Source organism: Actinotalea sp. JY-7876, assembly GCF_014042015.1.
Lineage (GTDB): Bacteria > Actinomycetota > Actinomycetes > Actinomycetales > Cellulomonadaceae > Actinotalea.
Genome location: NZ_CP059493.1, coordinates 1 through 922746, shown reverse-complemented (window position 1 = coordinate 922746; position 922746 = coordinate 1). Strand labels below are relative to the sequence as shown.

859 protein-coding genes, 18 tRNA genes, 3 rRNA genes, 4 pseudogenes and 6 riboswitches (1 of these 890 only partly in view) are annotated in these 922746 nt (G+C 74.4%); of the genes and pseudogenes, 348 read left to right on the top strand and 536 right to left on the bottom strand.

Translation table 11 applies throughout. The annotated features are described in order from the left end of the window. On the top strand, positions 1-47 hold the end of the coding sequence (locus H2O74_RS04400) for a carbohydrate kinase (protein ID WP_182113303.1). The gene continues 1051 nt to the left of window position 1, outside the view; 47 of the gene's 1098 nt are visible here — the last part of the coding sequence; its start codon lies off the left edge, out of view; its stop codon occupies positions 45-47. A gap of 34 nt (positions 48-81) precedes the next feature. Here the strand turns inward: H2O74_RS04400 and H2O74_RS04395 are convergent, their stop codons facing one another. After that, the gene (locus tag H2O74_RS04395) at positions 82-1344 is read right to left on the bottom strand and encodes a hypothetical protein (RefSeq protein WP_182113302.1); all 1263 of its coding nucleotides are present in this window, start codon (positions 1342-1344) and stop codon (positions 82-84) included. Positions 1345-1408: 64 nt separating this feature from the next. Between H2O74_RS04395 and H2O74_RS04390 the strand changes: the two genes are divergently transcribed. Together H2O74_RS04390 and H2O74_RS04385 are read left to right on the top strand one after the other, a co-directional pair. Beyond that, on the top strand, positions 1409-2077 hold the full coding sequence (locus H2O74_RS04390) for a carbonic anhydrase (protein ID WP_370525824.1): 669 nt from the start codon (positions 1409-1411) through the stop codon (positions 2075-2077). A gap of 36 nt (positions 2078-2113) precedes the next feature. Continuing rightward, positions 2114-3553 carry a class II fumarate hydratase gene (locus H2O74_RS04385; RefSeq protein WP_182113300.1) on the top strand — a complete coding sequence of 480 codons (1440 nt, stop codon included), beginning with the start codon at positions 2114-2116 and terminating at the stop codon, positions 3551-3553. Between the two features lie 51 nt (positions 3554-3604). Here the strand turns inward: H2O74_RS04385 and H2O74_RS04380 are convergent, their stop codons facing one another. Beyond that, the gene (locus H2O74_RS04380; protein WP_182113299.1) at positions 3605-4915 is read right to left on the bottom strand and encodes a PhoH family protein; all 1311 of its coding nucleotides are present in this window, start codon (positions 4913-4915) and stop codon (positions 3605-3607) included. Between the two features lie 270 nt (positions 4916-5185). After that, on the bottom strand, positions 5186-5947 hold the full coding sequence (locus H2O74_RS04375; protein WP_182114044.1) for an isoprenyl transferase: 762 nt from the start codon (positions 5945-5947) through the stop codon (positions 5186-5188). A gap of 285 nt (positions 5948-6232) precedes the next feature. Here H2O74_RS04375 and H2O74_RS04370 point away from each other — a divergent pair, with 285 nt between their 5' ends. Continuing rightward, entirely contained in the window at positions 6233-6892 is a 660-nt protein-coding gene (locus H2O74_RS04370) for a hemolysin III family protein (RefSeq protein WP_182113298.1), read from the top strand. A gap of 19 nt (positions 6893-6911) precedes the next feature. Here the strand turns inward: H2O74_RS04370 and H2O74_RS04365 are convergent, their stop codons facing one another. The 7 genes from H2O74_RS04365 to mca all read right to left on the bottom strand — a co-directional run bounded on the left by H2O74_RS04365 (position 6912) and on the right by mca (position 12824). Beyond that, entirely contained in the window at positions 6912-7700 is a 789-nt protein-coding gene (locus tag H2O74_RS04365; protein ID WP_182113297.1) for an energy-coupling factor transporter transmembrane protein EcfT, read from the bottom strand. Beyond that, complete coding sequence (locus H2O74_RS04360; RefSeq protein WP_182113296.1) at positions 7697-9172, bottom strand: ABC transporter ATP-binding protein; 1476 nt, start codon at positions 9170-9172, stop codon at positions 7697-7699. The genes H2O74_RS04365 and H2O74_RS04360 overlap by 4 nt, the downstream gene beginning before the upstream one ends. Further along, positions 9169-9804: an ECF transporter S component gene (locus tag H2O74_RS04355; RefSeq protein ID WP_182113295.1), complete on the bottom strand. Its 636-nt coding sequence runs from the start codon at positions 9802-9804 to the stop codon at positions 9169-9171. Before H2O74_RS04355 ends, H2O74_RS04360 begins: the two co-directional genes overlap by 4 nt. Further along, positions 9801-10511, bottom strand: coding sequence for a YkoF family thiamine/hydroxymethylpyrimidine-binding protein (locus tag H2O74_RS04350; RefSeq protein ID WP_182113294.1), 711 nt, complete (start codon positions 10509-10511; stop codon positions 9801-9803). The genes H2O74_RS04355 and H2O74_RS04350 overlap by 4 nt, the downstream gene beginning before the upstream one ends. 70 nt (positions 10512-10581) lie before the next feature. Beyond that, positions 10582-10701, bottom strand: a riboswitch (TPP riboswitch). Between the two features lie 62 nt (positions 10702-10763). Continuing rightward, positions 10764-11597 carry a nitrilase-related carbon-nitrogen hydrolase gene (locus H2O74_RS04345; RefSeq protein ID WP_182113293.1) on the bottom strand — a complete coding sequence of 278 codons (834 nt, stop codon included), beginning with the start codon at positions 11595-11597 and terminating at the stop codon, positions 10764-10766. Between the two features lie 34 nt (positions 11598-11631). Beyond that, positions 11632-11967: a hypothetical protein gene (locus H2O74_RS04340; RefSeq protein ID WP_182113292.1), complete on the bottom strand. Its 336-nt coding sequence runs from the start codon at positions 11965-11967 to the stop codon at positions 11632-11634. Then, a complete protein-coding gene (mca, locus tag H2O74_RS04335) occupies positions 11964-12824 on the bottom strand; it encodes a mycothiol conjugate amidase Mca (RefSeq protein WP_182114043.1) in 861 nt (286 codons plus the stop codon). The genes H2O74_RS04340 and mca overlap by 4 nt, the downstream gene beginning before the upstream one ends. Positions 12825-13027: 203 nt before the next feature. Between mca and H2O74_RS04330 the strand changes: the two genes are divergently transcribed. Next, positions 13028-13438 (top strand): DUF4307 domain-containing protein, encoded by a 411-nt coding sequence (locus tag H2O74_RS04330; RefSeq protein WP_182113291.1) that lies wholly within the window; start codon positions 13028-13030, stop codon positions 13436-13438. A 220-nt stretch (positions 13439-13658) separates the two neighbouring features. Further along, positions 13659-14150 (top strand): transcription elongation factor GreA, encoded by a 492-nt coding sequence (gene greA, locus H2O74_RS04325; RefSeq protein ID WP_182113290.1) that lies wholly within the window; start codon positions 13659-13661, stop codon positions 14148-14150. 179 nt (positions 14151-14329) lie between these two features. Here the strand turns inward: greA and ilvA are convergent, their stop codons facing one another. Genes ilvA through H2O74_RS04310 form a run of 3 tightly spaced genes read right to left on the bottom strand, consistent with a single transcriptional unit; the run spans position 14330 to position 17974 of the window. Further along, complete coding sequence (gene ilvA, locus H2O74_RS04320) at positions 14330-15562, bottom strand: threonine ammonia-lyase (protein WP_182113289.1); 1233 nt, start codon at positions 15560-15562, stop codon at positions 14330-14332. A 4-nt stretch (positions 15563-15566) separates the two neighbouring features. Further along, positions 15567-16772: an AI-2E family transporter gene (locus tag H2O74_RS04315; protein WP_182113288.1), complete on the bottom strand. Its 1206-nt coding sequence runs from the start codon at positions 16770-16772 to the stop codon at positions 15567-15569. Beyond that, positions 16769-17974 carry a cystathionine gamma-synthase gene (locus H2O74_RS04310; protein ID WP_182113287.1) on the bottom strand — a complete coding sequence of 402 codons (1206 nt, stop codon included), beginning with the start codon at positions 17972-17974 and terminating at the stop codon, positions 16769-16771. The genes H2O74_RS04315 and H2O74_RS04310 overlap by 4 nt, the downstream gene beginning before the upstream one ends. 114 nt (positions 17975-18088) lie before the next feature. Here H2O74_RS04310 and msrA point away from each other — a divergent pair, with 114 nt between their 5' ends. The 9 genes from msrA (at position 18089) to H2O74_RS04270 (ending at position 26680) form a co-directional block, all read left to right on the top strand. Next, the gene (msrA, locus tag H2O74_RS04305; protein WP_182114042.1) at positions 18089-18718 is read left to right on the top strand and encodes a peptide-methionine (S)-S-oxide reductase MsrA; all 630 of its coding nucleotides are present in this window, start codon (positions 18089-18091) and stop codon (positions 18716-18718) included. A 184-nt stretch (positions 18719-18902) separates the two neighbouring features. After that, positions 18903-19853 (top strand): ABC transporter ATP-binding protein, encoded by a 951-nt coding sequence (locus tag H2O74_RS04300; RefSeq protein ID WP_182113286.1) that lies wholly within the window; start codon positions 18903-18905, stop codon positions 19851-19853. Then, positions 19850-20716, top strand: coding sequence for an ABC transporter permease (locus H2O74_RS04295; RefSeq protein WP_255491775.1), 867 nt, complete (start codon positions 19850-19852; stop codon positions 20714-20716). The genes H2O74_RS04300 and H2O74_RS04295 overlap by 4 nt, the downstream gene beginning before the upstream one ends. 1 nt (position 20717) lies before the next feature. Next, positions 20718-20849, top strand: coding sequence for a hypothetical protein (locus tag H2O74_RS16605; RefSeq protein ID WP_255491774.1), 132 nt, complete (start codon positions 20718-20720; stop codon positions 20847-20849). 5 nt (positions 20850-20854) lie between these two features. After that, positions 20855-22258 carry a sensor histidine kinase gene (locus H2O74_RS04290; protein WP_182113285.1) on the top strand — a complete coding sequence of 468 codons (1404 nt, stop codon included), beginning with the start codon at positions 20855-20857 and terminating at the stop codon, positions 22256-22258. A gap of 170 nt (positions 22259-22428) precedes the next feature. Then, positions 22429-23280: an ABC transporter permease gene (locus tag H2O74_RS04285; RefSeq protein WP_182113284.1), complete on the top strand. Its 852-nt coding sequence runs from the start codon at positions 22429-22431 to the stop codon at positions 23278-23280. Between the two features lie 4 nt (positions 23281-23284). Further along, on the top strand, positions 23285-24715 hold the full coding sequence (locus tag H2O74_RS04280) for a sensor histidine kinase (protein WP_182113283.1): 1431 nt from the start codon (positions 23285-23287) through the stop codon (positions 24713-24715). Beyond that, positions 24712-25389 carry a response regulator transcription factor gene (locus H2O74_RS04275; protein WP_182113282.1) on the top strand — a complete coding sequence of 226 codons (678 nt, stop codon included), beginning with the start codon at positions 24712-24714 and terminating at the stop codon, positions 25387-25389. The genes H2O74_RS04280 and H2O74_RS04275 overlap by 4 nt, the downstream gene beginning before the upstream one ends. Before the next feature lie 34 nt (positions 25390-25423). Next, positions 25424-26680 (top strand): D-arabinono-1,4-lactone oxidase, encoded by a 1257-nt coding sequence (locus H2O74_RS04270; protein ID WP_182113281.1) that lies wholly within the window; start codon positions 25424-25426, stop codon positions 26678-26680. Between the two features lie 60 nt (positions 26681-26740). On the opposite strand, the gene H2O74_RS04265 is transcribed toward H2O74_RS04270, so the two are convergent. The 19 genes from H2O74_RS04265 to mfd all read right to left on the bottom strand — a co-directional run bounded on the left by H2O74_RS04265 (position 26741) and on the right by mfd (position 50817). Further along, positions 26741-27160: an FKBP-type peptidyl-prolyl cis-trans isomerase gene (locus tag H2O74_RS04265; RefSeq protein WP_182113280.1), complete on the bottom strand. Its 420-nt coding sequence runs from the start codon at positions 27158-27160 to the stop codon at positions 26741-26743. A gap of 99 nt (positions 27161-27259) precedes the next feature. Further along, positions 27260-27679 carry a pyridoxamine 5'-phosphate oxidase family protein gene (locus H2O74_RS04260; RefSeq protein ID WP_182113279.1) on the bottom strand — a complete coding sequence of 140 codons (420 nt, stop codon included), beginning with the start codon at positions 27677-27679 and terminating at the stop codon, positions 27260-27262. 76 nt (positions 27680-27755) lie between these two features. Next, entirely contained in the window at positions 27756-28742 is a 987-nt protein-coding gene (locus H2O74_RS04255; RefSeq protein WP_182113278.1) for an acetylxylan esterase, read from the bottom strand. 85 nt (positions 28743-28827) lie between these two features. Next, a complete protein-coding gene (locus H2O74_RS04250; RefSeq protein WP_182113277.1) occupies positions 28828-30234 on the bottom strand; it encodes a cystathionine beta-synthase in 1407 nt (468 codons plus the stop codon). Beyond that, positions 30231-30794 carry a hypothetical protein gene (locus H2O74_RS04245; protein WP_182113276.1) on the bottom strand — a complete coding sequence of 188 codons (564 nt, stop codon included), beginning with the start codon at positions 30792-30794 and terminating at the stop codon, positions 30231-30233. The genes H2O74_RS04250 and H2O74_RS04245 overlap by 4 nt, the downstream gene beginning before the upstream one ends. Beyond that, positions 30791-31672 (bottom strand): Bax inhibitor-1/YccA family protein, encoded by an 882-nt coding sequence (locus H2O74_RS04240; protein WP_182113275.1) that lies wholly within the window; start codon positions 31670-31672, stop codon positions 30791-30793. The genes H2O74_RS04245 and H2O74_RS04240 overlap by 4 nt, the downstream gene beginning before the upstream one ends. Positions 31673-31848: 176 nt before the next feature. After that, the gene (locus H2O74_RS04235) at positions 31849-35949 is read right to left on the bottom strand and encodes an endo-1,4-beta-xylanase (protein WP_182113274.1); all 4101 of its coding nucleotides are present in this window, start codon (positions 35947-35949) and stop codon (positions 31849-31851) included. A 127-nt stretch (positions 35950-36076) separates the two neighbouring features. Continuing rightward, a tRNA-Leu gene (locus tag H2O74_RS04230) sits at positions 36077-36150 on the bottom strand. A gap of 49 nt (positions 36151-36199) precedes the next feature. Next, positions 36200-37645, bottom strand: a complete 1446-nt coding sequence (locus H2O74_RS04225) for an NAD(P)/FAD-dependent oxidoreductase (protein WP_182113273.1) — start codon at positions 37643-37645, stop codon at positions 36200-36202. Positions 37646-37767: 122 nt separating this feature from the next. Beyond that, positions 37768-38643 (bottom strand): uracil-DNA glycosylase, encoded by an 876-nt coding sequence (locus tag H2O74_RS04220; protein ID WP_182113272.1) that lies wholly within the window; start codon positions 38641-38643, stop codon positions 37768-37770. 51 nt (positions 38644-38694) lie between these two features. Beyond that, positions 38695-39678, bottom strand: coding sequence for a Ppx/GppA phosphatase family protein (locus tag H2O74_RS04215; protein WP_182113271.1), 984 nt, complete (start codon positions 39676-39678; stop codon positions 38695-38697). Positions 39679-39694: 16 nt separating this feature from the next. Next, a complete protein-coding gene (locus H2O74_RS04210) occupies positions 39695-40213 on the bottom strand; it encodes a DUF501 domain-containing protein (protein WP_182113270.1) in 519 nt (172 codons plus the stop codon). Beyond that, positions 40210-40911 carry a septum formation initiator family protein gene (locus tag H2O74_RS04205; protein WP_255491773.1) on the bottom strand — a complete coding sequence of 234 codons (702 nt, stop codon included), beginning with the start codon at positions 40909-40911 and terminating at the stop codon, positions 40210-40212. The genes H2O74_RS04210 and H2O74_RS04205 overlap by 4 nt, the downstream gene beginning before the upstream one ends. Before the next feature lie 147 nt (positions 40912-41058). Continuing rightward, entirely contained in the window at positions 41059-42336 is a 1278-nt protein-coding gene (gene eno, locus H2O74_RS04200) for a phosphopyruvate hydratase (RefSeq protein WP_182113269.1), read from the bottom strand. 356 nt (positions 42337-42692) lie between these two features. Beyond that, positions 42693-44090, bottom strand: coding sequence for a Re/Si-specific NAD(P)(+) transhydrogenase subunit beta (pntB, locus tag H2O74_RS04195; protein ID WP_182113268.1), 1398 nt, complete (start codon positions 44088-44090; stop codon positions 42693-42695). Between the two features lies 1 nt (position 44091). Beyond that, positions 44092-45645 carry a Re/Si-specific NAD(P)(+) transhydrogenase subunit alpha gene (locus H2O74_RS04190; RefSeq protein ID WP_182113267.1) on the bottom strand — a complete coding sequence of 518 codons (1554 nt, stop codon included), beginning with the start codon at positions 45643-45645 and terminating at the stop codon, positions 44092-44094. A gap of 108 nt (positions 45646-45753) precedes the next feature. Beyond that, complete coding sequence (locus H2O74_RS04185; RefSeq protein WP_255491772.1) at positions 45754-46524, bottom strand: MazG family protein; 771 nt, start codon at positions 46522-46524, stop codon at positions 45754-45756. 2 nt (positions 46525-46526) lie between these two features. Continuing rightward, positions 46527-47060, bottom strand: coding sequence for a hypothetical protein (locus H2O74_RS04180; protein ID WP_182113266.1), 534 nt, complete (start codon positions 47058-47060; stop codon positions 46527-46529). A 79-nt stretch (positions 47061-47139) separates the two neighbouring features. Then, complete coding sequence (gene mfd, locus H2O74_RS04175) at positions 47140-50817, bottom strand: transcription-repair coupling factor (protein WP_182113265.1); 3678 nt, start codon at positions 50815-50817, stop codon at positions 47140-47142. 165 nt (positions 50818-50982) lie between these two features. Here mfd and H2O74_RS04170 point away from each other — a divergent pair, with 165 nt between their 5' ends. After that, a complete protein-coding gene (locus H2O74_RS04170) occupies positions 50983-51552 on the top strand; it encodes a GtrA family protein (RefSeq protein ID WP_255491771.1) in 570 nt (189 codons plus the stop codon). On the opposite strand, the gene H2O74_RS04165 is transcribed toward H2O74_RS04170, so the two are convergent. Beyond that, on the bottom strand, positions 51479-52252 hold the full coding sequence (locus H2O74_RS04165) for a polyprenol monophosphomannose synthase (RefSeq protein ID WP_182113264.1): 774 nt from the start codon (positions 52250-52252) through the stop codon (positions 51479-51481). The genes H2O74_RS04170 and H2O74_RS04165 overlap by 74 nt on opposite strands. A gap of 226 nt (positions 52253-52478) precedes the next feature. On the opposite strand from H2O74_RS04165, the gene H2O74_RS04160 reads away from it, so the two are divergent. Next, positions 52479-54035 (top strand): polysaccharide biosynthesis tyrosine autokinase, encoded by a 1557-nt coding sequence (locus H2O74_RS04160; protein WP_182113263.1) that lies wholly within the window; start codon positions 52479-52481, stop codon positions 54033-54035. A 1-nt stretch (position 54036) separates the two neighbouring features. After that, positions 54037-55347 (top strand): hypothetical protein, encoded by a 1311-nt coding sequence (locus H2O74_RS04155; protein ID WP_182113262.1) that lies wholly within the window; start codon positions 54037-54039, stop codon positions 55345-55347. Here the strand turns inward: H2O74_RS04155 and H2O74_RS04150 are convergent. Further along, positions 55284-56459 carry a hypothetical protein gene (locus H2O74_RS04150; RefSeq protein ID WP_182113261.1) on the bottom strand — a complete coding sequence of 392 codons (1176 nt, stop codon included), beginning with the start codon at positions 56457-56459 and terminating at the stop codon, positions 55284-55286. The two genes, H2O74_RS04155 and H2O74_RS04150, sit on opposite strands and share 64 nt — an antisense overlap. Positions 56460-56542: 83 nt before the next feature. Then, a riboswitch (cyclic di-GMP riboswitch) is annotated at positions 56543-56617 on the bottom strand. Positions 56618-56844: 227 nt separating this feature from the next. Beyond that, the gene (locus H2O74_RS04145) at positions 56845-59076 is read right to left on the bottom strand and encodes a hypothetical protein (RefSeq protein WP_182113260.1); all 2232 of its coding nucleotides are present in this window, start codon (positions 59074-59076) and stop codon (positions 56845-56847) included. Between the two features lie 394 nt (positions 59077-59470). On the opposite strand from H2O74_RS04145, the gene H2O74_RS04140 reads away from it, so the two are divergent. Further along, the gene (locus tag H2O74_RS04140) at positions 59471-60640 is read left to right on the top strand and encodes a glycosyltransferase (protein WP_182113259.1); all 1170 of its coding nucleotides are present in this window, start codon (positions 59471-59473) and stop codon (positions 60638-60640) included. A gap of 22 nt (positions 60641-60662) precedes the next feature. Here the strand turns inward: H2O74_RS04140 and H2O74_RS04135 are convergent, their stop codons facing one another. The 13 genes from H2O74_RS04135 to H2O74_RS04075 form a co-directional block, all read right to left on the bottom strand. Beyond that, positions 60663-62135, bottom strand: a complete 1473-nt coding sequence (locus tag H2O74_RS04135; RefSeq protein ID WP_182113258.1) for a lipopolysaccharide biosynthesis protein — start codon at positions 62133-62135, stop codon at positions 60663-60665. Between the two features lie 11 nt (positions 62136-62146). After that, a complete protein-coding gene (locus H2O74_RS04130; protein ID WP_255491770.1) occupies positions 62147-63328 on the bottom strand; it encodes a glycosyltransferase in 1182 nt (393 codons plus the stop codon). Further along, positions 63325-68481: a PKD domain-containing protein gene (locus tag H2O74_RS04125; RefSeq protein ID WP_182113257.1), complete on the bottom strand. Its 5157-nt coding sequence runs from the start codon at positions 68479-68481 to the stop codon at positions 63325-63327. The genes H2O74_RS04130 and H2O74_RS04125 overlap by 4 nt, the downstream gene beginning before the upstream one ends. A gap of 251 nt (positions 68482-68732) precedes the next feature. After that, on the bottom strand, positions 68733-69350 hold the full coding sequence (locus H2O74_RS04120; RefSeq protein WP_182113256.1) for a hypothetical protein: 618 nt from the start codon (positions 69348-69350) through the stop codon (positions 68733-68735). Beyond that, positions 69343-70101, bottom strand: a complete 759-nt coding sequence (locus tag H2O74_RS04115) for a CDP-alcohol phosphatidyltransferase family protein (protein ID WP_309232679.1) — start codon at positions 70099-70101, stop codon at positions 69343-69345. The genes H2O74_RS04120 and H2O74_RS04115 overlap by 8 nt, the downstream gene beginning before the upstream one ends. Positions 70102-70142: 41 nt before the next feature. Then, on the bottom strand, positions 70143-71291 hold the full coding sequence (locus H2O74_RS04110; RefSeq protein WP_182113254.1) for a DUF1972 domain-containing protein: 1149 nt from the start codon (positions 71289-71291) through the stop codon (positions 70143-70145). A gap of 206 nt (positions 71292-71497) precedes the next feature. Beyond that, positions 71498-71980, bottom strand: coding sequence for an adenylyltransferase/cytidyltransferase family protein (locus tag H2O74_RS04105; RefSeq protein WP_255491769.1), 483 nt, complete (start codon positions 71978-71980; stop codon positions 71498-71500). Beyond that, positions 71970-73496, bottom strand: a complete 1527-nt coding sequence (locus tag H2O74_RS04100; RefSeq protein ID WP_182113252.1) for a sugar transferase — start codon at positions 73494-73496, stop codon at positions 71970-71972. The genes H2O74_RS04105 and H2O74_RS04100 overlap by 11 nt, the downstream gene beginning before the upstream one ends. 136 nt (positions 73497-73632) lie before the next feature. After that, positions 73633-74229: an aminoacyl-tRNA hydrolase gene (gene pth, locus H2O74_RS04095; protein WP_182113251.1), complete on the bottom strand. Its 597-nt coding sequence runs from the start codon at positions 74227-74229 to the stop codon at positions 73633-73635. Between the two features lie 88 nt (positions 74230-74317). Continuing rightward, positions 74318-74950, bottom strand: coding sequence for a 50S ribosomal protein L25/general stress protein Ctc (locus tag H2O74_RS04090; RefSeq protein WP_182113250.1), 633 nt, complete (start codon positions 74948-74950; stop codon positions 74318-74320). A 218-nt stretch (positions 74951-75168) separates the two neighbouring features. Continuing rightward, positions 75169-76152, bottom strand: coding sequence for a ribose-phosphate diphosphokinase (locus tag H2O74_RS04085; protein ID WP_182113249.1), 984 nt, complete (start codon positions 76150-76152; stop codon positions 75169-75171). Between the two features lie 5 nt (positions 76153-76157). Then, positions 76158-77747, bottom strand: coding sequence for a bifunctional UDP-N-acetylglucosamine diphosphorylase/glucosamine-1-phosphate N-acetyltransferase GlmU (gene glmU, locus H2O74_RS04080; RefSeq protein WP_182113248.1), 1590 nt, complete (start codon positions 77745-77747; stop codon positions 76158-76160). A 127-nt stretch (positions 77748-77874) separates the two neighbouring features. After that, positions 77875-77946: transfer RNA gene (locus H2O74_RS04075), tRNA-Gln, on the bottom strand. A 139-nt stretch (positions 77947-78085) separates the two neighbouring features. On the opposite strand from H2O74_RS04075, the gene H2O74_RS04070 reads away from it, so the two are divergent. Together H2O74_RS04070 and H2O74_RS04065 are read left to right on the top strand one after the other, a co-directional pair. After that, on the top strand, positions 78086-78730 hold the full coding sequence (locus H2O74_RS04070; RefSeq protein ID WP_182113247.1) for a TetR/AcrR family transcriptional regulator: 645 nt from the start codon (positions 78086-78088) through the stop codon (positions 78728-78730). After that, the gene (locus H2O74_RS04065) at positions 78727-79215 is read left to right on the top strand and encodes a MarR family winged helix-turn-helix transcriptional regulator (protein ID WP_182113246.1); all 489 of its coding nucleotides are present in this window, start codon (positions 78727-78729) and stop codon (positions 79213-79215) included. Before H2O74_RS04070 ends, H2O74_RS04065 begins: the two co-directional genes overlap by 4 nt. Before the next feature lie 60 nt (positions 79216-79275). On the opposite strand, the gene H2O74_RS04060 is transcribed toward H2O74_RS04065, so the two are convergent. The 8 genes from H2O74_RS04060 to H2O74_RS04025 all read right to left on the bottom strand — a co-directional run bounded on the left by H2O74_RS04060 (position 79276) and on the right by H2O74_RS04025 (position 89470). Then, positions 79276-81120, bottom strand: coding sequence for an ABC-F family ATP-binding cassette domain-containing protein (locus tag H2O74_RS04060; RefSeq protein WP_182113245.1), 1845 nt, complete (start codon positions 81118-81120; stop codon positions 79276-79278). Further along, complete coding sequence (locus H2O74_RS04055; RefSeq protein WP_182113244.1) at positions 81120-82073, bottom strand: 4-(cytidine 5'-diphospho)-2-C-methyl-D-erythritol kinase; 954 nt, start codon at positions 82071-82073, stop codon at positions 81120-81122. The genes H2O74_RS04060 and H2O74_RS04055 overlap by 1 nt, the downstream gene beginning before the upstream one ends. Beyond that, positions 82070-82933, bottom strand: coding sequence for a 16S rRNA (adenine(1518)-N(6)/adenine(1519)-N(6))-dimethyltransferase RsmA (rsmA, locus tag H2O74_RS04050; RefSeq protein WP_182113243.1), 864 nt, complete (start codon positions 82931-82933; stop codon positions 82070-82072). Before rsmA ends, H2O74_RS04055 begins: the two co-directional genes overlap by 4 nt. 16 nt (positions 82934-82949) lie before the next feature. Beyond that, positions 82950-84185 (bottom strand): resuscitation-promoting factor, encoded by a 1236-nt coding sequence (locus H2O74_RS16820; protein ID WP_304518610.1) that lies wholly within the window; start codon positions 84183-84185, stop codon positions 82950-82952. A 312-nt stretch (positions 84186-84497) separates the two neighbouring features. Beyond that, positions 84498-85697: a ubiquitin-like domain-containing protein gene (locus H2O74_RS04040; RefSeq protein WP_182113242.1), complete on the bottom strand. Its 1200-nt coding sequence runs from the start codon at positions 85695-85697 to the stop codon at positions 84498-84500. Between the two features lie 148 nt (positions 85698-85845). Next, positions 85846-86793, bottom strand: a complete 948-nt coding sequence (locus tag H2O74_RS04035) for a TatD family hydrolase (RefSeq protein ID WP_182113241.1) — start codon at positions 86791-86793, stop codon at positions 85846-85848. Between the two features lies 1 nt (position 86794). Then, entirely contained in the window at positions 86795-88597 is a 1803-nt protein-coding gene (metG, locus tag H2O74_RS04030) for a methionine--tRNA ligase (RefSeq protein ID WP_182113240.1), read from the bottom strand. Between the two features lie 9 nt (positions 88598-88606). Beyond that, the gene (locus H2O74_RS04025; RefSeq protein WP_182113239.1) at positions 88607-89470 is read right to left on the bottom strand and encodes an endonuclease domain-containing protein; all 864 of its coding nucleotides are present in this window, start codon (positions 89468-89470) and stop codon (positions 88607-88609) included. Positions 89471-90038: 568 nt separating this feature from the next. Here H2O74_RS04025 and H2O74_RS04020 point away from each other — a divergent pair. Then, positions 90039-90629 carry an isochorismatase family protein gene (locus H2O74_RS04020; protein WP_182113238.1) on the top strand — a complete coding sequence of 197 codons (591 nt, stop codon included), beginning with the start codon at positions 90039-90041 and terminating at the stop codon, positions 90627-90629. Positions 90630-90651: 22 nt separating this feature from the next. Here the strand turns inward: H2O74_RS04020 and H2O74_RS04015 are convergent, their stop codons facing one another. Further along, a complete protein-coding gene (locus H2O74_RS04015; RefSeq protein ID WP_220458018.1) occupies positions 90652-91941 on the bottom strand; it encodes an aminotransferase class I/II-fold pyridoxal phosphate-dependent enzyme in 1290 nt (429 codons plus the stop codon). A gap of 78 nt (positions 91942-92019) precedes the next feature. On the opposite strand from H2O74_RS04015, the gene H2O74_RS04010 reads away from it, so the two are divergent. Further along, on the top strand, positions 92020-92706 hold the full coding sequence (locus tag H2O74_RS04010) for a pyridoxamine 5'-phosphate oxidase family protein (protein ID WP_182113236.1): 687 nt from the start codon (positions 92020-92022) through the stop codon (positions 92704-92706). A gap of 38 nt (positions 92707-92744) precedes the next feature. On the opposite strand, the gene rsmI is transcribed toward H2O74_RS04010, so the two are convergent. Next, entirely contained in the window at positions 92745-93584 is an 840-nt protein-coding gene (gene rsmI, locus H2O74_RS04005; RefSeq protein WP_182113235.1) for a 16S rRNA (cytidine(1402)-2'-O)-methyltransferase, read from the bottom strand. 61 nt (positions 93585-93645) lie between these two features. Here rsmI and H2O74_RS04000 point away from each other — a divergent pair, with 61 nt between their 5' ends. Beyond that, entirely contained in the window at positions 93646-95220 is a 1575-nt protein-coding gene (locus H2O74_RS04000) for a dolichyl-phosphate-mannose--protein mannosyltransferase (RefSeq protein WP_182113234.1), read from the top strand. A 39-nt stretch (positions 95221-95259) separates the two neighbouring features. On the opposite strand, the gene H2O74_RS03995 is transcribed toward H2O74_RS04000, so the two are convergent. From H2O74_RS03995 to galU, 6 genes are all read right to left on the bottom strand, one after another. Continuing rightward, complete coding sequence (locus tag H2O74_RS03995) at positions 95260-96858, bottom strand: family 20 glycosylhydrolase (protein ID WP_182113233.1); 1599 nt, start codon at positions 96856-96858, stop codon at positions 95260-95262. A gap of 85 nt (positions 96859-96943) precedes the next feature. Beyond that, positions 96944-97019 (bottom strand) — tRNA-Ala (locus tag H2O74_RS03990). A gap of 75 nt (positions 97020-97094) precedes the next feature. Further along, complete coding sequence (locus H2O74_RS03985) at positions 97095-98138, bottom strand: hypothetical protein (RefSeq protein ID WP_182113232.1); 1044 nt, start codon at positions 98136-98138, stop codon at positions 97095-97097. An 86-nt stretch (positions 98139-98224) separates the two neighbouring features. Further along, positions 98225-98821, bottom strand: a complete 597-nt coding sequence (locus H2O74_RS03980; RefSeq protein WP_182113231.1) for a GNAT family N-acetyltransferase — start codon at positions 98819-98821, stop codon at positions 98225-98227. A 1-nt stretch (position 98822) separates the two neighbouring features. Next, positions 98823-100136 carry a gephyrin-like molybdotransferase Glp gene (gene glp / locus H2O74_RS03975; protein WP_182113230.1) on the bottom strand — a complete coding sequence of 438 codons (1314 nt, stop codon included), beginning with the start codon at positions 100134-100136 and terminating at the stop codon, positions 98823-98825. Between the two features lie 10 nt (positions 100137-100146). Continuing rightward, a complete protein-coding gene (gene galU / locus H2O74_RS03970; RefSeq protein WP_182113229.1) occupies positions 100147-101049 on the bottom strand; it encodes a UTP--glucose-1-phosphate uridylyltransferase GalU in 903 nt (300 codons plus the stop codon). A gap of 141 nt (positions 101050-101190) precedes the next feature. On the opposite strand from galU, the gene H2O74_RS03965 reads away from it, so the two are divergent. Together H2O74_RS03965 and H2O74_RS03960 are read left to right on the top strand one after the other, a co-directional pair. Next, a complete protein-coding gene (locus tag H2O74_RS03965) occupies positions 101191-101841 on the top strand; it encodes a 5-formyltetrahydrofolate cyclo-ligase (RefSeq protein WP_182113228.1) in 651 nt (216 codons plus the stop codon). 404 nt (positions 101842-102245) lie between these two features. Continuing rightward, positions 102246-102797, top strand: a complete 552-nt coding sequence (locus H2O74_RS03960; RefSeq protein ID WP_182113227.1) for a DoxX family protein — start codon at positions 102246-102248, stop codon at positions 102795-102797. 55 nt (positions 102798-102852) lie between these two features. Here the strand turns inward: H2O74_RS03960 and H2O74_RS03955 are convergent, their stop codons facing one another. Then, positions 102853-105432 (bottom strand): penicillin acylase family protein, encoded by a 2580-nt coding sequence (locus H2O74_RS03955; protein ID WP_182113226.1) that lies wholly within the window; start codon positions 105430-105432, stop codon positions 102853-102855. A 190-nt stretch (positions 105433-105622) separates the two neighbouring features. Between H2O74_RS03955 and H2O74_RS03950 the strand changes: the two genes are divergently transcribed. From H2O74_RS03950 to mscL, 3 genes are all read left to right on the top strand, one after another. Continuing rightward, entirely contained in the window at positions 105623-106015 is a 393-nt protein-coding gene (locus tag H2O74_RS03950; protein WP_182113225.1) for an FmdB family zinc ribbon protein, read from the top strand. 98 nt (positions 106016-106113) lie between these two features. Further along, positions 106114-106785 carry an SAF domain-containing protein gene (locus H2O74_RS03945; RefSeq protein ID WP_182113224.1) on the top strand — a complete coding sequence of 224 codons (672 nt, stop codon included), beginning with the start codon at positions 106114-106116 and terminating at the stop codon, positions 106783-106785. A 40-nt stretch (positions 106786-106825) separates the two neighbouring features. Then, entirely contained in the window at positions 106826-107224 is a 399-nt protein-coding gene (mscL, locus tag H2O74_RS03940) for a large conductance mechanosensitive channel protein MscL (RefSeq protein WP_182113223.1), read from the top strand. 10 nt (positions 107225-107234) lie between these two features. Here mscL and H2O74_RS03935 read toward each other — a convergent pair whose 3' ends face one another. Then, positions 107235-107507, bottom strand: a complete 273-nt coding sequence (locus H2O74_RS03935; protein ID WP_182113222.1) for a hypothetical protein — start codon at positions 107505-107507, stop codon at positions 107235-107237. 7 nt (positions 107508-107514) lie between these two features. After that, positions 107515-112062, bottom strand: coding sequence for a hypothetical protein (locus H2O74_RS03930; protein WP_220458017.1), 4548 nt, complete (start codon positions 112060-112062; stop codon positions 107515-107517). A gap of 429 nt (positions 112063-112491) precedes the next feature. Between H2O74_RS03930 and H2O74_RS03925 the strand changes: the two genes are divergently transcribed. Then, positions 112492-113592 carry an acyl-CoA desaturase gene (locus H2O74_RS03925; protein WP_182113221.1) on the top strand — a complete coding sequence of 367 codons (1101 nt, stop codon included), beginning with the start codon at positions 112492-112494 and terminating at the stop codon, positions 113590-113592. Positions 113593-113605: 13 nt separating this feature from the next. On the opposite strand, the gene H2O74_RS03920 is transcribed toward H2O74_RS03925, so the two are convergent. From H2O74_RS03920 to H2O74_RS03820, 21 genes are all read right to left on the bottom strand, one after another. Next, entirely contained in the window at positions 113606-114622 is a 1017-nt protein-coding gene (locus H2O74_RS03920; RefSeq protein ID WP_255491767.1) for an HNH endonuclease family protein, read from the bottom strand. 53 nt (positions 114623-114675) lie between these two features. Beyond that, on the bottom strand, positions 114676-115458 hold the full coding sequence (locus H2O74_RS16815) for a hypothetical protein (protein ID WP_182113219.1): 783 nt from the start codon (positions 115456-115458) through the stop codon (positions 114676-114678). A 211-nt stretch (positions 115459-115669) separates the two neighbouring features. Further along, on the bottom strand, positions 115670-116437 hold the full coding sequence (locus H2O74_RS03910; RefSeq protein ID WP_182113218.1) for a YoaK family protein: 768 nt from the start codon (positions 116435-116437) through the stop codon (positions 115670-115672). Positions 116438-116518: 81 nt separating this feature from the next. After that, on the bottom strand, positions 116519-117700 hold the full coding sequence (locus tag H2O74_RS03905; RefSeq protein ID WP_182113217.1) for an XdhC family protein: 1182 nt from the start codon (positions 117698-117700) through the stop codon (positions 116519-116521). Next, the gene (locus H2O74_RS03900; RefSeq protein WP_182113216.1) at positions 117685-118287 is read right to left on the bottom strand and encodes an NTP transferase domain-containing protein; all 603 of its coding nucleotides are present in this window, start codon (positions 118285-118287) and stop codon (positions 117685-117687) included. The genes H2O74_RS03905 and H2O74_RS03900 overlap by 16 nt, the downstream gene beginning before the upstream one ends. Beyond that, positions 118284-119294, bottom strand: a complete 1011-nt coding sequence (gene fgd / locus H2O74_RS03895) for a glucose-6-phosphate dehydrogenase (coenzyme-F420) (RefSeq protein WP_182113215.1) — start codon at positions 119292-119294, stop codon at positions 118284-118286. Before fgd ends, H2O74_RS03900 begins: the two co-directional genes overlap by 4 nt. Positions 119295-119358: 64 nt before the next feature. Continuing rightward, positions 119359-120348: a 2-hydroxyacid dehydrogenase gene (locus tag H2O74_RS03890; RefSeq protein WP_182113214.1), complete on the bottom strand. Its 990-nt coding sequence runs from the start codon at positions 120346-120348 to the stop codon at positions 119359-119361. Between the two features lie 33 nt (positions 120349-120381). Next, positions 120382-121575 (bottom strand): enolase C-terminal domain-like protein, encoded by a 1194-nt coding sequence (locus H2O74_RS03885; RefSeq protein WP_182113213.1) that lies wholly within the window; start codon positions 121573-121575, stop codon positions 120382-120384. Next, positions 121572-122561 (bottom strand): glycerate kinase, encoded by a 990-nt coding sequence (locus H2O74_RS03880; protein ID WP_182113212.1) that lies wholly within the window; start codon positions 122559-122561, stop codon positions 121572-121574. Before H2O74_RS03880 ends, H2O74_RS03885 begins: the two co-directional genes overlap by 4 nt. Before the next feature lie 11 nt (positions 122562-122572). Next, positions 122573-123781, bottom strand: a complete 1209-nt coding sequence (locus H2O74_RS03875) for an MFS transporter (RefSeq protein ID WP_182113211.1) — start codon at positions 123779-123781, stop codon at positions 122573-122575. Continuing rightward, positions 123778-124998 (bottom strand): amidohydrolase family protein, encoded by a 1221-nt coding sequence (locus tag H2O74_RS03870; RefSeq protein ID WP_182113210.1) that lies wholly within the window; start codon positions 124996-124998, stop codon positions 123778-123780. The genes H2O74_RS03875 and H2O74_RS03870 overlap by 4 nt, the downstream gene beginning before the upstream one ends. 1 nt (position 124999) lies before the next feature. Next, the gene (locus H2O74_RS03865; protein WP_182113209.1) at positions 125000-125827 is read right to left on the bottom strand and encodes a carbohydrate ABC transporter permease; all 828 of its coding nucleotides are present in this window, start codon (positions 125825-125827) and stop codon (positions 125000-125002) included. Beyond that, the gene (locus H2O74_RS03860) at positions 125824-126774 is read right to left on the bottom strand and encodes a carbohydrate ABC transporter permease (RefSeq protein ID WP_182113208.1); all 951 of its coding nucleotides are present in this window, start codon (positions 126772-126774) and stop codon (positions 125824-125826) included. The genes H2O74_RS03865 and H2O74_RS03860 overlap by 4 nt, the downstream gene beginning before the upstream one ends. A gap of 62 nt (positions 126775-126836) precedes the next feature. After that, entirely contained in the window at positions 126837-128111 is a 1275-nt protein-coding gene (locus H2O74_RS03855) for a sugar ABC transporter substrate-binding protein (protein ID WP_182113207.1), read from the bottom strand. Positions 128112-128140: 29 nt separating this feature from the next. Next, on the bottom strand, positions 128141-129490 hold the full coding sequence (locus tag H2O74_RS03850; protein WP_182113206.1) for an amidohydrolase family protein: 1350 nt from the start codon (positions 129488-129490) through the stop codon (positions 128141-128143). After that, positions 129487-130599, bottom strand: coding sequence for an NAD/NADP octopine/nopaline dehydrogenase family protein (locus tag H2O74_RS03845; protein ID WP_182113205.1), 1113 nt, complete (start codon positions 130597-130599; stop codon positions 129487-129489). Before H2O74_RS03845 ends, H2O74_RS03850 begins: the two co-directional genes overlap by 4 nt. Further along, positions 130596-131573: an LLM class flavin-dependent oxidoreductase gene (locus tag H2O74_RS03840; protein ID WP_182113204.1), complete on the bottom strand. Its 978-nt coding sequence runs from the start codon at positions 131571-131573 to the stop codon at positions 130596-130598. Before H2O74_RS03840 ends, H2O74_RS03845 begins: the two co-directional genes overlap by 4 nt. Beyond that, positions 131570-132460: a xanthine dehydrogenase family protein subunit M gene (locus H2O74_RS03835; RefSeq protein WP_182113203.1), complete on the bottom strand. Its 891-nt coding sequence runs from the start codon at positions 132458-132460 to the stop codon at positions 131570-131572. The genes H2O74_RS03840 and H2O74_RS03835 overlap by 4 nt, the downstream gene beginning before the upstream one ends. Then, complete coding sequence (locus tag H2O74_RS03830; protein WP_255491766.1) at positions 132457-132948, bottom strand: (2Fe-2S)-binding protein; 492 nt, start codon at positions 132946-132948, stop codon at positions 132457-132459. Before H2O74_RS03830 ends, H2O74_RS03835 begins: the two co-directional genes overlap by 4 nt. Then, the gene (locus tag H2O74_RS03825) at positions 132930-135185 is read right to left on the bottom strand and encodes a xanthine dehydrogenase family protein molybdopterin-binding subunit (protein ID WP_182113202.1); all 2256 of its coding nucleotides are present in this window, start codon (positions 135183-135185) and stop codon (positions 132930-132932) included. The genes H2O74_RS03830 and H2O74_RS03825 overlap by 19 nt, the downstream gene beginning before the upstream one ends. Continuing rightward, positions 135182-136522: a glycoside hydrolase 100 family protein gene (locus H2O74_RS03820; protein ID WP_182113201.1), complete on the bottom strand. Its 1341-nt coding sequence runs from the start codon at positions 136520-136522 to the stop codon at positions 135182-135184. Before H2O74_RS03820 ends, H2O74_RS03825 begins: the two co-directional genes overlap by 4 nt. 159 nt (positions 136523-136681) lie before the next feature. On the opposite strand from H2O74_RS03820, the gene H2O74_RS03815 reads away from it, so the two are divergent. The 4 genes from H2O74_RS03815 to tatC are packed head-to-tail and all read left to right on the top strand — an operon-like array spanning position 136682 to position 140409. Beyond that, positions 136682-137932, top strand: coding sequence for an ROK family protein (locus H2O74_RS03815; protein WP_182113200.1), 1251 nt, complete (start codon positions 136682-136684; stop codon positions 137930-137932). After that, the gene (locus tag H2O74_RS03810; RefSeq protein ID WP_182113199.1) at positions 137929-139320 is read left to right on the top strand and encodes an FAD-binding oxidoreductase; all 1392 of its coding nucleotides are present in this window, start codon (positions 137929-137931) and stop codon (positions 139318-139320) included. The genes H2O74_RS03815 and H2O74_RS03810 overlap by 4 nt, the downstream gene beginning before the upstream one ends. Continuing rightward, positions 139317-139571 carry a twin-arginine translocase TatA/TatE family subunit gene (gene tatA, locus H2O74_RS03805; protein WP_182113198.1) on the top strand — a complete coding sequence of 85 codons (255 nt, stop codon included), beginning with the start codon at positions 139317-139319 and terminating at the stop codon, positions 139569-139571. The genes H2O74_RS03810 and tatA overlap by 4 nt, the downstream gene beginning before the upstream one ends. Before the next feature lie 4 nt (positions 139572-139575). Beyond that, positions 139576-140409 (top strand): twin-arginine translocase subunit TatC, encoded by an 834-nt coding sequence (gene tatC, locus H2O74_RS03800; protein WP_255491764.1) that lies wholly within the window; start codon positions 139576-139578, stop codon positions 140407-140409. Positions 140410-140436: 27 nt separating this feature from the next. Here the strand turns inward: tatC and H2O74_RS03795 are convergent, their stop codons facing one another. Both H2O74_RS03795 and H2O74_RS03790 read right to left on the bottom strand, forming a co-directional pair. Continuing rightward, positions 140437-140793 (bottom strand): twin-arginine translocase TatA/TatE family subunit, encoded by a 357-nt coding sequence (locus H2O74_RS03795; protein ID WP_182113197.1) that lies wholly within the window; start codon positions 140791-140793, stop codon positions 140437-140439. 45 nt (positions 140794-140838) lie between these two features. Continuing rightward, complete coding sequence (locus H2O74_RS03790) at positions 140839-143268, bottom strand: TIM-barrel domain-containing protein (RefSeq protein WP_182113196.1); 2430 nt, start codon at positions 143266-143268, stop codon at positions 140839-140841. Positions 143269-143464: 196 nt separating this feature from the next. On the opposite strand from H2O74_RS03790, the gene H2O74_RS03785 reads away from it, so the two are divergent. After that, positions 143465-143722, top strand: a complete 258-nt coding sequence (locus H2O74_RS03785; RefSeq protein ID WP_182113195.1) for a hypothetical protein — start codon at positions 143465-143467, stop codon at positions 143720-143722. A gap of 19 nt (positions 143723-143741) precedes the next feature. Here the strand turns inward: H2O74_RS03785 and H2O74_RS03780 are convergent, their stop codons facing one another. The 3 genes from H2O74_RS03780 to H2O74_RS03770 are packed head-to-tail and all read right to left on the bottom strand — an operon-like array spanning position 143742 to position 145151. After that, on the bottom strand, positions 143742-144071 hold the full coding sequence (locus H2O74_RS03780) for a hypothetical protein (protein WP_182113194.1): 330 nt from the start codon (positions 144069-144071) through the stop codon (positions 143742-143744). A 2-nt stretch (positions 144072-144073) separates the two neighbouring features. Beyond that, on the bottom strand, positions 144074-144835 hold the full coding sequence (locus H2O74_RS03775) for a WXG100 family type VII secretion target (RefSeq protein ID WP_182113193.1): 762 nt from the start codon (positions 144833-144835) through the stop codon (positions 144074-144076). Positions 144836-144845: 10 nt separating this feature from the next. After that, positions 144846-145151, bottom strand: a complete 306-nt coding sequence (locus H2O74_RS03770; RefSeq protein ID WP_182113192.1) for a hypothetical protein — start codon at positions 145149-145151, stop codon at positions 144846-144848. Between the two features lie 59 nt (positions 145152-145210). Here H2O74_RS03770 and H2O74_RS03765 point away from each other — a divergent pair, with 59 nt between their 5' ends. Then, positions 145211-145804, top strand: a complete 594-nt coding sequence (locus H2O74_RS03765; RefSeq protein ID WP_182113191.1) for a hypothetical protein — start codon at positions 145211-145213, stop codon at positions 145802-145804. A 2-nt stretch (positions 145805-145806) separates the two neighbouring features. On the opposite strand, the gene H2O74_RS03760 is transcribed toward H2O74_RS03765, so the two are convergent. The 3 genes from H2O74_RS03760 to H2O74_RS03750 form a co-directional block, all read right to left on the bottom strand. Next, positions 145807-146124 carry an antibiotic biosynthesis monooxygenase gene (locus tag H2O74_RS03760; RefSeq protein WP_182113190.1) on the bottom strand — a complete coding sequence of 106 codons (318 nt, stop codon included), beginning with the start codon at positions 146122-146124 and terminating at the stop codon, positions 145807-145809. Between the two features lie 39 nt (positions 146125-146163). Further along, entirely contained in the window at positions 146164-147132 is a 969-nt protein-coding gene (locus tag H2O74_RS03755) for an LLM class flavin-dependent oxidoreductase (protein ID WP_182113189.1), read from the bottom strand. 313 nt (positions 147133-147445) lie between these two features. Further along, positions 147446-148384 (bottom strand): glycosyltransferase family 2 protein, encoded by a 939-nt coding sequence (locus H2O74_RS03750; RefSeq protein ID WP_182113188.1) that lies wholly within the window; start codon positions 148382-148384, stop codon positions 147446-147448. Between the two features lie 167 nt (positions 148385-148551). Here H2O74_RS03750 and H2O74_RS03745 point away from each other — a divergent pair, with 167 nt between their 5' ends. From H2O74_RS03745 to H2O74_RS03725, 5 genes are all read left to right on the top strand, one after another. Next, entirely contained in the window at positions 148552-149808 is a 1257-nt protein-coding gene (locus H2O74_RS03745) for a nucleotide sugar dehydrogenase (RefSeq protein WP_309232737.1), read from the top strand. A 2-nt stretch (positions 149809-149810) separates the two neighbouring features. Further along, positions 149811-150551: a polysaccharide deacetylase family protein gene (locus H2O74_RS03740; protein ID WP_255491763.1), complete on the top strand. Its 741-nt coding sequence runs from the start codon at positions 149811-149813 to the stop codon at positions 150549-150551. Positions 150552-150613: 62 nt separating this feature from the next. Continuing rightward, a complete protein-coding gene (locus H2O74_RS03735; RefSeq protein ID WP_182113187.1) occupies positions 150614-152128 on the top strand; it encodes a diguanylate cyclase in 1515 nt (504 codons plus the stop codon). An 87-nt stretch (positions 152129-152215) separates the two neighbouring features. Next, the gene (locus H2O74_RS03730) at positions 152216-153460 is read left to right on the top strand and encodes an AI-2E family transporter (protein ID WP_182113186.1); all 1245 of its coding nucleotides are present in this window, start codon (positions 152216-152218) and stop codon (positions 153458-153460) included. Continuing rightward, positions 153444-154538 (top strand): GNAT family N-acetyltransferase, encoded by a 1095-nt coding sequence (locus H2O74_RS03725; RefSeq protein ID WP_255491762.1) that lies wholly within the window; start codon positions 153444-153446, stop codon positions 154536-154538. Before H2O74_RS03730 ends, H2O74_RS03725 begins: the two co-directional genes overlap by 17 nt. Positions 154539-154696: 158 nt before the next feature. Here H2O74_RS03725 and H2O74_RS03715 read toward each other — a convergent pair whose 3' ends face one another. Beyond that, the gene (locus H2O74_RS03715; protein ID WP_182113185.1) at positions 154697-155122 is read right to left on the bottom strand and encodes a VOC family protein; all 426 of its coding nucleotides are present in this window, start codon (positions 155120-155122) and stop codon (positions 154697-154699) included. A 106-nt stretch (positions 155123-155228) separates the two neighbouring features. On the opposite strand from H2O74_RS03715, the gene H2O74_RS03710 reads away from it, so the two are divergent. The 6 genes from H2O74_RS03710 to H2O74_RS03685 all read left to right on the top strand — a co-directional run bounded on the left by H2O74_RS03710 (position 155229) and on the right by H2O74_RS03685 (position 159856). Beyond that, positions 155229-156206 carry a YafY family protein gene (locus H2O74_RS03710; RefSeq protein ID WP_182113184.1) on the top strand — a complete coding sequence of 326 codons (978 nt, stop codon included), beginning with the start codon at positions 155229-155231 and terminating at the stop codon, positions 156204-156206. Positions 156207-156248: 42 nt separating this feature from the next. Then, a complete protein-coding gene (locus H2O74_RS03705) occupies positions 156249-157271 on the top strand; it encodes a DNA glycosylase AlkZ-like family protein (protein WP_182113183.1) in 1023 nt (340 codons plus the stop codon). A 100-nt stretch (positions 157272-157371) separates the two neighbouring features. Beyond that, positions 157372-157653, top strand: coding sequence for a hypothetical protein (locus H2O74_RS03700; protein WP_182113182.1), 282 nt, complete (start codon positions 157372-157374; stop codon positions 157651-157653). A gap of 14 nt (positions 157654-157667) precedes the next feature. Further along, complete coding sequence (locus H2O74_RS03695; RefSeq protein ID WP_182113181.1) at positions 157668-158918, top strand: arginine deiminase; 1251 nt, start codon at positions 157668-157670, stop codon at positions 158916-158918. Positions 158919-159068: 150 nt separating this feature from the next. Further along, positions 159069-159365 (top strand): DUF1540 domain-containing protein, encoded by a 297-nt coding sequence (locus tag H2O74_RS03690; protein WP_182113180.1) that lies wholly within the window; start codon positions 159069-159071, stop codon positions 159363-159365. A 236-nt stretch (positions 159366-159601) separates the two neighbouring features. Further along, positions 159602-159856 (top strand): hypothetical protein, encoded by a 255-nt coding sequence (locus H2O74_RS03685; RefSeq protein WP_182113179.1) that lies wholly within the window; start codon positions 159602-159604, stop codon positions 159854-159856. Between the two features lie 162 nt (positions 159857-160018). On the opposite strand, the gene H2O74_RS03680 is transcribed toward H2O74_RS03685, so the two are convergent. From H2O74_RS03680 to H2O74_RS03655, 6 genes are all read right to left on the bottom strand, one after another. Continuing rightward, positions 160019-160228: a helix-turn-helix transcriptional regulator gene (locus tag H2O74_RS03680; protein WP_182113178.1), complete on the bottom strand. Its 210-nt coding sequence runs from the start codon at positions 160226-160228 to the stop codon at positions 160019-160021. Next, positions 160228-160725 carry a DUF2975 domain-containing protein gene (locus H2O74_RS03675; RefSeq protein ID WP_182113177.1) on the bottom strand — a complete coding sequence of 166 codons (498 nt, stop codon included), beginning with the start codon at positions 160723-160725 and terminating at the stop codon, positions 160228-160230. The genes H2O74_RS03680 and H2O74_RS03675 overlap by 1 nt, the downstream gene beginning before the upstream one ends. 60 nt (positions 160726-160785) lie before the next feature. Beyond that, a complete protein-coding gene (gene nagB, locus H2O74_RS03670) occupies positions 160786-161571 on the bottom strand; it encodes a glucosamine-6-phosphate deaminase (RefSeq protein WP_182113176.1) in 786 nt (261 codons plus the stop codon). 424 nt (positions 161572-161995) lie between these two features. Continuing rightward, positions 161996-163255: a PP2C family protein-serine/threonine phosphatase gene (locus tag H2O74_RS03665; protein WP_182113175.1), complete on the bottom strand. Its 1260-nt coding sequence runs from the start codon at positions 163253-163255 to the stop codon at positions 161996-161998. 23 nt (positions 163256-163278) lie between these two features. Further along, positions 163279-164415 (bottom strand): NADH-dependent oxidoreductase, encoded by a 1137-nt coding sequence (locus H2O74_RS03660; RefSeq protein ID WP_182113174.1) that lies wholly within the window; start codon positions 164413-164415, stop codon positions 163279-163281. Positions 164416-164606: 191 nt separating this feature from the next. After that, positions 164607-166265, bottom strand: coding sequence for an FAD-dependent oxidoreductase (locus H2O74_RS03655; protein WP_182113173.1), 1659 nt, complete (start codon positions 166263-166265; stop codon positions 164607-164609). Positions 166266-166345: 80 nt separating this feature from the next. Between H2O74_RS03655 and H2O74_RS03650 the strand changes: the two genes are divergently transcribed. Together H2O74_RS03650 and H2O74_RS03645 are read left to right on the top strand one after the other, a co-directional pair. Further along, complete coding sequence (locus H2O74_RS03650; protein WP_182113172.1) at positions 166346-166930, top strand: TetR/AcrR family transcriptional regulator; 585 nt, start codon at positions 166346-166348, stop codon at positions 166928-166930. 52 nt (positions 166931-166982) lie between these two features. After that, positions 166983-169607: a LuxR C-terminal-related transcriptional regulator gene (locus H2O74_RS03645; protein WP_182113171.1), complete on the top strand. Its 2625-nt coding sequence runs from the start codon at positions 166983-166985 to the stop codon at positions 169605-169607. A gap of 461 nt (positions 169608-170068) precedes the next feature. On the opposite strand, the gene H2O74_RS03640 is transcribed toward H2O74_RS03645, so the two are convergent. From H2O74_RS03640 to H2O74_RS03590, 11 genes are all read right to left on the bottom strand, one after another. Then, positions 170069-170482 (bottom strand): RidA family protein, encoded by a 414-nt coding sequence (locus H2O74_RS03640; protein WP_182113170.1) that lies wholly within the window; start codon positions 170480-170482, stop codon positions 170069-170071. 44 nt (positions 170483-170526) lie between these two features. Continuing rightward, positions 170527-171801: an alanine racemase gene (locus tag H2O74_RS03635; protein WP_182113169.1), complete on the bottom strand. Its 1275-nt coding sequence runs from the start codon at positions 171799-171801 to the stop codon at positions 170527-170529. Beyond that, positions 171798-173393, bottom strand: coding sequence for an amidohydrolase family protein (locus H2O74_RS03630; protein ID WP_182113168.1), 1596 nt, complete (start codon positions 173391-173393; stop codon positions 171798-171800). Before H2O74_RS03630 ends, H2O74_RS03635 begins: the two co-directional genes overlap by 4 nt. Continuing rightward, positions 173390-174829 (bottom strand): family 20 glycosylhydrolase, encoded by a 1440-nt coding sequence (locus H2O74_RS03625; RefSeq protein ID WP_182113167.1) that lies wholly within the window; start codon positions 174827-174829, stop codon positions 173390-173392. Before H2O74_RS03625 ends, H2O74_RS03630 begins: the two co-directional genes overlap by 4 nt. Further along, positions 174826-175668, bottom strand: coding sequence for an ABC transporter ATP-binding protein (locus tag H2O74_RS03620; RefSeq protein ID WP_182113166.1), 843 nt, complete (start codon positions 175666-175668; stop codon positions 174826-174828). Before H2O74_RS03620 ends, H2O74_RS03625 begins: the two co-directional genes overlap by 4 nt. Next, complete coding sequence (locus H2O74_RS03615) at positions 175668-176537, bottom strand: ABC transporter ATP-binding protein (RefSeq protein ID WP_182113165.1); 870 nt, start codon at positions 176535-176537, stop codon at positions 175668-175670. The genes H2O74_RS03620 and H2O74_RS03615 overlap by 1 nt, the downstream gene beginning before the upstream one ends. Continuing rightward, positions 176534-177559 (bottom strand): ABC transporter permease, encoded by a 1026-nt coding sequence (locus H2O74_RS03610; protein ID WP_182113164.1) that lies wholly within the window; start codon positions 177557-177559, stop codon positions 176534-176536. Before H2O74_RS03610 ends, H2O74_RS03615 begins: the two co-directional genes overlap by 4 nt. Next, on the bottom strand, positions 177552-178544 hold the full coding sequence (locus H2O74_RS03605; RefSeq protein WP_182113163.1) for an ABC transporter permease: 993 nt from the start codon (positions 178542-178544) through the stop codon (positions 177552-177554). Before H2O74_RS03605 ends, H2O74_RS03610 begins: the two co-directional genes overlap by 8 nt. Positions 178545-178583: 39 nt before the next feature. Beyond that, on the bottom strand, positions 178584-180266 hold the full coding sequence (locus H2O74_RS03600) for an ABC transporter substrate-binding protein (RefSeq protein ID WP_182113162.1): 1683 nt from the start codon (positions 180264-180266) through the stop codon (positions 178584-178586). Positions 180267-180436: 170 nt separating this feature from the next. Continuing rightward, entirely contained in the window at positions 180437-181432 is a 996-nt protein-coding gene (locus H2O74_RS03595; protein WP_220458016.1) for an ROK family protein, read from the bottom strand. A 1-nt stretch (position 181433) separates the two neighbouring features. After that, complete coding sequence (locus H2O74_RS03590) at positions 181434-182576, bottom strand: ROK family transcriptional regulator (RefSeq protein ID WP_255491761.1); 1143 nt, start codon at positions 182574-182576, stop codon at positions 181434-181436. A 168-nt stretch (positions 182577-182744) separates the two neighbouring features. Between H2O74_RS03590 and H2O74_RS03585 the strand changes: the two genes are divergently transcribed. From H2O74_RS03585 to H2O74_RS03575, 3 genes are all read left to right on the top strand, one after another. Continuing rightward, a complete protein-coding gene (locus H2O74_RS03585; RefSeq protein ID WP_182113161.1) occupies positions 182745-183971 on the top strand; it encodes a trans-acting enoyl reductase family protein in 1227 nt (408 codons plus the stop codon). Between the two features lie 83 nt (positions 183972-184054). Further along, entirely contained in the window at positions 184055-184732 is a 678-nt protein-coding gene (locus H2O74_RS03580; protein ID WP_182113160.1) for an alpha/beta fold hydrolase, read from the top strand. Beyond that, positions 184729-185103 carry a GNAT family N-acetyltransferase gene (locus H2O74_RS03575; protein ID WP_182113159.1) on the top strand — a complete coding sequence of 125 codons (375 nt, stop codon included), beginning with the start codon at positions 184729-184731 and terminating at the stop codon, positions 185101-185103. The genes H2O74_RS03580 and H2O74_RS03575 overlap by 4 nt, the downstream gene beginning before the upstream one ends. 36 nt (positions 185104-185139) lie before the next feature. Here the strand turns inward: H2O74_RS03575 and H2O74_RS03570 are convergent, their stop codons facing one another. From H2O74_RS03570 to H2O74_RS03520, 11 genes are all read right to left on the bottom strand, one after another. After that, positions 185140-189693: a DUF11 domain-containing protein gene (locus tag H2O74_RS03570; protein ID WP_182113158.1), complete on the bottom strand. Its 4554-nt coding sequence runs from the start codon at positions 189691-189693 to the stop codon at positions 185140-185142. A 117-nt stretch (positions 189694-189810) separates the two neighbouring features. Then, positions 189811-191529, bottom strand: coding sequence for a beta-N-acetylhexosaminidase (locus H2O74_RS03565; protein ID WP_182113157.1), 1719 nt, complete (start codon positions 191527-191529; stop codon positions 189811-189813). Positions 191530-191532: 3 nt separating this feature from the next. Further along, the gene (locus H2O74_RS03560; protein WP_182113156.1) at positions 191533-192336 is read right to left on the bottom strand and encodes an IclR family transcriptional regulator; all 804 of its coding nucleotides are present in this window, start codon (positions 192334-192336) and stop codon (positions 191533-191535) included. Positions 192337-192338: 2 nt separating this feature from the next. Beyond that, the gene (locus H2O74_RS03555; RefSeq protein ID WP_255491760.1) at positions 192339-192623 is read right to left on the bottom strand and encodes an ABC transporter permease subunit; all 285 of its coding nucleotides are present in this window, start codon (positions 192621-192623) and stop codon (positions 192339-192341) included. Positions 192624-192943: 320 nt separating this feature from the next. Beyond that, on the bottom strand, positions 192944-193714 hold the full coding sequence (locus H2O74_RS03550) for an SCO1664 family protein (RefSeq protein WP_182113155.1): 771 nt from the start codon (positions 193712-193714) through the stop codon (positions 192944-192946). Continuing rightward, positions 193711-194277 carry a DUF3090 domain-containing protein gene (locus H2O74_RS03545; RefSeq protein ID WP_182113154.1) on the bottom strand — a complete coding sequence of 189 codons (567 nt, stop codon included), beginning with the start codon at positions 194275-194277 and terminating at the stop codon, positions 193711-193713. The genes H2O74_RS03550 and H2O74_RS03545 overlap by 4 nt, the downstream gene beginning before the upstream one ends. Positions 194278-194286: 9 nt before the next feature. Continuing rightward, positions 194287-195039, bottom strand: coding sequence for an MSMEG_4193 family putative phosphomutase (locus tag H2O74_RS03540; RefSeq protein WP_182113153.1), 753 nt, complete (start codon positions 195037-195039; stop codon positions 194287-194289). A 9-nt stretch (positions 195040-195048) separates the two neighbouring features. After that, positions 195049-196035 carry an NAD(P)-dependent oxidoreductase gene (locus H2O74_RS03535; protein ID WP_182113152.1) on the bottom strand — a complete coding sequence of 329 codons (987 nt, stop codon included), beginning with the start codon at positions 196033-196035 and terminating at the stop codon, positions 195049-195051. Further along, positions 196032-198704: an alpha/beta fold hydrolase gene (locus H2O74_RS03530; RefSeq protein WP_182113151.1), complete on the bottom strand. Its 2673-nt coding sequence runs from the start codon at positions 198702-198704 to the stop codon at positions 196032-196034. The genes H2O74_RS03535 and H2O74_RS03530 overlap by 4 nt, the downstream gene beginning before the upstream one ends. After that, the gene (locus tag H2O74_RS03525; protein ID WP_182113150.1) at positions 198701-199723 is read right to left on the bottom strand and encodes a 3-oxoacyl-ACP synthase III; all 1023 of its coding nucleotides are present in this window, start codon (positions 199721-199723) and stop codon (positions 198701-198703) included. Before H2O74_RS03525 ends, H2O74_RS03530 begins: the two co-directional genes overlap by 4 nt. 175 nt (positions 199724-199898) lie before the next feature. Beyond that, positions 199899-202043, bottom strand: a complete 2145-nt coding sequence (locus H2O74_RS03520) for a DEAD/DEAH box helicase (protein ID WP_182113149.1) — start codon at positions 202041-202043, stop codon at positions 199899-199901. 489 nt (positions 202044-202532) lie between these two features. Here H2O74_RS03520 and H2O74_RS03515 point away from each other — a divergent pair, with 489 nt between their 5' ends. Continuing rightward, positions 202533-203273, top strand: a complete 741-nt coding sequence (locus H2O74_RS03515; RefSeq protein ID WP_182113148.1) for a DinB family protein — start codon at positions 202533-202535, stop codon at positions 203271-203273. On the opposite strand, the gene H2O74_RS03510 is transcribed toward H2O74_RS03515, so the two are convergent. Beyond that, the gene (locus H2O74_RS03510; protein WP_182113147.1) at positions 203234-204130 is read right to left on the bottom strand and encodes an arginase family protein; all 897 of its coding nucleotides are present in this window, start codon (positions 204128-204130) and stop codon (positions 203234-203236) included. The genes H2O74_RS03515 and H2O74_RS03510 overlap by 40 nt on opposite strands. A 66-nt stretch (positions 204131-204196) precedes the next feature. Between H2O74_RS03510 and H2O74_RS03505 the strand changes: the two genes are divergently transcribed. The 4 genes from H2O74_RS03505 to H2O74_RS03490 all read left to right on the top strand — a co-directional run bounded on the left by H2O74_RS03505 (position 204197) and on the right by H2O74_RS03490 (position 207620). After that, entirely contained in the window at positions 204197-205072 is an 876-nt protein-coding gene (locus H2O74_RS03505) for a bifunctional 2-polyprenyl-6-hydroxyphenol methylase/3-demethylubiquinol 3-O-methyltransferase UbiG (RefSeq protein WP_182113146.1), read from the top strand. 36 nt (positions 205073-205108) lie between these two features. After that, the gene (locus H2O74_RS03500) at positions 205109-205513 is read left to right on the top strand and encodes a hypothetical protein (protein ID WP_182113145.1); all 405 of its coding nucleotides are present in this window, start codon (positions 205109-205111) and stop codon (positions 205511-205513) included. Positions 205514-205592: 79 nt separating this feature from the next. Continuing rightward, a complete protein-coding gene (locus H2O74_RS03495) occupies positions 205593-206849 on the top strand; it encodes a hypothetical protein (RefSeq protein ID WP_182113144.1) in 1257 nt (418 codons plus the stop codon). A gap of 450 nt (positions 206850-207299) precedes the next feature. Then, positions 207300-207620, top strand: a complete 321-nt coding sequence (locus H2O74_RS03490) for an ATP-binding protein (protein ID WP_370525813.1) — start codon at positions 207300-207302, stop codon at positions 207618-207620. Between the two features lie 76 nt (positions 207621-207696). On the opposite strand, the gene H2O74_RS03485 is transcribed toward H2O74_RS03490, so the two are convergent. After that, the gene (locus H2O74_RS03485) at positions 207697-208164 is read right to left on the bottom strand and encodes a hypothetical protein (RefSeq protein WP_182113143.1); all 468 of its coding nucleotides are present in this window, start codon (positions 208162-208164) and stop codon (positions 207697-207699) included. 118 nt (positions 208165-208282) lie between these two features. Here H2O74_RS03485 and H2O74_RS03480 point away from each other — a divergent pair, with 118 nt between their 5' ends. Next, complete coding sequence (locus H2O74_RS03480) at positions 208283-209524, top strand: DNA sulfur modification protein DndB (RefSeq protein WP_182113142.1); 1242 nt, start codon at positions 208283-208285, stop codon at positions 209522-209524. Here the strand turns inward: H2O74_RS03480 and H2O74_RS03475 are convergent. The 5 genes from H2O74_RS03475 to vsr all read right to left on the bottom strand — a co-directional run bounded on the left by H2O74_RS03475 (position 209521) and on the right by vsr (position 215991). After that, on the bottom strand, positions 209521-212511 hold the full coding sequence (locus H2O74_RS03475) for a Z1 domain-containing protein (protein WP_182113141.1): 2991 nt from the start codon (positions 212509-212511) through the stop codon (positions 209521-209523). The genes H2O74_RS03480 and H2O74_RS03475 overlap by 4 nt on opposite strands. Then, positions 212508-213512, bottom strand: a complete 1005-nt coding sequence (locus tag H2O74_RS03470) for a PD-(D/E)XK motif protein (RefSeq protein ID WP_182113140.1) — start codon at positions 213510-213512, stop codon at positions 212508-212510. The genes H2O74_RS03475 and H2O74_RS03470 overlap by 4 nt, the downstream gene beginning before the upstream one ends. Next, positions 213509-215047 carry an ATP-binding protein gene (locus H2O74_RS03465; protein WP_182113139.1) on the bottom strand — a complete coding sequence of 513 codons (1539 nt, stop codon included), beginning with the start codon at positions 215045-215047 and terminating at the stop codon, positions 213509-213511. Before H2O74_RS03465 ends, H2O74_RS03470 begins: the two co-directional genes overlap by 4 nt. Then, positions 215044-215397 carry a DUF1156 domain-containing protein gene (locus tag H2O74_RS03460; RefSeq protein ID WP_182113138.1) on the bottom strand — a complete coding sequence of 118 codons (354 nt, stop codon included), beginning with the start codon at positions 215395-215397 and terminating at the stop codon, positions 215044-215046. Before H2O74_RS03460 ends, H2O74_RS03465 begins: the two co-directional genes overlap by 4 nt. Positions 215398-215478: 81 nt before the next feature. Continuing rightward, on the bottom strand, positions 215479-215991 hold the full coding sequence (gene vsr, locus H2O74_RS03455) for a DNA mismatch endonuclease Vsr (protein WP_370525891.1): 513 nt from the start codon (positions 215989-215991) through the stop codon (positions 215479-215481). Here vsr and H2O74_RS03450 point away from each other — a divergent pair. Beyond that, positions 215990-217108 (top strand): DNA cytosine methyltransferase, encoded by a 1119-nt coding sequence (locus H2O74_RS03450; protein ID WP_182113137.1) that lies wholly within the window; start codon positions 215990-215992, stop codon positions 217106-217108. The genes vsr and H2O74_RS03450 overlap by 2 nt on opposite strands. A gap of 151 nt (positions 217109-217259) precedes the next feature. Here the strand turns inward: H2O74_RS03450 and H2O74_RS03445 are convergent. Continuing rightward, positions 217260-217496 (bottom strand): annotated as a pseudogene (locus H2O74_RS03445) (integrase core domain-containing protein); the annotation flags it as partial. A 7-nt stretch (positions 217497-217503) separates the two neighbouring features. After that, positions 217504-217662, bottom strand: coding sequence for a hypothetical protein (locus H2O74_RS03440; RefSeq protein ID WP_182114356.1), 159 nt, complete (start codon positions 217660-217662; stop codon positions 217504-217506). 58 nt (positions 217663-217720) lie between these two features. On the opposite strand from H2O74_RS03440, the gene H2O74_RS03435 reads away from it, so the two are divergent. From H2O74_RS03435 to H2O74_RS03425, 3 genes are all read left to right on the top strand, one after another. After that, a protein-coding gene (locus H2O74_RS03435) for an IS3 family transposase (RefSeq protein ID WP_182113136.1) occupies positions 217721-218879 on the top strand; the annotation gives its coding sequence in 2 pieces (ribosomal slippage) (positions 217721-218007 and positions 218006-218879; 1161 coding nt in all). A gap of 105 nt (positions 218880-218984) precedes the next feature. Beyond that, entirely contained in the window at positions 218985-220022 is a 1038-nt protein-coding gene (locus H2O74_RS03430; RefSeq protein WP_182113135.1) for a hypothetical protein, read from the top strand. A gap of 116 nt (positions 220023-220138) precedes the next feature. Then, positions 220139-221194, top strand: a complete 1056-nt coding sequence (locus H2O74_RS03425) for a hypothetical protein (RefSeq protein WP_182113134.1) — start codon at positions 220139-220141, stop codon at positions 221192-221194. A gap of 373 nt (positions 221195-221567) precedes the next feature. Here the strand turns inward: H2O74_RS03425 and H2O74_RS03420 are convergent, their stop codons facing one another. Continuing rightward, the gene (locus H2O74_RS03420) at positions 221568-222680 is read right to left on the bottom strand and encodes a hypothetical protein (protein WP_182113133.1); all 1113 of its coding nucleotides are present in this window, start codon (positions 222678-222680) and stop codon (positions 221568-221570) included. A 240-nt stretch (positions 222681-222920) separates the two neighbouring features. Between H2O74_RS03420 and mobF the strand changes: the two genes are divergently transcribed. From mobF to H2O74_RS03390, 7 genes are all read left to right on the top strand, one after another. Next, entirely contained in the window at positions 222921-225812 is a 2892-nt protein-coding gene (gene mobF, locus H2O74_RS03415; RefSeq protein WP_182113132.1) for a MobF family relaxase, read from the top strand. A 35-nt stretch (positions 225813-225847) separates the two neighbouring features. Next, on the top strand, positions 225848-226066 hold the full coding sequence (locus H2O74_RS03410) for a helix-turn-helix domain-containing protein (RefSeq protein ID WP_182113131.1): 219 nt from the start codon (positions 225848-225850) through the stop codon (positions 226064-226066). After that, positions 226066-226344 carry a hypothetical protein gene (locus H2O74_RS16585; RefSeq protein WP_255491759.1) on the top strand — a complete coding sequence of 93 codons (279 nt, stop codon included), beginning with the start codon at positions 226066-226068 and terminating at the stop codon, positions 226342-226344. Before H2O74_RS03410 ends, H2O74_RS16585 begins: the two co-directional genes overlap by 1 nt. Further along, positions 226341-226994, top strand: coding sequence for a hypothetical protein (locus tag H2O74_RS16580; RefSeq protein WP_255491758.1), 654 nt, complete (start codon positions 226341-226343; stop codon positions 226992-226994). The genes H2O74_RS16585 and H2O74_RS16580 overlap by 4 nt, the downstream gene beginning before the upstream one ends. Positions 226995-227406: 412 nt before the next feature. After that, complete coding sequence (locus tag H2O74_RS03400) at positions 227407-228093, top strand: hypothetical protein (RefSeq protein WP_182113130.1); 687 nt, start codon at positions 227407-227409, stop codon at positions 228091-228093. A gap of 60 nt (positions 228094-228153) precedes the next feature. Further along, entirely contained in the window at positions 228154-228876 is a 723-nt protein-coding gene (locus tag H2O74_RS03395) for a hypothetical protein (RefSeq protein WP_182113129.1), read from the top strand. After that, on the top strand, positions 228869-229327 hold the full coding sequence (locus H2O74_RS03390; RefSeq protein WP_182113128.1) for a protein-export chaperone SecB: 459 nt from the start codon (positions 228869-228871) through the stop codon (positions 229325-229327). The genes H2O74_RS03395 and H2O74_RS03390 overlap by 8 nt, the downstream gene beginning before the upstream one ends. A gap of 485 nt (positions 229328-229812) precedes the next feature. On the opposite strand, the pseudogene H2O74_RS03385 reads toward H2O74_RS03390, so the two are convergent. The 16 genes and pseudogenes from H2O74_RS03385 to H2O74_RS03310 all read right to left on the bottom strand — a co-directional run. Beyond that, positions 229813-230355: pseudogene (locus H2O74_RS03385) on the bottom strand (helix-turn-helix domain-containing protein); the annotation flags it as partial. Positions 230356-230644: 289 nt separating this feature from the next. Next, positions 230645-230717: transfer RNA gene (locus H2O74_RS03380), tRNA-Arg, on the bottom strand. Between the two features lie 173 nt (positions 230718-230890). After that, a complete protein-coding gene (locus tag H2O74_RS03375) occupies positions 230891-233176 on the bottom strand; it encodes a glycoside hydrolase family 3 C-terminal domain-containing protein (RefSeq protein ID WP_182113126.1) in 2286 nt (761 codons plus the stop codon). 24 nt (positions 233177-233200) lie between these two features. Then, a complete protein-coding gene (locus tag H2O74_RS03370) occupies positions 233201-234181 on the bottom strand; it encodes a sugar-binding transcriptional regulator (RefSeq protein WP_255491877.1) in 981 nt (326 codons plus the stop codon). Between the two features lie 103 nt (positions 234182-234284). Beyond that, positions 234285-235232 carry a transketolase family protein gene (locus H2O74_RS03365; protein ID WP_182113125.1) on the bottom strand — a complete coding sequence of 316 codons (948 nt, stop codon included), beginning with the start codon at positions 235230-235232 and terminating at the stop codon, positions 234285-234287. Continuing rightward, positions 235229-236194, bottom strand: a complete 966-nt coding sequence (locus tag H2O74_RS03360) for a transketolase (RefSeq protein WP_182113124.1) — start codon at positions 236192-236194, stop codon at positions 235229-235231. Before H2O74_RS03360 ends, H2O74_RS03365 begins: the two co-directional genes overlap by 4 nt. Next, positions 236191-237183, bottom strand: coding sequence for a TIM barrel protein (locus H2O74_RS03355; protein WP_182113123.1), 993 nt, complete (start codon positions 237181-237183; stop codon positions 236191-236193). The genes H2O74_RS03360 and H2O74_RS03355 overlap by 4 nt, the downstream gene beginning before the upstream one ends. Further along, a complete protein-coding gene (locus H2O74_RS03350) occupies positions 237180-238682 on the bottom strand; it encodes an FGGY family carbohydrate kinase (RefSeq protein ID WP_182113122.1) in 1503 nt (500 codons plus the stop codon). The genes H2O74_RS03355 and H2O74_RS03350 overlap by 4 nt, the downstream gene beginning before the upstream one ends. 1 nt (position 238683) lies before the next feature. Continuing rightward, entirely contained in the window at positions 238684-239592 is a 909-nt protein-coding gene (locus H2O74_RS03345) for a carbohydrate ABC transporter permease (protein WP_220458015.1), read from the bottom strand. After that, entirely contained in the window at positions 239589-240530 is a 942-nt protein-coding gene (locus H2O74_RS03340) for a carbohydrate ABC transporter permease (protein WP_182113121.1), read from the bottom strand. Before H2O74_RS03340 ends, H2O74_RS03345 begins: the two co-directional genes overlap by 4 nt. Positions 240531-240593: 63 nt before the next feature. After that, a complete protein-coding gene (locus H2O74_RS03335; protein ID WP_182113120.1) occupies positions 240594-241862 on the bottom strand; it encodes an ABC transporter substrate-binding protein in 1269 nt (422 codons plus the stop codon). Positions 241863-241940: 78 nt separating this feature from the next. Continuing rightward, on the bottom strand, positions 241941-242981 hold the full coding sequence (locus H2O74_RS03330) for a nucleoside hydrolase (protein ID WP_182113119.1): 1041 nt from the start codon (positions 242979-242981) through the stop codon (positions 241941-241943). 458 nt (positions 242982-243439) lie between these two features. Then, the gene (locus tag H2O74_RS03325; protein ID WP_182113118.1) at positions 243440-244369 is read right to left on the bottom strand and encodes a carbohydrate ABC transporter permease; all 930 of its coding nucleotides are present in this window, start codon (positions 244367-244369) and stop codon (positions 243440-243442) included. Beyond that, positions 244366-245514 (bottom strand): carbohydrate ABC transporter permease, encoded by a 1149-nt coding sequence (locus H2O74_RS03320; protein WP_182113117.1) that lies wholly within the window; start codon positions 245512-245514, stop codon positions 244366-244368. The genes H2O74_RS03325 and H2O74_RS03320 overlap by 4 nt, the downstream gene beginning before the upstream one ends. Before the next feature lie 73 nt (positions 245515-245587). Then, a complete protein-coding gene (locus H2O74_RS03315; protein ID WP_182113116.1) occupies positions 245588-246910 on the bottom strand; it encodes an ABC transporter substrate-binding protein in 1323 nt (440 codons plus the stop codon). A 31-nt stretch (positions 246911-246941) separates the two neighbouring features. Further along, entirely contained in the window at positions 246942-248576 is a 1635-nt protein-coding gene (locus H2O74_RS03310; protein WP_182113115.1) for a beta-xylosidase, read from the bottom strand. 188 nt (positions 248577-248764) lie between these two features. Here H2O74_RS03310 and H2O74_RS03305 point away from each other — a divergent pair, with 188 nt between their 5' ends. Both H2O74_RS03305 and H2O74_RS03300 read left to right on the top strand, forming a co-directional pair. After that, positions 248765-249844: a LacI family DNA-binding transcriptional regulator gene (locus tag H2O74_RS03305; RefSeq protein ID WP_182113114.1), complete on the top strand. Its 1080-nt coding sequence runs from the start codon at positions 248765-248767 to the stop codon at positions 249842-249844. A 255-nt stretch (positions 249845-250099) separates the two neighbouring features. Beyond that, on the top strand, positions 250100-251491 hold the full coding sequence (locus H2O74_RS03300) for an MFS transporter (RefSeq protein ID WP_182113113.1): 1392 nt from the start codon (positions 250100-250102) through the stop codon (positions 251489-251491). Here H2O74_RS03300 and H2O74_RS03295 read toward each other — a convergent pair. Next, positions 251475-252461 carry a YafY family protein gene (locus tag H2O74_RS03295; RefSeq protein WP_182113112.1) on the bottom strand — a complete coding sequence of 329 codons (987 nt, stop codon included), beginning with the start codon at positions 252459-252461 and terminating at the stop codon, positions 251475-251477. The two genes, H2O74_RS03300 and H2O74_RS03295, sit on opposite strands and share 17 nt — an antisense overlap. Before the next feature lie 61 nt (positions 252462-252522). Between H2O74_RS03295 and H2O74_RS03290 the strand changes: the two genes are divergently transcribed. Continuing rightward, complete coding sequence (locus H2O74_RS03290; RefSeq protein WP_182113111.1) at positions 252523-253065, top strand: DUF664 domain-containing protein; 543 nt, start codon at positions 252523-252525, stop codon at positions 253063-253065. A gap of 28 nt (positions 253066-253093) precedes the next feature. Here H2O74_RS03290 and H2O74_RS03285 read toward each other — a convergent pair whose 3' ends face one another. The 5 genes from H2O74_RS03285 to H2O74_RS03265 all read right to left on the bottom strand — a co-directional run bounded on the left by H2O74_RS03285 (position 253094) and on the right by H2O74_RS03265 (position 257809). Next, positions 253094-253528 carry a hypothetical protein gene (locus tag H2O74_RS03285; RefSeq protein WP_182113110.1) on the bottom strand — a complete coding sequence of 145 codons (435 nt, stop codon included), beginning with the start codon at positions 253526-253528 and terminating at the stop codon, positions 253094-253096. A 214-nt stretch (positions 253529-253742) separates the two neighbouring features. Next, entirely contained in the window at positions 253743-254564 is an 822-nt protein-coding gene (locus H2O74_RS03280) for an SDR family NAD(P)-dependent oxidoreductase (RefSeq protein WP_182113109.1), read from the bottom strand. An 88-nt stretch (positions 254565-254652) separates the two neighbouring features. Further along, positions 254653-255177: a hypothetical protein gene (locus tag H2O74_RS03275; protein ID WP_182113108.1), complete on the bottom strand. Its 525-nt coding sequence runs from the start codon at positions 255175-255177 to the stop codon at positions 254653-254655. 61 nt (positions 255178-255238) lie between these two features. Next, the gene (locus H2O74_RS03270) at positions 255239-256324 is read right to left on the bottom strand and encodes an FAD-dependent oxidoreductase (protein WP_255491757.1); all 1086 of its coding nucleotides are present in this window, start codon (positions 256322-256324) and stop codon (positions 255239-255241) included. 276 nt (positions 256325-256600) lie between these two features. Then, positions 256601-257809, bottom strand: a complete 1209-nt coding sequence (locus H2O74_RS03265; RefSeq protein WP_182113106.1) for a serine hydrolase — start codon at positions 257807-257809, stop codon at positions 256601-256603. A gap of 227 nt (positions 257810-258036) precedes the next feature. Between H2O74_RS03265 and H2O74_RS03260 the strand changes: the two genes are divergently transcribed. Beyond that, complete coding sequence (locus H2O74_RS03260; protein ID WP_182113105.1) at positions 258037-259020, top strand: hypothetical protein; 984 nt, start codon at positions 258037-258039, stop codon at positions 259018-259020. Positions 259021-259047: 27 nt separating this feature from the next. Here the strand turns inward: H2O74_RS03260 and H2O74_RS03255 are convergent, their stop codons facing one another. Then, positions 259048-260034 carry an aldo/keto reductase gene (locus tag H2O74_RS03255; RefSeq protein ID WP_182113104.1) on the bottom strand — a complete coding sequence of 329 codons (987 nt, stop codon included), beginning with the start codon at positions 260032-260034 and terminating at the stop codon, positions 259048-259050. A gap of 69 nt (positions 260035-260103) precedes the next feature. Between H2O74_RS03255 and H2O74_RS03250 the strand changes: the two genes are divergently transcribed. The 4 genes from H2O74_RS03250 to ddaH all read left to right on the top strand — a co-directional run bounded on the left by H2O74_RS03250 (position 260104) and on the right by ddaH (position 263048). Further along, a complete protein-coding gene (locus H2O74_RS03250; RefSeq protein WP_182113103.1) occupies positions 260104-260505 on the top strand; it encodes an MmcQ/YjbR family DNA-binding protein in 402 nt (133 codons plus the stop codon). Beyond that, positions 260502-260990, top strand: coding sequence for an SRPBCC family protein (locus H2O74_RS03245; protein WP_182113102.1), 489 nt, complete (start codon positions 260502-260504; stop codon positions 260988-260990). The genes H2O74_RS03250 and H2O74_RS03245 overlap by 4 nt, the downstream gene beginning before the upstream one ends. Before the next feature lie 108 nt (positions 260991-261098). After that, positions 261099-261905 (top strand): alpha/beta fold hydrolase, encoded by an 807-nt coding sequence (locus H2O74_RS03240; RefSeq protein WP_182113101.1) that lies wholly within the window; start codon positions 261099-261101, stop codon positions 261903-261905. A 318-nt stretch (positions 261906-262223) separates the two neighbouring features. After that, positions 262224-263048, top strand: coding sequence for a dimethylargininase (ddaH, locus tag H2O74_RS03235; RefSeq protein ID WP_370525811.1), 825 nt, complete (start codon positions 262224-262226; stop codon positions 263046-263048). Between the two features lie 55 nt (positions 263049-263103). On the opposite strand, the gene H2O74_RS03230 is transcribed toward ddaH, so the two are convergent. After that, positions 263104-263244, bottom strand: a complete 141-nt coding sequence (locus H2O74_RS03230; protein ID WP_182113100.1) for an Rv0909 family putative TA system antitoxin — start codon at positions 263242-263244, stop codon at positions 263104-263106. Positions 263245-263350: 106 nt separating this feature from the next. Between H2O74_RS03230 and H2O74_RS03225 the strand changes: the two genes are divergently transcribed. Next, entirely contained in the window at positions 263351-263842 is a 492-nt protein-coding gene (locus tag H2O74_RS03225) for an Lrp/AsnC family transcriptional regulator (RefSeq protein WP_182113099.1), read from the top strand. A gap of 45 nt (positions 263843-263887) precedes the next feature. Here H2O74_RS03225 and H2O74_RS03220 read toward each other — a convergent pair whose 3' ends face one another. From H2O74_RS03220 to H2O74_RS03205, 4 genes are all read right to left on the bottom strand, one after another. After that, positions 263888-264835 (bottom strand): universal stress protein, encoded by a 948-nt coding sequence (locus H2O74_RS03220; protein ID WP_182113098.1) that lies wholly within the window; start codon positions 264833-264835, stop codon positions 263888-263890. Positions 264836-265147: 312 nt separating this feature from the next. Continuing rightward, entirely contained in the window at positions 265148-265774 is a 627-nt protein-coding gene (locus tag H2O74_RS03215; RefSeq protein WP_255491756.1) for an HNH endonuclease, read from the bottom strand. A gap of 204 nt (positions 265775-265978) precedes the next feature. Beyond that, on the bottom strand, positions 265979-266758 hold the full coding sequence (locus H2O74_RS03210; RefSeq protein WP_182113097.1) for a C40 family peptidase: 780 nt from the start codon (positions 266756-266758) through the stop codon (positions 265979-265981). 2 nt (positions 266759-266760) lie between these two features. After that, positions 266761-266984, bottom strand: a riboswitch (cyclic di-AMP (ydaO/yuaA leader). Positions 266985-267121: 137 nt separating this feature from the next. Continuing rightward, on the bottom strand, positions 267122-267847 hold the full coding sequence (locus H2O74_RS03205; protein ID WP_182113096.1) for a metal-dependent transcriptional regulator: 726 nt from the start codon (positions 267845-267847) through the stop codon (positions 267122-267124). A gap of 186 nt (positions 267848-268033) precedes the next feature. On the opposite strand from H2O74_RS03205, the gene serC reads away from it, so the two are divergent. Together serC and H2O74_RS03195 are read left to right on the top strand one after the other, a co-directional pair. Further along, positions 268034-269158, top strand: a complete 1125-nt coding sequence (gene serC, locus H2O74_RS03200; protein WP_182114022.1) for a phosphoserine transaminase — start codon at positions 268034-268036, stop codon at positions 269156-269158. Continuing rightward, complete coding sequence (locus H2O74_RS03195; RefSeq protein ID WP_255491754.1) at positions 269155-270399, top strand: sugar MFS transporter; 1245 nt, start codon at positions 269155-269157, stop codon at positions 270397-270399. Before serC ends, H2O74_RS03195 begins: the two co-directional genes overlap by 4 nt. 63 nt (positions 270400-270462) lie before the next feature. On the opposite strand, the gene H2O74_RS03190 is transcribed toward H2O74_RS03195, so the two are convergent. The 6 genes from H2O74_RS03190 to H2O74_RS03165 form a co-directional block, all read right to left on the bottom strand. After that, the gene (locus tag H2O74_RS03190; protein WP_182113095.1) at positions 270463-271044 is read right to left on the bottom strand and encodes an LPXTG cell wall anchor domain-containing protein; all 582 of its coding nucleotides are present in this window, start codon (positions 271042-271044) and stop codon (positions 270463-270465) included. A gap of 130 nt (positions 271045-271174) precedes the next feature. Continuing rightward, positions 271175-273007: a DUF4012 domain-containing protein gene (locus H2O74_RS03185; protein ID WP_182113094.1), complete on the bottom strand. Its 1833-nt coding sequence runs from the start codon at positions 273005-273007 to the stop codon at positions 271175-271177. 83 nt (positions 273008-273090) lie between these two features. Beyond that, entirely contained in the window at positions 273091-274428 is a 1338-nt protein-coding gene (locus H2O74_RS03180) for an MFS transporter (RefSeq protein ID WP_182113093.1), read from the bottom strand. After that, positions 274425-274895 carry a MarR family transcriptional regulator gene (locus H2O74_RS03175; protein WP_182113092.1) on the bottom strand — a complete coding sequence of 157 codons (471 nt, stop codon included), beginning with the start codon at positions 274893-274895 and terminating at the stop codon, positions 274425-274427. Before H2O74_RS03175 ends, H2O74_RS03180 begins: the two co-directional genes overlap by 4 nt. Positions 274896-274970: 75 nt before the next feature. After that, positions 274971-276284, bottom strand: a complete 1314-nt coding sequence (locus tag H2O74_RS03170) for a UDP-glucose/GDP-mannose dehydrogenase family protein (RefSeq protein WP_182113091.1) — start codon at positions 276282-276284, stop codon at positions 274971-274973. A 121-nt stretch (positions 276285-276405) separates the two neighbouring features. Next, positions 276406-277902: an NCS2 family permease gene (locus tag H2O74_RS03165; protein ID WP_182113090.1), complete on the bottom strand. Its 1497-nt coding sequence runs from the start codon at positions 277900-277902 to the stop codon at positions 276406-276408. Between the two features lie 75 nt (positions 277903-277977). On the opposite strand from H2O74_RS03165, the gene H2O74_RS03160 reads away from it, so the two are divergent. Beyond that, positions 277978-278679, top strand: coding sequence for a VanZ family protein (locus tag H2O74_RS03160; RefSeq protein WP_255491753.1), 702 nt, complete (start codon positions 277978-277980; stop codon positions 278677-278679). An 18-nt stretch (positions 278680-278697) separates the two neighbouring features. On the opposite strand, the gene H2O74_RS03155 is transcribed toward H2O74_RS03160, so the two are convergent. The 5 genes from H2O74_RS03155 to H2O74_RS03135 form a co-directional block, all read right to left on the bottom strand. Continuing rightward, positions 278698-279903 carry an MFS transporter gene (locus H2O74_RS03155; protein WP_182113088.1) on the bottom strand — a complete coding sequence of 402 codons (1206 nt, stop codon included), beginning with the start codon at positions 279901-279903 and terminating at the stop codon, positions 278698-278700. Next, on the bottom strand, positions 279900-282956 hold the full coding sequence (locus H2O74_RS03150; protein WP_182113087.1) for a sacsin N-terminal ATP-binding-like domain-containing protein: 3057 nt from the start codon (positions 282954-282956) through the stop codon (positions 279900-279902). Before H2O74_RS03150 ends, H2O74_RS03155 begins: the two co-directional genes overlap by 4 nt. Then, positions 282953-283783, bottom strand: coding sequence for a DUF3027 domain-containing protein (locus H2O74_RS03145; RefSeq protein WP_182113086.1), 831 nt, complete (start codon positions 283781-283783; stop codon positions 282953-282955). The genes H2O74_RS03150 and H2O74_RS03145 overlap by 4 nt, the downstream gene beginning before the upstream one ends. Position 283784: 1 nt before the next feature. Beyond that, complete coding sequence (locus H2O74_RS03140; protein WP_182113085.1) at positions 283785-284168, bottom strand: cold-shock protein; 384 nt, start codon at positions 284166-284168, stop codon at positions 283785-283787. A 63-nt stretch (positions 284169-284231) separates the two neighbouring features. Further along, entirely contained in the window at positions 284232-284579 is a 348-nt protein-coding gene (locus H2O74_RS03135) for a hypothetical protein (protein WP_182113084.1), read from the bottom strand. Positions 284580-284726: 147 nt separating this feature from the next. On the opposite strand from H2O74_RS03135, the gene H2O74_RS03130 reads away from it, so the two are divergent. Next, on the top strand, positions 284727-287243 hold the full coding sequence (locus tag H2O74_RS03130; protein ID WP_182113083.1) for a helicase-associated domain-containing protein: 2517 nt from the start codon (positions 284727-284729) through the stop codon (positions 287241-287243). Positions 287244-287251: 8 nt separating this feature from the next. Continuing rightward, positions 287252-288904: a DNA repair helicase XPB gene (locus tag H2O74_RS03125; protein ID WP_182113082.1), complete on the top strand. Its 1653-nt coding sequence runs from the start codon at positions 287252-287254 to the stop codon at positions 288902-288904. Positions 288905-288929: 25 nt separating this feature from the next. Here the strand turns inward: H2O74_RS03125 and H2O74_RS03120 are convergent, their stop codons facing one another. Then, positions 288930-289712 (bottom strand): type 1 glutamine amidotransferase, encoded by a 783-nt coding sequence (locus H2O74_RS03120; RefSeq protein ID WP_182113081.1) that lies wholly within the window; start codon positions 289710-289712, stop codon positions 288930-288932. 185 nt (positions 289713-289897) lie between these two features. On the opposite strand from H2O74_RS03120, the gene H2O74_RS03115 reads away from it, so the two are divergent. The 6 genes from H2O74_RS03115 (at position 289898) to H2O74_RS03090 (ending at position 296967) form a co-directional block, all read left to right on the top strand. After that, the gene (locus H2O74_RS03115) at positions 289898-290791 is read left to right on the top strand and encodes an aminoglycoside phosphotransferase family protein (protein ID WP_182113080.1); all 894 of its coding nucleotides are present in this window, start codon (positions 289898-289900) and stop codon (positions 290789-290791) included. Positions 290792-290866: 75 nt separating this feature from the next. Next, positions 290867-292951: a TPM domain-containing protein gene (locus H2O74_RS03110; RefSeq protein WP_182113079.1), complete on the top strand. Its 2085-nt coding sequence runs from the start codon at positions 290867-290869 to the stop codon at positions 292949-292951. 75 nt (positions 292952-293026) lie between these two features. Further along, the gene (locus H2O74_RS03105; protein ID WP_182113078.1) at positions 293027-293767 is read left to right on the top strand and encodes a PspA/IM30 family protein; all 741 of its coding nucleotides are present in this window, start codon (positions 293027-293029) and stop codon (positions 293765-293767) included. A 118-nt stretch (positions 293768-293885) separates the two neighbouring features. Then, positions 293886-294623 carry a response regulator transcription factor gene (locus H2O74_RS03100; RefSeq protein ID WP_182113077.1) on the top strand — a complete coding sequence of 246 codons (738 nt, stop codon included), beginning with the start codon at positions 293886-293888 and terminating at the stop codon, positions 294621-294623. Positions 294624-294634: 11 nt separating this feature from the next. Next, a complete protein-coding gene (locus tag H2O74_RS03095) occupies positions 294635-296104 on the top strand; it encodes a cell wall metabolism sensor histidine kinase WalK (protein WP_182113076.1) in 1470 nt (489 codons plus the stop codon). 65 nt (positions 296105-296169) lie between these two features. Then, positions 296170-296967 (top strand): hypothetical protein, encoded by a 798-nt coding sequence (locus H2O74_RS03090; protein WP_255491752.1) that lies wholly within the window; start codon positions 296170-296172, stop codon positions 296965-296967. A gap of 3 nt (positions 296968-296970) precedes the next feature. On the opposite strand, the gene H2O74_RS03085 is transcribed toward H2O74_RS03090, so the two are convergent. Continuing rightward, a complete protein-coding gene (locus H2O74_RS03085; RefSeq protein ID WP_182113075.1) occupies positions 296971-297261 on the bottom strand; it encodes a WXG100 family type VII secretion target in 291 nt (96 codons plus the stop codon). Between the two features lie 190 nt (positions 297262-297451). On the opposite strand from H2O74_RS03085, the gene H2O74_RS03080 reads away from it, so the two are divergent. Further along, entirely contained in the window at positions 297452-297769 is a 318-nt protein-coding gene (locus H2O74_RS03080; RefSeq protein ID WP_182113074.1) for a DUF4031 domain-containing protein, read from the top strand. A 102-nt stretch (positions 297770-297871) separates the two neighbouring features. Here the strand turns inward: H2O74_RS03080 and groL are convergent, their stop codons facing one another. The 4 genes from groL to H2O74_RS03060 all read right to left on the bottom strand — a co-directional run bounded on the left by groL (position 297872) and on the right by H2O74_RS03060 (position 302237). Next, on the bottom strand, positions 297872-299509 hold the full coding sequence (groL, locus tag H2O74_RS03075; protein ID WP_182113073.1) for a chaperonin GroEL: 1638 nt from the start codon (positions 299507-299509) through the stop codon (positions 297872-297874). Positions 299510-299713: 204 nt separating this feature from the next. Next, positions 299714-301171, bottom strand: a complete 1458-nt coding sequence (locus H2O74_RS03070) for an NAD(P)/FAD-dependent oxidoreductase (RefSeq protein ID WP_182113072.1) — start codon at positions 301169-301171, stop codon at positions 299714-299716. A gap of 113 nt (positions 301172-301284) precedes the next feature. Next, positions 301285-301908: a LytR C-terminal domain-containing protein gene (locus H2O74_RS03065; protein WP_182113071.1), complete on the bottom strand. Its 624-nt coding sequence runs from the start codon at positions 301906-301908 to the stop codon at positions 301285-301287. 29 nt (positions 301909-301937) lie between these two features. Further along, positions 301938-302237 carry a DUF3263 domain-containing protein gene (locus H2O74_RS03060; RefSeq protein ID WP_182114020.1) on the bottom strand — a complete coding sequence of 100 codons (300 nt, stop codon included), beginning with the start codon at positions 302235-302237 and terminating at the stop codon, positions 301938-301940. 165 nt (positions 302238-302402) lie between these two features. Between H2O74_RS03060 and H2O74_RS03055 the strand changes: the two genes are divergently transcribed. Next, on the top strand, positions 302403-303161 hold the full coding sequence (locus tag H2O74_RS03055) for a uracil-DNA glycosylase (RefSeq protein WP_182114019.1): 759 nt from the start codon (positions 302403-302405) through the stop codon (positions 303159-303161). On the opposite strand, the gene H2O74_RS03050 is transcribed toward H2O74_RS03055, so the two are convergent. Then, complete coding sequence (locus tag H2O74_RS03050) at positions 303154-303552, bottom strand: hypothetical protein (RefSeq protein WP_182113070.1); 399 nt, start codon at positions 303550-303552, stop codon at positions 303154-303156. The genes H2O74_RS03055 and H2O74_RS03050 overlap by 8 nt on opposite strands. A gap of 218 nt (positions 303553-303770) precedes the next feature. Beyond that, positions 303771-303845, bottom strand: a riboswitch (cyclic di-GMP riboswitch). Between the two features lie 100 nt (positions 303846-303945). Here H2O74_RS03050 and H2O74_RS03045 point away from each other — a divergent pair. Beyond that, positions 303946-304827, top strand: coding sequence for an SGNH/GDSL hydrolase family protein (locus H2O74_RS03045; protein ID WP_182113069.1), 882 nt, complete (start codon positions 303946-303948; stop codon positions 304825-304827). 25 nt (positions 304828-304852) lie between these two features. On the opposite strand, the gene H2O74_RS03040 is transcribed toward H2O74_RS03045, so the two are convergent. From H2O74_RS03040 to H2O74_RS03030, 3 genes are read right to left on the bottom strand one after another with little or no spacing between them, the layout of a single operon-like run. Further along, positions 304853-305644: a hypothetical protein gene (locus H2O74_RS03040; RefSeq protein ID WP_182113068.1), complete on the bottom strand. Its 792-nt coding sequence runs from the start codon at positions 305642-305644 to the stop codon at positions 304853-304855. Positions 305645-305667: 23 nt separating this feature from the next. Beyond that, entirely contained in the window at positions 305668-306246 is a 579-nt protein-coding gene (locus H2O74_RS03035) for a S26 family signal peptidase (protein WP_182113067.1), read from the bottom strand. 31 nt (positions 306247-306277) lie between these two features. Then, positions 306278-306673, bottom strand: a complete 396-nt coding sequence (locus H2O74_RS03030; RefSeq protein ID WP_182113066.1) for a hypothetical protein — start codon at positions 306671-306673, stop codon at positions 306278-306280. A gap of 429 nt (positions 306674-307102) precedes the next feature. On the opposite strand from H2O74_RS03030, the gene H2O74_RS03025 reads away from it, so the two are divergent. After that, entirely contained in the window at positions 307103-307396 is a 294-nt protein-coding gene (locus tag H2O74_RS03025; protein WP_182113065.1) for a hypothetical protein, read from the top strand. A 155-nt stretch (positions 307397-307551) separates the two neighbouring features. Here the strand turns inward: H2O74_RS03025 and H2O74_RS03020 are convergent, their stop codons facing one another. From H2O74_RS03020 to H2O74_RS02985, 8 genes are all read right to left on the bottom strand, one after another. Then, positions 307552-307899 carry a hypothetical protein gene (locus H2O74_RS03020; RefSeq protein WP_182113064.1) on the bottom strand — a complete coding sequence of 116 codons (348 nt, stop codon included), beginning with the start codon at positions 307897-307899 and terminating at the stop codon, positions 307552-307554. Positions 307900-308098: 199 nt separating this feature from the next. Beyond that, on the bottom strand, positions 308099-308332 hold the full coding sequence (locus H2O74_RS03015; protein ID WP_182113063.1) for a hypothetical protein: 234 nt from the start codon (positions 308330-308332) through the stop codon (positions 308099-308101). A 7-nt stretch (positions 308333-308339) separates the two neighbouring features. After that, positions 308340-308410 (bottom strand) — tRNA-Thr (locus H2O74_RS03010). A 59-nt stretch (positions 308411-308469) separates the two neighbouring features. After that, positions 308470-308541, bottom strand: a tRNA-Thr gene (locus H2O74_RS03005). A 73-nt stretch (positions 308542-308614) separates the two neighbouring features. Further along, positions 308615-309289: a vitamin K epoxide reductase family protein gene (locus H2O74_RS03000; RefSeq protein ID WP_255491751.1), complete on the bottom strand. Its 675-nt coding sequence runs from the start codon at positions 309287-309289 to the stop codon at positions 308615-308617. Beyond that, a complete protein-coding gene (locus H2O74_RS02995; protein ID WP_182113062.1) occupies positions 309282-310139 on the bottom strand; it encodes a thioredoxin domain-containing protein in 858 nt (285 codons plus the stop codon). Before H2O74_RS02995 ends, H2O74_RS03000 begins: the two co-directional genes overlap by 8 nt. Positions 310140-310242: 103 nt before the next feature. Continuing rightward, on the bottom strand, positions 310243-310779 hold the full coding sequence (locus H2O74_RS02990; protein WP_182113061.1) for a hypothetical protein: 537 nt from the start codon (positions 310777-310779) through the stop codon (positions 310243-310245). 56 nt (positions 310780-310835) lie between these two features. Further along, positions 310836-312590 (bottom strand): serine/threonine-protein kinase, encoded by a 1755-nt coding sequence (locus H2O74_RS02985; protein ID WP_182113060.1) that lies wholly within the window; start codon positions 312588-312590, stop codon positions 310836-310838. Between the two features lie 121 nt (positions 312591-312711). On the opposite strand from H2O74_RS02985, the gene H2O74_RS02980 reads away from it, so the two are divergent. From H2O74_RS02980 to H2O74_RS02965, 4 genes are all read left to right on the top strand, one after another. Continuing rightward, positions 312712-314211, top strand: a complete 1500-nt coding sequence (locus H2O74_RS02980; protein ID WP_255491750.1) for a trehalose-6-phosphate synthase — start codon at positions 312712-312714, stop codon at positions 314209-314211. Beyond that, positions 314208-315014 (top strand): trehalose-phosphatase, encoded by an 807-nt coding sequence (otsB, locus tag H2O74_RS02975; RefSeq protein ID WP_220458013.1) that lies wholly within the window; start codon positions 314208-314210, stop codon positions 315012-315014. The genes H2O74_RS02980 and otsB overlap by 4 nt, the downstream gene beginning before the upstream one ends. A gap of 181 nt (positions 315015-315195) precedes the next feature. Next, complete coding sequence (locus tag H2O74_RS02970) at positions 315196-316323, top strand: ABC transporter ATP-binding protein (RefSeq protein ID WP_182113059.1); 1128 nt, start codon at positions 315196-315198, stop codon at positions 316321-316323. Positions 316324-316395: 72 nt separating this feature from the next. After that, positions 316396-317640 (top strand): DUF4032 domain-containing protein, encoded by a 1245-nt coding sequence (locus H2O74_RS02965; RefSeq protein ID WP_182113058.1) that lies wholly within the window; start codon positions 316396-316398, stop codon positions 317638-317640. A 54-nt stretch (positions 317641-317694) separates the two neighbouring features. On the opposite strand, the gene rlmB is transcribed toward H2O74_RS02965, so the two are convergent. The 3 genes from rlmB to H2O74_RS02950 all read right to left on the bottom strand — a co-directional run bounded on the left by rlmB (position 317695) and on the right by H2O74_RS02950 (position 321516). Further along, complete coding sequence (gene rlmB / locus H2O74_RS02960; RefSeq protein ID WP_182113057.1) at positions 317695-318813, bottom strand: 23S rRNA (guanosine(2251)-2'-O)-methyltransferase RlmB; 1119 nt, start codon at positions 318811-318813, stop codon at positions 317695-317697. After that, the gene (cysS, locus tag H2O74_RS02955) at positions 318813-320252 is read right to left on the bottom strand and encodes a cysteine--tRNA ligase (protein WP_182113056.1); all 1440 of its coding nucleotides are present in this window, start codon (positions 320250-320252) and stop codon (positions 318813-318815) included. Before cysS ends, rlmB begins: the two co-directional genes overlap by 1 nt. A 76-nt stretch (positions 320253-320328) precedes the next feature. Further along, on the bottom strand, positions 320329-321516 hold the full coding sequence (locus tag H2O74_RS02950) for an alanine racemase (RefSeq protein ID WP_182113055.1): 1188 nt from the start codon (positions 321514-321516) through the stop codon (positions 320329-320331). A gap of 45 nt (positions 321517-321561) precedes the next feature. On the opposite strand from H2O74_RS02950, the gene H2O74_RS02945 reads away from it, so the two are divergent. Together H2O74_RS02945 and H2O74_RS02940 are read left to right on the top strand one after the other, a co-directional pair. After that, the gene (locus H2O74_RS02945; protein ID WP_182113054.1) at positions 321562-322944 is read left to right on the top strand and encodes a D-arabinono-1,4-lactone oxidase; all 1383 of its coding nucleotides are present in this window, start codon (positions 321562-321564) and stop codon (positions 322942-322944) included. Positions 322945-323002: 58 nt separating this feature from the next. Continuing rightward, positions 323003-323938 carry an NADP-dependent oxidoreductase gene (locus tag H2O74_RS02940; protein ID WP_182113053.1) on the top strand — a complete coding sequence of 312 codons (936 nt, stop codon included), beginning with the start codon at positions 323003-323005 and terminating at the stop codon, positions 323936-323938. A gap of 31 nt (positions 323939-323969) precedes the next feature. On the opposite strand, the gene H2O74_RS02935 is transcribed toward H2O74_RS02940, so the two are convergent. Further along, positions 323970-324881 (bottom strand): LysR family transcriptional regulator, encoded by a 912-nt coding sequence (locus H2O74_RS02935; protein ID WP_182113052.1) that lies wholly within the window; start codon positions 324879-324881, stop codon positions 323970-323972. Positions 324882-324952: 71 nt separating this feature from the next. Here H2O74_RS02935 and H2O74_RS02930 point away from each other — a divergent pair, with 71 nt between their 5' ends. After that, positions 324953-325948 (top strand): EamA family transporter, encoded by a 996-nt coding sequence (locus H2O74_RS02930; RefSeq protein ID WP_182113051.1) that lies wholly within the window; start codon positions 324953-324955, stop codon positions 325946-325948. Here the strand turns inward: H2O74_RS02930 and ispF are convergent. Genes ispF through H2O74_RS02915 form a run of 3 tightly spaced genes read right to left on the bottom strand, consistent with a single transcriptional unit; the run spans position 325829 to position 327547 of the window. After that, positions 325829-326317 (bottom strand): 2-C-methyl-D-erythritol 2,4-cyclodiphosphate synthase, encoded by a 489-nt coding sequence (gene ispF, locus H2O74_RS02925; protein ID WP_182113050.1) that lies wholly within the window; start codon positions 326315-326317, stop codon positions 325829-325831. The two genes, H2O74_RS02930 and ispF, sit on opposite strands and share 120 nt — an antisense overlap. After that, on the bottom strand, positions 326314-327051 hold the full coding sequence (gene ispD, locus H2O74_RS02920) for a 2-C-methyl-D-erythritol 4-phosphate cytidylyltransferase (protein ID WP_182113049.1): 738 nt from the start codon (positions 327049-327051) through the stop codon (positions 326314-326316). The genes ispF and ispD overlap by 4 nt, the downstream gene beginning before the upstream one ends. Positions 327052-327064: 13 nt before the next feature. Continuing rightward, positions 327065-327547: a CarD family transcriptional regulator gene (locus H2O74_RS02915; RefSeq protein ID WP_182113048.1), complete on the bottom strand. Its 483-nt coding sequence runs from the start codon at positions 327545-327547 to the stop codon at positions 327065-327067. Between the two features lie 190 nt (positions 327548-327737). Here H2O74_RS02915 and H2O74_RS02910 point away from each other — a divergent pair, with 190 nt between their 5' ends. Continuing rightward, the gene (locus H2O74_RS02910; RefSeq protein ID WP_182113047.1) at positions 327738-328220 is read left to right on the top strand and encodes a hypothetical protein; all 483 of its coding nucleotides are present in this window, start codon (positions 327738-327740) and stop codon (positions 328218-328220) included. Positions 328221-328245: 25 nt separating this feature from the next. Here H2O74_RS02910 and pstB read toward each other — a convergent pair whose 3' ends face one another. The 6 genes from pstB to H2O74_RS02880 all read right to left on the bottom strand — a co-directional run bounded on the left by pstB (position 328246) and on the right by H2O74_RS02880 (position 334200). Then, a complete protein-coding gene (gene pstB, locus H2O74_RS02905) occupies positions 328246-329025 on the bottom strand; it encodes a phosphate ABC transporter ATP-binding protein PstB (RefSeq protein ID WP_182113046.1) in 780 nt (259 codons plus the stop codon). A gap of 17 nt (positions 329026-329042) precedes the next feature. Next, a complete protein-coding gene (gene pstA, locus H2O74_RS02900; protein ID WP_182113045.1) occupies positions 329043-330002 on the bottom strand; it encodes a phosphate ABC transporter permease PstA in 960 nt (319 codons plus the stop codon). Beyond that, complete coding sequence (gene pstC, locus H2O74_RS02895; protein WP_370525806.1) at positions 330002-331057, bottom strand: phosphate ABC transporter permease subunit PstC; 1056 nt, start codon at positions 331055-331057, stop codon at positions 330002-330004. The genes pstA and pstC overlap by 1 nt, the downstream gene beginning before the upstream one ends. A 19-nt stretch (positions 331058-331076) precedes the next feature. Then, positions 331077-332189, bottom strand: coding sequence for a phosphate ABC transporter substrate-binding protein PstS (locus tag H2O74_RS02890; RefSeq protein ID WP_220458012.1), 1113 nt, complete (start codon positions 332187-332189; stop codon positions 331077-331079). Positions 332190-332350: 161 nt separating this feature from the next. Beyond that, positions 332351-333037, bottom strand: a complete 687-nt coding sequence (locus H2O74_RS02885; protein WP_182113044.1) for a response regulator transcription factor — start codon at positions 333035-333037, stop codon at positions 332351-332353. Then, positions 333034-334200 carry a cell wall metabolism sensor histidine kinase WalK gene (locus H2O74_RS02880; protein WP_182113043.1) on the bottom strand — a complete coding sequence of 389 codons (1167 nt, stop codon included), beginning with the start codon at positions 334198-334200 and terminating at the stop codon, positions 333034-333036. The genes H2O74_RS02885 and H2O74_RS02880 overlap by 4 nt, the downstream gene beginning before the upstream one ends. 189 nt (positions 334201-334389) lie before the next feature. Between H2O74_RS02880 and phoU the strand changes: the two genes are divergently transcribed. Continuing rightward, positions 334390-335046 carry a phosphate signaling complex protein PhoU gene (gene phoU / locus H2O74_RS02875; RefSeq protein ID WP_182113042.1) on the top strand — a complete coding sequence of 219 codons (657 nt, stop codon included), beginning with the start codon at positions 334390-334392 and terminating at the stop codon, positions 335044-335046. Between the two features lie 69 nt (positions 335047-335115). Here the strand turns inward: phoU and H2O74_RS02870 are convergent, their stop codons facing one another. The 7 genes from H2O74_RS02870 to H2O74_RS02840 all read right to left on the bottom strand — a co-directional run bounded on the left by H2O74_RS02870 (position 335116) and on the right by H2O74_RS02840 (position 343833). After that, complete coding sequence (locus tag H2O74_RS02870) at positions 335116-335856, bottom strand: phosphoglyceromutase (protein WP_182113041.1); 741 nt, start codon at positions 335854-335856, stop codon at positions 335116-335118. An 81-nt stretch (positions 335857-335937) separates the two neighbouring features. Then, on the bottom strand, positions 335938-337191 hold the full coding sequence (mshA, locus tag H2O74_RS02865) for a D-inositol-3-phosphate glycosyltransferase (RefSeq protein WP_182113040.1): 1254 nt from the start codon (positions 337189-337191) through the stop codon (positions 335938-335940). 43 nt (positions 337192-337234) lie between these two features. Continuing rightward, a complete protein-coding gene (locus tag H2O74_RS02860) occupies positions 337235-338329 on the bottom strand; it encodes a beta-propeller fold lactonase family protein (RefSeq protein WP_182113039.1) in 1095 nt (364 codons plus the stop codon). A 19-nt stretch (positions 338330-338348) separates the two neighbouring features. Further along, positions 338349-339521: a multiple monosaccharide ABC transporter permease gene (gene mmsB, locus H2O74_RS02855; protein ID WP_182113038.1), complete on the bottom strand. Its 1173-nt coding sequence runs from the start codon at positions 339519-339521 to the stop codon at positions 338349-338351. Further along, entirely contained in the window at positions 339518-341065 is a 1548-nt protein-coding gene (mmsA, locus tag H2O74_RS02850; RefSeq protein ID WP_182113037.1) for a multiple monosaccharide ABC transporter ATP-binding protein, read from the bottom strand. Before mmsA ends, mmsB begins: the two co-directional genes overlap by 4 nt. A gap of 96 nt (positions 341066-341161) precedes the next feature. Further along, entirely contained in the window at positions 341162-342301 is a 1140-nt protein-coding gene (gene chvE / locus H2O74_RS02845; RefSeq protein WP_182113036.1) for a multiple monosaccharide ABC transporter substrate-binding protein, read from the bottom strand. Between the two features lie 254 nt (positions 342302-342555). Then, positions 342556-343833 carry an ROK family transcriptional regulator gene (locus H2O74_RS02840; protein ID WP_182113035.1) on the bottom strand — a complete coding sequence of 426 codons (1278 nt, stop codon included), beginning with the start codon at positions 343831-343833 and terminating at the stop codon, positions 342556-342558. A gap of 90 nt (positions 343834-343923) precedes the next feature. On the opposite strand from H2O74_RS02840, the gene xylA reads away from it, so the two are divergent. Together xylA and xylB are read left to right on the top strand one after the other, a co-directional pair. Beyond that, positions 343924-345111 (top strand): xylose isomerase, encoded by a 1188-nt coding sequence (xylA, locus tag H2O74_RS02835; protein ID WP_182113034.1) that lies wholly within the window; start codon positions 343924-343926, stop codon positions 345109-345111. Between the two features lie 94 nt (positions 345112-345205). Continuing rightward, complete coding sequence (gene xylB, locus H2O74_RS02830; RefSeq protein WP_182113033.1) at positions 345206-346675, top strand: xylulokinase; 1470 nt, start codon at positions 345206-345208, stop codon at positions 346673-346675. A 160-nt stretch (positions 346676-346835) separates the two neighbouring features. Here the strand turns inward: xylB and H2O74_RS02825 are convergent, their stop codons facing one another. The 4 genes from H2O74_RS02825 to nadC all read right to left on the bottom strand — a co-directional run bounded on the left by H2O74_RS02825 (position 346836) and on the right by nadC (position 349935). Next, the gene (locus H2O74_RS02825) at positions 346836-347171 is read right to left on the bottom strand and encodes an Lsr2 family protein (protein WP_182113032.1); all 336 of its coding nucleotides are present in this window, start codon (positions 347169-347171) and stop codon (positions 346836-346838) included. 94 nt (positions 347172-347265) lie between these two features. Continuing rightward, the gene (locus tag H2O74_RS02820) at positions 347266-347439 is read right to left on the bottom strand and encodes a hypothetical protein (protein ID WP_182113031.1); all 174 of its coding nucleotides are present in this window, start codon (positions 347437-347439) and stop codon (positions 347266-347268) included. Between the two features lie 41 nt (positions 347440-347480). After that, entirely contained in the window at positions 347481-349019 is a 1539-nt protein-coding gene (gene lysS, locus H2O74_RS02815; protein ID WP_182113030.1) for a lysine--tRNA ligase, read from the bottom strand. Further along, a complete protein-coding gene (gene nadC / locus H2O74_RS02810) occupies positions 349003-349935 on the bottom strand; it encodes a carboxylating nicotinate-nucleotide diphosphorylase (RefSeq protein WP_182113029.1) in 933 nt (310 codons plus the stop codon). The genes lysS and nadC overlap by 17 nt, the downstream gene beginning before the upstream one ends. Positions 349936-349998: 63 nt before the next feature. On the opposite strand from nadC, the gene H2O74_RS02805 reads away from it, so the two are divergent. After that, positions 349999-350307: a rhodanese-like domain-containing protein gene (locus H2O74_RS02805; RefSeq protein WP_182113028.1), complete on the top strand. Its 309-nt coding sequence runs from the start codon at positions 349999-350001 to the stop codon at positions 350305-350307. Between the two features lie 36 nt (positions 350308-350343). Here H2O74_RS02805 and H2O74_RS02800 read toward each other — a convergent pair whose 3' ends face one another. The 16 genes from H2O74_RS02800 to dacB all read right to left on the bottom strand — a co-directional run bounded on the left by H2O74_RS02800 (position 350344) and on the right by dacB (position 366937). After that, positions 350344-351045: a DUF5701 family protein gene (locus H2O74_RS02800; RefSeq protein ID WP_182113027.1), complete on the bottom strand. Its 702-nt coding sequence runs from the start codon at positions 351043-351045 to the stop codon at positions 350344-350346. Between the two features lie 55 nt (positions 351046-351100). Continuing rightward, positions 351101-352813: an L-aspartate oxidase gene (locus tag H2O74_RS02795; protein WP_255491748.1), complete on the bottom strand. Its 1713-nt coding sequence runs from the start codon at positions 352811-352813 to the stop codon at positions 351101-351103. After that, on the bottom strand, positions 352810-353265 hold the full coding sequence (panD, locus tag H2O74_RS02790) for an aspartate 1-decarboxylase (protein ID WP_182113025.1): 456 nt from the start codon (positions 353263-353265) through the stop codon (positions 352810-352812). Before panD ends, H2O74_RS02795 begins: the two co-directional genes overlap by 4 nt. Beyond that, positions 353262-354125, bottom strand: a complete 864-nt coding sequence (gene panC, locus H2O74_RS02785) for a pantoate--beta-alanine ligase (RefSeq protein WP_182113024.1) — start codon at positions 354123-354125, stop codon at positions 353262-353264. Before panC ends, panD begins: the two co-directional genes overlap by 4 nt. Beyond that, the gene (locus H2O74_RS02780) at positions 354122-355072 is read right to left on the bottom strand and encodes a Rossmann-like and DUF2520 domain-containing protein (RefSeq protein WP_182113023.1); all 951 of its coding nucleotides are present in this window, start codon (positions 355070-355072) and stop codon (positions 354122-354124) included. The genes panC and H2O74_RS02780 overlap by 4 nt, the downstream gene beginning before the upstream one ends. Then, entirely contained in the window at positions 355069-356505 is a 1437-nt protein-coding gene (locus H2O74_RS02775) for a PH domain-containing protein (RefSeq protein ID WP_182113022.1), read from the bottom strand. The genes H2O74_RS02780 and H2O74_RS02775 overlap by 4 nt, the downstream gene beginning before the upstream one ends. Beyond that, positions 356502-357077, bottom strand: coding sequence for a PH domain-containing protein (locus tag H2O74_RS02770; protein WP_182113021.1), 576 nt, complete (start codon positions 357075-357077; stop codon positions 356502-356504). The genes H2O74_RS02775 and H2O74_RS02770 overlap by 4 nt, the downstream gene beginning before the upstream one ends. A 94-nt stretch (positions 357078-357171) precedes the next feature. Continuing rightward, positions 357172-357660: a DUF3180 domain-containing protein gene (locus H2O74_RS02765; protein WP_182113020.1), complete on the bottom strand. Its 489-nt coding sequence runs from the start codon at positions 357658-357660 to the stop codon at positions 357172-357174. 10 nt (positions 357661-357670) lie between these two features. Further along, positions 357671-358864: a 2-amino-4-hydroxy-6-hydroxymethyldihydropteridine diphosphokinase gene (folK, locus tag H2O74_RS02760; RefSeq protein WP_220458011.1), complete on the bottom strand. Its 1194-nt coding sequence runs from the start codon at positions 358862-358864 to the stop codon at positions 357671-357673. Further along, entirely contained in the window at positions 358857-359708 is an 852-nt protein-coding gene (gene folP, locus H2O74_RS02755; protein ID WP_182114012.1) for a dihydropteroate synthase, read from the bottom strand. Before folP ends, folK begins: the two co-directional genes overlap by 8 nt. A 134-nt stretch (positions 359709-359842) precedes the next feature. After that, positions 359843-360496: a GTP cyclohydrolase I FolE gene (gene folE / locus H2O74_RS02750; RefSeq protein WP_182114011.1), complete on the bottom strand. Its 654-nt coding sequence runs from the start codon at positions 360494-360496 to the stop codon at positions 359843-359845. 8 nt (positions 360497-360504) lie between these two features. Beyond that, entirely contained in the window at positions 360505-362580 is a 2076-nt protein-coding gene (ftsH, locus tag H2O74_RS02745; RefSeq protein ID WP_182113019.1) for an ATP-dependent zinc metalloprotease FtsH, read from the bottom strand. Between the two features lie 183 nt (positions 362581-362763). Then, positions 362764-363318, bottom strand: coding sequence for a hypoxanthine phosphoribosyltransferase (gene hpt / locus H2O74_RS02740; protein ID WP_182114010.1), 555 nt, complete (start codon positions 363316-363318; stop codon positions 362764-362766). 60 nt (positions 363319-363378) lie between these two features. Beyond that, the gene (gene tilS / locus H2O74_RS02735; protein ID WP_182113018.1) at positions 363379-364440 is read right to left on the bottom strand and encodes a tRNA lysidine(34) synthetase TilS; all 1062 of its coding nucleotides are present in this window, start codon (positions 364438-364440) and stop codon (positions 363379-363381) included. 2 nt (positions 364441-364442) lie between these two features. Then, positions 364443-365537 (bottom strand): zinc-dependent metalloprotease, encoded by a 1095-nt coding sequence (locus H2O74_RS02730; protein WP_182113017.1) that lies wholly within the window; start codon positions 365535-365537, stop codon positions 364443-364445. Next, entirely contained in the window at positions 365534-366937 is a 1404-nt protein-coding gene (dacB, locus tag H2O74_RS02725; protein ID WP_182113016.1) for a D-alanyl-D-alanine carboxypeptidase/D-alanyl-D-alanine-endopeptidase, read from the bottom strand. Before dacB ends, H2O74_RS02730 begins: the two co-directional genes overlap by 4 nt. 101 nt (positions 366938-367038) lie before the next feature. On the opposite strand from dacB, the gene H2O74_RS02720 reads away from it, so the two are divergent. Continuing rightward, positions 367039-367548: an inorganic diphosphatase gene (locus tag H2O74_RS02720; RefSeq protein WP_182113015.1), complete on the top strand. Its 510-nt coding sequence runs from the start codon at positions 367039-367041 to the stop codon at positions 367546-367548. Positions 367549-367651: 103 nt separating this feature from the next. On the opposite strand, the gene H2O74_RS02715 is transcribed toward H2O74_RS02720, so the two are convergent. After that, on the bottom strand, positions 367652-369061 hold the full coding sequence (locus H2O74_RS02715) for an NlpC/P60 family protein (protein WP_182113014.1): 1410 nt from the start codon (positions 369059-369061) through the stop codon (positions 367652-367654). 611 nt (positions 369062-369672) lie between these two features. Between H2O74_RS02715 and H2O74_RS02710 the strand changes: the two genes are divergently transcribed. The 6 genes from H2O74_RS02710 (at position 369673) to H2O74_RS02685 (ending at position 376583) form a co-directional block, all read left to right on the top strand. Then, positions 369673-370992, top strand: coding sequence for a bifunctional o-acetylhomoserine/o-acetylserine sulfhydrylase (locus H2O74_RS02710; RefSeq protein WP_182113013.1), 1320 nt, complete (start codon positions 369673-369675; stop codon positions 370990-370992). Then, complete coding sequence (locus H2O74_RS02705) at positions 370992-372224, top strand: homoserine O-acetyltransferase (protein WP_182113012.1); 1233 nt, start codon at positions 370992-370994, stop codon at positions 372222-372224. Before H2O74_RS02710 ends, H2O74_RS02705 begins: the two co-directional genes overlap by 1 nt. Positions 372225-372254: 30 nt before the next feature. Then, positions 372255-373400 (top strand): DUF4190 domain-containing protein, encoded by a 1146-nt coding sequence (locus H2O74_RS02700; protein WP_182113011.1) that lies wholly within the window; start codon positions 372255-372257, stop codon positions 373398-373400. 37 nt (positions 373401-373437) lie between these two features. After that, positions 373438-374172, top strand: coding sequence for a maleylpyruvate isomerase N-terminal domain-containing protein (locus H2O74_RS02695; RefSeq protein WP_182113010.1), 735 nt, complete (start codon positions 373438-373440; stop codon positions 374170-374172). A 477-nt stretch (positions 374173-374649) separates the two neighbouring features. After that, positions 374650-375621 (top strand): zinc-binding dehydrogenase, encoded by a 972-nt coding sequence (locus tag H2O74_RS02690; protein WP_182113009.1) that lies wholly within the window; start codon positions 374650-374652, stop codon positions 375619-375621. Beyond that, positions 375618-376583 (top strand): alpha/beta hydrolase, encoded by a 966-nt coding sequence (locus H2O74_RS02685; RefSeq protein WP_182113008.1) that lies wholly within the window; start codon positions 375618-375620, stop codon positions 376581-376583. The genes H2O74_RS02690 and H2O74_RS02685 overlap by 4 nt, the downstream gene beginning before the upstream one ends. 15 nt (positions 376584-376598) lie before the next feature. Here the strand turns inward: H2O74_RS02685 and H2O74_RS02680 are convergent, their stop codons facing one another. Continuing rightward, the gene (locus H2O74_RS02680) at positions 376599-377633 is read right to left on the bottom strand and encodes a hypothetical protein (protein ID WP_182113007.1); all 1035 of its coding nucleotides are present in this window, start codon (positions 377631-377633) and stop codon (positions 376599-376601) included. 110 nt (positions 377634-377743) lie between these two features. Beyond that, positions 377744-380695 (bottom strand): FAD-binding and (Fe-S)-binding domain-containing protein, encoded by a 2952-nt coding sequence (locus H2O74_RS02675; protein WP_370525803.1) that lies wholly within the window; start codon positions 380693-380695, stop codon positions 377744-377746. Positions 380696-380825: 130 nt separating this feature from the next. On the opposite strand from H2O74_RS02675, the gene H2O74_RS02670 reads away from it, so the two are divergent. Beyond that, complete coding sequence (locus H2O74_RS02670) at positions 380826-382025, top strand: zinc-dependent alcohol dehydrogenase (RefSeq protein WP_182113005.1); 1200 nt, start codon at positions 380826-380828, stop codon at positions 382023-382025. 51 nt (positions 382026-382076) lie between these two features. Here the strand turns inward: H2O74_RS02670 and H2O74_RS02665 are convergent, their stop codons facing one another. Continuing rightward, positions 382077-382514, bottom strand: coding sequence for an OsmC family peroxiredoxin (locus H2O74_RS02665; RefSeq protein ID WP_182113004.1), 438 nt, complete (start codon positions 382512-382514; stop codon positions 382077-382079). 20 nt (positions 382515-382534) lie between these two features. On the opposite strand from H2O74_RS02665, the gene H2O74_RS02660 reads away from it, so the two are divergent. Next, positions 382535-383149 carry a protein-L-isoaspartate O-methyltransferase gene (locus H2O74_RS02660; RefSeq protein WP_182113003.1) on the top strand — a complete coding sequence of 205 codons (615 nt, stop codon included), beginning with the start codon at positions 382535-382537 and terminating at the stop codon, positions 383147-383149. 10 nt (positions 383150-383159) lie between these two features. Here H2O74_RS02660 and ppdK read toward each other — a convergent pair whose 3' ends face one another. Then, the gene (ppdK, locus tag H2O74_RS02655; RefSeq protein ID WP_220458010.1) at positions 383160-385892 is read right to left on the bottom strand and encodes a pyruvate, phosphate dikinase; all 2733 of its coding nucleotides are present in this window, start codon (positions 385890-385892) and stop codon (positions 383160-383162) included. Between the two features lie 222 nt (positions 385893-386114). On the opposite strand from ppdK, the gene H2O74_RS02650 reads away from it, so the two are divergent. Together H2O74_RS02650 and H2O74_RS02645 are read left to right on the top strand one after the other, a co-directional pair. Beyond that, a complete protein-coding gene (locus H2O74_RS02650) occupies positions 386115-388622 on the top strand; it encodes a sodium-translocating pyrophosphatase (protein WP_182113001.1) in 2508 nt (835 codons plus the stop codon). A gap of 1 nt (position 388623) precedes the next feature. Further along, on the top strand, positions 388624-389715 hold the full coding sequence (locus H2O74_RS02645; RefSeq protein ID WP_182113000.1) for a glycosyltransferase: 1092 nt from the start codon (positions 388624-388626) through the stop codon (positions 389713-389715). Here the strand turns inward: H2O74_RS02645 and H2O74_RS02640 are convergent. The 5 genes from H2O74_RS02640 to H2O74_RS02620 form a co-directional block, all read right to left on the bottom strand. Next, entirely contained in the window at positions 389708-390544 is an 837-nt protein-coding gene (locus H2O74_RS02640) for an SDR family oxidoreductase (RefSeq protein WP_182112999.1), read from the bottom strand. The genes H2O74_RS02645 and H2O74_RS02640 overlap by 8 nt on opposite strands. Next, complete coding sequence (locus H2O74_RS02635; protein WP_182112998.1) at positions 390537-391124, bottom strand: GNAT family N-acetyltransferase; 588 nt, start codon at positions 391122-391124, stop codon at positions 390537-390539. Before H2O74_RS02635 ends, H2O74_RS02640 begins: the two co-directional genes overlap by 8 nt. Beyond that, on the bottom strand, positions 391124-392812 hold the full coding sequence (locus H2O74_RS02630) for a chromosome partitioning protein (protein ID WP_182112997.1): 1689 nt from the start codon (positions 392810-392812) through the stop codon (positions 391124-391126). The genes H2O74_RS02635 and H2O74_RS02630 overlap by 1 nt, the downstream gene beginning before the upstream one ends. A 183-nt stretch (positions 392813-392995) precedes the next feature. Next, positions 392996-394378, bottom strand: a complete 1383-nt coding sequence (locus tag H2O74_RS02625; RefSeq protein ID WP_182112996.1) for a hypothetical protein — start codon at positions 394376-394378, stop codon at positions 392996-392998. A gap of 54 nt (positions 394379-394432) precedes the next feature. Beyond that, entirely contained in the window at positions 394433-394984 is a 552-nt protein-coding gene (locus H2O74_RS02620) for an RNA polymerase sigma factor (RefSeq protein WP_255491743.1), read from the bottom strand. Between the two features lie 202 nt (positions 394985-395186). Here H2O74_RS02620 and H2O74_RS02615 point away from each other — a divergent pair, with 202 nt between their 5' ends. Beyond that, complete coding sequence (locus H2O74_RS02615; RefSeq protein ID WP_182112994.1) at positions 395187-395429, top strand: hypothetical protein; 243 nt, start codon at positions 395187-395189, stop codon at positions 395427-395429. A gap of 126 nt (positions 395430-395555) precedes the next feature. On the opposite strand, the gene H2O74_RS02610 is transcribed toward H2O74_RS02615, so the two are convergent. Continuing rightward, the gene (locus tag H2O74_RS02610) at positions 395556-395759 is read right to left on the bottom strand and encodes a cold-shock protein (protein WP_182112993.1); all 204 of its coding nucleotides are present in this window, start codon (positions 395757-395759) and stop codon (positions 395556-395558) included. A 269-nt stretch (positions 395760-396028) separates the two neighbouring features. Here H2O74_RS02610 and H2O74_RS02605 point away from each other — a divergent pair, with 269 nt between their 5' ends. Then, a complete protein-coding gene (locus H2O74_RS02605) occupies positions 396029-396763 on the top strand; it encodes a glutamine amidotransferase (RefSeq protein ID WP_182112992.1) in 735 nt (244 codons plus the stop codon). A 1-nt stretch (position 396764) separates the two neighbouring features. On the opposite strand, the gene H2O74_RS02600 is transcribed toward H2O74_RS02605, so the two are convergent. Continuing rightward, the gene (locus tag H2O74_RS02600; protein ID WP_309232749.1) at positions 396765-397121 is read right to left on the bottom strand and encodes a GntR family transcriptional regulator; all 357 of its coding nucleotides are present in this window, start codon (positions 397119-397121) and stop codon (positions 396765-396767) included. After that, positions 397118-398059: a hypothetical protein gene (locus H2O74_RS02595; protein WP_182112991.1), complete on the bottom strand. Its 942-nt coding sequence runs from the start codon at positions 398057-398059 to the stop codon at positions 397118-397120. Before H2O74_RS02595 ends, H2O74_RS02600 begins: the two co-directional genes overlap by 4 nt. A 159-nt stretch (positions 398060-398218) precedes the next feature. On the opposite strand from H2O74_RS02595, the gene H2O74_RS02590 reads away from it, so the two are divergent. Beyond that, positions 398219-399679 (top strand): MFS transporter, encoded by a 1461-nt coding sequence (locus H2O74_RS02590; protein ID WP_182112990.1) that lies wholly within the window; start codon positions 398219-398221, stop codon positions 399677-399679. Positions 399680-399704: 25 nt separating this feature from the next. Here the strand turns inward: H2O74_RS02590 and H2O74_RS02585 are convergent, their stop codons facing one another. Then, positions 399705-399965, bottom strand: coding sequence for a PspC domain-containing protein (locus H2O74_RS02585; RefSeq protein ID WP_255491742.1), 261 nt, complete (start codon positions 399963-399965; stop codon positions 399705-399707). 327 nt (positions 399966-400292) lie between these two features. Between H2O74_RS02585 and H2O74_RS02580 the strand changes: the two genes are divergently transcribed. After that, the gene (locus H2O74_RS02580; RefSeq protein WP_182112989.1) at positions 400293-404198 is read left to right on the top strand and encodes a S8 family serine peptidase; all 3906 of its coding nucleotides are present in this window, start codon (positions 400293-400295) and stop codon (positions 404196-404198) included. Between the two features lie 84 nt (positions 404199-404282). Here the strand turns inward: H2O74_RS02580 and H2O74_RS02575 are convergent, their stop codons facing one another. The 5 genes from H2O74_RS02575 to H2O74_RS02555 all read right to left on the bottom strand — a co-directional run bounded on the left by H2O74_RS02575 (position 404283) and on the right by H2O74_RS02555 (position 407758). Next, positions 404283-405065, bottom strand: a complete 783-nt coding sequence (locus H2O74_RS02575; protein WP_182114007.1) for a type II CAAX prenyl endopeptidase Rce1 family protein — start codon at positions 405063-405065, stop codon at positions 404283-404285. Positions 405066-405121: 56 nt separating this feature from the next. Continuing rightward, the gene (locus tag H2O74_RS02570; protein WP_255491741.1) at positions 405122-405634 is read right to left on the bottom strand and encodes an ATP-binding protein; all 513 of its coding nucleotides are present in this window, start codon (positions 405632-405634) and stop codon (positions 405122-405124) included. A 160-nt stretch (positions 405635-405794) separates the two neighbouring features. After that, positions 405795-406469, bottom strand: coding sequence for an HAD-IA family hydrolase (locus H2O74_RS02565; RefSeq protein WP_220458009.1), 675 nt, complete (start codon positions 406467-406469; stop codon positions 405795-405797). Further along, on the bottom strand, positions 406466-406729 hold the full coding sequence (locus tag H2O74_RS02560; RefSeq protein WP_255491740.1) for a hypothetical protein: 264 nt from the start codon (positions 406727-406729) through the stop codon (positions 406466-406468). Before H2O74_RS02560 ends, H2O74_RS02565 begins: the two co-directional genes overlap by 4 nt. A 30-nt stretch (positions 406730-406759) precedes the next feature. Beyond that, positions 406760-407758 carry a Gfo/Idh/MocA family protein gene (locus tag H2O74_RS02555; RefSeq protein ID WP_182112988.1) on the bottom strand — a complete coding sequence of 333 codons (999 nt, stop codon included), beginning with the start codon at positions 407756-407758 and terminating at the stop codon, positions 406760-406762. 67 nt (positions 407759-407825) lie between these two features. On the opposite strand from H2O74_RS02555, the gene H2O74_RS02550 reads away from it, so the two are divergent. The 4 genes from H2O74_RS02550 to ligD all read left to right on the top strand — a co-directional run bounded on the left by H2O74_RS02550 (position 407826) and on the right by ligD (position 412572). Next, positions 407826-408095 (top strand): DUF2277 domain-containing protein, encoded by a 270-nt coding sequence (locus tag H2O74_RS02550; RefSeq protein WP_182112987.1) that lies wholly within the window; start codon positions 407826-407828, stop codon positions 408093-408095. Positions 408096-408296: 201 nt separating this feature from the next. Further along, positions 408297-408494, top strand: a complete 198-nt coding sequence (locus H2O74_RS02545; RefSeq protein WP_182112986.1) for a hypothetical protein — start codon at positions 408297-408299, stop codon at positions 408492-408494. Further along, positions 408476-411445, top strand: a complete 2970-nt coding sequence (locus H2O74_RS16810) for a helix-turn-helix transcriptional regulator (RefSeq protein WP_304518608.1) — start codon at positions 408476-408478, stop codon at positions 411443-411445. The genes H2O74_RS02545 and H2O74_RS16810 overlap by 19 nt, the downstream gene beginning before the upstream one ends. A 26-nt stretch (positions 411446-411471) precedes the next feature. Then, complete coding sequence (gene ligD / locus H2O74_RS02535) at positions 411472-412572, top strand: non-homologous end-joining DNA ligase (RefSeq protein WP_182112985.1); 1101 nt, start codon at positions 411472-411474, stop codon at positions 412570-412572. A 20-nt stretch (positions 412573-412592) separates the two neighbouring features. On the opposite strand, the gene H2O74_RS02530 is transcribed toward ligD, so the two are convergent. Continuing rightward, the gene (locus H2O74_RS02530; RefSeq protein ID WP_255491739.1) at positions 412593-413300 is read right to left on the bottom strand and encodes a response regulator transcription factor; all 708 of its coding nucleotides are present in this window, start codon (positions 413298-413300) and stop codon (positions 412593-412595) included. Next, complete coding sequence (locus H2O74_RS02525) at positions 413258-414502, bottom strand: sensor histidine kinase (RefSeq protein WP_182112984.1); 1245 nt, start codon at positions 414500-414502, stop codon at positions 413258-413260. Before H2O74_RS02525 ends, H2O74_RS02530 begins: the two co-directional genes overlap by 43 nt. Positions 414503-414620: 118 nt before the next feature. Here H2O74_RS02525 and H2O74_RS02520 point away from each other — a divergent pair, with 118 nt between their 5' ends. After that, positions 414621-415361 carry a GAP family protein gene (locus tag H2O74_RS02520; RefSeq protein ID WP_182112983.1) on the top strand — a complete coding sequence of 247 codons (741 nt, stop codon included), beginning with the start codon at positions 414621-414623 and terminating at the stop codon, positions 415359-415361. 54 nt (positions 415362-415415) lie between these two features. Here the strand turns inward: H2O74_RS02520 and H2O74_RS02515 are convergent, their stop codons facing one another. The 3 genes from H2O74_RS02515 to H2O74_RS02505 all read right to left on the bottom strand — a co-directional run bounded on the left by H2O74_RS02515 (position 415416) and on the right by H2O74_RS02505 (position 417080). After that, positions 415416-415709, bottom strand: coding sequence for a hypothetical protein (locus H2O74_RS02515; RefSeq protein WP_182112982.1), 294 nt, complete (start codon positions 415707-415709; stop codon positions 415416-415418). 1 nt (position 415710) lies between these two features. Then, on the bottom strand, positions 415711-416778 hold the full coding sequence (locus H2O74_RS02510) for a LacI family DNA-binding transcriptional regulator (protein WP_255491738.1): 1068 nt from the start codon (positions 416776-416778) through the stop codon (positions 415711-415713). 74 nt (positions 416779-416852) lie between these two features. Continuing rightward, positions 416853-417080: a hypothetical protein gene (locus H2O74_RS02505; RefSeq protein ID WP_182112981.1), complete on the bottom strand. Its 228-nt coding sequence runs from the start codon at positions 417078-417080 to the stop codon at positions 416853-416855. Between the two features lie 286 nt (positions 417081-417366). Here H2O74_RS02505 and H2O74_RS02500 point away from each other — a divergent pair, with 286 nt between their 5' ends. Then, complete coding sequence (locus H2O74_RS02500) at positions 417367-417783, top strand: hypothetical protein (RefSeq protein ID WP_182112980.1); 417 nt, start codon at positions 417367-417369, stop codon at positions 417781-417783. Between the two features lie 64 nt (positions 417784-417847). On the opposite strand, the gene H2O74_RS02495 is transcribed toward H2O74_RS02500, so the two are convergent. After that, positions 417848-419494 carry a DUF4153 domain-containing protein gene (locus H2O74_RS02495; protein WP_182112979.1) on the bottom strand — a complete coding sequence of 549 codons (1647 nt, stop codon included), beginning with the start codon at positions 419492-419494 and terminating at the stop codon, positions 417848-417850. A 965-nt stretch (positions 419495-420459) separates the two neighbouring features. Here H2O74_RS02495 and H2O74_RS02490 point away from each other — a divergent pair. From H2O74_RS02490 to H2O74_RS02480, 3 genes are read left to right on the top strand one after another with little or no spacing between them, the layout of a single operon-like run. After that, a complete protein-coding gene (locus H2O74_RS02490) occupies positions 420460-420762 on the top strand; it encodes a hypothetical protein (protein ID WP_182112978.1) in 303 nt (100 codons plus the stop codon). Next, positions 420759-422156: a WXG100 family type VII secretion target gene (locus H2O74_RS02485; protein WP_182114355.1), complete on the top strand. Its 1398-nt coding sequence runs from the start codon at positions 420759-420761 to the stop codon at positions 422154-422156. The genes H2O74_RS02490 and H2O74_RS02485 overlap by 4 nt, the downstream gene beginning before the upstream one ends. Continuing rightward, positions 422153-422737, top strand: a complete 585-nt coding sequence (locus H2O74_RS02480) for an SMI1/KNR4 family protein (protein ID WP_182112977.1) — start codon at positions 422153-422155, stop codon at positions 422735-422737. The genes H2O74_RS02485 and H2O74_RS02480 overlap by 4 nt, the downstream gene beginning before the upstream one ends. A 312-nt stretch (positions 422738-423049) precedes the next feature. Here H2O74_RS02480 and H2O74_RS02475 read toward each other — a convergent pair whose 3' ends face one another. The 6 genes from H2O74_RS02475 to H2O74_RS02450 all read right to left on the bottom strand — a co-directional run bounded on the left by H2O74_RS02475 (position 423050) and on the right by H2O74_RS02450 (position 428192). Then, positions 423050-423400, bottom strand: coding sequence for a hypothetical protein (locus tag H2O74_RS02475; RefSeq protein WP_182112976.1), 351 nt, complete (start codon positions 423398-423400; stop codon positions 423050-423052). A 176-nt stretch (positions 423401-423576) separates the two neighbouring features. Further along, positions 423577-423649: transfer RNA gene (locus tag H2O74_RS02470), tRNA-Thr, on the bottom strand. A gap of 81 nt (positions 423650-423730) precedes the next feature. Beyond that, positions 423731-425296 (bottom strand): alpha/beta hydrolase, encoded by a 1566-nt coding sequence (locus tag H2O74_RS02465; RefSeq protein WP_182112975.1) that lies wholly within the window; start codon positions 425294-425296, stop codon positions 423731-423733. A 101-nt stretch (positions 425297-425397) separates the two neighbouring features. Further along, positions 425398-426531, bottom strand: a complete 1134-nt coding sequence (locus H2O74_RS02460) for a DNA polymerase III subunit delta' (RefSeq protein ID WP_182112974.1) — start codon at positions 426529-426531, stop codon at positions 425398-425400. Beyond that, positions 426528-427136: a dTMP kinase gene (gene tmk / locus H2O74_RS02455; RefSeq protein ID WP_182112973.1), complete on the bottom strand. Its 609-nt coding sequence runs from the start codon at positions 427134-427136 to the stop codon at positions 426528-426530. Before tmk ends, H2O74_RS02460 begins: the two co-directional genes overlap by 4 nt. A 48-nt stretch (positions 427137-427184) precedes the next feature. Next, a complete protein-coding gene (locus H2O74_RS02450; protein WP_182112972.1) occupies positions 427185-428192 on the bottom strand; it encodes a Gfo/Idh/MocA family protein in 1008 nt (335 codons plus the stop codon). 39 nt (positions 428193-428231) lie between these two features. On the opposite strand from H2O74_RS02450, the gene H2O74_RS02445 reads away from it, so the two are divergent. Together H2O74_RS02445 and H2O74_RS02440 are read left to right on the top strand one after the other, a co-directional pair. Further along, positions 428232-429182, top strand: coding sequence for a PfkB family carbohydrate kinase (locus tag H2O74_RS02445; protein ID WP_255491737.1), 951 nt, complete (start codon positions 428232-428234; stop codon positions 429180-429182). A gap of 112 nt (positions 429183-429294) precedes the next feature. Then, entirely contained in the window at positions 429295-429891 is a 597-nt protein-coding gene (locus H2O74_RS02440) for a TetR/AcrR family transcriptional regulator (protein ID WP_182112971.1), read from the top strand. Positions 429892-429965: 74 nt separating this feature from the next. Here the strand turns inward: H2O74_RS02440 and H2O74_RS02435 are convergent, their stop codons facing one another. Then, entirely contained in the window at positions 429966-430997 is a 1032-nt protein-coding gene (locus H2O74_RS02435) for an iron-containing redox enzyme family protein (RefSeq protein ID WP_182112970.1), read from the bottom strand. 176 nt (positions 430998-431173) lie between these two features. Here H2O74_RS02435 and H2O74_RS02430 point away from each other — a divergent pair, with 176 nt between their 5' ends. Together H2O74_RS02430 and H2O74_RS02425 are read left to right on the top strand one after the other, a co-directional pair. Next, positions 431174-431455, top strand: coding sequence for a CDGSH iron-sulfur domain-containing protein (locus tag H2O74_RS02430; RefSeq protein ID WP_309232697.1), 282 nt, complete (start codon positions 431174-431176; stop codon positions 431453-431455). A gap of 13 nt (positions 431456-431468) precedes the next feature. Further along, a complete protein-coding gene (locus H2O74_RS02425) occupies positions 431469-431969 on the top strand; it encodes an NUDIX domain-containing protein (RefSeq protein ID WP_182112969.1) in 501 nt (166 codons plus the stop codon). A gap of 88 nt (positions 431970-432057) precedes the next feature. Here H2O74_RS02425 and topA read toward each other — a convergent pair whose 3' ends face one another. Together topA and H2O74_RS02415 are read right to left on the bottom strand one after the other, a co-directional pair. Next, positions 432058-434895, bottom strand: coding sequence for a type I DNA topoisomerase (gene topA, locus H2O74_RS02420; RefSeq protein ID WP_182112968.1), 2838 nt, complete (start codon positions 434893-434895; stop codon positions 432058-432060). Between the two features lie 158 nt (positions 434896-435053). Then, positions 435054-436049 (bottom strand): phosphatase PAP2 family protein, encoded by a 996-nt coding sequence (locus tag H2O74_RS02415; RefSeq protein WP_255491736.1) that lies wholly within the window; start codon positions 436047-436049, stop codon positions 435054-435056. A 102-nt stretch (positions 436050-436151) separates the two neighbouring features. On the opposite strand from H2O74_RS02415, the gene H2O74_RS02410 reads away from it, so the two are divergent. Continuing rightward, positions 436152-437519, top strand: coding sequence for an FAD-binding oxidoreductase (locus H2O74_RS02410; RefSeq protein WP_182112967.1), 1368 nt, complete (start codon positions 436152-436154; stop codon positions 437517-437519). Positions 437520-437576: 57 nt separating this feature from the next. On the opposite strand, the gene H2O74_RS02405 is transcribed toward H2O74_RS02410, so the two are convergent. Together H2O74_RS02405 and H2O74_RS02400 are read right to left on the bottom strand one after the other, a co-directional pair. Beyond that, positions 437577-439160, bottom strand: a complete 1584-nt coding sequence (locus tag H2O74_RS02405; protein WP_370525889.1) for a methyltransferase — start codon at positions 439158-439160, stop codon at positions 437577-437579. Positions 439161-439165: 5 nt separating this feature from the next. After that, the gene (locus tag H2O74_RS02400) at positions 439166-439822 is read right to left on the bottom strand and encodes an endonuclease/exonuclease/phosphatase family protein (RefSeq protein WP_182112966.1); all 657 of its coding nucleotides are present in this window, start codon (positions 439820-439822) and stop codon (positions 439166-439168) included. Between the two features lie 145 nt (positions 439823-439967). On the opposite strand from H2O74_RS02400, the gene H2O74_RS02395 reads away from it, so the two are divergent. After that, positions 439968-440633, top strand: a complete 666-nt coding sequence (locus H2O74_RS02395; protein WP_182112965.1) for a hypothetical protein — start codon at positions 439968-439970, stop codon at positions 440631-440633. 66 nt (positions 440634-440699) lie between these two features. Here H2O74_RS02395 and H2O74_RS02390 read toward each other — a convergent pair whose 3' ends face one another. Beyond that, a complete protein-coding gene (locus tag H2O74_RS02390) occupies positions 440700-442994 on the bottom strand; it encodes a sodium-translocating pyrophosphatase (protein ID WP_182112964.1) in 2295 nt (764 codons plus the stop codon). Positions 442995-443183: 189 nt separating this feature from the next. Here H2O74_RS02390 and H2O74_RS02385 point away from each other — a divergent pair, with 189 nt between their 5' ends. Both H2O74_RS02385 and H2O74_RS02380 read left to right on the top strand, forming a co-directional pair. Further along, entirely contained in the window at positions 443184-443870 is a 687-nt protein-coding gene (locus H2O74_RS02385) for an HAD family hydrolase (protein WP_182112963.1), read from the top strand. Between the two features lie 37 nt (positions 443871-443907). Continuing rightward, on the top strand, positions 443908-444804 hold the full coding sequence (locus tag H2O74_RS02380; RefSeq protein WP_182112962.1) for an SDR family oxidoreductase: 897 nt from the start codon (positions 443908-443910) through the stop codon (positions 444802-444804). Between the two features lie 104 nt (positions 444805-444908). Here the strand turns inward: H2O74_RS02380 and H2O74_RS02375 are convergent, their stop codons facing one another. After that, positions 444909-445244 (bottom strand): STAS domain-containing protein, encoded by a 336-nt coding sequence (locus H2O74_RS02375; RefSeq protein WP_182112961.1) that lies wholly within the window; start codon positions 445242-445244, stop codon positions 444909-444911. Positions 445245-445492: 248 nt separating this feature from the next. On the opposite strand from H2O74_RS02375, the gene H2O74_RS02370 reads away from it, so the two are divergent. Next, positions 445493-447982, top strand: a complete 2490-nt coding sequence (locus H2O74_RS02370) for a DEAD/DEAH box helicase (RefSeq protein ID WP_182112960.1) — start codon at positions 445493-445495, stop codon at positions 447980-447982. Between the two features lie 30 nt (positions 447983-448012). Here the strand turns inward: H2O74_RS02370 and H2O74_RS02365 are convergent. The 7 genes and pseudogenes from H2O74_RS02365 to H2O74_RS02335 form a co-directional block, all read right to left on the bottom strand. Further along, positions 448013-448369, bottom strand: a pseudogene (locus H2O74_RS02365) (Rv3654c family TadE-like protein); the annotation flags it as partial. Continuing rightward, entirely contained in the window at positions 448366-448683 is a 318-nt protein-coding gene (locus H2O74_RS02360) for a TadE family type IV pilus minor pilin (RefSeq protein ID WP_255491734.1), read from the bottom strand. The pseudogene H2O74_RS02365 and the gene H2O74_RS02360, both read right to left, overlap by 4 nt. A gap of 32 nt (positions 448684-448715) precedes the next feature. Next, positions 448716-448967, bottom strand: a complete 252-nt coding sequence (locus tag H2O74_RS02355; RefSeq protein ID WP_182112958.1) for a DUF4244 domain-containing protein — start codon at positions 448965-448967, stop codon at positions 448716-448718. 142 nt (positions 448968-449109) lie between these two features. Beyond that, positions 449110-449682 carry a type II secretion system F family protein gene (locus tag H2O74_RS02350; RefSeq protein WP_182112957.1) on the bottom strand — a complete coding sequence of 191 codons (573 nt, stop codon included), beginning with the start codon at positions 449680-449682 and terminating at the stop codon, positions 449110-449112. Further along, positions 449679-450272 (bottom strand): type II secretion protein F, encoded by a 594-nt coding sequence (locus tag H2O74_RS02345; protein ID WP_255491733.1) that lies wholly within the window; start codon positions 450270-450272, stop codon positions 449679-449681. Before H2O74_RS02345 ends, H2O74_RS02350 begins: the two co-directional genes overlap by 4 nt. Further along, positions 450269-451495: a TadA family conjugal transfer-associated ATPase gene (locus H2O74_RS02340; protein WP_255491732.1), complete on the bottom strand. Its 1227-nt coding sequence runs from the start codon at positions 451493-451495 to the stop codon at positions 450269-450271. Before H2O74_RS02340 ends, H2O74_RS02345 begins: the two co-directional genes overlap by 4 nt. After that, entirely contained in the window at positions 451488-452240 is a 753-nt protein-coding gene (locus H2O74_RS02335; protein WP_182112956.1) for a pilus assembly protein FlpE, read from the bottom strand. Before H2O74_RS02335 ends, H2O74_RS02340 begins: the two co-directional genes overlap by 8 nt. 200 nt (positions 452241-452440) lie before the next feature. Between H2O74_RS02335 and H2O74_RS02330 the strand changes: the two genes are divergently transcribed. Continuing rightward, positions 452441-453223, top strand: a complete 783-nt coding sequence (locus tag H2O74_RS02330) for an HAD family phosphatase (RefSeq protein ID WP_182112955.1) — start codon at positions 452441-452443, stop codon at positions 453221-453223. Positions 453224-453482: 259 nt separating this feature from the next. Here H2O74_RS02330 and H2O74_RS02325 read toward each other — a convergent pair whose 3' ends face one another. Next, positions 453483-454367: a cell filamentation protein Fic gene (locus H2O74_RS02325; protein ID WP_182112954.1), complete on the bottom strand. Its 885-nt coding sequence runs from the start codon at positions 454365-454367 to the stop codon at positions 453483-453485. Between the two features lie 49 nt (positions 454368-454416). Between H2O74_RS02325 and H2O74_RS02320 the strand changes: the two genes are divergently transcribed. After that, positions 454417-455817 (top strand): NAD-dependent malic enzyme, encoded by a 1401-nt coding sequence (locus H2O74_RS02320; protein WP_182112953.1) that lies wholly within the window; start codon positions 454417-454419, stop codon positions 455815-455817. A 19-nt stretch (positions 455818-455836) separates the two neighbouring features. Here H2O74_RS02320 and H2O74_RS02315 read toward each other — a convergent pair whose 3' ends face one another. Next, on the bottom strand, positions 455837-456949 hold the full coding sequence (locus tag H2O74_RS02315; RefSeq protein ID WP_220458008.1) for an NADH:flavin oxidoreductase/NADH oxidase: 1113 nt from the start codon (positions 456947-456949) through the stop codon (positions 455837-455839). Between the two features lie 102 nt (positions 456950-457051). Here H2O74_RS02315 and H2O74_RS02310 point away from each other — a divergent pair, with 102 nt between their 5' ends. The 6 genes from H2O74_RS02310 to H2O74_RS02285 all read left to right on the top strand — a co-directional run bounded on the left by H2O74_RS02310 (position 457052) and on the right by H2O74_RS02285 (position 465896). After that, the gene (locus H2O74_RS02310; protein WP_182112952.1) at positions 457052-457918 is read left to right on the top strand and encodes a formate/nitrite transporter family protein; all 867 of its coding nucleotides are present in this window, start codon (positions 457052-457054) and stop codon (positions 457916-457918) included. A 269-nt stretch (positions 457919-458187) separates the two neighbouring features. After that, positions 458188-459357 carry a hypothetical protein gene (locus tag H2O74_RS02305; RefSeq protein WP_182112951.1) on the top strand — a complete coding sequence of 390 codons (1170 nt, stop codon included), beginning with the start codon at positions 458188-458190 and terminating at the stop codon, positions 459355-459357. Between the two features lie 96 nt (positions 459358-459453). After that, the gene (gene acs, locus H2O74_RS02300; protein WP_182112950.1) at positions 459454-461466 is read left to right on the top strand and encodes an acetate--CoA ligase; all 2013 of its coding nucleotides are present in this window, start codon (positions 459454-459456) and stop codon (positions 461464-461466) included. Positions 461467-461560: 94 nt separating this feature from the next. Further along, positions 461561-462535 (top strand): mycothiol synthase, encoded by a 975-nt coding sequence (mshD, locus tag H2O74_RS02295; protein WP_182112949.1) that lies wholly within the window; start codon positions 461561-461563, stop codon positions 462533-462535. 38 nt (positions 462536-462573) lie between these two features. Then, positions 462574-464886 carry an RNA degradosome polyphosphate kinase gene (locus H2O74_RS02290; RefSeq protein WP_255491730.1) on the top strand — a complete coding sequence of 771 codons (2313 nt, stop codon included), beginning with the start codon at positions 462574-462576 and terminating at the stop codon, positions 464884-464886. After that, a complete protein-coding gene (locus H2O74_RS02285) occupies positions 464883-465896 on the top strand; it encodes a bifunctional NUDIX hydrolase/histidine phosphatase family protein (RefSeq protein ID WP_255491729.1) in 1014 nt (337 codons plus the stop codon). Before H2O74_RS02290 ends, H2O74_RS02285 begins: the two co-directional genes overlap by 4 nt. Here H2O74_RS02285 and H2O74_RS02280 read toward each other — a convergent pair. From H2O74_RS02280 to msrB, 4 genes are all read right to left on the bottom strand, one after another. Further along, the gene (locus H2O74_RS02280) at positions 465886-466887 is read right to left on the bottom strand and encodes an inorganic phosphate transporter (RefSeq protein WP_182112948.1); all 1002 of its coding nucleotides are present in this window, start codon (positions 466885-466887) and stop codon (positions 465886-465888) included. The two genes, H2O74_RS02285 and H2O74_RS02280, sit on opposite strands and share 11 nt — an antisense overlap. Positions 466888-466893: 6 nt before the next feature. Then, entirely contained in the window at positions 466894-467508 is a 615-nt protein-coding gene (locus H2O74_RS02275) for a DUF47 domain-containing protein (RefSeq protein WP_182112947.1), read from the bottom strand. A gap of 340 nt (positions 467509-467848) precedes the next feature. Continuing rightward, positions 467849-468448, bottom strand: a complete 600-nt coding sequence (locus H2O74_RS02270) for a hypothetical protein (RefSeq protein ID WP_182113991.1) — start codon at positions 468446-468448, stop codon at positions 467849-467851. A gap of 61 nt (positions 468449-468509) precedes the next feature. Further along, positions 468510-468920, bottom strand: coding sequence for a peptide-methionine (R)-S-oxide reductase MsrB (msrB, locus tag H2O74_RS02265; protein ID WP_182112946.1), 411 nt, complete (start codon positions 468918-468920; stop codon positions 468510-468512). A gap of 197 nt (positions 468921-469117) precedes the next feature. On the opposite strand from msrB, the gene H2O74_RS02260 reads away from it, so the two are divergent. The 3 genes from H2O74_RS02260 (at position 469118) to H2O74_RS02250 (ending at position 471907) form a co-directional block, all read left to right on the top strand. Beyond that, on the top strand, positions 469118-470407 hold the full coding sequence (locus H2O74_RS02260) for a copper amine oxidase (RefSeq protein WP_182112945.1): 1290 nt from the start codon (positions 469118-469120) through the stop codon (positions 470405-470407). A gap of 103 nt (positions 470408-470510) precedes the next feature. Then, positions 470511-471089, top strand: a complete 579-nt coding sequence (gene sigK / locus H2O74_RS02255; RefSeq protein WP_255491728.1) for an ECF RNA polymerase sigma factor SigK — start codon at positions 470511-470513, stop codon at positions 471087-471089. Continuing rightward, positions 471086-471907 (top strand): anti-sigma factor, encoded by an 822-nt coding sequence (locus H2O74_RS02250; protein ID WP_182112943.1) that lies wholly within the window; start codon positions 471086-471088, stop codon positions 471905-471907. The genes sigK and H2O74_RS02250 overlap by 4 nt, the downstream gene beginning before the upstream one ends. Positions 471908-471983: 76 nt before the next feature. On the opposite strand, the gene H2O74_RS02245 is transcribed toward H2O74_RS02250, so the two are convergent. Continuing rightward, a complete protein-coding gene (locus H2O74_RS02245; RefSeq protein WP_255491727.1) occupies positions 471984-472586 on the bottom strand; it encodes a 1-acyl-sn-glycerol-3-phosphate acyltransferase in 603 nt (200 codons plus the stop codon). After that, entirely contained in the window at positions 472576-474132 is a 1557-nt protein-coding gene (locus H2O74_RS02240) for a DEAD/DEAH box helicase (RefSeq protein WP_182112942.1), read from the bottom strand. Before H2O74_RS02240 ends, H2O74_RS02245 begins: the two co-directional genes overlap by 11 nt. Positions 474133-474438: 306 nt before the next feature. Here H2O74_RS02240 and H2O74_RS02235 point away from each other — a divergent pair, with 306 nt between their 5' ends. The 4 genes from H2O74_RS02235 to H2O74_RS02220 all read left to right on the top strand — a co-directional run bounded on the left by H2O74_RS02235 (position 474439) and on the right by H2O74_RS02220 (position 482758). Beyond that, positions 474439-477789 carry an EAL domain-containing protein gene (locus H2O74_RS02235; RefSeq protein WP_182112941.1) on the top strand — a complete coding sequence of 1117 codons (3351 nt, stop codon included), beginning with the start codon at positions 474439-474441 and terminating at the stop codon, positions 477787-477789. A 63-nt stretch (positions 477790-477852) separates the two neighbouring features. Further along, positions 477853-481218, top strand: a complete 3366-nt coding sequence (locus H2O74_RS02230; protein ID WP_182112940.1) for an EAL domain-containing protein — start codon at positions 477853-477855, stop codon at positions 481216-481218. 66 nt (positions 481219-481284) lie between these two features. Next, entirely contained in the window at positions 481285-482019 is a 735-nt protein-coding gene (locus tag H2O74_RS02225) for a M50 family metallopeptidase (RefSeq protein ID WP_220458007.1), read from the top strand. 73 nt (positions 482020-482092) lie between these two features. After that, complete coding sequence (locus tag H2O74_RS02220; protein WP_220458006.1) at positions 482093-482758, top strand: AIM24 family protein; 666 nt, start codon at positions 482093-482095, stop codon at positions 482756-482758. Positions 482759-482765: 7 nt separating this feature from the next. Here H2O74_RS02220 and H2O74_RS02215 read toward each other — a convergent pair whose 3' ends face one another. The 7 genes from H2O74_RS02215 to H2O74_RS02185 form a co-directional block, all read right to left on the bottom strand. Then, on the bottom strand, positions 482766-483704 hold the full coding sequence (locus H2O74_RS02215) for a 5'-3' exonuclease (protein WP_182112939.1): 939 nt from the start codon (positions 483702-483704) through the stop codon (positions 482766-482768). Between the two features lie 64 nt (positions 483705-483768). Then, positions 483769-484209, bottom strand: coding sequence for a PLD nuclease N-terminal domain-containing protein (locus tag H2O74_RS02210; RefSeq protein ID WP_182112938.1), 441 nt, complete (start codon positions 484207-484209; stop codon positions 483769-483771). Positions 484210-484356: 147 nt separating this feature from the next. Further along, positions 484357-485871, bottom strand: a complete 1515-nt coding sequence (locus tag H2O74_RS02205) for an AAA family ATPase (RefSeq protein WP_182112937.1) — start codon at positions 485869-485871, stop codon at positions 484357-484359. A 37-nt stretch (positions 485872-485908) separates the two neighbouring features. Continuing rightward, positions 485909-487993 carry a glycosyl hydrolase gene (locus H2O74_RS02200; protein WP_182112936.1) on the bottom strand — a complete coding sequence of 695 codons (2085 nt, stop codon included), beginning with the start codon at positions 487991-487993 and terminating at the stop codon, positions 485909-485911. After that, positions 487990-488733 carry an HlyD family efflux transporter periplasmic adaptor subunit gene (locus tag H2O74_RS02195; protein ID WP_182112935.1) on the bottom strand — a complete coding sequence of 248 codons (744 nt, stop codon included), beginning with the start codon at positions 488731-488733 and terminating at the stop codon, positions 487990-487992. The genes H2O74_RS02200 and H2O74_RS02195 overlap by 4 nt, the downstream gene beginning before the upstream one ends. Continuing rightward, positions 488730-490460, bottom strand: a complete 1731-nt coding sequence (locus H2O74_RS02190; RefSeq protein WP_182112934.1) for a glycosyltransferase — start codon at positions 490458-490460, stop codon at positions 488730-488732. The genes H2O74_RS02195 and H2O74_RS02190 overlap by 4 nt, the downstream gene beginning before the upstream one ends. Positions 490461-490644: 184 nt before the next feature. Then, positions 490645-491205, bottom strand: a complete 561-nt coding sequence (locus tag H2O74_RS02185) for a hypothetical protein (RefSeq protein WP_182112933.1) — start codon at positions 491203-491205, stop codon at positions 490645-490647. A gap of 57 nt (positions 491206-491262) precedes the next feature. On the opposite strand from H2O74_RS02185, the gene H2O74_RS02180 reads away from it, so the two are divergent. Continuing rightward, positions 491263-492027, top strand: coding sequence for an endonuclease/exonuclease/phosphatase family protein (locus tag H2O74_RS02180; protein WP_182112932.1), 765 nt, complete (start codon positions 491263-491265; stop codon positions 492025-492027). A gap of 146 nt (positions 492028-492173) precedes the next feature. After that, positions 492174-492365, top strand: coding sequence for a hypothetical protein (locus H2O74_RS02175; RefSeq protein ID WP_182112931.1), 192 nt, complete (start codon positions 492174-492176; stop codon positions 492363-492365). 28 nt (positions 492366-492393) lie between these two features. Here H2O74_RS02175 and H2O74_RS02170 read toward each other — a convergent pair whose 3' ends face one another. From H2O74_RS02170 to H2O74_RS02160, 3 genes are all read right to left on the bottom strand, one after another. Then, positions 492394-495222: a SpoIIE family protein phosphatase gene (locus H2O74_RS02170; RefSeq protein WP_182112930.1), complete on the bottom strand. Its 2829-nt coding sequence runs from the start codon at positions 495220-495222 to the stop codon at positions 492394-492396. A 79-nt stretch (positions 495223-495301) separates the two neighbouring features. Further along, positions 495302-497242: a PAS domain S-box protein gene (locus H2O74_RS02165; protein WP_182112929.1), complete on the bottom strand. Its 1941-nt coding sequence runs from the start codon at positions 497240-497242 to the stop codon at positions 495302-495304. Next, entirely contained in the window at positions 497239-497973 is a 735-nt protein-coding gene (locus H2O74_RS02160; RefSeq protein WP_182112928.1) for a response regulator, read from the bottom strand. Before H2O74_RS02160 ends, H2O74_RS02165 begins: the two co-directional genes overlap by 4 nt. A 158-nt stretch (positions 497974-498131) precedes the next feature. Between H2O74_RS02160 and H2O74_RS02155 the strand changes: the two genes are divergently transcribed. The 3 genes from H2O74_RS02155 (at position 498132) to H2O74_RS02145 (ending at position 501157) form a co-directional block, all read left to right on the top strand. Further along, positions 498132-498629: a DUF1269 domain-containing protein gene (locus H2O74_RS02155; RefSeq protein ID WP_182112927.1), complete on the top strand. Its 498-nt coding sequence runs from the start codon at positions 498132-498134 to the stop codon at positions 498627-498629. 110 nt (positions 498630-498739) lie between these two features. Then, the gene (locus tag H2O74_RS02150; protein ID WP_255491726.1) at positions 498740-500335 is read left to right on the top strand and encodes an alpha/beta-hydrolase family protein; all 1596 of its coding nucleotides are present in this window, start codon (positions 498740-498742) and stop codon (positions 500333-500335) included. A gap of 42 nt (positions 500336-500377) precedes the next feature. Then, positions 500378-501157 (top strand): hypothetical protein, encoded by a 780-nt coding sequence (locus H2O74_RS02145; RefSeq protein WP_182112925.1) that lies wholly within the window; start codon positions 500378-500380, stop codon positions 501155-501157. Here the strand turns inward: H2O74_RS02145 and H2O74_RS02140 are convergent. Then, entirely contained in the window at positions 501144-501698 is a 555-nt protein-coding gene (locus H2O74_RS02140) for a DUF4334 domain-containing protein (protein ID WP_182112924.1), read from the bottom strand. The genes H2O74_RS02145 and H2O74_RS02140 overlap by 14 nt on opposite strands. Before the next feature lie 196 nt (positions 501699-501894). Here H2O74_RS02140 and H2O74_RS02135 point away from each other — a divergent pair, with 196 nt between their 5' ends. Further along, on the top strand, positions 501895-502431 hold the full coding sequence (locus tag H2O74_RS02135; protein WP_182112923.1) for a hypothetical protein: 537 nt from the start codon (positions 501895-501897) through the stop codon (positions 502429-502431). Positions 502432-502530: 99 nt separating this feature from the next. Here H2O74_RS02135 and H2O74_RS02130 read toward each other — a convergent pair whose 3' ends face one another. The 5 genes from H2O74_RS02130 to H2O74_RS02110 all read right to left on the bottom strand — a co-directional run bounded on the left by H2O74_RS02130 (position 502531) and on the right by H2O74_RS02110 (position 507709). Then, a complete protein-coding gene (locus H2O74_RS02130; protein ID WP_182112922.1) occupies positions 502531-503322 on the bottom strand; it encodes an SRPBCC domain-containing protein in 792 nt (263 codons plus the stop codon). Continuing rightward, positions 503319-503900, bottom strand: a complete 582-nt coding sequence (locus H2O74_RS02125) for a helix-turn-helix domain-containing protein (RefSeq protein WP_182112921.1) — start codon at positions 503898-503900, stop codon at positions 503319-503321. Before H2O74_RS02125 ends, H2O74_RS02130 begins: the two co-directional genes overlap by 4 nt. A gap of 251 nt (positions 503901-504151) precedes the next feature. Then, on the bottom strand, positions 504152-504688 hold the full coding sequence (locus H2O74_RS02120) for a DUF1269 domain-containing protein (RefSeq protein WP_182112920.1): 537 nt from the start codon (positions 504686-504688) through the stop codon (positions 504152-504154). 483 nt (positions 504689-505171) lie between these two features. After that, positions 505172-506611, bottom strand: a complete 1440-nt coding sequence (locus H2O74_RS02115; RefSeq protein WP_255491725.1) for a DUF4041 domain-containing protein — start codon at positions 506609-506611, stop codon at positions 505172-505174. 390 nt (positions 506612-507001) lie between these two features. Next, positions 507002-507709 carry a hypothetical protein gene (locus H2O74_RS02110; protein ID WP_182112919.1) on the bottom strand — a complete coding sequence of 236 codons (708 nt, stop codon included), beginning with the start codon at positions 507707-507709 and terminating at the stop codon, positions 507002-507004. Positions 507710-508016: 307 nt separating this feature from the next. On the opposite strand from H2O74_RS02110, the gene H2O74_RS02105 reads away from it, so the two are divergent. The 17 genes from H2O74_RS02105 to H2O74_RS02030 all read left to right on the top strand — a co-directional run bounded on the left by H2O74_RS02105 (position 508017) and on the right by H2O74_RS02030 (position 516729). Continuing rightward, positions 508017-508089, top strand: a tRNA-Lys gene (locus H2O74_RS02105). Between the two features lie 401 nt (positions 508090-508490). Then, positions 508491-508793: a helix-turn-helix domain-containing protein gene (locus H2O74_RS02100; RefSeq protein WP_182112918.1), complete on the top strand. Its 303-nt coding sequence runs from the start codon at positions 508491-508493 to the stop codon at positions 508791-508793. 76 nt (positions 508794-508869) lie between these two features. Continuing rightward, positions 508870-509091: a hypothetical protein gene (locus tag H2O74_RS02095; protein ID WP_182112917.1), complete on the top strand. Its 222-nt coding sequence runs from the start codon at positions 508870-508872 to the stop codon at positions 509089-509091. Then, positions 509088-509258 carry a hypothetical protein gene (locus H2O74_RS02090; RefSeq protein WP_182112916.1) on the top strand — a complete coding sequence of 57 codons (171 nt, stop codon included), beginning with the start codon at positions 509088-509090 and terminating at the stop codon, positions 509256-509258. Before H2O74_RS02095 ends, H2O74_RS02090 begins: the two co-directional genes overlap by 4 nt. Continuing rightward, on the top strand, positions 509255-509512 hold the full coding sequence (locus tag H2O74_RS02085; protein ID WP_182112915.1) for a hypothetical protein: 258 nt from the start codon (positions 509255-509257) through the stop codon (positions 509510-509512). The genes H2O74_RS02090 and H2O74_RS02085 overlap by 4 nt, the downstream gene beginning before the upstream one ends. A 107-nt stretch (positions 509513-509619) precedes the next feature. Continuing rightward, on the top strand, positions 509620-509865 hold the full coding sequence (locus H2O74_RS02080; protein ID WP_182112914.1) for a hypothetical protein: 246 nt from the start codon (positions 509620-509622) through the stop codon (positions 509863-509865). Further along, positions 509862-510602, top strand: a complete 741-nt coding sequence (locus H2O74_RS16460; RefSeq protein ID WP_220458004.1) for a MazG-like family protein — start codon at positions 509862-509864, stop codon at positions 510600-510602. Before H2O74_RS02080 ends, H2O74_RS16460 begins: the two co-directional genes overlap by 4 nt. Beyond that, positions 510599-510781, top strand: coding sequence for a hypothetical protein (locus H2O74_RS02070; RefSeq protein WP_182112913.1), 183 nt, complete (start codon positions 510599-510601; stop codon positions 510779-510781). Before H2O74_RS16460 ends, H2O74_RS02070 begins: the two co-directional genes overlap by 4 nt. Then, positions 510778-512235, top strand: a complete 1458-nt coding sequence (locus H2O74_RS02065; RefSeq protein ID WP_182112912.1) for a ParB N-terminal domain-containing protein — start codon at positions 510778-510780, stop codon at positions 512233-512235. Before H2O74_RS02070 ends, H2O74_RS02065 begins: the two co-directional genes overlap by 4 nt. Then, a complete protein-coding gene (locus H2O74_RS02060; RefSeq protein WP_182112911.1) occupies positions 512232-513599 on the top strand; it encodes a hypothetical protein in 1368 nt (455 codons plus the stop codon). The genes H2O74_RS02065 and H2O74_RS02060 overlap by 4 nt, the downstream gene beginning before the upstream one ends. Beyond that, positions 513592-513798 carry a hypothetical protein gene (locus H2O74_RS02055; protein ID WP_182112910.1) on the top strand — a complete coding sequence of 69 codons (207 nt, stop codon included), beginning with the start codon at positions 513592-513594 and terminating at the stop codon, positions 513796-513798. The genes H2O74_RS02060 and H2O74_RS02055 overlap by 8 nt, the downstream gene beginning before the upstream one ends. Further along, complete coding sequence (locus H2O74_RS02050; protein ID WP_182112909.1) at positions 513795-514652, top strand: hypothetical protein; 858 nt, start codon at positions 513795-513797, stop codon at positions 514650-514652. The genes H2O74_RS02055 and H2O74_RS02050 overlap by 4 nt, the downstream gene beginning before the upstream one ends. Next, the gene (locus H2O74_RS02045; protein WP_182112908.1) at positions 514649-515008 is read left to right on the top strand and encodes a hypothetical protein; all 360 of its coding nucleotides are present in this window, start codon (positions 514649-514651) and stop codon (positions 515006-515008) included. Before H2O74_RS02050 ends, H2O74_RS02045 begins: the two co-directional genes overlap by 4 nt. Continuing rightward, positions 515005-515253 (top strand): hypothetical protein, encoded by a 249-nt coding sequence (locus H2O74_RS16455; RefSeq protein ID WP_220458003.1) that lies wholly within the window; start codon positions 515005-515007, stop codon positions 515251-515253. Before H2O74_RS02045 ends, H2O74_RS16455 begins: the two co-directional genes overlap by 4 nt. Next, entirely contained in the window at positions 515250-515774 is a 525-nt protein-coding gene (locus H2O74_RS16450) for a DUF4326 domain-containing protein (protein WP_220458002.1), read from the top strand. The genes H2O74_RS16455 and H2O74_RS16450 overlap by 4 nt, the downstream gene beginning before the upstream one ends. Then, positions 515771-516046, top strand: coding sequence for a hypothetical protein (locus H2O74_RS02035; RefSeq protein ID WP_182112906.1), 276 nt, complete (start codon positions 515771-515773; stop codon positions 516044-516046). Before H2O74_RS16450 ends, H2O74_RS02035 begins: the two co-directional genes overlap by 4 nt. Then, a complete protein-coding gene (locus H2O74_RS02030; protein ID WP_182112905.1) occupies positions 516043-516729 on the top strand; it encodes a hypothetical protein in 687 nt (228 codons plus the stop codon). Before H2O74_RS02035 ends, H2O74_RS02030 begins: the two co-directional genes overlap by 4 nt. 4 nt (positions 516730-516733) lie before the next feature. Here H2O74_RS02030 and H2O74_RS02025 read toward each other — a convergent pair whose 3' ends face one another. Then, entirely contained in the window at positions 516734-517186 is a 453-nt protein-coding gene (locus H2O74_RS02025; RefSeq protein ID WP_182112904.1) for a hypothetical protein, read from the bottom strand. Positions 517187-517255: 69 nt separating this feature from the next. Here H2O74_RS02025 and H2O74_RS02020 point away from each other — a divergent pair, with 69 nt between their 5' ends. From H2O74_RS02020 to H2O74_RS01885, 28 genes are all read left to right on the top strand, one after another. Continuing rightward, a complete protein-coding gene (locus tag H2O74_RS02020; protein ID WP_182112903.1) occupies positions 517256-517843 on the top strand; it encodes a hypothetical protein in 588 nt (195 codons plus the stop codon). Between the two features lie 60 nt (positions 517844-517903). Next, positions 517904-518941: a hypothetical protein gene (locus H2O74_RS02015; RefSeq protein WP_182112902.1), complete on the top strand. Its 1038-nt coding sequence runs from the start codon at positions 517904-517906 to the stop codon at positions 518939-518941. Beyond that, positions 518938-519708: a hypothetical protein gene (locus tag H2O74_RS02010; RefSeq protein ID WP_182112901.1), complete on the top strand. Its 771-nt coding sequence runs from the start codon at positions 518938-518940 to the stop codon at positions 519706-519708. The genes H2O74_RS02015 and H2O74_RS02010 overlap by 4 nt, the downstream gene beginning before the upstream one ends. Positions 519709-520137: 429 nt before the next feature. Then, positions 520138-520470: a hypothetical protein gene (locus H2O74_RS02005; protein ID WP_182112900.1), complete on the top strand. Its 333-nt coding sequence runs from the start codon at positions 520138-520140 to the stop codon at positions 520468-520470. 131 nt (positions 520471-520601) lie between these two features. Then, complete coding sequence (locus H2O74_RS02000) at positions 520602-521132, top strand: hypothetical protein (RefSeq protein ID WP_182112899.1); 531 nt, start codon at positions 520602-520604, stop codon at positions 521130-521132. A 94-nt stretch (positions 521133-521226) separates the two neighbouring features. Beyond that, complete coding sequence (locus H2O74_RS01995) at positions 521227-522624, top strand: hypothetical protein (RefSeq protein WP_182112898.1); 1398 nt, start codon at positions 521227-521229, stop codon at positions 522622-522624. 13 nt (positions 522625-522637) lie between these two features. Beyond that, complete coding sequence (locus H2O74_RS16805) at positions 522638-522820, top strand: hypothetical protein (RefSeq protein ID WP_182112897.1); 183 nt, start codon at positions 522638-522640, stop codon at positions 522818-522820. Beyond that, a complete protein-coding gene (locus tag H2O74_RS01985) occupies positions 522817-523989 on the top strand; it encodes a phage portal protein (RefSeq protein WP_182112896.1) in 1173 nt (390 codons plus the stop codon). The genes H2O74_RS16805 and H2O74_RS01985 overlap by 4 nt, the downstream gene beginning before the upstream one ends. Then, a complete protein-coding gene (locus tag H2O74_RS01980) occupies positions 523989-524771 on the top strand; it encodes an HK97 family phage prohead protease (RefSeq protein WP_182112895.1) in 783 nt (260 codons plus the stop codon). Before H2O74_RS01985 ends, H2O74_RS01980 begins: the two co-directional genes overlap by 1 nt. 128 nt (positions 524772-524899) lie before the next feature. Then, entirely contained in the window at positions 524900-526315 is a 1416-nt protein-coding gene (locus tag H2O74_RS01975; RefSeq protein ID WP_182112894.1) for a hypothetical protein, read from the top strand. A gap of 88 nt (positions 526316-526403) precedes the next feature. Next, positions 526404-526787 carry a hypothetical protein gene (locus tag H2O74_RS01970; RefSeq protein WP_182112893.1) on the top strand — a complete coding sequence of 128 codons (384 nt, stop codon included), beginning with the start codon at positions 526404-526406 and terminating at the stop codon, positions 526785-526787. A 76-nt stretch (positions 526788-526863) separates the two neighbouring features. Further along, on the top strand, positions 526864-527406 hold the full coding sequence (locus H2O74_RS01965) for a hypothetical protein (RefSeq protein ID WP_182112892.1): 543 nt from the start codon (positions 526864-526866) through the stop codon (positions 527404-527406). Beyond that, the gene (locus tag H2O74_RS01960; protein ID WP_182112891.1) at positions 527403-527873 is read left to right on the top strand and encodes a hypothetical protein; all 471 of its coding nucleotides are present in this window, start codon (positions 527403-527405) and stop codon (positions 527871-527873) included. Before H2O74_RS01965 ends, H2O74_RS01960 begins: the two co-directional genes overlap by 4 nt. Beyond that, positions 527870-528304 carry an HK97 gp10 family phage protein gene (locus tag H2O74_RS01955; protein WP_182112890.1) on the top strand — a complete coding sequence of 145 codons (435 nt, stop codon included), beginning with the start codon at positions 527870-527872 and terminating at the stop codon, positions 528302-528304. The genes H2O74_RS01960 and H2O74_RS01955 overlap by 4 nt, the downstream gene beginning before the upstream one ends. 22 nt (positions 528305-528326) lie before the next feature. Continuing rightward, complete coding sequence (locus tag H2O74_RS01950) at positions 528327-528743, top strand: hypothetical protein (protein WP_182112889.1); 417 nt, start codon at positions 528327-528329, stop codon at positions 528741-528743. Between the two features lie 4 nt (positions 528744-528747). Beyond that, positions 528748-529248 (top strand): hypothetical protein, encoded by a 501-nt coding sequence (locus H2O74_RS01945; protein WP_182112888.1) that lies wholly within the window; start codon positions 528748-528750, stop codon positions 529246-529248. Beyond that, positions 529245-529727 carry a hypothetical protein gene (locus tag H2O74_RS01940; RefSeq protein WP_182112887.1) on the top strand — a complete coding sequence of 161 codons (483 nt, stop codon included), beginning with the start codon at positions 529245-529247 and terminating at the stop codon, positions 529725-529727. The genes H2O74_RS01945 and H2O74_RS01940 overlap by 4 nt, the downstream gene beginning before the upstream one ends. 26 nt (positions 529728-529753) lie before the next feature. Next, entirely contained in the window at positions 529754-530053 is a 300-nt protein-coding gene (locus H2O74_RS01935; protein WP_182112886.1) for a hypothetical protein, read from the top strand. Positions 530054-530114: 61 nt separating this feature from the next. Beyond that, a complete protein-coding gene (locus H2O74_RS01930; protein ID WP_182112885.1) occupies positions 530115-532961 on the top strand; it encodes a phage tail tape measure protein in 2847 nt (948 codons plus the stop codon). Positions 532962-532964: 3 nt separating this feature from the next. Beyond that, entirely contained in the window at positions 532965-533771 is an 807-nt protein-coding gene (locus H2O74_RS01925) for a hypothetical protein (RefSeq protein ID WP_182112884.1), read from the top strand. Then, positions 533768-534838: a hypothetical protein gene (locus H2O74_RS01920; protein ID WP_182112883.1), complete on the top strand. Its 1071-nt coding sequence runs from the start codon at positions 533768-533770 to the stop codon at positions 534836-534838. The genes H2O74_RS01925 and H2O74_RS01920 overlap by 4 nt, the downstream gene beginning before the upstream one ends. Next, positions 534835-535818 (top strand): hypothetical protein, encoded by a 984-nt coding sequence (locus H2O74_RS01915; protein WP_182112882.1) that lies wholly within the window; start codon positions 534835-534837, stop codon positions 535816-535818. Before H2O74_RS01920 ends, H2O74_RS01915 begins: the two co-directional genes overlap by 4 nt. A gap of 148 nt (positions 535819-535966) precedes the next feature. Next, the gene (locus H2O74_RS01910; RefSeq protein ID WP_182112881.1) at positions 535967-536626 is read left to right on the top strand and encodes a hypothetical protein; all 660 of its coding nucleotides are present in this window, start codon (positions 535967-535969) and stop codon (positions 536624-536626) included. A gap of 4 nt (positions 536627-536630) precedes the next feature. Continuing rightward, positions 536631-537536, top strand: a complete 906-nt coding sequence (locus tag H2O74_RS01905) for a M23 family metallopeptidase (protein ID WP_182112880.1) — start codon at positions 536631-536633, stop codon at positions 537534-537536. Beyond that, positions 537509-537973, top strand: coding sequence for a hypothetical protein (locus H2O74_RS01900; RefSeq protein WP_182112879.1), 465 nt, complete (start codon positions 537509-537511; stop codon positions 537971-537973). Before H2O74_RS01905 ends, H2O74_RS01900 begins: the two co-directional genes overlap by 28 nt. After that, positions 537970-538323, top strand: a complete 354-nt coding sequence (locus H2O74_RS01895; protein WP_182112878.1) for a hypothetical protein — start codon at positions 537970-537972, stop codon at positions 538321-538323. Before H2O74_RS01900 ends, H2O74_RS01895 begins: the two co-directional genes overlap by 4 nt. 18 nt (positions 538324-538341) lie before the next feature. Continuing rightward, the gene (locus tag H2O74_RS01890; protein ID WP_182112877.1) at positions 538342-538821 is read left to right on the top strand and encodes a hypothetical protein; all 480 of its coding nucleotides are present in this window, start codon (positions 538342-538344) and stop codon (positions 538819-538821) included. Positions 538822-538855: 34 nt separating this feature from the next. Next, positions 538856-541006, top strand: coding sequence for a hypothetical protein (locus tag H2O74_RS01885; protein ID WP_182112876.1), 2151 nt, complete (start codon positions 538856-538858; stop codon positions 541004-541006). 39 nt (positions 541007-541045) lie between these two features. Here the strand turns inward: H2O74_RS01885 and H2O74_RS01880 are convergent, their stop codons facing one another. The 6 genes from H2O74_RS01880 to H2O74_RS01855 form a co-directional block, all read right to left on the bottom strand. Further along, on the bottom strand, positions 541046-541576 hold the full coding sequence (locus H2O74_RS01880) for a hypothetical protein (protein WP_182112875.1): 531 nt from the start codon (positions 541574-541576) through the stop codon (positions 541046-541048). A gap of 241 nt (positions 541577-541817) precedes the next feature. Next, entirely contained in the window at positions 541818-542177 is a 360-nt protein-coding gene (locus H2O74_RS01875; RefSeq protein WP_182112874.1) for a hypothetical protein, read from the bottom strand. A gap of 34 nt (positions 542178-542211) precedes the next feature. Beyond that, positions 542212-542568, bottom strand: a complete 357-nt coding sequence (locus H2O74_RS01870; RefSeq protein WP_182112873.1) for a hypothetical protein — start codon at positions 542566-542568, stop codon at positions 542212-542214. A gap of 369 nt (positions 542569-542937) precedes the next feature. Continuing rightward, positions 542938-543297, bottom strand: coding sequence for a hypothetical protein (locus tag H2O74_RS01865; RefSeq protein WP_182112872.1), 360 nt, complete (start codon positions 543295-543297; stop codon positions 542938-542940). Between the two features lie 46 nt (positions 543298-543343). Continuing rightward, positions 543344-544252 (bottom strand): tyrosine-type recombinase/integrase, encoded by a 909-nt coding sequence (locus H2O74_RS01860; protein WP_182112871.1) that lies wholly within the window; start codon positions 544250-544252, stop codon positions 543344-543346. Between the two features lie 219 nt (positions 544253-544471). Next, the gene (locus tag H2O74_RS01855) at positions 544472-544972 is read right to left on the bottom strand and encodes a hypothetical protein (protein WP_182112870.1); all 501 of its coding nucleotides are present in this window, start codon (positions 544970-544972) and stop codon (positions 544472-544474) included. Between the two features lie 139 nt (positions 544973-545111). Here H2O74_RS01855 and H2O74_RS01850 point away from each other — a divergent pair, with 139 nt between their 5' ends. After that, a complete protein-coding gene (locus H2O74_RS01850) occupies positions 545112-546344 on the top strand; it encodes a serpin family protein (RefSeq protein WP_182112869.1) in 1233 nt (410 codons plus the stop codon). A 30-nt stretch (positions 546345-546374) separates the two neighbouring features. Here the strand turns inward: H2O74_RS01850 and H2O74_RS01845 are convergent, their stop codons facing one another. Next, positions 546375-547265 (bottom strand): alpha/beta fold hydrolase, encoded by an 891-nt coding sequence (locus tag H2O74_RS01845; RefSeq protein ID WP_182112868.1) that lies wholly within the window; start codon positions 547263-547265, stop codon positions 546375-546377. 88 nt (positions 547266-547353) lie between these two features. Between H2O74_RS01845 and H2O74_RS01840 the strand changes: the two genes are divergently transcribed. From H2O74_RS01840 to H2O74_RS01825, 4 genes are all read left to right on the top strand, one after another. Further along, the gene (locus H2O74_RS01840; protein WP_182112867.1) at positions 547354-547824 is read left to right on the top strand and encodes a MarR family winged helix-turn-helix transcriptional regulator; all 471 of its coding nucleotides are present in this window, start codon (positions 547354-547356) and stop codon (positions 547822-547824) included. A gap of 104 nt (positions 547825-547928) precedes the next feature. Next, entirely contained in the window at positions 547929-549836 is a 1908-nt protein-coding gene (locus H2O74_RS01835) for an FAD-dependent oxidoreductase (RefSeq protein WP_255491724.1), read from the top strand. A gap of 139 nt (positions 549837-549975) precedes the next feature. Next, positions 549976-551220: an EAL domain-containing protein gene (locus tag H2O74_RS01830; protein WP_182112866.1), complete on the top strand. Its 1245-nt coding sequence runs from the start codon at positions 549976-549978 to the stop codon at positions 551218-551220. Further along, positions 551217-552152, top strand: a complete 936-nt coding sequence (locus tag H2O74_RS01825) for a phosphotransferase (protein WP_182112865.1) — start codon at positions 551217-551219, stop codon at positions 552150-552152. Before H2O74_RS01830 ends, H2O74_RS01825 begins: the two co-directional genes overlap by 4 nt. 48 nt (positions 552153-552200) lie before the next feature. Here the strand turns inward: H2O74_RS01825 and H2O74_RS01820 are convergent, their stop codons facing one another. Then, entirely contained in the window at positions 552201-553613 is a 1413-nt protein-coding gene (locus tag H2O74_RS01820; RefSeq protein ID WP_309232687.1) for a mechanosensitive ion channel domain-containing protein, read from the bottom strand. Positions 553614-553772: 159 nt separating this feature from the next. Here H2O74_RS01820 and H2O74_RS01815 point away from each other — a divergent pair, with 159 nt between their 5' ends. Together H2O74_RS01815 and galE are read left to right on the top strand one after the other, a co-directional pair. Beyond that, positions 553773-554045, top strand: coding sequence for a GlsB/YeaQ/YmgE family stress response membrane protein (locus H2O74_RS01815; RefSeq protein WP_182112864.1), 273 nt, complete (start codon positions 553773-553775; stop codon positions 554043-554045). A gap of 135 nt (positions 554046-554180) precedes the next feature. Beyond that, a complete protein-coding gene (galE, locus tag H2O74_RS01810) occupies positions 554181-555158 on the top strand; it encodes a UDP-glucose 4-epimerase GalE (protein ID WP_182112863.1) in 978 nt (325 codons plus the stop codon). 30 nt (positions 555159-555188) lie between these two features. Here galE and H2O74_RS01805 read toward each other — a convergent pair whose 3' ends face one another. Next, a complete protein-coding gene (locus tag H2O74_RS01805) occupies positions 555189-556100 on the bottom strand; it encodes an LLM class flavin-dependent oxidoreductase (RefSeq protein ID WP_182112862.1) in 912 nt (303 codons plus the stop codon). A 20-nt stretch (positions 556101-556120) separates the two neighbouring features. Continuing rightward, complete coding sequence (locus H2O74_RS01800; protein WP_182113985.1) at positions 556121-556465, bottom strand: metallopeptidase family protein; 345 nt, start codon at positions 556463-556465, stop codon at positions 556121-556123. Between the two features lie 150 nt (positions 556466-556615). On the opposite strand from H2O74_RS01800, the gene H2O74_RS01795 reads away from it, so the two are divergent. The 5 genes from H2O74_RS01795 (at position 556616) to H2O74_RS01775 (ending at position 557878) form a co-directional block, all read left to right on the top strand. Further along, positions 556616-556688: transfer RNA gene (locus H2O74_RS01795), tRNA-Glu, on the top strand. Positions 556689-556753: 65 nt separating this feature from the next. Beyond that, a tRNA-Asp gene (locus tag H2O74_RS01790) sits at positions 556754-556827 on the top strand. A 29-nt stretch (positions 556828-556856) separates the two neighbouring features. Continuing rightward, positions 556857-556929 (top strand) — tRNA-Phe (locus H2O74_RS01785). A 215-nt stretch (positions 556930-557144) separates the two neighbouring features. Next, positions 557145-557570 carry a phage holin family protein gene (locus H2O74_RS01780; protein ID WP_255491723.1) on the top strand — a complete coding sequence of 142 codons (426 nt, stop codon included), beginning with the start codon at positions 557145-557147 and terminating at the stop codon, positions 557568-557570. Beyond that, entirely contained in the window at positions 557567-557878 is a 312-nt protein-coding gene (locus H2O74_RS01775; protein ID WP_182112861.1) for a DUF3618 domain-containing protein, read from the top strand. The genes H2O74_RS01780 and H2O74_RS01775 overlap by 4 nt, the downstream gene beginning before the upstream one ends. Positions 557879-557885: 7 nt before the next feature. Here H2O74_RS01775 and H2O74_RS01770 read toward each other — a convergent pair whose 3' ends face one another. The 3 genes from H2O74_RS01770 to H2O74_RS01760 form a co-directional block, all read right to left on the bottom strand. After that, positions 557886-558485 (bottom strand): methylated-DNA--[protein]-cysteine S-methyltransferase, encoded by a 600-nt coding sequence (locus tag H2O74_RS01770; protein WP_182112860.1) that lies wholly within the window; start codon positions 558483-558485, stop codon positions 557886-557888. Beyond that, positions 558482-559948 carry an AlkA N-terminal domain-containing protein gene (locus tag H2O74_RS01765; protein ID WP_182112859.1) on the bottom strand — a complete coding sequence of 489 codons (1467 nt, stop codon included), beginning with the start codon at positions 559946-559948 and terminating at the stop codon, positions 558482-558484. Before H2O74_RS01765 ends, H2O74_RS01770 begins: the two co-directional genes overlap by 4 nt. 90 nt (positions 559949-560038) lie before the next feature. Continuing rightward, entirely contained in the window at positions 560039-560245 is a 207-nt protein-coding gene (locus H2O74_RS01760; protein WP_182112858.1) for a BldC family transcriptional regulator, read from the bottom strand. Positions 560246-560545: 300 nt separating this feature from the next. Here H2O74_RS01760 and H2O74_RS01755 point away from each other — a divergent pair, with 300 nt between their 5' ends. Further along, positions 560546-560752, top strand: coding sequence for a DUF3073 domain-containing protein (locus tag H2O74_RS01755; protein WP_182113983.1), 207 nt, complete (start codon positions 560546-560548; stop codon positions 560750-560752). A 79-nt stretch (positions 560753-560831) separates the two neighbouring features. On the opposite strand, the gene purM is transcribed toward H2O74_RS01755, so the two are convergent. The 8 genes from purM to purL form a co-directional block, all read right to left on the bottom strand. Further along, the gene (gene purM, locus H2O74_RS01750; RefSeq protein WP_182112857.1) at positions 560832-561950 is read right to left on the bottom strand and encodes a phosphoribosylformylglycinamidine cyclo-ligase; all 1119 of its coding nucleotides are present in this window, start codon (positions 561948-561950) and stop codon (positions 560832-560834) included. Beyond that, a complete protein-coding gene (gene purF / locus H2O74_RS01745; protein ID WP_182112856.1) occupies positions 561947-563491 on the bottom strand; it encodes an amidophosphoribosyltransferase in 1545 nt (514 codons plus the stop codon). Before purF ends, purM begins: the two co-directional genes overlap by 4 nt. A gap of 84 nt (positions 563492-563575) precedes the next feature. Then, positions 563576-563878 (bottom strand): histidine kinase, encoded by a 303-nt coding sequence (locus H2O74_RS01740; RefSeq protein ID WP_182112855.1) that lies wholly within the window; start codon positions 563876-563878, stop codon positions 563576-563578. A 34-nt stretch (positions 563879-563912) separates the two neighbouring features. After that, the gene (locus H2O74_RS01735; protein WP_182112854.1) at positions 563913-567950 is read right to left on the bottom strand and encodes an ExeM/NucH family extracellular endonuclease; all 4038 of its coding nucleotides are present in this window, start codon (positions 567948-567950) and stop codon (positions 563913-563915) included. Between the two features lie 531 nt (positions 567951-568481). Next, the gene (locus tag H2O74_RS01730) at positions 568482-568859 is read right to left on the bottom strand and encodes a sterol carrier family protein (protein WP_182112853.1); all 378 of its coding nucleotides are present in this window, start codon (positions 568857-568859) and stop codon (positions 568482-568484) included. Positions 568860-568871: 12 nt separating this feature from the next. Beyond that, positions 568872-570209 carry an NADP-specific glutamate dehydrogenase gene (gdhA, locus tag H2O74_RS01725; protein ID WP_182112852.1) on the bottom strand — a complete coding sequence of 446 codons (1338 nt, stop codon included), beginning with the start codon at positions 570207-570209 and terminating at the stop codon, positions 568872-568874. A gap of 150 nt (positions 570210-570359) precedes the next feature. Beyond that, positions 570360-571112, bottom strand: coding sequence for a copper homeostasis protein CutC (locus H2O74_RS01720; RefSeq protein WP_182112851.1), 753 nt, complete (start codon positions 571110-571112; stop codon positions 570360-570362). A 34-nt stretch (positions 571113-571146) separates the two neighbouring features. After that, on the bottom strand, positions 571147-573513 hold the full coding sequence (purL, locus tag H2O74_RS01715) for a phosphoribosylformylglycinamidine synthase subunit PurL (RefSeq protein ID WP_182112850.1): 2367 nt from the start codon (positions 573511-573513) through the stop codon (positions 571147-571149). Between the two features lie 290 nt (positions 573514-573803). On the opposite strand from purL, the gene H2O74_RS01710 reads away from it, so the two are divergent. Next, positions 573804-574652, top strand: a complete 849-nt coding sequence (locus H2O74_RS01710) for a DUF2599 domain-containing protein (RefSeq protein WP_182112849.1) — start codon at positions 573804-573806, stop codon at positions 574650-574652. A 53-nt stretch (positions 574653-574705) separates the two neighbouring features. Then, on the top strand, positions 574706-575767 hold the full coding sequence (locus H2O74_RS01705) for an ATP-dependent DNA ligase (RefSeq protein WP_182112848.1): 1062 nt from the start codon (positions 574706-574708) through the stop codon (positions 575765-575767). Positions 575768-575770: 3 nt separating this feature from the next. Here H2O74_RS01705 and H2O74_RS01700 read toward each other — a convergent pair whose 3' ends face one another. Beyond that, entirely contained in the window at positions 575771-576382 is a 612-nt protein-coding gene (locus tag H2O74_RS01700; RefSeq protein ID WP_182112847.1) for a hypothetical protein, read from the bottom strand. 159 nt (positions 576383-576541) lie between these two features. Between H2O74_RS01700 and H2O74_RS01695 the strand changes: the two genes are divergently transcribed. Next, positions 576542-577324 (top strand): phosphotransferase, encoded by a 783-nt coding sequence (locus tag H2O74_RS01695; RefSeq protein WP_220458001.1) that lies wholly within the window; start codon positions 576542-576544, stop codon positions 577322-577324. Between the two features lie 30 nt (positions 577325-577354). On the opposite strand, the gene H2O74_RS01690 is transcribed toward H2O74_RS01695, so the two are convergent. Next, positions 577355-578299 carry an AraC family transcriptional regulator gene (locus H2O74_RS01690; protein WP_182112845.1) on the bottom strand — a complete coding sequence of 315 codons (945 nt, stop codon included), beginning with the start codon at positions 578297-578299 and terminating at the stop codon, positions 577355-577357. A gap of 80 nt (positions 578300-578379) precedes the next feature. Here H2O74_RS01690 and H2O74_RS01685 point away from each other — a divergent pair, with 80 nt between their 5' ends. Together H2O74_RS01685 and H2O74_RS01680 are read left to right on the top strand one after the other, a co-directional pair. Beyond that, the gene (locus H2O74_RS01685) at positions 578380-579276 is read left to right on the top strand and encodes an SDR family oxidoreductase (RefSeq protein WP_182112844.1); all 897 of its coding nucleotides are present in this window, start codon (positions 578380-578382) and stop codon (positions 579274-579276) included. 66 nt (positions 579277-579342) lie between these two features. Then, on the top strand, positions 579343-580212 hold the full coding sequence (locus H2O74_RS01680; RefSeq protein WP_182112843.1) for an alpha/beta fold hydrolase: 870 nt from the start codon (positions 579343-579345) through the stop codon (positions 580210-580212). 156 nt (positions 580213-580368) lie between these two features. Here H2O74_RS01680 and H2O74_RS01675 read toward each other — a convergent pair whose 3' ends face one another. Then, positions 580369-582510: an acyl-CoA dehydrogenase gene (locus tag H2O74_RS01675; RefSeq protein WP_182112842.1), complete on the bottom strand. Its 2142-nt coding sequence runs from the start codon at positions 582508-582510 to the stop codon at positions 580369-580371. Continuing rightward, a complete protein-coding gene (locus H2O74_RS01670) occupies positions 582507-583361 on the bottom strand; it encodes a TetR family transcriptional regulator (RefSeq protein WP_309232668.1) in 855 nt (284 codons plus the stop codon). Before H2O74_RS01670 ends, H2O74_RS01675 begins: the two co-directional genes overlap by 4 nt. A gap of 134 nt (positions 583362-583495) precedes the next feature. Between H2O74_RS01670 and H2O74_RS01665 the strand changes: the two genes are divergently transcribed. The 3 genes from H2O74_RS01665 to H2O74_RS01655 are packed head-to-tail and all read left to right on the top strand — an operon-like array spanning position 583496 to position 587081. Then, a complete protein-coding gene (locus H2O74_RS01665) occupies positions 583496-584830 on the top strand; it encodes an acetyl-CoA C-acetyltransferase (RefSeq protein ID WP_182112841.1) in 1335 nt (444 codons plus the stop codon). Beyond that, positions 584827-586185, top strand: coding sequence for a 3-oxoacyl-ACP reductase (locus H2O74_RS01660; RefSeq protein WP_182112840.1), 1359 nt, complete (start codon positions 584827-584829; stop codon positions 586183-586185). The genes H2O74_RS01665 and H2O74_RS01660 overlap by 4 nt, the downstream gene beginning before the upstream one ends. Further along, a complete protein-coding gene (locus H2O74_RS01655; protein WP_182112839.1) occupies positions 586182-587081 on the top strand; it encodes a MaoC/PaaZ C-terminal domain-containing protein in 900 nt (299 codons plus the stop codon). Before H2O74_RS01660 ends, H2O74_RS01655 begins: the two co-directional genes overlap by 4 nt. 28 nt (positions 587082-587109) lie before the next feature. Here H2O74_RS01655 and H2O74_RS01650 read toward each other — a convergent pair whose 3' ends face one another. The 16 genes from H2O74_RS01650 to H2O74_RS01575 all read right to left on the bottom strand — a co-directional run bounded on the left by H2O74_RS01650 (position 587110) and on the right by H2O74_RS01575 (position 602676). After that, entirely contained in the window at positions 587110-587631 is a 522-nt protein-coding gene (locus H2O74_RS01650) for a GNAT family N-acetyltransferase (RefSeq protein ID WP_182112838.1), read from the bottom strand. A gap of 22 nt (positions 587632-587653) precedes the next feature. Then, on the bottom strand, positions 587654-588397 hold the full coding sequence (purQ, locus tag H2O74_RS01645; protein ID WP_255491721.1) for a phosphoribosylformylglycinamidine synthase subunit PurQ: 744 nt from the start codon (positions 588395-588397) through the stop codon (positions 587654-587656). Then, positions 588394-588654, bottom strand: a complete 261-nt coding sequence (gene purS / locus H2O74_RS01640; RefSeq protein ID WP_182112837.1) for a phosphoribosylformylglycinamidine synthase subunit PurS — start codon at positions 588652-588654, stop codon at positions 588394-588396. The genes purQ and purS overlap by 4 nt, the downstream gene beginning before the upstream one ends. Before the next feature lie 115 nt (positions 588655-588769). Next, positions 588770-589276 (bottom strand): SRPBCC domain-containing protein, encoded by a 507-nt coding sequence (locus tag H2O74_RS01635; protein ID WP_255491720.1) that lies wholly within the window; start codon positions 589274-589276, stop codon positions 588770-588772. Positions 589277-589323: 47 nt separating this feature from the next. Further along, on the bottom strand, positions 589324-590433 hold the full coding sequence (locus H2O74_RS01630; RefSeq protein ID WP_182112835.1) for an alcohol dehydrogenase catalytic domain-containing protein: 1110 nt from the start codon (positions 590431-590433) through the stop codon (positions 589324-589326). A 140-nt stretch (positions 590434-590573) separates the two neighbouring features. Then, on the bottom strand, positions 590574-592103 hold the full coding sequence (locus H2O74_RS01625; protein WP_370525795.1) for an amidohydrolase: 1530 nt from the start codon (positions 592101-592103) through the stop codon (positions 590574-590576). A 277-nt stretch (positions 592104-592380) separates the two neighbouring features. Then, positions 592381-593247, bottom strand: coding sequence for an ABC transporter ATP-binding protein (locus H2O74_RS01620; protein WP_182112834.1), 867 nt, complete (start codon positions 593245-593247; stop codon positions 592381-592383). Further along, complete coding sequence (locus H2O74_RS01615) at positions 593244-594311, bottom strand: iron chelate uptake ABC transporter family permease subunit (RefSeq protein ID WP_255491719.1); 1068 nt, start codon at positions 594309-594311, stop codon at positions 593244-593246. Before H2O74_RS01615 ends, H2O74_RS01620 begins: the two co-directional genes overlap by 4 nt. After that, positions 594308-595291 (bottom strand): iron ABC transporter permease, encoded by a 984-nt coding sequence (locus tag H2O74_RS01610; protein WP_220458000.1) that lies wholly within the window; start codon positions 595289-595291, stop codon positions 594308-594310. The genes H2O74_RS01615 and H2O74_RS01610 overlap by 4 nt, the downstream gene beginning before the upstream one ends. A gap of 55 nt (positions 595292-595346) precedes the next feature. Continuing rightward, positions 595347-596414, bottom strand: a complete 1068-nt coding sequence (locus tag H2O74_RS01605) for an iron-siderophore ABC transporter substrate-binding protein (RefSeq protein WP_182112832.1) — start codon at positions 596412-596414, stop codon at positions 595347-595349. A 101-nt stretch (positions 596415-596515) separates the two neighbouring features. Continuing rightward, positions 596516-597532, bottom strand: coding sequence for a siderophore-interacting protein (locus H2O74_RS01600; RefSeq protein WP_182112831.1), 1017 nt, complete (start codon positions 597530-597532; stop codon positions 596516-596518). A gap of 167 nt (positions 597533-597699) precedes the next feature. Continuing rightward, positions 597700-598617 carry a phosphoribosylaminoimidazolesuccinocarboxamide synthase gene (locus H2O74_RS01595; protein WP_182112830.1) on the bottom strand — a complete coding sequence of 306 codons (918 nt, stop codon included), beginning with the start codon at positions 598615-598617 and terminating at the stop codon, positions 597700-597702. A 28-nt stretch (positions 598618-598645) separates the two neighbouring features. Beyond that, a complete protein-coding gene (locus H2O74_RS01590) occupies positions 598646-599299 on the bottom strand; it encodes a L,D-transpeptidase (RefSeq protein WP_182112829.1) in 654 nt (217 codons plus the stop codon). Between the two features lie 191 nt (positions 599300-599490). Then, complete coding sequence (purD, locus tag H2O74_RS01585; RefSeq protein WP_182112828.1) at positions 599491-600774, bottom strand: phosphoribosylamine--glycine ligase; 1284 nt, start codon at positions 600772-600774, stop codon at positions 599491-599493. Positions 600775-600805: 31 nt separating this feature from the next. Further along, on the bottom strand, positions 600806-602092 hold the full coding sequence (locus tag H2O74_RS01580) for an adenylosuccinate synthase (protein WP_182112827.1): 1287 nt from the start codon (positions 602090-602092) through the stop codon (positions 600806-600808). 137 nt (positions 602093-602229) lie between these two features. Further along, positions 602230-602676 (bottom strand): DUF3151 domain-containing protein, encoded by a 447-nt coding sequence (locus H2O74_RS01575; RefSeq protein ID WP_182112826.1) that lies wholly within the window; start codon positions 602674-602676, stop codon positions 602230-602232. 114 nt (positions 602677-602790) lie between these two features. Here H2O74_RS01575 and H2O74_RS01570 point away from each other — a divergent pair, with 114 nt between their 5' ends. Continuing rightward, the gene (locus H2O74_RS01570; protein WP_182112825.1) at positions 602791-603129 is read left to right on the top strand and encodes an STAS domain-containing protein; all 339 of its coding nucleotides are present in this window, start codon (positions 602791-602793) and stop codon (positions 603127-603129) included. 12 nt (positions 603130-603141) lie between these two features. Here H2O74_RS01570 and H2O74_RS01565 read toward each other — a convergent pair whose 3' ends face one another. Continuing rightward, positions 603142-605310, bottom strand: coding sequence for a SpoIIE family protein phosphatase (locus H2O74_RS01565; protein WP_182112824.1), 2169 nt, complete (start codon positions 605308-605310; stop codon positions 603142-603144). A 91-nt stretch (positions 605311-605401) separates the two neighbouring features. Between H2O74_RS01565 and H2O74_RS01560 the strand changes: the two genes are divergently transcribed. Beyond that, positions 605402-605893, top strand: coding sequence for an STAS domain-containing protein (locus H2O74_RS01560; RefSeq protein ID WP_255491718.1), 492 nt, complete (start codon positions 605402-605404; stop codon positions 605891-605893). 97 nt (positions 605894-605990) lie between these two features. On the opposite strand, the gene fbaA is transcribed toward H2O74_RS01560, so the two are convergent. From fbaA to H2O74_RS01540, 4 genes are all read right to left on the bottom strand, one after another. After that, positions 605991-607013 carry a class II fructose-bisphosphate aldolase gene (fbaA, locus tag H2O74_RS01555; RefSeq protein WP_182112822.1) on the bottom strand — a complete coding sequence of 341 codons (1023 nt, stop codon included), beginning with the start codon at positions 607011-607013 and terminating at the stop codon, positions 605991-605993. Positions 607014-607102: 89 nt separating this feature from the next. Next, positions 607103-607750 (bottom strand): RNA methyltransferase, encoded by a 648-nt coding sequence (locus tag H2O74_RS01550; protein WP_255491717.1) that lies wholly within the window; start codon positions 607748-607750, stop codon positions 607103-607105. Continuing rightward, positions 607747-609024: an ABC transporter permease gene (locus H2O74_RS01545; RefSeq protein ID WP_182112820.1), complete on the bottom strand. Its 1278-nt coding sequence runs from the start codon at positions 609022-609024 to the stop codon at positions 607747-607749. The genes H2O74_RS01550 and H2O74_RS01545 overlap by 4 nt, the downstream gene beginning before the upstream one ends. Continuing rightward, a complete protein-coding gene (locus H2O74_RS01540; protein ID WP_182112819.1) occupies positions 609021-609968 on the bottom strand; it encodes an ABC transporter ATP-binding protein in 948 nt (315 codons plus the stop codon). Before H2O74_RS01540 ends, H2O74_RS01545 begins: the two co-directional genes overlap by 4 nt. 85 nt (positions 609969-610053) lie before the next feature. On the opposite strand from H2O74_RS01540, the gene H2O74_RS01535 reads away from it, so the two are divergent. Both H2O74_RS01535 and H2O74_RS01530 read left to right on the top strand, forming a co-directional pair. Then, the gene (locus H2O74_RS01535; RefSeq protein WP_220458091.1) at positions 610054-610779 is read left to right on the top strand and encodes a VTT domain-containing protein; all 726 of its coding nucleotides are present in this window, start codon (positions 610054-610056) and stop codon (positions 610777-610779) included. Positions 610780-610783: 4 nt separating this feature from the next. Continuing rightward, positions 610784-611584: an HAD-IIA family hydrolase gene (locus H2O74_RS01530; protein ID WP_255491716.1), complete on the top strand. Its 801-nt coding sequence runs from the start codon at positions 610784-610786 to the stop codon at positions 611582-611584. A 28-nt stretch (positions 611585-611612) separates the two neighbouring features. Here H2O74_RS01530 and H2O74_RS01525 read toward each other — a convergent pair whose 3' ends face one another. Together H2O74_RS01525 and H2O74_RS01520 are read right to left on the bottom strand one after the other, a co-directional pair. Beyond that, on the bottom strand, positions 611613-612551 hold the full coding sequence (locus tag H2O74_RS01525; RefSeq protein WP_182112817.1) for an SDR family NAD(P)-dependent oxidoreductase: 939 nt from the start codon (positions 612549-612551) through the stop codon (positions 611613-611615). Continuing rightward, entirely contained in the window at positions 612548-613189 is a 642-nt protein-coding gene (locus H2O74_RS01520; protein ID WP_182112816.1) for an NAD(P)-dependent oxidoreductase, read from the bottom strand. Before H2O74_RS01520 ends, H2O74_RS01525 begins: the two co-directional genes overlap by 4 nt. Before the next feature lie 57 nt (positions 613190-613246). Between H2O74_RS01520 and H2O74_RS01515 the strand changes: the two genes are divergently transcribed. After that, positions 613247-613840, top strand: a complete 594-nt coding sequence (locus H2O74_RS01515) for a TetR/AcrR family transcriptional regulator (protein ID WP_220457998.1) — start codon at positions 613247-613249, stop codon at positions 613838-613840. Here the strand turns inward: H2O74_RS01515 and H2O74_RS01510 are convergent. Genes H2O74_RS01510 through H2O74_RS01490 form a run of 5 tightly spaced genes read right to left on the bottom strand, consistent with a single transcriptional unit; the run spans position 613830 to position 617517 of the window. Beyond that, complete coding sequence (locus tag H2O74_RS01510) at positions 613830-614765, bottom strand: hypothetical protein (RefSeq protein ID WP_182112814.1); 936 nt, start codon at positions 614763-614765, stop codon at positions 613830-613832. The genes H2O74_RS01515 and H2O74_RS01510 overlap by 11 nt on opposite strands. Before the next feature lie 28 nt (positions 614766-614793). Continuing rightward, on the bottom strand, positions 614794-615393 hold the full coding sequence (locus tag H2O74_RS01505) for a LemA family protein (protein ID WP_182112813.1): 600 nt from the start codon (positions 615391-615393) through the stop codon (positions 614794-614796). A gap of 12 nt (positions 615394-615405) precedes the next feature. Then, positions 615406-616092, bottom strand: a complete 687-nt coding sequence (locus H2O74_RS01500) for a hypothetical protein (protein WP_182112812.1) — start codon at positions 616090-616092, stop codon at positions 615406-615408. Between the two features lie 10 nt (positions 616093-616102). Continuing rightward, entirely contained in the window at positions 616103-616684 is a 582-nt protein-coding gene (pyrE, locus tag H2O74_RS01495) for an orotate phosphoribosyltransferase (protein WP_182112811.1), read from the bottom strand. 44 nt (positions 616685-616728) lie between these two features. Next, on the bottom strand, positions 616729-617517 hold the full coding sequence (locus tag H2O74_RS01490; RefSeq protein WP_182112810.1) for an SDR family oxidoreductase: 789 nt from the start codon (positions 617515-617517) through the stop codon (positions 616729-616731). A gap of 58 nt (positions 617518-617575) precedes the next feature. Here H2O74_RS01490 and H2O74_RS01485 point away from each other — a divergent pair, with 58 nt between their 5' ends. The 3 genes from H2O74_RS01485 (at position 617576) to H2O74_RS01475 (ending at position 619749) form a co-directional block, all read left to right on the top strand. Beyond that, the gene (locus tag H2O74_RS01485) at positions 617576-618376 is read left to right on the top strand and encodes an exodeoxyribonuclease III (protein WP_182112809.1); all 801 of its coding nucleotides are present in this window, start codon (positions 617576-617578) and stop codon (positions 618374-618376) included. A 120-nt stretch (positions 618377-618496) separates the two neighbouring features. Beyond that, positions 618497-619165, top strand: coding sequence for a DUF4190 domain-containing protein (locus H2O74_RS01480; protein ID WP_182112808.1), 669 nt, complete (start codon positions 618497-618499; stop codon positions 619163-619165). Further along, a complete protein-coding gene (locus H2O74_RS01475) occupies positions 619162-619749 on the top strand; it encodes a septum formation family protein (protein WP_182112807.1) in 588 nt (195 codons plus the stop codon). Before H2O74_RS01480 ends, H2O74_RS01475 begins: the two co-directional genes overlap by 4 nt. Here H2O74_RS01475 and H2O74_RS01470 read toward each other — a convergent pair. Together H2O74_RS01470 and clpB are read right to left on the bottom strand one after the other, a co-directional pair. Then, positions 619736-620137, bottom strand: a complete 402-nt coding sequence (locus H2O74_RS01470) for a VOC family protein (protein WP_182112806.1) — start codon at positions 620135-620137, stop codon at positions 619736-619738. The genes H2O74_RS01475 and H2O74_RS01470 overlap by 14 nt on opposite strands. Positions 620138-620193: 56 nt before the next feature. After that, positions 620194-622827 (bottom strand): ATP-dependent chaperone ClpB, encoded by a 2634-nt coding sequence (gene clpB, locus H2O74_RS01465; protein WP_182112805.1) that lies wholly within the window; start codon positions 622825-622827, stop codon positions 620194-620196. Positions 622828-623059: 232 nt separating this feature from the next. On the opposite strand from clpB, the gene H2O74_RS01460 reads away from it, so the two are divergent. After that, entirely contained in the window at positions 623060-623467 is a 408-nt protein-coding gene (locus H2O74_RS01460; RefSeq protein ID WP_182112804.1) for a universal stress protein, read from the top strand. A 77-nt stretch (positions 623468-623544) separates the two neighbouring features. Then, positions 623545-624579 carry an alpha/beta hydrolase gene (locus H2O74_RS01455; protein WP_182112803.1) on the top strand — a complete coding sequence of 345 codons (1035 nt, stop codon included), beginning with the start codon at positions 623545-623547 and terminating at the stop codon, positions 624577-624579. Here the strand turns inward: H2O74_RS01455 and H2O74_RS01450 are convergent. Next, positions 624548-625033: a septum formation family protein gene (locus tag H2O74_RS01450; protein WP_182112802.1), complete on the bottom strand. Its 486-nt coding sequence runs from the start codon at positions 625031-625033 to the stop codon at positions 624548-624550. The two genes, H2O74_RS01455 and H2O74_RS01450, sit on opposite strands and share 32 nt — an antisense overlap. Positions 625034-625164: 131 nt before the next feature. On the opposite strand from H2O74_RS01450, the gene trmB reads away from it, so the two are divergent. Then, positions 625165-625875: a tRNA (guanosine(46)-N7)-methyltransferase TrmB gene (trmB, locus tag H2O74_RS01445; protein WP_182112801.1), complete on the top strand. Its 711-nt coding sequence runs from the start codon at positions 625165-625167 to the stop codon at positions 625873-625875. Between the two features lie 17 nt (positions 625876-625892). On the opposite strand, the gene H2O74_RS01440 is transcribed toward trmB, so the two are convergent. After that, positions 625893-626678 carry an anti-sigma factor gene (locus tag H2O74_RS01440; RefSeq protein WP_182112800.1) on the bottom strand — a complete coding sequence of 262 codons (786 nt, stop codon included), beginning with the start codon at positions 626676-626678 and terminating at the stop codon, positions 625893-625895. Further along, entirely contained in the window at positions 626671-627192 is a 522-nt protein-coding gene (locus tag H2O74_RS01435) for a sigma-70 family RNA polymerase sigma factor (RefSeq protein ID WP_304518605.1), read from the bottom strand. The genes H2O74_RS01440 and H2O74_RS01435 overlap by 8 nt, the downstream gene beginning before the upstream one ends. Positions 627193-627321: 129 nt before the next feature. Here H2O74_RS01435 and H2O74_RS01430 point away from each other — a divergent pair, with 129 nt between their 5' ends. Beyond that, complete coding sequence (locus tag H2O74_RS01430; RefSeq protein ID WP_182112799.1) at positions 627322-627819, top strand: hypothetical protein; 498 nt, start codon at positions 627322-627324, stop codon at positions 627817-627819. Here the strand turns inward: H2O74_RS01430 and H2O74_RS01425 are convergent. Then, a complete protein-coding gene (locus tag H2O74_RS01425; protein WP_182112798.1) occupies positions 627791-628273 on the bottom strand; it encodes a Rieske (2Fe-2S) protein in 483 nt (160 codons plus the stop codon). The genes H2O74_RS01430 and H2O74_RS01425 overlap by 29 nt on opposite strands. Positions 628274-628523: 250 nt before the next feature. Here H2O74_RS01425 and H2O74_RS01420 point away from each other — a divergent pair, with 250 nt between their 5' ends. Continuing rightward, positions 628524-628697, top strand: a complete 174-nt coding sequence (locus H2O74_RS01420; protein WP_182112797.1) for a hypothetical protein — start codon at positions 628524-628526, stop codon at positions 628695-628697. Between the two features lie 88 nt (positions 628698-628785). Here the strand turns inward: H2O74_RS01420 and H2O74_RS01415 are convergent. From H2O74_RS01415 to yidD, 5 genes are all read right to left on the bottom strand, one after another. Then, positions 628786-628858, bottom strand: a tRNA-Arg gene (locus tag H2O74_RS01415). Between the two features lie 108 nt (positions 628859-628966). Beyond that, positions 628967-629761, bottom strand: a complete 795-nt coding sequence (locus H2O74_RS01410; RefSeq protein WP_182112796.1) for an EI24 domain-containing protein — start codon at positions 629759-629761, stop codon at positions 628967-628969. A gap of 118 nt (positions 629762-629879) precedes the next feature. Then, positions 629880-629968 (bottom strand) — tRNA-Ser (locus H2O74_RS01405). Positions 629969-630054: 86 nt separating this feature from the next. Further along, on the bottom strand, positions 630055-631320 hold the full coding sequence (locus H2O74_RS01400) for a threonine/serine exporter ThrE family protein (RefSeq protein WP_182112795.1): 1266 nt from the start codon (positions 631318-631320) through the stop codon (positions 630055-630057). A gap of 94 nt (positions 631321-631414) precedes the next feature. Next, positions 631415-631693: a membrane protein insertion efficiency factor YidD gene (yidD, locus tag H2O74_RS01395; RefSeq protein ID WP_182112794.1), complete on the bottom strand. Its 279-nt coding sequence runs from the start codon at positions 631691-631693 to the stop codon at positions 631415-631417. A gap of 100 nt (positions 631694-631793) precedes the next feature. On the opposite strand from yidD, the gene H2O74_RS01390 reads away from it, so the two are divergent. Further along, positions 631794-632558, top strand: coding sequence for a DUF998 domain-containing protein (locus tag H2O74_RS01390; RefSeq protein WP_182112793.1), 765 nt, complete (start codon positions 631794-631796; stop codon positions 632556-632558). Positions 632559-632587: 29 nt separating this feature from the next. Beyond that, entirely contained in the window at positions 632588-633670 is a 1083-nt protein-coding gene (locus H2O74_RS01385; RefSeq protein ID WP_182112792.1) for an SPFH domain-containing protein, read from the top strand. 21 nt (positions 633671-633691) lie between these two features. On the opposite strand, the gene H2O74_RS01380 is transcribed toward H2O74_RS01385, so the two are convergent. Both H2O74_RS01380 and H2O74_RS01375 read right to left on the bottom strand, forming a co-directional pair. Then, positions 633692-633775: transfer RNA gene (locus H2O74_RS01380), tRNA-Ser, on the bottom strand. An 89-nt stretch (positions 633776-633864) separates the two neighbouring features. Further along, positions 633865-634611, bottom strand: coding sequence for a very short patch repair endonuclease (locus tag H2O74_RS01375; protein WP_255491715.1), 747 nt, complete (start codon positions 634609-634611; stop codon positions 633865-633867). Between the two features lie 70 nt (positions 634612-634681). Between H2O74_RS01375 and H2O74_RS01370 the strand changes: the two genes are divergently transcribed. The 3 genes from H2O74_RS01370 (at position 634682) to H2O74_RS01360 (ending at position 637618) form a co-directional block, all read left to right on the top strand. Further along, the gene (locus H2O74_RS01370; RefSeq protein ID WP_182112791.1) at positions 634682-635878 is read left to right on the top strand and encodes a DNA cytosine methyltransferase; all 1197 of its coding nucleotides are present in this window, start codon (positions 634682-634684) and stop codon (positions 635876-635878) included. Positions 635879-636004: 126 nt separating this feature from the next. After that, positions 636005-636595, top strand: a complete 591-nt coding sequence (locus H2O74_RS01365) for an Eco29kI family restriction endonuclease (RefSeq protein WP_182112790.1) — start codon at positions 636005-636007, stop codon at positions 636593-636595. Between the two features lie 192 nt (positions 636596-636787). After that, positions 636788-637618 (top strand): GIY-YIG nuclease family protein, encoded by an 831-nt coding sequence (locus H2O74_RS01360; protein WP_182112789.1) that lies wholly within the window; start codon positions 636788-636790, stop codon positions 637616-637618. Between the two features lie 21 nt (positions 637619-637639). Here the strand turns inward: H2O74_RS01360 and H2O74_RS01355 are convergent, their stop codons facing one another. Next, positions 637640-637840 (bottom strand): hypothetical protein, encoded by a 201-nt coding sequence (locus H2O74_RS01355; RefSeq protein WP_182112788.1) that lies wholly within the window; start codon positions 637838-637840, stop codon positions 637640-637642. A 454-nt stretch (positions 637841-638294) separates the two neighbouring features. On the opposite strand from H2O74_RS01355, the gene H2O74_RS01350 reads away from it, so the two are divergent. Both H2O74_RS01350 and H2O74_RS01345 read left to right on the top strand, forming a co-directional pair. Continuing rightward, complete coding sequence (locus tag H2O74_RS01350; protein WP_182112787.1) at positions 638295-638513, top strand: hypothetical protein; 219 nt, start codon at positions 638295-638297, stop codon at positions 638511-638513. Then, positions 638506-638688 carry a hypothetical protein gene (locus H2O74_RS01345; RefSeq protein WP_182112786.1) on the top strand — a complete coding sequence of 61 codons (183 nt, stop codon included), beginning with the start codon at positions 638506-638508 and terminating at the stop codon, positions 638686-638688. Before H2O74_RS01350 ends, H2O74_RS01345 begins: the two co-directional genes overlap by 8 nt. A gap of 5 nt (positions 638689-638693) precedes the next feature. Here H2O74_RS01345 and H2O74_RS01340 read toward each other — a convergent pair whose 3' ends face one another. From H2O74_RS01340 to H2O74_RS01325, 4 genes are all read right to left on the bottom strand, one after another. Beyond that, positions 638694-639551, bottom strand: a complete 858-nt coding sequence (locus H2O74_RS01340) for a hypothetical protein (RefSeq protein WP_182112785.1) — start codon at positions 639549-639551, stop codon at positions 638694-638696. Positions 639552-639637: 86 nt separating this feature from the next. Then, complete coding sequence (locus H2O74_RS01335; RefSeq protein WP_182112784.1) at positions 639638-639865, bottom strand: hypothetical protein; 228 nt, start codon at positions 639863-639865, stop codon at positions 639638-639640. 555 nt (positions 639866-640420) lie between these two features. Beyond that, entirely contained in the window at positions 640421-640876 is a 456-nt protein-coding gene (locus tag H2O74_RS01330; protein ID WP_182112783.1) for a hypothetical protein, read from the bottom strand. Positions 640877-641237: 361 nt separating this feature from the next. Beyond that, the gene (locus H2O74_RS01325; protein ID WP_182112782.1) at positions 641238-642107 is read right to left on the bottom strand and encodes a hypothetical protein; all 870 of its coding nucleotides are present in this window, start codon (positions 642105-642107) and stop codon (positions 641238-641240) included. A gap of 1311 nt (positions 642108-643418) precedes the next feature. On the opposite strand from H2O74_RS01325, the gene H2O74_RS01320 reads away from it, so the two are divergent. The 5 genes and pseudogenes from H2O74_RS01320 (at position 643419) to H2O74_RS01305 (ending at position 647521) form a co-directional block, all read left to right on the top strand. Continuing rightward, positions 643419-643826: a hypothetical protein gene (locus tag H2O74_RS01320; protein ID WP_182112781.1), complete on the top strand. Its 408-nt coding sequence runs from the start codon at positions 643419-643421 to the stop codon at positions 643824-643826. A 103-nt stretch (positions 643827-643929) separates the two neighbouring features. Next, positions 643930-644190: pseudogene (locus tag H2O74_RS16560) on the top strand (transcriptional regulator); the annotation flags it as partial. Beyond that, positions 644170-644475: a helix-turn-helix domain-containing protein gene (locus H2O74_RS16885; protein WP_370525887.1), complete on the top strand. Its 306-nt coding sequence runs from the start codon at positions 644170-644172 to the stop codon at positions 644473-644475. The pseudogene H2O74_RS16560 and the gene H2O74_RS16885, both read left to right, overlap by 21 nt. Positions 644476-644549: 74 nt before the next feature. Continuing rightward, positions 644550-644780, top strand: a complete 231-nt coding sequence (locus tag H2O74_RS01310) for a hypothetical protein (protein ID WP_182112779.1) — start codon at positions 644550-644552, stop codon at positions 644778-644780. Positions 644781-644890: 110 nt separating this feature from the next. Then, the gene (locus H2O74_RS01305) at positions 644891-647521 is read left to right on the top strand and encodes a type II secretion system protein (RefSeq protein WP_182112778.1); all 2631 of its coding nucleotides are present in this window, start codon (positions 644891-644893) and stop codon (positions 647519-647521) included. A gap of 57 nt (positions 647522-647578) precedes the next feature. On the opposite strand, the gene H2O74_RS01300 is transcribed toward H2O74_RS01305, so the two are convergent. Next, positions 647579-648214 (bottom strand): hypothetical protein, encoded by a 636-nt coding sequence (locus H2O74_RS01300; RefSeq protein WP_182112777.1) that lies wholly within the window; start codon positions 648212-648214, stop codon positions 647579-647581. Between the two features lie 250 nt (positions 648215-648464). Between H2O74_RS01300 and H2O74_RS01295 the strand changes: the two genes are divergently transcribed. The 4 genes from H2O74_RS01295 (at position 648465) to H2O74_RS01280 (ending at position 651963) form a co-directional block, all read left to right on the top strand. Next, a complete protein-coding gene (locus H2O74_RS01295) occupies positions 648465-649019 on the top strand; it encodes a hypothetical protein (RefSeq protein WP_182112776.1) in 555 nt (184 codons plus the stop codon). A gap of 881 nt (positions 649020-649900) precedes the next feature. Further along, positions 649901-650209: a hypothetical protein gene (locus tag H2O74_RS01290; protein WP_182112775.1), complete on the top strand. Its 309-nt coding sequence runs from the start codon at positions 649901-649903 to the stop codon at positions 650207-650209. Next, positions 650206-651450, top strand: coding sequence for an HNH endonuclease signature motif containing protein (locus H2O74_RS01285; protein WP_182112774.1), 1245 nt, complete (start codon positions 650206-650208; stop codon positions 651448-651450). The genes H2O74_RS01290 and H2O74_RS01285 overlap by 4 nt, the downstream gene beginning before the upstream one ends. Beyond that, positions 651451-651963, top strand: a complete 513-nt coding sequence (locus H2O74_RS01280; protein WP_182112773.1) for a hypothetical protein — start codon at positions 651451-651453, stop codon at positions 651961-651963. A gap of 39 nt (positions 651964-652002) precedes the next feature. Here the strand turns inward: H2O74_RS01280 and H2O74_RS01275 are convergent, their stop codons facing one another. Then, positions 652003-652368: a hypothetical protein gene (locus tag H2O74_RS01275; protein ID WP_182112772.1), complete on the bottom strand. Its 366-nt coding sequence runs from the start codon at positions 652366-652368 to the stop codon at positions 652003-652005. An 867-nt stretch (positions 652369-653235) separates the two neighbouring features. Here H2O74_RS01275 and H2O74_RS01270 point away from each other — a divergent pair. The 7 genes from H2O74_RS01270 (at position 653236) to H2O74_RS01240 (ending at position 658818) form a co-directional block, all read left to right on the top strand. Beyond that, entirely contained in the window at positions 653236-654015 is a 780-nt protein-coding gene (locus H2O74_RS01270) for a hypothetical protein (protein WP_182112771.1), read from the top strand. A 104-nt stretch (positions 654016-654119) separates the two neighbouring features. Further along, positions 654120-654308, top strand: a complete 189-nt coding sequence (locus H2O74_RS01265; RefSeq protein ID WP_182112770.1) for a hypothetical protein — start codon at positions 654120-654122, stop codon at positions 654306-654308. A gap of 118 nt (positions 654309-654426) precedes the next feature. Beyond that, positions 654427-655413, top strand: coding sequence for a tyrosine-type recombinase/integrase (locus H2O74_RS01260; RefSeq protein ID WP_182112769.1), 987 nt, complete (start codon positions 654427-654429; stop codon positions 655411-655413). A 33-nt stretch (positions 655414-655446) separates the two neighbouring features. Further along, a complete protein-coding gene (locus tag H2O74_RS01255) occupies positions 655447-655731 on the top strand; it encodes a hypothetical protein (RefSeq protein ID WP_182112768.1) in 285 nt (94 codons plus the stop codon). 490 nt (positions 655732-656221) lie between these two features. After that, complete coding sequence (locus tag H2O74_RS01250) at positions 656222-656947, top strand: hypothetical protein (protein ID WP_182112767.1); 726 nt, start codon at positions 656222-656224, stop codon at positions 656945-656947. 74 nt (positions 656948-657021) lie between these two features. Next, positions 657022-657381: a helix-turn-helix transcriptional regulator gene (locus H2O74_RS16880; protein ID WP_370525792.1), complete on the top strand. Its 360-nt coding sequence runs from the start codon at positions 657022-657024 to the stop codon at positions 657379-657381. Between the two features lie 48 nt (positions 657382-657429). Continuing rightward, a complete protein-coding gene (locus H2O74_RS01240; protein ID WP_182112765.1) occupies positions 657430-658818 on the top strand; it encodes a tyrosine-type recombinase/integrase in 1389 nt (462 codons plus the stop codon). Between the two features lie 203 nt (positions 658819-659021). On the opposite strand, the gene H2O74_RS01235 is transcribed toward H2O74_RS01240, so the two are convergent. Then, positions 659022-659111 (bottom strand) — tRNA-Ser (locus tag H2O74_RS01235). 197 nt (positions 659112-659308) lie between these two features. On the opposite strand from H2O74_RS01235, the gene H2O74_RS01230 reads away from it, so the two are divergent. Beyond that, on the top strand, positions 659309-660049 hold the full coding sequence (locus H2O74_RS01230; RefSeq protein WP_182112764.1) for a DUF1345 domain-containing protein: 741 nt from the start codon (positions 659309-659311) through the stop codon (positions 660047-660049). A 19-nt stretch (positions 660050-660068) separates the two neighbouring features. Here the strand turns inward: H2O74_RS01230 and H2O74_RS01225 are convergent, their stop codons facing one another. Next, positions 660069-660476, bottom strand: a complete 408-nt coding sequence (locus H2O74_RS01225) for a PIN domain-containing protein (RefSeq protein WP_182112763.1) — start codon at positions 660474-660476, stop codon at positions 660069-660071. 84 nt (positions 660477-660560) lie between these two features. Between H2O74_RS01225 and H2O74_RS01220 the strand changes: the two genes are divergently transcribed. Then, positions 660561-660842, top strand: coding sequence for a hypothetical protein (locus H2O74_RS01220; protein ID WP_182112762.1), 282 nt, complete (start codon positions 660561-660563; stop codon positions 660840-660842). 34 nt (positions 660843-660876) lie between these two features. On the opposite strand, the gene H2O74_RS01215 is transcribed toward H2O74_RS01220, so the two are convergent. Genes H2O74_RS01215 through H2O74_RS01200 form a run of 4 tightly spaced genes read right to left on the bottom strand, consistent with a single transcriptional unit; the run spans position 660877 to position 666982 of the window. After that, a complete protein-coding gene (locus H2O74_RS01215) occupies positions 660877-661488 on the bottom strand; it encodes an ATP/GTP-binding protein (protein WP_182112761.1) in 612 nt (203 codons plus the stop codon). Beyond that, positions 661469-661858, bottom strand: a complete 390-nt coding sequence (locus H2O74_RS01210; protein WP_182112760.1) for a DUF742 domain-containing protein — start codon at positions 661856-661858, stop codon at positions 661469-661471. The genes H2O74_RS01215 and H2O74_RS01210 overlap by 20 nt, the downstream gene beginning before the upstream one ends. Positions 661859-661866: 8 nt before the next feature. After that, entirely contained in the window at positions 661867-662316 is a 450-nt protein-coding gene (locus H2O74_RS01205; protein WP_182112759.1) for a roadblock/LC7 domain-containing protein, read from the bottom strand. Positions 662317-662368: 52 nt separating this feature from the next. After that, positions 662369-666982: a nitrate- and nitrite sensing domain-containing protein gene (locus tag H2O74_RS01200; protein ID WP_182112758.1), complete on the bottom strand. Its 4614-nt coding sequence runs from the start codon at positions 666980-666982 to the stop codon at positions 662369-662371. Between the two features lie 190 nt (positions 666983-667172). Here H2O74_RS01200 and H2O74_RS01195 point away from each other — a divergent pair, with 190 nt between their 5' ends. Next, entirely contained in the window at positions 667173-668144 is a 972-nt protein-coding gene (locus H2O74_RS01195) for an NAD(P)H-quinone oxidoreductase (RefSeq protein ID WP_182112757.1), read from the top strand. A gap of 27 nt (positions 668145-668171) precedes the next feature. Here the strand turns inward: H2O74_RS01195 and H2O74_RS01190 are convergent, their stop codons facing one another. Then, complete coding sequence (locus H2O74_RS01190; RefSeq protein ID WP_182112756.1) at positions 668172-669413, bottom strand: AGE family epimerase/isomerase; 1242 nt, start codon at positions 669411-669413, stop codon at positions 668172-668174. A 78-nt stretch (positions 669414-669491) separates the two neighbouring features. Between H2O74_RS01190 and H2O74_RS01185 the strand changes: the two genes are divergently transcribed. Next, on the top strand, positions 669492-670010 hold the full coding sequence (locus tag H2O74_RS01185) for a bacterial proteasome activator family protein (RefSeq protein ID WP_182112755.1): 519 nt from the start codon (positions 669492-669494) through the stop codon (positions 670008-670010). A 28-nt stretch (positions 670011-670038) separates the two neighbouring features. Here H2O74_RS01185 and H2O74_RS01180 read toward each other — a convergent pair whose 3' ends face one another. The 7 genes from H2O74_RS01180 to serS all read right to left on the bottom strand — a co-directional run bounded on the left by H2O74_RS01180 (position 670039) and on the right by serS (position 678115). Continuing rightward, on the bottom strand, positions 670039-670893 hold the full coding sequence (locus H2O74_RS01180) for a DMT family transporter (protein WP_182112754.1): 855 nt from the start codon (positions 670891-670893) through the stop codon (positions 670039-670041). Positions 670894-671021: 128 nt separating this feature from the next. Beyond that, complete coding sequence (locus H2O74_RS01175) at positions 671022-672014, bottom strand: carbohydrate ABC transporter permease (protein ID WP_182112753.1); 993 nt, start codon at positions 672012-672014, stop codon at positions 671022-671024. Beyond that, positions 672011-672958: a carbohydrate ABC transporter permease gene (locus H2O74_RS01170; RefSeq protein ID WP_182113975.1), complete on the bottom strand. Its 948-nt coding sequence runs from the start codon at positions 672956-672958 to the stop codon at positions 672011-672013. The genes H2O74_RS01175 and H2O74_RS01170 overlap by 4 nt, the downstream gene beginning before the upstream one ends. A gap of 268 nt (positions 672959-673226) precedes the next feature. Further along, positions 673227-674633: an ABC transporter substrate-binding protein gene (locus H2O74_RS01165; RefSeq protein WP_182112752.1), complete on the bottom strand. Its 1407-nt coding sequence runs from the start codon at positions 674631-674633 to the stop codon at positions 673227-673229. A gap of 245 nt (positions 674634-674878) precedes the next feature. After that, complete coding sequence (locus H2O74_RS01160; protein ID WP_182112751.1) at positions 674879-675901, bottom strand: LacI family DNA-binding transcriptional regulator; 1023 nt, start codon at positions 675899-675901, stop codon at positions 674879-674881. Between the two features lie 106 nt (positions 675902-676007). Beyond that, the gene (locus tag H2O74_RS01155; protein WP_182112750.1) at positions 676008-676823 is read right to left on the bottom strand and encodes an HAD family hydrolase; all 816 of its coding nucleotides are present in this window, start codon (positions 676821-676823) and stop codon (positions 676008-676010) included. Beyond that, positions 676820-678115, bottom strand: a complete 1296-nt coding sequence (gene serS / locus H2O74_RS01150; protein WP_182112749.1) for a serine--tRNA ligase — start codon at positions 678113-678115, stop codon at positions 676820-676822. Before serS ends, H2O74_RS01155 begins: the two co-directional genes overlap by 4 nt. 73 nt (positions 678116-678188) lie before the next feature. Here serS and H2O74_RS01145 point away from each other — a divergent pair, with 73 nt between their 5' ends. Next, the gene (locus H2O74_RS01145) at positions 678189-679379 is read left to right on the top strand and encodes a diacylglycerol kinase family protein (RefSeq protein ID WP_182112748.1); all 1191 of its coding nucleotides are present in this window, start codon (positions 678189-678191) and stop codon (positions 679377-679379) included. Between the two features lie 65 nt (positions 679380-679444). On the opposite strand, the gene pheA is transcribed toward H2O74_RS01145, so the two are convergent. Further along, positions 679445-680413: a prephenate dehydratase gene (pheA, locus tag H2O74_RS01140; RefSeq protein ID WP_182112747.1), complete on the bottom strand. Its 969-nt coding sequence runs from the start codon at positions 680411-680413 to the stop codon at positions 679445-679447. A 34-nt stretch (positions 680414-680447) separates the two neighbouring features. Between pheA and H2O74_RS01135 the strand changes: the two genes are divergently transcribed. Beyond that, entirely contained in the window at positions 680448-682928 is a 2481-nt protein-coding gene (locus tag H2O74_RS01135; RefSeq protein ID WP_182112746.1) for a hypothetical protein, read from the top strand. Next, positions 682925-684253 carry an MFS transporter gene (locus H2O74_RS01130; protein WP_220457997.1) on the top strand — a complete coding sequence of 443 codons (1329 nt, stop codon included), beginning with the start codon at positions 682925-682927 and terminating at the stop codon, positions 684251-684253. Before H2O74_RS01135 ends, H2O74_RS01130 begins: the two co-directional genes overlap by 4 nt. Positions 684254-684260: 7 nt before the next feature. Here the strand turns inward: H2O74_RS01130 and H2O74_RS01125 are convergent, their stop codons facing one another. Then, complete coding sequence (locus tag H2O74_RS01125) at positions 684261-685025, bottom strand: glycosyltransferase (protein WP_255491714.1); 765 nt, start codon at positions 685023-685025, stop codon at positions 684261-684263. Positions 685026-685177: 152 nt separating this feature from the next. Further along, the gene (locus tag H2O74_RS01120) at positions 685178-686017 is read right to left on the bottom strand and encodes a DUF5926 family protein (RefSeq protein WP_182112744.1); all 840 of its coding nucleotides are present in this window, start codon (positions 686015-686017) and stop codon (positions 685178-685180) included. A 71-nt stretch (positions 686018-686088) separates the two neighbouring features. Between H2O74_RS01120 and pgm the strand changes: the two genes are divergently transcribed. Then, positions 686089-687804: a phosphoglucomutase (alpha-D-glucose-1,6-bisphosphate-dependent) gene (pgm, locus tag H2O74_RS01115; RefSeq protein WP_182112743.1), complete on the top strand. Its 1716-nt coding sequence runs from the start codon at positions 686089-686091 to the stop codon at positions 687802-687804. Positions 687805-687828: 24 nt separating this feature from the next. Here pgm and H2O74_RS01110 read toward each other — a convergent pair whose 3' ends face one another. Continuing rightward, positions 687829-690474, bottom strand: a complete 2646-nt coding sequence (locus tag H2O74_RS01110; protein WP_182112742.1) for an EAL domain-containing protein — start codon at positions 690472-690474, stop codon at positions 687829-687831. A gap of 137 nt (positions 690475-690611) precedes the next feature. Here H2O74_RS01110 and H2O74_RS01105 point away from each other — a divergent pair, with 137 nt between their 5' ends. Beyond that, positions 690612-691838 (top strand): MFS transporter, encoded by a 1227-nt coding sequence (locus H2O74_RS01105; RefSeq protein WP_182112741.1) that lies wholly within the window; start codon positions 690612-690614, stop codon positions 691836-691838. Between the two features lie 12 nt (positions 691839-691850). Here the strand turns inward: H2O74_RS01105 and H2O74_RS01100 are convergent, their stop codons facing one another. The 6 genes from H2O74_RS01100 to H2O74_RS01075 all read right to left on the bottom strand — a co-directional run bounded on the left by H2O74_RS01100 (position 691851) and on the right by H2O74_RS01075 (position 699832). Beyond that, positions 691851-694217 carry an excinuclease ABC subunit UvrA gene (locus H2O74_RS01100; protein WP_182112740.1) on the bottom strand — a complete coding sequence of 789 codons (2367 nt, stop codon included), beginning with the start codon at positions 694215-694217 and terminating at the stop codon, positions 691851-691853. 78 nt (positions 694218-694295) lie between these two features. Further along, positions 694296-695384, bottom strand: coding sequence for a VIT1/CCC1 family protein (locus H2O74_RS01095; RefSeq protein WP_182112739.1), 1089 nt, complete (start codon positions 695382-695384; stop codon positions 694296-694298). Further along, positions 695381-696346 (bottom strand): methylenetetrahydrofolate reductase, encoded by a 966-nt coding sequence (locus tag H2O74_RS01090; RefSeq protein ID WP_182112738.1) that lies wholly within the window; start codon positions 696344-696346, stop codon positions 695381-695383. Before H2O74_RS01090 ends, H2O74_RS01095 begins: the two co-directional genes overlap by 4 nt. A gap of 22 nt (positions 696347-696368) precedes the next feature. Continuing rightward, positions 696369-697358 (bottom strand): LacI family DNA-binding transcriptional regulator, encoded by a 990-nt coding sequence (locus H2O74_RS01085; RefSeq protein ID WP_370525885.1) that lies wholly within the window; start codon positions 697356-697358, stop codon positions 696369-696371. 74 nt (positions 697359-697432) lie between these two features. Beyond that, positions 697433-698413 (bottom strand): TIGR03557 family F420-dependent LLM class oxidoreductase, encoded by a 981-nt coding sequence (locus tag H2O74_RS01080; protein ID WP_182112737.1) that lies wholly within the window; start codon positions 698411-698413, stop codon positions 697433-697435. Between the two features lie 303 nt (positions 698414-698716). Further along, positions 698717-699832: a Gfo/Idh/MocA family protein gene (locus H2O74_RS01075; protein ID WP_182112736.1), complete on the bottom strand. Its 1116-nt coding sequence runs from the start codon at positions 699830-699832 to the stop codon at positions 698717-698719. A gap of 177 nt (positions 699833-700009) precedes the next feature. On the opposite strand from H2O74_RS01075, the gene H2O74_RS01070 reads away from it, so the two are divergent. Beyond that, positions 700010-700987, top strand: coding sequence for an FKBP-type peptidyl-prolyl cis-trans isomerase (locus H2O74_RS01070; protein ID WP_182112735.1), 978 nt, complete (start codon positions 700010-700012; stop codon positions 700985-700987). Between the two features lie 2 nt (positions 700988-700989). Here H2O74_RS01070 and H2O74_RS01065 read toward each other — a convergent pair whose 3' ends face one another. The 4 genes from H2O74_RS01065 to H2O74_RS01050 are packed head-to-tail and all read right to left on the bottom strand — an operon-like array spanning position 700990 to position 705194. Continuing rightward, the gene (locus H2O74_RS01065) at positions 700990-702000 is read right to left on the bottom strand and encodes a glycoside hydrolase family 43 protein (protein ID WP_255491713.1); all 1011 of its coding nucleotides are present in this window, start codon (positions 701998-702000) and stop codon (positions 700990-700992) included. Positions 702001-702005: 5 nt separating this feature from the next. Continuing rightward, the gene (locus H2O74_RS01060) at positions 702006-702905 is read right to left on the bottom strand and encodes a carbohydrate ABC transporter permease (RefSeq protein ID WP_182112733.1); all 900 of its coding nucleotides are present in this window, start codon (positions 702903-702905) and stop codon (positions 702006-702008) included. Then, a complete protein-coding gene (locus H2O74_RS01055; RefSeq protein WP_220457996.1) occupies positions 702902-703867 on the bottom strand; it encodes a carbohydrate ABC transporter permease in 966 nt (321 codons plus the stop codon). Before H2O74_RS01055 ends, H2O74_RS01060 begins: the two co-directional genes overlap by 4 nt. Before the next feature lies 1 nt (position 703868). Beyond that, positions 703869-705194 (bottom strand): ABC transporter substrate-binding protein, encoded by a 1326-nt coding sequence (locus H2O74_RS01050; protein WP_182112732.1) that lies wholly within the window; start codon positions 705192-705194, stop codon positions 703869-703871. Positions 705195-705414: 220 nt separating this feature from the next. Between H2O74_RS01050 and H2O74_RS01045 the strand changes: the two genes are divergently transcribed. After that, positions 705415-706461 (top strand): LacI family DNA-binding transcriptional regulator, encoded by a 1047-nt coding sequence (locus tag H2O74_RS01045; protein ID WP_182112731.1) that lies wholly within the window; start codon positions 705415-705417, stop codon positions 706459-706461. Continuing rightward, positions 706458-708341: a glycoside hydrolase family 2 protein gene (locus H2O74_RS01040; RefSeq protein WP_182112730.1), complete on the top strand. Its 1884-nt coding sequence runs from the start codon at positions 706458-706460 to the stop codon at positions 708339-708341. Before H2O74_RS01045 ends, H2O74_RS01040 begins: the two co-directional genes overlap by 4 nt. Before the next feature lie 283 nt (positions 708342-708624). Here the strand turns inward: H2O74_RS01040 and H2O74_RS01035 are convergent, their stop codons facing one another. After that, positions 708625-709761 (bottom strand): MalY/PatB family protein, encoded by a 1137-nt coding sequence (locus tag H2O74_RS01035; protein WP_182112729.1) that lies wholly within the window; start codon positions 709759-709761, stop codon positions 708625-708627. A 215-nt stretch (positions 709762-709976) separates the two neighbouring features. On the opposite strand from H2O74_RS01035, the gene H2O74_RS01030 reads away from it, so the two are divergent. Together H2O74_RS01030 and H2O74_RS01025 are read left to right on the top strand one after the other, a co-directional pair. Then, complete coding sequence (locus H2O74_RS01030; protein WP_182112728.1) at positions 709977-710372, top strand: hypothetical protein; 396 nt, start codon at positions 709977-709979, stop codon at positions 710370-710372. 158 nt (positions 710373-710530) lie between these two features. Beyond that, a complete protein-coding gene (locus H2O74_RS01025; RefSeq protein ID WP_182112727.1) occupies positions 710531-710713 on the top strand; it encodes a hypothetical protein in 183 nt (60 codons plus the stop codon). A 109-nt stretch (positions 710714-710822) separates the two neighbouring features. Here the strand turns inward: H2O74_RS01025 and H2O74_RS16800 are convergent, their stop codons facing one another. Together H2O74_RS16800 and H2O74_RS01015 are read right to left on the bottom strand one after the other, a co-directional pair. Next, a complete protein-coding gene (locus H2O74_RS16800) occupies positions 710823-713330 on the bottom strand; it encodes a family 43 glycosylhydrolase (RefSeq protein ID WP_182112726.1) in 2508 nt (835 codons plus the stop codon). 122 nt (positions 713331-713452) lie between these two features. Next, entirely contained in the window at positions 713453-714118 is a 666-nt protein-coding gene (locus tag H2O74_RS01015) for a hypothetical protein (RefSeq protein WP_182112725.1), read from the bottom strand. Positions 714119-714367: 249 nt separating this feature from the next. Between H2O74_RS01015 and H2O74_RS01010 the strand changes: the two genes are divergently transcribed. Beyond that, positions 714368-717355, top strand: coding sequence for a glycosyl hydrolase (locus H2O74_RS01010; protein WP_220457995.1), 2988 nt, complete (start codon positions 714368-714370; stop codon positions 717353-717355). Between the two features lie 53 nt (positions 717356-717408). On the opposite strand, the gene H2O74_RS01005 is transcribed toward H2O74_RS01010, so the two are convergent. Both H2O74_RS01005 and H2O74_RS01000 read right to left on the bottom strand, forming a co-directional pair. Then, the gene (locus H2O74_RS01005) at positions 717409-718440 is read right to left on the bottom strand and encodes a hypothetical protein (RefSeq protein ID WP_182112724.1); all 1032 of its coding nucleotides are present in this window, start codon (positions 718438-718440) and stop codon (positions 717409-717411) included. 106 nt (positions 718441-718546) lie between these two features. After that, positions 718547-721015 carry a GH36-type glycosyl hydrolase domain-containing protein gene (locus H2O74_RS01000; RefSeq protein ID WP_182112723.1) on the bottom strand — a complete coding sequence of 823 codons (2469 nt, stop codon included), beginning with the start codon at positions 721013-721015 and terminating at the stop codon, positions 718547-718549. Between the two features lie 123 nt (positions 721016-721138). Between H2O74_RS01000 and H2O74_RS00995 the strand changes: the two genes are divergently transcribed. From H2O74_RS00995 to H2O74_RS00975, 5 genes are all read left to right on the top strand, one after another. Then, on the top strand, positions 721139-721759 hold the full coding sequence (locus H2O74_RS00995) for a pentapeptide repeat-containing protein (protein ID WP_182112722.1): 621 nt from the start codon (positions 721139-721141) through the stop codon (positions 721757-721759). Positions 721760-721840: 81 nt separating this feature from the next. Beyond that, complete coding sequence (locus H2O74_RS00990; protein WP_182112721.1) at positions 721841-723919, top strand: elongation factor G; 2079 nt, start codon at positions 721841-721843, stop codon at positions 723917-723919. 93 nt (positions 723920-724012) lie between these two features. Beyond that, the gene (locus H2O74_RS00985; RefSeq protein ID WP_182112720.1) at positions 724013-724471 is read left to right on the top strand and encodes a hypothetical protein; all 459 of its coding nucleotides are present in this window, start codon (positions 724013-724015) and stop codon (positions 724469-724471) included. A 90-nt stretch (positions 724472-724561) separates the two neighbouring features. Continuing rightward, a complete protein-coding gene (locus H2O74_RS00980) occupies positions 724562-725137 on the top strand; it encodes a hypothetical protein (protein WP_220457994.1) in 576 nt (191 codons plus the stop codon). A gap of 108 nt (positions 725138-725245) precedes the next feature. Then, the gene (locus H2O74_RS00975) at positions 725246-726070 is read left to right on the top strand and encodes a siderophore-interacting protein (protein ID WP_182112719.1); all 825 of its coding nucleotides are present in this window, start codon (positions 725246-725248) and stop codon (positions 726068-726070) included. A gap of 28 nt (positions 726071-726098) precedes the next feature. Here H2O74_RS00975 and H2O74_RS00970 read toward each other — a convergent pair whose 3' ends face one another. The 4 genes from H2O74_RS00970 to H2O74_RS00955 are packed head-to-tail and all read right to left on the bottom strand — an operon-like array spanning position 726099 to position 729933. Then, the gene (locus H2O74_RS00970; protein ID WP_182112718.1) at positions 726099-726857 is read right to left on the bottom strand and encodes an ABC transporter ATP-binding protein; all 759 of its coding nucleotides are present in this window, start codon (positions 726855-726857) and stop codon (positions 726099-726101) included. Beyond that, complete coding sequence (locus tag H2O74_RS00965; RefSeq protein ID WP_182112717.1) at positions 726854-727888, bottom strand: iron chelate uptake ABC transporter family permease subunit; 1035 nt, start codon at positions 727886-727888, stop codon at positions 726854-726856. Before H2O74_RS00965 ends, H2O74_RS00970 begins: the two co-directional genes overlap by 4 nt. Further along, entirely contained in the window at positions 727878-728948 is a 1071-nt protein-coding gene (locus H2O74_RS00960; protein ID WP_182112716.1) for an ABC transporter permease, read from the bottom strand. Before H2O74_RS00960 ends, H2O74_RS00965 begins: the two co-directional genes overlap by 11 nt. Before the next feature lies 1 nt (position 728949). Beyond that, positions 728950-729933 (bottom strand): siderophore ABC transporter substrate-binding protein, encoded by a 984-nt coding sequence (locus tag H2O74_RS00955; RefSeq protein ID WP_182112715.1) that lies wholly within the window; start codon positions 729931-729933, stop codon positions 728950-728952. A gap of 103 nt (positions 729934-730036) precedes the next feature. On the opposite strand from H2O74_RS00955, the gene H2O74_RS00950 reads away from it, so the two are divergent. Beyond that, on the top strand, positions 730037-730873 hold the full coding sequence (locus H2O74_RS00950; protein ID WP_182112714.1) for a siderophore-interacting protein: 837 nt from the start codon (positions 730037-730039) through the stop codon (positions 730871-730873). 30 nt (positions 730874-730903) lie between these two features. Further along, a complete protein-coding gene (locus H2O74_RS00945) occupies positions 730904-731524 on the top strand; it encodes a bifunctional 2-polyprenyl-6-hydroxyphenol methylase/3-demethylubiquinol 3-O-methyltransferase UbiG (protein WP_182112713.1) in 621 nt (206 codons plus the stop codon). Here the strand turns inward: H2O74_RS00945 and H2O74_RS00940 are convergent. After that, the gene (locus H2O74_RS00940) at positions 731496-731900 is read right to left on the bottom strand and encodes a DUF2809 domain-containing protein (RefSeq protein ID WP_182112712.1); all 405 of its coding nucleotides are present in this window, start codon (positions 731898-731900) and stop codon (positions 731496-731498) included. The two genes, H2O74_RS00945 and H2O74_RS00940, sit on opposite strands and share 29 nt — an antisense overlap. Positions 731901-732000: 100 nt before the next feature. On the opposite strand from H2O74_RS00940, the gene H2O74_RS00935 reads away from it, so the two are divergent. The 3 genes from H2O74_RS00935 (at position 732001) to H2O74_RS00925 (ending at position 734233) form a co-directional block, all read left to right on the top strand. Next, positions 732001-732621, top strand: a complete 621-nt coding sequence (locus H2O74_RS00935) for an L-threonylcarbamoyladenylate synthase (RefSeq protein ID WP_182112711.1) — start codon at positions 732001-732003, stop codon at positions 732619-732621. A 241-nt stretch (positions 732622-732862) separates the two neighbouring features. Then, on the top strand, positions 732863-733672 hold the full coding sequence (locus H2O74_RS00930) for a nuclease-related domain-containing protein (RefSeq protein WP_182112710.1): 810 nt from the start codon (positions 732863-732865) through the stop codon (positions 733670-733672). A gap of 111 nt (positions 733673-733783) precedes the next feature. Further along, complete coding sequence (locus tag H2O74_RS00925) at positions 733784-734233, top strand: nitroreductase family deazaflavin-dependent oxidoreductase (RefSeq protein WP_182112709.1); 450 nt, start codon at positions 733784-733786, stop codon at positions 734231-734233. A gap of 83 nt (positions 734234-734316) precedes the next feature. Here H2O74_RS00925 and H2O74_RS00920 read toward each other — a convergent pair whose 3' ends face one another. The 6 genes from H2O74_RS00920 to H2O74_RS16545 form a co-directional block, all read right to left on the bottom strand. Next, entirely contained in the window at positions 734317-735114 is a 798-nt protein-coding gene (locus H2O74_RS00920; protein WP_182112708.1) for a hypothetical protein, read from the bottom strand. Positions 735115-735139: 25 nt separating this feature from the next. Beyond that, positions 735140-735553: a hypothetical protein gene (locus tag H2O74_RS00915; protein WP_182112707.1), complete on the bottom strand. Its 414-nt coding sequence runs from the start codon at positions 735551-735553 to the stop codon at positions 735140-735142. Further along, positions 735543-735908, bottom strand: coding sequence for a hypothetical protein (locus tag H2O74_RS00910; protein WP_182112706.1), 366 nt, complete (start codon positions 735906-735908; stop codon positions 735543-735545). Before H2O74_RS00910 ends, H2O74_RS00915 begins: the two co-directional genes overlap by 11 nt. Positions 735909-735928: 20 nt before the next feature. Beyond that, positions 735929-737101, bottom strand: coding sequence for a putative T7SS-secreted protein (locus H2O74_RS00905; RefSeq protein WP_182112705.1), 1173 nt, complete (start codon positions 737099-737101; stop codon positions 735929-735931). Continuing rightward, on the bottom strand, positions 737098-737391 hold the full coding sequence (locus tag H2O74_RS00900; RefSeq protein WP_182112704.1) for a hypothetical protein: 294 nt from the start codon (positions 737389-737391) through the stop codon (positions 737098-737100). Before H2O74_RS00900 ends, H2O74_RS00905 begins: the two co-directional genes overlap by 4 nt. A gap of 89 nt (positions 737392-737480) precedes the next feature. Beyond that, positions 737481-737978: a hypothetical protein gene (locus H2O74_RS16545; RefSeq protein ID WP_182112703.1), complete on the bottom strand. Its 498-nt coding sequence runs from the start codon at positions 737976-737978 to the stop codon at positions 737481-737483. Between the two features lie 48 nt (positions 737979-738026). Here H2O74_RS16545 and H2O74_RS16540 point away from each other — a divergent pair, with 48 nt between their 5' ends. Both H2O74_RS16540 and H2O74_RS00885 read left to right on the top strand, forming a co-directional pair. Next, positions 738027-738608 (top strand): DUF1349 domain-containing protein, encoded by a 582-nt coding sequence (locus tag H2O74_RS16540; RefSeq protein WP_182112702.1) that lies wholly within the window; start codon positions 738027-738029, stop codon positions 738606-738608. A 56-nt stretch (positions 738609-738664) separates the two neighbouring features. After that, positions 738665-738985 (top strand): hypothetical protein, encoded by a 321-nt coding sequence (locus H2O74_RS00885; RefSeq protein ID WP_182112701.1) that lies wholly within the window; start codon positions 738665-738667, stop codon positions 738983-738985. On the opposite strand, the gene H2O74_RS00880 is transcribed toward H2O74_RS00885, so the two are convergent. Then, positions 738978-739652, bottom strand: coding sequence for a GPP34 family phosphoprotein (locus tag H2O74_RS00880; RefSeq protein WP_182112700.1), 675 nt, complete (start codon positions 739650-739652; stop codon positions 738978-738980). The two genes, H2O74_RS00885 and H2O74_RS00880, sit on opposite strands and share 8 nt — an antisense overlap. Before the next feature lie 153 nt (positions 739653-739805). On the opposite strand from H2O74_RS00880, the gene H2O74_RS00875 reads away from it, so the two are divergent. After that, entirely contained in the window at positions 739806-742031 is a 2226-nt protein-coding gene (locus H2O74_RS00875; RefSeq protein WP_255491712.1) for a glycoside hydrolase domain-containing protein, read from the top strand. A 38-nt stretch (positions 742032-742069) separates the two neighbouring features. Beyond that, positions 742070-743326, top strand: a complete 1257-nt coding sequence (locus H2O74_RS00870; protein WP_255491711.1) for a glycosyltransferase — start codon at positions 742070-742072, stop codon at positions 743324-743326. Between the two features lie 88 nt (positions 743327-743414). On the opposite strand, the gene rrf is transcribed toward H2O74_RS00870, so the two are convergent. The 3 genes from rrf to H2O74_RS00855 all read right to left on the bottom strand — a co-directional run bounded on the left by rrf (position 743415) and on the right by H2O74_RS00855 (position 748600). Beyond that, positions 743415-743531, bottom strand: a 5S ribosomal RNA gene (rrf, locus tag H2O74_RS00865). A gap of 75 nt (positions 743532-743606) precedes the next feature. Next, positions 743607-746714: ribosomal RNA gene (locus H2O74_RS00860) — 23S ribosomal RNA — on the bottom strand. A gap of 368 nt (positions 746715-747082) precedes the next feature. After that, positions 747083-748600: ribosomal RNA gene (locus H2O74_RS00855) — 16S ribosomal RNA — on the bottom strand. The 16S, 23S and 5S rRNA genes sit together here, the layout of an rRNA operon. Before the next feature lie 811 nt (positions 748601-749411). Here H2O74_RS00855 and H2O74_RS00850 point away from each other — a divergent pair. Next, on the top strand, positions 749412-750092 hold the full coding sequence (locus tag H2O74_RS00850; protein WP_182112697.1) for a PadR family transcriptional regulator: 681 nt from the start codon (positions 749412-749414) through the stop codon (positions 750090-750092). Between the two features lie 342 nt (positions 750093-750434). Further along, entirely contained in the window at positions 750435-751010 is a 576-nt protein-coding gene (locus tag H2O74_RS00845) for a hypothetical protein (RefSeq protein WP_182112696.1), read from the top strand. A gap of 24 nt (positions 751011-751034) precedes the next feature. Here the strand turns inward: H2O74_RS00845 and H2O74_RS00840 are convergent, their stop codons facing one another. After that, positions 751035-753119 (bottom strand): DUF4132 domain-containing protein, encoded by a 2085-nt coding sequence (locus H2O74_RS00840; RefSeq protein ID WP_182112695.1) that lies wholly within the window; start codon positions 753117-753119, stop codon positions 751035-751037. A 92-nt stretch (positions 753120-753211) separates the two neighbouring features. Between H2O74_RS00840 and H2O74_RS16795 the strand changes: the two genes are divergently transcribed. After that, positions 753212-754792, top strand: a complete 1581-nt coding sequence (locus H2O74_RS16795) for an SIR2 family protein (protein WP_182112694.1) — start codon at positions 753212-753214, stop codon at positions 754790-754792. Continuing rightward, complete coding sequence (locus H2O74_RS00830) at positions 754789-755292, top strand: hypothetical protein (protein WP_182112693.1); 504 nt, start codon at positions 754789-754791, stop codon at positions 755290-755292. The genes H2O74_RS16795 and H2O74_RS00830 overlap by 4 nt, the downstream gene beginning before the upstream one ends. Here the strand turns inward: H2O74_RS00830 and H2O74_RS16530 are convergent. Next, complete coding sequence (locus H2O74_RS16530; RefSeq protein ID WP_255491710.1) at positions 755236-755478, bottom strand: histidine kinase; 243 nt, start codon at positions 755476-755478, stop codon at positions 755236-755238. The genes H2O74_RS00830 and H2O74_RS16530 overlap by 57 nt on opposite strands. 163 nt (positions 755479-755641) lie before the next feature. Here H2O74_RS16530 and H2O74_RS00820 point away from each other — a divergent pair, with 163 nt between their 5' ends. Together H2O74_RS00820 and H2O74_RS00815 are read left to right on the top strand one after the other, a co-directional pair. Further along, entirely contained in the window at positions 755642-756712 is a 1071-nt protein-coding gene (locus H2O74_RS00820) for a DUF6318 family protein (protein WP_182112692.1), read from the top strand. A gap of 104 nt (positions 756713-756816) precedes the next feature. Beyond that, complete coding sequence (locus tag H2O74_RS00815; protein WP_220457992.1) at positions 756817-757785, top strand: nuclease-related domain-containing protein; 969 nt, start codon at positions 756817-756819, stop codon at positions 757783-757785. 90 nt (positions 757786-757875) lie between these two features. Here the strand turns inward: H2O74_RS00815 and H2O74_RS00810 are convergent, their stop codons facing one another. The 12 genes from H2O74_RS00810 to H2O74_RS00755 all read right to left on the bottom strand — a co-directional run bounded on the left by H2O74_RS00810 (position 757876) and on the right by H2O74_RS00755 (position 772466). Further along, positions 757876-758694, bottom strand: a complete 819-nt coding sequence (locus H2O74_RS00810; protein WP_182112691.1) for a hypothetical protein — start codon at positions 758692-758694, stop codon at positions 757876-757878. Next, positions 758691-765056, bottom strand: a complete 6366-nt coding sequence (locus H2O74_RS00805; protein WP_182112690.1) for a DUF4011 domain-containing protein — start codon at positions 765054-765056, stop codon at positions 758691-758693. The genes H2O74_RS00810 and H2O74_RS00805 overlap by 4 nt, the downstream gene beginning before the upstream one ends. A 27-nt stretch (positions 765057-765083) precedes the next feature. Beyond that, entirely contained in the window at positions 765084-765392 is a 309-nt protein-coding gene (locus tag H2O74_RS00800) for a hypothetical protein (protein ID WP_182112689.1), read from the bottom strand. A gap of 38 nt (positions 765393-765430) precedes the next feature. Then, on the bottom strand, positions 765431-765784 hold the full coding sequence (locus H2O74_RS00795; protein WP_182112688.1) for a DUF6188 family protein: 354 nt from the start codon (positions 765782-765784) through the stop codon (positions 765431-765433). A gap of 16 nt (positions 765785-765800) precedes the next feature. Continuing rightward, entirely contained in the window at positions 765801-766172 is a 372-nt protein-coding gene (locus H2O74_RS00790) for a hypothetical protein (RefSeq protein ID WP_182112687.1), read from the bottom strand. Between the two features lie 52 nt (positions 766173-766224). After that, a complete protein-coding gene (locus H2O74_RS00785; protein WP_182112686.1) occupies positions 766225-766581 on the bottom strand; it encodes a DUF6188 family protein in 357 nt (118 codons plus the stop codon). Then, positions 766581-767366 carry a hypothetical protein gene (locus H2O74_RS00780; protein WP_182112685.1) on the bottom strand — a complete coding sequence of 262 codons (786 nt, stop codon included), beginning with the start codon at positions 767364-767366 and terminating at the stop codon, positions 766581-766583. The genes H2O74_RS00785 and H2O74_RS00780 overlap by 1 nt, the downstream gene beginning before the upstream one ends. Positions 767367-767579: 213 nt before the next feature. Continuing rightward, complete coding sequence (locus tag H2O74_RS00775; RefSeq protein ID WP_182112684.1) at positions 767580-767780, bottom strand: hypothetical protein; 201 nt, start codon at positions 767778-767780, stop codon at positions 767580-767582. After that, complete coding sequence (locus H2O74_RS00770) at positions 767777-768094, bottom strand: hypothetical protein (RefSeq protein WP_182112683.1); 318 nt, start codon at positions 768092-768094, stop codon at positions 767777-767779. Before H2O74_RS00770 ends, H2O74_RS00775 begins: the two co-directional genes overlap by 4 nt. 112 nt (positions 768095-768206) lie before the next feature. Beyond that, positions 768207-769436: a Fic family protein gene (locus H2O74_RS00765; protein WP_304518603.1), complete on the bottom strand. Its 1230-nt coding sequence runs from the start codon at positions 769434-769436 to the stop codon at positions 768207-768209. Positions 769437-769503: 67 nt separating this feature from the next. Beyond that, positions 769504-770385: a DUF429 domain-containing protein gene (locus H2O74_RS00760; RefSeq protein WP_182112682.1), complete on the bottom strand. Its 882-nt coding sequence runs from the start codon at positions 770383-770385 to the stop codon at positions 769504-769506. Positions 770386-770387: 2 nt separating this feature from the next. Beyond that, a complete protein-coding gene (locus tag H2O74_RS00755) occupies positions 770388-772466 on the bottom strand; it encodes a nuclease-related domain-containing DEAD/DEAH box helicase (RefSeq protein WP_182112681.1) in 2079 nt (692 codons plus the stop codon). 141 nt (positions 772467-772607) lie between these two features. Between H2O74_RS00755 and H2O74_RS00750 the strand changes: the two genes are divergently transcribed. After that, complete coding sequence (locus H2O74_RS00750; RefSeq protein WP_182112680.1) at positions 772608-773453, top strand: HNH endonuclease; 846 nt, start codon at positions 772608-772610, stop codon at positions 773451-773453. A gap of 53 nt (positions 773454-773506) precedes the next feature. On the opposite strand, the gene H2O74_RS00745 is transcribed toward H2O74_RS00750, so the two are convergent. Together H2O74_RS00745 and H2O74_RS00740 are read right to left on the bottom strand one after the other, a co-directional pair. Next, complete coding sequence (locus H2O74_RS00745) at positions 773507-774745, bottom strand: exonuclease domain-containing protein (RefSeq protein ID WP_182112679.1); 1239 nt, start codon at positions 774743-774745, stop codon at positions 773507-773509. 147 nt (positions 774746-774892) lie between these two features. After that, entirely contained in the window at positions 774893-776734 is a 1842-nt protein-coding gene (locus H2O74_RS00740; protein ID WP_182112678.1) for a DUF2075 domain-containing protein, read from the bottom strand. A gap of 222 nt (positions 776735-776956) precedes the next feature. Between H2O74_RS00740 and H2O74_RS00735 the strand changes: the two genes are divergently transcribed. Continuing rightward, positions 776957-778462, top strand: a complete 1506-nt coding sequence (locus H2O74_RS00735; RefSeq protein WP_370525786.1) for an MFS transporter — start codon at positions 776957-776959, stop codon at positions 778460-778462. Between the two features lie 33 nt (positions 778463-778495). Here H2O74_RS00735 and H2O74_RS00730 read toward each other — a convergent pair whose 3' ends face one another. From H2O74_RS00730 to H2O74_RS00720, 3 genes are read right to left on the bottom strand one after another with little or no spacing between them, the layout of a single operon-like run. Continuing rightward, positions 778496-778984, bottom strand: a complete 489-nt coding sequence (locus H2O74_RS00730) for a hypothetical protein (protein WP_182112677.1) — start codon at positions 778982-778984, stop codon at positions 778496-778498. 41 nt (positions 778985-779025) lie between these two features. Next, complete coding sequence (locus H2O74_RS00725; RefSeq protein WP_182112676.1) at positions 779026-779370, bottom strand: hypothetical protein; 345 nt, start codon at positions 779368-779370, stop codon at positions 779026-779028. Between the two features lie 2 nt (positions 779371-779372). Then, the gene (locus H2O74_RS00720) at positions 779373-780446 is read right to left on the bottom strand and encodes a hypothetical protein (RefSeq protein WP_182112675.1); all 1074 of its coding nucleotides are present in this window, start codon (positions 780444-780446) and stop codon (positions 779373-779375) included. A 164-nt stretch (positions 780447-780610) separates the two neighbouring features. Here H2O74_RS00720 and H2O74_RS00715 point away from each other — a divergent pair, with 164 nt between their 5' ends. Further along, positions 780611-780985: a nucleotide pyrophosphohydrolase gene (locus tag H2O74_RS00715; protein ID WP_255491708.1), complete on the top strand. Its 375-nt coding sequence runs from the start codon at positions 780611-780613 to the stop codon at positions 780983-780985. Between the two features lie 2 nt (positions 780986-780987). Here H2O74_RS00715 and H2O74_RS00710 read toward each other — a convergent pair whose 3' ends face one another. The 6 genes from H2O74_RS00710 to H2O74_RS00685 all read right to left on the bottom strand — a co-directional run bounded on the left by H2O74_RS00710 (position 780988) and on the right by H2O74_RS00685 (position 784491). Then, positions 780988-781398: a contact-dependent growth inhibition system immunity protein gene (locus H2O74_RS00710; protein WP_220457991.1), complete on the bottom strand. Its 411-nt coding sequence runs from the start codon at positions 781396-781398 to the stop codon at positions 780988-780990. A gap of 8 nt (positions 781399-781406) precedes the next feature. Next, positions 781407-781736 carry a hypothetical protein gene (locus H2O74_RS00705; RefSeq protein ID WP_182112674.1) on the bottom strand — a complete coding sequence of 110 codons (330 nt, stop codon included), beginning with the start codon at positions 781734-781736 and terminating at the stop codon, positions 781407-781409. Between the two features lie 157 nt (positions 781737-781893). Then, positions 781894-782262, bottom strand: coding sequence for a hypothetical protein (locus H2O74_RS00700; RefSeq protein WP_182112673.1), 369 nt, complete (start codon positions 782260-782262; stop codon positions 781894-781896). 199 nt (positions 782263-782461) lie between these two features. After that, entirely contained in the window at positions 782462-782833 is a 372-nt protein-coding gene (locus H2O74_RS00695) for a hypothetical protein (RefSeq protein WP_182112672.1), read from the bottom strand. Further along, positions 782830-783966 (bottom strand): putative T7SS-secreted protein, encoded by a 1137-nt coding sequence (locus H2O74_RS00690; RefSeq protein ID WP_182112671.1) that lies wholly within the window; start codon positions 783964-783966, stop codon positions 782830-782832. The genes H2O74_RS00695 and H2O74_RS00690 overlap by 4 nt, the downstream gene beginning before the upstream one ends. Positions 783967-784071: 105 nt before the next feature. Next, entirely contained in the window at positions 784072-784491 is a 420-nt protein-coding gene (locus tag H2O74_RS00685; protein ID WP_182112670.1) for a VOC family protein, read from the bottom strand. A gap of 158 nt (positions 784492-784649) precedes the next feature. On the opposite strand from H2O74_RS00685, the gene H2O74_RS00680 reads away from it, so the two are divergent. From H2O74_RS00680 to H2O74_RS00665, 4 genes are all read left to right on the top strand, one after another. After that, entirely contained in the window at positions 784650-785249 is a 600-nt protein-coding gene (locus H2O74_RS00680) for a DUF6318 family protein (protein WP_182112669.1), read from the top strand. Then, positions 785246-786133 (top strand): PKD domain-containing protein, encoded by an 888-nt coding sequence (locus H2O74_RS16790; RefSeq protein WP_182112668.1) that lies wholly within the window; start codon positions 785246-785248, stop codon positions 786131-786133. Before H2O74_RS00680 ends, H2O74_RS16790 begins: the two co-directional genes overlap by 4 nt. 443 nt (positions 786134-786576) lie before the next feature. Next, positions 786577-787176: a DUF6318 family protein gene (locus H2O74_RS00670; RefSeq protein WP_182112667.1), complete on the top strand. Its 600-nt coding sequence runs from the start codon at positions 786577-786579 to the stop codon at positions 787174-787176. Continuing rightward, the gene (locus tag H2O74_RS00665) at positions 787173-787904 is read left to right on the top strand and encodes a hypothetical protein (protein WP_182112666.1); all 732 of its coding nucleotides are present in this window, start codon (positions 787173-787175) and stop codon (positions 787902-787904) included. Before H2O74_RS00670 ends, H2O74_RS00665 begins: the two co-directional genes overlap by 4 nt. Here the strand turns inward: H2O74_RS00665 and H2O74_RS00660 are convergent. Beyond that, positions 787888-788079 carry a hypothetical protein gene (locus tag H2O74_RS00660; RefSeq protein ID WP_182112665.1) on the bottom strand — a complete coding sequence of 64 codons (192 nt, stop codon included), beginning with the start codon at positions 788077-788079 and terminating at the stop codon, positions 787888-787890. The two genes, H2O74_RS00665 and H2O74_RS00660, sit on opposite strands and share 17 nt — an antisense overlap. Positions 788080-788162: 83 nt before the next feature. On the opposite strand from H2O74_RS00660, the gene recC reads away from it, so the two are divergent. The 6 genes from recC to H2O74_RS00630 all read left to right on the top strand — a co-directional run bounded on the left by recC (position 788163) and on the right by H2O74_RS00630 (position 800800). Next, a complete protein-coding gene (recC, locus tag H2O74_RS00655) occupies positions 788163-791525 on the top strand; it encodes an exodeoxyribonuclease V subunit gamma (protein ID WP_182112664.1) in 3363 nt (1120 codons plus the stop codon). After that, positions 791522-795007, top strand: coding sequence for a UvrD-helicase domain-containing protein (locus H2O74_RS00650; protein WP_255491706.1), 3486 nt, complete (start codon positions 791522-791524; stop codon positions 795005-795007). Before recC ends, H2O74_RS00650 begins: the two co-directional genes overlap by 4 nt. Then, positions 795004-796965, top strand: coding sequence for an exodeoxyribonuclease V subunit alpha (gene recD / locus H2O74_RS00645; protein WP_182112663.1), 1962 nt, complete (start codon positions 795004-795006; stop codon positions 796963-796965). The genes H2O74_RS00650 and recD overlap by 4 nt, the downstream gene beginning before the upstream one ends. 115 nt (positions 796966-797080) lie before the next feature. Then, the gene (locus H2O74_RS00640; RefSeq protein ID WP_182112662.1) at positions 797081-797644 is read left to right on the top strand and encodes a hypothetical protein; all 564 of its coding nucleotides are present in this window, start codon (positions 797081-797083) and stop codon (positions 797642-797644) included. A gap of 168 nt (positions 797645-797812) precedes the next feature. Next, the gene (locus tag H2O74_RS00635) at positions 797813-799201 is read left to right on the top strand and encodes an MDR family MFS transporter (RefSeq protein WP_182113963.1); all 1389 of its coding nucleotides are present in this window, start codon (positions 797813-797815) and stop codon (positions 799199-799201) included. Between the two features lie 396 nt (positions 799202-799597). After that, positions 799598-800800, top strand: a complete 1203-nt coding sequence (locus H2O74_RS00630) for a DUF4190 domain-containing protein (protein ID WP_182112661.1) — start codon at positions 799598-799600, stop codon at positions 800798-800800. A gap of 65 nt (positions 800801-800865) precedes the next feature. Here the strand turns inward: H2O74_RS00630 and H2O74_RS00625 are convergent, their stop codons facing one another. Beyond that, positions 800866-801132: a hypothetical protein gene (locus H2O74_RS00625; protein ID WP_182112660.1), complete on the bottom strand. Its 267-nt coding sequence runs from the start codon at positions 801130-801132 to the stop codon at positions 800866-800868. A 199-nt stretch (positions 801133-801331) separates the two neighbouring features. Here H2O74_RS00625 and H2O74_RS00620 point away from each other — a divergent pair, with 199 nt between their 5' ends. After that, on the top strand, positions 801332-802858 hold the full coding sequence (locus H2O74_RS00620; protein ID WP_182112659.1) for a glucose-6-phosphate dehydrogenase: 1527 nt from the start codon (positions 801332-801334) through the stop codon (positions 802856-802858). Between the two features lie 9 nt (positions 802859-802867). On the opposite strand, the gene H2O74_RS00615 is transcribed toward H2O74_RS00620, so the two are convergent. Both H2O74_RS00615 and H2O74_RS00610 read right to left on the bottom strand, forming a co-directional pair. Next, entirely contained in the window at positions 802868-804412 is a 1545-nt protein-coding gene (locus tag H2O74_RS00615; protein ID WP_182112658.1) for a class I adenylate-forming enzyme family protein, read from the bottom strand. Between the two features lie 29 nt (positions 804413-804441). After that, positions 804442-805308: an SDR family NAD(P)-dependent oxidoreductase gene (locus H2O74_RS00610; RefSeq protein ID WP_182112657.1), complete on the bottom strand. Its 867-nt coding sequence runs from the start codon at positions 805306-805308 to the stop codon at positions 804442-804444. Between the two features lie 227 nt (positions 805309-805535). Between H2O74_RS00610 and H2O74_RS00605 the strand changes: the two genes are divergently transcribed. Further along, positions 805536-806015, top strand: a complete 480-nt coding sequence (locus H2O74_RS00605; RefSeq protein WP_182112656.1) for an NfeD family protein — start codon at positions 805536-805538, stop codon at positions 806013-806015. Between the two features lie 24 nt (positions 806016-806039). Next, on the top strand, positions 806040-807530 hold the full coding sequence (locus H2O74_RS00600) for an SPFH domain-containing protein (protein ID WP_370525782.1): 1491 nt from the start codon (positions 806040-806042) through the stop codon (positions 807528-807530). A gap of 78 nt (positions 807531-807608) precedes the next feature. Here H2O74_RS00600 and H2O74_RS00595 read toward each other — a convergent pair whose 3' ends face one another. Beyond that, positions 807609-809924, bottom strand: coding sequence for a glycoside hydrolase family 3 N-terminal domain-containing protein (locus H2O74_RS00595; RefSeq protein WP_182112655.1), 2316 nt, complete (start codon positions 809922-809924; stop codon positions 807609-807611). Positions 809925-810127: 203 nt separating this feature from the next. On the opposite strand from H2O74_RS00595, the gene H2O74_RS00590 reads away from it, so the two are divergent. Further along, positions 810128-810316 (top strand): antitoxin, encoded by a 189-nt coding sequence (locus H2O74_RS00590; protein WP_182112654.1) that lies wholly within the window; start codon positions 810128-810130, stop codon positions 810314-810316. Between the two features lie 22 nt (positions 810317-810338). On the opposite strand, the gene H2O74_RS00585 is transcribed toward H2O74_RS00590, so the two are convergent. Both H2O74_RS00585 and H2O74_RS00580 read right to left on the bottom strand, forming a co-directional pair. Next, complete coding sequence (locus H2O74_RS00585; RefSeq protein WP_182112653.1) at positions 810339-811109, bottom strand: purine-nucleoside phosphorylase; 771 nt, start codon at positions 811107-811109, stop codon at positions 810339-810341. A gap of 63 nt (positions 811110-811172) precedes the next feature. Continuing rightward, a complete protein-coding gene (locus tag H2O74_RS00580) occupies positions 811173-811856 on the bottom strand; it encodes a DUF2993 domain-containing protein (RefSeq protein ID WP_182112652.1) in 684 nt (227 codons plus the stop codon). Between the two features lie 712 nt (positions 811857-812568). Between H2O74_RS00580 and H2O74_RS00575 the strand changes: the two genes are divergently transcribed. Further along, positions 812569-813030: a hypothetical protein gene (locus tag H2O74_RS00575; RefSeq protein ID WP_255491705.1), complete on the top strand. Its 462-nt coding sequence runs from the start codon at positions 812569-812571 to the stop codon at positions 813028-813030. A 4-nt stretch (positions 813031-813034) separates the two neighbouring features. Here the strand turns inward: H2O74_RS00575 and H2O74_RS00570 are convergent, their stop codons facing one another. Together H2O74_RS00570 and H2O74_RS00565 are read right to left on the bottom strand one after the other, a co-directional pair. Then, positions 813035-816064: an AAA family ATPase gene (locus H2O74_RS00570; protein WP_182112651.1), complete on the bottom strand. Its 3030-nt coding sequence runs from the start codon at positions 816062-816064 to the stop codon at positions 813035-813037. Beyond that, entirely contained in the window at positions 816064-817263 is a 1200-nt protein-coding gene (locus tag H2O74_RS00565; RefSeq protein WP_182112650.1) for an exonuclease SbcCD subunit D, read from the bottom strand. The genes H2O74_RS00570 and H2O74_RS00565 overlap by 1 nt, the downstream gene beginning before the upstream one ends. 158 nt (positions 817264-817421) lie before the next feature. Between H2O74_RS00565 and H2O74_RS00560 the strand changes: the two genes are divergently transcribed. From H2O74_RS00560 to H2O74_RS00540, 5 genes are all read left to right on the top strand, one after another. Further along, a complete protein-coding gene (locus tag H2O74_RS00560; protein ID WP_220457990.1) occupies positions 817422-818426 on the top strand; it encodes a YeiH family protein in 1005 nt (334 codons plus the stop codon). Positions 818427-818539: 113 nt separating this feature from the next. Next, entirely contained in the window at positions 818540-818731 is a 192-nt protein-coding gene (locus H2O74_RS00555) for a helix-turn-helix transcriptional regulator (protein WP_182112649.1), read from the top strand. After that, a complete protein-coding gene (locus tag H2O74_RS00550; RefSeq protein WP_182112648.1) occupies positions 818721-819149 on the top strand; it encodes a hypothetical protein in 429 nt (142 codons plus the stop codon). Before H2O74_RS00555 ends, H2O74_RS00550 begins: the two co-directional genes overlap by 11 nt. Before the next feature lie 146 nt (positions 819150-819295). Continuing rightward, the gene (locus tag H2O74_RS00545; protein WP_182112647.1) at positions 819296-821485 is read left to right on the top strand and encodes an alpha/beta fold hydrolase; all 2190 of its coding nucleotides are present in this window, start codon (positions 819296-819298) and stop codon (positions 821483-821485) included. 31 nt (positions 821486-821516) lie between these two features. Further along, positions 821517-821921, top strand: coding sequence for a hypothetical protein (locus H2O74_RS00540; protein WP_182112646.1), 405 nt, complete (start codon positions 821517-821519; stop codon positions 821919-821921). A gap of 26 nt (positions 821922-821947) precedes the next feature. On the opposite strand, the gene H2O74_RS00535 is transcribed toward H2O74_RS00540, so the two are convergent. The 3 genes from H2O74_RS00535 to H2O74_RS00525 all read right to left on the bottom strand — a co-directional run bounded on the left by H2O74_RS00535 (position 821948) and on the right by H2O74_RS00525 (position 823924). After that, entirely contained in the window at positions 821948-822349 is a 402-nt protein-coding gene (locus H2O74_RS00535) for an STAS domain-containing protein (protein WP_182112645.1), read from the bottom strand. Between the two features lie 154 nt (positions 822350-822503). Beyond that, the gene (locus tag H2O74_RS00530) at positions 822504-823004 is read right to left on the bottom strand and encodes an aminoacyl-tRNA deacylase (RefSeq protein WP_182112644.1); all 501 of its coding nucleotides are present in this window, start codon (positions 823002-823004) and stop codon (positions 822504-822506) included. A gap of 44 nt (positions 823005-823048) precedes the next feature. Then, a complete protein-coding gene (locus H2O74_RS00525) occupies positions 823049-823924 on the bottom strand; it encodes a universal stress protein (RefSeq protein ID WP_182112643.1) in 876 nt (291 codons plus the stop codon). Between the two features lie 166 nt (positions 823925-824090). Between H2O74_RS00525 and H2O74_RS00520 the strand changes: the two genes are divergently transcribed. Both H2O74_RS00520 and H2O74_RS00515 read left to right on the top strand, forming a co-directional pair. After that, positions 824091-824807: a transketolase gene (locus H2O74_RS00520; RefSeq protein ID WP_182112642.1), complete on the top strand. Its 717-nt coding sequence runs from the start codon at positions 824091-824093 to the stop codon at positions 824805-824807. Then, the gene (locus tag H2O74_RS00515) at positions 824807-825679 is read left to right on the top strand and encodes a transketolase family protein (RefSeq protein WP_182112641.1); all 873 of its coding nucleotides are present in this window, start codon (positions 824807-824809) and stop codon (positions 825677-825679) included. Before H2O74_RS00520 ends, H2O74_RS00515 begins: the two co-directional genes overlap by 1 nt. Before the next feature lie 5 nt (positions 825680-825684). Here H2O74_RS00515 and soxR read toward each other — a convergent pair whose 3' ends face one another. Beyond that, positions 825685-826134 carry a redox-sensitive transcriptional activator SoxR gene (gene soxR / locus H2O74_RS00510; RefSeq protein ID WP_182112640.1) on the bottom strand — a complete coding sequence of 150 codons (450 nt, stop codon included), beginning with the start codon at positions 826132-826134 and terminating at the stop codon, positions 825685-825687. Positions 826135-826253: 119 nt separating this feature from the next. On the opposite strand from soxR, the gene H2O74_RS00505 reads away from it, so the two are divergent. The 5 genes from H2O74_RS00505 to H2O74_RS00485 all read left to right on the top strand — a co-directional run bounded on the left by H2O74_RS00505 (position 826254) and on the right by H2O74_RS00485 (position 832600). Beyond that, positions 826254-826619, top strand: coding sequence for a DUF3817 domain-containing protein (locus tag H2O74_RS00505; protein ID WP_182112639.1), 366 nt, complete (start codon positions 826254-826256; stop codon positions 826617-826619). A 45-nt stretch (positions 826620-826664) separates the two neighbouring features. Continuing rightward, on the top strand, positions 826665-831092 hold the full coding sequence (gene hrpA / locus H2O74_RS00500) for an ATP-dependent RNA helicase HrpA (protein ID WP_182112638.1): 4428 nt from the start codon (positions 826665-826667) through the stop codon (positions 831090-831092). A gap of 65 nt (positions 831093-831157) precedes the next feature. After that, the gene (locus tag H2O74_RS00495; RefSeq protein ID WP_182112637.1) at positions 831158-831367 is read left to right on the top strand and encodes a hypothetical protein; all 210 of its coding nucleotides are present in this window, start codon (positions 831158-831160) and stop codon (positions 831365-831367) included. Positions 831368-831519: 152 nt separating this feature from the next. After that, entirely contained in the window at positions 831520-832101 is a 582-nt protein-coding gene (locus H2O74_RS00490; protein ID WP_182112636.1) for a DNA-3-methyladenine glycosylase I, read from the top strand. A gap of 106 nt (positions 832102-832207) precedes the next feature. Then, positions 832208-832600: a VOC family protein gene (locus H2O74_RS00485; RefSeq protein ID WP_182112635.1), complete on the top strand. Its 393-nt coding sequence runs from the start codon at positions 832208-832210 to the stop codon at positions 832598-832600. Between the two features lie 18 nt (positions 832601-832618). Here H2O74_RS00485 and H2O74_RS00480 read toward each other — a convergent pair whose 3' ends face one another. Then, positions 832619-833470, bottom strand: a complete 852-nt coding sequence (locus H2O74_RS00480) for a helix-turn-helix transcriptional regulator (RefSeq protein ID WP_182112634.1) — start codon at positions 833468-833470, stop codon at positions 832619-832621. 157 nt (positions 833471-833627) lie between these two features. Between H2O74_RS00480 and H2O74_RS00475 the strand changes: the two genes are divergently transcribed. Both H2O74_RS00475 and H2O74_RS00470 read left to right on the top strand, forming a co-directional pair. Then, the gene (locus H2O74_RS00475) at positions 833628-834377 is read left to right on the top strand and encodes an SDR family oxidoreductase (protein ID WP_182112633.1); all 750 of its coding nucleotides are present in this window, start codon (positions 833628-833630) and stop codon (positions 834375-834377) included. Then, entirely contained in the window at positions 834377-835567 is a 1191-nt protein-coding gene (locus H2O74_RS00470; RefSeq protein WP_182112632.1) for a sorbosone dehydrogenase family protein, read from the top strand. Before H2O74_RS00475 ends, H2O74_RS00470 begins: the two co-directional genes overlap by 1 nt. Positions 835568-835610: 43 nt before the next feature. Here H2O74_RS00470 and H2O74_RS00465 read toward each other — a convergent pair whose 3' ends face one another. After that, positions 835611-835997: a hypothetical protein gene (locus tag H2O74_RS00465; RefSeq protein ID WP_182112631.1), complete on the bottom strand. Its 387-nt coding sequence runs from the start codon at positions 835995-835997 to the stop codon at positions 835611-835613. Between the two features lie 52 nt (positions 835998-836049). Between H2O74_RS00465 and H2O74_RS00460 the strand changes: the two genes are divergently transcribed. Beyond that, a complete protein-coding gene (locus H2O74_RS00460; protein ID WP_182112630.1) occupies positions 836050-836430 on the top strand; it encodes a VOC family protein in 381 nt (126 codons plus the stop codon). Between the two features lie 328 nt (positions 836431-836758). On the opposite strand, the gene H2O74_RS00455 is transcribed toward H2O74_RS00460, so the two are convergent. The 9 genes from H2O74_RS00455 to H2O74_RS00415 form a co-directional block, all read right to left on the bottom strand. After that, positions 836759-837196, bottom strand: a complete 438-nt coding sequence (locus H2O74_RS00455) for an NUDIX domain-containing protein (RefSeq protein WP_182112629.1) — start codon at positions 837194-837196, stop codon at positions 836759-836761. Between the two features lie 43 nt (positions 837197-837239). Continuing rightward, positions 837240-837806 carry a hypothetical protein gene (locus H2O74_RS00450; RefSeq protein ID WP_182112628.1) on the bottom strand — a complete coding sequence of 189 codons (567 nt, stop codon included), beginning with the start codon at positions 837804-837806 and terminating at the stop codon, positions 837240-837242. A 109-nt stretch (positions 837807-837915) separates the two neighbouring features. Beyond that, a complete protein-coding gene (locus H2O74_RS00445; protein ID WP_182112627.1) occupies positions 837916-838158 on the bottom strand; it encodes a LuxR C-terminal-related transcriptional regulator in 243 nt (80 codons plus the stop codon). 253 nt (positions 838159-838411) lie between these two features. Beyond that, positions 838412-838783 carry a glycine cleavage system protein GcvH gene (gcvH, locus tag H2O74_RS00440; protein ID WP_182112626.1) on the bottom strand — a complete coding sequence of 124 codons (372 nt, stop codon included), beginning with the start codon at positions 838781-838783 and terminating at the stop codon, positions 838412-838414. A 68-nt stretch (positions 838784-838851) separates the two neighbouring features. Then, positions 838852-840045, bottom strand: a complete 1194-nt coding sequence (gcvT, locus tag H2O74_RS00435; protein WP_304518602.1) for a glycine cleavage system aminomethyltransferase GcvT — start codon at positions 840043-840045, stop codon at positions 838852-838854. After that, positions 840042-842918 (bottom strand): aminomethyl-transferring glycine dehydrogenase, encoded by a 2877-nt coding sequence (gene gcvP, locus H2O74_RS00430; protein WP_182112625.1) that lies wholly within the window; start codon positions 842916-842918, stop codon positions 840042-840044. The genes gcvT and gcvP overlap by 4 nt, the downstream gene beginning before the upstream one ends. Before the next feature lie 142 nt (positions 842919-843060). Next, a riboswitch (glycine riboswitch) is annotated at positions 843061-843156 on the bottom strand. An 85-nt stretch (positions 843157-843241) separates the two neighbouring features. Continuing rightward, a complete protein-coding gene (locus H2O74_RS00425) occupies positions 843242-844411 on the bottom strand; it encodes a pyridoxal phosphate-dependent aminotransferase (protein WP_182112624.1) in 1170 nt (389 codons plus the stop codon). A gap of 39 nt (positions 844412-844450) precedes the next feature. Next, positions 844451-844870 carry a zf-TFIIB domain-containing protein gene (locus H2O74_RS00420; RefSeq protein ID WP_182112623.1) on the bottom strand — a complete coding sequence of 140 codons (420 nt, stop codon included), beginning with the start codon at positions 844868-844870 and terminating at the stop codon, positions 844451-844453. A 46-nt stretch (positions 844871-844916) separates the two neighbouring features. Further along, positions 844917-845468, bottom strand: a complete 552-nt coding sequence (locus tag H2O74_RS00415; RefSeq protein WP_255491704.1) for a low molecular weight protein-tyrosine-phosphatase — start codon at positions 845466-845468, stop codon at positions 844917-844919. A gap of 67 nt (positions 845469-845535) precedes the next feature. Here H2O74_RS00415 and H2O74_RS00410 point away from each other — a divergent pair, with 67 nt between their 5' ends. Both H2O74_RS00410 and H2O74_RS00405 read left to right on the top strand, forming a co-directional pair. Beyond that, complete coding sequence (locus H2O74_RS00410; protein ID WP_182112622.1) at positions 845536-845979, top strand: hypothetical protein; 444 nt, start codon at positions 845536-845538, stop codon at positions 845977-845979. A gap of 601 nt (positions 845980-846580) precedes the next feature. Continuing rightward, positions 846581-848362, top strand: coding sequence for a hypothetical protein (locus H2O74_RS00405; RefSeq protein ID WP_182112621.1), 1782 nt, complete (start codon positions 846581-846583; stop codon positions 848360-848362). 36 nt (positions 848363-848398) lie between these two features. Here the strand turns inward: H2O74_RS00405 and H2O74_RS00400 are convergent, their stop codons facing one another. Continuing rightward, positions 848399-848548 carry a hypothetical protein gene (locus tag H2O74_RS00400; RefSeq protein WP_182112620.1) on the bottom strand — a complete coding sequence of 50 codons (150 nt, stop codon included), beginning with the start codon at positions 848546-848548 and terminating at the stop codon, positions 848399-848401. A gap of 15 nt (positions 848549-848563) precedes the next feature. After that, positions 848564-848640: riboswitch (cyclic di-GMP riboswitch) on the bottom strand. A gap of 166 nt (positions 848641-848806) precedes the next feature. Between H2O74_RS00400 and H2O74_RS00395 the strand changes: the two genes are divergently transcribed. Next, on the top strand, positions 848807-849448 hold the full coding sequence (locus H2O74_RS00395; protein ID WP_255491703.1) for a D-alanyl-D-alanine carboxypeptidase family protein: 642 nt from the start codon (positions 848807-848809) through the stop codon (positions 849446-849448). 19 nt (positions 849449-849467) lie between these two features. Here the strand turns inward: H2O74_RS00395 and H2O74_RS00390 are convergent, their stop codons facing one another. The 39 genes from H2O74_RS00390 to H2O74_RS00200 form a co-directional block, all read right to left on the bottom strand. Next, entirely contained in the window at positions 849468-849959 is a 492-nt protein-coding gene (locus tag H2O74_RS00390; protein WP_182112619.1) for a hypothetical protein, read from the bottom strand. Next, positions 849956-850315 (bottom strand): response regulator, encoded by a 360-nt coding sequence (locus tag H2O74_RS00385; protein ID WP_182112618.1) that lies wholly within the window; start codon positions 850313-850315, stop codon positions 849956-849958. Before H2O74_RS00385 ends, H2O74_RS00390 begins: the two co-directional genes overlap by 4 nt. A gap of 79 nt (positions 850316-850394) precedes the next feature. Then, positions 850395-850859 (bottom strand): chemotaxis protein CheX, encoded by a 465-nt coding sequence (locus H2O74_RS00380; protein ID WP_182112617.1) that lies wholly within the window; start codon positions 850857-850859, stop codon positions 850395-850397. Beyond that, positions 850856-851239: a response regulator gene (locus H2O74_RS00375; RefSeq protein ID WP_182112616.1), complete on the bottom strand. Its 384-nt coding sequence runs from the start codon at positions 851237-851239 to the stop codon at positions 850856-850858. The genes H2O74_RS00380 and H2O74_RS00375 overlap by 4 nt, the downstream gene beginning before the upstream one ends. Further along, on the bottom strand, positions 851236-852063 hold the full coding sequence (locus tag H2O74_RS00370) for a protein-glutamate O-methyltransferase CheR (protein ID WP_182112615.1): 828 nt from the start codon (positions 852061-852063) through the stop codon (positions 851236-851238). Before H2O74_RS00370 ends, H2O74_RS00375 begins: the two co-directional genes overlap by 4 nt. Beyond that, positions 852060-853205 carry a chemotaxis-specific protein-glutamate methyltransferase CheB gene (cheB, locus tag H2O74_RS00365; protein WP_182112614.1) on the bottom strand — a complete coding sequence of 382 codons (1146 nt, stop codon included), beginning with the start codon at positions 853203-853205 and terminating at the stop codon, positions 852060-852062. Before cheB ends, H2O74_RS00370 begins: the two co-directional genes overlap by 4 nt. Before the next feature lie 94 nt (positions 853206-853299). After that, entirely contained in the window at positions 853300-854964 is a 1665-nt protein-coding gene (locus H2O74_RS00360; protein WP_255491701.1) for a methyl-accepting chemotaxis protein, read from the bottom strand. Positions 854965-855057: 93 nt separating this feature from the next. After that, positions 855058-855477, bottom strand: coding sequence for a chemotaxis protein CheW (locus H2O74_RS00355; protein WP_182112613.1), 420 nt, complete (start codon positions 855475-855477; stop codon positions 855058-855060). Further along, a complete protein-coding gene (locus tag H2O74_RS00350; protein WP_182112612.1) occupies positions 855474-857810 on the bottom strand; it encodes a chemotaxis protein CheA in 2337 nt (778 codons plus the stop codon). Before H2O74_RS00350 ends, H2O74_RS00355 begins: the two co-directional genes overlap by 4 nt. 82 nt (positions 857811-857892) lie before the next feature. Next, complete coding sequence (gene csrA / locus H2O74_RS00345; RefSeq protein ID WP_182112611.1) at positions 857893-858144, bottom strand: carbon storage regulator CsrA; 252 nt, start codon at positions 858142-858144, stop codon at positions 857893-857895. A 21-nt stretch (positions 858145-858165) separates the two neighbouring features. Beyond that, on the bottom strand, positions 858166-859362 hold the full coding sequence (locus H2O74_RS00340) for a hypothetical protein (protein ID WP_182112610.1): 1197 nt from the start codon (positions 859360-859362) through the stop codon (positions 858166-858168). After that, the gene (locus H2O74_RS00335) at positions 859340-861397 is read right to left on the bottom strand and encodes a flagellar biosynthesis protein FlhA (protein ID WP_182112609.1); all 2058 of its coding nucleotides are present in this window, start codon (positions 861395-861397) and stop codon (positions 859340-859342) included. The genes H2O74_RS00340 and H2O74_RS00335 overlap by 23 nt, the downstream gene beginning before the upstream one ends. Positions 861398-861431: 34 nt before the next feature. Beyond that, a complete protein-coding gene (locus tag H2O74_RS00330; protein ID WP_182112608.1) occupies positions 861432-862538 on the bottom strand; it encodes a flagellar biosynthesis protein FlhB in 1107 nt (368 codons plus the stop codon). After that, positions 862535-863317 carry a flagellar biosynthetic protein FliR gene (locus H2O74_RS00325; protein ID WP_255491700.1) on the bottom strand — a complete coding sequence of 261 codons (783 nt, stop codon included), beginning with the start codon at positions 863315-863317 and terminating at the stop codon, positions 862535-862537. Before H2O74_RS00325 ends, H2O74_RS00330 begins: the two co-directional genes overlap by 4 nt. A gap of 3 nt (positions 863318-863320) precedes the next feature. Beyond that, on the bottom strand, positions 863321-863593 hold the full coding sequence (fliQ, locus tag H2O74_RS00320; protein ID WP_182112607.1) for a flagellar biosynthesis protein FliQ: 273 nt from the start codon (positions 863591-863593) through the stop codon (positions 863321-863323). Next, a complete protein-coding gene (gene fliP, locus H2O74_RS00315; RefSeq protein WP_182113954.1) occupies positions 863590-864393 on the bottom strand; it encodes a flagellar type III secretion system pore protein FliP in 804 nt (267 codons plus the stop codon). Before fliP ends, fliQ begins: the two co-directional genes overlap by 4 nt. A 59-nt stretch (positions 864394-864452) precedes the next feature. After that, on the bottom strand, positions 864453-864980 hold the full coding sequence (gene fliO, locus H2O74_RS00310; protein WP_182112606.1) for a flagellar biosynthetic protein FliO: 528 nt from the start codon (positions 864978-864980) through the stop codon (positions 864453-864455). Continuing rightward, positions 864980-865744: a flagellar motor switch protein FliN gene (gene fliN / locus H2O74_RS00305; protein WP_182112605.1), complete on the bottom strand. Its 765-nt coding sequence runs from the start codon at positions 865742-865744 to the stop codon at positions 864980-864982. Before fliN ends, fliO begins: the two co-directional genes overlap by 1 nt. Further along, the gene (locus tag H2O74_RS00300; protein WP_255491698.1) at positions 865741-866697 is read right to left on the bottom strand and encodes a flagellar motor switch protein FliM; all 957 of its coding nucleotides are present in this window, start codon (positions 866695-866697) and stop codon (positions 865741-865743) included. The genes fliN and H2O74_RS00300 overlap by 4 nt, the downstream gene beginning before the upstream one ends. 201 nt (positions 866698-866898) lie before the next feature. Next, positions 866899-867405 carry a flagellar basal body-associated protein FliL gene (gene fliL / locus H2O74_RS00295; RefSeq protein ID WP_182112604.1) on the bottom strand — a complete coding sequence of 169 codons (507 nt, stop codon included), beginning with the start codon at positions 867403-867405 and terminating at the stop codon, positions 866899-866901. Between the two features lie 2 nt (positions 867406-867407). Beyond that, the gene (locus H2O74_RS00290; protein WP_182112603.1) at positions 867408-868289 is read right to left on the bottom strand and encodes a flagellar motor protein MotB; all 882 of its coding nucleotides are present in this window, start codon (positions 868287-868289) and stop codon (positions 867408-867410) included. Further along, positions 868286-869077, bottom strand: coding sequence for a motility protein A (locus H2O74_RS00285; RefSeq protein ID WP_182112602.1), 792 nt, complete (start codon positions 869075-869077; stop codon positions 868286-868288). The genes H2O74_RS00290 and H2O74_RS00285 overlap by 4 nt, the downstream gene beginning before the upstream one ends. Beyond that, positions 869077-869352 carry a flagellar FlbD family protein gene (locus H2O74_RS00280; RefSeq protein WP_182112601.1) on the bottom strand — a complete coding sequence of 92 codons (276 nt, stop codon included), beginning with the start codon at positions 869350-869352 and terminating at the stop codon, positions 869077-869079. The genes H2O74_RS00285 and H2O74_RS00280 overlap by 1 nt, the downstream gene beginning before the upstream one ends. A 294-nt stretch (positions 869353-869646) precedes the next feature. Continuing rightward, positions 869647-870825 (bottom strand): flagellar hook protein FlgE, encoded by a 1179-nt coding sequence (locus H2O74_RS00275; RefSeq protein WP_182112600.1) that lies wholly within the window; start codon positions 870823-870825, stop codon positions 869647-869649. Positions 870826-870857: 32 nt separating this feature from the next. After that, positions 870858-871352 (bottom strand): flagellar hook assembly protein FlgD, encoded by a 495-nt coding sequence (locus H2O74_RS00270; protein ID WP_182112599.1) that lies wholly within the window; start codon positions 871350-871352, stop codon positions 870858-870860. Between the two features lie 9 nt (positions 871353-871361). After that, positions 871362-872627: a flagellar hook-length control protein FliK gene (locus H2O74_RS00265; protein WP_182112598.1), complete on the bottom strand. Its 1266-nt coding sequence runs from the start codon at positions 872625-872627 to the stop codon at positions 871362-871364. Then, positions 872624-873070, bottom strand: coding sequence for a flagellar export protein FliJ (locus H2O74_RS00260; RefSeq protein ID WP_182112597.1), 447 nt, complete (start codon positions 873068-873070; stop codon positions 872624-872626). Before H2O74_RS00260 ends, H2O74_RS00265 begins: the two co-directional genes overlap by 4 nt. Next, positions 873070-874383, bottom strand: coding sequence for a FliI/YscN family ATPase (locus H2O74_RS00255; RefSeq protein ID WP_182112596.1), 1314 nt, complete (start codon positions 874381-874383; stop codon positions 873070-873072). The genes H2O74_RS00260 and H2O74_RS00255 overlap by 1 nt, the downstream gene beginning before the upstream one ends. Then, a complete protein-coding gene (locus H2O74_RS00250) occupies positions 874380-875039 on the bottom strand; it encodes a FliH/SctL family protein (protein WP_182112595.1) in 660 nt (219 codons plus the stop codon). The genes H2O74_RS00255 and H2O74_RS00250 overlap by 4 nt, the downstream gene beginning before the upstream one ends. Beyond that, a complete protein-coding gene (fliG, locus tag H2O74_RS00245; protein WP_182112594.1) occupies positions 875029-876054 on the bottom strand; it encodes a flagellar motor switch protein FliG in 1026 nt (341 codons plus the stop codon). Before fliG ends, H2O74_RS00250 begins: the two co-directional genes overlap by 11 nt. Further along, the gene (gene fliF / locus H2O74_RS00240; RefSeq protein WP_182112593.1) at positions 876054-877634 is read right to left on the bottom strand and encodes a flagellar basal-body MS-ring/collar protein FliF; all 1581 of its coding nucleotides are present in this window, start codon (positions 877632-877634) and stop codon (positions 876054-876056) included. Before fliF ends, fliG begins: the two co-directional genes overlap by 1 nt. Continuing rightward, positions 877634-877960, bottom strand: a complete 327-nt coding sequence (gene fliE / locus H2O74_RS00235) for a flagellar hook-basal body complex protein FliE (protein ID WP_182112592.1) — start codon at positions 877958-877960, stop codon at positions 877634-877636. The genes fliF and fliE overlap by 1 nt, the downstream gene beginning before the upstream one ends. Then, entirely contained in the window at positions 877960-878358 is a 399-nt protein-coding gene (flgC, locus tag H2O74_RS00230) for a flagellar basal body rod protein FlgC (protein ID WP_182112591.1), read from the bottom strand. Before flgC ends, fliE begins: the two co-directional genes overlap by 1 nt. After that, positions 878358-878699 carry a flagellar basal body rod protein FlgB gene (gene flgB, locus H2O74_RS00225; protein ID WP_182112590.1) on the bottom strand — a complete coding sequence of 114 codons (342 nt, stop codon included), beginning with the start codon at positions 878697-878699 and terminating at the stop codon, positions 878358-878360. The genes flgC and flgB overlap by 1 nt, the downstream gene beginning before the upstream one ends. A gap of 209 nt (positions 878700-878908) precedes the next feature. Beyond that, on the bottom strand, positions 878909-879253 hold the full coding sequence (locus H2O74_RS00220) for a hypothetical protein (RefSeq protein WP_182112589.1): 345 nt from the start codon (positions 879251-879253) through the stop codon (positions 878909-878911). Between the two features lies 1 nt (position 879254). Next, positions 879255-879722: a flagellar export chaperone FliS gene (gene fliS, locus H2O74_RS00215; RefSeq protein WP_182112588.1), complete on the bottom strand. Its 468-nt coding sequence runs from the start codon at positions 879720-879722 to the stop codon at positions 879255-879257. A gap of 11 nt (positions 879723-879733) precedes the next feature. Then, on the bottom strand, positions 879734-881119 hold the full coding sequence (fliD, locus tag H2O74_RS00210) for a flagellar filament capping protein FliD (protein ID WP_182113952.1): 1386 nt from the start codon (positions 881117-881119) through the stop codon (positions 879734-879736). 162 nt (positions 881120-881281) lie between these two features. Further along, positions 881282-882103 (bottom strand): flagellin, encoded by an 822-nt coding sequence (locus H2O74_RS00205; protein WP_182112587.1) that lies wholly within the window; start codon positions 882101-882103, stop codon positions 881282-881284. Between the two features lie 127 nt (positions 882104-882230). Continuing rightward, a complete protein-coding gene (locus H2O74_RS00200; protein ID WP_255491697.1) occupies positions 882231-883109 on the bottom strand; it encodes a sigma-70 family RNA polymerase sigma factor in 879 nt (292 codons plus the stop codon). A gap of 305 nt (positions 883110-883414) precedes the next feature. Here H2O74_RS00200 and flgN point away from each other — a divergent pair, with 305 nt between their 5' ends. From flgN to H2O74_RS00175, 5 genes are read left to right on the top strand one after another with little or no spacing between them, the layout of a single operon-like run. After that, complete coding sequence (flgN, locus tag H2O74_RS00195) at positions 883415-883894, top strand: flagellar export chaperone FlgN (RefSeq protein WP_182112585.1); 480 nt, start codon at positions 883415-883417, stop codon at positions 883892-883894. Continuing rightward, positions 883891-885318 (top strand): flagellar hook-associated protein FlgK, encoded by a 1428-nt coding sequence (gene flgK, locus H2O74_RS00190; RefSeq protein WP_182112584.1) that lies wholly within the window; start codon positions 883891-883893, stop codon positions 885316-885318. The genes flgN and flgK overlap by 4 nt, the downstream gene beginning before the upstream one ends. 2 nt (positions 885319-885320) lie before the next feature. Continuing rightward, entirely contained in the window at positions 885321-886208 is an 888-nt protein-coding gene (gene flgL / locus H2O74_RS00185) for a flagellar hook-associated protein FlgL (RefSeq protein ID WP_182112583.1), read from the top strand. Then, positions 886205-886627, top strand: a complete 423-nt coding sequence (gene fliW / locus H2O74_RS00180) for a flagellar assembly protein FliW (protein ID WP_182112582.1) — start codon at positions 886205-886207, stop codon at positions 886625-886627. The genes flgL and fliW overlap by 4 nt, the downstream gene beginning before the upstream one ends. Then, positions 886594-887883: an HDOD domain-containing protein gene (locus H2O74_RS00175; RefSeq protein WP_182112581.1), complete on the top strand. Its 1290-nt coding sequence runs from the start codon at positions 886594-886596 to the stop codon at positions 887881-887883. The genes fliW and H2O74_RS00175 overlap by 34 nt, the downstream gene beginning before the upstream one ends. Positions 887884-887889: 6 nt before the next feature. Here the strand turns inward: H2O74_RS00175 and H2O74_RS00170 are convergent, their stop codons facing one another. Beyond that, the gene (locus H2O74_RS00170; protein ID WP_182112580.1) at positions 887890-888615 is read right to left on the bottom strand and encodes a DsbA family protein; all 726 of its coding nucleotides are present in this window, start codon (positions 888613-888615) and stop codon (positions 887890-887892) included. A gap of 4 nt (positions 888616-888619) precedes the next feature. After that, a complete protein-coding gene (locus H2O74_RS00165) occupies positions 888620-888838 on the bottom strand; it encodes a hypothetical protein (protein ID WP_182112579.1) in 219 nt (72 codons plus the stop codon). A 223-nt stretch (positions 888839-889061) separates the two neighbouring features. On the opposite strand from H2O74_RS00165, the gene H2O74_RS00160 reads away from it, so the two are divergent. Continuing rightward, a complete protein-coding gene (locus tag H2O74_RS00160) occupies positions 889062-889610 on the top strand; it encodes a hypothetical protein (RefSeq protein WP_182112578.1) in 549 nt (182 codons plus the stop codon). A 186-nt stretch (positions 889611-889796) separates the two neighbouring features. On the opposite strand, the gene H2O74_RS00155 is transcribed toward H2O74_RS00160, so the two are convergent. Then, positions 889797-889879: transfer RNA gene (locus H2O74_RS00155), tRNA-Leu, on the bottom strand. 286 nt (positions 889880-890165) lie between these two features. Here H2O74_RS00155 and H2O74_RS00150 point away from each other — a divergent pair. From H2O74_RS00150 to pknB, 7 genes are read left to right on the top strand one after another with little or no spacing between them, the layout of a single operon-like run. Next, positions 890166-890873, top strand: a complete 708-nt coding sequence (locus H2O74_RS00150) for a DUF3662 and FHA domain-containing protein (RefSeq protein ID WP_182112577.1) — start codon at positions 890166-890168, stop codon at positions 890871-890873. Positions 890874-890882: 9 nt separating this feature from the next. Beyond that, positions 890883-891386 carry an FHA domain-containing protein gene (locus tag H2O74_RS00145; RefSeq protein WP_182112576.1) on the top strand — a complete coding sequence of 168 codons (504 nt, stop codon included), beginning with the start codon at positions 890883-890885 and terminating at the stop codon, positions 891384-891386. 6 nt (positions 891387-891392) lie between these two features. Further along, complete coding sequence (locus H2O74_RS00140) at positions 891393-892646, top strand: PP2C family serine/threonine-protein phosphatase (protein WP_182112575.1); 1254 nt, start codon at positions 891393-891395, stop codon at positions 892644-892646. 34 nt (positions 892647-892680) lie between these two features. Beyond that, positions 892681-894135, top strand: a complete 1455-nt coding sequence (locus H2O74_RS00135) for an FtsW/RodA/SpoVE family cell cycle protein (RefSeq protein ID WP_182112574.1) — start codon at positions 892681-892683, stop codon at positions 894133-894135. Continuing rightward, positions 894132-895583: a penicillin-binding protein 2 gene (locus H2O74_RS00130; protein ID WP_182112573.1), complete on the top strand. Its 1452-nt coding sequence runs from the start codon at positions 894132-894134 to the stop codon at positions 895581-895583. Before H2O74_RS00135 ends, H2O74_RS00130 begins: the two co-directional genes overlap by 4 nt. After that, positions 895580-897238, top strand: a complete 1659-nt coding sequence (locus tag H2O74_RS00125) for a serine/threonine-protein kinase (protein ID WP_182112572.1) — start codon at positions 895580-895582, stop codon at positions 897236-897238. Before H2O74_RS00130 ends, H2O74_RS00125 begins: the two co-directional genes overlap by 4 nt. Next, a complete protein-coding gene (pknB, locus tag H2O74_RS00120; protein ID WP_182112571.1) occupies positions 897238-899280 on the top strand; it encodes a Stk1 family PASTA domain-containing Ser/Thr kinase in 2043 nt (680 codons plus the stop codon). Before H2O74_RS00125 ends, pknB begins: the two co-directional genes overlap by 1 nt. A gap of 66 nt (positions 899281-899346) precedes the next feature. On the opposite strand, the gene H2O74_RS00115 is transcribed toward pknB, so the two are convergent. The 4 genes from H2O74_RS00115 to H2O74_RS00100 are packed head-to-tail and all read right to left on the bottom strand — an operon-like array spanning position 899347 to position 901781. Beyond that, complete coding sequence (locus tag H2O74_RS00115; RefSeq protein WP_182112570.1) at positions 899347-899997, bottom strand: aminodeoxychorismate/anthranilate synthase component II; 651 nt, start codon at positions 899995-899997, stop codon at positions 899347-899349. A 1-nt stretch (position 899998) separates the two neighbouring features. Then, entirely contained in the window at positions 899999-900154 is a 156-nt protein-coding gene (locus H2O74_RS00110) for a hypothetical protein (RefSeq protein ID WP_182112569.1), read from the bottom strand. Beyond that, positions 900154-900960: a class E sortase gene (locus tag H2O74_RS00105; protein WP_182112568.1), complete on the bottom strand. Its 807-nt coding sequence runs from the start codon at positions 900958-900960 to the stop codon at positions 900154-900156. Before H2O74_RS00105 ends, H2O74_RS00110 begins: the two co-directional genes overlap by 1 nt. After that, positions 900957-901781, bottom strand: coding sequence for a DUF881 domain-containing protein (locus H2O74_RS00100; protein WP_182112567.1), 825 nt, complete (start codon positions 901779-901781; stop codon positions 900957-900959). The genes H2O74_RS00105 and H2O74_RS00100 overlap by 4 nt, the downstream gene beginning before the upstream one ends. A 93-nt stretch (positions 901782-901874) precedes the next feature. Here H2O74_RS00100 and H2O74_RS00095 point away from each other — a divergent pair, with 93 nt between their 5' ends. Then, a complete protein-coding gene (locus H2O74_RS00095; protein ID WP_182112566.1) occupies positions 901875-902120 on the top strand; it encodes a cell division protein CrgA in 246 nt (81 codons plus the stop codon). 164 nt (positions 902121-902284) lie between these two features. Here H2O74_RS00095 and H2O74_RS00090 read toward each other — a convergent pair whose 3' ends face one another. Together H2O74_RS00090 and H2O74_RS00085 are read right to left on the bottom strand one after the other, a co-directional pair. Then, a complete protein-coding gene (locus H2O74_RS00090; RefSeq protein ID WP_182112565.1) occupies positions 902285-903148 on the bottom strand; it encodes a rhomboid family intramembrane serine protease in 864 nt (287 codons plus the stop codon). Next, on the bottom strand, positions 903145-903681 hold the full coding sequence (locus tag H2O74_RS00085) for a peptidylprolyl isomerase (protein WP_182112564.1): 537 nt from the start codon (positions 903679-903681) through the stop codon (positions 903145-903147). Before H2O74_RS00085 ends, H2O74_RS00090 begins: the two co-directional genes overlap by 4 nt. Positions 903682-903802: 121 nt before the next feature. Between H2O74_RS00085 and H2O74_RS00080 the strand changes: the two genes are divergently transcribed. Together H2O74_RS00080 and H2O74_RS00075 are read left to right on the top strand one after the other, a co-directional pair. Next, entirely contained in the window at positions 903803-904774 is a 972-nt protein-coding gene (locus tag H2O74_RS00080; RefSeq protein ID WP_182112563.1) for a hypothetical protein, read from the top strand. Positions 904775-904901: 127 nt separating this feature from the next. Further along, positions 904902-905867, top strand: coding sequence for a hypothetical protein (locus H2O74_RS00075; protein WP_182112562.1), 966 nt, complete (start codon positions 904902-904904; stop codon positions 905865-905867). 5 nt (positions 905868-905872) lie between these two features. On the opposite strand, the gene H2O74_RS00070 is transcribed toward H2O74_RS00075, so the two are convergent. The 15 genes from H2O74_RS00070 to dnaA all read right to left on the bottom strand — a co-directional run bounded on the left by H2O74_RS00070 (position 905873) and on the right by dnaA (position 922512). Beyond that, positions 905873-906889: a sigma-70 family RNA polymerase sigma factor gene (locus H2O74_RS00070; RefSeq protein WP_255491696.1), complete on the bottom strand. Its 1017-nt coding sequence runs from the start codon at positions 906887-906889 to the stop codon at positions 905873-905875. Between the two features lie 45 nt (positions 906890-906934). Further along, complete coding sequence (locus H2O74_RS00065) at positions 906935-908236, bottom strand: endo-1,4-beta-xylanase (protein WP_182112561.1); 1302 nt, start codon at positions 908234-908236, stop codon at positions 906935-906937. A gap of 72 nt (positions 908237-908308) precedes the next feature. Then, positions 908309-909481, bottom strand: coding sequence for an MFS transporter (locus H2O74_RS00060; RefSeq protein ID WP_182112560.1), 1173 nt, complete (start codon positions 909479-909481; stop codon positions 908309-908311). Positions 909482-909516: 35 nt separating this feature from the next. Next, positions 909517-910152: a methyltransferase gene (locus H2O74_RS00055; RefSeq protein WP_182112559.1), complete on the bottom strand. Its 636-nt coding sequence runs from the start codon at positions 910150-910152 to the stop codon at positions 909517-909519. 60 nt (positions 910153-910212) lie between these two features. After that, positions 910213-910285, bottom strand: a tRNA-Ala gene (locus H2O74_RS00050). Positions 910286-910314: 29 nt separating this feature from the next. After that, positions 910315-910434, bottom strand: a complete 120-nt coding sequence (locus H2O74_RS16440) for a DLW-39 family protein (protein WP_220457988.1) — start codon at positions 910432-910434, stop codon at positions 910315-910317. A gap of 25 nt (positions 910435-910459) precedes the next feature. After that, a tRNA-Ile gene (locus H2O74_RS00045) sits at positions 910460-910533 on the bottom strand. Positions 910534-910591: 58 nt separating this feature from the next. Beyond that, positions 910592-911272, bottom strand: a complete 681-nt coding sequence (locus H2O74_RS00040; RefSeq protein WP_220457987.1) for a DUF3566 domain-containing protein — start codon at positions 911270-911272, stop codon at positions 910592-910594. Then, on the bottom strand, positions 911269-914007 hold the full coding sequence (gene gyrA, locus H2O74_RS00035) for a DNA gyrase subunit A (protein WP_182112558.1): 2739 nt from the start codon (positions 914005-914007) through the stop codon (positions 911269-911271). The genes H2O74_RS00040 and gyrA overlap by 4 nt, the downstream gene beginning before the upstream one ends. A gap of 95 nt (positions 914008-914102) precedes the next feature. Next, positions 914103-916187 carry a DNA topoisomerase (ATP-hydrolyzing) subunit B gene (gene gyrB, locus H2O74_RS00030; protein WP_182112557.1) on the bottom strand — a complete coding sequence of 695 codons (2085 nt, stop codon included), beginning with the start codon at positions 916185-916187 and terminating at the stop codon, positions 914103-914105. A 317-nt stretch (positions 916188-916504) separates the two neighbouring features. Next, the gene (locus H2O74_RS00025) at positions 916505-917134 is read right to left on the bottom strand and encodes a DUF721 domain-containing protein (RefSeq protein ID WP_370525779.1); all 630 of its coding nucleotides are present in this window, start codon (positions 917132-917134) and stop codon (positions 916505-916507) included. After that, positions 917124-918398, bottom strand: a complete 1275-nt coding sequence (gene recF, locus H2O74_RS00020; RefSeq protein ID WP_182112556.1) for a DNA replication/repair protein RecF — start codon at positions 918396-918398, stop codon at positions 917124-917126. Before recF ends, H2O74_RS00025 begins: the two co-directional genes overlap by 11 nt. Positions 918399-918408: 10 nt before the next feature. After that, positions 918409-919314 carry a phosphogluconate dehydrogenase (NAD(+)-dependent, decarboxylating) gene (gene gnd / locus H2O74_RS00015; RefSeq protein ID WP_182112555.1) on the bottom strand — a complete coding sequence of 302 codons (906 nt, stop codon included), beginning with the start codon at positions 919312-919314 and terminating at the stop codon, positions 918409-918411. Positions 919315-919332: 18 nt separating this feature from the next. Then, entirely contained in the window at positions 919333-920463 is a 1131-nt protein-coding gene (dnaN, locus tag H2O74_RS00010; RefSeq protein ID WP_182112554.1) for a DNA polymerase III subunit beta, read from the bottom strand. Between the two features lie 567 nt (positions 920464-921030). Next, positions 921031-922512: a chromosomal replication initiator protein DnaA gene (gene dnaA / locus H2O74_RS00005; RefSeq protein ID WP_182112553.1), complete on the bottom strand. Its 1482-nt coding sequence runs from the start codon at positions 922510-922512 to the stop codon at positions 921031-921033. Positions 922513-922746 lie beyond the last annotated feature (234 nt).

The following is a 922746-nucleotide window of genomic DNA, read 5'->3' as shown; positions in this document are numbered from 1 at the left end:
GGCCGGGCGCCAACCCGCCCACGGCCGCCGAGCTCGAGGTGCGCTGAGCGCAGGCCTGGGAGGGGCCCGCGCAGAGCGGCCCTACTCCACGCCCTGCCGGTCCAGCTCGTCGAGCGTGAGCAGCACGAGCGACGCCGTCCAGGCGAGCGGCGCGACCGCCGACGGGCTGCCGTCCCACAGCACCTTCTCGGGCAGCGCACCGCGCGCGGTCCGGTGCTCCTCCAGCCAGTCGAGCCGCGCCGTCGCCGCGTCGACGTCGCCGGACGCGGCCGCCGTGAGGGCGAAGACGGCCGTGGTCGGGGTCCACGAGATGCCGTCGCGCTTCCAGGTCGCGCCGGGCGCGAGGCCGCCCGCCGGCCGCGACATCTCCGCCTGCGCGTCCGTCCACGCCGCCCGCACCTGCGGGTCCAGCGGCGCGAACGGCGGCATGAGGAACGCCACCGCGGTGTCCTGGGCGGTGCCGCCCAGGTGGCGCGGGTAGTGCGGCGCGAACTGGTCCACGCCCCGCTCCAGCAGCGCGACGAGGTCGGCCGTGGGCGGCAGGCCGAGCGCCGCGACCACGTCCTCGCAGGCCCGCACCCCTGCCAGGAGCGGGGCGGCCGTGCCGAGCGTCGGCGTCCGGACCCGCGTCTCCCAGTAGTCGGGGAAGGCGGCCGGGACGCCCGTGACCGGGTCGACGTTGCTGCGGATCGCCGCCAGCGAGCGCTCCACGAGGGGCGCCAGGCTCGTCAGGTCCGCGGTCCGGGTCGCCCGGTCGGCCGCGGCGTACCACTCCGCGACCGCCCACAGCACCCACCCGTTGCCGTCGAGCTGCAGACCCCGCTCGTCGGGCACGTCCCCCGTGCCGTCCGGGCGGTAGCGGGCCTCGAACACGCCCTCGGTCGAGCGCAGGTCCTGCATCTGCTGGAGGTAGTGCAGGACGTCGTAGGCGTCGGAGGAGTGGCCCGTGCGCGCGAGCGCGACGGCCGTGAACGACGCGTCGCGCGGCCACACGTACCGCCACGCCGGGCTCGCCGCGGCGAGCGCCGCCCCGTCGTCGAGCACGAGCGCGTCGAGGTCGCGCAGCGCCTGCTCGGCGAGGCCCCGGTAGCGCTCCGGTCCCGGCACGGTGCCGGCCTCGAGCCAGGCGTCCTGGCGCTCCCTCTGGTACGGGTCGGAGCGCGCGGTCTCGCCCACGCGGACCAGCTGCGGCTCCCCCGCCTGGTCCAGCACGACGCCGTCCGAGTACAGCGGGACGACGGCGAACGGCGGCGCCAGGGGGGTGGAGCCGACCGCGCACGAGGCGACGACCGCGACCAGCACGACGGCGCCGACCGCGCGACGCCCCCCGTGCCTCCGTGCCACCGCCCGACCGTACCGGTGACCGCGCCGTGGGCGGGGGCGCGACCCACGGCGCGCTCGTGTCACGATGCTGGCCATGCCCCAGATGAGCCCCGCCGGAGCCTGGACGTCGCTGCTCGAGGGCAACGACCGGTTCGTCCGCGGCGAGATGCTGCACCCCTCGCAGGACGTCGCCCGCCGCGCCGACCTGAGCGCCGCGCAGGACCCCTTCGCCGTGGTCTTCGGGTGCTCGGACTCGCGCGTCGCCGCCGAGATCATCTTCGACCGCGGGCTGGGTGACCTCTTCGTCGTGCGCACGGCCGGGCACGTCGTCGACACGACCGTGATCGGCTCGATCGAGTACGGCATCGACATCCTCAGCGCGCCGCTCGTCATCGTGCTCGGCCACGACTCGTGCGGCGCCGTCGGCGCCGCGGCCGACGCCCTCGCGACCGGGCGGATGCCCTCAGGCTTCGTGCGCGCCGTCGTCGACCGCGTGATCCCGAGCATCGTCTCGCTGCCGGACCCGGACGCCGACCCGGCGCACGCGGGCGACGACCACCCCTCGCGGATGCACCCGTCGGCGGCCGACCTCGGGCGCGAGCACGTGCGGCACACGGTGCGGATGCTGCTGAGCTACTCCGCCGGGCTCGCGACGGCGGTCGCCGAGGGCCGCTGCGCGATCGTCGGGCTCGAGTACGCGCTCGCCGAGGGCCGCGTCCGGATCGTCGAGTCGCGCGGCACGCTCGAGCCCTGACGCCGCGCCCCGCGCGGGCGATGGAACACTGAGGGCATGAGCGACCACACCCCGGGCACCGCCGCCACCGACCCCCCCGTCCCCGCCGGCTTCCGCGTCGAGCACGACACCATGGGCGACGTCCTCGTCCCCGTCGACGCGCTCTACCGCGCGCAGACGCAACGCGCCGTCGAGAACTTCCCGATCTCCGGCACGCGCCTCGAGCGCGGTCACATCGAGGCCCTCGCGCGGATCAAGAAGGCCGCCGCGCGCGCGAACGCCGAGCTCGGCGTGCTGCCGCAGGACGTGGCGGACGCGATCGTGGTCGCCGCGGACCAGGTCGCCTCGGGTGCCCACGACGACCAGTTCCCGGTCGACGTCTTCCAGACCGGCTCGGGCACGTCGTCGAACATGAACACCAACGAGGTGCTCGCCACGCTCGCGACGCGCCACCTGGGGCGCGAGGTCCACCCCAACGACCACGTCAACGCCTCGCAGTCGTCGAACGACGTCTTCCCGACGTCGGTCCACGTGGCCGCGACGGCCGCCGTCGTGCGCGACCTCGTCCCGGCGCTCGACCACCTCGCCGCCTCGCTCGGCCGCAAGGCCGAGGAGTTCGCGCACGTGGTGAAGTCCGGCCGCACGCACCTCATGGACGCGACCCCGGTGACGCTGGGCCAGGAGTTCGGCGGCTACGCCGCGGCCGTCCGGTACGGCGTCGAGCGGGTCGAGGCCGCGCTCCCCCGCGCCGCGGAGGTCCCGCTCGGCGGCACGGCCGTCGGCACCGGCATCAACACCCCGGCCGGCTTCCCCCAGCGCGTCATCGCCCTGCTGCGCGAGGACACCGGCCTGCCGCTCACTGAGGCGCGGGACCACTTCGAGGCGCAGAGCGCGCGCGACGGCCTGGTCGAGCTCTCCGGTGCGCTGCGCACCATCGCGGTGAGCCTCACCAAGATCTGCAACGACCTGCGCTGGATGGGCTCCGGGCCCAACACGGGCCTCGGCGAGATCTTCCTGCCCGACCTGCAGCCCGGCTCGTCGATCATGCCGGGGAAGGTCAACCCCGTCGTCCCGGAGGCCGTGCTCATGGTCGCCGCGCGGGTCGTGGGCAACGACGCCACGGTCGCGTGGGCCGGTGCGAGCGGGTCCTTCGAGCTGAACGTCCAGATCCCCGTGATCGCGCAGGGCGTCCTGGAGTCCGTCCGGCTCCTCGCGAACGCCTCGCGGTTGCTCGCCGACCGGACGGTCGACGGCATCGTCGCGAACGAGGAGCGGGCCCGTGCGTATGCCGAGTCGTCGCCGTCGATCGTCACGCCCCTCAACCGCGCGATCGGCTACGAGTCCGCAGCCAAGGTCGCCAAGCACGCCGTCGCGCACGGGGTCACGGTGCGTCAGGCCGTCGTGGACCTCGGGTTCGTGGAGCGCGGCGAGGTCACCGAGGCCCAGCTCGACGAGGCCCTCGACGTGATGTCGATGACGCGGCCGCCGCGGGCCTGAGGACGACCGCCGTCCGGGTCCGGGCCGCGCGTCGCGGCCCGGACCCCGGCCTCACACCTCGATGCCCTCGAGCATCTCCGTGACGAGCGCCGCGACGGGCGAGCGCTCGGACCGCGTGAGCGTGACGTGCGCGAACAGGGGGTGCCCCTTGAGCGCCTCGATCACGGCCGCGACGCCGTCGTGCCGCCCGACGCGCAGGTTGTCGCGCTGGGCGACGTCGTGCGTGAGGACGACGCGCGAGCTCTGCCCGATGCGCGAGAGGACCGTCAGGAGCACGTTGCGCTCGAGCGATTGGGCCTCGTCGACGATGACGAACGCGTCGTGCAGCGAGCGCCCGCGGATGTGGGTCAGCGGCAGCACCTCGAGCATGCCCCGGTCGATGACCTCCTCGACGACCTCCTGCGAGACCAGCGCCCCGAGGGTGTCGAACACCGCCTGCGCCCAGGGGCCCATCTTGTCGGCCTCCGACCCGGGCAGGTAGCCGAGATCCTGGCCGCCGACGGCGTACAGCGGCCGGAAGACCATCACCTTGCGGTGCTGGCGCCGCTCGAGCACCGCCTCGAGACCCGCGCACAGCGCGAGCGCCGACTTGCCCGTCCCGGCGCGCCCGCCCAGCGACACGATCCCGATCTCCTCGTCCAGGAGCAGGTCGATCGCGATCCGCTGCTCGGCGCTGCGCCCGTGCAGCCCGAAGACGTCCTGGTCGCCGCGCACGAGCCGGAGCTGCTTGTCGGCCGTCACGCGGGCCAGCGCCGAGCCGCGCGGCGAGTGCACGACGGCGCCCGTGTGCACCAGCAGCGGACCCGGGTCCTGCCCGGTGAGGTCGAGGTCGGCGACCTCGAGCCGCTCGTGCTCCCACAGCGCCGCCATCTGCTGCTCGGCCACCTGGAGCTCGGTGGTGCCCGTCCAGCCCGAGTCGACCGCGAGCTCGGCCCGGTACTCCTCCGCCGTCAGCCCCACCGCCGACGCCTTGACCCGCAGCGGCAGGTCCTTGGAGACCAGCGTGACGTCGCCGCCCTCGTCGGCGAGGTTCTTGGCGACCGCGAGGATCCGGGTGTCGTTGTCGCCGAGCCGGAAGCCCGCGGGCAGGCACTGCGTGTCGATGTGGTTCAGCTCGACGCGCAACGTGCCTCCCGCCGCACCGATCGGCACGGCCTCGTCCAGGCGCCCGTGGCTCACCCGCAGGTCGTCCAGCAGGCGCAGCGCGCCGCGCGCGAAGTAGCCGAGCTCGGCGTGGTGGCGCTTGGCCTCGAGCTCGGTGATGACCACGACCGGGAGCACCACGGCGTGCTCGGCGAATCGCAGGATGGCGCGCGGGTCGGACAGCAGGACGGAGGTGTCGAGCACGAAGGTACGGCTCACGGGAGCTCCTCCCGGCGCCTCAGCGCCGATGTGGCTGCCTGGCGCCGGCCCAGCGCCGACACCCTGCTGGACGGGCCCGGTCGGCCGACCCGAGGGCCGGCCGAGAGCCCTCCTCCCGGAGCGTGTGCTCCATGGGGCGCCTCCCGAGGGACGACGGACGTCGTCCGATGCGGCGGACGCTACGCCGCGCCCGCGTGACGGACGTCACGCGACACGCGCGTGGCGCGATCGTTCACGCAGTCGTCACACAGGGCCGTCACGGCCCCGCGGTCACCGTCCGAGGCGCCGCTCGCGCGCCGCGTAGGCCCGCAGGGCGCGCAGGAAGTCGACCCGCCGGAAGTCCGGCCAGTACGCCTCGCAGAAGTAGAACTCGCTGTGCGCGCTCTGCCACAGCAGGAAGCCGCTGAGCCGCTGCTCGCCCGAGGTCCGGATCACCAGGTCCGGGTCCGGCTGGCCCTTGGTGTAGAGGTGCGCGGCGATGTGCTCGACGTCGAACGCCTCGGCCAGCTCCTCCAGGGACGTCCCGCTGTCCGCGTGCTCGCGCAGCAGGGACCGGACGGCGTCGGCGATCTCCCGCCGGCCGCCGTACCCGACGGCGATGTTGACGTGCAGCCCGACGACGTCGGCCGTGCGCGCCTGCGCGTCCCGGAGCGCCGCCGCGAACTCGGGCGGGAGGAGGTCGAGCGAGCCCATCACCTGCAGCCGCCACCGCCCGGTCGAGGCGAGGTCCTCGACGGCCCGCCGGATGATCGCCAGGAGGTCGTCGAGCTCGTCCCGGGCGCGGGCGAGGTTGTCGGTCGAGAGCATCCACAGCGTGACGACCTCGACGCCCGCCTCCTCGGACCAGCGCAGGAGCTCGGAGATCTTGTCGGCGCCGCGGCGGTGGCCCGTCGCGGCCCGCTCGCCGAGGCTGCGTGCCCAGCGCCGGTTGCCGTCGAGGATGACGCCGATGTGGCGCGGCACCGCCTCCGGCGGGAGCGACGCGGCCAGCCGGCGCTCGTAGACGCCGTAGAGAAGGTGCGGCAGGCGCATGGGCTCCTCGTCCGGGTACGTCAGGTGGTGGTGGACCGCGTCCGGGTACCGGCGCGACGGCACGACCCCGGAGAGTCACGCTACCGCCCTCGGGACGCGCGGACCGACCCGGCGCGCGGGTCCCCGGGGCGCCCGGGAACGCGCCCGACGGTGGGCACTGCGCCAGGCACACCGACGGGGCGCTGGACCAGGGACGTCGGTCCCGGGGCGTCCAGCCGGGTGGGTTAACCTACGGTGCCGTAAGTCCAGCGGTTCGCTGCAGAAGCGCGCGTCAGAAGGAGATCGATGGCCGCCGAGCTGGCCGACGCCGTCAAGCCGCGCCTGCGCGGGTGGGTGCACGCCGGAACCGCACCGATCGCCGTCGTCGGTGCCGTCGTCCTCCTCATGCTGTCGCCGACCAGACCTGCCCTCGTCGCGAACACCGTCTTCGGCCTCAGCGCCGTCCTGCTGTTCGGCACGAGCGCCGTCTACCACCGCGGCACCTGGTCGCCGCGGGTCGCGGCGGTCCTGCGACGCCTCGACCACACCAACATCTTCCTCATCATCGCCGGCACCGGGACCCCGCTCGCGGTGCTGCTGCTCCCCCCGGACCTCGCGCGCGTGCTGCTCATCGTGTCGTGGACCGGCGCGCTGCTCGGCACCCTCGCGCGCATCTTCTGGCTCGACGCGCCGCGCTGGCTCTACGTCCCCGTCTACGTCGCCCTCGGCTGGGTGTCGGTCGGCTTCCTGCCCCAGTTCTGGCAGGCCACCCACGGCCCGGCGATCGTGTGGCTGATCGCCGTCGGCGGTCTCGCCTACACCGTCGGGGCCATCGTCTACGGCACCAAGCGCCCCAACCCGAGCCCGCGGTGGTTCGGCTTCCACGAGATCTTCCACGTGCTGACGGTCGTCGGGTACGGCTGCCACTACGCGGCGGTCCTGCTCGCGACCACCGCCGCCGCCTGACCGCGCGGGCCGCGCGGCCTCACCACGCCGGGACCAGCAGCACCCCGACGAGGGTCGCGGCGACCACCGCCACCAGGACGGCGTCGCGCCGGCCGACGCCGGCACGGACGAGGACCGTGCGCCGCGCGCGCGGGAGCGCACCGAGCGCGCGCGTCTCCAGGGCGACGGCCACGCGCTCGGCCCGGCGCACGCTCGTGGCCAGGAGCGTGAACGCCGCCCGACCGACGTCCGCCGGGCCGCGCCCGGGCGCCACCCGGCCGTCCCGCACGCGGTGCGGGTCACGGGCCGCCTGACCCCGGCGCACGGTCGCCCACTCCGCCGGCAGGTCGTCCAGCAGCCGGTACGCCGCCAGCATCGCGCAGCTCACGCGCACCGGCAGGCGGGCCACCTGGTGCAGCGAACCCAGGAGCCGCTCGGGGTCCGTGGCGTGCCAGAAGGCCACGGCGCCCGCGCCCACGAGCAGGGTGCGGACGGCGAGCGCCGCACCCACCGCCAGACCGTGGTCGGTCACCTCGAGCCCGGCCCACGAGGCGAGCACCTCGCCGTCGCGCGACACCGCGTTGACCGCGAGCAGGCTCAGGCCGAACCAGACGAACGCGAGCTGGGAGGCGACGAGGCGCCGCGCCGGCACGCGCGCGAGGCTCGCGGCGGCCACGAGCGCCAGCACCCAGAGCACCGCGAGCGGCCGGGCGTCGAAGGTGCGCCCGAGCACCACGGGCAGCGCGACGACCACGCCCAGCAGGACCGTCGGGTCGCAGCCCGCGAGCCAGCCCGCGGGCGCGGCGGGACGTGCCGCGGCCGAGGTCATGCGCCGGCGCCGGCGTGGACGAGGAGCCCGGCACCCGCCAGGAGCGCGTCGTCGTCGAGCAGGTCGGCCGGGCCCGCCGCCACCACGTCGCCGTCGCGCAGCACCACGACCTGGTCGGCGACGCGGCGCGCGAGCGCCAGGTCGTGCGTCGCCAGCACGACGGCGGTCCCGCGCGCGGCCCGCGCGTCGACCAGCGCGACGACGTGTGCGGCCTGGAGGTCGTCCAGGCCGCACGTCGGCTCGTCCAGCAGCAGCACGGGCCGGTCGAGCACGGCCATCGCCGCGATCGTCAGCCGCCGCTGCTGCCCGCCAGAAAGCCGGAACGGGTCGGCGCCGGCGAGGCCGTCCAGCCCGAAGGTGGCCAACGCCTCGCGCACGACGCCGTCCCGGGCCTCGTCCGCGACGGCACGCTCGGCGGACGCGCGACCCGCGAGCCACCCGGCCCGACCCGCGCGCCGGTCCCGGAGGCCGTACGCCACCTCCGCGGCCACCGTCCGGGTGAGCAGCTGGTGCTCGGGCCGCTGGAGCACGAGCGCGGGCGGCGCCGCCCCCGTGCCGACGACGTCGCCGACGCCGGGGAGGAAGCCCGCGAGGCCGAGGAGCAGCGAGGACTTGCCGCTGCCGTTGCAGCCCACGACCGCGGTGACCTGGCCGGCCCGCAGGTCCAGGTCGACGTCCCGCACCACCAGCCGGCCGCCCTGGTGCCAGCCGGCCCCCCGCAGCCGGACGACGGCGGGACCGGGCCGCCCCCGGTCCCGCTCGGTGCGCACCGGCGCGGGCGGCACCGTGTCGCGGACGGCACCGCCCGACCGGACCCGGCCGGACCCGTCGAACCCGACCTCGCGGGTCGGCAGCCACGCCCCCGAGGACCGCCGGTGTGCCGCCAGGAGCGTCGTGCGCCCACCCTGCCGCGCGAGCGCGGCGTGGACGCGCGCGGCCCCGACCGGATCGAGCATCGACGTCGGCTCGTCGAGCAGGAGGAGCCGCGGGTCGCCCGCCAGCACCGCCGCGAGCGCGACCCGCTGCTGCTCTCCCCCGCTCAGGCGCGCCGTGCGGCGTCCCGCGAGGTGCGCGGCCCCGACGTCCTCCAGCGCGCGCCGGACCCGGGCGCGGATCTCGCCGGCCGGGACGCCGCGGTTCTCCAGCGGCAGGGCCACCTCGGCGTCGACGGTCGGCAGGCACGTCCCGGAGGCCGGGTCCTGGCCGAGCCAGCCGACGTCGAGCGCATGCGTGGGGACCGGCGTCGAGCGGGGGTCCCTGCCGAGCACGGCGACGTCGCCGCCGACGCGGGCCGCGACCGCCTGCGGTACGACGCCGGTGAGCACCGCCAGCAGCGTCGACTTGCCGCAGCCCGAGGGCCCCGTCAGCAGGACGCGCTCCCCCGCCTCGACATCGAGGTCAACGCCGTCCAGGCCCGGCCGGGCCCGACCCGGGAACCGCACCCGCACCCCGCGCAGGCGGACGACGCTCACGCGCGCGCCGGCGCCGCGTCGGCGTCGGCCGCCGGCTCGTCCCAACGGTCCCGACCGGCGGGGAAGTTGTCGAGGACGCCCGTGCGCAGGAGCCCCTCGGCGAGGACCTTGGCGAGGACGCCGGTGAGCAGCAGCCCGCTGAGCAGCTGCAGGACCACGCGCAGGACGAGGTGGTCCTGGTGCCACCAGTCCGCCGTCGTGCCGGCCCACAGGAAGCTCGCCGTCACCGCGGTCAGCCCGGAGGCGAGGAACGTCGGCCACCCGAAGCGTCGGTAGCGCGTCACGGCGAAGGCCAGCTCCGCGCCGCCGCCCTGGACGAGCCCCGCGATGAGCAGGGTCGGGCCGGCCGGGGAGCCGAGGAAGGCGAACTCGACGAACGCGGCGCCGATCTCGGCGGCGATCCCCGCACCCGGACGACGCACGACGAAGACGGCCAGCGGCGCGACGACGATCCAGCCACCCATGAGCGCGTTCTGCGCCAGGTCGCCGAGGGGCCCCATGGCGACCTGCAGGCCGCCCCACGCCTGGACCAGCGCCCAGTACAGGAACCCGAAGACGGCGGCCAGCACGGCGAGCACGACGATGTCCCGCAGCGCCCACGCGGCGCGGCCGGGCGCGGTCCGCGGGCTCACCGGCCGGCCGCCGTCGCGGCGGACGGGCTGCCCAGGCTCACGGTCGCGTGGCTCACGACGTGCCGCACCTCGCCGCCGACGGCGGCCCACGTGTCGACGACGGTCGCCAGCACGTCGGCGAGGTCGCCCTCCAGGCGCGTCACGAAGTGCTCCGGGCGGGCGAGCGTGCCCGCGTCCCCGGCGCGCGCGATCGCCCGCTCGATGGGCCCCATCGCGTCGGGGACCCCCAGCGGGTAGAGCGCCCAGTGGGCCGCCGCGCGCAGGCCGGTGGCCGGCAGGCTCACGGGTGCGACACCGGGCAGGTCACCCGCGACGGCGCACCCGGTCTCGCCGGCGACGCGGTCCAGCTCGCCCGGGCAGCCGCGCGACAGGTGCACCACGGCCACGACGTGGCCGCTCGGCGTCGCCGCCACGGCCGAGGTGAGCACGGCGACGAGGTACCGGGCGAGGTCCTGCTCCGGTCCGCGGACCAGCGTCGAGACGTCGTCGGTGGCGACCTCGAGACCCGGGACCTCGAGCGCCGCCGCCGCGAGCGCGCCGAGGATCGGGGGCACGACGTCGTCGGCCGCGGGCAGGAGCGTGAGGCGCAGGCCCACGCCCGCCCGGACGTGGTCGGGCACGTCGCCGCTCGTCGTCGGTGCCGTGGTCGTCGGTGCGGTGCTCGTCGGTGCGGTGCTCGTCGGTGCGGTGGTCCGGGTGGTCGGCATGGTGCCTCCTGAGTGCGCGCACGGCGCCCCCGGTGAGCGCGCGGCACGGCGTCGCCGGTCGCGACCGCCGCAGCGGCACCTCGCCCATCTCCCTACGCCGGTGCGAACCGGGTCAGGTTCCACGGGTCAGTGGCTCGACCTTGCGGTCCGACCACACTCTCAGCGCGTACGCGCTCCCCGGGGGCTTGTCCCGCCGACCCTCGCCGAGGGGTCGGCGCGTGTCAAGGGTCGGCCCGCGCCGTGGACCGCCGGTCAGTCCCCGGGGACGACGCGGTAGCGCCGGTTCCGCAGCGAGGGGTTGCGCTCCCGCACGCGCGCGACGACGCCGGCGTCGAGCTCGGCGGCGGCGACCTCCGGCCCGTCGTCGGCGTCCCGGCCGCGGTCGTCGGCCGCCACCCGCCCGGGGTCGCCGGCCAGCACGACGCCGTCGGGGTCCACGACCGCCGGCCCGCCGACGACGCCTGGCCCCCGCTGCGTCGCGCCCACGACGTAGGCGGTGTTCTCGATCGCCCGTGCGCGCAGCAACGTGGCCCAGTGGTCGGCCTTGTGCTCCCCGGCGGCCCACGCGGCCGGCACGGCGAGCACCGTCGCGCCCGCGTCCACGAGCAGCCGCGCGCTCTCCGGGAACCGCAGGTCGTAGCACGTGAGGACCCCGACCCGCAGGTCACCGACGGGCACGACGAGCGGCGCCGCAGCCGGGTCGCCCGGCTCGAGCCGCTCGGACTCGCGGTGGCCGAACGCGTCGTAGAGGTGCACCTTGCGGTAGACACCCAGGACCCCGTCCGCGCCCAGCGCCACCACGGCGTTGACGGCACGCTCCGGCCGGGAGCCCGGCAGCACCGTGCCGGCGACGACCACCACCCCGGTGCGCGCCGCGGCGCGCGCCAACCCGGCGACGAAGGGCCCGTCGAGCGGCTCGGCCTGGTCGGACCCCACCCCGCGCGGGTCGAAGGCGACGGCGTACTCGGGCAGCACCACGAGCGCCGCGCCGTCGTCGGCGGCGCGCTCCACGGCCGCCACCGCGGCAGCGGCCGCCGTGGGCCGGTCCGGGTCCGACCGCAACGCGACGGCGTGCACCCGGATCACGGGCGCCTCGGCACGCCGGCGACCGCCACGGGGGTCATCCGCGCGGGCCGCCCGGGTCCGTGCCCTCGGGGGCCTCGGCGTCCCGCGCGGGCCCGCCGGCCGGGCCGTCACCGGCCGCTCGCTCCTCCTCGGCCTCGGTCTCGAGACGTCCCCGGTGCTGCACGCCGCGGATCTTGCGGGTCATGGACAGGAACAGCGGGATGCACGCGACGACCGCGGCCAGGGTGACCAGGAAGCCGAGCACGCCGGGCGTGACGCTGTCCGGGTCCACGCCCTCCTGCAGCTCCGGCTCCGACGACGGCGTCGCCACGACGCTCGCGACCCAGGTGCCGGGGTGCGGTGCGGCCAGGGCGTCGACGTGCGCGCTCATCGCTGCACCTCCGGCTCGATGCCCGCGAACAGGTCGTCCTCCGGCAGCGTCGTGGGCACCCGCGACTCGGCGAGCTCGTACTCCTCGACCGGCCACACGCGGGCCTCGAGGCCACGCGGCACCGCGAAGAAGAAGCCCTCGGGGTCGATCTGCGTCGCGTGCGCGACCAGCGCCGCGTCACGCGCCGGGAAGTAGTCGCTGCACGGCACGCGCGTCGTGACGGGGCGCTCGGGGATCTCGCGCAGCTCGCGGCTCGCGAGCCAGTCCCCGAACGGCGACTCGAGGCCCTCCGCGCGCACGGCGTCGTGGATCGCGCGCATGCGGGCGATCGAGAAGTCGTGGTTGTAGTAGAGCTTGAGCGGCTGCCACGGCTCACCGGAGTCGCGGTAGCGCTCCGGGTCCCCGGCAGCCGCGAAGGCCTCGACCGCGACCCGGTGGCACATGATGTGGTCCGGGTGCGGGTAGCCCCCGCTCGGGTCGTACGTCGTCATCACGTGCGGCCGGAACTCGCGCACCAGGCGCACGAGCGGCTCGGCGGCCTCCTCGAGCGGCACGAGCCCGAAGCAGCCGTCCGGCAGCGGTGGCAGCGGGTCGCCCTCGGGCAGGCCCGAGTCCACGAACCCCAGCCACTGCTGACGCACCCCCAGGGCGGCGGCCGCCGCCGCCATCTCGACCTGGCGGACCTCGGCCATCTCCTCGAGCGACGCGTGCACGTGCCCGTAGCGGGGGTTGAGGATGCTGCCGCGCTCGCCGCCCGTGCACGTCGCGACCAGCACGTCGGCGCCCTGCGCGGCGTACATGGCCGTCGTCGCGGCGCCCTTGCTCGACTCGTCGTCCGGGTGCGCGTGCACCGCCATGAGGCGCAGGCCCGCCCGGGGCGCCGCGCCGGAGCCGGCGGGCCCGGGCTCGTCTCCCGCGGCGCTCGTGCCTGGGGCGTGGTTCACGGACGTGCCTCCTCGTTCGGTCGTGCGGGTCCGGTCGCGGTCCGACCAGCCTCTCGCACCGGGGACAATGGTGACGCACGGCGACGACACGTCGCACCACGCCCGACCTCGCCGAGGTGAGCATCACGTCCACGACCGGCACCACGCCCCCCGACGGCCGTTACGGCACGACGCCCGGACCCGGGGCGCGCCGCCTCCAGCGCGCCCTGGTGGTGCTGCTCGGGCTGGGAGCGGTCGCCCTCGCCGTCTGGACCGGGCTCGGCGCGGGCGCCAAGCCCGTGACCTGGAAGGACGTCGGTTTCACGGTCGGCGACGGCGACATCGAGATCGTCTACGACGTCATCCGGCCCGACCCCTCCGTCGAGGTCCGGTGCCGGCTGCACGCCCTGAACCAGCAGCACGCCCAGGTCGGCGTCGTGGTCGTCGACATCGGCCCGGCCGAGGCCCGGACGGTGCGGCTCGCGAGCACCGTGGCGGTGTCCGAGCCCGCGGTGACGGGCGTCGTCGAGAGCTGCTGGACCCCCTGAGCGGCGCTCACGCGCCGCCTTGCTACAATCGTCGTTTCCACGCCCCCATGTCCCGGCGCAGCGTCGCGCACCGTGGCCCTCACGGCGCCGCCGTGAGTCGGCTGGTCGGGACGGGCGCCGGATCCCCGAACGAGCAGATCTGCCGAACGACCACGTCTGCGGCCCCCCGCAGCCTGACCGTGGGCCGCAGGCCCACGCACGCACCACGGAAGGAGCGATCGTGACCGAGACGAGCACGTCCGTCATCTGGCTGACGCAGGAGGCGCACGACCGCCTCGCCGCCGAGCTGGACCGTCTGACGACCACGGGCCGCACGGACATCGCCTCGCGGATCGAGGAGGCGCGCTCCGAGGGCGACCTCAAGGAGAACGGCGGCTACCACGCCGCCCGCGAGGAGCAGGCGAAGCAGGAGGCCCGCATCCGCCAGCTCCAGCAGATGCTGCGCAACGCGCGCGTCGGCGAGGCGCCGCCGGACGACGGCGTCGTCGAGCCGGGCATGGTCGTCGAGGCGACCGTCGCGGGTGAGCGCATGCGCTTCCTCGTGGGCTCGCGCGAGGTCGCCGAGGGCACCGACCTCGACGTCTACAGCGCCGGCTCGCCCCTGGGTGCCGCGATCGTCGGCCGCTCGCGCGGCGAGACGACGTCGTACACGGCGCCGAACGGCAAGCAGATCTCGGTCGAGATCCACGAGGCCACGCCCTACCAGCCGTGACCGTCGGCGCCCCACCGGGCGCCGGCACCGCACGACCCCGACGCCGTCGGACGCGTCCCCCACGGGGGTCCGTCCGGCGGCGTCGTCGCTAGGCGCATGGCCGCCCATGAACCGCGACCGAGCGGCCACCACCCGCACACCGTCACGCCGTCGTGCGCCGACGGCAGGTCCGCGGTGGCTCAGCCCGCGACGACCCGGTAGCCCAGGCCCCGCAGGTGCTCCAGCACCTGCGCGCAGTGCTCGGGACCGCGGGTCTCGACCTGGACGCCGATCTCGACCTCGTCCACGGTCAGGTCGACGCCGGTGCGCACGTGCCCGACGTGCATGACGTTGCCACCCGTCGCGGCGAGGTCGCCCAGGAGCGCCGCGAGCGACCCGGGCTGGTCGTCGACGCGCACGTGCAGCTGCAGGTAGCGCCCGGCGGACGCCAGCCCGTGGCGCACCACGCGGAGCAGCACGAGCGGGTCGATGTTGCCGCCGGACAGGACCACCACGGCGGGCGTGCGCACCTCGAGGCCCGCCATGAGCGCCGCGACCCCGGCCGCGCCGGACGGCTCGACGAGCATCTTCGCGCGCTCCGCGACCAGCAGCAGGGCCCGCGAGAGGTCCTCCTCGGAGACCGTGCGCACCCGCACGCCGTGGGCGTGCAGCAGGCCGAACGGCACGTCGCCGGGACGGCCGACGGCGATGCCGTCGGCCATCGTGCTCAGGCGCTCGGCCGGCACGGGGCGGCCCGCCGCGAGCGAGGCCGGGTAGGCGGCAGCCCCAGCGGCCTGCACGCCCACGACCTCGACGTCCGGCCGGTCCGCGAGCGCCGCCACGACGCCCGCCGCGAGGCCGCCGCCGCCCACCGGCACCACGACGGTCCGCACGTCCGGCACCTGCTCGAGGATCTCGAGCGCGATCGTGCCCTGCCCCGCGACGACGTCGGCGTGGTCGAAGGGGTGGATCAGCACCGCACCGGTGCGGTCGGCGTGGTCGCGCGCGGCCAGGAGCGCCTCGTCGACGCTGGTGCCGACGAGCTCGACCGCCGCGCCGTACTGGCGCGTCGCGGCGACCTTGGGCAGCGCGGCGCCGACCGGCATGTAGACGGTCGCGTCGACGCCGAGCAGGCGGGCCGCCAGGGCGACGCCCTGCGCGTGGTTGCCCGCGCTCGCCGCGACCACGCCGCGCGCCTGCTCCTCGGCGGTCAGGCGGGACATCCGCACGTAGGCGCCGCGGATCTTGAAGGACCCCGCACGCTGCAGGTTCTCGCACTTGAGCAGCACGGGACCGCCGGCGAGGTCGCTCAGGGCGCGGCTGGACTCGACGGGCGTGCGCAGGACGACGCCGTCGAGCACGGACGCCGCCGCGACGACGTCGGCCGGCACCACGGGGTCCACGGTCCGGCTGCTGCTCGCCTGCGTGCTCATGACCTCAGGCTGCCACGCCCGGGTCGTCGACCGGGCCCCCGTTGAGCCGGCGCATCCGCGCCGCGAACCCCGCCTCGTCGCGCCCCAAGGAGGGGAACTTGTCGTGCCCGTGCAGGTAGAGCACGACCGTGTTGAGCGTGGCCAGCAGCGGCACGGCGAAGAGGGCCCCGACGATGCCCGCGGCCAGCGAGCCGGCCGTCACCCCGAGGAGCACGGCGACGGGGTGGAGCGAGACCGCGTGGCCGAGCAGGAGCGGCTGGAGCACGTGCCCCTCGAGCTGCTGCACGCCGAGCACGATGGCGAGCATGATCAGCGCCGTGCCGGCGCCCTGGTCCACGAGGGCCACGAGCACCGCGATCGCACCGGTGGCGATCGCGCCCACGAACGGGATGAAGCTGGCGAGGAAGACGAGCACCGCCAGCGGCAGGGCGAGCGGGATGCCGAGGATCGCGGCGCCCACGCCGATGCCGACCGCGTCGATCGCGGCGACGAGGATCTGCGTGCGCGTGAAGGCGCCGAGCGTGATCACCCCGCGTCGCGACGCCTCGAACGCCGCCTCGCGCGACCGCATCGGCAGCAGGCGAAGCATCCAGGTCCAGATCAGCGAGCCGTCCTTGAGGAAGAAGAACAGGCAGAACAGCGTGACCACGGCGCCGGCGAGCACGTGCCCGACCGTGGTCGTCACGGAGACGGCGCCCGAGACGAGCGTGCCGCTGTTCGCGCTGAGCTGGTCCTGGGCCTGGTCGAGGTAGGCGTCGATCTGCGCCTGGTCCACCCCGAGCGGGCTCGCCGCGAGGCTGCCGAGCAGCTCGTCGAAACCGGCCTGCGCCTGGGTCCACAGCTCACCGACGCCCTGGGCGATCTCGCGTCCGGCGAGCACGACCAGCCCGGTCACGACCCCGAGCAGCACCACGACGGCCAGTCCCGAGGCGACGCCCCGCGGGACCCGGGCGCGCCGGACGAGCAGGTCCACCGCCGGCGACAGCAGGACCGTGAGCAGCAGTGCCAGGAGCACCGGCACCCAGATGACCTTGGTGTAGGCCATGACGATCGCCAGGACCGCCACGGCGACCGAGATGAGCAGGAGGCGCCACGCGAACGCCGCGGCGACGCGCACCCCGCGCGGCACCGACTCGCTCGCCGGTCGCCGGTCCACGGCGCCGGGCTCCGCCGCGCTCGTCAGCGGCGCGGTGGTCTGCGGCGCGCTCACGCGAGCGCCTGGCCGAGGTCGGCCACCAGGTCCGCGACGTCCTCGATGCCCACCGAGAGGCGCACCAGGTCGTCCGGGACCTCGAGCGGTGACCCCGCGACGGACGCGTGCGTCATGCGCCCGGGGTGCTCGACCAGCGACTCGATGCCCCCGAGCGACTCGGCCAGCGTGAAGACCTTGGTCCGGGCGCACACCTCCAGCGCCTTCTCCGCGCTGCCGACCCGGAACGAGACCATGCCGCCGAAGCCGCTCATCTGCCGCGCGGCGAGCTCGTGGCCGGGGTGGCTCGCCAGCCCCGGGTAGATCACCTCGGTGACCGCGGCGTGCTCGGCGAGGAACCGCGCGACGGTCGCCGCGTTCGAGCAGTGGCGGTCCATGCGGACGGCGAGCGTCTTGAGGCCGCGGAGCGTGAGCCAGGCGTCGAACGGCCCGGCGACGGCACCCGACGCGTTCTGGTGGAACCCCACCGCGTCGGCCAGCGACGCCGTGCCCGTGGGTCCCGCGAGCCCGACCGGCAGCTGGGCGCCGTCGGCCACGACGAGCGCACCGCCGACGACGTCGCTGTGGCCCCCGATGTACTTCGTCGTCGAGTGCACGACGACGTCCGCGCCGAGCGCGAGGGGCTGCTGCAGGTACGGCGTCGCGAACGTGTTGTCGACGGCGAGCACGGCGCCCGCCGCGCGCGCGAGCGCCGACAGGGCCGCGATGTCGCTCACGCCGAGCAGCGGGTTCGTCGGCGTCTCGACCCAGACCGCCTTGGTGCGTCCGGGCACGATCGCGGCCGCGACCGCGTCGAGGTCGGACAGGTCCACGGGCGTGTGCTCGATGCCCCAGGGCCCGAAGACCCGGGCGACCAGGCGGTAGGTGCCGCCGTACGCGTCGTCGGGCACCACGACGTGGTCCCCCGGACGCAGCACCGCCCGCAGCAGCGTGTCCTCCGCCGCGAGGCCCGACGCGAAGGCGAAGGCGGCGGCCCCGCTCTCGACGGCCGCGAGGGCCTCCTCGAGCGCGGTGCGCGTGGGGTTGGCGGACCGCGAGTACTCGTAGCCGCCTCGCAGGCCGCCGACGCCGTCCTGCTTGTAGGTCGAGACCTGGTAGATCGGAGGGACGACGGCGCCCGTCGTCGGGTCGGGCTCCGAACCGGCGTGGATCGCGCGGGTCGAGAAGCCGGCAGAGGTCCAGTCGTGGGGTGCGTCGCTCACGGGCCCAGGCTAGAGGGACACACGGGAACACGGCGCCCCCCGTCCGAGGTTGATCCGGAGGTCACCCGCACCACCCAGGAGGACGCCGTGTTCGGATCGCGACTGCGCACCACGATGGTCACCCCGGAGCGCGCGCTGCGCGGCCGGGACGCCTACCCCTACCCCGTGCCCGAGCGCCACGCGGTCCTGGGCACCCCGCTGGCCGGTCCGTGGCCGACGGGCACCCAGACCCTGTACGTCGCCCTCGGGTGCTTCTGGGGCGCCGAGAAGGAGATGTGGCAGCTGCCGGGCGTCGTGACGACCGCCGCGGGCTACCAGGGCGGGTACACGCCGTTCCCGACCTACGAGGAGGTGTGCACCGGCATGACCGGGCACACCGAGGCCGTGCTCGTCGCCTACGACCCCACCGTGCTGAGCACGACGGAGCTGCTGCGCACGTTCTGGACCCTGCACGACCCGACGCAGGGCTTCCGCCAGGGCAACGACGTGGGCACGCAGTACCGCTCGGCGATCTACCCGACGACGCCCGAGCAGGCCGCGGCCGCGTTGGCGACGCGCGAGGCGTTCGAGCCGGAGCTGCGCCGCAACGGCTACGGCCCGATCACCACCGAGATCCGCGCCGCCGAGGACGCCGGGCGCTTCTACTACGCCGAGGAGTACCACCAGCAGTACCTGCACAAGGTGCCGAACGGGTACTGCCCGGTGCACTCGACCGGCGTCGCCTGCCCGCTGCCGACGGCCTGAGCCCGGCGCGGCGGCGCCCTCCCGAGGGGGGGCGCGGCGGCGCCCTCCCGAGGGGGGACGCCGCCGCGCGAGGTCATCCGCGCGGCGTAGTCCGCGGCATCCCGCATCTGGTCCCTGCGGGCGTCCCGGCCGCACCCGGTCCGCTCCTACGTTCGAGGCACACGCCCAACGCAGGAGGACAACCATGATCGAGGCCACAGGGCTCACCAAGAGGTACGGGGACAAGACGGCGGTCGACGGGATCTCCTTCACCGTCCGCCCGGGCATGGTGACCGGGTTCCTCGGTCCCAACGGCGCCGGCAAGTCCACCACGATGCGCATGATCGTCGGGCTCGACCGCCCCACCGCCGGGCACGTCACCGTGAACGGCAAGCCCTACGCCCAGCACCGCGCCCCCCTCGGCGAGGTCGGCACGCTGCTCGAGGCGAAGGCGGTCCACACCGGCCGCTCGGCGCGCAACCACCTGCTGGCGCTCGCCGCGACGCACGGCATCAGCCGGGCGCGCGTCGACGAGGTCATCGAGATGACGGGCCTGGCCAGCGTCGCCAAGAAGCGCGCCGGCAAGTTCTCCCTCGGCATGGGGCAGCGCCTCGGCATCGCGGCGGCCCTGCTCGGCGACCCGCAGACGCTGATCCTCGACGAGCCGGTCAACGGCCTGGACCCCGAGGGCGTCCTGTGGGTCCGCACGCTGCTGCGGCACCTCGCGTCCCAGGGCCGCACCGTCTTCCTGTCCTCGCACCTCATGAGCGAGATGGCGCTGACCGCCGACCACCTCATCGTCGTGGGCCGCGGCCGCCTCATCGCCGACGCGCCCGTCGCGGAGATCGTCGCCCGGGCCCAGACCGACGTCGTGCGCGTGCGCACGCCGCAGGCGACCGAGCTCGAGCGCGCCCTCACCGCCCAGGGCGCCACGGTGACCTCCGTGGCGCACGACCTGCTCGAGGTCGCGGGCAGCACCACCGCCGCGATCGCCGACACGGCCCTGCGGGCCGGCGTCGCCGTCCACGAGCTGGCGGCCGTGCAGGCCTCCCTCGAGGACGCGTACATGCGCCTCACCGCGGGCGACGTCGAGTACCAGTCCAGCCCCGTCCCCGGCGCCCCGAGCGCCGCCGCGACCGCCGGGAGCGCGCGGTGAGCGCCGCGACGGCCGCCGCGCCGCTCGCCCCGGCCCGCCGCGCGGCGACCGTGCGACCGGTCACCTTCGGGCGCCTCGTCGCGTCCGAGTGGATCAAGCTCCGGAGCCTGCGCTCCACGTGGTGGAGCCTCGGCGTCGCCGCCGCCTTCCTGGTCGCCTTCGCCGTGCTGCAGACCTGGGGCACGTCGACCGACCCCCTGAACTTCGGCAGCGGCGTCTCGCAGAGCGGCGCCTCCTTCGTCACCGGCGGCTGGTTCCTCGTCCAGCTCGTGGTGTGCGTGCTCGGCGCGCTCCTCATCACGGGCGAGTACGGGACCGGGCAGATCCGCTCCACCCTGAGCGCCGAGCCGCGCCGGATCCCTGTCCTGGCCGCCAAGCTGGTCGTGCTGTTCGGCACCGTCTTCGCCGCCATGACCGTGGCCGCCGCGATCGGCTGGGCCGGTGCGTCGCCGTGGTTCGACACCATCGGCGTCTCGATCGACCTCACCGACCCCAGCGACCTGCGCGTCCTGCTGGGCACCCCGCTCTACCTGGCGACCGTGGCCGCGCTGGCGTTCGCGTTCGGTGCCCTGCTGCGCAACTCGGCCGCCGCCATCGCCACGGTGCTCGGGCTGCTGCTCGTGGTCGAGAACGTCTTCTCGCTGATCCCCGGCCGGTTCATCGAGCTGGCCGGCCCGTTCCTGCCCTCGCGCGCCGGCAGCCTGGTGCTGCAGGACGACAGCAGCCTCGACGCCCACGTCATGTGGAGCGAGATGTCCGACGTCGCGGCACTGGGCCCGTGGCAGGGCTGGGCCGTCCTGGCCGCCTGGGTCGCGGTCCTGCTCACCGTCGCCGCGGTGCTCCTGCGCCGCCGCGACGCCTAGCGTGCCCGCGCACGCCGACATCGTCGGCCACGTCGTCGGCCGAGGCACCCACCAGGGCTACGGCATCATGGCGGCATGGGTCGTCGTGCTCCTCGCGGTGGCGGCGGTGCTCCGGGGTCGGAGGGACGCCTGAGCGCCGTGACCGCTCCCCCGCCCGAGCCGGCGGCCGCACCGCTCTTCACCGAGCAGTCGGCGCGCCGGCTCGGGCCGGTCCGGCGGTTCTTCGCTCAGCACCCGGTCGTCGTGGACGTCCTGCTCATCCTGTGGTTCCTCGTCTTCGCCCTCTTTGTGCCGCTGGTCAGCGCCGACACGATGCGGTACGACTCCGTGGCGGAGAACGACCCGCTCGCCGACCGCATGTGGTGGTGGGTGCTGGGTCTCGCCCTCGCCGGCTCGGTGGTCCTCACCCGGCGCCGTGCCCGCCCGCTCGCGGTCACGGCGGCGATGACCGCCCTCGGCGTCGTCTCGCTCGCCACGACGGGCCAGATCGGCGGGTTCGACCTCGGCGTGGCGTTCGGGGTGTACGTCGTGGCCGCGTCGTACCGCCCGTCGGTCACGTGGCGCACCGTCGGGCTCTGCACCGCGGTGCTCGCGGCGGCCGCCCTGGCGCCGGCCGCCCGCGCGTACGCCTACTTCGCGGACGGCTGGGCACCGCCCCCGGGCAGCGCCAGCACCGTCCGCGACCCGGTGGCCCTCTCGGAGTGGTTCGCCATGCTCCTGCTCCTGGCCATCTGCGTGCTGCTGGCCGTGTCCTTCGGCACCGGCGTGCGCAACCGGCGCCTGCACCTGGCGGACCTCGTGGAGCGGGCCAACGCGCTCGCCCGCGAGCGTGACCAGCAGCTGCGCCTGGCCCGCGTCGCCGAGCGGTCCACGATCGCGCGCGAGATGCACGACGTCGTCGCGCACAGCCTGTCGGTGATGATCGCCCTCGGCGACGGCGCGAACGCGGCCCTGGACCGCTCACCCGACCGGTCGCTCGCGGCGCTGCGCGAGCTCTCCGCGACGGGCCGCTCGGCGCTCGGCGACATCCGCCGGATCTTCGGCGTGCTCGGGGCGCAGGAGGGGAGCCCGGGCGGCGGCGCGCCGGCCGCGGGCCCGGCGCCGTACGAGCCGCAGCCCGAAGGGCTGGACCTGGCCGCGCTGGTCGAGCGCTTCCGAGCCGCCGGGCTGCCGGTGCGCGCCACCGGTCTGACCGACCCCGCCCTCGAGCGGGCCGACGCGCGGCTGCGCCTCGCGGCCCACCGCATCGCCCAGGAGGCGCTCACCAACGCCCTGCGCTACGCGCCGGGCACGGCGGCGGTGGAGCTCGCGGTCCGCCGAGGGCCCGGCGTCCTCGAGATCGAGGTCGTCGACCGCGGGCCGGCCGCGCCCGTGCGGACGGGCCAGGGGTCGGGGCGCGGCATCATCGGCATGCGCGAGCGCGCCGCCGTCAACGGCGGCGCGCTCGAGGCCGGGCCCTACGCGGGGGGGTGGCGCGTGCGCGCGTCCCTCCCGTGGCCGGACGACGCGTCGGACCGCACGCCGGCGCCCGCGAGCGCCTGACGGCACGGTGCCGGAGCACGCGGCCCCGGACGGCGACGCCTCAGGGAGGACGCCTCATCCTCCTGACGTAGCCACGGGCGCCGCGGATCTGGTCCTCGCGGGCGTCCCGGCGGCGGCCACGCGCTCGTAGGTTCGAGGACGTCAGCCACCCCCTCAGGCAGGAGCTCCCCATGACCGCCCTCGCAGTGCCCGGCCCCGCAGCACCGGGTGGGCCGCGCCCCACCGTGCAGGCACCGACGGCGCGGTCCCTCCTCGCCTCGGAGTGGATCAAGCTCCGTTCGCTGCGCTCGACGTGGTGGGCCGTCCTGGCGAGCGTCGTCGCCGTCGTCCTCTTCGCGCCGATGCGCACGGCGAGCATCGCGAAGGTCCCCGAGGCGTTCGGCAGCGAGCACCTGGTCGGCGCCGTCTACGTCACCTCGGGGTCCCTCTTCGCGCAGCTGATCTTCTGCGCTCTCGGCGTCGTGGCGATCACCGGCGAGTACCGCACCGGGCAGATCCGCTCGAGCTTCACCGCGGCGCCCGGGCGGCTCGGCGTGCTGTGGAGCAAGCTCGCGGTGATCGTCGCGACCGTCTTCGTCGCATCGATCGCGGCGGTCCTGCTCGCGTGGGCCGCGAGCGCACCGTCGCTCACCCTCAGCGGCATGTCGATCGACCTGACGAGCAGCGAGGACCTGCGGATCCTGTTCGGCACCCCCCTGGTCCTCGCGGCGGCGACGGCGCTCGGCTACGCGATCGGCGCGCTCGTCCGGTCGTCCGCCGCCGGGATCGCCGCCGTCCTCGGCCTGCTGCTCGTCGTGGAGAACGTGCTCGCCCTCATCCCGTGGGCGCCGCTGCAGAACGCGGCCTCGTTCCTGCCGGGCCTCGCGGGCAGCCGCCTCGTGACGGCCGATGCGCTCGGGTCCGTGACGACCGCCTCGACGAGCACCGTGCTCGGACCCTGGCAGGGCTACGGCGTCATGCTGGCCTGGGTGCTGGGCCTCATGGTGGTCGCTTCCGTGCTCGTGCGTCGCCGCGACGCCTGATCTCGTGACGACGTCCGCCGCCCCCGCCGTGCGCCGCACCGCCCCGACCTGGGAGAGTGCTCGCGTGTGGCGACGGCGGGCGGCGGCGAAGCAGGCCCCCGCCGTCGAGGCGCCCCTGTTCACCGAGCTCTCGGCACGGCGGCTCGGACCGGTCCGGCGGTTCTTCGTCCGGCGTCCGGTGGTCATGGACGTGCTCATCGTCCTCGGCTGGGGCTTCTTCGCCCTCCTCATGGCCGCCGGGGCGCGCAGCATGTTCCCGCTCGACACGCTGCTCGGGCCCGACGTGGCCGGACGGACCCAGGTGTGGGGTGTCGGCCTGGCGTTCGCCGGCATGGTCGTCCTGCTGTGGCGCCGACGGCGGCCGGTCACCTGTGCCGCCGCGATGGCGACGCTCGGTGCGACGGCCCTGGCGACCACCGGGGCGACGGCCGGGTTCGACCTCGGGCTCGCCCTGGCGCTCTACGCCGTCGCCGCCGCGCGGCCGGCCTCCGTGACCTGGTGGACCTTCGGCGGTACCACCGCCGCGATGCTCCTGGCGGCGATGCTCGACCTGCCGGCCCGCGTGGGCACGATCACCTTCGACTACTCGGTCGACGGCGCGGCCGACCTGAGCGCAGTCGTCGAGGCCTCGCGGAACGAGGTCTGGGCGTGGACCGCCACCGGCGTCGTGCTGCCCGCGCTGCTCTGCGTCGCGGTCGGCACGAGCGTGCGCAACCGCCGCCTGCACGTGGCGGACCTGGTGGACCGGGCGAACGCCCTGGCGCGCGACCGCGAGCAGGAGGAACGGCTGGCCCGGGCGGCCGAGCGCGCCCGCATCGCGCGCGAGATGCACGACGTCGTCGCGCACGGGCTGACCGAGATGATCGCGCTGGGCGACGGGGCCGCGTCGACCGTGCGCCACGCGCCCGAGCTCTCCCGCGCGGCGCTGACCGAGCTGTCGATCACGGGGCGCGCCGCGCTCGCGGACATGCGGCGCCTGCTGGGCGTGCTGCACGGTGACGGGCCGGCCGCCGACGCGTCCGCCGTCCCGTTCGCGCCCCAGCCCAGCGCGCCGGACCTGGCCCTGATCGTCGACCGGTTCCGCGACGCCGGGCTGCCCGTGCGGGCCACCGGCGTCGGTGCCGACGTGCTGCCGCCCGACCCCGGGCTGCAGCTCGCCGTCGTCCGCATCGTCGAGGAGGCGCTCGAGAACGCGGCACGGCACGCGCATGGCACCCTCGGTGTCGAGCTGGTCGTGCGGCGCGTGGCGACGGGCGTCGAGATCGACGTCGTCGACCAGGGGCCCGCGGTGCCGGGCGGCGAGCAGGAGGGGACGGCGCGAGGGCTCATCTCGATGAGCGAGCGCGCCGCGGCGTACGGCGGGACCGTCCAGGCGGGACCGCACGGCAACGGGTGGCGGGTCCATGCCTGGCTGCCCCACGAAGGGACGAGATGACGAGGATCCTGCTGGTCGACGACCAGGCACTGCTCCGCATGGGCTTCCGGCTCGTGCTCGAGGCCGAGGACGACCTGGAGGTGATCGGCGAGGCGGGCGACGGGCGCGCCGCCGTCGACCAGGTCACGGCCCTGCGCCCCGACGTCGTGCTCATGGACGTGCGCATGCCGAACGTCAACGGCATCGAGGCGACCGAGCGCATCGTCGCGGCGCACCCCGACACGCGCGTCCTCATCCTCACCACGTTCGACCTCGACGAGTACGCGTTCGCGGCGCTGCGCGCGGGCGCGAGCGGCTTCCTGCTCAAGGACGCGCGCCCGGCGGAGCTCGTCGCGGCCATCCGCACCGTCGCGTCGGGCGACGCCGTCGTCTCCCCCCGGGTCACGCGGCGCATGCTCGAGCTGTTCTCGGGCCAGCTGCCCTCCTCGGACCGGACGCCCGAGCCCGACGGGCCGGACCCCCGCCTGGCCGAGCTCACCCCGCGCGAGCTCGAGGTGCTGCGCTGCGTCGCGGACGGGCTGTCCAACGCCGAGGTCGCGGAGCGCCTCTTCCTGTCCGAGGCGACGGTCAAGACGCACGTCGGGCGCATCCTCGCCAAGCTCGGCATCCGTGACCGCGTGCAGGCCGTCGTGCTCGCCTACGAGACCGGGCTCGTGCGGGCGTCCGCCGGCTGAGCGGCGCGCAGGGCGGACTGCCACAGTGGTGCGCGTGAGCACCGACGCCGCCGGACGCACCTGGGCCGGGAACTACGCCTACCGCGCGGCCACGCTCTACCGGCCGGGCTCGGTCGCGGAGCTGCAGGAGGTCGTCGCGGCCGCACCGCGCGTGCGCGCCCTCGGCAGCCGGCACAGCTTCAACGACGTCGCCGACTCCGACGCGCTGGTCTCGCTCGACGCGCTGCCCGACCTGGTCGAGCTCGACGCCCACGCGCGCACGGTGCGCGTCGGCGGCGGCACCCGCTACGGCGCCCTCGCCGCCCGCCTGCACGCGGCGGGCTGGGCGCTGCACAACCTCGCCTCGCTCCCCCACATCGCGGTCGCCGGTGCCGTCGCGACCGCGACCCACGGCTCGGGCGACCGCAGCGGCAACCTCGCGTCGGCGGTGCGCGGACTCGAGCTCGTCCGGTCCGACGGCGAGCTCGTCACGCTCGGTCCGGACGACGCGGACCTCGCCGGGGCGGTCGTCGGCCTGGGCGCGCTGGGCGTCGTCGTCGCGCTCACGCTCGAGGTCGAGCCGACGTACGAGGTCGCTCAGGAGGTGCGGACCGGGCTGCCGTGGGACGCCGTGCTCGAGAACCTCGACGAGATCACCGGCAGCGCCGACAGCGTGAGCCTGTTCACCGACTGGCGCGGCGACGCCGTCGGGCAGGTGTGGCGCAAGACGCGCGTCGCGGCGGGGGCACCGCGCGATGTCAGGCACTTCGGGGCGCCGCCCGCGCAGCGGGAGATGCACCCGCTCAGCGGCGTCGACCCGCGGTTCACCACGGCGCAGCGGGGGGTGCCCGGGCCCTGGCACGAGCGCCTGCCGCACTTCCGCATGGAGTTCACCCCGAGCAACGGCGACGAGATCCAGTCGGAGTACCTCGTGCCGCGCGAGCACGCGCCGGACGCGCTGCGCGCCGTCCGGGCGATGGCGGACCGCGTCGCGCCGCTGCTGCTCGTCAGCGAGGTGCGGACCGTGGCCTCGGACGACCTGTGGCTCTCGACGGCGTCCGGACGCGAGAGCGTCGCACTCCACTTCACGTGGGCGCCGCGGCAGGCGGACGTCGAGGCCCTGCTCCCCGACCTCGAGGCGGCGCTGGCGCCGTTCGACGCGCGCCCGCACTGGGGCAAGGTCTTCGCGGACCGGGACCGCGACCTCGCGCGTCTCTACCCTCGGATGGCGGACTTCCGCGCGCTCACCGAGCGGATGGACCCGCGGGGCGCGCTGCGCAACGACTACCTCGCGCGCCACGTCCTGGCGTGACCGGCCGGGCGCCCGAGCGGCGCGGACCGGAGCGACGGGCCCCGGTCCGCGGGCGCGGGTTCAGCGGCTGGAGGTGCCGATGATGTCGACCACGAACACGAGCGTGTCGGTGCCGCCGATGCCGGCCTGGGGCATCCCGCGCTCGCCGTAGCCCAGGTGGGGCGGGATCGACAGGAGCACGCGCGAGCCGACGGGCTGGCCCACGAGCCCCTCGTCCCAGCCGGCGATGACAGCGCCGACGCCGATCGGGAACGAGATCGAGGACCCGCGGTCGTAGGAGTTGTCGAACATCCGACCGCCCCACACCTGGCCGTAGTAGTTGACCTCGATGTCGTCGCCGGCCTCGACCAGCGTGCCGTCCCCCTGCGAGAGCACCTGGACGGCGAGCTCGGGCGACGCCGGGGTCTCCGGGAACGTCAGGACCGGCTTGTCGCCGAAGGAGCCCGACGCCGTGGGCAGCGGGGAGGTGTTGTCGGCCATGGATCGCCTCTCGTCACGGCCGACGCCGGGTGCGCGGCCGACGTCCATCGTGCCCCACGACGGTCGCCGCCGCAGACCCCGCTGCCGCCGCGCGACGCCTCAGCGGTGCAGGTGGAAGCGGCGCCCGCTGACGTGCACCGGCTCGACGACCACGATGAAGGGCTTGTCCGGATCGACCCACGAGCGCAGCGTCGGGTGCTCGGACGCCTCGGCCTCCTCGTCGGTGAGCTGCCGCGCGACACCGCGCACGACCACGCTCCGGGCCTCGTCCTCCTCGAGCCGGTCGACCTCGAGCGCGACGGTGCGCCCGACGACGACGCCGAAGAGCTTGCTGCCCGGCGCCGTGCGGAAGAGCAGCCGGCCGCCCTCGACGACGTGGTTGACCGGGGCGATGTCGACCTCGTGGCCGACGTGGTACGCCAGGCGCGCCACCCGTTCGGTGCGCAGGAGATCCCACGCGTCGTCCTGCGTCATCGGGTCACCGGTCCACGCGGTCACCGCGACGTCCTCGTCCTCCATGGCCCACCTCCGAGGTCACCACCACCGTAGCGGCGCCGGGGCCGCGGCGCCTGGGACGGCGCGGAGCGACGCGCGGCTACAGCCGCCCGGCGAGCCAGCGGAGCTGGTGGGCCCGCTGGTAGGCCTGGCCACCCTCGTGCTCGTTGAACGGGTACTCCACGATCTCGGTCGCCGGGGCACCCCCCGAGTCCGCGCCGTAGTGGTTGTAGGCCGCGAAGACGGTCGAGGGCGGGCACGTGGGGTCCATGAGCGCCACGGAGAACAGCGCGTCGGCGCGCGCGCGGCGCGCGAAGTGGACGCCGTCCAGGTAGGACAGCGTGCGGAACGCGGCGTCGACGTGCTCGCGGTGCACCGACAGGTAGCGCACGACCTCGCCGTACGGGTCGTTCGCCGTGATCGTCGTCGCGCGCGGGAAGTGGCACAGGAACGGCACGTCCGGCATCGCCGCGACGACGTCCGGCACGAGCCCTGCCACCGCCAGGGTCACCCCACCGCCCTGGCTGATGCCGGCGACCGCGACGCGGGCCGGGTCGACGCCGGGCAGCGCGCGCGCCGCGTCGACCGCGCGGACCGCGTCCGTGTAGAGCCGGCGGTAGTAGTGCTGCGCGGGGTCCAGGATGCCGCGGGTCATCAGGCCGGGGGCGGCGGGTCCGCCCGAGCCCGCGTCGTCGGGCGTGTCGCCGCCCGCGCCCCACGTGCTGCCCTGGCCGCGCGTGTCCATCAGCAGGTGGGCGTAGCCGGCGGCCGCCCAGGTGAGGTGCTCGTGCGGGAGCCCTCGGCCGCCGCCGTAGCCGAGGTACTCGACGACGACGGGCAGCGCCTCACCGGTCCCGGCCGGCCGCGTCAGCCACGCCTTGACCGGCTGGCCGCCGAAGCCCGCGAAGGTCACGTCGAAGACCTCGACGAGGCGGAGCCCGGTCTCGACCGGCTCGACCCGCAGCGCCAGGTCGTGCGCGCGCGCCTCGGCGAGCGTGGTCCGCCAGAACTCGTCGAAGTCGGCGGGCTCATCGAGCTCGGGCCGGTAGGCACGGAGCTCGTGCAGGGGCAGGTCGAACAGCGGCACGCGCGTCTCCTCCGTCGTCGCAGGCGGCTTCCCGGCCGGGCGGGGGTGCGCGGGCCGGGAGCCGTCGGAACGATACCGCCGCGCGTCAGCGCGCGAGGAAGCCCAGCAGGTCGTGGCGCGTGATCACGCCGACCGGGTCGCCGTCCTGCACGACGAGCAGGGCGTCCGCCTCCTGCAGCTCCTTGCGCGCGGACTCCACGTCCTCGCCCACTCCGATCAGCGGCAGGGGCGCGCCCATGTGCCGGTCGACCCGGTCCGCCAGGCTCGCGCGTCCGGCGAACACCGCGTCGAGCAGGTCGCGCTCGCTGACCGAGCCCGCCACCTCGCCGGACTTCACGGGCGGCTCCGCCTTGACGACGGGCATCTGGGAGACGCCGTACTCGTGCAGGATCTCGATGGCGTCACGCACGGTGTCGCTCGGGTGCGCGTGCACGAGCGCGGGCAGCTCGCCCGACTTGCCCCGCAGGACGTCACCGACGACGTGCTCGCCCTGGTCGTGCAGGAAGCCGTACGAGCGCATCCAGGAGTCGTTGAAGATCTTCGAGAGGTAGCCGCGGCCCCCGTCGGGCAGGAGCACGACGATGACGGCGCGCGCGGCGGCCTCGGGGTCCTCGTCCTGCAGGCGGCGCGCGAGGCGCAGCGCCGCGACGACGGCCATGCCGCACGAGCCGCCGACCAGGAGGCCCTCCTCGCGCGCGAGGCGGCGCGTCATCTCGAACGAGTCGGCGTCCGTGACGGCGATGATCTCGTCCGGCACGGCCGGGTCGTAGGCGGTCGGCCAGAAGTCCTCGCCGACGCCCTCCACCAGGTAGGGGCGGCCGTCGCCACCGGAGTAGACCGAGCCCGCCGGGTCGGCGCCGACGACGTGCACGCGGCCGCCGTCGGCCGCGTCGCGGTCGGCGCTCGCGTCCTTGAGGAAGCGCCCCGTGCCCGTGATCGTGCCGCCCGTGCCCACACCGGTGACGAAGTGCGTGACCCTGCCGTCGGTGTCGGCCCAGATCTCCGGCCCGGTGGACTCGTAGTGGCTCGCCGGGCCGTTCTGGTTCGCGTACTGGTTCGGCTTCCAGGCGCCCTCGATCTCGCGCACCAGGCGGTCCGAGACGGAGTAGTAGGAGTCCGGGTGGTCCGGGGCGACGGCGGTCGGCGTGACCACGACCTCCGCCCCGTACGCGGCGAGCACGTCGCGCTTGTCCTGCGAGACCTTGTCCGGGCACACGAAGACGCAGCGGTAGCCCCGGCGCTGGGCGACCAGGGCGAGGCCGACGCCGGTGTTGCCGCTCGTGGGCTCGACGATCGTGCCGCCGGGCCGGAGCTCGCCGGAGGCCTCGGCCGCCTCGATCATCTTCAGCGCGATGCGGTCCTTCACCGACCCGCCGGGGTTGAGGTACTCGACCTTGGCGAGGACCGTGGCCGCGAGGCCCTCGGTCACGGTGTTCAGACGCACCATCGGCGTGCCGCCGACGAGGTCCGAGATGTGCTCGGCGTACTTCACGTGAGATCCACTCCGGAGAAGACGTACACGCCGATCAGCGTGACGATGGCGACGGCACCGGTGCAGGACCACACCAGGCTCGGACGGGTCGCGGCCCAGGGGCCGAAGTAGCGGCCGGCGAGGCCGCCGAGCCCCGTGGTCGAGGCCATGTACAGGGTCCCGGCGACCGCCGCGGCCGGCGCCGGCTCGGGGCCGCCGGCGGCGGCCGCCGCCTCGATGAGGATCGAGAAGACCGGGTAGCCCCACAGCGCGCCGGCGGCGAACCCGGCGGCGAAGAAGACGAGCGAGGCCTTGCGCTGGCCCATCCCGCGGGTCGCTCGCTGCGCCACGAGCGACACGACGACGCCCGCGGTCAGCAGGAACGCGACCGTGACCGGCGCGGCGACCAGGAGGAGACCGGGCGTGCGCAGGACGAGCGCCATGAACATCTCGGCGACGACCATGACGGCAGCGGCGACCGCCAACCCGGCGGCGAGGACGCGCCACCCCGGCACACCGACGTCACCGACGTCCGGGAGCTCGTCCTCGCTCGCCAGGTCGCCGCTGCCGACCGCGCTCACTCGCGGTTGAAGATCGCGAGCAGGCGCAGGATCTCGAGGTACAGCCAGACGAGCGTGACGATGAGGCCGAAGGCCGCCGTCCAGGCGAACTTCGCCGGGGCGCCCTGGTCGACACCACGCTTGATCATGTCGAAGTCCATGATCAGCGACGCGGCGGCGAGGCCGACCGCGAAGAGCCCGACGAGCATGCCCATGCCGCCGTTGCGCAGCGGGCCGAAGCCGTCGCTCGCCATGAAGAAGGACAGGCCGAAGTTGAGCAGCGAGAAGACGAGGTAGCCGCCCATCGCGATGAGGAGCCACCGCGTGAACTTCGGGGTGACCCGCACGCGGCCGGACTTGTAGAGGAACAGCGCGACGCCGAACGTCGCCATGGTGCCCAGGACGGCCTGCAGCACGATCGGCTGCACGGCGGTGCCGTCGAACGTCATGTTCTGGAACGCGAGCGAGATGCCGCCGAGGAACACGCCCTCCGCGACCGTGTAGGCCACGATGAGCGCCGGGCTCGGGCTCTTCTTGAACGAGTTCACGAGGCCGAGCACCAGGCCGACGATCATGCCAACGGGCCACAGCCCCGGCGCGATCATCCACGTCGCGGCCGCGACGACGACGAGGAGGGCGAGGAGACCGCCCGTCTTGACGATGACGTCGTCGTACGTCAGGCGCCCGGTGTCGCGCGTCGTGGCGGTGGGGGCGCCGTACATCTGCTCGAGCGTCTGGGCGCTCATCCCGGGCGTGTCCTGCACACCGGGGGCGCCGTACGGGGCCTGGCCGTAGGGCGCCTGGCCGTAGGGCGCCTGCCCGTACGGGTTCGCCTGCACGGTCGCGCCGCGACGCGGCTTGCCGAAGACGTCGCTGCTGCTGAAGACGGGGTTGGTCATCGTGCCTCCTGGTCGCGGCGGCCGGGCCCTCGGCGAGGGGCGGTCGTGTGTCGCTGGCCGTGGTTCATCCTACGCAGCACAACGCCGCAGGGCGGCGTGGCGTTCCCGCCACACCGCCCTGCGACTCACTGCTCACGTCACTGCTCACCCGTGCGCTGCGCGCACCCCCGGGTCGCTCAGAACCACGGGAACGGCCACCACGCCGGCTTCGGCGGCACGACGACGATCTCGTCGCTCGCGCGCAGGTCGCCCTGCGTGCCCGCCACCGAGTAGATGCCGACCTTCGTGGTCCGCGGCACGGTCACCACCGCCGAGCCGGTGCCGTCCGCACCCACCGTCACCGCACCCAGCAGGACGGACGTGCCCCGCCGCCCCGGCGGCCACGTCTCCAGGCGCAGCTCCACCGTCGTGCCGGGCGCGTACCCGGTCACGGCGACGGGCAGGCGGTTGCCCGCGGCGACGATGAGCTCGTCCACCCGCAGCCGCGGGTCGAGGACGGGCGGCTCGACGACGTCGGCCTCGACCAGCTGACCGACGCCCCAGCGGGCGTTGGTCTGGTAGCCGGCCCCGTTGGGCTCGGCCCACGTGCGCACCGAGGTGCGCGTGCCGGCCGTGCCGTCGTTGACCTGGAAGTCCAGGCCGTGGAACGTGCCCGGCCCGCCCGCGTCGAGCAGGCTGATCGACGCCTCGACCAGGTAGCCCGTCTCCGTCACGCTCGTCGCGCTCTCCAGGCGCGCGTCCTGCGCCGCCTGGTCGCCCGTGCCGAACGAGACCTCGTTCAGGTACGAGATGCGGATCTGCGTGTCGTCGGCCCGGTAGGGACCGTTCCGGACGTTGCCCGCGTCGACGAAGATCTCGACCGAGTCCTGGACCCAGGGGTCGGAGCTCGTGGCGTCCAGCTGCGGGTCGGTGACCTCGGCGAGCACGTGCAGCGTGCTGCCGTCCCCGCTCCACAGGGTCCGCACGGACGCCGTGGCGCCCGTGCCGTCGCCCTCGATGACCGTGTCGGTGGTCACCGGCTCGGACAGGGCCCAGACCTCGTCCACCGCGCCGTCGACCGTCGGCGCGACCGGCGCCTCGGCGACCTCGAGGAAGGACAGCGGCTCGACCAGCGTCAGCGCACCGAGCGCACCGGGTGTGTTCCACCCCGTGGTCGTGGCGCCGTCGGTCACCTGGACGTCGAACCCGACCGTGTCGCCCTGCGCGGCGGTGACCGGCAGGTGCACGACGGCCTCCCAGCCCGTGTCGGTCGGCGTCACGATGCCCTGGACGTCACCCGAGCCGTCCCGCGCGAACGAGTAGGCCGCGTCGCCCACCACGAACGTGAGCCCGTCGGTCGGGTCCACGCTCGCGTCGGTCACGCTCACGTACGCCGTGAGGTGGTCCGGCGCCCACCGGAGCTGGAACTGCGCGGCCTCGCCGACGTCGTGCAGCGGGAGCCGGTCCCACTCCGGCGACGCCGTCGCGGCGCCGTCCAGCGGGACGTCGCCGGCGAAGACGAAGGCAGCGCGCACCTGGGCGGGCAGGTCGCCGTCGACGGCGCCGTAGTACGCCGGCTTGGCCTGGAGCTGCGCGTCGAACGCGAGGGGCGCCTGCTCGGTGCGCCAGCTGCGGTCGTCGGTCAGGCCCCAGATCGTCACGGAGTACAGGTCCTCGGCGTGCTCGCGGAAGATCCGGAACGCGTCGCGGTAGTAGTACCCCTGCTCGACGAGGTTGGCCTGGGTCACCGGGGTGCCGACCGTGACGTCGAGCTCGGTCACCACCTGGATCAGGCCGAGGTCCTCGAACGCGTCGAGCGCGGCGTCGAGCGCCGAGACCGGGGTCGCGAGGCTCGTGTGGAACTGGTGGCCGACGCCGTCGATGGGGACACCTCGCGCCAGCAGCCGCTCGACCAGCGCGTGGTAGCGCTGCTGCTTGCCGTCCTGCTCGGTGTTGTAGTCGTTGATGAACAGGGTGACCGGCCGGTCGGTGCCGGGTGCGGCGTAGACGTCGTTGAACGCCTCGTCCGCGTACTCGAACGCGAGGTCGATGAACTCCTCGCCGAGGATCCGGTACCACTCGCTGCGCCGCAGCCCGTCCTCGAACTCGCGGCCGTCGGCCACGACCTCGTTGACGACGTCCCACGCGACGAGCGGGTTCTCGGCGCTGCCGAAGAGCCCGTACTCGCTGCTCAGCGACTCGGCGACGGCGAAGACGTGCGTGCGCAGGCGCTCACGCAGCTCCTGCTTGCCGGCCTCGTCCGCGGGCAGCGGGGCGCCGGCCGCGTCCTGGAAGAACCACTCCGGCGTCTGGCTGTGCCAGACGAGGACGTGCCCGTAGACGCGCAGGTCGTTCTCCTGCGCGAACTCCATGAGCGCGGCGGCCTCGGGGTGGAGCCGGAAGGTCCGGTCCTCGTCGTACCAGGCCTCGGGCTTCATGTGGTTCTCGCCCGTGATCTGGTCGAAGTGGCGCGTGAGCAGCTCGGCGGCGCCGCCGACGGTCTCGCGCTGGTCGATCGCCACACCCATCGGGAACGGGACCGTGTCCTTGATCGGCGTGAGGTCCTGCACGTCCGACGGCGCCTGCGCCGTCACCAGGACGTCGTCCACGAGGAACGACGGCGTGCCGGACGCCGACTCGACGTACAGCAGCGCGGAGTCCGCGGCCGTCATCGTGTAGGCCGCCTGGACCTGCACCCACGCACCGGCCGTGACGCCCGTGGCCGTGGCCACCGTGTCGTACGCCGACGCGCCGTCGGTGTCGCGCTGGACGCTGATCCGCAGGTCGGTCGGCGCCTCCCCGGCGGCGAGCTTGACCCACGCCGAGATCTGGTAGGTCGTGCCGGTCGCGAAGAGCGAGGTCACGTCGGTGGCGAGCCCGTGCCACGACTGCGTGCGGCCCTCGACCAGCGCGGCCTGCGTGCTCTCGTGCGCGTCGGGGCTGAGCGAGACCTGCGGGGCGCCGTCCGCGCCGCGCGCGGTCCACGGCTCGAGGGTCTCCTCGAAGTCGCTGTCGATGAGCACGACCTGCCCGCCCCCGCCGTCCCCCGGCAGCGGCGACAGGCCGCCGACGGGGAGGGTGAAGGACCAGCCCTCGGCGAGGCGCTCGCTCACGACCGTGCGCACGGCCGCGACGGTGCCCGTGCGGTCGGGGCCGCCGCCGTCGTGCGCGAGGACGACGCGCCCCGGGACCATCGCGGCCCGCAGGTTGGCGGTCAGGGTCGGGACGTCCTGGGTGGTCCAGTCGTCGATCGTGCCGGTCACGGCGAGCGGCTGCATGCCGAGCGCGACGGCGACCTGGGGCGTCACGCCCCAGCTGCCGTTGGGCGCGCGGAAGTACGGCACCGTCGCCTCGGGGTCACCGAGCGCCTCGCGGATGATCGCCAGGTTCTCGACCAGGTCCGCCTGCACCTGCTCGGCGGTCCAGGAGCCCATGTCGGCGTAGCCGGTCGTGTGGTTGCAGAGGGTGTGGCCCTCGTCGACGATCCGGCGCAGCAGCTCCGCACCGCCGGGTGCGGTGATGTTCTGGCCGATGACGCAGAAGACCGCGGGCAGGTCGTTCTCGGCGAGGTAGTCGAGCAGCTCGTCCGTCTCGCCGGGGTTCGGGCCGTCGTCGAACGTCAGGGCGGCGACGTCACCCTCGCCCTGAGCGGCGGCGACCGGCGTCGCGCTCGGGTTCACTGCGCCGCCGGGGACGAAGCCCGGCTCGACCACGACGCCGCCTGCCGTCGCGATGCGCACGTCGTCCACGAGGAAGGAGGGGTGCGCGCCGTCGATCGGCGCGGCCTCGAGGTAGAGGCTCGCGGCCGGGAGGCCGGCCGCGGGGGTGTAGGTGCCGCCGACCTCGACCCACTCGTCGGCCGTCACGGTGACCGCGCCGCCGACCCACTCGTAAGGGTTCGCGGCGGCGGGGGCGTCCACGGTGATGTGGACGGCGGACTCGCCCGCGGTGCCCGGCGCGAGCTTGACCCACGCGGAGACGTCGTAGGTGGTCCCGCCCGTCATCAGGGCGAGCGCGTCGGTGGCGGGTCCGTTCCAGTCCCCGGTGCGGCCGCTCACGAGCATCGACTGCGCCCCGGAGCGTGCGTCGTCGGCGGTGACCGCGAGGGTCACGGGCCCGCGCGGTCCCCACGGGGCGACGTCGGCGCCCTCGAAGTCGTTGCTGAGGACGACTGTCCCCTCGTCGGCGGCCGTGGCCCCCGGGTCCTGCGGGAGGGCGGCGGCGGAGCCGACCCCTCCGGCGAGCACGAGGGCGAGGGCCCCGGCTCCCCATCTCGAAACATTTCGAACGCGCGACATCTTCGCCCCTTTGCGACAGACGGCTTGAAGCGCCGACGCTAGGGCCGATCGGGTGGTTTGTCGAGAGGTGGCGGCCCGGGCCCCAGGACCCGCGCCTTGCGCACGCTCGAAACTTTCGGCCGGCGGGTGCCCCCGGCAGGGTTCGAACCTGCACTGGACCGGGTTTAAGCCGGCTGCCTCTGCCGGTTGGGCTACGGGGGCGGCGTCGGCCATCCTGCCAGTGCGAGCCGGAGCCGCGCCCGGCACCGCCCTACTGCTGGGCGCGCGCCCCGGAGCCGACGGGTGACGCCACACGCTCGCCCTTGTCGGCGGGCTGGCCCGCCGCCTTCGGCCGCGGCGCCGAGGCGTCGCGGAACTCCGCCCGCGGGTCGTGCAGGCGCCCGAGGGCGACGAGCTCGCGGCGGAAGAAGAGCGCGAGCGTCCAGTCGAGCACGATGCGCACCTTCCGGTTGAAGGTCGGCATCTGGGCCATGTGGTACGTCCGGTGCATGAACCACGCGGGCCAGCCGCGGAGCTTGACCCCGTAGACCTGCGCCACGCCCTTGCCGAGCCCCAGGGACGCGACCGTGCCTACGTGCTTGTGCCGGTACTCCGCGACCGGTGCGCTGCGCAGCGCCTTGGCGAGGTTGTCACCCAGGTGCCGCGCCTGGCGCACGGCGTGCTGCGCGCTCGGCGAGCAGAAGCTGCCGGGGTTCGCGAGGTCGGGGACGGCGGCGCAGTCGCCCGCGGTCCACGCGCCGTCCACGACGGTGCCGTCCTCGGTCGCGACCTGCAGTGTCGGCAGCGCCAGGACCCGGCCCATGCGGTCCAGCGGCAGGTCGGAGTCGGCGAGCACCGGGTTCGCCTTGACCCCGGCGGTCCACACGATCGTGTCCGAGTCGAACTCGAGACCCGTCGAGGTGACGACGTGGCCGTCGACGCACGAGGACAGGAACGTCGACAGGTGCACCTCGAGGCCGCGCTTGCGCAGCTGCTCGAGCGCGTACCCGCCCATCTCCTCGCCGAGCTCGGGGAGGATGCGCGTCGAGCCCTCGATCATGACGAACCGCAGGTCCCCCGGCTCGATGCTCTCGTAGTACTGCAGGGCGTCGCGGGCCATGTCCTCCACCTCGGCGATCGCCTCGATGCCGGCGAAGCCGCCGCCGACGAAGGTGAAGGTGAGCATCCGGCGTCGCAGCTCGGGGTCCCAGGTGGACGCCGCGACGTCGAGGCGGGACAGCACGTGGTTGCGCAGGGCGATCGCCTCCTCGACCTGCTTGAACCCCATCGCCTGCTCGGCGAGGCCGGGGATCGGCAGGGTCCGCGAGACGGAGCCCAGCGCGACGACGAGGTGGTCGTAGGAGATCTCGTACGACGCGCCCTCGAGCGGGGCGATCGCGAGCCGGCGCTCGGCGTGGCGGATCTCGGTGACGCGTCCCGTCAGGACGTCGACGCCCTCCAGCTCGCGCCGGTGGGAGACCACGACGTGGCGCGGCTCGAGCGAGCCGGCCGCGGCCTCGGGCAGGAAGGGCTGGTACGTCATGTACGAGCGCGGGTCGACGACGACGATCGCCGCCTCGCGCTTGCCCAGGCGGCGCCGCAGGCGCAGCGCCGTGTAGAAGCCCACGTACCCGCCGCCGAGGATGACGATGCGGGGCACCGTGCGCGGACGCGGGGCGCGCGAGGCGGGGGCGGTGCTGGCGCTGGTCTGGGTCATGTCTGGCACGGTACGCCCCGTGTGAAAACATTCACAAGGTCCCGCGGGGTGCGGTCCCGGAGCATGGACGTGACATCGGGCACAGTCGTAGGACGATTGTCCCCCGTCCGGTCCGGCGCGCGTCACCCCGCGTCGGCTGCCCCGCCGAGCCGCAGGGCGAGCGCGAGCACCTCGTCGAGCATCGCCTGCGTGAGGCGGCCCGTCTGGGTGTTCTGCTGCGAGACGTGGTAGCTCCCGACCAGGTGCACCACGACGCCGTCGGGCCGCACCAGCCCGACGCGCGCGCCGTGCCCGAAGCGCGGCGCGGGCCGCGGGACGTCCCACCCCATCGACCGCGCCACGGCCAGCACGGCTCCCCAGCCGAAGGCCCCGAGCGCGAGGACGGCACGGACCGTGGGGGCGGTGAGCTCGAGCTCGCGGCGCAGCCACGGCTCGCACGCGTCGCGCTCGGCCGGCGAGGGCTTGTTGTCGGGCGGGGCGCAGCGCACGGCCGCGGCCATGCGCACGCCCCGGAGCGCCATCCCGTCCGCCGCGTCGACGCTCTCCGCCTGGTCGGCGACGCCCGCGCGGTGCAGCGCCGCGAAGATCCAGTCGCCCGATCGGTCCCCCGTGAACAGCCGCCCCGTGCGGTTCGCGCCGTGCGCGGCGGGGGCCAGCCCTGCGACGAGCAGGCGCGCGCGGGGGTCCCCGAAGCCCGCGGCCGGCCGGCCCCAGTACGGCTGGTCGCGGAACATGCGCCGCTTCACGACGGCGACCTCCTCGCGCCACGCGACCAGGCGGGGGCACGCGCGGCACACGCTCGAGTCCGCGTCCAGGTCGCTCAGGTCGGCGGCGGCGCCGGCGAGCCGTGCGACGTCGGCGGGCGTGCGGGCCACCGGCGTGGCCGGCGTCGCGACGTCGCCGGGCCACCCCGTGCCCGGCGGTACGGGCGAGGGGAAGGCGACACGCGTGCGCGGGTGCGGCAGCGGGTCCCCGCCCGCGCGCGGTGCGTCGCTCATCCCCCGATCATGCCCGCGGGTCCGCCTCCACGCCGCGCGTGGCGGCGGGCCTCAGGCCGGGGCGGTGGCGTGCTCGGCGGCCGCGCGCTCGGCGGCCGACCACGCGATGCCGTCGAGGATGTCGTGCTCGGAGGTCACCACGGTGTCCAGGCGACCCCCGGCGCGGCCGACCTCCGCGCGCACGCGGGAGACGACGGCGGACCACACGAGCGCGCCGGCCCCGATGACGTCGACGCGTCCCGGGTGCATGTAGGGCTCGCGCGCCCGGCGGGTCCGGCTCATGCGCAGCAGCGAGCGGCAGGAGGCGAGCACCGCGTCCGCCCACAGCACGGCCCCGTCGATGCGGTCGGGCTCGTACGCGTCGAGCTCCAGGGCGTGCGCCGTCACCGTCGTGACGGAGCCGGCGAGCCCCACGAGCGTCGCCGCCCGCCCGAGGGGAACGACCACGGCCGCGGCGTCCAGCGCGGCCGCGACGTCGGCGCTCGCGGCCGCGACCTCGGCGTCGGTCGGCGGGTCGCTGTGCAGGTGGCGCTCGGTGAGGCGCACGCAGCCGACGTCCATCGAGGACGCGGCCACGACCGACGTCGTGCCGAGCACGAGCTCGGTCGACCCGCCGCCGAGGTCCACGACGAGGAACGGGCCGGGGTGCTTCCCGGCGAGGACGCCCGTCGCGCCCCGGAACGACAGCGCGGCCTCCTCCTGGCCGTCGACGACCTCCGGCTCCACGCCGAGGATCTCGCGGACCCCGTCCACGAACTCCTGACGGTTCTCGGCGTCGCGGGTGGCGGAGGTGGCCACGAAGCGCAGGTGCTCCACGCCGAGGTCGGCGCACACGCGCGCGTACTCCCGGGTGGCGGCGAGCGTGCGCTCGAGCGCCTCCGGCGCGAGCCGCCCGGTCCGGTCCACGCCCTGGCCGAGCCGGACCACCTGCATCCGGCGGTCGAGGTCGACGAGCGTCCCGGCCGCGAGGTCGACGTCGGCCACCAGGAGCCGGATCGAGTTGGTCCCGCAGTCGATGCCCGCCACACGTGTCATGGGGACAAGCCTGCCATCAGCAGACGCAGCGGTCCGGCCGCCAGGTGTCGGCGATGAGCGCGAGCGCCTCGTCGCCGAGGGGGTTCACGCCCGGACCGGCGGCCAGCGCGTGGCCGACGAGCACGTGCAGGCACTTGACGCGGGTCGGCATCCCGCCGGCCGAGATGCCGGCGATCTCGGGCGGGTCGCCCAGCGTGGCGCGCTCGCGCAGGTAGTGCTCGTGCGCGGCGCGGTACGCGGCGGCCAGGTCCTCGTCCTGCTCGAGGCGGGCGCTCATCTCCTTCATGATCCCGGAGGCCTCGAGCGTCGACACGGCCGCCACCGCGGCCGGGTGCGTGAGGTAGAACGTCGTCGGGAAGGGCGTGCCGTCGGGCAGGCGGGGCGCCGTGCGGACGACCGTCGGACGTCCGCACACGCACCGCGCCGCGATCCCGACGACCCCGCGGGCCGGCCGCCCGAGCTGCTGCTCGAGCGTCGCGAGGTCCGCGGCGGAGACGTCGGCCGGTCCGCCCGGCGTGGTCCCGGGCGCGCTCACGGGGCCTGCTCCGTCGCGGTGGCGGCGGCCTCGCCCGGGAGCGGCTCGCTCGCCTCCGGGTCCGGCACCGGAGCATCGCCGGCGAGCTGCACGGACTCCCAGACCGTCGCGTACCAGGGGGCCACCGCGCCTCCGGCCGGCAGCGCGGGTCCCGCGACCGGACCGTGCGTGGCGCTCTGCAGCGGCGTCTCGACGACCGTCTCGGGGTCGATCACGCGGTAGGACGTCTCGTCCGGGTGGACGTAGTTGAGCCGGTCGCGCGCCTGCGCCTCCACGTAGGCCGGGTCCGCCCAGCGGTCCCGCTCGGCGGCGAGGTCCTCCTCCGCCTGCTCGGCGGCCGCCACCTCACGGGCGAGCGCGTCGAGCTCCGCCTGCTGTGCCAGGTAGGCGCGCAGCGTGGGGAAGAGCATGGTGAAGCCCACGAGCAGGACGACGGAGAGCACGAGGGCGCGCACCGAGATCAGGCGCGCGAGGTGCAGCGGACGCGGCTCGTCGTCCTCCTCCGTCCGCACCGCACGGCCCGACGGCGGCCGCACCGAGCCCGGGCGCTGTGCCGGGCGGTCGGCGGCCGGACGGCGGCCCGAGCGTGCGGGTCGCGCCGGAGCGCCACGTCCGCGGCCCGCCGCGGCACCCGTCGCCGTGCCGCTCGCGGGGGCGCGGCCACGCAGGGCGCGGGAGAGCGAGGGCCGGCGGGACATGCCTCGATTGTGCCTCGTCGCGGGGGGTGCGCCGGGCATCGCCGGGGTCCCGGGCGCGTTGCCGGGGGGTCCGGGACGGCGCGAGGCCCCGGTCGACGTCGTCGACCGGGGCCTCGCGGATCTGCTCTGCCCGTGGCGGGCGCTACCTCAGCGGCGGCGCGGGAACGCCGAGGCGCCGGCGTAGCGCGCGGCGTCGTCCAGCTCCTCCTCGATGCGCAGCAGCTGGTTGTACTTGTTGATGCGCTCGCCGCGGGCGGGCGCACCCGTCTTGATCTGGCCGGCGTTGGTGGCGACGGCGAGGTCCGCGATCGTGACGTCCTCGGTCTCGCCCGAGCGGTGCGAGACCATCGCGGTGAAGCCGGCACGCTGCGCCATGGAGACGGCGTCGAGCGTCTCGGACAGGGTGCCGATCTGGTTGAGCTTGACCAGCAGGGAGTTCGCCGCCTTGAGCTCGATGCCCTTGGCGAGACGCTCGGGGTTCGTCACGAAGAGGTCGTCACCGACGATCTGGACGCGGTCGCCGACGTTCGCGACGAGCTGCGACCAGGAGGCCCACTCGTCCTCGGACAGCGGGTCCTCGATGGAGACCAGCGGGTAGTCCGCGACGAGCTGCTCGTAGAACGCGAGCATCTGCTCGGGCGTCTTGGCGGCACCCTCGAACTGGTAGGCGCCGTCCTTGAAGAACTCGGTGGCGGCGACGTCGAGCGCGAGCGAGACGTCCGTGCCCGCCGTGAAGCCGGCCTTCTCGATCGCGACGAGGATGAGGTCGAGCGCCTCGCGGTTGGAGCCGAGGTTCGGCGCGAAGCCGCCCTCGTCGCCGAGGCCCGTCGACAGGCCCTTGCTCTTCAGCACGGACTTGAGGGAGTGGTACACCTCGACGCCGGTGCGCAGGGCCTCGCGGTACGTCGTCGCGCCGATGGGGGCGACCATGAACTCCTGGATGTCGACGTTGGAGTCGGCGTGCGACCCACCGTTGAGGATGTTCATCATCGGGACCGGGAGCACGTGGGCGTTCGGGCCGCCGATGTAGCGGAAGAGCGGCAGGTCGGCGCTGTCGGCCGCGGCCTTGGCGACGGCGAGCGAGACGCCGAGGATGGCGTTCGCGCCGAGCTTGCCCTTGTTGGGCGTGCCGTCGAGGTCGATCAGGGCCTGGTCGACGAGGCGCTGCTCGCTCGCCTCGAAGCCGATGAGCTCGGGGGCGATGTCGTCCATCACGGCGTTGACCGCGTCCTGGACGCCCTTGCCGAGGTAGCGGCCCTTGTCGCCGTCGCGGCGCTCGACCGCCTCGAAGGCACCGGTCGAGGCGCCGGAGGGCACACCGGCCCGCGCGATGGTGCCGTCGTCGAGGGCGACCTCGACCTCCACGGTGGGGTTGCCACGCGAGTCAAGGATCTCGCGGGCGCCTACGGCCTCAATGGTGGCCACGGATGCTCCTTCAGCAGGGTACGGGTGTCGGGTCCGGGTGCCGCGCGGGCTGCGGGTCGCAGCGTCGGCGGACGGTCGAACCGTGCCGCCGGTCGACGTCAACCGGCCGGGCTCCACAGTAGCCCCGGGGCCCGACGCGTGCGGTGGGACGTTCGGCGGGCGGGACGGGTGTCGGGTGTGCGACCGCCGAGCGCGGAGCCCCGTGCCCCTGCGCGGAGCGTCGTGCCACGAGCGTGGAGCGTCGTGCCGCGACACACCGGCGTGTCCGGGCACGACGCTCCACGGGCGGGGTGGAGGGGAGGGGATCCGCGACCCGTGGCTCGCCGGGACCGCGGCCGTCTGGGCCCGTGAGGCCCTCAGCGCGCGGCGGGGACCGGGAGGGCCGCGAGGATGGCCTCGACCTGGGTCTTGGCGTCCCCGAAGAGCATCGCGGTGTTGTCCCGGAAGAACAGCGGGTTCTGCACGCCCGCATAGCCGGTGGCCATGGACCGCTTGAAGACGACGACCTGCCGCGACTTCCACACCTCGAGCACCGGCATCCCGGCGATCGGCGAGCCCGGGTCCTCGAGCGCCGCGGGGTTCACCGTGTCGTTCGCGCCGATGACGAGCACGACGTCGGTCTCGGCCAGGTCGTCGTTCACCTCGTCCATCTCGAGCACGATGTCGTACGGGACCCGCGCCTCGGCCAGCAGCACGTTCATGTGGCCCGGCAGCCGCCCCGCGACGGGGTGCACGCCGAAGCGCACGTCGACGCCGGTCGCCCGCAGCCGGGACACGAGCTCGGCCACCGGGTACTGCGCCTTGGCGACGGCCATGCCGTACCCGGGCGTCACGACGACGGTGCGCGCACCGGCGAGCATCGCGGCGACGTCGGCGGCCGAGACCTCGCGGTGCTCCCCCACCTCACCGCCGCCGCCCGCCGACGTGCCGGCCTCGACGCCGAAGCCGCCGAGGATGACGCTGACGAAGGAGCGGTTCATGGCGCGGCACATGAGGTACGACAGGATCGCGCCGGACGAGCCCACGAGGGCCCCGGTGACGATGAGCAGGTCGTTGCCGAGCATGAAGCCCGCCGCGGCCGCTGCCCAGCCGGAGTACGAGTTGAGCATCGAGACGACGACGGGCATGTCGCCGCCGCCGATCGAGGCCACGAGGTGCCAGCCGAGGGCGAGGGCCACCACGGTCATGAGCACCAGCGGCACCGCGCCGTTGGTGGCGAGGAACCACACCAGCAGCCCGACGCACACCAGCAGGGCCGCGAGGTTGAGCAGGTTGCGCCCCGGCAGCGCCAGCGGGCCGGTCGGGATCCGCGCCGCCAGCTTGAGGTAGGCCACCACGGAGCCCGTCAGCGTCACCGCGCCGATCAGCACGCCGAGGAACACCTCGACGCCGTGCACGACGTCGGCCGGCTCGGTGAGCCAGGACCCGAAGCCCACGAGCACCGCGGCCATGCCGACGAAGCTGTGCAGGATCGCGATCATCTCGGGCATCTGCGTCATCTCGACGCTGCGTGCCCGCCACACCCCCACGACGGCACCGATGCTCAGGACGAGCGCGATGAGCAGCGCCGTGACGATGGGCGGCCGCTCGCTCTGGTCCAGGCTCAGCACCACGGTCGCCGCGAGGGCGAGCGCCATGCCGACCATGCCGAGGACGGTCCCGCGTCGCGCGGTGGTCTGCTTCGAGAGCCCCGCGAGGCTGAGCACGAAGAGGACCGCCGCGAGCAGGTACAGGGACTGGGCGATCGACGTCATCTCAGCCGTCCTTCCGGAACATCGAGATCATCCGGTGGGCGACGAGGAAGCCACCGAAGATGTTGATGCTCGCGACGGTCGCCGCGACGAAGGCGAGGATCGTGACGAGCAGGTTGTCCGAGCCGAGCTGCAGCAGCGCGCCGACGAGGATGATCCCCGACACGGCGTTGGTCTGCGCCATGAGCGGCGTGTGCAGCGCGTGCGTGACGTTGGAGATCACGTAGTAGCCGGCGACCACCGCGAGCGCGAGCACCATGACGTGCCCGTGCAGGTCCGGTGGCGCGAACGACAGCGCCAGCGTGACGAGCACGGCGCCCAGTCCCGCGAGGACCGTGGACCGCGTCCGCCGGCGCGCGGCCGCCCGGGGGTCCACCGCGGGTGCGGCCTGCGGCGCGGCGGGCGTCGTCGCCGGCGCGGCGGACACCTGCACCGGGGGCGGCGGCCACAGCACCTGGCCCTCGTGCGCGACGGTCATCCCGCGCTGCACCGGGTCCGTGAGGTCCAGGACGGGCTCGCCGTCCTTCTCGGGCGTCAGGAGCGCGAGGAGGTTGACCACGTTCGTGCCGAACAGCTGGGACGTGTGGCGCGGCATGCGGCTGGTCAGGTCCGTCCAGCCGAGCACGACGACGCCGTTCTCGGTGACGACGCGCTCCCCGGGGACGGTGCGCTCGCAGTTGCCCCCGCCCGAGGCGGCGAGGTCCACGACGACGCTGCCCGGCCGCATCGCGGCGACCATCGCGGAGGTGATGGTCGTCGGGGCGGTGCCGCGGACCAGCGCGGTGGTGATGACGACGTCGGCGCGGGCCGTCTCCTGCGCGTACATGCGCGCGACGGCGGCCTCCTGCTCGGCGGTCAGCGCGTCGGCGTAGCCGTCGGCGCTGGGCCCGGACGCAGCCCCGGGCACCTCGGCGCGCACGAACTGCGCACCCATGGACTCGATCTGCTCGGCGACCTCGGGCCGCACGTCGTAGGCACGGACCCGCGCACCCAGGCTCACGGCCGCGCCGATCGCGGCCAGGCCCGCCACACCGGCACCGATGACGAAGACCTCGGCCGGCGCGGTCTTGCCGGCGGCGGTCACCTGGCCGGTGAACATGCCGCCGTACTCCTCCGCGGCCTCGATCACGGCGCGGTAGCCGGCGACGTTCGAGAGCGTGCTCAGGACGTCGAGCGACTGCGCGCGGGAGATGCGCGGCACCGCGTCGAGGGCCAGCCCGGTGACGTCGGCCGCCGAGAGCGCGCCGAGCAGACCGGGACGGGCGGCCGGCGCCATCATCCCGATGAGCACGGCGCCGGGGCGCAGCCCGAGCGCGGGCAGCGACTCCTCCGGCGGCACCGTCACGGTGGCGACGACGTCGCTCGACCAGGCCGTCCCGGCGTCGACGACCGTCGCGCCCGCCTCGGCGTACGCGCCGTCGGGGAACGAGGCACCCGCCCCGGCGCCCGACTCGACGACCACCTCGTACCCCAGCTTGTGCAGCTGGCCCACGGTCTGGGGGGTGGCGGCGACGAGCCGCTCCCCCGCCCGCGTCTCACGCGGGACACCGATCCTCATGCGACCTCCCCAGCCGACTCCCAGGGCACCGACGCTAGCCGCCGGCGGCGGCGGCTGGCGGGACGTGGGGCCCACCGGGCGGTGCTGCGGCCGTGCACGTCGCGGAGGTCACGCCCTCTCGGCGGCGCGCACGCGCGCCTCGAGGTCGCGCACGACGGCGCGCAGCGCCGCCTCCGCGTCGACACCCGCCGCCTGCGCCTCGGCGACCACCGCGAGCAACCGGCGGCCGACGGCGTCGTCGCCCGGCTCCGCGCTCTCCGCCTCCGGCACCGCGCCCGGCGCCCCCGGCACCGCGCCCGGCGCCCCCGGCACCGCGCCCTGCGCCCCGGGCTCCGCGGCCCGGCGCGCACCGGCGAGCACCTCGCCCACCGCCGGGGAGTCCGAGCGGCCGGCCCGCGAGAGCACCGCCTGCGCCCGCGCGAGCGCGGGGAGCGCGGCGGGGACGCCGTCGAGCGCCGAGGTCCGGCCCTTCTCGGCCCGCTTGATCTCGTCCCAGCGCGACGAGACCTCGGCCGCGTCGCGCACCACGGTGCCCGCGAAGACGTGGGGGTGGCGCCGGCGCAGCTTCGCGGCGACGCCGGCCGCGACGTCGTCGACGTCGAAGGGCTCGCTCGGGTGCTCGGACGCGATGCGCGCGTGGAAGACCACCTGGAGCAGCACGTCGCCGAGCTCCTCGCGCAGTGCCGCGCGGTCGTCCGTCTCGATCGCCTCGACGAGCTCGTGGACCTCCTCGACGGCGTACCGCGTGAGCGACCTGTGCGTCTGCTCGGCGTCCCACGGGCAGCCGCCGGGCGAACGCAGCCGGTCCATCACCGCGACGAGGTCGGCCAGGCCTGCGCCGCCCTCGCGGGCGTCCGGTCCGGCGCCGGTGGACGGCACGGTCACTCGGCCGCGGGCTCCGGGGTCTCGGCGACGAGCCACGGCTGCGCGAGCGGCACCACCTCGCCCGACTCGGGGTCGAACTCGCCGTACCGGGGGTTGACCTCGATGTCGAGCTCGCGGGCCGCCTCGTCGACCTCGGCGAGCGCCTCCTCGCCGCCCGGTGCCGCGGTGAGCGCGTTGATGGCCAGGATCATCCGGAAGACCTCGACGGTCGAGTCCGCGAGCTCGCGCTCCGCGCCCGGCCCGCCCGCCGCACTCTGGGCGACGACGCCGCGCGCCTGGTCGGCGGACACGCCGACGCCCTCGGCGGCGGCCGCGTCGATGTAGAGCGGCGCGACGGCCATGGTCGTGAGCAGGTCGCCCGCGGGCACCTCGCCGCTCAGGGCGGCGAGGTCGGCCTGCGCGGCCTCCAGCTCGGCGCGCGTGATCGTGCGCCCGTCGACGACGGCGGCCGCGGACGGGTCCCCCGCGCACCCGGACAGCAGCAGCGCGGCGGCGACACCCACGCCGACGACGGACGGTCGAACCCTCACCCGGACCTCCTGGAAGACGAGCCGGCCGCGGCTGCCCGCGCCGGTGTGCCCGCCCATGCTAGGTGACGAGGCACGCCGGTCAGCGCCGCCCGGTCGACGACGCACGCGGCGACGGCCCGGACGAGGAGGCGGACGCCACCTCGGCCGCGACCGGCACGCTGCCCTGCCAGACGGCGGCGACGAGGTCCCGTGCCCAGCCCAGCAGGGCGCGCCCGGCGAGCGGCGTGCCGCCGATGCGCGCCGTCGTCGGGAAGGGGACGAGCACCGTGCGGATCGCCGGCTTGAGGATCGTGCCCGGGTACAGCCGCTTGAGCCGCAGCTGCGCGGACTCGGGCAGCTCGACGGGCGCGAACCGGATGTACCGGCCCTGCGCCGTGACGTCGGTCAGCCCCACCTGGCGCGCGGTGTTGCGGAAGGCGGCGACCTCGAACAGGTTCTCGACCGCCTCGGGCACCGGTCCGTACCGGTCGACCAGCTCGGCGCGCACGGCCTCGAGCGCCTCCGGCGTCGTCGCGTCGGCCACCTTGCGGTAGGCCTCGAGCCGGAGCCGCTCGTGCTCGATGTACTCGTGCGGCACGTGCGCGTCGACCGGCAGCTCGAGCGTGACCTCGGGCGGACGCGTCTCCGTCTCGCCGCGGAACGCCGCCACCGCCTCGCCCACCATGCGCACGTAGAGGTCGAAGCCGACCCCGGCGATGTGCCCGGACTGCTCGCCCCCGAGCAGGTTGCCGGCGCCACGGATCTCGAGGTCCTTGAGCGCGATCTGCATGCCGGCGCCGAGGTCGGTGTTCGCGGCCATCGTGGCGAGGCGGTCGTGCGCCGTCTCGGTGAGCGGCCGCTCGGGCGGGTACATGAAGTAGGCGTAGGCCCGCTCGCGACCGCGCCCCACGCGCCCGCGGAGCTGGTGGAGCTGCGAGAGGCCCAGCAGGTCCGCGCGCTCCAGGATCAGGGTGTTGGCGTTGGAGATGTCGAGGCCCGTCTCCACGATCGTCGTGCAGACGAGGACGTCGAAGCGCTTCTCCCAGAAGTCGGCGATGACGCGCTCGAGCTGGTGCTCGCCCATCTTCCCGTGCGCCGTCGCGATGCGGGCCTCGGGCACGAGCTCGGCGAGGCGGGCCGCGGCCCGCTCGATCGACTCGACCTTGTTGTGGACGTAGAACACCTGGCCCTCGCGCAGCAGCTCGCGCCGGATGGCGGCGGTCACCTGCTTCTCGTCGTACGCGCCGACGAAGGTCAGGACCGGGTGGCGCTCCTCGGGCGGCGTCGCGAGCGTCGACATCTCGCGGATGCCGGTGACCGCCATCTCGAGCGTGCGCGGGATCGGCGTCGCGCTCATCGCGAGCACGTCGACGTTGGTCCGCAGCTGCTTGAGCGTCTCCTTGTGCTCGACGCCGAAGCGCTGCTCCTCGTCGATGATGACCAGGCCGAGGTCCTTGAACCGCACCTGCCCCGTGATGAGGCGGTGCGTCCCGATGACGACGTCGACGGTGCCGTCCGCGAGGCCCTCGACGACCTCCTTCGACTCCGCCTCCGACTGGAACCGCGACAGCGCCCGGACGGTCACCGGGAAGGGCGCGTAGCGCTCGCTGAACGTGTCGAGGTGCTGCTGCACGAGCAGCGTGGTGGGCACCAGGACGGCCACCTGCTTGCCGTCCTGGACGGCCTTGAAGGCCGCGCGGACCGCGATCTCCGTCTTGCCGTAGCCCACGTCGCCGCAGACCAGGCGGTCCATCGGGACCGTCTTCTCCATGTCCGCCTTGACCTCGTCGATCGTGACGAGCTGGTCGGGCGTCTCGACGAACGCGAAGGCGTCCTCGAGCTCGGCCTGCCACGGGGTGTCGGGACCGAAGGCGTGACCCTGCGTCGCCATCCGGGCCGAGTAGAGGCGGATCAGCTCGCTCGCGATCTCGCGGATCGCCTTGCGCGCGCGGCCCTTCGTCTTGGCCCAGTCGGAGCCGCCCATGCGGTTGAGCGTCGGCGACTCGCCACCGGTGTACTTGGTGACCTGGTCGAGCTGGTCGGTCGGGACGTACAGGCGGTCGCCCGGCTGGCCCTTCTTGGAGGCCGCGTACTCGATCACCAGGTACTCGCGCGTGCCGGCGGTCGGCCCGCTGCCCACGGTCCGCTTGACCAGCTCGACGAAGCGGCCGACGCCGTGCTGCTCGTGCACCACGTAGTCCCCCGCGCGCAGCGCGAGCGGGTCGACCGAGTTGCGCCGCCGCGACGGCATCGAGCGCATGTCCTTGGTGGAGGTGCCGGGACGCCCGGTGAGGTCCTCCTCGCTGAAGACGGCCAGGCGCAGGTCGGCCGCGACGAAGCCGCGTCCGGCGCGCGCCGGCACGACGACGACGACGCCCGGCTCCGGCTCGTCGCCGAGCTCGCCGACGAGGCGCGCGGGCACCTCGAAGGCCGAGAGCTGCTCGACCATGCGACTGGCCGGACCGTGGCCCTCGGTCGTCAGGACCAGGCGCCAGGCGTCGCGCTGGAGGTCACGCAGGTCGGCCACCGCGCGCGGGACGTCGCCGTGGTAGCCCTGCACGTCGCGTGCGCCGACGACGAGCGTCTCCGCGGCGTCGTCGTCCCCGGCCGTCGCCCCCTCGCCGGCGGCCTCGACGGCGTCGGCGTCCAGCGTGAACGGGCTCATCGTCCACCAGCCGAGGTCGCGCGAGAGCGCGAGGTCCCGCGTCTCGGCGTACGAGGCGAAGGACGCGGCGCGCAGGTCGATCGGGGTGCTGCCGCCCGCCGCGGCCGCCGTCCAGGCGGCGTCGAGGAACTCCTGGGTCGTCGCCATGAGGTCGTGCGCGCGGCGCCGGACGCGCTCCGGGTCCGCGACGACGACCAGCGCGCCGTCGGGCACGAGGTCGAGCATCGGCACCATGCGCTCGACCAGGACGGGCGCGAGCGACTCCATGCCCTCCACGGCGATGCCCTGGGCGAGCTTCTCGAGCATCTCGGCGGCGCCGGGCAGCTCCGCGACCAGCGCCGCGGCCCGCGCCCGGACGGGCTCGGTGAGCAGGATCTCGCGGCACGGCGGGGCCCACAGGCCCTCCGCGGCGACCTCGAGGCTGCGCTGGTCGGCCACCGCGAACCAGCGGATCTCCTCGACCGTGTCGCCCCACAGCTCGATGCGCAGGGGGTGGTCGTCCGTCGGCGGGAAGACGTCGAGGATGCCGCCGCGGACCGCGAACTCGCCGCGGCGCTCCACCATGTCGACGCGCGTGTAGGCGGCGCCGACGAGGCGGTTCGCGACGTCGTCGAGGTCGACCTGGTCCCCGGCGTGCAGCGAGACGGGCTCGAGGTCCCCCAGGCCCTCCACCACCGGCTGGAGCAGGGCGCGCACGGGGACGACGAGCGCCCGGACGGGACCGGACTGGCCCTCGCCCTGCGGGTGGGCCAGCCGGCGGAAGACCGAGAGCCGGCGCGCGACGGTGTCGCTGCGCGGCGAGAGCCGCTCGTGCGGGAGCGTCTCCCAGGCGGGCAGCACGGCGACGTCGTCGTCGGCCAGGTAGCACCGCAGCGCCGCCGCGAGGTCGTCGGCGTCGCGGCCGGTCGCCGTGACGACGACGACGGGTGGCGCCTGCGTCCCGGGGCGCGCCGAACCGACCGCGTCGGTGACGGCCGCCAGCAGCGGAGGGCGGGCTCCCGCGGGAGCCACGACGTCGAGCGCGCCGCGGCCCCGGTGGGCGCGTGCGGCCTCGACCGCCGCCGCGGCGGCGGGGTCACGCAGCAGGACGGGCAGGACTCCGGTGAGGTTCATGGGTCCCTTCGAGACACAGCACGGGCACAGCACGGGCACAGCACGACGACCCCGGATCCGTCCGGACCGGGGTGGTGCCTCCATTCTACGAGCGCCCTGCGACACGCGCCGGGCCGGTGGCGAGGCCGCCCGCCACCGCACGACGGCTCGCCTAGGATCGTGGCGATGACCGGCACGCAGGGAGCGCATCACGCCGCCGGCGCCGGCGGCGCGACAGGTGGAGGGATGCCCCTCGCGGGCCGCCTGCGGCGCGTGTCCCGGCACGCGCGCGTGCGCGAGCTGGCGCGTTTCGGCTCCGTGGGCGGTGCGGCGTACGTCGTCGACGTCACGGTCTTCAACCTGCTCCTCCTGGGCCCCGGGGAGCTGCTCGCCGACAAGCCGCTCACGGCGAAGGTCGTCGCCTCCCTCGTGGCGACGCTCGCGTCCTGGGTGGGCAACCGCTACTGGGCCTTCGCCGGAGGGCGCACCTCCCGACCCGTCCGCGAGCTCGTCCTCTTCCTGGGCGTCAACGGCCTCGGTGCCGCCGCGGCCGTGGCGACGCTCGCCGTGTCGCGGTACGTGCTGGGCCTGACCTCCCCGCTCGCCGACAACATCGCGGCGAACGTCGTGGGCGTCGCGCTCGGCACGGCGCTGCGGTACGTGTGCTACCGCTGGCTGGTGTTCACCGGGCCCGCGCACCCGGCCGACGCCGCCGGTCGTCCCGTCGCACGAGCCGCTCCAGACCCCACCAGGTGACGAGCCGCACGGCCTCGATCACGATCGCGCGGCTCATCTTGGACTCACCCTGCTCGCGCTCGACGAACGTGATCGGGACCTCGACCACGCGGTGACCGCCCGCCACGGCGCGGCGCAGCAGGTCGATCTGGAAGCAGTAGCCCTGGCTGGCGACCTCCTCCTGCACCAGGGCCGCCAGGACGTGCGCCCGGTACACGCGGTACCCGGACGTCACGTCGCGGACCCGCAGCCCCAGGACCGTGCGCGCGTACCCGCTGCCGACTCGGGACAGGAGCACGCGGTGCCACGGCCAGTGCACGATGCGCCCCCCCGGGACCCAGCGCGAGCCGAGCACGACGTCGACCGACGGGTCGGCGAGCGCGTCGAGCAGCGCCGGCAGCTGCTCGGGCAGGTGGGAGCCGTCGGCGTCCATCTCCACGACGGCGTCGTGGTCACGCGCCGCCGCCCAGGCGAAACCCGCCAGGTAGGCCGCACCGAGGCCGGCCTTCTGCGTCCGGTGCAGCACGTGGACGTGGTCGTCCCGCTCGGCCAGCGCGTCGGCGACGGCACCGGTGCCGTCGGGCGAGCCGTCGTCCACGACGAGCACGTGGGCAGCGGGCTCCTCGCGCCGGACCCGGCCGACGACGTCCTCGAGCGACCGCACCTCGTTGTAGGTCGGCACGACGACGAGCGGCCGCGCAGACCGCCCCGAGCTCACCATGCCAGGCGCCTCCTCCCGGGCGGTGCCCGACGCGAGCATCCTAGGAGGTCACGGTGCGACGCGGCCGCGGCCCGCACGGCCGCCGCCGATCGGGGGTGAAGTCTGGGCCGAACGGCTGACAGCACCCCCGCGGAGAAGTCCGTTATGTGAGGATGACGCCTGGGCGGGAGGCGGACGACCGGTGTGCCCAGCGGCGACCGCCGTCGGTCCGAGCGAGGAGCAGAGCGTGGAGCTGACCGATCACCTCAGCGCGATCCGCAAGCACTGGTGGATCACGGTGCTCACGCTGCTCGCGACCGTCGGCATCGCCGCCTACGTCAGCAGCCGCATGACGCCCGTCTACGAGAGCACGGTGACGTTCTTCGTCGCGGCCTCCACGGACACCGGGACGGCCCTGCAGGCGGACGAGTTCGCGCAGCGCCGCATCAACTCCTACGTCGGCGTGCTCAGCAGCGAGCTCCTCGCCCAGGAGGTCGCCGCGCAGCCGGACATCGACCTCACGCCCGCCGAGGTGACGTCGCGCGTGTCGGCGCTGGTGGACCCGGAGACGATCCTGCTCACCGCGACCGTGACGGACACCGAGACCGACCGCGCGCTGCGGATCGCCGAGGCGATCGCCACCGAGTTCGGCCCGCTGATCTCCCGCCTCGACAGCACGGATGCGGCGAGCGGGGCCAGCGTGTCGCTCACCGTGATCTCGGGGCCGACGCTGAACCCCGAGCCCATCTCGCCGCGGACGACGCTCAACATCGGCGTCGCGGCGCTCGCCGGGATCGCCCTCGGGCTGGCGCTGTCGATCGCCCGCCAGATGCTGGACCGCACCGTCCGCAGCCTCGACGACCTCAAGCGGGCGACCGGGCTGCCCACGCTCGCCACGATCGGCGCCGAAGGGCGCCGGCGCCGCGGTGGGGCCGGCGAGCTGCTCATCGTGGACGCGGAGCCGGGCTCGCCCCGGGCGGAGGCGTACCGCCAGCTGCGGACGAACCTGACGTTCAGCGCCGTGACGAAGCGGATGCAGGTCGTGGTGGTCACGTCCGCGGTCCCGGGCGACGGCAAGACGACGACCGCCTGCAACCTCGCGATCACGCTCGCCGAGGCCGGCAGGTCCGTCCTGCTGGTGGAGGCGGACATGCGCCGGCCCATGGTCGCGCAGCGGCTCGGGATCGAGGGCTCCGCCGGGCTGACCAACGTCCTGGCCGGTGCCGTGAAGGTCGACGACGTGCTGCAGCCCTGGGGCCAGCACGGCCTCCAGGTGCTCGCCGCCGGCACGCTGCCACCGAACCCGTCCGAGCTGCTCGGCAGCGACGCGATGCGGGAGCTGGTGACCGAGCTCCGCGGACGCTTCGAGACGATCGTCGTGGACACCCCTCCCGTGCTGCCGGTCACCGACGCGTCGGTCGTCGCGACCCACGCGGACATCGTCGTCCTCGTCGTCCGGTACGGCGGGACGACGCGCGAGCAGGCACGCGCCGCCGTGGAAGGGCTCGCCGCGGTCGGTGCACCGCTGGCGGGCACGATCCTCAACGGCGCGCCGAGCGCGGTGACCGCGGGAGGATACGGCGCCTCGGCGTACGCGACGACGGGGCGCGCGCCGCGCGCCCCGGGCGACGCGCAGGACCAGGAGGCTTCGCCGACGACCCGCGAGCAGACACCCGCGGACGGCCTGCCCTTGGCTCCGGGCACGCCAGTCTGGCGCCCAGCCCCGGCCGACGAGGACCCGGGGGCCGAACGCCGCACGGCCGGTGAGGCGGCCCCGGAACGGTCCGTCCGCGCCGACCGCTGAGATGCTGCTCGCACTCTGGGCGGGTGGGTGCGCGGCGCTCGCCTGGGCGACGCGCCGCCGACCGGTCGTGACCCTCGTCGCGATCCTCGGCCTGTGGGTGGGCATCCCCGCCGCAGCCGGCCACCTCGTCACCGGGCACGAGACGGGCCCGCTCGGCATGCACCCGGCCGCCTGGCTGGTCGTCGCCATGCTCGTCGCGCAGGCCATGCACGCGCCCCGGCGCCTCTCCCAGGTGGCCGGCGAGCACGTCCTGCTCGTGCTTACCCTCGGCCTCGTGACGGCGGTCGCGGCCTTCACCACCGTGCAGGCCGGCTCGGGTGGCCTCGCCCTCCTGCTCGACGTCGTCGTGGCCCCGCTCGCGCTCTTCCTCCTCGTGCTGGCGGTCGTCGACGGGGACGCGGGGCGCCTGACCCAGGTGCGGACGGCGCTGCTCGCGCTGGGCGGCGCGGCCGCCGCGCTCGCCGTCGTGCAGTGGTTCGCGGGGAGCATCCTGCTGTACCAGAGCTCGCACGAGACCCGGTGGTGGTTCCGGCGCGAGGGCTTCGACCGCTGGATGGCCACGTTCGACCACCCGCTGACGCTCTCCATGTTCCTGTGCGTGACCGCGCCGCTCATCGTGGGACTGCGGCGCACGTCGCTCCAGCTGGCCCTCGTCACGCTCTTCGCCGCCGGCGTCGCGATCACCCAGTCACGCTCGGGCGTCGTCGTCATCGCGGTCGTGGCCGTGTGGGTGGTGCTGCGTTCCCCGGCGCCGGCGCACGCCCGGCTGCTCGGGCTGTGCGCCCTCGCCGGGGGCGCCGCGGCGCTGCTGTCCACGAGCCTCGTCGAGGGCGTCGGGGAACGCTTCGCGGACGACACGGGATCCACCGGCGCCCGCACCGACGCCCTGAGCTTCTTCGGCCGGACGTGGCGGGAGTACGCGGTCGTCGGCCACGGCCTGACGTCGAGCTACCGGATCGCGTCGCAGGGTGGCCTCGCCACGAGCCTCGAGAACTCGTTCCTCATGTACGCGGTCGACATCGGGACCGTCTTCGCCGTCCTGTACTTCGGTGCCCAGGCCGTGCTCGTGGTCCGGGCCTGGACGCGTGGGGACCGCCTCCCGGGGGCGCGCCAGGGAGCGCTGATCGCGTTCCTCCTGCCGCTCACCTACAGCGCCCTCGCGTCGCGGTCCGCGGTCGGCATGATCCTGTGGGTGGCGCTGGCGCTCGGGGTGGCCAGCACCCGGCCCGGCACCGGGCCGGCGGCCGGTCAGGGAGCGGTGCCCGTGCCGCTGTCGCGGCGGACCTCGATGGCTGTGCCGTCGTCCGCGTAGACGTTCCCGCTGGTGATGACCGTCAGGTCGGGCGTGGTGAGCACCGTGAACCAGTTGTTCTTCCCCGCCATGGGCGTGTTGCGCATGTCCCGGGCGAACGTGTTGTTGGTGACCTCACCGAAGTTCATCGGACCGGTCTTCTGGGACGTCACCAGCTTGATCGGGATGTGCGCCCCGTCCACCCAGTTCCCGTCGATCCGAGAATTCGTCACCGCATTGACGTTCGGCGTCAGGATCACACCGAATCCACCCTGCGGGTATGCGTAGTTCTGCGTCCCGGCCGTCGTGGACCGCCACACCGACAGCGTGTTCCCGAGGATCTGGATGTTGGAGCCACCCTGGATCTGGATCGCGTCGTTGTGCGTCTGGTTGTCCGAGTGGTTCGGGTCCGGCGAGAAGTAGGCCAGGTCGTGGACGTAGCTCGACTCGACCCGCACGTTCGCCGCCGTGCCGTGGATGTTGTAGATGCCGAACCCGTCGACCACGTTCCAGGTGTTCACGCGCCGCGCGGTGTAGTCGTGACCGAGCATCCCGTTGATCCAGTACGACGGGAAGTCGGGGACCAGCGTGACGTCCTCGACCACCAGGTTCTTGACGCGCGCGTCGTTGGCGTTGATCAGACCGGTGTCGAAGGACCCCGGACCGCTGCCACGCACGCGCGTGTTGCGGATGGTCACGTCGGCGGCCTTCACGGTCACGAAGCCGTACACGTCCAGGTTCTCCAGCACCGTGCCGGGCTGCGTCACCACGATGTCCCCACGATGGGTCTGGAGCCGCGAGCCCGCCCTCACGCCCGTGCTCGACGCGTCCGGCTTCACCACGTCCGGGGCCGGCGCCGTCACGAGGGGGGCCGGCGCGAGCGCGTACGCCGACGGGACCTGGCTGCTCGACGCCGCGGCGGCGGGCATGTCGAGCGCGCCCGGAACCGGCGCCCCCGTCAGGGTGACGGCCGCGAAGGGCGCCGCGTCCGCGGGCGCGAGGACATCGCCGGCCGAGGGCGTGGCCGCCGGGACGGCCACGGTGGCGCGAGCCGCGACGGTGGGCGTCGGGGCGACCTCCGCGGCGGCCGTCGGTGTGGCGACCAGCACGCCGGCCAGGGCGAGCGCCACCATCGCGCGACGGCCGGAGGGCGCGCGTGCGCCGCGCCGGGCCGAGCGGGACGGTCGAGGCTCAAGCACAGGAGGTGCTCCGTCGATTCGGTAGCCTGGCGGACCGCGGGGGTTCCATGGCTTTGCGCCCCTGCCTCGCGACAGGTTTGCCATTCTCGTGGACCACCGGATCGTACGTGGGCCATTTCCGCCGGTCCAGCACGTCGAGGTGGCGTCACCCGCACGGATCAGCCCGGTCCGGGTTATTCGGACATTACGACGGAATATCTCGGGACCGTCCGCGAATGGCTCGCCCGCGCAGTTTCCGGGTCATGCACCGGGCACCGGGCGCCACCGCCACGTGCAGGACCGCCGCCCCGCCGCGCCGCGCGGTCGCACGGCGGAGCCGTCACGGGTCGTACCGGATGCCGAGGTCGCGCCCGAGCGCGAGCGGTCCGGCCCCGTCCGCCCAGACGTTCCCCGTGAGCGACGAGTCGAACGTGACGCCCTCGCGCACCCGGATGACGTACCGGGAGCCACGTCCGTGGTCGAACTGGTTCCGCCCGAAACGGTTCCCGGTGAGCGTGCCGAAGTGCATGCGCTCGTAGCCACCGCGCGAGACCGAGACCGAGGCGTAGCCCCCGTCGAACCAGTTCTTCGTCACCGTGGCACCGGTCACCGGCGCGACCGTCGGCGTCACCATGAGGCCGGCGCCCCGGTTGCGGGCGTCGTAGCTCTGGTCGCCCACGGCGGTCGACATGAACGACTCGAGGCTGTTGCCCGTGATGCGGATCGCCGAACCGCCCTGGATCTGGATGCAGTCGTTGTGGCTCGGCCCGCCGTCCTGCTGCGGGTCGCGGGCGAAGTAGCTGAGGTCGTGGCACCAGCTGCTCTCGATCACCACGTCGACGGGTCCCCCGCCGTTGCCGGTGTCGAAGATGCCGAAGCCGTCCACGACGTGGTGCACGTCCACGCGCCGGGCGGTGTAGTCGTGCCCGAGGATGCCCGTGATCCACGGCGACGGCTGCTTGGGCACGAGGGTGGTGTCCTCGATGACGGCGCCGCGGCAGGCCGCGTCGAGGCAGCTCACCAGACCGGTGCTGTAGGAGCCGGTCCCGCTCCCCCGGACCACGGAGTTGCGGATCGTGACGTCGGCCGCGCGGATCGAGACGAAGCCGTGGATGTCCTTGCCGTCGATGACGGTCCCGGGCTCGGTGATCACCAGGTCCCCGTCGTGCCGCGTGAGCGGCGTGCCGTCGGGCACACCGGTGGTGGCCGCCGTCGGCTCCACGGCGCCCACGGCGGGCGGGGGCGCCGGGCTCGGCGCCGGCGTCGGCGTCGGCGTCGGCGCGGGCGCGGCGGGTGGCGGCACGGGAGCGGCGGGTGGCGCGGCGGGCGCGTCGAGCGGTCCCACGAGGCCCAGGAGCGTCATCGTCACACCGACGCTCGCCGAGGTGTTCCGCACGGTGAGCGCACCGTCCTCCCCGAGGCGCACGTACGCGACGTTGGTGCTGTCGCGGCCGGGGTACGGGTTCAGGACCGAGGTCGCGGCGCAGGCGCCCGCGACCTGCGTCCCGGGGCACACCGTGAGGGCGGTGCCCCCCTGCGCGTCGTGGGCGCGGACCTGGATCTTGGCGGCCGTCGCGCCGGCGGGCGCACCGGCGGCGCGGATCGTGCGCGACTCCCCCGCGGCCAGGGTCGCCTCCAGGAGCGGGGCCGAGGCGGCGTGCACCTTCCCGGTGTCGGCGGCCACGAAGAACCCCTGGAGGTCCGCGTTGAGCCGGACGGAGCCGCGGTGGTTGTAGAGCACCACCTGGTCGCCGCGCGGGCCACCGAGGCCCACCACGGCGAAGTTCGACCGGTTGGCACCCGGGGCCGGGTTGAGCACCGAGGTCCTGGCGCAGTCGCGGACCGCGGTGCCGGCCGGGCACGCGGAGACGTAGCCGCGACGCGTCGCTGCGGCGTAACCGAGGTCGAGCGCCACCGCCGTGGCGCCGTCCGGGACGTCGGGGACCGTGAGCGTCACGGTCTGCTGCACGCCGACGCCCTGCCAGGACATGATCCGGCGCGGGTCGACCGGGACGAACCCGTCCTGGTCGGCCGTCGTCGCGTCGAGCACGAAGCCGTTGAGGTCGACGTAGACCGTCACGCCGCCGCTGCGGTTGCTCAGGGTGACCTCGCCCCCCTCGCTGAGCGGGGCGAGGACCTGACCGGGCGTGACGGGTCCGGGTGACGCCGCCAGCATCGACTCGGCGGGGCAGGTCTGCGCCGCACCGCAGGTGCTCAGCGTCGTGACGGCGCTGGCGTCCGCCGCCGTCACGTTGAGCACCGCGGCGGACGCCTCGGCAGGAACGGCGGGCACCCGCACCGTCACCGACTCCCCCGGCTCCAGACGCGAGGTCAGGAGCCGCACCGGCGTCACGGTGCGGATCGTCGACACGTCGGCGGCGGGGCGCATCGCCGGGGCCGCGGCCGGCGCGCCGGACGTCGCTGCAGGGCTCACCGCGGCCGACCGGCTGACCCGCTCGGCGGCCCCGCCGGGCAACGGCCCGGCGCCGGCGGTGACGGTCAGGGCGAGGAGCAGAGCGAAAGCGCGCGCGACGCCCCGCCGGGTGGCCGGCCGGCCACTGGTGGCGTGCATCCGCATCGATCGTCCCCCCGTGCGACAGGCCGGCCGGCGGGCGCCGACGGCGGGCTCCGGTGCCCGCCGGGCGTCGACCGCGCGGCCGTCTCCCGCCGGGCGGCGGGAGGCCGTGACAGACGCTAGGCCGATCGGGTGATGACCACCAGGGTCACGACGACACCCGTGCTCGCGCGTCCTGCGCGGCCGCGCGGGACACCCTGCGGCCGCGCGCGCATCGTTGCAGGTGGTGCCCGTTTTGCTACCCTTCGCGGGCGGACCGGCGGCACGGCCCGGCGCGCACGGCCCGGGCTCGGATGTGATGCGGATCACATCCCGTGTCCACGGGCGGAGGTGGCCGGGGCCCGCGTCACCACGTCACCGCCGCGTCCCGAGGCCGTACCGAGGAGGGTTCGTGCACGACGCCGCGACGGACGTGGCCCGCCCGGTGGTCGCCGTCTGGAAATCGACCTGGCTCGCGCCGTCCCAGACGTTCGTGCGCGACCAGCTGGCCGCGATGACCCGGTGGCGGCCCGTGACGATCGGCGAGCGTCAGGTCGCCGACGGCATCGCGCGCGCCGACCTCGCGCCGTTCCCGGACGGGCTCGTGGGCCGGGCCACCCGCCGGCTGAGCCGGGCGACGGGTCACCGCGGCGTGTACGAGCGCTTCCTGCGCCGCGAGGGCGCGGCCCTGGTCCACGCCCACTTCGGCACGAGCGCCGTGGGTGTCCTGCCCGTCGCGCGCCGGCTCGGGCTCCCGCTCGTCGTCACCTTCCACGGGTACGACGTCACCCAGGAGCCCACGCGCGGCGAGGCCGGACGGCGCTACGTCGAACGCCTGCAGGCGGTGTTCGCCTACGCGGACCTCCTCGTCGCTGTCTCGCAGCATCTCGCCGGACGCCTCGTCGAGCTGGGAGCGCCCCCGGAGAAGGTGCGGGTGCACCACATCGGCGTGCCCGTGGCCGGCGCCGTGGAACCCGCGGCGACGAGGGACGGGATCGTCTTCGTCGGCCGACTCGTCGACGTCAAGGGTCCCGCGGACCTGCTGGCGGCGGTCGAGCACCTGGACCGCGGGCGGGACCTCCGCGTGCGGGTCGTGGGCGACGGGCCGCTGCGCCGCCAGCTCGAGGAGCAGGCCGCGCGCGCGGGCCTGGCGGTCGAGATGCTCGGCCGGCTCCCCTCCGAGGGCGTCGCGCGCGAGCTGGCCCGGGCGGCCGTCTTCTGCGGCCCGTCACGCACGACCGCGACGGGTCAGGAGGAGGCCTTCGGCATCGTCTTCCTCGAGGCGGCCCGGCACGGGCTGCCGGTGGTGGCGTACCGCCACGCCGGGGTCCCCGAGGCCGTCGTGGACGGCGAGACCGGCCTCCTCGCCCCCGAGGGCGACGTCGGGGCGCTCGCCGCCCATCTGCGCACGCTCCTCGACGACCCGGCTCGGGCGGCTGCGCTCGGCGCGGCGGGCCGCGAGCGCGTGCTGCGCGACTTCGACGTGCGCACGCAGACGGCACGCCTCGAGGACCTCTACGACAGCGTGCTGGACGCGCGGCCCCGCGGCTCGCGCACCCGGCGCCCTCCGCGCACGCGCTAGCGCCGGGCTCCGCGGGACCGCACTAGGCGGACGACCTGCCGCGACCGGGCAGCACGGCGAGCACCCATCGGCCCGTGCGCGCGGTCGACCTCCGGTGCACCGTCGCGAGCACGACGGCAGCCGCGGCGCCGTACGCCGCGGCACCGGTCGCCAGCGTCAGGGCCGGGCCCGCCGACGACTGCGCCACGAGCGCGTAGGCGGCCACCCCCCACAGGGCGGCGTGCAGCGGGGGCAGCACCGCGCGGGCCTGCTGACCCGCCGTGACACCCGCGAGGCGCCGCTGCAGGTGCAGCAGGACGGGGCTGAGTGCGAACCCGGCGACCGTGTACCCGATCGCCACGCCGAGGACGCCCCAGCGCAGCCCGACGACGATGCCGGCGACCTGGACCGCGGTCGCGAGGAGCTCGTACCGCACGAGCAGGGAGACCTCGCCCGTCGCCTTGAGGAGCGGCCCGGTCACGTACAGCACGGTCTCGCGCGCGCCCGCCACCGCGAGGACCGTCAGGAGCGGCGCCGAGGGCAGCCATTGCCGCCCGAGCACCACCTCGACCAGCTCCGGGGACGCGACCGCGAGCAGCCCCATGGCCGGCACGGTCACGACGGCGAGCATCGCCGTCGCCTTGACGAGCGCGTCGGCGAGGAGCTCGCGGCGCCCCGCGAGCCGGGAGAACGCCGGGAACATCACACGGGAGACGGTCTGACCGACCAGCTGCACCGGGATGACGAGGACGCGGTACGCCATCCCGTAGTACGACAGCGCGACGACGCCGAGCACCCGTCCCACGAGGATGTTGTCGATGTTGCGCGAGAAGTACGCGATGCCGTCCGTGGCCATGACCCGCAGGCCGAAGGGCAGCAGCGCACGGACCTCGCTCACACGCAGGTTCGGCACCGGCCCGCGCGCCGACCACAGGAGGATGGTCGCGACGACCGCGTCGACCGTGACGACCTGGAACACGATCGAGGTGGCCCCGGCTCCGCAGAGCGCGGCCACGACACCCGCGGCGGCGCCCGCGGCGGCGCCCGACACGTCGGCGACCGCGATCGCGCGGAACGTCAGCGACCGCGCCTGCATGGCCCGGGGCGCGATGGCCAGGGACTTGACCACGAGGCCGAGGCCGAGGAGGCGCAGCACGGTGGTCAGCTCCTCGACCCTGAAGAAGTCGGCCACCCAGGGCGCGACGACGACGGTCAGGCCGGCGAGGAGCACGCCCGCGACGAGGTTCGCGCTCGCGACGGCGCCACCGGCCCACCGGCTCAGCACGGGCCGCTGGATCAGGGCGGACGCGAGCCCCTGGTCGAGCAGCAGCGTGGTGAACGTGACGTAGATCGTCGCCGCGCTGATGACGCCGTAGGTCTCGGGGCCGAGCACCCGGGCCAGCACGACGCTGGAGACGAGCAGGAACGCCTGGCGCCCCGCGACGGCGATCGAGTTCCACTGGACCGCCGAGGCCGCCGTCCCGCTGCCCACCGCCGCCTGGTCGGCAGGCGCCACGTCGCGACCGCTCACGGCGCGCCGCTCACCGCGGCCTCGAGGGCGGCCACGGCCCGGCCGCGGTACCGGGCGGGGTCGTGCCGGTCGCGCGCGGTGAGCGCGTCGGCGGCCGCCGCGCGCGAGAACTCCGGCCACGCGTCCCGCACCCGCCGCACGGCACCCGCCAGGGCCACCGGGTCCCCCGGGCGGACCTGCTGCGCCGAGCCGTAGCCCGCGGACGCCTCGCGCAGCCCGCTGGTCTCGCTCACGACGACCGGACGCGCCGCCAGCACCGCCTCCACCGCCGTGTTGCCGAAGGGCTCGTCGACCACGGAGGGCACGACGGCGACGTCGGCGTCCGCGAGGAAGGGCCACACCGAGGCGTGGAAGCCCCGCAGGTGCACGGAGCCCTCGAGGCCCAGCTCCTTCACGCGGTCGCGCAGCCCCTGCTCGAACCACTCGTAGCCGGGGAACACGGCGCCGACCACGTCCAGCCGAGCCGGGCACCCGGTCCGGTGGAGCTCGGCCAGCGCCTCGACCGCGACGTCGACACCCTTGCGGGCCGACAGGCGCCCCACGTACAGCAGGCGGACGGGCCCGTCGATCGTGCGGCGCGCCGGGACGACCTCGGCGGGCCCGGGCACCCCGTTGTCGACGACGACCGCCCGGCGCACCGCGGCGGGCAGCGACGCGCGCAGGACGTCGACGCTGAACCGGCTGTTCACGACGACGCTCGTGGCGAGCACCAGCGGGAGCGCCATGAGGCGGCGCACGATCGCGGGCGCGCCGGTCTCCGCCTCGTGCACGTGGACGACCACCGGGCGCCGCATGAGCCGGGCCAGGATCGTCCACAGCGGGACCGTCACGGTGCTCACGTACACCGCGTCGGGCCGGAGCCGCCCGAGGAGGGCCACGCCCCGTGCCGCACCGAGGACGGTGTCCGCGACGAGGAGGCCGAAGCCCGCGGGACGCAGGGCGCTCTTGCGCAGCACGGGCGAGCGCGTGCGCCGGACCTCGGCGCCCAGCGCCCGCAGCTCGGCGACCAGCGGACCGTCGTCGCACAGCGTGACGACGACCCGCCAGCCGGCCTCGCGGAAGCCCGCCACGCTCTCGAGCATCACGCGGTCCGAGCCGTAGAGCTCGGCGCCCGGGTGGGCGACGAGGACCGTCCGGCCCGCGGCCCGGACGTCCGGCGCGGGGGCGCGACGCCTCACGGCGCCGACGGATCCGTCGCGACGAGGTCGTCGAACGTCACGGTGAGCGGGAAGGTCGTGGACGACGCGGACACGTAGGAGACGAGCCCGACGCCGCCCGCGGCCTGGAGCGCCGCCGTGGAGTCGGTCGCGGTGAGCTGCCACGTGGTGGGCTCGGGTGTGCCGTCCTTCCAGACGCGGGTCCGCAGGGTGGTCGGCGACGTGCCCGTCACCTCGAGCCGGATGTGCAGCTGCTCGCCGGCAGCGAGCCTCACGCCCGGCACCGCACCGACGGCGAGCGTCGTCTCGGCGCCGTCCACGCGCGTCAGGTACACCGTCGCACTACCGTTCGCGGCCACCTTGACCTTGGCTCGGTAGTCCGCCGCACCCACGCGGCGGCCGACGAGCGACACGAACAGCCCGCCGCCGTCCGCCACCGGCGCGACGGTGGTCCGGACGCGGACGTCCGTCGAGGTCGAGGAGACGCCTGGCAGGAACGCCGACACGCCGGCGCCCGCTCTCGGCAGGACCATCCGGCCGGCCCCCTGCGCCACCGAGAAGGACGACGCCGCACCGACGAGCGACCACGCCCCACCCGTCGCCGCGCCACCCCACCCGCCGGTGACGTCCCGTGCGAAGTCGTCGGCCGCGAGGGGTCCGGCGGGCTCCGGGCCCGGGCCGGCGACCGTGACGACCTGCGACGCCGAGGACGACAGGCCGTCGTCATCGGTCGCGACGAGGACGATGGTGTACTGGCCCGCCGCGGCGTAGGTGTGCGTCGCGGTGGCCCCCGTCGCGGTCGTCCCGTCACCGAAGTCCCAGGCGTACCCCGTGACGGTGCCGTCGGCGTCCGTCGAGGCAGCACCGTCCACGGCGACCGACAGGCCGTCGGACGTCACACCGAAGGCCGCGACCGGCGCCTGTCCCGGCGGCGGCGGGGCGGCGACCGTGACCGCACGCGTGACGGACGCGGCGTCGCCGTCCTCGTCGGTGGCCGTGAGCGTCACCGAGTAGGTCCCGCCGGCGGCGTAGGTGTGGGTCGGCGTGGCGCCCGTGCCGAGCGTGCCGTCACCGAAGTCCCAGCCGTAGAGCGCGACCGTGCCGTCCGCGTCCGTGGTCCCGCTCGCGTCGAAGGTCACGCCCAGGCCCTCCGCGGCGTGCGTGAACGCCGGCACCGGGGGCTGGTTCTCCACGGGCTGCGGCTCGCCGACGCCGGCGGCGCGCAGGTCGTCGACCGTGAACGTCACAGGAGCGTTGGTCGTCGAGGTCGCGAGGTACGCCATGGCCCCGACGCCGCCCGCGGTCTGGAGCGCCGCCGTCTCGTCCGTGGCGGTCAGCTGCCAGTCCGCGGGCTCGGGCTGACCGTCCTCCCACACCTTGGCCTGCAGCGTCGACGGCGACGTGCCGGAGACCGTGACCCGCATGCGCAGGGCGTCGCCCGCCGCGTAGGACACCCCGGGCGCCACCGCGAGCGAGGCGAGGGTCGTCTCGGCACCGGTCACCCGGTTGAGGTACAGCGTGACCACGCCGTTCGGCGCGATCTTGACCTTGGCGCGGTAGTCGTTCGCGCCCACACGACGGCCGATGAGCGAGAAGAACGCGCCCGCGCCGTTCGCCACGGTCGTCGTCGCCACCCGCGCCGTCACGTCCGCGTCGTCCGAGGGAGCCCCGGCGAGCACCGCGGTGACGCCCGCGCCGCCACGCGGCACCGTCATGCGTCCGACCCCGTCGGCGACCGAGAACGCCGACGCGGCACCGACGAGCGACCAGGCGCCGCCGACGTCGGCCGTGCCCCACCCGCTCGGGAGGGTCCGCCCGAAGGCGTCGGCGGCGAACGGACCGGCCGGTTCGACCGGGGGCGCCGCGACGGTGACCTGCTGCGTCGTCGACGCCGTCTCCCCCGAGTCGTCGGTCACCGTGAGGGTGACGTCGTAGGTCCCACCCACGGCGTAGTCGTGCGACGCGGTCGCGCCGGTCGCCGTGGCCCCGTCGCCGAAGGTCCACGCGTGCGACGCGACGGTGCCGTCCGGGTCGGACGAGGCCGACCCGTCGACGTCCACGCGGAGCCCGTCCGCCGTCGCGGTGAACGAGGCGACCGGCGGCACCGCCGGGATCGTCCCGGCGCCGAGCGACCAGTGCTCGGCCACCGTCTCGGCGGACAGGGCACGGCTGTAGACCGCGACCTCGTCCACCGTCCCGGCGAGGTACGGCTGGACGCCACCGGTGGTGTCGCCACCCACCTTCCACCAGCCGGTGAGCGACCTGGCGGCGCTCTGCGGGTTCTCGCCCACCAGCTCGCCGTCCACGTACAGCCGCATGCCCTGCGCCGACTGCGTGGCGACCACGTGGTGCCATGCACCGTCGTTGTACGCCGCGGGCGTCGTGACGTTCGTGAACGCGTTCGCGACGAAGACCCCGAAGCTCAGGCGCCCGTCGGTGCCCATGACGACCTGCCGGTCGTAGCTGGTCGCCAGGCCCGTCTGGTTGTTGCCGAGGCCGATGAGCTTCCCGCCCGCCGTGGTGGTCGTGCTGAACCACAGCTCGGTCGAGTACACGCGCGGCGACGCGAACGAGCGGTCGCTCACGACGCGGGCCGACGAGCCGTCGAGCCGCACGCCGGTCCCGGTGCCGTCCGCGAGCGCACCGGGGGCGCCGAGCGCGACCGCACCGCGGAACGTGCCGGGCGTGGCGTAGGCGCCCGAGTCGCCCGCAGCGGTGCCGGACGTCTCGTCCAGGCGCCAGTACAGCTCCGGCTCGGCCGCCGCGACCGCGGCACCGTACTCGTCGGCCGGGGGCGCCGGCAGCGGCGACGTGCGGCCGGCCGCGACGAGGTGCGTCGCCACCTGGGCGTGCGTCAGGGCGCGGTCGTACACCGCGACCTCGTCGACGTCACCCGTGAAGTTGTCGTTCGTCGGGCGGTTGGTCCAGCCCTGGAGCGAGTCGCCGCCCACCCGCCAGTACCCGCCGTACATCCGGCCCTGGGCCGGGGCCGCCGACGCGACACGGACGCCGTCGACGTACAGGTGCGTCCCGCCCGCGTCGGCCGTGCCGACGACGTGGTGCCACTGCCCGTCGTTGTAGCTCTGGGTGCTCGACGCGACCACGCGCGAGCCCGAGTAGGGGCGGATGCCGAAACGCAGCCGTCCCTGGTTGTCCATGTAGACCTGACGGTCGGCGTAGCTCGAGGTGCCGGTCTCGGCGCTGCTGAAGCCCACGATCCGGCCGCCCTGCGTGGTCGTGGTGCGGATCCACGCCTCGACCGAGAACGTCGTCGGGCTCTCGATGTTCGGCGTCGTGCTCGCGTGGGCCTGCGCCGAGCCGTCCAGTGCGAGCGCCGTGTCGGTCTCGCCCGCGAGGGCACCGGGGGCGCCGGGCGTGGCTCCGGCGCGTGCCCGCAGGTCGTCCCACCCGGTCGCGTCGCGGAGCCACGGCCCGCTCGCCTCGCCGAGCCGCCAGTGCGCCACCGGCTCGTCGGCGAGCACCGTCTCGGCGTAGTCGCTACCCGCGGTCGCCGTGCCGGAGACCGTCACGGTGACCGTGTCGGACCAGGCCAGGTTCCCGGCCGGGTCGGTGGCGCGCAGCCGGTAGCGGTAGGTCGCGCCGGGCGTCAGGCCCTTGTCGACGTAGCCCATGGTCGGGCGGTCGTAGAACCGCGACCGCTGGACGACCTGGTAGATCGGGGCCGCGGTGTTGCTGTTGCGGATCAGGCTGTAGGTGAGGTCCTCGTTGTCCGGGTCCATGTTCGCGGTCCAGCGGAGTCGCACCGCCCGGTCACCCGGCGACGTCGCCGACAGGTCGAACTTGCCGCCGCTCAGCGACGGGCCCATGTCCTCGGGCGCCACGCCGGGCACCGCGAACCGCACGAGGCCCTGCTGGGGGCGGCCGCTCACGTTCTGGAACTCGCCGCCCATGACGACGTACTGCGAGGTGCCCACGACGGACCACGGGCCCTGGTTCTGCCCGGTGTACGTGCCCGTGTCCATGTCGGGGTACCAGTGCAGCTGGGAGGGGCGCGGGTTGCCCTCGAAGTTCGTGTAGTCGTACGGCTCCCGCGTGATCGTGCCGCCGACCGCCCTGGTGACGGCCGTGCCGAGGCGCATCTGCCAGGGCTCGGTCTGGTGGAACGCGTCCTGGTTGCCGCAGTAGTGCTTGTGGCTCGCCTGGTAGATGACCTCGCCCACCGGGAACGCCGAGTAGGTGTCCCCGTGGCAGTCCTCGATCCACTCGATCTCCCCGCCGCCCCAGTGCGCCGCGAAGGTGCCCTCCAGCGTCCCGGACTGGCGGCCGAACGTGTAGCCGCTGCCGTAGACGAAGTCCCCGTCGCCCGACAGGTGCGTGATGGCACCGTCGCGTCCGCCGTTGCGGATCCACCGCGTGTTGGCAGCGAACGGGAGCAGGGCGCCCGTCACGGGGTCGACCGACCCCAGGCCGAAGCCCGGGTCGGACGAGCCGTTGAGGGAGGTGAACGACCCGCCGACGACGACCTCGCTCCCGTCCGGCGAGACCAGGAGGGCGTTGACCCCGCTCGCGCCGGCCGCCGCCGGGGCCCACGGGAGCAGCTCGCCGGACGGCGAGGCGGCCGCGAGGCGCGTCCGGGTCTGCGTGCCCACCGCGTTGAAGAGCCCGCCGAAGTAGACGGCGTCCGCGGTCACCGCGATCGCGCGCACCGTGGCGTCGGGCTTGGGCACGAAGGACGGGATGAGCGCGCCCGTCGCGCGGTTGAGCGCGGCGATCCGCCACACGGACGCGCCGTTGACCTGCGTGAACTCACCGCCGATGTAGAGCCGGCTGCCGTCCGGCGACGCCTCGATCGCCCGTACCTGCGCGTTGGTCGTCGGCGCCCACGACGAGATGAGCTGTCCCGTGCGGATGTCGAACGCGAGCAGGTTCCGCCGTGCCACCGTCGAGGTGCCGGGCGCGGCACCGGACGGCCGCGCCGTCGCGAAGCTGCCCGCGACGTAGACGGTGTCCCCGACGACGACCTGGTCCCACACGACGCCGTCGACCTGGACCGTCGGCAGGGCGTCGGCGGACACGGTGGCGGGCACGCCGGGGACGGACGGGGTGGTGTCAGCCGCGGCGGTGCCGGCCGGCACGACGAGGCCCGTCAGGACGAGGACCGTCCCGGCGGCCGCGGCGACGGCGCGGCGCAGGACGTGCGTCAGCGGGAGCATGGGCAGCCTCGTTTCGAGAGATCCGCGCCGTGGGGCGAGGGGTCTCACCCTACGCGGACAACACGCCGTCAACCCGGTCCAAACGGGTGAAAACGGACGACCCTCGCAGGGCACGGGAGCGGCGCGCAGGGCACGGGCTACGGCGCGGTGACCGTCAGGTCGTCCACCGTCACCGTCAGGGGCACGCCGGCGGTCGACGACGACAGGTACGCGGCCGGCCCCACGCTCCCGGCGCTCGGTGCGGTCAGCCGTCAGACGTCGGCGGGGTCGCCTCGGAACACGACCACGGGTGCCTGCGTCGAGTAGCTCACCTCGAGGGCGACGACCGAGCGCGAGCCCTCGTCCACCGCGAAGACGTAGGTGCCCGTGACGGACGCGCCCGGCGCCAGCGAGCCTGAGAACGGCGTCGCGGGCGGGCCGGTCATCGGCAGCCCGGGGACGCCGGCGTCGTCCGTCAGGTTGACCGTCACGGCGCCCAGGTCCACCGCGGCGGCGGACGTGTTGGTGAGGGAGATGTCGAAGGCCAGCGCGGGCCCGGCGATCTCCCCCGGGCCCTGCGGCTCCGCGCGGATCGCCTCGACGCCCGCGAGCTCGGACGTGACGCCCGTGCCGAAGTCGGCGGTCTCCGAGAGCGCGACCGGCTCGGCCGTGGGCAGCACCCCCTCGGGCTCGGCCGCGCCCGGCGCACCGCCCTGGGGTGCACCGGTCGCGCTCGGCGACGGGGACGCGCTCGGGGCGGCGCTCGACGTGGACGCGTCGGTCGGGGCGGACCGGGTCGGGCTCGGCGTCTCGCCGTCGCCCCCCGCCGTGCACCCCGCGAGGAGCGCGGCCGCCAGGAGCACGGCGACCGCCCTGCGGCCGTCAGCCACCGGTCACCGCCCCGCGTGTCGCCGGCGCGCCCTCGGCGGCCAGGCGCACCATGTCGCCCCGCCACTTCACGAGCGCGAGCGCGAGGTGCCCGGCGCACCCGGCGAGCAGGACGGTGTACGCCGCGTAGAAGGCCGTCGGGGCGGCGAGCAGCACGAAGGCCAGGCACAGCACGCCGTAGTCGGTCGGCAGCACGAGCAGCCGCCGGAGCAGCGGGACCGGTCGGGGCGCAGCGCCGGCGACACGTGCGCCCGTGCGCGCGAGCGCGTGGTTGAGCTTGAGCTGGTCGTTGAGGATCATCGCGAAGAACGACACGCTGGCGACCGCCGTGAACGCGACGGGCACGAGCAGCCAGGCGTCCGAGGGCAGGTCCAGGAACCGGTAGGCCATCACGAGGACCGCGAGGTGCAGGGTCGAGATCTTGATGGCGTCCACCACGTGGTCGAGCCACTCCCCCGCCACGGTGCCGCCGCCGCGCAGGCGGGCCACCTGCCCGTCGGCGGAGTCGAAGGCGTAGCCCACCACGAGCGCCAGCGGGACGAGCACGGCGGTCCAGAGCCCCGGCCCGACGAGGGCCACGAGCGCGATGCCCGTGAAGGTGAACGCCGCGCTGATCCCCGTCACGGCGTCCGGTGTGAGGCCGCGCCGGAAGGCCCAGGCGGCGAGGAGCCGGCCCACGGGCCGGTTCACGAGGACGGAGTACGCCGGCGCCCCCGGTGCGGCGGCCTTCTGGGCGGACGCCAGGCGTCCCACCACGTCTCGGTACGTCTCTGCCACGACCGTCGCCCCCACCGTCATCGTCGTGCCGCCTTCCGGCCGGATGCCGCCCTGCTCTGCCCCGACCTGCCGCGAGCCCTCGCCCCGGCAGCCAGGCGCACGCACAGGTCCTCGTAGCGCGAGGCGACGTCGTCCCAGTCGTAGCGCTCCGCCTCGGCGAGGGCCGCGGCGGCGCGGCGCCGCACGCCGGCCACGTCGCGCTCGGCCAGGTCGACCTCGCGCGCGACGTCGTCCGCCGTGGTGAACCAGCGCCCGCTCGTCCCGAGCACCTCGCGGTTGAACGACACGTCGAACGCGGTCGTCGCGGTGCCGGCACCGAGCGCACGCAGGAGCGAGGGGTTGGTGCCCCCGACCGAGTGCCCGTGCAGGTACGTGCGGGCGTTCGCGTACAGCTGGTCCAGGAGGTGCTGGTCCCAGACGCCGCCGAGGAAGCGCACGCGCGCGTCGGCGAGGGAGTGGACCCGCGCCGTGTACTCGTCCGAGTACGGCGCCGAGCCGACGACGACCAGCGGCAGCCGCGCGCCGCTGCGCCGGTAGCCGTCGACGATGACGTCGACGTGGTTCTCCGGCTCGAAGCGTGCGACGACGAGGTGGTAGCGGTCGGGCTCCAGCCCCGCCGCCCCGAGGCGGTCCGACGCCTGCGCCACCAGCGGCGCGCCGTACGCGATCAGCTCGGTCGGCACGCCGAACCGCTCGCGGTAGTAGTCGGCGATGCCCTGGGCGTCGGCGATGAGCGCGTCCGACCAGCGCACCGCGAGCGCCTCGGCGCGCCGGTAGTACTCGCGGCCGGTGCGACCCCACTTGGCACGCCGCCACTCGAGCCCGTCGACGTGCGTGGCGACCGGGATCCGCGCCGCGCGCACGATCGGCAGCCACGGCGCGTTCGCCGCGTTGAAGACCACGGCGGCGTCCGTGCGGTGCCCCGCGAGGTGCCCGACCGAGAGGCCGGTGTGGCTGAGCGTCTCCAGCGAGCGGCTGCGGACGGCCGGCAGGTGCACGAGGCGCATGCCGAGGTGGGTGGGACGGGCGTCCTCGTCGCCGCCACGGCAGTAGACCGTGACCGAGTGCCCACGGTCCACGAGGCGGCGACCGACCTCCTCGACGCACGTCTCGAACCCGCCGTAGCGCGCGGGGACCCCACGGGTCCCGACGAGTGCGATCCTCACAGCCCCACCTCACATCTGGTCGCGCCGCCGGGACGCCGCGCCTCCTGGAGCGGCGCCCAGACTACTGAGACCCGTCCCCCCGGCACGCCCCTCGACGGGCACTTCACCCGGCTGCCACGAGGCCGCCGGCTCACATCAGCCAGGCGCCGGCGCCCGTCAGTACGGCTCGGGCGGTCGTCACCTGGGTCGCGCGGGCCGGCGGCGCGTCAGCCATGACGTGCCTGACCCGCGTCCACCGGCACCTGGGTCAGCACCGACAGCGCCCGACGCAGCAGCGTGCTCGAGGTGTGGACGGTGTACGGGAAGTACACGACCTGCACCCCGACCTCCGCGAAGCGACGCTCGAGCTCGGCCCCCTGCGGCGTGCCCCGCCAGTCGTCGCCCTTGAAGAAGACGTCGAACGGGCGCCGGCGCCACGTCTCGAGCTTGTCCGGCTGCGTCTCGACGAACACCTCGTCGACGACGTCGAGGTGTCGCACGATCTCCGCGCGCTCGTGGGTGGGGATGATGGGCGCGCGACCCTTGGCCAGCTCGAGCATCTCGTCGGAGACGACCCCGGCGACCAGGTAGTCGCACTGCGCCCGCGCGTGCCGCAGCACGTTGAGGTGACCGACGTGGAAGAGGTCCCACGCCCCGGGCGCATAGCCGACGACCCTCGCGCCGTCGGCCGGGTTCCCGTCAGTACGCACCATGGCCTCCCAGCACCGCCCGCGCGGTCTTCCACAAGATCGTCAGGTCCATCGCGAGGGACCAGTTGTCGACGTAGCGCAGGTCCAGGCGCACGGCCTCCTCCCAGCTGAGGTCCGACCGCCCGGAGACCTGCCACAGGCCGGTCAGCCCGGGCTTGACCCGGAGCCGGCGGTGGACCGAGTCCTCGTAGCCCGCGACCTCCGACGCGAGGGGCGGCCGGGGTCCGACGAGGGACATGTCGCCCTTGACCACGTTGAGCAGCTGGGGCAGCTCGTCGAGCGAGTACCGCCGCAGGAGCCGTCCGACCCGCGTGACCCGCGGGTCCTCGCGCATCTTGAACAGCACGCCGCTGCCCTCGTTGCTCGCGAGCAGGGCGGCACGCCGCGCGTCGGCGTCGACGAACATGGTGCGCAGCTTCCACATGGTGAACGTGGAGCCGTCCACGCCGATGCGGCTCTGCCGGTAGAACGCCGGGCCGGGCGAGGTCGCCCGCACCAGGACCGCCGCCACGAGGACGACGGGCAGGGCCGCGAGCGCCAGCGCCATGCCCACGACGCGGTCCAGGAGAGCCTTGGCGACGAGGCGCTGCCGGGGCGCCCCGATCTCGACCTCCAGCAGCGAGAGCCCCGCCGTGGGTCGCACCGTGAGCCGCGGCGTGGTGACCTCCACCAGGTCCGGGGCGACGATCAGCTGCGCGCCGGCCCGGTCGAGCGCCCACGACAGCCGCCGCAGGGCCTCGCCACCGAGGTAGCGCCCCGCGACGACGACGACGTCGATCGCCCGGTCGACCACCACCTGCGGGACGTCGGCCACGGCACCGACCACGGGCACCAGGCCGATGCCCGGCACGGTGCCGAGGCTCGGCACGCACACGCCGGTCACCTGGTAACCGTGGTGCGGGGCGCCCTGCAGGTGCACCACGACGCGCGCCACGTCGGCGGGGTCACCGACCACGACCGTGCGCCGCATCGCCGCGCCCCGGGCGCGCTCACGGTGCAGCGCCCGCCGGTTGACGTAGCGCGCCGCGATGAGGACCACGACCAGGGCCGGGACGCCGCCGAGCACCAGCGCCGGCGGGATGTCGAGGCCCGTGATGAAGCCGAGCGCCATGAGCAGCGCCATGGCGAGGCCGCCGGCCCGGAGCAGGGCCTGGTACTCCGCCGGCCCGTCCCCGAGGACCTCCCGGTGGTAGCCGCGGGCGGCCGCCACCAGGCCGAGGAAGCCGGTCACCCCGGCGACCAGGAGGACGGCGCCGTCGAGAGCGGTGCCGTAGCGCGGGACCACGGCTGCGGCGACGACCGCGACGGCGACGGCGGTGTCGAGGGCGACCACGCGCCAGCGGTACACGACCGAGCGTGCGGACCAGAGGTGGGCCAGCGCGGCGTCGTCGTTGAACGGCGTCCGTCGGTGCTCGAACGGCTGCGCGGAGGCCCACGACCGCCGGGCCTCGGCAGCGACCCCGCGCCGGTCGTGCTCGCTGGGCCGGTCGAACCCGGGCTCCGCTGCCAGTGTCACCGACCGTTCACCCCCCAGACGTCGCGATCTGGATCGAGGCTATATCGGCCGGTACGTCACAAAGGTGCGTTCTGTCTGATTTCACCCGAATGGCACGCGGGTCGTGACCTGTCCGTGACCTGGGCCCGCGTCCGCCTCAGGCCGGCGCGTGGAACCTCTGCTGCGCGGCGAGCAGCCCCTGCGTCACGACCGCCTCGACGGCGTCGGCGGCGGAGTCCAGGAGCCAGGGCAGCTCCTTGCGCTCGGCCCCCGAGAAGTCCTTGAGGACGAAGTCGGCCGGGTCCTGGCGCCCGGGCGGCCGCCCGACCCCGACGCGCACGCGCACGTAGTCGCGCGTCCCGACGGCGGCGCTGATGCTCCGCAGGCCGTTGTGCCCGCCCTCGCCCCCGCCCTGCTTGAGCCGGACCGTCGCGAAGGGGATGTCGAGCTCGTCGTGGACCACCAGGAGGTGGTCCACCGGGACGCCGAGGTACTGCACGAGGGCGCCGACGGGGCCGCCCGAGACGTTCATGTAGCTCGACGGCTTGGCCAGGAGCACGCGAGGACCGGGAGCGCCCCCGGGAAGCGTGCCGAGGCGCACGTCGGCGACGCGCGAGCGGGTGCGGTGCGTGGTGAACGTCGCGCCGGCACGGCGCGCCAGCTCGTCCAGGACCATCTGCCCGACGTTGTGGCGGTTGCCCGCGTAGCCGGGACCGGGGTTGCCGAGCCCGACGACGAGCCACGGGTCGCTCATCCCGGCTCCTTCCACCTGGTCCGCTCCGGATGTGGGAGCGGCGCCCGGTCCGAGGGACCGGGCGCCGCGTCGTGCTGCGTGGTGAGGCTCAGGCCTCGGACTCCGCGGCGGCGGCCGAGGCGGCCGACTGCGCCGCGGCCTGCTCCTCGACGGCGGCCGCGTCGGCCTCGTCCGCGGCGCTCACCGTGGGCGTCGAGATCGTGAGGATGACCTGCTCGGCGTCACCGATGAAGGTCGCGCCGGCCGGCAGGACCAGGTCGGAGCCGCGCACCTGCGTGCCGGCCTCGAGGCCCTCGACCGAGACCTCGATCGACTCGGGGAGGTGGGTCGCCTCGGCCTCGAGCGTGACCGACTGCGCCTCGACGACGTGGATCGTGCCCGGGGCGGACTCGCCGGTGACGACGACGTTGACGTCGACGGTGACCTTCTCGCCCTTCTTGACCACGAGGAGGTCGACGTGCTCGATGACGTTCTTGACCGGGTCGCGCTGGACGTCCTTGGCGATGGCGAGCTGCGGCGCCTGGCCGTCGAGCTCGATCGAGAAGAGCGCGTTCGCGTGCTTGAGCGCGAGCATCGTCTCGTGGCCCGGGAGCGCGATGTGCTGCGGGGCGCCGCCGTGCCCGTAGAGCACGGCGGGGACGAGGTGGGCGCGGCGGGTCCGGCGGGCGGCGCCCTTGCCGAACTCCGTGCGGGTGGTGGCGGCGAGCTTGATCTCGGACACGGGGAAACTCCTGTGACGACGTGGGGTGACGGGCTGATCGCCGGGCCTGCCGGCAGCTGGAGCGGCCTCGGCGCGGGACGCAGGACGGACGCGCGGAGGACCGCCCGTCGATCACGGAGTCGCGGTGACCGCCCAGAGGCGGCCGTCCGACGTCCCTCGCCGAGGCAACTGCGCCACTCTACCCGGAGCCCGCGCCGGAGCCGAACCGGCGCCTGCGCTCAGACGGCGCCGTCGAAGAGCGAGGTCACCGAGCCGTCGTCGAACACCTCGCGGATCGCGCGCGCGATGAGGCCCGCGATCGACAGCACGGTGAGCTTGTCGAAGCGGCACTCGTCGGTGATCGGCAGCGTGTCGGTCACGATGACCTCGCGCGCGCCGCACTCCTGCAGCCGCGCGGCGGCGGGGTGCGACAGCACGCCGTGGGTCGCCGCCACGATGACGTCCTTGGCGCCCGCGTCGAGCAGCACGCGCACGGCCTCGGCGATGGTGCCGCCGGTGTCGATGAGGTCGTCGACCAGCACGGCGGTCCGGCCCTCGACCTCGCCGACGACGCGGTTCGCGACGGACTTGTTCGGCCGGCTGATGTCGCGCGTCTTGTGCACGAACGCCAGCGGGCACCCGCCCAGCTTGGCGGCCCACTGCTCGGCGACCCGGATGCGGCCGGCGTCGGGCGAGACCACGGAGACGTTGGACAGGTCGACGCGCGTGCGGACGTAGTCCACGAGCAGCGGCATGGCCCAGAGGTGGTCCACCGGCCCGTCGAAGAAGCCCTGGGTCTGCGCCGCGTGCAGGTCGACGCTCATGAGCCGGTGGGCGCCGGCCGTCTTGAACAGGTCGGCGATGAGGCGGGCCGAGATCGGCTCCCGCCCGCGGTGCTTCTTGTCCTGGCGCGCGTAGCCGTAGAACGGCTGGATCACCGTGATCGTCTTGGCGGACGCGCGCTTGAGCGCGTCGACCATGAGCAGCTGCTCCATGATCCACTGGTTGATCGGTGCCGTGTGGCTCTGCAGGACGAACGCGTCCGCGCCGCGCACGCTCTCCGAGAAGCGGACGTAGATCTCGCCGTTCGCGAAGTCGTACGCCGTCGTCGGCAGCAGCTCCACGCCGAGCTCGCGCGCGACGTCGTCGGCCAGCTCGGGGTGGGCACGCCCGGAGACCAGGACGAGGCGCTTCTCCCCGTCGTGCCGCGTGATACCGGTCATCGTCGTCAGCGCCCTTCGGTGGTGGGTGCGGCATGGTCCCGGCCGTCGGGCGACTGCTCCTGGCCCACCTGGCCCGCGCGCGCCAGCTCCGCGAGGGCCTGCGGCGAGAGCCCGGCGGCCTCGTCACCCAGCGCGGCGCCCGCGGCCTTGGCCGACGGCGTGCCGGGCCGGCGACGCAGCACCCAGCGGTCCAGCGTGCGCTGGGGTGCCGTGTTGATCCCGAGCGCACCCGGCCGCACGTCCTGGCGGATGACTGACCCGGCCCCCGTGTAGGCGCCGTCGCCGATCGTCACCGGGGCGACCAGCGCGTTGTCCGAGCCGATCCTCACGTGCGAGCCGACGGTCGTGCGGTGCTTGGTGACGCCGTCGTAGTTGACGAAGATCGTCGCGGCACCGATGTTCGTGTGCTCGCCGATCGTCGCGTCGCCGACGTAGGACAGGTGCGGCACCTTCGAGTGGTCGCCGATGGTCGCGTTCTTCGTCTCGACGAACGCGCCGATCTTGCCGTCGGCGCCCAGCGAGGTGCCCGGTCGCAGGTAGGAGAACGGGCCGACGACGGCGCCCGCCCCGATCCGCGAGCCGCTGCCGTGCGAGCGCACCACCTGGGCGCCCTCCTCGACGACCACGTCGGTCAGCGTCGTGTCCGGCCCGACGACGGCGCCGCGCGCCACGCGCGTGCGGCCGTGCAGCTGCGTGCCGGGCAGCAGGGTCACGTCCTGCTCGAGCTCGACGTCCGCGTCGACCCACGTCGTGGCCGGGTCGACGACGGTGACGCCCGCGACCATCCAGTCCGTGACGATGCGGCGGTTGAGCTCGGCCCCGAGGACCGCGAGCTGGGCGCGGTCGTTGACGCCCTCGACGAGCACCGGGTCGTCGACGCGCAGGGCGCGCACCGCACCGCCGTCGGACCGCGCGATCGCCAGGACGTCGGTGAGGTACACCTCGCCCTGCGCGTTGTCCCGCCCCAGCCGCCCGAGCGCACCGCGCAGCACGGCGGAGTCGAAGACGTAGACCGAGGAGTTGATCTCGCGCACCGCGCGCTGCTCGTCGTCGGCGTCCTTGTGCTCGACGATGCCCGCGACCTCGCCCGTGCCCGGCTCCCGCAGGATCCGCCCGTAGCCCGTCGGGTCGTCGACCTCGGTCGTGAGCACCGTCACGGCGTTGCCGTCCGCGACGTGCGCCGCGAGGAGCTGGCCGAGCGTCTCGCCGTCGAGCAGCGGGATGTCCCCGGCGAGCACCACGACCGGGCCCTCGACCTGGTCCGGGCCGCCGCCGTCGTGCACCGAGGCGGCGTGGACGGCCGCGTCGAGCACGCCGAGGCCGCACCGGACCGCGCGTCCGGTGCCCGGGACGTCGTCCTGGTCGGCGATCAGCACGTCCGGGTCCAGCTCGAGCGCGTGCGCCGCCACCCGGTCGCGCTCGTGGCGCACGACCACGGCGAGACGGACGGGGTCCAGGGCCCGGGCCGCGACCAGCGCGTGGCCGAGCATGGTGCGACCGGCGAGACGGTGCAGCACCTTGGGGGTGGCGGACCGCATCCGGGTGCCCTCCCCTGCGGCGAGCACGATGACGGCGGCGGGGCGGGCGTAGGACACAGGACTCCCGGGAGTGCTCGACTGCTCCGCCAACGAGCGGCGGCGGCCACGCGGTGGGGCTCGTCGTCACTCTACCGTCGCTGGAACGGCCCTCCGACGCCCCCGTCGGCAGCACCTGCCGGCACCGCTCCGCCCCCAGGATTCGAACCTGGACCGCAAGGCTCCAAAGGCCTGCGTGCTGCCGTTACACCAGGGCGGACCGGCGCGCGTGGGACGGTCCGTCCCGACCCCTGGACGGGCCGGACGGTCCGCGGCGCGCGACGGTGCCCCAGTCTGCCAGGGCCGCACGGCATGATGGGCGCGTGGCGACGCAGAGCAGACGAGCACCGCGGGCGCGGATGACGGGGACACAGCGGCGCGAGCAGCTGCTCGACGTGTCCCGCACGCTGTTCGCCGAGAAGGGCTTCGAGGGCACCAGCGTCGAGGAGATCGCCTCGCGGGCGCAGGTGTCCAAGCCCGTCGTCTACGAGCACTTCGGCGGCAAGGAGGGCGTCTACGCCGTCGTCGTCGACCGCGAGATCCGGGCGCTGACGGGCGCTCTGACCGGCGCGCTCGAGGCCGGCGGGCACCCGCAGGTGCTCGTCGAGCGCACCGCCCTCGCGCTGCTCGAGTACATCGAGACGTCGACGGACGGCTTCCGGATCCTCGTGCGGGACTCCCCGGTCGCCCAGGCGACCGGCACGTTCTCGAGCCTCATCGGCGACGTCGCCGCGCAGGTGGAGCACCTGCTGGGGCACCAGTTCACGCGGCGGGGGCTCGACCCTCGCACGGCCCCCCTGTACGCCCAGATGCTCGTCGGCATGGTGGCCCTGACGGGGCAGCACTGGCTCGACACGCGCAGCCCCGAGAAGGAGCAGGTGGCCGCGCACCTGGTCAACCTCGCGTGGCACGGCCTGTCCGGTCTGCAGGGCAGCCCGGTGCTGCGCGGCGAGGAACCGCCCCACACCACGCCCGACGGCACCGACGCCCGGGAGGACGGGTGACCGACGAGGTCGACCGCATCGTCGCCGCCTGGCGCCGGGAGCGTCCGGACCTGGACGTGGAGCCGCTGCGGGTCCTGTCGCGGGTCAGCCGCCTCGCCCGCCACCTGGACCTGGCGCGGCGCACGGCGTTCGAGCGGCACGAGCTCGAGCTGTGGGAGTTCGACGTGCTGTCGGCCCTGCGTCGCGCCGGCGCGCCCTACCAGCTGTCCCCCGGCGCTCTGGTCACGCAGACCCTCGTGACCAGCGGCACGATGACCAACCGGATCGACCGCCTCGAGGCCCGCGGCCTCGTCGAGCGGCTCCCCGTCCCCGCCGACCGCCGCGGCGTGCTCGTCCGGCTGACGCCCGAGGGGCGCGTGCGGGTCGACACCGCGCTCGAGGACCTGCTCCGGGTCGAGCGGGGCCTGCTGGGCTCGCTGAGCGCCGCGGACCAGGACGCGCTGGCCGACCTGCTGCGGACCGTCATGGCCCCCTTCGACGCCTGAGGGCCTCGGCCCGCCGGCGTGCCGGCGTCGGCAGGAGGCCGGCCCGAGGTCAGCCCGCGGTCAGCCCGAGGTCTCCGCGGTCTCCGCGGCCGTGAGCCACTCCTCCTCGAGGGCGTCCCGCTCGGCCGCGAGCTCGCGCAGCTCGGTGTCGAGGCGCTGCACGGTCTGGTGGTCCGTGGCCGACGCCGCCATCGCCTCGTGGAGCTCGTTCTCGCGCGTCGCGATCCGGGCGAGGCGGCGCTCGATCCGGGTGACGTCCTTGCGCGCGGCGCGGACCTCGGCCGCGCTCGGCCCCGCCGGCGGCGGGGCGGGCGTCCCGGCCGGCTCCGCGGCGTCGGGCGACGTCGGCGCCGTCGCGCGGGCGGCTCGCCGCAGCTCCAGGTACTGCTCCACCCCACCGGGCAGGTCGCGCACCTGACCGTCCCCCAGGAGCGCGATCTGCCGGTCGCACACGCGCTCGAGCAGGTAGCGGTCGTGCGAGACGACCACGAGCGTCCCGGGCCAGCCGTCGAGGAGGTCCTCCATCGCGGCGAGCGTGTCGGTGTCCAGGTCGTTCGTCGGCTCGTCGAGCAGCAGCAGGTTCGGCTCGCCCACCAGGAGGCGCAGCAGCTGCAGGCGGCGGCGCTCGCCCCCCGACAGGTCACCGACCACGGTCTGCGCCCGCTCGCGGGTGAAGCCCAGCCGCTCGACGAGCTGCGAGGCGGTGAGCTCCTTGCCGCCCACGGCGACGACCCGCCGCTCCCGCTCGACGACCTCCACCACGCGCAGGTGCGCCAGCTCGTCGAGCTCGGCGACGTCCTGCGTCAGGGCGGCCACCGCGACGGTCTTGCCCCGCTTGACCCGCCCCTGGTCGGGGCGGAGCGTCCCCTGGATGAGGCGCAGGAGCGTCGTCTTGCCGGCGCCGTTGACCCCGACGACGCCGTAGCGGTCGCCCGGGCCCAGGCGCCACGTCACGTCGTCGAGCAGCGTGCGCGGCCCCGCGGGCCCGTCGAACCGGACGGTGACGTCCTCGAGGTCGACGACGTCCTTGCCCTGGCGCGCGGTCGCGAGCCGGGTGAGCTCGAGCGGGTCACGCGGCGGCGGCTCGTCGGCGATGAGCGCGGAGGCCGCGTCGAGGCGGAACTTCGGCTTGCTCGTGCGCGCGGGCGCGCCCCGGCGCAGCCACGCGAGCTCCTTGCGCAGCAGGTTGTCGCGCCGCGACGCCGTCACGCCGGCCTGGCGCTCGCGCTCCGCGCGGGCCAGGACGTACGCCGCGTAGCCGCCGTCGTACCCGAGGACCTGGCCGCCCGGCCCGCCGTCGACGGCGCCCGTGACCTCCCACATGCGCGTGCACACGGCGTCGAGGAACCAGCGGTCGTGGGTCACCACGAGCAGGGCACCGCGCGCGCCGCGGCCGCCGAAGCGTGCCGTCAGGTGCTCGGCCAGCCAGGCGACGCCCTCGACGTCGAGGTGGTTCGTGGGCTCGTCGAGCAGGAGGACGTCGAGGTCCGCGACGAGCAGCGCCGCGAGGGCCACGCGGCGCCGCTGGCCGCCCGACAGGTGCGCGACGTCGGCGTCGAGGTCGAGGTCGGCGAGCAGGCCGGCGTGGACCGCGCGCACCGCGGCGTCACCCGCCCAGGTGTGCTCCGCGTCGGACCCGTGCACGAGGTCGCGCACGCGCGCACCGGCGGGCAGCTCGTCGCGCTGGTCCAGCATGCCCACCCGGATGCCGCCCGCGTGGGTGACCCGGCCCGCGTCGGGCTCGAGCGTGCGGGCGAGGAGCCGCAGCAGCGTGGACTTGCCGGAGCCGTTGGGACCGACGACGCCGGTGCGGGCGCCGGCGTCGAGCCCGAGGCTCACGCCGTCGAGGAGCGTGCGGGTGCCGACCGTGTACGTCAGGCCGTCCGCACCGAGCAGGTGCGCCATCAGTCCCCGCTCGTCCGTCCGGCGCGGCCGGCCGCCCCGTGCCCGCGCACCACGCGCGCGCCGGCGACGGGCCCGACGGCCGTGAGGACCTGGTCGGCGACCCCCGCCGCGGTCATCGCCGCCGCCACCGCCTGCGCCTGGCGCTCGTCGCGCGTGAGCGCGGCGACGGTGGGGCCGGACCCGCTGACCAGGACGCCGAGCGCACCGGCGTCCTGCGCGACGGCGAGCGTCTCGGCCAGCTCGGGGGCCAGCTCGAGCGCGGCGTCCTGGAGGTCGTTGACGAGCGCCGCGCCCACGGCGTTCGCGTCACCGGTGCGCAGTGCCTGCATGAGGGCGCGGTCGGCCTCCGGCTCCCCCGGCTGCCCACCGACGATCTCGTCGAACATCCCGTACACCCGAGGGGTCGACAGGCCCGTGTCCCGCAGCGCGAGCGCCCAGTGGTACTCGCCCCGGCTCATCGCGGGCGTGAGCAGGTCGCCCCGCCCCAGGCCGACGGCGGTCTGGCCGAGCAGGGCGAAGGGCACGTCCGACCCCAGCGTGGCCGCGATCTCGGCCAGCTGCTCGCGCGAGAGCCCGGTACCCCAGAGCTGGTCGAGGGCGAGGAGGGTCGCGGCGGCGTCCGCCGAGCCCCCGGCCATGCCGCCGGCGACGGGAACACCCTTGTGGATGTGCAGGTGCGCGCCGGGCTCCGCGCCGGTCGCGGCGGCCAGCGCGAGCGCCGCACGCCAGGCGAGGTTGCTCTCATCCGTGGGCACCCGGTCGGCGTGCAGGCCGCTGACGGTGATGCTCAGCGCGTCGGCGTCCCTGACGCCGACCTCCTCGAAGAGCGACAGTGCCTGGAAGACCGTCGCGAGCGGGTGGTAGCCGTCGGCGCGGCGGCGTCCCACCGTCAGCGCGAGGTTGATCTTGCCCGGCGCGCGCACGACGACCTGCGCACCCTGGAGCTCACTCACGTGCCCACTCTCGCAGACAGCTGCTCGGCGATGCGCGCGAAGGCGACGACGTCGAGCCGTTCCCCGCGCGCCGTGGGGTCGACGCCCGCGGCCACCAGGGCGGCCTCGGCCGCCGCCGAGGAGCCCGCGAGGCCGGCCAGGGCGGACCGCAGCATCTTGCGACGCTGCGCGAACGCCGTGTCGATCACCGCGAAGACCTGCTCGCGCGTCGCCGTCGTCGGGGGCGGGTCGCGACGCTCGAGCGCGACGAGGGACGAGTCGACCCGCGGCACGGGCCAGAAGACGGCGCGCCCGATCGACCCGGCGGGCCGCGCGGAGGCGTACCAGGCGGCCTTGGCGGAGGGGATGCCATAGGTCCGCGACCCGGGCGGTGCCGCCAGCCGGTCGGCCACCTCGGTCTGCACCATCACGAGCACGCGCTCGAGCGAGTCGAAGCGCGCCAGGAAGGACAGCAGGACGGGCACGGCGACGTTGTACGGCAGGTTCGCGACCAGGGCGGTCGGCGGGGGCCCGGGCAGCTCCGTGAGCGTGAGCGCGTCGGCCGCGACCACCGTGAGGCGGTCGGCGGCGTCCGGCGCCCGCTCGGCGACGGTCAGCGGGAGCTGGGCGGCCAGCACCGGGTCGATCTCGACGGCCACCACCTCGGCGCCCGCGTCGAGCAGCCCCAGGGTCAGCGACCCCAGGCCCGGACCGATCTCCACGACACGCTCGCCGGGCTGCACGCGGGCCGTGCGGACGATCTTGCGGACGGTCCCGGCGTCGACGACGAAGTTCTGGCCCCAGGACTTCGTCGGGCGGATGCCGAGACGCCCTGCCAGGTCCCGGATCTGTGCGGGGCCCAGCAGGGCGTCAGCGGTCATACGGACGAGCCTAGGGTCAGCGCAGGCCGAGCTTGGACGAGCAGGCGGGCCACTGGCCCCAGCCCGACCGGGCCTGCAGGGCCATCGCGCGCTCGGTCTGCTCCTGCGCCGAGGCCTGCGAGGGCAGCCCGGAGCCGCCGACCGACTGCCACGTCCCGACCGAGAACTGGTACAGGCCGTGGTAGAGCCCGTTCCGCGAGACGATCGTCGGGTTGCCGCCGGACTCGCACTGGGCCAGCGCGGCCCAGACGTCACCGGCGGGCGCGGCGCCACCGCCGCCGGCCGGTGCGGCCGCGGCCCGCGGGGCGACCACCGGGCGCTCCTTGGTGCCCTGCCGGACGACCTCGGTCACCGGGAGCCGCGTGACGGCGTCGCTCAGCAGCATCCGCGACTCCTCGACGCCGTCCACGAGGACCACGCGGTGCACCGTCGTCCGCTCGCCGGGCGCACCCGCCTGGGCGGTACGGGTCTGGCCCACGAAGAGGTCCGCCGACTGCTCGACGACGCTCTCGAAGGGCACCTCCGTGAGGGTGACCTGCTCCTCGGCGACGACGCGCTGGACCGTGACGGTCAGCGGCCCCTCCGCGGGGCTCGTGACGTGGACCCGGTCCAGCTCGCCGACCGTGACGTCGAGCTCGGTCAGCAGCGACTCGAGGTCGCTCGCCTGCGCCACCTGCTCGGTCCGGCCGTCCACGACCACCGCGGCCGGGCCGTCGATCCGCACGGGGAGCTGGGCGCGGCCCGCGGCCGCCGACCGCGACGCGACCAGGCGGACGTCCTGACCGCGCGCCTCGAGCGACGCGAGGGCCTCGTCGGCCTGCAGCGCCGTGGTCCACACCGTCTCCTCGACGCCGTCGGTCAGCACCGTGACCTGACGGGCGTGGCGCACGACGATCTCACCGCCGTCGCGGGGCTCGGTGTCGACGGCGGGCGCGACGAGGTCGCGCTCGCCGACGGTGATCCCCTCGGCCTCGAGCACCGCGGCCACGGTGCCGGAGAACGTGGCGACCTCGACCAGCTCTCCGTTCACGTCGAGCGTGACGCTCTTGTGCGCGTCGGCGACGGCGACCGCTCCACCCCCCAGGACGAGGGCCGAGGCCACGGTGGCGACGGCGAGGACCCGGCGACGGTTCCGCCGCGGGGGCTCGGAGGGCGACAGCTGCTGCGTGTCGTCAGCAGCGGCGTCGGTCGGCAGGGGCTGCGGGGCGCGCTCGGCCCGGGCGAGGCGGCGGCGGAGGTCGAGACGGGTCACAGGGTTCCAGACGTCGTGCTGCCCGGGCACAGGAGCGGGACGCAGCACGAGCAGGGCTCGTGCTGCACCGGACGGGCCCGACGTCGCGTGGACGTGCTGCCCGCCGGCCCGGTCTTCCTGATCCGGCCGTCGCGGCGGGTGAGGGCCCGCCGGCCGCCCAGACCGACCCGGCGCCGGCGTCAGCGGCTCCGTTCGGCCCTAGACGCTCGACGCCCCGGCCAGCGGAGCGACATGCGACCGTAACTCATTCGTGACCTGAGGCCAAGAGGGCGCCTGTCACACCGCCGCGGGCTCCGGCGCTCGCGCGGGGGCTCAGTACCAGTTCTTCGCCTTGGAGTGAGCCCACGCACCGCACGGGTTCCCGTAGCGGCCTTCGATGTAGCCCAGGCCCCAGGTGATCTGCGTCACCGGGTTCGACTGCCAGTCGGCGCCGACACTGGCCATCTTGCTGCCCGGCAGCGCCTGGGGGATCCCGTGGGCACCGCTCGAGGGGTTGTGCGCGTCGACGCGCCACCCGCTCTCCTTGCTCCACAGCGCGTCGAGACAGGCGAACTGGTCCTCGCCCCAGCCGCGCGCCAGCGTGAGCTCCAGGCCGATCGCGCGCGACGTGCCGGGCTCCACCGGGGCGACCGCCGGCGTCGCGATCGGCTCCTTGGTGCCGACGCGGACGACCTGCGCGACCGGCGGTGCGGTGACCGCGGCGGCGAGCAGGGTCCGGCCGATCTCGACGCCGTCGGCCTCGTAGGCGACGAAGGTCGCGACCTGGCTGCCGTCGACGCCGCGCGACGCGACGACCTCCTGACCCCGGGGAAGGGTGGGGTCCTCCTGACGCACCACCTCGAAGGGCTGCGCGGTCGTCTCCGTACGGGTCACGGACTGCACCCGCGTGACCGTGACGGCGAGCCCGTCGGTGGCCGCGGTGTCGAGCGGGACCGAGACCTGGTCGTGCTCCCCGAGGACCACGCCCGCCTCGGCCAGGACGTCGCGCACGGTGCTCGCCGTCGTGCCGACCGTCCGGGTCGCGCCGTCAACGGTGAGGCTGAGGGCCTTGGCGGTCGAGAGCCGCAGGACGTCGCGACCGAGCGGCGCCGAGCGCGACGACGACGCCCGCGCGCCCTCGCGCAGGCCCAGCTCGGCGAGGACCTCCCCCACGGTGGCGGCGGTCGTGACGAGGGTCCGGCGCTCGCCGTCGATCTCCACGACGACCTCGCGCGCGTGGCGCACGACGATCTCGGTGTCGTCGTGGACGAGGCTGCCCGGCACCGGCGCGACGACGTCGCCCTCGCGCACCTCGATCGCCTGGCCGGCCAGGATGTCCTCAACCGTGCGGCCGAAGCCCGCGACCGTGCGGACCTCGCCGTCGACGTCGAGCGTCACCGTCTTGTGCAGGACGGCGAACGCGCTCGTCCCGCCGACCACCATCGACAGGACCGCCGCCTGCGCCGCGACGCGGGCACGACCGGCCCAGCGGCCCCGCGCAGGGGCTGCGGTCGAGGCGTGTGGCACGGGCATCCGATCGTCCGGGGGAAGGACACGGGGCGTGGGCCGGGGTCGACGCCGTCCTCGACGGTAACCGACGGGACCACACGAGGATAGCCCCGGTCGGGTGCCTCACCGCGCCCGCCCGGTCCCGGGGCGACGGCGCACGTCGGGCGCGACCTCACCAGGGACCGTAGACCTGCTCCGCCGTCGCCCACACGGTGCGGCACAGGTGCGCGAGGTCCACGTCGAGCGTCCGGGCCACGGCCCTGGCGGTGTACGCCACCGCGTACGGCGCGTTGGGTCGGCCACGGTAGGGGTGCGGCGTGAGGTAGGGCGCGTCGGTCTCGAGCAGCAGCTGCCCGAGCGGCACCGTCCGCAGCGCCTCGCGCAGGGCGTGCGAGCCCGAGAACGTCGTCGTGCCGGCGAACGACAGGTACCAGCCGCGCTCGGCGCACACGCGCGCCATGGCGGCGTCTCCCGAGAAGCAGTGGAAGACCGTCCGCTCGGGCGCACCGTCGCGCTCGAGCAGGTGCAGGACGTCGTCGTGCGCGTCGCGGTCGTGGATCTGCAGGGCGAGCCCGAGCTCCTTGGCGAGCGCGACGTGCGCGCGGAACGACTCCCGCTGGACCTCGCGCCCGCGCTCGCCCGTGCGGAAGTAGTCGAGCCCGGTCTCCCCGATGGCGCGGATGCGGTCGGTGGTGCGTGCCAGGTGGGCGATCTCGGCGAGGGCGTCGTCCAGGTCGACGGCGTGGTGCTCCTGCGGGTCCGGCGGCAGTCCGTCGGGGCCGACCTCGCGCACGCCGGCGTGCAGCGGCGCCTCGTTGGGGTGCAGCGCGACGGCGCCCAGGAGCTCGGGGTGCACGGGCACGCCCTGCGCCGCGCGGACGACGTCGGCGGTCCACCGGGCGGCGGGCAGGTCGCAGCCCACCTGCACCATGCGGGTCACACCCGCCCGAGCCGCGCGCTCGACCTGGTCGGCGAGGCTGGGCGGCGTCGGGCCGCCGTCGAACCCACCCGCCCCGGGCGCGGGGTGGTCCAGGTGCGTGTGGTCGTCGACGAGCGGGTGCGGCAGGGGCTCCGGGTCGGGCGGCCAGCTCCGGTCGCGTTCCCGGCCCGAGCGGCCCACGTCAGCCGTCCGCGCGGAGCCGGTCGAGCTCCTCCTCGACGATCGCGTCGTCCAGCTTGCGGAACACCGGCTTGGCCGGGCCGACCGGTGTCCCGGCGACGAGCGGGACGCTCTCCCACGCGGCCAGCGTCTCCCCCACGCGGTAGTCCCCGGTGATCACCGGGTAGGTGCGCCACGGGTCGTCGAGGTCGGTGACCTCCTCGATGCGCGGCAGCGGCGAGACCGTGCCGGTGCCGCCGAGCGCCTCGTGGACGGCCTGCGCGGAGTGCGGCAGGAAGGGCGAGAGGAGCGTGCGGCAGTCCGAGACGGCCTGCGCGGCCGTGTGGAGCACCGTCGCGAGGCGGTCGCGCTGCTCCGGCGCCTTGAGCTTCCAGGGCTCGGTCTCGGAGAGGTAGCGGTTGGCCTCGGTGACCAGGCGCATCGCCTCGCCGATCGCGGCGCGCTGCCGGTGGCCGGCGATGAGGTCGCCGACGGTGGTGAAGCCCTGGCGGGTGGCGTCGAGCAGCGCCGTGTCGACCGGCTCGGGCGTGCCCGGCGCGGGGATCTCGCCGAAGTTCTTGTGGATGAGGTTCACGGTCCGGTTGACCAGGTTGCCCCAGCCGGCGACGAGCTCGTCGTTGGTGCGGCGCTGGAACTCGGCCCACGTGAAGTCCGTGTCCTGGTTCTCGGGCCCCGCCACGGAGATGAAGTAGCGCAGGGCGTCCGGCTGGTAGCGCGCGAGCATGTCCCGCACGTAGATCACCACACCGCGCGAGGAGGAGAACTGCCGGCCCTCCATGGTGAGGAACTCGCTCGAGACCACCTCGGTCGGGAGGTTGAGGGTGCCGAAGCGGCCCGGCTCCCCGCCCTTGTCCCCGCGGCCGTCGTAGGCGAGCAGCTCGGCGGGCCAGATCTGCGAGTGGAAGGTGATGTTGTCCTTGCCCATGAAGTAGTACCCACGGGCCTGCTCGTCGTTCCACCAGGCACGCCAGGCGTCGACGTCACCCGTGCGCCGCGCCCACTCGACCGAGGCCGAGAGGTAGCCGATGACGGCGTCGAACCAGACGTACAGGCGCTTGTTCGGGTTGTCGCTCCACCCCTCGAGCGGCACCGGGATGCCCCAGTCGATGTCGCGCGTCATGGCGCGCGGGCGCACGTCCGCGAGCAGGTTGAGCGAGAACTTCAGGACGTTGGGGCGCCACGCGTCCCGCGAGCGCAGCCACGCCTCGAGCGCGTCGACGAGCGCCGGCAGGTCGAGGAAGAACTGGACCGACTCGACGAACTCGGGCGTCTCGCCGTTGATCCGGCTGCGCGGGTTCTTGAGGTCGATCGCGTCGAGCTGGTTGCCGCAGTTGTCGCACTGGTCGCCGCGGGCGCCGTCGTACCCGCAGATCGGGCACGTGCCCTCGATGTAGCGGTCGGGCAGCGTCCGGCCGGTCGACGGCGAGATGGCGCCCATGGTCGACTTCTCGACCATGTAGCCGTTCTCGTGGACGGTGCGGAACATCTCCTGCGCGACGGCGTAGTGGTTGCGCGTCGTCGTGCGCGTGAAGAGGTCGTAGGACAGGCCCAGGTTGGTGAGGTCCTCGACGATGACGCGGTTGTAGCGGTCCGCGAGCTCCTGCGGGGTCACGCCCTCCTGCTCGGCCTGCACGAGGATCGGCGTCCCGTGCTCGTCCGTCCCGGACACCATCAGCACGTCGTGGCCCGCCATGCGCATGTACCGGCTGAAGACGTCGGAGGGGACGCCGAAGCCGGCGACGTGTCCGATGTGGCGGGGGCCGTTGGCGTAGGGCCAGGCGACCGCCGAGAGGATGTGGGCCATGGCTCGATCCTAGTGAGCCGCGGCTGAGGCCCCGGACCGGTGGCGGACCAGGGCGGCGAGCACCTCGTGCACCGCCCGCGCCGTGTCGTGGACGGCATCGTCGAAGGTGAATCGGAGCACCGGGATGCCGCGGAGCTCCGCGACGCGATCACGGCGACGGTCCTCCGCGAACGCCCGCCGGTCGTGGTGGTAGGCGTAACCGTCGACCTCCACGACCAGGAGGCCCTCGACCAGCAGGTCGACGCGGCCGACCCCCTCGACGGCGACCTGGGGCTCCACCTGGAGCCCGACCTCGACCAGGGCAAGGCGCAGGAAGGTCTCGGGCATCGACTCGCTGCGCCCGTCCGCCAGGCGGAGCAGACGGTCGAACGTCGCCCTGCCGCCGAGGGGACGCCGCGCGGCGAGCTCGCCCACGTCGCGCAGGAGGCGACGGTGGAGGGCCGCGTCGGCGAGCGCCACCACGTCCCGGAGCTGGACGCACCGCAGCGCGTGGCACAGGGCGGTCGGGACGTCGGCCAGGACCGTGTCGCCCGTGGCTTCCTCGTCCCAGTGCAGCACCGTCGACCGCGCCAGGACACCCGCCCGGGGCGCCCCACGCCCGCCGGGCACGCTGACGTGCGGGGAGCCCGGCACGTGCAGCACCGGGAGGCCGAGCCCGTGGAGGAGCGACACGCACGTGACCGCGCCGCCGGTCCGACGTGCGGCGACCACCGCGGCCGGTGTGCCGCGCAACGCGTACAGCCCGCGGCCGTGGCGCACGACGACACCCGTCTCGACCAGACGGCGGAGCTCGCGTTCGTCCTGGCGGTCTCGGACGAGGCGGCCCGTCCTCAGACAGCCGTGGTCGCGCTGCAGGCGCTCGACGAGATCCATGTCGTGAGGGTGGTCCGTGGGGCGGCCCGCGAGCTCGGGGACCGTCGGTACCGGGGACACACGCCGCCGCGGCGGACCTGTGGATGCCCGCGCGCGCCTCGGTGCGCCCGATGGTGCTCCTGATGCCCACGAGGCAGGCGATGAACCCGTCAGCCCCACCAGCCGCAGTGGCACCAGCGGGCGCACGGAGCCCCGGCGGAGCGGGTGGGCGCGCCGGGGGGCGTTGGCCGGGACGGGGCGAAGAGCCAGCGCGAGGGCCAGCGCGAGGGCCGGCGGGGCCCCGGGCCTTGCCTCACCGGGACGCCCGGACGCCCGGCCCGCCGGCTTCGGTGCGCCTTCCGGTGCTCCTGGTGCGCCTGGGGCTGGTGGTGGTCGCACCTGCACCACGCGTCACACCGTCACCGCGGGGCGCACCGACCCCCAGTGTCGACAGGTCACTCCCCGGCAGGGCGGCGCGGGCGGGGTCGGGGCGGGCGGGGCGGGGCGGGGACGGGCGGGGTCGGGGGCGGGCGGGTCGAGGGCGGGCGGGTCGGGGCGGGCGGGTCGGTAGGTTGGCGGGATGGGTGGGATGAGCGGGTCGGGTAGGCGGGCGCTGCTGGTCGTGGACGTGCAGCCGACGTTCTGCGAGGGCGGGGCCCTCGCCGTCGCGGGGGGTGACGCGGTCGCCGAGGCCATCGCCCGCCACGCGCGCGAGCGCCGGGACGAGTACGGCCTCGTCGTGACGACGCAGGACTGGCACGTCGACCCGGGGCACCACTTCGCGGTCCCCCCGGCCGAGCCGGACTACGTCGACACGTGGCCGCCGCACGGCGTCGCCGGCACGCCCGAGGCCGAGCTCCACCCCGCGCTCGCCGACCTGCGCCCGGACGCGAGCGTGAAGAAGGGCGCCTACGCCGCGGCCTACTCGGGGTTCGAGGGGGTGGACGAGCAGGGCCGCGGGCTCGCGGCGATCCTGCGCGACGCGGGCGTCACGGACGTCGACGTCGTCGGCATCGCGGAGTCGCACTGCGTCCGGGCCACCGCGCTCGACGCCCTCGGGCTGGGGCTGCGCACGCGGGTGCTCACGGACCTCACGGTCCCCGTCACGCCCGAGCAGGGCGCCGCCGCCCGCGCCGAGCTCGCCGCCGCGGGCGCGGTCCTGACCGCCTCGACCGCCTAAGACACCCAGAGCGTCCCGCCGCTCAGGTCAGGGTGCCGCGCCCGGGGGCGGTGAGCGCCTCGGCGACCAGTGCGGCCAGCGGCTCGACGTCGTCCTCGCCGAGCGGGCCGACGGTGATCCGCACGCCCGGTGGGGACGCGAGGCGGAAGCGTGCGCCGGGCGCGACGGCGACGCCGCGGTCCCGCAGCGCGGTCACGGCCCGGGTCTCGTCGCGCACCGGCACCCAGACGTTCACCCCGGTCCGGCCCGACGCCGGGACGCCGTGCCGCGCGAGCGCCGCGACGAGCGCGCTGCGCCGGGCCGCGTACGTGTCCCTGGCCCGCGCCACCGCGGCGCTCGTGCCGGGATCCGTCCAGAGCTCGACGACGAGGCGCTGCAGGAGGGTCGAGACCCACCCCGAGCCCAGCCGCATGCGGCCGACGACGCGCGCCACGGTCGCCTCGTCGCCCGCCACGACGGCGAGCCGCAGGTCCGGCCCGTAGGGCTTGGAGACCGACCGGACGAACGCCCACGACGTCGTCGCGCCCGCGAGCGCGTGCAGGGGCACGGGCGACAGCTCGGCGGCGTGGTCGTCCTCGATGAGCAGCACGTCCGGCCGGCGCGCCAGCTCCGCCCGCAGCGCCGCACTGCGCCGGGACCCGATGGCGGCGCCCGTCGGGTTGTGGGCGCGCGCGGTCACGACGACGGCGCGGGCCCCGCGCGCGAGCGCCGTCCGCAGCCCGTCCGGCGTCGGACCGTCCTCGTCGACGCGGACCGGGACGGGCTCGAGACCGAGCGCCGCCACGAGGTCGAGCAGGTTGGCCCAGCCCGGATCCTCGACCGCCACGCGGTCACCCGGGCGCAGGTGCGCCTGCAGCAGCCGCTCGATCGCGTCCAGAGCGCCCGAGGTGACCGCGAGCGCGTCTACCGGGACGCCGTCGCGACGCAGCCGCCCGGTCGCGAGCGCGTGCAGCTCGGGCAGCATCGCGGCGTCCCGGTAGCCGGCGGGCGCGCCTGCCGCCGCCGCGACGCGGGCCAGCGCCGCGCCGTGGTCGGGCAGCAGACGAGGGTCCGGCGCGCCCGAGGCGAGGTCGAGCACGCCCGTCGGCACGACGGGGTCACCGGCGGCGCGCGCGTCGACCGGGGGACGGTCGCGGACCCTCGTCCCCGCCCGCCCGGCGGTGCCGACGACGCCGCGCCGGCGCAGCTCGCCGTACGCCTTGGCGACGGTGGCCGGACTGACCTCGAGCGCCGCCGCGAGCGCGCGCACGGTCGGGAGCGGCGAGCCCGGGGGCAGCGCGCCCGTCCGCACGCCGGCTTCCACGCTCGTCACGATCTCCCCTGACGTGCGGCCCTCGACCCGGTATTGTTCTCGCACAGACACCCGTTTGTTATATCACAAAGGATCGCCATGGCCACGGACAGCGTCACCCGCCCGACCTCGTCGCCCGCCGGCGCGCCGTCGGACGAGTACCCCCGGACCCCGCGCACGACGGCGACGCGCGACCGCGGCCGGATGGCCTACGACCGCGCCGCCGCCCACGCGATCCTCGACGAGGCGTGGCACTGCACCCTGGCGTTCGTCGTCGACGGCGAGCCCCGGGCCCTGCCGACGCTGCACGTGCGCGTCGACGACGTGCTCTACCTGCACGGCTCGACCGGGAGCCGCCCGCTGCTCGCGGCGCGCGGCGGCGGCCTGCGCGTCTGCGCGTCCGTGACGGTGCTCGACGGGATCGTCTACGGGCGGTCCCAGTTCCACCACAGCGCGAACTACCGGTCGGTCGTGGCACACGGTGACGCGACGCTCGTGACGGACGACGCGGAGAAGCGCCGGGTCCTGCACGCGCTCGTCGAGCGCACGGGCGCCGGCCGCGCCGCGGACAGCCGGCCGCCGTCGCGGCGCGAGCTGGCGGAGACGGCCCTCCTGGCGCTGCCGCTCGTCGAGGTCTCCGTGCGCGCGCGGGCCGGCGGGGTGAAGGACGAGCCCGAGGACCTCGCGCTGCCCTACTGGGCCGGTGTCGTCCCGCTCCGGACCGTCGCGGGTGCACCCCGGACCGACCCGACCGTCACCGCCCCGATCCCGGCCTACCTCGGCTGACCTCGGCTGACCCCGACGGCCCCGGCGCCGCGGACGTCTCAGCGGCCGCGCCCCGCGAGCGCGGCGGCGTAGAGCTCCCGCTTGACCACGCCCGTCGCCTCGGCGACCGCCGCCACGGCGTCCTTGAGGCGCTCGCCGGCGTCGGCGCGCGCGAGGACCTCGGCGACCAGCTCGCCCATCGGCGCGGTCGCGGGCTCGGGTGCGCCCGCGACGACGACGGCGACCTCGCCGCGCACGTCGTGGTCCGCCCAGGCCACCAGCTCGTCCAGCGGCCCGCGGACGACCTCCTCGTACGTCTTGGTCAGCTCCCGGCACACGGCCGCCGCGCGGTCCGTCCCGAAGGCCTCCCCCATCGCCGCGAGCGTGGCCGCCAGCCGGTGCGGCGCCTCGAAGAACACCATGGTGCGGCGTTCGCGCTCGAGCTCGCCCAGCGCACGCGCGCGGTCCCCGGGCTTGCGCGGCAGGAAGCCCTCGAAGGTGAAGCGGTCCGTCGGCAGGCCGGACACGGCGAGCGCCGCCAGCACCGCGCTCGGCCCGGGCGCGGTCGTCACGGGCAGGCCGGCCTCGACCGCCGCCCGCACGAGCGTGAACCCCGGGTCGGACACGGTCGGCATCCCGGCGTCCGACACCACCAGCACCGTGCCACCGCCCCGCACGACGTCGAGCAGCTCGGCGGCGCGTGACCCCTCGTTGTGCTCGTGGTGGCTCACCACCCGCCCCGCCGGCCGGATGCCGAGGCGCTGCGCGAGCGCGGCGAGCCGGCGCGTGTCCTCCGCCGCGACGACGTCGGCCTCCGCCAGCAGGCGGCGCAGACGGGGCGACGCGTCCTCGACGTCGCCGATCGGCGTCGCCGCCAGCACGATCCGGCCCGTGGTCATCGGGCCAGGCTAGGCGCTGCGCGGCACGCCCGACGCCGCCGCGGTGTCCTAGCCTGACGAGGTGCCGCTCGCCGTCCGCCCAGCGCCACCGGGCGCGCCCGACGCGACCGGCGCGACCGGTCCGCGTCCGGGTCGGTGGCACCGAGCGCTCGAGGCGGCGCAGGGCTGGCCCGCCACCCTGGCCGTCGCCGGCGTCGCGGCGGCGCTGCGCCTGCCCGCGCTGGACCGCCCGGACGTGCTGGTCTTCGACGAGACCTACTACGTCAAGGACGCGTGGACGCTCCTGCACCTGGGTTACGAGGGCTCGTGGCCGCCGGACGCGGACGAGGCGTTCGCGGCGGGCGACGTCGACGGCTTCTCCACCGACCCCAGCTACGTCGTGCACCCACCGGTCGGCAAGTGGGTCATCGCGCTCGGGCTGCGGCTGCTGGGCGCCGACGACCCGGTGGGCTGGCGGCTGGGCACGGTGGTCGCCGGCATCGTCCTGGTCGTCCTGATGACCCGGGTCGCCCGGCGCCTGCTCGGGTCCACGGCGCTCGGGGTGGTCGCCGGGCTCCTCGTCGCGGTCGACGGCGCCGCGATCGTGATGTCGCGCACGGCGCTGCTCGACGGCGTCCTCGCGACCCTGGTCATGGCGGCGTTCGCGGCGCTGCTCGTGGACCGTGACCGCGCCCGGGCGCGGCTCGCCGCCGCGACCTGGCCACCGCGCGCGCCGAGCCGGTGGGGTCCGTGGTCCGCCGTCCGGCCCTGGCGCGTGCTCGCGGGCGTCCTGCTGGGCCTGGCCGTCGGCACCAAGTGGAGCGCGCTGTGGTTCGTCGCCGTGCTCGGCCTGGTCACCGTCGCGTGGGACGCGAGCGCCCGCCGCCGCGCCGGTGTGGCGCTGTGGTGGCAGGCCGCGCTCGTGCGCGACGCCCTGCCCGCGTTCGTCGCGATCGTCCCGACGGCCGCGCTCACGTACGTGCTGACCTGGACCGGCTGGCTGCGCACCTCGGGCGGCTACGGGCGGTCCTGGGCCGCGACGCACCCGGGCGAGGGCCTCACCTGGCTCCCCGACCCGCTGCGGGCGCTGGCCGAGTACCACCGCCAGAACTGGACGTTCCACACCGGCCTGAGCACCGACCACCCCTACGAGTCCTCACCGCTGGGCTGGCTGGTGCAGTGGCGGCCGACATCGTTCTTCTACGACGCGCCGGAGCCCGCCCAGCAGGCGTGCGGCGCGGCCCGGTGCGCGCAGGCCGTCACGTCCCTCGGCAACCCGCTCGTGTGGTGGCTCGGCGCGGCCGCCGTCGTCGCGTGCGCGTGGTGGGTCGTGCGCTGGGCCGACGGCGTCGCGGCGGTCGCCCTCGCGGGGCTCGCCGCGGGCTGGCTGCCGTGGTTCGCCTACCCGGAGCGGACGATCTTCACCTTCTACACGATCGTGATGCTGCCGTGGTTGGTGCTGTGCCTCACCTGGGCGGCGGCCCGCGCGCTGGCCTGGGCCCGCGACGAACCGCGCCGCTCGATCGTGCGGACGCTGCTGGTGGCGGCGGCGATCCTCGTCGTCGTGACGACCGCGTTCTTCTGGCCGGTGTGGACGGGCGAGGTGATCACCTTCCGGTCGTGGCAGCTGCGGCAGTGGCTGCCCGACTGGCCCTGAGCCCGGGCGGCACGGCGAGCCCGTGCGCGTCGGCGGGACCTACCAGTCGACCTGCGGCGAGCGGTACCAGGGCAGCTCTCGGGCGTCCCACCGCCGGCCGAGCCGCGGCAGGCGCCGCGCGAAGCCGTCCCACCCGCGCCGCTCGGCCGGCGACCACGCCACCTCGGCCACCGCCGCGAGCCGCGGCAGCAGGAGGAGGAACAGGTCCTCGCGGGTCCGCACGCCGTGCGTCCACAGGACCGCCTCGACGCCGAGGACCCGGCCGGCCGGCACGCCCGGCAGGACGTCGGCGGGCTCCCAGTCGTAGCTGTCCCGGACGTCGATGTGGCCGGCCCGGTCGCCGCCCCCGGGCGTGGCGTCGCCGTCCCCGTCGTCGTACCCGGCATCCAGGCCGACGCGCGTCGCCGGGGACAGGACGACCCGCGCCCCCAGGCGCGCCGCGTGCGCGACCTCCTCGGGCCCCTCGCGCTCGTCCCAGTACTGCAGCACCGCACCGGCGAGCGCGTCCTCGAGCGCGTGGTCGACGTCGGCGCTCCCTGCGGCGCCGGTCGGGTCAGGCCCGAGCGCCCGGGACATCCGCTGCCGCCCGACGACGCCCTTGCCGGCCGCGGCCACCTCGCCCACCGCGGCACGCACCAGGGCGCGGTACTCCCCCGGGTCCATCCCGCGAGCCGCGTCGGCGCCGACGTGGACCCACGGCCCGGGCGTCATGGCGGCGACGTCGCCCAGCACGTCGTGCAGGAAGGGCCCGGTGGCCGGCAGGTCGGCACGCAGGCGGCCGATCCCGACGTCGGTCCCCGTGTAGGCGGCCGCCGGCTCCCCGCCCGGGTTGAGCGCACCGAGCGCGTGCAGCGCCGCGTTCACGTGCCCCGGCACGTCGACCTCCGGCACGACCGTGACGTGACGCGATGCCGCGTGGGTCAGGATCAGGTCCCAGTCGCCCGCGGTGTAGGCGCCGCCCGGGTCGCCGCCGACCGCCGTCGGCCCGGACGCCGCCGCGAGCGCGGGGCGCGACGGCACGTCCAGCCGCCAGCCCTGGTCGTCGGTGAGGTGCAGGTGCAGCACGTTGAGCTTGAGCGACGCCATGGCGTCGATGACGGCGCGCACGTCGTCCACCCCGAAGAAGTGCCGGGCGACGTCCAGCCCGAGACCGCGCCAGGCGAACCGCGGCACGTCGACCACCACCTGGGCGGCGACCTCCCACCGACACTCCGCCGACCCCGGGAGGGCGATCTGCTGGAGGGTCAGGGCCCCGTGCAGCAACCCGGCACCGGACGGCGCGACGAGCGTGACGGCCCGCTCAACCACCTCGAGGCGGTAGCTCTCGTGCGCGAGCGTCGGGTCCGTCCCGGGCGGCAGCCCGACGTCGGCCGGCGAGCCGATCCGCAGCACGACGGCGCCGGGTGAGCCGTCGTCCTCCTGCACGACGGCCACCGGGCTCTCGCACAGGGCACCCAGGCGACCGGCCACGAGCACGGCGGTGGCCACGGCCTCGGGGTGGCCGTCCGTCACCACCCGGACGCCGCCCCGGGCCGTGAACCCGGGACCGTCGAGGCGCCTCACCTGCGCGGGGACGGGCACGGCCAGGTCGGCCGCCGTCGGGAGCGCCGCCCGCGGCGAGCCGAGCGCGCCTGCCACCCTGTGCCTCCCGAGGTCCGCCCGCGACGGGCCCGAACGACGAGGACCCTGCCACACCCCGGGCGGGGTGGGACAGGGTCCTCGGTGGTGGAGCTGAGGGGATTCGAACCCCTGACCTTCTCATTGCGAACGAGACGCGCTACCAACTGCGCCACAGCCCCAGAAGCGAGGAAAAGACTAGCACCCGTCAGGGCCAGGTCCCGCCACGTCCGCACCGCGGACGCGGGGGCCGCGCCTCACTCGCCGGACGCCCGCCGGCGCGCCAGGACGGCGTCGAGGTCGAGTCCCGCGGGCCGCGCGGGCGCCGCGGCGACGGGAGCCGCGGGCGCGGTCTCGTCCGCGGTCACGTCGGCGGCGGCGTCCTCGGCCGAGCGCGGGGCGGGGAGCGGGGCCGGCAGGGGCGCCGGCTCACCGCGCCGGGCCTCGGGCTTGAGGGTGTAGGTCGGACGCGGCACCGGCACCGGCATCCATGCCGGACCCGACGTCGCCTCGTCGGCGGCACTGCGCCGCGCGGTGGCCGCCCGGCGCTCCGCGCGGTCCTGCGCGGGCGTCGCGGACGCGACCGCCGCGGCGGCCTCGGCGAGCGCGACGGACGCCCCCGCCTGCACGGGGACCCGCGGCACCCGCGCCATGATCTCGGTGACGGCCTCCGACGGCCGGACCGCGCGCCCGACGGCGCTCGGCGCGCGGCGCGGCGCGGGCAGGCGGTAGGGCTCGCCGGCCCGCCACTGCTCGTCGGCCCGTGCGGCGGCGACCACGGCGCGCCGACCGGCCACCAGCACCGCCAGCAGGAGCGCGCTGGGGACCACGCCCGCGACGAGCGGGACGGACGCGAACGCCACGACGCCCCAGGCGGCGGGCGTGGCGACGACGAGCAGCAGGGTCAGCAGGGCGCGGCGCCGCGCGCCCGCGGCGCGGCGCGCCAGGTGGGCGGCGCGCTGCGAGTGCTCGGCCGCCGACCGGCGGACCAGGTCCGCGGCGACGCGGTCGGTCGTCCCGTGCGGTCGCTTCATCGGACTGCCTCCTCGTCGTTCGCGCTGGTCGTTCCTCACCGGGTGCAGGCGCAGCGGCTCCGCCCTCACCGCCGGCGACCCGCCCGCCGACGTGCTCCCGGGCCCCGGACCGGCCTCCCCGAGCACCGCGAGGATGCGCAGGTGCTCCGAGAAGCGGTCCTCGACGCGGGCGTCGAGCAGCTGCTGGCGGTACCGCAGGTGGTGCGGCACCAGGTAGGCGATCCACAGCCCGGCCATGGCGATCGCCACGAGACCGGCCTGGTTCACGTCACGACCGTAGGCGCGCCGCCCACCCCGGGGTCGCAGGGGCCGCGGCGTGTCGGTCGAGAACTACAGCGGTGTCGTTCGGCGCCTCAGCGCCCGGCGGCCCGCCACCGTGCGAGCAGCCCGTCGGGGACCTCCTCGACCGTCACCGCGAAGGTGCGGTGGTCGCACCACGCGCCCTGGATGTGCAGGTAGCGCTCGCGCACGCCCTCGTCACGCAGGCCGAGCTTCTCGACGACGCGCAGGCTCGGCGCATTCTCCGGCCGGATGTTGATCTCGATCCGGTGCAGCCCCACCGGACCGAAGCAGTGGTCCACGGCCATCGCGACGGCGGTCGGGGTGATCCCGCGGCCCGCCACGTGCTCGCTGATCCAGTACCCGATGCTCGCCGAGCACAGCGAGCCGCGGACGATCGTCGAGACCGTGAGCTGGCCCACCAGCTCACCGCGGTACTCGATGACGAAGGGCAGCGCCGAGCCCTGCCGCGCCTGCGCCGCCAGGTTGCGCACGAACTCGGGGAAGCTCGGCGGCTGACCCGTCACGGGCTCCGGCGACGTCGCCTCCCACCGCTCGAGCCACGCGGCGTTCGTCATGCGCGCCCTCAGCCACGGGCGCGCGTCCCGCCGCCGCAGCGGGCGCAGGACGACGTCGTCCTCGCGCAGGATCACCGGCCACCCTCGCGCCACGTCAGCCTCCCAGGATCAGGCAGGCCAGCGTGTCACCCGCGCGCACGGTCGTCGTGTCCTCGCCGACGACGGCGAGCGCGTTGGCGGTCGCGAGGTCGGTGAGCGAGGGGTCGCGGGGGTCACCGACGGGCGTGACGACGTAGCCCTCGGTCGGGGACCCGGTCACGGTCGCGGGGACGAAGTGCCGCAGCCCGGCGGGCGACGCGAACGCCCGCGTCGCCGCCGCCTTCACCGACGGCCGGAAGAGCTCGGACTGACCCGCCATGGCGCGCAGGGCAGGCCGGACGAAGACCTCGTAGGAGATGAGCGCCTCCACCGGGTGGCCCGGCAGGGCGAACACGGGCACGCCGGCAGGCGCGTCCTGCCCCTGCCTGTCCGCGAGGTCCGCCAGGCCCGACGTCGGACGCCCCTCGGCGCCCGGCCAGAGCTCCTCCTGGTCGGAGGCCAGGACGGTGCCGAAGCCCTGCCGCCGGCCGGGGGCCATCGCCACGTGGTCGAAGCGCACGGTGCCGAGCGGCGCGAGCACGTCGGTCACGGTGTCCCACGGGCCGTCGCTGAGCCCTCCGGTGACGAGCAGCAGGTCGGCGCGCACGAGCTGGTCGGCGAGCACCTCGCGCAGGGCGGCGCGGTCGTCCCCGACCGGACCGACGCGCACAGCCGTCGCACCGGCCTCGCGCACGGCCGCCGCGAGGGCGTGCCCGTCCGCGTCGTGCACCCGGCCGTCGGCCAGGACGCGACCGGGCTCCACGAGCTCGTCGCCCACGGGCACCACGACGACGCGCGGCGCGGGGTGCACCCGCAGGCGGCCGCGGCCGACGCCGGCCGCGAGGGCGAGGTGACGCGCCGCGAGCCGCGTCCCCAGGCGCAGCACGACGTCGCCCGCCGCCGCGTCGTGCCCGGTCGCCCGGACGCCCTCGCCCGGCTCCGCACCGCCGCGCACGACGACGCGCGCGCGGCCCCGGTCGGTCCGTGCGAGCGGAACGACGCAGTCCGCGCCCACCGGCAGCGGCGCGCCGGCCGCGACCAGCACGGCCGCGGCCGGCACCAGGCGCAGCGGCTGCGCGGCGGTCACCGGGGCGTCGTCGACCACCGGGAGCGCGACGTCCGGGGCGGCCCCCGGGCCGCGCAGCCCGACGTCGGACGCGCGCACCGCGTAGCCGTCGACCGCGGCGACCGGGCGCGACGGCACGTCGGCCGGGGCCGTGACGTCCTCGGCGAGGATGCAGCCGTCGGCGTCGGCGAGCACCACGTCCAGCGGGACGACCGGACGGGCGGCGTCGAGGACGGCCGCGAGGTGCTCGGAGACTGATCTCATAGGGCCGCCATCATGGCAGCGTCGCGACGTACTCCGTCAGCCAGGCGCGCAGGTCGGGACCCAGGTCGGGCCGATCGGCGGCGATCTGCACGACGGCCTTGAGGTAGTCGAGCCGGTCCCCCGTGTCGTAGCGGCGGCCGCGGAAGACGACACCGTAGACGCCGCCACCCTCCTCCGCGGGCATCCCGGCCAGGGTCGCGAGCGCGTCGGTCAGCTGGATCTCCCCGCCGCGCCCGGGCTCGGTCTCGTCGAGCACCCCGAAGACGGCGGGGTTGAGCACGTACCGGCCGATGATGGCGAGGTTGCTCGGCGCGTCGGCCGGGTCCGGCTTCTCCACCAGGCCGGTGATGCGGACCTGGTCCTCGTCGCCGTCCGCGCCGTCGAGCGGCTCGACGGCCGCGCAGCCGTAGAGGTGCACCTGCTCGGGAGCGACCTCGAGCAGCGCGACGACCGAGCCGCCCGTGCGCTCCTGGAGCGCCATCATCGTCGGCAGGATCGGGTCGCGCTCGTCGATGAGGTCGTCGCCGAGCAGCACCGCGAACGGCTCGTCGCCCACGTGGTGGCGCGCGCACAGCACCGCGTGGCCCAGGCCCTTGGGCTGGCCCTGCCGCACGAAGTGGACGTCGGCGAGGTCGGTGGAGCGACGGACCTCGGCCAGGCGCTGCTGGTCGCCCTTCGCCTCCAGGGCGCTCTCGAGCTCGGGCACCGAGTCGAAGTGGTCGGCGAGCGTGCGCTTCGACCGACCGGTGATCATCAGGACGTCGTGCAGGCCGGCGGCAACGGCCTCCTCGACGACGTACTGGATCGCAGGCTTGTCGACGACCGGCAGCATCTCCTTGGGCGTCGACTTCGTGGCGGGGAGGAACCTCGTCCCCAGTCCGGCGGCGGGGATCACGGCTTTGCGGATGGTCATGGCGGGAGGCTAGCCCGCCCCGGCGTCCGTGGCGCTTCGGGCATGTGAACTGCGCGCGACGGCGCGTCCGGGCGTGCCGCGACGCGCGGCCCGGGACCTCGGACACGCCAACGAGACCGATTCTTTGCGATGATGTGACCCATGAACAGCGCCGGACAGCCCTGGGTCGACGGCGCCCGCCTCGGGCCGTCCGAGACGAAGGAGCAGCTGCGACGGGTCATCAGGTCGGAGCGCGAGCGCCTCTCGACCCGCCAGCACGCGCGGGCCGCGGCCGGTTTCGCGCAGGTCGTCGGCGACCTGCCCCAGGTGCGCGGGGCCGACGTCGTGGCCGCCTACGTCGCCCGGCCGAGCGAGCCGGGCACGATCCCGCTCCTCGAGCGCCTGGCCCGGCGCGGGACCCGCGTGCTGCTGCCGGTGCTCGGCACGGGGCTGCAGCGGGACTGGGCGTGGTTCACGACCGCGGAGGAGCTGCAGGTGCGCGCGCCGGGACGGCCGCCGGAGCCGCCCGGCCCGACGCTGGGCGCCGAGGCCGTGGCCCAGGCCGGCGCCGTGGTGGCGCCCGCGCTCGCCGTCGACACCTCCGGCGTCCGGCTGGGTCAGGGCGGCGGCTGGTACGACCGCGTCCTCATGCACTGCACGCCGGGGACGAGCGTCATCGCGATGGTCTTCGAGACCGAGGTGTACGACGCCACCGAGCGGCCGCTGCCGCACGAGGGGCACGACCTGCGCGTCGACGTCATCACCACGCCCCAGCGGTGGCGGCGCGTCGGCGGGACCGCCACGAGCGCCTGAGCTTCTCCGGGCGCCTGGGGTCGCGCCCCGGGACCGGGGCGGCCCGCGTCGCGCGTCCGACGCACGGCGGGCAGGCGGGGCTCGGTGTGGGCGTGCCCGCCCGCGCGACCAGGCGGGCACGCCCTTGAGCCGGGACCCCTTGGCGAGTCCCCTGGGACGGACTCGCGTCCGGCCCCGACCCCTCCAGCGTCCCTCCTGTGCGGCGGCCCGTCCGGGGTCCTAGGTCCCGCGGACCCGCTCGGCGCCGCGACCGGGCGCCCGTGATGTCCCTGGACGGGGCCTTTGGTCCCGCGGACCTTGGACTCATGTGCACGGCGCGCGCCGGTGCAAATCTGGTACCAGAGCTCGGGAACACGGGCTCCCGGCGCGGCGAGGCCGCGGCGGCACGTCCTGGGAGGGTCAGCATGTCCACCACCACGAAGGCGGTCCCGAAGACCACCGACACCACCATCTACCAGGAGCAGATCGTCACGCGCGCGTCGACCCGCAAGGTGCTCGCGATCGCGCGGATCACGATCGGCTTCACGTTCCTGTGGGCGTTCCTCGACAAGACGTTCGGCCTCGGGTTCGCCACCCCGGCCGAGCGCGCCTGGATCAACGGGGGCACCCCGGCCCAGGGCTTCATCATGGGCATCGAGGGCCCCTTCGCCGGGCTCTTCCAGGTGTTCGCCAACCCGTTCGGTGACGTCCTGTTCATGCTCGGTCTGCTCGGCATCGGCATCGCGATGGTCTTCGGCGCCGGCCTGAGGATCGCCGCGGTCACCGGCACCCTGCTGATGTTCTTCATGTACCTGGCGCAGATCCCGTTCGTCCTCGGCGGCACGAACCCGATCGTGGACTCGCACTGGCACGAGGCCCTGCTGCTGATCATCGCGGCCGCCACCCTGGCGGGCGACACGTGGGGCGTGGGCAAGATCTGGGCCCGGATCATCGGGAAGCACACCTGGCTCCGCTGAGCCACGGCACGACCGAACGCAACGCGAGAGCGCTCAGCCTGCGGGCTGGGCGCTCTCAGCGTTCCCCAGGGCGCAGCACGAGCTCCCGGACCGCCGCGTCCGTCACGGCCTCGCGGCTGAACGGCCAGGGGAACGCCTCGCCCCGGGCCCAGGCGTCGAACTGGTCGGTGTAGTGCACGCTCCCGGGATGGCCGGAGGCGCCGGTGAGGTTCACCCACGTCGAGCCGTCCAGGTCGCCGAGGTCCACGACCATCCGCATCGACGGCGCCGACGTCACCGCGAAGGAGCCGCTGGCCGCGTCCCAGGCAGTCGCGTTGACGATCGACGACCCGCCGCCGACGGCGAGCGGCCGGGGGTTGACCAGCTGTCGCACCGGCGCGGGGACCCCGTCGGCTCCGAGCACGGGGTGCTCGGGCGCGGCGGTGTGCAGCCGGCCCCACTGCCAGGCCGCGGGCTCGCTGCCGAGCTCGACCGTCAGCCGCAGCCGCGCGGTCGACAGCGAGCGGGACAGGATCTCGTCGCGGCTCTCGACGACGTTCACGGTCCGGCGGTCGTCCCACCACGGGTTGGCGGGGTCCTCGAGCAGCCGCACCACGACCTCGAGCCAGCGGCTGTCGCCGCTCGGCCACTCCTCCTGCGGCAGGTCGTCCCAGAACGTCAGCTCCAGGAGCGTCGCCCAGACGGCCGAGAAGTACGCCGCCGCGGCCGAGTCCGGCTCCTGCTCGAAGTCCCAGTCGCGCAGCAGCTCGACGGCCTGGCCGGTGAAGCCGTCCTCCACCGGGGCCGCAAGGAGCGCGGGCACGAGCGCTGCCGCGTAGGGGCTCCACGCGTCGTTCTGGAAGCTGGTCATGGCCGCGGCGTCCAGGGGGACGCCGGCGACGACCGCCTCCTCGATGAGGGCGCGGATCCGCTGCGAGCGGTAGCCGTAGTCCCAGTCGCTCGTGAGGAAGGGCGGCTGCCCTGCGGCCGTGACGGCCTGGTTCGCCGCGACGAGGTAGCCGGCGGCCGGGTCGACCGCGGCGGGCATCTCCTCGGCCGCGACGTAGCCCTGCCAGTCGTAGCGCGAGTCCCACCCCGGACGGGGCCAGGTGCCGTCGGCCGGGACGGGGCCGTCGGCGACCCGCGCGCGCACGGGGATCTTCCCGGGCGCCTGGTAGCCGATCTGGCCCTCGACCGTCGCGAAGACGATGTTCTGCGACGGCACGTCGAACAGCGCCGCGGCCGCGGCGACGTCGTCGGCGTCCTGCGCGAGCGCCATCGCGAAGACGGCGTCGGCCGTCCGGCCGGGCTCGAGCGCCGTCCACTGCAGCGCGACCTCGGGGACGCCGCGCCGCCCCTCGGGCAGCGGGGCGCCGGCGACCCGGCCGATGCCGAGGGCGTCCGAGACGATCGGCCCGTGCGCGGTCGAGCGGACCTCGATCTCGACGGGCTCGGCGCCGGCGACCTCGATCACCTCGGTCCGCGTCTCGAGCGGGAGCTGCTCGCCGTCGCGCAGGTAGGTGCCCTCGTCGGGGTCGGTGCGCTCGATGAAGAAGTCCGTCACGTCGGCACCGAGGTTCGTCAGCCCCCACGCGAGGTGGGCGTTGTGCCCGATGACCACGCCGGGCATGCCGGAGAAGGTGAAGCCGGAGGCCTCGAACGGGCACTGCGGACCGACCTGCGTGCAGTACAGCCCCATCTGCGTCCAGATGCCGGGCGCCGAGATCGACAGGTGCGGGTCGTTCGCGAGGAGGGGAAGCCCCGAGGCCGTGTGCTCGCCGGCGACGACCCATGAGTTCGAGCCCGTGCCGTCGCCCTCGCCGAGCATCGTCGGCACCGCGTCGATCGCGCGCCGCGCGGCGTCGAGCGCGACCTCGAGGTCGTCCGACAGCAGCGTCGAGGGATCACCCGCGCCGTCGGGCAGCGCGACGACGGCCGACGCCGGCACCACCTCGCTGAGGATCGGCGTGTTCGTCTCCTGCGGGTACCGCGGGAACAGCTCGTCGACCCGCGCGATGTCGCGCACCGTCGTGTACGTCACCGCGCGCGAGAGCTCGTCGCCGTAGTTGCCGCGCAGGTCCCAGGCCATGGCCTTGAGCCACGTCAGCGAGTCCAGCGGGGTCCACGGCTCGGGCTGGGCGACGTCGACCTGCAGGCCCAGCACGGCGTACTCGAGGCCGAGGGACTCCGCGTCGTGCGCCTCGAGGTAGGCGTTGACGCCGTCGGCGTAGGCCTCGTAGTACCGCCGCGTGTCGGCGTCCAGCAGGTCCCACTCCGCCTCGGCGACGTCGCGCCAGCCGAAGGTCCGGATGACGACGTCGGCGGCGAGCGCCTCCTCGTTCTGGCCGACCAGCTCGGAGAGGCGCCCGGCCGTCACGTGGCGGCGGTAGTCCATCTCGAAGAAGCGGTCCTGGGCGTGGACGTAGCCCTGGGCCGCGAAGAGGTCCTCGGCCGTGTCCGCGTAGATGCTCGGCACGCCGCGGGCGTCGCGCAGCACCGTGACGTCCGCGCTCAGGCCGGGGACGTCGATGGCGCCGGAGTCGTCCGGCAGCGGCCGACGCACCACCGTCGCGGCGACGCCGACCACGACGACGAGCGCGAGGACGACCACCGCGGCGGTACCGACGAGAAGACGCAGGGCACGACGACGAGGCACGCGGCGAGCCTAACCGGCCGCGGGCGAAGGGCCCGCGCGGGCGTGCGACGACCCGGCGCGGAAGCCGTGGAGCCGGCGCGGCCCGCCGTCGTACCATTGGCACTCGGACGCAGCGAGTGCCAGCCCCCAACCGGCCCGGCGAGGCGTGCGCACCGCGGCCCGGACACCATCGCCCGACCTGGAGGAACCAGTGCCCACCTACTCGTACGCGTGCACGGCCTGCGAGCACCGCTTCGACGCGCAGCAGGCCTTCACGGACGACGCGCTCACGCAGTGCCCCCAGTGCCAGGGCCGGCTGCGCAAGCTCTTCGGCAACGTCGGGGTGGTGTTCAAGGGGTCCGGCTTCTACCGGACCGACGCGCGCGCCGAGACCGGTGCGAAGAAGAAGGCGTCGAGCTCGAGCTCGTCCGGGTCCGACGGCGCCTCGGGCGGCAACGGCTCGTCCGGCACGTCCACCGCGGCCCCGGCGCCGGCGGCGTCGGGCGCCGGCGGGTCCGGCGGGAGCGGGTCGAGCGGCGGGGCCACGACCTCCACGGCGTCGACGACGTCGAGCACCACGAGCACCGCGCCGGCCGCGGGCTGACCGCCGCGCCACCGTCCCCAGGTCGGGCGCGCCGCGCGCGTCCCCAGGCCCGCGGGTCCCGCACGCCGCCGTCGGCGCCGGGTCCCTAGCGTCCGGGCATGGCCGACGTCCCGCCCCTGCTCCGCGTCCGCATCGCCCTCTGGCGGCTACGGCGCGTCCTGGTCGCCGCGGCCCTGGTGGTCGTCGCGCTCGCGGTCGCCCGCACCGCCGCGCCGCCGCCGCCCGCGACCACCCCGGTCGTCGTGGTCGCCCGCGACGTCGCGGCGGGCACCGTGCTGGACGACGACGACGTCCGGCTCGGCGGGCTGCCGGCCCGCTGCGTGCCCGCGGGGGCCGGTCAGGACCCGGCGGACGTGGTGGGCCGCACGGTCACCGTGGCCCTGCCCGCAGGGCTCCCGCTGGTGACCGGCGTGATGGCCGGTGAGCGCTTCGACGTCGACCCGCCCGACGGGACCGTCGTGGTGCCCGTGCACCTCGCCACGGCGGTGGCCACGACGCTGCGCGCCGGGGACCGCGTCGACCTCGTGGCGGCGCGGGACACGTGGGGCCCGTCCGACGACGTCACCCAGGACCCGGCGCCCCCGGCGCCCTCGGTGCTGGCGCACGGGGCGCTCGTCGTCGAGGTGCGGACGGCGGCCGACGCGGACGGGGGCCTGGGAGCCGGGACCGCTGCCGCGGACCCGACGGTCCTGGTCGCCGTGCCGCCCGACGAGGGCCGCGCCCTGGCCGCCGACGCCGGCTCGGCGCTCGGGGCCGTCCTGGTGGGATGATCGCAGGGTTGACCATCCTGATCCGATCCGGGGGCACACCATGATCAGCGGGTTCAAGAACTTCATCCTGCGCGGCAACGTCGTCGACCTGGCCGTCGCGGTGGTCATCGGGGCGGCCTTCAGCTCGGTCGTCACCGCGCTCGTCGACGGCCTGCTCAACCCGCTCGTCGCGCTCATCGCCGGGGACACGGACCTCTCCCAGGTCCTGACGTGGTCCGTCGGCTCCCAGGGCACGGTCTTCTCGATCGGCATCATCCTCGACGCGCTGCTCAAGTTCCTGCTGGTCGCCGCGGCCATCTACTTCTTCGTCGTCATGCCGATGAACAGGCTCGCGGAGCGCCGCAAGCAGGGCGCCGAGCCCGAGCCGGCGTCGCCGCCCGAGGACGTGCTCCTGCTCCAGGAGATCCGCGACCTGCTGGCGCAGCGTCGCGACGCCTGACGCACCCTCCTCACCAGTGCGGCGGCACGTCCCGCCGGAGCCGGTCGTCGTTGCTCTCCGGGGCGTCGCCCCAGCCCGCGTCCGACGCGTCCGGGCTGCGTGGCAGCACCGACGAGTCCGGCGCCTCGGTGCCCGGTGCGGCGGTGCCGCCGGTCGCGCGACGGTGCCGTCGCCGTCGCGGGACGACGGGAGGCGGCGGCACGGCCGCGCCGTCCGGGGGCGGCCCGGCCGTCTCGTCGCTCGCGCCTCCGGCCTCGGCCCCGCCGTGCCGGCTGGGGGTCACGGCCGCCTCACCGGGACCTGGACCGCCGCACCGCGCCGTTGATGGCCGCGTCGACCCGAGACCCGCGTCGCACGAGCCCTAGCTCGGCCCGGAGCGTCGCGGCCAGCTCGTCGCCGTCGCGGGCGACGCCGTCCGAGGTGATCCAGGCGACGAGGTCGTCCAGCTGGTCGTCGCTGTACGCGCCGATCGGCAGACCGCGCTCGACGTCCGGCCGCGGCGAGCGCGCGGCGGGCACGACGTCGAAGAGCGGGTCCATGGTCGGTGCGGAGTCGCGCCGCAGGTCCGAGAGGGCCGGCATCGCGGCACGGCGGGTCGCTGACGACCGCACCGGTCGGCGCACGGGCTCGGCGTCGGCGCCCGCCCCGGTGGCCCGCTCGTCGGGTCCGGGCGCTCCCGGGGTCACCGCACCCGGCACGGCGGCGGCGGACGCACCGCCCTCCGGCGCGCGCTCCGTCGACGAGCCGCCGTCCGACCCGCCGTCGTCAGACCCGCCGCCCTGCGGCGCGCCGTCGTCGGACCCACCGTCCTCAGACGCGCTGTCCGCCTGCTCCGCCGGCTCGTCTCCCTCCGCCGCCCGGGGCGCGGCGGTCGGTGCCGCCGGTCCGGCGGCCGGGGCAGCGGGCTCCCCGACGGGCGCCGGCGCCTCGGCGACCACCGCACCGGGCTCCGCGGCGTCGGGCGCCTCGCCCGACGCCTCCGGCTCGGGCGGGAGGGCGGGGACCGTGACGCTCCGGCGGGGCGGCGGGGCGGCGGCGCGGCGGCGCCGGTAGGAGTCCATCACCGCCGACGCGACCGCGTCCGCCTCGCCCTGCGGGTCGAGGAAGGCCGCGGCCGACCAGACCTGGACGACCGTCCAGCCCAGGCGCTCCAGCCGCTCGGGCAGCTGCCGGTCGCGGACCCGGATGCTCGGCTCCCGGACGTAGTCCTCGTCGTCGGTGAGCACCGCCACGAGCATGGCGTCCGGCATGTCGGGGTGGCCGACGACCAGCGGGATCCGCGAGCCGTCGAGGCCGTGGTCGAGCTCGACCACGAGCCCCATCCGCCAGAGCCGCTCCGCCAGGTCGAGCACCAGCCGGTCCGGCTCGGGGCCGCGGGCCGCGGGCCGCGGGCGGTCCGTCTCCGGCCCGGCGGCGGTGCGCTCGGCCGCGAGCTCGAGCAGCTCGGCGAGCATCCGCGCGCCCGGGGCTCGCAGCCGGTCGGCGTCGAGCTCCTCCGGGCCGAAGCAGCTGACCACTGTCAGCCGGCGCCGGACCGCCCCGAGCGCCTCGAGGAGCAGCCCGGCGCCGCCGTTCTCGCTCAGCGCGCCGAAGCGGTGCAGGACCCGGCCGTGCGGCGTCCGGCCGAAGCCGAGCGAGAGGATCACGGCCTCGCGGCTCAGGCCCTGCGCCGAGGCGACGTCGACCACGGCGAAGGGCTCGGGACGCTGGACGCGGAAGAAGCCGCCCAGCGAGGGGTTGTCGCGGACCTCCGCCATCACGGCGTCGCGCACGGCCTCGGCGTGCACGGGCGAGGCCGTCACGACGGCGAGCGACTCCTCGGGGCGGGTGAGCGCGTGCTCGACCACGAGGTCCACCACGTGCTCGACCTCGGCCCGCGTCGCCTCCACCGCGCCGTTCGCCGCCGGCATGCCGCTCCCGGCGACGACGTCGAGCCGGAGCAGCGCCGACGCGGACGGCAGCGGCGTCGCGACCAGGCGCCCCGCGTAGCCGTGGTCGGCCAGGAACTGCGTGAGGTGCGGGTCTCGGCGCGAGGAGTCCGCGTGCAGCGGGATCGCGGGCAGCACCGCCGCGAGCTCCGTCATCGCCGAGCCCGAGGCGCAGCGCGAGTCCCCCACGACGACGACCTGGCGACCGCGGGCGAGCGCGCACACCACCGCCTCGAGCGGGAGGTGGTTCGCGCCGTCCAGGATGACGAGGTCCTCGACGCGGCGGGGCGGCAGCAGGTGGGGCACGAGCATGGGCGCGGAGACCAGGCACGGGCGCAGGTGCCGCGTCACGGCCGGGTAGCGCTCGACGGCCTGGCGCAGGCTCGTGAAGCGGTCCTCGACGATCTCGCCGAACAGCTGCTGCGACTCCTCGTCGGCGGCACGCAGCCGCGCGCGCAGGCTCTCGCGGATCGACGCGCGGTAGAGGTGGGCACGGTCCTGGAGGTGACGCAGGTCGAGCGTGCGGAACTCGGCGACGAGGCGGGCGAGCGCGGCGCCGTCGTACCCCGCGAGCGCGGGGTCCTCCGCCAGGACGAGCTCCAGCACCGTGCTCCACCACGCGAGCTCGAGCTCGGCGGTGACCATCGGCGCCGGCACGGCCCGGTCGGCCAGGTCCGCGAGCAGGGGCCCGAGGCCGCGACGGTCCAGGGCGCGCACGAGGGCGGTCCGCTCGGGGAGCGTCTCCAGGGCCGAGCGGTCCTGGTGCAGCCGCCGCAGGTGCTCGGTGAGGTCGGGCCACGGCAGGCCCAGGAGGTCGCCACCGCGTGCGGTACCGGCGAGCACGGCGCCGAGGGCCTCGAGGTCCTCGCGGACCTGGGCGTACTCGTGCTCGACGTCCGCGAGGCCGTCGGGGATGCGCGGCCAGCCGCCGGCCGGGCAGTGGGCCTGCCAGAGCTCGCGCTGGGCCTGGACGTCGACCAGCGCGGCGTGGAGGTCCGCGACGGGGCGCCCGGGGCGGACCATGTCCTTGGCCTGCTTGCGCAGGCGGCGCCGCAGGCCGCCGCTCATCTCGATGCCGCGCTCCGCGCGCCACTCCTTGGTCGCCGTGGCCGCGACGAGGTCGGCCGCCGAGCGCTCGAAGACCAGCGGCTGGAACACGTCGAGCGCGCCGCGGACACCCGCGAGCATGCGCAGCTGCTCGCCCCACTGCGCGGGCGTCGCCGCGCGCGTGAGGCCCGTAGCCTCGGCGACCCGGGCGACGTCGGCCTGGAGCCGGGGCAGGGACGCGGTGAGGAGGCGCTCCACGCGCTCGAGGGCCACCGCGGCACGGTCGTCGGTCGGCAGGTCCGCCCCGTACCAGGGGGTCGAGCGCGCCGTCGACGCGAAGGCGCCGAGACCCGCGGCACGCACGAGGTCCGTCGCGGCCTGCGCGCGGCGCTCACCCGTGAGCGACTCCGCGACGGGCGCGGACAGCCGGACGGTCGTCTGCGGCGCGGGCCGCACCGACGTCAGGCGCGCGAGCGCCTGCAGCGCGTCGTAGGCGGACGTGCCCCACGGCTCGCGGCGCGCGTGCAGCCCGGCGATGTAGGCGCCCAGGCGGCGGCGGCGGTCGAGCAGCTCGCGCTGGACGATGGCGACCTTCTCGCCGTCGACCTCGACGGGCTCGACAGTCATCGCCCCGAGCAGGCGCCGTGCCGAGCGCGCGCGCCAGCCCGAGTCCGGGGCGACGTCGAGCACCAGCTCGTCGAGCCCCAGGGCGGCGAGGCGGTCGGTGAGCGCCTCCGCCGCGCGCCGGTGGCCGGGCACGTACAGGACGGTGCGACCGCTCGCGGCGGCGTCGGCGACGACCGCGGCGAGCGTGCCTGCGACGTCGCTGCCCGCGGGCGCGTCGACCAGGAGGTGGTGGCCCGCCGCGACCGCGTCGAGCACGTGCTCCTGGACGGGGTCGAGGTCCCCGACGCCGCGCTCCTGGTCGAGCGGGCGGTCACCGCGCAGCGGGCTGGGCAGCGGGTGGCGCAGGGCGTCGACGGCGCGCCGGTCGCCCGCGAGGGCTGCCACCAGCTCGTGCTCGTGCAGCGTGTCGGCCTGCGCGTCGAGGTCGGCGACGAGCGCCTGCTCGGGGTGCACGAAGGTCCCGACGAGGACGCGCTCCTCGATGCGGAAGTCGTCGAGGACCGCCTGGCCGAGCGACGTGAGCCGGTCGAGCGCGGGGCGCGGGTCGAACCCGGACGCGGTGAAGGCGCCGCGCGCGAGCGCCGTCGGGTCCAGGAGGGCACCGCGACCGCGCAGCGCCGTCGCGAGCAGGGGGTTGATCTCGAGCGACGGCTCGAGCACGAGGTCGTAGTCGCTCTCGCCACGGCCCCGCGGCGTGACGGCGACGGGCCGCAGGAGGACCGGGGCGCGGACCGCGCCGGCGTCGCCCCGGGCCGGGCCCGGCCGGGCGCCGCCGGGCCGGGTCGTCTCCGCGAGGCGGTCGACGTCGTCGTCGTCGGCGGCGGCGTCCCGCGGCTCGGTCCAGGTGGCGACCCCGATCGCGAGGAACGCCGACGCGATGCCGTAGCGCTGGGCGTGCTCGTCGGCGAGGGCGCCGACGGCGCGGGCCCGCCGCTTGGCGGCCGAGAGCGCCGAGCCCTCCCGCACCAGGTTGGACAGGCGCGTGGGTCGGCCCGCGAAGAGCTGGGCGATGCCCGAGGGGTGGGCGGCCGAGAGGTCGAGCTGCGCGTCGCCGAGCCGGTCGACGTCGGCCAGCGCGGAGTGGCCCCCGCGGGCGACCAGCGCGCTGCGCCACTCGTCGCGGACGCGCGCGACGAGCTGCGCGGTCGTCAGGGGCGGCACGGCGACAGGGGCAGACCCGGACCCGGGGACCTCGCCGCCGGGTCCCGGATCCTGGTGGAGCTCGGGAGCGGTCACGGCCTCACGCTAACTGCGCCAACCGCGCACGCACGGGTGCCGCGCCGTCGGCGGCGCACCTCACGCGGACGCGCCTGACCGAGTCCCGGGTGGGGGGCTCGGCGGCGGCGGCAGTCCCGCGGCGACGTCACGCGGGACGGGCACCGGATGCCGGTGCCGGCCGGAAGTGAGAACAGTGCGCACCGCGCAGGGGGCAGGCGATGCGCACTGTCAGGGCAAGTGTGCCCTCGTCCGGCATCGAAGGTCAAACACCTCGTTGAATCGTCGACCACCGTTCGGCCGTTCGGGTGGGAGCGGTTACACCGACGGGTGGTCGCGCGCCGCAGGCCCGACCTCTCGCGTTCCGGGGCGCCCGAGGTTACGCTTGCGTAGGTTTACTGATGTGCTGCCACGGCATTGCGTCACCCTTCGACAGAGCGGACGCGCCGTATGGACGCCATCTCCTCCTCCACCCCCACCCTCGAGCGGACGCCCGCCGTGCCGGCCTCGCGCCCCGCGGGCGAGTTCACCGCCCTGACGCGCACCGTCCAGGACGCCGGCCTCATGCGACGTCGCTACGGCTACTACTGGACGAAGTTCGCGCTCCTCACGCTCGCGCTCGGCGCGTGCGTCACCGCGCTCGTGCTCCTCGGCGACTCGTGGTGGCAGCTGCTCGTCGCCGCCGGGCTCGCGGTCGTGCTCGGTCAGGTGATGTTCCTCGGTCACGACGCCGCCCACCGCCAGATCTTCAAGTCCGGCAGGTGGAACGACTGGGCGAGCCTCGTGCTCGCGAACCTCTACGCGGGCATGAGCTACGGGTGGTGGCAGCACAAGCACAGCCGCCACCACGCCAAGCCGAACCAGGTCGGCGCCGACCCGGACATCGCGCCCGACGTCATCCTCTTCCACAACGAGGACCGCACCGAGCCCGTCACCGGCCTGCGCGCGTGGTTCCACGCCCGCCAGGGCTGGCTCTTCTTCCCCCTCCTGCTGCTCGAGGGCCTCAACCTGCACCTCGCGGGCCTCAAGACGATCTTCGGGCGCGGCGAGGTCAAGCGCCGCCCGGTCGAGATCGCCTTCGTCACCCTGCGCCTCGGCGGCTACCTCGGGCTCGTCTTCTGGGCGCTGCCCGTCGGCATGGCGTTCGCGTTCGTGGGCGTGCAGGTCGCGCTGTTCGGCCTCTACATGGGTGCGGTCTTCGCCCCCAACCACAAGGGCATGCCGATCGTCCCCAAGAACAGCCGGATCGACTTCCTCAGCCGGCAGGTCCTGATGAGCCGCAACGTCCGCGGCGGCCGGTTCACCGACTGGTTCATGGGCGGGCTCAACTACCAGGTCGAGCACCACCTCTTCCCGAGCATGGCGCGCCCGCACCTGCGCCGCGTGCAGCCCATCGTGCGCGAGTTCTGCGAGTCGCGGGGCATCCGCTACACCGAGACGAGCCTCGCGCAGTCGTACGCGATCGTCATCGCCTACCTCAACCGCGTCGGCCTCCAGGCCCGGGACCCGTTCCAGTGCCCGATCACGATGGAGTACCGCTCCGCGCGCTGACGCCCGCCACGTCTCACGGCGCGCCCGGGAGCGTCTCGCACGCGACGCCGTCGTCGTCCCCGTCGAGGCCGGCGACGTCGCCGTACGCCGGGCGGTAGGTGTCGTACCAGGCCTGTGCCTGCGTCCACGACGCGAAGTCCCCGCAGTCGACCGCGTCGCCCGGGTTGGCCGGGGGCGCCACGGGCGGCTCGACCAACGCGGGCGCCGAGGGCCGGACGGGCCCGGCCGCGTCCGTGGGGAGCGGCTCGTCCGGGCACGTGCGGAGCACCCGCACCATCGCGTCGGCCTCGGCCTGCGTGACCCACAGGTCGTACGCCCGCTTCACCGCGACCTGCCGCGCGACGTACGCGCACCGGAAGCCCGCGTCGGGCGGCAGCCACGTCGCGGTGTCACCGTCGCCCTTCTGCTGGTTGAGCGCCCCGTCCACCGCGAGCAGGTTGAGCGGGTCGTTCGCGAACGCCACCCGGGTGGCCGCCTCCCACTGCTGCGCCCCCTTCTGCCACGCGTCCGAGAGCGCCACGACGTGGTCGATCTGCACGAGCTCGCTGGTCCCCTGCCCCCGGACGAACTCGATGGTCGCGCCCGAGAACGGGTCGACGAGCGTCCCGGTGAGCACGACGCAGCCGTGCGTCCCGGGCTCGACGGTGGGGTGCGCGAGGTCGCGCGCGAGGACGTCGTTACGCGTGTCGCAGCCGTTGCGGTCGACGTCGACCCAGCCGTGCCCGAACAGGTCCCGGTCGTAGCCCGTCCGGGGCGCGCGCCCCTTGACCTCGAGCTCGACGACGGCCGCGAGCGCCGTGCCGGCGACGGCGGTGCCGGGGGCACCGGCGTCCGCGCCAGCGCCGTCGTCGGGCGACGGTGACGGTGACGGCGACGGCACGGACACGGCGGGCGCCGGCGGGCGGAGGTCCGGGGCCCCGCAGCCCGCGGCGACCAGCAGCGCGAGCAGGGCGCACGCGGCCGCCCCGCGCGGAGAGCGGCGGTGGCGGCGGGCGACGGCGGGGGCGGCGACGGGTGGAACGGGGAGCACACCCCAGGATCGGTGCCGCCGGCCCCGCGGGCCGCGCCCGCCACGCCGAGGGCTCATGGGACGGGCGTCACCGTCCAGGCACCGTTGGTCATGATCGCGAGGACGCCCGGCATCGCGATCTCGTAGGTGTCGGCGAACGGGGCGGAGTCGCCGAACAGCACGGTCGCGGGGTTCCCGGAGGCGTCGACGTCCACGGCGGAGTAGGCGCGGCCGTGGAACGAGTCCTCGGGACCGGCCGGCGTGTAGGAGACCTCGAGGCGGCCCGCGGTGTCGCCGAGGAAGAGCACCGTCGACCCCGTGCCCTGCTGCGGCCCTGTGACGAGCTCCAGGTCGTTCCAGCTCTCCAGGGTCAGTGTCCACGGCCCCTCGGCGTGGACGACGACCGCCTGCTCCGGCGCCGTGTCGCGGAAGATGTCGAGGAGGTACGAGCCCGAGTACGGCGCCGGCCCCTGCCCCCAGGGCTCTCCGCGGTCGGGGGCCGTGACGACCACCTCCCCGGCGCACGCCGTGCAGTCGATGCCGACGACCAGGGCCGTCTCGCCCTGCCGTGTGTATCCGACGACGGCGGACCCGGACCCGCTCACGGTCGCGGGGACGCCGTCCCCGACCGGGCCCGCATGCAGCTGCTGCTCGGGCAGCGGGCGCTCGGTCGGCGTGGGCGCCGGCGTGGGCGTGGGCGTGGGGCTGGGGGTGGCGCCGGCCGCCGGGCTCGCGGCGACCGGCTTCGGGGACTTGTCGACGGGCGCGTCGTCGGCCGCGCACGCGGTGAGCGCGAGGGCGAGCAGGAGCACCGGGACCCCGGCGGACGCGACACGGACGGGGCGCGGTGCGGGCATCCCCGCATCATGCCGGACCTGCGCGGTGCCGCCCCACCCGGCCCGGCCCGGCCCGCGCCGCACGGCGCGTCCGTGCGGACCGTGGGGCCGGAGTGACTCCTGGGGCGGGAGTGCCGTCACACCGGCCCCACGGGCCCCACCATCACCACGCTCCGCACCGACCGGCACAGCGGGCCGGGTGAGGGCTGCGCCCGGCGCGCGCCGGGAGCGGTCAGGCGGCGTCGACCGAGGGCGTCGAGGCCCGTGCGTCGGCGACCTGGTGGCGGCGCAGGAGCAGCAGGACGCCCGTCGCCGTGAGGATGAGCGCGACGCCGACGGCGAGGGCCGCCTGGCCGTCCGCGGCCCGGATCACGGCCGCGCCGACCGCCGCACCGACGCCCATGGCCGCCACCGCGAGGAAGCGGTCGAGCCAGCCCGCGTTGGCGCCGCGCGGGGCGCCCGCCAGGCGGCTGTCCCGCGCGAGGTTCGCGAGCGTGCTGGTGACGACGACCGTGGTGATGTCGGCGTTCCCGACGGGCTTCGCCGCCGCCACCTGTGCCCCCATGAGCGCGGCCAGCAGCGCGGTGATCACCAGCATCATGGGCGTCCCGAGGTCGCCCACGGCGAACCAGACCCCGCACAGGACCGCGGCCAGACCCGTCCCGACGACCAGCGTCCACAGGCTCGCGGCCGGCAGCACCTCGGCCCTGCCGCGCGGCACCACCCGGCCGCCGACGATCGACCCGAGCACGAAGCCCGCGAGCGCGACGGCGTTGTTGAGGAAGGGGATCTCCTCGACGCCCGCGAGCGCGAACCCCAGGAAGAGCACGTTGCCCGTCATGTTGCCGGTGAACACCCGGTCCAGGCTCAGGTAGCTGACCGCGTCGATGAGGCCGGTCGACGCGGTCAGCAGCAGCAGGCCGGTCGTGGCGAGGGCGCGTGCACGGGGGTCCGCCGCACGCGCCGTCGCGGCGTCGCGCGCGCGCTCCGGCGGTCCCATCGGGTCGGTCCTCGTCTCGTCGAGTCCCCCGACGCTAGCCGCCCGCTCCGTCGACGGGAGATCCGACGGTCCGACGACGGGTCAGAACGCCGGCGGGGGGTGGTGGATGGGGCCGTCGAGCTCGCCCAGCGGACCCCCGCCGCCTCCCCACCGGCGGGCGACCATCTCGGCCGCGATCGAGATCGCCGTCTCCTCCGGCGTCCGAGCGCCGAGGTCGAGCCCGACGGGCGACGCCAGCCGGGCCAGCTCCGTCCCGGTGAGCCCGGCCTCCCGCAGGCGACGGCACCGGTCCTCGTGCGTCCGGCGCGACCCCATCGCACCGATGAAGCCGAGCGCGGGCGAGCGGAGCGCGACCTCGAGCAGCGGGACGTCGAACCGCGCGTCGTGCGTCAGGACCAGCAGGGCCGTGCGCCTGTCCGTCCGCCCCGCGGCGACCTCGGCGGCGAGGTACCGGTGCGGCCAGTCGACGACGACGTCGTGGGCGTCCGGGAAGCGCTCGCGCGTGGCGAACACGGGCCGCGCGTCGCACACCGTGACGCGGTGGCCGAGGAACCGGCCCACGGTCGTCACGGCGGCCGCGAAGTCCGTGACGCCCGCGACGATCAGCCGCGCCGGCGCGGCGAACACCTCGACGAGCACGCGGCACCCCGTGCCCTGACGCTCGCCGTCGGCGCCGTAGGTGAGCACCTCGGTCCGGCCCGCACCGATCAGCCCGGCGGCGTCCGCCGCCACGGCGGCGTCCAGCCGCCCGCCTCCGAGGGTCCCCGACGCGTCACCACCCTGCGCCGTCGGGACGACCAGCAGCTGGGCCCCGACGCGCGCCGGGTCGGGGTGCTCGACCACGGTCGCGAGCCCGGCGGGCCGGTGCGCGCCGACCGCCGCCGCGAGGCCGCGCGCGAGGGCGACGTCGTCCGGGCCGCGGCTCCCGGGAGGCGCACCGGTCGCTGCGCCCGCGATGTGCCTGCGCACCAGGACCTCGATGGTGCCGCCGCACGTCAGGCCCACGGCGAGTGCCGCGTCGTCGCTCACGCCGTAACGCACGACCGTGGGCACACCGCTCACGAGCACCTCGCGCGCCAGCTCGTAGACGTCCCCGTCGACGCAGCCGCCCGAGACCGAGCCCAGGACCGCACCGTCGGCGCTCACGAGCATCGAGGCGCCCGCGTCCCGCGGTGCCGAGCTCCACGTCTGGACCACCGTGGCGACCGCGACCGCCTTCCCTCGATCGAGGAGTGCGGCGGCCTCGTTCAGGATCCCGTGCACGCGCCGCCCCGCTCTGGGCCGGCGACGGCGCCCGGCGCGACGTCGACGTCCACGCCGTCCCCCACGTCACCGCACTCGACCCGCACCGGTGCGTGCGCCGCGAGGTACGCGCGCGCGCCGCGGTCGCCCTCCGCGGACCGTCCCGCACCCGCCCAGTGGTCGCGTCCCAGGAGCACGGGGTGCCCCGGGACACCGTCGTACGTCGCCTGCGCGAGGGCCGTCGGACCCCCCAGCGCGACGAGCCGCCGCACCGCGGCGGACGTCAGGCCCGGGGTGTCCACGAGGGTCACGACCACGGCGGCGGCCGGGGTGTCCGCGAGCGCCCGCAGCCCCGCGCGTAGGGACGCGCCCATCCCGCCCTCCCAGTCGGCAGCGACGAGGACCTCCGTGCCGGGCGGCACGAGTCCTCTCGCCTCATCCGCGCCGGCGCCCAGCACGACGAGCCGAGGCACGCAGCCGGCGCCGGCCAGGGCGTGCACCCGGTCGGCGAGCCAGCCCTCGACGAGGGCCTTGGGGCGGCCGTACCGGCGCCCGGCGCCGGCCGCCAGCACCAGTCCCGCGACGCAGGCCGCGGCGGGCGCGCTCACCGCACCTGGCCCGCCCGCGCCCGCAGCCGGGGCAGGACGTGCTGCTGGTAGAGGCGCAGGAAGCGCCGCTGGTCGGCGCCAGGGTGGTGGAAGACGAGGTGGGTGAAGCCCATGTCGACGTACTCCCAGATCCGGTCCACGTGCTCGTCGGGGTCGTCGGAGACGATGAACCGCGAGGCGGTGCGCTCCGTAGGCAGCGCGTCCGCGAGGCGCTCCATCTCGATCGGGTCCTCGACGCCGGTCTTCTCGTCGCTCGAGAGGGCGAGGGCACCCCAGAACCGCGTGTCCTCGAAGGCACGCTCGCGATCGGTGTCGAAGGACACCTTCACCTCGATCATGAGGTCGAGGTCGCTCAGCCCACGGCCGGCGCGGGCGGCCCCCTCGGCGAGCGCGGGCAGCAGGGTCTCGGTGTAGAGGGTCCTGTCCTTGCCCGACGTCGTGATGAAGCCGTCAGCGACGCGTCCGGCGAGACGGGTCGCGGCCGGCCCCGAGGCCGCGACGTAGAGCGGCACCGGCTGCTCCGGTCGGTCGTACACGGTCGCGCGGTCGACGCGGTAGTACGTGCCGTCGACCGTCACGCGCTCCCCCTCCCACAGGGCGCGCATGAGCGTGATGGCCTCCTTGAACCGGGCGAAGCGCTCCTTGCCGTCCGGCCACTCGATACCGAGCGGCGCCTCGTTCATCGCCTCCCCTGTGCCGATGCCCAGGACGACGCGCCCCGGGGCGAGGCAGCCGAGAGTAGCGAAGGCCTGCGCGACCACGGCGGGGTGGTAGCGGAAGGTGGGCGTGAGCACGCTGGTGCCGAGCACCACCCGCTCCGTGCTCGTCGCCAGGGCGCCGAGCAGCGGCAGGGCGGCGGGTGCGTGGCCTCCCGTGTGCCGCCACGGCTGCAGGTGGTCGGACACGAACACCGAGTCGAAGCCTGACTGCTCGGCGAGCACCGCGAAGTCCAGGAGGTCGCGGGGGCCGAACTGCTCGACCGACGCCTTGTAGCCGAATCTCAGCATGGGGTTCTCCTCTCGGTGGCCCGGGTGGGCGATGCCGCGACAGCGGCGGGTCGTCCGGGACGGTTCATGTGCGGGCCCCTCGTGTGCGGGCCCCGTGTCCCGCCGACGGCAGCGGCGAGCGCCGCCCGGGCGGCGCGGCGAGGGCGCTGCGCACGACGTCGCCGACGAGCGCGCGCACACGCCGCCGCGCCTGCTCGGTCCCCGCCGCCACGTGGGGCGTGACGAACGTGGCGAGTCGCAGCAGCTCGTGGTCGCGCGGCACCGGCTCGGTCTCGAAGACGTCGAGCGCCGCGCCGGCGAGTCGCCCGTCGCGCAGCGCGGCAGCGAGGGCTGTCTCGTCGACCAGGCCACCTCGGCTCGCGTTGACCAGCACGGCGCCCGGGCGCATGCGCGCGAGGCGGGCCGCGTCCACGAGGTGGTGCGTCGCCCCGACCAGGGGCGCATGCAGGGTCACGACGTCGCTCTCGGCGAACAGCGTGTCGAGGTCGACGTGGCGCGCGCCGTCCTCGTCCGCGGGCCGCGGCGCGACGTCGTGGTAGAGCACCGCGCTCCCGAAGCCCGCGAGCCGCCGCCGGACCGCGCGCCCGATCGACCCGAAGCCCACGATGCCGACCGTCAGGGCACCGAGCTCGCGGCCCAGGGGTCGCGCCGACCACCCGTACGTCCGCAGGCCCGCGTCGGCGGCGACGGCGTCGCGCAGGACGACCAGCATGGCCATGACCGTCCAGTCGGCGACCGCCTCGGCGTTGTAGCCGGGCGCGCTCACCACCTCGATCCCCTGCGCTGCGGCGGCGTCGACGTCGATCACGCCGTCCAGGCCCACGGACGGCTGGACCACGAGCCGGCACCGATCGAGTCCACGCAGCGTCGCCGCGTCGAGACGGAACCGCCGCGACGCGTCGCCCACGACGACGTCGGCGCGCGCGAGGTCGCCGGCGAGGTCGCCGATCGTCGCGTCGCGCGGCGCGAGCGTCGCGGTCGCGGGCTGCGGCGCGCCCACGAGCCACGAGTCGACGAGCTCACGGGGGTAGTCGGACAGGCAGACGACGTGCATGCGGCACCTCTCAGGACGAGGGACGGACGGACCTCAGACGGGGTAGGGGCGGCTGCGCACGACCTTGTCCAGATCGAGCGCCATGCCCAGCCCGGGAGCTGTCGGGCACACGACGGCGCCGTCCACCGGGACGATCGGCTCCGCGAGCACGTGCTGGTAGAGGGGCATGAGCCGCGACAGGTACTCCATCTGCGGGACCAGCGACGGCGGCGCGGCGAAGGACACGGCGGCGTTGCACTGGAGCGACTGCCCGTGCGGGATCGCCTGCGCGCCGGCCGCGGCGACGAGCGCGAGGATCTTCATCGTCTCGGAGATGCCGCCCGCCCAGTGCGGGTCCGGCTGGTAGAGGTCGAGCACGTCAGCGGCGACGAGCTCGGCGAAGCCCCACCGCGTGTACTCGTGCTCCCCGCCCACCACCTGCACGCCGCCCGGCAGGCGTCGGCGCAGCGTGCGGTAGCCCGCGAGATGGTCGGCCGGGAGCGGCTCCTCGATCCAGCGCAGCCCGAGGCCGGCGCACGCGCGCGCGACGTCGACCGTGAAGGCGACGTCCCACGAGCTCCACGCGTCGAGCATGATCTCGACACCCGGTCCGGCCGCGTCCCGCACGGTGCCCACGAGCTCCACGACGGCGTCGACCCCGGCCGCCCCGTCCTCGGGCCCGGAGCGCGGGAACCACTTGAGGCCCCGGTACCCCGCGCCGACGAGCTCGCGCGTGCGTCGCGCGACGTCGGCGGGCAGCAGGGACTCACCGAGCGTCGAGACATAGGCCGGGATCTGCTGGCGGGTGGGCCCTCCGAGGAGCACGTGGGCGGGCACGCCGAGCCGCTGCCCGCGCAGGTCCCACAGCGCGCAGTCGAGGGCGGACAGCGCCACCATCCCGGTGCCCTTGCGACCGTGGATCGCCGACCGGTACAGGACGTCCCACAGCCGCTCTGACGCCATGGGGTCGGCGCCGAGCACCAGCGGCCGCAGCACCCGTTGGATCGTGAACGCCTGCTCCGGGGACAGCTGCGTGACGGTCCCCGTCAGACCCTCGTCCGTGTCCACGTGCAGGAGCGTCGAGCTGACCTCGAACCGGTCGGGCCCGACCTGCGTGAACGTCTGCGGCGGCGCGGCCCGCAGCTCCGGGTAGATGTCCGTCGGCCGCCGCAGCCGGTCGAGGAAGACGCCTCCCGGCGCCTCGACGACACCGGTGTACTCGACGCAGCGCACGTCGGTGATCCTCACGCGTGTCCCCTCTCCAGGTACTCCCTGATGACCTGCTCCACGCAGGCCGCCGTCCGCGTCCACGACGCCTGGCCGAACCGCTCGGCCAGCGGCACGACCGGTGCGTCGAGCCCGTGGCCCGCCCGCACGGTCCCCGCCACGACGAGCACCGGGACCCCGGCCCGGCGCGCGCGGTCGACGACGCCCCCGACGACCTTGCCCTGACTCGAGCCGCCGTCCAGGCACCCCTCGCCGGTGACCACGAGGTCCGCGTCGGCGAGCGCCGCGTCGAGTCCGGCGTGCCGCGCCACGAGGTCGAACCCGGGCACGAGCCGGGCGCCGAGAGCCGCGAGCCCGCCGCCCAGGCCCCCGGCGGCACCGCCGCCGGGCAGGTCCCGGACGTCCACACCCCAGCGGTCGAGGTACTCCTGCGCCTGCCGGGCAAGGCGCCGCGTCAGCACGGCGACCTGCGCCGTGCCGGCGCCCTTCTGGGGCCCGAAGACCGCGGCGGCGTCAAGGAAGCGCGTGGTCACGTCGCACGCCACCACCACCGGCACGGCGGCACCCGGACCCCCCAGCGGCCGCCGGAGGGCGAGGACCTCGAGGGCGCCGCTGCCCCCGTCCGTCGTCGCGGAGCCGCCGAGCGTCACGACCACCTCGCGCGCACCGGCGTCGACGGCGGCGACGACGAGCTCGCCCGTGCCGCGGCTGGTCGCCGCCACGGGGTCGTTGCCCTCGGCGCCGCCGACGAGGTCGAGCCCCGAGGCCCGCGCGGCCTCGACCACCGCGACGCCGTCGGGGCGCAGCAGCCACGCCGCGTCGACGGGCCGCCCGAGGGGGTCGGTGACCCGCGTGACCCGGTTGGCGCCGCCGAGCGCCTCGAGCGTGCCCTCCCCACCGTCGGCCAGGGCCAGCGCCGTCCCCGTCCACCCCGCGGCCCGGGCGCCCGCGAGCACGGCGGCCGCGACGTCGGCCGCCGTCGCCGAGCCCCGGAACTTGTCCGGCACCGCCAGGACCCTCACGGCGCACTCACGAACGTGGCACGCGCCGTCGTGCGGTCGCGTGACATCACGGAGACGACGGCGAGCACACCGAGCCCCAGTGCCCCGGCGCCGACGGCGGCCGGCCCACCGACCGCCGCGCCCGCCAGGAAGCCGAGCAGCGCGGCGCCCGCCGCCGTGCCACCGTCGAAGGCGGCGTTCCACACGGAGCTGGCGGTCGGCGCGTGCGCGTCCGGCACGCGGGCGAGGCTGACGTCGAGGGTGACGCTCTGGAGGGCGCCGAAGGCGACGCCGAACAGGCCGGCGCCGACGACGAGCGACGCCGTGCCGCCGACGTCGGCGTCCCGCAGGCCCAGGGCGACGGCCGCGAGACCGGCGGTCCCCAGGACGAGCAGGACCGGTGTGACGACGCGGTGCCCCCGGCGGTCCGTCAGGTGCCCGACGCGCCAGCGTGCGAGCGCACCGGTCGCGCCGTAGACGAGCAGAGCCACGGCGGCCACGGGCCCGTCGGGCCGCTGGAGCGGCAGCACGGTGACCAGCCCGCCGCCGCACATCGTCACGAGGAAGAGCGTCGCCGTGGGGAGCAGCAGGCGCCTGACGGTCGGCCCGAGGGCGCCGCGCCCGTCCCGCCTGCCCGGCTCCGCACCGACGCGGTCCCGCGGCAGCCCGCGCACGACCAGCGCCAGGAGCGGGGCGGCGGCGAACCACGCGACCACGGGGAACCGGCCGTCGAGCGTGAGGGCGGTGGTCGCCGACACCACCACCATGTTCGGGATCGCCGCCGACAGGCCGTAGATGCCGATCGCCTCGCCCTGCCGCTCACGCGGCGCCGCCCGGGGGATCGCGACGGCGCCGACCACGGTGAGCAGCGCGAACCCGACCCCGCGCACGGCTGACAGCACGTACCAGGAGCCGAGGTCGTCGACCAGCAGGTACGCCGGTGACGGCGCCCCGAGCAGCACGGCTCCGGCGACGAGCAGGGTCCGGACCGACCATCGCCGCATGAGGGCTCCCGCCACGAGCTGCGTGGCGACCGTGACGGCGAGCATCACACCGGTCACCGTGCCGACGACGGCCTCGGGGTGGCCCAGCTGCGCGGCCCGCAGCGGCAGCGCGCCGAGCGTCGCCGAGAAGCTCACGAACCCCGCGAGGTTGGTGAGGAACACCGCGCGCACGACCGCCGAGCGCCACAGCGACTGCGACGCGGCCGCCGCCCGGGCGCTCATGCGGGGCCCTCGTCGTGGACCGGACCCGAGGTCGTCGTGGTCGTCCGGCTCACGACCCGTCCCGACCGCAGGACGAGGCGGTCCGCGGGGGCCAGGGCGATGGCGTCGCCGAGGCTCGCGGCGCGGACGGCGAGAAGGTCGGCGCGGCGTCCGACGACGGGACCTGCCTGCGGCAGGCGGAGCACGGCGCGCGCGGCGGGGACCGTCATGCGCCACGCCTGCTCGAGCGTGCGGTGCCCGGCCGTGACGAGCAGCGACGCGGTCTCGAACGGGTCGAGGCGTCCCACGGGGTTGAACGGGTCCCGCACGTTGTCGCCGCCGGCGGCCACGCTCACCCCGGCGCGCTCGAGCGCGTCCAGCGCCGTGAGCCCCCGCGGGGTCGGGTGGGCGCCGCGACCCTGGAGGTGCAGGTTGGTCGCCGGCAGGGTGACGACCGCGAGCCCCGCGGCCGCGACCTCCGCCGCCACCTCGTCGGCGAGGGCCGGGGCGAGGGACCCGAGCGAGACGGCATGGCTCGCCGTGACGGGCACCTCGACCTGCGCCGCGAGCGATGCCAGGCGGCGCAGCGTGAGGACCGAGCCGTCGGTCGTCTCGTCGACGTGGAGGTCGACCGGGCACCCGGCGTCCACCGCGACCTGGAGGCACGCGTCCATCGCCTCGTCGGGCGCGGCCTCGCTGAAGGGGTTGCCGCCGACGGCGTCCGCGCCCGCCGCGAGCGCGTCGCGCAGGATGCGCACGTGCTCGCCCCACGTCACGCCGGCCGCCGGACCGCCGACGTGCGCGACGACCTCGAGGTCGACGTACGGCGCCATCTCCTCGCGCACCTGGGCGAACGCCTCGACCGCGCGCAGACCGAGCAGGCGCCCGCAGCCGAGGTGCGTGCGCACCGCGGTGACCCCGTTGCGGACCAGCAGGCGCAGCGCGCGCCGCGCCCGGCGGCGGATGTCCGCGGCGTCGGACGCGAGCAGCACGGCCTCGTACCCCGCCATGGCACCCGCCAGCGTGCCGAGCGGGTTGGCGACCCGGTCCACCGTGAAGACCTTGTCGAGGTGGGCGTGGGGCTCGACGAGCGACTCGACCAGCAGGTACCCGTCGAGGTCGGTCACCGACGTCGCCGGACCGGACGTCCCGGCCGGGCGCACGGCCGTGACCACGTCGCCCGTGATCTCGACGTCGACCGTGCTGCCGTCGGGCAGCAGCGCGTTGGTGAGGAGCACGTCAGCCCTTCACCCCGCCGCCGGCGATCTGGGTCACGTAGCGCTGCAGGTAGGCGAAGATCAGCAGCACCGGGATCATCACGAGCACGCCGGCCGCGAGGAGCCTGCCCCAGTCCGTCGTGAACTCGCCGATGAGCGAGTTGAGGCCGACCGAGAGCGTGCGCTTGGAGTCCGTGTCGATGAACGTGTTGGCGTACAGGAACTCCTCCCACACCTGGATGATCGTGAAGACCGCCGCCGCCATGACGCCCGGCATGGCCGGCGGGAGCACGACGCGCCACAGCGCCTGGAACCGGCTGCAGCCGTCGATCATCGCCGCCTCCTCGACCTCCACCGGCACGGCCATGAAGTAGTTGCGCATGAGCCAGATGCAGAACGGCAGCGCGAACGAGACGTACACGAGCGTCAGCCCGACCAGCGAGTCCAGCAGGCCCAGGGTGTTGACGGTCTTGTACAGCGGGATCGCCAGGAGGACCGCGGGGAACATCTGCGCCGCGACGACGACGAGGAGCATGCCCCGGTTGCCGAGGAACGTGAACCGGGCGAACCCGTAGCCCGCGAGGATGGCCAGGAGCAGCGCGATCGTCGTCGTGCCGACCGCGACCACCACCGAGTTCATGAAGTACGTGAAGAACGCGGTGTCGACGAGCTTCTCGTAGTGACCGAGGTAGATGCCGCTCGGCAGGAGCCGCTTGTCCGCGCCGTTGAGCTCCGGCGTCGTCTTGAACGACGAGACGACCATGTAGGCGAACGGCAGCACCGTGCCCACCAGGAACAGCAGTGCCACGAGGTGCGCGCCGCCGCTGGCGCGTGTCCGGGAGGTCGTCATCGCCGCTTCTCCTTCCGACCCTCGACGACGTAGAAGTAGAGGACGGCGAGCACCATCATCATCACGAAGATGACCATGGCGATGGCCGCGGCCTTGCCGAAGTCGAACTCCTGGAAGGCCGTGCGGTAGGCGACGGTCGTCAGGATGTCGGTGGCACCCACGGGCCCGCCGCGGGTGAACAGCCAGATGCCGTTGAAGTTGTTGATCGCGCCCGAGATGGTCGTCAGGGTCACGAGGGCGAGCGACGTGCGGATCCCGGGCACGGTGACGTGGAGGAACCGCTGCCAGGCGTTCGCGCCGTCGATCATCGCCGCCTCGTACTGCTCGGGCGGGATCTGCTGCATCCCGGCCAGCAGGATGACCGCGGTGAACGGGGTCCACTTCCACGCGCTGATGAGCACGAGGGTGGGCAGCGCGGTCGAGGTGTTCGCGAGCCACATCGGGGGGTTCTCCAGGATCCCCGAGTCGCGCAGGATCTGGTTGACGGGCCCCGATGCCGGGTCGAGCAGGAAGCGCCAGATGAGCGCCACGAGGACCGTGGGCACGACCCACGGGACGATCATGGTGGTGCGGACGAACCCGCGGGCGACGAGCTGCTTGTTGAGCGTCGTGGCGATGACGAGGCCGAGCCCGACCTGGAGCAGGAGCGTCGCGGCTGCCCACACGTGGGTCCGTCCCATGACGGTCCAGAAGGACGCGCTGGTGAACAGGTCGACGAAGTTGTCGAGGCCGACGAACTGCTCCTGGCCGGGGGCCATGAGCGAGGAGTCGGTCAGGCTCGTCCAGGCCGCGTTGAGCACCGGGTAGCCGATGATCAGGCCGAGCACGACGAAGGCCGGGGCGATGTAGAGGAACGGCTCGAGCCGGCGCCGCCGCTGCCGCCGCGCGCGGGCGGCCGGGGGCGTGACGACGGGCAGCGTGGGCGCGGGTGTCGTGGTGGTGGTCATGGTCTTCCTCGCTCGTGCCGGGCGTCCGGCCGCCCCGGGGGCGGGGCAGCCGGACGCGGCGGCTAGCTGGAGAGCTTCTCGGTGGCCTGCTCAGCGGCGGAGCGCAGCGCGTCGGCGGGCGACGCCTGCCCCTGGATCACGGAGTCCCAGGCGTTGGCGAACACGCCCCACTCGACGTCGCCCCACGTGGGCAGCGCCGGGCGTGCCCGCGCGAACTCCATCTGCTCGACGAAGACCTGGCGGACGGGGTCCTCGGTGGCCCAGGCGGAGTCGATGACGTCCTTGCGACCGGGGATGTTGCCGCTCGCCTGGATGAACTCCATCTGCTCGCCGCCGGTGACCCACTCGACGAACTCCCACGCCTCGTCGGGCGCGCCTGCGTTGGCGGCGACGCCGATGGTGGCGCCGCCGAGGATCGTCGCCTTCTCAGAGCCCTGCGGCAGCGGTGCCACGCCCCAGTCGAGGTCGGGGTTGCCCTCGGTGATCGCGTTCTGCCCCCAGGGCCCGATCGCCATCATGGCGACGCGCTCCTGGGCGAACGGCGCGACGTACGGGTCCCAGCCGCTCGTCGCGGCCAGGAAGTCGGGCGGGACGACGGCGTCCTCGAGGTGGAGGTTGGCGTAGAACTCGAACGCTTCGATGCCCTTGTCGTCGTCGAAGACGGCCCGGGTGGCGTCGGCGTCGACGATCTGGCCGCCGTTCTGCCACAGCCACGGCCAGAACAGGAACGCGCCGTAGCCCGCCGGACCCATCATGTAGCCGTAGCGGTCGCCGCCCGTGAGCTCGATCGCCGCGGAGCGCAGGTCCTGCCACGTCGTGGGCACCTCGATGCCCGCGTCCGAGAGCATCGCCTTGTTGTAGAAGAGGCCGACGTTGTTCGTGTAGTACGGCAGGCCGTACTGCTTGCCGGCGTACGTGGAGTACTCCATGGCACCGGTGTGGAAGTCGCCCGCCACGCCGCCGGTCCGGTCGGTGAGGTCCGCCAGGATCTGCGCCCCCGCGAGCTGCGGCACCGACGACGAGTCGACGATCGCGACGTCCGGGCCGCTGCCACCGCTCACCGCGGTGGTCAGCTTCGAGACGAGGTCCGCCGTGGGCAGCCCCTCGACCTGGACCGTCATGCCCTTCGCCTCGCCGAAGGCCTTGGCGGCACGCTGCAGGCCGGAGTCCGCGTCGCCGGCGACGGCGGCGTTGGCCCAGATCCGGAGCGTGCCCGGCTTGCCGCCGCCTCCTCCACCGCCGGAGGAGGAGCCGCCGCCGCCGCCGCAGGCTGCGAGGGCGATGCCGGCCGCGATGCCGCCGCCGATGCCCAGGAGCTGGCGACGGCTGAGGTTCATGGCGGAGATTGGGGTTCGGGTGGTGCGCGTCATTGCGTTCCCTCTCTGGTGTTCGACCGTCGGTCGAGTCGGTCGCTGAGGTCGACGGGGGGCCAGTCGGCCGGATCGGTCGTCCCGGTGCGGTGCGCCATGTCGCGGGTGGCGACGTAGGCGCGCTCCACGAGCTCGTCCTCGTCCGATCCGGTGAGGCGGCCGTCGTGGAGCACGAGCCGGCCGTCCACGACGACGTCGGTCACGTCGCCCGGGCCGGCACGGTGGACCACCGACCACACGGGGTCCACCAAGGGCTGGAGGCCGACCCGGCGGGCGTCCAGCCGGACCACGTCCGGCGAGCCGTCGAGCCGGCCGTCGACGCCGGCGACCCCGAGGGCGCGAGCACCCTGGACGGTCGCCATGGCGTAGGCCGCGGCCGAGCCGAGGGCTGCGGGGTCGAGCCGTGCCTGCCCCTGGGCGTAGACCGCCTGGCGCATCTCGTGGAACAGGCTCTCGGTGCCGTCGATGCCCAGCCCGACCGTCACGCCGGCGTCCACGAGGTCGGCGACGCGCGCGAAGCCCTTGGCGAGCCTGAGGTGGTTGGTCGGGCAGTAGACCACGGCGGTCCCCGTGCCGGCCAGCAGCCCGACCTCCCGGTCGGAGAGCTGGACGCAGTGCACGAGCACGGTCCCGGGCCGCAGGAAGCCGAGGCGGTGCAGCAGCTCGACCGGGCGCACGCCGTGCTCGGCGACGCACTGCTCGACCTCCGCGACCGTCTCCGCGATGTGCGTGTACAGCCGCAGGCCGAGCCGGTCCGCGGCGGCGACGGTGTCCGCGTAGTCCTCGGCCGCCGCCTGCCGCAGCGAGACCGGCGCGAGGAACAGGCGGTCGGCCGGCAGCAGCTCGGCCAGGGCGCGCTCCGCGAGGCGGGCGACGTCCGCCACCGTCGTGCACGTGCGCGCGTCGCCGCGCGTCATGACACCGAGCGCCACGCTCGCGCGCACACCGACGTCCCGGTGCCCGGCGACGGCCGCGTCGAGCAGCTCGGGCCGGTGCAGCGGGTACACGTGGTCGACGACGGACGTGACGCCGGCGCGCAGCTGCCGCGCGCTCGCGAGCGCCGTCAGGGCGCGGTGCTCCTGCGGCGTCGCGACGGCCTGCGTGGCGGCGGCCGCCGTGATGACCTGCGTGAGGGGCGCGCCCTCGGTCCGGCGGCCCGTGGGCATGAAGGCCCGCAGGTGGTCGTGCAGGTTGACGAGCCCTGGCAGCAGGAGGCTGCGCGGCGGGGTGCCCGGCGCCGGCGCAGCCGCCGGCGCGAGCCGCACCGCCCTGTCGACCACCTCGGCCGTCACGGGTGCGGTCCCCTCGCCCACCGGCACGCCGGTGAGGCGCACGGGCACCGTCACCACCACCCCGTCCGCGCGGCCTCGAGGAGGCCGTCGCGGCCGGCGCCGGCCAGCCCGAACGCCTCGAGAGTGCGCCCCTCCGCCCGGAAGTCGGTGCCGGTCGCGATCGACGCGAGGTGGATCATCGCGTCGACGGTGGGGGTCGCGACGCCCACCTCGCGCCCGATCGATGACATGAGGCACAGCGCGAACGGCACATCCTCGGTGACGTACCGGCTGCTCAGCGCGTCCGGACCGGTGCCGAACGTCGAGTCCGCGAAGGCGCTCGAGCGCAGGGTCTCGAACAGGTCCGCGCCCACGCGCGGCGCGAAGCCCTGCTCGACGAGGTACTCCTCATAACCCTTGAGGTTGCTGAAGCCGAACGCACGGCGGATCTCGATCAGCTCGGCGTCGATCGCGGCGATCCAGCGGCACACCGCAGGGCTCGCGCCCTCACCCCAGAGCAGGAACTTGCCCGCCCGGCCTTGGACCGCGCCGAGGTTGCCGAGGATCGGCGGCACGTGGTCGATGGCGTTGAAGTTGAGCAGGACTGTCTCCCACACGCTCTCGCCCGCCGTCACCGAGGGCCAGATCGCGCACGCCGTCGCCTCGGCCGGGTTACCCGCCGGCAGCCCCGCGACGACCGTGCCGCCGACCTTCCGCGACGCCGTGACCAGGCCCGGCTCGCGTACCCGCGCCCCGTACGGCAGCGAGTTCAGCTCGGCCACGTGCGCACGCACGCGGCGCCCGGAGCGGCGCATCGCAGCGACCAGGGCGAGGGCGCCGCCTCCCTCGCCGGCGAAGACCACCTGCTGGCCGTCCTCGAGGTTCGCGGCGAGGATCTCGGCGAACGCGTCGTGCCCGAAGGCGGGCACGGAGACGACGACGAGCTCGGTGCCCCGCACGGCGGCGGCCGGGTCGAGCGACGCCCTGGCGGGCGCCTCGGTCACGTGGTGCCAGGGCGAGCGGAGGCGGACGACGCCGCGCTCGGCGATCGCGTCGATGCTCGCGCGGAAGCGCTCGAGGTCGGCGACGGTGACGTCGATGCCGAGCAGCGACATCTCGATCGCGGAGCTGAGCGCCCCGGCCCCGGAGCCGAGGACGGTTGCGGACGTGGGCAGGTGGGTCATGCGAGGACCGCCTTCGCGAGCTGGGTGAGCTGGGTGCTGACGGCGTCGGGGGTGGCCCCGCCGACGCTGAGGATGACCTCGTCGACGCCGGCCGCGGCCAGGGCGTCGACGGCGTCGCGGACGCGGCCCGCCGGCCCGGCCACGCCGAATGCCTCGGCCATCGCGTCCGTGACCTGCGCCGCTGCGGCGACGCGGTCCCCGGTGCGCACGGTGGCGCGCAGCGCGCGGACCTCCTCGACGTCGAGGCCGTAGACCTCGATGAGCTCGTCGGCGTAGGCGCCGCCGGCCATCGTCGTGCACCGTGGGCGCAGCGCGGCCAGGGCCGCCTCGCGGTCGTCGCCGATCTCGACGTCGAGCATCAGGCAGATCGACGTGCGGCCCTCGGTGCGCCCCGCCGCGCCGGTGGCGACGTGGTCGCGCACGTACTGCACGTGGCTGGGCGCGATGCCGTGGGTGATGACGCCGTCCGCGACGCGGCCGGAGAGCTCGAGCATCTTGGGGCCACGGGCCGCGAGGTAGAGCGGGCCGTCCTGCACGTCCCAGCGCAGGCGCGAGCCGCGCGCGCTGAAGGTCTCCCCCGCGACGTCGGACGTGCCGCGCGAGAGCTGGCGGACGATCTCGACGGCCTCCGCCGTGAGCCGCAGCGGACGCTTCATCTCGATCCCGAGCTCGCTCGCGAACTCGTAGCCCCCCGCGCCCAGGCCGAGCACGAACCGGCCGTCGCCGATCTCCCGCAGGCTCGCGGCCATGCTCGCCAGGAGCGTCGGGTGCCGCAGGAAGGGCGACATGACGGCGGTCCCGAGCGTCACGCGCCGCGTCGCCGCCATCATCAGGGCGAGCGCGCCCGAGACGTCCCGGTGGAAGTAGTGGTCGGCCAACCACACGCCGTCGAAGCCGAGGTCCTCGATCCGGCGTGCCCAGGCCGCGGCCTCGGTCATCGGCTGGTCGGGACGGACGGTGACACCGATCTTCACGAGGCGATCTCCTGCTCGGGGTGGGGGACGAGGGGGTCGTGGGGCTGGTCGGGACCGACGCCGCCGAGCACCTCGTGCAGCAGCGCGGCCGCGCAGCGGCGGCGGTAGGCGGCGCTCGCGCGAAGGTCGTCGATGGGGCTGATGTCCGCCTGGACGGCGGCGAGGGCGGCGCGCGCGACGGCCGGGGTCACCCGGCGGCCCTCGAGCTCCGCCTCGGCGGAGCGCAGGCGCACCACGGTGGGCGCGACCGAGCCTGCGGCGAGCCGCACGTCGTGCAGCACGCCGTCCGCGACGCGCCACTGCCAGGCGAGGTCGACGACGGAGATCGCCAGCGCACGGCGCCCGCCGATCTTCCGGTAGCCGCCGGTCGCCGGCGGAGTCGGCACCCGGACCGTGACGACCCACTCGGTCGCCCGCAGGTCGACGCGCCGGGGACCCAGCAGGAAGGCCTCGAGCGGGACGTCGCGCTCACCGTCGGTCCCGCGGACGGTGACCACGGCCTCCGCCGCGAGGAGCGGGGGCACGGTGTCCGCGGCGGGCGAGCCCGTCGCGAGGTTGCCGCCGAGCGTCGCGCGGTTGCGGATCTGCTGGGACGCGAAGAACGAGGCCGCGTCCCGCAACGCCGGGAACCGGCCCGCGAGCGCGTCGACGACGCGGGCCAGGGGCGCGACGCCCGACAGGACGAGCGAGGGCCGGTCGCCGTCCTGCACCGCGAGCGGGGCGGGCGCGTCCACGAGCCCCGTGAGGTCGACCAGCCGGTCGTGGCGCGCACCCGCGCGGCGCTGCACGAGGAGGTCGGTGCCGCCGGCGAGCGGCATGCCCTGCGCCAGCAGCGCGCTCACCTCGGCGACGTGCCGCGGTCGCACGACCTGGGGCGGGGCGCTCACGAGGCACCCCCGCAGCGACCCCGAGCGACGTCGTGCAGGACGTCGTGGAAGCGGTTGTACCCCGTGCAGCGGCACAGGTTCCCGTCCAGGGCGGCGCGGATCTCGTCGTCGGAGGGGTCCGGCGACCGGTCGAGCAGCGCGGCGCACGACATCAGGACGCCGGGGATGCAGTAGCCGCACTGGACGGCCTGTCGGCGCACGAAGGCCTCCTGCAGGTCCGCGCCACCGCGGTCCGCGAGTCCCTCGACCGTCTCGACATCGGCGTCGGCGACCTGTCCCTGCAGGACCAGGCACGAGCAGACGGCGCGACCGTCGACGAGCACGGTGCAGCTGCCGCACTCCCCCATGCCGCAGCCCTCCTTGGCGCCGGTCAGGCCGAGCCCGTCCCGTAGGACGTCGAGCAGACGGGCGCCGGGCAGGTCGTCGACGCCGAGGCCGAGGGCCGCCGCGGTCGCGGCCGGGTCGACGCTCACTCCGTTGACGCGCACGGCGCCACCTCCTCCAGCAGGGCCAGCAGGCGCTCGGGCGTGACGGGGAGCTCCGCGGGCAGCACGCCCGTCGCGTCGAGCACCGCGGCGGCGAGCGCGGGGGGCGTCGGCACGACGACGACCTCGGACATCCCCTTCGCGCCGTAGGGGCCGGTCCCCTCGGCGCCCGGCACGAGGACGGTGTGCATGCGCGGCGCGTCGGCGATCGTCGGTGCGTGGTAGCTCTCGAGGCTGGTCGTGCGCGGGATCCCGTCCGTCACGACGTGCTCCTCCATGAGCGCGAGGCCGAGGCCCTGGAGGATGCCGCCCTCCGCCTGGCCGACGACGCCGCCGGGGTTGATCGCCGTGCCGCAGTCCACCGTGCAGAGCAGCTCGGGCACGCGGATCTCTCCCGTGAGGACGTTGACCTCGGCACGTACCACCTGGGCGCAGGAGCCGTAGACCCGGTGGGGCCCGAAGCGCGCGAGCTCCTCGTGCGGGACGAGGCCGGGGTCCTCGGTGTCGGGCAGGCGGAACTCCGCGCTGTGCTCGGCGCGGCCGAGGGCCTCGAGCTTCTCGCCGGTCCCCGCCGGGTCGGTGTCCAGCGGGAGCCCGAGGCGCTCGCACTCCTCGCGCAGCACGAGGCAGACGGCGTGCACCGCAGCCCCGCCCGCATAGGTCGAGCGCGAGGCGGCGGTCGGCCCGGACTCGGGGACGACCGACGTGTCGCCGACGACGACGGTGACGTCGTCGTAGGACAGGCCGAGCGTGTCCGCCGCGACCTGACGGTAGGTCGTCTGGATGGACTGGCCGGTGTGGTTGGGGCCGGCCCAGACGGTGACGTGCCCGCTCCGGTCGATGCGCAGCCGGGCACGGGCCGTGTCCCCCGTGCCGCTGCCCATGCCGACGCCCTTCATGGCGATGGCCACGCCCGTGCCCCGCCGCCACGGCCAGCAGGCACCCGCGGCCCACGCCGCCCGGTCCGCCCACAGCGGGTGCTGCTCGGCGGTCCGGAGCGCCTCGTCCACGCGCAGGCTCGCGGTGGTGCGGTGGCGGTAGAGGCTGTGCTGCTCCCCGCCGCGCAGGACGTTGCGCCGTCGGATCTCGACCGGGTCGATGCCGAGGCGGTGCGCGGCGGCCGTCATGGCGTTCTCGATCGCGAACGCGACCTGCGGCACGCCGTAACCGCGGAAGGCGCCCGCGTTCGCGTTGTTCGTGTAGACCACCGTGCCGTCGAACTCGGCCGCTGCGAAGGCGTAGGGCCCGGTCGACATCTCCGCCGAGGTCTTCATGACGTTGGGCCCGGACGTGATGACCGGCCCCGTGTCCGCGAGCGCGTGCACGCGAGACCCGAGGATGCGGCCGTCGGGGTCGAACCCGATGGTGATCCGCGTCCGGAACGGGTGCCGCTTCGCACCGGCGGCCATGACCTCCTCGCGCGTCATGTGCACGTGCACCGGCCGGCCGGTGGCACGCGCGAGCAGCGCGAGGTAGACGGGCATCGGGTCGTCGTTGCGGGCGCCGAACGCGCCACCGACGGGTCCCCCGACCATGCGTACCTGCTCGGGGTCGACCGCGAGCGCGCGAGCGATCTTGCGCTGGTGCAGCCCTGGGTTCTGCGAACCGCACCAGACGGTCACGCGCCCGTCCTCCCAGACGGCCGTGCCGCCCGGCGTCTCGATCGCGACGTGCTCCTGCCCCGGTGTGCGCACCTCCTCGTCGAGGACGAGGTGGGCGGCCGCGAGGGCGGCGTCCACGTCGCCCGACCGGAAGGCGATCCGACCCGAGAGGTTGCCGTCCGCGTGCAACCGCGGGGCGTCCGCGTCGAGGGCGCGCGCCATCTCGGAGACGACGGGCAGCGGGTCGAGGGCGACGCGCACGAGGGCGGCCGCCAGGTGCGCCGTCGCCGCGTCCTCGGCGGCGACCAGGGCGATCGCGTCGCCGACCTGCCGCACCACGGTGGACGCGAGCACGGGGCCGTCGACGTCGCGCGGTCCGAGCGCGTTGACGGGCACGTCCGCGGCGACGAGCACGGCGCGCACGCCGTCGAGCGCCCGCGCGGCCGTCACGTCGACCTCGACGACCCGCGCGTGGGGCACCGCGGAGCGCACGACGACCCCGTGCAGGGTCCCCGGCAGTCGGAGGTCGGTCACGAAGCGCAGCGCACCGGTGACGATCTGGGGGGCCTCCTCCGCGGGCTGCGAGCGCCCCACCCAGGGCACGCGGGCGGCGCCGAGCGCGGTCGTGGCGCTCGTCATGCCCACCACCCACCGGGACGGTCCTGCCACGCGAGCGCGACGGCGGCGGTCCACGACTGCGCCATCGAACCCAGCGGTCGCCCGTCGAGCGCGTCGTAGTACTCCGCGAAGCGCAGGTCGGCGAGCTGTCCGAGGCCGGCCTCGCGCAGGGCGCCCGCCTCGTCGTGGTGCCCGTGGTGCGCGAGCGACCACGACATCAGCCACGTGAGGACCGGCCACTGGGGCCCACGCCAGTAGTTGTGGCTCACGAAGGCGGGGCTCCCCGGCGAGGTCGTCGGCGGCAGGGGTCGATGCAGGTCCGGGTGGCCGCACCAGCGCTCGCCCATGAGCAGCGCGACCAGGTCGTCGTGGAGCGGCGCCGGCGCCCCGCACACCAGCGGCGCGAAGCCGCCCACGGTCTCCGCGTGCAGCCACCCGCCCGCGCGCAGGTCGGCGTCGCGTGCCAGGCCCGTCGTCGGTGACACGGTCGCCGCGACGGCGTCGCCGGCACGGCGCGACATGGCCCGGAGCTCGGCGGCCTGGTCGTGGCGCGCGATCCCGTCGCCGAGCCCGGCGAGCAACTCGCTCGACAGCGCGTGCAGGGCGGTGAAGAAGACGTCGCCCACGCGGAAGTCGACGACGTCGCGCGCCGCGGCGTCGTCGTAGGCGACCGACGCCAGCTGGTCGAGCAGCCAGACGTAGCGGTCGTAGTCGCGGTCGGACGGGCGCTCGCCCGCGTCCGAGACGTGGCGCAGGTCCTGGCGGACGTAGGGCTCGAGCGCCCCGACGCTCACCCTCCGGTAGGCCTCGTCCCAGCGGGGCGAGTTGTCCATCCCGGACTCCCAGCCGTGGTGGATCTCCACCAGCCCGACCGGGTTGGCCGAGCGGACGTCGCCCAGCCACCGGTGCCAGGCGAACCACGCGTCGAAGGTCCGCCCGAGGAAGTCGCGGAACAGCTCCGCGTCCTCGCCCCCGTTCGCGCGGGCCTGCGAACCGATGACGGCGAGCGCGAGGCTGTGTACGCCGGGCTGACAGATTCCCGACGTCCGTACAGCGCTCGGCGCCGCGGTGGCGCGCTCGGTCCGCCACCGCTCGGGACCGGGGAAGTAGCCGTCCTCGTCGGAGAACACGATGTGGGGGATCATCCCGGTGGCCCATTGACCCGCGAGGAGCCCGTCGAGCTCACGGAGCGCCCGGGGCACGGAGATCCGGGCCCAGCCCATGGCCACGAAGGCTGCGTCCCAGCTCCACTGGTGCGGGTAGAGGTCCGGCGCGGCGACGGTGCGGGTGCCCCGGTCGTTGCGCCGGAGCACGTCGGCAGCCGCCTGCGCCAGCCTGTCGGCCGCGTTGCTGATCATGACCTCACACACCTGCACGCCATCGTGCGTCGGGAGCAATTCCGTTCAGCGGCCGAACGTAACGGTCTGGTGCGACGGCGTCAACAGTGGCAGGATGCCGCTCGTCCGACCGCCGGGGCGGTCCCCGAACCCGGCACGACCCAGCGACCAGGGAGCCCCATGGTGGACGCCACGACGGCCGGTCCCACCCCGATCCCCGGGGACCCCGGCTCCACGCCGGCGCCCTCCCCGAGCTCGCCGGGCTCGCTCGTCGCCCTGATCCGGTCCCGGCCCGGCTGGACCCGCCAGCAGCTGCTCGCGGCCACCGGCATGTCGCGCACGACCCTCTTCGAGCGGCTGGACGCGCTGTTCGCCCACGGCTACGTCTACCAGGCCGGCTCCGCCCCGGCCGGCTCCGACCGCGAGGGCGGAGGACCCGGCCGTCGGGCCGAGCTCCTGCGCTGGGACGACCGGGGCCGGGTGGTCGTCGTGCTCGACCTCGGCCAGACGCACGCGCGCCTGTGCGTCACCGGCGTCCGCGGCGACATCCTGCGCATGCGCGACGTCGCGACGGACATCGACACGGACGCGGCGCCCTACCTCGAGACGGTGTTCGAGGTCGCGCAGGAGCTGGTCGACGCGGGGGCCGACGAGCGCCTCGTCGGCGTCGCGCTCGGCATCCCGGGCCCCGTGGACCCGGTGACGGGCGTCCTGGGCAGGTCCACCACGATGCCGCGCTGGCAGTCGTTCCCCATCACCGCGACCGTGCGGGACCGCTGGGACGTGCCGGTCGTGATCGAGAACGACGCGCGCGCCTTCGCGCTGGGCGAGTCGAGCGTCGCGGGCTCCGGCCAGACCGTGCTGGCGGTGAAGTACGCGACAGGGATCGGCGCCGGCATCGTCGACGGCGGCCACGTGCTCGAAGGCTCGGCGGGTGCGGCCGGGGACATCGGCCACATCCGCCTGACCGCCGACGGCCCGCGCTGCACGTGCGGCCGCCGGGGGTGCCTCGCCGCGTGGGCGTCCGGGCAGGCCCTGGTGCGGCGCCTGGCCGCGACCGGGGTGCAGAACCTGCCGGACATCACCGAGCGGGTGTCCGCCGGCGACCCCGCGGTCTGCGCCGAGCTCGACGCCGCGTCCGCCGCGCTGGGGCGGGTGCTCGCCACCGTCGTCGCGACCATCAACCCGGACACCGTCGTGCTCGGCGGGGCGCTCGGGCGTCTGCCACGGGTCGTTGCGGCGGTCGATGCGGAGATCCGCGACCACGTCTCCGACCGGACCACCCAGCACCTCACGGTGACCTCGGCACGGCTCGGCGCCGACGGCGCGGTCGTGGGCCTCGCCCGCAAGCTCGTGGACCTCGTGTACGCGCCCGCCGCCGTCGACGCCGCCATCGCCCGCACCGACGCCGTGGCAGGCGGCGCGTCGTGAGGGACGCGGGCAGCAGGACGGTCCACCGCGCGGACGTCGGCTACGCCGAGGCCCGGCGCGCCCTGTCCGTGTCCGCGCACCAGCCCCCGCACGCACCGGCCGCCGTCGCGCGGGTGGCCGACGAGCAGGACGTCGTGGACCTCGTGCGTGCCGCCCGGCGCACCGGCCTGCGGCTCGCCGTCCGCAGCGGTGGCCACAGCCTCAGCGCGACCCACCTGCGACCGGGGAGCCTCGCGCTCGACCTCCGCGCCCTGCGCGGGGTCCACGTCGACCCGCACCGCGGCACCGCGCGTCTCGGTCCCGGCACGACCGTCGAGCAGGCCGCCGCGCTCCTCGACGGGTCCGGCTGGTCGTTCCCCGTCGGGCACGTCCCCACCGTGGGCCTCGGTGGCTACCTCCTGGCGGGCGGGCACGGCTGGAACGCCGGCGCCTGGGGCGCGGCGTGCGAGCGGGTCGTCGCCCTGGACGTCGTCACGGCCGACGGCCGACGCCTGCGCCTCACGCGGGAGGCCGACGCCGAGCTGCTCGCGGTCGCGCGGGGCGCAGGCCCCACGTTCCCCGGCGTCGTCGTCGGGCTCGAGGTGCGCCTGGTCCCCGGCGTGCCGACGGTGGTCCGGCGCCTGCTGACCGTGGGCGGCGAGGACGCGGCCGAGGTCGGTGCCGCGCTCGACACACTGCGGACCGAGCGCCTGCCCGGGCTGGAGGTGACCGTCTTCGCGCGTCGCACCGGACCCTGCGGGGGCGGCCCGCGTGCCGCGTCCCTGACCGTGGCCGGGACCGCCTTCGGCGCCGACGCCGAGCACGCCCGGCGCCTGCTCGCGGCCCTCGACGTCCTGCCGGGCGCGCAGGGCGCCGCGGCGACCGTGCACGGCGGGCTCGCCGGGCTCGTCGCGGCGCTCCCCCGGCACGACGGCGAGGCGCTGTGGTCGGACCACGCGTGGAGCGACCGGCCGTGGGCCGCGCTGCTGCCGGATGTCCTCGCCGCGGTGGCCGCCGCGCCGACGACGCGCTCGAGCGTCCTGGTGACCCCGGCGCCCCCCCGCGAGGCGACCGTCGACGCCGTGCACCGGCCCGGCGGCGCGACGAGCGTCTCGGCGTACGCGCACTGGGACCCGGTGGCCTCCGGCCGGCCGGACGCGGCCACGGCGCACGCCGCCTGGGCGCGCGCGGCCGTCGTCCGGGAGCCGCTGAGCCCCGCCCGGTACGTCGGGGAGGCCGACCTCACGCTGCCGGGCCGCGTGCAGGAGTGCTTCACCCCCGAGGACCTCGCACGCGTGCGCGCTGCCCGCGAGCACCTGGACCCGGACCGTCACCTGTGGTCCGCCGTCGACCCGACCGACGCCCCCCTCGACGAGGAGCGGGGCACCACCCACCAGGAGGAACCATGAGGACCCCGAGCGTCTGGGCGATCGTCATCATCGCCATCACCGTCGTCGTGCTGTTCGGCGCCAGCAAGCTCCCGGAGATCGCCGGCAACGTCGGCAAGTCGCTGAAGATCTTCAAGAAGGAGGTCCAGGAGCTGCGCGAGGACACCTCGCCCCTGGCCCCGCCGACGGCGCCGGCACCGGCACCCGCCGTCACGCCGGCCCTCGCCACCCAGGCGCCGGCCGCGGCCCAGCCCGGCTCGCCGCAGGCATGAGGCGATGACGGCGCACCCGTCAGCGGCTCACGACCGGCCGGCCGACGCCCCGCGCGGGCGCCGGTCCGGCCGGTCGACGCACGACCCCGAGGGCCGGATGGCGCTCGCGGCGCACCTCGCCGAGCTCCGACGCCGTGTCCTGTGGTCGGCCCTCGGGCTCGTGCTCGGGGCCTGCCTCGGGTGGTTCGCGTACGACCCGGTCTTCGCGGCGATGAGCCAGCCCCTGCAAGGGCTGGGCCACCGGGGGCAGACCGCCGCACTCAACTTCACCACGATCGGCTCGGCGTTCGACATGCAGCTCAAGGTTGCCCTCTTCCTGGGGGTCTTCCTCTCGGCGCCGTGGTGGATCGGTCAGCTGCTCGCCTTCGTGACGCCGGCCCTGACGCGCCAGGAGAAGCGCTACGTGTTCTCCTTCGTCCCCGCGGGGAGCGTGCTGTTCGTCGCGGGCGGTGCGCTCGCCTGGTTCGTGCTGCCCACCGCGATCAGCACGCTGACGGCCTTCACGCCGGACAGCGCGGTCAACCTCATGGACGCGCGCGCCTATTTCGGGTTCTTCATGCGCGTGATCCTCGTGTTCGGCCTTGCCTTCCTGCTGCCGCTGGTCCTGGTGGCGCTGAACTTCCTCGGGCTGCTGCCCGCGGCGACGATGCTCCGGGCCTGGCGCTGGGCGGTCCTGCTCGCGCTCGTCTTCACGGCGTTCGCCAACCCGCTGCCGGACGCATGGTCCATGCTCGCGATGGCGACGCCGATCTGCGGCTTGTACTTCGTCGCCGTCGGCGTGGCCGCCCTGCGCGACCGGCGGGTGCGTCGGCGGGGCGGAGCCGCCCGACCGGCGTAGCGCCGTCGCGGTGCGCGCCCGCGGCGCTCAGGCCGTCGGCGCCGCCCCGGCTCCGGGGTCCGCACCCGCGGCCCGGAGCGGGGGCGGCACGGCAGCAGGCGCGGCGTGGCCATGCGCCCGCTCGGCGGGTCCGCGCAGCTCCTCGACGAGGGCCTCGCGCACGATGCGCCGAGGGTCGTACTGGCGCGGGTCGAGCGCCTCCCAGTCGAGGTCGACGTCCGGACCCAGCTCCTCGCGGACGCGCTCCCGCGCGCCCGACGCGATCGCCCGGACCTCGCGCACGAGGCGTCCCAGCTGCTCCGCCGCGCGCGGCAGCTGCTCGGGGCCCACGAGCACGACGACGGCGGTCACCAGGACCAGGAGCTCCCACCCGCTGATACCCATGCCTGGGACCCTACCTATTGCGTCAAGGCCCCGGACAGAATCCGATCAGCGCCCGTCGGCCCGGAGCTCGAGCGTGAAGCCCTCGCGCTCGCCGGGCACCAGCACCACCCCGTCCTCGACCGGCACCTCGGCGTCGTCGAGCCGCGCGCGGTCGCCCACCGCGCCGTGCAGGACCACGCGGAAGGCCGTGCGGCGGTGCCCCGGGAAGCCGTCACCCGTCGTCCTGGCGCGCACCGTGACGGCGCCGCCCGCGCGGGTGACCTCGAAGGTCGTGCGCACGTGGGCGCCGTCGACCGCGGCTACGGTGAGACCGTCGTCCTCCTGGAGCATCGACGTGGCGGTGCCGTCGAGCGCCGGGACCCGCAGGTGCAGCTCGACCAGCTCGGGTGCGGGCTCGGCGGTCGAGGCCGGTGCCCGCTCCCACATCGGCACGACGGCGCCCGCGCGCACGTACAGCGGGATGCGCTCCATGGGCGTCTGCGCCACGACGAACCGCGGCCCCACGTGCCGCTCGCCCGTGTGCCAGTCCACCCACTCGCCCGCGGGGAGGTACACCTGCCGGTGCGTGGTGCCGGGCTCGACGACCGGCGCCACCAGCAGGTGCGGCCCGAGCAGGTACTGGTCGTCGACGTCGCGCACGACGGCGTCGTCCTGGTGGTCCAGGACGAGCGGGCGCTGCACGGGCGCCCCGGTCTCGGACGCCACGACGAAGGCGCTGTAGAGGTACGGCAGGAGCCGGTAGCGCAGGCGGATCGCCTCGCGCACGCCCGCCAGGACGACGTCGCCGAAGGCCCACACGTACTGGTCGACGTTCCCCATGGCGGAGTGGTTGCGGAAGAACGGGGTCAGCGCGCCGTACTGCATCCAGCGCAGGAACAGCTCCGCGTCGGTGCTGCCGAAGAAGCCGCCGACGTCGGCGCCCACGAACGCCTGGCCGGACACGCCGAAGCCGTTGGCCATGGGGATGCTCAGCCACAGGTGGTCCCAGCGCGACTGGTTGTCCCCCATCCAGTTCGCCGCGTAGCGCTGGATGCCGGCCGAGCCGGCGCGCGTCAGCACGAACGTGCGCAGCTCGGGCATCGCGGCGCGCAGGCCCTCGACCGTGCCCATCGCCATGAGCAGCGCGTACTGGTTGTGGAACCGCTCGTGCGAGAACCGCCCACGCCCGAAGCGCATGCGCCCCGGGTCGACGTCGCCCGTCGCGGGCTCGTTCATGTCGTTCCAGATCCCCGCGAGGCCGGAGCGCACGTGCTCGGCGTTGAGCCGGCCCCACCACGCGCGCGTCTCCTGCGTGACGAAGTCGGGGAACGCCGTCCGCCCCGGCCAGACCTGGCCGACGTAGAGGTCCCCGCCCTCGGTGCGGCACAGGAGGTCCTTCTCCACGGCCTCGTCGAACACGGCGTAGCCGGGGTCGTGCTTGACCCCCGGGTCGATGATCGTGATGACGCGGAAGCCGTCGTCGCGCAGGCGCGCGAGCATGCCCGGCGGGTCGGGGAACCGCTCGCGGTCCCAGGTGAAGACGCGGTAGCCGTCCATGTACTCGATGTCGAGCCACAGGGCGTCGCACGGCACGTCCAGCTCGCGGTGGCGCCGGGCCACCTGCTCGACGGCTTCCTGGGCGTACGCGTGCCAGCGCGACTGGTGGTAGCCCAGCGACCAGAGCGGGGGCAGCGGCGTGCGGCCCGTCAGCCAGGTGTAGGCCTCGAGGATGTCCGGCATGCGCGGGCCCGCGAACACGTACTCGCACCACTGGCCGCCGTCGCCACGGATGACGTACTCGTCGGGCGCGGTGAAGTCGTAGGCCACGCGGTAGCCGTTGTCCAGGAACGACCCGGCCATCGCCCCGCCGGGCCACCTCTGGTGGTAGAAGAACGGGATCGAGACGTAGTACGGGTCGAACTCGGTGCTCGACGCGTCCGCACGCGGGTCGTCGGCCCCGAGGCGCGCGGCGGCGGCGCCCGCGACGTCAGGGCTGAGCACGTCGCTGTTCCACAGCGTGAAGTCGCGGCCCTTGCGGTTGTGGCGCCCCGTCTTCTCGCCGAGCCCGTAGATCGCGTCCTCGGGGCGGCACCGGCGGCGCAGCACGAACGCGTCGTTGAGCGTGGCGTAGGTGCCGTACCGGCCGTCGGCGCCCCGCGCGGTCTCGATCACGGGCGACCCGTCGGCCCGGTGGACGTCGACGCGGAACGGGTCGAGCCAGAGCGAGACGACGAGCGCGGCGGTCCGCACCCGGACGACGTCGTCCGAGCGCTCCACCTCGAACGCGACGTCGGGCGAGAGCGGGTCGACGCAGACGGCGTGCGTGGGCTGCTCGTCGAAGACCCCGCCGCGGCTCATCGCGAGCCGGACGACGTCGTCGCGGACGACGTCGACGCGGAACCGCTCACCCCCCAGCGCAGCGAGCAGGCCGCGCCCGGTGCGCTCGACGCCGTCGACGAGCTCGAGGTGCAGGTGGTTGTCGGTGCGCGGGATCATCCCCGGTTCCTCTCAGCTGGGACGTGCGTGCTTGCTCCACCATGCCCGCCACCCCGCGGCCACGCGCGGCCGGCCGTCGACGCGCGCGGGATGTGACGCAGGCCACCCGGCGGGTCCCGTTCAGGTTCCGCCCAGGATGCCGACGCACACTGGGGGACGCGACCACGCCGCCCCTGCGAGACGCCGAGGAGCGACCATGACGACGACCCTGTCCGACCACCGCGACGCCGCCACGGGCTCCGCCTCCTGGCCCGTGACCGTCGTCGGCACCGACCCGCGCACCGGCCACCCGGGCACCTGGCGGATCGACCGCGACGCCGCGTCCGGCGCCTTCGAGGTGCAGTGGGCCTTCGGCCACCTGACGAACCCGGCGGTGTGGATGCAGGCGTCCAAGGTCACCACGATGACCGACGAGGAGCACGCGCTCGAGCTGCTGCGCCGCGTCCGGCACTGACGACGCCGAGGCCGACGGCTCAGCCGCCCGCGAGATCGCGGCGCCGCTGCTCCTCGTACCCGGCCAGGAGACGCTCGCGGTCCTCGGGGGTCATCTCGTCGAGCTGGGTCTTCAGCGCGGGGAGCCTGCCGGAGACGACGCGGCCGAACGCGTCGTCCTGCACCATCTCCCGCAGGGTGCGCCTGCCGTCGAGCACGTCCTGGGCCAGCTCGCGCAGCCGGGGGTCCTCGGCCGAGCGCAGGCGCTCGAGGGCGCGCATGGCCTGCCGTCCCCGCGCCGGGTCGCCGCCCATGGCCGCGGACAGCCGCGCCACCCTGTCGTCCCACGGCACCCCGTCGGTCGCTGCCATACTCACTTCCCCTTTCCGGTGCCCGGGATGTCGAGCGTGCTGCCGGGCATCGAGACCCCCTCCAGTCCGTGGACCAGCGACAGGTTCGCCGCGGCGAGGCCGGCGAAGCCCTCCGCTCCGCCCACGGCGCGACCGTGCCACTTGACCACCTCGCGCCAGACGCCGCCCGCCTTGAGCGCCGTGGCGGCCGCGGCCGAGCCGGCGATCAGCCCGCCGACGATCGTCCAGCTGGAGGACGCGGCCGCCGCCAGCTCGAGCGCCAGCAGGATGAGCCAGTCGCAGAGCTCCGCGAGGGCGGTCACGGCGGCCTGTCCCGCCGACCAGACGCCGAACGCCGTCGTCTGGAAGTCCTCCGCGAGCCCGTCGATGGCGTCGGCCAGGGTCGTCAGCCCCTGCTCGAGCGACTCGAAGTAGGCCAGGGCCGCGGTGGCGGCGTTGCCCGTCCACGCGAAGTTCAGCGGCGCGACCGCCGTGGAGAGCTGGCCGCGGGTCGTCGTCACGAAGTTGCTGAGGTTCGCCAGGGCCGCACCGGCCTCCGAGAACTCCTCCCAGCTGCCGGTGAAGTGGCTGCTGAGCCACGTGAAGGGGTCGAAGCCGCAGACCATCTCGATGATCTCGTTGATGCAGTAGCTCGCCGAGACGTAGTTCTGCCAGCCCAGGATCGCCTCGCCGAGGTCCGGCATGGGATCTGTGGCCACAGGCGGGACCAGGGCCAGACCGGCCGAGGCCGCCCACGCCTGCCCGCCGCCGTCGTACTGCGCCATGTGCGTCTCCTCAGTAGGTCGCGTCGAGCGAGGCGTCGACGGCGTCGTCGGTGGTCCGGTACGTCGCCGCGGCGGCCCGCAGCTCGGTCGCGGCCGCGTCGAGGTGGGACCGTGCGACCGCGAGCTCGTCCAGGACGGCGGTCCTCGCCTTCCCGGTCGTCAGCATGATCGTGCTGAGCAGCAGGCCGGTGTCGCCGAGGCCGATGTCCAGGTGCGTCGACGCGTAGGACCTGGCCGCCGGGAACTGGCCGGAGAGCGCCGTGATCTGCTTGGCGGCATCGACGAGCTGTGGGTCGTTGACGTAGAACTCGCTCACATGTCCTCCTGGCTCGGGGTGGCCGTACGGTAACCAGACTCCGGCAGAAGGTGATCATCATGGCTACGGCTCTCCTGCGCACGTCGAGGCGCTGGCGCCTGGGCAGCCTCGGCGGCCTCCTGGCTCTCGCGGCGGTCGCCGGCGGGATCGGTGCGGCCACGGTCGGGCCGAGGACCGGCCTCGTCAGCGCCGCGCTGCTGGCCGTCGCGGCCGGCCTGCTGATCTGGCTCTCGACCCGGCTGCCGGGGCCGCTGCCGGGCGACGCCACCCGGGCGGAGCGCACCCGCGCGCTCGTGACCGTCGCGGCGGCGCTCGCATGCGTCGTCGCCGCCGCGCTGGTGTGGGCCGCGGCGGTCGGGGCCGCCGAGGCGCCGTCGCAGGACGCCGCCGAGGTGGTGGTCCGGGACGGCGGCAGCGAGGTGCTGGACGGGATGCGCGTAGCGGTCGGTGTGGAGTCCGGCTCCGTCCGGCTCGTGGTCACCCCGGTCGACCCGGCCGACGGCCCGCCCTCGGTCCCCCACGCCGACCTCACCGTCGCGGTGCAGGACCGCGTCGAGGTGCCGGGCTGGGGGCGACTCACGGTCGTCTCCGTCGACGAGCCCGACGACGGCGCCGCCCGGGTGCTGCTCGCGTACGAGCCGGAGCAGGGCTGACGTCAGGCCGAGCGCGGCGCGACGTCCAGCACGACGTCGAACTCCAGCAGCTGCGCGCCCGAGCTCACCGGCCGGGGACGGTCGCCGGAGCCCGCGTGGGCGGCCCGGCCGTCGCCGTCGCGCCACGCGGCGAAGGACTCCTCGTCCGCCCAGTGCGTCACCACGAAGTAGCGGTCCTCGCCGGCGGTGGGGCGCAGCAGCTGGAACCCGAGGAAGCCGGGCGACCCCTCGATGGTCCCGGCCCGCGCGGCGAACCGGCGCTCGAGCTCGGGGCCCGCCTCGGGCGGCACGGAGATGGCGTTGATCTTCACGACGGACATACCGCCAGCCTAGGACCGCGGCGCAAGCGCGGCCCCGGCTCAGCCCGCCAGGCGCGTGGGGCGCAGCGGCGGGGCGAGGGTCTGCGTCAGCGTCGACCCGGGGTAGGCGCTGCGGTACAGCCCTCGCTCGCGCAGCTCCGGCACGACGCCGTCGACGATGGCGGGCAGGTCCGCCGCCGGTGAGGCGGGCCGGAGGGTGAAGCCGTCGACGACGCCGGCGGCCGACCACCCCGCCACGAGCGCGGCGAGCGCGCCGGCCGTGCCGACGTGGACGTAGGACTCCGGGTCCGGCGCAGCCGGGCCGGCACCCCGGCGGGAACCGGCCCCGGCGTCGATTGCGGTGTACGCGTCGACCAGCACGAGCACGTCGTCCGGGTCACGCCCGACGGACCGCGCCGACGCCCGGACCAGGGCGCGCTGCTGCCCTGCGGACCGCGCGTCGCGCGCCCGCACCCGCACGACGTCGGCCACGGCCCCCGCGACCTCGAGGGCGCGCGCGGTGTCGGCGCGGACGACGACGGGCGGCCGTCCCTGGACCGGCCCCGCGTCGCCCCGGGCCCAGGCCGCGCGCACCGCGGCGATGAGCTCCACGACGTCGGTCGCGGGGCGTCCGACGCGCGCGGCCGGGCCGACCTGCCACCCCGCGCGTCCGGCGCTCAGCGCGTCGAGGGTCGCCACGGCGCGGCCGAGCTCCGCCGGGCGACCCGCGTCGCCCGCGACCGTGGCGACGAGGCCGATGCCGCGGGTCGACGGCGCGACCTGCGCGAGCGCGTGGACGGCGTCGAGCCGGCCGTCGACCGTCTGGCCCCGGTCGGGCCGGAGCCGGAAGTCGTGCCCGAGCACGACGAGGTCCAGCGTGCCGCGCTCGGCCGTCGCGACGAGGCCGGCCAGCCGGGCCGGGTCGAAGCCGCGGGGCGCCCCTGACCGGACGTCGCGCCACGCCGCCGGGCGCGCGCCCACGTGCGAGAGGTCGACGGCGAGGTGGACGCGGGGGTGGGACGGGTGCATGGCGGGTCCTCGAGGAAGGTGTCGCGGCGGAGCGCGAGGGTCGTGGTCAGAGGTCGCCGACGGGGCGGCGGTACGGCTCGACGCCCGGGCGGGGCGGAGCGCTGCAGGGACGGCGTCTCAGCTGCAGGTCTGACAACAACAGCGCGCGGCCGCGCACACCGCGCCGACGCCGGCGGTCGGCAGGACCGCGGGACGGGCGACGGCGAGCAGCGTGTCCGGCACAGGGCGAGTCTTCGCGCCGACCGGACCGCGGGTCAAGGATCGGGTGCCGCGTCTCACCGTGCGGACGACGCGGATCGCGGCTGCCGGCGGCTCAGGGCCGGCGGTACTCCACGACCGTGTGGCCGACGGCGCCGCCGAGGATCCCGGCTCCGCGCGCCAGGGTCCAGGCGCCGCGGCCGTGGTGCTCCGGGTTCCGGGTCACGACGCCGAGCAGCGCCCGCGCCGCTCCCACCACGACGCGCGCGGCGCCCGCGACCAGGGCCCGCGCCCGGACGCTCAGCTCCTCCCGCCGGGTGCGGGCGAGCATCAGGTCCACCAGGACGCTCGTGCCGCCGGAGCGGTAGCCCCGGCGCATCGTCCAGCGCCCGGTGAGCCGCGAGGCCGGGACGTGCTCGCGGACGACCGCCTCGTCGCACCAGTAGATCGCTCCCCCGGCCCGTCGCAGCTCCTTCGTGAACAGGTGGTCCGATCCGCCGCTGAGCCCGAGCGCGTCGGCGAACCGGAGCCCGTGCCGGCGCACGTGCGCCAGGTCGAGGAGGAGGTTGCCGCTCCCGGCGGCCTCCATCGGCGTGCCCGTCGCCATGCGGCGGCGGTCGAAGACCCGCGCCCAACGCACCCACGCAGCGGGCTCGGTCTCGTGGATCCGCAGCACCGGGCCGACGACCGCGGCGCCGCGAAGACGCCGGTGCGCGGCGACCATCGTGGCCAGCCAGTCCTCGTCCGGTGTCTCGTCGTCGTCGATGAAGACCAGCACGTCGGCGCCGGTGGCGGCCTCGAGGGCGGCGTTACGACCGGCGGCGATCCCGGGCCGGGGCTCGTGGACGTACTCGGCCTCGGGGATGGCGAGGCGCTCGACCGCCGGCCGGGCGCTGGCGTCGGGGTCGTTGTCGACGACGAGGACGCGCGTGCCCGCACCGAGGAGCCGCGCCTGACGTGCGAGCTCGGGCAGGAGCCGGGTCAGCACCTCGGGGCGCCGGTACGTGAGCACCGCGACGACCACGGGGCCGGCGGGGTCCGCGGTGCGCTCCATCGTCGCAGCGTACAAGCGGCCGGCCGCGCGCCGGGGGCCGACCAGGGGACGGCGCCACGGCGCACCGGGCCGCGTCCCCCGATCGGCCCAGCGCGTCCGTTTTCACCCTCTTTGGACCGACTTCCTGTGGAAGGATCGGGAACGGATCCGAGGCGACGGGAAGGGCGATGATGGGAATCAGGCTCGCAGTGATCGGCACGGGCTACGTCGGCCTGCCGCTGATCCGGGAAGCCGTCCTCGCGGGCATCCCGACGTACGGTTTCGACATCGACCCGGACCGCGTGGCCGAGATGCGCGCGGGCCGCTCCCGCATCGACGACGTCACGGACGACGACCTCGCTGCGATGCTGGCGGCGGGCTTCGTGCCGACGGACGACGCGGCGGACCTCGACGACTGCGACGTGTACGTCATCTGCGTGCCGACGCCCCTGACCCCGGAGGGCGGTCCGGACCTCGGTGCTGTGATCGCGTCCGCCGAGATGCTCGCGGCGCGGGTGCGCCCGGGCGACCTCGTCGTGCTGGAGTCCACCACCTACCCGGGCACGACGGAGGAGATCGTCGGGCCGATCCTCGAGCGCAGCGGGCTGACGGTCGGCAGCGACCTCCTCCTGGCCTTCTCGCCCGAGCGGATCGACCCCGGCAACACCCGGTTCGGGCTGCGCAACACCCCCAAGGTCGTCGGAGGCGTCGACGAGCGCAGCACGGACCGCGCGGTCGAGCTGTACTCGCGGGTGTGCGACCAGGTCGTGCGCGCGAGCGGCACCCGGGAGGCCGAGCTGGCCAAGCTCCTCGAGAACACCTACCGGCACGTGAACATCGCGCTCATGAACGAGCTCGCGCAGCTGGCGCACGAGCTCGACGTGGACCTGTGGGAGGCGATCCGCTGCGCCTCGAGCAAGCCGTTCGGCTTCCAGGCCTTCTACCCGGGCCCCGGGGTGGGTGGGCACTGCATCCCCATCGACCCCAACTACCTGTCGCACCACGTCCGCAGCCGACTCGGGCACTCCTTCCGGTTCGTCGAGCTCGCCCAGGAGATCAACGCGACGATGCCGGCCTACGTCGCTCGTCGCGCGCAGGACCTGCTCAACGGCCTGGGCCGCGCGGTCAACGGCTCTCGCGTGCTCCTGCTCGGCGTCACCTACAAGGCGAACATCGCGGACCAGCGGGAGTCCCCGGCGCGCGATCTGGCCGTGGCGCTGCGGCACCTCGGCGCCGAGCTGCGCTACTGGGACCCGTACGTCCCGCAGTGGCACAGCGGCGGCACGCTGGTCCCCCGGGTCACCGACCTGCAGAACGTCGGCGACGACGTCGACTGCGTCATCCTGGTGCAGAACCACGACGAGCTCGCGCCCGAGGTGCTCGAGGCCTTCGGCAAGAAGCTGCTCGACACCCGCGGGACGACCGTGACCGGCCAGAGGCTCTAGGGGTGCCGAAGGGCGACGTCCTCGAGGAGGTCCCCGTGCTCGGGCCCCTCTGGCGCGCCGGGAGCCGGCCCGTCGGGTCGGTGCGGGCCGTCGCGACGCCACGACGTGCGGTCGTGCTCACGTTCGACGACGGCCCCCTGGTCGGCTCGACGGAGGGCGTGCTCGCCGCGCTGGCCGACGGGGGGGCCACCGCCACCTTCTTCGTCCTCATGACGCGCGTCCGCGCCGCGCCCCGGCTCCTCGAGCAGATCGTGGCGGCCGGCCACGAGGTCGCCCTCCACGGCGAGGACCACGTCCGGCTCACGAGCATGCCCACGCGCCAGGTCGTCGAGCGGACGCGCCGGGCCAAGCAGGAGCTGGAACAGCTCGTGGGCCGGCCGGTCCGCTGGGTGCGCCCGCCGTACGGCTCGCAGACGCCGCGCACCTGGGCCGCGCTCCGGCGGGCGGGGATGACCCCGGTCATGTGGGGCGCCACGACGTCGGACTGGCGGGACCAGCCCACAGCGGAACGGCTCCGTGGCGCGCTGGCCCACCTGAGACCGGGGCAGATCGTCCTGGCGCACGACGCGATCGCCGGCGTGGCGGACGGGGCCGAGGAACGCGAGCCCTTCGAGCTCGACCGCGGCCGCTTCACCCGGGAGCTCCTCGCCGAGTACGCCGGACGCGGGTTCACGGCGGTGAGCCTCGCGGATGCGCTGGCGGACGGCGGACGGCTGCGCCGTTGGGCCTGGTTCGGTCGGTAACCGGGCCACCGGACGCCTCAGATCCCGCGGTCCTACGCCGATGGACCGGACGGAGGTGGTCCGTGCTCGTCTTCGTCGAGCTCGCCACACTCGTCGCCGTCGTCGTCGCGTCGGTCACGGGTGTCCTGGTGCTGCGCCGTCGCCGCACCTCCCCGCTCGCGCTCCCCCTCGCCCTCATGATGTTCGGGGCGTCGGAGTGGGCCGCGGCCCGCGCGCTGCTGCCGCTCGCCACGGGCTCGCACGAGTTCACCCTCGCCCTGCACTACGCGATCTACCCGGGCATCGCCCTCTCGCTGGCCGCCGCCTTCGTCTACTTCGCCGTCCTGACGGGACGGCGCGTCACCCGGCGGGCCGCGCTCCTGCTGTGCGTGCAGCCCGCCCTGACGATGCTCGTCCTGGCGACCGACGGATGGCACCGCTCCTTCCTCCTGGTCGAGGTGTCCGACGGCGTGCTCTCCGTGGCCCCCGGCCCGCTCTACTGGGCGTTCACCGCGTACAGCTATGGGCTCCTGCTCATCGGGGTCGCCCTGTCGCTGCGCGCCATGGTCACCGCCGTGCCCGGTCACCGTCACGTGTACGCGATCGCTGCGCTGGCCGCCGTGCTGCCGTTCATCGGCAACGTCACGGCCCTCCTCGTCTCCTCGAGCTCCCTCTCCGGGCCGATCCACCTCACGCCGGTCTTCACGCTCGCGAGCAGCGCGATCTGGCTGTGGGTCGAGCGCTACCGCGACCACACCCGGGCCGTGCCGGTCTCGACCCGGCAGGTGCTCGAGGCCCTCACCGACGCCGTCGTCGTCCTGGACCCACGGGGCGTCCTGCTCGACACCAACCCCGCCGCCCGCGTCCTGCTGCGCGACACCGACTACGCGATCGGCACCCCGTGGCGCAGCCCCATGCCGGCGGCGATCGAGGCGGCGATCGCGACCGGGGCCGGCACGGTCACCACGCCACGCGGCGGCGTCCTGGACGTCCGCATCACCCAGATCTCCGACCGGGCCGGCCGCCCGATCGGCCGCGTCGTCGTGATGCGCGACATCACCGAGCTGGAGCGCCTGCGCAGGGAGCTCGCGGACCAGGCGCTGCGCGACGGGCTCACGGGCGTGCACAACCGGCGCTCGTTCGAGCAGCAGCTCGCCGACGCCCTCACCCAGGCACGCGCCGACGGCACCCCGCTGAGCCTCCTCCTGGTCGACCTCGACCACTTCAAGCGGATCAACGACACGCACGGTCACGCGACCGGGGACCGGGTGCTGGTCGAGGTGGCGCGGGCGCTCGAGGCGTCGACGCTGCCGGGCGAGACCCTCGCGCGTCTCGGCGGCGAGGAGTTCGTCGTCCTGCTCCCCGGTCTGGGCGGCGACGAGGCCGTCCGCCGGGCGGAGGCGGTCCGGGCCCGCTGCGCCGCCGTCCACGTCGAGGTCCGCGGCGGGGTGGCGAGCGTGACGATCAGCGTCGGCGTCGCCGAGCTCCCGGCCGACGGGACGGCCGACACGATCCTGCGCGACGCCGATCGCGCGATGTACGCCGCCAAGGCGGCGGGCCGCGACCGCGTCGCCCGCGCCCCCGTCGCCGTCCCCTGACGACGCCACGGCGGGCGGGATCGCACGGCGCGCAATAGCGTCGGAGCACCCTCGGCCGCCGCCGGAGGTCGCTCCAAGGAGGACGCCATGGGCCTGTTCGGTCGCCGCGTGCGGGACGTCCCGCCCCTGCCCCCTCGGGTGCCGCGGCCCGCGCCGCCGGCGCCCTCCTCGTCCGCCCAACACCCGGCCCGCGACCTGTGGTCCGAGGGCTTCGGCCGCGTCGGCACCCGGTCGGTGCAGGTCCTCGCCGTCGTCGCGGTGCTCGCCGTGGTCGTCTTCGCGCTGACGCGGCTGACCCTCGTCGTCATCCCCGTGCTCATCGCGCTCGTGCTGTCGGCGGCGATCTCGCCGCTCGTCTCGTTCCTGCGCCGCCGCGGCGTGCCCTCGCTCCTGGCGACCTGGATCTCGCTCGCGGCGCTCGTGGCGCTGCTCTCCGGGGTCGTGTGGCTGGTGGTCAACGCCGTCGTGAACCAGTGGGGCGAGCTGCGCGAGCGCGCCGAGGACGGGATCCGGCAGCTCCAGGAGTACGTCAAGGGGCTGCCGTTCGAGATCTCCGAGGAGCAGATCCGCTCCGTGGAGGAGTCGCTCGCCGGCCTGCTGCGGTCCAGCGCGCTGGGGTCCGGCGCCATCGCGGGCGTCTCACAGACCGTCAACTTCGTGGCGGGCTTCTTCATCATGGTCGTGGTCCTGTTCTTCTTCCTCAAGGACGGGCCGAAGCTGTGGGAGTTCTTCCTTCGCCCGTTCGAGGGCGAGCGGTACGAGCGCGGCAAGCGCGTCGGCGACGCGACCATCCGCACGCTCGGCGGGTACCTGCGCGGGACGGCGATCGTCGCGGCCGTCGACGCCGTCTTCATCGGCATCGGCCTGGCGATCGTCGGGGTGCCGCTGGTCATCCCGCTGTCCGTGCTCGTGTTCCTGCTCGCGTTCATCCCCCTCGTGGGGGCGACCATCGCCGGCACCCTGGCCGCGCTCGTCGCGCTGGTGGCCCTCGGACCGGTGCAGGCACTGGTCGTGGTCGCCATCGTCGTCGTGGTCAACCAGGTCGAGGGCGACTTCCTGCACCCGGTCGTCATGGGGCGCACGCTGAGCCTGCACCCGCTGATGATCCTCGTCGCCCTGACGACCGGGACCGTCCTCGCCGGACTGACCGGCGCGGTGCTCGCCGTCCCGATCGCCGCCTCCCTCTGGCACGCCATCCTCGTCTGGGACGGCCCGAACCTGCCGGCACGCTTCGCGCGCGAGAAGCGGCGACTGCCGGTCGGGACGGACCCGGACGTGTCGGGCGCCCCGGGGCCGGCCGCGAGACAATCGATCAGTGGCACCCGCACCTGACGCCCCCTCCCCCGCACCCCTGGACCCCGGCGCCGCCGCCGCGGACCTGCCTCCCGGCTGGACCGCCGCGCCACCGCGCGCCGACGACGCGCCCGACCTGCACGCGCTGCTGCGCCGCCACGAGGCCGCGGCGCGCGGGCGCGCGTCGGCCGCCCTCTCGGACGTCGAGGCGGACGTGGTGGGCCTCGGGGCGCGCTCACGCGCGCACGTCGTGGTGCGGGACGCGGACGGCGCCGTGCGCGCCTGGGCCACGCTCCACGACCGCGCGGCGGGCCGGGTGGTCGCGGCCGTGGTCGTCGACCCCGGGCTGGCCCCGGAGACCGCCGACGCCGTCGCGCACGCCCTGTTCGCCTGGGTCGAGGCGGGTGCCGTCCGGTTCGCCGCCGAGCGTGGCATCGACACCACCCAGGTGGACAGCGGGGCCTTCGCCGACGACCCCCGGCAGCAGCGCTGGCTGACGGACGCGGGCTTCCGGCACACCCGGACCTGGTGGCAGATGTCCCGACCGGTGACGCCGGGCGACGCCGACGTCCCGCAACCCGGGCCGGGGGTCACGGTCCGCCGGGTCCGCCGGGGCGAGGACGGCATGCCCGAGGAGCACGACCTCGTCGCCGTCCACGACGTGCTCGAGGAGGCGTTCGCCGACCACTTCAACTACCACGCCGAGACGTTCGACGAGTTCGTCGCCCGGCTGCGCGAGGACCCGGGGCACCGGTGGGACCACTGGTGGCTCGCGGAGATCACCGACGACGCCGGGCGCCGCCCGGCGGGCGCGCTGGTCGGCACCGTCTCGCCGGGGGGCGACGGCCGCCCGGACGGCTCCTACGTCTCGTACCTCGGGGTGCTCCGGTCGGCGCGCGGGCGCGGGGTCGCCACCTCGCTGCTGGACGCCGTCGTCGCCGACGCCGCGCGGCGCGGCCGCGACCGCGTGGGACTCGAGGTCGACGCCGACTCGCCGACCGGCGCCGCGAGCCTGTACTCGTCCCGCGGCTTCGTCACGTCCTACGTCACGCGGTCCTGGCACCGGGACGTGGCCGCGGCGCCCGCTGCTCCCGGCCACGCCGCCCGGGAGGGCTAACGGTCCTCGTCCGCCGGCGGCCGAGGCGGCTCATGAGGTAGCCCGCGGCGGTCTCGTACGGACCGTCCTGCAGCGCGACCCGGGCCTGCTCGGCGAACCGCTCGATGGTCAGCCCGGCGTCGACCGTGAGCGCGCCGTACCGCGTCGGGCTCCGGCGGTCAGGACCCGCCGTACGGCGCGACGGCGTCGAGCACCCAGGTGACCCCGAACCGGTCCGTGAGCATGCCGTACAGGGGCGCCCAGCCCGCGGGCGCGAGCGGCGCGACGACCGTCGAGCCCGCCGCGAGGCGCTCCCAGTAGCGCGTGATCTCGTCGGCGTCGGCACCGCGGACCGAGACGAAGACGGCGTTGGCACCGCCGTCGTACGGCAGCCGCGACGGGACGTCGTACGCCATGACGGCGAACCCGCCCTCGGACGTGACCTGCCCCCACATCACCTGGTCGGCCTCGGCCGCGTCCTGGACCGCACCGGCGTCGGCGTAGGTGATGGTGGTGGCCTGCCCGTCGAACACGTCGGCGTACAGCTCGAGGGCCGCCCGGGCGTCGCCGCGGAAGTTCAGGTGGGTGGTGGTCCGGACGGTCATGGCGCGCTCCTCGTGGTCGGTCGGTGGGGGCGCCGGTGCGCCACCGAGAACGACGCTAGAAGCCGCTGGTGTCACTTCCTGACCGCATCTGACGCAGACTGGTCCCATGGCCGTGACGAGCTCGCGCACGCTCCGCCTGCTGTCGCTGCTCCAGGCCCGGCGCCACTGGGGCGGCGCCGACCTGGCGGACCGTCTCGGCGTCTCCCTGCGGACCCTGCGCCGCGACGTCGAGCGCCTGCGCGAGCTCGGCTACCCCGTCGAGGGTCGGCGCGGGGCCGACGGTGGCTACGCGATGACGCCCGGGGCCTGCCTTCCACCCCTCCTGCTGGACGACGACGAGGCCGTCGCGATCGCCGTCGGCCTCTCCGCAGCGGCCACGGCCGGGGTGGCCGGGCTGGCGGGCGCCGCGGTCAAGGCGCTGGCCAAGATCGTGCCGGTGATGCCCGCGCCGCTGCGGCGGCGGACCGACGCGCTGCGCGCCGTCACGGTGGCCGCGTCGTGGAGCACCCCCGGTGACGCGGGCGACGGCGTCGACACGGCGACGCTCGTGAGCGTCGCCGTCGCGTGCCGCGACGAGGTCCGCCTGGCGTTCTCCTACACCTCCCGCGCCGGCGCGGCGTCGGACCGCCACGTCGAGCCGTTCCGCGTCGTCCCGGTCGAGGGGACGTGGTACCTCGTGGCGTGGGACCTCGACCGCGTCGACTGGCGCGTCTTCCGTCTCGACCGGGTGCGCGACGTCGTGCGCTCCGGCACGCGCTTCGCGCCGCACCGCCTGCCCGCCGACGACGCCGCGGCGTACGTCCGCGAGCGCGTCAGCGGCGGCCCCGGGCGCCTGCGCGTCGAGGCGGTCGTGGAGGCGCCCGCCGCGGAGGTCCGCCGCCGCGTGCGGTGGTGGCTCTCGGTCGAGGAGGAGGGACCCGACCGCTGCCGGGTCCGCCTCGACGTGGACGACCCGCTCTGGGGCGCGACGGCCCTCGCGCTCACCGGTGCGCCGTTCACCGTGGTGGGCCCGCCCGAGCTGGTCCCAGCGCTCCGCGACGTCGCGGCCCGGTTCACGGCCGCGGCCGGCGCGCCGCAGGGCTGACCGGCGGTCCTGCCGGGCGCGCGCCGCGCTAGCGTGCTGCGCATGGCGCCCACGCCGCTGCGGGTCACCCGCGCGCAGGTCCTCGCGTTCCGCCGTCGAGCCGGCGGGCTGGACGAGCGTGCGCCGTGGTCCGACGACGCCGTGCGCCGCGCCGCCTGGGCCGGCCTGACCGACAGCATGCCGCGCGCGGCGCTGGTCCAGCTCCATGCACGGCTGTCGGGCACGACCTCGCGCGCGCTGGACGACCCGGCGCTGGTCCAGGTCTGGGGGCCGCGGTTCAGCACCTACGTCGTGCCGGCCCGGGACCACGCCGTCTTCACCGTGTCGCGCACGCCGCTCGACGCGGGCCGGCGCGCGGAGGCGGCCGACCTCGCGGAGCGCCTGACCACGTGGCTCGACGGCCGGGAGGTCGACGCCCGCGAGGCGGCCCGCGGCGTGGGCGCACCCGCGCAGGGCTTCCGCTACGCCGCGACCACCGGCCGCATCCTGGTCCGGTGGGACGGCGCGCGGCAGCCCACGGTCCGGGCGGCGCCGACGCCCGCCCTCGACCCGACCGCGGCACGCCGCGAGCTCGCGCGGCGCTACCTGCGCGTGCTCGGCCCGGGAACGGCGCAGGGCTTCGGCGACTGGGCGGGCCTGCGGGCGGGGAGCGCGGCGTCGGCGCTCGCCTCCCTCGGTCCCGAGCTGCTGCCCGTCCGCACCGACCTCGGCGACGCGTGGGTCCTGGCGGGTGACGAGGCGGACCTGCGCCGCGGTGCCGGGCCCCCGGCACCGGCGCGGCTGCTCGCGAGCGGCGACGCCTACTGGCTGCTGCAGGGCCGCGAGCGCGAGCTGCTGGTCCCGGACCCCGCCCGGCGGGGCCGGCTCTGGACGCCGAGGGTGTGGCCGGGCGCCGTCGTCGTCGGCGGGGAGGTGGTCGGGACGTGGCGCCGCGCGGGCGCTGTCGTGACCGCGGAGCTGTGGCAGCCGGTGCCGGCCGCGGCGCGCGAGGCGGTCGAGGCGGAGGCGGTGAGCCTGCCGCTGCCGGGCCTGACGACGCCGGTCACGCTCCGCTGGCAGGAGTGACGACCCCGGACCCTTGCCAGCGGCACGCGTGACACGCCACGCTGGCGGTGCACGGTCCGCCTCGCGCCTGCCTCGCGGAACCGCTCCAGGGGAGGCACCCATGTCGAGCACCACCAACCTCGCCACGATCGTCTCCGGCGTCCCGTACGTCGTGAGGACGCTCGACGGACGGCCTCCCGTCTCCATCGACGAGTTCGCCGCCGACGTCTCGATGGTCGTCGTCGGCCCCACGGGCGAGCACACGGTGGCCGGCTGCGGCGACCTCATCTCGGACGGCACGGTCCGCCTCTACCAGAAGGACAACGACGGGACGGGCAAGGACATCCGGGTCTGGACGGTCTCGGCGTCACCGTCCGACGACGGGTTCGTGGCCGTCGGCTGACGGCGCGAGCCCGCGTGCCGACGCCCGCCGCCGCCTACGGGGTCCACTCCGAGGTCGGCCGCCTGCGCAAGGTCCTCGTCTGCGAGCCCGGCCTGGCGCACCGGCGCCTGACCCCCTCGACGGCCGCCGACCTCCTCTTCGACGACGTCATGTGGGTCGACAACGCGCGTCGCGACCACGCCCGGTTCGTCTCGATGATGCGCGAGGCGGGCGTGGAGGTGGTCGAGCTGCACGACCTGCTCGCCGAGACGCTGGCACTGCCCGGCGCGCGCGACTGGGTGCTCGACCGCACGATCGTCGCGGACGACGTCGGCCTGGGCCTGGTCGAGCCGACGCGCCGGCACCTCGAGGGCCTCGACCTGCGCACGCTCGCCCAGCACCTCATCGGGGGGCTCGCCGTCGACGACCTGCCCGACGGCGCCGGCGGTGGCTTCCGGGCGCTGGCCGAGTACCAGCCGTCGTCGCGCGAGTACCTCCTGCCGCCGCTGCCGAACACCCTGTACACGCGCGACACGACGTCGTGGCTCTACGGCGGGCTGACGCTCAACCCCCTCTACTGGCCGGCCCGGCACGACGAGACGCTGCTCATGAAGGCCGTCTACCGGTTCCACCCCGACTACGTGGGCGCGCGCGTCTGGTGGGGTGATCCCGAGACGGACCACGGGCACGCGACCCTGGAGGGCGGCGACGTCATGCCGGTGGGCAACGGCACGGTGCTCCTGGGGATGAGCGAGCGGACGTCGCGGCAGGCGATCAGCCAGGTGGCCAGGGTCCTGTTCGAGGAGGGCGCGGCGCAGCAGGTGATCGTGGCGGGCATGCCGCGGCTGCGGGCCGCGATGCACCTGGACACCGTGTTCACGTTCGCGGACCGCGACGTCGTCAGCGTCCACCCGAAGATCGTCGACCAGATCCGGACGTTCACGCTGCGACCGGACGACGGACCGGTCGGCGTGCACGTGACGGACGAGGGGGCCGCGCCGTTCCCCGACGTCGTGGCCCGGTCCCTCGGCCTGCCGCGCCTGCACGTCGTGGAGACCGGCGGGGACACCTACGAGTCCGAGCGGCAGCAGTGGGACTCGGGGAACAACGCCTTCGCGCTCGAGCCGGGGGTGGTCTTCACGTACGACCGCAACACCACCACCAACGCACGACTGCGCGCCGCGGGCGTCGAGGTGATCGAGATCGTGGGCGCGGAGCTGGGCCGGGGTCGCGGCGGGGCGCACTGCATGACCTGCCCGATCGTCCGCGACGCCGTCGAGTACTGAGCCCGGACGGGCGCCGAGGCGGCCGCCGAATTACGCAAGCGCCGCATTATCAAAATCGTTCAGGAAAGGCTTGCCTCACTTTTCCAGAATTGCCAGAATGTCATTCCGGTGCAATTCTTGGCGGACCACCCACGCTCCACGGAGGTCCTCATGAGCATCACGATGCCGGCTGTCGCCGAGTGCACGGTCGACGGCTGCTCCTACAACCACGACGGCTGCCACGCCTTCGCGATCACCGTGAGCAGCGCGGGCGGCTCCGCGGACTGCGGCACCTTCATCCCCCTGGGGACCAAGGGCGGCCTCGACCGCGTCGTCGCGCAGGTCGGCGCCTGCTCGCGCACGGATTGCCTGCACAACCGGTCGCTCGAGTGCGCCGCCACGGGGGTGCGCATCGGCGCCGGCGCGGGCGACCACGCCGCCAACTGCCTGACGTACCAGCCGCACTGACGCTCGTCCCGCCGCGGCGGCGGGCCGGTCCGTGGGAACGGCCTGGCTTTCGTCGCCGCGGTGCGGGAGCATCGAGGCATGACCACGTCGCGCACGCCCGTCGCCGGGCCCTGCATGCGCGCGTGGCTCCTGGCGTATGCCGGGTCGGGATCTCGCCGAATGCGCTGTCGAACGCGCTGAGCCGTCCCGCCCGTCCAGGCCGCACCGCGGCCGCGCATCTCCCAGGAAGCACCGCCATGAGCAACCGCACCACCGGCACCCGCCCACTGCCCCACCCGCACCGCGAGCGCACGCCGCTGCCGGAACGCACGGCCCGGCGCGGCGTCGCCGTCTACGTCGAGGTGCCGTCGGGCGAGGGCTTCCCGGACAGCGGCGAGCTGCTCGACCTGGCGGGGACGCTCTACGAGCTCGCGCAGGACCTGGTGCCCGGCGCCACCACGCGCACCGAGGTCCGCCTCACCGACGACGCCCCACCCGAGCCCCCCACCTGACCCGCGCCCCCACACTCCGCCCGCCCCACCGCCCCACCCGCACAGATGTTCGGATCCGCGCCTACGCACAGCTGGAGGCGTACGGAACGCGGCCACCTGCGCAGACGCGCGGATGCGAACATCTGCGCCGGGGGTGGGGGGGTGGCTGAGGGCGTGGGGTCGCTAGTCGTCCGGGACCCACTCCAGGAGGTCGCCGGGCTGGCACTCGAGCACGCGGCACATCGCCTCCAGCGTGCTGAAGCGCACGGCCTTCGCGCGCCCGTTCTTGAGGACGGCGACGTTGGCCGGCGTGAGCCCGACCCGGTCCGCGAACTCGCCCACGCTCATCTTCCGCTTGGCGAGCTCGACGTCGATGCGCACGACGATGGGCATCAGATCACCGCGTCCATGTCGGTGCGCAGGGCGACCGCCTGCCGCAGCAGCGCGCGCATGACGACCATGAGCAGGACGACGACAGCCGCGGCAAGGAGCATCCCGACCAGGAGCGCCGGCACCCCGGGGTCGCGCAGCTCCGGCGTGGCGAAGATCGTGATGCCGAGCGCGAGCGACCCGGCGGCGGCCACCAGCCACGTCGCCGCCAGCGCCCAGACGATGCCGTCGACCCATCGCAGCGCCTGCGGGCTGAAGATCCGGTCGGCTGTGACCATGCCGAGCAGCCGCCACACGCACACGACGACGACCTCGACCCCGACGAGCACGAGGATCGCCGTCGCGGTGAGCGGCCACCGCAGGTGCGCCAGGAGCGGCTCCTCCTGTGCCAGGTGGGCGAACTGACCCGGCCACGAGAGGAACTGGCCGACGACGCAGAGCACGAGCAGCAGCACCAGGAAGACCCGGAGCAGCCCGACGGCGGTACGGGTGAGGTTCATGTATCGAGTCTCGTTCGACACCTATCGACTGTCAATAGGTGCGGGCCTCGGGTCGCACGGTCAGATGTGCTGCCAGTCCGGCTTGCTCGCCCACGTCTGGCGGTAGTAGTCGGCCAGCTGGAGGCGGCTCGCGGCCGCCTCGTCGAGGAGCACCGTCACGTGGGGGTGGTGCTGGAGCACCGTGGCGGGCCACAGGGCGCTGACGGAGCCCTCGACGAGGTGGTGCACCGCCTCGGCCTTGCCCCGGCCGGTCGCGAGCAGGACGAGGTGGCGGGCGCCGAGGATGGTGGCCAGCCCCTGCGTCAGGACGTGCCGCGGCACGGCCTCGACGTCCCCGTCGAAGAACCGCGCGTTGTCGCGGCGGGTCTGCGGCGTGAGCGTCTTGACGCGGGTGCGGGACCCGAGCGAGGACCCGGGCTCGTTGAAGGCGACGTGACCGTCGGTCCCGACGCCGAGCAGCTGCAGGTCGACACCCCCGGCGTCGGCCATCGCGGCCTCGTACGACGCGCACGCGGCGACGAGGTCCTCGGCGTTGCCGTCGGGCGCCTGGACCGCGTCCGGCGCAAAGTCGACGAGCTGCTCCAGCTCCCGCTCGATGACCCGGCGGTACCGCTCGGGGTGGTCGGCCGGCAGGCCCACGTACTCGTCGAGCAGGAACGCCCGCGCCCGCGCGAAGGACAACGTGCCCGCCGCGTGGCGCGCCGCGAGCTCGCGGTACACGAGGAGCGGCGAGGAGCCCGTCGCGAGGCCGAGGACGGCGTCGGGCTTGCGCTGCAGGAGGCGCTCGACCGCGTCCGCGGCGATCTCCGCGAGTCGCTCCGGGGAGCTGTCGATCACGACTTCCATCAGGGTGCCGCCTTCACGTCCGGGGTCAGTGTCGGCCCGGCCCACGCCGGGCGGCCGGCGCCGGACGGGCGCATCACCGCGCCGCACGGCACGGCCGGCCACCGGGGCTGGAGCACGGGTCGTCCGACCCTATCCACCCCACGGCCGAACGCCGAGCCGGTGCCTGCGGCCGCGGCACGGACCCGGCGCGTCAGCGCCGCTCACCGATGGGGGCCTCGAGGCGCTCACGAGACCGGTCACGAGGCGGTGCGCTGAGGCCGCCGGCTGCACGAGAGGCCGGCGCCAGACGCCGCGGAGGGTTGCGACCGCAGAGCGGGCACAACCCGCCGCGCCCGGCAGCTGATGGCGCCCGGCAGCTGATGGGGCGCAGAGGTACGGGCGACGGGGGCGGGGACGAGGTGCGGGGACGTGGTGCGGCCGGCTGTCACGCCCGGTCCGAGCCCCCGCGGGTGCGCCGGGTGGTCGTGCCGCCGTGCCACTCGAGCAGGAGCAGGGCGGCGTCGTCCTTGATGTCGCTGCCCACCACCTCGAGGAACGCCTTCGAGAGCTGCTGGGCCACGTTCCGGGGGTGCTCGTGCGCCGTGTCACGCAGGAACCCGCCGAGGTCGAACTCCGCGGCCGTCCGCTCGAGCATCCCGTCCGTCATGAGCAGGAGCCGGTCACCGGGCAGGAGCTCGAGCTCCTGCTCCTCGTACGCGTCGGAGCCCAGGCCGAGCACCCCGTTGTTGGCGTGGCCGACGACGCTCGTCACGCCGTCGCGCAGCATCAGCGCGCCGGGGTGCCCCGCATTGATGACTCGCGCCCGCGTGGCCCCGTCCGTCAGGCCCTCGGCACCAGGCTCGTGGGAGCCCTCCACCAGGTCGATCTCCATGAGGACCCCGGTCACGAACTCCCCGCCCGACCCGTGGCCGGCGATCGCCTCGTGCGCTGCCCGGGCCTGGTCGGCGAGGCTCCCGCCGCCGCGGCGCGCGTGCCGCAGGGCGTTGACCGCCAGGGTGGCGAGCATGGCCGCGTCCTGGTCGTGCCCGACGGCGTCCGTGAGCGTCACGGTGAGGCGCTCGTCGGAGACGACGTAGTCGAACGTGTCGCCGCCCGCGCTGGCGGAGGGCTCGAGCCAGCCGGCGAGCGTGAAGGAGCCCCCCTCGCAGGTGAACGCGGCCGGCAGCAGGCGGCGCTGGATCTCCCGCGGGAGCGTGAACGGCGTCGACCGCATGGCCGTCTCGAAGGCGTCGGTGTGGCGCTGGTTGGCGACGACGACGTAGCCGAGCGCGTGCGCGACCGCACTCAGCTGCTCCGCGGCCGAGGCGGCGAGCGCGGCGCCGTCGTCCTCGGCGTCCTCCACCGGCCGCCAGCCCTCGACGTCCGGCAGCTCGACGACCAGCACGCCGAGGGCGTCACCGCGCACGGTGACGGGGACGTACGCCCGCCCGGCCTCCTGGTCGGTGAGCAGGCGCTGCTCGCGCCAGGCCCGGCCCTCGATCGTGGTGGACAGGTCGGACCGGGCGCCGCCGCCCGTCGCGTCGACCAGCGCGTTGCCGGCGGCGTCGGCGATGAGGAACGCCACGTGCTCGGCGCCCAACGATCGCGTGAGCATCTCGGCGGCGGCGGCGAGCGCGCCCGCGGGGGGCGCGTCCTCGGCGGCGGTCAGGAGCTCGGTGATGTCCACCTTGGGTCGCTGCGGCACGCGCAGAGGCTTTCACACCGCCGTCACCTGTGCTCGTCGATGCCCTCGAGGGGAGGGAGCAGGCCGCGGCCCGTCGTGGTGTACCACTCGACGAGGCCGGGCGGCAGGGCCAGGTCGTCGAGCCGGCCCTTGACCGTCGTCGCGATCTGGTCGGCGTGGCCCGCCCCGATCTTCGCGGCGAACTCCGGCTCCGTCAGCGCCGCCCTGCCGATGGCGACCAGGTCGCCGTGCGCGAGCGCGCGCTCGGCGTCGCGCGCCGTGAGGACGTCGGAGACCACGACGAGCGGGCAGCGTCCGGCGACGACGTCGCGCAGGGTCTGGGCGTAGGACCGGTCCGCTCCCGCGGGCGCGGTGTCGTAGCCGGTGAACTGCGAGACGTGCACGTAATCGACCCCGGCGTCGGCGATCCGGTCCACGAGCACCGAGCTCTCCGCGAGCGTGTAGCCCACCGTCTCGCCGTGGACCTCGTCCGGGCACAGGCGGTAGCCGACCGCGAACGGCCGGTGGGCCCTGCGGGCCACGGCCAGCACCTCGTCCAGCACGGCGAGCGGGAACGCCATGCGCCGCTCGAGGTCGCCGCCCCACGCGTCGGTGCGGTGGTTGGAGTAGGCCGAGAAGAACTGCTGCAGCAGGTAGTGGTTGGCGCCGTGGACCTCCACGCCGTCGAAGCCTGCCTCGATCGCCCGACGGGTCGCCTCGCCGAACGCCGCGATCGTGTCGCGGACCTCCTCCTCCGTCATCTCCTGCGGCACGTAGGGCAGCCAGTCGAACGCCTGCGTGCTCGGCGCCATCGCGCGGCCGGTCTCCGCGGCGGCGGGGTGGGCCTCGCGACCGCCGTGGTACAGCTGGACGATCGCGCGGGCGCCGTCGCCCTTGATGGCGCGGGCCAGCGCCGCCAGGCCCTCCACGTCGACGTCGTCGGCGATGGAGAGCTGGTGCTCGAAGCCGCGACCCTCGCGGGTGACGTACGCGGCGCCCGTGATGATCATCCCGGCGACACGGCTGCGGCGGGCGAAGTAGGCGATGTCCTGGGCCGTCACGTGGCCGGTCGCGGGGTCGGAACCCTGGACGACCATCGGTGCCATCACCAGGCAGTCGGACAGCACGACGCCGGAGGGCAGCGTGCAGGGCATCATCAGCGGTTCGGGGACCACGGTCACGGCTCTCCTCTCACGGAAGGCGTGCCGCGGTGGGCGGTCGTGCCGGCGGCACGCCGAGCGTCCTCGCCGTCTCCACGGTAGGTCGGCCCCCGGAGCCGGACGGTGGGACCTTGGGGCCGGTCCCGCCCCGCACGGTGACGGGGACGCCTTCGCGTCGCGTATCGACGCGAAGGCGTCCCCGACGAGCGCCGTCAGACCCGCGCGCGCGCCATGTGGCGCCCGGCACGCATGCCGAAGACCACGGCGGGGCCGATGGTCGAGCCGGGGCCCGGGTAGGTCCGGCCCATGACCGACGCGGAGCAGTTGCCCGCGGCGTAGAGGCCGTCGATGACCGAGCCGTCCTCGCGCAGCGCGCGGCCGTCGACGTCGGTCAGGACGCCGCCCTTGGTGCCGAGGTCCCCGACGACGAGGCGGACCGCCAGGAACGGGCCCTTCTCGATCGCGCCGAGGTTCGGGTTCGGGTGCACCGTGGGGTCGCCGTAGTAGCGGTCGTACGCGGAGTTGCCGCGGCCGAAGTCGCCGTCGACCCCGGCGCGCGCGAACCCGTTGAACCGCTCCACCGTGGCGCGGAAGGTGCGCGCGTCGACGCCGATCTTCGTGGCGAGCTCGGCGAGCGTGCCGGCCTTGGCCATGAGCCCTTCCTCGGTCATCGCCTTGGTCAGCCGCGGGTCCATGGCGTAGCTGCGCAGGTAGCGGCGCGCGTGGCGCACGTCGCTGACCATCCAGAACGCCCCGTCCTTGTCGTGCTCGAGCATGTGGTGCCCGAGGTCGACGTAGGACTCCGACTCGTTCGCGAACCGTGCCCCGTGGCGGTCGACGATGAGGCAGTACGGCAGCGACCGCTCGCCGACGAGGAAGCTCGGGCCGTGGCCCTGCGGCGCGGCCGTCGAGGCGCCCCACCAGGCGTCGTCCATGAGCGAGAGCGCCGCGCCGGCCTCCTGCGCGAGCGCGATCGGCACGCCGAGGTTGCCGGGGTTGCCCGACGGGCTGCCCTCGATGCCGTGGTACTTCTGGCGCCAGTCGACGTTGTGGTCGAAGCCGCCCGACGAGAGCATGACGCCGCGGCGGGCGCGGACGGTCACGGGGCGCCCGGCGCGCGTGGTCCGCACGCCGACGACCTCGCCGTCCTCGAGCAGCAGCTCCTCCAGCGGGCTGTTCAGCCACAGGCTGACGCCCTGCTTCTGCACGACGGCGTCCAGGAACGAGACCGCGAGCGCGCCGCCGATGCCGACCAGCGCCTTGCCGCGCACGAGCCCGCCGAGGGTCCGCCCGACGAAGCGCGCCCCGCGCAGGAAGCCGCTCGCGGTGACCCAGGAGCGCTCGAGCTCCCACATGTCCGCCGTCGCGAGGGGGAGCGGCATGATCGCGCGGCAGCTGCTCCACCAGTCGCCGATGACCTTGCGGTCCGCGGCCTTGCACTCGATGGCGCGGCCGATCTTCCCGCCCGGCCGCTCGGGGTAGTAGTCGGGGTAGTCCGGGGCGCGCATGAACTCCATGCCGAGCTTCTCGGCCGTGGCGACGAAGTCGTCGACGCCGTCGACGAACGCCTCCTTGCGCTCGCGCGACGTCGCGGGGCCGGCGTCCCCGACCGTCTCCTCGAGGTAGGTCAGCGCCTCGTCGCGCGAGTCGCCGGCGCCCTCGCGGCGCATCAGCGGGTTGTCGGGCAGCCACATGCCGCCGCCCGACATCGCGGAGCTGCCGCCCCACTTGTCGGTGGACTCGAGGATGAGGACCTTGAGCCCCTCGTCGGCGGCTCCCATCGCGGTCGCGAAGCCCGCGGACCCGCTGCCCACGACGACCACGTCGTAGGTCTCGTCGTACGTGCTCGTGGTGGGTGTGGGGGTGGGCATCGTGCCTCCTTGGCTGTGCCGGACGGCTTCGTCCGGGCGAGTTGAATCCGGACACCATTGTCCGGATCTACGCTGGCATCATGTCGAGCCCTAGGTCCCGAGGCAACCGCGGCCCCGCGGCCGCGGCCGGGAACCGGCGGGCCCTGCTCGACGCCGCCCGCCGCGTCTTCGCCGAGCGCGGCTACCGCGCGCCGCTGAGCGCCATCGCGCGCGAGGCCGGCGTCGGCCAGGGGGTCCTGTACCGCCACTTCCCCACGCGGCTCGACCTCGCCCTGGCGGTGTTCGAGGAGAACTTCGCCGAGCTCGAGGCGATCGCCACCCGCCCGGACCCGCGGGCGTTCGTCGACCTGTGGTCGCGCCTCGTGGACATCACGATCACCGAGTCGGCGTTCGTCGAGATGGCCGTGGACGCGCGCCGGTCGCTCGTCGGCCGGCACGACGACGACCGGCTGCGGGACCTGGTGGCCGGTGCGCTGACCCGCGCGCAGGAGGCCGGGCTCGTCGACCCGGCCGTGAGCGCCGACGACGTCGTGCTCATGCACCGGATGATCTTCGGAGTGGTGGTGACGTCGGTCGAGCACGATGACGCCGCCGTCCACGCCGCGGTCGACCGCGCGACGGCGCTGCTGCGTCGCGACCCGGGGGCCGTCACCGCGCCCCGCTGACGACCCCGGCGCCGACCGGCGGACCCGGTTCGGGCTGGTTAGTGTGGTTTTCGTGAGTGCCTCGGACGCACGAGCGGTCCAGGTCGACGCCGTCCGTCAGGCGGTCTCGGCGGGCACGTCCGTGTCCGTCGTGGGACTGCCCGGATCCGGGCGTACCGCGCTGCTGGCCGGGCTCAAGGACTCCCTCGAGGCCGAGGGATGGAACGTGGTGGTGCTGCCCGTCGCGGGCAGCGGGTCCGAGCTGCGCCGCCTCGAGGGACTCCTCCTGGCGGGCGTCACGCCCACCCAGACGGCCGCGAACCCGCTCGCGGCCGTCCTGGAGAGCCTGCTCCGCGCGGCGGCGCGGGCACCCGCGGCGCTGCTGCTCGACGACGCCGACCGCCTCGACGACGCGTCCGCGGCGGTCCTGGCCGCCGTCGTCGCGCGGCAGGGCGCCGTCGTCGTCGCGACGATCCGGCCGCCCTACCCGGGTGCCAGGTCGGTGGACCGCATCCTGGCCGGACGGGCCGCCACGGTGCTGTGGCTGCCGGCGCTGTCCTTCGAGGTCGTGCACCGGATCATGGTCGAGGAGCTCGCGGGCGACGTCGACACCGACGTCGCGGCCCGCGTCTACGCGCTGTCGGGCGGGCTCCCGGGGATCGCCCGGGCGATCGTGCGCGAGGCCCGGCGCGCCGGGCACCTCGTCCGCCGGGACGGGGGGTGGTGGCAGGCCGTGCGCGACCTGTGGACCCCGGCCCTCGCCGTGGTCGTCGGCCGCCTCCAGGAGGGGTGCGGCGAGGACGAGCACCGGGCCATGCAGGTGCTCGCCCTGATGGGCCCGACGGAGGTGCGCACGGTGACCCGGCTGCTGCCGTGGTCGGCGGTCGTGGCCCTCGACGACCGCGGGATCGCCCGCTTCGTCGAGTCCCCCGGCGCCCTGCGCGTGGCGCTCTTCCCGCCGCTGCTGAGCGACCACCTGCGCCAGACCGGGCACGGGGCGCGCGGACGCGCGGCCGTCGACCTGGTGCAGGCCGCGCTCGGCCGCGAGGACGACCCGACGCTCGTCCCGGACCTGCCCACGGCGCCGCCCGGGGCACCGCGGCACTGGGCCTCCTCCCCCGAGTCCGCGGCGGTGCTCGGGCGCGTGCTGCGCGAGCAGGCGCGCAGCGCCGTGCTCGTGTGCCGGGACGCCTGGGAGCAGGAGCCGACGGGACGCACGACGGTGCTGTACCTCGATGCGCTGCTCGCGGCCGGCGGGCACGAGGCGACGATCGAGGCCGTCCTGGCGGCCACGCGGTCGAGGATGGCCGCCGAGAGCGCCGACCTCGCGTTCGTGCGCGTGTGGGAGGCCGGCTACCAGGCCCTGAACCGGCACGACCCGGTCGCCGCCCTCCGCGTCCTGGGGGAGGCACGTGCCGACGCCGCGCTCGACCCGGCGCCCGTCGACACCGCGCTCTTCGACGCCACCGAGCAGCACATCCGGCTCGTCCTCGACGGCGTCCCGCCGCGCGCGCCCGGCCTCCCCCCGCTCGTGAGCACCGCGCCCGAGGACCTCGGAGCGGCGCGGCGCGGGGACCCGCTCGGTCAGGTCGACGACGTGACGCGGACGATCCGCGCCGAGCTCCTCCTCGCGCGGGGCCAGGTGGTCACCGCCCGGCGCGAGGCCGCCGCCGTGGCCTTCCCCGCCGAGTCACCGCGCCGGGACGACGCGGCCCTGGTCCCGCTCGCCGAGCTGTGCTCGGGCGACGTGGACGCGGCGATCACCCTCGCGCGCCGGCTGCTGGACCAGGCGCAGGGCAGCCTCGACCAGGCGCAGATCGAGCCGCAGGGCCACGTCCTCGCCCTCGGCCTGTTCCTCCAGGGCCGTCTCGGGACGCTGCGGACGCACCTGACGAGCATGCTCGCGATCAACGCACCCACACCGCAGCGGCCGACCGCGCGCGCGGGGCTGCTCAACCTCGCCGCGATGCTCGCGCTGGTCGACGGCGAGGTCGCGACCGCCCGGTCGATCGCGTCCCAGGTCGAGGCCTTCGGGCTGCTCGGTGCGCCGTACCCGTTGACGCGGTCCGGACCGGTGCGCGCGGGGGTCGCGCTCGCCTCCGGCGCGGGCCTCGCCCAGGCGGCGGGGGCCGCGTGGGAGGCGGTCGACGACCTCGTCGAGCGCGGGTACGTCCTCGCCGCGACCTTCGAGGCGGCGTGCCTGGTGGGCATGAGCGTCGACGCGACGCGCGCGGCCCGGGTCTGCGCCGGTGCCGTCACCGCCGAGGGCACCCTGCTGCCCCTGCTGGGCGGGTACGTCCACGCGGCGACGTCGGGGTCCCCCACGCTCCTCCTCACCGCCGCCGACGACCTCCGGTCGGCCGGCCTGGGGCTCCTCGGGACCGTCGCGCACGCCGTCGCCGTGCGGGCCCTGCGCGCCGACGGCGCCCCGGCGGCGGCGGCGCGCGAGTCGGCCCGCCTGCGCCTGCTGGTCGGGGAGGCGGGGGACGGCCTCGACCTCCTGCTGCCCACCCTGAGCCGCACGCGGGAGCTCACGGCCCGCGAGCTCGAGATCGCGCGCCTCGTCGCCGACGGCCTGACCAACCGCGAGATCGGCCAGCGCCTGGTGCTGAGCGAGCGCACCGTGGACAACCACCTCTACCGGCTCTTCCGCAAGCTCGGCGTCGCGTCGCGCGACGAGATCGCCACGATGCTCTGAGCGCCCCGCGCCCCGCACGGCGAGGCTCACCGTGCGGCGCGGTGGTGCCCCACGGGCTCCCGACCGGGCTCCATCGGGCGCCGGCCGGGGCCCGGATCCGCCGCGACCGCGCCTGAGCCCGTGCCCGGGCGGGTGAGATGGGCATCGACGCGGCCGGATGGCGGTCCGCACGCACCACCGGAGGCGGATCGCCGTGGGGAGACCAGGAGTGATCACCACGTGCCCGCTGCCGGGGCCGACCGATCCGCCCTCGCAGCGGGACCTGGACCGCGCGGTGCTGCTCCACCGTCTGGCCACGAGCCGGACCCTTCGTGGCACGGCGCCCCTCCGGCCCGTCCCGCTCGGCCGCGCGGCGGTCGGCCGCGTCCGGACGTCCCCCGGTCCGGACGCGGACGGCTGACCGCGCGGCCGGGCGCCGCCCCCGCCGGCCGCGGCAACCAGGCGGCCGGCGGGGCCGTCGGCTACCGGTCCGCGACCACGGCCATCGCGTCGATCTCGACCATCATCTGCGGGTGCGGCAGGCCGACGAACACCGTCGTGCGGCACGGCGGCGCGTCGTGGGTCACGTGCTCGGCCGTGAACGCGGCGTAGGCGTCGTTCATCGCGGCGAAGCTCGACTGGTGGTGCAGGTAGACGCGGACCATGACCACGTCGTCCCACGTCGCACCCCCGGCCTCGACGACGGCGCGGACGTTCTCGAGCGTGCGGGTGGTCTGCGCGCCGACGTCGCCCAGGTGCACGTACTCGCCCGTCTCCGGGTCCGCCGGGCCCTGCCCCGAGACCTGCAGGACGTCGCCGACGCGCACGCCCTGGGAGAAGCTGTGGGCGGGCGCCGGGGCACCGGTGGTCGTGATCTTCGAACGTGCGGAAGCCATGGGTCTCTCCTGGGGGTGGGAACTGGTACTCGGTGCTGCGGTCGTCAGAACTCGGTCAGCAGCACGTCGACGACGCGGCCGGCCGGGTCGGTCAGCAGCGCGGCGCGCCACTTGTCGAAGAGCGTGCACGGGTGGGAGATGCCCAGCCCGACGACGTCGCCCACGCGGGGCGCCGGCGACGCGCCGGCCTCCACCCGCAGGTACAGGTGCTGGTCGTCGACCTTCGTGACGACCATGCCCGACGCCGGCTCGGGGTCGAGCCAGCCGGCGCCCTCGCGCCGGCGCACGCTCAGCACGGTCGGCAGGTCGATGTCGTAGGGCACGTCGCGGCGGCCGGCGCCGCAGATCGCGAGCCCGTCCTGGGGCACCGAGAGCACCTGGCACCACACGGTCGCGGCCGCGCGCATCGCGACGGGCTCGGGCAGCCGCGCCCACGGGTCGGCGCGCGCGCACAGCCCGTGGTCGTGCGTCGCGTACGCCCCGGAGCGCAGGACGACGCGCCGCGGTGAGGCGCCCGCCGTCAGCTCGCGGAGCACGACGTCGACGTAGGCGCTGCCGCCGGCCGAGACGACGGGCTCGGCGACCAGGCCGTCGGCGACCAGGGCGTCGGCGAGGCTCACGAGCTCGCGGCAGAACGCCGCGACCCGTTCGAGGTCGTCGCCCGTCGTGCCGGACGCGACGGACCCCTCGTACCCCGCGACGCCGGCCAGCGGCACGCCCGCGGCCACCACCCGGCGGGCCAGCGCCACGGCGTCCGCGACGGACCGGCACCCGGTGCGCCCGCCGGGCACGCCGAGCTCGACCAGCACGCCGACGTCGTCGCGCACCTGCGGTGCCGCGTCACGGAGCGCGGCCGCCGCGGCCGCCAGGCCCTCGTCGCCGTCCACGTAGGCGAGCAGCTCGCCCGGGGATCCCGCGGCGCGCGCCGCCGCGAGGTCGGCCACGGCCCAGCGCCAGTCCCGCCCGTCCACCATCTCGTTCGCCACCAGGACGCGTCGCACGCCCCAGGACCGGACGACGCGCAGCTGGGTCGCCGTGGCGACGGTGGCGCCCCACGCGCCGGCGCGCTCCTGGCGCGCGTAGAGCCCCGCGGACATCGACGTCTTGAGGTGCGGGGCGTGCAGGGCGCCCCGCTCGGCGCACACCCGTGCCATCGTCGCGAGGTTGTGCTCGAGGGCAGCCTCGTCGATGGTCAGCAGCGGCCAGGCGAACCGGTCGTCGGTCACGGGCGGCGCGTCGGCGACGAGCTCGGCGATGCTCGTCGCCGCCGCCAGGCGCAGACCCTTGGTGCTCGGTCCGAGCACGCGGTCCTCGATCATCGTTCCTCCGTGGGCCGCAGTGCCCGGCCCGGTCGCCGGTCGGTCAGCTCGCCGTCGCGCAGCACGGGCACGCCGGCGACCAGCACGTCGTCGACGCCGACCGCGAGCCGGCGGGGGTCGGCGTAGGTGGCGTGGTCGGCGACGCGGTCCGGGTCGACGAGCGCCAGGTCGGCGACCCAGCCCTCGCGGACCTCACCGCGCCGGCCGAGCCCGAAGCGGCGCGCGGTCCCGGTCGACAGGTGCTGCACCGCCTGGGCCCAGGTCCAGTCGCCGAGATCCCGGACGTGGACGCCGAGGAAGCGCGCGAACGCGCCCCACCCGCGCGGGTGGGGCCGCCCGCCCGCGTAGATCGCGTCCGAGCCGCCCAGGTGGGCGTCGTGGCGCAGCAGCGCCCGGACCTGCTCGTCCGTGTGCGACGGCTGCTGCTCGAACACGCAGCCGACGCGCAGGCGCGAGGCGACGAGCAGCTCGAGCACGGCGTCGGCGGGGTCCAGCCCCAGCTCGGCCGCCGCCTCGCGCACGGTCAGCCCCTCCGTGGCCTGGAGGGGTCCGGGCACCGCGGCGAGCGTGACGCGGTCCCACAACGGCTCGAGCGGCGCGAGCTGCTCGTCGCGCAGGCGCCGGCGCACCGCGGGGTCCGCCAGCATCGCCAGGGCCGCGTCGACGTCGGCGATCGGCACCCAGTCCGCCATGGTGAGCATCGACAGGATCGACGAGCCGCGCAGGTACGGGTACGAGTCGAACGTCACGTCCAGCTCGGTGCGCGCGGCGTCGAGCGCGGCCGCGAGCGGCTGTGCGGGCCCGTGCAGGTGCGAGACGTGCGTGGCCACCCCCGTGGACCGTGCGAGCCGCAGGAGCTCGTCGAACGCGCCCAGCGCGCGGTCCTGGTAGCCGCGCATGTGGCTGACGTGCGGCAGGCCGTGCCGCGCGAGGACGCGCGCGAGCGGCACGAGCTCGTCCTCGTCGGCGAACCGGCCCGGCACGTACTCCAGGCCCGTGGACATGCCGCACGCGCCGTCGTCCAGCGCCTGCTCGAGCCGGCGCACGAGCAGCCCGCGCTCCGCCGCGTCGAGAGGGCGGCGCTGGGCCCCGGTCACGGTGTGCCGTAGCGTCCCGTGCGGGGCGAGGTAGGCGACGTTGAGCGGCGTGGCGCCGTCGTAGGTCGCCAGCAGCTGGGCCACCGACCCGCCCGTGAACTGCGGGTGCGCGCCGTTGATGGCGGTGAAGTAGCCGGTCGCCCAGGCGAACGACGAGTCGGCCGCGGCGCCGGGCGCCGTCGGCGCGTACGAGACCCCGTCCTGCCCGACGACGACGGACGTCACGCCCTGGCGCAGCAGCGCGTGCTGCACCTCGGGCCGGAAGATGGCCGCCTCGCCGTGGACGTGCGCGTCGACCAGGCCGGGCAGCAGGAGGCGGCCGCCGCCCTCGATCACGTCGTGGGCGCCGTCCCCCTCGGTCGCGCCGCCGGCGGGACGCACCCGCGCGATCGTCGGACCGTCGACGAGCACGTCCCACCGGGTCTGCGGGCGGTCGCCCGCGGCGTGCGAGGCGCCGGGCGCCGCGACGAGGCGGACGCCGCGGATCTCGATCACCGGGGGTCGGCCGCCAGTCCCTGCGCGGTCCAGCGTGCGCGCACGACGTCGAGGCGCTCGCGGAAGGCGGCGAGGTCGCGCCGGTGCGGCGGGGTCCAGGCCACCTCGGCGAACGCCGCGAGGCGCGGCAGCAGCATCGAGAACAGGTCGTCGTCCGTGTGGATGGTCTCCGTCCAGACGGCGGCCTCGACGCCCGCGACGTGCGCGGCGTCGAGCCCCGGCAGGGTCTCGAGCGGCTCCCACCCGTAGGCGTCGTCGAGCGTGAGGCAGCCTGCCCACGTCAGGCCGAGCGGGCTGTCCTCGTCGTACTTCATGTCGAGGTAGGCGCGCGAGGCCGGCGAGAGGAGCACCCGCGCGCCGGCGGCCGCGGCGGCCGCGACGACGTCGGCGTCCTGCTGCTCGTGCCAGAACTGGACCACGGTGCCGGCCGGCAGGGACGTGCGCGCCGCCTCCTGCCACGCGACCGCGCGCTTGCCGGTCCGCGTCACGGCCTCGACCGCACGGTCGACCAGCGCCACGTACTCGTCGCCGTCCAGGGACAGCGGCTCGTCGCCGCCCAGGTGCAGGAACGGGCCGGGGGTCATCGCCGCGACGTCCGTGAAGACGTCGGTGAGGAAGGGCACCGTCTCGGCGTTCTCCAGGCGCAGGCGGCTGAAGCCGACCTCGGTCCCGGTGTAGACGTCCACCGGCTCGCCGTCCGGGTTGAGCGCGGGCTCGGCGTGCAGCGCGGCGTTGACGTGGCCGGGCACGTCGACCTCCGGCACGACGACGATCCCGAGGTCCGCCGCGCGGTCCACGATCCGCGCGTAGTCCGCCGCCGTGTAGAAGCCGGCGTCGCCGCCGTCGACGGCCGTGCCGCCCGAGAGCTCGGTCAGCCGCGGCCGGGACGCGATCTCGAGGCGCCAGCCCTGGTCGTCCGTCAGGTGCAGGTGCAGGACGTTGAGGCGCAGCGACGCCATGACGTCGAGCACCCGGTGGATCGACGCGACGGGGAAGAACGACCGCGCGACGTCGAGGCTCAGGCCCCGCCACGCGAAGCGCGGGCGGTCCTCGACGCGCAGCGCCGGCAGCAGCAGGCCGCCACCGACGGGCTCCGCGAGCTGGGCGAGGACCGTGGCGCCGTGGCGCAGGCCGGCGACGTCGGACGCGGTCACGACGACGCCGTCCTCGCCGACCGTGATCGCGTAGGCCTCGCGGTCGACGGACTCCGGGACCGCCGGGAGGTCGGCCACGGGCGCCGTGAGGCGCAGGGCGATCCCGCCGGCCGCGTCCTGGGTGTCGGTGAGCGCGTCGCGCTCGACGCCGAGCGCCTCGGCGAGCCGCTCCGCCGCGGCGGCGGCGGCCGCGGGGGCCGCTATCAGGGTGCGGGGCGTGACCAGGAAGCCGGCTCCGGGGCGCTCGTCGACGAGCGCGGGCAGGGGCAGCGCGCGCGTCATGCCGACGCCCGCTTCGCCGCGACCTCGGCCCGGACCTCGGCGCGCAGCGCGCCGTGGCGCGAGGGCTCGGGCGCCGCCGCCAGCAGGGTCTTCGTGTACTCGTGCTGGGGGTCGAGGATCACCGAGTCAGCCGCGCCCCGCTCCACGACCGTGCCACGGTGCATGACCATGATCTCGTCGGAGAAGTGCCGGGCCGTGGCCAGGTCGTGCGTGATGTAGAGCACCCCGAGGTTGTCCTCTCGTTGCAGGCGGGCGAGCAGGTTGAGCACGCCGAGACGGATGGAGACGTCGAGCATGGAGACGGGCTCGTCGGCGATGAGGAAGCGCGCCCCGGGCGCCAGGGCCCGCGCGATCGCGACGCGCTGGCGCTGACCGCCCGACAGCTCGTGGGGGCGGCGCGCGGCCACGGTCGCGGCCGGGCCGAGGTTCACCCGCTCGAGCAGCCGGTGCACCTCGGCGTCCAGCTCGGCGCCGCGCAGCTCGGGCCGGTGGATCCGCAGCGGGCGCTCGAGGTGGTGGTGCACCGAGTGGAACGGGTTCAGGGACGCGAACGGGTCCTGGAACACCATCTGCACCTGATGCCGGTAGCCGGCCAGGGCACGACCGCGCGTGGGCGTCGGCGCGCCGTCGAGCAGGATCTCGCCCCGCGTGGGCACCTCGAGCTTGGCGAGCATGCGGGCGATCGTCGACTTGCCCGACCCGCTCTCGCCGACCAGCGCGATGGTGCGGCCCTGCTCCAGGGTGAACGACACGTCGTCGACGGCCCGCAGGTCCGTGCGGCGCAGGCCGCGGCCCAGGCGGAACGTCTTGGTGACGCCGCGGACCTCGAGGTTGCCCATCAGTGCTCAGCTCCCGTCCGGACGAACGATCCCCGGTCACCCGTCAGGCTCGGGAAGGACTCGAGCAGCATCCGCGTGTACGGGTGCTGCGGCGCCGTGTAGATGGTCTCGGAGTCGGCCAGCTCGACGATCTCGCCGTGGCGCATGACCGCGATGCGGTCGCTGATCTCCAGCAGCAGCGGCAGGTCGTGCGTGATGAACACGACCGCGAAGCCGAGCTCCTCGCGCAGCCGCATCAGCTCGCGGATGATGCCGCGCTGCACCACGACGTCGAGCGCGGTGGTCGGCTCGTCCATGATCATGACCTGCGGTCGCAGCGCGAGCGCCATCGCGATCATCACGCGCTGACGCATGCCGCCCGACAGCTCGTGCGCGAAGCTGCTCAGCCGGGCCGGGTCGACCCCGACCAGGCGCAGCAGCTCGCGGCTCTGGGACTCCTTCTCCGCCCGCGACATGCCCGGGCGGTGCGTGGTGAACACGTCGAAGAGCTGGGCCCGGACCGTGATCACCGGGTTCAGCGAGTTCATCGCGCCCTGGAAGACCATCGAGACCTTGTCCCACCGGTACGCCCGCAGGCGGTCGCCCGACAGGGCCGTCACCTCGATGTCGGTGCCGCTCTCGTCGTGGAAGACGACCTGGCCGCCCACCATGCTCGCGGGCGCCCGCAGCAGCCGGTTGAGGCCGTACGCGAACGTCGTCTTGCCGCAGCCGCTCTCCCCCGCGAGGCCGAGGATCTCGCCCCGGTGCAGCGTCAGCGAGACGTCCTTGACCGCGTGGACGACGTCGTCGCCCAGGTAGTCCACCGAGACGTGGCTCGCGGTCAGGACCGGAACCTGTGCCGCTGCGGGGATCTGCTCCGGGGCGCTCATCGGACGTCCGCCTTCGTCGTCGTCGTCGTCGCCGGCTCCGCGTCCTGCGGCTCGTCCGGCTCTGTGGTCGCGGCCGACGGGCCGACGACGTCCGGCGGCGCGTCGACGCGGCGCGCGAGCTTGCGCCGGGCGCGCGTCGCCGCGGGCACGTGGCGCAGCTTCGGGTTGACGATCTCGTCGATCGCGAAGTTGATGAGGGACAGCCCGGCGCCCAGGAGCGCGATGAGCAGGCCCGGTGGCACGAACCACCACCACGCGCCGCGCGTCAGCGCCGACCCGGCCTGGGCCTCGTTGAGCATGGTGCCCCACGTGATCGACCCGGTCGGGCCGAGGCCGAGGTAGGACAGGCCGGCCTCGCCCAGGATCGCCAGCACGACGGCGAACAGGAACTGCGCCGCGACCAGCGGGAGCAGGTTCGGCAGGATCTCGACGCCGATGATCCGCAGCGGCCGCTCCCCCGCGACGCGCGCGGCGGCGACGTAGTCCCGGGTGCGCAGCGACCGCGCCTGGGACCGCAGGACGACGGCCGAGCCCGCCCAGCTCGTCAGTCCGAGCACGAGCGCGACGAGCGCGATGCTGCGCCCGGGCAGGTAGCTCGACAGCACGATCACCAGCGGCAGGCCCGGGATGACGAGCATGACGTTGGTGACGAGCGAGAGGAACTCGTCGGTCCACCCGCCGACGTACCCGGACACGATGCCGAAGATGACGGAGAGGCTGAGCGCGATGAGCCCCACGAGGATGCCCACGAGGAGCGAGCCGCGCGCGCCGTGGGCCAGCTGCGCGAGCACGTCGTAGCCGAGCGACGTCGTGCCCAGGGGGTGGGCGAGCGTCGGCGGCTCCAGGGCGGGGTTGCCCGAGAACTTGGGGTTCTGCACGAAGTACGGCGCGAGGATGCCGAAGAGGGTGATGGCACCGGTGAGCACGAGGCCCGTGGTGAGCTTCGCGGAGCGGCGGGGCAGCACGAGCCCCAGGCCGCTGCGCCGCCGCGGGGCCTCGGGGGTGGCGGAGGGCTCAGGCATGGTGACGGGTCCTGGGGTCGATGAAGCCGTAGACGATGTCCATGAGGAAGTTGGCGGCCAGCACGGCGATGGTGATGAACAGGAACACCCCCTGGATCAGGGCGTAGTCGTTGTTCTGGACCGACTGGATGAGCAGCTTGCCGACGCCGGGGTAGCTGAAGACCTGCTCCATGACGATCGAGCCCGCGACCACGAAGCCGAGCGAGATGCCGAACCCGGCGATCGACGGCAGCGCCGCGTTGCGCGTCGCGTACGTGGTGAAGATGCGCAGCGGCCGCAGGCCCTTGGCCTCGGCGGTCGTGATGTAGTCCTCCGCGAGCGTGGAGACGGTCATGTTGCGCATGCCGAGCAGCCAGCCGCCGACCGAGCTCAGCACGATCGTCACCGCGGGCAGGATGCCGTGGTAGACGGCGCTGCCGAGGAACTCCCAGCTGACCTCGGGTCCGGCGAACGTGAACACGTCGTACCCGCCGATGATCGGGAAGGCGCCCAGCGTCACGGAGAACGCGAACACGAGCAGCAGCGCGAGCCAGAAGTACGGCACGGACTGCAGGACCGTGGTGAACGGGATGATGTGGTCGACCCACGTCCCGCGCTTCCAGCCGATCCAGGCGCCGAGGCCGATGCCCAGGACGAACGAGACAGTGGTCGCGAGGCCGACGAGGACGACGGTCCACGGCAGCGCCTGCATGATCAGCTCGACCACCGGGGTCGGGTACTTCGTGATGGAGACCCCGAGGTCGCCCTGGAGGATGCGCCCCCAGTAGGAGACGTACTGCTCCCACAGGGTGGCGTCCGAGGACGAGCCGAGGAGGAGCTCGATGCTCCGCACCGTCGCAGGCGTGACCTCACCGTTGCGAGCCAGCTTGGCGAGCATGATGCCCACTGGGTCGCCCGGCAGGAGCCTGGGGATGAGGAAGTTGAGGGAGACCGCCGCCCAGAGCGTGATCAGGTAGAACGTGATGCGCCGGACGTAGTACTTCACTGCGGTCCCCTCGTCTCGAGCTCCTCCTCGGTCGTCATGTCACTCGGCCGGCTTCAGGTGGGCCAGCACGATGCCGGACGAGGTGGCGCCCCACGCCGGCGGGAAGGTGTACATGTCCTCCTCGGTCGGCCAGCCGGTGAAGTCCTCCGTGTTGAAGAAGGACTGCGTGCCGTTGATCACGAGCGGGATGTACGGCAGGTCGCGGACGATGTTCTCCTGGATGACCGCGTACTGCTCGAGCTTCGCGGCCTCGTCGTTCGTCTGGCTGGCGGCGATGACCGCGGCGTCGACGTCGGGGTTGGAGTACCGCGAGAAGTTCCAGTCGCCCGGCTGCAGCTCCTCACCGACCGGAGCGGTGGACGCCGTCGTGAACCAGTCCTCGTAGATCGAGTACGGGTCCGCGACCGGGGAGGCGATCATGCCGCCGAGGATGAGCTCGTAGCTGCCGGTCTGGCGGGCGTCGGAGTACTCGTTCCAGGAGAAGGTCGACGCGGTGATCTTGATGCCGGCCTCGGCGGCCTGCTCCTCGATCAGCTTGGCGGCGGAGTTGTAGTCGCTCCAGCCGTCGACCGACGACAGCGTCATGGCGACGGGCTGGCCGTCCTTGGCGTAGAAGCCGTCCGAGCCCTCCGTGTAGCCCGCGTCCTCGAGGATCTGGCGCGCCGCGGCGACGTCGGCCGACTGCGGGCTCTCGCTCGGCATGCCGTCCGCGATCCAGTTCTCGTCACGGGGCAGCAGCGCGTAGGTCGGGGAGATCACGCCGGCGTGACCGACGAACGCGCGCTCGTTGATGGTCCCGCGGTCGATGGCGAGGTCGAGCGCCTGGCGCACCGCGACGTCGGTCTGCGGTCCGGTGCAGCCCGCGGCCGCGTCCGAGCACGTGTACAGGACGGTCGGGTCCTGGGGGGTGTTGAGGTAGCCGATGGTGCCGGCCTCGGTGAGGCTCTCGGGCTCGGGGACGAACATCGTCGTCCAGTCGATGCGCCCGGTGCGGATCAGGTCCTCCGCCGACTGGTTGGCGTCGATGCCGAGGTACTGGATCTTCTTGACCGCGACCTCGCCGTCCCGGTACTCGGGGTTGGCCACGAGCGTGTACGACGCCTCGGACGTGCTCTCGACGATGTACGGGCCGGTCCCGACGGGGTCCTCGTCCGTGAAGGTCGCCGCGTCCGCGACGTCCTTCCAGATGTGCTCCGGGATGATCCGCTGGCCGCCGAGCACGTTGGACTCGTTGGTGAACTGCGGCCCGTCGAACGTGAACTCGACCGTGTGGTCGTCGGTCGCCTCGACCGAGGTGATGTAGGTCGGCTGCACCAGGTCGTGCTGGAACGTGAAGACGACATCGTCGGCCGTGAAGGGCTCGCCGTCGCTCCACGTGACGTCCTGCTTGAGCGTCACCGTGACGGCCGTGCCGTCCTCGTTGAACTCGAAGGACTCGCCGAGCAGGGGGTCCGGCTCGCCGCCGGTCGCCTTGTTGTAGTGGAACATCGTCTCGTAGATCGGCCCGAGGGCGCCGTGCAGGACGGTCGGCGAGAACGGGTTGTAGTTCGCCACGATCGGCGTCTGGCTCCCGGCCCACACGACCAGGGGCTTGGCGTCGGCGGTCGAGCCGCCGTCGTCGTCACCGCCGCCGGCACCCGTGCAGGCCGTCGCCGTGAGCGCGAGGCCGGTGGCCAGGACCAGTGCGGGCAGTGCCCGGCGCTGGCTTCGGGATCGGAACATCGTCGGTCCTTTCGTCCGTGCGGCCCGGGAGCCGCGGTCCCCGTCGTCGGCGACAGGGAAAGTGTATGGAAGCCTTACTAACAAAAAAGGGCCGCTGGAGTTTTCGTTACGACATCGAGACCTCTGTCGTCTCTTGCCCCGCTGACCTGCGGCGATGCGCCGCCGCCCGGTCAGGGCGGCGTGCTGGAGAGCAGCTCGGGGACGGCGCGACGGGCCGCGAGCGCGGCGCCCAGGGGTGCCAGGCCGGCGCCGCGGGGTGCGAGCAGGAGGCGCCGGTCCAGCGCCAGACCGGCGAGGAAGGGCGACGCCGCCGCCTGCCGGCGCAGGGCCTCGCGCACCGCCTCGCGCAGCGGCGCGCCCACGCCCGCGACGCCGCCGCCGAGCACCACGTGCTCGACGTCGCACGTGAGCACGAGCGTCCGCACGCCGGCCGCGACGGCGTCGGCGTAGTCGTCGCGCAGGCGCACGGCCGCGGGGTCACCGGCCGCGGCGGCCGCGAAGAGCTCGGCCGGGGACGGGCGTCCCGAGCGCGACGGCCACGCCGCGTCGAGCGCCGAGCCGGAGGCGTACAGCTCCAGGCAGCCGTCCTGGCCGCAGAGGCACCGCGGGCCGTCGGGCCGGTACGGCAGGTGACCGACCTCGCCCGCGACGCCGAGGTGCCCGCGCCGCAGCGCACCGTCGAGGATCAGCCCCGCGGCCACGCCGGTGCCCAGCGCCAGGAACGCGAGGTCCCCCGTCAGGCCCAGCACGTGCGCGGCGCCCAGCGCTGCGACATTGAGATCGTTCTCGATCCGGACCGGCCCGCGGCCCAGCCGCTCACCGAGCAGCGCACCGAGCGCGACCGGGACGCCGTCGATGCCCAGGTTGACGGCGTGCGAGACGGCGCCGCGGTCCGCGTCGACCATGCCCGGGACCCCGGCACCCACGAAGGCGAGGTCGCCCGGGGCCAGGCCGGCGCGGCCGCACAGCCGCTCGGTGGCCTCCACCGCGGACGCGACGACGCCCGCCACCCCGTGCCGGGTCGGCACGCGCAGCGTCGCGCGCGGCGTCGAGCCGGCGTCGACGAGGACCGCCTCGACCTTGGTGCCCCCGATGTCCAGGCCGACGGACCAGCCGTCCGGCACAGCGGCGCGCGTGGTCAGGTCGGCGGGGTGCGGACCGGGCACGTCAGCTGAACCCGAGCTGGCCGGAGAGGACCAGCACCGCCGCGCCGAGGAGCGTGCCGTCCTCCCCCAGGCCGGTCATCCGCAGCCTCACGCCGTTGCCGATCACCGGGATGGTGCGCTCGGCGATCGTCCGCAGCGCCTCCTCGCGCAGGGGACCGTCAAGGAGCTCCGGCGGGCCGCTGAGGATCACCTCGGAGAGGTTCAGCGCGCTGACCACCGGTGCGAGGGCGACGCCGAGGCGCCGGCCGACGGCGGTGAGGGCCGCGTCGGTCGCGGCCGGGTCGAGACCGGCGACGCGACGGCGCAGCGCGGGCACGGACAGCACCGTCTCCAGGCAGCCCTTGCGCCCGCAGGCGCACGGCGCCGCCTGGCCGAGCGGGGCGTGGTCGACGTCGTCGCGCTCGTCCACGACCGTGACGTGGCCCAGCTCGCCCGCCGCGTGCTCGCGGCCCTGCACGAGCGCGCCGTCGACCACGATGCCCGCGCCGACGCCCTGCCCGACCGTCAGGGCGAGGACGCCCGCGGCCTCGGCCCCGCCGTAGGTGAACTCCCCGAGGACGGCGGCGTTGGCGTCGTTGGCGACGTGGACGGGCAGGCCGAGGGCGTCGGAGACGATCGTCGCGAGCGGGACGTCGTACCACTGGCGGTTCGGGGCCTGGACGACCGTGCCGCGGGAGTCGACCACGCCGGGCGAGCCGATGCCGACACCGAGCAGCGTCTGGTCCGCCAGCTCGACGAGCGAGCGGGCGAGCTCCACCACGGCCTCGACGGCGGCGTCCCCCTCGAGCCCGTCGGCGTGCACCGTCAGGCGCGCACGACGCTCCCCCGCGAGGTCGACGACCGCGCCGTGGATCCGCGCGTCGTCGGTCAGGTCGATGGCGACGATCTGGAAGGCGTCGCTGCACAGCCGCAGGCGGGTGGCCGGCTTGCCCACGCGCCCCTCGGGCTGGGCCCCCAGCTCGGCGACGAGGCCCTCGGCCACGAGGGAGGTCATGAGGTCCGAGACGGTCACGCGCGTCAGGCCGGTCGCGCGCGCCAGGTCGGCCCGCGAGGAGGGGCCGGAGTGGAAGAGGTGCTGCAGGAGCATCGCGCGGTTGTGGGCGCGGCCGTCCTCGGGCAGGACCTTGCTGGTCGGTCGAAGCATGCGCGCCATTGCCACGTTTGTTAGTACACCTTCCTTACAGAATCACTGTCAAGGAACCGGGTCCCACGTGACCGAACCGTGACGTACCCGCGGCCGCACAAGGTGCCGCGTTGGGGTCGGATGGCGACGCCGGTTGCCGATCGTCCGCCCGCCGCGGACCATCGCCGGATGAGCCATCCGCGTGAGCACGACGTCGTCGTCTTCGGTGCCACCGGCTTCGTCGGCGCCCTGGTGGCCGAGCACCTCGCGCACCACGCCCCCGCCGACGTGCGGATCGCGCTGGCCGGCCGGTCCCGCGAGAAGCTCGAGGCCGTGCGCGCCGCCCTGCCGCCGCGCACCCACGGCTGGCCCCTGCTCACGGCCGACTCGACCGACGACGCGTCCCTCGACGCGATGGCGGCCGCCGCGCGCGTGGTCGTGAGCACCGTCGGCCCGTACCTGCGCTACGGCCTGCCCGTCGTGGCCGCCTGCGCCCGCGCGGGCACGCACTACGCCGACCTCACGGGCGAGACCCCGTTCGTCCGCCAGGTCATCGACCGGTACGACGACGTCGCCCGCGCGTCGGGGGCGCGCCTCGTCCACGCCTGCGGCTACGACGCCGTGCCCTCGGACCTCGCCCTCCTCACGCTGCACCGCCGCGTCGCCGCCGACGACGCCGGCACCCTCGCCCACGTGCGCACCGTCGCCACCGCGCGGGGCGGCGTGAGCGGCGGCACCCTCGCCACGATGCGCGGCGTCGTGGAGCTGGCCGTCCGGGACCCCGCGGCGCGCCGCCTCCTGGCGGACCCCTACGCCCTGAGCCCGGACCGCGCCGCCGAACCCGACGTCCCGCAGCCGCCCGACGCCCCCGCACCCGGCCGCACCGTCGACGGCGGCTGGGTCGCGCCGTTCCCGATGGCGTCGTTCAACACCCGCGTCGTGCGCCGCTCGAACGCGCTGCAGGGCTGGGCCTACGGCCGCACGCTGCGCTACGGCGAGGTGGCGGGGACCGGGCCAGGGCCACGGGGCGCGGCGGCTGCCGTCGGGCTCACGGCGGGCCTGGGCCTCGCCGCCGGCGTCATCGCGCTGCCGCCGACGCGCGGGCTGCTCGACCGCGTCCTGCCCGGGCCCGGGGAGGGCCCCGACGAGGAGACGCGCCGTACCGGCCGCTTCCGCATGACCGTCCACGCGCTGACCACGACGGGCCGTCACTACGGCGCGGTCGCCGCCGGGTCCGGCGACCCGGGCTACGCCGCGACCGCCGTCATGATCGGCCAGTCGGCCCTCGCGCTGGCCCTGGACGGCGACCGCCTGCCGGACCGCGCGGGCTCGCTCACGCCCGCGGCCGGCCTCGGCGACGTGCTGGTCGAGCGCCTGCGCGTCGCCGGCCACACCTACGACGCCGCGCCGCGCTGAGTCAGCACGTCGATTCCCGGACGCGGATCGTCCGTCTTGCGCCCTAGCGTGGTCGGACGACCGCTGACGACGGGAGAACGACCATGGATGTCCTGCTCATCGCCGGGCTCTGGCTCGACCCGTCCGCGTGGGACGACGTCGTCCCCGCGCTCGAGGCGCACGGCCACCGCGCCGTGCCCGTGGCGCTGCCCGGTCAGGGCGACGGGGACACGACGGCGACCCTGGCGGACCAGGTGGCCGCCGTCCTCGACGCCGTCGACGCCGCGGACGCCCCCTGGGTCGTCGGGCACTCGGCCGCGGCCACGCTGGCGTGGCTCGCGGCCGACGCCCGCCCGGACGCCGTCGCGGGCGTCGTCCTGGTGGGCGGCTTCCCGAGCGCCGACGGCGAGCGCTACGCGGACTTCTTCCCGCCCGTCGACGGCGCCATGGCGTTCCCCGGCTGGCCCGCGTTCGAGGGCGCGGACTCAGCCGACCTCGACGACGCCGCCCGCCGCGCGTTCGACGCGCGAGCCGTCCCGGTGCCGGAGGGCGTCTCGCGCGGAGTGGTCCGCCTGAGCGACGTGCGGCGGTTCGGCGTCCCGGTGGTCCTCGTGTGCCCCGAGTACACGCCCGAGGACGCGAGGGCCTGGATCGGTGCGGGCGACGTGCCGGAGCTGGCACGAGCGACGAACGTCTCCTACGTCGACCTCGGCACGGGGCACTGGCCGATGCTCAGCGCGCCCGACGAGCTGGCGCGCGTCCTGGCGCAGGCCGTCGCGTGAGCGCGGGCACGACGACGCCGTCGTACCGCGTGCGCGCGCTCGACGCCTCCACCTGGGACCAGTTCGCCGAGCTGGTCGAGCGCAACAACGGGATCTTCGGCGGGTGCTGGTGCATCGGCTGCCTCTTCGTCGACCGCAGGCACCGCGGGCAGGGCGTGGCGCGCGCCGCGCTCGAGGGGGCGCTCGCCGAGATCGGGCGTCAGGGCGGCGGGCTCGTGGAGGCGATCTCCGAGGTCACCGCCGGCCGCGAGGCCCAGGGCCGGTTCCTGTTCACCGGCACGGTCGAGCTGTTCGAGGACCTCGGCTTCGCGCGCGTCCGCCAGGTCGGCAAGCACGCCTGGATCGTCAACCGGCGCGTCGAGGCGCGCTGAGGCGCGCGACCAGCGGCCTCCTCACGCCCGCGTCCCTCACTCCTGCGCCGGCGGCTGCACGGCCTGAGCCTCAGCCTCACCCGCCCGGCGGCGGCCGCCGACCGTGAGCGCCGCGCCCCCGGCCACGAGCGCCAGGGCGCCGAGCAGGAGCAGCGGACTCCCCCCGCCGGTGGACGAGAGCCACGTGGGGTAGCCGCCGGACCACCAGGGCCCGCTCGGCGTCCCCGAGCCGCCACGCGTCGGTGTGGGGTGCGTCGTCGTCCGGCAGTCGTCCTCCGCCGCCGCCGTCACGGCGGCGAACGCCACGACGGCCGCGCCGTCGACGGCCGGGTCGCACGGCTGGGCGCCCTCGGCCGTCACGACGTTGCGCAGCACCTCCCCGTTCACGTCGTCGTCCACCCGGACGGCGAACGTGAGGGTCTCCTCGTCGCCCGTCAGCTCGCCGATGTTCCACACGAGCTGCGACGGACGGCTCGGGTCCTCGCCCGCCGGGATCCCGTAGGCCCCCGTGCTCGCCTGGATCGTGGGATCCAGCTCGGCGCGGTTGGTCACGTCCCTGAGGTCGTCGGTGATCACGACGTCGGGGGCGAAGCTCCCGGAGAGGAGGGTGACGCGGAGCGTGTAGACGATGATCTGGCCCGGAAGCACCTGGGTGCCGGACGGCGGGCTGCTCTCCTTCGTCACGGTCCAGGTACCCGCCTGCCGCGGGTCGGTGTTCGTCACGGTGCACGTCACGTCGTCGCCGGCGGCCAGCTCGACCTGGTCGCCCTGGAGCGGCACCGGGTCCCCGCCCGCGTCCTCGCACTCCCAGCCGGTCTGCACGTACTCCTCGGGGCCGCCCGCCTCGGACAGCGCGTACGTGCCCGGCGCCACGGGGACGTCGGTGACCGTCGCGCCGCGCGTCGCGCCCGAGATGGTCTCCGGTCCGGCCGCGCGGAGCGTCCACAGGTCCGCGGTGGCCGACCCGCCGTCGTCGTTGACCACGTCCTTGACCAGCGTCAGCCGCGGCGCGTCGAACGTGTTGGTGATGGTGCACGCCACGTCCTCGCCGTTCGCCACCGTGACGGTGTCGCCGCTCAGGGTCCCGCCCGCGCAGCTCCACTCCGAGGCGGTGTAGTCCGCCGGTCCGCCGGACTCGGACAGGACGTACTCCCCCGCGTCCACCGGCACGCTGCTGACGGCGGTGCTCTCCGACGGCCCGCTGATCCCGGTGGTCGGGCCCTCGGCCGCCAGCGTCCAGTCGGTGTTCAGGGCGGTGCCGCCGTGGTCGTTGACCACCTGCTTGACGAGCGTGAGCGTCCCGGGCTGGTCGTCGTTGAGCACCGTGCAGGTGGCGTCGTCGCCCGGCCTGATGTCGACGGCGCCGGCCGTGACCGGCCGGTCCCCCTCGGGGGTCGAGCACGTCCAGTCGCTGGCGGTGTACCCCGGCAGCCCGTCCTCGGACAGCGTGTAGGTGCCGACCGTCACGGGCGCCGCCGTGATCGCGTCGTCCCCGTGCCGGCCCGTGAGCCCGGCGGTCGGCCCGGTCGCGGTGAGGACCGGGTCGCGCTCGTCCGCGGTGCCGCCGTCGTCGTTGACGACCTGCTTGGCCAGGGTGAGCGTCGGCGGCCTGGCGGTGTTGGTGATCGTGCAGGTCACGTCGGCACCGTTGGCGAGGTCGACGACGTCGTCCGCGACGGGCACGGTCGCGCCCGCCGCGTCGGTGCACGCCCACGGCTCGGCGTCGTAGCCGAACACCTCGGACTCGGACAGCGCGTAGGAGCCGGCGAAGACGGCCACGTCCGTGACGCCGCTGGCGCCGTCACCGGAGACGGCCGCCTGCCCCTCGATCTCCTGCGGTGTCGCCGTCAGCGTCCAGCTCGCGGGCGTCTCGGTCGCGCCCGTCGTCCCGGCCTCGACGACCTTGCGCAGCGTGAGCTGCGCCGGCTCGGCGGAGTTGGTGAAGACGCACAGGACCGTCTCGCCCGGCGGCACCGAGATCTCGGTGACCGCCTGCGGTGTGCCGTCGACGACGCACTCGAGACTCGTCTGCGTGTACCCGGGCACTGTCGTCTCGCTCAGTGCGTACGGGTGGCCGGGCCGGACCTCGAAGACCTGCGCGACGTCGCGCGCGGCGCCGGCCGTCTCCACCGTGTCGAGGTCCGGGACCGTCGGCGCCGGGACGGCGCGGAGCGTGAAGTCGGCCGGGACCGCCGTCCCGCCGGCGTCGTTGACGACGTCCTTCGCCAGGACGAGCTGGCCGGTCTGGTTGGTCGCCGTGCAGCTCACGCGCGCGGCGAGGGGCACGGTGACGCCGCCGTTGAGGCCGTCGGCGTAGCCCGAGACCTGCGCGCCCTCGGCGTCGACCCGGATGCACGACCAGGACCCGGTGGACAGCGGGTAGGTCTGGAGGTCGCTGCGCTGGTCCACCTGCACGTAGGTCGGCGTGCCCCCGGACTCCGCGAGCTGGTACGGGACCAGTGGCGTGACGACCTGGTCGGTGACCGCGGCGCTCGTCGCCTGCCCGCTCGGGCCGGGGAGCTGGCCCGCCGGCGTCCCGGGTCCGGGCAGGGCGGCCAGGTTCCACAGCGTCGGCTCGGCGCTGCCCTGGACCTCCTTGGCCAGCGTCAGGCGGGACTCGCACGTCACGGTGTTGCGGATGGTGAAGGTGTTCGCGCCCTGGATGAGGGTCGTCTCGTACCCGGCGTCGGGGACGTCGACCGGCGTCACCACCGCCCCGTCGATCTCCACGAGCTGGGGCGTGGCCACCTCGCACAGGTCGGGGTCGATGGTCGGCGCCTGCAGCGTCACTTCCTCGGCGATGGTCACGTCCTCGCCCGCCACGTAGCCGTCGCGGGTGACCTGCCAGGCCTGCGGGGTCGCGCCCGCGCCGTCGGGCCCGGTCAGCGTCAGCTCCGAGGTGAAGCCGGAGGGCTGGTTGCCCTCGGGCACCGGCGCGGCGCCGTTGATGACCCACTCCTTGTCGACCGTGACGGAGGCGGGCGCGGCGATCTCGTTGTAGACGATGCAGCTGACCGCGTCGGTGCTCGGCACGTCCACGGTGAAGCCGGTCGTCCCGACGTTGGTGACGGGCGCGGCCTGCCCGGTGCCGAGGTCCGTGCAGACGGCGTTGGCGCCCCCCACCGGGCGGATCACGGCGCCCTGCGGGGGTTCGTCGATCGCGATGGTTCCGGAGGCGGCGCCCCCTTCGTAGGTGATGGGGAAGCTGACGGCGCTGGTGGCGTCCGTCGTCGCCGTGGTGGTCGGCAGCGTCACGCCTGCCGTGTCCGTGGAGGCGTTGAAGGTCCACCCCGCGCCGGCGGGCGTGGCCGTGGAGAGGTCGGCGCCGGCGGCGACGATCTGCTTGACGACCGACAGCGAGCCGGCGCACTCGCCCAGCGCCAGCTGCCGCAGGGCCTGCCCGACGACCGTGTAGTCGGAGACCTGGAAGTAGTCCGCCGTCACGGCGTTCGTGCCGTCGTAGGCCGTGGGTCCGGAGATCGCGGACAGGTTGTTCGCCGTCGCCGGGTCGCTCACGCCGGTCCCCGCCCCGACCGCCAGCACGCGCGTCGACTGCGCCTTGAGCGCGTTCGCCGAGAAGATGCCGTTCTCGATCTCACGGACGCGGTTGAAGTTGCCCGGGCCCTCGGAGGGCTGCGAGTAGAAGGTGGGGTCGCCGTCGGTGATGACCACCGCGATGTCGTACGTCGCGGCGGCCTCGGCCGCGGCCGCGAGGCCGCGGTCCCAGTTGGTGCCGCCGCCCGCCGTCCAGGACGCGTAGCGGGCCTTGAACGTGTCCGCCCCGCCCTGGGTCGAGATGGGCACGAGTCCGGGGTAGTTCTGGGTCGCGCCCTCGGCGGGCGTCGCCGTGGAGAAGGAGAACAGGGCCATCTCCGACGGCGTGCCGACGAGCGAGTCGACGAACGTGTCCGCCGCGCCCTTCAGCTGGGTCAGCTGGGACGGCGTCACCGAGCCTGACAGGTCGAGGATGAGAGCGACGCTCAGCCCGCACTGCTGCAGCGGCTCGGGATTGAGCCTCGACTGCTGCCACACACCGCCGGACGCGGTCCGGTTGGTGCTGCCGGTACCCACCATGAAGTCGGACTGCGAGGTGTAGGTGGTGCCCGCGCGAAGCTGGTTCCCGGTCCGGAACTGGTAGGACGTCAGCTGGGAGCCGGTTCCGTTGCCGTTCCCGGTGCGCAGCTGCGTGTTGACGACGAAACCCGTCGGCGCCGCGGTCTGGACGATCCAGAACCGGCGGTCGCAGTTCGCGCCCGTACCGGCGCCCCGGCAGCCGAACAGGCCCGCCTGGGTGTCGGGAACCACGAAGCTGCAGTCGCCGTCGGCGTCGGAGGTGCAGGTCGCCCAGTCCTCCGCGACCGGGGTGGTGGGGCCGCCCGAGCCGCCGTCGTAGAGCTGCAGCGTCGTGCCCGCGAGCGGCGAGACGCCCGTCGTGCCCTGGCGGTCGGCACCGACGGAGACGGTGATGACCGCGGTGCTGGCTGTCGGCGCCGGCACCACCGCGGGTGCGGGCCCGGGACCGAGCCCTTGGGCCGGCCCCGTCCACACCAGCCCGAGCAGCAGGAGCACAGGCCCCAGCGCTGCCAGCACCCGTCGACGACGACGTCGAGCGTCTTCCATGGCGTCCCCCCGGTCGCACGGAAAACCGTCCCGCTCAGACCAGGACGATCACGCCAGTATGCACGCAATCGGACAGATCGGTACTCCTCAGCGCTCCCCGTGCTCCGCCACGACGAGGTGGCCGAGCTCGTCGAAGCGCAGCGGACGCCCGGGAACCCCCGGCCGCCGCTGCCACGGGTGGGGCCCGTCCAGGGGGCGGTACTCGACACCCGCGGCGTCCAGGCGCGGCAGGTGGGACGTGCGCAGCCGGACGTCGAAGTCCTCGTAGTCCCGGTGGTCGCGCGGCGACCAGACGACCTCGGCGAACGCGCACAGCCGGGGGTAGGTCGCGAAGTCGACGCGGCGCGGGCCGTCGAGCTGCTCCGTCCACACGTGCGCCTGCGCGCCCAGGACCTGGCCGGTGCCCGGCTCGGCGACCGTCTCGGCCACCTCGTCGGTCACGGGCTCGAAGCGGTACACGTCCTCCACGGTGTGCACGGTCCCCACGGGCGCCGGCTCGTCCAGGCCCGGCGCGGCCCGGTGGTCGAGGTAGACCTGGTGCTCGGGGCAGATGACGATGTCGTGCCCGTCGCGCAGGGCGTCGATCCCGCCCCGGTACCCGCGCCAGGAGTTGACCACGACGTCCTGCGGCACGCGCGAGCCGCCGACCTCGTCCCACACGGTGACGCGGCGGCCGCGCTCGCGCAGGTGGTCGGCGAGGCGGCCGACGAACCACGGCAGCAGCTCCTCGACGCTGTCGAGCCCGAGCTCGGCGGCCTGCGCCACGATCTGCGGGTTGGCGGCCCACTGGTCCGCGGGGACCTCGTCGCCGCCGAGCGAGACGAGCGGCGAGTCGAAGATCTCGAGCACCTCGTCCAGGACGGCGCGGTAGAAGTCGAGCACGGCCTCGGACGTGTTCAGGGTGTTGGGGTTCAGGCCCCAGCGGGTCCACACGTCGAGCTGCAGGCCCGCGGCCGACAGCTCCGGGTAGGCGGCCATCGCGGCCTGCGAGTGCCCGGGCACGTCGATCTCGGGGATGACCTGCATGCCGCGCGTGGCGGCGAAGGCGACGATCTCTCGCAGGTCGTCCTGCGTGTAGTAGCCGCCGTGCGGCACGCCGTCGTACAGCGTCGACCGCGAGGAGCCGACCTGGGACTCGTGGCGCCACGACCCGACCTCGGTCAGCCGGGGGAACGCGCGGATCTCGACCCGCCACCCCTGGTCGTCGGTGAGGTGCAGGTGCAGGACGTTGAGCTTGTGGCTGGACGCGAGCTCGATGAACCGCATCACGGCGTCCTTGGGCATGAAGTGCCGGGCGACGTCGAGCAGCACCCCGCGGTACCCGAAGCGCGGGCCGTCCACCAGGCGCAGGCCGGGCAGCACGAGCGGGGCGTCGTCGAGCGGCACGGCGCGGAACGCGGCCGGCCCGAGGAGCTGCTGGAGCGTGCGGACGGCGTGGCGCGCGCCGTCGGCGTCGCCGGCCTCGACGACGACGCCGTCGGCCGTGATCTCGAGTCGGTGGTGCTCCGGCTCCAGCGTCGGGTCGTGGCGCAGCACGAGCGAGGTGGCAGCGGTGCCGTCGGCCCGGTCGACGGCGCCGTCGGGCACCACCGTCACGAGGCGGCCCAGGCGGCGGCCGAGCACGTCGACGAGCACGGGCCGGGCACCGGCCAGCTCCGGGGCCAGCACGACCCGGACCTCGGGGCCGAGGACCAGGTGCTCGCCGGTCGTCGCGACCTCGACCGGCGCCGGCACCAGCGCCGGGACCGCGGGGGCGACGTCGGCGGCGGGCGCCCTGTCGTCGGGGGCGGTGGTCGCAGGAGGCACGGGTCAGGCCTTTCGGGGGGTCGCGGGGCCGCGCGCGGCGCCCATCTCGGCGGAGAGCGCGCGGGCGGTGTCGATGACGGCGAGCGCGGTGGCGCGCAGGGTCTCGGGAGGCATGCGGGCCACGAGCGTGGCGACGGACACGGCGGCGACCACGTCGCCGACCTGGTTGAAGACGGGTGCGGCGACGCTGCGGATCTCCGGCTCGTGCTCCTGGTCCTCGATGGCGAAGCCGCGCTTGCGCGTGCGGGCCAGCTCGGCGCGCAGCTCGGCGGGGTCGGTGATCGTCCTGGGCGTCACGGCGTGCAGGCCGGTCGCGATGACCCGGTCGATCCATGCCGCCGGCGCGACGGAGAGCACCGCCTTGCCCGACGCCGTGCAGTGCATGGGCAGCCGGTCGGCGTGGCGCGAGGCCATCCGGACCAGCGGCGCGGCCTCGACGGTGTCGAGCCGGCGCACGTGCACGTCCGCCGGCTCCACCAGCAGGCACGTGCCCTCGGTGCGGGCGGCGAGCGCGCGCAGGTGCGGTGCCGCCACGGACGTGAGGTCGAGTCCGGCGAGGTACGCCTGGCCCAGTCGCAGGACGCCGTCGCCCAGGTGGTAGCGCCCGCTCGCGTCCCGGCGCAGCAGGCGGTGGTCCACCAGGGGTGCGAGCAGCCGGGCCACCGAGGAGCGGTGGACCCCGAGGCGCACCGCCAGCTCGTTCGTGGAGATCCCGTGGGCCGGACCCGCGGCCTCGCGCACGGCGTCGAGCAGCGCGAGCCCGCGCCGCAGCGAGAGCGAGTCGTTGCGGGCGCTGTCGGCCGGCACGCTCACCCCTTCACCGCGCCGGCGAGGCCGGAGACCAGGTGCCGCTGCACGAGCACGAAGAACACCATGACCGGGATCGTCATGATCACGGAGCCTGCCATGATCGCGCCCCAGTCGTTCTGGTCCGGGCGGAAGGAGTTGAGGATGGCCAGCGGCAGCGTCTGGTTCTCCTGCGCCGAGATGATGAACGTCTTGGCGAACAGGAAGTCGTTCCAGGTCGAGATGAACGCGAAGATGCTCACCGCCGCGAGGCCCGGGGCGACGAGCGGGAAGAGGATCGACCGCACGAACCGGTCGGGGCGCTGCCGCCGGACTGGGCCGGCGCGCAGGCCGCCAGGGCCAGGGCGCTGACCAGCAGGGCAACGGCGGGGTACTTCCTCACAGGGGGCCTCCACGGATCGGGTGCACGACGACGGGCACGGTCCAGCCGCGCCGTCGGGTCGATCCGGGTCAGCGGGGGACTGCGTGACGCACGCTAGGTCCGCCCTGCCGGGGTGACCACGATCCGCCCCCCGGGGTCGTGCACTGCACGACACGTGCGATCAAGCGTTACGCCACCCGCCGGCGGCGTGAACGCGGCGCGTGCAGTGCACGCCCGCGCACGCCCTCAGAACAGCGGCCAGGGCACCGCGGGCATGTCGCCCTCGGGCGCCGGGAAGCGGCCCTCCGTGAGCAGCCGCTCGCAGCGCGCGGCAAGGGCCGCGACCTCCTCGTCGTCGAGCAGGCCGGACAGCGTCTCCCCCAGCCCGCCGCCGAGGTCCGCGAGCAGCCGGCGCACGCCGTCGGCCTCGTCGGCGTGCAGCTCCTCGCCCAGCCAGCCCCACAGCACCGTGCGCAGCTTGGGGTCGGTGTGGAACGTGACGCCGTGATCCACGCCGTAGCGGTGACCGCCGGGCATGGGCAGGACGTGCCCGCCCTTGCGGTCGGCGTTGTTGACGAGGGCGTCGAACACGGCCATCCGGCGCAGGGCCGCCGAGTCCTCGTGCACGAGCGCCACGGGCCGCCCGCGCTCGTCGGCCGCCTCGAGGACCGTGCGCCAGCCGGTCGTCGGGACCCGCGACGCGGGCACGACGTCGACCGGGTCCTGCTCGGGGTCCGGCTCCTGCCAGCGCTGCACCATGCCCGGGCCCAGCGGACCGTCGCGCAGCAGCGTCTGCGGCACGACGTCCCACCCAAGCGCCTGAGAGACCGCGTGGGCGGCCACCTCGCGGTTCGCGAGGGTGCCGTCGGGGAAGTCCCACAGGGGCCGCTCCCCCGCGACGGGCTTGTAGACGACGTCGACGCCGTCGACCCGGGCCAGGAACGTCGCGTTGGACGCGGCGGTGATCCGGCCGATCAGCTCGAGGTCGCCGCCGTGCAGGTCGGCGCCCGCGCTCACTCGGGGTCGGTCAGGTCGCAGACGTGGCCGTCGGGGTCGATCGGCTGCCCGCACAGCGGGCAGATCGGCCGCCCGGCGCGCACCACCTGGCGGGTCCGCTCCACGAAGGCCCGGGCCGTGCCGACGGGGATCCGGATGAGCAGCATCTCGCTGGGCTCGGTCGGCTCGCCGTCCGCGTCCACGTCCGTCTCGTCGTCGTCATCGTCGTCGGGCTCGACCGGGTACGCCTCGATGACGACCTGGGCGGTCCTCGGCTCCCAGCCGAGGCGCAGCATCCCGGCGCGGAACTGCTCCTCGACCGGCTGGTCCAGCGGCTCGTTGTCGATCAGCTCCGCCGGGGCCTCGGCCGGCACGGCGACCGGATGGTCCTTGTCCGAGGCGAGCCGGCTCAGGACCTCGTCGATCGTCTCGGCGAGGACGGCGGACTGCTCCTTCTCGAGCGCGACCGAGGTGCTCCGCGCGCCGGTGCGGGCCTGGAGGTAGAACGTGCGCTCGCCCGGGCGGCCGACCGTCCCGATGACGACGCGGTCCGGCCAGTCGTACTCGTGGACGAGGGTGGGCACGTCGTCAGTTTACGAGCGTGCCGCGCGGGCGTCGCCCTGTCCCGGGTCGCCGGTGTGCTCGGCGCCGTCCGGGACGGCGCCGTGGCCGGCCCCTCCCCCGACCTGCGCGTCACCCGCGGGCCCTGCGGCGGCGAGCCAGGAGAAGTCCCCGAAGTCGGTGTTGGTCGTCACGACCTCCGGCCGGCTCGTCCCGTAGCGCACGATCGAGACCGACGCGGGGCCGACCGCGATGCGCTGGAACAGGTCCAGGTGCATCCCGAGCGCGTCGGCGAGGACCGCCTTGATGAGGTCCCCGTGCGAGACGGCCGCCCACACCGCGCCGGGCCCGTGCTCCGCCTCGACGACGGCGTCGTGCCGCCGGACCGCCGCGACGGCGCGGGCCTGCATGGCGGCCATCGACTCGCCGCCCGGGAACGTCACCGCGGACGGGTGCGCCTGCACGACCGACCACAGCGGCTCCTTCGCCAGGTCCCCGAGCGCGCGGCCCTGCCACTGCCCGTAGTCGCACTCGGTCAGGGCGTCGTCGAGCGTCAGTGCGGGGGATCCGGCCTGACGCTCGAGGATCGCGTCGGTCGTCTGCCGGCAGCGCTCGAGCGGGCTGGAGACGACGGCGACCAGCGGCACGACGGCGAGGCGGTCGGCCGTGCGCGCGACCTGCGTGCGCCCGTGCTCGTCCAGCTCGACCCCGGGCGTGCGCCCGGCGAGGAGGCCGCCGGTGTTCGCCGTCGTGCGACCGTGCCGGACGAGGATGAGCGTGGGCATGCGTGGAGCCTAGGCACCGTCGGTGCGCGCCGCGGCCGCCCGGAGCCGGGCCAGGCCGTCGTCGATCGTGACCTCGGGCGCCCACTGCAGGTCGGCGCGCGTGCGGCGCTGGTCGAACCAGTGGGCGGTCGAGAGCTGCTCGGCGAGGAAGCGGGTCATCGGCGGCTCGTCGCGGCCCGGCCGGACGCGCCACACCGCCTCGACCGCGCCGCCCGCGGCCCGGGCGAGCCCTGCGGGCACGCTCCAGCGGGGAGCCGGCGCCCCGGCGGCGGCGCAGATGCCCGCGAGCATCTCGGCGACCGGGCGCGGCTCACCGTTGGTGACGACGTAGGCATTGCCGTGCACGGCGTCGTCGTCGGCGCGCTCGAGGGCCGCCGCGATCGCGGCGGCGGCGTTGTCCACGTAGGTGGTGTCGATGAGGGCGCGGCCGCCGTCGAGCAGCGGCAGCCGTCCCGCACGCGCCCGGGCGACGAGGCGCGCGACGAGCTGGGTGTCGCCCGGTCCCCAGACCAGGTGCGGGCGCACCGCGACCACGCGCATGTCGTCGCCGTCGGCCGCGAGCGCGAGCAGCTCGGCCCGGGCCTTGGTGCGGGCGTAGTCGCCGCGGGCGCGGTCCGGGTCGGCGGGGCCGGCACCCGCGCCGACGATCGAGGTCCCGCTGTGCGCGACCGACGGCGAGGAGACCTGCACGAAGCGCGCGGCGCCCGCGCGCGCGGCCGCGGCCAGCAGCGCCCTGGTCCCCTCGACGTTGACGCGCGCGAAGTCCGCCGGGTCGCCCGCGAGCGACACCTTCGCGGCCAGGTGCACGACGGCGTCGACGCCGGCCACCGCGCGCTCGACGTCCTGCGCGACGGTCAGCGAGCCGCGCACGTCCTGGGCGCCCGCCACCGCGCTCGGGCGGCGCTGGAAGGTGCGCACGTCGTGCCCCGCCGCCAGCGCGCGGGCGGCGACCGCCCGGCCGAGCAGGCCGCTGGCACCGGTGACCAGCACCTTCACGGCCGACGCACCCGCCCGCCGGACAGGACGCCCTCGGCCCAGCGCGCGAGCCGGACCCGGTCGATCTTGGAGTTGTGGCGCACGTCCGTGGGCAGGTCCGGCACCACGAGCACGGCCGCGAGCGGGCGCGGGGCGGCGCCGCGCACGGCCGCGGCCAGCGCCGCGGGCGCGAGGCCCGGACGGCGGGCTCGCGGCAGGGTCTCGACCACGGCGACGAGCAGCTGCGTCCCGGCCGGCCCGACGCCGACCACGGCCGCCCGCGCGACCGCCTCGACGTTCTCGACGGCCTGCTCCAGGCCGACCGGGGTGACCACGCCGTCGGCCGTGGTGACGACGTGGTCGAGGCGACCCTCGACCCACAGCCGCCCCGCGGCGTCGAGGTGCCCGACGTCGCCCGTGCGGTGCCACCGGGCGCCGGGCACGCCGCGCGTGGCCGCGCGGTCGGTCAGGTGGAGGCGGAAGTAGCCGCGCTTGAGGTGCGGCGCGCTCACGAGGATCTCGCCCGTGCGGCCCGGCTCGGCCGTCGGCTCCCCCGTGGCGGCGCCGGTGTCGTCGAGCGCGCTGATGCGCACCTGGGTGGTCGCGGTGGGGCGTCCCACGCACACCCCGCCCGGGTCCCCGGCCGGCCGCTCGCGGGTGGCCTCGCGGATGTCGGTGAGCGTGACGTCGGTCATGAGCAGCCCCTCGGTCATGCCGTAGGGGGTGTGCGGCTCGGCGTTCGGCATCAGGCGGCCCGCGGCGGCGAGCACGGCCTCGGGCACGGGCGCCCCGGCGGACAGGAAGGTCCGCACTCGCGCGAGCGCCGCGTGGTCGTCCGCGCCCAGCTCGCCGGCCGTCGCCACGACGTTGACCAGCGCGGCCGGGGACAGGAAGACCACCGTCGCGTCGACCGCGGCCGCCGCGGCGGCGACCGCGCGCGCGGTCAGCGTCCGCGGGGAGGTCACGTCCATGGCCGGGGTGACCGAGCGCGCGCCCAGCGCCGGCCCGAGCAGCGCGAAGGGCGCGAAGCCCGCGACGAGGCCGGTGCCGGTCCCCAGGTCGTACTGCGCGCCCAGGGCGACCGCCACGGCCGCGAGCTGGCGGTGCGTGTAGACGACGCCCTTGGCGGGGCCGGTGGAGCCGGAGGTGAAGAGCACGGCGGCGGTCGCGTCCGGGTCGGGCTCGTCCGGGAGGTCGACGCCCCGTCCGAGGTCGAGGAGGTCGACCAGCGCGTGGTCGACGCCCAGGGCGCGGGCCACGGCCGGTGGCAGGGGCGTGGTCGAGAGGCGCCGGCCCGGCCAGCCGAGCGCGCGGGCGGCGCCCAGGCCCCGCAGGGCGCCGATCACGTGGTCGGGTCGCGCGCCGCGCACGGCGCGGGTCAGGCCGCGCACGCCCAGGCCGGCGTCGGCCACCACGACGACGGCGCCGAGGCGCAGGCACGCGTAGAGCACGGCGGTCAGGTCCGCGCCGGGCGGCACGAGCAGGCAGACGCGGTCGCCGGGGCGCACGCCGACGGCGGCCAGCCCGGCGGCGAGCTCGCGCACGCGCCGGGCGAGCAGCGACCAGCTGACCACGCGCGGGCCGCCCCCGCCGGGCGGCGCCATCTCGACCAGGGCCGTCTCGCCGCTGTGCCGCTGCTCGTCGAGGTGGTGCCAGAGCGGGCGGTAGGGCTGGGTCGCCGGGTCGGTCGGCGACGCACCCGCACCCGCACCCGCACCCGCACCCGCACCCGCACCCGAGAGCCAGTCGAGCACCGCGGCCGCGTAGTCGACGTCCTCGGCGACCAGGTGCCCGGCGCCCTCGTAGCGGTGCACGTCCGCGTGGGGCAGCCGGTCGACGAGGTCCTCGAGGTACTGGTCGCCGAACACCGGGTCGCCCGGGCCCCACAGCAGCAGGGCCGGGACGCGGAGCCCGCGCACGCCGTCGGCGATGCGGTCGACCTCCGCCGCGCTCGGGTGCGTGGCGTCCACGGGGATGTCGGCGACGAACCCGCCGATCCCGCCGCGGCGGCCCGCACCGCGGTAGGGGGCGCGGTACGCCTCGCGGACCGCCGCCGGCAGGCGGGGGCGCGCCAGCGCGAGGGTGGTCTCGAGGAACGCGGGCGTGGCCACGGTCGCCGGCCCCAGGACCCGCGGGCGCAGCGCGAGGCGCAGGGGCGCCGGGACGGGCAGGTGCTCGGGCTGGTGCACCGCGGTGTTGAGCAGGACCACGCCCGCGAGCAGGCCCGGGTGGTCCACGGCCCACCCGAGGCTGATCGCCCCGCCCCAGTCGTGGCCGACCGTGACCACGGGCCCCGCCAGGGTGAGCGCCGCCGTCAGGTCGCCGAGGTCCGCCGCGCGCTGCCGCACGTCACGGCGCTGCCCGGTGCGCTCCGACCAGCCCATCTCGAGCTGGTCGACGGCGACCACGCGCCACGCGTCGCCGCCGGCCGCGGCCCGGGCGGTGGCCTGGGTGAGGAGGCGACGCCACAGGTAGGACCACGTGGGGTTGCCGTGCACGCACAGCAGGGTGCCCACCGGCGCGGCGCCGAGGCGGGCGAGGTGGCCGGCGTTGTCGAGCAGGTGCCAGGTGCGCCCGTCCGGCCCGGCCGTGACGAGGCGCGAGAAGGACGGGTCGAGGCCGTCGAGGCCGTGCGGGGGCAGGCAGGCGGGCGCCGTCGAGCGGGCCGAGCCCGGGAGCGGGCTCGTCACCAGGCGATCTCCGTCATGGCCGTGTTGATGCCCGAGCCGACGCCCATGAGGAGCACGCGGTCGCCGGGGCCCAGCGACGGCGCCTCGTGCGCGAGCGTCATGGGGATGGAGGCGGGGCCGACGTTGCCGAACCTCGGGTAGGTCAGCGGGACGCGCGAGCGGTCGAGCTTGGCCGCCTTGACGATCGCGTCGGTGTGCACGTCCGAGACCTGGTGGAGGATGTAGCGGTCCATCGCGGACCAGCTCCAGTCGGCCCTGGCCTCCTTCCACGCAGCCATGACCAGCTCCAGCCCGCCGGTGAGCAGGGCCTTGGCGTCGGTGACCATCCCGTTCACGCCGCCCACGCACAGCTCGTTGAACTGGGTCGCCGCGCGCGTGACCCCGCCGAGGACCCGGTGGCCCGCGGGATGGGCGTCCGCCCGGCCGAGCACCGCGGCCACCGCGCCGGAGCCGAGGGTCAGCGTCGGGAACTCGCGCAGGAAGTCCCGGCGGGTCACGTCGGCGCCGTTGAGCCGGTCGATCGTCACGTCCTGGATCTCGTCGGCGTCCTCCCCGTCGACGACGACGGCGTACCGGATCTGCCCGGCGTCGATGAGCTGGGAGGCGAGCGTCATGCCGCTGACGAAGCCCAGGCAGGCGTTGGCGAGGTCGAAGTTCACGGCCGACGGCGGCATGCCGAGCCCGTGGTGGATCCGGACCGCGACCGACGGCTCGAGGTGCTTGCGCGTGACGGAGGTGTTGATGACCATCCCGACGTCGCTGCGGTCCACGCCCGCCTCGGCGAGCGCCTTCTCGCCGGCGGCGACGGCGGCGGCGTCGAAGGTCTGCCCGGAACCCCAGTTCCGGCGCTCGTGGACGCCGGCGACGCGCTCCAGGAGGCCGGTGGGCAGCCTCAGCCGCTCCAGCGCGGGAGCGAGCCGGCGGTCGATGTCCGCGGAGGTGGTGACGCGCTCCGCCGTCGTCGTCGCCAGGGACAGCAGTGCCGCGTTGCGGTGCACGGACGTCGCGTTGCCCTTCACACCACACTCCCCTCGTGAGGCGCCCCGGGCCGTGCCCCGTCAGTGTGATCGTGCACCTCCCCGGTGGGACGTGCCTCTTGAGCGCAACGGCCCTGGGCGCCGAGAGGTTCCGCCACCGGCGGACGAACGGGGACGCCGCCGACGTGACGAGCCGGCGCCACGACGGCGCGTCCCGTCAGCCCACGCCCTCCGCGGCCAGCGCGTCGGTGAGCAGCGAGACCAGCGCCTCGAGCTGCACGTCGGTCGACGACGCGTCGCTCTCCCCCGCCCCGTCCAACGCGCGCGCGGCCAGCCCCGACTTGCTGTCGATCAGCTCGGCGATCTTGGCGTCGATGGTCTGCGCGGCGATGATCCGCCACGCCGTGACCGGCTCGGACTGGCCGATGCGGTGGATGCGGTCGATGGCCTGGGTCTGCTCCGCGTCGGTCCACGACAGCTCGGCCAGCACCAGGTTGGAGGCGACCTGGAGGTTCAGCCCCACGCCGGCGGCCATGAGCGAGCACACGGCGATCTGCACGTCGGGCTCGTCCGTGAAGGCGGCGATGTTCTTCTCGCGCACCTTGGCGCTCTGGTCGCCGCGGATCGAGGCGTAGCGGATGCCGCGGTCGGCGAAGGTCTGCTCGGCCTGATCCATGACGTCGACGTGCTTGGCGAAGAACACGACCTTGCCCACGTTGCGGGCCAGCTGCGCGGCGTAGTCGGCCGCGAGCCCGGCCTTGGCCTGGCCGATCCGCCGCACCATCGTGAAGACGTTCTCGCCCTTGGCCTTCGAGCTCGAGTCCTTGAGCTCCGACGCCGCCACGCGGCGCACCAGCCGCAGGTCGAGGCCGTCCACGAGTTCCTCGTCGGGGCGCATCTGGCGCGCGGTCTTGTACTGCTCGACCATCCGGCGCGCGAGCGCCTGCTCCGACGCGCGGATGGAGCGGCCGACGGCGCCGTCGAGCTCGACCGGCAGGTCGGCCACCCGGCGCGCGGGGATGTCGGCGACGACGTCGACCTTGCGGCGGCGCACGATGCCCATCTTGATCACGTTCTCGCGCGCGGAGGCGTAGAAGCCGGGGTCGGCCGGCGTCAGCCCGGTCTCCTCGAGCGCGGTCATCAGCGCGCCGATCGGCTTCTCGTCGTCGATCCAGCCGAGGAACTGCCAGATGGCGCGGAAGTCCTCGATGTCGTTGATGAGCGGCGTACCGGTCAGCGCCATGAGCAGCGGCCGCGCGGTCCGCTCCCGGATCCGCTCCGAGAGCGCGAGCACGTTCTGCGAGCGCTGGGACGACTTGTTCTTGATGAAGTGCGCCTCGTCGACGACCATGCCGCGGAAGCCCAGGTCACCGAGCCAGCCCACGTGCCGGTCGAGGATCTCGTAGTTGACGATGACGACGTCGGCGAACGCGTCGACGTCCTCGCCGTCGCCGTGCAGCACCGTGGCGCGGCGGTGCGGCGTCCACATCCCGACCTCGTGCGCCCAGTTCGTCTTGACGACGTTGGGGACCACGACCAGCAGCGGGAAGGCGTCGGCGGCCTGCGCGGCGAGCAGCGCCTGCGCGGTCTTGCCGAGGCCGGGCTCGTCGGCGAGCAGGAACGTGCGGTGCCCGCGGGCCGCCGCGGCGACGACCTGCGCCTGGTGCGGCATGAGCTCGCGGCCGAGCGGCGCGGACACCAGGCGGCCGTCGGGCAGCGGCATGCACGCCGGGGCGCCCGTGGCCGCGTACTCGAAGGAGCGGAAGAGCGGCTCGAGCAGCTCCCACCCGGCAAGGCGGCGGGCGCGGGCGGCGCTGCGCTCGGCGGCGGCCTCGAAGTCGGGGGCGAGGAACGGGTTCGCGAGCTGGCGGGAGATCACCGAGCGCGGCACCACGCGCTTCTCGGAACCGGGCGCCGGCGCGGGCGCGGGTTCGGGCTCGGGCTCCTCGGGCGGCTCCATGCCGGCGTCGCGCATCATGCTCGCCTTGAGCGCGCGGGCCGTGTCGGAGACGCGGGCGTCGTCGGCCAGGAGGCCGAGCAGGGACGTGTCGCGGGCGGCGATCTTCGCCAGGATCGTCGCGACGCCGTCGAGCCGCTTGAGCTCCTGGGTGCGCTTGGCGGCGGACAGCTCCTCGTCGGCCATGACCCGCGCCCGCTCCTCGCGGACCAGCAGCGCGACGACCTGGAACTTCACCCGAACGGCGGGACGCGTGGGCGGCTGGCGCACGGCGTTGTCCACCTCGCGGGCGACGTCGGCGAGCACGGGGATGAGCCCCTGCTCGTCGCGGCGCGGGGACCGGCGACGCTGGGTGCCGGCATCGGCGCGCCCACCACCGGATCGACGGCGGCCTTGTCCTGCCACGAACTCCTCCTTCGACGCACGCGCTGCGGTCGCGCGGCGCACCGCGCCGCAGCCGCCCGAACCGCGCGGGCACAGGCCCGCGCTCGAGTCGCTGACCACCGAGGCGCCGCGGTGGGCGCCGGGTCAGGGCGGAACGATCCCGGCTCCGCCGACCAGTGGTCGGTGCAGGCGCCGAGAGCGATCCGGCGCCGAGCGGGCACCTGCGTCCGCCTCCCCGCGGGCGTGCGCACGTGCCGAGGTTCAGTCAACCACCAACTGCGCCGTGGTCGGAACCGGAGCCGACGTCGGCCGAGGTCAGGAGTCCCTTCCCAGTTGTGCCCGGCGACGGCGATCACGCCGTCCTGCGACCAGATCCCGACGCCGTCCTCGCCCCACGGCAGCGCCGTGACCCAGCAGTGCACGTGGTCCACGGTGCGCTCGGCGCCGTCGCCGCGGCTCGACACCGGAGCGGTCCGTCCGGGGGGTTGCGCACGGGTGCATCCTGGGGCGATGACGACATACTCCCGCACGAAGGAGTTCGAGGGCGCGACCTTCCTCCGGGCGAGCTTCAAGGGCGCCACGCTCCGGTTCGCCGACCTCAGCGGCGTGACGATGCGCGCCGTCGACGTGGACGGGCTCGACATCGACAGCCACGACCTGTGGTTCGGCAGCCTCATCGTCAACGGCGTCGACGTGGTGCCGCTCGTGGACGCCGAGCTCAACCGGCAGTTCCCGGGCCGCGAGCTGCAGAAGTCGACGACGCCCGAGGGGCTGCGCGAGGGCTGGGCCGCCGTGCAGGCGGCGTGGCGGACGACGGTGGAGGGCACGCCGCCGGAGCTCCGGGACGCCCACGTCGAGGACGAGTGGTCCCTCGCCGAGACCCTGCGGCACCTGGTCCTGGCGACCGACGCCTGGCTGCGCGGCGGGATCCTGCGGATGTCGCAGCCGTTCCACGAGATCGGCGTGATCTTCTCCGGTGCCGCCGAGATGGGCTACGACGTGTCCGTCTTCCGCACGGACCTGCCGACCTACGAGGAGATCCTCGCGGTGCGCGCCGAGCGTCAGCAGATGGTGACGGACGCCCTGGCCGAGGCCACGCCCGAGCTGCTCGCGGAGGAGCGCGACAACCCGTGGGGCCCGGGCGACGACTGGCACCCCACCGTCGGCGACTGCTTCCGCGTGATCCTCGAGGAGGAGTGGGCGCACCTGCGCTACATCCGGCGGGACCTCGCGCTGCTGGGCGCCGCCTGACCGAGCGTCCCGAGCAGCTCGATGAGCGCGAGCCCGGTGTCGCGCATGCGGTCCCCGACGTCGCGGCTCGGGTCCCACGAGGCGATGGTCGCCGAGGCGAGGGGCAGCCGTTCGACGGCCGCGGTGACCGTGTCGCGGACCTCGTCGGGCGTCAGGCCGCCGGGCACCGCGTAGGAGTTGGCGGGCGCGACCGAGGGGTCGTGGACGTCGAGGTCGACGTGGATGTGCACGGCGTCGGCGTGGGCGGCGACCCGGTCGAGCACCTCACCGGTGTGGCCGGCGCGGATGTCGGCGACGCTGAGCCACGTCAGGCCGGAGGAGCCGATGAGGTCGCGCTCGGCGGGGTCGAGGTCGTGCCCGCCGACGAGGACGGCGCGCTCGTCGGGCAGGGGCTCGTGGCCGGGGACGGTCCCGGCGAGCGCCTGCCAGCACCGGCCGCCCATCATCGCGAAGCCCATGCCGTCGAAGAACCCGCTCGCCGACGTCGCCGGGCTCTGCAGGTCGCCGTGGGCGTCGAACCACAGGACGGCCACGCGCCGCTCGGGCGCCCGCAGCCGCAGGCCCGCGACGACGCCGAGGGTGACCCCGCAGTTGCCGGCCAGCACCACGGGCAGGTGCTCGGGGTGCGCGGCGACGTCCTCGGCGACGCGCCGCATGACCTCCGTCCCCGTGGCCGCCTCGATGCTGAAGCCGTCGGGGATGTCGAGCTCCAGGCGGGCGTGGTCGACGACGGCGCCCGTGCCGGTCAGCCGTCGCGCCGCGCCGGCGGCGACGAGGGCGGTCGGGCCGGCGCCGTGGCGCGCGGCGAGGTGGCCGGAGTCGTAGGGAACGTCGAGCAGGCGGACGCGCTGGGGCATGGCGGCCATCATCCACGCGACCTCCCGCGGGGCCCAGGCCTTTCTCGCGCTGCTAGCGTCCGGCGCGTGCCTGCCGACGACTACCTGGACCTCAACCGCACCAACTGGGACAGCCGGGCGTCGGTGCACGCACGGGCCTACGACATCGACGGGCTGCTGGCCGACCCGCAGCGCCTGTCGAGCGTGGTGAGCTTCGACCTCCCGCGGCTGGGCGACGTCGACGGCCTCGACGTCGTGCACCTGCAGTGCCACATCGGCACCGACACGCTGAGCCTCGCCCGCCTGGGCGCGCGGGTCACCGGCGTCGACCTCTCGGGTACCTCGCTCGACGAGGCGCGCGCGCTGGCGACGCGCGCCGGGGCGGACATCGAGTACGTGCGGTCCGACGTGTACGCCGCACCTGACGCGCTCGGCGGCCGGACGTTCGACGTCGTCTACACCGGCATCGGCGCGATCTGCTGGCTGCCGAGCATCAGTCGCTGGGCGCAGACCGTCGCGGCCCTGCTGCGCCCGGGTGGGCGGCTGTTCCTCCGCGACGGGCACCCCGTGATGCTGGCGGCGCTCGCCATGGCGGTCGGCGCGGAGCACGAGGACCGCGCGCAGCAGCCGTGGATCACCGGGCCCGGCGGGCTGACGCCCGCGCTCGAGCTGCCCTACTTCGAGCAGGCCGAGCCGCTCGTCTGGGAGGACGAGTACAGCTACGCCGGGAGCGAGAAGGTCGCGCAGCCGCGGTCGATGGAGTGGAACCACGGGCTGGGCGAGATCGTCACCGCCGTGCTGGACGCGGGCCTCGAGCTGACGTCGCTGACCGAGCACGACAGCGCGCCCTGGGACGCGCTGCCGGGACTGATGGTGCTCGACGAGTCGGTGGGCGAGTACCGGCTGCGGGAGCGTCCGGAGCGGCTGCCGGCGACGTTCACGCTGACGGCTCGGCGGCGGTAACCGTGGGCGCGGCGGAGAGACTGTGAGGGGCCTGCGATGAGTTTCGACGTGTTCGTGCAGCGGTTCGTGGACGGGCAACCGGCGCAGGCCGACAGCGCGGCGCTCCACGCGCTCGTCGCTCCCCACGTCCTGAGGACCGAGCCCGAGTTCAACTTCGCCGAGCTGGGCTTCGAGGACGGCACGGCGGACCTCTACGGCATCGGCGACCTGGCAACCGGGTTCATGGTCAACCACGTGAGCGGCGAGCTCGCTTGGGACCTGTTCGCGCAGGTGCTGGAGGTGGGCAGTATGACGCTGCTGCCCATGGGCGTACCTGCGATCGTCTGCAGCGAAGCCGTACGCGCGCACCTGCCCGACGACTTCATCGCCGGGGCGGTCATCGTGTCCTCCGGCGCGCCATTGCCGAGGCGTGAGCGGGTCACCGAATTTCGCCCGCGCTGACATTCGGTTGCGGTGGGCGCCGCCCCGCAATGTGGGCAGATTCGCCCTAGGCTGCGCCCACCAATTCTAGGAGGCAGTCATGGGCGACGAGGTCGAGCTGATCAGCGACGGTGCTGGGCTCGCGGTCGTGGGTGAGTCGAGCGCGGTCGAGCGCTTCCTGACCTCCCAGGGGCTGGCGGCCTCCCGAGACCTCGTCCCGCAGGCCCTGCGCAGGAGCGCCGGCACCGCGGGGGCCACGCTCCAGGCCGGCGGCGCCATCGCGGCGGAGTCCGGTCGATGGCTGAAGATGACAGAGGCGTCCGCTCGCAAGGTCAAGGAGCTCGGTGGGCTGATGCCGACGGACATGAAGGGAATCAGCCACGCGATCATCGGGCCGCGAGGCGACATCAAGTCGTGGATCCAGATCTCCGGGGCTCCCGGTCAGGCCGTGGCGACATTCACGAACCCCGCCGCACTGGCGAGCATCGGCACGTTCATGGCTCAGCAGCAGATGCAGCAGTCGATCGATGAGATCAAGGAGTACCTGGCGCAGATCGACGAGAAGGTCGACGACATCCTGCGCGCACAGAAGGACGCGGTCGTCGCCGACATGGTCGGCGTCGACCTCATGGTCGAGGAGGCCATGACGGTCCGCGATCAGGTCGGGCGCGTCTCGGAGGTGACGTGGTCCAAGGTCCAGGCCGGCGCCGCGACGATCGCACGGACCCAGGCCTACGCCCTGCGCCAGCTCGACGCCCTCGCCGAGAAGCTCGAGCGCAAGACGGACATGGGTGACCTCATCAAGGCGACGAATGAGGCTGAGGCGAAGGTCCACGAGTGGCTGGCCATGGTGGCTCGCTGCTTCCAACTGCAGGAAAGCCTCGGCGTGCTCGAGCTCGACCGCGTGCAGGACGGGTCACCCGAGGAGCTCGACCGGCACCGCCTCGGGCTCGGGGCCGCTCGCCAGAACCGCATTGACGTCATCGCCCGGACGACCGCCCGCCTGATCGACCGCATGAACGATGCAGCCCGCTGGGCCAACGGCAAGGTGCTCCTCAACCCGTTCGAGTCCCCCGCCGTCGTCCGGTCCGGCAACAGGGTCGTGACCGCGGTCGTGGACTTCCAGGCGGTCGTCGGGATCGAGTCCACTCGGCAGGCGGCGGACGCGCGGCGCTGGTTGGCAGCAGTCGTCGACACCCGCGACGCGACCCTCAGCAAGGCACAGACGGTGAAGGACAAGGCCCTCGGTAGCGGGGCGGACGGAGTGGTGCGCGCGAGCGAGGCCACCGGCAAGTTCTTCAACGGGATCGCGGAGCGGGCACGCCGTCAGCGCGGAGCGGCCGCGGAGCCTGAGTAGAGGCCGAAGCGGTCACGTTCGGACTTGCCCATGCCGACTTACGTCGTGGTCGGATGTGACGAGCGTCGCCTTGCCGCTTCCCCTGGGCCGTGGTGTTGGAAGCGCGGACGACGAGCGTCCTACGCCGACGGTGGAGCGTCTTTCACATTGTCTAGACCGACACACCGCCTCCACGTCCAATGAAGCGAGGTGCACGGCGGGCGGTGAAGGTGCCCGCAGGCGCCCGTCCACGTTCTTGACAGGCCGTCCGCGCCTGAGGCGACGCGCTGACCAAAGAGCGGCGAATCAGGCACATGACCTGCGCAACTGCGGTGCCGATATGTTTGTGACCTGCACAAACACACACCCGGTGCGCGTGCGCAGATTCAAACTGCCGACACCCGCTTTAGGAGTTCAACCTTGGGCTGTAGACAGTGCTCCGAACGCCGTAAATTCGCGCGGGCAGTCCGTGTGGTGACACCGTTCCGGGCGCCGCCTGGCCGTTATTCATTGCTGGTGATCGATGAGGTCGGCCACATCCCCTTCGAGCCCCAGGCTGCGAACCTGTTCTTCCAACTCGTCTCATCCCGTTACGAACCCGCATCGCTGATCGTCACCTTGAACAAGCCGTTAGGCCGGTGGGGCGAGGCTTTCGGCGATGACACCGTCGCCGAGATGATCGACCGCCACGTCCACCACGCCGACGTCATCGCCCTTAACGGCGACTCCTACCGACTCAACCGGCTCAAGACCGGCGACCTCCGCCGACCACCAGCGGCCACGACCGACTGATCGCACCACGAGGGGGTCACTTTCAGCGGTCGCCAGAGGGTTCGATGTCAGCCGTCGGACACGGGCGTCCGAGGGTTCAGAACGTCAGGAGAAGTACGCCATCGAGTTCCAGGTGCACTCCTGTGCTGCGAGCCAGTCGGGCCAGGTCGTCCCTGACGGGCCTGCCCGTGGTGCTGCCCTTGTAACGCTCGGGAACGAGCAGGATCAGCCACCGGATGTTCGGCATCGAGGCAGCGGCCAAGGCCGCGAGCAGCGCAGCATTGTTGGTCCGCGCACGGCCAGTTTGCACACTCACGGCGACGCCGGTCTGGCCCGCAACGAGATCGACCTCGGTCGCCGCGAACGTCTCGCGATCCGGGATGCCGAGCGAGTGGGCGCGCGCGACGGGTCCGACTGCGCTGAGAAGATCCAGGCGGTGCAGACCGCCGGTCGGTGTCTCGGTCGTGGCGAGGGAAGGTAACCGGCTACGAAGATCATGCGCCAGGTCGGTAACCGGCGCGGGAGGGCCGTCCGCCGCGTGGTCGAAGAAGATCCAGTCGTACATGGCGTGAGCTTGCCGGCTGTCCCGCGTGTCGGCCGCGCATAGAGCGGGTGAACACCGTCAAGATGCTGCGTCGTGCTGCCGACATCAAGAGCACAGCACGTAGACATCGGAGTGACAGTTGGCGCAGAGAGTCCACACCTTCCCGGCGCACCGCTACAACCGCGGGGGAATCGCGGTGTTCGTGGTTGCCATGCCACTGCAGGCCATCGCCGAGCTCTTGCCGGAGCCGGATCCCGCCCACAAGTTCCCGGGCAACCGTCGCGTCGACCTTGCCCATGCCGAAGGTTTCTCGCGGTACTGGCAGCACAATGAGCGCTGGGCGACGCCGCCGCTGCTACTCGATACCGAGACGCGGTTGGATGACAGGTTCCAACAGGAGACGTCCGTGCCGCCGGTTTCGAGCGGCATGCTGACGTTCCCCGATGACTCCAAGACGTCGCTCGAGATCCTCGACGGTCAGCACCGCATCCTGGGATGGCACATCGCGGCCGAGCAAATCGCGGCAGGTCTAAGAACCAGTCGCCGGGCACTGGAGAACGCGCATCTCCTAGGCGACACCGGTGCCGGGCGGAGTGCCGAGAGCGGTCTCGATCGCTGGACTCGCCTGTCGGAGCGCCTCCAGACGGAGTGTGTGACGTTGGAGATCTTTGAAGGGGTCGGGATCGAGGAACACAGACAGTTCTTCTCAGACATCGCGACCAATGCCAAGGGGATCACGAAGTCCCAAGTCGCGGCTTTCGATCAACGTGACCTGGTGAACCGGGTCGCCGCCGAGCTCGCCGTGAAGCACCCGCTGGTCGACGGGATCGTGGATTTCGAGAAGGACCGGATGGCCGGGGCGAGCGAGAACCTCCTCTCGGCGAAGACCCTCGTCGATGTCGTCCGGGCGGCGTCGATCGGGTTCGAGTCCCGGGCGACGCAGAAGCGTGAGGCCCTGCTTGCTCCGGAAGGCGTGATGGATGTGACGCTGCGGTTCCTCGACGTGCTCCTCGACGAGGTCCCCGGGCTGGCGCCGGTGGCGTCAGGCGCCGAGAGCGCGGCAGCACTACGCGCCCGAAGCCTCATCGCGTCCGCCACCATCCTGCGGTGTCTCGCTGGCGCCTTCCGCATGGTGGCTGTCGACGGGATCGACGAACTGCGTCCCCGCGTCGACGATGCCGGGGAAGCGGCCTTCCGTCGCATGCTCCGTCAGCTCGCCGGGTCGTGGGGCTTCCCGATCGACGGCCGTTGGCTCGCCACCGGGTACTTTCCGGGCACCGGCAGCCGTGCACCGTCCTCGAGGGCACAGGACCTCAAGGGCATGACGATGACGCTTGCCACCTGGGCGCAGGCAGGAGTCCCGGTGGCACGCGACCGCTAGCGTGCCACCTGCGGAATATCCACCGCCGCCAGATCGCGGTGCAGATCGTCGTCCTGAACCCGCTCCCACACGAGTGCGCGCCCGCCTGGTGCTGCGTCCTGAGGAACCACCATAGAAACGAGCACCGTGATGTCCCTCGAGTCCGCAGGTGCGTCGGCGGTGGGCCGCTGTGCGTCCGCCTCACCCGGATCCCAGGCGAGGTAGACGAGGACCACGCCCAGGCGCTCGACGTTGCGCTCTTCTGCCAGCGCCTGGAAGGCCGCCTCCGCTCTCGGACCGTCCGCGGCCAACGCCTCCGCGGGACGACGATGCTTGATGTCACTTCCGGAAAAGTCGTGGCGCCCCCGCCGTCGGGCGCGCTCCACGAGCCGGGCGCTTCCCGCAACTCCATCCAGCTTAGTCACGCCCCCCTCGCCCAGTTGCGGCCACATCACGGCCCAACCCTCGACCCGACCATCGCGCGCCACGTTCTCGAAGAATCGAACCTGCGGCCGTACCTGCTCCGACACGGCGCTGTTCCAGCGCAGACCCGTGCGCCGGTCCAGGAGGTCGAGGACCGCTGAGTTGTCGACGAGACCGATCCGGGCATCGAACAGGTTCCTGCCGTCACTGACCCTCACAGGGCCGGTGGTGTGTGAAAGGAGCCGAGCGACCGTCCCGACGTTGTGCTCCTTGGTGTCTCCGTCATCGCGGGAGGGCACCATGTAAAGGTCCCTGATACGGCCGCCGACGCCCTGCTCGATGAGCCGGGCGTTCCACATCTTGTTTCGCGCGGTCAGCTTGACTGCTGGCAGATGCTGACGGATTAGGGGCGGCACCGCCTGCGGCGTCAGGAGCGGCCTCCCGGACTCGTCGAATCCCTCGTACTGCGCCAGCTCGAGCCGTAGGGCCTCCTCGTCGCGGAGCACAGCCTCGAACGCCTGGTAGAGGTCATCGGGGATGAACAGGCGGACCAGATCCCGGTAGCCCCCGCGGTAGCCGAACCAGCGTCCGGCCTGCATCAGGGTGTCACCCTGCCCGGCCGCGCGGCGGTAGTAGGACACGGTCAGGCCCTCGACCGTGAAGCCGCGGCTGAGCTTCGTGCCGCCGACGAGAATCCGCCAAACCGGCTCGGCATCGAAGTTGAGACGCTTGGCGTTGGCTTGCAGCTCGGCATCGGAGTTGACGACGATGACGGGATCGCCGTCCGAGGTCATCCGGGCGTACGCCGCCCCGATGTACGGCTTGATGGCGGCGAACGACTCGGGGATGGGACCGTCCTTGCGCGCGTCGCAGACCTCGCGGTAGTCGGCGTCCCACAGGGCCTCGAGACGTCGGATGCCCTCCGGCGACGTCGCCGGGTGCGCGGACCACACATCCCGAACACGCTCCGCCGTCTCGCGGTGCTCGGACTTCCTGACGGACTCGTGCACCAGCATCGTGTGGTGCTTGCCGGTGCTCGTACCGTGCTCAGTGCGGTAGAGCTTGATCGCACCCGACAGGACAAAGGCGTCCATGGCATCGAGGAGTTCGGCGTCCAGATCGGCGGCATGGACGTCCGGCTCCAGGTCTCGAACGAACGCCATGCGGTTGGACGTGGTCAGATCGCGCGTCTCTGAGCTCCAGTCGCGCTCGATGTCGTGGAAATCCGCCACACCCATGTAGCCGTCCGGACGGTGGAGGGTGATGAGGAAGTCGGATGGGAAGATGTCCTGCTCGTCCGTCGGATCGACGAAAACATTGGCGAACGGCGTCGCGGTGTAGCCGACGTACTGCGCGCGCGGCGCGAGGCCGAGAATCTCGGAGATCGCCTTGTTGATCGCCGTCCGCTTGCGCTCGGCCTCCGTGGCGGCCACTGCTTTCACCTTGGGGCTCGTCGTGTCTAGCGACGCCTGATCGGACTCGTCGTCGATGATCAGGATGGGGAGCTCGGCCAGTGTTTTCGCTCCTACTGCCTTGAGGTCGGTGATGAGCTTCTTGAGAGTCGGGGAGTTCTTCTTCACGACCGCCAGGTACGCATCCGCAGCCGCAAGGTTCTCGGGATGGTTCAGAGGCGCAGACTTCTTCGGCCGGCTGGGGAAACGCAGCTTGGTGAGTTCCTGCTTGAGGCGCTTGTAGTCAGCACCGAGCGTCGTCGCGCGGATGATCCGCGGCACTCCGTCGGCGGTCTCGATGCCGGGGTGTCGCACGAACGACGCGCCGTCGCGCCACTCCGGGTCACCGGCGTAGTCGAACTCCTTGTGCCAGGTGTCACTCGTGGTGTCGAGCCCGTGGACGAGGTTCTCGTGACCGACGAGCTCCTTGTCCAGGCGACGCTGCGTCTGGGCGCGCAGCATCTCGACGGTGCCTGTAAGGACGATCACGAGGCGATATCCGGAGTCGACGGCCTTGGCGATGACGCCGGTGAAGTTCGCCGTCTTGCCGCTCTGGACGTAGCCGATCACGAGCCCGCGAGTCTTCTTCGCCTCAGGCCTAGTGGGATCGGACAGGCGACGGACGACGTCGTCGGAGGCGGCGTCGAGTGACTTGATGACGTCAGCGCCCCATCCCTTCTCGCGGAGGTAGTCCTCGTAGTGCGCCCAGTAGAAGCTCTGACGCTCGTGCTTGGCTTCCTCGTACCAGGGCTCGAACTCCTTGGAGATCACGACCTCGCGCTTCTCAACCACGGGGCACTTGACGTCGAGCGCTGCCGCCAGTTCGTCCGAGATGCCGAGCCGGGAGTATGCCCGCTGTCGGCGGGGGCGGGTATGGGGAGGCGGTGCAGACTCACCGTTGAGCGCCGCCCACGGTGCCTCGGTGGCGGAGTCCCACGCCAGGAGTGCCCGGTGGAGGCGGTGAACCACGGGGTCCTTCAAGGGGGCAGCTTCGAGGTGAGCAGCGAGCTCGTCCTCGGTGAGGCCTTCGCCGCCCATGAGCACGTTCACCGTTGAGACGAGAGGCCGCGGCGCAGCATCAGCGTCGGCGTGGAGCAGCATCGTCAGGTCATGCTGCCAGGCGGGTGCAGTCATGCGGTCGACTCCTCAGGGTGCTCCACGAATCCGTCCATCGGCGCCGGAGGGACGCCGTAGTCCAACTGGGTCACGTCGACCCGGTACCTCACGTCACTGATCAGTTCCGCCTGAGGCGCCGCAACGCCGAGGCGATCGTCCGTCAGCGCCGGGAATGCCGCGTCGACGAGGTAGGCGCGCGGGTTGCTCCGAAGGGTGAGGTGGGAGGCGTATAGGTCGGCATCGGAGTCACGCCAGCCAATCCCGCGCAGCAGCTCGTCGAACCTCGGCTGGCCTCCGCCAGCGAGCTGACGGACGTCGGCCACCAGATCGACCAGGCTCCGCCCGGCGTCGGGCGTCGTCGGGGTCACCTGCAGGGAGAGCAGCCACAACGGGACGCCGCGTAGAGGCTGCAACTGTTGCGTCCCGCTGATCACGTGCCGGCGGTGCTCACCCTTGGTGGTCTTGACCTCGAAGTGGACGTCCGCGAGAGCGATGTCGTGCTCCTCGTTGATCGGCCCCATCCACGCCGGCACCGCGACGCCCGGGCTGGCGTGGCGCAAGAGGTGCTCCAGTGCCAGCAGCTCGCCGTAGAGCCCGATCTGCTGCTCCTCGCTCATCGCGCCGCGCGCGGCCAGCAGCGCCCGGTACGCCTCGAGCGCCTGGTACGCCGCGACCCCGACGGACTGCCGGTTCAACTGGACGAGATCGGCGATGCGGGTCAGGAGGGAGTACGCCTCGTGCAACGAGTCCTCGGCGAGCACACGGATCTCCCACCAGTCGACACCGTCGTCGGTGTAGGTGGCGAGGTCGATGTTTCGGAACTTCGCCAGGTCGGGCTCCTTGCCGTCGGCCGGGACGCTGAGCTTGATCTCACGATGCGGTGGATCCAGGTCGATGAAGCACTCGGGCGCACCGAGGATCGGGAGCCTTGCGGGGTGACCGTCGGCCCAGTACCCGTCGAGCATGGGCAGGTCCGGGTGGCGCTCGGAGGGCACGAATCGCCCCATGTCGGACGTCATCGTGGTCCCTCTCCTCGGTTCCGTCGCATCTTCTCCTCCTCGGCGGCTGCTCCGAGAACGGCCTGCCACACCGCCGCCTCGTCGCGCTTCGCGGAGCTGTATTGCATGCCCGTGAAGTGGCCCTGAGCTAGTAGGAACATCAGAGCCTTGACGAGGGGTGCGTCGTTCAGGCTTTTCTGGCCGGGGGAGTAGAGGTTCCTGTACACCAGGTTCAGCCACAGCGTCCGTGCAGGCCGGTCGATTTCGAAGAACGTTCCGGGTGGGAGCCGCTTCCAGCGGACCTCCACGCCGTCCTCGTCCGCATGGAAGTCGAGTTCCTCTCCGATCGCTCGCCGAACGCCCTCGGCGAATCCGCGGTCCGGCCGCACCACGGGCTTGCGCTTGTGAGTCCGCTTCTTCGACTGAACCACGACATCCTCGGCAGCGGTCAGGAAGTCCGCGAACGACACGGCGTCGTCTCCAGCGCTGGAGGTCGCGCGCGCCAGCGCGTGGGACAGCACCGTGCTGAACTGTGTGCCGTTCTTCTCGGGGTTGAGTTGCACCAGTCCGTCGAGACCGTCGGCGTCGACGCCGACCCGCGCGAGCTTGCGGAGCGGTCCGGCGTTCGCCACGTTGTTCCACCCGCCGAGCTGGAGGAGACGGTCCGCGCGATAGACGTAGAACCCCTGAGTCTCATCGGCGGACTTCTGCTGCAGCCTGAACTCTGTGTTGTTCTCGTAGCGCGCTGGCCAGATGTGGCACGTGACGGTGACGTCCTTCCCCGACGCGGTGGCGTGCAGCTGCTTGGGGAAGCCGGGCCGTCCGGTGACGGGGTAGGCGAAGGGATCGACAGGTCGGACCGGCGTGGGCACTCCCTGATTGCCGTGTTCGTCGACCTCCACCGTCTGCACCACCACGCGATTGGCGGTGAGGAGGCGGTGGTATACGAGGCCGAGGTGGTGACGAACACGCTGCTGAGCGTGGGAAAGCCAGATCGCCGCCTCGGCTGGCGAGGCTCCATGGATGCCGGCCTTGAGCTCGGTGAGCGCGATGATCGTGCCGCGTTCGGCACCGTCGAGTCCGTGCCGAAGCGACCGCTCGGCCGCCTCGGTGCTCAGCACGTCGCACGAGTAGTCGCGTTGCATGTCGACGCGTGTGAGTCGCCGGCCGACCGGGCTGGCTCCGTACCGGCGCGACCACACCGTCAAGACGTTCGCGACCCCGAGGGCAGCTGCCTTGAGCCCCACGCCGAAGTGCCCGAGCTCACCAGCCGTGTACTCACGCTGACCTCCGAGCCGCATCGCACGGTCCGCGATGTCGGCGTCCATGCCGTCTCCGTCATCGATGACCAAGATCCCGGCCAGGTGACCGCTCCTGGTGATGAACCGGATCGTGACCGTCGTGGCCTGGGCGTCGATGCTGTTGTCGACGAGGTCCGCCATGGCCGACTCGAGAGTGTGGTGGGTGCCGAGGCTCTTCACGAAGGCCGGATCCGGAGTGAGGATCAGTCGGCCGACAACCTCGCTGGCCAGCGTGTCCGCCTGGACGTCCGTCATCGGTGAGTACTCCACGTCGTCAAACCGGCTGGCGTCGGACCGGAGTGTCCGGGCGTTCTCGCGGACGGCCCGCTGGATGGTCCCGGGGAATCCAGACGGCGGATGATGTTGTGCAGTCGCTCCCGTTCGGCCTTCCGATCCTCCTCAATGGGGAACCGGTCGGGGTTCGAAGACGGGTCGTCGATGAGTGGGGCGAATCGCACGGCCCGAGCCGCGGCCAACGGTCGGCGAGCCCACCACAGGTGCGGGGTGGACGGGCGGCCGTGCCGGACCGACTTCTCCCCGGCGGACTCGTGGTTAGTGTCCTCAAGGGGCCGCGAGACGTCGATGAGCTTGCGGGTCCGCGTCACTGTGGAGTCCTTCCGAGGCCTCACGGCCTGTGGATTTCTTGATGGTAGCCACCGTAGAAGGCGTCACCGACACTCCGAGTCTCATCGGCTCCTGGCCCGCGGTTCGTGAGCATTCGTCCAGGCGTGAGCGACGCGGTCCGCCGCCTGCTCCATGTCCGCGTGTTCCCAGAACCGGAGGACAAGCCATCCGATGGACCTCATATGTGCGTCGGTGTCCCGGTCGCGCTGAACGTTCGTCGCGAGCTTCGCCTCCCACCACGCTGCGTTGCTCGCAGGACGCGTCACGTGCTCCGGGCAGCCATGCCAGAAGCAGCCGTCGACGAAGACCACGATCCGGGCACGGGTGAACAGGACGTCGGCGCGGCGCCTGGGAAGGCCGGGGAGGGCGTGGTCGACACGGAAGCGCAGGCCGCGGCGATGGAGAGCCCGGCGCAGCAGCAGTTCCGGTCCCGTGTCCCTCCGGCGCTGCCGGGACATCCGGTCCGAGACGGCCCTGGAAGCGGGGATCGGGATGTGGGACGCCAGCACCGGGCTCGGGCGCATCCCGCGCGCCTCGTCGGTTGTGTCGCCGCTGCCGGCTAGCGTGGGCCCCATGGTCACCCCCCAAGGATCGCGCAGCACTGACGTGCCCGGAAGCGGCTCGTCGGCGATGACGGTCCTCGATCTCTTCGCCGGCGCAGGCGGGCTCAGTGCGGGATTGGGGTTGCAGGGGGGCTACTCGACGGTGGAGGCCGTCGAGATGGACGTCGCGGCTGCGGCCACCTATCAGCAGAACCACCCGGGGGCCGACGTATTCGTCGGGCCAATCCAGGAGTGGCTGCGAACGCGGGACGTGCCCTCGGTCGACGTCATCGTGGGTGGACCGCCCTGCCAGGGCTTCTCGACGCTCGGCAAGCAGCACGCCGAGGACGAGCGCAACACCCTATGGCGTGAGTACGCCCGGACGATCGTCCGGGCGAGACCCCGGTATTTTGTGGTGGAGAACGTCGCGGCCTTCATGAAGTCGGCGCAGTACCAGCAGTTCCTCGACGCCGTGGAACCGGGTGCCGAGCTCGCCGACTACGCCTTCCAGGCCCGCGTCCTGAACGCCGCTGACCACGGTGCCTTCCAGGCGAGGAAGCGTGCGGTGCTCATCGGTCACCATCGCGACCTGCCGTTCCCTGGGTGGCCCGAACCGACGCATGCCGATGCGCACCGCACGGTGCGCGAGGCGTTCCGTGGACTCGACGGCGCCTGGAACTCGCTGGAGCTGCCGGAGCGCACGCACACCTTCAAGGGTATGGTTCTGCCCGGAGTTTTCCGTACTCACGAGCTGCACCTCGGACGTGACTACTCACCCACTTCGAGGGCCCGCTTCCGTTCGATTCCTCCGGGTGGTAACCGATTCGATCTCCCGGACGAGCTGCTGCCGCCTTGCTGGCGAAGGCACACCAGCGGGTCCGGTGACGTCATGGGTCGACTCCGGTGGGACAGGCCGTCCGTCACCATACGCACTGAGTTCTTCAAGCCCGAGAAGGGTCGGTACCTGCACCCCGAGGAGAATCGAGCCATCACCCACTACGAGGCGGCGGTACTCCAAGGCTTTCCGCGGGATTACAAATGGGTGGGCTCCAAGACCTCGATAGCCCGCCAGATCGGCAACGCCGTTCCCATCCCGCTGGGTGCGGCCATAGGTGCGCGGCTCCTGGAAGCCGCGCGGCAGCTCGCCTGATGAGTACAGCTCGCGCGCCACGGTGACGCGGCAAGCTGGCCCACGTTGACAGCTCTGCCCTGTTCGAGCGGGCAGCTGAGGGGTGTCGTTGAGGCGCGAGCGTAGCTGCACCGCTTCGCGGAGTGTCGATGCAGGTTGAACCGCCCCGGGTTCAGTGGAGGCTCGGTTCTCTGCTTTCCAGCGTCGTCGACGCGGTGATGTGACGGTAGTAGGTGGCCTCGTGCTCGGCGGGTGGGATGTCGCCGAGCTCGGTGTGCAGGCGGCGGTTGTTGAACCAGTCGACCCATTCCAGGGTCGCGATCTCGACGTCGTCCAGGGTCCGCCAGGGCCCGCGGCGGCGGATTAGCTCGGTCTTGAACAGGCCGATGGTGGACTCGGCGAGGGCGTTGACGCCCCTATAGGTCAAGACTCGCCGCGAGGGCCGGTCGGTGGAGGTCGCGGCGGGCCCGGTGGTCGGTCATGACCCGCTGGTAGATCTCGCGGGCGAGGTAGCGCTTGAGGCAGCGGATGATGTCGCGCTTGGACAGGCCCTCGGCGGTGCGACGGGGGAGCATGACCCGCTTTCCCGGACACCTGATCTGAGGTGATGATCGCCTCGGAGGGGAGTCCTGGATGCCTGCAGCCAAGCCGCCGGAGTTCCGGCGCCGAGCAGTGGACCTGGCCCGTTCGGGTCAGCAGCCGGTGGCCCAGATCGCGAAGGATCTGGGGATCAGTGAGTCGTGCCTGCGCCGGTGGATGGCCCAGGACGATGTCGACACCGGCCGCCGCGAGGGCGTGACCTCCGACGAGCGCCGTGAACTGGTCGAGTTGCGTCGCCGCAACCGGGTGCTGGAGATGGAGGTCGAGATCCTCAAGCGCGCCAGCGCCTACTTCGCCCGGGAGAACGTCCTCCCAAAATGAGTGCCCGCTGGTCCAGGAGCTGGCGGCCGACGGGGTGCCCGTCGCGCTGACCTGCCGGGTGCTCGGCATCTCCCGCTCCGGCCTCTATGAGGCGGCCCGACGACGGCCGAGCGCCCGTGAGGTCGCTGACCGGGCGCTGACCACGACGATCGTGGCGATCCACGAGAGTTCGCGGGCGACCTATGGCGCGCCGCGAGTCCATGCCGAGCTCCGGCTCGGGCTGGGGGTCGCCTGCGGTCGCAAGCGCGTCGCGCGGCTGATGCGCGTCGCTGGGCTGGTCGGGGTGTGTCACCGGCGCAAGCGCCGTGGTCAGCGGCCGCTGCCGGCCCCGCATGAGGACCTGGTTCAGCGCCGGTTCAGCGCGGACGGTCCGGACCGGTTGTGGTGCACGGACATCACCGAGCACCCCACGAGCACCGGGAAGGTCTACTGCGCCGCGGTTCTGGACGTCTTCACCAGGAAGATCGTGGGCTGGTCGATCGCCGACCACATGCGCTCCGAGCTTGTCGTCGACGCCCTGCAGATGGCGCTCTGGCGCCGCCAACCCGCCCCCGGCGTGATCGTTCACGCGGACCGCGGCAGCCAGTACACGTCCTGGATCTTCGGGCACCGGTTGCGCTCGGCCGGCCTGCTGGGGTCGATGGGCCGGGTCGCCTCGAGCGTGGACAACACGATGATGGAGTCGTTCTGGTCGACGATGCAGCGCGAGCTGCTGGACCGGCGTGCTTGGACGTCCCGCGAGGAGCTGGCGTCGGCGATCTTCGAGTGGATCGAAGGCTTCTACAACCCCATCCGGCGCCACTCCGGCCTGGACTACCGGTCCCCGAACCAGTTCGAGGACCTTCACACCGCCGCTACCGCGGCGGCATGATCACCCAACCGAAACTGTCCGGGAAACCGGGTCAGGCTCCGGCTTCTTATCGGTAGCCTTTCCACACGGGAGGCAACCGCTGCGGCGACGAACCCAGGAGGCGGCATGAACGCCAGCGCCACGTCACGGCAAGCCACAGCCGTGAAACGCATCGGCGCCTTCGTTCTCGCATGCGTCTCCGGGGCAGGGATCGCCGCATCAATCCACATGATGCGGATCCCCGTCATCGAGCCCGCTTGGGAGCGCGGCTTCATCGTCGTTGACTCGGCGCAAGCCGGCGGCTCCCTGTGGCTGGAGATCAGTTCGACGGATGCCATCGATCTGAAGTCGAGCGGCTCCATCACGGTGGACATCACGGTGTCCATCGACCGCGACGCTGCCGTCACGGCCGTCCTCGGAGGGCGGCTCGCGGAGGCCCTCATTGCTTGTGACGGACAAGGGCTCTTCTTCGACAGCGATGCCGCCTTGACGGGCGGTGACCTGGCGGCCGATGGCCCGCGCGAACTTATTGAGCGCTACCTACAGCGACGTCCAGCGACTGGGCACCTCTTCGGGTTCACCGGTCAAGACACTCTCAATGAGGAAACAGCGCAGGCCACGCTCAACGACACCACGCTCCTCCTCTCGGAGGTGCGGTTCGGGACGACCGATGAGAGGTCGTGGAAAGCAAGCGAAGACGAAGAGCTTACCCTCCATCCAGTCCGGGTCGCCCGCGCGTCGTGCACCTTCCGAGCCGACGCGTTCCTCGACACGTACGATTACTTGCACGAGTTCCGTTCGCCCGACCTCGTCGCCGCCGTGGCGGACCAGGGGGGCGAGGGGCCTATCCATCTCGCTACTCACTACGATCTCCGCAACGACGAGTTCCAGCGCCCGGTGAACCTTTTCGCGGACGTCGTCGACCATGTCGACACAGACCGGGGCATGCGCGTCTTGACCGTTGAGGACGACTGGTGGACGCGCTACGGCGACGGGTCGCAGGCGATCCTTCAGTCGGGCGGCGTAATGTGGTTGGAGCCCGTCGGCGCAACTGAGCGGCGCACCGTCGCCAGAGTGGCCGCAGGCTTGTTCGCGTCGATACTCGTAGCCACAGTCATCGCCCTCGTACGGTCGTTTGCCCTGGCGTCGAGGTGGCTGCGTTGAACAGCTCGAGGTCGTCGAACGTGCGGCTTATTGCCGCGGGTCTGGTTCTCTTGACGGCGTTGGGCTGCGCCGCTTGGCTCGTCACGAGCGCGACGGCGCGGCCGTCGGATCAAGGAGTGCGCTCTGCCTTCGCGGTGGCTTCGCTGGAATCGGCGAACGCTATGCAGGCAGACGTCAGTTTCCGGAACATTACGCCCGAGGACGGTGTGGACGGCATGATGGGCGTTGACCTACGGATCGGTCGCATGGAGTCCGACGGCGGCGTCCCGCCGTCGGGGAGCGTCCGAACGAGCGCCCGGACCGAGGCCAGCAGCGAGACGCTGCCCGTCGGAGGCGAGCACGCCGGGGTTTCAATCGTTGCCGGCGGGGATGCGGCGCTGATGCTCGAGCCCTGTAGAGACGACACGGAATGGCGGCTCAGGACGGGCGTCGAGTACGGCGAGCTGGCTGAGCCGGAGCGCATCGCTGTAGTCGAGAGCATCCGACTCCAGTTGAACGACCGGGAGGTCGACTTCGGGCCGCTCGCGAGCGGTGCCGCGCAAGGTTCTCCGGCTGAGATTGCTGATGCGATGACGTTCACGGTCATTGAGCCTCAGACGCTCGAGCCGAGCACGTGGGACATGCCGATCCGGGCTGACGCTGGATCGCCGGAGGGGGGCGCTCCACCCAATCCCGCCGTCACGACGGCACACGGATACTCGGCCTGGGTAAACTGCAACGTCGCCTTTGAGCCGTTGCGCACAGCGCTTCCTTGGGGCCTACGACTGGAGCTACCCGCGCTCGTCGCGGCCACAGCTAAGGAGGACGGCTCCTTAGCGGCCGAAGCGAGCCTGGTACGACGCCTCCTCCGGCTGAGAGAGACGCCGCACTACGGCCAGGCGATCGTTACCGGGCTCGATGCCGCGTCGACGAGCGAGTCGTGGGCTGGCGTCTACGGGACTTACGAGGCCGCCTCTTCGGTCAGTGACGATGCACACACGACGGCCGGAGTCGGGCCTGTCGGCCTGTCGTACACGTCGCGCGACTTTCAGTGGAGCCGCGACGCCCGGCTCTTCCTTGCGGGTGTCGCGGTCTCGCTCGCTGCCAGCATGCTCATGGCGATCGGCAAACTGCTGGTCGACCGCAGCTTCGACCGGCGCTCTGAGAAGCCGTTGCCCAAGGTTCGTGGATAACGCCCTGACCTGCGGAAATACATGCGGGAAGTTCGCAGGGAGACCCTGTTCCGGTGTGCACGCTGACCACACGCTAACCACGCGAAGTGGCGATGCCTGCCGGCGGTCGGCACGCGCGGAGCGGCCGCGGGAGACTTCTAGAGCTGCCACACCCCAACCGCGACCGGGCCGCGAGCCGTAAACCCGGGCCGGAATTTCACGCGCATTCCGCCACGCAGGGGCAAGCCAGCGAACTTGGAACTTCGGCAGTAGATCTCGCGCTTGTCGTCGGGCCGACGTTCTGCGACGTGGACCATGAGAGCAGATCTGCCGGCGTTGCCCCTTCGCCTGCGACCGCGGTCGTTCCTCACATCACGCCGCTGCCCCTGCGCAACTACCGCGTCGCAGGGGAGGGCCCGCTCCCACAGGGCGCCGTTCCTTCCGGCGGGCGGCACCAGTGGGGGAGTTGGACAGCACTCGCGCCGCGACTGATCAGTACCTCCGGCTGGTCCGGGTTGTAGGCGGCCTCGTGCCAGACCCCCGAGAGGTAGTGGTCGCCCTGCACGCGGCCGCACTGCCAGCAGGAGAACGCCATGTACGTCTTGCCCGCCTCCTTCGAGACGCGTGATGACAGGCTCGCCATCGCGGGCCAGCGCAGTTCTTTGACGCGAGCGGCGACCGCCGCCCGGATGTCGTGCGCCTGCTCTCGCTTAGTTTCGGCATGCGCGTGCTCGATCAGCCGCACAGCGTCGGCGTCGGCCCATCGCCCGCACGTGCCAACGGTGCGTTCGCCAACCACTCGCCAGAGGGTCACTCGGCGGGCGCAGCTCCAGCACGCTCGCCGGGCCAGAACGACGCGGAGTATCCGTTCCCCACTGATCTGCGGCCGCAGGGCGACCCTTCCTGACAGGAGCTCTGTCACCGCCTCTTCGAGCGAGCACATCCGATCGAGGAGCACGCTGAACCGCTGCCCGTCGGTCTCCACGAGCCGCGCCTGCGGCGCGCGCGGGTCCGGTACCGCGAGCGGGTCTGGCTCCCAGTCTCGGCGGGGCGGGAGTGGATAGCGGGTCAGCCACAGGACGCGGCATCCGTCAGCCGTCCGTCGGAGGGTCCGCGTGCGGTAGTCGGTGTCCTCTTCGCGTGCGAGCTGCACCTCGAAGTTCAGTCGAACGCCTCTGGGAGAGGTGGTCAGGACGTCGGCTTGGTAGCCGGGGCCCGGAACCTCCGGCTCGGCCTGCCAGCCGGCGGCGCGCGCTGCGGCGATAATGAGCGACTTGGCCTGCATGTGTGCGGCCGACTCGTTGCCGTGCGCGCCGCAGCCACCCGCCCCCGGCGCGTGCGCGAAGTGCCGCAAGCCTCTACGTGAGGTGCGGAGGTAGGCGGCTGAGGCGCAGTCGCGGAATCGGAGAGTGCCACTGCGGGATCGCGATCGCAGCGCGTCCCAGGCGTCATCGTCTAGGTCGATCGACACTACCCGCACGCCATCAAGCTCGGCCACCAGCGGCATCCGAGAACTCCCTCCCGGGAAAAGGGTAGGAAGAGATCAGCCGTGTCGCAGCCTTGTTCCCCCGGACGGCCTAGACCTGGAGACCCTCAGCGGCCGCTCGCTCCCGGTGGATGGCTCGCTTGGTAGGGCTATTGGCACACCTCCCTGTGAACGCCGGCACGGCGGCAGCTGCGCATCTTCTCCCCCGCTGCCGCACACCTGCAGATAGCGACGGCGTCGCGAGGGGAGGTGGTGCGGGTGATGTCGATGCACAAGCTCACGGCCGGGGACGGGTACGCCTACCTGACCCGGCACGTGGCCGCGGGCGACGCCGGCCTCGACGCGGGGGCGTCGCTGACGGCGTACTACGAGCAGACGGGGAGCCCGGCGGGCCGCTGGTACGGCGAGGGCCTCGCCGGGCTCGGTGACGCGAGCCGGCGGCTCCGCCCGGGCGATGTAGTGACCGAGTCGGCGATGACGGCCGTGTTCCAGGACGGCGGCGACCCGTTGACCAATGTCGCGCTCGGCCGGCCCTTCCGCTCGTTCGATGACGGGAATCGTCACGCGGTCGTCGGCTACGACCTGACCTTCACCGCCCCGAAATCCGTCTCGGTGCTGTGGGCGCTGGCCGATGACGCGACCCGCGTCCTCGTCTACGACGCGCACCGGGCAGCGCTGGCGTCATCGCTCGAGTTCGTCGAGCAGCGCGTCATCCGCACGCGCATCGGTGACGGCGGCCGTCATCAGATCCGAACCCGCGGGATGGTCGCCGCGGCCTTCGATCACTGGGACACCCGGGCCGGTGACCCGAACCTGCACACCCACGTCGTCATCGCCAACAAGGTGCAGGGTCCCGACGGGGCCTGGCGCAGCGTCGACGGGCGGACCGTCCACGCCGCCGTCGTCACCGTGTCCGAGCTCTACGACGCACTGCTGGCCGACGAGGTCGCGCGGCGCCTCCCGGTGGAATGGTCGATGCGTGACCGCGGCTCGCGCCGCAACCCCGCCTTCGAGCTGAGCGGGGTTGGCGACGACCTCCTGGCGCACTTCTCCGCCCGCGCAGAGCAGATCCACTGCGCCGAGCAGGAGTGGCTCGTCGAGTTCGAGGCCACGCACGGCCGGGCACCGACGCGCGTGGAGACCACCCGCGCCCGGAAGCACCTGACTCGCGCGACGCGGCCGCCGAAGACCGTCCGGCCGCTCGCGGAGCTTCTCGCCGAGTGGGCGAACCGCGCCCGCGCGCTCACCGGCCTCGAGCCGCACGACCTCGCCGCACGAGCCCTTGCCGGCGCCTACGGCCGGCCGCTCCACGCGCACGACGTCGGCCCAGAGGTCCGGGCCGCGATGGTCGCCCAGGTCCTCGACGACGTCTCGACCAAGCGGTCGGTCTGGACGACGTGGAACCTCGGCGCCGCCGCCGTCCGAGCCTCCAAGCTCCTGCGGATGGCCTCACCCCTAGAGCGGCGCGCCCTCCTCAACACGATCACCGCCGACGCCGCGGCGGCGTGCGTGCACCTGGATGACAACCGGGACCCGACCACGCGCCGGGTCGGCGAGTCCCTGTTCACCTCGACCGAGCTGCTCGACGCCGAGAAAGCCCTCATCGATGCCGCCGAGACCGACGGCTTCCCCCACCGGGCCCGCGCCATGCTCGGACAGCTGCCGCTGCGCACCGAGCACCACCTCGGCGAGCTCGCACCCGACCAGCGCGCAGCCGCCGAGGCGGTCATCACCTCCAGCCGCCTCCTCGACGTGCTGGTCGGCCCGGCGGGCTCCGGCAAGACGACCGCCCTCGCCGCGGTGACGGCCTTCTGGGGGCACGGCCTCGGGCCTGTCGTCGGCCTGGCGCCGTCGGCCACCGCGGCACGAGCACTCGGAGAGTCACTCGGCGTCCCGTGCGAGACGACGGCGAAGTGGCTGCATGAGTCCACCGGCGACGGCGGCACGGCGCGCGCCCTCCGCTACGCCGACACCGTCGAGCGGGAAGCGAACGGCGACTTCCGCGAGATGCGGGTGGCGCGCGAGGAGCAGTGGCGGCTGCGGATCGAGCAGGACCAGTGGCGGTTCTCCCCCGGCCAGCTCGTCATCGTCGACGAGGCCTCCCTCGCCGACACCCGCACCCTCGCCGCCATCGTCGAGCAGGCTCGCGCAGCGACGGCGAAGATTCTCCTCGTCGGGGACCACCGGCAGCGCGGGTCGGTCGACGCCGGCGGGGCCTTCGGCATGCTCGCCCGACGCGGGCCCACCGTCGAGCTCACGAGCCTCTGGCGTTTTACCCACCCCTGGGAGGCCCGCGCCAGCCTCGAGCTGCGCCGTGCCCATCCCGCGGCCCTCGACGCCTACGAGGCCCACGGCGCCATCGCCTCTGGCGGGCACGATGCGATGCTCGACGCCGCCATCGACGCCGTGACCACGGCGAGCGAGCAGGGCAGGGTCGCGGCGCTGCAGGCGGTCGACAACCGCACCGTCCACGAGCTCAACGCCCGCATCCGCGCCGACCGCATCACCACCGGCGACGTCGCACCCGCCGGGGTGGGCCTGCACGACGGTCTGGCTGCCGGCGTCGGCGACCGGATCGTCACCCGACGCAACCACCGCCGCCTAACCACTGCCGACGGGTTCGTGCGCAACGGCGCCCTCTGGGACGTCACCGCTGTCCTGCCCGACGGGTCACTCCGTGTCCGGCCCGCCAACCACGCCGATGCCCCAAGCGTCCGGCTTCCCGCCGAGTACGTGGCCGAGCACGTCGAGCTCGGCTATGCCACGACCATCGCCCGCACCCAGGGCATGACCGTCGATGAGACCCACACGATCGCCGCCCCGGGTATGGGCCGCGAGGACCTCTACGTCGGGATGAGCCGCGGCCGCCACACGAACCGCGCCTACGTCGTCGTCGACCAACCCGACCCGGAGTGCCTGCCCGGCCAGGCGCCGTCGTCGGGCCGCGAGGTGCTCGAGCAGATCCTCGCGGCCAGTCACGCCGAGCCCAGCGCTACCGAGACCTGGGCTTCTTATCACCCCGGTCGGCCCGCACCCATCGTGCCGCCCGCGCGTCCACAGCAAGCGTGGAGTGCCGTGCCTCCACAGCCGACGCCGCATCGCTTGACCAGCGTCCCGCCACCGGTTCCCGATGGACCGGTGCTCGGGCTGTAAGGGAATGCCAACCACAACCACGAAGGAGAAGGACCATGACCACGACCGCGCAGCGCACCGACAGCACCACCGTCACCCCCGCCCGGCAGTACTACCGCGTGAAGGACGCGGCGCGGGTGCTCGGGGTGCCGCCCCGGACGCTGTACCACCTGGTCGAGCACGAGCAGATCCCTTACCGCCGGCTGGGCACGGTGATCCTCCTCCCGGCGGCGTGGGTCGAGCGAGAGCCGACGATGCCGATGAAGCGACGCTGATGTCCGTCACCAGGCGGGCGCACCCCACGGGGACCGTGACCTGGCGCGCGAAGGTGTTCTTCGAGGGCCGGGTCATCGCGCAGCGGTCGTTCGGACGCCGGGTCGATGCGAAGCGCTGGGAGGCGGACCAGCTCGCGAAGCTGGACGCCGGCTCGTGGATCGACCCGGCGCGCGGGCGGATGACGTTCGCGGCGCTGGCCGAGGAGTGGCAAGCCTCGCGTGGTCACCTGGCGGTGCGCAGCAGGAGACCACGCGGTTCCTGCTGGACAAGTACGTGATCCCGGAGATCGGGGCGTACCCGATTTCCGGGATCTCGGCGGCCGACGTCGAGCGAGTGATGTCGGCCCTGACGGCGCGTGGGCTGGCGACGGCGACACGGCGTCGGGCCCTGTCGATGATGCGGCTGGTCTTCGACTACGCGATCCGCGACCGGCGACTGAGCGTCAACGTCGCGCGGATGGTGGCGCTGCCGCGCGGGGGCATCAAGCGGGAGCCGCACTGGCTCCGGCCCGAGCAGCTCGGCCGGCTGGTCATGGCGGTGCCGCCGCTGTGCCAGCCGGTAGTGCTGTTCCTCGGGACGACGGGGTGCCGGTTCTCGGAGATGGCGGCGCTGCGGGTCGACGACGTCGTGCAGACCCCGCACGGTCTCGGCGTCCGGGTGCACCGGGCGGCGACGCAGTCCAAGCGGACCAGCGGGGCGGTGTTCGGGCCGACGAAGACGCACCAGACGCGGACCGTGCCGGTGCCTGCGGCCCTTGACGAATACGCGAGGACGCGAGTCGCTGCGACGGAGCCGGGCTCGTACCTGTTCCCAAGCCGGAGCGGGGGCGTGTGGACGAACACCAACTTCCGCGCGCGGTCGCGGTGGATGGAGGCGACGCGTATCAAGTCCGACCACGGAGTCGATAGTGGCAGAGGTCACCGTTGAGGCCTAGACAGCCCAGCCCGACTCCCGGTTGCACCCACCCCTCGACCTTCGCCTCGCGCGGCGTGTGAGAGTGCCCGCCCTCGAATCGGCAGACGATGGGGTCGACCCATTCGCCGAGCCGACGGGGAGCCGGTACGAGTGTCCGATCATGCCGCGATCCCCCAGATCGTGCCGACGGCTGAGGGAGGGTTCATGTCCTGCCGTGTCGGCTGGCGACCCAGACGTTGCTCATGGCCGGCTAGCGAAAACCACTCCGTCGGGAAGACGTCAGCGGGCTCCCTGCGGATAGTTGAGGTTTGCGGCCTGGTCCAGGCGCCGGCAGGGAGTGCCGCAGTAGGCTGCGACCTCAGCGCGGGTGTGGACCGGTCCCGGCGTGAACCAGGCGTGGGAGTCGACGCGGGAGGCAGGGGCCATGGTCACCGCGTACGGCACCGAACAGAGGTGGCCGTCGCATCAGAAGGCCTACTGGCGCGAACCGCTGGAGCGCGCGCGTGCGGCCGGATGGAGCCTGCACTACATCGACGCCCCGCACCTATGGGGCGTCGTCACTTGCCCCGGTCCGGAGGGTGAGCAGCACAGCTTCCAGGTCGACTGCACGGCCTCGGGCGCTGAGTTCTTCGCCATCGAGGCGCGGAAGCGGGTCGATCGCTGCAAGCACGGCGTCCTCGACGGTCCACCCCTGAAGGGCCACCACTACGACAAGGCCTTGAGCAAGCTCGAACGAGCGCAAGAGTTGCTGGCCGAAGCGGAGGACATGCTGAATCGCGGTGAGACGCGCCGGTCCGCCCTGGACTCCTTCGAGGAGATGACCGCCACCGCACAGTTGACTGCCCTGGATGCCGCACAGGATTTGGAGCTGCTTCTAGAGCAGGCGCTCGCGGCGGAGCAGTCGGAGCCGATCGACCCGCATGTCGTGGCGGACCTGCTTCGCAGAGGACGGGCTTACGTTGCACAGGCCAGGCGGCTGGCGGCTCGTGTCGGCCAGGTCAGTCGTGCCGAACGCGTGCGGGTCTCGGCAGGGGAGCTGCACCGGTGGTGCGGTCGGCTCGAGGAGCGGCTGGAGCGTCTCAACCCGGGTGCGTCGCGTGCCGATACATGACATGTTGGAGATCTCCAACACTGAATGTATGGTTCAAGTCGGCCGACCCGAGGAGATGCTGTGACCGTCCGGGTGGCCCTCCGTCTGCGAGGGCTGGACCTGCAAGACCCGCGTGCGTACGCCACCATCCCGAGCGAGCTCTGCGACCTGGCGTTCCACGCCGTGGGCCCGATGTCGTACGCGGTCTGCTTCGTAGAGCGTGACCTTGCTCGCGATCGGGTTCTGGAGTGCGCTCGCCGGATCCACCAGCACATGAGCGGCGTGAGCGTCGAGCGTGTGCACGACGACCTGGTCACGCTCAGTGACATCGCGGAGCGTTGCTCGGTCAGTCACGAGGCCGCACGTCTGTGGGCGGCCGGGCGTCGGCGGTCGAACCGCCGTGCCTTCCCGGAGCCCTATGAGGCCGTCAGTGCCGGGAGCAGCGGGCGGCTCACGATGCTCTACCAGTGGCCCGAGGTCGTGGCGTGGGTCCGCGACGTCGTGCACATCGACCCAGAGGATGGGCTGGAATTCCTTGACCGTGCCTCGGTCGCCGAGATCGACAAGGCGCTCGCGGACGAGGTGGCATTCGGGCAGGTGGTGGGGCAGCCGGCGCTCACGGCTCATGGGCCTTCGGAGGACTGGCGCCGTATCGACACGGGTCCAGCGTCAAGTCCACTCGTCGTTCCGGCCGTCGTGACCCAGGAACCATCCTTGGTGCTCCCTCAGCACGCTATGTGGCACCTACGGGAGCGGATCGCGATCAGCGGACAGGAGCTTTCCCTGAGGGTTTCGAATGAGTGACGGCAAGACCGCTCAGACGGCTTCCGGCTCGGCGGTACCGCGGTTGACTTCAGTCGCACTCGTTCAACTGTCCGGCGAGCGCCGCGCTGCGGGGCTTGCACCGGCGACGAAGTACAACCTGGATCTGGCGTACTACGAAGAGGGAAGCACCTACCTGTATCGCTTGACGGGTCGTGGTGATCTGACAGATGCAGAAGGAGCCGACTACGGCCACGTTGAGGCGTCTGTCGTGGCGACCTTCGAGTCGTGCGGCTGGTCCACCGAACAGATCGAGAGCTTCGGGCAGTCCACTGCAATGCGCGTGGCCTACCCGTACGTGCGCGAGGCCCTGGCGACCACAGCAAGCCGCCTCGGGTTCGCCGGTGTCATGCTTCCGCCTCTCGAGGTTGCAGCAGAGCTTGCCCAGGGTGATGTTTCCCCAGATCCTGATGTCCCAGCAGATCCCTCTTGAGTTGCGCGTCACTGCGGGCCAACGGTGCCGCGAAGAAGCGGTTGAAGTCAGGGCCGAAGGCGCGGCCGACGCCTTCCTGGGCCTGAGGTCGCGAGGAACTCATAGATCGGCGGCGACCGTGAGGAGACGGCGCGGCCCCTTCACGGTCGAGTGGCACCGGCGTGATCGGGTGGAGCTAGTGCACCGCCCCATCGACTGTGGCAAGTACTGCTCGAAGACGGGCTCCGGCATCCGGCGAACGTCTACCGATGCCGGAGCCGTCGCGCTCCGGCAGATGGAGGCAGCGGGGCGACGTCGGAGCGCAGTGCGCCGTCCGGTAATGCTGCGATCCGCGCTCGTGCCGATGACCGTGCGGTCGGGCGGATGCTGCACTGCCGGCGGCGCGCCGTCCTTGTCGATGCCGCGTGAAACCTGACCCCCTGGCGCCGGCGGGTTCGAGGGTTCGTCGCAACCCGCCCAGCAACAGGGGGTCCGAATTCGCCCGGCGTTGACAGGGGCACCGCGACCGCGCACACGCAGAACCGGGAGTGGTCGTCGATCCCGGTCACGATCTTCATCTCCCGGCCATCGGCGAGGAACGCCCGACCCATCACGTCCATCTGCCACAGCTCCATCGACCGACCCCGCTCCCAGCGCCGGTAGTCCTCCCGGCGCCGTCGCCGCTTGGTCCCCTCGACCAGGCCGTGACGCAGCAGCGCCCGATAGACCGCCGACCGCGACGGCACCGGCGCCACCCCGTCCCGCTCCAGGCGCCACACGATCCGCGACGGACCCCACGCCGGATGCGCCCGACGCATCGCCACCGCCATCGCCTCGACCACCGGGGCCATCTGATGCGGGCACGAGACCGGTCGCGAGGACCGGTCGGCCAGCCCCGCCAGCCCGCCGCCGGCATACCGGCGCAGCCAGTCATGGACCGTCTGCCGAGCGACCCCGTTGCGCCGGGCTACCTCGGTCACCGACACCCCGCCCAGGACCTCGAGCACCGCCTGATACCGCTGCTCCACCACACCCAGCTCCACCAGCACGACCGGCCCCTCTCGCCGCGACCCCATCGTCACGACGAGCGAACCCCACGGCCGCACTGACCGGAAGACGAGCACGAGTGTCAGGCAGGAGCCGGAACCACTGTCGCCCACCCACCGGAACCGCGTCCGCAACCTGTCAGGCAGGAACCGGAACCAAGATGTCCACCATCTACCGGAGTCCCACACAACGAGTCACTGACCACGCGCTGACCAATGCCCGGCAAATCGGACACGCGCCCTGCCGCGGTGTCGGCACCAATATCGCCTCTGACCTGCGGTAACACTTCTGTGCGCCTGGGCAGATTCGAACTGCCGACACCCGCTTTAGGAGAGCGGTGCTCTATCCCCTGAGCTACAGGCGCGAGGGACCTGACGGAATCCCGGCCAAGCGCCCGGCGCGCGAGACGGCCGGGCACGGGAGGTGGTTCCAGAGGGCCCTGTCATACGTCGCCGAGCAGCCCTAGAGCCGCCGTCGACGCTCACGCAGCCTACCGGCCGGCCGGTCCCGGCCGCACCCAGAGCCCTGCCCGGCCCCTCACCCCTGCGCCTCCGCCACCGCCTCCTCGAGCCACTCCTCCGTGATCGGCGACCCGGGGAAGCGCACCAGGCGCCGCATCGGGATGGCCCGCATCATCTGGCCGGTCTCCCCCTCGAGCAGGATGAGGTCCCCGAGCGCGGTACCCGGCGCGAGCTCGCGCAGGCGCGGGCCCAGCGTGGGGTGTGCGAGCCACCGCTCGGCGCTCGCGTCCGGGTCCACGGGCAGCGTCACGGGCTCGCCGGCGAGCGCGACGGCGCCGCGCAGGCGCACGTCGCGCGAGGACGCGCCGACCAGCACGGTGAAGGTGCCCGGCTCGACGACCCACCGGCCCAGCGCCGGGTGCCAGCAGGCGAACGCCCGCGCGTCGAGCTCGACCTCCACGCGCGTCGAGGCTCCCGGCTCCAGCGCCACCTTGGTGAAGCCCTTGAGCTCCTGGTCGGGCCGGAACACGGTGGCCTCGTCGTCGGACACGTAGACCTGCGCCACCTCCTTGCCCGCCCGCGCGCCCGTGTTCGTCACGGTGAAGGAGGCGCGCACCCGCGGCTGCACACCGTCGTCGAGCACCTCGATGGCGAGATCGGCGTACTCGAAGCTCGTGTAGGACAGCCCGTGCCCGAAGGGGTAGGCGACCTGGAGCGCGTGCGCGTCGTACCAGCGGTAGCCGATGAGCAGCCGCTCCCCGTAGTGGACCACGCCCGCGTCGCCCGGGAAGTTGCCCAGCGCGGGGTTGTCGGCCAGCCGTACGGGCATCGTCTCGGCGAGCTTGCCCGAGGGGTTGACCGCGCCGGTCAGCACGTCCGCGACGGCGCCGCCGCCGGCCTGGCCCAGCAGCCACGTCTCGAGCAGCGCGTCGGCGTGGTGCTGCCACGGCGCGACCTCGACGACGGAGCCGTTGGTGAGCACGACGACGACGCGCTCCACCGCCCCCGCCACGGCCTCGAGCACGGCGACCTGCTGCGGGGGCAGGTGCATGTGCTCGCGGTCGTAGCCCTCGGACTCGTAGGCGTCCGGCAGGCCGAGGAACAGCAGGGCCACGTCGGCGCCGCGGACGGCCTGCACGGCCTCGTCGCGCAGCCGCGCCGCCTCCTGCTCCGGGGTGTCGTCCGTGAGGGTGAACCCGGGCGCGAAGCGCACCTCGCGGCCGGCGAGCTGCTCGCGCAGCGCGCCGAGCGCGTCGTCCAGGCGCGTCGTGGTGACCTGCGAGCTGCCGCCGCCGCCGAAGCGCGGCGTGCGCGCGAACTCCCCGACCACCGCGACCGGGCCGCCGGTGGGCGCGAGCGGCAGCACGGCGTCGTCGTTGCGCAGCAGCACGACGCAGTCCGCCGCGGCCTCGCGGGCGAGCGCGTGGTGCGCCCCCTCGTCGTAGTCGGGCCCCGGCTCCGGGCGCGAGCGCGCGACCAGCTCGAGCACCCGCCGCGCGGAGCGGTCGACGTCGGCCTCCGTGAGGGTGCCGGCGGCCAGGGCGCGGTGCACGGCCGCGGCGCCCACGCCCCCGGACGACGGCATCTCCAGGTCGAGCCCGGCGGCCAGCGCCGCGTCGCGGTCGTAGACGGCGCCCCAGTCGGAGACGACGAGCCCGTCGTAGCCCCACTCCTCGCGCAGCACCCGCGTCAGCAGCCACGGGTCCTGCGAGGCGAACACGCCGTTGACCCGGTTGTAGGCGCACATCACGGTCCACGGCCGGGCGCGCGTGACGACCGCCTCGAACGCGGGCAGGTAGATCTCGCGCAGGGTGCGCTCGTCGATGTCGACCGAGACGGACATCCGGTCCGTCTCCTGGTTGTTGGCCGCGAAGTGCTTGACGGACGTGCCGACGCCCGCGCCCTGGACGCCGTCGACCATCGCCACGGCGAGCTCGCCGGCCAGGTACGGGTCCTCGGAGAAGTACTCGAAGTTGCGTCCGCACAGCGGCGAGCGCTTCATGTTGACCCCGGGGCCGAGCACGACCTGCACGCCCTGCGCGCGCGCCTCCTCGCCGAGGGCCCGACCGAGGCGGCGCAGCAGGTCCACGTCCCACGACGACGCGGTCGCCGCCGCGGTGGGGAACGCGACCGCGGGCGTCGCGGCCATCGCGCCGAGGTGGTCACCGCCCACGGGCTGGGCCCGCACGCCGTGCGGCCCGTCGGAGAGCCACGCCGCCGGGACCCCGAGCCGCTCCACCGGGGTGGTGCGCCAGAAGTCCGAGCCGTCGAGCAGCGCGACCTTCTCCTCCAGGGTCAGCGCAGCCAGCACGGCCGGCACGTCGAGCCGGCTCGCGGCGGGGGTCACGTCGTCGTGGTCCATGAATCCTCTTCGGGTGGTGCAGCCCTACGGGCTGGTGTCGAGCAGGTTCTGAGCGGTCACCGAGTCGGTGACCAGGATGTTCACCCAGCCGCCGAGCAGGGCGCCGCGGATGGCGGCGAGCTTGGCCGCTCCCCCGGCGACACCGATCCGCCGGGGCACGGCGCGCAGCTGGTCCGGGGAGATGCCGATGACGCGGTCGTGGAAGTTGGCGTCCACCACCTCGCCGCGCGCGTCGTAGAAGCGGAAGCACACGTCGCCGACGGCGCCCGCGGCCTCGAGCAGGGCGCGGTCCTCCTCGGGGAACGTGTTGCCCGACTGCTTGGCCAGGTCCGAGGGCTCGATCGCGCCGATGCCCACGAGGGCGACGGTCAGGCGCGACCAGCACTCGACGACGTCGGCCACCGACGCGTCCGCCATGAGGGAGGCCCGCGCCTGGGAGGTTCCCAGCACGCCCGGCGTCTGGAGCATGCGCGGCTCGGCGCCGAGCCGGCTCGCGAACTGGCTGATGAGCCGGGTCGCCTGGAGCTGGACGCGCGGGGCGCCCAGGCCGCCGACGAGCTGCACCACGGTGTCGGCCACCGGGGTGCGGAACGTGTCGAGCGCGTCGGCCACCGCGATGAGCGAGGCGGACCACGAGGAGATGCCCACCGTGTCCCCGCCCAGCAGGGTCGCCGCCAGGTGGTCGGCCGCCGCGGCACCGAGGGCGCGCGTGACGTCCTCCCCCGGGCGCACGTCCACGACGATGCACTGGCGAACCCCGAAGGTCTTCTCGACGCGCTCCTCGAGGTCCGGGTGCACGCCCGCCGGCAGCGAGACCGTGGTGCGCACGATGCCGACCTCGACCGCGCGCTTGAGCAGGCGCGAGACCCGGGGCTGGGAGATGTGCAGGTTCTCGGCGATCTCGAGCTGGCGCATCCCCTGCTCGTGGTACATCCGCGCGACCCGGGTCATCAGGCGCAGCTGGTCCTCGGAGTGCCGGAGCATCACGGCGAAGTCGTCGTTCATGCTCACGGCGGACTCCCACGGACCTGGTCGGATCGGGCGGTTCTGTACCCTACGTGGCACCCGGGGTGCGCCCTGCGGCGCCGCCCCGGGTGTCACCCGGTCGCTACACCAGCAGGCTCCGAGCCGTCTCGGCGATGCCCGCGGGGCTGGCGCCCACGTGGTCGAGCAGCCACTCGGCCGAGCCGGTCGGGGCGAAGTCCTCCCGGAACCCGATGCGGCGCACGGGGCACGGGTGGTGGCTGGTCACCGTCTCGGCGACGGCGCCGCCCAGGCCGCTGACGAACGCCTCCTCGACGGTGACGATGCCGGCGGTCTCGCGCGCGGCGGCGACGACCGCCTCCTCGTCGAGCGGGGAGACCGTCGTCATCGCGAGCACCCGCGCCGCGACGCCCTCGGCCGCGAGCAGGTCCGCCGCGTCCAGCGCACGGGTCACGGTCGTGCCCGTCGCGATGAGCGTCACGTCGTCGCCCTCGCGCAGCGTGTACGCCCGGCCGGGGACGAACTCGTAGTCGGCCGGGTAGACGTCCGGCACGCCCATCCGGGACACGCGGACGTAGACCGGGCCCTCGTGCGCGGCGGCCCAGCGCACGACCTGATCGGTCTCGCGCGGGTCGGCGGGCGCGACGACCACGATGCCGGGCAGGGTGCGCAGCCACGCCAGGTCCTCGATGGAGTGGTGCGTGGGTCCGAGGTCGCCGTACGCCACGCCCGGGGACTGCCCGACGAGCTTGACGTTGTACTGCGAGTAGGCGACGTCGGCCTTGATCTGCTCCATCGCGCGCGCGGTGAGGAAGCACCCGGCGGCCGAGACGAACGGCACGCGGCCGCTGTTGGCCAGGCCCGCCCCCACGCCCACCATGTCCTGCTCGGCGATGCCCACGTTGACCGTGCGCTCGGGGAACTCCTTCTGGAAGCCGCCCAGCTTGGACGAGCCCACGGAGTCGTTGACGACGGCGACCACGCGCTCGTCCGCGCGGGCGACGTCGGCGAGCGTGGTGGCCCACGTGTCCCGGCAGTCATGCAGCGTGCGGGTCTGGGTGTGGGTGGTCATGAACGGTCCTTCCCGATCCCGTCGAGGATCGCGTCGAGCTCGGCCAGCGCCTGGGTGACCTGGTCCGCGCTGGGCACCTTGTGGTGCCAGGCGACCTCGTCGCTCATGAAGCTGATCGGGTGCCCCTTGTCGGTGTGCGCGATGAGGCACGTCGGACGGCCGGACGCCGCCGGCACCTGCGCGAACGCGTCGAGCAGCGCGCCGTGGTCGTGGCCGTCGAGCTCGTGGACCTCCCAGCCGAAGGCGCGCACCTTGTCGGCCAGCGGCTCGAGGTTGTTGGTCTCCGCGACGCGGGCGCCCTGCTGGAGCCGGTTGCGGTCCACCACGGCGACGAGCCGGTCCAGCCCTTGGTGGCCGGCCGTCATCATGGCCTCCCAGTTGGAGCCCTCCTGCAGCTCGCCGTCGCCCAGCACGACGAACGTGCGTCGCCGGGACCCGTCCATGCGCGCGCCGAGCGCCATGCCGACGGCGATCGGCAGCCCGTGGCCGAGCGGCCCGGTGCTGGCCTCCACGGCCCGGATCTTGGTCCGCGCCGGGTGGCCGTTGAGCATCGACTCCGGCTGCAGGAAGGTGCGCAGCGCCTCCGGGTGCAGGAAGCCGCCGATGGCGAGCGTCGTGTACAGCGCGTTCGCCGCGTGGCCCTTGGACAGCACGAAGCGGTCGCGGTCCGGGTCGCCGGCCTCGACCTGCTCGGGCGTCAGGTCCATGACGGCGAGGTAGAGCGTCGCCAGGACGTCGGCCACCGAGAACTCGCCGCCGATGTGCCCGGCGCCCGCGGCGCCGATGGTCTGCACGGCGCGGCGGCGCACCTCGGTCGCGGCCCGGTGCAGGTGCGCGACGGTCGCCGCCCGGTCCGCGCCGGCCGGCACCCGGCCGAGCACCTCGATCTCCCGGTCCGGCGCGTCCAGCAGCGTGGTCGGCACGGCGTGCAGCAGGCCCGCGTCGGTCGCCGGCGTGGTCATGCGCCGCTCCTCATGGAGGAGAGCAGCACGTCCTGGACGAGCTTCTGCGCGGCGATCGCGTCCTGGCGCTCCTGCGCCTCGCGCAGCCCGTCGTAGTCGAGCTCGTCCAGCGCGCGGTGGATCGCCTTGAGGAAGCGGATCGACGCGCGGGCGGTCTCGACGCGGTCCTCGCGGAACGGGAACTGGTCGAGCTGCCACACGCCGTCCCAGCCGTTGATCCGCAGCGTGTAGAAGAACTCGAAGACCTCGGTGATGTGCACCGAGCCGACCATCAGGTCGTCGTCCCAGCCGCGCAGGTTGTCGTTGACGTCCATGCCCCACAGCAGCCCGTGGTCGATGAGCAGCTGCGCCGCGTCGGCCGGGGACTCCCCGCCGTACAGCGAGTGGCCGAAGTCGAGCAGCACGCCGATGTTGTCGAGCCCGATCTCCTGGATGCCGAGCACGGAGCGCGCCGCGGAGTCCCAGAGCATCTTCACGCGCGGCTCGCGCGGCTTGTACTCGATGACGAACTTCAGGTCGGGGTGCGCCGAGGCGATCTCCCGCATGCCGTCCTTCGCGAGCTTCCACACGTCGTGGTGGTTGACCTGGAAGGGGTAGTCCCACCCGTCCTGGCCGGGCCAGACCTTGACGTAGCTCGCGCCCAGCTCGCGCACGGCGCCGGCGGCCTCGTGCAGCAGGTCGATCGCCTGCGCGCGCACGGCCGGGTCCGGGTTGGTGAACGCACCGCGGCCGAAGCGGCGCAGGTAGATGTCCGGGGTGACGCCGATCGCGGCGAGGCCGGCGTCGGCGAGCGCGTCCTTGACCTCGCTCAGCGTGGCGCCGTGCGAGAACGGGTAGTTGAGGTCCACGACCGACAGGTCGCCGACGGTGCCCGCGATCCGGATCTGCTCCAGCGTGGAGACCGGCTCGGCGTAGCCGTCGGTGGCGTACCGGTCGACGTAGCTCGCGAAGTTCCAGAGCCCGGCACCGAAGCGGGGTGAGGTGGTCATGAGCGGACAGCTCCCATCGTGTTGAGGTCGGTGGTGGTCGTGGGGAGGTCGACGGCCAGGCCGCGGGAGCGGCGGACGGCCGTGCGCCAGGCGGCCCGTCGCCGGGCACGCTCCTCCGGGTCGATCGCGGGCTCGTGGGTGCGGCGCGGCGGCGTCGGCGGCGGCGCGGCGCCCGTGAGCACCCGCGCCGCGAGGTCGGCGGCGCCCAGGGCGGAGGCCTCGGGGGCGGCGCTGACGACGACGGGGCGGCCGAGCAGGTCCGCCTGCGTCTGCATGAGCAGCGGGGACGCCGTGGCGCCGCCGTCCGCGACGATCGCGCCCGGGTCCGCCGAGCCGTCGCGCAGCACGGCCTCGACGACGTCGCACACCTGGTGGGCCACGGCCTCGAGGGCCGCGCGGGCGACGTGCCCGCGGGTGGTCCCGCCCGTGACCCCGGTGAGCGTGCCGACGGCGTCGCGGTCCCAGTGCGGCGCGCCGAGCCCGGTGAACGCCGGCACGACGACGACGCCGCCGCTGTCCGGCTCGGTCGCGGCGAGCTCGGTGAGCGCCTGGCCGCCGGGCACGTCCGGCGGCGTGCCGAGCAGCCGCGCGACCCAGTCCAGCGCCGCGCCGGAGGTGAGGATGTTGCCCTCGCTCGCGTACTGCGGGGCGCCGTCGAGCCAGGCCAGCGTGCTCGTGGCGCCCCCGGTGCCGCGCACGCGGCCGTCCGTGGGGAGCATGACGGACGAGCCGGTGCCGTAGGTGGCCTTGGCGGCGCCGGGCGCGGCCTGGCCGTGGTGGTACAGGGCGGCGTGCGAGTCCGCCAGGACGGCGAGCACGGGCACGCCGTCGAGCCCCAGCGCCCCGCCGCGCACCGTGCCGAACCCGCCGCTGGACGCCTGCACGCGCGGCAGGACGACGTCGGGCAGCCCGAACAGGGCGAGCATCTCCTCGTCCCACTCCAGCCGGTCGAGGTCCAGCAGCAGGGTGCGCGAGGCGTTGCCGGCCTCGACGAGGTGCTCGCCGGTGAGCCGGTGCACCAGCCAGGAGTCGACGGTGCCCACGCGGACGTCGCCCGCGGGCACGCCCAGGTCGCGCGCGTACTGCAGCAGCCAGCGCATCTTGGGCGCGGAGTACATCGCGTCCAGCGGGAGGCCGGTGCGCGCCCAGACCCGCTCGGTGGCCGTCACCTTCGCGCACCAGGCGGCGGTGCGGGAGTCCTGCCAGCCGAGCACCGGGCCGAGCGGGTCCCCGCTCGAGGCGCGCCAGGCGACCACCGACTCGCGCTGGTTGCTGATCGCCAGCGCCGTGACCGGTCGCGCCGCGTCCGCCAGGCAGCGCCGGGCGGCGACCTGCACCGAGCCCCACAGGTCCTCGGCGTCCTGCTCGACCCATCCGGGCCGGGGGTAGGCGATGGCGACCGGCGCGGTGCCGCGCCCCAGGACGGCGCCCGACGCGGCGTCGACGAGCAGCGCCTTGGTCGACGTCGTGCCCTGGTCGATCGTCAGGATGGTGTCCACGTCAGCCCTTGACCGCGCCGGCGAGGGCGCCCTGGACGAAGTACCGCTGGAACATCAGGTAGACGATGAGGACCGGGACCGCGGACATGATGATGAACGCGTTGAGCGGGCCGTAGTCGGTGCCGTGCTGGGTCGAGAAGCTCTGCACCGCGAGGGGCACGGTCCAGTTGTCCTGCGAGCGCAGCAGCGTCGTGGCCATGGCGTACTCGTTCCAGGTGCCGACGAAGTCGAGGATGAACAGCGCGGCGAGGGCGGGCTTGGCCAGCGGAAGGATGATCTGGATGAAGATCCGGAACGTCGAGGCGCCGTCGATGCGCGCGGACTCCTCGAGCTCGTCGGGGATGGCCCGGAAGAACCCGTAGAGCACGAACACCGCGTAGGGGATGCCGAAGGCCAGGTAGGGCAGCATCAGGCCGGGCAGCGAGTCCAGTGCGCCGAGCTCGAGCATCGTGTTGAAGAGCGGGCCGAGGGCGATCTGGATCGGGACCATGGAGCCGACCGCGATGACGGCGAGCAGCAGGCGGTGGAACCGGAACCGCAGGCGAGCGATGGCGTAGGCCGCGGCCGCCGCGAAGAACAGGCCCAGCGGCACCTTGATCAGCGAGATCACGAGGCTGTTGAGGCCGGTGGTCCCCAGCTTGCCGACCTCGAACGCCTCGGCGTAGTTGCTCCAGGCCCACGAGGTGGGCAGGGCCCACGGGTCGGTCGCGCTGATGTCCGCGTTGGACTTCACCGACGTCAGGAACATGATCGCGAAGGGCAGCGCCCAGAGCAGGGTGGTCAGCACGAGCGCGATCCACAGGCCGATGCCGGCGTAGTCGCGGCGGCGCGGCTCGGGCGTGGGGGCCGTGACGTCCCCGGCGCGCGGGTCCACCACGACCGGGGCGGGGGTGGCGATCCGGTGGCTCACTTGCCGTCTCCCTTCATCGACCAGGCCATGTACGGGATCACCAGGCACAGGGACAGCAGCAGCAGGACGGTCGCGACCGCTCCGCCCGCGCCGAAGCTGTGGTTGGTGAAGGACTGCGTGTACGACCACAGCGCGAGGACCTGGGTGGACTGCGCGGGGCCGCCGCCCGTCATGCCGACGATCAGGTCGAACACCTTGAGCGAGTTGATGATCGTGAGGATGACGACGACGACAGTCGTCGGGCGCAGGGCGGGCAGGGTGACGTTGCGGAACACCTGCCAGGCGTTGGCGCCGTCGACCTTGGCCGCGTCCACGAGCTCCTGGGCGACGGACTGCAGGCCGGCCAGGAACAGCACCATCGGGAAGCCGACCGCCTGCCACACCGAGGCGGCGAACACCGAGTACAGGGCGATCTTCGGGTCGCCGAGCCAGGTCTGGGTCCACGCACCGAGGCCGACGGCCTCCAGGAGCTGGTTGACCATGCCGAGCGTGGGGTTGTAGATCCACCGCCACATCGCGGCCACGGTGATCGAGGCGAACACCGAGGGGATGTAGATGACGGAGCGCATGAGGCTGCGCCCGACCATCTGGCGATTGAGGGCCAGGGCGAGCAGGAGCCCGAGCAGCATCGGGATCGCGAGCGAGAGCACGACCCAGATGACGGAGTTGCCGAAGGACTTCCAGAACACCGGGTCCTGGGTGAAGAGCCGCACGTAGTTGTCGAGGCCGACGAACTCCGGCTCCTCCGTGCGGAAGCCCGACCAGCGGTAGAACGACAGCCGCACGGAGTCGAGCATCGGGTAGACGATGAAGTAGCCGTAGATCAGCAGGGACGGCACCAGGTACGGCAGCGCCGTGAGGAACGGGCTGCGCCGGCGCGTCCTGCGCCGGGGCCGTGCCCCCGGGGCCTGCTCGACCAGGCCGGGTACAACCGCCATCATCGTCTCCTCGAACGGGGGTCCCCGGGGGTGGGGCGGACCGCCCCACCCCCGGAGGTCAGGTCACTGGTTGGCGTCACGCCACTGCTGGAACACCTCGCCCGCCTCGGCGGGGTCGATGTCGCCGGTGAGGACCGAGTTCTGCACGCGCCAGAACTCCGTGGTCTCCGCGGTGGAGAAGTTCTGGTCGTTGTTGACGAACAGACCCGTCGCCTCGGAGATGACGCCCGTCCACTCCTCGCCCAGCGGCGCGTCGGCCGGCGGGGCGACCGAGGCGTTCACCGAGAGCGCGGAGAACGCGGTGCCGAGCTTGCCCTGGCCCTCCTCCGAGACCATGTAGTCCAGGAACTTCGCGGCCGCGTCGGGGTTCTTGGCGTTCGGCGTCAGGTAGAGCAGCTCGCCGAAGCCGTACGCCCGGCCCGTGCCCGTGGGGAACGCGAAGAGGCTCATGTCCTCGGCAGCGAGGCCGCCGTCGATCGCCATCGGGCCGAACCAGTCGCCCTCGATCGTCATGGCGGCCTTGCCCGTGTAGAAGAGCTGGGCGGCGTCGTCGTTGCTGATCGCCATGAAGCCCTCGTTGAGGTACTCGTCGCCCCAGGTCTTGAGCTCGGTGAAGGCCTCCGCGACGCACGGCTCGGCGCCCCAGTCGCCGTCACCCGTGGTGAGCTCGTCGGCCGTGTCCGCGCCGCACATGGTCTCGATCAGCGAGTCGAGCAGGCGCATGACGTGCCAGTTGACCGTGCCGCCGAACTCCATCGGGGTGATCCCCGCGGCCTTGAGCGTCTGGGCGACCTCGACGAGCTCGTCGTAGGTCGTCGGCAGCGTGGTGATGCCCGCCTGCTCGAACAGCGCCGTGTTGTAGTAGACGGCCTCGGTCGCCTGGATGAACGGGACGCCGTGGTAGCCGCCGTACTGCGTGGCGTTCTGCAGCGCCGCCGGCGTCAGGACCTCGTCCCAGCCGTACTCCTCGTAGTACTCCGTGAGGTCCTGGCTCATGCCCACGTCGACCAGCTCGCCGCCCAGGCCCGAGCCGCCCCAGTAGCGGTACAGGTCCGGGCCCGCGTCGGTGCCGGCGACCTGGCGCAGCGCGTCCTTGTGCGGGTCGGTCGCCCGCTCCTCGGTGACGACCGTGATGCCGGGGTTGGCCTCCTCGAAGCCCTCGACCAGCGCGTCCCACGCCGCCTTCTGCGTCGGCTCCTGGGTCAGGGTCCAGACCGTGACCTCGGTGTCGCCGCCGCTCTCCTCGCTGCTGTCGCCCCCGCTGCAGCCCACCAGGACCAACGCGAGCGAACCGATCGCCGCGCCGGTCACCATCGACCTTCTGTTCAGCACCTTTGCCTCCATCCAGATGGTTGTCCCGTAGCCCTCACGGGCGTCGTCGCGGGCGGGGCCCGCACCACGGGGGTCGAACTAGCTCTCCGCCTGCCACTCGCCGAACTCGGCCAGCTTCAGGTAGAAGTCCTCGAACATCAGCCGCACGTCGACCTGCGTGTAGACGCGCATCGGCCGCGCACCGCGCACCGCCCGGTAGGCGCCCTCGGCCGTCAGCTCGGGCGTGGGTCGCACGACGTACGACGACGACGAGCTGTCCGCCTCGAACGTCGAGCGCAGCGCCGTGAGCAGCACGAGCGGCGAGTCGCCGAGCGCGTAGGCCTCGCAGACCTCCAGCCCGTGGTCGTGCACGCGGCCCTGCTCGTAGGCGACCTCGTCGTAGAGGTAGCGCCCGAGCGGGCCCGTGGTGGCGACCCGGCGGCGCAGTTCGACGTCGCTGACCAGGCACTGGCGGTAGACGTCGCGCGGGATCTGCCAGATCTCCAGGTCCGGGGCCGCGAAGAGCACGCGCGCCGCGGCGACGTCGATCAGCAGGTTGTACTCGATCGGCATGGCGCCCACGGGCGGGAGCGCGAGGCCGTCGTGCTCGGGACCGCCGATCCACACGAGCGTCATCCGCTCCGCGATGCGCGGCTCGAGCAGGTAGGCCGACGCGAGGTCGGTCAGTCCCCCGCCGGCGGCGTAGAACAGCGGCGTGGAGACGTCGTCCCGCATCGCCTCGGCGATGATCGCGCGGGCGGCCGGCGAGTCCTGCGGCGTGGTGAGGTCGGGCAGCGCGGTCGGCGCGCCCTGGACGATGCGGTCGGTGGACTCCAGGCCCATCCGCGCGAAGACGTCCTCGACCACCGCGCGGGCGTTGGCCGCCGTGTCCGGGCCGAGGTCCATGAGGTCGCCGGGGCGCAGGTGCGAGGCCACGACGAGCGGGATCTCGACGGCCGGGGAGAGCACGTGGTGGACGATCTGGAACAGGTCGTCCGGGTCGCCGGAGAAGTCGTTGTCGATGATGACGCGCGAGCGCGCGGCCGGGAAGGCCGTGCTGCGCCACGGCGTCTGGCCCAGGCGCCAGCGCTTGTCGGCGGGGATCCCGTGGTCCTGCGGGGCGGACGGAACGCGCGTCATTGCGTCTCCTGAATGTTTATTCGTACTGGAATGACTCTGCGCCGACAGTAGCCCGCGGCTCCCGGGACGTCAAAGAACGGGCGCGGCGGTGCCCGCCGCGGCCCGCGACGGGCGCGCCGAAGGCACCCGCGGGTGGCCCGCGAGGCGGGTGGCGTCGGCCCAGCCGGCGACGGCGCCCTGGGCCGGACGGGCGCGCGGCGGGGCGGCGATGGGCTCCGCGATCGGCGCGATGGCCGAGACCCGCGGGTGAGGCGCGGTCGGCCCGGCCGGGTCGCATCCGCTCCGGCGACCACGAGCAGGTGCCCTGTCGGCACCGCGGCGGCGCGACGGCGTTGTCGGGCCCTGTCGGGCCCGCGCTCGTCGACACGGCGCGGACCCCGCACGCCGGGCGGCCGCATGGCACGGCGCCCGCCCCGGCGCGGGTGGCGCGGGCCCTCTCCCCCGGGCCGGCGCCGGCGTCAGCCCTTGACGGCGCCCGCCATGACGCCGGAGACCAGCTGCTTGCCGGCGAACACGAACACCACGAGCAGCGGGGCGGCGACGAGGAAGACGCCGGACATCACGAGCCCGGTGTCGGTCGTGAACGCACCGCGCAGCTGCGGGATCACCAGCGGCATCGTCAGCTGCGAGCGCATGACGACCGCCGGCCAGAAGAAGCTGTTCCAGGAGCCGACGAACGTGAACAGCGCGAGCGTCGCGGCGGCCGGACGGGCCGCGGGCATCGCGATCGACCAGAACGTGCGGAACAGCGAGGCGCCGTCGACGCGCGCGGCCTCGATGAGCTCGAACGGCAGCGCTTCCTGCAGGTACTGGGTCATCCAGAACACGCCGAAGGCGCCCACGAGTCCCGGCACGGCGAGCGCGAGCAGGGAGTCGATCCAGCCGAGGTCGTTCATCATGACGAACATCGGGATGGTGCCCACCTGCGCGGGGATCGCGAGCGTCGCGATGACCGTGAGGTACAGCGCCTGCCGTCCGCGGAAGCTCAGCTTGGCGAAGCTGAACCCGGCGAGCGCGGAGAAGAACACCGTCGAGGCGCTCACCGCCACGGCGACCAGCAGGGAGTTGGCGAACGCCGCCCAGAAGCTGAACTGGTCGGCCGAGAACACGGCGCCGAAGTTCTCCCAGAGCCGCAGGGTCGGCAGCCACGTCGGCAGGTTGCCGACGGCCCGCGAGATCTCCTGGGTGGTCGCCGAGCCGTACATGGCGGACGCGTACAGCGGGAAGATCGAGACGGCCACGACGACGGCGAGGAGCGCGTAGGTCACCCAGCCGGGCCGCCGGGTCGACGGGTCGTACCCGCGCACGGGCCGCCCCCGGGCGGCGCGCTTGTGGGCGTACCGCGCGGCGCCGCGGCCCGCGGTGTTCTCGATGAAGCCGGTGCTCATCGCTTCGCTCCCTTCGTGAGGTCGAGGTCCGCCGCGCCATCGGACCCGGGCACGCCGTCGTGCGCGTCGTCGTGGGCGTCGTCGTGGGCGTCGTCGGGCATCGCGCCGGGCTCGGCCGCCGCGTCCCGCAGCCGGGCGATCGTGGCCTTGCGGCGAGCCCGCGAGACCCGGACCGGGGCGGTGCTCGAGGAGGAGATCGAGCGCGTGATGAGGAAGTTGATGACCGAGAAGATCCCGATGACGAACGCGAAGATCCACCCGACGGCGGCCGCCTGACCCAGGCGGTCCTGCCAGTCGCCGAAGCCGAGGTCGTAGAGGTAGAGCACGACGGTGGTCCACTGGTTGTCCGCGCCGCCGCGGCCGCCACCCGTGCCGCCGCCGTCGTACATGCGGGCCTCGTCGAAGACCTGCAGGCCGCCGATGGTCATGGTGAGCACGACGAAGATCAGCGTCGCGCGGATGCTCGGGATGGTGACCGAGAAGAACTGGCGCACGCGGCTCGCGCCGTCGACGGTCGCGGCCTCGTAGAGCTCGCGCGGCACCGCCTGCATCGCGGCCAGGAGGATCAGCGCGTTGTAGCCCGTCCAGCGGAACGTCACCATCGAGCCGATCGCGATGTGCGAGAGCAGGCGGTCCTGGAAGAAGGGCGAGTCGGTGTGGGTCAGCAGGCCCAGGTCTTGGAGGTTGGGCACGAGGAGCCCGAACTGGCCGAAGACCTGACCGAAGATCATCGCGGTGGCGACCGGCATGACGACGAACGGGATGAGCACGCTCATCCGCCAGAACGTCCGGGCGCGCAGGTTCTGGTCGAGCACCGCGGCGATGAGCAGCGAGAGGACCAGCTGGGGCACCCCGCCCCACAGGAAGATCGAGAAGGTGTTCTCCAGCGACCGCCAGAACAGCGGCTGGCGCAGCACCCACACGAAGTTGTCGAGCCCGACGAACTCGCCCATGCCGGCACGCCGGTGCCACTCGTGCATCGCGACGACGACGTTGAACAGGAGCGGGAAGGCTCCGAAGATCGCGAACAGGATGAAGAACGGGGAGATGTAGAGGTAGGGCGAGACCTTGATGTCCCAGCGGGACAGTCGCTGCCCCCACCCCACCCGGCGCGCCGGTCGCGCCGCCGCAGTCTCGGATGCCATGTCGGCGCCTTCCGTGAGGTCCCGCCCGGCGGGCCCCCGCACCGTGCAGGTCCGGGGGCCGCGCCGCGTCGGGTCAGTTGGCGGTCTCGAAGCCGAGGGCGTCGAAGTCGGCGACCACCGACTCCCAGGCCTGCTCGGGGGTGGCGCTGCCGGACTCCACGAGCCGGATGCCGTCGGTCACGAGCGTCTGGATGCCCGCGAAGTTCTCGCCGCGGAAGCCGCCGGCCGCCGAGTCCCCGGCCGCCGCGGCCAGGTCGCCGTAGATCTGGCCGACCGTCTGGCCGCCGTAGAACTCGTTCTCCGCCTCGGCGATCTCGGGGCTGCTCATCGCCTCGAGCTGGGAGGGGAACTGCCCGGTCGTGTTGAACCACGCGACAGCGGCGTCCGCCGACGTCAGGTGGTCGGCGAGCCGGACGGCCCACTCGGTGTTCTCCCCCGTGGCCGGCACGGCGAAGAACGACCCGCCCCAGTTGCCGCCGCCCTCGGGGAAGGTGCTGGCGATGCGCCAGCCCTCGATGCCGTCGGCGTTGTCCGCGATGATGCCCGTCATCCACGCGGGCGTGACCACCGTCGCCCACTGCCGGTTCTGGAAGCCGGCGCCCCAGTCGTTGTGGCCGATGGCGATGCCGGCGGAGATGTCGTCCTCGGCCGCCTGGGCGAACATCAGGAACAGGTCCTTGACCTCGGTGTTCTCGGCCAGGTCGTAGGGCCGGCCGGACTCCGGGTCCTCGAACGCCGCCGGGAGCAGGTTGATCGCGGCCTGGAACGCGTTGGTGAGCGAGTCGATGAAGTAGTTGTCGTTGACCGCCACGTACTCGCGGCCCGCGTCGAGGAACGACTGCCACGTGGCGTCCTCGCCGCCGATGAGCTCACCGAACGACTCGGGGTCGGTCGCGAGGCCGGCCTGGGTGGTCATGTCCTGGTTGAAGGCGATGCCCAGCGGACCGATGTCGGTGCCGTAGCCGGTGATCATCCCGTCGACCGAGCCCTGGCTGACCTTCCAGTCGACCCAGCGGTCCGGCACCTCGGGCAGCTCGACCCAGTCCTCGGGCACGGCCATCATCTCGGTCCACCAGTCCAGCTCCACGAGGTGGACGTCGGAGAGGCCGGCGCCATCGGCGGACAGGCCGTTGCGCAGCACGGTCTGGGCGGAGGCGCCGTCGGCGAACGAGTTCACGACGATCTCGATGCCGTGCTCCTCCTCGAACTCGTCGAGCAGCTCCTGCGGGAAGTCCATCCACGCGGCCACCGAGAGCTCGGCGGGCTTGTTGTCCTCGCTCGCCTCCCCGGCGCTCTCACCGCCGCCGCCGCCACCGCCGTTGCCGCACGCGGTGAGCGTGAGCGCCGCCACCGCGCAGGTCGCGGCCGCGGCGCCGAACTGCCTGTTGATCCTCATCATCGAGGTCCCTTCGGGTTTCTTGGTGGGTTCAGGAGGTGGTCGAAGGGGCGATCGAGGCGACCGCCCAGGGGGCCAGGTCGAGGTCGATCACCAGGACGCCGTCGGCGCCGGTGGTCACGGTGCGGCGGTCCAGCGCGTCGGCCACGCGGCGCAGCTCGGCCACGTCCTGGCGCGAGAGGTTGAGCGGCTCGCCGCGTCGGTGCCACTCCTCGGCGACGTTGCCGTGGTCCCAGTCCAGGACCTCGACGTCGTACCGGGTGCCCGGAGCGAGCCCGGCGACGGTGTGGGCGATCCGACGCGCCGGGCCCTGCCCGAGGTGGCGGCGGGCCTGCGCGTAGCTCGTGGCCCCGCCGACGGACTGCGAGCCCATCGACTCGGGGTAGTTGAAGAACACCCCGGCGACGCCGCCGTCCGCGGTGCGGGTGAGCACGCCGTGCTCCGTCTGCAGCGCGATCGTCGGCCCGAGCCGGCGGAGCATCGCCATCGCGTGGAACGTCGGCTTGTGGATGCCCTGCTCGTTGACGAAGCCGAAGCCGCCGTGGAACGGGCCGATGCCCCCGCCGCCCTCCTCGAAGACGTCGGTGAAGGTCCAGTACGCGATCGACTCGGCGAGGTCGTGGCACTGCAGGAAGGCGCGGGCGATGTACGTCGCGGCGAACAGCGTGTCGTGCATGTGGTCGCGGCTCGAGGGCGAGGTCGACCACTCGGTGACGTGCAGCTCGGCGTCCGGGTACGGGCTCGCGGCGATGATCTTGCGCAGCGCCTCGAGGTCGTGGAGCGTCGCGTCGCGGTTGCGGCTGATCGGCCGGCCGACTCCCTGGGTGTCGTACGCGTAGTCCGTCGGGTAGAGGTGGGTCGAGAGGAAGTCCAGGGGCAGCCCGCGCTCGGCGCAGTAGTCGATGAGCTCGTGGATCCAGACCGGCTTCCACGGCAGCACGTCGGGGTCGGGCGCCTCGGCGGTCGCGGCCTCGACGGACTTGTCGTGCACCTCGCCGTCATAGCGGGCGTCGGGCACGAAGACCGATGACGACGGCCCGCCGACCCGCAGCCCGCCATCGATGTCCTTGATCGCCCGGACCGTGGCCTCGTAGAGCTCGAAGTACTCCGTGCGGGTGCCGGTCCAGAAGTGCGGGACGAGGTTCGGCTCGTTCCACACCTCGAACGGCCAGCGGCGCACCTCCTCCAGGCCGTAGCGCCCGATCCAGTGCCGCACCGTGGTGGTCACGAGCTCGACCCACGCACCCATGTCGGTGGGCGGGCTGCAGTGCGCCTTCCACCAGAACAGGGTCTCGGTCTGCGTCGCGAGCTCACGGGGCATGAAGCCGAGCTCGACGAACGGGCGGGCGCCGGCGTCGAGGATCGCGTCGAACACCTTGTCGACGTAGGCGTAGGTGTGCACGGGCCGCTCGAGCGGCGTCGGCGGGCCGAAGCCCCCGCCGTCGGCGGTGCGGTAGACGAACATGTCATCGTGGAACACGCCGTGGAACCGCACGTAGCGGGCCCCGAGCACGTCGACCGCCTCGCGGAAGTGCTCCTGCCAGTCGGCGCGCAGCGCCTCGTTGGCCCGGCCCGCGCCGACGCACTCGTTCCAGACGTGCCGCAGGGGCACCTCCGCCGACGGACGTCCGTCGATGAGTAGCGTGGGTGACGCGTCGACCGGCATCAAGGACCTCCGTTGGTCTGCGGGGCGGCGCCGTCGCCGCCCAGAGGATTGCGAAACAGTTTCGTAACCTGTATCGTGGCCCGACAGTAGGGGACGCGGCCCGTCGTGCGCTACCTCTGCCGCCGTCTGAGTCTTGTCCGCTTCTTGTGCACGCACAGAGCGAAACAGTTTCGATCCGATGGAGGGTCATGGCAGGCGACGCCGCCCAGCGACGGGCGACCCTCGACGACGTCGCCGCGGCCGCCGGGGTCACCAAGCCGACCGCCTCCAAGGCGCTCAACGGACGTCAGGACGTCTCGGCGGCGACCCGCGAGCGCGTCCTGGCCGCCGTGACCGAGCTCGGCTACCGGGCCACGACGGCTCGTGCGCCCGCCGCGGGACGCACGGCCCTGAGCGTCGTGTTCGACATCCCGGCCTCGCCGTACATCCTCGGCGTGCTCCAGGGCGTCATGGCCTCGGCCACGGGACGAGGCGTGGACCTGCTCACCCGCCTGGCCCCCGAGCGCGCGTCGCGCGGCCAGCGCACCGTCGCCCGCGAGTGGGTCGCCGACCAGCGCGCGGCGGGGGTGGTCGGCATCATCGGCCTCACGCTCTCCGAGCCCGACGCGCTGATCGACGCCGCGAGCGACGCCGCCCTGCCCTTCGTCATCGTCGACCCGGTCGACACCAGCCACCGCCGCATGGTCAGCGTCGCGTCGAGCAACTGGGCTAGCGCCCGCACGGCCACCGAGCACCTCATCGGCCTGGGCCACACGCGGATCGCATGGATCGGCGGGCCCGAGGCGTCCGGCGCGGCCCGCGACCGGCTCTACGGCTACCAGGCCGCGCTCGACGCGGCGGGGCTCGAGATGGACCCGGCCCTGGTGCGCTCGGACCACTTCGACGTCGCCTCGGGCGCCCGGCACGCCACCGCCCTGCTCACCTCCCCCGAGCCGCCGACGGCGATCATGGCGGCCGACGACGAGATCGCCGTCGGGGTGCTGGTCGCGGCCCACACCCTCGGCGTGCGGGTGCCCGACGACCTCAGCGTCGTGGGCTTCGACGACACGCCGCAGGCAGCCTGGACCACGCCGCCGCTGACCACGGTGCACCAGCACCTCGAGGGCATGGGCCGGATGGCCGTCGAGACCGTCCTCGGGATGGTGGAGGGCCGACGGCCGGCGTCGCGCCACGTCGAGCTCGCGACCTCGCTCACCGTCCGGGACAGCACCGCGGCCGCCCCGGGCCGCGCAGCAGCGACCGATGGGCCGGTGCCCGTGGACGCGTGAGCGGCCGACCGTCGTCCAGGGGCGCGGTGGCACGGGCGGTCCGGGCAGCCCGTCCCGAACCCTCCTCGCGACCGATCGGGCGACGAGGTCCCGACGGCTCCTGCGCCGCCGCCCGCCGTGCGGCACCATCGTCGCCATGTCGCTCACCGTGGCGCTGCCGGCGTCGGGCCGGCCACCGGTCGGCGATGCCCCCTGCGCGGGCTTCGCGACCGGTTGGCCCCAGGAGACGGGCAGCCACAGCGGAGCGGCAGGCCGATGAGAGCGCCCACGGGGCGGTTCGCCGCCCCAGTCCTCGCCCTCTCGCTCGTGTTCGTCGAGTTCCTCGCCGGGATGCAGAGCTACCTCTCCCAGACGGTGCTTCCGCTGGTGGCGGCCGAGCTCGACGGGGCACACCTGTACGGGCCGCTCAACGCCGCGGCGCAGGCACCGATGTTCCTCACGATGCCGCTGGGGGCCTGGCTCCTCTCGCGATTTCAGGTCGGGCGCCTCATGGTGGTGTTCACCGCCGTGACGGTCACGGGTGCGGTGATCTGCGCGGTCGCGCCGTCGATGGGGTGGTTCATCGCCGGCACGGCGGTCAGGGCCTTCGCGTCAGGCGCTCTCGCCACGGTGAGCATGGGGGCCATCAGTCGAGGACTCCCGCCGCGCTACCGCCAGCTGGTCCTCGCCGGGATGTCGGGGGTGTGGCTGTTCTCCTCCGTCCTCGGCCCGGTGTACGCGGTGGCCGCGATGGCCGCGTTCGGGTGGCGCTGGGCGATGGTGCTGTACCTGCCGGTCCTGCTCCTGGCGCGGATGCTGGTGGCGCGCTACACGCCCGAGCGCACCGAGGAGGTCCCCGCGGAGAAGGCGCCGTGGGGGTGGTCCCTCGTCCTGGCCGGCGGGGCGGCGGTGCTCGTGCTGCCGGTCGGCGCGTGGTCCGCCGTGGCGCTCGCCGCCGGGGTCAGCCTCATGCTCCTCGCTGCGCGGGCCGTGCTCCCGGCCGGCACGTTCGGCAGGTCGCGCGGCCGGCGAGCCGCGCTCGCCGCCCTGGCCGCCACCGCCGCCGTGTACTTCGGCGCCTCCATGGTGCTGTCGGTGGTGGCGCACGACGCCTTCGGCCTCGGCCCGGAACGGTTCGGGTTCATCATCGCCGCCCCGGGCCTGCTCTGGGCGGCGGCAGCGCTGTGGACCGGCACCCATCCCGCCCTCGACGACGCCGCGTTCCGTCGGCGGGCGCTGCCCGCCGGGGCGAGCATCACCACCGGCGTCGCGGTGCTCCTCGGGACCACGCTCCTCGCCGATGACGCGTCGACGGCGTTCATCGGCCTGCTGCTCGGGGCGTGCCTGCTCGGCCTCGGCATGGGCTCGGTGTACCCGGACCTGCTCGGGCGCTGTCTGCGACAGCCGGACCAGCCGGACGGCATCTCGGACGACCGGATGGCGGCCGCCGTCGTCATCGCCGAGTCCGTGGGCATGGCGGTGGCGACGACGTCGGCGTACGCCTGGCTCGGGACCGGGCTCGGTCTCCTCGACGGGCCCGTGCCGCGGGCCCAGGTGCTCTACCTCGTCCTGCTGCCACTGGCCGTCGTCATGCTCCAACGGCTCGCCGCGGCGTCCCGCGGCGCCCATGCCGCCGACGGCGCCTCCCGAGCTACCCGACCGGGCTAGCCGGAGGCTCCGCGCTCGCGGCCACCGCCCGCAGCCCCAGCTCCCGCACGGCCGCCCGCACCTCGTCCCCCGCGGCCACCCGGTACGCGACGGGCAGCAGCGCCAGCCACTCGGCGTACGAGGCCGCGTTGCTCGTCGTGCCGACGATCCGGCTGCGCCCGCCGTCGACCTCCTCCACCCGCCCCACGCTGCGCGGCACGTGCCGCCGGACGACGTCGGCCGGCGCCTCGACCTCCACCTCGACCGGGTACCGCCACCCCGACGCCAGGTGCTCCTCCAGCAGCGCGACCGGGTCGAGTCCCGCCGGCGGCTCGAAGGTCCGCTCGAGCGGCGCGACGTCGGTCACGCGGTCCACGCGGTAGGCCCGCACCGCGTCGCCGCTCGGCGCGTGGTGCGCGCGGCAGAGCAGGTACCACCGCGCGTGCCGCACGACGACGGCCCACGGGTCCACCTCGAACGTGCGCTCGGTCCCGGCCTCGGTGCGGTACTCGAGGCGGACCGCTCGACCGTGCGCGCAGGCCTCGACGAGCGCCGACGTCGTCGCCGGGTCCGGGCGCGCGGCGGCGTGGTCGGGCGCCGGCGCCGTCGTGCGGCGGACGGCGTCGGCCTGGGCGGCGACCGGCTCGGGCAGGGCGCGGACCAGCTTGCCGAGGGCGCTGCCGACCGGGTCGCTGGGGTCGGCGGCGGCGTGGTGGCCGTCGAGCACGGCCATGACCAGGCCGAGCGCCTCGGCGGACGTGAACAGCAGGGGCGGCAGGCGCAGACCCCGCCCGGCGCGGTAGCCGCCGTAGCGCCCGCGCAGGGTCTCGATCGGCAGGCCCGCCTCGCGCAGGATCTCGACGTAACGCCGCGCCGCGCGCTCCGAGACGCCGAGCCGGCGCCCCAGCCGCTCCGCCGTGATGCCGGGCGCGGCCTGGATCAGCTCGAGCGCGAGCAGCGCACGCGCCGTCGGGCTGGCGTCGGCACCCATGGCCTCACCACCTTTGCTACGCGGCGGCCCTTCGTCCGGTTTCGACCCTAACGTGACGCGTATGAGCGACGACACCGTACTGAGCACGAGCATCGCCGAGCCGTCACCGACGGCCGGCGAGGCCGAGATGCTGCTGTTCTCGCTGGACCGCTCCCGCGCGCAGTTCGCGTGGAAGGTGGGCGGCCTGGACACCGCGACGCTGCACGCGCCGCACCCGCCGTCGGCCATGACGCTCGGGGGCCTGATCAAGCACCTCGCGCTGGTCGAGGACCAGCGCACGGCCGAGCACCTCGGCGGACCGGGCTTCGGCGCCGTCTGGTCCGGGTGGGACGGGCCCGAGTGGGAGTGGCGCTCCGCCGCCGACGACTCCGCCTCGCAGCTCTACGCACTGTGGCGCGACGCCGTCGAGCGCTCGCGGGCCGCGTGGACGCGCGCGCTGGCCGAGGGCGGGCTCGACGCGCCGGCGTCCAGCGGCCAGGGCACCCTGCGGCGCGTGCTGGTCGACCTCACCGACGAGTACGCCCGGCACGTGGGCCACGCCGACCTGATGCGGGAGGCGATCGACGGCCTCGTCGGGGAGGACCCGCCGCAGGGCGACCGGTAGCCCTCGTCGGCGCGGTGCGTCAGGCGCGTCAGGTGCCGAGGTTGTTGATCGCGTCCATGCCCCACAGCACGACGGCGACGATGATGCCGACGGCGATGAGCACGGAGCCGAAGATCGTGAGGAACACGGGCCAGAAGCTGCGCGCCCGGGGGCGGACGATGACGTCGCTGGGGTCGTCGGCGTCGACCCACACCGATCCGCTGAACATCGGCGTCGCACCGAGGCCGCGGCGGAACGCGGAGAAGACCGTGGTGGTGCGCGGCGCGCCGTCGGGCCCGGGGAACTCGACGGTCATCCAGTTGCCGGCGGGAAGCCGCTGCTGAGTCACCAGGCGGGCGGGGAGCTGGATGCGGCGTTTGCGGCTCTCGTTGCGGGACAGCGCGACGGCGCCCGCGATCATCGCTCCGCCCACGAGGAGCGTCGCGACCAGGACGATCCACCCCGCGGTCGGCACGGCGAGCATCCTGCCAGGGTCGGTGGCGTCGGCGGGCCGCCCACGCGACCGCAGACCGCCGACCACCCCCACCCGTGTGTGGAGCGTCGTGCCGCGACACGCCGGCGTGTCGCGGCACGACGCTCCACGCTCGGGGCACGCCGCTCCGCACACGGGCACGACGCTCCGCACCGGGCACGACGCTCCGCGCCCCGCGACCGACCCGGGACTCGAGCCGCCCGACCTACCCCACCATCGCCGCGCTGCGCTCCCAGAGCCCGTCGACCAGCCGGTCGTCCAGCGCCTGCGGGTTCGGGGCGGCCTGCCGACGCAGGTCGTAGTACTCCCCCGGTAACCAGTCGACGCCGGGTGCCCCGTCGACGAAGTGCGCGAGGTGCGACCCGCCCTCCTCGGCGCTCGTGAGCAGGAACCGGCGCAGCGGCGTGCGGTACACGAGCCGGAACACGCTCGTGCTGCCCGCCGCGAACCCCGTCGCCACCGTGCCCGGGTGGAACGCGACGGCCGCGACGCCGTCGGCCGCATGGCGCGCGTGCAGGCCGCGCGTGAACAGGATGTTGGCGAGCTTGCTCGCGCCGTACGCCCGGCTCGGCGTGGAGCCGCGTTCGCTCTCCAGGTCGTCGAGGTCGATGCGCCCGAAGCGGTTCGCAGCGCTCGACGTCGTCACGACCGTCGAGGTGCCGGCCGCGCGCAGCCGGTCCAGGAGCAGCCGCGTCAGCAGGAACGGCGCCAGGTGGTTGACCTGGAACGTGGTCTCGTGACCGTCCACCGTGAGCTCGCGCCGGCCGAACACGCCGCCCGCGTTGTTCGCGAGCACGTCGATCCGGTCGGTCCGCTCGACCAGCGCGGCCGCGAGCGCACGGACGTCGTCGAGCCGCGCGAAGTCCGCCACGAGGTGCTCGGCCCCGATCCCACGGGCGACGTCGGCCGTCTTCTGCGGTGAGCGGCCGACGACGATCACGCGCTCGCCCCGCGCGGCCAGGTCCCGCGCCGCCGCGGCGCCGATGCCGTCACTGGCTCCGGTGATGACGATGGTCCTGCCGGTCACGTGGCCTCCCGATAGCGGCCGACCACGGCGGACGCCGGTCCGCGTGCAGTCTCCCCCGCCGGCCGGCCGCCCGCGCGCGGGTCGCCCGCTACCCGGCGACGGCCGCGTCCAGGCCGAGCTGCTTGCGGATGAGCTCCCCGGTGTTGTGCACCGGGAGCTGGTCGATCGGTGCCCAGAGCTCCTCCTCCGAGGTGGCCTCCCCGGCCTGCGCCCACAGGTCGGCCTCGACCTCGCAGTACCCGACCATCTGGTCGATCAGCGGCTGGACGTCCGCGGGCCACTCCGCCGCCAAGAGGCCGTCCGCCATGTCCTGCATGAGCGTGGCGTTCTCCGCGGCGAGCTCGCGCAGCTGCTCGAGGTCGTTCTTCGCGAGCGCGGCGTTCCACTCCCGGATGTTCGAGTTCCACGGCTCGACGATCTCCTCGTACGTCGCCGCCGCCTCCTCCGTCGAGACCTCCGAGCCCGCCGGCTCGCGCGAGGTCTCGGGGGTCGCGAGGGGCGAGCTCACCGGCGCCGGCGCGGACGGCTTGTCCGGCCCCGGCCCGCCGACGGTGCAACCCGCCGCGAGCGCCACGACCAGGGCCACGACGGGGACGATCGGGCGTGCGTTCACGGTCGGCTCCTGGGGGAAGGCCGGCTCGGGGTGCCGGACGGAGTCGATCTTGCCCGATTCGTCAGCCCGCTGCGCGCCCGAGCGCCCGCAGGACGCCGCGGGCCGCCGTCCGGCCGGCCCGGTTGGCGCCGATCGTGCTCGCGGAGGGGCCGTAGCCGACGAGCTGCACGCGCGGGTCGCGGACCGCCGTCGTGCCGTCGAGCTCGATGCCGCCCTCGGGCGTGCGCAGGTGCAGGGGCGCGAGGTGGGCGACGTCGGGCCGGAAGCCGGTCGCCCAAAGGATGACGTCGGCGCGCCGGCGCGTCCCGTCCGGCCAGACGACGCCGTCGGGCTCGATCCGCTCGAACATCGGCCGCCGCGTGTAGACGCCGCGCTCCGCGGCGGCGCGCTCCTGCTCGCGGAGCATGAGGCCCGTGACGCTGACGACGCTCTGCGGCGGCAGACCCCGCCGCACGCGCGACTCGACCAGCGCGACGGCGCGGCGTCCCTCGTCGGGGGTGAACGGCGTGGTGCGCCACACGGGCTCGCGGCGCGTGACCCACGTCGTGGTCGCGACCTCGCTGATCTCCGCGAGCAGCTGCACGGCCGACAACCCACCGCCCACGACGACGACGTGCTGCCCCGCGAGCTCGTCGGGGCCGCGGTACCCCTGGGTGTGGAGCTGGCGTCCCGCGAACGAGCCGCTGCCCGGGTAGTGCGGCACGAACGGGCGCTCCCACGTGCCGGTCGCGCTGACCACGGTGCGCGTGGTCCACGTGCGTCCGGCGCCCGTGACGAGCAGCGGGCCCGCGGCGTCGCCGTCGAGCGCCTCGACGCGCTCGACCCGCACGGGCCGCAGGACCGGCAGCCCGCCGCGCCGCTCGTACTCGCCGAACACCTGCGGCACGACGGCGTTGGCGCGCTCGGCGGAGGTGGGCGGCGCGACGTCGTCGGGCAGGGCCGCGACGCCGTGGACGTCCGCCATGGTCAGCGTGTCCCAGCGGTGCTGCCACGCGCCGCCGGGCGCCGCGTTGGCGTCCAGGACGACGACGTCGTCCCACGGCCGCAGGCCCAGCCGCAGCAGGTGGTGCGCCGCGGAGAGGCCGGCCTGGCCGGCCCCCACGACGACGGACTGCAGCACGGCCTCCACGCCGGGCCAACGCCCCACCGACGCCGCCTCTTCCCGGCCGCTCTCCCCCGCAGCCCTCCTCCCACGTGTTCGCATCCGAACAACCGCACAGGTGGCCACGTACACAACGGGGCCAGCCGTACGGATGCGCGGGTGCGAACATCCGTACGGCTGGCGGGGTGGGCCGGCTGGCTGGCGGGGTGGGCTGGCTGGCGGGGTGGGCCGGCTGGCGGGGTGAGCCGGCTGGCGGGGTGGGCCGGCTGGCGGGGTGGGGTGGCGGGGCGGCGGCGGGGCGGCGGGCGGCCGCGGGGCGGGTCAGGCGCCGCAGACGATCTCGTCGACCTTGTCCTCCATCGCGTAGATCGTCTCGAGCGAGGACCCGAGTGACGTCACCGCGTAGGTCACGCCCACGCCGTCCTCCGTCACGCCGCCGCGCGTCGCGTAGCCCTCGATGTCGCCGCCGTGCCCCCACAGGACGACGCCGCAGCTCAGCGTGGTCCGCATGAGGCCGAGGCCGTAGCCGTCGCCCGGGTACTCCTCGGGCATCTCGACCATCTGCTGCATCGCCTCGAGCTGCGCGGGCTCCAGGAGCTCGCCGCCGACCAGGGCGGTGAAGAACGCCGCGAGCTCGCTGGGCGTGGAGACGATCATGCCCGCCGCGCCGGCGATGGACGGGTCCATCTCGGTGAGGTCCTCGAGCTCCCCGCTCTCGGTGGGGTGGTACCCGCGGGGGTGCGCGCCGCGGATCTCCCGCTCGCCGACGTCGGGCACGTAGGTGTGCTCCAGGCCGAGCGGCTCGATGATCCGCTCGGTCACCTGCTCCGCGTACGGCCGCCCGGTGACGCGCTCGATGAGCATCCCGAGCAGGGTGTAGTTGGTGTTGCTGTACGACCACCCCTCGCCCGGGGCGAAGAGCGGGGCCTCCGCGAAGGCGATGTCGGTGAGGTCGCGGGCCGGGACGTAGCGGTCCCGCGTCGCGAAGGAGTCGCCGCTCGTGACGGCGGTGTAGTTGGGCAGTCCGCTCGTGTGCTGCAGCAGCTGGCGCACCGTGATCGCGTTGCCGTCGATGCCCTCGCCGCGGACCAGGCCCGGCAGGTAGGTCTCGATCGGGGCGTCGAGGTCGACCGACCCCTCGCCCACGAGCTGCAGCACGACCGCTGCCGTGAACGTCTTGGTGTTGCTGGCGATGCGGACCTCGCCGTCGACCGGCACCTCCGCACCGGTCTCGAGGTTCCCGACGCCGGCGGTGTAGTCGCGGGCCACCCCGTCCTCGTCGACCACGTGCGCCAGGGCGCCCGGGAACTCGAGCTCCTCGACGAGGCTGTCGACGACGCCCTGCACGCGGGGGTCGCCCTCGGTCGCGGCGGCCGTGTCGACGGGCGCGGCGAACGGCGCGTCGTCGCGCAGCGCCGCCCACGCCGCCCCGCCGCCGACGAGGCCGGTGAGCAGGACGGCGGCGACGGCGCCCGCGGTGCGGCGGCTACGTGCCGGGCTCGGACCGGTGGGGCTCTGGTGCTGGGACATGGGGTGCTCCTCGGAAGGCTGGGACCGGGTCGTGGTGACGTGATCCAGCCTTGCCTGGCACGCCGCGGTGATCGATCCAGCCCGTACCCCGGCACGGGTACGGCTAGCACCACCCCGCGCAGCGAGGGGCCCGGCCCGCCCGGACGCCGGACCTCGGACGTGCCGGTCGTCACGCGACGGAGGCCCGACGCCGCGACGAGGTGGGCCTCGCGTGGGACCATCGGGCCATGTCGTCGCCCCACAACGCGCCGTGGCAGCGCACCTCCCCCACCGACGGACCGGTCGTCCCCACTCCCGGAGCCGGCGCCGGCACCGTGGCGCCCCCGGGGCAGCCACCGGCCACCGCCGGAGCGGTCGCCCCCGTCGCCGGCGCCACCGGGATCCCGTTCGTGGACGACCTCATCGACAAGGCGGTCGGCGTCCCGTCCGGCGCGATCCACGCCCACGTGGACCGGCTGCGGCGGCGCAACCCCTACGCGAGCCCCGCGCAGATCATCACCCTGCTGGAGAAGCAGTACCTGCTCGCGATCTCCACGTCGGGCGGCGCGGTCGGCGCGGCCGCGGCGATGCCCGTCGTCGGCACGGGCGTGAGCATGGCGCTGACGACGACGGAGGTGGGCACCTTCTTCGCGGCGTCCGCCGCGTTCTCGCTCGCCGTCGCGGACGTGCACGGCATCGGCGTCGAGGAGACGGCGCGCCGGCGTGCCCTGCTCATGGCGACGCTCCTGGGCGAGCAGGGCGCGACGACGGTCGGCTCCGAGGCGGGCATCAACCCCACCGCCTGGGCCAAGACCCTGCTCATCAACATGCCGACGCAGACCATCAAGCGCGTCAACAGCGCGCTGACCAGGCGTCTCGTGCGGCGCCAGGCCGGGCGCCAGGGCGCCCTCGCGTTCGGTCGCCTGGCACCGTTCGGCATCGGCGCCGTCATCGGCGCGACGGGCGCGCGCGCCATGGGACGCACGGTCGTCGAGGGCGCGCACAAGGCGTTCGGCCCGCCGCCCGCCCGGTTCCCGCGCGAGATCGAGCTCGCCGTCTCCGGCCCGGACGAGACCAAGGCGCCGGCGCGCGTCGTGCAGCGGGTCAGGTCGGCGATCGGGGCCGGCCCCGACGTCCCCGCCACGCCGCTCGACGTCCCGCTGGAGGACGTCCAGGACACGCCGCCCGGCGACGTCACCAGGCGCCGGGGGCGGTGGCACCGCCGGGGCTGAGCGCCCCGGCGGTCCACCGCCGGACGGTCACCAGCGGCCGTGCACGTGCTGCCGGATGCGCTCGTCGTAGATCTTCTCGAGCCCGGCGAGAGTCTCCGCGTCGAGCGGCGCCAGGTCGGCGGCGGCCGCGTTCGACCGCGCCTGCTCGGGCTTGCTCGCGCCGGGGATGACCGTCGAGACGCCCGGCTGGTCGAGGATCCAGCGCAGGGCGAGCTGAGCCGTCGTCGCGCCCTGCGGCGTGAACCGGGCGACCTCCTGCGCGGCGGCGACGCCGACGTCGTACGGCACGCCCGCGAACGTCTCGCCGACGTCGAACGCCTCACCCTGGCGGTTGAAGCTCCGGTGGTCGTCCGCGGCGAACGTCGTCGACGCGTCGTACTTGCCGCTCAGCAGGCCGCTCGCGAGCGGCACGCGCGCCAGGATGCCCACGCCGGCCTCGAGCGCGGCGGGCAGCACCTCCTCCAGCGGCTTGCGGCGGAAGACGTTGAGGATGATCTGCACGGTCGCGACGTTCGGCCGGGAGATCGCCTCGAGCGCCTCCGCGACCTTCTCGACCGAGACGCCGTAGGCGGCGACGCGGCCCTCGGCGACCAGGGTGTCCAGGTCGTCGTACAGGGAGTCGCGCGAGAACGTCTCCGTGGGCGGGCAGTGCAGCTGGACGAGGTCCAGGGTCTCGACGCCGAGGTTCTCGCGCGAGCGGTCGGTCCACGCCCGGAACGCGTCGAGCGTGTACGCCGCGTCGACGTGCGGGGCGGCCCGGCGACCCATCTTCGTCGCGACCGTGAGACCGGCGTCGGGCCGGTTGCGCAGCAGCGTCCCGACGAGCCGCTCCGAGCGGCCGTCGCCGTACACGTCCGCGGTGTCGAGGAAGGTCACCCCGGAGTCCACCGCGGCGTCGAGCACCGCGAGCGCCTGCTCCTCGCTCACCTCGCCCCAGTCCGCCCCCAGCTGCCAGCAGCCGAGGCCGATCACGCTGACCTGTCGTCCCGTCCGTCCGAGCACACGCTTGTCCATGAACCGCGACGCTACCGTGGTCCCACGGCCGCGATCACCTCGAGCGCGACCGCTGACCTGGGAGCTCACGTGGCGCACCCGCGGATGTACGACGACGACGACCCGCTGCTCGCGCGCCTGCGCGACCTGTGCGCTGCGCTGCCCGAGTCGGTCGAGAAGGAGTCCTGGGGCCGCCCGACCTTCCGGGTGGCGAGGATGTACGCGACCTACGGCGTCGGCGCCGCGGCCGGGCAGCCGGAGCAGCCGCACGCCCTGATCTTCAGGCCCGACGACGACGAGCGGCCCGCGCTGCTCGACGACGCCCGCTTCTGGGCGCCGCCGTACCACGGGCCCGCCGGGTGGCTCGCACTCGACCTCGCGCGCGACGTCGACTGGGACGAGGTCGGCGAGCTGCTCGCGTCGTCGTACCGGCAGGCGGCGCCCGCACGGCTCGTCGCCCGGCTCGACGCCGAGCGGTCGTCGGGCACGTGAGCGTGCGCGAAGTCTCGGTGAGCCGCGTGGTCGCCGCGCCGGCCGGCGTCGTGTGGGACCTGGTCACGGACGTGCGCCACCACGCGCGGTGGGTGCCGCTGACGCGGATCGACGGGCCGGACCGGCCGGTGCGGGCGGGTGACGAGTTCACGGGCGTCACCGGCCCGACGGCGGCGTCGGGCGGGCGCGGGGTGCCCGACGTCATGGTCGTCGAGCGCTACGACCCGCCGGCGCCGGCGCACGGACGGGACGCGGCGCGCGAGGGTGTCGCGACGTTCCGCAAGCGCGGCCCCGTGCTGATGGGCGACGCCGAGGTGCGCGTCCGGCCGCTGGGGTCGCGGCACAGCGAGGTGACGTGGGTCGAGCGCACCTGGCTGCGCGGCCTGCCCCGCCCGGTCGGCGCCGCGCTGACCGCCGTGGCCATGTCCGGCATGCTCCACCTGGTCCTGCGCCGCGTGGCGGCCGAGGTGAGCCGCGTCCCCTGATCCCCCCGGGGGCCGGCCCCGCGGGTCCGGCCGGGCGCGATGAGTCACGGCGCCGGGCGTAGTCCCTCCTGAGTCGGCGCTCCGCCGACGCGGACGGAGGGAACCCCGATGCTCACCACTCACCAGCTGCCCATCCCGGGCGGCACCATCCACTACGAGGTGCGCGGCAACGGGCCGCTCATGATCCTCACCGGCTCGCCGGTCGACGCGCGGGTCTTCGCGGGGCTCGCCGACGAGCTCGCCCGCGAGCACACGGTCGTCACGCACGACCCGCGCGGCATCAACCGCAGCCGCCTGGACGACCCGGACGGCCCCTCGACCCCGCAGCTGCGCGCGGACGACCTCGCCGCGCTGCTCGACACGCTGGGCGCGGACGATGCCGACGTCATGGGGAGCAGCGGTGGCGCCGTCACGGGGCTCGACCTCGCGACCCGCTACCCGGACCGCGTGCGGACGCTCGTCGCGCACGAGCCGCCGGTGCTGACCCTCCTGCAGGACTCGGCCGAGCAGCTCGCCGCGGTGGACGCCCTGGTCGCGACGTTCCACCGCGAGGGGTTCGAGGCGGCCATCATGGCGTTCCTGGGCAACGCGGGCTGGGACGAGGACGAGGAGGAGCCTCGGGAGCCGCCGTCGGCGCAGGACATGGCGGACGGCGCACGGTTCTTCGCCCAGGACCTCCACCCGACGTCGTCGTACGTGCCCGACATCGCCGCGCTCACCGCCGGCGCGACGCGCGTCGTCGTCGGCGTGGGCGCGGACTCCGGGGACCTGCTGACGCACCGCACGTCGACCGCCCTGGCGGAGCGCCTCGGCACCCGACTGACCGCCTTCCCCGGCGCTCACCACGGCTTCGCGTCCCACCCGCAGGAGTTCGCCGCCGCGCTCCGCGACGTCCTGACGACCGCGCGAGCCTGACCCCGGCCGCCAACCCACCCCGCCCGCCAACCCGCCCCGGCCGCGAGCACGTCCGTTCCAGCCGAAGACGTCCGTGACGCAGGACGTGCTCGCGTGGAACGGACGTGCCCGGCGGTGGTGCTGGTACGCGGGCCGGGGCGGGCCCCGCCCCGGCGCAACGAATCGCTGTCGGAGGGGCGCGGCGCGCAACGGGTGGGGCCTCGCAGCACAGCGTTGCGACCCGTCGGTCGGAGGTCGGCGGTCCTAATCTCGTCGGGAGGCCGGCACCGTCGCCGGGCCGTGATCCCCCACCGGACCGCCGACCCGCCAGGAGCCGCAGTGACCCAGCCGCGCACCCCCACCGCCCGCCGCTACCTCATGTGCCGCCCCGACTTCTTCGAGGTGACGTACGAGATCAACCCCTGGATGGACGTCACCCGCGCCACCGACCGCGAGCGCGCGATCGCCCAGTGGGAGACACTGCGCGACGCCTACCTCGCGTGGGGCCACACGGTCGAGCTCATCGACCCCGCTCCCGGCCTGCCGGACATGGTCTACGCCGCGAACGGGGCGACGGTCGTCGACGGACTCGTCTACTCGGCCCGCTTCCGCTACCCCGAGCGCGCCGCCGAGGGCCCCCTGTACGAGAAGTGGTTCGCCGACCACGGGTTCATCACGCAGACCGCCGCCCAGATCAACGAGGGCGAGGGCGACATCCTGCTCGTCGGCGACACCTTCCTCGCAGGCTCCGGGTTCCGCACCGACCCCGCGGCGCACGCCGAGCTCGCCGCGCTGTCGGGCCACGAGGTCGTCACCCTCGAGCTCGTGGACCCGCGCTTCTACCACCTCGACACCGCGATCGCTGTGCTCGACAGCCGCCCCGGCCACGAGCTCATCGCCTACTACCCCCCGGCGTTCTCCGCCACGTCCCAGGCGGTCCTGGCGGCCCGCTACCCCGACGCCGTCATGGCGACGGAGGCCGACGCCATCGCCCTCGGGCTCAATGCCGTCTCCGACGGCCTGCACGTCGTGGTCGCGCCGGCCGCCGTCGACCTCGCCGCCGAGCTGCGCGCGCGCGGCTTCGAGCCGCACCCCGTCGACACCACGGAGCTGCTCAAGGGCGGCGGCGGCGCCAAGTGCTGCACACTCGAGATCCGCTCGTGAGGTGACGCACCGCGACGCCCGGTGCGTCGCGCGCACCGGGCGTCGTCGTCGTTCGTCAGCCGCCGGCCTTCTTGTCGGCGGCCTGCTCGGCCTTGTCGACCTTGTCGCCGTGGCCACCCGCCTTCTTCTCGGCGGCGTCCCCGGCCTTCTCGATGCCGGCGTCGCTGGCCTTCTCGGTGATGTCGTCCATACCCATGCCGAACCCCCTTGCGTGGCGGCGACGGACGGGTGATCCCGCCCACGTCCAGTGAACGTCCGCGCGGCCGTGATCGCGATCGGGTCGCGTCCGGCATGCTGGGCGCATGCAGAACCCGGTCCCACCCGAGGGGACCTACGCCGGCGTGGACCGGATCGACACCGCGATCCTCGCGCACCTGGCCCGCGACGCCCGCGCGAGCTATGCCGCCGTCGGCGCGCGCGTGAACCTCTCGGCGCCCGCGGTGAAGCGGCGGGTCGACCGGCTGCGCGAGCGCGGCGTCATCGACGGGTTCACCGTCCGCATCGACCCCGCGGCGCTGGGCTGGGCCACCGAGGCGCACGTCGAGGTGCACTGCGCGCCGCGCACGAGCCCCGCGACCATGCGGGCGGCGTTCGAGCGCTACCCGGAGGTCGTCGCGGCGAGCACCGTGACGGGCGAGGCGGACGCCGTCGTGCACGTGCGCGCGCGCGACGTGAGGCACCTCGACGAGGTGGTCGAACGCATCGCCGCCGAGCCGTTCGTCGACCGGACGCGCTCGACCGTCGTCCTCACGCCGCTGGTCCGGCGCCCGGACCTCCCACCACCGCTGCCGTGACCTGCCCGCCGTGGGTCGCGGTCCGCCGCCGAGCCCGCAGCCGGGTCAGGAGCCGGGGCGGCGGCCCAGCGGCTCGTCGTCCGCGGGGTGCTGGCAGCGGCGCGTGACCACCATGACGGGGCACGCGGAGTGGTGGAGCACGGCCTGGCTCGTCGAACCGAGCAGGAGCCCCGCGAAGCCGCCGCGCCCGCGCGAGCCCACGACCACGAGGTCCACCGCCGTCGAGAACTCGGTGAGGAGCGCGGCGCCCGTGCCGTCGAGCACGTGCCGCCGCACCTCCACGCCCGGGTGCCGCACCAGGGCCCGGTCGACCACGACGTCGAGTCCCTCGGCCGCGTCGCGCAGGACGGCGGCGTGGTCGATCGAGGCGGGCAGCCACGCGAGGATGCCCGCCCCGGCGCCGACCGGCACGCCGGCGACCGCAGTGAGCTCGGCGCCCCACCGCTCCGCCTCGCGGATCGCCTGCTCGAGCGCGACCTCGGCCGCGGGCGAGCCGTCCACGCCGACGACGATCCGGCGCACCGGTGTCGGCGGAGCGGTCTCGCCGTCGTCATCGGTGCTGGTCCACGGCACGACGACGGTCGGGCAGTGCGCGTGGGCCGGCAGCGCGGACGAGACGGTGCCGAGCAGCCGCTCCGCGAAGCCGCCACGCCCCCGCGTCCCGACGACGACCGCCGCCGCGCCGCGCGAGAGCTCGACGAGCACGGCCGCGGCATCGCCGGTGGCGACGGCGGAGGTCACGCGCACGCCGGAGCGGCTCAGCCGCTGCGTCGCCTCGTCGAGGACCGCCTGGGCGCCGTCGGCGATCGCCGTGTCGTCGAGCGCCGCGTAGCCGCCGTCGAGCGCCGCGGCCGTGAAGGCGGGCACCGCGTACGAGCACACCAGGTGCACACCATGGCCGTGGGCCCGGGCGTAGGCGACCGCCCAGTCCGCCGCGTGCAGGCTCGCCGGCGAGCCGTCGACCCCGACCAGCACCACCTCGTCGTGACTCATGACCGCCTCCTGGATCCTGGTGAGCGCCGCCCTTGGGTCCAGTCTGCCCGCGATCCGCACCGCCCGGTCCACCGACCCGCGCCAACACCCCACCCGCGCTCCACTCGCCGCCGCCGCCCGCGCTCCCCGCCCGCGCTCCCCGCCCGCGGTCCCCGCCCGCGCCGAGCACGTCTGTTCCCACCGAGCACGTCCCTCGTGGCGGACGTACTCGCCCCGAACGGACGTGCTCACGGGAGCCTGGGCGGGGTGGTCCTGACGGGAGCCGGGCGTGGCCGTCGGACCGGCGCACCCCGGCGGAGCGACCGTCGCGGGTCACGCCGCCAGGTACGCGCTCCACGACGGGTGGGGGCGGGCCGCCGCGGCGAGCACCGCGCAGCCGACGCGCGGCACGGACGGCGTCACGAGCAGCTGCCAGCCGATCTCCGCGAGCAGCCGGTCGGCCTTGCGGTGGTTGCACCGCGCGCACGCCGCCACCACGTTGGTCCACTCGTGACGGCCGCCGCGCGAGCGCGGGTGCACGTGGTCGACGGTGTCGGCGGGGGCAGCGCAGTACGCGCAGCGGTGGTCGTCGCGCTGCAGGACGGTGCGCCGCGTCGGCGGGACCGTCGGCCGGTAGGGCACGTGCACGTACCGGGTCAGGCAGAGCACGTGCGGCGCGGGCAGCGTCAGCTTCTCGGACCGGAGCACCGCGGTGTCCTCCTCCAGCACGACCGCCTTGCCGCTGAGCACGAGGGTCACCGCACGGTGCGCGCTCACGACGCAGAGCGGCTCCCGGCTCGCGTTCAGCAGGAGCACGCGGCGCAGGCCCGCCGCCGAGGCCCGGGCGACGTCGTCCGGCTCGTGCGCCCGCACCGCGCGGGTGGCGACGGACGTCTCGGGGGCGATGAGGTGCGGCCGCGCGGCCCCACCCCCGCGGAGGGTCGCGGTGTCTCGACGCACGGCAGTCTCCCTGACCAGGTCGGTCGGACCCGGCTGGCTGCCGGGCTCGGCTGGTGGAGCAGCGCTGCCAGCGTACGCGCGGCGTCCCGCGCACGCAGGTGAGGCCCCACGGGCGCGCCGCCGGGACGACGAACGGCCCCCACCCGAAGGTGAGGGCCGTTCGTCACGGGCGTGGTCCGCGGAGGTGCTGCGCGTGTGCCTCGTTCAGCCGATGCGGATGAACGTGGGGTTGCTCTGCCAGATCTCGCGGAACTGGATCGTCTTGCCCGGGCGGGGCGCGTCGATCTGCGTGTTGCCACCGGCGTAGATGCCGACGTGGCCCGGCGTCCAGATGAGGTCGCCCGGCTGCGCGTCGGCGCGGGAGACGACCGTGCCGGCGTTGCGCTGCTCCGACGACGTGCGCGAGATCGTGATGCCGAGCTGCGCGTAGACGTAGGAGGTGAAGCCCGAGCAGTCGAAGCCGTCCGGCGTCGTGCCGCCGGAGACGTACGGGACGCCCACGTAGCGGGCGGCGACCTCGAGGACGGCGTTGCCGGCGACGGCCTGCGGGACCGGCGCGGAGGCGACGGCCTCCTGCTGCGTCGCGGGAGCGCGCTCGACCGACGCGGACCGCGAGGCCGCGGCGCTCCGCACGGGCTCCGGCTCGGGCTCGGGCTCCGGGTTCGCCGTCACCGTGATGGCGGGCGTGTCGAAGGCCCAGGCCGCGTCCACCGGCACCGTCACCACGGGCGACGTCGCGAGCGCGGCGCGCGCCTCGGCGGTGAGCGAGGAGACGTCGACGGACGGCAGCGAGCTGACGTTGTCGGCCGGTGCCGCGGACGCCGGGAGCGTCATGCTCATGACGAGACCCCCGGAGGCGGCCACGACGGCGGAGCGGCGGCCGACGGTCGCGAGGCTGCCGGTGGCTGCCGTGGCGAGGTCGTCAAGAGGGGTCAGGGGGCGACGCGCGGCGCGATGCCGTGCGCGCAGGGAGTTCTCAGACACGCGGTACCTCTCCGACGCCTACGAGGTGAGCTGTCGGGTTCGGATGGGAGTTCACCCGGCCTCGATCACACCGCCACGTCGCACAGGGCGTCGGACGGCACTCACGCGGCTTCACCCCAAGAGCCAGTCGGATCGCTCCGTCAGGCCCGAAAACTGGTGGTTCCCCCGCTCCTGCCAGCGAGTAGTGCGGACCACGGACGGTGGCAGGACTAGGCGTTCCGTCCGAAGGCGCCACGAGGAGGGATCGTGGAGCGAAGCCGACAGTACTTGCCGGATGCCCGTATGTCACGCTCCGGTCACGAGATGTTCCCTGCAGATCTGGGAGAAACCGGTCCAAGCCCCGCGCGGGACGTGGCGGACGACTCAGGCGGGCGTCACGACGAAGATGTGGCGGGCCACGTCCTCGGGCAGGTCCAGCACGATGTCGGCGCCCGGGGCACCCACGGTGACGATGCCCTGGCCGCGCTCGACGGTGATCTCCGCACCGGGCAGGACACCCGCCGCCGAGAGCCGCTCGAGGAGCTCGATGTCGGTCTGCAGCGGCTCGCCGAGGCGCCCGACGACGGCGCGCACGGTCACGTCCGACGGCGTGCCCTCCTGGACCGCCGCGGCCCGCGCGTAGGCGATGAGGGACACGACGCCGTCGAGGAAGGCCTCCTGCGCGCGCACCTCGCCCAGCTCGGCGAGGCCCGGGATCGGGTTGCCGTACGGCGAGTGCTGCGGGTGGTCGAGCAGCTCGATGAGGCGCTTCTCGACGCGGTCGCTCATCACGTGCTCCCAGCGGCAGGCCTCGTCGTGGACGAAGGACCACTCGAGGCCGATGATGTCCGTCAGGAGCCGCTCGGCCAGGCGGTGCTTGCGCATGACGCGCGTCGCCTTGAGGTGCCCGGCCTCGGTGAGCTCGAGGTGCCGGTCGCCGCTGACCACGACGAGCCCGTCCCGCTCCATGCGGGCGACCGTCTGCGACACCGTGGGTCCCGAGTGCCCGAGGCGCTCCGCGATGCGTGCGCGCAGGGGGATGATCCCCTCCTCGGCGAGCTCGTAGATGGTCCGCAGGTACATCTCCGTGGTGTCGATCAGGTCGCTCACGCGGGCGCCTCTCCTCTGTCCGGCCGTCTGCCCCCAGGTTACGGGGCGCACGGGAGCCGTTCGGCACCGAGCGCACCGGCGCCCGGGCTTCGTCGCCCGGCCCGCGGTCCACATGCCGGGCTCACCTTGGCACAGCACGCAGGTCCGGGGTGAGGGGCCCGGCGCGCGACCTAAGGTTGACGCGTGATGGACGAGACCCGGATCGAGATCCCCGCGCACCTGCTGCCGGTCGACGGACGCTTCGGCTCCGGCCCGTCGAAGGTGCGGGACGCGCAGGTCGAGGTGCTCGCCGCCGTCGGCCGGACGCTCCTGGGGACCTCGCACCGCCAGGCCCCGGTCCGCGGGCTGGTCCGGCGCGTCCGCGAGGGCCTCGCGGACCTGCTGCAGCTCCCCGAGGGCTACGAGATCGCGCTCGGCAACGGTGGCTCGACGGCGTTCTGGGACGTCGCCACGTTCTGCCTCGTCGCCGACCGCGCCCAGCTGTGCGCCTACGGCGAGTTCGGCACCAGCTTCGCGACGGCGGTCCGGCGCGCACCCTTCCTCGCCGAGCCGACGGTCCGCACGGCCGAGCCGGGCTCGCGCGTGCTCCCGGTCGCACAGGACGGCATCGACACGTACGCGTGGCCCCAGAACGAGACCTCGACGGGCGTCGTCGCACCGGTCCTGCGGCCGCAGGGCGCCGGACCCGACGCGCTCGTCCTGGTGGACGCGACGTCGGCGGCCGGCGGGCTCACGGTCGACGTCGGGCAGACGGACGTCTACTACTTCGCCCCCCAGAAGTCGTTCGCGGCCGACGGCGGCCTGTGGCTCGCCGCCCTCTCGCCCGCGGCGGTCGAGCGCGCGGAGCGCCTGGAGGCGCAGCGGTGGGTCCCGCGCTTCCTGTCGCTGGGCACCGCGGTGGCGAACTCGCGCCAGGACCAGACGCTCAACACCCCGGCGATCGCCACGCTCGTGCTGCTCGCCGAGCAGCTCGACTGGATGCTCGGGCACGGAGGCCTGCCGTGGGCCGCGGCCCGCACCGCGGAGTCCGCGGCGCACCTGTACGGCTGGGCCGAGGCCCGGTCGTGGGCGACACCGTTCGTCGCCCACCCGGACGCCCGGAGCACCGTCGTGGGCACGATCGACCTCGACGCCACGATCGACGCCCCGGCGGTGTGCCGCGTGCTGCGCCGCCACGGCGTCGTCGACGTGGAGCCCTACCGGAAGCTGGGCCGCAACCAGGTGCGCGTCGCCATGTTCCCGGCGGTGGACCCGGCGGACGTCCAGGCCCTGACGGCGTGCATCGACCACGTGGTCGAGCGCCTCACGTGAGCACCACCTCCGCCGTGGGCGAGCGCCCGCGCCTGGTGCGCGACCGCCTCACGCTGTCCCTCTACGGACCGTTCATCACCTGGGGCTGGTTCCTCTACGGGTTCTCCCCCGCCGTGCCCCTGATCGCCGACGAGCAGGGCATCTCGCGCGGCCAGGCGGGCCTGCACGGCACGACGATGGCGTGCGGCACCATCGCGACCGGCCTGGTCAGCTCCCGCGTCGCGCAGCGCTACGGGCGCCGGAACCAGGCACTCGTCGGTGGCGTCGTCCTGAGCGTCGGGATCGCGCTGCTGCTGTGGGGCAGCGTGCTGCCCGCGACGCTCGCCGCGTGCTTCGTGATCTCCGTCGGCGGCAACCTCATGATCTCCGCCGCCCAGCCCGCCCTCTCCGTCCACAACGGCGCCGCGGGCTCCGCGGCGGTGACGGAGGCGAACGGCATGGGCGCCATGGTCGGGCTGCTGGCCCCGCTCGCCCTCGGAGCCGCCGTCGGCGCGGGCCTCGGCTGGCGACCGGCGGTCGCGATGACCGCGGCGCTGGCGGTCGCCTCCGCCCTGGTCATCCTCCGGGTGCGGGTGGACGGCGCGATGGGGCGCGGCACCGTCGCGCGCGCCACCGTCACGGCGCAGGACGGGACCGACGTCGCGCCGCACCACGGGTACGGCCGGACGTTCTGGTTCTTCTGGGTGGCCCTGCTGTGCGGGACCGCGATCGAGTTCGCGACGACCTTCTGGGCCTCCGACCTGCTGATCCAGCGGACGGGCGCCCCGCCGGCCCTCGCCGCGGCGAGCGTCGCGGCCCTCGTCGCGGGCATGACCGCCTCGCGGTTCGTCGTCGGGCCGCTGTCGACCCGCAAGGCCCCCGAGAAGCTGCTGGCCGTCGGCTTCGTGCTCGCGGGCGCGGGCTGGCTGGTCTTCTGGACGGCGACGACGCCCGTCCTCGCCATCGCCGGGCTCGTGCTCGCCGGCCTCGGCTACGGCACCCACTACCCGCTCGCGGTCTCGCTGACGCTCCGCGCGTCCGACGGCCGCCCGGACCAGGCCCAGGCGCTCGCGTCGGTGGGCACCGGCGCGTCGGTCGCGATCGCGCCGTTCCTGCTCGGCACGCTCGCCGACTCGTTCGGCGCCCACAGCGCGTTCCTGCTGGTGCCCGTCCTCGTGCTCGTCGGCCTCGTCGCCGTCGTCCTCGGCCTTTGGTCCGTGCACGCCGGCCGTCGGCCGAGCGCTGTCGCGGGGACGCCCTAGCGGATCCTCGACGACCCGGGGTGCCGCCCGACCGATCGTGGGCGGCACCCCGGGTCGGCGGCGTCAGCCCTCCAGCAGGCTGCCCGTGCGGCGGCGCCGGGCGACGAGGACACCGACGACGCCGGCGGCGACCAGGCCGCCGGCACCCGCCAGGAGCGGCGTCGTGGACGAGCCGGTGGCGGCCAGCCGGTTGCTCGCCGCGGTGACCCCCTGCACGCAGGCCGTGCTCGTGGGGTAGCTCACGGTCGCGACGGTCGTCGGGTTGACGTGGAACTGCGCCTCGACCGGGCCCCGGGCCCAGGCCGCGGTCGTGCCGACGGTGCCGGCCTGCGCGCCGGGCCACGTCACCGAGCCCTCGAGCGGCAGGCCGGTGACCACGACGTCCTCCCCCGTGGGGTTGACCCAGGTCAGGGTGGCGGTGGTTGCGGACGTGCCGCGTGCCGTGATGGCGTACTGCAGGGTCGGCACGCCGCTGTTGCACATCACCTCCGTCACGACGCTCACGTCGCACACGCCTCCCGGCGAGTAGCTCGTGGCGCCAGGAGCGCAGTCGGTCACCGTCGTGGCGGAGGCCGCGCCGGCCGCTCCGACGCCGCCGCCGACTGCGATGGCCAGTGCCGCCACGAACCGTAGGGCTCGCTTCATCTCGGTCTCCTCATCCCCGACACCTGGTCGGAATCCGTACTAATCGGACATCTCGGATCATCGTCGCACGTTCTCGGCGGTGGCGCCCCGCCCGAACGGGTGGTTGTGGAAGGCCGCTCGCCCGACGTCGTCAGCAACGCTCGGCAGGCACGAGGCCGACGCCGTCGAGGCCAGGGGTCCGCCAGGCCCCGAGGGCCGTCTGCCCGGGGGGCAGGTCGACGGCGGCCTCGACGGTGACGGACTCCCCCGGCGCCAGCACCACCGGGACGACGGCGGCCTGCCGCCCCGCCTCCTCGGCGCGCGCCGCGCCCAGAGCGGCGGCGCCGCGGCGCAGGTCGGCCACGCCGCCGCCCACCGGCCCGTAGACGGTCAGGTTGGTGGTCACGACGCCGTCGGACAGCTCGGGGGCGCCGTAGAACCGCATGTACGGGGGCAGCACCGAGGGGTCGGCCGGCACCGTCGAGGTCAGGACCACCGCGACCGTCGCCCGCGCAGAGCCGCCGTCGGACGCGGCCTCCTGGCAGGTGATCCGCACGTCCGTCTCGAGGAAGTACCCGAGCTTGGTCCCGGTGCCGTCGTCGAGGAACACGCCGGCGTCGTGCGCGGCCCCCGCGCCGAAGAACGCGCCGCCGGCCGGCGACGCGGCGAGCACCTCCTGCTCCGCCTCGTGCGCCGACCACACCGCGACCCTGCGCTCGGCGACGGCCGCACCCAGCGCCCCGCCGAGGCGGGTGGCGTCCGCCGGGCCGGTCAGGAGCCGGTCGAACACGGCCGCGGCGGCGTCGCCGAAGAACGCGTCGGCGTCGTCGGGGTCCGGGTACCGCGCGTACGAGTCGTGCAGCAGCGCCCGGACGACGCCGTCCGCGTCGAGCACCGTGCCGTCCGGCGTGGTGACCGGACCCGTCGCCTCCAGGAGGTGGGCCAGGGCGGCCGGCTCCACGGCGAGGACGCCGTCGACCGGCCTGCCGTCGGCGTCCCGCCAGAGCTCCACGGCGATCTCCGCGGCACGCGGGAAGTCCGGCGTCATCGTGGCGTTCTGCATGATGCTGCCGAGCAGCGGGCCGTGCACGGCCACCTCGTCGGCCCCGAGGGTGGCGCCGCTGCGTCCCGGCCCGGCCAGCGCCTGGCTGGCCACGTACTCCTGGAGCTCGACCCGCCCGGCGTCGGCGTGCAGCACCGCGACGGAGGCCACGATGCCGCCGCCCTTGCGCAGCTCGGCCGGGTTGAGGACGAGGAGCAGGTAGTCGCGCGGCCCGTCCGCGCCCAGCATCGGCGGCAGCAGCGTGACCGCCTCCTCGGCGCCACTCAGCAGGCGGGCGGCGTCACCGACCGGGCCGCGCACCTCCTGCACCGCGGTCGCGAGCGGTGCGACCAGACCCCGGTCGGGGATTCCACGGACCAGGGCATCGGCCTCGGCGGCCGCCGCGGCGGCCGCGGCGATGGCGGGCCGGGCGGCGACCAGCGGCCCGAGGTCGACGGCGCCGTCGACGGGCGCCAGCGCCTCCGGGTCGACCAGGCTGGCGACCTCGGCCAGCGCCGGGACGACGTCGCCCGCCACGAGGTCCAGGGCGCGGGTGACGGCGGTGACCGCGCGCAGCTGGGTGCCCAGCCCCGGCAGGACGCTCGCCGCCCGCCACACCGGGTCCTCGGTGCCCGCGAGCGCGGCGGCCGCGTGCGACCGGAGGTCGGGCAGGTGCACAGCGGCCGCGTCCAGGTCGCCGTCCGCGACCGACGCCTCGAGGGCGCGCACCTCGGTGGCGGCCGCACCCAGCGCGCTCGCCACCTGCACGCCGCGGAACGCGAGCCACGCGGACGCGGCGACCGCGAGCAGCAGCACCGCGAGGAGGGTCCGGCGCAGCACCCGCCCCCGCGAGGATCGCGCGGCGGGGGCAGCGGGCCCGGTCGCTGCGGCGTGCCGGGTCCCCGCCGTGCCCGCCTGCGCGACACCGACCGGAGGAGCCATGGCGCGATGTTCGCATATCCGACATCTTGGGCACGGGTCGGACGCGGGATTTCACCCGGCTGCCGCGGCGGCGAGCCGCGTCCTCAGGCCGCGCGGTCCCCGAGCTGCTGCGCGCGCAGCGCGTCGGCCGCGGCGGCACGCTGCTCGCCTTCCGTGGGCTCGCGGTCGCGGTGCCGGATGGTCAGGTGGGGGCGTGCCGTGATGCGGTAGCGGACCTCGACGTTCCAGTGCCGCACCGCCCAGATCGCCGCCGCGCTGGCGACCAGCAGGGCGCTGATCGACCCCACGCCGATCGCCCAGCGAGGGCCCCACGTCTCGGCGACCCAGCCCACCAGCGGCGACCCGACCGGGGTCGCCCCGAGGAAGACCACCATGTACAGGGACATCACGCGCCCGCGCATGGTCGGGTCCGTCGAGGTCTGGATGGTCGAGTTCGCGGACGTCAGCATCGTCAGCGAGGCCAGCCCGACCGGGATGCACGCCAGCATGTAGCTCTCGTAGGTCGGCATGAGCGCCATCGCGCCGGTCGCCAGCCCGAAGGCGAGGGCGGAGCCGATCACCAGCCGCACGCGCGGCCGTTCGCGGCGCGCCGCGAGCAGCGCCCCCGCGAGCGAGCCGATCGCGAGCACGGAGCCGAGGATCCCGTACTCCTGCGGCCCCCGGCCGAACTCCGTCCGCGCCATCACGGCGCTCGTGAGCTGGAAGTTCAGCCCGAAGGTGCTCACCACGCCGACCACGGCCATGACGACGAGGATGTCCGAGCGCCCGCGGACGTAGCGGATGCCCTCGCGGATCTGCCCCTTGGCGCGAGCCGTGGGCCGCATCGGCTGCAGCTTGTCCTTGCGCATGCGGGTCAGCGCCAGGATGGTCGACGCGAACGTCACCGCGTTGATGAGGAAGACCCAGCCGGTGCCGACCCACGCGATCGACAGGCCGGCGATACCGGGACCGATGAGGCGCGCCGCGTTGAACGAGGCGCTGTTGAGGCTCACCGCGTTGGCGAGGCGCTCGGGCGGGACCATGTCGGCGACGAAGGTCTGCCGCGCCGGCCCGTCGATCGCCGAGACGCAGCCGAGCAGGAACGCGAAGCCGTACACGTGCCACAGCTCGACGTGCCCGCTGAGGACCAGGAGGCCGAGCGCGGCGGCGAGCACGCCCATCGCCGCCTGCGTGCCGATGAGCAGCTTGCGCCGGTCGACCCGGTCCGCGAGCAGGCCGGCCCAGGCCGAGAGGAACAGGACGGGCGCGAACTGCAGCGCGGTGGTGATGCCGACCGCCATGCCCGAGTCGTCGGTGAGGTCGGTCAGGACGAGCCAGTCCTGGGCGACGCGCTGCATCCAGGTGCCGACGTTGGCGACGAGCGCACCGGCGAACCAGAGCCGGTAGTTGACGTAGCGCAGCGAGGCGAAGGTGGGACTCACGGGGCGATCACCGTCCGCAGGATCGCGGACGCCTGGGCCAGCACCTCGCGCTCGGCGGGCGTGAGGGTGGCCAGGCGCTTGGCCAGCCACTCGTTGCGGCGGCGGCGCGTCTCGCGCACCTCCTCGCGGCCGGCGTCGGTCAGGTGCACCAGCACCTGGCGCCCGTCCGTGGGGTGCACGTCGCGGCGTGCGAGCCCCGCCTCGACGAGCGCGTTGACGGTGCGCGTCATCGGCGGCGGCTGCACGTGCTGGTCCTCGGCGAGCGCGGTGGGCGTCATCGGCCCGCGGTTGGCGAGGGCCGCGAGCGCGGCGTACTGGCCGTCGGTGATGCGCTCCGAGGAGCGCTCCATCCGCAGGCGGCGGACCGAGTGGGTGAGGGAGACGCGGAGCTCGCCGGCGAGCACGGCGGGACGGCAGTCCCCGGCGCTGACGACCGGCAGGGCCGGCACGGGCGTGGACGAGGTCATGTCACTACCCTAGGTCATTACCCTAGGTAATCACATCCGGGTCGGCGGTGATCCCCGCCACCCTGGCGGCACGACTCAGGGGCGCCCCAGGGCACGGTAGGTCCAGCCCGCGCTCCGCCACACGGCCGGGTCCAGGACGTTGCGCCCGTCGACGATGCGGCGGTGCGCCACGACCTCGCCGAACTCGACGGGGTCGAGCTCCCGGTAGTGCGTCCACTCGGTCGCGAGCACGACGACGTCGGCGCCCGCGGCGGCCTCCTCGGGGGTCTTCGCGTACGTGAGATCGGGCCATCGCGCGGAGGCGTTGGCGATCGCCTCGGGATCGGTGACGACGACGTGCGCCCCCTGCAGGCCCATCTGCGCGGCGACGCTCAGCGCCGGCGAGTCCCGGACGTCGTCGCTGTTCGGCTTGAACGCCGCACCCAGGACCGCGACCTTGCGCCCGACGATCGAGCCCTGGCAGACCTCCCTTGCGAGATCGACCATCCGCACGCGGCGTCGCATGTTGATCGAGTCCACCTCGCGCAGGAAGGACAGCGCCTGGTCCACGCCGAGCTCGCCCGCCCGGGCCATGAACGCCCGGATGTCCTTGGGGAGGCACCCGCCGCCGAACCCCAGGCCGGCGTTGAGGAATCGCCGCCCGATCCGCTCGTCGTGCCCGATGGCGTCCGCGAGCTGCGTGACATCGGCACCCGTGGCCTCGCACAGCTCCGCCATGGCGTTGATGAACGAGATCTTCGTGGCCAGGAACGAGTTCGCCGCGACCTTGACGAGCTGCGCGGTCGCGTAGTCCGTGACGACCTGCGGCGTGCCGTCCGCCAGCGGCTCGGCGTAGACCTCGTCGAGCATGCGCCCGGCTTCGACGCCCGCGGCACCCGGCGGCAGACCGTAGACGATGCGGTCCGGGTGGAGGGTGTCCTGCACCGCGAAGCCCTCACGGAGGAACTCCGGGTTCCACACCACGGTCGCCGCCGGCTGCGCGTCGGCCACGCGCGCCGCGATCCGCTCGGCCGTGCCGACGGGCACGGTGGACTTGCCGACGACGACGTCGCCGGGCGCCAGGTGGGGCAGCAGGGCCTCGATCGCCGCGTCGACGAACCGCAGGTCGGCCGCGTTCTCCCCGCGCTTCTGCGGGGTGCCCACGCACACGAAGTGCACGCGTGCCCCCGCGACCTGCGCGACGTCCGCGGTGAACCGCAGTCGGCCCGTCGCGGTCACCTCCGTGAGGAGCTCCGGCAGGCCCGGCTCGAAGAAGGGCGCCTCGCCGCCCGCGAGCTGCGCCACCTTCGCCTCGTCGACGTCGACGCCGACCACGTCATGCCCGAGCCGGGCCATGCAGGCGGCGTGAACGGCTCCGAGGTAACCGCAGCCGATGACCGAGATGCGCACAGTGGTCCTCCTCGAAGCTCGCAGGCCAGCCCGCGCGCCACAGCGTCAGTCCGGCCGAGGTCCGGCCGGACGGATCCTCCCACAGGCCATGCCGCGCGGGGCAGGACCGGCGAGCGCCGCGTCAGCCGATCAGGGCGTCCCTGATCGGCCCCAGCGTGAAGTAGGCGACGAACAGCCCGCCCGCGACCCACATCAGCGGGTGCACCTGGCGCCACTTGCCCAGGGCGACCTTGATGACGACGAACGCGATGAAGCCCGCCCCCATGCCGGCCGTGATCGAGTAGGTGAAGGGCATGAGCACGATCGTGAGGAAGGCGGGGATCGCGACCTCGAGGTTCTTCCAGTCGATGCCCGAGACCTGCATGACCATGAGGAACCCGACGACGACGAGGGCCGGCGTCGCGGCCTCGAACGGCACCATCTCGACCAGCGGCGCGAGGAACGTCGCCAGCAGGAAGGCGATGCCTGTCACGACGGATGCCAGGCCCGTGCGCGCCCCGTCGCCGACGCCCGCGGCCGACTCGACGTAGCTGGTGTTGGACGAGACGCTCGACGCGCCGCCCGCGACGGCCGCGAGCGAGTCGACGACGAGGATCTGCTTGCTGCGCGGCGGGTTGCCCTCCTTGTCCAGGAGCCCTGCCTCGCCGCCGACGGCGACCATGGTGCCCATCGTGTCGAAGAAGTCGGCGAGCAGGATCGAGAAGACGAGCAGCAGGACCGCGACCAGGCCGATCTTCTCGACCGACCCGAAGAGGGAGAACTGGCCGAGCAGGCCGAAGTCGGGCGTCGCGACGAGGCCGTCCTCGGGCACCGCGGGTGAGTTGAGCTTCCAGCCCGTGGGGTTGATCGCGTTGCCCTCCTCGTCGACGCCGCCCTGGGGACCGACCTTCGCGACCGCCTCGATGATGACGGCGAGCACGGTCGAGGTGAGGATCGCGATGAGGATGGCGCCGCGGACCTTGCGCACCATGAGCACGATCGCGAGCAGCAGGCCGACGACGAAGACCAGGGTGGGCCAGCCGGAGAGCGACCCGCCGATGCCGAGCTCGAGCGGCGTCGCGAGCGAGGCCGGGACGCGCACGAAGCCGGCGTCGACCAGGCCGATGAAGGCGACGAAGAGGCCGATCCCGACGCTGATCGCCGTCTTGAGCTCGATCGGGACCGCGCGGAACACCGCCGTGCGGAACCCGGTGAGGACGAGCACGAGGATGATCAGGCCCTCGAGGACGACGATGCCCATCGCGTCGGCCCACGTGACGCCGTCGAGCGTGGCGATCGAGTAGGCGACGACGGCGTTGAGGCCGAGCCCGGCCGCGAGCGCGAGCGGGAAGTTGGCCACCGTGCCCATGAGGATGCACAGCACGCCGGCGACGAGGGCCGTCGTCGCGGCCACCATGCCGAGGTTCGGCGCGTCGCCGCCGCCGAGGAACTGGCCGGTGCCGTCCGGCACCGTGCCGATGATGAGCGGGTTGAGCACGATGATGTAGCTCATGGTGAAGAAGGTCACGAGGCCACCGCGGACCTCCGTGCCGATCGTCGAACCGCGCTCGCTGATCTTGAAAAAGGCGTCGACCCGGTTCCTCGGGCGCGCCGCGGCAGGGGCGGAAATCTGCGTCATGGCGCACAGGGTGGCAGACGTTTGTTTCCCGTGAGAACACGTCTCGGAGGACAGCCTCGGGCGGTCGTGGTACGTGTGGCGCTGGCCGTCTACCTCCTCGCGGTCCTGCGGATCACGCAGTGGCCGGACTTCGCCGATCCCGGCGCGTTCACCGCGCTCGAGCGGGGCCTGGCGTGGCTGCACGCGCGCGGCCTGCCGACGGGCGTCGACGTGGCGGCGGTGGAGGCGGCCGCCAACGTCGTGATGTTCGTGCCCTTCGGGATCCTGGTCCCGCTCGCCGGGCTCCGCCGGGCGTGGCTCGCCGTGCCGCTCGGCTGCGCGTCGTCGGTCGCGATCGAGACGGGACAGGCGCTCTTCTGGCCCACGCGCGCCGCGACGCTGCAGGACGTCGTCATGAACACCCTCGGCGCCGCCGTGGGCGTGGGCCTGCTCACGCTCGCCCGGCGATACGCTCGGCACGTGCCCACGACCCCGACCGACCGCCCCGCCACCGGTGGCGGGGCCGACGCAGGCACCCGTGGCGGGGCCGGCACGGCTCCCACGACCGTCTCCGCCGGCCTGCGGTCGCTCCTGGCGCCCAGCACGCTCGACCCGGTCGAGCTCGACCTGCGCCGGGTGTTCGTGGCCGGGATCGGGGCATGGGCGGTCGCGCTGGTCGTCGTCGGCGCGCTGGCGGCGTCCGACCGCGCCACGGCGACCGACGTCGCCACGTGCGCGACGGGCATGGTCCTCGGCGGCCTCGCCCTGGTCTGGGAGCACCGCCGCCGCAGCCGCTGAGGCACCGCGCGGTCCGGCTCAGGACGCCGGCTCGGCCCCGGCCTCCCGCGCACGCCGCCGGGTGGTGCGGTTCGCGTGCACCGTCCACCGGGGCGCCCAGCGCAGCAGCGCGGCCGCGCTCAGCGCCGCCACGCCCGCCATGGTCCAGATGCCGCCGGCGAGCGAGCCGAGCGCGGCGCCCCCCGAGACGACGAGCGGGCCGCCCGCCGCACCGACGTCGGAGACGAGCCGCCACACCCCCAGGAACTGCGCGCGCGTGGCGGGCGGCGCGACGTCGGCGCCGAGCGTCATGAGGATCCCGGCCCCCATGCCGTTGCCCAGCCCGATGAGCATCGCCACCCAGGCGAGCGTGGCGACGCCCGAGGCGAGCGGCAGCAGCGCCAGCCCGGACGCGAGCACCAGCATCGACGGCACCCCGGCCCACAGCCGGCCGCGACGGTCCATGAGCCGTCCGGCCGGGTAGAAGAGCAGCATGTCGACGGCGCCCGACAGGCCGAAGACCAGGCTCGTCGTCGCCGGGGCGAGCCCCAGGTGCTCCGACCACAGCGGCAGCACGACCTGCCGCGCGCCCCGCGCCGCCCCGATCATGAGGACCGCGATGCCGAGCGTCGCGAGGACGTGCCGGTGGTCCCGCGCCACGCGCCACAGCGACGACGTCGTCGGCTCCGCGACGTGCGCCACCTCGTCGGGCACGGCGGCGACCACGGCGGCGGCGACGAGCGACGTGCCGACCGCGAGCCACCACGCGGCCGGCAGGCCCCAGACGTGCATGAGGGCCGCGCCGAGGAAGGGTCCGACGAACGTCCCCGCGCGCTGGAGGCCGGCGAGCGTCGAGAGCACCCGGGCCCGGCGCTCGACGGGGGCGTGGGCGGCGAGGTAGGAGTGCCGGGCGAGCATGAACGTCGCGTTGAGCGCGCCCTGGAGGGTGAGCGCCACCGCCAGGAGGGCGACGTTCGGCGCGAGCGCGGCGCCGACCAGCACGACCACCGAGCCGCACGCCGCCACGAGCATGGCCCGGCGGTCCCCGAGCCGGGCCGCGACCGCCGTGGCCGGCACGTTCCCGAGGATCTGCCCGACGGCGAGCAGCGCGACGACGAGGCCCGCGCCGGCGAGCGAGGCGCCGAGCCGGGTCGCGGTCAGCGCGACCACCGGCACGATCGCCCCGATGCCGGTCTCGAAGACCGTGACCGGCACGAAGACGCCCAGGACGAGCTTGCGGTTCACGGCTCGCCGGCCCGCTCGAGGAGCACGACGGGCAGGTCCCGCGGGTCCGCCAGGACGCTCGCGAGGGCGTGGCGGTCGCTCCACCGCGTGAGCTGGGCCAGCCCGCGCGCGAGGCCGCCCGTGGTGCACGCGTGGATCACGCCCTGCGCGACCCACCACTCGACCGGCAGGCCGTCCACCCGCAGGTCCTCGTGCTCGACCCAGCGGTCCGGGGCGTCGGGGGCGAGCACGCGGGCCTGCGCCGGCACGGGCCCGGGCACCCCCACCGTCGTCACCCGCCCCGCCGCGCGCTCGGCCGCCAGGTCGACGTCGAGCCAGTCGGCGAGGTCGGCCGCCGCGCCCGTGGGCACGACCACGACCGGGCCGACGCCCGGGTGCTGCGCCCACATCGGGTCCGCCACCGCGACGTCCCCGACCTCGGCCGCGCGCACCTGCCCCGGTCCGCGCCCGCCCGCGCACCACGCCGGGACGCGACCGGGATCGACGTCGGCGTCGGCCCGCGCCAGGTCCACGAGGGCGCGCCACACGTCGACCGCCACGGCCGGGTCGACGTCCGCGCCGGCGGCGGGGAGGCGGCCCAGCACCGCGGCCCACCCGACGTCGTCGAGCTCCGCGAGCGCTGAGACCGCGCCCAGGGCGCGCAGGACGACCTCGTCGCCGTCGACCGCGGCGACGACCACCGGCGGCGCCGGCGGGAGCAGCCCGGAGCCGACGTCGGCGCCCGGGAGGAGGAAGGGACCGCCGAGCGGAAGGGGCGAGCGATGGCGCAGCCACCACGCCGTGTACGACGGCACCCGCCCGCCGGGGGTCACGAGCGCCGCCCGGGCGTCGCCGGTCGTCAGCGCACGCAGCACCTCCTCCCACGCGTCGGGCCGCACCGCGTCCAGGTCCGGCACCACCGCCAGGTCGAGCAACGCCGGGTCGTCGACGCCCAGGTCCGCGAGCCGCGCGCGGTACGCGGGCCAGCCGTCGAGGTCCGCGAGGACGTCGTCGGCGTCGTCGAGCCCCGGCTCGCCCGCGTCGGCCGGAGCACCCGGCCGGACCACGCGCAGCCCGGACCGCACGCCGACCGCGCCCAGCTCCGGCGCCCAGCGCTCGGCGAGGGGGCGCGCCACGGGGGGCAGGACGTCCGGGTCGAACCAGCGCGCGGCGTCCGAGCCGGGCAGCACGAGTCCCGCCGCGGGCAGCCGGTCGCCGTCGTCGGCCTCGAGCAGCAGCTCGCCCCACCACCCGACCTGCGGCGCGGGCCCCGAGGCCAGGCCGAGGCGCACGAGGCCGAGCACCGCGTCCGCCACGAGGGCCGCGTCGTCCGCCGGCCCGCCGCCCGGCTCGCCGCCGTGGCCGTCGTCCCCGTGCTGGTCGTCCCCGTGGTCGGCGTCGGCGTCCGGGTCCGCCGAGAGGACACGCTCGCGCACGGCCGGGTGCCGCAGCAGGCCCCATGCGTCGACGCGCTCGGCGCCCAGCCGCTCGAGCACGGGGTGCGCCGCCCGCGGGTGCACCACGCGCACACCCCAGTGCCCGAGCGTGCGCAGGGCGGGCTCCGGGACGCCGTCGGCGACGACGAGCCCCCGCGGCCCGCGCACGACGCGGCCGTCGGCGAGGACGACCGGCAGCGTCGCGAGCTGCTCCAGGACCCGCGTGTCCCCGGGGACGGCATCCAGGAGCCCGTGCAGGCCGGCCGGGTCGGTCACCGGAAGGGCGTCGACGACCTCCGAGAGCTCGGCCGTGCGCACGCCCAGGAGGCCGACGAGGTGGCGCTGCGGCGGCGCGAGGTCGAGGAGCCCGTCCACCCACGGCGCCAGCGCGCGCAGCAGGGCCCGGTCCGTGCCGGCGGGCAGGGCGACGGCGTCCGCCGCGGCCCGTCGGCCGCCGTCGGCCGCCGGGAGCATCGGCACGGTCCGGCTCGCGCGCACGACGGCGACGCGCAGGGCCGCGTCGAGCGGGCCGGCGGGCAGGCCGGGCGGCAGGAGGTCGGCCGGGTCCGGGGCCGCGCCGCCGGTCCCGTCGCGGCACGCGAGCAGCAGGTCGGCCCAGGCGAGACCGGCGGCCGCGACGACGGCGTCGGTCACGGGCCCGGGGGCGACGCGCCGCCGCGACGGGTCCAGCGGGAAGGTCGCGACCAGGAGCGCCGGCAGCGTGCCCGGCTCGTCGGTCGGCGTGGGCGCGTGCACCACGGGCGCGGGCCGGTCGGCAGTGGCGCCGGGCCGCCGGACGGCCCAGGTGACCCGCCACGCGCGGCGGTCGCGGTCCTCGACCGCCGCGTCCGCGAGCAGGGCCGCGTCGTGCACGCCGGTCCGGGTCGCGACGACCCACCGCTCCCCGACGTCGCGCAGGACGCGGGCCGATCCGCCGGGGACGCCGACCTCGTCGCGCACCTCGACGCAGGTCAGCGCGGGCAGGGCGAGCAGCAGGACGTCGCCCAGCGCCGCGAGCTCGGCGCGGACCCGCTCGACCGCGACGTCGTCGCGCAGGGTCAGGACCACCGCGGTGTCCCAGCCCTCACCGGGCTCACCGGGGTGCCCCGCCGCCGGCCCGGGGAACGGCAGGCGCAGGACCGGCAGCGCGTCGCCCCGGCGCGCGACCTCCTCGGACAGCCCCGGGGGCGCGTCGCGGAGGCCGGCCCGCGTCGCCGCGAGGGAGAAGTGCACCGCACCCGTGCGGGACGCGACGGTGACCTCGTCGGCGACCGAGCGCACGGCCGCGAAGCCGACGCCGAACCGGCCCACGGTGGTGTCGTCGTGCTTGGCGGAGGCGCGCAGCGACGCCAGGGACGCGACCCCTGCGGCGTCGAGCGGCCGGCCGGTGTTGCGGGCCGTGAGGGTCACCCCGTACGCCGTCCGCGCGAGGTGGAGTGCCAGCCTCCCCTGCCCGCCGGCCCGCGCCGCGGCGTCGGCGGCGTTCTGCGCGAGCTCGACGACGACGCGGTCGCGGTAGTACCGCCGCGCGTTGTCCTCCTCCGCGTTCGCGTCCTCGCGGAAGCGCGGCGGGTGGTCCGACCAGCCCGCGAGGACCGCGCGGCGCAGCGGTCCGGTCGCGAAGCGGTCGGCCGTCACTCCCGGGGGTCTGACCCGGCGTCCGGCTCCTGGGCCTCGGGCTCGGCGGCCGGGGGCGCGGCCTGGTCGAGCAGCCGGACGAGCTCCAGGTCCATCGCGTCGGACGCGGGCGGGTCCGGCCAGTCGCTGGGCGCGGGCGCGACGTCCGTCTGCGAGTGGGCACCGCAGCCGTGGTCCATGCTCACCACGCGGCCGTCGTCGGGCGACCACTCGTTGGCGCAGACGCCGAACTCGGTGCGCAGCGAGCCCGCCATGAGCAGCAGGAACCCGCACGTCGAGCACGGCGCGCTCGCGGCGAGGGCGGCCGGCGCCGTCGGCCCGTGCGAGCCGGCGTACCAGCGCTCCGCGGCCTCGGATCGGCCGCGGGGGGAGAGCACGCGCTCGCGCCCGAGCCCGAGCTCGAAGATGGCGAGCTCGTCGGCGTCGGCGTCACCCGTGGCCTCGTAGCCCTGCTCGAGCCGGTCGTCGTCCGGGAGGTACGGCAGGACGTCGCCGGTCCCGAGGTCTCCCGGGCGCAGGCGGTCGGCCCACGGCACCCACTCCGGTGCGAGCAGCGCGTCGTCGCCGGGCAGGAGGTGGACCTCGCACACGGTCGCGGTGCGGCCGCGCGGGACGCGCGCCACCGTGACGCTCCAGTGCCAGCCGCGGTAGCCGGGGGCGGTGGAGGCGAAGCGGTGCGAGACCAGGCGCTCGCCCTCGACCACGACCCCGAGGTGCTCGCCGACCAGCTCCGGACGGTCCGCGACCTCCTGGGCGGCGGCCCGGGCGAGGTCGACGGCCGAGGCGAGGACGGCGTCCTTGGCGGGAGACCTGGTGGCGGCCGCCATCTCAGGCCTCGAGGTCGTCGGCGACGGCGCGGAGCAGGGAGGCGACCTGCGACGCCTTGCCCTTCTCCGGGTAGCGACCGCGGCGCAGGCCGTTGCCCACCGAGTCCAGGACCTTGATGAGGTCCTCGACGATGATTGCCATGTCGTCGGCCGGCTTGCGCTGGGCCTTCGCGACCGAGGGCAGCGGCTCGAGGAACTTGACCGACAGGGCCTGCGGGCCGCGGCGGCCGTCGGCGACGCCGAAGTCCACCTTGGTGCCGGGCTTGGGGGCGGTCACGCCCGCGGGCAGCGCGGAGGCGTGCAGGAAGACCTCGTCGCCCTCGTCGCTGGCGATGAAACCGAAGCCGCGCTCGGCGTCGAACCACTTGACCTTGCCGGTAGGCACCTGGACCCCTGACGGAGAAGAGAAGGCTGACCGCCCCAGGCTACCGGCCGCGCGCCCGCCGGCTCACCAGACGACGGCGACGATGATGTTGAGCAGGGTCAGGCCGCCGATCGCGCCCCACACACCCGTGCTGACGCTCTGCTGACGGCGGCCCCGCAGCACCAGCGCGAAGATGACCAGCAGGACGAGCGTCTTGATTCCGATCTTGAGGTTGTCGACATGCTCGCCGTTGCCGAGCGCGTAGGCCATGCCGACGAGCGCGACGCCCGTGACGAGCTGCGTGAGCGCACCGTGGAACATCGCGGCGTCGATCTTCTTGGTCTTCGGCTTCATCTGGACGAGGAACCCGCCGAGCAGGCTCGCGAGGCCGACGAAGTGGAGGACCAGCAGCAGGTCCCGGGCGATCTCCATGGGGGGATTCTCCTCAGCTCGTGGACGCGCCATGTTGCAGACGCGATGTCGACAACCTTACCGTCCGCCCCGGGAGGCCGAGCCGCGGGTGGTCCGGGTCCCCGCCCGCGCACCGGCGACCCCACGCGCGCACGTATCGTGGGACGGATGACCACGTTCACCGAGCACCTGCGCGCCCGCGGGGAAGCGGGTCTCGCCGCGCTGCTCGACGGACGTCCCGACCTGGCGGCCCCGCCACCGGCGACCCTCAGGGCGCTCGCCGCGCGCGCCGCCAACCGCGCCAGCCTGGACCGCGCCCTCGCGGGCGTCGACGTCGTCGTCCTGCACGTCCTGGAGGCCGCGCTCGCGCTCTTCCCCGCGGACGGCCGCGCCGACGACGGCGGCCGCGCACCCCTGACTGAGGCGGACCTTGCCGCAGCCACCGGGGCCCGGCCCGACGACGTCGCGCCCGCGGTCGCCGTCGCGTGGGACCTGGCGCTGCTGTGGAGCCCCGACGTCGTGGAGGGCGCCGCGCCGGCGCCCGGAGCCCCGCTCGTCCCGGCCCCCGGGCTCGACGAGGTGCTCGGCCCCTACCCCGCGGGGCTCGGGCCCACGCTCCGCACGGCGCTGGCGCGCCGCAGCGCGCAGGGCCTCGAGCGGCTGCGCGCCGACCTCGGCCTGCCGGCGCGGGCACCCGAGGCCGGTGACCCCGACGACGTCAGCGCCGCTCCGCCGGACGACGCCGGGTCGGCCGTCGACGCCGTCGCGGCCCATCTCGCGCGCCCGGCCACCGTCCGCGCGCTCCTCGACCGGGCACCCACCGGGGCCGCGCCCGTGCTCGACGCGCTCGCGTGGGGCCCTCCCGTGGGCCGCTCCCCCGTCCCCGCGCCGGGCCAGGAGCCCGGACCGGGCCGCACCGCCGTCGAGTGGCTGCTGCGCCACGGCCTGCTCTCGGTCGGGGACCCCCAGCACGTCGTGCTCCCCCGGGAGGTCGCGCTCGTGCTCCGCGACGGCCGGACGCACCGCGGCACGCCCGGCGAGCCGACCCCCGACGCCGCGGCGGTCGACGACCGCACGGTCGCCGCCGAGTCGGCCCAGCACGCGCTCGAGGCGGTCCGGCTCGTCGGCGTCCTGCTCGAGACCTGGAGCGCCGACCCGCCGCCCGTCCTGCGGGCCGGCGGGCTCGGCACGCGCGAGCTGCGCCGCGTCGCCAGCCGGCTCGGCACCGACGAGACCACGACGGCGCTCGTCGTCGAGGTCGCGGGGGCCGCCGGGCTCGTGGCCGACGACGGCGAGGAGCAGGCGTCGATCGCCCCCACCGCCGACGCCGACGACTGGCTGCGCCGGCCCGCGCCCGAGCGCTGGGAGGTGCTCGCCGCCGCATGGTTCGCCTCGGAGCGCGCGGCGTGGCTGGTGGGGACGCGCGACGACCGCGGGACCGTGCGGCCCGCGCTCGACCCCGAGGCCCGGCGGCCGTGGGCGCCGCGCCTGCGGCGCACCGTGCTCGAGGTGCTCGCCGCCACGCCCGCGCCCGGGACGCCCGCGGGCCGTCGCGGCGCCCTGACCGCGGAGCAGGTCCACGAGGTCCTCGCCTGGCGCACGCCCCGCTCCGCGCCGCCCGTGCACGCCGTGGAGTCGGTGCTCGCGGAGGCCACCACGCTCGGCGTCCTCGGTGGTGGCGCGCTCGCCGCGGCGGGCGCCGCCCTGCTCGGCCCCGGGCCCGCCGCCGCGGCCGCGCTGGCTGCCCAGCTCCCGCCCGCGGTCGACGAGCTCCTGCTCCAGGGCGACCTCACCGGCATCGTGCCCGGCCGCCCGTCGGAGGGCCTCGCGGCGCTGGTCGAGCTCGCGGCGCAGGTCGAGTCGCGCGGAGCGGGCCTGACCGTGCGCTTCACCGAGTCCAGCGTGCGCCACGCGCTCGACCGCGGACGCACCGCCGAGGAGCTGCTCGCCGAGCTGTCGCGGTTCGCCCGCAACGGCGTGCCGCAGCCGCTCGAGTACCTGGTGCTCGACGTCGCCCGCCGCCACGGGCGGCTGCGCGTGGGGATGGCGTCGTCGTACCTGCGCGCCGACGACCCGTCCCTGCTCGCCGGCCTGGTCGACGACAAGGCGCTGCGCGGGCTCGGCCTGCTCCTCCTGGCGCCGACCGTCATCGCGTCGCAGGCCACGCCGTCCGCCCTGCTCGCCGCGCTGCGCGAGCGAGGGCTCGCACCCGTCACCGAGGACCCGGGCGGGAACGTCGTGGTCGTCGACCCCACCGCCGCGCGCGTCCGCGGACGCGCGCGCCGCCGTCCGGCCCCGGCGGCGCCCGCAGCCCCGGCGGCCGACGACGCCCGCCGGCGCCGGCTGCACCGCCTCGCGAAGGACCTGCTCGCCGCGGACCGGCGCGAGGCCGCCGCGGCCACGGCCGGCGGCCCGCCCGCGCGCCCGACCGCCGGCGAGGCGTGGCAGGCGACCGGTGACGAGCAGGGAACACCCGACCCGGTCCTGGCGTTGGCGCTGCTGCGGGAGGCCGTCGCCGAGGGCCGAGAGGTCTGGCTCGACATCGTCGGCCCGGGTGGTGGCTCGACACGCCGCCGGGTCCGCCCGGTGCGCGTCGACGCGGGCCGCGTCCGCGCCATCGACCCGGTCCGCGAGGCCGAGCTCACCGTCGCCGTGCACCGCATCGCCGGCGTCACCCCCACCTGAGGAGACCGATGACCGAAGGCGCCCCCGGGCCGCTCATCGTGCAGAGCGACAAGACGCTCCTGCTCGAGATCGACCACCCCGACGCCGCGGCGTGCCGGCGCGCGATCGCGCCCTTCGCCGAGCTCGAGCGGGCACCGGAGCACGTCCACACCTACCGGCTGACGCCGCTCGGGCTGTGGAACGCGCGCGCCGCCGGCCACGACGCCGAGCAGGTCGTCGCCGTCCTGCTGCAGTACTCGCGCTACCCCGTCCCCCACGCCCTGCTCGTCGACGTCGCCGAGACGATGGCGCGCTACGGCCGCCTGCAGCTCGTGCAGCACCCGACGCACGGCCTCGTGCTGCACGCGCTGGACCGCGCGGTGCTCGAGGAGGTCCTGCGCTCGCGCAAGACCGCCGGGCTCGTCGGCGCGCGCATCGACCCGGACACGGTCGCGGTCCACGCGAGCGAGCGGGGCCACCTCAAGCAGGTGCTGCTCAAGCTCGGCTGGCCCGTCGAGGACCTCGCCGGGTACGTCGACGGCGAGGCCCACCCGATCGACCTGGACGAGACCGGCTGGGCCATGCGGCCCTACCAGCAGCAGGCGGTCGACGGCTTCTGGGACGGCGGCAGCGGCGTCGTCGTGCTCCCGTGCGGCGCGGGCAAGACGATCGTCGGCGCGGGCGCCATGGCGCGCTCGAAGACGACGACGCTCATCCTCGTGACCAACACGGTCTCGGCGCGCCAGTGGCGCGACGAGCTGCTGCGCCGCACGACGCTCACCGAGGACGAGATCGGCGAGTACTCGGGTGCCCGCAAGGAGGTGCGACCGGTCACGATCGCGACCTACCAGGTGCTCACGACCCGCCGGAAGGGCGTCTACACGCACCTCGAGCTGCTGGACGCGCGCGACTGGGGCCTCGTCCTCTACGACGAGGTCCACCTGCTGCCGGCGCCGATCTTCCGCATGACGGCCGACCTGCAGGCCCGGCGGCGCCTCGGCCTGACCGCGACGCTCGTGCGCGAGGACGGCCGCGAGGACGAGGTCTTCTCGCTCATCGGCCCGAAGCGCTTCGACGCACCCTGGAAGGACATCGAGTCCCAGGGCTACATCGCGCCCGCCGACTGCGTCGAGGTGCGCCTCACCCTGCCCGACGGCGACCGCCTCGCCTACGCGACCGCCGAGCCGGAGGAGAAGTACCGGCTCGCGGCGAGCGCCACGGGCAAGAACCGGGTCGTCGAGCAGCTCGTCGCCCAGCACCCGGACGACCAGGTGCTCGTCATCGGCCAGTACATCGACCAGCTCGAGCTGCTGGCGGACCACCTCGACGCCCCGCTCATCACGGGCGCGACGACCGTCCGCGAGCGCGAGCGGCTGTTCGCGGCGTTCCGCACGGGGGAGGTCACGCGGCTCGTCGTGAGCAAGGTCGCCAACTTCTCGGTCGACCTGCCCGAGGCCGCCGTCGCGATCCAGGTCAGCGGCTCCTTCGGGTCACGCCAGGAGGAGGCGCAGCGCCTCGGCCGGATCATGCGGCCCAAGGCGGACGGGCGCACCGCGCACTTCTACGCGGTCGTCGCGCGGGACACCGTCGACCAGGAGTTCGCCGCGCACCGGCAGCGCTTCCTCGCCGAGCAGGGCTACGCGTACCGGATCGTCGACGCGGAGGACCTGGTCGGCGGCTGAGGCGGCCGGCCAGGGGCGGCCGGGGTCAGTCCAGCAGCGCGGGCTGCGCGGTGCTCGGCGTGCCCGCCGTGGCCGCGTGGCGCACGACCTCGGCGAAGCGGTGCGCGAGGGCCCGACCGCCCGCGGTGACCGCGTCGGCGTGCTCGTCGTACGCCGCGAGCACCGCGGCGTCGTCGACGTCGTCGTTCAGCGCGGCCCAGGTGGCGAACGTCGCACGCGAGACCTCGGGGTGGAACTGCACGCCCCACGCCGCCGGACCCACGCGGAAGGCCTGGTAGGGGTACAGGTGCGAGGACGCCAGCCACACGGCGCCCGGAGGAAGGTCCACGACGGCGTCGGCGTGCATCGTCGGCATCGCCAGGAGCACCCCTCCGGTGAGGGGGTGGTCGGCGGGCACGTCGGCGGCAAGCCCGCCGAGGAGGGGGTCCGCCGCCGCGTCGGGACGCGGGTGCACGTCGATGACCCCCGACTCCCGCCCGGGAGGAGCCCCGACCTGGACCCGCCCGCCCGTGGCCACCGCGAGCAGCTGCGCGCCGAGGCAGATCCCGAGTGTCGGCACCCCCGACGTCGCGGCGGCCGCCAGCAAGCCGCGCGTCGTCGGGAGCCAGGGGAGACCGACGTCGTCGTGCGCATGGCTCGGTCCGCCGAGTACGACGAGACCTTCGCGGACCGCCTCGACCGCAGGGATCTCGTCACCCGCCCATGGGCGGACCGTGCGGATCCTCAGCTCCGGGTCGACCTCGGTCAGCCAGCCGCCGAAGCGGTCGAGGGGACACGAGGGCGTGTGCTCGATCACGGTGAGGATCACCCGGCGACTGTAGTGGGAGCGCGTTCATGACCGCCAGGGGCCCGGGCCCGTCCGGTGTCGCGTGAGGGCCGACTGCCACGGCACGGCAGTCGCGCAGCCGCGGCCGTCGAGCCGGCCGCCGATCTCCCGGCGATCTCGCGAAATGGTGATGAGCACCGCGCTCCCCCGCTCCTAGGCTGCGCCGGATGACCCGGCTCGCCGCTCCCGCGATCACCGCCGACCTCGTGCGACGCCTCGTCGCCGAGCAGCACCCGCGCTGGGCGGCACTCCCGGTGACGCCCGTCCCGCGCAGCGGCTGGGACAACCGCACCTTCCGCCTGGGCGACGAGCTGCTGGTGCGCCTGCCCAGTGCGGCCGAGTACGCCGAGGCGGTGGTGAAGGAGCAGCGCTGGCTGCCCGTCCTGGCCGGGCACCTGCCGCTGCCGATCCCGGCTCCCGTGGCTGCGGGGGCGCCCGGCCGGCACTTCCCGTGGCCCTGGTCGGTGTACCGGTGGCTGCCCGGTGAGTCCGCCGATGCCGCACCGCCCGCCGACCTGACGCGGCTCGCCGTCGACCTCGCGGCGTTTCTCGCGGCGCTGCAGGCGGTGCCAGGGCCGGGACCGGGGCCGGGTCAGCACAACTGGTGGCGCGGCGGGCCGGTCGACCGCTACGAGCACGAGACCCGTCACGCCCTCGAGGTCCTGGCCGGCGAGGTCGACGTCACGGCCGCCGGGCAGGTCTGGCAGGCCGCGGTGGCGTCGACGTGGGGCGGGCCGGACGTCTGGCTGCACGGCGACGTCGCGCCCGGGAACCTCCTGGTCAGCGGAGGCGCCCTCAGTGCCGTCATCGACTTCGGCACGTGCGGCTGGGGCGACCCCGCCTGCGACCTCGTGATCGCCTGGACCTTCTTCGACGGCCGGTCGCGGGATGCCTTCCGAGGAGCCGTCGACGCCGATGCGGGGACGTGGGCGCGGGCGCGTGGGTGGGCGCTGTGGAAGGCGCTGATCACGATGGACCGGCGGCGCGACGACGCCGCGGCATCCGCGGCCGCCCGGCGGGTGCTGGAGGCCGTGCTCGCGGACCACGCCGCGCACGGCTGAGCATCTCCGTGCTCGCCCGCCGCCCCGTCGGGCCGGCCGATTGCGGGGGGCGCGGCTGGTCGCGAGGATCGAGTCGTGACCAGCCGCAGCGTCGCCGACAGCCGCCGTGCGGTCGGCCTCGCGGCGCGCACCCTGCTGACCGCGCTGCTGACCGGCCTCGCGCTGACGTCCCTGCTCCCCGGCGCGGCGCACGCCGCCGTCCGCGCCGAGCCGCCCCTGGCGGTCGAGGGCGAGATCACCGACCCGGCCGGCGCGCTGCGGGGCCGCGAGGCCCAGGTCCAGGAGGCCCTCGACGAGCTCGCCGACGCGACGCCGTACCAGCTGTTCGTCGTCTTCGTGGACTCGTTCGACGGCCTCGACCCGTTCGAGTGGGCGAACGAGACGGCCGTCGAGTCCGGCCTCGGCACGAACGACGTGCTGCTCGCCGTCGCCGTCGAGGACCGGCAGTACGCGACCTCGGTCGACGACGCCGTGCCGCTCTCCGACGAGCAGCTCGCCCGGATCGACGCCGAGCGCGTCGAGCCCCGCCTGCGCGACGGCGACTGGGCCGGCGCGGCGATCGGCGCGGCTGAGGGCATCCAGGACGCCGCCCGTGGGGGCACCGGCGCCGGCGGCGGCTTCCCGGTCCTGCCGGTGCTCCTCGTCGGCGGGCTCGTGGTCATCGTCGCGGTCACGTTCGCCCTGTCCCGCCGGCGCGCTCCCGCGGGCGCCCGGCGCACCGTGCCCGCCCAGGGCCCGGCCGGCCTGCCGACCGAAGAGCTCAACCGGCGCGCCGGCCAGGCGCTCGTCGCGTGCGACGACGCCGTCCGCACGTCCGAGCAGGAGCTCGGCTTCGCGCAGGCGCAGTTCGGGATCGAGGCGACGCGCGTGTTCGCGCAGGTCCTCGAGGCCGCCAAGCCGACGCTGGCGCGGGCGTTCCTCCTGCGCCAGCAGCTCGACGACGCGGTGCCCGAGGACGAGCCGCAGCGACGCGCGATGCTGCTCGAGATCCTGTCCCTGTGCGAGCAGGTCGACACCTCGCTCGACGCGCAGACCGCGGAGTTCGAGCGGCTGCGCGACCTGCAGGCGCGCGTCCCGGAGGTCCTCGAGGAGACCGCCCGCCGCGCGGACGAGGTGCAGGGCCGGCTCCCGGCGGCGCAGGCCACGCTCGACGCGCTGGCGGCGACGTACTCCCCCGAGGCGCTCGCCACGGTGCGCGGCAACCTCACGCAGGCGGCGTCCCTGCTCGACGCGGCACGTACCGGGGTGGACCGTGGACGCGAGGCGCTCGACACCGACCGCGCGGCCGCGGTCGCGCTCGCGCGAGGCGCCCAGGACGCCGTCGGGCAGGCCGTCACGCTGCTCGACGCCGTGGGACGTGCGGGGCAGGAGCTCGCGCAGGCGGGCGCACGGATCGACGCCGGCATCGCGTCGCTCGCCGCGGACGTCACCGACGCCGAGCGCCTGGCGCCGCGCGACCCCGCGGTCGCCGCCGCCGTCGCGCCCGCGCGGGAGGTCCTCGCGGCGGCCCGGGCACAGCGGGCGGGCGGCGACCCGCTCGCGACGCTGCGGCGCCTCACGGATGCCGAGACGGCGCTCGACGCGGCACTGGCGCCCGCGCGCGAGCAGGCGGAGCACACGGCGCGCGCCCAGGCGCAGCTGCGCGAGGTGCTGGCGCGGCTCGACGCCCGCGTCAGGGCGGTCGGCGACTTCATCGAGACGCGGCGCGGGGCGGTCGGCGCCGAGGCACGGACCCGGCTCGCCGAGGCCGCACGCCTGACGCAGGACGCGGCGGCGGCCGCCGCCTCGGACCCGGCGGGCGCGCTGGCGACGGCGCGCCGCGCGGAGCAGCTGGTCCTCTCGGCGCAGCAGCTCGCGGAGGCGGACGTCGCACGCTGGCAGTCGCCGCAGGGTCCGTACGGCGGCGGCCGGGGTGGCACCGACGTGGGCTCGCTCGTCCTCGGCGGGATCCTGCTCGACCAGGTCCTGGGCGGCGGGAGCCGTCGGGGCGGGGGCTACGGCGGGGGCGGCTTCGGAGGGGGTGGCTTCGGCGGCGGGTTCGGTGGCGGCGGATTCGGTGGCGGCGGACGATCGGGCGGCGGCCGGCGCTCGGGCGGCGGGTTCGGCGGCAGCTTCGGCGGGGGCGGCCGCGGACGCCGCGGAGGAGGTGGCCGCTTCTGACCGACGGCGAGCCCGCGCACCGCACCCACGCACACCCCACCCACGCACGCACACCCCACGGGAAGGCAGTCACTCATGGCTGAGAAGCAGACCGTCCTGGGCCGCATCGCCCAGCTCGCGAAGGCCAACATCAACTCGCTCATCGACCGGGCGGAGGACCCGGAGAAGATGCTCGACCAGCTGGTCCGCGACTACACCAACGCCATCGCGGAGGCGGAGGACGCCGTCGCCCTGACCATCGGCAACGTGCGGCTCGCGGAGGCCGACCACGCGGAGGACGTCGCGGCCGCACAGGACTGGGGCCGCAAGGCCGTGGCGGCGTCGGCGAAGGCCGACCAGCTCCGCGCTGCGGGGAACGGCACCGAGGCGGACCGCTTCGACAACCTCGCGAAGGTCGCGATCTCCAAGCAGATCGCCTTCGAGGGCGAGGCGCGGTCGGCGGAGCCGATGATCGCGTCGCAGAACGAGGTCGTGGCGAAGCTGAAGTCGGGACTCGTCGAGATGCGGAACCGCCTCGAGCAGCTCCGCTCGAAGCGCGACCAGCTCATCGCGCGCCAGAAGACGGCCCAGGCGCAGGCCACCGTGCACGAGGCGCTCTCGTCGATCAACGTGCTGGACCCGACGAGCGAGGTGGCGCGGTTCGAGGAGAAGGTGCGCCGGGAAGAGGCGCGCGTCGCGGGTCACCAGGAGCTGGCCGCCTCCTCGCTCGACGCCCAGTTCGAGGAGCTCGAGGTCGACGCCGGCATGCTCGAGGTGGAGGCGCGGCTCGCCCAGCTCAAGCAGGGCGCCGCACCGGCGCAGATCCAGGACAGCTGACGGTCCGTCCCGCGGGTGCGGCCGGTCCGGTGACCGGTCGGCCGCACCCTCGGGCCGGGTCAGCGATGTCCCAGGGACCTCTCAGGTGGTTCCCAGGGACGAGCGGGAGACTGGAGCCATGCCCACCGAGCGTGCACCCGAGGCGCGGCTCGTCGTCGTCGACGACGAGCCGACCATCCGCGAGCTCCTGACGACGTCGCTGCGCTTCGCCGGCTTCGAGGTGCACGCGGCGGCCGACGGCGCCTCCGCGCTGGCCCTGGTGCGGGACCTGCGGCCCGACCTCGTCGTGCTCGACGTGATGCTCCCCGACATGGACGGGTTCACGGTGACCCGCCGGATGCGCGAGCGCGGCCAGCAGGTGCCCGTGCTCTTCCTCACGGCGCGCGACGACACCACGGACAAGGTCGCGGGACTGACGGTGGGTGGCGACGACTACGTGACCAAGCCGTTCAGCCTGGAGGAGGTCGTGGCGCGGATCCGCGCGGTGCTGCGCCGCACCGCGCCCGCCCCGCCCGACGACTCGGCGGTCCTGCGCTACGCCGACCTCGAGCTCGACGAGGACGCCCGCGAGGTCCGGCGCGCGGGCCGCTCGGTGGATCTGTCCCCCACCGAGTTCGCCCTGCTGCGCTACCTCATGCTCAACGCCGGTCGCGTGCTGTCCAAGGCGCAGATCCTCGACCACGTCTGGCAGTACGACTGGGGTGGCGACGGCAGCATCGTCGAGTCCTACATCTCCTACCTGCGCCGCAAGATCGACCGCCTCCCCGAGGGCGTCGAGGGCGAGCAGCCGGTCCCGCTGATCCACACCAAGCGGGGCGTCGGCTACGTGCTGCGCCTGCCCCCCGGGTCGGCGTGAGCCACCCGGGCATGAGCCGCGCGGGCCGCGCGTGGTCGCGCCTGCCGCTGCGCACGCAGCTGTCCGTGATGTTCGCCGTCGTCCTCGCGCTCGGCCTGGTGCTCACGGGCGCGACGGCGCTCACGTTCCTGCGGCAGTCGCTGCTCGGGCAGGTGGACGACCAGCTCTCCGCCGCGTCGCAGGGCCTCGTCGACCGGGTCACCAACCAGCTGCCCCGGGGCCCGGGGGCGACGGACCTGCCGAGCGACTACCAGGTCGTCCTCTCGACGCCGGACGGCCAGGTCGTCCAGCACTGGGTGGCGGACCCGTCCACGACCGACCTCGCCGACGTGCCCCCGATGAGCGTCCAGGAGGTCGCGGAGCGAGGCGGTGAGCCCTTCACCGTCGGGTCGGTGGACGGCGGGACCTCGTGGCGCGTCCTCGCGCAACGGCTCGTGGGCGCCGGGTCCGACGACGTCGTCGGTACCGTCGCCGTGGCGCTGCCCCTGACGTCGGCAGAGAACACGCTGGACCAGATGCGCCTGGCGCTGGCGGCCATCGGCGTCGGCGTCGTCGCGCTCGGGGCGCTGGCGGGATTCTGGGGGGTGCGGCGCTCGCTGCGACCGCTGCGCGAGATCGAGGACACCGCCGCGGCCATCGCGGCCGGGGACCTCTCGCGCCGCGTCCCGGACCGGCCCGCCTCGACGGAGGTCGGTCGCCTCGGGCGCGCGCTCAACGGCATGCTCGCCCAGATCGAGACGGCCTTCGCCGCCCGCACCGCGTCCGAGCGGCGCATGCGGCGCTTCGTCAGCGACGCGAGCCACGAGCTGCGGACGCCGCTCGCGACCATCCGGGGTTACGGGGAGCTGTACCGGATGGGCGCGGTGCCGCCCGAGGAGGTCCCCGCCACCGTCCAGCGGATGGAGGACGCCGCCACGCGCATGGGTCGGATGGTGCAGGACCTGCTCGACCTCGCGCGGCTCGACGAGCGGCGGGCGGTCCGGCACGAGCCCGTCGACCTGGCGGGGGTGGCCGCCGACGCCGCGGCCGACCTGCGCGCGCTGGACCCCGGGCGTCCCGTGCGGCTCGAGCCGCTGGTCCCCGGCGGCTCGATGGGCGACCTCGTGGTCCTCGGGGACGAGGACCGCCTGCGACAGGTCCTGGCGAACCTCGTCGGGAACACGGTCGAGCACACGCCGCCGGGCACCCCGGTCGAGATCGCGCTCGGCACACCGGCGCCCGGCCGCGCCGTCGTGGAGGTCAGGGACCACGGCCCGGGCATCGCGCCCGAGCACGCCGCGCGCGTCTTCGAGCGCTTCTACCGGGTGGACCCGGCCCGGGGGCGCGACGCCGGCGGCGCCGGCCTCGGCATGGCGATCGTCGCGGCGATCGTCGAGGCGCACGACGGCTCGGTGACGCTCGTGCCGACCCCGGGAGGCGGCGCCACCGTGCGCGTCGACCTCCCCCTCGCCGCGCCGGGTGCACCCGCGCGGGATGAGTGAGCCGGTTCGTCCGGTCAGGCATACGATGGGCGGCCGGTCTTGTCCCCGAGCGCGAAGGCACGGCGATGGGCGTCCACGACGCACCCCAGTGGTTGATCCCCGCGTGGACCAGGGCCTGCATCGGCGCCGGCGCCACGGCCGCCCGTGACGAGGTCGAGAAGGTCGGCGAGGCCCTGCTGGACCGGTGGTCGGAGCCCGACCGCCACTTCCACAACGTGCGCCACCTGACCGACGTGCTCGCGCGCGTCGACGAGCTCGCGGAGGAGACGCACGAGCCCGACCTCGTGCGTCTCGCGGCCTGGTACCACGGCGCCGTCTTCGACTCCGCGGAGCGCGCGTCGTACGCCCGGCGCGGGGGCGAGGACGAGACGGCGAGCGCGGTGCTCGCGCGCAGCGAGCTGACCGACCTCGGCCTGCCGGAGGTGTCGGTCGCGCGCGTCGTCCAGCTCGTCACGGCGCTGCGCCGCCACACCGTCGACCCCGACGACTTCGACTGCGCCGTGCTCTGCGACGCGGACCTCGCGATGCTCGCGGCGGAGCCCCAGCGGTACAAGGCGTACCTCGCCGACATCCGCGCGGAGTACGCGCACCTCCCGCTCGAGGAGTTCGTCCGCGCGCGGATCGCGATCCTGCGCAAGCTCGAGCTCCGCCGCACCCTGTTCGTCTCGCCGCTCGGCGCCGCGTGGGAGGAGGCCGCCCGGCAGAACGTGGCGGCCGAGCTGCACCGCCTGACCAAGGAGCTCGCGAGGCTCGAGGCCGAGCACGCGGCGGGCTCCGCGGCCGGTCCGGACGCCGCCACCGGCCCCGCCTCCGCCACCGGTGCGGACGCCGCCGCCGGCTCCGCACCCGTCCGGACCCCGTAGCGCTCACCGCACGAAGAGCCGCGCCGCCTGCTGCTCGGCGTCGGCGTACGTCTGGGACGCGGCGCCCAGGGCCGTCGTGATGCCGTCGAGGCTCGCCTCGACGGCACGCTGCGTCACCGACCAGTCCGCCACGACTCCCGCGAACGCCGTCGCCGCCGTGCCCTGCCACCCGGCCTGCAGCTCGGTGAGGTGCCGCAGCAGCGCCGCCACCTCCGCCCGGATCGTCGCCACCGACGCCGCCGCCGCCGTGCCGGCCTGCGCCACCTGCGCGCTGTCGACCTCGTACCTGCTCATCAGGTCCTCCCCTCTCCGTGGGAGGCCGACGCTAGGCAGCGCGGTCCGGCGTCGGGGGCAGGGACCGCCGGGCCTGTGGAGGGACAGGCGTGCGGAGAGGGCTGTGGAGGAACGGGACGTGCAGGGACACGGCGGCGTGGGGACAGGGCGGTGGCCGGACAGGGCGGTGGCCGCGGTGTTGGATCGGGGCATGGCCGTGCTCCTGGACCCGCCGCTGTGGCCGCGGCACGGCACCGTGTGGGGCCACCTCGTGAGCGACGCGTCCCTCGCCGAGCTCCACGCCTTCGCCGACCGTGCGGGCATCCCGCGGCGCGCCTTCGACCTCGACCACTACGACGTGCCCGCCGAGCGCTACGCCGACCTCGTCGGCCACGGCGCGCGGCTCGTCGACAGCCGGGAGCTCGTGCGGCGCCTGCGCGCCTCGGGCCTGCGGGTCCGCGCGCGCGACCGTGCCCGTGAGCGCCCCGTGAGCGCCCCGCGACCTTCGCCCCGCGAGCGCACCGCGTGACGGTGCCGCAGGCACCCCCCGGGAACGCGAACGGCGGGTGCCCCCGAAGGGACACCCGCCGTCGTCAGTGCGAGCGCGCGGCTCGGACCCCGACCGGGAAGGTCAGAAGTCCATGCCGCCCATGCCGCCACCGTCGCCACCGGAAGGAGCGGAGTGCTTCTCCGGCTTGTCGGCCACGACGGCCTCGGTGGTGAGGAACAGGGCGGCGATCGACGCGGCGTTCTGCAGCGCCGAGCGCGTGACCTTGACCGGGTCGTTGACGCCCGCGGCCAGCAGGTCCTCGTACACGCCGGTCGCGGCGTTGAGGCCCTGACCCGCCGGGAGGTTGCGGACCTTCTCCGCCACGACGCCGCCCTCGAGGCCGGCGTTGATGGCGATCTGCTTCAGCGGGGCGTCGATCGCGAGCTGCACGATCCGCGCACCGGTCGCCTCGTCACCCACGAGCGCGAGGATGTCGGCCTGCTCGAAGGCAGCCTTGCCGGCCTGGATGAGGGCGACGCCACCACCGGCGACGATGCCCTCCTCGACGGCAGCCTTCGCGTTGCGGACGGCGTCCTCGATGCGGTGCTTGCGCTCCTTGAGCTCGACCTCGGTGGCCGCGCCCGCCTTGATGACGGCGACGCCGCCGGCGAGCTTCGCGAGGCGCTCCTGGAGCTTCTCGCGGTCGTAGTCCGAGTCCGAGTTCTCGATCTCGGCGCGGATCTGCGCGACGCGACCGGCGATCTGGTCGGCGTCGCCGAGGCCCTCGACGATCGTGGTCTCGTCCTTGGTGACGACGACCTTGCGCGCCTGGCCGAGCAGCTCCAGGCCCGCGTTCTCGAGCTTGAGGCCCACGGTCTCGGAGATGACCTGGCCACCCGTGAGGGTCGCCATGTCCTGCAGCATCGCCTTGCGACGGTCCCCGAAGCCCGGCGCCTTGACGGCGACGGAGCGGAACGTGCCGCGGATCTTGTTCACGACGAGCGTGGCCAGGGCCTCGCCCTCGATGTCCTCGGCGACGATGAAGAGCGGCTTGCCGGACTGGATGACCTTCTCCAGCAGCGGCAGCAGGTCCTTGACGTTCGAGATCTTGGACTCGACGAGCAGCACGTAGGCGTCCTCGAGGACGGCCTCCTGGCGCTCCGCGTCGGTCACGAAGTACGCCGACAGGAAGCCCTTGTCGAAGCGCATGCCCTCCGTGAGCTCGAGCTCCAGGCCGAGGGCGCTGGACTCCTCGACCGTGATCACGCCCTCCTTGCCGACCTTGTCCATCGCCTCGGCGATGAGCTCGCCGATGGCCGGGTCGCCGGCGGAGATGCCCGCGGTCGCGGCGATCTCCTCCTTGGTCTCGACCTCCTTGGCGGCCGAGAGCAGCTGCGCCGTGACGGCGTCGACGGCCTTCTCGATGCCGCGCTTGAGCGCGATCGGGTTGGCGCCGGCGGCGACGTTCCGCAGACCCTCCTTGACGAGGGCCTGGGCGAGCACGGTGGCGGTGGTGGTGCCGTCGCCCGCGACGTCGTCCGTCTTCTTGGCGACCTCCTTGACGAGCTCGGCGCCGATCTTCTCGAGGGGCTCCTCGAGCTCGATCTCCTTGGCGATCGAGACACCGTCGTTGGTGATCGTGGGGGCGCCCCACTTCTTCTCGAGCACGACGTTGCGGCCCTTCGGGCCGAGCGTGACCTTGACGGCGTCGGCGAGGGCGTTCATGCCCCGCTCCATGCCGCGGCGGGCCTCCTCGTCGAAGGCAATGATCTTGGCCATACGGATGGTCCTCCGGTGTTGGCGGTGTCCTGGGCGCCGGCGCCCGCGACGGACGGCTCGGGCCGCCCGCGGTCACATCCCGTCGGGGGCCCGGACCTCACCTCGGCCCAGGGTCTTCTGTCACTCTCGGGTCGAGAGTGCTAACTCATTATTGGCACTCTCACCCGGCGAGTGCAAGCGCCGTGGCGCCGCCGCCGCCGCGCCTCAGGGCGCGAGGCCGGGCGGGCGCTCGATGCCGAAGCTGCGCGCGAGGACGCGCCGCGCGGCGTGCCAGCCGCCCATGCCGTGGACCCCGGGCCCCGGCGGCACGGCAGCGGAGCACAGGTAGACGCCGTCGGCCGCGACGAAGGGGTCCGGGCTCAGGACGGGCCCGACGAGCATCCGCGGCAGGGTGATCGCACCACCCGCGATGTCGCCGCCGACGTAGTTCGCGTTGCCCAGCTCGATCCGCGCCGCGGGGGTGCACCGCGAGGCGACGACGACGTCGCGGAAGCCGGGCGCGTACTGCTCGATGCGCGCGGTGACGGCCTCGGTCACGTCCGCGCGCGACCCGGCCGGGACGTGCGCGTACGTCCACAGCGGGCGGTGCCCGTCGGCGGTCGCGCGGCCCGGGTCGCCCACCGACGGGTCGCTCGCGAGCACCATGGGCGGCTCGGCGTGCCGGCCCTGCGTCAGGGCGTGCTCCGCGGCGGCCATCTCGGCGCGCGTGCCGCCGACGTGCACCGTCCCGGCCCGGCCCACGCGGGGGTCGGCCCACGGCACCGGACCCGAGAGGACGAAGTCGACCTTGGCCGCGGCGTTCCCGTGCCGGTACGCCTGGTAGCCGCGCGCGGTCCCACGGCTCAGGCGGGCGCCCATGACCGCGGCGACCGCCGAGGGCGAGGTGTCGAAGACGACAGCGCGCGCGGGTGGCAGGTCGCGCTGCGTGCGCACGAGGTGACCCGTGCGGATCTCGCCCCCGTGCGCGCGCAGGTCCGCCACGAGCGCGTCGGTGATGGCCTGCGTGCCCCCGAGCGGCACGGTCCAGCCGACGGCGTGCGCGAGCGTGCCCAGCAGCAGGGCCGTGCCGGCCCCCGCGATCGAGGGCAGGGGCGTGATCGCGTGCGACGCGATGCCGGTGAGCAGCGCGGGCGCCGTCTCCTCACGGAACCGGCGGTCCCAGAGCGGGGCCACGCCCTGCTCGAACGCCCGCAGACCGAAGCGCACCGCGGTCACCAGGTCGCGCGGGAGGTGGCGGCGGTCGCCCAGGAGGAAACCGACGAGGGCCTCGGCGTGCGCGACGAGCGGCCCGAAGGTCTCGAGCCACGCGCCGCCGTCGACGCCGAGCTCCCGCGCGGTGCGGTCGAGGTCGCGGTAGGCGATCCCGGCCCCCTGGGCCAGCGGCTGGGCGTACGACACCTCGGGCGCCACCAGCTCGACGCCGCGGGCCGCCAGGTCGAACCGCCGGAAGAACGGCGAGGCGACGGCCATGGGGTGGACGGCGCTGCACGTGTCGTGGACGACGCCCGGCCACAGGCCGAGGTCCGCCGTGCGGGCGCCCCCGCCCGGGTGCGGCTGGGCCTCGAGCACGACGACCTCGAGCCCCGCCCGCGCGAGCGTCACCGCGGCGGCGAGGCCGTTGGGTCCGGAGCCCACGACGACGACGTCCAGCGCCCGCGTCATGCACGCTCCCGTCGTCCGTCCGTCCCGTCCCCCGCATCCTCACCGCTCGGGGCGGTCGCGGCGACCGCAGGCGGCGGCCCGGGCGGCCGCCTGCGTCGCACGACGCGGTCGGCTCAGTCCTCGTAGTCGGCGGCGAGCACGACGACGACGCCTTCGGGCGCCTGCTCCGCGGACTCCTGCACGGCGGTGATGCCGAGGGTCTGCGCGACGAGCTCCGCCGTCGTGACCTGGTCGGGCGTCGCGTAGTACACGGTCGACGCCTCGAGGTCGTCGCCCTGCCAGTTGCCGGCACTCACGGCCGTGAAGCCGGCCTCCTCCACACGCTCGGCCGCACCGCCCGCGAGGCCGGAGCGGGACGTGGCGTTGAACACCTCGACGGGTGTGGCGAGGTCGACCGGGGGCGGGGGCGGGGTCGTCTCGACCGGCTCCTCCGTCTCCGGCTCGACGGGCACCTCGGCCTCGCCGGCGTCCTCCTCGACCGGCTCCTCCTCGGTGGTCCCCTCGTCGGCCTCGGTGGACGTCCCCTCCGCGGGCGTCCCCCCGGAGCCCAGCCCCTGCCAGTCGGAGAGCCACGTGACCGCGCCGTAGGCGAGGAGGGGGAAGACGACGAGGACGACCAGGAAGGGCAGCAGACGGCGGCGGCGCGAGCGCGGTGCGCGGTGAACGCCTCGTGGGCCGCCCCGGGCATCCGCGGCGTCGAACTCGTCCGCGGGGTAGGGGTAGTCGCCGGCCTTCACGGCGGACAGGCTAGCGGGCGCCCCGCCTCTCAGGCGTCGACACCCAGACGACGCGCGGTGCGGGCCCGCTGGCGGGACGCGCGCATCCGGCGCAGGCGCTTGATCAGCATGGGGTCCTGGGCCAGCGCCGCGGGCGAGTCGATGAGCGCATTGAGCACCTGGTAGTACCGCGTCGCGGACATGTCGAAGAGCTCCTTGACCGCCTGCTCCTTGGCCCCGGCGTACTTCCACCACTGGCGCTCGAAGGCGAGGATCTGCTGGTCGCGCTCGGAGAGCTCGGCGGCGTGGACCCGGGCGTCCGTGCGGTCCGCGTCGCGCGCGGTGGCCATCGCGTCCATGGGTCCTCCAGGGTGAAGCGGCGTCGTCGCCCGTCCCCGGGCGTCGGCTCATCGTAGACGCGGAATGACACGCGTGTCATTCGTCCCGGCGCGTCGGGATGACCCCCGCGCGGTGATCGAGTAAGGGAGCGCGGCGGCGGCTAGGGTCGCCGCGTGATCCGTCAGCCCCTCGACGCGCTCATGGCCCCGGACTGGGCCGCGGCCCTCGCACCGGTCGAGCTGCGGCTGCGCGAGATCGGCGACGCGCTGCGCGCGGAGTCCGCGGCCGGCCGGGCCTGGCTCCCGGCCCCCGACGCCGTCCTGCGCGCGTTCGCGCGGCCCATGGCGGACGTCCGCGTGCTCGTCATCGGCCAGGACCCGTACCCGACGCCCGGGCACGCCGTCGGCCTGTCCTTCTCGGTGGCGCCCGGGGTGCGCCCGCTGCCCCGCTCGCTGCAGAACATCCACCGCGAGCTCGCGGACGACGTCGGCGTCGTGCGCGGGCCCGACGGCGACCTCAGCGACTGGGAGCAGGAGGGCGTCCTGCTCCTCAACCGGGTCCTCACCGTGGGCACCGGCGCACCGGGCTCGCACCGGCACCTCGGGTGGCAGGACGTCACCGACCGCGCCGTCACGGCGCTCGTGGAACGGGGCGGGCCGCTCGTCGCCCTCCTGTGGGGCCGCGACGCGCAGCAGGTCCGCCCGCTGCTCGGGGGCGTCCCCGTGGTCGAGAGCGCGCACCCCAGCCCGCTCTCGGCGTCCCGGGGCTTCTTCGGCTCCCGGCCGTTCTCCCGCGTCGACGCGCTGCTCGCCGAGCAGGGCGCGCCTCCCGTGCGCTGGTCCCCCGACCAGCAGACCCGACCGACCGGCGCCGCCCCCTCCCCAGGGGACGGCGCCACGTCGGGCGCCGCGGTCCTGCGACCGCGAACTAGCTGAGGACGACGCTCACCCCCGTGAGCTCCTCAGCCGGCACCGGCACGTTCGCCGGCACCGGGACCGTCGTCTCCGACGCACCGATCACTGCGGACAGCTCGGCCAGCGCGACCCCCCCGGGCCCGCTGAGGGTCACGACCACGTCGTGTCCCTCGCAAGCGGTGTCCAGCCCCGACAGCCGGGCCCCGCTCACGCCGTATCCCTGCAGTGCGGCGTCGTAGGCGACGTCGTACCGGACCTCGATCTGCGACGAGCTGCACCCCTGCACCCCGTCCTCCCCCACCAGGACCTGCTGACCCCCCAGGTCGACCCCGGCCGCGGACGCCGTCCGCACGCCCACCAGGGCGAGCGCCACGAGTGCGACCGATGCCGCCTTCCTCGTCCGTCGATCCATCTCCACCCTCCTGGTGGTCCACGTCACCGGATCCGTCCGGTGATCCCCTGCGCCGACGTCCTGCCGGCGGTCGCACGCCCGGGGGCGTGCGGGAAGCGTCCTGAGAACGTGCTCAGGAGGCGGGTAGGCCGAGGCCGAGGGGGACGCGCGCGGCGTCGTGGCACAGAGGAGTGGAGCCGGATCGCACGGGAAGCGTGCTGCTCATGGTGGACCTCACGTTCGGTGGCCCGGCTGACCCGAGGGGTCCCGTGGCTTTGCGTCCCCACCTCGCGGTGGGTTTGCCCTTGTCGCTGACGAGCCAAGAGTGACCCATCACACGCCGGCGGTCCAGCCCCCCTTCCGGCTCCGCGCCCGGATTGGGCGTCTGTGTCGCATCGGCGCACACTGGGAGGCGTGGAATTCACCCGGACGCCGCACGGCGACGACGAGCAGCCGACCGCACCGCCGGGCCGCACCGCGCCGTGGCGCCGCTACGTGGCGCTGGGCGACTCGTTCACCGAGGGCCTGTGGGACGTCCCCGGGGGTGCCCCGCCGACCACCACCACCGCCGTCGACCCCACGCTCGTGTGCCGGGGCTGGGCGGACCTGCTGGCCGCGCACCTGGCCGAGCGCGCCGGCATCGGGCAGGGCGACGCCCCGGTGCAGTACGCCAACCTCGCCGTGCGGGGTCGCCTCCTGGAGCCGATCCTGCGCGAGCAGGTGCCGGCCGCCCTCGAGCTGCGTCCGGACCTCGTGAGCGTCGTCGGCGGGGGCAACGACATGCTCCGGCCGGCGGCGGACCCCGACGTGCTCGCGGAACGCCTCGAGGCGGCCGTCGCGCGGCTGCGGGCGGCCGGCGTCGACGTGCTGCTCGCGACCGGCATGGACGCCAAGGACAGCCCGGTCGTCCGGCGCACGCGGTGGCGTGCGGGCGTCTACAACGCGCACATCTGGTCGATCGCACGCAAGCACGGCGCCTACGTGGCGGACGTGTGGGGGATGCGCTCGCTTCGCGACTGGCGCATGTGGGCGCCGGACCGGATCCACCTCACGACCGAGGGGCACCGGCGCGTCGCGCAGGCGGCCCTGGTCGGCCTGGGGCTCGAGCCCGACGACGCCGCCTGGGACGACCCGCTCACGCCGCTGCCGCCCGTGCCGCTCGCGGCGCGCGTCCAGCAGGACGCGGAGTGGTTCCGCGAGCACGCCTACCCGTGGGCGACGCGACGCCTGCGGCGCCGGTCCAGCGGTGACGCACGGCGGCCCAAGCGGCCCGAGCTCACGCCGGTGGAGCGCTGAGCCCCGCAGCAGGGTCCCGGCTGGATCACGAGCACCGCAGGATGTTCCTGCTCCCGAAGATGTCCGTCCAGCTGTCTGCCATCAGGACGACGGAGCGCTGCTGACCCGCCGACACCGTGCGGATGTTCCCCGTGCCGCGCAGCACGAAGGTCGGGCGCTGCGCGCAGCCGGTCTGCGCCGCGACGTTGGACGGCCCCCAGAGGACCTCCGGCGTGCCCCCGAAGACGGGGTGCGCCAGGTCGTAGACCAGCTCCCACGCCCCGCCGGGCGTCGAGGGCGAGGTCACGACGACCGTGAAGCTGCGACGCTTCGGGTCGGCGAACCACGAGCGGTCCGCCACCTCGGTGACGACGGCCGTGCAGGTGGCCGCGGGGTTGTCGACGATCCGGCACGTGACCGGCGGCGCGTACGTCCACGTCGTGGCCAGGTTCCAACCGTCGACCGTCGCGTGCACCCGGACACCCGCGGACGGCTGGTACGCGGGGACGACGACGTCCTGCACCTGCGCGGCCAGGACGACGCTCGCTGCGTGCTTCGCGGCGCCGGAGGCGTCGACCAGGGTCAGCTGGAGCCGTCGGCCGACGCAGTCGGCGGGCACCGTGAGGCGCACCCGCGTCTGCGTCGTCGCGGCCGGGTCGCTCACCGTGGCGCCCGCGCCGTCGCCGCACGGGCGCGAGGCCGTGAAGGCGTCGATGACCCCGCCCCTGACGGTGAGCGAGGAGGCGCTCCCGAGCGTCGCGCTGCCGAGCACAGCCACCAGGAGGACGACGACGACCGCGAAGCGCTTCCTCACGTCGTCCCCTCCCTTCTCGACCATGCTGTTGACCTGCTCCGTGCCCTCTAGCGCGGCGCCCCGACCGGAACCTGCTCGGGCTGGACCGGCGCCGCGTCCGCGGCGTCGCCTGCACCACCGTCGGGAGGGTCGTCCTTCGAGGGCCACAGCAGGGACGCGCCGGCGATCACCAGCACGGAGACCCAGGTCAGCGGGCTGAGGAAGATCGACGCGATCCCGCCGACATGGGGCAGGTGGAGCACCGCCGTGCCCAGCACCTCCTCGCCCGCAGGCTCGAAGGGGTCGACCCAGTCGTTGTTGTCACCCTGGAGCTCCCAGCCCGCGGCGTCCCCGCCGATGACCCGGTGGATGATGCGCGAACCGCCGAAGCCGTCCGGCCGGTAGACCATGACGTCACCCACCTCGACCGGGCCGCAGCGCGAGACCACGAGGTCACCGGTCTGGTAGGTGGGCAGCATCGAGTCGCCCGAGACGATCGTCAGCGTGGTGCAGCCCCCGAGCGAGGACGGCCACAGCAGCCACGCGAGCGTGACGCCGACGAGCGCGAGCACCACGTCGCCGGCGCGGCGCAGCAGCCGGCGCGGGGTTCCCGCGCCGGCCGCGTGCGCACCCGGCCTGCCCGACACGACGTGCGGGTCAGCTCAGCGACTCAGTGGGTCACTTGGTGATGACGACGGCGACGGACTTGATCTCCGCGGCCGGGATGACCGGGCTGATCGCCGTGGAGGTCCACGTCTGCCCGATCTTCGTCGCCGTGAACTCGACGGTCGTCTTGTCGGCCACGACCGAGACCCGCATGTCGCCGTCCGCACACGCGGCGTCGATGCCGGAGATCGTCAGGGTGTCGGCCTTGTACGCGTTCGTCGGCGCGGCGGCGTAGCTCGACGTGAACTTCGCCTGGACGCCGTCGGCGTCGCACGACGCGCTCGTGGTCGTACCGGCCTGGATCGTGCCGCCGCTGACGTTGAGCGTCGACGCGGACGCGAGAGAGAGGCCCGCGACGCCGACGACGGCGAGGGCGATGGCGGCGGACTTACGGCGTGCAGAAGCCATGGGGGTGTGTCCTTCGAGTCGGGCGGCGGCAGCACGTGGGGGCGCGCTGCTCGCAGTGGGGGGACGACCGGTGGGTGGCCGGTCACCAGGCACATCGGACGGTGGGTGCCGTCACTTGAACCCGGCGCTGAGATTCTCCCGAGCCCGGCCGGCCCCGACGCTGCGACCTGCACCTCGACAGCCGATCTGTGAGGCACCTCACAGGACACGGGGGACCGCCCTGGGCAATCCCGACACCCGCGCTCACCCGATCGGAGCACTCTCCGCAAGAGCCGCCACGCCCGTGTCAGGAGTGCGGTTCTCTGCAGTGCGTGACACGAGAGCCTGGGACGGGGGCAAGCGACCGTTGAGGAGACTTCGAGGTTGAACGACTGCCAGCCTGTTGGCTCGGGCTGCAGAGGAGCCGTCGAGACCGGAGATCTAACGCGGGTGCCGAACATGGCGCGAGGGCGTGGGCCAGGCCCCGAGTCAGCGCTGTCCGGCCCTTGCGAACTCCTCGCCCTATCGCGCCAGGGCTTTCCGGGCCCGTTCGGCCCGACCTCGGACGTCGACCTCCTCATCGACCTCAGCGGCGAGACCGTCGGGTCGCTGTGGACGTTGCTCACCCTTCGCGACGCGCTGAAGGTGCCCGGGGAGCGGCTCGACCTGTGGGCGACGACCGCGCTGAAGCCGGACGTTCTCGAAGACATGCTCGCTAGCGCGATCCGCCTTGGGCGTCCGTGACTGACAGAAGGTCCGCTGCTCCTACCATCGCGCCGGCTTCGCCAGCTGGCCTCAAGGCCGCGACCCGCTCGTACCGGTCGATGAACCGCGCCTCAAGGACCGCGCCCATCGGCGGCAACACCACGCGCCACCAACTCACGCCAGAACAGCCGGGACTACGCCCCACTGCGCCGGCCCTCCGCGGTAGCGCAGAGGGTCTCGCCGCTGATCGTGGTACCTCCCGGCCCGGCGTAGAGCTCGATGACCGCACCCGAGGGCGCGCGACCGCTCAGGACGGTGGCGCCACCGATGTCACGCTCGGTCACCTCGTACCCCATGTCGGTCCAGAACTGACCTACCTGGTCGACCCCTGCGCGAACGTCAGGCAGAGCGACGTCCACCACCTTATGGAGGAGGTAGGAAACACCGTCGCTGCCGTCGGCGCGCTGACACGTCAGGGTGCTCTCGAGCTCTGGCACTGGTTCCGCGGTGAGCCCGATGAGCGCCGCGGTCTCGACGACCACCCGGTCCATCTCGACCTGGTTGTCGAACGCGGTTGGCTCTGCCGTCGTCGCAGCGGGAGTTGGGAGTTCGGCTCTCTGCTCAGCGATGACGCTGCCGACAACGACACCACCGACAACAAGCGCTCCGACGGCAGCCGCGACGATCGCTACTCGCGACGGGCGAGACGCCCGCGGGGAGGCGCTGGCTGGCTGGGGGGCATCACCGGGCAGCCTCCCACGGCTTGGGCACCGTCGTGACGGCCTCCGGATGCCCCGCGACGATCGAGGAGATGTTCAGCAGGGACTCGGTGTCCTGGTGGTAGTACTGCGAGTGCCCGTACGCAGGCAGCGTCCCGGCGGGGCAGTACGGGTGGGGGACCCCCGTCGACTTCGATGCGCTGCCCTTGGTCAGGCGGGTGGCGCCTCGGGCCCTCCGTCCAGACTCATGCGACACGCTCCCGAGCCGGAGGCGGGAATCGAACCCGCGACGACTGTTCACAAGACAACCGCGTTACCACTACGCCACTCCGGCGGGACCGCCCTGGGCAATCCCGACACCCGCGCTCACCCGATCGGAGCACCCTCCGCAAGAGCCGCCTGTCGGATTCGAACCGACGACCGTCCGCTTACAAGGCGGGTGCTCTACCACTGAGCTAAGGCGGCGGCGCGGCCGGTGGGCCGGGCGCGCCAAGTCTGCCAGAGCGGCATGCGGGTCCCGCATGCCGCTCCGGCCGGGTCACCCGACGAGCGTCGGCCCGTACTTCGCGACGACCAGCGCCGCGAGCAGCAGCAGCCACACCCACACCACGACGACGTCGACCTCGTGGTCGATGGCCCACCGGGCCTTCGCCTGCAGGCGGCGCGGCAGGAACAGGTTCCCGTCGCGGATGTTCACGTGGGTCAGGGTCGTGAACACCAGGGTGGTGGAGATCGTCACGAGCAGGCACCAGGGGCACAGCGCGCCGATCACGAACATCGACTGCACGAAGAGCCAGTACGCGAAGATCACGCCCAGCGTGTAGACGGTCTGGGCGGCCGCCATGAACCAGCGCGGGAACCGGACGCCCCCGAGCGAGGCCACGGCGATCGTGATGACCACCGGCTCGGCCACGAGCCCGAGGAACGCGTTCGGGAAGCCGAACAGCGACGCCTGCCACGACTGCGCGACGGTGCCGCACGAGAGCACGGCGTTGATGTCGCAGCTGAGGAGCTTGTCCGGGTCCTCGGCGAGCCGCAGCGCGTCGACGGACAGGACGAACGACGCGAGCAGGCTGATGCACGCGGACACGAGCATGGTCGTGAAGATGAACCGGTTGTCGTGGCGCAGCCGGAACAGGCGTGCCACGAGTCCGTCCGTGGCGGGCAGCGGGCGGTCCAGCACCTCGGTGCCGGAGGCCCGGTCGTCAGCCACGTGCCTTCTCGATCACGTCGACGAGGGCCCCGGGGACGCGCCAGTCGACCTGCTGGTCGGCGACGTTCTCACCGTCCACGAGCACCGTGGGCGTGCCGAACTGCGGCGCGAAGTCGCGCGACGCCTGCTCGGTGGCCGCGGCCACCCACGGCGCGAACGAATCCTCGCCCTCCATGTAGCTGCCGTCGGCGATGGTCCGCGTGACGTCCTGCGGCACCCCGGCGGCCTCCGCCAGCTCGGCGATCTGCTCGTCCGAGAGCCCGGACGTGCCCTCGGCGGGCTGGCTCGCGAACAGGGCCTGGTTGAAGCCGAGGAACGCCTCCGGTGCCCGGTCGGCGACGAGGGCGAGCGCCGTCGCGGATCGGGTCGAGAACTGCGAGCCCTGCGAGAAGCGGTCGAGGATGCTCACCGGCCGGTACTCGACGACGACCTCGCCGGCCTCGCGCAGCTCGTCCAGGTCGGCGCCGTTCACCTGCTCGAACTGGCCGCAGATCGGGCACATGAAGTCGGCGTAGACCGTGACGACGACGGCGTCCTCCGGCACGTCGATGTCACGGGCCACGCCGTCCTCGCCGACGCGGATGCCGCCCTCGTCGTTCGCGGCGGCGGGTGCGCTGACCCCGGCCAGGGGCTGCTCGACCTCGGCGAAGTCCTGGTCCTCCTGCGCCATGGACATGATCCACCAGATGAGGCCGCCGACGACCACGAGGCCGACGACGAGCAGGGAGATGACGATGGTGCGCTGGCGCTGCGCCTGGCGCTGCTGCTCCTCGCGCAGGCGCAGGGCCTCGGCGCGCGCCTCGTCACGGCGCGCGGCCTTGGTGGGGCGGGGTGGGGTGGTGCTCGACATGGGTTCCTCCGGCTGGGGGCGCGCGAGGCGCGCGGGGGCTGCGGGCGTACCGAGGGGTGCCGTCGGCGCTCGACGGCCGGCGCGTGGCCGGCCCGGTGGCGCGTCAGGCGGTGGCGAGGACCGGCGGGCCGCGCCGGCGCACCAGGGCACCGAGGACCTGCGGGGCCAGGGCCAGCACGCGGTGCGCCGCGGGAGCGGCGACGGGCCGGACGAGCAGCTGGGGGGCGGCGGGGAGCCGCGGTCGCAGCGCCGCGAGGGACGCGACGCACGCTCCGAGCGCCCGCCGCGCGGCACGCACGACGACGACGACCGACAGCCCGCCGAGCACCGCCGCCACGTAGGCGAGGACGACGGGGAGCGCGACGAGCAGGACGAGGCGGGCCGCCCCGTCACCCGCGAGTCCGAGGGTTCCCTCGGGGCACTCGCCGTCGGGCCCGATGAGGGCGAGGCGCACGCCGAGCGCGCCGACGAGGCCGTCGCCCGGCAGGCAGGCGTGGACCAGGAGCGTGCCCGTGCGTGCGAGCAGCGTGGCGATCCCGGCGAGCAGCGCCAGGGCGGCCAGGGTGAGCGCGGTCGCGGCGTCGGGGCGTCGCCCCGCCCACCGCTCGCGGCGCGTAGCCGCGGACCACCCGCTGCTCATGCGGCGAGCGTACGCGCGCTGCCTGGGCACGACCTGGGACTCTCTGCCCCCGTCCGTCACCCGAGCTCCGGCGGTCCGGGCAGCGGCCACCAGGCGACGTCCTGGCCCAGGAACGCGAGCGTCGCGAGCGCGGCCGCTCCGGCGAGGCCGAGGACCACCGCGGTCAGCGCGCCGGGCCACCCGGGCGCCACCGCGCCGAGCACCCAGCGGGCACCGAGGCGCGTCGCGCGGCTCATGGGCCCGAACCAGAGCGTGAGCAGGCCGGCGAGCACCGCGAGCGCGAGCAGGGCGGCCGTGACCCACGCGGCGTTGTCGCCGAGGCCCTCCTCACCCGGTGCGCCCGCCACCAGCACCCAGCGCTCGGTGTCCAGCAGCCACCAGCCGACCCCGCCCACGACGACGACCACGCTGAGCGCGACCAGCACCGCCGGGACGACCCCGACCACGGCCCGCAGGAGGTACCAGGGCCAGCTCGCGACGGCGGCCGCGGCGTCCCCGCGGCCACGGCCACGCCGGGCCCGTCGCCGCTGGACCGCGCGCACCGCGAGGCCGACGCTGCGCGCGAGGACCGCGAGCCCGATCGCCACGAGCAGCGCGACGCCCGGCCGTGTCGCCCCGAGCGCCACGAGGACCGCCCCCAGGGCCAGCACGGTCCCGCTGCGCCGCGGCGGCTCGGCCGGCTCGGTCGGCTCGCCGGGCGCCCCGTCCGGATCGACGTCCTCGTCGGGGTCCTGGTCGTAGCCCTGGCCGTCGTCGGCCGCGTCGTAGCCCTCGCCGTCGTCGTAGCCCTCGCCGTCGTCGTCACCCTCGCCGTCGTACCCGTCGCCGGCGACCGGCATGGCGCGCGTCAGGCCGTCCGAGCCGACGAGCGCGGTGTGGTCCAGGTCGGCGCCCGCGGGCGCCGCGACGACAGCGGTCGCCGGTACGCCCTCGCCGGTGTCGCGGCCCGCGCCCGGCACCCCCAGGACCGCCGTGGCGCCGGCCGTCGCCGGCGCGTCGGTGTCACCCTGGGCGGCACGCCGCAGCTCGGCCACGACCTCCTCGGGCTCGGTGCGGCGCCACGGGTCGACCGCGAGAGCGCCGCGCAGGGCCGCCGCCGTGCGCGGCGCGAGACCGTCCAGGTCGGGCTGGCCCGTGCGGGCGCGGGACAGCACGGCCTGCAACGGCGGCCCGCCGAAGGGCGGCCGGCCCGTCGCGGCGAGGGTGAGCAGCGCGGCCCAGCCCCACCAGTCGCCCGACTCGGACGGCTCGGCGCCGTCCAGCAGCTCGGGTGAGAGGTACCCGGGTGTGCCCATGACCAGCCCCGTCGAGGTGACCCGCACGTCGTCGACGGCCTGGGCGATGCCGAAGTCGATGAGCACGGGGCCGCGCGAGGTCACCATGACGTTGCCCGGCGTGAGGTCGCGGTGCAGGACGCCGGCCTCGTGCACGACGGCGATCGCGTCGTGGAGCCGCTCCGCCAGGTCGGCCAGCTCGCCGGGGGGCAGGGGGCCGCGTGCCGTGACGTGCGCGCCCAGGTCCTGGCCGTCGACGAGCTCGGTGACGACGAAGGCCTCGGTCGAGTCGATCTCGGCGTCGAGCACGCGCGCCACCCCGGGGTGGCGGATGCGCTGCAGGTGGCGCACCTCGCGCTGCAGGCGCTCGCGCGCGTCGGGGTCGGCCCCGAGGTGGGGGTGGAGCAGCTTGAGCGCGACGGTCGCCCCGTCGCCGTCCGCGGCGCGGTAGACGGCCCCCATGCCGCCGCGGCCGAGCGGACCGATCACGCGGTAACCACCGATCTCCGTCCCCGGGGTCACCTCGATGCGCTCCATGACCGCACGGTAGCGGCGCGCGCGCGCCGGGTCACCGAGGCGCGCACGGCCGGCGCGGACGCCCGAGCGCGCCGTGACGGACCTCGATAGCCTCGGTCGCGAGATCCGAGGGGTGAAACGCGTGACGTCGTCGACGCAGCAGTACGAGCTCGTGGTGGTGGCCAACCGCCTTCCGGTGGACCTGACGGTGGACGAGGACGGCAGCCAGTCGTGGCGCCGCTCCCCCGGCGGGCTGGTGAGCGCGCTCGAGCCGGTGATGCAGGCGACCCACGGCGCGTGGGTGGGCTGGAGCGGCTCGGCGGACGTCGAGGCCGACCCCTTCGACGCGGACGGCATGCGCCTGATCCCGGTGACCCTCAGCGCGCAGGAGATCACCGACTACTACGAGGGCTTCTCGAACGACACGCTGTGGCCGCTGAGCCACGACGTCATCAGCCCGCCGGAGTTCCACCGGCACTGGTGGGACGCCTACCGCCGCGTGAACCGCCGCTTCGCGGAGGCGGCCGCCGGCCTCGCGGCACAGGGCGCCGTGGTGTGGGTCCACGACTACCAGCTCCAGCTCGTCCCCGCGCTGCTGCGCGAGCTCCGGCCGGACCTGCGCATCGGGTACTTCCACCACATCCCGTTCCCGCCCCTGGAGATCTTCGCCCAGCTGCCGTGGCGGCGGCAGGTCGTCGAGGGCCTGCTCGGCGCCGACCTGGTCGGCTTCCAGCGCTCGGGCGACGCGGCCAACTTCACGCGCGTCGTGCGACGCCTCACGGACCTGACCACCCGCGGACCGCTCGTGACGGTCCCGACGCCCGACGGCGAGCGCACCGTGCGGGCCGCGGCGTTCCCGATCTCGATCGACTCGTCCCGCTTCGACGCCATGGCGCGCCGGCCCGAGGTCCGGGCACGCGCCGCGGAGATCCGAAAGGACCTGGGCGACCCGCAGGTCCTCCTGCTCGGGGTCGACCGCCTCGACTACACCAAGGGGATCAGCCACCGGATCAAGGCCTACGGCGAGCTCCTCGCCGACGGCAAGCTCTCGGTCCCCGAGGCGACGCTCGTGCAGGTCGCGAGCCCGAGCCGGGAGAACGTGGAGGCGTACCAGCAGCTCCGGGACGAGGTCGAGGGCCTGGTCGGGCGCATCAACGGCGAGTTCGGCGGCATCGGCTCGGCGGCCATCCACTACCTGCACCACTCCTACCCGCCCGAGGAGATGGCGGCCCTGTACCTCGCGGCCGACGTCATGCTCGTCACCTCCCTGCGCGACGGCATGAACCTCGTCGCCAAGGAGTTCGTCGCCGCGTGCGTCGACGACCGGGGCGTCCTCGTGCTGAGCGAGTTCACGGGCGCGGCGGACGAGCTGGCCGGGTCGCTGCTGGTCAACCCCCACGACATCGACGGGCTGAAGGGCGCGATCGACCGTGCGGCGCGGATGGACCGCGGCGAGATGCGCAAGCGCATGCGCAAGCTGCGCCGCCGCGTGCTGAGCGACGACGTCACCAAGTGGTCGAACAGCTTCCTCGCGGCCCTGGGGGCGGGGGCGGACGGCCGCGAGCCGCCCGTCGTCGAGGACGCGCACCTGCGCCTCGCGCACCAGCCGAGCCACGAGGAGCCGCGCGGGGGCAGCCGGTGACGGCGCCCTCCCCCGACGCCGCGCCGGGACCCGCGCTCTCTGACGCCGTCGCCGACCTGGCACGGCGCCTGGCCGACGGCGAGCAGGTGCTGGTCGCGCTCGACTTCGACGGCGTGCTCGCGCCGCTGGTCGACGACCCGGCGGCGAGCCGGCCGCTGCCCGCGGCCGTCACGGCGCTCGAACGGCTCGCCGGCGTGCCCGGGCTGCACCTCGCGCTCGTCTCCGGCCGCGCCGTCGCCGACCTCGCCGCGCTCGCGCGGGTGCCCGAGGGCACGTGGCTCACCGGCAGCCACGGCGCCGAGCGCGGGCGCTGGACCCGCGGCGGGCTCGAGCGCGTCGAGCTCGAGCTCGAGCCCGCCGCCGCCACGCGGCTCGCCGACCTGGCGGAACGCCTGACGGCCCTCACCCGCGGCACGACGGCGCGGGTCGAGCACAAGCCCGCCTCGGTCGTGCTGCACACGCGCACCGCGACGCCGCAGGACGCCGCGCACCTGACCGACCTCGCGCTCGCGCTGGGCGGCGACGCCGTGGACGCCATGCGGGGCAAGGACGTCGTCGAGCTCGCGGTGCTGCGCGTGACCAAGGGCGACGCGCTCGCGACGCTGCGCGAGGAGACCGGCGCGTCGGTCGTCCTGTACGCGGGCGACGACGTCACGGACGAGCGCGCGTTCGTCACGCTCCGCGAGGACGACGTGACCGTCAAGGTCGGCGAGGGCGCCACCGCGGCCCGCTTCCGGGTCCGCGACCCCGAGGCCGTCGCCGACCTCCTGACGCGCCTCGCCGACGCCGCCGCAGCCGCCTGAGGACCGCCGGAGAGCCGCCCGGGCTCGTCGCGGGTCCCGCTCGCCGTGTGGCAGGATGAGCCCGTCGCACGCGTGACACGGACCACACGGTCCACGTCCACGTGCCGGTGTCGAGGTCGACACCTGACACTCCCATCACGACGGATCGTCCGGCACGTACCTGCCGGTGGAGGGATCGAACATGGCCACGGTCACGTACGACAAGGCATCCCGGGTCTACCCCGGCACCGAGCGCCCCGCGGTCGACGCGCTCGACCTGCACATCGAGGACGGCGAGTTCCTCGTCCTCGTCGGCCCCTCGGGCTGCGGCAAGTCGACCTCGCTGCGCATGCTCGCCGGCCTGGAGGACGTCAACTCCGGCCGCATCCTCATCGGCGACCGCGACGTCACGGACGTCCAGCCGAAGGACCGCGACATCGCGATGGTGTTCCAGAACTACGCCCTCTACCCCCACATGTCCGTCGCGGACAACATGGGCTTCGCGCTGAAGATCGCCGGCACCCCCAAGGCCGACATCCGCAAGCGCGTCGAGGAGGCCGCCAAGATCCTCGACCTCACCGAGTACCTCGACCGCAAGCCGAAGGCGCTCTCCGGCGGTCAGCGTCAGCGTGTGGCCATGGGCCGCGCCATCGTGCGCCAGCCGCAGGTGTTCCTCATGGACGAGCCGCTGTCGAACCTCGACGCCAAGCTCCGCGTGCAGACGCGTACGCAGATCGCCTCGCTCCAGCGCCGCCTGGGCGTCACCACGGTCTACGTCACGCACGACCAGACCGAGGCCCTGACCATGGGTGACCGCATCGCGGTCCTCAAGGACGGCGTCCTGCAGCAGGTCGGCACGCCGCGCGACATGTACGACACCCCGGCGAACGTCTTCGTCGCCGGCTTCATCGGCTCGCCCGCGATGAACATCGGCTCGTTCCAGGTGTCCGACGGCGCCGCGCAGCTGGGCCAGACGCGCATCCCGCTCGAGCGCAGCATCATCAGCGCGATCAAGCCCGAGGACAAGGGGCACGTCACGCTCGGCTTCCGTCCCGAGTCGCTCGACATCGTCACGCAGGCCAACGAGGGCGCGATCCCGATCAAGGTCGTCCTGGTCGAGGAGCTCGGCTCCGACGCGTTCGTCTACGGCGAGCTCGCCGGCGCCGGCGCGGCCGCCAAGGAGATCCACTCGGGTGCCGGTGAAGCGCAGGTCATCGTGCGCGTAGACCCGCGCCAGGTGCCCATGAAGGGCGACACGCTCTGGGTGGCCATCCGCCCGGGTGAGACCCACGCCTTCTCGTCCGCGAGCGGCGCCCGCATCACCATCTGAGCAGCACCCGCACCATCACCCGGAGGGCGGGACGGCGAGCAGCCGTCCCGCCCTTCGCGTTCGGAGGATCCGATGCCCCACTCGCTGCAGATCACCGCGGCGTCCCCCGACCCCGCGCTGCTCGACCTGCCGTGGGAGGTCCCGCTCGAGGAGTGGCCGGCGGAGGTCCTCGCGGCGCTCCCGCGAGGCATCTCGCGGCACGTGGTCCGCTTCGTCAAGCTGTCGGGGCGCGTCATCGCGGTCAAGGAGATCGGCGAGACGGTCGCCTACCGCGAGTACGAGCTGCTGCGCGCGCTGCGCCGCCTCGACGTGCCGAGCGTCGAGCCCGTGGGCGTCATCACCGGTCGGCGCTCCCCCGACGGCGAGCGGCTCGAGGCCGTCCTCATCACCAAGCACCTGCAGTTCTCGCTGCCGTACCGCGCCCTGTTCAGCCAGGTGCTCCAGCCGGACACGACGACGCGCCTCATCGACGCGCTCGCCGTGCTCCTGGTCCGGCTGCACCTGACGGGCTTCTACTGGGGCGACGTGTCGCTGTCGAACACGCTGTTCCGGCGTGACGCCGAGACCTTCGCGGCCTACCTCGTGGACGCCGAGACCGGCGACCTGCACGAGCGGTTGAGCAACGGCCAGCGCGCGTACGACCTCGAGGTCGCCCGCGTGAACATCATCGGCGAGCTCATGGACCTCGAGGCCGGCGAGCTGCTCGAGTCCGGCGTCGACACGGTCGCCGTCGGCGCCCGCCTGGTCGAGCGGTACGAGGAGCTGTGGAACGCGCTCACGGAGGCGGAGTCGTTCGGCACGGGCGAGCGCTGGCGGGTCGCGGCGCGCATCGAGCAGCTCAACGCGCTCGGCTTCGACGTCGGCGAGCTCGACATCACGACCGACGTCGACGGCACCACCGTGAACATCCGGCCCAAGGTCGTCGACGCCGGCCACCACAGCCGCCGCCTGATGCGCCTGACCGGCCTCGACGTCGAGGAGAACCAGGCCCGCCGCCTGCTCAACGACCTCGACGCCTACCGTGCCGCCGCCGACCGCCAGGGCGAGGACGAGGAGTTCGCGGCGCACGACTGGCTCACGACCGTCTTCGAGCCGGCCGTACGCGCCGTCCCGCGCGAGCTGCGCGGCAAGCTCGAGCCCGCCCAGATGTTCCACGAGATGCTCGACCACCGGTGGTTCGTCTCGCGCGAGCAGCAGCGCGACGTCCCCATGGCCGAGGCCGTGCGCAGCTACGTGGAGCACGTGCTCCAGCACCGTCCCGACGAGAAGGCGGTCCTCGGCGTCGACACGGCGGTGCTGCCGCGCGTCAGCGGCTGAGCGGGCTCGGCCGGACGCGCGGCGGGCGGGGCCGGCGACCGGCCCCGCCGGGCCTCAGCCGGCGTCGCGCGCGCGCAGCCGGGCCACCTCGTAGAGGCTGATGCCCGCAGCGACACCGGCGTTGAGGGACTCCACCGCGCTGCGGATCGGGATCGACGCGACGACGTCGCAGGTCTCGCGCACCAGACGCCCGAGGCCCTTGCCCTCCGAGCCGACGACGAGCACCACCGGTCCGGTCGCGAGCTCGAGGTCGCCGACGGCCATGGTGCCGCCCGCGTCGAGACCGACGACGAAGCAGCCGGCGTCGCGCAGCTCGGTCAGCGCACGGACCAGGTTGGTGACGCGCGAGACGGGCACGCGGGCGGCCGCTCCCGCGGACACCTTCCAGGCCGACGCCGTCACGCCGGCCGCGCGCCGCTCGGGGACCACGACGCCGTGGGCGCCGAAGGCGCCGGCGGACCGCAGCACCGCGCCCAGGTTGCGAGGGTCGGTCACGCCGTCGAGCGCGACGATGAGCGCCGGCTCCTGGGCGCGCTCCGCGCGCGCGAGCAGGGTCTCGAGCCCGGAGTACTGGTACGCGGGGACCTGGATCGCGACGCCCTGGTGGACGAGCCCGTCCGTGAGGCGGTCGAGCTCTGGCTTGGTGACCTCCAGGAGCGGCAGGTTGCGGTCGTTGGTGATCTTGAGGATCTCGCGCACGCGCTCGTCGGCGTCGATCCGGTGGCCCACCCAGACCCCGGTGCAGGGCACGCCCGCGCGCAGGGCCTCCACGACCGAGTTCCGCCCGGCGACGATCTCGGCGGTGGGTGCGGGCTTGGACCCGCGCCCCGAGGCGCCACCGGGGCGCGACGGGCGCGACGACGTCGTGCGGTCCTCGCGGGCGGGGCGCCCGGTCGGGCGGCCCCCGGCGGCGGGGCGGCCGGCGGCGGGGCGGCCCCCCGAGGGGCGTCCCTCGCCGGCGACGGGTGAGCGGCGGCCGCGCGAGGTCGCGGCATCGAGCCGCTCGGCCGCGGCCTTGCGCTTGGCGGCCACGTGGTACGGGCGGTCCTCGGCCTTGGGCGTCGGGCCCTTGCCCTCGAGCGCGCGCCGGTTCTTGCCCCCCGTGCCGGCGCTCGCGCCCTTCTTGGTCCCCGCCTTGCGGGTCGCCCCGCGGCGCTGTGAGTTGCCGGCCATCAGTCCTCCTGGTCGTGCGCGAGCGACCAGCGAGCACCGGTCGGTGAGTCCTCGACGACGATGCCGGCGGCCGTGAGCCGGTCCCGCACCGCGTCGGCGGTGGCCCAGTCCTTGGCGGCGCGCGCCTGGGCCCGGGCCTCGAGCTCGGCCGCGACGAGCGCCTCGAGGGCGTGCTCGGCGCGCGAGTCGGCGCCCGCCCCGGTCCCGGCCCAGCGGGCGGGGTCCAGGCCGAGCGGGTCGAGCATGCCCCGCACCGCGACCAGGGCGTCGCGCGCGGCGGCGAGGTCGCCGTCCGCGAGCGCGGTGTTGCCGCGTCGCAGGTGCTCGTGCACGACGGCGAGCGCCGCCGGCACGTTGAGGTCGTCGTCCATCGCCGCGACGTAGTCGGCGGGCAGCACGCTCGCGCGCACCTCGTCGTCGGGCACCGCCCCGAGGCGCTCGGTGGCGCGCCGGACGAAGCCCTCCAACCGGTTCCAGGTGGCCTCGGCCTCGTGGAGCGTGTCCGGCGAGTACTCGAGCATCGAGCGGTAGTGCACGGCCGTGAGCGCGTACCGCAGCACCACCGGACGCGTCTGGTCGAGGATCGCGCCGACCATGAGCGAGTTGCCGAGCGACTTGCTCATCTTCGCGCCGCCCTGCGTGACCCACGCGCTGTGCATCCAGAGCCGCGCGAACTCCTGCCCGGCGGCGCGCGACTGCGCGAGCTCGTTCTCGTGGTGCGGGAAGCGCAGGTCCAGGCCGCCGCCGTGGATGTCGAACGCGTCGCCGAGGTAGCGCTGCGCCATGGCGGAGCACTCCAGGTGCCAGCCCGGCCGGCCGCGGCCGTAGGGCGTGGGCCAGGACGCCGTGAGGGGCTCGTCGGGCTTCGCGCCCTTCCAGAGCGCGAAGTCGCGGGCGTCGCGCTTGACCCCGGACGCGAGCTCGTCGGCGGAGTCCGCGGCGGGCGGCAGGTCCTCGGGCCGCTGGTTGGTCAGGGACCCGTACTCGGGCCACGACCGCACGTCGAACCAGACGTCGCCCTCGCCGGTGACGTAGGCGTGGCCCTTCTCGACGAGTCGCTCCATGAGCTCGACCATCTCGGTCACGTGGCCCGTCGCGCGCGGCTCGTAGGTGGGTGGCAGGACGCCCAGTGCGTCGTACGCCGCCGAGAACTCGCGCTCGAAGCGCTGGGCCCAGGCCCACCACGGCACGTCGGCGGCCGCGGACAGGCGCAGGATCTTGTCGTCGATGTCGGTGACGTTGCGCACCATGGTCACCCGGAGCCCGCTGCGCTCGAGCCAGCGCACCAGCACGTCGAACGCGACCGCGAGCCGCATGTGCCCGATGTGGGGCGATGCCTGCACCGTGGCACCGCAGACGTAGATCCCGACCTCGCCCGGACGCAGCGGGACGAGCTCGCGCGTGGCGCGGGTCGCGGTGTCGAACAGGTGCAGGCTCACCGCGCCAGGGTACCGGCGGCGCCCCGCGGCCACCGCCGCCGGCCGCCCGCCGCCCGGCCGGGGGCGGGCAGGGTCCTCAGCCGAAGGCCCGGCCGAGACCGCGGTACGTCGGCACGACGTCGACGTCGTCGCCCAGCAGCGCGACCTGGTCGAACCGCTCCATCACCTCACCGGCCTTGGCGTGGCGGAACCAGACGCGGTCGCCGAGGGCGAGCGCGTCGGCGGCGCGGCCGCGCAGCGGCGTCTGCACCTCGCCCGCCCCCTCGGCGGGCAGCAGGCGGAGCCCGGCGGGCAGGACCGGCCGCGGTGCGCGCGCGGCGCCCACCGGTCCGGAGGCGACGTACCCCCCGCCGGCGACCGTCACCATGCCGGGCCCGGGCCGCCGGACGACGTCGAGCCCGATGAGGCACGCCGGGGTGAGCGGCCGGGCGCCCGGGCCGGGGCGGTAGCCGTCGAAGAGCGTGGGGGCGAGCAGCCCGGACCCCGCCGTCAGCTCGGTGACCGCGGGATCGGCCGCGGTGGCGGCGAGGCTGCCCGTGCCCCCGCCGTTGACGAGGGCGAGCGGCCCGACGACGGCCTCGACGGCCCGCACGACGGCCCCGCGCCGCACCGCGAGCTCCGCGAGCGACGCCCGCTTGACCGCGCGCACCGCGGGCGACGTGTCCGGCAGGCCGGCCACCTGGCCCTCGTAGAACATGAGCCCGCGGACGTCGAGGCCCTGCGCGGCGGCGGCGCCCGCGAGCGCGGCGACCTCGCGCGGCTCGCGCAGCGGCGAGCGACGGACGCCCAGGTGCGGGCGCAGGCCACCGAGCCACGCCGGTCCCGGCCGGAGCGAGGCGTCGACGTCGAGGCAGACCCGCAGGCCGTCCCCGGCGCCCGCGTCGCGGGCCGCGCGCGCGAGGAGGTCGAGCTGCGCGGCGTCGTCGACCATGAGGGTGGTCACCGCCCGCGCGGCCGGGTCGGCCGCGAGCCGCGCGAGCGCGTCGCGGTCCACGCTCGGGTACCCCAGCAGGACGTCCGTCGCCCCGCGTCGCACCCACCACAGCGCCTCCCGCACGGAGTACGCCATGAGCCCGGCGAAACCGGCCGCGAGCGCGCGCTCGACCAGGCCAGGGACGCGCACGGACTTCGTCGCCAGGCGGACGGGTCGCCCGCCCGCGCGCCGCAGCAGCTCCGCGGCGTTCGCGTCGAACGCGTCGACGTCGACGACGGCGAGCGGCGCGGGCAGGCCGTCCGTGGCCGCGAGCCGCTCCGCCGTGATCATGCGGCCATCTTGACGGAGCGGTCCGCGCGCCGGTAGTCACCGCACATGACGACACCCGGGCGCACGCCCGCAGGCCGCCCGTCGACGCGGCGGGCACGCCCCGGCCCGGGGACCTGGCGCAACTGGTCCGGCACCGCCACGGCGCAGGCGCAGCGGTTCTGGCGTCCCCGTGACGAGGACGACGTCGTCCGTGCCGTGCGGTGGGCGGCGCGCGCGGGGCTGCGGGTGCGCGCCGTCGGCGGCGGGCACTCGTTCACGCCGGCCGCCGTGACGGACGGTGTGCTGCTGAGCCTGGACCACCTCGCCGCCGTCGGGTCGCTCGCGCCGCAGCCCGACGGGAGCACCCACGTCACGGTCGGCGCGGGCATCCGGCTCCGGGCGCTCAACCGCGAGCTCGCCGCCCGCGGCCTCGCCCTGGAGAACCTGGGCGACATCGACCGGCAGTCGATCGCCGGCGCCGTCTCGACGGGGACCCACGGGACGGGGGCACGCCTCGGCGGCCTGGCCACGCAGGTGGTCGGTGTCCGCCTGGTCGGCGCCGACGGCGAGGTCCGCGAGGCCGACGCGAGCCGCGACCCCGGCCTGTTCGAGGCGGCCCGCCTCGGGCTCGGGACCCTCGGCGTCCTCACCGCCCTCACGCTGCGCGCCGTACCGGCGTTCAGCCTGCTCGCCCGCGAGGAGACCTGGGACCTGGACGACGCCCTCGACGCCATGGACGGCCCGGACGGCTGGGTCGCGACCACCGACCACGTCGACGTCTACTGGTTCCCCTTCACCCGGCGGGCGCTGGTCAAGCGCAACCAGCGCGTGCCCGCCGGCACGGGCCCGGCGCTGGGGACGGCACGCCGCCTGGTCGACGACGAGCTGATGCAGAACGGCGTCTTCGGGCTGACCAACCGGCTGGCCGCGGCGATGCCCCGGGCCGTGCCCGCGATCAACGCCGTCGCCGCCCGCGCCCTGTCCGACCGGACCTACGCCGCGCCGTCGGCGGACGTCTTCGTCTCCCCGCGCCGCGTCGTCTTCCGCGAGATGGAGTACGCGGTCCCCCGGGCAGCGCTGCGCGACGTCGTCGGCGAGATCGACGCGTGGCTGCGGCGCACGCGCGAGCCGGTCCCCTTCCCGGTCGAGGTCCGCGTCACCGCGCCCGACGACGTCTGGCTCTCGACGGCGCACGGCCGCGAGTCCGCCTACGTCGCCGTCCACCAGTACCACCGGCTCCCCCACGAGCGGTACTTCGACGCCGTGGAGGCGATCTGCGCCGACGTCGACGGGCGGCCGCACTGGGGCAAGCTGCACGGGCTCGGGGCGGACCGGCTGTCCGCGCTGTACCCGCGCTTCGACGACTTCCGCGCGGTGCGCGCCGAGCACGACCCCGGAGGACTGTTCCGCAACGCGTACACCGACCGCGTCCTCGGCCCTGCGTCCTGAGGCCGGACCCGCGCCGCGAGCGCTCGCCCGCGCCGCACGGACGGGTGATGATCGAGCCATGACGCGCGCCGTGGTGGCCCCGAGATACGGCGGACCCGAGGTCCTCGAGGTCGTGGACGTCGAGGGCGGCCCGCCCGGCCCGGGCCAGGTGCTCCTCGAGGTGCGGGCGGCCGGGGTGAACCCCGGGGACTGGAAGCAGTACACGGGCGTCTGGGGCACCGACCCCGACCGGCTCCCGCTGCGCCTGGGGTTCGAGGCGTCGGGCGTCGTCGCCGCCGTCGGGCCGGACGTGCCGGGCGTGAGGCCCGGCGACGAGGTCATCGCCTACCCCGTGACCGGGGCCTACGCCGAGCGCGTCCTCGTGCGGGCGACGTCGGTGCTGCCCAAGCCGGCCGACCGCAGCTGGGAGAAGGCGGCCGGCCTCATGGTCACGGGGGTCACGGCGTTCCACGCCATCGCCGCCACGCGGGTGGGCGCGGGCGACACGGTCCTCGTCCACGGGGCCGCCGGCGGCGTCGGGTCCGCGGTCGTCCAGCTGGCCCACGCCCGCGGCGCCCGCGTCGTCGGCACGGCCAGCCGCGCCAACTGGGACCACCTCACCGAGCTGCACGCGGTGCCCGTGCCCTACGGGCCTGGCCTGGAGGACCGCGTGCGCCACGCCGCGCCGCACGGCGTGACGGCGGCCATCGACTGCGCGGGGACGCCCGAGGCCATCACGACGTCGCTCGCGCTGGTCGCGGACCGCAGCCGCATCGCGACCGTGGCGGGGCACGCGCACGCCGCCGGCACGGGCATCGCGCTGCTGGGTGCCGGGGCCGGCTCGGACCCCGGCACCGAGGTCCGCCGCCGGGCCCGCACCGAGCTGCTGCGCCTGTGGACCGACCACCGCATCGACGTCAGGGTGGGAGCGAGGTACCCGCTGGAGGAGGCCACCCGCGCGCACCGGGCGGGCATGGCCGGGACGGTCGACGGCAAGATCGTCCTGCACCCCTGACGCCGCCCCGCACGGACCGCGCGGCCCGCCCTCAGCCGCCCGTGGCCACGCGCTCGGCCTCCGCGCGCAGGGCGTCCACGACGCGGCGCACCACGACCCGCTCGGCCCGGTCCGGGCGCACGAGGGCGTCCACCCGCCGCGCCGCCCGGACACCACGCAGCGGCACGAGCGCGAAGCGGGCGCCGTCACGGTGGTCGGCGGTGTACCGCGGCAGCAAGGAGACGCCGTGCCCCGCGGCGACGAGCGCCTCGACCACACCGAAGTCGTTGATCCGCTGCACGACGTGCGGTGGCGCGCCCGCGGCCTCCGCGACCGCGTCCAGGACGGCCGCGACGGGGAAGCCCTCGCGGACCGTGACCCACCGCTCGTGCGCGAGGTCGCCGGGCGTGAGCGCCTCGCGACCGGCGAGGCGGTGGCCGGGCGGCAGCGCGACGTCGAGCGGCTCGCGCAGCAGCGGGACGACGACGAGATCCGGCCCCCAGCGCGCGGGCACGTCCGGGCGGTGCGCGACGACGACGTCGTGCCGCGCGGTCAGCGCCGGGAACTCGCCCTGCGCGACATCCTCGTCGGCTAGCTCGACGTCGATGCCGGGAGCGTCGGCGTCCAGGCGCGCGAGCAGCCCGGGGAACAGCATCGTGGCGGCGCTGGGGAACGCGGCCACGCGCACCCGCCCCGTCGGCCGCTCGAGGTAGGCGTCGACGGCGGCCTCGGCCCGGCTCAGGGCGACGGCGACCTCGAGCGCCCGGTCCGCGAGCTCGGACCCCGCCGCCGTGAGGCGGACGCCGCGCCCGACCCGCTCGACGAGGGGCACCCCCGTGCCGCGCTGCAGCGCGGCGAGCTGCTGGGACACCGCCGAGGGGGTCAGGTGCAGCGCCCGGGCGGCCGCCACCACGCCGCCGTGGTCCCGCACCGCGCGCAGCGACTCCAGGTGCCGAAGGTCCATGCAGGAACGCTAAACCCTCCGTTCAGGATCTTTCGATGGTGCTGCACGACCCGCTCGGACAGGCTCGGGGCATGAGCTCACGGGACCGCCTCCTCGCCCTGGTGGTCGCGGTCCTGTGGGGCGCCAACTTCCTGGCGATCCACGCGTCGCTCGAGCACTTCCCGCCGTTCTTCCTCGCGGCGCTGCGGTTCGCCCTCATCGCGGTGCCCACGGTCCTCCTGGTCCCCCGCCCTGCGGTCCGGCTGCGCTGGCTCGTGGGCTACGGCGTCGGCTTCGGCATCCTGCAGTTCGGCTTCCTCTTCCTCGCCCTGACGACGGGCATGCCGACCGGGCTGAGCTCCCTCGTGCTGCAGTCCTCCGCGCCCTTCACCGTGCTGCTCGCCGCCTGGTGGCTGCGCGAGCGGCTCACGGGCCGGCAGGTCGCGGGCGTCGTGCTCGCCGTGGCCGGGCTCGCCGGCATCGCCGTGCACCGCGGACTGCTCGGGGGCCACGCGGCGGCGGTCCCCGTGCTGCTCACCGTCGCGGGCGGACTCGGCTGGGCCCTGGGCAACCTGGCCTCGCGCCAGGCCCGGCCGCAGAGCCCGATGCGGTTGATGGCGTGGATGTCGGTCGTACCGCCGCTCCCGCTGCTGGCCCTCTCCCTGGCGCTCGAGGGCCCGGAGGCGATCGGCGCGTCCCTCACCACGCTCGACGCACCGGCCGCGGCGCCGGCGCTCCTCGGCCTGGCGTACAGCGTGCTCGTCGCGACGGTGGTCGGCTCGGGGATCTGGACGACGCTCCTCGCACGCAACCCGTCGAGCAGCGTGGCCCCGTTCTCGATGCTCGTCCCCGTCGTCGGGATCGCGCTCGCCGCGCTCGTGCTCGGGGAGCGCGCCGAGCCGGTCGAGCTCTGCCTCGGGGTCCTGGTGGTCGTCGGCGTGCTGCTCGGCAGCCTGCGGCGAGGCCCCTCAGCGGCGCGCGACGACGAGCGCGGTGGCGAGCGCGGCGAGGCCCTCGCCGCGCCCCGTGAGGCCGAGCCCGTCGGTGGTGGTCGCCGAGACGTGGACGTCCGCGCCGACGGCGGCTGACAGCGCGGCCTCGGCCTCGGCGCGACGCGGGCCCAGGCGCGGCCGGTTGCCGATGACCTGGACGGCGACGTTGCCGACCTCGAAGCCCGCCTCCCGGACGAGGCGCGCGGCCTCCGCCAGCAGGGACGCGCCGGACGCGCCCGCCCACCGCGGGGCGGACGTGCCGAAGGTGGAGCCGAGGTCGCCCAGGCCCGCGGCCGCGAGCAGCGCGTCCGCCGCGGCGTGCGCCGCGACGTCGGCGTCGGAGTGGCCGGCGAGCCCGCGCTCGCCCGGCCAGTGCAGGCCGGCGACCCAGAGCTCGCGCTCCTCGCCCGGCGGCGCGAAGGCGTGGACGTCGACGCCGATCCCCGTGCGGGGCAGGCCCGTCACCGCGCGACCTCGGCATGGGCGAGGAGCCGCTCGGCGGTCTCGAGGTCCGCGGTGGTGGTCACCTTGAGCCCGCGCGGGTCCCCCACGACGACGTGGACGTCGAGCCCCATCGACTCGACCAGACCGGCGTCGTCGGTCGCCGCGGTCGCCTCGTCGGACGCCCGGTGCGCGCCGACGGCGTGCGCTCGGCGGAGCACGGCGTAGGTGAAGCCCTGGGGCGTCTGCACCGCCCGCAGGGTGCTGCGCTCGGGGGTCCCGACCACGCGGCCGTGCTGGTCGACCGCCTTGACCGTGTCGGCCACGGGCAGGCCGGGGACCACGGCGCCGTGGCGCCGCGCCCCCTCGACCACGCGGCGGATGGTGGCGTGGCCGACGAGCGGGCGGGCGGCGTCGTGCACGAGCACGACGTCCTCGGCGTCCAGCCCGGCCTCGGCGAGCGCCGCGAGCCCGGCCGCGACGGACGCCTGACGGCTCGGCCCGCCGCGGACCACCTCGAGCGACGCCGCCCGGCCGCGGGCGCCCGGGACGCCGGCGTCGGCCAGCGCGCGTGCGACGTCGTCGACGGCACCCGGCGGCGCGGTCACCACGAGCCGGTCCAGCGGGAGCGCGCCGAGGAGCGCGCGGGCCGCGTGGACCACGAGCGGGACGCCCCCTAGGGGCACCAGGGCCTTGGGTCGGTCGCTGCCGAGGCGGGTGCCGCTCCCGGCAGCCGTGAGGATCGCGACCGTGCGCACGGGTCCGTGCGCCTCAGGAGGCGAGGACCTCGTCGAGGATGGCCTCGGCCTTCTCCTCCTCGGTGTGCTCCGCGAGCGCGAGCTCCGAGACGAGGATCTGACGGGCCTTGGCCAGCATGCGCTTCTCGCCGGCGGACAGGCCGCGGTCGGCGTCGCGGCGCGAGAGGTCGCGGACCACCTCGGCGACCTTGATGACGTCACCCGAGGCGAGCTTCTCGAGGTTGGCCTTGTAACGGCGCGACCAGTTGGTCGGCTCCTCGGTGTACGGCGCCCGCAGGACGTCGAACACGCGCTCGAGGCCCTCCTGGCCGACGACGTCGCGGACACCGACCAGGTCGACGTTCTCCGCCGGCACCTCGATCGTGAGGTCGCCCTGGGCGACCTTGAGCTTGAGGTAGAGCTTGGCCTCACCGCGGATGGTGCGGGTCTTGATCTCCTCGATCAGTGCGGCCCCGTGGTGCGGATAGACAACAGTCTCGCCTACGGTGAAGGTCATGTGGAGGGGTCCCCTTTCGCGGAACCCCACCTTACCATGGCTTTCGCCTGCCCGGATGGGCCGCGCGGACCGTTTTCGCAGGTCAGGGGCCGGTAGCGCGGCCGCGCGCCAGCCGGGAGCGCCCCTGACGATAGGCTGGCGGCCCGCACGTGCCGTCGTCACGCCCGCCGTCTTGCCCCAGGAGCCACGAGTGACCAGCCGCCCCCGTCACGCCGTCGTCACGGCCGCCGCCTCGGTCGCCTCCGTGACCCTCGCGCTGACCCTGAGCGCCTGCTCGGCGACCAACCCGATCACGACGCAGGACGACTACGCGGCGTCCGACGGCGTGATGGCGCAGGTCGGCGACCTGCGCGCCGGCAACCTCGTGATCCTGACCACCGGTGACGGCGAGCCCGGCGCCCTCGTGGGCGCGGTGACCAACGACGGCGACGACGCCGAGGTGACGTTCGCGCTCGACGGCGAGGAGATCGCCTCGTTCGAGGTCCGCTCCCGCGAGACCGTCCTGCTGAACCAGGACGGCGAGGAGGTCGAGATCGCCGCGGTCGACGCCGCCCCGGGCACGTTCGCCCGGCTCATGATGGCGTCGGACGTCAGCGGCAGCACGACGGTCAACGTGCCCGTCCTGGACGGCACGCTGCCCGAGTACGCGGACCACGTCCCCGACGCCGAGTAGCCCGCTCCCCGCTGACCGACCGGCGTCAGCCGAAGCGACCCGAGATGTAGTCCTCCGTCGCCTGCTGCGCCGGCGTGGAGAACATCGTGCTGGTGTCGTCCATCTCGACGAGCCGGCCCGGCTTGCCCGTGCCCTCGATCGTGAAGAAGGCCGTCCGGTCGCTCACGCGGGCGGCCTGCTGCATGTTGTGGGTCACGATCACGATCGTGTAGTCGTCCTTGAGCTCGGCCATGAGGTCCTCGATCGCGAGCGTCGAGATCGGGTCGAGCGCCGAGCACGGCTCGTCCATGAGCAGCACCTGCGGCTTCACCGCGATGGCGCGGGCGATGCAGAGCCGCTGCTGCTGGCCGCCGGAGAGCGAGGAGCCGGGGCGCCCGAGCCGGTCCTTGACCTCGTTCCACAGGTTCGCGCCCCGCAGCGACGACTCGACCAGGTCGGTCGCGTCGCCCTTGGAGATCCTCCGGTTGTTCAGGCGCACCCCGGCCAGCACGTTCTCGGCGATCGACATCGTCGGGAACGGGTTGGGCCGCTGGAAGACCATGCCGACCTGGCGGCGCACCGCGACGGGGTCGACGTCACGCCCGTACAGGTCGACGTCGTCCATGAGGACGCTGCCCTCGACGCGCGCCCCCGGCAGCACCTCGTGCATGCGGTTGAGCGTGCGCAGGAACGTCGACTTCCCGCACCCCGACGGACCGATCAGGGCGGTGATCGAGCGGGGTTCGATGGTCATCGTGACGCCCTCGACCGCCTTGAAGCTGCCGTAGTAGACGTCGAGGTCCTTGATGTCGATGCGCTGTGCCACGAGGGCGTCCTTCCGGGTCAGCGGGCGGCCCGCGGCGCGAAGTACCGCGCGACGAGGCGGGCCAGCAGGTTGATGGCCATGACGATGAGGATGAGGGTGAGCGCGGCGGCCCAGGCCCGGTCGATGTTGACCGTGGCGATGCAGTCGGTCGCGCCCTCGGCGCACGGCACCAGGCCCTGCGCGTACTGGCGGAAGACGTACACCGGCAGCGTCATCATCCGGCCCTCGAAGACGTTGGCGTTGATGGAGTCGATGACGCCGACGGTGACCAGGAGCGGCGCCGTCTCGCCGATGACGCGCGCGACGGCGAGCATGACGCCCGTGACGAGCCCGCCGGCCGCGGTCCGCAGGACGACCTTGACGATCGTGAGCCACTGGGGGACGCCGAGGGCGTAGGACGCCTCGCGCAGCTCGTGGGGCACGAGCCGCAGCATCTCCTCCGACGAGCGCACGACCACCGGGATCATGAGCACCGAGAGCGCGACCGAGCCGACCAGGCCGAAGCGCACGCCCGGCCCGAAGATCACCGCGAAGAGCGCGTACGCGAACAGGCCGGCGACGATCGACGGGATGCCCGTCATCACGTCGACGAAGAAGGTCACGGCGCGGGCGAGCGGCCCGCGCCCGTACTCGACGAGGTAGACCGCGGTCATGATGCCGATCGGCACCGAGATGAGCGCTGCCACGCCGGTGATCAGGACCGTGCCGAGGATCGCGTGGTAGATGCCGCCCGCGTCCATGCCGCCGTGGACGCCGCGCATCGAGACCGACAGGAAGTACGGCGAGAGGCGCCCGATCCCGTTGCTCACCACCGTCCACGCGAGGGACAGCAGCGGGACCAGCGCGATCGCGAACGCGAGCCCGACCACCACGGTCATCGTGCGGTCGGTCAGGCGACGGCGCGGGTCCGCGGTGGTGAGCAGCTGACGCGTGGTCGGGGTGCCGGCGGCGGTGGGCGTCGGCGTGGTGGTGGCCATCAGTTCGCTCCGGAGAAGTCCTTGCGCCGGGAGACGACCCAGCGCGCGGCCATGTTGACGACCAGGGTGATGACGAACAGCGCCAGGCCCGTGGCGATGAGCGCGCTGACGCCCAGCGGGTTGGCCTCGGGGAACTGGTTCGCGATGTTCGCCGCGATGGTCTGGTGCTGCCCCGCCTGCAGGAGGTGCAGCGAGTACGTGAACCCGGGCGAGAGGATCATGAGCACGGCCATCGTCTCGCCGAGGGCGCGCCCGAGCCCGAGCATCGCGGCGCTGATGATCCCGGAGCGACCGAACGGCAGGACCGCCATCCGGATCATCTCCCAGCGGGTCGCACCCATCGCCAGCGCCGCCTCCTCGTGCAGGCGGGGCGTCTGGAGGAAGACCTCGCGGGACACGGCCGTGATGATGGGAAGGATCATGACGGCGAGCACGACGCCCACGGTCATGAGCGTGCGCGGCGGGTTGCTCGCGGGCCCGGTGAACAGCGGGATGAAGCCGAGCGTGCTCGCGAGCCAGTCCCAGACGGGGTGCAGGCGCGGCGCGAGCCACACGATGCCCCACAGGCCGTAGACGACGGACGGGACCGCGGCGAGCAGGTCCACGACGTACCCGAGGCCCGCCGCGAGGCGCCGCGGCGCGTAGTGCGACGTGAAGAGCGCGATGCCCACCGCGAGCGGCACCGCGATGACCAGCGCCACGACGGCCGCCAGCACGGTGCCGAAGAGCAGGGGCCCGACGAAGCCGAGGAGCGAGGTGTCCTGCGGGAACCACTGGATGCCCTCGCTCAGCTCCTGCGGGCTGGCCGTCAGCGCGGGCCAGGCGCGGAGCACGAGGAAGCCGGCGACCGCGGCCAGCACCACGAGGATCGTCGCGCCGGCGCCGGTCGCCGCCCGGGCGAACAGCCGCCCGGCGAGGTCCCGGTGGCGCCGCCGCTCGAGGGTGGACGGCGCACGGGCCGGCCGACCGGCCGGCCCGTGCGCGCCGGCCGACGCCGGCGCGGGCGACGGCGTCGCCCGGTCCGGCGCGGCCAGCCGTGGGGTGCTGCTGCTCACCGTGTGCTCCGGGCGCTCGTCACGCGATGGACTCGAGGACGGCCTCGACGTCGGTGCGCAGCGAGTCGGAGATGGGCGCGGCACCGGCCGACTCGGCCGCGGCCTGCTGGCCCTCCTCGCTCGCGACGTACGACAGGAAGGCCTGCACCAGCTCGCCCTCGGCGGCGTCCTCGTACTGCGTGCACGCGACCGAGTACGAGATCAGCACGAGCGGGTAGGCGCCGTCGGCCATCGTGGTGCGGTCGAGCTCGACCACGAGGCTCGCGTCCCCTCGCCCCTCGACGCGCGGCGACGCGTCGACGACGGCGGCGGCCGCCTCGGGCGAGTACGGCACGTAGGACTCCCCGACCTTGACCGCGACCGTGCCGAGCGAGCCGGCCTTCGACGCGTCGGCGTAGCCGATCGTGCCCTCGCCGTCCGTGACCGTCTGGACCACGCCGGACGTGCCCTGGGCCGACTGGCCGCCGGAGACCGGCCAGTCACCGCTGGCCTCGTACGGCCAGGCCTGCGGCGCCGTCGCGGCGAGGTACTCGGTGAAGTTCTCGGTCGTGCCGGACTCGTCGGAGCGGTTGACCGGCGTGATCGGCAGCGCGGGGAGCGCGACCCCCGGGTTCTCCGCGGCGATCTCGGGCGCGTCCCAGGAGGTGATCTTCTGGTCGAAGATCCCCGCGATCGTGGCCGCCGACATGTTGAGCTGGTCGACGCCCTCGAGGTTGAAGATCACGGCGATCGGGGAGATGTACAGGGGCAGCTCGGCGGCCTCGCCGCTGACGCAGCGCTCCGCGACCTGGGCGAGCTCGTCGTCGTCGAGCGCGGCGTCGGAGCCCGCGAAGAGCGTGCCGCCCTCGAGGAACTGCGTGCGGCCCCCGCCCGACCCGACCGGGTCGTAGGCCACGGACACGTCGGGGTTGGCGCTCTGGAAGCCGGCGATCCACGCCTGCATCGCGGACTCCTGGGAGCTGGCCCCGGCGCCCTCGAGCTGGCCGCTCAGGGTCGAGACCTCCTGCACGTCGGTCGAGCCCGAGGCGGTGGCGCCCGGGACCGCGTCGTCGGAGCCGCAGGCGGCCAGGCTCAGGCAGAGCGCGCCGACGGCGACGACGGTCGTCCCGCGGCCGAGTCGATCGATTGTCACGGTGTTCCGTCCTGTCGTTCCGCGCACGGGGCGGTCTGCACCCGGCGCCTGCGACGCTAGGCAGCCCGGGTGACCGGGGAGCCGGGCGTCGGTGAACGCCGGGTGAACAGGACGGGACGGTTCGGTCGCTCGCGCCCAGCGGGCGGCGCGAGCGGGGCAGATCAGTCGTCGGCGAGCTTGTACCCGAGGCCGCGCACCGTCTGCAGCCGCACGGGGTGCGCCGGGTCGGGCTCGATCTTGGCCCGGATGCGCTTGACGTGGACGTCGAGCGTCTTGGTGTCCCCCACGTAGTCCGAGCCCCACACGCGGTCGATGAGCTGCCCACGCGTGAGCACGCGGCCCGCGTTGCGCATGAGGTACTCCAGGAGCTCGAACTCCTTGAGCGGGAACGCGGTGGGCGTCCCGGCGACCTCCACCGTGTGGCGCTCCGGGTCGAGGCGCACGGGGCCCGCCTCGAGCACGCCGTCGTCGCCCGCGTCCGGGGCCTCGGTGCGCCGGCGCAGGACGGCGCGGATGCGAGCGAGGAGCTCGCGCGACGAGTACGGCTTCGTGACGTAGTCGTCGGCCCCGATCTCCAGGCCCACGACCTTGTCGATCTCGCTGTCCTTGGCCGTGAGCATGATGACCGGCACCGTGCTCGTCTGGCGCAGGCGCCGGCACACCTCGACGCCGCCCAGGCCCGGCAGCATGAGGTCGAGCAGCACGAGGTCCGCTCCCCCGCGGGCGAACTCCTCGAGCGCCGCCGGCCCGGTCGCGGCCTCCGAGACCTCGAAGCCCTCCTTGCGCAGCAGGTAGGACAGCGGGTCGCGGTAGGACTCCTCGTCCTCCACCACGAGGATGCGCGTCATGGGCCCTCTCCTTCGGTCGGTGCGCTCGGCGAGGCCAGCGGCAGGCGGATGGTGAACGTGGAGCCCTGACCGGGCTCCGACCACACCGTGACGTCGCCGCCGTGGTCGGCCGCGATGTGCTTGACGATGCTCAGCCCGAGCCCCGTGCCGCCCGTGTCCCGCGAGCGCGCCTCGTCGACGCGGTAGAAGCGCTCGAACAGGCGCTCCTGCTGGTCGGCGGGGATGCCGATGCCCTGGTCGACGACGGCGATCTCGACAGTGCCCGCGTCGCGGCGCACGGTCGTGCCCACCGCGATCCGCGTCCCGGGGTCCGAGTAGGAGATCGCGTTGTCGAGCAGGTTCCGCACCGCGGTCACCAGCAGGTCGTGGTCGCCCCAGACGCCGGCACCGCCGTCGCCGCCGCGCTCGAGCGTCATGCCCTTGGCGGTGGCGCCCGTCCGGGCACGGTCCACGGCCTCCGCCACGACGTCGTCGAGCCGGACGAGGGACGCCTCGCCCAGCGGGTCGGCGACCTGGAGCCGGGACAGCTCGATGATCTCCTGCACGAGGTGGGACAGGCGCGTCGCCTCCGTCTGGATCCGGGCCGCGAACCGCCGGACCGCCTCCGGGTCGTCGGCCGCCTGCTCGACCGTCTCGGCGAGCAGCGACAGCGCCCCGACGGGCGTCTTGAGCTCGTGCGAGACGTTGACGACGAAGTCGCGCCGGACGGCCTCGACGCGGTGGGCCTCCGTGCGGTCCTCGGCCAGCACGAGGACGTGCTTGCTGCCCAGCGGCGCGACGCGCAGCTGCAGGTGGACGGTCCCGCGCCCGAAGGGCCCGCGGGCGAGCTCGAGCTCGGCGTCCCGGATCTCGCCGTCGCGCGCCACCGCGTCCACCAGGCCGCGGACGACCTCGTGGGCCAGCCGGTCGCTGCGGACCACGCCGAGCGCGTGGGCGGCGGCGCTCGCGCGGACCACCTCGCCGTCGCGCCCGACGACCACGGCCGCCGAGCGCAGCACCGCCAGGACCGCCGTCACGCCCTCCTCGAGCGGCGCGAGCGACGACGGCGGCTCCGCCGGGACGCGCCGCTGCTCGCGCTCGCTGACCCGGAACGCGAAGGCCGCGGCGAGCCCGACCGCGAGGCCGAGCAGGCCCGCGGCCAGCGCGGCCGTCCCCTCGATCATGCGCCCACCTTAGGCTCGGGCCGCCGCGTCCCCCGGCCGGGTCACCGAGCGGCCCGCGCGCGTCCGGCAAGTGTTCACCTCGGGGTGGCGGGGCGTTCACCTCGCGGTGGCACGGTGCCGGGGAGGCACTCGAGCCGACCCTGCACCCCCGGGCGGCCGGGCGCGACCACACGACACGCGAGGACGGGCATGCGCGACACCTTTACGGCCGAGCTGGCGGCGCTGGGCGAGGACCTCACGGCGATGAGCCGGCTCGTCGAGTCCGCGATCGCCTCCGCGGGGACCGCCCTGCTGCGGGCGGACCTGCCGCTCGCCGAGGCCGTGATCGCCGACGACCACACGATCGACGCCATCGAGCGGGACCTCGACGAGCGCTGCGTCCTGCTCATCGCGCAGCAGCAGCCGGTGGCGCGGGACCTGCGCGTCGTCGTCTCCGCGCTGCGCATGAGCGCGTCGCTCGAGCGCATGGGCGACCTCGCGCGCCACGTCGCCGAGGTGGCGCGCCTGCGCTACCCCGCGACCGCCGTCCCCGCCTCGCTCACGCCCACCTTCACGCAGATGCACCAGGCGGCCGTCACCGTGTCCCAGCGCGTCACCGAGGTGCTCGCCTCGTGGGACCTCGAGGTCGCGGCGGAGATCGAGGCCGCCGACGACACGCTCGACCGCCTCCACGCGGAGACGTTCGGCGCGACCCTGGGCGGCAAGCGCGAGCTGACCCCGCAGGAGACCGTCGACGTGACCCTGTGCGCGCGCTACTTCGAGCGCTTCGGCGACCACGGCGTGGCCGTCGCGCGGCGCGTCGTGTACCTCGTCACGGGCGACTTCGCCGACGAGCGCGGCGCCTGACGCGCACCCTGCACCCGCCGGCTCGCGCACGCAGGGGGCGCGCACGGGCCGGCGGGGCCGACGGGTGGGTCAGCGACCCTGGTTCGCGACCGCCTGGATGGCGGCGGCGGCAGCCTCGGGGTCGAGGTACTGGCCGCCGCGCGTGACGGGCTTGAGGGTCTCCTCGTCCAGCTCGTACCGCAGCGGGATGCCCGTCGGGATGTTGATGCCGGCGATGGTCGCGTCGTCGATGTCGTCGAGGTACTTCACGATCGCGCGGATGGAGTTGCCGTGCGCGGCGATGAGCACCGTCTTGTTCTCGCGCAGGTCCGGGACGATCGCGCTCTCCCAGTAGGGCAGCGCGCGCTCGAGCACGTCCTTGAGGCACTCGGTGCGCACGACCGGCTCGCCCGCGTAGCGCGGGTCGGCGTCCTGCGAGTACTGCGAGCCGAGCTCGATCTCGGGCGGCGGGACGTCGTACGAGCGGCGCCACAGCATGAACTGCTCCTCGCCGAACTCGGCGAGCGTCTGCTTCTTGTCCTTGCCCTGGAGCGCGCCGTAGTGCCGCTCGTTGAGGCGCCAGCTGCGCCGGACCGGGATCCAGTGGCGGTCGGCGGCGTCGAGCGCCAGGTTCGCGGTCGTGATCGCGCGGCGCAGCAGCGAGGTGTGCACCACGTCGGGGAGCACGCCGGCGTCGGTCAGGAGGGTGCCGCCGCGCGTGGCCTCAGCGACGCCCTTCTCGGAGAGGGGGACGTCGACCCAGCCGGTGAACAGGTTCTTGGCGTTCCACTCGCTCTCGCCGTGGCGGAGCAGGACAAGGGTGTAGGTCATGCGCCCATCCTGCCGCACCGCCGCCGGACGCACCCCGGGACGTCCGTCCACCAGACCGTCCAGCACACCGCGTCCCGGGCTCTACCTGCGGCGCGACGCCGCCAGGTCGTACACCTTGAGCATCGCGGCCGCGGCGGAGTCCCAGCCCAGGCCGCGCGCGTGGCGCACCGCCCCCGCGCCGAGCGCCGCCCGGCGCGCCGGGTCCGCGAGCAGGTCCCCGAGCGCGCGGGCCCACGTCGCGGGGTCGTGGCCGCGCACCAGCACGCCCGTGACGCCGTCGACGACGACGGTGCGCAGCCCTCCCACGGCCGCAGCGACCACGGGGGTGCCGCAGGCCTGCGCCTCGGCGGCGACCAGGCCGAACGACTCGCTGCGCGAGGGCATCGCGACGACGTCGGCCGCGCGGTACCAGCGCGCGAGCTCGTCGCGCGCGACGGGCGGGCGCAGCACCACGCGGTCCGCGACGCCGAGGCGGGCGGCCAGCTCGCGCAGGTCGTGGACCGCGCGCCGCGCGCCGCTCGCGCCGCCCAGCACCACGAGCAGGGGCACGGGCAGGCCGCGCTCGCGCAGCTGCGCGAGGGCACCGACGAGGACATCGGGGGCCTTGAGCGGCTGGACCCGACCGGCGAACAGCACCACCTGCTCGCCGGTGGGCAGCCCGACCTCGCGGCGCGAGCGCGTGCGCGGGTCCTCACCGGCGCGCTCGTCGGGGCCGAAGAGCGCGAGGTCCACGCCCGGCGCGACGACGTGGACGACGTCGGGGTCCGCACCGTAGAGCTCGACCAGGTCGCCGGCCTCCTCGGCGGTGCTCGCGACCAGCGCGTCCGCGGCGGCCACGACCTGCTCCTCGCCGATGACGCGACCGGCCGGCTCCGGCACGTCCCCGGGCGCGAGCGCGGCGTTCTTGACCTTGGCGAGCGTGTGCATCGTGTGGACCAGGGGCACGTCCCAGCGGTCGGCGGCCAGCCAGCCGACGTGGCCCGAGAGCCAGTAGTGCGAGTGGACGACGTCGTACCACCCGGCCGCGCGCGCGGCCTCGGTGCGCAGCACGCCCGCGGTGAAGGCGCACAGCTGCCCGGGCAGGTCGGCCTTGTCCAGGCCCTCGAAGGGACCCGCGGGGACGTGGCGGACCAGGACGCCCTCGTCGAGGGGCACCGCGTCCGGCTGGGACGAGGCCGTGGCGCGCGTGAAGATCTCGACCTGTGCGCCGCGGCGTGCGAGCGCACGGGCGAGGTCGGTGACGTAGACGTTCATCCCGCCCGCGTCACCCGTCCCCGGCTGGTCGAGCGGCGAGGTGTGGACCGACAGCATCGCGACGCGCGGATCCGACCTCATGGGTCAATGATCCCGCGTCCGCGCGGTGCTCGCGTCCCGGCGCTCAGCCCGGCAGCACGCAGGCGGGGTGGGGGACGTCGACGGACCCGGCGACCGGGCCCGGCGCGGCCCCGTCCCACGCCAGCGCGGTCACCCGGGCGGAGCCCTGCGCGGCCACCACGGCCCACCCGTCGACGAGCGCGAAGTGACGCGGCCACGCGCCGCCCACGGCCACGTCGCCCAGGTGCTCGAGCAGGCCGTCCGGGCCCACGGCGAAGGTCGCGAGCACGTCCGCGCCGCGCACGCTGACGACGACCCGGTCGCCGTCGACCACGACGTGGGCGGGGTACAGGGCGTCGCCGGTCACCGGCGGGCTCGCGCACGCCGGGACCGCCTGCAGCTCCCGCGCGGCGCCGGACGCGGCGTCCCAGGCCAGGACGTGCACCGTGGCGCTCAGCTCCCCCGCGACGTAGAGCCGGCACGGCCCGTCCGCCGACGCCACCACGGCCACGTGCCGCGGTCCGGTCCCGGGGGCGAAGCGGTGGGCGACGCCGTCCTCGACGAGCGAGCCGTCGTCGCGCACGCGGAAGCGCCGGAGCTCGTCGGTGCCGAGGTCCGCCACGAGCAGGCGGCCGCCGGGGACGAGCACGGCGGAGTGGGCGTGCGGCCCCTCCTGCCGGTCGGCGCGCGGCCCCGAGCCCCGGTGCGGAAAGCTCTGGGCGGGGAGGCCGCCGGCGACCACCTCGGCGGTGAAACCGCCGTCGGCCGCGAGCGGCACGACGACGAGGTCGCCGGTCGCGTAGTTCGTCGCGTAGAGCGCGCGGCCCTGCGGGTCGACCAGGAGGTGGCACGGCCACCCGCCGCCGCTGCCGATGCGGTGGCGCTCGGTGAGCGCCCCGTCGGGACCGACCGCGAACGCGGTGAGCGACCCGTCGGCCTGCTCGGCGGCTGCGTAGAGCGTGCGGCCGTCGGGCGCGAGCGCGAGGAACGCCGGGGTGGGGGTCGCGGCGGCGAGACGGGCCTCGAGCGCCCCGGTGCCGGGGTCGAGCCGGGCGTGCCAGATGCCCTCGCCCGTGCCCGCGCGGCCACCGGGACCGTCGGCGGGGTAGCCGCCGAGCCAGAGCCGGGAGGGGTCGGGGACGAGGGCTGGTGCGCTCACGGCGCGAGCCTAGCGACGGTCAGCGTCCACCCGCCCGGCGCTTGTTCAGGAGGTCGAACGCCACGGCCAGGAGCAGGACCAACCCCTTGATGGCCTGCTGCCACGCCGCGTCGACGCTCATGATCGACAGGCCCATGTTGAGGACACCCATGATCAGCGCGCCGACGATCGCGCCGGAGACGCGCCCGATGCCGCCGGTGACGGCGGCGCCGCCGATGAAGCACGCCGCGATCGCGTCGAGCTCGTAGTTGCCGCCCGCGCTCGCGAGTGCGGCGCCGCCGCGCGACGTCGTCACGACGCCCGCGAGCCCGGCGAGCGTGCCGATGTTGACGAAGATCCAGAAGTTGACCTTGCGGGTGTCGATGCCGGACAGGATCGCGGCGTGCAGGTTGCCGCCGATGGCGTACACGTGCCGGCCGAAGACCGTCCGGCTCATGAGGAACGTGTAGACGATGATCAGGAAGCCCACGATGAGCAGCACGATCGGCGTGCCTCCCGTGCTGCCGGCGAGCACCCAGGCCAGCCCGCCGATGACAGCCGAGAAGAGCACGAGCTTGCCGATGAAGGCGCCCCGCGGTTCGACCTGGAGGTCGTACCGGACGAGGTTGGCGCGCGCGCGCACCTGGCTCACGACGAGCGCGGCGATCGCGACGGCGCCCAGGGTCAGCGTGACCACGTCGCGGTTGAGCACGTAGCCGAGCTCGTTCGGCACGTACCCGTTGGCGATCTGCACGAACGGCGCCGGGAACCCGGCCAGCGTCACGCCGATGAGCACGATGGCCAGGCCACGGAAGATGAGCATGCCCGCGAGGGTCACGATGAACGCGGGGATGCCGACGTACGCGACCCAGAACCCCTGCCACGCGCCGACGAGCGCGCCGACCACGAGGCCGATGAGCACCGCGACCCACCACGGCAGGCCGGCCTGGTTCATCGCGAGCGCCACGACGCCGCCGACGAACGCGACCACGGACCCGACCGACAGGTCGATGTGCCCGGCGATGATGACGATCACCATGCCGATCGCGAGGATCATGACGTAGGCGTTCTGCCCCACCAGGCTCGCGACGTTGTTGGGCAGCAGGAGCTTCCCGTCGGTCAGCACCTGGAACAGGAGCACGATCACGATGAGCGCGCCGACGATCCCGTACTGCCGGACGTCCCCGCCCAGGCTGCGCCGCAGGGTGCTCACCGGGCCACCTCCCTCTCCATGGTCATGTAGCGCATGAGCGTCTCCTGGGTGGCGTCCTCGCGGGACACCTCACCGGTGATCCGGCCCTGGCTCAGCGCGTAGATGCGGTCGCACGTGCCCAGCAGCTCGGGCAGCTCCGACGAGATGACGATCACGGCCTTCCCCGCCTCCGCGAGCCGGTTGATGATGGTGTAGATCTCGTACTTCGCCCCGACGTCGATGCCCCGCGTGGGCTCGTCGAGGATCAGGACGTCCGGGTCGGTGAAGATCCACTTGCTCAGGACGACCTTCTGCTGGTTCCCGCCCGACAGGGTGCCGGTGACGACGTCGACCGACGGCGCCTTGATGTTCAGGTCGGTGCGGAAGCGGCCCGCGACGCGGGTCTCGCCGCTCGCGTCCATCACGCCCCAGCGCGAGACCTTGCCCAGCGCGGAGGCGGTGATGTTGCGCTTGATGTCGTCGATGAGGTTCAGGCCGTAGCGCTTGCGGTCCTCGGACACGTAGGCGATGCCCGCCCGGATCGCGTCGCCGACCTTGGCGAGGTGCAGCTCGCGGCCGTCCTTGACGAGGCGACCCGAGATCCGGCTGCCGTACGACCGCCCGAACACGCTCATCGCGAGCTCGGTGCGCCCCGCCCCCATCAGGCCGGCGATCCCGACGACCTCGCCGCGCCGCACGAACAGGCTCGCGTGGTCGACGACGACGCGCTCCTGCTGGACGGGGTGGTGGACCGTCCAGTCCTCGATGCGCAGCGCCTCCTCGCCGATCGTGGCCGCGCGCTCCGGGAACCGGTGGTCGAGGGAGCGGCCCACCATGCCGCGGATGATGCGCTCCTCGCTCACCGGCTCGTCGCCGTGCATGTCGAGGGTCTCGATCACCCGGCCGTCGCGGATCACCGTCGTGGAGTCCGCGATCGCAGCGATCTCGTTGAGCTTGTGGCTGATCATGATGCAGGTGATGCCGTGCTCCCGCAGGCTCCGGAGCAGGGCGAGCAGGTGGGCGCTGTCCTCGTCGTTGAGCGCGGCCGTCGGCTCGTCGAGGATCAGGAGCCGCACGCGCTTGGAGAGGGCCTTGGCGATCTCGACGAGCTGCTGCTTGCCGACCCCGAGGTCCACGATCTTGGTGTCGGCGTGCTCGTGCAGCCCGACGCGCTCCAGCAGCCTCGCGGCCTCGACGTTCGTCCGCGTCCAGTCGATGACGCCGCGGCTGGCCTGCTCGTTGCCGAGGAAGATGTTCTCGGCGATCGACAGGTACGGGCTCAGCGCGAGCTCCTGGTGGATGATCACGATGCCGCGCTCCTCGCTGTCGCGGATCGTGCGGAACGCGCAGGGCTCGCCCTCGAACAGGATGGCGCCCTCGTAGGAGCCCACGGGGTAGACCCCCGAGAGCACCTTCATGAGCGTGGACTTGCCCGCACCGTTCTCGCCGCAGATGGCGTGGACCTCGCCGCGGCGGACCGTGAGCGAGACGTCCTGCAGCGCGATGACGCCCGGGAACCGCTTCGTGATGTCCCGCATCTCGAGGATCGTCTCGTCGCTCGACATGTCAGCTCGCATCTCTGTCGTGTGGCGTGCGTCGGGGGATGCCGGAGGACGGCCGGTGACGGCCCGCCCGGTACCGACCGGGCGGGCCGTCGCCCGTCAGAGGCCGAGCTGGTCGGCCGTGAAGTAGCCCGAGCCGACGAGGTGCTCCTCGATCGTCTCCGGCACGACGACCTGCGGCGGCAGCAGGAACGTCGGCACGACCTTCACGCCGTTGTCGTAGGTCTCCTCGTCGTTGACCTCGACGTCCTCACCGGCCTGGATCTGGTCGACCATCGTGGCGACCTGCTCGGCGAGCGTGCGGGTGTCCTTCCAGACCGTCATGGCCTGCTTGCCCGCGATCATGTTCTTGACGTTGGCCTCGTCCGCGTCCTGGCCCGTGATGATCGGGTACTCGTCGCCGGGCACGTAGCCCTGGCCCTCGAGCGCCTGCGCGATGCCGAGCGCCAGCGAGTCGTTCGGCGAGAGCACGACGTCGACCTTCTCGCCGCCCGCGTAGAACGAGTTGAGGCGGTTCTCCATCTCGGCCTGCGCGTCGTCCGAGCCCCAGCCGAGGATGCCGATGCTCGTCCACTCCTCGTTGCTCGCGGGCGACTTGCCCGACGGCACCACGAGCTGACCCGACTCGACGTACGGCAGCAGGACGTCCCACGCGCCGCTGAAGAAGAACTTCGCGTTGTTGTCGTCCGGCGAGCCGGCGAAGGGCTCGAGGTTGAACGGCCCGGCGCCGTCGGCGAGGCCGAGCTGCTCCTCGATGAAGGTCCCCTGCTCCTGGCCGACCTGGTAGTTGTCGAAGGTGGCGTAGTAGTCGACGTCCTCGGTGTCGTTGATGAGCCGGTCGTACGCGATGACGGTGATGTCCTTGCTCGCGGCGTCCGCGAGCACCGGCCCCAGGGCCGTGCCGTCGATCGACGCGACGACGAGGACCTCCGCGCCACCGTTGACCATGTTCTGGATCTGGGTGATCTGCTGGTCGACCTTGTTGTCGGCGTACTGCAGGCTCGTCTCGTACCCGGCCTCCTGCAGGAGCGCCTCGAGGTTCGCGCCGTCCTTGTTCCAGCGCTCGAGGCTGCGGGTGGGCATCGCGATGCCGATCATCCCGCCCTCCTCCGCGGCGCCCTCCGTGCCGCCCGTGGGGTCCGTCTCGGGCGTGCGCTCGGTGCTGCACGCGGCGAGCCCGCCGACGAGCAGCGCGGCCCCCGCGAGGGCCGCCACGGCCCTGGTCCTTCGGATCGACATCGTCGTCACCCTTCGTCGGTCGCCCGCGCCGGTGGTCCCGGCGCCCCGCGGGGCGGGCGTCTCGCGCCGGCGGGCATGGATCGCGCCGTCCGTCGGCGGGCCTCGTCGCCCTTTTGTTGTCTCGCTGAACTAACCCCGCGCTTGGCTTAACGTAGTAAACCCAATCGAGTCGGACAAGGCCCGGTTCGTCCCGGTCGGGTCACGATTGGGTCTCGGCGCGCATGCGGAACCCCGGTCCCGTGCACGCGACGTGCTCAGGCCTCGGCGAGGGCCGGTGCCTCGTCGCCGGCCCAGCCGGCCGGGTCGTCCACGAGCGCCTGGAGCACCGCGAGGGCACCGCCCGTCATCGCCGGGAACCGCCCGGCCTGCGCCACGCCGACCTCGACGCTCGACCACTCGGCGGAGATCACGCGGCGCCGCAGCTGCTCGGTCACCGCGTCGGCGACGAACGGCGCCAGCTCGGCGTAGATGCCGCCGAGCACCACGTGGTCCACGTCGACCACGTTGACCACGTTGGCCAGCGCGACCCCGAGCGCCGACCCGGCGACGCGCAGGGCGTCGACCGCGGCCGGCTCGCCGGCCCGGGCCACCGCGACCAGCCGCGCCAGCGGCTCCGACCGGTCGAGGCCGGCGCGCCGCAGGATGGCGTCCTGCCCCGCGTAGCTCTCGAGCGAGCCGCCCTCGTCGAAGCCCCCGGCCGTCCCCAGCACCGTGTGGCCGATCTCGCCGCTCCAGCCGTGGCGCCCGCCGAAGATCTGCCCGTCGAGCACGATCGCGCTACCGACGCCCACCTCGCCGGAGACGTAGACAAAGCTCGACGGGCCCGTGAGGCGCCGGGCGCGCGCCTCCGCGCCCGCGGCGAGGTTCGCCTCGTTGGCCAGCCGGGGCGGCAGGCCCGCGAGCACGGGGTGCTGCGTGAGGAGCCCGACGACGTCGACGTCGCGCCACCCGAGGTTGGGCGCGGTGCGCAGGGGGCCGGTGACGTCGTCGACCAGGCCGGGCAGCGCGAGCGCCGCACCCGCGAGCGCGACGCCGGCGGCCGAGAGCCGGGCGACGACGCCACCGGTAAGGCCCGCCAGGCGGTCCAGCACGACCTGGGGGACGCTCCCCCGGAAGTCGCCCTCCTCGACGTGCTCCGCGACGACGTCGCCGGCCAGGTCGACCGCCCGCACGCCGAGGTAGTCGACGTTGACCTCCATGCCGACCGCGGCGACGGTCCCGCGCGCGGGGACGAGCGGCACGGCCGGTCGGCCCGCGCGCTGCGCGGCCACGGGCTCGAGCTCGGCGACGAGGTCGAGGGCGAGCAGCCGGTCGACCAGGGCCGAGACCGTCGCGCGGGTCAGGCCCGTGGCCCCGGCGATGTCCGCGCGCGAGACCGGCGCGGGCGCGTCCAGGACGTGGCGCAACGCCACCCCGAGGTTGTGCTGGCGCAGGCTGTGCTGGCGGGCCACCGCGTGGCGACCGGCGCGCGCACGCAACGCCGGCGCGCCGGCACGCGGGCCGGCTCCTGGGGGCCCTGCCCGCTCCGTCATGCCTTGACCCTACCGAGGATCCGGGGATATGTTCATCCGGACAACAAATCGGGGCCCCGCCCCGCCCCGCTCTCATCGAGGAGACGCCAGATGGTCCGCAAGCCCACGCCCGAGGACAGGTTCTCGTTCGGTCTGTGGACCGTCGGATGGGCCGCCCGCGACCAGTTCGGCGACGCCACGCGCCCCGACCTCGACCCGGTCGAGTCGGTCCACCGCCTGGCGGAGCTCGGCGCGTCGTTCGTGACCTTCCACGACGACGACGTCGTGCCGTTCGGCTCGGACGACGCCGACCGCACCCGCATCCTCGACCGCTTCCGCGGCGCGCTGGACGAGACCGGCATCAAGGTCGAGATGGTCACGACCAACACGTTCTCGCACCCGATCTTCAAGGACGGCGCGTTCACGTCGAACGACCGCCGCGTGCGCCGCTTCGCGCTGCGCAAGATCCTGCGCAACGTCGACCTCGCCGCCGAGCTCGGCGCCGACACCTTCGTCATGTGGGGCGGGCGCGAGGGCGCCGAGTACGACGCCGCCAAGGACCTCTTCGCCGCGCACCAGCGCTACGCCGAGGGCATCGACACCGTCGCGGGCTACATCAAGGACAAGGGCTACGGCCTGCGCATCGCGCTGGAGCCGAAGCCGAACGAGCCGCGCGGCGACATCCTCCTGCCCACGATCGGGCACGCGCTCGGCCTCATCTCGACGCTCGACAACGGCGACATCGTCGGCCTGAACCCCGAGGTCGGGCACGAGCAGATGGCGGGCCTGAACTTCACCACGGGCATCGCGCAGGCGCTGTGGCAGGGCAAGCTCTTCCACATCGACCTCAACGGCCAGCGCTCGATCAAGTACGACCAGGACCTCGTCTTCGGCCACGGCGACCTGTTCTCCGCGTTCGCGACGGTGGACCTGCTCGAGAACGGCTTCCCGAGCGGCGGCCCGCGGTACGAGGGCCCGATCCACTTCGACTACAAGCCCTCGCGCACCGAGAACATGCAGGGCGTCTGGGACTCGGCCGCCGCCAACATGGCGACCTACATCCTGCTCAAGGAGCGTGCGCTGGCCTTCCGCGCCGACCCCGAGGTGCAGGAGGCGCTCGAGGCGTCCGGCGTGTTCGACCTCGCCACGCCCACGCTCGACGAGGGTGAGACGCTCGAGGCGTTCCTCGCGGACCGCTCGGCGTTCGAGGACGTGAACACCGACGAGCTCGGCGAGCGCGGCTACCACTTCGTCCGCCTCAACCAGCTGGCCCTCGAGCACGCGCTCGGCGCCCGCTGACCCACTGATCGACCGGCAGGCCCCGGAGACCCGCACGCGAGGTCTCCGGGGCCTGCCGCATGAACCCCCGCCGCACCAACCCGAGGAGAACGCGATGGCGCTCGTCGCCGGGGTGGACTCGTCCACCCAGTCCTGCAAGGTCGTCATCCGGGACGCGGAGACGGGCGCACTCGTGCGCACGGGCCGCGCCTCCCACCCCGACGGCACCGAGGTCGACCCCCGCCACTGGTGGGACGCCCTGCAGACCGCCCTGGCCGCGGCCGGTGGCCTGGACGACGTCGCCGCGCTGTCCGTCGGCGGGCAGCAGCACGGCATGGTCGCGCTCGACGCGGACGGCGAGGTCGTCCGCGACGCGCTGCTGTGGAACGACACCCGGTCGGCGCAGGCCGCCCTCGACCTCATCGCCGAGCTGGGCGCCTCCCCCGCCGAGGACACGCCCTCGAACGGCGGCGAGCGCGCGTGGGCCGAGGCGATCGGGTCCGTGCCCGTCGCGTCGTTCACCGTGACCAAGCTGCGCTGGCTGCGCGACGCCGAGCCCGAGAACGCGGCCCGCGTCGCCGCCGTCGCGCTCCCCCACGACTGGCTGACCTGGCGCCTGGCGGGCCACGGCCCGGGCACGGGCGGCCTCGACGCGCTGACGACCGACCGCTCCGACGCCTCGGGGACCGGCTACTGGTCGCCCATCACCGACGACTACCGGCGCGACCTGCTGATGCTCGCGCTCGGCCACGACGCCGTGCTGCCGCGCGTCGTCGGTCCGGCCGAGGTGGCGGCCACGGTCGCCCGGGGCGGCGGTGCCCCGCTCCTGCTCGGCCCCGGCGCCGGCGACAACGCGGCGGCGGCCCTCGGCCTGGGGATGGGCCCGGGCGACGTCGCGATCTCGATCGGGACGTCCGGCGTGGTCTCCGCGATCTCGGGCGCGCCCACGGCCGACGCGTCCGGCCTGGTGACCGGCTTCGCCGACGCCACCGGCGCCTTCCTGCCGCTCGCGTGCACCCTCAACGCCTCGCGCGTGCTCGACGCCGCCGCGCGCATGCTCGGCGTGGACCACGCCGGGCTCAGCGCGCTCGCGCTGTCCGCGCCCGCGGGCGCCGACGGCCTCGTGCTCGTGCCCTACCTCGAGGGCGAGCGCACGCCGAACCGTCCCGACGCGACCGGCGCGCTGCACGGCATGCGGCTGGCCAACACCACCCCGGCGCACCTCGCGCGCGCCGCCGTGGAGGGCATGCTGTGCGCGCTCGCCGACGGGCTCGACGCGCTGCGCGCCCAGGGCGTGCCGGTCCAGCGCGTCCAGCTCATCGGCGGCGGCGCGCAGTCGGAGGCCGTGCGCCGCATCGCCCCGGCCGTGCTCGGGCTCGACGTCACCGTGCCGCAGCCGGGCGAGTACGTGGCCGACGGCGCCGCCCGCCAGGCGGCCTGGGTCCTCGCCACCGCGCAGGGCGGCACCGGCGTGCCGGCGCCGGCGTGGGCCGGGGCCCCGAGCGAGGTGCACACGGCCCCCGCGACGCCGCACGTGCGCGAGCAGTACGCCGCCGTCCGCGAGCTCACGGCCCGCCGCCCCTGACCCGCCCACCCCGCCGGGCGACGCCAGTTTTGGCACGGATCCGGGTGCTCCGGCGCCCGGATCCGTGCCAGAACCGGGCCGGGCGCGGTCGGGGGCGGACAGCGCGAAAGGCCCGCCTGCTGGTGCAGGCGGGCCTTTCGCGTGTCAGGGTGCGGGCGCCTCAGCGGGCGTCGTACGCCGCCTTGACCTCGGCCGGGATGCGTCCACGCTCGTTGACCGTGAAGCCGTTGGCCCGGGCCCACTCGCGGATCTCCTGGCTCTGGCCGCTCGCCGCGCGCCCCGAGCCGCCGGACGCCCGCCGGGCGCCGCCGCGGGAACGCCCGCCGACGCGCCGGCCGTGGCCGACCCAGCGTGCGAAGGACTCGCGCAGCTCGGCCGCATTCGCCGCGCTCAGGTCGATCTCGTAGGAGACACCGTCGAGGGCGAAGGACACCGTCTCCTCAGCCGTTCCGCCGTCGAGGTCGTCGACGAGGACGACCTGAACCTTCTGTGCCATCGCCATGTCCTTCTGCCGGAGTTTCCGCGGATGACAAGGAGCGTACCTCCGCGGTGCACAGAAAGACGAAATTGACAACGAGGAATTATGCGCGTTATTGCTCGGGGGAATCCCCGCCGGCCGACTCGCGGGCCTGCGCGTCGAGGCGTGCGATCGCCTGCCGCTCGCGGCGGTCCGCCTGGATGATCGACCGCATCGCGAACCAGAACACCGCGCCGACACCGATCGACGGGACCAGTGCGGCGACGACCTGGAGTGCGGGATCCACACCCCCATGCTACGACGCGGCGGTGACCCCGGGACCCGCGCTCAGGCGAGCGGCTTGACCAACGGGAAGAGGATCGTCTCGCGGATGTTCAGGCCGGTGAGCGCCATGAGCAGGCGGTCGATGCCCATCCCCATGCCACCCGCGGGCGGCATCCCGAACTCCATCGCCTCGAGGAAGTCCTCGTCGAGGCGCATCGCCTCGTCGTCGCCGGCGGCCGCCAGCCGGGCCTGCGCCTCGAAGCGGCGCCGCTGGATGACGGGGTCCACGAGCTCGGAGTAGGCCGTCGCCGTCTCGATCCCGCGGATGTACAGGTCCCACTTCTCCACTACGCCGGGGACGGTGCGATGGTCGCGCGTCAGCGGGCTCGTGTCGACGGGGAAGTCACGGACGAATGTCGGGGCGACAAGATGATCTCCGACGTGGTGCTCCCACAGCTCTTCGACGAGCTTTCCGTGCGTCATCCGGGCGCGGTCGATCTGCAGGTCGAAACGTTCCACAAGTCGCAGAAGATCAACATCCGGCGTTTGCGGAGAAATCTCCTCGCCCAAGGCGTGGGAGAGAGAGCCGTACAGGCTCAGCGCGGTCCACTCGCCGCCCAGGTCGTACTCGGTGCCGTCCGCGAGCGTCACGGTGGTCGTGCCGAGGGCGTCCTGGGCCGCGGTCTGGACGAGGTCGCGCGTCAGCTCCGCCATCGTGTCGTAGTCGCCGTAGGCCTCGTAGGCCTCCAGGGTCGCGAACTCGGGTGAGTGTGTCGCGTCGGCCCCCTCGTTGCGGAAGCTGCGGTTGATCTCGAAGACGCGCTCCACGCCGCCGACGACGGCGCGCTTGAGGAACAGCTCCGGAGCGATCCGCAGCACGAGGTCGAGGTCGAACGCGTTCATGTGCGTGGTGAAGGGGCGTGCGCTCGCGCCGCCCTGGACGACCTGCAGCATGGGCGTCTCGACCTCGAGGTACCCGCGGCGGTGGAAGTTGTCCCGCAGCGAGCGGAGCACGGCCGCGCGCATCCGCACCATGTCGCGCGCCTGCGGCCGGACGATGAGGTCCACGTACCGGCGGCGCACGCGCGCCTCCTCGGACAGGTCCTTGTGGAGCACCGGCAGCGGACGCAGGGCCTTGGCCGCGACGCGCCAGTCGTCGGCGAACACGCTCAGCTCGCCGCGGCGCGAGCTGATGACACGGCCGTGGACGAACAGGTGGTCGCCGAGGTCGACGTCGGACTTGAACCGCGCCAGCGACTCCTCACCGACCACGGCCTGGCTGAGCATCGCCTGGAGCCGGTTGCCCTCGCCGTCCTGCAGGGTGGCGAAGCACAGCTTGCCCGTCGTGCGCAGGTAGACCACCCGCGCGGCCACGCCGACCTCGACGTCGGTCTCCTCGCCGGCCGCCAGGTCGCCGTGCGCCGCGCGCACCTGCGCGATCGTGGCGGTCACGGGCACGCCCACGGGGTAGGCCTCGCCCCCCTCGGCGATGAGCCGCTCGCGCTTCTCGCGGCGCACCTTCAGCTGCTCGGGGAGGTCGTCGAGCACGGGCTCGGCGGCCGCAGGCGCAGGCGCGGGTGTGGGGTCAGCCGGGGAGGTCACCGACCGATCCTACGAGGTCCAGCGCGACGTCGAGGATCGGCGAGGAGTGCGTGAGCCCGCCCACCGACAGGTGGTCGACGCCCGTCGCGGCCACCTCGGCCGCGCGGTCGAGCGTGAGGTTCCCGGTCGCCTCCAGGGCGACGTACCCGGTCTCGGCCTCGCGCGCGCGGACCGCCGCCACGACGTCGGCCAGCACGGGGGTCGGCATGTTGTCGAGCAGCAGGAAGCGCGCACCCGCGTCGAGCGCCTCCATGGCCTGCGCGAGGGTGTCCGCCTCGACCTGGACCTCGACGTCGCCGAAGCGGTCCCGGACCGCCGCCACCGCGGCGGCGATCGACCCGGCGGCGACGACGTGGTTGTCCTTGACCATCGCGACGTCGTAGAGGCCCATGCGCTTGTTGGCGCCGCCGCCCGCGCGCACGGCGTGCTTCTCCAGCGCTCGGAGGCCGGGCGTCGTCTTGCGGGTGTCGAGCACGGTGGCGCCGGTGCCCGCGAGGGCGTCCGCCCACCGGCGCGTGTGCGTCGCGACGCCGGACGCGCGGCTGACGACGTTGAGCAGCGTGCGCTCGGCGACCAGCAGCACCTGCACGGGACCCGTCACGTCCGCGAGGACGTCGCCGGCGCGCACGCGGGCGCCGTCGGCGACGCGCAGCCGCGCGTCCGGCACCGGCAGGCCGAGGCGCTCCGCGACCTGACCCAGCACCTCGTCGACCGCGGCCAGACCGGCGACGACGCCGTCGGCGCGTGCCGCCAGGTGGGCGGTCCCCAGGGCGTCCGCGGGCACGGTGGCCTGGGTCGTGACGTCTCGACCGGGCGCGGGCCCGAGGTCCTCGTCGAGCGCGACGCCCACGAGGGCGGCGAGCCCGGGGACGGTCGGCGTGGGGGCGGCGGGGCCGGGCGTCGGAGGGTGCGGCACGGCAGCACGCTAGCGTCCGGGCGGCGGGTAGCGTCGGGTCCAGGCACCCGACCGGAGGACACCGTGCGCGAGATCGACGTCACCACCCTGCAGCAGGCCCTCGCCGACGACGCCGAGGCGACGGTCGTCGACGTGCGCGAGGTCCACGAGTTCGAGTCCGGTCACGTGCCCGGCGCCGTGAACGTGCCGCTCAGCGAGTTCGTCGAGCGGGCGGGCGAGGTGACGTCGCTCGAGGGCGAGGTCTACGTCATCTGCGAGTCGGGCGGGCGCTCCGGCCAGGTCGCGGCCTGGCTCGGGCAGCAGGGCCACGACGTGGTCAACGTCGCCGGCGGCACCGGCGCGTGGCGGGCGGCGGGTCGGCCCGTCGAGTGAGCCCGGGCGCGTCCCCGGCACGCCGCGCCGCCCACCTCAGGCGGCGACGCGGCTCCCCGCCGACGCCAGGCCCAACCAGGTGTGCGGGTTGCCCTCCCAGCACCAGCCCAGCTTGGGAGCTCCCTGGCTGATCCACAGCGCCGGCACGCGCCGGTCGCCGCAGCGCGAGCCGCCGAGCGAGAAGCACCGGTTCTTCACGAGCACGCCGGGGTGGTGGGTGAGCAACCCCACGCCCTCCTCGATGGTCAGGAGCGTCCGGCCGCGCTGCGCGACCACGTCCATCGCGGTGCTCGGCACGACGCCGCAGAACTCCTCGCCGCGCTCGACGTCGAGCAGGAGGTAGGCCTGCGCGTCGGGCACGACGGTCCCGGGCGGCGGCACGAACGTCCGGAGCGAGCCCGGCTCGAAGGAACGGTCGACGAACCCGGGCCGGCTCCGCCCGGCGAGCGTCGCCCGGCGCATCATGACGTCGACCGGCAGCAGCTCGCGCGAGGCGACGAGCAGGAACGGGACCCGGCCCGACGCGGGGTCGACGCCCTCCCACGGCTGCGCAGCCGCCAGCGGCCGCAGCCGGGCGACCAGCTCGCGCAGGCGCTCGTGCGTCGCGGCGCCGGCCGTCTCCCGGGCCGCGGCCAGCAGCGTCGCCGCCTGGCGGTCGAACTCCGCGCGCGCCGCGGTGGTGGCGGTAGCGGCAGCGGCGTCCGTGGTGGTGGTCGTGCTGGTGCTGCTGCTGTCCATCGTGGTCCCCCTCACGACGAGCGGAGCGACGCCCGCGGCGCGGGCGCCGGTGGTGCTAGACGAACACGGGTGACGCGTCCGGGTCGGCCAGGAGCGGTCCCGCGGCCACGTCGAGGCAGCCGTCCGGGTCGAGCCGCACGGCGACGCGGCGCAGCCACGCCGGCTCCTGGTCCGGGTGGTCCTGCCGGTAGTGCCCGCCGCGGCTCTCCGTGCGCTCGAGCGCGGCGAGCGTCAGCACGGACGCGACCGTGTGCAGGTTCGTCGTCTCCCACTCGGCCGTCTGCGGCGCCGCGACGACGCCCGGCGTCACGTCGGCGTGGGTCGGCACGGCCGCGAGCGCCGCGACGGCCGCGGCCAGCCCCTCCCCCGTGCGGATGACGCCGGGGCCGCGCTGCGCGATGCGCTGGATCCGGCTGCGCGCCGCCCCCGCGACGAGGGAGGGGTCACCCGGGCGCTCGACGGGCTCGCGCTGCGGCAGGTCGCCGGCGCCGACGCGCGCCGCGATCTGCTCGGCGGCCCGGTGCGCGAAGACGAGGCCCTCCAGCAGGGAGTTCGAGGCCAGCCGGTTGGCGCCGTGCACGCCGGTGCACGCCACCTCGCCCGCGGCGTAGAGCCCGTCGACGTCGGCCCGCCCCTGCAGGTCCGTCACCACCCCACCAGAGTGGTAGTGCTGGGCGGGCGCGACCGGCACGAGCCCCGTGGTGAGGTCGATGCCCTCGGCGAGCAGGCGGTCGTGGATCGTCGGGAAGCGCCCGCGCAGGAAGTCGGCGCCGAGGTGGCGCGCGTCGAGGAGCACGTGGTCCGAGCCCGTCTCGGCCATGCGCCGGACGATCGCGTGGGCGACCACGTCGCGCGGCGCCAGCTCGGCGAGCGGGTGGACGTCCGGCATGAAGCGGACGCCGTCGGTGTCCAGCAGCATCGCCCCCTCGCCGCGCACCGCCTCGGAGACCAGCGGGAGCTGGCCCTTGACGCCCGAGCCCAGCCACAGCACGGTCGGGTGGAACTGCACGAACTCGACGTCGGCGACGGCCGCGCCCGCGCGCAGCGCCGCCGCGAGACCGTCGCCCGTCGCCTGGACCGGGTTGGTCGAGGACTGGAAGACCTGGCCGATGCCGCCGGTGGCCAGCACGACGGCGCGGCCCAGGACGGCGCCGACGCCGTCGCGGGTGCCCTCGCCGATGACGTGCAGGGTCGCGCCGCACACCGGGCCGGGCCGACCGTCGGCGTCGGGCGCGGCGGTGAGCAGGTCCAGGACCAGCGCGTGCTCGATCACCTCGATGCCCGGATCGCTGCGCACCGCGTCGAGCTGCGCCACGAGGGCCCGGGAGATCTCCGCTCCCGTCGCGTCCCCGCCGGCGTGCGCGATCCGGTCGGCGCCGTGCCCGCCCTCGCGCGTCAGGGCGATGGTGCCGTCGTGCTCGACGTCGAACCGCGTCCCGAGCGCGGCGAGCTCGCGCACGCGGGCGGGGCCCTGCGTGACCAGGACCTCGACGGCCGACCGGTCGCACAGGCCGGCGCCGGCCGTGAGCGTGTCGGTCAGGTGCGCCGCGGGCGAGTCGCCGGGGTCGAGCGCCGCGGCGATGCCACCCTGGGCCCAGACGGTCGAGCCCGAGGCGAGCGCGCCCTTGGTCACGAGCAGCACCCGCGGCACGCGCGTGCGCAGGCGCAGCGCCGCCGTCAGGCCCGCGATGCCGGAACCCACGACCACGACGTCGGCCTGCGCGGTCCAGCCCGGCTCGGGAGCGGCCAGCCGGGTCCCGAGCCTCACCGGCTCGCGGCCCACGCGATCGCCGCGGTGCGCAGGCGCGCCGGGGCGGCACCGGGGTCGCTGCCGAGGTCCGCGATGCGGTTGCGCTCGTCGACGTGCACGACGCGGGGCGAGTACGTGCGCGCCTCGTCGTCCGGCATCTGCGCGTAGGCGATGAGGATGACGACGTCGCCGGGGTGGATCAGGTGCGCCGCCGCACCGTTGAGGCAGACGACGCCCGAGCCCGGCTCCCCCGCGATCGCGTAGGTGGTCAGGCGCGCGCCGTTGGTGACGTCCACGACGTCGACCTGCTGCCCGGGGAGGATGTCCGCCGCCTCGAGCAGGGACGCGTCCACGGTCACGGAGCCGACGTAGTCGAGATCCGCGTCCGTGACTGTCGCGCGGTGGATCTTGCCGGTCATCATCGTGCGGAGCCAGGTCCTGGTCGAGCCCGTGCCGGTCGTGTCGGTCATCGCCCCTCCTCGAGGTGCAGCACCACGTTGTCGATCAGTCGCGTCGTCCCCACGCGGGCCGCCACGGCGAGCACCGCCGGTCCGACGTGGTCCGGGGCGACGTCGGACGCCGTGTCGTCCACCAGGGCGACGTAGTCGACCACGACACCCGGCTCGGCCGCGAGCACGTCCACCGCCGCCTGCCGGACCGTCTCGGCCGGGGCGCCGTCCCCGGCGGCGTCCTGCGCCGCACGGAGTGCTCTGGACAACACGCGCGCCCGGGTCCGTTGTTCCGCGTCGAGGTAGGCGTTGCGGGACGAGAGCGCGACACCGTCGGGGTCGCGCACCGTGGGCACCGCCACGACCTCGACGTCCACGTCGAGGTCGTGCACCATGCGCCGCACCGCCATGAGCTGCTGGGCGTCCTTCTGGCCGAAGAGCGCGACGTCGGGCCGCACGAGGTGCATGAGCTTGAGGACGACGGTGAGCACGCCGTCGAAGTGGCCCGGACGGTGCGCCCCCTCGAGGCGCTCGCCGAGCGCCCCCGCGCTGACCCGCACGAGCGGCTCACCGCCCGGGTAGACCTCCTCCACCCCGGGCGCGAAGACGACGTCGGCCCCCGCACCGGCGAGCAGCGCGAGGTCGCCGTCCAGGTCGCGCGGGTACCGCTCGAGGTCCTCCCCCGCACCGAACTGCAGCGGGTTCACGAAGATCGTCACCACGACCTGGTCCGCCCGCTCGCGCGCGGCGCGCACGAGGGCGAGGTGGCCCTCGTGCAGGGCGCCCATGGTCATCACGACGGCCCGCCGGGCGGGGGACGCCGCGGGTGCGGCGAGCGCGTCGGCGAGCTGGGAGCGGGTCCGCACGAGTCGGGGGGTCATCGGTCCTCCTGGGGGTCGGCGAGGACGTCGAGGAGGTCGCGCGCCTGGCTGGTGGTGATGCGGCCGCCCGCGAGCGCGCGCGCCGTGGCGGCGCGGGCGAGGGCCCGGTAGCTGGGCGGCACGTCGGCCGCCCACGGGTCGCGTCCGGCGAGGGCGCCGAGCTGCTCGAGGTGCGAGGCGACCGTCCCGCTGTCGCCGCGCACCACGGGGCCGGTGAGCGCCGCCACCCCGCTCGCCGCCGACGCCGTGCCCTCGCCCGCCGACTGCGCCGTGCGCAGGGCGCCGTCGAGCGCCGCCCCCAGCAGCGGCGCCAGCACGCGGTCCGGGCTCGCGACGCCCGCTGCGGCGAGCGCGTGCGCCGCCTGCGCGACGAGGACGACGAGGTGGTTCGCGCCGTGCGCGAGGGCCGCGTGGTAGAGCGGGCGCGCCTCCTCGGCGACCACCACGGGCTCGCCCCCGATCTCCACGACGAGCGCCTGGCCGATCGGCAGGACGGGCCCCGGGCCGGTGACGGCGAACGTGCAGCCGGTCAGGCGCCCGAGGTCCATGGACGTGCCCGTGAAGGTCATGGCCGGGTGGATCGCGAGCGGGATGACGCCCCGCTCGCGCGCCGGAGCGAGCACGTCGGCCCCGAGCGCGCCCGCGGTGTGCACCACGATCTGGCCCGGCTGCCACGCACCGAGCGCCGCGAGGCCCGCGACGAGCTCGGGCAGCGCGTCGTCGGGCACCGTGAGCAGCACGAGCTCGGCGCGCTCGACGACCTCGGGGACGTCCAGGTGCGGGACGCCGGGCAGCATCGTGGCGATCCGCTCGCGGGACTCCTCGGAGATGCCGCTCGCGCCCACGACGGCGTGGCCGACCGCGCGCAGGGCGTTGCCGAGGACGGCACCGACCCGCCCCGCCCCGACGACCCCGACGCCGAGCCGACCCGGCTGGGGTGCGCTCACGGGGCCACCGGCCGCATCCACCGCTCCGGACCGGCCGTGGCGCGGGCGCGACGCGCGCGGTCCGCCTGCTCGTGGAGCAGCGCGCCGGCGGCCCGCGCGTCCAGGTGCGGGACGAACGGCGACACGGGCCCGGGCGTGGAGTGCAGCACCACGGTGGCCAGGCCCAGACGCCGCTGCAGGGGACCCTGCGTGAGCCCGAGGGACTGGGTCCGCTCGTGCGGCACGACGACGAGCCGGCGCACGAAGCGGCCGGACCGGACCAGCAGGGCGCGGTCGGTCGCCGCGACCGCCGTGCGGCGCCACGAGAGCGGGTCCAGCCAGCGCGCGCGCCGCGGGGACGTCAGGAGGCGCGGGTCCGTGGCCCCCGTGCCCGAGAGCGCCTCGTCGAGGAGCGCCCGCGGGTCCGCGACGCCGAGGTCGGGCAGCACGAGCCAGAGGGCGAGGAGGGCGTCGTCGCGCTCGCCCACCGAGAGCAGCACGCTCTCGGTCTGCTGGTTCTCCGCCTGGCCGTAACCGGCGACGTTCATCTCGACGCGCCACCAGTCCTTGCGCCGCCACAGCCACGCCTGGGTCAGGCGAACGGCCTGGACGCGGCCGGGCGGCACGGTCTGGGAGCGCGACTCGAGCAGGCCGTGCCGCAGCCGGATGCCGTCGGGGCTCTGCGCCACGCGGAAGTTGAACTCACCGGCGAAGCGCTGCCAGAGGTAGCCGCCGGCGCCGAGCACCATCGGCAGGAGGCTGAACGCGAGCGAGATCTGCCGCGTGACGATGATCGCGACGACCGCGCCGGCGACCCCGACCGTGAGCACCACGATCGTCACCGACCGGACGAGCGACAGCAGGAGCCGGTCCACCGGCACCGTCAGCAGCTCGCGCTCGGGTGCGACGGGCGCCTCGGGCTGGTCCTCGGTGCCGAACTCGATGCCCGCCGAGAGCGCGAGCAGCTCGTTGCGCAGGCGCTGGGCGGACTCCTCCTTGAGGAACGCGAGGCGGACCGAGGAGTCCGAGCCGCCCGCGACCTCGAACCGCAGCTCGGCGAGCCCGAGCAGGCGGGCGAGGATCGGCTGGACGACGTCGATCGCCTGGACGCGGTCGAGCCGGGCCGTGCGGTGCTGACGGAAGAGCACGCCCGTCTTGAGGTACACCGCCTCGGCGTCCACGCCGTAGCGCGTCATGCGCCACGCGATCGCCGCGTAGCCGAACCCTGCGAGGACGAACAGCCCGAAGCCGCCGAGGATCGGCGCCCACCCGACCGCCTCGACGAGGTCCGCCCAGTTCTCGAGCCCCGGGCCGACCTGCTGGACCAGGATCGCGAGCAGCACGGCGATGATCTTCCAGCCCTTGACCGCCGGCGTGACGGGGTGGACGCGGTGCCAGACCGGCTCACCGGGCGGCCCGGCGGCCGCGGAGCCGGCGTCGGGCGTGGAGGTCACAGGCCCGCCAGCTGCGCCTCGCCGCGCGCGGCCAGGCGGTCGCGCAGGCGCGAGGCCTCGTCCGGCGGCAGGCCCGGGATGGCCGCGTCGGTGCCCGGCGACGCGGTGTGGAGCTGGACCCGGGCGATGCCGAAGGCGCGGTCGAGGGGGCCGGCCTGGACGTCGACGAACTGCATCCGGCCGTAGGGCACGACGACGATCGAGCGGAACATCACGCCCTTGCGGATGAGCAGGTCGTCCTCGCGCTCCGCGTAGCCCCAGGCCCGGACCTGGCGCGGGACCACGAGGGCGATCCAGACCAGCACGACCAGGATGACCGCGGGGATCGACCACAGGCCGGCGAGGCCGCTGAGCGCCGCCGCCACCGCGCCACCGACGAGCGGGACGACGAACCAGATCGCCGCCGACACGAGGCGCGCGCTGGTGAGCCGCGGGGAGACCGACTGCCAGCGCACGCCGACCGGGTCGAACGGGCTCGCCGAGGACGCCGGGGCCGCGTCGCGCTCCGCGCCCGGCGGGCCCACCGGCGGCACCGGGTCGACGGGGGCAGGCAGGGGGTCGGGGCCGGTCATGGCCACCATCCTTGCACCAGCGCGCGGTGGGGCCGAGGGCCCTGCACGCGGCGGGAGGAGCCGGGGCGGCGTCGCCCCGCGGCCGGCGGGGAGGTCAGGCAGCGCTGCCCGACGGCGCGGAGGCGCCGGAGCCCTCGACGTCGTCGTCCGGCGGCGGCACCTCGCACCAGCGCTCGACCACGAGCCCGACGACGGCGAGCACGACGGTGCACACCATCGCCGTCCCGGCGGTCACCGCCAGGTCCCGCCGCGCGGGGATGGCGAGGTCGCCCAGGACGATCAGGACGTGCCCGGCGTACCAGCCGGTGAGCAGCGCACCCGTGTACGCCGACGCGGTGGCGAGCACCACCGTGCGCGCCGCGAGGAGCGGGTCGAGACCGGGCCGCTTGCCCTGCGTGAACAGGCGCACGGAGCGGCCGAGGGCGAGCACCACCGCCGCGATGCCGAGGACCAGGACGGACGCGAGGAGCGGGACGGGCAGGAGCGTGGCGCCCCGGCTCTCCACGATCCGCAGGCCGCCGAAGGTCAGGACCGTCGCGACGAACGCCACGACGAGCAGGCGGGGCCACGGTGTGCGTCTCATCACGGGTGCCTCACTGCGGGGTCGACCACCAGTCGAGCGCCATCCACCGGATGCCGCCGCGGTCGGGTGCCGTCTGGGCGAGCGCGGCGACCGGTCCGCCGCCGAGCCCGGGCAGCACGGCGCCGGGGTCGACCTGGGCCCACGGCTCGAGGACGAAGGCCCGCGCATGGGCGCGCGGGTGCGGGAGCTCGAGGTCGTCGGCGGCCGCGACGGTCGAGCCGTACACGATGAGGTCGACGTCGATGGTGCGGGGGCCCCAGTGCTCGGTGCGGACGCGGCCGTGCGCGTCCTCGATCCCCTGGCACGCGTGCAGGAGCGCCCGCGGGCTCAGGGTCGTGCGGGCCAGGACCACGGTGTTGAGGAAGTCGGCCTGCTCCGGCCCGCCGACCGCCTGGGTCCGGGCGAGCGGCGCGACCGCCGTGACCTCGAGCCCGGGGACTCCCGCGAGGTCGTGGACGACCTGCCGCAGCGTGTCGTGGCTCGCGCCGAGGTTCGACCCGAGCGCCAGGACGACGTCGACCGGCTCCGCAGGCACGGCGTCGAGGCGGTCCGCCGGCTCGGGCTCGACGCCGGGCACGGGGCCCGCGGCGGCACCCGTGCCGGCGCCCGTGCCGAGGACCGGTCCCGTGTCCGGGGCGTGCTCCGTCGCGGGCCGGGCGTGGGCGGCCACCGGCACGAGGGCGGCCTCGACGCGGGCCCAGTCGGGGACGAAGAGCGCCGTCGCCTCGACGGGCTCCGGCAGCAGGTCGGCCGGGGCACCGGGGAGCTCGCCGGGGCCGCCCGGGCCGACGTGCGGCGCGGCGACCACCGGCGCGTGCGTGCGGTCGCGGTGGATCTGCACCGTGACGTCCGTGAACGGCACGGTGAGGGGTGCCTGCGGCTTGTGGACCACGACGTCGACCGCCGCGACCGCGGGGTGGGCCAGCGCGACGGCGGCGATCCGCTCGGCGACCGTCTCGACGAGGTCGGCCGGCTCGCCGGACAGCACGGCGGCCACCTGCTCGCTCAGCACGCCGTAGTGCACGGTCAGGTCGAGGCGGTCCTCCGCGGCGGCGGGCCGGGTGTCGACGTGGAGCGTGACGTCGGCGACGAACGTCTGGCCGTCGCGGCGCTCGTGCTCGAACACACCGTGGTGGCCCGTGGCCGCGATGCCGGACACGGTGATGCGGTCGCGGGCGTGGGGACCCGCGGTGGGCTCATGCACGATGCTCTCCGTCCTGAGTGGCACTGCGTCCTGCGTCGGTCCGGTCGCCCCGTGCCGCCGACCAGGCGGCCGCCACCCGCACCGCGTCCGCCGAGCCTGCCACGTCGTGCACGCGCACGCACCAGGCTCCGCCGAGGGCGGACAGCGCGCTGATCGCCGCCGTGGCGCGGTCGCGCGCGGTGGGGGCAGCGGGTTCGCCGTCGGGCCCCGCGAGGAGGTGGCCGAGGAAGCGTTTGCGGGACGCGCCGACGAGCACCGGGCGACCGAGCTCCTGCAGCGCGTCCAGGTGGGCGAGCAGGGGCCAGTTGTCGCGGCCGGCCTTGGCGAACCCCAGCCCGGGGTCGAGGACGACCTGCTCGCGTCGGATCCCGGCGGCCTCGAGCGCCGCCAGCCGCCCCGCGAGCTCGTCGCGCACGTCCGCGACGACGTCGTCGTAGTGCGTGAGGGAGTCCATGACGTCCGCGTGCCCGCGCCAGTGCATGGCGACGTAGGCGACGCCGGTCTGCGCGACGACGTCGGCCATCGCCGGGTCCGCGAGCCCGCCGGAGACGTCGTTGACGAGGTGGGCGCCGGCGGCGACGGCGTCCCGCGCGACCGCCGCCCGGGTCGTGTCGACGCTCACGACGGCGCCAGCGGCCACGAGCTCGCGGACCACGGGCAGCACGCGCCGGCGCTCCTCGTCGACCGCCACACGCTGGGAGCCGGGTCGCGTGGACTCGCCGCCGACGTCGAGCACGTCGGCGCCCTCGGCGAGGAGCCGGAGGCCGTGCGCGACGGCGGCGTCCGGCTCGAACCACCGGCCGCCGTCGCTGAACGAGTCCGGGGTGACGTTGACGACGCCCATCACCAGCGTCCGGTCCAGCACCGTCAGGTGCGCGGGCAGCGGAGCGGGGTGCAGCACGCCCCCACCCTAGAGCCGACGCGGGGGGCCCAGGACCGCCGCCGACGCACCAGCACACGGTGCGGCGCCCGCGGGTGTCAGCGGCCGAGGATGAGGCTCATCGCCTCGGCGCGGGTCGTGCCGTCGCGCATCTGGCCGCGCACCGCGGAGGTGACCGTGCGGGAGCCCGGCTTGCGCACGCCCCGCATGGACATGCACAGGTGCTCGCACTCGATCACGACCAGCACGCCGCGCGGCTGCAGGATCTCCACCATCGCGTCCGCGACCTGCGACGTGAGGCGCTCCTGGACCTGCGGACGCCGTGCGTACAGGTCCACCAGCCGCGCGATCTTGGACAGGCCCGTGATCCTGCCGTCGACGCCGGGGATGTAGCCGACGTGCGCGACCCCGTGGAACGGCACCAGGTGGTGCTCGCACGTGGAGTACACCTCGATGTCCTTGACCAGCACCATCTCCTCGTGACCGAGGTCGAAGGTCGTGGTCAGCACGTCGGCCGGCTCCATGTGGAGCCCCGCGAACATCTCCGCGTAGGCCCTCGCCACGCGCGCGGGCGTGTCCCGCAGCCCGTCGCGGTCCGGGTCCTCGCCGACGGCGAGCAGGAGCTCGCGCACCGCGCGCTCGGCCCGTGCGTGGTCGTAGCGGACCGGGATCGCCACCCCGTCCGCGACGACGACGTCGGGTGGCGTCCCCGACTCGGTCGGCAGCGGGACGTCGTCCGCCATGTGCGTCATGGTGCGGCTCAGCGGTCGCTCGGCCACGGCCTGCCGCTCGGCCAGCCGTCGTCGCTCGGGGTCGCGCCACCGACGGTGCCGCCGGGCGGGACCTCCCCGACCGGGGACGCGGGGTGCTCGGGACGCGCGGCCGCGGCCTCGTCCTGCGGCACCACGGGGTGGCCGTTCGACGTCGCCCGCTCGCGCGCGGTCTGGACCGGCGGGATGTCCGAGACGGTGCGGTCCGGGCTCGAGAGCCAGACCTGGCGCGGCTCGCGCTTGGTCACCGGCCGGAAGATCTCCGCCAGCTCCGCCTGGTTCAGCGTCTCGCGCTCGAGCAGCTCGACCACGAGCGTGTCGAGCACGTCGCGGTACATGTTGAGGATCTCGTACGCCTCCTCGTGCGCGAAGTCCATGAAGCGGCGGACCTCGACGTCGACGGTGGCGGCGACCTCCTCGGAGTAGTCGCGCCCGTGGCCCATGTCGCGGCCCATGAAGACCTCGCCGCTGTCCTGGCCCAGCTTCACGGCGCCGACCTTCTCGCTCATGCCGTACTGCGTGACCATCTTGCGCGCGATGGCGGTGGCCTTCTCGATGTCGTTCGAGGCGCCGGTCGTCGGGTCGTGGAACACGACCTCCTCGGCGACGCGGCCGCCCATCGCGTACGCGAGCTGGTCGAGCAGCTCGTTGCGCGTCGTGGAGTACTTGTCCTCGGCCGGCATGACCATCGTGTAGCCCAGGGCGCGGCCGCGCGGGAGGATCGTCACCTTGGTCACGGGGTCCGTGTACCGCAGCGCCGCCGCCACCAGGGCGTGCCCGCCCTCGTGGTACGCGGTGATCTTCTTCTCCTTGTCGTTCATCAGCCGGGTCCGGCGCTGCGGACCGGCGATGACGCGGTCGATCGCCTCGTCGAGCTCGTGGTTGCCGAGCACCTGCAGGCCGCCGCGGGCCGTCAGGAGGGCGGCCTCGTTGAGGACGTTCGCGAGGTCCGCGCCCGTGAAGCCGGGCGTGCGCTTCGCGACGGCGTGCAGGTCGACGTCGGGCGCCATCGGCTTGCCCTTGGCGTGGACGTTGAGGATGCGCTCGCGCCCCTTGAGGTCGGGCGCGTCCACAGCGATCTGCCGGTCGAAGCGCCCGGGGCGCAGCAGGGCGGGGTCGAGGATGTCGGGCCGGTTGGTGGCCGCGATGAGGATGACGTTCGCGTTGACGTCGAAGCCGTCCATCTCGACGAGCATCTGGTTGAGCGTCTGCTCGCGCTCGTCGTGCCCGCCGCCCATGCCGGCCCCGCGGTGGCGGCCGACGGCGTCGATCTCGTCGATGAAGATGATGGCCGGGGCGTTCTGCTTCGCCTGGTCGAACAGGTCGCGCACGCGCGACGCACCGACGCCGACGAACATCTCCACGAAGTCCGAGCCGGAGATCGAGTAGAACGGGACGCCCGCCTCGCCCGCGACGGCGCGTGCGAGGAGCGTCTTGCCGGTACCGGGCTGGCCGTAGAGCAGCACGCCCTTGGGGATCTTCGCCCCGACCGCCTGGAACTTGGCGGGGTTCGCCAGGAAGTCCTTGATCTCCTGGAGCTCCTCGACGGCCTCGTCCACGCCCGCGACGTCGGCGAACGTGACCTGCGGCGTCTCCTTCGAGACCAGCTTCGCCTTGGACTTGCCGAACTGCATGACGCGCGAGCCGCCGCCCTGCATCCGGGACATGAGGAACCAGAACAGGCCCAGGATGATGACGAACGGCAGGATCAGGCTGAGCAGGCTCGCCCACCACGTCGTGCGCGGGACCTCGGAGTTGAAGCCGCCCTCGAGGTCGGCGTCGGCGATCGCCTCGACGACCGACGGCCCCTGCGGCGCGACGTAGTAGAACTGCACGTTGCGGCCCTTGTCACCGAAGTCCTCGGTGAGGGTCAGGTCGACGCGCTGCTGCCCGTCCACGATCAGGGCCTGCTCCACCGTGTCCCCGGCGAGCAGCTCGAGGCCGTCGGAGGTGTCGATGCGCTGGATGCCGGTGCCCATGAAGAAGGACGAGGCACCGAGCCACAGGATGAGGACGGCCAGGAGGATCCACAGAGCGGGACCACGGGTGAGGCGCTTGACGTTCATGGGCGACGGGGCCGGGGCCCTATCCCTCCTGGTCGCGGGGCAGGTCTGCGGTCACGTTACCCGCTGGGTGCCCCTGCGCCGCCCCGTGTTCGCGCAGGGCGCGACGGGGAACTCCCGGCCGGCACCGTGCGTTCCGCCGGCAGGAGCCGACAGCGGGCCCGCGTGGGGGCCCGCCGCGAGGCGTCAGTCGCCGTAGACGTGGGGCGCGAGCGTGCCGACGAACGGCAGGTTGCGGTAGCGCTCGGCGTAGTCCAGGCCGTAGCCGACGACGAAGTCGGTGGGGATGTCGAAGCCGACGTATCGCACGTCCACCTCGACCTTGGCGGCCTCGGGCTTGCGCAGCATCGTCGCGATCTCGACCGACGCCGGACCGCGGCTGCGCAGGTTGGCGAGCAGCCACGACAGGGTCAGACCCGAGTCGATGATGTCCTCGACGATCAGCACGTGCCGTCCCGTGAGGTCCGCGTCGAGGTCCTTGAGGATGCGCACGACGCCCGACGACGTCGTGCCCGCCCCGTACGACGACACGGCCATCCAGTCCATCTGGACCGACGTGTGCAGCCGCCGCGCCAGGTCCGCCATGACCATGACGGCACCCTTGAGGACGCCCACGAGCAGCAGCTCGCGCCCCGCGTAGTCCGCGTCGATCTGCTCCGCGAGCTCGTCGAGCCGGCCCTGCAGCTGCTCCTCGGTCAGGAGCACGCGCTCCAGGTCGTCGCCCATGTCCGCCGCATCCACCGCTGCCCGCTCCTTGTGCTCGATCACGCCTGTCTCCTGCCGCGGACCGGACCGGCGGGCTCAGCCCGACCGCGGCCCCCCCGTCGCGCGTGGGACGAGCGTCAGCCTGCCACACCTGCGGAGCACCACGCCCCCGCCCGGGAGGGCCACCGGGCCCTGCCCGTGCCAGTCCGTGATCAACCGGTCCACCTCCTCGACGTGGCGGTGCGCCACCGCCCCCGCGGGCGCCCCCGACGCGACCAGGGCCAGCCGCAGCGCCCGTCGCCGGACCGCCGGTGCGAGGCCGGCGAGCACCTCCACGTCGAGGTCGGCGTCGCCGCCCTGGCGGCGGGCCGCCGTCAGCGCCGCGACGGCGAGCTCGTGCAGGGCCTCGTCGTCCTCGCGCAGGAGGTCGGCGGTGCGGGCGAGCGCGTCCGGCACCCCGGGCCCGAGCACCGTCCCGAGGGCGGGCAGCAGCACGCCGCGCACGCGGCTGCGCAGCGGGACGCCCGGGTCGCCGGCCCGGGCCGGGTCGGCGTCGTTCGTCGGGTCGTGCCACGGCTCGAGCCCCAGCGCGGCGCACGCCCGCTCCGTCGTGGCCCGGCGCTCGCCCAGCAGCGGCCGGCGCAGGAGCCCTCGCCGGCGCGGCATGCCCGCCAGCGAGCGGGCACCCGACCCGCGGGCGAGGCGCAGCAGGACGGTCTCGGCCTGGTCGTCCAACGTGTGGCCCAGCAGCACGGCGGCGGCCCGCCGCTCCTGCGCCCGCTCCGCGAGCGCGGCGTGACGCGCGGTCCGCGCCGCGCCCTCCGGGCCCTCCCGCCCGCCGTCCACGGCCACGCGCACGACGTCGACCGGGTCCAGCCCGAGGGACCGGCACGCCTGCGCGGCGCGCGCGGCGACGTCGGCGCTGCCCTCCTGGAGCCCGTGGTCGACGACGACGGCGCCCGCGGCGAGCCCGAGGCGCGGCGCCACGAACGCCGTCGCGGCGGCGAGCGCGAGGGAGTCCGCGCCCCCGGAGCAGGCGACGAGCACGAGCGGGCGCGCGTCGGCGGCCGGTGCGGCACCACCCGGCACCGCCAGGTCCGCCAGCTCGCGCCGCACCGCGCTGCGCACGCGCGCGACGGCGGGATCGGGGCCGGTCACGGCTAGCCGTGCACGCGTCGGACCCAGGCGCGCGGGTCGGCGATCTCGCGCGACGTCGGGAGAGCGTCCGGTCCGGACCAGGCGGCGTCGAGGGCGTCCCGGCCCCCCGCCCTGCGCACCGCGCGCACGAACGCCGCGCCCCGGCGGTACTGCGCCATCTTCGCGTCGAGGCCCAGGAGCCGGCGCAGGACCCGGTCGGGGGCCGAGGTGCGGCGCCGGCGCTGGGCCTCGAAGCGCGCGCGGAGGCGACGCGCGGAGGGGATCGCCCTGGTGCCGACCGCGTCCATCGTCACCTCGGCGTGCCCCTCGAGCAGGGACATCACGGCCGAGACGGCGTCGATGCGGGCCCGCTGGGCGGGGTCCAGCACCAGCCCGAGCACGCCGAGCTCCTCCGGGTCGTCGCCCGGGCGCCCCGGCCCGCGCTCCGGCCGCCGCACGGCGCGCAGGGCGCGCTCGGCCAGCCCCGCCGCCTCCTCGCCACCGGCCGCCAGCTCCGAGACCAGCGCGCGGACCTGCGCCCGCAGGTGGTCGACGAGCCACGGTGCCGCCGCGAACTGCAGGGCGTGCGTCTGCTCGTGCACGCAGACCCACAGCGCGAAGTCGTCGGCGTCGGCGCTGAGCCGCGCCCGCATGCGCAGCACGTTCGGCGCGACGAGCACGAGCCGCCCCCCGGGCGGCACATCGGTCGCGAAGGGGTCGAACTGACCGAGCACGCGGCCGGCGAGCATGCCCAGCAGCCCGGCCGCCTGCGCCGTCGCGGGGGCCGACCGCAGCAGCTCTCCGCCGGCGGCGGGCACGGGCACCAGGCCGCCGAAGGAGCGCGCCGCCGCCCGCGCCCAGCCCGGCCGGTCCACGACGACGACGGCCGCCCGCTGGTCCTGCCGCCCCGAGGCCTCGACGGCCCGCCCGAGGCGCGCGGCCCGCAGCGCGAGCGGGTACGCGCGGTGGGCCGCGTCCCGCAGCCCGTCCACCAGCGCGGCGAGCTCGGCGCGGGGCGCCGTCGGGCCGGGCGACGCGAGCCGACCCGCCCAGGCCGCTGCGCGCTCCCAGTCGACCTGGATCGGCGCGACGTCGGCGCTCGTCGCGGCGGTGGTCACGGCAGGACCGCGAGCTGCTGGACGAAGCCGTCGATGGCCGCGCGCGGCGCGGTCTGGCCGCGGGGCGTCGCCTCGGCGAGGACGGCGAACGCGAGCAGCCGCCCGGAGGAGGTCTGGACCGTGCCGGCGAGCGACGTGACGTTCGGCAGGCTGCCGGTCTTCGCGCGCACCAGGCCCCGCGCGGGTCCCGCGCCGAACCTCTCCGCGAGGGTGCCCTGCCAGCCGGAGACCGGGAGGTCGACCAGGACCGGCAGGAGCTTGGGGTTGGCGGGATCCGCGGCGGCCGCGACCAGACCGGTGAGCAGGGCGGCCGGCAGCGCGGACCCGGCGGCGAGCCCGCTGCAGTCCGCGAGCACCGCGCCCTGCGTCGGGAGCCCCTGCCGCCCCAGCTCGGCGACGACGGCGCTCGTCGCGCCCTCGAAGCTGCCCGGCAGGCCGTGCTCGATCGCGACGAGGCGGCCCAGCACCTCGGTGATGGTGTTGTCGGAGACCTGCACGGCGTAGCGCACGATCTCGCGGACGGGCGCCGACTCGACGCGCGCGAGCTCGAGCGCGTCCGCGGGCGCGGCGGCGCGGGTCGGCGCACCGGCGACGGCGATGCCCTGCTCCGTGAGCAGCTGGGCGAACGTCTGAGCGGTCTGCAGCGCGGGGTCCGGGTAGCGCGGCGGGTACTCGCCGGGCCGGATCTTCGCGATGTCGATCCCCAGCGGCGCGACGGCCGCGACGAAGCCGTCAGCGACGTCGGACGGGTCCCACGCGGGGTGGATGGCAGGCCCGGAGAACAGCGTGTCGTCCAGCTCGAGCGCCACCTGGCTCACGCCCGCGAGCCGGAGCTCGCGGGCGGTCTCCGCCGCGAGGTCGACGAGCCCGGCTCGGCCGACGACCGCGTCCGGCTGCCCCGCCCCCGCGGTGAGCATCATGTCGCCGCCGCCCACGAGCACGAGCCGACCGGGCTCCGGCTGGACGACCGTCGTGTCCAGGGTCCGCTCGGGCCCCAGCGCGGTGATCGCGGCGAGCGCGCCGAGCATCTTGGCGGTGGACGCCGGGACGCGCGGGGTCGCCCCGTCCACGTCGGCCAGCACCTCGCCGCTGAGCACGTCCGTGACCACGACGCCGGTCGAGGTGCCCAGGCGGGGGTCCGCGACCAGGTCCCGCGCGAGCGCCGTGACCTCCGTGGCCCCCGGTCCCGGGGCCGCCGGGTCGAGCGCCGGCACGACGGGGTCGACGTCGGGGGCCGGCACGGCGCCCGGCGCCGTCGGGAAGGGCGCGGCCGGCGCGGGGACCGGCTCGAGCGTGACCAGACCCGGCACGACGTCGTACGCGTCGGCCGCCGCGTAGCCGCCGGCCCCCAGGAGCAGCGTCACCGTGAGCGCCCCGGCCACCCTGCCCGCCCTGCTCATCCGCACCTCCCGCGTCGCCGCGGTGCCCCGCCCGCCTGCCGGTGCGCCACACTAGTCCCAGCACACCGCCGACCGTGGCGGCTACACCCCTGGGAGCGCACGTGGAGTTCGACGTCACCATCGAGATCCCGAAGGGTCAGCGCAACAAGTACGAGGTGGACCACGAGTCCGGCCGCATCCGGCTGGACCGCATGCTCTTCACCTCGACGCGCTACCCCGACGACTACGGGTTCATCGAGGGCACCCTCGGCGAGGACGGCGACCCGCTGGACGCGCTCGTGCTCCTGGAGGAGCCGACGTTCCCGGGCTGCCTGATCCGCTGCCGCGCACTGGGCATGTTCCGGATGCGCGACGAGGCGGGCGGCGACGACAAGGTGCTGTGCGTGCCGACCGGCGACCAGCGCGCGTCGTGGCGCCAGGACATCGACGACGTCAGCGAGTTCCACCGGCTCGAGATCCAGCACTTCTTCGAGGTCTACAAGGACCTGGAGCCCGGCAAGTCGGTCGAGGGCGCCCACTGGGTCGACAAGGCCGCGGCCGAGCAGGAGATCCGCAACTCGATCCAGCGCGCGGCGGACACCGGCTACTACGAGAAGCACGGTCAGCACTGACGCGTCGCTCCCGACGAGAGGCCGCACCACGAGAGGCCGCCCCGACCTGACGTCGGGGCGGCCTCTCGTGCGTACGGGCTGCGGCGCGGGCGCTGCCGACCGCTCAGGGCCGGCCGGCGTACGGCATGGTGCCGGCCCAGCGGATCGACGTGACGCGCACGTTGACCCCCGGCCGCGGCGCCTCGACCATCTGACCGTTGCCGACGAACATCGCGACGTGGGTGATGCTGCCGGGGTCGGCGCCGTTGCCGCCGTAGAAGATCAGGTCCCCCGGGCGCATGTCGCCGTAGGCGATCTTGCGCACCTGGCGGTACTGGTCGCGGGACGTGCGGTTGATGCCGATGCCCGCGGCCGACCAGGCCTTGCTCGTCAGACCCGAGCAGTCGAAGGCGTTCGGGCCGACCGCCCCGTAGCCGTACGCCTTGCCGACCTGGGCCACGGCCCAGGCGACGGCCGACGCGCCCTGTGCGGCCGACCCGCGCTGCGACCCGGTCCCGAGACCGTAGGGGTCCGAGGGGGCGGGAGCGGGAGCCGGGGCCGGGGCCGGGGCCGGGGCGGGAGCCGGGGCCGGGGCGGGGGCAGGTGCGGGCGCGGGGGCAGGTGCGGGCGCGGGGGCAGGTGCTGGAGCCGGGGCCGGGGCAGGTGCTGGAGCCGGGGCCGGCGTGCCGCCCCCGGGTGCCGGCGCGGGCGTCGTCGGTGTGCCGGGCGCAGGCGGCGCGGCGACCACACCGCGCTCGGCCGCGGCGGCGGCCTCGGTGCGCGCAGCACGCGCCGCGTCGAGCTCGGCCTGCCGCGCGCGCTCGACCTCGAGCGACGTCTGCCGGAGCGAGGCCAGCTCACCGAGGAGGGACTCGCGCTCGGCGGCGATCTCCGTGACGCGGCGCTCCGCGTCCTCGTGCATGGTCTGGGCCTGCCCGAGCGCCGCCTGCGCGGCGGCGGCCGACTCCTCGGCCTCGTCCTCGGCCCGGCTGGCGCGGTCCTCGAGCGTGCGCGCGACGAGATCCGCCGCGTCGAAGAGCTGGACGGCGCGCTGGGCGCGGTCGCCGAGCTGGTCCATGGCCGTCTGACGGGCGACGAGGTCCTCGAAGCCGTCGGCGGAGAGGAACGCACCGAGGCCGTCCAGCGAGCCGCCCGACCGGTAGGCCTGCATGGCGATCTCGCCGAGCGCGGCGCGGGCGACCTCGGCGTCGGCGGCCGCGACGGCGGCCTCCTCCAGCGCGACCCGGGCCCGCTCGGCCGCGGCATCCCGCTCGGCGGTGGCGGCGGCGTAGTCCTCGGCCGCGGCGGACACGGCGGTCCATGCGCCCTCGAGCTCGGCGGACTGCGCGGCGAGCTCGACCTCGACGGCGGCGACCGTGCGCGCCGCCGTGCGGACCGCGTCCTGCGCCGCGCGGACGTCGTCGTCGCTGACGTCGGGGTCGGCGTAGGAGGCGCCGGCGGTCGCGGCCCCGAGCGCGAGGACGAGCGCCGTCGCCGCGGCGGTGCGGCGCGCGCCGGTGGTCCAGTGGGTCATGCCGTTCCCGTCGTCCAGTGGGGGCGCCCGACCGCGAGGGTCCGGCCGCCGTGCGCTGCCGTCGAGGCGGCACGCCCGACGAACGCTACCCACACCAGCCGCAGGAGGGAACAGGCGTCACACCAACAACTTCCGTCACTCCCGTCACAGCAGTCACATCCGTCCCACCAGCCCCGACGCGGGGAGCGGACAACTCGGACCCGCCCGTGCGTGGCGCGGCGCGGTGGCGCGGGTGCGTCGCCCACGGGGCGCCGGCCCTCGCGCCGGCACACGCCCGCGGCATGTTCACCCGATCGGCGGCCGGCGCCACGCCCTCGCTCCGGGGGTCGGCCCGAGGCGTGGACGCGTCGTCCGACATGTAAGACGGGTCTCGTGGTCCCCCCACGCGCCGCCGTAGTGTCGCCGGCATGACCTGCCGAATGTGCCGCTGACAGCGCACGTCCGGTGGTGCGCCCGCTGACCGGTAGGTAGCCGCGCTCCCGCGCCCGCCTGAACCACCGGCCAGGGCGCCACTCCCCACGTGCACACGCCCCAGTCCCGTCGCGGGCTGGCCGGGTCAGTGCGCTGGCTGTGGTCACCCCGCGGCTCCCACTCATCGAGGAGCCCGCACCATGAGCAACGAGAACTGGTCCTTCGAGACCCGCCAGATCCACGCCGGTCAGACCGCCGACCCCACGACCGGCGCCCGCGCGCTGCCGATCTACCAGACGACGTCGTTCGTCTTCCCGGACGCCGACACGGCCGCCGCGCGCTTCGCGCTGCAGGACCTCGGCCCGATCTACACGCGCATCGGGAACCCGACGACGCAGGCCGTCGAGGACCGCATCGCGTCGCTCGAGGGCGGCGTCGGTGCCCTGCTGCTCTCGTCCGGCCAGGCCGCGGAGACGTTCGCGATCCTCAACATCGCCGAGGCCGGCGACCACGTGGTCGCGAGCCCGAGCCTCTACGGCGGCACCTACAACCTGCTCCACTACACGCTGCCGCGGCTCGGCATCACGACGACGTTCGTCACGGACCCGCACGACCCGCAGGCCTGGCGCGACGCGGTGCAGCCGAACACCAAGCTCTTCTTCGGCGAGACGATCCCCAACCCCCAGGCCGACGTCCTCGACATCGAGGCCGTCGCGGCGGTCGCGCACGAGGTGGGCGTCCCGCTCGTCGTCGACAACACCGTCGCGACGCCGTACCTGATCCGTCCGTTCGAGCACGGCGCCGACGTCGTCGTGCACTCGGCCACCAAGTACCTCGGCGGCCACGGGGCGGCCATCGGCGGCGTCATCGTCGACGGCGGCACGTTCGACTACGCCCAGCACCCCGAGCGGTTCCCCAACTACAACACCCCGGACCCCTCGTACAACGGCCTGGTCTTCGCGCGCGACCTGGGCGTCGGCGGGCTCTTCCCGGTCAACCTCTCGTTCATCCTCAAGGCCCGCGTCCAGCTCCTGCGGGACCTCGGCTCCTCGATCTCGCCCTTCAACGCCTTCCTCATCGCCCAGGGCATCGAGACCCTGTCGCTGCGCGTCGAGCGCCACGTCGCGAACGCCCAGCAGGTGGCGCAGTGGCTCGAGCAGCGCGACGACGTCGTGCGCGTGCACTACGCGGGCCTGCCGTCGAGCCCGTGGCACGCGAACGCCCAGAAGTACGCGCCGCGCGGCGCCGGCGCGATCGTGTCCTTCGAGCTCGCGGGCGGCGCCGAGGCGGGCAAGCGGTTCGTCGACGCGCTCGAGCTCCACTCGAACGTCGCGAACATCGGGGACGTGCGCTCGCTCGTCATCCACCCGGCGTCGACGACGCACAGCCAGCTGACGCCCGAGGAGCAGCTGCGGTCCGGCATCACCCCGGGCCTGGTCCGCCTCTCGGTGGGGATCGAGGGCGTGGAGGACATCCTCGCCGACCTCGACGCGGGCTTCCGGGCCGCCAAGGGCGCGTGATGGGGGTCCCCGACCGGGCCGCCCCCCGCGCACACGACGGGCGGCCGCCCGTGGACACGGCCGGTGGTCGCCGTGACGGCGCCGGAGGTCTGCGCGTCGTGCAGGCCTCCGACGCCGTCCCGGCGAGCGCTGCCTGGCGCGAGGGCGACCCGGTCGGGGACCGGAAGTTCGTCGACCTGGGTCCGCAGGACCTCGAGGCCGGCGGACACCTGCCCGCGGTCCGGATGGCCTACGAGACGTGGGGCACGCTGTCGCCGTCGGGCGACAACGCGGTGCTCGTGCTGCACGCGCTCACGGGCGACTCCCACGTGACGGGGCCCGCCGGCCCGGGGCACCCGACGGCCGGCTGGTGGCCCTCGCTCGTCGGGCCGGGCCGACCCATCGACACGGACCGCTACTTCGTCGTCGCGCCCAACGTGCTCGGCGGCTGCCAGGGCAGCACCGGGCCGGCGTCGACGTCGCCCGACGGCCGGCCCTGGGGCGGACGCTTCCCGTACGTCACGGTGCGGGACCAGGTCGCCGCCGAGATCGCGCTGACCGACGCGCTCGGGATCGATGCGTGGGCGCTGGTCGTCGGCGCGTCCGCCGGCGGCATGCGCGTGCTCGAGTGGGGCGTCATGGCGCCGGACCGCGTCCGCGCGATCGCACCCATCGCCACCACGGCCCGCACGACCGGCGACCAGATCGCCTGGGCCCACGCCCAGCTGGCGGCGATCCGCGGGGACGCGCGCTTCCGCGGCGGCGACTACTACGACGCGGCCGACGGCGACGGGCCGCACGCGGGACTCGCGGTCGCGCGCCAGATCGCCCACACCACGTACCGCAGCGCGGTCGAGCTCGACGAGCGCTTCGGTCGCACGCCGCAGGACGGCGAGGAGCCGCTCGGCGGCGGCGGGCGCTTCGCGGTGCAGTCCTACCTCGACCACCACGGGGGCAAGCTCGCGCGCCGGTTCGACGCCAACACCTACGTCGTGCTCACCGACTCGATCCTGTCGCACGACGTCGGCCGGGGCCGCGGCGGCGTCGAGGCCGCGCTCGCGCGGGTGAGCGCGCGTGCGCTCGTCGTCGGCGTCGACACCGACCGCCTCTACCTGCCCGAGCAGTCCGCGGCGACGGCCGCCGCCCTGCCGCACGCCGACGGGTTCCACCTGATCCGCTCCGACTTCGGCCACGACGGCTTCCTCATCGAGGAGGATCAGGTCGGCGCGCTCGTGCGCGACTTCCTCACCTGAGCACACCCGCGTCCACCGACCAGGAGACCAGTGCCCGCTGCCCCGCCCCTGCCCCCGTCGCGGTACCGCGACACCGATCCCCTGGCCGTCTGGGGCTTCGTCACCGCACTGCTGCTCTGGCCCGCGGGCCTCGTGCTGTCCTACGTCGCGCTGCGGCGCATCCGGCGCAGCGGCGACGGCGGCTGGGGGCTCGCCCTGGCCGGGGCGGCGATCTCCACCGTGCTCGCCGTCCTCTCGGCGATCGGTGCCGTGCTCTACCTCGCGGGCTCCGGCCCGCCCGGGCAGTGGCAGCGCGACGCCGCCGCCCGCGGGGACGCCGCCACGGTCCGCTCCGTCACCCAGGACGTCGCATCGGATCTGACCGGCCTCCGCGAGGACGACGGCGCCTGGCCGGCGAACCTGCGCGAGGTCGCGCAGGAGATCGGGCTCGACGACGACGGCGCCGTGCGCGACGTCCACGTCGAGGCCTACCTCGACGGCGACGCGCTGTGCGTCGAGGGGACGCTGGAGACGGGCTCCGGTGCGGTGCTGGCGTCCTACGCCGACGGGGAGCACCGCGCCGACGTCGGCTGCGCGGACCGCGGCTACCCGGTCACGCTGCACACCGCTGCCTACCGCGCCGAGGCCGCGGGCGAGGATGCGGCCCACGAGGCGGCGCTGACCGAGAGCCGCGAGCGCGGCGAGGCGGCTGCGGCGGAGTCGTCCGTCGGCCCACCCAAGGACCTCGGGCTGCTCGGCACCCCGACCGTGGACCTCGAGGCGTGCGCCGTGCTGACCGGCAACCTCGCGCACCTCGACGACCCGGCCGTCAGGGCGGCCGTCGGCGAGCTGTTCGCGGCCGAGGTCGAGGGTCAGGGCGATCTCGACATGGACAACGCCGCGTACAGCCTCTCGGAGCGGACCGCCGAGGCGGACGACCCCAGCAGCATGTACTGGCTGGGCGTGCTGCGCGCCCGGCACAGCTGCTGGCACGGCGGGTACGCCGGCCCCGGTGACCCGCCCGTCTTCCCGACGAGCTGGACGATCCCCGTCACCCAGGAGGAGGTCGACGCCGACCGCGCCCTGCGCGACGCGATCGCGGCCGGCACCGCCGACCCGGCCGCCGTGGCGCAGGACCGGGCCGAGGCCAACCAGGAGCAGGCGGAGATCGACGCGATCCTCGCCGGGTACCGCTGACCCGACAGCCGGCGCGGCGCTCCCTAGCATGGTGAGCATGGGAGCCCCAGTGGACGCCACCGAGCTGACCGCGATCGACGACACGCTGCGCCGGCAGTGGCTGCGCCTGCGCACCTGGATCAGCGGGCTGGACGACGACGCGCTGCACCGCGCGAGCGTGCTCGACGGCTGGACGGTCGAGCACCTCGTGGCGCACCTGGGCAGGAGTCTCGACGCCCTCGCCGCGGTGCAGCCCGCCGCGGCGGGGCCTCGCCCGCTGAGCCTCGGGGAGTACCTCGCGACCTACACCGCGGCGGGCGCGGACATCGACCGCATCACCCGCGAGCTCGCCGCGGCGATCGCCCCCGACCGTGCCGGGCGCCTCGACGCGATGGCCGCGACCGCGTTCGCCCAGGTGACGCAGCTGCGCACGGCGGCCCCCGACGTCGTCGTGCAGGCTCGCCGCGGCGCGATCCACCTCTCCGACTTCCTGCTGTCCCGGCTCCTCGAGCTCGTCGTGCACGGTGACGACCTGGCGCGCTCGCTGGACCGCACGAGCACGGGCGAGGAAGGGCCGGTGGACCCCGCCGCCCTGCGGCTCGTCGCCGACTCGCTGCTGGAGGTCGTCGTCGACCGCGGCGGCTGGGACCTCGAGGTGGTCGACCCGCTGGCGTGGACGCGACTGGCCTGCGGCCGCGTGCCCCACGACGCGGACGGCGTCGCCCGGGCCCTGAGCGCCCACCACACGTCCGACTCCGTCCCCGACCTGGGCCGCACCCTCCCCCTCCTCTGACCCACCCGCCCCGCCGCCCCCGCCCCGCCGCGACCGCCGCCCTCCGCCCCACCTAAACGCCCCGCCCGCCGAACACGTCCGTTCCCACCCACAACGTCCTCCACAACGGTCGTGCTCGAACGGAACGGACGTACTGAGCGGCGTCGGGGCGTCCGGCGTCGGCGGCTGTCCGACGTCGACATCCCGCCGGCCCTCACCGCCGCGACCGCCGCCCTCCGCCCCACCTACCCGCCCCGCCCGCCGAACACGTCCGTTCCCACCGACGACGTCCTCTGCAAGCGGACGTGCTCGAACGGAACGGACGTGCTGAGCGGCGTCGGGGCGTCCGACGTCGCCGTCGGACCTGCCGCGGGGGATGGGGCGCGGCGGAGTGGCGCGGCGGCCTGGCGGCCTGGCGGAGTGGCGTAGGGCCGGTGGCGGATGGCGCGGGCTTCGTGTCCCGGGCGGGGTCGGGGGGCGGGCACGTAGGTTTGGGGTGTGCTCGCCGCCTACGCCGCCCGGACCGATCCCGACGACCCGCTCGCCTGCCTCGAGCTCGGGGAGCGCCCCGACGCCGCGCCGCCGGAGGGGCGGCCGGACTGGTCGGTCGTCGACGTGCGGGCCGCCAGCCTCAACCACCACGACCTGTGGTCGCTCCGGGGCGTCGGGTTGCCCCAGGACCGCCTGCCGATGGTCCTGGGCACCGACGGCGCCGGCACCACTGCCGACGGGACCGAGGTCGTCATCCACTCCGTCATCGGGGAGACCGGCCACGGCGTGGGGCCGACGGAGCGCCGCACGCTGCTCTCCGAGGCCTACCCGGGCACGCTCGCGGAGCGCGTCGCGGTGCCGACGTGGAACCTGGTGCCCAAGCCGGCCGAGCTGTCGTTCGAGGAGGTGGCCTGCCTGCCCACCGCCTGGCTGACCGCCTACCGGATGCTCTTCGTCGCCGCCGGTGCGCGCCCGGGCGACCGCGTGCTCGTGCAGGGCGCGGGCGGCGGGGTCGCCACGGCCGCCGTCGTGCTGGGCTCGGCGGCGGGCGTCGAGGTGGTCGTCACCAGCCGCGACGAGGGCAAGCGCGAGCGCGCGCTGGGCCTCGGCGCGTCGCTCGCGCTCGAGAGCGGCGCCCGCCTGCCCTTCCGGGTCGACGCCGTCCTGGAGACGGTCGGCGCCGCGACGTGGGCGCACTCGATCCGCTCGCTGCGCCCGGGCGGCACCGTCGTGGTGGCCGGTGCGACCAGCGGCGACCAGCCCGGCGCCGAGCTGACCCGGGTGTTCTTCACCGAGCTCCGCGTCGTCGGCGTGACCATGGGCGCGAAGGTCGACCTCGAGGCGCTCCTGCGCTTCCTGGCTCGCACCGGGGTCCGCCCCGTGGTCGACTCGACGTACCAGCTCGACCGGGTGCACGACGCGTTCGCGCGCCTCGCCTCCGGAGAGCACTTCGGGAAGGTCGTGGTCACGCCCGCATGAGCACCTGGGTCACCGATGTCCTCGGGGCGGACTACCAGGCCCTGACGCTGCCGCTCGCCGACGACGACGAGGGCGAGGTCGTCGCGACCCTGGTCCGGTACCGGCCGCAGGCCGCCGCGGACGTCCGCCCGGCGCGGGCCGTGCTGTACGTGCACGGGTGGAACGACTACTTCTTCCAGACCGGGCTCGCCGAGTTCTGGCACGCGGAGGGCGCGGCGTTCTACGCGCTCGACCTGCGCAAGTACGGGCGCAGCCTGCGCCCGCACCAGACGCCGAACTACGTCGACGACCTGGCGACGTACGACGAGGAGCTGGACGCCGCGATCCGGCAGATCCACGCGGACCTCGGCCGCCGTGCCCGGATCATGTTCATGGGCCACTCCACCGGCGGCCTCGTGGGCTCGCTGTGGGCGCGGCGCCGGCCCGGTCTGGTCACGGGGCTCGTCCTCAACAGCCCCTGGCTGGAGCTGCTCGGGGCCTCGTTGGCGCGCAACCTCAGCATGCCGCTGATCCTGCCCATCGCCCGGCAGCGGCCCAAGACGCCGCTGGGCGTGATCGACCCCGGGTTCTACGCCCGCTCCCTGCTGCGGGAGCAGGGCGGCGAGTGGGAGTACGACACGACGTGGCGACCCACGCCCTACCACCCGGTGCGCGCCGGCTGGGTCCAGGCGGTGCTCAGCGGGCACGCCCAGGTCCAGCGCGGCCTGAACCTGACCGTGCCGGTCTTCGTGGGCCTCTCCGCCCGGAGCCTGGTGCTCCCCCGGTGGCGCGAGGAGATGCGCGAGGCCGACACCGTGCTCGACGTCGACCTGACCGCGCGGCGCGCCGTGATGCTCGGCCCGGTCGTCACCGTGGTCCGCGTCCGCGGCGGCCTGCACGACCTCACGCTGTCCCGGCTCCCGGCCCGCACCCTCTTCTACGAGGAGCTCCGGCGCTGGACGTCGGCCTACGGCTGGATGTGAGCGCGCCGGCCCCCGTCAGCCCGAGGCGCGCTCGAGCGCGTCCGCCAGCGACGGGCCGTCCGGCCGCTCGACGTGCCACACCCGCCAGCCGTCCGTGGCCGCGTCGCCCGTGAGCGCTGCCGCCGCCTCGTCGGGCGAGCGGAGACGGGTGCCGTCGGGCAGCTCGATCCAGCCGTCGGCGTGCAGGAGCGCCTCGTGGTACCCGCCGTCCTCACGCTGCCACACCAGCGCCGCCGGGGCGCCCAGGTGCGTGGCCACGCGGATGAGACGACCGTCGGGTCCCGGGGGCGGCGCGTCGGGGGCCGGTGCCGCGGGCGGCGGCGCCTCGGGCGGCGGGTCGGCCGCGGCCGCCGACGGCGCCGTGCGGACGGCGAACGGGGGCGGCGTCACACCCGGCATCCGCCGCTGCGGGTCCGCGAAGGGCCACGTGCCGCCCGACGGCCGGCGCGGCGCCCGACGCGCGGGCTCCATGGCGCGCCGCGGCGGCGGCACGCGCGTGAGCGGCGCGACGCCGACGATGCGCGCGCCGTCGGCGCCGGGCACGACGCCGACCGTGAGCACGTCGACCCGCCAGCCCGGCTGGAGCAGGAACTCGACGACGTCCTCCATCCCGGGGGCGATCGCCGAGCACACGAGGAGCAGGCGCGCCCCGCTGCGGACCGACGTGGGCAGGAGCGTCGTCGCGGGCACCGTCTCTCGGAAGGCCTCGAGATGCGCCGCGAAGCGCCCGGGGCCGCCGGGGTAGGCACGCGCCAGGTCCTGCGCGCTCATGCTCGCGGCCCGCCCCGCGTGCCGCAGCGCCTTCACGACGGCGGCCTCGTCCAGCACGGCGCAGATCTCGACGACCACGGGCTGCCCCGAGGCGTCGACCGCCAGGAGGTACGGCTCGTCGGCGGCGCCCTCGCGCAGGCGCAGGGGCAGCAGCTGCTCGCCGAGCAGCGTGTCCAGGTGGTCGGCCACGAGCCCCGGCGTCGGCAGCCCGCCGCCCTCGGGCGACAGGGGGTGGACCGCGACGGACCTCGTGCTCTCGACCTCGAACATGGGGGGCATGGCACTTCCCGACTGCGCTCGCGCGCCTCGACCGCCCGCAGCCTACGGTCTGCGGTGGTCTGTCCGGAATGCCCCGGCGGGAATCGACCCGTTCGGTCCAGCGGCGGGACTCACCCCTGGGCGCGCTCGCGGGCGTCGATCCGGTCGGAGAGCAGCTGGGCGAGGTGCCTCATCGACGCTCCGGCGAGGTCCTGTGCCTGGGTCCGGCAGGAGAACCCGTCGGCCAGCAGCACCGTGCCGGGGGCCGCGTCGCGCAGCGCCGGCAGCAGGGCGTGCTCGGCGACGGCGACCGAGACCTCGTAGTGCCCGTGCTCCATGCCGAAGTTCCCGGCGAGACCGCAGCACCCCGCGAGCGTGGTCACCTCCGCGCCGGCCGCGCGGAGCAGCGCCCGGTCGGCGTCGTACCCCATGACCGAGTGGTGGTGGCAGTGCGGCTGCGCGACGACGGTGACGCCCTCCAGGCTCGGCGGCTCCCACCCGTCGGGGCCCAGCGGGGCCGGGGCGGTGAGCAGCTCGGCGAGCGTGCGCGTGGCGTGGGCGACGGCGACGGCGCGCGGGTCGTCCGGCAGCAGGTCGAGCAGGTCGGAACGCAGCACGGCGGTGCAGGACGGCTCGACCCCCACGATCGGGATGCCGTTGACGGCGTACGGTCCGAGCACGCCCAGCAGGTCGGAGAGCCGTGCCCGGGCGCCGTCGAGCTGGCCCGTGCTGATCCAGGTCAGCCCGCAGCACGCGTCCTGCTCCGGGACGATCACCTCGTAGCCGGCGTCCCGCAGCACCCGGACCATCGCGCGGGGCACGTCGGGGTCGAAGCCGTCGCTGAAGGAGTCGGTCCACAGCACGACGCGGCGCGCCGGGTCCGTGGAGCCGAGGCTCGACGCCGCGCCCACCGTCGCCTCGCCCACACCGTCGGTGGGGTGCACGGCGCCGGCCTGCCCGGACCACCAGCGGCGGAACGACGTGGGCGCGAACGCCGGGATCGAGCGGCGCGCGTCCATGCCGCCGACGCGCAGGACGAGACGCGCGAGCGGGCGCACACCGAGGACGGCGTTCGCGACGCCCGCGAGCCCCAGTCGGTCGACGAGCCGGCTCCAGCGCGGCAGCCAGCCGAGCGCGTAGTGGGTGCGGGGCCGCAGCCGGCGGCGGTACGTCCGGTGCAGCACCTCGGCCTTGTACTGGGCCATGTCGACCCCGGCCGGGCAGTCGCTCGAGCACGCCTTGCAGCTCAGGCACAGGTCCAGCACCTCGTGGACCTCGGCGGAGCGGGCGCCGTGCGTCACCAGCGTCCCGTTGGCCATCTCCTGCAGCACGCGCGCCCGGCCGCGGGTCGAGTCCTTCTCGTCGCGCGTCGCGAGGTAGGAGGGGCACATGAAGCCGCCCGACGCCCCGGAGTCGGCCCGGCACTTGCCGACGCCGACGCAGCGGTGGACGGCCGTCGTCAGGTCGCCGCCGTCGTGGGGGAAGGCGAAGCCGCCGGAGCGCGCGATCGGCAGCGCGTGCGGGCGGCGCAGGTCCGCGTCGAGCGGGCGCGGGTCGACCAGGACGCCCGGGTTGAGCACGTCCGCCGGGTCGAACAGCTCCTTGACCGCGCCGAACAGCCCGATCGCACGCTCGGAGTAGATCAGCGGCAGCAGCTCGGAGCGGGCACGCCCGTCCCCGTGCTCGCCGGACAGCGAGCCGCCGTGCGCGGCGACGAGGTGAGCCGCCTCGGTCATGAAGGCGCGGAAGCCCGGGACGTCGACCGACCGCTCGAGCGGGATGCCGAGCCGCACGTGGATGCAGCCGTCGCCGAAGTGCCCGTACGGCAGGCCCTCGACGCCGTGGGCGGCCATGAGCGCGTCGAACTCGCGCAGGTAGGCACCGAGCCGCTCGGGCGGGACCGCCGCGTCCTCCCACCCCGGCCACGCCTGGGCGCCGTCGGGCGTGCGGCCGGCCAGCCCGGCGCCGTCGGCGCGGATCTGCCACATCGCCGACGCCTCCGCGCCCGGCGGGATGACGCGCGCGGCGCTCGTGCCGGCGTCCGCGGCCATCGCACGGGCGCGCTCGAGCGCCTCCTCGCGCGTGGCGCCGCCCATCTCGACCATGAGCCAGCCGGCGCCCGGCGGGAGCGCGGGCACGTGCGCCTCGCCGCGGTGGCGGCGGACGACGTCGACCAGGCGCGCGTCGAGTCCCTCGACCGCGAGCGGCGAGTGCGCGAGCAGGGCGGGCACGGCGTCGGCCGCCGACGGCATGTCCGGGTAGCCGAGCACGACCAGCACCGCGGCGTCCGCGACGGGGACCAGGCTCACGGTGGCACCGAGCACCGTGACGAGGGTGCCCTCGGTGCCGACGAGCATCTTCGCGAGGTCCGTGCCGTGCTCGGGGAGCAGGTGCTCGAGCGAGTAGCCGGACACCTGCCGGCCGAAGCGCCCGAGCTCCGTGCGCACGGTGCCGAGGTTCGTCGTCACGAGGTCCGCGAGGCCGGGCACGGCGTCGAGCGCCCCCGCCCCCCGGCCGGCGGTGAAGCGGCGCCCGCGCCCGTCGACGACGTCCAGGCTCACGACGTTGTCCGCCGTCCGCCCGTAGGCGACGGCGTGCGGGCCGCACGCGTTGTTGCCGATCATGCCGCCGAGGGTCGCCCGGTTCTGCGTGGAGGGGTCCGGGCCGAAGCGCAGCCCGTGCGGCCTGGCCGCCGCCTGCAGGCTGCTCATCACGACGCCCGGCTGCACGACCGCGGTGCGCGCGTGCGGGTCGATCTCGCCGATCGCCGTGAGGTGGCGCGACGTGTCGACGACGATCCCCGTGCCGACCGCGTTGCCGGCCACCGAGGTGCCGCCGCCGCGCACCGTCAGCGGCGTGCCCGTGCGGCGCGCGACATCGGCGACGGCGACCAGGTCGTCGACGTCCCGCGGGAAGACGACGACCTGCGGCACGACGCGGTAGTTCGAGGCGTCGGTGCTGTACTCCGCGCGGCGGCGCGTCGAGTCGTCGACGGCGCTCCGGCCCGCGCGGCCGAGCGCGGCGCGCAGCTCGTGCAGCACGTCCGCGGTCGAGGCGGCGGGCGCGTCCGGGGTCGTGGTCACCACAGTCCGATCCTCCCACCACACCGGGGCCGGGGTGCCCGCCGTCCGACGTGCGGCCCGCGGCCGCGCGGGAGAGCCTGAGGCCCAGCCCCGGCCGGCCGTCGGGGCGACGTCGACCCATGGAGGACGCATGCGCGCAGTGACCTGGCAGGGCACGGAGAAGGTCGGGGTCGAGTCGGTCCCCGACCCGACGATCCAGGAGCCCACGGACGCCGTCGTCCGGGTCACGTCGACGGCCATCTGCGGCTCCGACCTGCACCTGTACTCGACGCTGGGGATGTTCATCGACCGCGGGGACGTGCTCGGCCACGAGGCCATGGGCATCGTCGAGGCGGTCGGGCCCGGCGCCGCCTCGCACCTGAAGGTCGGCGACCGCGTGGTCGTGCCCTTCGTCATCGCGTGCGGCGCGTGCCACAACTGCCGGCGCGGCCTGACGACGCAGTGCGAGACGACCCAGGTGCACGAGCACCACAAGGGCGCGCAGCTGTTCGGCTACACCAAGCTCTACGGGCAGGTGCCGGGCGGCCAGGCGCAGTACCTGCGGGTCCCCCAGGCGCACTACGGGCCGATCGTGGTGCCCGACGACGGCGCGCCGGACGAGAAGTACCTCTACCTCTCGGACGTCCTGCCCACGGCCTGGCAGGGCGTCGAGTACGCGAACGTGCCGGCCGGCGGGACCGTCGTGGTCCTGGGCCTGGGACCGATCGGCCAGATGGCCGCGCGCGTCGCCGCCTACCGCGGGGCCGGGCGCGTGATCGCCGTCGACCTCGTCACCGAGCGCCTGGAGATGGCGCGCCGGCACGGCATCGAGGTGCTGGACCTGCGCGACCACGACGACCTGCCGGCGTCGATCCGGGACCTGACCGACGGCCGCGGTCCGGACAGCGTCATCGACGCCGTCGGCATGGAGGCGCACGGCTCGCCCGTGGCGGAGGCGACCCACAAGGTCGCCGCGTTCCTGCCGGACGCCGTCGCCCGCAAGGTCATGGACGTGGGCGGGCTCGACCGGCTGGCCGCGCTGCACACGGCGATCTCCGTCGTCGGCCGCGGCGGCACGATCTCGCTCTCGGGCGTCTACGGCGGGGCCGCGGACCCGATGCCGATGATGGAGCTCTTCGACAAGCAGGTCACCGTCCGGATGGGCCAGGCCAACGTCCAGCACTGGGTGCCCGAGCTGCTGCCGCTCGTGCAGCGCGACGACGACCCGCTGGGCGTCCTGGACCTGCGCACGCACCGGGTCTCGCTCGAGCAGGCGCCGGCCTTCTACGAGACCTTCCAGAAGAAGCAGGACGGCTGCATCAAGGTCGTCCTCGACCCGCAGCTGCCCTGACCCGGACGCACGGGGAGCCGGCGCCCGGCGCGGGCTCCCCGTGCGGTTCGGTCAGGCGAGCGAGGCCTCGAGCGAGATCGTCGTGCCGGTGAGGGCCTTGCTCACCGGGCACGTGTCCTTGGCGTCCTGGGCGGCCTTGTCGAAGCCGGCCTCGTCGAGGCCGTCGACCTCGCCGCGGACGGTGAGCTTGATGCCGCTGATCTGGAAGCCGCCGGCCGGGTCCGGCCGCAGCTCGACGTCGGCGCTGACCTCGAGCGCCTGCACCGTGCCGCCGGCCTGACCCACGAGCGCGGAGAGCTGCATCGCGTAGCACGACGAGTGCGCCGCGGCGATGAGCTCCTCGGGGCTGGTGGTGCCGTCGGCGTCGTCCGCGGCACGCTTGGGGAACGACACGTCGAACGTTGCGACCTTCGAGCTCGAGAGCTCGACCTGGCCGCTCCCGTCCTCGAGCGAGCCGTTCCAGGCGGTACGTGCGGTACGGGTGGGCATGGAGACCTCCGGGAAGGGTGATGGACGGGACCTCACGACGCTATCCGGACGAGCGCGGCGCGGCACGGCGGGACCGGGTCGCGGCGGCCATGGCGGCGCACGGGCGCCGCGGCTTCCTGCGCCGGCACGAGGCCCGTCGCGCCGACGTCGACCAGCCGCTGCCGATCGGGCACGGCCAGACCAGCTCCCAGCCCAGCACCGTCGCCCGGATGCTGCGCGCGCTCGAGGTGCCCGTGGGGGCGCGCGTGCTCGACGTCGGCGCCGGGTCCGGCTGGACGACGGCGCTGCTCGCGCACCTCGTGGGGCCCGGCGGCGTCGTGGTGGGCGTGGAGCTGGAGCCCGACCTCGTGGCGTGGGGCGGTGCGAACCTCGCGGCGACCGGCCAGCCGTGGGCGCGCGTCGTGGCGGCCCGCCCGGGCGTGCTCGGGCTGCCCGACGAGGGACCGTGGGACCGCGTGCTCGTCAGCGCCGAGGCACGCGAGCTCCCGGCGGCGCTGGTCGGCCAGCTCGCCGCCGGCGGGATCATGGTGATCCCGGTCGCCGGCGAGCTGCTCACGGTCGCGCGCCGGGGGCCCGCGCCGTCGGACGTGACCGTCCGCAGCGAGGGCCCCCACCGCTTCGTCCCCCTGCGCTGAGCGCCCCCCGTCAGCGGGTGTCGCTCGACGGGTCCGTGACCGTCGCGCGGCCCGCCTCGAGCCGTGCGACCGGGACGCGGAACGGGCTGCACGAGACGTAGTCGAGGCCGACGTCGTGGAAGAACCGCACCGACTCCGGGTCGCCGCCGTGCTCGCCGCACACGCCGAGCCCGAGGTCCGGACGCGCGGCCCGGCCCTCCTCGACCGCGATCCGCACCAGCCGCCCGACGCCGCTCGCGTCGAGCGTCTCGAACGGCGACACGCTGAGCACGCCGCGCTCGGTGTACTCGGCGAAGAACGCGCCCTCGACGTCGTCGCGCGAGAAGCCCCACGTCGTCTGCGTGAGGTCGTTGGTGCCGAACGAGAAGAACTCCGCGACGCCCGCCATCCGCTCGGCGGTCAGGGCGGCGCGGGGCAGCTCGATCATCGCGCCGATCGGGATGCGCAGCTCGACCCCCTCCTGCACCGCCACCTCGGCGAGGATGCGCTCGGCCTCGTCCCGCACCAGGTGCAGCTCCATCACGGACGCCGCGAGCGGCACCATGATCTCCGCGTGCGGCTGCCCGCCGGCCCGCAGCCGCTCGGCCACCGCCTCGGCCACCGCCCGGATCTGCAGCGCGAACAGGCCCGGGACGACGATCCCGAGCCGCACGCCGCGCAGGCCCAGCATCGGGTTGGCCTCGTGCATGCGCCGGACGGCGCCCAGCAGCACCCGGTCGCGCTCGAGCTCCGCGGCATCGACGTCGTCCCCGCGCTCCTGGCGCTCGGTCGCGACGGCGACCCGCACCGACAGCTCGGTGAGGTCCGGCAGGAACTCGTGCAGCGGCGGGTCGATGAGGCGGATCGTCGTCGGGAGACCGTCCATCTCGGCGAGGATCTGCACGAAGTCGCTGCGCTGCAGCGGCAGGAGCGCGTCGAGCGCGGCCTGGCGGTCGGCGTCGTCCGCCGCGAGCACGAGGCGCTCGATGAGCACCCGCCGCTCGCCGAGGAACATGTGCTCCGTCCGGCAGAGGCCGATGCCCTGCGCACCCCACGTGCGGGCCCGGCGCGCGTCGTCTGGCGTGTCCGCGTTGGCGTGCACGCGCAGGCGCCGCACGACGTCGGCGTGCGTGAGCACGCGGTGCACCGCCTCCACGAGCTCGGCCGTGTCGTCGTCCTGGGCTTCCGCGAGCGCGGCGTCCAGCCCTTCCTCGAGGTAACGGACCACGGGCGACGGGACCACGGGCACGGCACCGAGGAAGATCTCGCCGCTCGAGCCGTCGATCGCGATGACGTCGCCCTCGTTCACGACCCGGTCACCCACGGTGAACCGCCGCCCGACGACGTCGACGTCCAGCCGCTCGGCGCCGACCACGCAGGTCGTGCCCATGCCGCGCGCGACGACCGCCGCGTGCGACGTCTTGCCACCGCGCGAGGTCAGCACGCCCACCGCGGCGATCATGCCGCCGAGGTCGTCCGGGTTGGTCTCGCGCCGCACCAGCACGACGTCCTCGCCGGCGGCACGCCGCTCGACCGCCGTCGCGGAGTCGAACACGGCCCGCCCGACGGCGGCGCCCGGCGAGGCCGCCATGCCCGTCGCCAGGAGGTCGCGCTCGGCGGCCGCGTCGAACTGGGGGAACATCAGCTTGCTCAGCTGGGCGCCGGTGACCCGCTCGAGCGCCTCGTCGAGCGTGATGAGGTGCTCGTCCACCAGCTGGGTCGCGATCCGGAACGCCGCCGCCGCCGTCCGCTTGCCGACGCGGGTCTGCAGCATCCAGAGCCGGCCGCGCTCGATCGTGAACTCGATGTCGCACAGGTCCCGGTAGTGGGTCTCGAGCGAGCGCATGGCCTGCCGCAGCTCGGCGTACGAGGCCGCGTCGAGCCTCTCCAGGTCGGCCAGCGTGAGCGTGTTCCGGATGCCCGCCACGACGTCCTCGCCCTGCGCGTTGGGCAGGTAGTCGCCGTACACGCCCGGCTTGCCGGTCGCGGGGTCGCGCGTGAAGCACACGCCGGTGCCCGAGTCGGCGCCGAGGTTGCCGAACACCATGCTCACGACGTTGACGGCCGTGCCGAGGTCGTTCGGGATCCGCTCGCGGCGGCGGTAGAGGCGCGCCCGCTCGGTGTCCCACGAGCCGAAGACGGCGGTGATGGCCAGGTCGAGCTGCTCGCGCGGGTGCTGGGGGAACTCCCGCCCGGACTCGCGGCGCACGATGGCCTTGAACTCGTCGACGAGCTCCTCGAGGTCGGACGCGGGCAGGTCCGTGTCCGCCGTGACCCCGCGGGCCGCCTTCTTCGCGTCGAGCGCGGCGGCGAACAGGTCACCGTCGATGTCGAGCACCGTCTTGCCGAACATCTGGATGAGCCGGCGGTAGGAGTCCCACGCGAAGCGGTCGTCGCCGGAGAACTTGATCAGCCCCTGCACCGACGCGTCGTTCAGGCCGATGTTCAGGACCGTCTCCATCATCCCGGGCATCGAGAACTTGGCGCCCGAGCGGACGGAGACCAGCAGCGGGTCGTGGAAGTCGCCCAGCGAGCGGCCCAGCGCGTCCTCGAGGCGGCGCAGCGCCATGGTCACCTCGACGCGCAGCTCGGCCGGCAGCTCGCCCGTCTCGCGGAACCGCCGGCACGCCTCGGTCGTGATGGTGAAGCCCGGTGGCACCGGCAGGCCCAGGCGGGTCATCTCGGCGAGGTTCGCCCCCTTCCCGCCGAGCAGGTCCTTCTGGTCCTTGCTGCCCTCGCTGAAGTCGTACACGTACTTCGCCACGGCCCTGCGCCTCCTCGCGCGCGGACACCCGCCCCGTTGCGTGCGTCGCCTCGTCCCAGGGTGCGCCTCGGGGGACGGATAGCAAAAGGACCTTCGGCCCTGCGTCGGAGGTCCCATCCCGGCGCGGGAGGCCGGCCCTAGCGTGGGCTTCGCGCGACATCAGGCGGGTGTGGCCGGGACCCACGTCGACCCGCCGTAGTCGGTTCGTCGAGAGGTACGGCGATGGTGCACACACTCGCTCGGTCCCTGGTCCTCGCCGGAGAGCACTCCGGTGGCGAGGTCAACCTCGTGCTCCCCGACCTCAGCGTCGCGAGCGGGCTCGGCGTGAGCGGCCGCGTCCTGCTGCTCGCGGGCCTGGTCGTCTGCGGGCTGGGCCTGGCGTTCGGGGCGACGGCGTACCTGCAGCTGCGCCGGCTCGCGGTCCACCCCGCGATGCGCGAGGTGTCCGAGCTCATCTACTCCACGTGCCGGGCCTACCTGCTCAAGCAGGGCCGGTTCCTGCTCGTGCTGTGGGGCTTCATCGCCGCGGTGATCGTCGTGTACTACGGCGTGCTGGTCGGGCTGCCGGCCGGCCGCGTCGGCATCGTCATCGCCTTCAGCCTCATCGGCATGGCCGGGTCCTACGCGGTCGCGTGGTTCGGCATCCGCGTGAACACGCTCGCCAACTCGCGGACCGCGTTCGCGGCGCTCGCCGGGCGCCCGCTCCCCCTGCACCGCATCCCGCTGCGGTCGGGCATGTCGATCGGCATGGTGCTCATCAGCCTCGAGCTGTTCATCATGCTCGTGATCCTGCTCTTCCTGCCCGCGGACCTCGCCGGCGCCTGCTTCATCGGCTTCGCGATCGGCGAGTCGCTGGGCGCCGCGGCGCTGCGCATCGCGGGCGGCATCTTCACCAAGATCGCCGACATCGGCTCCGACCTCATGAAGATCGCGTTCAAGATCAAGGAGGACGACGCCCGCAACCCGGGCGTGATCGCCGACTGCACGGGCGACAACGCCGGCGACTCGGTGGGCCCGAGCGCCGACGGCTTCGAGACCTACGGCGTCACCGGGGTCGCGCTCATCACGTTCGTGCTCCTCGCCGTCGGCGACCCGGTCGCCCAGGCGACGCTCCTGGTGTGGGTCTTCGTGCTGCGCGCCGTCATGGTGGTCGCCTCGGGTGTCTCCTACCTCCTCAACGACGCGTGGGCACGCGCCCGCTGGGCCGACGCGACGCGGATGGACTTCGAGCGCCCGCTCACGACGCTCGTCTGGCTCACCTCGGGCCTGTGCATCGCCGCGACGTACGGCACGACGCGGCTGCTGCTCGGCCCGGGCAGCGAGCTCGGCGCGGCCGACGCCGACCTGTGGTGGCGGCTCGCGACGATCGTCTCGCTCGGGACGATCGCCGGGGCGCTGATCCCCGAGCTCGTCAAGGCCTTCACGTCGACGAGCAGCCGGCACGTGCGCGAGGTGGTCAAGAGCTCGCGCGAGGGCGGGGCGTCGCTCAACATCCTGTCCGGGCTGGTGGCGGGCAACTTCTCGGCCTTCTGGCTCGGCATGGCCGTCGTCGGCCTCATGGGGGGCGCGGCGCTGCTGAGCACCCAGGGGCTGGACGAGATCATGATCGCCCCCGCGGTCTTCGCGTTCGGGCTCGTGGCGTTCGGCTTCCTCGGGATGGGCCCGGTGACGATCGCCGTCGACTCCTACGGCCCGGTCACCGACAACGCGCAGAGCGTCTACGAGCTGTCGATGATCGAGGAGGTCGACCCGTCGGGCAGCGAGTCGCAGGCGCTGCTCGGGGTCCCGGTCCAGTGGGACCGCGCCAAGCACATGCTCGAGGAGAACGACGGGGCCGGGAACACCTTCAAGGCGACGGCCAAGCCGGTCCTCATCGGCACCGCCGTCGTGGGCGCCACGACCATGATCTTCTCCATCATCATGACGCTCACGGACGGCCTGACGATCGGCCTGGAGAACCTCTCGCTGCTGCACGCGCCCTTCCTGCTCGGCCTGATCACGGGCGGCGCGATCATCTACTGGTTCACCGGCGCGTCGATCCAGGCGGTCACGACGGGCGCCTACCGCGCGGTCGAGTTCATCCGGACCACGATCAAGCTCGACGGTGCGACGCGCGCCAGCGAGGCCGACTCCCGGCGCGTGGTCGAGATCTGCACGCAGTACGCGCAGCAGGGCATGCTCACGATGTTCCTGGGCCTGTTCTTCGCGACGCTGTCGTTCGCGTTCGTCGAGCCGTACTTCTTCATCGGCTACCTCATCTCGATCGCCGTCTTCGGCCTCTACCAGGCGATCTTCATGGCGAACGCCGGGGGCGCGTGGGACAACGCGAAGAAGATCGTCGAGGTGGACCTGCACGCCAAGGGCACGGCGCTGCACGACGCCACGATCGTGGGCGACACGGTCGGCGACCCGTACAAGGACACGTCGTCGGTCGCGCTCAACCCGGTCATCAAGTTCACGACGCTCTTCGGCCTACTGGCCGTCGAGCTGGCCGTCAGCCTCGAGGCGCAGGGCCGGCACACGCTGGTCCTGGTCCTGGCCGGGGTGTTCTTCCTGGCCACGGCGTTCTTCGTGCACCGGTCCTTCTACGGCATGCGGATCCGCACGCCGCTGGAGGACGACCGCGACCGCCTGCCGGAGGCACCCCCCGCGCCCGACGCGGTGCACGAGGGCGCGCAGGAGCCGGCCGAGACGCAGCCGTCACCGACGCTGGTCCGGAACGGCGAGTGAGGTGCGCGTCGCCGTCCGGTGGTCCGATGCGCTGATCGGCGGCGACGGTCACGTGTGGGGGCACGACGCGGGCTCCACGCTCCTGCGCCGCCTCCTGCGCGTCTTCCCCGACGCGCAGGTGGTGGCGGCGGGGCACGGGCGGCTCGGGCACGGCGTGGGGTTCGACGTCGTGCCGCTCGAGCTGGTGGACGGCGACCGGACGGTCCTCATCTCGATGGACGTGCTGGACTCGCCGTCCGTGTGGCGCACGATGCGCGCGACGAGCCGGCACCCCCGCCTCGTCAACTTCGTGTGGTGGAGCCCGTCGGAGCACGTGGAGGCGGTGGACCGGGCCTCCCTGGCGCTCTCGTGCGCGCTGTTCCCCACGTTCGCGAACTCGCAGCGGACGGCCGACGAGGTCCGCGCCGCCGTGCGCGAGTGGACGGTGCCCGCGCTCGCCGACGGCGCACGTCTGGCGTGGGCGGACCTGGGCATCCGGCTCGCGCACCTGCAGCCCCGGCACGAGCCCGAGGTCCCCGTCGTGCTCTACCCCGCCATCCACCTGGCGCCGCGCAAGCGTCCGGACCTGTTCGTCGCCGTCGTCGAGCGCGTGGCGCGGCGCACGCCGGTCCGCGTCGAGGCCCGGCTCGAGGAGCAGCACCTGGTCGGGGAGGCGGCGCTGCGGCTCGCGCGCCGGGAGTGGGCGTGGGTCGGCCCGCTCACGCCGACCCGTGAGGGGTACTGGCGAGCCCTGGCGGGCACGACGGCGTTCCTCGCCACGGCCGAGGAGGAGTCCTACGGGCTCGCGTACGTCGAGGCGCTGGTCGCGGGCGCCGTCGGCGTGCTGCCGGACCTGCCGTGGGCACGCGCGATCCTGCCGCCCGGCTACCCGTTCCTGTACCGGGACGCGGCGCAGGCCGAGGCGATGCTCCTGCGCGCCGTCACCGACACCGCCGGGTGCCGCCGTGCGCTCGACGCCGCCGCGGAGGGCAGCTTCGCGCAGTGGCTGGGCCGCCGGCACGACGACGACCGCTTCGAGCACGCGATCGCGGCCAGCGTCGCGCAGTGGTCGGCGCCCGCGCCGCCGGCGCGCGGCGGCGGGCGGCTCAGCTGAGCAGCGGGTCCGTGGGGCCGTAGGGCGGCACCTGGATGCGGCGGGCGTCCGCGGCGACGACGTCGTCGGCGTGCGCCGCCAGCGAGGCGGGCGTGTCGACGCCGGCGCGGAAGAACCGACCCGACAGGGCGTCGAGGTCACCGTCCGCGATCGCGACCAGGAGGTCGAGCGACGCCTCGACGGGCGTCCACTCGGTGCGCCCCTCCCACGTCGGCATGCTCGCGGTCATGTCGGTCGCCACCACCCCGGGCGCCAGGTCGAACGCCCGCAGCCCGGCGTCGCGGTACTGGGAGTCGAGCACGCTCGTGAAGCGGGCCACCGCGGCCTTGCTGATCCCGTAGCCCGTGTACGCGGGCGACGGCCGGTACGCCGAGCCCGAGTTGATCGTGACGACCCGGCCCGTGCCGCGCGCGAGCATGCCCGGCAGCAGCGCGTGGGTGACCAGGAGCGGGCCGCGCACGTTGGTCTCGACGACGCGCCAGACGTCGGCGGGGTCGTCCTGGTCGAACGGCACCTCGCGGCGCTCGATGACGCCGGCGTTGTTGACCAGGAGCCCGACGCCGCCGTGCGGCGCGAGCGCCTCCTCGGCGCGGTCCGCGGCCGCGCGGACCGCGTCCGGGTCCGTCACGTCGACCGGTACGACGGCGGCCGCCCCGCCCCCGTGACCGGCGATCTCGGCCGCCACCGCCTCGAGGTGCGCGGGCGTCCGGCCCAGCAGGGCCACCTGGAAGCCGCGCCGCGCGAGCCCGACGGCGAGGCCGCGGCCGATCCCGCGACCCGCCCCGGTCACGACGGCCGTGCGGGGCGCGGGGGTGGTGCGGTCAGCCATGGGTCCTCCCGGGACTCGGTGTCGTCAGCGGCTTGGCCATGCCGAGCAGGGTGAGGTCCGGCCGCCGCGGGACGCCGAAGCGCTCGTCGCCGTAGGGGAACGGGTGGCGGACGCCCGTGAGCACGAAGCCGCGGCGCTCGTACCAGGCCAGCAGCTCGGGCCGGTGCTCGAGCACGGTGAGCTCCAGGACCTCGCGGCCCCACGCGCGCGCCTGGTCCTCGGCGGCGGCGAGCAGGCGGCGGCCGACCCCGCGGCCCTGCCGCATCGGGCGCACCGCGAACATGCCGAGGTAGGCGGTGCCGGGCCGGCGCTCGACGTGGCAGCAGGCCAGGAGACCGTCCTCGTCCTCGAGGACCAGGACGGCGCCGTCGTCGTCGGCGACGAGTCGGCGCACCATCTCGGCGTCCACCCGCTGCCCGCCGACGAGGTGGCTCTCGGTGGTCCAGCCCAGGCGGCTCTCGTCCGACCGGTACGCGGAGTGCACCAGCGCGACCACGGCCTCGGCGTCGGCGAGGCGCGCCGCCCGCGGCGCGGTGACGCCGCCCGAGGGCGCGCCCGCCAGGGCCGCGTCGTCGCCCATCACAGCCCTTCGGCGACCGCCGCGGTCACGTGCAGCCACGCGTCGCGCGTCTGCTGGGAGAGGGCGTCGTAGTCGATCGGCCGTCCGGTCACCAGGGACGCGTCGTAGGGCACCTCGAGCACCACCCGCGTGAGGCGGCCGAAGTGCTGGTGGAGGCGGTCGGCGAGGGCGTCGTCGCGCTGCGCGGCGGGTGCGGAGAGCACGGTGACGGCGCGGCGCACGAGGTCCTCGTGCCCGGTCGCGCGCAGGGCGTCGACGGCCCAGGCCGCCGACTGCGCGGTGTCCTCGCGGACGGTCGAGACGATGACCACCTGGTCCGCCGCCTCGATCGCCGCCTGCCAGTTCGACGCCCGCATGTTGTTGCCCGTGTCCACCACCATCACCCGGTAGAACCGGGACAGCGTGCGGTGCAGCGAGCGGAAGGCGAAGGCGTCGATCGACGCGGCGGAGGCGGCGTCCTCGTCGGACGCGAGCACGTCGAACTGCGCCGAGCCCTGCGCGCGCACGTACGTGTCGAGGTCGCCCACGCGCGCCGACCCCGCGTCCTCGAAGCGGTGCAGGTCCTGGAGCAGGTCCACGGCCGTGCGGTGGTGCTGGGACTGCTGCGAGCGCCAGCCCAGCGTGCCGCGCGTCTCGTTGTTGTCCCACGCGAGGGTGTAGCCGCCGCGGTGCACCCCGAACGTCGAGGCCAGCATCATCGTGGCCGTCGTCTTGTGGGCGCCGCCCTTGGGGTTGATCACGACGACGGTCTTGGGGCCGTCGAAGGTCCGCTGCACCGCCGCCACGGCCGCGCGGCGTGCCCGCTCTGCGGGCCCCGGACCCGGAGCGACGAGCCCACCGGTCAGCCGGCGGACCGTGGCCTGCCAGCCCTGCTCGGCCGGTCCGGCGGCGGGCGCGGGCCGGGCGGCCAGCAGGTCGGTCAGCGTGGGCAGCCGGCCGTCGTCGGGCAGCGGCCCGGCGGGGGCGGGCCCCTGGGCGGGCGGCGCGGCGCCCGGGCCCGCGACGGCGGGCGGCGCGGGCACCGAGAGCGGGAGCGCGGCGGGCACGCGCGTGATCGGCGGCGGCGGGGGCGGGCCGGGCGTGGCGGCGGCCGGGACGTCACCGGCGGCGCGCGTGGGGCTCGCGTCGACGGGGGGTGCGGCGGGCGCCGGCGGGTTGACCGGGGCGAACGGTGTGGGGGCGGTGGTCTCGTCCACGGGGCTCCATCGCACGTCGTCGATCTCGGGCTCGGGCGGCAGCCGGCGGGGCGCCTCGTGGCGCAGCGACCAGCCGACGGCAAGGTCCCAGGCGTCGGGCTCGGGCTCGCCGGGCGGGGCGGTCCCGGCGTCCGGGGTGGCGGCGGGCGGGTCGTCCGTCGCCGTCACGGGCGCCGCGGCGGGCGCCGTGACGTCGGCACCGTCGCGGCCGGTCTCACGTCGCTGCGCCTCGCGCTCGTGCTCCGCCTCGAGCAGCCAGAGCGGCAGCTCCACGGTCACGTCGTCGTCGGGTGCGACCGGCGACCACTGCACGGGAGTCGGCGGCACGGGCGTCGGCGGCGCGTCGTTCGGCGGCGCGTCGTCCGACGGCGTGGGCGCCGGGCTCGACACGGACGGGAGGGCCGGTGGCTCGGTCGCGCCCTCGGCCGCCGCGGCCCGGCTGCGCTCGATTGCCCGGAGCTCACGGCGGGTCAGGGGTCGCCCGCTGTCCATCCGGTCCACCTCCGTCCACGCCCGAGCCGCCACGATTCGCCCCGGCGCGGGGCGTCGACGCGCGGCCGTGCGGCACCGCGCGCGGCACCGAACCTACGCCGGACCTGGCGAGCCCGCACAATTCCGGGCGGCGCCGACCGCCGCCGCGCGGTGTGCGCGTGAGGCGGCGGTCGGCGCGGGCGCTCAGCCCAGGGGCGAGAGGTCGAGGTGCTCGGTGGCGACCGCGAGGACGGTCCACACGGCGCCGTCGTCGCTGATGAGCTCGTACGTCGGGAGCAGCGCGGCGGCCCCGTTCGGGAGCAGGTGCAGCGCGGGCCCCAGCCGGAAGTCCGTGATCGTCACCTCCTCGACGGGCCAGGCGATCGCCGCGCCCGGCTCGAGGGCTGGGGGCGCCGACGGCGGCGCCAGCTCGGTGGGCATCGGCTCGGCCATGACCGCCGCCCCGCCCTGCAGGGTGCGGAAGGAACCGCCGCCGCCACCGCCGAAGCGCGGGTCGGTGAGCCGCTCGACGGCCTCGGCCGGGCTCACCACCGCGAGCTCGCCCAGGTCGACGAGGGGCGCGAGGGACCCGTACAGGGACTGCATCCCGGCGCCCGAGAACGACGCGCTCCAGGTCAGGCCGGTCCGCAGCCCGTCGAGGACCCGGTGGGCGGTCACGTGGGTCCAGGCCTCGTCACCGAGCTCCTCGGCGACGATCTCGTACGCCCCCGAGTCCTCGCCCAGCGCGGTCAGCGTCTCGCGCAGGGCGGCGGCCGCCGCGTCGCCCGAGGGCGCAGGCCCGAGGTCCCCGGGCTCGCAGGGCGCCGGCAGGGTCGTCACCTCACCCTCGGCCGTCCCGTCGACGGCCGCCGCGCTGCACGTCCACGGGTCCTTGGCCGGGTCGTAGTAGCTGAGCGTCGCCATCCCGTCCGGGTGGACCGTCACGCCGGCTCCGGACCCGTCGCGCGGCCCGACGCTCCACGTCCCGTCCACCTGCTCGGGCGTGCCGCTCACGCCGAGCGCCGCGGCGGCCGCCGCGACCGCCTCCGCGGTCAGCACCGCCGAGGCGTCGAGGCCCCAGGCCGGCGCCACGCCCGCCTCGGTGGGCAGGCCCTGCGACGTGAAGACCGTGCGGCCGGCGCCGACCCACAGGGAGTCCGCCGCCATGCGGCCCACGCCGCTCTCGGCCTGGAGCGGCATCGCCACCTCGGGTCCGGTCGGCCCGGCCGCCTCGGGCGACCCGGCGGCCACGCCGATCGCCGGGCCGGCCGGCGGTGCGGGCTCGTCGTGGCCCGCCGCGCCGATCGCGTAGCCGCCCCCGCCGCCGACGAGGAGGCAGGCGGCCGCGATCCCCGCGACCCGGGCCGGCCAGTCCGTCCAGCGGCGGGCGCGGCGGGCGGCGAGCTCGTCGCCGGCGGCCGGCCCGTCGTCGCGCACGCGCGCCGCGACCGCGTCGCGCAGGCCGGGGTCCGGCACGGCGTCGGCCGCCGGGTCCGCGGCGCGCAGGCGCTCCTCCGCCGGGTGCGGCGTCGGCTCGCCGTCAGGTCCGCCGGCCGGCGGGGTGCTGTCCTCGGTGTCGTCCTTCACGGTGCCCTCCTGGGTAGCCCTGCGATGGGGGGCTCGCCGGGCGCCGGCGGGTCCTCACCCTGCCTGTGTCGCGCCCAGCCCGAGGCTTGCGTCGCCCGGCTGGTGAGGCGGGCGACGCGCCTCGTCCCCGGCGTCGTCCTCCGCCCACGCCTGGCGCAGGCGTGAGCGCGCCCGGGACAGGGCGGCGTCCGCCCCGCCACGGCTCACGCCGAGGACCACCGCGAGTGCGTCGCCGTCGAGGCCCTCCCACGCGTGCAGGAGCAGGATGCGGCGGTCGCGCGGGGACAGCCGCGCCAGCGCGCGGCGGACCTCGTCGTCCGCCACCACGAGGCCCGCGGGATCCGCGTCGTCGGCCTCGTCGGGCACGTGCTCGACCGGCACGGGCCGTCCCTTGCGGCGGTGGTTGGCGAGGACGAAGCCCGCCGTGCGGTAGAGCCAGGGCAGCTCCGCACCGTCCGGCACGTCGTCCCGGCGGCGCCATGCCGTCGCGAGCACGTCCGCGGCCAGGTCCTGCGCGTCGTGCACGGGGGCGCGGCGCGCGAGGTACCGGAACACGGCCGTCGAGTGCTCGCGGAAGAGCGCCTCGAACCAGGCGTCGTCGCGCACGGGGGCTCCCTCTCGGCGGACGGCCGGGCGCCGTCGTCGTGTGCCGCTCACCCGCACTGTGTCGTGAGGGCCCCGTCCCTTGCACGCCGCCGCGCGGGCCGGGCCGGCGGCGTCGGGTGCCATCTCGGCGCGCCCGCCCGGGGCCGCCGCCCTACGGTCGAGCCAGGAGGCTGACCCGCAGCCCACGACGATCGGAGACCACATGTCGCACGCAGCCCACGAGCCGACGGCGTCCTCGGCCCAGGAGCGCGCCGACGAGCTGCGTGCGCTCGCCGGGCCCGTCAACGCCGACGCACCCGAGGCCCGCACGGATGCCGCTCCCGACGAGGTCCGCGAGCCCGCCCAGGGCGACGTCGGCGCCGAGGCGGACCCCTACGAGCTGCGCTCGATGCCCGCGCAGCCGAACCCGACCGAGGACGACCCGGCGAGCCACCTCAACGCCTGAGCGACGCGGTGCGGGCCGTCGCGACGAACGAACCCCGGACGCACGAGAGCCCCGGTCCGTGAGGACCGGGGCTCTCGACGCTCTCCTAGGCGGCGTACCGCCGGGTGAAGCGAGTGTCCGCGAGGATCAGAGCGGGCGGATGTTGTCGGCCTGCGGGCCCTTGGGGCCCTGCTTGACCTCGAACTCGACCTTCTGGTTCTCCTCGAGCGAGCGGTAGCCGCTCGTCGCGATCGCGGAGTAGTGGGCGAAGACGTCGGCGCCGCCCTCGTCGGGGGCGATGAAGCCGAAGCCCTTTTCGGCGTTGAACCACTTCACGGTGCCAGTAGCCATGGCTGGTCTCCTTCAGGAGTCTGGGGACGGACCCGCAACTGCGGGACCGCATCGAGCGCGGTGTTCGTCGTCCGCTCCTGGTAAGGAAAATGCGCCTGGCTGGTAGGCCGGGCGCACTCGAGACGTGCAAGCACAGCAACTTCAACGGGAACGCTACGGCATCGCGGCCGATACCGCCAGGGGTAGCGCCCGACGAGATGTGTGACGCACGCCGCCGGGCGCCGGTGGACCGTCCTGCGCCGGCCACCCCGGGCACCTACCCTGGCGCGGTGCGGCCCTTCCTCCTGCTGAGCACACGCTCCGACGACGCAGCCGCCGACGGCGAGCTCGAGGCCGTCGCGCGCTTCGGCGGCCTCGAGCCGGACGTCGGGCTGCGGCGCGTGCGCCTCGAGGCGGGGCCGCTGCCCGAGCTCGACCTGGACGACTGGTCCGGCGTCATCGTCGGGGGCAGCCCGTTCAACGCGAGCGACCCGCCGCAGGAGAAGTCGGCAGTGCAGCGCCGCGTCGAGGCGGAGCTGCACGGGCTGCTCGACGAGGTCGTCGCGCGCGACTTCCCCTTCCTCGGGGCCTGCTACGGCGTCGGCACGCTCGGCGTGCACCGCGGCGGCGTCATCGACCGGACCTACGGCGAGCCGGTCGGCACCGTGCCCGTCACGCTCACCGCCGCCGGGCGCGCGGACCCGCTCTTCGCCCGGCTCCCCGACACCTTCGACGCCTTCGTCGGACACAAGGAGGCGGTCCGCGTGCCACCGCCGGACGCCGTCGTCCTGGCGAGCTCGCCCGGGTGCCCGGTCCAGGCCTTCCGCGTCGGTCGCAACCTCTACGCGACGCAGTTCCACCCGGAGCTCGACGTGCCGGGCATGGTCGCCCGCGTGGAGATCTACCGGCACGCCGGGTACTTCCCGCCCGAGGAGCTGGGCACCGTGATCGCGGGGATCACGGGAGCCGTCGTCGACGACCCGCCCAGGCTCCTCGCGGCGTTCGTGGAGCGCTACGCGCGCTGAGTCACGCGCCGTACGCGGTGCGCACGTGGTGCACCGCCGCCTCCACGTCGACCCCCAGCTCGCGGACGCGGCGGACGTACTGCTGCGCGGCGACCGCCGCCTCGCGGTCACGGTCCGAGCCGCGGACGGCCACGAAGGTGCCGTGCCTGCCCCGCGTGACGACGACGCCCGCCTGCTCGAGCTCGCGGTACGCGCGGGCCACGGTGTTGGCCGCGAGGCCGAGGTCGTCGGCGAGCCGGCGCACCGTCGGCAGCCGCGTGCCGGGCGCGAGCCCGCCGGCGTCGACGAGCGCCTCGACCTGCGAGCGCACCTGCTCGTACGGGGGGATGTGGGAGTCCGGGTCCACGGCGAGGATCACCGGGCACCGCCCTCGGGCGCCGACGACGCCTGCGCCGGGACGTCGCCGGCCGGCGGCAGGGGCCAGAGCCGGGTCCGGAAGTACCGTTCGGGCCGCGCGGCCAGGGACCACACGCCCATCACGAGCAGCCCGCCGAACAGCACGAGCATGATCCCGCTGACGAGGCCGACGGCGGGGTTGGCGGGCCAGCCGCCCTCCAGCCCGTCGGCCAGGACGCCGAGGAGCGCGAACGGGGCGTAGGCGCCGGCCATGATCGCCACCGTGGCGCTGTCGCGGAGCGTGCGCGCCCGCATGGCGTCGTCCCAGGCGAGCTCGAGCGTCGTCGCCGCGACCTGCCGGCGCGCCACCAGCCACCGCGCGGCGAGCTCGACCGCGAGGACCACGAGGGCCGGCACCACCGTCACCGCGACGAGCAGCCCCACCGGGAGCCGCCCCACGTCGACGAGGCCCACGGCGTCCACCACCACGATCCCGACCGCGACGAGCGCGGCGACAACCGCACAGGCCCAGGCGCCGTACCTCTCGAACGGCGGCACGTAGTCCGCCGGGGTGGGCGTGGTCGCCCGGGCGATGCGCGGCCCCGCGGCGAGCGGCCGCGTCGACTCGTACCAGGCCACGGCCGCCGAGCCCAGCGCGGCACCGAGGAAGTACCCCAGGACCGCCAGCAGCGCCGCCGGGAAGCTGCCCTCCTCCGCGGGCTCCGGCCGCATCAGGAGCAGGGGCAGCAGCGCGAGGCCCGCCCCGACGACCGCGCCGAGGCACGCGCGCCGGGCCAGCCGGGCGCCGACGTCGGCCGCCATCGCCGGGTCGAGCGTCAGGTCCACCTTGCGGGCGTACGCGTCGGCGGCGGCGGCCCGCCCCCGCCGCGTCCCGTAGCGCGCCAGGGTCCCGGTCACGACGAGCGCGAGCACCACGATGAAGAAGTACGTCGGGCCCATGAGCCCCTCCCGTCCCGGTGGCCGTCGCCACCTTTGTACCGTTGTTTGTCTCAACGTAGCAGTACAGTCCTGCGACAACAAGACGGCGGCGAGACGGCGAAACGCGACGACGTCGCGACGCGTTCCACGGCAGGCTGGGGGTGACCCTGGGAGCCGCCGATGTCCACCCCGCGCACCACCGGCGCACCCGACGACCTCGACGCCCGCCCGGACCCCGCCTCGCCGTGGGCGCCGGGGCTGCGCGGCGTCACCGTCGGGATGCTGCTGCTCGTCGCCCTCAACGCGTTCGAGTCGCTCGCCGTGACCACCACGATGCCCGCCGTCGTCGCGGCGCTGGGCGGCGTCGAGCTCTACGCGATGGCCTTCGCCGCGCCGGTCGCCTCGAGCGTCGTGGGCATGGTCGCGTCCGGGACGTGGAGCGACCGGCGCGGCCCGGCCTCGCCGCTCGTCCTCGGCGTCGGGCTGTTCGTGGCCGGGCTGCTCGTCGCGGGCACGGCGCAGGCGATGGGCACGGTCGTCGCCGGGCGCGTGGTGCAGGGGCTCGGCGGCGGGATGCTCAGCGTGGCCCTGTACGTCGTCGTCGCGCGGGTCTACCCGGCGGCGCTGCAGGCGCGCGTGTTCGCGGCGTTCGCCGCCGCCTGGGTGCTGCCCTCGGTGGTCGGGCCGGCGCTCGCCGGGTTCATCGCTGACACCGTCGGGTGGCGCTGGGTCTTCCTCGGCGTGCCGCTCCTGGCGGTGCCCGCGCTGGCCGTGCTGCGTCCGGCGCTCGTCAGGGCCGGCGCGGCGCCGCCGGCGACGGACCCCACCCGGCTCGCGGGGGACGCCGCGACCTCCGGCGCACGCGACACCGCCCCCGGCGGCACCCGCCGCGACCGGCGGCGCCTGCTGTCCGCGGCGGGGGCCGCCACCGGCGCCCTCGCCCTGCACTGGGCCGGCCAGCAGGGGGACGCGCGGGGTCCGGCCGTGGTGGTCGCGGCCGTGGTGGTCCTGGCCGTCTCGCTGCCGGGGCTCCTCCCGCGAGGGACCCTGCGCGTGGCGCGCGGGCTGCCCGCCGTCGTCGCCCTGCGCGGCCTGCTGCCCGCGGCCTTCCTCGGCGCCGAGATCTACCTGCCGCTCGTCCTCGTGACCGAGCGCGGGCTGCGACCGGCGGTCGCCGGCCTCGCGCTCACGACGGCGGCGGTGCTGTGGTCGGCCGGCTCGTGGCTGCGGGGACGGCAGGAGGGCCGCTGGGCCGACCACCGCGTGCTGCGCGCCGGGGCGGTGAGCCTCGCCCTGGGCATCGCGCTCGCCGCGAGCGCGGTCTGGCCGACCGTCCCCGTCGCCGTCGCGGTGCTCGGCTGGGGCCTGTCCGGCCTCGGCATGGGTCTGGTCTACCCGACGCTGACCCTGCTCGTGTTCCGGCTCTCGCCACCCGCCGAGCAGGGCGCCAACACCTCGGCCCTGCAGGTCAACGAGGCCATCACGACCGCGGTGGTGCTGGCCGTCAGCGGCCCGCTGTTCGCCCTCCTCGTCGCGCGCGACACGACCGCGGCCTACCTGGTGTGCTTCGCCGTCGCGGCGGCGTTCGCGCTGGCGGGAGGCCTGCTGGCCGGACGCGTGCGGCCCGGCGGTCGGGGCTGACCCGGCCGGACCCGGCCGGACCCGGTCAGTCCTGCACCGAGCCCGGGGGCGGCGGGGCGACGTGCACCACGGGCCCGGGACGGTCGGCCGGCATCAGGGCCCAGGCGATCGGGTACAGGATCAGTGGCGAGCCGGGCAGCACCACCATCAGCACGAACACCAGCAGGCGCGTGCCCCACGGGTCGAGCCCGACGCGCCGCGCGATGCCGGCGCACACGCCGCCGAGGACGCGGCCCTCGCTCGGGCGCGACAGGCCGGCGCGGTACATGGACTCGTGGATGTTCACGGCAGCTCCTCGGTACGGATCGGTGCGGGTCTCCCCCGACGGCTCCAGCCTGCTCCCCGCGCGCGCGTCGCGCCTCAGGGACCAGCCCTGACCTGACCCGGATCCTCACCCCGAGGATCGCCGGGGTGCCGCGCCCACCGGCCCCGCTCCGCGCCGGGTGGCAGCGCGACCCCGCGGCAGTCATGGCGCTGTGACTGGATGTGACCATGGCTCTTCACCCGCGGGCGTCCGCGGGGCTACTGTGCGGCCTACCACCGGGTGACGCGGCCGCCGACGATGTCGGCCGCGTCACCCAGGGGAACCTGCACCCCGAGGGGAAGAGTCTCCATGCGCCGTCGTCCCGTCCTGGCCGCCCTGACCACGGCAGCGCTCGCGCTGCCGCTCGCCGTGACGGGGGCCGCGTACGCGTCGCCCGCGTCGCCCGAGCCGCCTCCCCCCGCCGACGGGCTCGCGGTCCCGGAGACCGACCTGGCGCTCCCCGCCGGTGACGACGGTGCCACGGTGGGCCCCAGCCTCGCGGGCGCGACCGGGCAGGTCACCGCCTTCGTGCAGCTCGACGCGCCCTCGGCGCTCGACACGGCCGAGGCCGGCGGCAGCGAGGCCCAGGTGGCCGCCGTCGCGGACGAGGTCGCGGACCTCGCCGAGCAGGTCGTGCCGAGCGCCACCGCACGCTCGGCGTCGGCGCCGGCCCCGCTGGAGGTCACGTCGAACCTCGTCGCGGGCGTGGTCGTGACCGGCGACGCGGAGCAGATCCGCGGGCTCGCGGCCGACGACGCCGTCGTGCGCGTCGACCTGGTCGTGCCCAAGGAGCCCGCCAACAAGGGCGCCGACGTCTTCACGCGCGCCCTGGAGTCATGGGCCGCCACGGGCCTGACCGGCCAGGACGTCACCATCGGCGTCATCGACACCGGCGTGGACTACACCCACGCCAACTTCGGCGGGCCCGGCACGCCCGAGGCCTACGCCCAGGCCTACGGGACCGACGGCACCGGGCCGGTCCCCGATGGCCTGTTCGACCCCGCCAAGTACCTGGGCGGCTACGACTTCGCCGGGCCGACGTACGACGCGCGGGTCCCCGGCTCGACGCCGACCCCCGACGAGAACCCGATCGACGCGCCCCACACCGCGGGCGGCGGGCACGGCTCGCACGTCGCCGGCAGCGCCGCGGGCTACGGCACCGTCGCGGACGGCACCACGTTCGAGGGTGACTACACGACGCTGACCGACCTCGAGGGCTGGCAGATCGGCCCGGGCACGGCGCCCGAGGCGGGCATCTACGCGCTCAAGGTCTTCGGGGACGTCGGCGGCAGCACGTCGCTGGTCATCAGCGCGCTGGAGTGGGCGGCCGACCCGAACGGCGACGGCGACCTCAGCGACCACCTCGACATCCTCAACCTCTCGCTCGGCTCGGACGCCAGCCCGGCCGACGACCCCGAGAACCGGTTCATCGACGAGCTGAGCCGCCTCGGCGTGCTGTCGGTCATCGCATCGGGCAACGCGGGCGACATCACCGACGTGGGCGGCAGCCCCGGCAACGCCCGCACGTCGCTGACGGTCGCGAACTCGGTCGCGGACACGCAGACCTTCGACGCGGTCGAGGTCGTCGAGGCCGCCGACCCGGCCCTGGTGGGCCTGCACGCCGCCCAGAACTCGATCGAGTACGCGGGCGGTGAGGACGTCACCGCGCCGGTCGCCTACATCGGCGAGTTCGACGGGTGCCGGGCGTTCACCGCGGAGGAGTCGGCCGCGGTCACGGGCAAGATCGCATGGCTGTGGTGGGACGACGACGACGCGTCCCGCGCGTGCGGGTCGGTGGCACGGTGGAACAACGCCACGGCCGCGGGTGCGGTGGGCGTGCTCATCGGCACCGAGCTGCCGGTCTTCGCGGCGGGCATCTCGGGCAACCCGCAGATCCCGGGGGCGCAGCTCACCGCACCGGAGACCGACGCCCTGGCGGCCGAGGTGCGCGCCGGCACGCTCGTCGTGCACCTGGGTCCGTCGCTCGCCAACGCGGCGTTCGTCGACGACCCCACATACGGCGACACGCTCGCGGCCGGGTCCTCGCGCGGCGTCCACGGCTCGCTCGGCATCGTCAAGCCGGACGTCGCGGCGCCCGGGACGCGCATCGCCTCGGCGGCGTCCGGCACGGGCGACGACGTCCTGACGATCTCGGGCACGTCGATGGCGACGCCGCACGTGGCGGGCATCGCGGCGCTCGTGGTGGAGCAGCACGGCGGCTGGGAGCCCGAGCAGGTCAAGGCCGCCGTCATGAACACCGCGACGCACGACGTCTACTCCGGCCCCGACCGCTCCGGCCCGGTGTACGGCCCCGAGCGGGTCGGCTCCGGACGCGTCGACGCGCTCGACGCGTCGCGGGCCGAGGTCATCGCGTACGCGTCGCAGGACCCCGAGCTCGTCTCGGTCACGTTCGGCGTGGTCGACGTGGCCGCCGAGACGGTCGTCGAGCGGCGCACGGTCACGGTGCGCAACACCGGCGACGAGCCGCGGACCTATGCGACCTCGGTCTCGACCGCGACGACCGCGGGCAGCGCGTCGATCACGGCCTCGCCGGCCTCGGTCACGGTCGCCCCGGACGACGACGCCGTCGTGACGCTCACGCTGACGGTCGACCCGGCCGGGCTCACGCGGGACCTCGACCCGACGTCCGAACCGCTCGCGTCGGGGGTGCCGCGCGACTTCGTCACGACGCTGTCGGGGCGCCTGGTCCTGACCCCGGAGGAGGGGCCCGAGCTCCGGGTCCCGGTGCACGCCGCACCGCGGCCGGTCAGCGACCTCACCGCGGCGCCCGTGACCTTCGCCGACGAGGCCGCCACCACGGCGCCACTCACGGTGACGGGCCGCAGCGTGACCACGCCGGGCTGGGCGTCGTACGTCGCGCCCATGACCCTCGTGGCGACGAGCCCGCAGCTCGAGGCCGACCCCTCGGGCGCCGGCACGTCGGACTCGTCGATCGGCGCGGGTGACATCCGCTACGTCGGCTTCTCCTCGACGGCGCCGCAGCTCGCGGCGGCCGGCGAGGACCCGACCGGCGGCACCATCGGCATCGGCATCGCGACCGAGGGCGAGTGGGCCAACCTGGGCACCGCCTCCGTCGTGCCGTACGTCCAGACGGACGTCGACGGCGACGGCGTGTGGGACCTGGAGACGGCCGTCCAGAAGCTCTCCCCCGAGACCGACCTCACCGTCGCGGCGAGCTACACGCTGGTCCCCGACCCCGCGGGCGGCTACGACGTCGGCCAGGTCGTCGACATCCTGCCCGTCAACGGGGCGTGGTCGGACGAGCTGTCGACGGTCTTCGACAACGACGTCCTGGTGGTGCCGATCCCGCTGGCGGGCGTCGTGGAGCCCGGGCAGGTGCCGACCTTCCGGGTCGCCACGTCCTCGGCGTACGCGCCCGGCGCGGGCGGCGACACGGACGTGGTCGAGCCGTTCAGCGCCGACCCGTATGCGCCGCCGTTCTGGTTCGAGGGCACGACGCCGGACTCGCTGTGGTTCGAGGCCGGCGACGGGGCCACGGTCACGGTGCACCGCGCCGCGACGAGCGGCGACGCGCAGCTGCTCGTGCTGCACAACGCCAACCCCGACGGCCGGCGCGCGCAGGTCGTCGACGTCACCGCCCCGCTGAGCACGCCGACGACGACGACGCTCGCCGTCGCCGGGACGCGCACCGAGGGCTCGCCGCTGACGCTGACGGCGACGGTGGCACCGCCCGAGGCGACGGGGACCGTGACGTTCCTCGACGGGACCACCGAGGTCGCGTCGGCGGGCGTGTCCGGCGGGGTCGCGACGGCCACGGCGACCCTGGCGGCCGGGAGCCACGCGCTGCAGGCGGTCTACGCGCCGGACAGTGCGCGGTGGCTCGGGTCCTCCTCGGAGGTGGTGACCGTCCAGGTGGCGGCGCGCGCGGCGTCGCACCTCCTGGTGGGCGCGCCGAGCCAGGTCCGCCAGGGCCAGCTCGCGCTCGTCACGGGCCTCGTGATCACCGGCGGCCCTCGGCCGACGGGCACGCTCGAGGTGCGCGAGGGCAGCCGCGTCCTGGCCTCCGGACCGGTGGTCACGCTGGGCCGCACGGGCGTGGCGCTCGTCCGGCTGCCGTCGAACCTGTCGGTGGGCACGCACCACCTGACGGTGGCCTACTCGGGCAACGCCCAGGTGGCGCCGGCGACGGCGGAGCACGAGCTGACGGTGGTCCGGCGAGGGGGACGGTCCTGACCTGACGCCCGTGTGACGAGGGCCCGGCACCCGCAGGGTGCCGGGCCCTTCGCACGTCCGGCGCCGCGCGCCGCCCCGAGCCGCTCAGTAGACGAAGAAGGGCACCCAGTCCCGCTGGTGGGCGTGCAGCAGCACCAGGAACAGGATCAGATCGAAGAGCAGGTGCACGCACACGATGTACGTCAGCGAGCGCGTGACCTTGAACGTGTAGCCCTGGATCAGCGCGAACGGGTAGATGAGCCACGGGCCCCAGGCGTGGAAGCCCAGCTCGTGCAGGAAGGACGTGAACAGCACCGCCTGCACGAGGTTCGCCTGCCACCACGGCAGGTGCCGGCGCAGGAGCGTGAAGCACGTGCAGATGAAGAACAGCTCGTCCCAGATGCCGAGCACGTTGGTGCCGAGGAACAGGCGCGCGACGCCCTCGGGGTCCTCGACCGCCGGCCAGTTCTCGTAGACCCCGGTGCGGATCATGTAGACGGGCAGCACCGCGTAGCCGATGACGACGACGGCGACGAGCCAGACCTTCTCGAAGCGCGTCCAGCGCCCCGCGCGCAGGGGGAAGCGGATCGCGTGGTCGCGGTAGACGAACCGCGAGACCAGGTACGGCAGGGCGACCGCGAGGATCATCGCTGTCCCCATGGCGAGCATGTGGGCGTTGCTGACGTCCGTGTTGACGGGCACCGCGCTCATGATGCCCAGGCCGAGGACCACGAGCGCGAGGTCCCGCAGCAGCCCGAGGTGGCCCACCGCGCGCCCCACGAGCGCTGCTGCGAGCAGCGCGGCGCCCAGGAGCGCCCAGCCCACGAGCGCCTGCTGCAGGCCGAAGAGGGCCAGGCCCCCTCCCGCGACGAGAACGGCGGGGACGATGGACGCCGGGTGGCGCCGCGGGCCGGCGTCGGTCTCGACGGGGGCCTGCGTGGCGCTCAGAAGTCGTCCAGGTCGAGCTCGAACCACACCGTCTTGCCGCCCTCGGCGTGCGCGTCGACGCCCCAGCGGCTCGACATCGCCTCGACGATCGCCATCCCGCGGCCGTCGGGCGCCGACGGCTCCCGGTGCAGGACGACGGGCGACAGCCCGCCGCCGTCGCTCACCGAGACGCGCACGAGCGCGGGCGTGATCCGCACCTGCACCCCGACGGCGCCGCCCTCGAGCCCGTGGAGCACGGCGTTGGCCAGCAGCTCGCTCGAGAGCAGCTCGACCACCTGGTTCGCCATGCCCACCACGCCACCCGCAGCGGCCGTGCGCACCACCCAGTGGCGGCCCATGCCGACCGACTGGCGCTGGCCGGGCAGGACGATCGCCGTCGCACCGTCCTCGCCGACGTCGACCGCAGCGGCGTCGGGCACCCGCACGCCGGCGGCGTCGGGGCCCGCGTCCTGGCCGACGAGGCGCAGGGTGCTGCCCGACGAGGTCCGGCGAGCGCGGTCGCGGCTCACTGCACCCTCCCAGCACGGTCGATCGGTCGTCGGTCGGTCATGGGTGTCACCCGTTCGGCGGCACCCCCAGCCTGGTGCATGCCGCCATGGGCGGCGCGCCGAGCCTGCCAGATCCGGCCGACCGGCACCTCTTCTCGCGGATTCCTCCGCGTGTCGCCGCTCACGCCAGCCCCATCCGGACCCGGCCGTCGGCCGCCACCGCGAACCGCAGCGCCGCGAGGTCCGGGACCACGAGGTCCGCGTCGATCCCGGGCGTCGTCGTCAGCAGACCGACCGTCGCCGCACCCGCCGCGCGGCCTGCGGCGATGCCCGACGTCGCGTCCTCGACGACCAGGCAGTGCGCCGGCTCCACGCCGAGCCGGTCGGCGCCCAGGCGGAACGGCTCCGGGTCGGGCTTGCCCCGCACGACGTCGTCCACGGTCACCAGGGCCGCCGGGACCGGCAGCCCCGCCGCCGCCAGACGCGCGACGGCGACGTCGCGCGTGCAGGACGTGACGATCGCGCACAGGCCGAGCGGCGCGAGCAGCTGGAGGGCCTCGACGGCCCCGGGAAGCACGGTGATCCCGGCGACGTCGCCGAGCTCGAGCTCGAGCACCCGCGCGTAGGCCGTCTCGCGCTCGGGCTCCGCGAGGTGGGCCAGCAGGAGATCGACCAGGCGGCGCGTGGGGATGCCGTGGACGTCGCCGAAGCGGTCGGGCGGGATGCCGTACTCGTGCGCCATGGTGGTCCAGGCGCGGACGATGGCCTCGACCGACGAGATGAGCGTGCCGTCCATGTCGAACAGCACGCCCGCGAACGAGCGGCCGAGCAGGCCGGCGGGGTCGGGTGCGCTCACGGCAGGCTGATCAGGCGCGGGATGCCGGGGGGCGCTGCCGCCGACAGCTCGAGGTACTTGGCCTCGGCGCGGTGCAGGCGCACGTGCTCGTCCAGGGTCCACGTGGGGCCGTTGCGCAGCACGGTGCCGCACGAGCAGGGCAACCAGACCGTCCCGTCGGGGTCCGTGTGGACGGTGCCCACCGTGTAGTGGGTCGAGCGGGCCCGCGCCTTCGCGTCCCGCAGGGCCGCACTGACCGGCTCGGTCATGCTCTCGCTCACCGCACCAGTGTGGACCACCGGGAGCGCCCTTCAGGAACCGAGCGCCATCCGGTCCCGGTAGTCGGCCAGCACCGTGTCGATCACCTCGGACGTGCGCAACGCGGTGCGGCCGGTGCTGGGGCACTCCCCCGTGCCGCGCAGCGCGTCGACGACGGTGCGGATGAGCGGGAGCTGGACCGTCGCGGGTCGCGGTGCCTCGATCTCCCGCGTGCCGGTCGCCGTCGTGAGCCGGAGCGGCTCGTCGCCGAAGGTGGAGAAGCGCAGCGTCCCGCGCGAGCCCACGAGGCTCACCTCGTCGGTGCGCTCCTCGGCCGCGAAGCACCACAGGCCCGTGCCCTCGACGTCGGCGCCCGCGCGGAACGTCATGGTCACGGTGTCCTCGGCCGGGTACTGCCCGGCCACGTTCACGGCCCGGCCCTGCACGTCGCCGAGCGGCCCGAGCAGGTGGTCCACGAGGTCCAGGGTGTGCGAGCCGAGGTCGACGAAGAGCCCACCGCCGGAGATCTCGGGCCGCACGCGCCAGGGCAGGTGCGCGGGGTCCCACACGCCGCCCGACGTCGTCAGCAGCGTGACGGCGCGGACGTCGCCGATCGCGCCGTCGGCCAGGAGCGTGGCGACCGTGGCGAAGCGCGGCATGGCGCGGCGGTAGTAGGCGACGAAGAGCGGGACGTCGGCCGCGTCGCAGGCACGGATCATGGTCCGGCACTCGTCCGCGGTGCGGGCCATCGGCTTCTCGACGTAGACCGGCTTGCCGGCGGCCGCCGCGCGCGCCGTGTAGTCGCGGTGCGAGTCGGGCGGCGTCGCGACGTAGACCGCGTCGACGTCGGGGTCCGCGAGGAGCGCGTCGGCGTCGTCGTACCAGCGGGGCACGCCGTGACGACGGGCGTAGTCGGCCGCCTTGGCGCCGTCGCGCCGCATCACCGCGACGAGCTCCGAGCCCTCGGCCTGCTGGAAGCCCGGCCCGCTCTTGACCTCCGTCACGTCGCCGACGCCGATGATCCCCCACCGCACCACGTCCAGAGGCTGCATGCGCCGACGGTACCGGCGGCGCGGGCGGGGGGCTGACACGTCCGCGGCGCCGTCCTACTGTCGAGGCATGTGCCGCAACATCCGCCCCCTGCACAACTTCGAGCCGGCCACGACGGACGACGAGGTCCACGCGGCGGCGCTGCAGTACGTGCGCAAGGTGAGCGGGACGACCAAGCCCTCGCAGGCCAACCGCGAGGTGTTCGACCGGGCGGTCGCCGAGGTCGCGCACGCCACCCGGCACCTGCTCGAGGACCTCGTCACCCACGCCCCGGCCAAGGACCGCGAGGTCGAGGCCGAGAAGCGTCGCGCGCGCTCGGCCGCGCGGTACGCGTCCTGAGAGCACCCACCGCGTCTGAGGCACCCACCGCGTCCTGAGCGCACCGCTCGCCTGAGGTACCTCAGGCGAGCAGGGCCCCACCTCAGCGCCGCGTCCGCGCGGCCGACCCCCGGGGACCCGACGACCGACCGATCCGCCCGCCCGGGCCTCAGCACCAGTGTGAGGGCTCGAACCGGCACGGCGCCGGACGGGGAGGTCACGATGAGCAGCACGATGTGGGGACCGGCCCTGTGGGCCGAGGTCGAGTACCGCCAGGAGCAGGTCAGGCTCGCGGCGGCGCCGCGCGCCCCGCGCGTCCGCCGGCCGGCGCGGCGGCGCGCCGCACGCGGTGAGGCCGTGACCGGTGACGCGCGTCGGTGGGCGCTGCCAGGATCGGGGGCATGGCACGCCGCCCGATGACGACCTTCGTCGCCCGTGAGGCCGAGGTGGCACGGCTGGACGCCGCGCTCGACCGCGCCGCCGCCGGCTCGCCCTCGCTCGTGCTCCTCGGGGGCGATGCGGGCGTCGGCAAGACCCGGCTGCTCGACCACCTCGCCGGCATCGCGGCGGACCGGGGTGCCGCCGTGGTCACGACGCACTGCGTCGACCTCGGCGAGGTCGGGCTGCCCTACCTGCCGTTCGCGGAGGCGCTCCGGCGCCTGCGGTCGCTCGAGGCGGGGCGCGACGTCGTCGACCGCGTGCTCAGCGCCCGGCCGGCCCTCGCCCGGCTCGTCCCCGCGTCCCAGGACGCGGCGGGTCCCGGGCCCATGGGGGGCGGTGCGGGACCCGAGGACGCGGGCGGGCGGCTGCAGCTGTTCGACGGGCTCGCCGCCGTCCTCGGGGCGGTGGGGCGGCCCGGGCGACCGCTCGTCCTCGTGCTCGAGGACCTGCACTGGGCCGACTCGTCGAGCCGCGACGTCCTGCGCTTCCTCGTCGCGCGCCTGGGCAGCGAGCACCTGCTCGTCGTGGCCAGCTACCGGGCGGACGACCTGCACCGCCGCCACCCGCTGCGACCGGTCCTCGCGGAGCTCTCGCGGCACCCCCGCGTGGAGCGCATCGAGCTCGCCCCGTTCACGGCGGCGGAGCTCGGCACGTTCGTCGAGGCCGTCGCCGGGGGGCCGGTGCCGCGCGAGGTGGTGCGCGGGGTGCTCGCGCGGTCCGAGGGCAACGCGTACTTCGCCGAGGAGATCCTCGAGGCCGGGGGCGGGGGCGCGCTGCCGTGGTCGCTGGCGGACGTCCTGCGCGCGCGGCTGGACCAGGTCGACCCGGCGGTGCAGGAGCTCGCACGGGTCGCGTCCGTCGCGGGGCGGCGCGTGTCCGAGCCGCTCCTGCGCGGGGTCTGGGCCGCGCGCGGCGGGCGCGACTTCGACGTCGCGCTGCGCGAGGCGGTCGCCGCGCACGTGCTCGGGGGCGAGGCGGGCCGCATCGCCTTCCGGCACGCCCTGCTCGCCGAGGTCGTCTACGCCGACCTGCTGCCGGGCGAGCAGGTGGCGCTGCACCGCGCCTACCTCGACGCGATGCTGGCCGACCCGTCGCTGGGCACCTCCGCGCAGCGTGCGCACCACGCGCAGCGCTGCCACGACGTGACGACCGCCGTCCGCGCGTCGCTCGAGGCGGCCCAGGAGGCGGGCCGGGTGCTCGCACCCGAGGAGGAGCTCCGGCACCTCGAGACGGTGCTCGGGTTGTGGGACGCGGCCCCGGAGACGGCCCGGGCCGGGGTCGACCGCGTCGCGCTGGCGGACGACGCGGCCCAGGCCGCGTCCCGCGCGGGTCGAACGGGCCGCGCGGTCACGCTCGCCCGCCTCGCGGTGGAGGCCGCCCACGACGACGCCGCCCGGCAGGCGCCGCTGCGCTCGCGCCTCGCGCAGACGCTCCTGGCCGAGGACGCCACGCAGGAGGCGCTCGCCGAGGCGAGCCGCGCCCTCGCGTCCCTGACCGACGACGCCCCGGACACCGACCGGGCCTGGTGCCTGGCCGTCCACGCGCGCGCGTGCCTCCTCGAGGACCGCGACGACGAGGCGGCGCAGAGCGCGAACGCCGCGATCGACCTGGCGCGCTCCGCCGGGCTCCCCGGCCCCGAGGCCGACGCGCTCGCCACCCTCGCGGTGCTCGTGGTCGACGACCCCGACAGCGCGGCGGCGCTCCTCGAGACCGCACGCCGCAGCGCCGCGAGCGCGGGCGACCTCGTGACCGAGCAGCGCTGCGCGTACAACCTCGCGACCACGCACTACTACGCCGGGCGGCTCGACGACGCGGCGACGGTCCTCGACGCCGCCGTCGCCCGCAGCCGCGCGGCCGGCCTGACCTGGAGCGAGTTCGGGCACGCCCAGGCCTTCTTCGCCGCGCTCACCAGGTACTGCCGCGGCGACCTGCGCGACGACGAGCTGGGCGAGGGCCGGGGCGCCTCCTCGCCGCTGCTGGCGGCGGTGCGCCTGTACGGCGCCGTCGCGCGCGGGGACGAGGACGCCGTCGCGCGCGGCCGGGCCTTCGAGGGCGCCTGGGAGCGCGACCCGCAGATCGCGCTGATCTCCGCCGGGTGCACCGTCGACGCCCTGACGTGGGGCGGCGAGCTGGACGAGGCGCTCGCCCTGGCGCAGCGGATCATCGAGCACCTCGGCCGGACCTGGAGCGACTACTTCCTCGGCGGGATCTGGCTCGCCGCGCTCGCGGTGGGGGCGCTCGCCGACCAGGCCGAGCAGGCCCGCCTGCGCGGCGAGGACCCGGCCCGTCACCTCGCCACGGGCGACCGGCTGCTCGAGCGCGCCGTGGAGTCCGCGCAGCGGGGGCGCCCGCGCGGCGGGCGCCTGGGACCGGAAGGGCTCGGATGGCTCACGCGCGTCAGGGCCGAGCACGCACGCCTGCGCGTCCACGCCGCCGGGACCGCCGACGCCGTCGACGCGGCGGCGGCGTGGGAGCGGGCGACGCACGGCTTCGCGTACGGCTACCGCTACGAGGAGGCGCGCAGCCGGTGGCGCTGGGCCGAGGCGCTCCTGGCCGCCGGGGACCGTGCCGCCGCGGCCGCGCAGCTCGCGCGGGCGGACGCGGACGCGCGGGCGATGGGCGCCGCCCCGCTGGTCGCGGCCGTCGAGGCCCTCGCCCGCCGGGGGCGGCTGGACCTGCCGGGCCACCGGACCCCGACGGACCTGCTCACGGCCCGCGAGGCGGAGGTGCTCGGCCTCGTCGCCGAAGGGCTGAGCAACCGGCAGATCGGCGAGCGCCTGTTCATCAGCGGCAAGACCGTCAGCGTCCACGTGTCCAACGTGCTCGCGAAGCTGGGCGTCACGAGCCGCACCGAGGCCGTCACGGTCGCGCACCGGCGCGGCCTGGCCGCCGTGGGAGGCGCCGCCGGCGCCCGAGCCCCCTCGCCGTGACGCACGCCACCCTCTAGCGTGATCGCATGGCGCGCGCGACGACCCCGGCGGTGGAGCTCGAGGTCGCCGGGCGCACGGTGCGCGTGACCAGCCCCGACCGTGTCGTCTTCCCGCAGCGGGACCTCACCAAGCTCGACGTCGTGCAGTACTTCGTCGCGGTCGGGGACGGGATCCTCGGTGCGCTGCGGGACCGCCCGACGACGCTCGAGCGCTGGCCCAAGGGCGTGTTCGAGGGTGCCCGGCTGTCCACGCGCACGGACAGCAGCGGTGACGCGTTCTTCCAGAAGCGCGTCCCGCAGGGCGCGCCCGACTACGTCGAGACGGCGACCATCGCGTTCCCGAGCGGCCGCACGGCCGACGAGGTGTGCCCCACCGAGCTCGCCGTCGTGGCGTGGGCCGCGAACATGGGCACCATCACGTTCCACCCCTGGCCCGTGCGCTCGGCCGACGTCGAGTCCCCCGACCAGCTGCGCATCGACCTGGACCCCCAGCCGGGCACCGACTTCGACGACGCCGCCCGCGTGGCGCCCGAGGTGCGAGCGATCCTGAACGAGCTCGGCCTGGAGGGCTGGCCCAAGACGTCGGGCGGGCGCGGGCTGCACATCTTCGTGCCGATCGAGCCCCGCTGGACGTTCACGCAGGCGCGCCGCGCCACGATCGCGCTGGGCCGCGAGCTCGAGCGCCGCCTGCCCGACCAGGTGACCGTGAAGTGGTGGAAGGAGGAGCGCGGCCGGAAGATCTTCGTCGACTACAACCAGATGGCCCGCGACCGCACCATCGCCTCCGCCTACTCGGTGCGCCCGAACGCGCGCGCCACGGTCTCGGCGCCGCTGCGCTGGGAGGAGGTCGGCGACGTCCACCCGGACGACTTCGACGTCCTGACCATGCCGGCCCGGTTCGCCGAGGTGGGCGACCTGTTCCACGCGCTGAGCGCCCCCACGGCCGACGACCCGGAGCGGCCGGCGTACTCGATCCAGCCCCTGCTCGACCTGGCCGACAAGGACGAGCGCGACCACGGCGCGGGTGACCTGCCCTACCCGCCCGAGTACCCGAAGATGCCGGGCGAGCCCAAGCGCGTGCAGCCGAGCAAGGACCGCGACCGGCGGCGCGAGGAGCCGGGAGACTGACACCGGCGCTGGGCGGGCCCTCAGGCCAGGCCCGCGGCGCGCCCCCGGATCGCGGCCTGCAGGCGCGACGCGCACCCGAGCTTCGCCAGGACGCGGGAGACGTGCGTCTTGGCCGTCGCCTCGGTGATGCCGAGCGTCCCGGCGAGGTCCGCGTTGGACATGCCGCGCACGAGGCACACGAGCACGTCGCGCTCGCGTGCCGTGAGCTCCTCGACCGCGGCCAGGGCGGCGTCGTCGGGCGAGCGCGGCGGGGCGGGCGCGACGAACGCCGCCAGGAGGCGCCGCGTCACCTCGGGCGCGACGACGCCCTCCCCCGCGCCGACGCGGCGCACGGCGTCGAGCAGCGACGGCGCGTCGGTCGACTTGAGCAGGAAGCCCACCGCGCCGGCCCGCAGCGCGCCGAACACGTACTCGTCGACGTCGAACGTGGTCAGCACGAGCACGTCCGCGAGCCCTTCCTCGACGATCGTGGCGGTGGCCGTGATGCCGTCGACGCCGGGCATCCGCACGTCCATGAGCACGACGTCGGGCCGCAGCGCCCGGGCGTTGAGCACGGCGGCGGCACCGTCGCCCGCCTCGCCGACGACCTCGATGTCGGGCGCGGTCTCGAGCATGAGCCGCAGGCCCGCGCGGATCGCGGCGTGGTCGTCCGCCACGAGCACGCGCACCGGGGCCGCGCCCGCGCTCACGACGCGGCCCCGGTCGGCAGCGCCGCGACGACGCTCCACGCGCCGACGCCACCCGCGCCGACGTCGGCCGGGCCGGCCGCGAGACGTCCGCCCACGCCCTCGGCGCGCTCCCGCATCGTGAGCAGGCCGAGCCCGCCGCCCGGCGCCCCGGTGCCGGCCGGAGCACGGCCGGCGGCGCGCGGCGGAGCGGCGGGGTTGGTGACGCTCAACCGCAGCCCGTCGCCGTCGAGCGCGAGGTCAACGCTCACCGACGGCGTCGCGGCGTGCTTCGCCGCGTTGGTCAGCGCCTCCTGCAGGATCCGGTAGGCGGCGTGGTCGACCGCTGACGGGAGCGCCGGGAGCGCGTCGGGCGCCGGGCCCGTCCACGCGACGTCCAACCCGGCGGCGCGGGCGGCGGCGACGAGGCGCGGCGCCTCCTGGAGCCGGGCGGGCGCCGGGGCCGGATCGTCACCGCCTCGCAGGAGCCCGATCATGGCGCGCATCTCCTGCAGGGACGTGACGCTCGCGGCGCGGACCGCCTCGAGCGCGGACCGGTCCCGCGCCGGGGCGCGGGGGTCGTCGGCCGGCAGGGCGAGCGCCGCCTCGGCGTGGATCGCGACGGCCGAGAGGTTCCCCGCGATCGCGTCGTGCAGGTCGCGCGCCATGCGCGCGCGCTCCTGCTCCACCGCGTCGGCCTCGCGCAGCGCGGCGAGGCGCGCGAGGTCGGCGGCGTGCTCCTGCGCGAGCACCGTGAGCTCGCTCTGCCGTCGCACCGCCAGGCCCCACCAGAGCGGCGTCCCGATGAGCGCGAACAGCTGCAGCGCCAGGAAGACCGTGAGCTGCACGTCGCGCGAGACCGCCAGGGCCGCGAGCCCGCCGCCCGCGATCGCGGCGACCGCGACCGTGCGGAGCCCGTCGACGCCCCGCGGGGACGTGTGCAGGGCGGCCGAGTAGAGCAGGTCGATGACGACGAGGAGCAGGGCGACGCTGCCGCCGAGCGCGATGTCGGCGCCGAACAGCACCGTGCCGACCGCGAGCGCGACCAGCGGGTGGCGCCGTTTGGCCAGCATGACGAGGCAGCCGAGCGCCAGGAGAGGGAGGTGGACCCACGGCGGCAGCCACGGGTCGCGCAGGTCGGTCCAGAGCTCGACCTGGACGACGACCAGGACGAGCCCCGCGAGGCCCGTGAGCACCGCGTCGCTCACGTCGCGCCCGCGCGGCGTGCCCCGCACGCGCGTGCGCCACCACTCGACCGCTCCCACGTCCTCATCCCAGCACAGGGGGGCGGGACAGCGGGTCCGACGAAGGATGCAGACGAGCCGTCCCGCGGTGCGGCGATCGGCCGACGCGCGCGGCGGGCGACGCGGCGAGGCTCCCCGCATGAGCCTTCCCGTCCTCGCCGGCCTCGCCGCGCTCGCCCTCGTCGACAGCACGAGCTTCGGCACCCTCCTCCTCCCCGTGTGGTTCCTGCTGACCCCCGGCCGCGTCCGCGTCGCGCGGCTGCTGGTCTTCCTCGGCACCGTCGTCGCCTTCTACTTCGCCGTCGGCCTCGCGCTGCTCGCGGGCGCCGACGTCCTCCTCGAGCGCGGCACCGAGCCGCTCGAGGGGACGGCCGCAACCACCGTGCAGCTCGTCCTGGGCGTCGGCCTGCTCGTCGGCTCGTTCTTCCTCGGCCCGCGCAAGGGCCCGGACGGCGAGCGGCGCCCGGCCGGGCGGGTCCTGCGCTGGCGCGAGCGCGTCATGACGGCCGACGGCGGCGCGTCGACCTACGGCTCCGTCGCGGTGCTCGCGCTCACGGCGACGCTGCTCGAGCTCGCGACGATGCTGCCCTACCTCGCCGCGACCGGGCTGATCGCGGCGTCGGGCGCGACGCCGCTCGAGCAGGGCGGGGTCCTGGCCGCCTACTGCCTCGTCATGGTCCTGCCGGCGCTCACGCTGCTCGCCCTGCGTCTGGTCGCGCACCGTCTCGTCGAGCGACCGCTGGCGCGGATCGGCGCGTGGATCGAGCGGACGGGCGCCGAGACGACGGCCTGGGTGGTCGGCATCGTCGGCTTCCTCCTGGCGCGCGACGCGGCCCCGCGCCTGCCCTGGCTCGCCGACATGCTGGGCGGGCTGGCATGACGGTCGGCTGACGCCCGGCCCGCTCCCCGCCGCGACCGCCGCGGTCAGCCGCGGTCAGCCGCGGACGGGGTACCAGCGGGGGCCGTAACGCCGCCCGACGTCGAGGGAGAGCACGTCGGCCAGCGGCTGCACGTGCGCCCGGACCGCACGCGCGACGCCCAGCGCGCGGTCGTCGTCATCGGCGGTGAACCGCACCGTGGCGCGGGCCTCGCGACCCACGACGCCGACGTCCCACGCCTCGACCTGGACCCGCGCGCGCGCGGCGGCGACGGCGGTCGGCAGCACCTGCGCGGGGTCGGTCCCGGGAGCGAGGCGCCCGACGGCGAGCACGGCGCGGTAGCTGGGCACGTCAGCGCGCGGACGGCGCGGGGCCGGTCGAGCGGCGCACGACGAGCTCGGGGACCAGGAGCTCGCGCCGCGGCTCGCCGCCGCCCCCGTTGCGCGCGCGCGCGATCGCGCCGGTGAGGACCTGCGCCGCCAGGCGGCCCTTCGCCGTCACGTCCTGGCGCAGCGTCGTCAGCGAGGGGCGCGTGCGGGTCGCGAGCGGCGCGTCGTCGAACCCGACGACGGAGACGTCCTCGGGCACGCGCAGGCCCAGGTCCCGCGCGGCGCGCAGGACGCCTGCCGCCATGACGTCGGAGAAGCACAGGACGGCCGTCGGACGGTCGTCGCCCTCGAGGAGCAGGGTCGCTCCCGCGTAGGCGTCCGCGTCGTCGTTGCGGTGCATCTGCACGGCCATCACGTGCGCCCCCGCGGGCTCGAGCGCCTCCAGCCAGCCCGCCACCCGCTCGGCGGCCACGTAGTTCGCGGCGCCCCCCGACGCGATCGACGCCGGGTCGCAGAGGCCGGACGGCTCGTCCCAGCGCCCCATCGTCAGGAGCCCGACGCGCCGGTGGCCCAGCCCGAGGACGTGCTCGGCGCCCTGGCGCGCGCCGCCCCGGTCGTCGAGGAGCACGGCGTCGGCGCCTCCGACGGGCGCCTGGTCGACGAAGACGAGCGGCAGCTTGCGCTTCTGCAGCCAGTGCAGCGCGGGCGTGTCCCCCGCGCACGAGTAGACGAGCGCGCCGTCGATCGGGACGTCGCGCGCCGGGATCGTGGCGGCGGACGTCTCCGACGGCAGGAGCGCGACGGCCATGCCCGTGGGCGCGAGCTCGTCAGCGAGCGCACCGAAGAACCCCGTCGCCGCATCGTCCTCGAACGCGGCGCTCACGGACTCGGTGAGGAGCACGCCGACGGCGCCCGTGGTGCCGCGCGCGAGGGCGCGGCCGGCGGGGTCGGGTCCGACGTAGCCGAGGTCGTCGGCCGCCGCGAGGATCCGCGCCCGCAGCTCGGCGGAGAGCTGGTCCGGCCGGGAGAACGCGTTGGACACGGTCATGCGGCTGACGCCGACGAGGTCGGCGACCGTCTGGAGCGTCACGCGGCCCACGGCGTCACCGCCCACCCCGACCGGCTCCGGCTCATACGGTCCAGGGTAGGCGGTGGGACCGGGCATCAGTGCGCGGTGAGGTGCGGGCCGCCGTCGTGCGCGTGCGGCGGCGCGACGGCGTCGGCCGCCCGGCGCAGCGCGGTCGCCAGGGCGGAGCGCGCCCGCGGCACCCGCACGACGTCGGCCCGTGCCCGGCGGCGTGGCGGCCGCCCGGGCACGACCGGCGCGTCCGGTCGTGCGCTGTTGGCCAGCTCCACCGTCGCGCGGCGGGCGAGGAGTGTGGCGATCGGCATGCTGTCCATGGAGTCCCCCGTTCGATGTCTGTACCGCTAAAGTAGACCCGGTGACTGTACCGGTCAAGTGGTTTCTCACCGATCGATCGAGGCCCTCATCGGCGCCCGCGCCGGAGGCGCGAGGTACCGGTCGGCCGGCGTCCAGCGCCGCTGATCGTCCACCTCAGCGGCGAGACGCGCGGGTCGCTGTGGACGTTGCTCACGCTTCGCGACGCGCTGCAGGTGCTCTAGCCCGGCCACCTCGCACCAGAACAACCCAGCCCGTGCCCACACCTAGGGTGGAGTGATGGCGATGGCCTACGAACTGCATCCCGATCCGGCAGGTGATCTGGGTGAACGGACCGTGCTCGACACCTCACAGCACCCACCGATCGTTGAGCAGCTGCACTACGAACTGGAGTACTGGGACGGCGACGATCTCCTCGCGTCGTTCCCGGTCTACCTGGTGACCGAACGACTCCGCGCTGCCCTCGAGGCCTCTGGCCTCTCCGGCATTTCGTTTGCTCCCGCGGAGGTGACCGGATCGGACAACGTCACGGCTCTCGGCTACGGCACGCCGCCACTCGTGTGGATGAAGGTGATCGGCTCGGCGGGCACGGATGACTTCTGGTTGGGCACCCTTGCCGAGCTCTACGTCTCCGAGGCGGCGCTCGCTCTGTTACGGCAGTTCAACATCGAGCACTGCCAGGTCGAGGCTCTGTAGCGCTCGGAGCCCGACGCCAGGGCGAACGCCTCTTGCAAGCGCACGCTGCGCCAGATGGTCACCGTCAAGGGCGACCGACCGCACACGTCTCCCACGACGTGGCGCGCACCGGCGCGCCCGACTCGAGCGCGCGGCGTGCGGCGTCGCGTCCCGCGTTCCACCCGGCGGCGTCGTCGCGCGCCAGCGTGGCCATGTCCGCCAGCACGCACGAGCGCAGCGGCTCGTCGAGCTCATCGGCGGCCGGCACGGCGTCGGCGGACAGGCCCCGCAGGTACCAGACGTCGAGCGGCACCTCGAGGTCGGCCCGGACGTTGTGCCGCAGGATCAGCGCGTCCGGGTTCGCCAGGGCGAGGCCGAGCATCGCCACGCCCACGACGCCGAGCACGCCGCGGGGCAGCCACGCACCGCGGCCCTCGCCCGACCGCAGCCCCGCGGCCATGACGAGCAGCAGCACGACGGCGAGGACGACCTCAACCACCACCACGAGGAGCCGCAGGCGCGTGAGCCCGAACGCCTCGACGTACAGGTCCATGCGCCGCAGGGCCGAGGCGACGACGCCGAGCGTGCCGAGGCACAGGACGCCGAGCGCGAGCCGGGCCAGGCGCCGGTCGCCGACGGACGCCCGCGGGGCGTGCCGCACGGCCACGCCGACGACGACGAGCGTGAGCGCCGTCGCGACGACGAGCTGGGCGAAGCCCTCGCGGGCGTACTGCGCGTAGCCCAGGCCCGCCGTGGCCTCGACGTACGCGTGACCGCCGACCAGCGCGCCGACCTGCACCAGCACGAACCCGACCACCACGGCGTCGAGCGCGAGCACGGGGAGCAGCCACTCGCCGCGGCGCGCCGGCCGGCCCGGCCCCGGCCGCAGGTCCGACCACGCGGCGGGCGCGACGGCGAGGTGCGCGAGCGCGGCCGCGAGCAGCGCGACGAGCACTCCGACGACGACCTGCCCCGGCAGGAGGTCGACCGACAGCCGCGGCAGGTAGCTCGCGAAGACCCGGTCGGCGCTCGCGAACAGCAGGCCGAAGACCGTCACCAGCACCACCGTGACGCCCACGCTCCGCAGCGCGACCAGGGTCTGCCGGCTCCGCAGGCCCGGCGAGCGCGCCAGCGTGCGTGCGACCCAGGGCATCGACCGCACCAGCCCTGCGAACCAGGTCGGCACGGCGAGCAGCAGCGCGGCCGTCGAGCGCGACGACGTCGCCGCGACCGTGCCGGTCAGCGCCGCGGCCAGGGCGCAGAGCACCACGAGCCACGGCGCGTCGCGGACCGCGACGACGGCGAGCAGCGCCACCGAGAGCACCGCGAGCGCGAGGTCGGTGCGCGCCCCGCGCCGCACGAGCGCCGGGACCGCCGGCGCCCAGACCGCGGCACCGACGACCGCGGCGCCGAGGCCGGGCCGGTGCCCGACGAGCAGCGCGCCACCGGCGAGGCCCACGCCGGCGAAGGCGAGCAGCTGCGGGACGGCGAGCGGGCGCCGGTACTCCTGCCAGAAGCGCCCGAGGGGGGTGTCGGACGCGTCGGTGACGGGCAGCGTCGTGACGGGTCCGTAGGCGCCCCCGCCCGGCCAGCCCGCGCCCTGCGGCACACCCGCCGCTACGACGGCCCCGCGCGGCGCAGCGGCGGGCGGGAGCGGCGCAGGGGCGGGGGGCGGCGGTGCCGAGGGCGGCGGCGGGGTCGGTGCGGGGTCCTGCGGCTCGTGCTCGCTCATGGTCGACAACCTAGGGATCCCCTTCTGACCTGCGGCGACGCGGATCTGGCGGGTTCTGTCGAGGTGTGGTGCCGTGCGTGCAGATCCTGGCCCAGGTGTGGACGTCCCGCGAAGACGGCGTTCGGCCTCGCCGCGCGTCGGCGCTGGCCCCTGTGGAGTCGGCGGCTCGGGCCGACCGACGCGGGCGCCGGTCCGAGGGCGCGTCGGTGCACGAGCAGCGCGGGTCAGGGCACCGGGGTGGGTGGCGGTTCCGTGCGCCGCGCGTTGCTGGAGTGACGGCTGGTGCTCCTGCGACTCCCACGGGGCCCTTCAGCCACACGCCCACCGTCGGGCGCACGGAAGCACCACGAGCGTGCGGCCGGCGGTGGCGGTGGCGGTGGCGGGGCGGTTGGCCCGACGCGCGAACGCGGCCGGACACGGAAACGGCCCCGCACCCGAGGGTGCGAGGCCGTGAACGTGAGCCGCCTATCCCCCCTGACCATGGTGACGTCGACCTCGCGGAGCACGCGCTCGAGGCTGCCCATGACGCCGTAGACGCCGCTTCGAACGTCTTGCGCACCGGTGACGCCCCGGCAGCGCTCGCCGCAGCCCGGGCCGCAGTGCGCTCCGTGCTCGTCGCCCAGGCTGCACGCACCGGGTGCTTGCCTCCACTTCCAACCGGTGCATCTCCAGCTGAACTCGATGAGCTGCTGCGACAGAGCACGCGCAGCTCAGCGCTCTCAGCGCGCGTCGGGGACTTCGACAGCGTTGCTCTGACCGCCGGTGACGATCCGATCGTGACCGCATGGGTCGTCGACCTCGCCTGGGCCGTCGTCGAGGCTGGGCGCACCGCAGACGCTTGAGTACACCCAGTCGGTTCACGCATTCGAGGGGCGTTTGTCCACAATCGTGCCCTGCCCATGGCCGGGAGCGCGCGCAGGACAGTACAAATGGCCGAGCAAGCGCCTGCAACAGGGGGAAGAACTATGCCTGGTGTCTTCAATGCTGACGCGGACCTGATCCGTGCCGCCGGCAGTCGCGTCACCGAACTGGCCGACGGCCTGCAAGGGCTCGATCGGTCCGCCATCCTGGCAGGACGCGATGCGTACCAATGCCCCGTCGTGCGGGATGCGGCGAGCACCGCAGCAGACCGATGGGCCTACGCCGTCGAGCAGATTGCCGCTGAACTCGCAGGCCATGGGGCGGCGCTCATCGCCTCAGCTAACCGCTACGACGAGGTCGACCTCGACGCAGCCTGCTACCTGAACGACCCAGGACTGGCGCCGTGAGCGAACTCGAGGGCTGGCCAGACCCGGCCTCGCTGGTTCAAGGCGCACCCGGACCGATAGTCGCGGACGCGGACGTACTGAACCGTCTGGCCGGAACCGTCGAGAGCCTCGTGGACGTCGCCTACGGAGCGGACGTCGGCGACTGGTCAGGGGACGCAGCAGACGCGTACGCGAACGCGATACATGAGACGCGCCTCAAAGCGCTCAAGCTCTCTGACTCCTTCCGCGAAGCTGCCTCCGCACTGAAGTCGCACGCGTGGACGCTCGAGTGGGCGATCGGCCAGGCCGACCTCGCGGTTGCCAAGTACAACGCCCCGTCCGCCGCTCCCGTCACCCCGGGGGTCATGACACCAGCACAGGCGGCTGCGCACGACATCATGAATGCCGCCCACGACGGGGTCCGACAGTCCGCTACCCGCACCGCTCGGGTGCTGCGGGACCTTGCTGACCTGCTCCCGTACCGCCCCACCTTCTGGAACCACCTCGGGCACCACTGGGCCGAACTCGTCGGCGGGACCGCAGAGGCTGGCAAGGACCTCATCGTGTTCGCCTGGGACATGAACGTTGCGTCGCTGATCCTCGACCCCTCGGGTTGGGGCGCGCATAAGCAGCAACTCCTTGCAGGTCTTGGTACTGCCCTTACCGACCCCGTAGCGTTCGGTAAGGGAGTTACCGACTGGGACACGTGGATGACCAGCCCCGCGCGCGCCATCGGGCACCTCGTACCGGACGCCCTCATCGGCATAGCTACGGCAGGGTCCGGCGCTGTTGCGGTCCGGGGATCCCGCGCGGTCGCAAACGCGGCGGCACGGTCGGTGGATGACGTCGCAGAGACGGCTGCCGGCGCTGCCACCCGGCGCGCGGATGACGCGGCGGAAGGCGTCCTGGACGCCACAGGGAGGCGCCAGTACACCGCAGACGAGCTCGCGACCCCGACACCCGGTGACGGGCCTGTGATCTTCCGCGTGAAGGACTCGATGACGAGCGAGGAAGTCGGGCAGATGCTGGACTATGTCGACGAAGGGAATCGAGTGCGGCTCGAAGGCGGCCTGTCAGAAACGGGACGGGTTTCGACGGAAGGCGACCTACGACGCGCGGCGAACGCGGAGGCGTCGCTCGAACGGGCGCGGGCCAGTGCTGCGGGGTCCCCGTACCAAGGTGTGGCCGGCCACCTCCCCGATCCCACATGGACGAACCGGCCGGGATCGGAGAAATGGGCCGACGAGACCATAACCGTGAACAGCTCGCTAGGCGGTCAGGCCGGCCACTACCCCGTCGGCTACAAGCCGACCGTCTTCGAGCTAGTCGAGCGCTCTGCAGGGAATCCAGTCATCAGGTTGCCTGACGGGGCCCCCGCGATTCAACTCCCCGACGGCTCACGGGTGGCACGATGAGCACCATGAACGATGCAGCCGGCGCAACCGCGGCTCCCAACTGGAGGGCGCTGCTCGGGGAAATCGGTCTGACACGGATGCGGCTCGACGAAGCGGCGCCGCAGGTCTACCCACTCACCATTCCGCACAAGGGCGCCACTTCTGACCAGCTCGCCGGGGCCGAGGGGCGACTCAGGCATGCCTTGGATCCGATCCACCGCGAGTTGCTCACCTACGCCAACGGGTGGTCAGCGATGTTTGTGGACACTGACCTGCTGTCCACCGAGCAGCTTGGTGCGGACGGCCTCTGGGAGCAGACACGTGACCTCCTCAAGGACCTAGAGGAGGACTGGCCGCCGGGGTACCTTCCGCCGGTCGACCAACTTGAGATCATCGGTGCGAGCACTGTAACCAGCGACCTCTTCCTGTTGTGGACGGCTGGGCCTGTGACTGGCGGCGGGCGACCCGTGCTATGGCTTGGGGCCGGACAGATTGTTCAGCAGTGGGCCAACGTCGCGGACTTCATGTGGTCTGTGCTGGCGTACACCCGCAAGACGCTCGACGACGTACTCGCGAAGCGCCCCCCCTTCGACCGCCTGTAGTTGACTGGAGCCCAGGCGCTGAGCGGGTGCGCGGGCCGTGTGGCACCACCCATCACCACCCTTGCTCGTCCGGCCAAGGACGACCTGCAGTAGCCCTAGAGGCGCGTCACCGCCCAGCAGTGTCCAGCTCCACGAACCACCCGTGGCGCTCGAGGACTGCCGCGGCGCGTGGTCAGGCAGCCGCAGGGATCACGAGCCCAGCCTGTGCAGCACCTTCGTGCCTGTCACCGTGACCACCCGTCGAGATCTGTCCCGGGTGCGGCCGCACGACGTGGACCCTGCGGGAAGTTTGGGTCAGCACCGCCTGGCCCCTCACCGGCGCCCAGGGCCCACGGCACCGTCAGCCGCCAGCCAGCGTGCCTGCTGTGGGCGCAGGGACGGGTCGTGACCGACCTCACCGGCGCGCAGCTCAAGGTCACCGCGGCGCAGCTGGTCGGCGTGCTGGGCGCGGAACATGACCAGCATCCGCCCCACGATCCGCACCCGGTGCAGGAGGACGAGCACCTCCGGGTTGCCGGAGATCAGGGCGTTGGCGTGCACCCACGCGTCCAGGTCGCCCAGGCGCACATGCGCCCAGTGCATAGCTTGCGCGGCGCGCATGAGCGCTGCGGTCGACGGTTCGCCGGCCAGTTCACGGTCGGCGGCGCTCAGCGGCGCGGTCACGGACTCCAGGCGCTCCCATGCGACCGTGATCGGGACGGTCCCGGGGGGTGGCGGCTCTCGCTGAGCATCAAGCCCAGACCGCCACTGGCCACATACTGGCCACGCCGAAGAATCACACCGGATGAAGTAACGGCCCCTCCCCGCGTTTCCGCAGGTGAGGGGCCGAATCTAGCGCGAGCCGCCTATCAGAATCGAACTGATGACCTTCTCATTACGAGTGAGACGCTCTACCGACTGAGCTAAGGCGGCGCGCCCGCCGAGGCGAGCGGGCCCTACTGTACCGACCGCGGGCGCAGGCTCCAAAGCGAGAGCGGCACCGTCATCGGGGGGTCAGCACTCGAGCCCGTCCTCGGGCACCGTCCCGTCCACCAGGTAGGCGTCGACGGCGTCCTCGACGCACGCGTTGGAGCGGCCGTAGGCCGTGTGGCCCTCGCCCTCCCAGGTGATGAGCACGCCCGAGTCGAGCTGCTCGGCGAGCGCGACGCTCCACTCGTACGGCGTCGCGGGGTCACCGGTGGTGCCGATGACCAGGATCGGCGCCGCACCGGCCGCGGCGATCTCCTTCCGCTCCGCCTCGGACTGGAACGGCCACGTCTCGCATCCCACGGCCATCGCGAAGTGACGGCCGAAGGTGGGCGCCTGCGCGGCCACCTGGTCCGCGAACGCGACCATCTCGTCGTAGCTGCGGTCGACGACCGGGTAGTCCAGGCAGTTGATCCCGGTGAAGGCGACCATCGAGTTGCTGAGGTAGGTGCCGTCCGGCGTGCGGTCGAGGTAGAAGTTCGCCAGCTCGAGCAGCGTCGCGCCGGTGTTCTGCTCCATGGCCTCGGACAGCGCCATGGTGAGCAGCGGCCAGGAGGCGTCGTCGTAGAGGGTCACGACGATGCCGTAGAAGGCCAGCGCACCGTTGACGGTCTGGCCGTTGCCGGCGTCGAGGGGCTTGCGCTCGGCGCGCTCGACCAGGGCCGCGATCTGCTGCTTGCCCTCGTCGACGGTGCCGGACAGCGCGCAGTCGCTCCCGGCGAGGCAGTCCTCGACGTAGGCGCCCAGCGCGTCCTCGAAGCCGATCGCCTGGCCCACCACGAGGTCGTCGTTCGACATCGCCGGGTCGAGCGCGCCGTCGAGGACGAGGCGGCCGACCTTCTCGGGGAAGAGCTCGGCGTACGTCGCGCCGAGGAAGGTGCCGTAGGAGAAGCCGATGTAGTGCAGCTCGTCGTCGCCCAGCACCGCGCGCAGCAGGTCCATGTCCTTCGCGGCGCTGACCGTGTCGACCTCGCCGAGCAGGGCGCCGGTCGCGTCCAGGCAGCCCTCGCCGAAGGCCCGGGCGGCCTCGCGCGCCGCGTCGACGTCGGCCTGGCTCTCGAGCGCGACGTCGGCCGTCAGGAACTCGTCGACGACGGGGTCGGGGCCGCAGTCCACGGCCGAGGACGCGGCCACGCCGCGGGGGTCGAAGCCGACGACGTCGTAGGCGGCCAGCACGTCGGCACCCAGCACTCCGGTCACGGCGTAGTCGAGGAACTCGATCCCGGACGAGCCGGGGCCGCCGGGGTTGATGAGGAGCGAGCCGATGCGCTCGTCGTCGGAGCCCGTGGCGAGCGACCGCTGCACGGCCAGCGAGATCTCCCCGGCGCCGACGTCGTCCCAGTCGAGCGGCGCGCGGACCGTCGCGCACTCGTACGCGCCGCACGTCTCCCACGAGACGTCCTGCTCGTAGAAGGCCTCGACGGTGTCCGCCGGCGCCGAGGCCGAGGGGGACGACGCCGACTCGGGCGTCGTCTGCTCCTTCGGTGCGACGCACGCGCTCAGCGCGAGGAGGGCGACCGCTCCCGTCGCGGCAGCGCGCAGTGCGCGGCGGGGGGCGGGTGAGGTCGAGCGGCGGCGGAAGGCGTGGAGCACGAGTCACACGGTATCCGCCGGGACCGACGTCCTGGCCTCCGGTCCGGACCCTCGCAGGCGTCGATCTGGTCACAACGTGCGTGACCCGACGCGCCGGGCGACTACCCCTGCGGGCGCAGCGCGACGGCCATCGCCTCCATGGCGAGCAGCGGGGCCACGTTCCCCTCCAACCGGGTCCGCGCCTCACCGATCGCATCCATGCGCCGGATCGTCTGCTCGGGCGTGCTGCCCGCCGCCAGCCGGTGGATCTCGTCGTGCACCGGGTTGACGAGGTCGACGTCGGCGCCGAGCTGCACCACGAGCACGTCCCGGTACAGCGAGAGCAGGTCGAGCAGGGTCCGGTCCAGGACGTCGCGCTGAGCCCGGGTCGCCCGGCGCTTCTGGTCGTCCTCGAGCTGCTTGACCTGCGAGCGGACCGACGGCGGCAGGGTCGCGACGCCGTCGGCGCCGAGGGTGTGCAGGAGCGCGGCCCGCTCGGCGGCGTCGCGGTCCTCGGTGGCGGCCTTCGCCTCGGTCGTCGCGACCTCGACGAGGTCGGCGGCCGCGAGCACGGCGTCCCCGATGCCGCGGATCTCCGCGGCGAGCCGCAGCGTGCGGGTGCGCCGCTCCCGCGCGGCCGGGTCGCGGGCGAGCCGGCGGGCGAGGCCGATGTGGCTCTGCGCGGCGCGCGCGGCCATCCGCGCCACCTCCCGGTCGGCGCCGTCGCGCTCGACCAGCAGCGCGGCGACGTCGTCGACCGGCGGCACGCGCAGCGCGACGCCGCGGCAGCGCGACCGGATGGTGACGACCACGTCCTGCGGGCTGGGGGCGCACAGCAGCCACACCGTGCGCGGCGGCGGCTCCTCGATCGCCTTGAGGAGCACGTTGGAGGTGCGCTCCACCATGCGGTCCGCGTCCTCGAGCACGATGACCCGCCAGCGGCCCTGCGACGGGGCGCGCTGGGCGACGCCGATGAGCTCGCGGACCTCGTCGATCGAGATGGTCACCTTCTCCGTCGCGACCACCATGACGTCCGCGTGCGTGCCGGCGAGCGTCGTCGTGCACGCCTGGCAGCGGCCGCACCCGCCCTCGGTGCACTGCAGCGCCGCCGCGAAGGCGCGCGCGGCGTTCGAACGGCCCGACCCCGGCGGGCCGGTGAGGAGCCAGGCGTGCGTCATGGCGCCCGGGTCGGTCGCGGCCTCGCGCAGCACCTCCACCGCGTGGCGCTGGCCCACCAGCTCGGTCCAGACGCTCATCGCACCGGTACCGGGAGGGCGTCGACGCGCGCCGCGATCCGGGCGTGGACCTCGGCGGGCGGGAGCGCCGCGTCCACGACGAGCCAGCGCGCGGGCTCGGCCGCCGCGCGCGCCAGGAACGCCGCGCGCGTGCGCCGGTGGAACTCCAGGCCCGCGCTCTCGAGGCGGTCCGGCGCTCCGGTGAGCCGCCCGAGCCCGACCGCGGGGTCGAGGTCGAGGAGCACCGTGAGGTCCGGCAGCAGCCCGTCCGTCGCCCACAGCGAGAGGCGCTCGACCTCGTCCGCGCCGAGCGCGCGCCCGTCCCCCTGGTAGGCGACGGACGAGTCGAGGTACCGGTCCGTGAGCACGACGGCGCCGCGCTCGAGCGCGGGGCGGACGACCGCGTCGACGTGGTGGGCGCGGTCGGTGGCGTACAGCAGCGCCTCCGTCCGCGGGCTCACGTGCTCGCCGTGCAGGACGGCGTTGCGCAGCTCGACGCCCAGCGGCGTGCCGCCCGGCTCGCGCGTGCGCACGACCTCGAGACCGCGTCCGGCCAGGAGGTCCGCCAGGAGGGCGAGCTGCGTGGACTTGCCGACGCCGTCGCCGCCCTCGAAGGAGATGAACACGGCGTCAGGGTAGCCCGGCGGACCGACAGCCCCGGTCGCCGGGGCCCCTCACTCCCCCGGGTACGTCACCCCGGCCTGGCGGCGGATCTCGTCCATGGTCCGCATCACCTCGAGCGTGTTGTCGAGGGTCATGCGCGGGCTCTCGGTCGCCCCCTCGGCGACCCGCCGGGCGACCTCGGCCGCCTGGAACTGGAAGCCGCCGTCGACCTCGCGGTCGTAGGCCCAGTAGCTGCCGTCGGAGCGGATCACGGTGAAGCCGGTCGGCCGGTAGAAGTCGCTCTCGATCTCGATGCGGCCCTGCGTGCCGCCGATGACGGCCGTCGTCGCGGTCCGCGACCAGAGTGTGGTGCTCAGCGATGCCTGGGTGCGCTCGCCGTAGCCGAGGGCGATGCTGAGCTGGCCGTCGACCCCGGTCGGCGTCAGCGAGCCCGTGGCCTGCACCCGGTCGGGCACGCCCAGCAGGTCGTGCGCGAACGAGACGGGGTACACGCCCAGGTCGAGCAGCGCGCCGCCCGCGAGCGACGGGTCGTGCAGCCGGTGCGTCGCGGGCAGGTGGCCGAACGCCTGGCCGTGGTCGGCGATGAGCGTGACGACCTCGCCGATGTCGCCACGCTCCAGGACCGAGCGCAGCGCCACGACGTGCGGCAGGAAGCGCGTCCACATCGCCTCCATGACGAAGACGCCCGCGGCGCGCGCGGCGTCCACGACCTCCTGCGCCTCCACGGCGTTGCGCGTGAACGACTTCTCGACGAGCACGTGCTTGCCGGCCCGGATCGCGAGCAGCGCGTGCGCGCGGTGCTCGGAGTGCGGCGACGCGACGTAGACGGCCTCGACCTGCGGGTCGGCGACGAGCGCCTCGTAGCCCTCGTGCACCGTGGGGACGTCGTACTGCTGCGCGAAGGCCGCAGCCCGCTCGCGGTTGCGGGACCCGACGGCGACGATGCTCCCCTGCGTGTGCCCCAGGACCGCCGCGGCGAACGTGTGGGCGATGCCGCCCGGGGCGAGGACGCCCCAGCGGATCGGCGGGGCGGTGCGCGGGTCCTCGGCGTGGGTCATGCGCGCCAACCTAGCGGCTGGCGCGCCTACGCTCGGGCCGTGCCCTCGGTGTCGTCCCGGACCGCGTCGCCACCCTCGCGCGCCGTGCTGTGCTGCGGCCTCGCGACGCTCGACGTCGTCCAGACGGTCGACCACGTGCCCGCCGCGGACCAGAAGGTCCAGGCCCGCGGTCTCGCCGTCTCCTCGGGCGGACCGGCGGCGAACGCGGCCGTCACGGCCGCGACCCTCGGCTGCCCCGCGACCCTGGTGACGCGTGCGGGCGGCTCGGTGCTCGGGCGGCTGGTCGTCGCCGACCTCGAGGCGCACGGCGTCGCGGTGCGCGACCTCGGCGGCGCGGACGACGCGCCGGCCGTCTCGACGGTGCTCGTGACGGCGGGCACGGGCGAGCGCGCGGTGGTCTCCGTCAACGCCGCGCTCGCGCCGCACGGCGCGGCGTTGAGCGACGCCGAGGCCGCGGTCACCGGCGCCGCGGTGCTCCTGGTCGACGGCCACCACCTCGACCTCGCGACCCGCCTCGCCCGCGCTGCCCGCGCGGCGGGGGTGCCCGTGCTGCTCGACGGCGGCTCGTGGAAGCCAGGGCTGGAGGCGCTGCTCGCCCTCACCGACGTCGCGCTCCTGTCCGCGGACTTCCGCCTGCCGGGCCCGGGCGACGGGCGGGCCCCCGACGCGCTCGCCGCCGTCGCGGCCCTCGGCCCGCGCCTGGTGGCCCGCTCGCGGGGCGGCGCGGCGATCCAGGTGCACGGCGCCGACGACGTCGCGGTCCCGCCGGTCGCGGTCGTCGACACGCTCGGCGCCGGTGACGTGCTGCACGGCGCGCTGGCGGCGTGGCTCGCGCACCACGGCGCCCGCGACGCGGCGACGCTGCGGCAGGGCCTCGCGTTCGCGGCCCGGGTCGCGTCCGCCTCGTGCGCGGCGGACGGCGCGCGGGGCTGGCAGCGGGACGCCGACGTCGTGCACGGCGCCCGGTCCGCCCTGACACGCGACGTCTGAGCCTGCGCAGCCGGTCCGGACCGGCGGCGGCGCCGGTCCCGGCGTGCCATCCTTCTTCGGCACCGAGGGGTGCCGGCGCCCGGCGAGGGCGCGCGCGACGGGAGGTGTGGACGTGCCGCGCATCGACGCACCGACGGTCGCCGAGCACCGGGCCGCGCGGGAGCGCGCGCTCCTCGACGCCGCCCGGGCGCTCCTCACGGACCGGCCCGAGCGACTGCCGACGCTCGCGGAGGTGGGCGAGCTTGCGGGGCTGTCCCGCTCGAGCGTCTACCAGTACTTCGGCTCGCGCGAGGACCTCCTCTCGGCGCTCGTGCGCGACTCGTTCCCACGCTGGACCGAGCGGCTCGACGCGGCGATCGCGGCGGCCGACGGGCCGCGCGGCCGGATCCTCGCCTTCCTCCGGGCGAACCTCGAGCTCGTCGCCGACGGCGAGCACGCGCTCGCCCGCACGCTGGCGGTCGTCGCACCGACGCAGGAGCTCGCCGACCGGTCGCGCACGTTCCACGACCAGCTGCTCGTGCCGCTGCGCGAGGCGCTCGTGGAGCTGGGCGAGCCGGACCCGGACACGATGACCGAGCTGGTCGTGGCGCTGCTGCACGCGGCGTCCCAGCGCGTCGAGCAGACCGGGGACCTCGATCGCGCGTACGAGGCCACGGTCGCGCTGCTCGACGGCTACCTGCGTGCCGGAGGGCACCGGCCGGCGCCCTGACGCGAGCCCACGCAGTGGGAGGAACCCGGATCACCTTCCGGACGGGGACAGGTGCCTCGGGGCGGGGCGGGGCGTCAGGCCGCGGCCGCGCGCGGGCGGCGCAGCGCGCTGGCGCCGGACTCCCAGGCCGCCAGCATCGCGGCGCCCGCCAGGCCGTCGACCGCGAGGTACGCCGCCGCGCCCCACAGGACGTCGTCGCGCACCTGAGGCTCGGCCTCGGCGAGGGCACCGGCGAGGTCGCGGCCCGCGATCTGCTCGTGCACGGCGTCGGCCTCGACGTGCTCGTCGAAGTAGAGGGTGACGTCGTCGCCGTATCCCAGGCGACGGAAGCCGTTGGCGTACCTGCGGCACGGGATCGACGACGTCATCTCGAACGCCGCGAGGTGCCCCGTGATCGCGCCGCGCAGGCGCCGGTGCAGCCCGAACAGGCTCATCATGTTGACCGACGCGAGCGTCGGCGCGGGCACGACGTCGACGTACGCGCCGTACGTGTCGTCCAGCCCCATGGCGCGCAGCGTCCGGCCGAACAGCTCGGCGTGGATGTAGCCCGGGCGGCCGCCGCCGTACTCGTCGGTCTGGATCTCGATCAGCGCGGACTTGGCCCGGCCGCTCAGGCGCGGCAGCGCCCAGCTGTGCGGGTCCGCCTCCTTGAGGTGGTAGATCGAGCGGTGGACGAGGAACTCGTGCAGCTGCTCATCGGTCGCCTTCTTCGCGATGTACGCCGAGACGCTGGGGCCGTCGTCGGCCGCGGTCAGCGCGAACAGCGCCTCGGCGATCTCGTTCGCGGTGCGCGCGTCGGTCTGCGGCACGGGGACCAGGGCCCGGATCGCGGCCTCGAACGGGCCCTCGAGCGTCGCGCGCACCCGCAGCAGGTCGGGCTGCCACTCCCAGTCCTCGTCGACCCCGTCGAGCCCGCGGTAGGAGAGCTCGTAGAGCGCCAGCAGCGAGACCTGGACGTCCTCGTCCGCCAGGACGTCGTCGGTCATGGCCACCGCACGCTCGGCCGCCGCCTGGAGGGCGGGCAGACAGGTCACACCGGCCGGGTCACCGGCGAGGGTCTCCAGCAGGAGCTCGCTCAGCGGGCCTCGGGCAGCCGGTCGTCGCATTCAGGTCCTCCTCGTCGAACGCCGTCGGCGCCACGTTGCGCCCGCGCCGACAGGGGGCGCCTTCGCGGCGTCCCGCGGTCACCCTGTCACCGGCGGTGGCCGTCCGCATCCGCAGCCCGCCCCGGCGGACGGGCCCTCGGCGCGCGGACGGGCACGGGCCGCGGTTGACTGCGGTCGTGAGCCTGAGCGAGATCCGCGGTGCCCGGACGCCCCACCAGCCCGACGACGCCGCCGCCGTCGAGGCGCCGGCCGACGGCGGCTGGGCGAGCATCACCGCCTGCCCGAACGGCCCCCTGCTCGTGCGCGGCGACGTCGAGATCCTTCTCGCCAGCGGCGAGCCCGCCCCGCGCCGGCGGCGCACGGTGGCCCTGTGCCGGTGCGGCGCCTCGGGCATCAAGCCGTACTGCGACGGCAGCCACAAGGTGATCGGCTTCACCACGGACGACGAGCCGGTCTGAGGGCACCGGTTCGATGAGCGCCCCGGAGCGCACGCTGCTCGTGGCCGCCGCCTACGTGGCGCTCCGGCGACGCGACAAGGTCCTGCTCCAGCTCCGCCAGGGCACGGGGTACATGGACGGGTACTGGTGCCTGCTCGCCGGGCACGTCGACCTCGGGGAGTCCGTGGTCGACGCCGCCGTGCGCGAGGTGCGCGAGGAGTCCGGCGTCCGGGTGGCAGCCGAGGACCTCGAGCCGCTCACGACCCTGCACCGGTTCGAGCCCGGCGGCCCGCCGGTCGAGCAGCGGTGCGACGTCTTCTTCGAGGCGTGGCGCTGGTCGGGCAGCCCGCGCCTCGCCGAGCCGGACAAGGCGTCGGCGATGGCGTGGTTCCCGCTGGACGCGCTGCCCGACGTCGTGCCGCACGAGCGCCTGGTCCTGGACCACCTGGCCCGCGGCACGCGCCCCCCGGCGCTCCTCGTCGTCCGCCTGGACCCGCCGCCGGACCGCTACCCGTCCCCCGCCGCGCCCTCCTGACGCGCGCGCCCCTGATGCGCCGGAGGGTTCCGACCGCTCAGCGGTCAGAACCCTCCGTGCGGCCGCACCCGGCCCCGGCGCGCGGCCGTCAGGACTTCTTCGCGGCGGCCTTCGGCTTGGCGGGTGCCTTGCGGGCCGGCGCCTTGCGGGTCGTCGCGCGCTTCTTGACCGGGCCGCGCGCGCGCTTCTCCGCGAGCAGCTCGGACGCACGCTCGAGCGTGATCGTCTCCACCGCGTCCTCCTTGCGGAGCGTCGCGTTGGACTCGCCGTCGGTGACGTACGGGCCGAAGCGGCCGTCCTTGACCACGACCGGCTTGTTGCTCACGGGGTCCGTGCCGAGCTCGCGCAGCGCCGCGGACGCCGACGCGCCCCGTCCGCGCTTCGGCTCGGCGTAGATCTTGAGCGCCTCCTCGAGCGTGATGTCGAACATCGCCTCCTCGCTGGGGAGGGTGCGCGAGTCGGTGCCCTTCTTGAGGTAGGGACCGTAGCGGCCGTTCTGGGCCGTGATCGGCTCGCCGCTCTCCGGGTCCGTGCCCACCACGCGCGGCAGGGAGAGGAGCTTCAGGGCGTCGTCGAGCGTGACGGTCTGCAGGTCCATCGACTTGAGCAGCGACGCCGTGCGCGGCTTGGGTGCCGCCGCGAGCGCCTTCTTCTTCGCCGCGGCGGACAGCCCCGGGTCCAGCTCGGGCTCCGGGAGCAGCTCGGTGACGTACGGCCCGTAGCGGCCGTTCTTGGCGACGATCGTCGTGCCGGTCGAGGGGTCCTCGCCGAGGACGAGGTCGCCGTCGGGCTGGGTCTCGAGCAGCTCGCGCGCCTTGTCGACGGTGAGCTCGTCGGGCGCCAGGTCCTCGGGGACCGACGCGCGCCGCGGCGTGCCGTCCTCGGTCGTGCCGCCGTCCTCGAGGTAGGGCCCGTACCGGCCGACCCGCAGCGTGATGCCCTCGCCGATGTCGATCGAGTTCACGTCGCGCGCGTCGATGTCGCCGAGGTTGGCGACCAGCCCGTGCAGGCCGTCCGCGCCGGCGACGGCGTCGTCGCCGAAGTAGAACTGGTGCAGCCAGGCCGCCCGCTCCTTCTCGCCCGCGGCGATGAGGTCGAGGTCCTGCTCCATGGCCGCCGTGAAGTCGTAGTCGACGAGGCGGTCGAAGTTCTCCTCGAGCAGCCGCGTCACGGCGAACGCGAGCCACGACGGCACGAGAGCCTGGCCCCGGTTCGAGACGTACCCGCGGTCCTGGATCACCGAGATCGTCGCGGCGTAGGTCGAGGGCCGGCCGATGCCGCGCTCCTCGAGCGCCTTGATGAGGCTCGCCTCGGTGAAGCGCGGCGGCGGGGAGGTGCGGTGGCCGTCGGCGGTCAGCTCGGAGCCGACCATCGCGTCGCCCTCCGCCATCTGCGGCAGGCGCGCGTCGGCCTCCGCCTTCGCGGACGTGCCCCCGCCGGCGCCGTCGGCCGCCTCGGTCGCGGCCTTGCCGCGCCGGCCCCGCGTGACGGGGGCCGCGGGGTCGTCGTCGGCGTAGCGGTCGACGTCGCGCCCCTCCTCGTACGCGGCCATGAAGCCGCGGAAGGTGATGACCGTGCCGGACGCCGCGAACACGGCGCGCGCCCCGGCGAGCTCGCCCGCGTCGGCCGACGTCGTCGCGGCCAGCCGGACCGAGGCCGTCGAGCCGCGCGCGTCGGCCATCTGGGAGGCGACCGTGCGCTTCCAGATCAGCTCGTAGAGGCGGAACTGGTCGCCGGACAGCTCGCGCGCGACCTGCGCGGGCGTGCGGAAGTGGTCGCCCGCGGGGCGGATGGCCTCGTGGGCCTCCTGAGCACCCTTGGCCTTGCTCGCGTAGTGGCGCGCCTTGTCCGGCACGTACTCGGGGCCGTAGAGCTCGGCCGCCTGGCGACGGGCGGCGTCGATCGCCTGCGCCGACAGCGCGGGCGAGTCGGTACGCATGTAGGTGATGTAGCCGTTCTCGTACAGCGTCTGCGCGGTGCGCATGGTCTGCCGCGACCCCAGGCGCAGCTTGCGGCTGGCCTCCTGCTGGAGGGTCGACGTCGTGAACGGCGCCGCGGGCCGGCGCGTGTACGGCTTGGTCTCCAGGCTCGTCACGCGGAAGTCGGCACCCTGCAGCCCGGCGGTGACCGCCGTGGCCCGCGCCTCGTCGAGCTGCACGACGTCGGCGCCGCTCGCCTTGAGCCGGCCGCGGTCGTCGAAGTCCCGCCCGCTCGCCACCCGCCGGTCGTCGAGCGCGACGAGCCGCGCCCCGAAGGAGCCCTGCTCCGCCTCGGTCGCCGGGGCGGACTGCGCGAAGGTCCCGGTGACGTCCCAGTACTCGGCGGCCCGGAACGCCATGCGCTCGCGCTCCCGCTCGACGACGAGCCGCGTCGCGACCGACTGCACGCGCCCGGCGGACAGGCCCTGGCGGACCTTGCGCCACAGCACGGGCGAGACCTCGTAGCCGTAGAGGCGGTCGAGGATGCGGCGCGTCTCCTGCGCGTCGACGAGCCGCTCGTCGAGCGTGCGCGTGCTCGCCAGGGCGCGCTGGATGGCCTCGCGCGTGATCTCGTGGAAGACCATGCGGTGCACGGGCACCTTGGGCTTGAGCTCCTGGAGCAGGTGCCACGCGATGGCCTCGCCCTCGCGGTCCTCATCGGTCGCGAGGAAGAGCTCGTCGGAGTCCTTGAGCGCGCGCTTGAGCTCGGCGACCTTCTTCTTCTTGTCGGCGTCCACGACGTAGTACGGCTCGAAGCCGTTCTCGACGTCGACGGCGAACTTGCCGAACGGGCCCTTCTTCATCTCCACGGGGAGCTCGGAGGGCTGCGGGAGGTCACGGATGTGCCCCACGGACGCCTCGACGACGTAGCCGTCGCCGAGGTAGCCGGCGATCGTGCGCGCCTTCGCGGGCGACTCCACGATCACGAGCTTGCGACCTGAGGCCATGCGGGGACCTGCTCTCTCATCATTCGGCCGGGAGGACGGGGCGTGCTCCCGGGACCGGGCGGGGCCGTGGCGCACGCGCCTCGACGGACCGCACCGCCCCCCGACGGTACGTCGGTCGGGGCGCACTCTACGACCTGGCGCGCTCCCCGGTCGCCGCCTCAGCCGCGGCGGCGGCTCGCCTCGGTCGCGCGGCGCAGGACCAGGACAGTGGCGAAGCACACGCACGAGACCGCGGCGATGCCCAGCGCGCCGCCCGCGTACGCCGTCACGAGCTCCCGTCCCGCCTCGAGGCCGTCGTCCACCGAGGCGACCGTCCGCTCGAGCGCGACGGCGGCCGCGGCGCCGGTCGCGCCGGCCGCCACGAGGAGGGTCGCGATCGCGGTCGCGGTGCGCCGCGGCCGGTCCCCGCCCGGCTTGCCGACGGAGCGCCCGGCCGGGTCCAGGAGGGCGCCGACGGCGCTCGCGACGCCCGCCCACGCGAGGACGACGAGCACCGCGGCGACGACGTCGCTCGGCCGGTGCCAGCCGGCGACGAGGGTGGAGACGCCCGTGACCACGGTGTAGAGCGCCCCCGCGACCGCGGTCAGCGGACGCAGGCGGCGCGGCACGACCAGCAGCAGCGCGACCGCGACGGACGCGGCCGCCGTAGTGTGGCCGCTCGGGAGCGAGGGGACGAGGTGGTCCGCGTCGATGCCGACGTCGGGCCGGTCGAGGACCCACCGCTTGAGGACCTGGGTCGTGAGGTTGGCGCCGCCCATGATCAGCGCGACCTGGACGCCCAGCACGACGCGACGGCGCAGGACCGCGAGCAGGACCGTGGCGATCAGCACGGCCGCGAGGAGCGGCACCGAGATGACGTCGAGCACCTGCTCGGCCGCGGTCCAGAGCTGGTTGCGGCCGAACTCGGCACCCTCCAGCGCGCCCATGTCGGCCGCCCGGCCCGTGCGGGACAGGACGAAGCCGCGCCACACCGCCCAGATGCCGGCGACGGCGACCACGGCGACGACCACACCCGGCGCCACCGGGGCGCGGCGCCCGGGGCCCGTCGTCGGGTCACCGCCGGCGCGCTCGCGCGGTCCCGGCAGCCTCGACGGCCCGACCGGGCGCCCCGTGGGGGGCTCGGTCGTGGGCGGAGAGCTCGGGGGCGCGGGCACGTCACCACGGTAGGCGACATGCGTGCCGCCGGGCACGGCCGCCGCACGTTCCGGGCGAAAATGCCGGTTCCGCGTGTCGGCGCCCGGGTGCACTCTGGGGTCATGTCGACGACGACGTTCGGGTCCTTGCGGGCGGCCCTCGCCGGGACGGTGGTGGCGCCCGGCGACGACGGGTGGGACGAGGCCCGGCGCGGCTGGAGCAGGGGCCTGGACCAGCGCCCCGCGGCCGTGGTGCGCGTGGCATCGGCCACCGACGTCGTCGCCGCGGTGCGCTTCGCGGCCGACGCCGGCCTGCCGGTGGCCGTGCAGCCGCGCGGGCACGGCGGGACGCGGGCGCTGGACGGCTGCCTCCTGCTGCGCACGGGCGCGCTGGACGAGCTCGCGGTCGACGTCGACGCCCGCACGGCACGCATCGGCGCGGGCGTGCCGTGGGGACGCGTCCTCGCGGCCCTCGACGGGACGGGCCTGGTGGCCCCGTCCGGGTCGAACCCGTCGATCACCGCGGTCCCCTACCTCCTCGGGGGAGGGCTGTCCTGGCTGAGCCGGTCCTTCGGCACCGGGGCGTCGATCGTCCGCGCGGCCGACGTCGTCGACGCGTCCGGCACCGCCCGGCGCGTGGACGCGGACACCGACCCGGACCTGCTCTGGGCCCTGCGCGGGGGCGGGGGCGACTTCGCCGTCGTCACGGCCGTGGAGGTCGAGCTGCCGGCGGCGCCCGAGATCTACGGCGGCCGTCTGGTGCTGCCCGGGGAGCTGGCCGGCGCCGCGTACCGGACGTTCGCCGAGGTCACCCGCACCGCGCCGGACGCCTTCACGGTGTGGGTCACGGCGATGAGCTTCCCCCCGGTACCGCAGCTGCCCGAGGAGGTGCGGGGACGCTCGTTCACGTTCGTCGACGCGGTGCATCTCGGTCCCGCGGCCGAGGCGGAGGCGCTCCTCGCGCCCTTCCGCGCCCTCGGACCCGTGCTGCGCGAGACGCTGCGCGCCCTGCGGCCCAGCGACCTCGGCACCATCAGCGAGGAGCCGGACGAGGCGCCGACGGGGATCACGGCGGTCAACGTGGCCCGGCCGGTCACGCGCGTCGACGACGCACTCGTGGACGTGGTCCTGCGGCACGTCGGGCCCGGTGCGCCCCTGACCTACTCCCAGGTCCGGCACCTCGGCGGCGCGCTGCGGCGCGCGGACCCGGCCCGGGGCGCCGGGCTGCGGGTCGAGCCGGAGTACTCGCTCTGGGCGATGGGGATGGCGCGCGACCCCGAGGGGGTCCGCGAGGGCCGGGGCGCCGTCGACCGGCTCGACCGCGACGTCGGCCCCTGGGCCACGACCGGCTCGACCCTCACCTTCCACCAGGAGGGCGCGCCGCTCACGGACGTCTACCCCGCCGACGTGCTCGGGCGCCTGCAGCGGGTCAAGCGGGAGGTCGACCCCGGCGGGGTCCTGCGGAGCAACCACCCGGTCCTGGCGGGCTGAGTCCGCGCTCGGCGCGGGCGTGCCCGGCCGACGGGTGTGCCCGGCCGACGGGTGTGCTCACCGCGGCGGGACGAGGAACCCGTCGCGCACCAGGTCCCGGACCTGCGGGAGCAGCTCCGCGGCGAGCGCGTCGGCGGGCGCGTCGAGGATCACCGCGAGCGCGCCGACCACCTGGCCCACGGCGAGCTCGCCGTCGCACGCGCCGACCAGCCCGGCCAGGGCCGTGCCCGCCCGCGCCGTCCGGCCGAACCCCCCGCCCTGGCGCAGCAGGACGACCGAGGGATCGGCCGCGCCCGGGCGCAGGTGGCGCTCCTCCGTGACGTCGCCCGCGACGGTCAGTCGGGCTCGCGCCAGCGCGTCGTCGTCGTGGGCCACGAGCCAGTCGTGCGCGCGCAGCGCCGCCGCGAGGTGGTCGCCGAGCGGGCGCCGCAGCGGACCGGTCCACTCCTCGACGCGGCGCAGGGTCGGCGCCCCCTGGGCCCGGCGCAGCAGGAGCATGCCGAACCCGACCGCCTCCACGTCGCGCGCCGCGAAGTCGTCGATCCACGCGCCGTAGGCGGCCTCCCAGCCCGCGGTGTCACGGTCGGCGGTCGCGCCGCCGTCCCGCAGCCACGTCTCGGCGTACTCGGCGGGGTCGAGGACCTCCCGCTGGACCACCCAGGCGTCCAGTCCGGCACGGTCGAGCCACGCGCCGACGCGCTCCGTCCAGGGCTCCCCGCGCCGGTGCTCCCAGTTGCCGAGGAGCTGCGCGACGCCGCCCGGGGCGAGCACGGAGCCGACGTCGACGACGAGGTCACGCACCAGGTCGTCGCCCGCACGGCCGCCGTCGCGGTACTCGTAGTGCGGCAGGCCGGCCTCGGGCGCGGCGCCGTCGCGGTGGTGCCGCGGCGTGATGACGAAGGGCGGGTTGGACACGACCAGGTCGAACCCCGGGTCGCCCGCGACGGGCTCGAGCATCGAGCCGCGCCGCAGGTCGAGGCGCATCCCGGCGAGCGCCGCGTTGAAGCGCGCGAAGGCCAGGGCCCGCGCGGACACGTCGGTCGCGACCACGTCGTCGCTGTGCGTCGCGGCGTAGAGCGCCTGGATGCCGCACCCGGTGCCGAGGTCCAGGGTGCGCCGGCGCGGCTCGCGGATCGTCGCGCGGGCGAGGCTGGTGGACGCGCCGCCGACGCCGAGCACGTGGTCAGCGCGCAGGGCGGCGCCCGTCACGGCCTCGCCCATGTCCGAGGCGACGAACCACGTCCCCGCCCCGCCGCCCGGCGCCTCGTACTCGACCGGGCTGAGGTCGACGGCCGCGCGCACGGCGTCCTGCGACGCGGCCCCGGCCGCCGTCACGATGCCGAGGTGCTCCGCGCCCCGGGCACCGACGCGCGGCAGCGCGGCGTCCAGGTCGCGGCGCGTCACGTCGTCGCCGCACAGGAACAGCCGCACGAGCACCGCGAGGGGCTCGGCCCCGGCGGCCCGGGCGGCGCGCCGGGCGGGCAGGGTCTGCTCCCGGTCGAGCGCCGCGGCCGCCACGGGGCCGACGAGGGTCTCGACGTCGGTCGCGGAGAACGAGGCGGCCCGCAGGTCGGCGTGGAGCAGCGGCAGCAGCGCCTCGTCGGTGCGCGGCGCCGCCCCGGGTGCCAGCACGCCGGGCACCGCACTCACCAGCGGAGCTCCGCGAGGACGGGGAGGTGGTCGCTCGCCGTGCGGGCGACCTCGTCGTCGATCCGCCGGACGTGCACCGCGCTGACGCCGCCCGTGGCGAGCACCGCGTCGATGCGCCGGCGGGGGTTGCGCGCCGTGAACGTCGGGCCCGTGGCCGCGGACAGGTCACGCAGGTGCAGGCCGAGGCGCCGCCACGTCGGACCGCCGGGCTCCTCGTTCAGGTCCCCCGCGACCACGCAGTCGCCGGGCGCCGACCGCACCAGGAGCATGAGGCGGTGCGCGTGCTGGAGCCGCTCGGCCTCGTGCAGGCTCAGGTGCGCGCTGATCACCCGCACCCCGGCGACCTCCGCCATGGCGAGCCCACGGCGGGTGCGCCCGGGACGCCACTTGAGCCACACGCCCTGCGTGGTCGTGGCCGTCGTGCCCTCACGCACGAGCAGCGCCGTCGTCCGGGCGCGGCCACCGCCGACGGCGACGTCGTAGCCGGCGTCGGCCGCGAGGCGTCGCAGGCGCGAGCGGCCGAAGGGGCCGCGCGGCGGCTCCTGGATCGCGACGACGTCGGCGTCGGCGCGGCGCAGGACCTCCGCGACTCCGGCGGCGTCGTCCCGCAGCTGGCGGATGTTGTACGTGAGCACTCGCAGCGACCTGGGCACCCAGCCATTGTGGCGCGTCGGAGGTCACGGTCCGGTCACCGGCCCGGCGCGCCCCTCGGTCCCGTGGTTGCATGACGGTCTGCGGCCACCGGGGCACTCGCCACCGGCGCGGCCCCGTCACCGCCCACGACCTCCTGGAGCACCGATGCGCCTGACCCGCACCGCCGCCACGCCGATCGCCCTCGCGGCGCTCCTCACCCTGACCGCGTGCACGTCCGGCGGCGACGACCCCGAGACCGCGGAGCCGACGGCCAGCGACGAGGCCACCGAGGGCGGCGACGAGCAGCCCGAGGACGGGGCGGACGGCGACGCCGCGGCCGCCGGTGGCCCGGACTGCCTCGCCGGCACCTGGTCCGTGGACGTGAGCAGCGTCGGCGAGTCGATGCTCTCCGCGCCGGGCATGGAGGAGCTCAACCCGCAGGTCGAGGTCACCGGCACGTCGACGGTGACGTTCGACGGGTCCGCGATGACGACGGTCTACGAGGACCAGGTGTCCTCCGTGACGATCGAGCTCGAGGGCGCCCCCGTGACGACCACGACCTCGTACGACGGCACGCTCGTGGCGGCCTACACGGCCACGGACACCGAGCTCACGATCAGCGACGTCGACCTCAGCGGCCTGACCGTGCGGAACACGTCGATCGTGGACGGCCAGGAGACGGAGATCCCCGGCATCGAGAGCGCCGAGGCATCAGGCGTCCCGCTCGGCGGCGTCTCGACCTACGAGTGCACCGACGACGAGCTGCGCCTCACCCCGCAGGTCGAGGGGGTCGACACCACGGGCTTCACCCAGGTGATGACGCGCGACTGAGCCACCGACGACGTGCGGCGAGGGTGGGACCTGCGGGTCCCACCCTCGCCGCACGCCGGGGCCCGGTCAGACGAGGTGCACCTCGCGCTCGAGCCTGCCCTCGCGGTCGACGGCGGCCGCCCGCAGCCGGGACACGATCACCGCGCCGAACGCGATGCACGCGGCGGCACCGGCGATGCCGAGCCGCAGCGCGTGGTTGGCGTCGTCGCCCAGGCTGACCTGGACCACCGCGGGCGCGATGAGCAGCGCGACGAGGTTCATCACCTTGAGCAGCGGGTTGATCGCCGGGCCGGCGGTGTCCTTGAACGGGTCGCCGACGGTGTCGCCGATGACGACGGCGGCGTGCGCGTCGGAGTTCTTCCCGCCGTACTTCCCGTCCTCGACGATCTTCTTCGCGTTGTCCCACGAGCCGCCGGAGTTGGCGAGGAAGACGGCCATGAGCACGCCGGCGCCGATCGCGCCGGCGAGGAACCCGGCCAGCGGCCCCACGCCCAGGCCGAAGCCGACGGCGATGGGCGCGAAGGCGGCGAGCAGCCCTGGGGTGGCGAGCTCGCGCAGGGAGTCGCGCGTGCAGATGTCGACGACCTTGCCGTACTCCGGCCGCACCTCGCCCGTCATGATCCCGGGCATCTCGCGGAACTGCCGCCGCACCTCGAAGACGATCGCGCCGGCCGCGCGGGTCACCGCGTCGATCGCCAGCCCGGAGAACAGGAACACCGTCGCGGCACCGAGGATGATGCCGACGAGCGTGATCGGGGAGATGACCTCGTAGGAGACCATCGCGAGCGCGGTCCCCGACGTGTCGAGCGCGTCGCCGAGCTCCGCCACCGCCTGGCGGACGGCGTCGGTGTACGAGCCGAACAGCGCGGTCGCGGCCAGGACGGCGGTCGCGATCGCGATGCCCTTGGTGATCGCCTTGGTGGTGTTCCCGACGGCGTCGAGGTCGGTGAGGATCTGGGCGCCCTCCGCGTCGACGTCGCCGGACATCTCCGCGATGCCCTGCGCGTTGTCGCTCACCGGGCCGAAGGTGTCCATCGCGACGATGACGCCGACGGTCGTGAGCAGGCCGCAGCCGGCCAGCGCGATGAGGAAGAGCGAGAGCGTGACGGAGCCGCCGGAGATGAGGAAGACCCCGCAGATCGCGGCCGCGATGATGCCGGCCGTGTAGACGGCGGACTCGAACCCGACGCCGATGCCGGACAGGACGACCGTCGCGGCGCCGGTCAGCGACGTGCGCGCCACGTGCAGCGTGGGCTTCGACGTCGTGCCCGTGAAGTAGCCGGTGAGCCACAGGATGACGCCGGCCAGCACGACGCCGATCGCGACGGCGAGGGTCGCGACCACGCGCGGGTCGCCCGTGTGGACGGCGAGCTCCTCGCCGACGCCCGAGAGCTCGGCGAAGGACGACGGCAGGTAGAGGAACGCGGCGGCGCCCGCGAGCAGCGCGCCGATCAGCGCCGAGGTGTAGAAGCCGCGGTAGATCGCCGCCAGGCCGCTCTCCGAGCCGCGCACGCGCGTGATGTAGACGCCCAGGGCCGCCGTCACCGCGCCGATGGCGGTGACGATCAGCGGGAAGACCAGGCCCTGCTCGCCGAACGCGACCTTGCCGAGGATGAGCGCGGCGACGAGCGTCACCGCGTAGGACTCGAAGAGGTCGGCGGCCATGCCGGCGCAGTCGCCCACGTTGTCGCCGACGTTGTCGGCGATGGTGGCGGCGTTGCGCGGGTCGTCCTCCGGGATGTTCTGCTCGACCTTGCCGACCAGGTCCGCGCCGACGTCGGCCGCCTTGGTGAAGATGCCGCCGCCCACGCGCATGAACATCGCGAGCAGGGCGGCGCCGAAGCCGAAGCCCTCGAGCACGGCGGGCGCCTGCTCGCGGTAGATGAGCACGACCGACGCGGCGCCGAGCAGGCCGAGCCCCACGACCGACATGCCGACGACGCCGCCCGTCCGGAACGCGATGCGCGAGCCCTCGATGCGCCCGTTCGGCCGCATCGCGGCCGCGGCCACCCGCAGGTTCGCGCGGGTGGCCAGCCACATCCCGAGGTAGCCGATCGCGGCCGAGAAGCCGGCGCCGAGCAGGAAGAAGATCGACCGTCCCAGCTTGACGCCGGTGTCGCCCGGGAGCAGGAAGAGCAGCGCGAAGACCAGCACCGCGAACAGCACCAGCGTGCGGAACATGCGGTTCAGGTACGCCGAGGCACCCTCCTGCACCGCGAGCGCGATCTCCTGCATCTTGGCCGTGCCCTCGGGCGCCGCGAGCACCTGGCGGCGCAGGACGACGGCGAAGGCGAGCGAGACGACCGCGATGGCAGCGATCACGCCCACGATGGTGAGGCTCGATGTCCCGAGCGACGGCATGCGTCCTCCTACGACTAGGGAGCCGCCGGCCTCGTTGCCGGCGGCGCGCGGCCCCCCTGGCCGCAGACGCGGCGAAGTCTACGGGTGAGATCTGCGTCACAGCACCCCACGGGTGCGCGGGCCGGCGCGGGGCGGCGCGAACCGCCCGCTCGACGCGCGGGGGACGGCCAGCCGGGTTAGGACTGTGGGGTGACCTCCCACGCTCCCGGTGCCGTGCTGCTCGACATCGACGGCACGCTCGTCGACTCCAACTTCCTGCACGTCCACGCCTGGGTGCGTGCGTTCGCCGACGTCGGCCGCCCCGCCGACGCGTGGCGCGTGCACCGCTGCATCGGCATGGGCTCCGACCTCCTCGTCGCCGAGATCCTCGGGGACGAGGACGCGGAGACGCTCGGCGACGACGTGCGCGAGCGCCACTCCGCGTACTACGCGGAGCTCGCGCCCCTGCTCCGCCCGTTCGACGGCGCCCGCGACCTCGTGCGCGCGATCGCCGACCGGGGGGCCGCCGCCGTGCTGGCGACATCGGCCGCGCCCGACGAGCTCGAGAAGCTGCGCGCCACGCTCGACCTGGACGACGTCGTCGCCGGCATCACGTCCGACCAGGACGTCGACGAGGCGAAGCCGGAGCCCGACCTCGTGCAGGCCGCGCTCGACGCCGCCGCCGTGCCCGCCGAGCGGGCCGTGATGGTCGGCGACTCGGTGTGGGACGTGCAGGCCGCCGCGCGCGCCGGAGTGCCGTGCGTCGGGCTGCTCTCCGGCGGCACGTCGCGCGCGGAGCTGCGGTCCGCGGGCGCGGTCGAGGTCTACGACGACGTCGCCGACCTGCTCGCGCACCTGGACGAGAGCCCGCTCACCACCACCTGGACGACCGACTGACACCTCCATCCCGCCCCACCACCACCGAGGGAGCACCATGAGCGACCAGCACACCCCGCAGGACCCCACCGAGCAGTTCCGGCGCCCCGAGGAGCAGACCGCGCAGAAGATCGACCACCCGGGCGAGACGTCCGACATGGAGCAGCAGCCCGACCACGGCGAGGACTCCTACGTCGGCTCGGGCAAGCTCGAGGGCAAGCGGGCGGTCATCACCGGCGGCGACTCCGGGATCGGCCGGGCCGTGGCCATCGCGTTCGCGCGCGAGGGCGCCGACGTCCTCATCTCCTACCTGCCCGAGGAGCAGGAGGACGCCGAGATCACGGCGCAGCACGTGCGTGACGCGGGCCGCACGGCGGTGCTCGCACCGGGTGACATCCGCAGCGAGGAGCAGTGCCAGGCGATCGTGGACCAGGCGGTGGCCGAGCTCGGCGGCATCGACGTCCTGGTGAACAACGCGGCGTACCAGATGGCGCAGGAGAACGGGATCTTCGACATCACGACCGAGCAGCTCGACCGCGTGATGAAGACCAACATCTACGCGATGTTCTGGCTGACCAAGGCCGCGCTCGCCCACATGCAGGAGGGCGCGAGCATCATCAACACGGCCTCCATCCAGGGGTACCAGCCGAGCCCGCAGCTGCTCGACTACGCGACGACCAAGGCGGGCATCCTCAACTTCACCAAGGGGCTCGCGCAGCAGCTCGCGGAGCAGGGCATCCGGGTCAACGCCGTCGCACCCGGGCCCATCTGGACGCCGCTCATCCCCGCCACGATGGATGCCGAGAAGGTCGAGCAGTTCGGCGCGGACACCCCGATGGGGCGCGCCGGACAGCCGGCCGAGCTGGCTCCCGCCTTCGTCTTCTTCGCCTCGCAGGAGTCCAGCTACATCAGTGGCGAGCGCATCGGCGTGACGGGCGGCAAGCCGCTGCCGTGAGCTGAGCCGCCCTGACCTGGTCAGCGACCGACGCACAACGGCCGGTCCCCCGCTCGGGGGACCGGCCGTTCGGCGTCTGCTGCGTCTGCGTCGGCGCCGGGCGCTCAGCCCTGGAGCGCCTCGTCGAGCGACGAGTGGATCGTGAAGACCTGCGTGAGCGCGGTGATGCGGAAGACCTTGAGGATCTTCTCCTGGTCGATGACGAGCTGGAGGTCGCCGCCGACGGTGCGCACCTTCTTCAGGGCACCGACGAGGACACCCAGGCCCGTGGAGTCCATGAACCGGACGCCCGTGAGGTTCACGAGGATGTCGGTCTTCTCCGCGTCGATGAGGGAGGCGAGCTCCTCGCGCAGCACCGGGGCCGTGTAGACGTCGATCTCCCCCGTGACGTCGACCACGGTCCGGTCGCCGCTCGCGCGACTCGTGACGGACACGTCCACACCGGTCTCCTTCACAGCTCGACGTCCTGCGGAACCGGCCGCCCTCCGGCGGCCGCACCCATCCTGGGCCACGTCCGCCCGGCGCGCTCACCGAGACGCGCGCGTGCGGGCGGAGCGCTCATTGAAACAGAACACGCCCACCACCGGCGGACGCCACCCCGCCGCGAGCAAGATCGTATCCCCCGCCGGAGGCGCCGCGGACGCGTCCGCGGACCGTGGATGTCCGGCCCCGATGGCACGATCACCCGGTGGACGAGGTCACCGGCGGCGACGCCCTGCTGAGCGTGCTGCTGGCCGGCGGCAGGCGCGCGGACCGCGTCACCCACGTCGAGCGGCTGCCGGCACGCCCCGGGCGCCGCGCGCCCTGGCCGACGTGGGCCGACCCCGAGCTCGTCGCGGGGTACCGCACGCTCGGGGTGGACCGGCCGTGGGCGCACCAGGTGGAGGCGGCCGAGGCGGCGTGGTCGGGTCGGCACACCGTCCTGGCGACCTCGACGGGTTCCGGCAAGTCGCTCGCGTTCTGGCTCCCGGCGCTGACCGCGGTGCGGCACGCGCCGCGCCGCCCCGTGCCCGACGACGCCTCGGGTGACGGCGCGGGCGGCGCGCCGGCGGGTGCGGCCGGCCCCCGTCCCCGTCCCCGAACGGTCCTGCCCGGCACCACGCGGCGCGGCACGGTCCTGTACCTGTGCCCGACCAAGGCCCTCGCCGCGGACCAGCTCGCGGGGCTCGAGCGCCTCCTGGCCGCGGCCGGCACGCGCGACCTGCGCGTCGCGACCTGCGACGGCGACACGGACGTGACCGAGCGCCGGTGGGTCCAGGACCACGCCGACGTCGTGCTGACCAACCCCGACTTCCTGCACTTCGCGCTCCTGCCCGGCCACCGCCGCTGGACCCGGCTGCTGCGCGACCTGCGGTACGTGGTCGTCGACGAGAGCCACGCGTTCCGCGGCGTCTTCGGCGCGCACGTCGCGGCCGTGCTCCGCCGGCTGCGCCGGCTGGCCGCGCACCACGGCGCCCAGCCGACCGTCGTGCTGGCGTCGGCGACGACGTCCGACCCGGCGCAGAGCGCGGCCCGGCTGCTCGGCGTGGACCCGAGCGGCGTCGTCGCCGTGACGGACGACGCCTCGCCGCGGGGCACCAAGACGTTCGCGCTGTGGCAGCCACCCGTGATGGCGGGGCTCGACCCGACCCTCGCCCCCGCGGACTCCCCCGACGCGCCGCGCGACGACGCGCCCACCCAGCCCACGCACCGCACGGCGACCGCGGAGGTCGCGGACCTGCTCGCGGACCTCACGGTCGCGGGCGCCCGGACGCTGGCCTTCACGCGCTCGCGCCGCGGGGCGGAGTCCGTGGCCGCGTCCACGCAGCGCCACCTCGAGAGCGTCCGGCCGGGGCTGGGTGCGGCCGTCGCGGCGTACCGCGGCGGCTACCTGCCCGAGGAGCGCCGCGAGCTGGAGCGGGCGATCCGCGACGGCACGCTGCGCGCCCTGGCGACGACGAACGCGCTGGAGCTCGGCGTGGACATCTCGGGGCTCGACGCCGTGCTCATCGCCGGCTGGCCCGGCACGCGGGTCTCGCTCTGGCAGCAGGCGGGCCGCGCCGGGCGTGCGGGGGCCGACGGCCTGGTCGCCCTCGTGGCGCGCGAGGACCCGCTCGACACCTACCTGGTGAACCACCCGGAGGCGATCTTCGCCACGCCCGTCGAGGCCACCGTGTTCGACCCGACGAACCCCTACGTGCTCGCGCCGCACCTGTGCGCCGCGGCCGCGGAGCTGCCGCTGCGCTCCGACGACGTCGCGCTGTTCGGCCCCGGCACGGCGGAGCTGCTCGACGTGCTGGTCGCGCGCGGGGCCCTGCGCCGCCGCAGCTCCGGCTGGTACTGGACCCACGCGGACCCGGCCTCCCGGCTGACCGACCTGCGTGGCTCGGGCGGCGAGCCGGTCCGGGTGGTGGAGGAGGGCACGGGGCGGCTGCTGGGCACCGTCGACGCGGGCTCGGCCGACGCCAGCGTCCACCCCGGCGCCGTCTACGTGCACCAGGGCGCGACGTACGTGGTGGACGAGCTCGACCTCGAGGCGTCGGTGGCGGTCGTCCACCCGAAGCGGGTCGACTACGGGACCTGGTCGCGCTTCCTCACGTCGATCGAGATCCGGGGCGTCCGCCAGGAACGGCAGGCCGGTCCGGTGCGCTGGGGGTTCGGGCCCGTCGACGTCACGACGCAGGTCATCAGCTACCAGAAGCGCCGGCTGCCGGACCTCGTCCCGGTCGGCGGGGACGTGCTCGACCTCCCGGCGCGCACGCTCTCGACGACCGCCGTGTGGTGGACGGCGCCGGCGTCGCTGCTCGCGGAGGCGCAGCTGGACGACGGCGACGTCCCCGGGTCGCTGCACGCGGCCGAGCACGCGTCGATCGGGCTCCTGCCGCTGCTCGCGACGTGCGACCGCTGGGACCTCGGCGGGGTGTCCACGGCCCTGCACGTGGACACCGAGGTGGCGACGGTCTTCGTCTACGACGCCTACCCGGGCGGCGCCGGCTTCGCCGAGCGCGGCTACCACCTCGGCGCGGCGTGGCTCCGTGCCACGCGGGACGCCATCGCGGGGTGCGCGTGCGGCGCCGGCTGCCCGGCGTGCGTGCAGTCGCCCAAGTGCGGCAACGGCAACAACCCCCTGGACAAGGCCGGCGCGATCCGGCTGCTCGACGCGGTCCTCGCCCACGAGGGCGAGGACGCCGTCGGCTGACCCGTCCCGCTCGGAAGCCGGCCCGGCCCACGCCGTCGCGGCGGCCCGCCACGGACCGGCCCGCACGACGGTCACCTCCACGACGCGCCCGGAGACGACGCACCGGCTCGCGCGGGCGCCGTTGCGCGCGGCCACCTGCCCGGCGCGCGCGCACGCGTCGTCCCGGCCGCCCCCGGTCGCGTCCGTCACGCCGTCGGGCAGGACGACCGCCTCGGCCGCCGCGAGCGCGGCGAGGTCCGCCGCGGTCCGTGCGGCCTGGCGCTCGCGCTGGCCGCCGACCAGCACCCCGAGCGCCCCGCACAGCAGCACGACGACGCCCACGAGGGCGAGCACCAGCACGGTGCCCGCGCCGCGATCGTCGCCGCGCGGCCCGACCCGCCGGCTCACGGCTCGACCCACGCGGTCGCCGTCGCGGACACGGCGACCGCCCCGCCCGTGAACCAGGCGGCGGGGCCGTCCGCCGCCACGGTCACCTCGGCCCACGTGCCGTCCCGCGCCACGCCGACGCGGGCGCCCTCGCCGGCGACCCGGCGTGCGACGTCGGCGACGGTCGCGTCCGGCTCGCCCAGGGCGGCGAGGCGCGCACCGGCCCGGGCCCCCTCCGCGCACCGCAGCTGCCCCGCGGCGACGGACGCCGTCACCAGGAGCGCCGCGAGCACGAGGACGACGGCGGGGAGCGCGAGCGCGAGCTCCGCGGTCACCGCTCCCCGGTCGCGGGGCCCGGGCCGGACGCTCACACCGACAGCGCGCCGCGGACGATGCCCAGGAGGAGGCCCCGGACCTCCTCGCTGCGCAGGATCAGCAGGAGCAGGCCGGCGAAGCCCGCGGCCGCGACCGTCACGATCGCGTACTCGGCCGTCGCCATCCCCGCGTCACGGACGCCGAGGCCGGCGCGCACGCGGTCCACGGCGCGGCGCCGTCGCGTGACGACCGCTGCCGGCGCGCGCGCGACCTCCGTCCCGGGTGCTGGTGTCGTCATGGTCATGGATCCACCTCTCGTCAGGCCCGTCGCGCGGGCACCGGGTGCGCCGTGCGGCGCCCGCCCACGGTCGCGCCGCGCGGGCCGGGCCGGGGTCGGGGACCCGAGGGCCGGTGGACGACCGTCCGGCCCGAGGACCTGTGGACGCTCACCGGCTGAGCCCGCCCGACGCCATCGAGACCAGCACCGGCACGAGCCCCACCAGGACGAACGCCGGCAGGTAGCACAGGCCCAGCGGCAGCACGAGGCGCACGCCGAGCCGCCCCGCCGCCTCCATGGCGCGCGCGTGCCGCTCACGCCGGGCCGTGCGCGCGGCCGCCTGCAGCGCGGGCCCGGGCGCGGCGCCCGTCTCCCACGACGCGCGAAGGGCGTCGGCGATCACGTCGGCACCGGGGTCACCGGCACCAGGGTCACCGGCGCCGGGGCCGTCGGCGACGGGGCCCTCCCGTGCGCTCTGCCACGCCTCGTCCCACGCCGCGCCCAGCGCGAGGGCGCCACCCGCGCGCACCAGCAGCCGGCCCCGGTCCCCGGGCAGCGCCGCGCCGACCGCGACGAGCGCCGCCGGCACGCCGGCCCCGGCGGCACAGGCCGCGGCCACCAGGTCCAGCACGGTGGCCAGGTCCGGGCAGTCCTGGGCCCCGCGGAGGTCCTGGGCCCCGCCGAGGTTGCCGGTCGCACCGCCCGCACCACCCGCGCGGCCGAGCCGCTGCGCCCGGCTCACCCCTGGTCCTGCGCGTCGGCGAGGAGCCGCGCGGTCCAGCGTCGGCCGCCCAGGACCAGGAGCAGGCCCGCGACGAGGAGTGCCGTGCCGCCGCGACCGTCGAGCAGCACGCCCACCGGGTCGGCGCCGAGCACCAGGCCGAGCACCGGACCGACGGCGGGCAGCCAGGCGAGCAGCCGCGCGGTCGCGAGCGGGCCGGCGAGGGCTGCGCGCCGCTGACCGGCCGCCTCGCCCTCGCGGGCCAGCGACGCCGCGACCTGGTCGAGGACGGTCGCGGGTGCGGCACCGAGGGTCGCGGTGAGCCGCGTGGCGGCCACCAGGGTCGCCACCGCCGCCGGGCGTCCCGGCCACCGGCGCGCGAGATCGGCGGGCTCGGGGGCGCCGTCGGGGGCGAGCACCCCGGCCCGCCGCCACGCCTGCGCCGGCAGCGCGCCGCTGCGCAGGGCGGCCGCGACGCCGGTCACGGCGGCCACCAGGTCGTCCAGCTCGGCAGCCGAGCCGGGTGCGGGCCGACGACCGCGCCGCCACCACGACCGCCGCGGCCGCCGGCGCCGGGCGCGCGCCGGCCGCAGCGCCGTGGCGCGGCTCATCGTGCGCCCCCGGCGCAGGTCGCCAGGCCGCAGCGGGCCGCGAGCGCCGGCCAGCCCGGTCCGTACCGGACGGCGCCGTCGGGCCCGGACTCGAGCACCGGCTCGACGACGAGGCGTCGGCCGAGCGCGATCGCCCCGATCTCCGCGACCCGCCGACGACCGTCCGTGCGCCGCAGGTGCACGACCGCGTCGAGCGCGCCCGCGGCCTGCGCCGCGAGCGCCTCCGGTCCGAGGCCGGCGAGCGCCCCCAGCGCCTCGAGCCGCGCCGGGACGTCGCGCACGCCGTTGGCGTGCACCGTCGCCCAGCCGCCGTCGTGGCCCGTGTTGAGCGCCGTGAGCACCTCGCGCACCTCGGCACCCCGGCACTCCCCCAGGACGATGCGGTCGGGCCGCATCCGCAGCGCGTGCCGCACCAGCGCCGCCAGGTCCACCTCGCCCGCGCCCTCGACGTTCGGGCGCCGGGCCGCGAGGCGGACGACGTGGGGGTGCCGAGGCGCCAGCTCCCCGACCTCCTCGATGACGACGACGCGCTCGTCGTGCGGGACCAGCCCGAGGAGCGATGCCAGGAGCGTCGTCTTGCCCGTCCCCGTCGCGCCGGAGACGAGGACGTTCGCCCGGGACGCCACGAGCGCGCGCAGGACGGGGGCGACCTCCGCCGCCACGGTCCCCGACGCGACCAGCTCCTCGAGCGAGAACGACGTGCGGCGCAGGACGCGCAGGGACAGCAGGGCACCGTCGGGCGCGACCGGTGGCAGCACGGCGTGCAGGCGCGTCCCGTCGGGCAGGCGCGCGTCGACCACGGGCGCCGCGTCGTCGAGGCGCTGCCCACCCGCCGCGGCGAGCCGGACGGCGAGGGCGCGGACGCGCGACGCGTCCCCGAGGTCGAGGCCGGTGCGCTCGAGACCCCGCCCGCGGTCGACCCACACGTCGCGCGGGCCGTTGACCAGGACGTCCGTGACGTCGGGTGCGTCCAGGAGCGGCTGCAGCGGACCGGCGCCGCCCACCTCGGCGCCCACGGCCGCGACGAGCGCGTCCAGGTCGGCGCTGCCCAGCACGGCGCCGCGGTCGCGCACGATCGCCGCGACCGTCTCCCGCGCCGGGGCGGTGCCCCCGGCCGCCCGCCGGCGGACCTCGGCGATGAGGCGGGCGTCGGGCGCATGCGGGTCCAGCGCCGCGCCCGGGCGGCCGGGCAGGGCCGCGCGGACCGCCCGGCCCTCAGGCACGCCGGCCCCTGCCGCGGGCGCCGCGCACCGGCCCGGTGATCCCGCACCCCCGTGCGACCCGCTCGACCGACCGGGCGAGCGCCGAGCGACCGGGCACCCACGGCCCGAAGCCGCGGTCGACGGCGGCCGCGACGCGCCGGTCGCCGGGCAGCAGCCCGAGCAGGGGGGCGTCCAGGACCTGCGCCGCCTCGAGGGGCGCGACGCGCGGTGACCGCCGACGCCGCAGCACGAGCTGCGCGCCCGGAGCCCCGCCCGCCTCGAGCCCGGCCGCCGCCGTCAGCCCGGCGGCGACCCCGCGCACGTCCTGGCCCGTGACGAGCAGCAGGTGGGGCCGCGTCGCGAGCACGCCGCCCACGGCATCGTCGGCCAGCGCGGCGGCCGGGGCGTCCACGACGACGACGCCGTACCGCTCCTCCAGGGCGGGCCACAGCGCCTCGACCGCTGCCCGGGGCGGGGCACCGCCGCGCCGGTCACCGCCGAGCACGTCCACGCCGCGCCACGTCGGCAGCGCGCCGTCGAGATCGGCGCCGGCGAGGGCACCCCGCACGTGCGCGAGGTCCGGCCAGCGGACCCCCGGCAGGTCCTCCGTGCCCAGGAGGACGTCGACCCCGCCGCCCGTCGCGGCGAGGTCCACGAGCACCGGACTCGTCCCGGCGCGCACCGCGCGCAGCGCGAGCAAGGCCGCGAGCGTGGACGCCCCGACCCCGCCGCACGCCCCCACCACGACGACCACCCGCGCTCGCACCGCACCACCTCCGCCGAGCAGCGTGGCGGCGCCGTCGCGCGGCACGACGGAAGGACCCGCGGGCCTGGGGACGACGCCCGAAGGCCCCGGACTGGGGACGACCCGGACATGACGATCACCGCGACTCCCGGCAGGGCGCCGGCTCGCTACCCTCACGGGAGGCCGGCCGGAGCGTCCGGGAGGGGCGCGGAGGGAGCGACATGGGTGCCGCCGCGTTCTTCGACCTGGATAAGACGATCATCGCGACGTCGTCGGCGACCGCCTTCTCCCGTCCGTTCTACGCGGGCGGGCTGATCACGCGCAGCGACGTGCTCCGCACCGCCTACGCCCAGTTCGTGTTCCTGCTCGGCCGCGCCGACGCCGACCAGACCGAGCGCCTGCGCGCCCACCTGTCCTCGCTCGTCACCGGGTGGGACGTCGCCCAGGTGTCCTCGATCGTCGCCGAGACCCTGCACCTGCACATCGCGCCGACCGTCTACGCCGAGGCCGTCGCGCTCATCGACGAGCACCACGCGGCGGGCCGTGACGTCGTCGTCGTCTCGGCCTCGGGGTCCGAGGTGGTCGAGCCGATCGCCGCCCTGCTCGGCGCCGACCGGGTGGTCGCGACGCAGATGGAGACCCTCGACGGCCGCTACACCGGTGGCATCGCCTTCTACGCCTACGGCCCCGCGAAGGCGGAGGCGGTGCGGCGGCTCGCGGCCGAGCACGGCTACGACCTCGAGGCCAGCTACGCCTACTCCGACTCGGTGACGGACGTGCCGATGCTCGAGTCCGTGGGCAGCGCCGCCGTCGTCAACCCCGACCGCGCCCTGCGCCGGCTCGCGATCGAGCGCGGCTGGGACGTCCTGACGTTCGCGCGGCCCGTCGCCCTGCGGCCCTCGTTCCCGCAGCCCCGGCGCACCATCCCCGTCGCCGCGCTGGTTCTGGTCGCCGCCGTCGCGGCCGTCCTGCTGGTCCGCCGGCACCGGCGGTCCACGTCCTGACACGGTCCCGGCCACGTGCTGGGCATCCCCGTGGGTCGGGCGACGCCTAGGACTTCAGTCCCTTCCCTCGTCGGGCAAGCGAGCGTAGAAATGAACCACAACAGCACAGCGGGACCTGAGAACCCACGCTCGACCTGTCCTCGAGCGGACCTGCCGACCGGGCTAGCCCCGTAGCGGCAGTACCTGAAGCGCCTGATACCTCTCCTCCCGCAGCTGTCGCCGACGGCGCCCCCGGACTACCGGGGGCGCCGTCGTCGCGTCAGGGCCCGTCGGTGTCCCGGTCGCCGTCCGGCGGTGCGAGCCGCCGCGCGACCACGGCGTCCGCCACCCGCGTCCCCTCCTGTGCACCCGCCCGCACCGCACCCGCCACGTGGCGCAGCCAGGTCGCGACGCCTTCCGGCGTGCCCGTGGCGAAGCGCGCGGCCGCGGACAGGTGCACGTGGGGCCGGGCCGCCCAGACCACGTCCGGCACCACGACGCCGACGGGGTCCACGCCGTCGCGCGTGAGCAGGTGGCGCAGGACGCCCCGCGCGACGGCCCCGTTGCCGGCGACGAACGGGCGCAGCGCCAGCACCTCGCCGTGGACGACGGCGGCCAGCACGAGCGCGGGCACCGACGGTGGCAACGGCGTCGCGGCGAGCTCGGCCAGGAGCGCCAGCCGGTCGGCGAGCTCCGCACCGGCCGGGGCCGGTCCGAGACCCCGCAGGTCCTGCGGCGGCTGCGACGCGCGCGGGCGGCCCGGCGCGTCCGAGCGCCCGGCCGCCGGCCCGCCACCCACGGCGTGCAGGCGCGGCAGGAGCTGGCCGAGCGGCACGGACCCCGCGGCGCGGGTCGCGCCCGGCGCCGCCATGAGGCGCTCGACCTCCGCCTGCACGGCCAGCGCGCCGGCGACGGCGAGGCCGTCCGGCCCGCCCGGCGTCGCGGCCCCGCGGGCGACGTCGCGCACGACGTCGAGCGGCACGCGGACGCCGTCGGCGGCCAGGCCGGCGTGGGCGGAGCGGACGCCCGACTCGGTGCGGGCGACGAGCCACTGGCGGCGCAGCCCGCGGTGCCAGCGCAGCTCCTCGCACGCCGCCCGGGCCTCGGCCACGGCCTGCGTCACGCCGTCGAGCGCGACGAGCGGCTCGAGGGGATGGTCCGGCACGCGGGCCAGCGTAGGTGGCGCGGCCGGTGACCGGTGCCACGATGACCCCGTGACCTCAACGCCGAGCGTGTCCAGCTCCATCACCGTCCGCCTGCAGGTCGAGGCCCGCCCGACGGCCGTCAGCGAGCTGACGACGTCGATCGAGCACTCCGGGGGGATCGTCACCGCGCTGGACGTGACGGCGTCGGGCCACGAGCGGATCAGCGTCGACGTCACGTGCGCGACACGGGGCGAGGAGCACGCCGCCGACATCGTGACGGCGCTGCGCGGGCTCACGGGCGTCGTCGTGGAGCGGGTGAGCGACCGGACGTTCCTCATGCACCTGGGCGGCAAGCTGTCGATCGAGTCGAAGGTGCCCATTCGCAACCGCGACGACCTGTCGATGGTCTACACGCCCGGCGTCGCGCGGGTGTGCGAGGCGATCGCCGCGCGTCCGGCCGACGCCCGCAACCTGACGATCAAGCGCAACACCATCGCGGTGGTCACCGACGGCACCGCGGTGCTCGGCCTCGGCGACATCGGGCCGCTCGCCGCGCTGCCGGTCATGGAGGGCAAGGCCGCGCTGTTCAAGCGCTTCGGCGACATCGACGCGTTCCCCATCGCGCTCGACACGACCGACGTCGACCAGATCGTCGAGACCGTGTGCGCGATCGCGCCCGTGTTCGCCGGCATCAACCTCGAGGACATCTCCGCGCCGCGCTGCTTCGAGGTCGAGCGGCGGCTGCGGGAGCGCCTCGACATCCCCGTCTTCCACGACGACCAGCACGGCACCGCGATCGTCGCGCTCGCCGCCCTGACCAACGCGCTCACGGTCGTGGGCAAGGACCTGGCCACGGTGCGGATCGTCATGTCCGGCGCGGGCGCGGCGGGTACGGCGGTGCTCAAGCTCCTGCTCGCGGCGGGCGCGCGCGACGTCGTCGTGTGCGACGTGGAGGGGGTGGTCCACGCGGCGCGTCCGGACCTGCACGAGTCGCTCGAGTGGACCGCCGAGCGGACGAACCCGCGCGGCGCCACCGGCACCCTCCGCGACGCGCTGGTCGGCGCGGACGTGTTCATCGGGCTCTCGGCGCCCGACATCCTCACCGGGGACGACATCGCGACCATGGCCGAGCGCTCGATCGTGTTCGCGATGGCCAACCCGCGCCCCGAGGTGGACCCGGACGACGCCGCCCAGCACGCGGCCATCGTGGGGACCGGACGCTCGGACTTCGCGAACCAGATCAACAACGTGCTCGCGTTCCCCGGGGTGTTCCGCGGGCTCCTCGACGCGCAGTCGCACCGCATCACCGAGGACCTCCTGCTGGCCGCGGCGCGGGCCCTGGCCGCCGTCGTCGCGCCCGAGGAGCTCAACCCGACCTACATCGTGCCGAGCGTCTTCAACCCGGAGGTGACCACCCGCGTCGCGGCCGCGGTGGAGGAGGCCGCGCGCGCGACGGCCTCGCACGCCTGACGGGGCGCGCCGCCGAGCGCTAGGCCCACGCGCCCCGCTCGTACTGCGGCTGCCACGGCGCCGGCACGACGGCGTCGTCGGGCACCGCGTCCAGATCGAGCGAGGCGACGGGCACGCCCAGCTCGTGCGCGGCCCGCAGCGGCCACATGGGGTCGCGCAGCGCCTCGCGCCCGAGCAGGACCGCGTCGGCGGCGCCGTCGACCAGGATGCTCTCGGCCTGCGCGGCCGAGGTGATGAGGCCGACCGCCGCGACCGGCACGCCCGCGCCCGCGCGGACCCGGCGGGCGAGCGGGACCTGGTACCCGGGGCCGACGGGGACCGGAGCGACGACGTTGCCGCCGGACGAGACGTCGACCAGGTCCACGCCGAGCCCGGCGAGCTCCGCGCAGACCGCCGTGACCTCGTCGGGGGTCAGACCGCCGTCCGTCCAGTCCGTGGCGGACACGCGCACGAACAGGGGCCGGTCCTGCGGCCAGACCGCGCGCACCGCGGTGACGACCTCGCGCAGGAGGCGCGACCGGTTCTCCAGCGGGCCGCCGTAGGCGTCCGTGCGCCGGTTCGAGAGCGGCGAGAGGAACGCGTGCAGCAGGTAGCCGTGCGCGGCGTGCACCTCGACGACGTCGAAGCCCGCGCGCAGCGAGCGCTCGGCGGCCGCGGCGAACGCCGTGACGACGTCGGCCAGGGCCTCGGTGGTGAGCGCGGTCGGCGCGTCGAGGCCGTCGAAGGCGACGTCGGACGGCCCGACGGTGGCCCAGCCGCCGTCGGCTCCCGGCACGGTGCCCCGGCGCGGCGACCACGGGCGGTACGTGGACGCCTTGCGCCCGGCGTGCGCGAGCTGGATCCCGGCGCGCGCCCCGCGCTCGTGCACGAAGCGGACGATGCGCGACCAGGCCTGGGTCTGGGTCTCGTCCCAGATCCCGGTGTCCTGCGGCGTGATCCGCCCCTCCGGGACGACGGCGGTCGCCTCGGCGATGACGAGCCCGAACCCGCCCGAGGCCCGCGCGCCGAGGTGGACGAGGTGCCAGTCCCCGGGGACGCCGTCGATCGCGGAGTACTGGCACATCGGGGCCAGCCAGGCACGGTTGCGGAACGTCGTGCCGCGCAGGGTCAGGGGGGTGAAGAGTCGGCTCACGTCGCTGGCAACCGTCGGGGTGCGGTGATCATTCCGGTGCCCGACGCGCGGCGCGGGCTTTCGTCCCATGTCCTGGCGGCGTGCCTGCGGCACGATCGACGGGTGCTCACGATCCCGGACGCCCTGGTGGCGCAGCAGGCGACCGCCGCAGCGAAGGTGCGCAGCACCCGCAACCTGGCGGCGTACCTGGTCCAGGCCATGCTCGGCGGCGCCTTCATCGGCGTCGCCGTCGTCCTCATGCTCACCGCGGCCGGACCGCTGCGCGCCGCCGAGTCACCCTGGGCGCCGCTCGTGCAGGGCCTCGTGTTCGGGGTGGCCCTCACCCTCGTGGTGACCGCCGGCGGCGAGCTCGCGACGTCGAACATGATGACCCTCACGCAGGGCGCCCTGGGGCGCGCCGTCACGTGGGGACGGGCCGCGGCGACGCTGGGCCTGAGCTTCGTGGGCAACCTGCTGGGCGCGTTCGTGTTCGCCGCGATGGTGCACCAGTCGGGCGTCCTCGCGCCGGGGACGCCGGCCGGGGAGATGCTCGCCTCCCTGCTGGAGCACAAGGCCGAGGCGACGACCGGGCAGCTGTTCTGGCGCGCCGTGCTCTGCAACATGCTCGTGTGCCTGGCGATCTGGGGCGGGGCGCGGCTGAAGTCCGAGGGCGCGCGGCTCGCGCTGATCTTCTGGTGCCTGCTCGCGTTCATCACGTCGGGGTTCGAGCACGTGGTCGCCAACATGACCAGCTTCGGTCTCGGCATCATCGGCGGGCTGCCCGAGACCGGGTGGGCCGAGATGGGCCGCAACATGCTCGTCGTGGGCCTCGGGAACCTCGTCGGCGGCGCGGTGCTCGTCGGCGCCGCGTACGTGGTCGCGGGGTCGGCCCGCCGCGTGGCGGCTGCCGGTGACGTGCCCGAGGGCGGCGCGGTGGTGGCGACCGACGGCACGGCCCCGGTGGCCGCGCGGCGCACCGTCGACGTCTGACCCGCACTCCCCCGCGCGCGCTCCCTCCACAGGGCCCGACGGGCTCGGCGGGGCCGTGTCAGTGGTCGCGCCTCGATACCGCGCAGCTCCACCGCGGGGCAGACGCGCAGCAGGGCCGCGGGTGGTGGCCGACGCAGGGGCAGGCGGAGTCCGGCCCGCGAGCGGGCCAGATGCCCCGGCGCTACGTTGAGGCGAGACCCCCATGTCCCCGTCCTCGCGATCCGAGTCGCAACCGGACGGGGAACCGCCAGCACCGACAGGAGCCGACCATGCCCTCCCTCCCGAGCCGAGAGCCCGACGAGGGTGCCGCACCCGACACGACGCCGGCTGCCGATCCCGTGGGCACCGACGCGCGCAGCGCCGGGGACCCGAACGGACCGGACCGGACGGGGACCGACGCGCAGCCGTCGGCCGGCGCGGAGGCCGTGAGCGTCACCGGTCGCCCCATCGACGACGGCCCCGTCATCGGGCAGCTCGAGCCGGGCGGACCGCCCTCGACCCCTGCGGACCCGACCACCGGCCAGCACGCGGCGGCACGCCCGTACCCGCCGGTGATCGGCGCGCAGGGACGCGCGGCGCGCACGCCGGACGCCGACGGCGGATCCACGACGAGCGGCGCAGCCTCAGCCGAGGGCGCTGCCGCCACGGGCGCCGGCGCACCTTCTACGGGCGGCGGCGCCGCTGACAGCGGTGCCGCGGCGGGTGGCACGCCGACGACCCACACGGGCACGAACGCCCCGGCCGTCACCGGCGCGGCCGGGACGTCCGGTGCCGCGGCGGCGGCATCAGCGGGGACGGCGGCCGCGGACGCGAGCGCGTCCGGACACAGCCGGACGCGGCGGCGCGGGGCGGACCCGGCACCCGCCGACCACCACGACCTGCCCGAGCGGCCGTCGCGGCCCGGCGTCGGCCGGCACCTGCTGGGCACGCTCCTCGGCCTGGTGCTGACGCCCGTGGCACTCCTGCTCAGCGGGATCGGGACCGCTCGCCTGAGCGACGCCGCCGTCAGCGGCGACCCGGTGGGCGACGCGCTCGGCATCACGCTGCTCGCGCTCGGTGTGGTGCTGCTCGCGGTCATCGTGCTGCTCGGCACGTGGTCGCCGGCCGTGCCGCTGGTCGGCGGAGCCGTGTGGGGCGTCGGCCTCGGCCTCGCCTACCTGATCGTGCCGGTGCGGATGGAGGAGTGGGTCGACGAGCTCCTCGGGGACCGCGTGCTCCCCGCCGTGCTCGAGCAGCTCACCGACAACGCCTTGAGCGGCCACCTGCTCGTCACCGGCACGCTCCTCACGGCCGCGGGCATCGCGATCGGACGCGCACGCCGGATCGGACGACGCTGGGCGGAGCGCGTCGCCCTGGCCGACGCCGCACGCGCCGAGGCGGTGCGTGCGGACGCCGCGCGGGCCGAGCAGCGGGCAGCCGCCGCCGACGGGACCGCCTGAGGACTTCTCCCGGCGGCGGCCGGGGCTCTGCTCTACCATCCGAGTCGACACCGGCTCAGCCGGTGACGCACCACTGACGCTGCGTCCGGAGGAACAGTGACCCACGAGAACTCGTCGTCACCGCTCGAGAACCTGCTCGCCGAGAGCCGGAGCTTCCCACCCACCCCCGAGTTCGCCGCGCAGGCGAACGCCCGCCCCGAGGTCTACGACCGTGCCGCGTCCGACCGCCTCGGCTTCTGGGCCGAGCAGGCGCGCACCCTGCTGACCTGGGACCAGGAGTTCACCGAGGTCCTCGACTGGTCGCAGGCACCCGTCGCCCGCTGGTTCGGCGACGGCCGCCTCAACGCCTGCTACAACGCCGTCGACCGGCACGTCGAGGCCGGCCACGGCGACCGCGTCGCGCTGCACTTCGAGGGCGAGCCGGGCGACACGCGCACCCTCACCTACGCCGACCTGCAGCGCGAGGTCTCGCGCGCCGCCAACGCCATGCAGGCGCTCGGCGTGGGCACCGGGGACCGCGTGGCGATCTACCTGCCGATGATCCCCGAGGCCGCGATCGCGATGCTCGCCTGCGCGCGCATCGGCGCCATCCACTCGGTCGTCTTCGGCGGCTTCTCCGCCGAGGCGCTGCGCTCCCGCATCGCCGACGCGGAGGCCACGCTCGTCATCACGGCCGACGGCGGCTACCGCCGGGGCGCCGCCGCCGCGCTCAAGCCCGCGGTCGACGAGGCGCTGACCCCGGGCGCGAACGGCGCCGCGACGACGATCCAGCACGTGCTGGTCGTGCGCCGCACCGGCCAGGACGTGGCGTGGACGCAGGGCCGCGACGTCTGGTGGCACGAGGCGCTGGAGGCGGCCTCCGACACGCACGAGCCCGTCGCGGTCGACGCCGAGCACCCGCTGTTCATCCTCTACACGTCCGGCACGACCGGGAAGCCGAAGGGCATCTTCCACACCACGGGCGGCTACCTCACCCAGGCCGCCTACACGCACCTGAACGTCTTCGACCTCAAGCCGGAGACGGACGTCTACTGGTGCACGGCCGACGTCGGCTGGGTCACCGGGCACTCGTACGTCGTCTACGGCCCCCTGGTCAACGGCGCGACGCAGGTCATGTACGAGGGCACGCCGGACACGCCGCACAAGGGCCGCTGGTGGGAGATCGTCGCCAAGTACGGCGTGACCATCCTCTACACGGCGCCGACGGCGATCCGCACCTGCATGAAGTGGGGCGAGGACATCCCGGCGGGCCACGACCTGTCCTCGCTGCGCCTGCTCGGGTCGGTGGGCGAGCCCATCAACCCGGAGGCGTGGATGTGGTACCGCCGGGTCATCGGCGGGGACCGCACCCCCGTGGTCGACACGTGGTGGCAGACCGAGACCGGGGCGATCATGATCTCGCCCCTGCCAGGCGTCACGGCGGCCAAGCCCGGCTCGGCGCAGACGCCGCTGCCCGGGATCGGCGCCGACGTCGTCGACGAGGAGGCCCACCCGGTGCCGAACGGCTCGGGCGGCTACCTCGTCCTCACCGAGCCGTGGCCGGCCATGCTCCGCGGCATCTGGGGCGACCACCAGCGCTTCGTCGACACCTACTGGTCGCGGTTCCCGGGCATCTACTTCGCGGGCGACGGCGCCAAGAAGGACGCCGACGGCGACATCTGGCTCCTCGGCCGCGTGGACGACGTCATGAACATCTCGGGCCACCGCCTCAGCACGACCGAGATCGAGTCCGCCCTGGTCTCGCACCCGATGGTCGCCGAGGCGGCCGTCGTCGGCGCGAGCGACGAGACCACCGGGCAGGCCGTGGTCGCGTTCGTCATCCTCCGCGCCGAGCACCTCGCCAAGGTGGACGAGCCCGGCGAGGGCGCGGACGTGGCGGCGACGCTGCGGGCCCACGTCGCGAAGGAGATCGGCCCCATCGCGAAGCCGCGAACGATCCTCGTGGTCACCGAGCTGCCGAAGACGCGCTCGGGCAAGATCATGCGGCGCCTGCTGCGCGACGTGGCCGAGCACCGCAAGGTCGGGGACGTCACGACCCTCGCCGACTCCTCGGTGATGGACCTCATCAGCGCCGGGCTGGCGACGCCGGCGGCGGCGAGCGCGGACTGACCCGACCGCACCCCGGACGACGACTGCGCGACGGCGGCGGCTGAGGCCGCCGCCGTCGTCGTCCCGTGCCGCGCGTGCCGTGATGGGATGGGGCATGAGCGCCGACCACCACCTGCGGACCGTCCCTCCCCACACGCAGCTGGACGCCGGCGACGCCGCGGCGGTGCGCGCGCTCGCCGCGGCGGCCCAGGCGCACGACGGCATCGAGGCCCTCGGCGAGCAGACCCTGCTCGACCTGGCCGGGCCCTCGCCCGCGCGGCACGTGCTCGCCGTATCCGGCCACGCTTCGGGCGATCCAGCGGGCGACACGTCGGGCGAGGCGGCGGGCGAGGCGCCCACCGTCGTCGGCTACGCGGCCGTGCGCCACGACGGCCCGGGCGGCGGCGCGACGAGCGCCGAGCTGGTCGTCCACCCGGACCACCGCGGGCGGGGCCTGGGCACCGCCCTCCTCGCCGCCGTGCGCGACGGCTCGCCCGCCGGAACGCCACCGGTGTGGGCCCACGGGAACCTGCCCGCCGCGCGGGCGCTCGCGGCCCGCGCCGGGCTCGCCGTCGTGCGGGAGCTGTGGCAGATGGCGCGCGACCTGCCCGCGGACGAGGGCGCCCTGCCCTCGGACGCCATGGTGGCGCCCGGTGTCACGGTGCGGCCGTTCGTCGTCGGGCGGGACGAGGACGCGTGGCTGCGCGTCAACGCCCGCGCCTTCGCGCGGCACCCGGAGCAGGGGCGCATGACGCGCGCGGACCTGGACGCCCGGGAGGCCGAGCCGTGGTTCGACCCCGCCGACCTGCTCCTCGCCGAGCGCGACGGGGTCGTCGTGGCCTCCGTCTGGATGAAGGTCGAGCCCGGGAGCGACGAGGGCGAGCTGTACGTGCTCGGCGTCGACCCGGACGCCCAGGGTCGGGGGCTCGGCCGGCTCCTCACGGCCCGCACGCTCGCGCACCTCGGCGCGCGCGGCCTGCGACGCGTGGTGCTCTACGTCTCCGCGGGCGACGAGGCGGCGGTCCGGACGTACCGGCGCGCGGGGTTCGAGACGGTGCGCGCCGACGTGCAGTACGCGGACGCGCCGTGACCTCCCACGGCGCACGGTCCGGTGGGACGATTGACGGCATGACCACCGACGCACGGACGGACGACCTGGCCACGGACGGTCCGGACGACCTGGCTCCCGACGTCGACGAGCCCGGTGAGGCCCGCCTGGACCGGGAGGCCGACGCGTTGGTGGAGAGCCCGATCGAGGCGCCGCCGCAGCCGGACCTCGCCGAGATCCTGGACGAGCCGGGGTCCGCCCCGGGCGACGCGCTGCCGGAGGACCGGTTCGGGGACCGCGAGCTGTCGTGGCTGGCCTTCAACCAGCGCGTGCTGGAGCTCGCCGAGGACGAGTCGCTGCCCCTGCTCGAGCGGGTCCGCTACCTGGCGATCTTCGCGTCGAACCTCGACGAGTTCTTCATGGTGCGCGTCGCCGGGCTCAAGCGCCGCATCGCGACCGGGATGGCCGTCACGGCCGCGTCGGGCCTGTCCCCGCGCCAGGTGCTCGAGGCGATCGACGCCCGCGCGCAGGAGCTGATGGAGCGCCACTCCGAGGTGTTCGCCCGCTCGGTGCAGCCCGCCCTCGACGCCGAGGGCATCGCGCTCGTGCACTGGGACGAGCTCGGCGAGGCGGAGCAGGAGCGCCTGCACAAGTACTTCCGCAAGCAGATCTTCCCGGTGCTCACGCCGCTCGCCGTCGACCCCGCGCACCCGTTCCCCTACATCTCGGGGCTCTCGCTCAACCTCGCCGTCGTGGTGGTCAACCCGACCACGGGCAAGGAGCACTTCGCGCGCGTCAAGGTCCCGCCGCTGCTCCCCCGGTTCATCGCGGTGGACGCCCGCGGCCGCCCGAGCGCGCCGAGCACGCAGACGGCCGACCCCGAGAAGGGCCCGACGTCGTTCGTCCCGCTCGAGGACGTCATCGCGCAGCACCTCGAGTCGCTCTTCCCGGGCATGGAGATCGTCGAGCACCACACCTTCCGCGTGACCCGCAACGAGGACGTCGAGGTCGAGGAGGACGACGCCGAGAACATCCTCCAGGCGATGGAGAAGGAGCTGCTGCGCCGGCGCTTCGGCCCGCCCGTGCGCCTCGAGGTCGCCGAGGACATCGCCCCCCGCGTGCGCCAGCTCCTCGTCCGGGAGCTGGGCGTCGACCCGTCCGAGGTCTACGAGCTGCCCGCGCCGCTCGACCTCACCGGGCTCAACCTCATCGCGGACCTCGACCGCGGCGACCTGCACTACCCCCGCTTCGTCGGCGGGACGCACCGGCACCTGGCGGAGGTCGAGAGCTCCAAGCCGACCGACATCTTCGCCGCGATCCGGGCACGGGACATCCTGCTGCACCACCCCTACGACTCGTTCGCGACGTCGGTCCAGGCCTTCCTCGCGCAGGCCGCCGCCGACCCCAAGGTCCTCGCGATCAAGCAGACGCTCTACCGCACCTCCGGGGACTCGCCCATCGTCGACTCGCTCATCGACGCCGCCGAGGCGGGCAAGCAGGTGCTCGCCCTCGTCGAGATCAAGGCGCGCTTCGACGAGCAGGCCAACATCTCCTGGGCGCGCAAGCTCGAGCAGGCCGGCGTGCACGTCGTCTACGGGATCGTCGGGCTCAAGACGCACTGCAAGCTCTCGCTGGTCGTGCGCCAGGAGAACGACGGCCTGCGCCGCTACTGCCACGTCGGCACGGGCAACTACAACCCGAAGACCGCCCGCCTGTACGAGGACCTCGGCCTGCTCACCGCGGACCAGGAGGTCGGCCAGGACCTCACGCGCCTGTTCAACCAGCTCTCCGGGTACGCGCCCAAGGCCAAGTTCCAGCGCCTGCTCGTGGCGCCGCGCTCGGTGCGCTCCGGGCTCGTCGAGCGCATCGAGAAGGAGCGGCAGGCGCACCGCGAGGGTCGTCCCGCGTGGATCAAGATGAAGGTCAACTCCGTCGTGGACGAGACCACCATCGACGCGCTCTACCGCGCCTCGCGCGCGGGGGTACCGATCGACCTCGTCGTGCGGGGCATCTGCGCCGTGCGCCCGGGGGTGCCCGGACTGAGCGAGACCATCCGGGTGCGCTCGATCCTGGGGCGCTTCCTCGAGCACGCCCGGGTCTTCGCGTTCGCCAACGGCGGCGAGGAGCCCGAGGTGTTCATCGGCTCGGCGGACCTCATGCACCGCAACCTCGACCGCCGCGTCGAGACCCTGGTGCGGCTCGCGGACCCGGCCCACGTCCGCGAGCTGATCGAGCTCATCGACGCGTCCATGGCCGACACGACGGCGTCCTGGCACCTGGGCCCCGACAACACGTGGGAGCGCCACAGCCGCGGACCCGACGGTGCGCCCCTGCGCGACCTGCAGGAGAGCCTCATCGCCCGCCAGCGACGCCGGCTCGCGCGCGACCGGTGACGCTCGCGATCGACGGCCGCGCGGCCGCGCCGCTGGGGACCATCCACGCGGCCGGGGCCGTCGTGTGGCGCGAGCACCGGGCGCGCCTCGAGGTCGCGCTCGTCCACCGCCCCCGCTATCGCGACTGGTCCTGGCCCAAGGGCAAGCTCCATCCGGGCGAGGCGGTGCCCTCGGCGGCGGCCCGGGAGGTGGCGGAGGAGACGGGCACCCCCGTCGTCCTGGGCGTGCCCCTGCCCGCGCTGCACTACCGGACGCCGGAGGGCCGGGCGAAGCACGTCCGGTACTGGGCCGCGCGCGCGGCGGGCCCCGGCGACGCCCCGGCGCTGGCGGCGCGCGGGCCGGTGCCGCGCGCCGAGCTGACGGAGATCGACGACCTCGTCTGGGTGAGCGCCCCGACCGCCGCGGACCTGCTCACACGCCGAGCGGACCGGGCGCCGCTGGCGGGCGTGGTGGACCTGTGGGAGCGCGGGCGCCTGGCCACGCGGGCGCTCGCGGTCGCCCGCCACGGCCAGGCGGTCAAGCGGGGGCGCTGGGACGGCTCGGACGCGAGCCGTCCGCTGACCGGCGACGGCGTCGCGCAGGCCGAGGCGCTCGTGCCGGTGCTCGCGGCGTTCGGCGTCTCGGAGGTCGTGACGAGCCCGTGGTCACGGTGCCTGCAGACCGTGGCGCCGTACGTGGAGGCCAGCGGCGCCGCCCTGCGCCAGGAGGTCGTGCTCTCGCAGGACGCGTACCGGGACGACCCGTCGGGTGCGCGCGAGGTGGCCTCGGCGCTCGTCGCCGACGGCGCGGGCGCGGTGGCGGTGTGCACGCACCGCCCGGTGCTCCCGACGGTGCTCGCCGCCCTCGCGGCCAGCGGCCGGAGGTGGACGTCGGGCGAGCTGCCGGCCGAGAACCCGTGGCTGCGACCCGGCGAGGCCGTCGTCGCGCACCTGGACCGCTCGGCGCGGGCCGTGGCGTTCGAGATCCACCGGCCCCCCAGCGGGGAGCCGGACGACCCGCTCAGCCGATGATGGCGTCGAGCAGGAAGAACATGCCGGCCGCGACCGCCGCGGCAGCGGGGATCGTCAGGACCCACGCGACGGCGATGTTGCCGGCGACGCCCCAGCGCACCGCGGAGAGCCGCTTCGTCGCACCGACGCCCATGATCGCGGACGTGATGGTCTGCGTCGTCGAGATGGGCGCCTGGAAGACGAAGGCCGTCGTGTAGAGCACGCCCGCCGCGACCGACTCCGCCACGAACCCGCGCGCCGGGTCGAGCTCGATCACCTTGCGGCCGAGCGTGCGCATGATGCGCCAGCCGCCGGAGTAGGTGCCCGCACTGATCGCCAGCGCCGCGGCGATCTTGACCCAGAGCGGGATGTCGTGGGTGTCCTGGTACCCGCCCGCGACGAGCGCGAGGACGATGACACCCATCGTCTTCTGCGCGTCCTGCAGGCCGTGGCCCAGCGCCATCGCGGCGGCCGACGCCGTCTGCGCGATGCGGAAACGCCGCGTGACCTTGTGCGGGTTGGCGTTCTTGAACAGCCAGAGCAGCCCGACCATGAGCACGAAGGCGAGGCCGAAGCCGACCACCGGCGAGAGCAGCATCGGGATGACGACCTTGTTGAGGATGACCTCCCAGTGCACCGTGATGCCGGAGGCCAGGCCCACGCCCGTGAGCGCCCCGATGAGCGCGTGCGAGGACGACGACGGCATGCCGAACCACCACGTGATGAGGTTCCACACGATCGCGCCGATGACGGCCGACAACACCATGATCAGCGCGGTGTGCGCCGGCCGTTCGGAGACGTCGATGATGCCGCTGCCGATGGTCTCGGCGATGCCGGTCCCCAGGAGCGCGCCGATCATGTTGAAGACGGCAGCCATGATGAGCGCCGCGCGGGGCGTCAGCGCACGCGTCGAGACCGAGGTCGCGATCGCGTTGGCGGCGTCGTGGAAGCCGTTGGTGTAGTCGAAGCCGAGGGCGAAGGCGACGACGACGACGACGAGCGCGAGTTCCACCGGAGCTCAGGACTCCTTGAGCGCGATGGTCTCGACGTGGTTCGCGACCTTCTCGAACGAGTCGGCGGCGGCCTCGAAGGCGTCGACGACCTCCTTGAGCTTCATGAGCTCGATCGCGTCGGTCCCGTCGTTGAACATCTCGGCGAGCAGCTTGCGGTACGTGCGGTCGGCCTGGTTCTCGAGGCGGTTGATCTCGACCCAGTACTCGTTGAGGTCCTTCATCGAGCGCAGCCGCGGCATCGCGTCGGCGGTGAGCTCGGCGCACCGGCGCAGGACGTCGACCTGGTCGCTGACCAGCGCCGGGAGGGCGTCGAGCTTGTAGAGGACGATGAGGTCCCCGGCCTCCTCCATGTGGTCCATGCAGTCGTCGAGGCCGGACGCGAGCGCGTAGATGTCGTCGCGGTCGAACGGCGTGACGAACGTCTGGTTGAGCTGGCGCATGATCGAGTGCGTCGACTCGTCGGCGGCGTGCTCGGCATCGCGGAGCTGGTCGGCGATCGCCTTCCGCCCGGAGCGCTCGGCCCCCAGCAGCTGGCTGAGCAGGTCCGCGCCGGTCACGAGGTGACGAGCGGACTCGGCCAGGAGGTCGAAGAAGGTGGTGTTGCGCGGAGTCAGGCGCACAGAAGTTCTCCGTCTGGAGGGGTGTCGGTCCTGCACAGGCTAGGGCAGCCGCGCGGTGAACGTACAACCCGCCGGGTGTCGCCCCGGCCACAGCGCGGTGTCCCGGGACACCTCGGTGAGCATCGATGTGAGGTGCGGTAGTGATGACGCCGGACCGCAGAGCGCCTGTCGGCGCGAAGGCCGCTCGAAGCGGCTCTGTGTGGAGCCCGGGGCTACCGCGGCCCGACGTCGCTCACCATTTTACCCGCGGCGCCCCCGGGGGCGACCCCCGCCAGGGTGAGGCATCTCACCCCGAGCCGGGCCCGCGGGCCGCGGCGCCGCGGCGCCGCGGCAGCGACGCCTAGTCCAGGACGCCCGCGCGCCACAGCTGCGCGGCGTGCTCCAGCTCCTCGGCCGTGCGCACGAGGCCCGAGGCCCCGTGGGTCATGCGGCCCGCGAGGTCGGTGTCGTGCTCGTCGTGGTAGTCGGCGTCGATCGCCGCCCCGGTGGCGAGGACGCGGCAGAAGGCCGCCCCGCGCTCGAGGGCGACGGCGAGGTCCCCGGCGTAGACGCCCGACAGCACGGCGTCGACGACCTCCGTCACCTCGGCGGGGCCGGGCGGGCTGGCCACGCCAGCCACCGCGTCGTGGACCTCGGCGCGCGCGACGCCCATCCGGTAGCGCTCGGAGATGGTCGGCGCGTCGCGGCGCACCATCTCCCGGAGCACGTACAGCCGCCACAGCGAGCCGGGCAGCGTGTTCGCCGGGCTGTCGGCCCACATCCCCGCGACGGTGTCGAGGCCCTCGGCCTCCACCAGGCGGACCAGCCGGGCGACGATCTCGGGGTCCTCCGCCGCACGGCCCTGGTGCACCAGCGCGTTCGCGGTGGTGTGGGCCACCTCGGCGCGCACGGCGGGGTCGACGTCGCCGGGCAGCTCGTCGGCCGCGCGCGGGTCGAGCATCGCGGGGCGTCGGGGGTGGCGCCGCTCGCTCACGGGCGCCCCCCGGCGGTGTGCGGCCGGCTCACGCGGCGCCGCCCTGCGGCGCGAACGTCAGCGAGACCGAGTTCATGCAGTACCGGTCGCCCGTGGGCGTCTGCGGGGCGTCGTCGAACAGGTGGCCCAGGTGGGAGCCGCAGCGCGCGCAGCGGACCTCGGTGCGCACCATGCCCAGGCTGCGGTCCTCGAGGAGCTCGACGGCGTCGCCCGCCTTCGGGGCGTAGAAGCTCGGCCAGCCGCAGTGCGAGTCGAACTTGGTCTCGGCCTGGAAGAGCTCCTGCCCGCACGCCCGGCACGCGTACGTACCCACGCGCTTCTCGTCGAGCAGCTCGCCGGTCCAGGGGCGTTCGGTACCCGCCTGGCGCAGCACCGCGAACTCCTCGGGCGAGAGCTCCTCGCGCCACTCCGCGTCGGACCTCGTGACCTCGTAACCCATGCTCTGGCCTCCTCGTCGGGCGGACGTCGTCGAGCGTACGTCCGCGTCACCGAGCCCAACACCGCACACCCCGCGTTTGGTCCCGGCGCCCCATCGGCACCGGCGGCTCCACGGCGCGACCCATCCGACGGGGGTGCTGCTCCGAACCACCTCCGACAGCACCGTCACACGACGCCCGACCACCTCAGGAGCACCTCATGCGCACCCCCACCCGCACCACCCGCACCGCCGCCGTCGTGGCCGCGGTGGCGGCCTCCCTCGCCCTCACGTCCTGCTCGGCGGGGACGCCCGCCGCGGACGAGACCGGCCGGGCGCCCGTCGCCGAGTCCGAGGACATGGAGATGACCGAGGCGGCGATCGTGCCGATGAGCACGGGCGACCCGTTCGCGGACGCCCGCACCGCGGCGCAGCACATGGCCCCGACCGCCCTCACGCTCGCGACCGGCCTGGCCGCGGCGACGGGCACGGAGGGCGACGTCGGCTCGGCCGCGGCGGACCTGCGCTCGGAGCTCACCGCTCTGCTCCAGGAGCACGTGTACCTGGCCGGGACGGCCGTCGCCACGGCCTACGCGACAGCACCGGACTCGCCGGAGTTCGAGGCCGCTGCCGCGACCCTCGACGCCAACTCGGTGGACCTCTCGGAGGCGATCGGCAGCCTCGCCGGCCCCGAGAAGGGAGCCGCGTTCCTCGAGCTCTGGCGCTCGCACGTCGGCAACTTCGTCGACTACGCCGTGGCGGCGAAGGGCGAGGACCAGGCCGGCAAGGACCAGGCCCTGGCCGACCTGCAGGCGTACACCGTCTCGGCCGGCCAGTTCTTCGAGGAGATCAGCGCCGGCAACCTCCCGGCCGCGGCCATCACCGAGTCGCTCGGCATGCACATCACCACGCTCGGCGCGGCGATCGACGCCCTCGCGGCGGGCGACCCGACCGCCTACGCCAAGCTCCAGGACGCCTCGGAGCACGTCGCCATGGCGGCCGGCACGATCGCGGGCGGGCTCGACACGGCGCTGGACCTCGAGGGCGACCCGGCCGACGCCGCCTCGACGCTGCGCGCCGGCCTGACGCAGCTGCTCCAGGAGCACGTCTACCTCGCGAGCACCGCGGTCTTCACCGCCTACACGGACGACGGCGCGACCGGGTCGCCGGCCTTCGCGGCCGCCGCCGCGGAGCTCGACGGCAACTCCGTCGCGTTGTCCGAGGCCGTCGGCTCGCTCGCGGGTCCGGAGCACGGCGAGGCGTTCCTCGACCTGTGGCGTGAGCACATCGGGTACTTCGTCGACTACGCGGTCGCGACGGCCGGGGACGACACCGAGGGCGCGCAGGCCGCGCTCGTCGCCCTCGACGGCTACCGGCCGGCCGCCGGCGCCTTCTTCGCCGAGGTGAGCGCCGGGGAGCTGCCGGCGGACACCGTCGCCGAAGGACTGACCCACCACGTCGAGACGCTCGCGGGCGCCATCGACTCGCTGAAGGTCGCGCTCGTCGGCTGACCGGACCCGCGCGCGAGGTGGTGCGGGCCGTGGGTCGGCCCGCACCACCTGCATGCCCTCGTCCCGACCGTGCGGTCCGCCCGCCGCCTGGCAGACTCGGTGGGTGGCCCACGCTCCCGGCACCGACGAGGCGCCCGGCCCGGGCGCGGAGGTGCTCATGGCGGCCGTCGCCCGAGGCGACCAGCAGGCCTTCGCGCACCTGTACGACCTCGTCTCCCCGGGTGTCCACGGCGTCGCGCGGTCCGTCCTGCGGGACCCGGACCACGCCGCCGAGGTGAGCCAGGAGGTCATGCTGGAGGTGTGGCGCACGGCGGCCCGCTACGACCGGGCCCAGGGCACGGTCCGCACGTGGGTCCTCGTGCTCGCCCACCGCCGTGCGGTCGACCGCGTCCGGGCCGTCCAGGCCCAGCGCGACCGCGACCAGCGCGCACTGGACCGCGAGCACCACGCGCCGTTCGACGTCGTCTCGCAGGAGGTGGAGGACACGATGGAACGTGCGCGTGTCCGCGGCTGCCTCGGCACCCTGACCGACACCCAGCGCGACGCCGTCGTGCTCGCGTACTACGGCGGGCGCACCTACCGCGAGGTCGCGGAGGAGCTCGACGCCGCGCTCCCCACCGTCAAGAGCCGCATCCGCGACGGGCTGATCCGGCTGCGCGACTGCCTGGGGGTGGCGGCATGACCCACCGGGACCCCGACGGACCCCGCGGCGGTGCACGCGACGACGACGTCACGGACGGTGGCGACGGCATGGACGCGAGCCCGCGCGACCTGCTCGCCGCCTACGCGCTCGACGCCGTCGACGACCTCGAGCGTCGCGCCGTCGAGCACCTCGTCGCGCGCGACGCGGACGCCGCCGCCGAGCTGGCAGAGCTCCGCGCCACCGTCGCCGAGCTGGCAGGCGCCTCCGCGACGCCCGCGCCCGACCACGTGCGCGCGGCCGTCCTCGCCGAGGTCGTGACGACCCCGCAGGAGGCCGCCGCGCCCACGGCGGCCCCGACGCCCGGGGTGCGGTCCGCGCCGGGGACGGTGAGCAGCCGGGCAGCCGGCAGGCCCACCCCGCGGTGGCTCCTCGCGGCGGCCGCCGCAGCCGTCGTCGCGCTCGCCGTGCCGTCGTCGATCGCGTGGCAGCAGCACGAGCGGGCCGTCGTCGCCGAGCAGCGGTCCGCGGAGCTCACCGAGCTGCTCGCCGCCCCGGGCACCGAGGTGCTGCGCGGCGACGTCGAGGGCGGCGGCACCGCGGTCGCCGTGCTGGCCGCCGACGCGGCCGTGCTCGTCACCGAAGGGCTCCCCACGCTCGACGGGGGCCGCACGTACCAGCTCTGGGCGATGCGCGACGGCGTGCCGGTGCCCGCGGGACTCTTCGAGCCGGCGTCGGGCAGCGCGCAGGTCACTGCCGCGGACTACCGCCCGGGCGACGGCCTCGCGGTCTCCGTCGAGCCGGCGGGTGGCTCGGCCCAGCCGACGACGACGCCGGTGGTCGTCCTGCTCCCCTCCTGACGACCGACCGCGACGACGCGGACGCACGCCTCGACGGGCGGGTGGATCCCCGTGTCACCGCGACCGGGGCCACGCGTCAGGACGGGCCCTCCTCGCGCAGGTACGGCGTCGAGCCGCGGCCCGGACGCACCCCGTGCTTGTCCGCGTAGAACGCCCGCATGACGTCCATGTCGGCCCGGACGTCGCCCGTGAGCGCGATCGTCGGACCGACGCCGGCCGTCCTGGTGGGGCCGTCGATGAAGCCGAGGGTCACCGACATGCCGGTCGCCGTCGCGATCCGGTAGAAGCCCGACTTCCAGTGGTCGGTCGGGCGCCGCGTGCCGTCCGGTGCGATGACCAGGGCATAGCTCTGGTCCTCCCTGGCCTCGGCCGTGAGTCGCTCGACGAGCCCGCCGGCGCCGCGGTCGGTCGGGACGGCGCCCAGGGCGCGCAGGACCGGCCCGAGCGGCCACCAGAACAGCTCCCGCTTGACGAGCACGCGCGGGGACACGCCCCCATGCCACAGCACCAGGACAGTCAGGACGAAGTCCCAGTTCGACGTGTGCGGCGCGCCGATGAAGATGCCGCGGTGCGGCAGGGTGCCGACGACGCGCCAACCGGCCGCGCGCATGAGCCACGCGGCCAGCCGGCCCCGCGCGCCCGGCGCGGGCGGGTGCTCGTGGTGGGTGTCAGCGCCCACGGCGCCGGCCACCGCCCAGGGACATGTCGACCGCGCCGGAGCGACCGGCGGTGCTGCCCGAGCCCGCCGCCGGGACGCGGAACTGCGAGCCCGGCGCGCGGCCCTGCGAGGCCGACGCACGGCCGGAGCCGCCGGAGCGGGCGCCGCCCGCACGCGCACCGCGAGCGCCGGCCGACGCGGCCGGGGCCGAGCCGGCGTGCTGCTCGGCGCCACCGCGCTCGCCGCCCTGCCCACCCTGCGCGCCGCGGCGGCGACCACGGGTACCCGTGCCGGCCGCCTCGGGCCGCGGAGCACCGGACGTGCCGGAGCGGCTGGACCGGCTGCCACGCCCACCCGTGCGGGGGGCGCCGGTGCGGGCCTGCTCGAGGACCGGCGGGGCCGGCGTCACGAGCGCCGCGACCTCCCCGACGAGCGCCTCGAGCACGGGGGTGCCGACGCGGACCGGGGTCGGGCGGGCGTTGATCTTCGCCAGGCGCGTGAGCGTCCGCACGTCGCCGGTCTCCTCCGGCAGGACGAGCGTGACGACGTCGCCGCCCGAGCCCGCGCGGGCCGTACGGCCCGAGCGGTGCAGGTACGCCTTGTGCTCGGCCGGCGGGTCGACGTGCACGACGAGCTCGACGTCGTCGACGTGGATGCCGCGCGCCGCGATGTCGGTGGCGACGAGCACGCGCACGCCGCCCGTGGAGAACGCCTCGAGGTTGCGCTCGCGGGCGTTCTGGCTGAGGTTGCCGTGCAGGTCGACGGCGGGGATGCCGGCCGCGGTGAGCTGCTTGGCGAGCTTCTTGGCCTGGTGCTTGGTGCGCGTGAACAGCAGGCGGCGGCCCATGCCGGACGCGAGGTGCTGCACGACGGCACGCTTGGTCTCGGCGTCACCCACCGTGAACAGGTGGTGCGTCATCGCGGCGACCGGCGACTGCTCGGAGTCCACGGCGTGCGACGACGGCCGGTTCATGAACTGGGCCACGAGGCGGTCCACGCCGTTGTCGAGCGTGGCCGAGAACAGCAGGCGCTGGCCGTTCGCGGGGGTCGCCGACAGGATGCGCTTGACGCCCGGGAGGAAGCCGAGGTCCGCCATGTGGTCGGCCTCGTCGAGCACCGTGATCTGCACGTCGGCGAGCGTGAGGACCTTCTGCTTGAGCAGGTCCTCCAGCCGGCCGGGACAGGCGACGACGATGTCGACGCCGGCCTTGAGGGCGACCTCCTGGCGGTGCTGGCTCACGCCGCCGAAGATCGTCGTGACGCGGAGGCCGGCCGCCTCGGCGAGCGGCTCGAGCGTCGCGGCGATCTGCGTGGCGAGCTCGCGCGTCGGGGCGAGGACGAGGCCGCGCGGACGGCCCGGGACGCGCCGTCCGCCGGTGAGGCGCACGACCATCGGGAGGCTGAAGGCGAGGGTCTTGCCGGAGCCGGTCCGGCCGCGGCCCAGCACGTCGCGGCCGGCGAGCGTGTCGGGCAGCGTCGCGACCTGGATGGGGAACGGCTCGGTGATGCCCTGCTCGGCGAGGGAGCGGGCAAGGGTCTCGGGTACGCCGAGGGAGGTGAAGCTCATGGGGATGGGGACTGCCTCTCAGGCATCGGGGGTCGGGGCTCGCGGCGGCGGTCATGGTGACCTGCGGGACGTGCGCCGGACGGGGTCACGGCGCGGACGTCCACGGGGCAGGCACCACCGGTGCTCCACGACGGAAGGCGCGCAGGATGCACGCTCCTCGGTGAACAGTGTGCCCTACGTCGTTGTTCCGGCCTGCACCGGGCTTCTTCCGGCGACGCGCTGGGGCCGTGGTCACGCACGGTCTCGGGCCGCCGGTGGCACCCTGAGGCCGTCCCGCTCGACGGCACGGACCGCTGGAGGCCAGCAGTGACACACCCGCCGACCCTCCTCGTGCTGACGCCCAGCACGGGCGGGGACTACTTCGGCGGCCTGCTCACGGGTGTCGCGCGCGAGCTGGCGGCCGTGGGCGGACGCGCCGTCGTCGTGCAGACCCTGGAGCCCGGCCTGGAGAGCGACCAGCCGGGCGAGGCGCCGGACTTCGCGGTGCCGGTCGGCTGGGACGAGGTCGACGGCGTCGTCGCGGTCACCTACGCCGTGGGCGCGGCCTACCTGCGGAGCGCCCAGGAGCACGGGCTGCCCGTCGTGGTGACGAGCGCCCGCCTCGACGACCTCACCGCTCCCAGCGCGGTCGCCGACAACGTGGGCGGCACGCGCGCGGCCGTCGAGCACCTGCTGGCGCACGGCCACACGCGCATCGGGTTCGTCGGCAACCTGGTGCAGCGCGACACGGCGGAGCGCTACGAGACGCTCCTGGGCACGCTCGAGGACCACGGGCTGGCGAGCGCGCCCCGGCACCTGTTCGTGGCGCCCGACAACGGGGAGGCCGGTGGGCGGGCGGCGGCCGCGGTCTTCCTCGCGGCCGACGACCGGCCCACGGCCGTCGTGTCGGGCACGGACCGCAACGCGGTCGCCTTCCTCGAGGCCGTCACCGCCGGGGGCGTCGCGGTCCCCGGTGACCTCGCGATCACGGGCTTCGACAACATCGAGCCCGCGAGCTTCGCCAGCCCCGCGCTGACGACCGTGGACCAGCCGTTCGACGAGGTGGGTGCGCTCGCCGCGCGCCTGGCCCTGCGCATGGTCGCCGGCGAGGAGGTGCCGCCCACCGCGCACGTGGCGCCGGCGACCCTCGTCGTGCGCTGGTCGTGCGGGTGCCGGCCCGGCGTCGGCCCGGTGGCGGGCCGTCCCGGCCTTCGGGTCGCGGTCGACCCGCGGGCCGCGCGCGACGCCACGGCCCACCGGCTGCGCCAGGCCCTGGTCACCGGCCGTGACGGACGCGACGACGCCGTCGCACCCGTGGGCGAGGAGCTCCTCGACGCCGTCGAGCGACTCCTGCGCACGGACCCGGCGACGCTGCGGTCACCGGGCGGCGACCCGCCCGACGTGCTCGAGTCGCTGCGGGCCGCCCTGCTCCGCTCCACGGGCCGCAACGACGCGCTGCGGCGCGTCACCCGCACGCTCGACGAGTACGTCCGCGCGACCCACCGGCCCGAGCACGCGGGCCTGACCCTCGCCGTGCTGCGCGAGGTGCAGGCGGTGGCGCTCCTGCGCCGCTCGGCCCAGGTCGGGCAGATGCTGGACGAGCAGTACGCCGTGGACGTCGGGCTGCTCGCCGCGGCGGACCCGCGCACGCTCGACTGGCTGGCCGGGACCCGGGTCCGTGCCGCCGTGTTCGCGGCCTGGGACGACGCCGGCGACCTGCGCGTCGAGGGCGTCCACGACCCCGCCGGGCGGCTCGGCGAGCGCGTCGGCACCACGGTGCCCGTCGAGCGCTTCCCCCACGCGTCCCTGGTCCGCGACGCGGACCCTCAGGAGCGCCTCGTGTGCCACGTCCTGCCGGTCCGCACGCGCGAGCGCCGGTGGGGCCTGCTCGCACTGGTGGCCGAGATCGACCCGGCGGCCGCACGCGAGACGTTCCACCACTGGTCCGCGCTGCTGGCGTCCGCGCTCGAGCAGCAGGCGCTGCAGGCGGCCGTGCGCAGCAACGAGCGCCGCTACGCGCTGGTCGCCGAGGCCGCGCGGGACGGCCTGTGGGAGTACGACGGCGTGGAGGAGCGGACCTACCTGTCCCCCCGCGCCCGCGAGCTGGTCGGGCTGAGCGGGGACGCCCCCTCGGACGTGGCGAGCTGGCGCCGGCACGTGCACCCCGACGACGTCGTCCGGCTCGCGGAGGCGACGGCGGCCGCGCGGCGCGCACCCGGCACGGCGGTCGAGATCGAGTACCGCACGATCGACGACGACGGCCGGCAGCGCTGGCTCCTGTACCGGGCCCTCGCGATGCCCGGCCAGGACGGCTCCGCGGGGCGCGTCGTCGGCTCCCTGTCGGACATCGACGAGCGCAAGGTCCTCGAGGAGCGGCTGCGGCTCGGGGCCCTGTACGACGAGGTCACCGGGCTGCCCAACCGGCGCCACTTCCTGGGCCGCCTGCGTCACGCGCTCGAGCAGCGGCAGCGCGACCCCGACCACCGCTTCGCCGTGATGTTCCTCGACGTCGACGGGTTCAAGCTGGTCAACGACTCGCTGGGGCACCTGGTGGGCGACCAGCTCCTGACCGCCATCGCCGAGCGCCTCCGGACCGAGCTGCGCACGTGCGACACGGCCGCGCGCCTGGGCGGCGACGAGTTCGCGGTGCTGGTCACGGGGGCGACGCCCGAGGAGGTGCTCGCCGTGGCGCGGCGGGCGCGCGAGGCGGTGGCGCGGCCGGTCGACCTGGCCGGCCACGAGGTGGCCGTGACCGCCAGCATCGGCATCGCCACGTCGGACACCCCGTACACGGACCCGGAGCACGTCCTGCGGGACGCCGACATCGCGATGTACGAGGCGAAGTCCGCCGAACGCGGCACGACGGCCCTCTTCGACCCGGAGATGCACACGCGCGCCACCGAGCGACTGCGGACCCGCGCGGAGCTGCGGGTCGCGCTGGCCGAGCGCCAGCTGGTGGTCCACTACCAGCCCGTCGTGCGCCTGGCGGACGGCGTCGCGTGCCACTTCGAGGCGCTGGTGCGCTGGCAGCACCCGGAGCGCGGCCTCCTGCTGCCGGGCGAGTTCCTGCCGGCCCTGGTGGACCAACCGGCGGTGACCGCGCTGGCCGAGCAGGTGCTCGACGACGTGTGCGCCCGGCTCGCCGCCTGGGGACGCGAGCACACCGCGAGCGCGTCGGTGGCGGTCAACCTGTCCCACGCCGAGTTCTGGTCGGCGGACCTGCCGGGCCGGGTGCGGCGCGCCCTCGAGCGGCACGGGGTGCCCGCCTCGCGCCTGGTGCTGGAGATCACCGAGTCGGTGATCATGACCGACCCGGACGAGGCGCGGCGCGTGATGGACGAGCTGCACGCGGTCGGTGTCACCCTGCACGTGGACGACTTCGGCACCGGGCAGTCGTCGCTGCACGCGCTGCGCCACTTCCCCGTCGACGCGCTGAAGATCGACGGCTCGTTCATCCGGGAGATGGACGACCCGCCGACCGCCGAGCTCGTCCGCGTGATCCTGGAGATCGGGCAGGTGCTCGGCCTCGACGTCGTCGCCGAGTGCGTCGAGACCCCGGAGCAGGCCGAGCGCCTGCGGGCGCTCGGCTGCCGCCACGCGCAGGGCTGGCTCTTCGGCCGGGCCGTCCCGGGCGACGAGGCCGGCCGGCTGCTCGGCCGGAGGCTCGCGCCCGTGTGAGCATCCGGGTGACGTTCTGCCCGGTTCCTTGCGAGACGCCCCCCTGCGCCGATGGCGAGGGGCATGACCCGCATCGGCGTGCTGTCCCCCGTCACCGGGGGCTTCTACTTCGGCGAGGTGCTCGCCGGCGTCGTCCGTGAGGTCGCCGCCGCGGGCGGGCACGTCGTCCTGATCCAGACGCTCGACGCCGGTCGCTCGGGCGACGAGCTCATCCCCGCGCCGGACGTCCGCACGCCCGTCGGCTGGGAGCACCTCGACGGCTTCGTCACGGTCGCGGAGGCGACCCGAGCCGACTTCGTCCACCGCCTCCGGGCCGCCGGCAAGCCCGTCGTCGTGGTCAGCAACGACCTCGACGTGGACGCGGCCCGCGTCTGCCCCGACAACGGCGCGGGCGTGCGGGCCGCCGTCGCGCACCTCGTGGCGCACGGCCACCGCTCGATCGCCTTCGTCGGGAACGTGGCCCAGCCCGACATGCGCGAGCGCTTCACGGCCTACCGCGACGCCCTGGCCGAGCACGACCTGCCCGCCCGCGACGAGCTCTTCGTCCCGACGCAGGACCACGTGGAGACCGGCGGGCGCCGGGCCGTGGACGCGTTCCTCGCCGCGCGGGAGGCCCACGGGGTGACCGCCGCCGTGACCTCCACCGACCGGATCGCGCTCGGCCTCGTCGAGGAGCTCGCACGGCGCGGCGTGCGCGTGCCGCAGGACCTCGCGGTCGTCGGCTTCGACGACATCGAGGCCGGGTGGCACAGCAACCCGCCGCTCGCGACCGTCGACCAGCACATCGTCGAGCTGGGCGCCACGGCCGCCCGGCTGCTGCTCGCGGAGCTGGGCGGGCAGGAGGTGCCGCACGCGCTGCACCTCGTGGCGTCGTCGTTCCGCCCGCGGCGCTCGTGCGGGTGCGGCTCGGGCGCCGTCGGCTCGTCCGATCGCGGCCGGGCGGACGGGGCCACGTTCGCGGCGCGGGTCACCGAGCTGCTCGGGGGGGAGCCGGCGCGGGCCCCCCGGCGGATCCGCACCGACGTGGACCGCGACGAGCTGGACGCCCTGCTCGAACGGCTCGTGCAGGACCTGTACCCGACCGCGCCGTCGCCCGAGACCGTCGAGGCGTTCACCGAGACCGCGATCGGCCGGCTCCACGAGATGGCACGCGGTCTGGACCTCGCGTGGTCCGACGTGGGCGCCGCGCACGAGCTCGTCGCCCACTGCATGGTGCGGCTGAGCGTGGCGCTGTCCCACCTCCAGGCCGCCAGCGGCCTGGACCTGACGACGCGCCTGTCGCGCTCGCTCGTCGAGCAGTACGAGGTCAGCATGGAGCTGCTCGGTCGCGTGGGCACCGACCCGAGCGACCTGCGCTGGCTCAGCCAGGCCTCCGCGAGCGTGGGCGTCCTCGGGCTCTGGGACGGGCCGCCCGGCGACGGCAGGCTGCGCACGGCCGGCGTCTTCGACCCGGCCGGGCTGCTCACGGCACCGCTCCCGGAGCACCTGCGCGTCGAGGACTTCCCGCCGCGGGCGCTCGTCGACCTCGCGGACGCCGGTCGCGACGAGGTCACCTTCGTGCTGCCCGTCCGCGGCGCGAGCGGGGACCACGGGATGCTGACGGTGATCGGGCCGGTCGACGCCACCGCCGGCACGGGCCGCGCCCGCTACAACCACTGGGCCGCCCTGCTCGGCGTCGCGCTCAAGCAGGAGGCGCTGCTCGAGGACGTGCGCCGCAGCGAGGAGCGGTACTCCCTCGCCGTCGGCGCGACGCACGACGGGCTGTGGGACTGGGACGTCGAGACCGGCGAGTGCTTCTGGTCCTCACGCTGCCAGGACCTGCTCGGCAGCACGCACGACCGGACCACAGCCGCCCCGTCCTGCGGCGGTGCCGACCCGGACGAGATGGCGCCGTGGCTCGGCGCGGTGCACCCCGACGACCTCGCGAGCGTCCGGGCCGAGCTGCGGCGCGCGCTCGTCGAGTGCCTGCCGTTCGAGGTCGAGCACCGCATCGTGCGGCCCGACGGCTCCCACCGCTGGGTCGTGTGCCGCGCGCTGCCGGAGAGCGGGCCCGACGGCACGGCACGGCGCGTGGTGGGCTCCCTGGCGGACATCCACCCGCGGCGTGAGCTCGAGGACCAGCTGCGCCAGGCCGCGCTCTACGACACCGTCACCGGGCTCCCCAACCGCCGCCTGTTCCTCGACCGGCTCACGTGGGCGGTCGACCAGGCGCGCCGGCGCCCGACCACGCGCTTCGCCGTCGTGTTCCTCGACCTGGACGGCTTCAAGCTGATCAACGACTCGCTCGGCCACCTCGTCGGCGACCAGCTCCTCGCCGAGGTGGGCGGTCGCCTGCGGGACGACCTGCGCTCGGTCGACACGGCGGCGCGCTTCGGCGGCGACGAGTTCGCGCTGCTGCTGTACGACCTGGATCACGACGCCGTGCTCTCCGTGGTGGAGCGGCTGCAGCGGCGCATCGCGGTGCCCGTCGTGCTCGCCGGGCAGGAGGTCGCCGTCACGGCGAGCGTCGGCATCGCGACGTCCGACACCGGCTACGTGGTCGCGGAGGACGTGCTGCGCGACGCCGACATCGCGATGTACCACGCGAAGGAGGCGGAGCGGGGCACCTCCAGCGTGTTCCACCCGTCGATGCACTCGCGCGCGACCGGACGCCTCCACGCCCAGGCGGAGCTGCGCACGGCGTTGCAGGAGCAGCAGTTCGTCGTCCACTACCAGCCGGTCGTCGCCCTCGACGGCTCGCGGCTGACGCGGTTCGAGGCGCTCGTCCGGTGGGACCACCCGACGCGCGGGATCATGCTGCCCGGCGACTTCCTGCCGGTCATGGCCGAGAGCGGCACCATCGTCACGCTCGGCCAGTGGATCCTGGACGCCGTCGCGGCGCAGGTCGCCCGGTGGCTGACGGAGCACGGCGGCCCGGTCAGCGTGTCCGTGAACCTGTCCCACCGGGAGTTCTGGTCGGACCGGCTGCTGCGCACCGTGACCGACGCCATCGAGCGGCACGGCGTCCCGGCGTCGTCGCTGGTGCTGGAGATCACGGAGTCGGTGCTCATGTCCGACCCGGAGGCCGCGCGGGCGATCATGTCCGACCTGCGGGCCGCCGGCGTGCGGCTGCACATCGACGACTTCGGCACCGGGCACTCCTCGCTCAACGCGCTGCGGGGGTTCCCCGTCGACGCGCTCAAGATCGATCAGTCCTTCGTCGCGCAGCTCGGCGTGGACGACCGGACGAGCGAGCTCGTCGGGGTCATCGTGGCCATGGGCCGGGTGCTCGGCCTGGAGGTCGTCGCGGAGGGCGTCGAGACCCCCGACCAGGAGGAGCGGCTGCGCGCCATGGGCTGCGCCAACGCCCAGGGCTGGCTCTACGCGAGCGCCCTGCCGGGCGACGAGGCCGGCGTCCTGCTCGGGACCCGCGCCCCGGCCCACGGCTGACCGCGCACCGCGGCCGGCTCGCGCCCGGGCGACGGCGCGGCCCCGGCGGGCTGGCACGATGACGCAGTGATCGCCGAGCTCTGGGACCGGATCCTTGCCACCCAGCCGCTGCCGTCCGCCCGCGTCGTGGCCGCCACGGCGGCGCTCGCCCTGCTGCTCGTGCTGGTGCCGTGGCTCTGGCGCGTCACGCGGCACGTCGTCACCGTCGCGCACGAGGGCGGGCACGCGATCGCCGCGGTGGTCAGCGGCCGCCGGCTCACCGGCATCCGCCTGCACTCGGACACGTCAGGCCTCACGGTCTCGCGCGGGCGGCCGCGCGGCCCCGGCATGGTCGTGACCCTGCTCGCCGGCTACACCGGGCCGGCGCTCGTGGGACTCGCGGCGGCCGCCCTGCTCTCGACCGGCCGCGCCGTCGCGCTGCTGTGGTCGGTCCTGCTCCTGCTGACCCTCCTGCTGCTCCAGATCCGCAACCTCTTCGGGCTGTGGGTCGTGCTGGTGTGCGGCGCGGGCGTCGTGGCGGTCACGTGGTGGCTCGAGCCCGCCCTGCAGTTCGCCGTCGCGCTGACCCTGACGTGGTTCCTGCTCCTGGGAGCGCCGCGCGCGGTGCTCGAGCTCGTGGCGAGCCGGCGCACGGGCCCACGGACGTCCGACCCCGACCAGCTCGCACGGCTCACGCGCGTGCCCGCCGGGATCTGGGTGGGGATCCTCCTGGCCGTGACGGTCGCCGCGGCCGCCGGCGGCGTGGCGCTGCTGCTGCCGGACGTGCTCGACGTGCTCCGGACCGGGCTCGCCGCAGGCTAGAGGCCCTCCCGCGCCGCCGTGTCTGCGAGGCTGGGGCCTCGGCCCGCGGGGGCCCGCGACAGGAGGACCACACGTGCGCAGCCAGATCTTCGGCACCCACCTCGAGCAGGTCAGCGAGGAGCGCTTCGGCCTGCAGAACCCCAAGATGCTCCGCGTCCGGCTCGACGGCGAGGTGATGGCCCGCCAGGGCGCGATGGTCGCCTACCAGGGGCAGATGGACTTTGCGTACCAGGGCGCCGGCGGGGTCGGGAAGCTGCTCAAGAAGGCGTTCACGGGCGAGGGTGTCCCGCTCATGCGCGTGACCGGGCGCGGTGACCTCTTCCTGGCCGACGACGCCTCCGAGATCCACGTGCTGACACTCGAGGGCGACTCCGTGACGGTCAACGGGCGCAACGTGCTCGCGTTCGACCCGACGCTCCAGTGGGACATCCGCCGGGTCGAGGGTGCCTCGATGATGGCGGGCGGCCTGTTCAACACCGTGTTCACCGGCCACGGCCAGCTCGCCATCACGTCGTTCGGCCCGCCCGTCGTGCTCACGGTCGACGCGCCGACCTTCGCGGACGCGCAGTCCGCGGTCGCGTGGTCCACCGGCCTGCGCACCAGCGTGAAGAGCTCGATGACAGCCGGCGCGTTCATCGGGCGCGGGTCGGGCGAGGCGTTCCAGCTCGCGTTCGAGGGTCAGGGCTTCGTCATCGTCCAGTCCAGCGAGGGCCCGCCGGCGCCGCAGACCAGCAGCTGACGGCCCGTCAGTCGGCCGCGAGCGCGTCGACGAGCCGGGCGACGCTCGACGTCAGCCCCCACCGCGTGGCGAGCTCGACCAGGCGCTCGGGGTCTGCGGGGGTGCGCGGCAGGGCGTCGTCGGCGTCAGCCACTGGCGCGTCCCGCGCCACGTTGACCACGCCCGGGGCGACGGCGAGGTAGGGCAGCCCTTCGGTCAGGCGGCGCCGCTGCGCGGGCGTGAGGCCGGCGTCGTGCGCCTCGAGCGCCGCCAGGACACCCGCCAGCGTGCCGTAGCGGCGCAGCAGCGCCGCTCCCGTCTTCTCTCCGATGCCGGCGACGCCGGGCAGGCCGTCGCTCGCGTCACCGCGCAGGACCGCGAGGTCGGCGTAGGCCTGCCCGTCCGCGACGTCGTACCGCTCGGCCAGGCGCGCCTGGTCGACGACGTCGAGGTCGGTGATGCCGCGGGCCGTGTAGAGCACGCGCACGCCCCGCGCGTCGTCGACGAGCTGGAACAGGTCGCGGTCCCCCGTGACCACCTCGACCGGGGCGCGCTCGCCCGCCGGCCGGGACGCCTCGCGCTCGGTCAGGGTCCCGATGACGTCGTCGGCCTCGAAGCCCGGCGCTCCGACGCGCGCGATGCCGAACGCCTCGAGCACCTCGACGATCACCGGGATCTGCGCCGTGAGCAGGTCGGGGACCTCCTCACGGTCGCCCTCGGCGACGCGATGCGCCTTGTAGCTCGGGATCGCCTCGACCCGGAACGCCGGCCGCCAGTCGTCGTCCCAGCACGCGACCAGCCGGTCCGGGCGCCGGGCCGTGACGAGCCGGGCGATCATGTCGACCAGGCCGCGCACGGCGTTGACGGGGGTGCCGTCCGGCGCCTTCACCGAGTCCGGCACGCCGTAGAACGCCCGGAAGTAGAGCGAGGCGGTGTCGAGCAGCAGCAGCGGGCGGCGGGCGGTCATGGCGCCACGCTAGGGGACGGCACCGACGGCGCCCAGGGGCGACCTGCGCTCCGGCGCGGTGCGCTCAGTCCTCGCGCCTGGGGTCGGGCTCGGTCGTGTCGTCGGGACCGGGCGCGGACTCGACGGACCCGAGCCGCTGCTCGCGCTCGCGCAGCTGCGCCTCCCACTCGGCGAGCAGCTTCTCGTGCTCCGCGCGCTCGCGGCGCTCGACCGACGCGAGGAACTCGGGGTCGTCGTCGGGCCCGCGCGGCCGCGCCGGGCGCTCGTACTCGGGGAAGCCGGCGGTCGCCGTCGACGGCCACGGAACGGCGCTCGACGGGCGCTGCTTCGCCGGGCGCCCCGCGACCAGCCAGGCGACCGCTCCGGCGATCGGGATGAGGATGATGACGAAGATCCACGCCGTCTTCCCGAGGTTGCGCGCCGAGCCCTCGGGCGTCTGGATGCAGTCGATGAGGCAGAACACCAGCAGCGCGAACTCCACGATGTACGGCAGCGCGCGCAGCACGGGGCCTCCAGGGTCGGACGGTCGACGACGCCGCGCCGACGGCACGGGTCGGCGCACACGCTAGGGCAGGAGCGCACCACCCGGGGAGGGGCGGCCGCCCGATTCACCCGTGCGAGCGGGCCGCCGGCGCGGCGGCCGGCGCCGACCTCAGGCGGCGGGCACGGTCCGGCCCGCGGCCCAGGCCCGCAGGGCGGCGACCTGCTCGGCCATGACGACGCTGAGCGGCCGCGTGGCCCGCAGCTCGTCGGCCACGTGCCGCGCCTGGACGAGGGCCGCACCGCCGGACGACGGCGACGCCTCGGCGTGCGCCGCGTACGCGGCCGCGACGACCGCCTGCTCGATCTCCGCCCCCGAGAACCCGTCGGACGCGGCCACGAGGTCCGCGACGTCGGCGTCGCTCAGGACGACCTCGCGCCGCGCGGCGTGCAGGCGCAGCACCTGGGCGCGCGCGGCGGCGTCGGGCAGGTCGACGAAGAAGATCTCGTCGAAGCGTCCCTTGCGCATGAGCTCGGGCGGCAGCCGGGAGATGTCGTTCGCGGTCGCGACGAGGAAGACGCGCGAGCGGCGCTCGGCGAGCCACGTGAGGAAGGTGCCGAGCACGCGCTGCGACGTCCCGGTGTCGCCGTCGGACGTCGCAAGGCCCTTCTCGATCTCGTCGACCCACACCACGCACGGCGACATGACGTCGGCCGTCGCGAGGCTCTCGCGCAGGCGCCGCTCGGACTCGCCGACGTACTTGTCGCCGATGGCACCGAGGTCCAGGCGCAGCAGGGGCACGCCGAAGACGCCCGCGGCGACCTTGGCGGCGAGGCTCTTGCCGCACCCCTGGACGCCGAGCAGCAGGACCCCGCGCGGCGGTTCGAGCCCGGCCGCGGAGCCGTCGAACGCCGGGCGGCGTCGCGCGAGCCACTCCTTGAGCCGGTCCAGCCCTGCGAGGTCGCCGGCGCCGGCGGTCTCGTACTCGAAGGTCAGGACGCCGTCCTGCGCGAGCAGGTCGTACTTGGCGCGCATCACCGCCGGCACGTCGCTCGCGGTGATGGCGCCGTCGTCGTGCACGGCCGCGCGTGCGAGGCGGCGGACGTCGCCGAACGACAGGCCCGCGAGGTTCTCGACGAGCAGCGCGATCGACGTCTCGTCGGCGCGCACCAGGGCGCTGTGGGCCGCGGCCCACTCGCGCGCCACCTCGTCGACGATCGCGCGCCGCTCCTCGCGGGTCGGGAACGCGAGCCCGAGCCTGGCCGCGAGGTGCTCGAGCTCCGGCGGCAGGTCGACCTCGTGGCTGATCAGCACCACGGTGCGCGACGCCGCCGCCGCGCCCTGGCACAGGTCCTTGAGCAGCCGGACGGTGACCGGGTCCTGCAGGTACGGGTGGAAGTCGAGCAGCACGTACACGGCCGGCATGCCGTCGCGGACGAACTGCAGCACGCTCTCCGGCCCGGTGAGGAACCGCTGTGGCGCGCCGAGGTCGACGTCGACGCGGCGCAGCCCCTCGGTGACCACCCACTCGAAGACGGGCTTCGCCGGCACCGCGGCCCGCGCGAGCTCGCGGACCACGGCGCGGGCACGGTCCTCGTCGCGCGTCTCGATGACGACGAGGGGCGTGCGGCTGCGCAGGAGCGCCCCGAGGTCGCGGCGCTGCCCCGCGACGTCGACGAGGGCCATGGTCGGCACCCTAGCGGCGCCGACCATGGCCGCCCCCTCACCCGCTCGCGCGCGCCGGCGGTGCCGCGAGCCAGGCCTCCAGGTAGGTGCGCGAGTTGCCGTCGTCGATCCGCTCCGCCGGGAGGGTCTGCGCGGCCGTGCGCGCCGCGTCGGGGTCCACGAGCGCGAGGTACATGAGCAGCAGGTCGCCGAACTGGACGTCGAACCCGTTCGCCGTCGCCTGCCCGACCGTCTGCCGCACGCGCTCCTCATCCGCGGCCAGCACACCGTCCACCGGGGAGGGCGGGATGAGCTGGATCCCGAGGATCGCGTTCGGCTCCGCGCTGAACCACGTGGCGTGGTCGCGCTTGGCCCCCCACCCGAGCGAGAACATCGCGTCCTCGAACCCCTCGAGGGCCGGGTCGGTGAGGTCGGGCTCGGTCCAGTAGGTGCGGGCGGTCGCCGCCTCCACCGACAGCAGCCAGCGCGCCTGCGTCACGAGGTCCTCGCGTCCCGCGGCCGCGCCCCACAGCGCGAGGCCGTTCCACGCCGCGACGGCCTCCGATGTCGACTCCTGGTTGTTGCCGTCCGCGAACGGCACCGTGCCCGAGGCCCACGAGTGCCCGCGGTAGGCGTCGAACACCCGCAGCCGCGGGAACCACTCCGTGTCCTGCCCCGCGGCGATGTCCTCAGCGAGCAGGTCCATCACCGGCGCGAGGTCGGCGGCGAGGTCCGGGTCGTCCGCGGCCATGATGCCCGCCGCGGCCAGGAGGTAGCCGTAGTGGAAGTGGTGGTCGTTGAACTCCTCCGAGCCGAAGTTCGTGGTGAGCCCGACGACGCCGCGGGCCACGGGGTCGTAGACCACGCACCGGGCCTCGCGCTCCGCGCAGCCGTCCGGGTCGGCCCACTCGCGCAGCCCCTCGGTCACGCGCTCGACGAGCGGTGCCACGACGTCGTCGGCCCCGAGCTGGCGCCCGAGCTGGACGAGCACGGCCGAGCGGTGCAGGGCCTTGCCGCCGAAGTAGGAGTCCGAGGGGTACGGCGGGGTCGCCGCGACGTCCGCCGCGAGCTGCTCGCGCAGCGCCTCACGCGTGGCCTCGTCGACGTCCGACAGGTCCAGCGTCGCGGCCTCGGTGAGCGCCGGGACGACCGTCGTCAGCTCGCCGCCCGCGCAGAGCTCGAGCGTCCCGTACACGCTCGGGTACGTCCCGAGGCCGCAGTCGCCCTCCCCCTGCGCGGCCCACGTCCGGTGGTGCGGCATCGCGACGACGGCGCCCGCGACGCCGTCCGCGGTGCGGTAGGTCAGGGTGGTGCGCGCCGAGCCCGCCGCGACGCCCTGCGTCAGGTCGACCCGCAGGAGCGGGTCGGCGGCCGCCTCGGCGAGCGTCTCGAGCGCGGAGCGGTCGGCGTCGTCGGGCAGCGGGTAGAACGTCGCCGTCTCGCCGGTCGCGAGGTCCACGCCGTCGTCCCAGGCGCCGTCGGTGACGAGCCCCCACTCGCGCGTGCCACCGGCCTCGGTCGTGGCCACCAGCGCACCCTCGTCGCCCTCGAAGGGCACCGGCGTGGTGAGCCGGACGTCCGCGAGCGCGGTGACCGTGACGAAGGGCGAGCCCTGGGCGAGCGTCACGGTGGCGCGCGGCTCGCCGTCGTCACCGAGGAGGGCGATCTCGACCCGTGCCGCGTCGTAGGCGCTCACGCGCGCGCCGGACGTGCCGGCCGAGACCTCGACCGCCGGCACGTGCGGCCCGACGACCGCGTGCGGGCTCGCGACGGGCACGGGTGCCCCGAGCGCGAACCCCTCGTCGGTCAGGCCGAAGGAGACGGGCAGCGCGAAGACGGGCTGGGGCTGGTCGCCGAAGACCAGGCCGCTGAACCAGCGGTTGGTCGGCGGCAGGAGGTCGGGCGCGAGGCGCATCGGCCCGAGGTCCCCGGGCGAGGACTGCCCCACGGCCGCCACGAGGGCGTCCAGGTCGTCGGGCGGTGCGGCCAGGGTGCTGTCGGGGACGGGGGCGCTCGGGGTCGATGCGCCGCCCTCGCCGGGGCCGGCGTCCGGGTCCCGCGCGAGACCGAGCGCGACACCCGTCACGGCGCCGACCCCGAGCGTCACGCCCACCACGGCCGCGGCGACCGTGCGGCGCCTCACGGCCACCACCGGGTGACGAGCTCGCCGACCTCGCGCTCGACGCTCTCGGCGACGGTCGAGACGAGACCGTCGTTGTCGAGGGTCAGCACGGCGGTCACCGGCGTGCCCGGCGCCACGAGGCCGTCGGCGTCGCCACGGACCAGGCCGGCGCTGGCGACGGTCACCACCGCCTGGGCCTGCCCGGCCGCGGTGGTGGCGTCGACCTCGTCCACGCTGCCGTCGAGGGTCGTGCCGTCGGGCAGCCGGATGCTCACGGGCGCACGGTCCTCGACCCGCGCGAACTGCTCCGGGGTCAGGGTGAACTCCGCCTGCACGGTCAGCGTGCCGTCCGTGTCGACGGTCGCCATCCGGGTGCCGGCCTGCACGAAGGTGCCGCGCGAGGCCGCCAGCTCGGAGACGACGCCGTCGGCCGCCGCCGTCACCGTCAGCGTGCCGTCCGCGGCGATGCCGGAGCCCGGGACGTCCGGGGAGACCAGGCCGATGAGCAGGTCGTGCCGCAGCGCGGCGCTGTCCACGACGAACAGCGGCTGGCCCTGGGTCACCGCGTCGCCCACCTCGACCTCCTGCGTGACGACGAGCCCCGCGTAGGACGAGCCGACGTCGTACGTCCGGGTGTGGATCGAGGCCGACGTGCTGGTGGCCTCGCCGCGGCGGTCGTTGAGGTGGATGGTCAGCCAGGCCGCGAGCGCGAGCACGAGCACCAGGCCCACGAGCAGGCGCAGCCGCGCCCCCCAGGTCACGCGGCACCCGCTGCGTCCAGGACCGCCGGGACGGCGACCACGGTGCGGGGTGGCGCCGCCGCGGGCGGCGGTGCCGCCGGCCGGAGCTCGGCGTGGCGGCTCGTGCGGCCGAGCGCCACGTGCTCGCGCCAGGCGGTGACGACGAAGGAGCCGAGGATGAGCGCGTTGGTCGTGTTCCACGCCAGGGCCAGGCTGAACGTCCCCCCGGTCACGTCCTTCCAGGCGCCGACCACGGAGGTCAGCAGCAGGAACACGAAGAACAGCACCTGCGGCACGATGAAGGCGAACGGCGTCGTCGCCCGGCGCTTGCTGCCCGTGACGTGCCACCGCTGCTCCCGGCGGAGCGCCGCGTTGACCAGGGCGCGCGTGTAGATCGGGAACGACGCGGACGCGAGCATGAGGACCTCCCAGCGGAACGAGCCGAGCGTGTAGAACGCGAGCACGATCTGCATGAGGTAGAAGCCGCCGTAGTACAGGACCCAGGCGCCGGCGGAGATGTCCATGTCCATCGGGCTGAGGTCGAAGAAGATGTGCATCGGCGGCACGAGCAGCAGCAGGAGCGGGCAGATGCCCGTGAGGTAGTGCGTGGCCGTCACCGTGTACTGCAGGCGCTGGTCGAGCGTGAGGCTCCGACGACGTGACAGCGGGTTGTGGGTGAGCATGATCTCGAAGCCGCCCGTCGCCCACCGCAGCTGCTGCTTGGTGTAGGCCTCGATGGTCTCGGGGGTGTCGCCGACGGCGAGCGTCACGGGGATGTAGACGGTGCGCCAGCCGCGCTCGTGCAGCAGCAGGGACGTCCAGACGTCCTCGGACTTCGAGTCGGAGTACATGCCGCCGATGTGGTCGATCGCGGCCCGGCGGAAGACCACGTTGGTGCCCACGCAGAAGGCCGAGTTGAAGCGGTTCCGGCCGGGCTGGACGTAGCGGTAGAAGACCGCCTGCATGTAGCCGGCCCCGCGCGAGATCAGGTTGTGCAGGTTGCCGTAGGTCTGGGGGGTCTGGACGAACGCGACGTCCTCGGACGCGAAGAACGGGAGCGTCTCGCGCAGGAACGCCGGCAGCGGCACGAAGTCGGCGTCCAGCACGACGAAGAACTCGCCGCGCGCGAGCGTGAGCGCGTGGTTGATGTTGCCGGCCTTGGCCCCGCCGCCGGACAGGCGCCGGACGTAGCGCACGCCGAGCTCGGCGGCGAGGTCGCGGACCTCGTCGGAGCGGCCGTCGTCGAGGACCCACGTCGCGTGGCGGCCCTCGATGTCGCGCGCGGCCGTGACGGTGCGGCGGATGGTCGCGAGGTCCTCGCCGTAGGTCGTGATGAAGACGTCGACCTCGACCACGCGGTCCCCGAGGTACAGGTCCCACCGCGTGGGGTCGTCGTCCGCCCCGGCCCGCAGGATGGCCGGGATGTCGAACAGCCGCTCCTGCGCGTGGTGGAAGGAGAAGCCGCGCGGGTTGTAGCCGGCCGACAGGACCGTCCACATGGACAGGAGCGCGTGGGTCACCAGGATCGTCTCGGCGACCATGACCATCACGTACGGCACCAGGTCACCGCGGTGCGCGGGGTTCAGCAGGAAGACGGCGTAGACGACGATGCCGGCGCTGGCCAGCAGGACGAGCAGCATGAGGGACGGGGACTGCGCGGCGGCGTTCTCCGAGCGCAGCGGGCGGCCGTGGGCGCCCTCCGTGCGGCGGGGCTCCCGCAGGAGCCGGTCGAGGTCGGTCGTGGACATGGCATCTCCTCGTCGACGGCACTCGCCCCGAGGGGGCGGGTGGGGAGATCGACGGCGACGCTGACGACGACGGTGCTCCAAGGCGTAGGGGTCGTTTGTCCGGATCGGGTAGTTCGACCGTAAGCGCACCGTGTGACGAGGAGATGAACGCGGCGTGTGACCTGGGGCACACCCACGCAGCGGGTCAGGGCGCCTCGACGATGGCCAGGTCGACGAGCAGGTTGAGGAAGTTGCGCGCGAACGGGTTGTCGGCGCACTCGCGACGCACCAGGTCCCAGTCCACCTGCTCGCGCAGCGCCCGCGCGACCGGCAGCAGCCGCGCGTAGTCGCAGTAGTGCTCGTGCAGCACGCGCAGCTTGGTGGACATGAGGTCCGTGGCGCTCAGCACGGGCATCCGCACGGCCAGGACCTCGAGCACGTCGCAGCGGTCGAAGACCTCCTGGGAGACCGGCTCCCCGACCATCCGGAAGAGGATGTCCACGAGCTGCCCGTCGTTGTAGGCCTTGAACAGCCAGTCCTCGGCCGGGTCGCGCAGCTCGAGGCCGGCCTCCTCCACCGCGGTGCGCGCCCGCTCGACGTCCTCCTCCCGGATGACGAAGTCGGCGTCGTGCAGCGGCTCGGGTGCGCCCCGGGCCCAGGCGGCGTACGTGCCGCACAGCGCGTAGGGGATGTCGGCCTGGCCGAGGGCGACGGCCGTCTTGCGCAGGCCGTCCTGGAGGGCCTCGCGGGCGGAGTTGTCGAGCATGCGTCGGGTGTACACGACGGCGTGCGGGCCCGCACCACGAGCGGCAGGATCGTGGCGATGCGCCTCGCCACCTTCAACATCCTGCACGGCCACTCGCTCGTCGACGACACGGTCGACGTGGGCCGGTTCGCGCGAGCCGTCGCGGAGCTCGACGCGGACGTGCTGGCCCTGCAGGAGGTCGACCGCGACCAGCCGCGGTCGCACGGCGCGGACCTGACCGCCGTCGCGGCCGAGGCGATGGGCGCGCCCGAGCACCGCTTCGTGGCGACGCTCGCGGGCACGCCGGAGCTGTGGTCGGCGGCGACGGGCGAGCTGCAGCCCAACACGGCGGGTTACGGGATCGCGCTGCTCAGTCGCTACCCCGTGCTGTCGTGGCGCGCGATGGCCCTGCCGGCGCTGCGCGGCCGGGTCCCCGTCGTCTTCCCCGACCGCCGCCGCCCGACGCTGGTGCGGGACGAGCCGCGCGCGGCCGTGGGCGCGGTCGTGGACGCACCCGGCGGGCCGGTGACGGTGGTCGCGACGCACCTGACGTTCATCCCGGGCTGGAACGGCCACCAGCTGCGGCGCCTCGTGCGCCTGCTGCGCCAGGAGCCACGCCCTGTCGTCGTCATGGGCGACCTCAACCTCGAGGCCGACCGGCCCGCGCGGGTCTCGGGCTGGCGGTCGCTCGCGAGCGCCCCGACCTTCCCCGTCGCGGAGCCGCAGCGCCAGCTCGACCACATCCTGGTCGACGGCCCGCTCGAGGCGGTCGCGCCGGGCTGGGCGATGGACACCGGCCTCTCGGACCACCGCGCCCTGGCCGTGGACGTGGCCCGCCGCTGACCCCGCCGCCGACCCGGCGGCGCACCGCGTCGATGTCGCGCCACGAGCGCGCCAGCGGGCGATCCGGCGGGCCGCGACGGGTCGCGAGGAGGGTGGTGGGCGTGTCGGCGCCGGGTCGTGTCGGTGCGTCTGGTTACCGTCGCGGCATGAGCACCAGCACCCACATCTGCGTCTACTTCGACGAGGGCGGCCTGGACCACGTGTGCGACTGCGGCCAGGGCGCCGTCCTGGTGGTCGACGAGGCCGGGATCGAGGTCCTCGTGGCCATGGCCCCGGCGGACGCGACGGTCACGGCGCTCGCGCCCGCGCGGCGCGAGGAGCTGCTCGTCTCCGCCTGAACCGCGAGGCTGCCCGCTGGCGGCGGGCTCAGCCCCCGATGCGCACGGCGACGATGGCGACGTCGTCGTCCCCGCGCTCGGGCAGCATCGCATCCAGCAGGTCGTCGCACAGCGTCTCGACGTCGTCGTGCGGGAGCCGGGCGAGCACCGCCTGCAGCCGCGCCAGGCCGTCCTGCAGGCGCTCGCCCCGGCGCTCGACCAGGCCGTCCGTGTAGAGGACGAGCACGGCACCCTCGGGCAGCTCGAGCGAGTGCTCGTGGCGGTCGGTGCCGGCGAGCACGCCCAGGACGAGGTCGGGCCGCACGACCGGCGCGTGGACCGTCCCGTCCGGCAGCACGACGACCAACCCGGGATGGCCCGCGTTGGACCAGCAGGCCCGCGCGCCGCCGCCGGGCAGCCGCTCGATGCGCACGACGACGGCGGTCGCCAGCGTCTCGACGCGGAGCGTGTCGATCGCCCGGTCGACGCGACGCAGCACCTCGGCGGGGCCCGCGTCGGTCGTGGCGGCGATCCCGCGCACGAGCGAGCGGAGCTGACCCATGGCGGCCGCCGCGATGACGTCGTGACCCGTCACGTCGCCGATCACGACGTTCAGGGCGCCACCCGGCTGGAGGAAGGCGTCGTACCAGTCGCCGCCGACCTTCGCGGCCTCCGCCGCCGGGGTGTAGCGCACCGCGACGGACAGGCCCTGGACGTGCGGCGGCTCGGTGAGGAGCGAGCGCTGCAGGCCCTCGGCCAGGAGCAGCTGCTCGTGGTAGAGCCGCGCGTTGTCCAGCGCGAGCCCCGCGCGTCCGGCGACCTCCTGGGCGGTCGCGACCTGCTCGGGTGTCGTGCGCCCGCCCCGGCCGGTGTACAGGCTGATCAGCCCGACCGTCCGGTTGCGCGCCCGCAGCGGCAGCACCACGACCGCCTCCGGGGCCAGCTCGAGCAGCAGGTCGAGCGCCTCACCGGGCCGCAGCACGGCCCGGATCTGGTCCACGGCGTCGCGCTCGACCACGATGACCTCGCCCGAGTCGAGCGCGCGGCGCACGAACGAGTCCGAGCGCAGCGCGTCGCGGCGCACCTCGGCGTACCGCTCGACCCGCGGGCGCACCGCGGGGTCGTGGTGCCACGAGCCGACGTCGCGCAGCACGCGCCGCCCGCCCGGGTGGTCGTCCTCGACGAGGCTCACGATGCACCAGTCCGCCAGCTCGGGCACGACCAGGCGCGCGAGTCGCGCGACCGCCTCCTGCGCGTCGAGCGTCTCGGCGAGCCGGCTCGTGACGTGCGCGGTCAGGACGGCCCGCGAGGCGGCGCGGCGCGCCCGCAGCTGGGCGAGGTGCCGTACGAGCACGTCGCGCAGCGCCACGGCCTCCGCCAGGTCGAGCTCGTCCCAGCCCATCGCCCGGTCGGTCACGGTCTCGCGCCAGCGGTTGAAGCTGCTGCGCGGCGACAGGGGCGTCGCACGGTTGCCGGCGCCCTGGTCCCCCAGCCACTCGACGACCTGCCCGAAGGCGGGCCGGAACCAGGCGAGCACGTCGCCGTCGTCCCCGACGGGCACGACGACCAGCCCGGCGACGCCGGGCAACAGCGTGGCGAGGTCCGGCCTGTCGGCCGCGAGGGTGGACGTCACGAAGGCGTCACTGACCGGTCCGAGCGCGGCCAGCAGCGCATCCACGGTCGCCTCGTCGGGGGTGTCGCCGAGGGTGGCGGTCCGGCCGTCCAGCCGCACGACGACGCCCTCGGCCCGCACCACGTCGGCCAGCGTGACCTGACGCGCGACGAGCGCCGCGGCGACGTCGTCGGCGGCGCCGAACTGGTCGGCGAGCCGCGCCCGCACCGCCTGGAGCTCGAGGCGGCGCTCGAGACGACGGGTCTCCGCCAGGGCGCTGGACTGCAGCGTCACCTGCTGACCGAGGATCTCGCAGCCGCGGCGGAGCGCGTAGGTCACGTGCCGCGGGGTGTCGTTGTTGCACGAGATCATGCCGACGAGGCGACCCTCGTGGACCAGCGAGATCGACAGGGTCGCCGCCACCCCCATGTTCCGCAGGAACTCCAGGTGGTGCGGGGAGACGCTGCGCAGCTCGGACCGGGTGAGGTCCGTCGGGGCGCCGGTGAGCGGGTTGAGGGCCGGCACCAGCGGCGCGGGCGTGTAGTCCCGGTCCGGGATGGTGCGGGAGAGCCGGCTCGTGTACACCGCCCTGGCCTGCGCGGGGATGTCGGACGCCGGGTAGTGCAGGCCGAGGTAGGGCTCCAGGTGGTCGGCCTTGTCCTCGGCGACCACCTCACCGTGCTCGTCGGGGTGGAAGTGGTAGACCATGACGCGGTCGAAGCCCGTGAGCCGGCGCACGGTCCGCGCCGCCTCCTGCCGCAGCTCGCCGACGCTCGCGCTGCGCGAGAGCCGCTGGATCGACGAGTGCAGGGTCGAGAGCCACCGGTCCGGGGCGCCGTCGGACGGCTCGAGCTCGATGATCCCGAGCCCGTCGACCGACCGGTGGGCGATGGCGTCGAAGGTCCGCCCCGCCACCTCGACGGGCAGCGGGTCCGTGTCCGCGTCACCGGGACGCTCGCCGGGACCGTCCGACGCGGGCCGCGGCGCGACCCCCGCGAGCAGCGCCGCGGCGTGGGGCTCGCCGACGAGCGCCGCGAGCGGACCCCCGAGCAGCTCCTGCGGGTCGCGCCCCAGGACGGTGGTGCCCGCGCTGACCTGCACCACGAGGCCCGTGGCGGGGTCCACCGCGACCAGCGCCCCGTGGGGCTGGATCGCTCCCGGGCGGTGGATCGGCTCGGCGGCGCACTCGCGCTGCCGCTCCTCCTCGCCCGGGGAGGCGTCGGCCCGTCGCACCGGCGCGGGCACGCCGGGGTCCACCGTCGTCACGCGTCCCCCCGTCGTCGGCCGGATGACGCACGCTACGCGGTCCGCGCCCCGGCGGGCCAACGCGGCACCGGGCGGTGCGCTAGGCCCGGGGCACGTGGGCGCCGAACCGCGTGACGGCGCCGTCACGCTCGTGCCAGGCGTCCCCGCCCAGCGCCCGGGCGAGCCGGCGCACGATGTACAGGCCCAGGCCCGTGCCGCGACGGCTGGCGCCCCGCAGGAACATCTCGTCGAACAGGTGCGGCAGGAGAGCGTCGGGCACGCCGGGCCCGTGGTCCTCGACCGCCAGCGCGACCGCGTCGCCGTCGGCGCGCGCGACCACGCGCACGGGGGGCGCCCCGTACCGCGCGGCGTTGGTGAGGTAGTTCTCCACGATCTGCTCCAGCCGCTCCGGGTCGGTGCGCACCTCGAGGTCGTCGGGGCAGTCCACCGCCACCGGGCCCACCGCTCCCCCGGCACCGGGGACGACGTCGCCCAGGCGCGCGACGGCGCGCTCCAGGTGGGGGCGCAGGCGGACGGGGACCAGCGTCGGCTGCACCGCGCCCGCGTCCAGCCGCGTCGCCAGCAGCAGCTCGTTGAGCATGCGCCGCATCTGCTCGGCGCTCGACTCGACGCTCGCCAGGAGCTGGGTGCGCTCGTCCTCCTCGAGCCGGCCCCAGCGGCGATGGAGCGTGCTCGCAGCTCCCGCCACGACCGCGATCGGGCTCCGCAGCTCGTGGGCCGTCACGGCGAGGATGTGGGCGCGCTCCTCCGCGGCGGCGCCCAGCCGCAGGTTCGCCTCCGTGAGCTCGGTGTTCGCGTCCGCGAGCTCGCTGGCCGAGCGCTCGAGGTCGAGCGAGGCCCGGCGTTGGGCGGTGACGTCCCGCGTCACCTTGGCGAAGCCGAGGAGCTCGCCGCCCGGGCCCCGCAGCGCGGTGATCGTGACGTTGGCCCAGAAGCGGGTGCCGTCCTTGCGGATGCGCCACCCCTCCTCCTGGTAGCGGCCCTCGTGCGTCGCGGCCGCGAGCTCCGCCTCGGGGTGGCGCGAGGTCTGCGCGTCGAGCGTGTAGAACGTGCGGAAGTGCCGCCCGACGATCTCGTCGGCCCGGTAGCCCTTGAGCCGCTCCGCGCCGCGGTTCCAGGTCGCGATCCGGCCCTGCGGGTCGAGCATGAAGATGGCGTAGTCCACCACGCTGTCCACGAGCAGCCGGAAGCGCTCCTCGCTCGCCACGAGTGCTCGCTCGGCCGTGCGCTGCGCGTCGATGTCCTGGCTCTGCAGCAGGAGGTAGAGGGGGCGCTGCTGCGAGTCCCGCACGGCCGCGAGGGTCGACGTCACGAGGCGGTCCGTCCCCGCGAGGCGGTGCTCGACCTGGGCGGCGCCCTCGCGCAGCGCCGTCGCCAGGGCGAGGGCGACGCCGTCGCGGTCCCCCGGCGGCACGACGTCCTGCAGGGCGAGGCCGACGGCGGAGAGCGGCGGCGTCGCCAGCAGCTCGGCGAGCGCCGGGTTCGCGCGCACGATCTGGCCGGTCAGGGTCAGGGTGCCGATCCCGATGGCGGCCTGGTCGAACACGGCCCGGAAGCTCTCCACGTGCTCGCCGAGGATGCGCTCCGCGTCGCCCGCCGATGCGTGCTCCGGGTCTGGCCCGGCCGCGGGCCCGTCGGCCGGGCGGGCCGGCTCGCCGGCCAGGGCGACGAGGGCGTCGAGGAGCTCGTCGACGTCGGCCGACTTCTGCAGGAAGGCGGTCGCCCCCAGCGCGAGCGCACGGGACTCCAGGCCCTCCTCCGAGAACCCGGAGTACAGGACCACGCGCGTGCCCGGTGACGCCTCGAGCACCGGCCGGATCGCGTCGAGCCCGCCCATGCCCGGCATCGAGACGTCGAGCAGGAGCAGGTCCGGGCGCAGGTCCCGCGCGATCGCGACCGCGTCGTGCCCGGTGCCGCCCTCGGCGACCACCGTGAAGGCGCCGGTGAGGCGCAGGCGCAGGCGCAGCAGGGACCGCAGCTCCGGGGCGTCGTCGACGACGCCGATGGTGCGCGGGCTCACGCCGCGACGCCGGGCGTCAGTCGGGCCCACACGACCTTGCGGCCGCCCTCCCCCGGACGCACGCCCCACCCCTGCGCGATGAGCGAGACGTAGGACAGGCCGCTCCAGTCGCCGGCCCAGCGGGGCTCGGGCGCCCCGTCGGCGTCGTCGTCGACCTCGACCCGCAGGCCGTCCGCCGTGAGACTGAGGCGCAGGGTGGGCGGCGTCGTCGAGTGGCGCAGCGCGTTGTCGACGAGCTCCCGCACGACGAGCTCGGCCTCGTACAGGTCGCCCTGCCAGCCCCAGCGTCCGGCGTGGAACCGCACGAAGTCGCGCGCCCGGGCCAGCGTGCCGGCGCCGGGCGCCAGCGCGAGGACGGCCGCGCGCTGCTCGGTGCGGCCGAGGTCGGCCAGGAGGTCGACGAGCGCCGCGACGTCGGCGTCCTTCGGCACGTAGCCCTCGACCCGCCCGCGCAGCGCCTCCCCCTCGGACGCCGTGAGGCCCGTGAAGACGGCCACCTTGGCCCGCGGAGCCACCTCGCGCAGGAGCGTGAGGACCTCGGCGCCCTCGAGGTGCGGCAGGCCCAGGTCGAGCACGATCAGGTCGGGCTGCTCCGCGCGCGCCAGGTCCACGGCCTGCGCGCCGTCCCCGGCCTCGCCGACCACCTCGAAGCCGCCGCGCAGGCGCAGCTCCAGGGCGACGAGCCGGCGCAGCTCCGGGACGTCGTCGACGAGGAGAACGCGGGCGGCCACGCCTCGCGATGTTAGTCCCGCGCGCCGGCACCTGCCCCGCCCGCCCGACCCCCGGAACCGCCACCCCTTGCCCCGGGCGCCACCGCGGTTATGGTCATGAGGACCGGGTACGACGGCGTGCACCGGACGTCGGTGCACTGAGCAGGGGGAGGCACGGCGTGGCAACACTCACGGTTTGGAAGTTCGACACTCCCGAGGGCGCGGAGCGCGCGGAGGCGGCGCTCTTCGACCTCCAGAAGCAGCACCTCATCGAGATCGAGGACGCTGCCACGGTCTCGTGGGAAGAGGGCAAGAAGAAGCCCAAGACCCGACAGGCGACCAACACCACGGCGGTCGGCACGCTCGGGGGCACCTTCTGGGGACTGCTCTTCGGAGTCATCTTCCTGGTACCGCTCATCGGTGCCGTCATCGGGGCCGCCGCCGGCGCGATCGCCGGCGCGCTGACCGACGTCGGCATCAACGACGACTTCATCGAGTCCGTGCGGCAGAAGGTCACGCCGGGCACGTCGGCCCTGTTCGTGCTGACCGGGAGCGCGGTGCTCGACCGGGTCCACGAGCAGCTGCGCGAGCAGGGCGTGGTCGGCGAGCTCATCGAGACCAACCTCTCGGGCGAGGAGGAGGCCAACCTCCGCGCCGTCTTCCAGGAGAGCGCCTGACCGACGCGTGGGGGGCGCCGGGCCCACGCCCGGCGCCCCGCGCGCGCCGTCCCGGCCCGCACCTGGACCCCCTGGGGCTCACGCTCGGCACCGCCTTCGCGATGCTCGCGATGACGCCGTCGCTGATCCCGCGCGACTGGCTGTTCCAGGGCGTCGTCTCGGGGCTGTCGGCGGGCGCGGGCTACGCGCTCGGCGTCGCGGCGCACTGGCTCCTGCGCCGCTCCCGGCGCTGGCCGGCGATCTCGGCACGCGTGCGCGGCGCGGCGCCGGCCTGGCTGCCGGAGGGACGGTGGCTCGCCCTGGTGCTGGTGCCGGCCGCCCTGGTCGTCATGCTCGTCGTCGCGGTGCCGTGGCAGCGCGACCTCGCCACGCTCATGGGGATGGACCGCCCGACGACGGGCGGGTGGCTGCGGGCGGGCCCGGTGCTCGTCGCCGTCGCCGCCGTCCTGATCGCCGCGGCGCGCGGCCTGCGCGGCCTCGCCCGGCTCCTCGGGCGCGCGGCGCAGCGGTGGGGCAGGCTCCCGCAGCGCGCGGCGTCCGTCGTGGGCGCGGTGGCCGCCGTCCTGCTCGTGCTGGTTCTGGTCAACGACGTCGTGCTGCGCCGGGCGGTCGCGGTGGTCGACTCGGCGTTCAGCAGCCGCAACGACCTGGACTTCCCCGGCGTGGAACAGCCGGACGCCGCCGGTCGCTCCGGGTCGCCGCAGTCCCTGGTCGCCTGGGAGTCGCTCGGGCGGGAGGGCCGCCGGTTCGTCTCGACCGGGCCGACGGCGGACGAGCTCGCCGTGGTCGCCGGTGCGGCGGCCGTCGCGCCCGTGCGGGTCTACGTCGGCGTGGAGAGCGCCGGCACCGCCGAGGAGCGGGCCGAGCTCGCGCTCGCCGAGCTCGAGCGCACCGGGGCCTTCGAGCGGTCCGTCCTGGCGGTCGTCACCACGACCGGGAGCGGCTGGGTCAACGCCGCGGCGGTCGACAGCCTCGAGCTGCTGCACGGCGGGGACACCGCCGTCGTGGCGACGCAGTACTCCTACCTGCCGAGCGGGCTGTCGTTCCTGCTGGACCTGCCCCGCGTCGAGGAGGAAGGGCGCGTGCTGCTCGACACGATCTCCGCGCACGTCGAGTCCCTGCCCGAGGAGGACCGGCCGCGGCTGCTCGTGTACGGCGAGAGCCTGGGCGCCCGCGGCTCGGAGCACGCGTTCACCACGCTCGCGGACATCCGCGCGCACACGGACGGGGTGGTCTGGGCCGGCCCGCCGCACTCCAACGACCTGTGGCGCTCGCTGGTCGAGCGGCGCGACCCCGGCACGCCCGAGGTGGCGCCGGTGTACGCGAGCGGGCTCGTCGCCCGGTTCTCCGCCGACGCCGACGGCCTCACGCAGCCGCCGACGCCGTGGATCGAGCCCCGCGTCGTCTACCTGCAGCACCCGTCCGACCCGGTGGTCTGGTGGTCCCCGGACCTGGTCCTCACCCGGCCCGACTGGCTCGAGGAGCCGCGGGGCCAGGACGTCCTGCCCACCATGACCTGGTACCCGGTCGTCACGTTCTGGCAGGTCACCGTCGACATGACGAACTCCAAGACGGTGCCCGACGGCCACGGCCACAACTACGACGACGTCGTGCTCGACGCGTGGGTCGCGGTCGCCGCGCCGCAGGGCTGGACGGACGCGGACACCGAGCGCGTGCGCGCGGTGCTGGAGGCGCACGGGTCCTGAGCCCGCTCTCGCCACCGGTGACGACATGACATCATCAGCCGGATGATCATGCGTACCCGGCTCGGCGCTGCCGTCGCCGCCCTGTCCTGCGCGGCCCTGCTCTCCGGCTGCGCCGTGGACGCCGGCGCCTCGGTCGCGGCCGACTTCGAGGAGTGGATGGGCGAGCGCCCAGGCCTCGAGAGCATCACCCTGGTCTCGCAGAACAGCCTCCCCTTCATCGGCGCGATCGACGCGAGCCTGGTCATGGCGGCGGACGCCACGCCCGAGCAGGTGGACGACGTCGTCCAGCGCGCGATGGACTTCGACCCCGGCCGCCACGCGGCGTCCGTGAGCCTGGTCCGTCAGATCGGCTCGGCGGTGGTCAGTGCCGGCCTGCCGCACGAGGGCGACCCGAGCGAGGTGCTGGACCTGGCCGAGACGCTCGCCACGGCGGCGGACGTCACCGAGCTGCACGTGGGCGGTCCGACCGGCCCCGACCTCGCCATCGAGGCGGTCGTCGCGGAGCTGGCGCAGGCCCCCGAGGCGTTCCGGGCGCTCAACGCGGTCCTCGACCCCGTGCCGAGGGTCGACGGCCTGCGGGACGACGCGGAGCTGCGCGTCCGGGACGCGGCCGGCGCCGGCAGCATCTCGACCGAGGCGCCCGGGACCCAGACGGCGACGCACGACCTCGCCGCGACGGTCGTCGGCGAGGTCACCGTGACGTCGATGCTCGTGACCGAGGACATCGCGCGCTTCACGGTCCCCGAGGCCCAGGCCGCCAAGGCCGAGGCCCTCGCCGGCCGCCTCCTCCCGGGCGGCGACGTGAGGGTCACCGGGGAGTGACGCCTCCCGCGCGGCGCAGCACGAACACGTAGGGCGCCGGGGACCAGCGCAGGTCCATGACGCCCAGGACGGTGTCCCGGTCCACGCCGCGGAACGCGTCGATGGCCGGGAACCTGTCGTAGACCAGCGCGGCCGACACCGTGCCGCGGTACCGGACGGTCCGCAGCCTCGCCTGCGGAGTGCCGGTCGTCAGGAGCGGGCGGAGCAGCGAGAAGGCCGCGACCCCGACGGGGCCGCGCGCGGCGGGCGCCATGCGGAGCACGGGTCGTACCGGCAGGAGGGCCGGCGTCAGGCCGACGAGCCGGCCCCGCGGGGCCCGGAACAGCAGCGGGTCCACGTCCTCGGAGGAGCCGAACCGCTTGCCGTACCAGCCGTAGCGCTCGAGCAGCCCGTCCAGGGGGTGCCCGGTCGGGATCCCGCGGCCGGCCCACGTGCCGAGCAGGTCGTCCGCGGTGACCGGGGGCAGCTCGTCGAAGAGCTCCAGCGCCCTCGCGGGGCTCGTGCCGGACCGCAGCGCGCGCAGGCGGTGGACGACGGGCATCGACGCTCCTCGGCGGTGGTGGTTCGGCGAACGTAGGACGGCGCCGCGACCGGCGCCATGCGACACGTCGCGCAGATTCCCAGCACGCTCCCAGCCGCACCCCACCGTCGCCCAAGGTTCGCCGTGTTCCCTGGTCACCAGGGCAGGAGCCGTCCTCCCGGGCTCCTGCCCGTCCGATCATCATCAAGGAGCCCACATGAGCACCACTCCCGACCGTGAGAACGCCCAGCCGCAGCCGCAGACCTCCGCACCGGACGTCGAGCCCGCCCCCGCCGCGCCCCGCCGCACGGTGCGCGAGCGCGTGAGCGCCCGGCCGTTCCTGGCCGCTGGACTCTCCGCGGCGGTCGCCGCCGTCGTCGTCGGCGGCGCCGGCTTCGCGATCGGCCACGCCGTGGCCGACGACGGGCCGGAGCACCACCAGGAGCTGTGGGGCGAGGCCGGCGGCCGGTCGCAGGACGGCCCGCAGCTGCCCGGCGACGACCAGGGCGGGCGCCCGGGCCACGGCCCGCAGGGCGGCCCTGGCGGCGACCGCGACGGCGACCGGGGCGGCGACCGGGGCGGCGACGGCTCCGGGTCCATGGAGCACCGCTCCGGCGACGAGGGCCGCGGCGGCTCGGACGACGACCGCGACGACCGCCGGCACCGGGGCGACGGGCCGGCCCAGGACGACGCCGAGCAGAGCCCGGAGCAGGACGGCACCGCCGACGAGGGCGACGCCCGCGCCGAGAACTGACGGACCGCGCGCCCCGGTCGTCCCCCACCGGGGCGCGCCCACGACCGGTCTGCGGCGGCCGGACCGAGAACCGACGGCCGCCGCGGACCACCCCACCGATCAGGCCTGGCCGGACAGACCCCGCAGCCACGCCTGCCAGGCCGGCTCCTCGCGGCGCACGTAGTCGGCGGCGTCGGCGGAGAACAGGTAGCCCCGCACGCCTGCGACAGCGGTGCCGTCGCGCCCGCCGTACGTGGCGAGGGTGAGCATCCCGGGCACCGGCGCCGTCAGGCGGAGCAGGGCCTGCTGGTCCCCCAGCCGCTCGACCGTGCCGGTGGTGCCGCGCAGCTCGACCACCTCCCCCTCGCCGCCGAGCCGGAGCCCGTCGAGCACGGCGCCCCAGAGCGCCTCCGGGGCGCCGGGGAACGAGGCGCTGGCCTCCATCGGCGTGGCCTCCTGGCCCGTGAAGTGCGCCAGGTAGAGGCGCAGGTTGTCGAAGTACGGCAGCCAGTTGGCGCCCATCGAGTCCCAGAACGCCTCCTCCCAGGCCGCGCCGGTCCCGAACCCGCTGCTCGTCACGCGGACCACGCACGTGCCTCCGGAACGCGCCTCGACCACGAACTCCGAGGTCAGCGCGCTGAGCGCGTCCGGGTCCGTGCCCATCAGCGCGGCCCAGTCCTCCTCGTAGACGAGGCGCCGGGGCGGCTCCCAGCCGGTGACCCGCCCGTCCGAGCCCATGTCGGGCCCCATCGTGAAGTGCAGGGAGCCGCCCTCGCGCTCCTCCATCTCGGTGGGCACGAACCACGCGCTCATGCCCTGGGCGGTGGCGAGGGCCTGCCAGACCTCCTGCGGGGTGCCGGGCACCTCGACGCTGAACTCCAGGCGGTACGGGACGGCCGGGTGCGTGCTCATGAGCGTTCCTCCTCAGGAACCGGGTGGGCCGCGACGACGAGCCGGTGCGCGCGCCCGTCGTCGTGGTGGTAGCGGGCCGCGAGGTCGAGCACCGCAGCGGTGAGGTCCTCCGCGAAGGCCGCCCGGTCGGCGGCCGACCGGAAGCCGATCTGCGTGTCGATGGTCAGGGTCGGCAACCGCCTGCCGGAGGCGTCGGCGCGGCGCGCGAGGGTGCCCACCTCACGCACCAGGCGGCCGGCGAGCGCGACGAGGTAGCCCGCGGAGAGGTGGTCGGCGTTGGCGTCCGGGTCGGCCGCCGTCGCGCTGACGGCCGCCGGCGAGACGACGTAGGAGGCGGCCGAGGCCTGCAGCACCCGCTCCGTGATGCCCCCGTGCCGGCGCTCCTCGGACAGCCCGACGAGGCCGTGCGCCTCGAGCGCCCTGAGGTGGTAGTTGACCTTCTGGCGTGCGAGGCCGACCCGCGCGGCGAGCCCGGCGGCGGAGGCCGGGACCGTGAGCTCGCGCAGCAGCCGGGCCCGCACCGGATCCAGCGCGACGGCGGCGGTGTCCGCGTCCTCGATGACCTCGACATCCTGCATGACCCCACGGTCACCCTCGACAACATTATTTGTCAAGGGTGACCGTGAGCCGGATAGAGCGGATCACGCTGCAGGCCAGCGCCGCCGGCGCCGGCGTGTACCGCGCGCTCGGCTTCCGCGACCTGTCCACCACCGACGCACCGTCGGCTTCCACGACCCGGTGGCGCCGAACGACGCGTGAGGCCCGGCCGGGCCGCGGGCCCGACGCGCCGACCGGCCCCGGCGAAGGAGCCGGACCGGTCGGCGACGGCTCAGACGCTGGTCGAGTTCGCCTCGGCGATCGCCGCCTCGAGCTCCTTGCGGTCGGCCTTGAGCTGCTTCTTGAGCAGCTTGCGGCCACGGCTCAGGGCCTCGTCGACCCTGGCCTCGACGTCCTCCGCGGCGACGATCAGGACCGCGCTGTGACCCTCGTCGAGGTGCTCCCCCAGGTCCTTGAGGTCCTTGCGGCTCAGGCCGGCCGCGACGTGCCCGGCGACTGCCCCCACGACCAGGCCGCCGCCCGCGCCCCACGCCAGCCCGGCACCGATGACCACGGCCGGGAACAGCGCGCTCAGCGCGCCCACGGCCAGGCCGATGCCGAGCCCGGCCGCGCCGCCCTGGACCACGGGCTGCTCGTGACGCTTGACGATCTTCACCTTGCCGTCCTCGCGGTGCGTCACCACGGCGGCGTCGTAGGTGTCGCCCAGGTTCCAGCTCTTGTAGAGCTCCTTCGCCGCGTCGTAGTCGGCCAGGGCGTCGTCCACGTTGTCGTACGAGTTGATGATGATCGTGTAGCTGTCGAGTGCCATGACGGTGCTCCATCGCAGTCCGTGAGGCCGTTCGGATAACGGCGCCCCCCAAGGCCCAGTGGATGCCGGGCGGGCGGGCGACGCAACCGGACGAAGCCCGGCAGAGCGGACAGGCGCGAGCGGCCCGCTCGCACCTCATGCGCACCACTCGTACGCGGCGGCGGCCTCGTCCATCACGACCGAGACCCCGGTGACCGTGTCCGTGGGCTGCTGCGCCCCAGTCGCCGTCGGTGGAGAAGACGTACGACGCCGGCCCGGGCTGGTCGGCGACGAGCGTCGTCGGTTCCTCCGCCGGGAACGCATCGGGGTAAGCCATCAGGATCTCGGCGCGAGTCGCGCCGACCCCGATCCCCTCGGGCGTCGTGATGGTCCCGAGTGACTGGACGGCGAAGGTGGAACCACCGGGGCTGCCCGAGGGGCCGCCGCTGGTAGGCGCGAGCCAGGCCGTACATTCCCGCTCGCGGCGGGCGCTGTCTGGAGCGCTCAGGCCCGGGCGGCGGCGAGCTCCCGGCTGGCGCGGAACTCCTCCGCCGCCGGCTCGGTTGTGTACTCCACCAGGGCGACCTTGTGCTCGCGGAGCACCTCGAGCACCTGCTCGGGGGTGGCGTAGAAGAACTCCCGGCGGGTGTTGATGCGGTTGACGCGCTGATCGGCGAAGTGCCGGTGCAGCATCGCCTCGACGCCGAACGCATCCTCGGAGAAGAACAGGGCGTGCACGTCGAACGCGAACGGCACCGACGCGTCACCAAGCTCACGGACTCGATCCATGGGCTCGAGCCGGCGCGTCATCCCGATCTTCACGACGGTGTCTCCGAATGCTCCGACGTTGGAGATGACGTATACGTACCCCGCTCGCACGTTCGCGGCCCGGTAGTCGACGTCGGCAATGGAGCGTTCGATCTGCTCGAGCTTGGCCTGCAGCTCCGCCGCGCCGGCGGTGTCCCCGCGGGCTTGCAGGGCTGCCAGGGCGTTGGCGTAGTGGTCGCGCTCCTTGTCCAGCTTCTCCCGCTCGCGGCGCAGCTCGTCCTCGACGCGCTTCTCCTCCCGCAGCCGGGCGCGCTCCTCCCGTTCGGCTTCCTTCGCGGCCTGGACGGCGGCCTGATGCCGGGCGGCGAGCTCAAGCTCCCGCATCCGCAGCCCGTGGTACTCCGGGGTGATCGCGAGGCTGATCATCTGCCCGTTGTTCGCGACCCGCTCGACGACCTTCGTCAGGCGCGCCTGGGCGCTGGTGAGCCCGCCGGCCTTGACCGTCTTGATTGCGTTCTCGGCTTCGGCGTTGTAGGCGGCCAGCATGGTCTTCGACATCGAGTCGACGAACTTGCGGCCCTGGGCGGCGGAGTTGTTGAACGTGAAGTTCGACGTCGCAGTGACGGCCCGCTTGCTCGACACGGTCGCCTTGATCTGCGCCCGGACGCGCGCGAGCTCGGCGGACAGGGTCGCGGACGCCTCGGCGGGATGCTCGAAGTCGTACAGGCCGAACTCCTGGACGTTGATCGCGTGACGGACGTCCAGGGCCTGCGCCTTGAGCGCCTCCAACTCGGCCTGGGCAGCGGCGACCTCGGCGGCGTGACGATGACGGGCCTGGGCGACCTCTTCCTGCAGCGCGCCCAGCTCGGCCTGAGCGGCCGTGGTCCGGAGGTGGATCTCCGCCAGGGTCAGGGCCCCGGCCTCCTCGAGGGCGGCACGCAACTGGTCGTTCTCGGAGGCCAGGTCACGTGCGACACCGCGAGCACCGAACAGCCCGATCTTGCGGTTGCTGGCCGGCTGAGACTGCTGAGCCTGCGCGAGCTGCGCGGGCTGCTGTGCCGGGGCAACGGCGGGCTGAGTTGGAGCGACGTGCTCGGTCCACCGCGCCCCGTCCCAGTAGCGCATCTGACCGGGCACCTGGGGGTCGGCATACCAGTTGGCTGGCGGCGTCGTCACGATCGCGAACGGTACCCCGACTGGCGACATCGAGTATCGGGAGAGTCGGGTGACCTCGGGAGAGGCGGCAAGGCCGTTCGGGAACGTCATCCGTCGGGAACCGCTGTCGCCACCTCGCGGGCGGCGTCCTCCACGGCGACATGAAGAACCGGCACACGTCGGCGTAGTGCCACAGCCGGCGCGTCACGTCCACCACCACCTCGTGCGGGATGCGCCCGGAGCCGTCCCGCGCGTCCTCGTCCTCGTACCAGGCCGCGACCTCCTCGCGACGCAGCTCGTGCCCTGACCGCAGTCGCACCAGCCGCGGCCGGTGTCGGCGTAGCACCGCAGAGCCAGGGCCCGGGCTAGAGCCGGTACAGAGCGTCCAGCGGAGTGATTACCGAGGCTGCGTCATGCGGGACCTGCGTCCCAGAAGGTCGCCATCGTCGAGAAGTGCGTGGACCGTAGCCGTTCCGGCGCAAGGGTCACGGGCCGCTCGGCGACACGCTCCGTGAGGCGGTCCAGCGTCTCCGCCAGGTGCCGCGGGTCCACGGGCGCGGCGGCGGCGGGGCGGTAGTACGCAAGCGTGACGTGGGGCGTGAAGGGGCCGGAGGGGACGATCTCGTCGAGGAGTGCGCGCGCCGCCAGCAGCCGCGCGCAGTCCGCCTCGCTCGCGGGCAGCAGGCCGACGACGACGCTCGTGTTGACCATGTTGAAGACGGTGGTGAACCGCATGTCGACCGGTCCCAGCGCCCGCGCCTCGGCCACCAGCGCGCCGGTCCGGGGGTCGTCCAGGAAGACGGCGTCGGCGATGTCCTCGAGATGGGGCGAGGCGCGCAGGTCGTGAAGGGTGACGTGGAGCGAGTCGGGCGGCAGCGGAGCGGCCAGGCCGTCGCCGCAGGCTGCGTACAGGTCGTCCGCGACGGCGGTGAGGAGGTCGCAGGTGCCCGCGTTGAGGTAGTGGACGACGGTGCTGCCGTAGAACGGGAGCAGCTCGCCGGTGACCGCGGCGACCTTTGCAGTCACGGCGGGGGCGATCTCGAAGACGTCCTCGTCGGGCACGGACCCGCGCTGGAATGCCCCGACCCGCTGCGACATCTCGACCAACGACTCGGTCAACGGACCCTCCCGGGAGGACGCTCAGCGGCGGACGTGACGCCGGAGGCACAGACGGTTCTCACTCCGGACAGCTCTGTCAACTGCCGCACTCCTCGTCCGACCGCCGTCCGCGAGGGCCGATGACGACGGCGTGAGCAGCCGCGTCGGGACTCGATGCCGACCACGCTCCACCACCACGCGACGCCGCCGCCGCCGACTCTGACCAGCCTGTACCGTCGACTCCGTCAAGCGCAGCGGCCCTCACCGCCGCACGCGGACGACACGGGTGCTCTCCCGTGGGTCCCACGAAGGGAACCCCTCATCACCCGGGCCTCTAGCTCAACTGGCAGAGCTGCGGACTTTTAATCCGTAGGTTGTGGGTTCGAACCCCACGGGGCCCACTCCACCGCACCGCTCGGGTCGCCCAGGCGCGGGTCGCGCACGCCGGCGATGAGCTCGAGCACGGTCATCTGCAGCATCGGCGCGACGATCGCCAACTCGTTGAGCTGGAAGGGCGTCTGCCCCCGCATCTTCGACGAGACGACCTGCTGCGTCTTGCCGAGCGCGCCAGCGATGTCCTTCTGGCTGACGGCGAGCCGCGCGCACTCCGCGCGCACATTTGCCGCGACGGCCATGTGGAACGGCCGGGCCTCGCGGGCGTCACTGAGGTTGATCACGTCTCCTGCCATGAGGACGACTGTACATACACCGTTTGTGGCCCACAAGTGTCAGCGGAGAATCTCCCACCAGCGGTCCCTTCACAGATTGACCCTGTACCAATCCAGGTGGTACACATCTCGGCATGGCGCAACCAAGTGAGTTTGTGACCGGCAACGTCCGGGCCGAGATGGCGCGGCATGGCGTGACGCAGCGGCTCATCGCAAAGGCAATCGGGAAGACCCAGCAGGCCGTCTCCTACAAGCTCTCCGGTCGCAGCGCGCTCACCGTGGACGAGCTGCAGCGCATCGCCGCCCTGCTGGGTGTGCCCACCGCCGCCCTCCTCGAGGCGCCGACCACGAACGACGAGCGCGGCATGAGCGCCAGCGCGACGGGGCCCACGCCGCTCGGCGTCGCGTCTCCCGTCGAGAGCCACCCCACCCCCTGATCGTCGGGCCGTCTCTCCCCGGCGGCCCGGCCCCTCCTCCACCCTCCGGCACCGATGACCCGGGAAGGACCCCCTCATGGCCCAGCTCTCCACCGCGATCCGCTCGGCGGCGACGATGCCGCGCGACGAGCTCGTCGCCTCCGCGCACCAGCGCCTGGCGTCCCTCGCCCGGATCCACGGCGCCTCCTCCCCGCAGGTCGCCGCGGCGACCGCCCGGTGGGGAAAGCTCGTCGACAAGACCGCGGCCCGCGACGACCTCATGGACCTCATCGAGGCGACCAGCGGGGGCCGACGGTGACCGCGGCCGACGTCGCGTGGCTCCGCCTCGCGATCGCGCTCGGGGAGCAGCGCGAGGCCGCGCTGCGTCGCCGGCTGGCGACGGAGTCGGTCGCGTTCCACACGGCGCACCGGGCGGCGCAGTTCTTCGGTGGCGCCCGTCGTGCTCGAGCGGTCGTGGCGCCGTGATGTGGCGCGACGAGCGCCGTGACGGCTACCAGCGGGCGCGGCTGCTGGGCTGGATGCTGCTCGGCTGGGTGCTGCTGATCCTGTTCGTGGCGGCACTGGCCGGCACGAAGGCGGTGCTCGTCGCGGCTGCTGTGCGCACGGGCCTCGACGTCGGTGTGCTGACCTTCGTCGCCCTCCTGGTGCTCGCCGCTGTGTCAGGCGTCATCACGAACGAGACCCGTCGGCGCCGTGCTCGTCGCGGGGAGGGGCCGTGAGCGCCCGTCGCCGCGCCCGGTCCCGGACGCGTTCCTGCATCTGCGGTGCGCCGCTGATCTGGGTCCCGTATGTGCCCCGTGAGGCCGCGGCTGACCCGGACCGGCCGGTGCGGACCGGACCCCGCTCCGTCCTGCCGTTCGACCGGGCGCCGGCCGTGCCGGGCTCGTCGGGGTACGCGACGGCGAACTACGCGGTGCTGCAGGGCAAGGGCTCCGCGCGGCTCATCACCCCCGACCGCCCGCTCGACGACGCGATCGAGGCACCCCACCACATCCACTTCGAGACCTGCCCCCAGCAGGTCACCGCCGAGCAGCTGGCCACGATGACCCAGCGGAGACGGAACAAGCGATGACGACCGAACGACACCGCGACGCCGAGACGGGGCAGTTCGTCACCCCCACGATCGCCGAGCAGCACCCCGAGAGGACCGTCACCGAGACGGCGCACCAGGTGAGCCTGGCCGCACACCAGGCACTCGTGTCCCTGTCCCTCTGGATCGACGCAGGCAACGCCGGTCGCGACCCCGAGGCGATCACGTGGGGCCGCCTCGCGAAGATCAGCGAGGAGCACGGGGAGGTCATCGCGGCATACATCGGCGCGACGGGCCAGAACCCGCGCAAGGGCGTCACCCACACCCTCGACGACGTCGCCCAGGAGCTGCTCGACGTCGCCGTCACCGCCCTGTGCGCCTACGAGCACATCACCGGCCACAAGGGCCTGGCGCTCGCTGGGCTCAGCAGCAAGATCCTCACCGTCGCCGCTCGCGCCGAAAGCGCGCCGCGCGCCGCCATCCCGGCCGACTTCGTCACCCGCTGGGACGACCTCCACCTGTTCCCGTTCATCGAGGACGAGGACGCGAACATCACCGGGTACGGCCACCAGGACCGGAAGCAGTTCGCCGAGGCGGTCAACCACTTCGACGAGATCTGCAACGGCAGCGCCCTCGACGTCGAGCCGTGGACGGCCGACAACATCGCGCACCGCTGGGCGGCGCTCAACCCGGCGGACGACGAGCGCCTGATCTTGGCTGACGGCCCGGGGGCCATCCCGGGCACGTTCCCCATCACGACCCTCTGGGGCCAGCGGTGAGCGCCGGGCAGTGGCTCGGCGCGTCCATCCTGGCCGGCCTCCTGCTTGGCTGGCTCATGGTGATGGCACGCGACCTCGGCTGGCTCGAGGCGCTCGCGGTCCTCATCCTCGCGCTGATCACGGTCGCCCTGATCGTCGCCGCGGTCATGCTGCTCGTCCTGGGCGAGGTGCCGCTGTGACCGCCGCGGCGAAGCCGACCCGCGCTCGCAAGCGGGCGGAGGTCCCGGCCCCGGAGGCGTCGACGACGTCGTCGACCGCGTTGGACGCCCTGACCGCTGCCGCGCCGACCGGCACGGTGTCGCTCGAGCGGGTCGAGGTCGACCCCCGCACGCTCGTGCTGGACGCGAACGCGCGTACCGACCTGCAGCTCGACGCGCGTTTCAAGGCGCTGATCCGTGAGCACGGCGTGCTCGTGCCGCTGCTCTGCCGGCGCGACCCGCTCGGACAGCTCCTCGTCGTCGACGGGCAGCGCCGCCTCGTCGCCGCGCTCGAGGAGGGCCTGCCCGCCGTCCCGGTCACGATGCTGCCCCCGGTCGGCGACGACGAGGCGCGGCTGTGGGACCAGCTCGTGACCAACGACGCGCGCCAGCCGCTCACCGCCGGCGAGACCGCGGCCGCGTACCAGCAGCTCTCGCTGATGGGCCGCTCGGCCGAGTCGATCGCCAAGCGCGCGCGCGTCGACGTCACCGTGGTCGACACGGCGCTCGCTGTCGCCGCGTCCAAGACCGCGGCGAAGGCGCTCAAGAAGAACACCACCCTCACGCTCGACCAGCTCGCCGCGCTCGCGGAGTTCGAGGACAACGCCGAGGTCACCAAGGAGCTGCTCAAGCACACCGACGACGCGGGCACGTTCCAGCACCGCGTCTCGGCCGCGCGCGCCGCCCGAGCCCTCACAGCCGTCCGCGAGGAGGCGATCGCGTCTCTGCCCGAGGGCACCACGGTGCTCGACGAGGACGCTTCGCTGCCGTGGGACGCGCAGCTTGAGCGGCTTCTGGACCGGCCGGGCGGCAAGAGCCTCACCGTGACGAACCACGCGGACTGCCCGGGTCACGCCGCGAGCGTGCTGGCCCACCGCGACTACTCGGCACCGGGCGACCACGCCTACCAGGCGGACGTCCGGTGGTTCTGCACCGAGTGGAAGAAGATCGGTCACGTCAGCCGCTGGGCGACGTCGGCGTCGGGTGCGACGTCGGGCCCGATGGCCGGAGACGCCGCGGCGGAGCGGCGGCGGGTCCTCACGAACAACAAGGCCGCGGTCGCGGCGGAGTCCGTGCGCCGAGCGTTCCTGCGCGAGTTCCTGCAGCGCACCAAGTTCCCCGCCGACGTCGCCGTCTACGTCGCACAGCTGGTGCGCCCGGGGAACGCCGGCGACTTCCGCGAGAACACCGTCTTCGAAGAGCTGCTCGGCGAGGTCGAGGCGACGACCCCGCACAACGCGATGCGCCGGCTCGTCGCGCTCGCCGCCACACGCGCCGAGACGCAGATGCCGAAGGACTACTGGCGCGTCACGACCCGTCAGGACGTCGCCCTGCACCTGCGGGCCCTCGAGCGCTGGGGCTACACGCTCGCCGACGTCGAGGCCGACTTCGTGAAGGCCGTCGACGACGCCGCGACGAAGGCGGGCACCCGGTGAGCGGCGCACGCATGGGCACCCTCGAGCGCAGCTCGGCTGGCCACGGCAACGGCTCCAACCTCGCGAACGCGGCACCGCCGGACCTGCCCACCGAGGAGCGCACGACGGACGTCGAGGCGTGGCGTAAGCGCATCGAGGAGCGCAGGCAGGGCCGCGGCCAGGCGGAGCGTGAGCGTCGCGCTCGCGAGGTCGCGGCGGACTACCCGATGACCGAGGGCCGGGCGTCAACGTCCGCCGGCGACCGGACCACGACGGCGTCCGGCAACGAAGGTGAGCGAGCGGGGGCCACCATCCCCCCTGCTGTGACCTCACCTGCGCCCGGCCCTGCCTCACCGACGCCGAAGCCGGCACCGCGATCGCGGCCCACAGTGGACGAGCGGACCCGGCGGACCGCGGCGATGGTCACGGCGTACCTCGCTGGGGACAGCACGACGGACCTCGCGCGGCGGTACGAGATCTCGCCGACGACGGTGGCGAACTACCTGCGGGCCGCGGGCGTGACGCTGCGCCCGAAGGGCCACCGCGCGGACCCCACGCCGTCGCAGCCGCCGACCGTCCCATCGTCACCCGCGGAGCTGTCGAGCCCGCCCGCCGAGCCGACGTCGGCCGCACCGCCAGCCGTCCCGCCAGACCGCCCCAGGACGCTCGACGCCAGCGAGCTCGCGGAGATCGTGCGCGAGTACGGCGAGGGACAGTCGGCGCCGCAGATCGCCCGCGCGCACGGGCGCATGCCCAAGACGATCCGTGACGCGCTGCGCCGGGCCGGGGTCCAGCTGCGCGACGACCGCTCGCTGCGCTCCGGTGGCCAGAACCGGACACAGGACGACGACGAGCTCGTCGCGAAGGTCCGGCGTCTGTACGTCGACGAGCAGCGCACGCAGGCCGAGGTCGCGGCCGAGCTCGGGGTGAGCCCGAAGAAGGTGCAGGGCGTCATGTCGCGCAACGGCATCGAGGCCCGGCCGGACGCGATCGGGCACCGGCCCGAGCCCCGCGACCAGGCGACGAGGAGCACCGCGCGCACGGTCCGCTACCTCGCCGACGCGAACCCGGCGATCGGCGCCGGGCACGTCGACGCCGACGCGGTTGCCGAGCGGGTGGAGCCCGACGCGCTCGCGGTCCCCGTCCTGCCGCCGCCGACGTTCGCAGACGCCGTCGCCCTCGACCCCCTCGAGGCGACGCACGTCCTCGATGTCACCGTCCACGACGTCGCGGCAGCGCTGCACGACGTCGTCGACGCGACCGAGGCGCTCCTGGCCGCTCAACGCCAGCTCGCCACCCTGCGCGTCACCCGCCTGCGCGCGCTCGCAGACGAGCTGCTCGCCGTCCTCGAACCCACCCCCGAACAGGAGATCCACCATGGCTGACCTCGCCCCCGCCACCGCCACCCTGCAGCACCAGATCGAGCGAGTCGGCAAGGAGATCGAGGACCTCGACGAGGCGATCGCCCGGACCGAGAAGATTCTCGTCGACACGCGCGAGGCCCGCGCCGTCCGCGCCGAGGAGCTGGCGAGCCTGCACGCCGCCGTCGACCTCCTCGACATCGTGCACGAGGTCTCGTCGTGACGACGATCGAGGTTCCCCGCGGCCACCTGCGCTCCGCCCTGACGGCCGTCCTGCCCCACGCGGGTCGCGAGACCGAGGAGACGCCGAACCTCGGCCGTGTCCGCCTGGTCGCCGACGCCGGCGCCCTGCTCGTGTGGGCCACCGATCACCGCACGTCCGCGTTCGCCCGGGTCGAGGGACCCGAGTACACGGAGGCGGAGCTCCCGTCGTGGGACATGCCGGCCGACGCGGTCAAGAAGGTCCTGCAGGTGTTCAAGGGCCCGTCCGACGCAGACGCCCGACAGATGTGGGCCGACGAGCCGATGAAGATCCACGTCGGCACGAGCCGCGTCACCTTCACCGAGGTCGGCGCGATCCTCGACGGGCAGTCCCTGACCGTCGGCCGCATCGTGCCCGCCGGTGAGGACCGCTACCCCGACGTGCCGCGCGAGCTGCTCACCCTCTCCGGCGCGATCCTCGACGCACCCACGACGACCGCGCGCCTGAACCTCGAGGCACTCGCACGGTTCGTGCCCGCCGCGAAGGCCTACGCCGGCGGCGTCACCGCGCTCGCGAACCTCGTCCCGGGCCACGGGTTGCACCGCGCGCTCGTGCGCCTCGGCCACGCGTTCCTCGGATCCGTGCCCGCCTACCCGGACGCGAGCCACGACACGGCCGCCGTCGACGAGTCGAGCCACGAGCAGCACGCGTGGTGGGTCGACATCCTCAAGCCCCAGATGCGCCCGCTGCCGATCGAGGTCCCCGGCGACGTCGTCGACGACCTCCGGGCGCAGGCCGAAGCGATCTTCCGCACGGAGGAAGGCGGCACGGCCCGCGTCACCCTCCACGTCGTCAGAGACGGAGCACCCCGATGACCGACTACCGGGACCACGTCGACGCTGCCCTCCGCGCCGTCGACCACGCCCGCAACACCCGCCGCGCGAGCCACGCCGACGTCGCGAACGGTGTCGCGACCGCGCAGGTGCACGCCACCCTTGCGCTCGCGGCCGCGGTGACGATGCGCGAGTTCAACGAGCCCGTCCCCTACCTCGTCGCGGAGCCGGCGCTGACCGACTCGGACGAGCCGATGACGGTCGACGAGGGTGTCGAGTTCATCACCGACGCGCTCGCTCGCGCGGGCTTCGACGTGGGCCGCGATGTCCCGGTGTCCGCGATCAGCGCCATCGAGCTCGCACGGGCCGTCGCCCGCCTCATGGGCGGTGCCCGGTGAGCGTCGCGACCGTGCCGATCGAGGTCGTGATCGAGGACGCCGCGTTCCTCGTCTCGTGGGGCGTCGGCATGAGCGACGCCGCGCGTCGGCTCGGCACAACCCCTCACGGCCTCGAGCGGCGCTTGCTCCGAGCGGGCCGCAGGGACCTCGTGCACCTGCTCCTGCAGCACGAGCCGCTGCAGATCGGCGAGACCGGCGGCGCGCGTGCCGCCCGCGCCGCCCGCGCCGAGCGGCGCGCATCGTGAACGGGCCCAGGCGCGTGCGCCTGTCCCGCAAGAAGGGCTGGCGTATGCCGCCCGGCACCGTCAAGGTCGACCGCAGCACCCCGTTCGGCAACCCGTTCGCGGTTGGCGAGGAGAACGGCCTCGGCTGGGGCACCGTCCGGGACGCCGAGCACGCGGTCTACCTGTTCCGCCTGTGGCTCTCACTGCCGGCTCGCTCGATCGCGTACGAGGTCGAGCGCCACCGCGAGCTCCTGACGCGCCTGCCGGCGCTCGCGGGCAAGGACCTCGCGTGCTGGTGCGTGGCTGGTGCGTCGTGCCACGCGGACGTGCTCCTGCAGCTCGCGAACACGGCGAACATCGACGCTGCGGTCGAGGCGCTCCTCGACCTCGACGCACCGATCCCGCGGACACCGCTCGAAGACACGGTCGCAGCGGCGCAGATCCTGCGCGCGACGGGACGCGAGCCGTCGGACGCCGAGCACCTGGCCTCCGCTCTCGTCGCCCTGCGGCGGAAGGCCGAAGCGTCCGGGGCCACCTCGTGACCGCCCTCAGCTCGACCGACGCGCTCCTCGCCTGCGCGGCCGCGACGTCGCGCGCGGAGATGCACGCCGCACGCATGGCCCTGGTCCAGACCGGCAGCGGGGTCCTGCGGGACATCGACCGCACCGCCCTCGCGCAGGGCGACGGGACGGCGGGCCGGCACCTGCTCGCCGAGCTCGGCGGCGTCTACGTGGACTCCGCGGCGGCGCGCTCGAGCCGCCTCCAGGTGCGCCTGTACGGCCAGCTCGCGCGCCCGGAGGTGACCCCGTGGTGAAGTACACGACCCGGCCCCTGTCGGACCGCGCGTGGCTGCGCGCGCCCGCAGAGCGCGCGACGTCGCAGTTCAAGGTGACCTGGTCACAGGCCAGCGACCTGCTCGAGCGCGAGCTGAACCACCTCGACGCGACCGGCCTGGTGATCGAGGTCGACGTCCGCGAGCAGGACCTGCGCCTCGACGGGACCCTGCGCGCGCAGGCCCGCGTCGAGAGCCCGGCCGTCATCGTCGCGTTCGACTCCAAGCACGGCCCGCTGCTCTACCGCTCGGACCAGTACGCGGGTGCGCCGTCGTACCGCACCAAGGGCCTGCAGGCGCCGTGGCAGCACAACGTGTATGCCGTCGCGCTCACGCTCGAGGCGCTCCGGGCGGTCGACCGGTACGGCGCCGCCCGCTCGGGTGAGCAGTACCGCGGCTACCGGCAGATCGGCGGTGGCCCGGCGATCGTCACCAACGCGCCGATGAGCCGCGCGGCGGCGGCCGAGGTGCTGGCGAAGGCCGCGTGGCCGGACCTGCGTGGCGACTCCCTCGCGACCGCCACGAGCCGCCTCCTCGAGGACCCCGCGTACCGCCCGCAGGTCACGCGCCTGGCGCAACGCAACACGCACCCCGACACCGGCGGCTCGGCGTACCTCTTCGACGAGGTGCAGCGCGCCATCACGGTCCTACGGGGTGACCGGTGAGCCGCTACTCCTCGTCCAATTCCGCAGCTTCGAGTACCCGGATCGCCCGCCACGTGAGCGCGATCGCCGTCACCGCGATGGCCAACAGCACCGCGGCCATGATGGCGGAGACGATCCTTGCGTCCTCGGACATGTCCGGATTCACCACCGCGAAGGTGACGAGCCACGCGGAGCCCGCGATCCCCACCAGGGCGATGTTCCGCGCGATTGCTATGTCCCGCTTCGCTCGCCACGGCGCGGTCCCTGTCCGCGCCTCGCGCCAGGCGACTAGCTGTGTCACTTCGCGCTCAGCATGGACGCGCAGCCGGTCCCGCGCTGCTCCCGGTTCCATGACGGCGACGAGCTCAAGATCGCGCTTCGCACGTGCAACACGGCGACCGTCACGGCCCCAGGCAGAACCATGCACGAGGAACGTAACCAGGACCGCCCCGGCGGCGGCGATGAATGCGGGGCCCACCTCCCTGTCATCGGCGGACCCGAGGCGTCCCTTGAGTCCCGTGTTGCGGCCCGCAGGCATGGACGCCGCATGACGGCGGCGAAGGACTACAGCCACAGCAAGTACGCCGAGACGAACCGGCGTCGGAAGGCCGACGCGCTCGCGGCCGCGGCGGCGCACCTGGGTCTGCAGCCGTTCGAGCTGACGCTCGTCGGCGGGACCGTCGCCGACGCGGGCCGCCGAAAGCTCGTACGCAAGGCGGCCGGCCTCGACCGGGACGCGTCGGTCGAGACGTGGTCGCAGGCGCTCGGCGCGCTTGAGCAGACGCTGTGGCGTGTGCCGGGCACGACCGCGTGCCCGGACTGCGGCTGGCCGATCCGCGTGGTCACGACGGCGACCGGGAAGCGCGTTGCGCTGGACCCGCTGCCGCGCGAGGACGGGTCGGTGTACCGCTCGGAAGTCCGGGGCAAGCCCGTGGCCGTCGTCGTCGCTGGCCACGACACCGTGCCGGACGACGAGCCGCTGTACCGCCAGCACGCCCGCTCCTGCCCGAAGACCTCGGGCCGGGCGCGCGCCGAGGCACCGAAGTGCACCGAGTGCGGGCACCCGCTCGACGGTGTCCTGGCCGCCCGCGATGCGACCTACACCATGCACCCGGCCTGCGCTCGCGACCCGTGACATCCGCCGTGAGGGCTCTCCGCCCGATGTCACACCAGCACCGATCGAGAGGAACACCCTGTGGCATGGCTCCGCCTTGGCGACACGGCAGCGACGTACCCGGCGCTGCTCGAGGTTGCTGAGCACCCGGAGGCCGACGAGGGCTCGGTCGACGAGGTCTTCGGCTTCTTCATGCGGGTCGCTGCGCAGTCCGCGCAGCACCCCCACGCCACCGACTACATCGTCACCATGGCGACGGCGCGCCTCATCGGCGGCACCCGAGCCCGCACCGAACGGCTGATCGCACTCGCGGAGCCATCCGGGCTGATGACGCCGGTCGAGGTCGACGGGCGCCGCGTCGTTCAGCTGCTCAACGACCCCGACTTCGTCCACATCAAGACGGCCGAGGTCATCGCGTGGGAGAAGCAGCGCCGCGCCGACAACGGCAACCCCGCCGTGACCGTCCTGATCCGCATGCGCGACGGCGACGCCTGCCGCTACTGCGGCAAGGTCGTCAACTTCAACGCCCGCACCGGCAAGCTCGCCGGCACCTACGACCACCGCCCACCCGGCCAACCCGCCTCACCCGACACCTCGGTCGTCGCCTGCTCGAGCTGTAACAGCGCTCGCGGCGATCGACCGCTCGAGGTGGCCGACGCTGAGCTGCCGCTCCTGCCGGCGCCGCGTCACCCGTACTACTCCCGCTCGACCCGCAAGTGGCTCAACGGCTACGCGTCGCTGCTCGCCGAGCACGGCCTCACGCCGCCGCCGCTGCAGGACGAGTCCATCGCCGACCTCAAGCCCGGCACCCCGCTGCAGCGCCCGGACACCGCACCCGATGGTGTGCGACCCGGCAGCGCGCGGCCCGCGGACCCCGCACCCCAGCGCGTGCGACCCGCCGATGCGCCGACCGCTCCTGACAGGGACCTGCCAGGCCCGGGCAGGACGCGACAGGACGCCTGGGTGCAGCCGACGGGAACACCGGGACGGGACGGGACGGGTCGGGTCGGGGAGGGCCTGGACGGGGAGGGCAGGGAGGCGGCGCCGCCGCCAGGCGGCCGCCGCCGCAGGGGCCGCCGCGGCGGCCGCACGACCAGACCCCGAGGAGAGACCCGATGACGACGCACACCCGACCCCCGACCGACGCCCGCACCTCACGCACCGCCCGCATCACCGACCGGATCGAGGACCTCCTTGAGCCGATGACCACCGTCGGGACGCAGTGGGTGGCGCTCGACGCGCTCGGCTACCTCGCCGATCTCGGCTACGGGCCGAAGGTGCGCCTGGCCCCGACGGCGCACACGGTCGTGCACCCGCCCCTGGTCGAGCAGCTCGCCCGCGACGCCGGCGGCTCGACGGCCGGCACGAGCAGCAGCACCGGCCACGAGTCGCGCCCTCCGGGCAGCCTCGACGCGGCTGACACGCTGCGCACGATGCGACGGCAGTCCCGGTGGTGGGTGACTCGAGCGTTCAGCGCCGACTCGACCAGGCTGCCCGCGGACCTTCGCCTCATCGCCTCGCGCGCGCACGAGCTCGACGACGACGACCTGCGCTACCTCGACCGCGACGTCCTCGGCTGGTGGTCGCACGCTCGGATCACGACGACCTGGGCCACCGCACCGATGAAGCCGAACGTGCCGTGCATGGTCTGCGCTCAGGTGGGCGGGCTGCAGGTGGTCATCGAGCCGCTCGCCGCGATCTGCCGGCGCTGCGGGTCCGCGTGGGATGCGGCGACGATCGGTGTGCTCGGTGAGCACGTCCGCCTCGCGACCGCGGCCATGCTAGACGAGCCGCGTGTCGCACGCCGCACGCCGTCGCGAGCTCGTGACGAGGGGCTGCCGAGGATCCTGACCGGGCTCGTCTACGAGAGCGCCGCCGGTGAGTGACGCTGTCCGGGTAGGCCACGGTCGGTCGGACTGGCACTGTCGGTGCCACCCGGAGCGCGGCGCCCACGCTGTGCCATCCCTCGCGGCCGAGTGCGAGGACAGGACCCAGGGCGAGCCGGTGTTGACGGGCGACCCCCGACCGACGTAGCCTCGCGCGCAGTGGGTACGTCATGCCCACGGACAGGGCTCGGCCAAGCGGCCGGGCCCTTCGTGCTTCCCGGGTGGCGACGCTCGGGGACGCAGGTCGCCCCGCCACCGCGCGGGTGCAAGGGGTCGGCGGGCCGCACGGGGGTGCGGGTCATCGGAGCGTCGTGCGGCCCGACGTAGCCGGCCCCGCCCACAAGCACCCCAGCTCGCGCACCGGATCGGACCAACGACGTGCCGCCTCGAGCGGCCGAAGCCGAGGACCGTGCAGGGCTGGGGGGCAGCATGCCGTCGCTCCACGAGTGGGATCCGCGCCGGGGTCGGCAGGGCCGCGTGTGGCGTCGGCTGGTCAAGGAGCTGTGCCCGCCCGGTTCGCTGTGCGAGCGGCCCGTCTGCCTCTACCCCGAGCTCGAGCGCGTGATCCTGTTCGGGCTGCGGCACAACCATCCGCACGGACCGAGCCTGGACCACATCGTCCGGCTCGAGGACGGCGGCCACCCCACCGCACCGTGGAACCTGCGGCCCGCGCACTTCGGGTGCAACGCGGGCTGGCGCAGAGGCGTGCCGACGCCGCCTCGACCTCGGTCCCGAGCGGTTCCACCGCCCGACCTGTCCTGAGCGTTCCCGCAGGTCGGCGGCACTTTTTCTTGAGGGCAGATCGGCCGGGCGACCCGCGCACTGCCCGTTCTCTCTCCCCCCACGGCTCTCCCCAGGTGATGCCCTACGGCGTGTGATCGGAGGTGCCGCGGATGGCTCGTGAGGTGACCAACCACGGCCGGTCCGGGTACCGCCAGGGGTGCAAGTGCGAGGTGTGCCGGGCGGCGAAGCGCGAGTACATGCGCGGCTGGCGCGCGCGGCAGAAGGCTGCCGTCGAGCGCACGGACGCGCCCGGGGAGAGCGCGTCGACGACGCCCACACCGGCCCCCGTGGCGGCGGCGGGCTCGCTGGACATGACGGCGCCGGCCGGTCCGCTCGAGCAGGCCTTCCTCGAGGACCTGCGCGAGCCGGACGACCGTGTCGCGTTCCGCCGGCACCTCGTGGGCATCGGACGGCTGAACGCGCGGGTGCTCGACCAGATCGGGACGCTCGACCGCCTCGACCTCGTCTCTCCGGTGCAGCTGCGGCAGCTCGAGGTTCTGCAGCGCCTCGCGCTCCTCGGATTCGCCGGCCTACGAGACGACGACGACGAGGGCGAGGGCGACCTCGCGGCGGACGCGGCCGCGATGCTCGCGGACATCGCGCAGGAGGGCGGCGCGGGTGGTTCGGGCTGGCAGGCCTGAGGCTGTCCCGCTCTACGCCACCGAGCGCAACCCACAGCGCGAGACCAGTGGCGGCCGCGTCGCCTCGGTCGGCCGCCGGCTCGGCACCCCGTTCATGCCGTGGCAGCGCCTCGCGGCAGACATCGCGCACGAGATCGACCCCGAGACCGGGCTTCCGTGGTACCAGGAGATCCTGCTCGTGGTGCTGCGCCAGTGCGGGAAGACGACGCTCCTGCGCGCCGAGCTCACCGACACGTGCCTGTTCAAGCCGAAGGCTCGTGTGCGCTACACCGCGCAGAACCGGCTCATGGCCCTTGGGCGCCTCGAGGCCGACTTCTGGGAGCCGATCAACGCCTCACCGCTACGCAGCTTCCTGAACCCGCGCGTGGGGCGCAGGACGGGCAAGCCGGGGCTCTCGGGCAAGAACGGCCAGGAGGCGATCTCTTTCGCGAACGGCGCGACCTGGGGCATCGACTCGGTGAAGTCGACCTCCGGTCACGGTCCGTCCCTGCACAAGGGTGCGATCGACGAGGCATTCGCTCACCCGGACGCGCGCATCGAGCAGGCGATGACACCCGCCATGGCGACGATCCCCGACGCACAGCTGTACATCGCGTCGGCCGCCGGCGACGCGTCGTCGGTCTACCTGCGACAGAAGCTCGAGGCGGCCCGCGCTCGCGTGCAGCTCGAGAACGCCAAGCCCTTGCACCAGCGCGTCTCGCGCACGGCGCTGATCGAGTACGCGGCGCCAGCCGGTGCCGACCGCGCGGACCCCGCGACGTGGTGGGCCTGCCACCCGGCACTGGGGTACACGATCACCGAGGCGAAGATCCGCGCCGCGATGGAGTCCTTCGAGCACGAGCCGGAAGAGTTCGACCGCGCCTACCTCGGCTGGTGGCCGAGCGCGAAGGTGCCCGACCCCGTTATCCCGCGGCTCGCGTGGAACGACCTCAAGGTCGATGAGGACAAGGCGGACTGGACCGGGGAGCCGGTGTGGTGCGTCGACGTCGCCCCGGAGCGCGACTGGACGTCGATCGGCTTCGCCGCGAAGACACCGGGTGCGCGGGCGCACCTCGAGGTCATCGACCACGAGCAGGGCCCACCGCACTGGGCGGTCCGTCGCCTGGTCCAGCTGCGCGGCCTGCTCGGCGGCAACGTCGTCGCGATCGACGGGCAGGGCGGCGCCGGGGCGCTCGAGAAGGACCTCGAGCGCGAGGGCTTCATCGTCCAGCGACTGTCGCTGCGGGACAAGGTCGACGCGTGCGGCGGTCTCTACGACGACGCGCTGTCCGGCCTGATCAAGCACATGGGCGACTCGGTCCTCGACGGCGCACTGTTCTCGGCCGTGAAGCGCTACACCGGGGACGCGTGGACGTTCTGGCGCGGCAAGTCGCTCAAGGACATCACCCCGCTGTACGCGGTGACGCTCGCCCGGCACGTCCTCGTGCAGCTCTGGGGCGACGACTACGACCCCGACGAGTCGACCTACGGCGGCGCGGAGACAGACGAGTGAGGAGGCCGCTGGCATGAGCCTCACGGACCTGCTGGACCTGGTCGGGCTGCTCGCCCTGGTGGCCGCGGCCGCGGTGTTCGCCGGCGTCATGCTCGGGCTCGCCGCCGCGCTCGCGGTCGCCGGCGGCGGGCTGCTGCTGGTGTCGTACGTGATCGACCGGGCGCCCCGTCGCCGGACCCGCAGGAGCGCCCGGTGAGCCTTCTGCGCCGCTCGGTGTCCCTGGGGGACGTCTCGCCCGGGGACCGGCCTCTGCGCCGCTCTGGCGGCCCCGCGGTGACGTCGACGTCGGCGCTGCGCCAGTCGGTGGTGTGGGCGTCGTGCCGGCTGCGCGCGGACCTGATCTCGATGATGCCGATCGACGTGTACCGCCGGTCGAAGGCCGCCGGCATCAACGTGCCGGTGTCCACGCCCCCCGTCCTCGTGAACCCGACCGAGGTCGCCGACGGCCACCCGATGGCGATCGCCGAGTGGATGTACTCCGGGCAGATGAGCCTGGACCGGGGCGGCAACAACATCGGCGTCATCCGCAAGGTCGACGCGTTCGGGCTGCCCGCGCAGATCGACCTCGTCTCCCTCGACGACGTGACGATGCGCGTCAAGGGCGGCCGGATCACCGAGTACCGGATCAACGGCGAGAAGCACGAGACCCGGCACATCTGGCACGAGCGCCAGCACACGGTCGCCGGCGTCCCGATCGGCCTGTCCCCCGTCGCCTACGCCGCGCTGCACCTCGCCGGCGCGCAGGCCGCGGCCGAGTTCGCGGTCGACTGGTTCGTGAACGGAGCCGTGCCGAGCGCGATCCTCAAGAACGAGGAGAAGGTCCTCGACCCGCTCAACGCCGAGCGGACCAAGCGCCGGTTCCTCGCCTCGACGCGGGCCGGTGAGCCGTTCGTCACGGGCAAGGACTGGTCCTACAACGCGATCTCCGCCAAGGCCGCCGAGGCTGCGTTCATCGAGCAGATGCAGTACTCCGACGTCGCGCTCGCGCGCTTCTACGGTGTGCCCGGCGACCTCGTCGACGTCGCGGTCAACTCCTCGACGATCAACTACGCGAACATCACCCAGCGCAACCTGCAGCTGCTCATCATGAACCTGGGCGCGCCGGTCAAGCGGCGCGAGGACGCGCTCGAGCGCCTCACCCCGTCGTCGCAGTTCGTGAAGCTGAACCGCGATGTGATCCTCGCGATGGACGCGAAGTCGCGCGCCGAGCTGTTCAAGGCGCAGATCGACTCGCGCACCCGCACGCCGGACCAGGTCCGTGCGATCGACGACCTCCTGCCCCTCTCCGACGCCGACTACGCGCAGTTCGAGCGGCTGTGGCCCGCCCGCACGCCCAACCAGCCGCAGACCTCAGGAGGCAACTGATGGACACCGAGCTCGTCGAGCAGATCGCGGCCGCGGGCCGTGAGCGCTCGCAGGCGGTCGCCCAGCGCGCGGACCGGCCTGGCCAGCGCCGGTGCGCGCCCGAACAGAGCGCTCGTGCGTGGGTCTCCGCGCCGGCTGAGCGGCTCGAGCTGCGCGCCGCCGACGCCGAGGGCGGGTCGCTGCGCTTCGAGGGGTACGCCGCGGTGTACGAGCGCGGCTACGAGATGTGGGACTGGTACGGGCCGTACACCGAGGTCGTCTCCGCCGGTGCGGGTGCGTCGTCGCTCGCCCGCGCCGACCTGGACGTCCCCCTCGTGCTGCAGCACTCGGCGCTGCGCAGGATCGCGCGCACGTCGAACGGGACGCTGCTCCTCAGCGAGGACGAGACCGGCCTGCGCACGGACGCGCCGGCGCTCGACCCGACGGACGCCGATGTCGCCTACATCGCGCCCAAGCTGCGCGCCGGCCTCATCGACGAGATGAGCTTCATGTTCCGGATCGTGCGCGGCATCTGGTCCCCGGACTACACCGAGTACCGGATCGAGGAGTACGACATCCACCGCGGCGACGTCGCGATCGTCGCCTACGGCGCGAACCCCTTCACCGTCGGCGCCGGCCTCCGCTCGAGCGACGCACTCGAGGTCGTCCGCTCGCTCGACGAGCAGACCGCCCGCGAGGCCTTCACCGTCCTGCGCTCGCGGCTCGAGCCCGCCGGCGCTCTCCCCCAGCGTGGCCGTGACCTCGTCTCCCTCGAGGACACGCGCCTGGTCGAGCTCGTCTGAGCCGACCACCCCCACCCGAACGCGTCGCGTAAGGGCCTGCCGCGCAACACGCCTGGCCGGGCACCGCCTGTCGCTGATGGGAACCCCTCATCAACGATCGCCCCACGGGGCAGAAGTGGAGTACCACGATGACGCTCGAGCAGCTCATCGCGCGGCAGCGGGAGCAGGTCAACACCCGGATCAGCCTGCGCAACCAGTACGCGACGGAGCTCGAGGAGCTCCGCGGCGCCGACAGCGTCGACGAGGTGAAGGTCGAGGAGCTCCGCGGCAAGAAGGCGGGCCTCGACGCGGAGATCACCGCGCTGCGGTCCAAGCTCACCGAGCTGGAGGACGAGCAGCGCGCGGACGACGCCGCGGCCCGCCTGCAGCGTGAGCACACGCCCTCGGGTGCGCCCGAGTCGCGCGGCGGCGAGAAGGACCGCGCCGTCGTCACCGAGAAGCGCACGTACGCCCCGGAGACCGACCCGCAGGGCCTGCGGTTCCTGTCCGACGTCGCGGCCGACTTCCTCGGGAACCGGCAGGCCGGCCAGCGCCTCGAGCAGCACATGGCCGAGGAGCGGGTCGAGCGCGGCGAGCAGCTGGCGCGCGCTGTCACGACCGGCGGCGCGCCGGGCCTGGTGGTCCCGCAGTACCTGATCGACATGTACGCCCCGAAGGGGCGCCCGGGTCGCCGGTTCGCGGACCAGTGCCGCCAGCACAACCTGCCCGACACCGGCATGACGGTGTACATCCCGCGGCAGACCGCCATGGCGGAGGTCGCAGAGCAGGTCAACGAGCTCGACACGGTGGCCGAGAACGACTACGACGACGAGCTGATCTCGGTGAAGGTCCGCACGGCGGCCGGCTCGCAGACGATCTCGCGGCAGTCCGTCGAGCGCTCGCTCGGCACCGAGGACATCGTCTTCGAGGACCTGCTCAAGAGCTACGACGTCAACCTCGACAAGATGCTCATCACGTCCCCGGTGTGGGGCCTCCTCGCGGTCGCGAACCCCATCACGTACACCGACGCGGACCCGACGGCCGCCGAGCTGTACCGCAAGATCCTCGGCGCCGCGGCCAACGTCGAGGACGTGCTCGAGGACGCCGACGAGGACGACGTCTTCACCCTCATGCGTGGTCGGCGCTGGGCGTGGCTCAGCGGGGAGGTCACGGACAAGAAGCCCTTCATCGCCCAGCCGGGCGTGCCGCAGGGCTTCGGCAACTCCGAGGGCAACGGGTACGCCGTCCCGAACGGGGTCCGCGGCTACCTGCCGAACGGCGGGCCGGTCGTCACGGACAACAACCTCCCCAAGGGCCTGGGGGTGGGCACCAACGAGGACGCGGTCGTGGTGGTCGCCCGCCAGGAGGCACACCTGTGGGAGGACCCGGCCGCGCCGCTGTTCATCCGCGCGGAGACGGGCCCGAACACGAAGAAGCTCGGCATCGACCTGGTCGTGTACGGGTACTTCGCGGCGTGCTTCGACCGGGTCGTCGACTCGCAGGGCTCGCCGAAGGCCGTGCACCAGAAGATCACCGGCACCGGCCTGGTCGCCCCGACCTTCTGAGGTCGCTCGCCGGGGCCCGTCGCCGCCGTACGTCGTGGCGGGCTCCGGCCGTACCCCCGATCACGAACGTCCCGAGGAGGGATCAGTCATGGCACGGAACCACCAGCAGGCCGCGCGGGCACGCGAGGCCGCCGCTCAGGAGCGCAGCGAGCTGCGCACCGCGCTCGAGGAGGAGAAGCGCGGGTACGTCACCCGCGGCCTCGACGAGCGCGCGAAGGCCGTCGACGACCAGATCAAGGCACTCGCCAAGCTCGACGCCCAGGACGCGAAGACCACGCCGAAGGACGACGGCGACGACAAGCGCGAGTCGGCGCCGCGCCAGCCCCGCGGATCCGCCCGGGCCGCGGCCAAGGCGGCGAGCGGTGAGCCTGCCGACGACCGCAAGTCGGACCAGGGCCACACGGCGGGCGCCGACAAGTCCGCCGGCGACGAGCACGCGACGTCGGGCGCTGGCCAGGGCCAGAAGTCCTGATCGCGACGGCGCGCCGCCCGGCCCTCGGGTCGGGCGGCGCGCCGCCCTCGCACGGGTGCGGTGAGAGGAGGCCCAAGTGGCTCTGACGGTGACGGACCTGCAGCGCTGGCTGCGGATGACCGACAACGACCCCGCGGCTGGCTCCCCCGACCTCGACCGGGTCCTCAAGTCCGCGATCGGCATCGTCGAGGCGCGGGTGGGTGCCCTCAGTCCGCAGGAGCGCGTGTACCGCGTCCGTGCGCGCTCGACGGCCCTCCTGCTCCCCGGAGTCGATTGGGAGGCCGTGGTGGCCGTCACCGCACCGGACGGCACCGAGATCCCCGTGAGCGACCTCGACGTCGACCTCGATGCGGGCATCGTGCATGTGCCGCGCGCGCTCTCGGGCGAGTGGAGTGTCACCGCCACGCCGGCCGCGCCTCCGCCCACCGCCGCAGCCTCACTCGAGCAGGCCGTGCTCATCGTCGCAGCGCACCTGTGGAAGCTGCAGCAGGGCAGCGCGGACGGCGGCGCGCGCATCGGCCAGATGCCCGGGTCCGATGCCCCGCCGCAGGGCTTCGCGGTCCCTGCTCGCGCGGCCGAGCTCATGCGCCCCTACGAGCGCGTCGGGGGCTTCGCGTGAGCGGCCCGACGATCACCAGGATCCCCGGCGTCGTCGACGCGCTGCTGGAGCTGCTCCGCGACGCCCTTCCCGACGAGGTGCAGGTCGCTGACGGCCCGACGATCGGTGTGATCCTGCAGGAGGCGCTGTGCGTCGGCTTCTCCGAGGCCACGGACTCCCCCGGGTACCAGGCCACGCTCGAGCGCTCGCAGGGCATGGGCCGGCCGCGGTTCGAGGAGCAGTTCGAGGTCCGCTGCTTCCTCACGGTCGCGTCGGGTGACACCGACGACGGCAGCGTGAGGCGCGCGCGGACCCGCTGCGCCGAGCACCTGGTGGTGATCGACGGCGCACTGCGCGACGCTCACGTCACCGGCGGGGCGTGGGATCGGGCGGCGCTCGGCCCGGACATGCGGTGGACACCGGTCGTGGACTCCGAGGGCACCCTCTGCAACGTCTTCTTCTCCATCGTCGGCGCGAGCCTGCTGTGACGTCCCGCGACGCTGACCTCACCAAGCTCGCGTCCGACCTGAACCGTCTGCCGGCGAACCTGCGCCGGGCGGTGCGCCCGAAGGTCCGCGAGGCCGGCGGCGAGACGCTGCGTGTCGCGCAGGCCAATGCCCGGTGGTCCTCGCGGATCCCGGCCGCCCTGTCGTTACGGACGTCGTTCGGGGCCCGCGCGGCTGGCGCGACCGTCGTCGCGTCGACCGCGATCGCTCCTCACGCCCGCGTCTACGAGGGCATGGTGCACGACTCCTTCCGCCACCCGGTGTTCGCGCGCGCTGGCCGCGGGGCGGAGTGGGTCTCCCAGGCGGCCCGCCCGTACGTGCGCCCGGCAGCGAAGGCGACCGGTCAGCGGTTCGTCGAGGCGACGAACACCGCGATCGACGAGGCGCTCACCGCATCTGGCTTCACGAAGTGATCCCCGCGCAGGAAGGCACGTCATGACCCTGATCCGCCACCCCGAGACCAAGGCGGCCTTCGACTGCCCGGAGGCTGTGCTCGAGCACTGGACCGGCGCGGCTGGCTGGGAGGTCGCCGGCGACGTCGAGCGGCCGGCGCCGCGCACGCTGCTGGTCTTGGCGCGCACGAAGGCCGAGGCGACGCAGTACCTCAAGGACGCCGCCCACCAGGGCCCGGCCCTCTACGTCGGCGACACGGGTGCCCTGCGGGGCTGCGACCCGCTGCTGGTCGACGTGGCGGAGCTGGCCAGCTTCCCCGAGCACCGCCACCACGACGAGATCACCGAGGCGCTCGCCGCGATGGGGATCCGCGTCGGGCCCACCAGCACCCCGGCCGAGCCTGGCGGGGACGGGGACGACCCGGGCACGGACTCGTCCACCACCACCGAGAAGGAGTAGAGCTATGGCACCCGCCACCCCCCTGCCGCTCGCCGAGCGGTTCTTCGCCCCGGAGATCACGCGCGTCTTCTGGGTCCCCCTCATCGCCGCCGCGGCGACGCTCGTCTACACCCGGGCCGAGCTCGACGCGGGGACCGAGCTGACCGACGAGCTCGCGGACCTGTCCGGGTGGACCGTCACCGGCGCGAGCATCGCGACCCCGGACATCAAGCGTCGGTTCACGGGCAGCATCCCGGGCCGGCAGACCGCTGCGGACTCCTCGATCACGTTCTACGCGGACCTGAAGGGCAACGACGTCCGCAAGGTCCTCACGTCGGGCATGAACGGGAACGTGGTCTTCATGGACGGTGGTGACGTGCCGGCGTCGCCGTCGGACGTCTTCCCCGCCCGGGTGAACACGGTGGGCAAGGTGCGCAGCGTCGGGGACGCCGCGCACCAGCTCACGGTGGGCTTCACGATCACGCGGGCGCCGAAGGTCGACATCCCCGTCCCCGCCGCGGCATGAGCTCGATCCGCGATCGCCTCGCGGCGAAGGCTCGGCGGCGTGTCGTGATCCCGGTCCTGGTCTCCGACCCGACCGAGGACCGACGACGCGCCGCCGTGGCCGACGCGGAGTTCCTCGCCGCCCAGGCGCGACCCGCGCGCGCGGGTGACCTGCCGGCCCTCCAGGAGGCCGCGGCGGCGGCGCGCGCCGCCGTCGCACAGCACTTCGAGGACGTCGCCTTCCGGGCCCTGCGCCCGGACGACCTCGAGGCGCTCATCGCCGAGCACAGCAAGGGTGAGGAGCCCGACCGGGACGCCCTGCGCGCCGCGCTCGCGGCCGAGTGTGCGGAGGACGAGGCCCTGCGTGACGAGGCGTGGTGGCGTGAGCAGCTGGACCCGAAGACGACGTCGTGGAGCAGCGGCGAGCGTGACCAGCTGTACTTCGAGCTGCTCACCGGCCTGCACTACACGGTCCCGGCGGCGGCCCTCCCAAAAGACTGAGCCGCGACCAGCTGTTCGCCGCACGGATGGCGTACTGCGGGCCCCGCGGCATCCCGTTGTCGGCGTTCCTGCGCTGGGAGCAGGACGACCAGGACGCCGCCCTGGCCTGGTCCGGGTACGAGGCGCGGCGCTGTTCCTCGTGCGGCACCCATCCCGACGAAGGGCCCCGCCACGTGCACATCAACGTGTGCTCGGGCTGTGTCGAGCGTGACCGGGCGGCGGGTGACGAGGCCGCGAAGGTCCGTGGCGCGCACATCCACCTCGCTGGCGGCACGTCGGCGTCATGCCCGCGGTGCACAGCCGAGCGCAAGGCCAACAGCGGCTAGCGCCTGCCCGGCGACGTCCCACCTCCCCTCTTGGTCCCCACGTCGTGAGCGGAGGTGAGCCGTGACCGACCGCTCCCGGGACGTGCGCGTCCGGATCCTCTCCGAGTTCTACGACGAGGGAACCAAGGCCGCGGAGCGGGCTACCCGCCGTCTGGCGAACCTGCAGATGTCGGCCGCGCAGGAGGACGTGGCCCGGGAGGCCCAGCGCGCTGCCGCGGTCATCGAGGCGAACCGTCGCCAGGCCGACGCGATGGCCGCGACCGGTCGCTCGATGGTCGGCGTCGCCGCGGCGATCGCGATCGGCCTCGGCCTGGCGACGAAGTCCGCGATCGACTGGGAGTCGGCGTGGGCCGGGGTCTCCAAGACGATCGACGGCAGCCCTGAGCAGATGGCCGCCCTCGAGCGCGAGCTGCGCGGCCTCGCCCTGGTCCTGCCAGCGACGCACGAGGAGATCGCTGGCGTCGCGGAAGCCGCTGGTCAGCTCGGCGTGAAGCGCGAGGACGTCGCCGCCTTCACCCGGACGATGATCGACATGGGTGAGACGACGAACCTCTCGTCGGAGGAGGCCGCGACCTCGATCGCCCAGCTCGCGAACATCATGGGCGAGGGCGCGGACAAGGCCGACGAGATGGGCTCGGCGATCGTCGCACTCGGCAACGACGGCGCCTCGACCGAGCGCGACATCGTCTCGATGGCGCTGCGCATCGCGGGCGCCGGCCGCACCGTCGGCATGAGCACCGACCAGGTCCTCGCGTACTCCTCCGCTCTCTCGTCCGTCGGCATCGAGGCGGAGGCTGGTGGTACCGCGATCTCCCGCGTCATGCTGCAGATCAAGAACGACATCGACTCCGGCTCAGACACCGTCGCGCGGTACGCGCAGATCGCCGGCGTCTCGGCCGAGGAGTTCGCCGCCAGCTGGGGCAAGGACGCCGCCGGCGCCCTCAACCAGTTCATCTCCGGTCTGGGCCGGATGCAGGACGAGGGCGGCAACACCACAGCCGCTCTCGACGAGCTCGGCTTCGCCGACGTCCGCGTCGCTGACACCCTGCGCCGCGCTGCGCTCGCCGGCGACCTGGTGACGGAGTCCCTCGAGACCTCGTCGGGAGCGTGGCGCGAGAACAGCGCACTGACCGAGGAGGCCCGGAAGCGGTACGAGACGACCGGGGCCCGCCTCGAGATCGCCCGCAACCAGATCAACGACGCGGCGATCGACATCGGCGGGATCTTCCTGCCCGCGGTCGCGAACGCGACAGAGGGCGTGGGTCAGCTCGCGGTCGGGTTCGGCGCGCTGCCTCCGACGGCGCAGGAGTGGGTCGCGAACCTGGGGGCGGCCGCGGCTGGCCTGACGGGCATCGTGGGCGGCGCGGCGATCGCGATCCCGAAGCTGCACGAGTTGCGCACCACGGTCGACGCGCTCCACGGCGGCTCGTCGTCGGCCGGCAAGGCGATCGGTGGGCTCACGAGCATCCTGACCGGTCCGTGGGGCCTGGCGATCGCGGGCGCCGTCACGGCCGGCGCCTTCTGGTTGCAGCAGCAGGGCGAGATCAAGCAGAACGTCGACGCGCTCTCGCGGTCCCTGGACAAGCAGACCGGTGCGATCACCGACAACACCCGCGCTCAGACCGTCCTGCGCCTGCAGGAACGCGGTGTGCTCGAGGCAGCGCAGCAGCTCGGGCTCGAGCTGGACCGGGTCACCGACGCGGCCCTGGGCAACGCAGGGGCGATGCGCTACGTCGCGGAGGCGGTCGAGGAGCAGCGCGCCGCCGAGCAGGCCGCCGCCACCGACTCGGCGCTGTTCACCGACGAGCTGGTGCGCCGCCAGAACGCCGCCGACCTCCTGTCGCGCCAGATGCCCGGGCAGCGGGCCGAACTCGAGGCGTCACGCGAGGAGTGGCAGCGCGAGGCTGAGGCGCTCGGCGAAGCGGCGGACGTGACCGACACGGCCACGTCGTCGACGGAGATGCTCAACGCCGAGCTGGGCGTCGGAGAGCAGGCCGCTGCGAACGCGGCTACGGCGATCGACGACCTCGCGGCCGCACTCGACGACCTCAACGGTCCCACCCTCGACGCGCGCGCCGCCGAGAGGGAGTGGCACGCGCAAATCCGCGAGGTGACCGCGGCGCTCGAGGAGAATGGCACCACCCTCGACGCGACGACGGAGAAGGGCGCGGCGAACCAGGCGGTGCTGGACGGCCTGGCGCGAGCGGGCATGGCGCGGGCCACGGCGCTGCTCGACGAGACGGGATCCGTCGAGCAGTTCAACGCCTCCCTCGAGGGCTCGCGTCAAGCGCTATTCGAGAACGCGAAGCAGTTCGGGCTCACCGATGAAGCGGCGTGGCAGTACGTCGACTCGGTGCTCGCGATCCCCGACACGTCGACCACCCGCGCGATCCTTGACACCACCGCGGCAGAGCGGCAGCTGGCGTGGTTCAAGTCGACCCTGGCGAACAACAACGTGGTCATCACCGCCGACCTGCGCGCCAACAACCCGTTCTACGCGAACCGCGCGAACGGCGGCATCGACTTCTTCGGCAACGGCGGCACCCGCTATGAGGACCACCGCGCGCAGATCCTGCCGGCTGGCACGATGCGCGTCTGGGCTGAGCCGGAGACCCAGGGCGAGGCGTACATCCCCCTCTCGCCCCACAAGCGCCCGCGCTCGACGGAGGTCCTCGGGGACGTCGCGAACCGCTTCGGCCTGGTCGTCACGCGCGCGGACCAGGTCGGAGCGCAGTCGTCGCACATGGTCGCTGCGGAGGTCGACTCGAGCGCCGTCGCCGCTGGCGTCGCGTCCGCGCTCGCGGGCATGCACCTCGAGCTGTCGATCCAGGGGACCGGCGTACGCGAGATCGCCCGAGTCGAGGCAGTGCGTGTCGGCAAGGTCTCGTCCGGACGACCGAGGAGGTAGGGCGTGCCCAGCATCGCGGTCGAGCTCGTCTCAGCGGGTGACCCGAGGCCCGTGCAGATCGTCCTCTCAGGCGTCCCATCGGGAGCCGGGTACAAGGTGGTCGGCGCCACCTCGGACGGCCGCACATGGCCCGTCCCTGGGGGCGAAGGGACCTCGACCGGCGACCAGGTCGTCCTCGTCGATAACCGCGCAGCGCTCAACACCCCGGTGACCTACTCGGCGCTCGTGTCGGGGCTGACCTACATGGTCCAGTTGCCCGAGCCGATCCACCACGTCGACGGTCACGTACTGCAGTCTCTCGACGGGCGCGCCGTCGTGGCCTTCAAGTGGGACGACGACGGCATGCCACGCGAGCTCAGCATGGCCAGCGTCGCGTTCCCGGTGCCCGGTCGCCGTCGGCCCCCGGGCCGCTTCGTGCCCGGCGGCGACGGCGGCGGGTCGATGACCATCAAGACCGCCCCCGCCCAGACCCGGGCACTGACAGAGATGCTCCTCACCGGCAGGCCCCTGGTACTCCGCACCGACGGGCAGGTTCGCGACCTCGACCCCGTCGAGATCATCCTCCCGCAGCGCGTCTCCAACGCCCTGTTCGAAGGCGACGTCGAGGGCGACGGCGTGTGGTCCTGGCGCACCTGGTCGATCGAGTACCTCCTCGTCGACGACCCGGAGCCCGGCACTGCGCTCGCGGCCTTCACCTGGGCGGACTTCGACACGGCAATGACGGGCCGGACGTGGGCGGACTTCGACGCGCTCTTCGCTGGCTCCACGTGGGACGACTTCGACACCTACGACTGGGGGCAGCTCGCGTGAGGACAGGGACGCCCGAAGAGCTGCTGACCGGGTGGGCAGGGTACTGGCCGGTCATCCAGTCGTGGCGTGGCGGCCACCTGCTCGCCGAGCAGGTCCCGGTCACCAGCGGGCGAGCGACGGCGTCCGTCACCCAGGAGGTGCCCGAGCGCCTCACCCTGCGCGTACCGCGCTGGGACGGCCGTGACTGGCTGCCTGGCAAGGACCACGAGCACCCCCTCGCCCGGTACGGGCAGGAGCTCGCGGTGTCCGTGATGCTGTGGTCCGCGGTCACCGGCGCGGAGTACCAGACGCGCATCGGCCGCTACCTGATCACCGAGTGGGACTACGACGACGGCGGCGAACTCGTCGTCGCCGCTGAGGGCCTACTGCGTCGCGTCGCAGATGATCGCCTGCCAGCCCCGTCGGCTCCACGTGCGGGTGCGACCCTCATCTCCGAGGCGCGCCGCCTGATGCCCCCGGGCATGGCGGCCGGCTTCGACCAACGCCTCGAGGACCGCAACTGCCCGACGTCGATGGAGTGGGCCGAGGACCGCCTCGGAGCCCTCTATGAGATCGCCGACGCATGGCCGGCGCGGCTGCGCACCGACGCATGGGGTCAGGCACAGTTTCGTCCGGCCCTGCCGGACGTCGCAACACCCGTCGCCACCCTGAAGGACGGTGAGCGCGGCACCGTCGTCGGTGTCGCACGCACTGACGGCCGCGGTGCGCCGAACCGCGTCGTGGCCCGATCGAGCGCGTCCGGCGTCGAGGTCCAGGCGATCGCGGAACAGACGACGGGCCCGATGGCCACCTCGGGTCCGTACGGCACCGTGACGGAGTTCTTCTCCTCACCGCTCCTGAGGAACCGCTCGGCCGCCCAGGCTGCGGCGAACACGCGGCTGCGCTCGCGGCTGCTGCCGACCCGCACGGTGCCGGTGACCTGTGTGCCGGATCCGCGCCTGGACCTCGACGACGCAGTCGAGGTGATCCGTGATGGTGTGCGGGACTGGGGGTTCGTCGTGGGCTACGACCTCCCGCTGACCGTGGCTGACGGGGCGATGCGACTGGACGTCGGGGTGCCGGCATGACCTCGGACCTCGACGCGATGCTGCTCGCCGGTCTACGCCCAGTGGGCCCGCCGGCCGCCGCCGACACCTCGCTCATCACGACCGGCACGGTGCTCGCGGTCAACGCCGACGCCGGCCTGGTTCAGGTTGCCGTCCGCAATGACCTCGGTGCAGCGGTGGAGGTCCCCGCCGTCGCCGCCCGTTACCGGCCGGGCGGGTCATGCCGCGTCGCGCACAACCCGTTCGCTGGCGGACGTTCGGAGCAAGTCCTCGGCGCCGTGGATCCGCTCGAGCCGAGCGTCCCGGGGACCCTGACGGCGATCGACACGGAGGCCCGACGGGCCACGGTGACGGTGTTGGGCGGCTCCTATGTGCTGCCCTACCTGCCTTCGACCTACACGGTCGGCACCTCCGTGTGGGTCGATCTCGACGGGTGGGGCCGCCCGTACCGGGTAGGCGCGCCATCGGACCTGGTCGCAGCTCCGGCTGGGGCCGTGCCGCCACCGTCTAGCAGCGGCAGGACGGTCCAGGCGACGGTGACGATCATGGCGCAGTGGTCCGGGTCCTACCGGTCCGGCTCAGGATGGGATCGGTGGAACGTCGGCCGCTACGGGGGGCGCTCGACGCTCTACCAGGGCTCTGGCTACGGGTCCGGTCCCATGAAGGGCCTGGCGGTCTACGGGGATCAGGTCGTCAATCTCGGCGCGACGTCGCTCGACCGGGTCCGCGTGATGCTCCTCGGCGTCGGCCTGTCGGGTGCGTCGGGGCCTGCGACGGTGCAGGGCTCCCCTCATGGCGCGCCGCCGAGTGGTGCGCCCGCCTCGTCCGGGTCCACCGCGACTGGGGACGGCGCCACGGACCTGCCCGGTGACGTCCGCGAGGACATGCGCACGGGTGCCGTGAAGGCCCTCGCACTCGTCGGCTCCCAGTACTGGGCCGTCGCAGGCGCGGGCAACGGCGCCGGCATGGCCCTCGAGGTCACCCACACCCGTCCCGCTTGAGGAGGCCACCGCGTGTGGACCGTCTGTGATGCCTGCGGCTCCGTCGTTGCCGACCAGGACCGCCACGAGCAGTGGCACAACCAGCACGACATCCCCGCCGAGCCGGCTACACCGGCCGACGTCTCACCCCCTGACGAGGAGCGCAAGCATGGCTGACGCCCGGAACCACCTCGTGCCGGCGTCCGGTGAGACGCCGCGTCGGCAAGCGATCGCGGACCTGTCGCTCTCGATCAACGACGTGATCATCGTCGCGAACACCACCGAGCGCGCACAGAAGGTCGCCGATCTTGGCGTCTCGCGCCCGCTCGTGTTCTTCCGGCTGGACGCGCCGTCAGGCCGCGAGCTCGAGTACACGCGTGACGCGGAGACGTTCCACACCGTCGGGGAGAAGCCGTCGCTGACGGTTCGCCAGGCCGCGCCGGCGGTGCGGCCCGCCAACCAGTGGTCGCAGGCACCGGTCAACGTCACGGGCGTAGCTCCGGCCATCGTCTCGGCGCTTGGGCCCCAGCCGTGGGAACACGAAAACGGCGTGATCACGATCCTCGAGGACGGGGAGTACGAGTTCTGGCTGACGCTCTCCATGTCGGCGTCGAACTTCACCGTCCAGCTGTACCGGCTGGCGGACTCCAAGGTGCTCGGGCAGTCGCCGTCGTCGAGCGGTGCCTCGTTCAGCAACCAGGCGTTCGCGAACCCCCGGTTCTACGAAGCCGGCGACCAGATCGTCGGCCGCGTCTATCCGGCGGCCCAGCAGACGCTCGTGCCGGACTCGAACACGGCGCCCTGCATCCTGACCGTCAAGAGGTGGTGACCCGATGACGTGGGTCCGCCCGGCAGCAGGTCGCATCACGTCCCCCTACGGGCCGCGCAAGCTCGCTGGCTCGGTGTCCAACCACCACGACGGTCTGGATCTCGGCTCCAAGCGCGGCCCGGTCCACGCGGCGCGCGACGGCGTCGTGCGCTCGATCTGGCAGACGAGCAAGGGCGCGTGGGTCCTCGACATCCGGCACCCCGACGAGGGTGGCCGGCAGGTCCGGACCCGCTACATCCACATGTACCGCGACGAGATCGCCGTGGCCGTCGGGAAGCGCGTGACCGCTGGCCAGCAGGTGGGCCGGTCGGGCGCGTCCGGCACGAGCGCCGCACACCTGCACTTCGAGGTCCTCGTCGACGGTCGCCCGGTGGACCCGGCCCCGTTCCTCGCCGCGCGAGGCGTCTACCTCGACGGCGCGCCCGTTGCGGACTCGCGGCCGAGCCCAGCGCCCATCCCCACGACACCGACCGGTGTCCTACCCGTACCGATCACGGAGGACGACGACATGTTCAGCGACACCGACCGCAAGCTGCTCGAGCAGGTCCGCGCTGGCGTGGACCACCTCAAGGCCCGCGGGTACGCGTACAAGCTCGACGGCGGGCGCGCGTTCTTCGCCGGCGTCGGGACGTCCGCGCGCATCTGGCTCGACGGCGCCGCCCACGCGGCGATGGGGTCCCCGCGCGTGATCCCGCTGCCCCCCGACGACCCGTTCTGGGCGCGCACCGTCATCTACACCCCCGGCGAGCTGTACCGCCGTCAGGGCGACCGCACGGGCGCCTGCTACGTCCTGGCCAGTGGCGGCATCCGGCACGTCTCCGCAGCCGAGTACGCGGCGATGGGCAGGCCGGGCCTGGTGGACCTGCCCGGTACGCACCCGCTGTGGGCGCGACCGGTCGTCGGCGGCTGAGCGTGCCCGACCGCAACTGGCCGCCGCGCCTGCGCCTCGCGGCCCAGCTCATCCGATGCGCGATGTACGCCTTCGCGACGCTCGCAGGCAGCGCCGTCCTGCACACACCACCCCCTACCGGCGGGGACGTCCACCCCGGCTGGGCCGTGGCCTTCGGTGCCGCTGGGATCGTCGCTGGGACCGTGGCGTTCGTCGGCGCCGCAGCACACCGCTGGCAGGTGGAGTGGGTCGCTGTCTGCTTCGTCGGCGCCGCGTTCAACGGCTACTCGCTCCTCGAACTCGTGGCGGGCGACCCGGCCATGTCAGCTGCGCTCGCCGTGGCGGGCTTCGGCGCATGGTCCCGCGGCATCGACCTGACCGTCTTCTCCCTGACCGCCAGCCACGCCCGCAAGGCGCGCGTGCGGTCGTGGAGACGGGCGGCAGGACTGGACCGGTGACTCTCCTCGACCTGCTCCTCGCGGCAGCGGCGCTCATCGGCTCCCTCAGCGGCATCGCGGCGCTCGTCAAGGCCGTGCACGACCGCCGCGCTGGCGTCTCCGCCGACGAACGCCAGGCACGACGGGACCAGGTCGAGGACCGACGCGACACGCTCGGAGAGCGGGACGCGTTCATCGACCGCCTCAGCGCGCGCCTCGAGCGCGTCGAGAGCCGCCTCGCGGCCGCCGAGGACGGGAACCTCGCGAAGGCGCTGGTGATCCGCGCCCAGGGCGACCACATCGACGCGCTCGAACACCACATCTGGCAGCAACTGCCACCGCCCCCGCCGCCGCGACCCGACGGCATCTGACCCGAACGGAGCACCCACATGACCCTCCAGCTCGAGACCCCGACCCCGCGCACGGAGCTGTCCGACCGCGCCGTGTCCTACCTGCGCACCTTCGTCCCCGCGTGGTGGGGCGCCCTGGTCACCCTCGCGCTCGCCTGGATCAGCCCGCACCTGCCCGACACCGTCTCGACCGCGCTCGCGGACCTGCTCGGGTCGGAGGCCGCGCTCGCGCTCATCACCGCTGCGGCGATCGCGCTCTGGTACTGGGCCTGGCGCCGCCTCGAGGCGCACCTCCCGGACTGGCTGGTCCGCATCGTGCTGGGATCTGCTCGGACGCCGGGCTACGCGCTCGCCGAGGTGTCCTACGTCGACGACGACGGCACCGACGTCGCGGTCATCACCGACCTGACCGACCGCGACCGCATCGTGCTCGCGCAGCTGCACGACTTCCTGGATCTGACGGACCCCAGCCGCGAGGCGCTCGACAAGGTCCTCGCCCGCTCGACCTCGACGCTCTGACCCCCTCCTCTCTGCGCACGCGATCGGAGCCCTCATGCCGAACCCCTCCCGCCGCTGGGACGACGTCCCCGTCTACGGCGTCTTCCACCGCGCGCCCGACGGCACGCCCGAGCTCGGCGCCGTCGACCTGGTCATCGCCTCCCGGATCCAGCGCACGGACGGCCGGATCATCTACCCGGGCGGCGCGCAGGTCACGGTCCAGATCGGCGACGCGAACCAGCAGGACGCCGCGGTGCGCGACGCGGTGCGTGCGGCGTGGCGGGCGGCCGACGCCGCAGCCGACGGACCCGCCTTCGACGGGGCGGCGTGGGACGCATGGTGGAACGCCGCGATCCTGCCGGCCGCGATCTTCACGAAGTTCCCGGCGCTCGACGACCCGGACATCGTGTGGGACGAGGACAACCGGGTGCTGGTCTCCGAGCGGCTGCGCTCTGCGGCCGGCCGCGAGTACGCGATCCAGCCGCTCCTGGCGCACCGGAGCCTGCCGATCCCGGGCGTGAACCTCGGGACGATCGAGGTCCCGCCGGGCGCGCCCACGCTCCCCGCTCCCGTGTACGCGAAGGGCATCGCGGGCGGTGTCGCGTCGCTCGACAAGGCCGGCAAGGTCCCGGGCGACCAGCTGCCGGACCTGGTCACGCCTGAGAGCGCTGGTGACCTCGTGGCGGAGTTCCTGGCCGACGGCGCCTCACCCGCACGGCAGGCGCTGGACCCGGTGCTGACCGCCACCTTCGCGCGGGTCGTCACCCTCGGCACCGACGCTGCGCGGAACACCGCGCTGATCCAGGCCGCGCTCGACGTGGGCGGGCAGATCTACCTCCGCCGCCCGGGGCACGGTTCCTTCCTGGTCCGCACCCTGCTCATGAAGTCGGGCGCACACCTGGACCTCGGCGGGCTCACCATGCGCCTCGCGCCCGGGACCAACGCCGACCTGATCACGGTGCCGAACTACGCCGCGCTCACCGGCACCAGCTCCAACGCGGGCGAGCACGACTGGTCGATCCGCAACGGGACCCTCGACGGCAACGGCGCGCAGCAGACCGGTGAGTCGCTGCCGATGCGGGTCTACGCCTACGCCTACACCGTCGACCAGCTCGTCATCCTCAACGGCCGCTCGGGGGGTGTGCGCTCGGAGTGGGGCATGTGGGGCCTGCACATGGAGGCCTCCTGGTCCAACTTCCGCATCGAGGACCCGCTCAGCGGTGTCGCGCTCGACTGGGCCGGCCCGCACGACTCGATCTTCCAGGACGGCATCGTGAGCGTGGCCGGCACCCCGGCTGGCGACCTCATCGGCATCCAGACCAGGGAGAACGCCGCGGGCGAGCTGTTCAGCAACGTCCACGTCTGGGGCAAGTTCGCCTTCGGCTGGCGTTTCGAGCTGCCCGTGCACGTCGTCAACGGGATGGCGGACGGCTGCAAGGTCGGCGTCCTGGCCCTCGGCAATGACTCGACGTGGGAGGGCACGATCTTCGGCACGACCGGGGGCACGGGTGCGCCTGGTGAGATCGGCCTGCAGCTCGGGGACGCGACGCACGCCGTGACGCGCGGGAAGTACGACGTGAAGAGCCACAACTGGGGGCCGGGCGACACCCCGGTGGTGTTCTCCAACGACAACGTCAACATGATCCGCGTCACCGGCTACCTCCAGGGCGCCAGCGACTTCTACACCGGCACCCCGCACCCGCGGTCCCACGTCGTGCTGCACGTCGTGGACAACCAGGCCAAGGGCTACAACCAGTTCTCGTCCCCGACCCGGGTGCGGCAGAACCTCTCCGTGCAGACGACCGGCGCCAACGCCCTGGTCGTCGGGCAGGCGGGTGCGGCCAACCCGGCCTTCCAGGTCAACACCTCGCCCGAGGCGCAGGCCACGGGCATCGCCGTCGTCGGACGCGCGGAGGGCGATGGGGCGTCGCTCATGGTCCTGTCGCCTCGGGCTGACGAGCGGATGCGGATCGAGGCCAAGGGCAGCGGGGCGGTCGAGATCAACCGGGGGGGCACCGGCGACGTCCGCATCGGCAACGCCGCGCTCAACTTCGTCGACTTCCAGCGCCCGATGGTGCCCCCCGGCGGGCTGGGCGCCGCGACCCTCGCCAACGCTGGCGGATCGGGCCCCACGGGCACCGCGCAGACCGGCTGGCTGGCGGTCAAGGTCGGCGGCACCGTGCGCTTCATCCCCGTGTGGACGTGATCGGCATGGACCGATCGGGGCGCTGGCTCGCCTGGCTCCTCACCGCTGCGCTGGTGCACTCGATCCTGGCTGCCGGCCTGGAGGGTCCACGTCAAGCGGTCCTAGCTCTGTTGGCCCTGGGCTTCCTGGCTGCGGCTCTTCGGGTGGCGCGGCGACCGGATCCAGGCCCGCTTGGCGGCGCGCCTCCTCAACGATGCGCACCACGTCCTCTTCCGTGAGCTCCTGGCCCTGCGAGAAGTAGGGCTGTAGGAACGTGAGGGCCGCAATCAGCATGCCAATCAGGGCGATCACGTCGGATCGTTGCCAACTGCGGTCCTGGGCCTCGCGCTCAACGATCTCGGCGACCTTCGGGTTCGCTCGCCGGAGCTCCTTGATGGCACCCCGCGTGTCGCCGGCCTGCGCGACCTTCTTCGCCCTTTGCGCTGCGCGCCGCAACTGGGTGGCCTGAGCAGGCGTCATCGGAGCAAGGAAGAAGTGGGCCAGCTCTTCGGCGACAGTCATGGTGCCGTCCAGCATGGGAATGCGACGCCCACAGTGCGGGCACCGCGCGGTGCCGCCCTGGAAGCTCACCGTCGCACCCCCGGCGATCACGATCCCCTGTACAGGGACCACCCCATGCTCTGGGCACAGGGCCGGAGGATTGTGCACGCGGGGAAGCGTATGGCGTCGCGCCGGCCCGCGACAGGCCCTCCCGCAATTACGCCGCCCCCCCTCTCGCCCCTCACCGGGCGGGAGGGGGGCATTCCTCGTTGTGGACAGCCCGCGACCCCACCGAGGCGCGACGCTCGACCCGTGAACCTGTGGCGGCTCGTCAGCCGCGGGCCTTCCCCAGCGCCTTGCGCACCGTGTCCCGCGCGACGCCGAGCCGCTCGCTCAGCGCCGACTCGGACGACGTGGGGGCGGCGGCGATGATCGCTCCCGTCAGGGCAGCGCGCGCCTCCTGCTCGGCGCGACGGGCCGCCCGCCACCGGTCGGCGATCGCCTCGGGCTCGTCGTCGCCGAGGATCACCTGCGCGGCCGCGTTGAGGGCGGCCTCGCGCACCTCGCCGTCGTCCTCGCCGGGGAAGCGTGCGTTGACGGCCTCGGCCGCGCGGGTCAGGGCCTCACGCTGCTCGGGGGTGGTGTCGTCGGCTGCCGGGCCGAGCCAGGCGATCGCGTCGAAGGGGCTCATGGTCGTGGTCCTCTCGGGCAGGGGGGGTCGGTGGTCAGTGGCGGGTGGAGCCGCAGCCCTCGCACTCGCCGTGGATGACGGCCTCGCCGCACGAGGAGCAGGAGGCGGGGGCGCGGGAGCCGCGGCGGGCGTTGGAGACCGGGCGGGCGGGGCGGCGGACGGCGGTCGTGGTCGTCGTGGTGGCCGTCGCGGCGACGGGGGTGCGGGCCGCGAGGATCGCGTCGCAGGTGTCGACGTAGGCGTACAGGGTCTTGGCGCGGTAGGTGTAGCCCTGGGCGTAGAGGCGGGCGGCCTCGGTGCGGTTGTGCTCGCGGGTCTTGCTGACGAGCTCGTCGCTGGCGGTGAGGAGACGCGCGTGGTGCTCGGCCGGGATGCCGTGGTTGGTGCTCATCGTCCGTCTCCTCTGGGCTGGTGTCCCTTGCCGATGTCCCTACTGTAGAGGGATACACAGCCCTTGTCTACCCCTACACAAAACTCGCCCGATCGGACCCTGTGGACACCACGCCGGCGACCACCCTGCCCGCGACGATGGACCCCATGGAGCACCTGTGGCGGCTCGTCTGGACGCGCTTCGGCGAGCCCGGGTGCGTGGAGGAGTGGCGGTGCGAGCTGTGCGGGGAGATTCGGGCCGTAGTCCCCTTGAGAGAGGTCGCCCGGCGGCAGTGGCGCCGGGAGCCCTCCGGTTTGCGCAGACCCGCCGACGACACGCCGGGGCCCGCATAGGTCGCAGCGAGTCGGGAGGCCCCGGGCTACGCCGGTGTCAGCGGTCGGGCGTGGGTCGTGCGGCCGCGCGCTCGGCCTTCGCCTGCTCGTGGCGCACGACGGCGCTCGCCGCGCTCTCCCGTACCTCCCGGTCGTGCGCCTCTACTGCCCGGTCCGCGAGGTAGTCGATGTTCGTGGCGAGCTGGTACACGCCCATCACCATGACGACGAGCCCGACGAGCCCTCCCACGCCGGCGACCGCGAGCAACCAGGTCCCGACCGGCTCGCCGCCGTAGGGCGTCAGCGCGGACGTGATCTGCAGCTGGGAGTAGACGTTCGCCAGGACGCCCGCCACGACCAGCAGCACGAGCCCGAGCGTGAGGTTGCCCGCCGCCGGCGCGACCTTCGACCTGTCCATGACGCAGGATCATCGCGCGCCGCAGCAGCTGCCCGCTAGGCCCCGGTCAGGCGATCTCGCGCGGCCGCACCCTCGTGAGTCGGCGCGCCGTGGCTGAACCGACGGCGCTCGCGGCTCGCACGGCGTCGCGCATGTGGTCGTCGGGCATCTGGACGTACACCAGCGTGGTGTCCGGGCTGGCATGGCCGAGCAGCTGGGAGACGGCGAGCAGGTCGCGCGTGCCCGCGTAGGCCCGGGTACCGAACCGGTGGCGGAGCGTGTGCGCGGTCCAGCCCTCGGGGAGCGCTCGGGCGACGAGCTTGGAGACGTGGTTGGGCGTGAGGTGGCGCCCGCGGCCGTTCGGGAACAGCCAGCCGCCCGCGCCGGCGATGGCGTCGAGCAGCTCGGTGTCGTCGAGCGGGACGTCGCGCTGCTTGCCGCCCTTGCCCTGCACCACCAGGACGTCACCGCACAGGTCGCGGGTGTGCACGCGGGCGATCTCGCCGGCACGCAGCCCGGCGAAGACGGCGAGCTTGACCATGAGCCGCTCGCGCTCCCCGGCGGTGCGCAGGGCGTCGACGACGACGCGCTCGGGCGCGGGGCGCGGGCGGCCCCGCGGCACCCGCACGGTGGGCAGGCCAGCCGTCGGGTCGGCCGCGATGTGCCCGGCCCGGTGGGCCCAGCGGTAGAAGCTCACCAGGGCGGTGCGCAGCGACTTACGGGCCGACGGACCCCAGTCGACCTCGCCCAGGAGCCCTTCGAGGTCGGCCGTCGTGACGGCCCATGGGCTCCGCCTGTGCAGCTTGACGGCGACGTTGCGCAGGTAGTGCTCGTAGAGCACGACCGTGGCGGGGCGGCGCCCAGCCGCGCGCAGCGCCCGGCTGTGCGCGCTGATCGCCTGGTACCACAACGACAGATGAACCCCCCCGACGCCCTGCTGGGCAGTGATCATGGAGGAGGAGGCAGCGCCTGTCACGCCGCCAGGATGTGGACGGGTCCCGCGAATCGCGCCAGAACCTGTCAGGGCGTGACGAGTGGGCACGAAGGACTCCTGGTCGCCGGGGGCGACCTGGTCCTCGGGCAGCGGGGGGAGCAGCCGAAGTGTCGCCGGCCGGACTCCTGCCCGCGTGCGCCGTGAGGGCCCCGACGAACCGGGGGCGGGCGGCGTCATCGTGAGCCGGCCCTTCGGTGGGCGCTACGCCCGCGCGGGGCGTGCGCGACGCCGCACGGCGTCGGCCCAGCTCACCCCGCTGCGCTCGCCGAACGGCTGGTGTCCGTGCTCGAGGCAGCGCTCGCTGATGGTCACGGCGCCGGTGTACGGGCTGCCGAGGCTGCACGAGGAGCACAGCGCCTCGGCGGGCGAGTCGTCAGGGTCGACGTGGATCCGGTCGTAGCGGTCGGTGCCGGCCGCGGCGAGCAGGACGGCCTGCTGGACGCTCGCCGCGATCAGACGGGCGTCGTCGCGCGTGAGCTGCAGGCGGCTCAGCGGGTAGGGCAGGACCGGCGCGCGGTCCTCGATGACGGCGGTCAGGACCTCGCGGGCGAGCACTCCGAGGTGCCCGCCGGCCAGGGCGATCCACTCGTAGTCCGCGTCGTCGTCGCCCCGGAGCCGGCGCATGTGCAGCCGGCCGTCGCCGGGGTCGTCCACGGAGATCTCGAACCGCTCGCCGTCGCCGGGGTACCAGCACATGCTCATGCCACACCGCCCTCGAGGTCGCCCTCGGCCGGCGCCAGACCCCACGGCCCGGGGATCACCACGCCGCTGACCTGCTCGGACATGTAAGCCGTAGGTTGTGGGTTCGAACCCCACGGGGCCCACCGTCACGGGAGTCGCCATGCCCGCCACCACCGCGTCCCTGGTCAGCCAGTTCGCCGCCGACGTCAACCGCGCGCACGCGACCGAGCACGGCGTGGTCAGCCCTCTCGGCCTGTGGCTCCTGCTGGCACTCACCGCGCCGTCCGCGACCGGCGCCCACCGCAGCGACCTCGAGGCGGCGCTCGGCACCGACGCACGCGACGCGGCCGACCGAGCCGCCGCCCTGCTCGCCGACGCCCATCCCGCCGTCGCCACCGCCGTCGCCCTCTGGACGCGCGCCCGGTTCGTCGACGCCGCGCGCCACCGGGCCCTCGCCGCGACGCTTCCCGCCGCCGTCGCCGTCGGCGCGATGCCCACCCAGGCCGAGGCGGACCGGTGGGCCGCCGAGCACACCGGTGGGCTGCTGACCCGGTTCCCGCTCGACCTCGACGACGACGCCGCCGTCGTGCTCGCCTCGGCGCTCGCCGCGAAGGTCTCGTGGCTGGAGCCGTTCGACGACGCCCCGGCGTCCGACCTCGGCGGTGAGTTCGGGCAGCGGACCGCGCTCGCGTTGCGCGCCCCGGCCGGACACGACGTCGCGCTCCTGGACACCGACGCGGCGGGTCCCGTCGCCGCGCACGCCGCGGAGTCCGCCACCGGGCTGCGCGTGCTGTCGGTCATGGCCGGGCCGGACGTGCCCGCCGCCGCGGTGCACGACGCGGCCGCGCAGGTCGCCGCCGCCCTGGACGTCGAGGCGCCGGGGGCGCGGCGCCTCGACGTGTTCGACCTACCCACCGGCCCGGGCGCCGCCTGGGACGTCGCCGAGACCCGCGAGGAGATCCTCGGCGCCCACGGCGACCGCCACACCACCTGGACGGCCTACCTCGCCCCGTGGTCCGCGGAGTCGAGGCACGACCTCGCCGGCGCGCCGGGCGTCCGCGCCGCCTTGGCCACGCTGACCGGCCTGCTGTCCCCCGCCGCCGGGAGCGGTGACGGTGCCGCCACGCAGGTCGCGCGCGCCGAGTACACGCGCGAGGGCTTCGCGGCGGCCGCCGTGACCGCGATGGGCATCCGCGCGACCGGGATGCCCATGCCACGGCTCGTCACGCACCGCCGGGTCACGGTGCGCTTCAACCGCCCCTACGCCGTGGTGGCCCTCGCCCGCGCCACCGCGCCCGACCCGGCGCGGCCGTGGGACCGGCGCACCGTCGCCGGACCCGCGTGGGACGGCGTGCCCGTCTTCAGCGCCTGGGTCGCCCGCCCGGGCGCCTGACGGGCGCCGTCCGCCGCGTCGGCACCACCGTCACGACCCCGCGTCGACCCCCGCCAGGAAGTCGAGCATCGCGGCCGCGAGCGCCCCCGGCGCCTCGAGCGCGACGTGGTGACCCACCCCGTCGAGCCGCACGTCGACGACGTCGCCCGCGCTGACCTGAGCCATCGTGCGGGCCGTGAACTCCCCGCCGCCCCCGCCGACGGCCAGCACCGGGACCCGCAGCGGCGCCGCCCCGAGGAGTGCGCGGAGCTCGTCGCCCTCGGTGAGCACCGACCGGTAGAGGCCGGCGGCGCCGCGCCACCCGCCCGGGCGCGCGTAGCCCCGGGCGAGCTCGTCGACGTCGGCCGGGCCCACTGCCCCCGGCACGGCCGTCATGGCCGGGAACCACCACTGCGCCAGCAGCTCGCGCTCGCGACCGGCGAGCAGCAGCTCGGGGACGCCCGGCGCCGCGAGGGCGCCGACGTGCCACGAGCCGCCCCGCGTCGGGTCGGCGAGCGCCTCGAGACCGAAGCCCGCCAGGCCCATCTCGACGGCCGTGAGGCTCAGCACGTCGTCGGGGTGCTCCGCGGCGAGCCGGACCACCGTGGCGCCGCTGACGTCCTGCCCGAGCAGGTGCACCGGACCGAGGCCCAGGTGCGCGACGAGCGCGTGCAGGTCCGCCGCCGACGTCGCGCTGCCGTACGGGCCGTCGTCGCACGCCGAGTCGCCGAAGCCGCGCAGGTCGACGGCGACGACCCGGTGCCGCGCCGCCAGCCGGGGGATGAGCCGGTGGAAGGCCCACCAGGACTCGGGAAACCCGTGGACCAGGAGGACGGGAGAGCCCGCCTCACCCGCGGAGGCGTGATGGAGCCGCGTCCCGCCCACGGCGACCGTGTGGTGCGCGACGCGGGCCCCCGGACCGCTCGATGCTGCGACGGACATGGCGCTCACCCTCCATTAGACAACACGGTTGTCCAACGATAGACATCCGGGTTGTCGATGTCCATGCCCGCGTCCGTACGCTGACGCCATGTCCCGGTCCGGCGCCGACCTCGCGCTCCTCCTCCTCGGCGGCTACCGCACGCTCGTCGACGCCGCGACCCGCGAGCTCGCCGCCCGCGGCCACGACGACGTGCGACCCGTCCACGACTTCGCCATGCGCGCCATCGACGCCGGCGCGGACACCGCCTCCGAGCTCGGGCGGCGCATGTCCGTCTCCAAGCAGGCGGCCGCCAAGACGATCACCACGCTCCTCGAGCGCGGCTACGTCGTGCGCGAGCCGGACCCCGCCGACGCGCGCCGCAAACGCATCCAGGTCACGCCCCTGGGCTTCGAGGTGATGCGCGAGGGCGAGGCGATCTTCGACGACCTGCGTGCCGCGTGGGAGCGGCGCCTCGGCACCCCGGGGCTGGCGGCCCTGGAGTCGTCGCTGACCACCCTGGTGGGCCCCTCGCCCGTCCGGCCGGACGCACCCGGCTGGGTCGCCGACGACGCCCGGTGACCCCGCGCGCCCGGTGACCCCGCGCGCCCGGTGACCACCCGGCGGGGTGCGTGTCTGGCGTGACGGACGTAGCGTCGAGAGCACCGTCGACGCAAGGGGGCGCCGTGTTCGACAACCTGCTCAGCCCTGGCCGAATCGGCCGGCTCGAGGCCCGCAACCGGATCGTCATGCCACCGATGCACGTGGGCTTCGGCCGACGCGTCGAGGAGCGCGAGGTGGCGTACTTCGCCGCCCGGGCCGCCGGCGGCGTCGGCCTGATCATCACGGGGACCATGACGACGACGTCCCGCTTCGAGGACAACGAGGGCTGGCCCAAGGTCGAGGACGACGCCGTCATCCCGGACCTCGCGCGCCTCGCCGACGCCGTCCACGCCGAGGGGGCGCTGCTGGCCGGGCAGCTCACGCCGGGCTCGGGGCGGGTCGGCCCGCCCGAGCCGGGCGGCGACGTCCCGGTCTCGGCCTCACCGACGCCGTGGCTCGCCGACCCGTCGCGCACGTGCCGCGAGCTCAGCACCGGTGAGGTGGAGCAGCTCGTGGCGGACTACGGCCCGGCCGCGGCGCGGCTCGCCGCCGCGGGCTTCGACGCCGTCGACGTCCACTCGCACACCGGGTACCTGATCGACCAGTTCATGAGCAGCCAGTGGAACCAGCGCACGGACCGCTACGGCGGCTCGCTGGAGAACCGCCTCCGGTTCCCGCTGGAGATCCTCGCCGCCGCCCGGGAGGCCGCACCGGACCTGGCCATCACGTTCCGCCTCACCGTCGACCACCACATGCCCGGCGGCCGCGGCCTGGACGAGGCCCTGCAGATGGCCCCGATCCTCGCCGGCGCCGGCATCGACCTGCTCATGGTCGACGACGGCGCGTTCGAGACCGTCGACTGGATCTTCCCGCCCTACTACATGGGCGACGCGCCGCTGCTCCCAGGGGCGGCCGCCGTCCGCGCGGTCGTGGACGTGCCGGTCATGGCGACCGGCAACATGACCCCGGAGATCGGCGACCGCGCGGTGGCGGCCGGCGAGGTCGACTTCATCGGGATGGGCCGTGCGCTCATCGCCGACCCGGACCTGCCGCGCAGGCTGGCCGCCGGCCAGCCCGAGGCGGTGCGCCCGTGCATCCGCTGCAACCAGCTCTGCGTCGGCAACATCCTCGAGGGCCAGCCGCTCGGCTGCGCCGTCAACCCGGAGGTCGGCATCGAGGCGCACCTGCCGCAGCCGTCGTCGACGCCGGGGCACGTGGTCGTCGTCGGCGCCGGGCCGGCCGGGCTGGAGGCCGCCCGGGTCGCGGCGTCCCGCGGCCACCGCGTCGACGTCTACGACGAGGGTGAGCACGCCGGCGGGGTCCTGTGGCCCGCCGCGACGCCGGACTTCAAGCGCGAGCTGCGGCGCATGGTCGACTGGTGGGAGGGCCGGCTGGCCGAGCTGCCCGTGACCGTCCACCTCGGCCACCGCATCACCGCCGACTCCCCCGAGCTGCGCGACGCCGATCACGTCGTCGTCGCGACCGGGTCCGTCCAGCTGGTCCCCGCGAGCCTCCCGGGCACCGACCGGGACGACGTCGTCGACGTCCTCCAGTTCCACGAGGGCGCGCCGGTCGGCCACCGCGTGGTCATGGTGGGCGGGGGCCTCTCCGGGTCCGACGCGGCGCTCGAGCTCGCGCACGAGGGGCACGAGGTCACCGTCGTGGAGATGCTCGACGAGATCGCCCGCGACATGCTCGTCGTCAACCGGATCACGCTGCTGCGCCGCCTCGACGAGGCCGGCGTCCGGCTGCTGACCGGCACGCGGGTGCGGGAGATCACGGACGACGGCGTCGCGGTGCAGGGCCCCGACGGACCCGCGACCCTGCCCGCGGACACGGTCGTCCTCGCCCTCGGCAGCCGCCCGCGCACGGACCTGCTCGAGCAGCTGACCGCGGCCGGCCTGCCGGTGCACGCGGTCGGGGACTGCGTGGCGCCCGCCAAGGTCGGCGAGGCCGTCAACGCCGCGTACGCCCTCGCCGCCCAGCTCTGACAGCGTGCACTGACCCGACCGGGTCATTCCCGACCACCCAGATGCGTCCGTCCTGGGACCAAACACCCAAGCGTTCCCGCGGAGCCACCGTCGCCGGTCACAATGACCGTGACAGCCCCGCTCGACGCTGAGGACGGCGATGACCGCGACGACCACCGACCCGCGCACGCCCGGCGTGTCGTGGCTCGACCGCGCCGTCCGGCGCTCGATGACGACGCCCGGCTGGGTCGGCGCCCTCACCGTCGCGGCCGGCCTCGCGGGCTGCTGGCTCCTCGTCCACGCCTCCGGCGGCACGGTGCTGTCCACACCCCACCTGTTCTACGTGCCGATCGTGCTCGCGACGCTCCCGTTCGGGGTTCGCGGGTCGGTCGTGACGGCGCTCGCGGCGACCCTGCTCTGCGGGCCGCTCATGCCGCTCGACGTGGCCACGGGCGAGCACCAGGACCCGGCGAGCTGGCTCGTGCGGGGCGCCATGTTCGTCGCGGTCGGCTGCGTCGCCGCGTTGGCGCTGCAGCTGCGGCAGCGCGAGTACGAGCGGCAGCTGCGCACGGAGCTGCGGACCGAGATCCGGGAGGCCATCGCGCCCGTGCGCGAGCGGTCGGCGGAGGCCGAGCGGCTCGCCCGCCAGGTCGACGACGTCGTCGACGGTCGGCGCTTCCACCTCGTCTACCAGCCCATCTACGCGTTCGCCGACGGGCGCCTGCTCGCGGTCGAGGCGCTGACGCGCGTCGACGTCGAGCCGCTGCGCCCGCCGGACGTGTGGTTCGCCGCCGCGCACGAGGCGGGGCGGGGCACCGAGCTGGAGCTCCTGGCGATCGAGGCGGCGCTCGAGGGCACGCGCGGGCTCCCGCTCGACGTCGACGTCGCGGTCAACGCCTCGCCCGGCACGCTCGCCTCGCCGCGGCTGCACGCGCTGCTCGAGCGCTCGCAACGCACCGTGGTGGTCGAGATCACCGAGCACGCCATGGTCGAGGACTACCCCCTGCTCCGGGACGCGGTCGCGGCGCTCCGCGACCGCGGGGCGAAGATCGCCGTCGACGACGCGGGGGCCGGGTTCGCGAGCCTGCGCCACGTGCTGCAGCTCGCGCCCGACACGATCAAGCTCGACATGTCGCTGACCCAGGACCTCGCGCTGAGCCCCCTGCGCCGCGCCCTCGGCGGCGCGCTCATCGAGTTCGCCCACGCCACCGGCGCCCGGCTCGTCGTCGAGGGCATCGAGGACGTCGCCGACCTCGGCGCCTGGCACGCGCTCGGCGCGGAGGCCGTGCAGGGCTACGCCGTCGGGCGGCCGGGCGCGCTCCCGCCGGCGCCCACGTCACCGCAGGTCATGGCCCTGCACGGACGCGGTGTCGACGGACGCATCCCGCGCCAGGCCCGCCGGTGACCACCCCGGAGTGGGCCCCGGAGCGCGTGGTCGGCCCGGAGCTCGCGGCGCGCGTCATCGCCGAGCAGTTCCCCGACCTCGCGGACCTGCCCGTGCGAGCCTTCGACGCCGGCTGGGACAACGCCGTGCTCGCGGTCGGCGACGACTGGCTCTTCCGGTTCGTGCACCGCGAGATCGCGCTGCGCGGCGCGCGGCAGGAGGTCGCGGTCCTGCGGCACCTCGCCGACCGCTTCGCCGTGCCGATCCCCTTCCCGGAGCGGTTGGGCACGCCGACCCCCGAGGTCCCCTGGCCTTTCTGGGGCACGCGCCCCCTGCCCGGCGTGGAGCTGGCCCGCGCCGCCCTGCCCGACGCCGACCGCGCCGCCGTCGCGCGGGCCGTGGGCGCCCTCCTGCGCGAGCTGCACGACCCGGCGCTCGCGCGCGAGACCGTGGCGGCGCTGGCCACCGACGGGCTCACCCTGCTGACCGACCCGAACCGGCGCAGCGAGCCGGCCGTCATGGCGGAACGGGGCCGCGGCCAGCTCGACGCGATCACGGCCCTCGGCGTGCCCGTGCCCCCGGCCGCCCGGACGCTGCTCGCCGAGGCCGAGCACCTGCCCCCGGCCGACCCCGCCGGGGCGGTGCTCGTCCACGGCGACCTGCACGTGCGGCACCTGCTGGTCCACGACGGGCGTGCGAGCGGCGTCATCGACTGGGGCGACACCGCCCTCGCGGACCCCTGCGTCGACCTGATGATCGCCTTCTCGGCGTTCGACGGCGCCGCCCGCCGGGCCTTCGTCCAGGCGTACGGAGCCGTCCCGCCCGACCGCGAGCTGCGGGCGCGGGCTGCCGCCATCCGCGTCTCGGCGTCGCTCGCCCGCTCGTGCCTGGTCGAGGGCCAGGACGTCGTCGCCGCCGAGGCCCTCGCCGCGATCGGGCGCGCGACCCGCTGAGGCGACGCCGACGGCGCCGTCGGGCCTGCGCCCGTCAGCGCTCGCCCGTCAGCGCTCGCGCGACCGGCGCTCGCCGCGCTCGGGCTCGGGCTCGGGCTCGCCCTCCATCTCGCGCGCGATCTGCTCGCGCTCGGCGATCACCTCGATCCCCGGGCCCGTGAAGGCCCGGGAGCGCTCGAGCGCGGGGATGCTGCCCGTGAAGAGCCGCGAGTCCTTGCCCGGGTCGAGCCGGACGGTGTCCTCACGCGTGGGCACGCCGGTGGCGACCGGCGCGGTGGGGGGCGTGGGGGGCAGCGCGTCGGGCCGGGCGCCCGGCGTCGCGGTCGACCGGTCCACCGGAGCGGTCTCCTGCCAGCGGCTGCGGGGGAGGGCCTCGGGGTGCTGGGCCTGGAGCCAGTTGACGAGGCCCTCGCGCACCTCGCACCGCAGGTCGAAGAGCGTCGGCGCGTCGGCCGCGCTCGCGAGCGCGCGGATCCGCACGAAGCCTCCGGTGGCCTCGGTGACCTGGAGCACGCCCACGCGGTGGTCCCACAGCCCGCTCTCGTTGAGCAGCCGGACGAGCTCCGCACGCATCTCGGCGACCGGGACCTCCCAGTCGAGGTCCAGCTCGACGGTCCCGAGCAGGTCGGCGGCGCGGCGGGTCCAGTTCTCGAACGGCGTGGTCGTGAACCACGTGGACGGCAGGATGAGCCGCCGGTCGTCCCAGAGGTGCACGACGACGTAGGTCATCGTGATCTCCTCGATGCGGCCCCACTCCCCCTGCACCACGACGACGTCGTCGACCCGGATGGCGTCCGTGAACGCGAGCTGCAGGCCCGCGAACACGTTCGCGAGGGACGTCTGGGCGGCCAGGCCGGCGACGACGGACAGCAGCCCGGCGGACGCCAGGACGCCGGCGCCGGCCGCGCGCGCCCCGTCGAAGGTGAGCAGCACGCCCGCGATCGCGCACAGCACGAGGACCGCGACCGTGAGCCGGCGCAGGATCATGACCTGGGTCCGGACGCGGCGCGCGTGGCGGTTGTCCGGCACGTCGGTGCGGTACCGCCGCGTGGCCGCGTCCTCGACGACGAACGCGAGCGCGCCGATCAGCCAGGCCACACCGATGATCACGCCGATGAGCAGCGCGTGCTCCACGCCGGGGGTCCACGCGGGCCCCTCCGGCGGCGGCTCCGTGACGATCCGCAGCGCGACCCAGATGCCGGCCACGACCAGCACGGCGCGCAGCGGGAGCCGGGCACGGCGCGAGAGGTTCTCGGCGAGCCACGTGCGACGCCCCACGGCCCGCACGACGGCGGCGACCACCTCGGCCACGACGAGCGCGACGATGAGCGCCCCGGCGATCGCGAGGACGATGACCGGGCCCGCCGCCGTGCCGTCGTCGGGCACGACCGCGGCGGTCGGCGCGGGGCCGGCGAGCGCATCACCGGCGAGGTGCTGGAGGGACGCGAGGGTGGGGGTCACCCGACCAGGCTAGGCCGAGCGCCGCGGGGCCACGCACGCCGGACGTCCGTTCTGTCCCGTGGCGTCCACGATCGACTCGACGTGCGGGGACCACCCGCCGGGTCTACCGTCCGACGCGAGGGTCAGCCCTACACCGAAGTCTCAGCAACGGAGGACACCATGGGAGTCGGCTCCATCATCGCCGCGATCGTCGTCGGCATCGTCATCGGCGCGCTCGGACGGCTCTTCGCGCCGGGCAAGCAGAACATCTCCATCCTCGTCACGATCATCGTCGGCATCCTCGCCGCCCTCCTGGGCACGTGGATCGCGGGCCAGCTCAACCTCGAGGAGACCGACGGCATCGACTGGATCGAGCTCATCATCCAGGTGGCGCTCGCCGCGATCGGCGTGACGATCGCGGCCAACATGCTCGGCCGTCGCCGCCGCGTCTGACGCGAACGCCCGGCGGGACAGCGACGACGCCCGGTGGCCACGGCCGCCGGGCGTCGTCGTGTCCGCGACCCGTCAGCACTCTCCGCAGTGTTCGATTCTGTTGATTTCTGATCGGGCGCGTGGAACGATGTCGTCATGACCTGGCTCGTGACCGGCGGCGCCGGCTACATCGGATCCCACGTCGTCCGCGCGTTCCTCGACGCGGGCCTCGACGCGGTCGTCGTGGACGACCTGTCGAGCGGCCACGAGGCGTTCGTGCCCGACGACGTCCCCCTGGTCCGGGCCAGCATCCTGGACACCGCCGCGGTCACGACCGCGATGCGCGAGCACGGAGTGACGGGGGTCGTGCACCTCGCGGGCTACAAGTACGCCGGCGTGAGCGTGCAGCGCCCGCTCCACACCTACGAGCAGAACGTCACCGGCACCGCGCACCTGCTGCGCGCGATGGCCGACGCGGACGTCACCGCCGTCGTGTTCTCCTCGAGCGCTGCCGTCTACGGCACCCCGCACACCGACCTCGTCACCGAGGCGACGCCGCCCGCGCCGGAGTCGCCCTACGGCGAGAGCAAGCTCATCGGCGAGTGGCTCCTGCGCGACCAGGCCCGCGCGACCGCCGACGGCACCGCACCCCTGCGGCACACGTCCCTGCGCTACTTCAACGTCGTCGGGTCCGGCCGCCCGGAGCTCTACGACACGAGCCCGCACAACCTGTTCCCGCTGGTCCTGGACGCGCTGGTCGCGGGCCGCACCCCCCGCATCAACGGCACGGACTACCCGACGCCCGACGGCACGTGCGTGCGCGACTACGTCCACGTCGCCGACCTCGCGACGTCGCACGTCGCGGCCGCGCGAGCCCTCGCCGAGGGCCGCGACCTGCAGCCCGTCTACAACCTCGGCAGCGGCGACGGCGTCTCGGTGCGCCAGATCATGACGGCCATGGCACAGGTCACGGGTGTCGAGTTCGAGCCGGAGGCCGCACCCCGCCGCCCGGGCGACCCCGCCCGCATCGTCGCGTCCGGCGAGGCCGCGGCGCGCGACCTGGACTGGCGGATGCGCCACACGCTCACGGAGATGGTCGCGAGCGCGTGGCAGGCGCGCAGCGCCCACTCCTGACCCGCCCTCTGCGCGGCCCGAGCGTGGCCCTCAGAGGGCGCGGAGCCGGTCCAGGTTCGCGGCGACCTCCTCGAGCACCTCGACCCGGCCCGCGTAGACCCCGCCCTCACGCGGCCAGTGCACGACGACATCCGTGAAGCCGAGCGCCGCGGCGCGGGCGACGCCCTCCTCCAGCACCGCGAGCGACTCCAGCGAGAACACGGGCGCCGCGTCGATGTTGAGGTAGCGGTCGACCGTCGCCGGGTCCCGCCCCGCGTCACGCACCGCGGTCTCGAACCGCTCGACGAGCCCCGCGAGGTCCCGCCACCACCGTTCGGCCTCGGCCGCCCGGCCGACGACACCCTCGCCGGCGCCCGCGCCCGTCCCGCTGCCGTACGTCGCCCAGCCCTGGCCGTACCGTGCCGCGACGCGCAGGGCGCGCGGGCCGTTGGCGGCGACGACGAACGGCACGCGGGGGCGCTGCACGCACCCCGGGAGCATGCGCGCCCCGTGGGCGGCGAAGTGCTCGCCCTCCCAGTCGGTCACCGGCTGGGAGAGCAGCCTGTCCAGGAGCGCGACGAACTCCTCGAACCGCTCGGTGCGCACGCGCGTCGTGACCGGTGGCCCGAGCACCTCGGCGTCGAACCCCGTCCCGCCGGCGCCGACGCCGACGAGGAACCGGCCCTCGCTGACGTCGTCCAGCCCCATGACGTCCTTCGCGAACGGCACCGGGTGGCGGAAGTTCGGGCTGGCGACCCAGGTCCCGAGCCGGACGCGGCGCGTGACGGCCGCGGCCGCGGCGAGCAGGGGCACGGTGGCGAGCCACGGCTCGTCCGCGAGGCTGCGCCACGCGAGGTGGTCGTAGGTCCACAGGTGGTCGAAGCCGTACTCCTCGGCCCGCACCCACCGGTGACGGTCCACCGCCCACCGCTCCTGCGGCAGCAGCACGATCCCGATCCGCATCCGACGACCCCTCTCGTCCCTCAGGCCCAGCCCAGCTCGTGCAGCCGCTCGTCGTCGATGCCGAAGTGGTGCGCGATCTCGTGCACCACCGTCACGGCGACCTCCTCGACGACCTCCTCGACCGTCTCGCAGATCGCGAGGGTCGGGTTGCGGTAGATCGTGATGCGGTCCGGGAGGGAGCCCGCGGCCCACCAGCCGTCGCGCTCCGTCAGGGCCACGCCCTCGTAGAGGCCCAGCAGCTCGGGCTCCTCGGGCGGCGCGTCGTCCTCGACCAGCACGACGACGTTGTCCATGCGCTCGGCGAGCTCGGGCGGGATGAGGTCGAGGGCGTCACGCACCGCGTCCTCGAACGCCTCCCGCGCCATCTCGACCACCCGGCCATCATGGCCCACGGGGCCGCGCGCCGGACCCGCTCCGGCGCCGGAGGACCCCCGCTTTGGAGATCCCGCCTGCAGCCCGTATGCTTTCCGAGGTCTTACGACGCGATGACGTCACGGGCGTCCGACGTGACACGGGCCCCCATCGTCTAGCGGCCCAGGACCCCGCCCTTTCACGGCGGTAGCACGGGTTCGAATCCCGTTGGGGGTACGGACCAGCAGTACCGCAGGACCAGCAGCACCAGTTCGACAAGCAAGGACCTTGTCTCACCACAAGGCCCCGTAGCGCAGTTGGTTAGCGCGCCGCCCTGTCACGGCGGAGGTCGCGGGTTCAAGTCCCGTCGGGGTCGCTCGGAAGTGAAGTCTCAGCAGTGCGCAGGGCCACTTAGCTCAGTTGGTAGAGCGTTCGACTGAAAATCGAAAGGTCGGCAGTTCGACCCTGCCAGTGGCCACCTGACCCGGCAGCGGTGCCGGTCACCCTCACGCCCCGTCCGCAGCACCCGCCCCCGAGGCACGTGCCGCCGGCGGGGCGTCGTCGTCTCCCGGCCCCGCGGCGCTTCCGGGACCGAGGCCCTGATGCGCTCGGCCCCGGAGTGCAGAACAATGTCGATCACAAGGCCGGGACCCCGTCGGGGCCGCGGATCCGCACGACGAAGGACGTGGTGAGGTGGCGAGCACACTGGGTCGCTCCGCAGGGAGCAGCTCGGACTCCCGACCGAGCATCGGAGAGCTGGTCAGCACCCTCTCGGAGAAGGTGTCCCAGCTCGTGCGCGACGAGATCCGCCTGGCGAAGGCGGAGCTCGCGGCGAAGGCGAAGCACGCCGGCACGGGCGCGGGGCTGTTCGCCGCCGCCGCGCTCCTCGGGTTCTTCGGCCTGGCGGCCCTCATCACGACCGCCATCCTCGGCCTGGCGAACGTGGTCGAGCCGTGGCTCGCGGCGCTCATCGTGGGGGTCGTCCTCCTGATCGTCGCCGGGCTCCTGGCGCTGGTCGGCAAGAAGGCCCTCGACAAGGGGATGCCGCCGGCGCCGGAGCGGACGCAGGCGAGCATCAAGGCCGACGTGGCCGCCGTCAAGGAAGGACTGCACTCATGAGCTCGACAGGTCCCGCGAAGCCGGCCCCCACGAACGAGGACCCGGCGGCGATCGAGGCGGAGATCGCGCGCACCCGCGCCCAGCTGCAGGACACGGTCGACGAGCTGAGCGACCGGCTCAACCCGAAGAACATGGCCGCCGAGCTCACCGACGACATCAAGCTCGCGGTCACGGACCTCAAGCGCCGCGTCACGGGCGAGGTGCGCCCTCCGGACGAGCCCGAGCCCGGCAAGGCCGCGTGGGTCGTGCTCGGCACGGGCGCCGCCGTCGTGCTCGCGGTCGTCGGGAAGATCGTCCGCAAGCTCTGACCGCGGGTCAGGCGGTCGTGGACCGCCGTTCGTGGCGCAGCAGCGCCTCCTTGACGCCGACGCCGTACGCGTAGCCCCCGAAGGTGCCGTCGCTGCGCACGACCCGGTGGCACGGCACGAAGGGCGCGACGAGGTTGCGCGCGCACGCCGTGCCCGCCGCCCGCACGGCCGCGGGCCGGCCCGCCATGGCCGCGAGCGCGGTGTACGTCACGGTGGTGCCCGGCGCGACGTCGCGCATGGCGGCCCACGCCGCCTGGAAGAAGGCGCCGCCCGGCTGGGTCACGGGCACCTCCTCGAGGGCGCCCGCGTCGCCGTCCGCGTAGCGGCGCAGGGCCGCCACGGCCGGTCCGGGCACGTCGGACGCGGGCACCTCGCGCGAGACGAGGCCGGGCAGGCCCCCGCGCAGCCGCGCCAGCACGGCGTCGATCGGTGCGTACCCGGCCGCCCGGACGGCGCCGTCGTCGGAGACGACGAGCGCGACGGGGCCGCCCGGCGTGGGCACCGTGGTCGCCAGGACCGCGACGGGAGCGCCCGGGTGCCGCAGGACCGCCCCGGGAGCTCCGGGCCCCCGGAGCCGCTCGGACAGGTCGCCGGTGTGCGTGCTCATGCGTCCTCCAGTGCTCGGTGCGTCCACAGGTGCTGTGCGGCGTAGCCACGCCACGGTCGCCAGCGCTCCGCGCGCCGCTGCGCCTCGGCGGCGCTGACGCCCCCCAGCGCCTGGCGCAGCACGAGGTCGTGCGCCGGGAACGCGTCGGGGTCCCCCATCGCGCGCAGCGCGACGTACTCGACGGTCCACGGGCCGATGCCCGGCACCGCGTGGAGCGCCGCGCGCGCGGCACCGCGGTCCGCCCCCGGCCCGAGGTCGAGCCCGTCCGCGAGCACGGCCGTGAGCCGCGCGACGGTGGCCGCGCGCGCCCCGGTGAGCCCGAGGGCGCGCAGCCCTCCGACGCCCATGGCTGCGACGGCGGCGGGCTCGGGGAACACGCGCAGCCCGCTCGGGCCGGGCGTTCCCGCCGCGGCGACGAGCCGGGCCGTCAGCGTGCGCGCGGCGGCCACGCTGACCTGCTGCCCCAGGACCGTGCGCACCGCGAGCTCCGCGGGGTCGACGGTGCCCGGGACGCGCAGGCCGGGCCGCCGCGCGACCAGCGGCGCCAGGAGCGGGTCCTCGCCCAGCACGGTCGCGACGCGCAGCGGCTCGGCGTCGAGGTCCGCCCAGTGACGCAGGCGCCCGACGACCCGGGGCACGTCGGCGATGTCCGGCACCGTGAGCGTCGCCGCGAGGTGGCTCGCGCCCGGTCGGACCTCCACCAGCGCGTGCCCGCCGCGCGTCGGCACCGCCCGCCGCACGACGCCGCCCGCCGCCTCCTCGAGGCCGGGGACCGCACGAGCCGTCACGTGGGCGAGGAACGCCTCGGCGTCGTAGGGCGCTGCGTGGCGCAGGCGCAGGGTCACCGCGCCGCCCGGCACGGCCTGGCCCACGCCGGGGTGCTGGTCAGCGCGCGGGACGGGCCGCAGCGCCGACGGCGGGGCCCCGAACTCGGTGCGCATGACGTCGTTGAACTGGCGCACGCTCGTGAACCCGGCGGCGAAGGCGACGTCGGCCATGGGCCACGTCGTCTGCTCGACGAGCAGGCGCGCGACCTGTGCGCGCCGGGTGCGGGCGAGCTGGGCCGGCGTCGCCCCCACGCTCGCCACGACCACCCGGTGCAGGTGCCGCTCGCTCACGTGCAGCGACGCGGCGAGCCCTGCCACGCCGGCGCCGTCCATGACGCCGTCCCCGATGCGTCGCAGGGCGCGCCCCACGAGGTCGCCGTCGAGGTCCCACTCGCGCGAGCCCGGCAGCGCGTCGGGACGGCACCGGCGGCATGCCCGGAAGCCGGCGGCGACGCACGCCGCGGCGGTCGTGTGGAACCGGCAGTTCTCGGGCCTGGGGGTGCGCGAGGGGCACGAGGGACGGCAGTAGATCCCGGTGCTCACGACGGCGACGAAGAGGCGCCCGTCGAAGCGCGGGTCGCGGCCCTGCACCGCGCGGTACGCGATGTCATGGTCGAGGGCGAGCGCCGGGGTCATGGCCCCATCCTCGCGCCCCGCGCCGGCCCGGGCTGGCGGGATCCGGACATGGCGGTACCGCGCGCCCACGGCCGGGGGCGCGGGGACCGGTCAGGCGTCGGGGCCGTGCTGCCTCGGCACGCCCAGGAGGCCGCGGACCTCCTCCTCGCGGTAGCGACGGTGGCCGCCGAGGGTGCGGACCGCGGAGAGCTTGCCCGCCTGCGCCCAGCGGGTGACCGTCTTCGGGTCGACCCGGAACATCGCGGCGACCTCGGACGGGGTCAGGAGCGCCTCGACATCTGTGTGACGTGCCGACACGGTGAACCTCCTCGATCGGTGACCGGCGAGCAGTCACGAGAGCCGTGACTTTCAGTACCAAACCACCCTAACCCGGATGCACCGCCCCGTCGTGGCCGCGTCCGCCTGCCGGTCCTCCCCCGACGCGGCGGGCGGGCTGCCGGACGGTGCGGGCGCCCGGGTGACCGTCGGCACGTCCCGCGGGTCGCCGGAACAAGCTCGGACCATGTAGCGTTACCCCACGACGAGAACCAGCACCCCGGGGCCGCACGTGAATGCACGGTGCCGCCCCGCTTCTACGTTATAGAGGGGGTCGATGCCATGGGGCGCGGCCGTCAGAAGGCGAAGCAGACGAAGGTCGCTCGCGAGCTCAAGTACTCGAGCTACGAGCCGAACTATCGAGCCCTCGAGCAGGAGCTCACGTCTGGATCCCGCCGCAGCGACCTGGTCACGGAGACGCGGGTGACCACCTCGGACTCCCTCGACGACGTCGACGAGTACGCGGAGTGGGCGGGCGACGACCGCTAGGTCGTCGAGAGGACAGCCGTCGGACAGCTGACCGAGCGGTTCCCCCGGGAACCGCTCGGCCGGTCCACGACGCCTGCCCTCAGCTCGTGCGGTAGGCCCCGTGCAGCGTGACGGCGCCGCCGTCCACGCCCTTGGTGCCGCGCACGACGTCGGCCCCGCTGGACCCGTCGTCCTGCCGCACCGTGCCGAGCACCCACGCGGGCACGCCGGCGCCCGCGAGGCGCGCGAGCGCGGCGTCCGCGCCGCCGGCCCCCACGACCGCGACCATGCCGACACCCAGGTTGAGGGTGCGCTCGAGGTCGGCCCACGGCACGCCACCGAGCCCGCGCACCAGCTCGAAGACCGGCGGCACCACCCAGGAGGCGCGGTCCACGTCGGCCATCAGGCCGACGGGCAGCACGCGCGCGAGGTTGGCGGCGAGTCCCCCGCCCGTGACGTGGCTGTAGGCGTGGACCTGCGCCGCGTCGTCGGCCGCGAGGTCGAGGCACGGCCGCGTGTACAGGCGGGTGGGCTCCAGCAGCTCGAGGCCCAGCGCGCGTCCCAGCTCGGGGACCTCGCGCTCCAGGCCCCAGCCGGCGACCTCCACGACCCGGCGCACGAGCGAGTAGCCGTTGGAGTGCAGCCCCGAGGACGCCATGGCCAGGACGACGTCGCCGTCGCGCACGCGCTCGGGGCCGAGCAGGGCGTCGGCCTCGACCAGGCCCGTCGCGGCGCCCGCCACGTCGTACTCGTCCGGCCCGAGCAGCCCGGGGTGCTCCGCGGTCTCGCCCCCCACCAGGGCCGTCCCGGTCTCGGCGCACGCCGTCGCGATGCCGCGCACGATGGCCGCGACGCGCTCGGGGACCACGCGGCCGGTCGCGATGTAGTCGGTCATGAAGAGCGGCTCCGCGCCCACCACGACGATGTCGTCGACGACCATGCCGACGAGGTCGAACCCGATCGTGTCGTGGACGTCCATCGCCTGGGCGATCGCGACCTTGGTGCCGACGCCGTCGGTGGAGGTCGCGAGCAGGGGGCGTCGGTAGCGCGTCACCGCGGAGAGGTCGTACAGGCCCGCGAAGCCGCCGACCCCGCCGAGCACGTTCGGACCGTGCGTCGCGCGGACCGCGTCCTTCATCAGCTCGACCGCGAGGTCACCGGCCTCCGTGTCGACACCCGCCGACGCGTAGGTGACGCCGGCCGCCGTCGGCCCGGTCACGGGTGGTGGAGCGCGCCTGCGCCACCGGTCGTCGCGAGCAGGGTGGTGAGGTTGTCCTCGGGGGCACCGAGGGGGAGCTCGCTCTGCTCGAGCAGGTGCTTGCCCAGGCGGTCGGCCGGCGGCAGCTCGATCGGGTACTTCCCGGTGAAGCAGGCCGTGCACAGCCGCGAGGACGGCTGGTCCGTCGCCGCGATCATGCCCTCGAGGGAGATGTAGCCGAGCGAGTCCGCGCCGATGGAGCGTCCGATCTCCTCCGGCGACAGGCCGGTGGCGATGAGCTCGGCGCGCGAGGCGAAGTCGATGCCGTAGAAGCAGGGCCACTTCACGGGCGGCGACGAGATCCGCACGTGGACCTCCGCCGCGCCCGCCTCGCGGAGCATCCGCACCAGGGCGCGCTGGGTGTTGCCGCGGACGATCGAGTCGTCGACGACCACGAGCCGCTGGCCGCGGATCACCTCGCGCAGCGGGTTGAGCTTGAGCCGGATGCCGAGCTGGCGGAGCGTCTGCGAGGGCTGGATGAACGTGCGCCCGACGTACGCGTTCTTCGTCAGGCCCTGCGCGTACCGGATGCCGGACTCCGCGGCGTAGCCGATCGCGGCCGGCGTGCCCGACTCCGGCACCGGGATGACGAGGTCGGCGTCGACGGGGAACTCGCGCGCGAGCGAGCGGCCCATCTCCACGCGTGCGGCGTGCACCGAGCGCCCCGCGATCGTGGTGTCGGGGCGCGCCAGGTACACGTACTCGAACGCGCAGCCGGTCGGCGTCGCCTGGGCGAAGCGCTGGCTGCGCAGGCCGTCCTCGTCGATCGTCAGCAGCTCGCCGGGCTCGACCTCGCGCACGAACGACGCGCCGACGATGTCGAGGGCAGCGGTCTCGCTCGCCACGACCCAGCCCCGCTCGAGCCGACCGAGCACCAGGGGACGCACGCCGTGCGGGTCCCGCGCGGCGTACAGGGTGTTCTCGTCCATGAAGACCAGGCAGAAGGCGCCCCGCAGGCGCGGCAGCACCTCCAGCGCCGTCGTCTCGAGGGTGTGGTCCGGGTCCCCGGCGAGCAGCGCGGTGATCAGGGCCGTGTCCGTCGTCGTGCCGCGCGCCAGCTCGCCGCGCCGCCGCGAGCCGTACCGCTCCTCGACGAGCTGGACGAGCTCGGAGGTGTTGGTCAGGTTGCCGTTGTGGCCGAGCGCGACAGTGCCGCCCGCCGTCGGGCCGAGCGTCGGCTGCGCGTTCTCCCAGGTGGAGGAGCCGGTCGTCGAGTACCGCGTGTGACCGATGGCGATGTGCCCGGTCAGCGCGTTGAGCGCGGTCTCGTCGAAGACCTGGGACACCAGGCCCATGTCCTTGTAGACGCGCAGCTGCTCGCCGTTGGACGTCGCGATGCCCGCGGACTCCTGGCCGCGGTGCTGCAGCGCGTACAGGCCGAAGTAGGTGAGCTTGGCGACCTCCTCACCAGGAGCCCAGAGTCCGAAGACGCCGCAGGCGTCCTGGGGACCCTTCTCTCCGGGAAGCAGGTCATGGGTCAGACGTCCGTCTCCGCGGGCCACGCGCCCATGCTTGCACACGCGATCCGGCCTGGCACGGTGCGCCCGCCACGTGGGCGGCGGGCCGGCAGTCGGCGGCCGCCGGGCTCAGCGGGTGCTGCGCCGGTCCGCGACCACGGCGACGACGGCCCCCGCGAGCGCACCCACCAGGGCACCCGTGAGCCCGACGAAGACGGTGACCGGACCGCGGCCGAGCTCCGTGGGCACGTCCGGGCCGAGGAGGACCAGCAGGACCCCGACCAGGGCCCCGAGCAGCACGCCGACCTGCACGAAGCGGCGGTACCGGGGCGCCCGGCGCACGCGCCCCTCGCGCGCGCGGGCGAGCTCGGCCGGCGTCGGGGCTCCCTCGTCGGGTGCCGGGCGCTGCGGGTCCTGCGGGGTCTGGCTCACCCCCGGAGTCTACGGAGGCGCGGGACGCCCCTCGTCACGGCGTCGCCGCGCACACCTGCCCGTCGAGCTCGAACGACACGGGCGTCGTCGGGCTGCCGAACCCGAGGAAGGCGAACGTCGACGACGCGCCCGGCCGCAGGGTGCCGCGGCTCGTGACCGTGACGTCGCTGCCGCGCTGGCGCAGGTCCGCCCCGAGGTCGAGCAGCACGCGCTCGCGGTTGGTGAACTGCCACGTCAGGTCCCACCCGCGCAGCCGCTCGTCACCGAGGTTGGTCACCTGCACGACCCCGAGGAACAGGCCGACGCCGAGCGGCTGGGCGACGTACTGCACGCCGCACGTCGCGGGCTGCTCCTGGGGCACGGCCACCGGCACCGTGAAGGAGAACGTCGTCCCCGTGGGGGTGACGGCCCCGGTGACCACGAGCTCCGTCGTGCCGGTGGGCAGCGGCGGCACCGTGAACGTCACGGCGGCGCGACCGACCTCGTCCGTGGTGTCGACGATCGTCGGGTCGACCGGTGCGGTGCCGACCTCGGCGCCGCCGGCGCTGAGCGCCACCTGCGCCTGCTGGCCCGTCGGGGTGCTGAAGAGCAACGACGAGAGCGAGACCGTGACCTCCTGGCCGGGGGCGAAGCCCTCCGCCGGGACGTCGCCCAGGTCGACGCCGACCGCGCGCTGCGTGAGGTCGGGGCCCACGGGGCTGAACTCGCCGAGGTAGTCGACGAAGGCCTGGAGGTCGACGCGACCGGAGTCCCGCCGGTCGGCGCCCTGGCCGAGGGTGACGAAGTTGTCCCCGCCGGCGGCGAGGAACGAGTTCGCGACGATCGTGTACCGGGCCGCGGGGTCGAGCGGCGCGTCGCCCACGAGCACGTCCGTGATGCGCTCGCCGGCGGCCGCCGTCGGGTCGTAGGTGTAGGTCAGGCCGGCGACGCCGAGCTTGAGGAAGGGCCGGCTGGCCCCCGCGGGCTGCCACTGCTCCTCGAGCACCTGCTCGACCTGGGCGCCGGTGAGGGTGAGGGTCGTCAGCGTGTTCGCGAACGACTGGACGGTCGCCGCCTCCCGGTAGGTGACGTTCCCGTCCGGGTCCTCGGGCCCGGACGAGGCGTAGGTCAGGTCGGCACGCAGGCCGCCCGGGTTCATGAAGGCGATCTGGGTGCCGACGTCGCGCGTGGCCCACAGCTGGACGTCGGCGACGAGGTTGTTCAGCGTCGACTCGCCGCCGCGGTTCTCCGAGCCGGTCGACTGCCGCGCGCGCAGCAGGTCTCCCGTGATCTGCCCGAGCGAGACCTTGCCGAGCTCGTCCGCCTCCGCGACCGCGTCGGCGACGATCTGGGCGACCTCCGGGTCCGCCGGGAACGCGGGGACGCCGCCCGGGGCGAGCGGCACGACCTCCGACGCGTTCGCGACGACCTCGCCCGTGGCGGGGTCGACCTCGAGCGTCACGTGCGCGAGCCCCTGGCCGTACTGGCCGCTCTGGACGACCGGGCGCGTCAGGCCCTCCGCCCAGCCGTCCACCGGGATCTGGTGCGCGTGCGCCTGGTGCGTGTGCCCGGCGAAGATCACGTCGACCTCGGGGCCGACGCCGGCGACGATCTGCCCGAAGACCGAGTCGTCGGTCGAGTCCGCGAGGTCGCCCGTCGCCGGTCCCTCGTGGACGAGCAGCACGACGACGTCGGCCTCGCCGTTGGCCTCGTCGCCGTCCGAGAGCTCGGCGGCCACGCGGTCGACCTCGGCCACCACGGGGCGGACCTCGAGGCTCTCGATGCCCGTCGGTCGCACGAGCGAGGGCAGCGCCTCGGTCACCGCGCCGACGAAGCCGACGCGCACGCCGTCGACCTCGGTGACCCACGACTCGTCGTAGGCCGGCTCACCGGTGGCGCGGTCGTAGAGGTTCGCGGCGAGGTACGGGAAGTCGGCCCGCGGGATCACGCGGTCGTCGAGGTCGACCCGCCCCTGGTCGAGCTCGTGGTTGCCGACGGCCGACACGTCGAGCCCCATGGCGTCGAGCGCGTCGAGCGTCGGCCGGTCCTGGCCGACGAAGGAGGTGAACGTCGAGGCGCCGATGTTGTCGCCGGCCGAGACGAACAGCGTGCTCGGGTTGGCCGCGCGGTAGGCGTCGACCGCCCCCGCGAGCACCGCGGCGCCGGCCGTCACGCCGTCGGGCTCGATGCGCCCGTGGAAGTCGTTGATCCCCAGCAGGTCGATCTCGACCGTGCCGCCGGCGCCCTCACCGTCCGCCGTGACGCCGAGCAGGATCGGGTCGTGGTCCGAGGCGCGGTAGACCGTCGTCGGGTCCGCCTGGGGGCCGGTGTACTGGTGACCGGACCACTCGTCGGCGTTGATGTCCCAGACGTCCGCACCGGTGACGCGCGCCGCGAACGACGGCGTCGCGAGCGCGTGGTCGAGGGAGCCGAGCTCGCCGTCGAAGGTGTAGGTCGCCGCACCGGGGTCGAGCGCCGGCACGAGGTCGACCCAGCCCTGCGAGGTGAGCTCGACGACCGGGTCCTCCTGCGCGTAGGCGTTGAGGTCGCCCAGCACGACGGCGTCCTCGACCCCGGTCTCGTCCTGGAGCCGGGTGACCAGCGCCAGCACCGCGCGGGCCTGCTCGACCCGCTCGGCGTTGAAGTGCCCCTGGCCGTCGGCGGGCTCCGCGCCGTCGCCGCCCTTGGACTTGAAGTGGTTCGCCACGACGAGGAACGCGCTGCCCTCGCCGGCGGGCGTCGTGAAGACCTGCGCGATCGGCTCGCGGGCGATGTCCCACACCGTCTCGTCGACGTCGGTCGCGGGGTCCCCGACCGGCGTGACGGCGGCCGGCCGGTAGATGATCGCATTCATGATCACGTCGGTGTCCGGGGCACCCTCGCCGACGAGTGCGGCGGGCGTCGCCACGTAGGCCCACTCCGGCCCGCCGGCCGCCTCGTTGAGGCCGGCGACGAGATCCGCGAGGGCGACGTCGGGCGTGCCGTCGCCGAAGTGGACCGAGTTCTCGATCTCCTGCAGGGCGACGACGTCGGCGTCGAGGGCCGAGATCGCGGCGACGATCTTCGCGCGCTGCACGGCGAGCGCCTCGGCCGTCGCGGCTCCGCGCGCGTCGGGGTCCTGGGACGTGAGGGTCGTGAAGTAGTTGAGGACGTTGAAGGCCGCCACCTGGAGGTCTCCGCCCACCTCCGCGGGGACGGCGGGGCGGGGGTTGAGCTCGGCGAACGTCGGCTCGAGCGCATCGTCGGTCGTGGCCGACAGCGGCGTCGTCGGCTGAAGGCGCCAGCGGTCGAAGCCGTAGTGGAGCACGTAGGCGAGGTCGCCGAACTGCGCGGCGTCTCCCGTGCGGACCGGGTCCGCGGTGAGGTACGGCTGGGTGGCGCTCGTGACCTGGGCGCTGCGGCCGTCGTCGAGCAGCAGGAGCCGGGCGTCGTTGGCCGCCGCGATCGCGTCGGCCTCGGGGCCGGGGCGCGCGATCTCCGTGCTCTTGACCGGCAGCGCGTCGCCCGCGGCGAGCCAGACCGACCCGAACCGGTCGACCTCGTGCGTCGACGCGACGAGGTAGCTGCCCTGCGGGCTGACGAGCATGCCCTCGAGCGCCTCGCGCGCCTCGCCGACGACGTCGTCCGGCAGCGGCGCGGGCGCGGGCAGCTCGCCGGCGCCCAGCACCTCGACGGCGGCGCCCGCCGCGCTCGCGCTGATCTGGGTGAGCCCGAAGTACTCCCCCGCGACGCCGGTGACGCGCACGAGGTCGCCGACGGCGGCGGTCGTCGTGCGGGAGCCGAGGAACACGAACACGCCGTCGGACGCGCCGGGGGTGGCGTCGACGTCGCCGCCCGAGCCAGAGGTCTGGACGTAGACGCCGCGGTATCCGCCCTCGCGGTGGTCGGCCGTGACCACGCCCTCGACGGTGACGGTGCTGCCGGCGAGCGGCGTGGCGTCACCGTCGCCCTGGACCTCGGCGATCGTGTGCGTCGCGGCGGCGGCGGCGACGTCGTCGGCCGCAGCGGGGGCGACGACACCGGCGACCAGGGCTGTCGCCCCGGCGGCGGAGAGTGCGAGGAGGCGCGTGGCACCGCGGCGCTGAGGATGCATCTGGGCGTGAACCTCCGGGGGCGTCCGAGCGTCGGCGACCGTGCCGACGCACGGACGTTAGACGCCGAACGGGTGAATGACCAGGCTCGCGTCACATTGCGTCATGCGCGCCATGACAGGTGCTCACCCGCCGGACACCGATCCCAGCATCCGGTCACGCCACCCACCGCAGACACCCCCACCCCGCCCCGTGCCGAGCGCGGAGCACCGTGCCACCCGCGGAGCGTCGTGCCCGAGTGCGGAGCCCTGTGCCTCGAGTGTGGAGCGGCGTGCCACGACTCGCCGGTGGGTCACGGCACGACCCTCCACACTCCCCGGGCGGAGCACCGTGCCGAGCGCGGAGCACCGTGCCACCCGCGGAGCGTCGTACCACCCGCGGAGCGTCGTGCCCGAGCGCGGAGCGCCGTGCCGCCAGTGCGGAGCGGCGTGCCACGACTCGCCGGTGTGTCACGGCACGACGCTCCACACTCCCCGGGCGCGGCTTCACGCTCCGCGCACGGTGCTCCGCGGGTGGCACCGTGCTCCGCGGCGTCAGCGGGGGCGGGTCGCCTGGAGGGGGAGGTGGCCGGAGAGGTCCGCACGCTCGCCGGACGCGTGGACGGCGCCCGACGACGTCGCCTCGGCCCACGTCAGTGCGCCCGTCGCCAGGGCGAGCCAGGTGGCCGGGTCGGTCTCGACGACGTTGGGGGGCGTGCCGCGCGTGTGGCGGGGCCCCGCGACGGCCTGCACGGCGCCGTCGGGCGGCACGCGGACCTCGACGGCGTTACCCGGGGCGACGTCGGCCAGCTCCTCGAGCGTGAACCGGACGGCGGTGCGCACGACGCCGCGCGGCGCCCCGCTCGGGTCGGCCCGCCACGCCGCCACGGCGGCGCGCCCCTCGGCGGGGTCGGTCCGGCGGCGCGGCGGCATGAGGTCGACCCGTCAGATGACGCCGAGCGCGAGCATGGCGTCCGCCACGCGACGGAAGCCCGCGATGTTGGCACCGAGGACGTAGTTCCCCGGGGCCCCGTACTCCTCGGCCGTCGCCGCGCAGCGGTCGTGGATGCCGACCATGATCGACGCGAGCCGCGACTCGGTGTGCTCGAACGACCACGAGTCCCGGGACGCGTTCTGCTGCATCTCCAGCGCCGACGTCGCCACGCCTCCCGCGTTCGCGGCCTTGCCGGGCGCGAACAGCACGCCGGCCTCCTGGAGCAGCGCGATGGCATCGGGCGTCGCCGGCATGTTCGCGCCCTCCGCGACGGCGACCACACCGTGGCCGATGAGCGCCTTCGCGTCGTCGCCGAGGAGCTCGTTCTGCGTCGCGCAGGGCAGCGCGACGTCGACCGGCACGTCCCAGATCCGGCCGTCCGTGACCAGCACGGCACCGGGACGCTCGGCGACGTAGTCGGCCGCGCGCCCGCGGCGCACCTCCTTGACCTCCTTGAGCAGCGCCAGGTCGACGCCGGCCTCGTCGAGCACGTAGCCCGAGGAGTCGGAGAAGGTCACGACGCGCGCACCGAGCTCCTGGGCCTTCTCGATCGCGTAGATCGCGACGTTGCCCGCCCCGGAGACGGCGACGCGCAGGCCGTCGAAGGAGCGGCCCGCGGTGCGGAGCATCTCCTGCGCGAACAGGACGGTGCCGTACCCGGTCGCCTCGGTACGGACGAGCGAGCCGCCCCACGTCAGGCCCTTGCCCGTCAGCACGCCGGACTCGTAGCGGTTGGTGATCCGCTTGTACTGGCCGAAGAGGAAGCCGATCTCCCGGCCACCGACGCCGATGTCACCCGCGGGGACGTCGGTGTACTCGCCGAGGTGGCGGTAGAGCTCCGTCATGAAGGACTGGCAGAAGCGCATGACCTCGCCGTCCGACCGGCCGCGCGGGTCGAAGTCGGACCCGCCCTTGCCGCCGCCGATCGGCATGCCGGTGAGCGCGTTCTTGAAGATCTGCTCGAACCCGAGGAACTTGACGATGCCGAGGTAGACCGACGGGTGGAATCGCAGGCCGCCCTTGTAGGGGCCGAGCGCGGAGTTGTACTCGACGCGGAAGCCGCGGTTGATCTGCACGCGGCCGGTGTCGTCGACCCACGGCACGCGGAAGATGATCTGGCGCTCGGGCTCGCAGATGCGCTCGAGGACGGCGGCGTCGGCGTAGTGCGGGTGCTTGCTCACCACAGGCCCGAGGGTGTCGAACACCTCGCGCACCGCCTGGTGGAACTCGGCCTCTCCGGGGTTGCGGCGCAGGACCTGCGCATAGACCGACTCGAGCGAGGCTTCCACGGTGTTCGTCCCTCCGACGTGCTGGTGCGTGCGGCGCTGCGCACGTGGGGTGCGGGGGCGCTCGTGCGCATCCGACAGGCCCGCCTCACAGCCGCGGGCGCCGCGGTGAGAGTAGTCGGCTCCACCGACCGAGGGATCGGGACGTCCGCCCTACGGCCACCCCCCGCCCGCGGTCCCTCCCCGACGGTACGCCCGGGCGAGCTCGACCACCGCCCCGACCGCCGAGCCGTCGGTCACGTCGCGCCCACCGCCCGCGCCGCCCCCGGGTCCGACGGGGCCACGGTCCTCGGCCTGACCGCGCGCCGACAGGTGTACGGCGTCCACGCCGGCCGCGAGCAGCCGGGGCACGTCGCGCGGCACGACACCGCCACCGGCCATGACCTCGATCCGGCCCGCCGCGGCCCGCACGAGGGCGCTCAGCGCGTCCACGCCGTCGCCCGCCCGTGGCGCACCGCCCGACGTCAGGACGCGCGCGACGCCCAGCCCGACCAGGCGCTCGAGGGCGTCCTCGCGGTCGACGACGACGTCGAGCGCACGGTGGAAGGTCACGGGGGCGCCGTCGGCCGCGGCGACGAGGGCGGCGACGGCCGGCTCGTCGACGGCGCCGCCCGCGGTCAGCGCGCCGACGACGACGCCGGTCGCCCCGGCCGCGAGCGCGTCACGCACCTCGGCCACGAGCAGCCGCCGCTCGTCGTCGTCGTGGACGAAGCCGCCTGCGCGCGGCCGGACCAGCACGTGCACCGGCAGCCCGACGTCTGCGACGGCCGCGACGGCGGCCGGCGTCGGGCTGAGCCCGCCCGTCGCGGCCAGGCCGGCGCACAGCTCGACGCGGTCGGCGCCCGCCGCGAGCGCGACGCGCGCGCCCGGCGCGTCCTGCACGGCGACCTCGACGGCGACGCTCACGCGCCCACCGCCGACGTCCTCACGCGCCGGGCCCTCAGCCGAACCAGTGCGGCAGCGTCGCGCGGTGCGCCTGCGACAGCTCCGCGAGCGTCGCCGTGAACAGGTCCTGGACCTCGAGCACCGGCCCGCTCTCGGGCGAGTCGCCGTCCGCCGGCGCGTCGTCCGTGGCGCCGATGCGCAGCACGGGGATGCCGCGCGCTGTGCACATGTCGCCGAAGCGGACCTCCTCGGTGCGGGGCACCGCGACGATCGCGCGCGCCGTCGACTCGGAGAACAGGGCGGTGAACGGCGTGATCCCGTCGCGCTCGCAGAGCTCGCCGAGCCACACGCGCGCCCCTGTCCCGTACCGCAGGCACGCCTCGACGAGCCCCTGGGCGAGACCACCCTCGGACAGGTCGTGCGCCGAGTCCACGAGGCCGTCCCGGGACGCGTTGACCAGGATCGCGGCGAGCGTCCGCTCGGCCGCGAGGTCCACGCGCGGCGGCAGCCCGCCGAGCTGGCCGTGGACGACGTCGGCCCAGGCCGAGCCGTCGAGCTCGTCGCGCGTCGTCCCGAGCAGGTAGATGGCCTGGCCGGGCAGGCGCCAGCCCGAGGGCGTCGCGCGCGCGACGTCGTCCAGCACGCCCAGGACGCCGACCACCGGCGTCGGGTGGATCGAGGAGTCGATCGTGCCCGGCTCGCCCGTGCCGTTGTAGAGGGAGACGTTGCCGCCGGTGACGGGGATGCCGAGCTCGAGGCAGCCGTCGGCCAGGCCCTCGATCGCCTGGACCAGCTGCCACATGGCGTCGGGGTCCTCGGGCGAGCCGAAGTTGAGGCAGTCGGTGACCGCGAGCGGGCGCGCGCCGGACGTGGCGACGTTGCGGTACGCCTCGGCGAGCGCGAGCTGCGCGCCCGTGTAGGGGTCGAGCTTGGCGTAGCGGCCGTTCGCGTCCGTCGCGAGGGCGACGCCCAGGCCCGTGGTCTCGTCGACCCGCACCACCCCGGCGTCGTCGGGCTGGGCGAGGGCGGTGTTGCCCTGCACGAAGCGGTCGTACTGGTCGGTGACCCAGGACTTGCTCGCCAGGTTGGGCGACGCGACGAGCCGCAGCAGCGTCTCGCGGAGCTCGTCTCCCGACGCGGGGCGCGCGTACCGGGCGGCGCCGTCCGGCCCGCTCACCGTGTCCGCCTGCAGGCCGTCGAGCCACGACGGGCGCGCGTAGGGGCGGTGGTAGACCGGCCCCTCGTGCGCGACCGTCTTCGGGTCGACGTCGACGATGCGGTGGCCGAAGTGGTCGATCGTCAGCCGGCCCGTGCCGGTGACCTCGCCGATCACGGCCGTCTCGACGTCCCAGCGGCCGGTGATGGCGAGGAACTCGTCGAGCTTGTCCGGCCGGACGACGGCCATCATGCGCTCCTGCGACTCCGACATGAGGATCTCGCCGGCCGTCAGCGTGGGGTCGCGCAGCAGGACCTTCTCGAGGTCGACGTGCATGCCGCCGTCACCGTTGGACGCGAGCTCCGACGTCGCGCACGAGATGCCGGCCGCGCCGAGGTCCTGGATGCCCTCGACCACCTGGGCCGCGTAGAGCTCGAGGCAGCACTCGATGAGCACCTTCTCCATGAAGGGGTCGCCCACCTGCACCGACGGGCGCTTCGAGGGCTTGGTGTCGTCGAACGTCTCGCTCGCGAGGATCGACGCGCCGCCGATGCCGTCGCCGCCGGTCCGGGCCCCGAACAGGACCACCTTGTTGCCCGCGCCCGACGCGTTCGCGAGGTGGATGTCCTCGTGGCGCAGCACCCCGACGCACAGCGCGTTGACGAGCGGGTTGCCCTGGTAGGACGCGTCGAAGACGACCTCGCCGCCGATGTTGGGCAACCCGAGCGAGTTGCCGTAGCCGCCGACGCCGGCGACGACCCCGTGCACGACGCGCGCCGTGTCCGGGTGGTCGATCGCGCCGAAGCGCAGCTGGTCCATGACGGCCACGGGGCGCGCGCCCATCGAGATGATGTCGCGCACGATGCCGCCGACGCCGGTCGCGGCGCCCTGGTACGGCTCGACGAAGCTCGGGTGGTTGTGGCTCTCGACCTTGAACGTCACGGCCCAGCCGTCGCCGATGTCGACCACGCCCGCGTTCTCGCCGATGCCGACGAGCAGGTGCTCGCGCATCGCGTGGCTGACCTTCTCGCCGAACTGGCGCAGGTGGACCTTGGAGGACTTGTACGAGCAGTGCTCGGACCACATCACCGAGTACATCGCGAGCTCGGCGGCGGTCGGGCGTCGGCCCAGGAGGTCGACGATCCGCAGGTACTCGTCGGTCTTGAGGCCGAGCTCCGCGTACGGCAGCGCGACGTCGGGCGTGCTCGCCGCGTGGTCGACGGTGTCGGGAGCGGCGGTCGGCTGGGCGGCGTCGGTCGTGGTCATCGATTCCCTACCGGGAGAGCCAAGGGGACGCCGCCAGGCTACCGGCGCCCTCCGACACCGGTGCGGCCGTCTCGCGCCCGACGCAGCGGCACGGCGCAGCACGGCGAGCGCCGCCGGGGCCGCGGGCGGCCGGCGTCGGATGTTCGAACGCGCACATCCGTGCACCTGGCCAGGGAAAGTACGCGGCCACCTGTGCGGATGCGCGGATGCGAGCATCCGTACCGGTTCGTCCACCCGCGGGTGGTGGCGTGGGGGGTGGCGCGCCCGGGAGCATGGGGGCGGAGGTGTCCGTGCCCCTGATCCCCCGGCGTGCCCGCGCCGTCGTCGTGCTGGCGCTCGTCGGCGCGCTCGCGGCGTGCGCCCCAGCGGGCCCCGCGCCGACGACGCCGCCCGCCGCCACCCACCCCTCGCCCTCGACCGAGCCGGGGACGACGGCGACCGTCACGGTGGTCCCGCAGGACGCCGCACAGGCGCGCGCCGCCGGGGCACCGGCGGGTGTCGGCGGCATGGTGGCGGTGCTCCTCGCGCCCACCGCCGGGCCGCCGTCCACCGCCGACGGCGCCACCCGGTGGACGTGGTCGTACGCGCCCGAGGTCCTGACGGCCGTCGCCGAACCCCTCCTGCTCGCGGCGCCCGACGGCGGCTCCTTCCGCACCGAGGACGACGGTTCCGTGCTCGTCCTCGACGCCGCCGGCGCCCCGGTCGCCGCCCTCGCCCCGCCGAGCGCGAGCGCCGGGCGGGCGACCTGGTCCCTGCGGACCGACGACCTCGTCGCGCTCCACCTCCAGGGCGACTCGGGCATCGGCGGCGCGGGCCAGGCCGCCGACGCACCCGCGACCGTCGAGGTCCACGCGTCGGCGGCCGACGTCACCCTCGAGTCCGCGACGTGGGGCGACCGCGAGGGCGGCCGGTCCCTCGCCGTCGACCCGACGCCGTGGGCCCGCACCTCGGGGCTGGCCGCCATCGCCCTGCTCGAGGCACAGCTGGTGGCGATGGAGCCCGAGGCCGGTACGCCCGTGATGCACGACCAGCTCGTCTGCCACGCCGTCGGCGCCCCGGACAAGAAGACCTGGAACCTCGAGCCCTGGCGGCCCGACGTCGGCCTGATCGGCGTCCTCGCGGCGCGGTGCAACCCGTGACCGAGCCCGGCGCAGGCCTCGCCCGTGTCGGCGGCAGCCACCACACTGGGCCGATGGACCTGCCGGTGATGCCGCCCGTCGCCCCGATGCTCGCGAAGTCCGCGGCCGAGATCCCGCCCGGCCAGCTCTACGAGCCCAAGTGGGACGGCTTCCGCTCGGTCGTCTTCCGGGACGGCGACGACGTCGAGATCGGCAGCCGCAACACCAAGCCGATGACGCGGTACTTCCCCGAGGTCGTCGAGGCGGTCCGGCGCGAGCTCCACGCGCGGTGCGTGGTCGACGGCGAGATCGTCGTCGCGAGCGCCGACGGCTCGGGACTCGACTTCGAGGCGCTCCTGCAGCGCATCCACCCGGCGGAGTCGCGGGTGCGCCTCCTCGCGGAGCAGACGCCCGCGGTGCTCGTGGTCTTCGACCTCCTGGCGCTGGGCGACGAGGACCTCACGGGACGCCCGTTCGCCGAGCGGCGGGCCGCGCTCGAGAGGGCGGTCACCGGCGGCGGGCCGGGCGTCTACCTCACGCGCACGACGACGGACCTGGCGGAGGCCACGCGGTGGTTCTCCCTCTTCGAGGGCGCGGGGCTCGACGGCGTCGTGGCCAAGCGCCCGGACCTGCCCTACCAGCCGGACAAGCGCGTCATGACCAAGGTCAAGCACGAGCGGACGGCGGACTGCGTGGTCGCCGGTTACCGCGTCCACAAGGCCGACGACGCCGCCGTCGGCTCGCTCCTGCTCGGCCTGTACGACGACGCGGGCACGCTCACCTCGATCGGGGTGACCAGCTCGTTCCCGATGGCGCGGCGGCGCGAGCTGTTCGCCGAGCTGCAGGCGCTGGTCACGGACGCCGCGGACCACCCGTGGACCGCACAGGCCCAGGCCTCCGGCACGCGGACCCCGACGGAGGCCGCCGGCAGCCGGTGGAACTCGGGCAAGGACCTGTCGTTCGTGCCGCTGCGGCCCGAGCGCGTCGTCGAGGTGCGCTACGACCACATGGAGGGCACGCGGCTGCGCCACACGGCGCAGTTCGCGCGCTGGCGTCCGGACCGTGAGCCCGAGAGCTGCACCTTCGCGCAGCTCGAGGTGCCCGTGCGGTTCGCCCTGTCGGACGTGCTGGGCTGAGGCTCAGGCGAGCGCGAGGGTCCCGACCAGGGACCGGATCTCCGCCAGGCCGGCGTCGTCGGGCGTGGTCGTGAGCTCGACCAGCACGTACTGGCCGGCCTGCGTCTGCAGGTGGATCTCGGCGTGCCACGTCGCGGTCGACGCGCCGGCCTCCTCGGCCGTCTCGCTGACCACGTCGACGCCCGCGAGCGCGGCGCCGGGGACGTCGAGCCGGTAGCCCTGCTCGCCGGTCATGCCGTGCCAGCCGCCGCTCCACGTGCTCTCGCCCTGGAGCACGCTGACCTCCAGGACGCGCGTCGCCGGCGTGGCCGGGTCGACGTGCTTGCGGTACTCCCAGCCGCCGGGCGCCGGCAGCCCGAGGTCCGCCCACCCGGCGGGGACGGCGTAGGTGAGGACGCCGAGCGTCGCGGCCGCCCAACCCTCGGGGACGCCCGCCGTGACGCCCTCGAGCGCCGGCAGGTCCGCGACCGTGGCGGGCTCCGCGACGGTCGCGGCCTCCGCGGCGGCCGACGGCTCGCCCGAGGTGGACGCCGCGCACGCCGTCAGGGTGCCGAGCAGGGTCAGCGCCGCCGCCAGCCGCAGGGGCCGCCGTGCCGCGCGCGTCGTGCTCGTCATGGGTCTCCCTCGTCGGTCCTGCACCGGCCGTGCGCCCTGCCCTGCATCGGCACGCGGCGCGCGCACCTGGAGCAGATGACCATGTGCAGCGCCTCACAGGCGTCCGACCGCGGGCGGATACGTGGCGCCGCGTCGCCCCCGACCGGCAGGATGGGCCAGGTGCAGACCTTCCCCGAGACCGCCGGTGTCGCGGAGACGCCGCTCACGGGCGGCAACGTCACCACCGGCCTGGTCCGCGTGGGTGACACCGTCCGTCGGCCGGCCGGCCCGCAGACGCCCGCCGTGCACGCGCTGCTGGAGCACCTGCACGACGTCGGCGTCCGTCACGCGCCGCGCAGCCTGGGCATCGACTCGCGCGGCCGCCACGTCCTCGAGTACGTCGAGGGCGAGGTCGCGCACCCCGCGCCCCCGGGGGCGCCGCCGCTGGACCCGGCCGCCGTGGGCCGCGTCGCACGCGAGCTCCACGACGCCCTGGACGGCTGGCAGCCGCCGGCCGAGGCCGTCTGGGTCTGCCCCATCCCGTCGGACGGCGCCGACCTCGTGATCCACCACGACCTCGCCCCGTGGAACCTCGTCGTCGCGCCCGACCGCCTCGTGGTCATCGACTGGGACGCCGCCGCGCCCGGGACGCGGACCTGGGACCTCGCCTACCTCGCCCACGGCCTCGTGCCGCTCGACCCCGGGACGCCGGTCGACGTCGCGGCCGCCGGGCTCGCTGCCCTCGCCGACGGCTACGGCCTGGACGACGCCGGCCGCGAGCGCCTGCTCGCCACGCTCGGCCCGCGCACGTGGTCGATGCACACGCTGCTGGCCGACGGCCATCGCACCGGTGAGCAGCCGTGGTCGCGCCTGTGGGACGAGGGCCACGGCACGGTCTGGGAGCGTGACGCCCGCTGGACCGAGCAGCACGCGGACGCCTGGCGCCGCGCCCTCCTCGGCTGACCCCGCCGTGCCCGGTCGTGCGTCGGGGGATCAGACCTCGGCCAGGCGCTCGCGGTACGACCGAGGGCTCACACCGCGCACCCGCTTGAACGCGGTGCTGAGGGCGAACGGCGTGCTGTAGCCGACCTGGCGCGCCACGGCGGCGAGCGTCGCGTCCGGGCGCGTGAGCAGGTCCGCCGCGAGCGCGATCCGCCACGCGGTGAGGTACGCCATCGGGGACTCCCCCACGAGGTCCGTGAACCGGCGCGCGAAAGCGGCACGCGAGACGCCGGCGGCGTCCGCGAGCCGCACCACCGTCCAGGGCTCCGCCGGCTGCTGGTGGATGCGGCGCAGTGCGGCGCCCGCGACCGGGTCGGCCCAGGCGCGGTACCAGGCGGGCGCGCCGGCGCCCTCACGGGCGAACCACGACCGCAGGGCCGTGATGAGCAGGAGGTCGAGGAGGCGGTCGAGGACCGCCGTCTGGCCGGGCTCCTCGCGACCGATCTCGGCCGCGAGCATCGACACGAGCGTCGCGACGGCCTCGTCCCCGCGCGGCACGACGACGACCTGCGGCAGCGCGCGCAGCAGCCGCCCGCTGACCTCACCCGCGAGCTCGTACGTGCCGACCACCAGGTGCGTCGACCCGTCCGCCGCGTTGCCCCACGCCCGCACGCCGAGGTACCAGGCCTCCGCGAGCGCGACGCCGTCCGGGGTCGTGCACTGCTGTCCCGGGTGGATGACCGCCTGGGGCGGCGTGCCGACGTCGTCGGCGACGAGGTACGGCTCCGGGCCGCGCACGACGGCGACGTCGCCCGGTGCCAGGCGCGCGGTGGTCCCGTCGGCCGTCCGGACCACCGAGGCGCCGCGGACCTGGGCGAGCACCGTGATCGGCGCCCGGTCCTGGACGCGCAGGGCCCAGGGCGGCTCGAGGACGCCGCGCAGCAGGAACGCGCCGCGGGCCCGCGGGCCGTCAAGGAGTCCGGTGAGCGCGTCCATCCGACGACCGTAGACGATCGCGTATGCAGATGCGCCTTTCCGCGATGGATCGTCCAGCGGACTCGGGCTTGGCTGGGGTCATGACCACACAGCCCACGGCCGCCCGTCCCGAGCCGCCGACCACCCGACCGTCCACCGCCGACGCACCGACCCGCCCCGCGGCCGGCACCACGCTCGTCACCGCCGGGTCCGGCAAGACCGGCCGCCGCGTCGTCGCCCGCCTGGAACGCCTGGGCGTCCCGGTCCGTGCGGCGTCCCGCTCGACCTCGCCCGCCTTCGACTGGCACGACCCGTCCACCTGGCCCGCCGCGCTCGACGGCATCGACGCCGCCTACCTCTGCTACGTGCCCGACCTCGCCGTCCCGGGCGCCACGCAGACCCTCGAGGCCGTCGTCGACGAGGCGCAGCGTGCGGGCGTCCGCCGCGTCGTCCTGCTCTCAGGGCGCGGCGAGGTCGAGGCGCAGCGCGCCGAGCGCGTCGTGCAGCGCGACGGCCTCGCGTGGACGGTCGTGCGCAGCGCCTGGTTCCTGCAGAACCTGAGCGAGGGGTTCTTCGCCGAGGCCGTCGCCGCGGGTGAGCTCGCTCTGCCCGTGGGGGACGTCCGCGAGCCGTGGGTCGACCTCGAGGACGTCGCCGACGTCGTCGTCGCGGCGCTCACGCAGGAGGGTCACGCTGGGCGGACCTACGAGGTGACGGGTCCGCGCCTGCTCACGTTCGACGACCTCGCGGCCGAGATCACGCGGGGCGTCGGCCAGCCGGTCCGCTTCCGCCGCTCGACCCTCGCCGAGCTGCAGGCGGACCTGCGCCCCTACGGCGACGGGCTCGTCGAGCTGATGACCTACCTGGTCACCGAGGTGCTCGACGGTCGCAACGCGTCGCTCGCGCACGGCGTGCACGAGGCACTCGGACGAGCGCCGCACGACGTCTCTGAGTACGTGCGGGCGGCCGCGGCGACGGGCACCTGGCACCGCCCCTGAGCGCGGACCGCGGGCCGTCGCGGTGGTCCCCGGGCGCCGGCGGGCCGGCCGTGGTGTGCTGCCCCGGTGGACACCTTCCGGCGCGACGGCCTGACCTTCGACGTGCACGACCACGCACCGGCCGGCGCACCGCACGGTGCCGCGGGGTCGGCGCCCACGGGCACCGCCGTGCTGCTCCACGGCTTCCCGCAGGACGCGTCGGCGTACGACGCCGTCGTGCCGCTGCTGACCGGTGCGGGACTCCGCGTCCTCGCGCCGGACCAGCGTGGCTACTCGCCCGGCGCCCGTCCCGCCGGCCGGCGCGCGTACGCGGTCCGTGAGCTCGTGGCGGACGTCGTCGCGCTGCTCGACGCGGCCGGCGTGGAGCGCGCCCACGTCGTCGGGCACGACTGGGGCGGCGCCGTCGCGTGGTCGCTCGCCGGGCGCCACCCGGAGCGGACGGCGTCGCTGACCGTGCTCTCGACACCGCATCCCGCGGCGATGGCCGCCGGCCGCGGGGACCAGGTCCGGCGCTCGTCGTACATGCTCTGGTTCCAGGCCCCGAAGGTCCCGGAGGCCCTGCTCCTGCGCCGCGACGCCGCGCTGCTGCGGCGCTTCCTCGCCGGATCGGGGCTGGAGCCGCACCTGGTGGACCACTACGCCACCCGCATGAGCGAGCCCGGCGCCCTCACCGCGGCGCTGGGCTGGTACCGCGCGCTGCCCGTGAGCCGCAGCCGAGGCAAGGGCGCAGCCAAGAGCCGCGGCTCCGGCCCCACGCCCGTGCCGACCACCTACGTCTCGGGCCGCCGGGACCCGTTCTTCGCCCCCGACTCCGTGCGGGCGACCGGCCGCTACGTCACCGGCCCGTACCGCCACGTCGAGCTCGACGCCGACCACTGGCTCCCCGAGCACCGCCCGGACGACGTCGCCGCGGCCGTGCTCGCCCACCTGCGCTGACCCGCCCGCCTGGGCCCCGTCCCTCACGCGACGACCCGCCGAGCACGTCCGTTCCCACCGAGCACGTCCGCCGCACAGGACGCGCTCGCGTGGGACGGACGTGCTCGGCGGGCGAGGCCGGCGAGGCCGGCGACGCGTCGCGGCTCGCGGGCGCCGTCAGACCGGGCTCGGCGCCGAGGGGGCGACCGGGGGCGCCGGCACGGCCGAGGACGGCCCCGTCGTCGCGGGCCGGACGCCGTTCTTGGCGACCGACTTCTCCGGGATGGGCAGGTCCCCCGTGGCCCGCAGGCGCCGGTAGTAGTCCCGCGCCTCGTCCTGCCGCTGGCCCTCGGCGCCGCTCGCGATCGCGGCACGCACGTGCTCGGGGCCGTAGCCGAAGGCGTCGACCAGGTCCTGCGCGTGCGGGCGCAGGCGCGTCAGCAGGCGGTCGACGTAGGACGTCACGGTCCGCGCACGGCCCGCGGAGAGCCGGCCGTGGATGAGGTACCAGGCCAGGTTGCGCTCGATCGTCACGAGGCCGAACAGGTCGCGCAGCCACGTCAGGACCTGCCGCGTGCCCGGGTCCTGGACCTTCTCCAGGCCCGCGGTGAACGCCTCCCACTGGAGCAGGTCGGCGTGCGCCCGCGCGCACTCGATGAGCGCGTGCTGGTGCTCGTTGAAGCGGCGCGAGGCCTCCTCGCGGGGCGCCTTCATCGCGGGTCGCAGCGCCTCGGCCACCTCCGCGACCATCGTCTCGACGCGGTCGGTGAGCAGCTCGCGCTGGGTGCTCGTCTCCCGCAGCTGGCCCGCCGAGCGACGCGCGTCGCCGCCGTCGGACAGCGTCTGCACCACCCGCAGCAGCGGCGTGCGGTGCAGCGCGACGTCGGCGGCGCGGCCGGCGACGTAGCGCGCGACGCCGCCCGCGTCGATGTCCTTGAACTCCTTGGCGTGGTCGGCGAGCAGGCGCTTGGCCACGAGCTGGAGCAGCACGGTGTTGTCGCCCTCGAAGGTCACGTAGACGTCGAGGTCGGCGCGCAGCGACGTGAGCCGGTTCTCCGTGAGGAAGCCCGCGCCCCCGCACGCCTCGCGCGCCCCCTGGAGCGCGGCCAGGGCGTGCCAGGTCGACGCCGGCTTGAGGGTCGCCGCGATGGTCTCGAGGTTCTCGCGGTCCTCGTCCGTGTCGCTCGCGCCGGAGAACACGGCGTCGAACGTCTCCAGCAGCCGCTCGTGCGCGAAGGCGCCCGCGTAGGTCTGCGCCAGCAGCGGGAGCAGGCGCCGCTGGTGCTCCGCGTAGTCGAGGAGCACGACCTCCTCGTTCGACTGCGGTCCGGCGAACTGGCGGCGCTGGTTGGCGTAGGTCACCGCGATGATCATCGCGAGCTTGCCGACGTTCACGGCGGCGCCGTCGAGGGAGACGCGGCCCTGCACGAGCGTGCCGAGCATGGTGAAGAAGCGGCGGCCCGGGCTCGGGATCGGCGAGGAGTACGTGCCGTCGGCCGCGACGTCGCCGTAGCGGTTGAGCAGGTTCGCCCGCGGGACGCGCACGTGGGTGAAGTGCAGGCGGCCGTTGTCGATGCCGTTGAGCCCGCCCTTGAGGCCGTCGTCCTCGCCCCCGATGCCCGGCAGGAACTCCAGCGTCTCCGGGTCGCGCAGGGGCACGTAGAACGCGTGCACGCCGTGGTTGACCTTCGGCCCGCCGGGCGCCGCCGTCACCAGCTGCGCGAAGACGACGGCGGCCGTGCCGTGCACCGCGGCGTTGCCGAGGTAGTCCTTCCACGCGGCCCGGAAGGGCGTGTGCAGGTCGAACTCCTGCGTCTGCGGGTCGTAGGTCGCCGTCGTGCCGATGCTCGCGACGTCGGAGCCGTGGCCGGTCTCCGTCATCGCGAAGGCACCGGGGACGTCGACGGACATGGCGCCCGGCAGCAGGCGCGCGTGGTGCTCCTCGGTGCCCAGGTGCAGGATCGCCGACGCGAACAGGCCCCACTGGACCCCCGCCTTGATCTGCAGCGACGGGTCCGCCGTGATGACCTCCTCGAACCGCGCGAGGCTGCCGCCGTGGTCGTCGGCCCCGCCCAGCTCGGTCGGGAAGGAGCGGAGCACGTCGCCCTCGGTCGCGAGGATGCGCAGCTGCTCGAGCACGCGCTCGCGGTGCACGTCCGTCGACTGACCCTCGACGCGGTGGAAGCGCGGGTCCTTGAGGAGCTCGCGCGCCGCGCGGCGGATCGGCGCCCAGCGTCCGAGCAGCACCTCCTCCAGCGCGGGGACGTCGACGCGCGGCTCGCTCGTTCCGCGCGCTCGCTTCTCGCTCAGGGTGGTCATGGCTGCTCCTCGTCGTTGAGGCCGGCGGCTGCCGGGTTCTCGGCGGTGGTCGGGTCGTCGGCGGGGTCGTGAGCGGGGTCGTCGTGGGCGGGGCGCGCCGTGCGGGTGCGGGCCAGGACGCTCACGGGGCCCGCCCAGAGCCAGGCCGTGATGCGCTCGACGAGCTCCTCGCGCGTGGGCGCACCCGGTGCGTCGCGGTGCGTGAGCCACCAGTCGCCCGTGCCGCGGACGAAGCCGACGGCGCCGGCGGCCCAGACGTCGGCCTGGCGCGCGGCGCCGACGTCGGCCCCGTCGCCGTCCTCGTCGTCGCGGTCCTCGGTCAGCACGCGGGCGAACGGCCGCGCGACGAGCGCCGCGACGGCCTCGAGGAAGTGGCCCAGGGGCGCCGAGGCGTCCTCGGAGACGGGGCGCGTGACGAACCAGTAGACGTTCGGCGAGGTCTCGACCATGGCGAGGTAGACGTCGATCATCGAGCGCAGGCCCTCGCGCGGCGTCGCGGCGCGGCTGGACGCCTCGTCGAGCGCCGCGTGCATCTGCGCGACGACGGCCTCGCCGACCGCGACCTGGAGCCCGGTCTTGTCCACGAAGTAGCGGTAGACGATCGACTTGGACGTCCCGGCGGCCGCCGCGATCTCCTCCATCGAGACGTCCGGTCCAATGCGGTGCACGGCGCGACGGGCGGCCCGCACGAGCTCGGCGCGGCGCGCGGCGCGGTGGTCGTCCCAGCGGCGCGAGCGGCCGTCGGCCGCCTCGGTGTCCGGCTGCCCGCTCACGGGCGGCCCGCCGACGGCGCGCTCGGGCGCGGCGTCGGTCAGCGGCTCCGGCGACGTCGCCGGTGTGATCGGACTCACGAAACCGACGGTATCAGGTACTGTCGGTCCCAGGCACTACCAGCACCGCTCCCGGCAGACCCGGGACGGTGGTCCCGGTAGGCGCGTGCACCACCATCGCTGCTCGACGACGACGCGAGAGGACCCCGTTCCCCATGGCGGCACCCACCACCCCCGCACCCACGCCACCGCAGACCCCGGCAGGCGCCCCGCGCCGCGCGGTGGTCGTGGGCGGCAACCGCATCCCGTTCGCCCGCTCGGGCGGCCCCTACGTCCGGGCGAGCAACCTCGACATGCTCGGGGCCGCGCTCGACGGCCTCGTCGCGCGCTTCGGCCTGGCCGACGAGCGCATCGGCGAGGTCGCGGCGGGTGCCGTCCTCAAGCACTCCAAGGACTTCAACCTGGCGCGCGAGGCCGTCCTCGGGTCGCCGCTCTCACCCGAGACCCCCGCCTACGACCTGCAGCAGGCGTGCGCGACCGGCCTCGAGACCGTCGTCGGGCTGAGCAACAAGATCCGCCTCGGCCAGATCGAGTCGGGCATCGCGGGCGGGGTGGACTCCACGTCGGACGCGCCGATCGTCGTGAGCGACCCGCTGCGCCGCATCCTGCTCGACCTGTCGCGGGCCCGGACGCCGCAGCAGCGGCTGGCCGCCGTCGCCCGGCTACGCCCCGCGCACCTGGCGCCCTCGGCGCCGACCACCGGCGAGCCGCGGACCGGCCTGTCCATGGGTGAGCACCAGGCCCTGACCACCGCCGCCTGGAAGATCACCCGCGAGGCGCAGGACGAGCTCGCGCTCGCGAGCCACCACAACCTCGCGGCGGCCTACGACGCCGGGTTCTTCGACGACCTGCTCACGCCCTACCGGGGCCTGACGCGCGACGCGAACCTGCGCGCCGACACCTCGCTCGAGAAGCTCGGGGCCCTCAAGCCGGTCTTCGGCAAGACCCTGGACACCCCGCCGACCATGACCGCGGGCAACTCCACCCCGCTGTCCGACGGCGCCTCGACGGTGCTCCTCGCGAGCGACGCGTGGGCCGCCGAGCGCGGTCTTCCCGTGCTCGCGTCGATCGTCGACGCCGAGCCGGGCGCCGTGGACTTCGTGCACGGCCGCGACGGGCTGCTCATGGCGGGCGCGCACGCCGTGCCGCGCCTGCTGGCCCGCAACGGGCTCACCCTCCAGGACTTCGACTTCTACGAGATCCACGAGGCGTTCGCGGCCACCGTGCTGTGCAACCTCGCCGCGTGGGAGTCCGAGGAGTTCTGCCGCGAGCGCCTCGGGCTGCCGGGTGCGCTGGGGTCGATCGACCGCAGCCGCCTCAACGTCCACGGCTCGTCGCTCGCCGCCGGGCACCCGTTCGCCGCCACGGGCGGCCGCATCGTCGCGACGCTCGCCAAGGCGCTCGCCGCCAAGGGCCCGGGCAGCCGCGGTCTCATCTCGGTCTGCGCCGCGGGTGGCCAGGCCGTCGTCGCGATCATGGAGGCAGCGTGACCGACACGTACCTGGGCCTGGTCAACTCCGGGCTCACGAAGAAGATCGCCAAGCAGCTCGGCCTCCCCCGGCCCGCGGTGCTGCGCCGCCACGACCCGGCGGCCCCGCTGGTGCCCGGCCCCGTGCTCGTGGTGCCGGACGCGGGCGCCGAGGCGGACGCCGACGCGATCGCCGAGCAGCTGCTCGCGTGGGACCTCGACGTCCACCGCCACCCGACGGGCGACGCCGACCGCTTCGGCGCGATCGTCCTGGTCCTGACGCACGTCGCGGCGCCGGCCGACCTCACGCAGCCGATGCTGTCCGTCGCGCCCGCCGTGAAGCGGCTCGCCCCGGGCGGCCGCGTCGTCGTCGTCTCCCGCGAGCCCGGCGAGCCCGGCGCCGTCGCGGCACCCGTGGCCGCGGCCCGGCAGGGCGTCGACGGCATGCTGCGCTCGCTGGCCAAGGAGCTGCGCGGCGGCGCGACCGGCAACGGCATCGTCCTGGCCGAGGGCGTGGACGTCACGGCGCCGAGCGCGGTCGGCGCCCTGCGCTTCCTGCTCTCGGGCCGGTCCGCGTACGTCGACGGGCAGCCGCTGCACGTCACGTCGTCGGGCGGCGCGCTGCCGGCCGACTGGGACAAGCCGCTCGAGGGCCAGGTCGCCGTCGTCACCGGCGCCGCGCGCGGCATCGGCGCGGCGATCGCCCGCACCCTGGCGCGCGACGGCGCGACGCTCGTCGTCGTCGACGTGCCCGCGGCCGGTGAGGCCCTCGCCGCCGTCGCGAACGAGGTGCACGGGACCGCGCTCCAGCTCGACGTCACCGCCGACGACGCCGCGGCGCGGATCCTCGCGCACGTCGGCGCCCGCCACGGGCGCCTCGACGTCGTCGTGCACAACGCCGGCGTGCTGCGCGACAAGCTGCTGGTCAACATGACGCCCGAGAAGTGGGACCCGGTGCTCGCGGTGAACGTCACGGCGCCGCTGCGGATCACCGAGGAGCTGCTGGGGTCCGGCTCGCTGGGCGCCGCGCCGCGCATCATCGCGCTCGCCTCGACGAGCGGCATCGCCGGCAACCGCGGCCAGACGAACTACGGCGCGTCCAAGGCCGGCGTCATCGGGATGGTGCGCGCGTTCGCGCCCCGCCTGGCGGCGCTGGGCGGGACCGCGAACGCCGTCGCGCCGGGGTTCATCGAGACCGACATGACGGCGAGCATCCCGTTCGCGACGCGCGAGTTCGCCCGTCGCCTGTCCTCGCTGCAGCAGGGCGGGCAGCCGGTCGACGTCGCCGAGGCGATCGCGTTCCTCGCGTCGCCGCAGGCCGGGGGCGTCAACGGCCAGGTGCTGCGCGTGTGCGGCCAGAGCCTGGTCGGCGCATGAGGACCGGCCGGCAGGTCGTCGAGCTGCGCACCATGCCGCCGCTCGCGCGCACGTACGTCAAGGGCGTCACGACGTCGGCGGTCGCGATGATGGCGCCGCGGCGCCCGGTCGCACCCGAGCAGCTGCCCGCCGTCGACCTGCGCGTGCACCACGTGCGGGCCGACGTCGAGCGGCTCACCGCGTACCAGCACCTCGTGGGCGAGCCCGCGGGCGACGTCCTGCCGGCCGGGTTCCTGCACGTGCTCGCCTTCCCGCTGCAGACGGCACTGATGATCCGCGGCGACTTCCCGCTGCCGCTGCTCGGGATGGTGCACGTGGCCAACCGGGTGGAGCAGCACCGGCCCGTGCGCCTCGACGCGCCGCTCGACGTGCAGGTGGGCGCGCGCGACCTGCGGCCGCACCACGCCGGGACCGTCGTCGACCTGGTCGGCGAGATCAGCGTCGACGGCCTCGTCGTGTGGTCCGGCACGTCGACGTACCTCGCGCGCGGCGTGCGCGTCGCGGGCGCCGCGCGGCCCGAGAAGGAGCCGCGCTTCGCCTGGATCCCGCCGACGCCCACCGGGCAGTGGCGCCTGGGCGCGGACGTGGGGCGGCAGTACGCCGAGGTCTCGGGCGACCGGAACCCGATCCACACGTCCGCGCTCGCGGCGAAGGCGTTCGGGTTCCCGCGGGCGATCGCGCACGGCATGTACACGGCCGCCCGGGCCCTGGCCGACGTCGGGCCGGCGGCGCGCGGCGACGCGTACCGCTGGGACGTCGAGTTCGCGGCGCCGGTCCTGCTGCCGGGCACGGCCTCGGTCCGCGTGTCTCCCGACGACGACGGCTACGGCTTCGTGGCGTGGGACGCCCGCAGGGCGCGCAAGCACCTCGAGGGCCGGGTGGTCCCGCTCGGCTGAGGCCGGACGCCCGGCGCGGCGTCGGCGCTCAGCGCGGCTCGGGCTCCGGCGTGAGCCAGCGCGCGTAGCAGACCGACGTCGGCTCGTCGGTGTAGGGCCCGTAGTTGTCGATGCGCTCGTAGCCCGTCGAGCGGTAGAGGGCGATCGCCTCGGGTTGGCGGACGCCGGTCTCGAGGACGAGCCGCCGCAGGCCGTGCTCGACCGCGAGCCGCTCGAGCTCGGCGAGCACCGCCCGGGACAGTCCCCTGCCGCGTGCCGCGGGGCGCACGAACATGCGCTTGAGCTCGCCGTAGCCGTCGCCGTACCCGGACGCGGCGCGCAGCGAGCCGCATCCGACCACCTCGCCGTCGAGCCGGACGACGACGGTCGCGAGCATCTCGTCCGGCGGCAGCACGGGCTCGATGTCGCCGACGCCGTCGTACCGGGCGGCGAGCTCGGTCTGCTGCTCCTCGCGCAGGCGCGCGGCGTCGGGGTCGTCCCAGGGCACCCGCTCGACCGCGACGGTCGGCGTCGCGGCGGCGCCGCCCGACGCGGGTGACGGGGCGCTCACGCGCGCGTGCCCGTCGGGCGCATCAGCGGACGAGCGTGGCGAGGACCGACGTGAAGAACCGCAGGCCGTCCGTGCCCAGGCGCGGACCGGCCGCGCTGTCGGGGCCGAAGCCCGGCTCGACGGCGTGCTCGGGGTGCGGCATGAGGCCCACGACGTTGCCCGCGGCGTTCGCGATGCCGGCGATGGCGCGCCGCGAGCCGTTCGGGTTCCAGCCGTCGTAGCGGAACACCACGCGGCCCTCGGCCTCGAGCTCGTCGAGGTCACGCTCGGACGCCACGTACTGGCCGTCCTGGTTCTTGAGCGGGATGACGATCTTCTCGCCCTGCTCGAAGTCGCCGGTCCAGGCGGTCGTCGCGTTCTCCACGACGAGCACCTGCTCGCGGCACAGGAAGGTCCGGTGGTCGTTCTTGATCATGGCGCCGGGTAGCAGGTGCGCCTCGCAGAGCACCTGGAAGCCGTTGCAGATGCCCAGCACGGGCAGGCCGCCCCGTGCGGCGTCGACGAGCGTGCCCATCACGGGCGCGAAGCTGCTGATGGCGCCGGCGCGCAGGTAGTCGCCGTAGGAGAAGCCGCCCGGCAGGACGACGGCGTCGACCCCGTGCAGGTCGGCGTCGGCGTGCCAGAGCGCGACCGGCTCGCCGCCCGCGAGGCGCACGGCGCGCGCGGCGTCGCGGTCGTCGAGCGTCCCGGGGAAGGTGACGACGCCGATGCGGGCGCCGTCGACGCGCGCGTCGGCAGCCGGCCGCGCGATCGTCGGGGTGCTCACGCGCCGACCTCGTCGGCGACCGCGACGCGCACGACGTCCTCGATCACGGGGTTCGACAGCAGGGTCTCGGCGGCCCGACGGACGGCCTCGAGCACCTCCTCGGTGACCTCGCCGTCGACCTCGAGCTCGAACCGCTTGCCCTGGCGCACGCTCGTGAACCCGTGGAACCCGAGCCGCGGCAGGGCGTTGGCGACGGCCTTGCCCTGCGGGTCGAGGATCTCGGGCTTCGGCATCACATCGACGACGACTCGTCCCACAGAAGGGCTCCTGGGTCTGGTGCGAGGGGAGACGACGGCCACGATACCCGCGGCGTCCGACACGACGTCGGGGGCGTTCACCAGGCGGCCGGCCGCCGTCGCGGGCGCCGATGGATCAGGCGCGGGGCCGGCGATCGGGCCGGTCCGTGTAGTGCTCGACCAGGTCGTCGTAACCGGTCCAGAAGTCGTCGAACGGGAGGTCGTCGCCCGCCAGGTGGGCGTGCAGGTACTCGAGGTGCCGGTGCCAGCCGGCGGCGTAGGACACCGCGTCGTCCAGGTCCTCGTGGTGCAGGGTCAGGGTCGTGCTCGACGGCGCCACCTCGTCCAGGGCGACGGTGAGCCGGCTCGGCCGCTCCTCGGGGAAGTCCCAGGTGAGGATCAGCAGTCGGCGCGGTTCCCACTGCAGCACGGCGTGCCGCGACCGGACGTGCTCGTCGTGCCACAGATCGAACCGGACGCCCTCGGCGACCACGCCGTCCAGGCGTCCCAGCCAGCGCACGGTGTGCTCGCCGTCGGTCAGCGCCCGCCAGACGTCGGACGTGGCCGCCGGGAGCGCCACCTCGAGGTGCACCTCACCGTGCGCGGTGTCGGCGCGGCCGTCGATCGAGGGACTCTGCTGCACGAGGCGATCTTGCCGCCTCCGCGGGCGCATCCCCGCGCGCCGCGCTGCTACGGCACGACGACGGTCATGCCCGCGCCGCTGCGCGGCGCGGGGTCGCCCATGGACGCGAGCGCGGCGCCAGCGGCGTCGAGCCCGATGACGTCGCCGACGAGGCGCTCGGGCGCCAGGTCACCGCGGGCGACGGCGGCGAGCATGGCGGGGTACTCGTGCGCGGCCATGCCGTGGCTGCCGTAGACCTCGAGCTCCCAGGCCACGACGCGGTCCATCGGGAGCGGCGGGCGCGCGTGCTCGGCGAGGAGGAGGCCGACCTGGACGTGGCGTCCCCGGCGGCGCAGGCCGAGGATCGAGCCGGCCGCGGTCACGGGGTCACCCAGCGCCTCGACGGACACGTGGGCGCCGCCGCCCGTCACCTCGGCCACCAGCGCACCCAGGGCGTCGGCCGTGGTCGGCGCGGGGGCGCCGGCGCCCGGAGCCTCACGGTGAGCTCGCGCTCGCCCGCCACCCGACCGCGGGTCCAGCACCACCTCGGCCCCGAGCGCCGCGGCCGCCGTTCGCGCCTCGGCCCGGACGTCCAGGGCCACGACGCGCGCACCGGCCGCCACGGCGATCATCACCGCGGACAGCCCCACACCGCCGCACCCGTGCACGGCGACCCACTGCCCGGCCGCGACGCGTCCGTGCACCGTGAGCGCGCGGTACGCCGTCGCGAACCGGCAGCCCAACGACGCCGCCGTGACGGCGCTCATCCCCTCGGGGAGCGCGACGAGGTTGACGTCGGCGTGGTCGATCGCGACCCGCTCGGCGAACGACCCCCAGTGGGTGAACCCGGGCTGCGTCTGCCGCTCGCAGACCTGCTGCTCGCCCGCGCGGCACACCGCGCACTCGCCGCACGCGCAGACGAACGGCACCGTCACCCGGTCCCCGGCGCGCCAGGCCCGCACCTCGGCGCCCACCTGGACCACCGTCCCCGCGAGCTCGTGGCCGGGCACGTGCGGCACCGCGATGCCGTCGTCGTGCCCCTGCCAGCCGTGCCAGTCGCTGCGGCACACGCCCGTCGCCTCGACGCGGATGACGGCGCCCGACGGCGGGCACGAGGGCTCCGGCACGTCCCGCACCTCGAGCGGACCCCCGAAGCGCTCGAACACGACGGCTCGCATGTGAGGCACCCCGGTCTGTCGTGAGCGGACGATCACCGCCGGTCGGCGGCAGCCCAGGATCCCACCCCGGCCGCGCGCCGCCGCCCTCCGCCCGGGCACTGGACCGTCCCTCCCGCCCACCGGGTCGGGGTCGGGACCCGTCAGAAGCGGCGGTGGGTCCACCGTCCGGCCAGCAGCGTCCCGGCCACCGGCATCGCGCGCAGGCCGTAGCCCGTCGTCGTGAGCGGGTCCGCCTCGAGCACCGCCAGGTCCGCCACCGCGCCGGGCGCGACCCGGGAGCGCACGGATGCGGCGAGCGCGACGTGCGCGGGGAGCCGGTGCTCGGGGTGCCACGGCGCCCGCCCGTCGCGCGCCCGGTCGACGGCGGCCCCGATCGCGTGCCACGGGTCGAGCGGCGCCACGGGCGCGTCGGACCCCAGGGTCAGCCGCACGCCCGCACGGTGCAGGGCACCGAACGGGAAGGCGCGGTCGGTGCGGCCGACCCAGTGCCGGTCGGCGACGTCGCGGTCGTCCATCGCGTGCTCGGGCTGGACGCTCGCGACGATGCCGAGCCGGACGAGCCGGTCGACGTCGTCGGCGGTGACCAGCTGCGCGTGCTCGATGCTGCCCCGCGCACCCGTGGCCTCGAACGCGTCGAGGGCGAGCGCGTTGGCGTGGTCGCCGATCGCGTGGATCGCGCACCCGAGTCCTGCGGCGGTCGCGCGGGCCATGAGGGGCCGCAGCTCCCCGGGCGGCACCGACAGCACGCCGAACGCCTCCGGGCCGGCCAGCCCCGGGTACGGGTCGAAGCAGTAGGCGGTGCGGGTGTTGAGCGACCCGTCCGTGATGACCTTGAGCGGGCCCATCGTCAGGAGGCCGTCGGCGGTGAGCGCTCGACCGGTCGGCAGCCCGCGCGCGACCGCCTCGTCCAGCCCCTGCGCCCAGACGCTCGCGACCACCCGAAGGCCGAGCCGCCCGGCGGCCGCCCGCCGCTCCCAGGCGGGCACGGCGCCGGACATCTCGAAGTCCACGACGCCGACGACGCCGCGCTCGGCCGCGGCCCGCACCGCGTCGGCGACCCACGCGTCGACGACGTCGGTGGGCGCCGCGGCGAGCCGGTCGAGCAGCGGGAACCAGGCGTTCTCACGCAGCAGCCCCGTGCCGTCCCCACCGATCAGTCCCGCGACACCCAGGCGCGCGGCGGCGGCCGTGCCCAGCCAGCCGCAGTGCAGGTCCGCGCTGACCAGCACCACCTCGGCACCGGGGACGCCGGCGCCCGCCGCGGCGTCGTCGAGGACCGCCGACGTCGGCACGTCGGGCCACAGGCCGTCACGGAAGCCGAACCCCACGAGCGGCACGCCCGCGGGCGGCGGCGCGAGGCGCAGGCGCTCGGCGACGAGCGTCGCGGCGTGGGCCGCCGACGTCGCCCCCGACACGTCGACCCGCTGCCGCGCGAGCGCCCACTGGTTCATGTGCGTGTGCGCGTCCCACAGCCCGGGCACGAGCCAGCGGCCGGCGAGGTCGACCGTCTCGATCGGTCCCTCGTCCGCCTCCTGCAGGGCGGCGCCCGTGACGGCGGGAGCCAGGGCACGCACCACCCCGTCGACCACGAGCACGTCGCACAGCTCCGCAGGCACCGCGGCGCCCTGGACCGGGACCACACGCGCGGCGGTCAGGAGCACGGACGTCACGGCCTGCCCCGTCCCCGCGACGGCGTGCGGGGCCCGGACCGCGCGGACGCGTCGCGCGGACCGCTCGGCGCCGGCGCGTGCGCGGTGACGACGACGCCGTCGGGCTGCTTCCGCACGCGGCGTCTCCTTCGCTCGGGGGCCGACGTGGGCACGCGGGGGGCGCGCGCCCACGCCGACCGGTCCGGTGGTGCCAGATGGTGCCAGAACCCGCCCCGCCGCGCAGTCCGGGGACCAAAATCGATACGAATCCGGGTCCGACGGCGTCCCGGCGCGGGCGTCAGCGCCGCCGCACCTCGGGCACCACGAGCGGTGTGCCGCTGGCGGGGTCCGGCACCACGCGGCACGGAAGGCCGAACACGTGCCCGACCAGATCGGCCGTCACGACGTCCTGCGGCGCCCCCTGCGCGACGACGGCGCCGTCCTTCATCACCACGAGGTGGGTCGCGTACCGCGACGCCTGGTTGAGGTCGTGGAGCACGGCGACGAGGGTCCGGCCCGTGTCGTGCAGGCTCGCGCACAGGTCCATGACCTCGTACTGGTGGGCGATGTCCAGGAACGTCGTGGGCTCGTCGAGGAGCAGTACGGGCGTCTCCTGCGCGAGCACGAGCGCGAGCCACACACGCTGGCGCTGGCCACCCGAGAGCTCGTCGACCGCGCGGTCGGCGAGGTCGGTCACGTGGGTGGCCGCCATCGCGCGCGCCACCGCCACCTCGTCCTCGCGCGACCACTGCCGCAGCAGCCCCTGGTAGGGGTAGCGGCCCCGTGCGACGAGGTCGGCGACCGTGATGCCCTCGGGCGCGACGGCGGTCTGCGGCAGGAGGCCGACCTGCCGTGCGACCTCCTTGGTGGGCATGGTGTGCACGGCCCGCCCGTCGAGCAGGACGGCGCCTCCGCGCGGCTCGAGCAGGCGCGCCAGGCCGCGCAGGAGCGTGGACTTGCCGCACGCGTTGGGCCCGATGACGACCGTGAAGGAGCCGTCCGGGACGGCGAGGGTGAGCCCGTCGACGACGACGCGGCGCTCGTACGCGAGCGTGACGTCCCGCGCGACCAGCCGGGCGGCGGGCGCGGCGTCCTGCGGCCCCCCGGGCGCGGCGCCCTGCGGCCCCTCGGGCGCACCGGCGTGCGCGGACGGGTCGACGGTCATCGGCGACGCCCCTCTCGGCTCAGGACCCAGGCGAGGTAGACCCCACCGACGACACCCGTCGCGACCCCCACCGGCATCGCCACCGGCAGCGCGTGCTGCGCGACCACGTCGGCGGCGAGCAGCAGCAGGGCGCCGGTGAGCGCGGACGGCGCGAGCGCGAGGCCGGTGCCCCGCACGAGGCGGCGCGAGACCTGCGGTGCGACGAGCGCGATGAACGGTACCGGCCCGGCGACGGCGACCCCGAGCGCGCACAGCGCGACCCCGAGCACCACGAGCACCAGCTGGGCCCGCCGCACGGGCACACCCAGCGCCGACGCGGCGTCCTCGCCGAGGTCGATCATGCGCAGCCACGGCGCGACCGCGAGGCACGCGGGCGCGAGCACCGCGAGCACGACCACCACCAGCCATACGTGGTCCCACGACCGCGCGTTGAGGGACCCGACGAGCCACGCCGAGGCGACCTGCGCCTGCGTCAGCTCGGCGCGCGTGAGCAGCCACCAGGTGACGGCGTTGAGCATCGCGCCGACGCCGATGCCGACGAGCACCAGGCGCGTGCCCAGCAGGCCGCGCCGGAAGGCCCCGAGGTAGACCACGACCGCCGCGACGAACCCGCCCGCGAGCGCGGAGCCGGCCAGGGCCGCCCCCGTCGCCCCCGCGAGCACGATGCCCGCGACGGCGCCCGCCGACGCGCCCTGCGTGAAGCCGATGAGCTCGGGGCTGCCGAGCGGGTTGCGCACCACCGTCTGGAACAGGGCGCCGCTCATGCCCAGCGCCGCGCCGACGCCGACCGCGCACAGGGCGCGCGGCAGGCGCAGCTCGCGCACGATGAACGACGACCCGCCGGTGTCCACGCCGAGCAGCGCGAGCACGACCTCCCCGGGCGCCACCGACCGTGCCCCCACGGACACGGCGACCACGAGGAGCGCGAGCATCGCGAGCACGAGCCCCGCACCGACGACCAGGGTGCGCACGCGCCACCGCAGCGACAGCGGGCCCAGCCGCAGCACGAGCGCGCGTCCCGCCCGCGAGGGGACGGCCGCGCGCTCCGCGGCCACGGCGGTCACAGCGCCGTCACCCGGCGTCGGCCCGCGAGCGCGATGAGCGCCGGGGCGCCCAGGAACGCCGTCACCACGCCCACCTGGATCTCGGCGGGCGCGGCCAGGACGCGGCCGAGCACGTCCGCGAGCAGCAGCAGGACGGGCGCCGCGAGCGCCGAGAGCGGCAGCACCCAGCGGTCGTCGGGGCCGGTGAGCCCGCGCACGATGTGCGGCACGGCCAGCCCGACGAAGACGAGCGGCCCCACCGCGGCCGTCGCGGCGCCGCACAGCAGCGTCACGACGACCCCGGTGACGGCGCGGACCACGCCCGGGCTGAGCCCGAGCGCCCGGCCCACGTCCTCACCGAGCGCCATGGCGTTGAGCGGGACGGCGAGCAGGAGACCGACGACCAGACCCACGGCCAGGAACGGCAGCACCTGGACGAGGATCCCGAGACCGCGTCCCGACAGGCTGCCGACGGCCCAGAAGCGGTACAGGTCGAGGGCCTCGCGGTCCAGGAAGGTCATGGCCCACACCAGCGCCATGAGCACCGCGGAGACGGCCGCGCCGGCCAGCGTCAGCCGCACCGGCGTCCCGGCCGCCTCGGGGCCACCGCTGCGCGACCCGACGAGGTACACGAGGACCGTCGCGGCGCCAGCGCCGGCGAAGGCGAGCCACACGTACCCGCCCACGGTCGTGACGCCGAGCAGGCTGATCCCCGCCACCACGGCCGCGGCGGCCCCGGCGTTGACGCCCAGGAGCCCCGGGTCCGCCAGCGGGTTGCGGCTGAGCGACTGCATCAGCGCGCCGGAGAGGCCGAGCGCCGCACCCGCCGCGACGCCGAGGAGCGTGCGCGGGAGGCGCACCTCGTGCACGATCGCGGCGTCGTTGGAGCCGTCCGAGGCGAGGAGGTGGCGCCACACGTCGGCGGGCGCGATCCCCTGGGCACCGACGGCCAGGCTCAGCACCACCGCGACGACGAGGAGGACCGCGGTGCCGACGAGCACCGCGGTCCTCCTCGTGGACGCGCTCACGCGAGCCGGTCTGGCCCGGTCGCGGCGGTCAGTCCGCCGGGACGGCGTCGGCCGCCTCGACCAGCTGGGGCACGAACTCCGACAGGCCCCAGGGCAGGCCGAGCGCCGTCGTCGTGCTCATCGCCATGCCGAGCTGGCGGTCCAGCAGCGGCAGGTAGCTGCCGCGCTGGACGGCCGGGATGGAGGCGAACGTCCCCAGGGCCTCGACCGACGCCTGCTCCTGCTCGTCGTTGAACCACGTGATCAGGACGTCGGCGTCGGCGAGGAGGTCGGTGCTCTCGGTGCCGAGGTTGACGAAGAAGGTGCCCTCGGGCGCCTCCAGGTCGGCCACGCCCGGCGCCAGCTCCATGCCGAGCCCCGTGAGGAGCTCGACGCGCGGGTCGCCCTCGACGTAGGCCGACAGCGTGCCGTCCGGCGAGCCGTACACGTACGCGAAGGTCAGCCCCTCGAGCGACGGGTTCTCGGCGCCGGTCTCCGCCAGGAGCGCCTCCATCTCGGCGACGAGCTCCTCCGCCTCGGCCTCCTGGCCCAGGGCGCGGCCGTTGATGAGCGTCTGGTCCTGCCAGCTCACGAGCCACGGCTGGTCGGGGTAGGCGACGGTCGGCGCGATGAGCTCGAGCTGCGCGTACACCTCCGGGGAGATCCCCGAGTAGGTGGCCAGGATGAGGTCCGGCTCGAGCGCCGCGATCTCCTCGACGTCGACCTCGGGCAGGTCGACGTAGGTCTCGGGCAGCTCGCCGCCGAGCTCGTCGATCGCCTCGGCGGTCCAGGGCAGCAGCCCGGTCTCCGGGTCACCGGCCCAGGTGTCGGCCGGGATGCCGACGGGCACGACGCCGAGCGCGAGGGCCGTGTCCTGCGACCCCCAGCCCAGCGTCACGACGCGCTCGGGCTCCTCCTCGATCGTCGTCGTGCCCAGCGCGTGCTCGATGGTCACGGGGAAGGCGGAGGACTCCTCCGAGGTGGCGGCCCCGGCCTCGTCGCCGTCGTCGGCGGTGCCGCCGCACGCGGCGAGCGTGAGGGCGGTCGTCGCGGCGACGAGGAGGGCGGCGGCGCGCCGGCGCGCGAGGCGCGGCGTGCGGGGGCGTGCGGGGGACATGGGTGCTCCATTCGGCGGACGTGCTGGTGCTGTGGGTGTCGTGCGGTGCGGGTGGCTCGGGCCGCCGGTGGCAGGCGGACCGGCGACGTCGTCGCGGGGCGTCAGCCCTCGGCGCGACCGTGGCGCCAGTAGCCCATGAAGGCCACCGAGCGGCGGTCGAGGCCGATGTCGCGGACGAGGAAGCGGCGCAGCTCCTTGACGACGCCCGCCTCCCCCGCGATCCACGCGTAGACGCCGTCGGCCGCGGTCGGCTGCTCCGGCACCTCCCACATGATCTGGTGGTCCACGTCGACGTCCTCGAGCGGGACGGCGGCGGCCGCGCGACGCTCCACGGCCGCGGTCACGGTGCTGCGGACCGCGGCGTCCAGCAGGCTGCCGTGGGGCGCGTCGATGCGGACGTCCGAGTCGGTGGCCGGGCGCGACCGGGGCAGCCAGTGCAGCTCGACGCCGGCGGGCGCGCGCACCTCCAGCACGTCGTGCGCGGTGGGTACCTCGAGGAAGGCGTGGCCGCGCGCGTCCGCGGACAGCTGCTCGACGATCGAGCAGATCGCGGGGACGGCGGTCTCGTCGCCGGCGAGCAGGAAGGTGCCGGCGTCGGCCGGCGGCTGCCACTCGATGCCGGTCCGGCCGTCGAAGCGCGCGTTGGGGCCGATGAGGACGATCGGGTCGCCGGAGCGGGCGGCGGCGCACCAGCGCACCGCGGGACCCACCTGCGACGAGCACGCGCAGCCCAGCAGCTCGGCCAGGCCGCAGCCGCGCGTCGTCACCGCGCCGGGCGCGACGCCGTGCAGCACGACGTCGACGTCGACCTCGCGCTCCGCCTGCCGGACCGCGCGCACCGTGTAGGTGCGCAGCGGGTACCGCTCGTCGTCGGGCATCGCGCGCCACGTCTCGAACCACGAGTCGCTCGTGAAGAGCGCGGCGTCGACCCGCGCGCCGCACGCGGCCGGCAGGACCAGCTTGATGCGCTGGTCGAGGCCGTCGTCGGCGAACAGGTCCAGGTCCGGGCCCGTGAAGGTCATCCGCAGGAAGCTCGGCGAGAGCCGGCGCGCGCGCAGGACCTCGACCTCGAAGGCCCGGTAGGCGGGCTCCACGCGGTTGAGCGTGCTCGCGGACATCGGGCTCCTCGCAGTGCTGCGGGTCGGTCGAGCGGTGGGCGGTCGTGCGGTCGACGTGATGCGCGTCTCGTCGCTCTCTGCCAGTAAAGCATAGGCTTACCTAACGAAGATAACCCTGCCCTCACCCCGGACGCGTATGAGCCTGCTCACAGCCGGGTCGCGGCGTTTCAGAGCGGCAGCGCGCTGCCCGTCAGTCGCTCGTAGGCCTCGAGGTATCTGGCGCGCGTCCGCTCGACGACGTCGTCGGGCAGCGGTGGCGGTGGCGCGTCGGAGGCGCGGTCCCAGCCCGACGCGGGCGAGGTGAGCCAGTCCCGCACGTACTGCTTGTCGAAGCTCGGCTGGGCGCGGCCCGGGCTCCAGGTGTCGAGCGGCCAGAACCGCGACGAGTCGGGCGTCAGCACCTCGTCCCCGAGCACGACGGCGCCCGCGTGCGGGCCCTGCGCGGGGCGGCCGAGCTCGAGCTTGGTGTCGGCGAGGAGCACGCCGCGCTCGCGCGCCACGGCCTCGGCCCGGGCGTAGACCGCCAGGGTGAGGTCGCGCAGCAGGTGGGCGTCGGCCTCGCCGATCCGTGCGGCGACGACCTCGAGGCTGACGTTCTCGTCGTGGTCCCCCAGCGCGGCCTTCGTCGCCGGCGTGAAGATCGGCTCGGGCAGCCGCGAGCCGTCCTGCAGCCCGGGCGGCAGCGGCACACCGCACACCTGCCCGCCCGCGACGTACTCCGCGAGCCCGGACCCCGTCAGGTAGCCGCGGGCCACGCACTCGACGGGGAACATGTCGAGGCGGCGGCAGACCATGGCCCGCCCGGCGACGACGTCGGGCACCCGCCCGCCGTCACGCTCGGCGGTGCCCGAGACCACGTGGTTGGGCACGAGGTCGGCCAGCTGGTCGAACCACCACAGGCTCAGCTGCGTGAGCACGACGCCCTTGTCCGGGACGGGAGTGGCCAGGACGTGGTCGTAGGCGCTGATCCGGTCGCTGGCGACCACGAGCACGACGTCGCCGTCGGGGTGCGGCGCGGACGGGACGTAGAGGTCCCGGACCTTGCCGGAGTAGGTGTGCGTCCACCCGGGCACCGTGAGCGTCATGCGTGCAGTGTGGCGCGCCGGGCGGCCGTCAGGCCACGACGTCCACGGGTGTGCCGAGCGGGAGCCCGACCTCCTGCACGAGGCGTGCCACGTCGGGGTCCTGGAGCCGGACACCCCCGGTCGGGGCGTCGCCGCCGAGGGCCTCCGGCGGTGCGCCGCCGTGGATCGCGACCGGGACCTCGCCGGCCGCGAACGCGGCGAGCACCGGCCGGTGCCCCGAGAGCCCGTACGCGTAGGCGCCGAGCAGGGCGCCCCCCGCCGGCGGCTGCAGCAGCTCGGTGACGGAGTACCTGCCCGGTGCGGGGACCCCGCCGCCGCCCAGGGCCACGGCCACGTCGAGCACGACCTCCCCCGCGTCCTCGACCAGGAGGCGATGCTCGGCGAGCCGCACCTCGACCCGCAGCGTCGTGGACGAGAGCGTCACGGCGTCGGCGCGCACCCAGGCCGTCGCCGCGGGCGTCCCGCCCTGCGCCGGCGCGGCGGGGACCAGCACCTCCAGCCAGTCGCCGTCGGTCGTCACGACCAGCGCGGTGAGGGGGACCTCGGGCACGGAGACGACGTCGGCCGAGACCAGGGTGCGCGACGGCGCCGCCGCGTCGGGCTCCGCGTAGAGCGCGAGCTCCGCGCCGAGCGAGGTCGCGACGACGGCGGGGGGCGGGCCGGTCGGCGTGGGCGTGGGCACGGGCGTCGCCGCGGCCGTGGGGGACGGCGACGGCGCGGGCGCCGCGGCCGTGCACCCCGTGAGCGGGACCGAGGCCAGCGCCAGGGCGGACAGCGCCGCCAGGGCGCCGCGTCGCCCGCGCCCGGCGCTGCGGACCGGGGCGGCTGCGGGTCCGGTGGGGGGCGCGCCCGCGGTCGTCCGGGTCCTCGCGGTCAGGACGGCTCCGGCATGCGCGCCGCGATGTCGCTGCGGTGGTGCGAGCCGTCGAGGCGGATCCGGTCGACCCCCGCGTAGGCGGCGGCGCGCGCCGCGTCCAGGCCGGGGCCGCGGCCGACGACGGAGAGCACCCGCCCGCCGGCGGAGACCAGCGCACCGTCCGGCCCGGACGCGGTGCCCGCGTGGAGCACGTGCACCGCCGGCAGCCCGTCCGCCGCCTCGACCCCGGTGATCGGGTCGCCACCACGGACGGGGCCCGGGTAGCCGGGCGCGGCGACGACGACCGTCACCGCGGCGTCGTCGTGCCAGCGCAGGCGCGGCTGCTGGTCCAGGCGGCCCGTCGCCGCGGCCAGCAGCAGGTCGGCGAGCGGCGTCGCGAGGCGCGCGAGCACGACCTGCGTCTCGGGGTCGCCGAAGCGCGCGTTGAACTCCACGACCCGCACGCCGCGGCCCGTCAGTGCCAGGCCGCAGTACAGGACGCCGACGAAGGGCGTGCCGCGGCGGCGCATCTCGTCGACGGTCGGCTGGGCGACGCGCGTCATCACCTCGTCGACCAGGCCGGGCGGCGCCCACGGGAGCGGCGAGTAGGCACCCATGCCCCCGGTGTTGGGGCCCGCGTCACCGTCGAGCGCGCGCTTGTAGTCCTGCGCGGGTGCGAGCGGGACGACCGTCGAGCCGTCGCTCAGGCAGAACAGGGAGACCTCCGGCCCGTCGAGGAACTCCTCGACCACGACCTGCGAGCCCGCGCGCAGGCACGCCTCGCCGTGCGCGAGCGCCTCGTCGCGGTCGGACGTGACGACGACGCCCTTGCCGGCCGCGAGGCCGTCGTCCTTGACCACGTAGGGGGCGCCGAACGCGTCGAGCGCGTCGGCGAGCTCCGCCGGCGTCGTGCACACGTGGGCCATCGCGGTCGGCACGCCGGCCGCCGCCATGACGTCCTTGGCGAACGCCTTCGAGCCCTCGAGCACGGCGGCCTCGGCGCTCGGCCCGAAGCACGCGATGCCGGCCGCGCGCACGGCGTCGGCGACACCGGCGACGAGCGGGCCCTCCGGCCCGACGACGACCAGGTCGGCCGCGAGCCGCGACGCCAGCGCCGCCACGGCGTCGGGGTCGAGCGCGTCCACCTCGTGCCGCTGCGCGAGCGCGCCGATGCCGGGGTTGCCCGGTGCGGCGTGCAGCTCGTGCCCCGGGCCGGCGCCCGGCCGGACGTCGGGCCCGCCCGCGAGGGCGAGGACGATGGCGTGCTCGCGCGCGCCCGAGCCGATGACGAGGATCCTCACGGGCCGTCAGCCTAGGCGCACACGCCGGGTCTCAGCCCAGCAGGTCGTGACGGACGATCGTCGCCTCGCGGCCCGGACCCACGCCGATGCTCGAGATCCGCGTCCCCGACATCTCCTCGAGCGCGAGCACGTAGCGCTGGGCGGTCGCCGGCAGGTCCTCGAACGTGCGGCACTGCGAGATGTCCTCCCACCACCCGTCGAGCTCCTCGTAGACCGGGACGGCGTGGTGGAACTGCGTCTGGTCCACGGGCATCTCGTCGTGCCGGACGCCGTCGACGTCGTACGCGACGCAGACCGGGATCTTCTCGAGGCCGGTGAGCACGTCGAGCTTGGTCAGGACGAGGTCGGTCAGGCCGTTGACGCGCGACGCGTACCGCGCGACGACCGCGTCGTACCAGCCGCAGCGGCGCGGCCGACCCGTCGTCGTGCCGTACTCGCCGCCGGTCTTGCGCAGGAACTCGCCCGCGTCGTCCAGCAGCTCGGTGGGGAAGGGGCCCTCGCCGACGCGCGTGGTGTACGCCTTGATGACGCCCACGACGCGGTCGATGCGGGTGGGCCCGACGCCCGAGCCCGTGCACGCGCCGCCCGCCGTCGCCGAGGAGGACGTGACGAACGGGTAGGTGCCGTGGTCGACGTCCAGCATCGTGGCCTGCCCCGCCTCGAACACGACGGTCTTGCCCGCGTCGAGCGCCTGGTTGAGCACGAGGGCGGTGTCCGCGACCATCGGGCGCAGGCGCTCGGCGAACGTCAGCAGCTCCTCGACCGTCTCGTCGACGGTGATCGCGCGCCGGTTGTAGACCTTCACCAGGAGGTGGTTCTTCTGGTCGAGGGCGCCCTCGACCTTCTGCCGCAGGATGTGCTCGTCGAACAGGTCCTGGACGCGGATGCCCACGCGGCTGATCTTGTCGGCGTAGGTGGGGCCGATGCCCCGACCCGTCGTCCCGATCCGGCGCTTGCCGAGGAACCGCTCCGTGACCTTGTCGATGGTCCGGTTGTACGGCGCGATGAGGTGCGCGCTCGAGGAGACGAGCAGCCGCGAGGTGTCGACCCCGCGCACCTCCAGCGCGTCGATCTCCTGGAACAGCACCTCGAGGTCGATGACCACGCCGTTGCCGATCACGGGGGTCACGCCCGGCGAGAGGATGCCCGAGGGCAGCAGGTGCAGGGCGTACTTCTCGCCGTCGATCACGACCGTGTGGCCGGCGTTGTTGCCGCCGTTGAACTTCACGACGTGGTCGACGCGCGACCCCAGCTGGTCGGTGGCCTTGCCCTTGCCCTCGTCGCCCCACTGGGCGCCGAGCACGACGACGGCTGGCATGAGAGGTCCTTTGCTGTGGACGACGGTGCGGCGGGCGCGCGCCAGACCGGCGGCGCGCCCCGACGAGGCTACCGCCACCGCCGGGGTCACCCCCGCACGCACCGCCCGCAGGCCTCACCGGCGCCCGGGGCGGACCCTCAGGCGGGCGCGGCCGCGCGCAGCGCCTCGACCTCCGCCGGCGTGGTGCCGCAGTCGGCGAGGAAGGCGGTGCAGCGCTCGGCCTCGGCCACCTCGCCGATCGCCGCCGCCGACTGCGCGAGCGCCAGGAGCGCGCGCAGGAAGCCCTGGTTGGTGACGTGGTCCGCCGGCACGGGGCCGGTGCCGCGCCAGCCCGCGCGCCGCAGCGCGTCGAGGCCGCGGTGGTAGCCGGTGCGCGCGTAGGCGTAGGCGGCGACGTCGTCGTGCCCGAGCTCCTCCTCGGCGAGCAGCGCCCAGGCGATGGACGACGCCGGGTGGGCGCGGGCGACGTCGCGCGCCCCGGCCGAGGCGAGCGCCGCGCGGGCCGCGGTGTCGGGGTGGTCGGCGGGCAGGAGGGTCGGCGCGGGGCCGCCCAGCAGGTTGGCGTGCGGGTTCTCGTGGGCCATGCCCCCATCCTCCTGCAGCGGCGGCGTACCGCCGACCGGCCGGGGACGGGAGTGCAGCGCGCACGGCGCCTGGATAGAGTCGAGGTACCGCCTTCCCCCCGCATCGGAGCTTCCATGATCGAGATCGCCATGTCACCGGCGACGACGACGCTGACCATCGCGGGGGACCTCGACCTCTCGGAGCGGGACCAGTTCCCCGAGATCACCGCCCGCATCACCGGGCTGCGGCGCCAGCTGCTCGTCATCGACATGTGCGGCGTGACCTTCATGGACTCGACCGGCGCCGCGTTCCTCATCTCGCTCGCCGACGCCGGCCGCAAGCGCGGCGGTGCCACCGTCCTGCGCGGCTGCGACGAGCGCGAGCTGTTCGTGCTCGAGGTGTGCGGCGCGCTGCCGATGTTCCGCATCGACGGCGAGCACGTCTGCCCGCCCGTGGCGAGCACGCGGGCCTGAGCCCGCCGACGTTCACGGCGCCGCGTCGGGTCCCGGTCCGAACGGCGTGGGCCGCACGCGGGCCCACACGACCTTGCCCGCGCCGGAGGGCCGCCAGCCCCAGTCGGCGAGGCGCTCGACGATCTGCATGCCGTAGCCGCCGACCCGGCCGTGGTGGCCCTCGGTCGTGACGGGCGGTGCGGGGTTCGCGTCCTCGACCTCGATCCGCAGGCCCTCGCCGGTGTCGAAGAGCCGCAGCGCGAGGTGGCCCCAGCCGTGCAGCACGGCGTTGGCGACGAGCTCGGACACGACGAGCTCGGCGGCGCGGGCGTCCGGCAGCCCCCACGCCTCGCACGTGCGCGTCACCGCGTGGCGCGCCCGGGCGATGGACGCCGAGTCGCTCGGCATCGACCACCGCCGCCGACGCGGCACGCCCGTCGCCGCGGCCGGCGCGTCCGGGCTGCCTGCGGGACGCGTCACCGGGCCGGGCACCCGCACGACGACGACCGCCACGTCGTCCTCGGGTCCGTCCGCGAGACGTGCCAGCAGCTCCTCGCCGACGCCGGCGGCGTCGGTCGCGCCGACGAGCGCCGCCGCGTCCACCAGCGCGCCGAGGCCGTCCCGCAGCGTCCGGTCCCGCCGCTCGATCAGCCCGTCCGTGTAGAACACGACGACGTCACCGGGCTCGAGCGAGGTCTCCCCCGTCGGCCGCCCGGCGCCGCCGAACCCCACCATCGGGCCGCCCGCCTCGGCCAGCTGGGTCACCTGTCCGTGGCGCACCAGGATCGGGGGCAGGTGGCCGGCGCGCGAGTACCGCAGGCTCCAGCCGCCGTCGTCGGGGTGGCGGGCCAGCATCGCGAGGACCAGGCTCGCCGAGCGCGTGATACGCATCCCGGCCACCAGCTGGTCGACGCGGTCGAGGACCGCCCCGGGAGCCCCCTCGTCGAACGCGTACGCGCGCACGACGGAGCGGAGCTGGCCCATCGCCGCCGCCGCCTCCACGTCGTGCCCGACGACGTCGCCGATGACGACCGCCACCTGGTCCTCGGAGACCTGGAGCACGTCGTACCAGTCGCCCCCGACCTGGGCGTGCCCCGCGCTGGGCGCGTAGTAGGTCCACACGTCCAGGCCCCGGACCTCCGCCTGCTCCGGCAGCATCGCGCGCTGGAGGGTCTCGGCGAGGCGGTGCTCGCGCGCGTAGAGCCGCACGTTGTCGATGGCCATGCCGACGCGACGGACCACCAGGTGCAGCACCGTGCGGTCGTGTGCGTCCAGGGCCTCGAGGCCGCCACCGCCGCGGGGCACCGTGACCAGGACCCCCTGGCTGCGCCGGCGCCCGGGCACGGTGTGCACGACCACGCTCGTGGGTCGGCGCGGCCCGCCGGCGCCCTCGGGACCCTCGAGGCTCAGCCGCACGTGCGCGACGAGGCGGGCGGTGACCGGCCCGACGCCCTCCGCGTCCAGAGGCACCTCGAGGGGGCCCTGCTCGGTCCCGTCGAGGAGCCGCTGGACCGGGTCGTCACCGGGGGTGCCGTCCACCAGGTCCACCGGTCGGCGCCCCCGGGTGGTCCCGCTCTCTCGGAACACGGGCTCGATCCCGCTCGCCGGGCGCAGGCCCGCGTCGTCCACCAGGAAGGCGGCCCAGTCCACGACCTGCTCCCGCAGCAGACCCGCGATCTCGCGCAGCACCGACGGCTCGTCGAGGTCGGAGAGCAGGTCGGAGACCTCGGCGACGAGCGAGAGCCCGGCGCGCGCGCGGCGCTCGACCTCGATCGACGCCTCCTGCGCGGCGGCACGGCGCACCTGCTCGGTGACGTCGACCTGCACACCGACCCAGTGCGTCACCGTCCCGGCGGCGTCGTGCACGGGCGAGATGGAGACCTGGTTCCAGAAGGGCGTGCCGTCGCGGCGGTAGTTGAGGACCGTCACCGTCGCCGCGCGGCCGGCGGCGGCCGCCTCCGCCATGCGGGCGGCCTCGACGCGGTCCGTCCCGTGACCGTGGAGCAGGTTCGGGTTGCGACCCCGCACCTCGTCCGGCCCGTACCCGGTCGTACGCGTGAACGCCTCGTTCACCCAGACGATGGGAGAGCCGGGCGTGAGCGCGTCGGTGATGACGAAGGACACGTCGGTGTCGCGCAGCGCGCGGTCCCGCACGTCGGCGAGGAGGTCGTCCGGGGTCCCCGAGGCGGCCCGGTTGACCATCCCCGCCTCCCATCGTCTAGCGTTCGCACAGACGCTCCGCTGCGGGACGTCCCGACCGGGGCGTGGGCACGAGTGTGGCTGGAGGAGCGACGTGCGAGACGGTAACAGCCGGACGCCGGACAAGCCTGCCGAGTCCGAGGGGGCAGGTATCGCGTCGGAGGCGGACACGACCGGAGAGCTCCCCACGGACGCGATCTCCGAGCCGGCCTCGGTCCACGTCATCGTCCAGGACGGCCGGACCCGCATCGTGCTGTCGGGCGAGGTCGACGCCGACATGGCCGCGGACCTCTCCGAGGCGACGGCTGACGCGGAGGCCGCCGGCCTGCCCATCGACATCGACGCCCAGCACGTGACGTTCATGGACTCGTCGGGCATCGCGTTCCTCGCCCGCATCGCCACGCGGTCGAGCCAGAAGGTGCGCGTGCTCCGCGCCCCGGAGACGGTCCGCTTCCTGCTCCAGGTGACGCGCATCGGCGAGCTGCTCGAGCTGGTCGACGACCCCGAGCCCGAGCACCACCTGCCGACCATCGGCCCCGGGGGACGTGCGCCGCAGTCGGTGCCGGGCCCCGACGACGTCGCCTGACGCACCGACGCAGCAGACCGCGGCCCGCAGGGCCGCCCGACAGACAGCGAAGGCCGCCGCCCCCACGGGGACGGCGGCCTTCGTCATGGGCCCGCGCTCAGCGGATCTGCTGGCCCGCCGACCGCAGCTGCTGGCACGCCTCGACGATGCGCTTGGCCATGCCGGCCTCGGCGAGCTTGCCCCAGGCGCGCGGGTCGTAGGCCTTCTTGTTGCCCACCTCGCCGTCGACCTTGAGGACGCCGTCGTAGTTGCTGAACATGTGGCCGACGACCGGACGCGTGAACGCGTACTGCGTGTCCGTGTCGATGTTCATCTTGATGACGCCGTTGTCGACCGCCTCCGCGATCTCGGCGGCGGTCGAGCCCGAGCCGCCGTGGAAGACGAGGTCGAACGGGTTCTCGATGCCGATCTCGTCGCCGACGGCCTTCTGGATCTCCGCGAGGATCGCCGGGCGCAGCTTGACGGCGCCGGGCTTGTAGACGCCGTGGACGTTGCCGAACGTCAGGGCCGTCAGGTAGCGGCCCTTCTCGCCGGCGCCGAGCGCACGGACCGTCGCGAGGCCGTCCTCGGCCGTCGTGTAGAGCTTCTCGTTGATCTCGGCCTCGTGGCCGTCCTCCTCGCCACCGACGACGCCGACCTCGATCTCGAGGATCGTGCGCGCCGCCTGCGAGAGCTCGAGGAGCTCCGCCGCGATGACCAGGTTCTCCTCGAGCGGGATGTCCGAGCCGTCGAACATGTGCGACTGGAACGTCGGGTTCTCGCCGCGCTTGACCTGCTCGGCCTCGAGGGCCAGGAGCGGGCGGACCCAGGAGTCGAGGTTCTTCTTCACGCAGTGGTCGGTGTGCAGCGCCACGGTGATGCCGTAGCCCTTGGCGACCTCGGCCGCGTAGGCGGCGAGCGCCAGCGTGCCGGAGACGCGGTCCTTGACCGTCGAGCCGGACGCGTACTCGGCGCCACCGACGGAGACCTGGATGATGCCGTCGGACTCCGCCTCGGCGAAGCCCTGGAGGGCCGCCGTGACCGTCTGGGACGACGTGATGTTCACGGCGGGGTAGGCGAACTTGCCTGCCTTCGCCCGATCGATCATCTCGGCGTAGACCTCGGGGGTGGCGATGGGCATGAAGACTCCTGCGGGTCAGTGGGGTGGTTCACCCCCATGGTGTCACGGGGACCCCCCGACACGCCGGGACCTCTCGGCCCCGGCTCACCTCAGGCGTGCTGCGTGATCCAGGTGTGCATCGCGATCGCCGCCGCCGCGCCCGCGTTGATCGAGCGCGTGGACCCGAACTGGCGGATGTGCAGCACGTCGGCGCACGCCGCGCGGGCGGCCTCCGACAGGCCCGTGCCCTCCTGCCCGAAGAGCAGCACGCAGGCCCGCGGGAGGGGGTAGCCCTCGAGCGGGACCGAGCCGGGCAGGTTGTCGACGCCCAGCACGGGCAGGTCCCGCTCCGCGGCCCACGCGAGCAGGTCGGCGACGTCCGGGTGGTGCAGCACGTGCTGGTAGCGGTCGGTCACCATCGCCCCGCGCCGGTTCCACCGGCGCCGCCCCACGATGTGGACGGCCTCCGCCGCGAACGCGTTGGCGGTGCGGACGACCGACCCGATGTTCAGGTCGTGGGCCCAGTTCTCCACGGCGACGTGGAACGGGTGCCGCCGGGTGTCGAGGTCCGCCACGATCGCCTCGAGCGTCCAGTACCGGTAGCGGTCGACCACGTTGCGCCGGTCGCCCCCGGCCAGCAGCTCGGGGTCGTAGCGCCGTACGCCGTCGACGTCGAGCGGTGGCCACGCGTCCGGCCCGCCGGGCCAGGGGCCGACGCCGACCTCCTCCCGCTCCCCCGGCTCGTCCGGCGCGCTCACCCGCGGCCCGCGCGCCACGCCTCGGTCGCCCGCAGGCGCGAGGACGTGTGCAGCACCGAGCCCTCGTACAGGCGGGCGCCCAGCAGCACGAAGGCCGCGGCGGTCGCGAGGACGAGCCCGGCCGAGACCCACGGCTCCCACGGCTCGGCGCTGCCGAGCACGATCCGCGCGGGCATGAGCAGCGGGGCCGTGAACGGGATGTAGGACAGGGCGCGCTGCGTGGGCCCGGGGTCGATCGCGAAGATCGCCGCGAAGAACGGCACGACCACGAGGACCTGCATGAACACCGTCGTCGACTGCAGGTCCTCGACCCGGGACGCGAGCGAGCCGGCCACGGCCCACAGGCACGCGAGCATGACGAAGCCGAGCAGGAAGAAGAGCACGAACCAGCCGGACGCGCCGGCCAGCTGACCGACCAGCTCGCCCTGCCCGGCGAGGGTCGCGCCGAGCAACCCGGCCCCCACGACCACGACCACCTGGCCGACGGCCATCACCGTGTTGCCGACGACCTTGCCGGCCAGCAGCCACCGCACCGGCATGGCGGCGACGAGCAGCTCGACGACGCGGGACTGCTTCTCCTCGACCACGCTCTGCGCGATCGACATCCCGAAGGTCAGCACCGAGATGTAGAAGAGGAACGCGAACACCAGCACGAGCAGCTCCGGCGGCACGGACCCCTCGGGCCGGGGCTCGAGCAGCGTGACGACGGGCGGCACGGGGCTCGTGAGCGCCGCCACCTCGGCGGCGTCGAGGCCCGCCTCGGTGGCCGCGCGCTCGACCTGCACCTCGCTCGCGGCGGCGCTGACGAGGACGTCGAGCTGCGCCGGCACGGACTCGTCGCCCAGGAGGCGCAGGTCGGTGACGTCGTCGCCCACGAGCGCCGCGGCGACGTCACCGTCACGCACGAGGCGCTCGACGTCGCCGTCCGGGGGGACCTCGATGGCGGTGAGGTCGGCCGCGGGCAGGCCGCCCGCGCCGAGCAGGCGCAGCGCCGGCGGGATCTGGGAGTCGGGGTCCTGCGCCTGCAGGCCGAGCCGCGCGGCGACCGCGACGACGTCGTCGGCGGCGTCGCCCTGGACCGCGACGCGCCACGACGGCGTCTGCTGGCTCAGCAGCACCGGGATCACCGTCGCGGCGGTGACCAGCAGGAGCATGAACACGGTCGAGGCGAGGAACGCCTTGTCGCGCAGCTTGACCGCGATCTCGCGCGCGGCCACGACGCGGACGGCCGGGGCCGCACGCAGCGGGGCGACCGCGGTGGCGGGGCTGCTCATCGCACGACCTCCCGGAAGATCTCGGCGAGCGTCGGGACGACGGGCGCGAACTCCCGCACGGCCCCGTGGCGCTGGGCCTCGGCGAGGAGCGCCTGGTCGTCGGCGTCGTCGGCGAGGTCGACGACGACCGCGCGCCCGTCCTGGTGGACGAGCGAGACGCCCGGTACCTGCTCGAGGAACGACGCGACGCCCGACGGCGCGCCCTCGGGCTGCGTCGGCAGCACGCCGGCGTCGTCCGGCGCCGGCTCGACGACCACCCTGATCCGGCGGCCGGTGCGCTGCGCGCGCAGGTCCGCAGCGGGCCCGGCCGCCACGACGCGACCCCTGTCGATGATCACGACGTCGTCGCACAGCCGCTCGACCAGCTCGAGCTGGTGGGACGAGAAGAGCACCGGGACGCCGTCGTCGGCCCGCGAGCGCAGGTGCGCCGCCATCGTGTCGACGCCCAACGGGTCCAGGCCCGAGAACGGCTCGTCCAGGACCAGCAGCACGGGGTCGTGCACCAGCGCGGCGGCGACCTGCACCCGCTGCTGGTTGCCCAGCGAGAGGGTGTGCAGCTGGTCCTTCGCGCGGTCCGCCAGGCCGAGCCGGTCGAGCAGCTCGGCCGTCCGGCGCCGCGCCGTCGGGCCGTCCAGGCCGTGCACGCGTGCGAGGTACACGAGCTGGTCGACGACGGCCATCTTGGGGTAGAGGCCGCGCTCCTCGGGCATGTACCCGAAGCGGCGGCGGTCCTCGCGCGTCACCTCGCGGCCGCCGAGCTCGACGCGGCCGGAGTCGGCCGCCAGGACGCCGAGCACGATGCGCATCGCCGTGGTCTTGCCCGCGCCGTTCGCTCCCACGAACCCGGTCATGCGACCGGGCCGGACGGCGAAGCCGACGTCCGTCAGCGCCGCGCGGTCACCGAACCGGCGGCTCACGTCGATGAGCCTGAGCTCGTCCTCCACCGTTCCTCCTGCTGCCACGGGTCGCACCGGCGACCCTACCGAGGCACGGAGGTCGCGGCGCGGGCCCGCCCCGTACCCTGGAGGCGTGCAGCCCACCCTCCTCCTCGCCGACGTCCTCGCCGGTCCGGTCCCCGCGCTGGGCCCCGACTTCCTCGACGCCGACAAGCTCATCGCCTCGTTCGGGGCGTACGCCCTCATCGGCGTGGTGCTCGTCGTGTTCATCGAGACCGGCCTGCTGTTCCCCTTCCTGCCCGGGGACAGCCTGCTGTTCACCGCGGGCATGCTGGTGGCGCAGGAGGAGATGAACGTCCCGATCTGGCTGCTCTGCCTCGCCCTCTTCCTCGCGGCCTTCCTCGGTGACCAGGTCGGCTTCATGATCGGCCGCAAGGCCGGCCCGAAGATCTTCAACAAGCCGGACTCGCGGTTCTTCAAGCAGCAGTACATCGACCAGACCTACAAGTACTTCGACAGGTACGGCGGGCGGACGATCATCGTCGCGCGCTTCGTGCCGTTCGTGCGGACGTACGCCCCGGTCGCCGCCGGCGTCGGCAACATGCGCTACCGGCACTTCGTCTCCTACAACGTCATCGGCGCGTTCCTGTGGGGCGTGGGCGTCACGGTGCTGGGCTACCTGCTCGGCAACGTCGAGTTCATCAAGGAGAACATCGAGATCATCCTCGTCGCGATCGTCGGCGTCTCCGTGCTGCCGATCGTGATCGAGCTGCTGCGCGCCCGCAGCAAGAGCCGCGACCCGCGCTACGACGAGCCGGCCGAGCGTGCGCGCGTCGCCCAGGACGACATCGAGGGCTGAGGCGATGACCGGGACACCGCACCGCCCGATGTCCGACCGCGAGATCCGCACCTGGCTCACGGACATGGACGGGGTGCTCGTCCACGAGGGCCGGCCCCTGCCCGGGGCGCCGGAGTTCATCCGCGCCCTGCGCGACGCCGGCCTGCCCTTCCTGGTCTTGACGAACAACTCGATCTTCACCGCGCGCGACCTGCGGGCGCGGCTCGCGTCCTCGGGCATCGACGTCCCCGAGGAGGCCATCTGGACGTCGGCGCTCGCGACGGCCGACTTCCTCGCGGACCAGGTGCCCAACGGCTCGGCGTACGCGATCGGCGAGGCCGGCCTGACGACGGCGCTCTACGAGGCCGGGTACACGCTGACCGAGTCGGACCCGGACTACGTCGTGCTCGGGGAGACCCGGACGTACTCGTTCGAGGCGATCACCAAGGCCGTGCGGCTCGTGCAGGGCGGCGCCCGGTTCATCGCCACGAACCCCGACGTGACGGGGCCGAGCGCGGAGGGCGACCTCCCGGCGACCGGCGCGGTGGCGGCGATGATCACTGCGGCGACGGGGCGGCAGCCGTACTTCGTCGGAAAGCCCAATCCCATGATGTTCCGCTCGGCGCTCAACCGGATCGACGCGCACTCGGAGTCGACCGCGATGGTCGGCGACCGGATGGAGACGGACATCGTCGCCGGCATGGAGGCGGGCCTGCTCACCTACCTCGTGCTCACGGGGTCGACGCGCGCGAGCGACGTCCCGACCTTCCCGTTCCGCCCCAGCCACGTCGTCGACTCCGTCGCGGACCTCGTCCCGCTGATCTGAGCCGCGGGCGCGCGGCCGCGGCCCGCGCTCACCGGCCGAAGGCCCACGCCCGGCTGGCCTCCCACGCCATGGCGCGCAGGCGCGCGTCGTGGGAGGCCGGTGGGCTCTCGGCGCGCGCGGCGCGCTCGTAGTAGTGGCCGGTGCCCGTGACCGCCGGGTCCGTGGCCAGGCGCAGGACCGACGCGGCGCCGGCCTCGGGGGTCAACAGCGCCCGCCGCAGCAGCGGGCGCAGCGCCCGGAGCGGGCCGGGCACCATCGCGTCGACCAGCGGGGTGCCCACGATGCCGGGGTGCACCGCGTTGACGGTCACGCCGGACGCGGCGAGGCGTCCGGCGTGCTCGTACCCGCACATCGTCGCGAGGAGCTTGGCGCGGGCGTACGCCTCGAACGGCACGAAGCCCGCGGCGGGGTTGAGCAGCCGCACGTCGTCGAGCTGCGCGGGCTCGAGCCGCACAGGGCGGGGACGACCGCCGATCCGGACCCGACGGGTGTCGTTCATCGCGGCCGAGACGACGGTGACGACGCGTGCGCCCGCGCGCAGCCGGTCCTCCAGCAGCGTGGTCAGCGTGAATCCGGCGAGGTGGTCCAGCGCGACGTGCCGCTCGACGCCGTCGACCGTCAGGGCGTGGTCGGGGAAGTGCGCCCCGGCGTTGTGGACCACCAGGTGCAGCTCCGGGCGCTCGGAGCGGACGCGCTCGGCGACGGCGTGCAGGTCGGCGCGCGAGGACAGGTCGGCGGTGAGGACCTGGACGCGGTCGCCGCCGACGTCGCGCGCGACCCGTGCGACGAGCTCGCGGCCGCGGGCGGGGTCGCGCGTCACCGTCACGACGTCCGCGCCGGCCCCGGCCAGCGCGGTGACCAGGACGCGGCCCATGCCACCGGTGCCGCCCGTGACGAGCGCCGTCGTCCCGCGCAGGTCCACCCCCACCGGCACCGGGTGCGCGCCGGCGTCCCGCGCGACGCTCACGCCGCGATCCCCACGGCTCGACCCGCGTGCTCGCCGGTCCCGGCCTCGCGGACGAGGAAGTCGGCGAGGTCGGCGCGCGTGACGGTGGACGTGAACCCCAGGCGCAGGCCCTCCCCGGTGCGATAGCGCAGGGTGGTCGCACCGTCCGACAGCCCGGGTGGTCGCACGAGGGTCCAGTCGAGGTCCGACGCACGGACGAGCGCCTCCATCGCCTCCTTGTCCCGCATCTTGTCGCCGACCAGCGCCCAGACGAACAGCGAGTACGGCGAGCGGTCCCGGCTCTCGCCGACGGCGTGCGCGCTGACGACGACGAGCCGCCGCACGCCGGTGCGGGCCATGGAGCCGAGGGCCGAGCGCGCCCCGTCCGCGCAGACCGTCGAGGGGCCGCGCCCTCGCGGGCCGAGCGCGCTGATCACCGCGTCGTGACCGGCCAGCGCGGCATCGAGGGCCCCCGACACGCCGGGTGCGGGCACGAGGGCCTCGACGACGCCCGCCCCGAGCGGGACGAGACCCTGGCGCCGGACCACGGCCGTGACGAGGGATCCGTGCCGCACCCCCGCGTCGACGACGGCGCGTCCCGTGCGCCCCGAGGCGCCCAGCACCGCGATCCTCGGCTTTTGTGAGTCACCTTGTCTCATAACTGGACGATGGCACGCGCGCTGCGTGTGAGTCAAGATGTCTCATATGCTCGGGGCGTGACGACCGACCCGCGCGCGCTCCGCAGCCGGCGCGCCATGCTCGAGGCGGCCCGGCGGCTCCTCAGCGCACACGGGCCCGCCGCCGTGACCCACCAGCGCGTGGCCCAGGAGGCGGGGGTGGGCCGGGCCACCGTGTACCGGCACTGGCCGACCGCCGAGGCGATGCTCCTGGACGCCATGAGCGGCGCGCGGCTGCCGTTCTTCGCCGACCCGCAGGCGCCCGTCCGGCCGTGGCTGCTGGGACAGCTCCGGGCCCTGGCGGACGAGCTCCTCCTGCGGGAGGTGGCCGGCGTGACCCTGGCGCTCGTCCACACCGCGACGTGGGACGAGGCCGCGGCACGGCGCCGTGACGCCTCGGCCGCAGCCGCGTCGGGCCAGCTCCAGGCGGCGCTGCGGCTCGCCGTCGCGTCCGGCGAGCTGCGGCCCGCGGTGGACCTGTCGTTCGCGGCCGCCCTCGTCGTGGGGCCGCTGCTCTACCGCAGCGTGCTCGAGCCCGGGCACCTGCCCGACGCGGTGCTCGAGGCGGCCGTGGACGCGCTCGGCGCGTGGTCCCCCGCCGACCCGCCGACGCGCGCGGGCCTCACGGCGTGATGTCGCCGGCCCGGTCGGCAGGCGAGCGCAGGGCGCGCAGGCGTGCGCGCCGCGTCGTCGGGAGCGTCTCGTAACGCGAGCGGCCGTCGTCCCGGACCCACCGCGGCAGCGCCGCGGCGAGCTCGACGGCGAGGGAGGCCAGCCGCTCCACCGCGGCGACGTCGGTGCTGCCGGGCCGGTGCACGACGACGTCGCGGTCCTCCACGACGACGCCCACGTCGGCCACGTCGGGCTCCAGCAGGCGCGCCATGAGGCGGGGGTGGACGACGGCGTGGGCGAACTCGGGCACGGCCGAGCGCACGCGCCAGGCGCGGTTGAACGCCTCGGACTCGAGCCGGATGTCGGCTCCCCCGGCCGCGACCTGCGCCCGCACGGCCCCGACCTCGCGCTCCAGGCTCAGGGTCGGGAACGCCACGGGCAGGGTGACCACCGCGACGTGCCGCGTCCGCCGGCCGCGACCGAACGTCGCCGAGGTGACCGTGACCCCGTCCACGGTGCGCTCGAGGACGTGGCGCGCGGCGCCGCTGCCGGCCCGCGAGAACGGCGGCGTGGCCCAGCGGCTCCCCAGGACCGACGTCGTCGTGCGCACCGTCCACCCGTGCGCGGCGGCCCAGGCCTCGACCTCCCGACGGCGGCGCGCGGCGCGCCGGCGCGCGACGACCGCGGCCACCGTGGCGACGGCCACGACGGCGCCCACGGCCAGGGCCAGGTGGGCGGGTTCCGGCTGCTCCACGCCGAGCAGGTCGGACACCACCTCGGCGGCCGCCGAGGTGATGAGGTACAGGACGTAGAACATGCCGGCGGCCCAGATCGCGATGACGGCGAGGCCGGCCGCTCCCAGGACCGCGGAGCGGACCGCCCCCGCGGCGCGCGCGAGGACCGTGGTCGAGCCGGGAGCCGCGGGTGGCGGCACGGTCGGGGGCACGGGCGCGGCAGGGACGGTCGGCGGCGGGTCAGTCCTGCGGGACGGCGCCGGCGGACCCGCCGAAGTCGACGCGCGGCACCGCGCGCACCGCCGGGTCCTGCGTCTCGAAGTACTCGGCCCGGGTGAACGAGAAGACGTTCGCCACGACGTTGGACGGGAACTGCTCCACCTTGGTGTTCAGCTCGCGCACGTTCGCGTTGTAGAACCGGCGCCCGGCGGCGATGCGGTCCTCGGTCGTCGTCAGCTCGGCCTGCAGCTGGGCGAAGTTCTCGCTCGCGCGCAGCTGCGGGTAAGCCTCGGCGACCGCGAACAGGCGTCCCAGGGCCGCGGTGAGCTGGTTCTCCTGCGCGGCCTGCTGCGCGGGGCCGGCGGCCGGGCCCGACGCGGCGGCGCGCGCGGCCGTCACCTCGTCGAACACCGCGCGCTCGTGGGCCGCGTAGCCCTGCACCGTCTGCACGAGGTTCGGGATGAGGTCGTGCCGCCGGTGCAGCTCGACGTCGATCTGGCGCCACGCCTCCTGGACGAGGTTCCGCAGCCGGACGAAGCCGTTGTACGTGAGGACGAACCACAGCAGCAGGACCACGACCAGCAGCACGGCCGCGGCGACGAGGACGAGCGTGATCTTCACGGGGACCCTCTCCTAGGTGATGGGCGGATCGTAGCCGTGGTCGAGCCACACGAACCGGGGGACGTGGTCAGCCACCGCGCTCAGCACGGCAACGTAGCGGTCGATGTGCGTCACGTCCTGGGCGCCCGGGGCCCAGGAGAGCAGGTGGTCGCCCTCGACCCGGATCGACATGCCCCGCGCGTCCGGCGCGAGGAGCCTCTCCATCAGCCGCGGGTGCACGAGGTCGTGCGCGGCCTTGGGGTCCGCGGCCTGCACCCGCCACCGCTGGTTGAAGGCCTCGGACTCGACGTCGATGTCCTGGCCACCGAGGCCTCTGGCGACCGCCGCGCCGACGCCGTCGGGCGTCAGCTGGAGGTCGGGCAGCGCCACCGGCAGGGCGAGGGCGACGACGTGGTGCTGCGCGACGTGCCGCGTCTTGCCGCCGCCCGTCGTGTACTCGTAGGTGAAGGACGTGACGGGCCGGCCGGCCACCGTCGTCGTCATCGCCTCCGTCGCGTTGCGGCCGTACCCCACGCCGAAGGGCGGCCCGTTCCAGCGCCGGGCGAGCGAACGGTCCAGGTCGACGAACCGCCAGCCGTGCGACGCGGCCCACGCCCGGGCCACGCGGCGGCGGTGCGAGGTGCGCCACCACTCCGCGCCGATGACGACCACCGCCAGCAGGATGGCCGCGAGGATGAACGGGCCTGCGCCGACCTCCACGGCCCGCGCCTCAGGCCAGGCCGAGGTCAGCGAGGTCGAAGACGTGGTGGTACGGCACGCCGAGCGCCTCGATCTTCTCCCGCGCCCCCGTGGCGCGGTCGACGATGACGGCGACGCCCGCGACGTCGGCGCCCGCCTCGCGCGCCGCCTCGACGGCGGCGATCGGCGAGGCACCCGTGGTCGAGGTGTCCTCCAGGACGACGACGCGCCGCCCTGCGATGTCCGGCCCCTCGATCCGCCGCTGCATGCCGTGCGCCTTGGCCTCCTTGCGCACGACGAACGCGTCGACGTCCTGCCCGCGTGAGGCGGCGGCGTGCAGGATCGCTGTCGCGACCGGGTCGGCGCCGAGCGTGAGGCCGCCGACGGCGTCGACCTCCCCGGCCCCGAGGCCGGCCTCCTCGAGCAGGTCGAGCATGACGTGGCCGATGAGCGGCGCGGCGCGGTGGTGCAGCGTCACGCGGCGCAGGTCGACGTAGTAGTCGGCCTCCCGGCCGGAGGAGAGCGTCACCCGCCCGTGCACGACGGCGAGCTCGCGCACGAGGTCGCGGAGCTGCTCGCGGGGGGTGGGGCGCAGGACGAGGTCGTCGGTCACGCGCGTCAGGCTAGCGGCGCGTGCCCGGCGCCGCCGTCCGCTCCTCAGGCCTCGTCGTCGTCCTGGACCGCCTCGCGCAGCCGGCGGTCGCCGGACAGCCTGCGGATCGCGGCGCGCGGCAGCAGCCGCGCCACCTCCGTCGCGATGCCGTAGCGCAGGCTCGGGGTGGAGATCACCGCGCCGCGGCGCACGTCGGCCAGGGCCGCCGTCACGACGGCGTCGGCGTTGAGCCACGCGATCTGGGGGTAGGCCTCGCGCTCCAGCCCGGCGCGCTCGTGGAACTCGGTGTGCGTCAGGCCCGGGCACAGCGCGGTCGCGGTGACGCCCGTGCCCCGCAGCTCCACCGCGAGCCCCTCGGTGAACGTGCGGACCCACGCCTTGTGCGCCGAGTAGGTGCCCATGGCGGTCAGCGCCGCGACCGAGGAGACGTTGAGGACCGCGCCGCGCCCGCGCTCGACCATCTGCCCGACGGCGGCGTGCGACAGCACGAGGACCGCGCGCACCATGACGTCGAGCGCGCGCTCGTGCGTCTCGAGGTCGCCGCCGACGAAGGGCTGGTTGAGCCCGAAGCCGGCGTTGTTGACGAGCAGGCCGACCGGCCGCTCGGTCGCCCGCAGCCGCTCGGCGACGCGTTCGACGTCGGCGCGGTCGGCGAGGTCGGCGGGCAGCACCTCGGCCCGGATGCCCGCCGCGGCGCGCAGCTGGTTCGCGAGGCGGTCGAGCCGCTCCTGGTCGCGCGCCACGAGGACGACGTCGTGCCGGGCGGTCGCGAGCTGCCAGGCGAACTCGAGCCCCAGCCCAGCGCTCGCCCCGGTGATCAGTGCCGTAGCCATGCGACCAGCCTAGGGGCCGACGCTCGGCGCGCGACGGAGGCGCCGGTAGCGTGCGGCCATGCGACTGGCGACGTGGAACATCAACTCCGTCCGGGCGCGCGCGGACCGCGCCGTCGCGTGGCTCGAGCGCACCGGCACCGACGTGCTCGCGCTCCAGGAGACCAAGGTCGCCGACGCGAAGTTCCCGTACGCCGTGTTCGAGGCGGCGGGCTACGAGGTGGCGCACGTCGGCCTGAGCCAGTGGAACGGCGTGGCCGTCGTCAGCCGGGTCGGGATCGAGGACGTCGAGGTCGGCTTCCCCGGCCAGCCGGCGTTCGGTGCCGAGACCCCGGTGGTCGAGGCTCGCGCGATCGGCGCGACCTGTGGCGGCGTGCGCGTGTGGAGCCTGTACGTGCCGCACGGCCGTGCCGTCGGCGACCCGCACTACGCCTACAAGCTCGAGTGGCTCGCGCGCCTGCGCGACGCCGCACGCTCGTGGCTCGACCCGGCGACGGGCGACCCCGGTGCCCAGGTCGCGCTCGTGGGCGACTGGAACGTCATCCCGCTCGACACCGACGTGTGGGACGTGCGCGAGTTCGACGGCCACACCCACGTCACGCAGCCCGAGCGCGACGCCTTCGCGGCCTTCGCGGACGCCGGCTACACGGAGGTCTCCCGCGTCTTCGTGCCGGACGAGCACACGTACACGTACTGGGACTACAAGCAGCTCGCGTTCCCCCGGAACAAGGGCCTGCGGATCGACTTCGCGTGGGCGTCGCCCGCGCTCGCGGCGCGCGTGAGCGGCGTGACGATCGACCGCGACGCACGCAAGGGCACCGGACCGTCGGACCACGTCCCGGTGGTCGTGGACCTGGTGTGACGCCCGCGCGCCCCGGCCCGTCCGCCGCACGGGTGACGTTCGGTCCCGCTCCCGTCCGGGCCGGCCACGCCGCGCGACGCCGGCGGACCTCACCCGTCCCGGCGCAGTAGGTTCGGACCCGTGACGACTCCACCCCCGCCGTCCGGTCCGCCGGCGCCGCCGGAGCCCGGCGCGCCGGTGCCCGAGTGGCTGCAGCAGGCGACGCAGGGCACCTACGCGGGGTCCCCGGCGCCCCAGGAACCCCAGGCGGCGCAGGCGCCGCCGGAACCGCCGGGCTTCGCGGCGCCCGCCGGCGAGTCACGACCGGAGCCGGCCCCGCGCGGGTACCTCGCGGAGACCTATCCGGCCGACGGCTACGGCGCGACGGGGGAGGACCCGCCCGCCCCGTGGGCGATGCGACCGCCCCCGGGCGCGCCCGGGTACGGCCAGGCGCCGTACGGCACGCCTGGCTACGACCCGCAGGCGCAGGCGCCCTACGGCCGCGGCTACTCCGGCCCGCTGCCGTACGGGACCGGGGCCTACGGCTGGGTCCCGCCCCCGCCGCCGATCGACGGCATGGCGATCACCTCACTCATCGTGGGGGTCGTCGGCATCCTCACCTGCATCGGGGTCTTCCTCGGGCCGGTCGCGCTCGGGCTGGGGATCGCCGCGTTGAACCGGATCTCCCAGCGTGGCACGCGGGGCAGGGGCCTGGCGATCGGCGGCATCACGGTCGGCGCGGTGGCCACGGTCGTGGTCATCATCCTGATCATCGGCGTCGCGACCGACCCCCAGGGGTTCCTCCGGTGACGGCCGGCACGGGCTCACCGGACGGTACGGGCGGCTACTACCCGCAGCAGGCGTACTACGCGCCCGGCTGGACGGCCGACCCGGACCGACCGCCTCCCCCGCGCCGCGCCCGCCGCCTCGTGCTGTGGTCGGTCGCCGCCGTCGTGCTCCTCGCGCTCGTCGCGACGGCGGTCGTGGCGCTGCGGATGCGCGCCGAGACCTCGCCGCTCGGCGACGTCTCCGAGGCCACGACGGTGCACAGCCGCCGGCTCGACGTCGGGCACTGCGTCGCCCGCCTGCCCGAGGACGGCGACGTCGGCCGCGTCGACGTCGTGCCGTGCGCGGAGCCCCACGTCGCCGAGGTCGTGGGGATCCACCGGTTCCGGTCGGACGCGTGGCCCGGCCGGCAGCGCGTCGACGCCGAGGCCGCCGCGGCCTGCGAGATGGACTCCCGGCAGGCCGACGCCGGGTTCCGTGCGGTCGTGTGGACGCCCTCGGAGGCGAGCTGGGGCCAGGACGACCGCGCCGGCCTGTGCCTCGCGTGGCTTCCCGACGGCGAGGCGCGCGGCTCGTTCGCCGCGGGCGACGAGGTCACGACCGGCTGACGGGGTCCGCCGCGGAGCGGGACGGCTCGGCCGTCCACAGCCCGAAGGAGACGCCGCCGGGATCGGTCACGACGCCGAACCATCGGTCGTCTCCGCCGAGCTCGGTCCGGGCCCGCTCCACCGTGGCGCCGAGCGTCACCGCCCGCTCGATCGCCGCCTCCAGGTCCTCGACGAGCACGTAGAGGCGCACCCCGGCCCGCGGGTCGGCGCCGGGAAGGCCGCGCTGCAGGCCGCCGATGCCGGACTCGCCGTCGTGCACGATCCAGTAGTCGGCGCCCAGCTCGGTGTCCGCGAACGCCGGCCGGAACGTCCACCCCCACATCGCGCCGTGGAACGCCTGGAACGCCTCGGGCGCCGGAGTCTCGACCTCCCACCACACGATGCTCATGGTCGCCAGCATGCACGCCCTGCACCAGCCACGTCAGCATCTGGGGACGCTGACGCTCAGGCCGCGGTCAGCACCAGGCCGGGACGCGCGGCGCCGACGGCGAGCCCGTCCTCGGGCGCGAGGTCGACCGTCACCGTGCCGCCGTCGTGGACCTCGCCCGCGAGCAGCATCCGCGCGAGCCGGTCGCCGATCTCGCGCTGCACGAGGCGGCGCAGCGGCCGGGCCCCGTACGCCGGGTCGAAGCCCTCGATCGCGAGCCACTCGCGCGCGGCGGGCGTGACCTCGAGCGTGAGTCGCCGGTCCGCGAGGCGCGCCGCCAGACGCTTGATCTGCAGGTCGACGATGCTGCTCAGCTCCCCCAGCGAGAGCGCGTCGAACAGCACGACGTCGTCCAGGCGGTTGAGGAACTCTGGCTTGAAGGCCGCGCGCACGGCGCTCATGACGGCCTCGCGCTTCGCGGCGTCGTCCAGCGTCGGGTCCACGAGGAACTGCGAGCCGAGGTTCGACGTCAGCACGAGGATGACGTTGCGGAAGTCGACCGTGCGGCCCTGGCCGTCGGTCAGGCGCCCGTCGTCGAGCACCTGGAGCAGGATGTCGAACACCTCGGGGTGGGCCTTCTCGACCTCGTCGAGCAGCACGACCGTGTAGGGCCGGCGCCGCACGGCCTCGGTGAGCTGGCCGCCCTCCTCGTAGCCGACGTACCCGGGCGGGGCACCCACCAGGCGCGCGACCGAGTGCTTCTCGCCGTACTCCGACATGTCGATGCGGACCATGGCGCGCTCGTCGTCGAAGAGGAAGTCCGCGAGCGACTTGGCGAGCTCGGTCTTGCCGACGCCCGTCGGGCCCAGGAAGAGGAACGAGCCCGTGGGCCGGTCCGGGTCCGCGATGCCGGCGCGCGAGCGACGCACCGCGTCGGACACCGCGGCGACGGCCTTCTTCTGCCCGATGAGGCGCTCGCCGAGCACCTCCTCCATGTGGAGCAGCTTGGCGGTCTCGCCCTCGAGCAGGCGTCCGGTCGGGATGCCGGTCCACGCGGAGACGACCTCGGCGATCTCGTCGGTGCCGACCCGCTCGGCGATCATGGGCGCCTCGGCGGGGCCCTCGCCCTCCGGACGGCGCCGCTCGGCCTGCTCGGCCTCGGCGATCTCCTTCTCGACCGCGGGGATGTCGCCGTAGAGCAGGCGCGACGCCGTCGCGAGGTCGCCCTCGCGCTGCGACTTCTCGGCCGCGACCTTCAGCTCGTCCAGGCGCACGCGCAGCTCGCCCACGCGGTTCTGCCCGGCCTTCTCCGCCTCCCAGCGCGCGGTCAGTCCGGCCAGCTCCTCGCGGCGGTCCGCCAGCTCGGCGCGCAGCCGCTCGAGGCGGTCGCGCGAGGCCGGGTCGTCCTGGTCGGCCGCCTCGGCGAGGTAGGACTCCTCCATCGTCATGCGGTCCACGGCGCGGCGGAGCTCGTCGATCTCGACCGGCGAGGAGTCGAGCTCCATGCGCAGGCGCGACGCGGCCTCGTCGACCAGGTCGATCGCCTTGTCGGGGAGCTGACGCCCGGGGATGTACCGGTCGGAGAGCGTCGCCGCCGCGACGAGCGCCGCATCGGCGATGCCGACCTTGTGGTGCGCCTCGTACCGCTCCTTGAGGCCGCGCAGGATCGCGACGGTGTCCTCGACGCTCGGCTCCCCGACGAAGACCTGCTGGAACCGCCGCTCGAGGGCGGGGTCCTTCTCGATGCGCTCGCGGAACTCGTCGAGGGTCGTCGCGCCGACCATGCGCAGCTCGCCGCGCGCCAGCATCGGCTTGAGCATGTTGCCGGCGTCCATCGAGCCCTCGGCCGCACCGGCCCCGACGACCGTGTGCAGCTCGTCGATGAAGGTGACGACCTCGCCGTCGGAGGACTTGATCTCCTCGAGGACGGCCTTGAGGCGCTCCTCGAACTCGCCGCGGTACTTGGCCCCGGCGACCATCGAGGCGAGGTCGAGCGCGATGAGCCGCTTGCCGCGCAGGGACTCGGGCACGTCGCCCGCGACGATGCGCTGGGCGAGGCCCTCCACCACGGCGGTCTTGCCCACGCCCGGCTCGCCGATGAGCACGGGGTTGTTCTTGGTGCGGCGCGAGAGCACCTGCACCACGCGGCGGATCTCGGCGTCACGGCCGATGACGGGGTCGAGCTTGCCCTCGGCCGCGGCGGCCGTGAGGTCGACGCCGTACTTCTCGAGCGCCTGGTAGGTGCCCTCGGGGTCGGGCGTGGTCACGCGGGCCGAGCCGCGCACGGTGGGCAGCGCCGCCGCGAGCGCGTCGCGCGTGGCGCCGGCGTCCCGCAGCGCCTGGGCGGCGGGCGACGAGCCCGCGGCGATGCCCATGAGGAGGTGCTCGGCCGAGACGTACTCGTCGCCGAGGGCCTGCGCCTCCTGCTGGGCGGCCGTGATGACCGCGCTCGTGGCGCGCGACAGGGTCGGCTGGACCACGGAGCCGCCCGACGCCGCGGGAAGCGTGGCCTTGGCGGCCGCCGTGCGCTGCGCGAGCGCCGCGCGGTCCACCCCGACGGCGTCGAGCAGCGCCGAGGCGACACCGCCCGGCTGCTCGAGCAGCGCGTCGAGCAGGTGGACCGGCTCGAGCTGCGGGTTCCCGCCCGCCGTCGCGGCCTGGATCGCCGCGGCGAGGGCCTCCTGCGACTTCGTCGTGAACTTCTGGTCCATCAGTGGTGCGCCTCCGGGCTGCGTGGACGGTGCGCCCGTCCCGTGTCGTGCGTGGTCTGGTGTCCCCTGGTTCAACCGAGGGTCAACTTGAGTCTATTCCGCTCAACTCTGCGGCGCGAGAGGTTCCGGCCGCGCGAGGCGTCCCTGGGTAGCTGGTCCCAGCACTGGCCCGCCCGGCACCGGGACAATGGCAGTCGGCCGCGATCCGGCCGCCCGATCCGAGGAGCCTCATATGTCGATCATCGTCGGCTGGACCCCGACCCCCGAGGGCACCGCTGCCCTCACCCACGCGCTCGCCGAGGCGCGGTCGCGCGGCGCCGAGCTGCTCGTGGTGAACGTGTCAGGGTCCAGCGACCCGTCGGAGTCGACCTTCGCGACGGACCGGGAGCTCGAGCGGATCGAGGCCCTCCTCCGGGAGAGCGGCGTGCGCTACTCGCTGCGTCAGCTGGTGCGCGGGCGCGCCCCGGCCGAGGAGATCGTCTCCCTGGCCGCCGAGACGGGCGCGCAGCTCGTGGTCATCGGCCTGCGCCACCGCAGCCCCGTCGGCAAGCTGCTGCTCGGCAGCCGCTCGCAGGCGATCCTCCTCGACGCGCCCTGCCCCGTCCTGGCGGTCAAGGCGGAGCACGCCCTGGCGGCCTGACCCGGCCACCCCCGGGCGCCTGCCACGATGTGCGCACGCCGGCGTCGCGGACGCCGCCAGCGCCCACGAGGAGCGACGTGACGCACGGACCCGGGACCCCGCCCGCCAGGCACGCCCAGTGGCACGACGACGTGCTGCCCGGATGGGAGGCGCTGACGCTCGACCTGCGTCCCGACGCGCAGGGTCCGGGCGTCGCGACGCTCGTCCGGCGCCGTGGGGTCCCCCGGCTGGAGCGGGCGGTGCTGTACGTCCACGGCTACGTCGACTACTTCTTCCAGGCGCACCTGGGCGAGGCGTGGGCCGCCATGGGCTACGACTTCTACGCCCTGGACCTGCGGTCCTACGGCCGCTCGCTGCTGGCGCACCAGCGGCCCAACGACGCGCCGGACCTGGCCGTGCACGCCGAGGAGCTCGACCGCTCGGTGCGCCTCCTGCGTGAGTGGGGGCACACCGTCGTCGTCGGGCACGGGCACTCGACCGGCGGGCTGCTGCTGTGCCTCTGGGCGCACGAGCGGCGCGGCCGCGCGGAGCCGGTGGTCGACGCGCTCGTCCTCAACAGCCCGTGGCTCGAGCTCAACCGGGGGTGGTTCGACCGCGTCGTCACGACGCGCGCCGTCGACATGCTCGGCAGGGTCGCGCCGCACACGGTCGTCTCGCAGCTGCAGCCCCACTACGGGCGGGGCCTGCACCGCGAGACCGGGGGCCCCTGGGACTACGACCTGGCGTGGAAGCCGCACGAGGGCTTCGGCGTCCGGGCGGGCTTCATCCGCTCGGTGCGGCGCGGGCACCGCGCCGTCGCGCGCGGCCTGGCCGTCGACGTCCCGGTGCTCGTGTGCACGAGCGACGCGTCCGGCCCCGCCGACCGCCTGCACGAGGCGCTCGACCGCACCGACAGCGTGCTCGCGGTGGAGCACATGGTCGAGCGCGCGCCGCGGCTGGGCCCCGACGTCACGATCGTCCAGGTCCCGGGCGGCGTGCACGACCTCGCGCTGTCGTCGGCGCCGGCACGCGATCGCTACCTCGCCGACGTGGCGCGGTGGGTGGCCGAGCGACTCCCGGCCGACCCACCGCCACGACGGCTCAGCGAGCCGCGCCCTCCAGGCTGCCCGTGATGCCACCCTCGGTCTCGTCGAGCGCGATGCACAGGACCTCGCGGTCGTCGAGCTCGTTCCAGCCCATCTCGCTGGGCGCGAGCGGCTGGTAGTAGATCTCGGACTCGTCGTACGGCACGCCGATGAACGTCTCGAACTCCGCGAGGCAGAACTCGTCCGCCAGGTCGAAGATCGCGTCGTCGCCCGGGTAGTCGCCGTCCTCGAGCTCGGTCGAGGCGAAGATCTCCGAGTCGTGCGGCTCGCTGCACGGGACGGTCGGGACCGACTCGACCTCCTCGGCGAGCTCGCCGCTGTTCATGCAGTCCCCGACCTGCAGGGCGAAGACGTCGGACTCGGAGCTCTCGGTGATCTCACCGGTCTCCTCGTCCCGGACCGGCTCGTCGGGGCCGCATCCCGTGAGCGCGAGCGCCGTCACGGCGAGAGCGACAGCAGCGGCTGAACGTGCGAGACGCATGGGTTCCCCTTGTGAAGATATCGGTGTACCGGGTGCCCGGCCGCCAGACCCTATCGACACCGGCGCCCCGCCGCACGGGTGAATCCGCCCCGGGCGGCGGCCGTGCGCAGCCCTCCGGGAGGATCAGCACCATGTCCGACGACTTCACCTTCGGCGCACCCGAGCCGCACGGGCCGTTGCGCACCTTCCACCCGCGGCGCGCCACCCTGGGACCCGCGCGACGGGAGGCGCTCGAGCGCCTCTGGCCGACGCTGGGCTTCTCGGTGCACGGCACGGGCGACGGTCCGCTCGACCGCCGGGCCCTCTTCGGCCGCGACGCGCCCCTGGTGCTGGAGATCGGCTCCGGGATGGGCGAGGCCGTGGCGGCCATGGCCGCGGCCGACCCCGGGCGGGACTACCTCGCGGTCGAGGCGCACCTGCCGGGGATCGCCAACCTGCTGCTCCTGGTGGAGGCGGCCGGGCTGACCAACGTCCGCGTCGCGCACGGCGACGCCCTCGAGCTGCTGCGCCACCGGGTGCCCGAGGGCTCGCTCGACGCGATCCACGTGTTCTTCCCGGACCCGTGGCCCAAGAAGCGGCACCACAAGCGGCGCATCGTCCAGCCGGACCACGTCGCCCTGATGCGGTCGCGGCTCGCCGTCGGCGGCGTGCTGCACGTCGCGACGGACTGGGCGCCGTACGCCGAGGTGGTGCTCGAGGTCCTCGCGGCGGATCCCGGGCTCGAGAACCCCCACGGCGGCCCTGCCCCGCGTCCCGCGCACCGGCCCGTGACGAGCTTCGAACGCCGTGGCCTGGACCTGGGGCACGAGATCACCGACGTCGTCGTGCGCCGCGTGGCCTGAGCGCCGCGCGCGGCGGGCTACGGCGCGCCGGCCAGCAGCACCGTCCCGTCGGTGGCGACGAGCTCGACCGCGACGATGTCGGCGCGGCGCATGAGGGTGGACGCCGGCACGGTGACCTCGCGGTCCGCCACGCCGGCCCACGTCGCCACCTCCTCCGACCTGCCGGCACCGTCCCGCAGCACGAGCGCGTACCCGACGCGCGTCGGTCCCCCCTCGCCCCCGTCGCCGTAGCCGCCGGGCTCCGCCGGCGCGGCCGTACCCGGCGCGGGTGCCGCCGGGTCCGCCCCGCCCCCCGCGTGCCGGCAGACCAGGTCGATCTTCGTCCCCCAGGCGACGTCGTCCAGGCGCACCGTCGCGGTGACGGGGGTGTCCACGACCGGGCTCAGCTCGATCGTCGCGCTCGCCACCTGCGTCTCGACCGTCCGCCACGGCAGCGCCAGCGGGCTGCCGGGCAGCACCAGCACGGCGGCGAGCACGGCCGCCGCGGCCAGCGCCCCCACGACGCGCCGACGCCGCGTGCGCGCGCGCTCCTCGCGGCGCGCCACGCGCAGCAGGTCGGCGAGCAGCAGGGGCGGCGGCTCTGCCCGCTCGGCGCCGCCGCGGCGGCCCTCGAGCTCGTCGACGACGTCGGCCGGCACCCGGTCCAGCAGGCCCGGGAGCCCGGCGAGCGCCGACACCTCGGCGCGGCAGGCCGCGCACGTGGCGGCGTGGTCCTCGAAGCGGGCACGGGCGTGCGGGTCCAGCGAGCCCAGGACGTACGGACCCACCTCGACGGCCCACCGCTCGTGGTCGGCGTCAGCCACGGGTCACCCCCATCTCCTGCAGCACGAGCCGCAGCGAGCGCAGCGCGTAGTGCGTCCGTGACTTCACGGTGCCCTCCGGGACACCGAGCAGACGTGCGGCCTCGGCGACGGTCCGGCCGCGGTAGTAGCAGAGCAGGATCACCTCGCGGTGCTCCTGCGAGAGCCGCTCGAGCGCGTCCACGACCAGCCAGCCCTCGAGGAGGGCCTCGGTGTCCGCGTCGCCGTCGGTCCGGCGCGGCTCGGGCACGTCGTCGGCGAGCACCTCGCGCCGCGCGCGGGACGAGCGCCACTCGTCGATGACCAGGCGCCGCGCGACGGTGAAGAGCCACGCTCGCGTCGAGCCGGTCGAGCCGTCCAGCACGCGCGGCGAGCGCCATGCGCGGAGCAGGGTCTCCTGGACCACGTCCTGCGCGCGCACGCGGTCGCCGCCCGTGAGCCTCAGCGCGTAGCCCCACAGCGGCCCGGCGTGCTCGCCGTGCAGCGCGATCATCAGGTCGGACGAGCTCACGGGCACCCGGCACCCCCCGCTCCCGGCGCCGGCCCGACGCCGGGAGCGCGCCCGGTGAACCGGCGCGCCCCCTGGCACGTCTCTGCCGGGGAGGGTCCACGCCGGGGACGACCGGCGCGACGAGGGGAGACCATCATGACCGCAGCACCGATCACGAGCACCGCGGCGCCGGGCGCGGCGGTGAGCCGCACGGTCCGGCGGCGCACGGCCGGCAACGTCGCGCGTGGCCTGGCGGCCGCGTCGGTGCTGCTCAGCGCGGTGGTGCACCTCGACCTGTGGACGCTCGGCCTGCGGGCGCACCCCGTGCTCGGGCCGGGCTTCCTGGCCACGTTCGTGGGCGGCGTCGTCGTCGCCCTGGCGCTGCTGGTGTGGGACCACTGGCTGCCCGTGCTCGCCACCGTCGGGTTCGGCCTCGCCACGCTGGGCGCGTACGTCATGGCGCTCACCGTCGGGTTCCTCGGCGTGCAGGAGGCGGGCGGGGGCACACCCGCCGTGCTCTCGCTCGTGTCCGAGGCCGGGGCGGTCGTCTTCGGGGTCCTCGCGCTCGTCGCGGAGCGGGGGCTGCGCTCACGCACCGCATCCCCCGCCCCGCCCGCCGCGGGTCTCACGCCTCCACGACCTGCCCGTCCCTGACCTCGACGGCCACCTCGGGAAGCGGGCTGGGCGCCGGCCCCTCGAGGTTCTCGCCGGTCGCGAGGTCGAACACCGAGTTGTGGCACGGGCACGCGAGCGTGCCGTCACCCGGCACGACGGCGCAGCCCTGGTGCGTGCAGACGGCGCTGAAGCACGCGACCGTCCCCGCCTCCGGCTGCGTGACCAGCACCTTGTCACCGTTGCTCGTCGTGGCGGAGACCGCTCCGCCGACGGGCACGTCCGCGAGCGCGACGAGCCCGCCCGCCGCCGTGGCGCCACCGCCGCCGGAGCCGCCGCCGGTCGCGCCGCCGGAGCCGCCGTCGTCCGCAGCGCACGCCACCAGCACGCCCGCGCCGGCCACCGCGAGGGAACCGGCGAGGAACACGCGTCGCGTCCCGCCCGCCTCGGTCGTGCGCGTCGCCTGCTCCGCCGCCTCAGCCGCCTGTCCGCTCATGCCCGTGCCCTCCGTTCGGCCCCTGGACCGCGTGCGTCCGCGCGCACGCCGTCCTCCGGGGAGACGGCCCAACGCCCCGTCCGGTTCACCGGGGTCGCCACCGTGCCCTCATCTCACCACCACCCACTCGGGTGAACGCCGGTCGCCGTCGCTCACCCGACCGGACCAAGATCAGCGCTGCATCCGGGTGAATGGCCGACGTCACCCCGCCCCGCGCTCAACCCGCCGTCGCGCGACCCGATGACTCAGTGTGACCACCGACCAGCTGACGCCCGCCCCGACCACCGAGCTCGACGCGCGCATCGCCGAGCTGGAGGCCGAGCTGCAGCTCGCACGCGACGAGGCCCGCGCGGCCGAGCACCGCGCGCGCACGGCCGAGGCCGCGATCTTCGCCGTCGGGGCGGTCGTCGCCGCCGTGCGCTGAGGGCACACGCCCCGCGCGGAGGTCGACGGCCCGGGGACGACGAAGGCCCCTCACCGAGCGTGTCCGCTGGTGAAGGGCCTTCCATCTGTGCGCCCGGAGGGATTCGAACCCCCAACCTTCTGATCCGTAGTCAGATGCTCTATCCGTTGAGCTACGGGCGCGTGGCCCGAGGGCCGCAGACGAGAATACATGCCGGGCGGGGTCCGTCCCAATCCGCTCCCCCGGCGGCGCTGCCCGGCCGCGCCACGCGGCCGGGCGCCTCCCGCCGGTCACCCCGCGAGGCCGTCCCCTCCGGCCTGCGCGCGGCGGGCCTCCGGGACCTCGACCACGCGCAGCGGCGTGCCCGCGAGCAGGCTGTGGGCGAGGAGCGTGGAGCCCGCGACGGCGGCCGGCATGGTGGCGACGGCCCCGCCGGGCACCAGGAAGCAGAGCTGCGTCGCCGCCCCGAAGCCGACCGCACGCACCCGGTTGGCGCGCAGCAGGCCGTTGCGCTCGCGCCGCTCGATGCCCCGCGCCACGAGCGCGCGCGTCGTCAGCTCGTGGGCCAGCACCCAGCCCGTGAGCACGACGCCGGCCACCCAGCCGAGCACGGTGCCGACCACCGGGATGAAGCCGATCGCCCCCGCGATGACGGCGACCACGAGCCCGCGGCCCACCATCGCCAGGCCGTCCACGGCGCCGCGCCAGAAGCCCGTGTCACCCGCGGGCACCGTCCCCGTCTCGGTCTGCTCGACCGCGCGCCAGATGCGGTCGTAGAAGGGCTCCCCGACCGCGAGGGTCAGGCCGGTGAAGCTCACGACGGCGAGCACGACCGCCGCCCCGAGGACCACGGCCTGCGCCGCGAGCTCGACCATCTGGCGCCACGGGTCGCCCCAGCCGTCGGCGAACCCCGTGAGGGCGTCGCCGATCCGCTCGAGGTTGAGGACCAGCACCACGAAAAGGGTCAGGACCAGCACGCCAGCCAGAGCGGCCGGCACCAGACCCCACGCCATCGCGGACGGGCGTCGCCGCCAGAAGCCCCAGCCCCGCAGCAGCAGCCGGGCACCGTCCACGAACTCGCGCATGACGCCGCAGCGTAGGGCAGCGACACCGCCCTCGCGCGTGCCGCGCGGCCTGGCCCTGCACCTGCCCGGGAACCACGAAACCCCGCACCGGAGCGGCGCGGGGTTCGTCGAAAGAGAGCGGAGACGGTGGGATTTGAACCCACGGAAGGGTTGCCCCTTCACGACCTTAGCAGGGTCGCGCACTAGACCTGACTATGCGACGTCTCCAGTGTGCAGGTCAGGGTACCCGGCCGGTCCGACCAGGGGCAAAGCGAGCCCTGACCTGCGGCGGAACCGGCGGTGAGTGCCTGTGCTCAGCGTTCGAAGGCCCACGCGCGGTCGGTCAGCATGCGCGCCACGGCGAGCCCGACGGCGATCGAGACGACGACGAACACCGCCTGGATCCCCGCCGCCACGGCGACGTCGACGTCGCCGTTGTTCAGGCCCACGACGGCGCGGTACACCGCGGCGCCCGGGACCATGATGACGACGGCGGGCACCGAGACGGTGATCCGTGGGACGCGGAGCCGGGGGGCCACCCACGCGGCCATGAGGCCGACCACGAGCGTCGCGAGCATCGTCGCGGCCTGGACGGCCACGCCGCCGTCCACCAGCTGGAGCCGCAGGACGTTCGCCACGGCGCCGATCGCCGCGGCGCCCAGCGCCATCCGCCACGGGGAGTTGAACATCAGCGCGAACCCCAGGACGCCGAGCGCGCTGGCGAGGGTCCGCAGGGCGACCTCGAGCACGAGCGGCACCTCCGCCGCGGGCGACGGGTCGGTCTCCAGGCCGGTCAACCACGAGACCGCCCACACGCTCACCGCGGCCGACGTGAGGATCAGCGCGGCGTACGTGATCCGGGCGACGCCGGCCGAGAGGTCGAGCTTGGCGAGGTCGAGTGCGCCCGTCACGAGCGGGAACCCGGGCACGAGGAAGAGGACCGCGGAGATGAACCCGGCCTCGTGCGTCGCACCGGAGCCGCCGACGGCGTCCAGGACGAGCACGAAAGCGAGGTAGGCCAGGCTCGACACGGCCGCCGCGAGCATCGTCACGCCGATCTGGTTCGCGCGCCGGTGCAGCAGCCACCGCCGCACCAGCTGCCCGAGGCCGGCGGCCAGGAAGACCCCGAGGACCTCGACGAGCCCGCCGTCGTTCAGGTACGCGAACGCCCCGCACGCCACGGCGGCGAAGAGGGCGTTCGCCCAGGCCGGGTAGAGCGGCGGCAGCGCGTCGATCCGGTCGAGCTCGCGCAGGACGTCGTCGGCCCGGGCGCCCGGGCGCAGCCCGTTCGCGAGGTTCGTCAGCTCGCCCAGGCGGTGCGCGTTGACACCGACCGACCGCACCTCGGCCACCTCGGTGCGGAAGATGCGGCCGCGGTGCGACGTCGCGGTGATCTCCGTGAGGGTCACGTGGGCGTGGTGGCGGTCGATGCCGAGCGCGGTCGCGACCTGCTGCATCGCCGTCTTGACCCGGTACGAGCCGGTGCCCGACGACAGCATGGCCGTCCCCATCCGCAGCACCGTGCCGGACTGCCGGATCAGCTCGACGGGCTCGAGGGCGTGCTCGTCGGGCGTCGTCATGCTCACCATTGTCCCGGGTCCGCGGGACTGCGTTGCGGGACCGCGGTCGGCACGGCGCCGCCGCAGATGCGGTAGGTCGCAGCCTGCTGGGCCGTCAGAACCGGAACGGGATGGGGATGCCGCCGCAGCAGCACACGCCGCGGACGTCGGTCTGCGCGAGCATGGTCGCCGCCCGGTAGCACGCCGCGAACCGCAGCACGGTCGGCACGGTGCCGCGCAGGACCCCGCGGCGCCGGACGACGTCACGCACCTCGGCCGAGCAGGAGCGCCCGCCGTGCGCGACCAGGTGGGCGCACGTGAAGCCCTTCCGGGGGGACAGGCGGTGCTGGTACCCGACGATCATCCGGTCGACGAGTCGGCTGGCAGGGCTCATGCGCCCACGCTAGGTGGGCGACCGGGGACGCGCTCGGCAGGAGCCCGTGATCGGTCGGGCGGGCCCTGCGGCACACCGTTCGACCGGTAGTTTTCGGACCATGGGCGGACGACGGCGTGATCGACAGGGCTCGGCACGGCTCGTCGGCGGCGGCCTCGCCTGGGCCCTGAGCGGCCTCCTGCTGGCCGTCCAGCTCGCGGCCGCGCTCGCGTGGCCCCAGGCGTACTCGTTCACCGCGAACGCCATCAGCGACCTGGGCGTGACGACGTGCGGCACCTTCACCGAGGGCGGCGCGCTCGCGCGGTACGTCTGCTCCCCGTGGCACGACGCCGTCAACGCGGCCACCGTCCTGGCCGGGCTCGCGGTGAGCGTCGGCGCCGTCCTGCTGCGGGACGCATGGCCCCGGCGGACGTGGGGGCGGGCGGCGATGGTCGCGACCGGTCTGGCGGGCCTCGCGCTGGCCGGCGTGGGCCTGCTGCCCTGGGACGTCGCCCCGGACGGGCACGACGTCGCTGCCCTGGCTCAGGGCGTCCTGCAGTGGTTGGCCATGGGCCTGCTCGTGGTCGCGCTCGGCCGGCCGCGCCGCGGCGACCCCGCGGTCCCCCGCTACGGCGGTGCGGTGCGGGCCGTCACCGCCGTGACGCTCGCCGTCTCGATCGTGGGCCTGGTCCTGTTCCTCGACGTCGTCACCGGGGGGACGGGCCTCGGCGTGCCCTTCGGGATCTCCGAGCGGCTCGCGTTCGACACGCTCTCGCTCTGGTCGATCTACGTCGGCGCGGTCCTGGTCCACCGGGGCCGGCGCGTGTCGGTCAGCCCGGAGATGATCTCGGTCGGGCAGGGTGTGCCCGCACGCGGCGACGTCTGACCGCGGCACCCCCTGAGAGAGGACCCGTCGTGGCCTGGTTCGTGCTCGCCCTCCTGCTGCTGGCGCTCGGCGTCGGCGCCCTGCGCTTCGCGCGCACGCGCCCGACGACGACCAAGGAGGTCACGAAGAAGGGCACGACCCGCCAGGTGACCGTGGACAAGGCCAGGCTCCCCCGGCTGGTCGGGTTCGCGGCCCTCGCCTTCGGCGCCCTGGCCTTCCTCCCCTCGGTCCTGTACTCGCAGGCGGCCGGCCAGGCCAACGTGATCGTCAACATCGGCGGCGCCGTGGCCGGTGTGGACGTCACCACGGGGATCAGCGTCAAGGCGCCGTGGCAGTCGCGTTCCACGTGGGACCTGCTCTCCCAGACGGCGACCTACGCGGGCACCGGCGACGGCACCCCCGCGTACACGGACGGCAACATCCAGGGCCGCGAGATCACCGTCTCGCTGGGTCGGGTGCAGCCGAACGTCGACGCGCAGGTCTCCTACTCGCTCCAGGCCGACCCGGAGAAGATCCGCACCCTCTACAACCGCTACCGGACGCAGGAGAACTTCACGCGCCAGGTCGTGCAGCCGGTGATCCTCTCCACCATGCGGGAGGCGCCGTCGAACGTGCGCCCCGACGAGCAGGAGCCCGTCCAGGTCGTCGACGGCGAGGAGGTCGTCGAGCAGGTGCCGGGCGTCCTGACGCCCGTGCAGTTCCGGGGCGAGTACCGCGACGACGTGGAGCGCGAGATCCTCGACGGGCTCAACGAGGACTTCTCGGACTACGGCGTGGTGGTCGAGCGCGTCGAGCTCCAGGACATCCGGTTCAGCGAGCAGGTCGAGGCGTCGCTCGACGCCGTCGAGGCCGCGCAGCAGCGCGTCCAGGAGGCCGAGGCGAACCTCGAGGCGACGCGCATCGAGGCGCAGGCGCAGGTCGTGCAGGCCGAGCAGGCGGCGGCAGCCGCGATCGCCGAGGCCAACGGCCAGGCGGAGGCCAACCGCCTCCTCGCCGCGTCGCTGACGCCCGAGATCATCGAGAGCCGCCGCATCGAGGCCCTCCGCGAGGCGGGCGCGGTCTACGTGGTCCCCGAGGGCTCGACGCCCCTGGTCACGGTCCAGCAGCCCTGACGGGCACGGCTGGCGCGCGGGCGGAGGGCAAGGGATTCGAACCCTTGAGTGCGGGGTCACCGCACCAACGGTTTTCAAGACCGTCGCTACACTGCCCGTTGTCCCACGTCGGCTGCGATTCACGCGCCGCTTCCGGCCGTCTGACAACCACGCCGACAACCGGCTACCCTGCTACATCAGACCCTGCCGGACAGTCAAGCCAGCTCTACCCACGTCCAGCCGAGCTCGCCGAGGTCGTAGAGGCCCGAGTCGTCCGGCTCGAGTCGGTCCTCGTACTCAGGCTCGCCCGATTCGCTAACCGGTCCGGCGACCACGGCGACGTCGCCGTCCCAACGGTGCGCCTCACCCGTTGCCGCTGCGACGACGTCCAACACGGAGACCAGCACCTCAGGGGTCACGACCGGCGTCGCCCACCCGTTCCATGGGTCCCCGAACGTCACGGCGGGCCACCGAGGGGCTACAGGTCCTCCTTCCGCCGCCTCCGCCTCGAAGGCATCGAGGGTGAACCACCCAGCGAACGGGCGAACTCCTTCGCGCACCACTCTCTCCACCTCGTCGGCGATCCAGGTTGAGCTCTGATGTTCCCAGTACCTGAGGACGACCCATCCCGCTGCCTGCAGACGCGCCGAGGTGTCCGCGTCACGCGCCCGGTTTGCTGCGATCTTCGCCGACCAGAACTCGGCATTCTTGTGCGCTGGCCTGTAGTGGTCGGGACATCCGTGCCAGAAGCAACCGTCGAGGAAGACGGCAACCTTCTGACGCGTGAACGCGACGTCGATGGTCCGTCGAGTGCCCGCCGGCCGGTAGGACACCCGGTACCTCAGCCCTCGTCGGTGCAGCTCGCGGCGCACTGCAAGTTCGAGCCGCGTATCGCGGCTCCGGTTCGCTTGCATGACCGCACGGACAGCCCTGCTCGACGCCCAAGAGCCAGTCGGTGTCACGTCGCCAGACTAGGCTGATCCGCTCGGCGGGCGTCTAACGCGTGTGGGTAGGGCCCGTTAAGGTTCGGGCGTGAGATCCGTCGAACTGTTCGCTGGTGCTGGTGGCCTTGCCCTCGGCTGCGCACAGGCTGGCTTCAAGCCTGCCGTGACCGTCGAGTGGGACCGATGGGCCTGCGACACCATCCGCGAGAACCAGCGCGACGGGTACGAGTTGGTCGCCGAGTGGCGCGTCCATGAGGGCGACGTCCGTGCCGTGGACTGGGGCGGCGTGACCGACGTAACGCTCGTGGCCGGTGGGCCGCCCTGCCAGCCGTTCTCGATGGGCGGCAAGCATCGAGCGTCAGGTGACGCCCGCGACATGTTCCCCGCCACAGCGGAGGTCATCCGCACGTTGCGCCCCAAGGCGTTCCTGATCGAGAACGTCAGGGGGCTCACACGCTCGACGTTCAGCAACTACTACAGCTACGTGCAGCTCCGGCTCCAGCACCCGGAGAACGTGCGCCGTGACGATGAGTCGTGGTTTGAGCACCTGCAGCGGCTCCAGGCTGACCACACCACGAGTTCAGACACCGGCCTGCGCTACAACCTTGTGCCGACGGTGGTGAACGCCGCCGACTACGGCGTGCCGCAGCAGCGTTGGCGTGTTTTCCTCGTGGGCTTCCGCGCTGACCTCGACGCCGAGTTCAGCTTCCCGGATCCGACACACTCCTACGACGCGCTCCTATACGACCAGTGGGTCACGGGGGCTTACTGGGACCGGCACAAGGTCGCAACCAAGGACCGGCCCGAGCGTCCCGCACGCACCGAAGCTCGCATCGCCGCTCTTCGTGATGGAGACACGGGGGCGCTCCTGAAGCCGTGGCGCACCGTTAGGGATGCCCTCGTTGGGCTCCCCGAGCCAACTGTCAAGGGCACCCGTTCGGTCCACAACCATGTCCTGCAGCCGGGTGCAAGGTCGTACGCCGGCCACACGGGGTCTCCCGTCGACCTTCCCGCGAAGGCGTTGAAGGCGGGCGACCACGGTGTCCCTGGCGGGGAGAACATGCTCCGCCGCGTCGACGGGTCCGTGAGGTATTTCACGGTCCGCGAGTCAGCGCGCATTCAGACCTTCCCCGACGAGTACGAACTTCACGGGTCATGGACCGAGGCGATGCGCCAACTCGGGAACGCCGTCCCGGTCCACCTCGCACAGACCGTCGCTCACGCTGTGAAAGCCCACCTGATCGTCGCCGACGCCCGCGCAGTCGGCGAGTCCGTCACCATCTGACTGGGTACCGGCGCGCCGGTACCCAGTCCCTCGAGCTGCCGGCTGTAGCGTCCCGGCGTGCCACCACGTCGCAATGCTCCGCCAGCAGACGCATACGACCCTTTGGCTCTGAAGAACCTTCAGACCTTGCTTCGTGAGAAGCTCGAGGCTGCCCCGCTGCTGCCGTTCCCTCCGCCGGCGTTCCGTGGCGCAGGTGTGTACGCGCTCTACTACAACGGCCCCTTTACCTTGTACGCGCCGCTGGTCGCTGCGGGAGCTACCGTGCCGGTCTACGTTGGGAAGGCCGCAGCAGGCAATAGCAGCTACGGCGACCCGACGGACCAGGACGGGTACAACCTCCTGGAGCGGATTCAAGACCACACGCGGTCTGTCGGCGAGGCGAGCAACGTCGACGTCGCCGACTTCCGAGTGCGCTACCTCGTCCTCGACGATGCATGGGTCGTGCTTGCCGAGCGTGCGCTCCTTCGCGCCTATCGCCCAGTCTTGTGGAACGCTGTCATGACGGGATTTGGATCGAACGCGCCAGGGGGCGCCCGCGGGAATGGTCGATCGGTGTGGGACACGATCCACCCCGGACGAGTGCGGGCAGCGAACCTGCCCGCAGGTCGTATGCCGCTCACGGACGCCCAGGCCCTCGTTGCGCAGGCGATCACAGCCTCCCTCATGCCCGACGGCCCTGCGCGCGACGCCGCCGTTGCTGCCGTCAGGGAGGCATGACACCCCGCGCACGCAGCAGGCAGGTCCTCCACTGCGCCGAGACCCGCTGCCAAGTTGCGGGCGCGCCCGAGCGCGCGGACATCGAGAGGGAGGTCATCAAGTACCTCCAGGATGCGCTTCCGCAACCGTCCGACTGACGACACTGCTCGTTAACCAGCGGTTGATGCCGACCTACCGGCTAGCGTGCGGGTCGTGTCCTTCGTCGCCGACTTCCGCCTCAGCGTGACCGCCGCCTTACGCGATCAGCTCATCGCCGTACTCGACTCGCTCGAGGCAACAGACCTATCCGAAGCGAACATCGGCCAGCTCGAACGTCGCGGCGGCGTCTACCAACTGTTCGAAGACGGAGTGCTCGTCTACGTCGGGAAGTCGACCCGTGACCTCCCGGCGCGCCTGACGCAGCACCGGACGAAGATCGATGGACGTATCGGACAGTTGATCGACCGTGTGACGTTCCGGTGCGTGTACGTCGATGAGGACCTGGACGCCGTCGCGCCCGAAACGTTGCTCATCTCGCGCTACCGCGGCAGCGGTCTTGCGGTCTGGAACACCAACGGCTTTGGCAACAAGGACCCCGGTCAGAACCGTGACCGCAGTCTCGTGAAGGTCGCGCACTTCGACCGAGTCCATCCGATCGACCTCGACAAGCAGATCGTCGTGACCCGTCCAACCGAACCCGTGACACTCGGGCACGCCATGTCAGCGCTCAAGACCGCCCTCCCGTACAACTTCAGGTTCGGCTCCGACGCACTCTCCAACCGAGAACTCGCATCGATCGATGTCACTGACGACTTCACTTCGGGTTCAATGCGCACCGCGCGTGAGTGGCTCACGTGGCTAATGGACCGGCTCCCTGACGGTTGGACGATCATCGCGCTCCCGGGGTACGTGATCGCCTACAGCGGGCAGGACCCGTCGACAATCCAGAGCCGAACCGGCGCGTGGATGCGGGTCGATGGCGTGACCGTGTTCGAGGAGCATGAGGCCGTCTTCGCAGCTGGGCCCGTGGGCGCTGGCGAGTAATCGCGCCACGCTGACCGGGGCCTACGCCCAGGGCACGGTTTTGCCGAGCTCGTCCCACCGCGCGTTCATAGCGGCGGCGTCCGCGAGGCGGTCAGCGACTACGCGCACGGCTCCCGGTGCTGCCAGGTGAGCGACCGACCAGAGCCCGTGCACGAGGTCGGTGTACGCGTCAGGCTGCTGGTCATCGAGTTCGATCTCGACGGTGATGGTCCGCTTTGTCATGTAGGCATCGTGGCGGAGTACCTGCGGTCGGTCTACCGCGCGGCCGACAGGGGTGCGCGGGCCGCGTCATGCCCACGCGCGCAACACCCCCTTGTCCACTTGGCCATGACCCCAGCGGGCCCCGCGTTGACTAGTCACCACCAGCGTATCTCCGCAGGTCAGAGGCCCGCACACCCCTCCGGCGCGCGAGCCTCCGCCACCGGTCGACCCCCTCGCCGTGCCACGCGACGCGACCGCCGGCGAACTCGTCGCACTCGGACTCCTACAGGGCGCCTACCACGGTCTCAGCCGCCCGACCGCCCTACAGCGGGCTCGGGTCGCTCGCGCTGTCGCACGCGTCCAGGGGACCCCACGCGAGCTCGCCGCCGCCGAAGCGGCCGTCACGTCAGCCCAGCGCCCACCACGCACCCAGGCCCAGCGTGGACGTGAACGGCTCCGTCGGGCCCTGGCGGCGATGCCTGACGCTCAGCGGCTCGAGGTCACCGGCGGAGGCAAGCGCGCGACCGTGGCCTACGCCCAGCGCGGCACCGAAGGCTGGTACGAGTTGCGCGACGGTGAAGGCCACGTGCTCGCCGACGTCGAGGTCGACCTGACGTGGCCAGGCGACCGCGCCCGTGGCGTGCGGCGCGTCCTCGCCGCCATCGAAGCGCACCAAGCGGCCGGCCGTGGATGACCGCGACGTCGAGCCGGGGTGCCACGACGAGCTCCGTGAGCTCGCCGTCGCGCTCGTCGCCCTCTACGACGCCACCTACCCCGATGGCCTCACCGTCGGGCCGCTGGACCCCGCCACCCGCGTGCACCAAGCCGTCGCACGGGTACGCCTGCGCACTGGCCTACCGTCGGCCTGAGGGCGTCAGGCCGCGGCCCTCTGCAGCAGTGCGTCCACGGTCTCAGTTACGGCACGCTCCTCGTCGGCTGCAGACATCTGCGCGCCGCGGTGGTCAGCAGACCAGGCGTCTTGGAAGTGCGTGAGCATGCGGTCCAGCCGGATGGCGCATTCCGCTTCGGTCTGCCCGAGCCCGTGCGCCAGCCGAGCGATCTGGCCAGCGTGGTTCGCGGTCCTGCGGTCGATCACCGCTCGAGCGCGGACGGCGTTCGCAGCCGCGCGCTCCGCCAAGCTGACTGGCTCGCTCTGCTCCTTAGTGCTGTCTTGTGCTGGCGTCCCGGTGATCGTCCCGCCTTGGCGTGCGCGGATCTCGGCCGGTGGCGGGCAGTAGTAGGTGTTGGCCTTGCCGAGGTTCTTGCCGGACTCGACGACAACGAGCGCGTGACCAGCGACCAGGCGCGCCAACGCGTCCTCGACGCCGCGCCCGCCGTTGAGTTCATCTTTGATGTCCTGGATGTAGAGCCCGCGCCCGAGGGTGGTGGTGCGTGGCCCTCCGGGGTGCGTGGCGGAGTACTGGCGGGGCTGACCGTCGCGGTTCACGCCCTCCTTGGCATGCGAGAGGACGACGTACAGGACGGCCATGTCCGTGATGTTGAACCGCGCGTAGGGCGAGATCGCGTCGAGGTCGGCGAACGTTCGTGCGCGCTCCTCGGTGAGCCGCTGCTCGGCGGCGGCGATCCGCTCAGGGTCGTTGGATCGCTTGGCGTCCGTCAGTGTTTTGTTTGCTGCGGTAAGGCGCTTGTTGATCGCGGCGATCTCCGTGCGCCTGTCACGGATGGCTTCCTTGTGCGCATTGACGGCTTCTGCTCGCATGTTCCAACCCATCGGGGTGGTATCCTTTCAAGTGGCGAATGATGTTTGAACTGGGCCCCGCGGACTTCCCGGAACGCGGGGCCCAGTGCTGTTCTGGGTCAACGACGACCTTTGATGATGTTGTTGACGTTCTGCCGGGTGGTCCCGAGCCATGCGGCGATTTCGACCTGGTTGCGCCCTTCGGCTGCGACGTCGCGGAGGGTGTCGGCGAATGCCTCGCGGTCGTCCGCGCGGTTCTCGAGGGCGTGGAGGACGCGTTCGGCGTGCCGACGGCGGGCGTCGTTGTCGCGGTCGATCATCGTGAGGACTCGTTCGGTGCGGGCCATCGGCCTTCCCTCCAGTCGTACAAGCGTTCGGTCGCTATGAGCCTACGCGCTGGCATGTACACCCTGTCTACGCACGGCCCTACTGTCCGGCGGGGCCGTGAGCGGGTGCGGTCGACTGTTGGTGAGGGGGTACGCGAATCCCGCGGACCCTCGCTGAACCGGCGGCCATACCGACGCGCGGACGGGGTGTCATCCATGACACCCGTGGTACGCAGATAACGCGTACGGGGTACGCATATGACGCGTACCCGGTACGCAGAAAACGCGGACCTGGTACGCACGAAACGCGGAAGTCTTTGTCTTTGGTTGTCTGCACGTTGACTGAGGTTGACTACAGAACGTTGCCGGCGGCTCCGCCGACCGGGGGCCGCCGCCCCGAGTGCGAGTCCACCAGGGCAGCTGCCTCACCACCGAGCACTAAACAAAAATGCGAAAAGCGGCTTTGGACGGTATGTGGATGGTGCGACACGCTGTCGACAAACGTTATCCGAGCCGACACTTGGCGCTCCGACCTCGAAACGAAAGCAAAACGTGACGATGAAAGACCGTCGACCGTCAGTCGCGGCCGATCTCCGCATCCGTCCGTGTCCGCCGGGTCGCGTCGAGCACCCGTCTCGTCGGGCCGCTGGCGGTAGCGTGCACACCCCCTGGCATCGCCCTGTACTGGACTGTGGCGCCGGGGCTAGAGCTCGCGTAGGCGGACAATGCCTCTCCGAGGACGCGGGTGAGCGTGACCCCCTCGAGCTCCGCCTTGGCACGGGCACGCATGAGCAGCCGCGCGGGCAAGCGCCAAGCACTCATGACCGACGGCGCATCGGCAGGCGGGAGCTCGACGGGCACCGCCATGCTCGAGCGCCGGCGGCCTTCGCTGAGCGCTTTGCGGGCAACGCGACGTGCGACGCCGAGTGCCTCGGCGTCGGTGACGGGCTGGCCGTAGGGCCGGGTGGCTGGGTCGAGCGGTGCGTGCTCACCGGGGAGGGGCGGCGTCGCGGGGTCCTGGACTTCGACCATGAGCCCCAGCGTAGGACAGAGGTCTAGACGGTCGGGGTAAGTGCCGCAGGCCACGGCCGTCGTGGGCCGCGCTCGCCGCTAGACCCGCGCACGCTCTAAGCCGTTCTGGGACCCCGGCACGGCCTCGCCGTCCGCCGGTGCCTTCGGCAGGATTTGTCGTCCTGGGGTGGCCTCCTGAGGCTGTGGTGGGCGCTCTGACGCAGGGAACGGGGCGTGCGGAGCGGGCGGGGCGGGGGCTGGATCTCTGACGGCTCGCAGCGATGCCCCCGCCGCGCAACAGGCCCTTCCGCCCCTGGGCATAGAAGAGGCGGCCCTGCTCGGTCGGGGCCGCCTCTTCTGCCGTCGGTATGGGGCGGTGGTCTCACCAGAGGACGCCACCGACCAACTCGTCCTGGTTGAGGTCGATGACTCGTCCACGCCGCCAGCTCGCGGAGAGGTCGGGCTTGTCGGCTGGCACCGGGATGCCCGCTGGTGCTGAGCGCGGGAGCTGGCGCGTCCACTGCTCGGGTCCGCGAAGGCCGGCGCGTCCGGGGAGCCACTGCTGCAGCCGGATCAAGCCGTCACGGGAGACCGTGACGCCGCCGGCCACCGGTGGAGCCCACTGGACACCGAGGCGGGTGCACGCGTCCAGGACCCGCCGCGCGGTCGCCTGGGACTTGATGTGCCACACCTGCCCCATGCCCGCGTTCCGGTACGCGGCGATGACCTCCTGGTAGGCGCGCACCTCCTTCACGGCCCGTTCGAGCTCGACGGCCCACACCTCACCGTCGGGTGCAACGGCACCCAGGTCCGGGGGGTGCACGCCTGGGCGGCCGGGGATGTCGACCGCCCAGAAGTGCTCGGTCACGCGGTCCGGTGCGATGGTCGATGTTTGCTCGCGCGACCGGATCTCACGCTCCGCGACGACGTCGAAGCCATGGACCCGGTACCACGCCGCGAGGTCCACGACACCGAGGGCGTGGTGGGACATCTGCCGACTGTGACGCGCGACCGGGAGGGCCACGGGTGTGTCGTAGCCGGTCACCTGCCACTCGCCGACGTACCCGGCGCCGGCCGCGGTCGTGACCCAGGCGGTGCACACGGTCTCTCGGACGCTGCCGTCTGGGTCACGGAGGGCAGCGGTCACGAGCATCGACTTGACCGCGCCCCGGCCGGCGAGTGCCGCGAGCCTGCGCTTGACCGTGTGCGGGGAGGCGCCGGTCCACGCGACGACGTGGTGGGGGCGTGCCATCCCGAACCGTAGAAGGAACCGCAGGATCTCGACGTCGAGGGCACTGACGGTGCCGTGCCGGGTCCGGCTCGATGGTCGGTTGCGCGAAGGGGCGGCGGGAGTAGTGTGTCTAGACATGCGTCGACGGTAGATCGTCACGTACACGCAACCCTGCACACAGAAGTGCACAGCGGGAGGCCCTCCAGGGTGCACTCCAGGCGTGTACGCCGGTGTGCACGCCTTTGAGCACGATTCGCGCTCGCCAGGCCAGCGGAAGCCCCACCCCTTCTGTTGTGGTGGTGTGGGGTGGGGGGCGGGGGGTCTTGTTGTTGGGGGTTGGTCGTGCGGTGCGTGCCGTGCTGTGGCGGGTTGGTGCGGGGCGCCGGCCGGCTTGGCAGGGGGCGCCGTGCCGATGCCGGCGCAGTACCCGTGGGGCAGCTGGTGCTCGACGGTGACGGCGTCCGTCACCTCGGGTGGGGCCGCCGGCCAGCTCCCACCGGGGCAGCTTGTCGATGCCGGCGGCAAAGCCCACGGGCGGGTCGGTCCGTCGGGCACCGGTTCGCCGGTTCGCACCTGTTCGTGGGTGCCTGGGTCACAACCCCGGACCGTCCCAGTCCGTGCAAGCCCGGACGGGGTCAGTGGTGGGGCGGCCGTGGGGCGCTCGGGCCGCGCGGGCCGGGGGACCTGGGGTCGTAGTTCACCGATCCCTCGAGCCGCCCGAGCCGTCGATCCACCGAGCCGTCCTGCCGTCGGACCATCGGACCGTCGTGACGGGCTGCCGTCGGACCGTCATGACGGCGAACCGTCGTGCCGTATGTCCATACGCAAGTCAGGCGACCACGGGTGTCCCGTGCCGCCGCCGACGACGGCTCCCTGGCGAGCACACCCCTCGCCAAGGGCGTGCTCGGCGCTACAACCGGCAGGGGTGCGAGAGGCACTTCAGAGCCCCCTCTGCGGTCCGCGCTTGGTCGCTACTCTGGGCCCGTGAGCGCCCCCGCACCGACGCCAACGCCGCCCACAGACCGACCACAGCACCGACGGCTGATCATCCTCGCTGTCGCCGTCGTCGTCCTTCTCCTAGGGCTCACCGTCGTGGTCACGTGGGCACTCACGTCGAGGCAAGCCGACCCAGCGACCTCGGAGCCCGCCCCGGTATCGGCGCCGTCGCCGTCGCCGTCACGCACCCGCATGACCGCCGTCCCAGCCCCCGCCCGCACAACCGAGTCGCAGAGCCCGCTCGCTCCGCCACCGGCGCCCAGCACCGAGCCACCCAGCCCAGCACCCGCCCCTGCACCTCCCGCGGCGGAGCCGGTTCAATGCCCGACAGGAACCATGACGGTCACCCTCACCGAAGTGACCGCGCGCGATGCGGGCGACGGCGTCTTCACGTGGATCGCAGCTCGCGGGACGATCACCAACCAGCACAACCAGACAATCCAGTTCGGGGAGATCTTCACGCCGGTGGTGCAGGGGCTGGACAGCGCCGGCGGGCAGGTGTGGTCACTGCAGACCGGAGGTAGTCACGACGTGGCAGTACCCGCTGGCCAACCGCGGCCATCCGCGGTGGTGCTCCAGGCCGGTCAGACGATCGGCTGGGCCTACCCCGAAGAGAAGATCCCCACGGAGCAGTACGCCAAGATCGCCTCCTGGTTTGCGGGCTACCAGCCAGGGCGGTTGATGGCCCTGTGGGTCCCGAACAGCCTGACCGGCACCTGCGGCACAGTGGACGGTTGGCGCTAGCCATCGTCGGTCCGTAGCGCCGCGACGGGCCACGCCTTGGGGCAGCACCAGCAACGGTGGACCGCACCGCGGGTCCAGTGCAGCGAGCCACACCGCGCTCCGATGGACCGTGCCCGTCTCGCTCAACGGGGCGATCCTCACCTACACACTCGTCGCCCTGGTTCGTCGCGACCGAGGCGAGAGCACCCGGCTCGCGTGGTCCGCCGTCGCCGCAGGCACCGTGCTGAACTCCGCCGCTAACGCGGTCCACGTCGCGGTGGTCGGCGCGGAAATCGACCCGCTATGGACTCGGGGCATCGGGGCAGGCGTCGCGGCACTCGCCCCGATACTCGCCGCTTGTGCGGTGCACGCCCTCGCGGACCTGGCCCAGGAGCGCCCCGCCGGTGCCGCCCCGGTACCGGCGGCCGCCACCCCGGCACTGACCGGTGCGGACCGGAGCAGCGTCCCCGTCGAGGCGGCCCTCCCCGTGACACCCGCCGCCCCTCGGCCCGCGCCTGTCGTGGATCGGGGCGACCTGCGGACCGAGGCGGTCCGCCTCGCCGCCGAGGGGCAGAGCCAGCGGGTCATCGCCACCGCGCTTGGTGCGTCGACGAGCTCGGTGGCGCGGTGGCTCGCCCAGGCGCCTGAGGCCGTACCGGCGGGGGCGTAGGGCCCCACCGGCGGCGGGGCTGTATAGGCCAGCACGTACGGTCGTCTAGACAGAGTTCCGAAAGGAGCACACCTGTGGCCCGCAATCTGACCCCCGCAGAGGCGGCTGACCTCGCCGCCGCGACCGCCAACGTCACTCGACTGATAACCGCGCTGGAGGCAGCGCGTACCGCCCGCGCCGTTGCCCTCGCCGAGCTCCGCGACCAGGGGGTCCCCGCGCAGCACATCGCCGATGCCGCCGGCCTCCCGACGACCACCAGTGACCGGCAGATCACCGCTGGCCGTCGCGCACTCCTCGCTGCCTGACCGCACCCCGGCCCCCGGCCCCACCAGGGGCCACGTACGACCCCGCACGACGCACGGCCCCAATCCACCACCTCAGGGGGCACCAGCGCCAGAACCTGAGAGGTGGACCCATGATCCCGACACACCGACCCCGGCCCCGCGGTTCCCTCCGTGGCGACGCGGGTATCACGCTCATCGAGCTCCTCGTCGCCGTCGTCCTCGCCGGCCTCCTTGCCGGGGTGGGTCTCACACTCCTTCGTGGTGCTAGCGACCAGCAGGACGAAGTGGGGCGCCGCACGGAAGCGTGGGCGCAGTTCCAGGCGACCGGCGGGATCTTGAACCGTGACATTACCGACGCGACATCTGTGAGGGTTGCCGAAGCAGACGCCCTGACCCTCTCGGTCGTGCGTGACGGGGCGTGCCAGCTCCGCGCGTACGAGGTCACCCCGGAGCAAACCCTTGAGGTGACGACGACCTATTTCGAGGGGGAGGCGTGCTCCGGTGCTTCAGAGGCGAACGAGAAGACACTCGTCGACCTGATCACGGGTGCGGAGACGTTCTCGTACTTCAACGAGGTGGACCGGAAGATCCCACCGCCGGTTGAGTACCTCCGGAACATCAAGCGCGTCGAGTGGAACCTCGAGGCACAGCACGAACAGTGGGTCGAGGACATCGCCATCCGCAGCGCGGCCGCGTTCAACGGCATCGGCGAAGCGGCAGGTACGGGCGTTGAGGTAACCCAAGCGCAAGCCCCTTCCCTGTCCCTGGACTACGCGAGCTTCGTCGAGGGCGTCGGCAGCCCTGTCCTGCGGTGGACGGCCGGTTCCCCACAGCAGGCAGAACTGATCGCGTCCTGGTCGATCTTCCGGTCCACGGCCCCCGAAGGGGCGAAGAGTGGGAGTTGGACGCGGGTCCACTGGGTTGGTGACCCGGCGACCCTCGCGTGGACGGACACGACCGTTCAGCACGGGCACACCGCCACGTACTCCGTCCAAGCAAACCTGTCCGACGGGGGCATCGGCCCAACGTCGAACGCTGTCGTCACCGGTCGCCGCCCATCCCCAGCCCCGGTGCCCACGGTCACAGGCCGCGAGCAGGACATCCGCCTCGCGTGGACTGCTGCTGTCGGTGCGACCGCGTACGACGTCTACCGTGACGGCGCCCTCGCCGCCCGCCTCGGTGCAGTGACGGAGTGGGTCGACCCGACCGGGTACGGACACTCCCATAACTACCAACTGGTTCCGGTGAACCGGTGGGAGCAGAAGCACACCGCCGGCACCGAGGTGGCCCGCGTGCCCGTCGGGGACCCCGTCGAACGCGCGTTCACTGGTGGTGCCACCCGTGTTGTGTCCGACCAGCGCCCTGGGTACTCCGCACCAGCCACCCCGACCGTGACAGCGACACCGACGACCGCTTGGACGAACGTCGTCGCCAGGGCCTTCGCGGGCTGGACTGGTGCTGGCCCCACAACGATCGGCGGGGTGGACCGCGACCGCGGCTGGGTCACCGAGCACGCCACCCTGCACGCCGCGTTCACACCCCTGTGGGCTGAGGCGACCGCAGCCACCCAGACGCACAGCTCCCGTGCCCCCGGCAGCACGAACAGGTACAGGATCCGTGCATGCAACCCCTCCGGTTGCTCCCCGTGGTCCGGCGACGTCGCAGCGTTGCAGCGCCCGCCCACGCCGACTTCCTGCGTGGCCGGTGGCGCGACAACCCGCAGCATGACCGTCACAGTCGCAGCGGGGGCGATCGAGTCGGCGTACACCGGGTACCGCCTGGACAACGCTCACGGTGACGCGACCGGAAAGGGCGACCAAGGATCGAACGTCTTCACGGTGGACCGTCTCCCGCACAACGCAGGGCACAGCTTCACGACGTGGTCACGGAACGCTTCCCCAGCGAACAGCGGGTACTCCGACCCGCGAACCTGCACAGGAACCACCCTCGAACTGGGCGTCTCCGTCACGGGCGCCACCTCGACGACGCGCAGCGTTAACGCGTCGATGTCCACGGTGCGCGGGTCGAGCTCGTCGTTGACCCTCGAAGGGGTCAAGACCCACAACGACGTGACCTCGGCGTTCTGGGACCTGCTGACGCACGGCACGGGGTACACCGTGACCGCACGCAACTCCGACGGGTACAACAACGTCGCCGCCCAGGCACCCATCGCAACGAAGACGCTCGCGACACCTGCAGCGCCAACCTGCTCGGCGTCACTGACGGACAACACGGCACCGGGTGCGATCCAGGTATCCGGTGGTCAGCAGGTCAAGCTCGGAAGTGGAGGTACGGCGTACGCGAGCCCTCGCACATTCAGCGGGCTGGGCGCGGGAACGCACACTGGGTACGCACGAGCGACCAACTCAGACGGGCACAACGTCACGTACTCCGCCTGGGACGCGTGCGGAGGGAAGCTGATCGCCGAGGCCCCTCCGATCAGTGACGCGTGGTGCGCGCAGAACACGAGCAGGTCGATTGCTGGGCTCGACGCTTCGACTGCGAAGCAGTGGGCTACGTACGCGTCAAAGGTTCCAGGTGGCTCGTTCACGCCCGCGCTCGGGTCGCGCCCGAACGGTGACATCTACTGGTTCGAGCAGGGCGCGGTAGACCCTGCACCACCCACTGGCCTCCGGACGCGTGCAGCATTCTGCCGATGGGAACGTCAGCACACCGTGTACGACGAGGACGGAATCCCGACCGGCGACAAGTTCGGTGTGGGCTACTCCGAGCGGATCACGACGTGGTTCGCCTACCCGTGACACGACGAAGGGGTTCCGTGCTCAACTTGAGCGCGGAACCCCTTCTCTCGGTCAGCGTCAGACGGTGAGATCGATGATCGGCGCGGCCGGGTTTGCGTCAATCAATCCCTGCATCTCGGCGATCGCACCCTCACGCGTCGCATGACCGTCCGCGGAGATTGGGTGCGTCTGGCCATACTCGCGGACCCCCTCAAGGCCAGCGTGGCGCAGGACGAAACGCTCCGCGCCATCCGCAGCCGGAAGAGCACGGTACAGCACCCAAACCTGCAGGCCGGCGTCCTCGAGCGCCTGGCGAACGACCTGGACCTGGGTGATGCCGGCGGAGGTGCCGCCACCACTCGTGAGGATCTTCGCCTCGGTGAGAACGACCTCCGGGAGCGCCTCTCCCGGGTTGACGACGATCCCGTCACCGGTACCGCTCGGGAAGACGTAGACGTGGGCACCCTGAGCGCGAAGGTCCGCGACCTGCTCAGCTTGCACGTTGGTGCCAGCGGGCGACGCGGCGGTTACGGGCTCCTCGGCTGCGGCCTCGAAGAGTGGCGCCTCGGTCGCGGCCGGGGTCTCGGCGGGTGCATCTGTGACCGCTGACGCCGGCGCGGTCGGCTCGGGTGTGGCAGGGGTGCCGCTGCAGCCGGTGAGGGCGAGCGCGGCGGCGAGCGCGATGGCCCCTCCGGCGATTCGAATAGTGCCCATTTCATACGCTCCTTCGTCTCCGCATCAATCATCTGAGACAGATACTACCGAACGCATGTTCGATGTCTAGGCCGTGCTGCATCAAACACCTGACAGGCGGACTCCCGTGCGTGGCCGAGTGGCACCTCCTGGGACATGTTCACTCGTTCGGGCGAAGGGCCCTCCGTCCTTCGTGTTCACGAGCATAGGGCGCCCGTAGTTTTGTGCTATATGGCCTTGACATGTCACACATAGCACGTACGGTGGCGTTATGAGTACCACCCCCGTCATGCCCGCCTCTATCGCCTCCGGTACGCCCCTCCCTGAGGCCCTGGACGCCGTCCTCGAAGCCGCGACAGCCCTCACCGACCCCGTGGAGCGCACGGCGGCGCTGGTGGCGCTCACGGACGCTCTGCACGGCCCTGCGGGCCTCGCGCACCGAACACGGGTTGCCCTCACCCAGACGCTCCGTGAGCGGGTCGCGGCGGGGGCCACACAGGGGTCGCTCGCCACCGAGCTGGGGCTCACGAGGCAGCGCCTCAGTCAACTCGTTACCCGCGATGAGCCGCGGCGTCACCGCCTGGAGCCCGGAGCTCACCGGGTCCTGGTCGCGACGCTGCGTGCACGGCATGCCGGCGGCGCGACCCTCGTCGAGCTCGCCGAAGAGTGCGACGTCACTCGTCAGACGATCGCGCGCTGGCTCGCACAGGGGGACGACGAAGTGGCGACCCGTGATCGGGGCTCGCGGTTCGCCGACGAACTCACTGACGAGGGCCTCGACGGCGTGATCGTCGTGCGACCCGAGAGTCAGGCGCCGCCCCGCTGACCTCGCGCTAAGGGGTCGCGAGCGAGGCCGATCATGTGCGAGGCGAAACCAGGCACCAGGTGCGCCAGCGACACGCGAGACGGCGCACGGGGCGTACATCAGTGCTACACCCGGCGCTACCCCAAGTGTCCCTGTGGATCCCCTGAACTCGGCTGCGGCCGGGTGGGCGCGTGCGACCGTCGAAGGTTTACCCCTGCCGCTGACGCGCGCGGCGGCGCACACGCACCCCGACCCGGTCGTGCGTACCTTCGCGACACGGCCCCCTGGGGTGTAGTGGGCGGACGACCCTGACCCAGCACCGGCAGCAGCAGGTGCGCGAGGCACTCCGTCGCCGATGTCGTGAGCCGCACGTCGAAGCAGGCGGGGGCGTGTCCGTCGCGGGGGGCCGGTGGTCCGGCGCGTCTGGCGGGCGTGGCACAGGATCGATCGCCGCCCGGACCGTGCGACGGACTGGCACTGGCACTGGCGCTGACGACGGAGCACCGTGGCCCCTCACGCCCCCACGGTGTGACCCCCTTGCGCGCCTGGGTCATGCCCCGTCGTGGGGGCGGTTCGTTGGCGGATCGTTCGCGCCCAAACCGCCCGCGGGAGGCGGCCGGACCGGCAGGGAACGTCGAGGTCTAGTCAACAGCCGGGGGCTGTGGGGGTGGGTGCGTGCGCGGGTCGTGGTGGGTGGTGCCCCACGAGCCGCGCACCAATGCTCAAGAGAGCGCCCGCACTTCGTCGACGGCTTGGTCGAGCCCAGCGGCATGACGGGGCGCCGTCCACCTGCACGGGCCTCTCGCTCAGGTCGCCTTCATAAGAGATCACCCCTGTGGATGATCCCGCTCTTAGTTCCCCACATGGTACGAAGTGACCCACACGGGGCACAGGGGGATGGCATGGCGGACGCAAGCCTGTTCGAGGTCGACACTGACGAACTACGCCGTGTGGGAAACACGATGGTCGGGATCGGTGATGACGTCGCCGAGGTCGCTCGAACCGCACCTATGGACGGTCGTGGAGAGTGGGGTCACCAAGGGCTCGCTGGCGCCGGGGACCGCTTCGGTGCGCGGTACCGCTACTTGATTGAGCAGCTCGCTGAGGACGTCGATCGAGGCGGCGTCTCCCTGCGTGGGAGCGCGAACGCTTACGAGGAGATGGACGCAATCAACGCCGCATCGATCGCCGGTCTTGGGATGGACTGGTGATCACCGAACTTGGGTCGACCACGGACCCGAAGGCGCTCGTGCAGGGCTCCGCGCCAGCGCTACACGCAGACGCGGACGACCTCGACCGTGACGCCACCACGCTGCGTGACGCTGCGTCACGAACCGACACCCTCGTTGTCACTAACTGGGCTGGTCAGGCAGCTGACGCCCACCAGATCCGCCGCGAGGACCTCGCCAAGGTCCTGACCGGGGTGGCCGACATCTACGACATGGCGGCCGGTGTACTGCGGAACCACGCTGGCGTGGTCACCTGGGGTCAAGCCGAAGCGCAGACCGCCATCGACCTGTACGAGCAGGGCTGCAACAGTTGGGGAACGACGGACCCACAGCTCGTCTACTCCCCACGCATCGGAAGCACCGGCTCACGGTTCAGTCGCGCGGCCAGTGATCGCATCGACTTGGGTGTCGGCACCCGTGCTAGTGCCCAGCACATCCTCGAGAACGCGCGAACTCAGGTCACCGAGTCGGCCCTGGCAGCCAAGCGGATCCTGGACGACCTATCGGATGGCCTGCCAGATGGCCGCTGGCACACCGACCAGTTCCTCGCAGGTGTAGGCGACTGGCTCACTGGCCTCGCGACCCTCACCGTCAAGTACGGGTCTGTGCGCGCTGTAGTGGACCCGCGCGGCAGTGCTCGGGACTTCGAGGCGGCATTCGAAGGGTACGGGGTCCTCGCTGAGCAGGCGGTGGACGACCCCGTTGGGGCAGGTCGAGCACTTCTCGACGTGCAGACGCTGGAGGACAACCCGGGGCGCTGGTGGGGTGCAGTCGCACCAGACCTGGCGATCAGCGCTGCGACGGCTGGCGGTGGCGCTGCGGCAGGCGCGCTGTCACGAGCCGGTCGCGGCGGACGCCTGGTCGAGAACGCCGCGGACGCCGCCGCCGCTGGCACGACTGCGCCGACAATCCTTAACCGGCTTGGGCAGGTGTACCCGTCCGTGCTCGATGCGCGCACGGGAGCGCCGATTCACTACCCCGGCGACGGGCTACAGAGGGTCGCTGCGACCGAGCGAGTTCTGTGGAACACCCGAACGCGAGCCGCGTACATTGCTGAGTGGCGAGGCCGCGGGTTTGAGGTCCCGCCAGAGGGCTGGGCCGCGTACGACATCCACCACGTTCAGCCCCGGCTCTACGGTGGCTCGAACAGTTTTGACAACCTCGTCCCCGTACTTCGCGAAGTGCACCGAGCCGAGTTCAATCCATGGTGGGAAGGTTACTAAATGACCCTCGAGTCGACAGTCCGCGAACTCAGTGCACTTACGGCGCCCGACACGTACGGCGGGCCATTCCGGCTCGCGTGCACTCTCCAGGGCCCCGCAACCGACGACGAGCTCGCCACCGCTGGATTGCCCAGCGGCGCCGCCGGCGAACTCATCACGCTGTGGCGGCTGTGCCGCTCCGCGCGGCTCTTCGAAGACGTGGACTACGGCCAGTGGGGTATGCGCCTCCTCACCCCGCACGAGAGTGTGGCGCGCACCGCGGAGCGCCGCCGTGCCCACCCTCTCGACTACGGGCCCGACGATCTCGTCTTCGCGGAGTTCCTCGGCGACCTCGACCTGATGGTCATCAGCCCCGAGGGGCACGGTGCGCAGGTTCTCGCTGTACCCGAGCTCTGTGCGCGGGACGAGTGGTTCCAGGTGGGGAACTCCCTCGAGGGGTTCCTTGGCCGTTACCTACGGGAGCGGGGCGAGAAGTTCTGGGAGGAGGAGCCCACCGTAGAGACGCAGCCCTGAGCGCCTGCGTCATCGACTCACTCGCGTCCCTAGGTCCGTTCACGCACCCTCCACGTCCAGCACGGCGGCGGCGACGTCCACCGCCCACGCGGTCGCCAGGCGGTCGATTCCTGCGGCGGTTACGGCATCGTCGAACTGCCCGCTGAGCTCTCCGACCGGGTCCCCGGAAGCAACGGCGCGCAGCACGAGATCCTGGATCTCTTGTGATGCGCCCACCTCGGTGAGCGGGGCGCGGCCCCCACGCAAGGCGTGTGCGACGAGCGCTGATCGCACCGCAGATCGAGCCGCCACGATGGCACCGACCGGATCGTCCGCTTGGAGGGCTGCGGTGGCCGCGTGCAAGGTCAGGCCGGCCACCTCAAGGGCTTCCGAGGCGAGTTCGAGGTCGACGCCGTCAGGCGACACGGAAACGTGCCCTCGCTTCAGTGGCCCGTACCGACGACGCGCTAATCATGCCGCCCAAGGTGCCACCGCTGCTCGCCCTCGAGCACCTATCCACAGGTCCCTCCGCGTGACGGGCCCTGCAGGTACACCGGCTGCATGCGACCCCACCCCACACCTTCACCGGCCCCGGACGCTTCCCGCACCTTGGTCCTTGACCTCACCGACGCAGAGATGACCGCACTCCACAACGTGCTGACGACGCACGAGGTCGCGCCCACGACGAGCGCCACCAGCACCCCGACGACCCACACCGTGCGGCCCGTCTCGACGCCGAGGAGCGGCTCGTCGACCGGATCTACACCGCCCTGGACGAGGGCGTGCGCGCACCCGTGCGGATGGGGGACCCCACGGCCCAGACCTGCCGGCTGCCACGCACCCGGCAGGTCGTCAGCGGGCCAGGCGCACTCACCGCAGCCACCGTGCACGAGGCGTTCGTCAACGCCGGTAGGAGGGAGGGCGAGGCGTGGAGACGGCGGCGCGGGAGATCGTGCGAGAACTCAGCGCTGCGGTCCTGGCCGCGATTCACGGGCAGACCGTCCGGACCTTCGCGCGGCTCCGCCGCGCAGTTCTACGGGAAGCAGCATCGCACGGGACAACGCCGCGTGTGGGACGCCGCTCTTGCCCTGAATGCTCCGGTGTTCACCGCGCTTGAGGGCGCTTGAGTGCAACTTCCAGTGCTTAGCACGCTCGTGTGCTAGTGATACTCGGCTGACTGGGTGAACCTTGAATATCACGTACGCGTTCTAGTTGCTGGCCAGAGAGCCGCTCGCAACGCGTATTTGTTTTTCGAATACGACAGGTGCCTCGACGTTTGGTTAACGTCTTTCCATGCCCTCAGAAAACCGCAGCGCGCCGCAGACCGGCGTTCACCCTCATCTCGACCGTCGCTACGTCAGCCTCACCGAGGCAGCCGAACGCGCCGGCACTAGCCGCGACGCTATCGAACGCGCCATCGCGTCAGGTGCGCTCCGAGCCGCTCGCCCGTCGCCCCTCCGGGTTGTAGTCCACCTGGCCGACCTCGACGCATGGCTCACCAACACCACCATAGGAGAACGGACCAAAATCACCGCGGCCGATGTCCATGATCGCTTCGCCCTGTCCGTCGGCGAACCCTGGAGCGGTCCGGAGAGTCTCGTTGCCGAGCAGGGATTCGGCTGGCATGCGGACAGGGGCACGCTTCTGCTGGTCGCCGACGCGATGTCAGATGCCGAACGGCTCGGCCTGCGAGGCCCCCTCGAGGTCGCGGTACTCGCATCTGGACCGCTCGTCGGTTTGATGCTCCATCTCGAAGGCTGGGGGTGGCAGGAAGCTTGGTCGTGGCGTCGGTGGGACACGATTCCTCCAGCGCTCGCTCCTGACGCTACCGGTCATATCGTGCTCAACCTCGTGGCCGTCGAGCAGACGACGAGGGCCGTCGAGGTTCTCCGAATGTTCACACTCTCGGCGCACGCGTCGCGCGTCTTGCGGAGCCAGGTCCGAGTTGCGTGGCAGGAGGTCACCAGGGACATCGAAGGGCTGGCCAACGTTGAGCGCTGGTACGCCACGCATCCGAGTTGGCGCGACTCCCTGGAGACCGCGTTCGCTCGGTCGCGTACCCGGCAGAGCTAGCCCGGGACTCGGCCGAGAGACCACGGAGCCCCGCGATCAGATCGCGAGGGCTCCGTGGTCCTACCGCGCACGCCCGCTGCCCCTTGCGGGCGTGCACCGTCAACGTGACCGACGCGCACCTCGCGACAGCGTCAGTCGCGCCCGAGGAGATGACCGACGTAATCGTCGCCGACGAGCGCCGGCCATCACTCGAAGGAACCCGCGGGTGGATGGCGCGAATGCTCTGCGCCGAGCCGCTGCGGCGCCTCAGGGGTTCGGGGATCTCGGCGGCGATTCGCGGCGCGGCGCGCTGAACAGCCGTCAACACGCGGCAAGGGCCCGCCACTCACGAAAACGTAACCGCTGAGAAGGGTCGTTTTCGCGAGTATCACCGGTACGGTCGACGCGCTCCCACCACCACGGAGGTGCACGGTGACCACCACCACCATCACGACCGACCTCACGCCGATCGCGCCGAGCCTGACCCCGGCGCAGGTCGCCGGGATCCGCGACGCCCTCGAGGCCGCCCTGTCGCCTGGCACCCGGCGCGTGTACGCGAGCTCGTGGCGGCAGTGGGCGGCGTGGTGCGAGGCCGGCGGGCACCAGGCGCTTCCCGCGCACGCGGCCGTCATCGCTGCCTGGGTGGTAGAGCGGGCCGGCGCCGGTACTGCATTGGCGACCGTCACGAAGGACGTCGCCGCGATCCGCGCGCATCACGACGCCGCCGGCGTCGACGACCCAACCGTCAGTCGTGACCTCCGGCAGGTGCTCAGAGGGCTCCGACGCCAGCACGGGGTCACACCACGACGGCAAGCGCACCCGCTGGTGACCACCGATCTGCGCCGAGTCCTCGACGGCATCGACCGCACCACCCTGCGCGGCAAGCGCGACGCCGCAATCCTGCTCCTTGGCTACGCGGCTGCTCTCCGGCGCAGTGAGCTCGCCGACCTACGCGTGGGCGACCTCCGCTCCACGCGCGACGGGCTCGTCGTCACGGTCCGCCGGTCCAAGTCCGACCAGGAGGGCGCCGGCGCGGTCGTCGGTGTGGCGCGCGGTTCCGACCCGGCGAGCGACCCGGTCCTTGCCGTCCGCCAGTGGATCACGGCCGCCGACCTCGTCTCGGACGATCACCTCTGCCAGCGGATCGCCCGTGGCGCCAACCGCGTGATGGGCCGACCGATGGCCGGCCAGTCGATCGCCACCGTCCTCCAGGAGCGTGCCGCCGCCGTCGGGCTCGGCGACCTCGGCGTCAGTGGTCACTCCCTGCGTGCGGGGCACGCCACCCAGGCGGCTGAGGCGGGCGTCGACGCGTCACGGATCGCCCGCACTACCCGCCACGCGCGCCTTGAGACCCTCGCTGCTTATGTCCGTCCGGCTGAGGCCCTCCGCGACACCACGAGCCGGGACCTTGGCCTCTAAACGCCTTGATCGGTTACGGGAGACACTCTCGCAATGACCGTCTTCTTCTTGATCTCTGGCGCTGTGTTCTTGCTCATTGGGACCGCGGCTTTGGCCGACGCGCTCTGGATGCGTCACCACCCTGGGGAGAGCGTCCCTCAAGGTCTTTCAGGGCGGAACCTCGCATGGTTCACCGTCAGCGCCATGCGGCTCCTGTGGAAGACGGTCAATCACCGCAAGCCTGCGGCGACGGAGGTGGAGCGGGAGGCAGGGGGCATGCTGCTCCAACTGCTCGGCGCCCTTGCCGCACTGATCGGAGTTCTGCTGCAGGTGCTGTGACGGCTACGCCGCTCAGGCGGCGGAGTAAGTCGGCACGTGCATGCCCGCGCGTGTTCCGTGTAGTCGACATCGCGCGTCGGCATCGTGACGGGCCGAGTCGGGTCGAGTTCGGCGGCCACGGTGGTGCTCTCGCAGAGGCCCCAAGGCGATCCGATCGCACGCCGAGGACGGCCTCGACGAGTTGCTCGGCGGCTCGGTGAGCGGCGAGATCAGGGCGCGACGTCGTGATCATGCTTCGACGCTCCTGCCGAAGGTGTCACATGACAAGGGGGACTTGTCACGTTCACGCGGATACCACCCGAAAGAGCGTCTACACGTATCCGCAAGTCACGCGAGGGCCACCCCGCTGGTCGGCGGGGTGGCCCTAGCGCTGTCCGGCCCGTCGCTCGAACGGGTGGCCCATGGCCCCGTACACAAGAACCTCTCATGTGGCGGGACATGCCTCCGATAGGGGCCGCACTTCACAGGACTCGCGCTCAGGAGGCCCACCATGACCAGCACGAACCCCACCACCCAGTGGGGCGATGACCTCGGCGACCTCGGCATCGCCGGGATCGTCGGGATCCTCGAGGACCCGCTCGCCGCTCTCGACGAGCAGATGCCGACCGGCGTCGCGGGCTCCCACTGGGGTCCGGTGAGCGACTCGTCCACGGTCACTGCGGCAATGCGCCGCCTCGAGGGCCTGCTCACCGCCGCCGCCAAGGGGAGCAGGGGCACCGCCGCATCTCGTGCCGTGGTGCTCACCGCCGTGGACCGTGCTCTCGCGGACCCGATGGAGGGATACCTGCGTCGCCTCCGCGTCGAACGCAGCCGCGCGGTCAGGGAGCTGGTCGCGGCCAGTTGGTCCACGAAGCGAATCGCGGAGCACCTCGACGTCTCGGAGTCGCGGGTCCGGCAGATCGTGCACAACAACCGGAGTTACGTCAGTGCCGCCCGCGAGCTCGCGCTCGAGGCGCTCCGGGACCAGGCGGCTGAGCGCCGCGCCGCCGAGAAGCAGGCTCGTGACGCGGCGCGGTCCGAGCGTGGCGTGGCGGCACGTGCGGAGCGGGTCGCGCTCGGTCGAGAACTGCAGGCGCGCCTCGACGCGGGTGCGACTCGGGTCGAACTGCAGGTCGAGTACGGGGCGAGCCGGCAGCGGCTCGCCTCCCTGCTCGCCGAAGCGCGGGGGGCCGAAGCCGACGAGCAGGCCGGCGAAGCGCCGCTGGAGGCCGCGTGAGGGGCGAGAGGGACCGCCGAATGGATGAAACGCTATTCGACAAGAACATAATCGGGCCTTTTTAGCACGCTGGCGTGCTGTATTCGGAATCGTTGTATAGACGGACCGCTATTGTATTTCTCGTGAGTGCAAAGGGTGGTGCGACAGCGCACCGGGGCGACGACAACGCCCCGGTGACGCTCGACGCTACGACGCCCGCGTTCCGCTACCTGACCATCGCGCAGGTCTGCGCGATGACGGGCTACCACCGCACCACACTCCAGCGCGCCGTCGATGCCGGCGACCTCGCTCGCTACGGACTCCCCCGCGCACCACGCTTCCTCGAGCACGAGGTCGTCGCGTGGATGTCAGCGCCCGCACCACGGAGAGCAGGAGCAACCAAGGTGACCTACGGTCCTCGCGCCGGCCTCCCTGGGTCCGCACTTCGCTGGTGAGTCACGCGGTGGTGACAACCGACAACCAGGAGACCGATAGCCTGAGTTGTGGCCACCTACCTTGAGGACTCGAAGCGCTGGGTCGCAACCGCGCGCTACCGCGACCCAATCACGGGGAAGCAGCGCCGCAAGTACCTCTACGGTGCGACCGCGCTAGCGGCGGATGACGCGGCCAAGAAGTTCCGCAGCACGCCGGCGTCAGCGCGCCCTTCCGAGGACCGCCCTGACACCGTGCGGGTGCTCCTGGGGCGGTGGCTGTCTGAGAAGGACCCGAGCTTGGACCGCAGAGCGGTCGCCTGGACGTTCACCGAGGCGACTGTGCAGCGTGACCAGTGGAAGGACTATGAAAGCACGGTCCGCGTGCACATCCTGCCGTCGCTCGGCGACGTCAGGTTGGACGACATCACGCACGGGCGCCTGCTGGGCTTCTTCACCGAACTTGCGGGCCGGGATAGTCGACGCGGCGGCCGCCTGTCCGCGTCGTCTCAGAAGAAGGTGCACTCTCGGCTGACCTCTGCGTTCCGCTACTGCGTGCTCCGTGGCTGGCTCTCGGCCGACCCGATGTCGGGCGTCCCCACGCCCACGGACTCGCCGGAGGACGCGGAACTGCGCGTCACCCTCACACCGGTCGAGAAGGCTCTGACCGTCGCCGAGATGCGCGCCTTAACCCGCTGGATTGCCGTGCGCTACGACGACCACCTCGCGTACCAGGTGAGGTGGGCTCTCGCCTTCGAGATCGGCCTCAGGCAGGCGGAAATGCTCGGTCTCACCTGGGACTGCGTGGACCTCACCACGCGGACCATCACAGTCAGACAGCAGCTTCGCCACATCGAGCACCAGCACGGGTGCGAAGGCAAATGGCCAGATCCGACGACGAGTCCCTGCACCGTTGTGGCACGCGAGTCGAACCCGCGGCAGAAGCCGCTCACGGCCTACCGATGCCCGCACCGGGTGACAGGCGGGGCGATCATCGTCGCGACCACAAAGAGCAAGCGCGTGCGCTATGTACGCTTCTCGCGGACCATCGCTGACAGCCTCAAGGCACTTTGCGCGGAGCAGCACCCCTCCGACGCACCCACCGCGTCGAAGGCCGAGCGGCTGAGGTTGCTACAGGCCCGCTCCATGCGGGTATACGCCGCCCTAGACGCAGACCTTGTCATCCGCACTCCCGGCGGCGGTCACGTGACACCCACGGTCGACAACGGGGTGTGGCACGCCGCATGCGACGGGGCGGGCGTCTCCTCAATCGGGCGCGACGTTCACTCTGCGCGTCACACGGCCGCGACGCACCTCGTTGCCGCCGGCGTGGCCCTGACCACCGTGCAGAAGATGCTCGGGCACAGCACGACGGCGGTGACCGAGCGCTACGTCACGACAGCTGTAGACGTGCAGGACGCAGCGCTCTATGCCCGCGAGGCGTACCTCGCCCGCGTTTAGCGGGAACGTTCACTCCACCGGGTGAACCTTCCCGCTCACATGTCGAGCATCACGCGGGTCGTCAGGCCGAGCGGGACCCCTCGTTGACAACCGTACGGACAACCGCCACGGGGCCGTGCCGAGCATCATTCACGCTTCGGGGAGGCGGGCCGAAAGGTCCTGGGTCGGCCACAAATGCCCCTGACCTGCGGGGGCACCCGATGCGGAGGGCAAGGGATTCGAACCCTTGAGTGCGGGGTCACCGCACCAACGGTTTTCAAGACCGTCGCTTTCGGCCGCTCAGCCAGCCCTCCCCACGGACCCGGCGTGACCGGGCCCGTGCGGCGCCCATTGTGCCAGTGCCGCGCGCGGGTCCGGCGCGGCACGACCGGCCCGCGCCCGCCGCTAGCCTGAGCCCATCCCCCGCGGCTCGCGCCGCCCCGCCGCGCCCCGCGCGGCCACCGCGTGCGCCCGGCCCGCTGGGCCGGTGCGCCCCACCGGAAGGTCCTCGATGTCCACGCTGCGCGCCCGCGCCGCCACCACTCGGCGCCTGGTGCGCGACTGGCTGCTCGCCGAGACCCGCCGCTCGGGCGTCGCGTTCGCCGTCGCGCTCGGCGTGGTGAGCGCGCAGCAGCTCACGGTGCCCGCGGACGCGCAGTCGCTGCCGAGCGGCCACGTCACCGACGCCGTGCTTCTGGCCCTCGCGGCGTACCAGAGCGCGCACGTGCTGCTCACGCTCACCGTCTACGCGCGCGCCCCGCGCGACCTCCTCGACCGGGCGGTCGGACGCATGCCCGTGGGCGGGTTCGTGAACCGCTGGGTCTACTTCGCGGAGCCGGGCACCGGGGCCGCGCTCGTGGTCGCGGTCATCGCGATGGCGGCCGCCGTGGTCGTGCTGCCCCAGGCCGGTGCGCTGCCGTCGTCGCTCCCGCCGGCGGTGCTGACCGCGCTCGCCGTCGTCCTCATCGTCGCGTCCTGGTCGAGCATGGTCCTCACCTTCGCGCTCGACTACCTCCGCCGGGACCAGGGCCACGGTGGCGGCTCCCTGCGCTTCGTCGACGACGACGAGCGGACGTTCGCCGACTACCTCTACGTCGCGACCAGCGTCGCCACGACGTTCGGGACCGGCGACGTGACGGTCGCCGGCACCGCGCTGCGCCGCGTCGTCACGGGTCAGGTGCTGGTCGCCTTCGTCTTCAACGCCGTCATCATCGGCCTCACCGTCTCCGTGCTCGCGGCCCTGCGGGCCTGACCGGCCGGACGCCGACCGCTCAGGGCTGCCACCACGTCGCCGGACGGCCGGGCGTCACCACGTGGACCGCGTAGGTGGCGGCGACGCGCGCCAGGAGGGCGTCGTAGGTCGCGATCGCGTCGATGTCGCGGTGCGCGACGGCGATGCCCAGGTGCAGCGCCTGGAAGGGGGACAGCACGGCGGGCATCTCCGCGGCGTGTGCGAGCGCCTTGTCGGAGAAGCGCACGACCCGGACCGACTCCGCGATCCGGTGCGCGTGCGCGCGGGCGACCGGGCCGTCCAGGGCGGCGGCGCGACGGAGCTCGGTGAGCCCGAGCGGCGAGGTGAGGATCTCCGACTCGTACTCGGCGGCGAACCGGAGCCACGAGGCCGCCTCGACCCCCGGCGCCAGCGCACGACTGAGCGCGGAGCCGTCCGCGTAGATCATCGCCGTCCGTCCTCGGCGCCCGCGCGGGCCTGCCGTCGCGCCGAGCCTAGCCAGCCGCCGGCGAGTCCCGGGCGGAGGCGGTTCGTGTCCGAGCCCGGGTGCGTGTCCGAGCGCGACGGGGCGGACCCAGCCACGGCCGTCGCGCACTACGACGGCGTCCTGCTCGAGCGCGGTCGGACCAGCGTCGAGCCGACCCCGGACCGCCGGGACGTGATCGCCCCGGTCGCGTGCTGGTCGAGCACGGTCGAGGGCGCCGCGGCGGTGTTCGTCGTCGAGCAGAGCGACCCGGTGGACGAGGTCGACACGCGCGGGCCGAGCTACGGCGTCGAGATCCGCGCGGGGTACGACGCCGAGCCGGCCTGCTGAGCTCCGTGGAGCCCAGCAGGCCGCGGCACGGTGCTCAGCCGCGCAGCCGCTCCATCGCGAGCTGCACGAGCGCGATCAGCGTCTGCTTGGTCGCCGCCCGCGAGCGGGCGTCGGTGTACATCAGCGGCACGTGCGCCGGGACCGAGAGGGCCTCGCGCACGTCGTCGAGCTGGTGCCGCGCGACGCCGTCGAAGCAGTTGACGGCGACGACGAACGGGATGCCGCGGCTCTCGAAGTAGTCGACGGCCGGGAAGCACTGGTCGAGCCGCTCGGTGTCGACCAGGACGACCGCGCCGATGGCGCCGCGCACCAGGTCGTCCCACATGAACAGGAACCGGTCCTGCCCGGGCGTGCCGAACAGGTAGAGCCAGAGGGAGCCGGGGAGCGCGATGCGACCGAAGTCCATGGCGACCGTCGTGGTCGTCTTGCGGTCGGTCACGCCACCGGCGTCGTCCACGCCGACGGAGTGCTCCGTCATCGCGGCCTCGGTGTTGAGCGGCTCGATGTCGGAGATCGAGCCGATGAACGTCGTCTTGCCGACGGCGAAGCCGCCCGCGACGACGATCTTGACGACAGTAGGTGCGACACCCCCGCCGACCGGGGTCCGGTCGGCCACAGCGGCGGTGTCAGAGGGCGGATATGCCATTGAGAACACTCTCCAGCACGCTCAGGGACAGGGCGGGGGACTGACCGGTGTGAACACTGACCGGCGTCGAGGTGTGGACCCGGACGAATCCGGACTCGGACAGGTCCGTCACGAGGATGCGCACGACGCCCAGCGGCAGGCGCAGGAGCGCCGAGAGCTCGGCGACGGACACGAAGGTGTGGGCGGCGTGCTGCAGGATGGCGCGCTTCTCGGGCGGGAGGCCCTGGCTGCTGACCGCCCCCGGCAGCACCTCGATGAGGGCCTCGAGGGGCAGGTCGGAGTTCGCGGCGCGGACCCGGCCGCCGGTGACCGCGTACGGACGGACGGTGCGCGCCTCGTACTCGACGCCGTCGTCCTGGTGATTGGCCATCGGCTCGCTCACACGACCGAGGTGCGGACGGCGCCGTTGACCGGGAGCTGGCCGCGCATCTCGGTGACGAGCTGCGGCGTGAGGGTCGTCTCGGTACGGGAGACGAGCATCGCCATCTCGTAGCCGATCAGACCGACGTCGCACGTCGCGTCGGCGACGACCGCCAGCACCGAGCCGTTCGAGACGCTCATGAGGAAGACGAAGAGCTCGTCCATCTCGATGATCGCCTGACGGACGTCGCCCGCGTGCAGCTGCCGGGCCGCGCCGCGCGTGAGGCTCGACATGCCGGCCACGATCGCCGCCATCTGGTCGCCGCTGGTGCGGTCCAGGTTCTCCGACATGGCCATGAGAAGCCCGTCCGCGGACACGACGAGCGTGTGCCGCGTGCCCGGGACCGTCTTCACGAAGTTGTCCAGGAGCCAGCCGAAGTTGGCTGCCTCTGAGCTGAGCGCTGTCACTTGTCCTCCTCGAGGTTGCCGGCCTGCTGGCGGCTGGGGATGGTGCGCGCGGTCACCATGAGGTGCCCCGCTGGTTCAGGTCGGTGTCCGGCGTGGTCACGGGTTCGCCGTGGCCGTCGCGCGGACCGTCCTCGTACCCGCCGGGGGCCCCGGCGGGAGTCTGTGCGGCCTGGTCGGCAGCGGGTGCGGCCTGACGGCCACGGGTGGTGCCCGACTGGAAGCTCGACAGGAGCGAGCGCACCTGGTGCGCGTCGCGCTCGACGCGCTGCCCGGCCGGGGCCAGCTTGATCTCCGGCGCGGCCGGGATGGTGCCGGGCGTGCGCCGTGCCAGCGTCGAGGCGCCACTGCCGCTGACCGCCGGGCGGTAGCTCGACAGCTGGCTCAGCTCGGCGAGCGCCTGCTGGGCGATGTCGGCCCGCTGCGCGAGCATGTTGGTCACCTCGTCGTCGAACGCGCCCGTGCTCGACTGCGGCGTGAACGTCTGCGGGGTGAACGTCTGCGGGGAGAACCGGGCCGGGGCGGGCGCCGCGGCGGGCGTCACCGGCGCGGGCGCCGACGCGGCCGGCATCGGCAGCGGCGGCTGGTACGGCGTCGGGACGGACGCCGCCGGGTGCGCCGGGATGCCGGGGCCCGACGGCGCCCAGCCCTCCGCCGGCGCCCAGCCGGACGTCGGGAGCGCCGGGGCGGGCGGGGCCGCCGGGGCCGGTGCGTCCCAGCCCTGCTGCGGCGCCCAGCCACCGTTCGACGGGTCCGCGACGGCTGCCGCCGCCGCGCCCTGCCACAGCGCGGGCCCCGCGTCGGGCGCCGGGGCGCTCGGGGTCGGGAAGGGCGTGCCCGTGGCCTGCGCGACCTGCTCCCGCGCCTGCGACATCGGCAGGACCTGGGAGAAGAGGCGCGACGGCTGCGGTGCGGACGGCGACGCGGGCTGCTCCGGGGCGGGCGCCGCGGGCAGCGGGTCGAACCCGGCGTCGGGCGCGAAGGGCGACGTCGGCGCCGCGTGGGCACCGGAGTCCGTCGCTGCCCAGGCCGACTGGCGCAGCGGGGACGCGACCGGCTCGACAGCCACCGGCGCGAACGCCGGCGCCACGGACGGCGCGGTGTCGGGCACCGTGAAGAAGCCCGACGTGTCCGGGCCCTGGGCCGGGGCCGGGGCCGACGGCACCGGCCCGGTCTCGGCGTGCTTGCGCCCGAAGAGGCGACGACGACGCTTCGGCGGACGGATGTCGCGACGGCTCATCGGCGTCGCGAGCGGCTGGGGGGCGGGCTGCGCGACCGGCGCGGGCGCACTGGGCGTCACGAGGTCCGGCTGCGGAGCCGGCTGCTGGGCCGGCTGGAACGCCGGCTGGGCCACCGGCTGCGGGGCGGGCTGCGTCACCGGCTGGTCGGTGGGCTGCGCTTCCGCCTGCGGGGCGCGCTGCGGGAGGAGCTCGGCGACCGGCTCCGCCACGGGCGCCGGCTCCGGGGACCAGACCGCCCCAGGGACGGCGGGCGCCACGGCCCACGCCGGGCGCGCGGTCGGCTCCGGCAGCGGCGGCCACATCTCGGCCGCGGGCTGCTCGGTCTCGGGCTCCGGGGACCACGGCTTGTCGGGCGGGGTGGGGTGCCACGGCTGCTGCACGGCCCACGGCTCGACGACGTCGTCCTCGTCCTCGAGGTCGCCGTCGGCGTCCTCCGTGGCGAAGGCGTCGTCCGCCGGCTCGGGCGCCGGCGCGGACCAGGGCTCGGCCGAGAACGTCGGCGACCAGGGCTGCGCCTGCTCCTGCGGCTCCGCCGTGCGGGGCGCCCAGGGGGCGTCCGCGGGCGCGGCGGTGTGCGCGCTCGCGGCGAAGGGGTCGACCAGGTGCGTCGGCTCGTCGTCGTCGAGCAGCGCCGGGACGACGAACGCCGGGCCGGCGGGCTCGGCCACCGGCTCCTGCGCCGGCGGCTCCTGGGCTGCGTCGCCGCGGCCGAAGAATGCCGCGGCGCTCGCGGCGGCCGCCGCGAGCCGCTCGGCGCCGTCGACACCCGTCTGCTCGGGGACGTCGGCAGGCGCATCGCCCGACTCGACGTGGATGGCGGCAGCGGCCAGCTCCGCGCGGCGGGACCGGAAGCCGGAGAACATCGCCGCGCGCCCCTCGGGCGCGACCACGGGCTGGGGGCCGGTCGCCGGTCGCGGCTCCGCGGTCGGCGGCACGGCGGCGGTCGGCCGGCGGGTCGGCAGGGCGTCACCGGCCGGCTGACGCGTCGGCAGCGCGGGCGCCTCGGCCGCGGGCCGCCGCGTCGGCAGCCCGGGGGCCTCCGGCCGGCGCGCCGGCAGGCTCGGCGCCTCGGCCGCGGGCTCACGCGTGGGCAGGCTCGGCGCCTCGGCACCCCGACGCGAGACGAGCGGCGCGGCCGGCTCGATGACCGGCGGCGTCCAGACCTCGTCGTGCACGGCGGCGGCGCCGGCCAGCGCGTCGGCCCGGGGAGCGAGCGGGATGGACGGAGCGGCAGCCGCGTCGTCGGCCTCGCGGTGGCTCGTGCTGGGCGCCGGGGCCTCGGCGTCGGCGCCGCGGGAGCGCCGGCGCGGGAGCCCGCCGCCGGTCGTGCCGTCGGTGAGGGCGTCGAGGTCGACCTCCTCGGCGGGGTTCTCGGCGGAGCCGTAGGCACCGGGCGCGACGTCCTGGACGTGGGTGGGCGCGGGGGCGTACGCGGTGTCGTGGACGACCTCGGCGGCCACCTCCGGCCGCACGAACGCCTCCGGCTTCGCCGCGGCCTGCGCCGGACGCCCGGGCGCGGTGAGCGGGATGGCGGCCGGGTCGAGGAACAGGACGCGCGGCATGCGGATGGTCGCGAGCGTGCCGCGGCCGTCGGGCCCCATCGTCAGGGCGACCGACGCGCCGAGGCGCGCCGCGATGCGTCCGACGACGAACATGCCCAGGCGCTGCGAGCCGAGCACGTCACCGGCCGACGTCGTGCGGATCTTCTCGTTCGCGTCGGCGAGCTCCTCCGGCGTCATGCCCAGGCCCTGGTCGAGGATCGTGATGAGCACGCTCTCCTCGTCGATGCCCGTCGAGACGTGCACGGGGGTGCCCGGCTCGGAGAACACCGTGGCGTTCTCGAGCAGCTCGGCCATGAGGTGAGCGGCCGGCAGGGCCGTGTGACCGAGCATCATCGGGTCGACCGGCAGGTCGAGCTGCACACGCTCGTAGTGCTCGATCTCGGACGAGGCGGTGCGGATGACGTCGGACAGCGGCAGCGCTTCGCGCAGACGCCGGCCGGTGTCGATGCCCGCGAGCACGAGGAGCGACTCGGCGTTGCGGCGCATCCGGGTCGCGAGGTGGTCGAGCCGGAAGAGGTCCGCGAGCGTCTTGGGGTCCTCCTCCGAGCGCTCGAGCGCGTCGATGAAGGACAGCTGGCGGTTGAGGAGCACCTGGTCGCGGCGGGCGACGTTGACGAACATCTCGGCGATCGAGCCACGCAGGGCGGCCTGCTCCTTCGCGACCTGGATCGTGGTCGCGTTGACCTCGTTGAACGCGGCGGCCAGCTGGCCGACCTCGTCGCGGCTGGTCACGGGGATCTGCGTGAGCATGAGGTCGGGCACCTGGCCCGGGACGGCCACCTGGTCCACGAGGCGCGGCAGCTCGTCGCGCACGTTCGCGGCCGCCTCCGTCAGGCGGCGCAGCGGCACGGTGATCTGGCGGGCGATCGCCAGGGCGATGGCGACGGAGGCGACCAGCGCCGCGAGGGCGACGAGCGTCGTGACGATGGCCGTGCGGGCGGCGGCTCCGGAGACGTTCGCGGCGCGGTTCTGGGCGGCCAGGCGCAGCTCGTTCTCGAGCGGCCCGAAGGCCTCGATCTCGGCGTCGGCCGCCTCGACCCAGTCCACGGGCTCGATGAAGTCGAAGTTCTGGCCCTCACCCGTGGCGATCAGGGTCCGGTAGGAGTCGTACGACTGGAACCCGTTGAAGGAGGCACCCAGCGGCGGCACGACGACGTCGTCGCCGAGCTCCAGCCCACGCACCGTGGAGGACGCCTGCTGGTGGCGGACCTTGGACGCCGGGAACAGCGTGGCGAGCTGGAGGACCTCCGTGGTCGCTCGCGAGCCGGCGAGCACCTGCGCACCGCGCGCCTGCTCCTCCCGGTAGTCCTCGGTCAGCGACGCGAGGTCGGCCTGCGCGGAGACGATGGCGGCCAGGCGGCGGTCGTCGAGGGCGTCGGCGACGTTCGCGGAGAAGGCGATCGTGTCCTCGATGAGGCGCGTGTAGTTCGTCACGACCGAGCTCATGGGGACGTTGCTGGCGTCGACACGGGTGCGGGCGCTCTCCAGGCCCTCGAGCGTCGAGCGCAGGTCCCGCACCGCGGCCGTGACGGCCGGGTCGAGCGTGCCGAGGTCCACGTCGGCGATCGCCGCGTCGAGGACCGCGACCTGCTCGGCCGTCGCCTCGCGCGTCCCGTCCACCGGGGCGCGGTCCGGGCTCGCCGTGACCGGGTCCACGAAGGGCAGCGCGGCGGCACGCTCGTCCTGGAGCGCGACCGCGAGCTCGCGCGACTCCTGGAGGGCACGGAGCAGAGTCGTCACGGTCTGCGCGGTCCGTGCCGTCTCGACCGTCTGCAAGGACACCTGGCCCGCGAGGGCGAGGATCACGAGCACAGGCACGGAGAGGGCCGCGAGGACCTTCCCGCGGATGCCCAACCTGCGAAGCATGGTGTCTCCTTCACAGTGCAGCGGTGCGCACCGGTGCACAGAGTGCTGGATGACGACGAGGGACCGGGATGGTTCCTGCCGTCCACGACACATCGGCCAGGTGAGGGCCCGGCATTAGGACCAGGGGGAGGCAGTGTGGTCCGCGCCACACCGTAGCGGGTGTTTTTCACCCGACTGGGAGACTTCGCCCATGAGATTCGTGCGCATCGTCACCCCCGGCGGCCCCGAGGTGCTCCTCCCCACGACCGGACCCGACCCCGAACGCGCGCCCGGTGAGGTCCTCGTGCAGGTCACGGCCGCGGGCGTGAACAACGCGGACCTGCTCCAGCGTGCGGGTCACTACCCCCCGCCCCCCGGCGCACCGGACTGGCCGGGGCTGGAGATCTCGGGCACCGTCCTGGCGGCCGACGCCGGCTCGGGCTGGTCGCCCGGCGACGCGGTCGTCGGGCTCCTCGCCGGGGGCGGCTACGCGGACCGCGTCGTCGTGCCCGCGGCCCAGCTGCTGCCCGTGCCCGACGGCGTGGACCTCGTGGCCGCGGCGGCCCTCCCCGAGGCCCTGTGCACGGTGTGGTCGACGTTCGAGGCGGCTCGCCTGTCGCCCGGCGAGTGGGTGCTGGTCCACGGCGGGTCGGGCGGCATCGGCACGATCGCGCTCCAGGTCGCGGCGGCGCTCGGCGCACGCGTGGTCACGACGGCGGGTGGTCCCGAGCGCGCGCAGCGGTGCCTCGAGCTCGGCGCCGTCGCGGCGATCGACCACCGCGGGGAGGACTTCGTCGCGCGCACGCGGGAGGTCACCGCGGGGCACGGCGCCGACGTCGTGCTCGACGTCGTGGGCGCCGCCTACCTGGCGCGCAACCTCGAGGTGCTCGCGACCGGCGGGCGGCTGGCCGTGATCGGGATGCAGAAGGGGCGCCGGGCGGAGCTCGACCTCGGGCTCCTCCTGACCCGGCGTGCCACCGTGCTCGGCACGACCCTGCGCTCACGCCCCGCGAGCGAGAAGGCGGCGATCGTCGCGGGCGTGCGCGAGCACCTGTGGCCGCTGGTCGCCGACGGCCGCATCCGCCCGGTGGTGCACGCCACGGTGCCGCTCGAGCGGGCGGGCGACGCCCACGCCGAGCTGGCGGCGGGCGGGGTCTTCGGCAAGCTGCTGCTCGTCCCGTGACGCCGCCGGCGGGGCGGCGCCGCGGCCTCAGGCCAGGAGGCCGCGCGCGAGCGCCGGCGCCAGCACGGGGGTGAGCGGCAGGCGCGGCAGCAGCGTCGCCTGCACCGCGTGGTACAGGTCGGCCTTGCCGCCCCAGACCGTCCGCGAGACGCGGTTCTCCTCGTCGAGCTCGTGCCACCACGAGCCGCCCTCGCGGTCCAGGAGGTGGGTGTCGGCGTAGTCCCACCACGTCGCGTACCAGGCCTCGAAGCGCTCGTCGCCGGTGGCGGCGTGGAGGGCGGCGGCCGCGCCGAGCGCCTCGCACAGCACCCAGTGCATCCGCATCCGGACCACCGGCTCCCCCGACCAGTCGACGGTGTAGACGAAGCCCGGCGCGCCGTCCACGTCCCAGCCCTGGGCGACGGCCGCGTCGAAGAGCGCGACGGCGTCGTCGAGCAGCCACGGCTCGACCGGGCGCCCGGCGGCCTCGAGGGCGGCCCGTACGTGCAGCGTCAGGCGGGCCCACTCGAGCCAGTGGCCGACGGTCGCGCCGTAGGGGCGGAAGGGGTGCGCCGGGACGTCGCGGTTGTAGTCGAGCAAGGGCTGCCAGTCGGCGTCGAAGTGCTCCGGCAGGCGCCACCCGTTGCCCCGCGCCAGGCCGTGGACCACGCGCTCCACGATCCTGGCCGCGCGCTCGAGCCACGCGAGGTCGCCCGTGACGTCGGCCGCCGCGAGGTAGGCCTCGACGGTGTGCATGTTCGCGTTGACGCCGCGGTACGCCTCGGTGGTGGTGAACGCCCGGTCCCAGGACTCGACGACCATGCCCGCCTCGTCGTCCCAGAAGTGGCGCAGCTGCACCGCGAGGGCCTCGTCGAGCAGCTCGCGCGCCCCGGGGCGGCCGGCGGCGGCCGCGCTGGCGGTCGCGAGGACCACGAAGGCGTGGGGGTAGGCGTCCTTCGCGGTCGCGGCGTCGTCGTGCGGCCCGTCGGGACCGACCGCGGCGAACCAGCCGCCGTGCTCCGCGTCGCGGAAGCGGCCGGCGAGCGCCGCGAGGCCGTGGTCGACGAGCGGCGCGCACCCGGGACGGCCCAGCAGCGCGCCGAGGGCGTAGACGTACGTCATCCGGCACGTGACCCACAGCTCGGTGGGGAGCCCCGGCTCGAGCCGGCCCCGCTCGTCGAGCCGGCCGAACCCGCCCTCGGCCACCCGGGACGCGCGACCGAAGTCCAGCAGGCGGTCGGTCTCGCCCTCGAGCCAGCGGTGGTGAGCGGGCGCGGACAACCAGGCCATGCGGTACTCCCAGGTCGGGGCGGGCGGCTGCGGTCACCGTACCGGGCGCATCGGGGCGTCCAGGGGGATGATGGACGGATGGACACGGCCCAGCCGGACGACACCGACGCCACCAGCACCGCCGGCCCCGAGGAGGAGGCGCCCGACGCCACCTACATCGGCCAGCCCGCGAAGGTCATGCGGATCGGCACGATGGTCAAGCAGCTGCTCGAGGAGGTGCGGAGCTCCCCCCTCGACGAGGCGGCACGCGGGCGGCTCGCGGAGGTGCACGAGCGGTCCCTGCACGAGCTCGAGGACGGCCTGTCCCCCGACCTGGTCGACGAGCTGCGGCGGATCTCGCTGCCGTTCGAGGACGACAACCCCACCGAGGGTGAGCTGCGCGTCGCGCAGGCGCAGCTGGTCGGGTGGCTCGAGGGCCTCTTCCACGGCCTGCAGACCGCGCTCATCGCCCAGCAGATGTCCACCCAGGCCCAGCTCGCGCAGATGCGCCGCGGGCTGCCGCCGGGCGTGGCCGCGCAGCTCCAGGCGCCCGGCGCCCCGCCCGGTCCCAGCATGGCCGGCGGCGACGAGCGCCGCGCCCCCGGGCAGTACCTGTAGCGGCGGCGGTGACGGGCGCCGCGGGACGCTACGCGCTCGCCGCACCGTCCGGAGGAGTGCGGCGGCGCGACGTCAGCGCGATGGCCGCGGAGACGAGCACGAGCCCGACGACGTCGACGGGGTGCGGCCACTGCCGCAGCGCCACGGCCCCCACGACGGCCGCGGTCGCGGGCAGCAGGGCGAGGAGCACCGCGAACGTCGCCGAGCTCACACGCCGCAGGACCGTCTGCTCGAGCGCGTAGGGCACCACGGAGGACAGCACGGCGACGGCGACGACCGCCAGGACGAGCGCGGGCGAGGTCAGCACCGGTGCCCCGCGGCCGGCGAGGACCGGCGCCCAGACCAGCGCGCCCGCGGCCATCGCGACGGCCAGCGAGGTGACGCCGTCGTGCCCGACCGCGACGCGGCGCCCCAGCACGACGTAGCCCGCCCAGCAGGCCGCGGCGGCGAGGATCAGCGCCAGCCCGAGCACGACCTCGCCCTCGCCCGTGCTCAGCGTCACGCCCGCCAGGAGGACGACGCCGACGGCGGCGAGCCCGATCGCGAGCCGGTCGCGCCAGCCCGAGCCGGTCAGCGCCGCGACGGCGACCGGACCGATGAACTCGATCGCCACGGCGGTGCCGAGCGGCAGGTGCTCGATCGCCAGGTAGAACGTGACGTTCATGGTCGCCAGGACCACCCCGAAGGCGACGGCGGCGCCGAGCGAGCGGCGCGTCCACGGGGTGCGCCACGGGCGCCGCCAGGCCAGCAGCACGAGCGCGGCCACGACCAGCCGGAGCCACGCGACCCCGGCGGCGGGGATGCGGTCGAAGAGTCCGATCGCGACGGCGGCCCCGCCGTACTGGGCCAGGCCCGAGACGACGAACAGCGCGGGTGCCGGCACCCGCGCTACCACGGCACCGGCGCCCGACCTCACCGCGTCACCCTACGACCCCGGGACGACGCCGACCCGGCGGGTCCGGCGAGGTGCCGGACCCACCGGGTCGGTCGGTCGTGCGCGGGTGCGAGCGGTCAGCCCTTGACCGAGCCGGCCAGCAGGCCGCGGACGAAGTAGCGCTGCAGCGAGAGGAACACGATGAGCGGCACGAGCATGGCGACGAACGCACCCGACGACAGCAGGTGCCAGGTCTCCCCGCGGCTGCCCGCGAGGCCCGCGAGGCGCACCGTGAGCGGCGCGACCTGGGACTGCGAGCCGAACACGAGCGAGACCAGCAGGTCGTTCCACACCCACAGGAACTGGAAGATGCCGAACGCCGCGATCGCCGGGATGAGCAGCGGCATGAGCACCTGGAAGAAGATCTGCACGTGCCCGGCGCCGTCGACCCGGGCCGCCTCGACGAGGGACGGCGGGATGTCCTTCATGAAGTTGTGCAGCAGGAAGATGGCCAGCGGCAGCGCGAAGATCGAGTGCGAGAGCCACACCGGCCAGAACGTGCCGGCGATGTCCCAGTTCACGTACTGCGTCAGCAGCGGGATCATCGTGACCTGGATGGGCACGACCTGGAGCGCGAACACCCCGACGAACAGGATGTTGCGGCCCTTGAAGTCGATCCAGGCGAAGGCGTAGGCGGCGAGCAGCGCGATGCTGATCGGGATGAGCACCGCGGGCAGCGTCACGACGACCGAGTTGATGAGGTACTGCCCGAGGCTGACGTCGCTGCCGAACAGCACGTCGGTGTAGTTGTCGAGCGTGACGTCCGGCAGCCCGTTCTCCGCGATCTCGCGGGGGTCCCAGAAGTTCCACCACCCGTTGGCGCGGATGTCCTGGACGGGACGGAACGACGTCGTCAGCAGGCCGAACGTCGGCACGGTCCACATGATCGCGATGAGCAGCGCGATGCCCGACGCCCAGGGGTTCGCCAGGCGCTTCTTGGCCTTGCGGGCGCGCTCGTCGACCCGCGCGAAGCGGCCCGGCTTGTCCTCGCGTCCGGGAGGCGCACCGCCGACGGACTCGCCCGGCTCCTGGTGGCCGAACGCCTGCAGGGGTGCGGGGTTGGTGGTCATCGGATCTCCTCCGAGAGGCGCAGCTGGCGGACGTTGTAGATGACCACCGGGATGACGATGAGGAAGAGGATCACCGCGAGGGCGGCCCCCATCCCGCCGTCGCCCTGCACGAAGCTCTGCTGGTAGAACTCGTTGGCCACGACGGACGTGCCGAACTGGCCGCCCGTCATCGTCCGCACGATGTCGAACACCTTCAGCGTCGTCATGGCGATGGTCGTGACGACCACGACGAGCGCGGGCCGGATGCTGGGCACCGTGATGTAGCGGAACATCTGCAGGCCCTTGAGGCCGTCGAGCCGGGCGGCCTCGACGATGTCGTCCGGGATCGCGCGGATCGCGGCCGAGAGGATCGTCATCGCGAAGCCCGCCTGGATCCAGATCAGCACCGCGATGAGGAAGAGGTTGTTCCAGGGCTGCTGGAGCAGGAACTGCTGGGGCTCCAGCCCGAGCATGACGAGGAGCTGGTTGAGCAGGCCGGTCTGCTCACGCTGACCCTGTGCACCCGGGTCGCGGTGCTCGTACATGAAGCGCCAGATGATCGACGCGCCGACCAGCGAGATCGCCATGGGCAGGAAGACCAGCGCCTTCGCGAGCTTCTCGAACCGCGTCCGGTCGACGACCACGGCGTACACGAGCCCGATGAACGTCGCCAGGATCGGCACGAGCAGCACCCAGATCGCGGTGTTGCGCAGGACGACCTGGAAGGCGGGCTCGGTGAACGCCGTGAGGTAGTTCTCGACGCCGATGAACGTCTGGCCGTTGCGGTTGAACAGGGACTGGTAGACCGTCCGCAGCGCGGGGTAGACCAGGCCGAAACCGAGGAACACCAGGGCGGGCCCGACGAACGCGGCCGTGACCAGCCAGTTCGGCACCCGCTTGGGCTTGTCGACCGCGAGCAGGATGGCGCCCATCACGACGACGAACAGCGCGATCGCGATCACCATCAGGGCGAGCTTGTGCCCCGGCGTCTCGGCGTTGAGGAGGAAGTCGCTGACGATCCCCCAGATGTAGTCCCACCAGAGCTTGACGTTCTCCACCCGCTACCTCCGCAGTTCACGGCCGGCGCAGCAGCGCGCTCGACCCAGCCGTCATGACGCGTGCCCCGACCGTCCTCCTCCGCGGGCGCGGGGGCAAGAGCCGGGGACCCCGCACCCGGAAGCAGGGACCTACCTGGTGGTGGGTCCCTGCTCCCGGTGTGGTGCCGTCAGCCGATCAGTCGGTCGGCCACGACTCCTCGATGGAGGTCAGGACGTCGACGGACGACTTGTCGTTCGCGATCCAGTTGACCATCTCCGTCCAGAAGGACCCCGAGCCCACCGGGCCGGGCATCAGGTCGGAGGCGTCGAACCGGACGGTGTACTCGTCCGAGGCGAGCAGCTCGTTCGAGAGCTGGTCGATCGGCGACTGGAGCTTCGACGCGTCGAGGCCGCTGTTCGCGGACACCCAGCCGGCGTTGGAGACCTCGGCCTTGGCGTTGGCCCACACGTCGCTGGCGACGAAGGCGTGGAACGCGTTGACCTCGGGGCGGTCGTCGAACGCGACCGTGAACTCGCCGGCCATGAGCAGCGGCTTCTCGGTCTCGCTCTGGCTCGGCAGGTAGAACGCGAAGACGTCGCCGTCCTCGGCGATCTCGACGTCCTCACGGACCTGCTGCCAGTTGACCCCGTAGAAGTTCGCCGCGCGGTGCATGTAGCACTCGCCGTCGAGGATCGGGAAGCCGCCGGCGTCCCAGTCCGTCGTCGCGATGCTCGACACGTCGCCGAGGCCGCCGTTGACGTACTCCGGGTTCTTGAGGATCTCACCGGCCGCGTCGAGGGCCTCGACGATCTGCGGGTCGTTGAACGGGATCTCGTGCGCGATCCACTGGTCGTAGACGTCGGGGCCGGCCGTGCGGAGCACGACGTCCTCGAGGAAGTCGGTGGCCGGCCAGCCGGTGGCGTCACCGGACGCGATGCCCGCGCACCACGGCGTGCCGCCGTCGGCGACGATCTGGTCGGACAGCGCGATCATGTCGTCCCACGTCGTGGGGATCTCGTAGCCGGCCTCCTCGAACATGCTCGGGGAGTACCAGACGAAGGACTTGGCGTTGGCGCCGAGCGGGGAGCCGTAGAGGGTCCCGTCGACCGTGCCGTACTCCTTCCACTCGTCCGTGAAGAACTCGTCGACCATCGCCGTGACCTCCTCGGAGGCCGGCTTGATGACGCCGGGGAAGTCCGTCACCAGGCGCTGCAGCAGGCCCGGCTGGGGGATGTAGGCGATGTCGGGAGCCGCGCCGGACTGCATCCGGACCGCGATCTGGGCCTCGAACTCGTCGGACGCCTCGTACTCGATGGTCGAGCCGGTGCACTCCTCGTACTTCTCGTACGAGGCCTCCTGCGCGGTCGCCTCGTCGCCCGTGATGGTCGTGTAGACCTCGACGGTGGTGCCGTCCAGGTCGCCCATCTCGATGAACTGCTCGTAGTCCTCGCAGCCCTCGGCGACCTCTCCGCCGCCGCCGTCACCGTCGCCGCCGTCGCCCTCGTCGGAGGGGGGTGGCGTACACGCGGCCAGCGTGATGGCCAGGGTGAAGACCCCGGCCGTGGCGGCCGCGAAGTTGCGGCTCTTCCTGGTGCTGATCATCAGCGATTCCTCCACGTCGTCGTGGGACTGGCGTCCCCCGTGCGGCCCAGCAGCGACAGTGGGGCTGCGCTGCGCTGGGCACCACCGGCCATGCAAGCGCTTGCACCGCGGCCCGGCAACCCCGTAGGGCCTCGGCCGTGCCACAAGGGGGTAACGATTCGGCAACATGGCCCGATGGGACCGGTCCAGGTGCCGTCCACGCCTGTGCACGGGACGAGGCGGCACGAATCGGGCGCGCGCAGGCGTCAGCGGGCTCGCCGCGCGGCGGGCACCGGCCCGGTGGACCGGCGCAGCACGAGCTCGGTCGGCACGACCGTCTCCCGCGGGGCCGGGACACCGGCGATCATGTCGAGCACCAGGCGGGCCGCGACGGCGCCCTGCTCGCTCGCGGGCTGCGCCATCGTCGTCAGGCCCACGAGCTCACCGAGGTCGTGCCCGTCGATGCCGATCACCGAGACGTCCCCCGGCACGTCGAGCCCGGCGTCGCGCAGGGCCATGAAGGCGCCCATCGCGATCTCGTCGGACGCGGCGAACACCGCCGTGACGTCCGGCGCACGCTCGAGCAGCGCGCGCATCGACGCGCGGCCGCCCTCGACGTCGAACCCGCCGTGCGACTCGAGCGCCGGGTCGAGCGGCAGGCCGGCCTCCCGCAGGCCGTCGCGCCAGCCGGCGGCGCGCTCCACGGGCGCGGAGCCCGGCGCGGCGTCGTCGACCGCCCCGGTCAGGTGGGCGATGCGGCGGTGGCCCAGGCACGCGAGGTGGAGCGTCGCCGCGCGGGCCGTCGCGCGGTCGTCCAGCCGCACGGTCACCTGGCCGTCCGCTCCCCACCCGATGCACACCAGGGGGTGCCCGAGTGCCAGGAGGCCGGCGACCTCGTCCTCGTCGAGCGGCAGTCCGACGACGAGGACGCCGTCGACCCGGCGCTGCAGCACGCCCGGGTCGACGCGCGGGCGGCCCGTGCGCCGGCGCCCGTCGAACGTGTAGAGCAGCACGTCGAAGCCGTGGGCACGCAGCGTCCGCTCGGCGCCCTCGATGACGTTGGAGAAGAACCAGCGGTTGACGTACGGCGAGATCAGGCCGATCGCCCGGGTGCGGCCGGACGCGAGGGTCGCGGCCGACGGCGACGCGACGTACCCCAGCTGCGTGGCCGCATCGCGGACCCGCTCGCGCGTCGCCTGCGTGACGTTGGGCAGGTTGCGCAGCGCCCTGGACACCGTCGCCGTCGAGACGCCGGCGGCGCGGGCCACGTCGTCGATGCCTGCCGCCATGGCCGGATTCTGCTCCCTGGCCGGTGCGGGGGTCCACCGCGTGGGTCCGCCGTCCGGCCCGCGGCTCACGCGGCCGGCACGCGGCTCACGCGGCCGGCACGCGCGCTCAGACGAGCAGCGACCTCAGGACCGGCACGGCGCCCTCGTCCTCGACCGTGCCCGTGACCGCGTCGGCGGCCTCCTGCACCGGGATCTCGGCGTGGCCCATGGCGACCCCGTGCGCCGCCCAGCGCAGCATGTCGACGTCGTTGCTGCCGTCGCCGAGCGCGAGGGTGCGGTCCGGGCCGACGCCGAGCCGGGTCCGCACCCGCTCGAGCGCGCTGGCCTTGGTCACGCCCTGGGGTGCGACGTCCATCCACGCCGTCCAGCCGATCGCGTACGTCACGTCGGCGAGGCCGAGGTGGGCGACGAGGTCGTGGAACTCCTGGCTGGTGTGGCCCGGGCTGCGCACGATCAGGCGCGTCACGTGCCGCGAGGTCAGCTCGTCGAGGTGCACGACGTCGTGCTGCCCGGACAGCTCCCCCTCGGGGAACAGCTTGTTCATGCGGAACCCCGTGCCCACCTCCTCGACCGCGAAGTAGGCGTCCGGGAACTCGGCGGCCATGAGCCGCAGCACCGGGCCGGGGTCGAAGGTGACGACCTCGTCGAGCTCGACGCCGTCGGGCGCGTCGGGGTCGAGCCGCGCCGTCACCGAGCCGTTCGAGCACACGATCCAGCCGTGCTCCAGGCCCAGCTCGGCCGCGACGGGCGTCGTCGCGTGGAGCGAGCGACCGGTCGCGAGCACGACGTGGTGGCCCGCCTCGCGCACGGCGACGACGGCGTCGCGCACCGCCGGCCGCAGCTCGCCCGCGTAGGTCAGCAGCGTGCCGTCGAGGTCGAGCGCGACGAGCCGGGCCTGCCCGTCGAGGTCCGGACGCGTCATGCCCCGACCGCGCCGGTGGGGTGCAGGACCTCGAGCCCGCCGAGGTAGGGCCGCAGCCCCTGCGGCACGCGCACCGAGCCGTCGGCCTGCTGGTGGTTCTCGAGCAGCGCGACGATCCAGCGCGTGGTGCCGAGCGTCCCGTTGAGCGTCGCCACCGGGCGCGTGTCGCCCTCGGCCGTGCGCTCGCGCACGCCGAGTCGCCGCGCCTGGAACGTGGTGCAGTCCGACGTCGAGGTGAGCTCGAGCCAGCGCTGCTGGCTCGGCAGCCAGGCCTCGCAGTCGAACTTGCGCGCGGCGCTCGAACCCAGGTCGCCGGCGGCGGTGTCGATGACGCGGTAGGGCAGCTCGACGAGGGCGAGCATCTCCTCCTCCATCGCGAGCAGCCGCTCGTGCTCGGCCTGCGAGTCCTCGGCGCTGACGTAGGCGAACATCTCGACCTTGTGGAACTGGTGCACGCGGATGATGCCGCGCGTGTCCTTGCCGTACGACCCGGCCTCGCGCCGGTAGCAGGCCGACCAGCCGGCGTAACGGCGCGGACCGCCCGACAGGTCGAGGATCTCGTCCGCGTGGTAGCCCGCGAGCGCCACCTCGGAGGTCCCGACGAGGTAGAGGTCGTCCGCCTCGAGGCGGTACACCTCGTCCGCGTGCGCGCCGAGGTACCCCGTGCCAGCCATGACCTCGGGCTTGACCAGCGTGGGCGTGATCATCGGGGTGAAGCCGGCGGCCAGCGCGCGGTCCATCGCGGCGTTGAGCAGCGCGAGCTCGAGGCGCGCGCCGATGCCCGTGAGGAAGTAGAAGCGCGCGCCCGAGACCTTGGCGCCGCGCTCGGTGTCGATCGCCCCCAGCAGCTCGCCCAGCTCCAGGTGGTCGCGCACCCGGAAGTCGTCGCCGTACTCGGCCGCGAGGTCGCGCGGCGTGCCGACGTGCTTGAGGACGACGTAGTCGTCCTCGCCGCCCGCCGGGACGCCGTCGTGCACGACGTTGCCGATGCGCGAGACGACCCGGTCGAGCTCGGCGGCGGCCGCGTCGGCGTCGGCCTGGAGCGCCTTGACCTGCTCGGCGAGGCCCTTGGCGCGCGCGAGCAGCTCCGCCTTGGCGTCGCCCGTGGCCCGCGCGACCTCCTTGCCGAGCGACTTCTGCTCGGCGCGCAGCCGCTCGAAGTCGGTCAGCGCGGACCGCCGTCGGGCGTCGAGCTCGAGCACCGTGTCGACCAGGGACGGGTCGTCACCGCGCAGCCTCTGGCTCGTGCGGACGGCGTCGGGGTTGTCCCTCAGGAGGCGCAGGTCGATCACCCGACGAGGGTACCCAGCGGCGCGGGCAAGCCCCACCCGAGCGCGGGTGGGCCCACGGCCGTACGGTTCAGCCATGACAGCAGACGCGTGGCTCGTGCTCGCCGTCGTCGCCGTCGCGCTCCTCGCCCTCGCCGCGCTGGTCGTCGCCCTGCAGAACCGGCGCGCGCTCGTCGGGCACGGCGTCGCGATGAAGCCGTCGATCGCGGGCCCGGGGAGCGAGGGGTCCGCCGCCACGGAGGAGACGGACGCGGCCCACACGCTCGTCGCCTTCGTCGCCAACCCCACCAAGCCCGGCGTGCCCGAGCTGCGCGACGCCGCCGTCCAGGCGTGCGCCGCGCGCTACCTGCCCGAGCCGATGTGGTTCGACACCACGGAGGACGACCCCGGCATCGGCCAGGCGCGCGAGGCGGTCGAGAAGGGCGCCAAGGTCGTGGTGGCCGTGGGCGGCGACGGCACCGTGCGCGCCGTGGCGGAGGGCCTCGTCGGCACGGGCTGCTCGATGGCGATCGTCCCGCAGGGCACCGGCAACCTGCTCGCGCGGAACCTGGACATGCCCCTCGACGACATCGACGCCCTCCTGCGCATCGCCCTGACGGGCGAGGACCGGAGCATCGACGTCGGCTGGCTCACCGTGGTCAACGACGAGGCGGGCGTGAGCGACGACATCGCCGAGGCCGACCCGGAGGCCGTCGCACCGCACGGGAAGCCGCGGGGCGCCCGCGCGCTCCCGCGCGACCACATCTTCCTCGTCATCGCCGGCATCGGGTTCGACGCCGCACTCGTCGGCGACGCCGACGAGGACCTCAAGGCCAAGGTCGGCTGGCTGGCCTACTTCGTCTCCGCCCTGCGGCACCTGCGCGGCGGGCGGATGCGCCTGGAGCTCTCCTACGACGACGGGCCGTGGCGGCGGGTGCGCCTGCGCAGCCTGCTCTTCGGCAACGTCGGACGCCTCCCGGGCGGGATCACGCTGCTGCCCGACGCCACGATCGACGACGGCTGGATGGACATCGGCGAGATCGACACCCGCGCGGGCCTGGCGGGCTGGACGCAGCTGCTGGGCGAGGTCGCCATGCAGCGCTTCGGCATGTCGAACGACCTGCCCAACAAGATCGGGAAGATCGACCACCACCGCGTCCGCCAGGCCCGCGCCCGCTCGCGCGAGCCGCAGCCGGTCCAGGTCGACGGCGACACGATCGGCGAGGTCCTCGAGGTCGCCGCGCGGGTCGAGAAGCACGCGCTGGTCGTCCGGGTCGACGGCGGCTGAGCACCGGTCGACGATCGGGGACCTCCACTCCCGGCTGCCGGGAGCAGCGGTCCCCGTCCCGCCGGTCAGTCGGTGTGGCCCTCGCGCAGGCGGGCCACCCAGGTGCGCGCCGCGGCGAAGTCGGCGTCGGACGTGCCGGGGCGCACGTCGCCGAGCGGCGCGTCCACGCGCGGGTACGAGCCGAGGAACCGCACGTGCGGGCACACCCGGTGCAGGCCCATGAGGGCCTCCGCCATGCGCTCGTCCTCGACGTGCCCCTCGGCGTCCATCGAGAAGGAGTACCGGCCGAGCGCGTCCCCGATGGGCCGCGACTCGATCCGCGAGAGGTTCACGCCACGCGTCGCGAGCTGCTCGAGCATCTCCAGCAGCGCACCCGCCCGGTTGCTCGGCAGGTGCACCACGAGCGTGGTCTTGTCGGCGCCCGTGCGCGGCGGCACGGCACCGGGCCGGCCCACCAGGACGAAGCGCGTGACCGCGTGCGGGTTGTCGGCCACGGCCTCGGCGAGCGGGACGAGCCCGTAGTGCCCGACGGCGGGCGGCGGCACGAGCGCCGCGTCGAACCCGAGCGCCTCGCCCGGCTCGGCCAGGAGGGCCGCCGGCGCGGTGTTCGACGTCGCGGGCACGTGCACGACGCCGGGCAGGTTCGCCGCGAGCCACTTTCGGCACTGGGCCCACGCGTGCGGGTGCGCGGAGATGCGGCGGATCGCGGAGAGCGGCGTGGCGGCGCGCGCGGCGAGCACGAAGCCGACGGGCACGAGCATCTCGCGCAGGATCACCAGCGGCTCACCGGTCGCGAGGGTGTCCAGGACCGCGTTGACGCCGCCCTCGACGGAGCTCTCGATCGCGACGACGGCGCGGTCCGCGTCCCCCGCGCGCACGGCCTCGATCGCCGAGACGACGTCGACCTGCGGGAGGTAGACCGCGTCCTGCGGCGCCGCGACCTGGCGCAGCGCGGACTCGGTGAACGTGCCCGCCGGGCCGAGGTAGGCGTAGCGCAGGGGCGGGAGCGGCTGGGCCGTGCCGTGCGTGCTCATCGGCGGCAGCGTAGTGCGCCCGTAGGCTGACCGCGTGCTGCGTCCTACCCGTGCCCGCGCCGTCCTGGCCGCCGTCGGGGCGGCGCTGACGCTCGTCCTGGGCCCCACCGGGGCACCGACGGCCGTCGCGGCGACCGACCGGGCGGCGAGCGACGACGCGGCGGCCGACGCCGGCCGCGGCCACGCCGTGGTCGTGATCGGCACGGCCGGCCTGCGCTGGGACGACGTCCACACGCTGTCGACGCCGGCCCTGTGGGACGTGTCCCGCACCGCCTCGATCGGGACCCTCGCGGCCCGCAGCGTCAGGTCCTCGGCGTGCCCCGCCGACGGGTGGCTCGCCCTCTCGGCGGGGGCACGTGCCGCGGACCTGCCCGGGACCGCGTACGGCGAGTGCCGCACCCTGGTCAACCCCTCGCCCGAGGGCCAGGTGCGCGGCTGGGCCGACTACGTCGAGTCGGCCGAGCTCGAGGACTACGACCCCCGCCTGGGCCTGCTCGGCGACACGCTGGCCGCCGCCGGCACGCCCGCGGCGGCGATCGGACCGGGCGCCGCGATCGCGCTCGCGGACGGGGACGGCACGCTGAGCGTGCCGTACACGCCGCGCCCGTCCGACCCGGCGCAGCTGCGCACCGACGTGCGCACGGCGCTGGGCACCGCCGACCTCGTGGTCGTCGACGTCGGCGCGGTCCGTGACACGGGCCGCGCGACCGCGCCCCGCGCCGAGCCGCTGGCCCAGCCGACGGCGGGCACGGACGACGAGACCGGCGCGGGGGACGGCGAGGGCGCGGACGAGCCGGCGCCCACCGGCGAGGAGCCCGACGGCCCGGACGTCATCACCGAGCCCACCCGGCCCGAGCAGGTCCGGCCCGTGGACGAGCGGGTCGGCGCGGTGCTGGCCGGCATCCGCGCGAGCGACCGCGACGTCACGGTGCTCCTGGTCTCCCTCGCGGACTCCGGCACGCGCGCCCGCATGCAGCTGGCCGCCGCGATCGGGCCGGCGCCGGGCGGGCAGACCTACGGCGACTCCCTGCTGGGCTCCCGCTCCACGCGGCAGCCCGGGATGATCCAGGCGACGGACCTCACCCCGACGGTGCTCGCGGCGCTCGGCATCACGGACGACGCCCCCGCCGGGGCCCTGGTCGGCGCCCCGGTCGTACCGGTCCCGGGGCCGGACAGCGCCAACGCCCGGCTCACGGCCGTGCTGGACATCGACCAGCACTCGGTGGCGGTCCGCCCCGTGACGCCGCGGTTCTACACGCTGCTCATCGTCTCGAACCTCGTGCTCTACCTGCTCGTGACGCTCGGCCTGAACACGCGCGCCCTCGGGGCGCTCTCGCGCGCGGCGGCGCGCCTGCCCGGCCGCGCGGCCGCCCGCGTCGTGTCCGCCGTCGGCACGCGGCCGCGCGTGGTGCTGCAGGGGCTGCGCATGGCGGGCATCGCGGTGGGGTCCCTGCCCGTCGCGAGCATCCTGGCCAACCTCGTGCCGTGGTGGCGCGCCCCCTCGTCGGGCTGGGCGCTCACGGGTGTCATCGCGGCGTGGATCGCGGTGGTGAGCGCGCTCGCGCTGCTCCCCCGCTGGCGCCGCCCGATCCTCGCCCCGGCCGGCGTGGTCGCCGGCGCGACCGCGCTGGTCATCGCGGTCGACGTCGTCTTCGGGGCGCCCCTGCAGGTGTCCGCGCCCATGGGCGTGCAGCCGGTCGTCGCCGGGCGGTTCTACGGCTTCAACAACACGGCGTTCTCGCTCTTCGCCGCCGCGACGCTGCTCTCCGCGGTGGTCCTGGCCGATCCCCTCGTGCGCGCGGGCCGGCGCCGCCTGGCCGCCCTCGTGGTCGCCGTCATCGGGATCACCGCGACGGTGCTCGACGGCATGCCGGGGCTCGGCAGCGACTTCGGCGGCCCGCCCGCGCTCGTCCCGGGGTTCGCGGTGCTCGCCCTGCTCGCGGCGGGCGTGCGGCTGTCCTGGTGGCGGCTCGTCGGCGTGCTCGGCGCGGGCGTGCTCGTCGTCACCGGCTTCGCCGTCGTCGACTGGCTGCGCCCGGCCGACGACCGGACGCACCTGGGCCGCTTCGTCGACACGGTGCTCGACGGCGGCCTCGGCGGCGTCGTGGCGCGCAAGCTGGCGCAGAACCTCGCCAACCTGGGCGGGACGTGGCTCACGGTGCTCGCCCTGGCCGGCATCGCGCTCGTCGTGCTCGTGCTCGTGCGCCCCCTGCGCGGCGCCGCGACGGCACCCGACGGCGGCGTCTTCGCCTGGCTCACCGCGGGCGAGCCGCTCTCGACGCTCGGCACCGAGGCGCCCATGCTGCGGCCCGGCCTCATCGCGCTCGGCGTGACGCTCGGCATCGGCTTCGCCGTCAACGACTCGGGGATCGTGATCCCCGCGATCGGCGTCTCGCTCGCGGTGCCGCTGCTCATCAGCATCTGCGCCGGCTGGCTGCTGCAGGTCGGCGCCGGGCGTGCGCCCCGCGACCCCGAGGACGCGCCGGTCGCGCCCGAGCACAGCCTCGAGGCGTGAGCACCCCGGCCGGCGCCGCGAGCCTGCGCTCGGCCACGGGGTTCGGCCGGCTGTGGACGGCCGCGACCGCGTCGGCGTTCGGCAGCTACGTCACCGTGCTGGCGGTGCAGGTGCTCGTCGTGGAGGTCCTCGACGGCGACGCCGTCGACGTGGGCCTGGTCAACGCGGCCCGCTGGCTGCCCTACCTGCTCGTCGGCCTGCTCGTGGGCGTCCTGGTCGACCGGGTCCGGCGGCGACCCCTCATGGTGCTCACCGACGTGGCGGCCGCCCTCGCGCTGGCCGTGATCCCGCTGCTGGCCGCGACCGGGCACCTGAGCGTCGGCGCGGTCATGGCGGCGCTCGCGGCCTTCGGGACCGCGACGCTGGTCGGGGACGCGGCCTCGCAGTCGTTCCTGCCCCGGCTCGTGCCGCGCCCGCTGCTCGGCGCGGCGCACGCGCGTCTGGGCCAGGCCGACGCGGTCGCGCAGGGCAGCGGACCGGCGCTCGCCGGGGCGGTCGTCTCCGTCCTGGGCGCCCCGCTCGCCGTCCTGGTGGACGCGGTGAGCTACCTGACCTCCGCCGTGCTCGTGGCCACGGTCCGGCTGGCCGAGCCGCGCGCCGACCGTGCCCCGGGCGGCAGCGCCCGCGCCGCGCTGCGCGGCGTGCGCGACGACGTCGTCGAAGGCCTGCGCTGGGTCTACCGGCACCCGACCCTGCGCCCGATGGCGCTGTCGACCCACGTCTGGTTCGCCTGCGCCGCCGTGACCGGCGCGGTCCTGGCGCCGCTCGCCCTGCGCGAGCTCGGGCTCACGGCCGCGACCCTCGGCCTCGCCACGGCCGCCGCCGGGCTGGGTGCGCTCGCCGGCGCGTCCGTCGGGGTCCGCCTGGGCCGCCGCCTCGGCGTGGGTCGGCTCCTCGTCGCCCTCCGGGCCGGCACGGGCCTGGCGTGGGCGGTGATGGCGCTCGCGCCCGCGGCGCTGCCCGCGTCGGGGGACGGCGGCGCGTGGGGCGGCGGGGCGGCCTGGGCCGTCTTCGCCGCGGGTCAGCTGCTGCTGGGCGTGTGCATGGGGGCGGAGAACCCCAACGAGATGGCCTACCGCCAGACGGTGACCCCGGACCGGCTGCAGGGCCGGATGAACACCACCATGCGGTCGATCAACCGCGCCGCGATCGTCGTGGCGGCGCCGCTCGGCGGGCTGCTCGGCGACGCGGCCGGCTACCCGACCGCGCTGCTGGTCGCCGCCGGCGTCGTCCTCCTCACCGCAGGCGCGATGGCGGCGAGCCGCCTGCGCGGCGCCCACCTCGACGACGAGCACGCCACCGCGGACTCCCCCGGGCCCGGCTGACGCGACGTCAGCGGCGGCGGGCCACCTTGCGTGCGACCCCGCGGACCCGGCGCGCGTTCACGGCCAGCAGCACGTCCCGGTACTGGGCCGCGCGGTGCATCTGCCCGCGCAGGTCCGTGCCGGAGGCGCGGTGGCGCAGGTCGCAGGGCACCTCGACGGCGACGAAGCCCTTCGAGAGCAGGTCGATCGTCATGCCGGTCTCGACACCCCAGCCCCGCGCGAGCGGCGTCGCGGCCTCGAAGGCCTCACGGGTCAGGCAGCGCATCCCCGACAGCGGCTGCGTGGGCGTCCACCCGGTCATCGCCTGGATCGAGCGGCGCGCGAGGCCGACGACGATCCCCCGGCCGCCCGCACCCGGCTGCGGCGGCAGCAGGGCGATCGCGACGTCGGCCGCACCCTCGAGCACGGGCGGCACGAGCGGTGCGGCGTTGACCGCCGACTCGCCCAGGTCGCCGTCGAGGAACAGCAGGAGGCGCGCCGGCCGGTCGTCCGTGTCGCGCATCGCGACGACGGCGGCGCCCGTCTCCATGGCCGCGGCCTTGCCCCGGTTGTGGGAGTGCCGGACGACGACGGCGCCGGCCTCGCGCGCGACGTGCTGGGTCGCGTCCTCGCTGCCGTCGTCGACCACCAGGACGAGGTCGACGTGCGGGATGGCTCGCGCGGCTCGGACGGTCGCGGCGATGCGGCGCGACTCGTCCTTCGCGGGGATCACGACCGCGACCCGCTGCTTGGGGGCGGTCGACGCCTGGTCGCCGCGACGTCTGGCTGGCACGGGCACCACCCTAACGAGATATCCGGGCGCGCGTCATCGCCGACCCATCGCCGACCCAGTGCCGGGTCAAGCGGCGGTGATCCTCGCAGGGAGGAACGGCGTGCGCACGCCGGCGCACGCCGTGCGTCAGCCCCGTCAGCCTGTCGGCCCCGTCAGCGCAGCGTCAGCTGGCGCGCCACGAGCCCGGCGCGCGCGCGGCGCTCGTTCGCGTCCAGGGGCCCCGTGACCGCGAGCGCCTCGGCCAGGCGCTCGCCCAGGCGCTCGGCCGGCTCCTCGACCTCCTCGGCCTCCGTGCCGGGGGCAAGATCCCAGACGGGCACGAGGATGCCGCAGGAGCGGAAGGCGCCGATGAACTTGCCGAGGGAGCCGTCGTCGCCCAGGCCCGAGCGGCGCTGCGCGTGCAGGCGTGCGAGCGCGTCGAGGAAGTCCTGCTCGTCGTGCGGCATCGCCCACCGCAGGTACTCCCGGTCCCCCATGCGCGCCCAGTAGGCCGCGTCGACGGAGGTGAGGCGCCGGGTGGGGACCACCGTCTCGTTCATGCGCTCGAGCGAGGCGACGACGTCGGGGGTGAGCTCGGCGTCGGCCGAGGTCCAGTAGTCGAAGCCGTCGTGCACGGTGACCTCGAACGGGACCGAGAGGTCGAGGACGTCCTGGAGGCGCGGCCCGGGCTCGGGCAGGGGGGCGGACGTGATCGGCGTGCCGGCGGGCAGCTCGAGCGCGCGCAGGAGCAGGTCGGCGAGGTCGCGCGACGCGTCCCCCGAGCCGGCGTGCTGCTGCAGCGCGATCATGATCGTGCCGTCGCCACGGTGCAGCGCGGGCCAGGCCATCGGCAGGACCGTCGTCACGACGACGTCGCGGGCGCCGTACTCCTTCGTGGTCCGGGCGGTGGCGGTGGCGGCGGGCACCACCTCGCGCATCGCCACCCAGTCCGGCTCCCCGGGAAGCCCCTCGAAGGGACGCAGCACGAACTCGACGGTCGCTCTCCTGGCCATGGCGCACGAGCCTACCGGCCGCTCGCGCGCACCCCGTGCGCCGAGCGTGCGCTCGGTGCGAGGATCGGGCCATGCACCCCCGCGCCGGAACGCCCGCCCTGCCCGAGGACCTCATCGACACCGACGCCGTCGTCGGCGCGTACTACGACCTGATCCCCGACGTGCACGACCCGGCCCAGCAGGTCGTGTTCGGCACGTCCGGCCACCGCGGCTCGAGCCTGGACGCGGCCTTCAACGAGGCGCACATCATCGCCATCACGACGGCGATCGTGGAGTACCGGCGCAGCCAGGGCACCGACGGCCCGCTCTTCCTCGGGCGCGACACGCACGCCCTGTCCCTCCCGGCGTGGCAGACGGCGCTCGAGGTGCTCGCCGCCGCCGACGTCGAGGTGCACGTCGACGCGCGCAACGGCTTCACGCCGACGCCCGCCGTCTCGCACGCGATCCTGCTGCACAACGGCGCCGGCACGGCCCAGGGCGTGCGGACCGTGGGCGGCGCCGCGGGCGCCGGCGCCACGGGAGGCACGGGCCTGGCCGACGGCATCGTCGTCACGCCGTCGCACAACCCGCCGCGCGACGGCGGCTTCAAGTACAACCCGCCGCACGGCGGACCGGCGGGGTCGGACGCCACCGGGTGGATCGCCGACCGCGCCAACGAGCTGCTGCGCTCGGGCCTGGCCGGCGCGCGCCGCGTCAGCCTCGAGCAGGCGCTGGCGGCCCCGACCACGCGCAAGCACGACTTCATGTCCGCGTACGTCGCGGACCTGCCCAACGTGCTCGACATCGACCTGATCCGCGCGAGCGGCGTGCGCATCGGCGCCGACCCGCTGGGCGGCGCCGCGGTCGAGTACTGGGGCGAGATCGCCGAGCGCCACGGGCTCGACCTCACCGTGGTCAACCCCGCGGTCGACCCCCGGTGGGCGTTCATGACGCTCGACTGGGACGGCAAGATCCGGATGGACTGCTCCTCCCCGTCGGCGATGGCCTCGCTCGTCGAGGGCATGCGGCCGGCCGCCGACGGCACGACGGCGTTCGACGTCGCCACGGGCAACGACGCCGACGCCGACCGGCACGGCATCGTCACGCCCGACGGCGGCCTGATGAACCCCAACCACTACCTGGCCGTCGCGATCAGCTACCTCTACGGCGGTGCGCGCCCCGGCTGGGCGCCGGATGCGGCCATCGGCAAGACGCTCGTCTCCTCGGCGCTGATCGACCGGGTCGCGGCCGACCTCGGCCGGCGCCTGCTCGAGGTCCCGGTCGGGTTCAAGTGGTTCGTGCCCGGCCTGCTGGACGGCTCGGTCGGCTTCGGCGGCGAGGAGTCCGCCGGTGCGTCGTTCCTGCGGCACGACGGCACGGTCTGGACCACGGACAAGGACGGCATCCTCCTCGCGCTCCTCGCGGGCGAGATCACGGCGCGCACCGGGCGCTCGCCGTCCCAGCTGCACGCGGAGCTGGTCGAGCGGCACGGGCAGTCCTGGTACGCGCGGGTCGACGCGCCCGCGACGCGCGAGCAGAAGGCCGCGCTGGGGTCGCTCCGGCCCGAGCAGGTGACGGCCTCGACGCTCGCCGGCGAGGAGATCACCGGGCGCCTGGTCGAGGCGCCCGGCAACGGCGCGCCGATCGGCGGCCTCAAGGTCACCACGGCGAACGCCTGGTTCGCCGCGCGTCCGTCGGGCACGGAGGACGTCTACAAGGTCTACGCCGAGTCGTTCGTCTCGCAGGAGCACCTCGCGCAGGTCCAGGCCGCGGCCCAGGAGCTGGTGACGCAGACGCTCGCGGGCTGAGGCGCCCGGCGTCGGGCGCGCGCCTCAGCGCAGGACGGCGCCGCGCAGCCGCTCGTGGAAGACGTCCGCGGGCACCGGTCGCGACCACAGGAACCCCTGCCCGGCCGTGCACCCGAGCATCTGGAGCGCCTGCGCCTGCTCCTGGGTCTCGACGCCCTCGGCGACCAGCGCGAGGCCGAGCGAGTCGGTCAGGCGCACCAGGGTCGTGACGATCGCCTGGCTGCGCACGTCGTCGAGCATGCCGGCGACGAAGCGCTGGTCGACCTTCACCATCGAGATGGGCAGCTCGATGATCCGCGTCAGCGGGCTGTAGCCGGTCCCGAAGTCGTCCGCGGCCAGCCCGATGCCCGCGCGTCGCAGGGTCGCGAGGTCCGCGAGCAGCGCCTCGCTGACCGTGTCGAGCTGGGTCTCGGTGAACTCGAGCACGAGCCGCGCGGGCGGCAGGCCGGTCTCCGCCAGGACGCGGTGGACGTCGGCCACGAACCCCGGCACCTCGAGCTGCCGGGCCGAGACGTTGACGTGGACGGCGGGGGTGACCTCGGCGACGCTCTGGGGCCACGCGGCGGCGAGCTCGCACGAGCGGCGCAGGATCCACGCGCCGAGCTCGGGCATCAGCCCGCAGGCCTCGGCGACGTCGAGCCACGCGCCCGGTTCGAGCAGCCCGCGGTCCGGGTGGCGCCAGCGCACCAGCGCCTCGGCCGCGACCGTGGCGCCGTCGCGCAGGTCCACGACGGGCTGGAGGTACATCTCGAGCTGGCCCAGCTCGAGAGCACGCCGCAGCTCCGCCTCGACGCGCACGGCGCGGACGGCGCGCGCCCGGTGCTCGTCCGAGAACGTCACCGCGCGGCGCTTGCCGCCCGCCTTCGCCGCGTACATGGCGGCGTCGGCGTCGCGCAGCAGGTCGTCGGCGCTCGCCCCGGGACCGCCCCAGGCGATGCCGATGCTCACGCCCACCGTGAAGCCGTGACCGCCCACGACGATCGGTGCCGAGAGGCCCGCCAGCACGGCCGACGCGAGCTGCTCGACGTCGGCGCGGTCGCGCGCGCACCGCCGCAGCACCACGAACTCGTCGCCGCCGAGGCGTGCCGCGAGGTCGTCCGGGCCCAGGAGGGTGCGCAGGCGCTCCGCCACCCGGACCAGCACGCGGTCGCCCTCCGTGTGCCCGGCCGAGTCGTTGACGTCCTTGAAGTCGTCCAGGTCGCAGAACAGCACGGCGACGCCCGGGCCGCCGTCCGCCTCGTCCGGCGGCAGGGCGGCGACCGCCGCGTCGATCTCGCCGTGCAGCCGGGAGCGGTTGGCCAGCCCGGTCAGGCTGTCGCGCTGCGCCTGGGCGGTGAGCCGCTCCTCGGCCGCGCGGCGGGCCGTGACGTCGACCATCTGCGCGACGAACAGGTTCTCGCCCGCGCTGGCCGCCAGCGGCGACAGCGCGACGTCGACCCACAGGTCCCCCGCGGGCGTCGCGACGGCGACCTCACCGTGCCAGCCCTCGCTGGTCCCGGCCAGCATCTCCCGCACGCGTGCCGCGAGCTCGTGCCGGTCGGGCTCGGCGAGCAGGGCCGTCCACGGCGCCCCGACCAGGGCCGCGGGGTCGCCGGCGAGCATGCGCGCGGCGACGTCGTTGAGCTGCACGACGTCGAGCCCGCCCTCGGCGTGCGCCTCCTCGCCGGGGCCGTGGGCGCCGTCGCACAGGCGGAGCATCGCCATGCCCACGAGCGAGTCGCGGAAGCCCTGGCGGAACAGCCGCTCGCTGGCCTCGCTGCGTGCGAGCGCCGCGCGCCGCTGCGCGATCGACACGGCCAGCGGCAGCGTCACCAGGGCGCAGCACACCAGGTACGCCTGGACCAGGGACGCCGTGGCGGTGCTCGTCGCCCCGAACTCGGCGGCGAACGGACCGCCGTCGAAGCGGCTGAACGAGGTGACGAGCAGCGCGACGACGATGAGCTCGACGCTGACCACCTTGACGCCGAAGCGCAGGGCGCCCCAGACGAGCAGGGGCATCGTGAGGAACGAGACGGGCAGCCCCTGGCCGGGGCGGAAGATCACGACGATCGCCACGCAGACCGCGGCGAGCTGGGCCGCGGCCTCGAGCCGGCCGGCGCGTCCGGTGCCGCCCGGCGCGCGCATGCCGAGCGGCAGGGTGAGCAGGAGGGCGGCCCCGTGGCTCGCCACCACGGTGCGGGCGGTGACGAGGAACCCGGCGCCGTCCGCGAGCAGCTGCGTCAGCCCCGCCCCGACGCCCATGACGAGGACGCCGGCCGCCGTCGCGCCGACCAGCCGGAAGAGGTCGTCGAGCGTGGCCAGGCGCGGCCTGCCACGGCGCGTGAGCAGTGCGGCCACGACGGCGCTCTCGAGCGCGTTGCTCGCGCCGTAGCCCAGCGCCACGTGCCACGGGCGCCCCACCGCCAGGTTCGCGAGCGCGCTCATGATGACGACGGACGCCACGACGACGGCCCGCCGGTCCCGCGGTGCCCACATCAGGGCGATCGTGGCGAGGCCGGCCGCGGGCCACCAGGCGGCGACGCCGTTGTCCGGCGGCGCGAGGACGACCGCGAGGTAGGAGAGGCCGAAGACGCCCGCCGCGATGGTCAGGACTCCCAGCGGGCCGTAGGCGACGTCCGGGGCGAGCAGCCGGCGTCCCGGGCGAAGGCGACGCGACGCAGGCCGGAACACGGCGCTCCCTCCCCGAGCACGCGGTCGTCGCGGCCGGCGGGGCGCGCGACTGGCTGGATCTTCCCACGGGCGGGGTGGCGGCCGCGCGGAGTCGACCGGGTGAACGTCGCGGTCCGTCCGGCTGGGAGAATGACGTCATGCTCCAGCCGTACCGCGCGATCCTCGCGCGCCCCGGGGCCGCCGCGTTCTCCGCGGCCGGCGCCATCGCCAGGCTCCCGATGTCGATGGTCGGGATCGGCATCGTCCTCATGGTCTCCGAGGTCTACGGGTCCTACGGCCTCGCGGGCCGGATCTCCGCGGTCCAGGTGATCACGCACGCCCTGTGCTCGCCCCAGCTCTCGCGCCTCGTCGACCGCTTCGGTCAGGCCCGCGTCATGCGCCCGGCGCTCGTGGTCACCGCGGTCGGCATCGTCGGCCTCATCGTGCCGACGCTCCTCGAGGCCTCGCCCCTGTACCTGTACGCCGCGGCCGTGGTCACCGGTGCCGCGGGCGGCTCGGTCGGGGCGCTCGTCCGGGCCCGCTGGTCTCACCTGCTCCAGGACCCGCGCGAGATCCACTCCGCGTACTCGCTCGAGTCCGCCCTCGACGAGCTGGTGTTCATCGTCGGGCCCGTGCTCGCCACGGTCCTGGCGACGTCGGTCAGCCCTGTCGCGGGGCTGGTGGTGCCCGTGGTCGCCGTCCTGGTCGGCGGCACGTGGTTCTTCTCGCAGCGCGCCACCGAGCCGCCGGTCGTGGTGCGCGAGGAGGGCGTGCACCACCCGTTCGTGCTGCGCTCGGGCGGCATGGTGGTGCTCGCCGTGGTGTTCGTGTTCATGGGCGCGATCTTCGGCGCCACCGACGTCGCCACGGTCGCCTTCGCCGAGGAGCAGGGCAACAAGGGCGCGGCCGGCCTCATCCTCGCGGTCTTCGCGGCGGGCTCGCTGCTCGCGGGGCTCGGCTACGGCGCACGGCACTGGACCAGCCCGCTGTGGCGCCGGTTCGCGATCGGCATGGTCGCCCTGGCGGTGGGCGTGACCCTGTTCTTCTTCGTGACGAACCTCGCGGTCCTCGCCGCGGTGATGTTCGTCGTCGGCCTGACGATCGCGCCGACCATCATCAACGGCAACGCCCTGGTCCAGCAGCTGGTCCCGCGCGGTCAGCTCACCGAGGGCCTGACCTGGGTCGGGACCGCCCTGGGCGTCGGCGTCTCCTTCGGCTCGTCGATCGCCGGCGCCCGGATCGACGCCGCCGGCAGCCACGCCGGGTTCCTCGTGGTCGTGGTCTCCGGCGGCCTGGCCGTGGTCGCCGTGCTCGCCGCGAGCGGCACCCTGCGCCGGGGCGAGGCCCGCTACGTGGCCCGGACCGCGGCGAGCGCGACGGACTGAGGGACCGGGGCCTCAGGCCCCGACGTACGCGGCGAGGTGCTGACCGGTGAGCGTGGACCGGGCGGCCACGAGGTCGGCCGGCGTGCCCTCGAAGACCACCCGGCCCCCGTCGTGCCCGGCGCCCGGGCCGACGTCGACGATCCAGTCGGCGTGCGCCATGACCGCCTGGTGGTGCTCGATCACGACGACCGAGGTACCCGCGTCGACGAGGCGGTCGAGCAGGGCGAGGAGCTGCTCGACGTCGGCGAGGTGCAGCCCGCTCGTCGGCTCGTCCAGGACGTAGACGCCGCCCTGCTCCGCCATGCGCGTCGCGAGCTTGAGGCGCTGGCGCTCGCCACCGGAGAGCGTCGTGAGCGGCTGGCCGAGCGTGACGTAGCCCAGGCCGACGTCGTCCAGGCGCCGCAGGACCGCGTGCGCGGCCGGCGTGCGCGCGTCGCCCTCCGCGAAGAAGGCCTCGGCCTCGCGCACGGACATGGCGAGGACCTCGCTGATGTTGCGCCCGCCGAGGCGGTACTCCAGGACGGCCGCCTGGAACCGCCTGCCCTCGCACTCCTCGCAGGTCGCCGCGACGCCGGCCATCATGCCGAGGTCCGTGTAGATGACGCCCGCGCCGTTGCACACCGGGCAGGCGCCCTCGGAGTTCGCGCTGAAGAGCGCGGGCTTGACGCCGTTCGCCTTGGCGAAGGCCTTGCGGATCGGCTCCAGCAGGCCCGTGTAGGTCGCCGGGTTGCTGCGGCGCGAGCCCTTGATGGGGGTCTGGTCGACCGACACCACCCCGGCGCCCGGTGGCATCGAGCCGTGGACGAGCGAGCTCTTGCCCGAGCCCGCGACGCCCGTGACGACGCACAGCACGCCGAGCGGGACGTCGACGTCGACGCCCTTGAGGTTGTGGGTCGTCGCGCCGCGGATCTCGATCGCGCCCGTCGGCGTGCGCACCTGCGCCTTGAGCGAGGCACGGTCGTCCAGGTGACGTCCCGTCAGCGTGCCGCTCGCCCGCAGTCCCTCGAGCGTGCCCTCGTAGCAGATGGTCCCGCCGGCCGAGCCGGCGCCGGGCCCCAGGTCGACCACGCGGTCGGCGATCGCGATCGTCTCGGGCTTGTGCTCGACCACCAGCACGGTGTTGCCCTTGTCGCGCAGCTGGAGCAGGAGCGCGTTCATGCGCTCGATGTCGTGCGGGTGCAGGCCCGCCGTCGGCTCGTCGAAGACGTAGGTGACGTCCGTGAGGGACGAGCCGAGGTGGCGGATCATCTTGGTGCGCTGGGCCTCGCCGCCGGAGAGCGTGCCGGCGGGGCGGTCGAGCGAGAGGTAGCCGAGGCCGATCTCGGCGAACGCGTCGAACAGGTGCTGCAGGCCCGCGAGCAGCGGGGCGACCGAGGGCTCGTCGAGGTCGCGCACCCACTGGGCGAGGTCGCTGATCTGCATCGCGCACAGGTCGGCGATGTTCTTGCCGCGGATGCGCGAGGACCGCGCCTCGGGGCTCAGCCGGGTGCCGTCGCAGTCCGGGCACGTCGTGAAGGTCACCGCGCGCTCGACGAAGGCGCGGACGTGCGGCTGCATCGCCTCGACGTCCTTGGCGAGCAAGGACTTGCGGATCTTGGGGATGAGGCCCTCGTAGGTGAGGTTGATGCCCTCGACCTTGATCTTGGTCGGCTCCTTGTGGAGCAGGTCGTCGAGCTCGCGCCGGGAGTACTCGCGGATCGGCTTGTCCGGGTCGAACAGGCCGCTGCCGGCGAAGATGCGGCCGTACCAGCCGTCCGCGCTGTAGCCCGGGATCGTGAACGGTCCCTCGTTGAGCGACTTGGCGTCGTCGTACAGGGCGGTGAGGTCGATGTCCGTGACCGATCCCATGCCCTCGCAGCGCGGGCACATGCCGCCGAGCTGGTGGAACGTCGCCTTCTGCGCGCGCGGCTGCCCGGACCCGCGCTCCACGGTGATCGCGCCGCTGCCCCGCACGGACGGCACGTTGAACGAGTATGCGTTGGGCGAGCCGATGTGCGGGTCGCCGAGCCGGCTGAACAGGATGCGCAGCAGCGCGTTGGCGTCCGTGGCGGTGCCGACCGTCGAGCGGGGGTTCGCGCCCATCCGCTCCTGGTCGACGATGATCGCCGTCGTGAGGCCGTCCATGAGGTCGACCTCGGGCCGCGCCAGCGAGGGCATGAACCCCTGCACGAAGGCGCTGTACGTCTCGTTGATGAGGCGCTGCGACTCCGCCGCGATGGTGCCGAACACGAGCGAGCTCTTGCCCGAGCCGGAGACGCCCGTGAAGACCGTGAGGCGCCGCTTGGGGATCTCCAGGCTCACGTCGCGCAGGTTGTTGGTGCGCGCCCCCTCGACGCGGATGAGGTCGTGCGTGTCGGCCACGTGCGGGTCCGGACCCATGGTGCCTCCTCGGCGACGAGGGTCACACGCTAGCGAGCGGGCGGCCTGGGGGTCGAGGAGGACGGGCGTCGCCGGGCCTCAGCCGACGGTCGTCCCGAACGCCGCGCCGAGCGCGTACGTCACCGCCGCGGCGCCCGCCCCGATCGCGAGCTGGCGCAGCGCGCGCCGGACGGGCGGCCCGCCGGAGATGAGGCCGACGACGGCACCCGTCCCGAGCAGGGCGACGCCCACCGCGACCATCGCGGCGACCAGCGCCGTCGTGCCCTCGAGCCCGAGGAGGTAGGGGATGACGGGCACGGCGGCGCCCGACGCGAAGAACCCGAAGCTCGACAGGGCCGCGCCGACGTCCGAGCCGACGACCTCGCGGTGGTCCGTCGCCGGGTGGTCGGCGTGGAACTCGGTGCTGGCGGGCCCGACGAGGGCGATGTCGGCGAGCACGTCGTCGGCACGCTGCTGAGCCTGCTCGGGCGTCATGCCCCGCGCGCGGTAGACGAGGGCCAGCTCGTTGGCGTCCACGTCGAGGTGGGGCAGCGCGCGGCCCGCCTCGGCGCTCGGGGTCGAGGCCGCGAGCAGCTCGCGCTGGGAGCGGACCGAGATGTACTCCCCCGCACCCATCGACAGCGCACCGGCGAGCAGGCCGGCGAGTCCGGTGACGAGGATGGTCGCCTGGCTCGTGCCCGCGGCGGCGACGCCGATGACGAGGGCGAGGTTCGACACCAGTCCGTCGTTGGCGCCGAAGACGGCCGCGCGGAAGGTGCCCGAGAGGCGGTTGCGACCGCGCGCGGCGAGCGACCGGACCACCTCCGCGTGGATCCGCTCGTCCGCGGCCATGGTCGGGGTGGCGTCCAGGTCGCGCTCGTAGGTCGCGCGCGCCTCGGCGCGCTGCGCGAGCGCGAGGACGAAGACCGAGCCGAACCGGCGCGCGAGCCAGGCGAGGACCCGGAACCGCACGTCGCCCCGGCGCGGGGGCCCGACCTGGGCGCCGAGCAGCTCCTCCCAGTGGGCCGCGTGCCGCCCCTCGGCCTCCGCGAGCGCCAGCAGGATCTCGCGCTCCTCGCCCGTCCGCCGCGCCGCGAGCTCGCGGTAGACGGCGGCCTCGGCACGCTCGTCGGCCAGGTGGCCCCGCCAGCGCCGCAGGTCCGCGGCGGACGGTTCGCGCGCCGTCACGGGACCAGCCCGGCCGGGGCGAGGGTCGTCCCCGTCTCGCCGGGCGTCCGCAGGCCGACGTCGGCCAGCAGGTCGAGCGCGGCCCGGTGCTGGTTGAAGGTGTACAGGTGCAGCCCGGGCGCCCCGGCGTCGAGGACGCCGCGCGCGAGCTCGGCGCCCAGCGCGCGCCCGACGGCGGTGCGCGCCTCGGGCTCCTGCTCGGCCTCGAGCGCCGCGAGGACGCGGGCGGGCACGGTCACGCCGCTGACCTCCTCGAGCCGGCGCAGGCGCCGGGGGTCCGTCAGGGGCACGACGCCGGGCAGCAGCGGCAGCCTCACGCCGGCCGCGCGGGCGGCGTCGACGTAGGCGAGGTAGTGCTCGACCTCGAAGAACACCTGGGTGATCGCATAGTCGGCGCCCGCGTCCTGCTTCGCACGCAGCGCCGCGAGGTCGCCGCACGACGCGGCCTCGGACGTCAGCAGCGCGGTGGGGTTGCCCGCGACGGCGACGCTGAGCCGGTCGTCACCGTGCAGCTCCAGCTCGACCGTGCGGAGCAGCTCGACCAGCTGGCTCGCCCGCGTGAGGCCGTGCGGGTCGGGCGTCCAGCCCTCGACGCCGGCGGGCGGGTCGCCGCGCAGCGCCAGGAAGTCGCGCACGCCCAGGGCGACCAGCTGCTGGGCGACCTCCCGCACCTCCCCGGGCGGGCTGCCCAGGCAGGTGAGGTGCGCGACGACGGGCACGTCGGTGCTCTCCAGGACGTGCCGGACGACGTCGCGCGAGCTGTCGCGCGACGAGCCGGACGCGCCGTAGGTGACCGACAGGAAGTCGGGCCGGGCTGCGGCGAGGTGCTCGATCGTCGTCCGCAGGGTCCGCGCGGACGTCTCGCTGCGCGGTGGGTACAGCTCGAACGAGACGGTGGGCCCGGGCCGGGCGAAGCGCTCGGGCAGGCCCGCGGGGCGGGGGGCACCGACGGCGCGGTTCATGCGTGCTCCATCAGGTGGCACTCTACGGCGCGGGCGTGGCGGGCGGCGCGGTGCTCTCACGGACCACGAGGTGGACGTCGAGGTCCATCCGGGTGGTGCGAGGGTTCGCCCCGTTCGCCAGCTCGAGGACGAGCCGGGTCGCGGCGTCGGCCATCTCGACGAGCGGCTGGTGGACCGTCGTCAGCGACGGCGCGATCCAGCTCGCGACGGGCAGGTCGTCGTACCCCACCACCGAGACGTCGCGCGGCACGTCCAGGCCGAGGTCGCGGGCGGCGCGCAGCACGCCCAGCGCCTGCAGGTCGCTGCCGGCGAAGACCGCCGTCGGCCGGTCGGGAAGGCTCAGCAGGGCGCGGCCCTGCTCGTACCCGCCGTGCACGTAGAAGTCGCCGTTGCGGATGAGCTCCTCGTCGACGGCGAGCCCGCCGGTCACGAGCGCGTCCCGGTAGCCGGCGATGCGCGCGCGGCTCGCCAGGGTCTCCGTGGGGCCGCCGACGACGGCGATGCGCCGGTGGCCCAGGCCGATGAGGTGGCGGGTCGCCACGAGCCCGCCCGTCCAGTTCGCGGAGCCGATCGACGGCACGCCGCCCTGCTCCTCGCCCACGGGGTCGAGGACGACGAACGGGATCGCGCGCGCCTCGAGCTGGGCGCGCTGGTCGTGGTCGAGGTCGGAGAACACGAGGATGACGCCGACGGGGCGACGCGCCAGCACGCTGTCGAGCCACTCCTGACGGGGCGTGCGGTGGCCGCCGCACTCGGACAGGACCACCTCGACGCCGGTCTCGCGCGCGACGCGCTCGACGCCCTGGATGATCTCGAGCGCCCAGGGGCCGCCGAGCTCGTGGAAGACCAGGTCGAGCAGGCGGGGACCGTGCGGCGTCGTCGACCGGCGCCGCTGGTAGCCGTGCTCCTTGATGACCTGCTCGACGCGGGCCCGCGTCTGGCTCGCGACGTCGGCGCGGCCGTTGAGCACCTTCGAGACCGTCGGGACCGAGACGCCCGCCTCGGCGGCGATCTGCGAGATGGTCGTGCGTCGGCTGTCGATGACCGTCGCCTCCTCGTACCCGCTCGCGGCTCCGAGGCGTGACTCTACCCAGCGGCGCTGCGCAGCCTGTCCAGCAGCGGACCGGCCGCCTGCTCGAGGAACTCGTCCTGCTTCTCCTCGCCCACCTGGACCAGCGCGAGGTCGGTGAAGCCGGCCTCCCGGAACGCCGACGCCGCCTCGACGATCGCGTCGAGGTCCGGGCCGCACGGGATGGACGCCGCGACGTCCTCGGGGCGCACGAACTGCGACGCGCCCTCGAACGCCTCCGTCGTCGGCAGGTCGGCGTTGACCTTCCAGCCGCCGCCGAACCACCGGAACTGGTCGTGCGCGCGCGCCGTCGCTGCCTCGACGTCGGGGTCCCAGGAGATCGGGATCTGGCCGATCTTCCGGGACGCGCCCGCGCCGTGCTCCTCGCGCACCTCGTCCCACCGCCGCAGGACCTTCGCCTCCGGCTCCGTGGTCACGAGGTGGTCGGCGAGCGGCGCGAACCGCTCGACGGACACGGCCCCCGAGACGGCGACGCCGATCTCGACCGGCGTCTCGGGCCGGTCCCACAGCACCGCCTGGTCCACCCGGAAGTGCTCGCCGTCGAACGTGAGCCGTTCGCCGTCGAGGAGCAGCCGGATGATCTCGACGGCCTCCTCGAGCATGTCGTGGCGTTCGCCGACCGCGGGCCACCGCTCCCCGACGACGTGCTCGTTGAGGTTCTCGCCCGCACCCAGGTTGAGCAGGAAGCGGCCCTCGCTGAGCACGCCGAGCGTCGCGGCCTTCTGGGCGACGACGGCGGGGTGGTACCGGATCGTCGGGCAGGTCACGTAGGTCATCAGCTCGACGCGGCTGGTCGCCTGCGCGACGGCCCCGAGCACCGTCCAGGCGTACGGCGCGTGGCCCTGGCTGTCGAGCCAGGGGAAGTAGTGGTCGCTCGAGACCTCGAAGTCGAACCCGACCCGCTCGGCGTCGACCGCGTGCCGCACCAGGTCCCGCGGCCCGCTCTGCTCCGTCATCAGCGTGTACCCGAATCGCATGGCACCAGGGTCACCCAGGGCGCCGCACCCCGCCCGCCGAACGCCCCCACCGCCCGCCGGCCCACCCCCACCCGCCGCCGGCCCACCCCACCCGCCGCCGCCCACCCCCACCCACCACCGGCCCACCCCCACCCGCCGCCGAGCACGTCCGTTCCGCGCGAGCACGTCCGTTGCGGCGGACGTCCTCACGTCGAACGGACGTGTTCGCGGGAAGGGCTGGGGCTGGGGAATGGGGCGGGGGTGGGCTTGGGCGGGTGGGGCGGGGGTGGGGGTGGGGCGGGGGCGGGGGTGGGGTGGGTGGGGTCAGGACCAGGGGGGTGGCGGGGTGGTGAGGGTGGCGCCGGTGGCAGCCGCCTCCTGGATCGTCAGGGCGACCAGGTGGTCCTGGCTGCCCTCGGCCAGGGGGTAGGGCGGCCCGGCCTCGTCGCGCACCCACGCGCGGCTCCGGTCGAGCAGCTCGGCGACGGCGATGTCGTCGTCGGCGAGGCGGGCGCCCTCGAAGCGGTTGCGGTGGACGACGCGGCCCTCGAACGTCAGGTGCTGCAGGTCGAAGCCGTCCATGTCCTGGCCGACGCCGGACTGCGTGCGCACGATCGGGCTCGTCACGACGGTCGTGGGGTCCACCCAGCGTGTGACGCGGTCGTCCAGCAGCTCGCCGTGGCTGCCGCGGACCAGGAGGCGGTCCACGCGCAGCGGGTTGTGCCACTGGTTGTCGGTGAAGTCGTAGAGCGCACTGCGGCCCCCGCCCCAGTCGAGCGTCGCCAGCACGGTGCTGCGCGAGACGGGCGCCGTCGCCCCCGTCCACCCGGCGCGGTCCTGCGGGTCGACGAGCGGCGCCTCGAGCCGCCGCGCCGTGACGGTCACCGGCTCGTGCCCGACGCCGAGCAGGCGCCGGATGACCGCGACCGCGTGGTACTGGTGCGTGGAGGAGATCTGGACGTGCGTGACCTCGCCGATCGCCCCCTGCCGCAGCACCGCGGCCCGCGCCTGGTGCCCGGGCAGGAACGGGCTGTGCTCGGCGACCTGCACGAGGCCGGACCCGCCGACGCGCGACCACAGGGCCCGCAGTCCGTCGGCGTCGGGGGCCGGCGGAGTCTCGGCGAGCACGGGCACCCCCGCGTCCACGAGGTCGGTGACCACGCCGGGCGTCACCGCCCACGGCACGGAGACGACGACGAGCTCCGGGCGCTGGGCGGCGAGCAGCCCTCCGACCGTGCGGTACGTCGGCACCCCCCAGCGCCGCTCGACCTCGGCGCCGCGCTCGTCGGTGCGCGAGACCGCGCCCACGAGGGTGAACCGTTCCGGCAGGAGCGCCGCCATGCGCCGGAAGAACTCGGCCCGCCAGCCCGTGCCGACGAGGGCGAAGCGCAGCGGGTGGTCGGGCGGGCCCGGGTCGAACGCCGAGGGCTGGATCGTCATGGGCCGATCCTGGCGTGCCCGGGGCGCCCACGCAGGACGCACCCGGCGGGCACCACCCCTTCACACGACTCCCGGGTGCCTCCCAGGTGGACCACGTACGCTTCGACGGTCCGCCTCGCGCGGACCTGCCGCGGGCGCGCTGACGCCGCGCGGAACCCGACGACGAAGGACTCACCCGTGCGCCTGCGCCTGGCCGCCGCTCTCACCCTCACGACCGCTCTCGTGCTCACCGGCTGCTCCGACAGCCCCGAGGAGGCCGAGCCGTCGCCGACGGAGAGCGCGGAGACCGACGCGGTCGACCAGCAGCCGGAGCCGACCGAGGAGGACGTCGCCGCGCTCGAGGCCGTCACCGTCGAGGGCCCGCTGGGCGCCGCGCCGACCCTGACCTTCGAGATGCCGTTCCAGGTCAGCGCGCCGGTCGCGCGCGTCGACGTCGAGGGCGAGGGCGCGCCGCTCGAGGAGGGGCAGCGCCTGACGCTCCAGTCGACGATCGTCTCGGGCGACGACGGCACGGTCCTCGGCTCGACGTGGGAGACCGGCGAGATCCAGACCCTGGTGCTCGGCAGCCCCGAGTACGTCAACGCGATCAACGACGTCTTCGAGGGCCAGAACGTCGGCGTGCGCGTCCTGTTCGCCGCGCCCGGCAGCGAGGCCACCGCCCAGTCCGAGGCCTTCCCCGCGACGCTCATGGCGATCGAGGTCGTCGACGCCGTCGACATCCCGACGCGCGCCTCGGGCGAGGCCGTCGAGCCCGCCGAGGGCCTGCCGACCGTGACGCTGGCCGACGACGGCGAGCCGGACATCGAAGGGCTCGACGAGCTCGAGGAGCCCAGCGAGCTCATCGTGCAGACGCTCATCCAGGGCGAGGGTCCGGCCGTCACCGCCGGGCAGAACCTCACGGTCCAGTACAAGGGCTGGCTGCTCGACGGCACCGTCTTCGACTCGTCCTGGGAGGAGGACCGCCCGCCGTTCGAGACGCAGATCGGCGTCGGCGCGGTCGTCGACGGCTGGGACCAGGGGCTCGTCGGGCAGACCGTCGGCAGCCAGGTCCTCCTGATCGTGCCGCCGAGCCTCGGCTACGGCGACACGGACCGCGGCACCATCCCGGCCGGCTCGACCCTGGTGTTCGTCGTCGACATCCTCGCCGCCGCCTGACGTCAGGGCGTGACGGTGGGCACGCCGTCGGACCACGTCAGCGGGAGCACGTTCATCCCGCGGTAGCCGGTGCCGCCGTACCAGGAGTGGAACACCAGGAGGTCGCTGCCGTCCGGTCCGACAACCACGTCCTGCCCGCCCGGCCCGACGTAGCGGCCGTCGAACGTGTCGGTGGTGAGCAGGGGGTCCTCGGCCTTGGTGTACGGCCCGAGCGCCGACGACGCCGTCGCGTACCCGGTCGCGTAGTTCTCGCCGCCGTAGTCGTTCGCCGAGTAGAGCAGCACGTAGGTGCCGTCCCGCTCGACGAGCGTCGGCGCCTCGACGAGGTCCCCCTCCCACGGCTGGTCCTGCTGGACCAGCCGCACGGGCTCGCCCACCAGGGCGGTGCCGTCGGGGGTGAGCGGCGCGATCTGCAGCCAGGTGTCCAGACCGCAGCAGTTGCCGTCGTTCTTCCACAGCAGGTACGGCGTGCCGTCCGCCGGGTCGACGAACGTCGACGCGTCGATGGCGCCGCCCTCCGCGTCCGGGCAGACGAGCATGCCGTCGCCCACCGGCTCGAACGGGCCCTGCGGGGCGTCGGCGACGGCGACGCCGATGCACTGGACCGAGGGCCGGAAGTTCGTGGCCGTGTAGTACAGGACGAACCGACCGGGCTGGATCTGGGCGACCTCGGGCGCCCAGGTCCGGCCCGGGATGACGTGCGCCGGCAGCTCCGGCAGGGCGTCGTCGAGCGCGGTCCACTCGACGAGGTCCGTCGAGCTGGCGACCCGCACGTTGCGCAGGTTCCCCTCGGTCGCGTACGCGTAGTAGGTGCCGTCGACCTCGAGCACGTCCGGGTCCGGGAAGTCGTCGTCGATGACCGGGTTGGCCGCGTGGGCGGGATCCTCGCCGGGACTGGGCGTCGGCTCCTCCGTCCCGACCGCGTCACCCGGCGAGTCACCCGCCGCGCCGCCGCAGCCGGCGAGCAGGACGAGGCACGCCGCGGCCCCGGCGGCCGCGACGCGACGGCGCACCGCCGTCATCCCTTGAGGCCCGAGCGCGAGACGCCCTCGATGATGAAGCGCTGCAGGAACACGAAGAGCAGCAGCACCGGCACGCTCGCGATGACGGCGCCGGCCATGAGCAGGTCGTAGCGCACGGCGTTGGCGGACTGCAGCGTGGACAGGCCGGCGGGCAGCGTCTGCAGCTCGGGGCTGAAGAGCACGTAGACCGGCCACAGGAAGTCGTTCCAGTTGGTGAGGATCGCCAGCAGCGCCAGCGTCGCGAGCGCGGGCCGCGAGAGCGGCATGACGACGCGCAGGAAGATCTGCACGGGGGTCGCGCCGTCGAGGCGCGCCGCCTCCTCGAGCTCGTCGGGGATGCTGACGAAGAACTGCCGCAGGAAGAAGACGCCGAACGCCGACGCCGCCGTCGGCACGATCACGGCGGCGAGGGTGTTGAGCCAGCCCAGCTCCCCCACGATGAGGTAGTTGGGGATGATGAGGATGACCGGCGGCACGAACAGCGTGGCGATGATCATCCCGAAGACGAGCCCGCGGCCCCGGAACTCCATGCGCGCGAGGGCGTACGCCGCCAGCGCCGCCGTGGTCACGACGATCGCGGCGTTGGCGAGCGCCGCCACGAGGCTGTTGGCGAACCACCGCAGCACGGGGGTGCCCGGCGCGCTGAGGATGGACTCGTACGCCTGCGTCGTGAACGGGTCGGGGATCCACGACGGCGGGATGCCGCCGGCCTCCCCGCGCGTCTTGAACGAGGTCACGATCATGAAGATCAGCGGGCTGACGAAGAGCAGCCCGAGGAGCACGAGCAGGACGTAGCGGACGACGACGCGCGCCCCGCCCCTGCCGCCGGCCTCGGGTCCGCGGGCCTTGCCGGAGGCACCCGCGCGCGCGGGCCGGGCGGCGACGTCGGCGCTCATGACGACTTCCTCTCGCGGAACAGCCAGAAGACGATGACGCTGAGGACCATGAGCGCGGCCGTGAGGACGTAGCTCATCGCGGCCGCCGAGCCCATCTGGTACTGCCGCAGCCCGACCTCGGCGATCTGGTAGATCGCGGTCCGGGTCTCGCGTCCGGGGCCACCCTGCGTGATGAGGTACGACTGCCCGAACATGTTCGCCGAGGCGATGATCGTGATCATGGTGATGAACACGAGGACGGGCCGCAGCCCGGGCACGGTGACGTGGCGGAACTGCTGCCACGCGTTGGCGCCGTCGACGCGGGCGGCCTCGTAGAGCTCGCGTGGGATGTCCTGCAGCGCCGCGAGGTAGATCACGGCGTTGTACCCGAGCGTCCACCAGACGGTGACGCCGACGAGCGCGATCCACGCGGCGGGTGTCGACGTGGTCCACGCGGTGTCGTCCGGCAGGCCGAGCCGGCCCAGGTAGTAGTTGACGAGACCGATGTTGTTGTCGAGGAGGTACCGCCACAGCACCGCGACGACGGCGACGCCGAGCACGTAGGGCGCGAAGTAGACGGCCCGGAACAGGTTGCGCCCGGGGAACTTCGTGTTCATGACCAGGGCCACGACCAGCGGGAGCACGAGCAGGAGGGGCACGCTCCCGACCGTGAAGATGGCGGTCGCCCGCATCGAGTTCCAGAAGTCCTCGAAGGGGATCGAGCCGGGGTCGAAGAGCGCGGCGTAGTTCTCGAGCCCGACGAACGGCTTGCCGGGCAGCGTGTAGTCCCACCGGTGCAGGCTGATCCACGCCCCCAGCACCACCGGCGCGATGACGAACGTGCCGAACAGCAGCAGGTACGGAGCCAGGAAGAACCACGGCGTGGCCTTCCCGTGCTTGGCGACGCCACGCCGCGGCGCCCTGCGGCCGTGCTGCAGGGCGTCCGCGGTGTCCCCGGGCGCCGCGACGCGCGTCGTCGTCACGTCAGCCCCCGAAGCTCTCGGCGTTCTCCGCCATGAGCTCGGTCGCCTGGGACTGCCCCTGCTCCAGGGCGGCACCGGCCTCCGCCTGGCCGAGGACGGCGTCGGCGACGGCCTGCTCCATGGTCTCGGTCGTCACCTGGCCGAGGCCGGGGATCGCGGGCAGGAAGCGGACCTTGTCCAGCAGCGCGGCGATCGGCTCCTGCGCCGTGCCGGCGAGGCCCTCCTCCTGCACCGACTCGCGCGCCGGGATCATCCCGGCCCCGGCCCAGTCGGCCGAGTGCTCGCTCATCCACGCGAGGAAGACCTGCGACGCGGCGAGCTTGTCCTCGTCCTGCGTCGCCTGCTTCGTCATGAAGAACTGGTGGGAGTTGGCCCAGAAGGCCTCCTCGTCGAAGATCGTGGGCACCGGGGCCAGGGCGTAGGGCATGCCCGACTCCTCGAGGTCGTTGATCTGCCAGATGCCGTCCCAGGTGATCGACGTCTCGCCGTTCTTGAACGCGACGTACTGCGAGTCCTGCGCGACGTCGGAAGGGCTGTAGCCCTCGTCGACCATGCCCCGCATCCACTCCAGCGCCTCCACGCCCTCGGCGCCGCCGAAGGTCGCCTCCTCCTCGCCGTAGGCCCCGCCGCCGTTCTGCTGCAGCAACGTGAGGAACATCAGGTGGCCCGGCCAGCGAGCGGGCATCCAGAAGGGCTGCTCGTAGCCCGCGGCCTGGAGCGCGTCGAGCGCCGCCATGAAGGACTCGCCGTCCGTCGGCGGCTCCGTGATGCCGGCGGCGGCGAAGTGCTCGGTGTTGTAGAACATCGCGAGCGAGTGCACGTCAAGCGGGATGCCGTAGCGCTGGTCGTCGTAGATGCCGGCCTGCCAGACCTCCTCGCTGAAGTCGTCCTCGGTGAGCTCCAGCTGCTCGGCGACGGCGTCGAGGGGGACGATGACGTTGCGCGCGGCGTTGGTCGCGAGCTGGTCGAGGTGCATGACGCCGACGTCCGGCCCCTCGCCCGCGTTCACGGCGGCGGGCACGCGCTGGTAGAAGTCGGCCCACTGGATCGTGTTGGGGACGATGGTGATGTTGTCGTGCTCGGCCATGAACTGGTCGACCATCTCCTGCATGAACGGGCCGTCACCGCCCGTGAAGCCGTTCCAGTAGGAGAGCTCGATGTCGGGGCCGGTGTACTCGCCGGTGAACTCGGCGGACTCGCCGTCACCGCCGCCGGCGGCATCCTCCGGCGTCATGCCGCCGCCGCAGGCGGCGAGCACGAGGGCAGCCGAGGCGGTCAGGGCGCCGGCGCCGAGCCGACGTCGACGGGTGGGGGTCGTGGTTCTCATCGTTGAGCTCCTCGTCAGGTCGACCGGCCCGACGCAGCGCCGAGCCGCTCCCGGTAAACCTTGTACCGCCGTTCATACCTCACCCCGGTAAACCTTGTACAGGGTGGGTGGTAAACCTTGTAGCGATCGTGCCGATGTCGCTACTGTCACCCCGAGCCCGGCGGCCCGCCACCGGAGGGCGGCTCGAGGCGGCGGTGCAGGACCAGAGGGAGGTGGCGCCGTGGCGCGCACCCGGCTGCAGGACGTCGCCGAGCTCGCGGGCGTCTCCATCAAGACCGTCTCCAACGTCGTCAACGGCAAGGGGACGATCACCGCCCAGACGCGCAGCAGGGTCGAGGACGCGCTGGCCCGGCTGCAGTACCGGCCCAACGTCGCGGCCCGCCACCTGCGGCGGGGCAACAGCGGCATGGTCGCGGTCGCGCTCCCCGAGCTCACGCAGCCCTACTTCGCCGAGCTCGCGTCCGAGCTGGTGCGCGCCGCGAAGCGCCGCCACCTCACGGTCCTGCTCGCGCAGACCGAGGGCCAGGCGGCGTCCGAGCGCGCCATCAGCGACGGCATCGACATGCCGCTCATGGACGGCCTCGTGCTGAGCCCGCTCGCGCTGACCGCCGAGGACCTGCGGCACCGGGTCGACGACACACCCCTCGTCCTGCTCGGCGAGCACCTGGGCGACGAGGCGGCGTTCCCGCACGTCGCGATCGACAACCGCGCCGCGGCGCGGGCGGCCACCGAGCACCTCGTCGCGCTCGGCCGCCGCCGGGTCGCCGCGATCGGCGCGAAGCACGCCGGCGGGCCGGCGGACGCCACGCCGGCCGAGACGGCGACGCTCCGGCTGGAGGGATACCGCCAGGCGCTCGACGCCGCGCACCTGCCCTGGCGGCCCGAGCTCGTCGGCGCGGTCCACGACTTCCACCGCGCCGACGGCGCCGACGCGATGCGCGCGCTGCTCGACCTCCCCGAGCCGCCCGACGCCGTCTTCTGCTTCAACGACCTGCTCGCGCTCGGCGCCCTGCGTGCGCTGCAGGACCGCGGGCTCACCTCGCCGGGCGACGTCGCGGTCGTGGGCATCGACGACATCGAGGAGGGCCGCTACTCCGTGCCCACGCTCACGACCGTCGCGCCCGACAAGCGCGCGCTCGCCGAGGCCGCGATCGACCTGCTGCTGGACGGCCCCCGCCCGCCGGGTGCCGCCCAGGTCGTCGTCGGGCACCGGCTGGTGGTCCGCGAGAGCACCGGCGCACCGACGGGCGAGGGGACGGCGCCATGAGCACGACGGCGGCGCTGCACCTGCGCGCGAGCCAGGGTGACGGCACCTACCCGCGGCCCCAGCTGGTCCGCCCGGCGTGGGCGGACCTGTGCGGGACCTGGGACTTCGCGGCGGACCCCGACGACGTCGGCCGCGACGAGCGCTGGCACGACGTCGCGCCGGGTGGCGCGGGCGAGGCCGGCACGGGCGGAACGGGCACGGGCGGCGCGGGCGCCGACCCGTTCACGCGGCGCATCACGGTGCCGTTCCCGCCGGAGTCCCCGGCGTCAGGCATCGGCGACCCGCACTGCCACGTCGTCTGGTACCGGCGCACGCTCACGGCCGCCGACCTGGAGCGCGCGGGCTTCCGCGCCCAGGGCGAGCGCCTCCTGCTCCACCTGGGCGCCGTCGACCACGCGGCCGACGTGTGGCTGGGCGGCGTGCACCTCGGGCGGCACGTCGGCGGGCAGACGCCGTTCAGCGTCGACGTCACGCCGGTCGTCGCGGCGCACGGCCCCGGCCTGGCGCTCGTGGTGCGCGCGGAGGACGACCCGCTCGACGTCGCGCAGCCGCGCGGCAAGCAGGACTGGCAGCCCGAGCCGCACTCGATCTGGTACCACCGCACGACCGGGATCTGGCAGCCCGTCTGGCTCGAGGCCGTCCCGCGGCTGCACGTCGCCGAGCTCGCCTGGCGCACCGACGTCGCCGCGGGGGCCGTGCACGCGACGGTGCGGCTCGGCGCGCGGCCGCGCGAGGCCGTCGTCGTGCGGGTGCGCGTGGCGCACGACGGGGACGTGCTCGCGGAGGGCTCGGTGCGCACCGACGAGCGCGACGTCCGGCTCGCGGTGGACCTGCCGACCCAGCACAACGGGCAGCGGCACGAGGAGCTGCTGTGGTCGCCCGAGCACCCCACCCTCCTGGACGCCTGGGTCGAGGTGCACCCCGCGGCCGGCGGCGCGCCGGGCGACGTCGTCGCGTCCTACCTCGGGATGCGCAGCGTCGCCGTCGCGCACGGGGCCTTCCTGCTCAACGACCGGCCCTACCCCCTGCGCTCCGTGCTCGAGCAGGGGTACTGGGAGGAGAGCCACCTCGCCGCTCCGAGCCCGCAGGCGCTGCGGCGCGAGGTCGAGCTCATCAAGGAGCTCGGCTTCAACTCGGCGCGCGTGCACCAGAAGGCGGAGGACCCCCGGTTCCTGTTCTGGGCGGACCGGCTGGGCCTGACCCTCTGGGGCGAGACGGCCAACGCCTACGCGTTCTCCGCGCGGGCGGTGCAGCTGCTCACGACCGAGTGGGCCGAGATCGTCCGGCGGGACCTCTCCCACCCGAGCATCGTCACGTGGGTGCCGCTGAACGAGAGCTGGGGCGTGCAGCACATCGCCCACGACCCGGCGCAGCGCCACTACTCGCTGGGCCTGGCGCACCTCACGCGCGCGCTGGACCCGACCCGCCCCGTGGTGTCGAACGACGGCTGGGAGCACACGGACTCCGACATCTGGTCGGTGCACGACTACGCCGCGCGGGGCGAGGAGCTGCGGGAGCGGTACGGGACGCCCGAGGCGGTGCGGGCGCTGCTCGGCGGCATCGGCCCGGCCGGCCGGCGGATGCGCGTCGTCGACGTCCCCGACCGCGGGCAGCCGGTGATGCTCACCGAGTTCGGCGGGGTGAGCTACGCGGGCGGGCGCGACGACGCCTGGGGCTACTCGACGGCGACGTCGGACGAGGACTTCGAGGCGCGCATCGGGGACCTGCTCGACGCCGTGCGCGCGTGCGCGCCGCTCGCCGGGTTCTGCTGGACCCAGCTCACCGACACCGGGCAGGAGACCAACGGGCTCCTGCACGCGGACCGCACCCCGAAGCTGCCGGTCGAGACCCTCCGCCGCCTGGTCACGGGCGAGCAGTAGCCGAACGGGCACGAACGTGACCCAGCGCGGAGCGCCGTCCCCACCGCGGAGCGCCGTGCCGACCACGGAGCCTCGTGCCATGCCGTGCGCGGAGCGTCATCCCCACCGCGGAGCGTCGTGCCGCGACACGCCGGACTCGGACCCACCGCGGAGCGTCGTGCCCCGACACGCCGGCGTGTCGCGGGACAACGCTCCATTCAGGGCGGCACGGCGGCACAACGCTCCACACCCGACCGTGCGGCGGCACGATGCTCCGCGGTCGCGTGCGGTCGCGCGGCGCGGGTCAGCCCTGGGACAGGCGGCGCACCGCCTCCGTGAGGACGTCCGGCGCGCACGCGAGGTTGAGCCGCACGTGGCCGCGGCCCTGCGCGCCGAACATCGGCCCCGGGACCAGGGCGACGCCGGCCGCGAGCGCGCGCTCGGCCGGGTCGTCCCCCCACCCCGCGTCCCGGAAGTCGAGCCACGCGAGGTACGTCGCGTCGGGCACGCGGTAGCGCACGGCCGGCAGGTGCTCGGCGAGCAGGTCCGCGAGCAGACGGCGGTTGGCGTCGATCGCGGCCAGCGCGCCGGCGAGCCACTCCTCACCCGACCGGAACGCCGCCGTGCTCGCGTGGAGCCCCAGGATGCTCGTGCGCGTCCCCACCTCCTCGGGCATCGCGTCGAGCAGCGCGAGCGAGCGGTCGGACGCCCCGACCATGAGCGCGCACTTGGTCCCCGCGACGTTCCAGCCCTTGCTCGCCGCGGTGACGCACACGCCGACCTCGCGCGCGTCGTCGGACACGTCGAGGAACGGCGTGAACGACGTCGGCGCGTGGACCAGCGGACCGTGGATCTCGTCGCTCACGACGACGACGTCGTGCTCGCGCGCGATCGCGGCGAGGCGCCGCAGGTCGTCCGCCGGGTGCACGACGCCGACCGGGTTGTGCGGGTGGCACAGGAGCATCGCCCGCGCACCGCCGGCGAACGCCCGCTCGAGACCGTCGAGGTCGAGCGCGGGCGTGCCGTCGCGGTCGACGAGCGGCACGTCGACGCGCACCGCCCCCGCCTCGTCCGCCAGGTCGGCGAACGGCGGGTAGACCGGCGGGGTGAGGACGACGCCGTCGCCCGGGTGCACCGCCTGCCGCAGCGTCTCGACGATCGCGACGCTGACGTCGGTGGTGGTGCGCACGGCGGCCGGGTCCGGGCACCAGCCCCACGTGCGCTCGGCGAAGCCGGCGAACGCCGCGGGCAGCTCACCGGGCCCGTGCACGTAGCCGGTGTCCGACGCCTCGACCCGCTCGACGATCGCCTGCCGGACGGGCGCGGCCAGCGGGTAGTCCATCTCGGCGACGAAGAGCGGCAGGACGTCGGCCGGGTACGCCGTCCACTTCTCGCTGGTCCGGGCGCGCAGGACGGACAAGGGCTCGGCGTGGACGTCCATCCGCCCAGCATGCCCGACGCCGGGCTTCGACCACCCCGCCCTGGCCCGCCGTCCCGCGGGCCCCGCTCCGCGCCGGCCCTGCCGGCCCGCCCGACCCGCCCCGCCGGTCCGCCCGCCGCCGACACCCAGGTTCTGGCACCGATCCATGCGTCGCGGCACCCGGATCGGTGCCAAAACCGGCGACGCGGGAGCGCGGCTTGCCTAGGGTCGGCCGGATGGTGACCGAGGGGTGGATCGAGCATCGGCGGGCCGGGGACCGGGAGCTCGTCGGGTGGCTGCGGCCCGAGGGTGACGGCTTCGTCGCCGTCGACCGGCTCGGCCACGACGTCACGGGCGTCGTCGACTGGCAGGAGGGCGAGGAGGCGCTCGAGGAGCGCGGCCTGCACTGGCTCGCCGACCTGTGGCAGCTGACCCTCGGCGACGGCCGGACGCTCCGGGTCGCGATGGTCGAGGTCAGCCCCGAGCGCGTCGTCGTCAAGCTCGACGACTTCGGCGCCGTCGGGGTCGAGATGCAGACCTGGACCCTGCCGTTCCCGGCGCCGCCGACGCTGCGACCCTTCGCCGGCGACCGTGGCCTGCTCGACGCCGACTGGTCACCGCCGACTCCCTAGGTCCCGACTCGCCCGGCCCTGCCCGGCCCTGCCCTGCCCGGCCCTGCCCCGCGGTTTTGGCACCGATCCGTAGGTCGCGGCACCCAGATCGGTGCCAAAACCGCGGGGGGAGGGCGGTGGGGATGCCGGTCGGCGCCGGGAGGAGTAGCAAGGAGCGCATGACCGACGACGCGCCTCTGCAGCCCCTCCCCGACCCGGGGTTCACGCCGGCCGACGACGGCGGCGTCGAGCTCGGCAGCGAGGCGGACGAGACCGAGCCCCCCGGTTCGACCGACCCGGACGCCCCGCTCGACGGCGGCGCGTCACGCGTCGGCAACCCGGAGAAGGACCCGCAGGACTGAGTACCGACTGACGAGTCGATGACCGGGCCGCTGCGATGCCGCGGCGGCCGGCGCACCGCGGCCGGGACGGGGACGACGTCGCGCGCCGTCCCCGTCCCGCCGCCGCGGCTCAGTCGGCGGTGATCCGCAGGTAGTCGAAGCGCGCCGTCGCCGGGTCGCCGCCCTGGTTGCCGTGCGCCAGGAGCCCCACGCGCACGTCCGTCCCGACCGGGAACGTCCACACGCCACCCGCCACCCACGTGACGCCGTCGGTGCTGGTCAGCGCCTGGACCTCACGCTCGCCCGCGTCGTCGGTGCGGTGCACCAGGCGCAGCCACGTCGTGTCCGACGGCGGCCCGACGATCGTGCCGCCGTACTGCGTGCGCCCTTCGTACGGGATCTCGTACCCGAACTCCGTCTGCCGCGTGTTCCAGATCGCCACGTGCGACAGGCGGGCGAACAGGTCGTCGTCGGCGTAGGCGATGATGCCGGCCTGCTGGTAGTTGCGGACCTCGTCGATGCCGAGGTCGACGGTCACCCGCGTCTCGGCGGTCCAGTCCCCGTCCGGCACCTCGCGGAGCAGCAGCCCCGCCGTGCCGCCGGGCCCCGTGAGGTCGGTGGGCTCGACCTGCCACACCAGCTCCCCACCCTCGACCGTGACGGCCGGGTCGCGGAGCGCGGTCCAGCCCTCCCCGAGGCCGTCGTCGAACTCCGCCGCGTCGACGACCGGGCCCGTCGCGGGCAACGGCACCCGCTCCGTGACCGGCGCCGCGAGCGGCACCGCGCTGAGGTTGTCGACGTGGACACCCGCGCCGCCCGCGAGCGCACCCGCGGAGCCCGCCGTGCGCGTGCCCCGCGGCAGCTCGAGCCGGACGACGGCGAGCGGGTCACCCAGCCGCGCCTGGCTCAGCTCCGCGGTCGCGACGCCGCCCGAGACCTCGAGCGCGATCGAGTGCCACGTCGCGAGGCCGGTGCCCGGCGCGACGGGCGCCGTCGCCCGCGCGTCGCGCCCGGGCCGCCGGACCTCCACGACGAGCTCGCCGCTCGCCGCGTCGACCCAGGCCGCCACCTGCTCGGGCTCGCGGCCTCCGGGGCCGCCCCCGCGACCGCGCTGCGCCTCGGCGCCGCCCTGCGCCTCCACACCCTGCGCCCCGGCGCCCTGGGCGTCGGTCCCCCGCCATCCCCACGACCAGCCGCCGCGTCCCTCGCGGAAACCCGTGACGACGCCGCCCGCGACCGCCCCGTCGAGGCGCACGTCCGCCTCGACCCGCACGTCGCCCGGCAGGGCGTGCCGGGTGATCAGCTCACCCGCCCGCCGCGCGACGGCGTGCCGGCCGGACTGCGCGTCGTCGGCCGCGCGCCACGCACTGCCCTGCCACGGCGCGCGGATCCCCTGGTCGAACGACGTGACCGCACGTCCGCCCGTGACCGGGCCCGGCTGGACGTCGTCGGACGCCCACGCACCGGCGCGCACGGTGGGCCAGCCGTCCACCCAGTCCAGCCGGTCGATGAGCATGGGCCGCTCGTTGATGCCGTCGGTCCCGTCGAGGTACGGGTCGGTGCGGTCGATCGCGTGATAGACGATCCAGTCCTGACCCGCGAGGTCCGTGACCAGGGCGTTGTGCCCGGTCCCGACCCACGTGTTCCCGTTCGGCGCGAGCACGGGCGTCCCGCCGGCGCGCGACTGCAGCAGCGGCACGCCCTCGCGGTCCACGTACGGGCCCGTGATCGACTCGGAGCGGCCCACATGCACGCTGTACCCGGTGGTGGGCCCGGCGCAGCAGTTCGCCGAGGACGCGAACAGGTACCAGAGCCCGTCGTGCTGCACGACGTAGGCCCCCTCGTACTTGTTGTCGACGGCCACCTGGACGGGCTCTCCCACCGCCTCGGTGCCGGTCTCGTCGAGCTCGGTGACCCAGATCCCGCCGTAGTACGAGCCGTAGAACAGGTGCTCGACGCCGTCGGGCCCCACGACGTGGTGCGGGTCGAACGTCCAGAGGTAGTTGCCCTCGCCGCCGTTGTTTCGCGGGTCGACCACCGGGTCGCCGGAGTCCGTCCACGGCCCCGCGGGCGACGGCGCGGTCGCGACCCCGATCGCGTTGTCGTTGGGCTCCCCGGTCACGGTGGTCTCCGTGACCACGTAGTAGAGGCGGTACTCGCCGTCGACGTAGCGGATGTCCGGCGCCCACAGGGCGGCCCCGCGCGAGGCGTCGGCCCAGGCCGGCAGCGTCGCCTCGGTGAACGCGTCGCCGACGTACTCCCAGGTCACCAGGTCGGTGGACCGCGAGATCGGCAGGAGGTGCCGGGTTCCCTCGCCCTCGCGCAGCGGGTCGGTCGTGCCGTACGCGTACCACCAGCCGTCCAGGCCGCGGATCACGGCGGGGTCGGCGAAGGTGTCCGCGAACGGCGCGCTGACCGGGTTGGTGTACTCGGTCCCGGTCGCGTCGGCGCCCGACCCCGGCCCGCCACCGCCGTGCCCGCCACCGCCGTGCCCGCCACCGCCGTGCCCGCCACCGCCGTGCCCGCCACCGCCACCTCCCCCCGCGGCCGCCGGAGTGGTGGTGAGCGCGAGGCCGACGACGAGAAGACCCGCCGCGGCGACCCGGCCCACGACGGACAGCGAGGTGCTCTGCGTCATTGCAGTGCCTGCCGATCGGGAGAGGGGGTGATGGGGAACAGGGACATCTCCTTGTACCCGCCCCCCACCGTGATCGCACGCCGACCATTCCGGCGGCGACCGCCCTGCACCTCAGACGCCTGTCACGGCCCGCCTCTGGGCGACGCCGCCGCGCCGTCCTCCCGCGGCCGCGCGAGCGCGCGCTCGAACCAGCCGCCCGGCTCGACCTGCGGCCGTGGCGCCTCCTCAGGGGTCCGGACGCGCGCGGGAGCCGGCTGCCACAGCGTCACGACGTCGGACCGGGCGGCGGCGAGCGCGTCCCCGGGCACGACGAGGCGCCCCTCCCCCAGCCCGAGCGCCGGCCAGGCGGCCACGACGACGACGTCGCCGGGCGGCGGCGCGGGCGACAGCCACGACGTGAGGTCGTAGGCCCGGCCACCTCCGCGGCCCCCAAGCGGCCGCAAGGTCAGGACGTCCGGCGGCCGCTGCCAGTGGTGCTCCGCCTCGAGCGTCGTGGTCGTGCGGCCGTCGGCGAGCTCGACACCGATCAGCACCTCGTGGTGCACGTCCCGGAAGACGTCGCGGGTCGGGTCGGGCTCGACCCGGAGCCGGGCGCCGACGTCGAGCACCAGCCCGGTGGTGTAGACGCGCACACCGCAGAGCACGAGTGCCGCGTCCGCGCTGCGCGTCAGGACGCCGCCGCCCGGCGCGATGCCGGGAACCTCGTGGTCGGGCGGGGAGAACGACGGCCGGCCGCCGTCGCCGTCGCCCCCCTCCTCCTCGGACCCGACCATCCTCACGATGTTCATGGCCCGACCGTGGCCGCGTGCGCCGCACCGGTCAAGGGTGCGCCACGTCACCACGAGGAACCACGGTTCTGGGACCGGTCTCATCTCGGGTGGCGCCTTCCACGGACCGTGCTTACCGTCGGAACTGGGACCGGTCACAGTCGTCCAACGGCGGGCGTACGGGCCGCTCCCACCGCCGCAACGACGCGGCGGCGAGCATCCGGTGGGGTCGAGGCCTGCGCCCGATCCGCCACCGCCGAGGTGAGCACCGTGCACCACGACCACGACCCGCACCACGACCTGGCGCGCCGCGCCCCGCTGCCGGCCGCCACCGCCGGGCCGGCGGCCGCCCGGCGACGGCACCGGCGGTCCGTCGGCCTCGTCGCGGCCGCCGCTCTGGCGGTCTCGGTCCTCGCCGGCTCCGCGACGGCGACCGCCGAGACGCGACCCGTCGGCGAGGGCAGCTACACAACCGACGTCGTCGGCCCGGCGCCCGAGGGCTGCGAGCCGCTCGCCTCGGACCCGCGCGCGTTCCTCACGGACGACGCGCCCGCGGGCGCGATCCCGACGAACGACTGGTGGTCGTCCCTGGTCTTCAAGCGCTGGAGCTGCACCACGAGCGAGCCGCTGCACGCGCACCCGCTCTCCTACCAGCCGACCACGCAGGGCCTCGGCCTCGGCTACACGCCCGAGCCCGTCCTGTCGGGCACGCCCGGTGGCATCGGTGAGTTCCACCACCCCTACGCGCAGGACGTGCTCGTCGGCGTCGCAGGGCTCGATGCCCCCGTCGTCGAGGTCGCGGACTGGAGCGACTGGACCGTGACGCCGTCGTGGTCCGACGGCACCCGCACGCTGCGCGCGACCATCGGCCACGGCCTCCCGTTCAGCTGGTACGAGCTCACGGGCGGCGACGCGGTGCTGAGCGCGCAGGCGGACCTGCGGGTCTGGCACGACGACGGCGGGACGGTGGGCTTCACCTCGGGCGGCTCCGACTACGTCGCCGTCGCCCCCGACGGCGCCTCGTGGACCACCTCGGGCACGACGCTGCGCTCCGCGCTCGCCGGCGAGGGCCGGCTCGCCGTGGCGGTGCTGCCCACCCCGGCGGGCGCCGACGACGACGACCGCCGCGCCCTGGCGACCCGGTACGCGGCGTCGTCGAGCGAGGTGACGGGCACCCGCGCCGACTACGACTACGACGAGGCGGCCGGCGTCGTCCGCACGACCTACACGCTCGAGACGAGCGGCGGCACCGTCGTGTCGCTGTACGCGCACCAGGCGGACCACCTCGCGGACACCGACGGCGAGGTCCTCGACGCCGCCTACGCGTCACCGCGCGGCACCATGACCACGATCGCCGGGGCCACGCAGTTCACGACCGAGACGCCGTTCACCGGGATCCTCACCGAGGTGCCCGCCGTGGCCACGGGCGCGGGCGAGGCCGGCGCCCGCCTGGACGCGCTGCTCGACGAGGTCGCCGCGGACCCGATGGGCCCGCCCGGGAGCGACACCTACTGGACCGGCAAGGCCCTGGGACGCGCGGCACGCATCGCGGAGATCGCCGACCAGGTCGGCCGCACGGACGTGCGCGACGCGGCGCTCGCGCAGATCCGCACGACGCTGACGGACTGGCTCACGGCCGACCCCGGAGAGACCGAGCAGCTCTTCGCGTACAACGAGGGCTGGGGCACGCTCGTCGGCTTCCCCGCGTCGTACGGCTCGGACAAGGAGCTCAACGACCACCACTTCCACTACGGCTACTTCATCACCGCCGCGGCGACGCTCGCCCGCTTCGACCCGGCGTGGGCGCAGGGCTACGGCGACATGGTCGACCTGCTCATCCGGGACGCCAACGGCTCCGACCGGGACGACCCGCTCTTCCCGTACCTGCGCGACTTCGACATCTACGCGGGGCACGACTGGGCGTCCGGCCACGGCGCGTTCCTGGCCGGCAACAACCAGGAGTCGAGCTCGGAGGGCATGAACTTCGCCGCGGGGCTGGTGCTGTGGGGCGAGGCCACCGGCGACACGGCCGTGCGCGACACCGGCGCCTACCTGTACGCGACGCAGGCGGCGGCCATCCAGGCCTACTGGTTCGACGGCGCGGGGGCCATCCCGGACGGGTTCGGCCACTCGACGCTCGGGATGGTCTGGGGCGACGGCGGCACCTACTCGACGTGGTTCAGTCCCGAGGCGGAGATGATCCAGGGCATCAACACGCTGCCGATCACCGGCGGGCACCTCTACCTGGGCCTGCGCCCGGACGACGTCGTCGCGAACTACGCGGAGCTCGTCACCGCCAACGGCGGCGAGCCCACGGTCTGGCAGGACATCCTGTGGTCCTACCTGGCGCTGGGCGACGCCGACGCGGCCCTCGCGAAGCTGCTCGCCCAGCCGGACTACCCGGTCGAGGAGGGCGAGTCGCGGGCGCACACCTATCACTGGGTGGCGAACCTCGCGGCGCTGGGCACCCTCGATCCCGAGGTCCGCGCCGACCACCCGCTGGCGGCGGTCTTCACGGATGACGGCGCCCGCACGTACGTCGCGAGCAACGTCACCGCGGCCGACCTCACGGTCCGCTTCTCGGACGGCACGACGCTGCGCGTCCCGGCCGGCCGGACGGCGACGACGGGCGCCCACACGTGGAGCGGCGGCTCCGGCCAGGGCGGGCCGGGCGGGCCCGGTGAGGAGCCGGACCCCGACCCCACGGACGAGCCCACGGAGGAGCCGACGCCCGACCCGACCGACGAGCCGACGGACGAACCGACCGAGGAGCCCACGGACCCGCCGACGTCGGGTCCGCTGACGCTCCACCTGCGCGCCGACGGGCTCTCGACCTCGGCCGGCACCGGCATCGCCACCCTGGAGCGCAACACGGGCCCGGACGCCGTCGGCGACCCGGCACGGGGCCTGGTGCTCGAGGCGCGGGACCTGGAGGCCGACCTGACGGGCCGCGCGACCGAGTTCTCGCTCCGGCTCGACGCACGCACCGCCGTCGGCAACGGGATCCGCGCGCGGGTCTCGTACGACCTCACCGGCGACGGGACCTGGGACCGCGTCGAGACGTACCGGTACTTCGCCACCGACCCGGTCGTCGGCTGGGAGACGTACGGGCACGCCCAGGGCCTCGCGTCGTCGAGCGGGACGGCGGGCGACCTCGACGGCGGCACCGTCCGCCTCGAGCTCTGGAACGTCATCGGGGGCGGGCCGACCGACGTCGACCTCGCCGGGTCCACCCTGCGCCTGCCGCACGACGGCTGAGCGCGCACTGCGAGGGCCGCGTCCGCCCGGCGGCGGCGCGGCCCTCGGCCCGCTCAGGCGCCGAGGTGGCGCACCAGCGCCTCGCGCCACCGGCGCAGATCCTCGGCCAGGCGCAGGCGGGTGGCCTCGGGGGTCGGGCTGTCGACGACGACCTCCCGCGTGATCCGCGTCCCGGCGCCGTCGGGCGCCACCCACGTCGTCCGCACCGCCGCGACCAGGCCGCGCTCGCGGACCACGATCGCCTCACCCGGGTCGACGGCCATGACCTCGGCGATGTGCCCGTCGATCCCCGTGGAGCCGTGGTGGACGCGGCATCGCAGCTCGCCGACCTGTCCGGGCGGCGTACCGGGGACGGTGAACGAGACGGCGTCCGGGTCCGGGTCGTCCCAGCAGTCGTTGCGGGCGTCGGCGACCGCCAGCCAGGCGCGGACCGGCGCGGCGGAGGTCCGGACGACGTCGTGCGCGCGGACGGTCTCGCGCGGCGCGCGCACGAGGCGCCACAGCGCCTGCTCGTCCTGCGCGCGGATGCGACGCAGCATGGCGTTCGGCTCGGGCGGCGGAGGCGGCGGCCACCCCGCGACCAGGTGCGCCGCGGCCGTCAGGTCGTGGTCGAGCAGCGGCCCGAGCGCGCCCTCCAGGTGGCGCGCGACGCCGTCCGGGCCGACGCCCTCGATGGCCACCCGCAGGAGGCACGTGTCCGGGCTCACCGGCTCGGCGGTGACCGAGCGGCGCAGCCGCATCGAGCCCGAGAGGTCCACGGACGCCCACCGGCGACCGGGATCGACCTCCACGACCTCCTGCAGGGAGCCCGACAGCGCGGCGCCCGCCCCCACCGGCCGCACGAAGCAGCGGCGCTCGCCGACGGCGCCGACCGGCCGGCCGGGCACCAGCACCGTGAAGGTGTCAGGCCCCTCGATGGCCGGGGTGCTCGCGGGGTCCACCAGCACCCGGAGCGCGTCCGCGGCCGGTGCCGCGATCGTCGCGACGCGCTCGACCCGGAACGGCACGGGCGCGCTCGCCTGGGCGCTCGATCCGGTGAGGGCGCGGCGCTGCCACCGTCCCTGGGCCCACCCGACCACGCTCATGCCGCCTCCGCCGTCGTCACGCCCTGCTATCGGCTCGCCGGACCGCGGCCTTGACGCGGCGGAGCGCCGGTGCCGCGCGTGCGGCACCGGCCCTCCGCGACGCCGGCTACAGCCGCGCCGTGACCTTCACCGTCGCGCCGGCCGGGGCGTACGGGACCTCGTTGCCCTCGATCGCGACGCCGTCCACCTCGAGCGCGGCGCGCGCTCCCTCGGTGCCCGAGTTCGTCACCGTGATCTCGTAGGTCGCGCCGCGGGCGACGCGCGTGACGGTGAACTCCGGCACGTCGGGGCCGATCTGGGGGTCGACGACCAGCCCGTCCCAGCCGGGCCGCACGCCCAGCAGGTACTGGCTGGCGGTGACGAAGTTCCATGCGGCGGTGCCGGTGAGCCAGGAGTTCTTGGCCTCGCCGTGCCGCACGGCCTCCTTGCCCGCGATCATCTGGGCGTAGACGTACGGCTCGAGCTTGTGGACGTCGCTGATGTCCTCGCGGTACGCGGGCGTGATGCGCTTGTAGTAGTCGAACGCGCGCGCGCCGCGACCGAGCACCGTCTCGCCGATGATCACCCACGGGTTGTTGTGGCAGAAGATGCCGCCGTTCTCCTTGTACCCCGGCGGGTAGGTGGAGACCTCGCCCATCTCGATCCGGTAGGTCGTGTAGGCGGGGTACTGCAGCACCATGCCGTGCTCCGTGGCCAGCATCTCGTTCACCGCGTCGAGCGCCTGGACGGCCGGCGCCGCCGCGTCGTGCGGCCCCTCGCCGACGCCGATGCCCGCCATGACGGCGAAGCCCTGCGGCTCGATCCAGATCTTGCCCTCGTCGTGCTCGTCGCTGCCGATCTTGTTGCCGTAGAAGTCGTACGCGCGCAGGAACCAGCGCCCGTCCCAGCCGTGCGCCAGCACGGCCTCGCGCATCTCGGCCACGGCGTCGCGCGCCTCGGCGGCGACGTCGGGCCGGCCCCGACGCTCGGCGAGCTCCGCGTACTCGGCCCCGTAGAGGACGAACTGCGCGGCGATGAAGACGGACTCGGCCACCCCGCCCGCCTGGTTCTCGGTCGTCTGGAACGACTCGCCCGGCACGTCGGAGAAGCAGTTGAGGTTGAGGCAGTCGTTCCAGTCGGCGCGGCCGATGAGCGGCAGCCCGTGCGGACCTCGGTGCTCGACGGTGAACCGGAAGGACCGCGTCAGGTGCTCGAACAGCGGCACCTCCGAGCCGGGCTCGTTGTCGAAGGGCACCGGCTCGTCGAGGATCGAGACGTCGCCCGTCTCCTTGACGTAGGCGGCGACGCCGGCGATCAGCCACAGCGGGTCGTCGTTGAAGCCGGAGCCGATGTCGTTGTTCCCGCGCTTCGTGAGCGGCTGGTACTGGTGGTAGGCCGAGCCGTCGGCGAACTGGGTCGAGGCGATGTCGATGATCCGCTCGCGCGCCCGCTCCGGGATGAGGTGCACGAAGCCCAGGAGGTCCTGGTTCGAGTCGCGGAAGCCCATCCCGCGCCCGATGCCCGTCTCGAAGAACGACGCCGAGCGGGACATGTTGAACGTGACCATGCACTGGTACTGGTTCCAGATGTTGACCATCCGGTCCAGCTTCTCGTCCGACGAGCGCACCGAGTAGGTCGAGAGCAGGTCCGTCCAGTACTGGCGCAGGCGCTCGAACGCGGCGTCCGTCTGCTCCGTCGTGGCGAAGCGGCCGAGCAGCGCGTGCGCGCGCTCCTTGTTGACGACCTGGTGGGCGTCGTCGGCCCACTTCTCGTCCTGCGGGTTCTCGACGTAGCCGAGCACGAACGTGTGGGTCCGGGACTCCCCCGGCGCGAGCTCGAGCGCGAGGCTGTGCGAGCCGATCGGGTACCAGCCGCTCGCGACCGAGCCCGCCGACGCGCCCGCGCGCGGCACGGCGGCCTCGCCGAGGCCGTTCCAGTCGCCGACGAACGTGTCGCGGTCCGTGTCGAAGCCGGCGGCGCGCGCGTTCACGCCGTAGACGGCGTAGTGGTCGCGGCGCTCGCGGTACTCCGTGCGGTGGTAGATCGCGCTGCCGTGGGGCGACTCCGGCTCGACCTCGACCTCGCCGATGGAGAGGTTGCGCTGGTAGTTGGTCTGGTCGTCCTGCGCGTTCCAGAGGCAGAACTCGACGTACGAGAACAGCGTGATCGTCTTGACGACGTCGGACGTGTTGGTGACCGTGACGCGCTGCACCTCGGCGGTCTCGTCGACCGGGACGAAGTGGAGCGTGTCGACGCGGATGCCGTTGCGCTCGCCGCTGATGCTCGTGTAGCCGAGGCCGTGGCGCGTCTCGAAGTGGTCGAGGTCCGCCTTGACCGGCAGCCACGACGGCGTCCAGACGTCCCCGCCGTCGTTGACGTAGAACCAGCGCCCGCCCGCCTCCGACGGCGTCGTGTTGTAGCGGTAGCGCGTCAGGCGCCGCATCTTGGCGTCCCGGTAGAACGAGTAGCCCGCGCCCTGGTGCGAGATCAGGGAGAAGAACTCCTGGGACCCGAGGTAGTTGATCCACGGGTAGGGCGTGTGCGGCGTCGTGATGACGTACTCGCGGGACTCGTCGTCGAAGTGCCCGTAGCGCATTCGATGGTGCCTCTCGTCCTCGGTGACCGGCGCGGGAGCGCTCCCACGACCGTCAGTCATCCTAGGGCGCGTCGCGGAGGCGCACCAGGGCCGAATCGCTGGACCTCGCCCTAGGGTCGGACGATGGCCGAGCGCAGGGACGGTGCCGCGGCACCCGGGACGACGACGACCCGCACGAACGAGGACTGGCAGGGCCGGGAGGTCGACCGGGAGGAGTTCCACGGCGTGCGCTTCGTCGACTGCGACCTGTCGGAGATCACCTCGACGGGCGCGGTGTTCGACGAGTGCGTCTTCCGCAACGTCCGGTTCAACGCCTCCACCCACACGGACACGGCGTTCACCAACTGCACGTTCGCGCACTCGTCGTTCTTCGACGCCGCCCTCACGCGCTGCAAGCTGCTCGGCTCCCGGTTCGACGGGTGCTCGTTCGACCTCGTGCGCGTCGACGGCGGCAACTGGGGCTTCGTGTCCCTGGCCCGCGCCGACCTCGCCTCAGCGACGTTCCGCGGCACCCGTCTGCGCGAGGCGGACCTCACCGGCGCGCGCTGCGCGGGCGCGACGCTGCGTGACCTCGACCTGTCGGGGGCGCTGCTCGAGCGCGCCGACCTCACCGGTGCCGACCTGCGCGGCAGCGACCTGTCCTCGCTCGACCCCCTGACCGTCACGCTCCAGGGGGCGGTGATCGACCTGCGCCAGGCGCTCGTCGTCGCCGAGGCGCTCGGGCTCGACGTCCGGGCGGACTGAGCCCGGACGGAGGTCCTGTTCCCTGCCCCGGAGCCCGTGACTAGCCTGCTGACAAGGGCCGCTCCGACGAGGGAGAACCGCATGGACCAGGCATCGACGCCGAGGATCCGCACCGTGGCCCTGGTCGGCCACAGCGGCGCCGGCAAGACGACGCTCGCCGAGGCGCTGCTGCACCGGGCACGGGCGGTCGCGCGCCCCGGCCGGGTCGAGGACGGCACCACCGTGTGCGACACGGAGCCGGAGGAGATCAAGCGGCACATGTCGCTGTCCCTCGCGGTCGCACCCTTCACGTGGACCGCGACCGACGGCGAGACCTACAAGATCAACCTTCTCGACTGTCCGGGCTACGCCGACTTCGCCGGTGGCGTCGACGCGGCCCTGACGGTCGCGGACCTCGCGGTCGTGGTCGTGAGCGCCGTCGACGGGGTCGAGGTCGGCACGGAGCTCGTGTGGCAGCAGTGCGAGGAGGCGGGCATCCCCCGCCTCCTCTTCGTCACCAAGGAGGACAAGCCGCGCGCCGACTTCCGCCGTGTCCTCGCCCAGCTGCGGGCGACCTTCGGCGCGGGCGTCGTCCCGCTCGAGCTGCCGCTCGGCGAGGAGGACCGCTTCCACGGCGTCGCGGACGTGCTCTCCGACGAGGGCCTGGAGTACGCCGCCGACGGCAGCCACAGCACCGGCCCGATGCCCGACGACGTGGCCGACGAGGAGCACCGCCTGCACGACGAGGTCACCGAGGAGATCGTCTCGGGCGACGACGAGCAGCTCGAGCGCTACCTGTCGGGCGAGGTGCCCACGGCGGCCGAGCTGGGGCGGGCGCTGCTGCACGAGGTGCGGGACTGCCAGGAGTTCCCGGTGCTCATGGGCTCGGCGACGACCGGCGTCGGCGTCGACCGCCTCGCCGACTACCTGTGCGAGCTGGCACCGTCGCCCGCGGACCGGCCGGTGACCGTCGTCGTCGGCCGCGACGGTCAGGAGGGGACGCGGGTCGAGGTCGTCGCGGACCCGGGCGCGGACCCGCTCCTGCACGTCTTCCGCACGGTGGCGGACCCGTTCGTCGGCCAGGTCTCGCTCTTCAAGGTGCTCACGGGCACCGTCCGCGCCGAGGACCGGCTGGTCAACGGCGTCACGGGCACCGAGGAGCGCCTCCACCAGATGTTCTACCTGCGGGGCAAGGAGCACGTGCCCACCGACGTCGTCGTGGCGGGGGACGTCGGCGCGGTCGCCAAGCTCACGGGCACGCCGAGCGGCTCGACGCTGTCCCCGCGCGGCACGCCCGCCCGGGTCGTCGCCCCGCCGCCGCGCCCCACGCCGTTCGCGCTCGCGCTGCGGCCCGTGACGCAGGCCGACGACGACCGCCTCTCGTCCTCGCTGCAGCGCCTCGCGGGCGAGGACCCGACGCTCGTCGTCGACCGCGTGGGCTCCCAGACCGTGCTGCGCGGGACGGGCGACACCCACCTCGCCGTGGCCCTGGAACGGCTCGCGCGCAAGTTCGGCGTCTCCGTCACGACCGAGCCGGTCCAGATCGCGTACCGCGAGACGATCGCGAGCCCGACGGCAGCCGAGGGGCGGCTCAAGAAGCAGTCCGGCGGCCACGGCCAGTTCGCCGTCGTGCAGCTGCGCGTGAGCCCGGCGGAGCGCGGTGCCGGCTGCGTCTTCGTCGACTCCGTGGTGGGCGGCGCCGTGCCGCGCCAGTACATCCCGGCGGTGGAGCGCGGCGTGGTCGACGCGATGGCGGCGGGCGGCCCGCACGGCTACCCGGTGGTCGACCTGCGCGTGGAGCTCGTCGACGGCAAGCACCACTCGGTCGACTCGTCCGACATGGCGTTCCGCACCGCCGCGGCGCACGGCCTGCGTGCGGCGCTCGCGACGGCCGGGACCGTCGTGCTCGAGCCGATCGCCCTCGTGCGCGTCGTGGTGCCCGGGGCGCTCCAGGGCGACGTGCTCGGCGACCTGTCCGCGCGCCGCGGCCGCATCGTCGGCACGACCTCCCTGCCCGACGGCCGGCAGGAGATCCAGGCGATGGTCCCCGAGGCCGAGCTCACGCGGTACGTGCTGGACCTGCGCTCCCTGACGGGCGGCCGCGGGACGTTCACGGCGGTCCACGACCACGACGACGTCGTCCCGGCGCACCTGGTCGAGCGGCTCGCCGTGCCCGTGTGAGCACCCGAGCCTGTGGACCCCTGGGAGGCGCGGCCCTGAGCCGCTAGCCTCGGCGCGTCCGCACGGCGCGGGCCACCAGGACCAGGGGGACGCATGCTCATCTTCGGGACGTACGTGCTCCACAAGGTGCTGGCGACGCTGGGCTTCTTCTGCCCGCACTGCCAGGGCGCCGTCGAGGGTCAGGTCCGGCGGGGCCGGCGCTGGTTCCACATCTTCTGGATCCCGCTGATCCCGCTCGGCGTGCAGCCCGAGCACGTGCGGTGCTTCCGGTGCGGCTCCCTGTGGGCGCTCGCGGTCCTCGGCCCCGACGGCGACCAGTACCGGCGCGTGCCCGCGGTCGCGCCCCTCGCCCCCGCGGGCGGCGACATGCCGCCGCTCGGTCCCGGCCACGGAGCCGACGTCGGCGCGCCGGGGCCCGTCCCCCCGCCGCCGCCGCCCGCGCCGTCGGGTGACAGGTGGGCGCCGCCCGTGACGCTCCCCGCGGCACCGGTCGACGCGGTGCCCGTCGAGGACTCCGAGGAGTGGGCGCGCCGCAACGGCCTCACTCGGTGAGATCGGCGCGGCGCCCGGTCGGCCCTGCCGCGCACGGGTGAGGTGTGTCACCCTGGCGCCCGACCTCCACCCACCCCCGGAAGGACTCCCGTGAGCACCCAGACCCTGGTCGGCCTCGACCGGTTCGCCGTCAAGCAGCGGTACACGATGATGGTCAACCGCTACGAGATCCGCGCCCTCGGCCCGAACGGCGAGGAGGGCCCGATCCTCGCGATGGCCCAGCAGAAGCGGATGGCCTTCAAGGAGGAGGTCACCTTCTACGCGGACGAGCAGCGCACCGTGCCCGTCTTCTCGTTCAAGGCCCGGCAGCGGATGGACCTCGGCGCGACGTACGACGTCAAGGACGCGAACGGCACGCCGATCGGCATGTTCCGCAAGGACTTCGCGAAGTCGCTGCTCAGCTCGACGTACCACCTCGAGGGCGCGGGCGTCACCGCGGTCGGCTCCGAGCGCAACCTGGCCGTGGCGATCCTGCGTCGCGTGCAGGACTGGATCCCGCTCGCCGTGCACTACGACTTCAAGGACCCGGCCGGCAACCTCGTCATGGCGTCCGAGCGCCGCTGGGGCCTGCGCGACTTCTACACGGTGACCGTCCCGGGGGCGCGCCTCGACGGCCGTGTCGCCGCGGCCATGGCCGTCGCGCTGGACGCGCTGCAGAGCCGCTGACCCGAGCGCGCCGAGACGCGCGGGAGGGGCGCCGCCACCCTGCGGCGGCGGCCCCTCCCGCCCGCACCGCGTCCGGGCCACCCCGCCGGGTGCCATAGCCTCGGGGGTGTGAGCGCACACCAGGCGACAGGGTCGCCGGTCCGCAAGATCCCCCTCGACCTCCGGCTGCGGCGCCTGGTCGTCCACCGGGTGGAGGACCTCTCACCCTCGGTGCGACGGGTCGCGCTCGGCGGCCGCGACCTGGCCGGCTTCGCGTGCCACGGCCCGAGCGACCACGCCAAGGTCTTCTTCCCCCCGGAGCCGGGCGCCGAGCTCGTGCTGCCGGACCTCTCCGACTGGAGCGGTCGCCAGGACCCGCGGCACACGGTGCGCGAGTACACGGTCCGCACCTACGTGCCGTCGTCGGACGAGCTGGTGCTCGACATGGCGGTGCACTCGCACGGCCCGGCCGGACGCTGGGTCGCCCAGGCCGGCGTCGGCCAGGAGCTCGGCGTCTTCGGGCCCAAGACGTCCAAGGTCGGGCCGGACGACCGCGCGTGGTACCTCCTCGTCGCCGACGAGACCGGCCTGCCCGCGCTGACCAACTGGCTCGAGCGCCTCGGCGGGCGCGCGCCCGTGCAGGCCTTCATCGAGGTCGGCGGCCCGCAGGACGAGGTGCGCCTGCCCACCGGCCCGCGCACGCAGGTCACGTGGCTGCACCGCGGCGATGCCGAGCCGGGCACGACGACGCTCCTCGCCGACGCCGTGGCCGCCGCGCCGCTGCCCGCCGGCGGGCCGGGCTGGGCGTGGGCGGGCGCGGAGGCGGGCGCGATCCGGGCGATCCGCCGGGACCTCACCGAGCGCGGCGTCGACCGCAAGTGCCTGTCGATGACGGGCTACTGGCGTCGCGGGGTCGCGAACTTCGACCACAAGTCCCCCGAGGCCCAGGGCTGACGCCCGACCGTCGGGACTCCGGACCCGGTCAGAGCGCCGGGACCGCGACCGGACGGCCGTCGAGGTGGTGGACCGCGAGGTCCAGGTCGTAGATCGCGCGCAGCACGTCCGGCTGCATGAGGTCGGCCGGACGTCCCTGGTGCACCACGACGCCGTCGCGCATCGCGACCACCTGGTCGCTGTAGGCGGCGGCGACGTTGACGTCGTGCAGCACGACGACGACCGTGCGCCCGAGCTCGTCCGCCGCGCGCCGCAGCAGGCGCATCATCGCGACCGCGTGTCGCAGGTCGAGGTTGTTGAGCGGCTCGTCGAGCAGCACGTAGTCCGTGCCCTGGCACAGCACCATCGCGACGAACGCCCGTTGCCGCTGCCCGCCGGACAGCTCGTCGAGGTACCTGTCCGCGAAGGGCTCGAGCTCGAGGAACGCGAGCGCCTCGTCGACCAGGACGTCGTCCTCCGGCGTCGGGCGCCCCTTGCTCCACGGGTAGCGGCCGAACGCGACGAGGTCGCGCACGGTCAGGCGCGCCGTCATGTGGTTGTCCTGGCGGAGCATCGACAGGCGCCGCGCGAGGACGTCACCCCGCGTGCCGTGGACGTCGAGGCCGTCCACCGTCACGGACCCCCCGTCGAGGTCGAGCAGGCGCGCGACGCAGCACAGGAGCGTGGACTTGCCCGCCCCGTTGGGCCCGATGATCGACGTGACGCCGCCGGGGGTCAGCTCGAGGTCGACCCCGTCGACCACGCGCGTCGCGCCGTACGCCTTGACCGCGCCGACGACCCGGATCACCGGCGTCCGTCCCGCAGCAGCAGACCGATGAGCACGAGACCTCCGAGCAGCTCGACGACGACGCTCAGTGCGGTGTCCAGCCCGAGCACGTGCTCGAGCACCGCCTGGCCGCCGACCAGGGTGATCGCCGCGACGAGCGCGGCGGCGGGCAGGACGTGGCGGTGCCGGTGGCTCCCCACGAGGTGGTAGGCGAGATGGGCCACGAGCAGGCCGAAGAACGTCACGGGTCCGACGAGGGCCGTGGACACCGAGACCAGCACCGCGACGACGACGAGCACGCGACGCACCGCGCGGTGGTGGTCCACGCCCAGCACCGTCGCCGCCGGCCGCCCGAGCAGGAGCACGTCGTAGGCGTGCCGCTCGCGCCACGCGACCCACGACGCCGCGGCGACGAGCAGCGCGGAGACCCCGAGCAGCTCGGTGTCCACGGCGTTGAAGCTCGCGAACATGAGGTCCTGCAGCACGGCGAACTCGTTGGGGTCGATGAGCCGCTGCAGGAAGGACGAGACGCTGCGCAGCAGGACGCCGATGACGATCCCGGCGAGGAGCAGCAGGTGCATGCTCCGGCGCGTCCCGCTGAACAGCCAGCGGAACAGCAGCCCGGCGCACCCCACCATGAGCACGACCTCGACCACGAAGCGCAGGTGCTGGTCCAGTGCCGTCAGCCGCGAGGCGCCGATCGCGAACACCAGTCCCGTCTGGAGCGCGACGTAGAGCGCGTCGAAGCCCATGACCGACGGCGTCAGGATGCGGTTCTCCGTCACGGTCTGGAACAGGACGGTGGAGACGGCCACCGCGTACGCGACCAGGAGCAGCGCGAGCACCTTGACGCCGCGGAACGGGAGCACGAAGTCCCACGCGCCGCGCGCCTCGAGCGTGAGGAAGGCGGCGACCGCGACCAGCGCGACGGCGCCGAGCGCGGCCAGCACGCGGCGCGCGCGGCGGTCGGCCGCCGACGACGTCGTCCGCGCGGGCGGGGCCGTGGCCGGCGCCGGCGCGGCGGTGCCGGGCGACGTGAGGTCAGGCGACACGCGCGTCCCTCCGCAGCAGGAGGTACAGGAAGAGCACGCTGCCCACGACCCCGACGACGACGCCGACCGGCACCTCGTACGGGTAGCGCACGACGCGACCGATCAGGTCGCACACCAGCACGAGCCCGGCGCCGAGCAGCGCCACCCAGGGCGCCGTGCGCCGGACGTCGTCGCCCAGCAGGCGCGAGACGACGTTGGGCACGACCAGGCCGAGGAACGGCACGACGCCGACGGTGACGACGACGACCGCGCTGACCAGGGAGACGATCACCAGGCCGAGGTTGAGCACCCCGCGGTAGCCGAGCCCCAGGGTCGTGGCGACCTCGCGGCCCATGCCGGCGACCGTGAACCGGTCCGCGGCCAGGTACGCCACGATGGTGAGGACGAACGTGAGCCACAGCAGCTCGTACCGGCCGCGCAGGACGCCCGAGAAGTCGCCGGTGGTCCACGCGCCGAGCGACTGCAGCAGGTCCAGCCGGTACGCCACGAAGGTCGTCGCGGCGCTGATGACACCGCCGAGCATGAGCCCGATGAGCGGGACCACGAGCACCGACCGCAGCGGCACGGCGCGCAGGATCCGCAGGAACAGCGCCGTGCCCGCGAGCGCGAACACCGCGGCCACGCCCATCTTGCCCATGAGCGGGGCCCCGGGCGCCATGATCGTCACCACCAGGATGCCGAGCACGGCGGACTCCACCGTGCCCGCCGTCGACGGCTCCACGAAGCGGTTCCGCACGAGGACCTGCATGAGCATCCCCGCGACGGCCATCGCGGAGCCCGCGAGCAGCACCGCGAGGGTGCGCGGCAGGCGCGAGACCAGGAGCACGCCGGCGTCGCTGAGCCCGGCCGCACCGTCGTCGGCCCCGGTCAGGGCGGCGAGGACGCCGGCGGGCGTGACGTCCGTGACGCCCACGAAGAGGCTGACGACCGACAGCACGGCCACCGCCGTGGCGACCGCGGCGAACAGCGTCCGGCGGCCGCCCCGGGCAGGGGTGGCCGCCGGACGCACCGGCCGGGCCGTCACCGGGGTCGCCGTCGGTCGGGCCGGCGCGAGAGTCATGTCAGCCGGCGAGCGCGGTGGAGATCTCGTCGACCATGCGCGAGAGCGTGCCGAGACCGCCGTTGACGATGTACCAGTCGACCGAGTCGACGTAGACGACCTGGTCCTGCGACCACGCCGTCGTGCCGGCGACGAGCTCGTTGTCGAGCACCTGCTCGGCCGCGGCACCGGACTCGCCCACGGCGGCGTCGCGGTCGATGACGACCAGCCAGTCGGGGTTCGCCTCGGCGAGGAACTCGAAGCTCACGGCCTCGCCGTGCGTCGCCGCCTCGACGTCCTCGATCGCGGGGGTCATGCCGAGCTCGTCGTGCAGGAAGCCGAAGCGCGAGCCGGGGCCGTAGGCCGTGACCTCGCCGCCCGCCGTCATGACGATGAGGCCGGTGCCGGCCTCCGCCGTGACCTCCCGGGCCGCCTCGATGTCGGCGTCGAGGTCGGCGACCAGCTCCGCGACCTCGTCCTCCTTGTCGAAGACCTGGCCGAGGATCTCGGCGTTGGCCTCGACGCTGCCGCGGAAGTCCGCCCAGTCGTTGGACAGGTCGATCGTCGGCGCGATCTTCTCGAGCTCGGGCAGGGCCTCCGCGGAGCGGCCGGCGACGATGATGAGGTCCGGCTCGGCCGCGTTGACCGCCTCGTAGTCGGGCTCGAAGAGCGTGCCGATGTCGAGCACGTCGTCGGTGTCGAACTCGGCGAGGTGGCCGGGAAGGTTGGACTTCGGCAGGCCGTCGACCTCGACGCCGAGCTCGCTGAGCGTGTCGAGCGTCGCGAGGTCGAAGGTCAGCACGGTCTCCGGGTTCACCGGGACGGTGGTCTCGCCCTGCGCGTGCGTCACGGTGACCTCGCTCGGCGCCTCCTGCGCCGTCACGGCGGCGTCGGCGGCGGGCTCGACGTCCTGGGCGTCGCCCGCGCACGCCGTCAGGGCGAAGGCGGACACGAGGGTGAGGGCGAGGCCGGCGCGGCGGGCTCGCGGGTGACGCTGCGAGGTCATGGGACTCCGATCGGACTGGCGTGAGGGTGGCCTAACCTGGCCGGGCGGAGTGAGGTTAGCCTAACCTCCGACCACTTCTGCAATCCGCTCGGACGGAGCCGCGATGACCGCCACCCCCACCGCCCTGTCGACCCCCCAGGTCGTGCGACGTGTGCGGCTGCCGATGGCTGCGCGCCGCCTCGTCGTGCGCCGGGTCGCCGAGCTCAGCCCGACGATGCGCCGCATCGCGCTCGGCGGCCCCGACCTGGCCGGCTTCGAGGCGCACGGCCCGGCCGACCACCTCAAGGTCTTCTTCCCCGAGGAGCCGGGCGCCGAGGTGACGCTCCCCGTGCTCGAGGACGGCCGCTGGACCAACCGGGACGACCCCGGGCTCGTGTGCCGCGACTACACGGTGCGGACCGTCGCGGCGGGCAGCGAGGAGCTGATCGTCGACATGGTCGTGCACGAGCACGGACCGGCGGGCCGCTGGGCCGCGCAGGCCGAGCCGGGCCAGGTCCTCGGCACCCTCGGGCCGCGGGGCTCCATGCTCATGCCGCTGGACCGCGACACGTACCTGCTCGCGGCGGACGAGACGGGCGTGCCCGCGCTCCTCAACTGGCTCGACCGCCTGCCGCCGTCGGCCTCCGTGCGCGCGTTCGTCGAGGTCGGCGGGCCCGGCGAGGAGCTCGACCTCCCCGACCGCGCCGGCACGGTGGTCACGTGGCTGCACCGCGACGGCGCCGAGCCGGGCACGACGACGCTCCTGCCGGACGCCGTCGGGGCGGCGCTCCTGACGCGGCCGGCCGGCACCCTGTGGGCCTGGGCCGCCGGCGAGGTCGCGGCGGTCCGCGCGATCCGCGGCCACCTGGCGGCGGTCGGCGTCGACCGCGACTCGTTCGCGATGACCGGCTACTGGCGCCGCGGCGAGGCGAACTTCGACCACCACGCACCCGACGCCTGAGTCCGGGCCGCGAGGCCGTACGGTCGGGTCATGCGACAGCCGACCCGGTGGGAAGCCAAAGTCCGGTCCGACCCCCAGCACTCGCACTGGTACGTCGAGCGCTTCCGGCAGATGGCCGCCGACGGCGCGGACCTGCACGGCGAGGCGCGGCTGGTCGACGCGATGGTCCGGCGCGGCGCGCGGGTGCTCGACGCCGGCTGCGGGCCGGGCCGCGTCGGGGGCGAGCTCGCGCGGCGCGGGCACACCGTGGTCGGCGTCGACGTCGACCCCGTGCTGGTCGAGGCGGCCGAGGCGGACCACCCCCAGGGGCGCTGGCTCGTCGGGGACCTCGCCGAGCTCGACCTCGCCGCGCACGGCATCACCGAGCCGTTCGACGCCGTCGTGTGCGCGGGCAACGTCATGACGTTCGTCGCCCCGGGCACCGAGGTGGAGGTCCTGCGGCGGCTCGGCGCCGTGCTGGCGCCCGACGGGCGGCTCGTCGTCGGCTTCGGCGCCGGCCGCGGCTACGCGTTCGGCCAGTTCTTCGACGACGCGCGCGCGGCCGGCCTCACGCTCGACGTCGCGCTGGGCACGTGGGACCTGCGCCCGCTCGAGCCGGACTCCGACTTCCTGGTCGCGCTGCTCAGGCGGGGCGGCGGTCGCGCCCGCTGAGGGCGCCCACGCGCCGTCGCAGCACGACGTCGGCCGCCGTCGCCAGAGCGGCGCCGACCGCGTACGCGAGCAGGTCGGTCGCGACGAACGTCGTGCCCAGCACGTAGCGCGCGACGGGCACCTGCGCGACGACGTCGCGCGGGAGGTCGGTGAGCTGCAGCAGCTCGACGGCGACGCTCAGGGCCAGCGCGGCCAGGCCCACGCGCCACGACCGGGCACGCGGCACCGCGAGCGCGACGAGCACGTAGAGGAGTGCGGCGTAGAGGGCGCCCCCGCCGAGGTCCGCGGCGAGCCCGTGCCCGCGCGAGACCACGAGCCCCGCGGCGACGACGCCGACCGCCGCGACGGCGAGCGCACGGCGGCGCGCGTGGGACATGGTCGCTCCTCGTCGTCGGGGCGGGCCGCGGCGGCACCGTCCGGCCGATCGTGCCGCACGCGTGCGGGGTACGGTGGCACCGTCGACCCAGGGAGGACCCGTGGCGCGCTACTTCGACGTCCACCCGCAGGACCCGCAGCCCCGGAGCATCGGTCAGGTCACCGCCATGCTGCGCGACCAGGACGCGCTCATCGCCTACCCGACGGACTCCTGCTACGCCCTGGGCGCGCGCCTGGACAGCCCCACGGGCGCCGACCGCATCCGCCGGATCCGCGGGCTGAACGACAAGCACCACTTCACGCTCGTGTGCGCGGACTTCGCCCAGCTCGGCCAGTTCGTCATCCTCGACAACTCGGCGTTCCGCGCGATCAAGGCGGCGACGCCGGGCGCGTACACCTTCATCCTCCCGGCGACGAAGGAGGTGCCGCGGCGCCTCGCGCACCCCAAGAAGAAGACGGTCGGCGTGCGCATCCCGGCCCACCCCGTTGCCCTGGCGCTCGTGCGTGAGCTCGGCGAGCCGCTGCTCTCGAGCACGCTGCTGCTGCCCGACCACGAGGACCCGCTGACCGAGGGATGGTCGATCAAGGAAGAGCTCGACCACGTCATCGACGCCGTCGTGGACGCGGGCGACTGCGGCACCGAGCCGACGACCGTCGTCGACTGGTCCGAGGGCTACCCCCAGGTCGTCCGGGAGGGCGCCGGCGACCCGTCCCGCTTCTGACCGCGGCGCGCTCACGTGCCCGCCCGGCTCACCCCGCGCGCACGTTTCGCGGAACCCACTCCCCCGCACCGGTAGCACCGGTCCCCGCGGCCGTGCCGGCCCGAGAGCCGAACCCGCGCGGCGCTGACTTCTACTCCCGTCCCGCGGTAGCCGTTGTCCACGATCACCCGCTTGCGCCGTTCTCGGATCTCAAGCGGGGCGGTGCGGGCGCCGATCTCCTGGGCACGAACAGGGAGGCGCCGTGGCCGCAGGGGAAGGTGCTGAACGCGAGGCATCGCGCCATGCCAGACGCGTCGACCGGCTGCGCGCCGAGCAGCACCGCACCGGCGACCCGACGGGAGAGATCCGTGCGGCAGCCGAGCGAGCCGCTCGCCAGCACGATGCCTGGGCCTCCGGGGCCGACGGCGAGCGCCGGGTCGCGCGCGCCCTGGTCGCCCTCGAGGTCCACGGCTGGGTCGCGCTGCACGACGTTCGGTGGCCAGGTCGCACCAGGGCCAACATCGACCACATCGTGATCGGCCCGGGTGGCGTCGTCGTCGTCGACGCCAAGAAGTGGAGCGGCGAGGTCACGGTCCGCGGCGGCACGCTGCGGCAGAACGGGTACCGACGGAGCGACGCACTCGAGGGTGTCGCGGCTGCAACGGCCGAGGTGGCGGCGCTGCTCATGCCCGCCCATCGCGTCCTGGCACGCTCGGTCATCTGCCTCGTCGGCCATCGCATGCCGTCGACCATGGCTGACCACGGCGTGACCGTCGTCGGCCTCGAGCACCTGGCGGCACAGCTGCGCTCCCTGCCGGCGCGCCTGACGGCGGCCGAAGTAGCGGACATCGCCAGGTACCTCGACGGTCTGCTCGGCCGGACGCCTCCCCGACCCGACCGCGCCCAGCGCAGCGCGACACCGCTGGTCCCCGTGGTGCGCCATCCCGCCGCAGGGCACCACGAGCCAGGGCTCTCGCCGGCGGCATCGGCCCTGGTGGCGTTCCTCGCAGTCCTCGTGTGCGCGCCCGTCGTCGGCGGCCTGCTCCTCGCCGCCCTGTCATCGCTGGGCTGACCCGAGGACCTCGGATCGTGGCATTCGCCTCCCGGCCAGCGGGAGGCACAGTCCACGTGGACGTCGCACGGACTCGGGATGCGCCGACGGCACGGCGTGGTTGGCTGAGGTATGCCGCTGACCGGAGAGTACGCACCGTCCCCGTCCGAGTGGGCCCGCACGCAGGCCGAGACGTTCGAGGCCACGGACGGCCGCGAGGCGAACACCCTGCGCGGCGTCCCGATCATCCTGCTGACCTCGGTCGGCGCGAAGAGCGGCAAGCTCCGCAAGACGCCCCTCATGCGCGTCGAGCACGACGGCGAGTACGCCGTGGTCGCCTCGAAGGGCGGCGCCCCGGAGCACCCGACCTGGTACCACAACCTCGTCGCGAACCCGCACGTCGAGCTGCAGGACGGCGCCGTCCGCAAGGACTACCACGCGCACGAGGCCACGGGCGCCGAGCGCGACGAGTGGTGGGCCCGCGCCGTCGAGGTCTGGCCCGACTACGCCGAGTACCAGACCAAGACCAGCCGCCTCATCCCGGTCTTCGTCCTGACGCCCATGGAGGCACCCGAGGCTTGACCCAGCGCGTGGATCCCCGAGCACCAGAGATTCGTCGACCCGAACCGGGGCTAACGCTCGAGTGTCCCGTCCCGAGGTGCGGCCTAGACCTCTACGGGTGGCGCCCCGTTCGCCTCGAGGCAGTCCCGTGCGGTTGCAGCGGCAGCCACAACCTCCGGCCAACTCGGATCAGCGAGATAGGTGTGGTCGGAGGCATCCTCGTAGCGGAGGACGAGTGGCAAGAACGCCTTCCCGAGCGCCCGGAGCGCAGGTACCTCGTCCGGGTACAGCATGGCTCCAGCCAGCTCCTCAGGCGCCTCGAGCGCGCTCGTGTCCTCGACGAGCCAGCGAATGACGGTCTGGAGCTCAAGCCGCCGCTGACCCGGTGCCACGGGCGGATCCAGCCACCGCTCCTTCTGGTACCTGGTATCCGCAAGCTGGCTGACCGCGGAAGCGATCTCGTACCTCAGCCATGGGAGCTCAACGCTCGTCATGGGGCCCCGGACCTCCCTCTCGGGACAGGATGAGACGTGGTCCGACGCGCGCGGCATCCCGTCACGTGCGGTCCGGCCCCGCTCCTCACCCGAGGCGTGGAGATTCAGCCAGAAGACGTCGCCCGGTCGTTCCTCGCCCGGCGGTATGCGATCCAGCTCGGACAGGATGCGCTCGAACGACACCGCAGGGCTGGTCCCCCAGGGCACGAAGCCCTCCGGTGTCACGTCGCCCGCCTCGGCGAGGCCGCGGAACAGCAGCTCCGCCACGGCACCCAGCGCCATCGTGCGGATGTCCGCGGGAAGAGTGGCACCGGCGCGACGTGCTTCGGAGGAGATCCACCCCGCGTCGAGCCAGTCATCGAGCCCTTCGGCGAGGAGTCGGTCAACCAATGGCGTCGGGTTGGGCATCCCATGAGTCCCTTCCGGTGATCACTCAGTAGCCGCGCGCCGCGTAGAACCAGACCACAGCCGGTCGGGTGCCGAGCTCGGGAGCGTCGAGCACCTCGCCGACCAGCTCGACGCGAGCCTCGCGGCCCAGCAGCAGCTCGAGCTCGAAGACGATCTCGGCCATGTCTGCGACGTCGCCATCGTTGCGTTCACGGAGCTGGACGTGGAGGCGGATGTCGTACCGCTCCACCACGACACCGACCGCGAGAGCGTGGACCGGAATGAGCCCCAGCGCCGCCTGCGAGGCCTGCGCGACGACGTAGTTCTCCCAGACCGGCGCACGCTTCGAGTCCTCCGGCGTCGGGAGCATCCCGGCGTCCGCCTCGGCGACCGGCACGCGGTCGGTGGAGTGCAGCTGCTCAGGTCCGGGGCTCGCGTGCCGGCCGGCGTCAGGGCTCATCGGGAAAGCCGCCGTTCCTCACCAGGCGGTCTACCGCATCCCCAGCCGCCTTCACCACGTCGGGCCAGACGCCGTGACCGAGAACCTCGCTGGGCTCCGCTTCATCAGTCTCGTCCAGCACGGCCTGCAGGCACGCGCCGAGGTGGCCGAGCACCGCGACCTCGTCCGCGAACACGGTCACACCCACCATCGCTTCCGGATGCGGCAGCAGCATCGACATCTCGAAGAGCTGGTCCAGCCGGAAAGCCAGGCTGTCACGGAACCCGTTCGGCATGGGCTCGCCCTGGACCCATCGCGCGTCCTGCGTGTCACCGTCGGCCAGTGCGCGCAGCGCGGCCAGCCCTTCGAGCCGCATGGCCGGGTATCTCAAGGTGCTCAAAGCTGCCCCCACTCCCGCCACGTCATCCACTCGGTGAGGGGAATGTGGCCCATGTCGAAACGAGCATCCAACGAACCCGAAATCGGTACCCCGTCGCGTCCGATCAATCTGCCGTCCCGGCGCACGACCACGTGAGCAACGTGCTGCGTTTCAAACGCATGAAGAGCATTCCCCTCATCGATCCGTACGCCATGCGAGACGAGATCCTCGGAGAACCACCGGAAGCCGACACCGCGCGAGTTGGTCGCGGCGGGTCCCCAGCTCTCCGGGATCCGCTGCGCAGCGTCAGCGAGCCATGCGGGAACCGGCCAACCATCAGGCGTCATCCAACCAGGTGTCCTCTGGCGCGCCACCGTATGGCCCGCCTCAGCGGCACTCGCGAGCAGGGCGCGGATATCCGAGCGATAGCCGCGACCCCGTGCCTTAACGGCGGCCGAAGACACACCGCGCCGTCCGATCGAACCAGCCGCTCCCGCGCCCCCGGTTGCCGCCGCCATCAGCGCCTCCGGCATCAAGCGCCCGCCGGCCCGGACGGGCTCCGTGCGCCAGGTGTCGTAGTCCGTCACGTCCTTCGCCAGCCCGACGGGATCCTCCCGCAACCCGTTCCAGACGTACATCGCCGCCGCAGCGCCGTCGCCGTAGTACCCGGTCGGGTCGAGGACCATGCGCGCGGGGTTCGTGTCCCACGCCATCTGGAGCATGCCGACGACGCCCTCGCCGACTCCCCGCCAGTACTGGTCCCGGTTGAGCGCGATGACGTCCCAGACGTCCGGCATCGGATCGATGTCCTCGGTGATGCGCCGCAGGGCCCCGGCCGACCGCTGAGCCGATTCCGCCACCGCATCCCGCAGGTCCTGCAGCAGAACCTCGGTCGCCGCGGCACCCACCGCCGCCTGGCTCCCCGCGCGCGCCTCGGCCCAGGCGATCGTGTCGGCATGGCGCTCGAGCGCCTCCGCGGCAGCGCTCGAGTCGTCAGCCGCGCACATGAGTCGGCGGCAGACCCCGGCCATGGCCTCCGCGAAGGCGTCGGACGCTTCCCCCGTCCACCATCCGACGTCCGTCCGGCGCACCACGCCCGCGATGCGGTCAGCCGCCTCGCCCCGCTCGCGCAACCGGGCAGCGTCCTCGCGCAACGCCGCTGCGCTGCCGAACCGCGCACCCGCGCTCACGACACGTACATCGCGACCCGCGTGACGGCGGCGCGCACGTCGGCCTCGCTGTACTCGCGCGCCGAGCTCCGCAGCCCGTCCCCGAGGCCGGTCAGCGCGAGCTGCGCCCGCACCGTCTGGTCACCCAGCGCGTCCCGCAGCGCCGTCGCGGCGGCGGCGAGCCCGGCGTGCCCGTACGCGGAGGTCCGCACGATCCGTGGCGCGAGCTCCGGCGCGACGTCGTCCGCGCAGCCGAGCAGCCGCTTGCCGGCGTGCTCCAACGCCTCCCAGTCCACCTCGAGCTGCGCCATGTCTCCCCCTCGCCGCCGGCGTGAGGCCCAGTTCTACCGAAATCGGACACCGCCCGACAGTGAGGGGGCACCCCTGTGGACAACTCCGCCTACGGGGCCGGGCGGACGTCCAGGGCATGGGACACGCTCCGCCCGACGCGGCGTGCCCACCACGGGTAGACCCCGGCCGCCAGCGCCGCGACGACGACGATCGCACCGACCTGGTTCTCACCGCCGGTCACCGCACCACCCGCACCGACCATCCCGAGCAGCGCGACCGCCACCACGGACCCGACGAGCGTGACCGCCATCGTCAGCAGCACGACGGCGAGCCGCCGCCCCCGCGGGAACAGCCTCCGCGCCGCCACGACCAGCCCGACCACCCACGCGAGCACGCCGGCGCCGACGCCCACCACCACGCCGACGACGACGGCCGCGAGGCCCGCCCAGCCGTCCGTCTCGGCGTCGGTGACGAGAGCCCTCATGACGAGCCCGACCACCAGCCCGACGCCGACCGCCAGGAACACCGCGACGACCACGCTCCCCAGGGCCCACGCGAAGGCCAGCCGGCCGCTGGGGGCGGCCGGGGCGACGTCGTCAGCGCTCATGGCCGACACGCTAGCCTCGGCCGGAACCGCACCGCCGAAGGAGCCACCGTGAGCACCGTCGTCCCCTGGTCCGCCGGGGCGTGGACCACACCGCCCGTCCGGACGTGGGAGGACGGCACGGACCTCCTCGTCGAGGCCGCCGAGGGCAGCGACGCGTGGCGGCACACGTCCTACGGCTTCGTGCACGACGACGCGCACGCCCTCCTCGCGCCGCTCCCGAGCGGCCGGGCGGTCGAGGTCACCTTCGACGCGGCGTTCACGGAGCAGTTCGACCAGGCCGGGCTCATGCTCCGCGCCGACCCGGAGGCCTGGGTCAAGGCGGGCGTCGAGCACTCGGACGGCACGCCTCAGGTCGGCGCCGTCGTGACGCTCGGGCACTCCGACTGGTCCGTCGCGCCGGTGCCCGACTGGTCGGGTCGGACCGTGACGGTCCGGGCGAGCCGCGCGGGCGACGCCGTGACGCTGCGGGCCCGCGTCGACGACGAGCCGTTCCGCCTGCTGCGGGTCGCGTACTTCCCGCCCGACGCCGACGTCGGCGCCGGGCCGTACTGCTGCGCACCCACGCGCGCCGGTCTGGTCGTGCGCTTCCGGCGCTGGGCCGAGGGTGCCGCCGAGGCCGCCCTGCACTGAGGTTCCGGCCGGCGCTGGGCGCCGGACCTGCCCGACGGCGCGCGTAGCCTGACGCCGTGCGTCTTCCTACTGCCGTCATCGCCGCCGCCGCGCTCGTCGCCGGGTTCGCCGCCGCTCAGCTCACGGACGTCCGCGCCGCCGGGGCGGTGGTCCTTCTCGTCGGTGTCGCGTGGTGCGTCGCGCGCGAGGTGCGGCACACGCCGTGGTGGCGGCTCCTGGTGACAGCCCTGGTGGGCGGCGCATGCTTCGCGGTGTCGCACCTGCTCGCGGACACCCTGGGACCGTGGCCGGCGGTCGCGCTCGCCGCGGTGGTTCTGGGCGGCGCCACGTGGGTCCTCGTGGACCGCCCCGGGCGCGACCGGGCGGTCGTCAGCTGACTCCGGTCACGAACACCCCGAACCCATCCGCGACGGAGTTGTTCTCGTAGGCGGTGATCGCCCGGCGTACGGCCTCGGCCCCGATGTGCTGGTGCGCGATCGCGCTGCTGCGCGCGCGCAGGTCCCGCACGGAGACCCCGACGTCACCCATGACGACCGGGACCTGGTTGACGGAGTGGAGCAGGGCGATCAGAGCCGCCTCGCGCGGGTCGGGATGGCGCCCGTCGACGAGGACATCGCGCAGTCGTTGCCGCAGGCCGGCCTCGTGGCTGGAGTCCTCGGCCGGCCAGGACGTCCGGGGGAAGATCCCGAGGACCTTGCCCTGCTCGACGCGCAGGATCCCGCGCGCGACCAGCCGCGCCCGCAGCTCGTCGAGCAGCCCGGACCGCAGCGGGCCGAGCGCGCTCTGCGGCTTCTTCGGCGTCGTGGACGCGAGGCGCCGCAGGCCCTCGTCGAGCACCGGGTCACCGACGGGCGTGGCGTCCCGGACGACGAGGCGACCGGCGCGGACCGACTCCCCCGGTGCCGCGACGGCTACGCGACCAGCGAGCAGCAGGTCGGTCAGCACCCCGCCGGCCAGGACGAACGCGAGCCGCTCCCCGCTCTCCATGGTGCGCCCCGAGCCGTCGTCGGTGAGCAGGAGGAGGAGGTCTTCGCTGAGGATCATGCCCCAACGGTACGGCGACCTGGCGCCGTCCTGAGAATCGGCCGACGGTCGGTTCGTTCCATGCCGGAAAGCGTGTCGCAACCCGCGCGACACACAGGGCACCTAGCGTCCGGGCATGGACGACGTCGGCCACCGCCCCACGCCGGAGGCACCGTGAACGTCGACCCGTTCATCGGCACCGAGGTCACGGCCCTGCCCCCGCAGTCCGGGGCGGCCGCGACGTGGTGGTGGCCCAAGCCCCAGATCGGCAACACGCACCCCGGGGCGACGTATCCGCTCGGGATGGTCTCGGCGTGCGCCTACTCGGGCGCGTACCCGACGGGCTACGGCCGCTTCGACCTGTCCACCGAGGGCGTGCCGACGACGATCCACGACCGCCAGGTCGCCTCGGGGTTCACCCACTTCCAGCAGTCCGGGACCGGCGCGATCCGCAAGTACTACAACTACTTCCGCACGACGCCGATGCTCCAGCCCCTCGACGCCCTCGGCGAGACGTGGGAGCTGCACGACGAGGAGGCCGAGCCCGGCTGGTACGCGGCGACGTTGGACTCGGGCATCCGCTGCGAGCTCACGGTCGGCCCCAAGAGCGCCGTGCACCGCTACACCTTCCCCGCGCACCCGGACGCGCGCCTGGTGATCGACCTGTCTCTGGGTGGCCTGTCGATCCCCCACGGCCGGACCGTGCCGCTGCGCGCACACCTGCAGTCGGTCGCGCCGGGCGTCGCCCAGGGCGAGATCGTCGTCGAGGGCGCCCCGCTCGCCGTCCACGTGGAGTGCGACGCGACGGCGTGGCGCCAGCTGCTCTGGTACGACCGGCGCCTCATGCCCGGCGGCACGCGGCTCGACTTCGACTACATCCGCCCCACGACGCTGCGCCCCTTCGGCCTGATGTGGGCGGGCCCGACGACGGCCGGCCAGGTCGTGGAGCTGCGCTTCGGCTTCTCGCTGCGCGGCGTGGAGCAGGCACGGGAGAACCTCCACCGAGACTGCGGTCCGGGGCCGTCCAGCTTCGCGGCTCGCCGCGCCCGGACGAGGGCGACGTGGGCCACCCACCTGGACAGGGTGACCGTGGAGGCGCCGTCGGCCGAGCGGGCCACCGTGTTCGAGACGGCCCTGTACCACTCTCTCGTCAAGCCGTGCCTCGCCTACGGCGAGAGCCCGTTCTGGCCGGCGACCGGCCCCTTCGCCTTCGACGTCTCGACCATGTGGGACATCTACCGGACGCAGCTCCCGCTGCTGACGGCGCTGCTGCCCGACCGCGCCGTCGAGCTCGCGCAGGCCCTGCTCCACATCTGCGAGGAGGAGGGCAACCTCCCGATCGGCTACCGCATGGCGCGCGGCGCGGACCAGTTCTCCCGGCAGGGCAGCGCGCTCGCGCACACGTTCCTGGCGGACCTGTGCGCCCTGGGCCTGCCCGGCATGGACTGGGACTGGGCCCTCGTGCACATGCACAACGACCTGCGGCGCATGTACGGCGAGGACTTCCTCCTGCGGGGGAAGGCGCACCCCATCAGCCACACCCTCGACCTCGCGTTCGGCTACTGGTGCTCGGCTCTCGTGGCCGACCACGTGGGGGACTCCGCGCTGGCCGAGGAGTTCACCGCCCTGGCCGCTCGGTGGCCCAACGCCTTCGACCCCTCGACGGGCCTGCTCCAGGACTCGACCTTCTACGAGGGCGGTCGGTGGAACTACTCGTTCCGCCTGCTGCACGACATGGCCGCGCGCATCGCGCTCGCCGGGGGCGACGACGCCTTCGTCGCCCTGCTCGACCGCTTCTTCGGCGTGGGTGCCGACCCCGTGATCCAGCCCGGGATCCGGCCCGGCGTCGACGAGATGCTCGCCGGGTACAGCCTCGGCCGTTTCGAGGGCCTCAACAACGAGCCCGACATGGAGGCGCCGTGGGCGTACCAGTACGCCGGCCGCCCGGACCGCACGGCCGACGTCGTCCATGACATCGTCCAGCAGCAGTTCGGCCCCGGGCGGGGCGGCCTCCCCGGTAACGACGACTCCGGCGGCCTGTCGTCCTGGTTCGTGTGGGCGTCCATGGGACTGTTTCCCGTCGCTGGCCAGAACGTCTTCCTGCTCAACGCGCCCGCGTGGCGCGAGTCCCGGATGGAGGTGGGTGGCATGGACGGCACACCAGGTGCGGTGCTCACGATCGAGACGACCGGCTTCCGGGAGCCGGAACCGGGCGGGCCCGCGCAGTACGTCCAGGCGGTCCACCTCGACGGCGAGCCGCTCGACCGCAGCTGGTTGAGCGGCGGCGAGCTGCACCGCGGCGGCCGGCTCACGATCGCGCTCGGACCGGAGCGCGACCGCTGGGACGTGTCCCGCCCGCCGTCGAGCCCGACGGCGCCACCGATCGGCCACCGCCGGTGACCGCGGCGCGCAGGCCGCGGCGACGGCTGGTCATCGTCGTGCGCGCCGACCCGGTGATCTGCGGTCACTCGGGCGAGGCCAGGAACCTGGCGGAGGCCGCGCTCGAGCGCGGGTTCGACGACGTCCGGATCGTGACGTGGCCGATCGACCGCCTGCGCGACGCCGGGCTGCCGTTGAAGCCGCTCGAGCTGGTCCTGCCGTACTCCCCCGGGATCACGGTCGAGCGACCCGCCCCGGTGGGCGACTACCGCGTCCCCGACGGGCGTTACCTCGCCGGCCTGACCGGGCGGCTCGTCGAGCTCTTCACCGACGGCGTGCCGACGGTAGCGATGTCGCTGTACCTCTCCCCGCACGCGATCGCCGTCGCGGACGCCGTCCGCATCGCGCGGGCAACCGGACTGCGCGTCGACGTGACCACGGTCGCCGAGGCCGTCGGCTCGGACGTGACCAACGTGGTGCGCGCCTGCGTGGAGGAGGACCGCCTCGGCCCCGCGGCCCACGTCCTGAGCAGCTACCTGGCCCACGACGTGTGCCTGGCGGTCTCGCAGTACACGCGGGACCTCATCGTCGAGGAGGCCACCGCGCTCGATGCGCGCCACGGCACCACCTTCGCGGCGCAGCTGCGCGAGCGCGTGCGGATCTCCTACCCGGCGATCGACACCTCCGCCTACCTCTCGCTGGACCCGCACGAGACCGACCGGGTCCTCGCACGCCGCGGGCTTCGCCGGGACGGGTTCGTGCTCTTCCTGTCCCGCCTCGCGCACGCCAAGGGTGTCGACGACCTGATCGCGGGGTTCGCCGCCGCGGACATCCCCCGCACGACTCGTCTTGTGGTGGCCGGCTCGGGACCGGACGCCGCACGGCTCCACGGCCTTGCCGAGACATCGAGCGCGGCGGGACGGATCGTGTTCTTCGACGACGTGGGCGATACCGAGAAGGCGCACCTCATGGCCGGATGCGCGGCGTACGCGCTGCCCAGCAAGCCCCGCTCGGAGTTCGTCGAGACGTTCGGCATCGCCCTGGTCGAGAAGATGCTCGCGGGCGGCGGACCCGTCATCACCACCAGGACGGGGGGCATTCCCGAGGCTGTCGGCGACGCCGCGGTGTTCGTCGACGCCGGCTCGCCCCAGTCGATCACAGCCGCTCTCGAGCACGTGCTCAGCTTCAGCGGGAGCGAGTTGCTCGCGTGGGAGACCCGCGCACGCGCCTGGGCCACGCAGTTCGACCGCCAGGCAGTGCTCGATGCGCTCCTGGCGCACGTCGACACCCCACCCGTGCCCCAGCTCGCGGTATGACTCACGAATGCTGCGCACATGTCCGGCAGATTCTGGGTAACGCAACGAGGCCGTCCCCGAAAAGGGGACGGCCTCGTTGTGAAGTGATGTTCGGCGGCGACCTACTCTCCCACACAGTCTCCCGTGCAGTACCATCGGCGCAGAAGGGCTTAGCTTCCGGGTTCGGAATGGAGCCGGGCGTTTCCCCTTCGCTATGACCGCCGAAACTCTATGGAGATGTCAATCGGGTTCCCGACCGTATCTCGGGAACCGCACAGTGGACGCGTAGCACAAGTAAGAGTGTGTCAAGTTATCGGCTTATTAGTACCGGTCAGCTGCGGCAGTCGTTAGTCCTGCCTTCCACATCCGGCCTATTCACCCAGTGGTCTAGCTGGGAGCCTCTCGGGATCAAGTCCCATGGAAACCTCATCTTGAAGCAGGCTTCCCGCTTAGATGCTTTCAGCGGTTATCCCTTCCGAACGTAGCCAACCAGCCGTGCTCCTGGCGGAACAACTGGCACACCAGAGGTTCGTCCGTCCCGGTCCTCTCGTACTAGGGACAGCCCTTCTCAAGTTTCCTGCGCGCGCAGCGGATAGGGACCGAACTGTCTCACGACGTTCTAAACCCAGCTCGCGTACCGCTTTAATGGGCGAACAGCCCAACCCTTGGGACCTACTCCAGCCCCAGGATGCGACGAGCCGACATCGAGGTGCCAAACCATGCCGTCGATATGGACTCTTGGGCAAGATCAGCCTGTTATCCCCGGGGTACCTTTTATCCGTTGAGCGACGGCGCTTCCACAAGCCACCGCCGGATCACTAGTTCCGACTTTCGTCCCTGCTCGACCTGTCAGTCTCACAGTCAAGCTCCCTTGTGCACTTGCACTCGCCACCTGATTGCCAACCAGGCTGAGGGAACCTTTGAGCGCCTCCGTTACATTTTAGGAGGCAACCGCCCCAGTTAAACTACCCACCAGGCACTGTCCCTGATCCGGATTACGGACCGAGGTTAGATATCCAGAACGACCAGAGTGGTATTTCAACGTTGACTCCACCGACACTGGCGTGCCGGCTTCACAGTCTCCCACCTATCCTACACAAGCCGTACCGAACACCAATACCAAGCTATAGTAAAGGTCCCGGGGTCTTTCCGTCCTGCTGCGCGTAACGAGCATCTTTACTCGTAGTGCAATTTCGCCGAGTTCGCGGTTGAGACAGCGGAGAAGTCGTTACGCCATTCGTGCAGGTCGGAACTTACCCGACAAGGAATTTCGCTACCTTAGGATGGTTATAGTTACCACCGCCGTTTACTGGGGCTTAAATTCTGAGCTTCGCTCCGAAGAGCTGACCCGTCCTCTTAACCTTCCAGCACCGGGCAGGCGTCAGTCCGTATACATCGTCTTGCGACTTCGCACGGACCTGTGTTTTTAGTAAACAGTCGCTTCTCCCTGGTCTCTGCGGCCTTCGAACGCTTCGGCAGCAAGTGCCTACACGCCTCAGGCCCCCCTTCTCCCGAAGTTACGGGGGCATTTTGCCGAGTTCCTTAACCACGATTCTCTCGATCGCCTTGGTATTCTCTACCTGACCACCTGAGTCGGTTTAGGGTACGGGCGGCTAGAACCTCGCGTCGAGGCTTTTCTAGGCAGCATAGGATCACCCAATCATCCCGCATAAGCGGTCACCATCAGTTCTCAGGCTATGTGAGCTGCGGATTTGCCTACAGCTCGCCCTACAACCTTGGACGTGGTCTACCATCGCCACGCTGGGCTACCTTCCTGCGTCACCCCTGTTAATACGCTTACCTACTACCGGTTCGGGTCGTGCGCTCCCCCGTCACGTCCCCGAAGGGATCTAGACGGCTTCGGGCACTTAGCATCACCGGGCTCGGTATGGGCGGTTCTTCGCCGGTACGGGAATATCAACCCGTTGTCCATCGACTACGCCTGTCGGCCTCGCCTTAGGTCCCGACTTACCCAGGGCGGATTAGCCTGGCCCTGGAACCCTTGGTCATTCGGCGGACGGGTTTCTCACCCGTCTTTCGCTACTCATGCCTGCATTCTCACTCGTGTGGCGTCCACCGCTGGGTCACCCCGCGACTTCACTCGCCACACGACGCTCCCCTACCCATCCACACGCCTGGATCCGAAGACCTAGCTATTGTGTGAATGCCACAGCTTCGGCGGTATACTTGAGCCCCGCTACATTGTCGGCGCGGAATCACTTGACCAGTGAGCTATTACGCACTCTTTCAAGGGTGGCTGCTTCTAAGCCAACCTCCTGGTTGTCTGTGCAACTCCACATCCTTTCCCACTTAGCATACGCTTAGGGGCCTTAGCTGGTGGTCTGGGCTGTTTCCCTCTCGACTACGGAGCTTATCCCCCGCAGTCTCACTGCCACGCTCTCACTTACCGGCATTCGGAGTTTGGCTGACGTCAGTAACCTTGTAGGGCCCATCGGCCATCCAGTAGCTCTACCTCCGGCAAGAAACACGTGACGCTGCACCTAAATGCATTTCGGGGAGAACCAGCTATCACGAAGTTTGATTGGCCTTTCACCCCTAACCACAGGTCATCCCCCCGGTTTTCAACCCAGGTGGGTTCGGTCCTCCACGCGGTCTTACCCGCGCTTCAACCTGCCCATGGCTAGATCACTTCGCTTCGGGTCTAGAGCACGCGACTGTATCGCCCTATTCGGACTCGCTTTCGCTACGGCTTCCCCACACGGGTTAACCTCGCCACGTACCACTAACTCGCAGGCTCATTCTTCAAAAGGCACGCCGTCACCCCTGCTAGGGAGGCTCCGACGGATTGTAGGCAAACGGTTTCAGGTACTATTTCACTCCCCTCCCGGGGTACTTTTCACCTTTCCCTCACGGTACTTGTCCGCTATCGGTCACTAGGGAGTATTTAGGCTTAGCAAGTGGTCTTGCCGGATTCACACGGGATTTCTCGGGCCCCGTGCTACTTGGGATCCCCTTCGGGAGGCCACGCCATTTCGTCTACGGGGGTCGCACCCTCTGTGCCGGGCCTTTCAATGCCCTTCGACTATGACGCGACTTTCTGACTCCCTGCCAGCTCGGCAGAACTGACTGAAAGGTCCCACAACCCCGACCGTGCAACACCTGCCGGCTATCACACACGATCGGTTTGGCCTTCTCCGCTTTCGCTCGCCACTACTCACGGAATATCTCTTCCTGTGGGTACTGAGATGTTTCACTTCCCCACGTTCCCTCCACACGCCCTATATATTCAGGCGCGGGTAACTGGACATGACTCCAGCTGGGTTTCCCCATTCGGAGATCCTCGGATCACGGTTCGTTTGCCAACTCCCCGAGGCTTATCGCAGGCTACTACGTCCTTCTTCGGCTCCTAGTGCCAAGGCATCCACCGTTTGCCCTTAAAAACTTGCCACAAAGACTTACTTAAAGATGCTCGCGTCCACTGTGCAGTTCTCAAGCTACGGGCGGCCCCACCAGGATCCCGGCGCCTACCCCACCCGAAGGCGAAGCGGTTCATCCGGTCCCGAAGGTCCGATCGCAACCAACCCCCCACTGGGGGCCGGCCCGAGGTCCAGGTGCAAACACCTGTTCCCTCAGGACCCAACAGCGTGCCGAAACAACCACCCGGAGGTCTTCAGGTTCCTCCCGCGCCGAAGCACGAGGTACTGAGAAGCCACCAACGCGGCTGCCACTGGTCGATGTTCCACCCGTGAGCTACCCACCTCGAGACGAACGCTCGAGTAGTAGGCCCTGGACGCTCTCGCGCCAGATGCTCCTTAGAAAGGAGGTGATCCAGCCGCACCTTCCGGTACGGCTACCTTGTTACGACTTAGTCCCAATCGCTGGTCCCACCTTCGACAGCTCCCCCTCTTGCGAGTTGGGCCACTGGCTTCGGGTGTTACCGACTTTCGTGACTTGACGGGCGGTGTGTACAAGGCCCGGGAACGTATTCACCGCAGCGTTGCTGATCTGCGATTACTAGCGACTCCGACTTCATGGGGTCGAGTTGCAGACCCCAATCCGAACTGAGACCGGCTTTTTGGGATTCGCTCCACCTCGCGGTATCGCAGCCCTTTGTACCGGCCATTGTAGCATGCGTGAAGCCCAAGACATAAGGGGCATGATGATTTGACGTCATCCCCACCTTCCTCCGAGTTGACCCCGGCAGTCTCCTATGAGTCCCCACCATGACGTGCTGGCAACATAGGACGAGGGTTGCGCTCGTTGCGGGACTTAACCCAACATCTCACGACACGAGCTGACGACAACCATGCACCACCTGTATACCGCCCTTGCGGACCCCATGTCTCCATGAGTTTTCGGTATATGTCAAGCCTTGGTAAGGTTCTTCGCGTTGCATCGAATTAATCCGCATGCTCCGCCGCTTGTGCGGGCCCCCGTCAATTCCTTTGAGTTTTAGCCTTGCGGCCGTACTCCCCAGGCGGGGCACTTAATGCGTTTGCTGCGGCACGGAACTCGTGGAATGAGCCCCACACCTAGTGCCCAACGTTTACGGCATGGACTACCAGGGTATCTAATCCTGTTCGCTCCCCATGCTTTCGCTCCTCAGCGTCAGTTGCGGCCCAGAGACCTGCCTTCGCCATCGGTGTTCCTCCTGATATCTGCGCATTCCACCGCTACACCAGGAATTCCAGTCTCCCCTACCGCACTCTAGTCTGCCCGTACCCACTGCAGGCCCGAGGTTGAGCCTCGGGTTTTCACAGCAGACGCGACAAACCGCCTACGAGCTCTTTACGCCCAATAATTCCGGACAACGCTTGCGCCCTACGTATTACCGCGGCTGCTGGCACGTAGTTAGCCGGCGCTTCTTTGCAGGTACCGTCACTTTCGCTTCTTCCTGCTGAAAGGGGTTTACAACCGAAGGCCTTCATCCCCACGCGGCGTCGCTGCATCAGGCTTTCGCCCATTGTGCAATATTCCCCACTGCTGCCTCCCGTAGGAGTCTGGGCCGTGTCTCAGTCCCAGTGTGGCCGGTCGCCCTCTCAGGCCGGCTACCCGTCGTCGCCTTGGTGAGCCATTACCTCACCAACAAGCTGATAGGCCGCGAGTCCATCCAGACCGAAATTCTTTCCAGACGCTACAGATGCCCGTGCGTCTCGTATCCGGTATTAGCTCCGATTTCCCGAAGTTATCCCAGAGTCTGGGGCAGGTTACTCACGTGTTACTCACCCGTTCGCCACTGATCACCCGGTGCAAGCACCGAGATCACCGTTCGACTTGCATGTGTTAAGCACGCCGCCAGCGTTCGTCCTGAGCCAGGATCAAACTCTCCGTAGATGTCTATAGTCACCCACCCCCGAAAGGGCAGAGAAACCAACACACGAAGCGACCCCCCGAAAGGGGCCAGTTGAATCTGGCATCGATCAAATGTCAACTGACGTTAAACATTCGTCTCAACCACGTCGTCCGCCCCCGACAAGCACCCCACCGAAAGCAGGACACCCACCAAGAACGCCGACAAATGGCATCGACTTTTGGCACGCTGTTGAGTTCTCAAGGAACAGACGCACATCCCTCAAGGCCGTTTCCGACCCATCCGGAGGCAACTTCTCAATCTTATGCTCCTGGGCGCTGGTGTCAAATCCGCTGGACCGACTCCAATGCACAGGCAACCCCGTCCGAGGCGCGGTGAAGCGCCTCAATCTGAAGGGGGTTGGCACCCTGGGACCGGCCTGCAGATCTCTCCGCTGTCCGTGCCTCCCGTTCGGGTGCATGGCAACGTTACACGGGTTGGGCCGGCACTCCAACTCGCGCCGCTGTGGCCTGGGACACGCAGCTCGACGCGCGCCGATCGCCCGGCGCCGCCGGGCGCTGCGGCCCTCGCGCGGGGCTAGGGGCGCCCGCGCCAGCTGGGCGTCAGACGCGAGTGCGGCGCGGGTTGCTGACGCTCGTCCACACGTCCTGTTCCGCGACGACGACGTCCGTGGTCTCTGTCTCGTGCATGGCACACCTCTTCCTCGGTGACTCGATCTCTCGATGTCGAGACATCTTCGCCTGCTCCTAGCGCCTTGCGCACCCCCAGGGAGCGATCGCTTGCTGGCGAGCCGTTGCCGATATATCGTGAGCGTGTCAACGAAAGGACATCATCATGAGGAACCACAACCACATCGGCCCGCGTGGCGGGGCAGAGGTCCGCTTCCGCTTCCAGCCGCCGGCGTTCGAGGACGGCGCCGGCGACCACCGGAGCGGTGGCGGCGAGCGCCGCGGCCACCACGGCGGCCGGGGCCCGGGCGGCTTCGGCGGGCCCGGCGGCTTCGGCGCTGGCGGCTTCGGCGGCCCTCCCGGCTTCGGCCCTGGGCGTCGCGGGCGCGGGCCCCGGGCTCGCGGCGACGTCCGGGCCGCCATCCTCCTGCTGCTCGACGAGCAGCCACGACACGGATACGAGCTGATCCAGGAGATCGGGGACCGGAGCTCCGGGACGTGGACGCCGAGCCCCGGCTCCGTCTACCCCACGCTCCAAGCGCTCGAGGACGAAGGGCTCGTGACCATCGAGCGCGTGGAAGGACGCCGTACGGCGTCGCTGACGCCGCAGGGCACCGCCTACGTCGAGGAGCACCGCGCGACCCTCGGCACCCCGTGGACCACGGCGGGCTTCGACCCTGCGTCCGCCCTCGCGCTCCGGCAGGAGGTCATGGCGCTCAAGGACGCCGTCGCGCAGGTGGCGAAGGTCGGCACCTCCGAGCAGCACACCGCCGCGAGCGAGGTCCTGGTCCGCGCACGCAAGGAGCTGTACCGGCTGCTCGCGGGCGACTCCCCGACGCAGTCGTGACCTCGACGCGGGCGACGACGCCGACGACGATGGCCCCCGGACTGGTTCCGGGGGCCATCGTCCGTGTGCTGCGAGCTGCTCACCTACCCTCGTCGCATGAGGACTGACGGCAGCGCGCGCGGCACGACCCTGGATCCCGCCCGATGAGGGCGGCACGCAAGGCCGCGCCCTGGGTCGCCGGCGGCGTCGTGCTGGCGATGCTGCTCGCCGGGCTGGTCGGAGCGCTCGGCGGGCTGGGCTGACGCAGGGCCGCACTCTCCGCTGCCATGAGCACGCACCGCACCCGATCTGGTGCCAAGATCGGCCGGCAGGTGCTGTCACCCCGCTGCGGAGGAGGCCCGGATGGAGCACGACGAGCTCATCGGACGGCTGCGTCGGCTCGAGGGCCGGCTCTCGCGCATCGAGCGGCGCGAGGGGACGCTGCGCAGGACCGCGTCGATGCTCACCCTCGGCGCCGCGCTGTCGGTCGTGTCGATGTCCCTCACGTGGCTCGGCGACGGGGTGGACCTCGACGCGGACCACGTGACCGAGGCGGTCACCTGGCCCGGTCTGAGCGGCTGGAACCTGCTCATCAGATTCACCGGGACGACCGAGGGCGGCGAGGCCTTCCTCACCGTCGCCGTGCTGATGCTCCCGCTCCTGACTGCTGCCGCGGCCCTGACCGCCCTGCGCAGCGACAGCCCTGGTCCGTCCCGCCTCGCCGTCGCAGTCGCCGCGGTGACCGCAGGGGTGGTCGGCGGGCTGTACCTGCTCGGTCTGCTCACGACGCGGTACGGGCAGGTCGTCGGGTCCGGATGGCTCCTGGCCGCCGTCAGCGCCGCCGTCGTGGCGGGTGCGGCCTACGCCCAGGTGTCGGTCCTGCGGGACGAGGAAGAGCGGCGGCCACGTGCGCGCACGGGCCTCGCGGCTCTCCGCTGACGGGTGTGCGGCCCGGTGGCGGCCTCACCCGCCACGGGCGCACTGGGCCACGGCCGCCAGGATGCGCGCGAGCAGCTTCTCGTCGTACGGGAGCCAGGGGACCGTCGGCGTCGGGCGCGGCGTGACGACGAGGGGCACCTCGTCCCCGTCGAGCGTGATGCGCCCCGTCCGCAGGTGGATGGCGAAGCGGCCGACGTGGAGATGCGTGCGGCTCAGGTGTGTGTCCGGCAGGCCCTCCGTCGCGCGGGCGACCACATCACGCCGCAGGGCCAGGCCGTCGCTCCAGTGCGGCAGCCTCGCCGGCCGGTCGGGGACGAGGCCGAGGGCCGCCACCGAGACCGCAAGGTCCAGGGAGCGAAGGATCTCGGAGAGGAGCACATGCCCCTCGGCGGCGTCGGGAGACCACGCCGTGCCGGCACCGCGGCCGGTACGGAGCCGCAGTGCCCCGAGCACGGACTCACCACGCGCGCCGGGGTAGGCGCCGGGGAGGTCGACCCGCGCCACGACGGCGCCCTCGGTGCGCGTCATCCCGTCGTGCGCGTCGCTCGTCCACCCCGCCCCGCGAGCGACCGCCGTGAACAGCCGCAGGTCGACGACGTAGCCCTCGAAGTCCGTGACGACGCCGTCAGCCGCCGGGATGGCGCCATAGTGCTCGCGGAAGACCTGTCGGAACGGCTGGTCGATGCGCTCGCGCCAGATGCGGTCGCGCCACGCGCCCCGCTCCTGGTCGTCGGCGGAGGCCGGGTGCCACAGCGCGACAGAGGCGTCGGGCGTCACCGAGACCTCCAGGTCGTCGGCGTCCGTCCACAGCAAGGTGCCCGCGCCCGGGCGCGGCATCGCCGACCGGACGCGACCGTCGGCGCTGGTCACCCTCCACACGAGGCGACCCGCCACGTCCCCGAGCGAGGGGGCGACAGCGTCCTGCCACTGCGCCGCCGGCCAGTGCAGACCCGTGAGATAGCCCTTCTCGAGCAGGCGCAGCTGTGTCGTGCGCCGCGGGTCGTGGAGGTCAGGGTCGCCGCGGAAGGCGATCGCCGGCCGCAGCGCGAGGTGGCGCCGGGCGTCCGCCAGGTGACGCGTCAGCTTCTTCTTCACGCCCGCGTGCCGGACCGTCGGTATGACACGGGTCAGGGCCTGGACCGTCTCCGGCGTCGGCGCGCACGCGATGGCACGGCCGAGGTTCATCGCCAGTGACTGCGAGGGAACCGTGCGGGCGGCAGGGTCCGGCGCCGTCGAGACCGCCTCGAGCAGTGGGGGCACGAGATCGGCGACCCAGGGCTCGTCCCATGCCAGCGCCTGGAGCGCGGCCTCGGCGACGACGGGCGCCTCCGTCCCGGTGAACGCGGCGTCGGGTGCGTACGGCACACGCCCCGCGGCGACGTCGCGGGCCCGCTCCAGCGCATCCTCGAGGGCGTTGCGGACCCAGGCCCGGTAGGCGGGGATGTCGTCCGGCCGTGGGCCGCCGTCACCGACCGGCGTCGGGCGCGCCCCCACCCACAGCTGCGGGGCCCGGTCGAGGAGGAACCGCTCCTCGGCGGACAGGGTGGACACCATCTCGAGACGGCCGGCGTGCCAGCTGCTTTCCGCGGTGCCACGAAGGCGGTCGTCGAGGTCGGGCCAGACGTCCTCGGCGCCGGGAATACCGGCGAGCAGGGCAAGCGCGGGACCGTGGCCCCACGGGAACCTGTGCCTGCGCTCGGGTCCCGGGGCGGGTGCGTCCGCCGCAGCACGGAGCACGGCGAGGAGCGCTGTCGCGGCGGCGACGACGTCCGGCGCCACCGGGTCGGTCGCGCGCCGCAGGACGTGCGCCGCCGCGGTCAGCCGGCCCGCCGGCGTCTGCCGCGGCCCGTCGCCGTCCGCGAGGGCACGCAGCACGGCGCTCGCCGCGGCCGGCGGGTAGACAGCGTCGTCGAGGTGCCTCCGCAGCGTGCCGGTGAGCCGCGGGTGAGCCGCGGCCCGGACCTGGTCCGTCTCGAGATGGACGTGGAGGCGGCCGAGGTCCGCGGGGGCGAGCTCGACCACCCGGTCCGCCAGGGCGACCTCATCGTCCGTCGCTTCCCGCGCGGCGAGCGCCTGCTCGATCCGGTGCACGAGCGAGGCGGTGGTCACCGGGCGAGTGTCGCGCACGGGGCCGACACCGGGCAGCCGCCCACAGGGTGACGACGGGAGCACACCCCGCCCCACCGGGCTAGCGTCGCCCCATGACCGGGGACGGACACGTCTTCGTGGTCCACGGGCGCGTGGAGAACCTGGACCACGACGCCGTCGTCGTGCCGACGGACCGGGCGTTCTCGGTCGGCGAGCGGTGGGCGGCGGCGCTCGGTCGGCGTGACGACACCGGCGCGGCCGCGTGGCGTCGGGACGTCGGGGCGCTCCGGCCGCACGGCTGGGCCGACGCCGGCTGGGGCCGGGCACGGGAGTCGTCCGTGCTGCGCCCGCGGTCGCCGGTCTGGTTCGTCGACGCGGCGAACGGCCGCGGGCTGGCGGGCGCAGCGGACGCCGTCGGGCCCATGGTCGACCGGCTGGCCGCCGTCCTCGCGGACATCGACCACGCCCAGCTGCGACCCGGCGGGAACCGGCCGCGGCCCGTGGTGGCCGTGCCCACGCTCGGCGTCGGGCGCGGCGGATTCGGGGCAGTGCGGGGCGACGTCGTCGACGCGCTGCTCGCGACCTGCCTGGCTGCGGCGCACTCGGGGGGGATCGACGTCGTCGTCGCCGCGGCGGACGCGGCGGACCACGCGGCGTTCCAGGCGCGACGCCGCCTTCTCGGTGGAGGTCACGCCGACCACCTGCCTCCCGGCCTGCTGCGCGACGCCGAGGCGCTCGCCGCCCGCGTGACCGAGGGGTCGCTGGCGCTCTTCATCGGCGCGGGGGTGAGCATGTCGGCGGGACTGCCGTCGTGGGGCGAGCTCATCGGGCGGCTCGCGCAGGACGCCGGCGTCGACCTCGGCACCGTCCGGTCGCCGCTCGACCAGTCCGAGCTGCTGCGGCGCGTGCTCGGCGAGCAGCGGCTCGGCGAGCGTGTCGCCGAGCTGACCCGCGGGGACGGCCGGTACGGCCTGTCGCACGCGCTGCTCGCGTCGCTGGGGTGCGCGGAGGCAGTGACCACCAACTACGACGACCTCTACGAGCGTGCCGTGCACGACACCGGCCAGGAGCACCTCGCGGTGCTCCCCTTTAACCTGACGATGCCGGGCGCCCCGTGGCTGCTCAAGATGCACGGCGACGCGCGGTTCCCCGAGACGATCGTGCTGTCACGGTCGGACTTCGTGGGCTACGACGCGCAGTCCGGGCCTATGGGCGCCGTCGTGCAGTCGCTGCTCATGACCAAGCACCTCATGGCGGTCGGGGCCTCGATGACGGACGACAACTTCCTGCGCATCGCGCACGAGGTGCTGCTGTTCCGGGCCGGCAGCACGCCGCTCGCGTCCGACCGGCGGCGGGGGACAGCTCTCGGCACGGTCGTCACGTTCTCCGCCGACGAGGCGACGCGGCGGTTGTGGGAAGGCCGCTTCGACTACGTCGCCGTCGCGCACGACAACGGCGCCGGCCCCGGCGTGCGGGCCAGGCGCCTGGCGATCTTCCTTGACGCGGTCGCGATGCACGCGACGCCGGCGCAGTACCTCGCCGACGAGCGGTACGCGGCGCTCCTCAGCGACCGCGAGCGCGAGGTGGCGGAGAAGGCTCGTGACCTGCGACGACGCATCGAGACGCTGCCCGAGGCGGAGCGGGCGGCGTGGCGGCGGCTGGCAGACGCGCTCGGCGAGGTGGGGGCCGGATGACGGAGGCACTCGCGCCGGACCTGCGACGCCTGCTCGCGAGGTTCGCCGCGCTCGGCCAGCCACGGCGCTACGACGACTCCGGCTTCCGGCTCGCGAGCACTCTCGAGCCGCCCGCCACAGCCCACGAGATCGCCGCCACCGTGCCCGAGCACGCGCCAGACGAACTGCGCGAGCTCTGGTCGCTGACCCGAGGTGCCAGGCTCTTCGAGGACGTGGACTACGGACAGTGGGGGATGGTGATCCTCTCGCCGGCCGCCAGCGCCAGGCGCACCGCGCACGAGCGCATCGCGCGCCCCGACGAGCTCCGACCGCACGACGTCGTCATCGCCGAGTTCCTCGGGGACTCCGATCTCCTGATCGCGAGCGTCGACGGGTCCGGCGGCTGGCAGCTGCGGGTGGCCGAGCCGCTCCTCCCTCGGGAGGACTGGCCCGTGCTCCAGGGGTCACTGGCGGGCGTCCTGTGGCGGTTCCTCGCGAGCGGGGGCGAGAAGTACTGGTAGGCGGGCGGCTCCCCGCCGCCGAGCACGAACACGTGCGTCCCGGCGCCCTGGCCGAGCGCGTAGGCGCGGATCATCCAGCCGCGGTACCGAGGGCGCGACGGCGAGTCCGGCCTGCGCGCGCACGGCGATCGCGGAGACGTGGTGCGCGACCGTGTCGTGCAGGTCGCGCGCCAGATGGTTCGGCACGTCACCGATGGAAGGGCAGCGGTGGGTAGGGCTGATCGGCCGGAAGGAGGAGAGGTGCGCGGGCGGCGCCCTGCACGGCTACCGCCGGGAGCCCCACGGGACGGGTCGGACAGTTGTCCACAGGGCACTCCGAGGACCACTGCCCTGGCCTACGGTGCCCGACATGCGCCTTTCGCCCAGGACCGAACGCCATCGGCTCGCGGCGGTCGGCGCCGCCGTGCTCGCGGTGGCGCTCGTCGCATGCGGCAATGCCGCACCATCGCCAGTGCCGCGCCCTAGCGAGCCGGCCGTACCCGTCTTCACCGTCGACGAGGCGCGGGACAAGGCGCCCGAGCTGGTGCACCACACGGTGCGGCCGGAGCCACCCGCCCAGCTGGACGTCACCGCCGACGAGTCGGGCGGCATCTTCCTGGAGTACGCGCTGGCGGTTGCCGACTACACCCACGACACCGGTGACCTGCAGGCCTGGGAGCAGCTCAGCCACCCCGAGTGCGGGTACTGCGCGCACGTCGCGGAGCAGGCTCGCGCCGCCCACGCGGAAGGTCGGGTGCCCAGCGGGGCGACCTCGCGACTGCACGTGGCGCACGCGATCCGTGTCAGTGACGACTTCTTCTCCGTCTTGGGTCGCGTCGTCACGACGCCGAGCCAGGAGCTCGACGCCCACGGCACCGTCGTCGACACGGGCCCGGGTGGGACCTACGCGGTGGCGGCCGCCGTCGTGCTCGAGGAGGGCCGTTGGATGTTGCGCGGACTCGACTCCGCGACCGTCCAGAGGCCGGGGCCCGACGGTGGGCCACCCCTGGCTGCCGCCTACAGCGGACCGCCGACGGAGCTCGACAGCGACAGCTGGAGCGACGGCATCAGCACCGCCGCCCACTACGCCCACCTCGACCGATACGTGCGGGCGACGGGCGACGACGTCGCGATGCGTGACCTCACCGACCCGTCCTGCGAGACGTGTGGCTCGTTGATCGAGGACGCGCTCGCGCAATGGCGGACGTCGCCGACGCCAGCCGACGACCGCGTCGTCGTCGCGTCGGCGATGCCTGGCGGCGCCTCCGACACCTGGGTCATGGTGAACTTCCACCTGGTCGAGGGGACCGACCTGAGCCGCCTCGCCGTCTATGACGAGGGCCCTTCCTCACCGACGCGACGCCACTGGTACTACGCGATCACCGTGACGCACGACGGCGCCCGGTGGCGCGTCGCCCACGTGACCGCATCGCAGGGGTGAGCAGAGCGGCACCCGCTGCCGTGGCATGAGCGGCACGGCCGGCGGGGCCGGTGATGCGCCGAACGGGTGACCTGACGTGCACGCCGTCACGTCGAACCCCGGGGATGTCGATGCCGCGTCAACGGCGCGAGCGCTATCGCGTCGGCGCTCGGCGCGAACACCAGGGGGAGACCATGAGCGATCTGAGGGAGCTGAGCGTCGTGCGGTGGCGCAAGTACGGGAAGGACCGCCTCTACGTCACCGCTCCTGACGAGCGACGGATGGGATGGTGCGACCTGGCCACCGGGGTCGTCACCGTCGACGACGACGCCGACCGTGCAGCGGTGGAGGCAGCCGTCGCGGGCTGGCGCGCCGCGGTCCCGGAACCAGCTCAGCAGGCCTCCCCCGCGCCGTCCACGAACGCCGGGGTCACGGTCATCACCGAGTCGTCGGTGGCGGCGCAGGAGCCGGTCTGGAACGACCTCGCCGAGCGACGAGCCGGCCAAGCGGCCCGCGAACAGGCGATCGCTCTCAAGCACGCCGCGCCGGTGCGGACGTTCGTCGCGCGCGTCCTGCGGGTGCACACCGACGAGCGGGCGTGGCGGATCGGCGCGGACGGTGAGGAGATGGTCGCGGCCCGTCTCGCGAGGCTGGTCAAGAAGGACGCGCGCTGGCGTGCGCTCCACGCAGTGCCGGTCGGCGTGAACGGATCTGACATCGATCACGTTGTGATCGGCCCGGGCGGAGTCTTCACGCTGAACGCCAAGCACCATCCCGGCGCGAAGATCTGGGTCGCGGGCACGACGTTCATGGTCAACGGTCAGAAGCAGCCGTACCTGCGCAACAGCCGCCACGAGGCGGCTCGCGCGTCGAGGCTCCTGACCGCGGCCGCCGGCGTCCCTGTCGAGGCGGTCGGCGTGGTCGTCCCGGTGGGCGCAGCCGACATCACCATCAAGAAGGCGCCGGAGGGTGCGCACGTGGTCTACCGAAGGGCCATCGGCAAGTGGCTCGAGCGACGACCGGAGGTCCTCGATCTCGAGGCGATCGACCGCGTCTTCGAGGCCGCGCGACGATCGACCACCTGGCTGGGATGACAGGGGCCGGAGCGCGCTGCGGGGCGATCAGCGGAAGCAGGTAGGGGCAGGGGGCGCGTGAGCGTCGGATAGCGACGCTGCCGCGTCACCTCAGCGGTGAGCCGTCGTCGCCGGAGGGCTGCCCGGGCGCGGGAAGGTGCCGCGCGCCGGGCCCCTGCGGTGCGCGTGGCCCGCCTCGGTCGCGTTGATCGCGAGCGCCGGGTCGCCGTGGTCCGGCGCCGTCCAGTAGCGGTCGTCGTCGAGCACGGTCGCCAGCTCGGCGTCCGGGACCGGGTGCAGGTCGACGTCGGCCCAGACATGCCGCTCGACGGTGAGCAGGCCGGCACGGACCAACCCTGCGACCACCTCGACGATCGCCCGCCGAAGCACCGCCTCGCCCATGCCGAAGAAGTAGACGCTGAGGTCGGACTCGATCTCCCAGAGGCCCGCGTCGTCCGCCATGCCCAGGACGAGGCGGCTGACGTCGTCGGCCGTCGCGCCGTGCCTCCCGTCGGCGTCGGGGGAACGGCGCAGCGGAGGGTCCGCGAGCCACGCCAGGAGGCCGGCCTGCGGAAGCCGGATGCCGCCGTTGCGGTCGATCACCGAGCGCGCCCGCCGGGCGGCGCACACGACCTCCGCCCACCGGGGGTGCACCCTGCAGGCCGTCGTCGAGGCCCGTGGCAGCTCGGCGAGCATGGCGAGGAGGCGTGCACCGAGGGCACGCATGACGAGCACCTCGTCCCGGTAGAGGACCGCGCCGACGGCAGCCTCGGGACTCGCTGCGACCGTGGTGTGGCGGGTCAGCCACGCGAGGGCGTGCTGGATGGCGGGCGGGTGCTCGATCGCGAGGGCGGTCACCCCCAGGGTGACCTCGAGCCTGAGGTGCGGCTGGGCGACCTCCGCCGGGGCGTCGGCCACGGCGCTGCTCACGGGGCGGCCACCACGAGGCCGTCGCGCTCGATCAGAGCGGCTTCGTCGAGGGCGGCCGCCAGGACCGCCTCGAGGCGGGGGCGGGTCCTCGACGCGAGGCGGGCGACGCCGAAGACCTGCGCGGTCGCGCGGAGCAGGTCCTCGCGCCCGATGCCGTGGGCGCCGCGTGCGATGTGCACCATCGCGGCGCGGAGCTCGGGGTAGGCCACCTCGGCGAGGTCGCGCCCCCCGACGTGCGGGACGCGGACCAGGGCCCAGGTGCGGCGGTCGGCGCCGTGCGGCCAGACGACGACGTCGCCGTTGGGCGCGTGCTCGACGCGGTCGGGCGGGACGACGGCGGCCAGGCTCCGGCGGCGCGCCTCGCGGACCGCGGTGAGTCCGAAGCGCCGGGCGACGACGCCGACGAGGCGGTCCATGAGCATCGGGCCCTCGGTTGCCAGGACGTCGTCGATCTCGATCACGACGCGCTTGCGGTCGTGCGCGCGGTGGAGGTTGTCGAGGACGGTGACCGTGCCGCGTGGTTCCTCGGACGCGGGCACGTAGGCGGTGCCCGAGGGTGCCGGGGCCGTGGCGTCCGGGGGCGGCGCGAGGTCCTGGACGTCCTGCACCGTCGCGCTGTCCGGGACACCGACGACGGTGTCCTGGATCGGCGCCGTCTCCCCGAAGGCCCCGGTGTCCTGGATGCCGACCGCGACGTGCTCGGGCTCCGCGCGGCGCACCGCGAGCGCCGGCTCGCGCGCCTCCGGGCGGCGGGCCGCCTCCACGACCGCGTGCACGACGGCGTCGGGCTCGCGCAGCCAGGTCGGCAGCCACACCCGCACCACGCGCGCCCAGCCCATCGCGCCTTCGAGCACGGTGCGCGGGAGGCCTTCGCGGTCGGTGACAGTGGTACGGCGCGCCCAGGCGGGACCGTCGAGGAGCACGGCGACCCACGGCAGGTCGGGCGCCGCGCGCACCGCGAGCTCGACCGTGAAGTCCGAGAGGCCGACATGCGTGAGGACCTCCAGCCCGGCGTCGCGCAGGGCGGCCGCGACCTCGTCGAGGTGCAGGTCCCGCCCTCGCTCGCGCACCAGGCCGGCGCGCCGGGCACCGTGCTTGGCCAGGACGAGGTAGTCGCGCAGGTCCGCGAGGCCCCGCGAGGACGAGCCGGACAGATCGAGTTCCTCCGGCTCGAACGACGAGAGCACGATGACGCGCTCCTTGGCACGCGTCACTGCGACGTTGAGCCGGCGTTCCCCGCCGCTGCGCGTCAGCGGGCCCCAGTTGAGCGGCACCCGGCCGCGGGTGTCCTTGGCGAACGCGAGCGTGAAGATGACGACGTCGCGCTCGTCGCCCTGGACGTTCTCCAGGTTCTTGACGAACAGCGGCTCCTCCTCGCGCGCGAGCGCCGCCTCGATCAGCGCGTCCCCCGAGCCCTCGAGCAGGTCGAGGACGAGCTCGCGCTGCTGCGTGTTGAACGTGACGACGCCGATCGACCGCTGCGCGTCCTGCCGCAGGAGCGCCGCGACCTCGTCGAGCACCGCGGCGGCCTCCGCGCGGTTGACCCGGGCGCCGCGGGCGCCGCCCTCCCAGACGCCGTCGACCTTGCGCCAGGAGACGCCGAGACCCTCGCGGCGGCCTGGCGGCGTCGGGAAGCTCGCGAGGCGGTTGTCGTAGTAGGCGCGGTTGGAGAAGGCGATGAGCGACTCCTCGCGGCTGCGGTAGTGCCAGGTCAGCGACAGGCTCGGCAGCCGGGACTCCTTGGCCTCCCCGAGGATGCTCTCCATGTCCGCGGGCACGGTGACGTCCTCGACGGGGTCGCCCTCGCTCGGCGGCGCGGAGTCGAACATCGACGTGGGCGGCATCTGCTTGGAGTCGCCGACGACGATCACCGACGCGCCGCGGCCCATCGCGCCCACGGACTCGGCGACGCGGATCTGCGACGCCTCGTCGAACACGACGACGTCGAACCCGGTGCCGTCCGTCGGCAGGAAGCGGGCGACCGAGCTCGGGCTCATCAGCAGGCACGGCGTGACCTCGGTGATGATCGAGCCGTAGCGCGCGAGCAGCTGGCGGATCGTCAGGCCGCCGCGGCGGCGGCCGAGCTGCGCCATGAGCTCGGCGCTGCGGCCGGCGCGGGCCCGCGGGTCGAAGGTGCGGGCGGCGACGATGCGCGCGGGCAGCTCGACGCGCATGCGCTCGCGCACGTCCTCTCCCGTGTCCAGGAACCGGCCCGTCAGCCGCGAGCGGTGGCGCTCGTCGAAGGTGCGCAGACCGGTGGCGTCGAGCCGCTCGGCGACGACCGTCTGCGCGTAGGCGAGGCGGACGGCGTCCTCGGCGCGGTCCCCGTCGAGGACGCCGGCGCGGACCAGGCGCCCGACGTCGGGGGCTCCCCACGCGTCGAACGCCGCGATCGCGCCGCGCACGCGCGCCCAGCGCTGGAGCTGCACGAGGGCGCCGGAGCGCGCGTCGGCCTGCCACCGCGGGCCGTCGGCGGCGAGCCCGGCCGACAGGCCTCGCCCCGCGAGCCAGGAGGCGAGGTCCTCCGGGGTCGCGCGCAGCGCGGAGGCCGCGTCGTGCCACGCGGCCGCCAGGCGGCGGATCGCCTCGACCGTGCCCCATGGCAGGTCGTGCGCGCGGTCGACGACGGCCTCGGTCGCGTCGTCCACGGCCCGGCCGCCCAGGCGGGCGAGGTCGGCGGTCGCGCCCCACCGGCGGATCGCGTGCTCGACCGGGACGTGCGCCTCGACGTCGAGGGGGTTCCAGCCGAAGGGCAGCAGCAGGCCGGGCAGGGCCCCGATGTGCTGGGCGAGCCGCTCCCCCGCGGCGCGGGCAGCGACCAGTCCGGTGAGCAGCGGGGTGAGCTGCTTGAGCGGCACCTCGGCGTCCGGCCGAACGGCGCCCGCGACCAGGGCGAGCGCGGCGCGCCGACGCTTGCCGCGGCCGAGGAAGAAGGAGGCGTCGGCCGCGGTCGAGGCCGCGAGCGCGGCGTCGAGGTCGAGCGCCATGACGGCGGGCGCGAACGGGCCGAGCGCGCCGGCGTAGGTGGCGCGGTGCTGGTCGAACGCCTGCCGGACCTGTTCGGCATGCTCGGCCCAGCCCGGGCCCACGAGCCGCCGCGCCTCGGCGGTGGGCGCGAGCCGCTCCCCCGCGCTCGCGTCGAGCCACTCCGCGACGTGGTCGACCTGCTCGGGCGTCGTCGCGAGGTCGAGCAGCGGCCGCAGGGGCGAGGCCGCGAGGGCGGCGTCGGCCGCGATCACCTCGTCGACGGCCGCGGCGACGCGCTGCGGGACGACGGCCTCGGGGCCGGTGAGCCCGGCGAGGCGCCACGGGTGCGCGGCGGGCGCGCCGCCCAGGTCGTGCAGCGCGTGGGCGAGGTCGCGGGCGGCGTCGTACACGTCCGCCGCCGGGACCGCGCCCAGGACGAGCGTCGTGGGGAGCTGCGGGAGGGCGTCGTCGGGCACGTCGGCGCGCTCGCGCAGGCTCAGGGCGACCTGGCGCGCGTCCCACGCGGACAGCCCGACCGGGCCCTCGTCGTGGAGCTGGCGGGGGTAGCGGCTGAGGTTGTCGGTGAGCGAGCGGTAGCTGTCGCGCAGGGTCTCCCACGAGGCGGAGCGCTCGGCGTCGTGCCCGATCGCGGCCTGGAGCTGGGCGCGCACGGCGCTGATCGTCTGGTTGCGGCCGTGCAGGTCGAGGCTGAACACACCGAGGCCGACGTCGTCCAGGCGGCGCCTGACGACGTCGAGCGCCGCCTGCTTCTCGGCGACGAACAGGACGCTGCGCCCGTGCGCGAGGCAGTCGGCGATGAGGTTGGTGATGGTCTGCGACTTGCCGGTGCCGGGCGGGCCCTCGAGCACGAAGGAGCGTCCGGCGCGCGCCCAGCGGACGGCCTCGATCTGCGAGCCGTCGGCGGGGACGGGCAGGAAGGTCGTGGCCTCGGCGGTGGGGTCGGGCGCGGGCTCAGGCGCCGCGTCGAGGAACGGGACGCCGGGTGTCTCGACGAGGTGCCGGACGACGGGGCGCTCGACGAACGACCGCCAGCTCTCCGTGAGGTCCTTCCACATCTCGAGCGTGGAGAACGCGAACATCGCGACGGTCGCGGTCTCCTCGAGCGCGAAGTCGCCGTGCCCGCTGGAGAGGATCGCGGCGCGGACGGCCTGGAGCGCGCGCGGCAGGTCGATGCCCTCGCCGTCCTGGCCGGGGTCGAGCAGCTCGGGCACGACGATGCCGCGGCTGACGCGGAGCTTCTCGATGAGGCAGTGGTTGGGGACGATCGTGCCGGTCTCGTCCATGCGCAGGCGCCACAGCGCGCCGCGGCCGCCGACGAGCGTGACGGGGACGAGGAACAGTGGTGCGCGGACGGTCTTGCTGCGCTCGGTCCAGGTCAGCGCGCCGAGGGCGAGGTAGAGGTTGTTGGCGCCGGTCTCCTCGATCGCGGTGCGCGCGCGCCGGGACAGGCTCCGCATGCGCGCGGCGTACGCGGCGGTCGCCAGGCCGACGTAGGCGCACGACTCCTCGACCAGGATGCGGCGGACGACGTCGGGGTCGATGTCCTGCGCCGAGCGCGCGCCCTGCTGGACATGGATCTGCTCGATCTGGTCGTGCGGGACCAGCGTGAGGGTCTGGCCGCCAGCGACCAGGTCCTCGAGCGTCGCGAGCGCGCCGTGCGGCACGTGGACCGGCGCGCCGCTGCGCGCGGCCGCGAGGTTGAGCAGCGGGTTGCGCAGGGTGAGGTCGAGCAGCGAGCGCCGCCACGCCTCGATGCGCACGGGCCGGTCCTCGACGGGCATCGCGGGCGTCGTCTCGCCGCGGATCCGCCGGCGGGCCTCGGCACGCTCGACCTCCACCTCGACGACGACCGTCTCGCCGTCGCGCCGCACGGTCGGCAGCGGCCGCACGCGCCGGTGCGCGGCGACGACGTCGAGCACGTGGCTCACCTCGTCGAGGCGTCGGGTCCACCACGGGTCGGTGGCCGCAAGGGCGTCGTCGAACGGCATCGCCGCGGTGGCACCGGTGAGCTCGACGGTCTCGACGACGCCGGCGTCCATGAGCAGGCCGATGGTGCCGGGGTCGCTGACCGCGACGAGCGGGAGCTGGCTGTCGGTGACGAGGTAGCCCGCGACGGCGTGGTTGCGGGTGGTGACGATCACGGGATGCAGGCCGGCGGACTCGAGTGCGGCCGCGTAGGCGCACGCGAGGTCGAGGCAGTTGCCCCAGCGTCCGTCGAGCACCTCGCCGTGCGAGCGGATGCGCTGGCCGGTGCCCTCGAACGACGCCGGGGCCTGGATGTAGCGGATCTCGCGCGCCGTCATCGCCTCGTAGACGGCGCGGGCGATGGCGACCGCGCGCTCCTCGCCGCCCTGGTAGCCGTCGAGCGCGCCGCGTCCGGTGGCGGCCTGGAGTCGTTGGGCGGCCTCGGCGAGGAGCGCGGCGACGGCGGCGTCGTTGGGGCGGACGTGCGCGGCCAGGGCCTCGGGGATGGACGCGGCCCACCACTCGTCCGGCGGCAGGAGGCGGATGAGGTCGGTCTGCTGCGCGTCGCCGAGGGTGAGCGTCAGGCGGGTGGTGATCGACTCGTCGAGGTGGACGAAGGCCGACGGGCTCAGCTGCCAGGCCGTGAGGTGCGTGGGGACGTCGATCGTCTCGCCGGGGGCGACCAGGCCGGGCCCGACGACCAGCGGCTCGGCGACGTGGGTGTCGGTCCAGGGCTCGATCGTCAGGCTGAGGGGGCCGGGGTCGGCGGGGGCCGTGCCGTGGTTGGTGAGGCGGATGCCGAGGACCGGGGAGACGCGGTTGGTGACGAGGGCGTAGTTGAGCGCCTCGCGGTAGGTGACGGTGACGTCGAGCGGGCCGACGGCGGTGGTGAGGTGGCGGAAGCCGGGGGCGGGTGGGGTCTGAGTGCGGGCGGGGGCGAGGGAGACGACGTCGTCGTCCTGCGGGGTGGTGGGCGCGGGCGGCTGGGCGGCGGGGCGCAGGGCGCGGACCTCCGCAGCGGCGTCGTCCATCGCGAGGGACTCGAACAGCAGGGCCATGGTGTCGAGGACGTCGTCGACCTCCGCGCGGTCGAGGTCCGGCACGTGCGCCCAGCGGTTGGTCGCCGCGATGAGCTGGTCGAGCCAGGCGTGCTGCGCGGGCTCGAGCGGGAAGACGTCGCGCGTGTGGCGGACGATCCGCAGGAGGGTGCGCGGTTCTCGGGGGTCGACCGTGACGGCGTGGCCGCGGCGGGCGGACTCGGAGGCCCCGTAGACGGCTGCCCAGTCCTGGTCGGCAGGCGCGGCCGCTGACATCTCCGCGTCGACCCACGGCTGGAGCGCGGTGCCGAGCAGCGCGAGGCCGCGGCCGAGGCGCTCGGAGTCCGTCAGCGGGGTGTCGAGCGTCGACATGCGGGGGTGCGCTCCCTGGGTTGGGGTTCAGCGCAGGGTACGGGGAGCGGCTGACACGCGGCGCGGGCGGCCCGGGCGGCACACAGGTCTACGTGGCGCCGCCGCGCAGCACACGGTCGCGGACCACGACGCGGGGATGGATCTCGATGGACAGCAGGACCACCATCGGTAGGCGACGGACTGGTCCGTGAGGTCGAACGAGAGGTCGAGGCGCTCGTCAGCCTCGTTGTTGAAGCGAAGGAGGCGGCCGCCGTACTCGTCGATCGGCTCCGGGGTGACGCCGAACTCCTCGAGGAACTCCTGGTCGGCGGGTGCCGACATCGGGTCGATGCGCACGGGGCTGTCTCCGGGGGGCCGGCGTCTCGCGACGGGATCTAGACGACGATCAGAGGTCGGTCCTTGAACTGGATCTCGTAGCTCTCGTAATTTGGTTCGTCGTCAAGGATGTCGATAGTCGCGGCACGGCCCGCGAAACGCAGGCGGACCGTCCCCGCGACGTTCCACTCGACGCTCTGGATGGCCTTCCCGAGGCTCGCGATGAACTCGGTCAGGATTTCGCTCCGATCGCTTGTCTCACGGCCGCCAGAGTGCATCACGAACGTCGACGTGACCATGATCCGGCATTCGCCTTCGAAGTTGAGATTCACCTCGTGCTGCCCGACGCAGACCTGAGTGAGAAGCAGGCCCCGCAAGGCGCTGAGATCGGTCGATGGGGGAAGGCCGTACATCAGGTTTGCACCATTCTTACACCTGCCCCCAGTCCGAACCGCGCAGCCCTAGGAAGTAGTCGTAGTAGTCGATGCACGAGCCACGCAGAGCGCTCCGGTCGATGGCGAGCACATGCTCCAGTACCGAGCGATGAAGCACCCCCCCCCTCTCCGCCATGATGGTGAGCGTATGCAGCTCCGCTTCTAGACAGGCCTCGTCGTCCTCGCGGCGCGCTAGGGTCGCGAGGACGCATGAGACGACGAATGCCTCCTCCTCGGAGTACCCGTCGAGGACGTCCGTGATCTCGTCGGCTGCGCGCTCCCGTCGCCGCCGGTCCGGCGCCGTCATCCCGTCGATCAGCTCGAGCACCATCTCCCTGTGGTCGCTACCGCTCTTCACAGCGCCCATCAGCCGCCTCCGAAGACGGTTCAATTGCGAAAGCCATTTCGCACGTTCCTAGTCAGACGACGATCGCCGGCTGATCTTTGAGTTGAATCATGAAGCTCTCATAGTGCGGATCGTCGTCCACGATTTCAACGTGAGCGTCACGTCCCTGGAATCTGATCCGGACCGTTCCCTCGACGGTCCACTGGACGGCCTCGATGGGCGCCCCGAGGGCGGCAAAGAGCTCTCTCAGCACGCCGTCCTGCTCCTGAATTGGGGTTGCACCGTTGGGCACCAGGCGCATAGCCGACTCGACCCTGATCCACGAGGTGTCGTCGAAGCGGAGGATAACCTCATTCTGGCCGACGCAGACCTGGAGGAGAATTAAGCCGTTCAAGGCACTGAGGTCGGTTGCCGCAGGAAGTCCGTACATCAACTCTCCCAGTATCCCTCGGGCAACGGAACGTGCGTGCGAGCGCGGAACTGCGCCCGCGTCAGGTTGCCGGGCGGCAGGCCCGTGGTCGGATCGACCGGTTGGCCAGACGGATTGTCGAGTCGCCAGTACCCGTGAGGGTACTGGTCTGTAGGGCGCATCACTCGTAGCGCAAATCCGTCACGAACGCTGCTCGGCGGAAGCTGCGGCGGGTTGGTGGGCGTCAGGAAGATTGCCGGCGCCTTCGGCGCACTCCCAGCCGGACGCGCCGGTCTCGGCACTGCGCCTGCTTCGACGATGAAGCCGCGGGCCGGCGCGCCCGTGGTGCTCGGACGCCCTGCGCGTAGGACCCGGGATGCGGCCCCCGCACCTGCGAGAGACAGCGCCGCGTCCGGCACCATCCCGCCCCACCACGCCGCCGGGTTGTCCTCGAGCGTCTGGGTGTCGAGCAGCACCGGGACGACCTGGTCGGGATCCGTGAGCAGAACGTCGACCGCCTCGCCGAGGGCCTCGTTCGGGGCCCGACTCTCCTCCATGAAGCCGTCACGGTCCACGAAGACCCGGACCGTCGTGACCAGCGGAAGGTGGACGAACACGGTGCCGACCCAACGGCCGAGGTTGAGGAAGAACTGGCCCGTGTGCCAGGCGCCGTCGGGCAGGTCCGCGCTGAGCTCGTCGAGCAGGCGTGCCGTCTCCTGCGCCGACGCGCGCGTCGCGGCCCGCGCGTCGTCGAGCATGGCCTGGGCTGCGTTCAGCGCACCAGAGTCGTACTCCAGGGTCGGCACGGTCAGGGCGACCCGCTCCGGCAGGCGTGAGCGGGCCCCACGCGTCGACGGCACGGGCTCCGTACACATCAGCCGCGCCGCGGCCCACAGGTCTGCTGCCTCGCCGGCCTGGCCCCGAGCCCAGGACAGCACGTCCGCGTGCGCTCGCAGCACGATCGCGGCGGCACGGAAGACGCCGGCGACCGCGCGCAGCGACTCCTCGAGGACGGCTCGTCACCCGGCCCAGCCGTCCGCCGCGTCGCCCACCCAGCTCGCGACCACGTGCCGTCCGATGTCGGTAGCGGCCTCGAGCAGCGTGTCAGCGCGTACCTCGAGGTCGTCGGCATCGCCGTGGAGCGCCTCGAGGGAGCCCGGCACCAGCAGCTCAGGGTCGTTGGTCGTCCACAGCTCGGAGATCCGGACCTCAGTGTTCACAGCAGGTTCTCGCCGCTCGACGTGGGCTCGGAACTCGGGGCGAGGACGTCACTGTCGCGGTAGTCCCGCACGGTCGCGTGGAGGTTCTCCCCCGCGTCGACCGCCTCCTCGCCCATGCCCTGCACGAGCAGGTGCGTGTACCGGTCCGCGAAGCGGTGCGCCGCCGCGGTCAGCGTCCGGTCGCCGTACGAGGCCGAGGCCAGGAGCAGGCCGGCGCGTCCCACGGTGGTGACGTCGTCGCCCGCCTGCAGCAGGGCGGAACCCGCCGCCCACGCCTCGTCGTACTCGACCTCGAACCCGCCCGCGCCGGTCATACGCCACCTCCCCAACGGGAGCATGGCGGGAGCGGGCCGATGGCCACGGTTGTCCACAAGCGTGGCCTGACCACGCGATTGGCACGACGACGATGGCGAACGACCTGAGCTGTCAGCCGCGTCGGACCTGCTGTGCGTACGCGTCGAGGAGTCGCAGGATGCCGCTGTGCTGCCACACGCGGTTGCGCTGCTTCCCCGAGCGCTCCTCCAGGACGCCCCTGTCGGCGAGCTGCTGCAACGCGCGCTGCGCCGTGGTGTCGGTCATCCCCATGTCCCGGACGAGGTAGCGGGAGTTGAGCACGGGGTGCGAGATCAGGTGAGGCAGCACACGCCACGCGACAGCCTGGGGGCGTAGTCCGGCGAGCGCGTCTCTCGCGGCGTCGAGCTCCGCGGCGAGGTCGTCGACCAGCGCCGCGCCCGACGTCGCCGCGTACCGTGCCGCGCGCGCGAACTGCTCGACGATCGGACGTGCGTCCCCCGCGCGGTATGCGGTCAGGCTGTCGAAGTACGCCCGGGTGTCCGTGAGCAGACCGGCCGAGACCGGCGCCGTGGTGTGCAGCATGAGCTTCTTGGCGCGCAGGACCGCATGGACGAGTGCCCGCCCCGTGCGGCCGTTGCCGTCGGAGAAGGGGTGGATCGTCTCGAACTGCGCGTGCGCGACCGCCGCCTGGACGATGACGCTCAGGTCTTCGCGCTGCACGAACCCCATCAGGTCCTTCATCAGGGCTGGCACCAACGGCGCCTGCGGCGCGACGTGCGAGGCGCCACGAGGGCTGATCGCACTGGTGCCCACCCAGACGAGCCCATCGCGGTACCGGCCCGCGTGGGCCTCCCACCCGCGCTCACCGGCCATGAGCTCGGCATGCATCCGCAGGATCGCCGCCTCGTCCAGCGAGTCGGCGAGGGCGAGCGCCGCTTCCATGGCACGGACGTTCGCGGCGACGGTCAGCGCGTTGTCGCTCGACGCCTGGTCGATCTCGGCCAGGGCGAGCTGGCGCGCACCCACGGTGAGGTTCTCGATCTGCGACGACGACGCCGACTCGGTGCGCAGGAGGATCGAGCTCATCGGTCCCAGCGCGGGACTCTCGGTGCCGAGCCTGCCTCGGGTGTGCGCGTCGAACCGCGCGAGGGCCGCAGACGCCTCCTCGACGTCGGCGGTCAGGTCGGACGGTAGGGCCGGCGCGTACGCGGCGATGCTCGCTGGGACCGTGGACTGATAGACGCCCGAGCCGGCGGCGACCTGGGCGCGGCTCGACAAGCCATCGCCCTCCGCGAGCCACTCGTGCGTCTCGTACTCGACGGGGTCGATGGGCAGCGGGTCCGAGGGCGGATCTGTGGACACAACGCCACGTTACTATCACTTCTGCCTTGAAGTGCAGGTAGCGGTGCTTGCGGCGGGGGACAGGAGGTCAGCCGAGCGCGTCGAGCGCCTTCGCGATCAGCTCCGCGTCCGTCAGCCCGCGCTGCTCCGCCGCCTTGTGCACCCTTTCCCATATCTCATGCCCAAGTTGCACAGTGACGGCACCGCCAGGCACGGCAGACCGCCGCCCCGGCGCCCGACGCGGAGGCCCTGGGACCACGATGTAGCCCGCGCGGGCGTCCCCGAGGACGCGGAGCGCCGAGTCCTGGCGGGCCCAGAGCCACGCCAAGTAGGCGCAGAAGATGGCGTCGACCTCGTCCTCGACCGCTGCCAGGTGCATCGGTCGCTCGGCAGCGGTGATCACGGTGCGGACTTCGGCCCACCGCGCCTGAGTGCGCAGTCGCATCGGCTCCTCGCAGAGCTCCTCCATCGCGTCGAGCAGCACGAGGAACGCCGAGCGCCTCGACGCCGTTGTCCGGCCTGGCTTGTTCTTGTACGGCAGCACGCGGTCGAGATCGAAAAGCGTCACCATCGCCGGGTGCGGGTAGACCTCGATCGCGACGGAGCGTCCCGGACCGGGCGAGACGGTGGGATCGACGTCCCAGCCCAACCGGTTCGCGAGGACCTCGCCGCGAGGTGGGTTCAGCCACGGTCGTGAGCGGTTGCTCGAGTGCGCGCCCGCGTCATAGCGGCCGAACTCGGCCTGCAGCAGGGCCTCGCACTCTCGTCGACCCGTCTCGTTCGGTACGACGAGCGGCGCGTCGATCGCGACGACGACGTCGCCTCGGCCGTGCTGGTCGACGAACTCCTTGATCTCGTCGTCCGTGCGCACAGTTGACGACGCCACGAGGCGTCCGGACTCGTCCAGCGCCGCGAGGCCCGTGCGGTTGCGCTCACCCCAGGCGAGGTCGACGCCGAGGTAGGTCACCATCCTCAGACCACCCCGACCCAGAGACCGTCGCGCGCACGCGTCATCCCCACGTACAGCTCGCGACGGCGAAGGTCCCACCGCTCGCGCTCGGTCCCGTCCTCGGGCGGTGCGGCGTTGCCGACGTCGGCCGAGACGACGTCGGGCAGGAGCACCTGCTTGAACTCCAGCCCCTTGGCCCGCTTGATCGTGCCGACCTTGACGGCCTCGACGGGTGTGCCGGCGTACTTCTCGAGATCGATCGCCGGGATCCCCGCGCGCTGGAGCGCCTGGAGCGCGTCGCGCACGGCGAACTTGCTCAGGCACAGGACGCCGATGTCGCCCGGGCCCGTGCCGACCTCGCCGAGGACGTGGCGGACGCGCTGCACCATGCGAGGCCCCCGCTCCCGCGCGCCGGCACACTGCTCAATCACCGGCCGGGCGCCGGTGCGCGGGACGCTGCCCGGCACGTCGCCGCGCGCGACCGCTCCCTCGATGTCCGAGAACTCGTCGCCGGCGACCATGCGCTGCGCGAACTCGAGGATCTCGCGGGTGTTGCGGTAGTTGACGTCCATGACGACGCCGCGGCCGGCGAGGGAGATGCCCAGCTCGCCGAGCGTGTAGCCACCGGGGTAGATGGACTGCTGGCCGTCGCCGATGAGGGTGAAGGCGTCGGGCGCGTCACCGACAAGGCCGTGGAGCATGCGCACCATGGCGCAGCTGAGGTCCTGCGCCTCGTCGACGATGACGGCTCCGTACGGCTCGGTGAGCGGCTCGCGCCGCAGCTCTGCCTCCGCCAGGAGGATGGCGTCGGCGAAGTCGCACACGCCCTGGCCGCGCAGCTCGGCGTCGTAGGCCTCGTACAGGCGCCAGACCTCCCGGCGCTGGTCCAGGTTCAGGCGGTAGCCGCGACCGGTCCGCAGGAGGTCGGCGTACTGGTCGAACTGCGTGATGCCGCGGCCCTTGATGACGCTCTGGACCTCCTCCTTCCAGTAGCGCACCTGCATCGCCGAGGTGCCAAGGCGTCCGGCCGCGCCGACACGCTCCCAGGCGACCTTGAACGCGGCGTCGGCCTTCTGGCCGTTGAGGTTGAGGCGCACGCCGCGCTCGTCGAGCACCCGCAGGGCGAACTGGTGGATGCCGACGAACTCGACGCGATCCGCGACGTCCGGCGCCATGCGATGCAGGGACTGCTTGAGGACGTCGGGCAGCGTCCGGACGAAGGTGGTGACCAGCACCCTCCCGGGTCGCGTCCGCGCCAGGTACGCGGCGCGGTGGAGGCCGACGACGGTCTTGCCCGTGCCGGCGGCGCCACGGATGCGCGAAGGGCCGTTGAAGGAGCGGCGGACGAGCTTGGCCTGAGACGGGTGGAGGAACGTCATCCACTCCTCGATCGGGCTCGCGAGCATCCCCTCGAGCAGCGCCGACTGGACGTCCTCCTCGCTGAGGAGCGGCTCCATCGACGCCGTCGCCTGGGTCGGGATGACCGGCTCGGGAAGCGCCACGCTCACGGGCGCGGGCGCGTTCACCTCAGGGAACAGGGCCAGTGCGCGCGTCAGCACCGTGTCGACCTGCGTCGGTGTCAGGCGGCTGCCCTTCGCGGCGATGAACCGCAGCACGTCCTTCTCGCCGACGACGCACACCGGACCGACGCGCTCGTTGATGCCCTGGCGGCCCGCCAGGACGACGACGGCGTGCACCTCGCCCGGAGCGAGGCCCACGTCGGCGAGGTCGCCCTCGGCGGCGTACGCGAGGTCGGCGAGGGCCAGGACGTCGTCGGTGACGTCATCCTGGCCGCGGTGGATCCGGTCGGCCTGGATGCGGACGTCCTTCCACGCCTTCGTGTCGACGATGAAGACCCCACCGGGGCCGACCACGACCAGGTCGACCTGGGCGCGGCGGCTGCCGGGCCAGCGGCGGTCGGCGAGGAGGTGATGGCCGACGGCGGCGAGCGGGGCGAGGGCTTGCGCGGTGCGCTTCTCCGTCACGTCGGCGATGCCGTACCGGGCGGCCGTGGCGCGGGCTTCCGCTGCCGCGGCGGCGTGGGCATCGGCGAGTGCGAGCTGGCGGCGCGCCTCTGCGCCGGCTGAGTCCCCTGCGGGCATGTGAGTACCTCCCAGGGACTCGTCGGCACCGACATGGCACTTCGTGAGCCGATAAGCCTTCCGGCCCTGTTTCCACGGCCCATTTCATGGTGAGCTCGCGCGGTGGACACCGCTGTCGAGTCGGCGCTTCGCGTCGAGATCATGAGCTGGGTACGCGAACGTGCCGCGATGAACGGCGGGTTCCTCCACCGGCAGGAGCTCCTGGGTTTCCGGATCGACGGCCGCGACCTTCCGCTCATCGACTTCTCGCGGGGCATCCGCAACCCGGCGTCGTTCAGCTCGACGCTGTCGATCGTCGCGACGTCGAACGGGCCCTACGACGACGTCGAGTCCGACGACGGTCTCCTGCACTACAGCTACCGCAAGGGTGACCCGTGGAGCGGCGACAACCGCAAGCTGCGGACCGCGATGGAGACGGGGCAGCCGCTCATCCTGTTCCGCAAGGAAGTGGCGAACTACTACACGCCCGTGATGCCGGTGTACGTGGTCGACGACGAGCCCGAGAGTCGCGCGTTCATCATCGCGCTCGACGAGGCGTTCCGGTTCATGGGTGACGTGCGGAGCCTCGCGGAGCCGCAGCGCGAGTACGCGCGCCGCCTCGCCAAGCAGCGGCTGCACCAGCCGGCGTTCCGGACGCGGGTGCTGCTCGCGTACAACACGCAGTGCTCGATCTGCCGGCTGCAGCACGGGTCGTTGCTGGACGCGGCGCACATCGTGCCGGACTCGGAGGCGCACGGCGTCCCGACGACACCGAACGGGCTCGCGCTCTGCAAGATCCACCACGCCGCGTACGACCAGAACATCCTCGGGGTGACGCCGGACTACCAGGTGCAGGTGCGGACGGACGTGCTCGAGGAGGTCGACGGGCCGATGCTCAAGCACGGGATCCAGGAGATGCACGGGCGGGAGCTGACGCTGCCGACGCGGCGGGCGGACGCGCCGGATCGGGAGCTGCTGGCGTGGCGGTGGGAGCGGTTCTCGGCGTAGCTACGGCGCGCTGCCGATAGGGGCGTGGCACCCGCGGGAAGCAGGTGCCGGGTTCACGTCGTGAGTGTCGCCAGCATCTGTTCGAATGCCTGCTCGGTCACAATCGGGATGCCGTAGTCGGCGGCCTTACGCGCCTTTCCCGAGAGCGAATCCGGGTCGGCGGCCACCACGAGCGCCACCTTCTTGGTTACGCCGGACCAGGGAACGAGGCCAACTGCCTGGGCGCGCTCCATCCAAGTCTCGCGCGGCACCGCCATGTCGCCCGTGAACACCACGAGGTCGCCCGGGCGCAGCCGGAAAGTAGTGACCCGATGCGTGGGCGGCCCCGTGGCGCCGGACGTCACCTCCGCCGTAGCGATGATGAGCGCCTCTGCCATCTCCGCCTGGTCAAGGCCAAGCAAGGCTCCAACCGCGTTCAGATCTCCCTTCTCGTCGTCCGAGAGCAGACCGTCCGCCCACGCGACTCGCGCCAACGCCTCGTAGTAGCCGACATGCAGGTCGCGCGCGGTGGCCCGGTCGATCCCGAGCTCGACGGCGAGAGAGACGAGCCCATCCTGCTCACGGACGGACAGGAACCGGTCCAGCAGCGCGCGGTCGAGCAGTGCCAGGTACTGCTCCTGCTCCAGCGTGTCGCCCGCACTCGGCAGCCGGTCGGCCAGTCGCTTGAGGAAGGGGACCTGCCTCGACCGCGCCGCCCCGCGCTGGGCAGCGGTGAAGGGCTGGCGCGCGATGGGCGGCCAGGGGGTGGAGCTCGCGTCGACGACGACGTCGTGCCACGGCGCAGGGTCACGTATCCCGAGATAGGCGCCCAGCAGGTGCGCAGTAGCGGTGGCGTCGGCGAGCGCGGTGTGCGCTTCGGTGAGAGGGATGCCGAGATGCGAGCAGCACCCGGCGAGCGCGCGCGGTGCACCGGGGAGCAGACGTCCGGCCCACTGCATGGTGCAGAGGCACCGGTCCGCAGTGATGGGGACATCCCACCCGGCGCTCGCGAACTCCGTGTGGACGAAGCGCCGATCGAAGTGCGCGTTGTGCGCGACGAAGGTACGGCCCGCGAGGCGATCGGCGAGGTCACCGGCGACCTGGGCGAACGTCGGGGCGCTCAGCACGTCTGCGGCGCTGATGCCGTGGACGTGCTGCGGTCCGAGGTCGCGCCCGGGGTTGAGCAACGTCGTCCACGACTCCTCGATGGCCCCGCCGGGGTCCACGTGCACGACCGCGATCTCGACGATGCGATCATGCGCTCCCGGAAAGAGCCCGGTCGTCTCCACGTCGACGACGGCATAACCGGCCATGGCGCCCTCCGCATTCTCGGCCTACTTGCATACTTCGGCAGGTGATGGGAGCGACGTGAGCCGCCGCCGAGCCGCGACATGGGGAACGACTACCGGACGCGTGTCGGGCAGCCTTTACGTCGACGTGACCGAACGGCGTAGCGAGAACTAGCCAGCATTCACCACGCGGCGCAGCATCGCCCGCGTCTCCTCGTCCGTCGAGTACAGCAGCGCCCCCACCATCCCCCGCGTCAGCAGCACTTTGTAGACGTGCCGCACCAGCCGGTCGAACGTCGCGTCGTCGACCACCTTGCGGTTCCGGAAGTCGGGGTCCTTGTTGAACTCCCGCTGTGCCACCCAGCGGTCCTCGCGCCACACGAGGTCGTTGCCGAGGATGACGCCGTTCCAGTCGTACTCGAACCCCTGCGCGGTGTAGACGCAGCCCACCTGCCAGAAGCCCGCCGGATCCGTCGCCCAGAGCGGCGACGGCGGCGCCCCACCCACGGAGCGGTCACTCTTGAGGTTCCACGGCCGAGACCAGTCACCGATGCGCACGTCCGGGACGAGCGAGCCGTCGTTGCGCGGATTGCTCCACGGCCAGCAGTAACCGGCGGTCATACGAGCGCCATAGCCCTCGTCGCGCTTCGCGGCGAGCCGCCCTTCAAGCTCCACCGGCGAGTCGACGACGTCGACGGAGAAGCTCGCCTCGTCGCTCCACGGGATGGGCCCACCCTCGCGGAGGCCCAGAAGCCGCAGGACCCAGTCGAGGTATGCGTCGCTGCCCCCGGCCCGGTACTGCGCGTTGAGGTCGACGTGCCGGACCGTCAGACCCTTGGTACGCGCGTGGTGCTCGATCTCCGCGACGCTGCCCATCTCGCCCGGCCGCACCACCTGGTGCTGGTCGAGGAGGAACACGGGCACCCGGGCGGCGTCGAGCAGCTCCTCCACCTGCGGGCGTGCGTTCTCGCGTAGCGACTTCGCCGTCCAGCGGTTCACGGACTTCTCCCGGAGCCGGTGCGCCTCGTCGAGGATGAGCACGTCGAGCCCGTTGGTCTCGGCGTCCATGAAGCTGTTGAAGTACTTGAACAGGCTCTTGACCTGCGTGGACCCCTTGCCCGCAACCTGCCGCAGGGTCGTCGTGAACGACTGCGAGCCGGTCGCGTGCAGCACCGACCTGCCCTGCCGCGCGAGCTCGCCGAGCAGCGACAGCGCGATGACGCTCTTGCCGCTCCCCGGTCCTCCGGCGATGACGATGGCCGTCTTATGGTTCGACGAGCGCGCCTCCTCGACGGCGGCGAGAACGAGCTCGTACGCGACACGCTGCTCGTCGAGCAGCACGAACTGCTCGCGCTCGCGGATCTCCTTCGCGGCGACCGCCAGGAGCTGTTTCGACGGCCGGATCGCCGAGCCGAGGAACCGGTCCGCAGCGGCCGCGCCCGGCTCGGGTGCGAGGCGACTGCGCAGGTAGTCGATGAAGTCCGCCCGACGCTGGCCCGTGAACAGGCGCGCCTCGCTGGCCGCCGGCATGCCGCGAAGGTCCGCGACGGCGGCGTCGGTCGCGTTGTGCAGGTACGCCACGCCGTCCATCGCCTCGGGCCGCTCGGCGAGCACCACGACGAAGTCGCGCAGATACTGCGCGTATCCGGCGACCTGGGCGGACGGGTGCAGGGACGGGCGGTAGGGGGCACCGTCGACGTCGACCAGGGTGTCGCTCGCCTCCCAGCGCGAGGCGCGGCCCCACTGCTTGAGCTCGACGACGACGTACGAGTCGCGTCCGGTGCGGGGGTGCACGCCGGCCAAGACGACGTCGGCCCGTTTGGAACTGAGCGGGAGGCGCCGCTCGGGAAGCACCTCGACCCCGCCGAGGCCGGCGTCGGCGAGGTCACGTGCCAGCGCTGGCAGGCTGTTGCGCCAGGAGCGCCGCTCTCCCGGGCCGGGGAGGCCGAGACCGCTCATGACGAAATGCTCGGCGAGCTGGCGCTCGACCTCGGTCGCGTCGCCGTCGCACATGACCGCGAGCGCACGACCGCTCCACCTGATGGGTTGCACCGACGACCCCTGCGCAGCACGAAGTTCGTGCGGAGGGGGCATGTCCGGCCATGAGGCGCGGAAGTCCGTCGGTACCGCTGATCGCCTCGGACACTAACGGGCAGGCGGCGGTACACCGGTGGACGACGCGCAGGCAGTGCTCCGCGCCCGATGAATCCGCGGCGCACCAGCGGTCTGTCGTCGATGAGCGCTCACCCGCCCGCTGAGAGGACCGCCCCCGTGACTGCCGACAGCGACCATCCCGCCGCCAGCACCGCCATGCGCACGTTCGGCCACATCCTCGTCAACACCGCCGTCGCGAACGTCACCACGAGCTTCCTCTGGTTCGCGCTGACGTTCTGGGTCTACCTGGGCACGCGCTCCGTGCTGGCCACGGGCGTCGTCGGCGGCGCGTACATGCTCTTCGTCGCGCTGAGCAGCATCGTCTTCGGGACGATCGTCGACCACCACCGCAAGCTGCGCGTCATGCAGGCCTCGAGCGCGATGACGCTGCTCGCGTTCGGGGTCGCCGGCGCGATGTTCTGGCTGCTGCCGGAGGCGGCGCTGCTCGACCTCGGCGGGCCGTGGTTCTGGGCCTTCACCGTGATCATCCTCGCGGGCGCCGTCGTGGAGCAGATGCGCAACATCGCGCTCTCGACGACCGTGACGATCCTCGTGCCGGACAAGCGCCGCGCGAACGCCAACGGGCTCGTGGGCACCGTCCAGGGCGTCGGGTTCATGGTCACGAGCGTGTTCAGCGGCCTGTCGGTCGGGCTGCTCGGGATGGGGTGGACGCTCGCGATCGCGCTCGGCCTCATGGCCGCGACGCTCGTGCACCTCGTCACCATCCGCTTCCCCGAGGACCGGGTCGCCGCGGCGCCGACGTCCGGTGCGCGCGCCGCCGTCGACCTCTCCGGCTCGATCGCCGTCATCCGCTCGGCGCCCGGGCTCTTCTCGCTCATCACCTTCGCGACGTTCAACAACCTCATCGGGGGTCTCTACATCGCACTGATGGACCCCTACGGACTCGAGCTGTTCTCCGTCGAGGTGTGGGGGATCGTGCTGGCCGTCAGCGCGACGGGATTCATCGTCGGTGGCGGGGCGGTCGCCAAGTTCGGGCTGGGCCCGAACCCCATGCGGACGATGCTGCTCGTCGTCGTCGGCATGGGAGCGCTGGGCGCGACGTTCACGATCCGCGAGTGGTGGGTGCTCTACGCCGTAGGCATGTGGCTCTACATGTGCCTGATCCCGGTCGTGGAGGCCGCCGAGCAGACGGTCATCCAGCGGGTGGTCCCGCTCGAACGGCAGGGCCGCGTCTTCGGCGTCGCGATGACGTTCGAGTCGGCGGCGACCCCGATCACCGCGTTCCTCATCGCGCCGCTCGCCGAGTTCTGGATCATCCCGTACGCCCGCTCGGACGCCGGCAGCGCGGCACTCCGGCCCCTGCTCGGCGACGGCGACGCGCGCGGCATCGCGCTCGTGTTCCTCCTCGGCGGGCTGCTCATGGTGGTGGCAGGCCTGCTCGCGTTCCGGTCGCCCATCTACCGGGTGATGTCCAGGACCTACCGCGAGGCGGCGCCGACGTCGGCCGCGAGCGAGAGCCCCGGTGCCGCGCCGGGCCAGCCGTCGATCCGCGCTGGCGTCGCCGCGAGCGGCGAGCCGGGCGTCATCAAGGGATCGACGCCGAACGACGACGGCGGAATGCCGTAGCCGGACGCCTGGCGCCGGCTCGAGCTCCGGGGATCAGCGCCCGAACGTCTCCGTCGACCCGCACACGAACTCACCGGTGACCGTCGCTTCGACGTCGGTCGTCGCCGTCCTGCGCGCGTTCTCGGACACGCGGCCCGGCAGGTCGGCGACCTCGAAACCGCCGTCGGACATCTCGAGCGGCTCACGGGCGACGAAGACGCCGCCGTCGGGCAGCACCACCGACAGCCGCGGCTCGTCCCCGGCGAGCCCCGAGACGGCCCCTGCGTAGTAGCCGAGCGGCGCGGAGACGTCCTTGGCGACCTCCTCGAGGTGCGCGGCCCGAGCAGCGTTGTCGACGTCCTCGCCGAAGTGCGTGCCGGCGATATCGACGTAGCAGTCCGTGCCGTCCATCGTGACCTCGACCGAGACCGGCTCGCCGTCGGGCTCGGGGGTGTAGGTGACGGTGAACGCCGCGGAGCCGTCCTCGAACCGCCCCTGCGAGCCGTCACCGCTCGTGCAGCCCACGAGCATCGTCGTCGTCACCACGAGCAGGCAAAGCAACCGGACCGGCGGAGGCCGTCGGCTCACTGCTGCTCCTGTCGGAACCGCGCGAGCGCCTCGCGCCGCAGCGCGTCCAGCTGCTGCTCGCGCTGCTCCGGAGTCATCGCCGCCGCCTCCGCCCGCGAGCGCTCCGCGGCCGCAGCGAGCACGGGCGCGAACGCCGACGACGACGCGAACGAGCGGATGTCCATGCGCCCGTCGAGCACGGCTGCGGCCAGGTCCCGCAACTGCGGCGGCCCCGAGCGCCGCAGCTCCTCGAGCCCGTCGCGCGCCGCCCGGTGCAGGGGGTCGTTCGTCGGGATCGTCGCGAAGAGGCGCGGCTCCCGCTCCTGGTCGCCGCCCTGCGGGCCCAGCTCGGTCTCGGACACGCTCAGACCCTCCCGTTGTCGTACGCCGCCGGCAGCTTGAAGGTCGGCGACGTCATGGTCAGCGCCTGGAGCACGCCGGCCCCGGCCACGAACACGTCCAGGTACGTCCGTGCCTCGTTGATGACCGCGAGGGCCTCGCCGGCCAGCCACACCGCCCGGGCGATCGCCGCGCTGCCGGCGAGGAAGCCGACGATGCCGCCGATGCCCGTCCACGAGGTCAGCGCGGCGAACCCGTACGCGATGGCACCCGCGAGCGCGATGTCCATGATCGACGCGAGGATCCCGGCGAGCAGCTCGGCCTGCGTCTCCATGGCCATGGCGAGCCCGTCGGCCTGACCCTTGAAGTCGCGCAGCGCCTGGGCGATCTGCTCGCACTGCGCCGCGACCTCACCGAAGTGCGCCGCCGCCGCCAGCGCGGCGTCGCCGTACCACCGCTGCATGCACACGGCAGTCTCGGCATCCACCGTGAGGCCGACGAGCGTCATGTACTGGCCGAGATTCTGAGACGCCGACCCGGCCGCGTACATCGCGTTCCAGTCGCCGGCGAAGGACTTCTGCGCCTCCTTGAACGGGTCGTACCCGAAGATCGCGTCGAGGACCTCCATGACGAGCGACGTCGGGCTCAGCCAGTCGGCCGTGAAGATCCGCTCCATCAGGGTCGTCCCTGGGTCGCTCACCGGCTCGCGCAGCGCGGACGTCGAGGTCGCGACGCACACGGGCATCGACATCGACTCCCGCGACGCCTGGGGTTGGCCGCCGCTGTACAGGGAGTCGAGGCGCGCGTCGGTCGCGTCGTCGGTCGCGTCGTAGGCCGCAGCCGTCGCCATCAGCTCCGTCGCGGACCCGTTGAGCGAGAGCCCGAGCGCCTCGAGCATCTGCACGACGCCGTCGCGCGTCTCGTTCATCGACCCGACGGCCTGGTTGTACAGCAGAGCGCCAGGCATCGTGTCCAGCGTCAGGTGGTTCCAGGCGTAGGTCCAGGCCGGGCCGCACGCCTGTGCGTCCCACCCCTCCGCCGACAGCTTCCCAGCGAGCTGGCGCAGCGCTGGCGTCTCGACCGCGAACTCCTCCGGCACGTGTGCCCCCCTCTCGATTGCACGCAGACTAGACGGACCCACCCCGCAGGTCTTGTCAGGTCACCCGGACGCGTGGCGTCACACGCGCGTCGGGCCGAGGACCTGACGCGGATCCTTGCGCCCTGACCGGGGCGCGCCGCGGGGGGTTGTGGCACCGTCACTGCGTGCACACGACGGACGACGACGGACGCGAACCGCAGCTGACCGAGCTGAGCCGCCTGATGCGCGAGTTCTCCGAGCAGCGCGACTGGACGCAGTTCCACGACCCGAAGTCGCTCGTCCTCGCGATCGTCGGCGAGGTCGGCGAGCTCGCGGAGCTGTTCCAGTGGCTCCCGACGGACGAGGCACTCGCCGTGCGCGACGACCCGCGGCGACGGGCGCGGGCCGGCGAGGAGATCTCCGACGTGCTGCTCTACCTCGTGCGGCTCGCCGACGTGCTCGGCATCGACCTCATGGCGGCGGCACGGGAGAAGCACACGCAGGCACGACGTCGGTTTCCCGCCGAGGAGCACCTCGGGCGGGCGCCGGAACGGAGCTGAGGTCAGTCCGGGTCGGCGATGAAGGGTGCCAGCTCCGCGAGGAGGTCCGGCATGACGTCGGCGTCCTCGCCGTCGATCGCGTGGACGATGCGACGCAGCTCGCCTTCGGGGTCGTCAACGGTCGACTTCCAGTCGTCGTACTTGCGCACGACGGCGGCCAGGAGGTCCCCCGGATAGAAGTCGCCGTGGGCGAGCGGATCCCGGCGTAGTACCGCGAGAGCGCGCGGGATCAGAACGGGTAGACCGACACCCTGACCGATCATGATCCTGAGGCCCTCGGTGTCGAGGGAGCCGACAGGGACCCGCCGCAGCTGCGTCACGCGGGTGATGAGGAACGTCGATCCCGGCGGTGGCTCGCCCCACCGGTCGCCTTCAAGCTCCTCGAGCGACAGGTCGTTCACCTCGTGAGTCATCACAGCGCTCAGTCGTCGAGCCGGGCGCGGTAGATCCAGCGCACGCCCCTACGCACCTCGAGTTCGGGAGCCGACATGACGTCCGTGCGCACGCCGATGTTGACGTCGTTCCCCACCAGCACCCAGAACGCATCCTTGATGTCTTCGATGTCTTCGTCGTCGTCCGGGGTCTCGCGAGCGAGCTGGAACCGCAGCGTCACGTCCTTCCCTGCGATCTCGACACCGACCGCGAGCGCGTGCCGCGGGATCGCCCCCAGCGAGGCCTGCGCCACCTGGGCGACGACGTAGTTGTCCCAGATCGGCGCGTTCTGGGGGTTCTCCGGACTCGGGAGCGTCACGGCGACGCCAGCGCGCCGATGTCGGCTCGTCGACCTGCTCCAACGCGAGTCGTATGCCGCCCGCGGTGCGCGGCGTGAGGCATCCGGCGGGCGGCGCTGGCACCCGTCAGGGCCCGGCCGAGCGGGCGCGAGCTGTCGAACCACACGTCCACACCACTCATGGCCGGAGGCTCGGGTGGTACTCGTAGTCGATCTCGCGGAGCTCCGGGCTCAGATAGCCGCGCAGCTCCGCGCCCCCGGGGTCCTGCGGGTCGGGGAGCATCTCCACACCGCTGACCCAGATGAGGTTCCTGACGGGTTCGGTGCCCGACAGGTAGGCGCGGCCCAGCCATTCCCAGATCCCGCGGCACGTCGTGGGCTCGTCGCGTACGTGCGCCACCGTCCACCGGACGACATCCGAGAGGATCAGATGGGGAAGGATGACACCGTCCATCTCCTCGAGGTTTTCCGCGAGTATCGGCTCGAGGCTGCCGTGCTCGTACACCAGCGCTCCGATCATGGCGACAGTGCTCGGGTGATTCCTCATCGGCCCTCCATGGCGTCTCGGAGCTGCTGGGCTAAGCGCTCTGCGACGGCGCGATCCCGCGGGCCGGCATCTGGGCGCCCGGGTTTGGCGCGGGCCGAAACAGCAGCGTCGCGTCCGTTCACTGCGGACTCGACACCGACCGCACGCGCGCGCCTGGGGAGGGAAGCATCACCGCCAGCCGCCCAGCCGCGTCGGAGGGTCACGTGCCCGCCTCGAAGACCCACGCTCCGCGGCTCGGGCCGAAGTAGTGAGCCTCGCCAACTTCCGTGATGTTGATAGCGAGCCCCACGTCACCTGGACCAGCCGGCCGCCAGAACCGGTCGTCCGCGACCACAGCGTCAATCTCCTCGTCGGGGACCAGGCGCCGATCTTGCGCGTCCCACGTGCTCCAGGCGATCGTGATGAGGCCCTCGTGTGCAAGCGCGCTGACCACCCGTGCCGCCATCAGGCGTCGCCGCTGCGGCACGGCGTCGGGGAACTTGTGATTGAGCTCCCACAGGATCTGCCAGAGGCTCGCGTCCTCTTCAATCGCCTGGAAGAGGACGATGCGGCACACCTCGTCGAGCGTCATTGCTCAAGATCCGGGTTGCCAGCAAGGGGAACGCGAATCGTCTCTCCGTCTCGACTGACCCGCAGGTAGGGACCGAAGTGCAGGAGGTCGCTAGCGTCGGGCACACCTCGCTCAAGCATGACCGCCTCGCCGAGCCTCTCCGGATTGAGGAATCGGACGCCCTCCCCCTTCTTCAGTGGCAGCTCGTTCCACGTCTCCGGAACGAGCTGCCTCACGTCCTCCCACGCCGCTCCGCGCAAGGCCTCGGGATCGCGCAGGAACTCGTCGAAGGTTGGCATCGATCGTGGTTCCACGTCGAGTGCCTCTTCTTCGGGATGGTCGCCGTGGCCAGGTTCTCGGGATGCCGAGGGCCCCTGCGCCGTCGGCGAATCACGCTCACCAGCGACGGTCCTCAAGAAGCGGCTGCCCCGAAGTCCGGCAGAGGCGGCAGCTCCGCCTCCCGCTGTCGCCCCAACGATGATGAGGTCGGGTACCAGCCGCCCTGCTGCCCTGAAGGGCTCGGTCCGCCAGGTGTCGTAGTCGACCATCGCCTTGACCAGCGCCTCCGGATCCTCGCGCAGTCCGGTGTAGAGCCCGGTCGCCACGGCGACGCCGTCGGAGATCACCGCATCAGGGTCGGAGATGAACCGAACGGCACTGAACTGCCACCAGCCCTCGATCATGGCCACCGTGCCCTCGGCCATCCCGAGGTAGTACTGGTGGTGCGCGCCGATGACGGCGCTCCAGAACGGCGGCAGCCGGTCGATGCGGTCGGTGATCGCCTGGAGTGCCGAGGCGGCGCGCTCCGCCGAGCGGTCGACGGCGTCGTGCACCTCCTCGAGCAGCGCGTCCGCCTGCCACGCCGTAGCCGGTACCGCGGAGGCCAGCCGGGCGTCCGCCCACGCGATCACGTCGGCGTGGCCGTCCAGGACTGTGGCGGCGTCCACGCTGTCGTCGGCCGCCCGGCGCAGGTCACGCACCACGCCGGCGAGGGTTTCGAGGTAGGCGTCGGACGCCTCGCCCGACCAGCGGCCGACGTCGGCCCGCGCCGCAACCGCGGCCAGGTCCTCCGCCGCCTCCGCGCGACGGCGCAGGCGCACGGCGTCGTCACGCAACGCCCTGGCGTCGCCGAAGGAGGTGGCAGTCGCGCTCATCGCGCACGTCTCGCTCTCGTCAGGGCCGGCGGGTCCGGTATGTCTATCTGCGCGAGAGCACGTATGGCGGAGAGACGACGAATCTGTGGATAAGCGGCCGAAGGCTCAGCCCACGAAGACGCAGAACGTGTGGCCGTCCGGGTCGGCGTAGACGCGTAGCGGTTCCTGCGGGTCGTCGCTGCGGTCGAATCGCAGCGTCCCGCCGAGCGCCACGATGCGCTCGTGCTGTCGGTCCAGCTCCTCCTTGCTCGACACCTGTGTGTCGAGGTGCAGCTGCTGCGGGACCGCCTGCTCGGGCCATGTGGTCGGCGTCTGCTCGTCGACCTGCTGGAACGCGAGCTGGATCCCGCCCGGGTTGCACAGCACGAGCCAGTCCTCGCCGTTGGGGTCAGGCTCGTCCGCTGGCGGCGGCGCGTCGCCCTCGCGGTACTGCAGGCCGAAGACCTGCCGGTAGAACTCCGCGGCGCGGCGTGCGTCGGGAGAGTCGAGCACGACCTGGGCGATGTGCGGGTACGTGTGCGTCATGGCTGGACCTCCGCACCCAGGGTGCCGCGCGGGGAGCGGACCGTCATCCCTTGGCGACATTCCTGGCGTTCTGAGCGTCACGCGTACGGGTGATGCGCTGTCCACAGATCGCTTCGCGACCTGTCGGGAATGTCCGGCTCGCCGGTAGGTTGCGGGCCATGCGTCCGAGCAGGGGCACCGCGGCACTGCTCATCGGCGTGTGCGCGGTCGGCGGGTTGGCCGGGTGCACTCGTGACTCGGTCGAGCCGACTCCGGTGCCGACCGTGTCGAGTAATCCGACGGCGACGGCCACCCCCACGCCGACGCCGACGACGCCGCCCGAGGCGATTGCTCCCGAACGGCCGGCCGCCATGGACGAGGTCAGCGTCGCTGGCGCAGAGGCAGCCGCGGAGTACTTCTTGCAGTTGTACCCGTACGTGTATGCGACCGGGGACCTGAGCAAATGGAACGACCTAAGCGATCCGGAGTGCGTCTTCTGCCAATCCGTTGTTCGCAATGTCCAAGAGCAAGTGGCCGCCAACCACACGAGTTCGGGTTCAGCCATCGACGTTCTCGAGGTGTTGGCGTGGGAGATCAACGTCGGCCGGTACGGAGCGACCATTACAGCGAACGAGGGACCCTCGAAGGAGTTCGACGAAGGCGGCGAAGTCGTCTCGGAACGCACCGAGTCACAGAAGCACCTGATCACCTATGCGCTTCGCCATGACGGCGCTGGTTGGCGCGTTCTGGAACTAGATGTCGAGACGGTGACGTCGTGAAGGCTCGCCGCGCCAATACGATCGCACTGTTAACCGCCATGCTCGCACTTGTCGGGTCGTCAGCGCTCGCGAGTCCTGACCTCGACGACGAGGACGAAGCGGTATCTACTGCGGCCCGCGGTAATGCCTTCCAACTCAACGCCCGCGAGCGCTTCGCCGCCGAACGGGCGTGGCGCTCCGCAGGCGCGAATCAGGCCCAGGCTCTTATCGAGTACCTCCGGGCGCCGCTGTGTCCGGTGACTTCCGGCGAAATCTCGACGCCCGGCAACGGGAGTTGCGCGACGAATGCGGGGACCGTCTCGCTCCCTGAGTGCGAGGGCCTCGCTCCGCTCGAGCCACTATGGAGCCGGTCCCGCGGCACTCCGACTGCTCCCTGGAGCGCTTGGGCGCTCGTCACTCCCTGGTCCTGCCCGCAGGACGTCCTCCCCGCCTTCTCGGCCGAGGACTTCCGCCGTCTCCCGCTCACACCGGCCCAGGTCACCATCCAGCCCGCCGCCGCCACGGTCCTCATCAACATCCCCACCATCACCATGGCCACCGCCGCCCAACAGAACCTCACCACCGACCTGCTCGGCTACGCCGTCGAGGTCCAAGCGACCGCCACCTCCTACAGCTGGGACTACGGCGACGGCTCCGCCCCCCTCGTGACGACGAGCCCCGGCCGCCCCTACCCGGATCACGACGTCCACCACAGCTACGGCGGTCCCGGCGCCTACGCCATCACGCTGACCACCACCTGGGCCGGCCAGTACCGCCTCGCCGGGACCACCACGTGGCAGGACATCGACGGCACCGCCACCACCGTGACAACCACGCCACCGATCACCGCCGTCGAACGCCGCAGCACCCTCGTCGCAGGCGCGTGCAGCTCACCGGGCTGCTGACGAAAAGCCCGCGGCTCGGACGTGCTGACCGCACACCGGTGAGATCTCTCGCTCCCATTTCGGCGCGCGCCCCGGGTAACCAGGCACCGGCAAGTCCCTTTCGTTGTCGCCGGAGCGCTCGATGAGTTTGCTGGCGTCCCAAAGTTCGACGGCCGCGCCGATGGTCGCGATGCGCTCGCTGGCGCGGTCCGCAGGCGAGGTCGCCGTGGTGACGTGCATGTCGCGGGACTCCAAGGAGCCGGTAGCGCTGCTGGAGCGGCGTCCCGCCCGTCAGGCCGACTTATGGACGCCACTCGTAGAAGGAGGCGACCAGGGCGACAGGGGCGTGTCCGCCGGCACGGATCCCTGGCGTTCTCTGAGCGCCACGCGTACGGGTGATGCGCTGTCCACAGATCGCTTCGCGACCTGTCGGGAATGTCCGGCTCGCCGGTAGGTTGCGGGCCATGCGTCCGAGCAGGGGCACCGCGGCACTGCTCATCGGCGTGTGCGCGGTCGGCGGGTTGGCCGGGTGCACTCGTGACTCGGTCGAGCCGACTCCGGAGCCGACCGTGTCGAGCAGTCCGACGGCGACGCCCAGCCCCACGCCTACGCCCACGACGCCGCCCGAGGCGATTGCTCCGGAACGACCTGCCGCCATCGACGAGGTCAGCGTCGCCGGCGCGGAGGCGGCGGCCACGTACTTCCTGCAGCTCTACCCGTACGCGTACGCGACAGGCGACCTGAGCAAGTGGAACGAACTGAGCGATCCGGAGTGCGCGTTTTGCCAGTCCGTCATACGCAATGTCCAAGAGCAGGTGGCGGCAAGTCACTCAAGTTCCGGGTCGGCCATCGCCATTCTTGAAGTGTCTGCATGGGAGATCAACGTCGGCCGCTACGGAGCGACCGTTACGGCGAACGAGGGACCTTCGAAGGAGTACGACGAAGCCGGGGAAGTCGTCTCCGAGCGCACCGAATCAGAGAAGCACGTGCTCACGTACGCGCTCCGCCATGACGGCTCAAACTGGCGCGTGCTGGAGCTAGATGTCGAGACGGTTGAGTCGTGAGCGCTCGCCGAACCACCAAGATCGCAGTGTTCACCGCCATGCTGGTGCTTGTCGGATCGGCAGCGCTCGCGCGTCCCGGTCTCGGCGACGAGGACGAGGCGGTATCGGCCGCAGCCCGCGGTGACGTCTTCGAACTCAACGCGCGCGAGGGCTTCGCCGCTGAGCAGGCGTGGCGCTCCGCAGGCGCAAGTCGGGCCCTGGCACTGGTCGAGTATCTCCGGGCGCCGCTTTGTCCGGTCACTTCCGGCGAGATCTCGACGCCCGGCAACGGAAGTTGCGCGACGAATGCCGGCACAGTCTCTGTCCCTGACTGCGAGGGCGTCGCTCCTCTCGAGCCACTCTGGGGCCGGTCGCGCAGCACTCCGACTGCTCCCTGGAGCGCTTGGACCCTCGTCAGCCCCTGGTCCTGCCCCCAGGACGTCCTCCCCGCGTTCACCGCCGAGGACTTCCGTCGCCTGCCCCTCACCCCGGCGCAGGTCACCATCCAACCCGCCGCCGCCACGGTCCTCATCAACATCCCCACCATCACCATGGCGACCGCGGCCCAGCAGAACCTCGCTGCCGACCTGCTCGGCTACGCCGTCGAGGTCCAGGCCACCGCCACGTCCTACAGCTGGGACTACGGCGACGGCTCCGCCCCCTCGTCACGACGAGCCCGGGCCGCCCCTACCCCGACCACGACGTCCACCACAGCTACGGCGACGCCGGCACCTACGCCATCACGCTGACGACGACGTGGTCCGGCCAGTACCGGCTCGCCGGGACCACCACATGGCAGGACATCGACGGCACCGCCACCACCGCGACGACGACGCCGCCGATCACCGCGGTCGAGCGCCGCAGCACCCTCGTCGCGGAAGCGTGCACATCCGCGGACTGCTGACACCGGTCGTACGCCACCACCCGCCGTCGCGCCGGCGGCCCACCACGTCGTGTCGCACCCGCCCGTTACGGTGACCGCACCGACACCCGCGTGAGGAGGCCCCGTGCTCCACCTGCACCGCTCCGAGCGCGCCGACGCCCTCATCGCACCGCTCGCGGAGGTGCTCGCGGCGCCCGCGGAGGACCCCTTCGCGACCGACGTCGTCGCCGTCCCCACGCGCGGCGTCGAGCGCTGGGTCGCGCAGCGGCTCGCGCACCACCTCGGGACCGGACCGGACGGCGAGGCCGGGATCTGCGCCAACGTCGCCTTCCCCTCCCCCGCACGCCTCGTCGCGGACGCCCTCGCCGCGGTGCTCGGCCTCGAGCGCGACGACGACCCCTGGCGACGCGACCGCCTCACGTGGGCGCTCCTCGACGTCGTCGACGAGAGCGCCGGCGAGCCGCGCTTCGCGGCCCTCGGGCGCCACCTCGGCGCCGGCGAGAAGGACGGGCCGCGCCGCGGGCGGCGCCTGCAGTCCGCCCAGCACCTCGCCGGACTGTTCGACTCCTACGCCGCGCAGCGGCCGGCGATGGTCCGCGCGTGGGCGGTCGGCGACGACGCGGACGGCGCCGGCGGTCGCGTGCCGGACGACCTCGCCTGGCAGCCCGAGCTGTGGCGGCGCCTGCGCGCGCGCCTCGACGCGCCGAGCCCTGCCGAGCGCCTCGACGACGCCGCCCGCCTCCTCACCGCCGACCCGGACGCCGTCGACCTGCCAGCACGCCTGTCCGTCTTCGGACCCACGCGTCTGCCCGAGGACCAGCACCTCGTCCTCCACGCGCTCGCCGCGCACCGCGACGTGCACCTGTGGCTGCCGCACCCCTCACCCGCGCTGTGGGACCGCGTCGCCCAGGCGCCACCACCCAGCCCGCGCCGGCGTGACGTCGTCGCCGTCGCCGCCCACCCGCTGCTCGCCTCCATGGCGCGCGACGCGACCGAGCTGCAGGTGCGGCTCACCGCGTCCGGCGACGCGGCCGTCACCCACCACCGGAGCCAGGCGCCCGACGACGCGGCCCTGCTCGGCGCGCTCCAGCGCCGCCTGCATGACGACGCCCCCGATACGCCGCCCGCGACCCTCACCCCGGGCGACCGCTCCGTCCAGGTCCACTCGTGCCACGGGCGCGCACGCCAGGTCGAGGTGCTGCGCGAGGCGCTGCTCGGCCTGTTCGCCGACGACCCGACGCTCGAGCCGCGCGACGTCGTCGTCATGTGTCCGGACATCGAGGCGTTCGCGCCGCTGATCGCCGCGACCTTCGGCACCGCCGACGACGACGTGCGCGGCCACCCCGGGCGGACACTGCGCGTGCGGCTCGCGGACCGGTCGCTGCGGCAGACGAACCCCCTGCTCGCCCTGGTCAGCCGCCTGCTCGAGCTCGCGGACGGGCGGGTCACCGCGCCGGACGTCGTCGACCTCGCGGGCACGGAGCCCGTGCGGCGGCGCTTCCGGCTGGACGACGACGACCTGGACCGGATCCGCGAGTGGGCCGTCGAGTCCGGCGTGCGGTGGGGCGAGAACGCCGAGCGGCGCGCACGCTTCGGCCTCCACGTCGCGCAGGGCACGTGGCAGACGGCGCTGGACCGCATCCTGCTCGGCGCCGCGATGGCCGAGGAGGACCACCGCTTCGTCGCCTCCGCCCTGCCGCTGGACGACGTCGACTCCACCGACGTCGACCTCGCCGGACGCCTCGCGGAGCTGGTCGACCGCCTCACCGTCGTGCTCGCGGACCTCGACGGCGCCCACCCCGCGGCGCACTGGTTCGACGCGCTCGACCGCGCGCTGCACCTCCTCGCCGACGTCGCGCCCGCCGACACCTGGCAGGAGGTCGAGGCCGGCATGGTGCTCGACGAGGCGCGCGACGCCGCGGCCCGGCACGGCGCGACCGAGCTGCGGCTCCCCGACGTGCGCGCGCTCCTGTCGCACCGCCTGCGCGGGCGCCCCACGCGCGCCGGCTTCCGGACCGGTGCCCTCACCGTGTGCTCGCTCGAGCCGATGCGCGCGGTGCCGCACCGCGTCGTCGCGCTGCTCGGCATGGACGACGGCGCCTTCCCGCGCGGGTCCGGCAGCGACGGGGACGACGTGCTGCTGCGCGAGCCGCTGATCGGCGAGCGCGACCGCCGCGGCGAGGACCGCCAGCTCTTCCTCGACGCGATCACCTCCGCGCAGGAGCACCTCGTCGTCCTGTACAGCGGCGCCGACGAGCGCACCGGTGCGTCGCGGCCACCCGCGGTGCCCGTCGGGGAGCTGCTCGACGCCCTCGACCGCACCGCCACCGCCGCCGACGGGCGGCCGGTGCGCGCACACGTCGTCGTGCGGCACCCTCTGCAGCCCGTCGACGAGCGGAACTTCACCGCCGGCGCGCTCGGGCGGCCCGGGCCGTTCAGCTTCGACGCGCTCAACCACCGGGCCGCCGTCGTCGGCCGCGGCGAGCGCGAAGGGCGGCGACCGTTCCTCGACCACCCGCTCACCCCCGCGGCGCAGGACGACGGCGACGGGTCCGGGACGCTCGACCTCGACGACCTCGTCACCGCGCTGGAGCACCCGGTCAAGGCGTTCCTGCGCAGGCGGCTCGGGGTGCTGGTCCCCGGAGAGACCGACGAGGTCGACGACCGGCTGCCCATCGCGCTCGACGGGCTGGCGACCTGGCAGGTCGGCGACCGGCTGCTCACCGCGGCGCTCGACGGGGCGGACATGCAGCAGGCGGCCGACGCCGAGCGGCGGCGCGGCCAGCTGCCGCCCGCACGCCTCGGCGGTGCGGTGATGCGCGAGGTGCACGACCAGGTCGTGCCCATCGTCGAGACCGCGCGCCGCTGGCTCGACCACCCCGCGCAGACGGTGGACGTCGCCGTGACGCTGCCGAGCGGGCGGACCCTGACCGGGACGGTGGGCGGCCTGCGCGGGGACGTCGTCGTCCGGCCCGTGTTCTCGCGGCTCGCGGCCAAGCACCGGCTGCGCGCGTGGGTGCAGCTGCTCGCGCTCGCCGCCGCGTTCCCCGACCGACGGCTCGGCGCCGTGACGATCGGGCGCGGCAGGGGCCGCGGGGCCGGGGCGGCCGCGTCGCTGCTGACGGCACCCGAGGCCACGGAGGCCGCGCGGCTGCTCGACCAGCTTTCCGACCTGCGGGACCGCGCGCTGCGCGAACCGCTGCCGATGCCGGTGGCGACGTCGTGCGCCTACGCGCGTGTCCGCCACGGCGGCGGCGAGGAGGCCGACGCCCTCGACAGCGCCGGACGCGAGTGGCGCGACGGGTTCGAGAAGGCCGACGAGCTGCACGTGCTCGTGTGGGGCGACGACGCCGGGCTGCGCGACGTGCTCGGCACGCCGACCACCGAGGAGCAGCGGTGGTGGCCGGAGGACCGCACGCGCCTCGGCGTGCTCGCTCGGCGGCTGTGGGAGCCGCTCCTCGAGCAGGAGCGGACGGAGCTCGCATGAGCGCGCAGCCGACCCACGCGACAGCGGGGATGGAGGCGACGGAAGGGGCGACCGCGACGGCCACGACCCCGGGCACGGCCCCACCCGTGACCCCCGCCGCCCCGGTGTTCGACGTGTGCGGGCCGCTGCCCCAGGGCACCACGGTGCTCGAAGCCAGCGCGGGCACCGGCAAGACGTTCACGATCGCGGCGCTGGCGACCCGGTACGTCGCCGAGGGCGTCGCCGACCTCTCCGAGCTCATGCTCATCACGTTCGGCCGAGCCGCGACCTCGGAGCTGCGCGACCGCGTCCGCGAGCGCCTGGTCGCCACGGAGCGCGCGCTGCGCGACCCGGGCGTGCGGTCCTCGAAGGACGCGCTGCTGCGACACCTCGCCGACGTCGACGACGCCGAGCTCGACACCCGACGCCGGCGGCTCACGCGCGCCCTCGCCGACTTCGACGCCGCCACCATCGCGACCACCCACGGGTTCTGCCAGCAGATGCTCACCGCGCTCGGCATGGCGGCCGACGTCGACCGCGACGCGGTCCTGGTGCCGGACCAGGCGGACCTGGTCGAGGAGGTCGTGGACGACCTCTACCTGCGGCGCTACGCCAACGAGGCGGAGCCGGGGCTCGCGTACGCGGACGCCCGGACGGTCGCCCGCGCGGCGATCAGCGACCACGACGCCGCGCTGCGGCCCGACGACGCCGAGCCCGACTCCCCTGCGGACCAGCGCTACCGGTTCGCCCGCGCCGCCCGGACCGAGCTGCTGCGCCGCAAGCGCACGCGGCGCGTGCTCGACTACGACGACCTGCTCGTGCTGCTGCGCGACGCGCTCGTGGACCCGCAGACCGGACCGGCCGCCGTCGAGCGCGTCCGGTCGCGGTACCGGGTCGTCATGGTCGACGAGTTCCAGGACACCGACCAGGTCCAGTGGGACATCCTGCGGACCGCGTTCCACGGGCACCGCACGCTCGTCCTCATCGGCGACCCCAAGCAGGCGATCTACGCGTTCCGCGGCGCCGACGTCGTCACCTACCTCACCGCCCGGCGCGAGGCGCACGCGACGGCGACGCTCGGCCGCAACTGGCGCAGCGACGAGCCGCTCCTGCAGGGCATGAGCGCCCTCCTGCGCCGCACCGCGCTGGGCGACCGGGACATCGTGGTGCAGCCGGTCGAGGCCGAGCACACCGGCCGGCGCCTCGAGGGCGCGCCACCCGTGACGCTGCGGCAGGTGACGCGCGCCGCCGTCGGCTCCTCGGGCGCGGTCCCCGCCGTGGGCGCGGTGCGCGGGGTGATCTACGCCGACGTCGCCAACGAGGTCGTCCGGTCGCTGGAGACGGTCCGCCTGCGCGAGAGCGAGGGCGACGCCGCGCGGTGGCGCGCGCTGCGGCCCGGGGACATCGCCGTCCTGGCCCACCGCAACGCGGACGCCACCGCCGTGCGGGACGCGCTGGCGGACGCCGGCGTGCCGGCGGTCGTCTCGGGGCTGCAGAGCGTGTTCGGCACGCCCGCGGCGCGGCACTGGCGCACCCTCCTGACCGCGCTCGCCCAGCCCGGCGTCACGGGGCGCGTCGCCGCGGCGGCGCTGACGCCGTTCGTCGGGTGGGACGCGCAGCGCCTGGCGACCGCCCCCGAGGCGGACCGCGACGAGCTCGCCGACCGCCTGCGCACCTGGTCGCACCTGCTTGCCGAGCGGGGCGTCGCGACCCTGCTCGAGGCCGCGACCGCGGACGGGCTCACGCAGCGCCTGCTGCGCACGGCCGACGGCGAGCGCATGCTCACCGACCTGCGGCACATCGGCCAGACGCTGCACGGCGTCGCGCACACCCAGCGCCTGGGCACCGCCGCGCTCGCCGAGTGGCTGCGCGCGCGCATGGCTGAGACGGAGCAGGACTACGCCGAGGAGCGCAGCCGGCGGCTCGAGACCGACGCCGCCGCCGTCCAGGTCGTCACCATCCACGCGAGCAAGGGCCTCGAGTTCCCGGTGGTGCACGTGCCGTTCGCGTGGAACCGCTTCAGCGCGCAGACCCCGCCGGTGGTCCGCTACCACGACGACGCCGACGCCCGGCTGCTGCACGTGGGCGGACCGAAGGACCCGTCCTACGCCGACGCGCGCACGCGCCACCAGGCCGAGGAGCTCGGCGAGGACCTGCGGCTCGCGTACGTCGCGCTGACCCGCGCGAGCTCCCAGCTCGTCGTGTGGTGGGCGCCGTCCAAGAACACGACAGCGGGCGCGATGACCCGCCTCCTGCTCGGCACGCACGGCGACGGCGAGCAGCCGCCACCCGGGGTCACCGTGCCCAAGGACGTCGACGCCGCCGCGGCCTTCGCGGCGCTGGCCGCGCGCTCCGGCGGGACCGTGGTGCACGAGCAGGTGACCGCCGCGCCCGCGCGCGTGCGCTGGACGCCGCCCGCGGCGCCGCAGTCCGAGCTCCAGGTCGCACGCTTCACGCGCCCGCTCGACACCGCCTGGCGGCGGACCTCCTACTCCGGGCTCACCGCCGCCGCGCACGAGGTGGCCCACGGCGGGGTCGCCGACGAGCCGGAGACGACCGGCATCCAGGACGAGTCCGACGCGGACGTGACGCTGGACGCGACGACCGCCGGCGTCACCGACGGCGCGACCGTCGACGCGGCGCTGCGTGCCGTCCGCTCCCCCATGGCGGACCTGCCCGGCGGGACGGCGTTCGGCACGCTGACCCACGAGGTCCTCGAGCACGTCGACACCCGCGCGCCCGACCTCGCGGCGGAGCTGCTCCGCCGCTGCCGCGAGACCGGCCTGGCGCGCGGGCTCGGCGTCGACCCCGACGCGCTCGCGACCTCGCTGCTCCCGGTGCTGCGCACGCCGCTCGGCCCGCTCGCGGGCGCCGCCACGCTGGCCGACGTCGAGCCGCGCGACCGCCTGCCCGAGCTCGCCTTCGAGCTGCCGCTCGCGGACGGTGCGGGCTCCGGGCGCCACGCGGGTGCGACCCTGCACGACGTCGCCGACCTGCTGCGCCGGCACCTGCCGGCCGACGACCCGTTCGCCCCCTACGCCGACCGCCTCGACGGCCCGCACACGGGCACCGAGCGGCTGCGCGGCTACCTCACCGGCAGCATCGATGCCGTCCTGCGCGTGCGCGACGCCGCCGCCGAGCCGCGCTACCTCGTCGTCGACTACAAGACCAACCGCCTCGCCCCCGCGGCGGAGGACCTCACGGCGTGGCACTACCGGCCCGCCGCGATGGTCGAGGCGATGCTCGACGCCCACTACCCGCTGCAGCTGCTCCTCTATACCGCGGCGCTGCACCGCTACCTGCGCTGGCGCCAGCCCGGGTACGACCCCGAGCGCCACCTCGGCGGCGGGCTCTACCTGTTCGTGCGCGGCATGTCCGGCCCCGACACGCCCGTGGTCGACGGGACGCCCTGCGGCGTCATGGCGTGGCGGCCCCCGACGGACGTCGTGCTGGGGCTGTCCGCGCTGCTCGACGGGCGCGTGGCCGACGGGAGGCGGGCATGACCACGAACCCGGCCGCATCCGCCGCGCCCGCGCCGCCCCTCTCGCCGCCGACGCCGCCCGACCCCCACGACGTGCGCCTCGCCCTGCGGGCGTCGCCGCTGCTCCGCACCTTCAACGTCGCGGGCCTGCTCACGGCCGCGGACGTGCACGTCGCCCAGCGCCTCGGGTCGCTCGCCGGCGAGCCCGAGGAGACGGTGCGGCTCGCCGTCGCGCTCGCCGTGCGCGGGGTCCGCTCCGGCTCCGTGTGCCTCGCGCTCGACGACGTCGCCGAGCTCGCCGCCGAGGTGGAGGTCGAGGCCGGGCCGGTCGACCTGCCGTGGCCGGAGCCCGCCGCCTGGCGCGCCGCGATCGAGCGGAGCCCGGCGGTCGCCGCCGGACCCGTGGGCGGCGAGGACAGGCCCGTGCGCTGGGTCGACGGGCGCCTGTACCTCGACCGCTACTGGCGCGACGAGCAGGTCGTGCGCCGGGAGGTCGACGCGCGGCTCGCCGCTCCCCCGCCGGCCGTCGACGCCCGGGCCCTGCGCGACGCCGTCGTCCGGCTCTTCCCCGGCGCGGACGACGCGCGCCAGCGGCTGGCGGCCGCGACCGCCGCCGTCTCACCCCTGACCGTGCTGACGGGCGGGCCCGGCACGGGCAAGACGACGACCGTGGCGCGCGTGCTGGCGATCCTGCAGCAGGTGGGCGCCACGACCTCCGCGCCGGGGGCCGGGGCGCACAGACGGGGGCTCCGTGTCGCGCTCGCGGCACCGACCGGCAAGGCCGCGGCGCGCCTCAAGGAGGCCGTGCACGAGCAGGTCGCCGGCCTCGATCCCGCCGACCGCGCCGCCGTCGGCGACCTCGAGGCCATGACCATCCACCGGCTGCTGGGCTGGCGGCACGACTCCTCGACCCGCTTCCGGCACGACCGCTCGCGCCGCCTGCCGCACGACGTCGTCGTCATCGACGAGACGTCGATGGTGTCCCTGCCGCTCATGGCCCGGCTGCTCGAGGCGCTGCGGCCCGGGGCGCGCCTGCTCCTGGTGGGCGACCCCGACCAGCTCGCCTCGGTCGAGGCCGGCGCGGTGCTCGGGGACCTGGTGCGGCGCCCGCCCGCGGGTGACGGGCCGCTGCGCGCGCTCGACGGGCCCCTGGCCGACCTGGTCTCCGCGGCCGCACTCACCCCGTCGGACCTGACCGCGCTGCGCGCGGGCGTCGTGCGGCTCACGGTCAACCACCGGTTCGACGGCGCGCTCGGGCGCCTGGCCGCCGCGATCCGCGACGGCGACGCGGACGCCGTCGTCCACCTCCTGCGCTCGGACGACCCGGCGCTCGTGTGGGTCGAGACCGGGGCCCACCCCACGCCGGACCAGCTCGCCGGCCTGCGCGACGACGTCCGGGCGACCGGGACGGCGCTGCTCGCGGCCGCGCGCGCCGGGGACGGCGGCGCGGCGCTGCGGGCGCTCGAGAGCCACCGCCTGCTGCTCGCGCACCGCCGCGGTCCCGCGGGTGTCGCGCACTGGGCCGACGTCGCCGCCGCGTGGACGGCGGACCCCGGAGCGCCGGACCAGCAGGGACCGTGGCCGCTCGGGCTGCCCCTGCTCGTGACGACGAACGACCGCGACACCGGCCTCTTCAACGGCGACACGTGCGTGGTCGTCGACGACGGCAAGGGCGGGCGCATGGCGGTGTTCGGCGACCCCGAACGGCCGCAGCGGATCAGCCCTCACCGCCTGCCCGCCGTGGTGCCGGTGCACGCGATGACGGTGCACCGGGCGCAGGGCAGCCAGTTCGCGCGCGTCTCGCTGCTCCTGCCTCCCGCGACGTCGCCCCTGCTCACACGCCAGCTGCTCTACACGGCGGCCACCCGCGCCCGCGAGACCGTCAGGGTGATCGGCAGCGAGGAGGCGGTGCGCACCGCGGTCGGGCGCGAGGTCCGGCGAGCGAGCGGCCTCGGGGAAGGCCCCGGAGCGGTCGCCTGAGCGCGCGGCTGAGCGGGCAACCGGGTGATGCCCGGGCCCGGTGATCATGTCGGCCACCGGCCGCGCCGATGCACGGAGCGACGGCCGGCGCGCGGCCGCCGGGAGGGGGCCGACGATGAGCCGTCGTGCCGCAATGGTGTTCGCGGGCGTCCTCGTGCTGGTCGCCGTGGCGGCCGTCGCCGTGATCGCCTCCACCTGGTCCCGACCCCCGCCGCCCTCGCCGGTGGCGGGCGCCGCGTCGTGCCTCACCTCCGGCGCCCTCGACCCGTGGACCATCTTCTACGAGGAGATCGAGGCGTACGGGCCGGTGGACGCGTCGACGCCCGGGTCGGTCCCGGGCGGCTTCACCCCGGTCCACGTGGTCGTGTGCGACCTCGAGGCGACGGTGACGGACGGCGAGGTCGCGGCGCTGACGATGAACGAGGTCTGGTTCGAGGGCGACGTCGGACCGGTGCTCGCCCAGCTCCGCCGCCCCTCACGCGTCCTGCAGCCGGCCAACCCCGACTGCGAGCTGGCCTTCCCCACGCCGGCGTTCTGGCTGGTCGACGCGGACGGTCGCGCGGTGCTCGCGACGGAGCCGACCGACGAGTGCGGGAACGTGGCGATGGACATCTGGGCTGCCGTCGAGGGGATGCGGGAGATGCACCGGGTCGAGCACCCGCTCGCCCCGCGGCCGTGAGGACGGCCGGTCGCGTCCCGGCGACGTGATCGGCGCCCGCGCCCGGAATGCGCGCGGTGCGACGGTGTGTTGTCGTGCCACGTGACCACCGAGCGCGCGACGCCCACCCGGACGACCGCCGACGGCGTCGGCTTCCGGTCGACCCGCGGCCCGATCCTCGTGGCGATCATGGTCACGACCGGGCTCGTCGCGATCGACGCGACCATCCTCGCGACCGCCGTCCCGACGATCGTCGCGGACCTCGGCGGGTTCTCGTCCTTCCCCTGGCTGTTCTCGGTCTACCTGCTCACCCAGGCCGTCTCGGTCCCGATCTACTCCAAGCTCGCGGACACGATCGGCCGCAAGCCGGTGATCCTCATCGGCATCGGGCTCTTCCTGCTCGGGTCGGTGCTCTGCGGGTTCGCCTGGTCGATGCCGGCGCTCATCGCGTTCCGTGCGATCCAGGGCCTCGGCGCCGGCGCCGTCCAGCCCATGGCGATCACCATCGCGGGCGACATCTACACGGTGGCCGAGCGCGCCAAGGCTCAGGGCTACATCGCGAGCGTGTGGGCCCTGTCGAGCGTCGTGGGACCGACCCTCGGTGGCGTCTTCTCGGAGTTCCTCGACTGGACCTGGATCTTCTGGGTCAACATCCCGCTGTGCCTGCTCGCCGCGTGGCTGCTGGTCCGTCACCTGCACGAGACCGTCGAGAGGCAGCGCCACCGCATCGACTGGGCGGGGGGCGCGCTGCTGTCGATCGGCTCCACGCTGCTGATCCTGGCGCTGCTCGAGGGCGGCAACGCGTGGGAGTGGTCGTCCCCGCAGAGCATCGCCTCGATCACGGCCGCCGTGGTGATGCTCGTCGGCTTCGTGCTGGTCGAACGGCGCGCGGCCGAGCCGGTGCTCCCGCTGTGGGTGCTCTCGCGCCGCCTGCTCGCGACCACCGCGCTGGTCGGCGTCGGCGTGGGCGTCATCCTCATCGGGCTCACGTCGTACGTGCCGACGTGGCTGGAGGCGCTGCTCGGCGTCTCCCCCCTGGTGTCCGGGCTGACGCTGGCCGCGCTCACGCTGGGGTGGCCGATCGCCGCGTCGCAGGCCGGGCGGCTGTACCTGCGCCTCGGGTTCCGGACGACCGTGCTGATCGGGATCGCCGTCGTCGTCCTCAGCACGTCCGCGCTCGCGGTGCTCTCCGCCGAGCCGTCCATCCCCGTGGTGGCGGCGTGCTGCTTCGTCATCGGGCTGGGCATGGGCCTGGTCGCCGCGCCGTCGCTCATCGCGGCGCAGTCGAGCGTCGGGTGGGGCGAGCGCGGCGTGGTCACGGGCGCGAACATGTTCGCGCGGTCGATGGGCAGCGCGGTGGGCATCGCGGCGCTCGGCGCGCTCGTCAACGCCGCGATGCGCGGGACCGACGCCTTCTCGGACCCGGAGCGCTTCGGCAGCGCGGCCACGGGCGTGTTCGTCGCCGTCGCCGTCGTCGCGGCGCTCACGGCGGCCGCCTCGCTCGCCATGCCCCGCGACCGCCCGGCCGCGGACCTCGAGCAGGCGCAGGACGTCGAACGGCCCGCGTCCGCGCGCTGACGGATGTGCGGTCCATGGTGCTGGTGGGGCTCATGGGGCCAGCGCGATTCGCCTCAGCACCAGTGGCCACTCCAGCCACGCGCTCCGCACATCCGGGCAGCAGACGAGGGGCCGAGCTGGGGCTCGCTGGCCCATGCGCCGAGCCGCGCGATCGTGGACGTACAGAAGCCCCGCTGCCAGGGGGGCGGGCAGCGGGGCTTCGGTAGTTGAACTTTATGCGTACTGGGGGGTACCTACGCAAGCCCGCAGGCCCGGTCGGACGCGTGATCCTGAGCACAGGCACCGTGCACTCCGAACGGGTGAATCGGCGAGACGAGGTCGCATGCCGGGCCGCCATAGCGAACGATGCGGGGCGAGGGTGCCCCCGCACCCCCTCGCCGCCACTCCGGAGCAAATATGAGCGACCCACAGAACGACGCCCGCGAGCCCGAGTCCGGGCCCACGCCGCCGCCCTACGCGCCGCCGCAGTACGCCCAGAACCAGGGCACGACACCCGCTGCGCCCTACGCCTCGGCACCGACGCCCTACGCCCCGCCCCAGACCTCCGCGACCCCGTCCGAGACCACGTCCCCCTACGCCCCGCAGCCCGGAGCCTCGTCGCCGTACGCGGCGGCGTCGACGAGCCCGCAGTACGGCGCGACCGCCCCGCAGGGTGGGGCGCCCTACGGCGGCATGCCGGACCCCAGCGGGCAGTTCGGTGCGACGGCGTACGGCTCCCCGCAGGGCTACGGCCCCCCGGGAGGCAACTACGCCCCGCCGCCGCAGACCAAGGCTCCCGGCATCGCGATCGGCGCGCTGGTCGTCGGCATCGCGGCCCTCGTCCTGTGCTGGATCCCGTTCCTCGGTGTCGCCCTCGGCATCGCCGGCGTGGTGGTCGGCATCCTCGCCATGCGGAAGCCGGGCGGCAAGGGCTTCGGCCTCGGCGGCCTCATCACGGGCGCCCTGGCCCTGCTGATCGCCCTCGTGGTCACGTCCTTCACGCTCTTCGCCATCAACCAGGTCAACACCGCCGTCGAGGAGTTCGAGACGGTCGGCGAGGAGGCGGAGCGCGAGAGCGGGACCTCGGACGGCTCCGGCACCGAGGACGAGGGCGGCACCGCGGCCGAGCCGACGGAGCCGGCCGAGCCGACGCAGGCGCCCGGCGCAGGCTCCGGCGCTCTCGGCACGCGCGAGGACCCCGCGCTGCCCGGGGTCGACTTCGTGACGTTCACCGACGATTCCGGTCCGCTGTGGGAGATCACCGTCGGCACGGCGTCGTGGGACTCGTGGCCCGCCGTGCAGGCCGAGAACCAGTTCAACGAGCCGCCCGCCGCGGGCAACGTCTACGTCCTGGTCCCCGTGACGGCGACCTACCTCGGCGCCGGGACCGGCGACGCCTTCATCGACCTCTACCTCGAGTACGTGGCCGCGGACGGGACCGCGTACGACGACAGCTTCGTCGTCGCCCCCATGGACCTGTCGGCCCAGGACCCGGTCGCCACGGGGGGGACCGTCATGGGCAACCTGGTCTTCGAGGTCCCGGCCGACGCCGTCACGGGCGGCACCTGGGCCCTGTCGGTCGGGTACGACTCCGACACGATGTACTTCGCCGCGCAGTGACACGCGCCTGAACGGGCGCGGCCCCGGTCCCCTCGACGGGGCCGGGCCGCGCCGGTCCTGCAGGTCTAGGCCGGGCGTCCCGAGGACCGCCGGACCAGCTCGCACATCTCGTGCGCCGTCATGATGACGGTGTCCTTCTCGGCGAGGTCCCACACCAGCGAGTCCTCGATGTGGCCGTCGGCGCGCTCGACGAGGAAGTCCGCCAGCCCGCCCGTGCGGTACGCCAGGGGTGTCAGGTGCCAGGTCACGGGGTAGCCGCGCAGCGGGTGGACGCCGTGCAGGACGGCCGACGCGCCGCGGACCTTGTTCCGCGTCAGGGTGCTGCTGCTCATCGTGGCCTCGCTGGGTCGGTCCCGCCGCGCCCGCTGCGCCGCGTCGTACCCAATGGATCGGCACCGCCGCCCGCGCCATGACCTCGCGTGCGGGTGAACGTGGCCGACGTCACACGTTCGGGTCACCACCACGCCGCCGCGCGCCGCGACAACGACCGACGTAGCGTCGAGGCGCACCCGCCCCGAGGAGGACTCCCCGATGAGCCCGAGCGAGACGCCGTCCGCGACCCCGTCCGACGCGGGCGCCGCGGCACCCCTGATCCTCGTGCTGCACGGCGCGCGCGGCGACCTGTCGCGCCGCCTGGTCCTGCCCTCGCTCGCGACCCTCCACGAGCGGGGCCTCCTCCCGGACCGCTGGGCCCTGCTGGGCACCGGCCGGGAGTCCATGAGCCGCGAGGACTTCGTCGGGCACGTCCGGTCCGCGCTCGAGGAGTTCGGCCACGAGGGCACCACGGACGACGACGTCGACGCGCTGACCCGGCACTCGCGGTTCACGGACGAGGTCAGGGCCGACGGCGACGGCGGCGGCCTGCCCGCGGCGCTGGACCAGGTGCGGCGCGAGCTCACCGAGACCGAGGCCCTCGCGGAGGGCGACCAGGAGCCGGCGGCCCGGACCCTGGGACCGGAGGACGTCGTCGTCGTGCACTACCTCGCGATCCCGCCGCAGGGCTTTGCGCCGCTCACCGAGGCCATGGGCGCGCAGGGCCTGGCCGTCGGGCCGGACGGCCGGCACGAGACGGTGCGCATCGTCTACGAGAAGCCCTACGGGACCTCGCCCGAGAGCTTCCGGGAGCTCGACGCCGTCGTGCACGAGGTGTTCGAGGAGGACCAGGTCTTCCGGATCGACCACTTCCTCGGCAAGGAGGCGACGCAGAACCTGCACGTCATGCGCTTCGCGAACGACCTGTTCTCGAGCGTGTGGGACCGCCACCACGTCGAGCAGGTGCAGATCGACGTGCCCGAGACGCTCGACGTCGCCCAGCGCGCCGAGTTCTACGACGCCACCGGCGCTGCGCTCGACATGGTCGTCAGCCACCTGTTCCAGGTCGCCGGCCAGGTCGCGATGGAACCGCCGCGGCACCTGGCGGTCTCGGACCTCGTGCGGGCGCGGGAGGACGCGATCGGCGACTTCCGGCCCCTCGACCCCGTGAATGACGTCGTCCTCGGCCAGTTCGAGGGGTACCAGGACATCGAGGGGGTCCGCGAGGGCTCGACGACCGACACGTTCATCGCGGCACGCCTGTGGATCGACAACGAGCGCTGGCGCGACGTGCCGTTCCTGCTGCGAACCGGAAAGCGGATGGCGGCGTCCGCGCAGCGCGTGACGCTGGTCCTGCGACGCGACCCCGTGCACCTGTTCGGCGACGAGGTGCCGGCGGGCGCGATCAGCCTCTCGCTGGCCGGCGACGGCGAGATCGCGCTGACGACGGCGGTGAAGAAGCCCGGGCCCGACCTCGACCTGGCGCGCGGCACCGCGACGATGCTCCTCGACGACGTCACGCCCGGGGAGCCGCTGCCCGCGTACGCGTCGCTCATGCACGACGTGCTCCAGGGGGACCGCACGCTCTTCACGACGCCGATCGGCCTCGAGGCCGCATGGCGCACGTTCGAGCCCCTGCTCGGTGAGGACCGCCCCGACCCCCTGCCGTACGCGCCGGGCTCGTGGGGACCGGCTGCGGCCGACGAGCTCGCCGCGCCGCACGGCTGGGTGCTGGGCCGCCAGTAGCTCCCGCGACTACGACCGCAGCCGCGCCTTGCCGACCGCCGAGCGGTCGAGCTCGTCGACCACCCGCACCTCGCGCGGCACCTTGTGCGGAGCGAGGAGCGCGCGAACGGCGGTGCGCAGCTCCTGCGGCGCCGACGCGGGCGTCAGGGGGCCCGCGGCGTCCAGCACCACGTCGGCCACCAGGCGGGTGCCGTGCACGGCGTCCGGCACGGCGCCGACCACCGCGTCGCGCACCCCCGGCCGCGCGACCAGGAACGCCTCGACCTCGCCCGGGTGGACGTTCTCGCCGCCGCTGACGACGACGGCATCGGCGCGGCCTGCGAGCCTCACGCGGCCGGCCCGGTCGAGGACGGCCCGGTCGCCCGTCGGGACCAGGCGTCCCCCGCCCGTCGGGACCAGGCGTCCGCGCTCGACGGCGACGAGCAGGCCGGACGTCCCGCGCGGGACCTCGCGGCCGGCGTCGTCGACCACCGCGACCCGGACCCCGGCGACCGGGCGACCGACGCACCCGGGCGCCGCCGCGAGGTCGGCGGTGGTCGCGACGGTGAGCGTGCCCGTGCCGGTCGAGCCGAAGAGATCGACCACCCCGTCGGCTTGACGGGCCAGGCGCGCGGCGACGTCGGGCCGCAGGCCCGCGGAGCCGCTCACCACCCGGTGCAGCCGGGGGGCGTCCGGGCACCCGGCGGCCAGGTGGTCGGCGAGGCGCTGGAGGTGCACGGGCACCCCCGTGACGACGGCGGCGCCGTACCGCCGGGCCGCCGCGCAGATCCCCGCGCCGGAGCGCTCGCCCGCGGTCACGACGGGCGCGCCGACGAGGAGCCCCGCCGTCAGCACGCCGAAACCGTGCCCGTGGAACAGGGGCGGCAGGACCAGCACCGGCCTGCCCGCCCGGACGCCCGTCGCCGCCAGCAGCGCCAGCTGCGGGACGAGCCGGGCCGTCGAGGGCGATCCCGCGGTCGACACGGGGGCGCCCGTCGTCCCGGCCGTGAGCAGCACGACGCGCGGCGCGCGGTCCCGCCGGCCGGCCTCACGCCGGCCGTCGCGCGACGTCACCACGGACGTGCGGGTCAACGCCCAGGGCCCGGACGCCTCGGCGGGGACACGCAGGAGCGCCACCACGCGCTCGCGCTCGACGACGCCTGACACCTCGAGCTCGCCCGACCGCGGCCCGATGAGCACGGCGTCCGCGCCCGCCCGCAGCGTCGCGGCGACCGCGACGACGAACCGGCGGTCGTCGGGCGCGACGATGCCGACGCGGGGGCGGGCGGCGCGCGGGCGCCGCGAGCCCGCGCCGGGGACGGGCGGGGCGAGGGCCCGGGCGATGGACCGCGCGAGGGCGTCGGCGGCGGCGTCGAGCTCGGCGGCGCCGACCGCTCCGAGGTCGTCGACCATCGCGACGACGTCGGGGCGCCGCGCGGCCGCCGCGCGCAGCACACCCTCGAACGACCGGGGGCGCAGCGCCCGCACCAGCCGGAACGTCCCCACCGGATCGCCCGCGACCAGGGCGGCGAGCCCGCGGGCCACCTGGGCAGGCCCCCGCGCACCGGCGCCCACGCCGCGGACCCGCGCCCGCGCCCGGCGTCTCACGGCACGTCGCGGCGCCGGCGGGCCGCCCGCACCGCCCGGACGTACCCCGTGGCGAGGCGGTCCACCGGGCCGGGCGCGAGGTCCACCGCGAGCCCGGCCGCGCGCGACCACCACGGGTCCACCACGCGAGGTCTGGCCACCACCGAGTGCGTGACGAGCGCGGCGACGTCGTCGGGCAGCAGCCCGGGGACCCGCCGGTAGGCGGGCGTCGCCGCGCTCATGGCCGTGTGGACCAGCGGCAGGCGCAGCGTCGTCGTCGCGACGCCGTCGACGGCGAGCTCGGGGGCGACCGACGCCACCCACGCGTCGAGCGCCGACTTGGACGCGCCGTAGGCGGACCAGCCGGGAAGCGGGACCGAGACGCTCGTGGTGGAGACGAGGACCAGGTGGCCCGCACGGGCGGCCGTCATCGCCGGCAGCAGCCGAAGGAGCAGCGCGACAGGTCCGAGGTAGTTGACGCCGGCTGTCCTGGTCACGTCGTGGAAGCGGTCGGCGTAGTCGGCCAGGAAGCGGTGGATCGAGTGCCCGGCGTTCGACACGACGACGGCCGGGGTGCCGTGCTCGGCGAGGATGCGCTCGCCCGCCGCGGCGGCCGCCTGCGGGTCACGCAGGTCGACGGCGATCGCGTGCGCCGTGCCGCCCCGCGAGCGCACGGCGCCGACGACGTCGTCGAGCGCCTCGGCGCCCCGCGCCAGCAGTACGACGCGCGCACCGACGGCGGCGAGCCGCTCGGCCGTGGCGGCGCCGATCCCACGGGAGGCGCCCGTGACGACCACGGTCCGTCCCCCGACCCGCTCGCGCACACGGTCCGGCGGGGCGCCCGTGCGGGCCATCCCGGTCGCGAGGAGGACGGCCCGAGGCATCCGCGGGCCGCCCGGGGCGTCGGGTCCTCGCACCACCACGTGCTCCCCTCGTCGGCACCCGTGGCCGGCAGGCGCGCGGCTCGTGCGCGTCACCCTACGCAGCGCCGGTCGGACGTCACCACGGTGGCGGCTCCCCCCGGCGGCCAGGTCCGGCTATGGTTCCGCCTGACACGAGGCAGGCAGGCGCGTGCCGCGGGCGGCACAACGGGGGACGGGGCGACGACCACATGGTCACCTTCATGGTCATCGGCGGCATCGGCCTCGCGCTCCTGCTGATCGCCCTCCCGCTCGGGGACGTCTTCGACATCGGCGACGGCGCGCTGTCGGGCACATCCCTCGGCGCGGGCGCCCTCGGGTTCGGCGCGATCGGCGCGATCGTCACCGCCAACGGGCTGCCGACCGTCTGGGCGTACGTCGCCTCGGCGGCCTTCGGTGTGCTGACCGTGGTCGGCGTCCAGCGCATGGTCGGGCACCTCAAGGCGTCCGAGGACGGGCTGCCGTACACGCTCACGGGTGTGCAGGGCGTCGTGACGTCGCCCGTCGCACCCGGCCGCAGCGGCGAGGTCAGCCTCGACGACCCGCGCGAGCTCGAGCGCCGCCTCGCGTGGGCCGACGTCGAGATCCCCGAGGGCACCCGCATCGTCGTCGTCGAGCAGTCCGGGGGCCGCGTCAAGGTCGCCCGCCCCGGCGCCTCGATCCAGGACTGAGATCCCCCACCCCGAGAGGCACACGTGAACAGCATCGGAGTACCCGCAGAGATCGTGACGGTGATCGGCGTCGCGGCGCTCGTCCTCGTCGTGGTCGCCGTCGTCGCGTTCATCGCGCGCCGCATCCGCCGCGTCCCCCCGAACGAGGCGCTCATCATCGTCGGCAAGGGCGCCGGCCGCTCCGCCGTCGGCGAGACGGGTCAGCGCGTCGTCGTCGGCGGTCGTGTGTTCGTCTGGCCGATCCTGCAGCAGGGCTTCCCGATCTCGCTCGAGCAGCGCCAGATCGGCATCACGGTCGAGGGCGTCGACAAGAACCGCATCAAGATCGCCATCAAGGCGTCGATCAACTTCAAGGTCCGCGGCGACGAGGAGGGCGTGCGTCGCGCCGCCCAGCGCTTCCTGTCCCAGCAGGGCACGCTGACCGAGATCATCAAGGAGTCCCTCGAGGGCTCGCTGCGCTCCATCGTCGGCGACATGACGATCGAGCAGATCATCTCCGACCGCAAGGGCCTCTCGGACCGCGTGGTCGAGTCGACGAAGATCGACCTGGCCGAGCAGGGCCTGCAGGTCGACCTGCTCAACATCTCCGACATCTCCACGCCGGGCTCCGACTACCTCGCGAACCTCGGTCGTGCCGAGAACGCGCGCGCCCGCCAGGTCGCCGAGGTCTCCGAGGCCGAGGCCCGCCGGGCGGCCGAGTTCGCCGTCATCGAGGCCGCAGAGCAGATCGCCGAGCGCCAGAAGGCGCTCGACCTCAAGCAGGCCGCGATCAAGGCGCAGACGGACCGCGCCAACGCCGAGGCCGAGGCCGCCGGTCAGCTCGCGCGTGCGGAGCAGGACAAGATCGTCGCCGCGCAGCAGCGCGAGGCGCTCGCCGAGCAGGCTCGCGTGACCGAGGAGCAGCTCGACATCGACGTCCGCAAGCCGGCCGAGGCCGCCGCGTACGCCGCCGTCCAGAAGGCCACCGCCGAGCGCGACGCCGCGAACGCCGCCACCGAGGCGGACGCCTACAAGCGCACGACGATCGCCCAGGCCAACAAGACCGCCGCGATCCAGGACGCCGAGGCCAACGCCGAGTCCGTCCGCCGCGCCGGTGAGGCCGAGCGCGACCGCCAGCTGGCTCTCGCCGCGGCCATCCGCGCCGAGGGTGAGGCGCGCGCCGCGGCCATCGAGGCCGAGGGTCGCGCCGAGGCCGCCGCCACGGACGCCAAGGCCGAGGCGCTCAAGAAGTACGGCGACGCAGCCATCGCGCAGGAGGTCATCTCGCGCCTGCCCGAGATCGTCCGTGCCGCCGCCGAGCCGATCGGCAACATCGGTCAGATGACGGTCATCTCGACCGACGGCGCCTCCGCGATCACCAAGAACGTGGCGTCGGTGCTCGGCGAGGGCCAGGAGGTCGTCCGCCAGCTCACGGGCCTCGACCTGTCGCAGCTGATCTCGTCGATCGCGGGCGGCCGGAGCTCGGACGACGGGGCGTTCCGTCGCGCGACGCCGCCCCCGCCGCCGCCGGTCTGACGGCGACGGACCCAGACAGCGACGGAGGGCGCTGACGGCACCGGCCGTCAGCGCCCTCCGTCGTCCGGGCCGGGACGCTCAGGCGGTGACCACGAACCGCGCGGCGAGCAGGTCCTGCGCACGCGACGAGCGTCCGACCCGGACCTCGATCTCGCCGGGCTCGACCACGCGACGTCCGGCGGCGTCCACGATCGTGCAGTCGGCGACGGGCAGCTCGAGGGTCACCTCGACCTGGCCGCCCGCCGGCACGTCCACCTGGGCGAACGTCTTGAGCTCCTGGTCCGCCCACGACACCGACGTCACGGCGTCGGACACGTAGAGCTGGACCGTCTCCCGCGCGGGGCGCGCGCCCGTGTTGCGCAGGGTCACGCTCGCCCGGACGACGTCGGCGGCCGTCGCCGTCGTGCGGTCGAGGCGCAGGTCCTCGTAGGCGACGTCCGTGTAGGACAGCCCCTCACCGAAGGCGAACGCCGGGCGCTGGGTGAGGTCGGCGTACCGGTCGCCGTGCTGGCCGCGGATCTGGTTGTAGTACGTCGGCTGCTGCCCGACGTGCCGCGCGAACGAGATCGGCAGGCGGCCCGACGGCTCGACGAGCCCGAGCAGCAGCTCCGCGATCGCCTGCCCGCCGCGCATGCCGGGGTTGCCGGCCCACACGAGCGCGGCCGCGGACAGCGCCGAGTCCGGCAGGACGAGCGGCTTGGACGCGAGCAGGACCACGACCAGGGGCGTCCCCGTCGCGGCGAGCGCGTCGAGCAGCGCGATCTGGCCACCCACGAGCTCGAGCGTCGCCGTCGAGCGTCCCTCGCCGACCAGCTCGATCCGGTCGCCGACGACGGCGACGACGTAGTCGGCGTCGCGCGCGGCCGCCACGGCCTCGGCGATGAGCACCTCGTCCGGGGCGCACGGCACCACCACGGGCGGGCGGGGCTGGCCGTCCGGGAAGGTCGCGCCCTCGGGGTCGGGCTCGAGGGTGAGGATGTCGGCGCCGCGGGCGTGCGTCACCGTCCAGCCCTCCGGGACGACGCCGCGCAGGCCGTCGAGCACCGTGGTGATCATCTCCCGCGGGTGGCCGTCCGGCAGCCAGTCGGCCTGGCCGGACGAGCCGGCCCAGTCGCCCAGCTGCGTCTGCGCGTCGTCGGCGAGCGGCCCGACGACGGCGACGCGGCGCGGGGTCGTGTCGCCGTCGGCACCGCGCACGAGCTGGGTGCCGGCGGCGGCGAGGTCGGCGCGGAAGCCGCCCGCGAGCGGCAGCACGCCGTCGTTGCGGAGCAGCACGAGCGAGCGGCGCGCGACCTCCAGGTTGAGGCGCGTGTGCTCCGGCGAGGCGATGACCCGCTCCTGCACCGCGACGTCCGGCCGGCGCGGGTCCTCGAAGAGGCCGAGCTCGAACTTGAGGGTGAGGATGCGCGTCACGGCGTCGTCCAGGTCGGACTCCGCGAGCATGCCGGTCGCGACAGCCTCGAGCGCGCCCTCGTAGAACCCGGGCGTCGTCATGATCATGTCGTTGCCGGCGCGGACCGCGGCGGCGGCGGCGTGCGCGTGGTCCGGCTGGACCTTCTGCTCCCACACCATCCGGCCGACGTTGTCCCAGTCGGTGACGAGCGTGCCCGTGTAGCCCCACTCGCCGCGCAGCACCTCGTCCAGGAGCCACTCGTTGACCGTGATCGGGACGCCGTCGGTCGTCTGGTAGCCGAGCATGAACGTGCGGCAGCCCTCACGCGCGACGCGCTCGAACGGCGGCAGGAACCACGAGCGCAGCTTGCGGCGCGAGATGTCCGCCTCGGACGCGTCGCGCCCGCCCTGGGTCTCGGAGTAGCCGGCGAAGTGCTTGGCGGTCGCGAGGACCGCGGTCGGGTCGCCGAGTCCGTCGCCCTGGTAGCCGCGCACCATCGCCGAGGCGAGCTCACCGATGAGGACCGGGTCCTCGCCGAAGGTCTCGTCCACGCGGCCCCAGCGCAGGTCGCGCGCGATGCAGAGCACGGGCGAGAAGGTCCAGTGGATGCCGGTCGCGGCGGCCTCGACCGCCGTGGCCCGCGCGACGCGCGCCGCGAGGTCGGCGTCCCACGAGCCGGCCATCGCGAGCTGCGTCGGGAAGATCGTCGCGCCCACCCAGAACGAGTGGCCGTGGATGCAGTCCTCGGCGACCAGGAGCGGGATCCCGAGGCGCGTCTGCGCGGTGAGCTCGTGGGCGCGCAGCACCCGCTCGGGAGAGGTGTGCAGGATCGAGCCGACCTGGGTGCGCAGCACGTGGTCGTCGACGCCGTCGCGGGCGTCGAGCTGCATCATCTGGCCGACCTTCTCCTCGAGCGTCATCCGGCCCAGGAGGTCCCGCACGCGCTCGGCGATCGGGAGGGAGGGGTCGCGGTAGGGGGCGCGCGTCGTCGCGGTGCTCATCGGGCGTCCTTGCTGTCGGTCGGGCGGGGCCGGCGCAGGGGCCGGTCCGGGGTCCGTGGTCCGTGGTCGAGGGTGACAGACAACGGCGCTGCCGTCCGAACCGGGCGCGCGGGCCGCCCGGCCCGGCGCGGCGTCCCGGTTGCCGCGCGTGCCCGGTGGCCCTAGGCATGGGGGTGACCCCGCACACCGGCCGAGGAGGCACCGTGGGACTCGAGGACATCGTGGGCAAGGCGCGCCGTGCGCTCGACGGCAACGAGGACAAGGCGCAGCAGGCGCTCGACTCGGCGGCGCGCGCCCTCAAGGCGCGCACGGACACCCCGACCGACGCCAAGATCGACCAGGTCGTCGACAAGGCCAAGGACGTGCTGGAGCAGCAGAAGAAGAAGCCCTGACCGGGGCGCGCGGCCCGGCGCGTCAGGCGGTCGCGAAGGCCGCCAGGCCGAGCTCGACCGCGCGGTCGAAGAGCAGCTCGCGGTCCTCGGCGGACAGCGACGCCTCGCGGAACAGCAGGTCGGAGATGGTGCAGATGGCCAGCGCCTGGCCGCCCTCCGCGTCGGCTGCCGCGTAGAGGCCCGCGGCCTCCATCTCGACCGCGAGCGTGCCGTGCTTGACGAGCAGCTCCTGCGTCGCCGCCCGCTCGGCGTAGAAGGCGTCGGAGGTGAAGACCGCCCCGACGTGGACGCTCTGGCGCGTTCGACGACGCCGTCGGCCGCTGGGCGTGGGGGCGGGCTCCGGCGCGGGCGCGCCCGGTCCGACGCCGGCCGCGAGCGCGGCGGCCGCCGTGAGCGCGAAGCTGGGCGCGTGGCTGTAGTGGATGCCCGGCACGCGATGGGCCGTCATCGCCGAGTCGGTGTGGGCCGCGCTCGCGATGACGACGTCGCCCACCTCGAGGTGCGGCGCCATGCCGCCGGCCGTGCCGATCCGGATGATGCGCTGCGCGCCGTAGTACCGGAACAGCTCGGTCGCGTAGATGGTGATCGACGGCATCCCCATGCCGGACGCCATGACGGACACCGGCCGGCCGTCGTAGGTCCCGGTGTAGCCGACGATCCCGCGCACGTCGGTGACGAGACGGGCGTCGGTGAGGACCGTCTCGGCGATGCGCGTGGCGCGCCGGGGGTCGCCAGGCATGAGCACGTCGGGGGCAAGGTCACCGGGCTCGGCGGTGATGTGCGGCGTCGCCATGTCTGCGACCCTAACGCTGCCGTGCGACGCGCTCACCGCTCGCGGGTCCCGGAGTGGTTGCTGTCACCCGGTCGGTACCTCGAGCACGACGTCGGTGCCGCTCGCCTCGAGGTCGACCCCGTCCGGGGTGAGCGCCAGTCCCGTGAGCTCCATCCCCTCCGGCAGCCCGTCGACGGGGACCGAGAGCCCCTGCACCTGCTCGACGAGGCGCGCCGGGAGGTCGTCGGCGTCGACCTGGACGCCGCCGAGGCTGAAGGAGACGACGTCGGCCTCGATCGCGCGCCCGGCGGCGCGCGGCGCGATCGTGATGGCGACCGGCATGCCGAGGACCGTCGTCGACGCGACGAGGTGCTGCCCCTCGACGGCGAGGTCGGCGTCGACGGAGAGCAGGGACGTGAGGTCGTCGAGGCGGGCCGACGCCGTCATCGTCGCCTCCGCCGCCGTCGTCGGCTGGTCCGTGGAGACGTCCCGCAGGAGGACGACGACGTCGTGCAGCGGCAGGCCCTCGAGCGTCACGCTCGACGCGGTGATGCGCACGTCGTCGAGCTCGCCGGCGAGCGCCTGGGTGAGGAAGGGGAAGCCCCCGATCGTCACGTCGGGCGTCTCGTCGAGCCCGGGCACCTGGGCGCGCAGCCCTTCGGCGAGGTCCGCCTCCGTGCGGTCCCGGACGACGCCGTCGGCGACGTAGGCACCACCCGCCAGCACACCGAGGACGACGACGGTTGCGACCACTCCCCTGACTCCCACGCCCGCGACGGTAGGCGCTCGCACGCCCCACCGCCCGCCCGACCCGCCCAGCGCGCCGCCCCGCCCGACCCGCCGTCCCCCGACCGCCGTCCCCCGTCCCGCCGTCACCCCGCCGTCACCTCGCCGCCCCCGGCCGCCCTCGATCCCGGTTTTGGAACGGATCTGGGCGTCGGCGCACCCGGATCGGTGCCAAAACCGGCGCCTGAGGGGGACAGCGACGCCGACGCGCGGCCAGGAAGCCCGCCGACGCCGCCCGCGCACAGCTGACCGCCGCCCGCCGCCCCTCGAGCCCGGTTTTGGAACGGATCTGGGCGTCGGCACACCCAGATCGGTGCCAAAACCTGCGCCTGAGGGGGGCAGCGACGCCGACGCGGTCAGGAAGCCCGCCGACGCCGGCCGACCCGCGCACAGCTGAGCGCCGCCCCCGCCCTCGATCCCGGTTTTGGAACGGATCTGGGCGTCGGCACACCCGGATCGGTGCCAAAACCGGCCGGTGAGGCGAGGGCGACGCGGGACAGTCGGGTCAGGCGGGCGGCGGCCGGGTCAGGCGGGGGGCGGGCGGGTCAGGCGGGCGGCGGGCGGGTCAGGCGGGCGGCGGGCGGGTCAGGTGGGGGCGGCAGGGGCAGGCGGGGGCGGGCGGGCGGCGGTGGTGGTCGCGGGGCGGGGCTCGGGGTGGCGGCTTAGGCTCGGAGGACCTCGTCGACGAGGAGCCGTGGCCGTGCAGACGCTGCTGTGGACGCTGTTGCCGACGGTGGTCTACGGAGGGCTGGCGTGGCTGGTCCTCGACGACCCACCGCGGGTGTGGGTGCGCGCCCGCAGGTGGGCGGTGCGTCGACGGGCCGAACGCCTCGGCCTCGTGCGGCGGCACGGCCCCTCACGGGCACCCCTGGCGCCGGCGGCGGCGCCCGACCCCTTCGACGTGCTCGCGGTGCAGGTGCGGCTCGGCGTCCTCGCGGCCCAGCTCCGCAGCCTCGAGGTCGACCCACGGGCGTGGGCGCGGGGCCGCCGGATCATCGCGGCGCAGGCCGCCTACGACGCGCTGCTCGCGGAGGCGTGCCGGCTCGCCGGGGTGCCGGTGGACGCGGACGCGGTGCTCGCGCCGTGGGGGCCCGGCCGCGAGCCGGAGCGCTTCCGTGAGGAGCTGGAGCTCGCCTCGCGCGGCTGGTCGTGGTGAGGCGTCAGGCCCTGACCGTGAGCGTGCTCGACCCGTCGGGGTGGCACCGCACCTCGATGCGCTCCGCGATGGACTGCTTGAGCGCCTCGACGTGGCTGACCACACCGACCACGCGTCCGCCGTCCCGCAACCGCCCGAGCTCCGCCAGCACGACCTCGAGCGTCTCCGGGTCGAGCGTGCCGAAGCCCTCGTCGATGAACAGGGTCCCCAGGTCGGTGCCGCCGGCCTCGGCGGTGACGACGTCGGCCAGCCCGAGCGCCAGGCACAGGGACACGTAGAACGTCTCGCCCCCGGAGAGGGTGCGCGCATCGCGCTCGACCCCGGTGCGGTGGTCGACCACCTTCATCGCGAGCCCGGTGCGCCGGCTGCGGACCGCCTCCCGCTCGTCGCTGCGCACCAGCTCGTAGCGGCCGTCGGACATGGTCACCAGGCGGGAGTTGGCTGCCGCGACGACGTCCTCGAACCGGCGCATGAGCACGTAGGTCGCGAGGCTCAGCTGCCTGGCGTTGTCCCCGCCGCTCGCCGCCGCGACGTTCGCCATGCGCACCACGGGGCCGGCGTCGGCGTGGGCGGCCTCCTGCGCCTCGAGCGCCCTGGCGAGCTGGTCGTGGGCGGACGACGACGCCTCGGCGAGATGGGCGCTGCGAGCCTCGGCGCGTGCCGCCTCGGTCGCGAGGGCGTCGGCCGTCTCGTGGGCCGACGCGAGCGCGTCGAGGTCGACGTCGACGACCGCCGGCAGGGCGGCCAGCTCGGGCTCCGCCAGGCCGGAGCGGACCCGGGACAGGGCGCGGTCGTGCTCGGTCACCGCGCGCTCGAGGTCCCGGAGCGCGACGGCGTCGAGCGCTGCGGCCCGCACGGCGGCGCCGTCGGCGAAGTCGTGCTCGACGAGCGCGGCGGCGAGCTCCGCCAGCCGCGCGTCGTGCGTGGCCGTGGCCTCCTCCACCCGCGCCAGCGCGTCACCCCAGGCGGTGAGGTGCCCGATCCGCTCGTCGACCAGCGCGAGCCGCACGCGCACCGACTCCGCGCCGTCGCGTGCCGCCTCGACCTCCACCTCGGCGAGGGTCAGGGCGTCGTTCGCCGCCTCGTGCGCGGCGCGCGACTCGGTCAGCGCCACGTCACGCTGCGCGACCTGCGCCGCGACCTCGTGCGTCTCGCGGTCGAACGCGGCCAGCGACGCCTCGACGTCCCGGACCCGGCCCACCGCAGCCAGCGCGTCCGAGACGCCCGCACGCGCCAGCGCCAGTCGCTCCTCGACCTCGGCGAGCGTCCCCCCGGCGGCGGACCGGCGCGCCTCGAGCCGCTCGGTCGTCGCGGCGAGGGTCCCGGCGGCCTCGGCCAGGCGCGCGTGCGCCGCGTCACGGGCAGCCTCGGCCGCCTCGAGCTGCTCGACCGTCACGTGCTCCGCGCCGAGCGCGGCCGGCGCGGGGTGCTCGACGCCGCCGCACACGACGCACGGCTCGCCGGCGACCAGCCCGGTGGCGAGCTCCCCGGCCATGCCCGCGATCCGCAGGCGCTGCAGGCGGGCCGCCTCGCCCACGGCCGCGTCGGCGGCCGCCGCCAGCGTCCGGACGTCGGCCCGGGCGCGCTCGACCTCGACCATGAGCCGCTCGGCCTCCGTCGCCGCGGTCCAGCACGCCTGCGCCGCCGTGAGGCGCTCGGGCGCACCGGCGAGCGCGGCGGCGGCCTCGTGCGCCGCGAGCAGGGCCTCCTCCAGGGCGGTGCGCGCCGCCGGACGCGCGGCCTGCGCCGCGCGGAGGTCGACCAGCTCGGCGGCCCGGCGCTCGACGGTCGCGGCGAGCGCGGCCACGCGCTGGCGCCGGGTGGACAGCTCGTCCTCCAGGTCGACCGCGCGCACCAGCGTCGCGCGCAGCCCGGTGCACGTGTCGCGCTCGAGCCGCAGGGTCTTGCGGACCACCTCGGTGCCGGCCGTCTCGTCGACCAGCCCTCGCACCTCGCCGGGGACCCGGGCGAGCGTGGCGGCGAGCGCGTCTGCCGCGACCTCGAGCGCCCGCTCGGCCGTGGCCAGGCCCGCCACCGACGGCATGACCGCCTGGGCCCGGCGGGCGGCGGCGAGGGCCGCCGCCCGTGCGGCGTGCTCGTCGTGCTCGGCGCTCAGCGCGGCGAGCTCCGTCCGCAGAGCGACGCGACGACGGTCGGCGGCGACGAGCCCCCGGCCCGCGTCGAGCGACTGCCGGGTCGCCCCGCACCGGTCCTTCGCCGCGGCGGCGTCCCGCGCCGCCGCCGCCGCCTCGTCCGCGCGCCGGGCGGCCCAGAGGTCCGCCGCGTCGCGCAGCTCGGCGGCCGCGTCCAGCCGCGTCGCGAGCCCGCGCAGGGCGTCCGCGTCGTCGGCCGGCACGCCGGCGGCGCCGACGAAGTGGTCCACCGCGCGCGCCACCCGCTCGGACGCGTCCTCCAGGGCCCGGCCGGCCTCCGCCCGGAGGCGCTCCAGCCGCTGCTGGAGCCGGTCGTAGACCTCGGTGCCGAAGACCTTCTGGAGCAGCCCGCGGCGGTCCTCGGGGTTGGCGCGCAGGAACCCGGCGAACTCGCCCTGCGGCAGCACGACCGTCTGGACGAACTGCGTGCGGTCGAGCCCGACGACCCGCTGCAGCTCGAGGCCGACCTCGTCGAGGCGCGTCGAGACCAGCTCGCCGTCGTCCGGGCGGTCCGGGTCCGTCAGGCGCCACAGCTTGACCGTCGACTGCTGGAGGGTGGTGCCCGTCCCGCGCTGCTTCGGGCGCTGGTACGCGGGCGTGCGCCGCACGCGGTAGACCCCTGAGCCGACCTCCAGCACCAGGTCCACCACGGTCTCGTCGCCCGGGCGCGCGTGCGCCGAGCGCAGCCGCTCCTCGGTCGCCTCCCGCGAGGCGACCTTGCCGTACAGCGCGAAGACGACGGCGTCGATGATCGTCGACTTGCCGGCGCCTGTGGGTCCCTCGAGCAGGAACAGGCCGCTGGACCCCAGGCGCGCGAAGTCGATCGTGTGGCGTCCCGGGAAGGGTCCGAGCGCCTGGATCGTGAGCGTGTGCAGGTGCATCAGGCGCTCCGCTCCGCCGCGAGGACGTCCTCGTAGGCGCGCCGCAGGACGTCACGCTCGGCGCCCGAGGGCGGGGCGCCCGTGACGTGCTCGACGAACTCCGCCGCGACCTCGAGCGGGTCGCGCGCCGACGTCACCGCCGCGGTGGCACGGGCGCGGGCCGCGGCCCCCGCCGGCCGGTGCTCCACGACGAGCGTGTGCGGGAACCGGTCGCGGATCCGCGCGTAGAGCTCGGTCGGGCGCGCCGGGTCCGTCACGACGACGCGCAGCCAGTCGCCCACGTGCGGCTCCCCCGCGGCGCCGAGCAGCTCCTCGAGGGTGCCCGTGACCTCGGCGAGCCGGCGGGGCACGGGCGCGGGCAGCAGCTCGGTCGTGACGCCCTCGGCGACGTCGACGAGCACCGACGCCTTGCGCTGCCGCATCTCCGAGAAGGAGTAGGCCAGCGGCGAGCCCGAGTACTGCAGCACGGGCGCGGCGCCGTCGTCGTCGGGCGTCACCGCGAGGCGCTGCGGCCCGTGCAGGTGGCCGAGCGCGACGTAGTCCGCGCCCCGGAAGACGCCTGCGGGCACGCTGTCGACCCCGCCGACCCGGATGTCGCGCTCGGAGGCCGAGGGCTCCCCGCCGACGACGAAGGCGTGCGCCATGACGACGGCGCGCGGCCGGCTCGACCCACGGCGGGTCGCGAGGTCGGCCCGGACGCGCCGCATCGCGGCGGCCGTCACCGCCTCGTGCGAACGCGGGAGGAGTCCGTCGGGGGTGAGGTCGGGGCAGTCCTCGTCGGCCAGCACGCGACGCGCGCCGTCCGGGTCCAGGTACGGCAGCGCGTAGACGAGCACGGGGCCGTCGTCGTCGGCCAGCTCGACCGGACGGCCGACGTCGGCGACGCGGGCACGCAGGTGCACGCCGTCGCGCATGAGCCGGGCGCCGAAGCCGAGGCGGATCGCGGAGTCGTGGTTGCCGGGCGTGACCACGACGGTGGCGGTCTCACTGAGGCGCGCGAGCGCGTCCGCGAGCAGGTCGACGGCCTCCACGGGCGGGATCGCGCGGTCGTAGACGTCGCCCGAGACGACCACGGCGCCCACACCCTCGGCGCGCACCAGCTCGACGAGGTGGTCCAGGTACTCGGCCTGGTGCCCGAGCAGGTCCACCCCGTGCAGCGTGCGACCGAGGTGCCAGTCGCTCGTGTGCAGGATGCGCATGACCGGGACGCTAACCGCCCCCACCGACACGCCCGGTGACCGGCCCCCGCGAGTCGCCCACACCGGCACCCGCCACACCGGGCGGCACCTCGCCGCGTCCGTGCCGGCCCGCGGTCCGCGACCCGGTCAGGGACGTGAGGTGCGGCAGACTCGACCGGGTGCGCCGTCTCCTGCCCGGGCTGCTCGTCGCGGCCCTCGTCACGGCCGTGGCGCTGCTGGTCCCGCGCGTCCTGACGGTCTCCGCACTCGTCGTGGCGATCGCCGTCGGCGCCGTGCTGCGCAACGTCGGCGCGCTCCCCGAGGCGACGCGCCCGGGGCTCGCGTGGGCGGCCCGGCGCCTGCTGCGGGCGGGCGTCGTGCTGCTCGGGCTCCAGCTCTCGCTGCCCGCGGTCGCCGATCTCGGCGTCCGCGGCGTCGTCGTCATCGTCGTGAGCGTCGCGGTCACGTTCGCCGCGACCGTGCTGCTCGGGCCGGTGCTGGGCGTGTCCCGGCGCCTCACGCTGCTCGTGGCCACGGGCTTCTCGATCTGCGGCGCGGCGGCGGTCGCCGCGATGTCCGCCGTCGTCGACCCCGACGGCGAGGCCGAGGAGGACACCGCGACCGCCGTCGCGCTCGTGACGCTGTTCGGGACCGTCGCGCTCGTCGCGCTGCCGCTGCTCGTGGGCGCGCTCGGGCTCTCCGACGACGACGCCGGCCTGTGGATCGGCGCCAGCGTGCACGAGGTCGCGCAGGTCGTCGCGGCGGGCGGCGCGGTCTCGGCGGCCGCCCTCGCGGTCGCGACGGTGACCAAGCTCGGCCGCGTCGTGCTCCTCGCACCGCTCGTCGCCGGCGTGGGTGCGGTGCTGCGCGCCCGGTCGGCGGTACCGGCGGGCGGGCAGGTTGGCACCGGCGCACCGGCGTCGCGGCCGCCCCTGGTGCCCCTCTTCGTGCTCGGCTTCCTCGCCGCGGTCGCCCTGCGCTCGACGGGCCTGGTGCCCGACGTCGTCCTGGACGTCGCGTCGCAGGTCACGACCGCGCTGCTCACGGCCGCGATGGTGGGCCTGGGCGCGGGGGTCGACCTGCGCCGCCTGCTGCGGACCGGTGGCCGCGCGGCCGTGCTGGGTGCGGCGTCGACCGTCGTGGCCGCGAGCGCGTCGGCGGCGCTCATCCTCGCCATGCCCTGACCGGACCGGCCGCCCTCCGACCGCACCCGCCCCCGGTGGTCAAGGACGCTTGACACGCGTCGGGAAGTCAAGCATCCTTGTCAGGACAAGGACACTTGACATCAGGAGCCGCCATGAGGAACGACGTGCGGGACCTCCGGCTCGCCGCCGGACTGTCCCAGCGCGAGCTCGCCGAGGCGCTCGACGTCTCGCGCCAGACCGTGAACTCGATCGAGACGGGCCGCTACGACCCGTCGCTGCCGCTCGCCATCGCCATCGCCCGCCACTTCCAGCGCTCCGTGGAGGAGATCTTCCATGTCGACTGACCGCACCCTCACGACGCGGCGCACGGTCGCCGTCGTCGTCGTCCTGGCGTTCCTCGCCCTGATCGTGGCCGTGGGCCTCCTGCTGCAGGAGCGAGTCCCCGGGAACATGGGCACGGGGTTCCTCGGGGGAGCCGCCGCCGCGACCGCGGGCGCGCTGGTGATGGTCTGGCGGGCGACCCGGCGCCCCGCGGACGCCACCACCTTCGAGCGGTCCTGGACCCAGACCGGGGACGAGCGCGACGACTCCGTGCTCACACGGGCGCTCGCCGTCCTCGGCCTGCTCGCACCGCCGCTCACCGGGGTGGCCGCGATCACCATCGCCCTGGGCGCAGCCGTCGAGATGGTGCTCACCCTCCTGATCGTCGCCCAGGTCCTCGTCGGCGCGGCGGCGTTCGTGGTCGTCAACCGCCGCAGCTAGCCGATGGCAGGATCCCGGGTGAGATCCTGCGCCAGGGGTCAACCACGCCCGGTCGTCGGCCGATGTAGTCAGCGGTGTCCCCGCGCCTGCGCCACGAGACCGGCCCGTCGCACCGCCACAGCCCGCCACGCCCCAGGAGGAACCAGATGACGCCGAGCAACGAGTCCGGACCGGGACTCCGCCTGGTCACCGAGGACTCGGCCTCGGCCGACGCGCTCACCCTCACCACGCCGTTCCACGACCTGGACGAGTACGTCGCGCTGCCGCGCATGTCGGGCCTCGTGCTCTCCCCGGACGGCTCGCGACTCGTCACGCAGGTCTCGACCGTGAACCACGACGCGACGAAGGTCCACACGGCGCTGTGGGAGGTCTACCCGACGCGGGCCCGGCCCGCGCGCCGCCTGACCCGCAGCGCGCAGGGCGAGTCCGGCGCGGCGTTCACGCCCGACGGCGACCTCCTCTTCACCTCCTCGCGTCCCAACGCCGACGCCACGGACGACGCGGAGAAGCCCCTCGACAAGCCCGCCCTGTGGGTGCTGCCGGCCGGCGGCGGCGAGGCGCGCATCGTCGCGACCCGCCCCGGGGGCGTGCGCGGCGTGCGCACCGCCCACTCCTCGGCCGCCGTCGTCTTCGCGACGGACATGCTCCCCGGCGCGACGTCGGGCACCGACGACGAGCGCCTGCGCGCGCTGCGCAAGGACAAGAAGGTCGCCGCGATCCTGCACGACGGCTACCCCGTGCGGCACTGGGACCACGACCTCGGCCCGGACCAGCCGCACCTCCTGGGCTGGCACTTCAAGCCCGGCGACGACGTCGCCCGCTCGGTCGAGGTCGCCAGCCTCAGCATCGAGCACCTCAAGGTCAGCGACCTCACGCCCCAGCCCGGTCACGCGCTGCGCGAGGCCGAGTACGACTTCAGCCCCGACGGCACGTTCGTCGTCTCGACGTGGCGCGTGCCCGGGCCGCGCGGCTCCGTCCGCACGATCCTCGTGCGCCTGGACGTCGACACGCAGCAGCGCACCGTCCTCGTCGACGACCCCGACGCCGACCTCGACTCGCCCGTCATCTCGCCCGACGGCAGCGCGGTGGCCTACGTCCGGGAGTCGATCTCGACGCCGCAGGAGGCGCCGCGGCGCACGCTGCACCTCGTGCCACTCGCCGAGCCCGCCGAGGGTGCGGCCCGCGGGACGCACCAGGTGGCCGCCGGCTGGGACCGCTGGCCCTCGGGTGCGCAGTGGCTCCCGGACGGCTCCGGCCTGCTCCTCGTCGCCGACCAGGACGGCCGGGCGCCGGTGTTCCACGTCGACCTGGCGACCGACGAGGTCACCCAGCTCACGCACGACGACTACACGTACTCCGACCTGCAGGTCGCGCCCGACGCCACCGTCGTCTACGCGCTGCGGGCGTCCTACCTCGCGCCCGCGCACCCCGTGCGCATCCACCTCGTGGACGAGGACGAGAACCGCACCCGCGGCACGGTCACCGTGCTGCGCGCGCCGGTCCCGCCGCCCACCCTGCCCGGCACCCTCACCGAGGTCCGCACGACGGCGACCGACGGCCACGAGGTGCGCGGCTGGCTCGCGCTGCCCGACGGCAGCGGACCCGAGAACCCGGCGCCCCTGCTGCTGTGGATCCACGGCGGCCCGCTGAGCTCGTGGAACAGCTGGTCCTGGCGCTGGAACCCGTGGCTGATGGTCGCCCAGGGCTACGCCGTCCTGCTGCCGGACCCGGCGCTCTCCACGGGCTACGGCCAGGAGTTCGTCCAGCGCGGCTGGGGCCGGTGGGGCGCCGAGCCGTACACCGACCTCATGGCGATCACCGATGCGACGGTCGCGCGCGAGGACGTCGACGAGTCCCGCACGGCCGCGATGGGCGGCTCGTTCGGCGGCTACATGGCCAACTGGGTCGCCGGCCAGACCGACCGCTTCGACGCGATCGTGACGCACGCCAGCCTGTGGGCGCTCGACCAGTTCGGCCCCACCACGGACTCCGCCTACTACTGGGCGCGCGAGATGACGCCCGAGATGGCCGAGCGGTACTCGCCGCACCGCACCGTGGGCAACATCCGGACGCCGATGCTCGTGGTGCACGGCGACAAGGACTACCGCGTCCCCGTCGGCGAGGGCCTGCGCCTCTGGTACGAGCTGCTCTCCGCCTCGCAGCTGCCGGCCGACGACGAGGGCCGCACCCCGCACCGCTTCCTGTACTTCCCGGACGAGAACCACTGGATCCTCACCCCGCAGCACGCGAAGGTCTGGTACCAGGTGGTCACGGGGTTCCTCGCGGAGCACGTCCTCGGCGAGGAGCCGGCGCCGCTGCCCGAGACCCTGGGCTGACGTCGGCCCGCGGGCGGTGCGCGTGGGTGGGGTGACGCGGCTCGTGACGTTCGTCGAGATCGACGAGCGTCACACCGACGACCGGCAGGTCTCGGTCTCCGCGCGCCACGAGGCCGTGCTGGCCGACGAGCGCCGGGTGCTGCTCCTGGACGACCGCGGCTGGGCCGAGTCCGGTCCGAGCGACATCTGGGCCTACATCACGGTCGACGGCGTGGCCTCGACCGCCCGGACGGTGGTCGGGCCGGACGAGCCGGTCCGTGGCCAGACCCACGACGACGCCGCCCGCGCCCACTGGGCGTCGCTGGCCGACGTCCTGCGCCGCGAGGGCGTCGTCGCGGACGGCGACGCGCTCGCGCGCCTGCCGCACGACGTCGTCCTCGGCGAGCGTCTGCGCGCCCGCCTGCGGTCCGCCCGGTCGGGCGGACCCACGCCCTGACCGGCCGCTCACCGCCGGAGCGTGGGTCAGTCGGGTGCGGTGGTCCGGCGGACCGGGATGAGGTCCGTCATGCCGGCGAGCTCGATGAGGTCGCTCACGCCGTCCGGCGGGTCGAGGACCACGACCGTGCGCCCCTCCTCCTCGCCGGCGCGCACCAGCTGCAGGACGAAGGCGAGTCCCGTCGAGTCCAGGAACGTGACGTCCGCGGCGTCCACGACGACGGGTCCGGCGCGCAGGACCACCTGGGCCATGACCACGCTGGCCTCCTCGCGCAGGCCGGCGTCGACGTCGCCCCACAGGTGCACGACCGACGTGCCGTCCGGCGCCGTCCCGAGCTCGATGCCGCCCCAGGAGCCGGGCGCCGCGGGTGAGACCACCTCGTCGGGGCCGGTCACGGCCGTTCCTCGGTCCTGCGACGTGGTGGTCATCGGGTCCTCATCCTCGAGTCGACGGGTGCGCGCGCTACGACGGGTGCCCACAGAAGGTAGGACGAACCGCCGACACCGACGGTTCCGCACCCGGGTGAACGCAGGGGAGCACCTCCGGTGAACGTCGCGGGCGGACCCGGTGGAGGCCGCCCGGTCAGGGCTGCTCGGGCTCCGGGTCGGTGACGTCCGCGACCGTCGCACCCAGCGCGAGCACCATCTGGCTGCCGTCCACGGTCGCCGCCACGCCGTGCGCCCCGGCGCCGATCGACATCGGCCGGCCCGCGACGCGCGCGTCGGCCACGACGGGCCACGCGTGCGTCGAGCCGAACGGCGTGATCGTCCCGCGCTCGTACCCCGTGACCTCGCGCGCGACGGCGGCGTCGGGCATCGACAGCCGCGAGACGCCGAGCAGCTCGCGCAGCTTGGGCCACGAGATCGCGCGCCCGCCGGGGACGAGCACGAAGAGGTAGTCCCCCTCGCCCCGCCGCACGACGAGCGTCTTGACCACCTGGTCCGGGCCGACGCGCCGCGCCGCGGCGGCCTCCGCCAGGCTGCTGACCGGCCCGTGGCGCACGATCCGGTGGCGGAGCCCGCTGGCCTCGAGCGCCGCCACGGCGCGCTGCTCCCCCTCGGTGGGCGTCGTCGGCTCGGTCACGGCGCCATCCTCGCCGGGCCCCGCGCGCCGCGACAACCCGGGCGTCAGTGGTGCGGCGGCACCTCGTGCTCGCGCGTGCGCGTGATCAGCACCGGGCACGTCGCGCGCTGCACCACCGTGTGGCTGACCGAGCCGAGCAGCGCACGCACCAGCCCGCCGCGCCCACGGCTGCCCACCACCAGCAGGCGCGCGTTCTCCGCCTGGTCGAGGAGCGCGGCGGCGGGCTGGCCCTGGACGAGGTGCTGCTGGATCAGCAGGTCCGGGTAGCGGTCCGCGAGCCCGGCGACCGACTCGGCGAGGACCAGGCGCTCGTCCTGCTCGAGGCGGTCGCTGATGGTCTCGGGGATGTAGTAGTCGGCCGAGAGGTACACGCCGGGCTCCTGCCACGCGTGCACGACGTGGAGCGCGTCGCCCGTGCGGTCCGCCGCCGCGGCCGCGAGGCGCACCGCCTGGAGCCCGTCGGACGAGCCGTCCACGCCGACGACGACCCCGGTCGCCTCCGGGGCCGGCAACGACGGCACCACCGCGACCGGGCACCAGGCCGCGGCCGCGATGCCGTAGCTGAGCGAGCCGGAGATCACGCCCGCCAGGCCCGTGAGCCGCTGCGCCCCGACGACGACGAGCGTCGCGTGCCGGGAGCGCTCGCCCAGCGCGTTCGCCGCCGTCGTCCGGTCGACGTGCGTCCGCACCGGGAGGGCCGGCCAGGACTCGCGCACGCGGTCCGCGGCCTGGGCGACGAGGTCAGCCGCGCCCGCGGCGACGACCTCGTCCTCCAGGAGGTCCAGCGCGGTCGACGGGTAGCCGATCGCGTGGACCAGGTGCAGCTCGGTGTGGCGGTCCGCGGCCGCCTGGGCGCCCCAGATGAGCGCACGCTCGCTGGACGGTGTGCTGTCGACGCCGACGACGACGGGTCCTGCCATGGTCGTGCTCCTCCCCCTGGCCCGCGGGCGTGGACGGCACGAGTGCGAGAGCACCGGCCGTACCCGCAGGTCCTCCCACTATCACCCCTGTCGCCACGGGGCGCGCCGGGACCGGACGGAGCCGGACGCTTGACCTCAACCGCGGTCGAGGCCACAGCCTCGACCCATGACGACGACGACACCCGCCGCACCGACGCTCACATCGCCGGCCCACCTCCCCGACGCCCTCATGCGGAACCTGTCCCGCGTCACGGGCGACGAGAAGCACGACGCCGCGGCGCACTCGACGCTGGACGTCCTGTGGGTGCTCCACACCCGGGTGCTGCGCGTGGCCCCCGAGACGCCGGAGCGCGCCGGCCGCGACCGCTTCCTGCTGTCCAAGGGCCATGGTCCGGCGTCCTACTACGCGGTGCTCGCGACGCTCGGGTTCTTCCCCGAGGCGTGGCTCGACGACCTGGCGGGCACGACGTCGCCGCTGGGCCACCACCCGGACCGGCTGCTGGTCCCGGGCGTGGAGATCTCGAGCGGGTCCCTCGGGCACGGCCTGCCGATCGCCGTCGGCCTCGCGCGGGGCCTGGGCATCACGGGCGAGGGCGGCGTGGTCCACGTGCTCGTCGGTGACGCCGAGCTCGACGAGGGCAGCAACCACGAGGCGATGGCGATCGCGGGCCGGTGGCGGCTCGACCGGCTGCGCTGCGTCGTCGTCGACAACGACTCGACGTCGCTCGGGTGGCCCGGCGGGATCGCGCGCCGGTTCGAGGTGGAGGGCTGGGCGGCCGCGCACGCCGACGCGAGGGACCACGACGCGCTGGAGGCGGCGCTGACGGCCCCGGCCGACGGACCCCACGTGACGGTGGTCCGCACGGCACGGAAGGCCGGCTGATGCGCGCGCGCTTCACCGCCACGATGGCGGACCTCCTGGCGCGGGACCCGAGGACCGCGCTCGTCCTCGCGGACATCGGCCCGGTCGACCTCGGCCGCGGGACGCCCGCCGCGGAGCGCGTGATCAACGTCGGCATCCGCGAGCAGGCGCTCATCGGGGTCGCCGCCGGTCTGGCGACGGCGGGCCTGCGCCCGTTCGTGCACTCCTACGCGCCGTTCCTCGTCGAGCGGCCCTACGAGCAGATCAAGCTCGACCTCTCGCACCAGGACCTGGGCGCGGTGCTGGTCTCGATCGGCGCCAGCTACGACGCCGCGAGCGAGGGGCGCACCCACCAGTGCCCCGCCGACGTCGCGCTCCTCGCAGCCCTGCCGGGGTGGCGGGTCCACGTCCCCGGCCACCCGGACGAGGTCGAGGCGCTCCTGCGGGCGGCCGCCCGCGCGGACGACCGGCAGTACGTCCGGCTCTCCAGCGCGTCCAACCCCGAGGCGTACCCCGCCGACGGCACGATCCGCGTCGTGCGCGAGGGGCGTGGCGCGGCCGTCCTCGCGGTCGGTCCGGCACTCGGGGCGACGCTGCGCGCGGCGGAGGGCCTCGACGTCGCGGTCGCGTACACCGCGACGCCGTCCCCGCTCGACGCGCCGGGGCTGGCCGCCCTGGTCGCGGACCGCGGTCGCCTGGTCGTGGTCGAGCCCTACCTCGAGGGGACGACGGCGCCCGAGGTGCTCGCGGCCCTGGGCGGGCGCCCGATCGCGCTCGACCTCGTCGGCGTCGGACGCACCGAGGTGCGCCGCTACGGCAGTCCCGAGGACCACGCGCGCCACCACGGGCTCGACGCGCGCGGGATCCGGCAGCGGCTCGTCGGTGCGGCCTGACGGCGTCAGCCGGCCGCCGGGTCGAGCCGCACGGGGCCGCGACCGCGTCCACCCAGGACGTCGTCGTGGTTCAGCAGGTCGCACGAGCGCATCGCCAGGCACCCGCAGCCGATGCAGCCGACGAGCTCCTTCTCGAGCCGGACGATCGCCTCGCGCCGCTCCTCGAGGCGCACCTTCCACCTGCGGGAGACCCGCTTCCAGTCGGCGGTGGTGGGCTCGTGGTCCATCGGCAGGTCAGCGAAGACCTCCGCGACCTCCGAGAGCGGGATGCCCAGGCGCTTCGCGACGACGATCAGCGAGATCCGCCGGAGCAGGTAGCGCGGGTACCGGCGCTGGTTGCCCGGACCGCGCAACGGGGCGATGAGCCCCTCGCGCTCGTAGAAGTGCAGGGCCGAGACGGTGAGCCCGGTGCGCGCGCTCACCTCGCCGACGGACAGGACGTCGTTGGAGTCCATCCGGGTCTCCGTTCCTGGGACGGCACGAGCCGCCACCGTAGAACCTCGACCGAGGTTGAGGTCAACGACCGGTCGTCGCGGGCGGCGGCGGGGCGGGGCCGAGCACGTAGGGTCGTCCCATGACCCCTGCGCCCTCTCGCACCGGCCGGATCTTCGCCGTCGTCGCCCTGCTGGAGGCCACGACCTGGGCCGGGCTGCTCGTGGGGATGCTGCTCAAGCACGTCACGCACACGACGGAGCTGGGGGTGCAGGTCTTCGGCCGCCTGCACGGGGCCGCCTTCATGATCTACGTCGTCGTCGCGGTGGTCGCCGCGGTGCGGCTGCGGTGGGGCGCGCGCGTGACGCTGGTCGCGCTCGCCGCCGCCGTCCCGCCCCTGGTGACGCTCCCCCTCGAGCGCTGGCTGCGCCGCACGGGCCGCCTCGCCGAGCCGGCGCCGGGCCCCGCGGAGGTGGCCCCCGCCTCGGTGGACGCCCCCTCCCGCTGATATCCGCGACGCGCCGTCGTCCCGCGTACGGGAGAATGGTGCGTCGTGAGTGACGAGCCCCAGCGGTCCGCACCGGGCCGACGTCGGTCCGGTGGCCGCCGACCCCGCGGCGGGCGCCCGGGCGGGGAGCAGCAGGGCAACCGCCAGCGCGACGTCGGCCCCCGCGCCGTGCACGACGCCGGCCGCGAGGCCGCGCGCCGCGAGCGCCGCGCCCAGGTCCGCGCGGACGTCGTCCTGCCGCCGATCACCTACCCCGAGCAGCTGCCGGTCTCCGCGCGGCGAGCGGACATCGCCGCCGCGATCCGCGACCACCAGGTCGTCATCGTCGCGGGCGAGACCGGCTCCGGGAAGACGACGCAGCTGCCCAAGATCGCGCTCGAGCTCGGGCGCGGGCGCGCGGGTCAGATCGGGCACACGCAGCCCCGCCGGATCGCGGCCCGCAGCGTCGCGGAGCGGATCAGCGAGGAGATCACCGGCGGGTCCGGCGCGCTGGGCACGGTCGTCGGGTACCAGGTGCGGTTCACCGACCAGTCGTCCGAGGAGACGCTGGTCAAGGTCATGACCGACGGCATCCTGCTCGCGCAGATCCAGCGCGACCCGCAGCTGCTCGCCTACGACACGCTCATCATCGACGAGGCGCACGAGCGCTCCCTCAACATCGACTTCATCCTCGGCTACCTCACGCGCCTGCTGCCGAAGCGGCCCGATCTCAAGGTCGTCATCACCTCGGCGACCATCGACTCGCAGCGCTTCGCCCGGCACTTCGCCGGTCCGCCCACGCCCGAGCACCCGGACGGCGTCCCGGCGCCCGTCATCGAGGTCAGCGGGCGGACCTACCCGGTCGAGGTCCGCTACCGCCCGCTGCGGCCCGACGACGCGGCGGCCCCGGGCGACGACGACGACCTCGACATCCCGGACGCGCCGCTCAAGCGCACGCCCTCGCGGCGCGGCGACGTCGAGGAGCGCGACCTGATGACCGCCATCTGCGAGGCGGTCGACGAGCTGTGCGCCGAGGGCCCCGGCGACATCCTGGTGTTCCTCTCCGGCGAGCGGGAGATCCGCGACGCCGAGGACGCGCTGGCCACCCACCTCGGACCCCGGGCCCTGGGCCACGGGCCGGCGGTCCCGGGCTCGATCGAGCTGCTGCCCCTGTACAGCCGCCTGTCCGCCGCCGAGCAGCACCGGGTCTTCGAGCCGCACCAGCACCGGCGCGTGGTGCTCTCGACCAACGTCGCGGAGACGTCGCTGACCGTGCCGGGCGTCCGGTACGTCGTCGACCCGGGCACGGCGCGCATCTCGCGGTTCTCGAAGGCCACCAAGGTCCAGCGGCTGCCGATCGAGCCGATCTCCCAGGCCAGCGCGAACCAGCGCTCGGGCCGCTGCGGACGCGTCGCGGACGGCATCGCCATCCGGCTCTACTCCGAGGCCGACTTCGCGTCGCGGCCCGAGTTCACCGAGCCCGAGATCCTGCGCACGTCGCTCGCGTCCGTGATCCTGCAGATGGTCGCGGTCGGCGTCGCGGGCACGCCCGACGACGTCGCCCGGTTCCCCTTCGTGGAGCCGCCCGACGTGCGCGCGGTCCGCGACGGCGTCCAGCTGCTCACCGAGCTCGGGGCGCTGACGCCCGCGGCGGACGGCACGCGCCTGACCGACGTCGGACGCGCGCTCGCGCTGCTCCCGATGGACCCGCGCCTCGCGCGCATGATCGTCGAGGGCGGGCGGCGCGACGCCGCGCGCGAGGTGATGATCATCGCGGCGGCGCTCTCGATCCAGGACCCGCGAGAGCGGCCGATGGAGCAGCGACCGCAGGCCGACGCGATGCACGCGCGCTTCGCCGACCCGACGTCGGACTTCCTCACCTACCTCAACCTGTGGACCTACGTCCGCGAGCAGCAGCGCGAGCTGTCCGGGAGCGCGTTCCGGCGGCTGTGCCGCGCCGAGCACCTCAACTACCTGCGCCTGCGCGAGTGGCAGGACGTGGTGACGCAGCTCAAGGAGATGGCCAAGCCGCTGGGCATCGTCGTGCGCCCGCCTGTGACGCCGGCGCCGATCGAGGCGCCGGGGGCCACCCGCGCGGACCGCAAGGCGCGCGTCGACGCGTCCCTCGAGCAGCGTCGCACCGGGGCCGCCGAGGTCGCGGTGAGCGCCGAGGAGGCGCCGTCCCTGCGGCTGGCGTGGGACGGCGACCGCATCCACCAGGCCCTGCTCGCGGGCCTCCTGTCGCAGGTCGGCATGCAGGAGGTCACCGAGGTCCGCGCCAACGCCCCCGCCAAGGGGCGCGACGCCCGGCCCGGACGCAAGCCGCAGGCGCGCAACGAGTACCTCGGCGCCCGCGGCGCCCGGTTCGCGATCTTCCCCGGGTCGCCGCTGTCCCGGAAGCCGCCGGCCTGGATCATGGCCGGCGAGCTCGTGGAGACCTCGCGGCTGTGGGCGCGCGACGTCGCCCGGATCTCGCCGGAGTGGGCCGAGGAGCTCGCGCCGCACCTCGTGAAGCGGACGTACTCCGAGCCGGCGTGGTCCACCAAGCAGGGCGCGGCCATGGCGACCGAGCGCGTCCTGCTCTACGGCGTGCCGATCGTCGCGGGCCGCCGCGTGCTCTACGCCAAGGTCGACCCCGAGCACGCGCGCGAGCTGTTCATCCGCCACGCGCTGGTGGAGGGCGAGTGGACCACGCACCACGAGTTCTTCCACGCGAACCGCCGCCTGCTCGCCGAGGCCGAGCAGGTCGAGCACCGCTCGCGCCGCCGCGGCCTGGTGGTGGACGACGACGCGCTGTTCGCCTTCTACGACGAGCGCCTCCCGGCCGACGTCGTCTCCGCCCGCCACTTCGACCAGTGGTGGAAGGGCGCGCGCCGCCACGACCCCGACCTGCTGACGTACTCGATGGCGCTGCTGGTCGGCGACGCCGAGGTCGACGAGTCCGCGTTCCCGTCGGTGTGGCCGCAGGCGGACCTGCGCCTGCCGCTGACCTACCAGTTCGAGCCCGGGACCGAGTCCGACGGCGTGACGGTGCACATCCCCGTCGCGGTGCTGCCGCGCGTGCGGCCGGAGGGGTTCGACTGGCTCGTCCCCGGGCTGCACGAGGAGCTCGTCGTCGCGCTCGTGCGCGCGCTGCCCAAGCCCGTGCGGGTGCAGCTCGTCCCGGCGCCGGACGTCGCGCGCGCCGTGGTGGCCTGGCTCCGCGAGACCCAGCCGTCGTGGGAGGACACCGTGCGTGCGGCCGACGCGGCGCCGTCGTTCACGGCCGTGCTCGGTCGGGCGGTCCGCGCGCTGCGGGACGTCGACGTGCCCGACGACGCCTGGGACACCTCGCGGCTGCCGCCGCACCTGCGGATGCGCTTCCGGGTGGTGGAGCAGCGCGGGCGGTCCGCGGTGGTGCTCGACGAGGGGTCCGACCTCGTCGCGCTCCAGCGTCGGCTGGCGCCGCAGTCCGAGGACGCGGTGCGCAGCGCCGTGCGGGACGCCGTCCGCGCCGCGGTGCGCGAGTCCGCCGCCGCGGCGCCGGGCGCGGCGAGCCCGGCCGCCTCAGGCGCCGCGACGCCGGCTCCCGCGCCGGGCGCGGAGCTCGAGCGCGCGGGGGTGACGACGTGGCCGGACGGGCTGCCCGACGGGCGCTTGCCGGAGGTCGTCACGACGTCGGCCGGGGGCGTGAGCGTGCACGGCTACCCGGCGCTCGTGGCGGGCGAGCGCCGCAAGGACGGGCGGCGCCCGGTCGACCTGCGCGTGCTCACGACGGCGGGCGAGCAGGCGCTGCGTCACCCCGTCGGCGTGCGGGAGCTGCTCGTCACCGAGCTCGCGCTCGCCTCCGGCCGGATCACGACCCGGTGGACGACGACCGAGTCGCTGACCCTGGCCGCGAGCCCGTACCCGAGCACCGAGGCGCTGGTGGTGGACCTGCAGCGGGCGGCCGTCGATGCCCTGGCGACCGAGGCCGGTGGCGGGACGGGCGCGGTGCGGGACGCCGCCGGGTACGCCGCGCTGCGCACGCGGTTGCGCGACCGCCTCGAGGACCGCACCTACGCCGTGGCGCGCGACCTGGCGGCCGTGCTCGCCGCGGCGCGGGAGCTCGACGGCGCGCTGCGCTCGGCGACGAGCCTGGCCCTGCTCTCGACCGTGACCGACGTCAGGGGCCAGCTCAGCGCCCTCGTGCACGACGGGATGGCGAGCGACGTCGGCGCCGCCCGCCTGCCGCACGTCGTGCGCTACCTGCGCGCGGCCCGTCACCGCCTCGACAAGGCGGCCGCCGACCCGGGGCGGGACCAGGCGCTGGCCTGGCAGGTCGCGGAGGTCGCCGAGGCGTACGACGACGCACTGCGCACCGCGCGCGCCGCGGCGCCGGACGCCGCCCGCCTGGCCCGGCTCGCCGAGGTCCGCTGGATGATCGAGGAGCTGCGCGTGAGCCTGTTCGCCCAGCAGCTCGGCACCCCGCAACCGGTCTCGGTGAAGCGGATCCGCACGGCGCTGGCGGCCTGACCGGACCGTGAGACGCGGTCGTGGAAACGCTCCCGCGGGCGCCCGGTTCCACCTACTCTGACCCCATGACGGACACCGACGACGAGGTCGCCCGGGCTCGAGCCGCGCTCGGTGGAGCTCCCGTGGCCGCCGACCCCGAGATCCTCGGCGCGGTGCACGAGGGCCTGCTCGCGGTGCCGACGGAGCCCGTCGCGGCGTCGGCCGAGCCGACCGGTGGGGCGCAGGCCACGCCCGTCGAGGCCGCCACCTCGTCGCTGGCGGTCCGCCGCCGCTGACGCCGCGCGCCGGGCGCTGCCCGGGCTCTCCGCGACGACGTCCGCCGGTGGTTGCTACCTGTGGACCGGCACCGCGACGTCCCCGTCGTGCCCCATGCTGGACCGCACCGAGCAGGTGCCGCGGCGGCGGCACGAGGAGGAAGGGCGGACCGATGAGGTGCTTCGGCGACGGGGACCCGCTCTACGAGGAGTACCACGACACCGAGTGGGGCGTGCCCGTGCGCGGCGATGCGGAGCTCTACGAGCGGTTCTGCCTCGAGGCGTTCCAGTCCGGCCTCGCGTGGATCACGGTGCTGCGCAAGCGGCCGGCGTTCCGCGAGGCGTTCGCGGGCTTCGACCCGGCCGCAGTGGCCCGCTTCGACGACGGCGACGTCGCGCGGCTCATGGCCGACGCCGGCATCGTGCGCAACCGCGCCAAGATCGAGGCGAGCATCGCCAACGCCCGTGCGGTCGTGGGGCTGTGGGACGCCGGGCGCACGCTGACCGACCTCGTGTGGTCCCACGCGCCGCAGGTGCGGGTCCGCACCCCGCGTGCGACCGAGTTCCGCGAGGTGCCGGCGACCACGGCGGAGTCAGTCGCGCTCGCACGGACGCTCAAGTCCGTCGGGTTCCGCTTCGTCGGCCCCACGACGGCGTACGCCGCCATGCAGGCGTGCGGCCTCGTGGACGACCACCTCGCCGGGTGCCCCGTGGTCACCGGCGCGGACCTCTCGCCGGTGGGCGTCGGCCGGTAGCGCGAGCCGCTCGCGCGCGGCGGGACTCGGCCCGCGCGCGTGTCAGTGGTGCGGTGCATCCTGGTCGCACCGGGCCGCCCGGGTCCGCGCGAGCGAGGGAGCCGTCATGCGCTGGTACTCCACCGTCATCGAGGCACGCGACCACCAGGCGCTCGCGCGGTGGTGGGCCCAGGCCCTGCGCTGGGAGATCATGGTCGCGGGCGACGAGGAGGTCATCGTCGTCCCGCCCTGGGCCCGCGAGCTCGGGACGAGCCTCCCGTTCGACCAGGTGCCGCCCGGCCTCGTCTTCGTCCGCGTGGAGCACGAGAAGCAGGGGAAGAACCGGCTCCACCTCGACCTGGCCCCGCACGTCGACGAGGACCGTGACGCCGCGATCGCCCGGCTGCTGGAGCTGGGAGCGACGCGCGTCGACGTGGGGCAGCCCGCGGACGTCTCGTGGGAGGTGCTCGCCGACCCCGACGGGAACGAGTTCTGCGTGCTGTCGTCGCGCGATCGCTGAGCCTCGGGCGGCACGGCCTCAGTCGCTCACCGCCGACAGCTGCTGGTCGCCGATCACCGCGAGCAGGCGCAGCTTCTCGTGGCTCTCCGTTCCCGGGGTCGCGGTGAGGACCACGAGCGCGTGGGCACGGTTCTCGCTGAACATCACCTGGCAGTCGACGTCGATCTCGCCCAGCTCCGGGTGGACCAGCGTCTTGTGCTCGTCGAACCGCGGCGGGAGGACCTCGTGACGCTCCCAGATCTCGACGAACTCGGCGCTCTGCTCGCGCAGGCGCCGCACCAGGTCCGCGGCCGGGCTGCCCGGCCCGCCCGCGTCGAGGGCCGTGCGCAGCGCCCCCGCCTGGACGCGGCTCTGGTGCGCGTGGTCGCGCTCGGGGTAGAGCCGCCGCTCGGCCGGGTCCGTGAACCACCGGTAGTAGCTGCTGCGGCCCGGCCACGGCACCTGCGAGCGCGGCCCGAAGAGGGCGACGGCGGCGCGGCTCTGCGCGAGCGTCTCGCCGACGTCGGTCACGACGAACGCCGGGGTGTCGTCGAGGCGGTCGAGGACGCGCAGCAGCGCGGGACTCACGTGCGGCGAGCGTCGCGACCGTGGCGCCGGCACGTGGCCCGCGAGGCGCAGCAGGTGGTCGTGCTCGTCGACGGTCAGGCGCAGCGCCCGGGCGATCGCCGCGAGCATCTGCGGCGACGGGGTGGGGCCCCGCCGCTGCTCGAGCCGCGTGTAGTAGTCGGTGGACATGCCGGCGAGCGCGGCGACCTCCTCGCGGCGCAGCCCTGCCGTGCGGCGGCGCGCGCCCGCCGGCAGGCCGACGTCGGCGGGGCGGAGCGCGGCGCGGCGGGTGCGCAGGAAGTCGGCGACGGCGGCGCGGTCCATGCCTCGATCGTGCGGGCACCGCACCACGCGCAGCAAGGGATCGCCGGTCCCTGGTTCGGCAGGGCTCTCCCGGCCGCCGGCCGGCGGGACGAGCGTGGACGTGTCCCCACCGACCGCGGACCGAGCAGGCTGGCCCGCCGCACCCAAGGAGCACGCCATGAGGATCACCGGGAGGACCGTCCTGGTCGCCGGAGCGACGTCCGGCATCGGCCGCGGGCTGGCCGTGCGCCTGCACGACGCCGGCAACACCGTCGTCGCCGCCGGACGCCGGACGGACCAGCTGCACGCCCTGGCCGCCGAGCACCCCGGCATGGACACCGTCACGCTCGACATCGCGGACCCGGACTCGATCCGTGACGCCTTCGACACCGTCACGCGGGCGCACCCCGACCTCGACGTCGTCGTGGCGATGGCGGGGATCATGGTCGCCGAGGACCTGCGCGACCCGGCATCGCTCGCGGTCGCCGAGGCCACGATCACCACGAACCTGCTCGGGCCGCGGCGGTTGATCGCCAGGTTCCTGCCCTTCCTGCTCGGCCGGCCCGAGGCCACGGTGATGACCGTGTCGTCCGGGCTGGCGTTCGTGCCCCTGCCCCTGGCGCCCACCTACAGCGCGACGAAGGCAGCGATCCACTCCCTGAGCGAGAGCCTGCGCGTCCAGCTGGCCGGCACGGGCGTGGAGGTCGTGGAGCTGGTCCCGCCGGCCGTCCGCACGCCGCTCATGGGAGGCGAGGAGCGCGAGTCCGCGATGCCGCTCGAGGACTTCCTCGACGAGGTGATGCACCTGCTGCGCACCCAGCCGGACGCCACCGAGGTGCTCGTGGAGCGCGTGCGTCACCTGCGGTTCGCCGAGGCCGACGGCCGGTACGACGGCGTCCTGGCGACCCTCGGCGGAAGGGGCGTCTGATGGGCGTCGCGAGCCGGGCCGCCGACGGGCGGACCACGCGGACCGGACCCGCGGCGGTGGCCGCGCTGGTCGTCCTGGGACTGACCGGGTGCACCGCCGAGGACGCCGGACCCGGGCGCGACACGGCGGTCACCGTCGACGCGGAGCCGCCCGGTCCGGCGCCGTCGGCGGGCGCGGGCGGCGCGACGGACGAGGCGCTGGTCCTGGGCGAGGTCACCGAGATCGCGACCGGGCTCGAGATGCCGTGGGGACTGACCTTCCTGCCCGACGGCTCCGCGCTGGTCTCGAGCCGGTCCGCGGGCGAGATCTCCCACGTGCCGGCCGGCGGAGGGCGAGCGAGCGTCGTCGGCGTCGTGCCCGGCGTCGAGGTGAGCGCCGAGGGCGGGCTCCTCGGGATCGTCGCGTCCGCCGACTTCGACGCCGACCGCACGGTCTACGCCTACGTGTCCGCCTCGCCGACCAACCGCGTCGTGGCGCTGCGCCTCGACGAGGACCTCGGCGGCCTCACGCAGGAGGCCGTCCTGCTCGACGGCATCGAGACCGCCGACCGTCACCACGGCGGCCGCATCGAGCTCGGCCCGGACGGGCACCTGTGGATCGGGACCGGCGACGCGTTCGAGCCGGAGAACGCCGCGGACGCCGACTCGCTCAACGGGAAGATCCTGCGGATCGCGACGGACGGCAGCATCCCGGCGGACAACCCGTCGGGCACCGCGATCTGGTCCACCGGGCACCGCAACGTCCAGGGCATCGCCTTCGGGCCCGACGGGACGGTGTACGCCTCCGAGCTGGGTCACCGGACGTGGGACGAGCTCAACGTGATCCGCCCGGGCGTCGACTACGGCTGGCCCGAGTCGGAGGGCACCGAGGGCGACGCGGGCGAGCCACCGATCGTGACGATCCACCCCGACGACGCCTCGCCGTCGGGCATCGCCTACGCCGGCGGCGCGGTCTGGATGGGCGCGCTGGGCGGGCAGCGGCTCTGGCGGCTACCCGTCGACGGCGGGCGGGCCTCGGGCGAACCGAGCGCGCACCTCGTCGGCGAGGTGGGCCGCATCCGCACCGTCGAGGTCGCCCCGGACGGCGCGCTGTGGATCACGACGTCCAACACCGACGGCGCGACCTGGGGCGGCACGCCGTCGCGCGACGGCGACGACCGGATCCTGCGGGTCGAGCTCGTCGAGCCCTGACCGGGTCGTCCCGCGCGCGGCGACTCGGCCCCGCGCCGAACACCTACCCGGCGGACCCGTCCCCGACGACGGCGGCGAGGCGGTCCAGGCGCTCGACCCACCCGGCCTCGGCCTCGGGCGCGGCGCCGGAGGGCAGGAGATGGCGTACCGACAGGCGCGTCCGGCCGCCGGGCGCCGGCAGGACGCGGAGGGTCACGCGCGTCCCGTCCGGCCAGCCCCAGCGCAGCGAGCGCACGGCGGTCGCGCTGCGGACCTCGGGGTCCACGTCGAGCCAGCGCCGACGTCGCCCGGGGTCGGTGAGCCACGGCGTCACGGCGTCCGGCGGCGCCGGGAGCGTGCGGGTGACGCTCGCCTCGGACGCCGCATCGGGCCGGTGGACGCGGGCGGCGCCGGCCACCGCCTCGTGACGGCGGAGCGGGTCCTTGACCATGGCCCACGGTAACGCCGCGTGCCATGCTCGAGACCGTCGACGAGGAGGTCGCATGCACCGCAGCCGTGTCTCCACCCTGCTGATCGACGTCCCGCGCGAGCGGGTCGACGCCGCCCTGGACTTCTGGACCGCCGCGCTGGGGGTCGAGACGTCCAGCGCCCCCGGCGAACCGGAGTTCACGACGCTGCACGGCGCGGTCCCGTCACTGGTGACGGCGGTGCAGTCCGTCGACGCCGAACCCCGCTACCACCTCGACATCGAGACCGACGACGTCGACGCCGAGCACGACCGCCTGCTCGCGCTGGGCGCGGTCGACGTGGGCCGGTGGCTGGGCTCGCGCACCCTGCGCGTGCCCGGCGGCCACCTCGTCTGCGTGATCCCCGTCCACAGCGACCCGGAGGAGTTCCGCACCTCCGCACGCCTCTGGCCCTGACCGCCCTCCCCGCGCCCCCGCCCACCCGCACCGGCCCGCACGCCGGCCCCACCGCCGACCCGCGCCCGCCCCGCACGGGCCACCCGTCCTGCCCGCCCCGCCCTGCGCGTGACCGGCCGCTGGCGGTGCGCTTCCGTGCGGAGCAGGTGACTGGTGGGACCGATGGGGCCCATGTGAATCCCTCACGTCACATCAGCCACTGTGGTCACACGGGCCGCACGGACCCGCGCCGCGGCCGGCGAGCGAGGCGGTCGGTGCGCCCGCACGGCCCCGCGCCATGCGCGTCAGCCCGGGTGAGGGCGGCGTCGGCACCCGTGGGCCGTCGGCGTCAGCGCAGGCCGGACTCGGCGCGGTCGGCGAGCGCCGAGACGATCGGGACGTCGGGGTCCAGCCACGGGACCGAGAGCCACTGCCCCGGCTCGAGCCAGGTCAGCGCGTCGTGCTCGACGAGCGGCTGCGGCTCGCCGCGCAGCACCGCCGCGGCCCAGATCCGCATCCGGTACCCGTGCGTGATACGCCACGCGCCGTCGACCGGACCGGGCAGCTCGGCACCGAGGGTGATCTCGACGCCGAGCTCCTCACCGATCTCGCGGTGCAGCGCCTCGACGGGCGTCTCCCCAGGGTCCACCTTGCCGCCGGGGAACTCCCAGCGACCCGCGAGGGACAGCGGCTTGCTGCGCCGGGCCGCCAGGAGCCTGCGCGGTCGGTCGAGGTCGTCGACGACGGCGGCCGCCACCACGAGCACGGAGGGCGGGCTGCTCGGCATGCCGGAAGTCTCCCAGACCCCGGGCCCCACGGCCCCACGGAGGTCAGGTCGGCAGGTGCCAGGACCCCTTCGCGGCGCCCACCAGCTCCGCGGCCAGCGCGGTGGCCTCGTCCTCCTCGGACCGCCGGCGCACCAGCCGGGAGAGCCTGCCCGCCGAGCCCACCGGCAGGACGTAGAGGTCCACGGTGCGGCCGGCCTGGGCCTCGGCGGTGATCAGGCGGTTGAGCCGGCACAGCTCCTCGCGACCCGCGTTCTGCGCGTCGCGGCGCGAGACGTGGCCCAGGCCGCGGTGCCCAAAGGTGCGGGACAGGTCGCCGGACGCGCCGACGTACCGGACCACGCCCTGGGAGCTCAGGGCGTACACGCCGGGCTGGGCGGGCAGCGCCGCCTCGGGCTCGATGCGGCCGAACGGCCCCAGCGCCCAGGCGGGGTACCGCTGCTCGACGGCGGCCATGCCCGCGAGCGGCGAGGTGGTGAGGACGCCACCCTGGGCGTCGCGCTCCACGAGGAGCCGGCCCGCACGGCTCAGGACGGTGCGGCCGAGGACCAGGTGGTCGGGTGCCCAGTGCTCGTCGACCGCGGCGGTGCGGTCCGGACGGTCCACTGGCACGTGCCACCTGCCTCGCGCGCGGGCCCGAGGGGGCCGGGATGTGACCGCACGACACTACCTGCGTGCCGCCGTCGCTCCCACTCGAGCCGTCGTCACGGACCGGCAGGTCTCAGCGCAGGCCGATCCGCCGGGCGCACTCGACCGCGTCGGCCCGCGTGGAGACGCCGAGCTTGCGGTACACGCTGCGGACCTGCGACTTCACCGTGTTGCGCGTGACGAAGAGCTTGGCGGCGATCTCCTCGAGGGTGACCGTCTCGTCCAGGTTGGACAGGATCACCCGCTCGCGCCGGGTGAGCGGCTCCGTGGTGCGCTGCGTGGGAACGGTGCGCAGATCCGTCACTTCCGTGGTCATGCCGACCTCCAGGGACGCGGTGCCCCGTGGGGAGCGCCGATTGTGCGGGTACACCTGGAGAGAGCCCGGACTTCACCCGTGATGACGCGGTTTTCACCCCCACTTCTCGCGCGGTCACCCTTGCGAGGGTCCGGACGGCCCGCTAGGGGCCCGAGATCATGTGGAGGCGCAGGTCACAGCCGCGCCCGGGCCGCGCGGGCCGCGTCGGCGGTTCACCCGGACGGAGCAGCCCGTCGCGGGCCTCCGCGGCCCGTCAGCCCTCGACGAGCTCGGCGTACTCCTGCGCGCTCAGCAGCGGACCCGTCGCGACGACCTCGACGCGCAGGAGCCACCCGCGGCCGTACGGGTCGGAGTTGACGAGCGCGGGGTCGGCGACGGCGTCGTCGTTGACGGCCACGACGGTGCCGGTCACCGGGGAGTAGATCTCCGACACCGACTTGGTGGACTCGATCTCCCCGCACACGGCGCCCGCCGTCACCTGCGACCCGACCTCGGGCAGCTCGAGGTAGACGACGTCGCCGAGCGCGTCCGCGGCGGTGGCCGTCACGCCGATCGTGGCGGGGTCCCCGGTCGTGAGCCACTCGTGCTCGGCGGTGTACTGCAGCTCGGTCGGGATCGCGCTCACGGAGGTCTCCTCGGGTCGACGGCGGCGTGCCGGGTGGTGGTGGCGGGCCGGCGCCGGCCCGCCGGGTCTCAGGTGCTGCTGCTGGGACGGCGGTAGAAGGGCAGGGCGACGACCCGCACCGGCTCGTGCCGCCCGCGCACGTCGACGACGAGCTCGGTCCCGGGCGCGCACACCTCGGGCGTCACGTACGCCATCGCGATCGGGTGGCCGAGGGTGGGCGACGGCCCGCCCGAGGTGACGTACCCGGCCCGGATGCCGCTCTCGGTCAGCACCGGGTAGCCGTGACGGGCGGCCCGGCGGCCGAGCCCTTCGAGGCCCACGAGCACCCGCGAGGGCTGGGCGCCCGCCCGGGCCCGCAGCGGCTCCCGCCCGACGAACGGCACCGGCTCCCCCTCGGCGTCGACCTTGTCGAGCCGCACCACGCGGCCGAGGCCGGCGTCGTGCGGCGCCGTCGTGCGGTCCAGCTCGTGGCCGTACAGCGGCATGCCCGCCTCGAGGCGCAGGCTGTCGCGCGCCGCCAGGCCCGCGGGCACGAGGCCCGCCGGCTGCCCCGCGGCGAGCAGCGAGCGCCACACGGCCGGGGCGTCGCCGGCCGGGAGGAACAGCTCGAACCCGTCCTCGCCCGTGTAGCCGGTGCGCGCCACCATGGCGACGACGACGCCGCCGTCGGCCGCGAGCGTGGCCGTCGTCGCCGCGTAGTACCGCAGGTCCGCGACGGCGGCGCGCTCGGCCTCGTCGGGGACCAGCGCCGTCACGATCGCCTCGGCCGCCGGGCCCTGCACGGCGACGAGCGCCGTGGCGGCGGACTCGTCCGCGACCTCGACGTCGGGTCCGGTGCAGCGCGCCTCGAGCTCGGCGAGCACGACGTCCGCGTTGGACGCGTTCGCGACGACCAGGAAGTCGTCGTCCGCGCGGCGATAGACGACGAGGTCGTCGATCACGCCGCCGTCCTCGGCGCACAGCATCGTGTAGCGCGCCCGCCCGACGGCGAGCGCCGACAGGTGCCCGACGAGCGCCCGGTCGAGCGCCGCGCCCGCGCCGGCACCCGCGACCCGGATCTCGCCCATGTGCGAGAGGTCGAAGAGCCCGGCGGCCTCGCGGACCGCGCGGTGCTCGGCCAGGTCGGAGGTGTAGCGCAGGGGCATCGACCACCCGGCGAACGGCGTCATCGTCGCGCCGAGCGCGACGTGCTCGGCGTCGAGCGGGCCCGGGCGGGCGGGCTCCGTCGCCGTGGTGGCCTCGGGGGACTCGGGGTTGCTCACACGTACTCCTCGATCGGCGGGCACGAGCAGACCAGGTTGCGGTCACCGGCAGCCTGGTCGATCCGGCGGACCGGCGGCCAGTACTTGCCGGCCCGCAGGCCCGGCACGGGGAACGCCGCGGTCTCGCGGCTGTACGGACGATCCCACGAGTCGGAGACGACCATGGTCGCGGTGTGCGGCGCGCCGCGCAGCGGGGAGTCGGCGGCCGACCACGTGCCGGCCTCGACCTCGGCGATCTCCGCACGGATCGCGAGCATCGCGGCGACGAAGCGGTCGAGCTCGCCCAGGTCCTCGCTCTCGGTCGGCTCCACCATGAGCGTGCCCGGCACGGGGAACGACAGCGTCGGGGCGTGGAAGCCGTAGTCCATGAGGCGCTTGGCCACGTCCTCGGCGGTCACGCCGGTCGCGGCCGTCAGCGGCCGCAGGTCGAGGATGCACTCGTGGGCCACGTGGCCGCCGGGACCGGTGAACAGGACGGGGAAGTGGTCCTTGAGGCGGGTGGCCAGGTAGTTCGCACCGAGCACCGCCACCTCCGTCGCCCGGCGCAGGCCCTGCGCGCCCATGAGCGCCACGTACGCCCACGAGATCGGCAGGATGCCGGCCGACCCGTGCGGCGCCGCCGAGACCTGCGTCGCGCCCCGCCCGGGCAGGAAGGGGACGAGGTGCTCGGCCACGGCGACCGGCCCGACGCCGGGGCCGCCGCCGCCGTGCGGGATGCAGAAGGTCTTGTGCAGGTTGAGGTGGCTGACGTCCCCGCCCAGGTCACCGGGCTGCGCGAGCCCGACGAGCGCGTTGAGGTTGGCGCCGTCGATGTAGACCTGGCCGCCCGCGGCGTGCACGAGGTCGCAGACCTCGCGCACGTGCGCCTCGTAGACGCCGTGCGTCGACGGGTAGGTGATCATGATCGCGGCCACGTCGTCGGCGTGCTCGTCCAGGCGCGCGCGCAGGTCCCCGAGGTCGACCTCGCCGTCGGCCGCGGTCTTGACCACGACGACGCGCATGCCCGCGAGCACGGCCGACGCCGCGTTGGTCCCGTGCGCGCTCGCGGGGATGAGGCACACCGTGCGCTCCCCCTGGCCGCGTGAGCGGTGGTACGCGCGGATGGCGAGCAGGCCCGCGAGCTCGCCCTGCGAGCCGGCGTTGGGCTGCACGCTGGCCGCCGCGTAGCCCGTGATGCGCGCGAGCCACTCCTCGAGCTGGGTGATCAGCTCGCGGTAGCCGAGCGCCTGGTCGGCGGGCGCGAGCGGGTGCAGGTCGGCGAAGCCCGGCCAGCTGATGGGCTCCATCTCCACGGCGGCGTTGAGCTTCATCGTGCAGGAGCCGAGCGGGATCATCGTGCGGTCGAGCGCGAGGTCCTTGTCCGCGAGGGACCGCAGGTACCGCATCATCGCGGTCTCGCTGCGGTAGCGGTGGAACGTGGGGTGCTCCAGGTAGCCGGAGGTCCGTCGCAGGCCCGCGGGGATCCCGACGGTCCCGGCGTCGCGCGCCTCACCCGCCCCGACGACCTCCGCGAAGGCGGCGACGACGTCGGCCACGTGACCAGGGGTCGTCAGCTCGTCGGTCGTGACCTGGACGGTGTCCGCGTCCGGGCTCCACAGGTTGATGCCGCGGGCGCGGGCGGCGGCGAGCACGTCGGCCGCGCGACCGGCGACGCGGGTGCGGACCGTGTCGAAGAAGCTGTCGTGGACGACCTCGACGCCCGCGCCACGCAGGTCGGCCGCGAGCGCCGCCGCACGGTCGTGGACCTGCTCCGCGATCGCCCGCAGCCCGTCGGGGCCGTGGTAGGTGGCGTACGCGCTCGCCACGACCGCGAGCAGGGCCTGGGCGGTGCAGATGTTGCTGGTGGCCTTGTCCCGGCGGATGTGCTGCTCGCGCGTCTGCAGCGCGAGGCGGTACGCCACCGCGCCGTCCGCGTCCGTGCTCACCCCGACGAGGCGGCCCGGCAGCGTGCGCTCGAGGCCGTGGCGGACGCTGATGAAGGCGGCGTGCGGGCCGCCGTAGAACATCGGGACGCCGAAGCGCTGCGCCGAGCCGACGGCGACGTCGGCGCCGAGCTCGCCGGGCGGGGTCAGGAGCGTGAGCGAGAGGAGGTCGGCGGCGACCGTGACGAGCGCGCCGCGCTCGTGCGCCTGCTCGACCAGCGCGCGCAGGTCGCGCACGCGCCCGGAGGCGCCCGGCTGCTGGACGACGACGCCGACCGGGTCGACGACGTCGTCGGGAAGGCCGTGGGTGAGGTCGGCGACGACCAGCGGCAGGCCGATCGCCTCGGCGCGGCCGCGGACCACGGCGAGGGTCTGGGGCAACGTGTCGGCGTCGACGACGACGGCGCCGTCGGGCCGGCCCTTGACCGCGCGGCGCATGAGGAGCACGGCCTCGGTGACGGCCGTCGCCTCGTCGAGCAGTGAGGCGCCCGCGACCGGGAGGGCCGTGAGGTCGCTGACGACGGTCTGGAAGTTGAGGAGCGCCTCGAGCCGGCCCTGGCTGATCTCCGGCTGGTAGGGCGTGTAGGCCGTGTACCAGGCGGGGTTCTCGAGCACGTTGCGGCGGATCACGGGCGGGGTGGACGTGCCGTGGTAGCCCTGGCCGATCATCGAGACCAGGACCTCGTTGCGGTTCGCGAGCGCCCGCAGGTCCCGCAGCACCTCCTGCTCGCTGCGCGCCTGTGGCAGCTCCAGCTCGGCGGACATGCGGATCTCGGCGGGGACGGCGTCGTCGATCAGCGCGTCCAGGCTGCTCGCGCCGACGGCGGCGAGCATGGTCGCGATGTGGGCGTCGCGCGGGCCGACGTGGCGGTCCGCGAAGTCCCGGGCGGCGGGGGTCGGCTGGGTCGTCGGCTGGTTCACGCGGGCGGCTCCGATGACGTGCCCGGACATGCCGGACGGTGGCTGGGCCTCCCCGCTCTGTCATCGTGGGCCGGGGCCCTGACCTGAGAGTTTGGCCGCACGCCCGGGGGCGAGCGACGTGCACCGTCGGTGGACCGGGCGGCAGGGCCGACGGGTCGCTTTCCAGAGTTGCCTCGCTGCGGCGGTACGTGGGCCTGAGAGATTCCCGGGGAGGGCCTTGCTCCTTCGGCGTCGCGACCGGGGTCGCGAGCTCTCCCACCGCAGCTCGAGCAGCGTGTTCGGTTGTGGGGCCAGCGTAGACCGCACCCGGCCGCATGCCGAGGGGGGTCCACCGACGCCGGCGCCGCGTCCGCTCAGGGCCGCAGCGTCGCCTGCCACGCGACGATGCGGTCGACGGCCTCGTCGACGACGTCGGGCGGGGACGCGAACGCGAGCCGGACCCAGCCGTCGCCGTCGACCGCGTCGAAGTCCGTGCCGGGCGTCAGCGCGACGCCGGCCTCGTCGAGCAGCCGCGCGCACCAGGTCACCGAGTCGAGCCCCGAGTCCGACACGTCGGCGTAGAGGTAGAACGCGCCGTCGGGCGGCGCGACCCGCCAGCCCAGCTCGGGCAGCCGGCGCAGCAGCAGCTCGCGCGACGCGCGGTACGTCGCGACCTCCGCCTCCGCAGCCGCGTAGCCCTGGGGTGTGAGCGCCGCAAGGGCGGCGTGCTGCGCCAGCCCCGGCGGGGACAGCGCGACGTTGCCCGCGAGCGCGTCGACCGGCGCCACGAGGTCCGGCGGCAGGACGAGCCACCCGAGACGCCACCCGGTCATCGCCCAGTACTTGGAGAACGACGACACGACGACGGCGCCCGCCTCGGTGGCTCCCGCGGCCGTCGCCCCGACGCCGCCGTCGTACGTGATGCCGTGGTAGATCTCGTCGCTGACCAGCCGGACGTCGAACTGGGCGCACCACCGCTCGAGCGCCGCGAGCTCCGCCGGCGCGAGCATGGTGCCCGTCGGGTTGGCCGGGCTGGCCACGACGACGCCGTCCAGGCCGCCGTCGTAGTACGCCGCCATGAGCTGGTCGACGGTGGGCTGGTACCGGGACTCCGCGCCGCAGGCCAGCTCGACGACCTCGACGCCGAGCGAGCGCAGGATGTTCTTGTACGCGGGGTAGCCGGGACGCGCGAGCGCCACGCGGTCGCCGGGGTCGAACGCCGCGAGGAAGGCGAGCAGGAAGCCCCCCGACGACCCGGTGGTGATGGCCACGCGGGCCGGGTCGACGTCGACGTCGTACCAGCGCCGGTAGTGCTCGGCCACGGCGCGGCGCAGCGCCGGAGCGCCGACCGCCTCGGTGTAGCCGACGTCGCCCGCGGCCAGCAGCGCCGCCGCGTGCTCCCGGACGACCGGCGACGCCCCGTGCAGCGGCTGGCCGACGCACAGGTTGACGATCGAGGCCCCAGCGTCGCGGCGCGCGTTCGCGGCGGCGAGCACCTCCATCACGGCGAACGGCGTGACGTGCGAGCGGCGCGAGACCTTCATGCGGTCATCCTCGCGCGCCGCACCGGGGCGATGTCGCCGTCAGTCGAAGTCGAGGATGTCGCTGAGCCACGACTCGCGCTTCTTCTTGCGGTAGTAAGGGCTGCGCGGGTCCTTGCGCGGGTCGTAGTCCGAGCGGTGGCGACGGTCGTCGTCGTAGCCGCGGTCGTCGCGGTAGCCCCGGTCGTCGCGGTAGCCGCGGTCGTCCCGGTAGCCGGGCCCGGGAGCGCCGTAGGCCGGGACCTGCGGAGGAAGGTCCTGGACGGACGAGGGAGTCGTCGGCGGGACGTAGGCGGTGACCGGCTCCGGCGCGACCGCCGGCGCCTGCGTGGCGGCGCGGTCGAGGATCTTGTCGAGCTCGCCGCGGTCCAGCCACACACCGCGGCACGTGGGGCAGTAGTCGATCTCGACCCCCTGCCGCTCGGACATGACGAGGTCGACTCCGTCGATGGGGCACTTCATGGCAGCTCCTCGGGCCGGGGGCGAGGCTGTCGGGCGCCTCGTCGGGTCAACGTAGCCCGGCCCCCGGACGTGCCCGCTCCCGCCCGAGCGCCGCGAGCACGTGGTCGACGACGCCGTCGGCCGCGGCCTCGACCTCCGCGAGCGTGACCTCGAACCCCGACTCCTCGCCGTACCAGGGGTCGTCGACGTCGAGCAGGTGCTCGGGCCCGCCCCGCGGCGCCGCGGGGTCGAACGTGCGGAACATGCGGATGCGCTCGGCGAGGGCGGCGTCGCCGCGCGCGAGCCGGCGCAGCGCGGAGGCGTGGGACGCCGTCATCGGGAGCACGAGGTCGCGCTCCGCCAGGTCTGCCGGGCGCACCTGCCGGGCCCGGTGCTCGGGGACGGGGTAACCGTGCGCGGCCAGCACCCGGCGTGCCCGCGGGTCGATCGGGTTCCCTTGCTCCTCGTCGCTGACGCCCGTCGAGTCGACGACGACGTCGTCCGCCAGGCCCGCCTCCGCGAACCGTTCGCGCAGGACGACCTCGGCCATGGGGGACCGGCAGATGTTGCCGGTGCAGACGGTCATGACGCGGTAGGGGGTGTCGCGCGTGTCGCTCATCGACCCATTGTCGACCGCCTGCCGCGTCGCCGCCGCTCGTCCCAGGCGTGCTCCTAGAGTGCTCCCCATGATGGAGGACCCCCGCATCACCCGCCCCAAGGAGCCGTGGGCGGTGAGCTTCGGCGTGCTCGGGGTCTTCGCCGGCTGCGTCGTGACCGCGCTCGTCTTCATGGGGCTCGTGTACACGGTGCTCTCGGCCGCGCCCGCGGGAGAGCTGGACGCCGCGGGGATCGAGGCCACGCCGGCCCGGCTCGCGCTGCTCATCGGGGGGTTCGCCGCGCTCGCGATCCTCGTCGTCGGGCCGACGCTCGCCTTCGGCATCGGGTGGCTGCTGCGGCGTGTGCGCAGCCAGTCGCTGCACGTCCTCGCGTTCGGGGCGCTCGGCATCGTCGTCGGCGCCGTCGGCGGGTTCCTCGTGGGCGGGCCGTCGTTCGCCAACATCCTCGCCGCGATGCTCGGGGCGTCGGCGGCGCTGGGGCGGGCCGCGCTCGCGCCGTTCGCCCGGGTCTGAGGCCGGCGGGGTCTGCGGCCGGCGGGGTCCGAGGCCGGCGGGGTCTGGGGCGGTCCGGGTCAGGCCCGGGCGGGTCCGGGCACGGAACAGCCCGTGGGTCGCGGGCCTTGTCGGCCGGCCGCCGTGCTGGACGATGCACGGCCCCCACGGGCTGCGGTGACTGCCTGGGTCTCGCTGCCGCTCGGCGGCTCGGGACCGGAGGCAATCCGTCCGATCTGCTCGGGCGACTAGCGGGCAGTCACCTCACGCGTCCGAAGAGAAATCATCTTCTGGACCACCTCCTCTCCCGTGTCCCCCGACGGTACGTCCGCCCCCGCACCCCTGCCAAGCACTTTCCCGGCGCTCCACGCCGTCCCCACCACCGTCCCCACCCACCGCACGCCGAGCACGTCCGAACCCACCCAGCACGTCCGTCGGGCAGGACGTGCTCGCGTCGAACGGACGTGCTCGGCGGCTGAGTGGGGTGGGGCTGGGTGGTTCGGTGGCGCCGGCGGTGGGTGGCCGGCGGTGGGCGTCGGGTGGTGGGTGGGCGGCGTTATGGTCGGGGCAGCGACCGGGCGGGCGGCAGCCGTCCGGCACATCCCCCGGACGGAAGGTCTCGATGCGCGCGACGACGGTCGTGGCGGCTCTCGCCCTCACGAGCGCCCTGCTGGTCGCCTGCACCCCGGCGCCCGGGCCGCAGGGTGGCACGCCCGCCCCGACGCCGACGCCCGAGGCGGTGCACTCCCCCGCCGTGCGGCTGCCCGGCGAGCCGGTCACCGTGCTCGACAGCACCGACGCCGCCACGCGCGCCGCCGGCACGAGCGCCGCGTTCTTCGCCGAGGCCGCCGTCGCCGTCGTCGTGCCCGCGGGCGACGTCGCCGGGCAGCTGGAGGCGAGCGCCGCGGCGGTCTCGCTGGGAGTGCCCCTGCTGCTCACCGACGGCTCGACGGTGCCGGACGCGACCGCGGCAGAGCTCGAGCGGCTCGGCGTCGAGGCCGTGCTGATCGCGGGCGGCCTCGGGCGGGACGACGTCCGCGACGGCGGCCTCGACGTCCCGGTGATCGTCGAGGCGGCGACGGACCCGGCGCGCGCCGACGACGTGCTGCGCGTCCCGGCGCTGCCCGTCCCGGCTCCCGCGCCGGGCGGCGAGGTCGCGGCCGTCGCCGCCCTCGACCCCGCGTCCGTCGCGACCCAGGCGCCGACGGACGAGGACACGGACGGCGGCACGGACGAGGGCACGGAAGACGAGCGGACGGACGAGCAGGACGACCAGGCCGCGTCCGGCCCGAGCAGCGCGACGTCGTCCGCGGGCGGCGGGGAGGCCGCCTCGGAGGAGGTCGTCCAGCGGCTCCCGCTCACGGAGCGGGCCGACGCACCCCCCGGTGGCCTCCTGCTCACGACCGGGGACGCCGGCGACCTCGCCGCGGTCGCGACCGCGCGGGCCGCGGGGGTCCCGGTCGTCGTCGTGCCCGGAGGCGACCCCAGGGCGACGAGCGCCGCCGTGCAGGGCGTCGCGGCCGCGCAGCCGACGTCGACCGTCGCGCTCGGCGCCGCGTTCGGCACGGCGCCGGACCTGGGCTGGCGCGTGGCGACCGCCGCGACGGGCGTCGAGCTCCCCGGCGGTGGGCAGGTCCTGTTCCCGGGGCGGCGCCTGGTGGCGATGTACGGGACGCCGCACTTCGCCGCGCTCGGCATCCTCGGCGAGCAGGACGTGCCCGCGAGCATCGCGCGCGCCCAGGGCCTCGCGGCCTCCTACCAGCCGCTGACCGCCGACGTCGTCGTACCCGCGTTCGAGATCATCGTCACCGTCGCGTCGGCCGGCGCCGGACCGGACGGCAACTACAGCAACGAGCTGCCCGTCGAGTCGTTCGTGCCGTGGGTGGAGGCCGCCCGGGACGCCGGCGTCTACGTGGTCATCGACCTCCAGCCCGGCCGGACGGACTTCCTCACGCAGGCGCAGCAGTACGAGCCCCTGCTGCGGTACCCGAACGTGGGCCTCGCGCTCGACCCGGAGTGGCGCCTCGCGCCCGACCAGGTGCACCTGCGGCAGATCGGCTCCGTGCACGCCGACGAGGTCAACGCCACCGGGGCCTGGCTCGCGGAGCTCACGCGCACGCACGCGCTGCCGCAGAAGCTGTTCGTGCTGCACCAGTTCAGCCACCGCATGATCCAGGCGCGCGAGACGGTGGCGACGTCCTACCCGGAGCTGTCGGTGATGATCCACGTCGACGGGCAGGGCAGCCAGCCCGCGAAGGCGGGGACGTGGGGCTCGCTGCAGCAGGGGGCGCCCGCCGGCCTCACCTGGGGCTGGAAGAACTTCATCGACGAGGACGTCCCGATGCTCGCGCCCGACCAGACGTACGCGGTGCAGCCCGTGCCGGAGCTCGTCACCTACCAGTGAGGCCGCGCCCGGGAGGCGGGCGTCGGAGCGCGGGCGTCAGACCGAGCGGATCGGCTGGCTCGGCAGCAGGGCGTTGAAGCACGCGCGCTCGCCCGCGATCGCGGCCCAGCGGGCGAGGACCTGCGGGGGGACCGCGACGTCGACGTCCTCGAGCGACGGTGCGGCGGCGTTGCCGTGGTCGTTCATGGGGGCCCGCTCTCGTTCGGTGACCCGGCTGACCCCTGCGGGGTCCCGTGGTTTTGCGTCCCCGCCTCGCGACGGGTTTGCCTTTTCGCTGTCGGGTCGACAGTAGGCCTCCCCGGCGGCGACGCGGGACCATCATCACCCGTTCAGGGGAGCCGTTTCACCCACCGCGCGGCGTGTCGCGGCCCGGATCCCGGGCCAGGACGCTCATCCCGGCCGAGTTCCCGCCGATAGGTGGGCGGGACGACCGGAGGAGGCGTGGTGGAGGCAGTCGCCGCCGTGGGCCAGCGCATGGGGGAGATCGAGAGCCGCCTCGCGGCGCTCGGCTACGGGCGCGCCCCGGGAGGGGTGCTCGGCGGCCCCGCCGCGACGCCGCCGGGCACGACCACGGGCACGACCGGCACGACGTCGGGCACCTTCGAGCAGGCCCTCGCCGCGGAGGTCTCCCGCGGGGGCACCACCGCGGCCGGCGTCGGCGGCGGCAAGGCGCTGGTCGACGCGAAGGGCGTGCCGCTCGAGCTGCGGCACCACGGCAACGGCACCGTCCCGGCCGAGGCGCTCAGCGCGGTCGACGGCGTGTCCGGCCACCGGATGTGGGCCCCGGCCGCGCGTTCGCTCGAGGCGATGCGGGCGGCGGCGGCGCGCGACGGCGTCACGATCGGGGTCACCGACACCTACCGGACCCTCGCCTCGCAGGAGGACCTGGTCGCACGCAAGGGCCTCTACTCCCAGGGCGGGCTCGCGGCCGCACCGGGAACGAGCATGCACGGCTGGGGCGTGGCGGCGGACCTCAAGCTCGACGCCGCCGCCCAGGCGTGGATGCGCACCAACGCCGGGACGTACGGCTTCGTCGAGGACACCCCGCGCGAGCCCTGGCACTGGGGCTACCACCCGACGCACTGACGCCTCTCGGCGCAGGGCGTCAGACGGTGAGGAGCGAGAGGCGGCCGGTGCCGTAGCCGGCGATGTCGACCGCCATGTCGAGCCGGGGGACGTACGCCAGCGTCCACGTCCGCACATCGGCGGGCAGCACCTCGCGCGGCGCGTACGCCTCGTAGAGCCGCACGTGGGGCGCGCCGTCGAGGTTGAACAGCGACGCCATGATGTTGAGGATCTCCGCGGCGTTGTCGTAGAGCGCCGGCGTGAGGAGCCCGGAGGCGAGGACGTCGTCCGCCGCGGCAGCGGGCATCAGCGCGATCGCGACGCCCGCCCGCGCCGCGAGGGGCAGGTCCATGAGCACGATCGCGCGCAGGCCGAGCGTGTCGTCGACGTAGGCGGCGACGAGCGCGCCCCCCGGCGCGAGCGGGTCCACCGGAGCGGCCCCGACGCGCGCCACGACGTCGCGGCCGAGCAGGCCCTCGAGCAGCTCCCGGACGTCGAGCGCGGCGGGCAGCGGGCTGGTCGCGGCGCTCATGCGAGGAACGGCTCGATCGTGTCGCGGAAGACCTCGGCGCTGAACGGCTTGGCGATGAGGAACAGGGCGCCCTCGGCCTCCGCCTGCGCGCGCATCTCCGCGGAGCCCTCGGAGGTCACGAAGCCGAACGGCGTGTCGATGCCCGCCCCGCGCATCGCCCGCAGCAGCTCGATGCCCGTCATCTCGGGCATGTTCCAGTCCGAGAGCACGAGGTCCGGGTCCTGCTCACGCACGACCGCGAGCCCGGCGGCGCCGTCGGGCGCCTCGAGGACCTCCCACTCGAAGCCGGCCTGCCGCAACGTGCGGATCACGATCTGGCGCATCACGCGGCTGTCGTCGGTCACGAGGACTCTCATCGGTACCACCTCGGTCGATCGGTCGTTCTGGTCGGTTCACCGGGGCGTCGCTGCCCGGCCGGGGGCGGGACGGGCGCGGTCACGTCAGCGTCCACAGCGCCACCTCGAGCGGGCGCCCGCGCCACTCCAGGTTCAGCAGGTGCAGCAGGTCGCCGGACGCGGCGGGTCGCACCCGGTCGACGACGGGCAGGCCGAGCGCCCGCGGGTCCGCCACCAGCGCCTTGACGTTGCCGCCGACGACGTTGGCGACCTCCCCCAGGGCATCGACCAGGTCCTCGTCCGCCACGGACTCCGCGGGCCCCATCGCGAGCAGGGCGCGCGTGAGCAGCGCGGCCGTCTCCTCCTCGGTGCTCAGCAGCACCCGGCTCGCGTGCGTCCCGTGGACGTCGACCCACGCGTGGATCCCGTGCTCGAGTGCCGGGGCGTCGCCGGCCCAGGGGCGCACACCGCCCGGCTCGCCGTCGACCATGGCCGCGAAGACCTCCTCGGCGATCGCCAGCACGGGGTCGGCGTCCCCGACCAGGCCGAGGTCGGCGGCGGTCATGAGAGCTCCTCCTGCCGGACGAGCCCGAGAAGCTCCAGCTTGGCCCGGATCGCGTCGGGGGTGAACGGCTTGATGACGTACTCGTGCGCCCCGGCCGCCAGCGCCCGCACGATCTGGCCGTGCTCGCTCTCGGTCGTGACCATCATGAGCGTCACGTCGCGCCACGCGCGGTTGGCCCGGACCGCCGTGACGAACTGCAGCCCGTCCATGACCGGCATGTTCCAGTCGATGCAGCACAGGTCCACGGGCGTGCCCGCCTCGAGCACGTCGAGCGCCGCGCGGCCGTCCCCGGCCTCCACGGTCTCGAAGCCCAGCGGATGCAGCGACGCGGAGACGATGCGTCGCATGACGCGCGAGTCGTCGATCACCAGTGCCCTCATGCTGCCCTCCGAGCCGCGAGCTTGTAGACGGAGCCGCGGGCGATGCCCAGGCGGTCCCAGCCGTCGTCGACGCCGAGGGTCGTCTCGGCCGCGCCGAGCAGCAGGTAGCCGCCCGGCCGCACGACCTGGCGCACGCGGCGCAGCACGTCGCGCTTGGTCGCCAGGTCGAAGTAGATGAGCACGTTGCGCAGGAAGACGACGTCGAACGGCCCCCCGGCGGGAGGAGGCCCGAGGAGGTTGTGCTTCTCGACCGTCACGGCCTGGCGCAGTGCCGCCGAGACCTGCCACTCGGTCCCCGCGCGCGTGAAGTGCCTGACGAGCATGGGGGCGGGCAGGCCGCGGTTGACCTCGAGCTGGGTGTAGCGGCCCGCACGGGCCCGCTCGACCATCCGCTGCGACAGGTCCGTCGCGGTGATCCGCACCGGCAGGGCGGGCACCAGGTCCGCCAGCACCATCGCGATCGAGTACGGCTCCTGGCCGCTGGAGCACGCCGCGGACCACACGCGCAGCGGTCCCGCGCCGGCACCGCGCGCCGCGACCAGATCGGGCACCACGTGCTGCGCCAGGGCGGTGAACGGCTGGGCGTCGCGGAACCAGGAGGTCTCGTTCGTCGTGAGCGCCTCGACGACGCCCTCGACGACGGCCGGGTGGGCGGCGGTCCTGACGTGGCGGACGTAGGAGTCGACGTCCGCCACGCCGGCGGCGCGCGCGAGCGGCAGCAGCCGGCTCTCGACGAGGTACTCCTTGCCCGGCTCGAGCTGGATCGCGCTGCGGCGGCGGACGACGTCGGCCACCCAGGCGAAGGTGTCGGGCGCGAGGCTCACGGCGCCGCCCGGAGTGCCGGCTCGGCCGTCACGCGCGCGATCCGCGCGGCGATGTCCTCGACGCCCTCCACGGCGTGCGCGAGGCCCGCCGTCGCGACCGCACCCGGCATGCCCCACACGACGCTCGAGGCCTCGTCCTGCACGACGACGGTCCCGCCCGCGTCGCCGACGGCCTCGCACCCCGCGCGGCCGTCGGACCCCATGCCCGTGAGCACGACGGCGAGCAGGTCGCCGCCGTAGACGGTCACCGCGGAGCGGATCATGACGTCGACGGCGGGCCGGCAGAAGTTCACGGGCGGCCCCTGGTGCAGGCGCGTGCGCGCGCCGGACGGCGCCCCGACCAGCTCGAGGTGCTGGTCGCCGGGGGCGACGTAGACGGTGCCCGGCTCGAGGACCTGGTGGTCGCAGGCCTCGACGACGCTGCTCGGGCCGAGCCGGTCGAGCCGCGCCGCGAGCTGCCTGGTGAAGACGGGCGGCATGTGCTGGACGATCACGAGCGGGACCGGCAGGGCGGGCAGCAGGCGCAGGAGCCGCGAGAGCGCCTCCGGCCCGCCGGTCGACGAGCCGAGCACGATCGCCCGCACCGGGCGTCGCGCGGGCGCCGGGCGGAGCCGGACGGGCTCGCGCGCGGGGCGCGCCGGGGCGCCGGTGCCGGCGCGGGGCACGGGCAGGCCGGGTCCCGTGGCGGCCCGGCCGGCCGGGGCGCCCGGGGCGCCCGCCCGGGACGTCACCGACCGCGCGGCGAAGGCCCGGATCCTCGGGATCAGCTCGGTGGCGACCTGGGCGAGCGAGGCCTGCACGCTGCCGACGTTCGCCGGCTTGGCCACGTAGTCGGTCGCCCCGGCCGCGAGCGCGTCCAGGGTCGCGACGGCGCCGCGCTCGGTGAGCGTCGAGAACATGATGATCGGCATCCGGTGCCCGGCACGACGCAGGGTCCGGACGGCCTCGACGCCGTCCATGACGGGCATCTCGAGGTCCATCGTCACGACGTCAGGGCGCAGCTGCTCGACCTTCGCGACCGCGATCTGCCCGTTCGCGGCGACGCCGACGACCTCGATCTGCGGGTCCTGCTGCAGGACGTCGGTGACGAGCCGGCGGACGACGACCGAGTCGTCGACCACCAGCACCCTGATCGGCGTCACGTCGGTCCTCCGCTTCCTCGCGCGGTGACCCGCGCAGTGTCCAGATCGGCCACGGCGGACCGGTTGTGAGCACCGGGGCCCGCACCGCCGGGCGTCAGTACGTGAACGCCGAGGCGCGGTTGCGCAGGTCGGCGGCCATCTGCGCGAGCTCCAGCGTCGAGGCCTGCAGCTGGCTCACGACCTCGGCGGAGGAGGCCGCGGCCGACGCCACGCCGGTGATGTTGGCCGCGATCTCGCCGGAGCCGGCCGCGGCCTCGGCGACGCCGCGGCTCATCTCGTTCGTCGTGGCCGTCTGCTCCTCGACCGCGCTCGCGATCGTCAGCTGGTAGTCGTTGATCGACGCGATGATCTGCGAGATCTCGCTGATCGCGGCGACGGCCGTCGCCGTGTCCGACTGGATCGCCTCGACGCGACGCGCGATGTCCTCCGTGGCGCGGGCGGTCTCCCGGGCGAGGTCCTTGACCTCGCCGGCGACGACGGCGAAGCCCTTGCCCGCCTCGCCGGCGCGCGCGGCCTCGATGGTCGCGTTGAGCGCCAGGAGGTTCGTCTGCTCCGCGATCGACGTGATGACCTTGACGACGTTGCCGATCTCCTGCGACGACGTTCCGAGCTGCGCGACCGACGACGTCGTCGTCTGCGCGACGTCGGTGGCGCGCGCGGCCACGCGGGCGGCCTCGTTGGCGTTCTGCGCGATCTCGCGGATCGAGGCGCCCATCTGCTCCGCACCGGCGGCGACCGCCTGGACGTTGCGCGAGACCTCCTCCGCCGCCGAGGCGACGACGCCGGCCTGGGCGCTGGTCTCCTCCGAGGCGGCCGCGAACTGCCCGCCCGCGGCGGACATCTCCTCGCTCGTGGCGGCGATGGTCGTGCTCGCCTCCCCGACCTGCGCGAGCGTGCTGCGCAGCGAGTGCTGCGCGGTGCGCAGGGCACCGGCCATGCGGCCGATCTCGTCGGCGCTCCGGACGTCGGCCTCCACCGTGAGGTCACCCTCGGCCATCGCCTCGAGCGAGGCCTGCACGCGGCCGAGGGAGCTCCGGATCGACCGCGCCGTGACGACGCCGATGGCCGCCGCGAGCGCGAGCCCGAGGGGCACCACGACCAGGGTCGCCGTCGTCGCGGTGGCGGCCTCGTGCTCCGCGCCGGCCGCGATGTCGGCGACGTACCCCGCGGTCTGCGCCTCGAGCCCCTCGAGGTCCGCGACGAACGCGGCGACGAGCGGGTCGGCCTGCTCGGCCCGGACCTGCTCGACGAGCGCGCGGTCGCCGGCCATGGCCGCCGGGAGGAGTGCGGTGTCACGGACCTCCTGCCAGGCCTGCCAGTCGGTGAGGAAGCCGTTCCAGTACGGGTCGTCGGGCCCGACCTCGGCCGTGAGGGCGTCGATGGCGACCTGGATGTCGGCGTCGGTCCGCTCGATCTGCTCGGCGAACTGGCCGCGCAGCTCCGCCGTGTCCGCGGCCGCCACCTCCGCGACCAGCATCCGCGCCGTGATCTCCTCCTGGTGCACGACCGCGACGTTCGTGGCGAAGCCGCTCTGGACGGTGGCGAGGTGCGCGGCGTCCGCAGCGACGGTCCGCAGGTTCACGACGCCGAGCGCCCCGCCCACGACGGCCGCGATCGCCATGACACCGACGGCCCCGAGGACCTTGCTCATGACGCCGCGGTCGGCCAGCAGCCGGGGCGGGCCGCCTGTCGACGGGTCGGACGCCGGGGCGGGCTGCGCGAGAGGGCTCGGCGCGGTGCGCTGGGACGTGAGGGACATCGGGTGGGGTGCTCCTTGGTACGGGGCCGCGCGCGGGGCGCGGGTGATGAGGGGACGACCGCCGTGGGCCGAGGGGGCGCGAGGGGCGCGGGCTCAGGCGGCGACCGCGCGGTCGACGTCGAGCGCGAGCAGGAGGCGGTCCTCGAGCTTGAAGGCGCCGGTGACCAGGCCGCGGAGCGAGGGTGCGAGCGTGTCGGGCGGCATCTCGAACGCGTCGTCGTCGACGTCGATGACGTCGCCGATCTCGTCGACGAGCAGGCTGATCGGCTCCCCGCCCACCTGCACGACGACCATCATCGGCCGCGCCGAGGGCGGCAGCGGATCCAGGCCGAGGCACACCCGCAGGTCGATGGTCAGGACGACCTGACCGCGCAGGTTGACCAGGCCCGCGACCGCGGCAGGGGCCATCGGCACGGCGGTGCGGGGCTGGAAGCGCAGGGCCTCCTGGACCCGCATGACGTCGACGCCGTAGTGCGCGCCCTCGAGGGTGAAGGTGGCGAGCTGGCGGCTCATCGGGTCGCTCCCACGAGGACGTCGAGGTGGTCGAGGTCGGCCGGGTCGAGGACGGCGAGGTCCGCGGGCGCGGGCTCGTCGGCGAAGAACAGCGGGTCGGCGGCGGCGACGGCGGCCCGCACGTCGAGCAGCTCGGTCACCTTGTCCTCGAGGACCGTCGACCCGAGCGTCCCGTGGTCACCGAGGTCGCTGTGCGCGGCGACGTCGTCGTCCACGATGTCGACGATCTCGTCGACCACGATGGCGACGCTGCGCCCCCGGCGCGAGGACACGACGACCGTGAGCTCGTCGCGCTCGTCGCGCTCGTCGCCACCGCCCGCGGCGGCGAGCAGGCGGTCGAGGCGGACGACGGGCGTGATCGCTCCGCGGTACTGGATGACCTCGCGCCCGCCCACGTGCTCCAGGACGTCGGCGGGCAGCTTCTCGAGGCGGGTCACGGCCGCGAGCGGGATCGCGACGCGGCGCCCTCCGCCGATGCCCGCGACGAGCACCGGCACGGTCTCGACGACGGCGGCACGGTCCTCGGCGGACCGGGCGCGCTCGAGGCCGCCGTCGCCGACCATGGCCCGGCGGCCGATCGCCTGCACGTCGAGGATGAGCGAGACGCGGCCGTCGCCGAGCAGGGTGGCGCCCGCGTACAGGCCGATCGCCTTGAGCCGGCCGGAGAGCGGCTTGACGACGATCTCCTCGGTGTTCAGGACGCGGTCGACGAGCAGGCCGAAGCGCTGGGTGTCCGCCTGCAGGACGGTGATCACGGCACCGGCACGGTCCGCCCTGGCGGGCCGGCCGAGCACCTCGCGCAGGTCCACGAGGGGCAGGAGCTCGCCGCGGAGCCGGTAGACCGGTGCCGAGCGGACGTACTCGATGGCGCCCGAGGCCTGCGCGTCGAGCGCGACGAGCTCCAGCAGGCTGACCTGCGGGATCGCGTAGAGCTCACCGTCGCAGGCCACCGTGAGCGCCGGCATGATCGCGAGGGTCAGCGGGATCCGCAGCCGCCACGTCGTGCCCGTCCCGAGCTCGGAGTCGACGTCGACCGTGCCGCCGATCGCCTCGATCCGGGTCCGGACCACGTCCATCCCCACGCCGCGGCCGGAGACGTTGGTGACGGACTCGGCGGTCGAGAAGCCGGGCAGGAAGAGCAGCTGGAGGAGCTCGCTCGCGGCGGCGTCCGCCACCTGCTCGGCCGTGCGCAGGCCGCGGTCGACCGCCTTGGCCGCGACGCGCGCGACGTCGATCCCCGCGCCGTCGTCGCTCACCTCCACGACCACCTGGCCACCCGCGTGGTACGCACGCAGCGACACGACGCCCTGCGCGGGCTTGCCCGCGGCGCTCCGCGCGGCGGGCGCCTCGACGCCGTGGTCGACGGCGTTGCGGATGAGGTGCGTCAGCGGGTCCTTGACCGCCTCGAGGAGGCTGCGGTCGAGCTCGGTGTCACCCCCGGTCAGCTCGACGCGCACCTGCTTGTCGCACGCGGCGGCGACGTCGCGCACCATGCGCGGCACCTTCGACCAGACGTGCTCGATGGGCTGCATGCGCGTCTTCATGACGCCCTCCTGCAGCTCCGAGGCGATGAGGCTCAGGCGCTGGGCCGCGCGCACGAGGTCGACGTCGGTCGTCCCACCGGCGAGCCGCGAGATGGCGTTGCGCGCCAGGACCAGCTCGCCGACCTGACGCATGAGCGCGTCCAGGAGGTCGACGTCGACGCGGATGGAGCCGTCCGCGGCCGAGCGCGACGCGGCCGGCTCCGGCTCGGCCGGGTCGGGCTCGCGGTCGGCCGACGCGGCGGGGCCGGCCTGCTTGGCGCGGATGGTGCGCGAGGCGGGCGGGGCGGACGCAGGCGCCGGCACGGGCACTGGCACCTCGGGGACGGACGCCTCGGGCGCGGGGAGATCCTCGCGGTGCTCGACCGGGGCCGTCGCGCCGGCGTCGGGCGAGCCGGCGCCCGGCGTCCCGGCGAGGAGCGTCTCGATGCGTCGCACCACGGCGTCGACATCGACCTCGCCCTCGCCGCCGTCGGACTCGATGCGGCGCAGGACGTCGCGCACGACGTCGACCATCTGCAGGAGCACGTCGGTGGTGCCGTGGTCCATCGAGCGCAGGCCGTCGCGGAGCTCGACCAGCAGGTTCTCGCCGGCGTGCGTGACGCGCTCGAGCGCCGAGAAGGCCAGGAAGCCGCTCGTGCCCTTGATCGTGTGGATCGTGCGGAAGATGCTGCTCAGCAGGTCCCGTGAGCCGGGGGCCGCCTCGAGGGCGACCAGGTCCGAGTCCAGCTGGTCGAGGTTCTCATGGCTCTCGACCAGGAACTCGTGGACGATCTCGTCCAGGTCCTCCACAACGCCCTCCATGGCATGCCGCAGGAGGCGGATCCTCCGCCCCTCACCGGCACCATCGGTCGCCGGGGGGCGGACGTGAGGGTCAGTCGCCGGCCGGACGCCCCGTCGGGGGCCGCAGCGCCTTGAGCGACTCCTCCGCGGCGGGGTCCGCGGAACGGGCGGCCTCCACGTTCGCGCGCGTCACGGCCTCGAGGACCTCGGCGCGGTTGACGCGCACGTCGCGCGGCGCGTCGATGCCGATCCGCACGCCGTCGCTGCGCACGTCGATGATCGTGATGACGATGTTGTCGCCGATCACCAGGCGTTCGCCCACACGGCGACTCAGCACGAGCATGGAGCGAGACTAACCCCCGACTCACTCCCAGGTCGCGTCCTCGCTGAGGCGTTCGCTCAGCACGGCCGCCCAGACCACGGGCGACGCCGGCAGGCCGTCGAGCCAGCCGACCGGCAGGCCGAGGTTGAGGACCGCCCCGGGAGCCTGCGCCTCGAAGCCCCCCATGACCGCCACCGCGTCGAGCGGGCGCCGGGCGCCCGTGTTCCGCAGCCAGCGGCGCGTCTCCGCGACGCGGCGGCGCGCGTCCACGACCGCCCAGGCCTGGTCGGGTGCGAGCGCCTCGAGCAGCTGCGCGCCGGCGTCGTGGCGCCCGTCCGCCGCGGTGGCCACCCCCAGCGCGACGAGCGTCACGGCCCCGCCGTCCGCGCCCGCGCGCACGCGCGCCGCCTCGTCGGGCGTCCGGACGCGGCGCCCCTCCCCCGGGCGGGACGCCGCCTCGCCGGCCAGCACGACGTCCGGCGCGTCGATGCCCGCCCGGTACGCCATCTGCATCGCCGTGCGCAGCGCGGCGTCCGGTTCGCCGACCACGACCACGACGCCGCCGTCCAGGCGCAGCACGGGGGCCGGCGGGAAGCGCCGCACCAGCGTCGAGAGCGGCACGGCCGCGTGCAGGTCGCCCAGGCCCGCCAGGTACGACGTCGGCAGGCCGAGCTCGAGCAGCAGCCCGACGGTCGCACCCGCCGCGGGCGGGGCGGGTGGCGCAGGGTCGGGCGTGAGCGGCGGCGACGCGCGGTCCGGCACGGCGTCGTCCACGACGTCGTCCGCGAGCACGACGTCGTCCACCGCGACGGCGACGTCGTCGGCCGGTGCCGCGGTGCGGGCCTGGGGCCCGACGATCTGGCCCAGCGACTCGAGGACCTCGGCGAACGACGGGCTGGTCGTCGAGATCTCGGGCTCCGGGGCCGTCACCGCCTCGGCCGCCTCGGCGGCGTCCGCCGCGTCCAGCAGCGCCTCGATGCCCGCCGCGCCGCCGTCGGCCCCGGCCGCGTCGCCGGGCCGCGCGCCGCGCTGGTGGATCCGGCGGCCGGGGTGCACGCGGTGGGGCGCGTCCGGGACCTCGACGGTCAGCTCGTAGTGCTCCTTGGCGAAGAACCCGCCGATGCCGCCGGTGCGGATCCGCTCCGCCTTGACGATGCGGGCGCCCGGACCCATCTCGGTCTTGACCCGCAGCATCAGCGAGCGCAGGTCCTCACCGTCAAGCAGCAATCGCGTGGGCATCGCTCAGCACCCCCACGGTCTCGATCTGCAGGCCGGCACCGGTGACCTCGCCGTAGGAGAGCACCGCCAGGCGCGGGAGCGCCAGCGCCACCGTACGGCGCAGGGCGGGCCGCAGGGCGGGGGCGCACACGAGCACCGCCTCCCGGCCGCTCGCCTCGCCCTGCGCGACGACCTGGCGCAGCGAGGCGAGGAGGCGCTCGAGCCGGTTCGGGTCGACCAGCAGCTGGGAGCCGCCGTCGCCCGGACGCACGGACTCGACGAGCTGCTGCTCGAGGGAGGGGTCGAGGGTCACGACGCGGAGCACGCCGTCCTGCGCGTACGGCGCCGCGAGCGCAGGCCCGAGCGCGCGGCGCGCGGCCTCGACCAGGCCCTCGGGGTCCGTGCTGACCTTCGCGCGCAGCGTCAGGCCCTCGTAGATGCGCGAGAGGTCGCGCACCGGGACCTGCTCGGCGAGCAGGCCCTGCAGCACGCGCTGGATCTCGCCGAGCGTCAGCAGGTTGGGCACGAGCTCCTCGACGACCGACGGGTTGACCTGCTTGACGCCCTCCGTCAGCACGCGCACGTCCTCGCGGGAGAGCAGGCGCGAGGCGTTGGCGTCGATGATCGCGCCGAGGTGGGTGATGAGCACCGAGACCCGGTCGACGACCGTCGCGCCCATCATCTCGGCCGAGTGGCGCAGCTCGGCGGGGATCCACTTGCCCGGCAGCCCGAAGACGGGCTCGACGACAGGCGTGCCGCCGATGCCCTCGAGGTTGTCGCCGAGCGCGAGCAGGCGGCCGCCCGGCGCCTCGCCGCGGCCCACCTCCACGCCAGCGATCCGCACGGCGTAGGTCGAGCGCGGCAGGTCCACCGAGTCGCGCGTGCGCACCGGCGGGACGACGAAGCCGAGCTCCATCGCGACCTTGCGCCGCAGGCCGCGCACGCGCGCCAGCAGGTCCTGGTCGGTGCCGGAGCCCACCATGTCCACGAGGTCCGGCGCGAGCAGGATCTCCAGCGCGTGCACGCGCATCTGCTCGATGAGGGCCTCGGGCGTCTCGGCCTGCGCGGGACGCGTCGGGTCGGCGACGTCTGCCACCTCTGCCGCGGCAGCGGCAGCCTGGGAGATGCCGACGCGCCACGCGCCCACGAGCAGGAGCGCGCCGACGAGCACGAACGGGATCTTGGGCAGGCCGGGGATCAGCGCGAGGGCGATCGCGGCGGCGCCGGCGATCTGCAGCGCGGTCCGCGACTGGGTCAGCTGCGAGCCGGCCGCGGTGCCCATGTCCGCCTCGGCGGTGGCACGCGTGACGATGAGACCGGTGGAGACGGACATCAGCAGGGCGGGGATCTGGGTGACGAGGCCGTCGCCGATGGTCAGGAGGCTGAACCGCTCGAGCGCCTCCCCCGCGGACATGCCCATCTGCATCATGCCGATCGCGAACCCGCCGAGCAGGTTGATGACCGTGATGATGATGCCCGCGATGGCGTCGCCCTTGACGAACTTGGAGCCACCGTCCATCGCGCCGTAGAAGTCGGCCTCGGCGGCGACGTCCGCGCGGCGCTTGCGCGCGGTGTCCTCGTCGATGAGGCCCGAGTTGAGGTCCGCGTCGATCGCCATCTGCTTGCCGGGCATCGCGTCGAGCGTGAAGCGGGCGCCGACCTCGGCCACGCGGCCCGCGCCGTTGGTGATGACGGCGAACTGGATGACCACGAGGATCAGGAAGATCACGAGGCCGATGACGATCGAGCCGCCGACGACGAAGTGGCCGAACGCCTCGATGACCTCGCCCGCGAAGCCGTCACGCAGCACGAGCCGCGTGGAGGCCACGTTGAGGCCGAGGCGGAACAGGGTCAGGACCAGCAGGAGCGACGGGAACACCGAGAAGTCGAGCGGGCGCTTGACGTACATGCTGGTCAGCAGCACCACGAGCGAGATCGTGATGTTGAGGACGAGCAGCACGTCGAGCAGCGCCGCCGGCAGCGGCACGACGAGCAGCAGGACGATGCCGACGACGCCGACGGGCACGCCCAGGGCCATGATCTGCTTGGCCTTCATCGGGGGTCCTCCTGCGTCGTGACGGTCGGGGCGCTCATGCGGCCTCCAGGCGGGTCGGCCCGCCGGGGGCCCGGTGGGTGCCCGCCGCGGAGCCGCGGCGGCGCAGGGCCATGACGAAGGCGAGGACCTTCGCGACGGCGACGAACAGGTGGGACGGGACCTCCTGGCCCAGCTCGCACGCCGCGTGCAGGGCGCGGGCCAGCGGGACGTCCTCGACCATCGGGACACGCTTGTCGCCCGCGACCGCGCGGATGCGCGCGGCGACGTGGCCGGAGCCCTTCGCGACCACGCGCGGCGCGCCCTTGCCGGGCTCGTAGCGCAGCGCGACGGCGACGTGCGTCGGGTTGACCAGGACGACGTCGGCCGTGGCGACCTCCGCGATCATGCGGTTGCGGCTCATCGCGATCTGCTTGGAGCGGATCGCGCCCTTGAGCAGCGGGTCGCCCTCGGACTGCTTGTGCTCGTCCTTGATCTCCTTCTTGGTCATGCGCGACTGCTTGCGGTTGCGCTTCATGACCACGAGGACGTCGAGGGCGGCGAGCACGAGGCCCGCGACCACGGCCGTGCGGATGACGTCCGCCACGCCGCCGCCCGCGGCGGCGAGGATCTGGGACAGCGAGTGCGTGCCCGAGCCGAGCAGCATCGGCACGAAGCCCTGGACGACCGTCCACAGCACCAGCCCGATGGCCGCCGTCTTGAGCGCCGCCTTGGCGCCGTTCCACCCCGCCTGGGGGCCGAACGTGTTCTTGACGCCCTTCGCGAGGTTGAACTGCTTGAAGGACGGCTTGAGCTTCTTGCTCGAGATGTGGAGCCCGCCCTGCGCGGCCGACGCGGCGATCGCCGCGATGACGACCACGGCCATGAGCGGAGCGAGCGTCGAGAGGATCGACCCCATGCCCTGCCACAGCGCGGCGACCGCGATCTCGGGGGTGGGGTCGGCGATGGCGTCGCGCACGACGGCGAGCTGGTCGGTCGCCGCGCCCGAGCCGGCGCCGAGCACCATCGGCAGCATGAGCGCACCCGTGCCGATGCCGAGCCACGCGGAGACGTCCTGCGAGCGCTGCAGCGCGCCGTCGCGGCGCAGCTGCTTCATCCGCTTGGGTGTGGCCTTCTCGGACTTGTCCTCGCCGCCGGAGCTCATCGCGTCACCCGCCCGAGGTCCGTGATCGCCGCGTCCGTCAGCGACGCCACGACCTGCGGCAGCGCGAGGTACGCGGTGACGCCGAGCAGGACCGTGAGCAGGATCTTCAGCGGGAAACCGAGGGCGAACGCGTTGAGCGCGGGCGCGACGCGCGTGAGCAGGCCGAGGCCGACGTCGGCCAGGAAGAGCACCGCGATGAGCGGCCCGGCGACCTGGAGGGCGGCGAGGAACATGTCGGTCAGCCCGTGCGTGATGGTCTCGGCCATCGCGGCGAGGTCGAGCGGCGTGCCGAGCGGCAGCGCCTCGAAGCTGCGCACGAGCCCGGCGATGACGATGTGGTGGGCGTCCGAGGCGAAGAGCAGGACGATCGCGGTGAGCTGGTACAGGCGCGTGAACTGCGCGCCGTTGCTCATGCTCATGGGGTCGAAGGCGGCGGCGAGCTGGAACCCGCCGAACAGGTCGATGAGCGTGCCGGCCGCCTGCACGGCGGAGAACACGAGGGCCACGAGGAAGCCCAGCGCGGCCCCGACGAGCACCTGCAGCACGACGTCGCCCAGGAAGCGCGCCGTCCCCGTCGCGATCGCCGTGCCGAGCTCGGGCCCGGCGGCCGCCGTCGCGCCGGGCGCGGCGAGCACGCCCAGGCCGACGGCGAGCATGGCCTTGACCTGCCCCGGGATGGCCCGGTGGGCGAACGGCGGGGCGATCACCAGGAACGCGGCGATGCGCACGCCCGCGAGCATGACGACCTCGAGCCACGCGAGGGGGATGGTCACGCCCACGGCTCAGCCCCCGAGGAGCGTGGGGATGCGCTCGAACATCTCGTGCGTGAAGGCGACGGTCTCCGAGATCATCCAGTGGCCCGCGACGAGGAGCGCGACCGCGACCGCGAGGGCCTTGGGCACGAAGCTCAGCGTCACCTCCTGGATCTGGGTGATCGACTGCAGCAGGGACACGGTGAAGCCGACGACGAGCGCCGTGACCAGGACGGGCGCGCAGAGCTTGCCCGCGAGGACCAGCGCCTGCATCCCGATGTCGAGGACCGCGGTGGTGTTCACCCGTAGCTCCCGACCAGCGCCGTGACGATGAGGCCCCAGCCGTCGACGAGGACGAAGAGGAGGAGCTTGAACGGCAGGGACACCATGACCGGCGGCAGCATCATCATGCCCATCGACATCAGCGAGGCCGAGACGACCAGGTCGATGACCAGGAACGGCACGAAGACGACGAAGCCGATGATGAACGCGGAGCGCAGCTCGGAGAGCATGAACGCCGGGATGAGCGTGGTCATCGGCACCGTCTCGGGCGACTCCGGGTTCACCTGGTCCGCGGCCCGCGTGGTGAGCGCCAGGTCCGCCTCGCGGGTCTGGCCGAGCATGAACTCACGCAGCGGCACGGTGCCCCACTCCACGGCCTGCGAGAACGTCGCCGTGCCGTCGAGGTAGGGCTGGACGCCGACGTCGTTGATGTCACCCAGCACGGGCGCCATGACGAAGAGGCTGAGGAAGAGCGCGAGGCCGGCCAGCACCTGGTTGGGCGGCACGCCCTGCAGGCCGAGCGCGTTCCGCGTCAGGGCGAGGACGACGAAGATCTTGGTGAAGCTCGTCATCATCAGCAGCAGCGAGGGCGCGACGGACAGCAGCGTGATGGTCAGCAGGACGACGATCGAGCTGCTCGGCCCACCGTTGATCCCGTTGAGGTCGATGGAGACGGTGGGGCCGTCAGCCGGGTCGGTCGGCGCGACGGGCGCGGTGGGGTCGGCGGGGTCGGCGGGCGCCTCGGGTGCCGCGTGCGCACCGCCCGCGAGGGCGACCGCCAGCACGGCGGCGAGCGCGAGCGCGAGCAGCACGAGGACCAGGCGCGCGGTCCGGCTCGGACCGGTCGCTGCGGACGCAGCGCGCGCGGTGAGGGTCTGGCTCAACGACGGATGGTCCGTTCCTGCACCGCAACCATCGCCTGGCGCCACGTGGTGGCGCTCAGGACCGATCCCTCGAGAGGGCTGCGGGGCGTGGGGACCGCGGGCATCCGTGCCGCGGGGGTGGACGGGTGGGTCGGGCGGGCCGGGACGGCGCCCGTGACCGGGTTGTCCGGCACGACGTCGGGGGCGGTGTCCGCCTCCAGGACGGCAGCCTCCAGGACGGCCGGGTCGAGCTCGACGCGCTCGCGCACGTCAGCCGCCTCGGGCAGGGGCACGTCGACCTCGGTGAGCAGGTTGACGCCGTGCTCGGTCACGCCGAGCAGGAGGCGGCGGCCCGAGACCTCGACGAGCGCGATGCCGGCGCGGCCCCCGAGCGACTGCTTGGCCACGACGCTCATGGCGGCCTGCCGGGACCGCTTGACCGCCCCGGTCCCCGCGGCGCGACGGCCGAGGAACCACAGGAGGCCGAGCACGCAGGCGAGCGCGAGCGCCACCCGCAGGCCCAGCACGAGCGCCGAGGAGTCCATCAGGCGCCCGGCTCCGAGGAGACGATCTCGGTGATGCGGATGCCGTAGTGCTCGTCGACGACGACGACCTCGCCGCGCGCCACGAGCCGGCCGTTGACCATGACGTCGGCCGGCGCGCCGGCCTCACGGTCCAGCTCGAGCACCGTGCCGGGCACGAGCTCGAGGACCTGCCGCACGGGCATCCGGGTCCGGCCGATCTCCGCGGTCAGGGTCATCTCGACGTGCTGCAGCATGCGCAGGGTCGCGCCGCCGTCGGCCGGGCGCCGCGGCGGTGCGGCGGCGCCGCGCTGGGAGGGCACGCGGTCCGCGGCGCGCAGCCGCACGCCGCACCAGGCCTGGGGGCCCGCGGGGCCGGCGAGCGCGAAGGCGACCACGCCGTCCTCGTCGAGCGCGCTGCCGAGAGGGCCCACCGTGGCGGTGTCGAGGACTCCCGGGCCGAGCACGGCGACCGCGCCCTCGAGCGCGGGTCGCAGCGCGTCGGCCACGGAGACGCCCGCGCCGGCGCCGGCGATCGCCTCGGCGACCGCCGCGTCCGCGACGACGACGATCTCGGCGCTGGTCGCGCCGACGAACGACGCGCGCACCGCGGACGTGCCCGCGAGCGGCGCCGAGGCGGGGTCGTGGAGCGCCACGGTCAGCGCGGAGGTCGACGGCAGCAGCCGTGCGAGCTCGGTGGCGACCGTGTGCGCGGTGGCCAGGGCCTCGGCGTCGTGCGCGGCGCGGACGGCCGGGCTGACCGGCAGGTCGGCGGGCAGGGCTGTCATCGGGTGCTCTCCTCGGAGGTGACGACCAGGCAGGCGAGACGGGAGCCGTTGCTCCCGAGCGCGGCACCGGCCAGGACGACGTCGTCGACGACGACGTCGAGCGGCGTGCCGACGCGGTGGGTGAGGGGGACGAGGTCGCCGACCGCGAGGTCGGTGAGCTGCGCGGGGGTGACCGTCACGGGTGCCAGGCGGACGCTGACCCGCACCGGGACCTCGTGGACCTGCGCGGCGAGGCGCGCGAGGGCGTCGTCGTGCTGGCGGACCTCGTCGACGGAGCGGACGACGGCGTTCTCGCCTGCCCGCAGCGGCGCCAGCAGGACGTCGGCGGGGAGCATGAGGGTCGCCGTCGAGCGCCGCTCCCCCGTGACGAGCTCGAAGCGCGCGACCAGGACGGGGTCGGACGCGCCGGCCGCCTGGACGAACTGGGGTGCGTACTGGACCGACTTCACGTGCACGTCGAGCTCGCGCACGGCGGCGAAGGCGTAGGCGAGGTCGCCGAGGGAGACCTGGACCAGGTCGCGCACGAGGCGCCACTCGATGTCGGTGAGCTCACGCTCCGTGTCCGGCAGCGCGATGCCCGGCCCGCCGAGCAGGTAGTCGACCCACAGCGTCGCGGTGTCCACGGGGAGCTGCACGACGGCCGTGGACCGGCCCTGCTCGACGCCGCACAGGATCATCGCGGTGTGCGTGGGCAGCGGCCGGACGTACTCGTCGTACGAGTGCAGCTGGACGGACACCAGCGTCGCGGACGCGACGACGCGCAGCCGTGAGGTGAGCAGGGTGCTCCACTGGCGGGCGTAGGTCTCGAAGGCCATCTCCAGGACACGGCCGTGCTCGCGCGCGAGCGTCATCGGACGACGGAAGTCGTACAGCTCGGGCGCGCGTGGCGGCGCGCCGGGGGCGCGGCGCCCGGCGTGGGTCGGCGGCGCGGCTGCTGCCTCAGTGACGGTCACGCCGACTGATCGGCACGCGCGCGGGCGTCATGAGGAGTCCAGGGCACGTGGGTGCACGCGGTGACCGCGTGTCGTGCCCCCGCTCGCCGTCGTGCGGCGTGCGGGTGAGGTGGCGCCCTCCGTGGCGCCTCGACTGCACCGGCCTCCGTGCCGGTTCCGTGCTGGTACGGCCGGGCCCGTCGGGCCGGTCGCACGCTCAGGTCACTGCGTGACGTAGTCCGTCAGGTAGACGTCCATCACCTCCCCCTCGTAGCCCTCGACGAGCTGGTGGCGGAGCTGGTCCTTGAGCGCCGCGCGGCCCTCGGCGGAGCCGACCTCCTCCACGGTGCGGCCCGAGAAGAGGTCGATGGCGACGTCGAGCGCATGCGCGGTCGACACCTCCTCGTGGACCTCCTCGGTCAGCTGGAGGGCGAAGCCCAGGCGCAGGTAGTGCCCCGCCGCGAGGTTGATGCTCACGGCCTCGACCGTGACGACCTCGCCGGGCACGGGTGCGGGCTCGGCGACCTCGGCCGGCTCGCCGGCCCCGGGGCCCAGGAGGAGGTACCAGGCGGCTCCGCCGGCCAGCGCGAGGAGCAGGGCGAGCACGAGCACGAGCTTCTTGCGGCTGCGCTGGGGCGGCTCCTCCTCGGCCGCCACCGTGGGCGCGCCGATGCGCTGGGACGCGCCCTTGGCGGTCTTGGACGCGATGATCCGCTGTTCGGTCGGCATGCTCACCCCTGCTGTGCTGCGGCGATGGACGGGAGGAGGGCGCGGACGTCCTCCGGGACGGAGGAGAGCACCACGAGGTCGACGCGGCGGTTGGCCTCGAGCGGGTCCTCGCCGGGCTCGGCCATCGGCCGGGCCTCCCCGAAGCCGACCGCCGCGATGCGCTGAGGTGCGACGCCGCCGGCCTCGACCAGGCGGCGCAGGACCTGCGTGGCGCGGTCGGACGAGAGCTCCCAGTTCGTCGGGTAGCGCCCGGAGACCGGGATGTCGTTGGTGTGGCCTTCGACGGAGATCTCGTCGGGGATCGAGGCGAGGACCGGCGCCGTCGTGTCGACGATGCGCCGCGCGGTGTCGGTGAGCTCCGCGCTCGCGGCGCGGAAGAAGACGTCGTCGGCGACCATCCCGATGACCAGGCCGCGCTCGGTGACCCGGAACCGGACGCGGTCGGCGAGCCCCGCCGGGGTGAGCGCGGCCGAGATCTGGTCCGCGATCGCGTCGAGGCGCTGGTACTCCGTGGTCGCCGCCTGCGAGCGCGCCTCGGCCTCGGCGATCTCGGGCGACGGCGCGGCGATCTGCTCGGCCTCCACACCGGCCTCCGAGCGGAGGTCGGGCGTGATCTGGATCGCCTCGACACCCGTGAGCGGGCCCGTGCTGCCCTCGAGCGCGACGGGCGCCGGCTGCCCGAAGCCGGACGCCAGCGACTGGCGCAGCTGCTCGAACTTGACCTGGTCGACCTGGCTGATCGCGTAGAGCACGATGAAGAGGCCGACGAGCACGGTCATCATGTCCGCGTAGCTCACGGCCCAGCGCTCGTGGTTCTCGTGCTCCTCCTCGTGGACGACGCGCGACTTGCGCCCGTGTCCCCCGGAGCCGTGGCCGGCGCTCATGCCGCGGCCTTCTTGCCTGTCCTGCCGTCGGCGGCGGCCACGGCCGCGGGCGGCATGAGGCTGCGCAGACGCTGACCGACCAGGCGCGGGTTCGCGCCGGACTGGATGGCCAGGAGGCCCTCGACGACGAGCTCCATGTGCGCGATCTCCAGCTCGGACGCGCGGCCCACGCGGGCCCCGAGGGGCAGCCACACGAGGTTCGCGGACAGCAGGCCCCACAGCGTCGCCACGAAGGCCGCGGCGATCATGTGCCCGAGCTCGTCGGGGCTCGAGAGGTTCTCGAGCACGTGGACGAGCGAGACGACCGTGCCGATGATGCCGATCGTCGGGGCGTAGCCGCCCATGTTGTTGAAGACCTTGGCGATGCTCTTGTCCTGCGCGCGCTTGCTCGCGATGCGGTCCTCGAGCATCTCGCGCAGGTCGTCGGGGTCCGTGCCGTCGATCGCGGACTGCAGGCCCGAGCGCAGGAAGGGGTTCTCGACCGTGCGCGCGGCGTCCTCGAGGGAGAGCAGGCCCTCGCGCCGGGCGCGGTCGGCCAGGCCGACGACGACGTCGACCGTCTCGTCGAGGTCCGGTCGCTTGAACGTGAGCCAGCCCTTGAGGGTCGTGAACGCGAGCGTGAAGTCGGCCAGCGTCGTGGACGCCAGGCCGGCGCCGATCGTGCCGCCGATCACCAGGATCATCGGCGCGGGGAGCACCACGGACATGGGGCTCGAGCCCTCGAGGAAGATCGAGAGCAGGACCATCGCGAACGCGAAGCCGATACCGCCCAGGGTTGCCGGATCCATCAGTCGGCCTCCGGGACGGCGCTCAGCGCCCGCGCATGGCGCAGGTCGGTGACGGGGGCGAGCTCGGCCGTCTCCCGCGACGCGTCGAGCGTGGCGGCGGCGACACGCGCGCGGTACCGGATGACGAGCTCGGTGATCTCCTCGAGCGACTCCGTGACGATGTACTTGGTGCCGTCGATGAGCGTGAGGATCGTGTCCGGCGTGCTCTCGGCGCGCTGGAGCAGGTCGGGGTTCACCGCGAAGCGCGGCCCGTTCAGGCGCGTGACGACGATCATGGCTGTATCCGTCCCTGGGTGATGCCTCGGGGCCCGTCCATGAGCCCTGCTGACGTTTCCATCGGCGGGTGCGCCCCGATGTGAGGCTTCCGCGGCTGCGGAGTCGCACCTGCCGCCCGTGCGCGGCGCCCATCGGTGCGTGGGGCGCGCGCTTGCGTGCGTCGCGTGCGCGCTTGCGTGCGGGGCATGGTGCTGGAGTGACGGCTGGGGACGGTGTGAGTCACACCGGCCCCAGCAGCACCACGAGCACCACGCCCCGCACGGAAGCGCCGACAGCGAGCGGTGGGTGGCGCGTCAGCGCTTGAGGTTGACGAGCTCCTGGAGCATCTCGTCGGACGTCGTGATGACGCGCGAGTTCGCCTGGAACCCGCGCTGGGCGATGATCAGGTTGGTGAACTCGGCCGAGAGGTCGACGTTCGACATCTCCAGCGTGCCGCCCGAGAGCGCGCCGCGGCCGCCCGACCCGGCGGCCCCGACCTGCGGGTCCCCGGAGTTGACGGTGGTCCGGTAGAGCGAGCCGCCCGCCTTCTCGAGGCCGGCCGGGTTCGTGAAGGTCGCCAGCGAGACCTTGCCGAGCGGCTGCTTCAGGCCGTTGCTGAACGTGCCGAGCAGCGTGCCGTCGGCGTTGATCATGAAGGACTGGAGCGTGCCGGCGGCGCGGCCGTCCTGCACCGAGGCCTCGACGGTCGTCAGACCGGCGTAGCCGGTGAGGGCGGCGAGGTCCACGGTGACGGGCCCCGCGGCGAGCGAGGCACCACCCGTGAGGTTGCCGGCCGCGTCGAACGCCAGCGCGCCCGTGCCGACCGTCGCCCCGCCGCGCGTCGCGGTGACGTCCCAGCCGGTCGCGGTGCGCGTGAACGCGAGGTTGAGCGACGACGCCGTGCCGTCCTCGCCGTGGACCTCGATCGCGCGGTTGAGCACGGTGCCGGCCGCCGCGTCCGACGGCAGGTTGCCCTCGAAGGTGGCGCTACCGGTCGCCGCGGCGCCCATGAGCGTCGCGATGGGCAGGCGGATGTCGGTGAGCGGGCCGTTGACGTCGATCGTGCCGTCGGCCGCGGCGGCCCAGCCCTGGACGAGACCACCGTCGGGGGTCACGAGCTGACCGGTCGCGTCGAAGTCGAACGCGCCGGCCCGCGAGTAGAACTGCTCGCCGCCCTTCTCGACGACGAAGAAGCCGTCGCCCGAGATCATCATGTCCGTCGAGCGGTTGGTGAGCTGGGCGGCGCCCTGCTGGAAGTTGGTCGTGATGCCGGCGATCCGCACGCCCAGGCCGACCTGCGCGGGGTTGGTGCCGCCGACGCCGGCCTGGGGGCCGCCCGCGTTCGTGACCACCTGCGAGAGCGTGTCCTGGAACTGGGCCTGCGAGGACTTGAAGCCGGTCGTGTTGACGTTGGCGATGTTGTTGCCGGTCACGTCGAGCATGGTCTGGTGGGCGCGGAGGCCGCTGATCCCGGAGAAGAGCGAGCGGAGCATGTCAGTTCCCTTCGGATGGTGTCGCGGCCTGGTCAGGCGGCAGGGGTGGCCGGCACAGCGGCGGGGGTCGTGGGTGCGGGCACCGCGGGTGCGGTGCGGCTGCGGACGAGCGTGACGCCGTCGAGCGGGACGTCGGTGCCCGCGACGCGCAGCATCGGGACGGGACCGGCGAAGGAGACGGACTCGGCGGTCCCCGTGCGGGCGACGCCCGCGGCGTCGACGTAGCCGACCTCCTGGCCGACCATCCCGCCCGCGGCGACGCGCATCTGGAGCGCGAAGCCCTCGCGTGACGTCTCCGCCATCGCCGTGAGCTGCTCCATCGAGGCCAGCTGCGTCGACTGGGCCATCATCGCGGCGGTGTCCATGGGCGCCGTCGGGTCCTGGTGACGCAGCTGGGCGACGAGCAGGGCCAGGAAGACCTCCTGGTCCATCTCCTTCTTGGCGGTCGACGTCGTGCCCGTGGCGTGGACGCTGGTGGCGCCCGCCGGTGGGGCGGTGACGGGGCCCGTGAGCGGGATGCTGGTCATGATGTCCTCTCAGACGACGAGGTCGAGGCCGCGGCGGCCGGTCGGCAGGTGGTTGGTGGGCGCGTCGCCGGTCGCCGGCGGCTGGGCGGTGACCTCGTCCGCGACGCCGGAGCGACCGGCGTCGGGACCGTGGCCGCCGGGCTGGGTGCCCGGACCGCCGTGGCCCGCGGCCCCGTGCTGGCTCCGCGCCCCGAGGTCGAGGTGCGGGGGCAGGCCGGCCGCGACCAGGTCGCGGCGCAGGTCGGGCAGCGCGGCCCGCAGTGCGTCGCGCGCCTGGTCGGTCGCGCCGAGGAGCTCGATCCGCACGCCGCCCTCGGGACCGATGTGCGCGACCACGCGGACCGGCCCGATGGACTCGGGCTGGATCCGCAGCACCATGACGTGCTCGCCCGCCGGGGCGGCGCGCAGGGCGACCAGCCGGGTGGCGAGCTGCGCGGCGACGACAGGTGGCTCGACGGGCGCCCGCGGCGTCGGCAGCGCCGCGTCGGTGCCGCGCACCGGAGCGGCGGACGACGGCGCCGCGGTCGGCGGGACGCCGTGCGCGCTCGCCCCCTCCACCCTCGCTCCGTCCGTCCGTGCCACGTCCGCGCGTGCCCCGTCCGCGGTCGCCGGCTCCGACGCCGTCGCGGCCGCCGCTGCGCTCGGCGCCCCGGCCGCCGCCGCGGTCGGCGCCGGCGTGGCCGTGGCCTCGCCGTCGGCACCCCCGGCGGAGGGCGGGAGAACCGGCGCGACGGCGGCGGCCTGGTTGCCCGCGGCGGCACCCGGCACCGGGGCCGGGGTCGGGGCGCCGGGGACGGCGCCGCTCGACGTCGCGGTGCCGGCGCCCTGACCCGTGGCCGCGTCGTCCGCTGCGGGCCCGGCGGACGGCGTGCCCGACTCACCGCTGCGGGCCAGCGCCTGCATCGCCGCGAGGACGATCTGCTCGACCGTCATCGTCACGGGCGTCGCGGCGCCGGCCGGGGGGCCCGCGCTCACGCCCGGGGCACCGACCTCGCCGGCCTCGGCCGACGCGTCGCCGGTCCCGCCGGTCCCGCCGGTCACGGTCGCGCCGTCCTCCGCGGGCCGCGCGTCGGCTCGCTCGCCGGCGTCGGTCCGGGCGTCGGCCCGGGCGTCGGCCCGGGCGTCGGCCCGCTCGCCCGCGTCGGCTCGCTCACCGGCGTCGGCGGCGTCCAGCGTGCGCGCGAACGCCTTCGGGTCCGCGTCGGGACGCCCGGCGCGCTCGGGCTCGGGCCGTGCCGGGCGGGGCGGGGCAGCGGGCGGGGCGACGACGGTCACCGGTCCTCCTCGGTCGTGGGTCCGGGCGCGGCGCCGGCGCGGCGCAGGGCCGCCTCGTCGAGCGCGAGCTGCTCCGAACGGAGCTCCTCGACGGCGACCACGGCCTCGTGGCGATCGGCGAGCTTGCGGATCATGAGCGCGCGGGCGCGGGCGTCGCTCCAGTCGTCGGTCGCCCGGCGCACGCGGAAGTCGACGACGTCCCTCGCCGCCACGGCCTCGGTGAACAGGCCGCTGGCCGCGGCCCGAGCCGCCACCGCCGCCTGCCAGGTGATCTCGTCGGACCGCTCGGGGAGCTCCGCCGCCGCGAGCGCCTGGGCGGAGCGGCGCTCACGCCGCTCGGCCGCGCGCAGTGACGCGTTGGCCCGCTCGAGCTCGGCGGCGGCCTGCTCCTCCTGCATGCCGCGCAGGCGCAGGAGGCCGGCCAGCCGGAAGGGGGTGGCCATCACAGGCCACCCATCTGGCCGACGAGGCGCCGCAGGTGCTCCCACGACTCGCCGGCCGGGGCGGCCTCGTCCATGCCCTGGCGCAGGAAGGCGTCGATGGCGTCGGCGTTCGCGACGGCCGCGTCGACCAGCGGGTTGGAGCCGGCCGCGTAGGCACCGACGTCGAGCAGGTCCTGCGCGCGACGGCGCGCCGCCATGACCTGGCGCAGGCGCGCGGCCAGGGCCTTCTGCTCGGGCGTGCTCACCCGGCCGGCCACGCGCGAGACGGAGCCGAGCACGTCGACGCTCGGGAAGTGGCCCGCCACGGCGAGGTCGCGCGTCAGCACGACGTGGCCGTCGAGGATGGATCGCGCGGCGTCCGCGATCGGCTCGTTGTGGTCGTCGCCGTCGACCAGGACGGTGTAGATGCCCGTCACCGAGCCGCGCTCGGCGGTGCCCGCGCGCTCGAGCAGCTGCGCGAGCAGCGAGAAGGTCGACGGCGGGTAGCCGCGCGTGGCGGGCGGCTCCCCGACGGACAGGCCGATCTCGCGCTGCGCCATCGCCACGCGCGTCAGCGAGTCCATCATCAGGACGACGTCGGCGCCCTCGTCCCGGAAGGACTCGGCGATCCGGGTGGCGACGAACGCCGCGCGCAGCCGGACCAGCGGCGGCTCGTCGGACGTCGCGACGACGACGACGCTGCGCGCCAGGCCCTCGGGGCCGAGGTCGTCCTCGAGGAACTCGCGCACCTCGCGGCCGCGCTCACCGACGAGCGCGATGACGGAGACCTGCGCCTCGGTCCCGCGCGCGATCATCGAGAGCAGGCTCGACTTGCCCACGCCGGAGCCGGCGAACAGCCCGAGGCGCTGGCCGCGGCCCGCGGTGACGAGCGTGTCGAGCGCGCGCACGCCGAGGGAGAGCGGGGTGTCGACGCGCGCGCGGCCCAGGGCCGAGGGCGCGCTGCCGCTGACGCTCGTGCGGGGGGCGCCGTCGAGGGGGCCACGGCCGTCGATCGGCCGGCCGAGGCCGTCGAGCACGCGCCCGAGGAGCGCGGGTCCGGTCGGCGCGGTCAGGGGCCGGCCCGTCGAGCGCACGGGCAGGCCGGTGCGCAGGCCGTGGACGGCACCGAGCGGCATGCAGCGCAGCGCGCGGGTCGTCACGGCGACCACCTCGGCCGCGATCCGGTCGTCGATCAGCACCAGGTCACCGACCGCGCCGCGCAGCCCGGCGACGTCGACCGAGAGCCCGACGACGGCATCGACGGTCCCCACCGGCTGCGGCGCGGCGGCGGCGAGGGCGCGGGTGAAGCGCTCGTCGGCCAGCAGGGCGGTCACAGGTCCTCCCCGAGCAGCGCCTCGCGCGCCCGGGCCAGCGCGGTGGCGACCTGCGCGTCGAGGAAGCCCGTGGGGTGCTCGCTCACGGCGTCGCCGGGCGCCAGGCCGGCGTCCGCGACCAGTTGGACGCCCTGGGGGACGCGGACGCCGTCGGCCGGGTCCGTGCCGGCCTCGGCGAGCAGCGCCCGGACGTGCGCGAGGTCGGCCGGGTTCAGGCGCACGGTGTGCACGTCCACGCCGGCGGGGACCGCGAGCGCGCGCTCGAGGACGGCCCGGGCCGACGTCGGACCGGGGGTGAGCTCGCGTCGCAGCACGGCCTCGGCGAGCGCGAGGCCGGCCTCCTGGACGCCGCGGCGGACCTCCTCGACGACGGGGACCGTGCGCGCCTCGGCCGCGGCGGCGGCACGCTCGAGCACGGCGACCGCCGCGGCGAGGGACGCCCGCTGCCCGGCCTGCGCCTCGGCGGCCCGCAGCTCGAGCTGACGCGCCTGGAGCTCGGCGGCCTGCGCCGCGGCGCGCGCACCCGCGGCCCACCCGGCGGCGAAGCCCGCGACGCGGGCGCGCTCGGCCTCGGCGGTCGCGGAGGCCGACGCGACGCTGGGCAGCGCGACGGCGCGGAACTCGGGGGCGGTCGGGGCCGCGGTCTCAGGCGACATACTCGTCCTCGCCCTCGCGGCGGATGACGATCTGCCCGCTCTCCTCGAGGCGGCGGATGACCTGCACGACGGCGGCCCGCGCCTCCTCGACCATGGACAGCCGGACCGGACCCAGGAGCTCGATCTCCTCGGCGAGGTTCTCGGCCGCGCGCTGGGACAGGTTGCGCAGGATCTTCTCCCGCACCGCCTCGTCGACGCCCTTGAGCGCCGTCGCGAGCGAGGCCATCTCGACCCCGCGCAGCACGAGCTGGATGGCGCGGTCCTCGAGCAGGACGATGTCGCCGAAGACGAACATCCGGCTGCGGACCTCCTCGGCGAGGGCCTTGTCGCGCTCCTCGAGGCCCTCCAGGATCGCCTTCTCGGTGCCCGGGTCCGCGCGGTTGATGATCTCGACGAGGGGCTGCACGCCGCCGACGGCGGAGAGCTCCTGCGGCGTCAGGACGGCCGAGGCCTTGCGCTGGAGCGACTCGGCGACGAGCTGGACGACGTCGGGCGAGGCGCGCTCCATGAGTGCGATGCGGTGGGCGACGTCGGCCTGGACCGCGGCCGGCAGGCCGGCCATGATCCCCGACGCGTGCTCGGCCCGCAGGTGCGCGAGCACGAGGGCGACGGTCTGCGGGTGCTCGCCCGAGAGCAGGGAGACGACCTGGCGGGCGTCGGCGTACTGCAGGAACTCGAACGGCTGCCCCTGGAGCGTGCTCGCGAGCCGCTCGAGCATCCCGGCCGCCCGCTCGCGCCCGACGGAGGCCTCGAGCAGCTGCTGCGCGAGGCCGAGCCCGCCGCGGCTGACGGCGCCGCTGCCCCCGAGGGAGGCGGCGTGGAACTCCTCGAGCACGCTGTTCGCGACGCTGGCGTCCACGCGCTCGAAGCGCGCGATCTCCGCGGTGAGCTCCTCGATCTCGGCGTCGTCGAGCTGCGCCATGACGCGCGAAGCCTGCTCCTTGCCGAGCTGGATGAGCATGAGGGCGGCCTTCTGCCGGCCGGTCAGCCCGGGGGTGGTGGTCACGAGGGTCATCAGCGGCGTCCGCCCACGAGCCAGCCCCGCAGGACCTCGGCCACCTCGGCCGGCTGGTCGGCCGCGAGGGCCATGACGTCCTCGCGCTTGGCGGCGAGCTCGTCCGCGGCCAGGTCCCGCGCCGGCGGCAGCACGTACGCGGGCTCCGGCTCGGGCTCGATGACCTGCCGCTGCGCGGCCTCGACCAGCTCGATCGCGCCGAGGTCGATCGCCTCGCGCCGCGCCCGGCGGCTGCGACGGGCACCCATGACCGCAGCGGCGATGAGCGCCAGCAGCACGATGCCCGCGATGGCTGCCGTGCGGATGAGCTCCGACTGCTGCGCGGTCTGCGCCTCGGCCTCGGCGGCTGCGATCGCCGTCTGCGCGGCCTCGGCCGTCGTGGTGTCGAAGGCCATGCGGGACACGGAGACGACGTCGCCGCGCGCCTCGTCGATGCCGGCGGCGGCCACGACGGCCTGCTGCAGGTCACCCATGTTCAGCGCGCCGCCCGCGTCGGCGGAGACGACCACGGAGACGGACTGCCGGCGCACGGCGCCCGGGGTCGAGGTGAGCTGCTCGACCGTCTTGTTGACGGTGTTGTTCACCGTCGAGCTCTCCTTGCGGTACTCGCCCTCGCCGCCGGCGGCGCCCTGGGGCTGCCCGTCCGGGCCCAGGATCCCGGTCGCCCCTGCCTCGGCGCCGCCCGTGTACTCCTCGACGCTGGTCTGCGCGGACGACGGCGGCGCGCCCTCGGCCGGCGTGTACGTCTCGCTGGTCCGGGCGATCTGGTCGTAGTCCAGGTCCGCCGTGACGCTGACGACCGCGTTGCCGGCGCCGACGATGCGCTCGAGCATCCCCTGGACGTTGCTGGCGACGCGCGCCTCGTACTCGGCGGTCTGTCCGCCCTGCATCCCCCCGGCCTGCGTGCCGCCGACGGCGGACAGCACGGTGCCGTTCGCGTCGACCACCGCGACGTCGGTCGGGTCCATGCCCTCGATGCCGGCCGAGACGAGGTGGACGATCGCCTGGACCTTGTCGCTGTCCACCGTCGCGCCGGCCTTGGTCTTGATGAAGACGGACGCGGTCGGGTCGGCGGTCTCCGAGACGAACACGCTCTCCTCGGGCAGCGCGAGCCGCACGGTGGCGGTCTCGACGCCCGCGAGCGACTGGATCGTCTTGGCGAGCTCGCCCTCGAGGGCGCGCTGGTAGGTGACCTGCTGCTGGAACTCGGACGACGTCATGCCCATGTCGTCCAGCAGCGAGTAGCCCGCGCCGTCCGACGCCGTCGGCAGGCCCGCCGCGGCGGCGACGAGGCGCATCGCGTAGACGTCGTCGGCCGGGACCATGACGCTCGAGCCGCCGTCGGCCAGCTCGTAGGGCACGCCCTCGGACTCGAGCTGGTCGACGATGGCGCTCGCGTCGCTCGCGGCCAGGCCCGTGAACAGGGGCGTCATCGTCGGCTTCGCGGCCCACGCGGACAGCGCGACCGCGCCGAGCACGAGCCCGGCGAGGCCGATGAGCGCGAGGGTGCGCTGAGCGAGGGTGAAGGCCCCGATCGTCGCGCGGACCCGGCCGACCAGGCCGGAGAGCTGCGCGGGCATCAGGCCTGCATCCGCATGATCTCGGTGAACGCGTCGACGGCCTTGTTGCGCAGCGCCGCGGTCAGCTCGAGGGCGACCGCCGCCTGGGAGGACGCGATCGTGTAGTCGTGCACGTCGTCGAGGTCACCCGTGACGGCCGCGACGCCGAGGGCGTCCGACGTCGACTGCATGGCCTGGAGCTGGTCGATGGACCCGGCGAGCGTGGTGCCGAAGGCGGCACCCGTGCCCGCCGTCGGGCCCGTCGGCGCGGCGCTCGCGCCACCGAGGGGGGACAGCGCGCCGAGCAGGCCGGCGGGAGACATGCCCCCGATCGCGTCGATGCTCATCAGCCACGTCCGATCTGCAGTGCTGCGGTGTAGGTCTCGCGGGCGCGGTCGACCACGGCGGCGTTCGCCTGGTAGCCGCGCTGCGCCATGATCAGTTGGGTCATCTGGCTCGACATGTCGATGTCGGGGTAGCGCACGTAGCCCTCGGCGTCTGCCAGCGGGTTGGCGGGCTCGTAGACGAGGCGGCCCTCGGCCGACCCGAACACCGCGCCGGCGACCCGCACGCCCCGGTCGCCGTCCTCGACGGACTGGGCGACGACGTACCGGGCCCGGAAGGCCTCCTCGTCCGTGCTGCGCACGGTGTTGAGGTTGGCGAGGTTGTCGGAGATGGCGTCGAGCCACGTGCGGTACGTGGTCATGCCGCTGCCGGCGGTGTTGATCGCCCCGAAGATGCTCATCACGCGGTCCGCATCGCGGTGCGGAGCTTGCTGAACGTGCCGTCCATCGCGCGCGTGGCCAGCTCGTACCGCAGGTTCGTCTCGATGTTGGTCAGCGTCTCGGTGTCGAGGTTGACGTTGTTGCCGTCCAGGCGGGTCGGGTCCAGCGACTGCGACCGGCTCGCGGTGACGGCGCCGGAGCCGTCGCCCACGGCGCGGGCGAGCGCGGCCTCGAAGCTGACGCGCCCGGCGCGGTAGCCGGGGGTCTGGATGTTCGCGACGTTGTCGGCGATGACGCGCTGGCGCAGGGCGAGCCCGTCGAGCGCGCTGCTCATGGCGACGAAGGAGACCGAGTCGAACACAGCCGGGTCCACCTCAAGGTGCGAGGGGCGGTACGGCCGTTCCATGGCCTTCGGGACGAGCAATCCGTGCTCGTCGTGGTCATCGGCGTCCTGGCCTCGACCATGAGCGTTCCGGGGCCGCGTCTTCGCAGGTCACCCGCGTGGGCGATCCCGTACCGCCCTGTTCCGGACATTCACCCGGTGGCGCCCGGGCTCTGGCCGGGCGTGCGTCAGGCCGGGGTGTCGAGGTACACGGGCACCGAGGGCGGCGCCTGGCGCAGCGCCTGCGCGGCGCGGTGGTGGCGCCGGCTCAGCTCCGCGGCCTCCGCCAACCGGCGCCCGACGTCGATCTGGCGGTCCAGCAGGGTGCGGGCGCGGTCCGCGAGGGCGAGCGGCAGGGGGCCCAGGCCCGAGGGCGGGGACCAGGGGTCGCGCGGGGGCGCCTCGGCGATGCGGTCGAGCGCGAGCATGGCCTCGGCCTGCGCGACGTCCATCTCGAGCGTCGCGAGCGCCGCCTCCCACGCGGCGTCCCACCCGGGCGCCGGACGGGTGGCCGGCGGGGCCTGGGCGATCATGTCAGCCGACGCCGAGCTCGCCGAGCGAGCCGCCGGCGGCCGCCGTCGCGAAGGGGTTGCGCGCGGGGGACGCCGCGACGGCGGGCTCGAGCGTCCCGCCGAGCTGCGCCGCGGCCTGGTGCCAGGCGTCGGCCAGCGGCTCCACGAGGGCGCGGCAGGCCGCGGTGCGATCGGCGTCGCCCGAGACGTTGGCGGAGACCAGCTCCGTCAGGAGGAACGTGTAGATCGAGAGCAGCTGCTGGGCGCCGTCCCACGCGGAGACGTCGAGCGTCGAGGCGAGCTCGCCGACGATGTCCTGCGCGTGCGTGAGGTGGGTGCCGGCCGCTCCGCGGTTGCCCGCCCGCTGCTCGTGCTCGGCACGCTGGAGGTCCAGCACCAGGCGGTCGTAGAGCATCGTCAGCAGCTTGGCCGGCGAGGCCGTGGCGACGGTGTCGTCCACGTAGCGGGTGCGCACGGCGGCGTAGTTCATGGCAGAGCTCCTCAGGAGCCGTAGGTCGGGAGGGAGGCAAGCTGACCGGCGAGCCAGCTCGACTGGGACTGCATCTTGTTCAGGGTCACCTCGAGCGCCGCGTACGTCCGTGAGAGCGACTGACGGCGCACCTCCAGGCGGCGGTCCCAGCCCTCGATCTGGCTTCCCATGTCCTTGACCAGGCCTTCCTGGCTCTGGATCTTGAGCGTGAGGCTGCCCTCGTACTTGTCGGAGGTCGCACCGGCGACGTCCGCAACCCGCGCAGCGAGCTGGCTGACCATCGACTGAACCTTGGCCGGATCCGCCGCGAGTGCCTCGCCGAAGACCTTCTCGTCGAACGTGAAGGTGCCGTCGCGGCCGATGACGATGCCGACCTCGGACGGCGAGCGGCCGTCGACGGGCAGGGACATGGCGGTCGTGAGCTGCTGCTGGATGCCGCGAACCGCGCTGTCGGCGCTGAAGAGGCCGCCCGTGACCGACGTGGTGCCGTCGGCGTTGGTCTTGGTCGTGGTCGCGGTCCGGGACGTGATCTCGGACAGGACGACGCCCATCGCGCCCACCAGGCCCGAGGCGAGCTTGGTGAGGGCGGCGTCGTCGCGACCGACGGTGATGGTCGTCTGCTCCTCGTCGGCCGCCGTGGCCTTCGAGACGGTCACGTCGACGCCGGCCATGAGACCGGAGAAGGTGTTGGAGGACTGGCTGTAGGTCTGCTCCAGACCCGCCACGCCCTTCCAGAGCGTCACCTGGGCGTTCTCCGCGGCACGGACCTGCACCTCGAGGAGCGAGGGTGCCGTGCCCGCCGCAACCTCGGACCCGGCGCCGGCGAAGAGCTCGAAGGAGCCGTCCTCGCCCGTCTGCGTCCCCGTGAGCTGGAGGCGGTACGTCGGCTCCGTCCCGTTCGAGACTCGCACGACGGTCGCCTTGACGCCCGCGTCGGGGGAGTCGTTGAGGGCCTTGGCGAGGTCGCTCAGGCTGCCCGTCCTTGCCTCGACGGTGACGAGCGTCCCGTCCTTCTTCCTGATCGTGAGCGCCGGCGGGTCGGACGTGACGAACGAGCCGTCGTCCCGTGTGGCTGCACTGACGCTCACCTGCGTCGTCGCGATCCTGTCGACATGAAAGGTCACCGTGCCGGGCTGTGCGGTGCTGCCGGCGACGGCGGTCGTGCCCGTCGCCGAGCTGGTCGCGGAGTAGGCGTTCCACGACTCGACCTTGGCGGTGTTCCGGGCAGCCTCGGCGAGGGAGGCGATGCGGGTGTTGAGCCCTTGCAGGCCCGCCACGAGCGACTGCGACTGCGACTGCTTCGACTTCAGCAGCGTCTGAGGCATCGCCTCGACCTGCATCAGCTGGTTGATGAGGTCGGTCGTGTTGAGGCCGGAGGCGAGTCCGTCGACACCCATTCCGGCCACGACTCACTCCTTCCTGATCAGGCCGCCTCGTGTTCGCAAGGCGGAACGGCTCCGGCCGACGGCGGGGTGACGTCGTCATCCCGCCGTCGGCCGGTGGTGCACTGACGTGCTGGTCGTACCGAGCTGGCTCAGGTGCCGCCGGAGCGGCCCGGATCAGCGCAGGAGCGAGAGGACGCCCTGGGGGATCTGGTTGGCCTGCGCGAGCATCGACGTGCCGGCCTGCGACAGGATCTGGGCCCGCGTGAACGAGACCATCTCCGACGCCATGTCGGTGTCGCGGATGCGGGACTCCGACGCGGACAGGTTCTCCACCGCGACGTTGATGTTCTTGATGGTGTGCTCGAACCGGTTCTGGACCGAACCGAAGCCGGCACGAGCGGACGAGACGGAGCTGATCGCCGTGTCGATCGCGGCGATCGACAGCGCGGCGTTCTCCGCCGTGTCGAAGGTCAGGTTACCGATGGTGGTGCCAAGACCCGAGATGTCCGCGAGGTCGACCTCGATCTGGTTGGTGGCGGCGTCCGCGCCGGCCCCGACCTGGAACGTCATCGTGCCGCCCTTGAGCAGCTCGGCGCCGTTGAAGTTCGTGGAGTCGGCGATCCGGGTCAGCTCCAGCGAGAGGCTGTCCGACTCGGCCTTGATGTTGGTGCGGGCAGCCTCGTTGTTCGAGTCGTTACCGGCCTGCACGGCCAGGTCGCGCTGGCGCTGCAGGATGGCGTGGACCTCGGTCATGGCGCCTTCTGCGGTCTGCACGACCGAGATGCCGTCCTGGGCGTTGCGGGCGGCGACCTTGAGGCCACCGACCTGCGAGCGCAGGCCCTCGGAGATCGCCAGGCCGGCCGCGTCGTCCGCAGCGCGGTTGATGCGGAAGCCGGACGAGAGCTTCTCGAGCGACTTGCTCAGGTCGTTCTGCGTGTTGGACAGGTTGCGGTAGCTGTTGACCGCCGCGATGTTCTGGTTGATCGAGAGACCCATGAGAATCCTCCTTGAGACGGGTCGGACGTCGCCGCCCATCCATGGGCGAGCACCCGACTGATCGGCGGTGCCCGACGGGCGATGAGGTTTCCGCCGGATCTTTTTTTCGAGTGCCCGGGAGCCCGGCTCAGCCGACGGCGAGCGCGTGCCGGCGCGACGCGGCGACGTCGTGCGCGCCGTCGTGCGGACGCGGGACGACCTTCACCGTGCTCGCGTGCGCGGCACCGGCGGCCCGCGCCGCGACGTCCGCGTAGTACGCCTGGCGCCGGCGCTCCGCGACGCCGTCGGGCCGGTCCGCCTGCTGGACCAGCGCGGGGTCGAGGCTCGCGTTCATGCCGTCGCGCAGCATCTGCAGGGCAGCCGTGCGCAGCTGGCTGATCCGGGACTGCGTGACGCCGAGCTCCTCGGCGAGCTCCACGACGGGGCGGTCGTGGAAGAACAGCTCCTCCACGACGTACCGCATGCGCTCGGGCAGGGCCTCGACGCCGGCGTGCAGGTACTGCAGGCGCTCGGCGGCGAGCAGGCTCTCCTCCGGGCCGGCGCCGACGGCGACGACCTGGTCGGCGACGACGCCGTCGAACGCGTCGATGCTCACGACGCGCACGTCGGCGTCGCTGCGCGCGGCGTCGACCTCGTCGACCGTCATCCCGGTCGCCTCGGCGACCTCGGTGCGGGACGGTGCGCGGCCCAGCGTGGCGGTCAGGTCGTCGACGACCTCGCCGAGGCGGCGGGCCCGGCGGCGGGCGCCGCGCGAGACCCAGTCCATGCCGCGGAGCTCGTCGATCAGCGCGCCCTTGATGCGCAGCGAGGCGTAGCGCGAGAAGGGGACGCCGGTGCTGGCGTCGTAGGCCTTCGCGGCCTTGACCAGCGCGAACGCTCCGGCGGACGCGAGGTCCGAGCGCGACACGTACGACGGCACGCGGCTGAGGGTGGCGTTGACGTGGTAGCCGACGAGCGGGAGGTTCTCGACGATGAGAGCCGCGTCGGCCTGGTCTGCGATGGTCACCGGGTGGTTCTCGGGACCGGCATGATCACCCTTGAGGAGTCGTCGCGGGTGAAAGCCCTTTCCCCAGGGTTGTCCACATGCCGGGACCCTGTGTTGGCGCTCACATTGCCCGGTTACGTCCCAGGACGAACCGGACGCGGACGCCCATGTCCGACCCGGTTGTGTGACGTGCGTCACATTTGGCCGCCGATGCTCAGATGGCCCAACGGAAAGGGTCACACAGGGCGCCGTCCGGCCGATCATCCGGTCAGGACAGCGGCTCCCGCTGCCCGTCGACGTGACCGCACGGAAGAAGGACTGACCTCATGGCCCTCAACGCGCTCTCCGCGGTGCTGTGGCACGAGCGCCAGCTCCTCGAGCTCCTGCTGTTCAAGCTGGAGGAAGAGCAGCTGGTGCTCAGCAGCGGCCGCACGCAGTGGCTGGGCCACGCGACGCGCGAGGTCGAGTCGGTCCTCGCCCAGATCCGCACGGCCGAGCTGGGCCGGTCCGCCGAGGCCGACGCCGCCGCCCGCGAGCTGGGCCGGACCGAGGGAGCGAGCCTCCTCGAGCTCGCGCGGCACGCGCCGTCCCCCTGGGACGAGCTCCTCGCCGAGCACCACGCGGCCTTCGTCTCCCTCACGGACCAGATCAACGGCCTCGCCGAGAGCAACCGCGACCTGCTCGCGACCTCCCACCGGGCCACGCAGGAGACGCTGATGAGCCTGCAGGAGAGCGTCCAGACCTACGACCCCCGCGGCGCGGCCGCGACGACCACGGGCAGCGTGCTGCTCGACCAGGCGCTGTGAGCACGTTCTCGGGGCTCGGGACCGCCCTCTCGTCCCTCATCGCCCAGCGCCAGGCGCTCGAGGTCGCCGGCCAGAACATGGCGAACGCGAACACCGCCGGCTACACGCGTCAGCGCACCACGACGGAGTCGGTCAGCGCGCTGTCCGCGCCGTCGATGTTCTCCACGCCGCAGGGCGCGGGCAACGGCGTGCGCGTCACGGGCATCACGCGCATGGACGACGCCTTCCTCGACGCCCGCCTGCGCGCGACGACGTCGAGCGCCTCCTTCCAGAACACCCGCGCGGCGGCCCTCGGCCGGCTCGAGGCCAGCGTCACCGAGCCCGGCACGACGGGACCGGCCGCCGCGCTGAGTGCCTTCTGGGCCGCGTGGCAGGGCGTCGGCAACAACGCGAACGACCCGGCGGCCCGCGAGGTCCTCCTCGGCGACGCCCGCGCCCTGGTCACGCAGGTCTCCGACGGCTACCGCGCCGTGCAGACGCAGTGGACCCAGACCCGCACCCAGGCGGAGGCCCTGGTCGCCGACGTGAACACGACGGCCACGGCGATCGCCGAGCTCAACGACTCCATCCGCTCGGTGCTCGTCGCGGGCGGCTCGGCCAACGAGCTCATGGACCGGCGCGACCAGCTGGTCACGACGCTCTCGGGGCTCGTGGGCGCCACGGGCCGCGAGCGCGCGGACGGGACCATGGACGTCGTCGTCGGCGGCAACATGCTGGTCCGCGGCACCACTGCCACGAGCCTGGTCCTGACCGGATCGCGCGAGATGGCCGGCGGCATCGGCCAGCCGCCCTCGACTCCCGATCCCGTGGCGGTCCGCTGGGCCGACGGCACGCCGCTGCCCCTGGAGGGCGGCGCGATCGCCGGGCACCTCGCGACCCTGGCGCCGGCGTCCTCCGGCGGCCTGCTCGCCGACGCCGCGAACGCGTGGGACGACGTCGCGCGCACGCTCCACGACGCCGTCAACGCGATCCACGCCGGCGCGCAGACCCCCGCGGGAGCCGCGGGCGGCGACTTCTTCACGCTCGGCGCCGGTCAGCCGGCCGCGCTCGGGCTCTCGCTCGCGGTGACCGACGCCGGCCAGATCGCGGCGGGCGACGCCGGCAAGGGTGCCTTCGACGGCTCGGTCGCCGACCGCATCTCGCAGCTCGCCACGGCGTCGGACGGCCCGGACGCGAGCTGGCGTGCGTGGGTCGTGGACCTCGGGGTCACGAGCCGGTCCGCCGCGCAGCGCGCCGCCGTCACCGAGACGACCCGCGCGACCGCCGAGAATCTCCAGCTCTCGCAGGCCAGCGTCGACCTCGACGAGGAGTCGGTGAACATGCTCGCGTTCCAGCGGGCCTACGAGGGGGCCGCCCGCGTCCTCACGGCGATCGACGAGATGCTCGACGTGCTCATCAACCGCACCGGCGTGGTGGGGAGGTAGACGTGATCAACCGCGTGACGCACCAGACCGTGCAGCGCTCGACGCTCGCGAACCTGCAGGTCAACCTGTCCAGGATGGCCGACCTGCAGGGCCGCATGTCCGGCGGCAAGGTCATCACCAAGCCGTCGGACGACCCCGGCGGCACCGGCCAGGCGATGCAGCTGCGCGCCGAGCGCCGTGCCGCCGAGCAGCACGCCCGCAACGCGGACGACGCCGTCGCCTGGCTCACGACCGTCGACTCCGCGCTGCAGACCTCGGTCGCCTCGCTCCGCAAGGCGCGCGACCTCACGGTCCAGGGCGCCAGCAGCGGCACCCTCAACGCCATCTCCCGCGAGGCCATCGCGGTCGAGCTCGAGGGCATCCGGGACGGCCTGCTCAGCCAGGCGAACACGCGGTACAACGGCCGCTCGGTCTTCGCCGGGACCTCGGACCGGCCGCAGGCGTTCACCGAGGGCTCCTACGCATGGCAGGGCACCACCGACGGGACGGTCCAGCGCCGCCTCGGACCCGAGTCGCTCGTGCGCGCGGACCATGACGGTTCCCAGGCCTTCGGCGACGGCGCCGACTCCGTGTTCGCGCTCATCGACTCGATCGTCGCGGATCTCCGCGCGGGCGTGGAGGTCGGGCCCCGGCTCGGCGAGATCGACCAGCGGATGACCACCATGCTGGGCGAGCTCGCCGGGGTCGGCACCCGCCACAACGCCGCCCTGACCGCGCAGACGTCGCTGCAGAAGGTCGACGCCGACCTCAAGAGCCAGCTGTCCGCGATCGAGGACATCGACCTCGCCGAGGTCATCGTCGAGCTGCAGATGCAGGAGGTCGCCTACCAGGGCGCCCTCGGCGCCGCCGCCCGCGTCCTGCAGCCCAGCCTGATGGAGTTCCTGCGATGACCGTGACCGTGACCGACACCGCGACGCCCCCGCACGCCCGGACCGTCGCCGACGTCCTCGACTTCGCCACGCCGCCGCCGGGCCTGCGGGACCTGCGCACCTTCTCGCTCGCGGCGGTCGACGACACCGGCTACCTCTTCACGCTGCGCAGCACGCAGGAGCCCGACGTCCGGCTCTTCCTCGTGCCGCCGCGCGCGTACTTCCCGGACTACGCGCCCGAGCTGGACGGCTCGACGCGCGAGACCCTCGGCACCGACGACGCCGTCCTGCTGGTCGTCGTCCACCCGGGCCAGGGCGACGCGCCGCCGACCGCGAACCTCCTCGCGCCGGTCGCCGTCAACGCCTCGACCGGGACGGCCCTGCAGGTGGTGCTCGACGACGACAGGTGGCCCCTGCGCGCGCCGCTGACGGCGGCGTGACGGTGGCGGCCGCGGCGCCGGCTGAGGCGCGGCCCCAGGGCCCCACGATCCACCGTGACCCGGTCACGACGCTCGACGGCCGCGTCGTCGGGTACGTCGTCTCCGTCGCGCCGGCACCCCCGGTCGTGCCGGCGCAGCGCGGGCCCGAGACCGAGGCGGAGCACCCCGACGCGCACGACCACTACCTCGCCCTGCACCTGCCCGACGTCGTCGCGGACCGCTACGCGTTCCTGCCCGCCACGCCGGCCATGCTCGACGGGCACCTGCCCGCGCCGTCGGCCCCCGGCCGCCTCGTGCTCGAGCTGCCGCTCGGCTTCGAGGACCGGGACGACGCCCGCGAGCGCACGGCCGTGCTGCGCGCCCTGGGCGTCGACCTCGCGCTGACCGGCTACCGCGGGCTGCCCGCGCAGGACGCGCTGCTCGGCTCCGTCGGCTACGCCGTCGTCGACCGGCGGACCGCGCTCCCCCTGTCGGTGCTCGTCCACCGGCTGCACCGGGCCGGCGTGCGAGCGCTGGCGCCGGACGTGCACGACGACGCCGCGGTGCGTGAGTGCCGCGCGGCCGGTGTCGACGCCCTCTACGGCGGCCACGCCGTGCGGGCCCAGGCCGAGCCGCCGCCGCCGGAGCGCGTGCTGCGCGCCGGCGAGCTCCAGTGCCTGGCCCTGCTCCACCTGCTTCAGCAGCCGGAGACCCCCATGGCGGAGGTCGCGCAGGTCGTCGACACGGACCCCGTGCTCACGCTGCGCCTGCTCCACCTCGTGAACAGCGGCGCGTTCTCGCTCGCGGCGCCGGTCGACACCGCACACCAGGCGGTGGTCCTGCTCGGGGCCCGCGAGGTCACCACCCTCGTCTCGGGCCTCCTCCTCGGCGCCCGGCCGGGGGCGATGGACAGCCTGTGGTTCATCCTCGCCCGCGCGCTGACGTGCGAGACGCTCACGGGCGACCCTGCGGGCTACACGGTCGGCATGCTCACCGCGCTCGCCGGCCAGATCGCCGTCCCCGTCGACGTGCTGCTCGACAAGGTCGGCGTGTCCGAGGTCGTGCGTGGTGCGGTTCGCGGCGAGGGCGCGCTCGGCGCCGCCCTCGTCGCCGTGCGGGCCCACGAGCGCAAGGACTCCACCGGGGTGCTCACGGCCGGGATGCTCCCCGCCGAGGTCTCCGCCGCCTACATGCGGTGCCTGGCCGAGGCGCTCGCCACGGCACGGGCGATCGGCGGCGAGCTGGCCGACGACCCGCTGGCACCGGTCCGCCGCTAGCGCGCGTCAGTCGTCGGCTCCGGACGTGGAGTCCGACGCCGCCTGCTCGAGGCCGGCGGCGAAGACCGCCGGGTCCTGCGCGCCGGAGACCCCGTAGCGCCCGTCCAGGACGAAGAACGGCACGCCGGTGATGCCGTACACCCGGGCCTGCGCGACGTCGGCGGCCACCGCGTCGGCGTAGGTGCCGGCCTCGAGCGCGGCCACGACCTCGTCGCGGTCCAGGCCCACGTCGGCGGCCAGGTCGGCGAGGTCCTCGGTCCGGCCGACGTGCCGGCCCTCCGTGAAGTACGCGCGGAAGAGCCGCTCGACCATCTCGGCCTGACGCCCGTGCGCGTGCGCGAGGTGGATCAGCTCGTGCGCCGTGAGCGTCTTCGTGTGCCGGACGCGCGCGAAGTCCATGGTCAGGCCCGCGTCGGCCGCCAGCTCCGCGACCTGCGCCTGCATCTGCACCGCCTGCGCCATCGGCACGCCCTTGTGGCGGGCGAGGAAGTCCGCCGCGGTGCCGTCGAAGTCCACGGGCGTGTCCGGGGACAGCTCGAACGAGTGGTGCGTGAGGCGGACCTCGGGCACGGCACGGCCCTCGGCGGCGCGCGCCCCGGCGAACCGGCGCACCCCCTCCGCGAAGCGGCGGGTGCCCAGGTAGCACCAGGGGCACGCGACGTCGGACCAGACGTCGACGGCCAGGACGTCGGGTGCGCCGGTCGCGCCGGGGGCGCCGGTCGCGTCGGTCACGCGGTCAGGCGCGGCTCTCGCGCATCGGCAGCGCGAACGCGCCGCCCGCGAGGACCATGCCGCCGGTGAAGAGCCACGGCGACTCGTCGTCGATGCCGACGCCCATGAGGTAGAACCCGCCGAGCAGGGCCACGAAGGTCACCAGGAACATCACCACCCGCGAGGGTGCGGGGTGGGTGGTGAAGGGGTCCGGGTCGTCCCGGCGCTCGTCGCGCGCATCCATGGTGGCTCCTCTCGGCACGTCTGCGACGACCGTACCGACCCACGGCCCGCACCGCCGAACCGGCCCGCGCGACGACCCGACCACACCCGACCGTCCTCAGGCCCGCGGCCTGCGCCGCTCCGCACCCTCTGGCCGGTGGGGGCGGTCCGTGGCGCCGGACGGGAACCTCCCGCGCGTGCGCGCCGTTCGGGAGGCAGGTGCAGGACGACGAGCGGGGGATCTCATGGGTGGTCGGCCGAGCAAGGGCGCGGTCGTGGAGGGCGTCGTCGCGGGGACGGTGGCAGCGCTCTGGTACGCGCTGCCGGACGTCGTCCGCTCGCGGGGACGTCGCGTCGTGCTCAAGACGGCCCTCGTGGCCGCCGGTGGCGCGTACGGGGTCGCGCTGGCCCGGCGCGAGCGGCAGGAGGCCGACGGCGCGGCGGACGAGGCCACGGCGGACACCGCGACCACGCCCGAGGAGGCCGCGCTCGCTCGCATCCGAGCCCTGACCTCGACCGTCCCGGTCCTCGACGCCGGCGCCGCGGGTCCCCCGCCGCCCCCGGACCGCACCCGGGTGCTCCTCATCGGCGCCGCCGTCCTGGCCGGCACCGTGGCGACGGTGGCCGGCACCGTCGCCCTCGAGCGGGCGATCTACCGCTGGGGCGAGCGGCGCCGCGCACGCGGCGTCCGGCTGCCGCACACGCAGACCGGGCTGGTGGCGGGCCTGCTCCTGGGCCTGTCCTCGCTCGCCGCGCCGGCGAGCGAGGCCCGTTCCGGTGTCACGCGCGGATGACCCGCACGGAATGACGACCTGCTCCCTGATCGCGCAAGGCAATGGATGGTCAAACAAGCCCATCTAGCACGCCAGCGTGCCACTTCTCGGGCCACGGGCCCACCAACGAGACAACCCCCGGCCGGACCTGGGTCCGATCGGGGGTTGTCCGAACTTCGGCTCCTTGATCATCCAAGGGGCCCACTGTGCGCGAGGGGGGACTTGAACCCCCACGTCCTTTCGGACACTGGCACCTGAAGCCAGCGCGTCTGCCATTTCGCCACTCGCGCGCCGAAGCAGGCTAGCACGATCAGGGCGGGCCCCCGGACCGGCCCGGGCCGGGTGACGCGGCGCCAGGCGGTCGCGCCGCGCCGGCGCGCGTGCGCTGCGCGGACCCCGGCCAACGCCCCGCCCGCGCGCCGCACGCGCCGTCGCGGCCGAACGGCGCCGTCGGCGGATACGATCGGCAGCGGACCTCTGGGGCGGTCCGTCGGCCCCCCGTCGGCGCACCCCCCGATGACGAGGCCGTCCGCGGGTCAGCCCGGTGCTGGTCCGCCGCCGACGGGAGGAGGTGGCATGGGAGTTCTCGACAGGTTCGAGAAGGGCGTCGAACGCGTCGTGAGCAGCGCGTTCGCCAAGGCCTTCAAGAGCGAGGTCAAGCCGGTCGAGCTGGCGAGCGCCCTGCGCCGCGAGGTCGACGACCGCGCCGCCGTCGTCGGTCGCGACCGCACGGTCGTGCCCAACGAGTTCACGATCGAGCTCTCCCCCGCCGACCACGACCACGTGCAGGACTGGGGGGCGGAGCCGCTCGCGGACGAGCTCGCGGCCAACGTCACCGAGTACGCGACGCAGCAGCGCTACGCGTTCGTCGGGCCGGTGACCGTCGCGTTCGTCGAGGACGACGAGCTCGAGACCGGCCGGTTCCAGGTCCGCAGCGCCACCGTGCGCGGCGCCGTCGCCCCGGCCGCGTCCGTCGCCGCCAGCCCGCGCCACCCGCTGGTGGACATCGACGGCCAGCGGTACCTCCTCACCGGTCCCGTGACCGTCATCGGGCGCGGCAGCGAGGCGGACATCATCGTGGACGACCCGGGCATCTCCCGGCGTCACCTCGAGATCCGCGTCACGCCCGACGGCGTCGTCGCGTCCGACCTCGGCTCGACCAACGGCACGTTCGTGGAGGGGCACCAGGTCCCCGCGGCCACGCTCGTCGACGGCAACACCATCACGATCGGCCGCACCCGGATCCTGTTCTGGACGGGTGCGGACGAGGACGAGGACGGGTGACCGCCGGGCATGAGTGAGCTCACGATCACCCTGCTGCGGCTGGGCTACCTGGTGCTGCTCTGGGTGTTCGTCCTCGCGGCGATCGGCGTGCTGCGCCGCGACCTGTACGGCACGCGCATCGTCAACCGGCGCCTGCGCCGCGGCACCGCGGCGGTCGCGCCGCGACCCGCGCCGGCCGTCGCGACCGACGCCAAGGCCGCCCCGTTCCCGCGGCGTGAGGTCACTCCGCGCCGGCTCGTCGTCACGGCCGGACCGCTGCGCGGCACGACGCTGCCGCTCGGCTCGTCGGCGATCCTCATCGGCCGCGCGCCGTCGTGCACGCTCGTGCTCGACGACGACTACTCCTCCTCGCGGCACGCCCGCGTCTTTCCCCAGGACGGCGAGTGGTGGGTCGAGGACCTCGGGTCCACGAACGGCACGTTCCTGGGCCGCGAGAAGGTCACCGCGCCCACGCCCGTCCGCGCCGGTGCGCAGATCAAGGTCGGGCAGTCCATCCTCGAGCTGCAGCGGTAGGCGCCCGTGACCATCGCCCTGCGGTACGCCGCCCGTTCCGACGTCGGCCTCGTGCGCGCCAACAACCAGGACTCCGCGTACGCCGGTCCGCGCCTGCTCGCGGTCGCCGACGGCATGGGCGGGCACGCCGGCGGCGACGTCGCCTCGTCGGTCGCCGTCGCCCACCTCGCGCCGCTCGACGACGAGGCGCACGGGCCCGACGACGCCCTCGCCGAGCTCAGCCAGGCGCTCACCACGGCGCACGACGAGCTGCTCGCGCGCGCCGAGGAGAACCCCGAGCTCGCCGGCCTCGGCACCACGGTCACGGCCCTGCTGCGCTCGGGCAACAAGCTGGCCATGGCCCACATCGGCGACTCGCGCGCCTACCTGCTGCGCGACGGCGAGCTCACGCAGGTCACGACCGACCACTCCTTCGTGCAGCACCTGGTCAACACCGGCAAGATCACCGCGGAGGAGGCCGAGCGCCACCCCCAGCGGTCCGTCCTCCTGCGCGTCCTCGGCGACTTCGACATGGAGATCGTCCCCGACATGTCGGTGCGCGAGGCGCGCGTCGGCGACCGGTGGCTGCTCTGCTCCGACGGCCTCTCCGGCGTCGTCAGCGCGGACACCCTCGCCGAGACCATGCGCACGGTGACCGACGTCGACGCGTGCGCCGACCAGCTCGTCCAGCTCGCGCTGCGCGGCGGCGCGCCGGACAACGTCACGGTCGTCCTGGGCGACGTCGTCGAGGTCGACACCCTTCCCGACGGGTCGGGGCCGGGCACCGGGACGCACGTCGTCGGCGCCGCCGCGCTGGACCGCAACCGGCCCACCATGGGCGGCACGGGCGCCGCCGCCCGCGCGGCCGAGCACGCCGCCCGGGCGCGCGCCGAGCAGGAGGCCGCCGAGCCGTCCCCGCCCCCCGCCGACGAGGAGGAGGACGACGAGCGCCCGGTTCGCCGACGCCGGCGCATCGTCGCCGCCGCGGTCGTCGTCGTGCTCCTGGCGCTCATCGGCACGGCCGGCTGGCTCGGGTACCGCTGGACGCAGGACCAGTACTACGTGGGCATCGACGACGGCCGGGTCGCCGTCTTCCGCGGTATCCCCCAGACGATCGGCCCGATCCCGCTGTCCTCCGTCGTGGAGACGACCCCCACGCGCGTCGCCGACCTGCCGGGCTTCATGCAGGACCGCCTCGAGCAGACGATCCCCGCGGAGACCCTCACCGCCGCCCGCGAGCGCGCCGAGGACCTCGGGTCCGAGGCGGACGAGACGTCGTGACGGTTCGACCGTCCCGCGCACGGGGGGTGTCGTGATGGCGACGGTCGCACCCCACCGCGTGCGTCCCGGGCGCACCATGGAGCTCGGGCTCCTCGCGATCGCCCTCGCGATCGGCGTCAGCGCGTACGCGCTGGTCGGCACCGCGACGACGGGCACCCTGCCGGCGGACATCTTCGGCTACAGCGCGGGCCTCGTGGGCCTCTCGCTCGGCCTGCACCTGGTGATGCGGTGGCGCGCCCCGTACGCGGACCCGGTCATCCTCCCGGTCGCGGTCGCGCTCAACGGCATCGGGCTCGCGATGATCTACCGGATCGACGTCGCGGAGAGCGTCGGCGGCCAGCAGTCCACGTTCGCGGAGCGGCAGCTCGCCTGGACCGCGCTGGGCATGGTCCTGGCCGCCGTCGTCGTCGCGCTGCTGCGCGACCACCGCACGCTGCGCCGGTACACCTACACGGCGATGGTCGTGGGTCTCGTGCTCCTCGTGCTGCCGCTGATCCCCGGGCTCGGGGCGCTGGTCAACGGCGCGCGCATCTGGATCCGCATCGGCGGGTACTCGTTCCAGCCTGCCGAGTTCGCCAAGATCGCCCTGGCCGTCTTCTTCGCGGGCTACCTGGTCACGACGCGCGACACCCTGGCCCTGGCCGGGCCGAAGGTGCTGGGCCTGCAGCTGCCCCGCCCGCGCGACCTCGGCCCGATCCTCCTCGCGTGGGCGGCGTCGCTGGCGGTCCTCGTCTTCCAGCGGGACCTCGGCACCTCGCTGCTCTTCTTCGGGCTGTTCGTCGCCATGCTGTACCTGGCGACCGAGCGGCTGAGCTGGGTCGTCATCGGCCTCGGCCTGTTCCTCGGCGGGGCGGCGCTCGCCGCGAGCACCTTCAGCCACGTCGGCGCCCGCTTCGAGGCCTGGCTCAACGCCTTCGACGACGACGTCTTCTACGCCTCGCCCGGCGGCTCCGGACAGCTGGTGTACGGCCTGTACGGCATGGCGAATGGCGGGCTGTTCGGGACCGGCTGGGGCCAGGGGCGCCCGGACCTGGTGCCGTACGCGGAGTCCGACTTCATCATCGCCTCGCTCGGGGAGGAGCTCGGCCTCACCGGCCTGCTCGCGATCCTCGTGCTGTACCTCGTGCTCGCGGAGCGCGGCCTGCGGACGGCGATCGGCGTGCGCGACGGCTTCGGCAAGCTCTTCGCGGGCGGCATGGCGTTCGTCGTCGCATTCCAGTGCTTCGTGGTCGTCGGCGGCGTCACCCGGCTCATCCCGCTGACCGGCCTGACCATGCCGTTCCTCGCCTACGGCGGCTCGTCCCTGCTCGCCAACTGGGTCATCGCGGCGCTCCTGCTGCGCATCTCCGACAGCGCCCGCCGCCCCGCTCCCCCGCCGGGCGCGCCCGAGGTCGCGTCGTCAGCGGACCACGGCGGGTCCGGCGGGTCCGCGTCCGGCGACGACCGCCAGGCCACCGAGGTCATCCACCTCGAAGGAGGCCGCGCGTGAACACGCCCCTGCGCCGCCTGGCCTCCGTCGTCATCGTGATGTTCATGGCCCTCATGGCCGGCAGCACCGCCGTGCAGTACTTCCAGGCGGGGACGCTCAACAACGACCCGCGCAACGTGCGCACCCTGTACCGCGAGTACGGGCACCCGCGCGGGCCGATCGTCGTGGGCGGCGAGGCGATCGCCGTCTCCACCCCCGTGGACGACCCGTTCGGGTACCAGCGGAGCTACCCCTACGGCGAGCTCTACGGGCACGTCACCGGCTACTACTCGATCGTCTTCGGCCGCAGCGCGATCGAGCGCGCGATGAACACCGAGCTCAACGGGACCGCCGACTCGCTGTTCTACTCGCGCATCCAGGACCTCGTCACGGGGCGCCAGCCCCAGGGCGCGATCGTCGAGCTGACGATCGACCCCGCCGTCCAGCAGGCCGCCTGGGACGCCCTCGGCGACCAGCGCGGCGCCGTCATCGCCCTGGATCCGAGCACCGGCGCGATCCTGGCCATGGTGTCCAAGCCGTCCTACGACCCCAACGTCCTGGCCAGCCACGACACCCGCGCGGTCAACGAGGCCTGGCAGGCGCTGGAGGCGGCCGAGGGTGACCCGCTCGCCAACCGGGCGATCGCCGGCAACACGTACCCACCCGGCTCGACGTTCAAGCTCGTCACCGCGGCGGCCGCGCTCGAGGGCGGCCTGACCCCGGCGTCCGAGATCGCGGCCCCCGTCGAGCTGGACCTGCCGGAGACGACGGCGACCCTGCGCAACTTCGGCAGCAGCGCGTGCAGCCCCACCGGCACGACGACGCTGGCCGACGCGCTGCGGATCTCCTGCAACACGGCCTTCGGCCAGCTCGGGCTCGACCTGGGCCAGGACGCGCTGCGCGAGCAGGCCGACGCGTTCGGCTTCGACACGCCCCTCGACGTGCCGATGAGGGTGGCGGAGAGCCACTTCCCCGACCAGCTCGACGCGCCGCAGACGGCTCTCTCGGCGATCGGGCAGTACGAGGTGCGCGTGACCCCGCTGGAGGTGGCGATGATCTCGGCGGCCGTCGCCAACGACGGCGAGCAGATGCGGCCGTACCTGGTGCGCTCGGTGCGCAGCCAGGACCTCACGGTGGTGGAGGAGACCAGGCCGACGGAGCTCGCGCGCCCCGTGAGCGCGGCGACGGCCGCGTCCCTGCGGGACATGATGGTCGGCGTCGTCGAGAGCGGCACGGGCACGGCGGCCCGGATCCCGGGCGTGCAGGTCGCCGGCAAGACCGGCACGGCGCAGACGACGGAGGAGGCCGCGCCGCACGCCTGGTTCACCGCGTTCGCGCCGGCCGACGCGCCGCAGGTCGCCGTCGCCGTCGTCGTGGAGCACGGCGGTGCCATGGGCAGCGAGGCGACGGGCGGCGCCGTGGCGGCGCCCATCGCCCGCGCGGTGATCCAGGCGGTGCTCGCCCGGTGAAGCCCGCCGTCGCCGTCGCCCTGGGAGGGCGCTACCGCCTGGTCTCGCGCATCGCCGTGGGCGGCATGGGCGAGGTCTGGGTCGGGCACGACGAGGCCCTCGCGCGCGACGTGGCCGTCAAGGTGCTGCGCGAGGAGTTCGCGGGCGACGCCGGCTTCCTCGAGCGGTTCCGCACGGAGGCCCGCAACAGCGCCCAGCTCTCCCACCCCAACATCGCCCAGCTCTACGACTACGGCGAGCAGGACGGGTCGGGCTTCCTGGTCATGGAGCTCGTGCTCGGCGAGCCCATGTCGGACCTGCTCGACCGCCAGCCGGTGCTGCCCACCCGGCGGCTGCTGCCGATCCTCGCGCAGACGGCGCGAGCGCTGCACGCCGCGCACGTCGCCGGCGTCGTGCACCGGGACGTCAAGCCGGGCAACATCCTGCTCGCCCGCTCGGGCCGCGTGAAGATCACCGACTTCGGCATCTCGACCGCGAGCAACCAGATCCCGATGACGGCCTCGGGCATGGTCATGGGCACCGCGCAGTACCTCTCGCCGGAGCAGGCGATCGGGCGCGCCGCCACGCCCGCCTCGGACGTGTACTCGCTCGGGATCGTCGCCTACGAGGCGCTCGTCGGGAACCGGCCCTTCACCGGGCCCACCGCGGTCGACATCGCCATCGCGCACGTCAACACGCCGGTGCCGCCGCTGCCCGGCGACATCGACCCGGAGCTGTCCGCCCTGGTCATGCGGATGCTGGCCAAGGAGCCCGAGGCCCGGCCGCGCTCGGCCGCGTCGCTCGCCCGGATGCTCGACGGCATGCTGGACCGGACCCCTCCCGGGGGCGTCCCGATGGCGGCGTACGGCCGGCACGCGCGCACCGTCGACCTCATGGACGCCGCCGAGCTGGCCGACACGCCGACGCGGCCCACCCGGGTGCCCGGCCGCGCGGCGGAGCCCGCGTCGCCGAGCGTGCCGTCCGGGCCCTCCGTGGTCGACGCCCCGGTGATCGCGCCCGCGCAGGCCGGGCCGCCACCCGCGCTCCCGGCCCAGGCCGCTCCCCCGCCCGTGCTGCCGCCGCAGGCCGGGCCGCCAACCGTCTCGCCGCCGCAGCCCGGCCCACCGCCGGCCGCGGCCCCCGCACCGGACGCGCCCCGGACGCTGCCGCCGCGCACGGTGCCCGCGGCCCCCGCGCAGCGGCCCGAGGCCGCGGCGTGGGAGCGTGCGGCCGAGGCCGTCGCCGAGGCGCTCACGGCGGACGAGGACGCCAGCCACCCGCGGGTGTTCGCGGCGCCCCGTGCCGTGCCGCCCGCCCCGGGTCGCCCGGCACGGGGACCGTCCGGTCCCCCGCGCACCTCCACGACGACCGGCAAGCGCTGGGGACGGGTGTCGCGCCCGCTCGTCGCGCTGGTCCTCGTGGTGCTCTTCGCGGTCCTCGGCGCCGTCTTCGCGGACCGGGTGTGGGGCGCGCCGGCCGCCGGCGGCCTCGGCCAGGGTGCCCCCGCCGTCGTGGCGTCCGGCACGGACGCCACGGGACGTGGGATGCTGCCGCTGCGTACCCTGGACGCCGCAGCGCCCGCGAGCGCTGACCCAGAGCACGGCGCCCGACCGGGCGCGCACCAGGGCGGCGCGGCGAACCGCGCACCGCAGACGACGACAGCGAGGAACCTGTAGTGGTGGACGACGCACCCCGAATCCTCGGCGGCCGCTACGAGGTCGGCGAGCTCATCGGGCGCGGCGGGATGGCCGAGGTCCACATCGGCCACGACACGCGCCTGGGCCGCACGGTCGCGATCAAGATCCTCCGCTCGGACCTCGCGCGCGACCCGTCCTTCCAGGCCCGCTTCCGCCGGGAGGCGCAGGCGGCTGCCTCGCTCAACCACCCGGCGATCGTCGCCGTCTACGACACCGGCGAGGACATCTTCACCGAGCCCGGCGGCGCCGTCTCGCACGTGCCGTTCATCGTCATGGAGTACGTCGAGGGCCACACGGTCCGCGACATCCTGCGGGACGGCACGGCCGTGCCGATCGAGGAGGCCGTCGAGATCACCGCCGGCGTGCTCTCGGCGCTCGAGTACTCCCACCACGCCGGCATCGTGCACCGCGACATCAAGCCCGCGAACGTCATGCTGACGCCCACCGGCGCGGTCAAGGTCATGGACTTCGGCATCGCCCGCGCGATGGCCGACTCCGCCGGGACGATGACGCAGACGCAGGCCGTCATCGGGACGGCCCAGTACCTCTCCCCCGAGCAGGCTCGCGGCGAGCAGGTCGACTCCCGCAGCGACCTGTACTCGACCGGCTGCCTGCTGTTCGAGCTGCTGACGGGCCGCCCGCCCTTCATCGGCGACTCGCCGGTGGCCGTGGCCTACCAGCACGCGCGCGAGCAGGCGCCGCCGCCCAGCACGTTCGCGTCCGACATCCCGGAGGCGCTGGACCGCATCACGTCCAAGGCCCTCGCCAAGGACCGGGACCAGCGCTACAGCTCCGCGGCCGAGTTCCGTGCGGACCTCGAGTCGGCCCTGCGGGGCGGGCACGTCAACGCACCCGCGGTCGGCGCCCTCGCCGCCGGGGCCCTCGCTGGGGCCGCGGCGACCGAGGTGCTGCGCCCCAGCCCGCAGACCGCCGCGACCCAGGTGATGGGTGCCGGCGCGGGTGCCACGCAGGCGCTGCCGCCGACCGGGGCCGCGCCCTGGTCCCAGGTCGGGGGTGCCGGCACGGGCACCACGACCAGGACGACGCAGGGCACGGACCCCGACGAGGACGAGGCGCCCAGGCGGCGCTGGATCCTGTGGGTCCTCATCGGCGTCGCCCTCGCGGCCGTGATCGGCATCGCGATCGTGCTGACCCAGGGCGGCGGCGAGGAGGAACCGGTGCTCGTCACCGTCCCCAACGTCGTGGGGATGGACGAGGCGCAGGCGCGCGCAGCCATCACCGACCTCGGCCTGGAGTTCGAGCGCGTCAGCGAGCCGAGCCTCGAGGTGCAGGCCGGCTTCGTCATCAGCACGGACCCCGGCGCCGACGAGCAGGTCGACGAGGGAGCCACCGTGCAGGTCGTGGTCTCGGAGGGCGCCGAGGCGGTCGAGATCCCCGACATGTCGAACTACACGCAGCAGCAGGCCCGCGCGGAGCTCGAGCGGCTCGGCTTCACGGACATCTCGGTGTCGACCGAGGACAGCCCGGACGTCGACAAGGACCGGGTGATCCGCACGGACCCCGCCGCGGGGACCGCCGTGGACCCCACCGCCACCCCCGTGACGCTCGTGCTGTCCACGGGCCTCGTCCAGCTGCCGAACCTCCTCGACCCGCCCCGCACGCTCGAGCAGGCGCGCGGCGAGCTCGTCGCCCTCGGCCTCATCCCCTCGATCAGCGAGGAGGCGACAGGCGACGCGCCCCCCGGGACGGTCATCGCACAGAGCCGCACGCCGGGCCCCGTGCCGCAGGGCTCGGAGGTCGGCATCACGGTCGCGACCGCGCCGGTCATCGAGAAGGTCTCCGTGCCGGACGTGACGGGCAAGCGCTACGACGAGGCGGCGGCGCAGCTCGGCGCCGCGGGCCTCAACTCCGTCGCCGGCGAGGCCGTCTTCGACGCCACGCAGCCGGAGGGCCGCGTCGTGCGCACGGAGCCCGCAGCAGGGACCTCGGTGGACGAAGGATCGACGGTGACGGTCATCCTGTCCAAGGGCAAGGAGCCGGCCCCCGACGACGACGCGTAGCCCTCGGCTGACGACGACGAGAAGGGCCCGCCGCGCACACGCGGCGGGCCCTTCGTCCGTCCGCCGTCAGGAGCGCGCGGCCTCGCGCACCAGGGGCGCCATGCCCGCCGACGCCTCGACAGCACCGTCCAGCCCGCAGACCTCGAGCCAGTTCGCGAGGAGCCGGTGGCCGCCCTCGGTGAGCACCGACTCGGGGTGGAACTGGACGCCGTGGAGCGGCAGCTCACGGTGCTGCAGACCCATGATCACCCCGGGCCCCGCACCGGGCGCCGTGCGCGCGGTCACGACGAGGTCGTCCGGGACGGTGCCGTCCACCACGGCGAGGGAGTGGTACCGCGTCGCCGTGAACGGCGCGTCCAGGCCCGCCAGGACCCCCGCGCCGTCGTGCTGGACCGCGCTGGTCTTGCCGTGCATCAGCTCCGGCGCGTGCGTGACCGTCGCGCCGTAGACCTCCGCCAGGGCCTGGTGCCCGAGGCAGACGCCGAGCATGGGCGTGCCCGTGCCCGCGCAGTCGCGGATGACGTCCATGCTCTGGCCGGCCGCACGGGGCGTACCCGGACCGGGTGAGATGAGGACGCCGTCGTACCCCTCGCGCTCGGCGAGCGGCGGCACGGCGTCGTTGCGCACGACGACGGTCTCGGCCCCGAGCTGGTCGAGGTAGCCGACGATCGTGTAGACGAAGGAGTCGTAGTTGTCCACGACGAGGATCCGGGTCATGTCAGTCCACCGTGGTCTCGTTGAAGGGCATGAGGGGGGCGATCGCCGGGAAGACCCACGTGAAGCAGGCGGCGACGACCGCCGCGGCGAGCGCCACCATGATCAGCGCCCGGACCCACGCCGGGCCGGGGAGGGCACGCCACAGCCAGGCGTACATCAGGCACCTCCGGAGGGGTCGGCGGGGGCCACGAGGTCCGGCGGCACGCCGTCCGCGACCGGCATCCAGTAGTCGAGCTCGGAGTGGACGACGTAGCGCTCCCGCGCGGAGAACATCGGGTGGCACGTCGTCAGCGTCATGCTCGCGACGGTCGGGGTCGCGCCCGGGTCGTTCGGCACCGGCGCGACGACCTCGACCTGGTGCGGCAGCACGATCTCGTGGCCGGTGACCCGGTAGACGTACCAGGCGTCCGGCGTCTGGACGATGAGGGGGTCGCCCACCTGGAGCTCGGCCGCGCGGTTGAGCGGCTTGCCGTACGTCGTGCGGTGGCCCGCGACGGCGAAGTTCCCGATCTGGCCCGGCATGGCCGTGCCCTCGTAGTGGCCGAGGCCGCCCTTGTCGAGCACGTCGGGCCGGCTGGTCCCCTGGGTGATGGTCGGCATGAAGTCCGGCCCGAACCGCGGGACCTGCAGCGTCGCGAACGTCGTCAGGTTCGCCGGCTCCGCCATGACCGGCGCGGGCTCGTCGTAGCGCGGTCCGGTCGTCTCCGTCTCCGTCTCCGCCTCGTCCCGTGCCTCCGGCTCGGAGACGACCCAGTCGAGGTCGGCGATGGCCCTGCGCTGGTCGGCTCCCGCCGCGACGTCGGTCCACCACAGCTGCCAGACCACGAACAGCGCGAGGAGCACGCCGAGGGTGATGAGCACCTCGCCCAGGACGCCCACGACCGTCGCGCCACGGTGGCCGGTCGCCCTCCGCTCGGGCTGCCGGTGACGGGCCGCGGCGGGCCGCTGGTCGGCGACGGTCATGACGCGCTCCCCGCCGCGAAGACGTCGACGCCGTCCGGGACGTCGGCGTACTGCAGGTCGGCGCTGCCCTCGTAGGCGGGGAGCTCCAGGTCACCCTCCACCGTCGTGGACCACCCGAGACCGACGGCGTCGACCCACTGCAGGTACTCCTGGATCGCGGGCGACTGGAGCAGTGAGGCGCGCAGCTCGTCGGGGTCCCCGACGGCGCGCACCACGAAGGGCGGGGAGTAGGTGCGCCCGTGGAGCAGCAGCACGTTGCCGACGCACCGGAAGGCGGACGTCGCGACCACGCGCTGGCCCTGCAGCGTCATGGCCTCCGCCCCGCCCGCCCAGAGGCCGTTGATGACCGCCTGGAGGTCCTGCTGGTGCACGACGAGGTCGTCGTTGGTCACGTCGTCGGGGCGGGGCACGTTCGCCGGCGCGTCGCTGAGGCGCACCGTCAGGCCCGGACCCTCGACCGGCTGGAGCCCCGCGGCCAGCGCCTCCAGCTCGGCGGTCGTCGGGTCGAGCATGGGCAGGTCGCCCACCTGGGCGTCCGTGAGCAGGCCCACCTCCGCCTCGAGGTCACGCACCTCCGCCTCGATCTCTCCCAGCCGCGCCGACTCCACCTCGACCAGGCCGGCGAGGTCCTGCGGCTGACGGCCGTCGGGCCCTCCCGCGAGGCGGGCGTTGGCGGCGAACAGGAAGCCCGCCATCACCAGCACGAGGCTCACGGCGACCGCGCCGCCCCACGGTGCCCGCCCGCCGGTCCGGTCCTCGGCGTGGTCGGTCTCGGGAGCGGGGTCGACGGCGTCGTGGGCGTGCTTGCCTCGCTCCGACATGTCGCCTCCCTCCGGGCCCGGACCGTGCCACTACGCTAGACGACGAACCTCCGGCCTCCCGTGCCGGACCACCGCTGCGCCAGGAGATCCACCGTGCCCGAGTCGAAGCCGCGCAAGAAGCCGGCGTACGTCCCGCCGCCCGCGGCGCAGGGGCCGAAGACCAACCCCCGCTGGCTCGTCCCCACGATGCTGGGTCTGATGATCGTCGGCCTGATCTGGGTCGTCGTGACCTACATCTTCCAGTCGCAGTACCCGATCCCGGGCATCGGCAGCTGGAACCTCGCGGTCGGGTTCGTGCTCATCATCGCCGGATTCTCGCTCACCACGCGCTGGCACTGACGGCGCCGGCCCCTGACGGCCGGCCCCGCGCTCCGAGAGCCCTCGTCCCCCGGGACGAGGGCTCTCGTGCGTCCGGCGCCGCCGAGAGTTCTCCCCAGGAGTGCACAACTCTGTGGATAACTACACCCGTGTAGTTCCCCCGGTGTGACCCGCCTGTGGACGGTTCACACCGTGGCGTACCGCAGCGCCGCCAGCAGGACGAGGACGACGACGACCAGCATGCTCGCCCCGACGCCCACGAGCGTGCGCCGCTCCCGCGGTGCGTAGGCGTAGGCGGCGCCGAGCGCGAGGCCCACGAGCAGCCCGCCGAGGTGACCCTGCCAGGCCACGTTGGGGACCACGAAGCCGATGACCGCGTTGATGCCGATGATCGCCAGGATGGGACGCGCGCTGCGGCCCATGCGACGGAGCACGACGACGATCGCGCCGAAGAGCCCGAAGACCCCGCCCGACGCCCCCAGGACGATCTGCCACCAGCTCGCACCGTCCGCCAGGAGCAGGTACAGCACGTTGCCGCCGAGGACGGAGGCGAGGTACAGCGTGAGGAAGCGCCACCGGCCGAGGGCCAGCTCCAGCTCACGCCCGAGCAGCCACAGCGCGTACATGTTGAACGCGATGTGGGTGAACGCGAGGTACCCCTGGGTGGAGTGCAGGAACCCCGCGGTGAGGAAGCGCCACGGCTGGGCCTCGGCGGCGGCCGGCTGGAACACGAGCCGCTCGGTCCACGGCCAGCCCACGGCCCACTGCAGGAGGTAGCTGACGACGCACAGCCCGATGAGGGTCAGGGTCACCACCGGGGGCCCTGTGCGCACGGGGGCACCGAAGACCGTGCGGCGCGCCGGCGCCGTGCGGGACGCCTCGCGCACGCAGTCGACGCAGTGCACGCCGACGGCGGCAGGGCGCTGGCACTCGGCGCACACGGGGCGCTCGCAGCGCTGGCACCGGACGTACGAGACGCGGTCGGGGTGGCGCGGGCACACCGGGACCGCGCCGTAGGCGGGTCCCGGTGCGGCCGACGGAGTGCTCACTCCTCGACGGTCACCGAGGTGATGACGATGTCCTCGACGGGCCGGTCGCCGCGGCCCGTGCGCGTCGCGGCGATCGCGTCGACCACGGCGCGGCTCTCGTCGTCGGCGACCTTGCCGAAGATCGTGTGCTTGCCGTTGAGGTGCGGCGTGGGCGTCACCGTGATGAAGAACTGCGAGCCGTTGGTGCCGCCGGTGCGGCCCGTGACCGGGTCGCGGCGCAGGCCGGCGTTGGCCATGGCCAGCAGGTAGGGCTGGTCGAAGCGGAGCTCGGAGATCTCGTCGTCGAAGCTGTAGCCGGGGCCGCCGGTGCCGGTGCCCAGCGGGTCGCCGCCCTGGATCATGAACCCGGGGATGACGCGGTGGAAGACGACGCCGTCGTACAGCGGGTCGTTCCGCTCGGCACCCGTGGCCGGGTCCGTCCACGTCGTGGTGCCGGTGGCCAGCCCGGTGAAGTTCTTCACCGTCTTGGGCGCCTGGTTCGGGAAGAGCTCGACGCGGATGTCGCCTGCGGTCGTGTGAAGGGTCGCGAACATGACCACATCCTCGCACGCAGCGCAGGGCGCAGCCCGCCCGACGGTGGCACGATGGGCACCAGCACGAGCGCCCGGGCTGGCACCGGGCGGGTCCCCGTCCGCCGAAAGCAGGGAGTCGACCATGTTCGACCGCATTCGCCGCCGTACGACAGCCGTACCCGTCGTGGAGGTGGATGACCTCAAGGCACACGCCGCCCACGTCCAGGCCGCCCTCGCCGACGCGTCAGCACAGGCCGGCATGGCCGCGGCCCGCCTCGGCGAAGAGGCCAAGGCCGCCGCGCTGCAGGCGAAGGGGTGGGCGACGCCGCGCGTCGAGAAGGCCCTGCACGACGCCACGGCCGCCGCCGCCCCGCGCGTCGAGAAGGCCGCCGAGAAGTCGCTGCCGATCGTCGAGTCCGCGCACGACCGCTTCGTCGACGAGCTCCTGCCGAAGATCGTCGCGGCCGTCAACGCGGCCGCCGTCGCCGCCGCGGCCGGGGCCGACAAGGCCCGCGACGCCGCGTCCACCAAGCTGAGCGAGATCGCCCACGTCGAGCCGCCGGCCCCGCCGAAGTCGCACCGGTTCGCGAAGGTGTTCTGGCTCGTCGCCGGGGTCGTCGGCATCGTGGGGGCCGTCGGGGCCTGGCGCCGCAGCCGTCCGACGACGGACCCGTGGGCCGAGCAGCCGTGGGAGACCGAGGACACCGGCTCGGAGCGGCTCAAGGCCGCCGCCGCCGACGTCCGCTACGAGCTCGCCGACGCGGCCGAGACGGTCGGCGAGGCGGCGGGCGAGACCGTCGCCCGCACGCGTGAGGCGACGGAGAGGGCCGCCGCGCTGGCGCGCGAGGCCGCCGAGAAGGCACGCAAGGCCTCGCCGCGGCGCCGCGCCGCCGGCCGGGCAGACGCCGTGCTCGGGGACGACGAGGTCACCGAGGCGATCGAGACACCGGAGGGCACCATGAGCACGGACAAGACGGGCAGCGGCACGGCACCTGGCGCGACGGACGAGCCGAGCGACCACAGCGGGCTGCCGCTCGACGCGGACAAGATCCCGACCGACGTGCCGGGCCAGACGGACGACCCCTCGCACACCGCGAAGGGCTCGGACGGCTGAGCGCCTGACGTCCACAGCACGACCCGGCGGGGCCCGGCACCTCACGGTGCCGGGCCCCGCCGTCGTCGGTGGTCTCGGCACCCGATCGGCGGTGACGCGCCGGGGGAGCGGCGGCCAGGGTGGGTGGATGCGCTGGTTCCGTCGCCGCTCGTCACGCCCGCCCCAGTCCGCGACGCCCACGCCCGCGCCCGCACCGGCGGACGCGGACACTCGCCGCCTTCCGGACCCCGACCTGCCCGTGCTCGACCGGCATCGGGCCGCCCTGCTCCGCGCCGGCGCCCGCGAGGCGTTCGCCGCGGCGGGCGTGGAGACGACGCCCGACGGCGCGGTGCTGCGCGGGATCGAGGCCGTCTACGGGCTCGACAACGTCGCGGCCGCGGCGGCGCGGCTCCCCGAGCACGAGTGGCCGGAGCTGTTGGCCAGGCACGCCCGCACCATGATCGGCGCCTTGGGGCCGGACCCCTTCGCGGGCCTGGACGACGTCCCGTCCCACCTCTTCCTCCGGCTCCTGCCGACGGACGCGCTCCCCGCCGAGGGTCCCCGGCGGCACGTCGTCGGCGACCTGGTCGCTGTCGCGGCCGTGGACCACCCCGAGCACGTGCGCACGCTCGCCGCGGGGCCGGCGGTCGACGAGCTGGGCGGGTGGGACGTGGTCGAGCGGCTGGGTCTGGCCAACCTGCGTACCCAGCGTGCGGAGATGACGGCGGAGCTCGCCTTCGGGGTGCGCCTGAGCACCGGCGGCTTCTTCCACGCCAGCCGGGTGCTGGTGATGGAGCACCTGCTGGCGGAGGACTTCCGGCTGGAGACGCCGCGGCACGGCGTCCTGGTCGCGGTGCCGAACCGGCACCTCGTGGTGGTGCACCCGGTGACGGAGTGGGACATCGTCGGGGCGCTCGAGACCATGCTGCGCGTCACGCGCGAGGAGGTGACCGCCGTGGGGACGCTGAGCCCGCACGTCTACTTCTGGCGCGACGGTGCGTGGGAGCAGGTCACGCGCCTGGGGTCCGACCGCGTGTCCGTCGACGCGACCGGGATGCTCGGGGCCGCGCTCGAGGAGCTCGGTCCACCGCCGGCGCCCGGGGACGGTGCGTAGGTCCGTCAGGCCGGGTCGGTCGCCAGCTCGAGCGGCAGGCCGAGCGCGGTGAAGTGGTGCTCGCCGAACCAGGCGGTCACGTGGGCCACGCCGTCGGCCGTGACCACGGGGTGCTGGATCTGGAACGCGCGGTGCACCCCGTCGGGCCCGCGCATGTACATCGCGAGCGCGGGGACCCCGTTGGCGGACGTCGAGACGAAGCGCATGTCCCCGGCGCGCTGGGCCGGGCAGCGGGTGCGGATCAGGTCGGCGATGTCCGCCCCGCCCTGGAACCACTCGAGGAACGGCGGCATCTGCCACTGGGCGTCCTCGGTGAGGACGCCCACGAGGCCGTCCATGTCGTAGTCCTCGAAGGCGCGCTGGTAGCGCGCCAGCAGCTCGGCGGCGCGCGGGTCGCCGGCGTCCAGCGCGACGGGCTCGTCCTCGCGCCGGCGCGCGAGGTGGTTGCGGGCGCGCTGCAGGGTGCTGGTCACGGCGCCGACGCTCAGGCCGAGCGCGGCCGCCGCCTCCGCGGCACGCCAGCGCAGGACGTCGCACAGCAGCACGACGGCGCGCTGCTGCGCCGTGAGCTCCTGCAGCGCCGCGACGAGCGCGAGCCGCACGCTCTCCCGGCTCACGGCGACATCGGCCGGGTCCTCCTCGGGTGACGCCCAGACCACCGCGTCGGGCAGCGGCTCGACCCACGCCGTCTCGCGCTGCGCGTGCAGGTCGCCGCGGGGGTCCGCCGGCGGAGCGCCGAGCCCGACGGGCAGCGGGCGCCGCGCGCGGCCCTCGAGCGCGGTGAGGCATGCGTTGGTGGCGATGCGGTACATCCAGGTGCGGACGGACGAGCGGTGCTCGAAGCCGTCGTAGGCCCGCCAGGCGCGCAGGTAGGTCTCCTGGACCAGGTCCTCGGCCTCGTGCACCGAGCCGACCATCCGGTAGCAGTGCGCCGTGAGCTCGCGCCGCAGTGGCGCGACGAGCTCCTCGAACTCGGGTCGCGGTTCACCGGTGCCGGGCAGTGCATCCGCCTCTGCGCTCACCCGGCGACGGTACCCCCGCGCGCCGACACGGCACAGGGGTATCGCTCAACCCAGCGTGACCTCGGGCGCTGCCCCCGCCTCGAGCGTGAACGCCGCCGCACGCCCGTCGGCGCGCACCTCGTAGTCGCCGAGCCAGCCACCGACGCCCACGCGGCCCTGCGCATCCGTGCGCAGCGCCGTGGGCGCCAGCCACCACTCGTCCTTGACCAGGCGGCGCAGCGCGTCGTACGAGGGCTTGGGCGTGCCGTCCGCGCGCACGAGGCCGCCGGGCGCGCCGAGCCACATGTCGCCGTCGGACAGGCCCCAGTAGGTGACGCCCTGCACCGAGGGGTGCGAGGCGAGCGTGCGGTAGTGCCGCTCGACCTCGTCCGCCTGCCGCGCCTCGCCGTCGGGCGTCGAGGGCCAGTGGGGGATCTGGTAGTCGTTGAGGTCCTCGAGCTCGGGCGGCATGAGGTGCCCCGACAGCAGCGTGGTCTCGGTGAAGTGGATCGGCAGCCCGTAGCGCGAGAACCGGTCGAGGATCGCGAGCGTCTTCTCCTCGCCCCAGTAGCCCTGGTGCATGTGGCTCTGCAGGCCCAGGACGTCGACCTGGATGCCCGCCTCGAGCACTCCCTCGATGAGGCACTCGTACGCCGTGGACATGTCGAAGTCGTTGAGGAGCAGGGTCGCGGACGGGTTGGTCGCGCGCGCCTCCTCGAAGGCGAGGCGGATGGTCGCGATGCGGCCGCGCTCGCGCGCCAGCGGCGTGATGCCGTTGGCGCCGTTCTCGAACACGGGCATGATCACGACCTCGTTGATCGCGTCCCACGTGTCGATCAGCCCCGAGAAGTCGCCGACCTCGCGCCGGATGCGCTCGCGCTGGAGGCGCTCCACCTCGTCGGTCGGCAGGTCGAGCAGCCAGTCCGGCTGGACCGTGTGCCACATGAGCGGGTGGCCCTTGAGCGCGACCCCGCGCTCGGCGAACCACTCGGCCGTCCGGCGCAGGCGGGCCGTGTCGGGTCTGCCGCGCACGGGCTCGAACCGGCCCCAGTAGAAGGGGAGGGTCGCCGTGTTGAACACGTCCAGCCACAGGTCGGCGAGGTGCTGCGCCTGCCCACGCGACAGCCGCGTGCCCTCGGCCTCGCCCAGCGCCGGCCGGCCGCCCGCCGGCGCGCCGTCGTCGCTCAGCTCGTCGTTCGCGAGCGGGATGAACTCGAACCCGATGTTTCCGAGGCCGAACGCGTGCCGCGTCTGGGCGACGACGACGTCCGCGTCGCGCAGCGGGGCGCCGTCGGGCCCCAGGACGGTCAGCGTCGCGTCAGCGGTGCGGTGCGCGAAGGTCGGGTCGGGCGTGGGGGAGCTGGGCACGGGCGTCTCCTCGTCGTCGAGGCGATCAGGGTAACGATGAACAGAGCCCGGACGCCCGGGGCGGTGCGGGGGTCAGCCGGCCGGGACCGGCGCCGGCCGCGGGCGGTCCGGGACGCCGAGCCGCGCGAGGGCGAGCGGGCCGGCGATCGCGCCGACCGCGATCAGCGCCGCCAGCAGCCCGCACACCACCTGCCACGACGTCGCCTCGTACAGGGCGCCGGCCAGCAGCGACCCGGTGGCCGCGCCCGCGAGTCCCGCGTTCCCGAGCAGGCTCATGCCGCGGCCGGTGCGCGTACCGCTGACGTGCGCGACGGCGGCCTCGTGGATCGGCGTCAGCGCCGCCCACGCCGTGGCGGTGAGGACCCACAGCGCCGCGATCACCAGCGGGCCCGGTGCCAGCGCGAGCCCGGCGGCGAAGAGCGCCGAGCCGATCGAGCCCGCGGCGTACACCGCGCGCCGCCCGTGCCGCCCGGTGAGGCGGTGCAGCGCCCTCGGCAGCACCGTCATCGCGATCCCACCCGGCAGGAAGACCAGCGCGATCTCGTGGACCTCGAGCTCGAAGGCGCGCTGCAGGTGCAGCAGGAGGATCAGGCCGACGCCGGCCTCCGCCACCGAGGTGAGCGCCACGACGGCGAGCAGCGGCGACATGCGCCGCACGTCTCGCCACACCGAGGCGTCCGGTGGGTGCTGGACGGGCTCGCGGCGGACGGAGCGCATCAGCAGCGCCGCCGCGACGAGGCAGGCGACGCCCAGGGCGGCGAAGACCCCGCGGTAGCCGAGCGTGGGCAGGAGCACGAGCGAGGGAACCCAGAAGAACCACGACGCGAAGGCGACGGCCGAGTACAGGCCGGCGAACGCGCCGTCGTCCTCCTCGAGGCGTTCGGCGGTGATCGCCCGGACCGCGACCCACAGCAGCGCGCCGCCGGCGCCGCTCGCCACCGCCGCCACGAACGCGACGCCGAGCCCGGGTGCCACGGCGTACCCCCCGCACGCCAGCGCGCAGAGCACGGCACCGGCCGCGGCCACCCGCGAGCGCTCACGCGTGTCGACCAGCCTGCCCGCGACCGGCCGGGCGGCGAACGAGACCGCGAGCTCGAGGGCGACCAGGGCACCGATCTGCGTCGGCGTCGCGCCCAGCGCGGCCCCGACCCACAGCGGCAGGAGGAAGTCGAGGATGTCCGCGGACCCGCCGACGAGCGCGGCGCCGGTGGTCGACGCGCTCCGGCGGCTCACGCGCCATCTCATGACCGGACGCTAGCGGCACCCGACCGGTCCCGTCGCTACCCGGCGGGACCTCGTCGTCGGGGACGCAGGAGCGCGACGGCCCGGCGGTCGTCCTGCGACCGGACGTCGGCCACCTCCAGGCCCGCGGCGGCGATGTCGTCGGCGAGCGCCGCCACCTGGGCGCTGCCCAGCGCCTGGAGGAGCACCACGCCGCCCGGCGCGACGTGCGCCCCCGCGACCGCCAGGCACCGGCGCGGCAGGTCGAGGCCGTCGGGCCCGCCGTCGATCGCGACCACCGGGTCCTGCGGCCACGCGTCCACGTCCTCGCGGGGCACGTAGGGCGGGTCCGCCAGCACGACGGCGAACCGCTCGTGGGGCCCGACGGCCGACTCCATCGCGCCGCAGCGGACCTCGACCGAGACGTCCGTGACGTTCGCGCGCGCGTTGGCCGTCGCCAGCCGGCACGCGTGCGGGTCGACGTCGACCTGGACCAGGTCCCGGCGAGCGAGCACGGCGGCGGCCTGCCCGATCTGCCCCGCACCGGAGCACAGCTCGAGGATCGCCCCGGGCGGCAGTCCTGCGGCCACCTCGGCCGCCCAGCGTGCCTGGAGCAGCGTCCACGGACGGGGGCGCAGCACCCGCTCGTCGAACGTCACGAGGAGCGGGCCGAAGTCGACGGTCTGGGTCTGCATCGCCGACCATCCTCGCCCACGGCGCCGGCCGGCGCGCGCACAGGGCGTGCGATCACGGGGTGGAGCCAAGGGGACTCGAACCCCTAACCCCCTGCTTGCAAAGCAGGTGCGCTACCAATTGCGCCATGGCCCCCGGGTGGACCGGCCGGGACCGGCGACGGCTCAGTCGAGCTCGTCGGTGACCTCGGTCCACAGGTCGCGCTCGTCGCGGTCCTCCGCGTACGTGCGCCACACCAGGTAGCCCGCGGCGGCAGCCAGCAGGGCGATGAGGAGCTTCTTCATGCGTTCCTCCGGTGGTGCGAGGGGGTGGGCCTAAGAGGACTTGAACCTCTGACCTCTTCCTTATCAGGGAAGCGCTCTAACCGTCTGAGCTATAGGCCCGAGCACCGAGACGGCGCCGCACGAGAGTACCCCAGCGTGCGGGCGCCGCCCAAACCCGTCAGTCGTCGGTGAGGGTCAGGTGCACGCCGCCGACGAGCGCGGCGACGATGTTGTAGAGGAACGCCCCGATGGTCGACAGCGCCGTGAGCAGCACGATGTCGATGACGCCGACCATGGTCGCCAGCGAGATGATCCGCTCGAAGCCGAGGTAGTCCTCGACGCGGAAGAACGTCTCCGAGCCCGAGAGGGTCGCGGCGATGTCGTTCACCGAGGCGAACACGTGCAGGCCGTCGAGGGTGTACCAGACGACCGCGGCCGCGACGACGATCATGATCCCGACCGCGACGGACAGCAGGAACGACAGCTTCATGACCGACCACGGGTCGATCCGGGCGACGGACAGCCGCACGCGGCGCGGGCCCGATCCCGAGATCGACGACGTGGCGGCCGCGGCGGCCGGCTTCGTGGAGGTCCGTGCGGGCTTCGCCGGCTCCGTGGCGTCCTTGGTGGGCAGCGCCGTGCGCGCCGTCTCCACCGCGCCCTGCGCCGACTGCTTCATCCGCTCGGTGAAGGACCGTCCGCTCGCGCCGGACTCGTCCGGCTCCCGCGCCGGGGTCGACGGCGTCCCGGTGGCCGGAGCCGCGCCGGGCCGCACCGCCGTGCCGGCTCCGGTCGAGCCCGGCTTGGCCGCGGGGCGCTGCGGTGCGATGGACGGCGGCTGGGTCCCGTCGGTGCTCATCGGTCTCCCTCGATCGGTGCCGGCTGCGCGTCACCCGGGTCGTCGGTGGACTGCTCGTCTCCGGGCTGCTCGTCGGACGTGGCCGGCCCGGACGATTCTGCACCGGCCTCGTCGCCGTCCACGTCAGACTCCAGGACGACCTCGGGACCGTCGACGTCGGCCTCGTCCCCCACGGTAGCCGCATCTCCCGCGAGGTTGCGCTCCACGTTGCGCGCGACGGCCAGGATGTGGTCACCCGCGTCCGGCTTGGCGAGGATGACGCCCGTCGCGTCGCGCCCGTGCACGGGCAGCTCGCCCACCTGGGAGCGCACGACCTTGCCGCGCTCCATCACCACGAGGATCTCGTCGTCCTGGTGCGCCATGATCGCGCCGACGAGCTTGCCGCGGTCGTCGGGCAGCCTGGCGGCGCGCACGCCCTGCGTGCCGCGGTTGGTCCGGCGGTACTCCAGGTTCCCGTCGCGGTTCACCCGGTGCATGTCCGAGCGCTTCGCCGTGCCGCCGTCGGTCACGGTGACGAGGTAGGAGCCCTCCTCGATGACGTGCATCGACAGCAGCTCGTCGTCGTCGGTCTTGAACTTCATGCCCGTGACGCCCGACGTCGCGCGGCCCATGGGACGGAGCTGGTCGGCCGACGCGTGGAAGCGCACGGCCTGGCCCTTGCGGGACACGAGCAGCAGCTCGGAGTCCTCGTCCGCGAGCACGGCGGAGACCAGCTCGTCCGGCGTGCCGTCCTCGTCCTCGCGCAGGTTGATCGCGATGAGGCCGCCCGAGCGGTTCGAGTCGTAGTCCGACAGCCGCGTCTTCTTCACCAGGCCGCGGCGGGTCGCCAGGACGAGGTACTCCGCCTGGTCGTAGTCGCGCAGGTCGATGACCTTGGCGATCTGCTCGCCCGGCTGGAAGGCCAGCAGGTTGGCGACGTGCTGACCCTTGGAGTCCCGCCCGCCCTCGGGCAGCTCGTACGTCTTGGCGCGGTACACGCGGCCGAGGTTGGTGAAGAAGAGCAGCCAGTGGTGCGTCGTCGTGACGCCGAAGTGCTCGACGACGTCGTCCGCGCGCAGCTGTGCGCCGCGCACGCCCTTGCCGCCGCGCTTCTGCACCCGGTACTGGTCGCTGCGCGTGCGCTTGGCGTAGCCGCCGCGGGTGATCGTCACGACGACCTCCTCCTCGGCGATGAGGTCCTCCATGGAGACCTCGCCGGCGAACGGCAGGATCTGCGTGCGGCGGTCGTCGCCGTACTTGGCGACGATCTCGTCGAGCTCGGTCTGCACGATGTCCCGCTGGCGCTGCGGGTCCGCCAGGATGCTCTCGTAGTCGGCGATCTTGACCATGAGGCCGTCGTACTCGTCGGTGATCTTCTGGCGCTCGAGGGCCGCGAGCTGGCGCAGCTGGAGGTTGAGGATCGCGCGCGCCTGGATCTCGTCCACGTCGAGCAGCGCCATGAGCCCGTCGCGGGCCTCCTCGACCGTGGCCGACGCACGGATGAGCGCGATGACCTCGTCGAGAGCGTCGAGCGCCTTGAGGTAGCCGCGCAGGATGTGCGCGCGCTCCTGCGCCTGACGCAGGCGGTACGCGGTGCGGCGCACGATCACGTCGAGCTGGTGGGTGACCCAGTGCCGCACGAACGCGTCGATGCTCAGCGTGCGCGGGACGTCGTCGACCAGCGCGAGCATGTTCGCGCCGAAGTTGTCCTGCAGCTGGGTGTGCTTGTAGAGGTTGTTGAGCACGACCTTCGCGACGGCGTCGCGCTTGAGCACGATGACCAGGCGCTGGCCGGTGCGGCCCGAGGTCTCGTCGCGGATGTCCGCGATCCCCTGGATGCGGCCCTCCTTGACGAGGTCGGCGATCTTGGCCGCGAGCGTGTCGGGGTTCACCTGGTAGGGCAGCTCGGTCACGACGAGGCAGATCCGGTTCTGGATCTCCTCGACCGTGACGACCGCGCGCATGGTGATCGAGCCGCGACCCGTGCGGTACGCCTCCTCGATGCCGCGCCTGCCCAGGATGGTGGCGCCCGTCGGGAAGTCGGGCCCCGGGATCCGCTCGATGAGCGCCTCGAGGAGCTCCTCCTTCGAGGCCGCCGGGTTCTCCAGGTGCCACGCGATGCCGGCCGCGACCTCCCGCAGGTTGTGCGGGGGGATGTTCGTCGCCATGCCGACGGCGATGCCGGAGCTGCCGTTGACCAGCAGGTTCGGGAACCGGGAGGGCAGCACCGAGGGTTCCTGCGTGCGGCCGTCGTAGTTGTCGCGGAAGTCGACGGTCTCCTCGTCGATGTCGCGCACCATCTCCATCGCGATGGGCGCCATCTTGCACTCGGTGTACCGCGGGGCCGCCGCGGGGTCGTTGCCGGGGGAGCCGAAGTTCCCCTGGCCGGCGACGAGCGGGTAGCGCAGCGACCAGTCCTGGACCAGTCGCACCAGGGCGTCGTAGATGGCGATGTCGCCGTGGGGGTGGTACTTGCCCATGACGTCGCCGACGACGCGGCTGCACTTGGAGAACTGGCGGTCGGGGCGGTAGCCGCCGTCATACATCGCGTAGATGACGCGCCGGTGGACGGGCTTGAGGCCGTCGCGGACGTCCGGCAGCGCACGACCCACGATGACGCTCATGGCGTAGTCGAGGTAGGACCGCTGCATCTCCAGCTGGAGGTCGACCGCGCTGACGCGGTCGGTCAGCACCTCGGCCGGGGAGTCCGTCCCGACCTCGGGCAGGTCGCCGTCGGGGGGAGTCTGGTCGGTCACCGTCTACCTCGTCTCGTCCGGCCCGGTCGTGGGCCCGTGCTGCGTGTGCTCGTGCGCGTCCCGACCGCGCGGCACGCCGCCGCGGTCGGGGAACCTCAGATGTCGAGGAACCGCACGTCCTTGGCGTTGCGCTGGATGAAGGACCGGCGGGACTCGACGTCCTCGCCCATGAGGACCGAGAAGATCTCGTCCGCCGCGGCGGCGTCGTCGAGCGTGACCTGGAGCAGGGTGCGCTGGTCGGGGTCCATCGTGGTCTCCCACAGCTCCGAGTAGTCCATCTCGCCCAGACCCTTGTAGCGCTGGATCCCGTTCTCCTTGGGGATCCGCTTGCCCGCGGCCTGGCCCTCCACCAGGAACGCGTCGCGCTCCCGGTCGGAGTACACGTAGTCGTGCGGCGCGTTCGACCACTTGAGCCGGTACAGCGGCGGCTGCGCCAGGTAGACGTAGCCGCGCTCGATGAGCGGGCGCATGTAGCGGAACAGGAGCGTCAGGAGCAGCGTGCAGATGTGCTGGCCGTCGACGTCGGCATCGGCCATGAGCACGATCTTGTGGTAGCGGAGCTTCTCCTCGGTGAAGTCCTCGCCGATCCCCGTGCCGAAGGCCGTGATGAGCGCCTGGATCTCCTGGTTGCCCAGCGCGCGGTCGAGGCGGGCACGCTCGACGTTCAGGATCTTGCCGCGCAGGGGGAGGATCGCCTGCGTGCGCGGGTTGCGCCCCCGGACGGCGGAGCCGCCGGCCGAGTCGCCCTCCACGATGAAGATCTCGCACTCCTGGGGGTTGTTCGACTGGCAGTCCCGGAGCTTGCCCGGCATGCCGCCGGACTCGAGCAGGCCCTTGCGGCGCGTGGCCTCGCGCGCCTTGCGCGCCGCCAGGCGAGCGGTCGCGGCCTGGATCGACTTGCGGATGATGTCCCGCGCCTCGTTGGGGTGCGAGCCCAGCCAGTCACCGAGCTGCTCGTTGACGACCTTCTGGACGAACGTGCGCGCCTCGGTGTTGCCGAGCTTGGTCTTCGTCTGGCCCTCGAACTGCGGCTCGCCGAGCTTGACCGAGATGACGGCCGTCAGGCCCTCGCGGATGTCCTCGCCCGTGAGGTTCTCGTCCTTCTCGCGCAGCAGGTTCTTCTCGCGCGCGTAGCGGTTGACGAGCGACGTCATCGCCGAGCGGAAGCCCTCCTCGTGGGTGCCGCCCTCGGTCGTCGAGATGGTGTTGGCGTACGTGTGCACGGACTCCGAGTACGCGTTGGTCCACTGGAGCGCGATCTCCACCGAGATGCGGCGCTCGGTGTCCTCGGACTCGATGTCGATGACCTGCGGGTGCACGACCTCGACCTTCTTGGCCGAGTTGAGGTGGGCGACGTAGTCGATGAGGCCGTTGTCGTACTTGTACGTGACGCTGCGCCGGTTGGTGCCCGTCGACGCCGTCGCGCCGGCCGGCTGCTCCGCCTCGGGCGCCGAGGTGACCTCGTCGTCCGTGTCCGTGTGCGCCGGACGCTCGTCGGTCAGCGTGATCTTGAGGCCCTTGTTGAGGAACGCGTACTGCTGGAACCGCGACCGCAGCGTCTCGTAGTCGAACTCGACCGTCTCGAAGATCGAGTCGTCGGCCCAGAACGTCTGCGTCGTGCCCGTCTCCTGCGTCGGCTCGCCGCGGCGCAGGTCGCCGACGGGCTTCCCGCCGTCGGCGAACGACTGGTACCAGGTGTAGCCGTCGCGCTTGACGACCGTCTCGACGCGCTTGGACAGCGCGTTGACGACGGAGATGCCGACGCCGTGCAGGCCACCGGAGACCGCGTAGCCGCCGCCGCCGAACTTGCCGCCGGCGTGCAGGATGGTCATGACGACCTGGACCGTGGGGCGGCCCTCGGTGGGGTGGATCGCGACCGGGATGCCGCGGCCGTCGTCGCTGACGCGCACGCCGCCGTCCGCCAGCAGCGTGACGTCGATCTGGGTGCAGTACCCGGCGAGCGCCTCGTCGACCGAGTTGTCGACGACCTCGTAGACGAGGTGGTGCAGGCCGCGCGGACCCGTGGACCCGATGTACATGCCCGGGCGCTTGCGGACGGCCTCGAGGCCCTCGAGCACGGTGATGTTGCTCGCGTCGTAGCTGTTGGCCGCGACGGTGCCGTCGTTCGGGACGCGGGGGGTGCTCGGCTCCTGGGCTGCGGACGTGCTCTCGTCGACCACGGGCAGAGGTGCTCCTCACAGGGTGCGGACGCCGACGCGGACGGCGGCAGACACGAAGGTTCCCTGGCCCCGGGTCGCGCACCGCTGACCGCGCGGGGGCGCGGCTCGTCGGGCGCCGCGCCGTGCTGACTCGGACGAGGCGGACCGGATGCCAGGAATGACAGGTCCCATGCTACCCGGTCATGGCCTCCACGACCGCCCGCGCACAGGTGTGGCGCCCCGGGGATGCGCACCCCTCACCGGGTGGTCACGGACTCGGTGTCAAGGCCTCACAGGGCCGGATCCGGCGGTCGGTGATCACGGTCGGGGCGGCGGCGTCAGCCGTAGGTGTCCCGGGGCCCGCGGCCCGGCACCCGCCGGCTCCCGCGGCCCCACCCCGGGCCCGCCGGACCGAGGACCTTGACCTCGCGGACGACGTCGGCCCCGACCTCCCGCTCCAGGGTCGCGAGGAGCTGGGGGACGAGCAGGCGGAGATTCGACGCCCACGCCGTGGAGTCCGTACGCACCACCAGCAGGCCGTCGTCGAACGACTCCGGGACGCAGTGGTCCGCCACCTGGTCCCCGACCACCTCGCGCCACCGGCCGACGACGCCGCCGACCGACAGGTCCTCGCGCCACCCGCGCTCCGCCGCGAGCCGCGCGAGCGTGTCGCCGAGGAGCGCCGGGTCGCGACCGTCGCGGCCCGGCCCGGACCGCGCGTCCTCCACGGGCCGACGCCGCGGCTTGCCGGGGTGGCCCGGCCGCAGCCCGCGCGCGGCCGCGGCCGCCTTGGCGCGGTTGAGGCTCGCGCGCGCGACCTCGGAGGCCGGCGTCAGGCCGAGGGCCTCGGCCACCGGCCGGCCCGGCTCGACGGTCGGGCCGTCCGGCCGGTCGTCCAGGGCGTCGTGGCCCGGGTCGTCGTGACGCTGGGCGTCGCCTGCACCCGGCCGCTCCTCGTCACCGGACACGGGTCACCCGCCCGCCCATGACGTCCACGCGGGCGCCGTCGAGCTGCTCGGGCACGTCCTCGGCGACGGCCGCCGTGACCAGCACCTGCTCGGCGCGGGCGACGAGGGCGGCGAGCCGGTCCCGGCGCCGCACGTCGAGCTCGGCGAAGACGTCGTCGAGGATGAGCACCGGCTCCGCGCCCTCGCCCCAGTCCGAGATGCCCAGCGCAGCGTCGTCGTCGGGCGAGCCGTGGGTGAGGAGCTCGAACGACGCGAGCCGCAGCGCGAGCGCGTACGACCACGACTCCCCGTGGCTCGCGTAGCCCTTGGCGGGCAGGCCACCCAGGGTCAGCACGAGGTCGTCGCGGTGAGGGCCGACGAGGTTCACGCCGCGGTCGATCTCCTGGGTCCGCAGGCGGCTCATCGCCTCGAGCAGCTGCGCCTCGAGCAGCTCGGGGCCGGCATCGAGGTGCGGCACGTCGGCCGGGGCGAGGACGCCCGGTCCACCGACCTGGGCGCGCCCCGGCCGGTCGTCGTCGTCCGGCGCGCTGGCCACGAGCGAGGACCGGTAGCCGAGGACCGCCTCGCCCTGACCGTCGCTGACCTGCGCGTAGGCCGCCGCGACGTGGGGTCGCAGCTGCTCGACGAGCCGGACCCGCGCGGCCAGGACCTGCGCGCCGATCTCGGCGAGCTTGCTGTCCCACACGTCGAGGGTCCGCAGGTCCGCGCCCGCCTCGCCCTCGTCCGCGGAGCGGTGGCGGCGGCCGCGCCGGGCGGCGCCGGCGGTCTTGAGCAGCGCCCCCCGCTGGCGCAGGACGCGCTCGTGGTCCGCCAGCACGCCCGCCATCCGCGGCTGGACCTGCACCATGAGCTCGTCGAGGAACCGCCGGCGCCCGTCCGGGTCGCCCTTGACCAGCGCCAGGTCCTCCGGCGCGAAGAGCACCGTGCGCAGGATGCCCAGCACGTCGCGGGGCCGGCGCACCGGTGCGCGGTTGACCTGTGCCCGGTTGGCCCGGCCCGGGTTCAGCTCGAGCTCGACGAGGCTCTGCCGCTCACCGCGCACGGCCCGCACCCGCACGACGGCGCGCGGCGCACCCGCGCGCACCAGGGCGGCGTCGGACGAGACCCGGTGCGACCCGAGGGTGGCGACGTACCCGATGGCCTCGACGAGGTTGGTCTTGCCCTGGCCGTTCGGCCCGACGAGGGCTGTCACGCCCGGCTCGAGGTCGAGGTCGACCTGCTCGTAGGACCGGAAGTCGGTCAGGGACAGGCGGCTGACGTGCACGGCGGACGACTCAGACGGGTTCGGACGGCGGTACGGCCTGACGCACGGTGTGCCCACCGAACTGCTGACGCAGCGCCGCCACGGCCTTCATCGCGGGGGAGGGCTCCTGACGCGAGGCGAACCGCGCGAAGAGCGCGGCCGAGATCACGGGCAGCGGGACGGCCTGGTCGATCGCCTCGTCCACCGTCCAGCGCCCTTCGCCGGAGTCCTCGACGTAGTCGTCGATCGCGCTCAGGCCCGGGTCCTTCTCGAGCGCGGCCACGAGCAGGTCGAGCAGCCAGGACCGCACGACGGTCCCGCGCTTCCAGGCGCGCATGGTCCCGACGACGTCGGTGACGACGTCCTGCGCGGCGAGCAGCTCGTAGCCCTCGGCGTACGCCTGCATCACGCCGTACTCGATGCCGTTGTGCACCATCTTGGCGAAGTGCCCGGCGCCCACCGAGCCCGCGTGCACGAAGCCCTCCTCGCGAGGGCCCTCCGGGCGCAGGGCGTCGAACACCGGCATGAGGTGCTCGACGTCCTCGGCGGACCCGCCGGCCATGAGGCCGTAGCCGTTGGCCAGGCCCCAGACGCCGCCCGAGACGCCCACGTCGACGTAGCGGATGCCCGCCTCCGCGAGCCGCGCGGCGTGCTCGATGTCGTCCTTGTAGTACGAGTTCCCGCCCTCGACGACGACGTCCCCGCTGGTCAGGAGCGTGCCGAGCTCCTCGACGGTGCTCCGCGTCGGCCCGCCCGACGGCACCATGACCCACACGACGCGGCGGCCCTGCGGCAGCGCCTCGACGAGCGCCGCGAGGCTCTCGACGTCGGACACCTCGGGGTTGCGGTCGTACCCGGTGACCTGCAGGCCCTGGTCACGCAGCCGCTGGCGCATGTTCGCGCCCATCTTGCCGAGACCGACGAGTCCGAGGTGCATGCCGGGTTCCCCCTGGGGTCAGCTGGCGAAACGGATCGGGACGAGCAGGTACCGGTAGCTCTGGTCGTCGTCCCCCTCGAGCGCGCGCTGGCCGGTGAACTCGACCGGCTTGTTCGGGTGCGTGAACGCGAGGCGCACGAACTCGGTGCTCAGCGCGCCGAGGCCGTCGAGGAGGAACTGCGGGTTGAACGCCACGGCGATGTCCTCGCCGACGAGGCTCGCCTCGAGGGCCTCCGAGGCCTGTGCATCATCGCCCTGGCCGGCGTTGAGCACCACCTGACCCTCGCTGAACGCGAGGCGGATCGGCGTGTTGCGCTCGGCGACGAGGGAGACGCGCCGGGCGGCCTCCGTCAGCGCCTGCGTCGAGACGACGGCGTGGATCGGCTTCTCCGCGGCGAACAGCCGGCGGACCGCCGGGTAGTCGCCGTCGACCAGGAGCGAGGTCGTGTGCCGGCCGCCGGCCTCGAACCCGATGAGGTCCACGCCGGCGCCCGTGGCGAGCGCGACCGTCACGCGGTCGCTCGAGCCCAGGGACTTGGCGGCGTCCGACAGCGTCCGCGCCCGGACCAGCGCGACCGACGAGTGGGCCGGGTCGGCCGGCGACCAGCCCACGGTCCGCAGCGCGAGGCGGTAGCGGTCCGTCGCGAGCAGCGTGATGACCTCGCCCTCGATCTCGACCCGCACCCCGGTGAGCAGCGGCAGCGTGTCGTCGCGGCTCGCGGCGACGGTCACCTGCGCCACGGCCTCGACCAGGTCGGGGCCGGCGATCGTGCCGACGACGCCGGGCATCGCGGGCAGGGCGGGGTAGTCCTCGACGGGCATCGTCAGGAGCGTGAAGCGGCTGGCGCCGCACGTCACGGAGACCTTGGTGCCGTCGAGCACGACGTCGACCGGCTTGGCCGGCAGCGCCCGGGAGATCTCGGCGAGGAGTCGGCCGGACACCAGGACGGTGCCGGGCTCGCTCACGTCGGCGGCGATCTCGGACCGCGCGGAGACCTCGTAGTCGAAGCTCGAGAGCTGCACGACGCCGCTCGCATCGGCTTCGAGCCGCACACCCGCCAGCACGGGGACCGGGGGGCGCGTCGGCAGGGAGCGTGCCGTCCAGGTCACCGCCTCGGCGAGGACGTCACGGTCGACCCTGAACCTCATCGCTCATCCCTTCGGGCCCCACCGGGGTCTCCCCCGTGCGGCCGTGTGCTGGCGCGCCGTGCCGGTGGTCCAGCCGGGCGCCGGTCTGCTGCCGGTTGCTGCGAGCCGCGGCGGCCCTGACGGGCACGACGGCGCGCTGCGCCCGCTGATCTGGGCTGAACAGTACGCGAGTCGGGCTGGCGACGAACACCATCCGTGTGATGCGCGACCCGGGTGGGCGTCGGCGGCCCGGATCGCAGGTTCCTGTCGTTCGCCGCCCCCACCCATGAAGGCGTTGTGGATCCCTGGAGAAGAGAAGACTCGTCGTCATCATCGGTGCTGTGGACGATGTGGAGATCCCACGTTCTCGCAGGTCACATCGCCCGGCGCGGCTGTGCACCCGGTGTCGACCGATCGGTGCACGACGACCCGCGGCGGTGGACGGCCGCCGGGTGGCCACCTCCCGTCCACCGGCCGGACCCCGGGCGTCCACACCCAGCACGGTCCCCGTCCACCGTCGTCCACAGGGATCTCCACAGTTGTGAACAGTCGTCCTACGGGTCAAAGAGGGACGACCCGGACGAGGCGTCAGCCGCGGTGCTGCTGCTTGATCCGGTTCGTCAGCTCGGTGACCTGGTTGTAGATCGAGCGGCGCTCGGCCATGAGCTCACGGATCTTGCGGTTCGCGTGCATGACGGTCGTGTGGTCGCGGCCGCCGAACTGCTGACCGATCTTGGGCAGCGACATGTCGGTGAGCTCGCGGCACAGGTACATGGCGATCTGCCGAGCCGTGACCAGGACGCGGGACCGCGACGAGCCGCACAGGTCGTCGATCGTCAGGCCGAAGTAGTTCGCCGTCTGGGCGATGATCGCCGCGGCCGTGATCTCGGCGGTGTCCTCGTCGGTGATGAGGTCCTTGAGGACGATCTCCGCGAGGGCGAGGTCGACCTGCTGCCGGTTGAGGTTGGCGAAGGCCGTGACGCGGATGAGGGCGCCCTCGAGCTCGCGGATGTTCGTGGAGATCTTGGACGCGATGTAGGACAGCACGTCGTCGGGCGCCTGGAGCTTCTCGTTGCCCGCCTTCTTGCGCAGGATCGCGATGCGGGTCTCCAGGTCCGGCGGCTGGACGTCGGTGATCAGGCCCCACTCGAAGCGCGACCGCATGCGGTCCTCGAAGCCGTTGAGCTGCTTGGGCGGCAGGTCGGACGTGATCACGACCTGCTTGTCCGCGTTGTGCAGCGTGTTGAAGGTGTGGAAGAACTCCTCCATCGTCTGTTCCTTGCCCTGCAGGAACTGGATGTCGTCGACGAGCAGGACGTCCACCTCGCGGTAGCGGCGCTGGAACGCGCCGGCCTTGCCCTCACCGATGGAGTTGATGAAGTCGTTGGTGAACTCCTCGGAGTTCACGTAGCGCACGCGCACGCCCGGGTACAGCGAGAACGCGTAGTGGCCGATCGCGTGGAGCAGGTGCGTCTTGCCCAGGCCGGAGTCGCCGTAGATGAACAGCGGGTTGTAGGCCTTCGCGGGTGCCTCCGCGACGGCGACGGCGGCGGCGTGCGCGAACCGGTTCGAGGCCCCGATGACGAAGGTCTCGAACAGGTACTTGGGATTGAGGCGCGCCGGCTCGACCTGGGGTCGCGCGGACGGGGTGACCCGGCCGAGCGAGCGCTCGCCGTAGCTGGGCTGCGGAGCCCGCTCGTCGTCGTCGTCGTGGCGGTCGTGCCCGCGCGCGTCGAGGCGGTCGTCGCGGTCGCGGTCCTGCCGGTCCGGGCGCTCGGTCGCGGGACGCGCCGCCTCGGTGTCGAGGGACGGGTCGACCGTGACCGCGAAGCGCGCGTCCATCCCCAGCACCTCGCTCAGCGCGGCGTTGAGCTCGGTGCGCACCCGGGACTCGAGGTAGTCCTTGGTGAACTCGTTGCCGACGGCGAGCAGGGCGGTGCCGTCGAGCAGCCCGAGCGGGCGGACGAGACGGATGAACGCGAGCTGCTGCGAGCTGGTGGCAGGGTCGTTGGCGAGTCGGCCGACGGCGCGGTCCCAGACCTGCGCGATCGAGTCGTCCTGTGGGGGCACGGTGATCGCTCCTGGTGCGTGCTGCGGGGGCCAGATCCGGCGGCGAGTCTCGCACGGCACGCGGTGATCCACATAGTTCTCCACACCCTGTGTGCTGTGCTGGGAGGTGCGCGAAGCCCGCACCGGGCGGGGTCCACGTCGACCCGCCGCCCGTGCGTCCTTGATCGTGCGCGTGTGGTGCGCTGATCCTGCATCGGTGTGTCGTCGGCCCGAATCGGCCGAACGAGTGCATCC

Coding starts and splice junctions, on each gene's coding strand:
- H2O74_RS01030 (WP_182112728.1), top strand. CDS start 709,977: ATGGTGACCGAGGGGTGGATCGAGCATCGGCGGGCCGGGGACCGGGAG.
- H2O74_RS02945 (WP_182113054.1), top strand. CDS start 321,562: ATGACGACACCCGGGCGCACGCCCGCAGGCCGCCCGTCGACGCGGCGG.
- H2O74_RS01570 (WP_182112825.1), top strand. CDS start 602,791: ATGATCGAGATCGCCATGTCACCGGCGACGACGACGCTGACCATCGCG.
- H2O74_RS00795 (WP_182112688.1), bottom strand. CDS start 765,784: ATGTACGGCCTTCCCCCATCGACCGATCTCAGCGCCTTGCGGGGCCTG.
- H2O74_RS00390 (WP_182112619.1), bottom strand. CDS start 849,959: ATGAGCGCCGCGACCAGCCCGCTGCCCGCCGCGCTCGACGTCCGGGAG.
- H2O74_RS01775 (WP_182112861.1), top strand. CDS start 557,567: ATGAGCTCGACAGGTCCCGCGAAGCCGGCCCCCACGAACGAGGACCCG.
- H2O74_RS00880 (WP_182112700.1), bottom strand. CDS start 739,652: ATGATCCTCAGCGAAGACCTCCTCCTCCTGCTCACCGACGACGGCTCG.
- H2O74_RS16815 (WP_182113219.1), bottom strand. CDS start 115,458: ATGCCCGCACCGCGCCCCGTCCGTGTCGCGTCCGCCGGGGTCCCGGTG.
- H2O74_RS01915 (WP_182112882.1), top strand. CDS start 534,835: ATGACCTCGGACCTCGACGCGATGCTGCTCGCCGGTCTACGCCCAGTG.
- groL (WP_182113073.1), bottom strand. CDS start 299,509: ATGGCCAAGATCATTGCCTTCGACGAGGAGGCCCGCCGCGGCATGGAG.
- H2O74_RS01410 (WP_182112796.1), bottom strand. CDS start 629,761: ATGCGCGAGTTCGTGGACGGTGCCCGGCTGCTGCTGCGGGGCTGGGGC.
- H2O74_RS02095 (WP_182112917.1), top strand. CDS start 508,870: ATGGCCCAGCTCTCCACCGCGATCCGCTCGGCGGCGACGATGCCGCGC.
- H2O74_RS00845 (WP_182112696.1), top strand. CDS start 750,435: ATGGAGCACGACGAGCTCATCGGACGGCTGCGTCGGCTCGAGGGCCGG.
- H2O74_RS00410 (WP_182112622.1), top strand. CDS start 845,536: ATGATGGAGGACCCCCGCATCACCCGCCCCAAGGAGCCGTGGGCGGTG.
- H2O74_RS00960 (WP_182112716.1), bottom strand. CDS start 728,948: ATGACTCTCGCGCCGGCCCGACCGACGGCGACCCCGGTGACGGCCCGG.
- H2O74_RS01425 (WP_182112798.1), bottom strand. CDS start 628,273: ATGAGCGGACAGGCGGCTGAGGCGGCGGAGCAGGCGACGCGCACGACC.
- H2O74_RS01850 (WP_182112869.1), top strand. CDS start 545,112: ATGCCCGCCACCACCGCGTCCCTGGTCAGCCAGTTCGCCGCCGACGTC.
- H2O74_RS01755 (WP_182113983.1), top strand. CDS start 560,546: ATGGGGCGCGGCCGTCAGAAGGCGAAGCAGACGAAGGTCGCTCGCGAG.
- H2O74_RS03440 (WP_182114356.1), bottom strand. CDS start 217,662: ATGCTCCCCCGTCGCACCGCCGAGGGCCTGTCCAAGCGCGACATCATC.
- H2O74_RS01005 (WP_182112724.1), bottom strand. CDS start 718,440: ATGAGCGTGGTCGGGTGGGCCCAGGGACGGTGGCAGCGCCGCGCCCTC.
- H2O74_RS01015 (WP_182112725.1), bottom strand. CDS start 714,118: ATGAACATCGTGAGGATGGTCGGGTCCGAGGAGGAGGGGGGCGACGGC.
- pstA (WP_182113045.1), bottom strand. CDS start 330,002: ATGGCCACCACCACGCCGACGCCCACCGCCGCCGGCACCCCGACCACG.
- H2O74_RS03295 (WP_182113112.1), bottom strand. CDS start 252,461: ATGGGTGCCGACGCCAGCCCGACGGCGCGTGCGCTGCTCGCGCTCGAG.
- H2O74_RS02180 (WP_182112932.1), top strand. CDS start 491,263: ATGCGCCTCGCCACCTTCAACATCCTGCACGGCCACTCGCTCGTCGAC.
- H2O74_RS00945 (WP_182112713.1), top strand. CDS start 730,904: ATGCGACAGCCGACCCGGTGGGAAGCCAAAGTCCGGTCCGACCCCCAG.
- dacB (WP_182113016.1), bottom strand. CDS start 366,937: ATGAGCAGGGCGGGCAGGGTGGCCGGGGCGCTCACGGTGACGCTGCTC.
- gcvP (WP_182112625.1), bottom strand. CDS start 842,918: ATGTCCGGGCACGTCATCGGAGCCGCCCGCGTGAACCAGCCGACGACC.
- H2O74_RS03030 (WP_182113066.1), bottom strand. CDS start 306,673: ATGGCTTCTGCACGCCGTAAGTCCGCCGCCATCGCCCTCGCCGTCGTC.
- H2O74_RS03470 (WP_182113140.1), bottom strand. CDS start 213,512: ATGACGTCCGACATGGGGCGATTCGTGCCCTCCGAGCGCCACCCGGAC.
- H2O74_RS16545 (WP_182112703.1), bottom strand. CDS start 737,978: ATGAGCGCTGACGACGTCGCCCCGGCCGCCCCCAGCGGCCGGCTGGCC.
- H2O74_RS02260 (WP_182112945.1), top strand. CDS start 469,118: ATGCGCACCCCCACCCGCACCACCCGCACCGCCGCCGTCGTGGCCGCG.
- H2O74_RS03410 (WP_182113131.1), top strand. CDS start 225,848: ATGACCACGACCGCGCAGCGCACCGACAGCACCACCGTCACCCCCGCC.
- H2O74_RS00405 (WP_182112621.1), top strand. CDS start 846,581: ATGCGCGCGACGACGGTCGTGGCGGCTCTCGCCCTCACGAGCGCCCTG.
- H2O74_RS00685 (WP_182112670.1), bottom strand. CDS start 784,491: ATGACGCACACGTACCCGCACATCGCCCAGGTCGTGCTCGACTCTCCC.
- H2O74_RS01100 (WP_182112740.1), bottom strand. CDS start 694,217: ATGGGTCCGGACCCGCACGTGGCCGACACGCACGACCTCATCCGCGTC.
- H2O74_RS02100 (WP_182112918.1), top strand. CDS start 508,491: ATGGCGCAACCAAGTGAGTTTGTGACCGGCAACGTCCGGGCCGAGATG.
- H2O74_RS00995 (WP_182112722.1), top strand. CDS start 721,139: ATGGCCGAGCGCAGGGACGGTGCCGCGGCACCCGGGACGACGACGACC.
- H2O74_RS03815 (WP_182113200.1), top strand. CDS start 136,682: ATGGTGGACGCCACGACGGCCGGTCCCACCCCGATCCCCGGGGACCCC.
- H2O74_RS00745 (WP_182112679.1), bottom strand. CDS start 774,745: ATGGCCGGTTATGCCGTCGTCGACGTGGAGACGACCGGGCTCTTTCCG.
- H2O74_RS00985 (WP_182112720.1), top strand. CDS start 724,013: ATGCTCATCTTCGGGACGTACGTGCTCCACAAGGTGCTGGCGACGCTG.
- H2O74_RS04365 (WP_182113297.1), bottom strand. CDS start 7,700: ATGACCTCGGCCGCGGCACGTCCCGCCGCGCCCGCGGGCTGGCTCGCG.
- H2O74_RS02590 (WP_182112990.1), top strand. CDS start 398,219: ATGTCCACCCCGCGCACCACCGGCGCACCCGACGACCTCGACGCCCGC.
- H2O74_RS02680 (WP_182113007.1), bottom strand. CDS start 377,633: ATGCCCCCCATGTTCGAGGTCGAGAGCACGAGGTCCGTCGCGGTCCAC.
- H2O74_RS04165 (WP_182113264.1), bottom strand. CDS start 52,252: ATGGTGAGCTCGGGGCGGTCTGCGCGGCCGCTCGTCGTCGTGCCGACC.
- H2O74_RS03225 (WP_182113099.1), top strand. CDS start 263,351: ATGCAGAACCCGGTCCCACCCGAGGGGACCTACGCCGGCGTGGACCGG.
- H2O74_RS04225 (WP_182113273.1), bottom strand. CDS start 37,645: ATGACCCAGACCAGCGCCAGCACCGCCCCCGCCTCGCGCGCCCCGCGT.
- H2O74_RS00925 (WP_182112709.1), top strand. CDS start 733,784: ATGCCGCTGACCGGAGAGTACGCACCGTCCCCGTCCGAGTGGGCCCGC.
- H2O74_RS00740 (WP_182112678.1), bottom strand. CDS start 776,734: ATGTGCGACGGCGACGCGACCGAGGTCGAGCGCCAGCTCGCCGAGCAT.
- H2O74_RS03620 (WP_182113166.1), bottom strand. CDS start 175,668: ATGGGCAACCTCGAGGTCCGCGGCGTCACCAAGACGTTCCGCCTGGGC.
- H2O74_RS02185 (WP_182112933.1), bottom strand. CDS start 491,205: ATGCTCGACAACTCCGCCCGCGAGGCCCTCCAGGACGGCCTGCGCAAG.
- H2O74_RS01805 (WP_182112862.1), bottom strand. CDS start 556,100: ATGCGGATCGGGATCGTGCTGCTGCCGCAGGAGCGGTGGGCGGTGGAC.
- H2O74_RS02330 (WP_182112955.1), top strand. CDS start 452,441: ATGGGTGCCGCCGCGTTCTTCGACCTGGATAAGACGATCATCGCGACG.
- H2O74_RS02615 (WP_182112994.1), top strand. CDS start 395,187: ATGTCGCACGCAGCCCACGAGCCGACGGCGTCCTCGGCCCAGGAGCGC.
- H2O74_RS02520 (WP_182112983.1), top strand. CDS start 414,621: ATGAGCCTTCCCGTCCTCGCCGGCCTCGCCGCGCTCGCCCTCGTCGAC.
- H2O74_RS01905 (WP_182112880.1), top strand. CDS start 536,631: ATGACGTGGGTCCGCCCGGCAGCAGGTCGCATCACGTCCCCCTACGGG.
- H2O74_RS01025 (WP_182112727.1), top strand. CDS start 710,531: ATGACCGACGACGCGCCTCTGCAGCCCCTCCCCGACCCGGGGTTCACG.
- recD (WP_182112663.1), top strand. CDS start 795,004: ATGACCACGAACCCGGCCGCATCCGCCGCGCCCGCGCCGCCCCTCTCG.
- H2O74_RS02020 (WP_182112903.1), top strand. CDS start 517,256: ATGACGGCGGCGAAGGACTACAGCCACAGCAAGTACGCCGAGACGAAC.
- H2O74_RS01035 (WP_182112729.1), bottom strand. CDS start 709,761: ATGGACGTCCACGCCGAGCCCTTGTCCGTCCTGCGCGCCCGGACCAGC.
- pth (WP_182113251.1), bottom strand. CDS start 74,229: ATGAGCGACCCGTGGCTCGTCGTCGGGCTCGGCAACCCCGGTCCCGGC.
- H2O74_RS03875 (WP_182113211.1), bottom strand. CDS start 123,781: ATGAGCGCCCGGGCGGCGGCCGCGTCGCAGTCGCTGTGGCGCTCGGCG.
- clpB (WP_182112805.1), bottom strand. CDS start 622,827: ATGGACCAGAAGTTCACGACGAAGTCGCAGGAGGCCCTCGCCGCGGCG.
- H2O74_RS02665 (WP_182113004.1), bottom strand. CDS start 382,514: ATGCCCACCCGTACCGCACGTACCGCCTGGAACGGCTCGCTCGAGGAC.
- H2O74_RS03305 (WP_182113114.1), top strand. CDS start 248,765: ATGGCAGGCGACGCCGCCCAGCGACGGGCGACCCTCGACGACGTCGCC.
- H2O74_RS03510 (WP_182113147.1), bottom strand. CDS start 204,130: ATGCCCCAGCGCGTCCGCCTGCTCGACGTTCCCTACGACTCCGGCCAC.
- H2O74_RS02670 (WP_182113005.1), top strand. CDS start 380,826: ATGCGCGCAGTGACCTGGCAGGGCACGGAGAAGGTCGGGGTCGAGTCG.
- H2O74_RS01595 (WP_182112830.1), bottom strand. CDS start 598,617: ATGACGCTCACGGTGCCCGGGTGGACGCACACCTACTCCGGCAAGGTC.
- H2O74_RS04240 (WP_182113275.1), bottom strand. CDS start 31,672: ATGACCAACCCCGTCTTCAGCAGCAGCGACGTCTTCGGCAAGCCGCGT.
- H2O74_RS03515 (WP_182113148.1), top strand. CDS start 202,533: ATGACGACATACTCCCGCACGAAGGAGTTCGAGGGCGCGACCTTCCTC.
- H2O74_RS00420 (WP_182112623.1), bottom strand. CDS start 844,870: ATGAAGTGCCCCATCGACGGAGTCGACCTCGTCATGTCCGAGCGGCAG.
- H2O74_RS03310 (WP_182113115.1), bottom strand. CDS start 248,576: ATGCCGGTCGACGCGTCACCCACGCTACTCATCGACGGACGTCCGTCG.
- H2O74_RS00360 (WP_255491701.1), bottom strand. CDS start 854,964: ATGTCCCTCACGTCCCAGCGCACCGCGCCGAGCCCTCTCGCGCAGCCC.
- H2O74_RS03420 (WP_182113133.1), bottom strand. CDS start 222,680: ATGCCGCTGGTGGCCGAGCTTGATGGCGTGCGGGTAGTGTCGATCGAC.
- trmB (WP_182112801.1), top strand. CDS start 625,165: ATGTCCGACGACTTCACCTTCGGCGCACCCGAGCCGCACGGGCCGTTG.
- H2O74_RS00105 (WP_182112568.1), bottom strand. CDS start 900,960: ATGACCGTCGCCGACCAGCGGCCCGCCGCGGCCCGTCACCGGCAGCCC.
- H2O74_RS00815 (WP_220457992.1), top strand. CDS start 756,817: ATGTCGATGCCGCGTCAACGGCGCGAGCGCTATCGCGTCGGCGCTCGG.
- H2O74_RS02635 (WP_182112998.1), bottom strand. CDS start 391,124: ATGGGCGACGACGCGGCCCTGGCGGGCGCGCCCTCGGGCGGCGTCACC.
- H2O74_RS02305 (WP_182112951.1), top strand. CDS start 458,188: ATGCCCTCCCTCCCGAGCCGAGAGCCCGACGAGGGTGCCGCACCCGAC.
- H2O74_RS00425 (WP_182112624.1), bottom strand. CDS start 844,411: ATGAAGGTCTCGCGCCGCTCGCACGTCACGCCGTTCGCCGTGATGGAG.
- H2O74_RS00565 (WP_182112650.1), bottom strand. CDS start 817,263: ATGCGCATCCTGCACACGAGCGACTGGCACCTCGGTCGCACGCTGCAC.
- H2O74_RS02355 (WP_182112958.1), bottom strand. CDS start 448,967: ATGACCATGACGACACCAGCACCCGGGACGGAGGTCGCGCGCGCGCCG.
- H2O74_RS00490 (WP_182112636.1), top strand. CDS start 831,520: ATGAGGTGCTTCGGCGACGGGGACCCGCTCTACGAGGAGTACCACGAC.
- H2O74_RS01195 (WP_182112757.1), top strand. CDS start 667,173: ATGAGATTCGTGCGCATCGTCACCCCCGGCGGCCCCGAGGTGCTCCTC.
- H2O74_RS02825 (WP_182113032.1), bottom strand. CDS start 347,171: ATGGCACAGAAGGTTCAGGTCGTCCTCGTCGACGACCTCGACGGCGGA.
- H2O74_RS00535 (WP_182112645.1), bottom strand. CDS start 822,349: ATGACCACCACGTCGCAGGACCGAGGAACGGCCGTGACCGGCCCCGAC.
- H2O74_RS01690 (WP_182112845.1), bottom strand. CDS start 578,299: ATGGACGCGCTCACCGGACTCCTTGACGGCCCGCGGGCCCGCGGCGCG.
- H2O74_RS03240 (WP_182113101.1), top strand. CDS start 261,099: ATGCTCACCACTCACCAGCTGCCCATCCCGGGCGGCACCATCCACTAC.
- mfd (WP_182113265.1), bottom strand. CDS start 50,817: ATGAACCTCACCGGAGTCCTGCCCGTCCTGCTGCGTGACCCCGCCGCC.
- ftsH (WP_182113019.1), bottom strand. CDS start 362,580: ATGAACGTCAAGCGCCTCACCCGTGGTCCCGCTCTGTGGATCCTCCTG.
- H2O74_RS00150 (WP_182112577.1), top strand. CDS start 890,166: ATGGGAGTTCTCGACAGGTTCGAGAAGGGCGTCGAACGCGTCGTGAGC.
- H2O74_RS01655 (WP_182112839.1), top strand. CDS start 586,182: ATGAGGACCGGCCGGCAGGTCGTCGAGCTGCGCACCATGCCGCCGCTC.
- H2O74_RS00750 (WP_182112680.1), top strand. CDS start 772,608: ATGAGCTGGGTACGCGAACGTGCCGCGATGAACGGCGGGTTCCTCCAC.
- H2O74_RS00910 (WP_182112706.1), bottom strand. CDS start 735,908: ATGCGGCTCGAAGGGCTGGCCGCGCTGCGCGCACTGGCCGACGGTGAC.
- H2O74_RS03285 (WP_182113110.1), bottom strand. CDS start 253,528: ATGCTCGCCGTGCCGACCGCGGGGTGGATCGTCCTGGTCGCGACGCTC.
- H2O74_RS04205 (WP_255491773.1), bottom strand. CDS start 40,911: ATGTCCCGCCGGCCCTCGCTCTCCCGCGCCCTGCGTGGCCGCGCCCCC.
- H2O74_RS00920 (WP_182112708.1), bottom strand. CDS start 735,114: ATGCCCAACCCGACGCCATTGGTTGACCGACTCCTCGCCGAAGGGCTC.
- folP (WP_182114012.1), bottom strand. CDS start 359,708: ATGGGCGTCGTCAACGTCACCCCGGACTCGTTCAGCGACGGCGGCCGG.
- H2O74_RS03615 (WP_182113165.1), bottom strand. CDS start 176,537: ATGAGCGCCCCGGAGCAGATCCCCGCAGCGGCACAGGTTCCGGTCCTG.
- H2O74_RS00790 (WP_182112687.1), bottom strand. CDS start 766,172: ATGGGCGCTGTGAAGAGCGGTAGCGACCACAGGGAGATGGTGCTCGAG.
- H2O74_RS01890 (WP_182112877.1), top strand. CDS start 538,342: ATGACCCTCCAGCTCGAGACCCCGACCCCGCGCACGGAGCTGTCCGAC.
- H2O74_RS01160 (WP_182112751.1), bottom strand. CDS start 675,901: ATGGCGGCAGGCATCGACGACGTGGCCCGCGCCGCCGGCGTCTCGACG.
- H2O74_RS03185 (WP_182113094.1), bottom strand. CDS start 273,007: ATGGCTCCTCCGGTCGGTGTCGCGCAGGCGGGCACGGCGGGGACCCGG.
- H2O74_RS03100 (WP_182113077.1), top strand. CDS start 293,886: ATGCCCACCGAGCGTGCACCCGAGGCGCGGCTCGTCGTCGTCGACGAC.
- H2O74_RS02880 (WP_182113043.1), bottom strand. CDS start 334,200: ATGATCGAGGGGACGGCCGCGCTGGCCGCGGGCCTGCTCGGCCTCGCG.
- H2O74_RS00465 (WP_182112631.1), bottom strand. CDS start 835,997: ATGGTCAAGGACCCGCTCCGCCGTCACGAGGCGGTGGCCGGCGCCGCC.
- H2O74_RS01050 (WP_182112732.1), bottom strand. CDS start 705,194: ATGAGAACCACGACCCCCACCCGTCGACGTCGGCTCGGCGCCGGCGCC.
- H2O74_RS02840 (WP_182113035.1), bottom strand. CDS start 343,833: ATGACGGAGCGGGCAGGGCCCCCAGGAGCCGGCCCGCGTGCCGGCGCG.
- H2O74_RS04010 (WP_182113236.1), top strand. CDS start 92,020: ATGGCCACGGACAGCGTCACCCGCCCGACCTCGTCGCCCGCCGGCGCG.
- H2O74_RS02885 (WP_182113044.1), bottom strand. CDS start 333,037: ATGACGCGCATCCTCGTGGTGGAGGACGAGGAGTCCTACCGCGACCCG.
- H2O74_RS01935 (WP_182112886.1), top strand. CDS start 529,754: ATGGCGTACTGCGGGCCCCGCGGCATCCCGTTGTCGGCGTTCCTGCGC.
- H2O74_RS03640 (WP_182113170.1), bottom strand. CDS start 170,482: ATGGCTTCCGCACGTTCGAAGATCACGACCACCGGTGCCCCGGCGCCC.
- H2O74_RS03825 (WP_182113202.1), bottom strand. CDS start 135,185: ATGACGAGCGCCACGACCGCGCTCGGCGCCGCCCGCGTGCCCTGGGTG.
- H2O74_RS03960 (WP_182113227.1), top strand. CDS start 102,246: ATGTCCACCACCACGAAGGCGGTCCCGAAGACCACCGACACCACCATC.
- H2O74_RS01675 (WP_182112842.1), bottom strand. CDS start 582,510: ATGACCACCCTGAGCGAGAAGCGAGCGCGCGGAACGAGCGAGCCGCGC.
- H2O74_RS01665 (WP_182112841.1), top strand. CDS start 583,496: ATGGCGGCACCCACCACCCCCGCACCCACGCCACCGCAGACCCCGGCA.
- H2O74_RS00785 (WP_182112686.1), bottom strand. CDS start 766,581: ATGTACGGACTTCCTGCGGCAACCGACCTCAGTGCCTTGAACGGCTTA.
- H2O74_RS00290 (WP_182112603.1), bottom strand. CDS start 868,289: ATGAGCGCCGGCCACGGCTCCGGGGGACACGGGCGCAAGTCGCGCGTC.
- H2O74_RS03865 (WP_182113209.1), bottom strand. CDS start 125,827: ATGACGACCTCCCGGACACGCGCCAGCGGCGGCGCGCACCTCGTGGCA.
- H2O74_RS00830 (WP_182112693.1), top strand. CDS start 754,789: ATGACGGAGGCACTCGCGCCGGACCTGCGACGCCTGCTCGCGAGGTTC.
- H2O74_RS03365 (WP_182113125.1), bottom strand. CDS start 235,232: ATGACCACCCACACCCAGACCCGCACGCTGCATGACTGCCGGGACACG.
- H2O74_RS02505 (WP_182112981.1), bottom strand. CDS start 417,080: ATGCCGATCGCCACACTCCTCGCCCGCCGCGCGACGGTGGAGCTGGCC.
- pgm (WP_182112743.1), top strand. CDS start 686,089: ATGCACCCCCGCGCCGGAACGCCCGCCCTGCCCGAGGACCTCATCGAC.
- H2O74_RS01230 (WP_182112764.1), top strand. CDS start 659,309: ATGTCCACGCTGCGCGCCCGCGCCGCCACCACTCGGCGCCTGGTGCGC.
- H2O74_RS03820 (WP_182113201.1), bottom strand. CDS start 136,522: ATGATCAGCAACGCGGCCGACAGGCTGGCGCAGGCGGCTGCCGACGTG.
- rsmI (WP_182113235.1), bottom strand. CDS start 93,584: ATGACCACGGGCCGGATCGTGCTGGCGGCGACGCCGATCGGCGACGTC.
- purL (WP_182112850.1), bottom strand. CDS start 573,513: ATGACCACGACCGACGCCGCCCAGCCGACCGCCGCTCCCGACACCGTC.
- H2O74_RS03635 (WP_182113169.1), bottom strand. CDS start 171,801: ATGATCGAGGACCGCGTGCTCGGACCGAGCACCAAGGGTCTGCGCCTG.
- H2O74_RS01325 (WP_182112782.1), bottom strand. CDS start 642,107: ATGGCACGCCCCCACCACGTCGTCGCGTGGACCGGCGCCTCCCCGCAC.
- H2O74_RS03775 (WP_182113193.1), bottom strand. CDS start 144,835: ATGGCGCAGTACGACGGCGGCGGGCAGGCGTGGGCGGCCTCGGCCGGT.
- H2O74_RS03080 (WP_182113074.1), top strand. CDS start 297,452: ATGGCCGTGCTCCTGGACCCGCCGCTGTGGCCGCGGCACGGCACCGTG.
- H2O74_RS00545 (WP_182112647.1), top strand. CDS start 819,296: ATGACGCCGAGCAACGAGTCCGGACCGGGACTCCGCCTGGTCACCGAG.
- H2O74_RS01940 (WP_182112887.1), top strand. CDS start 529,245: ATGAGCTCGATCCGCGATCGCCTCGCGGCGAAGGCTCGGCGGCGTGTC.
- H2O74_RS03845 (WP_182113205.1), bottom strand. CDS start 130,599: ATGACCCACCTGCCCACGTCCGCAACCGTCCTCGGCTCCGGGGCCGGG.
- H2O74_RS00610 (WP_182112657.1), bottom strand. CDS start 805,308: ATGCCTCGGGCCGTCCTCCTCGCGACCGGGATGGCCCGCACGGGCGCC.
- H2O74_RS01845 (WP_182112868.1), bottom strand. CDS start 547,265: ATGTCCGTCGCAGCATCGAGCGGTCCGGGGGCCCGCGTCGCGCACCAC.
- H2O74_RS03190 (WP_182113095.1), bottom strand. CDS start 271,044: ATGAAGCGAGCCCTACGGTTCGTGGCGGCACTGGCCATCGCAGTCGGC.
- H2O74_RS00455 (WP_182112629.1), bottom strand. CDS start 837,196: ATGCCGAGCAGCCCGCCCTCCGTGCTCGTGGTGGCGGCCGCCGTCGTC.
- H2O74_RS03085 (WP_182113075.1), bottom strand. CDS start 297,261: ATGAGCAGGTACGAGGTCGACAGCGCGCAGGTGGCGCAGGCCGGCACG.
- H2O74_RS03855 (WP_182113207.1), bottom strand. CDS start 128,111: ATGAACCTCAGCCGTCGCCAGCTCCTGGGCATCGGCGGCGGCATCGCG.
- H2O74_RS01580 (WP_182112827.1), bottom strand. CDS start 602,092: ATGCCAGCCGTCGTCGTGCTCGGCGCCCAGTGGGGCGACGAGGGCAAG.
- H2O74_RS01770 (WP_182112860.1), bottom strand. CDS start 558,485: ATGAGCACGCACACCGGCGACCTGTCCGAGCGGCTCCGGGGGCCCGGA.
- H2O74_RS00100 (WP_182112567.1), bottom strand. CDS start 901,781: ATGTCGGAGCGAGGCAAGCACGCCCACGACGCCGTCGACCCCGCTCCC.
- H2O74_RS04085 (WP_182113249.1), bottom strand. CDS start 76,152: ATGACCGGTATCACGCGGCACGACGGGGAGAAGCGCCTCGTCCTGGTC.
- nagB (WP_182113176.1), bottom strand. CDS start 161,571: ATGGAAGTCGTGATCGACAGCTCCCCGGAGCGACTCGCGGAGATCGCC.
- H2O74_RS02010 (WP_182112901.1), top strand. CDS start 518,938: ATGACGACGCACACCCGACCCCCGACCGACGCCCGCACCTCACGCACC.
- H2O74_RS01390 (WP_182112793.1), top strand. CDS start 631,794: ATGGGCGGACGACGGCGTGATCGACAGGGCTCGGCACGGCTCGTCGGC.
- msrA (WP_182114042.1), top strand. CDS start 18,089: ATGGTCACCCCGGAGCGCGCGCTGCGCGGCCGGGACGCCTACCCCTAC.
- H2O74_RS00680 (WP_182112669.1), top strand. CDS start 784,650: ATGCGTCCGAGCAGGGGCACCGCGGCACTGCTCATCGGCGTGTGCGCG.
- H2O74_RS02250 (WP_182112943.1), top strand. CDS start 471,086: ATGACCCACCGGGACCCCGACGGACCCCGCGGCGGTGCACGCGACGAC.
- H2O74_RS02950 (WP_182113055.1), bottom strand. CDS start 321,516: ATGATCACGGCGGAGCGGCTCGCGGCCACGGACGGCCTGCCCGCGCCG.
- topA (WP_182112968.1), bottom strand. CDS start 434,895: ATGGCCTCAGGTCGCAAGCTCGTGATCGTGGAGTCGCCCGCGAAGGCG.
- H2O74_RS00990 (WP_182112721.1), top strand. CDS start 721,841: ATGGACCAGGCATCGACGCCGAGGATCCGCACCGTGGCCCTGGTCGGC.
- H2O74_RS04390 (WP_370525824.1), top strand. CDS start 1,409: ATGCTGGCCATGCCCCAGATGAGCCCCGCCGGAGCCTGGACGTCGCTG.
- chvE (WP_182113036.1), bottom strand. CDS start 342,301: ATGTCGATCCGAAGGACCAGGGCCGTGGCGGCCCTCGCGGGGGCCGCG.
- H2O74_RS03745 (WP_309232737.1), top strand. CDS start 148,552: ATGATGGGAATCAGGCTCGCAGTGATCGGCACGGGCTACGTCGGCCTG.
- dnaN (WP_182112554.1), bottom strand. CDS start 920,463: ATGAGGTTCAGGGTCGACCGTGACGTCCTCGCCGAGGCGGTGACCTGG.
- H2O74_RS03290 (WP_182113111.1), top strand. CDS start 252,523: ATGAGCGACGACACCGTACTGAGCACGAGCATCGCCGAGCCGTCACCG.
- H2O74_RS03230 (WP_182113100.1), bottom strand. CDS start 263,244: ATGGGTATGGACGACATCACCGAGAAGGCCAGCGACGCCGGCATCGAG.
- H2O74_RS00055 (WP_182112559.1), bottom strand. CDS start 910,152: ATGCAGACCCAGACCGTCGACTTCGGCCCGCTCCTCGTGACGTTCGAC.
- H2O74_RS01255 (WP_182112768.1), top strand. CDS start 655,447: ATGACCGTCTTCTTCTTGATCTCTGGCGCTGTGTTCTTGCTCATTGGG.
- H2O74_RS16440 (WP_220457988.1), bottom strand. CDS start 910,434: ATGAAGAAGCTCCTCATCGCCCTGCTGGCTGCCGCCGCGGGCTACCTG.
- H2O74_RS00470 (WP_182112632.1), top strand. CDS start 834,377: ATGGGCGTCGCGAGCCGGGCCGCCGACGGGCGGACCACGCGGACCGGA.
- H2O74_RS00850 (WP_182112697.1), top strand. CDS start 749,412: ATGAGGAACCACAACCACATCGGCCCGCGTGGCGGGGCAGAGGTCCGC.
- H2O74_RS02045 (WP_182112908.1), top strand. CDS start 514,649: ATGACCGACTACCGGGACCACGTCGACGCTGCCCTCCGCGCCGTCGAC.
- fliL (WP_182112604.1), bottom strand. CDS start 867,405: ATGCCGACCGAACAGCGGATCATCGCGTCCAAGACCGCCAAGGGCGCG.
- H2O74_RS03685 (WP_182113179.1), top strand. CDS start 159,602: ATGAGCAACCGCACCACCGGCACCCGCCCACTGCCCCACCCGCACCGC.
- H2O74_RS00460 (WP_182112630.1), top strand. CDS start 836,050: ATGCACCGCAGCCGTGTCTCCACCCTGCTGATCGACGTCCCGCGCGAG.
- H2O74_RS02685 (WP_182113008.1), top strand. CDS start 375,618: ATGAGCACCTGGGTCACCGATGTCCTCGGGGCGGACTACCAGGCCCTG.
- H2O74_RS04260 (WP_182113279.1), bottom strand. CDS start 27,679: ATGGAGGACGAGGACGTCGCGGTGACCGCGTGGACCGGTGACCCGATG.
- mca (WP_182114043.1), bottom strand. CDS start 12,824: ATGGCGGTGCACGCGCACCCGGACGACGAGTCGAGCAAGGGCGCCGCG.
- pntB (WP_182113268.1), bottom strand. CDS start 44,090: ATGACGTCGATCGCCCAGTCCCTGTACCTGCTCGCGGCGGTCCTCTTC.
- H2O74_RS01450 (WP_182112802.1), bottom strand. CDS start 625,033: ATGCGTCTCGCACGTTCAGCCGCTGCTGTCGCTCTCGCCGTGACGGCG.
- H2O74_RS02555 (WP_182112988.1), bottom strand. CDS start 407,758: ATGCAGCCTCTGGACGTGGTGCGGTGGGGGATCATCGGCGTCGGCGAC.
- H2O74_RS01800 (WP_182113985.1), bottom strand. CDS start 556,465: ATGGCGCGGGAGGCGTTCGAGGACGCGGTGCGTGACGCCCTCGACCTC.
- msrB (WP_182112946.1), bottom strand. CDS start 468,920: ATGGGTTACGAGGTCACGAGGTCCGACGCGGAGTGGCGCGAGGAGCTC.
- H2O74_RS03050 (WP_182113070.1), bottom strand. CDS start 303,552: ATGGATCGACGGACGAGGAAGGCGGCATCGGTCGCACTCGTGGCGCTC.
- galE (WP_182112863.1), top strand. CDS start 554,181: ATGACCTGGCTCGTGACCGGCGGCGCCGGCTACATCGGATCCCACGTC.
- H2O74_RS02150 (WP_255491726.1), top strand. CDS start 498,740: ATGACGCCGTCGCTGATCCCGCGCGACTGGCTGTTCCAGGGCGTCGTC.
- H2O74_RS03785 (WP_182113195.1), top strand. CDS start 143,465: ATGACGACGACCCTGTCCGACCACCGCGACGCCGCCACGGGCTCCGCC.
- H2O74_RS02985 (WP_182113060.1), bottom strand. CDS start 312,590: ATGGAGCGCATCGAGGTGACCCCGGGGACGGAGATCGGTGGTTACCGC.
- H2O74_RS02175 (WP_182112931.1), top strand. CDS start 492,174: ATGAGCACCAGCACCCACATCTGCGTCTACTTCGACGAGGGCGGCCTG.
- H2O74_RS00900 (WP_182112704.1), bottom strand. CDS start 737,391: ATGGCGCAGCTCGAGGTGGACTGGGAGGCGTTGGAGCACGCCGGCAAG.
- H2O74_RS03115 (WP_182113080.1), top strand. CDS start 289,898: ATGACCCGGCTCGCCGCTCCCGCGATCACCGCCGACCTCGTGCGACGC.
- H2O74_RS00380 (WP_182112617.1), bottom strand. CDS start 850,859: ATGACCGCCGCCGACCTCGGCCTGGTCGGGGACGCCGACCCCGTGCTG.
- H2O74_RS00950 (WP_182112714.1), top strand. CDS start 730,037: ATGACCGCCACCCCCACCGCCCTGTCGACCCCCCAGGTCGTGCGACGT.
- H2O74_RS03060 (WP_182114020.1), bottom strand. CDS start 302,237: ATGGCCACCGCGCGCGACGCGGACCGCACGGACGCCCGGGTCCACGCC.
- H2O74_RS03705 (WP_182113183.1), top strand. CDS start 156,249: ATGGCGCCCACGCCGCTGCGGGTCACCCGCGCGCAGGTCCTCGCGTTC.
- H2O74_RS03790 (WP_182113196.1), bottom strand. CDS start 143,268: ATGATCCCGCGCACCGACAACCACCTGCACCTCGAGCTCGTCGACGGC.
- H2O74_RS03890 (WP_182113214.1), bottom strand. CDS start 120,348: ATGCACGTCGTCTGCCTGTCCGACTACCCCCGTGAGCTCGTCGACTCG.
- fliN (WP_182112605.1), bottom strand. CDS start 865,744: ATGACAGCCCTGCCCGCCGACCTGCCGGTCAGCCCGGCCGTCCGCGCC.
- H2O74_RS01730 (WP_182112853.1), bottom strand. CDS start 568,859: ATGCCGCCGCGCCGCCGGACCGACCCCGCCGAGGGGCGCGCCGCCGTG.
- H2O74_RS00135 (WP_182112574.1), top strand. CDS start 892,681: ATGGCGACGGTCGCACCCCACCGCGTGCGTCCCGGGCGCACCATGGAG.
- H2O74_RS01210 (WP_182112760.1), bottom strand. CDS start 661,858: ATGGCCAATCACCAGGACGACGGCGTCGAGTACGAGGCGCGCACCGTC.
- H2O74_RS02940 (WP_182113053.1), top strand. CDS start 323,003: ATGACGCGCGCCGTGGTGGCCCCGAGATACGGCGGACCCGAGGTCCTC.
- H2O74_RS03400 (WP_182113130.1), top strand. CDS start 227,407: ATGGTCACCGCGTACGGCACCGAACAGAGGTGGCCGTCGCATCAGAAG.
- H2O74_RS04275 (WP_182113282.1), top strand. CDS start 24,712: ATGACGAGGATCCTGCTGGTCGACGACCAGGCACTGCTCCGCATGGGC.
- H2O74_RS01145 (WP_182112748.1), top strand. CDS start 678,189: ATGACAGCAGACGCGTGGCTCGTGCTCGCCGTCGTCGCCGTCGCGCTC.
- H2O74_RS03500 (WP_182113145.1), top strand. CDS start 205,109: ATGAGTTTCGACGTGTTCGTGCAGCGGTTCGTGGACGGGCAACCGGCG.
- H2O74_RS00690 (WP_182112671.1), bottom strand. CDS start 783,966: ATGAGCGCGACTGCCACCTCCTTCGGCGACGCCAGGGCGTTGCGTGAC.
- H2O74_RS03465 (WP_182113139.1), bottom strand. CDS start 215,047: ATGACGGACGTCCAGGCGGACACGCTGGCCAGCGAGGTTGTCGGCCGA.
- xylB (WP_182113033.1), top strand. CDS start 345,206: ATGGCGCTCGTCGCCGGGGTGGACTCGTCCACCCAGTCCTGCAAGGTC.
- H2O74_RS16805 (WP_182112897.1), top strand. CDS start 522,638: ATGAGCCTCACGGACCTGCTGGACCTGGTCGGGCTGCTCGCCCTGGTG.
- H2O74_RS03755 (WP_182113189.1), bottom strand. CDS start 147,132: ATGCACCCGTCCCACCCCCGCGTCCACCTCGCCGTCGACCTCTCGCAC.
- H2O74_RS02120 (WP_182112920.1), bottom strand. CDS start 504,688: ATGGCACTCGACAGCTACACGATCATCATCAACTCGTACGACAACGTG.
- H2O74_RS01885 (WP_182112876.1), top strand. CDS start 538,856: ATGCCGAACCCCTCCCGCCGCTGGGACGACGTCCCCGTCTACGGCGTC.
- H2O74_RS03320 (WP_182113117.1), bottom strand. CDS start 245,514: ATGGCATCCGAGACTGCGGCGGCGCGACCGGCGCGCCGGGTGGGGTGG.
- H2O74_RS00220 (WP_182112589.1), bottom strand. CDS start 879,253: ATGATCGCCCAGGCCCCGCCGGCCACCCGTCCGGCGCCCGGGTGGGAC.
- H2O74_RS01945 (WP_182112888.1), top strand. CDS start 528,748: ATGGCACCCGCCACCCCCCTGCCGCTCGCCGAGCGGTTCTTCGCCCCG.
- H2O74_RS03765 (WP_182113191.1), top strand. CDS start 145,211: ATGGCTACGGCTCTCCTGCGCACGTCGAGGCGCTGGCGCCTGGGCAGC.
- H2O74_RS04155 (WP_182113262.1), top strand. CDS start 54,037: ATGCTGCTCGCACTCTGGGCGGGTGGGTGCGCGGCGCTCGCCTGGGCG.
- H2O74_RS01870 (WP_182112873.1), bottom strand. CDS start 542,568: ATGAGCACCAACCACGGCATCCCGGCCGAGCACCACGCGCGTCTCCTC.
- H2O74_RS01865 (WP_182112872.1), bottom strand. CDS start 543,297: ATGGACAGGTCGAAGGTCGCGCCGGCGGCGGGCAACCTCACGCTCGGG.
- H2O74_RS01175 (WP_182112753.1), bottom strand. CDS start 672,014: ATGACCACCAACCCCGCACCCCTGCAGGCGTTCGGCCACCAGGAGCCG.
- H2O74_RS01155 (WP_182112750.1), bottom strand. CDS start 676,823: ATGACGCGTCCGGACCTCGACGGGCAGGCCCGGCTCGTCGCGCTCGAC.
- H2O74_RS01120 (WP_182112744.1), bottom strand. CDS start 686,017: ATGGCCAGGAGAGCGACCGTCGAGTTCGTGCTGCGTCCCTTCGAGGGG.
- H2O74_RS00285 (WP_182112602.1), bottom strand. CDS start 869,077: ATGGATCCGGCAACCCTGGGCGGTATCGGCTTCGCGTTCGCGATGGTC.
- phoU (WP_182113042.1), top strand. CDS start 334,390: ATGCGCGACACCTTTACGGCCGAGCTGGCGGCGCTGGGCGAGGACCTC.
- H2O74_RS01975 (WP_182112894.1), top strand. CDS start 524,900: ATGACGCTCGAGCAGCTCATCGCGCGGCAGCGGGAGCAGGTCAACACC.
- H2O74_RS02290 (WP_255491730.1), top strand. CDS start 462,574: ATGACCACCGACGCACGGACGGACGACCTGGCCACGGACGGTCCGGAC.
- H2O74_RS00520 (WP_182112642.1), top strand. CDS start 824,091: ATGACGACGACGACACCCGCCGCACCGACGCTCACATCGCCGGCCCAC.
- H2O74_RS01950 (WP_182112889.1), top strand. CDS start 528,327: ATGACCCTGATCCGCCACCCCGAGACCAAGGCGGCCTTCGACTGCCCG.
- H2O74_RS02055 (WP_182112910.1), top strand. CDS start 513,592: ATGGCTGACCTCGCCCCCGCCACCGCCACCCTGCAGCACCAGATCGAG.
- H2O74_RS00650 (WP_255491706.1), top strand. CDS start 791,522: ATGAGCGCGCAGCCGACCCACGCGACAGCGGGGATGGAGGCGACGGAA.
- H2O74_RS02705 (WP_182113012.1), top strand. CDS start 370,992: ATGGGGGTCCCCGACCGGGCCGCCCCCCGCGCACACGACGGGCGGCCG.
- mshA (WP_182113040.1), bottom strand. CDS start 337,191: ATGAGGTCGGATCCGCGCGTCGCGATGCTGTCGGTCCACACCTCGCCG.
- fbaA (WP_182112822.1), bottom strand. CDS start 607,013: ATGCCCATCGCCACCCCCGAGGTCTACGCCGAGATGATCGATCGGGCG.
- H2O74_RS04025 (WP_182113239.1), bottom strand. CDS start 89,470: ATGGATCTCGTCGAGCGCCTGCAGCGCGACCACGGCTGTCTGAGGACG.
- H2O74_RS02005 (WP_182112900.1), top strand. CDS start 520,138: ATGCCGTCGCTCCACGAGTGGGATCCGCGCCGGGGTCGGCAGGGCCGC.
- H2O74_RS04215 (WP_182113271.1), bottom strand. CDS start 39,678: ATGACACGTGTGGCGGGCATCGACTGCGGGACCAACTCGATCCGGCTC.
- mshD (WP_182112949.1), top strand. CDS start 461,561: ATGAGCGCCGACCACCACCTGCGGACCGTCCCTCCCCACACGCAGCTG.
- yidD (WP_182112794.1), bottom strand. CDS start 631,693: ATGAGCCCTGCCAGCCGACTCGTCGACCGGATGATCGTCGGGTACCAG.
- H2O74_RS02490 (WP_182112978.1), top strand. CDS start 420,460: ATGCCTGGTGTCTTCAATGCTGACGCGGACCTGATCCGTGCCGCCGGC.
- H2O74_RS01300 (WP_182112777.1), bottom strand. CDS start 648,214: ATGGGCACTATTCGAATCGCCGGAGGGGCCATCGCGCTCGCCGCCGCG.
- H2O74_RS01000 (WP_182112723.1), bottom strand. CDS start 721,015: ATGCGCTACGGGCACTTCGACGACGAGTCCCGCGAGTACGTCATCACG.
- H2O74_RS00385 (WP_182112618.1), bottom strand. CDS start 850,315: ATGAGAGTCCTCGTGACCGACGACAGCCGCGTGATGCGCCAGATCGTG.
- H2O74_RS01250 (WP_182112767.1), top strand. CDS start 656,222: ATGACCAGCACGAACCCCACCACCCAGTGGGGCGATGACCTCGGCGAC.
- H2O74_RS04285 (WP_182113284.1), top strand. CDS start 22,429: ATGACCGCCCTCGCAGTGCCCGGCCCCGCAGCACCGGGTGGGCCGCGC.
- H2O74_RS00165 (WP_182112579.1), bottom strand. CDS start 888,838: ATGGATGCGCGCGACGAGCGCCGGGACGACCCGGACCCCTTCACCACC.
- H2O74_RS03145 (WP_182113086.1), bottom strand. CDS start 283,783: ATGGCGGCCGCCACCAGGTCTCCCGCCAAGGACGCCGTCCTCGCCTCG.
- H2O74_RS01320 (WP_182112781.1), top strand. CDS start 643,419: ATGACGGTCACCCTCACCGAAGTGACCGCGCGCGATGCGGGCGACGGC.
- H2O74_RS03675 (WP_182113177.1), bottom strand. CDS start 160,725: ATGAACCTCACCCGTACCGCCGTCGGGCTGCTCCGGGTCTTCCTGGTG.
- H2O74_RS03430 (WP_182113135.1), top strand. CDS start 218,985: ATGAACGCCAGCGCCACGTCACGGCAAGCCACAGCCGTGAAACGCATC.
- H2O74_RS04070 (WP_182113247.1), top strand. CDS start 78,086: ATGACGGGGACACAGCGGCGCGAGCAGCTGCTCGACGTGTCCCGCACG.
- H2O74_RS00270 (WP_182112599.1), bottom strand. CDS start 871,352: ATGACCAGCATCCCGCTCACGGGCCCCGTCACCGCCCCACCGGCGGGC.
- H2O74_RS02435 (WP_182112970.1), bottom strand. CDS start 430,997: ATGCGACGACCGGCTGCCCGAGGCCCGCTGAGCGAGCTCCTGCTGGAG.
- H2O74_RS03795 (WP_182113197.1), bottom strand. CDS start 140,793: ATGGGTATCAGCGGGTGGGAGCTCCTGGTCCTGGTGACCGCCGTCGTC.
- H2O74_RS01080 (WP_182112737.1), bottom strand. CDS start 698,413: ATGCGATTCGGGTACACGCTGATGACGGAGCAGAGCGGGCCGCGGGAC.
- H2O74_RS00640 (WP_182112662.1), top strand. CDS start 797,081: ATGAGCCGTCGTGCCGCAATGGTGTTCGCGGGCGTCCTCGTGCTGGTC.
- H2O74_RS01470 (WP_182112806.1), bottom strand. CDS start 620,137: ATGAGCATCGTGTGGTGGGAGGTCGAGACTCCGGCGCCCGAGGCGTTC.
- H2O74_RS01350 (WP_182112787.1), top strand. CDS start 638,295: ATGCCTGACGCTCAGCGGCTCGAGGTCACCGGCGGAGGCAAGCGCGCG.
- H2O74_RS00585 (WP_182112653.1), bottom strand. CDS start 811,109: ATGGCGACGCCGCACATCACCGCCGAGCCCGGTGACCTTGCCCCCGAC.
- H2O74_RS01305 (WP_182112778.1), top strand. CDS start 644,891: ATGATCCCGACACACCGACCCCGGCCCCGCGGTTCCCTCCGTGGCGAC.
- H2O74_RS03300 (WP_182113113.1), top strand. CDS start 250,100: ATGAGAGCGCCCACGGGGCGGTTCGCCGCCCCAGTCCTCGCCCTCTCG.
- H2O74_RS03165 (WP_182113090.1), bottom strand. CDS start 277,902: ATGACGCAGATTTCCGCCCCTGCCGCGGCGCGCCCGAGGAACCGGGTC.
- galU (WP_182113229.1), bottom strand. CDS start 101,049: ATGACCATCCGCAAAGCCGTGATCCCCGCCGCCGGACTGGGGACGAGG.
- H2O74_RS00355 (WP_182112613.1), bottom strand. CDS start 855,477: ATGAGCCGCCAGCTCGCCACCTTCACCCTCGAGGGCGCGCACTACGGC.
- H2O74_RS16460 (WP_220458004.1), top strand. CDS start 509,862: ATGACGACCGAACGACACCGCGACGCCGAGACGGGGCAGTTCGTCACC.
- H2O74_RS00330 (WP_182112608.1), bottom strand. CDS start 862,538: ATGAGCTCCGGCGGCGAGGACAAGTCCGAGAAGGCCACACCCAAGCGG.
- H2O74_RS02640 (WP_182112999.1), bottom strand. CDS start 390,544: ATGGCTGACCGCACCACCCCCGCGCCCCGCACGGCCGTCGTGACCGGG.
- H2O74_RS00335 (WP_182112609.1), bottom strand. CDS start 861,397: ATGAAGGCCAAGCAGATCATGGCCCTGGGCGTGCCCGTCGGCGTCGTC.
- H2O74_RS02190 (WP_182112934.1), bottom strand. CDS start 490,460: ATGTCCACGACCGACCTCGACCGGCTCCTGCGGGAGCCCCGCCGCACG.
- H2O74_RS03315 (WP_182113116.1), bottom strand. CDS start 246,910: ATGAGGATCAACAGGCAGTTCGGCGCCGCGGCCGCGACCTGCGCGGTG.
- H2O74_RS02380 (WP_182112962.1), top strand. CDS start 443,908: ATGAGCGACCAGCACACCCCGCAGGACCCCACCGAGCAGTTCCGGCGC.
- H2O74_RS03255 (WP_182113104.1), bottom strand. CDS start 260,034: ATGGACAAGCGTGTGCTCGGACGGACGGGACGACAGGTCAGCGTGATC.
- H2O74_RS01485 (WP_182112809.1), top strand. CDS start 617,576: ATGCGACTGGCGACGTGGAACATCAACTCCGTCCGGGCGCGCGCGGAC.
- H2O74_RS04150 (WP_182113261.1), bottom strand. CDS start 56,459: ATGGTGGCGCTCGCCCTGGCCGGCGTGCTGGTCGCCACACCGACGGCC.
- H2O74_RS00940 (WP_182112712.1), bottom strand. CDS start 731,900: ATGTCCCACGCGCGCCGCCGTGCGCTCGCCGTCGCGGCGGTCGGCGTC.
- csrA (WP_182112611.1), bottom strand. CDS start 858,144: ATGCTCGTGCTGAGTCGCCGTGTGGGCGAACGCCTGGTGATCGGCGAC.
- H2O74_RS02800 (WP_182113027.1), bottom strand. CDS start 351,045: ATGGACAGCAGCAGCACCAGCACGACCACCACCACGGACGCCGCTGCC.
- H2O74_RS02130 (WP_182112922.1), bottom strand. CDS start 503,322: ATGAGCACGCACCCGGCCGTCCCGTACCGCCTGGAGTTCAGCGTCGAG.
- H2O74_RS04145 (WP_182113260.1), bottom strand. CDS start 59,076: ATGCACGCCACCAGTGGCCGGCCGGCCACCCGGCGGGGCGTCGCGCGC.
- H2O74_RS00080 (WP_182112563.1), top strand. CDS start 903,803: ATGTTCGACCGCATTCGCCGCCGTACGACAGCCGTACCCGTCGTGGAG.
- H2O74_RS01855 (WP_182112870.1), bottom strand. CDS start 544,972: ATGAGCATGTGCTGGTACCCCGGCGACGGCGAGCGGTTCGAGATCTCC.
- H2O74_RS03715 (WP_182113185.1), bottom strand. CDS start 155,122: ATGACCGTCCGGACCACCACCCACCTGAACTTCCGCGGCGACGCCCGG.
- H2O74_RS00570 (WP_182112651.1), bottom strand. CDS start 816,064: ATGCACCTGCACACGCTCACGATCCAGGCGCTCGGACCCTTCCCGGGA.
- folE (WP_182114011.1), bottom strand. CDS start 360,496: ATGACGCACATGGCGGACGACGTCCCGCTGCCGACCGAGTCGGGGACG.
- fliF (WP_182112593.1), bottom strand. CDS start 877,634: ATGCCCGCGCAGCTCTCCGGCCTGGTCGGCCGGGTCCGCGCGACGATC.
- H2O74_RS03125 (WP_182113082.1), top strand. CDS start 287,252: ATGACCGAAGGCGCCCCCGGGCCGCTCATCGTGCAGAGCGACAAGACG.
- H2O74_RS03360 (WP_182113124.1), bottom strand. CDS start 236,194: ATGACCACGCCGGCGACCGACGCGGGCCTGCTGCACGCCGTGCCGACC.
- H2O74_RS04370 (WP_182113298.1), top strand. CDS start 6,233: ATGGCCGCCGAGCTGGCCGACGCCGTCAAGCCGCGCCTGCGCGGGTGG.
- H2O74_RS01530 (WP_255491716.1), top strand. CDS start 610,784: ATGACCGGGACACCGCACCGCCCGATGTCCGACCGCGAGATCCGCACC.
- H2O74_RS01565 (WP_182112824.1), bottom strand. CDS start 605,310: ATGGTCAACCGGGCCGCCTCGGGGACCCCGGACGACCTCCTCGCCGAC.
- H2O74_RS01705 (WP_182112848.1), top strand. CDS start 574,706: ATGGACCTGCCGGTGATGCCGCCCGTCGCCCCGATGCTCGCGAAGTCC.
- H2O74_RS03600 (WP_182113162.1), bottom strand. CDS start 180,266: ATGTTCCGATCCCGAAGCCAGCGCCGGGCACTGCCCGCACTGGTCCTG.
- H2O74_RS00605 (WP_182112656.1), top strand. CDS start 805,536: ATGGTCACCTTCATGGTCATCGGCGGCATCGGCCTCGCGCTCCTGCTG.
- H2O74_RS03130 (WP_182113083.1), top strand. CDS start 284,727: ATGACCACGTTCACCGAGCACCTGCGCGCCCGCGGGGAAGCGGGTCTC.
- H2O74_RS02000 (WP_182112899.1), top strand. CDS start 520,602: ATGGCTCGTGAGGTGACCAACCACGGCCGGTCCGGGTACCGCCAGGGG.
- fliO (WP_182112606.1), bottom strand. CDS start 864,980: ATGGACTCCTCGGCGCTCGTGCTGGGCCTGCGGGTGGCGCTCGCGCTC.
- H2O74_RS00550 (WP_182112648.1), top strand. CDS start 818,721: ATGTCGACTGACCGCACCCTCACGACGCGGCGCACGGTCGCCGTCGTC.
- H2O74_RS04235 (WP_182113274.1), bottom strand. CDS start 35,949: ATGTCGCGCGTTCGAAATGTTTCGAGATGGGGAGCCGGGGCCCTCGCC.
- H2O74_RS04385 (WP_182113300.1), top strand. CDS start 2,114: ATGAGCGACCACACCCCGGGCACCGCCGCCACCGACCCCCCCGTCCCC.
- H2O74_RS03585 (WP_182113161.1), top strand. CDS start 182,745: ATGAGCCATCCGCGTGAGCACGACGTCGTCGTCTTCGGTGCCACCGGC.
- H2O74_RS02240 (WP_182112942.1), bottom strand. CDS start 474,132: ATGAGCTTCACCTCCCTCGGCGTACCCGAGACCCTTGCCCGCTCCCTC.
- H2O74_RS00205 (WP_182112587.1), bottom strand. CDS start 882,103: ATGGGTCTCTCGATCAACCAGAACATCGCGGCGGTCAACAGCTACCGC.
- H2O74_RS00595 (WP_182112655.1), bottom strand. CDS start 809,924: ATGAGCACCGCGACGACGCGCGCCCCCTACCGCGACCCCTCCCTCCCG.
- H2O74_RS03375 (WP_182113126.1), bottom strand. CDS start 233,176: ATGGACCACGACGACGTGACCCCCGCCGCGAGCCGGCTCGACGTGCCG.
- H2O74_RS00415 (WP_255491704.1), bottom strand. CDS start 845,468: ATGAGCGACACGCGCGACACCCCCTACCGCGTCATGACCGTCTGCACC.
- H2O74_RS01910 (WP_182112881.1), top strand. CDS start 535,967: ATGGCTGACGCCCGGAACCACCTCGTGCCGGCGTCCGGTGAGACGCCG.
- xylA (WP_182113034.1), top strand. CDS start 343,924: ATGGTCCGCAAGCCCACGCCCGAGGACAGGTTCTCGTTCGGTCTGTGG.
- H2O74_RS00280 (WP_182112601.1), bottom strand. CDS start 869,352: ATGATCGTCGTCACGCGCCTGAACGGGCCGCGCTTCGCGGTGAACCCC.
- H2O74_RS03700 (WP_182113182.1), top strand. CDS start 157,372: ATGTCGAGCACCACCAACCTCGCCACGATCGTCTCCGGCGTCCCGTAC.
- fliS (WP_182112588.1), bottom strand. CDS start 879,722: ATGAACTACGCCGCCGTGCGCACCCGCTACGTGGACGACACCGTCGCC.
- H2O74_RS00250 (WP_182112595.1), bottom strand. CDS start 875,039: ATGTCGCCTGAGACCGCGGCCCCGACCGCCCCCGAGTTCCGCGCCGTC.
- H2O74_RS00670 (WP_182112667.1), top strand. CDS start 786,577: ATGCGTCCGAGCAGGGGCACCGCGGCACTGCTCATCGGCGTGTGCGCG.
- H2O74_RS00515 (WP_182112641.1), top strand. CDS start 824,807: ATGCGCGCGCGCTTCACCGCCACGATGGCGGACCTCCTGGCGCGGGAC.
- H2O74_RS03095 (WP_182113076.1), top strand. CDS start 294,635: ATGAGCCGCGCGGGCCGCGCGTGGTCGCGCCTGCCGCTGCGCACGCAG.
- H2O74_RS00770 (WP_182112683.1), bottom strand. CDS start 768,094: ATGACCGGCGCGGGCGGGTTCGAGGTCGAGTACGACGAGGCGTGGGCG.
- H2O74_RS03610 (WP_182113164.1), bottom strand. CDS start 177,559: ATGCCTGAGCCCTCCGCCACCCCCGAGGCCCCGCGGCGGCGCAGCGGC.
- H2O74_RS03690 (WP_182113180.1), top strand. CDS start 159,069: ATGAGCATCACGATGCCGGCTGTCGCCGAGTGCACGGTCGACGGCTGC.
- H2O74_RS00340 (WP_182112610.1), bottom strand. CDS start 859,362: ATGCCCACGCGATTGCTGCTTGACGGTGAGGACCTGCGCTCGCTGATG.
- H2O74_RS02270 (WP_182113991.1), bottom strand. CDS start 468,448: ATGCTCGACCCGCGCGCGGCCGACGAGCTGCCCGGCGACGTCGACCCC.
- H2O74_RS03260 (WP_182113105.1), top strand. CDS start 258,037: ATGTCGTCGCCCCACAACGCGCCGTGGCAGCGCACCTCCCCCACCGAC.
- H2O74_RS02990 (WP_182113061.1), bottom strand. CDS start 310,779: ATGAGCAGCGGGTGGTCCGCGGCTACGCGCCGCGAGCGGTGGGCGGGG.
- H2O74_RS03390 (WP_182113128.1), top strand. CDS start 228,869: ATGAGTGACGGCAAGACCGCTCAGACGGCTTCCGGCTCGGCGGTACCG.
- H2O74_RS01400 (WP_182112795.1), bottom strand. CDS start 631,320: ATGACGACGCCCGACGAGCACGCCCTCGAGCCCGTCGAGCTGATCCGG.
- H2O74_RS00630 (WP_182112661.1), top strand. CDS start 799,598: ATGAGCGACCCACAGAACGACGCCCGCGAGCCCGAGTCCGGGCCCACG.
- H2O74_RS02230 (WP_182112940.1), top strand. CDS start 477,853: ATGACCCGCATCGGCGTGCTGTCCCCCGTCACCGGGGGCTTCTACTTC.
- H2O74_RS04220 (WP_182113272.1), bottom strand. CDS start 38,643: ATGAGCGACGCACCGCGCGCGGGCGGGGACCCGCTGCCGCACCCGCGC.
- H2O74_RS01970 (WP_182112893.1), top strand. CDS start 526,404: ATGGCACGGAACCACCAGCAGGCCGCGCGGGCACGCGAGGCCGCCGCT.
- H2O74_RS03450 (WP_182113137.1), top strand. CDS start 215,990: ATGGTCACCCCCCAAGGATCGCGCAGCACTGACGTGCCCGGAAGCGGC.
- H2O74_RS00635 (WP_182113963.1), top strand. CDS start 797,813: ATGGTCACGACCGGGCTCGTCGCGATCGACGCGACCATCCTCGCGACC.
- H2O74_RS02345 (WP_255491733.1), bottom strand. CDS start 450,272: ATGAGCCGCGCCACGGCGCTGCGGCCGGCGCGCGCCCGGCGCCGGCGG.
- rsmA (WP_182113243.1), bottom strand. CDS start 82,933: ATGACCGCTGACGCCCTGCTGGGCCCCGCACAGATCCGGGACCTGGCA.
- H2O74_RS03135 (WP_182113084.1), bottom strand. CDS start 284,579: ATGGAGATCGCCCGGGACCTGCTGCTGGTCCTCCACTTCGTCGGCCTC.
- H2O74_RS01605 (WP_182112832.1), bottom strand. CDS start 596,414: ATGTCCCCCGCACGCCCCCGCACGCCGCGCCTCGCGCGCCGGCGCGCC.
- H2O74_RS00160 (WP_182112578.1), top strand. CDS start 889,062: ATGGGTGGTCGGCCGAGCAAGGGCGCGGTCGTGGAGGGCGTCGTCGCG.
- H2O74_RS00060 (WP_182112560.1), bottom strand. CDS start 909,481: ATGAGATGGCGCGTGAGCCGCCGGAGCGCGTCGACCACCGGCGCCGCG.
- H2O74_RS00145 (WP_182112576.1), top strand. CDS start 890,883: ATGAGTGAGCTCACGATCACCCTGCTGCGGCTGGGCTACCTGGTGCTG.
- H2O74_RS03355 (WP_182113123.1), bottom strand. CDS start 237,183: ATGACCACCTCACCCCGCTTCGGTGCCGGGCTCTGGAACTTCGCGAGC.
- H2O74_RS03910 (WP_182113218.1), bottom strand. CDS start 116,437: ATGGGACCGCCGGAGCGCGCGCGCGACGCCGCGACGGCGCGTGCGGCG.
- H2O74_RS00485 (WP_182112635.1), top strand. CDS start 832,208: ATGCGCTGGTACTCCACCGTCATCGAGGCACGCGACCACCAGGCGCTC.
- H2O74_RS04350 (WP_182113294.1), bottom strand. CDS start 10,511: ATGCCGACCACCCGGACCACCGCACCGACGAGCACCGCACCGACGAGC.
- H2O74_RS00805 (WP_182112690.1), bottom strand. CDS start 765,056: ATGTCGACGCTCGACACCCCGCTGACGGACTCCGAGCGCCTCGGCCGC.
- H2O74_RS01430 (WP_182112799.1), top strand. CDS start 627,322: ATGACCGCAGCACCGATCACGAGCACCGCGGCGCCGGGCGCGGCGGTG.
- H2O74_RS16795 (WP_182112694.1), top strand. CDS start 753,212: ATGACCGGGGACGGACACGTCTTCGTGGTCCACGGGCGCGTGGAGAAC.
- H2O74_RS00475 (WP_182112633.1), top strand. CDS start 833,628: ATGAGGATCACCGGGAGGACCGTCCTGGTCGCCGGAGCGACGTCCGGC.
- tatA (WP_182113198.1), top strand. CDS start 139,317: ATGAGGACCCCGAGCGTCTGGGCGATCGTCATCATCGCCATCACCGTC.
- H2O74_RS00525 (WP_182112643.1), bottom strand. CDS start 823,924: ATGGCAGGACCCGTCGTCGTCGGCGTCGACAGCACACCGTCCAGCGAG.
- H2O74_RS03325 (WP_182113118.1), bottom strand. CDS start 244,369: ATGAGCACCGGCTTCATCGAGAACACCGCGGGCCGCGGCGCCGCGCGG.
- H2O74_RS01875 (WP_182112874.1), bottom strand. CDS start 542,177: ATGAGCCCCTTCGACGCGATCGCCTGGCTCGGCCCGGCAGCCGACGAC.
- H2O74_RS01490 (WP_182112810.1), bottom strand. CDS start 617,517: ATGGCTACGGCACTGATCACCGGGGCGAGCGCTGGGCTGGGGCTCGAG.
- H2O74_RS03090 (WP_255491752.1), top strand. CDS start 296,170: ATGGGCGTCCACGACGCACCCCAGTGGTTGATCCCCGCGTGGACCAGG.
- H2O74_RS00735 (WP_370525786.1), top strand. CDS start 776,957: ATGAGCGCTCACCCGCCCGCTGAGAGGACCGCCCCCGTGACTGCCGAC.
- H2O74_RS03370 (WP_255491877.1), bottom strand. CDS start 234,181: ATGAACGACGACTTCGCCGTGATGCTCCGGCACTCCGAGGACCAGCTG.
- H2O74_RS00110 (WP_182112569.1), bottom strand. CDS start 900,154: ATGTACGCCTGGCTGTGGCGTGCCCTCCCCGGCCCGGCGTGGGTCCGG.
- flgC (WP_182112591.1), bottom strand. CDS start 878,358: ATGAGCATCTTCGGGGCGATCAACACCGCCGGCAGCGGCATGACCACG.
- H2O74_RS02765 (WP_182113020.1), bottom strand. CDS start 357,660: ATGAGACGCACACCGTGGCCCCGCCTGCTCGTCGTGGCGTTCGTCGCG.
- H2O74_RS00955 (WP_182112715.1), bottom strand. CDS start 729,933: ATGACCTCGCAGCGTCACCCGCGAGCCCGCCGCGCCGGCCTCGCCCTC.
- flgN (WP_182112585.1), top strand. CDS start 883,415: ATGGCCCTCAACGCGCTCTCCGCGGTGCTGTGGCACGAGCGCCAGCTC.
- mmsA (WP_182113037.1), bottom strand. CDS start 341,065: ATGTCGAGCGACGAGACGATCCTCGAGATGCGGGACATCACGAAGCGG.
- H2O74_RS16585 (WP_255491759.1), top strand. CDS start 226,066: ATGTCCGTCACCAGGCGGGCGCACCCCACGGGGACCGTGACCTGGCGC.
- H2O74_RS01060 (WP_182112733.1), bottom strand. CDS start 702,905: ATGAGCGCCGACGTCGCCGCCCGGCCCGCGCGCGCGGGTGCCTCCGGC.
- H2O74_RS02410 (WP_182112967.1), top strand. CDS start 436,152: ATGTCGACGACGACGTTCGGGTCCTTGCGGGCGGCCCTCGCCGGGACG.
- H2O74_RS02500 (WP_182112980.1), top strand. CDS start 417,367: ATGGCGATGGCCTACGAACTGCATCCCGATCCGGCAGGTGATCTGGGT.
- H2O74_RS00275 (WP_182112600.1), bottom strand. CDS start 870,825: ATGCTCCGCTCGCTCTTCTCCGGGATCAGCGGCCTCCGCGCCCACCAG.
- H2O74_RS00625 (WP_182112660.1), bottom strand. CDS start 801,132: ATGAGCAGCAGCACCCTGACGCGGAACAAGGTCCGCGGCGCGTCGGCC.
- vsr (WP_370525891.1), bottom strand. CDS start 215,991: ATGGGGCCCACGCTAGCCGGCAGCGGCGACACAACCGACGAGGCGCGC.
- H2O74_RS03580 (WP_182113160.1), top strand. CDS start 184,055: ATGGATGTCCTGCTCATCGCCGGGCTCTGGCTCGACCCGTCCGCGTGG.
- H2O74_RS02205 (WP_182112937.1), bottom strand. CDS start 485,871: ATGGCCCTCGTCGACGTCGCGGGGCAGCGCCGCGACCTCGGGGCGCTC.
- H2O74_RS03590 (WP_255491761.1), bottom strand. CDS start 182,576: ATGCTTCGACCGACCAGCAAGGTCCTGCCCGAGGACGGCCGCGCCCAC.
- H2O74_RS00695 (WP_182112672.1), bottom strand. CDS start 782,833: ATGACGCTCGACGAGGTGTGCCGCATCGTCCTCTTCCAGGCGATTGAA.
- H2O74_RS03625 (WP_182113167.1), bottom strand. CDS start 174,829: ATGACGCGCGCGCTGCCCCTGCCCGCGCTCGTCGACGAGCGCCCCGGA.
- H2O74_RS02915 (WP_182113048.1), bottom strand. CDS start 327,547: ATGACCTTCACCGTAGGCGAGACTGTTGTCTATCCGCACCACGGGGCC.
- H2O74_RS04170 (WP_255491771.1), top strand. CDS start 50,983: ATGACCGGCACGCAGGGAGCGCATCACGCCGCCGGCGCCGGCGGCGCG.
- H2O74_RS04125 (WP_182113257.1), bottom strand. CDS start 68,481: ATGCTCCCGCTGACGCACGTCCTGCGCCGCGCCGTCGCCGCGGCCGCC.
- H2O74_RS00820 (WP_182112692.1), top strand. CDS start 755,642: ATGCGCCTTTCGCCCAGGACCGAACGCCATCGGCTCGCGGCGGTCGGC.
- H2O74_RS04020 (WP_182113238.1), top strand. CDS start 90,039: ATGAGCGGGTCGGGTAGGCGGGCGCTGCTGGTCGTGGACGTGCAGCCG.
- H2O74_RS02140 (WP_182112924.1), bottom strand. CDS start 501,698: ATGCCCGTCGTCCACCGCCTGCGCGCGCTGCGGTCCGGCACGAGCCCC.
- fliE (WP_182112592.1), bottom strand. CDS start 877,960: ATGAGCATCGACGCGATCGGGGGCATGTCTCCCGCCGGCCTGCTCGGC.
- panD (WP_182113025.1), bottom strand. CDS start 353,265: ATGACCGACACGACCGGCACGGGCTCGACCAGGACCTGGCTCCGCACG.
- H2O74_RS03925 (WP_182113221.1), top strand. CDS start 112,492: ATGGACGCCATCTCCTCCTCCACCCCCACCCTCGAGCGGACGCCCGCC.
- panC (WP_182113024.1), bottom strand. CDS start 354,125: ATGACCCCCCGACTCGTGCGGACCCGCTCCCAGCTCGCCGACGCGCTC.
- H2O74_RS02395 (WP_182112965.1), top strand. CDS start 439,968: ATGCGCCTGACCCGCACCGCCGCCACGCCGATCGCCCTCGCGGCGCTC.
- H2O74_RS01995 (WP_182112898.1), top strand. CDS start 521,227: ATGCCGTGGCAGCGCCTCGCGGCAGACATCGCGCACGAGATCGACCCC.
- H2O74_RS03945 (WP_182113224.1), top strand. CDS start 106,114: ATGGCCGACGTCCCGCCCCTGCTCCGCGTCCGCATCGCCCTCTGGCGG.
- H2O74_RS00400 (WP_182112620.1), bottom strand. CDS start 848,548: ATGAACGACCACGGCAACGCCGCCGCACCGTCGCTCGAGGACGTCGAC.
- H2O74_RS00555 (WP_182112649.1), top strand. CDS start 818,540: ATGAGGAACGACGTGCGGGACCTCCGGCTCGCCGCCGGACTGTCCCAG.
- H2O74_RS02710 (WP_182113013.1), top strand. CDS start 369,673: ATGAGCAACGAGAACTGGTCCTTCGAGACCCGCCAGATCCACGCCGGT.
- H2O74_RS03475 (WP_182113141.1), bottom strand. CDS start 212,511: ATGACTGCACCCGCCTGGCAGCATGACCTGACGATGCTGCTCCACGCC.
- H2O74_RS00085 (WP_182112564.1), bottom strand. CDS start 903,681: ATGTTCGCGACCCTTCACACGACCGCAGGCGACATCCGCGTCGAGCTC.
- H2O74_RS01340 (WP_182112785.1), bottom strand. CDS start 639,551: ATGGGTTGGAACATGCGAGCAGAAGCCGTCAATGCGCACAAGGAAGCC.
- H2O74_RS02425 (WP_182112969.1), top strand. CDS start 431,469: ATGAGCGCCCCGGAGCGCACGCTGCTCGTGGCCGCCGCCTACGTGGCG.
- H2O74_RS00915 (WP_182112707.1), bottom strand. CDS start 735,553: ATGAGCCCTGACGCCGGCCGGCACGCGAGCCCCGGACCTGAGCAGCTG.
- H2O74_RS01685 (WP_182112844.1), top strand. CDS start 578,380: ATGACCACACAGCCCACGGCCGCCCGTCCCGAGCCGCCGACCACCCGA.
- mobF (WP_182113132.1), top strand. CDS start 222,921: ATGTCGATGCACAAGCTCACGGCCGGGGACGGGTACGCCTACCTGACC.
- H2O74_RS03330 (WP_182113119.1), bottom strand. CDS start 242,981: ATGACGCGCGTTCCGTCCGCCCCGCAGGACCACGGGATCCCCGCCGAC.
- H2O74_RS03680 (WP_182113178.1), bottom strand. CDS start 160,228: ATGCCCATCGTCGTGCGCATCGACGTCGAGCTCGCCAAGCGGAAGATG.
- H2O74_RS00620 (WP_182112659.1), top strand. CDS start 801,332: ATGAGCCCGAGCGAGACGCCGTCCGCGACCCCGTCCGACGCGGGCGCC.
- H2O74_RS00755 (WP_182112681.1), bottom strand. CDS start 772,466: ATGCCCGCAGGGGACTCAGCCGGCGCAGAGGCGCGCCGCCAGCTCGCA.
- H2O74_RS04265 (WP_182113280.1), bottom strand. CDS start 27,160: ATGGCCGACAACACCTCCCCGCTGCCCACGGCGTCGGGCTCCTTCGGC.
- H2O74_RS02650 (WP_182113001.1), top strand. CDS start 386,115: ATGGTGCACACACTCGCTCGGTCCCTGGTCCTCGCCGGAGAGCACTCC.
- H2O74_RS01185 (WP_182112755.1), top strand. CDS start 669,492: ATGGACACGGCCCAGCCGGACGACACCGACGCCACCAGCACCGCCGGC.
- H2O74_RS01830 (WP_182112866.1), top strand. CDS start 549,976: ATGACCGCGACGACCACCGACCCGCGCACGCCCGGCGTGTCGTGGCTC.
- H2O74_RS03730 (WP_182113186.1), top strand. CDS start 152,216: ATGGGCCTGTTCGGTCGCCGCGTGCGGGACGTCCCGCCCCTGCCCCCT.
- H2O74_RS16810 (WP_304518608.1), top strand. CDS start 408,476: ATGGCACGCCGCCCGATGACGACCTTCGTCGCCCGTGAGGCCGAGGTG.
- H2O74_RS01280 (WP_182112773.1), top strand. CDS start 651,451: ATGACCCTCGAGTCGACAGTCCGCGAACTCAGTGCACTTACGGCGCCC.
- H2O74_RS02215 (WP_182112939.1), bottom strand. CDS start 483,704: ATGACCGCCCGCCGCCCGCTGCTGCTGCTCGACACCGCCTCGCTCTAC.
- H2O74_RS00505 (WP_182112639.1), top strand. CDS start 826,254: ATGACCCCTGCGCCCTCTCGCACCGGCCGGATCTTCGCCGTCGTCGCC.
- H2O74_RS02595 (WP_182112991.1), bottom strand. CDS start 398,059: ATGGGCCCGACGTACTTCTTCATCGTGGTGCTCGCGCTCGTCGTGACC.
- H2O74_RS03495 (WP_182113144.1), top strand. CDS start 205,593: ATGGGCGACGAGGTCGAGCTGATCAGCGACGGTGCTGGGCTCGCGGTC.
- fliW (WP_182112582.1), top strand. CDS start 886,205: ATGACCGTGACCGTGACCGACACCGCGACGCCCCCGCACGCCCGGACC.
- H2O74_RS00495 (WP_182112637.1), top strand. CDS start 831,158: ATGACGGACACCGACGACGAGGTCGCCCGGGCTCGAGCCGCGCTCGGT.
- H2O74_RS01355 (WP_182112788.1), bottom strand. CDS start 637,840: ATGACAAAGCGGACCATCACCGTCGAGATCGAACTCGATGACCAGCAG.
- fgd (WP_182113215.1), bottom strand. CDS start 119,294: ATGCTGAGATTCGGCTACAAGGCGTCGGTCGAGCAGTTCGGCCCCCGC.
- H2O74_RS03040 (WP_182113068.1), bottom strand. CDS start 305,644: ATGGTCGAGAAGGGAGGGGACGACGTGAGGAAGCGCTTCGCGGTCGTC.
- H2O74_RS01520 (WP_182112816.1), bottom strand. CDS start 613,189: ATGAGACAAGGTGACTCACAAAAGCCGAGGATCGCGGTGCTGGGCGCC.
- H2O74_RS01735 (WP_182112854.1), bottom strand. CDS start 567,950: ATGCATCCTCAGCGCCGCGGTGCCACGCGCCTCCTCGCACTCTCCGCC.
- H2O74_RS01335 (WP_182112784.1), bottom strand. CDS start 639,865: ATGGCCCGCACCGAACGAGTCCTCACGATGATCGACCGCGACAACGAC.
- H2O74_RS02970 (WP_182113059.1), top strand. CDS start 315,196: ATGGCCACGGTCACGTACGACAAGGCATCCCGGGTCTACCCCGGCACC.
- H2O74_RS01630 (WP_182112835.1), bottom strand. CDS start 590,433: ATGCGAGCCGTCGTGTTCGAGCGCTTCGGGGGTCCGCTCGAGGTGCGG.
- H2O74_RS03650 (WP_182113172.1), top strand. CDS start 166,346: ATGTCGAGCCCTAGGTCCCGAGGCAACCGCGGCCCCGCGGCCGCGGCC.
- H2O74_RS02135 (WP_182112923.1), top strand. CDS start 501,895: ATGAGCACCACTCCCGACCGTGAGAACGCCCAGCCGCAGCCGCAGACC.
- H2O74_RS01765 (WP_182112859.1), bottom strand. CDS start 559,948: ATGACCCCGGCGCTCGCCCTCGACCATGACATCGCGTACCGCGCGGTG.
- H2O74_RS02145 (WP_182112925.1), top strand. CDS start 500,378: ATGATCATGCGTACCCGGCTCGGCGCTGCCGTCGCCGCCCTGTCCTGC.
- H2O74_RS01200 (WP_182112758.1), bottom strand. CDS start 666,982: ATGCTTCGCAGGTTGGGCATCCGCGGGAAGGTCCTCGCGGCCCTCTCC.
- H2O74_RS03655 (WP_182113173.1), bottom strand. CDS start 166,265: ATGCCCACCCCCACACCCACCACGAGCACGTACGACGAGACCTACGAC.
- metG (WP_182113240.1), bottom strand. CDS start 88,597: ATGGCCCACATCCTCTCGGCGGTCGCCTGGCCCTACGCCAACGGCCCC.
- H2O74_RS16800 (WP_182112726.1), bottom strand. CDS start 713,330: ATGACGCAGAGCACCTCGCTGTCCGTCGTGGGCCGGGTCGCCGCGGCG.
- gnd (WP_182112555.1), bottom strand. CDS start 919,314: ATGCACCTCGGACTCGTCGGTCTCGGCAAGATGGGCGCGAACATGCGC.
- serC (WP_182114022.1), top strand. CDS start 268,034: ATGGACGAGACCCGGATCGAGATCCCCGCGCACCTGCTGCCGGTCGAC.
- tatC (WP_255491764.1), top strand. CDS start 139,576: ATGACGGCGCACCCGTCAGCGGCTCACGACCGGCCGGCCGACGCCCCG.
- H2O74_RS00040 (WP_220457987.1), bottom strand. CDS start 911,272: ATGAGCACCGACGGGACCCAGCCGCCGTCCATCGCACCGCAGCGCCCC.
- H2O74_RS02450 (WP_182112972.1), bottom strand. CDS start 428,192: ATGACCCACGCCGAGGACCCGCGCACCGCCCCGCCGATCCGCTGGGGC.
- H2O74_RS03105 (WP_182113078.1), top strand. CDS start 293,027: ATGGCTGAGAAGCAGACCGTCCTGGGCCGCATCGCCCAGCTCGCGAAG.
- H2O74_RS03780 (WP_182113194.1), bottom strand. CDS start 144,071: ATGGCAGCGACCGACGGGGTGCCGTGGGACGACAGGGTGGCGCGGCTG.
- H2O74_RS03220 (WP_182113098.1), bottom strand. CDS start 264,835: ATGAGTCACGACGAGGTGGTGCTGGTCGGGGTCGACGGCTCGCCGGCG.
- H2O74_RS01600 (WP_182112831.1), bottom strand. CDS start 597,532: ATGTCCGCGAGCACGCTCAACCGCGTGGAGCCCGCCTACCGGGCCTTC.
- H2O74_RS02695 (WP_182113010.1), top strand. CDS start 373,438: ATGGGAGCCCCAGTGGACGCCACCGAGCTGACCGCGATCGACGACACG.
- H2O74_RS01840 (WP_182112867.1), top strand. CDS start 547,354: ATGTCCCGGTCCGGCGCCGACCTCGCGCTCCTCCTCCTCGGCGGCTAC.
- H2O74_RS02390 (WP_182112964.1), bottom strand. CDS start 442,994: ATGCCGTCGCTCGGGACATCGAGCCTCACCATCGTGGGCGTGATCGCT.
- H2O74_RS02550 (WP_182112987.1), top strand. CDS start 407,826: ATGTGCCGCAACATCCGCCCCCTGCACAACTTCGAGCCGGCCACGACG.
- H2O74_RS00480 (WP_182112634.1), bottom strand. CDS start 833,470: ATGGACCGCGCCGCCGTCGCCGACTTCCTGCGCACCCGCCGCGCCGCG.
- H2O74_RS02460 (WP_182112974.1), bottom strand. CDS start 426,531: ATGAGCGTCTGGACCGAGCTGGTGGGCCAGCGCCACGCGGTGGAGGTG.
- H2O74_RS02930 (WP_182113051.1), top strand. CDS start 324,953: ATGAGCTCACGGGACCGCCTCCTCGCCCTGGTGGTCGCGGTCCTGTGG.
- ligD (WP_182112985.1), top strand. CDS start 411,472: ATGGCGCGCGCGACGACCCCGGCGGTGGAGCTCGAGGTCGCCGGGCGC.
- H2O74_RS03750 (WP_182113188.1), bottom strand. CDS start 148,384: ATGGAGCGCACCGCGGACCCCGCCGGCCCCGTGGTCGTCGCGGTGCTC.
- H2O74_RS02610 (WP_182112993.1), bottom strand. CDS start 395,759: ATGGCTACTGGCACCGTGAAGTGGTTCAACGCCGAAAAGGGCTTCGGC.
- H2O74_RS00375 (WP_182112616.1), bottom strand. CDS start 851,239: ATGAGGGCACTGGTGATCGACGACTCGCGCGTCATGCGACGCATCGTC.
- H2O74_RS01270 (WP_182112771.1), top strand. CDS start 653,236: ATGCCCTCAGAAAACCGCAGCGCGCCGCAGACCGGCGTTCACCCTCAT.
- H2O74_RS03340 (WP_182113121.1), bottom strand. CDS start 240,530: ATGGCGGTTGTACCCGGCCTGGTCGAGCAGGCCCCGGGGGCACGGCCC.
- H2O74_RS01225 (WP_182112763.1), bottom strand. CDS start 660,476: ATGATCTACGCGGACGGCTCCGCGCTCAGTCGTGCGCTGGCGCCGGGG.
- H2O74_RS01295 (WP_182112776.1), top strand. CDS start 648,465: ATGAGTACCACCCCCGTCATGCCCGCCTCTATCGCCTCCGGTACGCCC.
- H2O74_RS00760 (WP_182112682.1), bottom strand. CDS start 770,385: ATGGTGACCTACCTCGGCGTCGACCTCGCCTGGGGTGAGCGCAACCGC.
- H2O74_RS01090 (WP_182112738.1), bottom strand. CDS start 696,346: ATGAACCGCGCCGTCGGTGCCCCCCGCCCCGCGGGCCTGCCCGAGCGC.
- H2O74_RS03760 (WP_182113190.1), bottom strand. CDS start 146,124: ATGTCCGTCGTGAAGATCAACGCCATCTCCGTGCCGCCCGAGGCGGGC.
- H2O74_RS03540 (WP_182113153.1), bottom strand. CDS start 195,039: ATGCCCACGCTCATCCTCGTCCGGCACGGTCGCACGACGGCGAACACC.
- H2O74_RS00075 (WP_182112562.1), top strand. CDS start 904,902: ATGCGCTGGTTCCGTCGCCGCTCGTCACGCCCGCCCCAGTCCGCGACG.
- H2O74_RS02630 (WP_182112997.1), bottom strand. CDS start 392,812: ATGGACAGCGGGCGACCCCTGACCCGCCGTGAGCTCCGGGCAATCGAG.
- H2O74_RS01170 (WP_182113975.1), bottom strand. CDS start 672,958: ATGGTGATCGCGATCGCGCTGTTCGTCGTCGTGATGGGCGCCATCCTG.
- H2O74_RS01815 (WP_182112864.1), top strand. CDS start 553,773: ATGGGAGTCGGCTCCATCATCGCCGCGATCGTCGTCGGCATCGTCATC.
- H2O74_RS01545 (WP_182112820.1), bottom strand. CDS start 609,024: ATGAGCAGCCCCGCCACCGCGGTCGCCCCGCTGCGTGCGGCCCCGGCC.
- soxR (WP_182112640.1), bottom strand. CDS start 826,134: ATGGACTCCAACGACGTCCTGTCCGTCGGCGAGGTGAGCGCGCGCACC.
- rlmB (WP_182113057.1), bottom strand. CDS start 318,813: ATGGCCGGCAACTCACAGCGCCGCGGGGCGACCCGCAAGGCGGGGACC.
- H2O74_RS04375 (WP_182114044.1), bottom strand. CDS start 5,947: ATGCGCCTGCCGCACCTTCTCTACGGCGTCTACGAGCGCCGGCTGGCC.
- H2O74_RS04060 (WP_182113245.1), bottom strand. CDS start 81,120: ATGGCGCACCTGCTCGGTGCGGACGGCCTGACGTACACGGTCGGCACC.
- H2O74_RS00445 (WP_182112627.1), bottom strand. CDS start 838,158: ATGACCACGGAAGTGACGGATCTGCGCACCGTTCCCACGCAGCGCACC.
- H2O74_RS02580 (WP_182112989.1), top strand. CDS start 400,293: ATGCGCCGTCGTCCCGTCCTGGCCGCCCTGACCACGGCAGCGCTCGCG.
- H2O74_RS01165 (WP_182112752.1), bottom strand. CDS start 674,633: ATGATCAGCACCAGGAAGAGCCGCAACTTCGCGGCCGCCACGGCCGGG.
- H2O74_RS00700 (WP_182112673.1), bottom strand. CDS start 782,262: ATGAGGAATCACCCGAGCACTGTCGCCATGATCGGAGCGCTGGTGTAC.
- H2O74_RS03710 (WP_182113184.1), top strand. CDS start 155,229: ATGGCCGTGACGAGCTCGCGCACGCTCCGCCTGCTGTCGCTGCTCCAG.
- H2O74_RS02770 (WP_182113021.1), bottom strand. CDS start 357,077: ATGACCGGCCCCGACCCCCTGCCTGCCCCCGTCGACCCGGTGCCGCCG.
- glp (WP_182113230.1), bottom strand. CDS start 100,136: ATGAGATCAGTCTCCGAGCACCTCGCGGCCGTCCTCGACGCCGCCCGT.
- H2O74_RS03965 (WP_182113228.1), top strand. CDS start 101,191: ATGAACAGCGCCGGACAGCCCTGGGTCGACGGCGCCCGCCTCGGGCCG.
- H2O74_RS01575 (WP_182112826.1), bottom strand. CDS start 602,676: ATGGCCCACGAGAACCCGCACGCCAACCTGCTGGGCGGCCCCGCGCCG.
- H2O74_RS01330 (WP_182112783.1), bottom strand. CDS start 640,876: ATGGTCGAAGTCCAGGACCCCGCGACGCCGCCCCTCCCCGGTGAGCAC.
- H2O74_RS02995 (WP_182113062.1), bottom strand. CDS start 310,139: ATGTCGAGCACCACCCCACCCCGCCCCACCAAGGCCGCGCGCCGTGAC.
- H2O74_RS03860 (WP_182113208.1), bottom strand. CDS start 126,774: ATGACCACCACCACGACACCCGCGCCCACGCTGCCCGTCGTCACGCCC.
- H2O74_RS02480 (WP_182112977.1), top strand. CDS start 422,153: ATGAGCACCATGAACGATGCAGCCGGCGCAACCGCGGCTCCCAACTGG.
- H2O74_RS01980 (WP_182112895.1), top strand. CDS start 523,989: ATGGACACCGAGCTCGTCGAGCAGATCGCGGCCGCGGGCCGTGAGCGC.
- H2O74_RS02125 (WP_182112921.1), bottom strand. CDS start 503,900: ATGCAGGATGTCGAGGTCATCGAGGACGCGGACACCGCCGCCGTCGCG.
- fliG (WP_182112594.1), bottom strand. CDS start 876,054: ATGACCCTCGTGACCACCACCCCCGGGCTGACCGGCCGGCAGAAGGCC.
- fliD (WP_182113952.1), bottom strand. CDS start 881,119: ATGGGTGTCGACGGACTCGCCTCCGGCCTCAACACGACCGACCTCATC.
- H2O74_RS03485 (WP_182113143.1), bottom strand. CDS start 208,164: ATGTACGACTGGATCTTCTTCGACCACGCGGCGGACGGCCCTCCCGCG.
- H2O74_RS02715 (WP_182113014.1), bottom strand. CDS start 369,061: ATGACCCACTGGACCACCGGCGCGCGCCGCACCGCCGCGGCGACGGCG.
- H2O74_RS02935 (WP_182113052.1), bottom strand. CDS start 324,881: ATGGACCTTCGGCACCTGGAGTCGCTGCGCGCGGTGCGGGACCACGGC.
- H2O74_RS02495 (WP_182112979.1), bottom strand. CDS start 419,494: ATGAGCGAGCACGAGCCGCAGGACCCCGCACCGACCCCGCCGCCGCCC.
- mscL (WP_182113223.1), top strand. CDS start 106,826: ATGATCAGCGGGTTCAAGAACTTCATCCTGCGCGGCAACGTCGTCGAC.
- H2O74_RS03070 (WP_182113072.1), bottom strand. CDS start 301,171: ATGACGCGGGCGCTGGACGTCGTCGTCGTGGGCTCCGGACCCAACGGC.
- ilvA (WP_182113289.1), bottom strand. CDS start 15,562: ATGAGCACGCAGGCGAGCAGCAGCCGGACCGTGGACCCCGTGGTGCCG.
- H2O74_RS04190 (WP_182113267.1), bottom strand. CDS start 45,645: ATGAGGATCGGTGTCCCGCGTGAGACGCGGGCGGGGGAGCGGCTCGTC.
- H2O74_RS04300 (WP_182113286.1), top strand. CDS start 18,903: ATGATCGAGGCCACAGGGCTCACCAAGAGGTACGGGGACAAGACGGCG.
- H2O74_RS04340 (WP_182113292.1), bottom strand. CDS start 11,967: ATGAGCGCGCACGTCGACGCCCTGGCCGCACCGCACCCCGGCACCTGG.
- H2O74_RS03265 (WP_182113106.1), bottom strand. CDS start 257,809: ATGTCCCAGCACCAGAGCCCCACCGGTCCGAGCCCGGCACGTAGCCGC.
- H2O74_RS04040 (WP_182113242.1), bottom strand. CDS start 85,697: ATGCCCGTGCCACACGCCTCGACCGCAGCCCCTGCGCGGGGCCGCTGG.
- H2O74_RS00710 (WP_220457991.1), bottom strand. CDS start 781,398: ATGACTCACGAGGTGAACGACCTGTCGCTCGAGGAGCTTGAAGGCGAC.
- H2O74_RS03175 (WP_182113092.1), bottom strand. CDS start 274,895: ATGACCTCGTCCACGCCCGTGCCGGCCCTGCCGGTCGTCAGCGCCGGG.
- H2O74_RS01460 (WP_182112804.1), top strand. CDS start 623,060: ATGTCGATCATCGTCGGCTGGACCCCGACCCCCGAGGGCACCGCTGCC.
- H2O74_RS01075 (WP_182112736.1), bottom strand. CDS start 699,832: ATGACGATCCAGCCCTCGGCGTTCGACCCGGGCCCGCCCGACCACCCG.
- H2O74_RS00115 (WP_182112570.1), bottom strand. CDS start 899,997: ATGACCCGGATCCTCGTCGTGGACAACTACGACTCCTTCGTCTACACG.
- H2O74_RS01105 (WP_182112741.1), top strand. CDS start 690,612: ATGCTCCAGCCGTACCGCGCGATCCTCGCGCGCCCCGGGGCCGCCGCG.
- H2O74_RS02870 (WP_182113041.1), bottom strand. CDS start 335,856: ATGACCTACACCCTTGTCCTGCTCCGCCACGGCGAGAGCGAGTGGAAC.
- H2O74_RS02545 (WP_182112986.1), top strand. CDS start 408,297: ATGAGCAGCACGATGTGGGGACCGGCCCTGTGGGCCGAGGTCGAGTAC.
- pheA (WP_182112747.1), bottom strand. CDS start 680,413: ATGAGCACGCACGGCACGGCCCAGCCGCTCCCGCCCCTGCGCTACGCC.
- H2O74_RS01290 (WP_182112775.1), top strand. CDS start 649,901: ATGGCGGACGCAAGCCTGTTCGAGGTCGACACTGACGAACTACGCCGT.
- H2O74_RS01620 (WP_182112834.1), bottom strand. CDS start 593,247: ATGACCGTCGACCCGTCCGCGCACGCCGGTGCGCCCGAGGGGCCGCAG.
- H2O74_RS01190 (WP_182112756.1), bottom strand. CDS start 669,413: ATGGCCTGGTTGTCCGCGCCCGCTCACCACCGCTGGCTCGAGGGCGAG.
- H2O74_RS02965 (WP_182113058.1), top strand. CDS start 316,396: ATGCCCCACTCGCTGCAGATCACCGCGGCGTCCCCCGACCCCGCGCTG.
- H2O74_RS01040 (WP_182112730.1), top strand. CDS start 706,458: ATGAGCACGACGGCGGCGCTGCACCTGCGCGCGAGCCAGGGTGACGGC.
- H2O74_RS00260 (WP_182112597.1), bottom strand. CDS start 873,070: ATGGCCACCCCCTTCCGGCTGGCCGGCCTCCTGCGCCTGCGCGGCATG.
- H2O74_RS01700 (WP_182112847.1), bottom strand. CDS start 576,382: ATGACGAGCACGACGCGCGCGGCACGGCGGCCCCTGCGGCTGGCGGCG.
- H2O74_RS01215 (WP_182112761.1), bottom strand. CDS start 661,488: ATGGCATATCCGCCCTCTGACACCGCCGCTGTGGCCGACCGGACCCCG.
- H2O74_RS02660 (WP_182113003.1), top strand. CDS start 382,535: ATGGACGGGACCTCACGACGCTATCCGGACGAGCGCGGCGCGGCACGG.